The sequence below is a fragment of the Breoghania sp. genome (assembly GCF_963674635.1).
GTDB lineage: Bacteria > Pseudomonadota > Alphaproteobacteria > Rhizobiales > Stappiaceae > Breoghania.
This window is the reverse complement of record NZ_OY771475.1, coordinates 1,088,635-2,011,380: the sequence shown is the minus strand read 5'-3', so window position 1 is coordinate 2,011,380 and position 922,746 is coordinate 1,088,635. Positions and strand designations below refer to the sequence as shown.

Below are 922,746 nucleotides of genomic sequence, written 5' to 3'. Positions count from 1 at the left end.
AACCCGGCCATCGATTTCGACAAGGGGCCGTTCCGGGTGAACACGCGCGCGGAACCCTGGCCCGTTGGCGCGGGCGGAAAACGCCGCGCCGCGATCAGTTCCTTCGGCTTCGGCGGCACCAATGCGCATGCCGTCATCGAGGAAGCCCCCGAGGTCACGCCGATCCACGAGCCTGCGAAGAGCCAGCTCTTCGTCCTTTCCGCGCGCACGCCCGATCAGTTGAAGGCCCAGGCTTCGCGCCTCGCCGACCATCTGGAGGCGCACCGGGGTCTGTTGCCGGAAGATGTCGCCTTCACGCTCATCGCGGGCCGCCACGCGTTCCCGCATCGTCTGGCCTGTGTGGCGGAGGATCTGGGCGCGCTCATCTTGAAACTGAGGGCATGGCTTGCGGGAACGCATGACTGTGGCGTTGATACAGGGCAGGCGGCACATGACGCCGATCCCGCGCCGCCCTGCGATAGTCGTCCGGCTGCGGCCGATGGCCCGCAGCGGGCAGGGGACCTTGCGGCCTTTGCCCGGCATTTCCTGGATGGCGGCGCGCTGGAGGCGAAGGCCCTTTTCGCCAGACCGCGCCGCCGCGTGCCGCTGCCGAGCTATCCGCTTGCGGGCAAAAGCTACTGGGTGAAAACACAAGAGGCCCCGCGTGTGCAGCCTGTCGCGACGGCGTCACAGGCGCCCGCGCCGTCATCTGCGCCCGACGCCTTTGCGCGCCTGCGCGGTGTCCCCTTGCGGCTTGCCACGCCCAGCTCGGTTGCCGCGTCTGTCTCGTCTGCGCCGTTGCGGCCTTCCGCCAGGGTGACCTTGTCTGCCCTGCGCGCGCGCGCCGACACCGCCGTCGGCGACGTCGTGCGTCGTGCCGATGAAGACGGTGTGCGCATTCTCTCCCTTACCGGCGCATGGGGCGCGTCCGTTGCGAACGGCCTCCTTCGCGAGCTTGAGGCGGCGGGGGCGGATGAGACGGTGCGCGTGGTCATCCTTCAAGGCGATACGGTCTGGCATGCGGGCGAAAACCCGGTCGCAGGCTTTCCGCCCGATTGCGCCTTGAATTGCCCTGTCCCGGTCATCGCGCAGGTGCGGGGCCAGCCGACCGGGCAGGCGGGTGCGGTGGCGCTGCTGGCGGATTTCCTGATCGCGGACGAGACGGTCCATTTCGGCCATCTGCCGACGCCGCGCGGCAAGCTTGCGACGCATCTGTTGCTGGAAAGGCTTACGGCCGAGGCCGAGATCACCCGTGTGCCGAGCGGCCAGGAAGAGGTGGCTGCCATGGCGCTCGCCCGCGAGATCGCGAATGGCCCACGCCGCGCGCTGACACTTCTCAAGCGCCACATGCACCGCGAATTGCCGCTGTTGCTGGACGATCTGCCCGAGCCCCATTCCTTCATCGATCCGCCAGCCCGCGAGATCGCGGAGGATCAGGGCACACCGCGTCCCGTGCCACTCGACAGCACCGTCATCGATCTGGCGCTCCATGACGACGGCGTCGTGGAGATCAGGATGAACGAGCGGGCGGGCCGCAACATGTTCACCGATGCCTTCATGGACGGGCTGGAGGCGGCTTTTGCCAAGATATCGGGCATGGCGGAAGCCAAGGTCGTCGTGCTCACTGGCCACGACACCTATTTCTCCTGCGGCGGCACCCGCGACGGGCTCGCGGGCATCCAGTCAGGGGCTGGAAAGTTCACCGAACGCCGCATCTATGCCGTGCCGCTCGATTGCCCGCTGCCGGTCATCGCCGCCATGCAGGGCCATGGCATTGGCGGGGGCTGGTCGCTCGGCATGTATTGCGATCACGCGATCTTCGCCTCAGAGGCGGTCTATCATTCGAACTACCTCTGGTACGGCTTCACGCCGGGCGGCGGGGCATCGCTGCTGATCCCCTATCGGCTCGGTGACAATCTCGGCCGCGAGGTGCTGTTCACCGCGCGCCAGTATCAGGGCCGCGAACTGGGGGAACGCTCCTCGCGCATTCATGTTCGCCCGGCGCGCGAGGTTCTGCGCACCGCGCTTGCCACCGCGCACAAGCTCGCCCGCCTGTCGCGCGAGGATCTCATCGCGAAGAAGGATCAGGCCACCGCCCTTCTCAGGCAACGGCTGGCCGCCGTGATGGAGCGCGAACTCGCCATGCACGAGGAAACCTTCCGCGGAAACGAAAGCGTGCGCGCCCGGATCATGGAAAAGTTCGGCGAAGTGGAGGACCCGGAGCCCGTGATGGAACCCGAAACCGCGCCCGATATCGACCGCACGGCCCTGCAGGCCGAGCTGGTGGCCGCGCTCGCCGAAGACCTGATGATCGAGCCGGGCGATATTCGCGCCGAGGATGCGTTCCTCGATCTCGGTCTCGACTCCATCCTTGCGGTGACATGGATCCGCCATCTCAACACCCGCTTCGGGATCGATCTGCCTGCCACCACCGTCTATGCCCATCCGACGGTTGCAGCCCTGACCGCCCATGTGGCCGAACGGGTCGCGGAGAACGCGCCTGCCAAGCCGCTGAAACCGGTGCCCGCAAGCGCTCCGGCCGCGGTGCCGGTTGACGCCATCGTCGCCTCCGCGCCCGTTCCCGCAGCGCCCCCGGGGAGCGCGCCGAGGGCACCCGATGAAAGCCTGAAAGGCGAGATCATCGCCCTTTTGGCCGAAGATCTGGCCATCGATGTCGAGGATATCCGCTCAGACGACGGCTTTCTCGATCTCGGGCTCGATTCCATTCTGGCGGTGACATGGATCCGCCACCTCAACAAGCGCTTCGCCATCGACCTTCCGGCGACCGCCGTCTATGCCCATCCCACGGTCGGCGCGTTGGTGGAACATATTGTGGGACTTGTGCCCGCGCGCGAAGAACCTGCGGCGAAGCCGGTTGGCGAAGTTGCGCAGCCCGCCGCGTCGACTGTCGCACCCCCGATGCCGTCCCCGTCGCCGTCCCTGCCCCCATCCCAGCCCCCGCCCGCCACAACGAGCGCATCGCCTGTCGCCAGCCCCGCCGTGGCCGCCAATGGTCCGGAACCCGTGGCCATTATCGGTGCGTCCGGCAAATTCCCGAAGGCGGCGGATCTGGGCGAGTTCTGGCGCAATATCGCCTCTGCGCGCGATTGCATCGAGGAAGTGCCCACGTCGCGCTGGGAGATCGACCGTTTCTACGATCCGGACCCGCAGGCGCCGGGCAAGAGCTACTGCAAATGGATGGGCGCGCTGGACGATGCGGACGCCTTTGACGCGCGTTTCTTCAACATCACGCCGCTTGAAGCGGAATTCATGGACCCCCAGCAGCGGCTCTTCCTGGAAACCGCCTGGCATGCCATCGAGGATGCCGCGATCCGGCCCGCCGATCTGGCAGGCACGAAATGCGGCGTCTATGTCTCCTCTGGCCCGAGCGGTTACGAGCATCTGATCGAGGACCACAACACCTACAGCATGCTGGGCAGTTCCGGCGCGATCCTGGCCGCGCGCATTTCCTATCTGCTCGACCTGCGCGGCCCCTGCCTGTCGATCGATACGGCCTGCTCAAGCTCGCTTGTTGGTATTGCGGAGGCCTGCGAGGCGCTTGCGAACCGGACCTGCGACACGGCAATGGCGGGTGGAACCTGCATGCTGATCGGCCCGGACATGTTCATCGATACCTCCAAGGTCTCCATGTTGTCTGCCCAGGGGCGTTGTTTCACCTTCGATGAGCGCGCCAACGGCTTCGTGCCGGGCGAGGGCGTCGGCGTCGTCATGCTGAAACGCCTGTCGGATGCGGAGCGCGACGGCGATCCTGTGCGGGCCGTCATTCGCGGTTGGGGCATCAATCAGGATGGCCGCACCAACGGCATCACCGCGCCGAACCCCAAGGCGCAGACCGAGCTCATCAAGGGCATTCACGCGCGTTTCGACATCGATCCGGCGAGCATCGGCATGGTCGAATGCCACGGCACCGGCACCGCGCTCGGCGATCCCATCGAGGTGGAAGGCCTGAGCGATGCCTTTGAGGGCGTCCCGGCGGGTGGCAAATGCGCGCTCACCTCGGTGAAAAGCAATATCGGCCATCTGCTTGCCGCGGCCGGTGTCGCGGGGGCGCTGAAGGCCATGCTGGCGCTTGAAAACCGGCAAGTGCCGCCCTCCATCAACGTGGAGACCCTCAACAGCCACATCCCCTTCGCGCGCACCCCCTTCAAGGTGGCCCGCACGCTGGAGGACTGGGCCGCCCCCGAAAACGGGCCCCCGCGCCGGGCGGGCGTCAGCTCGTTCGGGTTCTCCGGAACAAACGCCCATCTTGTGCTGGAGGAATATCAGGCGGCCTTGCGTCCGGGACGGGGCGCGGCTGCCGCCGTGCCACCAATCCTCGTGCTGTCGGCGCGAAACCGGGACTGCCTGAGGGAGATGGCCACGCAGATGGAACGTTTCGTTGCCGCCGATGCGTCGCTTGATCTTTCCGCTCTTGCCGCGACCCTGCAACGAGGCAGGGCGGTTTTCACCGAGCGTCTGGCCTTCGCCTTCTCAGACCGCGCCGATCTCCTGCGCAAACTTGCCGCTGCAGCAGCCGGTCAGACGGTCGAAGGTGTGCATCTTTCCTCAGGCGAGGAGGCCGCCGTCGCGCTTTACAGAAACGATGCGGACGCAAGGGCTCTGGTCGCCAAATGGCTTTCCTCAACAGAGAAGCCGCAACGCGACAAGGTGGCCGAGCTATGGACAAAGGGGCTGGAGATCGACTGGCCGAAGAGTGGTGTCTCCCGCCTTCATGTCCCCGGCTACCCCTTCGCGCGCACCCGCTACTGGGTCGCGCCGAAAGCGAAGCCGAAACAGGGCAGCGCCCCCGCATCCCCTGCCACGCCTTTCATGGGCGCGCTTCCCACCGAAGGCGAAATCGGGCGCATGACGCTGCGCATCCATGGCGATGAACCTTTCCTGACCACCCATGTGAATGGCGAGACGCGGCTGCTTGCCGGCCTGTTCCTGCCGGAACTTGCCAGGAGCACCCTTGAGCGGCTGTCAGGCCAACCGGTTTCCGCACTCAGCCAGTTGCTCTGGGGGCATCCGGTTTCCATCAATGGCAGGCCGCGCGATCTGACGGTGACGGTGCTGTCTGATGCTGAAGGCCTGCTCTACCGCGTGGAGGCCGATGGCGAGGACGGGCGCCCCTGTCATCTGGGCGCAGGCGTTGCAACCATGCGCGCGCCGGAGCAGGCCAGATCGTTCGAAATCGGCGAAAGGCTCCCCGGCACCGATATCACCGAAATCTTCCGCGCCTTCCTTGAGGCCTGCGCCATCCATTCCGGCCCGCCGACGCCTGAAATGGCGCGTGTCACGGAACTTGCCCGCGAGGGCGATACGCTCACTGCGCGGCTCGCGCTGCCGAGGGGCGACACCCATGCGGCGATGCTCTTCGATCCCTTCGTGCTCGATGCCGTCTGGCGGTTGCTCACCTTCCGCGAGGCGGGGTGCGTGGCCGATGCGGGAAGCCGCAACGCGCTGGCCTTCCCGCTGTCCATGGAGGCGATCACCGCCTTCGCCCCCGTGACGGATGGCGCCCTTGTAACCGTTTCTGCAACGGGCACTGTGTCTGTCTTCGCGTCCGACGGCCCGGAGGCCCTGCGCCTTGAGGGGGTGCGTGTGAATGCGCCGGGGGCAAGCCGTGAAATCAGTTTCGAGGAGGATCTGTCGTCATGAATGGGAGCGCAGGCATGAGCGACAAGTCCCGCAAGGTTGCGATCATCGGCGGCGGCCCGACCGGCATCGGCGTTGCGCGCGAGTTGATCGAGGGCGGCATCGAGGTCGATCTTTTTGAGACGGAGGCCGATTTCGGCGGTGTCTGGAACGGCGATGCGCCTTGCGGGCGCACCTATCGTTCGCTCCATCTCATCTCGCCCAAATTCAACACGCAAGTGCCGGATTTTCCCATGCCGGACGATTATCCGCCCTATCCCGATCACCACCAGATGCTTGCCTATATCCGCTCATACGCGAAGGCCTTCGGGGTCTATGAGCGCGCGCATTTCAACGCGGACGTGGAGAGCCTGACGAAGGAGGCGGACGGCTGGCGGCTGAAGACGCGCGCCGGGCATGACGCCCACTATCCGCTGGTCGTCGTGGCCAACGGCTTGCAGCGCGTCCCGCGCTATCCCGATCCTGCCTATCCCGGCGAGTTTGACGGCGAGATCCTGCATGTGCGCGACTACAAAACCGCCGATCAGTGCCGCGACAAGCGCGTTCTCGTCGTGGGTGGGGGGAATTCAGGGTGCGATATTGCCGTCGATGCCGTGCGCACCGCGGTCTGCGTCCATCACTCCACCCGGCGCGGCTATTACTACCAGCCGAAATTCATCGCCGGAAAACCGACGCCACAATGGATGATGGAGCTTGGCAACAAGTTCGCCACCAAGGAAGAAACGCTCGCCTATATCGAGGAGGTCTTCCGCCTCGCAGGCTATGACGGCACGGATTACGGGCTGCCCAAGCCCGACTATCCGCTCGATGCCGCCCACCCGGTGATGAACTCGCTGTTGCTCTATCACATCGGCCACGGGGACATTGCGCCCAAGGGCGATATCGCGCGGTTTGAGGGCAAGACCGTCCATTTCCGCGATGGCAGCTCCGCCGAATTCGATCTCATCCTCTATGCGACCGGCTATCGCCGCGACTTCCCCTTCCTCGAAGCGTCGCTTCTGGAGTGGAAGGGGTCGATCCCCGACCTCTTCCTGCATTCCACACCGCGTAATCTCGACGATATCCTCTTCATGGGCTTCATCAACGCCGCCGGGGGGCTGGGGGATGGCTTGAAAACGCAAGGCCAGTTCGTGCTGATGTATGCCCGCGCCTGGTTTGGCAAGACGCCCGGTCTTGAGCGCTTTCTCGCCGCAAAGAAAACGGACGCGCCCGATCTGGGCCAGACCCATTTCATCGACAGTTACCGCCACCAGTGGGAGGCGGATTTGTGGAAGCTGCTGGCCCACATGCGCCGCTACCGGGAGATGCTGGCCGAGGGCGCGCCCGATCTGAAAGGGGAGGCCGCCCAATGAGCGACGCCCCGCGCGACAGCCTGCGCGCCCGCATGGCGCAAATTCTCGACCGCGAGCTGGTCGAGCGGGCAGCCGCGCGCGTCGCCGCAAGGGCGGAGGCCGAAAAATCCGCAAAGAAGACACCGGACGACAGGACCGACACGCGCCCCCAGACGCCCCCCAAAACGCCCCTGTCGGAGCGCCTGTCGCGCGATGTCTGGCAGATCGCGGCATCCGCCCTGCGTATGCCGAAAGAGGAACTCGATCCGCAGGAGAACCTCGCCAATCTCGGTGTGGATTCCATCGCGATTACCGAGATCATGGTCCAGATCTCACGCCATTTCGCGATCTCGGTTGCCCCCACGACCTTTTTCGAGGCCCAGCATCTCGATGACCTGAGCGAAATCCTGCTCGCCCGCTACGGGAAATCCATCGAAGCGCATTACGACAAGCTGGAGCAAGGCAAAGCCCCAGAGCAGGAGCCAAAATCGGACCCGGAATCGGACCTCGCACCGGTTCCCGAACCTGTTGCTGGGCCGAAGGTGGAACCGGGGCCGCATTCCCGGTCCGCTTCCGCCCCGCCCGCCAGTTGGTTGCGCCGCCACCGGGCGGTCTCAGCCAGATCGGCGACCCCGGCACCCCGTGCCGTTGAGCCGGAGCAGTCCGCCGTCGGCGGGCCGGACACCCATGACGCTCCGATCGCGATCCTGTCTATTGAGGGCATGTTCCCGAAAAGTCCGGATCTGGAAACCTTTGCCTCCCATCTGGCGGCGGGCGACGATTGCATGGAGGAGATCCCGCCGGAACGCTGGGACTGGCGCACGGTCTTTGGCGATCCGAAGAAGGGGGCTTTCACAGACGTCAGGTTTGGCGGTTTCGTTCCCGATGTCGACATGTTCGATGCGGGCTTCTTCAACATCTCTCCGCGCGAAGCGGAACTGATGGATCCGCAGCACCGCCTGTTCATGGAATGCGTGTGGTCGCTCATCGAAAAGGGCGGTTATGCGCCCGGATCGCTCGCAGGTCGCAAGGTGGGCCTGTTCCTCGGCATCAACCTGATCGATTACACCGTGATGGTGAACCGGGCCGATATCATGGAGGCCCAGCAGCTGACCGGGCTTGGCCATTCCTTCTGCCCGAACCGGATTTCCTTCCTGCTCGATATCCACGGGCCGAGCGAGGTGGTGGATACCGCCTGTTCCAGTTCGCTGGTGGCCATCCATCGCGGCGTGATGAGCATCCGCCACGAGGGCTGCGATATGGCGATTGCGGGCGGGTCGAACCTGATGCTGTCGCCGCTCCAGCACATCATGTTCTCCAAGGTGGGCATGATTTCGCCGGACGGGCGTTGCAAGACCTTTTCCAAAGACGCCAACGGCTATGCCCGCTCCGACGGTGTGGGCGCTGTGCTGTTGAAACGGCTCGATCTGGCCGAGCGTGACGGCGATCCGATCCTCGGCGTGATCCGCGGATCCGTCGAACATCACGGCGGCGGCGCGACATCGCTCACCGCGCCCAACCCCAAGGCGCAGGCCGCTCTCATCGTGGCGGCGCACCGGCAGGCAGGCACGGACCCGCGCACCATCGGCCTTGTCGAATGCCACGGCACGGGCACCCGGCTGGGCGATCCGATCGAGGTGGAAGGCCTGAAACTCGCCTTCAGCGAGCTTTATCGCGACCACGGTCTGGAGCCGCCCGTAACACCCGTTACCGGCATCGGCTCGGTCAAATCCAATATCGGCCACACGGAGGCCTCCGCCGGTATCGCAGGGCTCATCAAGGTGGTGCTGGCGCTGAAATCCGGCACACTCTTCCGCTCGCTCCATTGTGACGAGCCGAACCCGCTTCTGGAGTTTGAGGCAAGCCCGCTCTATCTCCTGCAATCCGCAGCCTCCTGGAAACGCCCGGTCATTGATGGTCGGGAACAGCCGCGTCGGGCGGGCCTGAGTTCCTTCGGCGCGGGCGGCACCAATGTGCATCTGGTGATCGAGGAATACCGCCCGTCGCAGGCGCACCCCTCTTGTGCCGCGCAAGGCACCGTCGTGGTGCCGGTTTCGGCAAAGAATGCCGGGGCCCTGAAAGAGGCCATCGCCCGCCTGAAAGACGCCGCGCGTGACGCCGATTTCGCCTCGCTCGCCTACACGCTCCAGATCGGACGCGACGCGATGCGCCACCGCGCAGCCTTCATCGCAGATGGCACCGACGACCTCATCGGCAAGTTGGAGGCTTATCTTTCCGGCGATGAAAATGCGGCGATCTGCGGCACGATCAAACCCGGACATCGCGATCGTGTCGAGATGCTTCATCCGCGCGGGCAAGAGCCGGAAGTCATCGCCCGCCACTGGGGCATGGGCGGCGAAGTGAACTGGGCGGAGCTCTATGGCGAAACCCGCCCGCCCCGCATCGCGCTTCCGGCCTATCCCTTCCAGCGCAAACGCTATTGGTTGCCGGAACTGGAAACCGCAACGGGCCGCGATACGCTCGACCCGTCAGCGCAAGGCGCGGGCGCCTTTGTCCTGACCGTCACAGGCCATGAGGCCTTTCTCGCCGATCACAAGGTCGCCGGTGTGCCGGTCCTGCCGGGTGTGGCCTATCTGGAACTTGCCCGCGCAGCCGCTGCAAAGGCCGGGATCGCCAACCCGATCTTGCGCAAGGTCGTCTGGATGGCCCAGCTGAAGGTGGAGGGTCCGACCCGCATCACCTGCGAGATCACGAGGCCGGGCGACGGGGATGCGCGCGCGGAAATCTTCACCCAAATGCCGGGCGGCGAACGCCGCGTCCATGCGCAGATGAAAATCGCGACAGGGGACGTGACGCAGGACCCGCCGCGCGATCTGGATGCCTTGCGAAACCGTCCCGCCCGCCATCTTTCCGGCAGCGAAGCCTATGCCGCCTTCGATGCGATGGGGCTGACTTACGGACCGAGCCATCGCCTGATCGCCGATCTCGCCATCTCCACCGATGCCGCAGGGGAGGCGCAGGTTCTGGCGAAGCTTGTCCTGCCGGAACGGCTTCGCGCCACGCTTTCCGATTTCGTCCTGCATCCGGGGCTGATGGACGGCGCGTTGCAATCGGCGGTCGGTCTTGCGCTCGATGAAGACGGGGAGGCGCGGACGGCGGCCGCCCTGCCGTTCTCCATCGAGAGCGTGGAGAGCCGTGGTCCGCTCGAAGCCAAGATGTGGGCCGATGTCCGCATCCGCGAGCGCACGGCCTCCGGCCTCATGCGGATGGATATCGACCTTCTGGCCGAGGATGGCAGCCCGCGCGTGCGCTTGGCCGGTTTCACCACAAGGGCGCTGGAGCAAAGCACCCCGACCGGCGCCGATGGGCCCGAAGCTCTGCGCTTCGAGCCGCACTGGCGGGCCTTGGCGCCCGCCGCCCCGCCAGAGATCCCGGCCCGCCATATCGTGCTCCTGACGTCCGGTGCAGGCGATGCGAATGCCCTGAAAACCACCCTGCCGGATGCCGATATCCGCGCGCTGGATGATGATCCCGCCACCCCGCTCGATGCGCGGTTCCATCGCCTTGCTGAGCAACTTCTGGTCATAGGGCAGGCGGAACTGTCCTCCGCTTCCGCCGTGATCCAGCTTGTTCTGACAGAGACGCCCGACACAGCCCCGCTCGCAGCGCTCGCCGCCATGATGCGGTCGATGGGCCGCGAACATCCGAAGCTTTCCGGCCAGCTTCTGCTGGTGCCTGAAGGTGCCGACCTCGCACCCCTCCTGAAAACCGCCGCAAGCGCCCCCGCAGGTGCCTGTCTGAAGGCGGAAGGCGCGGGGCTCATGATGGAGGTCTGGGAGGAGGTCGCTGCTGCCCCTGAACCGGCCTCACGGCCATGGCGCGCCGATGGCGTCTATCTGATCACCGGCGGCACCGGCGCGCTGGGGCGCGCGCTTGCAGGGCGTATCCTTGAAGACGCGCCCGGCGCGACCGTCGTTCTGGCAAGCCGCAGTGCTGCGGAAGGCGACGTCGCAAGCTGGATCGCCGAAACTCCCGGTCTCCATCACATCCGCGCCGATGTCTCCGACACCGTGTCTGTCGAAAATCTCGTGCGCGAAATCCGCGAGACCCACGGCAATCTTGATGGCGTCATTCATACCGCGGGCGTGATCCGCGACGAGGCCTTCGCGCGCAAGACGGGGGAGCAACTGGCCGCCGTTCTCGCGCCCAAGGTCAGTGGTGCGGTCGCGCTGGACGCCGCCATCGGTGACGCACCGCTCGATTTTCTCGCCTTCTATTCCTCGATCTCCGGCGTGGTCGGCAATATCGGGCAGGCGGATTATGCCGCCGCCAACGCCTTCCTCGATACGTTTGCGCAAGCGCGCGAGACCCGCCGCCTTGCGGGCAAATGCCACGGCGTGACCCGCTCCATCGCCTGGCCGCTCTGGCGCGATGGCGGGATGCGGATCGACACCGCGCAGGAAGACCTCATGCGCCGCACCACCGGCCTTGTGCCGATGGAAACCGATACCGGGCTCGATGCCCTGTGCGCGGCTCTTGCGGGGTCCACCTCGCGCGTCGCCGTCACACCCGGCGATCCCACCCGTATTCGCCGCTTCGTGGGCGGTGCGTTTGAGGCGAAGCCGCAGGCGACAGGCGGGCCGCAAGCCGCATCGGTGCGCAAACGCGCCGATCCCGACCGTCTGCGCCGTGCGGTGCTGAGCGCGCTTCTGGAAGCCGCGAGCGCGCAACTGAAGGTGTCGCCCGACGATATCGACGTGGATGTGGAACTGACCGAATACGGCTTCGATTCCATCGGCTTCACCCAGTTTGCCAACCGCCTGAACGATCTTTTCGATCTGGAACTGACGCCGACGCTGTTCTTCGAATATCCGGTTCTGGAAGGGTTGGCCGGATATCTGGCGGAAGAAGAAACGGCTGCCATGGCGGCGGGTCTGGGCGTTGATGCCAGCGTGGAAGCCGAAATCGACGCCGCCGTCACGCCAGAGCCCGCCCCCGCACCTGAGCCCGTGCCGCCGGTCACCGCTTCCGTCCCAAACGCGGCGCAAGCGTCCGCAACGCTTTCCGACGATCCCATCGCCATCATCGGCATGAGCGGCCAGTTTCCCGGCGCGCCGGACATCGAGGCTTTCTGGGAGGTCCTGAAGGAAGGCCGCAACTGCATTTGCGAAATCCCGTCGGACCGTTGGGATTGGCGTGATTATTGGGGCGATCCCGTGAGCGAGCCCGGCAAGGGCAACGTCAAATGGGGTGGCTTCATTTCCGATATCGGCGCGTTTGATGCCGCCTTCTTCGGGATCTCTCCGCCCGAAGCGCGCATGATGGACCCGCAGCAGCGCCTGCTTCTCACCGAAAGCTGGCGGGTGATGGAAGATGCGGGCTATGCGCCCTCGGCGCTTGCGGGCTCCAGGACCGGCGTCTTCGTCGGAACCGCCGACATGGGCTACAGCCGCCTTGTCGCACAAGCGGGCGTGAACATCGAAGGCTATGCTATGACCGGGCTCGCCCCCTCGCTCGGGCCCAACCGCATCAGCTATTTCTATGATCTGCACGGTCCCAGCGTGGCGGTGGAAACGGCGTGCTCCAGCGCGTTGATCGCGGTCCACCGCGCGGCGGAGGCGATCCGCGCGGGCCATTGCACACAGGCGATCGCGGGCGGCATCAATGCGCTGCTGCTTCCCGACACCTTTGTCGGCTTCGCAAAGGCGGGCATGCTCTCGCCGAAAGGCCAGTGCCAGACCTTTTCCGCGCAAGCCGATGGCTATGCGCGCGGCGAGGGTGTCGGGCTTGTCTTCCTCAAATCCTTTAGCGCGGCGGAGCGCGACGGCGACCGCATCCTCGGCGTCATCCGGTCAAGCGCCGAAAACCACGGCGGCCATGCCGCCACCTTGACCGCGCCCAATCCCAAGGCGCAGGCCGACCTCATTCGCGATGCCTACAGGCGGGCGGCGATCGATCCGCGAACCGTCGGCTATATCGAGGCCCATGGAACGGGAACGCCGCTCGGCGATCCGATCGAGGTGGAGGCGCTGACGGCGGCCTTTGCCGATCTCGATCGCGAGGCGGAGGCGCGTTTCGGCCCCGCTCCGGCGCATACTTGCGCGCTCGGCTCGGTCAAATCGAATATCGGCCATCTGGAACTTGCCGCAGGTATCGCGGGCCTCATCAAGGTTCTCCTGCAAATGCGCCACGGCGAGATCGCCAAGTCGCTCCATGCGGAGGAACTCAACCCCTATCTGAAGCTCAAGGGCAGCCCCTTCCATGTGGCGCAGGTTGGCGAAACCTGGCCGCGTCCGCGCGATGCGCAAGGCAAGACCCTGCCGCGTCGGGCAGGCGTCAGCAGCTTCGGCTTCGGCGGCACCAACGCCCATGTGGTCGTGGAAGAATATGTGCCCCCCGCACCGTCCACATCGGCGACGCCCGCAAACGATCCGGACCTGATTGTGCTGTCCGCCCGCTCTCAGGCGCAGTTGAAGCAGATGGCCGGGGAGCTGAGAGCCTTCCTCCAACGCCCGGACCAGACGGCGTCGCTTTGCGACATCGCCTGCACGTTGCAGACCGCACGCGAGCCGATGGAATTCCGCCTCGGCTTCAAGGCCGAAACCCGCGAGGAGATGCTGGACCGCCTGGGCGCCTATATGGCGGACAAGGACAGCGAGGCGCTGCACACGGGCCGGGTCAAGCCCAACCGCAGGACAAACGCGGTTCTGGAAACCGATGCCCCCTTGCGGGAGGCGGCAGCCGGACTTGCCGAAAGAGGCCGTGCGGACGATCTGCTGACGCTGTGGGCCGGTGGCCTGAGCATAGACTGGGCGTCCGTGCGAAAGGGCCGGCCGGGCAAACGCATCGCGCTTCCGGGCTATCCCTTCGCCAAGACCCGCTACTGGGTGGGGGAGGGTCCATCTGCCCCCGTTGCTCCCGTTGCCCCGGTGGCGCCAGCCGCGCCCGCTGCCAGCCAGTCCGAACCCGTCGCCAGTCTGCCGGATGTCACGCCCGAAACCCGCCTTGCCCGCACCCTGGAACGCGTGACGGAAATCGCCGCCTCTACGCTGGAAGTGGACCCCGCCATTCTGGACGTGGACACGGAGCTTGGCGATTTCGGCTTCGATTCCGTCACCATGACGGCTTTCGCCTCGCAGATAAATTCCGGCCTCGGCCTTGCGCTTTCGCCCGCCGATTTCTTCGAATTCGCCACGCTGCAACGCCTCGCCGCCCATATCGCGCCGGATCTTTCCGATGCGAAATTGGGGCTGGACGGCCAGACCTCTGCCACGCCGCCGCCCGTTGCTGCGGCCCGGACGCAGCCTGAGCCGCGTGTGCAGTCCCGCCCCATCGACGCCGATGACGACCCCATCGTGATCGTCGGGCACAGCTGCACATTCCCCATGGCGGCGGATGCGGATGAATTCTGGGAAAACCTGATCACGGGCCGTGACTGCATCTCCCGCATTCCGCCGGACCGCTGGTCCTGGCAGGCGCTTGACGGCGATCCGCGCCGCGAGCCGGGAAAGACCAACATCCATTGGGGCGGCTTCATCGACGGTGTGTTCGCGTTCGATCCGCTGGCCTTCGGCATCTCGCCGCGCGAGGCCCGGCTGATGGACCCGCAGCAGCGCCTCATGCTGACCCATGCGTGGAAAGCCATCGAGGACGCGGGCCATGCGCCGGAAAGCCTCGCAGGCAAAAGGGTCGGTATCTTCGTCGGCACATCGTCGAGCGGCTATCGCGAGATGATTGGCGAGGACAGTGGCGGCGAGGGTTATATCGCCACCGGCTCCGTTCCCTCCGTCGGCCCGAACCGGATCAGTTATCTGCTCGATCTGCACGGCCCGAGCGAGCCGGTTGAAACGGCCTGCTCCAGTTCGCTGGTGGCGCTTCATCGCGCGGTGCAGGCGATCCGCGCAGGCGATTGCGACATGGCGCTGGTCGGTGGCGTCAACACCATCGTCACGCCGGAGGCCCATATCAGCTTCGCCAAGGCGGGCACGCTGTCGAGCGATGGCCGCTGCAAGACCTTTTCGGCGGACGCCAATGGCTATGTGCGCGGTGAGGGCGTCGGCATGCTCTTCGTGCGGCGGTTGTCCGATGCCCGGCGCGACGGCGACCCGATCCTCGCCGTGATCCGGGCCACCGCGATCAATCACGGCGGTCACGCCAACTCTCTGACCGCTCCCAACACGCAGGCGCAGGCCGATCTCATCATCGAGGCCTATGCGAAAGCGGGCATCGATCCGTGCACCGTCGGCTATATCGAGGCCCACGGCACCGGCACGGCGCTGGGCGACCCGGTGGAGATCAACGCGCTGAAATCCGCGTTCCGGTCCTTGCCGAAATCGGACGTTCGGCTTGAGGAGACGGGCTGCGCGCTGGGGTCGGTCAAGACCAATATCGGCCATCTGGAACTCGCCGCGGGTGTGGCGGGTGTCATCAAGGTTCTGAAGCAGTTCGAGCATCACAGGCTCGCCCCCAGCCTCCATTGCGCGGCGGTGAACCCCTATATCGATCTCGCCGAGAGCCCCTTCCGCATCCAGCGCGAGGCCGCCGAGTGGCGGCCCGTCCGGGATGAGAATGGCAATCCCTTGCCTCTTCGCGCAGGCATCAGCAGCTTCGGTTTCGGCGGCGTCAATGCCCATGCGATCCTGGAAGAATACCGGCCCGACGAGGCCCGGGCTCCCGAACAAAGCCCCCGTGGCCCTGTGGTCGTCACGCTTTCCGCCCGCACACCCGAGCGCTTGAAGGAAGCCGCGGCCGACTTGCTGGCGGAGATCAACCGGGGCGGCATCGCGCCCGCCGACATGGCCGATCTCGCCTTCACGCTTCAGGTGGGCCGCACCGGGCGCACCGAGCGCCTCGCCATCGTCGCGACGAGCCCTGAAGATCTACGCGCCGCGCTTGCCTGCTATCTGGCGGGCGAAGCGAACCCCGATATCTTCACCGGCACGGCCTCAAAATCCGTCCCCGCAGCCTTGCGGCCCGACGCCAGTCTTGAGGAAATCGCCGGACATTGGGTCAAGGGCGGTCACGTCGACTGGCAGACCCTCGATCCCGCCCCGCATCGACGCCTGCGCCTGCCCACCACGCCCTTTGCCCGCGATGTCTATCGCGCGGGCGCGGCTCCGACAGCGAGCGAGCCACCCGCCACCGATGCCGATATCCGCCTTCACGCCGATGCCTTCTACCTGAAGGACCATGTGGTGCGCGCCAAGCCGATCCTGCCGGGTGCGATGAGCCTTGAACTCGTGTGCCGGGCGGCGCTGGCGCGAAACTGTGCCGGCCCCTTGCCGCTGGCCTTGTCCGGGGTGACATGGCGCAGGCCCATCGAACTGGCGGCGGGGACGCTCGATCTGACCGTGGCTTTGGAGGAAGCATCCGGCGGCGGTCACGCGTTCCGTCTGAGGCCGGTGGCCGAGGGGCAAGCCGATTTCATGCGCGGCGTGGTCCGCGCAGCCGATGACGCTCAGCCCGCGCCGCTCGATATCGCTGCGCTTCAGGCCGCCTGCCACAGGTCCCACGATCCCAATTGGCTCTATGCCAGCTATAGCGCTCTCGGCATCGACTATGGCCCCGCCATGCGGGCGATTGTCGACTTGCAGTCCGGTGACGGCGAAGTCCTCGCCCGTCTCGCGGTGCCCAGAGCGGCACAGCGGGCAGGGGGAGGCGAGACGTTCACCCTGCACCCGAGCCTGATCGACGGGGCCTTCCAGGCGGCGCTGGTCGCCTTCACGCAAGATGGCGACAGCGCGCTGGCCTTGCCATACGGCATTGACCGCGTGACCGTCTTCGAGCCCACCGACGAGACCATGTGGGCGCATCTGCGTGTCCGTCCGGCAGGCGAGGGTGTCCGAAAGCTCGATATCGTGCTGGCTGACGAGACGGGCAAAATATGCGCCTCCATTGAAGGCTTCTCCGTGCGCGTCATGCCCGGTGCGCGGGAGGATGTTGCTCCGTCGAAACCCGCCGATGCCGCAACCGTTGAGCGCTATTTCACCAACCTGATCGCGCGTGAGACCGAGATCGATGCCGCCACCATTTCCCTGACAGCCCAGTTGGAAGATTACGGCATCGATTCCGTCCTGATCATGCAACTGACCGACGTGCTGGAACGCGATTTCGGCCCGCTTCCCAAGACGCTGTTCTTCGAGCACCAGACGCTCGGCGCGCTGATCGGGTATTTCCGCGAAACCCATGGGACCCGTCTTGCCGAAATCTGCGGCGGAGCCGCGCCGCAGTCCCCGGCCATTCCCGCCCCATTTTCCGCCAAGGCCCCGGCGGATACCGTCCGGCGCGGGCGGGAGGCGCGCGATGAGCCCATCGCGATCATCGGTCTTGCCGGGCGCTATCCCGGTGCGCGCAATGTCGAGGAATTCTGGCAGAACCTTGCCGCCGGGCGCGACAGCGTGACCGAGGTGCCCGCAACGCGCTGGGATCACGCGCGCTACTACGATCCGGAACGTCAGATCGGCAAGACGACCTGCCGTCATGGCGGCTTCATTGAAGGCCATGATCGTTTCGACCCGATGTTCTTCAACATCTCCCCGCGCGAGGCCCGTTTCCTCGATCCGCAGGAACGTCTTTTCCTGCAATGCGCTTGGGAAACGCTGGAAGATGCGGGCTACACCCGCGAGACGGTCGCACCGGGCGGCGATGTGGGCGTCTTTGCGGGCGTCATGTGGGAGGAGTATCAGCTCTACACGGCGGAACTGAACGCCAGGGGCATCCCTGCGGCCCTTGCCGGAAGTGCGGCGGCCATCGCCAACCGGGTTTCCCACTTTTTCAACTTCCACGGGCCGAGCATCGCGCTCGACACCATGTGTTCATCGTCGCTCACCGCGATCCATCTGGCCTCGGAGGCCCTGCGATCCGGCGATTGTTCCGTGGCGCTTGCGGGCGGGGTGAACCTCACCTCGCATCCCAACAAATATTGCGCGCTCTCTCAGGGCCGGTTCCTGTCCGTCAATGGGCGCTGCGAGGCCTTTGGCGCGGGCGGAGATGGCTATGTTCCCGCCGAAGGCGTCGGCGCTGTGCTGCTGAAACCGCTCTCAAAGGCGGAGGCCGACGGTGACCGGATCCATGGCGTGATCCTCGCCTGCGCGCTCAACCACGGAGGCAAGACAAACGGCTTCACCGTGCCCAATCCGCTGGCGCAAACGGCGGTCATCGAAAAGGCCTGTCACCGTGCAGGCATCGCGCTCAGTGATGTCAGCTACATCGAGGCCCACGGCACCGGGACCAGCCTCGGCGACCCCATAGAGATCGCAGCCCTCACGCGCGCATTCGAGGCGCGCGGAGAGACAGCCGCGCCTTGCGCCATCGGTTCGGTCAAATCGAATATCGGTCATGCCGAGAGTGCGGCGGGCATGGCGGGCCTGACCAAGATCCTGCTCCAGATGCGGCATGGCCAGCTCGCGCCTTCCCTCCATGCCGAGGTGCTGAACCCCAATATCGATTTCGCGGGTTCTCCCTTCCGTGTGCAGCAGAAGTTGGAACCGTGGACGAGCGACGGCCCGCGCATCGCGGGGCTTTCGTCGTTCGGGGCGGGCGGCTCCAACGCCCATCTGGTCATCGCGCAATATCAGGAAACCGCCCAGCCGGTCGCGACCCTGGAGCCGACGGTCTTCCCCGTCTCTGCCCGCGATCCGGAACGCCTGACGGCGCTTTTGCAAAATTTGCGCGCTCATCTGGACACCGTCGATGAACGCGACCTGCCGCGCATCGCCTTCACCCTTCAGGAGGGCCGTGAAGCCTTTGAGGAACGCCTCGCGATCATTGCAGGCAGCCTGCAATCGCTGAAGGAAGGCCTCGACCATGCCTTGAGGGGCGAGGCATCGGAGGCGACGTTCCGCGCAAGGGCCGCGAACCCGGGGGCGAGGCTCGCAAGTTCGGAAAATCTGCGCGATATCGCGGCCGGTTGGGTCATGGGCGCCGCGGTCAACTGGCAGGCCCTGCGAAAGGGACCGAAGCCCCGCCCGATCAGCCTGCCGAGCTATCCCTTTGCCGAGGAGGTCCACTGGCTACCCGTCTTGGAAGGCGAGCCCGCTTGCGCCGCCGCGCCCGCTTGCCCACAAGAGCCGCTTCCGCTTCTCTACGCCCCCGACTGGCGGGCACAGGATATCCAGCCGACGGGGGAGGCTGCAAAGCCGCTCCATGTTCTCGTCGCGTGCGATGCCGCCTGTCCCACCCTTGCGGACGATCTCCGACGGGCCGGGGCCGAGGTCGCGCTCCTTGAGGCCTCCGGCACTTCGCCCGCCGAGCGATATTCCGGCCTCGCCTGGGTCTTGCTGGAACGGCTGAAGGATCTTGCCCGCAAGAAGGAGCCGCGCACGGTTCAGGTTGTCGTGCCGCTTTCGGGCGACAACGGTCTTCTGGAAGGACTTTCCGGCCTGCTGCGCTCCGCAAGCCTTGAGCATCCGTTTCTCGCCTGCAAGCTCATTGCGGTGGAAGACGGCCTCCCCGGTCTGGCCCACCGTCTTGATGCTGAGGTGGGTGCGGCGAAAGATCAGAGCGAGATCCGTTACACCGAGGGGGCGCGTCTCGTTCGCCATTGGCGCGAGATCACACCTGCCACCCCCGCGCCCACCTGTGCGCCCTGGAAAGAAAACGGCGTCTATCTCCTGACCGGCGGGGCAGGCGGGATCGGGCTTCATGTGGCGGACGCGATTGCCGCAAGCGGCTGCAAGCCCTCGCTCTGGCTGACGGGGCGCTCGGCGCTGAAACCGGAGGCGGAAGCAACGCTGAAGCGGCTGGAAGGTCACGGCGCGCGGGTTCGCTATCGCCGCATCGACGTCACTGACGGGGATGCCGTTGCCGCGCTGATTGATGAAATCCGGCAGATAGCTGGGGCCCTCACGGGCGTCTTCCATGGTGCTGGCGTCACCCGCGACGGATTGCTGCTTTCCAAGACGGCGGGCGCTTTCACGCAAGTGCTGGCGCCGAAGGTCACGGGCGTCCAGTGCTTGGATCGTGCCATCGGCGATGCGCCGCTCGATTTCCTCGTGCTCTTTGCCTCCGCCGCAGGGGCGCTCGGCAATCCGGGCCAGACGGATTATGCCGCCGCCAATGCCTGTCTCGATGCCTTCGCCGCGCAGCGCAACGCGATGGTTGAGGCGGGCACACGGCACGGCCACACCGTCTCCATCGACTGGCCCTACTGGCGCGATGGCGGCATGTCGATGGATGAACGCACGATCCTCTCGCTGGAGCGCGCAGCCGGCGTCACCCCGCTTGAAACCGCGCCCGGGATCGCCGCGCTGAAAGCCATTCTGGCCGCAGGCGATGAGGCGCAGGTTCTGGTGCTGGAAGGCGATCACGACCGCCTGCGCGAGCAGATGAAATCCCTTCAGGCTCCGGCCGCAAAACCTGTGCCTAAGCCTGTCACGGCCGCTGCGCCCGAGCTCGTCAAACGTTCCGATCCCGCGCCCGCCGCAGCAGATCGGGACGCCACGATCGCGGCGATCCGGGCCGGCTTCTCAGATGCGCTCGGCATCCCGCAAGACCGCCTCCGCCTCGATGACACCATCGATCGCTTCGGCGTGGATTCCGTGCTCGGCCTTGAGATCGTGGAGGCGCTGGAAGCCCGCTTCGGGGCGCTGCCTCCCACCATCCTTTTCGAATTTCCGACCATCAACCGGCTGGCCGATGAGCTGGCCGGAAAACTCAGTACGGGCGCCGCGCCGCAAGCCCCCGAAAACCCGCAAGCCCCGCAACCGGTTGCCCCCTCAGGACCCGTCCGCTCAACGCCCGTGCAGTCTGTGTCCCAGCCAGACCCGACCCTCCGTCTGGCCTCCGCGCCTGAGACCAGCGACATCGCCATCATCGCGGTCGCGGGGCGCTTTCCCGATGCCGATACGGTGGAACGTTTCGCGGAGCTCCTGCGTCAGGGGCACGATTTCATCACGGAAATTCCAGCGGATCGCCCCGATCTCGTGCCCGTCTATTCACCCCGCAAGGGTGAGCCGGGGGCGAGCCACTGCAAATGGGGGGCGTTCCTTTCCAATGTCGACAGCTTCGATGCGGAATTCTTCGGCTTCACGCCGCGGGCCGCCGATCTGAGCGACCCGCAGGAACGTCTCTTCCTCGAAACCGCATGGCATCTCTTCGAGCGCGCAGGCCACACGCGGGACTGGCTGGCAGAGCATTACGAGCGCCGCGTCGGCGTCTTCGTCGGCTCCATGTACAATCAGTATCCGGGCCTCGCCAGCGAGCCGGATGCCCGCGCGTTGCTGTCGCTGTCCTCCTATGCGGGCATCGCCAACCGAACCTCCTTCTTCTTTGATCTTCAGGGCCCGAGTGTCGCGGTGGACAGCATGTGTTCCTCCGGGCTTCAGGCGGTTCATCAGGCGGTCCAGAGCCTGCGGGCGGGCGAATGCCGCCTCGCGGTCGCGGGCGGGGTCAATCTCTCCATCCATCCGGCCAAATACGAGGCGCTCAGCCGGGGCGGGCTCGTGGCCGCCGATCCTGAAGCGCGCGCCTTTTCCGGAGGGGCTGGCTATCTGCCCGCTGAAGCCGTTGGGGCGGTGCTGTTGAAGCCCGTGGCCGATGCCCTGGCCGATGGCGACCGCATCCTCGCCGTCATCAAGGGAAGTCTCGCCAATCACGCGGGCCATTCCGCGGGCTATGCGGTCCCCAGCGTCGATGCGCAGGAACGCCTGCTGGCCGACAGCTTCCGCATGGCGAATGTGGATCCAGCAAGCATTTCCTATATCGAAGCCGCCGCCACCGGCTCGCAGATCGGCGATGCCATTGAGCTGCGCGCGTTATCAAGCCTCTATCTGAACGTCGCCGACGCCCATCCGGCCATCGGCTCGGTCAAGGCCAATATGGGTCATGCGGAAGGCGCTTCCGGGCTTGCCCAACTCGTGAAGGTGCTGGCCCAGTTCGAGCACCAAGAGCTCTTTCCCTCTTTTGTGAAGCCGGGCGCGTCCGATGCCTTCCGGGGCACGGCGCTCCGCCCGCTTGCCGAACTGACCCCGTGGACGCCCCTTGAAGGGGCCCCGCGCCGTGCCATGATCAGCTCTTTTGGCGCGGGCGGGTCCAACGTCCATCTCATTCTCGAAGAAGCCCCGGATGTCCGGGCGCCGGCAGCAAGCGACGAGCCCGCATTGCCGCGGCTCTTCCCGGTATCGGCGCGCGACGAGGACCGCCTGCGCGCGCTGCGTTTTGCGCTTGCCGCCCATCTGAGGCGCCATCGGGATGTGTCGCTTGAGGCCCTGTCGCGCACCCTGCGGTTTGGCCGTGAGAGCTTTGAATGCGAGATCCTGCTGGCCGCCGAAAGCCTGCAGGAGCTGATCGACAAGCTTGAAGATCAGGCCTACCGCGAAACCGGCGATGCGCTGGCCGCCGCCGCGCGTTCGCCGGAAATCTCCCGGCAAGGCCCAATGCTGGTTCTCCCCGGCTACCCGTTCAAGCGCACACGGCACTGGCTGAAGACGACGCCCGTCGAGGTTCCCTCTGCCGCGCCCGCGAGCGCCGCCGACATGCCCGGCGGAGAGACCCCGCTTGCCTTCATCTGCAAGGTGCTGGCCGGCGAACTCGGCCGTCCCGTCGAGAATGTTGCCCCCGATGCGGATCTGGAGCATCTGGGCGTCGATTCCATGGCCCGCATGCGCCTCGTCTATGCCCTTGAGGAAGCCTACGGCGTTTCGCTCACCGCGCAGGACATGGAAGACCACCCCACGCCCGCGCGTCTGGCCGGTTTGCTGGCGGGGTCTCTGCCCGCCATCCAAGCCGGGCCCGTGGCTGCGGAAATCGAAAGCCGCCAGCCCACCGCAAGCCCGATCCGCCGCGCCACGCCCGAGCGTCGTCCGCTCGGCGAGGCCCAAAAGGGCTTGTGGGTTCTTCATTCGCTCTATCCGCAAAGCGGCGACTACAACGTTCCTTCCGCCTATCTGTGCCGCGACATCGACAGGGCGGCCTTGGCAAAGGCGTTGGAATGGCTGCTCAACGAATACCCGATCCTCGCCACGCGGCTGGAGGAGGGAGAGGGCGAGCCGGTGCTGGTTGCGCGCGCCGATGGGCCTGAAATCCAGCCCGTCACCCTGTCCAAGGAACTTGAGCGCGACGCCTTCCTGCGTCAGCGCGCGCTCATTCCCTTCGATCTCGCCAAAGGCGTTTTCCGGGTGGAGAGCATCACCGGCGACAGGCTGGAGCCCGGCACGAGCGTCCTTATGTTCGTCGCTCATCACATCGTGACGGACGGGGTGTCCTCCGCGTTGATCTCCGGCGCCTTCTGGCAGGCCTACGATCATTTCGCAAAGGGTGCGCACGCCCCAAAACCCAATCCCCTGGCCGCCGATTACGCGGAATTCGTGGAATGGGAAACCGGCTTTGCGGCTTCCGAAGACGGGCGGCTCCAAAAGGCGTGGTGGCTTGAAAAGCTCGCGGGTCCCTTGCCCGATCTCCGCCTGCCGGTGATCTCGGGTGCGCGGCGCAAACGGGAGAGGGCGGGCGACAGTCAGGAGCTGCGCCTCTCGCAGGATCTCACCGACAGACTTGCCGATCTGGCGCGCGAACTGGGCACCAGTCAGGCCTCGCTTTATCTCAGCGCCTTTGCGGGGCTTCTCTATCGCTATACGGGTGAGCGCGATCTGCTCATCGGCGTCCCGACGCTGCGCCGCCCGGCGCGCCGCTTTGCCGAGACGCTGGGCTTCTGCGCCAACATGATCGGCTTCCGTCACGAGCTGGACCCGGAGCTGGAGGCACGGCTCTTGGCCACCCGGATCCACACGGAACTGGGCGAGGCGCTGGCGCATGGCGACTATCCCTTTGCAGGCATCGCCCGTGAACTCGGCGGCACGGTTTCAGGCGAGCCCCCCTATCAGGTCACCTTCGCCTATCAGAGTTTCGGCGCAGAACACGCCGCGATCGAGAGCGTGGCAAAAGGCGATGTGCGTCTTCTCGACCAGATCCGCCAGTCCGGCGATACCCCCTTCGGCATCGAGGTCCAGAACGATGCTCAAGGCGCATTGATCATCGCCAACTACGATGCCAATGCCTTCGCCCGCGGCACGATGGGGCGCATGCTCCAGCATTATCGCATGTTGCTTCAGGCGCTGGCGGAGGGGACATCCGAACCGGTTTCCACCCTGCCCATGATGACGCGGTCGGAAACGGAGCGTGCCCTTCATCACTGGAGCCACGAGCGTCTCGTTGAGACGGTTCAGATCCCGGTTCATGACCTGATCCTTGCGCGGGCCCGCCAGATGCCGGGGGCGCTTGCGGTTTCGGGGGCGCAAGGAGCGCTCACCTATAAGCGCCTTGCCGCGCGCATCCGCCAGATTGTGCAATTGCTTGAAAAGCGCGGCCTGAAACCGGGTGAAAAGGTTGGCGTCTTTCTCGGGCGCACACCGGATTCAATCGCGGCGCTGCTGGCTGTCCTGGCAAGCGGCGGTGTCTGGGTGTCGCTCGATCCGGAATACCCCGACGAACGCCTCGCCTTCATCGTCAGGGATGCGGGGCCGCGGGTGGTCTTGAGCGACACCGCCCATGCGGATCGTTTGAAGGGACTGAAAACGCCGCCCGCCCATGTCATCGATCTCGACCGGGAGCGTCCGGGCCTTCGAAGCCGGTTTGCGCAAGTCTCGCTGGGGGAAATCCGGCTTGGCGATCCGGCCTATGTCATCTACACGTCAGGCTCCACCGGCGCGCCCAAGGGCGTTGTGGTGTCCCACGGCGCGCTGTCGCGTCATTGCCAGATCGTGGGCCGCGAATACGGCATATCGGAAAGCGACGTCGCGTTGCAATTCGCCCCCGCTTCCGTCGACACCGCGCTGGAGCAGATGCTGCCGATCCTGATTGCAGGCGGCAGGCTGGAGCTTCGCCCCGAAGGCTTGCAGGGCCCTGAGGCCTTCCATCACTATCTGTCGGAAAAGGCGATCACGGTTGCCGATCTGCCGCCGGTCTATCTGCACGAACTGCTGCGCGCATGGGGGAGCCGCAAACCCGAGGCGCGCCCGCTCGCCCTCCGGCTGGTGATTGTCGGCGGCGAGGCCCTGACGGGCGATGTGGTGGAGGCATGGGCCCGCAGCCCGCTTGCCGACCTCAGATTGATCAACGCCTATGGCCCGACCGAGGCCACGATCACCGCGTTCATCCATGATGTGAAACCCGCCGATCGCGGCAGCGATGCTCCAATGGGCGTGCCCATCGGTCGCCCCCTTGCGGGCGTGGAGATCTACATTCTCGATGAGAACGGCAACCTCGTGCCCGACGGGATTGTCGGTGAGCTCCATCTTGGCGGGGATCGGCTGGCCATCGGCTATCACGGTCGGCCCGCCCTGACTGAGGAGAAATTCGCCACCCACCGGATCGGCGGGCGCGAAATCAGGCTCTACGCCACGGGCGATCTGGCCTGCTTCCGCCCCAATAGCGGCGGATTGGTGGAGTTCCGGGGTCGGATCGACGATCAGGTAAAGATCCGCGGTCACCGCATCGAGCTTGGCGAAGTTGAGGCCGCGCTCACCGCCTGCGGTATTGCCGAGGCCGCCGTTCTTGTGGAGCGCAACCGCGTTGGCGATCCGGTCCTGACCGCCTATCTCGCCTTGCCGCAAACCGACATTGCGATGGCTGATGTGAAAGCCCGACTGGCGGAGATGCTTCCCGCCCACATGGTGCCCTCGATCTGGGTCCGCCTCGACCGCCTGCCCAAGACGATTTCCGGCAAGATCGACCGTCTGGCCCTGCGCAGGCAGGAAACGGCGATCCGAAAGGAAAGCGGTGAGACGCGCGCTCCGCGCGACCGCCTGGAAGAGCATCTCCATGCGATCTGGACGGAGGCCCTGGGGCGGCCCACGGATGATGGCGGGCTCGGCATCGATGAGGACTTTTCGCTCGCGGGCGGCAACAGTCTTCTCACAGTCCGGCTTCTCGGGCGCATCCATCAGGTCTTCGGCGCGAGCCTCTCGGTTGCCGATCTCGCCGGCGCGGGCACCATCGCCAGCCAGGCCCGCCTGCTGCGCCGTCGCGGGATATCCGCGCCCTTGACCAATCGGGCAGGGGCAACGACGCGCAGCTCCCTCATCGTGTCGCTTCGCCAGCCGGAACGGATGGCGGGCAACGGCGCGCCCGAGGCCCCGCCGCTCTTTCTCATCCATCCGGTTGCCGGAACGCTTTCCTGCTATCGGCCGCTGCTTGAGGCTCTGACCTTCGAGGCCCCGGTCTACGGCCTGCGCGCTGCGGGACTGGAACCCGGCGAAACCCCGCAGACCGACAGCCTTGAGGCGCTGGCTGGCCAGTATTTGCGGCAGGTCCTGAAAGTGCAGCAGTCCGGCCCCTATCGGCTGTGCGGCTGGTCGCTTGGCGGCGTCATCGCTTACGAAATGGCCCGTCAGCTGAAAGAGGCGGGCGAGGAGGTTTCCTTCCTCGGGCTCATCGACAGCTACACCCCCACCGACATTATCGGCGTACAGGGCGGGGAGGGGCTAACCCCCGCCGATCTCGATCTTGCATGCAGGCGGGCCTTCGTGCGCGATCTCTTCGGTGTCGATGTCGCGCTTGCGCCGGATCAGGATGTGGTGCGCTTCGTGCACGCGCTGCCGCAATTCGATGCCGTCTTCCCCGGCGGCACAGAGGCGGAGGTACATCGCCTGCTGGATGTCTTCAGCGCGAATTTCCGGCTTGTGCGGTCCTATGATCCGCCGCGCTCCACATTGCCGATCACGCTGGTGCGCGCGATGGACGGGCTCGATGGCGATTTCGTGGAGGGCTGGACGGCGCTTTCCAGCCTCCCGCTGCGGGTGCGGCGTGTGGCAGCCGATCACTATTCGGTCCTGCGACAGCCCGCCCTTGCCGACTGGCTGCCCGAGTTTTCGAAAGAACTGATGGCGGATCCGGTATGAGGTCGCGCAAGGTGCGGGGCACAAAGTCTTCCGATCGCGGCCGCAGAACACGGATATTGAGGGGGAGAGCCTTTAAATCGTTTGTGTTCAAGGCGTTTGCGTATTGGAAAGCGGGGCGGGCTGACCTTATAGTCCTACTTCGCGCCGGACAGGATGAGGTGAGTTGGTCGCATGGCTTATGACGACGACTTCGACGACTACGAAGACGCGTTGAGAGGCGATCGCCAGCGCCGTTTTCAGCTCTATTTTCTTATTGTCCTCGTCGCGTTGGGGCTTGGTCTGGCGCTCCTGTGGAACCGCATCGTCATCACCGTGCAATCCGGTGAGGCCGGCGTTCTTTACCGTTGGGTCTCCGGGACGGAGATGAGCCGGATCTACGGGGAAGGCTTGCACATCATCTGGCCCTGGAACCGGATGGCCATTTACAATGTCCGCCTCCAGACCAAGGAACGCAACTACACGATGCTGACCAAGGATGGTCTGCCGATCGAGCTTCAGATCGCGGTGCGTTACAAGCCGGATCTGCGCCTTCTGCCCCTCCTGCACGTGACCGTCGGTCCGGAATATCTCGACAAGATCGTCTTTCCCGAAACGGAAGCGGTGCTGCGCCGCGCGGTTGGCCAATACACGCCGGAAGAGGTTTACACCTCGCGGCTCGGCTTTCTGGAGACGGTGGTCATCAGCAGCCTGACAAGCGTCGAGGATCGCTATGTGATCGTCGATAACGTGCTGGTCCGCAACGTTGAACTGCCAACTGCCGTGCGCCTCGCCATCGAACGCAAGCTGACGCTTTCCGAAGAGCAGAAAGCCTACAAGTACCGGCTTGAGATCGAACAGAAGGAAGCGGAGCGCAAGGCCATCGAGGCGGAGGGCATCCGCAAGTACCAGGACATCGTCAAACGCAGCCTGACCGAAGATCTCCTGCGCTGGCAGGGCGTTCAGGCGACAAAGGAGCTCGCGACCTCGCCCAATTCCAAGACCGTGGTGATAGGGGCGGGCAAGGATGGCATGCCGCTCATTCTCGGCGGCGACCGATAGGTGCGATGGTGCAGGGCGAGGCGGACAATCGGCACACACCCAAGACCGTGAAGAGCGCCCGCCCCGCGCGCCGGGTTCTGTTCGCGCTTCTGGCGCTAGGGCTTCTCGCCGTCGTGAGCGCGATGATGATCGCGGGTCTCAACCGGACCGGATCGGTCTTCGGGCTCTTTCTGGCCCCTTTCATGCCCGAAGATGACAGCCTGAAGATCGTCGCCGTCTTTTCCGACGATGACGAACAAAACAGCTTCATCGACGGCATTCGTCTGGCGGTGGATCATGTCAACGCCACGAAGGAAAAGGTGCTCGGGCGTCCCGTGAAGCTGGAGCTTGTGCGCGAGGACGGCATCCGTGTCGGCACCGAGCTGGAAACGACGGTCTCGAAAACCCTGAGCCTTTCCGACCGGATCTCGCGTCTTCAAAACCTGGTTGCGGTCATCGGGCACGAATGGTCGGACACGGCGGTCACCGCGAGCTCGATCTATGCGCGCAACGACGTTCTGTTTCTGGCAACCCACGCCACCGCGACCTCGCTCACCAACCACTCCTTCGAGACGATCTTTGCCCTCCAGCCCGACAACGCGACCAACGCCGATCTGATCGCAAGCTATGCGATCAAGTCCGGCTACAAGAACTTCATTGTCCTGTCCGACAAGACCGACTACGGCAAGGAGGCTGCCAACTTCTTCTCCGAGGCGATTACCAAGGCCGGGGCGAAGACGGTTTTCCGTGGGTTCCTTTCAAGCACCCGGCGCTCGATCGATGATCTCGTGATGTTCATCCTCGACAACAAGCTCTTCACCCGGAACGATTATGACGCCTTCTTCGTCGTTTCCTCATCGTTGGATGAAACGGCGGAGTTCATCCGCCGCGCGCGTGATCTCGGCCTTACCGTACCTATCTTCGGCATGGAGTATCTGTTCTCCGAGGTTGTGGAGCGCAAGGTCGGCAGTTCCGCGATGAAGGATGTCATCGGCGTTTCGCTCTATGATCGCGACAGCACGGCCAGCGCCCATGCGCGGGAATTTTCGGCCGACTATCTCAAGGCCTACAGCTCCCTGCCGGATCTGAATGCGGCACTCGGCTATGATGCGGTCACGCTGGTGCGCGATGCGGTGAACCGTGCGGGGACGCTTTCCCCCGACAAGGTGTCCGACGTGATGAAGATCGCGCGCTACAAGACGCCGTTTTTGGGCGTGACCGGGCCCCTGGTGTTTGACCGCGACGGCCTGATCACCGACACTGAAATCTATGTCGTGCGCCACGACGGAACGGCGTTCCACACGGTTGCCGGGATCACGATCCCTCTGGACAGGAGTGCGGGCGCGCCAAACGGTCCAAAGCAGGTCGAGGCACCCGGGCCCGACGTCAGAAACGGCGGGCTTTCCCCGGAGATGGAGACGATTGCAAAATGACCATTTTCGTAAATCCCTGGGCGTTCCTTTTCTGGGTCCTGGCCAGTTGGATCATCGGCGTGCTGGGCCGTAACACCCGGTTTGGTTTTGTCGGGAACTTCCTCATCGCCTTTATCTTCAGCCCGGTGGTCGGCGTCATTGTGCTGCTGGCCGCGGATAACTGGTCCAAGCCCGTCCGCGAGCGTCGCCGCCGCCGTATCTGAACGGCCCGGTCTGTCGCTCCGCTCAGATCGGTCAGGTCTTTGAGGCTGTGAAGGGTTCGCACATCGCGAGCGCGATCCGGCAAGGCGCGGATCCGCCGCGGCCCGGGGCTGGGCGCATCAGCGATGCCGGTTACATCATCCCTATCCGTGCCCACGAAAAAAAGCCGCCCCGTTTCCACGGAGCGGCTTTTGTTCATGTCCGGATCACCCGATGCGCGCGATAGCGGGACAGGATCAGGATGCGGCAGCTTCCTCTGCAGCCGCCTCGGCGCTCGCGGTGGCCGTCTTCTTGGCCTTGCGCGCCACGTCCTTGCCCTTCTCGAACTGCTCCTTGTAGAACGCGCGCATCTTGGAGGCGTTGAAGTCCAGCAGGGTGCCGCCTTCCTCGTAATGCTTCACGATCGAGCGTCCGACCGCATAGGTCGATCCGCCGGAGACGACGGGCAGGGAAACCATGCCGACCATCCAGCCGATGCCCGGGATCATCTTGGTGGCGCTGGCCGCCACCATGTATCCCGCGCCATAGCCGAGCACACCGCCGGCCAGCGCATAGATCACCTTGCGACCGAGCCGCTCGGAAAACGGCTTGCCGTAAAGGTTCGACAGCTTCTGGATCATGCGGAGCTGGATTGCGACCACCGCCGCGATGTCGAAGAAGGCGACCGGCACGATGCTGGCTGCAACCGATGCGAGCATGTAATCCTTGATCAGATTGTCTGCCGTGAGCTCGCGGGTTGCGTCAAATTCCTCGTCGGACTCGATTGTCGCTTCGTCGATATCTGCTTCGATCGGCTCTTCCGCTGCGGCAGCGGCTGCTTTGCTCGCCATGGAAATCTCCTGATATCAATTCGGGCCAAATCAACAACGGTCCGATGAAAGTCGAAGGTGCCTGTATTTCTGGAAGGCCCACCTTTCATCAGAAAAGATACTATTATCGCTGGTAAATGAAAAGGGTTAACCGGCCTGATTGCCCGTTTCCCGGGAATTTCACGCCCCGACCGGCTCATGGGACTTGATTGTCCCGGCATCCGTTCCGGCCCGTCCGGTCTCGCTTGCCAGACGTGTGAGATAGGTCTCGCCGACGATCCGCACGATCACGGCGGCGGAAATGCAGGTGAGCGCGCTGCCGATCAGGTTCTGGCCAAGCGTGATCTGGAAGAGGGTGCTGGTGGTGAAGGTGGCAATGGCGGGCACCGCCACGCCTGTCAACATCGCGGTCGCCAGCTGCCTGCTGCGCTCGCCTTCCAGTCGCATGCCGTAAAGCCGCGCAAGCTTGCGGAACATTCGGTCCACGATCGCGGTAATCGCCGCAAGATCCACCCAAGGCAGCGGGATCAGCCCCGTCACCGCGGCAAGGTTGGCGTGGCGCTCCACAATCATCCGCCCCGCCGCCTCGCGAAACGCGGCCTTGTCGAAGGCCGGTGGTTTGACGGCGACCACAGCGCGCGCGGCCGGTCGGGAGGGCGCGCGCGTGGCGACAGCCCTGGACGGCGCGAGCTTTCGTGCGGCGGGCTTGGGTGTCGGTTCGGGCGTCGCTTTTGGGGCGGCCCCGGGCGCCGTTTCATCAGTTTGCGCGGCGGTCGCCTGAGGTGGGCTGGCAGGTGAGGGGGACGACATCGCGGTCGTCTCTCCGCCACGGTGTTCCGCCTTGTCGGATGCCACCGCTTCGACGATCGGGTCCGCAGCGATTTCCGCCTCCATCGCATCTCGGGCGGCGTTGCGCAGATCGCTCAGCGTGCGTTGAGAGGTGCGCGGCAGTTTCTTGCTCATGCGCCGACCGCCTTTCGCGCATTCCGGGTGGAGAGCAGCACCTCCGCCTCGGTGGCGATATCCGCGATATCGCGCGCTGCCGGGCCATCCGGGGCGATCTGGGTGGGCGTTGCGCCATAAAGACCTGCTTCCGCATAGGCAACCCGGTTCGGCATGTCGGTTGCCAGCAGCGGAAAACCACCGTCCTCAAGCTCGGCGCGGATATGGCGCGAAATCACGCTGCCGCGCGTTGTCTGGGTCAACACGCAACGAAAGGCTGGTGTCCAGCCCTTCATCCCGCTCATCAGTGTTTTGACCGTATCCATCATGCGGTCGACATCAAGCGGCGAGGCCTTGACCGGGATCAGAACAAGATCGGCAACGGCAAGGGCCGCCACGGTTATGTCGCTGTCGAAGCCGGGCGTGTCGACGATGGTCACGCCATAGGAGGGGCTGCGCTGCTTGATGGTTTCCCACACGCTCTTGTCGGCCTGTTCGATCAGATCGATGCCGCCAAGCGCCCGCTCGCGCTCGGCAAGCCGGATGATGGAGCGTTGCGGATCGGCGTCGATCAGCAGCGGGTTGCGCCATTTCAGATGCCAGTGCACGGCGAGGCAGGTGGCAAGCGTGGTCTTGCCGCTTCCCCCCTTCAGCGATGCGATGGTGATGACCGATCCGCTCATCCGCGCCCCGTCCAGCAAGAGACTCGCCCAATTTCGCAAATGTTAACAAACTCTCGCACGAAAGCCATGCGCCGCGTGTGAAACCGTCGCCGCCAGCCTTCGCACCCACGCCCCATGCGCAGGCTATTTTCGCGCATCCAGATAGGACTGGATGCGCTGCGCGGCATTGGACATGATGTTCTCATAGAAAAGCGGGTAGTCGTAGCCGTGATAGACCCCTTGCGGGAAGTAGGGGGAGTTGAGGCGCGCGGGATCTTTCGCCACCACCGCGAGCCCCCCATCGGCAATCTGCGCGGACGCGAATTCCGGCAGGATCTGGTAGGTGTGGTCCTGGTTGAAGAAGGTCGAACCGCGGTTGCGCGAGGCCGGGGCGAGCGTCTCCTCTCGCGTCCATGTCAGCGGATTGACGACAATGGCTCCCGGCAGGATCAGCGGCGATGCCTCCTGTCGTCCCGGCGCAACGGAATTGTAGCTGACAAAGCAGCCCGTCTGCCGGGCCTCCTCGCAGATGGTGATCGCCGGATTGTCCTTGAGATCCTGGTGGGTCACCGACCAGCCGACGACATAGCCTGCGATCAACTGGTCCTCGATGCCGAGCTTGCCCCAGTAATCCACCAGAAGCTGCGTCAGCACATAGGAGCCCTGGCTGTGGGCAGCCAGAATGAAAGGCCGCCCCTTGTTGTAATGCTCCATGTAATAGGCCATGGCGCGTTTCGCATCGTCCTCGCCATAGGCGACGATGGCGTCACGTTGCTCTTCAGGCAGGTTGAACCCGGCAAGGTTCATCTGCCTGTAGAGCGGCGCATAGAGGTTGGCCTGCCCGGAAAAGATCCGGGCCTCGGTGGCGACCGATTCCGCGGCCCCCGCGATCAGGTCCTTGCGGGTGATGTCCATGAGCCAGGCCGAATTGTCGACGAGCACGGTCGGATAGAGCCAGATGATGTCGACGCCGAACTGGTCGGGGTTCTCCGGCAGGTCGAGCCAGCTGCTCGCCTCGGCATAGTCCGGCGCAGGCGGCACATCGGCAGGGGTGAACGGGGGCAACGTGTCCGCGTCTGACGTGGAGGCGGATGGGGCCAAGAACAAAACGCTGGCCGCCAAAAGTGTCGCGATGGAAAAAATCATCGAAAAAGAGAGTGTTCGGGCAGACAGGAATTTCATGTCTAATCTCCGATAATACAAATATCGCGGATGGCGCGTTAAAAGACGAGTACACCACAGGTTTCGTCGTTTCGCCAGTACGGGAACCAAAGAGAGTTCAGTGAAATCGGAAAAGAAACAGTCGATTTAAAGAAGTAATTCGTGCCCGGGTTTGATCGGAAAAGACGCCGTTTGTGTGCAGTGCTGCCTGCGCGGTGCTGCCCGTGTGGTGCTGCCTGTGCGGCGCTGTCCATGTCGACGCAGGCAGAGCGACTGTGTAGCCTGCGAGGAGATCGCCATCCGGCCACGCGTCCTCAAATAAGGGCATGTCGGGCTGCTCGAAACGGGAAGGGGGCATCCATGCCGCCAGCCGCAGCAGTGGCGAAGTGGCCTCGGGGCCACACGCGTGACAAGGCGCTATTCGCATCTTGTTGCATTGTCCCGCCGTCTGCGTTCAGGCGAACATGATGCTGTCGACGACCTGGCTTTCTGTTGCGTTGAGGATGGTCAACTGCCCGTCCGCACCGAAATCGAAAACGTAGTTTCCTGCGACTTCTTCGCCGTAGGTCGCCGCCAGCGTAACTGCCTGATCGGTGCCGAAATCGGCTGAGAACATGAGCGTGTCGAAGCCGTATTCGAAGTCGAAGACCGTGTCGGATGCGAACCCGGCGGCGAAGTGAAAGACATCCGATCCCGAACCGCCATAAAGCGCGTCATCTCCGCCCTCTCCGGAGATATCGTCATCACCGTGCCAGCCCCAGATGCTGTTGGCCGCATTGTCGCCGCGCAGAGTGTCGCCATAGCGGCTGCCGGAAAGGTGTTCGATGGAGATATAGGTGTCGCCTGCGGCCTCGCCGGTATTGTTGGCGGGATTCAAGAGATCTGCGGTGACGCCCGTTGTCGCCTGTTGATAGTAGACGCGGTCCATGCCGTTGCCGCCATTGAGGACATCAGCGCCGAGGCCTCCGAGCAGGTTGTCTCGGCCGTCGCCACCGTTGATCGTGTCGTCGCCCACACCGCCGTAGAGCGTGTCGTCTCCGCCTTCTCCGTTGATCGTGTCGTTACCGAGCTCCCCCCAGATGACGTTTCTTGCGTTGTCGCCGCGCAGGGTGTCGCCATAGCGGCTGCCGGAAAGGTGTTCGATGGAGATATAGGTATCGCCGGCGGCCTCGCCGGTATTGTTGGCGGGATTCAAGAGATCTGCGGTGACGGCGGTTGTCGCCTTTTGATAGTAGACGCGATCCATGCCGTTGCCGCCATTGAGCACATCCGCGCCGAGGCCTCCGAGCAGGTTGTCTGGGCCGTCGCCGCCGTTGAGTGTGTCGTCGCCCACATCCCCGTAGAGCGTGTCGTCTCCACCTTCTCCGTTGATCGTGTCGTTACCGAGCCACCCCCAAATGACGTTTCTTGCGTTGTCGCCGCGCAGGGTGTCGCCGTAGCGGCTGCCGTAAAGGTGCTCGATGGAGATATAGGTGTCGCCCGCGGCCTCGCCGGTATTGTTGGCGGGATTCAAGAGATCTGCGGTGACGGCAGTCGTTGCCTGTTGATAGTAGACGCGGTCCATGCCGTTGCCGCCATTGAGCACATCCGCGCCGAGGCCTCCGAGCAGGTTGTCTGGGCCGTCGCCGCCGTTGAGTGTGTCGTCGCCCACATCCCCGTAGAGCGTGTCGTCTCCACCTTCTCCGTTGATCGTGTCGTTACCGAGCCACCCCCAGATGACGTTTCTTGCGTTGTCGCCGCGCAGGGTGTCGCCGTAGCGGCTGCCGTAAAGGTGCTCGATGGAAATATAGGTATCGCCTGCGGCTTCGCCGGTGTTGTTGGCTGCGATCAGAAGATCCGCTGTCACCGCAGCCGCAGCCAGATGGTACTGGGCGCGGTCGATGCCAGCTCCGCCATTGAGATGATCCGCGCCAAGGCCACCCCAGAGGATGTCATTGCCGTCGCCGCCATTGAGCGTGTCATTCCCGGCATTGCCATAAAGATAGTTGGCAAGGCCGTTGCCATTGATCTGGTCCTGCCCGCTGCCGCCTTTCGCGTTTTCGATCGACACGCCGAATGCGATGGCCAGATTGTCGGTCATGCCCATCACGTCGGAGAAGGTGCCTTCCGCCAGATTGATGACCTGATTGTAGCTCGTACCCGACAGATCGAGCGTATCCGTGCCGCCCGCATCCCAGATGGCGACCACGGGGGCGGTGTTGATCGCGAAATTGAATTGGGCGCGTCCGGCATTGGAATTGAAGCCGTAGACCGTGTTGCCCGTGCGTGTCGTCATGTCGGCGCCATAGATCGCCTGAATGGCGGCGATGTCATGCAGCAGCGGCGTTGCGCCGTAGGATGTGGATTGCCCCGGAGGCGAATGGTCCGCGCCCGTGTTGGAAGCCTGAAAATAGGACATCACCGTATATTGGCGGGTGTCCTGTTGATATTCGGCCATGTCGGTGTAGGTCGGCGATCCGCCGTTATAGGCGCCGGGATGCGAAAGCCCGATTGAGTGACCAAGCTCGTGCACAAGTGTGTGGAAGCCGTATTCGCCATAGTCCAGATAACTGTTCGCCCAGTAATTGGGGTTGATCCAGACGTCGCCCTCTTCCTGATAATTGGAATAGGTGCTGGGATAATAGGCCCAGGCAACCTGTGGCCCGGTTGTGGTGTTCGAAAAGCGGATATCCGCCGTGTTTCCGTTGCCGGATTCCACGAAGGTCAGGGGGGTCAGGTCATCCCATAACGCAATTGCCTCGCGTGCCGCCGACCTCTGGGCCGCGGAAAAAGGCGCGTATCCGGACGCTTCGCTGCCATACCCGGGATTGACCGTCGTGAACCCGTAGGTGACCGTCGTCGATGTCCAGCTTTGCGCGGGATCGGTCAGTTGGTCGATCACCTGGCTTAGCGTGAAGACCGGCTTGGCGGCGTTTTGAGGCTCAACCGCATCGGCCTGGAACTGCCTGGTCGCGGCGCAATTCAGGCACGTGCAACCGAGGATGTCTTCATGTTCGACAGTCATTCCGGATCCATCTCACAAGTAGCCTGAGCAAGCCAATATGGGTATAGCGTCAAACTCTTACGAACGCTTAAAGCGCATGCGGAGGAATCTACGGAAAGTGGAGTGTCATTGCGATATAGGCATTTCCATATTGGAAGAAAATCTCAATAGAGATAGAAGAGCTGCTAGTATTTCAGAGGAAAATATATAGATATGACAATTTCGAAGGTGGGGGTGATTAACGGAAGCGTCGAGTTCTGTTTCGCAAAGCGCCCGCCTCGGCGTTTTCCGTGCCGGTGGATTGGGGATGTTGGCGCGGTTTCGGGAGTTACGGCGCTTCGCAAGATGCCGTATGGTAAACCTGCCATTATGTCAGGAGGCGTCGCATGATCGAGCAACTCCAGGGCTTTCCCGAAAATACCGTCGCTTTTGCCTGTCATGGGCGGCTGACCAGGGCAGACTATGAAAAGGTGCTGATTCCGGCAGTTGATGAGGCCTTTTCCCGTCACCGCAAGCTCAGGCTCTATTATGAGATCGATGGCGATCTGGAGCACGTGGAGGCGGGCGCCATGTGGAGCGATTTCAAGACCGGCCTGGAACATTGGCTTGGCTGGGAGCGGATCGCGGTCGTCACCGATATCGCGTGGATCGGCAATACGATATCGGCCTTCACCTTTCTTATGCCGGGCGAGGTCAGGCTATTCTCGGTCGCTGAGCGGGATGAGGCCAAAAAGTGGATCACGGCTGCGCTGGCGGCCTGAACCCTGAGCGCAGGGGATGCCGCTGCGTTGCTGTTGAGTGCATTGATTCCGGCTGATTTCTATAGACCGCGCGCTGGAACCCGATGCGGACGAAAAGGGACGCAAGGATGCGGAACGCAAGCGGTGCCTGGGAAACCGGCATCGCGCGGACCATTCGAATCAAAGGGGGATGTGACTTCAGCGGGAAAAATGGTCGGAGTGGCAGGATTTGAACCTGCGACCCCCTCGTCCCGAACGAGGTGCGCTACCAGGCTGCGCTACACTCCGACTTTTCACCTGAGCGGGTATTTTCAGCGGTTCGAGGCGTTTTCGCTTCGGCGCTGCCCGTTTCAGTGGCGGTCTTATAGCGTCCTCGTAGCTTGCCCGCAAGCGACGAGTGTTGCGTTTATCCACTGTTTCATGATTGCCGCAGCGTGTTTTCGCAAAGACGTTGAAAAATAGCGTTTTCCACAAGTGGAGAACGGGGTTGAAACGCGCCAGCCACCCGCGCGAGACGGCCGAACCGTCGGCGAGACGTGGGGCCGGCGCGATGGCAGTCCCTTCATTTCATGCAGGGTGGTTCATGTTTGGCGCCTCTGGTCCTGCGGGGCCTTTCAGGTGGCTTGCAGCGCGAACGGTGAGTCGCTATAGGAAGGGCCGCGACCGAAACAGTTGCGCGTTGGGGCGTCGCCAAGTGGTAAGGCAGCGGCTTTTGGTGCCGCCATTCGCAGGTTCGAATCCTGCCGCCCCAGCCAGTCCCTCCTTGGTTCTCAACCTACGATTGAAGGCCTGATGAGAACCGTTCTTGTCGGGATATGCGCGGATTGCGCGCGACCTTTCTCGGGAACGTGGCGCTAGAATTTGAGGGTACCCGTACGGGAAAGTTGGGGGTAAGCTCCGTTCCTGGGCAAATGGCTGGTAATATGTCTGATGGGGTGTAGAATAATTTAGCGCCGTCAGGATCCGCCGCTTCAGGATAGCGGGCGATGAGCTTTACCCTTTAGGGTGGGTTTTGCCCCATAGGGTTTGAACGCGAGCGAAGCGACTTATTGGGTCCTGAAATCTATTTGGAAGTGGCTATCCGACCGCGAGTGTTGGTTGGTTTTGGTATTGCGAATAATGGATTGCAATAGGGCTTGGTGGCTTGCCCTTTTGACTACGCCGGCCGTTTAGATTGGAGCCGGCATCTGCTTGAAGGTTTGCACTTAGTGGTAAACGGGGAAAGCGCGGAAAGTCCGGAGGACGTCATCGAAAAGCGACCTCAAGAAAAGTCGGCTCTCATCATAGCGGGCATGCACCGCTCTGGAACCAGCGCTCTTGCGCGTGCGATCAATCTTCTCGGCTATGATCTCCCCAAGACGCTGATCGGCGCTGCGCCTTCCAATGAAACGGGGCATTGGGAATCCGTTCTGGTGCAGCGGTTCAATGACGAGCTTCTGAAGTCCATATCGAGCTTCTGGTTCGACTGGCGTGACGTGGATCCGGCTTGGTTCGCTTCGCCCGCGGCGGCCGAATTTCGCGAAAAGGGCCGCGACGTTCTTGCTCAGGAATACGGGGCGTCGTCGGCCATCGTCCTGAAAGACCCCCGCATCTGCCGAATTCTCCCATTTTGGCTGGAGCTTCTGAGGGCGTCGGATTTTCGGCCTGTCGTGGTCATTCCGCTGCGCAATCCCGTCGAGGTCGCCGCTTCTTTGAAGAAGCGAAACGGGTTCGAACTGCAGGCGGGATATCTCATGTGGTTGCGCCATGTGCTTGATGCCGAAGTGTCTTCGCGCGGTGTGCCCCGTTTTTTCACGGATTACGACAGCCTGCTGGACGATTGGCGGGAAATGGTCGTAAAAGCGCGGATGCGGCTCGGAATCGACTGGCCGCAGCATCCGGACGCCGTATCGGACCAGATTGACGCCTTCCTTTCCGACAAATATCGCCACCACCACGAAAACGGCGATGAGCTTCTGCAAAAGTCGGGCTTCCCGACCTGGATGCGCGACGCGTTCAGGGTCTTCACCAAATGGATCGCCAATGGTGAGGCGAAGCAGGACTACGCCACGCTCGATCGGATCCGGGACGAGCTCAACCGCGCGAAAGACATGTTTGGCTGGCTTGTGGACAGTCAGGTGAGGCAGTCCATGCGTGTGAACCGGTTGGAGAGCCAGCTGGCACAGAGCCAGGCCGAGATCGAAAGCGCCAGGCAAGAACTTGAGATGAAGGGCGCCGTGCTTCCGCACCGGAACGACAACACGACACAGTGTCAGGAAGAACGCGGCACGTTGGCTAAACTCACCGCGAAGACGAAGGACCCGACAGCATCATCCAATACGGCGGGTCCGTCTCTGCTCGCCGGGAGGCAGGCAGGGACGGACCCTTCGCCGCTTGATGCCACACGCGAGGAAATTGCCGCGCTTGTTCGCTCGTTGCCAGAAGTGGAGCGACTTGCCACCAATGTTGTGAGGCAGATCGCGGGGTTGCTGTCGAAGGTGGAGGGCGATCCGGACGGCGAGTTGTCTGAATCGGCCAGGCTTGAGGTGGACAGCGCAAGGATCGAACTTGAGGAACAACTGCGCGAAGCCAGAGCGGAAACCGAAAGGGTGCTGGCTGAAAAGCGGCTTGTTGAGGAGAGCCTTCAGCGCCGGTTTGATGAAATTGCCTTGCTGACACAGGCGGTTATTGACCGCGATGCGCGCCTGACGGACGCTGCGGAAAAGATCCGGCGTGCCGTGACGGGTTTGCGTGAGGGCGCGGGCCCTTCAATCCGCGATCGTCTGTCGCGTATCCGGCAAAAGATGTGGCGCCTGAGGCAATCCGGGCTGTTCGACGAAGAATGGTACCTTGCTCAATATAAGGATGTTGCAGACGCCGGATTGGATCCGCTGCTTCACTATGTTCGTTATGGGGCGAATGAGGGGCGCCATCCGAACCCCCAATTCGCCAATATATCAAAGATAAAAGGGCTTTAAGACAGAAATATATTAAATTATCCCTATAAATTCGCCCAGGAGCATAATTACTTATGGCCTTTGGTGATGAAGATATCAAATCGAGTATCTTGATTTCCGGATCGTTCGATGCGGGATGGTATCTGGATGCCTATCCTGATGTTAAAATACTCGGGATGGACCCACTCGAACATTATATTCGTTTTGGCGAGATCTTGGGTCGGTCCCCCGGGCCGAAGATGGCGAAAGCCAGGGGTGAACCCGAACTGGCAACCCACAAGCGTACGTCCGCATTCGTCGGGGAGGGACGCGCGGGCGGCGCCACTGGGCGTTGGGCGTCGGCATCGCGCGAAAGTCGCCTATTGATCGAGCATATATTGAAGGCCCGCCCGACAGTTTCCAGCGTCGACCTAGAGGTCGCGATAGAGGAAATCAGAAGCAGCGATCTCTTCGATGTCGACTATTATCTTTCACATAGTGAAGATGTCGCGCGGGCGGAGCTCGACCCTGTCGAGCATTATGTGAGGTTCGGCGAGCGCGAGGGGCGCAAACCTTGCGCGGATTTTGACGCGGACTTCTACTTCTCTACCAATGCGGATGTCTGTGCAGTGGTGCCCAACGGTTTCGCGCATTATGTCATTCATGGCCGCCATGAGGGGCGCTACGGCTGTTCCCAACATCGCGCATTGGAAGACGCGGCGCTCGGAGAGCCCATCCTCTTGGTTGGGCATGATGCCATGCTGGCCGGGGCGGAACGGGTGCTTCTGGAATTTGCCCGCTGGCTGAAGATCCACACGAAGCGTCCCGTGACGGTCTATCTGATGGTCGGCGGGCAGATGACGCCGGACTTCTGCGAACTCGTCGAAGTGATCGCGGCGCCGATCGACCCGGACCTTGAGCTTGCCGTGCGGCGCGAATTGCTCAAGCGCGATTGGGGCGTGATCTATCTCAACACCGTTGTCTCGGGCAAATTCCTGCAGGACATCGAAGCGGACTATCTGGAACCGCACAGTTTCGTGGGTCACATTCACGAAATGAGCGGGGTGCTTGCCGAGTACAAGGACCTGCTGCAGCTGATGTTGAGCCATTGCAGCCACCTCATTTCGGCCTCCCCGCTGAGCACGAAGGTTCTGGTGGAGGATTACGGGCATCCGGCAGACCGCATCTCGACCAGCCCGCCTTTCATCACGCCGGTGGTCTCCGACGGGCTTGCTGACGATGGCGAGCTGCGCGACTGGGCGCGCGCGGAGCTTGGGCTCGGGCGCACGGCGCGGGTCGTCATGGGGTGCGGAACGGTCGATGCGCGCAAGGGCTCCGACATCTTCATCGAGACCGCCCTTGCCGTGAATGCGAAAACCGCCAACGCCGACCGGGTTCATTTCATCTGGGTCGGCGACGGACCGGAACGCGCAGCCCTTGAGGAGCGCGTCGTCCGGGCGGGACTGGAAAAGTGGATCCGGATTACCGGCACACGCATGGACGCCGCCAGATTGCTGGCCGCAAGCGATCTGTTCTTCCTGTCTTCGCGCGAAGATCCGTTTCCTCTGGTGTGCATGGAGGCCGCGCAGCATTGCAGCCCCACGTTGTTCGTCGAGGGGACGACCGGGATCAGCAATTTCGTGACCCCAGATGGGGAAGCGCCCGCTGGTGTCGCCTTGAAGAGTGCGGACCCGAAGGAGGTTGCCCGGAACATCGGCGCCTTGTTCGCGAAGCCGGAAAAGATCCGGGAACTCGGCCAGACCGCGCGTCAGCGCCTCTTTGCGCGCTATGTGAGCGAGCAAAGCTGCTTCGAGCTGCTGTCGATCCTGATCGGCAAGGTCGGCCTGGCACCGGTCGTCTCGGCCATCGTGCCCAATTACAACCACGCCGACTTCCTGTCCCAGCGGCTTGGCTCCATTCTCGGGCAGACCTACCGGGACTATGAGATCATCGTTCTGGACGACGCCTCTTCCGATGCCAGCCTGGAGGTGATCGCGGGCATCGTCGCCGATGTGAGCTGCGCCAGGGTGGTTGCGAACGAGGCGAATAGCGGAAACGTATTTCGCCAATGGGCCAAGGGCCTGTCCCTGGCTCGCGGTACGTTCTCCTGGGTCGCGGAAAGCGATGATTGGTGCGACGCGACGTTCCTGGAACGGCTGATCGGCCTGACGGTCGATGAACGGGTCGTCATCGCCGCGGGCCGCACCATCCCCTCTTTCGACGGGAAATTCGATCCCGCGCCCATGGACGGCTATCTCAATCAGCAATGCCCGGGGCTCTTCGACAAGCCGTTTGTTCTCGAAGGCGACATCTTCGTGAACAAAGGAATGGGGGCGGCCTGCCTTCTGGCGAATGCCAGCGGCCTGATCATGCGCACGAGCATCGTGCGGCTCTACACGGGCGTGGGCGAAGGCTACCGCATGGCAGGGGACTGGGCGACCTATCTTCACATTTTGCGCCATGGTCGCGTCGCCTACACGCCGATGGCGGAAAACTACTTCCGCCGTCACGCCGGCTCCACAGTGCACAAGCTTGAGGGAACGCCCACCTATTTCGATGAACGTCGCAGGATTGCGGCGCTGGTCTATGATCTTTTCCCGGTCAGCCAGGGGCTGGACGGGCGGATGCGTCATGCGCTCCAGCATGAGCTGGAACGTTTCGCCAAGCGTTCCGGCGGCGTGGCCCTGTCCGACATCGCCCCGGAGCGTACGCCAACGCTTCGCGCCCGTCGCAAGGTGGCGTTCTATGTCCATGGCATGGCCTTTTCAAAGGGCGGGATCGAACGTCTTGCCGCGCAGCTGGCCTCGCATCTGGCCGTGATGGGCTTCGAAGTCCACATCCTGTGCAGAAGAAGCTTTCATTCCGGGGTGGTCTATCCCCTTCATGCGCGCGTCACCGTCGCGCAGGTCTTTGCCGAGGACAGGATGGAGGCCTCGATCCGGGAGGTTCAGGCCTATCTGGTGGAAAACGGCATCGAGGTCTTCGTGCCGATGCTCTCCGAATGGCTGTTCACGCCTCTGATCGAGGCGGGCTATCGCGCGGGCGTCAAGATCATCGCCTCCGAGCACAATGATCCCTGGCAGATCGAAGAGCGTTGGTGGTCGCGCGAGGAGCGTCAGCGGGCCTTCGCCAAGGCGGATCGGGTGCACCTGCTTTCCGGCAGTTTTGCGCAATCCCTCGATCCGCAACTGCGCGACCGGGTCGCGGTCATTCCCAACGGTGTGGACCTGAACGTCTTCCGTCCGATGGATGACGACGGGGCGGAAGGATCTGCGCGCGCACGCACGATCGTCGCGGTCGGCAGACTTGCCGAGCAAAAGCGCATGGATCTCCTTATCGAGGCGTTCGCCGCCGCGAAGTTGGCCGGGCAAGGTTGGCGTCTGGATATCTACGGCGAGGGCGAATTGCGTCCTGCCCTTCAGGCGCAGATCGATGCGGCGGGCCTTTCCCATTCCGCGGCTCTGAGGGGCGTGCGCAGCGACATGGACAGCGTGTTCCAGCACGCCGCCCTTTCCGTGGTGCCCAGCGACTTTGAGGGCTTCGGGATTGTGGTGGTGGAATCGCTGGCTTGCGGCACGCCGGTCGTCGCCTTCGCCGACTGCAACGGCCCGAACGAGATCATCGTGGACGGCGACTGCGGTGCGCTGGTCAATCCGACCGGCGAGAGCCGCGCGCAGGACCTTTCCCAGCCCCTGACCCGCCTGTGTTCTGCGCCTGAAAAACTGAGCGCAATGGCACAGGCGAGCAGAAAGCGCGCCGCCGACTACACGCTGGAGAAGTTCTTCGAGCGTTGGGAGAGGTTGATCGATGAGGTGTGAGTGGATGCTTTTCTTTGGTCGACGTGGTATCAAAATAATGATCACACGCAATATTATTTGAAAAAAAGTTGATATATTGGTGCGTGAATATAAATAAGTAAATAACAGTGCGTAATATTCGGAATATAATAGTATATGTATTTAGTCCGTATTGTGATTATTCGGTTGGAGGTAGTGGGGGATATATTGGTGATTTTATGCGTTACATGAATTGTCTTGTGATTTGCATGTTTGTAGTGAGGTCGGTCGTCTTGCTCGGCAATAACAAGCAGCCTTATCTCTCAGTCTAAAGTCGCATTAAAGATCAATATCGAAGCTGCGTGGTGCTCTTTGATGTCTTCTCTGAAACAAACTAAAATCTCCCAAGTCGTAAAAGACGCATGGGAAGCCGGAAAAGAGATTAACCTCGACGGTATCGGCTACGGCAGGATACACTGGGGCAATCGAACTGATATTAAAGACAGTCCGCCACCGTATTACTTCTTTCTCGCGGGGCTGGTGCGGCGCTACGGCTTTAGGCGCATCTTGGAAATAGGTACACATTGGGGCGGCGCGACCCGCGCCATGGCGACTGGTGTGCGGGCCGGTTTGGATGCGCAAATCGTGACTGTCGACATCACGACAGAGAGCGATGGAAAGCTCGATGCTTTCCCGCAGATCCGGAAAATAGTCGGCGACGCGAACTCTGAGAAGACGTTTGATGAAATTCTCGACGCCTTCGGGTCTGCCCCTATTGATCTTGTTTATATCGATGCTGCGCATTTGACCGCGCCGACATTGGCTAGTTTTTCGCTCTACAGCGCGGCCCTTAAGCCAAAGCTTATCGTATTCGATGACATTACGCTCAACGACAAAATGAAAGAAGCGTGGCGTTTGATCAGCGCTTCTTTGCCCTCCACTGCCTATATTAATGCAGCTGAAGTAATTAGAGAGATACGGCCGACCGGAGATGGATTTGGGGTTGTTAGGCCTCCGCGTCCGGAAAACACGGTGTTTGTGCATATCAACAAATGCGGCGGATCTGCGGTAAAGCAATCCATCAAAGACAGAAACCCATCTGCTCGAATTTGTGATTTTGTTTTTTCGGAAGAGTATCGTTCGTATGGCTATGAGCGCGCGTCTGAAGATTATGATGTGTTTATGTCACACATTGGCTTCGACGAAGCCCAGAGATTGGGGGGGCGCCTTGTTACTGTGCTCAGAAATCCGATTGAACGGTTGATATCGTTATATAATTTTCAGCATTACAGAACCCCGGATCATGATCCTGGCGATGTGTTCAAAGATGTTGCAAAATTGAGCTTTCACGAGTTCTTGGAGTCGGACGACAAGAGAATTGTTGTGAGTCGCCAAAATACAATGACGTATCAATTGGCTAAGTCTCATATGTTCCCTCAAAGGAGTGAACTTTCTGACTTGTCCGACGAAGAGGTCTTGCAGCTGGCGCTTGACAATCTGAAGACGTTCGATGCCGTAGGAATACTTGAAAGGCCCTCGACATTGGTTCCGATTATTGGTGGAGAGCCGATGGATGTCGTTAATAATACAAAGAGGAAGTACTTCCCAGATTTGAGAGATGAACGTACAAGGAATCTTGTGTTCTCATCGATATATTTGGATATACAGTTGTATATGAATGTACTGGCCTTCTTCGAAGGGTAGGCGTCTGTCGCCCAAAGACAGGATGCGATCGAAGTCATGTGGATGACGTTGTTCGAAAGAAGGTATGGTGCGGCGGGAGCCAATACGCTTTGAATGCGTCGATTCAAGGCGTATTGGCCCCTGCACAATACCTTTATGGCATTCGTGGATACATGTGCAGGGGCGTTACAGCTTAAATCTGTGCATCTGCCGGACGGCTAACCTGTAGGGCCTGCTAAGCCATTATCGAGATAGGCTGTGGGTCTGTTGGTTCCGCATCGCTGTTGTCTGGAGGGTTGGGCGTTGCTTTTAGCTATGTTTTTCCATTTGGGTTTGCAGGCACTCAGCGAATGAATGCGCATCTGGGCAACCTAATAGGGGTGGTGGTCCTATAGCGGGTTTGGAGTGCTCTCACTCTGAACGGGGCAGCGTTCTGACCTGGTCGGATTGTTCGTCTATCAAATCGGCCCGTTCAGTCGCGGCTTTCCAGGGAGCTGTTTTGAAACGCAGCCCCGCTGATGTTCTGAGGGGATGCTGCCGGGCCGAGGTGGCGGCAAACCGGATGGCTTGCGTGAAATAGCGTAATTATATGCGCGTAAACGTATAAAAGATTCAATACAAATGGTGAGACAAATACCAGTGTTTGTGAAATGTTAGTAAAAAATTATTAATATAAGTATAGATCGCGGGATATCTACAATTAATAGCCTTTATTAACGGATATAGTCTAAAAGATGCCGCAGGTAGAGTGGTGAAGGGTGGGCCAAGCGGTTGGGTATTTCCTACATGAAGGCGTCTAGTAATTCTCTCCTTGTGGCAGCGATCGATCAGCTTGCTGCCAATGTCATGATTGCCGATCGCGATTATCGGATCGTCTACATGAATGATGCGCTGCGTCAGCTGCTGCATGACGCGCAGGAGAGCATTCGTGACGGCTTTCCGAGTTTCGATGCCGATAAGCTGGTCGGACGCTCGATCGACGAGTTCTACGAAAACCCGACGCATCAACGCAGCATGCTTGATCAGCTGACCGGCGAGGATCAGACCTTGGTCACCCTCGGGGGCAGCCGGTTCGATTTGAGGACCAGGCACATCCTTCTCAAGGGCAAGCGTATCGGCACCGTGGTCGAATGGGCGGATGCTGAGAAACGCATTCGTGCCAATGAGAACAGCGCGAAGGTCGAGGCCTTGTCCCGTTCCCAGGCGGTTATCGAGTTTACCACCGACGGCACGATCCTCGACGCCAACCCCAATTTCCTCAACGCCATGGGCTACAGCCTTGAGGAAGTGAAGGGCCGGAACCATTCCATATTCGTCGACGAGGCCTATGGCGCCAGTTCCGAGTATGTGCGTTTCTGGGACGAACTGCGCGACGGTCGGTTTCAGCAGAGCGAGTTCAAGCGCCTGGGCAAGGGAGGCAAGGTTGTCTGGATCCAGGCCACCTACAATCCGATCATCGATGCGCACGGCAATGTCTACAAGGTGATCAAGTTTGCGACCGATATCACCGACGCGGTGATGGCGCGCGAAAGGCGGGCTGAAACGCAGCGCCAGATCGATGCCGAGTTGAACGAGATCGCGGCCTCCGTGTCGGTCACGTCGGATCAGGCGACCTCATCGGCCTCAACATCGGCGGACACTTCCGAAAGCGTACAGGCGGTCGCGGTCGCGACGGAGGAGCTTGTTGCCTCCATCCAGGAAATCAGCCGCCAGGTGCGCGATGCACATGAAATCTCAAATCGCGCGGTGGAGCAGGCCGACAAGTCCAGCCAGATCATGTCCGGCCTGACCGAAGATGCCAGAACCATCGGCAACGTGATTGAGCTGATCGACAGCATTGCCAGCCAGACCAATCTTCTCGCTCTCAACGCCACCATCGAGGCGGCGCGGGCGGGCGAGGCGGGCAAGGGCTTCGCGGTCGTGGCCTCGGAAGTGAAGAGCCTCGCCTCCCAGACCTCCAGGGCGACGGAGGAGATTTCCGTGCAGGTGGAATCCGTTCAGACCACCACCGCCAGCGCGGTGGAGGCGATCGGCAACATCATGGAGATCATCTCCAGGATCAGTGAAATCTCTGCTGCCATCTCCTCCAGTGTGGAGGAGCAGACCGCGGTCACCAGCGAGATCTCGCGCAACATGCAGGTGGCCTCCAACGGTGTGGATGCGCTGACGCGGAACATCCAGGCGATTTCCACCACCACCGCGGATATTGACGCCGCCACCCAGAAGGTGCGCGCGGCCTCCGCCTCGGTGGTTTGACAGCCCCGCAGGCCCCCGCCCGGTAGCCAGACACAACAAAGCCCTCGGGACGCATGGTTCCGGGGGCTTCTTGTTGAAAGGGACAGGGCTTGTGGCGTAGGCAAAGGAGGGCGCGCGCATGAGCCCCTAGGAACTTGTCCCCTCGCGGCCATAGATGTCCTGGTAGCGGATGATGTCATCCTCGCCCAGATAGGAGCCGGATTGCACCTCGATCAGATAGGTGGGGATCCTGCCGGGGTTTGCGAGGCGATGACGCGCGGCCAGCGGAATGTAAGCCGACTGGTTCTCCCCAAGCAGCTGCGTTTCCCCGTCAATGGTCACCTCGGCCGTTCCATTGACCACCACCCAGTGTTCGGCGCGGTGCACGTGGCTTTGCAAGGAAAGCTGGGCCCCCGGCTTCACCATGATACATTTCACCTGAAAGCGCGCGCCCTGGCTCAGCCCCTCATACCAGCCCCAGGGCCGGTAAACCCGCTTGTGCTCAATGGCTTCGATGCGGTTGTCGGCTTCAAGCCGCTCAACGATGCGCTTGACGTCCTGCGCCTTGTCCTTGTGCGCGACCAGCAGCGCGTCGCGGGTATTGACCACGAGGACGTCGCTCAGGCCCAGGACGGCGACGCTCGCCTCCGCCGAATAGACGAAGCTGTCACGGGTGTCGAGAAACAGACTGTCGCCCAGTGAGGCGTTGCCGTCCTTGTCGGCGGGAAAGACCTCGCGCACCGCCGACCAGGAGCCGAGGTCGCTCCAGCCCGGATCCATCGGCACACAGGCCACAGTCCCCGTCCGCTCCATGATCGCGTAGTCAAAGGAAATGTTCTCGATCTCGCCGAAACGGGCCGCATCGAGACGGAGGAAGTCGAGATCGGCTGTCGCCGCATCAAGCGCCGCTTCCGCCCTTTGCAGAATGGCCGGCGCATGGGCCTCGAAGGCGGCGCGCATGGCGCGGGCGGAAAACAGGAAGATGCCCGCATTCCACACATAGTCACCCTCATCCAGATAGGCCTGCGCGCGCTCCCGGTCGGGCTTTTCCACGAATTCGAGAACCTGGCGCACATCCTCGCCTTGCGGCTCGCTCGCCCCGATCGCCTCACCCAGATGGATGTAGCCATAGCCCGTGTGGGGTTCGCTGGGGCGGATGCCGAAGGTTACGATGTATCCCGCGCGCGCGGCCTGCTCACCTGCGCGCACGGCGTCGAGAAACGCCGCCTCATCCGCGATGAGATGATCGGAAGGCAGCATCAGGATTAGCCCGTCGGCATCCTCGCGCTCCACCATCAGTGTGGCGATGGCTGCAGGCGCTGCCGTGTTGCGACCCTGCGGTTCCAGCACGATGCGTCCGGCCTCAAGCCCGGCCTCCACCATCTGCTCGCCACACAGGAAACGATGGTCCTGGTTGGAAATCACCAGCGGTGCGCCGAAGCCGGGCCCCGATACCCGCCGACAGGTCTTCTGAAACAGGCTCTCGGTGTCGAAGATCTGGAGAAATTGCTTGGGGTAGGCCTTGCGCGAAAGCGGCCACAGCCGGGAGCCGGACCCGCCGGACAGGATGCAAGGATGGATCATGGCAACGCTTACCCTTCAACGCATGTTCGCAAGTCTGCGCGGGCAAACCGGACCGTCATGTTCCCGACGGCGATTCCGCGATGTCCGCCTGCGTCTCCTCTTGTGCGCGAAACTGCACCCAAAGGGCAACCGAAACGGCGCGCAAGATGCCAAAACCGTGATCCCTGACCGTTAACGGGGCGGGCCCCCGGAGGGGACGACATCTTCCGAAAGTGGGTCCGCTCAGAGATCCCCGCACAGCGGTGTGAAATGCGATCGATATGTTAAGTACATGACTTGACTTGATAATCGGGGTTCTGCGACAAAACAGCACCATGTGCAGATAGAGACTTCGCGCGTCGCCGCATTCTTGCCATTATGTTAACAGCGACCGGCACAGTTTCTCTTCCCGATGCGCAAAGCGCGTCATTTAGCGAGGGAGAAGAAACAAGAAGACCCACAAAAAGGCGCTGACTGCCGGCAACCAGCCGTCCTTGATTGCGGACGAAACGCGGTGGCCGGGTCACTTTGACTTTCGGGGCGTTCCGGCCTTAGCGGGCCTGCCTTGTCGTGGTCATCGGTCCAGAAAGAACATATGGAGTGCGCCAAAATGATCTCTGATTGCCGTTTTGATCTTCTGGAAAAAATTTCGCGCTACGACGTACCGGGGTGTGCGGATTTCATCCCGCTCAATGCGATCCGGGCCGCCTTGCCGGCCTATGACGAGGAATCCGTGAAGACCGCCGTGCGCGATCTGTGCTCGATGCATTTCGTTGAATTGAAGGATGGTCGCGTCGCGATCACCGAAATGGGCATCGCCGCGATGTGCTCGCTCTGACCTGAAGAGCTTCCAGAGCCCGCGCCGGAGATCCGCGCTGAAGGCAGCGCTTCGTGTGCGGGCAAGAGCTCCGGACCTTGCGTCCCGGGAGCTCGCGGCGCCGGGACGAACAAGAACGACCAATAGATCCGTTTCGTACCGGCGCCGTTTCACCTGATGCGCCGCCGCATGCGGCCCGCAGCGGCTCAGCGCGCTACAGCGCGCCGACCTGGATGGTTTCTGTCGCCTGTGCCGATTGCAGCACGATCACCGGGGTTCCCAGCGGAACGCGGTCGTAGAGATCAATGATGTCCTGGTTGAGCAGGCGAATGCAGCCCGACGAAACCGCCTTGCCGATGGAATGCGGTTCGTTGGTGCCGTGAATGCGATAAAGCGTGTCGCGGTTTCCCTCAAAAAGATAAAGCGCGCGCGCTCCCAGCGGGTTCTGCAACCCTCCCGGCATGCCGTCCTTGTAGGGCGCCACCTTGGGGTCGCGCTCGACCATCTCCTTTGGGGGCGTCCAGGTAGGCCACGGTTCCTTGCGCTTGATCTTGGCATTGCCCGACCAGCCAAAGCCCTCACGCCCGACGCCTACGCCATAACGCAACGCCTTGCCGTTGCCATGAACCAGATAGAGGAAGCGCGCATTCGGATCGACGACGATGGTGCCCGCATGTTCCGGTGCCGGATAGTCGATATACTGGCGAAGGTACTGCGGCGGGATGGTGCGCAGGTCGACGGCCGGCACGTTGACCCCGTTGTCATAGAGCGGCCCGTACATGCGCCGATACCCCGGATCGAGCCGCGGGTCGGCCAGCTGCTGCGGGGCCTGGCGGATGCGAGAGGAGGAGCACCCGGCAAGCGTCAGCGCAAGCCCCGCAACGAGTGCGCGGCGGCTGATGCCGTTGCCGGAGGCTGTCTCTGTCGTATCCTGCGCGCCGTCATCGCCGGTTCCGGCGTCGTGGGAAAACATCCGTCGAATCATCTCTCTGTCCTGCCTGGCACTCACTATGCGCCAGATTCCGCGCCCCTGGCATCCGCATCATCGCGGTGCTGGTCTTCCGGTACTACGAAGCGATGCTTGCGCGGGGCCGTAAAGCCGGTTGCGCCGACTTCGGTTTTGATTACAGGCGAATAACGGTCAACGTCGGGGTTTTGTTCCCAGCTGCCGTCTGATTGCGGTCGCGAAGTCTCGGCTCGGGGAGAGCGGAGTGGTCGTTTCGTTTTGCGCAAATTACCGGACAAAAACCTTATCATCGGCCCATGTCCGCGATAGAGTGGATGTCCGGTCAAGTAAAGGCTGGCGAAAAGACGTAGCGGAAAGATGGGGATGTTGCTTTCAGGGGGCTTTGGGGGCTGTGGATAGCGACCGGCTCGACCAGATCGTCACAGCGTTTTACGAAGCAGCCATTGATCCGGATTTATGGCGGCCGGCCGTCAATGATTTCGCGCAGCTCATCGGAGCTGTCAGCACCCATGTCATGGCCTTCGACAAGGCACGCAACCAGGAGACATTCGGATTCCTGGAGACCGTCGATCCGGTAGACTATGACAAATATGTCAATGACTACCTGCCCTCTGACATTCGTGTGCCGCGCATTCTCGGCGCGCCGGTCGGCAAGATTCTGCGCGATCCCGATTTCTGGAGCGAGGACGAGAAGCGGATAAGCCCGGTCTTCAACGATTTCTTTCTTCCCAAACGGATTTTTTCCATCACCGGCGCGCAACTGGGGATGGAAGGGCACACGACCTGGTTCGGCGTGGGCCGGACCGAAGATATCCCCTTCTCCGAAGAGGAAGTGGGCGCCATCGCGCGCGTCTTGCCCAGTATTCGCCAGGCGATGCGCCTCGGTCTGTCCTTCTGGCATGAGCGCAACAGCAAGCGTGTCCTCAGCGACTTGTGGTCTGCAACCGGGCGCGGGGTGGTCATCGTCACCCCGACCGGTCTCGTCACCCATATCAATGCGGCGGGCGACGCCTTGCGGGCGGCGGGCGTTTTCCGCTTGACCGGACATCGCCTCGCCTTCTCCAACAATGCGCTAGCCCTTGAATATTCGACAGCGCTGGCGGGGGTGAACGCTCGCAATCCGAAACCCATCAATGGCTCGATGGGCGGCGCGAAGGGGCGCGCGGGGGGCGGTATGGCTGGAGCCGTCTTCACGCCCGATGGCGAACAGATCGGTGTGCGGTTCCTGCCTGTACTTGATGGCGGCGGGCCGCGAGGCTCCATGCTGGTTGTGCTGTTCGTGCGCCTGTCGGGCGAACCCGCGCCCGAAGCTGCGGAAATTGCCCAGTTTGGCGGGCTCTTCGGCCTCACGGCCAGTGAGCAGGGGGTGGTTGGCGCGATCGCTGGCGGCATCGACATGAGCGACTACGCAAGGATGCGCGGTATTGCGCTCGATACCGCCCGCAAGCATCTCAAGTCTGTGCTGCTCAAGACGGGCTGTCGCAGTCAGAAGGCGCTGGTCAGGCTGATCGAGCGCTTCTGCTTCATGCGCCTGCGTTAGGGGCATCAGCAAGATTGGACAGGCGGCGCCACCGAGGCCATAGAAATGAGGCCGAAAAAAAACTGGGCCGAAAAAAACTGGGCCGGAAAATGAGGCCGGAAACGAAAGGGCGCTGCTCCAGCCAAAGGCCGGGGCAGCGCCAAGTCGCAAGTCGCGTGAGTACGAAAGCACTCCAAACCGGGTCAAAGTCGCTCGAACGACCAGGAGGGTCATCCGTATGTCCCGTTTTGAAAGATCGAAACGGGTGACCTTGCCGACGATGACTAGAACGCCCGCCCACCGGCCCCCGGTCCTGATTGTCCGCCGCTGTAAGGGATCTCGACTGACAATAGCTGCATTGAAAACGTTTGCCGGCCAATCGACGACCCCCATTTGGGGGGGGGCGGCATTCCGGGTGATCGCAGGTGCGGGTGCGCCGGTCTGACGTGTTGTTTGTGCGACTTGTGTGAATTCAACGAAGCCGATGCTGGCGCTGCCGGATCTGAATCCCTATTTTCGCTCTCCCGTCGTCAGGCCGCCCGGGATCGGGCGCATCACGCGACAAAGAGCGAAAGCGCGAAGAGTTCATGTCCGAAGTCCAGACCCCGTCCCCGCATGCCGCCCCCGCAGCGCCCGCCGCTGTTGCTGCCTCCATCGCCCGCCGCATCGCCGGCGAAATCGGAGCGCGGCCGGATCAGGTTTCGGCCTCGGTGGAATTGCTGGATGGCGGTGCGACCGTGCCTTTCGTGGCGCGCTACCGAAAGGAAGCAACCGGCGGGCTCGATGACAGCCAGCTGCGCACGCTGGAAGAGCGCCTGATCTATCTGCGCGAACTGGAAGAGCGCCGCGCCACGATCCTGAAATCGGTCGATGAGCAGGGCAAGCTCACCGAGACGCTGGCAAACCAGATCCGCGCCGCCGACACCAAGGCGACGCTGGAAGATCTTTACCTGCCCTATCGCCCCAAGCGCCGTACCAAGGCGCAGATCGCCCGCGAGGCGGGGCTGGAGCCGCTGGCCGATGCGCTGCTGGGAGACCCCACCCGTGATCCGCAAGCCGAGGCTGCCGGTTTCATCGATGCGGAAAAGGGCGTGGCGGATGCCAAGGCCGCGCTCGATGGGGCACGTCAGATCCTCACCGAGCGCTTTTCCGAAGACGCCGCCCTTGTCGGCAAGCTGCGCGATCATGTGGCGCGCACCGGCACTGTCGTTTCGCGCGTTGTCGAAGGCAAGGAGGCGGAAGGCGCGAAATTCTCCGACTATTTCGATTACTCGGAAAAGTGGGCCGATATTCCGAGCCACCGCGCGCTCGCCCTGTTCCGGGGCCGCAACGAGGGCGTTCTGTCCATCGATCTCAACGCCGAACCGGCGGCCGATGGCGGGTTGTCGCCCGCAGAAGCCATGGTCGCAGGCGCTTTCGGCATTGTCGACAAGGGGCGTCCGGCCGATAGCTGGCTTGTCGAGACCGCGCGCTGGGCGTGGCGGGTCAAGATCGCGCTCCATCTGGATCTCGATCTCATGGGCTCGCTTCGCGAACGCGCCGAGGAAGAGGCAATCCGCGTTTTTGCCCGCAATCTGAAGGATCTGCTGCTGGCGGCACCCGCCGGGTCGCGCCCGACGCTGGGCCTTGATCCCGGCATCCGCACCGGGGTGAAGGTCGCCGTCATCGATGCGACCGGCAAGCTGGTCGACACCGCCACGGTCTATCCCTTCCAGCCGCGAAACGACGTGGAAGGCGCGCTCGCCGTGCTGGGCGCGCTGTGCCAGAAGCACAAGGTGGAACTGATCGCCATCGGCAACGGCACCGCCAGCCGCGAGACCGACAAGCTGGCGGGCGAACTCATCAAGCGCATTCCGGGCGCCAAGCCCACCAAGGTCACCGTGTCGGAAGCAGGGGCGTCGGTTTATTCCGCCTCCGCGCTTGCCGCGCGCGAAATGCCCGATGTCGACGTGTCCTTGCGTGGTGCGGCTTCCATCGCGCGCCGTCTGCAGGATCCGCTGGCCGAGCTCGTCAAGATCGAGCCCAAGGCCATCGGCGTCGGCCAGTACCAGCATGACGTCAACCAGACGCGGCTCGCCCGTGCGCTCGATGCGGTGGTCGAAGATGCGGTGAACGCCGTCGGCGTCGATCTCAACACCGCTTCCGCCGCGCTCCTGTCACGCATTTCGGGCCTCAGCGAGAGCCTCGCGCAGGCGGTCGTGGAGCAGCGCAACGCCGCCGGGGCCTTCAAGAACCGCAAGGAACTGCTGAAGGTTTCCCGCCTCGGTCCGAAGGCCTTCGAGCAGTGCGCGGGCTTCCTGCGCATTCCCGATGGCGACAATCCGCTCGATGCCTCCTCCGTCCACCCCGAAGCCTATCCGGTTGCCGAAAAGATCGTGAAGGCCTGCGGGCGCGACCTGCGCACCTTGATGCGTGAGCCCGGTGCGCTGAAGTCGCTCGACCCGGCGGAGTTTACCGACGACCATTTCGGCCTGCCGACGGTCCGCGACATCTTCAAGGAACTGGAAAAGCCGGGCCGCGATCCGCGCCCCGAGTTCAAGACCGCGAGCTTCCAGGAAGGTGTCGAGACGCTCTCCGATCTGAAGCCCGGCATGGCGCTGGAAGGCACGGTCACCAATGTCACGAATTTTGGGGCCTTCGTCGATATTGGCGTCCACCAGGATGGTCTGGTCCACGTCTCGCAACTGGCCGACCGCTTCGTTCAGGATCCCCATGCGGTGGTGAAGGCAGGCGACATCGTTCGCGTCACCGTTCTCGACGTCGACATTCCGCGAAAGCGCATCGCACTCTCCATGAAAAAGGATGTGGGCGCGGCCCGCGAGGCTCATGCCGCGCGCGGCGAAGGGCCTGCGCGCGGTGGGGCCGGCGGTGGCAATCGCGGGGCCGGTCAGCCTCCGCGCGGCGGGGATAAGCCGCGTGGCGGGGGCGTGGACAAGTCCGGCCGCGGACCGCGCGACAAGGGGGGCAAGGGCAGCCATGGGGGTGGCTCTTCAGACGCCGGAAACAGCGCCCTGGCCGCCGCTCTGGCCGAAGCCATGAAGCGCGGCCCCAAGCGTTAGGCGCGAAGTTTGAAGCCTGCGTGGGGCTTCAAAAGAAAGGCCAATCAACTCAGTGTCTGATCGAAGGCGTTCGAAAGAGAATTCGAACGCCTTCGAAACGCATGTTTCAGGCCGCCTTGCGCCCCGCACGCCAGACATTGACATAGTTTGAAAAGAACACGATCGCCCCGCCGATGAAGACGTAAGGATCGAGCGCTTCGGCATAGGCAAGCGCGCCGACGAAGGCGATCAGCGGCAGGCGCAGGAAGTCCATCGGCGCGACGACGGAGGCGTCCGCATGGCGGAAGGCGCGCGCCAGCGAGAAATGCGCGCTGAGCCCGCCAAAGCCCACCACGACCACCCAGGGAACCACCTGCCAGTCCGGTACGATGGGCTGACCGAGCAGGATCACGCCCGCCATCACCGCCTGCATCAGCGTCATCCAGAAGACGATGCCGAGCGTCGTCTCGGTGCGCGACAGCGACTTGGTGATCATGATGTTGGAGGCAAAGCACACGGAAGAGGCGAGCGCCGCGATCTCCCCGATGCCGACTTCCGTGACCCCCGGACGGACCACGATGAGAACCCCGATGAAGCCGGCGATGGTCGTCCCGATCCGCCAGCCCGTGAACCGCTCGCCCAGAAAGAACGGGGCGGCCAGCGCCACCCAGATGGGGGAGGTGAATTCCAGTGCGAACAGCTGGGCGAGCGTGATGTAGCCGACCGCGAAGAACCACAGGTTCTGGCCTGTGAAATGCGCCACGTTGCGCCAGAAATGGGTGCCGATGCGCCGGGTTTTCACCTGCCCGAACTTGCCCGTCACAGTCAGCACCGAGGCCACCACCGCAAAGCCGATCAGCGAGCGGTAGAACATGATGGAAAAAGTGTCGAGATGGCCCACCAGCTCGCGCCCGGCCACCGCCATGGCGGAAAAGGACAGGAGGGCGAGGAGCATCCAGGCGGCGGCGTAAAGCGGCTGGCCGGTGTCTGCGGGAAGGGCCGACTGCGTTTCGTCGCCCGTGGTCTCAGCGCGCGCACGCGCCTGTGCCTCGCTCATGCGTTTATCCCCCCAAAAAAAGGCCTGTGGCGTTTCGCCCCGCTGCCTGAGCGTTCATGAACGCCGGTCATTGCGCTCCCGCAGCCGTCTCCCTGGAGAGTGCGTTTATCGGAGATCGACCTGTGCGTCGAGCCGAAAGGGGGCCCGGCGAATAGGCGATCGTGTCTTGCACGTTGGCCAGAGGTAGCAAATAATATAACTGTAAAAAATAACTATTTTATTCCCGACGGCTCCTTGCGGCTGGTTTTCACGGAGATGTTCATGCGCCGGTTTTTCCTTGTGTTGCTGTTGCTTGTCATGGGGGCGGGGCCTGCCGCTGCCGAAAATGTCTCGAAAACGGTGAAGGCAGGCCGGACAACAACGGTCTACACGTTCGGATGGTATGGTCGCGACAACTGCCGCGCGATGGCATTTCCGCAGCCGACGGTTCGTCAAAAGCCGCAGCATGGCAGCGTCAAGTTCTTCAAGGGAACCGGGCGGATCGGCGCCAAGGGCGGCAAATGCGCCGGGCGGCCATTGCCGTTTCTTGGCATTCAATACACGCCCGCGCGCGGGTATCGCGGGAAAGACAGGTTCTCAGTGACTTACAGTCGGTTCGTCTACACGAACACGCAACATCAGACCGTCTCTTCGATCAATTTCGATCTGAATGTGAAATAGGCCGATGGCCGGAGCGCACTGTTGATCCGTAAAGCAAACGGATTGACCTGCGTAGCGCGGCGGCCTATCGCATTGCCACATGAACCACATCACGAAGATCGCGCTTGGCAGCGTCCTTGTCGGACTGGCTGTGCTGGCCCTGAAATTCGCAGCCTTCTGGCTGACCGGGTCCGTGGCGCTCTATTCGGATGCTGTGGAGTCGATCGTCAATGTGGCCGCGGCCATGGCCGCGTTTCTTGCGGTGCGCTACGCCGCCAAGCCCGCCGACCAGAACCACCCCTACGGCCACCACAAGGCGGAATATCTCGCCGCCGTGCTGGAAGGCGTGCTGATCGTGCTGGCGGCAATCGCCATTCTCTACGAAGCATGGAACGCCTTTCTGAGCCCGCGCGTCCTCGATCAGCCGTTCATGGGTCTGGTTGTCAACGGCCTTGCGGGTGTCCTGAATTTCGTCTGGGCGCGCTACCTGATTTCCTCCGGAAAGCGCTATCGTTCCCCCGCCCTTGATGCCGATGGCCGTCACCTCATGGCGGATGTCTGGTCCTCCGTCGGCGTGGTCGCGGGCGTGGCGCTTGCTGCCTGGACCGGCTGGCTGATCCTCGACCCGCTGCTCGCCGCCATCGTGGCCGTCAACGTGTTGTGGTCCGGCTGGGGACTGGTGCGCGAATCCGTCGGCGGGCTGATGGACGAGGCGCCCGAGCCCGCCATTCGCGAACGCATTCGCAATGTCATTTCCCTGCATGCAGACGGGGCTCTGGAAGCCCATGACCTGCGCACCCGGCGGGCGGGCCAGAAGACCTTCACCGAGTTTCACCTTGTTGTGCCCGGCTCCATGACGGTGGCCGATGCGCACGAGATTTGCGACCGCGTGGAGGAGGCCCTGCGCGAGGACGTGCCCGGTTCCATCATCACCATTCATGTGGAACCGGAAGAAAAGGCCAAGCATTCCGGCGTGATCGTGGTCTAGGCGGGGCGTGATTTAGCCCGTTTCGGCAGGTGCGGCCCATCCTTCGAGACGCCTGCTCGCGCAGGCTCCTCAGGATGACGTTGAGGGTGCGGTTGATCTGCAGTGATGACCTGAAGCCGTGGCCTTTCTCAACAGCCAGCCACACACAGAACGTCATCCTGAGGAGCGGTCGTCAGACCGCGTCTTAAAGGATGGGCACCCGGCACGGCCTCTCGTCATCTCGGCGTCCCGGTACTGCCGAATGGCAAACCCGCTCTCCGCCCCATTTGCGATCTCACGCTGCGGACGGTCCTCTTGCAGCCTTGCCGCCGTCCTTTCAACGTTCTACAGACGATGAAAGAGACGATGCGGTCCTGAACGCCTGAACGGCGAGGGGCTCAAGAGGGGAAGCCGGTTGCGCACCGTTTGGCAGAATCTGGGCCGGATTGCCCGCGCCAGTCGCGCGATCCCGACCACCGACCTCTATTTCGCCAATGCCTGCTGCGACTGGGTGCGCCCCACGCCGGGGCGCCGCACACCTGTGGTGCGCCGCATCGGGGCGAACAGTTTTCTTCACGGTGATCAGGCCGTCGTCTGCCGCCGCGACACGCCCCGTGTCATTGACGCCCTTCTGGGCGATCCGGCGCTGAAGCTCACCTATGTGATCGACGACGATCTGGATGCGGCCGATCGCGACACCACGCTTCCCGGCGACTATCGCGCGCGGTTGAAGCGCCTGCGCGATGGCCAGTACCGCGCCCTTGTGGATCGCGCGCGGACCATCGTCGTGCCAAGCCAGCATCTGGCCGACAAATTCGCGGCCAGCCATGAAACGGTGCAAATCGGCCCGGTCTGGGCAGGCGATGCGCCGACGGATGCCCATTTCAAGGCGTTGGAGACCGGCGGTGTCATCGACATCGCCTATCTCGGGTCGGTCACCCACGGGGCAGACCGGGCCTTCGTCTCCAATGTGCTTCAGGCCGTTCTGGCGAAACGCGACGATGTGCGCGTGACCATGATCGCGCGCAAGAAGCTCGGCACATCGCTGGATGGCCATCCGCGCCTGCGTCTGCGCCGTCCGCTGCCCTGGTCGCTGCATCGCGCCCGTCATGCGCGCCTGCGCTTCCATCTGGCGCTCTATCCCATGCTCGACACGCCCTTCAATCAGGGCCGTTCCATCAACAAGGTGATCGAGCACGCGATGCTGGGCGCGGTCGGGCTCTATAGCGCCGATTGGGCGTTTGCCGACCATATCGGCCATGGCGAGACTGGGCTGCTGGTGGAAAATGACGAGGCGGCCTGGGTGGCGGCGATCCTGAGCGCGCTGGAGGATCCCGCCGCCTTGCGCGCCATGCAGGTGCGCGCGCGGGCAAGCGCCGCCATCCTGAACGATCCTGCGCCGCAGCGCCGCTTCTGGGCGCAGCAGCTGGGCCTTGATCTGTGACCCTCAGGCCTCCGCCACAGCCTCGCTGACAAGGCGTTCGACAATCGGCTTCAGGCTGTCCTGCCAGGGTGGCAGGGTGAGCGAGAAGGCGTCTTCCAGCTTGGAACAGTCGAGCCGTGAATTGGCCGGACGGCGCGCAGGTGTCGGATATTGCGCAGTGGTGATCGGCTCCACCTCAAGGCTCGGCCCGCCGAGGGCCGCGGAGGCCTTGAAGATCACACGGGCAAAGCCGCACCACGACGTCTCCCCCCCACCCGCAAGGTGATAGATGCCAGCCCGGCCCTTCATGCCCTCATAGCCGATGGAACGGGCAACGCCCAAAAGCGCATCGGCAATGTCGAAGGCGGAGGTGGGCGATCCGATCTGGTCGTCCACCACGGTGAGACGATCCCTGGTCGCGGCAAGGCGCAACATGGTCTTCACGAAATTGCCGCCAAAGGGGCTGTAGACCCACGCGGTGCGGAAGACGAGCGCCTGCGGATGCGCCGCAATCACCGCGTCTTCGCCCGAAAGCTTGGACGTGCCATAGACGCCGAGCGGCCCGGTCGGATCCGTCTCCACATAAGGGGCGGCTTTCGAGCCGTCATAGACGTAATCGGTGGAGAGGTGGAGGAAGGGAACACTGAGGGCGCGTACGGCCTCGGCCAGCCGCCCGGCGCCGTGCGCATTGATCGCGAAGGCCTCCTCGCGGCTCTCCTCCGCCTTGTCGACGGCGGTGAAGGCGGCGGCATTGATGACGGCCGTCGGCTGGAACGCGAGGGCTGCTTCCGGCAATCCTGTGAAGCTTGCGAGGTCGAGCGTCTCGCGCCCCAGTGCCAGAAGCGGCACGCCGCGCAAGGCGGCGCGCTCGGCAAGTGCCTGCGCAACCTGTCCGCTGCGCCCGACCACAAGAAGCCTTGGGCTTGTGTTCATGCCTTCAACAACCCCAGTCTTTCCCCGCCATAGGTCTTCTCCCGCAAGGGGCGCCACCATGCCTCGTTGTCGAGATACCAGCGCACCGTCTTTTCAAGGCCGGTCTCGAAGGTCTCTTGCGCCCGCCAGCCAAGCTCGTTCTCAAGCTTCGTGGCATCGATGGCATAGCGCGCATCGTGGCCGGGCCTGTCGGCGACGAAGGTGATCAGGTCCGCATGGGCGTGGTCGCGGGGCGCGAGCCGGTCCAGCGTCTCGCAGATCCGCCTGACCACATCGAGATTGGTGTGCTCGTTGCGCCCGCCCACATTGTATTTCTCGCCGAGCCGTCCTCTCGTCAGGATCGTGTGGAGCGCGCGGGCGTGATCTTCCACATAGAGCCAGTCGCGAATATTGGCACCCGTGCCGTAGATCGGCAGTTCCTTGCCTTCCAGCGCGTTCAGGATCACCAGCGGAATGAGCTTTTCCGGGAAATGGTAGGGCCCGTAATTGTTGGAGCAGTTGGAAATCACCACCGGCAGGCCGTAGGTGCGGTGCCAGGCGGTCGCCAGATGATCGGACGCGGCCTTGGAGGCCGAATAGGGCGAGGAGGGATCATAGGCCGTCTCCTCGCTGAAGAGCCCGTCAGCCCCCAGCGATCCGTAAACCTCATCGGTGGAGACATGCAGATAGCGGAAGGCGTCGGCTTGCGAACCCGGCAGGCTGTCGCGATAGCCGCGTGCCGCCTCCAGAAGGCGGAACGAGCCGGTGATGTTGGTCTCGATGAAATCCGCCGCGCCCGTGATGGAGCGGTCCACATGACTTTCCGCCGCCAGATGCATCACGGCATCCGGGCGGTGGGCCTCGAAAATCCGCTTCAGCGCCACGCCGTCACAGATGTCGGCCTTCTCGAACGTATAGAGCGGGTTTCCCTCTATGGGTGCGAGGGAGGCGAGATTGGCGGCATAGGTGAGCTTGTCGACATTCACCACCTTGAGGCCGAGGTCACCCACCAGATGGCGGCAGACCGCCGATCCGATGAACCCGGCCCCGCCGGTCACGAGGACGGTCTTCACGTCTTGGTTCAGGGAGCTTTGCAATGCGTTGTCTCCGTCAGGATCGAAATGGGTTTTGAAAAAGGGATCATGCGTCAATCGTCATACTGGAAATGCACTGGCAGGTCTTTCAGACGCGGGTGCTTGCGGTCCTTGTCGGAAAGGATGGCCTCTTCCGGCGCGACGGGCCAATCGATGCCGAGATCCGGGTCATCGAAAGCGAGCCCGAAATCGCAGTCGGGGGCGTAATAGCCGCTGACCTTGTAGAGAAATTCCACGTCCTTGCTGAGCGTGCAGAAGGCATGGGCAAAGCCTGGCGGCACCCAGAACTGTCGCCAGTTTTCCGCGCTCAGCTCGACCGCCAGATGCTCTCCGAAGGTGGGCGAGCCGTGGCGGATGTCCACGATCACGTCGAGCGCCACCCCGCGCGTGACCCGCACCAGTTTGCCTTGCGCATGGGGCGGGCTTTGAAAATGAAGCCCTCTGATGACCCCGCGCTCTGCGGAATAGGAATGGTTGTCCTGAACGAAATCTGCCGTGATGCCGGCTTCGGCCAGACGCGCCTTGTTATAAACTTCTGAAAAAAAGCCACGCTTGTCCCCGTGCTTCACCGGCGACAGGAGCCGTGGCCCCTCGATATGAAATGTCGTCACCTCCACGCCTTATGTCTCCCTTCGTTCTCTCTATCTAGGCTGGCAAAGCGCCGGGGCGAGGGCTGCCGGCCGATGTCCGTTCAAAGGCCCGTGTCGGTTGTCGTGAAATTCTGTTCCACGACCGTCGTCAGATATTCGCCGTAGCTGTTGTTGAGCCGCGCGGCCAGGCGAAGGACATGGTCCTTTCCGATATAGCCGAGCCGCCATGCGATTTCTTCCGGGCAGGCGATCTTGTAGCCTTGGCGCAGTTCCACCGTCTGAACGTAATTGGCGGCTGCCAGAAGGCTGTCCGCCGTGCCGGTGTCCAGCCATGCGGTGCCGCGCTGAAGCCGCACGACCTTGAGATCGCCGCGCTTCATGTAGGCCGCGTTGACGGAGGTGATTTCCAGTTCGCCGCGATGCGAGGGCTGCACGTCATGTGCGATCTCCACCACGTCTGCATCGTAGAAATAGAGCCCCGTGACCGCGAGGTTCGACTTCGGCTGCTGGGGTTTCTCCTCAAGCGAGATCGCGCGTCCGTTCTCATCCATCTCCACCACGCCGAAGGCGCGCGGATCGGCGACCGGATAGGCAAAGACGGCGGCGCCGTGTTTCAGCTGGGCTGCCTGCTGCAGCACCTGCGTGAAACCGGCGGCATGGAAGATGTTGTCGCCCAGCGCCAGCGCGCAAGGATCGCCATCGATGAAGCGCTCGCCGATCAGAAAAGCCTGCGCCAGTCCGTCGGGGGCGGGCTGCTCGGCATAGTCGATGGAAATGCCCCAGTCGCTGCCATCGCCCAGCAATTCGCGGTAAAGCGGTAGCGAGCGCGGCGAGGAGATGATCAGCACCTCGCGAATGCCCGCCAGCATCAGCGTCGACAGCGGATAATAGATCATCGGCTTGTCATAGACCGGCAACAGCTGCTTGGAGATCGTCTGTGTGACCGGATGCAGCCGCGTCCCGAGCCCGCCGGCGAGAATGATGCCCTTCATGCGCGATCCCTTTCGCTTGGACCTTGGCATTTTGAGGTCTGGAATGGACCGAAAGTCTCGTCAGGTCCAGTCCAATAGCGGTTTGAATAGCTCGAAGGCTATATGGTGGAAGCTATATAACACATTGAAAGGAAATGGCTATACGAAACGAGGCCTCGGAGGGGGGTGCGGACTGTGGGGGCGGCCAAGGGTTTTTTGCTAGCTGACTGTGTGGAAAAGAATCTTGGGGGCGCTCTCGTCGATTCGCGGACGCTTCACCACAATTGCGCCAGCCAGGAACTCTTTTTGGCCACTCTGGGGGCTTGCGAGTGATAGCCACGCACGAAGTCGATATCGCATGTGCTGAACTCGCTGAGGAGGCGCTCGACGATCGGATCGTAAAAGGCGGCGATCTTTTGCGTCATGGCCTCATCGACGATGTCCCAAGAGATGCCGGGTTTCTTCTTCGCCAGGTGCGTGAGAATGAGCTTGCGCAAGCTTCCCTTGCTTGGGGCGTCCATATCGCTCTTGTTGATGCTGCGCAGAAGCTCGATTGCCTTGGGAGAGGGAGAGGGGTTCACCTGTCCGCTGTTCCAGGAGTAGTCCGTTTTCCTGAAACGCTTGACGCCACACAGCTGGAGCAAGTTTGCGAAAATCTCATCCTGCGCCGTCAACTGCTCATAACTGTGCAGGGCAAACTCTGTCTGCGGCCCGAGTTTGCGCCAGCCCGACAGGATCGCCGCAAAGTCCAGCAGGTGCCTGCGGGTTTTTATGCTCCAGTCAAACCATTCCTCCAGACTGCGCGCCTCGCCGCCCTTGACCGCCTGAATATAGGACGACGGGACCCAGTTGATCGGGTCGCGCAAGGCCGCGTAGACCATCACCTGTGTGCCGTCCAGCGCGCGGGCCCAGGTGGCGTAAATGTCATCGGTGAAGGTCCACCACAGATACTCCGAACTCAGCACAAGGGTCTGCGCGCCCATCGCCTCCGCTTCGCGCCGGGCGGCGGAGACATAGGCGTGAAACTGTTCCTTACGCTCTTGCGGCGTGTTCGGAAGGGCTTTGCTGTGAATACCGTGGGCGGACGGGTGAAGCGAGGCGGCGATCAGGTGATGCGCGTCGGACGCGATGCCGAGATCGGGATAGCAGATATCCATCGACCGCAAGGTGCGCATGTTCTTGTACAGAAAGTTCTGGAGCGCGGAGGAGCCTGTTTTCGTCGCACCGATGTGGAGGATGACTTTCATGGATTGCGCCTGCGCTCTAGAAGAATTTCGATTGGTTTCGCGTGAAAAATGAAAGGAATGATGAATTTGCCTATGAAACCGGTCTCGTGCCGGCGAGTCCAGCCAGAGCCTGGATCACGGCAGTCGGGTTTTCCGCTTCCGCCACCGGCAGCAGCGCGGCGTGTGGATATGTCTTCAGCCGCTCCGCCGGTGCGCCAATGTCGAAGGCAACAATCGGCATCTCCAGCGCCATCAGCTCTGCCGTCACATAGGAATAGGTTTCCGGCCAGATGGAGGGAAACAGGCAAACGTTGATCTCATGGGCTTCCAGAATGTCCGGCAGGTGTTCCGCTTCATAGCGTCCGGTAATCGTCAGGTTGCGCAGGCTTATGGGATTGCTCAGCACACCGATGACGACGACCTGCGCCTCCGGTTGTACCTTGAGAAGCTTGCGCGCCAGCGCCTCAACCACGTGAGCGCCCTTCTGGTGACTGATGCCGCCTACAATGGCCACGCGCAGGGCTTGTCGGTTTCCCAGTGTCGGCTTGCGCGAGAAGGTGACGGTCGGGTCATGCGGGCGGACCCGGACCCTCGGCGCGCAGGCGGGGTAGATCCGCAAGAGATGCGCGCGGCTGTCCTTGGAAAAGCAGGTCACTTCATCCGCGGCATCGACAAGCCGCCCCCAGGCCTCACGCCAGGCCCCAATCGTCGAACCGGTCGGATTGGCTGCGAAGGCGTTCTTGGGGAGACAGGACAGGCACTTTTCCTGCTCGGGCAGCCCGCAGAAACGCCCGGTCTTGTTCAAAAGCGTGTAGGCCGGGCACAGCGGATAGAAATCATGCAGCGCCATCGTGAGGCGCGCGCCGGTTATCGTTTTCAGCCGCGTCAGGAACTCCACAACGGAGAGCGGGTCGCGATGACCGACGAGATTGTTGAAGTGGATTTCCTGCGGTGCGATCACCTGCGAAAGCAGCGTCTCCACCTCATCCAGCGATGCCAGCGTCACGTCGAACCGGCTTTGCCGGATGAGCAGACGGAGATTGAAGGGGGAGGGATCGGCCTGCGAACCCGCGCGCTCATGCAGCAGCAGCACGGGCTGTCCGCTCTCAAGGCGGCGGGCAATCATCTGCGCACGGAAATGGTTGGCGCCGCCGCCCTTGTCGTGATCGACGATGAGCACGGGCTTCGGCATGGCCTGCGCGGCGATCATGAACGCGGCGGCGGTCCGTGATGGCAAAACCGGATCGGAATTGATGAAGGCCTGGACCTGGCCTTCATAGGCGGGATAGCGCTTCTGCAGGATCGCCAGATGCGTCTTGTTGAGCCGGGTGCGTGTCTCGCTGTCAAAGGAGCCGCCATGCACATGGCGAACAAACAGGTTCTCCGCCATGATGTTGCGATAGCCCGCGGCCGCTGCACGAAGACACCAGTCGTTTTCCTCGCCATAGCCGAGCTCGAAGGTCTCCGCGTCGAACGGGCCGATCGTCTGCCACAGCGAGTGGTTCACCGCCATGCAGAAGCCGACCCCGGTCGGCAGCTCAAGGGGCGGCTCGGAGGGCGCGATACACTGAAAGGCAGCGTCGATCTGGGCCAGTGTCACGTCGGGCCACATGGGATTGTCCCGGCACAGGGTCGGAAAGCTGCAAATGGTCGCCGCATTGGAAAAGGGCGTGACGCTGGCGACGTCCTTGCTGGCACGAAGGGGGCCTACAAGCCGTTGCAACCAGCCGGGCGGGACGACCGTGTCGCTGTTCAGGATGACGAAATCCGTGCGGGCGTGGTGCGCCCCCTCATTGACCGAGCGCACGAAGCCCCGGTTCTCCTCGTGCTCGATGAGCACGACATCCGCAAACGGCTCAAGCAGCTTGCGCAGATGCGGGCGGACGCGGTCGTCGGGGCTGCAATCCTCGATGACCACGAGGCGGTAGGCACCCTGCGTATTGGCCTTCAGGCTCGCAAAAAGCGGATCCAGATGCTGGAAACCGTTATAGACCGGGACGATGATATCGACCGGCTCTTCAAGCGCGGGGGGACAGTGTTGCGGCACAAGGCGGTCAAGCACGTCGCGAAACGGTATCGCGGGCACGTCGTTGGCGGAGCGCGCACTCAAAAGGCCCAGGATCTCGCGCTTGAAACGGCCGAAATCTCCGCGCGCGATCCAGCCTGCCGCCATCCATATGTTGGACGGCGTCGCCTCGCGCCAAACCTCCCGCGCCAAGTGTGCCAGATTGATGCGCGCGCGGCGAATGCGCGCCGTGATTGTCGCCTTGCCACCGTCCGCGCCATGCAGCACGAGGCGCAACCTCCGCGGTTTGAAGCGCGGCATCGGGCACGTGGCGGCAAAACCGGAGTGGAGCGCCTGGGGCTTGCCATAGGTGTCACGCACATCGGGGCGCAATTCGCCATGCTGGATTGCAATGGCGAGGCTCTCAAGTTCCGGATCCCGGCCTTCGATGAAGGCCTCGATCGAAGTGACGTCCCCATGCTCGAAAAAAGCCCAGCCGGAAACGACGATCTTGGTGTCGTTTCTTTCGCATCGGTCGAAAAAGTGGCGCGGCTGCGGGGCGGTCTGGATGCTCATGTGCTTCAGGGAGGCATTTTCCGCCTGATACGGCAAGGTCGGCCTGGAGTCTGTGCGTGATCGGGGCGTGATTGCTATTGGCTGTTTTCTGGTCTCACGCAGCCTTTTGACGGTTTCTGCCCTACGCTTCAAGAACATTGTGGCGACCGTAAGATACGGTTCTTGAAGCCGGAATTCGCGGGAGACGGTCCATCTTCAGGAAGAATTGGCTGCAGCTTCGGGCTTTGACGGGTGTTGCGGGAGAGCCCCCCTATGCCAGGGCGCCACTGTTCTTGCGCAGGATAAATTGGTTTGTAGGATGAAGTGACACAACGTAAGAAAACCAGAGCGTGTAAGGCTTCGGGCCGCCAGGGAATCGGTCTTGAACCATACCGACGGCTCGGGGTGTCCGAGAGGTTGTCACTCCTGCGGATGCGGGGCACGATCGTTGAGGGAGGGGATGATGGACCGCATTGTTGTCAGGCCATTTGGAAAACGCTTCTGTCTGGCCTTGCTGCTGGTTGCGGTTCTGGCGGTTCAGTTCTGGACGCAATCGCGCTACCCGGCGCTCAATGAAAAAGCCATGATGAGCGGGGCGATCCAGCTTGAGGATCCGCTGGGCTTTGAGGCCAAGTTCCCGCTTTCGCCCGACGACACGATGGGTGAGCGGATCGCCAAATCCACCGGCAACTGGATCAAGACCAACCAGCGCGGGATGACCTTCGGCATCCTCTTTGCAGCCGCTTTCCTGACCCTTCTGGGTTATGTGCGCAAGCACGGCTTCCGGAACGGCTTTTCCAACTCCGCCATGGGGCTCGTCATTGGTGCACCGCTGGGGGTCTGCGTGAATTGCGCCGCGCCCATTGCGCGCGGGCTCTATTCCGGCGGGGCGCGGGCGGAATCGACGCTTTCCGCCATGATCGCCTCGCCGACGCTCAACATCGTGGTCCTCACGATGCTGTTTTCCATCTTTCCCTTCTACATGGCGGTGACCAAGATCGCGCTGTCTGTGGTGATGATCCTGATCGCCGTGCCGGTCATCTGCCGGTTCCTGCCGCCCGAACAGCTTCAGGCATCGGTTGCAAAGCGCGCCGCCCACGTCACGCCGGATCCGCACACAAGCGCCACCGAGCAGGAAAGCATCATCTGGGCATTGTTCTATTTCGCCAAGGACTATGCGCTGAACCTGTGGTTCATCGTGAAAACGACCTTGCCGCTCATGATCCTGGCCGGTTTTCTGGGTGCGCTGGTGGCCAGTCTCGTGTCCGCCACGCTTCTGGAGGGAGCTGCCTTTGGGGCAGTCGGTCTCCTCGCCACGGCGGTCGTTGGCACCTTTCTGCCCCTGCCCATCGGGCTCGATGTGGTGGCTTCGGGGGCTTTGATGCAGGCAGGGCTGGCGCCCGGCTACGTGATGACGCTGCTTTTCACGCTCGGGATTTTCTCGGTTTATTCCTTCTTCATCGTCGCCACCGCGATTTCCTGGCGGGCGGGATGGCTGCTGGCGGCGGTGATCTGTGTCACCGGCATTCTGGCCGGTCTCGGTGTCAGCCACTATCACAAGTGGCAGAGCGAGCGGGCGCTGAAGACCCTGCTCGGCTGGGAGATTTCGCTGGTCGGTTCGGCCCATGCGGGCGAGATGTCCGATGTCAAGGTGATGGAGGTGGATGGCGCGACCGTCACGGTGACGAAAAGCGATTTCGCGCCGCGCTCGGCTGCCGGCGAAAAGCCCTTCACCCGCAAGGAAGCCTGGCATTCCGGCATCGACAAGCCGACCGAATTCTCCTTCGCCGACATGTGGCCCCCCTTCTGGGAAGGGCGGTCCATAAGTGCTGGCGACTATGACCGCGACGGCAATGCCGACCTCGTCTTCGCCTCCACGGAGAAGGGCCTCTATTTCTATAACGGCGATGGAAAGGGCGGATTTGCGGCGGCAACGCCCGATATCGGCAAGGTCGCGGATATGCCCGTCTTCAATGCGGTGCTGGTCGATGTCGACAATGACGGCTGGCTGGACCTGTTCATCGCCACCTACAGGCAAGGTAACTTTCTCGCCAGGAACCGGGAGGGGCGCTTCGATTTTGCGAAGCTGGAAACGGTCCCCAACCATGAGAGCGCGCTGTTGACCCTGGCGGCGAGTTTCGGGGACATCGACCGCGACGGCGATCTGGATCTGGCCCTCGGCAATTGGGTGGCGGGCTGGTATCGCACGGTGCCGGGCGAGGAGGCGCGCAATGCCATCCTGTTCAACGAAGGCGGTTCGTTGTTCGACGGCAGGCTGGTCGATCTGCCGGGTATTCCGGGCGAGACCCTGTCGATCCTGCTCTCCGACTTCGATGTGGATGGCGATCAGGATCTGCTCGTCGGCAACGACTTCGAGATCCCGGACATGTTCTACAAGGGCGACGGCGAGGGCAATTTTCGCGAGATCACCCGCGAGGACGGCCTGATCCCGATGACGACGACCACGACCATGACGCTGAAGACCGCGGATCTGGCCAATTCCGGCAAGCCCGCCATCTATGCGGCCCAGATCGCGGGGCGCTCCTCCGGTGTCTCCTCCAAGCTGAAGATGCGCTCGCTCGACTATTATTGCGACGGCATCGAGCGCGCGGAAGAGGCCGCCATCTGCAAGCGGAACATGGCGATCAAGCGCTGGTACAAGTCCGGCCACAGCTTCGATCCCGGTTTCGCCGGCAAATGCGCCGAGCTCGAAGGGCGCTATCAGAGCGAATGCAAATCCATGCTGGTGAAGGATCTGGCGATCCAGAACCGCGATCCCTCCATCTGCCAGCTCATCCCGAAGGACGCGCGCCGCGCCCGCCAGCTGTGTGAGATCCACTTCCGCCCGGCGAAAAAGCCGAGCGAGGCGGAGTTGGCGAAGACGGTGCCGCAGATCCTGCGTCGCAACGTGTTGCTGGAGCCGAAAGGCGATGGTGGCTTCACCGAGACGGCGGAAGCCGTCGGGCTGGATGTGGGCGGCTGGAGCTGGGACACCAAGATCGGCGACTTCGACAATGATGGCTATCAGGACGTCTATATCGTCAACGGAACCTGGGTTCCCAACGAGGTGAGCCCGTCGAACCTCTATTTCCGCAACAAGGGCGACGGCACCTTCGAGGAGGCGACCGATGCGTTCGGCCTTGCCGATTACCTTATTACCGCGTCGGCCTTGCAGCTCGATCTCGACGGCGATGGCGACCTGGATTTCGTCACCGCCCCGGTCAATGGGCCGGTCATGACCTTCATCAACAATTCCACCACCGGCAACGCCATCGTCTTTGCCTTCAATGATCACATTGGCAACCGTTTCGGCATCGGCAACCGTATCGAGGTCCGGGCGGGGGATCGGATGTGGTCGCGCGAGATCCAGCTTGGCGGCGGCTTCATGTCCTTCGACCTGGCGCAAGCCCATATCGGACTGGGGGATGTGGAGACCGTGGACAGCGTGAGCATTCACTGGGCAGACGGCGGTCAGACCGTCATCGAGGGGCCTCTTCCCGCAGGGGCCCGCTACCTGATCGAGCGCACGGCCCGTGCGGTGAACTGAAGCGAACCGAACTGACACCCGGACATGTGGCGGCGGTGCGGGGAAAGGCTCCCACACACACGCCCGGCAGGAATGACAGGAGACGACATGCAGTGCGAAACGGCCTTGCGGCGGACGCAACGGGTGACGATGGGGGGAGCTCGAACTGTTGTTCTGACAGGTTCGCTGGCGCTGGGCGCGTGTTTCGCTTTGAGTTTGGCCGTGGTGTCGCCCGTCTTCGCCCAGACACAGACACAGACGCAGACACAGGCTCAGGCGCAGCCTGAAGCCGGGGCTGTCGCGGGCGCTGAGGGCCGCCCGGCGGACGCCACGCCCTCAGCGGCGCCTGCTTCACCGCAACAGCCGCTGGTTGGGGCGGTCGGAGCTCCGGCTCCCGACATGTCTGCCTCCGAGGCGGCCTACAAGCGCGGCGATTTCGTCACCGCACGTGCCGAGCTTGAAAAGCTCCTTTCGACCGGTCATCCGCAGGTGCTTTACCGGCTGTCGCTCCTGCTGGTGCAGGGCAAGGGCGGCGCACAGGACCTCGGCCGCGCGGCGGAGCTTCTAAACAGGGCTGCGAGCAATGGCAATGCGGATGCAATGACCTTGCTCGGGCAGCTCTATCTGCAAGGAAGCGGCGTCTCGCGCAATGCTGCTGCCGCCGCCCAGCTCTTCGCCCTCGGCGCGGAGAAGGGCAATGCGACAGCGCAGTATTTCATTGGCAAGATGTATCGCGAGGGCGCGGGCGTTCCGGTCGATCCGATCAAGAGCCTGACCTGGCTTCAGGCTTCCGCCCGACAGGGGATCGGCGAAGCCATGTTCGAGCTGGCGGAGATTTTCGGTAAGGGTCTCGGTGTGAGGCCGGACGAGGCGGAAGCCTTGAAATGGCTTGATCTGGCCGCCCAGGCAGGCCTGCCGCAGGCCCAGTTCACGCTGGCGCAGAATTTCAGCCGTGGCGGGGCTATCGCGCGCGATGAGGAAAAGGCGCTGGAGCTTTATCGTGCCGCAGCGACCGCCGGATACGTACCGGCGCAGACCTTGCTTGGCGCCTTCTATTTCTCAGGCACGGGCGGCCTCGCCAAGGATACGAACGAGGCACGGATCTGGCTTTCGCGCGCCGCCGAAAAGGGCGATCCCGCCGCCCAGACCAATCTCGCCTTCATGTATGCGACCGGCGACGGCGTCACCCGTGACGAGGCGCAGGCAGCGAAACTCTATCAGGCCGCCGCCCATAGTGGTTTGCCACGGGCGCAGGCCGCTTTCGCCGTGATGCTGTTGGAAGGGCGCGGGGTCGACAAGGATATGGACGCCGCCGAGGTGTGGCTTCAAAAGGCGGCTCAGGCCGGCATGAAAAGCGCCGGAACGCGGCTGGGATCGCTCTATGCCAGCGGTGAACTCGCCGTTGCGGACAAGGCGGCCGTCGTGACCTTCGTTCATGCGGCCGCGCTTTCCGGCGATGCGGCCGCGCGCCAATGGCTGGAGGGGGCGATGAAGGAGGGCGTTCTGTCCGCCGAAGGGCGGCTTGCCGACCTGCTCGCCAAGGGCGCGGCGGGGAGCGAGCCCGATCCGCAGCGCGCGCTGGCGCTTTATCGTGAGGCGGCGGAGCGTGGCGATCCCTTTGCCCAGTTGCAGCTCGGGCTTCTCTATGCGCGCGGCGAAGGTGTGGAGCAGGATTATGTCGTCGCCCACAAATGGGTGAACCTGTCTGCCGCCGATGGCAACCGCGAGGCGATCAAGTCCCGCGATCTCTTCGCCAGTCTGATGACGCCAGACCAGATCAGCGAAGCCCAGCGGCTGGCGCGTGAATGGACCCTTGCCCACCTGTCCGGGGGGCAGTGACCATGCGCGTTCCGGTTGTCCCGACAAGGAAAGGCGAGGGGCGGGGCCGTCGTTCGGTCCACGTGGTGCGGGCCCCGCTGGCGCTCGCGCTCGTGCTCGCCATCGGTTTTGGCGTTCTGACAACGGGGTCGCTTGAGGCCGCGTCCGATGAAGCCGCCGGTCTGGCGCGCGCGCAGGAGGCTCTGTCGCGCAATGACTGGAGCGGCGCGATCGACCTTCTGCGTCCTCTGGCGGAGGCTGGAAATGTCGAGGCGCAGCTTCAACTCGCCGCCATCTACAACAACGGCACCGGCGTTCCGCAGGATTTCTCCGCCGCAGCCCGCTGGTACGCGCGCGCCGCCGCCACCGGTAATGCCGAGGCCCAGAACCGTCTGGCGCTTTATTACGCGGCCGGAACCGGTGTGGCGCAGAGCTTCACCGAGGCGCTGAAATGGTACCGGCTGGCCGCCGAACAGGGCGACCCGCATCACCAGTTCGATCTGGCGGCCATGTATGACAATGGCCATGGCACACCCGCCGATCCGGCGGAAGCGGCGCGCTGGTATGAGAAGGCGCGGGCCCAGGGGCTGGCGGAGGCGGAGGCCAATCTCGGGATCCTCTATCTGGAGGGGCGAGGGGTGGCGAAGGATCCGGTTCGGGCCCGCGAGCTGCTGGCTTCCGCCGCCGGGAAGGGCGTAGCGCGCGCGCAGAACAATCTGGGCCTGATCTATGTGCGCGGGGAGGGGGTGCCGCAGGATTACGAAAAGGCCGCCGATCTCTTCCAGATGGCTGCCGATCAGGGGGTGAAGCAGGCGATGCTCAATCTGGGCGTCATGTTTGAAAACGGCTTTGGCCGCCCCCAAAGCGAGAGCCTCGCCTATGACTGGTATCGCCGGGGAGGTCGTGCGGCCGAGGTGCCGGAAGCTGCGCCGCGGATCGACCTGAACGAGATCGAAGCCATCTATGATAGCCGCCTGGCCGCCCCCTATTCCGGAGGCTGGACGCTGCAGAGCTATGAGAAGGCGGCCGGTCGGGGCGACCTGCTATCCGCGTTCATGCTGGGCTACATCCATGCCCGCGGCCTTGGCGTGACGCGCGATTACGCCAAGGCCGCGCGTTATTTCCAGAAAGCGGCCGATGGCGGATATGTGCCCGCCATGACCAATCTCGGGCTTCTCGCCTTCCGCGGACTCGGCACACCGCAGGACTTCGTGATGGGCTACATGTGGCTGAATCTGGCAAGCACCGCCGGTCATTCCGAAGCCATTGAGCTGCGGGCCGCCCTGCGCCCACGATTGACATCCGGGCAGATCAACGAGGCCCAGACGCTGGCCAATCAGCGCTGGCATGCGCAGGCGGGCCAATAACTAATGTACCGCAGACGATTGTCTGTATCGGAACGTAGAAATCTGAATGAGAGGTGTGAATATTATCGATATTCTGATAATAGTCCCGTAACTTCCTGTCCGCGCCGAGAGGCGGCGGGGTGAAGATTGTAATGAGCATTTTAAAATTCGGCGTAGAGTTGATTTCGCAAGTATATGCGGTTGGCATGTCTTTTGGATCCCTATAAACTGGATGAGATTCTAGTCGAGGCAAATGCGTTGCTCCGCCCAGGCCTGGGCCTGGGGAGGGGCGGGCCGATTTGCCGGTCTGCGGCATGCGGAGGGGGAATGTCCGAAAAAGTCGGATCCTATGCGATGAGGGCGCGGAGGCGCGGCTCGGGCCGTATGTCGGCGAGCCACTTGGTGCTTGCTGTCGTCATGCTGACCGTAACGGGGGGCGTGGATGTCGCGCGCGCCGACGATGGGGCGCTTGTCGCCACGCGCCGCTTCGCGGATGCGACCATCGGCTTCGATCTCGGCGGGAACTACCGCAATCTGACGCTTTCCATTTCCGGCCCGAACGGGTTCCACGTCTCCGCGCAGTCGGAGCGCACAGCGCCGGTTATCAACCTGCGCAAGTTCGGCAAGGTGGAAGATGGGCTCTACAATTTCCAGCTCACCGGCTCCACGACTAAGCGCGTCGAGTACCGCTCCACACTGAATGACGGGCGCGGCGAAGACGCCAGAAAGGCCGCATTTGAAGGCGCGCAGCTTGGTGGGACGTTCGTCGTGAAGGGCGGCGTGATCAAGCAGTTCCGGGACGAAGAAGAGCGATAAGTTGCGTAATACACGAGACCGCTGCGTCGTCGGGGTCTCAGGGGCAAGTGAGCATGCAGTGTCCGAGGCCGGTTCTGGCGGGCGGCATTGCTCGTGAGACATGACGCGGAGCGAAGCCGCGGCAATTGACCGGCACGGGCCGGGGGGAGAAATGATCTGATGAAGAAGCAGCTTCAAGCCGGCGTCGTCGCGGCCTTGATGGCATCGAGCGTCATGATGTCCAGCTCGGCGCACGCGGATCAGGTGTTTGCTCAGGACGTGATCATTCAGGGCAGTCTTTGCACCGGTGTGGACTGCGTGAACGGCGAGACCTTCAGCTTCGATACGCTCATCCTGAAGGAAAACAACCTGCGTATCTTTTTCAATGATACGAGTAACTCCGGTTCCTTCCCGAATGTCGACTGGCGTCTGATCGCCAACGAGACCACCAATGGCGGCCAGAACATGTTCGCCATTGAGGATTCAACGAGCGGCACGAAGCCCTTGTTCATTCAGTCCAGCGCGCCGAACAATACGGTGTTCATGTCGAGAAACGGCAATGTCGGTTTCCAGACGAATACGCCCGCGGTCAATCTCCACACCAGGTCCGGTAACTCCCCCGCCCTCCGTCTGGAGCAGGACTCTTCGGGAGGCTTCACGTCCCAAACGTGGGATGTTGCGGGCAACGAGACCAACTTTTTCATCCGGGACGTGACGAATTCCGGCCGGATCCCGTTCAAGATCGCGCCGGGTGCGCCGGCCAATTCGCTTTTCATCGCGAATAATGGCCGAGTTGGCCTCGGGACCAGCACGCCGGACGGGCCGTTCCAGGTGGAGAACGGCGCGGGCACGACGGACGATTTCATCGTCTCGTCATCGGGCTATGTCGGCATCGGCACGAATAACCCGACGGTCCCGTTGGAGATCAATGCGTCGGGCATGGACTCCTTTCTCGTGACCGGCGACGGCATCAAACTGGCCCGCCTTGAAAGCTCCAACAACAGCGCGGTCCAGTTCCGGTTCCAGACGAACAACGCAAACCGCCGCTTCGTCGCACTTGACGGATCCGGCAGTACCAAGACCCAGATCGAACTTGGCAACACGGCCATCCTTCTGGCAGGGCCTACGGTCACCGGGGCTGACCTGTGGGCAAAGATCGACGCCAATGGCATCGTCACGCAAGGCCCGACCTGTAATCCCGGACCGTGCGACGGCGTCTTCGATCAGGACCTCTATGAGGTCGAGACGATCGAGGAACACGCCGATTACATGTGGAAGAACAAGCATCTGTGGGGCGTGGGGCCGACGGCTCCCGACCAGCCGTTCAATGTGACGGAAAAGACGGCGGGCGTCATTCACGAGCTGGAAAAGGCGCATATCTACATCGAGCAGCTCAACAAGCGCATCAGCGCGCTGGAGCATGAACTCGACAAGTGACAAGCCGCGCTGGATGCCGTCAGGCATATGGTATCAACAACGCGGTGTCCGATGGATGCCGCGTTGTTTTCATATTCGCCGGCGGGATGAAAGGTGTGGAACGTGCCCTGCCGTGGCCACGCGAGGTGCCTCCGATTTGCGAATCAGGTGGAGAAGCAGTAAAAGCGCCGCCGGGATGCGCAGTTTTACACAGGGCCGCAATGAATTACCTTGAAGCGTTGCGTCTTGCGCACGAAACGATCGAACCGCATCTCTATGTCGAGATCGGATGTCGCGTCGGAATAAGCCTGGCGCTTGCCAGATGCAGGGCCATCGCCGTCGATCCCGATTTCGAGATCACGCAGACGCTTTCAGCGCCCACCAGCCTCTATCGTGAAACCAGCGACGACTTCTTCGCCCGTAGTGATCTGGCGGAGATCCTGGGTGAGGGCCCCGATCTCGCCTTCATCGACGGCATGCACCGCGTGGAATACGCCTTGCGCGATTTCATGAATCTGGAAAGCTGCGCCAAGCCTTCTTCCGTCATTCTGACCGACGATGTTCTGCCAGCCGATATGTCCTGGGCGACGCGGGACCGTCAGGGCCAGTACTGGACGGGCGATGTCTACAGGCTCATCCCTGTCTTGCGAGAATACCGCCCGGATCTGACGATCGAGGTGTTCGACATCGAGATCAAGGGGCTGGCGATCATCTCCGGTCTTGATCCGCAGTCCACGGTGCTGAAAGACGCTTATGGTGAGATCGTGGAGCGTCTTGAAGCCGGGGAGTGGCGCGAGGCATCCCTCGACAGTCTGCGTGATCGGCTGGCGCCGGTTCCGGTATCGCGTGTGCGCGACCATCTGGAAAGCGTTGCGGCCCGCCGTTCTGGACCAGGACAGGGGGCGGCTGGCCGACAGAACGGGCGTTATCTGGATCTGTTGAAAAAGATCCTGCTCAACGAGATCTATATCGAAGACGAATTGCGCATCTCCTATCTGCGTCAATGTCTGGAAGGAACGCGCGAGTTCGCTTACGCAGACCTTCATGACATAGGGAAGGCCTGTCCACAGGGGCTTGCCGAATTGCAGCGTTCCCGCGCTGTCGGTCAGTTCCCCGGGCGCAAGATCGCCAATTGCGGCTTCAACCACACCATGATGGGGCGGGCGCGGCTGGACAGCCTTCATGCGCATCTCGATCTTGTCTGCGAGACGGGTGTCGAGGGCGACCTGATGGAATGCGGCGTCTGGCGCGGCGGGGCCTGCATCTTCATGCAAGCCTATCTGAAAGCGCGCGGGCTGACCGATCGCAGGGTTTTTGTCGCCGACAGCTTCGAGGGACTGCCGGCGCCGAGCGAGCAGGACCGAGGGCTCGATCTCACCAAGGCGCGGTATCCGCAGCTTGCGGTGGACCAGGAAACGGTCCGCCGCAATTTCGAGCTTTATGATCTGCTGGACGACAATGTCGTTTTCCTGAAAGGGTGGTTTGCCGACACCCTGCCGACAGCGCCCGTCGACAGGATCGCCTTGCTGCGCCTTGACGGCGATCTTTACTCGTCGACCATGGACGCGCTGAACGCGCTCTATGATAAGGTGTCCTCCGGCGGCGTCGTGATCATGGACGACTATGGCGCGATCGACGTCTGCCGGAATGCCGTTCGCGATTTCTTCGCTTCCCGCGGCGAAGAGCTGCCGGAAATGGTGGCGATCGACGGGAGCGGCGTCTATTGGCTCAAGCCCTGACGAGTGGAAGGGGCGTGTCCGGGGGAGACATGAGAGATCTATCGCGACCTCTCTTGAGGTGTCCTGAGCTTTCACTCGTCGTTGTGGCCTATAACATGGCCCGCGAATTGCCGCGCACCATCCGGACCCTCTCCACCGACTATCAACGCGGTGTCGAGGCGGGGGAGGTCGAGGTCATCGTGGTGGACAACGGATCCACCAGACCGTTCGATGAGGACGCGTGCCGCCGCTGGATCCCGGATCTGAAGATCCTTCGCATGGAGAACCCAACCGTCTCCCCCGTGGCCGCCATCAATCGCGGGATCGAGGCGGCGCAAGGAAACCTGATCGGGGTTTTCATCGATGGTGCGCGCATGGCGTCTCCGGGGTTGCTCCGCGCCGCGCTGATGGCCGCGCGTCTCCACGAGCGCCCGGTCATCGGCACCCTGGCCTTTCATCTCGGCCCCGACGTTCAGATGCGCTCCGTGCGCGAAGGCTACGATCAGGAGGCGGAAGATACGCTTCTGGCGGGCAGCGGCTGGGAAGAAGACGGCTACCGGCTGTTCGATATCTCGGTTTTCGCCGGATCATCGGCTCGAGGGTGGTTCCAGGTCCCGGCTGAGACCAACGCGTTGTTCCTCACAGCCGCCCATTGGCGCGAGCTTGGTGGCTACGATCCACGCTTTCGCACCCCCGGCGGCGGGCTCGCCAATCTCGACACGTGGAAACGCGCGGTGGAGAGCGACGGTTGCTTTCCGGTCATGCTTCTGGGCGAGGGGACATTCCACCAGGTTCATGGCGGGGTCGCGACCAACGCGTTGAAGCCGCCGACGGCGGAGTTCAGGGAAGAATACGCCGCGTTGCGGGGTGGCCCCTATGTGATACCGCAAGCCCAGGTCCATCTGTTCGGCAGCTTTCCGGCCAATGCGCAAAAAAGCCTTGTTGCGTCGCTGGAAAAAATGCGCTGAGCGGCGCGGGCACCCGGTTGCGGGCCGGACGTTACACCGATCTTGTGCTGTGAGGGGTGAGTCCTCCGGCCAAGCCCGCCGGGCCCCCTGAGGCGTTGTGCTGGTGCATCTTTCTTCGCGCTTTCCACATCACTGCTGCGCGGGCATGCGGGGAAACCCTGATGTTCGGGGCTGTTTTCCCTATTGCCAATTCTATGTCTTTCGCGACCAGCATCAGACGTAGTAACACAACAGCAAAAGAGGTTGCGCCGACTTGAGCGGCCGGGTGCAACAGGCATGGTTGCGAGGAAGGAAACTCAGCCCATGAAGTCCACCAACTCCGTTTTCACGGGTTTGCCCACAACCGTGTTTGAAGCCATGTCGCGTCTCGCCATGGAGCATGGCGCGATCAATCTCGGGCAGGGGTTTCCGGATGTGGACGGGCCCGAAGATGTCCGCGCGCAGGCGGCTTCCGCGCTCATGACCGGGCCGAACCAGTATCCGCCCATGCTGGGATTGCCGGAACTGCGTCAGGCCGTGGCCGACAGCAACAAGCGCTTTTACGATCTCGATATTGACTGGCAGCGCGAGGTCCTGGTCACCTCCGGCGCGACAGAAGCCCTGGCCGATTGCCTGATGGCGCTGGTGGAGCCCGGTGACGAGGTCATCCTGATCGAGCCGCTTTACGATTGCTATCTGCCGCTGGTGAAGCGGGCCGGCGCAACGCCCGTGCGCCTGCGCGTGACGCCGCCGGAATGGAAATTCGATCTCGACGCCTTCGAAGCCGCCATCACCCCCGCCACCAAGGCGATCCTGATCAACAACCCGATGAACCCGGCCGCCAAGGTCTTTTCCGAAGAGGAACTGGCGGGCATCGCGAAGCTCTGCGTGGCGTACGATCTCTATGCGATCTGCGATGAGGTTTACGAGCACATCATCTTTGACGGCGCGAAGCATCGCCCGCTGATGGCCTTCGACGGCATGCGCGAACGCGCCGTGCGCATCGGGTCGGCCGGCAAGACCTTCTCGCTCACCGGCTGGAAGGTCGGCTACATCACAGCCACCCCCGCGCTTCTCGATCCGATCGCCAAGGCGCATCAGTTCGTCACCTTCACAACCGCGCCGAACCTGCAAAAGGCGGTCGCCTATGGCCTGACCAAGGGCGACGCCTATTACGAGGAACTGGCGGGCGAGCTTCAGGCCAAGCGCGACCGGCTGGCGGACGGGCTGGCGCGACTGGGCTTCGCGGTGCTTCCCTGCGAGGGCACCTATTTCGTGACCTGCGATGCCTCCGGCATTCTGCCGGGCCTCGACGATGTGGAGATGTGCCGCCGCCTGACGGTGGAGGCAGGCGTGACCGCCGTGCCGGTTTCCGCCTTCTATGGCGACGATGCTCCCTCCTGCTTCATCCGCTTCTGCTTCTGCAAGCGCGACGAGGTTCTGGATGAGGCCGTGGCCCGTCTGGGCCGCTGGATCCGGGGCGAAGTGCCGGACGTGGTCGCGGGCTAACCTCAGCCGGACGCTTCCCTGCGCGCTTGATTACGCCGGGGCATCCGATACCTTCGCGAATGTAACGCACACCTTCAGGGAGCGCGCGCGCCGCGTCAGTCCCGCTTCCGGCAATGGATCACGCCATGACCAATCCTGTTCTTGTTGAAGTCACCCGCGGCGCGTTGGTGGAATCCGCCCATCGCGGCGCGATCGCCATTGTCGATGCGTCCGGAAATGTGCGCTCCGCCCTTGGCGATATTGAAAGACCGATCTTTCCACGTTCCGCCGTGAAGGCCCTGCAGGCGTTGCCGCTGGTGGAGTCGGGGGCCGCCGAGGCTCTGGATTTCGAGCCGGAAGAACTCGCGCTTGCCTGCGCCTCGCATAATGGCGAGGACATTCACGTCAACACCGCCCGCGTCATGCTGATCAAGGCCGGGCTCGATGAAGATGCGCTGGAATGCGGGGCCCAGTGGCCCGCGCTGGATGCGGATCGTTCGGCCCTGATCTGCAATGGCGAGAGCCCTTGCGCGCTTCACAACAACTGTTCCGGCAAGCATGCGGGCTTTCTGGGGCTGGCCCGTGTCATGGGTGTGCCCACCAAGGGCTATGTGGAGCCCGATCACCCCGTTCAGCAGGAAATCCGCGCCGTGATGGAGGCGATGACGGGGGCCTCGCTCGTGGCCGACAAATGCGGGATCGATGGATGTTCGATCCCCACATGGGCGACGCCGCTGTCCGGCCTGGCGCGCGCCTTTGCCTGTTTCGGAACGGGCGAGGGACTTGAGCCCGCCCGCGCGGACGCCGCAGCCACGCTTTACGACGCCTGTTGCGGCCATCCCCACATGGTTGCGGGAACGGATCGCTTCTGCACCGATGTGATGAAGGCTTTCTCAAAGCGCATTTATGTCAAGACGGGTGCGGAAGGCGTCTTCTGTGCCGCGATCCCCGAAGTTGGTCTCGGCGTCGCCCTCAAATGCGATGACGGCACGACGCGCGCGTCCGAAGCCATGATGGCGGGCGTGATCTCCGCGCTGATGGAGGTGGATGAGGATGAGGCGGACGTGCTGGCGCGCTTCGACCATGCCCCCATCAAGACCCGGCGCGGCGTGACGGCCGGCGAGGTTCGCACCGTCGCCGAGTTCGGCACGAGCCTGCAAAAATGAGCGCGGCGGGCTGATCCCGCCTGACGCAAGGCGAAACAAGAAGGCCGGGGCGAAACCCCGGCCTTTTTCGTGTCTGGTCCTGCTCTTGCGAGTTATCGCATGAGCGGATTGTCCTTGATGAAGGTGCCGTTCTGGAGGTCGCGCACGGCCTGATGAAGCTCCTCGCGGGTGTTCATCACGATGGGGCCGTGCCAGGCGACCGGCTCCTTGATGGGCGCACCGGAAACCAGCAGGAAGCGGATGCCGTGTTCGCCTGCCTGCACCACCACCTCGTCGCCCGTGTCAAAAACGACCAGCGTGCGGTTGCCGCTCTGGTCGCGCACATGGACTTCCTCGCCGTTGATCTGCTTCTCGGTCAGAACGCCGAACGGATCGGAAGCGTCGCGGAAGGAACCGGATCCTTCAAAAATATAGGCGAAGGCCTGCCGATAGGTGTCCACGGGGAAGACCTTGCGCTTGCCCGGCGGCACGAAGATGTCGAGATATTGCGGGTCCGCCGCAATCCCGTCCACCGGCCCGGTCTTGCCCCAGAAATTGCCGACCACGACGCGCACCACGGTGCCGTCATCATCAATGATCTCCGGGATCTCGCCTGCGGGCACATCCTGATAGCGCGGCTCGGTCATCTTCAGCCGCGAGGGCAGGTTCGCCCAGAGCTGGAAGCCGTGCATGCGCCCTTGCGGGTCGCCCTGCGGCATCTCCTGATGCATGATCCCGCTGCCCGCCGTCATCCACTGGACATCCCCGGCCCCGAGTGTGCCGCGATTGCCGAGGCTGTCGCCATGCTCCACGGACCCGGCCAGCACATAGGTGATGGTCTCGATGCCGCGATGGGGATGCCAGGGGAACCCGGCCAGATAGTCCTCCGGTCGGTCGGAGCGAAAATCATCCATCATGAGGAAGGGGTCGGTAAGTGACGTGTCGCCGAAGCCGAAGACGCGATTGAGCTTGACGCCCGCGCCTTCCATGGTCGGCTGGGTGCCTGAAATCTGCTTGATAGGACGGATGGACATGGGCCCTCTCCCTGCCTGAAACGAAAATCGACGTGTGAAACGTTGCTTGGGCCCTTATGTGGGGCCGCTGTGCTCAAAGGCCAGACGTCAAATGGGAAACAGACTGTTCACGACCTTGCGAGGAGGCGGGGCAGGGACGCTGGTTGGAAACGGCAATAGGTGGCAAACGCATTAACGGTGCGGAGCCTATGTCGGCCCTTATGGAAAGGGCCGCGTAATGCGCGCACGGAAGTAGATATTGCCAGCCGCTGCCATCTTGTTCGGCCTAGGTTGCATCATTATGCGGGCCAGTCAGAATCCAACTGTAGGCTCTTATAGTCCGGCCATCAGAGCGGTGCACAATGTTGCCTTTCTGCTCAAGGAAAGCGCAAAGCCTAGTTTTTCTTTCTGGATACCCACGTTCAACACCAAAAACATCAAAATAAGTGACTATACATACGAGAAACAATTTCTTATCGCCCGTCTTCATGGCACTTTTGATGTCATCTTCAGAGAGAATATCGCTTTCAGCTTCCCCTTCCATGGAACCGTTTGCTGGGATGAACGCCCCCAATTTCCGATCATCCGGTATCGCAGCCACAATATCTGCTTCAGATTCGGAGAATCCTGCGTTTTCGACAAAAATACGAGCGATATATTTCATTTGATGGGCGGGTGACTGCCCAGTGTTTTTGATCTCGAATTTCCCACTAAGAACTTTTCCGGGACTGATTTCTGTAATCCGAGCCGGTTCGAGGGAAACGTATGCGCGAACCTGCGCATGGCCGACTTCTCGGTCAGTACTAATGGCGCGACGAGTTTGGCGAAGAGACAGCCACAGCGCGATCAGCCCCAAAACGCTAAGCGGAATGCTAACGATCCCAACAACACCCATAATGGCCGTCCATCTGGCCATTTCCTGTTGAGCCTCTAAGTCCTGATTGGATAGCGCCTTTTTTCGATAAGCCCATATCTCATTTATAAGGCACATTCTGAACGCCTCTGGGGATGCGAGGGTGATGGCGCAGCGATCTGCTATCTCTTGGGCGGCTCTTTTTCGGTCATCTTCGGCTCGTTGCTGGTAGTTGTAAGCTATTTCTCGATTACCTATGTACCACTCCCAAGTGCCTAGTAGGATTGATAATAGAATGACGATCGCTGAAATCGAGATTATTAGCCACAATACAAAGCGAGATAACTCCCACCATGTAATAGGTGTTCCAGATAGATTTCCTCTTATAAAATATGAAAATCTCTTTCTCATATTTCTGTAAGGCATCGTAATATAGGCGCCGCTGAAAATTTGGTACGAGATAGCCTATTCCGCACGTTCGCTTCCTTATCGTCAACTCCTATATCGGCCGGCTTCTCGACAAGCTGCGTATGGGTTACGCCTTCGTGCTTCAGTTCAGCCTTCAGCAGGTTTTCCGCTCGGGCTTCCCAGTCCGATTTCCCGCCTTTTTCCGTTCTGGACTTCACCCGTCCGTTATCTTTCATCTTCCTGAAAGCCTTTGAGACGCGGTCTTGCAACCGCTCTTCAGGATGACGTAGGGGGGGCGCTCTTTCGTGAAAGTCCCCCAGATCCTGCAACACCCGCGGAACCGCCCCCTCTCCCATGGGGAGAGGGTTGGGGTGAGGGGATGCGATTTCTCGTGGATGCGGAGGGACCTGCCCCCTCACCCGACGCTGTCGCGCCGACCTCTCCCAATGGGAGAGGTGCACAAGCCGGGCTCTTTTCACAACGAAGCCCCGGGGTCAAGACAGCATGCAACACACTCAAACGTCATCCTGAGGAGCGCCCGCAGGGCGCGTCTCTAAGGATGGCTCCATCCTCAGTCACTCCCGCATACCGTTCAGCGGCCGAACGCACTACCCCACGCGATTGCGCGACACGGTGAGGTGCGGCCAGCTTGCCGCCGCATCGCCGTCATCTCCGGCGAGTTCCCCCGTCGCCCGCTCGCGCCAGCGATAGCCGATGACCGCGCCGTTCTCGACGTCACTCACGATGTTGTCGGCGATCAGTGCGGCGCCTGCGCCGTCTGCCACGGAGACCGCGATGCCGACACCGGCCTTGCGGATGATGTTGGCGGTGGCGCTCACATTGCGCAGGTAAGGGCCCCAGCCCAGCACCATGCCGAAATTCGGCGCGGCCTCGATGACATTGCCGCTCACCGCCGTCTCCGCCTCCACCGCAATGCCGATGCCGCGGCCCTGGGACGGGTCCTTGTAGGGAATGGTCGTGTGCAGGTTGCGCACCACATTGCCGCTGACCACGGCAAGCCGCCCGTCCTGATCGAAGTTGGAAACGGAAATCCCGGTCGCGGCCCCATCCACCATGTTGGAGGAGACGATGGCGCCCTGCGCGCCGAATTCCACGAAGATGCCGGTCTCGCCGCTGCGCAGGCATGAGTTGCCCGTGATCTGGACATTAGAGCCCGCATTCACGCGCACCGCGGTAAAGGCGCAATCGGCGATCCGGTTGTCGGAAACGATCACCCCATGGGCGCGGAAAACGTTGATGCCGTTGCCGTTCTGGCCTGACCCGCCATCACGCGCCGCGATCCGTTCGATGCGATTATTCGTGACGAGGGTGCCGTCTTCGCCGGCGGTCCAGCGGTGAACGAGAATGCCGCCATTGGCGCAATCGGTGACGGTGTTGCCGGAAAGCCGGAGCCCGCGTGACTCCACCGCGCGAATGCCCGCCTGTGCCGCGCCCGAAATGGCGCAGTTTTCCACCCGCCCGGATGAGCGGTCGAGCGCGATGCCGCTTGCCGCGCTGCCCAGAATTTCGCAATCGGAAATGGTGACGCCACGCGTTTCGCTGATATGGGCAAGCGCAGGCGCATAATCGCCAAGCCCCCGATTGCCGCCATCCAGCACAAGCCCCTCAAGTGCGATATTCTCCACGCCCTCGGCAAAGATCAGATGCCCATCGCCGCGATAGAGAAGGCGCGTCTGGCCGGAAACCCCGACAAGGCGTGTGCCCGATGGCAGCCGCAGGTTGGAAACCGTGTAGCGGCCGGCGGGAATGAAAAGCGGGCGTCCACGCTCAGCCGCCCGGTCGATGGCCAATTGCAGCGCGCGGCTTTGATCGTCCGGCGCTCCGGGCCGCAGGCTTGCGGCCTCCGCCCCCAGCGAGCCACGCATGTCCGCAAGCCGGATCTCCGCCCGCGCCTTGCCCGACAGCGCCGGGATGGCGGCTGCGGATACGGCAAACGCTGAAACGGCTCCCTTGAGAAAGGCGCGGCGTTGCATCGATCGTCTCCGGCTTCGGCAATATGCCCCGGTCCGGGATGGCCGGACCTTGTCGAAGCATGAAACGCAAGCTCTGTGCCGCGATGTCTGTGCCGGATTGGCACGTCCGCGATGCGCTGTGGAGGCGGTGGCGGGAGAGACGTCTGCGAAAACGGAAGGCCGGACAAAAGAAAGCCCTCTTCGCAGGGGGAAAAGCGAAGAGGGCAGTGGAGGTGTCAAATCCACGAAGGGATCGTCTTCAGGGGTCGTTCAGTCCAGTATCGGTGCTCAGAGCTTGATCTGGGCGTAGCGCAGTGCTTCCACAACCGTGTGGGTCTTGTTGGAGGCATTGAGCTTGGAGCCCGCATTCTGAAGATGGGCATGAACCGTGCGCTGCGAGATCTTGAGCAGCTCCGCAATGTCGGCGGCGGTCTTGCCAAGGGCGGTCAGTTCCAGCACGCGCCGCTCACGGGCGGAGAGATCGCCGGGACGGTCGGTGGAGACGACGCCGAGTTGGATCAGCCGGCGGAAAGCCACCGTGGCGAGCATGGACAGCCCGGAAAGCTGTTCGCTGCCGATCTCCAGGTTCGGACCGGCGCAGATGATGGAGGGCTGGAAAGGCGCAATATCGTCAACCGGAACGAGAAGCACGTTCACATCGCCACGGTCACCGCCTGCGGCTTCCAGCAGCTCCGAATGCTCGATGTCATCCGTGCCGGACTTCCAAACGAAGGGGCGGATGGCGGCGAGCGTGGCTAGCAGCACGCTGTCGGAGGGCTGAACGGAACTCAGATCGGCTCCATCGCGGCGCTTGTCGGGCCAGCTCATGCGCAGGACCAGATGGTCAATCGGCCGGTTCGGCATCGGAAGACCAGTAATGAGGATATGCGTTGCACCGAACTGACGCAAAAGTTGTTCAAGGCCATCCAACACAACTCCTGGATCGGTTGCGCGACTGAGCCTGCGTGCAATCTCAAAAGTGTCGTGCATTCCATCCATGTTAATGGCCCTTCTGATCTTCATAATGTGCGGGGCTGACCGGCTCCTCCGACCGGAATACCGAGTTAATTTCTTTGAAATCGGTCGAATTGCCCGTGATTGCTGAGAAAGTGCAGGAGCGAAATCTTCCTTGCACAATTACCCTACGTTGAAAGTGGCTAGGGGTCTATCAAAAATCCTAATGTTAGTATTCGGACTAATGGGCGTTTTCCTAGATTGTGGGAAAGCGGTAGGTCGTTGCAGCAACAGGGCTTTCTATCCGATTCTTCCCCAAATAGTTGTGTTGCGCGGCCTTTTCATGGCCGATTATAAGAATTGATCAGTACGGCATTTTTCCAATCACTTGTGTGTGTGCGAGAATGGCGTCTGACTGGGTGGGACAACGCGGAAGGCAAGGACGTGATCGAACTCGCGGGAGGATTTTCGGCCGTCGATGAGGCCGACTGGATGGAAGCTGCCGAAGCGGCACTGAAGGGGCGGGCCTTTGACCGGTTGCGCTCCCACACCATCGACGGTCTGCCCATCGAACCGATCTATCGGGGCCGGAGGGACGCAAGTGCGCTGGCCGGACGCGCGGCGGGCATGCCGTGGACGGTGGTGGCGCGGGTGGAACACCCCGATCCCGCCCAGGCCAATGCGCTGCTGCTGGAGGAGCTGGAAAACGGAGCCGGTGGCCTGTCGCTGGTTTTCGCCCCCTCCAAGCACGCGCGCGGCGCGGGGTTGTCGATCGATACGCTCTGCGAGATGGATCGCCTGCTGGAAGACGTGTTTCTGGATCTCGTTCACATCCGCATCGACGGCGGCTATCTGAGCCGGTCGGCCTTGGCGCTTCTCATTGCGCTGGCCGAGCGGCGGGGCATCGATCCGTCCGCCTTGCAGGTAAGTGTCGATATTGATCCCATCGGAGTCTTCGCCCATCGGGGATGGACCTCCGGTTCGCTTGCGGCGATGGCGCCGCGCTTGTGGGATCTGATCCACTATTGCGAGGATATCGGCCTCAAGGGAGCGCTCAGAAATGCCGACGGGCGTATCTGGCATGCGGCGGGCGCGAGCGAGGCGCAGGAGCTGGCCTATACGCTTGCCACCGCAGTCACCTATTTGCGCGAGATCGTGAGCGCCGGGCGTGAGGGGCTGCAACCGCAATCGCGCCTGTCGGTGTCGCTCGCAGCCGATGCCGACCAGTTCGCCACCATTGCCAAGCTGCGCGCCATGCGCAGGCTCTGGGCCCGTGTGCTTGATGTTTGCGAGCTTGAACAGACGCCGCTGGAAATCCACGCGGAAACCGCCTGGCGCATGATGACCCGGCGCGACCCCTGGGTGAACATCCTGCGGACCACCGTTGCGGCCTTTGCGGCGGGGGTTGGCGGTGCGGACAGCGTGTCCGTTCTGCCCTTTACCGAAGCGCTTGGTGTGCCGGACGGTTTTGCCCGCCGCGTTGCGCGCAACACCCAGACGATCCTCATCGAGGAATCGAACCTGCACCGTGTCGCGGATCCCGCGGCAGGGTCCGGTGCCGTGGAGGCGCTGACCGACGAACTGGTGCACGAGGCCTGGAAGCTCTTTCAGGCCGTGGAGGCGGAAGGCGGGATCGAGCAGGGGGTGCGGTATGGCTCCGTTCATGCCGCCATCAGCAAGAGCCGGGCGGCGCGCTCACGTCTCATTGCCGCGCGCAAGGCGCCGCTGACCGGCACGTCGAGCTTTCCCAATCTCGCCGAAAAGCCGGTTCGGGTGCTGAACTGCGAGCCGCCCGACCTGGGGGTCTACACCGCGCATATCGTTCTGCCGAAGCCGGGGCGTGGCGAATTGACGGCCGCCCTCGTTGCGGCTGCCAAGAGCGGGGCCTGCACGGTGGATCTTGCCCGGGCCCGCGATGCGCTGCGCCGCGTGGAGGGCGCGCCGCTTCTCACCTACCGGCTGGCGGAGCCTTTCGAGGCCCTGCGCGATGCTTCCGACGCCCATCTCAAGCAGACGGGCCGCAGGCCGAGGGTGCTTCTGGCGAATTTCGGACGCGTCACGGACTTCACCGCGCGCTCCACCTGGGCCAAGAACTTCTTTGAGGCCGGTGGCATCGAGGCTCAGGCGAGCGAGCCCCTGGAGGATGGCAAGAGCGCGGCGGCTGCACTGCGCGACACCGGCGCCGATATCGTGTGTCTGTGCTCCTCCGATGCGCTTTACGCGGAAAAGGCGGTGGAGATGGCTCAGGCCCTCAAGGGCGCGGGTGCTGCCCATGTCTATCTTGCGGGCAAACTTGCGGACGAGGACGGCGATCTGGCGAGGGCCGGTGTGGAGGCCATGTTCTACGAGGGCTGCGACGTGCTCGCCGCACTTGGGCTAATTCATGCTAATCTTGGCCTCTGCGCACCTGCGGATCCGGCGTGAAGCACAAGCCGGATGATGGCCCTGTGCCGTCATGCGGATCGAAGGGGAGGGCTGAGGGGGCGGCTGCGCAAGGCGCGCGCACCTGAAGCAAACGGGCCGACGAGCTGCGGCCAGATCACGGTACAGGAGGGCCGGCAGGCTCTCGCGACTGTTCATGAGGGCCTGTCAGGCCCGGAGGCGAGGACATGACCCGAATTCCGGATTTCTCCAAGATCGACTATGCCGACGTGGCGCCAGCCCAACCGTCGGCGGGCGATGCGCCGTGGGTGACGCCGGAGGACATCGCCGTGAACCCGGCCTATTCCTCCAGCGATCTGGATGGGCTCGATTTCCTCGACACATGGCCCGGCAAGCCGCCTTACCTGCGCGGGCCCTATCCGACCATGTATGTCCAGCAACCCTGGACGATCCGCCAATATGCGGGCTTTTCCACGGCGGAGGATTCCAACGCCTTCTACCGCCGCAATCTGGCTGCCGGTCAGAAGGGCCTATCGGTCGCCTTCGATCTTGCCACCCACCGCGGCTATGACAGCGATCACCCGCGCGTATCCGGCGATGTGGGCATGGCCGGTGTGGCCATCGATTCCATCCTCGACATGCGCACGCTCTTCTCCGGCATCCCGCTGGACAAGATGAGCGTGTCCATGACCATGAACGGTGCGGTGCTGCCAATTCTGGCGCTCTATATCGTGGCCGCCGAAGAGCAGGGCGTGTCGCAGGACAAGCTTTCCGGGACCATCCAGAACGACATCCTCAAGGAGTTCATGGTCCGTAACACCTATATCTACCCGCCGCAGCCCTCCATGCGGATCATCTCCGACATCTTCGCCTATACCGCGAAGAACATGCCGAAGTTCAACTCCATCTCGATTTCCGGCTATCACATGCAGGAAGCGGGGGCGACGGCGGATCTGGAGCTTGGCTACACCATTGCCGACGGCATCGAATATGCGCGCGCGGGTGTGGCGGCGGGCATGGATATCGACACCTTCGCCCCAAGGCTTTCCTTCTTCTGGGCGATCGGCATGAACTTCTTCATGGAAGTCGCCAAGCTGCGCGCCGCACGTCTCATCTGGGCGAAGCTCATCCAGAAGGAATTCGCGCCGAAAAACGCCAAGTCCCTCAGCCTGCGCACCCATTCGCAGACCTCGGGCTGGTCGCTGACGGCGCAGGACGTCTTCAACAACGTCATGCGCACCTGTGTGGAGGCCATGGCCGCCACACAAGGCCATACGCAGTCGCTGCACACCAACTCGCTCGACGAGGCGCTGGCGCTGCCGACCGATTTCTCCGCCCGCATCGCGCGCAACACCCAGCTTTTCCTGCAGCAGGAAAGCGGCACCACCCGCACCATCGATCCGTGGGGCGGCTCCTTCTATGTGGAGCGGCTGACCTACGAGCTGGCCACAAAGGCGCTGGCGCATATCGAGGAAGTGGAAAAACTCGGAGGCATGGCCAAGGCCATCGAGAAGGGCATCCCGAAGCTGCGCATCGAGGAGGCGGCGGCCAAGACGCAGGCCCGCATCGACAGCCGCACGCAGACGGTTGTCGGCGTCAACAAGTTCAAGCCGACCCAGGAAGAGGAAATCGACGTCCTCAAGGTCGACAACGCGCAGGTGCGTGCCCAGCAGCTTGAAAAGCTCGCGCGCCTGCGCGCAACCCGCGACGGGGCCGCAACGGACGCGGCGCTGGAGGCATTGACGGCGGGCGCATCGAGCGATGGCAATCTGCTTGAGCTTTCGGTCAACGCGGCGCGCGCAGGCGCGACCGTGGGCGAGATTTCCATGGCGATGGAAAAGGTGTTCGGTCGCCACAAGGCGGAGATCAAGTCGATCTCCGGCGTCTACAAGCGCGAGGTTGGAGCGATGTCGAAGGAAGTGGAGACGGTTGCGAAGCTCGTCGCCGCCTTTGAGGAAAATGACGGCCGCCGCCCGCGCATCCTGATCGCCAAGATGGGGCAGGACGGCCACGATCGCGGCCAGAAGGTGATTGCCTCGGCCTTTGCCGATCTGGGTTTCGATGTCGATATCGGCCCGCTTTTCCAGACCCCGGAAGAGGCCGCGCGGCAGGCGGTTGAAAACGACGTCCACGCCGTGGGCGTCTCGTCACTCGCCGCCGGTCACCTGACGCTCGTCCCGGCGCTGAGAAAGGCGCTGGCGGATGAAGGGCGCGAGGACATCATGATCGTGGTCGGCGGCGTGATCCCGCCACAGGACTACGCGGCGCTTTATGAGGCGGGAGCGGCTGCGATCTTCCCGCCGGGCACGGTGATTGCCGAATGCGCGGTGGATCTGATCGGCAAGCTCAACGCCAAGCTCGGATACGAGGAAGCGGCAGCAGCGGAGTGAGACGTCGCGGTCAGGAAAGACGGCTGAAATGAAATGGGCGCGGAATTCCGCGCCCTTTTTTGTAGTTGGGAGAGAAAAGCAGCGGGGTTGCCTAAACGTCCTTCTTCTCCACCCACTTCTGAACCTGCGGGGCCTTGTAGGCGGTGAAGGTGTCCAACAGGGAGGCCGGGTCGGGCTCGATGGCCAGCATCTGGCGATGCTGGGCGTGCACGAAGCCTTCGACCACCTGCTCATCGAGGAAGGCCGCGAGCTTGGTGTAGTAGCCCGCGATGTTGAGCAAGCCGCAGGGCTTTTCGTGGTGGCCGAGCTGCGCCCATGTCCAGACCTCGAAGATCTCCTCAAGCGTACCGATGCCGCCAGGAAGGGCAATGAAGGCGTCCGACAGGTCCGCCATCATCTTCTTGCGCTCGTGCATGGAGGCGACGACGTGAAGTTCGGTGAGCCCCTTGTGGCGATTTCCTTATCAACCAGCGCCGTCGGCATGATGCCGACAACTTCGCCGCCAGCCTCAAGCGCCGAATTGGCGACGCGGCCCATCAGGCCGATATCCGCCCCGCCATAGACGAGCCGCAAGCCGCGCCGCGCGATCAGTTCGCCAAGCGTCGCCGCCGCCGCCAGATAGTCGGGACGATTGCCCGGATTTGATCCGCAATAGACGCAGACCGACTTCACTTCCGTCATGCTTTTCCCCTCCGGAACGAATGGGTCCCGCAAAATGCGGGACCCCGTTTCCAAATCATCCGGGCCGTGCCGAACACGCGCTTGCTTCGCGCGTTCGGCCAGGATGCGCGCCCCTACTTGGCCAATTCGGCCAGGATACGAGCCCAAGAGCGGATGCCGCTCTTGAAGCTCTTCATGTTGTACTTCTCGTTGGGCGAATGGACCTGATCGTCGTCGAGGCCGAAGCCGACGAGGAGGGAATCCATGTCCAGACGGTTCTTGAAATCGCCGACGATGGGGATGGAGCCGCCGCAGCCGATGGTGGCGGCGGGCTTGCCCCATTCCGCTTCCAGAGCCACGCGCGCCTTCGTCAGTGACGGGCTGTCGAAATCGAGCCGCAGGGCGGGCGAACCGCCATGCTCGTGGAACTCCACCGAGCAATCCTCCGGCACCTTGGAGCGCACATAGGCGCGGAAGGCTTCGCGGATCTTTTCCGGGTTCTGGTTGCCGACAAGGCGGAAGGACACCTTGGCGGAGGCCTTGGAAGCGATCACCGTCTTGAAGCCCGCCCCCTGATAGCCGCCCGAAACGCCGTTGATCTCGCAGGTCGGACGCGTCCAGATCTTTTCAAGCGGCGTACGGTCCTTTTCCCCCGCAGGCAGCTTCAGGCCGACCTCGCCGAGGAAGCCTTCGCTGGTGAAGCCCAGCGTCTCCCACATGGCCTTCACATCGTCCGGCATCTCGATGACGCCATCATAGAAGTTCGGCACGGTCACGCGGCCATCTTCGTCATGCAGGCCGTCGAGAATATCGACGAGAACATGGATCGGGTTGCGCGCAAGTCCGCCATACATGCCGGAATGAAGGTCGCGATCGGCAGCCGTGATGACGATTTCCTCGCCCACAAGCCCGCGCAGCATGGTGGTGACGGCGGGCGTTTCCGCGTCCCACATGCCCGTGTCGCAGACAAGCGCCAGATCGACGCTGAGTTCGTCCTTGTTGGCATCGAGGAACGGGCGCAGCGACGGCGAGCCGCTTTCCTCTTCGCCTTCCAGCATGATGGAAACATCGATCGGCAGATCGCCCGCTTCCGAAATCCACGCGCGCGCGGCTTCCACGAAGGTCATGAGCTGGCCCTTGTCGTCCGCTGCACCGCGAGCAACGATCACCTTCGTGCCGTCGGGGCGCGTATCGACGCGCGGGGCAAACGGCTCGGTATCCCACAGGTCCAGCGGATCGACCGGCTGCACGTCGTAATGGCCGTAGAACAGCACATGCGGGCCGGGCTTTCCTTCGCCGGTGCGGTGGCCGATGACCATCGGATGGCCGTTGGTCTCGCGGACCGAGGAGGGAATGCCGATGCCGGTCAGTTCCTTCGCTAGCCATTCGGCCGCCTGACGGCAGTCTTTCGCATGCGCGGGATCGGTGGAGATGGAGGGAATGCGCAGCAGGTCAAACAGGCGGTCAAGGCTGTTGTCGAAGTCGGCATCGATGCGGTCGAGCACCTTGGATAGGGCGTCGCTGGACATGGGGAAGGTTACTCCTGAGAAATGGAATCTGGGGCACAGGAAGGAAATGTTGTGATCCCAAGAGGTAGGCCATGACAAGCCTCACGGCAACGTGCCTGGGCGGTATGTGGAAGGCGAAAGAGGAAAAATGCGGTGCATGCGCCGCGGGCGGCGGGCGTGGGTGGCTGTGTGACGTCGCGCAAGCTGATAGGATCAGCGCTCGCGTGAGGGCGCGACCGATCGGCTAAGGGGACCGCATGACGCCATTCGACATTCTGAAGAGCCCGTTCTGGCTTGCGGAAATCGCCACCGGCACGAAGTCGTTCGTGGCCAATCCGATTCTCGGCAATCCGAAGCTCAACGAGCGCGGGCTCCATCTTGCGCGTGTGAAGGTGGCGGGGCGCATGGCGCAGATGCGCCGCAAACGTCTTGGCCATCGTCTTAATGAGGCGGAGCGCGAAGCCTATGATCGCGACGGCTATCTGGTGCAGGAGAACTTCCTGCCCGACGAGATCTTCGAACAGCTGAAGGACGAGGTCTACGGGCGGGATTTTCATGCGCGCGAGATGCGGCAGGGCCGGGCCGTGACGCGGATCGTGCCGCTGCCGGTCTCGCTTCTGGAAACCATGCCCGCAACGCGCCAGGTGGTGGAATCGGAGCCTCTGCGCGCCGCCATGCACTACATGTCCTCGCGCGGCGGCGAGCCGACCTTCTTCATCCAGACCATTCTGGCCGAGGCCAGCGGACGCAAGGCCGATCCGCAGACCGATCTTCACGCCGACACGTTTCACTCCACGGTCAAATGCTGGCTGTTCCTACATGACGTGGGGCCGGAAGACGGGCCCTTCTGCTTCGTTCCGGGCTCCCACCGGCTGACGCAGGAGAGGCTGGACTGGGAATATCGGCAGAGCCTCTATGCGCGCGATGCGGGCGGGCACACGGCCTTCGGCTCGTTCCGCGTCAAGCCCGATGAACTGGCCGAACTGGGGTATGGCGCGCCGGTGCCTGTGACCGTGAAAGCGAACACCATGGTGATCGCCGACACCTTCGCCTTTCACGGGCGGACCCCCAGCCCGCGTCCCACCGTGCGGGTGGAGATAAACGGCAACCTGCGGCGCAACCCTTTCCTGCCCTGGACCGGGTTCGATCCGCTGGCCCTTCCCGGTATTCGCCACAACCAGATGAGCCTGAACCTCCACTGGCTGGATTTGCGCCAGAGGTATCTCGGCAAGCCCAATGTCTGGCGCGATGTGGGGGAAGTCGCCATCGATGCGGCGGCGCGGATCTAGGGACGCGTGATCGGCGCATGAAAAAGGGCCCATCGGCGTTTGCCGTGGGCCCAAGATCGGAAGAGGTGCGTGGGAGCGCGGATCAGTTGTTGATGCGCAGCCTGCGGGCGGCCAGTTCACGTTCCACGAAACTCAATTCCTCAGACGGCATCGAGACCGGAATGCGGATGGACAGAATGCCGGCGGCGCAGAAGGCTCCGATCGCGCTGACGATCAGGTCGACAAGCGACATGTCGCGATAGCCCAGCGTACCCTGAACGTATTCTCCACCCGCGGCCACAAGGACGGCAACGATGACTGCCGGAGTGGCGCGGCCATGGAAGAAGCCGGACAGCGAAATGGTGAGCAGGGCGAAAAAGACGCCGTGGAACATCAGATCATAGGGCGAGGGAAGGCCGAGCGGCAGGCCAAAGCCAAGTGCTGCGCCGATAACCAGCAGGAACGCGGTGGAGGACATCGTTGCCGGAGGTACCCGGTCGAAAAGACGGGTCAGCCCGTAGGAGAGGAAATTCGGCATGGTGGCTACCTCTGTTCCTAAACCGCGGCCAGCGCCGCTACAGGAATCGTTAAGAACAGTTAACGGTCAGAAAGGTTTAAGTTTGGTTAACAAAACCTTTCCACAAAGGGGACAGGTCGGTCGACGTGTCGGGTTTTCGCAGGTTTCGACGGGCCCGAACGCGCGAAATGCGGGCAAGGGGCTCCAAGGCCCCATGGGGATGGTTAAGGCGGGGGGAAAGCTGAGGTGGTCGTGAAACGGCTCGCCGGATGCCGTGCAGGGGGTGGCGGCACCCGGCGCCGGCCTCTCGCACCATGCCGACCTCCAAAGGGGGGGGGCGGGGGTCGGGCTCCCCGAGGGGCGCGAGAGCAAAGAGGGTGGGCCGCGACGAGATCGGCCAATCGCACGCGACCGGACGGGCCTCAATGGTGCAGCGGAACCCCGTTTCCGCGCGTGGCGGGGTCTGTCCGGAAGGTGTGCCCGCGACTGCCGCGGGGCATCTCTGCCGTCATCGTGGATTGAAGTTCCGGCGAGAACCGGACCAGCGGCAGCAGCATGGTCTCGCGCTTGCTGTTGGGATGACGATGCGCGAGCAGGCGCAAAGCGTCCCGGAACAGAGGGTGTAGTATTTTGAGACTAGTACGATTGAACGTCTGAAGATTTTTACGTAACCGGGTGTCTGTATCGCTCGCATTGTGCCCGTGAATATTGTTAAACATGCCGATCTCCTTAACGCCTCTTAGGATTACCTTAAGGCATCTAATCCCCGACAAAAAGGAAATAATCCACCGAAAAAAGACGTACTGTGGATTCAAAAATGATATGCACAGTCTAAATATTGAAAATAAAAGGAAATTTCTGTCAACTCATAAACGGAATGGTTTGCGGCTTGTGGATAATGATGTGTTAACCCGCAGCCGATGTGGTGGCCCGAAGAGGCCGTCTCGTTAACAATGCCACGTCCGCTCCATCGGGTTCTCTCGGCAAATATCTGTAATTAAACGAGGTATTTTGCCCGCGTGCCGACAGGGATGGCTGTGGGTGGATGAAATAGGTCCCTGAAAGCAAATCTCCTGCGGTGCCGCCAAATATGGAAGGGGGTCGCTTGAGCTGTTGACCGGGTTCCCTGCGTCCGTGTTCTCTCTTTCGAACGGCAATGCACCGTCTGTCGTCAGAAAAAGTATTTTATACAAGAGCTTGAACAAGGCTTGCCGCGCATCTGTGTGCCGGGCATCTGCATTCTCGGGGTGGTGGCTCCGCGGTAACGCGCCCGTCGGCTGCTGCAATTGGGAGGGGTTCGTCAACCCCGCGGCTGGTATCTTCCTGTCTAATATAAGCGGTTATGCGGAAGCCGTTTTATTTAATATCACAAGAAAAATGCAGCGCGGGCGGTGGGGGGCGAGGCGGTCGAGTGGCTCGTGGGCCGGCATGTCCAGGCCCGGTGTTTGGTCTAGGCCTGGTGTCTGGTCTGGGCGGGACGACCGGTTCGAGGTGGACGCGGCCCCGAGATGGGTAAATGGCGCCGTAAGGTTCGTGCTTTCGGCCCCGAGATGCGTAAACGGCGCCGCAAGGTTCGTCCTTGCGGCGCCGTCTGTCACTCTTTTGGGCGCATCCCGGCTTGACCGGGCTCCCTGTCTCTAGACGTCGAAGAAAACCGTCTCGTTCTCACCCTGCATGTGAATATCGAACCGATAGACAGTGCCGGTCGGCGTTTCCTCACGCTTGGCGATCAGCGTCGCGCGACGGTCCTGCGGCACGGTGGCCAGCACCGTGTCGGTGGCGTTTGCGGCTTCCTCGTCGGAGAAATAGATCCGCGTATAGGCGTGAACCAGCATGCCGCGGGCAAACAGGATCAGGTTGATATGCGGAGCTGAGCCGTCTTCCGCGACGCCGGGCTTCACCGTATCGAACCAGAAGCGGTTCTGCGGATCGGTGCCGGTGCCGCAACGCCCGAAGCCCACGAATTTCGCGTTGGGACGGCGCGGATCGTCCGGGTGCTGGAAGCGACCACTGCTGTCGGCCTGCCAGATCTCCACCATCGCATCGTTGATCGGCTCTCCGTTGCCGTCATAGACGATGCCTTCCACGCGGATGCGTGCACCGGGCGTGTCGTCTTCTGTCAGCGTCGGACTGGCGATGGAGTCATGCGCATAGCCATATTGCGGGGCGGTCAGGCCGTAGGCGAAATAGGGGCCGACGGTCTGCGACGGGGTCTGTTTGAGGGTCTCGCTCATGGCTCAGTCCTCCATCGGGGTTTCGTTGCGCCCGCGCAGCACGATGTCAAACTCGTAGCCAAGCGCGAATTCGGGCTGGGTGACATCAAGCGAGAACCGTGAAATCAGCCGTTCGCGCGCGTTCTCCGGCGTGCCCTGATAGATGGGATCGAGGTTCAGGAGCGGATCGCCGGGGAAATACATCTGGGTGACGAGCCGGGTTGAGATCGATGGGCCCAGAAGCGAGAAATGGATGTGGTTCGGCCGCCACGCATTGAGGTGATTGCCCCACGGATAGGCGCCCGGCTTGATGGTCTTGAACGTGTAGCGGCCCTCATCATCGGTCACGCAGCGCCCGCCGCCGAAAAAGTTCGGGTCAAGCGGCGCGTCGTGCTGGTCCACCTTGTGGATGTAGCGTCCGGCAGCATTGGCCTGCCAGACTTCCACCAGCGTATTGCGCACGGGGCGGCCGTCTTCGTCGAGCACACGGCCGGTCACGATGATGCGCTCGCCCAGCGGCTCGCCGTTGCGCGCGCCGTTCTTTGTCAGATCCGCATCGAGCACACCAACCTTCTCATGCCCGTAGACCGGGCCGGTGCGCACAGACAGCGACTGCTTCATCGGGATCAGCGGCTTGGTCGGCGATCGCAGCACAGTCGATTTGTAAGGCGCATGAAGATAGGCAGGATGGGACATCCAATCCCGCGGATTGTAGGCAGAGCTCATGGTGTGTGTCCTCCTCGGCCCCGCAGCTCTCCTCCGCCTGGGGCTCTCATGATGGCGGCAACATGCCCGAGCGATTCAGTTATGTAAAATAACGATTTTGCCTTTTCGCATATCCATATGGTTATGTAGTGGCATGATTGACGCCCGTATCAAGTTCCGCCACCTGCAATGTTTCCTCGAAATCGCGCGCCAGGGCAGTATCAGCCGGGCCGCGGAGGCGTTGGCCATCAGCCAGCCTGCCGTCTCCAAGACATTGAAGGAACTGGAGGATATTCTCGCCATCCGGCTGTTTGAACGCAGCCGCAAGGGCATTCGCCTGACCCGTTTCGGCGAGGTCTTCCTGCGCCATGCCTCCGCCTCCGTCATGGCGCTCCAGGAGGGGATGGAGAGCGTGTCGGCGGCCCGCAGCCGGGGCGGGCATGCGGTTGCGGTCGGGGTGCTTCCCAACGTGGGCGCGAGAATGATGCCGCGCGCGCTGTCCGGCTTTCACAAGGCCGCGCCGCAAACGCTGGTCAGGGTCTCGACCGGGTCCAATGCGCATCTGCTGGACGATCTCAAACGCGGTGCGATGGATCTGGTCGTGGGTCGCCTCGTCGATCCCGCCGACATGGTGGGCCTGTCCTTCGAACACCTCTATTCCGAACCCTTGACGCTGGTGGTGCGCGCGGGCCATCCGATTGCCCGCCAGACCGCCTTCGACATCTCCGAGATCGAAGCCTACCCGATCTCCCTGCCGACCGCCGGTACGGTGATCCGCAATGACATCGACCGCTACCTGATCGCCAATGGTGTCCGGCTGGTCGGGGAGCGGGTGGAGACGATATCGGTCACCTTCGGGCGCTCTCATGTGCTGGCGAGCGACACGGTGTGGGCGGTGCCGCGCGGTGCGGTTCTGGACGATCTGGCCGCCGGGCTGCTGGCGGAACTGCCCATCGACCGGACCCCGTTGATGGGGGCCATCGGCCTGACGACCCGCTCCGACGTCGCCCCGACCCCGCTCACAAGCCTGCTGATCGCAACGATCCGAGATGCGGCCGCCGAAATCCGCGCCGAGGAGGCGGGGGAGGTGATGGTCTAGGCGGGCGCGATTGTTGGCCGGATCCGGGGGGCTTCTCCTTCGAGACGGCCCTTCCGGGCCTCCTCAGGATGACGTTGTGTGTGAGGCTCGGACCAGAGGACGCTTCCACAAACACAACGTCATCCTGAGGAGCTATCGTCAGATCGCGTCTCGAAGGATGGGCCGCACACCCGGTCTCTCGTCTGCAAAAGCCGGACAGAAAAAGGGCGCAGCCATCGCTCATGACGGCTGCGCCCGGATTTCGCATAGGCGATGAAGCCTCGCCCTTACGGCATCGGGATCTCGCCCGCATCCATCGGCACCTGATAGCCACGCTGCACGGCGGGGCGGGCGGCGACGCTCTTGTACCAGCGCATGACATGCGGATAGGCGTTCAGATCGATGTTCTGCCACTGAAAGCGCGAGGCCCAAGGCCAGATGGCGATATCGGCCAACGAATATTCGCCCGCCACATATTCGTGCTGGGCGAGCTGGTTATCGAGAACCTTGTAGAGGCGTTGCGTTTCCGTGGCGAAACGCTCCTCCGCATAGGGCGCCTTGCCGGGATTGAAATGGACAAAATGGTGTGCCTGGCCGAGCATGGGGCCGAAGCCGCCCATCTGCCACATGACCCACTCCACCGCGCGCCAGCGCGCGGCCTCGTCGCGCGGCATCAGCATGCCCGTCTTGCGGGCCAGATACATCAGGATCGCCCCCGATTCCATCAACGACATTCCCGTATCGCTGTCCACGATGGCCGGTATCTTGTTGTTCGGCGACACTTTCAGGAAATGCGGTTGGAATTGCTCGTTGTTGCGAATGTCGATGGCATAGGCGGTGTAAGGCAGGCCGCATTCTTCGAGCATGATGGAGACCTTGCGCCCATTGGGCGTGGTCCAGGTGTAGAGGTCGATCAAGACAGGGTACTCCGTCTCAACGGGCTGAAGGATCTCAACCGTTGGTCTTGTTTTCGTAATCCGCAATCGTCTGCGCGGCTTCCTTGAAGGCCGTGTTTGCCGCCGGCACACCGCAATAGATCGCGCTTTGCATCAGCACTTCCTTGATGTCGTCGGGCTCCAGTTCCCCTTCGAACAACGCAGCCCGCACATGCATGACGAATTCCTCCCAACGCCCCAGCGCCACCATCATCGCCAGCACGAGAAGCCGCCGCGTCTTGTGGTCGAAACGCTCGCGCGTCCAGATTTCCCCCCAGGCATAACGCGTGATGAGATCCTGAAAGTCGGCGGAAAACGCCGTCTTGCCAGCTTCCGCGCGGTCCACATGGGCATCGCCCAGGACCGAACGGCGTGTCTTCATCCCAAGCGCGTGCCGATCTCGTTCGTCCATGAATGTTCCCCCAACCAAATTTTCCGGAATGCAGGGTCGATGGCGGGATGTGTGCGAGCGGCACATATCCTCACCATGACTGGAAAGGCCCCGCAAGGTGCAGCGAGCCGCACCCGTGGTCAACTGTCAAGCCGAGCAGGCGCGCATTTCGTCAGGTATCGCAGACACATGCGTCGTCCGGAGGGAGGATCACATTATTGTTGAACGCGATCTTTGCGGGGGATAGTTCTCGCAATATGTGTCTATGTATTTGTATTTAAATGGAAATATCTAATGTGAGGATTTTTGGGCGGATTGGTGCTGGCGCGGTGAACAGTCCGTCCAGTGGACGTCGGGGCTGCGACAAACCTACATGGGGGGCGAACCTATCCCGGGTTTGAACCCTGTCCGATCTCCTGTCGCGTCTCTCAAGGCGGCGGGCCGGCGGGAGGAACCCGGCCCAATTTGTCAATCGCAAGGAAACACCATGATCCGTCTTGCCGCCGCCGCATTCGCCGCCAGCCTCATCGCGGCTCCGGCCCTCGCCGAGCCCGTTGCCTACACCGTCGACAAGAGCCACAGCACGATCTTCTTTTCCGTGAATCATCTGGGCTTTTCGACCATCCACGGCCATTTCGCCAAGTATGACGCCGACATCGTGCTCGACGAGGAGGATCTCGCCAACTCCAAGGCAAACGTCACCATCGACGTCTCCAGCCTCGACACCTTCTGGGATGAACGCACCGAGCACCTGCTGACCGCCGACTTCCTCGACGTTGCGCAGTTCCCGACTGCCACCTTCGTTTCCAAGTCGTTCAAGAAGATCGACGAGAACACCGTTGCGGTGACCGGCGACCTGACCCTTCACGGCATCACCAAGGAAGTCGTGGTCGATTTCGAGATCACCAAGATTGGTGACAACCCGATGACAAATGTTCCTTCCATCGGGCTCGTCGGCACGACGACGCTGACGCGCTCCGATTTCGGTGTCGGCGGGTATGCCCCGGCGGTTGCCGACGAAGTGCCGCTGCGCATCGACATGGAACTGAACCAGGCGAAATAGGCCGGAACGGAGCGGCTCGCCGCTCCACCCGCCGCCCAGTCTGGGCCCCTGCGCGTATCGCTTACTCAGCCCCCGCTGATCCGCGCGAAGGGCACCCGAAACCGCGCTGCGCGGGCTTTGCCCCGCTGGCGCGGTTTCGATCTTAAAAGAACAAGAATGCACTCCACACCCCAAGACAGGCACGAGGTGCTGTCATGCTACGCAATTCAAAGAGCGGCTATGGCCTGATCGCCATCCTCTTTCACTGGTCAATGGCGCTTTTGATGTTCGGGGTCTTCGGGCTCGGGCTCTACATGCATGAACTGCCGCAGTTCGAAGAGCGCACCTTTGCCCTCTATCAGCTTCACAAGTCCTTCGGCTTCACCATTCTGGCGCTTGTGGTGCTGCGCCTGATGTGGCGCTTCGCCAATCCCGCCCCGCGTCTGCCGGGCGCGATGCCCCTTTGGGAAAAGGCCGCCGCGCATGGCGCGCATGCGGTGCTTTATGCCCTCATGTTCGCGATCCCGCTTTCGGGCTGGCTGATGGTTTCCGCCTCGCCATGGGGCATTCCCACGGTGCTGTTCGACACGATCCCCGTGCCGCATCTGCCGGTGCCGGGTTTTCTTGGCGCCAAGGAGGCTGCCGAATCCGTGATGAAAGAGGTCCACGAGCTTCTCGCCTGGGCCATGATCGTCCTCGTTGCCTTTCACGCTGCCGCCGCAATCAAGCACCATCTGATTGCACGCGACGACACGCTGCGCCGGATGCTTTCCCCCCGCTCCGCGCGCGCCTGATCAATTCCGGAGATACTCGATGAACATTTTCCTTCGCACCGCGGCCGTCCTTGCGCTTGTGAGCGCGCCGCTTGCCTTTGCCCCCGCTGCCAATGCCGCCGAATGGGCGGTCGATCATGACACGTCCAGCCTGACCTTCTCGGTCCGCCACGGCGAGAAGATCGTGTCCGGCTCCTTTTCCGACTGGGATGCGGCGATCGATTTCGATCCCGAAAAGACGGAGGCCGCCACCATCAAGGTGAATGTCAAAACCGGGAGCGTGGCCACCGATGACGGCCAGATGGGCAAGACGCTCACCGGCGAGGCATGGCTTGATGCGGGAAGCTTCGAGCAGGCAACGTTTTCCTCCGACGAGGTCGTGCCGACCGGCGAGGGAAGCTATGACGCGATAGGTACGCTCACCATTCGCGGCATTTCCATGCCGATGACGCTGCCATTCGTGCTCGATATCAAGGGCGACAAGGCCCAAGCGAAGGGCGGCTCCACGCTTCAGCGCCTCGATTACAAGATTGGCGCGCAGATCGACGAAAACACGCTCGATGGCGTGGTGAAGGTCGAGTTCGATCTGAACGCGACAAAGAAATAGCGCCGCGCCACAACCCGGCCTCAGATACAAGAACAGCCCGCGCGCCTTTCTCCGGCGCGCGGGCTGTTCTTGTTTCCGGTTCCTGCCGGAGAGCCGCCGGACAGACGGCCTCAGCGCCCCGCAAGGACGGCGGCCACGTCAAAGGGGCCTTTCTGGCTGGCCTTGGTGATCTCGGCGAGCGTCTGGTCGGCGGACGTGACCGTGAAGCCCTTCGCCGTCAGGGCTTCCACAAGGCCGTCGGTGGTGTAGCCGAAAAGCGGCGCGACGCTTTCCACCGAGTTCTGCTGGAGCTTGCCGATCAGCGCGATGGCCGGATTGCCGCCGGTGCGCCCGCTCATGGCGGCATTGGCCATAAAGATGCCCGAGGCGGCGAGGCTGAGAACGAGTGCGATGGCAAGCGGCGCGCGCTTGAGATAGCCCAGCATCGGCCGCCAGTTTTTCCAGATATGCAGGCCGACGGGAATGATCAGCACCAGCGACAGCCATTCGTGCATGCTTTTGAAAAGGCCGGACTGAATATGGAAGAAAAGTGCAATCCCGGAGATGAGCGAAACAAGGAAAAGCCCGATCGTCAGGGGCGTGGCATAACGATTGAGAAAGGTCGGCATGTCGGAACCTTGGTAAAGGGGCTGGTGATGCGCATAGGTGAACCGATAATCGCGCATTTTGCATTGTTGTTCTTCAATGTCGAACAATCGCGACGTTATCCTTGTGCGAACCTGGAGACGACCGGCTGGATCCGTCCTGTTCGGTTTTCGCCGTCCTGTCAGTCCTGACGTCGTCTTTTCCTTGGCGTGTCACGCCATTCCGCGTAAAACGCGCTCGAAAGTTCCGCGCAATTGGGAGAGAGACGCGCATGACGGCCCAGCCCACGCCCCGCTACACCCACACTTCGCTCATGCCCCTGAGCGAAGACACCACGCCTTATCGCAAGCTGACATCCGATTACGTCTCCGTGGAAACCTTCCGCGGGGAAGAGGTTCTGGTCGTCGAGCGCGAAGGGATGCGGTTGTTGGCAGAAGAGGCCTTCAAGGACATCAACCACTATCTGCGCCCCGGCCATCTGGAGCAGCTGCGCCGGATCCTTGATGATCCGGAAGCCACCGATAACGACAAGTTCGTCGCCTTCGATCTGCTGAAGAACGCGAACATCTCGTCGGCGGGCGTCCTGCCCATGTGCCAGGACACCGGCACCGCCATTGTCATGGGCAAGAAGGGCCGCCGCGTGTGGACCGATGGCAGCGACGAGGCCGCATTGGGGGAGGGCGCGCGCGACGCCTATTTCCACAAGAACCTGCGCTACTCGATGCTGGCCCCGCTTTCCATGTTCGAGGAGAAGAACACCTCCAACAACATGCCCGCCCAGATCGAGCTCTATTCGGAAGGCGACGACGCCTATAAGTTCCTGTTCATGGCCAAGGGCGGCGGCTCGGCCAACAAGACCTTCCTCTTCCAGGGCACCCCGTCGCTCCTGACCCATGACCGGCTGATCGAGTTCCTGAAGGAAAAGATCCTGACGCTCGGCACCGCGGCCTGCCCGCCCTATCACCTGGCTATCGTCATTGGCGGCACGTCGGCCGAGATGAACCTGAAGGCGGTGAAGCTGGCGTCTGCGCGCTATCTCGACAGCCTGCCCACCGAGGGCTCGGAACTTGGCCATGCCTTCCGTGATCTGGAGATGGAAAAGGAAATCCACAAGCTGACGCAGGCTTCCGGCGTCGGCGCGCAGTTTGGCGGTAAGTATTTCTGCCACGACGTGCGAGTCGTCCGCCTGCCGCGCCATGGCGCCTCGCTGCCCATCGGCATCGGCGTGTCGTGCTCCGCCGACCGTCAGGCCACCGGCAAGATCACGAAGGACGGCATCTTTCTCGAACAGCTTGAGATGCACCCTGAGAAATACATGCCGGATGTAACCGACGAGCATCTCTCCGATAACGTCGTCAAGATCGACCTGACCCGGCCCATGCCGGAAATTCTGGGCGAACTGACCAAGCATCCGATCAAGACGCGCCTGTCGCTGACCGGCCCGCTGATCGTGGCGCGTGACGCTGCCCACGCCAAGCTGCGCGAGCGGCTGGAGGCGGGCGAGCCGCTGCCCGACTACATCAAGAACCACCCGGTCTATTACGCCGGTCCGGCCAAGACGCCGGAAGGCATGCCGTCGGGATCCTTCGGCCCCACCACGGCCGGCCGCATGGACAGCTTCGTCGATCAGTTCCAGGCAGCCGGCGGTTCCATGGTGATGCTTGCCAAAGGCAACCGGTCGGCACAGGTGCGCCGCGCCTGTCAGGCCCATGGCGGCTTCTATCTGGGTTCCATTGGCGGCCCGGCCGCCCGTCTGGCGCAGGACTGCATCAAGAAGGTCGAGTGCGTGGAGTATCCCGAGCTCGGCATGGAAGCCGTCTGGCGCATCGAGGTCGAGGACTTCCCCGCCTTCATCGTCGTTGACGACAAGGGCAATGACTTCTTCAAGGAACTCAATCTCGGTTGACGAGAATGCGCGGCGGTCCCTTGAGGGCCGCCGTGGCCTTTCCGGGGTGATTTTGTCGGGCTGGATGCTGAGCAAGCGGCCCATCCTTCGAGACGGCATCTGCGATGCCTCCTCAGGATGACGTTGTTTGTGTTGATGGATTGAAGAAACAGGCCCCCCCACACACACCCACGCAACGTCATCCTGAGGAGCGCTCGTCAGAGTGCGTCTCGAAGGATGGGCTCCACAACGAACGCACGTATCTCGCAAATGACAAAGGGGTGGCCCCATAAGGACCGTCCTTTTGAAGAAGAGCCCGACCCGATCACCTCTCCCATGGGGAGAGGTCGGCGCGGATGCGCCGGGTGAGGGGTGTCTGGCTTTGCCGTATCCCTGAGAGGTCGCATCCCCTCACCCCAGCCCTCTCCCCATGGGAGAGGGGGCTACACCGTGGGTGTGGTGGGATCGCGGGCTTCCACAATGATGTGCTGTACGGCTTTGCTTCATACGTTCACATCCACGAAGAAGAGCCCGTGGGATTACCTCTCCCATTGGGAGAGGTCGGCGCGGATGCGCCGGGTGAGGGGTGTCTGGCTTTGCCGTATCCCTGAGAGATCGCATCCCCTCACCCCAGCCCTCTCCCCATGGGAGAGGGGGCTACACCGTGGGTATGGTGGGATCGCGGGCTTCCACAATGATGTGCTGTACGGCTTTGCTTCATACGTTCACATCCACGAAGAAGAGCCCGTGGGATTACCTCTCCCATTGGGAGAGGTCGGCGCGGATGCGCCGGGTGAGGGGTGTCTGACTTTGCCGGATCCCAGAGAGATCGCATCCCCTCACCCCATGGGAGAGGGGGCATATCGCGCGCTTTGCGAAATCGTGCCCCGCTGACAAAAAGGGCGGCCCCATCAGGACCGCCCCTTCGCAATTTCAATCAATCCGCCCTCAGATGAACTCGCCCGCCGGCTCCGACGCCTGCCAGCGCCTCAGCGCCTCTTCCAGATCGGTCTCGTATTCGTAGCCCATGTCGGGCAGCACATGTGGCTCGATGTTGGTGGACTTCACCAGCTTCATCACGCGCGCCCGGTTGACCGAGGCCTTCTTGCCGAAAAGCCCGAGGATCTCGAAGGCCAGCCCGCCCATCAGCATGATGGAGAGCGGGATCACGCCGAGCGGGGCCTTGTAGCCCGCCACCCGGTTGAAGGCGGCGCAGATCTCTTGCGTCGTGTAGCGCTGCTTGTAGGCAAAGTTGAAGGTGATTTCCGGCTCGTTGCGCGTCAGCGAGAAATCCAGCATGCGGATCAGCTCGCCCACATAACCGCAGGCCTTGATCGTGTCCTTGCGGCCCGGATAGACCATGCGGCCCTTCTTGAGCAGCGCCGCCAGTCGGGTGAAGTTGCCGCCCTCACCGGGACCGAAGACGACCGCCGGACGCGCGATGCGCAGCGTCCGCCCTTCGCCCGCATGAAGCCATGCGCGGTGAATTTCCTCCGCCTGGAACTTGGAACGGCCATAGGCGGAATTGGGCTCCAGCAGGCCGTGCTCGTCCTTGGCGTCCTCGCAGGGGCCATAGACGGAAATGGAGGAGGTGAAGACGAGCGTGTCGCAGGACACCGCGTTTGCATAGTCGCAGACATGTGTCGCGCCCAGCACGTTGGTCCAGTAGTACTCCCAGTCCTCATGTCCCGGCGTGGTGTGGACGGCGGCCAGATTGTAGATGATGGCCGCCGGACCCAGTGCTTCCGGATCGATCGGTTCGCGCACGTCGCAGGTGAGATACGCAACACCCGCGACCCGCCGTTTGGGATCGCGAATATCGGCGCTCACGACACGCTCGTATTTGCCGAGGCCCACCAGGTGTTCCAGAAGGTGCGTGCCGATGAAGCCGGCGCCGCCAAAGACGATTGCGGTCGAACTGCTCATGATATCGGGATGATCCTTGTGCGAAGACAAGGCTCACCCTAGCGGCAAAGCGTTTCGATATCCTTGCGGAAAACGACAGGCCTGACGGAAACGACAGCGGCGAAAATCCGGCGCAGGCTTGGGGGACGAGGACTGGCGGAGCAAGCGGCTCATCCTTCGAGACGGCCTTGTCAGGCCTCCTCAGGATGACGTTGTGGGTGTGGCTGGCATCCGGAACAACCATCCCACGGAACCACTAACACCCACAACGTCATCCTGAGGAGCCTGCGTCAGCAGGCGTCTCGAAGGGTCGGCCACGAGCACCAATGATCGCCGCCAAATCCCCGCACTCCATCAGCCCCGCTTGCGCGCCAGCGGATGGTGCTCGTCCACCAGCTTGCGCAACCGCTCGTCGAGCACATGCGTATAGATCTGCGTGGTGGAGATATCCGCGTGCCCCAGCAGCTGCTGGACGATGCGAAGGTCCGCGCCGTTTTGCAGGAGGTGGCTGGCAAAGGCGTGGCGTAGCACATGGGGCGAGACTTTCTTGGCCTGAATACCCACCCCGGCGGCCAAAGCCTTCAGATCGCGCGCAAAGGCCTGACGGGTGAAGTGTCCCGTCTCGCCAAAGGAGGGAAAGAGCCACGGGCTGCCTGAATAGGAGCCGGCCGCCGCCCGCAAGGCGGTGTAGTCGCGCATGGCCGCGCTCGCGCGATCGGAAAGCGGAACCATGCGCTCCTTGTTGCCCTTGCCGCGCACGATGATCATGTCCGCGCCCGAGCGCGTGGCGCTGATCGGCAGGCTGACAAGCTCGGAGACGCGAAGCCCCGTCGCATAGAGAAGTTCCAGCATCGTGTAGAGCCGGTGGGCGCGGAGCTGGCGGGCAACGGATTCCCCGTCAAGCGAGGCGTTGAAGCGCGCCGCCTCGATCAGGCGGTCCACCTCCGCTTCGCTCAGGGTTCCCGGCAGGCTCTTGCGCGCCTTGGGAGCTGCGATCGGTCCGGTCGGATCGTCGCCGCGCATGTTCTCGCCATAGAGGAACTTGTAGAACTGGCGCAGTGCCGACAGCCTGCGCGCCTGCGTGGTTGCGGCAAAGCCCCGTCCCGCGAGGTCGGAAAGATAGGCGGAGATATCGTCGCTGGTGGCCTTTGAGGCGTCCGTGCCCAGCGTTGCGAGAAAACCGGAGAAATCGTCCAGATCGCGCCGATAGCTTTCCAGCGTATTGAGCGCCGCGCCGCGTTCAACGGCGAGCATTTCAAGAAAGGTCTCGATCTGGTGCGGCGCGCTCAAGGCAAAGGGGTCCTCAGGACGAACGGATGATGGCGAGGCAACGGCGGACAGGCGAAGCTCAGCGTCCGGCCTGGTCAATCCTGTCGGAAGGCATCCGGATGGTGATCTCATGCGGGCGCGGCTCGACGAGATTGCCCAGCGCCCAGACGGCACCGTAGCCAAGGCCGCCCAGAACCAGAAGAACGAAAAGATAGCGTGTCAGTGTCGGCATGTATCACCGGTTATGCCGGCTCCGGCACGGTTAGACGCGCCGGGAGAGACTGCCCGGCCTCAGTGGAGGATCGATTGCACCCATCGTGGCGCGCATTCCAGAGTTCAGGATCCATTTTTTGAGCGAGTCGCCGGTCAAGGCAAGTGGATAGGCGTGTGCGGTTCATGTTTGCCGCAGCCTGGCGCCGTTTCAAGGGGGCATGGCGGCGGCAGCGCTTGACAGGGCGCCTTGGCGTAGGCTCAAAGCTAGGAGGCTCTCGGACGGGGGTTGGACCACAGTCCGCAGGAAGGACAAGGTGAGGGTGTCGAAGCGTTGAGTGACAAGGAAGGGGACCAGACGCGCGTGCCCGATGTCGAAGGAGTGCGTACGCGTCTCGGCAAGCGCACCATCGTGCTGGTCGGCATGATGGGCTGCGGAAAATCCAGTGTTGGCCGCTTGCTCGCCAACCGGCTGAACCTGCCATTCGTGGATGCGGATCTGGAAATCGAGGCCGCCGCGAACCTGACGATCCCGGAGATTTTCGAACGCCACGGCGAGGCCTATTTCCGCTCCGGCGAACACCGCGTGATCGTGCGTCTGCTGGGCGAGGGGCCGCAGGTGCTGGCCACCGGCGGAGGCGCCTTCATGAATCCGGAAACCCGGCATTCCATCTCCGAGAATGGGATTTCGGTCTGGCTCAAGGCCGATTTCGAGACCCTGTTCGCCCGCGTCAGCCGCCGCACCCACCGCCCGCTGCTTCAGACCCCCGATCCGGCTGCGGTGTTGCGCGAGCTTCTGCGCAAGCGCAATCCGATCTATGAAAAGGCAGATGTGTCGGTGGATTCGCGCGATGTGCCCCATGAGCAGGTGGTGAGCGATATCGTCAACGTGCTCGATGATTTCATGTCTGCGAAGGATGCGGGCCAAGATACCTGAATCTCACCCGACCCAGATGAAGCGAAGGATATTGCCGCGATGAGCGAGACCACCATGCCTGCCGAGACCAACGTTCGGCGCACCGTGCGCGTGGATCTGGCAGAGCGCGGCTATGATATCGTGATCGGAGACGGCCTGATCGGTGAGGCGGGGGAGCGTATTGCCGCGCTTTTTCCCGGCGCGCGTGTCGCCATCATCACCGACGAGACGGTCGCAACGCTCCATCTGCCTGCCTTTACCGCATCGCTGGACGCCGCTGGCCTCGGCCATGAGACGTTCCTGGTGAAGCCGGGCGAGCCCTCCAAGAGCTTTCCCGTGTTTGAGGATCTGTGCGACCGGGTGCTGGGCGCGCATTTCGAGCGCAACGACGTGATCGTGGCGCTGGGCGGCGGCGTGATCGGCGATCTGGCCGGGTTTGTCGCCGGTGTCGTGCGTCGCGGGATGCCCTTCATACAGGTGCCCACGACGCTGCTGGCGCAGGTCGACAGCTCGGTCGGCGGCAAGACCGGCATCAACACCGCACAGGGCAAGAACCTCATCGGCCTGTTCAATCAGCCGGCACTTGTTCTGGCGGATACAAGCGCCCTCGACACGCTCGCGCCCCGCGATTTCCGCGCCGGTTACGGCGAGGTGGCGAAATACGGCCTGATCGACGATCCGACGTTCTTCGCCTGGCTTGAACAGAACTGGCAGGGCATTTTCGATGGCGGGCCAGAGCGTATCGAAGCGGTGGCCCATTCGTGCCAGGCCAAGGCCCGTGTGGTGGCCGCCGATGAACGCGAAGGCGGCATGCGCGCGCTTCTGAATCTCGGCCACACCTTTGGCCATGCGCTGGAGCGCGCGGTCGGATATGATGGCGCGCTGCTGGTTCACGGCGAGGGCGTTTCCATCGGCATGGTGCTGGCGCACGATTTTTCCGTCGAACTGGGGATTTGCCCGAAAGAAGTCGCCACACGGGTGCGCGAACATCTTTCAACGGTCGGGCTGCCCACCCATATGTCGGATATTCCGGGCCAGTTGCCCGGCACGGCGGAGCTCATGCGCTATATCGCGCAGGACAAGAAGGTCTCGCGCGGCGCGCTCACCTTCATCCTGACCCGCGGGCTCGGGTGCTCCTTCATCGAGAAGGGCGTGAACCCGGCCGCCGTGGAGGATTTCCTGGAGCGCCAGCGTCTCGTGCCGTGAGGCGCGCGGCGGATCTGTCAGGAAGAATGACGCAGCTTGTCACGGGGAATTGCCCGCGAGGGCGTGTCTTGTGATCACGGCGCGTCTCCTTCGGGGTGACGCGATGGACGGGGTTAGATGAAGGACGTTTGGTTCGATCTGGTGGACAAGGTCTCCGGCCTTGGCGGTGAATTCTGGCTGACGGTGGTGTGCATCGCGGCGCTTCTGGTGCTGTCCGGCTTCTTCTCCGGTTCGGAGACGGCGCTGACGGCGGCCTCTCGTGCGCGCATCCACCAGATGGAGAAATCCGGTGATCGCCGGGCGGCCATCGTCGCCAAGCTGATTTCCTCGCGCGAACGCCTCATCGGCGCGCTGCTGCTGGGCAACAACCTCGTCAACATTCTGGCCTCCGCCCTGGCGACCTCCGTGTTCCTGTCGCTGGTGGGCGATGCGGGCGTCGCCTACGCCACGATCGTCATGACCGTGCTGGTGCTGATCTTTTCGGAGGTGCTGCCCAAGACATGGGCCATCGGCGATCCGGACCGCTTCGCATTGGCCGTTTCACCGGTGGTGCGCGTCTGCGTGGCCGTGTTCGGTCCGCTCATCGCGGGCATCGAGATCCTGGTGCGCAGGATCCTGCATCTGTTCGGCGTGTCGGTGGAAGAGGGGGCGGATGTGCTTTCCGCACGTGACGAGCTGCGCGGCGCGGTGGACCTGCAACACCTTGAGGGCGGGCTCATCAAGGCCGATCGCGACCGTCTTGGCGGCCTTCTGGATCTGGCGGAGCTGGAAGTCTCCGACGTCATGATCCACCGCACCAACATGCAGACGCTGAATGCCGACGACGATCCGGCCGATCTGGTCGATCAGGTGCTCGCAAGCCCCTATACCCGCCTGCCGCTGTGGCGCGAGAGCCCCGACAATATCATCGGTATCGTCCACGCCAAGGACGTGTTGCGGGCGGTGAAGGAAGTGAACGGCGACATGCAGCAAGTGGACGTGGAGCGCATCGCCACGCCGCCGTGGTTCGTGCCCGATACGACCTCGCTTCAGGATCAGCTCAACACCTTCCTCAAGCGCAAGTCCCATTTCGCGCTCGTCGTGGACGAGTATGGCGAGGTGATGGGCCTGATGACGCTGGAAGACATTCTGGAAGAAATCGTCGGCGACATTTCCGACGAGCACGACGTGGTGGTGCAGGGCGTACGCCCGCAGCCCGACGGCTCGGTGGTGGTTGACGGCTCCGTCCCGATCCGCGATCTCAACCGCGCCATGGATTGGGAGCTTCCCGATGAGGAAGCCACCACCATTGCGGGCCTCGTGATCCACGAGGCGCGGATGATCCCGGAAGAGCGCCAGGCCTTCACCTTCCACGGCTACCGCTTCACGGTGCTGCGCAAGGAAAAGAACCGCATCACCCGCCTGCGTCTGCTGCCCCTGACAAGTGTGCAGGCCGCGGCCGGGTAGGGAGCGTTGCGCCGGATCTGATCCGTGAGGACCGTCTTGCCGTGTGGCCTATCCTTCGAGACGCGGCCTGACGACCGCTCCTCAGGATGACGTTGTGTTCGTGGAGGCATCCACAGGTCTCAGCTCAGCCCGGTTCGGTCCAGTCCAGCCCCACCCTGAACGTCATCCTGAGGAGCCTGCGTCAGCAGGCGTCTCGAAGGATGGGCCGCATCCTTCGGACCTGGAGACGTTCTCACCCGAATTGTCGCACTGGCGAGAAAGTCGGGACTTCAGGCCGCGCCCGCCTTGATTGCGAGCGCATGGATCCCATTTTCAAGCTCCGTGCTCAGCGCCTCGTTGATCATGCGATGGATCTGAACGCGCGACTTTCCCGCGAAGGCGGGAGAAACAACCTCGACCCGGAAATGGGTCTCGCCACCTTCCCGCCACCCGGCATGCCCGGCATGCTTGTCGGATTCGTCGATGACGGTGAGGGTGGTTGGGGAAAAGGCCTGTGAGAGCTTTTCCTCGATCGTCGCCTTGAGGGTCATGGTTGATCCGTTGGTAACCGTGTGAGATTAGGGTGTGCAGTTCGCGTCGGTGATCGGACCTTTTGAAAAGGGCCATTCACCCGGCGAGCGCCATGCCCGCGTGAATGTTGTATACTCTCCGGCCGCATGCTCAACAGCCTCATGCGGTCTGCGCGCAGTTTGTGTCACGAGATCCCGTTTGGACACGATGAAACTCGATTCAAAGATCTTTGACCGCATCCGGATCAAGCCGGACAAGGAACGTATGGCAGCGGAGAATACGCCGCCGTGCCAGTGGAACGGGTGCTCGCGTGCGGGAACCCACAAGGCGCCGCGCGGGCGCAATGCCGAAGGTCAGTACCTGCATTTCTGCATCGATCACGTGCGGCTCTACAACAAGAGCTACAACTATTTCGAAGGCATGAATGACAGTCAGGTCCGCGACTTCCAGAAGGACGCGCTGACCGGGCATCGCCCGACCTGGCGCATGGGGGTGGACAAGGATCCCGATGGCCACAAGCCCTTTCGGCGCACGTGGAATGCGGATGCCCAGGACCCTTACGAGGTTTTTGATGGGGAGGCCGCCCCACGCCGGGACGCGCCGCGCAAGCGCAAGCTGAAGCCGCTGGAAAAACGGTCGCTGGAGATGCTCAATCTCGATGAGCGCGCCGACAGCTCCGACATCAAGGCGCGCTACAAGGAACTGGTGAAGCAGCTTCACCCCGACGCCAATGGCGGCGATCGGTCCACCGAGGATCGCCTGCGCCAGATCATTCAGTCCTACAACATCCTGCGTCAGTCCGGTCTGTGCTGAGACGGGATTCGTTTTTTCGCCTCGCATCGCGTTCCGACCGTGGCAGGCATGGGCTGAAATTGAGCGGAATCTATCCATCTGACCTTGCGTAAAAGGCTGTCTCGGCTCAAGTTTTCCTGCTTTGGCAAGAAAAGCTGTTGCCGCGGTGCACACCGGCTCTGGAACTTTGCCAGTGCATGCCCTAACCTCCCCCTCACGCCACCCTCAAATCCGGGTGCGAGCGAGCCTGCCGCCGGGTGAGCCTCGTTCTCTTTCATTGCGGAAAGCCCTGTCCGTCTTCGGTCAGGTCAGCAAGGGAAGGGAAGGTCGGGCCGACCCGGCCTCGTGGCGCTCAAGACCCGTTGCGCGACGACCCGCCTGCGCAGGACGAGAGCCCAACACAGTTGAAATGACCCCAGCCTGCAGAACGGCAGGCATGTGGAGGACCGATGACGGACGAGAAGACGACAGCCGCCGAAATGCCTGACAAGAAGATCTCGGTTCGCGAGGTTTTCGGTATCGACAGCGACCTTGAAGTGCCCGCTTATTCGAAAACCAGCGAGCATGTGCCCGAGGTGGACCCGGACTATTTGTTCGACCGTCCCACGACCCTTTCGATTCTGGCAGGCTTCGCGCGCAATCGTCGCGTCATGGTCACCGGCTATCACGGCACCGGCAAGTCGACCCATATCGAACAGGTCGCCGCGCGGCTGAACTGGCCCTGCGTGCGTGTCAACCTGGACAGCCACATCTCGCGTATCGACCTGATCGGCAAGGACGCCATCGTCGTGCGCGACGGCCAGCAGGTCACCGAATTCCGCGATGGCATCCTGCCCTGGGCCTACCAGAACAATGTCGCGCTGGTTTTCGACGAATATGACGCCGGTCGCCCGGACGTAATGTTCGTGATCCAGCGCGTGCTGGAATCCTCCGGTCGTCTGACGCTGCTCGACCAGTCGCGCGTCATCCGTCCGCACCCGGCCTTCCGCCTCTTCGCCACCGCCAACACGGTGGGCCTCGGCGATACCTCGGGCCTCTATCACGGCACCCAGCAGATCAACCAGGCCCAGATGGACCGCTGGTCGATCGTCGCCACGCTGAACTACCTGCCGCATGACAACGAGGTGAACATCATCCTCGCCAAGGCCAAGCACTACCAGAACGAGGAAGGCCGCAAGATCGTCGACAAGATGGTGCGCATGGCGGACCTGACGCGCAACGCCTTCGTTGGCGGCGATCTGTCCACCGTCATGAGCCCGCGTACCGTCATCACATGGGCGGAAAACGCCGATATTTTCGGCGATGTCGGCTATGCCTTCGTGGTCACCTTCCTCAACAAGTGCGACGAGATGGAGCGCCCCGTCGTGGCGGAGTTCTATCAGCGCTGCTTTGGCGAGGATCTTCCCGATTCCTCCGCCAATATCGTTCTGAGCTGAGGTCGGACGGGGATTGGTGTGATGGCGTCGAATTCCGGTCGCGGCAAGGGTGAAGGTCAGAACGAGCCGTTCAAGCGGGCGGTCTCGGCCACCATGCGTGCGATTTCGGGCGAACCGGAGCTGGAGGTGGTCTTCTCGACAGACCGCGCCTCTCTGGCGGGCCAGAAGGCGCGACTGGCGGAACTGCCGCGCAAGGTGAGCGCGCGCGATATTGCGATCACCCGCGGGCAGGGGGACGCGATGGCGCTTCGCCTTGCCTGCCACGACGCCAAGGTGCACCGCCAGTATGCTCCCGAGGGGCAGGAGGCGCGCGCCGTCTATGAGGCGGTGGAACAGGCGCGCTGCGAGGCGATCGGGTCGCGCCGCATGCCGGGCGTCGCCGCCAATATCTCCACCATGATCGACGAGCGTTATGCGCGCGCGGGCTATCAGGACACGGCCGACAAGTCGGAGGTGCCGCTGGAGGACGCGTTGGCGCTGCTGGTGCGCGAAAAGCTGACGGGCATCGCGCCGCCGCCATCCGCCCTGCCGCTGGTCGATGTGTGGCGCTCGTGGATCGAAGCGCGTGGCTCGGATGCGCTCGACGATCTCGTCGGTCGGATGGACGATCAGAAGGAATTCGCCGCCGGCGTACGCTCGCTGCTGGCCGCTCTCGACCTTGCCGAGGATCTGGGCGAGCAGTCTTCCGAGGAGGACGAGAACGAGCAGCCCGAAGAGGGCGAGGACGACCGTTCCGACACCTCCACCGGCGAAGCGGAGGAGATGGAGGGCGAGGACACCGCCGACGTCCAGGAAAGCGAGATGCCGGGCTCGGAGGAAGAGGCTGGCGAAACGGAAGCGGGCGATACCTACGCCGACGACTTCCGCGATCAGGATGGCGATGCGGATTCCGATGATGCTGGCGAGGCGGAGCGCCCCAACCAGCCGCTCTCCAACCAGCCGCATTCCGATTACAAGGTCTTTACAACCAAGTTCGACGAGGTCGTGCTGGCGGAGGACCTGTGCGAGGCGGAGGAACTCGACCGTCTGCGCTCCTATCTCGACAAGCAGCTCGTCAATCTGCAGGGCGCGGTGGCGCGGCTCGCCAACCGCCTCCAGCGCCGCCTGATGGCGCAGCAGAACCGGTCCTGGGACTTCGATCTGGAAGAGGGCATTCTCGACACGGCCCGCCTGCCGCGTCTTGTCATCGACCCGATGCAGCCGCTGGCCTTCAAGATGGAGAAGGACACGAATTTCCGCGACACCATCGTGACGCTGCTTTTGGACAATTCCGGCTCCATGCGCGGGCGTCCGATCACGGTTGCCGCCGCCTGCGCCGATATTCTGGCGCGTACGCTGGAACGCTGCGGGGTGAAGGTGGAAATCCTCGGCTTCACCACGCGCGCGTGGAAGGGTGGCCAGTCGCGCGAGGCATGGCTTGGCGCGGGCAAGCCCGCAACGCCGGGTCGCCTCAACGACCTTCGCCATATCGTCTACAAGGCGGCGGATGCGCCCTGGCGTCGGGCCAGGCGCAATCTCGGCCTGATGATGCGCGAGGGCCTGTTGAAGGAAAACATCGACGGCGAAGCGCTGGAATGGGCACATACGCGCCTTCTGGCGCGCCCGGAGAACCGCCGCATCATGATGGTGATCTCCGATGGCGCCCCGGTCGATGACAGCACCTTGTCGGTCAATCCGGGCAACTATCTGGAACGCCACCTGCGCCATGTCATCGAGGCCATCGAGACGCGCTCTCCGGTGGAACTTATCGCCATCGGCATCGGCCATGACGTGACCCGCTATTATCGCCGCGCGGTGACCATCGTGGATTCCGAGGAGCTTGCGGGCGCCATGACGGAACAACTGGCGTCGCTCTTTGAGGAAACGCCCACCGGCGCCCATGGCGGCAGGGCGCGCCGCGGCAGGCGCGCATGAGCGGACAGGGCGGGAACAGGATGTCCCGCCCGCGCATCCTCGCGCGCGCAACAATGGCCTTTGCGGGCACCGTTCTGTTTATCGCCGCGAGCAGTTTCAGCGATCAGGCGACGGCGCAGACGCAAGGGGGCGACCAGTCCGGCCCGGCATCGGATCGCAGATCGCTCGCGCCTGGCCATCACGACCTTCAGCTCACCTTCCAGCCGCTTCCCTCCTTTCGGATTGGCGAGCGCGCCCAGACGCGGTTTGGCGTGCTGGAATGGCGCGGCGGCGGGGTTCTCTATTCGCCCAATCCGCATATGGGCGGGATCTCAGCCATAGAGGGACTGGATGCGGGCAGGCGGGTGATCGCCATATCGGATAACGGATTATGGTTCGGTTTCGATCTCAAGATCGATGGGGATGGCATGCTGAGCGGTGTTTCCGACGGCTGGGTCGCTCCCATGCTGGACCAGAACGGCAATGCGATGATCCGCAAGTCGGAAGCCGATTCCGAAGGCCTCGCCCTGCGTCCGCGCGATGATGGCGGCGATGATCTTCTGGTGTCGTTCGAGGGCGCGCCGCGGATCTTCGTCTATCATGACGAGCTTTCGTCAGCCGACCGCAAGACCCTGAAACTGCCCGCCGACGCGCGGCGCTATCTGGGCTGGAACCGGGGGCTTGAATCGCTGGCCTTCGCGAAGGCGGGACCTTTGAAGGGGGCGGCGGTCGCCATCGGCGAACTGGACCGGGAGCGCCATGATCGCCTGCCGGGCTGGATCATTCCGCAGGACGGCGCCCCCCGCATGTTCACCCTTTTGGCCAGCGACAACTACGCCGCCACCGACGCTGCGTTCCTGCCCGATGGCGATCTCCTGTTGCTGGAGCGCCGCTTCAATCTTTCGCAAGGCGTCGGCATGCGCATCCGCCGGTTTGACGCGGGCGCACTTGAGGGCGCTGACGGGCTGCAAGGCAAGGTGCTGATCGATGCCAATCTCGCCTATCAGATCGACAACATGGAAGGGCTGTCGGTCGATGTCGACGATCAGGGGCGTGTCCTGCTGACGGTCGTTTCCGATGACAACCGCTCCATCCTCCAGCGCACCCTGCTGTTGCGATTCGAACTGATGGACGGCGCACGGTAGCGCGTGACCGGCCGCAAAACTCTCCCTGCGTCATATTGTGGTAAGCAGATGTGCTGACGGTATCTTGTCAGCGGCGACAGTGTGCCGCCGGCAAATTCATTCAAATCTGATTCACGCCCAGAAATGAGCAGAAAACCGCCACTTTTGGCAGGCTTTTAAACGGCAGCGCACAAAGCGCGTAAACGTCTTGGTTACCAAGATGCCGGAAAGTCTAGGCAGCATTCAGCCGCGATCGCCGGGCGAGGCCAGTTATCCCGCCCGACGTTTTGTACCGAGTAAACGGGGCCGAAGGGCCGCCAGATATACCAGTCTGGATCCATATGATTTCGAGTGAGAAGCCGTCCGGCACTTCCTGTCCGCGCGAAGACAGGCAAGGCACGCGATCCCGCGCGTCACGCTCCGGGCTCATCATGACATGTATCGCCGTTATCGGCGTCGCTCTCGCACTGGTTTTCTCCGGTGCCGCGATGACGTTCGTCTCGGCAACCAAAGACACCGTCGCCGGAACGCAGGCGCAAGCCTTCGCCACTGCGTCATCCGATGCGGCAGGCCGGGCGTCCGCGCCTGTTGACCCGTCTGAACTGGCGCGCCGCGAGCGCATCAAGCGCATCAAGGCGATGCGAGCGGAAGTGACCCCGCCTGAGCCTTCCGAGCAGGGCTTCACCGATCTCGACGCGCGTCTGCGCACACAGGTCGCGCTGGCGAACGCCATGGACGGCAATGCCCCGGCTCAGGAGATCGCGCTTGCCACGGAGCTTGCAAAGCGGGTTCTGGCACGCAGGCTTTCCGCCCCGCGCACCCACCCTGTCGGCGTTCCCGCCGAACCCTCTGTGGCCCTCGCCGCCGTGACATCGGCGGACGGCTCTGACGACGCCAGCCCGGACAATGCGGTGGAAACGGAGACCGGCTCGCCGGATGATGCGCTCACGGTGGCTGATCTGTTGCCGGAAGTGGCCCCGTTGCCGACCCCGCGGCCTGACCTGCCCGTGCGTGTGGCGTCGGTCGCTCCCGCCCGCGCTTCAGCGCGCACGACTTCGCAGCCCGCAATCGCGCCCCCGACTTCGTCGAGCCCCCAAGCGGTGCTGGCCTATGCGCGAGCCACCGACGATCTGGATGACGAGCGGACCGGCTTTGGCGGCCTGAAGAAGATCTTCCGCAACAATCCCTCCGCCGTCCTGAGCCGCCACAGCGATGTGGCGATCTACGATATTCGCAACTCGGTCGTTTACATGCCCGACGGCACGAAGCTGGAAGCGCATTCCGGCAAGGGGCATATGAAGGACAACCCGAAATTCGTGAACCGTCGCGGCAGAGGCCCGACGCCGCCCAATGTCTACAATCTGCGCATGCGTGAAGCGCGTTTTCACGGGGTGGAGGCAATCCGCATGCTGCCGGTGGACCAAAGCCTGCAACATGGTCGCGACGGCTTCCTGACCCATACGCCGCTTCTGCGCGGCACGAACGGTTCCAGTGGTTGTGTGGCCTTCAAGCACTACGACCGCTTCCTCAAGGCCTTCAAGGCAGGCAAGGTCAAACGCATGATCGTCGTGCCGGACATGTCGGATCTGCCGACCTACGTGGCGATGCTCTAGGCGATCCCGGTTCGCCGAGAAAAGAAAAGGCCGCAGCCCGGTTGAGGCTGCGGCCTTTTTTGTTCGCATCATGCGCCTGTGTCAGGCTTTGCCGGGGATCAGGCCTTGCCCGCAACCTTCAGTGCGAAGGCCCAGTTGAAGGCGACTTCCTTCAGCCGGTCGAAGCGGCCCGATGCGCCGCCGTGCCCCGCATCCATGTTGGTTTTGAGAAGCAGAAGATTGTCGTCATGCTTCAACTCGCGAAGCTTGGCGACCCACTTGGCGGGTTCCCAGTAGGTCACGCGCGGGTCGGTCAGGCCGCCTACGGCGAGGATGGCGGGGTAGTGCTGCGCGATGACATTGTCGATCGGCGAATAGCCCGCGATCGTGCGATAGGCTGCCTCGTCGGTGATCGGGTTTCCCCATTCCGGCCATTCCGGCGGAGTGAGCGGCAGCGTGTCGTCCAGCATCGTGGTGAGCACGTCCACGAAGGGCACTTCCGCGATGATCCCGGAGAAGAGATCCGGCGCCCGGTTGGCGACGACGCCCATGAGCATCCCGCCTGCTGACCCACCCTGGGCGATGATCTTGCCGCGCGTCGTGAAGCCTTCACGTGCCAGATGTTCGCCGGCCGCGATGAAATCGGTGAAGGTGTTGAGCTTGTGCTCGCGCCGACCCTTGGCATACCAGGCAAAGCCCTTGTCCTTGCCGCCGCGAATATGCGCCACCGCATAGACAAAGCCGCGCTCCACCAGCGAAAGGGCATTGGTGGAAAAGCTCGCCGGAATGGAAATGCCATAGGACCCGTAGCCGTAGAGCAGGCACGGTGCGGACCCGTCAAGCGGCGTGGACTTGGCATAAAGAAGCGTCACCGGCACACGCTCGCCGTCCGGGGCGGGCGCCATGATGCGGCGGGTGACATAAGCGTCCGGATCGTGGCCGGAGGGGACTTCCTGTTCCTTGCGCAGGGTCCGCTCGCGCGTCCCCATGTCATAATCGAAAATCCGCGTCGGCGTCGTCATCGAGGAATAGGAGAAACGCAGGGTGTGGGTGTCGAACTCGTAGCCGTCGCCCGCCCCCAGCGAATAGGCTTCCTCCGCAAAGGCGATCTCGTGTTCCAGATTGTCGGCAATGCGGCGGATCACGATGCGCGGCAGCGAGTTCTCGCGCTCAAGCCGCACCATGTAATCCTCGTAAAGCGTCAGCGACAGGATCAGCCGCCCCGGCTTGTGCGCAACCAGATCCTCCCAGTTCTCGCGGCCCGGCGCATCGACGGGGGCGGTGACGATCTTGAAGTCTTCCGCCCCGCCCGCATTGGTGAGCAGATAGAAAAGCGCGCCGCGGTGCTCCACGGAATATTCCTGCGCGGTTTCGCGCGGTGCGATCAGCACAGGCGCCGACGTCGGGGCATCCGCATCGATCAGCCGGACTTCCGAGGTCTCGTGATCGTGGATGTCGATGGCGATGTACTTGCCCGACTGGGTCTTGCCCACGGAGACGAAGAAGCCCGGATCCTTCTCCTCATAGATGCAGACATCGCTCTCATGCGGCTCGCCGACCACGTGGCGGAAGACCTTGCAGGGGCGGTGATTGTCATCGAGCCAGACATAGAAGAGCGTACGCCCGTCATTGGCCCACACAGATCCGCCGCTTGTCTGCGGGATTTCGTCGGCGAGATCCTCGCCTGTCTCCGCATCGCGCACATGCAGCGTGAAGAACTCCGAGCCTGCCTCGTCGCAAGTCCAGGCGATCAGCTTGTGATCGGGGGAATGATCAACGCCGGCCAGGCGGAAATAGGCCTTTCCCTCGGCCATTGCATTGGCGTCGATGAGAACGGTCTCCGGACCGCCATCACGCGGCGTGCGCACGACTTTCGGGTGCTGCGCGCCTTCCTCAAAGCGGGTCGCATAGGCATAGGGGCCATCGGGCGAGGGCACGGAGGAATCGTCCTGCTTGATCCGGCCCTTCAGCTCTTCGAACAGCGTGTTCTGCAACGCCTTGGTATCGGCCATGGCGGCATCGGTATGCGCGTTCTCCGCCTCCAGATAGGCGCGGATTTCGGGATCGAGCACGCTCGGATCGCGCATCACCTCCTGCCAGTTGTCGGCTCGCAGCCATGCGTAGTCGTCGGTTTTGGTGATGCCGTGGTGAACGGCGGTGGCGGTGCGCTTCATCGCGCGGGGGGGCGTGGTTGTGCTCATGTCGTGTCAGGTAATCCTGCGACCCTGAGATGACAAGGGGCAATGGTCGTCCGGGCAAGGCCGGGCAGCGACACCGGCGCAGGCGCGCGCAATCGTCCCTCACACCAGCGATGCGTGCTGCGCAAGACCGGAAATCTACAGCTTCCGCGCGACCGGCTGCAGGCTAATCCCGCATTGCTTGCAATTTTACACAAGCCGTTCATGCGCCTTTAGAAGTCGCAGGCGCATACCGGATACTTCGGATGATCAAGATCCGTCCGGTTCGGGAAAGAAGGTCAGCCTCTGGTGCACGGGTCAATTACAGGGAATTTGAGACGCAGCTTTGCGATCGCGAGCGCTGCGGTGGTCGTGCCGCTCTTGATTCTGTTTCTGTGCAACGCCTTGTGGGGGTTCCTGCCGATCAGTCGGGAGGTCGCCAAGATTCCCTACTACGTCCTTGCCACGAACACGATGCGCGATCTGGAAGTTTCGGTGTTGCACGCCGCGCTGCAGGTGCGAACGCATATGCACCAAGCGGATGAGCCGGATCTGGTTCAAGGTGCCAATGTGAAAGCCGCCGAAACACGGGTTCGCAGCCTGAAGCTGGCTCTCGCGGATGTGCAAGCGAACTTCGACAGGCTGCCCGATGTGCTCGGTGAGTGGCCGACCTTGCGCGAAAAGGTGCGCCACATCAAGGAGCGCTGGGACGTCGTACGGCTTCAGGCTTCGTCGCTCGTGCATGTCGCGCCCGATGGCGTCGCGTCCGTTCCCGCTCCCTTGCGCCTTGCCACAATCGACTTCGACCCCGCGGCCCTGACATCTGCCAGCAGGCTGGCGCGCAGTTTCGATAGCAACGTCGCCTTGCTGACCGAAGAAATCGAGGCGATCACCGACGCCCTTTCCGGGGATGTCGGGACACGTCTCGTGCAGGGCCAGGTCACAAACAGCCGGATCTTCGTGTTGACCTTCACGCTCGGCCTGACTGCGATCATCTTCATCATGTTGGTGAACCTGCGTCTGGCGCGCTACGTGGTCGATCCGGTGAACGGCATCGTGGAAGCGATCACCCGCTTTCGACGCGGTGATTATTCCGCGCGCACGTCGATTTCACGCAACGACGAGATCGGCGCGCTTGCCGACGCTTTCAACGAGATGGCGGCGAACATCGAGCGCACCCATGCCGATCTTTCGCAACTCACCGAGCGCGATCCGTTGACGGGCATGCTCAATCGCCGCGGGTTCGATCCGCGCCTTGCGCAACACCTGCGCAAGCTGGAGGCCGCAGGCCAAGAGATGGCCGTCATCATGGTCGACGTCGATCATTTCAAGACGATCAACGACACCTACGGCCATGCGGTGGGCGATCAGGTGTTGGTGGCGCTGGCCGATACCATCCACAATTGCCTGCGCGCGGGCGATTTTTCCGCCCGCCTCGGAGGCGAGGAATTCGTGATCTGTCTGCCGGGCCAGGGCGACAGCATCGGGATGAGTGTGGCCGAACGCCTGCGCGAGGCTGTGGCGCGCATGGCCCTTTTCGACAATGAGGGCAGTGCGTTTTCCGTCACGATCAGCGCAGGCGTGGCAACCTTCCCGGCCTGCGGACGGTCGCAAGGAGAAATCCTCGCGCGTGGCGACGAGGCGCTCTATGCCGCCAAGAGCTATGGCCGCAATCGTGTGGAGCTTGCGAAGCCGGATCTCACATGGCGCAAGAGCGCCTGAGCCTCAACGCGTCAGGCCACCTTCTTTGGCCCCGATCCCTTCCGCAACAGCCGTAATCGCCGCGCGCGCTGCCCTTTCAAGATCTGCCACATCCGGCCCGCCTGGCGTATCCGCGTTGGGCAGATGGATGAAGGACGCGGGAAACCCCGCGATGAGACTGCGCCACAAGGTGGCGTTGCACAAATAATCCCCCGCATCGTCGGAACGGCGCGCGGCCACACCGGATGCCCGGATCGCGGCGATCAGCCGGGCGGACGAGAGTGTCGAGGGGCGGGCAGCGGGGCCGTTCCTGTCCAGCATCGGGTCAAGACGATGCTGGCCGGAAGCGTCGGGCCGGTCGATGCTCGCGCGGTTGCGGGCCCGAGCCTCCACGCAAATCATCCGCCGCTTGCTGGCCACACCGAAATGCAGGACGGCGGCCGGTGCGTGGCGTTCACAAAGCTCCGGCAGCGTTTCCTCCAGCATCGTCCACGTGACCGGCAACACCGCGAAGGCGCTGCGCATGCCTTCGGGCAGTTGGGGCGGCGTCTCCGCAAGCCGTCGGATCACCGCCTCACTGGGATTGGCGCTGACGCCGGGAAAGGAGCCGAAGCCGGTGACGAGCAGTGTCCGTGCCATGGTTCAGATCCCCATTGCTTCCGCGATCCGACCCACGGCGGCGGAAACGGCGACGTCTCCCTTGCGCACGGCCTGTTCAAGCTCCGGCAACATGGCGGCCACGGTCGGATTGGTTTTCATGGCCTCCATCAACCGTGTCTCCAGCATCGCCCATAGCCACGAGACCTGTTGACGCGCGCGCGTGTCTTCGAACTCGCCGCTTTGCTCGGTTCGCTTGCGGTGTGTCTCGATCTGGCTCCACAACGTGTCGAGGCCTTCATTGGAAAGCCCGGAGATCGTGACGACCGGCGGTGACCAGACAGAGGAACGCGGGGCAAGGATATGAAGTGCGGCGCGATACTCGCTGGCGGCGGCCTTTGCGCGTTCGACCCCTTCGCCGTCGGCCTTGTTGACAGCGATCATGTCGGCGATTTCCAAAACCCCCTTCTTGATGCCCTGCAACTCGTCTCCGGCCCCCGGCAACATCAGCACGAGGAAAAAATCGACCATCTGGGCGACCGTCGTCTCCGATTGCCCGATACCGACCGTCTCCACGAGGATGACGTCAAACCCTGCGGCCTCGCACAACAGCATGGTCTCGCGCGTGCGCGCCGCCACACCGCCCAGTGTGCCCGAGGACGGCGAGGGACGGATGAAGGCGTTGCGATCGACGGCAAGGCGCGCCATGCGTGTCTTGTCCCCGAGTATGGAGCCGCCTGTGACTGTGGACGAGGGATCAACGGCCAGAACGGCGACCTTGTGCCCGGCGCCTGTCAGGTTGGAGCCGAGCGTGTCGATGGTGGTCGATTTTCCGACGCCGGGAACGCCGGTTATGCCGACGCGATGGGCCTTGCCGGTGAAAGGCAGGATTTCCTGCAGGAGGGCCTCCGCCTGACGGCGATGGGCGAGCTTCTTCGATTCCACGAGCGTGATCGCGCGCGCCAGCTTGGCGCGGCTGCCGGATATGATGCCATCGGCGAGATCCCGCACGAGAGCGTCGTGAGATTCTTTCTTCATGCTTCCTGCGTAGCGCAAACACGCGATTCCGTCACCTGCCCCGCGAAGGTCGGTGCAGGGTCGTCATGGTCTTGGCGCTTCTCTACTGGAGATGATTGAGGTATCTCAATGTCATTGGCACGCGACAACTCCAATGTTACGCAAGGGGTGGTGCCGGGGGGCATAGAAAGATAAGGCAGGTTGGTACCATGAGAACGCACAGAGTGATGCTTCTGTCCGGGCTCGCGGCAATAGTGTTTGCCGGAGCAGTTCAGGCCCAGCCTTGCGGCTGGGGAATGGGATATGGCCCTGGCTACGGACAGGGTTGGGGCATGGGGCCGGGAAATGGTCAGGGAATGGCCTCCGGCAGACAGCAAGATGCCGATGACGCCGGAGAGGTGAAACAGGGGCAGGTTCAGGCTCAGGCTCAGGGGCAGGGCCAGGGCATAATGCCCGGATATGGCTACTGGAGCATGATGCCCGGCTACGGCTACGGTCCGTACTGGGGTATGGGCCCGAACATGGGGCCCGCCATGGGGCCGAACGCCGGAATGGGACGTGGAATGCGCCCCGGCATGGGACAGGGCCCCGGCATGATGGCCCGCTTCACGGTTATCGACGAGAACAATGACGGCGTGATCTCCGCAGACGAAGCGGCGGCCAATGCCGAGAACGTCTTCGCTGCGATGGATGCCGATGACGATGGCTTCATCACCAAGGAAGAGTTCATGGCGGTGCGGATGGGGCCGCAGCGCGGCTTCAATCAGGCGCGCCAGAATGCCCGTCAGACAGCCAAGGCCGATCGCTTCGCGGCCATGGACACGGAGGGAACCGGCAAGGTTTCCAAGGAGACATTCCTGTCCAACGCCCGCGCCCGTTTTGAGGCTGCGGACAAGGACGGGGACGGCAAGGTGTCGCCCTGGGACTTCCGCGCCATGCACTGGCGCAACTGGAAGCGCTGAGCCCGGCAGTCAATATGCTGACACGGAACGGGGTGAGGGAGCTCGATCTTGCGGGAGCCCCCTCGCCGGTGCGGTGTTCTCGCCGTAAATCACGATCAGGGTGAAGTGGACATCACCCGGACAGCCGATCCTTCGAGGCTCGTCTGCGGCTCATTCGACTTGTCGGCCAGGCATCTCCCCTTTGGGGATGCGTGGTAGAGAAAGGAATGAACGGCCGACAGACAAGCTCTCGGAGGGTCGGTTTTCTTTTGGGGCAGGGGCGTTATTGCGCGGGCGGTGTCCACACGATCCGCTGGATGCGGGCGCTGGCAAGTTGCTCGCGCGGCGGCAGGGCATCGAAGGGCCCGTCATACTGTGTCACCGCATAGACGAGCTTCACGTTCGGCGCGCCGCGCGAAGGGCAGATCGCCATGTCACGCCACAGATTACGGCCCACGCGACAATCGGAAACCGACGTTCCCACCTGGTCGAAGCGCATGCCGAGCCGTTCCCCGTTGGGGCCGGTGACATTGGCGGAAACGGCATGGATCGCGCCGATCTTGCCACCGCTTCCCTTCAGCACCTGCAACACCTGAAACCCGTCATGGAAGACGCCGGTCGTCCACAGCGTACGGTCTTCTTCCGCCATCTGGATGGGTTGCGTGGTGAAGCCGGGCAGGGCGGCCTCGATCGCCTTTGTCGAATAACGCGTCTGGCCATCAAGCGGGCCGACGCTGGTGGCCGTCATGGTCACGAGCGTGCGCTGTGTGAGGGCCGTGTCGGGGACCGTGTCACCCATGGAGGACATGTCGGCGCAGCCGGCAAGAAGGCTGCTTGCCATGAAGAGGCCGGCGAGCGCCGCGAAACGGGGGGAAAGGATGCGATACGTCATGCGCAGTGCTTCTACACGTGAATGGACGCGGCGCAAACGACCGATAGCCGGGCCAGGCGCCGCGCATATGTCTCGGTTGGGGAAAAACGCCGGTCTGGATTGGCATGCGGACCGGCGCGGATTTCTGAGGTGTCGGAGACTATCCGCACCGGGAGCAACCTATCGCGGCAAGGTGGCGGCATGGAGGCCAACAATCGAAGCGCGCGAATGGGTCGCAGCCTGCCGGCTCACCTTGGCGGCAGGCTGACCCTCTGTCCTGCGCGCATGTCAGCTGCCGCGCTTGAGTGACCCGAGTATGCCGCGCGCAAGCGCCCTTCCAAGGGAGGAGGAAAGGGACCGCACGACCGACTTCACCGCCGCTTCGGTCACCGTCTGGCGTTGCGAGCGACGCTTCGTGGTGGTGCGTCGCGAACTGGTGCGTGGGCGATCATCGCGCCCGAATTCCGGCACGGTGAAGCCGGTGCGGGTGCGCCGCCGCTGCTTGCCTTTTTCCCGCTCCGCGTCTTCGCGCTCGCGCTCCCGTTCCTCCTGGATCGACTTTTCTAGCGCCTTGCTTTGCAGGATCTCGTAGGCCGACTCCCGGTCTCTGGTCCGGTCATAAAGGCCGAAGATCGGGCTGGCCTGAATGGTCTGGCGCAATTCGGCCTGGGTCAGCGGGCCAAGCCGGGAAGAGGGCGGGCGGATCAGGGTGCGCTCCACCACGGACGGCACGCCCTTGCCGCCCAGTGTGGACACCAGCGCCTCGCCGATGCCGAGCTCGCTGATGACGTCTTCGGTTTCGAATTCCGGATTGGGCCGGAAGGTCTCCGCCGCCGTTCTCACCGCCTTGCGCTCGCGCGGCGTATAGGCGCGCAGCGCATGCTGGACCCGGTTGCCGAGCTGCGAAAGAACGCTTTCCGGCACGTCGTCCGGGTTCTGGGTAACGAAAAAGACCCCGACGCCCTTTGAGCGGATGAGCCGGACGATCTGTTCCACCTTTTCGATCAAGACCTTTGGTGCTTCATCGAACAGAAGGTGCGCCTCGTCGAAAAAGAAGACCAGCCGCGGCTTGTCCGGATCTCCGACTTCCGGCAGTTCCTCGAAAAGCTCCGACAGGAGCCACAGCAGGAAGGTGGCATAGAGCCGGGGCGAGGCCATCAGCCGGGCCGCCGACAGCACATTGATCACGCCACGCCCGTCGCGGGTCGTGCGCATCAGGTCGCGGATATCGAGGGCCGGTTCGCCGAAAAACGCCTCTCCCCCCTCGCGCTCCAGAACCAGAAGCTGGCGCTGGATCGCGCCGACGGAGGCCTTGGAGACATTGCCGTAGACAAGCGAGAGTTCCTTCGCGCGCGAACCGATCTCGGTCAGGATCGCGCGCAGGTCCTTCATGTCGAGAAGCAGCAGACCTTCATCATCGGCAAGCTCGAAGGCGATGTTGAGCACGCCTTCCTGCGTGGGATTGAGGTTCATCAGCCGCGACAGAAGCAGCGGGCCCATCTCGGTGATGGTGGTGCGGATGCTGTGCCCGTTCTCGCCGAAGAGATCCCAGAAGACGGTCGGGAAGTCGCAATAGTCGAATTCGGAGAACCCGATTTTCTCTGCCCGTTCGCCGATGAAGTCCTTCACCTCGCCTCTGGCCGCGATGCCGGACAGGTCGCCCTTGATATCGGCGCAAAAGACCGGCACGCCCGCGTCGGAAAACCCTTCCGCGAGGATTTGCAGGGAGACCGTCTTTCCCGTGCCGGTCGCGCCCGCAATCAGGCCGTGACGGTTGGCGCGTTTCAGGTCGATATACTGAGGGCGCGGCTCTTGCGTGTCGGGTGAAAAGGATGAGCCGAGGTAGATCATGCCGTCTCGATGCACTCTGCGGGTCTCCTGCTGTCCTGTGCGGCAAGCCGACCCTCGCACCGTCCCACCTTTCACTAAGGTTCGGGTCGGAGCGGGCGGCCTCGCCAGAATCATCCGATCATTATCGTTAGCATGGTTGCACGCCGGAATCCGTCGCCCGCTTTCCGCAGCGGCGCAATTGGGGGCGATTGACGCCATTTTGCAGCAAACGGTACGTCAACCGGGGGCGTGGCGCCGTGCTCCGGGGCAAGTTGACCCTATGGCAGTTGCAGTCGGTGCTAGGCTCATGTCACATGGTTTTGCGGATGTGGGCGATCCTCATCCCGGCAACCATTTCAAACGGGAAGGTTCGGAGGAGCCAATGGACGTACTAATCAACCGCATCTGCGCCAAGGCCGGCATCAGCGAAGATACGGCGAAGGAAGCGGTCGGCATCATTCTGCGTTTTCTGCACAAGGACGGGCCCACCGACAAGGTGGAGCAGGTGATCGATGCGATCCCCGGCGCGCGCGATCTGCTGGATAATGGCGGCGAAAAGTCGGGCGGATTTCTGGGTAGCCTCGCCAGCATGACCGGCATGGGCGCCATGGGTGCGCTCAACGAACTGACCAATGCCGGTCTTTCCATGGGCGAGGTCCAGACCGTGACCCGTGAGGTCGTCGACTACGCCAAGGAAGTGGCGGGCGAGGATCTGGTGGAAGACATCATCAGTTCCATTCCGGGCCTGTCGCAGGTGGTCTGATCCATCTGCGGCGGACGGGGCGAGCAGGAGGCGAGCGATGCTGGCGGTCATTTTCGAGGTGACGCCCCATGAAGAGGGGCGTGCGCGCTATTTCGAGCTGGCCGCCGCATTGAAGGCGGAGCTTGAGACGGTGGACGGCTTCATTTCGGTGGAGCGTTTCGAAAGCCTGATGACACCCGGCAAGTTTCTTTCCCTGTCGTTCTGGCGCGATGAGGAGGCGCTGGCGCGTTGGCGTCAGAGCGTCCGGCATCGTGCGGCCCAGTTTCAGGGGCGTTCCGCCCTGTTTTCCGATTACCGGTTGCGGGTGGCCTCGGTCATCCGCGACTACGGGCTGCACGAGCGCGAAGAGGCCCCGGACGACCTACGCTCTGCCCATTCCTGAGCGGCCTTGTCCACACGGCCTTGTGAAGGGCGGGTGACGCAAGGGTAGGGGTGCGTTAATCGCCCTCCGTCGATAGTTGCGGCGATGTGACGACACAAGCGGCATGGGCCGCATGGATCGAACATGGTCGCTCCGCTCAGTGCCTCCTTGACCGCGCCTGTGACCGGGACTGCCTCGCAAGGCGCGGACCCGCAGGAAGCTGCGCGCATCAAGGCGGAAATTCTCTCAACGCGAAACGAACTGCAATGCGCCACCTGTGAGGGCGACAAGGCGACGCTCAAGGAGCAGATCTCCACGCTGGAAACCCGTTTGCGACAGGTGGAGACGACGTCCCGCGTCGCGCCTGTGCAAGCCGCAGGCGAAAGCACCAATACGGCGCGGTCCGGTGAGAAGGGCGGGGCATCCGGCGTTTCGCCAGGGGGGAGCGGGGAAGGGCCATCTGTCGTCATCGATCCGCAAACGGCAGAACGGGCCAGACAGGCGGGGCGGGATGGCGACGGTGGCGTCGCATCGCTTGTGACAGGTGCATCCGCGCAAGAGGGCGCGGGCGTGGACAGCGCCGCCTATGGCGGGAACGCGCGCCGCGAAAACCCCGGTGCGGGCGCAATTGCCCCCGGCAGCCTGCTCGATATCTCGATCTAGAACGTCTCAGGATTTGACGGAACCGCGTGAGAGAATACCGCTGCCCCTGGCAGAGGGGCGAACAGGGCCTTTTCCTCAAGAGGTGAAACGATCTGGCGGGGGGCTGCGCTCCGCTCAGGCTGCCTGTTTCTTGCGAAGGAGCTTCTTCACCTCATCGCTCAACGCCGCGATTTCGCTTGCCGCCTTGCTGGAGGGGGCGGTCTCGGTCACCGTCAGCCCGTCCCCCATGGAGGAGGCAAAGGCCACCCGATTGCCGAGCCGCGTGCTGGCCGTCATCGGGGAGAGCTTCGCCAGAGCGTCCACCATTTCCTCCGTCAGGGCCGCGCGTGGGGGCACCCGGTTGAGAACGATGATCGCGGGCACCTTTTCCGCTGCCGCCATGTCCAGCGTCTGGGCGCTCGCCCACACATCGACCGGTGAGGGCTGGACCGGAATGGCCACCAGATCGGCAACCTCGATGGCCGGTCTGGCCTCGCGGTCGGATTTTGGCGGCGTATCGACGATCACATAATCAAAGTCGCGCGCCATGGAGCGGGCTTCGCGCCGCGCGCCCCAACCGCTGGCGGTGCGAAACAACAAGCCCGTCTTGTCCTCGCCGAGCGTCGCCTCGCGTGCTTCCAGCCATTCCCCCAGGCTCCCTTGCGGGTCCACATCGAGGACGGCGACGTTGATGCCGCGCCCGGTGGCGAGGGCCACAGCCAGATGCGCCGTGAGTGTGGTCTTGCCGGAACCGCCCTTTTGTTGGGCAATCGTGATGATCCTGCCTGCCATGATGGTTGTCTCTCCTGTCGGAGCGGCGGAGCCGGTCCCCATACATCCCGGCTTCGCGCCCGGTCGAAAATTGCATTTAACGCAAGGTTACGAAAGGGGCACACACCTTGCGTACGACGAAAGTCGAAATGAACAAGCTTCAAGGCAATAAACCGCGCTGGAGCGCAGCAAGGAGCATGCCAGACATTTGGCCTCTGGCCGTCGGTTGGGGGGGCGTGCGGGCGGAAAGATGATCCGCTCAACCAGCCATGCGCTCGGCCAGTTGTTCTGAGTGCAGGCGGTATCCGTCCACGACCTTGTTGCCGCGTATCAGCAACACGGCCATGTTCGCCTTCTCCCGCGGGCCGCGATGAAGGGCGCGAAGCTCGTCCAGCTTGATTGGGCCGTTCGCGGTCACGATCTGGAAGCCTCCGTTTTCGCGCCGGTCCGGGGCATCTTTTCGAGGCTGCGATGCCGGGTCAACGTTCGGGCGGCGCCGATCCGGTCCGCAATAGCCCGACGGCGAGCGAATATAGACCCGCGTCGTCGTGCTGAGCCGACAGAAAACCTCGCTCAGGTGTCTGCGCTGGAGCGGTTTGGGCAGGACCGTGTCGAACCCGGCCTTGAGCGCCTGTTGCATGAGCGCGGGAGACCCCGACGCGCTGAGCAGGACAAGCGGCGTACACCTGTTTTCCAAGGTGACGTCGGCGCGCACTTCCTTGGCGAATGTGGCCGCCCCGGCCCTGGCGAGGGCCGCATCGACGAGAACGGCGTCGACGGAGTTTCTCCGAAGCCAGTGATGCGCCGCTTCCACATCATCAATCGTTGTAATGCCGGTTGTTCCGATCCCGGGCAGCATTTGCTCCAGCAACTGCGTGAAGCTGCCAACGGGTGCAACAATGAGAACGCTTTGGATGGAATGGTCGTTCGTCGCCATGACAATAGCTCCCCCCAGTAATAACGCGTAGCGTAATGTGAGCAAGTTAAAGACTGGTGAGGGACGACGCTGCCGATGTCCTTGTCGGCGATTGTGCTTTGAAAGCAAACACGCGTGCCCTACAACGGGCGCGAATGGTGGTATTGATCACGCAACAGCCGGACGCTGCGAAAGCGCGGCCTCCGGGACGGATCACTGGATTGGGGAGCGAGCATGTCGAGCCAAGCGCACGAAACCGCAGATCATCCGCAGGTTGCCGGGGCCACGCGCGCCGCACGCCTTCGCCGCGGGCTCACGCGCCGCTGGCCGGTTCTGGCCGCAGGCGCGGTGTTGCTTGGTCTGGCGGGCTGCTATGGCGCCTCCACCTTTTACGACCATCGCACCGGCTGGGTTTTCGATCCGAGCGGCACCGAATATGACTGCGCCGTCGTGGCAAGCAGCCACGCACCCGGCAGCTATTGGCGCGGGCTTGCGGGCGGGCGCATTTTCCTCGGGCCGCACGAGACGCGCAACATCGCCCGCGAAGCCTGCTTCCCCAGCAGGGGGGAATGCCGCTACTGGCTGGAGCAGATGCGCGCCGCCATGACCATCGTCTCCTCCGCCGAGTGCACGCGCCGCTAAGGCGTCAGCGCACCAGGTCCGCAACAACTGGGCTTTTGAAGATCAGCCCAGCGCGGCCAGCCCTGTCAGATCTGGCAGAACCGCGTTCGGCGGCAGGTCGTGATATTCATCCGGCAGGTTGGTGCGGTTGATCCAAACGGTGCGGAACCCGAAATTCGTCGCGCCCGCAATATCCCAGCGATTGGACGACTGGAACGACACCGTTTCCGGATAGATGCGGAAATGGTTCGTCACCATCTCGTAGACGCGCTCGTCGGTCTTGTAGGCGCGCAAGGGATCGACGGAGAAAACCTCGTCCAGAACCCCGTCGAGACCGGCAGCCGAAACCGCGCCCGCCAGCATTTCCGGCGTCCCGTTGGACAGGATGGCGAGCTTCGCGCCGCTGTCGCGCAGTTGCTTGAGCACCTCCGGCACTTCGCCGTAACAATCAAGCCGGTGATAGGCCTCCAGAAGCGCGGCGCGCATGGAGGTGTCGGCCGTGGGCACCGCGGCAAGCGCGTAGTCGAGCGCCTGTTCCGTCAGCTCCCAGAAATCCCGGTAGCGCCCCATCATGGTGCGGGTCCAGGAATATTCAAGCTGCTTGGCGCGCCAGATCATCGACACCAGATTGGCGTCGGGGCCGACCGCCTCCTCATGCTTGCGCACCGCCGCATGCACGTCGAAAAGCGTGCCATAGGCATCGAAGACATAAGCGGAATGAGACATGGTTCGGCTCCTTGCGGCGCTCCATTGGAAGCAGGCCCCGCAGAAGAACGTCTGCCGCCGGTCCCGTCAAGGCGTCCCTTTGCAGGTTTCGTGTGTCACGGCAGGCAGATACGCCCGTCCTGATCCAGCGTGACGCCCGGATTGTAGGCGATCTCCAGAAGGTGAGGGCTGCCCGGAATGCGCACATAAGAGGAATACCCGCCCCAAAACACCCTGTGCGGGGATTTCAGCGGTTGCGCGCCCGCAGCGACAGCCTCTTCGAAAACGCTGTCCACCTCCGCTTCGCTGCGCCCGTTCCACGCGATCGTGACGGCCTGAAAATCGGCGTCATCGGCCCCCTCCGGCAGGTCCAGTCCGGCATCCGCGGCCAGATCCGCCCGTCCAAACAGCGCAAGCGCCATGGAGCCGCACTGGTAGAAGGCGATTTTCTCGCTCTCGAACGCCGCGCGGTGCCACCCCAGGCCCGCTTCAAAGAAGGCCCGTGCCGTGGCAAGGTCATCGACGCCAAGAGTGATCAGGGAAATTCGCTGTTCCATCGTTGCGCGCTCCGGCTGGGGAAAAGTTCCGCCACTGTAAAAAATGAAGCGGAACAAAACAAGAAACCTGCTTGTTGGAGGGAGAAAACTTTCTGTTCTAACCTATATTGCCCGAAGACCTTGATCCTCACGCGTCAAGGGCGTTTGATCGGGGCCGTCTCGCTGGTTCTGAGACGAATAATATGGAAGCAAGGATATACTCATGACGGAATGGTCAGAGACCTGGACGTGGGTCGACGGCGCGTGGCACGACGGAAATCCCCTGATTGCGGGGCCGAGCACGCATGCAATGTGGATGAGTTCGAGCGTGTTTGACGGGGCAAGGGCGTTCGAAGGCGTATTTCCGGATCTTGACCTGCACATGGCGCGCGCCAATGCCTCCGCGCAGACCATGGGCATGAAGGCGACCATGGCCGTGGGGGAGATGATGGAACTTGCGCGCGAAGGCGCGTCCAAGTTCGAGCCGGGCGTCGCGGTCTACATCAAGCCGATGTATTGGGCGGAAAAGGGCGGTCTGGGCGTCATCGCGCCGGATCCGGAAAGCACCCGCTTCTGCATGAACTTATTTGCGGCGCCGATGCCTGCGGCGGATGACAGCTTTTCCGTGACGCTCTCGCCCTACCGTCGTCCCACGCCGGAAACCGCGATGGTGGATGCCAAGGCCGGTTGCCTCTATCCCAACAACGCGCGCGCCTATGTGGAAGCCCATGACCGTGGCTTCGACAATGCGCTTGTGCGCGACATGATGGGTAATGTGGCGGAGCTGGCAACCGCCAACATCTTCATGGCCAAGGACGGCGTGGTCTACACCCCGTATCCCAATGGCACCTTCCTCAATGGCATCACCCGTCAGCGCATCATCAAGCTGCTGCGCGGCGCGGGCTATGAAGTCCGTGAGGGCAACCTGCGGATCGAGGATTTCCTGGAAGCCGACGAGATCTTCTCCACCGGCAACTTCTCAAAGGTGATGCCGGCCAACCGCATCGAGGATCGCGAACTGGAGCATGGCCCGATCGCCAAGCGCGCCCGCGAACTCTACTGGGAATTCGCCCACGCCTGAGGCGGGGCAGCCCGTTTTTTCGAAATCAAAAAAGGCGCAAGGCACCGAGGTGTCTTGTGCCTTTTTCGTGTCCGCAAGGCATGGGTTGCGGCTCAGACCGCTTCCGTTTCCACATCGGAAAACGGAAGGATGGCGAGGCCGGACGCCACGACCAGCGCGGTGGCCGCGGCAAGCGAGGGCAGGGTGAAGCTGCCCGTGACGTCGTGGACGAGACCCGCGATGGTCGGGCCGACCATCTGTCCCAGCCCGAAGGACGCTGTCATCAGCGCGACGGAGGCCTGCGGGTCGCCGCGTGTCAGAAGCCGCGCCTGCATCAGCCCCACCGCGGTGATCGCGATGAAGGTGCCCCCCACCATCATGCCGCCCACAACAACGACAAAGCCGCTGTCTGACACCACCGTCAGCGCGACGCCGCAGGCTTCCACAAGGCAGGCAAGCGCATAGGTGCGGGCATTGCCGATCCTGCGCGCCGCGGCCACCCAAAGCGCGACAGAGGGAATGGCGGCGAACCCGAGGGCTGCCCAGATCTCCGTCTCATAGGGGCTGAGGGTGGGAGACATCCGCGCCATGGTGGAGATGAAGGTGGTGGTGATGACATATCCGAAGCCGAAAAGGCCGTAACTCACATAAAGCGCCACCAGCTGGCGGCTCGGGCGGGCGCTGGCCGTGGGGCGGCTCCGGCGGGGCTCTGGCGCGGGATCCACCAGCACCGCGCACACGGCCAGCAACACCACAGTCACGAGCCCGCCCGCATACCAGAAGGTTCGCCAGTCGGCCCCAGCCGCCGCAAGGCCCGCCACGAGAAGGGCGGAGCCCGCCATGCCGAAGCCCACGCCCGAAAAATAGAGCGCCACCAGCTCCGGACGTCCGGCAGCGTTGATCCGGTCCATCACCAGCGCGGAACCGAAGACCAGCACATAGGCGCTGGAAAGACCGCTGATGAAACGGATGATCATGAAGATCGCGACATTGCCGAACAGCCCCATGGCGGCGGTGGTGATGGCGGAAACGGCGATGGCCGACAGGAAGATCGTGCGCCGGTCGCCCGGCAACAGCGCGTTGAGCCGTCCGGAGGCGGCGGCCAGCGCGCCGATCATGTAGGCGAGGAAATTCGCGGAGGCGATGAGCCCGCCTTCACCCGGCGTCAGTCCCGCATCCTCCACCATGAAGGGAAGGATGGGGGTGAACATGAAACGCGCGATGCCCATGGAGGCGACCAGCGAACAAAGCCCGCCGATGGCAACGGGAAAGACTGTGGGGGAAGGGGATGCAACCTGCGACATTCTGTCAGGTTAGCATGTTCGCTACCTGCGCCAAGTGCTCATTCGAACCTAACGGCAGTTTGGCGCGCGCGCCAAGGGAGCGGCGCGGATCTCAGCCGGTTCATTCCCTTTTAGGAGGTGGTGTGCTTCGATCCGGACCCTGGGCGGCTACGGGCGGCCGGACAGCGGGTCGCAAGAGGGGCAAGCACCATGATGGAGAGGTTCAACAGGGCGGTTGCACTTGGCGGCGCATGCTGGCGTGTGCTCATGCTCGACAAGGAGATGCTGCTCTTTCCCATCCTGTCGGTGCTGGCGCTGGGCGGCGTGTTGGGCCTGGTCTTCACCCCCGCCTACATGTACGGCACGCTGCAGCAATTCGCTGAGACGCTTCAGGAAAGCGGCGATCCCTACTCCAATCCCAGTTTCGTGGCCTTGATGTTCCTGCTCTATTTCCTGGGCTATTTCGTCGTCACCTTCTTCAATGCGGGGCTGCTCACCTGCGCGATGATCCGCATGTCGGGCGAGGACCCCACGGTGATGGACGGCCTGCGCGCCGCCGCGCGCATGCTGCCGCAGATCTTCGCCTGGGCGTTGTTCGCCGCCAGCGTCGGCATGATCCTGAATTTCATCTCCAGCCGATCGAAGGGGCTCGGCCGGATTTTCGCAGGGCTCATGGGGGCGGCATGGTCGGTAGCTGTCTATTTCGCGGTGCCTGCCCTCGTGGTGGAAGGCGTGGGGCCGGTTCGCGCCGTGCGCCAGTCCGTGGGCATGATCCGCAAGACATGGGGCGAGGCGCTGGTCGCCAATGCGGGGCTCACAATCCTGCATCTGGCTGCCGTCTATCTCACCATCCCCTTCGTGTTCTTTCTGGTGAAGGACTGGGAGCAGGACCCCGTGCGCTCCATGGTGATCGCGGCTTTGCTGGTGGTCTGGATCGCGTTTACGGGGCTCATCGTTTCCACATTGAACGCCATCCTGAAAGCCGCGCTCTACATCTATGCCTATGAGGGCCGGGTGCCGGAAAACTTCGACAGCCACATCATGCGCAACGCCTTCTCCGAGGATTAAGCGCATCGTCTGCAGCCGCGCGCTCGCCCTCAAAGGCGAAAGGACCGGCGTTTTTTCCCAAATGTCGGAACCGGGCGGCGGGCCCGTGCATTGATAAAATGACAATAGGCGATGCGGATGCCATTGCCGGGGGCGGGGCATCTACCTATGTTGCCTTTCAACGACAATGCGCATTGCCGCATCAGCCGACCCATTCACATCGAGATGCAATCCCGGAACACGTTTTCGCGAAGAAAAGTCGGCAAGGCCGCAACGGCATCACAGCAGCCTGGAAAGGGCTGAGAACCGACAAGGCGACCTGCCAACGTTTACCCCAAAGGAGGACCCAAATGGCGTTCGAACTTCCCGAACTTCCCTATGCCTACGACGCGCTCGCCCCTTACATGTCGGCGGAGACGCTGGAGTATCACCACGACAAGCACCATCAGGCTTATGTGACCAACGGCAACAACCTGCTGAAGGACAGCGGCCTTGAGGGCAAGGCGCTTGAAGATGTGATCAAGGAAAGCTTCGGCAAGAATGCGGGCCTCTTCAACAACGCGGCCCAGCATTACAACCACATCCATTTCTGGAAGTGGATGAAGCCGAATGGCGGCGGCAAGTCCATTCCGGGCGCGCTGGCCACCAAGATCGACAGCGATCTGGGCGGCTATGACAAGTTCAAGGCCGATTTCTGCGCTGCCGGTGCCGGGCAGTTCGGGTCCGGCTGGGCCTGGCTGGTGCTCAACGGCGACGGCAAGCTTGAAATCACCAAGACGCCGAACGGCGAAAATCCGCTGGTTCACGGCGCGACGCCGCTTCTCGGTGTCGATGTGTGGGAGCACTCCTATTACATCGATTACCGCAACGCGCGTCCGAAGTACCTGGAAGCTTTCGTCGATAACCTGATCAACTGGGACTATGTCGAAGAGCTTTTCGAAGCCGCGAAATAAGCGGTCTTCACTGCGGAAATTCGAGAAGGGCAGGCCTTGCAAGGGGCCTGCCCTTTTTCTTTGAAATCGCACTTCTGTCCAGCCTCAGGCAAAGTCCACGCGCGAGAATGGGGCTCATGAGAGACCCGACCGACCACGCGCCAGGCCCCGATCTTCCCCTTGAGGAACACACAGAGGATCCGCCTGCGCGGTTTCATGTGCTGAGCGACCACGAAAAAGGCCGCCAAGGTGGCAAGGTGATCGATCTCGTCGCCGTGCACGTCGTGCGTCGCAAGGAACCGGAAGAAAGACCGCAACAGAGGGAAACGGCTGAGCGCGCGCCGGACGGTGAGATCACAGGCTCATCCGGCTCCGACCGCCGACCGTCCTGCGACGGCGATAGCCGCCGTTACCCGCGCCGCGCCACGCGTCTGCGCATTGGCAAGGTGGCGGATGTGGGGGAGCGTTTTCTGGCCGAATGCGCCATTCGTGACGTCTCCCAGGGAGGCGCGAAACTGATCGTCTCGGCGAAGGTGGATCTGCCGCATGTCGTCATCCTCCATGACGAGGTGGAAGACGCGATCATCCCGGCAAGAATTTGCTGGCGGCGGGGCGATGAAACCGGCGTCAGCTTCGACGTGCCCGCCGCGAAGGTGAGGGGGCTGAAACCCGATCGCCTGCGCGCAAGGCTGCGCAAGCTCTATGAAATGGATGACTGAGGCGGGCTAAGCGGGCCTGGCGTCGGGAGTGCCGGTTTGTCTCGCCGGTCCACCCGACTAGCGGTGTTCAGCTTGCGTCTTCAGGGATGGGCCCATCGATGAGCGGCCAGTCGACGAGATAGTTTTCGTACTCCTCAAGCGCCATGCCATCTTCGGAAATGGTGCGCCCGCGCACCGAGATGCCGGCTTCGTGCACCGTGTCGGGCGAACCGGAAATGAGCGGATGCCACCAGTAGAGATCGTGCCCGTCGGCCACCAGCCGGTAGGCGCAGGTCGGCGGCAGCCATGTCAGGGTGCGCACTTCCGCAGGCGTGAGCTGGACGCAGTCGGGAACCGTCTGATGACGGGTCTCATAGTCCCGGCAGCGGCATGTCTGGCCATCCAGCAAGGTGCAGGCGATGCTGGTCCACTCGATCTGGCCGGTGTCCCAATCTTCCAGCTTGTTCAGGCAGCACCGACCGCATCCGTCGCACAGGGATTCCCATTCCGCAGGCGTCAGCGCCTCCAGGCTCTTGGTGCGCCAAAACGGATCGGCTTGAGGGTCGGTCGAGGTCATGGACTGCATTTCTTTCGATTGACGCGAGAGGTGACTTGCGGTTGTCTCGCGAAGCGATATGGAAGGTGCGTTTGGAGCGGCCTGTATCGCGTCGGCATCAGCTGTGAAATGATCGCCTCTTCACGAGCCTTTTAACATCTTTGCGTATTCCGGAGGCACCCCGGCACGTCCTATACTGGCGCGAGCCGGATATTGGAACGCATCTTCGCCGACAATGTGGTCGCACATGACATGGGCCACATGCGATGCGCCTCAAGATCGGGATGGCCGGGACCGGCGGTGGGGGCCGCTTGGACGCCGGATCGGAATTCGGGGCGAGATTCGGGGCGAGAGGGGTTAAGGCGGGAAGATGGCGGGATTCCGCCCCCTGCCGCAACCTGAAAGACGGGAACCGGAAGCGTTGAGCGACAACGAGACCGATCATGAAGGCCAGCCGAAAGGCGACGGGCCCGGCAAGCTGCAAGCTGAAGCCGCGCCTTCGTCGAAGGGCGAGACGAGCCAGCCGCAGGACAGCGGTGATTCCCCCGATGCCCCGGCGAAAGCGCCGGTCGGGCTTGGTCGGCGTATTTCCAACCGGCTGCTGGCTGCCGATGCGTGGATCGATTCCACGGGCTGGCGCGTCGGGCGCGCGCTCGCGCGCGGCATCGAGAGCTATTCGGTCTGGCTGCGTCGGTTCCGCGTTCGCGGTTTCAGCCGCCTCGCCAACGAACTGGCCTGCGATGCCCTGACCTTCGGCCTTGCCGGGTCGATCCTGATGCTGGCGCTGGCGTTGCCCGCCTTCCAGGCAACGCGCAAGGCGGATTGGCGAACCACAAACGATTTTGCCGTCACCTTTCTCGATCGCTATGGCAACGAGATTGGACGGCGCGGGATTCTCTTGAACAATTCCGTGCCGCTGGAAGAACTGCCGGACTATCTGGTCAAGGCCACGCTGGCGACCGAGGATCGGCGCTTCTTCTATCATTTCGGCATCGACGTGCTGGGCACCTTGCGTGCGCTCGTCGCCAACCTGCGCGCCAACGGCGTGGTGGAAGGCGGTTCGTCGATCACCCAGCAGCTTGCCAAGAACCTGTTCCTGTCCAACGAGCGCACACTCGACCGCAAGATCAAGGAGGCCTTCCTCTCGCTGTGGCTTGAGGTGAACCTGTCCAAGCGCGAGATCCTGAAACTCTATCTCGACCGCGCCTATATGGGGGGCGGCACCTTCGGCGTGGGGGCGGCGGCGGAATTCTATTTCGGCAAGTCCGTGCGCGACGTGACGCTGGCGGAGGCCGCGATGCTGTCGGGTCTCTACAAGGCGCCGACCAAATACGCCCCGCATATCAACCTGCCCGCCGCGCGCCTTCGCGCCAATGAGGTTCTCACCAACATGGTGCAGGCCGGCTTCATGACGGAAGGCCAGGTCATCGGTGCAAGGCGCAACCCGGCCACCGCCGTGGACCGCTCCAAGGACGAGAGCCCGGACAACTTCCTCGACTGGGCCTATGACGAGGTGAAGCGGCTGGCGCATGGCAATGACCGCATTCTGACGGTTCGCACGACGCTTGATCCCGCTCTTCAGGCGCAGGCGGACCGCTCCGTCACCTCAACGCTTCGTCAATACGGACAGGAGCGGCGCGTGGGGCAGGGGGCGCTTGTCTCCGTGACCCCCGACGGCGCGGTGCGCGCCATGGTCGGTGGGCATGATTATGGCGCAAGCCAGTTCAACCGCGCGGTGGACGCGCTGCGTCAGCCCGGCTCTTCCTTCAAGGTCTTCGTCTATATGGCCGCCTTCCTGAACGGTTATTCGCCGAATTCCATCGTGCCCGATGCCCCGATCTCGATCGGCGGCTGGAGCCCGCGCAACTATGGCCGCTCGTATCGCGGGTCGGTCACGCTGAAGACCGCGCTCACCCACTCCATCAACACCGTCCCGGTGCGGTTGGCGCAGGCCATCGGCCGCGACAAGATCGTCGATGCCGCCTACAAGATGGGCATCCGCTCCGAACTCAAGATCAGCCGCGCATTGCCGCTTGGCGTGGCGGAAGTCACCGTTTTGGACATGGCGGGCGCCTATGCCACCTTGGCCAATGGCGGCTACAAGGCGACGCCCTATGGTGTGCTGGAGATCAAGAATTCCGAAGGGAAGACCATCTGGTCCCATGATCGCAATGCCCCGCCACCCGAGCGCATTCTTCCGCGCGACAAGGTGGAGGAGATGAACGAGGTTCTGCACAATGTGGTGCAGGCGGGCACGGGACGGCGCGCCCAGATCGATGGCGTGGTGTCCGCCGGCAAGACCGGCACGACGCAGGCCTATCGCGATGCCTGGTTCGTCGGTTACACGGGCAACTATTGCACCGCCGTGTGGTTGGGCAATGACAACTACACCCCCACGGTCCGCGTGACCGGCGGTAATCTGCCCGCCATGACCTGGCAGACCTACATGCGTTATGCGCAGGCAGGCGTTGAACAGCGCCCGCTGCCCGGCGTCAACGAAAACCCGGCCGATGCGCGTGTCGCCGAAGCCGCCAACGGGGAGGACGGCCAGCCCTTCGGAGCAAATCCGCGCCTCCTCACCAAGGAAGGCACCGAGGTCCTGCGGCGTATCCAGAGCCTCTTCCGCGATGTCACGCCGCTTCCGCCGCCGGGGCAACGTCACGCCTTCTCCCATCCGGTTCGCGATGTCGGCCCGGGCAGGCTGTCCGCAGCGCCGGTCACGACCGGTTCGATCTCCGGCGAGGTGAATTGACGTCATGGCCCTTGCCGACAATCCGCAAAAACCGTCCCGCAAACTGAGCGGGGCCCTTGCGCATGCCCGCAGGTTGGGGGGGCGGAGGCCGAATAGCGGAAAGCCGCGGTCTTCGCCGCGCGATGCCTGGCGTATCGATGAGCTTCCCAAGCGCCCGCCCATCCAGTTCTTCCTGCCCAATCTGATGCTGGCCGTCATGGTCGCCCTGGTGGCGGGCATCGGCTCGGCCTATCTGGCGGTCGATCGCGGACGCCTCTTCGGCGAGGTGCAGCTTGGCGAATGGATCGCCTATCCGACCGCGGGCACACCGGATGCGGACCCCTATTCCGCGGCCACCACCGCCCGCACGGGGCAGGTGCCGCTTGGAAGCGGCGAAGGCCTGGCCTTTTTCGCCGACCGCGACAATGCGGGCGACCGCCTGACGGCGGGGTGCGACTATCGGCTTTCCGGCCAGACGCCGCCTGCGCGCATGTGGACGCTGACCGCCATCAATAGCAGGGGCGCCTTGCTGGAAACCGATGCGGGCCGCGTCGCCCTCGACAGTCGCGAGATCCTGCGCAAGCCCAACGGCGATTTCGATATCGAGGTCTCGACTAAGGCGCGCCCCGGCAACTGGCTGCCGGTCGCCGGGTCCGATGCGATGACGCTCGTGCTCCGCCTCTATGACACCCCGCTCACCACCGGTGCGGGGCTTCAGGAAATTTCCATGCCCGCGGTCCTCAAGGAGCAGTGCCGATGATCCGCACCGCGCTCTGGCTGCTCGGCGGGCTTTTGCTGGGCGGCGTCATTCACATCATCGCGGTCATTCTCGTGCCGGATTTCACCACCGAAGATGCCTGGGCGCGTCTTGAGAAATTCGGCCCCGAAGCCCGCTTCAACGTGCTGCCTGCCGTCAAGCCGGGCTCCGAACCGCTGCCCATGCTCGATCCGACCATGGCCCATGCGGTGTGCCGCTTCTCGCTTGCCGACGGACCGGTGCGCCTCGATGCGACGCTGCCCGAAACGTTCTGGTCGTTCTCGCTGTTCAATCGGCGCGGCGAAACCACCTATTCCTTTAATGACCGCACGTCCGGTGAAGGCAAGCTGGCGATGCTGGTGCTCACCTCCTCGCAGCTGGCGATCCTGCGCGAGAACCCGCCGGCCGATCTGGAAAGCCTGATCGTGATCGAGACCGACGACGAACACGCCTTTGCCATGCTCAGGGCGTTCGTGCCCGATCCGCGCGAATTGGAAACGATCGACGAAGCCCTCGGCCGGGCGATCTGTGAGCATCTGAAGGTCTAGAGCGCCGTTCCTTCACGAAACGTCTTGTGAAGGAGAGGGCAGGCTCAGGGCTGGCGCGTCGGTGGGGGGCGGCTCAGTCTTGCGCCAGATCGAGGAAATGCCGCCCGTCGCGGTCCTCGATGTCGAGCACCCAGAAATCCGGGTCCATGCGGGCTTCGCGCTCGAATTTCTCCTGAACGTCCAGCGCGCTCATGCCGCGTCCGATACATTCGAAGCGCCGCTCGCCGCTTGTTTCCTCATCGAAAAAGCTCTGCGGTGCGGGGCCATAGAGGTCGATGGTGCCGTCAAGACGGTCCACACGCACGAAGATTGCCCCCGCTTCCGGCGAGCCCTTGCGGACAACGGCTGCGAAAGCCCCTTCGAGGAAGACGCGCCGCGTATGGGCGGAAACCCAGAATTCGGAAGTGACGCGCGCCACGGCGGAGACCCGTCAGGCCGCAGCGAGTGCGGCTTCCGCATCGCGGCGGATGCGGTTGACCATCGATGTCAGGCCATTGGAACGCTGCGGCGTCAGATGTTCGCGCAGGCCCATCTGCGCAAATCCGGCCTCCACATCGAGGTCGAGGATTTCCTGCGCCGTCTTGCCGGACACCATCGCCAGCAAAATGGCGACAAGCCCGCGCACGATGAATGCGTCGCTGTCACCGAGATAGGTGAGGCGCATAGTGCCGTCCGCGTCCTTTTCCACAGAACTGACCAGCCAAACCTGCGAGACGCAGCCCTGAACCTTGTTGGCTTCCGTGCAGGCGTCGGCGGGGAGGTTGGGCATTTCCCGTCCCAGTTCGATCACATAGCGATAGCGGTCTTCCCAGTCGTCCAGGAACTCGAAATTGTCGATGATGTCGTCGATTTTCGTCATGCCGCAGCCGCGCCTTCCTGTGTTCGCCGGTGAAACTCGGGCCCAATCTTCGCTGGGGCGGAGGCAACCGGCGACGTCTCGTTCCTCCGACATATCGCCTCGCGCGCGGCGTGGCAAACATCCACCGCTTCTTTCGTCACGCGCGCGCAAAAAAAAACGCCGCAAGGGGAAGGGCATTCACCCCCTGCGACGTTGACAGGAGAAACCTGCCTCAGTTGATGTCCGTCATCGTTGGCCCGGTGCCTTCAGGAGGGCTCCGGCGACGACGGCCACGTGTATATTCAGGTCAGGGGCCTCGTTTGCAGCGAGGCGCGCAGGGCTTGTCGGCCCTGCAAGGAGAACGGATCAGACAGTCGGCTTTCCCTGCGGCAGCGGCGGGGTCTTGATCGGGGCGCGCACCCGGCTGGCATTGCCAGGCGTTGCTTCCGTACCGCTCGCCGCCGTCCAGGCCGGAGCCATGTCGCGCGCTGTGAGGGTGCCGGTGTTGACCGGGGTGGCCGGATAGGCGCTCACCGTTTCCTCACCCGGCTTGATTGACCCGGTGGTGATGTGCGGGGCGGCTTCGGCAACCGTCGACGTGTCTTCGGAAGCCCCGCTGTCGGGTCCCAGATACTCATAGATCATGCGCGCGCCGGTGCGAGCCTTGGCGGAGAAGATCTCCAGCGCGGCGCTACCGGTTTCACAGGCCGTGCGGTTGCGCTCGCAAAAGCGGACCATGTCCGAATAGGTCTCTTGTGCGGCCCCGATGGCCTGGAACGTGGAAATGTGGGTCTGGTCCTCGTCCACCGTGGAGGCATCCGCGGGGATAAGCAGGATCACAAGTGACAGCCAGAACGCTGTGCGAAGAATGAAAAACATGACGCGAGCCCTTTGTTCAGTCTTGGCGGGAGCCGGCTCGTTCAGGCGGCTGGCTTCCCGGTATGACTGAAGGCTAGCAGTCGCTTCCCAAATAGGCGTTTCGTCCGCTGGCGCGTTTTTCGACAAATGCGAAGCGAATTGGAGACAAATTCGATTCAAATTTTAATCGAATTCGCGTGATCCGCAGAAACCCTGATGAAATGAGCATTTTCTTTATATTAACAGAGGGTTATGGGCCCCGTGCGTTAAGGGATTCGCAACCGAAAAAATCCCTTTTTTGTCTCTGCTGCATCCTTGCCCACGCAAAAAACGACACGTGCCTACCTGTTGCATAAGTACAAGGTCGCAATTGTCGGCTCTCGCTTTAGCGTTCCTTAAGTCGTTGCTGCCATCATTCCCGCAGACTCACGATGAGGGACGGTGCCCGCGTATCTGGCATCGGATTCAAGGCATTGCGTAGTATCGAGTTCATTGCCTCCGCAGGGCGCTTTCTGGACGGGCTGGTGCATCCGTGTGCCGCCTCCGATTCGCTCCTGCGCGGGAGGCACCGGGCCTTCATCGCCGCCAATCTGACGGCAGGTGCGCTGGCGCTCTTCGCGCTGCCGCTGCACCTGGCCTTTACTGGTGGCATCACTCTTCCCCAGGCGCTCGCCTTCGCGTGGCTGGCCGGCCAGATGCCGATCGCCATGTATTTGTCCGTGACCGGCAAGTTCGAAACCGCGCACGCGCTGTCGGCTGCCCTGTTCTCTTCTTTCATTGGCTGGATGGCCTTTGTGACCGGCGGACTTGATTCCGTCGCGCTCGTCTGGCTCGCAATCGTTCCGCTGGAAGCCGCGCTGTCGCGCTCGCGCAAGGTCATCATGCTGGCGACCATGGCCGCTGCCGGCGTCGTGGCGGCCCTCCTGATCGCCGCGCAGGCCGGGTTCGACGCCGGGCCCTTCGCAGCCAATTGGGGCGACGGGCAGGTCAAGTCCCTGGCGATCCTCTCCGGTCTCTTCTATGCGCTGCTCGTCGCGTTCCGTGTGGAATGGTCGGGCGCCGATGCCGATCAGGTCGCAAGCGAGCGTGAAGCGCGCTACCGGCTGGTGGCCGACAACCTTTCCGACGTGATCACGCTGCATTCCAGCCATGGCGACACACTCTTTTCCACGCCGTCCATCCGCAGCCTGCTGGATCTGTCCGTGCAGGAGGCGACCGGCGACGGCTTTTTCCAGCGCGTTCATGTGGCGGACCGCCCGGCCTTCCTGACCACGCTCAACGACGTGGCCGTGCACAAGAGCGCCAAGTCGCTTCAGTTCCGCGCCCGTCGTGGCCCGTCAAAGCCGGGTGAAAACGGCCAGCCGAGCTATGTCTGGCTGGAAATGCGCTGCCGCCCCATGGGCTATTGCGATATCAGCGACGGCGAGGCCGCGGTCGTGGCGGTGACGCGGGACATCACCCGCTACAAGGCCCATGAGGAGGAGCTGGAGGAAGCCCAGCAGCAGGCGGAGGCGGCCAGTGCCGCCAAGACCCGGTTCCTGGCCAATGTCAGCCACGAACTGCGCACCCCGCTCAACGCGATCATCGGCTTTTCCGATATCCTGCGCCAGTTCACGCCCGAGCAGCTTCCCCCGGAACGCCAGCGCGAATACGTCGACCTCATTCATGATTCCGGTCACCATCTGCTTCAGGTGGTGAACGAGATCCTCGACATGTCCAAGATCGAGACCGGCAATTTCGATCTCTGCATCGAACCCTTTGTGCCCGGACGCTGCATCGGCGAATGTGTGGACATGATGCGCCAGCAGGCAGCGAGCCGAGGCGTGCAGCTTGTGTTTGATATGCCGGAGAACCTTCCGGAGCTGAACGGCGACCGCCGCGCCTGCAAGCAGATCTTCATCAACCTGCTTTCCAACGCCATCAAGTTCACCAAGCTGGGCGGGGCCGTCACCGTGGCCGCCAAGCAGGACGGCGAATGGATCGATGTGCGGGTGCGCGACACTGGCGTCGGCATCGCCGCCGACGATCTGGCCCGCCTCGGCACGCCGTTCCTCCAGATCGATTCCGGCTATGACCGTCGCCATGAAGGCACGGGACTGGGCCTTTCGGTGGTCAAGGGGCTGGTTGCGCTGCATGGCGGCGAGGTGATTTTCGAAAGCACCGTCGGCGTCGGCACCTGCGTGACCGTGCGGTTGCCCGCCTTCATGTCCACGCCCGACCGGAAGACGGATCTGCCCAGTGACGTGGTTGAACCGATCGCCGTGAAAGCCGCGCCCAGCGCCAAGCCGATGGTGGCGTGATGCGGCGCGAACCCGGATTCAAGAACAGCAGGCCGCGCGCCAGCGCATCCAACGGGCGCGGACAGGCGTCCAACGCCGGGGCGGGAACCGCAGTCCTGCGGATGACGGGTGTCGCACTCGACAATCCCGTGGCGGCCGGGGGCACCCTCGTGATGCTCCTGACGTCCTGCCTGATCGTGGCGAATGCGCTTTCCTTCCAGCCCGGCAAGCATCCCGCGCCTCTCTTCTCCACCCGGGCCGCGGCTGTCGCGGAGACGGTGCAGCCGTCGCGCCCGCAGCCGAGCGAGCTGGTGACGGACCTGCAGAGCTCCCTGAAGCGGATCGGCTTCTATTCCGGTCCTGTTGACGGACTGAACGGACCGCGCACGGAAGAGGCGATCCGCGCCTATGAACGCGCCTCCGGCCTTGCCGTGACCGGCCGCCCGAGCCACGCCTTGCGCGCGCGGCTCATTCTCGAAGATGTGGCCTTGCCGCGGGCCGCCCCCACGCCCCCCTCCAGTCCGTCGACGTCCAGCCGGTCAACCGTGCCGGTACCTGTGCCTCCGGCGGAAGTCGGCTCCGCATCGTCGCCGACCGGGTCGATCGGCAACGCGATGCCGCGCGAGACCGTGCGCTCCGCCCAGAGCCTGCTTTCCCGGCTCGGCTACGGCCCGGTGACGGTTGACGGTCTTATGGGAGGCGAGACGGCCAGCGCGGTTCGCCGGTTCCAGTTGGACCGCGGCATGAGCCTCGACGGGCAGCTTGGCGACGATGTGCTGGCGGCGCTGGAAAAAGTGTCCGGCCAGACGATCCCGCGATAACACGCCCATGCAAAGCGGGCTCGCGATATGAACCGCGAGCCCTCGATTTTGCGAGCCTTGCGCCCTTTACCAGGTCAGGGTCCGGCTGTTGTCCTCAAACAGCGCGGCGCCGGTGATGTCCGGGGCCCCGAGCTTCAGACCCTCCAGAAGATCTTCCTTGTTGACCCCATAGTGCTTCATGCACATCGGGCAGACGATGACAGTGGCCCCGGCCTCCAGCAATCCGGCGATCGCCGCCTGCTGGCCCGAGAACTTCTCACTGTTGGCTTTCGAGGCGGCGAGAACCGCCTTGTCGTTCATGAACACCGTCAGCTTGTGGCCGCGCTCGTGCTGTTTGCCACCGAAGGTCAACGCCATGTTGATGCGGTGACCGTCGTCCGACGTGAGGTTGATGAAGAGAGGGTCGCTATCGCCTGCGAAGGCGACGGACACAGGGCTTATGGCCAAGGGAGCCATCAGCAGGCCGGTGATCAGGGCGAGGGCGACGAGGATCGATTTCGTACGAGACATGGACTATTCCTCCACAATGGAAAATTCAGGCGTTTTCAGTCGGTTTTCCATTGGTGAAGGGTGGTGGGCCGCGGGCGAGGAATGAGGCGCTGGTGGGCCGCTCGCAGAGGCATTGCGGAGGCAGGACAAAGGGCAAATCCTGCTGGATGTGCGCGACCGCGATCACTTGCGGCGCATCGGCTATCCCCATCGCAAGCCGATTGATCAGGGCGAACGGACAATCCCGCTTGCCCTCATTCGGACTGCCATTGTCCAAAGGGGCGAACGGGTCCGATGCGTGACAGATGACGAAGCCGGGGAGAATTCCGTCCTGCGTGGGGACGTCGGGCATATAGCCCGCCGGTATGCTCGATCGCAGGGCGAGAGCGAGAAAGACATGCGCCAGCACGAAAGCCGAGAGTAGCTTGCGTAGAGGAGATATGGGGCTTTCGAAGCGCCGCAAACGCGCATTCCCTCAGTTCAGGCACCGGAACATATTGTCGTATATTCCAATAGTTATTGCCTTTAGGGAAGCGCTTTTATCCTTCGAATTCCGCATTCCCTTTTCCGTTTCGAAACCCTGCACGTTTGCTCTGGAAGCGGCGTCGCCGACGTTGTTGGCCAAAGGCCTGACGAGCAGTGGGGGACTGGCGCGTGGTCAGACATTCTTCCCGTCGCTTTCTTTCGTGCATTGGTCGGCGCCGGGCGCATCCATGCGGGGCCTGTAGCCGTCCTCGCCCCAATGGCGCGTGGTCGCCGTTTCCGGCCCTTGCGCGGTGCCTGAGAGCCCGTAGTGACGGGCAAGGCCCGACAGGGCGAGCCGGAGAACGAGCTTGCCGGAGCGGGCGGGCCAGCCATGCTTGCGCTCCACCCCCTCCAGACCCTGCAACTCGCAACAAACGTCGACGAGAACCCCCGACAGCTCCGGCCCGACCGCGGCAAGCGCCCTGCGCACCCGATCGCGAGCATCAAGGGCCGCATCATTGAGATCGGCAAGCCCGCCGCGCGCGCCAGAACGCCTGGTGCGTCCGCCGCCCGCTGCGCTCCAATCCGCCGTTACCCGCGCAACGAGCCCGGCGCGGGTGTAATCCGCGCGCAGCCGCTCTCCTGCGCGGACCTGCGCCGCATCGAGCCATGGCCTGCCATCGGCCCGCTTGCGCCTGGCGAGCCAGGCAAGCGGGCTTTCGCTGAGATCGACCTGAACCCGCAGGGGCTCTCCCGCGCGTCATCGGTCAAGGTCCGCGGCTCCGTCTCCCGGTGCTGGTCGGCAAAACCGTCTCCACACGACAAGGCCCGGCGCAGCCATGCGCGCCCCTGTGCGCTCACCGCGACGCGGTCCGAACCCCGCGTTTCAAGCTGTCCTTGCGCCAGCAGTTGGCGATACTGGGCAAGCGGCACCTGCAATGTCCTGGCAGCCACTACATTGGCACCCGCTCTATTGGCGCGAGCGCAATCGGTGCGGGTCAGGTGGACGTCATCGCCCTCGATCCGCACCAAGGCCTCGTGCCCGCACAGGGCTTTCACAAGCTTCAGGCATCGACGGGTGGCAAGGCTGCTCCCGCCGCCCGCGCTGTCCCCGCCGTCCTGGGCGCGGGAACCACCACGCGCGCTCAATTCATCGTCTCCCAGCGGCCCGCAGCCGCGTCGCGGCAGGCGCAGGCGGCCGCTTCAATGGCGGCAAGCATGTCGTCAAAGGCGGGGTCGTCGCGTCGGTCCTCCACCATGCGGCAGGCATGCCCCGCGGTGGTGCGGTCGCGCCCGAACAGGCGGCCGACCTCCGTCAGCGAATAGCCAAAGCTGACATGGGCGACATACATGGCCACCTGCCGCGCGAAGGCGACTGGAGCGCGCGAGCGCGTCGGAGCGCGAAGCGCATCCGGCGTGATCCCGAAAATGGCCGCCACTGTGACCTGAATGAGGTGGCAATTCTCGGCGCTCTCGATCATGACGCCCGGCGAGCGTGCCCGCGAAACATGCGGAAGCGAAGCATCGAAATGTCCAGTAATCATGGAACCCCTCCGTCTTTGAAAAACACGTTTGGCAATAAAAGTGCCTGTAGGAATTGATGCCTACATACTGTTAAAATGCCTGAGGGTTGGTGGGGATAAGTTTCCTGCCTTGGTTAATCCGGGATTGTTGGGGATCCGCCGGTATTCCGCGCCATTGCGCCGTCTGGGCGAGGGGGGGGCGCCTGGTCTTTCAGGCCTCGCCCCCGCAGTCTCTGATCGGGGATGGAAGGCATGGTCCGCGCCTTGCCAGGTACTTATTCCCGCTCTGTGGAACGGCGTCATGCTCGTGACGGTGTTTCGCAGACAGGAAGGCGGCAGGTGTCATGCAGGACGAGCAGAATGAACGGCAAGGGCAGGGCAGGGCGGGGGACGAGGACGGGAGCGCTGCGTGCGCGGCTGCGCTTCGCCAACGCATCTTGCGGCGATTGACGGGACGGGAGCCGGAAGAGGGCGAGGCTGGTCGCAAGGCCCTTGTTGCGCGACTGGCGCGTGCATTGAGGGGTGAGCGCCGGCGCGGCAGGGCCGGACACTGGAGCTACGATCTCAACCGCCATATCGCCCTGTTGCAGGCCTATCGGGCCGAATGCGACGGGTTGCGGGCTCTTCGCGGGACCACGCGGCCCAGCAAGGCAGGCGATCATTCACCGTCCGATCCTCGGCCCGGCTCGCTGCGCGCAACGCCGACGCGGACGGGAAAGGACAACGCACGGGAAGAGGGCCCGACATGATGGCGCGCCATGCAGGGCAACCGGAACCTGGGCTGGTTTCTCATCCACGGGGCAGAAAAAGAAAAACCGCGGCGCAATGCACCGCGGTTTTCAAATTATGCCTGGCGAGCTTTGCCGGTCTCTGGCGAGGGCGCCGTGCCGACGGTTGGGGGAGGCGAACCTCCCGGCGTCGTGGCGCTCTCTCGCGCGAGGGAACCGCGCTGCTTACTTGCCGCGGCGACGCTGCTGGCCCAGACCCATCTTCTTGGCAAGGTCGGAGCGGGCGGCGGCGTAGTTCGGAGCAACCATCGGGTAGTCGGACGGCAGGCCCCACTTCTCGCGGTATTCTTCGGGGGTCATGTCGTAATGGGTGCGCAGGTGACGCTTCAGCGACTTGAACTGCTTTCCGTCTTCCAGGCAGATGATGTAGTCCGGCGTCACCGACTTCTTGATCGGCACGGCAGGCTTCAGCGGCTCCGGCTCCGGCTCGGTGACAGCACCGCTGGTCTTCTGCAGAGCGCCGTAGACCTCGTTGATCAACTGAGGAAGATCCGTCGCGGGAACGGTATTGTTGCTCACATATGCGGAGACGATATCAGCGGTGAGGTCGATAAGGTTATCGTCGGCTACATTTTCAGTCATCGTTCACCCGTTTTTTGTCTGGCTAGTCATTGTGTCGGACGGGATACCCAAGGCAGACATCCGGCTTCGTCACCGTCCGGAGAAACCGACTTGGGTGTTTACTGACCTCGAAGTCGATTCCGATCTCTCTATAATTCGTCGCCAGTCTATATACATTGCATCCGTCAATAACAACAGAAAATAATTCGATGACATGGCGGAGATCGAACAAATAGCCGCGAAGTGCATGCGTTCGCTGCTAGGGCTAAACCAGCGGTTACATTTGCCAATAAAATGCATGAATATGCCCTACCGTAAACCGTCGCGGTGCCCCACGTTGCGTGGCGGTAGGCCATTAGGCATGAATCGGGACAGAAAAAAGGCCACCGCGAATCGCGGCGGCCAAATAAAAGCCGGTAAGTCCGTAGTGGGATTCGTGAGTGGGAAAAACTGACGAAGCCCGCTCGAATACTACTGTTTCTTGCCGTCCTGCGCGTCTGCGAGGGCGTCGCGAACGGTCATGTCGCAGGGCTTGTAACCCACGATATAGGCCGCGCGCGCCAGAAGGTGCGCGGAGACCGGTGCCGTCAGCAGAAAGAAGCAGACACCGGCGATCGCGCGGGTGGCCACGTCCATCTCGCCCGCGTGCAGGGCCAGCGCCAGAAGCAACAGGCCGGACCCCAGGGTGCCCGCCTTGCTGGCCGCATGCATGCGCATGTAGACGTCCTTGAAACGCAGCAGGCCCAACGCTGCGCTCAGCGCGAAGAGCGATCCGATAACGAGCGCTATGCCGACGATGATGGACGTCATGACTTTGTCTCCTCGGGCGTGGCAGGCGCCTCCACATGCTCTGCGACAGGCTGTGTGGACTGGATGGTCCGTTGGGTCTCCGCCGTGATCGAGGCATCCCCCGCGAGGCCGCGGTTGAGCACGAAACGGGCAAAGGCCACGGTCGCCAGAAATCCGACAAGGCCCAGGGCGATCGCGATGTCGATATAGAGGTAGTAGTCGGTTTTCACGCCGATGACGGCGATGAAGCCAATGCCCACGGTCACCAGCATGTCGAGCGCGACGAACCTGTCGGGCAGGGTCGGGCCGGTGACAATCCGGTAGACGGTCAGCAGGAACGACAGCGACAAGACCGCAAGCGCGATATCGACGCAGATTTCGAGGAAAAACTCAGGTCCGGTCATCTGAACGCCTCCAGGATCTTGCGTTCGAACCCGTTGCGGATTTCTTCGATCGTCGCCTCCGGATCCGGCACGTCGATGCAGTGGACATAAAGGACTGCGCGGTCCCTCGACACATCAACCGACAGTGTGCCGGGCGTCAGCGTGACCATGTTGGCGAGCAGCGTGATCTCGAAATCCCGGTCCACCGTCAGCGGATAGGCGATGATGCCGGGCTTCAGGTTGGAGATGTCGGGTGTCAGGACCATGCGGGCGACGCGCCAGGCGGACAGGACGAGTTCGTAGACAAACAGGCCCGCAAGGCTGAGCACGCGTCCCGCGCGCTTGAAGTAACCGCCCGATCCGATCTGTTCGCGAATGGTATAGAGCAGGGCGGACGCCAGCACGAAGCCGAAGACCAGATTGACGAATTCGAACGATCCCGACATGGCGCCCCAGGCGAGCGCCATCAGGATGTTGACGAGGAAGATACCGATCATAGCGGGCCTCCCGTGGTGCCAAAGACCGCCCCGATATAGTTGACCGGATCAAGCAGCCCGGAGGCTCCGGCCTCGGCGATCTCGACGATATGGTTGGGGGCGAGGCCGATGAACAGCGACAGGCCGGTCAGCAGGCCGAGGGCGAGCCACATGGCGGTGTAGGCGGCTGAGACGTCGGGTTGATAGGCCTCGCCGCTTGCGGTGACCGCACGGGCGGTTCCGTCCGGTGTGCCTTCCGGGCCACCGCGCCAGAAGGCGAAGAGACCGATGCGGGCAACTGCGATGCAGGTCAGGAAGCCGGTGAACAGGATGGCCCCCGCCAGCCACGGCCAGCCGTCATGGATCGCGGCGTCCACCAGCACCACCTTGGCCCAGAAGCCGGAAGTGGGCGGCAGGCCGCACAAGGACACCGCGAGGATGAAATAGGACAGCGCCAGAAGCGGGCTCTTGGCATAAAGGCCGCCCAGTTCGCGAAGCTGGAACGTGTGGCTCATGCGCGAGGCCATGCCGACCACGAAGTAGAGACCGGTCATCACGATGATGGAGTGGATCGCGTAGAGGATCGTGCCCGTCAGCGCCAGTTGCGATGCGATCGTGATGCCCGCCAGCATCGAACCGATGCCGGAAATCACCAGATAGCCCAGCGCGCGGCGCAGGTCGGAATGGGCAATGCCACCCAGCGCGCCGGTGATCATGGTCAGCACGGCCATCACCGCCAGCACGTCGGACAACATCTCCCGGTAGGCCGGCAGCAGCATCACCATCGTGCGCAGCAGCGCATAGACGCCGACCTTGGTCAGAAGCCCGGCAAAGACGCCCGCCACCGCGATGCGCGGGGTATGGTAGGACGCGGGAAGCCAGAAATTGACCGGGAAGGCCGCCGCCTTCATCGCGAAAGCGAGCAGGTAGAGCACCGAGACCGTGAGGATCGGGGCCTTGTCCGGCAGGTTCTCCACCGCACCGCGGATATCCGCCATGTTGAGCGTGCCGACGAGACCGTAGAGATAGCCCGTGGCGATCAGGAACAGGGTGGTGGCGATCAGGTTCAGGATGCCGTATTTCACCGCGCCATCGAGCTGCGCCTTGTCATTGCCAAGGATCAGCAGGCCGAAGGACGAGATCAGCAGCACCTCGAACCAGACATACATGTTGAAGATGTCGCCGGTGAGGAAGGTGCCGGAAACGCCCGTCATCAACAGCATCAGGAACGGATAGAAACCGTAGCGCCTTGAAATGGCGTCACTGTCGCCGACACCGTAGAGCGCGGTGGCGAAGGCGACGACGGAGGCGATCAGCGCCAGCATCGCACCGGTGGGATCCACCGTGAAGGCGATGCCATAGGGCGGCAGCCACTGGCCCATCACCATGTTGATGACGCCCTGATCCATGACCCGCCCGAGCAGGCTGAAGTTGGACAGGACCAGCAAGGCGAGCGTGGCAATGGCGATGCGCGGCTGAATATGGGTCTTCTTGCGTGTCAGCAGACACACGACGCCGCCCAGGATCGTGATGATGGTGGGAGCCACGACCAGCCAGTCGCCAAGCGGGACCGCGGTCGTCACCATCGCGTGGGAAACGTCGGCAGAGTGTTCGATAACCGCCATTGTCTCAGTACCCCATCGGCGGCTGGATTTCGCCCACCGGCTCCGCGACGCGCATTTCGTTGGCGTCGTCGGTGCCCAGTTCCTGATAGGCGCGGAAGGCCAGCACCAGCAGGAAGGCGAAGAAAGAGAAGGAAATGACGATCGCGGTCAGGATCAGCGCCTGAGGCAGCGGATTGGCCGTGGCCTCGACCGGAACGAGCGAGCTGTTGGGGATCACCGGCGGGACTTCCCGTGTCAGGCGTCCGGCCGTGAAGATCAGCAGGTTGACCGCATTGCCCAGCAGGGACACGCCCAGCAGGATGCGGATCAGCTGCCGCGACAGCATCAGATAGGTGCTGGCAGCGAAAAAGAAGCCGATCAGGATCGAGAAGGATGCTTCCATCAGTCGTCCTCCCTTTCTTCAAGGGCGAGGGCGATCGAAGTGATGGCGCCAACAACGACGAAATACACTCCGATGTCGAAGATCATGACGGTCGACAGGGCGAGATCCACACCGAAGATTTCAGGATAGATCCAGTGGGCCTTCAGGAACGCGACGCCGGTCAGCATGGATGGCAGGCCGGAGAGGCAGGACAGCAAGAGGCCGAAAGCCGAAATGCTCATCGGATGGAAGCGGATCGCGCGGCGAACCGGCTGGACGCCGCATGCGATGCCGTAGATCGCCAGGGCGGAGACGGCGATCAGACCGCCGATGAAGCCGCCGCCCGGCTCGTTGTGCCCGCGAAGGAGCACGAAGATGGAGAACAGGATCATCAACGCGGTGAGGAACGGCGCAATGGTCCGGAATATGATGGTGTTCATCGTGCTGCCTCCTCGTTGACCGGTTCCGACACGGCTTGCAACGGCCCGCCGGTGGATACTTCCTCCGGCTTTTTGGGTCCGCGTGCACGGACCCGTATGAGCGCCAGAATGGCGAGGCCCGTCACCATCACCACGCCGATTTCTCCCAGCGTATCAATGCCGCGGAAGTCGACGATGATGACGTTCACGATGTTGCGGCCATGGGCGATAACGCGGGCATTGGCGGAGAAGAACTCAGACAGGCGCGCGTCGAAGGGAACCTGCGTCACGGCCATAAGCAACAGGCCGAAGCCGAGGCCCACCGCGCCAGCGATGACCATGTGCGGCACGGTCTCGCGGAAGGGGCGGTTGTCCTTCGCGGTCAGGTTCAGGCGGGTCATGACCAGCGCCAGGATGACGACTGACAGCGTTTCCACCATGAACTGGGTGAAGGACAGGTCGGGTGCGCCGAACAGCATGTAGATGACGGCGACCGCGAAGCCCTGAATTCCCAGCGAGACGATGGCGATGAGGCGCGTGCGAGCCGCCAGGACGGAGATGATGCCGATCACCACCAGAGTGAGCACCAGCCATTCATAGAATGTGAAGCCAGGCATGCCGGGGAAGGACGGCAGCTCGCCGAAGGCGATCATCGGAACCAGCAGGGCCGCGGCCACAATGATGAAGACCGCGCTCATGTAGGTCTGCATCCGGCCGGGCTGCGCATAGGTGGTCACCTTGCCCGCGATGGTCACGATCAGCGTGATCACCTGGTCGAACCCGCGATCCGGGCCCCAGCCGATCGCCGTGACGATCCGGTCGACCAGTGCGCGTGCCGTTTCCAGGCGCCAGTAGAGCAAGGCGCCCAGCGTCATGGTGATCAGCGACAGGAACAGAGGCGCGCCGATATGCGCCGGGATCAGGTGGAAATCGCCCTGATTGGCCTCTCCGGAAACCGCGCCAGCCATCGGCCCGAGCAGGGCAGGACCGGTCCAGCCGACCGCAAGGGCCGCCAGAAGGCCGAGAACCGCCAGCGTGAGCGGACCGAGCCAGAGAAGCACAGGCCCCTCATGGGCGTGCTTGGGCGTTTCGACCGGTGCGCCGAGGAACGGCTTGAAGGCGACGCCGAGCGCGGTCGCCATCATCAGAACGTTGCCGGTCACCGCCACAAGCGTGATCAGGCCGCTGACGGTCCAGGTGCCGTCATAGAGCACTTCCTTGGCCACGAAGCCGATGAAGGGCGGCAGGCCACTCATGGACAGCGCGGCGAGCACGGCGGCGGCGAAGGTGATGGGCATGGCCTTGCGCAGGCCGCCAAGCTTCGTCACGTCGCGCGTTCCCGCCTCATGGTCGATGCAACCGGCCATCATGAACAGCGAGCCCTTGAAGAGCGCGTGGGCGAAGAGATAGAGCACGGCGCCTTCGATGGCGGCTTCGCTGCCCGTGCCCGTCAACATGACGAGCAACCCCAGTGAGGCGACCGTCGTATAGGCCAGCATCAGCTTCAGGTCTGTCTGGCGAATGGCGAGGATCGTACCCACGAGCAGCGTCACACCGCCGAAGGCCGGCAGGATGGTCTCCCACGCCATGGTATCGCCCATGACAGGGTTGAGGCGCATCAACAGGTAGACGCCGGCTTTCACCATGGTCGCGGAATGCAGGAACGCGGAGACCGGGGTCGGCGCTTCCATCGCGTTGGGAAGCCAGAAGTGGAAGGGGAACTGCGCCGACTTTGTGAAGGCACCGCCCAGGATCATGATCAGGATGGGGGTATACAGCGCGCTGTTGCGCAGCGTGTCGCCGGTTGTCAGCACATCGGAAAGTTCGCCCTGCCCAGTGGCGCTGATGATCATCAGAACGCCTGCCAGCAGGGCCAGACCGCCGCCGCCGGTCACCACCAGGGCCTGCATTGCCGCGCGCCGGGAAGCCTTGCGCAGGTGATCGAAACCGATCAGCAGGAACGACGTGATGGAGGTCAGTTCCCAGAAAATGAACAGCGTGATCATGTTGTTCGCGGTGACGACACCGAGCATGGAGCCCATGAACAGCATCAGGAAGGAAATGAACCTTCCCTGATGCGCATGGCCCTTCATGTAGCCGCCCGCATACAGAATGATCAGCGTACCAATGCCTGAGATGATCATCGCGAAGAGAACACTCAGGCCATCGAGATAGAAGGTGAAATTCACGCCGTAGGCCGGAACCCAGGAGAAGCCTTCCGTGAAGGTCTCTCCACTGGAAACCGCACCGACATAACGGCAGAAATGCAGAAAGATGATCGCCGGCACAACGGCCAGAACCCAGGCTGCATTATGTTTGAGCTTGCGCACCACCGCGGGTGCGAACAGGGCGGTGGCAAACGGTGCAAGCACCGCCACGACCGTATCATCAACCCCAAATAGCGCCATTCCCGTCCCTTGGCCCGTTTCATCCGGGCCTGTCACACAGGGGCCTCACACAGGACCCGACACATGGATCCGTTTCGTGGATCCGTTGACGCGGCCCCTTCTGGGACCGGCATATGAACCCGTCAAACGGGCCCTCACTGATGCTCCGTCATTTGGAGCGGTCACATGGGCGTCAGCATGACCCGATGTGCAGGTCCGCAATGTGCCCGTTTCTTCACGGAGACTTCTTCGGCAGTAATGCGATTCCCAGTGGAATCCTTTGGCACTACTGGCGTTTGCGAGGATAGTCACCGTTTCGATATACGCAGTTTGGCAGAAGTGCAAGTTGGCTCAGCACCATGCTATTTCATGTTTGTCTGAACAAGCCGTTTATCGGCGTTGCTCGCGGAATGACCGACTTCGTCAACTCTCGACTCAATGTGAAAATCCCAGACCTTTGAATCAGAAATGTTGCGAAGCCGAATAATAGATAAACGACATGATATTTCTGGCCAAGCCCTCTTAGATACGACACGAGCGCGCATCGCCGCCAGACGCATTTGATTTTAAAAAAGCGATAGACCTGCCATTGCTTCGCGTCTTTGCCGACCCTAGATACGAAAGTCATCAGTAATCTCGGGAGGCGCCGGAGGAACATGAGCAACGATGCGGAAGACAGGCTGAAGCTCAGCGAAGACGAGTGGCGCGCGCGTCTCACGCCGGAACAATATGCCGTAACCCGCCAGCACGGCACCGAACGTGCGGGAACCGGCCCCTATCTGGACGAGAAACGCAGCGGAACATACCGATGCGTATGTTGTGGTTCCGAGCTGTTTACTTCAGATACCAAATATGAGTCCGGTTCCGGTTGGCCGAGTTTCTATGCGCCGGCAGGCAAAAAAGCCATTGCCGAGTTCGATGACAATTCGCTTTTCATGCGTCGCACGGAAATACGCTGCGCGCGCTGCGATGCGCATCTGGGGCATGTCTTTCCCGATGGCCCCCAGCCGACGGGTCTGCGGTATTGCACAAACGGCCTGGCGCTCGACTTTGAACCGGCTTCCGACGAAACCGCCTAGCCCTTGCAGGCGCGATAAAATATCACGCCCTCGCGCGACGGCAGATGGCTCCTCCTGCTGCGGCATCGGGTTGTCCCGATGCGGATCCGCAAGGCTTGCGCGGGGCGGGTGAGTCGCAATCCGGGCTATTTCACCGGGGCAGGACGTTCGCCCCCCCAATTGGTATAGATCCGCGACTTGCGGGCCTGGCCCTCCGCATCATATTTGCGGGTCTCGCGGCACCCTGCATCCGCATAGGCGACCTCGCCCGCCAGGTGACGCCAAGCCGTATTCGCGTCCCAGACCCTCTTGCGGGACGGTGTTTCGATTTCCAGCCGGTCTATGGCGTAGCGGTAGGCGGCGAGGCGGAAAGACATCGACCGCTTCACCCAGGCGATGATGTTGCGGTTTTCGTTCACGCGTCCAACTGAGGCGGCGTATTCCTCCGGCTTGAGGTCCGGTCGCCGGTTCATGGCGTTGAGCCGCTCGGTATCGGTATCCTCGATCTCGACCGCAAGCTTGCAGAAGGGGCGGATGAGATCCGTGTCGCCGGCTATGTCGGAGACGACGCGTTCGTAGCGCGTTTCGGACGAGCGGAACTTGTCGGAGCGCAGATAGAGATAATAGACGGTCGGATCGAGCTTGTCGTCGATGGGCTTGATGATGCCGGTGCGCTGCGCCTCGATGGCGGCGCCGTCGATCCAGTCCTTCGCGGAAATGGGGCGGATGAGCGTCCAGGCGCGATCGCGCAATTCCTGTTCAAGATCTGTGAGATTGAATGTGGAGGTGGGCTCGCCGCGCATGTTCTTGAGGCGGTGGCCGTATTCGGGCAGAATCTCGTCATGGATGCGGTCGGGTCTGGCACGGTTGAAATCGCCGGTCGGACGCGCGCAGCCCGCAACGAGCACGGCTAGCAAGCCGACAGCGACGATCCTGCCCATCGACGTTTTCGCCCGAGCACCCGTAACGGCCGCCGCTGACGGCTTGATCCGGCAGATTGTTTTGGCCGCCAGCCTTGAAATTGGCGCGGTCCGCGCGGGCCGCCGCATCATGTCTTGCATCGAGTCCTCTGCGGTGCGCCATGCACCGCTGCATGCCTCTCCGGAACAGATGGTCCCGGGGAGGGCGATTTGCCGGAAAGCCCAGCCAGCCGATACCGATCCGGCAACAGGATCGCAAGCCCTGGGCCGGATGCGTCAGGCCTCCGGCTGGGTGTTACTGCCGGTCTCCTTCGCCACTTTCCGGATTCGCGTGGCCAGATCAACCGTGTGGCGCTCGATGCGGACACCGGGAAAGACGAGAATGTCGGCACTCCCCAGCGGGATTTCGGACCGCTTTGGCCTGTAAGGCCGGGCGGCGGTGGAAAAGTTCAGCAAAGTCCCCATCTCACCCTCCGTTACCGTTCATCTGTGCGAAAGCAATCGAGGCGGGCTTTGCGATGTCACGCCTCATGCGTGGGGCCCGCGAACATGGCCCCTTGCCGGAGACGTTTGTCCGGATATGCGGGGCGGCTGCGTAAAGGACAGGCCAGCGCGGGGTCTATGGGGGATAACCGCATCGCATGGCCCGCCCTTTACATCGCATTAACATTAGGCGAGCGGGATGGTTAACGGATCCTTAACGCCGGGCCCAGGGAGGGCGAATACGCAGCGGAATTCTGCGGATTTGGGCTGTCGGACATCGCAATAACAGGCTTGTTGGGACAAGTTCGCAACAGTCTTGGAGGTCCGACTTGTAAAATTTGACGAGGCCGCGATGTGACTTGCTGTTTTTGGTTAATCCATCGCTAACGGTTTTCGCGCAATTTTAGAGGCCTATCCCGCGGTCGACTTTGAAGTTTTGCGTACTCGGCACCATGACAGGCTACACAACACCGAAAGGCGTCGGTTCACTCGTGCAGGCAGATGAGAGCACGCGCAAGGCGCATCTTCTCCTGGCCGCGACAGAGCTGTTTGTCGCAAGCGATGCCCCTTCGCGCGTCGAACGCCATGTCTATGGGGAACTCTTCCGGCAATATATCACCGTCACGCCTGTGGCCGAACGTCGGAAAGTGGCGACGCTTCTCTCCCGGTGCGACTTCGCCCCCCATGATTGTGTGCTGGCTCTGGCGCAGGATGAGGACGCTTCTGTTGCCCATCGTGTGCTCGCCTATTCCACCGTGTTGAGCGATTGCGACCTGATCGCAGCCGTCGGCCGCGGCCCGCAGGCCGTCCGCCGCGCGATATCGCTGCGTCGTTCGCTGTCTGACGACGTTCTCTCCGCCCTCGGTCGCTATATCAGCGAGGATGCGGATTTCTTCGCTCTCGACGATGAGAATGAACTCGGGCCGGTCCTGGCGGGCATGGATCTGGATATCGCGCGCCCCTATGAACGGCTTACGCGGGGCGAGCGCGCCAGCGCCGTCTGGTCGGATGAGGCGTCCACGCTCGCGGACATGACCAGGCCGGCTGATGCGGCCGAGATGACCGCGGCTCCCGATTTTCCAGAGCCTGTCGAGGCGCACGAGGCGAGCGAACCCGGCGATGGCGTGGACATGGCGGCAACGAGCGACATGTTCGCCCCGCCACACAATCCTGCGGACGAAGCCGCGGAGCCGGTCGATGGCGCGCAGCTAAAGGGCGGGGAGGTCCCGGGCGACGCGGAACCGGTGGCCGATATCTCCGATGACACGACCTTTGCCGGCCTTCCCTCGAAGGCCGACGATGCGCTTGCGGCCCTGCGCGCCCTGGCGCGCAAGATGCCCTTGCCTGAGCAGCCGCCTGTTTCCTGGAGCGAGGCGGGCGTCATGGCGGCGCGTGAAAAACGCTCGGATTTCGAATTTGTCGGCGAAGATGAGAGCCGCGACGAAGCCGCTGCGCTTGCCGAGAGCGTTGAGGCGATGAATGAGGTCGGCGATGCCGTGATCGCCGTGGAAAGCGCTGATCGCGCGGACCGCGCGGGAGGGGTCGAGCAGGAAGCGACCGCCGAGGCTTTCGAGGAAACGCCGGAAACGTCTGAAAAGCTGGAAACGCCGGAAACGGTGCTCGCCTCCGCGTCGGATCCGTCTGAGGATCTGGCCGAGGAGGCTTTGAGCGAGGACGCGCGCGCTCAGGAGCTTGCACGCGAGCTCGCCGACGGGCTTGCCAATCAGCTCTGCGATGTCTCCCTCGGTCTGCGGATCGAGGCGGATCTTGAGCCTATGGAGCAATTGCGTCAGTGCATCGAGACAACGCCCGCCCGTGCCGCCTTCGGTCTGCGCCGCACACCGCCGTCCAAGCGTGAGGACGCGCCGGGCGCGATCCCGCTGACCCAGCGCGTGAGCGCAATCCGCAAGCTGAACCTGTCCTTCCGCCGCAATGGGGACGCCGCGCCCGACGCATCGGTCGCCACATCTGACCGCGCGCGCGAACCCGTGCTGGAAGCCCGCCCGGAGAGGGGCATCCCCGGCAACCCGATCATCGCCGCCCCGTTGCCCGCGCCCGTTGCGGCACCTGCCGAGCGCGCCGTGCCGGAAGGCGCAACCCTTGCCCCGCGCGAGGCGCGCCTGAGCCCGACGCCCGGTTTCAATGCCGACGACGCCAAGCCGGTGGTAACCTCACCGACCCGCCCGCGCGTTGATATGCCCAAGGCGAGCGCGGAACTGAAGGCATTTCTGGACGCCACGCCGAGAAAGCGCCGTCGCTTCATCATCAAGGCGCAGGCCGAGGTTCTGGCGGAAACGGTCGCCCGTCGCGGTCGCCTGCGCGACAAGGTCGATGCGGACCTCGTTGCCTGCGTGGAAAAGACGGCCGCCGCCAATGACATGGAAACCCTGCGCGGCCTGCTGAGCTATGCCTTCAACCTGCCGCCGCAAATGATCGAGCGGTTGCTTGCCGATCCGCACGGCGAACCGCTGATGATCATGGCGGCTGCCATCGGTGTGCCGACCTCGCGCACGGTGAACATGGCGCTTCTCATCAGCCCGGCTGCCTATTCGCTGGAGCGGGTGCGGGAGCTTTCCGCCCTTCGCGCCAATCTCGATATCCGCGTCGCCCGCCATATGGTGGCCGCCTGGACGCAGCAGCCCGCGCCAAAGCCCGTTCACGCCCCGATCCTCGACGACGCGATGCGCACCCGCCGTCAGTCAATCTCCACCAAGGCGAACCCGGCCGCGGAGGCCTCGCGCGAGAACACGCTGGACGATGACGGCGTGCTGGTCCTGCGCAAGGTCGTGTAGGCGGGCAAGTAGCTCAAGATCAGAACGAACCCCGCATGCGGACGCGGTATCGCGAGCCGATGGGTTTTCGCTGCTTACAAAATAGGAAAAAAATCCTTGACAGCGTCACGCTGATCTGGCAGGATGATGCCATGGTCGGACAGGTGCGGGCATAACGGGCCCGGCACGCCGCCAGATCTTCAGACACATTCAGGTTTCAGGCACCTTGCAACGCCATCAGCCGAGCGCCGTAACAGCGCCCGGCTTTTTGCGTTTGGCGTGGTGTGCTCAATCGAAAACGAGGTCCGGATGACGGCAGAGGCTCCTTCCGCCGTGGGCAAGCGTCCGCGTGTGGATGTCGATATCCTTTCGCGCGCTCGCATCCTCTTTGAGGAGAATGCGGAGATCTCGCAGGCCGCGATCTGTCGGAAATTCGGCATGACGCAGAGCACGCTCGCCTATCATGCAAAGCGGGAAGGCTGGATCCGCGCGGCGGGCGCTGCGGCGACCCGTCGTGTGGATGCGAAGGCGCGCCGGGCGCGGCTGGTTGCGCGGCTCTATCGGGCTTTTGAGCGGCAGGTCTGTGAACTGGAAGAGCGCATTGGCGCAAAGCTCGCCGCCTCCGATGACGAAAGGGAAGCCACGTTCGACGAGCGCGACGTGAAGCTTCTGTCAACGCTCGCCCAGACGCTTGCCCGGCTCGTCACGCTGGATGTGGCGGAGGAGGGGGCGCTGCCCTTGGCTGGCAAGGCGGGGGACGCGGACACCGCGATGGGGAATGATGGGGAGACCGATCTCGATGAATTCCGCCGAAGCCTTGCGCAACGCCTTGAAATGCTCGCCCAAGGAACGGATCGAGGCGCTGCTGGCGAGCCTTGAGCGCAGCGAGATTGAACGGTTCGCCCATGATTTCGCGATCTTCGCCCGGCCCGATCAGCAGCCGCCGCAAGGCGACTGGAGCACCTGGCTCGTCATGGGGGGGCGCGGTGCGGGCAAGACGCGCACAGGCGCGGAATGGGTGCGTGGCATGGCGTTGGGATTGTCGCCTTATGGCGCATCGCCTGTGGGGCGCATCGCGCTGGTGGGGGAGACGCAAGGCGATGTGCGCGACGTGATGATTGAAGGTGTCTCGGGTCTCCTCGCCATTCACCGCCGCACCGAGCGCCCGCAATGGCAGCCCTCGCGGCGCAGGCTTGAGTGGGGGAACGGCGCGGTGGCGCAGACCTTTTCCGCCGAAGACCCGGAAGCGCTGCGCGGTCCCCAGTTTGCCGCCGCCTGGTGCGATGAGGTGGCGAAGTGGAAAAACGCGGAGGCGACCTGGGACATGTTGCAATTCGGATTGAGGCTGGGGCATCGGCCCCGGCAGGTGGCAACGACCACCCCGCGCCCGGTCCCGTTGATGAAACGGCTTCTGGCCGATCCGCGCACGGTGGTCAGCCGCTCCGCCACCCGCGACAACGCCACCAATCTGGCGCCCGGATTTCTGGAAGCCATCGTCGGGCGCTATGCGGGAACGCGGCTCGGGCGTCAGGAACTGGACGGCGAGCTGATCGAGGACCGTTCGGATGCGCTGTGGCGACGCGAGGCGATTGAGGAAAGCCGCGTGAAGATGTCCCCGGATTTGCGGCGCATCCTGGTGGCGATCGATCCGCCCGCCTCATCCGGCAAGGGCGCGGATGCCTGCGGTCTCGTCGTTGCTGGCCTCGGTGCGGATGGTCATGCCTATGTGCTTGAGGACGCCAGCATGGAGGAGGTGCGCCCGGCGCGCTGGGGCCGGGCGGCGATCACGCTTTATCACCGCCATGCCGCCGATTGTCTGGTCGCGGAGGTCAATCAGGGGGGAGAGATGGTGAATGCGGTTCTGTCCGGCATTGACGCATCCGTGCCGGTGCGCGCCGTCAGGGCGACGCGAGGCAAGTGGCTGCGCGCGGAACCCGTCGCGGCGCTTTATGAGCAGGGCCGCGTGCACCATGTGGGGGCATTTGCGAAGCTGGAAGATGAAATGTGCGACTTCGGCCTGGATGGCCTGTCGTCGGGCCGCTCGCCGGACCGGCTGGACGCGCTGGTCTGGGCACTGACCGCGCTGTGCCTCACCGGGACGGGCGAGCCGAAGGTGCGTCAAGTCTAGGAACCGGTGTTGAGAGTTTTCTAGTATTGTCAAATGAGGCAGAATCTTGGCAGAAGACTGAAAGGATGACGCAGCGGAAAAAGGCTCGATGTTCGAAAGAGGGACAATAAAGGCAATTGCTGATGGCATGAAAGGGAACGCTGACGCTTTATTGGCGTTAGCGTCTATGGTTGCTGCATGCGGCCTATTCGCTGCCGGTGTACCTATTTGGTTGGCATGGTGTGGGCCATTAACGATTTTTGCCCTATATATTTTTCTGAGGCTGTTTCAAAAACAGCAAGACGTTAAGATGAAACAATTAGAATTCGACCGGGAAAAAGATGCCAACCGGCTTAAAATTGATCAAAGACAGCGTAAGGTGCGGAAATCATGATGTCTTTTCATGCTTTTTTGTCCGAGTTCGGGCCGTGGCTTATCGCTTTGGGAGCCGTACTCGCGTTTCTGATAATCCTAAATCGGGTGTGGGCTAGTAGGCTCACACGGCGAATGGAGGATTTGGAAATTGCAAAGAAAGCGCTTCGCAAACACTATGAGGCGGTGTCCATAGTGCTGGATGATCCTGCTCCATCCAAGGAATTAAAAGAGTCACTTTGCGGCTTCAGTGAAGCAATTACTGATCGCGAGTTCGGTATGTTTTTGATTCAGATGGTTAGAGACGATGTATTCAGCGATAAGAAAATAGGCGCTGAGGCAAAAAAGATACATTCTGAAAGATCTGATCTCGCGAGGAAGTACGACCATTTAAATAAAGCGTTTCATTCAGCGATTGAGACAGGCGTCGTTGCTTTAGTGTTGCGTTGGCCGGAAACGTCCAGATATTTCCGGCAGATCTCGCTGCAAATGGCGTCAGATGAAAGGCGTGAGACGCAGATTGCACAAAAGGCTGCGTCATTCCTGAAGGATCGAGGGCGCAATAATGATCGCGATGATGGAAATCATGGCGGTGCGGGCACCCCTTTAGCAATGCCCGCTTAAGCCGAAGGTGCGCAGTATCTGACGATGCGCGCCTTGGGGTTGCCGCCTCAGCGACAGATCGTGCGGTAGCCGACGAACACGTTCGACTGGGTTTCCGGATCCCACTTGTAGGTGGGCATCTCGTAGCAACCGGTCTCCTGGTCGCAAGTCATGCAATCGCGCGCGCTGCTGGCGGCAATGCCTGAAGCCGTACCGATGAAAAGTGCGGACATCGCAATGAGGATCTTGGAGAACATGCGCTCAGTCTCTTCTGCTGCCGGTCGTTGCCTTGTCCTGACCGTTCGTGGCGGGGCGTTCGTTCCTTGGTGAAGGAAACATAGGAAGTCGATCATGGCATCGCTGTGACGCGGGTCACACGCGGCGATCCAATCTCCAAGCTGTGATCGGGATGTAACAACGTGTGATCGAGCGCAGTGGAAAAACGGGACTTAAACGCGAAGAAGCCCCGGACGGGAAGACCGGGGCTTCTTCTGCAAGGTCGGGGTGTCTTGCCGCTCTATCGACAGACGGTGCGATACCCGACGACCACATATTCGCGATAATAGGGATCCCAACGGCGGACCGGCTTGTCCCAGCAGTTGCGATGGCGCGGGGCATAGTAGCCATGATCGTAATAGCGATCGCGATGGCTGCCGGCGACGATGGCACCCGTGGCGAGCCCGATGATGGCCCCGGCGGCGAAGGCCCCCTTCTTGTCGCTCTTGGCATCGGCGGCGGTGGTGGTGGCGGCGATACCTGACGTGGCGATGACGGCGACGGACAGGGTCGTGATGGCAATCTTGCGAAACATGTTTTCAAGTCCCTCTGTTGGCGGCCTGTTTTTCGGCCGGTTGGCGCTGGCGGATTGTTTTCTCCGCCGTTGATCAGACAGTAGCGACGCAGCGTCACCTGCGCTGTGATGGTCGTCACGCAACGCACGGTTGCAGGGTTTCGGCCCGTATCGGCCTGTCGGCATTTCAAACCCACCGGGAAAGTTCAGATGGCTTTTTTCGATTTTCTCCGCCGGGGGCAGACCGCCTCCGCCGCGGCCGATGCACCCGTGCGCGAGGTCAAGGCGTCGCGCACGGGTGGGCTGGTCGCCATGCACGCCGCCGGTCGCCCGGTCTGGACGCCGCGCGACTATGCAGCACTCGCCCGCGAGGGCTTTGCGAAGAACCCCGTGGTGCACCGCTGCGTGCGCATGATCTGCGAGGCCGCCGGGTCCGTGCCCTGGCTGGTCTATGAGGGCGGAGCGGAACACGACGCCCATCCCTTGCTGGATCTTCTGAGCCAGCCCAATCCGCACCAGGCGGGCGGGGATTTTCTGGAAACCGTCTATGGCCACCTGCTCGTGGCGGGCAACGCCTATATCGAGGGCGTGGCGCTGGATGGCCGGCTGCGCGAACTCCATGCCCTGCGTCCCGACCGGATGAAGGTGGTGGCGGGCGCTGACGGTTGGCCGGAGGCGTTCGAATACACGGTGGGCGGACGCAGTGTGCGCCTGGCGTCAGCAGGGCCGAACGGCATCGCGCCCGTGCTGCATCTGAAGCTTTTCCATCCGCTCAACGACCATTACGGCTTCGCCCCCATCGAGGCGGCGCAGGTCTCGCTCGATGTGCACAACGCGGCGGGCGCGTGGAACAAGGCGTTGCTCGACAACGCCGCCCGGCCCTCGGGCGCATTGGTTTATGCGGCGCGCGAAGGGGGCAATCTGTCCGACGAACAGTTCGACCGGCTGAAGGGCGAGCTGGAAGAGGGCTATCAGGGCGCGCGCAACGCGGGGCGTCCGCTCCTGCTTGAGGGCGGCCTTGACTGGAAGCCCATGGGGCTGACCCCACAGGAGATGGATTTCATCGGGGCGAAAAATCAGGCCGCACGCGAGATCGCGCTCGCCTTTGGCATCCCGCCCATGCTGCTCGGCATTCCCGGCGACAACACTTACGCCAACTACCAGGAGGCCAACCGTGCCTTCTGGCGGCAAAGCGTTCTGCCGCTCGTCTCCCGCACGGCCCGCGCGCTCACCGGATGGCTGGGACCCTTGCATGGAGATGGCATCCGCATCGGCTGGGACACGGATGCCATCGAGGCGCTGTCGGTGGAACGCGAGGCCCTTTGGCGGCGCGTGGGGCAGGCGGACTTCCTCACCCAGCAGGAAAAGCGCGAGGCGGTCGGATATTCGCCCGATGACGGGCCGGATATCCCGGATCGCTCCGGTGTCCGGTCGGACGAATGAGGTGGAGGAGGTCACCCGCACCGTGGTCGAACGCGGAGATCTCGCCCATCTGGCGCTCTTCCTCTGGGCGTCCGGCGCAAGCGGTCTTCTCGCATGGAGCTTGCGCGAACTGGCCAGCTCCAACCGCCGCTTCAACGATTTCGTACAGGAGATTGCCCGGTTGAATCGTCACTTCAACGACCGGGCCTAGCGCGTCAGGGAAGACACGCAAGCGATTCCGCCGGCTCGGCATTTCAGCGCCGCATTCCGTAGGGGAAACCCTTGCGCGCCGTCAGTCCGCCCTGTCGGCCAGTCAGCTGACACCGTTCTTCAACCCGCCAGATAACAGGGGCAGATAGCCATGCAGGCTTTTCTCGGCTTCAGGAGACGCCGTGCGCGCCAGGCGCATCGCGATGTCTTCGCGCATTTTGCCAGAACGCTCGAACACATGCTGACACGCCCGGAGGCCAAACCCGGACACGGCCCGCGCGTGCGCCGCGCCCTGCCTTGAAGGAGCGCCCATGATCATCGAGACCAAGGCCGTTTCGCAAGGCGCGGAGCGGAGGCGTTCCACGGTGGAGGCCGCGCTCATCGAAACCCCGCAAGGGGAGGGGATTTTCGAAGGCTATGCAGCGCTTTTCGGCGTGGCCGATCTGGGTCGCGACATCCTCATGCCAGGGGCCTTCGCAGCCTCGTTGTCGCGGCGTGGGGCAAGTGCGGTGAAGCTCCTCTACCAGCACGATCCCGCACGGCCCATCGGGACATGGCTTGAAATCGCCGAAGATCCGCGTGGCCTCAAGGTGCGTGGCCAGCTTCTTCCCGAACTGGAACAGGCCCGCGAGGTGCTGTCCCTGATGCGGGCGGGCATTATCGACGGGCTCTCCATCGGGTTTCGCACCATCCGCGGCAAGCGCGATGCAGCCTCCGGTGTGCGTCGTCTCCACGAGGTGGATCTGTGGGAGATCTCGGTCGTGACCTTTCCCATGCAGGAAGGCGCGCGGATTACCCCGCAGATCTCCGCCAAGGCTGCGATCCCCCGCCGGGCCACGCAGCCCGACGCGCGGATTCTCGATGCGGGGCGTCGTCTGGTCCAGGGCCTAAGGGCCTGATCGCGCCGCTTGTCCGATCCCTTTCCCAACTCGACCCGACGCCGCAACGGCGACTTCGGACCTGAAACTGCAGCCCCCAGACAAGGTGAGTGGAATGACTGAGATTATGGAACGAAAAGCCGTTAGCGGTGGCGCGCCGGAGACCGGCGAACCGGTGCGTGAAACCAAGGTTGCGGCGCTGCCCGCAAGGTCCGACCTTGGTGGCACCATGGAGGAATTCCTCCATGCTTTCGAGGAGTTCAAGGACGCAAATGATTCAAGACTGAAGGCGCTGGAGACCCGTGGCGACGTGCTGGCGGATGAGAAGCTGGAGCGCATCAACGCCGCGCTCGACGAGCTCATGCTGAAGTCGCGTCGCCCCAGTCTTGGCGGGGGAGCGAGCGCCTGGGAGGCGGCGCAGGCGGGCCGTCCCGGCTCCCGCTTCCGCATCGGCGATGCGCTGGAACATCGCTCCGCCTTCGATGCCTATATGCGCAAGGGCCGTGAGGAGGGGCTGCGCCAGCTTGAGGCCAAGGCGCTCTCCATCGCCTCCGATCCCGATGGCGGCTATCTGGTCCCGGACGAGACCGAGACCCAGGTGCTCTCGCGGCTCGCCAACATCTCCCCCATCCGGGCGATCGCGGGCAACCGTCAGGTCTCAGCTTCCGTTTTCAAGAAACCCTTCGCCACGACCGGGGCGGCCACCGGCTGGGTGGGCGAGACCGACACCCGCGCCCAGACCGCCACGCCGAAGCTGGCCGAACTGAGCTTTCCGACCATGGAGCTCTACGCCATGCCTGCCGCCACGGTGTCGCTTCTGGATGACGCGGCCGTCAATGTGGACGAGTGGATTGCGGGGGAGGTGGAGACGGCCTTTGCGGAGCAGGAGGGCGCCGCCTTCATCAACGGCGACGGCAACAACAAGCCGCGCGGCTTTCTTGATTATCCGACCGTCGATGAGACCTCGTGGAGCTGGGGCAAGCTCGGAACCGTCGCAACCGGTGTTTCCGGCGGGCTCCCGGCAACGCATGCCTCCGACGTGCTGATCGATCTCGTCTACGCGCTCAAGAGCGGCCATCGCCAGAATGCCAACTGGGTGATGAACCGGTCGACGCAAGCCGAGATCCGCAAGCTCAAGGATGCCGATGGCAATTATCTCTGGCAGCCGCCTGCGGGGGTATCGGCGCCTGCCTCCTTGATGAACTTCCCCATCACCGAGGCGGAGGACATGCCGGACATCGCGGCCGACGCGACCCCCATCGCCTTTGGCGATTTCGCACGCGGCTATCTGGTCGTCGACCGGATGGGCATTCGGGTGCTGCGCGACCCCTATTCCGCCAAGCCCTACGTGCTCTTCTACACCACCAAGCGTGTGGGCGGCGGCGTACAGGACTTTGACGCCATCAAGCTTCTCGCCTTCTCCGCCTGAAGCTAACGCTGTGGCCTGATCGCCGGTTCCCTCCCGCCGGCTGACTGCCGGGCGGCTGCGTGTCCACACGATGCGGGCCGCCCGGCTCTTTCCTCCCCCACCACCGACAGAGGTTCCCATGCCCACCATTCTGATCTCGCCTCCGGCGGGTGAGCCCGTTGCGCTGGCCGAGGTGAAGACCTTCCTGCGTGTCGATCATGACCACGAGGACGCGCTGATCGAAGCTCTGGTGAGCGCCGCGCGCCTTCAGGTGGAGACATCGACGGGCCGCGCCCTGATGACCCAGAGCTGGCGCACCGTGCTGGATGGCTGGCCGAAACGGCGCGTTGTCCGCATCGCGCGGGCCCCGGTCGCGTCCATCGATGCGGTGACGGTCTATGACGGTGCGGGGATGGCGAGCGTGCTCGATGCCGGGCTCTACAGCCTCGATGCGGCAAGCCGGCCCGTACGGCTGGCCGTTTCCGATCTCGCGCCCGACCCGGGAAGCGCCGTCAACGGGATCGAGATCGACTTCACCGCGGGCTATGGCGCAGCGACAGATGTGCCCGGTCCACTGCGTCTCGCCATCCGGCGGCTCGTCGCCCATTGGTACCAGCACCGCGAGGGCGCGCAGGAAGGCGATATGCCGGGTCCCGTGGCGGCCCTCATCGCGCCCTACAGGCTGCTGGGACTGGGGTGCCGCACATGACCCGCATCGCGGATCTTTCCATGCGGCTGGACGTGCACCGGCCCGTATGGAGCGAGGATGGTGCAGGCGGCGAGACGGTTTCCTTCCAGATCGCGGGCGCTCTGTGGGGCGCGGTGATGGTGCGCGGCATGGCCGATCGCTATGCCGATGAGCGGCTTGACGGCATCGTGACCCATCGCATTCGCCTGCGCCATGGCAGCGGGGTTGTCGGCGAAATCGCTGGCGGCTGGCGGCTTGTCAGCGGTGTGCGCGTCTTTCGTGTTCTGGTGGCGGCGCCCGTTGAAGACGGCGGGCGATGGCTCGACGCCCTGTGCGAGGAGGAAGGCCGATGAGCCATGCAGCCCTTGAATTGCAGGCGGCCTTTGTCGCGGCCTTGCGAGCAGACGGCGCGCTCTCCTCCTTGCTGGGGGAGGGCAAGGTGGCCGATGGGGCGCGCCGCGCCGCCGCCTGGCCCAATATTGCGCTCGGCGAATGGGCGAGCCGTTCGATTGCGGGCGACGGCTGGCCAGGAGAGGAGCATCGGCTGGAGTTCCTTGTCTTTTCGCGCGCGGGCGGACGGAGCGAGACCTTGGGACTGATGACGCAACTGGCCGGTGTGATCGCGGCCGCCAACCCGACACTTGCCCAACACCGTCTGGTCTCGCTGGAGCGTCAGCGCGAAGAGGTGCAGCGCACCCGCGATGGGCGAGGTTGGCGGGGACGGATCGTCTATCGTGCGGTTACCGAACCGGCGGCGCTTGTCTGAACAACTTATCCCCGGTCCCTCAAAGTCAAACGATCATTGGCATCGCAAATCGATGGGGCGGGCCGCTTTGACGGTGCGCGGGCGTTTTTCGAGACGGCTTATTTCAAGGAGACAGACATGGGCGCGCAAAGGGGCAAGGACCTTCTGCTGAAACTCGATTCCGATGGCGCGGGCACCTTCGTGAGTGTGGCGGGCCTGAGGGCCAGACGCATCGCCTTCAATGCGGAAACCGTCGATGTGACCGACAGTGACAGCGCGGGGCGCTGGCGGGAATTGCTGGAAGGGGCAGGCATGCGCCGGGCAGGACTTTCCGGCGGCGGCATCTTTCGCGATGGGGCGTCGGACGCGGCGGTGCGCGAGATCTTCTTTGCCGGCGCCATCCGCGACTGGCAGGTCGTGATCCCCGATTTCGGCACCGTGTCCGGCCCCTTCCAGCTCACCGCGCTGGAATATGCGGGCGAGCATGCGGGCGAGGTTTCCTACGAGATGGCGCTGGAATCGGCGGGTGCCTTGAACTTTACCGCCGAATGATCGGCCAGACGCACCCGGGATTATCGGCAAGAAGCGAAGTGAGGAGGCGATGATGGTCAATCGGCACAGGGGCGAGATCGAGGCGATGCTGGACGGGCGGCGCTGGACGCTCTGTCTGACATTGGGCGCGTTGGCGGAACTGGAAGATGCTTTCGGCGTCACCGACATGGGCGCGCTTGCGCAACGGTTTGCCGAAGGGCGGCTTTCGGCGCGCGATGCGGTGCGCATTCTGGCAGCAGGTTTGCGCGGCGGCGGCAACATGGTGGAGGACGAGCACGTGGAAGCCATGACCACCGTGGGCGGGGCGGCGGGCTTCGCGGCCATTATCGGCGACCTGCTGCGCGCAACCTTTGGCGGCGAGGCGGAGGATGGCAGCGAGGAGGAGTGGTGCGCCTTCACCGCGCAAGCAAGCGATGCGAGCCCGGCCGGGGAGGCGGGAGAGGCATCGCGCCCTTTCGCCGGGTAGAGCGGGTGGAGCCCTTTCCCTGGGCGGAGGTCCTGCATTTCTGCCTGAACCACCTTCGGTGGCCGCCACAAACCGTCTGGGCGGCGACCCCGCGCGAAGTGGCGGCGGCCCTTACCAGCGCCCCCGTCACGCACAAGGGATCCAGGCCCGCGCGTAGCGGTCTGGAAGCCTTGCTCAGGCGATACCCCGATCGTCCTGCAAGCGCCTGACCCGATCAAAAGCCAGAATGAGGTCTGTCCATGCCCGAACCCGACGATGCCGCCATCGATCTTCCTTTCGAGGATCTTGCCCGGTTCCGTGCCGAGATGCGGCTGCTGAATTCCTCTGCGGGGGATTTTTCCAACATCCTGTCCGGTGCGTTGCGCGGAGCCGTCATGCAGGGGCGCAGTCTTGACGACATCCTGCGCAGGGCCGCCTTGCGCTTTTCAAGCCAGATCCTCTCCCGTTCCCTGTCGGCGCTGGGCAATTCGCTGAGCTCCAGCCTGACCAGGGCCTTTTCCGGCAGCGGTTCCCCGATTGCCTTTGCCAAGGGCGGCACGGTGCGCGCCTTCGCGCAAGGCGGCGTTGTCGCCGCGCCGACCTATTTTCCGATGGCGAATGGAGAGACCGGGCTTGCGGGGGAGGCGGGGGCGGAGGCCATCCTTCCTCTTGCGCGCGGTGCGGACGGACGTTTGGGGGTTCGCGGCGCGGGCGGCAATGCGCCGATTTCTGTCACCTTCAACGTGACGACGCCGGATGCGGAGAGCTTTCAAAGGTCGCGATTGCAGCTCTCAAAATACATTGCCCGCGTTGCCGGACGGGGGCAACGCGGGCTGTGACACCACCCACCGCGAGGAGGGGCTGCGGCGGCGGTGCGTGGGTCTCCGGCACGGGGAGGGGAGGGGAAGTCCGTCCCGGAGGCCTGGTTGATGCCATTACCCACTTTGGCCATCTTGGATGACCGCTGAGCGCGGCGGAATGAAATTCGTCAATTTCAATCGGGCGAAATTTCACAATCCGCCCAAGCCTGATCAGCCGATCGCGCCAGCGTCGCGCAACAGGTCGGCGATCTCGTCCTTGAGGACGAGGCGTTCCTTCTTGAGATCCTCAGCCGCCACATCGCTTGCGGGCTGCACCTCGCTCTCGATGAGGTGGATCTCGTGATTTACCTGCGCATAGCGTTCCGCCAGCGTCTGAAAATGGGGATTGGCCATTTTCAGCTGATGCAGAACCTCTGCGGCTTCGGGGAATTCCTCCTGCAGCTCATGCGGCACATGCGTCATGGGCGTCTCCTCCTCCTCCATCCGGAAACGATTGTTGCGCGGCCTTGGTCGCGGGCGACATGACCCAAATCAAATTGCCGGGGCAAAGTGAGCCATGACGAGCATCAGATCATTTCATGAGGTGCGGTTTCCCGTCGCAGTCGGCTTCGGCTCGACCGGCGGGCCGGAACGGCGCACGGATATCGTTGCGCTCGGATCCGGTGGCGAAAGCCGCAATGCGCGCTGGGCGCGCTCGCGCCGCCGCTACGATGCGGGCTACGGAATTCGCAGTTTCGATGACCTGGCTGCCGTCGTCGCCTTTTTCGAGGAACGGCGCGGACGGCTCTACGGCTTTCGCTTTCGCGATCCGCTGGACTGGAAATCCTGTCTGCCCTCCCGAAAGCCGACCCCGACCGATTGCGCATTGGGCACCGGGGACGGCGAGACAGCCGCGTTTGGCCTTGCCAAGACGTATGGAACGGGTGCGGCCGCCTATCGGCGTTCGATCTCGAAACCCGTGGCAGGCACGGTGCGCGTGGCGCTGGATGGGGTGGAGCAGACATCCGGCTTTGCCCTCGACGAGACAACGGGTCTCATAACCTTCCAGGCGGGGGCGGTCCCGGCTTCCGGTGTGGTCGTGAGCGCGGGGTTCAGTTTCGATGTGCCGGTGCGTTTCGACACCGACCGGCTCGACATCTCTCTCAGCCATTTCGAGGCGGGCGAAATCCCGCAGGTGCCCATCGTGGAGATCCGCCCATGAAGACGCTCGATCCCGGCCTTGCCCAACATCTGTCGGGCAGCGCGACGACGCTCGCCACCTGCTGGAAAGCCACGCGCGGCGATGGCGTCGTGCTGGGCTTCACCGATCACGACGAAGATCTTGTTTTCGAGGGCGTGACCTATCTGGCCGACAGTGGACCGGAGGCGAGCGAGGTCTCGACCGGGCCGGGGCTGGCGGTGGGCGGCAGCGAGATCTCCGGCGCGCTGAACGATCTGGTGCTTTCCAATGCCCTGTTGTCGGAGGCCGATCTGTCTGCAGGGCTGTGGGACCGCGCACGCATCGAGGTGTGGCGGGTCAATTGGGCGGCTCCTGAGGAACGCGTTCTGATGCAGGTGGCCGAAATCGGCGAGGTCACGCGGGCCGATGGTGCTTTCCGGGCGGAATTGCGTTCCCTGGCACAAGGTCTTGAGGAAGTGCGCGGGCGGGTCTTTTCCCATGTCTGCGATGCCGATCTGGGCGATGCGCGCTGCGGTGTCGATCTTGAGGCGGCCGGATTGCGCGGCTCCGGCGTGGTGAGCGCGGTCACGGGAGAGCGGCGCATCCTGGTTGCCGGGATCGACGGTTTTGAGGAGGACTTCTTTGCGCGCGGGCTGTTGCGTTGGGCAACCGGGGCGAATGCGGGCCGCGCGATGGAGGTGGCCTCCCATGGTACGCAGGTGGCGGGCGCGGTGCTTGATCTGTGGCTTGCGCCTTCCGCGCCTATCGCCATCGGGGATGCCTTCACTGTCACGGCAGGTTGTGACAAGCGGGCTGTGACCTGCCGAGCAAAATTCGCAAATATCGAGAATTTCCGGGGCTTTCCGCATATGCCCGGAAACGACTTCGCGCTTTCCTATCCCACGCGCGACACCGGCGTGAACGACGGCGGCAAGCTGGTCGACTAGGGCATTCGGCGGGGGCTGCCCCGGACGAGAGCGGGAATATGCGACGTGGCCGATCCTTCGAGACGGTCGCTTTGCGACCTCCTCAGGATGACGTTCCCGTGTTGATGGTTTTCGGCATCTGGGAAGTCCGTCACACCCACGACGTCATCCCGAGGAGACCCGCCACACCCACAACGTCATCCTGAGGAGGCCCGATAGGGCCGTCTCGAAGGATAGGCCCCACACTCTGGCCTAACGACACTCTGGCCGAACCCCACACTCCGGTCGCTCCCGTTCCCGCCCTTCCTCCAGCAGATCCGGCATCCCATGACACAGCTCAGCTACACGCGGGCCGCCCTCGTTGCCGAGGCGCGGGACTGGCTCGCCACGCCCTATCGCCATCAGGCATCGCTGAAAGGCGTGGGCGCGGATTGCCTCGGCCTCATTCGCGGCGTCTGGCGCGCCTTTCACGGGAGCGAGCCCGCCCCCATGCCCGCCTATACGCCCGATTGGGCGGAAGCGGGCGGGCGCGAGCAATTGTTGGCGGCCGCCAGAGCGCATCTTCACCCGGTCGCCATCGAGGCGGCACGTCCCGGTGACGTGTTGCTCTTCCGCTTTGCGCATGGCGCGCCCGCCAAGCACACCGGCATCCTTGCCAGCGGCGACGGTGCGTCCGGCACCTTCATCCACGCCTATGAGGCGGCCTCAGTCACCGAAACCCGGCTCGGCGGCTGGTGGCGTCGCCGTCTCGTCTTTGTCTTCCGCTTTCCCAATGTGAGTGCGTGATGGCTACTCTTGTCCTTTCCACCATCGGCCAGGCGGTCGGCACGGCAATCGGCGGCCCGATCGGCGGCCTGATCGGGCGCACGGCTGGCGCTCTTGCCGGTCAGGCCATCGACCAACGGCTTTTCGGCTCAAAAACCCGTGTCGAGGGCGCCAGGCTCGCCGATCTCGATGTGCAAGCCTCCACGCAAGGGGCGTCCATCCCGCGCCTTTACGGGCGTTCTCGCCTGACGGGGCAGGTCATCTGGGCGACCCGGTTCGAGGAGGTTGTGAAACGCGAGGAGCAATCGGGCGGCAAGGGGGGCGGGGGCGGTTCCGCAACAGAGGTCACCAGCTATTCCTATTACGGCAATTTCGCCGTGGCGCTTTGCGAAGGTTCGGTCAGTCATTTCGGGCGGATCTGGGCGGACGGCAAGTTGCTCGACACCTCACGCCTGACGATCCGCCGGTATCGTGGTGATGAAACGCAGGAGCCGGACCCGCTGATCGAGGCGAAACAGGGCACGTCGCGCGCACCGGCTTATCGCGGAACGGCTTATCTCGTTTTCGAGCGTCTGCCGCTTACAAGCTTTGGCAATCGCCTGCCGCAGATTGCCGTGGAGGTGGTGCGCGCGGTCGGACGGCTTGAGCCGATGGTGCGTTCCGTCTGCCTGATCCCCGGGGCGGGTGAATTCGTTTATGCGGGCAGGCAGGTGAAGCTCAATGCGGGGGCCGGAACAAGCGCGCTCGCCAATCGTCATGTCGTCCATGCGGGAACTGACTGGGAAGCCTCGCTCGATGAGCTTCAGGCGCTTTGCCCCAATCTAGAACGTGTGGCGCTGGTGGTTTCATGGTTCGGCACGGATCTGCGCTGCGGGACCTGCCAGATCCGCCCCATGGTGGAGGATCATGTCACCCGAAGCGCCGGTGTGATCTGGGCCTCGGGTGGTCTTGCCCGCCCACAGGCGCAAGCCGTCTCGCAAAAGGACGGACGGCCCGCCTATGGCGGTACGCCCGCCGATGTGAGCGTGATGGACGCAATCCGGGACCTGAAGGCGCGCGGACTGAAGGTAACGCTCTATCCCTTCGTGCTGATGGATGTGCCGGAGAGCAATGGTCTGGCCGATCCTTTCGGCGGCAGCGAGCAGGCGGCCTATCCCTGGCGCGGGCGCATCACCTGTCACCCGGCAGCCGGTCAGCCTTCAAGCCCGGACGGGACCGCGGACGCGGCCTCGCAGGTGGCGGATTTCGTTGGGGCGGCAGCCCCCGGCGATTTCACTGCGGGCCCCTTGACCATTTCCTATTCCGGCCCGGCGGAATGGTCCTGGCGGCGCTTCATCTTGCATTACGCCCATCTGGCGGCGGCGGCGGGCGGGGTGGACGCCTTTCTGATCGGATCGGAAATGCGCGCGCTGACGACCGTGCGCTCCGATGACGGGTATCCCTTTGTCGATGCGCAAGTTGCGCTCGCCGCCGATGTGCGTTCGGTGCTGGGGGAGGCTTGCGCGCTCTCCTACGCCGCCGACTGGTCGGAATTCGCCAGTCACCGCCCCGACGACGGCTCGGGCGATGTCACCTTTCACCTCGATCCGTTGTGGTCGTCTTCCGATATCGATTTTCTCGGCATCGACTTCTATGCGCCCCTGACGGATTGGCGTGACGGGGAGCATGCGGACAGTGCCGGGGCGCTCGATCCATATGACATGGCCTATCTGCGCTCACGTATTGCGGGCGGGGAGTATTTCGACTGGTATTACGAGAGCGAAGCGGATCGCCTCGCCAATATCCGCACGGCCATCTCGGATGGAACCCGTGGCAAGCCCTGGGTGTACCGGGCAAAAGACCTGGTGGGCTGGTGGTCGAATGTCCACCACGACCGCCGTGCTGGGGTGGAGGCGGCAACGCCAACTGGCTGGGTGCCCCGATCAAAGCCCATATGGTTGACCGAACTCGGCTTTCCCGCCATCGACCGCGGGGCGAACCAGCCCAATGTCTTCTACGACCCGAAATCGTCGGAGAGTGCGCTGCCGCACTTTTCCAACGGTGCGCGCGATGATGGCCAGCAGCGCCGGGCGCTGGAAGCATCCCTGAGCTGGTGGTCCGGCGATCATCCGGATTTCGGTATGGGGGATAATCCGGTCTCGCCTGTCTATGGCGGGAGAATGGTTGATGCCGGCGCCATCCAGCTCTGGGCCTGGGACGTGCGTCCGTGGCCCGCCTTTCCCGCCGATCTCGGCAGCTGGTCGGATGGCGAGAACTGGCAGCTCGGCCATTGGCTGAACGGACGGCTGGGCGGGGCCGATCTCGACGGGCTTCTGCGGGAAATTCTCGCCGATTTCGGCGTCGGGATGAACGATCTCGATATTGCCGCGCCTGCCAGGGGCGCTGACGGTTTTGTCATCCCGGGACCAACGAGTGCGCGGGCGGTGCTGGAACAATTGGCCGAGACCTTCGGCTTCGTTGTCGCCGATACCGGTACCGCGCTTGTCTTCCGTTCGCGCCTTACCCGTCCACTAGAGCTCTCGCGCGGTGACCTTGCCGAAAGCAATGCGGAAACCGCGCTGGTGAGCATCACGCGGGCGCAGGAATCGGAGTTGCCCGCGGAAGTCAGACTGACCTTTACCGACCCCTTGCAGGATTTTGCCCGTGTCTCCGTCGCCTCGCGGCGGCTTGCGGGCCGGAGCCGTCGTGTCACGGACGCCGATCTGAATGTCGCAGCCGATGTCGGTTTGATGCAAGTGACCGCGGAGGCCCGCCTTCGCGATGCCTGGGCGGGGCGCGAACGCTATGCTCTCGCCCTTCCTCCCTCCGGCGGTGTGCAAGCCCTGTCGCTGGAGCCGGGGGATCTCATTCGCCTTGAGGGAAAGCTCGTCCGCATTTCCGGCATCGAGGATGGGGCGATGCGCCGTATCGAGGGCGTGAGTGCCGCGCCCGATCTCCTGCGCGAACGCCCACCCGCATCCCTTGCGCGCCGCTCCGCGCTTCCAAGCGCGGCGGCAGCCCCCGCCGTGGAGTTCCTCGACCTGCCGCTTCTGAAGGGAGACGAGTCGGCGACGGCCTTTCGGGCGGCCGCCTTCGCACGGCCATGGCTCGGTGGCATGGCGGTGTGGCGTTCGGCAAGCGGGGAAGGGTTTGAGGCTGTCGCCGAAATCACCCAGCCCGCCACCATGGGCGAGCTTTCGGCCAGGCTCTATCCCGGCCCAACCGGGCGCTGGGATCGGGTCAATACCATCAATGTCCGGCTTTACGGCGGTGCGCTTTCCTCTCGTGCCGAACTGGATGTGCTGGCGGGTGCGAATGTTGCCGCCATCCGTTGTGATGACGGCGGCTGGGAGGTCGTGCAATTCGCCCAGGCAGAACTGACGGGCGTCAATGAATGGCGGCTGAGCGGCTTGTTGCGTGCCCAGGCGGGCACCGATGCGGCCATGGCGGCGGGCGCATCGGCGCGCGCCTCCTTCGTGCTGATCGACGCAGCCCTGCCATTGATCGATGTGGGACTGGATCGTCTCGCGCTGCCGCTTCACTGGCGCGTCGCTCCGCTTGGTCGGGCCCTCGACGATGAGGCGGTCACTTCGCTCCGGTTTGCTGTGGAGGGTGTCAAGTTCCGCCCCTATGCGCCGGTTCATGTGACGGCGCGGCGCGCGCCGTCCGGCGACATCACGATCACATGGCTGCGCCGGACGCGGATTGGCGGCGACAGCTGGGCACAGGCGGAAGTTCCTCTGGCGGAGGAGGTGGAAAGCTACCGTCTGGATATCCTCGATGCCCCCGGCGGCACGACGCTTCGCACAATCACAGTCTCCGATCCGCAAGCAAGCTACCCCGTCTCCGATCAGATGAGCGACTTCGGCGCACCGCCGGACGTGCTGCATCTCTCGCTCAGTCAGATTTCGCCGAGTTTTGGTCCCGGAACCCCGAGGAGGATCACCCTTCATGTCTGATACTGCGCGCCTGTCCCTGCCGCTGATGGAAGCGGCGCAATCGGCAAAACACGTCACCCATAACGAGGCGCTCGTTCTGCTCGACACTTGGGTGGGGCTCAATCTGCTCGACCGCGATCTCACCGGGCCCCAAGGCGGGGAAAGCGATGGCGATGCCTATCTCGTGGCTGGTCCCGCTTCCGGCGACTGGACGGGGCAGGAGGGCCGGATCGCATCCATGATCGACGGCGGTTGGCGCTTTTATGACGCTTTCGAGGGGCTTATGGCCCATGTGGCCGACGAGGAGACGTTTGTTGTATTCGCCAATGGTGGCTGGGTGGACCTTGCCACGCAACTCGCCCTGCAGAATCTGCCTCGGCTTGGTATTGGCACCTCCGCCACGGAGACCCAGCGCCTTGCCGTGAAATCCGATGAGGTGATCTGCTCCCACGACGATGTGACGCCCGGCACCGGAAATGTGGTGGTGACGCTGAACAAGGCTGCCGACGTGAAGGATGCGGGGCATGCCTACAAGGTCGGCTGGCAGGCTCGCGCGCTGGCGGGCCTCTTTGGCGATGGCGACTATCGGGTGAAGGTCTCCGCCGATGGCGCGACCTACATGGACGCACTGGAGATCGATCACGCGACCGGTATTGTGTCGTTCCCCTCCGGTGTCGCCGGGGTGCGCGAGGCCCTGAAAGCACCGCGCACTTACCATGTGGACGGTGCGACCGGTGCCGATACCAATGACGGCATGAGTGCTGGATCCGCTTTCGCCACGATCCAGCGTGGTGTCGACGCAGTGGCGGCGATCGATCTGGCCGGACACTCCGCCACGATTTCGGTGGCTGCAGGAACCTACGCGGAGATGGTGGTTCTGAAGGACCTGATTGGCGGCAAGTGCCTCATACAGGGACGCAGCGGCATCGCCTCTGACGTGATCGTCAGGCCCTCGGTTGGATCCGCGTTTCTTGGTCTGGGAATTCGCGGGACATGGGAACTTCGGCACATTCAGATCGGCGGATCGACCAGCATATCTCGCTGTATCCACCTGGACAGCGGCCGCCTCGATTTTCGCAACATCATCTTCGACAAGGTCGGCACAGCCTTTAACCAGGCGCATATCTATGCACTCGGCTCAGCTGAGATCAACGGTATCGGCGACTACGCGATTATCGGCGGTGGGGGATGTCATTTCTATGCCGATGGGCGGGGCTTGATCAGTGTCTATGGGCGAACAGTCACGCTGACAGGGGTCCCCAACTTCCTGGCCCGATTTGCGGCCGCGAGCACCTTGGGCTGTGTCTACCTGCCGAACAATGTGTGGAGTGGCAACGCGACCGGACAGCGGTACTTCGCTCGTGTGCGGGGCACGGTATTTGTGAATGGAGCTGGAGCTACCTATCTGCCGGGGGATGTCGCAGGAGCATTGAGCGAGGAAGCCTGGTGTGGCTGACATAACCGAGGAACGATACCGCCAGGCACGCAATCGGGGGAATACTGGAATTCACCTTTGGAAATATGTCACGTTGGCGCCCAAACAATCATGTCTGGGTGCTTTTTCTCAGATCGGTCAACGAGAAGCTGCGAAAGCATGGCTTTAATCCGTGATACTGTTAGAGAAGCTGGCTGGCGCGCGCGCGGTGTCTGAGGGCATGATTTCCGCGTGTCCGTAAACAGTCTGTAGCAACATAAGAGCTGCGTTTGGATTGTTCTTGCGGCACATGTCAAAAAAAGATCTCAATGAACCTGAATTTTTAAGTTTTGCGGCAAGATCGTGTTTGGCCTTTACAATGAATGTCGTAATATTAATTCCATTCTTGATCATGGAGATATGTTGCATGTCAATCGGATCTTCACCGGCGCCCAGCACGAAGTAGCGGCAGCGCGAGCTAATGTGGTCATTCAGATTCCCGGAGCGGTATTTTGAAATTTTCTGCTGGTAGACGGACCACCTTTTATCAAATGGTATAATGCTCGGGTCAACTGAGAATTGAGGCACAATTGATATCACCAAAGAGGCATTTACCTCACTCGAGAAAAGCAAGGCCCCGTATCCACCCATTGAATTTCCGAGTAAAATAGTTTCTTCGATTTCGTATTTGGACTGAATGTCGCGAATGGTGCGCACTATAGATTCGTGTATGACTTCATCGTTGTACCATGATGTACTTAAATCTGATATGTATATTGAGGTGAACTCGCCATTATTATTTGTCGATTTTATAAATTCTCCGGGTCGATCTCCCATTATACCATGTAGTATTCCTGTGAAAGCTACAAAAAGTGTTTTTCTCTTGCCTGGAAGTAAGTTAATGCGGAGCTTCTCGCTGGACATCAATGATATCATGATGGGGTGAAACTCCGCAAATCTCTTAGAATATGAATGGGAATAATTGGGGGAGATTCCGTAGGGAAAGTAAATACACTGTGTAGCCTTGTCATCGCAAGGGGCAACCCGAGCGCTGGGCACCATGAAGCCTAACGAGATGGCTGCGCGTTAATCATCATCCTGCGCAACAGTTCTGCTGGCCACTTCAAGGCGAGATAGTCGGCCGAAAGCGCGTCGGCGATGTGCCTTGCACGGTCTATGTCGCCGTCTGCCAGAACAGCCCTGATTTTTGATAGTTCAAGCATGGCTCGCCTGCCCGGTTCAGCGAAGCGGGTCTGTATCTTGTCGAAGATCGTTATCTTATCACTCGTCGAGAGGGAGCGGACTTCGTCTGCCATCTGGACTGAGGTGGCGGATTTAATGGGTTTGATCACCTTGAACAGGGCACTGCTGCAGCAAGTTGTCAGATGTTCAAAGTGATCCGACATCAGTTCCATGGTCAAGGGTATCCATGGAACCAGTTCGTGGAAATAGTCCTGCTGTATGACAATGCTCTCCTGAGCAATCAGGTGCGGGAAGAAATTAGTTATCGCAAATTCATTTATGTTTTCGGTATTGAGGAAATCAAGAAACAGAATATCGATCTGTTGATCGTCTTTCCATGGAAAATTCCGGACATCTCCTTTGATGACGGAAGTGTATCTTATGAACTCGCCAACATTGTGAATGTACTCCCGGAACAGGTAGTCCGGGTCATTGCTTGCTTTTCGGCTTAAATTCACTTCGACGAAGTGGCGAACATAATCGGTGGTCTCAAATAGGTCGTATGAATAGATCGCCTCTCGTCCGTAGGACTCATCTGTGCTTTTTTCACGCCAGGAAAGAGCCTGTCCAAAGCAGACCGTGGAGGCTCCCAGAAACGCCCCCCCGTCAACGATGTGCTCGATCTTGCGAGGAAATGTCCGCGTGATCTCAAAGAGCATCATGTTTTCTTCGGCATCCATCATCGATGGCACCCTGCCGATCCATTTCGCCCGAGGGCCAGCCCAGGCGCGGTCAATGATCGATGACGAATAGTCGGAAAAATTGTTCGCCATGAGAATCGCCTGAAAGGGAAATAAGAAGTGTGTATTCATTCTCATTCAGAAGATAAAGTCTATATTATGAGTAATTGAAATACAAATATTATACTATAATAATAGTTAAAAATACTAAGCGGTCTGTGGGGGCTGTTCCGGCCTATAAGGATTCAATTATGCAAACGAGTGAACGGGGGAAGGCGTTTGTCGCCGCCCACGAAGGCATTGTGCTGCGTGCCTATCGGGATGTGGCCGGCGTCTGGACCATCGGGGTTGGACATACGGCGCGGGCAGGCGGGATCCGGCCCAAGGCGGGCATGACCATCACCCGCGAACAAGCCCTCGCCCAGCTTGAACAGGATTTGCGCCGGTTCGAACGCCGGGTGAAAGCGACAGACGCTTTCAAGGCTGAACACGCATTCGACGGGGCGGTGTCCTTCGATTTCAATACCGGGCGTATCCATAATGCCTCCTGGGTCGCGCATTATCGCAAGGGGCAACCCGAACGCGCAGAGACCTCGCTGATGCAGTGGATCAAGGCGGGGGGGCGCGCATGGCCGGGCCTTAAACGTCGTCGTGCCGCGGAAGCCGATCTCATCTTTCGCGGGCGATACGGCGGTAAGCGCGGGGACGCCGCTGACGCGGACAGTGGACATGCTGCGCCGAATACGGCGGAAGAGATCTCCACCCTTCAGCGTCAGTTGCACACGCTGAAACTCTACCGCGGCGCGATCGACGGGATAGCTGGCCCCCTGACGATCGCCGCCATTCGCACTTTTCAGGCAGCCCATCCCCAGCTTTCTGTTGACGGCATCGCAGGTCCGGCGACGCGGGCGGCGCTTGCGCGGGCGCTCAAGGCCCGACAGGCGAGCCTGCAGGCCACGAGCGGTGCTGTGTGTGCAGGTGGGGCGGCGGTGGTCGCCTCCACAGATGCTGACGTCACAAGCGCCTTTGACCTTTGGTTCCTTGTGTCGGGCGGCGCGCTTGTCGTCGCGCTGCTTGTCGCGATCCTCATTGCATGGCGCTATCGCGATGAATGGCGGGTGCTGATCTCGCGGCTTTGATCCTGTTCTCTCTGAATGGAAAGAAGGAGCCTCCCATGGCTTTTCCGATTGCTTTGCTCGTTCCCATTCTGGCGGAAGTGGGCGCGCCGCTTCTCAAACGTCTCGTTTCGCAACACACGGGCGGACAGCTGGGCGAGGCGGGGCAGGCGGTCATCGATGCGCTGGCAGCACGTCTTTCGACAAGCGCTTCGCCGCAAGCCATCAAAGAGGCCTATCGCATCGACCCGGAGACCACCGCGAATGCCATCCGGGCCGTGGAAATCGAACGGCGGGACGAGTGGGCGGACATGCTCGCCAACGTCAATGCCACCATGCGCGAAGAGGGGCGCGCCACCGGCCTGTTGCAGAGAACCTGGCGTCCGATCTTCGGGCTGGGCTACGCGCTCTGTTTCGTGGCCCTGGCCTTGACCCTGGTGCGCGCGCTTTGGCGCGGAGATGTCGCAGCGATCAATGCGCTGGCGGCGATCTCGGGCTTCCTCATCGCCTTTTACGGGATGGGCGCCTCCGTTCTCGGCGTCTATGTCTGGCAACGCTCGGCGGAAAAACGGGCCGGTCAGGCTTGACGGGTCATCGCGTGGTATCATTCATGTGCCGTTCACGCTCATACCCTTAGGTTTGGCGATCATGAATCACTGTGCGGCCAAGGGCCTGAAAATGCGGATATCGGTTTGCGTGCTCGCATTGGTGGGCGCGCTGTTTGTCGTCGCGCCGTCTGTGGCAGGCGCAGGCTGCCTGAACGGCGGCGAGATGCGTGGCGCGGTCAGTGCCGGACAGGCGAAACCTCTGGGCGCCATCATGCGTGGCATCGGTGGCGGCCAGATCGTTCGTGCCGAATTGTGCCGGCGCTCCGGCGGACTGGTTTATCTGGTCGATGTGCTGAAAGGCGCGCGGGTCGAGCATCTGGTCATCGATGCAAGAACCGGCCAGATCTTGATGCGACGTTGACCGGGCGAACCGGTGAAAGGATATCGGCCCGAAAACCGACCGGGGCCGCAAGCAGAAACCAAGGAGATGCGCCGTGCGGCTGCTCGTTGTCGAGGATGATCCCGATCTCAACCGTCAGCTCGTGGAAGCCCTGAAGGAGGCCGGTTACGCGGTCGATACGGCCACGGACGGCGAGGATGGGCATTTCCTCGGTGATACCGAACCCTACGATGCGGTGGTGCTTGATATCGGCCTGCCGAAGATGGACGGGCTTACGGTCCTTGAGACATGGCGCGGCGATGGTCGCACCATGCCGGTGCTGCTGCTGACGGCCCGCGATCGCTGGTCGGACAAGGTGGCGGGCATCGATGCGGGGGCGGATGATTATGTCGCAAAGCCCTTCCACATCGAGGAAGTCCTTGCCCGCCTGCGCGCCTTGTTGCGGCGGGCGGCCGGGCATGCCAGCAACGAACTTGTCTGCGGGGAGGTGCGGCTCGATACACGCACCTCGCGCGTGACCTGCAAGGGCAGCCTCATCAAACTCACGTCCCATGAATACCGCCTGCTTGCCTATATGATGCACCATACCGGTCGCATCGTCTCGCGCACGGAACTGACCGAACATCTCTACGATCAGGACTTCGATCGTGATTCCAACACCATCGAGGTGTTCATCGGGCGGTTGCGCAAGAAGCTCGACACCGATGTAATCGAGACTGTTCGCGGGCTCGGATACCGTCTGAACGATCCGGACGCTCCGGGATCGGACAGCGAAACCGCTCGTGGCGAGAGCGCATAGCGGTGAAACGTATTCGCTCCCTGACCCTGCGCATGCTGCTTGCAGCAGCCGTGTGGTCGGTCGTCTCCCTGTTGATCGCGGGCATCGTTCTGGTGCAGCTCTACCGGGCTGCCGGGGAGCGGGCTTTCGACGAGCGCATCGACTTCTATGTGACCGTGGTGATCGGCGCGCTGGCCGGTGTAACCGATCGTCAGGAGGCTGTCGCAGGTGGGGACAGTGTCTCTGGCGGCGAACAGGGCATCACGGAAGACCGCCCGGACGGGCAGGGAACGCAACCCGGTCAAGCAGACGTCAATGTCGCCGAGGGAACCGATCTCTCATCGGCCAGCATCGATCTGCCGGGAGAACCGCGGTTCCGGGTGCCGCTTTCGGGCTGGTACTGGACCGTGACCGACAAGGCCACCGGCGATGTTCTTTTCGCTTCTCCCTCCCTTCTGGGCGACACGCTCTCATTGCCGGAGGTTTTCGCCAAGGATGGCGTGTGGCGCGACTACGCAACCGGTCCGGGGGGCGAGGAGGTCCGTGTCAGCCAGCGCGTGATTTCCTTCGGCCCGGACCGCGGCTACGTGGTGGCGGTGGCGGGCGAAACCTCCGCGCTCAGCCATGAAATCTCCAAGTTCGCGCGGCAGGTGGCGATCACGCTTTCGGTATTCGCGCTGGGGCTCTTCGGCGCGGTTCTGTTGCAGGTGAAAATCGGCACACGCCCGCTCGACCGGTTGCGCGCGTCATTTGCTGCCGTACGGCGCGGGGACGCGGAAAAGATCGACGAGGACCTGCCAAGCGAACTGGCCCCGCTTGCCATGGAGCTGAACGCGCTCATCGCGGTGAACAGGGAAACCGTGGAACGCGCGCGCGGACATGTCGGCAATTTGGCCCATGCTCTGAAAACCCCGCTTTCGGTGATCACGAACGAGGCGCGGGCGGCCAGGGGGCCTTTGGCGGAAAAGGTGGCCGAGCAATCCGCCATCATGCGCACCCAGATCGAGCACCATCTCGACCGTGCCAGCATGGCCGCGCAACGCCGCGTGATCGGCGTGGCGACCGACGTCGCGCCCGTCGCCGAACGGCTGGTGCGTGCCATGGGCAAGATCCATGGTGCGAGCGGTCTCGATATCGTCGCCGATGTTCCGTCCGCCCTGCGCTTTCGCGGCGAGCGTCAGGATCTGGAGGAGATGCTCGGCAATCTCCTCGACAACGCGTGCAAATGGGCGAACTCCGTCGTCAGCCTGTCCGTCTGGCAGGTGGAGGACGAACGTGGCGCGCGCCCAAGGCTTGCATTTGTGGTGGAAGATGATGGGCCGGGGCTGAGCGAGGAAGAACGCAAGCTGGCGGTCAAGCGCGGCAAGCGTCTCGATGAGACCGTACCGGGATCCGGGCTTGGCCTTTCCATCGTCTCGGAGCTGGCCGGGCTCTATGGCGGCCGTCTCTCGCTCGATGAGGCAACGCTTGGCGGCCTGCAGACACGTCTGGATCTGCCTGCCGCCAGCGAGGAAGCCTGAGCCTTATCCGGCGTCCGCCAGCCGGTCGCGCAGCGCCTCGAAATGTGCCACCTGATCGCTACGCAGGTTTCGCTGTTCGTCCCGACCCAGATAGATCTTGAACATGCAGCCGCCATCCTTGTTGAAGAACTGGATGGAGCGGGTGTCGCTGGTGAAGAGCTTGCGCGAGACGAAGGCAATCATGGCGCAGTTTTCATACTTGAAATGACCGCCGATGGGTGCGCCGTGCAGGTTGTAATGACCGTGCGCCTTCTTTCCGCGCGGTATGCAGCCCTTCGCCTCCAGGATCACGTCGTCCGTGTGAACGATCATGGTCATCTCGCCCCATTCCGCGCAGGCCAGCATCACGTCCTCGAAAAGCCCCCCATCGACAACGCGCGCTTCCTCGGGCGGCAGGCATCGGATGACAGCGGCGGGCGTTGTGCCCAGATCGCGGGCGACATGATCGATCACCGCGCCGGGGTCTTCGGCAAGACGTGTGCGGATGTGAGCCTGGAGTTCGGAGGGGATGGCAAACATGAATGGTCCTTCCATGTGTCATGATCGGGCGCAACATGCGCTGGCGACGTTTGCGATTGATCGGGAACGGAACGTCAGGCGGCGCGGGCCGGGGCGTTTTGCTGGATCCAGTGCAGCAGGCTCTGGGTCATGGTTGTCTGCCAGAACCGACCTGCCGTGGTGAGCCTTGCCCATCCGTTCGATTGTTCCAGCAGGCCGCTTTCCTGCCACTGGTCGAAGAGCGGGCGGATCTGACCGGCCGGCGTCTTGAAATGATGGCTGGCGAGCGCATCCTGCAGGCGCTCGACATGCAGCATCCCCACCTCCATCTGGGCCTTCAACTCCTTGAGAAAGTCGAAGCTTGTCGGCGCATACATCATGAACCCATGGGGCTTGCGGCCGGAATGCACGGCCTTGAGATAGGTATCGAGGCGGCTTTCAAGACGATAGGAAACATTGCCGAGGGTTCCCCCCGCGCCGGCACCATAGGCGAGGCAGTTCGCGCCGGATTTCACCAGCAGATTGTAGAGATTGCGCTCGCGGGTCGTACGCCGCCAGTGACTGGTTGAAATCGCCTCCCACCCCCGCCCGGCAAGGATCTCGTGGCCGAGGCGATAATAGTGGCCCATTTCGCTCTGGGCAGGCTGGGGGGCAAGCTTGCCCTTGGCGATGGAAAGGGCGAGCGGGCTGTTTGGCAGCAGGTTCAGCGCGTAGAGATCGACACCGTCCAGATCGAGGCTCGCCGCCGTTTCCACGTCCCGCGCCCACATCTCCTGTGTCTGTCCGGGAAAGCCGAAGATCAGATCGATGACGATCGCACCCTGCTCCAGCGCGCTCAGCTCTCGCAGGAATGCCATCGCCTCCTCGCCAGAGACCTTCCGGCCCATGCGCCGCCTCAGCTGCGTGTCGAAGGTCTGGACGCCCAGCGATATCCGGTTGGCGCCTGCCTCGAAACAGGCGCGCGCCTTGTCGATCCCGAAGCTGTAGATCCGCCCCTCTATGGTGATCTCGCAATCGGGGGCAAGCGGCAGATTTTCGCGCACGGCCTCGATGATGCGCGTCAGATCCGACGCATCGAGCGCGGTTGGAGTCCCGCCGCCAAAATAGACCGCATGGATCGGTCCGTGCGCCTGCGCGGGATCATGCTTGCCCGTTTCCAGCTCCCGAATGATGGCGTCTGCATAATTGCGCGAATGCTCTGTGCGCCAGGGGTTCTGGTAGAAGCCGCAGAAAAGACAGTGGTTTTCACAAAACGGAATGTGCAGATAGGCAACCGACTTGCCGGTGCGCGGCTCCTTCCTGATCACCTCCCAGGTCGCGTCCATATCCTGAGCTGCGACAGGGCGTGCGGTTGTGCGCGGATGGATCGCGGTTTTCCGAGCAAAGGCATTGGAAAAGGGATCGCCGCCGGTCTGGGCAAAAAGATCCTGGACCCGCAGCGCGGGTTTGTCGGCAGGGGCGGTCGGTGTCGGGGACATGGAACGTCTCGTGATCGCGGCAACGGGCTGGCCACCGGGATGGCCGGACTGAATGGCAAGAAACGACTGGCGGATGGCTTGCCGAGGTTGCGCAATAAAACGTGTATTAAAAACTCAAGTTTATGGAAAGTCTCAATTGGATGCCGTTTTGCCGCACCCGCACCGGTCGGCAGGGACAGGGGAGGGGAAACGCGATCGACGGTATCGGCTCTGGACGCCAGAGCACCCCGTTCCGCCCGCGAACAACAAACGGCACGCCATACGCGTTTGTCGTGATCCCGCAACGGCGCACTTTGGCCACAAACCTGTGTGAACTCGCAAGGCGACGAGATCCGGCGAGACGGTGCGTTAACGATCGCGCTGTAATTCTTGGTTAAGAATGACCACCAGAGAAAAGTGATCGGCAATCGCTGTGACTGGTGTCGGCGCCGGACGGGCTTGGGTCTTGAACGGGCGGCCCGGAACGCGTGCTAATGAATGGGGACGAACATGCGAATTTTGAAGGTTGCGGTCGTGGTTTTGGCCGGACTGGGGCTGGTCGGTTGCACCAATACCGGCCCGAAGGAAGGAATTGGCACGGTCGCCGGTGCGGTGGCCGGTGGCGTCATTGGCAGCCAGTTCGGCGCGGGCAGCGGCGCGGCTGCAGCCACCGCCGCAGGTGCGGTCATTGGTGCGCTGATCGGTCAGGAAATCGGTCGCTCGCTCGATGAGCGCGATCAGCGCGAAGCCTACAACGCGCAGTACCGTGCGCTTGAGTATTCGCAGTCCGGTCAGCCGGTGCAGTGGCGCAATCCCGATAGCGGTCACCACGGTGAAGTCGTGCCGGGCCCGGCCTATGCCATCAACAACGCCGATTGCCGTGACTACACCCACACCATCTATATCGATGGTCGTCCGGAAGTCGCCCGCGGCACCGCTTGCCGTCAGCCGGATGGCACCTGGCGCCCGGTGAACTGATCGGGCTCGCCCGGTTGGCCGGATTGCATCCGAATGCGCATATCCATGCAAAGGGCGGCCCTCGGGTCGCCCTTTTTCTTGCGGGCCTTGCAAGATGGTTCTGGCAAACGAGGCGAGCTTTGGGCGCGATGTCGCCGATTGGCGAAAATGCCGGAGCGGATTTCACGGTTAGCGAAAGGTTTAGTTAAACGATTTCCATCAGTCTGAAGCGGAGTTACATCGCCCGACCGCATGGCGAGCGTGCGCAATCATGCGCTGGACGGGGGTGAGTTGACGTAATGGCGCTGCCGAAGGGCGGCGCGCTTTTGATTCGGACAGCGAGATGGTTGATCAGAGCCTCATGACATTGAAGGTTCGTTCCTATCTGGGAGCGCTGTCGCGCAATGCCTGTGACATGCTGATCCGGAATCTGGAGGCCTCGCGCGAACGTGGCGATCTGGATCCCCAGTTCGAACTCATTCTCGAAGCAGCGCGCCCGCTTCTGCGCAAGCGGGCCTTCGACACCCAGCCGCGCGCCCATCGACGCAATCTTCTCAAGCGGGCCGTTTTCCTGCCGCTGGAACCATTCCTGATCACCGAACAGCTGCCGCGCAAACTGCCGGGCCGCATCCTGCGTTCGACCCTTGATGCCATGTGGATCTGGCTTGACCGCGACGTGATGCCGGAGAGCATCGCAGAGGCGCAGGAACTGCTGGCCAAGGAAGACTATGACGCGGAAGTCGTGGCGCGGACTTCCGAACGCCTGCGCGGCCTGGTCGTTTCCGCGATTGCGGATGTTCTGGACGAGGCCGAAGGGCCGGGCGTCGCGCGCCAGCGCGTCGCCTACCGCGTCGGCGGTGAGCCGGTACTGAACGAGTTTTCCGATATTTACGGCATCTTGAAAGCCGATCCGGTTCTGGAAGGGTTTTCCGCACAGTTGCCCCCTGTGCTCACCCGACGCAGCTTTGCCGTCGCCGATGCGGCCAAGGCACGCGAGCAGGTCGTCGATGCGATCCGCAATGTCGTGGAAGCGCATCCGGAATATGTCGGCTGGATATCCTCGATCCTGTTGTGGCGCTGTGACGACCCTGTGCTGCTTGTGCGCATGGCCGCCGGAGCCGCAGGTATCGCAAAGCCGCAGACGATCCATTCGAGCCTCTATGCCGGCATGGTTGATATCGCTCTCAGCGAGTTGCGCCGCTATGTGCTGATGGCGCGGGGCGCTTCGGATGAAACCGACACCTCCGACACGGACCACGGTGTGGAATGGCAGAGCGAAGCGGTCGTGGTCGCCATCTCGCGCTACCATGATCAGCTGCGCGAATTGCGTACAGGCATCGATTTGCGCGAAGTCAGCCAATGGCGCAATGAGATGGTCGAGATCAACCGCGACATGGCGGAGATCATCGCGCGCGAGATTTCCGCCGCGCATCGTCAGGTGCATGCTGCCCTGGAGGTTCCTGAACCCGATGAGGACGGGCGGGTCAAGCTGAACCCTATGACGGCCGCGATCGCCTATCGCACGTTGCGTGTTCTCTATATCGCCTGCAAGAACCCCGATCTGCTTGGGGTTTCCGATGCCGTCATTCGGTCGCGTCGCGCAATCGAGCAGGTGCTCGATATGGCCAGCAAGAGCCTCGTGGACGAGCTTCGAAATGCCGTTGGCCCCCGTCGTGAGGCGCTGAAGGATTCGCTGGAGCGTGTCGTCTCCTATGCGTCCATCGTCTTCGGCCACGATTATGTCGAGATCCTCAAGAAGCGCTGTGCGTCCATCCCGGATATCGAAAAGCGCCCGCTGGCAAGCTGAGCGGCCATTCCCACCACCAAACGGACCGTGCTCGCCGATGCCGGTGTCGCCAATCGGGCGAAGCGCTGGCCTTCCGGCGCGGTCGGGATCATCGTGCCCGATCGAAGCGGTTGCAGCCCGCTTCATGCTCCCATATTAACGATGGTCAGGCAGTTATGCGCACCGTGTCCCCTGGGGGCCTTCATGGGCATGGCTTCCGGCCTAAACATCGCCGTTTTCTGCGGAATAATCCGCAGCACCGGGCGAAGGTGACGCAACGACGACGCAATGTCGCCATTCTGGGCGCGGTATAGTAGAGTAGAGCTGTTCTAATATGAAAATAGACGAATATGATCGGCTTCTAATGTGACCGACCGCCCCGCCGGTCCATCATCCAGACCCGGCTCAGTCCAGCCAACCGCAGGCATTCACGCTAATCATGATGATCTGGTTCCTGTTCGCCGTCCTGACCGCTGCCGCCGCGTTGGCGATTCTTGCTCCGCTGGCCCGCAACGCCGCTCCTGCCGAAACCGGGGAGGCGGAACAGGTGTCCGGGCCTGATGTTGCCATCTACAAGGATCAGTTGGCGGAGATCGACCGCGATCTCGAAAATGGTGTGATTGCGCCAGACGAGGCGGAATCGGCGCGCACGGAAATCTCCCGGCGCCTTATTCGTGCCGCGCGCAGCGACAAGGAAGCCGCTCCCGCGTCGAAGACGGCAAAATCCTCCACAACGGGCGCCGCCGCTATCGCCACGATTATCGTCATACCGCTCGTTGCTCTGGGTCTCTATCTCCCGCTGGGCTCTCCCGACATGCCCGACTATCCGCTGTCGGCCCGAAGCATCCCGCAAGGCGAGGGCTTCCAGCAGTTTCAGGCGATGGTCGCCAAGGTGGAGGAGCGCCTGGCCGCAGCGCCTGAGGACGGGAAGGGCTGGGATGTGATCGCGCCCGCCTACATGCGCCTGGGGCGTGCGGATGACGCGGCACGCGCCTATGCCAATGCGATGCGGATCCTCGGAGCGGATGCCGCACGCCTGGCCAATCGCGGCGAGGCGCTCGTGGCCGCCAACAATGGCACTGTGACCGAGGAGGCGCGGGATTCCTTCGATCGCGCACTGTCAATGGAGCCGGGGATGATCAAGCCCCGTTTCTATCTGGCTTTGGGTTTGACGCAGGAAGGCCGCAAGGAAGAAGCCATTTCCGCCTGGCGCGCACTTCTGGCAGACGCGAATGGCAACGAGGGCTGGGTTCCTGTCGCACAGTCCGAATTGCGCGATCTCGGGGTTGAGACGAAAATGCCGCCCATGGCGGCAGCCGGGGGCAACGCGCCCGCGCGCGGGCCAAGTGCTGCGGATGTTCAGGCTGCTGGCGAGATGAGCGCCCAGGACCGTCAGGCGATGATCCGTGGCATGGTCTCCCAACTGGACGAGAGACTGACGGAAAACGGTGGCAGCGCAGATGAATGGGCCCGGCTCGTGCGCGCCTTCGTTGTTATTGGCAGCCGGGAAGAGGCGCTTGCCGCGCTGAAGCGCGGTCGCGCCAATCTGAAAGACGATGTGCAGGGGCTGACCACTCTCGATGCGGTTGCCTCGCAGCTGGGGCTCGATACCTGAACCTGCGCGTCACGGAAAAGTCCGTTGCGGTTTTCGGTATTCAGGGAATGCCGGTATTGAGAAAAGAACGGTGGCAGGCCCGGTGAGGCTGGCCCGGTGGACGAGGAACGAAGAGCATGGCGATGACCCGCAAGCAGCGGCGATTGACAATGATTGGCGGCGCCGGCGCAGTTCTGGCCGTGGCGGCCGGTCTCATTCTCTTTGCGTTGAACGACGAGATCGTTTTCTTCCAGTCGCCCAGCGATGTGGCGGAGAAGGCCATGCCGGTCGGTCAGCGTATTCGTCTCGGCGGACTGGTCAAGGAAGGCTCCATAGCGAAGACTGGGGGCACGACGGTGCACTTCGTGGTGACGGATGGCGCCAATGATCTGGCGGCCACCTATACCGGCATCCTGCCTGACCTATTCCGCGAGGGGCAGGGCGTTGTTGCCGAAGGCGCGGTGGGCACGGACGGTGTCTTTCATGCCGACACGGTGCTGGCGAAACACGACGAAAATTACATGCCGAAAGAGGTCGTGGAGGCCTTGAAGGCCAGCGGAGAATGGCAGATGGGCGGTGATGGGGCCGAGGCCGAGGCCGAAAAGACCTCCCAGGCGATGCCTGAGACGGACGCGGGCACGAAGACAAACTAGGCTGCGGTCGCTGGGTCGATCACATCGACTGGCGCGACGGGCAAGCTTGACGGACACGAACGGGATCGGGCGTCACGCCCGGGGAGAAGGATCCGATGATCGTTGAACTGGGTCACTATGCGCTTGCACTCGCTCTTGCGCTTGCACTGGTCCAATCGGTTGTGCCGGTCTGGGGCGCGCAGGCGCGGGACCCGCGATTGATGTCGGTGGCCTCGCCGGTCGCGGGAATGCAGTTCCTGATGGTGGCACTGTCCTTCGCCGCCCTGACGGTTGCCTATCTCCAGTCCGACTTTTCCGTCCTGAATGTCTGGCAGAACTCGCATTCCGACAAGCCGCTGATCTACAAGATCTCCGGCGTCTGGGGCAATCACGAGGGGTCGATGCTCCTGTGGGTGTTGATCCTGTCGCTCTTTGGCGCGCTGGTGGCCCTGTTCGGACGCACGATGCCGGCGACCCTGAAGGCCAATGTGCTGGGCGTGCAGGGCTGGATCTCGCTCGCCTTCCTCGCCTTCATCCTTTTCACGTCCAATCCGTTCCTGCGCATCGACACGCCTCCCCTGCAGGGGCAGGATCTCAATCCGCTTCTGCAGGATGTCGGCCTCGCGATCCATCCGCCGCTGCTCTATCTGGGCTATGTCGGCTTCTCCATCACCTTCTCCTTCGCCGCCGCTGCCCTGCTGGAAGGGCGCATTGATGCGGCCTGGGCGCGCTGGGTGCGGCCCTGGATCCTGATCGCCTGGATCTTCCTGACGCTCGGCATCGCCATGGGGTCCTACTGGGCCTATTACGAGCTCGGCTGGGGCGGGTTCTGGTTCTGGGATCCGGTTGAAAACGCTTCCTTCATGCCCTGGCTTGCAGGCACCGCGCTGCTGCACTCCGCGCTGGTCATGGAAAAGCGCGATGCGCTGAAGGTCTGGACGGTGTTGCTCGCCATCCTGACCTTCTCGCTGTCGCTGCTGGGCACTTTCCTCGTGCGCTCCGGCGTCCTCACCTCCGTCCACGCCTTCGCCACAGATCCCTCGCGTGGCGTGTTCATCCTCGCCATTCTCGCCTTCTTCATCGGCGGGTCGCTGACGCTTTATGCCTATCGCGCACCGATGTTGAAACAGGGCGGGCTGTTCGCCCCGATCAGCCGCGAAGGCTCGCTGATCCTCAACAACCTGTTTCTGACGGCAGCCTGTGCGGCGGTCTTTGTCGGCACGCTCTATCCGCTGGCGCTCGACGTCACCACGGGCGCGAAGATCTCCGTTGGTGCGCCCTTCTTCAACATGACCTTCGGGCCATTGATGATCCCGCTGCTGATCGCGATGCCTTTCGGGCCGTTTTTGGCCTGGAAACGGGGCGATCTGCTCGCCGCCAGCCAACGTCTGATGGCGGTCTTCGCACTCGCCATCGTGCTGGCGCTCGCGGTGCTGTGGTGGAAGGGGGCTGCCAATGTCATGGCGCCCATCGGGATCGGCATCGCGGCCTGGGTGATGATTGGTGCGGTTGCCGAAATCATCTGGCGGTCGAAGCTCGGCTCCGTTCCCTTTGCCAATTCGGTGCGCCGCGCGGCCGGTCTTCCGCGCTCGTCCTGGGGCACGATGCTCGGCCATTTCGGCATGGGTGTCACCGTGCTCGGCATCGTTGTGGTCACCGCCTGGCAAAAGGAACTGATCACGGTCATGGCGCCGGGCGAGACGCAGCCGATCGGTGCCTATGAGCTGACCTTCCGTGGCCTGACGCCGGGCACCGGGTCCAATTACCGGGAAGACACCGGCCATTTCGTTCTGTCCAGAGACGGCAAGCAGGTGGCCACAATGGCGCCGTCCAAGCGGTTCTACACGACGCGCCAGATGCCGACGACCGAGGCCGATATCAAGACCTTCGGCTTCAGCCAGATCTATGTGTCGCTGGGCGAGCCGAAGGAGGGGGGCGCGGTTGTTGTTCGCGCCTATGACAAGCCGCTGGTCACGCTGATCTGGCTTGGCTCGCTTGTGATGGTTCTGGGTGGTCTGCTGTCCTTGAGCGACAGGCGCCTTCGCGTGGGCGCACCCAAGCGCGCGCACAATGCCGCAGCAGCGATCCCCGCAGAATAGGATTAGGCTTCACCGTGAAGCAGGAGCAATTTTTGATGAGGTCTTTCGGGCACAAGGCGCGCGCAATGTTGGTGGCTGCCGCCATCGCGGTGATGGCCTGGGCCGGCGTGTTTGCCGGCGCGGGCGGTGTGACGCTTTTTGCCAGCACGCAGGCCCTGGCCGTGCAGCCGGATGAAATGCTGAAGGACCCGAAGCTTGAGGCCCGTGCCCGCAAGCTTTCCGAAGGTCTGCGCTGCATGGTCTGCCAGAACGAGTCCATCGATGAATCGAATGCCGACCTTGCCCGCGATCTGCGCCTTCTTGTGCGCGAGCGCCTGACGGCGGGCGATACGGACGAGGAAGTTCAGGATTATCTCGTCGCGCGCTATGGCGAGTTCGTGCTGCTCAAGCCGCGTCTGGAAGTGAAGACCCTGCTTTTGTGGTTTGGGCCGATCGGGGTCTTGATTCTGGGGGCTCTGGTGATGTTCGTGAATTTCCGCCGTCGCCAGAAACATGCCGCAGAAGCGCCGGGCGCCGTACCTCTCAGCGCAGCGGAAAAAGCCGAACTCGACCGGATCATGCGAGAGGGGTGAGATGCGCCTGGAAAAAGCGGTTTCTGCCGGCGCCCTTGCCTTGGCCTTTTTCCTCGCCGTCGCCGGGAAGCCGGTTTCCGCCGATCCCCTTGGCCTCAATGATTATGCCGCGCTTTTCGACAAGTATCCCGACCGCATCACGCCCGGCCTGAAAAACGACACGACCCTGACCTTGCCGGACGGCGTGAAGATCGTCCGTCGGGAAGACAACTATGTCGGTTTCGACCCGAAGGGCGGGGTGGGATGCCTGGTGGCTGGTTTCATCGAGATCGACGCTCTTAGCCGTCATTGTCCGCAGCTGATGGACAAAGACCAGACGGCGCGCTTCGCCGCGCAGCGCACCCGGCTGCTTGGGTTCTACGCTCAAAACGCCTATCCGCCGGTTTCCGCGGAGCGGGCGCGAGGCGTTTATGAGGCTGTCATCGCAGGCCGAATGAACAACAAAACCTCGTGCGCCACACCGATGCTCGATAACGCCCGGATGTTCCTGCCGGGGCTTCTTGATCAGCGTGAACTGGAGAAAAAGCTCTCCGTCCCGCGGTTGCCGGTCAGGCATCCCTGCCTGTAGCCGGGCGTCCACCCGACCCGTGATCCTTTTCCCACATTACCGATGTTTAATCCTCCCGAAAGGCGTCTGTAATCCGGCCTGCTCCATATTGACGATCAAGCACGGAGCGAATTCTTCCCCTGTTCGCTCGGCTCTCAGAGATTTCAAAATTCGGAGTACGCCAAAGATGACCGCTCGTAACGACAAGAAGGCCCCCTCCGGCATCCTTCGCTCGCGCCGCTCCAAGCTGATGGCGGGCGCGCTTGCCTTGACGCTTGCCGGTGGTCTGACCGCTCAGACGCTCATCCCCTTCGGCCAGCACGCTTTCGCCGATCCCGTTCACGTCAAGAATGCCGGGCCCGCCGATTTCTCCGGCGTCGTCAAGGCCGTGCAGCCCGCCGTGGTGTCCGTGATCGTGCGCTCCGAGGTGAAGCCGGTGGCTGACAATGGTCCCGGCTGGAGCTTCGGTTTCGGTGGCCGCGACATGCCGGACTTCTTCCGCAATCTGCCGCCCAACCACCCCTTCAAGCGCTTCTGGAACGAACGCCCGGACCGCCACGGCGAGAAGCGCGGCGGGCCGCATGGCAAGCGCCGCTATGGCATGGCGCAGGGCTCGGGCTTCTTCATTTCCGATGATGGCTACATCGTCACCAACCAGCACGTGGTCGAAGGTGGCGACAAGTTCACCGTCAAGATGGACGATGGCACCGAATATGATGCCCGCCTGATCGGCGCTGACGAGCGCACCGATCTTGCCCTTCTCAAGGTCGACGCCGACGATGCCAAGTTCACCTATGTCGATTTCGCAGCCGATGCGCCGATGGTCGGCGAGTGGGTTGTGGCCGTTGGCAATCCCTTCGGTCTCGGCGGATCGGTCACCGCGGGCATCGTCTCTGCCCGCGGCCGTGATATCGGCGCTGGCCCCTATGACGATTTCATCCAGATCGACGCCCCGATCAATCACGGCAACTCCGGTGGCCCGGCCTTCAATACCCGCGGCGAGGTGATCGGCATCAACGCTGCCATCTATTCCCCGTCGGGCGGCAATGTCGGCATCGCCTTCGCCATTCCGGCTGAAACCGCCAAGCGGGTGATTTCGGAGCTGAAGGATGACGGCCATGTGGTGCGCGGCTGGCTCGGCGTCCAGATCCAGCCGATCTCGCAGGATATCGCCGACAGCCTCGGCCTGGCCAAGGCAATGGGGGCGCTTGTCGCCAGCCCGCAGGATACCGGCCCGGCCAAGGGCGCAGGCATCCAGTCCGGTGACGCCATCGTTTCGGTGGACGGAGAGCCGGTAAAGGATCCGCGCGCTCTTGCCCGCATGATCGCCAGCTATGAGCCGGGCACCAAGGTCGATATCGGGCTGTGGCGCGACGGTGAGAAGAAAACCGTTTCTGTCGAACTCGGCAAGATGCCTGAGAAGACGCAGGTCGCGTCGGCCGACAGTGGCGATGCCAGCAACACGCTGTCCACGCTGGGTCTTGAGCTTGCCAATGCCCGCGATGCGGGGCTGGATACCGACGGTGTCGTGATCGGCAGCGTGGATCCGGATGGACCGGCGGCTGGCAAGGGCCTTCAGGCCGGTGATGTGATCATGGAGGTCGGCGGCATCAAGGTCGACACGCCCGAGGACGTGGCGGCTGAGGCCAAGAAGGCCCGCGAGAATGGTCGCAAGGCGGTTCTGATGCGTGTCCAGCACAATGACACCATGCGCTTCGTGGCGCTGTCGCTCAAGACGGACGGCTGACCCCCGTCAAACGCGATCTGGCCGGACAGATTGTTTATTAGTCGCCCCCGAAATCTGTTCCGGCCAATCAGCGGCGGCGGGTTCTCACAACCCGCCGCCGTGTTTTCTTCTGGAACGCGAAGGTCGGTGCCGTGCCGTTCGCCTTGCGGGCACATGGTTCATCGCGACCTGCCCCTGCTATAAGATCTCGACATGCGGATTCTCATCATCGAAGACGATCAGGAGGCTGCCGCCTACCTGATCAAGGCACTCAAGGAAGCCGGGCACGTGGCCGATCATGCGGCGGACGGCGAGACCGGCTACGCCATGGCCTCCGGCGCGGACTACGACGTGCTGGTGGTCGACAGGATGTTGCCCCGGCGCGACGGCCTGTCGGTGGTGGAGGAATTGAAGCGGGAGGGCACCCAATCGCCGGTGCTGATCCTCTCCGCGCTCGGCCAGGTCGATGACCGCGTTCAGGGCCTGCGCGCCGGTGGCGATGACTATCTCCCCAAGCCCTATTCCTTCGCCGAACTTCTGGCCCGCGTCGAGGCGCTCGGTCGTCGCAATCGTCCCGCGGATGCGGAAACGACCTTCCGCGTCGGCGATCTGGAGCTTGATCGTCTCGCCCATGCCGCGACACGGGCCGGGCAACCCATCGCGTTGCAGCCGCGCGAGTTTCGCCTGCTTGAATATCTCATGAAGCATGCCGGTCAGGTGGTGACCCGGACCATGCTCTTGGAAAACGTCTGGGATTATCATTTCGATCCGCAGACCAACGTCATCGACGTTCACATCTCGCGTCTGCGCGCCAAGATCGACAAGGGCTTTGAGAAGCCCCTCCTGCACACCATTCGTGGAGCGGGGTACTCGATCCGTGACGACGCTCGGTAAACTCATCCGCACGACTGCCTTCAAGCTGTCGCTCGTCTATCTCGTCGCCTTCGCGCTCTTCGCAGGGTTTCTGGTTTTCTATATCGGCCACAACACCCAGCGCATGATGGCCGAACAGATCAACCAGACCATCGAGGCGGAGGTCAAAGGGCTCGGTGAGCAATATAGCCAGGGCGGGATCCGTCGTCTGGTCGACGTCGTGGAGCGTCGTGCCCGCCAGCCCGGCGCGAGCCTCTACATGATCACCGATTTTTCCGGCGACGTGATCGCGGGCAATGTCAGGAAGCTGAAAGGGCGCATGCCGCGCGATCCGGCCGTGCCCATTCAGATCGTGCAGTACGAGAGGATCACCGGCGACGGGACAACGCAGGAGGCGGCTGTACGCGTCTTCGTGCTGCCGGGTGGCTTCCATATCCTGATCGGTCGTGACATCTCGGAAGGCAAGCACTTCAGGGAAGTGATCGAGAGCGCGTTGCGCATCACAATCGCGGTCGTCGGCGTTCTGGCCGTGCTGAGCTGGCTCTTTGTCGGGCGGCGCGTGATGAAACGCATCGATGCGGTCTCCGAAACGGGGCGCCGGATCATGGAGGGCGATCTCTCCCGCCGCCTGCATGTCACAGGCTCCGGCGACGAAATCGACCGTCTGGCGGAAAACGTCAACGCCATGCTGGAGCGCATCGAGCTGTTGATGCAGGGGCTGAAGGATGTCTCCGACAACATTGCCCATGACCTGAAGACCCCGCTGACCCGGCTTAGAAACCGCGTTGAGGGAGCATTGCGCGAGGAGCCTTCGGTGGAGGGATACCGCGATGCGCTGGAAGCGACCATCGAGGAATCCGACCAGCTCATCCGAACCTTCAATGCTCTTTTGAAAATCGCCCGTGTCGAGGCTGGCTCTCCCGATCAGATTCTGGAGCGGGTGGATGCCAGCGAGATCGCCACTGAAGTCGCCGAGCTTTACGAGCCGCTTGCGGAGGATGAGGGAGTGCGGTTCCTGTCGGAGATCTGCGACGCCGCCCCGGTGGAGGCGTCGCGCGAACTGATCGCGCAGGCGATTTCCAACCTTGTCGACAACGCGCTGAAATATGGGCGACCGCAACCGAAGGAGGGGGAGGCGGGCGCGCAATTCGCCATCACCTTGCGGGTTTTCTGCGAAGGGGACGATGTGGTCCTATCGGTTGCCGACAACGGTCCCGGCATTTCCAGATCGGATCACGAAAGGGTCCTGCGCCGCTTCGTGCGGCTGGAGGAAAGCCGCACAGCTCCCGGATCCGGTCTCGGACTGTCGCTTGTGCAGGCGGTTGCCCATCTCCATCGCGGCAAACTGGAACTTGCAGACAACGACCCCGGCCTCATCGTCCGGCTGAGATTGCCGAAGGCGGAGTGATGCGGGCGGACTGAACGTTTCAGCGCGCGTCGTCGAAGGAGGAGTAGACGCGCGTCATGCGCGGGTCGTTCGCGATGCTTGCAGGCGTGATGATCTCCTGATCCAGAATTTGCGCCCAACAGGCTTCGATACCCCGGGTGGCGCTCTTGCACAGCGGATTGTGCCGCCAATCGCTCAGGAACACGGCCCGGCCCTCCGACGTATCGCCCCCCAGATCCCTCAGGCGCTGAAACTTGCCGATCCTGGCTCCCGCTTCCGCATAGGTCGTCCAGATGAGCTCTGCGTCGTAGAACGCGGATTTTTCAAGACGGAAGTAAGGGTCGTAGGGCTTCAGATAGTGATGGTCGAAGGCCGTCTTGATGGCGGGATGGTTAGTGGTGCCGGGATGCTTCAACCCGTTGAAGCGATAGACCGCGTAACGGTGCCCGACCCCGCGCTCGATGAATTCGTCGATCGCAACTTCGAACACCCCATCCTGCGGCGTTGCGTCGAGAATATAGGGGCCCCCGCCCGTATCCCGCATGAGGCCGACATGGGTCAGGCGGCTTCCCGTCGCCCGCTTCAGGAAGCGCGCCAGCGGATCCGCCGTCTCGATGAAAACGAGATCCCCGCTCTCCAGGCCCGGCCATATTTCGTATGCCTGCACGGGCAGGGATCTGCAGGCAAGCGCGCAGAAAAGAAGGCCGGTTGTTAGCAGGCGAAACGTGTGAAGCATTGGGGGGCAATGTCTTTGCGGGAAAAGGGCGTGTCTGAAACCGGGCATATGACGGAGCCTTGCAGGGAGCAACATAAGAGCATCATGCGACGGGCTCATACAAGCGCCCTTTGAGGGCCACGCGCCTGCCACGCCTTGCTGGCGCTCTGGTCGGGCCCCTTGGCATTTCCGTTCTCGGGGATGACAAGCGGGCGCGAAACTGGCAAAGCAAAGGGCAATGAAAACAGACCGGGTGGGGATGGCATGAACCGGGGCGCTGGCGGGGAAGAAACGGGCGGGCAGGGCCCAATTGAAGCGCCGATCGAGGCGATGCGTGGTGCAGGCCCGTTGGCCGGCCGCATCGATATCGTGCCCGAAATACCCGAGGGCGCGCAGGACTGCGCCGGTCTCGTGCAAGATCTTCTGGAACGGGCAGGCGAGGCCCGCCCGCGGCTGGAAGCGCTGCTGAAAGATACTGACACGCTTGAACCGTTTCTGGCCGGCGTCTTTTGCAATGCGCCCTATCTGCGCGACCTCGCCATGGCCGATCCGGACCGGCTGGCGCGCATCCTTGAAAGCGATCCTGCCGATTTCGTGCTCGACCTGCTGCAACAGGTGCGCGACCTGCGACCGCAGACGCAGGCGGAGCTGGAAAAGGAGCTGCGCCGCGCCAAGGCGGAAGTCGCTCTCGCCGTGGCGTTGGCCGATATCTCTGGCGCCTGGCCGCTTGATCCGGTCACCGCGTCCCTGACGGCTCTCGCCGATACGTCCCTCGACGCCGCGATACGGTTCCTGCTGGACGAACTTGCCGCGAGAGGCCGGTTCGTGCCCCGCGATCCTGAAAACCCGGTCATTGGCAGCGGCTGGATCGTGCTTGCCATGGGAAAGCACGGGGCAGGGGAGCTGAACTATTCTTCCGATATCGACCTGATCGTTCTCTATGACCCGCATGTCGCGCCGCTGGCCGAAGGGGCGGAGGCGCCGGTGGAGTTCGTCCGTCTCACCAAGCGACTGGTGAAGATCATGCAGGACCGCACGGTGGACGGGTATGTCTTCCGCACCGATCTGCGCTTGCGCCCTGATCCTGGCGCGACCCCTATTGCCATGAGTGTGCCTGCTGCCTTGATCTACTACGAGGGGCTCGGCCAGAACTGGGAACGTGCGGCCCTCATCAAGGCGCGCCCCTGCGCGGGTGACCGGGAGGCGGGCAACGCCTTTCTGGACGAGATCCAGCCCTTCATCTGGCGCAAGCATCTGGACTTTGCCGCCATCGCGGATGTGCATTCCATCAAGCGCCAGATCAACGCCCACAAGGGGCATCGCAAGGTTGCGGTGGCCGGGCACAACGTCAAGCTCGGACGTGGCGGCATTCGCGAGATCGAGTTCTTCGTCCAGACCCAGCAACTGATCGCGGGCGGGCGCAATCCGCGCCTGCGTGACCGGCGGACACTGGAAATGCTGAAGCGCCTGCGCGTGGAAGGCTGGGTGGATGACGAGGCGCGGCGCGAGCTCGATGAAGCCTATCGCTTCCTGCGAGCCGTTGAGCACCGCGTCCAGATGGTCAATGACGAACAAAGCCACACGCTGCCCGACACCGAAGAGGGGTTGATGCGCATTGCGGCCCTCATGGGGTTCAATTGCGTGGAGAGTTTCGGCTCGGCCCTTCGTGCGCGGCTGGTCACGGTGCAGACGCACTATGCGGGGCTTTTCGAGGCCGAGCCGGAATTGGCATCGGAGCTCGGCAACCTGGTCTTTACCGGCGACGAGGACGATCCCGACACGCTGGAGACGCTGTCACGCATCGGCTTCACGCGTCCGCTCGATGCTATCCGCATCATCAAGGCCTGGCATTTCGGTCGCTACCCGGCGACACGCTCGGCCAAGGCGCGAGAGCGTCTGACGGAACTCCATCCGGTTCTCATCGACGCGCTGGGTGGCACGACCAATCCGGATGCCGCGCTCATGGCGTTCGACCGGTTCATCTCCCACCTCCCCATCGGCGTGCCGCTTTTCTCGATGCTCCACGCCAATCCGCATCTCCTCACCTTGCTGGCGACCATCCTTGGCGAAGCGCCACGGCTATCGGAGATCGTCTCTCAGCGCAGCAGCGTCCTCGACGCCATTCTGGATCCGAGTTTCTACGAGGACATGCCGCGCGAAGCCGATTTCGCCGAACGTCTGGAAACGACGCTGGCGCAGGCGCGCACCTATGAGGAGGCGCTGGACCGTGCGCGCATCTTCGGTCAGGAGCAGATGTTCCTGATCGGCGTGCGGCTTCTGTCGGACACGCTCAATCCCGGACAGGCGGGGCGGGCCTATTCGCGGCTTGCGCGGGTTCTGGTGCGGGCGCTTCTGGAGCGTGCGGGCGAACATGTGCGCGAAGCGTCTGGCCGCGTGGAGGGGGGCGAAGTTGCCGTCCTCGCCATGGGCAAGCTCGGCGGCATGGAAATGACGCCGACCTCCGATCTCGACATGATCGTGCTCTACGATTTTCCCGACGACGTATCGGCATCGGACGGCAAGCGCCCGCTGTCGCCGTCGCAGTACTATATGCGTCTGACCCAACGCCTCGTCGCGGCCATTTCGGCTCCTACCTCGGAAGGCACACTCTACGAGGTCGATTTCCGTCTGCGCCCCTCCGGCAATTCCGGGCCTCTGGCGACCCGGCTTTCCGCCTTCTCCGTCTATCAGGCCGAGAATGCGTGGACATGGGAGCACATGGCGCTGACACGGGCCGATATCATCGCCGGCAGCCCGGCGTTCCGCGAGAAGGTGCAAAAGGCCATCTGCGAGGTGCTGTGCAAACCGCGGGACCTGGAAACGCTGCGCACCGACGTTGCCGACATGCGCGCCCGCATCGAAGCGGAAAAGCCCGCCAAGGATATCTGGTCGCTCAAGACGGTGCCTGGCGGGATCATCGATGTGGAGTTCATCGCCCAGTACCTGCAACTGGCCCATGCGGCCGCACATCCCGACATCCTGTCACAGACAACGGAAATCGCGCTTGGCAAGGCAGCTGAGATCGGTGTTCTGGACACTGGGGATGCGGAAATCCTGATCCCCGCCATTCGGCTCTATCATGCGCTGACCCAGATCCTGCGTCTGTCTGTCGGCGAAGGCTTTGAGCGCGAGAAGACGCCCGCAGGCGTCCTGTCGCTTCTGGCCCGCTCCGCCCATCAGGCGGATTTCGCGCGACTGGAAAGCCTGTTGCGCGATACCCAGAAAGCGGTGCGCGGATCGTTTGAACGCATCGTTGGCCCGGTAAGGCCGAAAGCGGAAAAGCCCGCGCAATGACCGGGCCAGCCCGGTCCTGCGAACGGGACGCAACTTGAAGCGGTTGGAATGGGCCCCGAACACAGGGAGCCGTGAATGCGGCTCCCTTTTTTGTCGGAACGTCCTCGGCAGGGGATGCGGGATGTGGGCTTAAGGCGCCAGCTCAGGCGGAGCGGCGATGCTTCTGCGCGGTCTTTGCAGCCACCGTCTGGTCCGCGGCGGGAAGAACGCCGTTCTTCTGCTGCGTCATGGGCAGGGTGACCGTCACTGTCGTGCCCTTTCCGACGCGGGACTTGATCTCCATGGTGCCGTCATGGAGGTCCACCAGCGAGCGGGCGATGGCAAGCCCGAGGCCCGAGCCCTGATGGCTCTTGGTGAACTGGTTTTCAACCTGCACGAAGGGGCTGGCGAGGCGGGCGATATCCTTCTCCGCGATGCCGATGCCGGTATCGGTGATCGAAATCGCCACATAGCTCTTGCCGCTGGACTGCGCCTTGACGGTCATCTCGCCGCCATTTGGCGTGAATTTCACGGCGTTGGACATCAGGTTCAGCAGGATCTGGCGGATCGCCTTGGTATCGGCGTTGACCGAAAGGCCTTCCGAAACCTCGCAGCGCACCCCGATTTCCTTGGCGTCCGCCTCCGGCTGGATGACACGCACCGTCTCCTCGATAAAGCTGTCGAGTTCAACCGTATCGAAGGAAAGATCCAGCCGACCGGCCTCGATCTTGGACATGTCGAGAATATCGTTGATGACGCCCAGCAGATGCGTGCCGGATTTGTGGATGTCGCGGCAGTAGTCGCCGTATTTCTCCGAGCCCAGTTCGCCGAACATGCCGCCGACCATGATCTCCGAGAACCCGATGATCGCGTTGAGCGGGGTGCGCAACTCGTGGCTCATATTGGCCAGGAACTCGGACTTTGCGCGGTTCGCGTCTTCGGCCCGCGTCTTTTCCTCGGCGTATTTCTCGGCAAGCTCGACGAGCTGCTGCGCCTGATATTCCAGCTTCTGGCGGGACTGGCGCAGGTCTGCGACGGTGGCCATCAGGCGGCGCTCGCTGTCCATCAGTTTTTCTTCGTGCAGCTTGCGCGCGGTGATGTCAGTGCCGACCGACACGTAGCCGCCATCCTTGGTGCGGCGTTCGGAAATCTGGAGCCAGCGACCGTCCTCAAGCTGGGCTTCGTAGAAGCGCGAGCCGGCGGGGACGCCGTCGGCGGGCTTGATATGCGAGGTGACGACCGGCTGGCGGGCATGTTCCATCACATCCGAATAGGGCATGCCGGCGTGAACGCGGGCCGATGGCAGGTTGTGCAGCTCCATGTAGTTGGTGTTGCACATGACCAGCTCGTTGGCGGAATCCCAAAGAACGAAGGCTTCGGAGATGGTCTCGATGGCATCGCGAAGGCGCAGGTCGGCCGTGCGAGAGGATTCCTCAAGCTGGCGCTGTTCGGTCACATCGACCACGATGCCGATCAGGTGCGGGGAGGCTGAACCCGGCTCCTGCACGACTTCCGCGCGCGCCCGCGCCCAGATCCATGATCCGTCGGCATGGCGCATGCGGAACATGCGATCAAGCGTGGTTTCGCCGGTTTCCAAAAGCTCCGATGCGATTTCGTAAAGGTCGCCGTCCTCCGGGTGCATGAGCTCGGCCCAGTCGGCAAAGCCGACGAGTTCATCGCTGGGGGGCTGGCCGAGGATCTCGTACATGCTCTCCGACCAGAACATCCGTCCACGCCCGAGATCCCAATCGAACAGGCCACACCGGCCGCGATTGAGGGCCGTGTCGATACGGGTGCGCGCTGCCTCATAAATCTCATCGGCCTGCTCTGCCCGCGCAGCCTGGCTGTAGAAGGCGTAGATGAGAACTATGAGGACGGAGGACGTGCCCACGAAAAGCGTCACAGTAGCGTGGAGCGAAGAGCGCCAGCTGGCGAAGATGTCGTCGATCTTCTGTACCACGGCGACCATGCCGAGCTTGCTATCGAGATGGTGGACGGTCGCCAGCACCGTTTCGTTGTCGGCTTCCGCGACTTCCATGACCCCTGCGCGCGCGCCAAAGGTGGTCAGCGGCTGGTTCGGTCCGAGAAGGGAGATGAGCGATCGTTGCTCTAGGTCCGGGCGCGGGGGCTGTGAGGCGACGACGGTGCCTTCCGGGTCCGTCACAAGGATCTGGCGTCCGAAGCTCGTGGCGCGCGGCGGCAGTGCCTCGGAAAGAGCATTGCGCAGCGCAGCCTGATAGCCGACTTGCGGGAGGTTTTCTTCGGAGGAGGAAAGGCGGGCGGCGAGCGTGGTTGCAATCATGGAAAGCTGATCGCGGGCCCGCGCCTCGGTTGCCGCATGCTCGGAGGAGATTTCTACCGCGCGATAGCAGGCAAGAGAAGCCACGAAAAGAAGGCTCAGCACCGGAATGGCGCGACGAAGGATGCCTTCGGTGGAGATAAGGCGAGCATAGGCAGGACGGGCCAGTAACCGGATGTGGCCGGTTAGTGTCGTCTTGGGCGAACGAGCGTTACCGGCTTTCCATTTGCTTGGAAAAAAGCCAAAGCGACGCCCTGTCGCGTTGCCTGTATAGGCCCGCGCCATCCGTAACTTCCTTCATAAGTGGTTGTATGCCTCTAGAATTCGGTATACGCCGCACGCCCGAATCACCTTCATTTGAATCCACGCGAATCGTCTTGTCCAGAGTCCGAAGCCAAAAAATATTCTAAGGCTCCGGACCGGACTTAACCATCCGCGTTAACCATAAGCGAAGTGCTTGCAGGGCGATTTGTAACTATTGCAGGCTTCGCGCCGCAATGTCCTGGACATCGCTGGAAAGACCGCCGGATTGCGCCACGCGACGAAGTGCCGCCTCGGCCAGTGCACGGCGTCCGGGCTCCAGCGCCCGCCACGAGCGGAATGCGGACAAGAGACGCGCCGCAACTTGTGGATTCTTCTTGTCCAGAGACAGCACGGTGTCGGCCACGAACTCGAAGCCGGCCCCGTCCGCGCGGTTGAACTGCGTCTGATTGCCGGCAGCGAAAGCTCCGATCAGCGCGCGGATACGGTTCGGGTTGGAATAGGAGAAGGTCGGGTGCGCGGTGAGTGTGCGGATGCGCGCCAACGTTTCCGGGAAGGGCGCTGTAGCCTGCACGGTCAGCCATTTGTCCATGACCAGCGCATCCTTGCCGAAACGGGCCTCGAAATCCTCCAGGGCTTCCTGGGATTGCGTGTCGGCACGATGGACCAGCAAGCGCAACGCCGCGAGGCGGTCGGTCATGTTGTCGGCTGTGTTGTAATGGGCAAATGTGCGCGCACTCGCCTCGCCTTCGATGGCGGCCATGTAATCCAGAACGGTCAGCCGCAGGGCGCGGCGGCCTGCCGCTGCCGCATCTGGCGAGTAGGGGCCCTTGTCCGCCAGCGCCTCATAAAGCTCCGCGAAGCCTTCTAGGCAATGGCCCGCAATCGCCACTTCCACGGCCTTGCGGGCGGACTTGATCGCATCCGGGTCGACATCGGTCCCGATCTCGCGCGCGATATCGGCCTCGGAAGGAAGCTGAAGAAGCTGCGCGCGCAGCGCAGGCTCAAAACGCTCGTCGGCTGAAGCCTCGCCCAGAAGGGCCGCCAGTTCCTGGATCTCGTCGCTGGCAAGCGTCGTGGGGGCCTGCGCGCCGCGCTTCAAGAGCTGCATGGCGAGCGTCTGCACTGCCTGCCAGCGGTTGAACGGGTCGTTGTCATGGCGGGCGAGAAACACCAGATCCTCGCGCGACTTGCCGTCGGTGAGACGCACGGGTGCCGAAAAACCGCGCAGAAGCGAGGAAACCGGACGCGCGGCAAGCCCCTCGAAGACCACCGTGTGGCTGGCCTTGCTGAGCACGATCACATCCTCGCGCACCTCGGCGCCGGATACCGCGCTCCACTCCATCTCCTTGCCGTGCGGACCAATCAGTCCGAAGCGCACGGGCATGGTGAAGGGCAGCTTCGTTTCCTGTCCAGGCGTTGGGGCGCAGGACTGTTCAAGCTCGATTGTGAGGGTCTTTGCGGCTTCGTCCCAGCTTTCGCTGGCCTTGATCGTCGGGGTGCCGGCTTGCGAATACCAAAGGGCAAACTGGTCCAGATCGGTCTGGGTGGCATCCGCGAAGCTCTTGAGGAAGTCCTCGATCGTCGCGGCCTCGCCATCATGGCGTTCGAAATAGAGATCCATCCCTGCGCGGAAGCCGTCTTCGCCCAGATAGGTCTTCAGCATCCGCACGATCTCCGCGCCCTTTTCGTAGATGGTCGCGGTGTAGAAGTTGTTGATCTGGCGGTAGGCGGTCGGGCGCACCGGATGGGCGAGCGGGCCGCCATCCTCGGGAAACTGGTGCGACTGGAGCAGCCGCACATCCGCGATACGCTTGACCGCGCGCGACCGCATGTCGGAGGAAAATTCCTGATCGCGGAAAACCGTCAGGCCCTCCTTCAGGCAGAGCTGGAACCAGTCACGACAGGTGATGCGGTCGCCCGTCCAGTTGTGGAAATACTCGTGTGCGATCACGCCCTCGATATTGGCGTAATCCTGATCGGTCGCGGTTTCCGGGTTGGCCAGGACATACTTGTCGTTGAAGACGTTGAGGCCCTTGTTCTCCATCGCGCCCATGTTGAAGTCGGACACGGCCACGATCATGAAGATGTCGAGATCATATTCGCGTCCGAAGGCTTCCTCGTCCCAGCGCATGGAACGTTTGAGCGCGTCCATCGCATAATCGCAGCGCCCTTCATTGCCGTGCTCCACATAGATGCGAAGCTCCACGTCACGACCGCTCAAAAGCGTGGTGTAGCTGTCTGTGACACAGGCCAGATCGCCCGCCACCATGGCGAAGAGGTAGGACGGCTTGGGGAAGGGGTCGTGCCAGATCGCAAAATGGCGGTCGGTGCCCTCGATATCGCCGGATTCGATCGGGTTGCCGTTGGCGAGCAGGATCGGCGCGTCTGATTTTCGCGCCTCGATGCGGGTCGTGTAGACGGCCAGAACGTCCGGGCGGTCGTAGAAATAGGTGATCCGGCGAAAGCCCTCCGCCTCGCACTGGGTGCAATAGGTGCCGGACGAGCGATAGAGGCCCATCAGCTTGGAATTTGCATCCGGATCGATCTCGGTCACGATTTCCAGAACGAAGGGATCGGCGGGCGGGGTGTGGATGGTGAGCTTGTCGGCGCTCACGTCGAAATCGTCTGCGGCAAGGGCCGCGCCGCCAAGCGACAGACTGACGAGTTTCAGGTCATCGCCCGCCAGTTCCAGTGCCTGGCCTGCAGCCGTGTCTTCGCGCCGGGAAAAGGCGATCCGCGCCGTGATCTTGGTCGCCTTGGGGGCAAGGCGTATATCAAGGTCGACTGTGGAGATGGCGTAGGGCGTGGGACGATAGTCCTCCAGGCGGACAGGGGTGGCCACGTCAGTACGCATCAGCAAAATCTCCAGACTTGGTTCGGGCACCTTCAGGGCGCCTCTGCTTCAAATGGGGCGCAAAGATATAACGGCCAGATGTGAGAGTGAAAAGAGAACTCCTGACGCAACGACTTTCCGGATAATCCGCATTCGCTCACAGAATGCTTATTATCCGGTCCGAGATCGGGCGCGGGCCTTGTCTTGGCGAGCTTTGTCTTGAAGGACTAGCGCCCGAGTTGGGCAAGATCATGAACCATGGCGCTGTCAGGATCTGCCAGGGGGGCGACGACCGTGAAATGGTTCGCGCCTTCCTCCTCACGCAACTTGGCGTCGATGCCGCCCCGGCTCCAGAAATCCACGATCACGCGGCTCTGACGTTTGAATTCGCTCGATTCCGCGCCTCCTACGGAGGCGATCAGTCGTGCGCCGTAAGGAATGCCCATCGCGATCGGTGAGCTTGCGATGGCTTCCTTCTGATCCATCCTCACCGCGTCGTTCACGCTGGTGCGGATCAGCGGCAGAAGATCGAACAGGCCGGAAATTGCCATGCCCGCGCTGGCGAGCCCTGGCGGCAGGCGGCGTGCGCGCCAGTCGGTTGCCAGAAGAGACGCGGTCAGATGTCCGCCCGCGGAATGGCCATAGGTCAGGATCGGCTTGTGGAACCGTTCCCACAGATGTTGCGCCAGATCGCGGATCTCCGTCACGATATCGCCGATGCGCACCTCGGGACACAGATCGTATCCGGCAACGCAGACCGTGAACCCATGCGCGTTCAATCCACGCGCCATGTGCGAGTAATACTTGCGGTCCGTCGCCTGCCAGTAGCCGCCATGGATGAACAGCGCGACCATGCGCGCATCCGCGCCGTCACTGGGCATGAAGAGGTCATATTGCATGCGCGGGGCAAGGCCATAGGCGCAGTCGAGTTCGCAGGTCGCGCCTTCGCGATAGGCGGCGGCGTCCGCTTCCCAGCCCGCGATGATATCCGCAACTCCGGGCACCCTGGCGCGATTGTTGTATTCTGTTTCGTAGTCGATCATGGCTCGTCCCGGCGCGTTCGAACAGGCGGCGCGCATGGCGATGCGCGTCAGCCCAAAAAAAGATCATCACAGATTCTGCACACGACGTCTGCGGATCGGGTCAAATTTCTTGCCTCGGCCTCCAGTGCGAGCAGAAGTCGGCGGTGGGCGGCGCGGCTGCGGTGGCGAAAGGAATTCCGCCGCCGGGCAACAGAAGGCATTTGCCCCTGCGGCGGGCTTGGGCTAGCCAGATAAGCCATGAGCACCCAGGAAACTTCGCCGCGGCCCGGCCGCCCTCCGTCCTTGCGCGATCCGCAACGCACCATTTGCGACGCCGCAGCTTCCCTTTTCGCCGCCAAGGGCTATGACGGCACGTCCCTTCAGGATGTTGCCTCCGCCGTCGGCATGACTAAGGCCGGGCTCTACCACTATTTCCGCAACAAGCAGGATCTGTTCGATTCCATCGTTTTGGGGGTGCTGTCGGACATGCTCGACAGTGCGCGCGAACGCGTTGCGGGGGCGAAGGAGGGCGCGGAACGTGTCGCCGCCTTCATGGTGGCCCATGCACTCTACTTTGAGGAAAACCGCGATCACTATCGCGCCGCCTTCATCGGGCGCGGCGGGGATCTCTATGTCTTCACGCCCGAACAGATGCAGGCCCGGCGCGCCTATACCGACTTCCTGAAGGACATTCTGGAGGAGGGCAAGGCGCGCGGCGCCTTCACGTTCGACGACGCGCCATTGGTCGCGCGCGGGATTCTGGGCATGTTGAACTGGATGACCCGCTGGTACAATCCGCAAGGGGAGAAAACCGCGGAGGAGATCGCCGGAACCTACGCGCAAATCGTGCTGAAAGGTATCGCAACGGATTGACTTTCGCCGATTTCAATTTATTACCGGCCAGACGGTAGGTAAATAACGGGAGCGCCGGGTACGCGGGGCCGCACTGGCCCGGGACATGCGTTCCGCAATTGATGGGAGACCCTGCACATGACCGCCACCTCAACGAAATCCGCGCCTTCCCCCTCAGGCGGAGGCAGCTTTGTCTGGGACGACCCCTTCCTTCTGGTGGATCAGCTCACCGAAGACGAGCGGATGATCATGGAGACCGCCCGTGGCTATGCGCAGGAAAAGCTGCTGCCGCGCGTGATGAAGGCCTATTCGCAGGAAAAGACCGATCGCGAGATCTTCAACGAGATGGGCGAGCTTGGCCTTCTCGGCATCACGCTGCCGGAAGAATATGGCTGTGCCAATGCTTCCTATGTCGCCTATGGCCTCGTGGCGCGCGAAGTGGAGCGCGTGGACAGCGGCTATCGCTCGATGAACTCCGTTCAGTCCTCGCTGGTGATGTTCCCGATCTATGCCTATGGCTCGGAAGAGCAGAAGCAGAAGTACCTGCCGAAGCTGGCGACCGGTGAATATGTCGGGTGTTTCGGCCTGACCGAGCCCGATGCCGGTTCCGATCCTGGCGGCATGCGTACCCGCGCCACCAAGACCGATGGCGGCTATGTGCTCAACGGCACCAAGATGTGGATTTCCAACTCGCCGATCGCCGACGTTTTCGTCGTGTGGGCGAAGTCGGACGCGCATGATGGCCAGATCCGCGGCTTCGTGCTGGAAAAGGGCATGAAGGGCCTTTCCGCGCCCAAGATCGAGGGCAAGCTCTCGCTGCGCGCCTCCATCACCGGTGAAATCGTGATGGAGAACGTGGAAGTCGGCGAAGACGCCCTGATGCCGAATGTGTCCGGCCTGAAGGGCCCATTCGGCTGTCTGAACCGCGCGCGTTACGGCATCTCCTGGGGCGCGCTGGGCGCTGCCGAAGATTGCTGGTTCCGTGCCCGCCAATATGGTCTGGACCGCAAGCAGTTCGGTCGTCCGCTGGCCAACACGCAGCTCTTCCAGAAGAAGCTTGCCGACATGCAGACCGAAATCTCGCTCGGCCTCCAGGGCTCGCTGCGCGTCGGCCGTCTGCTGGACGAGCACCGCGCTGCCCCGGAGATGATCTCCATCGTCAAGCGCAACAATTGCGGCAAGGCCCTCGATGTGGCCCGCATGGCGCGCGACATGCACGGCGGCAACGGGATCTCGGAAGAATTCCACGTCATGCGTCACGCCCAGAACCTGGAAACGGTCAACACCTACGAGGGCACGCATGACGTCCATGCGCTGATCCTTGGCCGCGCCCAGACCGGCTTGCAGGCTTTCTTCTGAGACCTGCCTCAAAGGCATTGCGGAGCGCTCGTCGCTCCGCAATGATACGTAGGCTGTGAGGGAAATCGGTGCTTGTCGCCCATCCTTCGAGACGCCCCTTGCGGGTCTCCTCAGGATGACGTTGTGCGTGTTGCCAGGGGCATCGTGCTCACAACGCGATAACGTCATTCTGAGGAAGCCGTCGCAGACGGACGTCTCGAAGGATGGGCGATACGCCCTATCTTTCTCATCGACCTCCATTCTCCCCGCCATAGCCCGGGATTTCCTGTCGTGACCCAGTCTTCTTCCTCGGATGCGCCTCTCAAAGGCATTCGCGTGCTTGAACTCGCCCGCATTCTCGCCGGGCCCTGGATCGGCCAGACCCTTTCCGATCTGGGCGCCGATGTGATCAAGGTCGAGGCGCCCGCGGGGGATGACACGCGCGGCTGGGGCCCTCCCTTCGTGGAAGGAGCGGACGGCGAAAGCCTCGGTGCGGCCTATTTCCATTCCTGCAATCGCGGCAAGCGCTCCATCACGGCGGATTTCCGCACCGAGGAGGGGCGCGAGATCGTGCTCGATCTGGTCCGTCGCAGCGATGTGGTGGTGGAGAATTTCAAGGTCGGCGGACTGAAGAAGTTCGGTCTCGACTATGCGTCCCTAAAGGACGTGAACCCGCGCCTCGTCTATTGCTCCATCACCGGCTTCGGACAGGATGGGCCTTACGCGCACCGTGCGGGCTATGATTTCATGATCCAGGGCATGAGCGGGATCATGGACCTGACCGGCGATCCGGCCGGTGAACCGCAAAAGGTGGGGCTCGCGGTCTGTGATATTTTCACGGGGCTTTACGGCACGATCGGCATTCTTGCCGCGCTGCGCGAGCGCGAGACCAGCGGCCTTGGTCAGCATGTCGACATGTCTCTGATGGATAGCTCGACCGCCATTCTCGCCAATCAGGCGATGAATTATCTGGTTTCCGGCAAGGCTCCGCGCCGTCTCGGCAACGCGCATCCCAACATCGTGCCCTATCAGGTCTTTCCGGCCAGTGACGGTCATCTCATCGTTGCGGTGGGCAATGATGGGCAATATGTGCGCTTCTGCGAGGTTCTGGGCCGCCCGGATCTGGCGGGAATTGCCGCCTACAAGACCAATGCCGGACGGGTGAAGAACCGCGAGGAACTGGTTGCCGAACTCTCGCCTCTGACCGTCGGCTTTGCGCGCGATGATCTTCTTGCGAAGCTGGAGGCAGTGGGGGTGCCGGCCGGTCCCATCAACACCGTGGCCGATGTCTTCGCCGATCCGCAGGTGATCCACCGCGGGTTGAAGCTCGACCTCATGTCCCCGCAGGGCGATGCGGTGCCGTCGGTGCGTAGCCCCATCCGCTATTCGCGCTCTTCCATGACGATGGAGCGTCCTTCTCCGCGCCTTGGCGAACACACCGACGAGATCCTTGCCGAGCTTGGTCGCAAGGGCTGACACGCCTGAACGAAACGGCCAACGACAACGGGCATTGTGACGAAGCCCGTCATTCGCCATAAACTCGCACCGAACATGCTGATAGGATTATCTGTCGGTTTATTCGCGGAGAACGGTGCGATGCGGTATCCAATGCTCGTCTTTTCCCTGTTTGCGGCTTGCGTGTCGGCGTTTGCGCCGGGCTCTGCGGCGGCGCGCCCCGATACGCGAACGATGACCTGTGCCCAGGCTCAGGATTTCGTGCGCCAGCGCGGGGCTGTTGTCATGACGACTGGTCGCCACACCTATCGGCGTTTCGTGACACATTGGCGCTATTGCGACGCTTGGCAGCGTCTCTTTCCCGAAAAGGCGCCGACGCGGGATAATCCCCAGTGCATTGTTGCCTACCGGTGCGATGAACCCTTGTTCGGGCCGGGCTGGGACTAGCATATTGCGGCAAGAGCATTCGCCGCGTGTGAAGGACATTCCGGTCACGCGCAGACCTTCAAAGGGCAGAGCATGAGATTGGGGTGGCGGCGGCGGTCGCACAAGGGCGGGCGCAAGTTTCCGATCGTTCTCATTGCAGGCGGAACCTATGCGCTGCTGATCACGGTGGCGATGGGGCTCGTCCTGTTCATGACGGGCAAGGCCAACTTCGAAAACACGTTCGCGCTCCTCAACGACAAGGCCGTACTGACGACGAACCAGCTTGAGGCCGGTCTGCGGATGCGGCTGGATCCGCTCACCGGCGCTGTCAGCGCGATGCAGGCGCTCTATGCCGACAGCAAGATGGAGATCGAGGATAACGTCGCGGTGCGCACCGTCCTGGCCGCGTCGCTGTTTTCGGTGCCGTATGCGGAAGGCCTGATCATTTCAAAGCGCGGGCGCGGGCAGTTCGGTGTCGTCAAATCCGAAGACGGAAAGCCCCAATACCTGCCCTGGCACCAGGAAGACAACCACTTCAACGGGCCATTTGGACCGCCGAAAGTCGAGGCTGGTTCCCCGCCCATCTGGGGCCCCATCGTGTCCAATCAGTTCGGCATCTTCATGAATGTCAGCGCGCCGTTGGTTCGCGACGGCAAGTTGGACGCTGTTCTCACGGCCACTCTGTCGATGGAGGGGCTGAGCGAGATCGTGGAGTCGCTGGATAGCGGCGATGGCACGACCTTCATCATCAGTGAGAACGGTCGTGTGATCGCCTATTCGGATCTCGACAAGCTCGACAGGACTGGGCAGGGCGAAGGCGTCGATATGCGACCCGACGGGGAGAGGCTGCCGCTGCCGATCTCCCGGTTTGGCGATCCGGTTCTCGCCAAGCTGCTGAATGCGCCGACCTTGGTGCCCTTTGCGGCGGCGCGTGCGGCCGGCGTCGATGTGCGCGAGATCGACACCTCGGGCGGCGAATACATTGCCATGTCCCGACGGATAAGCGGCTATGGTCCGGTTGACTGGATCGTCGGCATCTATTTTCAAGACGGTTCCGTTTCCAGCGAGATCCGCCGGCTGATTGGCTCCGTGCTGATCGGGATCCTTGCGATCATCGTGACGATTGTCCTGTCGTTCTTCGTCGCGCGCCGGATGACCCGGCCCCTGGCCAAGGTTGTCGGTCAGTCGCGCAAGGTCGCGCATCTTGAGTTCGACAAGGTGGATCGCCTGCCCAGCAGCCCGATCCGGGAAGTGGACGAGGTGCTGCAGGCCTTCAACTCCATGGCCGCGGGTTTGGGATCTCTCAATACCTATGTGCCCAAGACGCTGTTTCGCAAACTGATGCGGTTGGGAGTTGAGGAAGCGACCCGCTCGCGCGAGATCGATCTGACCATCGTGTTCACCGACATCGCCGGGTTCACACACCAGTCGGAGGGGATGAGCGCCAGTGAAGCCGCCAACTTCCTCAACAGCCACTTCGCAATCCTCGTGGAGGCGGTGGAGGCGGAACTGGGGACTGTCGACAAATTCATGGGCGACGGGATGCTGGCTTTCTGGGGCGCTCCCGATGCGCGCGATGATCATGCGGAAGCGGCTGTTCGTGCCGCGCGCGCCATGCAGCTCGCCATTCATGCGGCGAATGCTGCTCTCGTGGCAAAGGGGCTTCCGGTGACCCGTGTTCGCATCGGGATTCACACCGGCCCGGTCATCGTCGGCAATATCGGGGCTCTGGACCGGGTCGACTACACCATCATCGGCGATGCGGTGAACGTCTCCCAGAGGTTGCAGGATCTGGGGCGCTGCGCCGATGATGCAGCCGAAGTCGTTATCCTGACGAGCGCGAGCACCCTGCGCCGGCTCCCGTCAGACGTGCCACGACGCCATTTTGGCCATCACCAGTTGCGAGGGCGAGAGGCGGATGTAGATGTGTGGAGGCTCTATCCGGAGAAGCCCGTAGAGGAAGCGTGACAAGACGTGACGCGCACATCGAATGGCAATAATAATGATCGTATAACAAGAGGGAATAGACGCGTCTTGACCGCGTTTGAGGCTTTTTCCTGATGCGGTTCCGACTAAGATAGCTACGTCGGTCTGGACGAGGAGGGGACGTGCATTTGCTTGAGGTCGACGATCTGACGATCGAGTTCGACACTGCTGAAGGGCGTGTGCGCGCGGTCGACCGTGTCTCGTTCGACGTCCCTCCAAATCAGACGGTCGCCCTGGTGGGGGAATCCGGTTCGGGCAAGAGCGTGATCTCGCAGGCGATCATGGGCATCCTGCCGGCATCGGCACGAATTGCCGGAGGCGCCATTCGGTTCCGCGATCCCGAAAATGCCCCTGATGTCCCGCCGCTCGACGTAACGAGCTTGAAGCCGATCGGCCCTCAGATGCGCGCCTTGCGCGGCAATCGCATCGCGATCATCTTCCAGGAGCCGATGACCTCGCTTTCACCGCTCCACACCGTCGGCGACCAGATCGGCGAGGCCGTCCAGCTTCATTCCCACGCAACGATGGCGCAGGCGCGCGAGCTGACCCGCGAAATGCTCCGCCTGGTGCGCTTTCCAGACCCCGCCCGCGCGCTCAATACCTATCCGTTCGAGCTTTCAGGCGGCCTGCGTCAGCGCGCCATGATCGCCATGGCACTGGTGTGCCGGCCGGCCCTGCTTATCGCTGATGAGCCCACCACCGCGTTGGATGTGACGATCCAGGCGGAAATCCTGCGTCTCATCAAGGATGTGCAGCAGGAGCTGCAAATGTCGGTTCTGATGATCACCCACGATTTCGGCGTTGTCGCCAATGTCGCGGACAAGGTGGTCGTGGTCTATCACGGGCGGGTGATGGAGGCGGGGGACACGCGTGCGCTTTTCAACGCGCCCCAGCACGATTACCTCAAGGCGCTGATGCGCGCCGTGCCGCGGTTCGGAATGGAGCCGGGTGAAAGGCTGGTGCCTGTGCGTCCCATTCCGGCGCGGGAGCCGAGCCAACATCAGCAGCCGGCGGGCGTCCCCGGCGAGCCGCTGTTGCGGTTGGACAATGTCACCAAGCTCTACACGCTGCGCAAGAGCGGCCTCTTTTCCGGCCCGCCGCGCATGGTCAAGGCGATGGATGCTGTCAGCCTGACCATAAGGCGCGGCGAGTGTCTGGGCCTGGTGGGCGAATCCGGTTGCGGCAAGACCACCGCGTCCAAGGCGATCCTGCGCGCCATCGAGATTGATGAGGGCCGGATCGACTATTCCGTGAAGGGCAAACTGCACAATATTCGCGAATTCGGACGCGAAGAGTTGTTCGCCTATCGCCGATGCGCCCAGATGATCTTCCAGGATCCGTTCTCCTCCCTCAATCCGCGCATGACGGTGAACGAGATCCTCATGGAGCCGCTGATCATCCACAAATGGGGCAGCAAGGCGGACTGCCAGAAGCGTGTGCGAGAGCTCATGGAGATGGTCGGGCTCGATCCACGTTTCCTGCGCCGCTATCCGCATTCCTTTTCCGGCGGCCAGCGTCAGCGCATCGGCATCGCCCGCGCCCTTGCACTCGATCCGGAATTCCTCATCTGCGATGAACCCGTTTCCGCGCTCGACGTCTCTGTTCAGGCGCAAATCCTTAATCTTCTCAAGGATCTGCAACAGAAACTCGGGCTCACCTATCTGTTCGTCAGTCATAACCTCGCGGTGGTCGACTACATCGCCGATCGCATCGCCGTCATGTGCCAGGGCAGACTGGTGGAACTGGGCGAGACCGCGCAAGTCGTCGGCAATCCGCTGCACCCTTACACCAAGTCGCTGATGGCGGCGGTGCTCGATCCCTCCATTGGCGAAGATGGGCCCAGCCATCTTGAGGCGGGCGCCGGAGAAGGACTGTCAGGCCCCGAAAACTGGCCCGAGCCCTTCCGTCTTTCGGATGGCATCCGTCCCGACCTTGTGGAAATGGAGCCGGGCCACTTTGTTTGTGCCCCCGGTTACGCTCATCGCACCGGCACGGCGGTTTCCCATGACCCTGCAAGCCAGGCGGAGGCCGTCACATGAGCCACCGTCTGGCACGTCGTGTCTCGGCTTGGGCGATGGGGCTCGGCCTGCTCTGCGCTGTCGTTCCACTGAAATCGCCTGCTGCGCAGCCGCTGCCGGATCTCATCGAGACCCCGACGCTGCGCCGCACCCACGCGCAGGTTGACTTGCCCCCGATCGCAAGCCGGATCCCGCTGGAGCCGCTGATCGTCGATCTGGAGGCCCATGGGCGCGAGCCCGGCATACACGGCGGTGACATCGAGACGCTGATCGGGCGCTCCAAGGATGCGCGCCTTGTCAATGCGTGGGGCTATGCGCGTCTGGTGGGCTTCAATGAGGCGCTTGAGCTTAAGCCCGATATCTTGAAGGCGGTGGAAAACGTCGACGACCGCATCTTCACCCTGCATCTTAGGAAGGGGCACAGGTGGTCGGACGGCGCACCCTTCACCACGGAGGATTTCCGCTACTGGTGGGAGGATGTGGCGAACGAGGAGCATCTCTCGCCCTCCGGTCCACCGAATTTCATGCTTGTCGAGGGCAAGCCGCCAAGGCTTGAAATCATCGATGAGACCACGCTTCGGTATAGCTGGGATGCGCCGAACGCCCTGTTCCTGCCGACCCTTGCCCGCGCGCGACCGCCCTTCATATATCGCCCGGCCCACTACCTGAAACAGTTCCACGAGAAATACGGAGATCCCGCAAAGATCGCGGCACTGGTGGAGGCGAAAAAGGTCCGCTACTGGGCCTCGCTCCACAATGAGCGCGATGACATGTATGGCGCGACCAACTGGGCGGAGCCTTCGCTTGAGCCCTGGGTGGTGGCCGAAGGCAGCTCAAAGCAGCGCCAGATCTTCATCCGGAACCCCTATTATCATCGCATCGACAGCCACGGGCGGCAGCTTCCCTATGTGGACCGCATCGTGCTGACCGTCGCCGACGGGCGTTTGATCGCCACCAAGACGCAGGCCGGCGAGAGCACGTTGCAGGCGCGCGGGCTGGCCTTTTCCGACATAACGGTTCTGAAGCGCGGCGAGGCGGACGGCAATTACCAGACCCGCCTCTGGCCGATCGCCAAGGGCGCCCATATCGCGCTCTTCCCCAACCTCACGGCGCGTGATCCGGTCTGGCGCACACTCATGCGCGACGTGCGCTTCCGTCATGCCCTGTCGCTCGGCATCGACCGCAAGATGATCAATCGTGTGCTCTATTTCGGTCTGGCGCTTGAGAGCAACGACACCATTTTGCCGGAAAGCCCGCTTTTCGAAGAGCGTTACCGCACCGAGTGGGCGCAATATGATCCCAAGCTTGCAAACGAGCTTCTGGACGATATCGGCCTGACCAAAAGGCGCGGTGACGGCATACGCCTGCTGCCCGACGGACGGCCGTTGGAAATCATCGTGGAGACCACGGGCGAAAGCGCGGAGGAGATCGATGCGCTTGGGCTGGTGGGGGAGACCTGGCGCGAAATCGGCGTGAAGCTCTTCCCCAAGCCATCGCAGCGCGAGGTGTTGCGCGAGCGGGCTCTGTCCGGTGCACTGGTCATGTCGGCCTGGAACGGGGTCGACAATGGCATCCCGACCGCGGAGATGCCGCCCAACGAGTTCGCGCCGACGTCGTCCGAACAGCTGTCGTGGGCGCAATGGGGGGACTACCGCGAAAGCGGCGGTCAGACCGGTCAGCCGATAGACTACGAACCGGCGGCACGCCTGGAGGCGCTTTACAGCGAATGGCTCGTCAGCGGCAATGCTCAGGAGCGGCGACGGATCTGGGGCGAGATGCTCTCAATTCATGCCGAGGAGACCTTGCGCATCGGACTGATCTCTGCGGTGAAGCAGCCCGTCGTGGTTTCCACGCGTCTGCACAACGTGCCGCAGGTCGGGATTTACGGCTGGGACCCCGGAGCCCAGTTCGGCATTCATCGCATGGACGAATTCTGGCTCGAACGTGCCGATCATGACAGGGCTGAGGGGAACTGACCGGATGCTTGCCTATATCCTGCGCCGCTGTCTGACGATGATCCCGACATTGCTGGTGATCTCGTTCCTGACATTCCTGATCATCGAGCTGCCGCCCGGCGATTTTTTGTCGAACCAGATCGCGCAGCTCAAGATGCAGGGGGAGGAATCCGCCATCGCCAAGGTGGAATTCCTGCGCACCGAGTTCGCGCTCGACAAGCCTTTCATGCAACGCTACCTGATCTGGCTCGGCGCCTGGCCGGGGCCCCATGGGTTCGACGGGTTGTTGCAGGGCAACTGGGGCTGGTCCTTCGAATATGAGCAGCCCGTCTCCGAGGTGGTCGGCTCAACCCTGCTGCTGACGGTGCTTTTGAACACGGTGACGATCCTGTTCGTCTATGTGGTCTCGTTTCCGATCGGCATCTATTCCGCCACCCGGCAATATTCCTGGGGCGACTACGGGTTCACCTTCCTGGGGTATATCGGGCTGGCGACGCCGAACTTCCTGCTTGGCCTCATCATGCTCTACCTGTCGAACCGTTGGTTCGGCCTGTCCGTCGGCGGCCTGATGGATCCCTATTACATCGACAAGCCATGGAGCGCTGGAAAGGTGGGCTCGGTTCTGGCGCATCTTGTGGTGCCGACCGTCGTCATCGGAACGGCGGGCACCGCCGCGATGATCCGGCGTCTCAGGGCCAACCTGCTGGATGAGCTTCACAAGCAATATGTGACGACGGCGCGGGCCAAGGGCCTCAAGGAGAGCAGGCTTCTGGTGAAATACCCGCTCAGGGTCGCGCTCAACCCGTTTATCGCCGATATCGGCAATCTGATCCCCTCGCTGGTCTCCGGCTCGGTCATCGTGTCGGTGGTCCTCAACCTGCCGACGGTAGGCCCGGTCCTGCTGGGCGCACTTCAAAGCCAGGACCAGTTCCTTGCGGGGTTCATCCTGCTCTTTGTGGCGGTGCTGACGTTGGTCGGCATGCTGATATCCGACATTCTTCTGGCGGTGCTCGATCCGCGCATTCGATTGGGCGGGAGGGCTGCGTCGTGAGCGCCGTGGAGGAGACCACCGGTCATTACGTCAATCCCGAGCCGTTCGATCCGGCCGAAGCGGAGCGCCTGACCCCGGAACAGGAACGCTATTATCAGGCCTCGCAATGGCAGATCATGTGGTGGAAGTTCCGCCGCCACAAGGTCGCGCTGTGGTCGGCCGTCTTCCTGATCCTGCTCTACATGTGTGTGCCCTTCGCCGAGGTGATTGCGCCCTATACGCCCAACCAGCGCGACAACGACCACCTCTACGCCCCACCGCAATCGATCCATCTGTTCCATGATGGGTCGTTTGTCGGTCCCTTCGTCTACGGTCAGATCGCCGAGGTCGATCTGGAGGAGATGAAATGGACCTACCGGATCGACGAGACGGACGTGCAGCCGCTGCGCTTCTTCTGTCTTGGAGATCCCTATGAATTCTGGGGCCTGTTGCCGGGGCGCTTCCACCTGATGTGCCCGGCCGAAGGCGGCACGGTCTATCTTCTGGGAACGGATCGTCTGGGTCGCGATCTGCTGTCCGGCATCATCTATGGCGCCCGGCTGTCCCTGACCGTCGGTCTGCTTGGTGTGGCGATCTCCATGCTGCTGGGTGTCACGCTTGGCGGGATCGCGGGCTATTTCGGCGGCTTCATCGACAATCTGATCCAGCGCACGATCGAGATCCTCAAGGCGCTGCCCGAACTGCCGCTCTGGATGGCGCTGTCGGCGGCACTGCCCGTGACCTGGAGCCCTATCTGGATCTATCTCGGTATCACGGTGATCCTCGGCATGCTCGACTGGCCGGGTCTTGCGCGCGCCGTGCGCTCCAAGCTTCTGGCCCTGCGCGAGGAGGAATATGCCAAGGCGGCGGCCTTGATGGGGGCAAAGTCCGGGCGCATCATCCGTCGCCACCTGTTGCCGGGGTTCACCAGTCATCTGATCGCATCCGCGACGCTGTCCATTCCGTCCATGATCCTGGGGGAGACGGCGCTGTCTTTCCTCAACCTGGGCTTGAGGCGACCGGCGGTGAGCTGGGGCGTATTGCTCAACGAGGCGCAGAACATCTCCGTGGTGACCGTCTATCCATGGCTGATGGCGCCGGTTGTGCCCGTTATTCTCGTTGTGCTCGCCTTCAATTTTCTGGGAGATGGGTTGCGCGACGCAGCCGACCCCTACAAGTAGAAAAGACTTACCGGAGCCTGACGTGCCGAATGGATACGCGCCCCAGCGGTGAAAGCTGTCAGGCGAGCCGACCGCATCAATTGAAAAAGGATAGCCGACATGGCCAACGCCACCACCGCCGCCGAGTGGGACGAGGAATACCGCGCCGGGCGTTGGAATTTCCTGAGCGATGTAAAGGAAAGCGCGCGCTACGGCGTTCATGCGGCATGGCTCGCATCCGTCGGCAAGACACGTGCGATCCTCGACGTGGGATGCGGCGAGGGGCTTCTCTGGCACAATCTGCCCCGCCGGCCCGAACACTATGTCGGCGTGGACCTTTCAGCCGCCGCCTTCGACAAGGCCGACATCGATTTCGACAGTTGCCGCCTTGAAGCCGCCGACCTGCATCACTTCCAGCCCGCTCAGGACGAGATCTTTTCCGCCGTCGTCTTCAACGAGGTCCTGTATTTCTGCGAGGAGCCGGAAATCCAGCTCCCGCGTTACGCTGCCATGCTGGAGGAGGGCGGGGTCATGTCGATCTCGCTCTATGCGCCAAACCGACCCGAAAGCGGGGCGCACAAGCTCATTTCCCGGATCTGGGAGACGACCGATCAGTGGGACGTGCTTGACGATATCACGATGACCAGCGCAGCAAAGAACGTGACGTGGAAAATGCGGCTTGTACGCCCCTGAGGCCTGGTCTTCCTGCCAGGAATTGCAAAACGGGCCGCCCCATCGGGGCGGCCCGTTTTGGTTCAAAGCGCGAAGAGACGCCTCACTGGCGGCCATTTGGCAGCCGGATGCGCCGCGGTAATTTCCAGAACATCCTCGAAAAAGGCGAAATGGTCGTCATCCATCACCAGATGATGGCTCAGAAGACCAATGGGCTCAGAAGGGTCCTGCGAACGCGCCTCCAGGATTTCGTCAAAGCGACGCCGGGCCGAGCCCCAACCGATGAAACGTCCGTTCTCTTTCCATTTGATCGGATCGAGATGGGTCTGAAGGCGGTGCGGGCGCATGGCAACGTTCGAGGTGAAGGTGGAAAGCCCCGGCAGTCCGATGCCGGGGGCGGCTTGCGCGATCGCGTCGCTGATCCGGTTCCATGGCGGGACAAGTGCGGGAATGAACTTCTCGCCGAAAAGCCCTTCCAGCTTCTCCCGGCCCATGGTGAGCTCGCCCAGAACCTCCTCCATGTCGCGACGTGTGCCGAGTTCTGCCGCCTTTTCGCCTTCCGCCTTGATCTGATGGTTCTTGTGCCGCCAGCCGTGCTGGAGCACGACGGCATGGGGCTCCTGCCTCAGCCGCTCCGCAAGAGCTTCGCCCGCCCCCTTGGGGATGACCGCCAGGCCGATATCGACCCCATAACGGTTGGCGAGCGCCAGCATGCGGTCAAGCGCCGGGGTCGGCTCGATGGCATCGTCATCGCGCCACCACAAGGAGATGGTCTGCCCACGTGCCGCAAAGCCGTCCAGATGGGCCTTGAGCGCGGAGCGAAAGGCTTCGCGCTCGTCCTGTTCCTCGCCGCTCATGTCCGTTTCTTCCAGGCCTCAAGCACGGTCCTGGCGGAAACATCCGCGCCGTCCATGCCGGTTGGATGGTCTTTCATCGGCATGCCGAGCGCATCGTCCACGGCCCTTGCGAGGCTCTGCGGTGTCAGGGTCGTATCCTGCGCATAGACCACCCGGCCATGTTCGGCGAGCGCCGTGGCGCGCACCGTCTGCTCGCTCTCTTCCAATTGCGCGAAGGGCACGAGCACGGAGGAAACCCCCGCCGCCAGCACATCGAGCGTGGTGTTGTAGCCCGCCTGACTGACCGAGACGCGCGCGCGACGCAGAAGGCCGGGAAAGTCAGGCCGCGCCCGCTCCACGATCACGCCGTCAGGTGCGGCGGTCTTGAGTGTGTCGAACTCGTCCTCGCTCATGTGATAGCCCGCCAGAAGGCGCCATCTCGTGTCGCCCGCACGGGTTGAATGCGCGCGCGCCTTGCTTGCGCAATCGAGCAGATGGAACGCGCCGACACCGCCGCCGCAGGAAACGACCACCTCGTCCTTGCCGTCATCGGCAGGCGGATCAGCGGGCTTCGCCAGATAGACATAGCCGGTATAGGTCAGCAGGTGCTCCACCCGGTCGGCATAGCGGAAGCTGTCGCCAAGGCGCACCATGTCCGCATCGGAGTGGACGAGGATCAGGTCGAAATAGCGAAGCGCGACCTCCGCCATCGCTTCTTCCTTGCGCGGGTCCGGCTTGGGAACGAGGATATCGCGCACCGAGCCCACGATCAGCGGCGGATTGGCCCGTGCCCGCGCCGTTTCCATCAGGGGTTCCAGCTCAAACGACATCTGGCGACGGCCGAAGGGGTAGGTCTCGGTCAGGATCACATCCGGCTGGCAGTCCTCATAGACCTGAAGCAACAGATCGCGGCGCCTGGCCTTCCAGGCGTCGGTAATGGCTTCATCGTTTTCGTCGACGAGTTCGCGGAAGGACGCGTCGCGCGCGCGCACCGGCGGCAGCGAAATCACATTGAGCCCGTCTGTCTCAAGCGTCGGGGGAAGGGTGTTGCCGCACACCATGGTGACCGGGCACCCGTGGGCGGTCAGCGCCCGCCCGATGGCGGCGGCGCGCATGACATGGCCGGTGCCCAGAAGATGCTGGACATAGATCAGGACGCGGGGAGTTTGCGGCACGAGCCTGTGATCCTCTTGGTATGAATGTCCTGCGCCTTGCGCAGAATGGCATCGAGCTTTCGCGATGCCGCTTGAATATCGTGTCGGCCCGAAACGCTCTCGCGGGCCTGAGCGCCCATGCGGGCAAGGTGTTTCCTGTCGGATAGCGCAAGGCGCAGGGCTTTGGCAAAGCTTTCCGCATCCCCGGATACCGCAAGAAAGCCGGTCTCGCCTTCATAGACGATATCAGGAACGCCATTGGCATCACCTGCCACCACCGGCAGGCCGCTTGCCTGCGCCTCCAGAAAGACAAGGCCGTAGGCCTCGCGAACCGCTGGCCAGACGAAGAGATCGGCCTGCGCGTATTGCGCGGTAACCCCCGCCGCATCGAGCTGGCCGACCCAGGCGGTCCGCACCGGATCGAACCAGCCCATGATCTCGTCGCGCATCTCGCCGTCGCCCACGACGGTCAACCGCCAGTCGAGATCGCGGATCCTCTCCAGAGCCTCCGCCAGCACCCGATAGGACGCCGTCTTGTCGCCCGCCCGCATCATGGCAACGGTGAGAAGCCGGATGGGCTCACCCCTCTCAAGAAGCCTCGGACCGGTCACCTCAAAGGTCGCGGCATCGATGAAGGGCGGCAGGATCGTCAACCGCTCTTCCGGCACCACGGCTGCGAGCCCGCGCGCATCAAGCCTGTGGCTGGCGACGACCATGTCCGCCTGTTCCAGCATGGTGTCGACGGCGGCAAAACCATAGGCCCAATCGCCCGTTCGCCGTTTGGCCGCCCGGCTTGCTTCGATCGCCACATAAGGAATGCCGAGCGCGTTCGCGATGCGACTGCCGAGCCAGTCGGGCGCCTTGTGATAGAGGTGATAGGTCAGCCAGAGATCCGGCGCGCGGTGCCTGGCAAAGTCGGCGAGCAGGCGCTCCGCTTCGCTGTCCGCAAGACGCTCCTTTTCGGCAAGCGCGTCGTGCGAGCCTTCCTTCAGCCACAGACGCAGACGGCTTGGCTGAATGACCTCATGCCCGGCCATTTCCAGCGCACGCACGATCAACCGTCCCACGGCCCGATCACCGGATGGGACGGGGCTGTCGAGCGGTTTCATCGGGGCGTAGAAGGCTATTCGCATCGCGAGGCCGTTCAACCGGACGCGCGCAGCTTTTCCGCCAGCCGGTCGATGCCGGGTTTGGAGGAAAAGGCGCTGCGCACATGCTGCGAAGCTTCAGTGCCGATGGCCTGGCGACGGGCGGGATCGCGCGCAAGGGCTTCAAGGGCGGTTGCGAGGTCCGCCGGATCATGGGGCTCCACAAGAACGCCGGTCCTGCCGTCCTCGATCAATTCCGGAATGGCGGAGACCCGCGTGGACAGGCAGCAGAGGCCCAGAGACTGCGCCTCCATCAGCACGTTTGGCAGGCCATCGCGGTCGCCGGAGCGCGCGATGCGCGATGACAGCACGAAAAGATCGGCGTTGATGCAGGCCTCGATCACCGCCTCGCGCGGCTGCGCGCCATGCCATGTGATGCGATCCGCGATCCCCGCCTTTTCGGCGCGCGCCTGAAGGCGTTTCTTGAGCGCCCCGCCGCCAATATGATCGAAGTGCCAGGCGAGATCGTCGGGCAGGCGGGCGAGGGCGGCGATCAGGTCGTCATAGCCCTTCTTTTCAACCAGCCGTCCGACGGAGAGGATCCGCACTGGGTCGCCGGATCCGTCGCGCATCGCGCGTGTGGAGGGTGGTGAGGGGAAACGGGAGAAATCGAGCCCGTGATAGACCAGCTCCACCGCGTCCTTTCGCTTCCCCAGCCCGTTCAGGTAATCGACATTGACCCGCGTGCAGGTGACGCCCCACGCGGAACTGTCCAGCTTTTCACGCAATTCCCACGCGGGCGAGGTCCAGATGTCCTTGGCATGGGCGGAAAACGACCACTCCATCCCGAGGATCAGCGCCGCGTAGCGCGTCACGGATGCCGGCGTATGGAGATAATGGGTGTGGAGCCAGGTCACATCCTCGGGCAATTCATGCGCAAACACGCAGGCCTGACCGAACCGGCGGTAGCGGTTGGCGCTGTGATCGCGTTCGAGATCTGCCTTGAAGGCGGCCAGCGCCCGGGCGTATCCCGGCTGCTTTTCCGCCCAGCGCCGCGCGCGCGCGACACGCTTGGGATCGTCTTTCAAGTATTCCGGCAGATAAAGCACATCCGCGGTGATCTCACGGTGGAGGTCATGCAGATGCGGGTCCGTCGGGTGGCGCAGCGAAACGATCAACTGGTCCACGCCCCGCTTCTGCAGGCCGAGAATCTCCTGTGCGATGAATGTCTCCGAAAGGCGGGGGTAGCCTTTCACGACGACGGCGATACGCGACATGGAATTCTCCGACAGTCTTTTCTCAGGGCGAGCGGGCTCGCGTGTGGGCCCACGCATGCGACAGGAATGGGTAACACCCTTGGAGGTCAGCCGTGTGCTTTCAGGGCCTGTTGCGTGATCCCGTCCGTGTCTAGGATTTCGCAAACACGGTTTGTAATCACATCGAGGCCATCAAGCAGCCCGTCAAGGCGGGCGGCCGAGGGCGGCTTGGCTTGGGCCAATCGGGCGAGCGCATCCGACATCAGGTCGACATCGGGATAGACGTCGATGGGCAGCACATCCGCCAGTCCATTGTCGCTGGCGCGGTTTGCGCGGATCGCCTGTTCCCTGCGTGGCTCGATGCGGGGGATAAGCAGCGTCGGTTTGTCGAAGGACAGAACCTCGCAGAACGTGTTGTAGCCCCCCATGCCGACAACCGCGGTGGCCCGTGCCAGATAAGGTTCGATCTGCGGCGTGAAATCCATCATGTGAATGTCGTGCATTGCGTCTGCGCGCGCGTGGAACTGCGCCTGCGCTTCCGGCGCCATGAAGGGGCCGAGCACGATCAGCGCGGGCAGCAGCGCCGTGCGGCGCGCCTCATAGGCCCTGAGCACCCAGTCCACCATTTCTTCCCCATCGCCGCCGCCGCCGGGCGTCACGAGGATGAAGGGATCCTCGGAAAAGGCGAAGTGTTCCATCGGGCGCTGGGCGCGCGGCAGATCCCGGCGCAGGTAGCCGGTGTAAAGAACCTTGTCCAGAACCGATTGCGGAATGTCGAGGCCGTCGAGGGGATCGTGGATGCTCGACTGCCCATAGACCCAGATCTCGTCATAGAGATTTTCCAGGGCCGGCAAGACGTTCTTGCGTTCCCATTCCTCGCGCAGCGTGTCCGGATCGTCCATCACGTCGCGAAGGCCGAGCACAAGCCGGGTGCCCGCCGCCTTCAGCGTTTCAAGCGTCGGCAGAACTTCGCCACGCAGGCCCGTGGGTTCCTTGTCGACAAGGAAAATGTCCGGCGCATAGACCTGAGCCGTGTGCTCGATGATCGACGCGCGGATTGCAAGTGTGTGTTCGGTATCGATATGCAGGCTCAACGAAGTGTATTCGCCGTTTCTGAGCTTGATGACACCGGGAATACGGACGAAATCCACCCGTGCACGGAAATCGAAATTCCCGATGATCGGAGATCCGGACAGGATCAGCGCGGAGAGATCCCCGATATCCGCAACCAGCGAGTGCGCGATCGCCCGGCAACGGCGCAGATGCCCCAGTCCGAAGGAATCATGGCTGTAGATGAGGATCTTCGGCTTGTTGATGAGCATCCGGCACCCGTTCGATACATTTAGAGCCGCCAAGCGGTTTCTGCTGGAAATGTCGGTGGAGACATCGTTGATGCGGGTGAGGACGACAAGCCCTGACGACGCACGGTTCTGATTTGCCTGTGCGCTTCAAGCCAGCGCTGCTATGGAAAGCCCCGTGACCTGAGCCTGACAGGGCGCGAACGATGGTATCTCCCGAGTGGCTTGCAATGCGGTCGCCATCTGTGAATGCGGTAGCCGTCTATGTCGAAGATCGCGAAGGCCTCTAAGCATGGGCCCGTTTACCCGCGGCGCTTGCATCGAAGTCGCGAAAACGCCTTTAAGCATACACAAGACAACATTCCAATTCCACGTTCCCTTTACACAACTCATGATGACGATGCCGTCAACATGGGACCGGGCTTGGGATCCAAGATTGAACCTCGCGCTCAGTTTAGCTCCCGCAGCAGTTTTGCGTCCAGAACGATGATTGGCATCTAGGCGTTCCCGGCTCCTGCGGCTATGGTTGCCTTAAGATGCGTTCTGCAAAGGTTGTCGTTGAAAGACTGGTCAGGCTCAGACCGGGGCCGCTCAGGTGTTTTAAATATGGAAAGAAGTCTCTTTCATTTCATCTGGCGGTATAGCAAAAGGCAACAGGTTATTATCCTGTTCATTACCGTTCTGTCTTTCCCGTTGCTGTATAGTACGCTTGAGCTACCCAAGATTATCGTAAACGATGCTATCCAGGGGAGCGATTTTCCGCGCGTTGTTTTCGGCTTCGAGTTGGGGCAGATCCAGTATCTTCTGGTGCTTTGCTTCTCGTTTCTGTTTCTGGTTTTTCTCAATAATGGCGTGAAATACACGCTCAACGTGTACAAGGGGCTGACCGGCGAGCGGATGTTGCGCCGGTTGCGCTATGAACTTTTTCAACGAGTGTTGCGCTTTCGCCTGCCTCGGTTCCGGCGTGTCTCCTCAAGCGAGATCATTCCGATGATCACCTCTGAGGTGGAGGATCTGGGAGGGTATATCGGCGACGCGATCGCCGTTCCGGCCTTCCAGGGCGGGACGCTACTTGTCTACCTGTTCTTCATTTTCGTACAGAATCCGCTGCTTGGCGTGGCCGCCATCGCGCTCTATCCGGTCCAGGGCTACATCATTCCACGCCTTCAACGCCGGGTGATTATCTTGTCGCGCGAGCGGGTGCGGAACGTGCGTACCATTGCAGACCGCGTGGGTGAGAGCATCAACGGCGTCACCGAAATCCATGCCAACGACACTTCCGCATGGCACATGGCCGATCTCTCGTCGCGGCTACACACGAATTTCGCGATCCGCTACGACATCTTCAAGCGCAAATATATGATCAAGTTTATCAATAACTTGATCAATCAACTCACGCCGTTCTTCTTCTATTCGATTGGCGGTTATCTCGTTATTCAGGGCAATATCAGCTTCGGTGCGCTGGTCGCGGTGCTGGCTGCCTACAAGGATCTTGCCGGGCCTTGGAAGGAGCTCTTGGCCTATTATCAGACGCAGGCCGATTGCAGCGTCAAATACGAGACGGTTATCGAGAATTTCGACCCGCCTGACATCTATCCCCTGGAACGTCTGACGAGCGACGAAGTCATTGCGCTTGGCGGCGGGTTGTCCATGATTTCGGTCTCCTTTTCGGAAGGGGGCGGCCGTCCGGAGGCCCATGGTGTGTCTCTCGAAATTCCACAAGACGGGCATTGTGCCGTTGTCGGCGACGATCGTTCCGGACGTTCCGAGGTTCTGTTGCTTGCCTGCGGACTTCTCCAGCCCGACAGCGGTCGGGTGGAGATCGGTGGCCACAATCTGGAAACGCTTGCGTCTGCGAGCCTCGGCCGTCTGATCAGCTATGTCGCCTCCGGCGCGCATATCTTCACCGGGACCATTCGCGACAACCTCTATTACGGCTTGCGTCACCGCCCGGTCACCGTGGCGGATGCGGTCAAGGGCAACGAGCCAGAGCGCGGCTATCGTCGCCTGGAGGCGGTGGCGACGGCGAACTCGCCCTATGACATTGACGACGAGTGGGAAGACTTCGGCGCCGCTGGCGCGGGAAACCAGCAGGAGCTTGACGAACGCGCGATAGCTGTCCTGCGGATTGTCGGTCTTGACGACGACATCTATCACATGGGCCTTCAGGCACGCATTGCCGGTGATGAAGCGCAGTCCATCGGGATGCTGGACCTGCGCGCGGCAATAGCGGAGCGGTTGGCGAGCGACAAGAAACTTGGCGACCTGATCGAGCCCTGGGAGGCGAACACCTTCAATTCCAGCGCGTCTCTTGCGGAGAACCTGCTCTTCGGCCTTCCCGCCGATCCGACCGTGGCGCTGGAGCAGATCCCTGAAGACGAGCTCTTCATGGCGTTCCTGAAATCCACGGCCCTTCATGCCCGCATGGTCGGAATCGGCCGCAAGATTGCGGAGACCATGGTGGAGCTGTTCGGAAACCTGTCGGCCCAGTCCGGCCTTCAGGAGAGCTTCTCGTTCGTTTCCGCAGACCAGATGCCGGAAGTGGAGCGGATCCTGCGCAAGGGGACTGGAAGCGACAAGGAGCTGAATGACGACGACGCAAGATTGCTGATCGGTATCGCGCTCAAGCTCATTCCGGCCAAGCACCGTCTGGGGATCCTGACACCGGAAATGGAGGCCGAGATTGTTGCCGCGCGCAAGACGTTCCGCGAGAGGCTCGGTACCGAGAACGGCCGATACGTGCTCTTCGATCGCGAGGCCTGGGCGGAGCCGCTCTCCATCGAGGACAACCTGATCTTTGGCAAGCCGCGCGGCAACAGGCGCGATGCGCGCGAGCGGATTGAGGGCGTGATCGGCGCGTTGATCGACGAGATGAAGCTGCGCGCGCCAATCCTTGAGGCCGGTCTCGATTACAACGTCGGCGTTTCTGGCTCGCGTTTGACCAACAGCCAGCGGCAGAGGATGGCCCTGGCGCGTGCGCTGGTGAAGAACCCGCACATGCTGGTGATCGATGGCGTGGCGGCTGGAAACGGTGCGCAGGACAGGGCGCTGCGCGAAGCCTTGCGCGCCGCGATGGAGGGGAAGACGCTGCTCTTCGGCCTGGATGATCCCGAGGTCGCAAAGGAATTTCCCTATCAGGCGGTTATCTCGCAAGGCCACATGGAGGACGTGGTGGCCGCGCAAGCGACCAGCTTATCGCGACTGATGGAGGGAGGGGCGTCATGAGAAAGTCGTGCAAAGCGGATAGGGCAGGTTGCCTGGGCCCGGCCAGGGTGTGCCGGCAAGTGTCTCTGCGGATCGATCAACACCGCTTCCGACGTCCTGAAACAATCCGATGCACATTGAGTTCGAAAGTGAATGCAGTGACCTGAACACCTGTTCCGCGAAACAGGAACCAATCAAAAAAAAGCCGGCCCGAGAGAGAGTTTCCCGATGACGATCGACAGTGAAGTGAATGCCTTGTGTCAGGTTCCTCTTTTCAAGGGAATCGATCCGGCAAAACTCAGGCTTCTTGCCTTTATCAGCGAGAGGACCTGTTTCGAGCCGGGAGAGCACCTGTGCTCGCAAGGTGAGGCGGGGGACAGCGCCTTCATCATTTTGAACGGTGAAGCGAACGTGGAGGTGGCGACAGACCTGGGCGAACAGGTCGTGGCGCGTGTTGGTACGAACGACATCGTCGGTGAGATCGCAATCTTGTGCGACGTGCCGCGCACCGCATCTCTGGTGGCGGTGTCCGATATGGACGTGCTGACTATTTCCAAGGATAATTTCCTGAAATTGCTGAAGGAGTTCCCCGAAATCGCTCTTGAGGTGATGCGTGTGCTCGCCCAGCGTCTGGAAAAAACGACCCGCGATCTCGGCGCGGCCAATGCCACTCTGGCGGGAAAGGCCAATTGATCCGGCAAACCCCGACATTCCTGTCTGTTGCCGCATGATCCGCCGTGTATCCACCAAAGCGCGACGTCAGGCGAAGTGAGATGCTGTGACTCTCATCACAGTAACATTCCGGCAAACTGTTAGGGTTGATATTCGAGAAATGGTGCTAGCCTGCCCCTGCCGCACCAACCGTACGGACCATTTGGCGCCGGGGGCGGGGGGGCGAAAAAAAAAGGCGGATCTGCCCGGCTGAAGGCTTGCCACAGGTGGGCGGCCTGACCTTCTTCCCGAAGCCGCAAGCGGCTTCGGTGACAAGCTCAGGTCAGAAACAAATGGTTGCACTGGGTGGCAGCATCAGCTGCGAGCCGGATCCGCAGGGAACGGCAAAGTGTTCAGGTAAGGGGCTGCAAGGGCCCCTTCGAAAGCGAGAGCAGTCAGGAGAAGATCGCATTGGCGCGTGAGTTTTCCTTGCGTTTCTGGGGAGTGCGCGGTTCGACGCCGGCACCGGGGGTGGAGACGCTGCGATACGGAGGTGAGACCACCTCTCTGGAGATACGTGCCGGTGAGCAGATCATTCTGATTGATTGCGGCTCTGGCGCGCGCAATCTCGGCCGCGAACTCGTGAAAGGCGATCAGCACCAAATCGACTTGCTGTTCACGCATACGCATCTCGATCACATCTGTGGCCTGCCGTTCTTCCAGCCCGCCTATGATGCCTCCTATGCTGTGTGCTGCTGGGCCGGACATTTCAAGGATCGCTGTTGCTTGCGGGATGTGGTGTGCCGGATCATGTCGCCGCCGGTTTTCCCGGTCGCCGCCGAAACGCTGAAAGGCGTCTCGTTCGAGGCTTACACGCCGGGTGATGAATGGACCCTGGGCGACGTGAAGGTGGAGACCATTCGGCTCAATCATCCCGGTGGCGCTTGCGGCTATCGCCTGACCTTCGAGGGACGCTCCCTTGCCGTGATCACGGATCACGAGCATGGCGATCCCGAGATCGATGCCGCTGTCGAAGCGTTCGTGAAGGACGTGGACGTGATGATCTACGATGCCACCTACACGGATGAGGAGTTGCCGGACCACATCGGTTGGGGGCATTCCACATGGCAGGAAGCCTTGCGATTGTCGAAACAGGCCAATGTGAGGCGGCCGGTGATATTCCATCACGATCCCGCGCGCACGGATGACCAGCTTGACGTGATCGCTGCGCAGGTGAAGGCCGGAAATCGGGCCGCATCGGTTGCGGTTCAGGGCGAGACGATCAATATCTGATTGCTGAGCTCCGTGGCCGGGCCGGTGGGGCGTTGGCGGGGGCTAAGGTGGGCCGTCGCTGCGGGAGAACGGGCCATCGGGTGATCGGTGGCCACCGCGAGGACCGTGTTGCGTACGTTTCAGGCGTGTCGAGGCAGCGGGGGCGAACTGGATCGCGCCTGCGGGGAACATGCGGGGGGATGAAGTGGCGCGATTGGCGGGACTGTTTCGCAGACAGGCGATGCCTGAGACCATTCCGCCGAGAATGGCCGAGGAAATCAGCAGGCAGGACGCCGCTGCCGAACGGCTGATCGGCTGGGTGCAGCTCGGCGTCGTTCTTTTCTTTGCCCTTCTTTACTCCATTGCTCCGCGTGCTGAAGGAACATCCGGGTTCAACTTCGTACCCTGGGCCCTTGGAGCCTATTTTCTCTTCACGATCTGGCGTCTGTGGCTCTCCTATCGCCGGGAAATGCCGGTCTGGGCGCTCAACCTCTCCATCGTCGCCGACATGCTGTTGCTGGTCGGGATCATCTTTTCCTTCCACATCCAGTACGACCAGCACCCCACCTTCTATCTGAAGGCGCCGACGGTGATGTACATGTTCCTGTTCATCGCGCTGCGCGCTCTGCGGCTTGACCCGCGCTTCGTTCTGACCGCTGGCGGTATTGCGGCCATTGGCTGGATCGCTCTGGTCGCCTATGCGGTGATGGCGGACCCTGACCACATGCTGGTGACACGCAACTATGTTCGCTATCTCACCTCCAATTCCATCCTGATCGGGGCGGAGTTCGACAAGCTCCTCATCATACTTGCCGTCACGCTCGTGCTGGCCTTCGGCCTTGCGCGCGCGCGCCGTATCTTTTTCGGCGCCATACGTGACCACATGGCCGCCAGTGACTTGAGGCGGTTCTTCGAACCCGAGGTCGCCAGCACCATCACCGAAGGCCAAGTGGAAATCGAAGCCGGCCATGGAATGGTGGTGGAGGCCGCCGTGTTGATGGTTGATATCCGGGGCTTCTCACCGGTCGCCGCCAAGTTGCCGCCTGAGACGATCATGCGTGTTCTGGGGTGCTATCAGGCCTGCGCTGCGCCTGTCATCAAGCGGCGCGGCGGGCGTATCGACAAGTATCTGGGGGATGGCATTCTGGCGACCTTTGGCGCTCTGTCCCCTTCGCAGACCTTTGCCGCCGACGCGGTGGCCGCGGCGATGGAGATCATCGCGGTGATCCATGCCGCACAGGCGGATTTTGTGGAGGCGGGATGGCCGGGCAAGATGCGGGTCGGCGTGGCGGTCACATCGGGCACGCTCACCATTGGCGTTGTGGGGGTGGCCGACCGTCTGGAATACACGGTGATCGGTGCGCCGGTGAACCTTGCGGCAAAGCTTGAAAACGCCAACAAGACGTTCGTCACCAGCGCTGTGGCCGCGCTGGAGACCTATGAGCTGGCCGCCCGACAAGGGGCGCAGGTGAAGGCTATAGAATTGCGTCGAGGCGTCGATATCGAGGGGATTGACGATGTCGTCGACGTGGCCTTGCTGGTGAACGAGCAGATCCCGGTGGTGCCGAGCCATGCGTGTGAGCCTTTGTCCTGACGCCTATCCGCTGTTTCGGCTTGCGTTTTTCATCACAGATCGCCCGTGCTTGCATTTGCCGTCGTCTGCGACTTGACCCAGCGTTCACGACCTGCAAGCTGTGGCTGGATTCACAATCCGGCCGGCCGGTCGGATTCACTTCCGGGAGGATATAAATGCAATTGGATGGTTCGCTCGCCGCGGTTGTAACCGGCGGGGCTTCGGGCTTGGGTGCTGCAACGGGCAAGATGCTCGCCGAAGCTGGCGTAAAGGTCACGTTGTTCGATCTGAACGAAGAGGCCGGAGAGCAGAGGGCAGCCGAAATCGGCGCCAAATTCGTCAAGGTCGATGTGTCCAGCGAAGAGAGCGTCGTTGCGGGCTTTGCGGCAGCGCGCGAGGCGCATGGTCAGGAGCGCATTCTGATCAACTGTGCGGGCATCGGCCCGGCCGCCAAGACTGTCTCGCGCGGCGAGCCGCATTCCATGGGCCTTTTCGAAAAGGTGATTTCGATCAATCTGATCGGCAGCTATCGTTGCATCACCCATTCGGCTGCGGGCATGATCAAGCTCGATCCGGTTTCCGCCGACGGCGCGCGCGGCGTGATGGTCTCCACCGCTTCCGTCGCCGCTTTTGACGGTCAGGTCGGGCAGGCCGCCTATTCCGCCTCCAAGGGGGGCATCGCGGCCATGACGCTGCCGGTTGCCCGCGATCTGTCCCAGTACGGCATCCGCGTGATGACGATTGCGCCGGGCATCTTCGAGACCCCGATGTTGCTCGGTCTGCCGCAGGACGTGCAGGACAGCCTCGGCAAGCAGGTGCCGTTCCCCTCGCGTCTCGGCAAGCCGGACGAATACGCTCAGCTGGTGCGCTCGATCTGCGAAAACGACATGCTGAACGGCGAGATCATCCGCCTCGACGGCGCAATCCGCATGGCGCCGCGCTAGGCGTCCGCCATTGCAAACGAAAACGACCGGGCCCCATCGGACCCGGTCGCCTTCAGATCGCTTGCGGGCTCATTCCGCACGGGCCGTCAGGCGACAGCCTTTTCCTTCTTGCGCGCCAGACCTTCCACCACGTTGAAGATGATCCGGTGCCCGGCTTCCTGGTCGAGCGACATGATCGATTCCGGGTGGAACTGAACGGCGGCGATCGGCTCGCGCTGGTGTTCGATGGCCATGATGGTGCCGTCGTCGGACTGCGAGACCACGCGGAAATCCTCGTTCAGCGTTTCGCGCTTGGCGTGAAGCGAGTGGTAGCGCCCGACGGTGACCGGCGATTGCAACCCGTGGAAGAGCACGGAATTCTCCTCAAACGTCACCGCCGACGGCTTGCCGTGCATCGGGATGTCGAGCTGGTCGAGTTCGCCGCCAAAGGCTTCCGCCAGCGCCTGAAGGCCGAGGCAGACGCCGAAGATCGGCAGGCCGCGCGCCCGTGCGCGCCCGATGGTCGCCGCACAGTCGAAGTCGCGCGGGTTGCCCGGACCGGGTGACAGCACGATGAGATCGGGATTGATGTCGTGGAAGACGGCATCGGCCACCGGAGAGCGGTAGGTCACGACCTCGGCCCCCGTCTGGCGGAAGTAGTTGGCGAGCGTGTGGACGAAGCTGTCCTCGTGATCGACCAGAAGGATCTTGATGCCCTCACCGGGAAGCGGTCCCTTCTGGGCGGTCGCTGCCGGATTGAGCGCAAGGCCGGCCTCGCGCACGGCGGCGCGCATGGCCTCCGCCTTCAGTTCCGTCTCCGCCTCTTCATCTTCCGGAACACTGTCGAAGAGCAGCGTCGCGCCGGCACGGATTTGCGCCACGCCATCCTTGATGCGCACGGTACGAAGCGTCAGGCCGGTATTCATGTCGCCGTTGAAAAGAACCGCGCCGATGGCCCCGCCATACCAGGCGCGCGGGCTCTTTTCGTGGTTTTCCACGAATTCCATAGCCCAGCGTTTCGGTGCACCCGTCACCGTCACCGCCCATGTGTGGGAAAGGAACGCATCCAGCGCATCCATGCCCGGACGCAGTGTGCCTTCGATATGATCGACCGTGTGGATCAGGCGGGAGTACATCTCGATCTGGCGCCGTCCGATGACGCGAACCGAGCCCGGCTCGCAGATGCGCGACTTGTCGTTGCGATCCACGTCGGAGCACATGGTCAGCTCCGCCTCGTCCTTCTTGGAGTTCAGAAGCTTGCGGATCTGGGCCTCGTCCTCGATGGCATTCTTGCCGCGCCGGATGGTGCCGGAAATCGGGCAGGTCTCCACCCGACGTCCGCCCGTCACGCGGACATACATCTCCGGCGATGCGCCGACGAGATATTCCGAATGGCCGAGATTGATGAAGAAGGCATAAGGGGAGGGGTTGATTGCCTGAAGGCGGCGGGAAACGGCGGAAGGCGGGTTGGGGCAGGGCTCATAGAAGGTCTGGCCCGGAACGGTTTCGAACAGATCCCCGCGCCGGAAGTAATCCATTGCCGCACGGACCTGATCGGCATATTCACCGGGCTTGTGATCGCCACGGCCCGGATCGCCTTGCGCCGGCTTGTAGTCGACGCTTTCGCCGGAACGCTCGATCCCAACGGTGGACTTGCCGTCCGCCTCGAAGTCGTATTCCAGCACATGCGCCTTGCGGCCGTAATGGTCGACGATGAGCATCTCGTCCGGCAGGTAGAGCACCAGATCGCGCTGGTCGGCCGGCCTTTCGAGCTTCAGATCGATGGGTTCGAACTGGAAGCACAGGTCATAGCCGAAGGCGCCGTAAAGGCCGAGGTGATCGTCGGGGCAGGAAAAGAGCCTGATGAGCGCGCGTACCACGGAAAAAGTGGAGGGCTGACGGGAGCGTTCCTCTTCCGACAGGAAACGGGTCGGCTCCGCGATCAGCACGGCAAAGCCGTCATCCAGCCTCTTCATCTCCGCGATGTCGGGGTGGCCTTCCAGCACACGCCCGATGGCGGGCAGCAAAACCTCGCCGCGCCCGTTGAGAGCGCGAACCGTCACCATGCGGGCGTTTGATTCCACAACAAGCGGCGGATTGACGAGGGCCATGTCCCATCGGGTGTAACGACCGGGATATTCGTAGGAGGAAGAGAAAACCGCGCCACGTTGGCTGTCGAGGCGGTCCATCCACGCGCTCGTGCCCGCCTCATAGTCTGCGTCACGCACACGGCGCGAAACGGTAATGCCGCCCGCCGTCTCGAAGCTCTGATCTGGCTGCAGAGTCATTCCCTTGCTCCTTCATTCCACTGCCGTCAGGCACATTCTTGCTACCTGAACCGCACGACCGGGACACCGCAATCGGAAGCCTGGAAACGACAAGGCCGCCCGAGGGGGAAATCCCTGGGCGGCCTTGTCGTCACCAGCATGCGGACATGCGTCGTCGCGGCCACCCTAGAGGCGCCACCACCAGCCCGTCATGTTGCGTGTGTTGATCATGGGAAGTTGGATAACCGAAACGAGGGGGCGATGCAACGATCTTGCTGTGACTTGGGTGGGCCCGCGAAAAATAACAGTCTGGAAGGGCGTCTCGGGGTCGACCTCAGCAGACGCCGGGATATGATGAAATGACCGGCGGCGATCGCGCACGAGAGGCGTGGCTGTTTGTCCGGCTTGAAACACGCGCATGGGGGGCTCAATGCAGCAGAAACGGGATTTCTCCGAAATGGTCGATGCGCTGGCCGCCGCGGTCGGGATCGCCATGGAAGACACGTGGCGCGCGGGTGTGACTGCGCATTTCGAAGCCATCGCCAAGGCGGCGCAAGAGGTTGAAGCCGTGCCGCTGGAGGAACGCGCCGAACCTGCCTGGCATTACGAGGCCTGACCCATGCATCTTGATCCCCTGACCGGCTCCGCCGCCGATATCATCGATGCCGTGCGCAAGCGCGAGGTTTCCGCAAAGGATATGGCCGAGCTTGCCATTGAGGCTGCCGAGGCCGTCAATCCGCGCATCAACGTCTTCACTGAGATCACCGCCGAGCGCGCCCTGGCCGAAGCGGATGCGCTCGACAGGAAAAGTGCAGCCGGTGAACCGATGCCGCCTTTGGCCGGTCTGCCCTATGCGGCCAAGAACCTCTATGACGTGGACGGTTTGAAGACGCTGGCCGGGTCGCGGATCAATCGCGACAATCCCCCAGCCAAAGCCGACGGCGCGCTGATCGCGCGCATGAAGGCGGCAGGCGCGTTGCTTGTCGGCACGCTCAACATGGACGAATACGCCTACGGCTTCACCGGCACCAACGACCATGACGGCGATGTCCGCAATCCACATGATACGACCCGCATGGCCGGTGGGTCTTCTGCAGGATCTGGGGCCGCGATTGCGGCGGGCGTCGTGCCGGTGGCGCTGGGGTCCGATACCAACGGCTCCATCCGTGTGCCCTCATCCTTTTGCGGCACCTTCGGCCTGAAGGCGACCTATGGACGCTTTTCGCGCGCCGGAGCCTTTCCATTCGTGACAAGTTTCGACCATGTCGGCCCGCTTGCACGAACCGCCCGCGATCTCGCCGCCATCCACGATGCCGTGGCCGGTTACGATCCCGCCGATCCGGTCTCATCCAGACACCCGGTCATGTCCTGTCAGGCAGCGTTGCAGGAAGGAACAGACGGTCTGCGCATTGCTGTTGCCGGAGGCTGGTTCCGTCAGAACGCCACCCGAGAGGCGCTCGAAGCCGTGGAGGCCGCAGCCAAGGCGTTGGAAGTTGACCGCGAGGTGGAGCTTCCGCTCACCCGCGAAGCCCGCCTTGCGGCCTATGTCCTGACAGGGGCGGAGGGGGCGGCCTTCCATCTGGACCGCCTGCGGACCCGCCCCGACGATTTCGAGGTTGAGACGCGCAACCGTCTGGTTGCGGGCGCGCTCATTCCCTCAGCTTGGGCCATGCGCGCCCAGCGTGTGCGGAGGCTCTATCGGGATGAGGTTCTGAAACTCTTCGAGGGCGTTGATGCGATCCTGAGCCCGACAACCCCCTTCTCCGCACCGCCCTTCGGCACCACGACCATCGACATCGACGGTGAAACCTTGCCGTTGGAACCGAATATTGGCATCTACACCCAGCCGTTTTCCTCCATCGGGCTTCCGGCGGTTTCCGTGCCGGTCTGGCTGGAGGGGGCAAAACTCCCCCTCGGCGTCCAGATCGTCGCCGCTCCCTGGCGCGAGGACATCGTGCTCAGGATCGCCGACACGCTGGAACGTGAGGGTATAGCGGAAGCGCGCACGGCACTGCTGGAATAGGCGCTCTCGATCGCGACGATCTGGCTGGATCGCTCTGGCGGGCTAGGCGCTCGTTTTGACGTAAAGCCCCGCCAGGCGATCCCAATAGGTTTGTCCGCGCCAACGAATGAAAGAGCCGAACTGGAACCAGATGAACGCTATGAAGATCAGGATGCCAACCGCAAGCTGACCGAAAAATGCCGAGTGCATTTCACTGGATTCCATTGTTTGGAAAAGTTTGCTTGCAGATGTTTGGAAAATTTTGCTTGCAGACACCGCAAGTTCGTCAGGTGTTGGATTCTCGAAGCCAACTGTCTCGTATGCTGCAAGAGCAAACAGCGGAAAAAACTTGACCATTTCTCTAATCAAACACTGGCGAACGGATGGCGAGCCGCCGGACTCGGTGGTGACCTGTAGCCCGAGATATTTCTTGCCCGGGGTCGTGGCGAATTTTCCGGTAATAATGGCAATTGATAGTGCCAAAATGATATAAAACGGGAGTTGCATTGGGTAGTAACGAGTGTGGTTCCCGAGCTCATCAGAGTAATATGCAAGCGATCTTGAGTAGGTTTTGTTTCCGTCCCTACGAAATGCAATTATGTATGTGATGTTTGATTTGAACAAGAAAGAGCTTCGAGTTTCGCAAACTCTTTGAATATGCTGTTCTCCGGATTTTAGCGGGAGAAGCTGTTCCATTCGCTCGTTCGAGAGAAAATTACTTTGTTCGCAGGAGTTGGTTTTGATGAAGCTGGGTACGATAAACCGTGCCGAGAATGGCGTACTCAAGACGTAAAACACAACGGTGAGTGCGGTTGATACAACAAGGAGATCAATCAGTAGTGCCACGGCGCGGCTCGAAAAACAGCGATCTTGCATGCGGTAACGTCCTGGCGAGTAAGCGGAAATTGTCATAATCGACAGTGAGGCATACCGAAGTTTTCATTGGGAAACAAGCGCGACTACATGGCTGCTCTCCACCGAGGCCGTACGCGCTCTTCGGTCTTCTACCGGGAAGGCTCTCCGATCGCGCCCAGCTCCGTAACCTGCTTGCCATAGGTGCGGAATTTCTCCTGTATCCGCTCCATTTCCTCATCATCCAGAATGATCATCGGGCGACCGGTGACCGCCGCCATCTGGGCGGCGATGAAATACTGGTGGCAAAGCTCTTCCACTTCGCCTGCAAGCCACAGGGCTTTGGCAAGCGTCGGGCCAAAGGCGATCTGGCCGTGATTGGACAAAAGGCAGGCGGAGCGATCCTCAAGCGCCGCGATCATGTTGGTGGAGAGCGCCTGTGTGCCGAAGGTTGCATAGTCTGCACACCGCAACGTCTTTCCACCTGCGACCGCGATCATGTAGTGGAATGGCGGGATTTCCAGCCTGAGGCAGGAAAGCGCCGCCGCGTGGCTTGAATGGACATGAACGATTGCCCCCGCCTCGGGCTTGGAGCGGTAGATATCCATGTGCATGCGCCACTCGGACGATGGCAGCCAGTCGCCGTCAAAACCGCCGTCGAGATCCATGGCGACGATGTGATCGGGTGTCAGCTCGTCATAGGGAATGCCGGACGGGGTGATGAGAAAGCCGTCCCCGATGCGCGCGGAGACATTGCCCGATGTGCCCGTATTGAGCCCGGAGGCGTTCATGGCGCGGCAAGTGGCGATGATGCCTTCACGCCAGCTCATGTTCGACATTTCCATCACCTCTGGATCGGGCTTGCTGCGTGACCGGGTCAGTCGGGCAGGGGAATGAAGTCGTCCTCATCGCCGGGAACAATGTCGAAGCGACCGGCTTTCCACTCCGCCTTGGCCTGGTCGATGCGTTCCTTGGACGAGGAGACGAAATTCCACCACACATAGCGCCGCCCGTCCATCGGCTCGCCGCCCAGCAGCTGGAAGCGGGCATCGGTGAGTGCGGTCACATGAAGGGCGTCAGCCGGGCGCAGGACCAACAGCTGGCCGGGGCCGAACCGGTCGCCGGAGATCTCGATCTCGCCGGAAAGCGTATAGATGGCGCGTTCCTCATGACCGATATCGACCGGTATACGCGCGCCCGCTTCAAGGGCCACATCGGCATAGAAGGTTTCAGAATGGCTCGGCGTGGGGGATCTCTCGCCATAAAGCTCGCCGATAATGAGCCGCACCTCAGCGCCCTTGTCGGCGATCACCGGCAGGTCCGCCTTGCCGTGATGCGTGAAGGTGGGGGCGATCTCCTCCTTTTCCTTCGGCAAGGCGACCCATGTCTGGATGCCGAAGAGATTGAAGGAGCTTTCTCGCACCTCTGGCGCGGTGCGCTCCGAATGCACAATCCCGCGCCCCGCCGTCATCCAGTTCACGTCTCCGGGGCGGATGGCCTGCGCGGAGCCAAGGCTGTCGCGATGGAAGATCTCGCCATCATAGAGGTAGGTGACGGTGGAAAGACCGATATGGGGATGGGGACGGACGTCCAGCCCCTCGCCGGTGATGAACTCCGCCGGTCCCATCTGATCGAAGAAGATGAAGGGGCCGACCATTCGCTTCTTGATGGAAGGAAGCGCGCGGCGCACCTCGAAACCGCCAATATCGCTGACCCGTGGCACGATGATGGTTTCAACCGCATCGCAGGCCGCACCGTCGCCCGGTGCCGGATCTTCAGGTCGCCTCGACATCGGTTCCTCCGCTGACTGCAGCACATGGGGCGAGGGGGCAGGCTGGCGCATGTGTCTGCGTCCGGCCTGACCCGTTTCCGTAAGCCTCAGGATCGGACCAGCGAGGGGAAATGGGAAGCCCTTCTCGGGTGAACGCTCTGTTCGCCCCGGTTCGCTAGTCCTTCTTCGGCTTGAAGCGGGCGCGCAGTTCCTCGCATTTGTCGGCGCGCTTGGCTTTGGGCGTGAACCAGATGTAGTCGTAAAGGCCGGGGGCGGGCATGTAGTCGGAGGGCTTGCTCTCCCCCGCTTCCAGTTCCACCATGGCCACGATTAGCATCGCGGCATCCGGCGCGCGTTGGCGCAGGTACCACGGCGCCGCCATGTCGGCGCGAACATGGCCGCGCCCGGCGATGAGAACGGCCCCGTCCTCGGTGGCGTTTTCGATCATCCCATCCGCGAGCGACGCATCGCGGGCGCGCTGGATCGGAACCATCGCATCGACAGCGGGTTCCGGCAGAAGGCCGCAATGGCCGTCTCGCAGATCCTGCTTCAGCGTTTCAAGGCCAGCTTCGGGAAGCGGTGTCGAGACCCGCCATTTCTTCAAGACATCCGGCCCAAGGGCCTCCAGGCCGTCTGTGCGGAAATCCTTCAGGACCTTGCGCGAAAGGTCGCCTGCCGCCATCGGCATGTGGGCGGCCAGGGCGGCATCCGCGATGGGTTGATACATCGACCATGCGGGCCAGCCGGAGGCATCCCAATCCAGCGCCGTCCCCATACCGGAGCCGTCCTTGGGAGAGGTCGCAAGATAATCCGCCAGGGCTGCGGATTTGTCGGCCGGGATCATCTCATAGACAATGGCGGGCTTGCGCCCGGCTTCGGCCAGGACGGAGACGATCCATGCCTGCCTGAGATGATGATCGGGATTGTCATGCGTCTCTCCGGCCAGAACGAACCGGGCGGAGGCGATATCCCTGGCCAGGACATCCGGCGTGACGAAGTCTCCTTCCTTCACGGACCAGATACGGCCAAGCAACGGATTGTCCCGGTTGAGCGTCGCCTGCCAATCCTGGGTAAGAGGCGGGAGCGCATGAGCGGCGGGGGCAAGAAGGGTGCAAACGGCGACGCTGGCAAAAATGCGCAACGCGGCAGCCAGTGGGCGGGCAGGCAAGGTCATCGGCGAACTCTCAATGTCGGGGCCTTGGACGAGGGAGGCTCCTGGCTGCTTGCTGCTTTTCGGCGGCGTCTGCTTGGGCCATTCCGCAAGTGAGATCGCACGTCATTGCGGCGGGTTCAAGAACCAAGGTCCTTGATAGCGCGCTTGCCTGAGGCAAGCGTGCAGGTTCGCGAGGAGGCCTGAAGTGTGTGAACCACGCCCCTTGAGAGCAATCATGGAGCCGGTGTCGCGTCTGCGGCGCGTTCATTGAGCATCAACGAAGCTGTTGATCGGGCAAAGAAAAAAGGGGGCCTTTCGGCCCCCTTTCTTATTCCAGTCCACCGTAAGGCGGCCGCGGATCACCCCATGGTCGGGATGGAGAACTCCGCGCCTTCCTTCGTTCCCGACGGCCAGCGCGAGGTGACCGTCTTGGTGCGGGTGTAGAACTTGAAGGCGTCCGGGCCGTGCTGGTTCAGGTCGCCAAAACCGGACCGCTTCCAGCCGCCGAAGGTGTGGTAGGCCAGCGGCACCGGGATCGGCACGTTCACACCCACCATGCCGATGTTGATGCGGGCGCAGAAATCGCGCGCCGTATCGCCGTCGCGGGTGAAGATCGCGACGCCGTTGCCATATTCATGGCTCATCGGCAGGTCGATGGCTTCCTCATAGGTCTTGGCGCGCACCACGGACAGGACGGGGCCGAAAATCTCGGTCTTGTAGATGTCCATGTCCTTGGTGACATTGTCGAAGAGACAGCCGCCGATGAAGTTGCCGTTCTCGTAGCCCTGGAGCTTGAAATTGCGGCCATCGACGGCGAGCGTCGCGCCTTCCGCCACGCCGCGGTCAACAAGGCTTTTGACGCGGTTATAGGCTTCCCTGGTCACCAGCGGACCGAAATCCACGTCGTCACCGGCCGTGTAGGGGCCGATCTTCAGGTTTTCCACGCGCGGGATGAGCTTTTCCATCAGCAGGTTGGCCGCAGCCTCGCCCACCGGGACAGCAACGGAGACGGCCATGCAGCGTTCGCCCGCCGCGCCATAGCCCGCGCCCACCAGCGCATCGACGGCCTGATCCATGTCGGCATCCGGCATGATCAACATGTGGTTCTTCGCACCGCCGAAGCACTGTACGCGCTTGCCCGCCGCGCAGCCGCGCGAATACACATACTGCGCGATCGGCGTGGAGCCGACGAAGCCGATGGCCTGGATGATGTCGTCATCGAGAATGGCGTCGACGGCTTCCTTGTCGCCATTGACCACATTCAGAATACCCGCCGGAAGACCGGCTTCCAGCATCAGTTCCGCCAGCATCATCGGCACGGAGGGATCACGCTCGGACGGCTTCAGGATAAAGGCGTTGCCGGCCGCGATCGCCGGGCAGAATTTCCACATCGGGATCATGGCCGGGAAGTTGAAGGGGGTGATGCCCGCCGCAACGCCCACTGGCTGGCGCATGGAATACATGTCGATGCCGGGGCCCGCGCCTTCGGAATACTCGCCCTTCATCATGTGCGGTGCGCCAATGCAGAATTCCGCCACTTCCAGGCCACGGATCACGTCGCCCTTGGCGTCCGGCAGCGTCTTGCCATGCTCGCGCGACAGCGCTTCGGCCAGCTTGTCCATGTCGCGGTGAAGCAGGTCGACGAATTTCATTAGCACACGGGCGCGGCGCTGCGGGTTGGTCGCGGCCCATGCGGGCTGCGCGGCGGCGGCGTTTTCGATGGCCGCACGCATCTCGGCGGGCGAGGCAAGCGCAACCTTTGCCTGAACCTCACCCGTGGCGGGATTGAAGACGTCGGCGGTGCGACCCGACGTTCCGGCGACATGATTGCCGCCGATGAAATGTCCGATTTCCTGGGTCATCGAGAAACCTCCCGGATTGTTGTGTTCGTCGTCATCTGGAACCTCGGCGGAATTGTCACCGCACGCTGACGCACAGTCTGCATCAAGAGCCACGAAACGCAACGCTCGACCGAGCGGAGCTGTTGTGCGTAGATTGAAGTGCAAAATCCGCAAATAGCGATACCGCGGTGCAAAAAGATGTAGATGCCGCGTGGCGCGGTTTTGGCGAATGAAAACGGGGCACGGAATGAACTGGGACGATGTCCGCATCTTTCTGGCGGTGGCACGCGCAGGGCAATTGCTGGCGGCGGGCCGCAGGTTGGGCTTGAACCACGCCACGGTGGCGCGCCGCGTGAGCGCACTGGAAGCGGCGCTTAAGGTCAAGTTGATGGACCGGCGTACCAATGGCTGCCACCTGACGCCCGCGGGCGAACGGTTCCTCACGTCCGCTGAGGCGATGGAGGCGGAAATGCTGGCGGCCACCGCCGCCACGGATGCCGACATGGATCTGTCTGGGACGGTGCGCATCGGCGCGCCCGACGGTTTCGGCGTTGCCTTTCTGGCCCCGCGTCTGGGCGAACTGACGGCTCGGCATCCCGGCCTTACGGTGCAACTGGTACCGGGTCCACGTTCCATTTCGCTGTCGCGGCGAGAGGCCGATATCGCGGTGGCGGTGGAGCGCCCCGAGCACGGACGCCTCGTTGCCCGCAAACTGGTGGACTACACGCTCGGTCTTTTCGCCCACGCGCGCTATCTGGAAAGCCACGGCACCCCTGCTGGTCCTGCGGATCTGAAAGAGCACCAGCTCGTGGGGTATGTGGAGGATCTCGTCTTCTCGCCCGCTCTTGCCTACGCAAGCGAGGTTGCCAAGGATTGGCAGGCCCGGTTCGAGATCGCTTCAACCTTGGGCCAGACCGAGGCGGTGCGGGCGGGGGCGGGCATCGGCATCCTGCACAGCTTCATCGCACGGCGCGATCCCGCGCTTATGCCGGTTCTGCCTGATAAGACCATCAACCGCGCCTATTGGCTCGTCTATCACGAGACGCTGCGCGACCAGCGCCGCATTCGCGTCGTCGCGGATTTCATTACGGATCTGGTGGATCGGGAGAAGGGGATCTTTGCCTGACCGACGGGATTGCGAACCGGGCGGAACCACCGCCCGGATCCTCTCGTCTCGGCTGGCATGCTCTCCGGGCTTCACGCGCATGGGAGGAGGCGCGAAGGGGGGGCGCAGCTTCTGCTATTCCTTGGCGCCGCCGAACTGTTCCCACGCGTCCATGGCCTGCGCGGAATACATCAGCGATGGCCCACCGCCCATATAGATGGCAATCCCCAGCATCTCCTCATATTCCTGCCGCGTTGCGCCGAGCTTCACCAGATTGCGGCTGTGGAAGCCGATACAGCCGTCGCAACGCAGCGCGATGGCAATGCCCATCGCGATCAGCTCCTTGGTCTTCTCGTCCAGGGCGCCGGCTGCTTCTGCGCCATCGACCATCTTGCGGAAGCCGGCCATCGTTTCCGGGATTTCCTTGGAAAGGACCTTGACCTGCTTGGAGATGGCTGCCGTGAGATCGGGATACGGGGTGGTTCCCATTTATCTGCTCCTTGTGAATCTCGCCTTGGGCGTATGCCCATTTGAGCGCACGCACGGTACGACACTGTTGCGTTTAGTCAAATCTGTCAGTGCATTTGGGGCATCGAATGGAAAAAGGCCGGAGCGGACGCCCCGGCCTTGTCATTTGAGGGGAGCGAATGGCGCCCCGTCACATGGTCTCGCCAGCCAGCCTCAGCCGCGTTGCGCCTTCAGCTCCAGCCTGCGCGCATGAAGCACGGGCTCGGTATAGCCGGAAGGCTGCTCGCGGCCCTTGAAGACCAGATCGCAGGCTGCCTTGAAGGCGATGCCGTCAAAGCCCGGCGCCATCGGCACATAGGCTGGATCGCCCGCATTCTGACGGTCCACAACTTCCGCCATGCGCTTCATCGTATCCATCACCTCGCTTTCGGTGACGACACCATGATGCAGCCAGTTGGCGATGTGCTGGGAGGAAATGCGGCAGGTCGCGCGGTCTTCCATCAGGCCGACATCATTGATGTCGGGAACCTTGGAACAACCGACGCCCTGGTCGACCCAGCGCACGACGTAGCCCAGAATGCCCTGCGCGTTGTTCTCTACCTCGGCCTTCAGGTCGTCATGCGACCAGGTCGGGCGTTCGGCCACCGGAATGGTCAGGATATCATCGAGCGAGGCGCGGCTGCGGCTCGCGATCTCCGCCTGCCGAGCCTTCACATCCACCTTGTGATAGTGGGTGGCGTGCAGGGTGGCCGCGGTCGGCGAGGGAACCCAGGCGCAATTCGCGCCCGCTTGCGGATGACCGATCTTCTGCTCCAGCATGGCGTTCATGAGATCCGGCATGGCCCACATGCCCTTGCCGATCTGGGCCCGGCCGCGCAGCCCACAGGCAATGCCGATATCGACGTTCCAGTCCTCATAGGCCTTGATCCAGGGCAGGGCCTTCATGTCGCCCTTGCGCACCATCGGGCCCGCTTCCATGGAGGTGTGGATCTCGTCGCCCGTGCGGTCGAGGAAGCCGGTATTGATGAAGGCGACACGGGACCTGGCGGCATTGATGCAGCCCTTGAGGTTCACCGTCGTGCGGCGTTCTTCGTCCATGATGCCGACCTTGACCGTGTTCTGCTCAAGGCCAAGGAACTCTTCCACGCGGGTCAGCGTCTCGTCGGCAAAGGCAACCTCATCGGGGCCGTGCATCTTCGGCTTGACCAGATAGATGGAACCGGCGCGCGAATTGCCCGGGCCCTCTCCTTTAAGGTCGTGCATGGCGATCAGTGTGCTGATCGCGGCGTCCATCAGACCCTCAAAGGCTTCCGCATCGTTCTGGTCCAGAATGGCGGGATTGGTCATCAGGTGGCCGACATTGCGGCTCAGCATCAGCGAACGGCCATGAAGCGTCACCGTTCCCTCGCCATCGGGTGCGGTATAGGTACGGTCCGCGTTCAGCTTCCGGGTGAAAGTCTTGCCGCCCTTGGAAACCTCTTCCGCCAGATCGCCCTTCATCAGGCCGAGCCAGTTGCGGTAGGCCTGAACCTTGTCTTCCGCATCGACGGCGGCGACCGAATCCTCAAAATCCATGATTGTGGAAACGGCCGCTTCCATGATCATGTCTGCGACACCGGCCTTGTCGGTCTCGCCAATCGGGTTGGACCGGTCGATGACCAGTTCGATATGCAGCGCATTGTTGACCAGAAGCACCGCTTCCGGCGCATCCGCGGCCCCGCGATAGCCTGCAAACGCCTCCTCGGTCTTCAGCCCGGTGGTGGAGCCATCCTCAAGGGTTGCAACGAGATTGCCTTTTGTGATCGCATAGCCGGTGACGTCGGCATGGGAGCCTTCCGAAAGCGGCGCTGCTTCGTCAAGGAAGGCCTTGGCCCATGCTATGACCCGTTGGCCGCGCGCGGCGTCATAGCCCTGTCCGCTCGGCAGATCGCCCATCGCATCGGTGCCGTAAAGCGCGTCATAAAGCGACCCCCAGCGGGCATTGGCGGCATTCAGGGCATAGCGGGCATTGGTGATGGGCACGACAAGCTGCGGGCCCGCGATGGTGGTGAATTCCTCATCGACCTTGCTGGTGTCGATCGTGAAATCCGGCACTTCCGGCAACAGGTAGCCGATCTCGGCGAGGAACTTCTTGTATTCCTGGAAGTCCATCGGACGCCCGCGGCGCGTCTTGTGCCACTCGTCGATCTGCCCCTGAAGCTCCTCGCGGCGTTCCAGCAACGCGCGGTTTTTCGGGCCGAGCTCATTGATGAGCGCCCCAAGGCCATCCCAGAACTGCGCCGAGGCGACATCGGTGCCGGGCAGGGCTTCCGATTCGATGAAGTCATAGAGTTCCTTGGCAACCTTCAGGCCGGATATCTCAACGCGCGTCGCCGTCATTGTGCTTTCCTGTCCTTTTCAGTTCCGGGGCACGGGCATGCTCCGTACATTTGTCGCCTTCAATAGCAGGGATGCGGGTTCGGCTCAAAAGCATGCTTGGGAAAAGATGTGTTTCCCAAGTGAGAGGGAACGGTCAGCGCGGAGAGGGCAAAGCTGGGTCAGCAATCTGGATATGGATATGATCGTCGTGGCGCGCGGCCCGACATCCCTGGAAGCCAAGGTCCGGCGATTGCACGTTCAATCGATGCGCCAGATGCGGTTCGACGAAGACCCTCTGTAACCCATAGTCATCGGCATTGTCGAAGAGCCAGACGAGGGCATGACGCGTCCGCGCTTCATCGAGACGCAGGTCCGGCCACAACGGTTGTAGCCAGTCCATGTCCCAACGAAGGCTCAGCAGCCTGCTTTCCGGGCACGATATCGGCGCGCCCGGCGTCGGGTGTTCGAAGCCCCAGTATCCGAGCGGCGATTTTGTCGCTCCGGGCAGATAATCACCGTCCGGGCTTCGGTAATAGAAGGCCAGATCGAGCTTCCGCCCATCCTTGTGCGACAGATGGGGGAGAAGCGGAAAACCGTCCCAAAAGGGCAGGTTTGCATCCAGGAACAGTGTCGTCGTGCCGGGATAGGCGGTTGCTACGTCTCGCGAGAGCGCATCGAGCAGGTCTGCCATCCGCGGTACGACATAGTTGCGATTGAGCAGGCAGAACAGCGGGGTAGCCGCGGTATAGTCGCGGTCACCCTTGGCGAGGCAGGGAAGGGCAACACGCCCGCCTCGTGCTGCGAGGGGCGGGACGACAAATGCGGTCAAGGCCCCGTACAAAGCGATGAAGACGGTGCTGGCGATCATCGCCCGCCAGACGGTGGATGCGCGACGCAATCTCGGCAACCGCATCGCAAGCAGCGTCACGACTAGCACCAGGCCGCCGATCTGGGTGAGTGCTGTCAGGACGAGGAACGCAAACAAAAAACCGATAATCCGTATGTTCGCCTCGTCCCGACCCCACCTCCGTTTGCGGCAAGCTCAATCCTGAGCCCACCACCGTCTGAAGTGGCTTGTCGTGTGCTCCAAATGCTCTAGGCCACCATGTCCTTCTGGTAGTCCTTGACGTCGGTGAACCGGATGTCCGGGTTCCGGTCCTTCTCGTAATTGAGCATGAAGCCGCTCGTTACCATGAAGACCGGCGAGCCGTCGAGATCGGCGGCCATGGCGGAGCGGTTCTTGTTCATGAACTTGTCGAGCGTTGCCGCATCATCCGCAACCACTCAGCGACACGCCTCGAAACACGTGTGCCCGGACGATTGCTTCCCCATGGGGGGGCCGCAACAGCAGGCTCCTTGGCGATGGGCAATGCAATACATAGAACCTGGATACATGCTAATAGCAGGCCGGTGTTCGACTCAGTGGGGCAAGAGAAGGCGAAACGGATGCTTTCTCTGGAAGGGTAATCGTCTTTGTCGTCTGGATCCAGCGGGCTTGCCCGGGCTTATCGCATTGAAATCGATGGACTGCGCAGCCTTGCAGTCCTCCCGGTAATCCTTCTTCACGCGGGCTTTGACCTCTTTGGCGGCGGGTTTGTCGGTGTCGACGTGTTCTTCGTCATCAGCGGATTTCTGATCGCCGGGATCATAATCCGCGATCTGGAGGCGGGCCGCTTCTCGCTTGTTGATTTCTATATCCGCCGTGCCCGGCGTATCCTGCCCGCGCTCACTCTTGTCTTGCTCGTGACCGTGCCCTTCGCCTGGGCCTGGCTTGTGCCGCCGGATTTGGAGGAATACGGCAAGAGCACGGTTGCCGTTACCACCTTTACCTCGAACTTTTTCTTCCTGAAGAAGAGCGGCTATTTCGATTCCATCGGTGAATTGAAGCCACTTCTGCACACGTGGAGCCTGGCGGTCGAAGAGCAGTACTACATCGTCTTCCCGCTCTTCATGCTTCTGTTCTGGCAGCGTTCGCGGCGCGTTGCGCTCGTCTTGCTGACCGTCATCGCACTCGCAAGCCTCGCCTTGGCGCAGGCTTTGACCGTTATCGATCCCACAGCGGGGTTCTTTCTGCCCTTCACGCGCGTATGGGAACTCCTGATCGGTGTCTTCACGGCCATTCTGATTCACCGGCGGGGCGGTGAGGGCACAAATGGGCCCGCGGCGCTGATTGGCCTCTTGATGATCGTCGCGGCGGTTTTTCTCTATGGAGAGAATACGCCGTTTCCCAGCATCTATGCCCTTTTGCCTACTGTGGGGGCGGCGCTTGTTCTTTTCTGTACAGGGCCGGGCACCATCGCATTTTCCATTTTGTCCAGCCGGATCCCGGTTCTGATCGGCCGCATCAGCTACAGCGCCTATCTCTGGCACCAGCCGCTTTTTGCCTTCATGCGCTACCGGTTCCCGGAAGAGGCAGGGCCCGGTGCGATGCTTGCTCTTTCTGCTGCTTCATTGGGGCTTGCCTATCTGACGGTTCGGTTCGTGGAAAATCCTTTCCGCGAACGTGGGCGTATCCATATCGGCTTTGTTGTCGGCGGGGCCATAGCGTCGGTCACTGTCTTCGCCATAGGCAGCGGGTTCATCCGCTTTCACGACGGCTATCCATCGCGGTTGTCACCGGCTCAACAGAAGATAGTTGAATACAAGAACTATCCGCGCGGAAAGTTCTATCGTTCCGGCGAGTGCTTTGTTGGACGCAAAGAAAGCGATGCTTTCGGTCGGTTGGCGCCAAACTGTGCACCACTTATTGCGTCGGACGGCACATCCGCCACATTGTTGTGGGGGGATTCTCATGCAGCTGCGCTCTATTGGGGATTGCAGAATCTGGTCCCGGATCTCGGCCAGTTCACGATGAGTGCCTGCCCACCTTTGCCTGGCGTAGATATTCCCAGAAACCCCTATTGCAGGTCGTTCAATGACGCGGTGATGAAATGGATACGCCGCAATCCGCCGCGGACCATCTTTTTGATGGGCAATTGGCGAGACGTCGATGAAAAAGGCGTGTTCCAAACGGAGGCAATGCTTGAAACGGTCAGGACGTTGAAGGGCATCAACCCGGACATGCGCATTGTCGTCGTCGGGTCCGTGCCGCACTGGCTGCCGGATCTGCCCATGCAGATGTTGAGATACAAGATCTCGCTACGCAAAGCGCAACGGCTGGAGATACTGACCTTGCCAGCTCTGCAGGAGATTGACCGCAAACTGCGCGAGCAGGTGGAAGAGGCCGGAGACGGCGCGATCTTCGTCAGCCTGCTCGATCAGCTATGTTCGGGAAAAGAATGCACCGCGATCGTGTCCGATCCGTTGCATGAAGGGCAGTTCGAGCCTCTCGCGTGGGATGTTGCGCATCTTACCGCGGGAGGCTCTCAACGGGCTGCCGACATTATTGCGGATGCAATTGGCGGCCTTGGAATTCTCGCCAGTCCTCAAGGGGATCTGCGCGAAGCACGATAGTCATTCCCCTCAGGCCACCATGTCCTTCTGGTAGTCCTTGACGTCGGTGAACCGGATGTCCGGGTTCCGGTCCTTCTCGTAATTGAGCATGAAGCCGCTCGTTGCCATAAAGACCGGCGAGCCGTCGAGATCGGCGGCCATGGCGGAGCGGTTCTTGTTCATGAACTTGTCGAGTGCTGCCTGATCGTCGGAGGCCACCCAGCGGCAGGCCTCAAAGCGCGCAGGCTCGAACGCGATGGGCAGGCCGTATTCCGTCTTCATCCGCTCAACCAGAACGTCGAGCTGCAGCGCGCCAACCACGCCGACAAGTGCCGGTGACCCGTCATGCGGAGTGAAGACCTGCACCACGCCTTCTTCGGCCAGCTGCTGCAGCGCTTCCTTCATCTTCTTGGCCTTCATCGCGTCCTTCAAGGAAACGCGACGCAGGATTTCCGGCGCAAAGCTCGGCACACCTCGGAAGACGACATTTTCTCCCTCCGTCAGCGTGTCACCGATCCTGAGCGTGCCATGGTTGGGAATGCCCACCACGTCGCCCGCAAACGCCTCTTCCGCCAGCGAGCGGTCCTGCGCGAAGAAGAACTGCGGCGTATGCAGACTAATTGTCTTGCCCGTACGCGAAAGCCGCGCTTTCATGCCGCGCGTGAGCTTGCCCGATACCACGCGCATGAAGGCGATGCGGTCGCGGTGGTTGGGGTCCATGTTCGCCTGGATCTTGAAGACGAAGCCGGTCATCTTCGGCTCTTCCGGCTCGATGAAACGGGCATCGGAAGGCTGTCCGCGCGGCGTCGGCGCGATTTCCGCCAGAAGGTTGATCAGATCGCGCACGCCGAAATTGCGCAGCGCAGATCCCCAAAGCACCGGCGAAAGGTGCCCCTCGCGGAAGGACTGGAGGTCGAAAGGCTTGCAGCCGACCTGCGCCAGCTCCAGTTCCTCAAGCATCTGCTCGCGGTCGCCGTCCGGCAGAAGGGCGGCCACCTTCGCGTCATCCGCACCGGAAACGGGAAGGCCGTCCACCTGCTCGTCAAGCTCGCGGATGGTGTTGGCGCGAAGATCATAGGTGCCTGCAAACGAGCGGCCCCGGCCGATGGGCCATGTCACGGGCGCAAGGTCCAGCGCCAGCGTCTGCTCGATCTCGTCGAGGAGGGCGAAGGGATCCTGGCTCTCACGGTCGAGCTTGTTGATGAAGGTTACGATCGGAATGTCGCGCAGGCGGCACACCTCGAACAGCTTCAGTGTGCGCGCTTCGATACCCTTCGCCGCGTCGATCACCATGATCGCGCTGTCGACGGCCGACAGTGTGCGGTAGGTGTCTTCGGAGAAGTCCTCGTGGCCCGGCGTATCGAGAAGATTGAAGACGCAATCGGCATATTCGAACGTCATGACCGAGGTCATGACCGAAATGCCGCGTTCCGCCTCGATGTTCATCCAGTCGGACCGGGTGGCGCGGCGGTTGCGCTTGGCCTTCACTTCGCCTGCAAGCTGGATCGCGCCGCCGAACAGCAGCAGCTTTTCGGTGAGCGTCGTTTTACCGGCGTCCGGGTGCGAGATGATGGCGAAGGTACGCCTGCGGGAGACGGGATTTGTCATGTCGGCCGTTTTTTAAGGTGCTTGTTTCCGCGCGCAATGCGTGAAGCGCCGTGCTTGGCGCAAAATGCGGGCGCTTGTCAAATGGGAAGCGAAGGTTGCGCGATCAATGCCGCCGGATGAGCCCATGGCCCTGTATCCGGAAAGGGGCTCTATGCGTCCGATCAGATCACTTCATCGCACAGCGTATACCACTGGTAGGCCGCCTTCAGATAGGTCTTGCGCAAGGCGGGGAAGGGAAAACGCCTGAGCGGCCCGCGTGCGACCGCCGGAATGTCATTACGCGTGATCGCGCCCGCCGCCAGATCCGCCACGTTCGCCCCGCTGAGCGAGCCCATGGCAACACCGTTGCCGTGATAGGCGAGGGCGGCGAACGCATCGGGCGCTCCGTCGAGCGGCCCGACATAGGGATTGAGGCTCGCCGCCATGCACACGAAGCCCGACCATACATGTGTGACATCGACCTCCCGCCATGCCGGGAACATGCGATGGAAGTCGGTCAGGATCTCTTTGCGGGTCTCGGCATCCTTTTCAGGCGTCGTGTCTGTGCCGCCGCGCATGCCGAAGAGAAACCGTCCATCCGGCATGAGCCGGAAATAATGGAGGAGCCGGCGGCTGTCATAGCTCATGAGAGGTGAGGTCCACCCTTGGGCCGCCTGTTCGGCAACCGTCAACGGACGGGTGACGAGGACCGAGGAGAGCAGCGGAAGCAGCCGCCCGGAAAGCGCCTTGCCCGGCGCGCCCGGCACCTCTTCCTGAAGGTATCCATTGGTGGCCATGATCAGTTTGCGGGCCGTCAGGGTGCCATTCGATGTGACCAGTCGCCAGCGGTCCCCCTCACGGGTGATGGAGGTGACCTGGCTGTTGGCGAAAATCCGAGCGCCCGCTGCGCTGGCTGCGCGGACAAGGCCGAGGGCATATTTCAAGGGATTGAGCGCGAAGCCCTGATCAAGCTGCGCCCCGCCGAAGAATTCCGGCCCCGCCACGCCCATTTCCGCCAGATCGTTGCGCGAATGCAGCGTCGTCTCCACACCGAATGTCTTGCGCAGAAAGGCCGCCTCGTCCTCCAGTTCGCGCATCGCCTTTGGCCGGTGCGCGAGGCACAACTCGCCGTCGGAATGGGTTTCCGCCTCGATGTCATGGGCAGTCAGAAGCTCCGCCACATGATCGATGGAGCGGCGCTGGTAATCGAGAAAGCCTGCAGCCCCGCTCTGACCGAACTTCCGCGCCAGCTCTCCAAGAGAATGTTTGGACCCACCGACGCAGCAAAATCCGCCATTGCGGCCGGATGCGCCCCAGCCGATATCTCCGCCTTCCAGCAGGGCGACATCGGCGCCATGTGCGCCTGCAAGCTGCAAGGCCGCGTTCAGCCCCGTATAGCCGCCGCCCAGTACGGCGAAATCAGCCACCGCGTCGCCTTCCAGGGCCGGATAGACATGTTCCTGCATGGGAACGGTCGTTTCCCAGTAGGAGCCGACGGGCCTGGTGTGATCATAGGCATGGGGGGAGTAAAGCGGCATGACGGTTTCCGGTGAACACGAACGCGAGGCTGATGGCACCATTGTGGTGCGGCTCATTCTCGTATGACAGTCTGCTGGCGAAGATAGCCCCGCCTGTCCTGATTTTCGAGGCCGCAGGCGTTGCTGCGCCAAGTTGCCCACGGTTGCGAAGCGTTCCCGTCGTTGCGTCGGGTCTCAGGCGGCAAAAGGCTGGCGGATGAGGCCGGGTGAGGGATCGCACTCTTGCAATCCGGGCTTAGTTGCGCTCTAGGGTGTGCCGCGAAACACGAGGCTGGAATGGCGAAATACCAAGCTCACAAATGCGCCGTTGCGCCCATGATGGACTGGACCGACAGGCATTGCCGGGTCTTTCATCGTCAGCTCACCCGGCGCACCCTGCTCTATACGGAAATGGTCACGAGCCCGGCGGTCATCCACGGCGATCGCCAGCGCCTGCTCGGCTTTTCCGATATCGAACACCCGATCGCCTGCCAGCTCGGCGGCTCGGAACCGGAGGAACTCGCCAAGGCCGCGCGCATCGTCGAGGACTGGGGCTATGACGAGGTGAACCTCAATGTCGGCTGCCCCTCCGATCGCGTGCAGTCGGGTCGCTTCGGGGCGTGCCTGATGCTGGAGCCGGATCTGGTTGCCGAATGCGTGGCCGCGATGAAGCGGGTTGTCTCCATTCCCGTCACCGTCAAATGCCGCATCGGCGTTGACGAACAGGACCCGGAACCCGCCCTCGATGCCCTGGCCGATGCGGTGGTTGCCGCTGACGTCGATGCGTTGTGGGTTCATGCCCGCAAGGCGTGGCTGAAGGGGCTGAGCCCCAAGGAAAACCGGGATATCCCGCCGCTCGATTATGACCGCGTCTACCGCCTGAAGGCGCGGCTTCCCCATGTCTGGATCGGTATCAATGGCGGCATCGCCACGCTCGATGAGGCGGAGGCGCATCTCGCGCATGTCGATGGCGTGATGATGGGGCGCGCCGCCTATCACGATCCGGGCGTTTTGGGAGACGTGGACCGCAGGCTCTATGGAGAGGATGCCCCCGTATCCGACCCCTATCACGCGGTTGAAACTTTCATGCCCTATGTCGAGGGTGAACTCGCGCGCGGCGCGCGTCTCAATCAGATCACGCGGCATATTCTCGGGCTGTTTCAAGGCGTTCCGGGCGCACGCCAATGGCGGCGCACTCTTTCTGAAGAGGCAGTGAAACCCGGCGCAGGGCTAGAGGTCGTGCGTGCAGCACTCGACAGTATCAACCGTGTGGCGCTGGACATGCAGGCCTAGATCGTCCACAGAGTGACGCAGGGAGATGGTGCGGAGGAACCCTTACGGTCAATCGCGGGGGATGCGCCATCTGGACGTTTCGCGCGTCCATTGGGGGGATTGTCATGACTGAGAGTATCGACTGGGGGTACATGCTTGCCCTCGCGGCCACGCTTGCGGCGTCCGGTGCGGTCGCCGGGTTTCTGGCCGGCGTTTTTGGCATTGGCGGCGGTGCGGTTCTGGTGCCGACCCTCTACCAGTTCCTGACCATCTTCGGCGTCGATCCCTCAGTCTGCATGCATATCTCGATCGCGACCTCGCTCGGCATCGTGGTGCCCACCTCCATCCGCTCCTTCATGGCGCACAGGGCGCGCGGTGCGGTGGATATCGCGCTTTTGAGAAGCTGGATCATCCCGGTGCCTGCGGGCGCGATCATCGCCAGCTTTGTCGCGGCCTATGTCTCGGGCGCGGAACTGAAGGGCATCTTCGCCTTCGTGGCGCTCATCATCGCCATCCGCATGCTCTTCAACCGCGAAAGCTGGCGGATCGGAAACGAAATCCCCGGCAATCCGGTGCGCGCGATCTGCGGGGCGCTGATGGGCTTCTTCTCCACCATGATGGGCGTCGGTGGCGGCGTCATGAACAACACCTTCATGACGCTTTTCGGCCGCCCGATCCATCAGGCGGTTGCGACGTCCTCGGGCGTCGGTATCCTGATTTCGATCCCCGGCACCATCGGTCTGATCATCGCAGGCTGGGGCGAGCCAGAGCTTCCGCCGTTCTCTCTGGGCTATATCAACCTGCTCGGCGTGGCGTTGGTCATTCCGGTCACCTTCTTTGCCGCGCCGGTGGGTGTCCGCGTGGCCCATGCGTTGCCCAAGCGGGTGCTGGAAATCTGCTTCGGCGTTTTCCTGCTGACGGTTTCGGCCCGCTTTGCGTGGAGCCTGTGGGGCTGAGCTTGTCTCTGCGGTCAGGGGACGAGGATCATCCGACCGCCCTCAACGCGCCATGAGGAAAAGCGATCAAGCGCGTTCATGCCGAACAGGCTGGTGTCGAGCATGCCGTCGCGGGCCACGAAGGCGCGCAGGTTGGTGAGCGAGGCGCCTGCGATATTCAGGCGTGAGATCCGAACCGGGGCTACCTGCGAACGCCCGTTGGCGGTGGAGACAACCGCGCCAAAATGCAGGCTGTTCACATCGATCCCGGCGGCGCGGGCATCGCGGGCCGAGAGCGTCACCATGCTCGCGCCGGTATCGACCAGAAAGCGCACCGATGCGCCGTTTACCGTGGCATCCACCACGTAGTGACCGGACCGGTCACGCGCCAGCGCCACGGTGCCGTCGCCCTGTTCCACCGCCATGCCAGGCATCAGGGAGCCCATCACCCGGTAGGCCATGTCCTCCAGTTCGTAGCGCATGGAATACCCGGCGATGAGGACAAGCCCCAACCCGCCCCACAGGATGACCGCGTTGAGGATCTCGCCCAGTCGCGGCCGGGCAAAAATCATGCTGGCCCCTAGGACAAGGCCGATGATTGCGAGCTTCACGAAGGCCGGCCCCGAGCGGTCCAGCGTTACGTCGGTGACTTCCGCCGGGTCCCAGAAGGCAAAGAAATAGATGGCAGAGCCCGCGATGATGGCGGCGAGCACGAGAAGCATGAGCAACCGGAGGAAATTGCCCGGGCCGGGACGGTTCATGCGCCGATCCCTTCCATCTTCGCCAGTCTCTCCGGCAACACCGCCATGATCCGGTCGCGTTCGGCGTCGCTCATGCGGATCCAGCCTGCGATCTCCTCGCGAGAGCGCCCGCAGCCCCGGCACAGCCCGCTTTCCGGCGCCAGGGAGCAGACGGAGGTGCAGGGGGTCTTGATGGCGGTTTTCAAAGGCATTCCGGCTCCTTGTCGCACCCGTCACTCGGGTGATGCGGCCCACCAAAGATAAGTCCGGCAGCCGTCAAGGCAAGCATCCTCATGCCTCGTCATGCCTTTGCATGCGCGTGAAGACGGCCCTTGCGCCACCTCCTATCGGGCACCGAAGATTTGTATGGGCGCGCTGAGGATGGCCTTTGGAACCGTGAGAACGACATTTGCGCCACGCCCGATCAGGTCGCCAACCTTGCCGCCCGTGGGCGATGGCTGCTCCACGTTGTCGCCCAGCCGACTGTGCACCAAAGCGGCACTCAGATTGGGCGCAATCAGGGCTATCTCGGCAAACTTGGAGTGATTTGCGCTGTCGCCCTCCAGATCCGTCAGGTCGATGACGATGGCACCGAGTTCCGCCAGTTCTTCAGGGTTCTCATAGCGACCAACCCGCTGTTTGCCGCCGCTGATCAGACTGGAGGCGCGCAATGCGCGGTCGTCGCGCGAAACGAGGATCAGGAACGGCTTTTCGGGCCTGCCGGTGCGCTGAAGCTGCTGCTTGAACAGGTCGATATCGATATCGGGAGCTGCCAGCGCGATTGTGCCGAACCTGTCGCGCGAAAACCCATGTGGCGAAATCGAGATTTGGCGCAGGGTTTCCAGAAGCAGATAGGTGCCCATGGAATGCGCGAGGATGTCGATCCGCTCCGCTCCGGAGGCTGCCAGATCCCGCAATGTCTGTTCCAGTGCATCGCGTGCGATCTGGGCGCTGTTGATGTCATAGACATAGTCGGTCACCGCTCCACCCGAAGCCCAGGTGAATAGAACCGGCACGCTCGGCACCTGCGCATCATCGACAACTTGCGTGAACCGGTAGAGTGCCTCGGGAAAGCGCGTGTTGTACCCGTGGACAAACAGGAAGGCGCGCCGGTTGCCCGGCTTGCGCTTGGCCAGTTCCTTGCGCATTTCGGCCCGGAATGCGGTGCGGTCTTTCAGATAACCGGCAGAGCGCAAGGTGAAGTCGGTTGCCGGATCTCCCGGCGGCACGCTAGGCCATTCGATCTGTCCCGGCTTGTGGGCGGGGGGCACCGAAACGGTCGCCGTTGCGAAGTCCAGCTCGTCGGCGCGCTCGTTGGTGAAATAGGTTCCCGATACGGTGGCGCGCTGGCGGGTGGTTGCGATGATGATCTTGTGGTCGCGCGCGGAGCCTTCCGCCTCTTGCGAGATCTTGAGCGAGCCTGGCCCGGGCCGCGTGGCGCACCCGGCCAGCAGAAGGGCGGTCGCCAACACGACGAAAGATCGCCGGATCAGGCTGGAACGGGATGCGCTGACTGTGTTCATTCGATCTTTGGACCGGGCGTTGCGTTCAGGCTCTTCAAAGGTGAGGGCCGGAAAGGAATGCAGAAGGCTGAACTCTATCGCATGGATTATGGAAACCTTGTTGCGAAAGAAGTGATTGGCGCTGGCAGTATGCCTTTTCCCGCGCACTGTTACGATCCCGTCACAGGCCTGTCGAAAATGGCAATGCTCGGATCGTCTGGTTGAAACCTTCCCTCGCGCCTCCTGTAACAGGAACGGCGCTTGTATTTGACATTGCGCGGTTTATAGATCTGCCAAAACCTATTCAGACCTCGTCCATTCGAGCCGGAGACCTCCCATGCCGCACACCTCCACCGGGTTGCCATTCGACGACATCCGAAACCTGTTTTCCGAATTGCTCGGGCCGGACACGGCGGCAGTGAAGGTGGTGCGCGAGCGAGAGGCACAGCTTGCCAAGCCGGCGGGCGGGCTGGGGCGGCTGGAAGACATCGTGGCCTGGCTGGCCGCATGGCAGGGGGCGCAGCAACCAAAGATCACCCGCCCGCTGGTCGCGATCTTTGCTGGCAATCACGGGGTCGCCGATCAGGGCGTTTCGGCTTTCCCGCAGGAGGTGACCCACCAGACGGTCGCCAATTTTGCCGCCGGAGGCGCCGCGGTCAACCAGATCTGCATCGCCCACGATCTGGGCCTGAAGGTTTTCGAGTTGGCGCTTGAATATCCCACCAACGATATCACCCGTGACGCGGCGATGGACGAGAAGACCTGTGCCGCCACCATGGCCTATGGCATGGAAGCCGTGGCGGGCGGTATCGATCTTCTGGCCGTCGGCGATGTCGGCATCGCCAGCACGACTGTTGCCTCCGCCATCCTGCATGCGCTTTTCGGCGGTGCGGCGGGCGACTGGGTCGGGCCGGGCAGCGGCGTGGATGCGCAGGGCGTTGGCCGAAAGGCCGAACTCGTCGCTGCCGCGGTCGCGCGCAATGAAGGTGCGCTCTCCGATCCTCTGGAGGTTCTCCGTCGCCTTGGCGGGCGCGAAATTGCGGCCATGGCGGGCGCGATCCTCGCCGGCCGTCTCCAGCGCGTACCCGTGATCATCGACGGCTTCGTGGCGACGGCTGCCGCCGCCGTCCTTCATGCGATGGATCCCTCGTCGCTCGATCACTGCCTCTTCGCCCATGTCACGAGTGAGCCGGGGCATGTCCGTGCGTTGGAAATCATGGGCAAGAAGCCCTTGCTCGATCTTGGCCTGCACATGGGGGAAGGTGTGGGCGCCGCCCTTGCGATGGGGCTGGTAAAGGCGGCAGCTCAGGCGCATGAAGGCATGGCGACCTTCGAGATGGCAGGCGTCAGCAAGCCGCGTTGAGGCCGACAGAGCCTGAAAAAGGCGTCCTAGGATGCCCTTTTCATGCCGGAACCGGTATTGGGGCCAGCCGTCGGGCGATAGGTCGGCTCCATGGCGGGCATCTCTTCCAGTACGCGCGAGCGCGGGAAGGTGATGATCGCCTCGGTGCCTTCGCGCAGCTTGGATTTCAGTTCCAGCTTGCCGCCATGCATGTTCATCAGAGCCTGGACGATGGGAAGGCCAAGGCCTGTGCCCTGTTCAGCGCTCTTGATCGCCAGAGATCCCTGACCGAAAGCTTCCAGCACCACCGGGATCTCGTCCGCCGGAATGCCGGGGCCGTTGTCGCGCACCATCACGTACTGGCCGCCGCCTGCGGTCCATCCTGCCTTGACGCTGACTTCCCCGCCGCTCGGCGTGAACTTCACCGCATTCGACAGAAGGTTCAGCACCACCTGCCGGATGGCGCGTTCGTCCGCCCACAGCTTCGGCAGTCCCTCCTGGAACTGATCGGTGATGGTCAGGCCCTTGTTCTTGGCGCGCAGCTTGATCAGGTGGATGCAATCCTCCACCAGATAGGGAAGCTGGATCGCCTCCTCGTGCAAGTCGTAACGACCCGCCTCGATGCGCGACAGATCGAGGATCTCGTTGATGAGGTTCAGCAAATGCTGTCCGGAGGTGTGGATGTCCCCCGCATATTCGCGGTAGGTCTTGTTCTCCAGCGGCCCCAGAACCTCGTTCTTGAGCACTTCGGAAAACCCGAGAATGGCGTTGAGCGGGGTCCGAAGCTCATGGCTCATCGTGGCCAGGAAACGCGATTTGGCGAGATTGGCTTCCTCCGCGCGTCTGCGACTGTCATCGCTCACCGCCTTGGCCTGCTCAAGCTCAATGATGAGCTCGTCCTTCTGCGCCCGGAATTCCAGCATCATCACATTGGAAGAGAACAGGCGATGGCCGAGGATCGCGAAGAAGATCTGTGCTCCGATCCCCATGCCGCCCATGGCGAAGAAGATCGGCGCGCTGGGTTGCAGGAACACGAAGGTCATGGCTGCGGTGACAGGCACCGTTGCGGCATAAAGTGCGCCGGGAATGTTCGATGACAACATGGTCATCATCGCGACGATGACGAGAACGGTGGCGAATTGGAAAACCTCGAAATGCTCGGGAACGCCCCCGATCTGAAGCATCATGAGCGATGCCCAGGCGAGCCCTTGCAGGAAATCGCCCATGATGAAGTGACGCCGCCAGCGTTTCAGATCGATGCCTGCGATCGGTGCTTTCTCGAAACGGCGTGCCATCGAAAGCTGGAGCATATGCGCCAGCATCACCGCGCCGAACCAGCCGATGATCATGAACCCGCCGAGCCAGAAATGGCAGATGGTGGTGATGATCAGCGCAAAGGCGGGGACGGCGAATGTCGCGGAGATACGCGTCTTGGCGAAGATGAGCGCGAGTTCGTAATCGAAATCGGCGCGCATGCCCGAGGAATTGCCAAGCTGCTCGCGCGCGGATTTGACGGTGCGCGAAACCGCGCGCCGTCGTCCGGCGCGCAGGCTGTTCTGCGCCGTTTTTTCTGCGGTCGATGCGTAGTGGTCGACGTGCATTGGGCTCGCGTGCGAAACGTGTTGTCTCAGGGAGCCGCTATTGCCATTTGTCCACGCTCAAGCGGGGACGAACGGAAACACCGGCTCGAACTTAACAGAGTTTGACGATAATTCCTTAAGAACAGATTCAACGGCGTGGTTAATCGGCAACCAAATTCGGGTTGAAGTGTTAATATCAACGTCAAAAAAAACGATGGGTGGGGCTGGCATGTAACGCTTGCCGCGCACGTGCCGTCATGCTCGACTAGCGGGCCAAAAGACGATGAGGGGAGGATTTCGTCGATGAAGCTTTATGATGGTGGGCGCGCGCCCAATCCGCGCCGTGTACGAGTGTTTCTGGCGGAAAAAGGTGTCGATGTGACGCTTGTTCCGGTCGATCTCGGCGCGCTTGAGCACAAAAGCGAGAGCTTCACCCAACTCAACCCTTATCAGCAGCTTCCCGTCATGGAGCTTGATGATGGTACCCGGATATCGGAAACGGTGGCGATTTGCCGCTATATTGAGGAAACACATCCAGAGCCGCCGCTGTTTGGCGTCAATGCCGTTGATCGCGCCTTGGTGGAGATGTGGCAGCGTCGCGTCGAGATCGGCCTGTTCCTGCGGGTCGCAGCCGTTTTCCGCCATCAGCATCCGGCGATGAAAGATATGGAAGTGCCTCAGGTTCCTGATTGGGGAGAGGCGAACCGCCCGAAAGTGCAGGAACAGTTCCGCTTCCTGAACGATGAACTGGCGACACGTCCCTTCATCGCAGGCGAGCGTTTCACCATCGCTGATATCACCTGCATGATCGCCCTCGATTTCTGCAAGCCCGCGAAGATCGACATTCCGGAAGAATTGAGCCATCTCCACAGGTGGTATGACAATGTGAGAGCCCGTCCGAGCGCCGCGGCGTGATCGAAAGGGCAAGTCTGCGTCCTCCGGTTTGAGGAGGCAGGCCTGAGTTTGCGGCCCGTCCTTCGAGACGCCTGCTTACGCAGGCTCCTCAGGATGACGTTGTATTCGTTGATACATCTGCGAAAGCCAGCAGCACACACAACGTCATCCTGAGGAGGGCCGTCAGGCCCGTCTCGAAGGATCGGCCACCTCCCATTCTCTCGCTCCTGCTCAATTGGGGTATGCTCGCGGCCAATGACCAAATCATCTTCCGCGAACACCTCCGGGCTTGCGCCACTTCTGGGCGAAATCCGCGCCTGCCGGATCTGCGTTGAGGAGCCGATACGTTTGCCCTTGCCGCATGAGCCGCGCCCGGTCATTCGCGCATCCACGACGGCGCGGCTGTGCATCGCTGGACAGGCGCCGGGCACCCGCGTTCATGCCAGCGGCATTCCCTTCGATGATCCCTCAGGTGACCGCCTGCGCGCGTGGCTGGGGGTGGATCGCGAAACCTTTTACGACGCGGCGCGTCTCGCCATCGTGCCCATGGGGTTCTGTTTCCCCGGTCTCGATGCCAAGGGAGGCGATCTGCCGCCGCGCCGCGAATGCGCGATGCATTGGCATGACCGTGTCTTCGCCGCCATGCCGCAGATCGAACTGGTGCTGGCGATCGGTCAATATGCGCAAGGCTATCATCTGGGAAAGGCGCGCCGCGCCTCACTTTCCGCCACCGTGGCGGATTGGCGGGCGATCCTTGCCGAAGAGCGCAAGCCGCGTCTTCTTCCCCTGCCGCATCCCTCATGGCGCAACAACATCTGGCTGAAGCGCAATCCGTGGTTTGAGGAAGAGCTGCTGCCGGTCCTACGCGCGGAGGTTTCCCGGCTTGTCGTTCCGCATACCTGAACGCAAAAGCCGGGCACGCATGGCGCGCCCGGTCCAATTGGGAGCCCGCGATGAAAGGCGGGGCCGGGTCAGCCCTTCGTGCCGTCGCCCAGCAGGACGGGGCGTTTGGGATCAAGCGTCCAGCCGACCATCGATGCGTCGTAAAGGCGGACGTTTTCGTAACCCAGCAATTCGTGCAGCACGAACCAGTTGGCCGAGGCCCAGTGGCCGGTGTTGCAGTAGGAAACGATATTGGCCTTCTTGTCGGCGAGCTGGACGCTCGCGATCAGGGCAAGCTCCGCTTTCGACTTCAGCTTGCCGGTCTCGACATCTATGAAAGCGTTATAGTCGAGATCCACCGCGCCGGGCAGGCGGCCAGGGCGCGGGGCAAGCTTGTGCTTGGCCTTGCCCTCGAAAAAGGAAGCCGGGCGGGCGTCAAGCAGAACCGTGTCCGTGCCGACGCTCTCGGCCACCTCATCGGTGGAGATGGTGAGCGTCGGGTCAGGCTCTGCGGTGAAGAATGCCGCGTCGGGTGTGGCCGCTTCATGCCGGACGGGCCTGCCTTCGGCTTTCCAGGCACGCATTCCGCCATCGAGCAGGCCGACATTGCTCAGGCCCAGTTCCTTCAGCGTCCAGTAGACCCGCGTCCCGGCGGAGAAGTCGGTGCCGTTTTCACCGCTTTGAACCACGACGACTGCGACGTCCTCGTTGATGCCGATGGAGGAGAGGTAGGTTTCCAGTCCCTCCACGCTCGCCATCTGGCCGGGCACCCCGTCCTGCTCGCTGCGCCATGGCCCGGGATAGGTCGTCGTGATCGCGCCCGGCACATAGGTGGGCTTGGCCGCCTCCTTTTTCTCGCCGCCCTTTGCGGAGCGGAAATCGACGTCGAGGATCACAAGGCCCTCCTCATCCAGATGAGCCTGAAGCCACTCCGTGGAGACCAGCGGAGTGAGAGCGGGGGCTGACAGGGCCGCCGTGGCTGAAATTGCAACCGTCGCAACCGCCGCGACGAGGCGCGTGAAGGGGCGCAGCATGGGGGAACTCCTCGGTGTTCGTTACGGAAGGAATTGACATTCAGATCCAAAAAGGGCAAGCGTGCTGAACTTCGGAATTAGAAGAAAAATCTAAAATTCTATGTTCTGCGGTCGATAGGAGAAAGCTGTTGTTCTCCAGATCTCAAAACGTAGAAAAAAATTTCAGGAATATTCACCCATGATCGACAAGGTCGACCGCCGCATTCTCTCCATCCTGCAAACGGACGCGACCGTGCCCGTGGCCGAGATCGGCCGTCGGGTCGGCCTGTCCACCACGCCGTGCTGGCGACGCATCCAGAAGCTGGAAGAAGATGGCGTGATCCAGAAGCGGGTGGCGCTCCTCGACGCCACCAAGGTCAACGCCAAGGTGACGGCTTTCGTCTCGATCACCACCAACCAGCACACCGACGACTGGCTGAAGAAATTCGCCGATGTCATCCGCGAGTTCCCGGAAGTCGTGGAATTCTACCGCATGGCGGGATCGGTCGATTATCTTCTGCGTGTCGTCGTGCCCGACATCGGGGCCTATGACGTCTTCTACAAGAAGCTGATCGCGAAGATCGATATTGCGGATGTTTCCACGACCTTCGCGATGGAGCAGATCAAGAACACCAGCGAACTGCCGCTCAATTACATCGTGGTCGGCAAGGATCGTGGCGGCTCGCAGGAATAGTGGCTCAGGCCGCGCGGCCCGCGGAACGGGCAAACTGTGTCAGCCCGCCAAATCCCCATTGTTTGAAGGGGACTTCCTCCACGATGACATAGCTCACCTCGTGGACGGGGCCTGCAAGCGTGTTCATTGCCGCGAAGACGGCATCGATATAGGCCGCCATCTCATCGGGGCTATTCGTGCCTTCGCTCACGGCAATGCGCAGCGAAAAACTCCCTTGCTCTTGTGAGAGGGCGGCTGCACCGATGAACCAGTCTTGCGTTGCGATCCGCCGGATCGTGACGGCGGTGCGCATCGGATCCTTGTGAAGATGTTGCGCCGTTAGCTCCGTGAGGATTTTTGCAATCCGGTTGCAGGGCAGGGCGATTTTGTCTGAGGCAATGGCGACGTCCAGAAGCGGCATGATGATCTCCCGTGTTAGGCTTTGCGGGAACACGATGACCGCAATCAGACTACAGAAAAATCGAATAGTATTTCATCCAAGATTCAATAATGTTGAAGTATGAGAGAATTCGAACCCGATCATTTGCGGGCGTTGGTCGCCTTTGCCGATACCGGCACGCTGGCGCGTGCGGCGGAGGTTGTCGGGCGCACACCGTCCGCGGTTACTGCCCAGATGCAGAGGCTGGAAGAGGTGGCCGGCGTCGCGCTTCTTCGCCCGGCGGGGCGAGGGCGAGAGCTGACCGAGGCCGGGACCCGGCTGGTCGCCCATGCGCGTACCATCCTCGGTGCACACAGGGCCGCCTGGGCCAGTCTGGCCACCATGGAGCCGGAAGGGCAGGTCAGCCTCGGCCTGACGCAGGATTTTACCGGCTCGCCGCTGATTGATGCGCTTCGCGCGTTCTCCGGCTCGCGTCCGCGTGTGCGGACCGCCTTTCGCGTGGGGCGCAGTGCGGAGCTGTCCGAACAGCTGGCGGCCGGCGATATCGAAGTGCTGGTGGCGATGCGCCAAGAGGTTCGCGGCGATGAGGTGGCGTCCTTTTCGACGCCCATGCGCTGGCTGGCGCCTGCCGATGGCGTGTCGATGTTGCCGGGCGCGCCACTTCCTCTGGCGCTCCTCGATCCGCCTTGCGGTTTCCGCGATGCCGCCCTGCGCGCGCTCGACAAGGCGGGGCTCGATTATCGTATCGTTGCAACCGGCGTCAGCCTTGATGGGGTTTTCGCCGCGGTGCGCGCGGGGATCGGGATAACCGCCCGCCTGGAGGCTCGCACGCATGACGGCATCATCGCCGCGCCCGTCGAAATGGCTCTGCCGCCTCTGCCGCATGCGGAGTTTTCCATTCGCCTGCGCGATGGGGCGGAGGCAAGTGCAGAAGAGCTGGCGGAACTCCTCCGCCGCACCTTCGAAACCCAGTTGCAGGTGGTCGGGTAAAAGAAAAACCCGGTCTGGCGCTTGGCCGGGCCGGGTTCCTCGTCTCAATTTCAGGCGCCTTTACGGGGCGCGGCGCTTCACGTGTCGGCCTTTTCTAGGCGCGCGATCAAGCTTGACGTGTCCCAACGATTGCCGCCCATGGCCTGGACCTCGGCATAGAACTGGTCGACAACGGCGGTCACCGGCAAGCGCGCGCCGTTGGCGCGGGCCTCTTGCAGGCAGATGGCGAGATCCTTGCGCATCCAGTCGACGGCGAAACCGAAGTCGAAAGTCCCCTCAGCCATGCTCTTCCAGCGGTTTTCCATCTGCCAGGATTGCGCAGCCCCCTTCGAGATCACGTCGATCACCTTGGCAACGTCGAGATCGGCCTTGCCGGCGAAATGGATGGCTTCGGAAAGCCCCTGAACGAGGCCTGCGATGCAGATCTGATTGACCATCTTGGTCAGCTGACCGGCCCCGCCGTCGCCCATCAGGCCGACCATCTTGGCAAAGCAGTCGATAAGCGGGCGGGCCTTGTCGAAGACCTCCTGACGACCACCGACCATGACGGTGAGCTGACCGTTCTCCGCACCCGCCTGACCGCCGGAAACCGGTGCATCGAGAAAGAAGAAGCCGCGGGCAAGCGCCGCATCGTGGAGTTCTCGCGCCACTTCCGCCGAGGCGGTCGTGTTGTCCACGTGGATCGCGCCTTCCTTCATGGACTGGAACGAGCCATCTGGGCCGAGGGTCACGGAGCACAGATCCTCATCATTTCCGACGCAGGAAAAGACGAAATCGCAGCCCTCGGCTGCCGCCGCCGGGGTGGGCGCGCGCTCGCCGCCGAACTGGGCGACCCATTTCTCTGCCTTTTCCGCGGTGCGGTTATAGACGGTCACATCATGCCCGCCCCGGGTCTTCAGGTGCCCGGCCATGGGATACCCCATGACGCCCAGACCGATAAACGCGACTTTCGCCATCTGCGATGCTCCCCCAGATGTGGTTCGAATTGTCTCGACGGGCGCGCAGGGCGCGCGCCGTCCTCCCGAGGCCGAGACTATTCCAGAAGCGTCGGTGGCGGAAAGGCCGTCAGAGGGAAAAGATGTCCTTGCGGAACGGCAAAAGACGCCCCGCCCTTTTCAGGGCCTGAACCGCGGTTGCCCGGTCATCCGGCAAGCGCCTGATCGAGATCGGCGATCAGGTCGTCGGCATGTTCGATGCCGATGGAGAGCCTGAGCAGGTTCTTCGGTACGCCTGTCGCGTCGCCTTCGATGGAATAGCGATGCTCCACCAGGCTTTCCACGCCGCCCAGAGAGGTCGCGCGCAGGAAGGTCTGCAACCGGCCCGCAACTGCAAGGGCCTCCTCGGCACCGCCTTTCACGAGCACGGAGACGAGCGAGCCGAAACCGCCGGTCATCTGCTTGAGGGCGATTTCGTGGCCCGGATGGGTCTCAAGGCCCGGATAAAGCACACGCTCCACATTCTCATGCGCATCGAGAAAGCGGGCGACGGCCATTGCATTGGCGTTCATACGCTCCACGCGCAGCGCAAGCGTGCGCATGCCGCGCACCAGGAGCCACGTCTCGAACGACCCCAGCACCGCGCCCGCATCATGCCGTTCTTCCGTAATCAGCTGCCACCGCTCACTTGTCTGACTGCTGGTGGAAACGACCCCTGCCAGCAGGTCCGAATGGCCGTTGAGCGCCTTGGTCGCGGAATGGATGACGAGATCCGCCCCGAATTCGATCGGGCGGCAGATGAGCGGGGTCGCCGCCGTCGCATCCACGGCCAGAACCGCACCTTGCTTGTGCGCAGCCTCGGCGGCGAAAGCGATATCCGTCACCTTGAGGGAAGGGTTGGAGGGGCTTTCGATGAAAAGGAGGTCCGGCGCCGTTTCCGCAAGGGTCTCGGCCAGTCGACTGGCGTTGGTGGTGTCGCATTCCACCAGCGCGATGCCGTTGCGCTGACAGAACTTCCGCACCCATACGGTTGTGCCCCAGTAGATGCCCGACTGCACGACGACGGCAGCACCCGGCGGCACGGTGCGGAACACCGCGGCAATGGCCGCCATGCCGGATGCGAAAAGCCTGGCCGCTTCGGCCCCTTCCATATGCGCGATCAGCGCCTCGGCCTGGCGGCAAAGGTCGCTATCATCGCGTGAATAGAGGTGATCGGGGCTCGTCAGCGCGTAGGACGCATCGCGCGCGAAGGTGGTTGCGGGTTCGATCCCGGGCACCACGGCTCCGGTACGCTGGTCGGGCTTGCCAAGGGCATGGGCAAGCGTCGTGGCGATGTTCTTGTCGGTGCTCATCACAATCCCCCAGTATATATCCTCATTTGAGATAAGCGTTTGTGTCCGCTAGGGAAAGCAAAAACCGGACCTAGGGGGCGAAGGCACAGCAAAGGGGAGGACTTTCGCCCGGCCCCAATCGCCTCGGCGGTTTATCGCTGAAGGTGGCGTGTCAGGCGGATTTCCAGCTTGTCCCACAGGCGGCGCAACCCTTCCACAACGATAATGTAGATGATCGCCGCCCACAAATATGCCTGGAAATCGTAGGTGCGCGCGAACATCCGCCGTGTCTCGCCCATCAGGTCGTAGACCGTGATGATGGAGACGATCGCCGAGCCTTTCAGCATCAGCACAATTTCGTTGCCATAAGGCCTCAGTGCGGTGATCAGCGCCTGGGGCAGGATGATCTTGAAGAACATGACAGGGCGCGGCAGGCCCAGTGCCCGGGCGGCTTCGCTCTGTCCTTCAGGCACGTTGCGGATCGCACCGGCAAGGATCTCGGCCTGATAGGCGGCCGTGTTCAGCGTGAAGGCCAGCAGCGCGCAATACCAGGCATCGCGCAGGAACCACCAAAGCCCGATATCCTGAAAGAAGGGGCGGAAGGAGCCGACGCCATAATAGATCAGAAAGACCTGCGCGATCAGCGGCGTTCCGCGAAAGAAGTAGACATAGCCGTAGGTCAGACCGCCGATATAGCGGTTCGTTGTCAGACGACCGAAGGCGATGGGCAGGGACACAAGGGCCCCCAGGACCACGGACAGAATGACCAGTTGGATCGTGACGATCGTACCATCGATGAACTTCTGGCCGTACTTGTCCATGAACTCCTGATCATAGGAGTTGTAGAGGAAGGCGATGACGCCCAGGCCCCCGAGAATCCAGAAGGCCATCAGCGCATATCCGACAATGCGCAGGAAGGTCCAGGGACGGGCTGTCTTGACTTCGGGCGGCGGCATGTCGGCGGCGGTTTCCATGCTCATCGCTTGGCCTCCCCGCGCCGCGCCCAGGACTCGATGCGGACCAGTCCCACAGACGAGATGAGCGAGAGAGCCAGATAGAGCGCACACGCCAAGCCGTAGAACAGAAACGGTTCCTTGGACACGCGCGCCGCGATACCGGACATGCGGAGCAGGTCCGAAAGGCCGATCACCGAAACCAGCGCGGTATCCTTCAAAAGCACAAGCCACAGATTGGAAAGGCCCGGCAAGGCAAGACGGATCAGTTGCGGAAAGATGATCAGCCGCATCGTCTGGTAGTTGGACAGCCCCAGCGCGTGACCGCCCTCATACTGCCCCTGCGGGATGCCCTTGAAGGCGGACAGAAACACTTCGCTGGCATAGGAGGAAAACACCACGCCGAGCGCCACCATGCCCGCCACGAAGCTGTTGATCTCGAAATAGAAGTCCTCATGGAACAGTCCGATAAGCGACTGCAGGCCAATCTGTACGCCGTAATAGACGAGAAACAGGGTCATGAGCTCGGGCAAACCGCGAAAGATCGTGGTGTAGATGTCTGCGGCCCTGTTGAGATTGGGGTCGTTGGAATGTTTCGCCAGTGCCAGCAGGAAACCCTGAAGGAGGCCGAGCGGCAAGGTTGCCAGCGCAAGGGCGATGGTGAGCGCCATCCCCTGTAAGATCTGGTCGCCCCATCCTTCGCTGCCGAAGGAGAGCAGGGTGAGGACATAGTCCATGAGTTGGCCAAAGCTGTGCAGTTAAAATAAAACACGCCGGCGAAGCGGAGCTCCGCCGGCTTTAGCGCTGGGTCCGAAGCGGAGAGATGCGTATGTTGCGTCTCCCCACCCGGCGTCAGCTTACGTCTGTCGATCAGTCGCCATAGACGTCGAAATCGAAGTACTTGTCGTTGATCTTCTTGTAAATTCCGTTTTCACGGATAGCAATGATTGCCTTGTTGAACTTCTCGCGCAGCTCGTCGTCACCCTTGCGGATCGCGATGCCGATACCCTCGCCGTAATAGGCCGGGTCGGCCTTCAGGCTGCCGAGGATCTTGCAGCAGGCGCCGTCGTCGCTCTTGAGCCATTCGCTCATCACGATGCGGTTGTCGATGACGGCGTCGAGACGGCCGTTCACAATATCGAGCTTGTACTCTTCCGCGGTCGGGTAGAGCTTGACGTCGGAGTCGGTGAAGGTGCCTTCAGCGAAGTTGGAATGCGTCGTGGACGACTGCGCACCAATGGTCTTGCCGGCGAGGTCTGCCGGGGTGACGCCCTTCAGGTCGGAATCCTTCGGCACGGCGATGACCGGCTGCGTACCGTAATACTTGCCGGTGAAATCGACCTTCTTCTTGCGCTCGTCGGTGATCGACATCGACGCGATGATCGCATCGTACTTGTTGGCGAGAAGCGCCGGGATCATGCCGTCCCAGTCCTGGGTTACGAATTCGCACTCGACCTTCATTTCCTCGCAAAGGGCCTTGGAGATTTCGATGTCGAAGCCCACGAGTTCATTGTCGGCAGTCAGGTAGTTGAACGGAGGATAGGCGCCTTCCGTACCAATGCGGACGGTTTCGGCATTAGCCGTTGCGGCTGCGGCGATGGACAGCGCGGCAATTGCTGCTGCGCGAATGATAAAACGCATGATAGTCCTCTGGCTGTGAATTTGTTGCCTGGTCGGATTTATTGCCCGGTTACGGCCAATGCGCCGAAACCAGGTGGACGGGCTGGAGAATGCAACCCTTCACCCAAACTCATATTCCCATTAAAAAACAAGGCAACGCAACCGTCTTCGCGCCGGGAAGGTGTCGTGCAAGCAAGTTTTTTTTGCACGATTACATCGTGAGCAGGAGGTGGCGTCAGATTTGCCACATCACGATGAGCGATCAGGCAGCGTCAGGGCTGCTATTTGCCCGGCAGCCCGAATTCGGTAAACGGGATGAAGCTCACGATATCGCCGCGTTTGATGCCGGTGGTGTCCTCTGCGATCTCGATCAGACCATCCGCCTCACGCAAGCCCGTGATCAGGCCCGATCCGTCGCGTTCGAACTTGTCGACAACCAGCCGTCCCTCGTCGTCGCGGGTCAGCCAGCCACGCGAAAACTCGCGGCGTCCTGTCTTTTTTTTCTTGATCTCGAAGGCGGCGGGAAGCGGCAGCCGTACAGGCTCGGGCCAGGGCGCGCCCGACATGGCGACGAGAACCGGACGCACGTAGAACAGGAAGCACACCATGGCGGCCACCGGGTTGCCGGGCAGGCCCAGCATGATGCAGTCGTCGATCTGACCGAAATTCATCGGTCGGCCCGGCTTGATGGCGAGCTGCCACATATGGCGGGTGCCCAGCGCATCGAGCGCGGCGACGAGATGATCTTCCTCCCCCCGGCTCGCGCCGCCGGAAGACAGGATCGCCTGATGGGTTTCGCTTGCCTTGCGGATCGTGGCCCGGATCGTCTCCGGCTCATCCGGCAATACACCGAGATCGGTCACCTCCACGCCGACACTCTCCAGAAGTGCGCGCAGAAGATAGACGTTGGAATCATAGACCTGGCCCGGCGCAATGGGCGCGCCCGGACGCACGATCTCGTCGCCCGTCGACAGGATCGCCACCTTCAGCTTGCGCGCAACGGTGACCCGGTCCTGCCCGATGGAGGCGATGGCTGCAATTTCTTGCGGGCGCAGGCGGCTGCCCGCGGGAATGAGCTCAGCACCTTCGGCCACGTCCTCGCCCGCAAGGCGCACATTCGCGCCCTTTTTCAGGCCCGGAGGAATGATCACGAAGGGCGCATCGTCCTGCTCGTGCGTCTCGCAATCTTCCTGCATGGCGACCGTATCCGCGCCAACCGGCATGACGGCCCCGGTGAAGATGCGCGCCGCGCGACCCGGCAACAGCGGTTCCGGGGCGGGGTGACCGGCGGGAATGCGCTGGTCGATGGGAAAGAAGCCGCCCGTCGCGTCATAAGCGCCATGGGCAAAGGCGTAGCCGTCCATGGCGGAATTGTCGGTGAGCGGCACATTGCGTGGGGCGATGACGGGCTCCGCCAGAATGCGTCCGGCCGCCTCCTCCAACGCAACGCTTTCATTTTCGGCGACGGCGCTCACCCGCTCGCGCAGCAACGCGATGGCCTCGTCATGCCGCAGCCGGTCGCTGTCATGAAGGAAACAGTCGTCGACGAGCTTGCGCGTCCTGAGGGGGAGGGGGGTGTCAGATGTCATTGCGTTCCGCCAATCCGCAGTGGTTGACGATGAAGTCGGCGATCGCGGGGATGTCGTTCAGATCGAGAACCGGCACGCTTTCCCCGCTAACCTCGTGGTCGGAAGCGATGGCCACGATCGCCGGGTCGTCGGGCGTGAGCGGGGCGTCCTTGGACGATCCAAGGCGTCGCGCCTCGATCTTGGCATGCGCCTCGCGCTTGTAGCCTTCCACCAGCACCAGGTCGCAGGGCGACAGGCGGCTGAGGACGGCCTCAAGTGGGGGCGCGTCGTCGCCACGCAGCTCGTGCATCAGCGCCCAGCGATGGCCGGAAACCAGAGCCACCTCGATGGCGCCTGCCTCGCGGTGGCGATGGCTGTCTGTGCCCGGCTTGTCGATATCGAATTGGTGATGGGCATGCTTGACCGTGGAAACCCGGTAGCCGCGCCGGGTCAACTCGCTCACCAGCCGCTCCACGAGGGTCGTCTTGCCCGAATTCTTCCAGCCGGTGATACCGAAGACGGTTTGCGTCATGCGGAAGTCTCTTTGTTTTCGTTGGGCTTGCCTGCGTCGGGCCCCTGTGGGGTCTTGTCGGAAAGCATCCGTTCCGCGATCGCCAGATCCTCCGGCGTATTGATGTTGAAGAACGGGTCGGCTCCATCGCGAAGGGGGAAGTCCACGAAGAGGTTGCGGTGCCTTTCAGCCCAGGCGAGTACCTTGCGCGGGTTGTCGCCGGAAAGCCATGCGGCCAAATCGTCCGCCAAATCTACCGGCCAAAGTCCGAAAACGGAATGCCGGTTTCCACCCGAAGCTGCAATTGCGATGCCCGGTTCATCGCCGAGGCCATCAACAAGACGGGCAACAAGATCATCGGGAAAGAATGGCGTATCGGAGGCTGCCGACACGACGTATTGCGCCTTGGGAGCATTTGCCTGCGCCCAGCGCATGCCCGCCAGAACACCCGCCAGCGGCCCCACGAATCCCTCCACCGGATCGGCGGCAATCGGCAGGTTGAACCGGGAAAATCGCTCCGGATCGCCGTTGGCGTTGAGCATCACCATATCGACCTGCGGATCGAGCGCGGCAATCAGATGCGCCATCAGCGTCTTGTCGCCCAGCGGCAGCAGCGGCTTGTCGCAGCCGCCCATGCGGCGCGCCAGCCCACCGGCCAGAATGCAGCCAACCACCATCGGTCGGTCCTGCGCCTCGTTACTCATGCGTCACTCCCGGATAGGTTCGCGCGGCTGTTTGCGGGTCGAAATAGGCTCTGCTAGCCCAGCCCATGCAACGCCTGCGCGTCAAGAACGGTTTGTGTCGCGTATAAAGGGATTTTCCGGCCAACGAAACCGGATCGCTCAAGAGGGCAGACGCAAGGCCGAGATCCGGCCGTGCGCGTCTGCCTGAGCCGATGGACGCATGTGGAGAACGCGCGTTCAGATCTGGAGCAGGCGATTCGTAAGCTGAGCCTCTGCCAGATCGCCCGCGATATAGGCCATCAGGGCGAGCACGTCTTCTGCGGTCGCAGTCTGCGGGCGCGGCATGATCATGGAAAGCTGCCCGGGCAATTCTCTGCCGTGATCGAGGCGGAGATCTGCGAAATAGAGCCAGCTGTCGTGGAAGAGCCTGTATTCGACGGCCTTGCGCGACAGGATGGTCACGTCCTGATGGCGCGGATCGGCAAGGGCGCGTTCCAGCGCGTCGGACACGAAGTCGACCGGGCCTTCCATGAGATGAAAGATGTGGGTGTCGGTGAGAATGAGTGCACCGGTAATACCATTGAGCGCGTTCATCTGGCGGATCTGGCGGACGGTGCCTTCGATTTCCGCCCCCACGCCGCTCGCGTCCATTTCCGACTTGATTCGGCTGCGATAGCAAATCTGGTAGAGGCTCATGGTTCCCTCCTCGCGCGGCATGCGCCTTGAACGCTTCTCCCGAGCCGCTCATACACCCTCGCTTGAGCGTCTCACCTTCCAGATCGTCCAAGTCTTGGGGGCTCGGGTAAAATTCAAGTAAATTTCGTTGTTAATACGCAGCATTACGGTCTGCCCGGCTAAGGAAATATGGGCGAGGTCCACGCTCCTGCGCCTGGAACCTGTCGCCTGCTACCGTAAAATGTGGCCGGGAGCGTCAAACGAGGGCGTCCGCGTCACCAAACTGTCGCCAACTCTGGGTAAGTCTCGCGAAATGGTTGCGCTTGCCGTGCACGAACCGGCAGCAACAGGCGCGCTGAAAGAGCGGAGACGAGGCGATGGCAGATCAAGCCCTGAACGAATCTTCCCGGCGTCTGAAGGAGGCGGTGCACCGTTCCGCGGCCGGGACGCGCGAAGGTTTTCTGGAGCGCATGTTCACCTTCGCCTTCAAGGGGCTGGTCTATCCGCAGATCTGGGAAGACCCGGAAGTGGATATGGAGGCGCTGCAGCTGGGGTTGGAAAGCCGGATGGTCACCATCGCGTCGGGCGGTTGTAACGTGCTGAGCTATCTGACCGCCAATCCGGCCGAGATCGTCGCCGTCGATCTCAATCGCGCCCATGTGGCGCTGACCCGGCTGAAGCTCGCGGCAGCAAAGCACATGCCCGGATACGAAGCCTTCTATCGCTTCTTTGGTGAGGCGGACGAAAAGGCCAATATCGCGGCCTATCATAGGTTTTTGAAAGACCGGCTCGACCCGGAGACGCGCGGCTACTGGCAAGGACGCAGCCTGTCCGGCTGGGGGCGCCGCCGCATCACGCTCTTTTCCCGCGATCTCTATGATCACGGCCTTCTGGGCTACTTCATCGGGGCGGGGCACTTCGTGGCGCGCCTTTATGGCATCGACCCCAAGGACATGCTGCGCGCCCGCTCGATGGATGAACAGCGCACCTTCTTCGATACGGCGCTTGCGCCGATCTTCGACAAGCGGCTCGTGCGCTGGGCGACCTCGAAGAAGATGTCGCTCTATGGCCTCGGCATTCCGCCTGCCCAGTACGAGGCGCTTGCCTCCGCCGGTGGCGGCGACATGGCGGGGGTGCTGCGCCAGCGACTGGAAAAGCTCGCCTGCGACTTTCCCATGTCGGAAAACTACTTCGCGTGGCAGGCCTTTTCCCGCGGCTATGCGCCCCTGGGCGACGGCAAGGGGTCGTCCGGTCCCGCCGGTCCCCTGCCGCCCTACCTCAAGGCCCGTCATTTCGATGAGATCCGCGCGCGCGCGGATCGTGTGGCCGTGGTCAACCGCTCCTTCACCGAGCATCTCGGCCAGCAGGAAGCCGGATCTCTCGACGCCTACGTGCTGCTCGATGCGCAGGACTGGATGACCGACGCCCAGCTCAATGCCCTGTGGAGCGAGATCACCCGAACCGCGCGCAAGGGCGCACGGGTGATCTTCCGCACTGCCGCCGAGCCGACCCTTCTGCCCGGTCGCGTGGATGAGGCGACGCTTGCGCGCTGGACTTACCGGGAGGAGGAAAGCCGCGTCCTCCACGCGCGCGACCGTTCCTCCATCTATGGCGGCTTCCACCTCTACACGCTCAACTGACATTCACAGCCTCAACAGACCGGGAAGGGCCGACGCGCGGTCCGCATCGCCATGTCCGATATTGCCGCCCCGCACAGCGGGGATCTGATGGATCGGGTCTACCGCTATCAGCGACACATCTACGATCTGACCCGAAAGTACTATCTCCTGGGGCGCGATCATCTCATCGCCTCGCTCAACCCGCCGGAGCGAGGGCATGTGCTGGAGATCGGCTGTGGCACGGGCCGCAATCTCATCGCGGCCGCCCGTGCCTATCCGCGCGCGCGCTTTTACGGCCTCGATATCTCGTCGGAAATGCTGGCGACGGCGCGGGCCAATATCGAACGGGCGGGGCTGAGCGACCGGATCACGCTGGCGCGCGGCGATGCGGCGGCTTTCGATCCTGCGGCCATTTTCGGCCGTGTCTCTTTCGATCGGGTGTTCTTCTCCTATTCGCTCTCCATGGTTCCGCCCTGGCGAACGGCGTTGGAATGCGCGGCCGCAGCCCTCGCGCCGGGCGGTCGACTGCATGTTGTCGACTTTGGTCAGCAAGAACGCTTGCCGCGCGTCTTTCGGGCGATGCTGTTCGTGTGGCTCAAGAGCTTCCACGTTACGCCAAGGCCAGATCTGTTCCAGGCGCTTTGTGACATCGCGGAAGCCGAAGGTGGAGCGGTGCGCACGGCGCCGCTTTATCGAGGGTACGCGTGGTATGGCGAAATCCGCGCGCTTTGAAGCGGCTGCCCCGAAGTGACCATTGGTCATTGCGAATTCACGCAGCGGTCTTCCCCATTTTCAGGCAGAATGTTTCTAATCGTATCTGAGAAATGGGGGACAGGATGAAACTGGCTTCAAGATTCCTCGCCGCCTTTGCGGTTCTTGTCTGCGCATCGACATTCGACTTTTCTGCCTTCGCGCAAGGTCGGCTGCTGGAGGTCTACGTCGCCTATCTGGGGCCGGATGATCATTACAATTCGCGCGGTCAGCGGCTATCCGAGCCCTGGCAAGTGATCAGGCAGGACCGGGCGAACTACCACCGTTTCGGCATTCGGGATCGCGGCGACGAGGGCGACCGCTTCTTCGCGTCTGCCGCAAATCGCGCTCGCATGGAACGCATGGTTCTGAAAGGCTTCATTGATGGCAATGCGGGCTGGCGTGTGGTCAACGACAACTGCTGGATACGTGTGGAAATCTACGAGGACTCCGTTCGCGTCAAAGTGAGGTGATGCGCGTGCTATTCGGCGCAGCGATCGATGAAAGTTGCGAACAGATGCCAAGACCGGCGACGCGTTCGGCGATGGGGCTATCGTGTTTCTCAGAAAGAAAAACGCGGGCCGCGTGCCAAATGCGCGTTTGACAAAAAAGACTTGAGCCGCGGGTAGTGGTCAGGCGATAAATTCAAACAAAAACCATTGCATGACAACATTCACTTGGTTCGATGGGAAATCATCAGCATGACACGTCTTCTTCTGTCTGCCATGGCTGCCGCGTTCGTTTTGGTCTCCTCGTTCGCTGCCTCCGCTCTTCCTCTCAATACGTCCGCCACACCTCAGCTCGACGCGACGGTAACGCTCGTTGCCGGCAAGCGCCGTCAGCTCACGCAGGCGGAGGTCCGCAAGGCATATGTCGGTCATACCGCGACTTCACGTTCGCACCAGACCACCTACAAGGCCAACGGCACCTGGACGAACAAGTCTGGTCAGAAGGGGCGCTATTCCATCACGAAAAGCGGATTGCTGGTGATGACGGGTGACATCAACCTGCGCCTCAAGATCTTCCAGGATGGCAAAGGCTACTATCACCAGAACGCCCGCACAGGCGAAGGCGGCTATTACTCGGTGCGTTGATGCAAAAAGTGCGTTGGGGGACGCGCTTATTCCCCTTCCACTGGTGCTCCGAAGGCGACAACGGCTGCGCAGATCACGCCAAGCAGCGCATAAAGGACTGCGCCGCGGATCTCGTGCCGCCTGATCGCGCTGAGTGAGGCGATCAGGCATTGCAGCGCATAGAAAAGCGCAAAGCAGCGTGAGGCCAGCGTGATCAGCGAATAGATATTCGTTTCCCAGGTGATGAGTGCAGCGATGACGGCGATCAGCGGGTAGGCGTAGTTGACCCGCACGCGGCCTCCGGTGATGTCGTGCAAAAGGCCGCCAGCGCCGAGTGTATCGGCGATCGCCGCGCTCGACTGGCTGGCGAGCGCACCGATCATGATCAGTGCAGGCAGGACGATCGATACCGGCTTCAACATGTCGACGATGGCGGCGATGCCTGCGCCGGTGACGTCAATGGCCAGAAGCGGGATCATCGCGAAGAAGAAGGCGAGATAGATGATCCCGGCCAGGATCTGCGCCTGCTTCATGGTGCTGATACGCATCTGCGTGTCGTAGGCATTGCCGAGAAAGCGCGAGGTCTCAAAGCCCTGCACGACGATCAACAGGCCAAGGAAGACGGGCACGTTCTTCGTTTCGAGATGGCCGGGAATGGTCGTGATCGTGCCGGTGGCGAGTTCGCCGAGGCCAAAGACAGCAAGTCCCGCGATAAGCCCTGCGATGATCGCGAGTTTCAGCGAGACGGTATAAACCTCCACCCGCTCCACGGCGGAAAATCCCCGCGTGAAACCGACCCCCGCGATAAGCGCGAGGCAGATCGTGACGACAATCTTCACTGCGGTTTCATCGACGATGCCGAACGGCTTCAACCCGAACGAGGCGAAGAGGACAAGATAGTAGGTGACGGAGACGAAATAGGCGAAGGCGAGAACGAGATGAGACAGCCGCTCCAGCGAGGAAAGACCGAGCGGTGCACTGCCATCCTCGAAGATCGGTTCCACATGGCGGATATTGTGGCGGATCGCGCCACCGATCAGGTAGGCGAGCACCAAAAGCCCGGCCATGGGCATGATCGCCCAGGCGCCCGCCATTTCGCGCAGGATCGGCACGGTAACGAGAAAGCCGGAACCGATGATGGAGGCAAGCGGCGTGGCAATGGCGCGCCAGCGGACCCGTCCTGCTACCTGCGGCAGCATCAGGAAGATGCCCGCCGCAAGCGTCGCGAGGATCGCTGTTGCGCCGATGATCACCGCGCTTACGCCACGCTGAGCGCCTGTATCACGCTCTCGAAGAGACGGCGCCCATCCGTGCCGCCCTGTGCGGGCTCCACCAGATTTTCAGGGTGGGGCATCATGCCGAGCACGTTGCCCGCCTTGTTGACGATGCCGGCAATGTCGTTGATCGAGCCGTTCGGGTTGGTGTCTTGCGCATAGCGGAAAACCACGCGCCCCCCGTCTTCAAGCTCTTTCAGTGTGTCCTGATCGGCGAAATAGTTGCCGTCATGATGTGCGACCGGGCAGCGCCAGACCTGATCCTTCTCGAAAGCGCCTGAGAAGGCTGTGTCGGTGTTCACGGTCTTGAGCATCACGTCCTTGCAGACGAATTTCAGATCCGCATTGCGCATCAGCGCGCCGGGCAGGAGCCCGGTTTCGGTGAGGATTTGGAAGCCGTTGCAAACGCCCAGAACCAGCCGTCCGCGCTCCGCCATGCGCGAGACTTCCGCCATGACAGGCGAACGCCCGGCAATGGCCCCGCAGCGCAGATAGTCGCCATAGGAGAACCCGCCAGGCAGGACGACAAGGTCCACATCCGGCATTTCTGTATCCTGATGCCAGATGGCGACGGGCTTCTTGCCGGTGACAAGCTCCAGGGCGTGCAGCATATCGCGGTCACGATTGGAACCGGGAAAGACGACAACGGCTGATTTCATGGGTTTTACACTTTGTGCGAGTAGCTAGACCAGAAAGTAGAGGGCAATGACGCCGATGACCACGGGCATGATGAAAAACATCGTGACCTTGAGCAGCAGCAGGCGCATGAGCATCGCGTTCCGCTCTGGGTCGTTATTCTTGTTGCTGTTGTTGGCCATCGCCGGCCTCCTGTAGGTGTATCCGCCGCATTGGGCATTTTGCCCCTGAGGCGGTTTTCCGGAGATAATTCCGTACGCCGCGCCAGTGGCAGACGCGGGCGGAGCGGCAGGTCTCGGGATCAGGAAAGCTCGATCGCGTAGTTCTCGATCACCGTGTTGGCGAGAAGCTTCTCGCACATGGCTTCGAGATCCGCGCGGGCTTTGGCCTGATCGGCACCTTCCAGTTCGATGTCGAACACCTTGCCCTGGCGAACCCCTCCCACGCCTGCGAAGCCGAGCGCGCCAAGCGCACCCTCGATTGCCTTGCCCTGGGGGTCGAGTACGCCATTCTTGAGCGTGACGGTGACACGTGCCTTCATTTTTCGTCCTGATGCGATAGGTCGGCCAAAACAAAAACGCCCGTGCCGGTTCGTTGCACGGGCGTTCGAATTACATCATAGCGGCGCTACTTCACAAGCACCGGACCGGAGCCGTGCGGCCGGTCGTTCTCGATCAGGATGCCGAGACGGCGCGCGACTTCCTGATAGGCCTCCACGAGGCCTCCCATGTCGCGGCGGAACCGGTCCTTGTCGAGCTTGTCATTGGTCTTGATGTCCCACAGACGGCATGAGTCGGGGGAAATCTCGTCGGCAAGAACGATGCGCATCATCTCGCCTTCCCAAAGGCGACCGCATTCGATCTTGAAATCGACAAGCCGGATGCCGGCGCCGAGGAACAGGCCGGAGAGGAAGTCGTTGATGCGGATGGCCAGCGCCATCACATCGTCGATTTCCTGCGGCGTAGCCCAGCCAAAGGCCGTGATGTGCTCTTCGGAGACCATCGGGTCGTCGAGTTCATCGTTCTTGTAGTAGAACTCGATGATCGAGCGCGGCAGCTGCATGCCTTCTTCAAGGCCGAGACGCTTGGCCAGCGAGCCGGCCGCCACGTTGCGCACGACCACCTCCAGCGGAATGATCTCCACTTCGCGGATGAGCTGTTCGCGCATGTTGAGACGGCGGATGAAGTGGGTCGGCACACCGATCGCGTTCAGATTGGAGAACACGAATTCGGAGATGCGATTGTTCAGCACACCTTTTCCGTCGATGACTTCGTGTTTCTTGGCGTTGAAGGCGGTCGCGTCGTCCTTGAAATGCTGGATGAGCGTGCCGGGCTCCGGTCCCTCATAGAGGATCTTGGCCTTGCCTTCATAGATGCGCCGGCGGCGATTCATGGGTATGTACCGTGGTTTGTTAAGGAAATCCATTTGCGATGGATACTCCGTTTTCCGTTCCCTGTCGCGATGGCTGCGTTGCCGGCGGCACTGGAATCGTGACGTTTCTCCCGCGAGTGAGGCTGGAACCTACCTGAAATGGGTTCAAAGTACAATCGGCAGACATGGCTCTGCGAGCGGAGTTTTGCCCCCGTCCGGGAAGCGAAACATGGGGATGGTGCCGGGCGGGGGCGCGACCAGTTTTCAGCGCCATTGATTTAGGCGGCAGCGATAGCTATTCAGTAGCCGCATTGTGGCAAAGGCGTTGCTATCAAGGTCTTGAATTGCCATATTTAAGGAACGGAATGTGGCCCCTCAAAGGGCTGCCCCGCCGCAACGCTCGCGGCCGGTCTCAGGGCAGGAGAAGACCATGAGCACGTTTGATGATCGCAAGGATTCCTTTGTACAGGGGTACGCCATTAGCGAAGAGCTTCAGTTTCGCGCCGCAGCGCGTCGAAACCGGCTGTTGGGAGAATGGGCTGCCGAAAAACTCGGCATGACAGGCGAGCAAGCGAAGGAGTATTCGCTCTCCATCGTTCGCACCGATTTCGACGAGCCTGGCGAGGAGGATGTGTTCGCCAAGATTCGTGCGGATTTCGACGCCGGCAAGGTCGAACAGTCGGATCATCAGATCCGCCGCGTCATGGCCGAGCTCATGGAAGAGGCCGTCCGACAGGTCAAGGCCGGCGAATAGGCCGGACACAGTCTGAAAATTCTGGGGGCCGCAGCGGGTATACTCGCTGCGGCCTTTTTATTTGGATTGGTCTCATCGCGAAAAACTGTTGCAGCTCCAGCGGATATGGAGAAACTCAAGTTCAAGGCGGGGCGACCGCTCACGGACTGGTCCAATTGACGGCGGCGATGCTGTGCACGATATGCGTCAGCTGCCATTGCTGCATTTTCGTCGGCTTACGAGATCGGCATAGTATGAGGAACGACCATGATTGAACCCGCAATGACCTTGGCAAACCGGTTGCGTGCCGGAGAGACGATCGCCACCGCATGGTCGACGCTGGCCGGGCCTGTATTGCCGGAGGTACTCGTTCGGGCGGGATATCAGGCCGTGACCCTGGACATGCAGCACGGGATGCACGATTTCGCGTCGGTCGTTCAGTCCATCGCCGCTGTCGTGCATGCGGGTGGGCACCCGGTCGCGCGGGTGCCTGTTGGCGACTATGCGACAGCATCGCGCCTGCTTGACGCCGGCGCGCAGGCGATCATCGCGCCGATGATCGGATCTGTGGAGGATGCGACCGCCTTTGTCTCCCAGATCAAGTATCCCCCCGCTGGCACCCGTAGCTGGGGGCCGGGGCGGGCAATGGAATTGCAGGGCGTGGCTGAGGGGCAGGCATATTTGATGAGTGCGGACGCCGAAACGCTTGGCCTCGGCATGATAGAGACGCGCGCTGCTCTGGAGGCGGTGGACGATATTCTTGCCGTGGATGGGCTGGATGGCGTCTTTGTCGGTCCGGCGGATCTCTCCATTGCCCTGTCGGATGGCGCGCGCTGCGAGCCGAGCGGCGAGGAGGTGCAGCAGGCCGCAGGCCGGATCGCCGCAGCTGCAATCCGGGTCGGCAAGATTGCGGGCATTTATTGCAACACCCTCAAGGATGCTCGCAGGGCCCGCGACATGGGCTTCACCTTCATTTCCTGGGCGAGCGACCAGGCCATCATTCGCGCCGGTGTCTCCGCGTTGCACGATCCATTCGCCGAAGGCTGAGCCAGCGCTCGGCAAACACAACGAGCCAGCCATAACTGATTGGTCCCAGCCATCGCTGATTGGTCATTGCAGGCCTGCGAGATGAACGCGGGCCTGACCCCTTGCGCATGAGTTGGGCAAGCTGATGCGTGTGAGATCCGCGTTTCTGCACTTCGGTCAAGTGTGTGTTTAATATGAATAATATTAATTCGTGGAGAAGCGGTTTTAAAAAGGCGAGAATTTAAGTGAGTATGGTGTTGTGTGTCGAAAAATCGCGTTGAACTCATTTAAAGAGCGCGAGATACTCTAGGGCATGCGGCGGCTGCACGGGGAGCGGGGCAAAGAGGCTTCGCGTGTGGGCCACGATCTGCGGGTCCGGGAACGATATCCGGGCCCTGTTCCGAACTCAGGAGGAATTCGGGTCATGTGGAAGCTCGCCATTATCATTTTCATCATTGCCGCTCCGACGCTTGCGGGCATCGGCGCTCTGATCCCCTTGTCGGTTTTCGGGGTCGGAGAGATTGATTTTCGCGCGGTCCTGCTGGCTGTTCTATGCGGGGTGATCATCGCCGTGCCGGCAAGCTATTTTGTCGCCCGGCGGCTCAGCGGATTGCTCAATCCACGCGGTGGGCATCCGGCCTGAGCGCTGCCCGGAAGGGCGGGATGAGAAATTTCTGAGTCTTGGCCCGATTTATCGCGGGCAATCGGTTTCTTGTGTCCTATTTTGTCTTGCTTGTGGCGACCTGAGGGCAGGCCGCAAGGCATCAGGAGTTTCTCATGAGCGTGATTGACAAGGCTGGCACCTTCACCTTGGGCGATCGTCCGGTGAAGCGGATCGGTTATGGCGCGATGCAGCTTGCGGGTCCGGGCGTCTTTGGCCCGCCCAAGGACCGCGCGGAGGCACTTGCCGTGCTGCGCGAGGCGGTTGAGCTCGGTGTCGATCACATCGACACCAGCGACTTCTACGGGCCTCACGTCACCAATGAGATCATCCGCGAAGCGTTGCATCCCTATCGCGACGATCTGGTCATCGTCACCAAGGTCGGTGCTGTACGCGGGACGGATGCCTCCTGGAAACCGGCGTTTTCGCCACAGGCACTGACACAGGCTGTCCACGACAACCTCAAGAACCTGGCTCTGGACGTGCTGGAGGTGGTGAACCTTCGTCTCATGTTCGATCCTCATGCGCCTGCCGAAGGGCCCATCGAGGAACCTCTGACGGCTCTCGCCGAGCTTCAGGCCAAGGGGCTCATCAAGCACATCGGCCTCAGCCATGCCACTGCGCGGCAGGTGGCGGAAGGGCGGGGGATCTGCGAAATCGTCTGTGTGCAGAACATGTACAATGTTGCCAGCCGCAAGGATGATCCGCTGATCGATGAACTGGCGGAGCACGGCACGGCCTTCGTGCCCTATTTCCCGCTCGGCGGCTTCACCCCGCTTCAGTCCGACACGCTGGATGCGGTTGCCGCAAAGCTGGAGGCGACGCCGATGCAGGTGGCGCTGGCATGGCTGCTGCGCCGTGCGCCGAACATGGTGCTTATCCCCGGAACGTCGTCGCGCGCGCATTTGCGTGAGAACATCGAGGCCGCGGGTCTGGACCTGCCCGACGATGTGATGGCTGAGCTCAACGCCATCGGGTGAGTGGGTAAGGCGGACCCGAACAAAAAAGCGATCCGCAGATATGTGTTTGCGGATCGCTTTTCTTTTGAGCGGATATGGGCCGGTCAGTGTGTGGTATCAGGCCCTGTCTTTGCATCGCGCATGGTGCCTTGGATGAAGGCTATCGAGGCCTTCATCTTTTCGCTCTCCCACGCGTTCAGCGTGACCGGCAGCTGCTTGAGGATACCCTCGCGGCCGATGATGCACGGCATGCTCAGCGCCACGTCCCCGTCATGACCATACTGGCCACGCAACGTGGTGCAGGCCGGATAGACGCTGCGCTCGTCCAGCAGGACCGCCTTGGCCATGGTAACAGCTGACTGGGCAACACCGGCATTGGTCCAGCCCTTGCCGTTGAAGACCTCGTAGGCCGCGCTGATGATCTTGGCCTTCACGATCTCCGGATCCTGAATGTTCTGGCTGGGCGTGAAATAGGCGTCGAGCTTGGCAAAGGGGATGCCCGCCACGTTGACATGGCTCAGCACTGGGAAGGCCGTGCTGCCATGTTCGCCCATCATGTAGCCGGTGACCGACTTGGGATCGACGTCATAGGTTTCTGCGATGAGCCTGCGCAGCCGCGCGGAATCCAGCATGGTTCCGGTGCCAAAAACGCGGCCCCTCGGGTATCCGAATTCGTTTTCCGCGATATAGACCATCGTATCCAGCGGATTGGTGATCAGGATGACGATGGCATCCCTGGTGTGCTGGGTGATCCCGGCCATGACATCACGGATCACGGCGCAGTTGGTCTTTGTCAAAAGCGTGCGATCTGGTTCGGCTGTGGGATCGTCCGGATCCGGAATGACGCTGGGGCCCGCGGCAACGATGATGACGTCCGCATCCGTGCATTGCTCGTATCCGCCTGAGCTCACGGTCACATTGTTCATGTAGGTGAGCGCGGTGGCCTGCGCCTGGTCCAGCGCCTCGCCATAGGCGACGTTTTCCAGAACGTCGATGACGCCGATTTCCGCAAAGAGCCCGAGCTTCATGGCGTCGGCAAGCACATAGGAGCCGACGTGTCCGACGCCGACGACAACAAGTTTGTTCTTATGCATGATCTTTTCTTTGCGTAGTCAAGGCAGGAAGCTGCTGCCGGAAGAGCGGGAGAGGAAGGAAGACGCTTCCAAGGGGTACCTAAACCCGGGTTCCATGCTCTTCAAGAGGACATCATCTCGCAGCCGCAGAATGATCAGACACCCAAAGGCGCCGCCGCGGCCGCGTTTGATACAGGCTGACAAGCCGGAAACTTGCCAACGGGTGCGGCAGCTTCAGCCGAGCCGCGACATGAACTTCGCAAAGGACAGCAGGCCCTCCGGCCACGGGCCCTGACCGCTTTCGGCATTGATGTGCCCGGCATCGCCCGCATCCTGAAATTGCGCACCCCACGCATGAGCGATCGTCTCCGCTTTCGTCCAGGCAGCATAAGGATCCGTGCGGCTGGCGACGAGCACACTGGGGAAGGGCAGGGGCGCGCGCGGGATTGGGTCGGTGGCGAACCCCTTGAGCGCATCCGGCAGAAGGCTTGCGTCTTCGATGTCGGGCATTGCGACGAGATAGGCCCCCGCCACCTTGCCCTCATCGAATTGCGGGGCCGCATGGGCGACGGTCACCACACCCAGCGAGTGGGCGACCAGGATGACCGGCTTCTTTGCCGTGTTGACGGCTCGTGTCAGCCTCTCCACCCAGTCCGTCAGGTGCGGCCGGTCCCAGTTTCCCATCTCCACCCGGCGGGCGGTGGAAAGCTTGGCCTGCCAACGCGTCTGCCAGTGGTCGGGTCCGGAATTGCCGAGACCCGGGATGATGAGAATATCTGCTTGGGACGCTTTCATGGAAGACGCTCGCCTCCTGTTTGAAGGTCAGGCTTCGCCGAAGACCCGCTTGAAGATCGTATCCACATGCTTGGTGTGGTAGCCGAGATCGAACCGCTCGCGAATTTCTTCTTCCGAAAGGTGGGAGCGCACGTCCTCATCGGCCAGAAGCTGTTCGAGGAAATCGACCGTGGCCGAACCGGAGACGTGGTAGCTGTCCCACACCTTCATGGCGTTGCGCTGGACAAGGCGATAGGCGTCCTCGCGCGAGCAACCGGCCTGCGTCAGCGCCAGCAGGATGCGCTGGGAATGTACGAGCCCGCCGAGACGGTCCATGTTGCCGACCATGCGTTCGGGATAGACGACCAGCTTGTCGATGACACCGGTCAGGCGCACCAGCGCGAAGTCCAGCGTGACGGTCGCATCCGGGCCGATCATGCGCTCCACGGAAGAGTGCGAGATATCGCGCTCGTGCCACAGGGCGACGTTTTCCATCGCAGGAAGGGCGTAGGAACGCACCATGCGGGCAAGGCCGGTGAGGTTTTCCGTCAGCACCGGGTTGCGCTTGTGCGGCATGGCGGAGGAACCCTTCTGGCCGGGCGAGAAATACTCTTCCGCTTCCAGAACTTCCGTACGCTGCAGGTGACGGACCTCGATGGCAAGCCGTTCCACGGACGAGGCGATGACACCGAGCGTCGCGAAGAACATGGCGTGACGGTCGCGCGGGATCACCTGCGTGGAAACCGGCTCCACCGAAAGGCCGAGCTTTTCCGCGACATGCTCTTCCACGCGCGGATCGATATTGGCGAATGTGCCGACGGCGCCGGAGATGGCACAGGTCGCAACGTCCTTGCGGGCGGCGACGAGGCGTTCGCGGTTGCGCTCGAACTCGGCATAGGCCTGGGCGAGTTTGAGGCCGAAGGTCACCGGCTCGGCGTGAATGCCGTGCGAACGACCGATGGTGACGGTGTCCTTGTGCTCGATCGCGCGGCGCTTGATGGCCTCAAGCAGCTTGTCGAGATCGGCAATCAGAAGGTCGGCGGCGCGCGCCAGCTGCACGGCGAGGCAGGTGTCCAGAACGTCGGAGGAGGTCATTCCCTGATGGACGAAGCGCGCTTCCGGCCCGACGATCTCCGCCAGATGCGTCAGGAAGGCGATGACGTCGTGCTTGGTCTCGCGCTCGATCTCGTCAATGCGCTCGATATCGAATTCGGCATCCTTGGCCTTGGCCCAGATGGTTGCCGCAGCCTCCTTCGGGATGACGCCGAGTTCGGCCAGCGCGTCTGCGGCATGCGCCTCGATCTCGAACCAGATGCGGAACTTGGCCTCCGGCGACCAGATAGACGTCATGTCGGAGCGGGAATAGCGCGGGATCATCGGCGCGGGCCTCATCTTGAAGAAGGGGGATTTGCGCGCCGTCTAGCAGGAATCCGGGCCGATCACAATTGCTGGCTTGCCGGTTCTGGCCTGCGATCTGCGGGCGTGCCGCGTCGGTCCCGCCCCGCGCCGCGCCGTCCGTCGGTGCGGGAGAACATCAGTCCGGCTGCAAAAAGCAGCGGAATACCGGCGGGAAAGAGCAAGGGCAGCCCGTTGACCGCAAAAATGTAGACCGCCTGCGCGCCTGTGAAAAACGTTTGCCAGAACCACTCGGTCGTAAACGGTTCCGCATGCCATGCCGCGTAGTAGCGATTGAAATGCAGGTAGAAGAGAAAACCGGTGAACCCTACCGTGCCGAGCGTCAGCGACACCACCATGGCCGCAAAGCGGGCCGATTTTTGCGGCCTGCGCATGACGAGGATGACGGCTGTCGGGAAGCCCGTCAGCGCGCCGATGACACCGCCTGCAAAGAAGATCGCGAGAATGACGGCCATGCGCCCGTCAACGGCCTGCGCCTCGCCGTAGAGCCGGGAGAAAGCGATGAGGACCATCGCTGCGCCCCATGCCCCTGCAATAGTCACGAGCTTGCCGATGAGCCGCGCAACCGGCACACGCGGCTTGCGCCGGTCAGTGCGGCGACGTTCGACAAACGGCCTGACAGGATGGCTCGGCTGGGCGGTCATGTTTCAGTTCTAGCAGGAAAAGCCTCTAGAAACCGTTGCGATTGTTTGGGGGGGGGCGAGGGCCGAGATTGGGCGCGAGGGCGTCAGTCTCGGTCCGCTGGCCTGTGTTCTCTAGTCGATGATCTTGCATTCGACGACGCCCGGGGCGTCGAGACCGAAGATGCTCTTGACGTCTTTGCATTCGATCGAGACGCGTTCGGCCTGCACGAACTCCAACTCGCTGACCTTGCTGCCAAGTCCGGCCATAAGGCTTTCCCGAGCTTTGGCCGCCCAATCGATCTTGGTGCCCGAGGGCGGAATGACGACAATTCTGTCTGGCGCAAAGTGTGCCGTATAGCTGAACGTGCCGACCCTCTCGTTCCGATTGGGCAGGGTTCCGGGGATCGTCCTTCGATTGGTGAAGGCATGAAGCCCGGTTCCGTTCATCTTTCCGATCAGCAGGAACATCCGCCAACCCGGCATTCCGGCAACGGGTACGCTTTTGGTAAATGCCATTTTTTCGGCAGTGAGGGGCTCAAATGCAAACCCGTTTTTTTCGCGGCATCCTTCGAAGCTGCCGTCTTCCCCGACAGGGCAAAAGTGGTAGATTCTCTCTCTTTTGAAGTCGCCAAGCGTCGGGCCGTTGGCGCGAAAGAAGGTGGCGATATAGGGACGTCCCGGTTGGATATTCAGCTGGGTGCCCCGTTCTGATAGTTCTGCAACCTTGGTACCCGCGCAAGACGCAAGCAGGAGCGATACGGCGAATACGATCAGAATGCGCATGACGAGCGGAGGTCTCCGGAGAAAACGCGATAAGTATCAATCGCGTTTTTGATAGATTTGAAATGCACCGGGCGCAAGCAGGGGCCTGACAGGTCTGCGCTCTGGAACTCTACCCGTTCCGCCCCCTTGAACGCCCGGATGCGGTCGAGTTCCGCCTCCAGTTTGTCCCCACGCCCGGTCGATTTGCACAAACCCGGCTCCCACCACAGCCCAGCGACGCGCAATTCGCCCTCCTTGCGATGGTGTTTCATGTCGATGCAGGTGACCAGTCGATCGCCTTCCACGAGCGGGAAAACGTAACAGCCATATTCGCTCTTGGGTTCGGGCACGATGATCCGGTGCGAGGGCTCTTCAGCCGCGAACGCGATAGAAGTCGATGAAGGCACGAAGGGCGGGGCGCATATATTTGCGCGAAGGCGTATAGATGTAGACGCCGTCGAAAGGCGCACACCAGTCTTCCATGACGCTGACAAGGCGTCCGGCCGCGATATCCTTCACTGCCGCCTCTTCAAAGATAAAGGCGAGGCCGATGCCGTCCACCGCCGCCTGCCGGATCAGATCCTGACGCGGCAGGATCAGCGGGCCGGAGACCGAAACGGTCAGTTCCTGCCCGTCCTTTTCCAGTTCCCAGCGATAGATCTGGCCGCTTGAAAAGCGACGACGGATGCAGCGATGCGCGGCAAGGTCCCGCGGATGTTTGGGCGTGCCGTACCGCTCCAGATAATCCGGAGACCCGACGACCCACCCGCGACGCGGGCCGCTGGCCCTGACCGCGATCATGTCGGGGGAGAGATGCTCGCCGAGCCGCAACCCGGCATCGCAACCGGTCTCGACCAGATCCTCGAACGCATCGTTGGTGCGGATGTCGAGTTCGATCGCCGGATAGCGGTCAAGGAAGGCGCTCAGACGCGGCATGATCATGTCTTCGGCGATGAGAGCGGGCATGGTGAGCCGCAACGGCCCAGCGGGCGCGCGCTCCTTGTCGATCAGTTCCGAAAACCCTGCCTCGATTTCCGCCAGCGGCTCGTCGACCCGTGCGAGCAGCCGCTGACCTTCCTCGGTCAGTTGCGTGCTGCGTGTGGTGCGCGCCAGCAATCTTGTAGCGAGCGAGGCTTCGAGCGCCGAAACGGCGTGGCTGACGGCGGAGGGCGCGATGCCGAGCTGGCGCGCGGCGGCGCGGAAACTGCCGGAGCGGGCAACGGTCGCGAAAACGAGGAGCTGGGGGAGGCGTGTCCGGTTCATTGTGCGAAAAAATAGAACAGCCCGATCTCATTTGCACGACTTATCTAATCAGCGAAGGCGCTTATCTTGCGGTTCATGTCGTCATGGGAGCGAATGGAATTTCCGCGAAAGGATTGAGATGATGAAAACAAGAAACCTTGGATCCACGTTGCAGGTCTCGGCGGTCGGCTTCGGCTGCATGGGGTTGAGCCATGCCTATGGCGGCTACGATCACGGCGCTGCAATCGATACCCTTCACCGCGCCGTCGATCTCGGTGTCACGCTATTCGATACTGCCGAAGTCTACGGTCCGTTCGAGAACGAGATCCTGGTCGGCAAGGCGCTGGCACCGTTTCGCGACAAGGTGACGATTGCGACCAAGTTCGGCTTCAGACTGAGCGCCGACGATGCCGATTGGGGGGCGATCGCAGGAATGAACGGGCGTCCCGAACATGCCCGTGAAGTGGCCGAGGCGTCGCTCAAGCGACTGGGAATCGAGGTGATTGATCTCTACTACCTCCACCGCGCCGACCCGAACGTGCCGATCGAGGACACTGTCGGCGCGATGGCGGATCTGGTGGCCCAGGGCAAGGTGCGCGCGCTCGGGCTTTCGGAAGTCTCGGCGGAAACCTTGAAAAAGGCCCATGCCGTTCATCCCATTTCCGCTCTCCAGAGTGAATATTCCCTCTGGACGCGCGACGTGGAAACAAACGGTGTGCTTGAGACCTGCCGGGAGTTGGGCATCGGCTTCGTGCCCTTCAGCCCGCTCGGGCGCGGCTTCCTGACCGGCACCGTCACCTCCACGCAAGGGCTGGGCGAAAAGGACTTCCGCCGTACGCTTCCTCGCTTCCAGGCGGAAAACGCGGAAGCCAACCGTCAGCTCGTCGGCGTCATCGAGGAAATTGCCGGACGCAAAGGTGTGACGGCGGCACAGGTCGCTCTGGCCTGGGTGCTCGGGCAGGGCGACACGATCGTGCCGATTCCGGGCGCCCGGCGGATCGCGCATCTGGAACAGAACGTCGCCGCCGCCGACATTGAATTGACGGCCGAGGAACGCGATCTACTGACGCGCACCTTCGCGCCGGATCAGATCGCGGGTGGGCGTTATCCGGCAGCCATGGATGCGATGGTTCAGAAGTAGTCGCGGTCCACGAAAAAATGGGCGGGGCAGTGGTGCCTCAGGTGCCGACAGTGTCGGCGAAGGTCACCTGTTCCGCCCCCGTGAGCGCCCGGATGCGGTCGAGTTCCGCTTCCAGTTTGTCCGCACGCCCGACCGATTTGCGCATACCCGGCTCCCACCACAGCCCAGCGACGCGCAATTCGCCCTCCTTGCGATGGTGTTTCATGTCGATGCGCCCGACCAGTCGATCGCCTTCCATGAGCGGGAAAACATAATAGCCATATTCGCGCTTGGGTTCTGGCACGAAGATCTCGATGCGATAGCGATATCCGAAAAGCCGCTCAGTGCGCGCCCGGTCGCGGATGAGCGGATCGAAGGGGCTCAGAACCCGAAGCCGCGAAGGCGGCTCAGGGGGAGCGGCAATCGCCGCCTCGATATCCGGGCGGGCAAGCGCGCCGCGCACCGATCCATCGGCATTCTCCACGCCAACCTCGATAAGGTCTCTCCGCTCCAGTGCCCGGGCGCACCATTTTCGCGCCTCATCGAGTTCGATGAGGTCCCAGAAACCGGCAATCTCGGAAGGTGTGGCGAAGCCCAGCCGGTCGATGGCGCTGGCACATGCCCAGTCCACGAAGGCCTCGTGCGACACTTGCGCGCCGAAATGCTCCGCCGGAATGGCGCGTTCGCTCAGGTCATAGACTTTCTGGAACCCCTGACGCCGGACGACGGCGAGATCGCCCGTACGCCACAGATATTCCAGCGCCGTCTTGGTCGGATGCCACTCCCACCAGCCCTCGTTGCGCTTCTTCGGGCCGCTGTCGTTGCCGAGATCGCGCGCCATGGTCGGGCCGTTTGCCTCGATGTGAGCGCGCACGTCTTCCAGCACATGGGCGAATTCATCACGCTGCCAGCGCGTGAAACGCTCCATGAGCCGTGCCCCGTCGCGCGCGAAGCGATGCTTCCAGTAGCCATAGAACGGAGCCGGGATCACCGATGCGTCATGGGTCCAGTTCTCGAACAGGCGGCCCTCCCGCTCGTGCAGCCGCTTGAGATCTGCGGGCCGGTAGCACTGGCTTCGCGAATGGAGAATGTGGTGATGCGCGCGCTCCACGGTCTGGATGCTGTCGAGCTGCACGAAGCCCAGTTTCTCGATGAGTGCGTAAAGCTGATCGGGCGAGAGCCGGTTGCGCGGCTGCATGGAAAGCCCTTGCAGGTCGATCAGCAGGCGGCGGGCATCGGCGTTTCGGATCGTGAGCGTCATGCAGTCATCATTTCAGACGGTTCAGAGCCTGCCTAGCTGCGCGAAAGCAGCAGGCGCAGGCCCGCATAGCCAAAGACCATGGCCAGCGCCCCCTCGATCCAGCGCCGCGCCTTCTGATAGGCGCGCACCATGGGGCGGGTGGAGAAAACCAGCGCATAGCCGACGAAAATGAGAATGCCCAGCAACAGACACCCGGCGAGGATTGCGGGAAGCGTATAGGCGGGGGCATCCGGGTGCAGGCCCAGCGCCATGATCGCAATCCAGCCCAGAACCGCCTTGGGATTGGTGAGATGCATCAGCAGACCGCGCCGGTAATGCCTCAGCAGGCTGGACCCCGGGCCGGTCGCCACAGCCTGCGACGGCTGTGCGGTCATTGCTGATTTCGCGGCCTTGCAGGCGAGCCAGAGCAGATAGAGCCCGCCCGCAATCTTGATGACGAAAAGCGCCTCTGCATAGGTCGCAAGCACGGCGGAAAGCCCGGTGGCGGCCAGAACCGCCCAGCACTGGCTGCCCGTCACGACGCCGAACGCAAGCGCCACGGCGGAGCGTCGCCCGTGGTTCATGGCGACCCCCATGATCGCCATGTTCGAAGGACCGGGGCTGGCCACCGTGATCACATAAGCGGCGAAAACCAGCATCAACTGGTGGAGATGGATCGTGCTCACCCGTCAGATCTCCGGTGATCGGGCATTTGCCCGTCGTGAAAGGAAGACTGGCGCCCGTCATGAAAGGAATACTGGCAAAGCGCTGCTTGAAAACGATACGCAGCGTAAAGCCACTTTCGCCTTCCTCGCAACTGGCGGGCAAGGGGGCAGGGGCATATCGCGCGAATGAACGCAAAAAAACGCCCGCTTTTGACAGCGGGCGTTTTCAGCATTGGGGGCATCGCGGGGGATGCGGATTATGGAGAAGGGGCGGGCTTGGAGCGCTGTCCCGAGCCGTCAGGCGGATGCCTGTTCGGCGGTTTCCTCTTGCGCATCCGCCTTGCGGCGACGGTCGGCCATGAACTGGTCGAACTCGGCCCGGTCCTTGGACTTGCGAAGCTGTTCGAGGAAGTCATGGAAGGCTTCCTGTTCCTCTTCCAGCCTGCGCAGCGTTTCCGCCTTGTACTCGTCGAAGGCCGAATTGCCGCTGGAAGGCGTCGCATCCCAGTGGTCCTCGCCGCGCATCCGGGCACGCATGCGATCCATCTTTTCCTGCATGCGGTGCATCTTGCGTTCGAAACGGTCACTGCCGCGTGCGTAACATCCCATCCGTCCACTCCAGAACATGTAGGCCAGGACCGCCAGTCCCAGCGGCCAGAAAATGATGAAGCCCAAGATCATGGCGGCGATCCAGGCGGGCCGCCCCATCTCGTCAAGCTTGTTCGCAACAGATGCTGCTGCCGTCATGATTGACCTCGTGTAAATGTGAATAACATTAACATGGCCCGTGGATGGAGCCCTGTCAAGAGCGTTACGACAAGCTATGACGTGGGGAATTGCGCGGGTTTGCGCAAGGTGCAGGCATCGAAATTTCGGCGCGGGACGCCTGCAAGGGGCATTAACATTGGCCCTGAAACGGGTAAGTCATTGAGGATTTGAGAAAAACGGTGAGAGCGGGGCGGGGGCGGCTTGTCGGTTTTGAGCGATCGGCAAACCGTCAAAGGCCAAGCCGCGTGCGCGCAGCAGGCGGGTAAACGTGGCAGCCCCGCGTTTTTCCTCATCAAGAAAGGGGGATGTGCCGCTATGTGGGACTTCGGTTTTGCGAGGTTCACTCAGTCTGCCTTGGGCGTCAGACCGTCCAGGTAGATCAGCATGCCCGCTTCCAGAAGCTCTTCCGGCGCCATGGGCAGCTTCCGCCGTCCCTCGTCGTTGCGCGCAAAGAGTGAGGCAATGCCATGCGACATCGCCCAGATATGATAGCTGACCATGGAAGCGGGTGGACGCCGCGTGGCGGGAAACTCCGCGACAAGCGCCTCGGACGCTTCGCGAAGCACACCATAGGCCCGGTCCGCCGCCTCCCGCAGTCCCGGCGACGCACCATGCGACAAGCCGGCTTCGAACATGGTGGCGAAATAGGCCGGCTCGGACCGCGCAAAGCCCAGATAGGCACGCCCCAACCGCTCGAAGGCGGCACGCACATCGGGCTTGCCTCTGTTCCAGGCCGTCTCCAGCGTTTCGGCGAAGAGTTCGAAACCCTGCTGGGCCACGTCGATCATTAGCTCGTCGCGGTCACGGAAATGCCGATAGGGCGCTGCCGGGCTGACGCCTGCCGAGCGCGCGGCCTCCGCCACGGTGAAGCCGGAGGGGCCCTTTTCGGCAATGAGATCGAGCGCCGCGCGCATGAGCGCCTCCCTCAGATTGCCGTGATGATATCCGCGCCCGCCCTGTTTCCAACTCATGTGACGGGTTTTAACATCAAGCGGCACGATTCTGCGAGTGGAAAGAAGTACGGCATCCTTGAACCGCGCGGCTTTTACTGTGTGCTTGGATTGGTGTCGAAGGTGGTTGAGAGCGCGAGAAACCGCCGGTCCAGCCCCTCGAAGCCGAACTGGTAGATGGAGAGCAGTACCACCAGAACCGGTCCTTCGCCGGATCGCGGATAGACGATGATATCCGACAACCCATAGTGCACCGGGCAGCCGCGCGAGGCGGGAATGGAGGTGTCCTCATGCAGGATGCGCAGGGGCTCGCCCGCTTCGTTTTCCAAAACGAGCGCGTAGCCATGGGGGCTGACGCCGAGTGCTGTGCAATCTTCCTTTGGCATGGCGATCTCGGTCAACCGGAGCCGGACCGTTCCAAGGCCCAGTTTGTCGCCGTCATCGGCCAGTGTGAAGGGCAGGAACCGGGCCGCATCGCGCGCATCCGCCGCCCGGTCGGAAACCAGCGTCTTGCCGTTCACCCCGATATTCAGCCGCCAAAGATAGGGATCGATACGTTTGCGGGCGGTCTGGCGAACCTGATCGACGCTCACTGCCTCGTTGCGGACCAGCTCGCGCGCCGGGGTGCCCCGCACCCAGCTATCCGTCGCTGTTTCCAGAACAAAAACATCGGAATAGGGAAAGCCGGACCCATCCTGAATGCCGTATTGCTCGAAGGCGAAATAGGCCCCGTCGGGGGAAAAGCCGATGATGGCGCGCTCAGCCGCATCGGCGGCCCGGGCCTGGCCGCCTTCGCCAGCAACAACGGTCGCGCCTATGGCAAGCGCCATTGCGCCGGCCCATGAGAGGCAAGTGGCATGCAGTCGGTCGAACATCAGGCCCTCAATCGGCTGTCGTTTAAGTGGAGGCTGGCGGTCTTTCCTGCCCGACATGACATCACGAGGGGGCGGTCATGGGCAAGCAGGTGCGTTGGATCGGCTTTTGTGGACATGGCTCGTCAGATCATCGGCGCCTGACGGCAGCTATAGGGCCAGAAGCGTCGCTTTTCCGTCGCCGGATATCTGAATTCGTCGCCTGCCTTCAGCATCGCAGACGCTGCCGGATACCCGTCTGCCGCTATGCAGGTGGCGGGATTGTCCGCCGGTCCGCTCAGCACGCAATTGGGCTGGCGGATTTCCACCCCGCATCTGTTGGATGCGATCTTGGTCGTGCCCTGCGTGCGAAAGTGCAGGCAGCCGAAGCGGATTTCCAGATCCTCGATGCGCGGGCAGTCGTGGATATCGAGAATGTTGCGCAATGGCACGTGGGAGGATGCTGCCGCGCCGTTGACGGACAGAAATATTCCTGCAGCAAAGATGAATGATCTGAGCATGTTCCAGCGCTACGACAGCCTGGCTTAAGGAAGAGCTAATCCGCATTTCTTCGATGGGCGAAATCTAGAACCCAAAACCGAGTTGCCGCGTTTCCTCCGGCACGACGCCCTCCAGTGCCAGAAGCTCCGCCTTGGTGGTCAGCCCTTGCGGTGCGGAGAACCCGCCCATGCGCCCGCCTGCGGCCAGAATGCGGTGGCAGGGAATGATCACCGGGATCGGGTTCGCCCCCATCGCGCGGCCGACAGCGCGCGCAGCGCCCGGCTGCCCGAGTATCGCGGCGAGCGAGCCATAGGTTTCCGTCTCGCCCCAGCCGATCCGGCAAAGGGCGGCGTAAAGCGTCTGCCGGGCCGGTTCCACGCCGTCGAGATCAAGCGGAATTCCAGAAAAGTCCTCCCGCTCGCCCGCGAAATAACGCTCCAGCCGCGAAAGGGCCTCGCGCACGAAAACCGGGGCGTCGTCGGGACGCGGGATGGCGCGGGTGGGCGTGTGTTCAGGCAGACAAAGCCGTGTCAGACCTTTGGCGCTCCAGCCCATACGACAGCGCCCGATGGGCGTCTCGAAGCTGCACCAGCCGGAACCGGGCGAGGGATCCGCCGAACCTGTATCGACTGCCGCCGTCATGGGGAAAACGGGCTCCGTCCATCTCGTACAAAACAAGAACATCGACGGTAGCCCGCTCAGCCGGACTTGGCAAGTCTCGTGCTTTCAGACGCGCGCGGCGTTGGCGGTCGCACGGATCGCCCGGATGTGGCGCTCGTAGACTTCCGCGCGTTCCGGCGAGCCGCCCTTGAAGACGGCGGAGCCTGCCACCAGAACGTTGGCGCCGACGGCGGAAACAAGCGGCGCGGTTTCAGCCGTCACGCCACCATCCACCTCGATATCGATGGGACGGTCGCCGATCATGGCGCGGATGCGGGCGATCTTGTCAATCACAGCGGGAATGAACTTTTGGCCGCCGAAGCCGGGATTGACGCTCATCACGAGAATGAGGTCTATCCGGTCGAGCACATATTCCAGAACGCCTTCCGGGGTTCCGGGATTGAGCGAGACGCCCGCCTTCTTGCCGAGATTGCGGATCGCCTGAAGCGAGCGATCGAGATGCGGCCCGGCTTCGGCATGCACGGTGATGATGTCGGAGCCTGCCTTGGCGAAGGCCTCAAGATAGGCATCGCACGGCGCGATCATCAGGTGGGTATCGAACACCTTGTCGGTATGCGGGCGCATGGCGGCGATGACATCCGGCCCAAACGTGATGTTGGGCACGAAATGGCCATCCATCACATCGAGATGAATCCAGTCGGCTCCAGCGCCCTCCACGGCCTTGATCTCGTCGCGAAGACGCGAGAAATCCGAAGCGAGCATGGAGGGGGCGATCAGCGTGGAGGTCATGGGTCGCAGCCTTGTCGGAACGTGGATGATTGCCCGCTAGCACGAAGGCGTGCGAGAGGCAATCGCCACCACGCGCCGTTGCGCGACCTGGTCGCAGGAATGGGGCGTCTTTCCCGGCTTTCGAACCGGAACATCACAGGGCGGGCGCGCCTGTCGCCATTCGCCGCGCGACCGGTTTCAGGATCATTGGCAACATGTAGATCGGAAATTGGCCGAGCGCGAAATAGAGCCAGGTCACATCGGGCACCACGCCGCCCAGCGCCGCAACGATCAGCCCCATGTTCCGGTTGCCGGTTGCCAGGGCGACCGTGAAGGCATCTGCCCGCCCCAGCCTGGCAAACACCAGATATGCCAGCACGATCTGAAGGCCGGCGACCGCGAAGCTGAGCGCGGTGATGGCGATGACGAGCAGCGGATCACTCCAGATCCGCGCGACCACGCCATCCATTGCCGCAATCATGAAGATGAACAGCAGCACGACATTGAAACCGTCGATCTCCACCCGCGCGGCTTCCAGCCGGCCTGGCCCCGCAAGCTTGCGGATCGCCCAGGCCGCCGCCATCGCACCGACAAGCAGGCCCGCCAGGTTGCGGGCCAGCATCAAGGGTTCCAGCGGCAGCGCATCCTGAAGCAGAAAGCCGGCAACGAAGGGGGCGGAAAGAGGAACTACCAGCACGCAGGAAATCATCACCGCAAGGCTGAGCGCGCCGTCGAGACCCATCAGAAAGGCGAAGGCTGGGGCGGACATGACCGGCGGGGCAGCTGTCACGATGAAGAGCGCGAGCATCAAGCCAGGCGACCACGCTTCCAGCCCGAAAGCATGGGCGGCGAGACCGGCGGCAAAGGGGACCGCGGCCATGATCCACGCAACCACCACCGCGATCAACAAGGGACGTTTGAAGCGCCGCGCGACTTCAGCAGGTTCAACGCGCAGGAAAGCCAGTACCACCAGCGCAAAGATCGCGTGCGGGATCCATGGGCGCAGGATTTCGGAAAAGGCGGGCAACATGAGCCCTGCAATCGCGCTTGCCGCGACGGCGCGCGTGCCTTGTCGGCCAAGAAAGCCGAGGCCTGCTCGCGGGATGCAAAGGAGTTCAGAAATCAACTTGAGGGACATGTGTCGACACACCTAACATGTTGATCTTGCTCTCGGCAGGCGTTTGCGCACACTATCGCCTCGCTTCCGTTCGTTCGATGGGATTCCCGATGGTGCAGAAGGTTGATGTGCTTGTGCTTGGCGCCGGTATCGTTGGCGTGTCAGCGGCATTGCACCTGGCGAAACGTGGCAGAAACGTCGTGCTCGTCGACCGCAAGGAGCCGGGGGAGGAGACCTCTCACGGCAATGCCGGGGTGATCGAGCGTGACGGGTTCGTACCCATCACATTCCCCGATTCGCTGCGTAAACTCATCCGATATGCGCTCAATCGGTCCCCGGAGGCGCATTATCATCCTTCCGAGTTGCGAAAGGCGATGCCCTGGCTTTTGCAATTGCGCGCTAATTCGGATTCCATCGCAATCGATCGCTTCGCCCGTGCCGTCGATCAGCTTGAACGCCACGCCGTGCGCGAGCACCACGCTTTGAGCCGCGAGGCGCAAGCAAGCCGTTACTTCCGCTCAAATGGCTGGCTGCATCTCTATCGCTCGGCGGCAAGCTTCGCCGAAACCGATCTCGAACTGCACTATGCTCGAATTTTCGGAGCGGGCTATGAGGTGCTGGAGCGCGAGGCCCTTCGTGATCTGGAGCCTCATCTGATGGGCGCCATCCACAAGGCAATTCACTGGCAGGATACGGAATCCGTCTCCAGTCCCGGCGATGTCACCAAGGCCTATGCGGGCCTGTTCCGTCGCGGTGGCGGGCGCTTCGTGATCGGCGATGCCACGAGCCTTGAGGCCAATTCGGGCGGCTGGATGGTGACGACGCGCGAGGGAAAGTTCTGGGCCGATCATGCGGTTGTCGCGCTGGGGCCGTGGTCGCCGGACGTGTTGAAGCCGCTGGGTTACGATTTCCCATTGCTGGTCAAGCGTGGCTATCACATCCACTATCGTCCGCTGGGCGGCGCGTATCTCAATCGCCCCGTGCTCGACAGGGACAATGGCTATGTCATCACGCCAATGGAGCGCGGTGTGCGGCTGACCACGGGGATCGAGTTTGCCGACCGGGATGCTCCGCCCACGCCGGTGCAGATCGCGCGGACGAAGGCCTATGCCGAAAAGCTCTTCCCGATCGACGTGGAAGTGGATAGCGAGCCGTGGATGGGCTCGCGCCCCTGTTTCGCTGACAGCCTGCCGATCATCTCCCGCTCGCCGCGCCACGAAAATCTGTGGCTCGATTTTGGCCACGGCCATATCGGCTTCACAACGGGACCGATATCAGGACGGTTGCTCGCGGAAATGATGACAGGAACGCCCACCATCATTGATCCGGCGCCCTACGGCGCAAGGCGGTTCCTGCAGGTGTGAGGACCGGACAGGGGGAGGGAAAGCAAGTCCCGAGGCCCTCTGCATCTTGTCGAATAATTATTTGATATATATTCCACTTGAGGTTGAGAAGGGAGCCACGCCTTGTCCGAGACGAAACTGCACCCTCCTGTCGAATTTCGGCGTGTCAGGTTACGCGCGAGCCTGGCTGAGCATGCCGGAGCGCCCTTTCTCGACATTCCAATCCCAGCAGTCCCAAGTGTCGCCGCCCTGCGCGCCGGCATTGCCGAAGCGCGTCCCGAACTCGGCGACGTGCTGGCTGGCTGTCTGCTCATCTCAGGTGAACGTGTGCTCGGCGAGGATGAGGTGGTCCCAGCCGATGAGCCGCTTGCGCTGGTGCCGCCGATGCGGGGGGGATGAAAGTCGGCCTCAAGCCGGCTTCGACATGAACGAACACCGCCGCCTTTCCGCGGTGACATACGGGTAGAACCCAAAATGGAGAATAAGATGGCAGCAGTCGAACGCGACGTTTCCGCAGCAGCGCCGGCCAAGCGCAGCGTGATGGTCGACACCTTCACCAATGGTGTCCTCGATCCCGAGCAGCCGATGCTGGGCCCCGTCCAGGACGGCGGCACCATCATCGCCAATACCGCGCCAGGCTGCTGGGGGCCGATGATCACCCCGCGCCTGCGCGGCGGCCACGAGGTCACCCGCCCGGTGGCGGTGGAGGGCGCCGAGCCCGGCGATGCCATCGCTCTCAGGATCCGCGATATCACCGTGACCTCGCTCGCCACCGCGTCTGGCCATGACAGCTCGCCTGAGGGCTACTTCCTGGGCGACCCATACGTCGCCGCCCGCTGCCCCACCTGCGACAAGCTCTGGCCGGAAACCCATGTTGAGGGCATCGGACAGAAGTCGGTCATCTGCGATACCTGCGGCAACCCGGTGACCCCCTTCCAGTTCGAGCATGGCTACACGGTCGCCTTTGACGATACGCGTGCCGTGGGCCTGACCCTGCCGAAAAAGGCGGCCGACGAGATCGCCCATGAGGCTCCGCACTACGCGGCGCTGCCGGACAATTCGGCCCAGCACCCGGTCCTGACCTTTGCGCCCTCCGACATGGCCGGCGTGATGATCCGCATGCGGCCCTTCCTCGGTCAGCTCGGGTCCACACCGTCCAAGGCCATGCCTGACAGCCACAACGCGGGCGATTTCGGCTCTGCCCTCATCGGCGCGCCGCATCCCTATGCGCTGACGGCGGAGGAACTCGCCCAGCATCGGACCGACGGTCACATGGACATCGACGCCGTGCGCGCCGGCTCCATCCTTGTCGTGCCGGTCAAGACAGCCGGTGGTGGCATCTATATCGGCGACATGCACGCCGCGCAGGGCGACGGCGAGATTGCTGGCCATACGATGGATGTCGCCGGCTCCGTCACCATGCAGGTGGAAGTGGTGAAGGGTCGCACGCTTGAAGGCCCGGTGCTGTTCCCGCTGGTTGAGGATCTGCCGCCGCTCGCAAGGCCTTTCTCGGAGGCGGAAAAGGTCAAGGCCCGTGGTCTGGCCAAGCGCTGGGGCGTCGATAAGGTTGAGGAAAGCGCGCCGATCTCCGTCATCGGCACCGGCCCGGACCTGAATGCGGCCACGACCTGCGGTCTCAACCGCGCGGCCCGGCTTCTCGACATGACGGTTGCAGAGGTGATGAACCGCGCCACGATCAACGGCGCCATCGAAATCGGCCGCGAGCCGGGTGTCGTCCAGGTGACCTTCCTTGCTCCGATGTCGAAGCTTGAGGCCGCTGGCCTTGCGGCCTTCGCGCGCGAACAATATGGCGCCTGATCACGGACTATAAGATGCGATGCCGCCGCCATCGGCGGCATCGCCCCCATCTCAGTCCGTGCCGATCTTGCCGGACCTTAGTTTCTTCACCGCCCCACGCTTTGTCTTGCTGTCCATACGACGCTTCTTTGAGGCGCGCGTGGGCTTGGTCTTGACCCGATAGGCCTGACGTTCCGCCGCCTTTTGCAGAAGCTCCACAAGCCGCTCCATCGCGTCGGCGCGGTTCTGCTCTTGTGTGCGGAAGCGCATGGCCTGAATGACGATCACCCCATCCTTGGTCAGCCGCGATCCGGCAAGCGTTTCCGCCTTGCTCTTCACATAGTCTGGAAGTGAGGGGGAATGGCGGATGTCGAAGCGCAGCTGCACCGCGCTTGAAACCTTGTTGACGTTCTGGCCGCCCGGTCCCGCGGATCTGATGAAGACTTCCTCGATCTCGTCATCTTCGATGGCGATTTTGTCGGTGATCGCGATCATGGTCGGGCCGGTCTGGTGAGCATAAGGGGGAGGCGGCGCGGAGAGACCCCGCGCCGAATGCGTCCCAGTTGCATAGCCTAGCCTGGCTTGAATTGCCAAGTCGCGCGAAGGCCGGCTCAGCGGATCAGCAGCGACAGGTAATAGATGGAGGCGGAAAGGGCGGCGGCTGCGGGGACGGTGATCACCCACGCGGCGATGATGGTGGTGAAATGCGCGCGGCGCACCAGCTTGCGGCGCTGCAACTCGTCCGGCGAGGCGAGCTTTTCGTCCCACAGATCCGATCCGCCGCGGCCCTTCTTGCGGACATATTCCCGCCGCCGCTTGCTGTGGGCGGTGTAATACTCACGGAAGAAGCCGACCCCGAAAACCGCCCCAACCGCGATATGGGTGGAGGAAACCGGCAGGCCCAGCGCGGAAGCCACGATCACTGTGGTTGCCGCCGACAGCGACACGCAATAGGCGCGCATGGGGTTCATCTTGGTGATCTGCTCGCCGACCATGCGGATGATGCGCGGCCCATACAGCAATAGCCCCAGCGAAATACCCATCCCGCCCAGCACCATGATCCAGATCGGGATGTGCACCTTGGAGGATACGTCGCCAAACTGGATCGTATGGACGATGGCCGCCAGCGGGCCGACGGCATTGGCGACATCATTGGCGCCATGCGCGAAGGAGAGCAGGGCGGCTGCAGCGATCAGTGGGACATGGAAGAGCTTGCGCAGCGACTGGTTGCGGTTCTCCATCCCCTGCGATTGGTAATAGACCCACGGCTTGGAAGCGATATAGGTCAACACCAGAACGGAGAAGGAGATCCCGACGATTTCATAGGTGGTGGGGTGCCAAATCTTGCGCAGGCCCTTCATGCAAAGATAGCTGGTGAAGGCGCCGGCCATGACGGCCATGAGCAACGGCACCCATTTGCGCGCCGCCGCAATCTTGTCGTCCTGATAGACGATGTTGATCTTGATGACGGCCAGAAACAGGGCCGCGATGACGCCGCCCATGAGCGGAGAGATCACCCAGCTCGCCACGATGGCGCTCATCGTGGCCCAGTTGACCGCGGAAAAGCCGACGGCTGCGACACCTGCGCCCATGACGCCGCCAACAACAGAATGCGTCGTGGAGACGGGGGCCCCGATCCATGTTGCCAGATGGACCCACACGGCGGACGAAAACAGTGCCGCCATCATCGCCCACATGAAGATGTTCCTGTCGGCTACGGCAACAGGATCAATGATACCCTTGGATATGGTCGCCACGACGTCGCCACCGGCCAGCAGCGCCCCCGCGGTTTCGCAGATGGCGGCAATGATCAACGCGCCGACAAGCGTCAGGGCGCGAGCGCCCACGGCCGGGCCCACATTGTTGGCCACATCATTCGCGCCAATGGTCAGGGCCATGTAGCCGCCCAGCATCGCGGCGATCATGATGAACAGCGTGGTATCGGAGATGCCCAGTGTCAGGCCGGCATAAAGGCCGACAACCACGATGAAAAGGATCGCGACACCCGGAGCCGTCAGACGGGAGGAAACCGACCGCCGGGCGATGTCCAGGGTCAGAAACTTGTTTAGATCCTTGTCGAGAGAGGTCTTGCGCATCGCTGTCTCGCGCTGCGAACCTTGGCCTTTCACGGTCATCCTGATCAGCCTGTCTTCGTTGCCGGTCTTGGGAAAAATGCCTGTGTCGGGGAACGAGCGCACACGCATGGCGCGTGTTCGCGCGGCCCCAATACACCGTTACAGCGCCCGGTCATAGGCGGATGACAGTTTTATGACAATGCTTCTGTGCGCTCGGCGTTAAAAAGTCACGCCGACTTAAGTGGCTTTTGTGTGATTTTCTGCGCATGAAGGCTCGCCAGAAGCGCCGACAATTGCGGCTCATCGACCAAGTCTGAGGCCTCCTCGGGAGAGACCCAGCGACGTTTGCGTTCGTTCATCTCGGGCCATTTGTCGAGCATGTCGCGGACTTTCATCACGAAGACGCCGACTCGGCACGCCACGCTGTGATGCTCGTCGATCCACTTGATATAGTCGTAGTGTCCGATCTCCAGACGCTCGATCTTGCCGCGAATGCCCGCTTCCTCGTAGGCCTCAAGCAGCGCCAGCTTGTGGGGAGAGCGTTGTTTCTTCGGCCATCCCTTGGGGATGATCCACCGACCGGTGCCTCGGCTTGTGATCAGGAGAACTTCGAGCTTTCCATCCTTCATACGCACCGGCAGCGCCGCATATTGCCGCTTCCGTTTCATCTTCGGAGCAGGGGCCAGTGTGGACGGTCGTATGGCGGCGGCAAGGACTTTGAAGAATGTGTTCATTTGAGCTCGGAGTGTCGGAAGTTTGGTCTCGCGATTCGAGATCAGGCAGTATGCAGAATGGTCCAGTTTTTGACATCAGTATAGTTGCCATAAAGTTGGCTTGAATGTGTCTTTTTCAATTTCTTGCGGTCTTTGACCCATGTTCATTGATAGGTCGATGCGTCGATACTTCTTGGTGAATATACTGATCTGACGTGTGGCCGCCGGATGCTTTTCAGTCCAGAAACGGGATCGGCAATCCAAATATCTGCGTCAGCAAGATCGCATTGAGCGAGAGGACGAGCAATGTTCCGGCGATTGCCGCGCCTTGTGTAAGCCGGCTGTTGCGGAATTCTCCCATCACGGAGCGTTTTCCGGTGACAAGAACCAGAGCGACCATCGGAATGGGCAGCACCAGTGACAGGATCACCTGACTGACCACCAGCGCCATCGTGGCATCGGCGCCCATCGCGATGATGACGAAGGCGGGCACCATGGTAATCAATCGTCTGAGCCAGACCGGAATGCGCATTCCTGTGAAGCCCTGCATGATCAATTGGCCCGCCATCGTGCCGACCACCGAGCTGGAAATGCCCGATGCGATCAGGGAAATCAGGAAGACGGCGGCTGCCGCCGCACCCAAAAGCGGTGTCAGGGTGTGATAGGCGGTTTCGATTTCGGCCACATCTGAATGGCCGAGGTGAAAAGCGGCGGCCGCCATGATCACCATCGCCATGTTCACCAGCCCGGCAATTGCCAACGCAATGATCACCTCGCGGTTTGAGAACCGCAAAAGCTTGCGTTTCTGCTCCACCGTCACGCGGCCTGCGCGGTGCTGTGTCAGGCCCGAATGCAGGAACAGCGCGTGTGGCATCACTGTCGCGCCGACGATGCCGACGGCGATTGTCAGCGCAAAGGCGTCCGGGATCTGGAAGCTTACGATCCCGCTCGCCGCCGATCCCCATTGCACGGGGGCAATGAACAGTTCGACCACGTAGCAGGCTCCGATCAGGGTCACCAGCGAACCGATGATCAGTTCCATGGTGCGAAAGCCCGAGCGTTCGAACAGCAGGATCGCATAGGTCACGATTGCGGTCACCACCATGCCCCAGATCAGCGGCATGTTGACCAGCAGCGCCAGCCCGATGGCGCCGCCGAGGAACTCCGCGAGATCCGTCGCCATCGCCGCGATTTCGCTGGCCCCCCACATGAACCAGACGACGGGTCGGGGAAACCGCGCACGGCAGATTTCCGCCAGGTTCAATCCCGTGGCAATGCCGAGTTTGGCCGACAACGACTGGAACAGCATGGCAATCAGGTTCGCCGCCAGAACCACCCACAAAAGCGCGTAGCCGTACCGTGCGCCGGCCTGGATGTTCGTGGCGAAATTGCCCGGATCCATGTAGGCGATGGAGGCGATGATGGCCGGTCCGGCAAACAAGAGCGCAGAGCCGCGCTTTTCACCCGAAAGGGCCGCGCGAATGTCTTCCGTGGTGCGCTGGGAGAGGTTCATGTTTTTGCTCATGGGCACACACTGGATCTTATGGACAACTTGCGCAGGAAATGGTCCGGTTCGCGTATGGAGGGCTCGGGCGTGAGCGGGGAAGGGCTTCTTGGCTTTCGTTTTAGGATTGGTGCAGTTCCAGTCCGCGCCCTGTTCGGGTCGCTGATTTTATCGACGGGACGGGAGTGAACCTACCGTAAATATAGCCTTTGCTATATTAGTTTGCCAATACAAAGTTTGTGTGGAAGTACTGAAGGTGGGAGAGGGTTGGTCGCGGTTGTGTTCCCGCCAGGGGGTGGTGGGGCATCGGCTGCGGCCAACTTCCCTCGTTGCGGCCGCTTCGCGAATGGGGTCTCAGCCAGGCGGAGGCATCTTGCCGGGCGAGCATCTTTTCTGGCACCAATGCGGGGGCGAGCGTGGCTAAGCGCTGGGTAGGGCGAAAACGCGCACATATCGGGAAACAGGAGCAATGGCTGCAAACTCGCACGTGAACGATGGCGGAAAGGTTCTCGTCGACGAAGCCAAGCATCGGGCGGGGTTTTGCAAGGTCCGCGCCGCGCGCCGCAGCGAGTTGGCCGAAGATTACATCGAACTGATCGATGACCTTCTGACCCATCAGGGCGAAGCGCGGCAGGTTGATATCGCCGCGCGTCTCGGGGTGACCCAGCCGACAGTTGCCAAGATGCTGCGTCGTCTTGCTGAAGAAGGCCTTTTGGAGACCCGACGCTATCGCGGCATATTCCTGACCGAAAGAGGGCGCGCCATGGCGGATGCGTCTCGCCTTCGCCACGAGATCGTGGAACGCTTCCTGCTGGCCCTTGGTGTCGATCCCGATACCGCGCGCATCGATTCCGAGGGAATGGAGCACCATGTTTCTGCCGGGACCCTTGCCGCGATGCGTCGTTTTCTTGGCGAATAGGTCCTCCCGCCGTGAGGGCCGCTCGCGGCGTTCCGTCTTCAACAGTTCCCGAATAGACCCCGCGTTCCGATTGACCCGGCGAAAGACCGAGCTAGTTTACGCCGCAGGATTTCCACGCCCCGATGCCGGGGCTGGCTTCGAATGAAATGGGGTAACCGCTTATGGCTGACGTGACCAAGGAAGCAGTGCTGCAACGGCTTTCCATGGTGAAGGGGCCGGATCTGGAAAGCGACATCGTCTCGCTCGGTCTGGTCTCCGACATTTTCATTTCCGATGGGCGGGTGATCTTCTCCATCACCGTTCCCTCCGAGCGCGCTCAGGAACTGGAGCCGCTGCGTCAGGCCGCAGAGCGGATCGTTTCCGAGATCCCGGGTGTCGGCAAGGTCATGGTGGCATTGACGGCTGAGAAGAAACCGGGCTCGCCGTCGCCGGCTCCCGCCGCAGCGCCGGTGCGCCCCGCGCCTTCCGCCGCGCAGGCCGGCAGCGTGCCGCCGCCGATGGCCGGAAGGAGTGGGCCGGCCGCACAAGGCAATTCTGAGAAGCCGGGCGTTCCCGGTGTTGGTGCGATCATTGCCGTCGCATCCGGCAAGGGCGGCGTGGGCAAATCCACCACCGCTGTCAATCTGGCGCTTGCGCTGAAGGCGAACGGCCTCAAGGTCGGCATTCTCGATGCCGATATCTACGGCCCCTCGTTGCCGCGCCTTCTTCATCTCACCGGTCGCCCAGAGCCCGTATCGGGCCGCGTTCTCAAGCCGCTTGAGGGCTACGGTTTGAAGGTCATGTCCATGGGGTTCCTCGTGGAGGAGGAAACCCCGATGATCTGGCGCGGGCCCATGGTCATGTCGGCTCTCACGCAGATGTTGCGCGAGGTCGCGTGGGGCGAGCTTGACGCGCTTGTCGTCGACATGCCTCCTGGAACCGGCGATGCTCAGCTCACCATGGCTCAGCAGGTGCCGCTGGCCGGCGCCGTCATCGTCTCCACGCCGCAGGATTTGGCGCTGATCGATGCCCGCAAGGGCCTCAACATGTTCCGAAAGGTCGATGTGCCTGTCCTCGGTATCGTGGAGAACATGAGTTACTTCCTGTGCCCTTCCTGCGGTGAGCGGTCCGACATATTCGGTCATGGCGGCGCGCGCGCCGAGGCCGAAAAACTGGGTGTCCCGTTCCTTGGTGAGGTTCCGCTTCACATGGAAATCCGGGCGCGCTCGGACGCGGGCACCCCTGTTGTCGTATCCGAGCCCGACGGTCCGCATGCCGCGCTCTATCGCGAGATTGCGACCAAGGTCTGGGAAGAGGTTGCACGAAACAGGCAGGACGGCGCGCAGGCCGCCCCTGCCATTGTGTTCGACTGACCCCTCACGTTCACGGGGCATCCCTCAAATACGCGATATCTCGAATCGGACCGGCACCCAGCCGGTCCGACTGAGCGCCAGTGCATGCGCAAGCCCTTCCGTGGAAATACTGGCGCTGGGTGTCCCGGTGACAGCCTCGCTTGCGCAGCGCTATGTGAAATGTGTTTTTCTGTGATTTCCGTTCCGGATTTTGTCTAAATACCGGAACGAATGCATGTTAAACCAGTCGTGCTATTTTCGCGTAAGTGTTTGCGTTGCAATATATTTTCCGGTTGCTGTCGAGTGGTCTCCTGCCTAGAATTGGAATTGGGAGAATTAGAACATGACAGCGAGCCCTGCGCGGATAACACCTGCGCCGAACGAGATTCCCTTGGGGGAAGAGGACGCAATGCGCGCTCGTCTCTACGGGCTCGTCGCGCGTTTGCTTTCCGCGCCGCCTGACACCGCGATGCTTGCCGACCTTGCGCGCCTGACAGGCGATGCGAGCGATCTGGGGCGTCCGCTTGGGGTGATGGCCGCTTTGGCGCGCGAATGCTCGCCGGATGCGCTGTCGCCAAACGAGCAGGCGAGCGACCGTTTGGCGCGCGAATACCATGATCTCTTCATTGGTCTGGGGCGTGGTGAGCTGCTTCCCTATGCGTCCTACTATCTCACCGGGTTCTTGAACGAAAAGCCGCTGGCCCGCCTTCGCGCCCGAATGAAGGAGCTCGGCATTGAGCGGGATCCTTCAGTGCGTGAGCCGGAAGATCACATGGCCGCCATTCTGGACATGATGGCCGGGCTGATTGTCGGCCGGTTCGGAAATCCTGCCGACCTCGCCACCCAGAAAGCCTTCTTCACGGCGCATCTGGCTGACTGGGGGCCTTACTTTTTCCGCGATCTCGAAAAAGCTCAAGCCGCGCACTTTTACGCGCCGCTTGGAACGCTGGGGCGCGTGTTCCTCGGCATCGAACAATCTGGGTTCGAGATGGTTGACTGAACATCCTGGGGAGGCTTCGGGGCTGGTCCTATAGGTGGCGCAAGTGCGCCCCGCCCGGAAAACAAGGCGCGCAAGCGCCGTCAATGACAAGACGTAAAGAACGGTTTGTGAACAAGGAGGACGTCATGTCCGTGGATGGTTCGAAAAAGCTGGACGCGAATGAAATCGACGACAACGCGGCGCGGACGGATCGTCGTGGCTTCCTCAAGCTTGCCAGCCTTGGAACCCTGGCCGGTGGCGCGGCGGTGATTACGGGCGCGGATGCGGGGGCTGCCGAGGCCGTGGAAGAGGGCCGTCCCGGTGGCTACCGGGTGACTGAACACGTCAAGCGCGCCTACGAGACGGCCCGCTTCTAGGAGCCCGCCCCGAAAAGAAAATTGCGCGGGTCAGTGCCCGCCCGGATCGGTTGATCCGGGCTTGTTGTCGCCAGATGGCCGCGCCTCATGATTGTCAGGGAGAAGACAATGCTCAGGAAGAAGGTAAACGGCACAGCCGAGCGCGCGCCACTGGCGACCGCCCTGCGCGATGTGGCTGCTGGAGCCATCGATCGCCGCAGTTTCCTCAAGCGCTCCGGTCTGACCGTCGGCGGTCTGGCCGCGGTATCCGGCCTGTCCAGCGGCATGGTTCGCAAGGCTGAGGCGGCAGAGCCTTCCTCCGGCGACACAAAGACCCTGAAGACGGTCTGCACACACTGCTCGGTCGGCTGCACGGTTCTGGCAGAGGTTCAGGACGGTGTTTGGACCGGGCAGGAGCCTGGCTTCGACAGCCCCTTCAATCTCGGCTCGCACTGCGCCAAGGGGGCCTCGGTGCGCGAGCATGCCCACGGTGAGCGACGTCTGAAATATCCGACCAAGCTCGTCAACGGCAAGTGGCAGCGTATCTCGTGGGACGAGGCGATCGCCGAAGTCGGCGACAAGCTGCTTGAGATCCGCGAAAGCTCCGGTCCCGACAGCGTCTACTGGCTGGGCTCGGCCAAACACTCCAACGAGCAAGCCTACCTGATGCGCAAGTTCGCGGCCTTCTGGGGCACGAACAATGTCGACCATCAGGCCCGTATCTGTCACTCCACCACGGTCGCAGGTGTCGCCAACACCTGGGGCTATGGCGCGATGACGAACTCCTACAACGACATCCACAATTCGAAGGCGATTTTCGTCATCGGCGGCAACCCGGCCGAGGCCCATCCGGTCTCGCTGTTGCACCTGCTGAAGTGCAAGGAAGAGAACAACGCGCCGTTGATCGTCTGCGACCCGCGCTTCACCCGTACCGCGGCGCATGCCACCGAATATGTCCGGTTCCGTCCCGGTTCCGACGTGGCGCTGGTCTGGGGCCTCCTTTGGCACATTTTTGAAAACGGTTGGGAAGACCGGGAGTTCATCCGCCAGCGCGTCTGGGGCATGGACGAGGTCAAGAACGAGATCAAGAAGTGGACCCCGGAAGAGACCGAGCGCGTCACCGGCGTTCCCGGTTCCCAGCTCAAGCGTGTTGCGCGCACACTGGTCAACAACCGTCCCGGCACCGTCATCTGGTGCATGGGCGGCACCCAGCACACCAACGGCAACAACAACACCCGCGCCTACTGTATCCTGCAGCTTGCGCTGGGCAATATGGGCAAGGCCGGTGGGGGCACCAACATCTTCCGCGGCCATGACAACGTGCAGGGCGCGACCGATCTGGGCGTTCTCGCCGACACGTTGCCCGGCTATTACGGCCTGAGCAACGGCGCTTGGAAGCACTGGGCGCGCGTCTGGGACGTCGATTTCGATTATCTCTATGGCCGCTTCGCGCTGAGTGGCGAGAAGGACGCCGACGGCAAAGACAAGTCGATGATCAACGCCACCGGCATCCCGGTCTCGCGCTGGTTCGACGGCGTTCTGGAAGCCAAGGAAAACATCGAGCAGCCGGACAACGTGAAGGGCATGGTCTTCTGGGGGCATGCGCCGAACTCGCAGACGCGTCTGCCGGACATGAAAAAGGCGATGGAGAAGCTCGACATCCTCGTGGTGATCGATCCCTATCCCACCGTTTCGGCGATCCTGTCGGATCGCACCGATGGCGTCTACCTGCTTCCCGCGACGACCCAGTTCGAGACCTATGGGTCCGTCACCGCGTCGAACCGATCCCTTCAGTGGCGCCAGAAGATCGTGGAGCCGCTGTTTGAATCCAAGCCCGACCACACGATCATGCACATGTTCGCCGAGAAGTTCGGCTTCGCGGACGAGATGTTCAAGCATATCGAGGTCAAGGACGGCGAGCCGCTGGTGGAAGACCTCACCCGCGAGTTCAACAAGGGCATGTGGACCATCGGCTATACCGGCCAGTCACCGGAGCGTCTGAAGCTCCACATGGAAAATCAATACACCTTCGACCGCACCACGCTCAGGGCGAATGGCGGTCCCTGCGACGGCGATTTCTACGGTTTGCCGTGGCCGTCATGGGGCACGGCGGAAATGGGCCATCCCGGCACCGCCAACCTCTATGACACCTCCATCCCTGTGGCGGAAGGCGGCCTTTGCTTCCGCGCCCGTTTCGGCGTGGAGCGCAACGGCGAGAACCTGCTGGCGGAAGGCTCCTGGCCCGTCGGCTCGGAGATCGAGGACGGCTACCCGGAATTCACCATGGCCATGCTGATTAAGCTCGGCTGGGACAAGGACCTGACGCCCTACGAGCGCAGGATGATCGAATGGGTGGCCGGCCTCCTCGAAGCCCGTCCGGACGATGCAGAGGTTGGTGAGACCTCGCAGACTGGCGACATTCCGTCCGATTACGACACCAAGGTCGGTGGCGTGAACTGGAAGACGGATCTGTCCGGTGGCATCCAGCGCGTCGCGATCAAGCACGGCTGCGCACCCTTCGGCAACGCCAAGGCGCGTGCGGTGGTCTGGACCTTCCCGGATCCGATCCCGCTGCACCGCGAGCCGCTCTACACCAACCGGCGCGATCTGCTCGACAAATACGCGACCTATGAGGACAAGACCTTCTGGCGCTTGCCCACGCTCTACAAGTCGATCCAGGAGAATGACTTCTCGAAGGATTTCCCGATCATCCTGACCTCGGGCCGGCTGGTCGAATATGAGGGCGGCGGCGACGAGACGCGCTCCAACCCGTGGCTCGCCGAGCTTCAGCAGGACATGTTCTGCGAGATCAACCCGATGGACGCCAACAATGTCGGCGTACGCGACGGTGAGATGATCTGGGTCCACGGTCCGGAAGGCGGCAAGGTGAAAGTCAAGGCGATGATCACCGAGCGCGTGGGCAAGGGCGTGGCCTTCATGCCCTTCCACTTCGGTGGCTGGTATCAGGGCGAGGATCTTCGTTCAAAATACCCGAGCGGCGCTGATCCTTATGTACTGGGCGAATCCACGAACACGGCCCAGACCTACGGCTACGACTCCGTCACCCAGATGCAGGAAACCAAGGCGACGCTCTGCCGGATCGAGCGGGCTTGAGGGGGATTTGACCAATGGCACGAATGAAATTCCTGTGTGACGCCGAACGCTGCATCGAGTGCAACGCCTGCGTCACGGCCTGCAAGAACGAGAACGAGGTTCCCTGGGGCGTGAACCGCCGACGGGTCGTCACCATTCAGGACGGCAAGCCCGGCGAGCGCTCGATCTCGGTGGCCTGCATGCACTGCTCGGATGCGCCCTGCATGGCGGTGTGTCCGGTGGACTGCTTCTACCAGACCGAGGAAGGGGTGGTTCTCCACTCCAAGGACCTCTGCATCGGTTGTGGTTACTGCTTCTACGCCTGTCCCTTCGGAGCGCCGCAATATCCGCAGGCTGGTAATTACGGCTCGCGCGGCAAGATGGACAAGTGCACCTTCTGCGGTGGTGGTCCGGAGAAAGACAATTCCGCGGCCGAGTTCCAGAAATACGGGAGCAACCGTCTGGCGGAAGGCAAGCTGCCGCTTTGTGCGGAAATGTGTTCCACCAAGGCGCTTCTGGCCGGTGACGGTAACGTGGTTTCCCAGATCTATCGCGAGCGTATTGTCGCCCGCGGTTTCGGCTCCGGCGCTTGGGGCTGGGGGACGGCCTACGAGAAAAAGGCGGGCTCGCTTTAAGGCGCGCACTTTCAGGCAGGCCCGCATCAGGGTTTGGAGAGACAGGCGCGGAGGCGTTGCTGCTCTCACGGACAGGCAGGATGGCTGGACGCGACAGGTGGTCCGGCCATTCTCGTGCCAGAGACCCGATCTGAGAGGTCGGGATTGAGCGGGGCGTCCTTGAAAGGATGCGCCCACTATCCCGGCAAAGGATGTGTGAAGGGAGTTGCTGTGTCGGCTGGTTTCTCGACCGTTTTGAAAGTGCTGGCGCTCGTTGTGTTCGCCGCGGGGCTCGCATCGTGCCGTGAGGAAGAGCAGGGCCGTCCGCTGCACTACGTTCATGGCGAGTATGGCGGGAAAAAGGACACTCCGCTCACCGCGCAGCAGGAACGTGCGCTTCAACTGCGCGTCCTCAAGCAGAAGAACTGATCCGAGCATGCGGGAAAACCAGGGCATGTCGGCAGCAGGGAGAGAGTTGATGGGGCGAGATTACAGCAAGGAAGGGTGGTCGCGGCATGGCGGGCGTCGGTTCGCCGATGTCCTTTGCGCGCGCCTGGCCGGCCTCGCCATGGCTTTCCTTCTGGCTGCTTTCGCTGTCACTTTCGTGCCGGGTGTGGGCGTGTCATCGGCTTTGGCGCAGCCCGTTGGTGCTCCGGAACTTCGTCAGAACCCCGTCGACGGTCATGTGCCGGGCGATGCGCTGGGGACGAAATCCGATGCCGATCTGTGGCGGGCGATCCGGAATGGTTCGGCGGAAGGCAAGGTCTCCATCCCCGACAAGAAGGCGGCAACGCTGATCCAGTCGGAGGGTGACAACTGGCGCGCTTTCCGCAACGGTCCGCTGTCGACCTACGGCGTGTGGGCCATGCTGGGCATGGTGATCGTCGTGGCGCTCTTCTTTGCGATCCGCGGGCGCATTCGTATCGAAAACGGTCGTTCCGGCAAGACCATCACCCGCTTCACCTTTATCGAGCGCACCGGCCACTGGCTGGCGGCGTCGTCCTTCATCGTCATGGCGCTGACGGGCCTGAACCTGCTCTACGGCCGCTATGTGTTGGAGCCGGTCATTGGCAAGGAGGCCTTCGCGGCGATCACCCATGTCGGCAAGCTCATGCACAATTACATGGCCTTCGCCTTCATGACGGGGCTGACCGTGCTCTTCGTGATGTGGGTGAAATACAATATTCCGCGCTACATCGATCTGATCTGGTTGATGAAGGGCGGGGGGCTGTTCACGAAGGGCCTCCATGTGGACGCGCGCAAGTTCAATGCGGGGCAGAAACTCATCTTCTGGTCGGTGATGCTGGCAGGGCTGTCAGCTTCCATATCGGGTTGGTCGATGATCTTTCCGTTCACCACGCACCTGTTTTCCGCGACGTTCGAAGTGGTGAACGCGATCTTTGGCACCTCATTGCCGACCGGTCTTGCGCCCATTCACGAACAGCAACTCGCCCAGCTCTGGCACGCGATCATTGCCATCGCGCTGATCTGCATCATCATCGCGCATGTCTATATCGGTTCCCTGGGAATGGAGGGCGCGTTCGAGGCGATGGGCACCGGCGAGGTCGATCTCAATTGGGCGAAGGAGCATCACAACCTCTGGGTGAAGGAGGTTGAGGAGGCGCAGGCCCGCGAGGCGGAAGAGGCCCGCAAGGAGACCGCCGAGGCGCGTGCCTGATTGAGTGCGCGCCCCTGCCGGTCCATCCGGAGAACTGGAAATCTGAGGCGGGAACCTGTTGCGACCTGGGCTCTTGTTGCAAAGAGCCCGTATCAATGGGTCCCTGAGTGAAGTGAGGACATGTCGTAATGAAGGCCTTCTTGAGCGGCATATCGCTTGGCGTGCTGATCGCCATCAGCGCGGCGCTGATCCTGGACACCACCCTCGATATGTCCTCCGCCACCGTCTACACCAGCGACACGGGCTCCGTCCGCCTCGATCCCGGCATGGGGCTGCGGCCGGGGGAGCACTGAGACCCGCCCACAGTTTATGGACGCGACACGCCCTGCGCATGGCCCCTAAGCCGTGCGCCCGTGATGCGAGAAACCTGCCCAGTCTCGCCACGCTCCATTGCGACAGGACCGCTTCCAGACAGTACATTGGGTGGGCCTGCGAAAGACCGCATACGATGCTTCGTGAGCGGCCACTCTGTCCGTAAGAGAAATCACATGATGTCATCATCGGCCCTGTGCTTGCCGCCACTTCTGACTGCCCATGCCGCCGTTTCTGCAACGTCGCCCGAAGAGGCTGCGCGTCTGGGCGCCGAGGCCGGGCACTATGGCGCGGGCGATCTCGTTTGGCAGGCGACCGCGGAGGGCGTCGCCATGGCCCTGGTGCTGGAACCGGAAGTTACACCGGAGCTCTGCCGCCAGATGCTCTTAGTCGGAATGGTGGCGGCCGCCGATGCGATCGGCGCGCTCATTCCCCCTGAGGTCGGCATAACCTGGGACTGGCCGTCGACGCTTCGGGCCAATGACGGGATCGTGGGACATGTCAGCCTGGAAATGAGCGAGACGTTCGACGGTGCGGGCGCGCCAGACTGGCTGGTGCTCGGTCTCAGGGTTGCCTTGCACGCGAATGTCGGCGAGGGAGTCGAGCCGGGTCTCACGCCGGACCGCACAACGCTCTATGACGAGGGTTGCGGTGAGATCGCAGCGGAAGATCTGATCTCCGCCTGGGCGCGGCACCTGCTGACATGGATCGATACGTGGCAGCAGGACGGATTTGCGCCGGTGCGAGAGGCATGGACCTTCCGTGCACGAGGACGGGAGGATGGCGAGGCCGAGATAGAACGCGATGGCACACTTTATCGCGGTCGTGTGCGCGGTCTTGATGATCGCGGCGGGCTTTTGCTGGAGGGGGATGCGGGAAGCGTCCTTCTTGAGCTCTGATCCCCCTCAATGTGCAATCTCCGGGGGAGAGGGCGCGGTGCGGATTGGGGAAAATCGCACCGTTGCATCCGGATTTGAGGAAATTGCCCCACGCCATTCATTCCATTTTACCGATGATCGCGTAGTGTGGCGGGAGCCACCGAACCGGCCTTGTGAGGCCGGCTGCCCACCACGACAACTCCGACGGATTCCCTCATGCCGAGTTTCCTGCGTACCATTCGTCTCGACACCTCTGACAGCCAGATTTTCGAGGCGGCGGCCGGGCCGGGCGAATGGGCGGTGCCCGGCGGTTTCGAGTTCTGCGAGCTAGAGCCCGACGAGATCCGCGGCAAGACGCGGCAGGCCTTCGCTAACGGCTTCCTGTCGCTTGAGAGCTTTGGCCGATCCACCTTGGTGATGGTGGCGGAGATTGCGGAAAACGAGCTGGAAGCGCTGGTGCAGGCGCTGGCGATGCATTTCGTAAGCGTCTATGGCGCGCCCGACCTGGCCGCAGCCTTGCCCGTGGCGCGCGGGGAGATAGATTTCGCGGCGGAATTGGCGCAAGGTCAGCCCCCCAACACGCTGTTGTCGGTCAGCCGCGCCCATGATGATGCTGGCGGCATCCGGGAGGAGTTTCGGGTGATGCCGTCTCCCGCATCGGCGCAACATGCACTTGTGTGGGACGTGGTGGAGGACGGGAATGCCTGATTTCTGGAAGTCGGCCGGTCGACATCTTGTCGAGCGCACCGAGGCCGGCTGGCTTGCAGTAACGGACGATTACCTCCGCGCCTATTACACGCGCCCCGAGATCCACCCCGTGGCGGAATCCTGTGCGGCGGAAAACGCGCTTTTCGAGAAGCTGATGGCGAGCCCACGCGCGGACGTGTCGCCGAACGAGATTGCCGCCATCCAGGACGAGGATGCAGCGGACAATTACCGCTTCATCCTGGGGTTTCGCGACTTCCTCGTCCATCACCGCACGGTAGAAGGTGCATATGCTGCGCTCTTTGCAGGCGACGCCCCGCATCTGCCCGCCATGATCGTCGACCAGATGGTCCATCTCATCACCCGCAACATCCTGGAGGACGCGAGTGATCCCATGCGGGTGAAGGCTGGTGAATTGCTTTTTCGCGAACAGACCATCTCCACCGAGAACGAACAGCTCATGCTCGCCGATGCGGAGATCGTGGAGATGCGGGCGGAGACAGGCGGTTTCGGCGGTCTCGGTGCCTTGCTGGTGGAAGCGGGAACACCGATGCGCGAGATCGCGCTCGATGTGCTCGACGAGGACAACAAGGCGGTTTACTGGGAACGATCCGACCGCTTCGACACCGCCATCGATTTTCGCTTCACCCAGCCGGCGCTCGATGCCTTTGCACGCGTTCTTGAAGCCTGGGTGAGGCATTTTCACGGGATAACCGTGCGCATTCAGCCGCAGCGCTCGATCCGCGATGAACGCTGGACATGGCATGTGGGGCTCGATGCTGAGGCCAGCCGGATTCTCAATGCCCTTTATCAGCAGACGCCGCTGGAGCCGGAAGCTCTGGCCCGTATTGTCGCGCTTTTCAGAATGGATTTTGAAAACAGCGAAGATCTGATCGAAACCATGCGTGGCAAGCCGGTCTGGATCGGGCTCGCCATGACCCCGGATCGACGTCTCAAGGTCAAGCCACAGAACCTGTTGACCAATCTGCCGCTGAAACGGGCGGACTAGGCGTCAAGGCAAAGCATTTCTTGCCACAGGCAGCAGCGGATATTGGGCCCGAGAGGCATATCATTCAATATATCAAAGTGTTTTAACGGATGTTTCCGATACGAGCGTAGTCGGGCGGATGGTTCTGGCGCGCTTATTGCGGTTCACTGGTCAGGTGGCATGAAAGAGAGCTGCCCAGGCAGCCGAAAGACGGGATGCATGCCCAAGGGGAGAGCGCCTGAACGCAAACCTGCCTTCCTGCAAGGCAAGCTCCGGAATACTGATATGCTCGTACTTGCCCTATCCGTCTGCCTCGCCACCACCCCCGCCACCTGCAAGGAGGTCAATCTGACCTACCTTGCCGAATACGCAACCCCGATGCAGTGTATGCGTTTCGGTCAGCCTGAGGTCGCCAAATGGCATCTCACCCATCCGGGATGGCAGGTCAAGAAATGGCGCTGCGTGCCAGCCGACAGGCTCGAAAAGAGCATCTGATGGTTCGTTTGTAGAGAGTGAGTTTCGTAAGAAGGATTTGAGCCCGACCAAAGAGGTGCCCTCACATGCTGATCCTCGCGCTTTCCGTCTGCCTCGCCCAGGCCCCCGCAAACTGCAAGGTGGTTCAACTTCCGTTCTTTGCCGAGCACGTTCCCGCATCGCAATGCGCTCGATATGGCGAGCCGGAAGCGCAGCGATGGCTCAAGGATCATCCTGGCTGGGTCTTGCGCAAATCCATGTGCGTTCCGTCTTCGGCACCCGAAGCGGAAGCTTGATGTTTGTTTTAAGTGCTCGCGGTTATTGGCGTTTCCCAACAACGCCGAGAGCGGCTTGCGCTTCGTTCTCCCCCTGTGCGCGCGGGTTGCTCCTGTGACGTTGCGGCATGGGGTGCGGCTTCAATGCCGTCTTTCCTTTGAGCGTGCGGCTCTATAAACGTCGGCTCTTGTCAGTGCGAGACTGGGGTTGTCGTAAAGGGATATGCATGGCGGATTTCAAGGAGAACGGGCGCGGAATTGCGGCGATGTTGCTGGCCTCGGCCGGGTTCATCGTCAACGATTCCATGGTGAAATTCGTCTCCACCGATCTGCCGCTCGGCCAGATCATCTTCTTGCGCGGGTTTTTCGCCTGTCTTTTCGTTGGAGCCATTGCATGGATGACCGGTGCGCTTGAACGCCCGCGCCTGCTGTTGCATCCCGCCGTGATCATGCGGGCATTATGCGAGACCTTTGCCAGCATCTTCTACCTTGCGGCGCTCGCCCACCTGCCTATCGCCAACGCGACCTCCATTCTTCAGGCCCTGCCGCTGCTGATCGTGGCCGCTTCGGCTCTTTTTCTGGGCGAGCAGGTCGGCTGGCGGCGCTGGGGCGCGGTGCTTGTGGGCTTTTGCGGCGTTCTGCTGATCGTGCGGCCGGGCTTTTCCGGGTTCAGCGTCTGGTCCTTGTCGGCGCTTGTGGGCGTGGTTTTCATGTCCGGGCGCGATCTCGTTACCCGCCATATCCCCCTTGAGGTCAATTCCTTCGGCGCGGCGCTGATGAGTGTCCTGGTGATGACCTGCCTGGTCGGGCCAGGCATGGCCTTCTTCGAGACCTGGCACATGCCCGATGTCCAGCAATTCTCCCTTCTGGTGGCCGCTGCCGCTTTCTTGCTGGTTGGCTTCGTCTTTATCATCATCGCGGTGCGCACCGGTGACATGGTGGTCGTCGCCCCGTTCCGTTATTCCATCGTGATCTGGGCCATGATCATCGGTCTTGTCGTCTGGAATGATGTTCCTGACTGGCAGACCCTGACAGGCAGCGGCATCCTGATCGCCACCGGCGTCTATGCGTTCCTGCGAGAACGCGCCGTGGCGGCCCGCGCCGCAGCGCAAAAGCACTGAATGACGAAAGGGCGGCGGGACGGGTGCGCCCCAGCCGCCCATCATGTCGTTTCGGCTCGATCCGGTCGGGCCGGTCAGGCTGCGCGAATGGTCGTCAGGAAGCGATCCAGCTCAGATGTCAGCAGGCTCGATTGTTCGCCGAGGCTTTGAACCGTTGCGCGGATCTGGTCCGCCGAGGCGCTTGAATTCAGCGTGTCGTTGCTGACATCGGCGATATTTGAGGAAATGCTCGTGGAGCCGTCTGCGACCTCGCTGGCGTTGCGGGCGATTTCCGAGGTCACGGCGTTCTGTTCCTCAATGGCTGAGGCGATGCCTGCAATCTGCTCGTCGATGGACGCGATGGCCTGCACGACACCGACAATCGCTTCTGCGGTGAGCTTTGAGCCCGACTGCATCTGCTGGATGTGGTTGCCGATATCCTCCGTGGCGCGGCCCGTCTGATTGGCGAGGTTCTTGACCTCGGAAGCGACGACGGCGAAGCCCTTGCCCGCTTCACCCGCCCGCGCGGCCTCGATGGTGGCGTTGAGCGCGAGGAGATTGGTCTGGTCGGCGATGTCGGAAATGAGCTTGATCACTTCATCGATACGTGCGGTGGAGGCCGATAGCCCTTCCACGGTTTCGTTGGAGGTGCGCGCCTGATCGGTGGAATGGGCGGACAGGTCCAGAGCCTTGGTCACCTGTCGGCTGATTTCGGCGATGGAGGCTGACAGTTCTTCAGAGGCCGCTGCCACCGTCTGGATGTTGGAGGAGGCCTGTTCAGACGCCGCAGCAACGGTTGAGGCGCGTTCGCGGGTCTGGTTGGCGTTTTCCGCCATGGAGGTTGCGACCGTCGAAAGCTCCTCCACCGCGGAGGAAAGCTGCATGGCGATTGTCTTGACGGTTCTCTCAAGCTCGTCGGCAAGGCGCATCATCGCATCGCGTTTTTCCTGCTCGACGCGCGCTTCTTCTTCCGCGGCCTGCTCGCGCAGACGTTCCATCTCGATCAGGTTTTCGCGGAACGTCCCAAAAGCACCTGCGACCTGCCCGACCTCGTCGCGGCTGTTGACGTCGACATTGGCCGTCGTGTCGCCGCGCGCCAGCGCGGTCAGCGCGCCAGCAACCGAACGCAGCGGCGCAGCGATCCCCCGACGGGCGAAGAAGATCGCCAGGGACGCCCCGAGAATGACGGAGACAACCGACACGGCGATCAGTTGCATCAGGGCCTCGTGTTCGTGGTTTTCAGCGTTGGTCGCCGCATTCGCAGTGAAGGACTCAATGGTGTTGAGTGTCGAGATCAGACGCTGATCAAGTCTCTCTTCTTCCGCCTCTATCGTCTCTCCCAAATGGATCGCCTCATCGACTTTGCCCGCCTCGATCAGGGAGGCAGCTTCCTCCACATGCTGGGCGAAGGTCTTGTGGGTTTTCTCGATCTCCGCGATCTGATCGAGAACCGCGCGAAACTCTTCCACGGCAGCAGGCGTCTTCGCCGCGCCAAGGCCGCTTTCCGCAATCGTCCGGCTGCTCACGATGGCCTCGTCGACCTTGGCGGACAGCTTCATGAAGGCGTCGCGGCTTTCCCGGTAAAGCTCATCGTCATCGAGGGAGCCAATCTTGCCCGCCCGTAACATGCGCTCCAACAGGATCGCCTGTTCAAGCTGCCCAACGGTGACGCTGTTGAGTTCCCTGGTCAGTGGAATGTCATGCTCGGCGATCGCCGTGATCTCCGCGCCAATCTTCGACATCTGGAAGATCGCAAGGGCGGCGACGATAATCGTGAAGGCCGTGACGAACTCGACAATGAGAAGGATTTTTGTCGATACCGATTTGGGAGAAAAACGGGCGGAAACAGGGGTAGTCATCAAGACCTCATGGCATCTCGGTCGGCTGAAAGCTGACGTTTGAATGCGGTTTGTTGCGGTGCCAACTCGAGATTTCGAAGAAACCGTTTCGCAATTACCGGCGCTTCGCTGCCAAAACGGAGAGGCTTCCGTGTCTGGCAAATGGAAAACGTCCCCAATGCACGTGTGCCTCAAGCTCGCAGTCGCATTCCAATTATTTTGAAGGTTGGGATAAAAGGCTTAAAGTGAAGTAAAATGATGAGGTGGCATTACGAAAACGCGAAACAAACGTAGCGTTAACTTGGTTATATGACGTATGTGTGCTGATTGGGGGTGAAGTATTTATCGTTATTATTGACAGATGAGCAAGCGCGGCGGTTTGATTTTCGGCTAAGAACGGAAGTGTGTATTGTTGGTATCATCGTCATATGGGCGATCGGAAGGTGGGGACAGTTAGAACGGGGGCACCATGGAGGGTGGAAATCGCAATGAGCGTCGTGCCGGGCGTGCGGATGGGCGGCTGGATACGACGGGATTTCTGGCGCTTGTCGGGCGGTTCATCGACCAGGCGAACCGGGAAAACCGGAAGGTCGACGCAACCCAGCTGCATATGGCGTTCCTGTTCGCGGCGGCGCGATACAATGCGCATGTCGCCAAGGCGGTATTGAACGTTGAAAGCCACGAGCAATACGTGGAGACGATGGTCAATGAATACCGGGACATGCTGCGTCAGCACCTGGCCGATCCGGAGCTTGGATAGCTCCGGTCTCGGTCTGGCTGTCGTGCAAGACGGATCTCAGTTGCGCTTGAGGAAGTCGTCGATCGAAAGTCCTGCCTTGTCTGCCTCCAGGTAGTCCGCGGTCGTGCGTGGCGAGGGACGCTCGCCCAGACGCAAGGGGCTGTCCGGCATGGTCCATTGCGCGACCACCCGGCAGTCGTCACACATCTGGATGAGTTTGATCTGGTCGGTGGAGCGGAACATCCAGTGGTTGCCGGAGAGCTTTTCGGTGATGCGGTTGATTGTCGATTGCGTCCCGAAGGGTTTGCCGCAACTGATGCAGGTTGCCGGCTCTTCCTCGTTTAGGACGCGTCCGGTCATGGCGTCCGCGGAAAAGTCGTAACGTGGCTCCAGCGAGATCACCTTTTCCGGGCAGGTATCGGCGCACAGGCCACATTGGACGCAAGCCGCTTCCGTGAAGCGCACCTGCGGACGTTCCTCATTGTCGCCAAGCGCGCCCACCGGACAGGCGGAGACGCAGGACAGACAAAGTGTGCAGCCTTCCGTGTCGATGGAGATACGCCCATAGGGCGCGCCGGCCGGCAGTTCTATAATATCCGCGGGATTGTGGCCCGTGGCTCGCAGTTCGCTCAGGACCGCACGCGCGACATCGCGCTTCCCGCCAACAGCTGCGATGCGACGCGGAGAGGCCCAGGCGCGCGCGCGCAGATCGTACAGCGCATCCTCCAGCACACCCGGATCGCCCGTTTCCACAATGTGCAGGCGTCCTTCGCCATCGTGGCTCAGTCCTGTCAGGAACGCTTCCGCCAGCGCGATTTGGGCTTCCAGCGGCGGCCGTTCCGGCACCTTGCGTGGATCGCAGAGCCAGACCACATGCTCGGCACCCGCAAGCATCGCCGCCAGGATCACCTCATGACCCGTTTGATGCACCGAATGCAGGCTGAGCGGCAGTACATGTCCGGGCAGTCCGCGCCCCATGCGCGCCATGGCGGCAATGAGGTCGCTACCGGACGCCTCATCATGGATCAGTAGGGCAGGGCGTTTGCCGCCCGCATCGCGATAGGTTGCAATGAGCGTCTGGATCCGGGTGATCAGATCCTCGCGACGGGGATAGGCATAGGAAACGGCGCCCGTCGGGCAGGAGGCGGCGCAGGAACCGCAGCCGGCACAAATGCCGTGATCGTAATGAACTTTGTCGCCCGCATCGGTAATCGCGCCCGCCGGGCAGGTGTCCAGGCAATTTGAGCACCCGCTGCGCCCGGAACGCGAGTGAGCGCAGATCTCGGCATCGTAAGAGACGTAAAGGGGCTTTTCGAAGGTGCCGACCATCTCGCCCGCTTCCAGCAGGATGCGGGCGACGGCTGCCGGATCCTTCGGATCGGCGCGGAAATAGCCGTCGCGTTTGTCCGCGCCCGTGACCAACGGCGCGCCGCCGGAAATGTCGACGATCACCGCGCACTCCGATTGTGCGCCATCACGCGCCATCAGAAATTGTGCATCGGCGCGCGAGGACGGCATGAGCGGAGCATAGCCGTCCACCGACACGCAGAAGTGCCCGAGTGAGCCCGTCAGACCGCGGATGCGTCCGCTATAGAGCGGAACTTCCATCACCGAAGGCAGGATCAGATCGCTGGCGTCCGACAGAAGCAGCGTAACCGACAGTCGGTTGTTGAGCAGCAAGGCCGCATCGAGCGCCTGTTGTCCCGCGCCATAGACCAGGCAAAGTCCGGAGCTTTCGATGGTCTTGAGGCCTGTCGGTGTCGGCTCCAGGACGGCCTCCTCCAGGAGAGCGGCAATCTTGGCGTGCGGGTCCTGTCCCCGGCTTGTCCAGCCCGCGCGTTCGCGGATGTTGACGAAGGAAACACGGTCGCCGGCATCGACCTCTTCGGCGATCTCCGTGAAGAGCGGCGCTTCCTGTGTGCAGGCCACCAACAGCGGCTCGCCTCCCGAAAGCGCATTCTCGTAGGCCGCTATACCTGCCCTGCAAAGATGGCGGTGGATCGTGGGCATATCGCCGCCAGCGCAGAGCTTGCGGGCATCCAGATCCATCGTCTCTTCGCAGTTGCAAATGAGAACCTTGCGGCCCTTGACCATCATTGGGGCTTCCTCCACGGCGCATGGCGCAACGTGTGCACCGGTAATCTTGTCGTGCCTGAACACAATTCTTTATTGTGACATCCGTTTTAGGCACGTCTACATTCTTTTCCAACCATTTCGAGTTGCCGCGCGGGATTGCAACCCGCCAGGCACGCCAAGGAGGGAGGCCGCCATGACCGCACGCGAGGACGGCAAAAACCGACAGGAAGACATGGGCGCGCTGAAAAACGAGATTTCGATCCCCGTTGGCGCGATCGTGGAGAGACGGCGCGTGGATCATCCCTGGGCGGACTGGTCGTGGCGTCCCGTGGCTGCGGTCGTCGAGCCTCCCGCTCTGGAAGACTGGCACGTTATGGTGAGCGAGGGCGATACCACCCGCTATCATGCCGGCACGACGCTGGTGACGCTGCACAGGAAGCTCGTCGAAGCCTATCGCATCAACCTGGCATTGGATGTGCCCAGTCTCTGGATCATGCTGGATGCCGCCGATCCCTCTGCCGCAATGCCCTGGCAGCTCTCGCAGATCACCGTCAGCCCCTATGATGCGCAGGATATGGCCGACAGCGGCGAGGGCATTCTGGAGCAGGTGCCGATGCCCGAAGACCTGCTGGCGCTTCTGGTGGAATTCGTCCGTGGCCATCCTGCGCCGGAGGAGTTCCGCAAGCGTCGCCGTGATGAGGTGAAGATCGAGGATCTGCAATTCGGCAAGGAACCGATTTTCGTTCAATCTTCCCATCATCAGGCCGTTCGGATGCAATCCGGCCGCCTGCCCGGTCATGCGGGCAGTACGCCCCCTTCTGACGATGAGGGGTGCAATGGCTGAGGAACGGTTCCTTTCGCGCTGGGCAAGACGTAAGAATGCCGCTCAGGCTGGCATAGCTGAGGACGGCGAGGAGGCGGAAGCATCGCGTGCCGCGCTTGCGCCGCTCGATGCGGACAATGCCCCCCCGACCGACACGATGCCGGAAGAAGGCCCCGAGCCCGATGAAGAGGCCGAAGCCAATCGGCAGGCCGCCGAAGCCGTCGATCTGGAGACCATCGGGGTCAACACGGACATGAGCGTCTTTTTTCGCAAGGGCGTTCCCGGCGCGTTGAAGACGGCGGCCATGCGCCAACTGTGGCGGTCTGATCCCGTCTTTGCCTGCATTGATGGTCTGAACGACTATGACACCGATTTCACCGGCGCTGGCGAGGCCGCGCGCGCGGTCATCACCCGTTGGCAGGTCGGTAAGGGCTTTTCCGGGCTGGATGCCGAAACCCCCGGCGAAGGCGGTGAGGATGTCGAGGGCGTGGACGACAAGGCTCTGGCGCTTGAAGGGACGGAAGCAGCCTCCATCGCCAATCAATCCATGACGCCCCTTGAGGGGGCGGGCGAAGACGCAAGCGACGCTGAGGCGGAAATTGAAACCGACGGGACGCTGTCCGGCAAGGCAGGCGAAATTCCCTCGTCGCAAGGCGCGGTTCTTGAGGAGGTGCCGCTGGAGCAGCCTCGGCGCGTTTCCCTGCGCAGTCGCTTTGTGCTGGAGGATTGGCCGTCAGACCGCGGTGAGGACGGCAAAGGGTGAGCCCTGTGCCGCCGGTCGCCTGTCTCAACCGGCCTTTTCGGCGGCGAGCTTCAAACCGAAGCCGATAAAGATCGCGCCGCTGGTGCGGTTGATCCATTTGCCCGCGCGCTCGAATCCCGCCCGCATCGTCGGCACGGTCAGGAAATACGATACCCCCACAAACCATGCGATCAGGCAGCTCGCCATGACGAGCCCATAGCCCGCCTTGATAAGCGCGGGTGTCTCGTGGCTGATCAGTGTGGAGAAGATGGAGAGAAAGAAAAAGACCGGCTTGGGGTTCAGCGCATTGGCGAGGAAGCCCAGCAGAAATGCCTTGCGCGCGCTCTGCTCCGTCTGACCGGTCTTTTCTCCGTTCGCGCCCTTCGGCAGAACCGTTGGGCCGGCCCTTAGAGACTGGATGCCGATAAAGACCAGATATGCAACGCCCGCCCACTTGATCAGGTTGAACAGCAGGATCGACTTGGAGATCACCAGCCCCAGCCCAAGGATCGTATAGGAGACATGGAACAGGAGTGACGTGCCGATGCCGAAACTCGTCAGGATCGCCGCGCGCCGCCCATGCATCACCGCCTGCCGCATCACCATGGCCGTGTCCGCACCGGGGGCCACGATGGCGAAGGAAAACACAGCCATCACGGAGAATAGCTCGATCAGATACTGGTGCATGGCGAATGTCTCGGTCAGGGAGAGGCGTGGGGGCAGAAGAAAAGCCGGCCCGCAGCGGGGCCGACTTTTGTCAGTGTTTGCCAGTCTCCGCCATGTCGTGGCGGCGATCAAGGGCCCTAGCGCTTGACGATGACCTTGGCGCCGACATCCACACGGTCGTAGAGGTCGATCACATCGTCATTGGCCATCCGGATGCAGCCGGAGGAAACCGCCTGGCCGATGGTCCAGGGCTCGTTGGAACCGTGAATGCGATAGAGCGAGGAGCCCAGATACATGGCGCGCGCGCCAAGCGGATTGTTCGGGCCGCCTTCCATGTAGGCCGGCAGCTTGCGTCCCTTGCGGCGTTCGCGCGCAATCATCTGCGGCGGCGGGGTCCAGCCCGGCCATTCCGCCTTGCGCGTGATCCGCTTCTGGCCCGCCCACTGGAAGCCCTCGCGACCCACGCCGATGCCGTATTTCATCGCCCGTCCACCGGGCATCACGTAGTAGAGACGACGCTCCGACGTGTCGATGATGACGGTGCCCGGCTGGTGTCCGCCGTCATAGGAGACGACCTTTTTGGCGATCGGTGACTTTCCGCTATGCGCGCCAGCTCCGATCTTCATCCACGTACGGGTCGCCGGGTCGAAGATCTTTGTATTTGCCGATGCAGCCGGGGCTGCCAACGCGCCGCCGACCAGTATTGTCGCCGCGATCGTGAGAAGCTTCCGCATCTCGTTTTCCCTTCGAAATATCACGTTTTGAGAGGCCGACGGACCCATGTAAGGGTGAATCCGAGGCGTTAGCCAAGCACAGCATCTAGCTGCCGAGTTCCGTTAAAGCGCATGCGATCACCGCTCTCCTACCGCCGGTTTCCGGCGATATGACTGACCGGGCCATGCCCGCTCGCGGCTTCCCCGTCCGGCAAGGCAGGAAAGCCCGTGCACACAATGAAACGGATGACGCAACGCTAAGGGGATTACGGTTGCGATCTTGTAAACAGCGCGTCGACAGTGCAAGCCTGGATTGTGGTCACATTTTTGTGGCCGCCGGAATTGTGGGCATATGTTGTCAGCCGGCCACAGAATGACTGCGTTTCGGTTTTTCTGAACCGCCCGCCGAGGTGTTGGTCACCGGCGACAGGTTGCGCGCGCGAATCGTTGCCCCCGTATAGGTGTCGGCAAACTCCAGTCGCTTGGCCAGACCCATCTTTTCCAGGATCGCCCGCGGCTGTTCCTGAACGGCGGATACGATGACACGCGTGCCACGCGCCTCGCAGCGATCGACGAAATGAGCGAGAGCTCCCACGCCCGTAGCGTCGATCAGCGGCACCTCGCGCATGCGCAGGATGAAGACTGCCGGTGTCGGGCCCGCGCGGTTCAGCGCCTCGTCGAGCCGTGTCGCCGCCCCGAAGAACAAAGGCCCACGCAGTTTGAACACTTCCGTGTTTTCCGAAAGCGCCAGACGCTGATCTGTCGCTGGCACCGTTCCGGTGAAGGGGATCGCATCCGGATCGTCGTCCTCACCGTCGTTGGTCACCGCGACCGCCTTGGACATGCGGTGCATGAAGGCGAGCGCGGCCATCACCACGCCGACCTCGATGGCGACGGTAAGATCGACCAGCACGGTCAGGGCGAGCGTCACCAAGAGAATGATCCGCTCTTCGAAGGGGGCGCGCAACAGGTGGCGCACCTTGTCGGCCTCGCTCATGTTCCATGCGACCACGACCAGAACGGCAGCGAGGCTTGCCAGCGGAATGTAATTCGCTAGCGGGGCGAGGAACATCATGAAGGCGAGCACGAAGACGGCGTGGAACATGCCCGCAAGAGGCGTCCGTGCGCCGGTCCGCACATTGGTGGCTGTGCGGGCAATGGCGCCCGTGGCGGGCAGGCCGCCGAAAAGGGCTGAGCCCATATTGGCGATGCCTTGCGCGATCAGCTCGCAATCGGAGCGATGACGCCGCCCGGTCATGCCGTCGGCCACGACAGCGGAAAGCAGGCTTTCCACACCGGCGAGGAAAGCGATGGTGAGGGCGCTGGGCAGCAGCTCGTGCAGCCGCGCCAGTGTGACCTGGGGAAGCTCCGGCATGGGCAGCGCGCTGGTGATGCCACCGAATTTGGAGCCGATGGTCTCAACCGGCAACGCGAGGGTCCAAGCAACGAGCGAGGCCATGGTCACCGCAATGAGAAAGGCGGGCCACTTGGGACGGAAGCGCCGAACCAGAACGATCAACGTGAGCGCTGCGAAAGAGACGATGATGCTGGCGGTGGAAACCGTGCCCAGCGATGCCCGGATATCTTCCAGCGTCCCGATAAAGCCCCCGGTGTGCTGCGCGAGCGTCAATCCCAGGATGTCGGCGATCTGGCTGGTGAAAATGATCACGGCAATCCCGGCGGTGAAGCCGGTGACAACCGTTTCGGGAATGTACTTGACCAGCGAGCCGAGCCGGGCGAGCCCGGCGATAATCAGGATCAGGCCTGCCATCAGCGTTGCCAGGACAAGCCCGCTATAACCATGGGTCGCGATGACGTTGAAGACAACCACCACGAAGGCCCCGGTCGGGCCGCCAATCTGAAAGCGCGATCCGCCGAGCGCGGAGATCAGGAACCCGGCGATGACCGCCGTGATGAGCCCCTTGTCGGGCGTCGCTCCGGACGCAATGGCAAGCGCCATGGCCAGCGGCAAGGCCACGATGGCAACCGTCAGCCCGGCGATGATGTCGGCGCGCAGAGACGAAAGCGAGTAGCCTTCGCGCATACAGATGATGAGCTTCGGCACGAGGGAGTGCCGGGATGACGTCCGGTTTGGCATGTCAACGCGCAATCTCAAACGGGGGTACGGCCCCGCAGGCCTGATTTGGGCGGCAGGGTCAGCGGAGACGTCCGCGGGTGTACCCATCCAGGGGGCAACGACGAGAACCGATTGCGCAGGACGCGGAAGTCGCGAAAAGGCGGTGGCCCCAGCTTTCTTGGGTGGGGCTTGGGAAATCCAAGTGCGCAAATGTCAGCTACAAGGCCTGTTCTGCGCCTCGCCCCGGGGCTTTGTCAATCTTAAAATGTGTATTTGAAAGCTAGCCCTTCGGCTAAGCATTTCCGCCGCATGGCGTGTTCTTGCCCGCCATGCCTGACGTTGCGGCGTGTTTAGCGGTTCATCCAACGCGAGACGAGCTGCGCGGTGAAGGGCCCCGTCAGCATGATCGCCAGGAAGCGGGCCATCTGCATGGCCATGACGAAAGGCACATTGATGTTGGCCGGGGCGGAGGCGGTGATGATGGCAATGGTATCGGCTCCGCCGGGGCTCATTGCGAGGTAAGCCGTCAGAGGATCAATGCCGGTCATGACCACAAGAATGGCCGAAAGCGCCCCGCACAGGCCGACAAGGATCACGATCGCGATGAGGATGCGCGGCGTCGCGCGTGCGGCGTGCCGGAGAACCGTTGCATCAAAGCGCAGGCCGATCGTCCAGCCGATCGCCACATAGGCAGCCGCCAGCAGCAGTGGCGGCAGTTCGAGCGTCAGCCATCCGGCTTCGAGAAGCGCCGCGCCCGCGACCATCGGAAACATGAACGAGATCGAGGGCAGCCGTACAATGCGGTGGACAATGATCGTGGCCGCAACGAGCCCGAGCGTTCCGGCAAGTCCGGCCGGATCGGGGAGGGCAAACCATGTGCTCGCACCGGTCGACGCGTCGCCCAGGTCCGCCCATATCCGCGCAACGACGGCGGCGAGCCCTGCCACGATGATCACGCGGGTATATTGCATGAAGGCGACAAGGCGGATGTCTGCGCCGAACTCCTCCGACATCAGCGTCATGACCTGCGCGGCCCCCGGTGATGATCCCCAGATGGCGGTCGTGCCGGGCAGGGTCTTCATGCGGGCAAGCGACCAGCCGAGAAAAAGCGAGGCGGCAAGTACCGAAACAACGCCGAAGACGAAGATTGGCCAGTCGTCGGCAACTTCCAGCATCACCGACAGGGACAGCGCGTGGGCGATCATGCAGCCGATCAGCGCCTGGGCCGCCATATAGGGCAGGCGCGGCATGGCGATCTGCCCGAAACGAAGGGCGATGATGATCGCTGCGACCATGGCTCCGAGAAGGATCGAGGCTGGAAGCCCCAGCAACTCCAGCACCACGACGATGGCGAGCGTCAGGGCGGTGAGACGTGCCCAGTCGCGCACACGAGCCGGTTTGGGATGGGGCTCCGCATCGGCAGGAGTTGAGGCATCGCCTTCGGAAGGAGCGGAGTGCGCCATTCGGGCTGGATCCTAATCCGGGGTCATTTCCGATGGCGGCGTTCGGACGTCGATCGGTCGGGGGCTTGGCGGCTTGGCCGCCCGAGAGGAGAGGTTCAGGAGCTATCCGGGCGGTGGCTAGAGTGGTGCGCGCACCGGTCAGGATCGGCGATAGCAAGGCTCGGGCAAGGGCGCAAGAGGCTGGCGCGCCGCAGCGGGCCGCAAGCGGTTGACCAGAGTGTGGCCGGCGCCCAAAGAGCAGGAGGACGGCGCGGGCAGGGGCCGCGCCGTCCCATAACCTGTTACTCGCCAGGCTCTTTCGCGTGACGGCCGAAATCGGGGGCATCCGTTTCCTGGCCGGCCTCGATGATGTTGCGGCGGATATAGCGCGTGCGTTCAAACGCCTTGAACAGCGCATCCCCGTCACCCCAGCGCACGGCGCGCTGGAGAGCGGCAAGCTCTTCGGTGAAACGTCCAAGCATCTCCAGGACAGCTTCCTTGTTGTTCAGGAAGACGTCGCGCCACATGGTTGGATCGGACGCCGCAAGGCGGGTGGAATCGCGAAAGCCACCGGCGGAATACTTGATTACTTCCGACTGTGTCACCGTTTCCAGATCCCGCGCGGTGCCCACAAGATTGAAGGCGATGAGGTGCGGCAGATGCGAGGTGATGGCGAGCACACGATCGTGGCGCTGTGCGTCCATCTCATCGATATCGCTGCCCAGTCCCTCCCAGAAGCCGCGAAGGCGAGCAACCGCCTCCGGATCGCTGCCGGGAAGCGGGGTGATCAGGCACCAGCGGTTTTCGAAGAGCTCTGCGAAACCGGCGTCGGGGCCGGACTGCTCGGTGCCCGCGATCGGGTGGGCGGGGATGAAATGCACGCCGTCCGGCACATGCGGCTTGACGCTCTTCACCACAGCTTCCTTGACCGATCCGACATCGGATAGGATCGCGCCGGGCGCGAGCGAGGGAGCGATCCACTTCGCCACCGCGCCACACGCGCCCACCGGTACGCACAGGATGACCAGATCCGCGCCTTCAACCGCTTGCCCTGCATCCAGATAATATCGGTCGCCAAGTCCTAGTGCTTTTGCGCGCTCAAGGGTCGCCTCGGAGCGCGTCGAAATGACGATCTCCTGTGCGAGTTCCTTGCGGCGCGCCGCCAGGGCAATGGATGAACCGATCAGGCCGATGCCGATCAGGGTAAGGCGTTTGAAGGGGGTCGTCATGGTTCCGTTCGTTTGAGCTAGTGTCTCCGCCCACCGGTTGGTGGGCGTGAGCATAGGCTCTTAAACGGGGACGGAGCGCATGGCTAGGCTCAGTCTGAATAAATGAACGGGTCCGGGAATTTAAAAAGGACCGCACACGATCTGCACGTGCGGTCCTGACTTCGGGGTATCGGCATGAGCCTGTTGGCTCAGGCGAGAAATTCCTTCAGGTTCTCGATCACAACCCGATTGGCTTCTTCCGAGCCGATGGTCATGCGCAGGGCGTTGGGCAGGCCATAGTTGTCCACCCGGCGCAGCACACAGCCGCGCTGGAGCAGGAACGCATCGGCTTCCGCCGCCCGCTTGCCCGGTACATCGGGGAAGTGGATCAGAATGAAATTGGCGACGCTCGGCGTCACCGTCAGCCCCAACGCCTCCATCTGTTCGCTTACCCACGGCAGCCAGGTGTCGTTGTGATCGAGCGCCTTTTCCAGGAACGCGCGGTCTTCCACCGCGGCGATGCCTGCCGCCATGGCGGCGGCCGACACGTTGAAGGGCCCGCGGATGCGGTTCAGGACTTCGATGATGGCCGCGGGGCCATAGCACCAGCCAAGACGCAGCGCTGCAAGGCCATAGACCTTGGAAAATGTGCGCGCCATGACGACATTCTCGGCCGTCGCTGCAAGCTCCATTCCCGCCGCATAGTCGTTGCGGCGGCAATATTCCGCGTAAGCCGCATCGAGCACCAGGATCACGTTGCCCGGAAGGCCCGCGTGCAGGCGGCGTACTTCGTCAAACGGCAGGTAGGTGCCGGTCGGATTGCTCGGATTGGCGATGAACACCATCCGGGTCTTCTCGGTGACGGCTGCCAGAATGGCGTCCACATCGTTGGTCAGATCCTTTTCCGGCACCACGACCGGCGTCGCACCGCAGGACTTGATCGCAATCGGGTAGACGAGGAAGCCGTGCTCGCAATAGATCGCTTCGTCGCCGTCAGCCAGATAGGCCTGTGCCAGAAGGTTCAGGATCTCGTCGGAGCCCGCGCCGCACACGATGCGGTCGGGATTGATGCCGTGGATGGACCCAATGGCTTCACGCAACGCGGTGGCGCTTCCATCGGGATAGATCGCCAGCCGGTCGGCCTCCAGCCTGAAGGCCTCCACCGCGTTCGGGCTCGGGCCCAACGGGGTTTCGTTTGAGGACAGCTTGTAGGTGGGGCCAGTGCCCGTTCCCTTGTGCGCGCCCGCCTTGTAGGGCGCGATATCGAGAACGCCGGTACGGGGGGTGGGGCGAAGATTGGCGGTCTGTGCAGAATTTTCGGCGGTCGTCATGTCTAGTCTAGCTCCGGAAGCGCCGCGTCGTGCGGGCCGTGGCCGGACAGTCCGGTGCTCAAAGGCCGGATCTGCCGGAACACTCTCTAAAAGTCGTCGTCTCCATCGTCATCGAGGTCGATGGCGGCGGCATAGCCGCCCACTTCACGCAAACGGCCAGGCTCGACGCCGGCCTGTTCCAGAAGGGAGGTGACGGATGCAGCATCCATGTCGGAAGGCACCGCGATCAGCGCGTCGGTGCCTTCCCCGATATGTCGGGCGAGGATCTCGATGCCGGCCTCTGTGAGTGCGTTTTCTGCACGATGGCCGCTCACGGCCCAGCTTGCGTCATAGACGGCGATGTCCGGTTCGCCGGGTTCGCTGACCTTCGGCGAGATCACAAGCGCGGGCAGGTCCGCCGGGCGGCCCGTCTGCTGCAGGAAGGGAAGGCGCGCCAGAATCCGCGGGCCTGCGCCGCCAAGCGTGCGCCACCACGGCGTGAGCGCATTGCGGTTCAGCGCGACGACACCCAGATCCGTCGTGGATTCTGCAATAGCCGCGATAACCGATTCCGGGTCATCCGCATCGATGAGATCGAGTGAGAAGCCGAAATAGAAACGGGCCGTGTCGCGCATCGCCAACGGATCGGCGCTGCCGTCCAGATGCACGACATAATCGGCCTGAAGGCGGGTGAAGGTGGAGATGATCACGCGCCAGATATTCTCAACCGTGATGATCGGCAGTGTGCCCTCATGGCGCTCCACCAGACGACGCATCATATCGGCTTCGCGGAGGGGGCGGAACGCAGCGCCGGTCGGCGTGGAATCCGCGCCAGACTGGGTCCCCTTTGCCGCGACCAGCGCATCGATGATCGTTGAGCGCTCCATAAGCAGGCCGTGAATATCGGCATCGATCACATCAATGCGCGCGCGCAGTTCGGCCAGCTTGTCGTGTTCGGTCGTCGGTCCTGAAGGCATGAGGCGGTCCGGTGTTCGTGTCTTGTTGTCGGAAGAAAAAGGCTGTCTGGTCGTTCTCGTCGGTATGCGCTCGCGCACTCCGAAATAGGGCGCTGTCACCCCTTGTACCAGTCTTCGCTGGCGTCTCCCTCCCTCAGCGTGGCACACCCGTCCCCGGGCTTGCCCGCCATTCTTCACCGTCGGGCTGAAAACTGCTTGTCCGTCATCACGCCGCCGCCTCGCCCGCTTCCATGCGGGGCTGGACGTCTGAGGTCGTCGGACGGTGTGAGCCGCAGTCTTCCATGCCATTCGGAAGGGTTCTTCATAGGCAAGGCGGCGTACGAAATCAAAAGGAAAACGGCAAGGCGGCGGAGGTTTGAAGCGGCTCGCGGGGCAGGGGGTCGCGCATGTATGCCAATAGTGTTATGTCTGCAACTTGTGACAAGACAAGTGCGCCGCAACATACGCATCCCTCCATCTGGGTGCCAACCGCTTGCGCCGCCAGATTCGCGTGAGCCCCTATATTGACACCGCGAACTGGCGCAGCCTAGGTAATCGACCGTCAATCCAGTTGGAAACACCAGCTTGAAGCCGGTGTTTTCCAGTATCGCAAAGCGGGATCCATTACGAAAATGACATCGCAAGACGGCGAGGCCATTTCCGACGCGGCGCGGCTGCGCGAGGCGGACGAACCGTCGAGCCCGGTGATGCGGTTTGGCAAGGACAAACCGTTGCGGCTCGATGCCGGCGTTGACCTTGCCCCCTGGCAGATCGCGTACCAGACCTACGGTACGCTCAACGCTGACAAGTCCAACGCAATCCTCATCTGTCATGCCCTGACCGGCGATCAGTATGTGGCCTCCACCAATCCGTTGACCGGCAAACCCGGTTGGTGGTCGATGATGGTCGGTCCCGGCAAGCCTGTTGATACGGATCGCTATTTCGTCATCTGCGCCAACGTTCTGGGCGGCTGTATGGGAACCACGGGCCCTGCCTCCACCAATCCGGAGACCGGCAAGGCCTGGGCGCTCGACATGCCGTTGGTGACGATCCGCGACATGGTGCGTTCGCAGGCCATGCTCGTCGACGCGCTGGGTATCGACACGCTCTTCGCGGTGATCGGCGGTTCCATGGGCGGCATGCAGGTGTTGCAATGGGCAGCGAGCTATCCCGAGCGGGTCTTCTCCGCCGCTTGCCTGTGCGCCGGAGCTCGCCATTCCTCGCAGAACATCGCCTTTCACGAGGTCGGCCGACAGGCGATCATGGCCGACCCCGACTGGCGCCGCGGCAGTTATCTGGAATTCGGCGCGCGCCCGACGCATGGGTTGGCGATCGCGCGCATGGCGGCACATGTCACCTATATGTCCGACCAGTCGCTTCACCGGAAATTCGGCCGTTCCCTTCAGGATCGCGATGAGATCACCTTCGGTTTCGACGCCGATTTCCAGATCGAGAGCTATCTGCGCCATCAGGGCATGACCTTCGTCGACCGTTTCGATGCCAATTCGTATCTCTATGTGACGCGCGCGATGGACTATTTCGATCTGGCCGGGGAGTGCAATGGCGTGCTGGCCGATGTTTTCCGCGGCTCCAGCACGCGTTTCTGCATCGCGTCAGTCAACAGCGACTGGCTGTTTCCGACGTCAGAAAGCCGCGCTGTGGTTCATGCGCTGAACGCGGTGGCTGGTAGTGTCTCTTTCGTGGAGATCGACAGCCCGCGCGGCCATGACGCTTTCCTGCTGGATGAGCCGGAGCTTTTCAACATGGTGCGCGGCTTTCTGAAAGGGGCCGCCGGTGCGCGGGGCATTCCTGCGCCGGGGCCAGACAGCGGGGCGGAGTTGGGGGCATGTGCGCCCGCGCCGCAATGCGGGGAGGTCAAGGCAGATGGCTGATGCACCCATGACCGAAACCCGCGTCGATCACAAGGTGATCGCGGAACTGGTGAAGCCGAACTCGCGTGTGCTCGATGTCGGCTGCGGTGACGGCGCGCTGCTTCAGTTGCTGGCGACGACCAAGGGGGCGGATGCCCGTGGCATCGAAATCTCGCATGCGGGCGTGAATTCCTGCGTTGCGCGCGGGCTTTCCGTCATTCAGGGCGATGCTGATGAGGATCTGCCAGCCTATCCCGACGGTTCCTTCGACTATGTCATTCTCAGCCAGACGCTTCAGGCGACCTGGGACCCGAAGGAAGTCGTGAGCCACCTCCTGCGCATTGGCGGCCACGTCATCGTGTCATTCCCGAATTTCGGTTACTGGCAGAACCGGCTGCATCTGCTCTTCAAGGGCAGGATGCCGGTTACCGACTACTTGCCCTATTCCTGGTATGACACGCCGAACATCCACTTCTGCACCATCCGTGATTTCGTGGAGTTGACGCGGGAGCTGGGTTGCACGGTGGAACAGGCCGTGGCGCTCAATGGCAATGGCCAGCGCATCCCGCTCAAGGCTCCCTGGTGGCTGTGGAACCTGATCGGCGAACAGGCGGTGTTTCTCCTCAGAAAGTGAGGTCAGTCCCGCTCTGGGCGGGTCAGAGGCGCTTGCGGCGTATGCCGCGAGGTGCCGGCCGTGCCTGTCGGTGAGCTGTCGGAAACGAAGACCGGGCGCAGGATGTGCGCAGCCTTGCGGGCGCCTTTCGGGATCGTCTGATAGATCTGTTTCTCAGCCTCGACCACGAGAACTCCGGCAAAGGCGGGCCAGAGCTGGCGACCGATGCGTTCAAGGCCGCTGGCGGAGCGCAAAAGCACACGGGAGCGCAGTGGCGGCACATGCAGCGCGCTGGTGGCGGCTGTCGGGCGGAAACGGGTTTCGCGCAGGAAAGCTGAAAGCTGGCCCTTGGAAAAGGGCCTGCCATATCCGAAGGGCGTCGTTTCAAGCTGAGACCAGAGCGAGCGGCGGTTCGGCACGACCACCAGAATGCGTCCGCCGGGCACGAGCACCCGCCAGGTTTCACGCAGCACCGCGATGGAATCGTTCGACAGGTCGAGCGTATGAACAAGCAGTGCGCGATCGATGCAGGCATCGGGAAGCGGCAGACTGCATTCATCGACCAGAAGGGCCTGGTTGGGGGCGCCGAGGGGCCATTGCATGACACCTTGCGGGGCCGGCATTGCGGCGAGCAGGCGTTCCGCCTGACCAATATAGGGGTCGATGTAAGGTTGCGGGAAACCAAGCGACAAGACGCGCATTCCACTCAGGTTCGGCCACTGTGTGTGAACGGCATCGCCGACGATCGTCCGTACGAGCTGGCCGAGCGGTTGCTCGTAAAACCGTTTCATGTCGAGCACGTCGAGATACATCAGGGTCACCGCCAGGCTCGACAGGCGCGTGTGCCTGTCGCCAAAACATGTCGCCGCCGGGTCTGATTCCGTTTTCCCGGTTCACTCGGCGCCGATTGAACCGACTTGTGCCCGCACATGCAATCACTGCTTGTTGGCAATTGTTTTGTTGGGCGAAAGCGTCGCAATACTCAATGGTCGAATATCCTGTAACCTTACGACCGGTTGCGGGTTTCGGCATCCCGATTGCAATCGCATGCCCTTGCAAAATGGGCGGAGTGTGGTCATTTCCTGCATGTCGCAGGAAACGAAATCTTGGACGTCCAACGAGGGAGAGCGAATATGGGTTCGCTGGAAATCCGCCAGTTCATGTGCCTCAACGACAATTTCGGTGTGCTTGCGCATGATCCCGAGACAGGGGCCACCTTCGCTGTCGATGTCCCTGATGCGAATGCGGTCATGGCCGAACTCGATGCTGCGGGCTGGAAGCTTACGCATATCCTGATCACCCACCACCACGCCGATCACACGCAAGGTCTGGCGGCGCTGAAGGCGCAAACGGGGGCCTTCGTCATCGGTCCAGCAAAATCAGCGGATCGCGTAGGGCGCTTCGATCAAAGCGTCGATGATGGCGACGTCGTGCCCTTTGGCAGCGATAAAATCCACTGCATCGCCACTCCGGGCCACACGCTCGACGAGATTTCCTACTGGCTGCCGGACGCAGGTGTCGCCTTCACCGGCGATACGCTTTTCGCAATGGGATGCGGGCGGCTGCTTGAAGGTTCGGCTGAGGTGATGTGGGCTTCGCTGGAAAAGCTCATCAACAAGCTTCCCTCGGACACCCGTATCTATTGCGGTCATGAATATACGCTTGCCAATGCGCGCTTTGCGGTGTCGGTCGATCCGGCCAATGCGGCGCTGGCGGACAGGCTGGCGGAAGTGGAAGCCCTGCGCGCAGCGGGCAAGCCGACGCTTCCAACCACTCTGGCTCTCGAGATGCAGACAAATCCCTTTCTGCGTGTAAAGGACGCGGAGCTTCAGGAAGCGGTTGGTCTGGCGGGCGCACCAGCGACCGAAGTTTTTGCCGAGGTTCGCAGACGCAAGGACAGCTTCTAGGTTTCCCTGGCCGAGCAGTGCATGGTTTCATACGAACCATGCAGGGGGCCCAAAGCGGAGGAATGACGCGATGGCCGGATCCAACCTGGACCTGAGTGTGGAAGACGTGGTGCGGCAACTGAACCTGAAGCCGCATCCCGAGGGGGGCTTCTATCGCGAGACCTTCCGGGACGCGGTCTCTTTGCAAGGTCGGGCCCGCTCAACCGCAATCTATTTCCTGGTCCCCTCAGGCATCATCACACACTGGCACAAGGTCGATGCGGTGGAGGTCTGGCACTACTATGCCGGTGCCCCGCTGACGCTCAGCCTCTCGGACGGCAAAACCAAGCAGGAGATCACGCTTGGGCCGAACATAGCTGCCTGCCAACAGCCGCAGGCCGTTGTTCCCGAAGGGATCTGGCAGCAAGCGGAAACGCTCGGAACCTGGACACTGGTCGGGTGCACCGTCGCCCCCGGCTTCGAATTCGACGGCTTCGAGCTTGCCGCTGACGGGTGGGAGCCCGGAAAGAAGCCCGACTAGGGGCTTTCCTTGACTGGGCGTTATCGCGTTACCAGATCGTGGGTGAGCTGGCCAAGCCAGGTCTCGCTGATCACGTCAGCGCCGCGACGCAGATAAACACGCGCCTCCACGGGGTCGTGCTCCGGTGCACGGGCATCGAAAACCAGCCGCCAGCGACCTGTCCCGACGATGGGCAGTGCATAGGCATTGCTCGGCTCGCCCGTGGACAACTCCACGACGGGTTTGACGCCTGAGTTCTGGGTCAGGTCCTTTATTGCGGGACCTTCGAAATCGATAACGACCTTGATCTGGTCTTTGGGCCGCGGTTGGCCGGGCACGCCGCCTTGGCCGACGCGCGTGGCAACGACCCGCGAGCCGTTTTCGGGTGTCGGATGGCGGTCGGCCCATGTCATGCGGTAGGCGAGCGAAAGCTCGCTTCCCGCCTCGGGCATCTCAGCCGGGGTCCAGTAGGCGACGATATTGTCGAAGATCTCGTCGTCTGTGGGGATTTCGACAAGCTGCACCGCGCCCGCACCGAAGGGACGCAGCGGCTCGATCCACACCGAGGGACGCTTGTCGTAGAAGACGCCGTCATCCTGATAGTTGGCAAAATCCCGGTCCCGTTGGGCAAGGCCGAAGCCTTTCACATCGGGTGTGGAGAAGGTCGAGGTGCGAACCGTGACGGGATTGTTGAGCGGACGCCAGATGCGCTCGCCATTGCCGGCAACGATTGCCAGCCCGTCCGTGTCGTGAACCTCTGGCCGCCAGTCAAGGGCGGTCGCACGGTTGGTCTCCGAATACCAGTACATGGAAGTCAGAGGGGCGATGCCCAGCCGCTCCACGCTCTTGCGGAAAAACAACCGGCTGTCCACGTCGATGATCTGGCCTGTGCCGTCCTTGTTGGTCAGCGCCATTTTGTAGGCCCCGGTGACCGAAGGCGAATTGAGCAGCGCATAAATGACGATGGTCTGGCCGTCCTTTTCCGGCGGCGCGAGCCAGAAGGCGGAAAAACGGGGGAATTCCTCCGGTGTGGCAAGACCGGTATCGATGGCAAGCCCTCGGCTGGACTGACCATACTGATGCGACTGGCCGTCGGTTCTGAAATAGCTGGCGCCCAGATAGGAGATCCAGTCTGTCTTGAGGTCCGCGCGCATGATGCGGAAACCGGCAAACCCGATGTCATCGGGCAACGCGCGGGCAGGGCTGTCTGCTGGCATCTCGAAGGCATCGGGCGAAAAAAGCACCTCGTGCGCCTCCTCGCCCACCACCTTGTAGAGCTGCACCGGGTCCTTGAAATAGCGCCCGGGATGGAAAAACTGTACCGGGGCGTCGGGCGAAACAAAGATCGTCTCGGTTGGCTTGAAGCGGATCTGCCAGTGGGCGTCGTAGTCGATCTTTTCCAGCGTTTCCGAGGCGCGAACCTTAGAGGCCTCGTAGGGCTTTGCAGCGAGCGCGCGGGCTTGAGCGATCACGGTGTCGAAACTGAATGGCGCGGGCGGGCCGAGCTTGAGTGATGGCGCGCTTGCCTGCGCGTGTGCTGTGCAGGCGACAAGGGCGAGGGCTGTCAGGATGCGAAGCATGGAAGATATCTCGAACAGGGAGGGCGGCCGGAGGATACGCCACCGAGAGGGATTGTCGTCAGCAAGAAAAACGCAGGCATAATGGCTCCAGCAAGGCAGCGGCTAGGCTTTGTTGCGCCTGTTCAGGCAATTCTTGCAGGATCGAGGCCTGTGCGGCCGGGCCGGCCCGCGCCAATTGCGGTGACGGGCTTTTCCATAGCTTTCGTTGCCCCCTTGCGCCACAGCCACGCTTGGCTACAGTGCGGCGGAATTTTCCAAAGGGGGCGGCAGCTTGCGCCCTTCATCAGATTGGACGTTACCCATGGCGCTTGAAGAAAAGAAAAAGGGCGATATCAAGAAGGTTGTGCTGGCCTATTCGGGCGGTCTCGACACTTCCATCATCCTGAAGTGGCTGCAGACCGAATATGGCTGCGAGGTGGTGACCTTCACCGCCGATCTCGGTCAGGGCGAAGAGCTTGAGCCCGCACGGGCCAAGGCCGAGATGCTTGGCATCAAGGAAATCTACATCGACGACCTGCGCGAGGAATTCATCAAGGACTTCGTGTTCCCGATGTTCCGCGCCAATGCTGTCTATGAAGGCGTCTATCTGCTTGGCACCTCCATTGCCCGCCCGCTGATCTCCAAGCGTCTCATTGAGATCGCGCATGAGACCGGCGCCGACGCCATCGCACATGGCGCGACCGGCAAGGGCAACGATCAGGTTCGCTTCGAGCTGTCGGCCTATGCGCTTGATCCCGACATCAAGGTGATCGCGCCCTGGCGTGACTGGACCTTCAAGTCCCGCACCGATCTGATCGAGTTCGCCGAAAAGTGGCAGATCCCGGTTCCGCACGACAAGCGCGGCGAGGCCCCGTTCTCCGTCGATGCGAACATGCTGCACTCGTCTTCCGAGGGCAAGGTTCTGGAAGATCCGGCCGAGGAGCCGCCCGCCTATGTCTACCAGCGCACCGTCTCCCCGATGGATGCGCCGGACGTGGCGACCGAGATCGAGATCGGGTTCGAGAAGGGCGATGCGGTTTCGCTGAACGGCAAGGCCATGTCGCCCGCGACGCTCTTTGCCAAGCTCAACGACTATGGCCGCGATAACGGCATCGGCCGTATCGATCTCGTCGAAAACCGTTTCGTCGGCATGAAGTCGCGCGGCGTCTACGAGACCCCGGGTGGCACGATCCTGCTCCAGGCACACCGCGCCATCGAATCCATCACGCTCGACCGTGGCGCAGGCCACCTGAAGGACGAGCTGATGCCCCGCTACGCGGAGCTGATCTATAACGGCTTCTGGTTCTCGCCGGAGCGCGAAATGCTTCAGGCGGCCATCGACAAGTCGCAGGAAAACGTCACCGGCACCGTCAAGATGAAGCTCTACAAGGGCAATGTCATCGTGACCGGCCGCGCTTCGCCCTATTCGCTCTATTCCGAAGAGCTCGTCACTTTCGAGGACGATCAGGGCGCCTACGACCAGAAGGATGCCGCCGGCTTCATCAAGCTGAACGCCCTGCGGCTGCGTACCCTCGCCAAGCGCGATCGCATCAAGTAATTGGTGCGCCGCTGCCCGCGGCGAGACGGACAGAAAACAAAAAGGGCGACTGGCCGTTGGCCAGTCGCCCTTTTGCGTTTGGTACGTGCCGCCCTATGGCGGACAGCCATTTGTGCTATTCGCGGCTCTGCCGGGCATTGGCGAGATAGTCGATGACGAACATCTTGTTGTTCACTGCCACGCCCGTATTGACGTTGTAGATTGCCACAGACGTGTCGAGGCCCTGTTCGTCAGTCACCGTCCACTGCTTCAGATCCTGGGTCTGCGCATCGAAGATGAGCGTGAGCTTGCCCTGAACGAAGGTGCCGTCCTCGGTGATGATCACTGTCACCAGATCCGGTTCCACGGAAACGGAGGTAACATTCGCGTCGCTCGTCAGGTTGATATTGTCCGACAGCAGGAAGCGCAGCGGGGTCTTGGAGAGCGGCCAGATATCCTGCGTCTGGAGCTTGCGGTCCTTCACCGAGACGGATTTGCCGTCGGCGATGATGTCGATACGGGCAGGGGGCTTGTAGTGGAAGCGGATCTTGCCCGGTCGCGAAAGGTAGAACTGGCCTTCCGCGCGCTCGCCATTGGGGCCGAACTGGACGAAGTCGCCCGCCATGGTGCTGATACCGTTGAAGTAGCGGTTGATTTCTTCCAGCGTCTCGCGCTGCTTGGCGTTGAGCTGCGTGCTCGCGTCGGCGGCCGGCACTGCGATAAAGCCGAAAGCGAGGGTAAGCGTCGCGGCGATTATGCCAAGGCTCAACCTGCGCGATACCCGGGCCGGACGGGCTTTTGCTGTCTGGGTCCGCGTTGACCGGAATGCCATCAATAGTCTCTCCATCTGCGTCCGGGGGTGAACGAGACGCTGCGTATGCTTGTGGTGTCCGTTATCTGACAACACCCATCTCTGGCCGCTATCAGTTGGCTGTGGCGAATCTGGGGCGCGGCGTGTTCAAGTTTGACGTGTTGTGACGATCCTGTCTTCCCGATCCTCCCTGAGAAAACGGGTTGTTGTGCGGCTTGCCCAACGTCGAGACAAGGGGCCGCTCCAGCGGCCCCTGCACCGTCACGCCTCAGATGGTCTCTTCGCCGCCCACAAGAACCTCGCGCTTGCCCGCATGGTTGGCGCTGGAAATCACGCCTTCGTCTTCCATGCGCTCGATCAGCGAGGCGGCCCGGTTGTAGCCGATGGAAAGGCGACGCTGGATGTAGCTGGTGGAAGCCTTCTTGTCGCGGATCACGATGGCCACGGCCTTGTCGTAAAGCTCGTTGGATTCATCTCCTGAGCCGCCACCGGAAAGCATGTCATAGCTGCCTTCGCCCTCGCCGTCGTCCTCGGTGATGTTGTCCAGATACTGCGGCGTGCCTTGGGTCTTCAGGTGGGCGACGATGTCTTCCACCTCGCCATCGGAGACGAAGGGTCCGTGGACGCGCTGAATGCGGCCGCCACCGGCCATGTAGAGCATGTCGCCCATACCCAGAAGCTGCTCCGCGCCTTGTTCGCCAAGGATCGTGCGGCTGTCAATCTTGGACGTCACCTGGAAGGAGATACGGGTCGGGAAGTTCGCCTTGATCGTGCCGGTGATGACGTCAACGGAAGGACGCTGGGTCGCCATGATGATGTGGATACCGGCGGCACGCGCCATCTGCGCCAGACGCTGGATCGCGCCTTCGATGTCCTTGCCCGCCACCATCATCAGGTCGGCCATCTCGTCGACCACGACAATGATATAGGGCATCGGCTCCAGGTTCAGCTCTTCTTCCTCGAAGATCGCCTCACCGGTTTCGCGGTCAAAGCCGGTCTGAACGGTGCGGCGAATGATTTCGCCCTTCTTGGCAGCCTGGGCCACACGGGTGTTGAAGCCGTCGATGTTGCGCACACCGAGCTTCGACATGTTCTTGTAGCGCTGCTCCATCTCGCGCACGGTCCACTTCAGGGCGACGACCGCCTTCTTGGGATCCGTGACGACCGGGGTCAGCAGGTGCGGGATCCCGTCATAGACGGAGAGTTCCAGCATTTTCGGGTCGATCATGATCAGCTTGCACTGCTCGGGGTTCAGTTTGTAGAGCAGCGACAGGATCATGGTGTTAATGGCGACGGACTTGCCCGAGCCGGTGGTGCCTGCGACCAACAGATGCGGCATGCGCGCCAGATCCGCGATCACCGGTTCACCGCCGATGGTCTTGCCAAGCGTCAGTCCGAGCTTCGCCTTGGAATTCTCATAGTCGTGCGACGCGAGAAGCTCGCGCAGGAATACGGTCTCGCGGCGTTGGTTCGGCAGTTCGATGCCGATGGCGTTCTTGCCCGGAATGACCGCGACACGCGCGGAAATCGCCGACATGGAGCGTGCGATGTCATCCGCCAGACCGATGACGCGCGAGGACTTGATACCCGGTGCGGGTTCCAGTTCGTAGAGCGTGACTACGGGGCCGGGGCGCACATGCACGATCTCGCCGCGCACGCCGAAATCCTCCAGAACCCCTTCGAGGATGCGGGCGTTCTGTTCCAGGGCATCGGTTGAGATCGTCTGGTTCTTGCCGGGTGCCTTGGGTTCCGCCAGCAACGCCAAAGGCGGCAACTCGTAGCTTTCTACGCCGAGGAGCGACGGCTGCGCCTCGCGCACCACCCGCTTGCCCGGACGCGGACGCGGGGCAGGAGAGGCCACGCGACGGCTCGCCTCAACCACGGGACCGGCAATGCCGACAGGCTGACGCGCACCCTGATGGGCGGGCGGCGCGTCGTAACCGTCGTAATCGTCCTCGTCGTCCTCATAGGTCTGGAACCGGGTGTCGCCCTCGTCTTCGTCCTCATCGTCATAGTCGAAAGCGGCATCGGCACGCGCCAAGGCTTCGCTCAGTCCACCGCGCGGCTCCCGTCGGGCGTCGTGGTCGTAATGGTCGGTTTCTTCGCCCAGAAGTCTGTCGACGATCCAGCGGCGCCAGGAGCGGCGCGGGCGCACGTCGTCATCCTCGTCATCCCAATGATCGGAGATGCGGTCATGCCCATACTCCTGTCCGCGATCCTGCCAGCTCTCCTGACGGCGCTTGCGACCGGCAACCCGGCGCAGCAGTGCCCCCGCCATATAGCCCCAATGGGCAACGTGACCGAAGAAGGTCGAGAGCCGGCTGTCGCCGTCATCTTCATCCTCGTAATCGTCTTCCTCGTCTTCATAGAGGGGGGCGGTGACGTTGTTTTCGAATTGGGTTTCGCCGCGGCGCTGGTCGATCCAGCCGGAGGCGTGGAGCATCAGCACCAGCGCGGGAACGCCGAAGCCAAGGGCGCCAATCAGCCCGGCAAGGCTCTCCGGCACAAAAGCGGAAAGCGCCTGGGGCACGATATCGAGAAGATCTCCAAGAACGCCACCAAGGCCTGTCGGCAGTGGCCAGCTTTCGGGCACGGGCAGGGCGGCCAGGGCGCCCGCAGCGAGGAAGGTGCCGCCCATCCAGGTGAAGATCCGTTTGCGACGGATGCCGAGGCTCTTGCCCGCGACCAGTCGCCAGCCCCAGAGCACAACGGGAAACAGGAAAATGGCGGAGGAAAGCCCGATCATCTGCATGACGAGATCGGCGATGATCGCACCAGGGGTGCCGAGCGCGTTGCGAACGGTGGCGTCCGTGGCATGCGAGAGAGAGGGATCTTCTACCGACCATGTGGCAAGTGCAGCGGCCATGGCCGCGGCGCCCGCGATCAGCAGAAGCCCGCTTGCACCCGCAATGTTGCGCTTCAGGAGACGGCGGATGCGGTCTTCCGGCTCAACGAATCCGACGGAGGCTCGTGTGGTTCGCATGCTTTATTCCCCTGCGCCCCTTTCGTCGCCGAGAGCGGCGATACGTTCAAGGGCACGTCGTGTCGTGTCGATGTCTTCCACCATGGCGAGGCGGATGTAGTTGTCGCCCGGATTGGACCCGTCGGCCTGCGTATGAGCAAGATAAGCGCCCGGCACGACCTTCACGCCCTGTTCCAGCCACAGCCGTTTCGCCATCTCCACCCCACCGCCGAAGCGGGAGGCGTCCAGCCAGACGAAGAACCCGCCCTCAGGCCGGGTAAAGCCGAAGGAATTGCTCAAGACCCGTTCCGCCAGATCGAATTTCTCGTTGTAGAGGCGGCGGTTTTCTTCCACATGCGCCTCATCGGAAAAGGCGGCGACGCCCACGGCCTGTATCGGCATGGGGACCTGCGGGGCAGCGGAATTGCGGAACGTGGTCCACGTGGCCATGAAGTCCGGATCGCCCGCGGCGAACCCGCAACGAAGCCCGGCGAGATTTGATCGCTTCGAAAGCGAGTTGAACGCGACGATGTGGGACAGATCCCCGCCCATCGCCTTGGCCGCTTCCAGAACGCCGGTCGGCGGTGTGTGGCGGTAGATCTCCGAGTAGCACTCGTCGGCAAAGAGATAGAAATCGTGCTTGCGGGCCAGCTCGATCAGCCGCTGCCAATAGTCGAGCGGGGCAACTGCGCCTTGCGGATTGGCGGGCGAGGCGAAGAAAAATGCCACCGTGCGATCGAGGGTTGCGGAATCCAGTGCGTCGAGATCCGGCAGGAAACCGTTTTTCTCCGGCGCATCGAGATAGATCGCCTGAGCGCCTGCGCGCGCGGCGCCCAACGAGTATGGGTGGTAATAGGGGTTGGGCAGCAGCGCGACCGGGTTTTCCTTGCCCGTCATGTCGCAGGCGATGAATGTCGCGTTGAATAGCCCTTCGCGTGAGCCGTTGAGCGGCAGAATATGGATATTCGGGTCGATCAGCCCACCCAGATCGAAGCGCTTGTTCAGCCACTTCGCGATCGTCTGCCGGAAGGCATCCGTGCCACGGATCGCCGGGTAGCGCCGAAAATCATCGACGTTCGCGGCAAGGGTCGGGGCCACGAAATCGGGCAAGGCGTGTCGCGGCTCGCCGACGGTGAGCACGATCGGGTCCTGTCCGGGTTCGAGACCGGCAAGAAGGATGTTGAGACGCTCGAAGGCGGTGGCCGATTCGGGATCGGTCCCGCGCTGGGGAGCTGCCTTGGCTGAAGTCATTGTCGAACCGGGCGCACATGTTGGATCATTGATCCCTAAAACTAGCCCGGTAGAGGTTAAACCCCCATTAACCAAGGGGCGGCCTCTGCTCGCTTGATCCTGAGGGGGCAGCTGGCCCCGCTGAGCCGCCTGGATCAGAAATCGCTGGCGATGCCTTTTTTCTCCCAGTCGCCATAGCGGACGGGTTCCGGGCCGTTGCGGCCGTCAATTTCCTTTGGCAAATCAAGCGGCTTGGCGTTGCGGCGGCGTTCCTCCGCTTCCATCAGTGCGCGCTGGGCGGCAGGCGGCAGGTCTTCGAACCGGCGGCGCGGCGGCTCCGATTGCGCGTCCGTTTCGCCGCTCTTGCGGATCTCGGTCGCCCGGATCTCGCTCGTGCGGTTGGCATCTGCTGGCGCGGGGGAGGTGGGATTCGGATCGCTCATGAATTCAACCGTCTTTTCTTCGCCGAGGTTTCCGCCTATCGGCAGATTGAGCGGAAACTGCATGTGGAACGCAGGCCTGTCTTGCAGCCGGGCCTGTGCATTCCCATCATATAGCGCAGCCAATCGCCGTGTGCAGCCTCTCGCGCACCGGCAGTTTCAAACACGGGCAGCCAGAACATGAACTTTATTCGCACCGCAATGCTGCTTGCCGCCATGACGGCCCTGTTCATGGGCATGGGCTTTCTGATCGGTGGCACCGGCGGCATGATGATCGCCTTCCTGATCGCGCTCGCCATGAACTTCTTCAGCTACTGGAACGCGGACAAGATGGTGCTGCGCATGCACCACGCCCAGGAAGTGGATGAACGCAGCGCGCCCGAATATTACCGCCTCGTGGAACGGTTGGCGCGCAATGCGAACCTGCCGATGCCCAAGGTCTATATCGTCAACAACGACCAGCCGAACGCTTTCGCAACGGGCCGCAACCCCGAAAACGCCGCCGTCGCGGCGACCACCGGCTTGCTGCGCACACTGAATGCGGACGAGGTTGCTGGCGTGATGGCGCACGAACTTGCCCATGTGAAGAACCGCGACACGCTGACCATGACGATCACCGCCACCATTGCCGGCGCGATCTCCATGCTCGGCAACTTCGCCTTCTTCTTCGGCGGCAACCGAAACAATCCCTTGGGAATCGTGGGTGTTCTGGTCGCCATGATCGTCGCGCCCATGGCGGCGATGCTCGTTCAGATGGCGATCAGCCGGACCCGCGAATATGCCGCTGACCGGATGGGCGCGGAAATTTGTGGTCAGCCGCTTGCACTTGCCTCCGCTCTGAACAAGATTGCCGGCGGCGTTTCCCATATTCGCAACCGGGATGCGGAGCATGCGCCTGCAACGGCGCATATGTTCATCATCAACCCGCTGTCGGGCGAGAAGATGGACAATCTGTTCTCCACCCATCCGGCGACGCAGAACCGCATCGCGGCGTTGCAGGAAATCGACCGCGAGATGGGGGGACGCGGACGTGGACGCGCGCAGGCGAACCCGGCATATGGCTATGATGAGCCGTCAGCGGTGCGCCCGTGGGGAGATGCCAGCGAGGACGCGGGCCCGTGGGGGCGCGCCGATGATGATAGAGGGCCGCGCGGCCCTTGGGGCTGAGCCTTGCAAGAAGGCTGCGGCTGGGCCCACACGGACGAAGACAGGCTTTGATACGGATATGACACATTGAGCGCCGGAGACGGCAAGGGCCAGGCTGGCAAGGGGCCCCGCGGAACAGGCAATGGAAGCGGACCCGGGGGTGGTAAGCCCCGTGATGGCAAGTCCCGAGATGGCAAGCCCTCTGGCAACCGCTGGAGCGGAAAAGGGCCGACAGGCAAGGGCGCTCGTTCAGCTGGCGGAAAGCCCGGCAAAAAGTCTGGCGGCGAGGGCGGTTCTCGCCCCCGGCGGCGTGAGGCGCCGGGATTGCCCGCGCGGCGCACGGCGGTTACCATTCTCGGCAATGTCGTCCATCAGGGGAACATGCTCGCCGCTGAACTGGAGGGCCCCACGCGCAATCCGCATTATGGAGAGCTCGCCAACAACGACAAGGCGCTGGTGCGTGCCATCCTTGGCCTCGCGCTGCGTCGGCGCGGCGAGATCGCGGCCCTTCTGGAGCGCCTGCTCGACCGGCCAGTGCCTGAAAAGACTGGGCGCGTTCTCGATATCCTTCATGTGGCGATCACCCAGATCCTGTTCATGGATGTCGCCGACCATGCTGCCGTTTCGCTGGCGGTGGAAAATGCGGGAGCGGACAAGAAGGCCCGGCCCTACAAGGGGCTCATTAACGCGGTTCTACGCCGCTTGATCCGTGAGCGCGAAGAGCTTCAGGCAGGCCTTGACCCGCTCTTCCTGAACACACCCGAATGGCTCATGACGCGCTGGACGGCGTCCTATGGCGCTGAAACGGCACGCAGCATTGCCGCCGCGCATGTGGCTGAGCCGGGTCTCGATATCACCCTCAAGCCGGGGCTCGATGTCGGGGAATGGGCTGAGAAGCTCAACGCGAAGGTCATGCCGACCGGATCGCTGCGCATCGCCGAACCTGGCCGGGTGGAAGAACTTGCGGGCTACGATGAGGGCGCATGGTGGGTGCAGGATGCTGCCGCCGCCTTGCCCGCCCGCCTGCTGGGCGATGTGAGCGGCCTCAAGGTGGCCGATCTTTGTGCTGCACCGGGTGGCAAGACCGCACAGCTGGCCGCAGCTGGGGGGGATGTCGTTGCACTTGATATTTCCTCAACACGCCTGAACCGCGTCACTCGGAACCTGAAGCGGCTGAAGCTGAAGGCGCGGACGCTGGAGGCCGATCTTGGCACATGGGAGCCGGATGAGCCCTTCGATGCGATCCTGCTCGATGCACCATGCTCTGCGACCGGCACAGCGCGCCGACACCCGGACATGCCGTGGCTCAAGCGTGAAACCGATATTGCCGTTCTGGCGGAAATGCAGGGCCGTTTCCTGCGTCGCGCGATCCAGTGGCTGAAGCCCGGCGGCGTGCTCGTCTACTGCACCTGCTCTCTGGAGCCGGAAGAAGGGGAGAGGCAGATCGAAACCCTTCTCTCAGAGGACTTGCCCGTCGAACGCGCGCCGATCTCTGCAACCGAGTTTGCCGGACTGGACGGGCTCCTCACAGAGGCCGGCGATCTGCGCACTCTGCCGAACCTGTGGGCTTCTGAAGAACATCGGATGGGTGGGCTCGACGGTTTCTTTGCATGCCGTTTGAGACGCGTCAGCTGAACGCGGCAATCGTCACGAAAATCGATGGAACCGGAAGGCGCAGCGCATCAGTCTGCGCCTTCCGTTCGTTCTGGCCGTCTCCGCCGGTGATCGCAAGGCCTGTCGACCATCGCGAGGGCATGCGCGCATGTGGCGTTGTGCCCGCGTTCGGCAGGTGCCGGTCCCAGTTTGTAAACTGGCGTACGCACGAATGCCGTCGCGCTGGCATGGTTAAGTATAATTTAATGTGATGTCTTCATTTTTACATGATGACGGTAGTGGGTTCTGACGGTACGTCAGGTTGCAGCCCTCATGAAGGACGTCTCGTTCCGTAGGCGGCATGATCGGTCTTGTCGGCGGATCGGGGCATTGATGTTGGTGCCGCGAAGTTTTGGGGATGCCCGTTTGGCGGAAAACGTGACAGGAGGCAGTTCGGCGATGGCGCTCGAATCCATGTCCGATCAGGCACGGATTTGGCGACTGCTGGCTTCGCACGCCTGGCGCTGGCTGCTGCGCAAGGTTCACGGCGGCCCCTCCTCACTCCTGGGGACCCTCGGCGCGGTTCCCAACCGCCTGCTGATCGCGCCGCAGGATCTGCGCACGGCCGATCCCACCATCGCGGTCGATATCTATGCCGGTCGCTTCGTCTTTGCCGGGCATTTCGTCGAAGCGGGCGGTCAGTCGCCCTTTGAGGTCATTCCCCCGTCACCCGACTGGGCCCGTGCCTTGCACGGTTTCGGCTGGCTGCGTCATCTGCGCGCCGCGGAAACCGCCATGGCGCGTTCCAATGCCCGCGCCCTTATTGACGAATGGATCCGCCTTGTCGGGCGGCGCAACGCGATTGCCTGGGAACCTTCGGTCGTGGCTCGGCGCGTCCTGTCCTGGCTTTCCCAGTCGCCGCTGCTGCTTGAAAACTGCGACCGCGAGTTCTATCGCCGCTTCCTGAAATCGCTTGCCCGTCAGGTCCGCTACCTGCGCAAGACCATGAACGAAGCGCCTGACGGCATGCCGCGTCTGGTGGTCACCATGGCGGTCGCGGCCGCCTCCATTTCCATGTCGGGGCAGGGGCGTTTCGCCCGGCAGAGCCTGAAAAACCTCGACCACGAACTCACCCGGCAGATCCTGCCTGACGGCGGTCACGTGTCGCGCAATCCCGGCGCGGTTCTGGATATCCTCGCCGATCTTCTGCCCATTCGCCAGGCTTTCACCAGTCAGGGCGTCGCGCCCAGTCAGGCGATGATGGATGCAGTCGACCGGATGATGCCGATGATCCGGTTCTTCCGCATGGGGGATGGCTCTTTCGCGCATTTCAATGGTATGGGCGCGACGTCGGGAGATCTTGTCGCGACGGTGCTCGCCTATGACGACGCACGCGGAACCCCCCCCGCAGATGCGGCCCATTCCGGATATCAGCGGCTTGTCGCCGGAGACACGCTCCTGGTAATGGATACCGGTCGCCCGCCGCCGCCACCGCTCAGCCAGCTGGCGCATGCGGGGTGTCTGAGCTTTGAAATGTCCTCCGGTCGCAATCCGATCGTCGTCAATTGCGGCGTGTCGGGGAAGGGGCATGAGACCTGGCGCAAGGTGGCGCGCTCCACAGCGGCCCATTCCACGCTGGAATACAATTCCACCTCGTCTTGCCGCTTCATGGCGGCGGGCCAGCTCACCCGCTGGCTGGGGTCGCTCATCGTCTCCGGCCCGAGCGTCGTGCCGGTGCTGCGTGAGGAAGATGACGCAGGCATTCACATCAATGCCAGTCACAATGGTTACGCATCGCTTCGCATTCGCCATGAGCGTAGCGTCCGGCTTTCCAATGACGGCACTGTTCTGGAAGGCCGTGACAGGGTCGAACCGACCGGTTCTGCCCCGGTGGGCGATCAGGACCGCTATGTCGTCCGCTTTCACCTGCATCCGGGCGTCAAGGCGAGCCTTGTGCGCGGGGGCGGCGCGGTTCTGCTGATGTGCGCAGACGGAGAGGCGTGGGAGTTCACCGCGCCCGATGCGCAGGTTTCGCTGGAAGAATCCATCTATCTGTCCGACGTTCATGGCCACCGTCACACCGAGCAGATTGTCATCCATGAGCGTCTACGCCATCGCCGCGAGGTGCCCTGGGTGTTCCGCCGCACCGCGGCCGCAAGGCCCGTGCGCCGCCGTTCCAGCCTTGATGACGACGCAGCCGACATGCTGATCTGACGGATTTCCCGCGCCATGGCGGGGGCGTGCGGATAGGGTCGACTTGGTTTCTTTCCCATCGTTGGAGCGAAAGCCGCTCCGCGACCTTCCGGTGGTCGCGCATTCGTGCTAGAGCGCGACCATTCCAATTCCATGTCGCACTTTTCCACGAGGCTTCTTCCATGACCGTCGTGTCCAAGGCCGTTCCGGTTCCCGAATTGGTGACCGTCAAGCGGGCTCTGCTCTCCGTTTCCGACAAGACCGGGCTGATCGACTTTGCCCGCGCGCTCTCCGGCAAGGGTATCGAACTGGTATCCACCGGTGGTACGCGCAAGGCGATCGCCGATGCAGGTATTCCGGTCATCGATATCTCTGAGGTCACCGGTTTTCCGGAGATCATGGATGGTCGCGTGAAGACGCTGCATCCGAAGGTCCACGGTGGCCTTCTGGCTATTCGTGACGACACCGAGCATGCAAAGGCGATGGAAGATCACGCCATCGAGCGTATCGACCTGCTGGTCGTCAATCTCTATCCCTTCGAGGAAACTGTCGCCGCAGGCGCCGATGCCGCTACCATCATCGAGAATATCGATATCGGCGGCCCGGCCATGATCCGCGCGGGTGCCAAGAACCACGCCTATGTGTCCGTGGTCGTCGACCCGGCGGATTATGGGGCCGTTATCGAGGCGCTCAATGCCCATGACGGCAAGGTGCCGCTCCATGTGCGCCGCAAGCTGGCCGCGAAAGCCTTTTCGCGCACCGGGGCCTATGATGCCGCCGTCTCCGGCTGGTTCGCCGGTGAACTTGGCGACGCCACGCCCGACTATCGCGCCTTTGGCGGCAAGCTGAAGGAAGTGATGCGCTACGGCGAGAATCCGCACCAGAGGGCGGGTTTCTACCTCAATGGCGACAACCGTCCTGGTGTCGCAACCGCGCGTCAGCTCCAGGGCAAGCAGCTCTCCTACAACAACATCAACGACACCGACGCCGCCTTCGAGCTGGTCGCGGAGTTCGATCCTGCCCGCACCGCGGCCGTCGCCATCATCAAGCACGCCAATCCGTGCGGCGTGGCCGAGGGGGAAACGCTGGTGGATGCCTATCGCAAGGCGCTGGCCTGCGATCCGGTTTCGGCATTTGGCGGTATCGTCGCGCTGAACCGCAAACTGGATGCGGAAGCGGCCTCCGAGATCGTCAAGGTGTTCACCGAGGTGATCATTGCTCCCGATGCGGACGATGCAGCGGTTGAGATCATCGCCGCCAAGAAGAACCTGCGTCTGCTGCTGACCGGCGGCCTGCCGGATCCGCGTGCGGAGGGCACTTTCTTCAAGTCCGTCTCCGGTGGCATGCTGGTACAGTCGCGCGACAATGGCAGCATCGATGATCTCGATCTGAAAGTCGTCACCAAGCGTGCGCCGAGCGCGCAGGAACTGGCCGACCTCAAATTCGCCTTCCGCGTCGCAAAGCACGTCAAGTCCAACGCCATCGTCTACGTGAAGGACGGGGCGACCGTGGGGGTCGGCGCCGGCCAGATGAGCCGCGTGGACAGCGCCCGGATTGCTGCGCGCAAGGCTGAGGACGCTGCAGAAGCCGCAGGGCTTGCCGAGCCGCTCACCAAGGGTTGCGTGGTCGCGTCCGACGCCTTCTTCCCCTTCGCCGACGGTCTCCTGTCTGCCGCTGAAGCGGGCGCGACGGCGGTCATTCAGCCAGGCGGCTCGATGCGCGACGATGAAGTCATCAAGGCGGCTGATGAAGCGGGCCTCGCCATGGTCATGACGGGCATGCGCCACTTCCGTCACTGATTTGAGACGCTTTCGAATACGCCACATCTGAAATGTATCCCTCCCTTTCCTGCGGCAGATCGGAAAGGGGGGGTAGGTATAAAGGCGAACTATAGTAATAATGCGTATATAGCGATAATAAGCGCTCGAACACATGCAGTAGAGGATATATTTTTTATAGAACATTGTAATAAATGCCTATAATAATAGTCTAGAATAGAAATATATTTAACGAATAGAGGTTACCTTCTTCTCCGAAGATATCTGACCGTGCCGGTATAGGCTTGGTAGAATTGCGGAGATACTGAATGTTCAATCGGGCAAAACTCACGACCAAGCTGATCGTGATAAGCATCCCTCTCTTGGCGTTTGTCCTGATGGTCGGGATCGGGGTTATCGGATGGCGTGCATCCGATGTCACGCATGAGCTTGCACTCAACGAAGCGAAAGCCGTTGCCCGCGAGCAGGCTGAAATGGTTCGGCGCACGATGGAAAACGGGCTGGATACCGCGCTCATCCTTGCGGGCAGCCTTTCCGGCATGAAGGCCTCCGGTGTCACCACGCGTGAGGGGTGGACGGCCGCCGTTAAAACGGTTGCGGAAATCAGTCCTCAGCTTTCTGGTTCGTGGGGGACTGTGATCAACGATGATCTGGACGGTCGCGATGCGGACTTCGCAAGCGATGGACAATACCACCAGGGACGTTGGTCTCCGTATTTCTTCCGTGACAGCGATGGCAAGCTTGGCTATCGCCCCCTTACTGATCTGGGTGCGGAAGATGGTTGGTTCTATGCGCCCTTCCGAAGCGGCAAGGCCTTCGTGACCGAACCCTACAGCTGGGAAGCTGGCGGCAAGACGGTCATGGGCGTTTCCTTTTCCGTCCCTGTCCGCGACGGCAGCAAAGTGGTGGGTGTCACCGGTGTCGACCTGATGCTTCGCCCGCTGTCGGAGGCACTGAGCAAGCTGAAGCCGCTCGGCACAGGGTCCGTATACTTGCTGTCGCAACAAGGCATGCTGATTTCGCACACGGATGAAACCCTTCTCGGCAAGAACTGGTCGGAAGGACGTTCACCGCAGGATGCGGCAGAAACAGGGGCCGTACTCGACGCGATTTCGCGCGGGCAGACTTATCTCTATCCCGGTTATTCCAAGACCCTTGGAACAGACGTCGAGCGTATCGTCATGCCGGTGTCTGTCGGCGAGACCGGCACGACACTGGCGGTTGTGGTGAGTGTGCCGACGGCAACCCTCCAAGAGGCCTCTTGGGACATCGTCATGATGATCGTCGGGGTTGGTGTCGTGCTGTTGCTGGTCGCGGGCCTGTCCATTTTCCTTCTTGGCAACCGGATCGTGCGCCGTCCGCTCGAAGCCGTCGTCAACAACATTCAGGGCCTCATCGACCGTCGCTACGATCAGCCGATCTCCGGCACGGAGCGTGGCGATGAAATCGGCGAGATCAACAAGGCGCTGAACGTCTTCCGCGACAAGCTTTCGGAAGCCGATGCTCTGGCGGAGCAGCAGGCGGAAGAGCAGAAGCGTCAGCTTGCCCGCGCTGAGAAAATTGCCCGCATGTCGGCGGAATTCGACCAGAAGGTCTCGCATCTGGTCGCCACCGTGTCGTCTCAGGTGGGCGAGTTGAACGGAGCCGCGCAGACCCTGTCGAACGAAGCGGACCAGACAAGTCAGCAAAGCTCCAACGTCGCGGCGGCATCGGAAGAAGCCTCCACGAATGTGGAGACAGTGGCGTCCGCGGCTGAAGAACTGCTGGCCTCGGTCGACGAGATCAGCCGTCAGATGGCCGCCTCCACCGACATCGCCATGCAGGCCGTGCAGCAGGCGGAGGCGACCAACAGCAAGATCGAAGGACTGGCGCTTGCGGCCAACCGCATCAGCGAGGTTCTGAAGCTGATCAACGAGATCGCCGAGCAGACGAACCTGCTCGCGCTTAACGCCACCATCGAGGCGGCGCGTGCGGGCGAGGCTGGCAAGGGCTTTGCGGTCGTTGCCGCGGAAGTGAAGGAACTCGCCAACCAGACCGCCCGGGCGACGGAGGAAATCTCCACGCAGATCCAGTCGGTTCAGGAAGAAACCGCAGGCTCTGTGGACGCGATCCAGAGCATCTCTCACACGATCGAGCAGATGAACGAGATTGCTGCCAGCATTCAGGCCTCGGTCGAGCAGCAGGGCGCGGCGACGCAGGAAATTGCCCGCAACATCCAGGAAGCCTCCAATGGCACACAGGAAGTTGCCCGCAACATCGTCTCCGTTTCAAAGTCTGCCATGGAAACCGGAAGTGCGGCGCGTCAGGTCGGTTCGGTCGCCCATGTCCTGAGCGGCGAGGCGGGCCGATTGAAGGAAGAAGTGGACATCTTCATCTCAGGTGTGCGTGACGTCGCCTGACAATCCAGGGCGGGCCTTTCAGGTGGCGACACTGGAAGGCCCGCTTTCTTTTCTTCTCTCGCTATTTGCAAACGCGACCGGTTTTGCGCACACAGTCCTGCTGGCGCGAAACTTCCCTCCAATAGGTCGAATGGAAGTCCCTGTTGGGATAGCACCTCACCTTCGCTCTGGCGCGCCCGATCGGTGTGTCGTAGTCCCGGGATAAGCCCCCTCGAAATACTGCCTATATTTATCAAAACTTCGTTTGAGCAAAACCTCAGCCCTGTCGCACAGGGACCTTCGCAAGCATCACTCCGCCCAAAACAAAAAGCGCGATGATCGCGGAAATGCCGATCCGTTGACTGCCGCTAACGCTCGTCACGAAGGCAACTGCAACGGGCCCGATGAAACTCGTTGCCTTCCCCGCCAGTGCATAAAGCCCGAAGGCCTCCGTCATCCGATCTGGTTGGGAAAGCCGCACCAGAAGTGTGCGGGAGGCCGCCTGAAGGGGCCCCGCCGCCGCCCCGATCAATCCGCCAAGTACGAGATAGAGCTGTTCGGGCAGCGAGGCGAAGAGCCCGCCCGTCTCCGGTTGGGCAATATGAATGATGAAAAGCACCGTCTCGCGGTCAATGGAAACGATGGCGATACAGCAAGCGGTCAGGATCGCCACGGATCCGATCAGCACCGGCTTCGGGCCGAGCCGGTCGTCGAGAAACCCGCCGAGCAACGCCCCCAGCGTTCCCGTTACCGTCAGCAGGATGCCGAAAAGCCCTATCTGGAGCGTTTGCCAGCCCAGTTGCCCGGCTGCGAAAATCCCGCCAAAGGCGAAAAGTGCTGTCAGCGCATCGCGATAGGCCATGGAAGCGGCAAGGAACATCCACAGAGACCTTTCCTGCCGCGCATGGCGGACGCTCACCTGGAGATTTGCGATCCCGAGCCGTATGGCGCGTCTCACGGGGATGCGCAGCGGGGTGTCGGGCACGAAGAAAAAGAGTGGCAGCACGAATACCATGTACCAGATGGCGGTCAGCGGTCCGGCTGCCCGGTCGCCTTCATGTGTGGCTGGATCAAGCCCGAAGGCGGGCGCAAACCCGAGGATGGTACGCCCAGTTTCGGCATCGGCTGCCAGGAAGCCCAGCACGATGACCAGACTGGCGAGCCCGCCCATATACCCCATCGCCCAGCCCATGCCGGAAAGCCGCCCAAGGTGTTTCGGGCTCACGAGGTCGGGCATCATGGCGTTGTTGAAGACGGTGGCATATTCCGCGCCAAGCGTCGCAACCGCGTAGGCCACGAGCGCGAAGACAACCGCCCCCGACGATCCCGGCGCGGCGAACCACAGGGCCGCCGATCCTGCCATCAGCATGACGGAGAAGGCGGCGATCCATGGTTTGCGCCGTCCCGCAGCATCTGCGATCGCGCCCAGAATGGGGGACGTGAGCGCGATGACGAAGCCCGCAGCGCCCGCCGCATAGCCCCACAGGGCCTGCCCCTCAACCGGACTGGCCGCGAGATGCGAGGCGAAATAGGGCGCAAAGACGAATGTGGTGATCAGCGTGAAATAGGGCTGCGCCGCCCAGTCGAACAGCGCCCAAGAAGCGAGTGCGGCAGGCGAGGCGCGAGGGGTGGCGGGATCATTCGTCAGGGCATGGGTTCCCAAGTCGGAAGAATGCGGCAACCGGTTTTACGGTGTGACGTAAGGAAAGAGAAGGGGGGGGCCCTCATTGTATGATGAGAGGCAAAGTGGTCCGCGACAGAGCGAACGTGGCAGCGGCGCCATGCGTTGCCTGTGTCAGAAGGCGGTCCCTGTCTGAAAAATGGGACGCTCGCTGCAATACCAAAGCAGGGAGCTTTCCAGATCCACAAAGCGCTTTTCGTCTTCGATGATTTCCTGAAGAGCCTTTTTGCCGACGCATGTCTTGCGTGCTGACAGATGACTTTCTAGGTCGTCCCACCACAACTCCGCACATCCGTCGAAGCCGAATGAAGGCGCGCTTCGCCCGAATTCAAGAGCCTTCTGGGCGGATCCATCGCCGTAAGGGGCGTTCTGGACATAATGGCGGATCCCCAGGACCTCCGCATGTTTGCGGATCAGCGCTGCATGGCGGCTATCCCAATGGGAGTAGAAGTCAGCCAGGCTGAGTTCCGGCAGTTTCTTGATACATGTGATCATCTTGAGCATCTGACACCTTTCGTTTGGGTGACGCCTGCTCTACACCCTGCCAGCGATGTCAGGGTCAAGGTTGGAATTCGAGATGCGCATTGGCGAGCTATCGAAAAGGACGGGCGTGAGTGTCCGGATGTTGCGGTACTATGAGGCGCAGGGGCTCTTGAACCCACCTCGCACGCCGTCGGGATATCGAAGCTATGGAATGAACGACGTCGATACTGTGGATCGGGTTTTGACCCTCAACAATGTGGGGATCCCGCTGGCCAGCGTCTCCGGTCTCCTGACATGTGTGCGTTCCAAGACCGACAAACATCCTCCATGCGATGCCCTGAAGGCGAAAATCACCGAACACCTTGCAAAGATCGACGGGCAATTGGCTGCTTTGGAAGCGACGAAGAAAGTTCTGTCGGAAATGATAGAAGCCTGAGGTTGGCACCTGCGGGGCCTCTCTCGACAAAACAAGGTCCTGACAGCAATCGCAGTCATGGCTCAGGCGAGGTGGGGAGGGGCGTTGAGACCGGGCACGGTCTCCTGGCCGATTGATTCCCTCTGGAACCTTGCGTCGGTTCAGTTTGCCGCGCGCCGATTATCCGGGGTTCCGGGCGTTTGCTTCGGCGATGCGCTCCTTCGGGCGAGTTCGCGCATATCGCTGTTGGGTTCCAGCAGGTCCTCGACGAACCATGCCGCGAACTGCGCGCGTCCTGAAACCCCGGCCTTCGCGTAGATACTGGTGAGCTGCGCACGCACGGTCCCAGAGGCGGCGCCTCGGATCTCCGCAATCTGCGCCACATCGAGCCCCTTAAGGGCCAGCAAACCCACGTCCTGTTCTGCGGGCGTCAATCGCCACTGCGAAAACTGGGTGTCGATCACCTGGGCGAGGGAGCCGCGCGCACTGTCGAGCGCCCGATCCTGCGCGCGCATGCGCCTTAGTGTCAGTCGCAATTGCCAGATGCCCATCGCGACGCCGACGCCAAGAGCCACGGACACCAGGGCTTCGAGCGCGCTTTCGGGGGAGGCTGGCGCATTGATGAGGTCGGCGAGAGCGTCGGCAACGAAAAAGATCGCCGCCGTCATCTGAAACACCAGAAGGGCGGCAAGGACCACCGACGTCGTATGTGCCTTGCCGCGTTGCTCGCTGCTTTTCATCTCTTGCGTTTTCCATACAGCATCGGCCGCACGAGGTTCCGACGTAATGCCCGGCTTTCAACAACGACACCGCCAACGTGAAAGGCCGCGAGGATCAGAAGCAGGTTGGCGAACGCGCCATGCACCTCCTCGGCCACGTCCTTCAGCTCGTTATCCTCGTCCCTTTCCGACGCTGCGGCAAGCATCGACCAGTCGCCGGCGGCGACCGCGATCTTCTCCTGCGCTATTGTCACCGGGCTTTTTGCCTCTGTCATGACGAGGCCTGTGACGACCACGATGGCAAGGCTCGCCCACAATGCGTAGACCATCAGCGTGCCTGCCGGATTGTGCGAGCGGTGCTCTTTCGGCTTGCCCTGGCGGAGATCCCGAAGATGGGCGAGGGCGGCGCGCGGCGAGGGCGGGAAGGAGGAGAAACGCGCCTCCGCCGGTCCGATGAACCCCCATGCCAGCCGTGTCGCCAGAACGGCCAGAACGCCCCAGCCGATCCACACATGCGTGATGCCGCCGGGCTTGTCGATCAGGCCGTTCACCAGAACGGCGGCCGCCACCAGCCAGTGGGTGATGCGCACAAGCGGATCCCAGGGGTCGGGCGGCGCAACAGCGCCCCCCGTCTCATCCTCGAAGGCGGGATCAATCATTGGCCTTCACCTTGACGACCTTGCCGGTGGCCGGGTCGATATAGACCTCCCAGCGCTTCATGTCGGCATCGTGGCATTTGGCTTCAATGCGGCCGTCTTCAGCTTCGAAGTCCGGCTCCAGACAACCGGCCTTCTCAAGGGCCGCCTTTGCTTGCGCAGGATCCATGCCGACCATGTCGCCCACCGCCGGCATGGCATTGGCCGCAAGGGGAGCGAAAGCGAAGACGGCGGCGATCAGAAGCTTGTTCATCGGGGATGCCTTTCAATCTGTCTGAGGCCGGCCTGACTGGCCGAACCTGATCCCGATATGCGTGAGCTTCTGGTGCCTGTGGATGGGAGATACGCTGAAATCGCGTCGTATAAGCGTGTGCTTATGGGCTGGAGGCCTCGCGGGATGGCGGCCGGAAAGGTTGGTGCCTCGCTCAAGCCTGCAAATCGTCTTGCGCGCCCCACCCCGGAGCTGCTTGATCCTTGGCGGCCGTCTTGGAATGAAAACAAGGGCCTGCCGGAGATCCGGCAGGCCCTTGTTTGTTCTGTTGTCCTTGGTGAGCCGAGGAGCGGTTGCGCCTTGCGCCGGTCACCAGCTTTTGAGCGGGCGCAGCTGCGGCGACTTTTTCTGCATATGCTCGCTCATGCGCGCGATCAGCTTGTCCAGCTCGCTGATGACCTCGAACAGATGCGGTCCCTTGTTCAGCATCACGCATTCTGCGCGCGCGGCCATGGCGGCGTCCGTCATCTCGCCGCGCGAGGGAATGCCGGTCTTCACAAAGCCTTCCAGCACCTGCGTCGCCCAGATCACGGGCACCTGTGCCGCCTCGCACAGCCACAGGATTTCCTCCTGCATCTCCGCAAGACGGGCAAAGCCGATTTCCGCTGCCAGATCGCCGCGCGCGATCATGACGGCAGTCGGCTGGCGTCCGGCCGCTCGCACAATCATGTCCGGCAGGTTGCGGATGGCCTGCTCCGTCTCGATCTTGAGGACGAGGCCAAGTTTCTGCCAGTCATGCGGGCGTTCGCGCGCAAGGTGGCTTTGAAGCAGGGCCACGTCCTCGGGCGTCTGGACAAAGGAATACTCCACCCCGTCCGCGCGATGGGCGATGAAGGAGAGCGCCTCGATATCGCACGGCGTGAGGGCATCGATTTCCAGATCGGTGTCGGGAAAATTCAGCCCCTTTTCCGATTTCAGCTTGTAACCCTTGTTCTTCGGCGCGGTCACGATCCGCACCATGACGCCCCAGGGAAGACATTGCGTGATTTCTGATACGACTTTTCCGTCATCGATGAGAACGCGATTGCCGGTTTCCACCGACCTTAACGCCCGCGGATTCGTGCATTCGATTGCCAGAACATGCTCGGGCGCGGACTTGAGTTCTCCGGGCAGGGTGATCGCGAGTTCATCGCCGCTCCAGATCCGCTTGCCGCCTTTCACCTCGCGCAGGGCGCCAGTGCGAAGCTTGGGGCCCGCCAGGTCCATCAGCACCTTCATTCGCCAGTTGCTCTTCTCCGCCGCCTTTTCCACGTTGGCGATCATCCGGTCCCAGGCAGCTTCATTGTCATGTGCGCAGTTGATGCGCACCGCCTCCACGCCAAGCCCGGCGAGACGCAGGGCGAAGTCCGGGTCTTCCGCCGCTTCGCTTGGCAGCGTTACCAGCAGCGAAACCGGGCTATGGGGGGAGAGCCTGCCGAAGAGTTGTTCGCTGCGCGCCGAGATCCGGGCCGCGCCCGCATAAAAATCGTCATTCAGCGGAACAAGGTGGGGCCTTTGGCCGGTTGCGACGCGCAACAGGTTCGCCACCGCATCAAGCGTGGGGATGACGCGCCCTTCCGCACGCCCCAGAGACGACAGACCGCATCGGCTCATGCGCTCTTGCAGAGGGCGGATGTCCTGACGGCGCAACGCGAGATAGTGGCTGAAGTTCATCGCGCTGGCATGAAACGAGTCATCCTCGATCCAGCCGGCCCAACGGTGGGCGATCGTTTTCGAGTCGGTCACGATCGTTGAGCGTAATGCCTCGATCTCATTGAGAATTTCGCCGAGGTTGATTGGTGTCATCAAGTCTCCTGCAGAAAAAAGTAACGACCAGAGGGGAGGGCGGCCAGTCCAGGGACAGGCGATGCCAATCGGGGGCGCAGGGAAGCTGGCCCCCTGCAAGCTGTCTCAAGTCGAAAGATACAGGACTTTGTAGCAGATAGATGACATGCCAAGAAAAAAGTTCGGTATCCGGGAAATACCTCCGCGGGCCCGGTGCGGGGTGCTTGGCGATGAAGAAGAAATGGAAAACCGAGCGAGAAAAGGCGCGCGGTTTTACGCCGCGCGCCGTGTTTCGACCTGCCTCGACAAACGATACGGGGCTGTTCAGCCCCGAGCGAGATCCGCCAGCAAGCTGGCGGCGACGGAGAATTTCGAGACGGTCAACGCATCGGTCTCGGTTATTTCCGTCACGGCGCGCGTCGTTCGGCTGACGTCTTCGCGGTTGGCAGCGACCCAACTGTCCATGGCGCCATCCAGCTTGCCGGTGGCGGTGCGAAGGACCTGCGCCGTAATCTTGCGATGTGCATCGGCAAGGGTGGAGCGGGCCCGGTCAAGCGCCAGCCCATCATAGTAATCGGAGATATGAAGATCGCGCGCCAGCGCATCGATCCGGCCGATGCGGAAGGTGCTTGAGACGTCGAAGAAAACAGGCGCGACCTCTTCGGGAGAACGTTCCACACTTTCGGCGATCAGAATGATGTTCGGGATCATCACATCCACTGCCAGCCGTGCGATGCGGTTCGCAAGGGAGGCGGGTACCCCGGCCTCAGTCCATTCCCGTCCCTGTTTCGCAACGAGTGTGCGCAGCGCATCCGGCAGGATATCCGGCATCTGCGGCGAAAGCCGCGAGATACCCGTCTGGAATCGCTCGATCACGGCTTCAATGCCTTCGGCGAACGACACTTCGCGCAGGAACCATACGGTCTGGTCGAGGGTGAGGTCCTGCACCGCGGAATAGAGCTCCAGCTGGGTTTCACCCGGGATCTCATTGTCGAGGGCGTCGATCTCGCCATGCAGGGAGATCAGCTTGTAGGAGCCGCGTACCGCAGCGAATGTCTGCGCGATTTCAGCCGCTGAGGCGCCCGTCTGATCGCCGATACGGGTCAGGAAGGTGGGGCCGCCGCGATTGATGATGGAGTTGGCGAGCATGGTGGAGATGATCTCGCGGCGCAGGCGATGGCCGGCGATTTCGTTGTGATAGTTCTCCTGCATCGCCTTCGGGAAGTAGCGGAACAGCTCCTTGCCCAGATAGGCGTCGTCGGGAACCCGCGAGGCGAGCAACACGTCGTAGAGCGTGAGCTTGGCATAGGCCAGCAACACGCCCAGTTCCGGGCGGCTCAGCGTCGTGCCGGTCTTACCCATGTCCTCAAGCGTCAGGTCATCCGGCAGGTATTCGACGGCACGGTTCAACAGCCCCTGCGCCTCAAGCTGGCGCATCATGCGGGCCTGATAGCCGAAATCCTCCATGCCCCGGCGCGCGGCGATGGAAAGCGCGAGCGTCTGGACATAATTGTTGCGCAGAACGAGCCCCGCCACCTCGTCGGTCATGGAGGCCAGCAAGGTGTTGCGGCTTTCGGTTGTCAGGCGGTTGGAGCGCACCGCGGCCCCCAGCGCGATCTTGATATTCACCTCCATGTCGGAGGAGTTCACGCCCGCGGAATTGTCGATCGCATCGGAATTGCAGCGTCCGCCCTTGCGGGCATATTCGATGCGGGCCTTCTGCGTCATGCCGAGGTTGGCGCCTTCGCCGATGACCTTGCAGTTCAGTTCCTTGGCGGTGATGCGGATCATGTCGTTGGCGCGGTCGCCCGCATCCGCATCCGTCTCCGTGGCGGCCCGAATATAGGTGCCGATGCCGCCGAACCAGAGAAGGTCCGCCTGCGCGCGCAGGATCGCGCTCATGATTTCCGCAGGCGCTGCCCGCGGCTTGCTGATCCTCAGCAGCGCCTGGATTTCCGGCGACAGATCAATGGATTTCACCTGCCGCGAGAACACCCCGCCACCGGCGGAAATCTTGGAAGTATCGTAATCCTTCCACGAGGAACGCCCCATGTCGAAAAGGCGCTTGCGCTCCTCGAAACTGGTTGCGGGGTCGGGATCGGGATCGATGAAGATATCGCGGTGATCGAAGGCGGCGAGCAGGCGGATCTGCCTGGAAAGCAACATGCCGTTGCCAAAGACGTCGCCCGACATGTCGCCCACGCCAACCACCGTGAAAGGCGTGGTCTGGATGTCGATATCCATCTCGCGGAAATGCCGCTTCACCGCTTCCCAGGCACCGCGCGCGGTGATGCCCATCTTCTTGTGGTCGTAACCGGCAGAGCCTCCCGAAGCGAAGGCATCGCCCAGCCAGAAGTCATGCGCCTCGGAAATGGCGTTGGCGGTATCGGAAAAGGTCGCCGTGCCCTTGTCCGCGGCAACGACGAGATAGGGATCCTCGTCATCGTGACGGATCACGTGTTCGGGGCGCAGGATCGCGTCGCCGTCCAGATTGTCGGTAATGTCGAGCAGGGTCGAGACGAAGATCTTGTAGGCCTCTGTCCCTTCCGCGAACACTTCCTCACGTGTGCCGCCCTGGGGGAGCCATTTGGGTATGAATCCCCCCTTGGCGCCCACCGGAACGATGACCGCGTTTTTCACCTGCTGGGCCTTCACCAGGCCCAGAACCTCGGTGCGGAAATCCTGCGGACGGTCGGACCAACGCAAGCCACCGCGCGCGACCTTGCCAAAACGCAGGTGCACGCCTTCCACGCGTGGGCTGTAGACGAAGATTTCGCGGAACGGACGCGGCTGCGGCATATCCTCGATGCGGTGCGGATCGAACTTGAAGGCAAAGACCGGCGGCTCCTTGTCCTGCGGTTCGCGCAGGGCAGGGGCCTGGTACATGTTGGTGCGAAGCATCGCGGTGATGACACCGAGGAAGTGGCGCAGGATCCGGTCGTCATCGAGGCTGGAAACCTCGTCCAGAGAGGTCAGGATCTCCTGCTCCAGCCGCGCGGCGGAAAGGGCGGCGTCCTCGCCTGCAAATTGCGGGTCGAAACGCACGTGGAAGAGTTGCGCAAGCTTCTCCGCGACGCCCGGATAGCGGCACAATGTGCCCCACATGTAGTCCTCGGAGTAGCGGACGCGGATCTGGCGCAAATAGCGCGAGAGCCCGCGCAGCATTGCGATGTCGCGCCAGTCGAGGTCGGTGGCCAGCGCCAGCGCATTGTAGCCGTCGTTTTCCGCCGCCCCATGCCAGACGGCCATGAACAGCGCTTCCAGCCGCGGCATCAGGTTTTCATCGAGCATCAGCGGGGTCTCGAAGCTGGATTGCAGCGTGAGATCGTGCAGATAGGCCTCCGCCTCGCCCTCGGGGGTGATGCGGTAGGTGCGTTCGTTGATCACCTTGAAGCCCATGTTTTCCAGCATCGGTACACGGGCGGAGAGCGGGATGGGGGTTTCGTGGTGATAGACCTTGAGCGAGACCTTATGGTCGCTGTCGCCGTCGAGGCGGTAGAAGTCGATGGCCGTATGCTGCTCGCTGTTCAGGGCCTCGACAATGGCGATGTCGCGGATCGCGGTTTCTGCATCAAAGGCTTCCTTGTAGCCGGCCTGGAAAGCGTCGGCATAGCGATGCGCCGCGATCCGGGCCTCTTCCGGTTCGTAGCGCTTTTCCAGCGCGGCCAGAAGATCGTCCGCCCATGTGCGCACGATATCGCCGATGCGGGATTCCAGCTCTTCTCGGTCGGGATCGGGTGTTGCGCCCTCATAGCGGCCGATGATGAAGTGGACGCGAACCAGCGGGCCTTCCGGATAGGTGATGTACCAGGCGGAAACTCGTCCTTCATAGACCTCGGCGAGGTAGTTGCCGATCTGGATGCGTACGTCGGTGTTGTAGCGGTCGCGCGGCAGGAAGGCGAGGATGGAGACGAACCGGTCGAACTCGTCGCGTCTCGGCAGGATGCGAATGCGCGGACGCTCAAGAAGCTGAAGGATGGCTTCGGCGTTTTCGCGCAAAAGCGCATCGCCGACCTGAAACAGCTCGTCGCGCGGATAGGCTTCCATGATATTGGCGAGCGCCCGACCGGAATGGCTGTGGCTGTCATAGCCGGAGGCCTGCAGGAAGCGATCCACCTTGTTGCGCAGATAGGGGACGTTGCGCACGGATTCATTGTAGACCGTGGAGGCGAACAGCCCGACGATGCGCAGCTCTCCCGCAAGGCTGCCGTCTTCCTCAAAGAGTTTGACCCCCACATAGTCCATGTGGGTCCGGCGGTGGACCTTGCTCTTGACGTTGGCCTTGGAAATGATGAGCGGCTTCGGCTCCATCAGGAATTCGCGGATTTCCGGCGTCATCACAACGAATTCGCGCCCGCGACGCAGCAAGTAGACATCGGGATCTGTGAGAACGCCGAGCCCCGTGCCGCTTTCGCGCATCAGAGTTCCGTCTTCCGCGCCACCCTCGAAACGATAGACCCGCATGCCGAGGAACGTGAAATTGTCCCTGAGCAGCCAGTCGAGGAACTCGACCGCTTCCGCCATCTCCGCCTCGCCCACGCCTGCGGGCGGGTTCTTGCGATAGCCCTCCACCGTCTCCGCAAGCCGGGTGCACATGGGCTTCCAGTCTTTGACGGCCAGACGGACATTGTGCACCACGTCTTCCAGACGGTCCGCCAATTCCGCGCGCGCCTCAGCCGAAACGATACGTGAGACATGAACGTGAACAATACTCTCGCGGCTCGTGTCCTCGCCCTCAGCCTCGCTGGAGATGAGGACCCCTGCCTCATCGCGCTCCACGTTGAAGATCGGATGCACCATCAACTGGACGTCGAGGCCGCTGTCCTGAACCTCTCCCATGATGGAATCGACCAGGAACGGCATGTTGTCGTTGATGACCTCAATCACCGTCACATGATGATGTCGCGTCGCCTCGGTCTCGAATGTGGGGTTGAAAACCTTGATGAGCGGCTTGTGCGGTGCGCGGTTGGCAAAGCGCGACCATGAGTTGCGGGCGAAGTCTGCGAGTTCTGCCGGGGCATAGGCGACAATGTCCTCGGCGGCGGCATGGGCAAAGAGCTTGCTTGCGTAATGCGCAAGGCCGCCCGGCGAGGCGCCGGTGGTAAGCTGCTGGTTCATGGCGTCCAGAAGCTGGCTCTTGTGCGTTTCCTTGGGATCCGTCATCGCAAGTCCTTCCTTCAGGACGCCGGGCGGCGTTCCTTGCAGTTGTTCGATGCAGGTTCGCTGAGAATGAGCCTGCCAGTGATGCTGGGTCAACCCGTGGGCCCCAAGCTAACATGCTGAATTATAAAAATATCATTGCGCTTCAAGGGGCATTGGGGGCGCAAGGCGCGCTTTGGATTGCCGAGATGGTTGGATTTGGGCATGCTCGGGCGAGCCTGCGCAAGACAGGCGTGGGGTGAGGAATACAAGGCCGGAGCCGCGAAGCTCCGGCGAGGGAGGATGAGAATGACCAAGGAAACCGCGGCGAAACAGCCGTCGGCGTCTGCCGTTGACGAACGCGTCATCGCGCTTGATACGGGCAATGAGCCTTTGAGCGAAGCGACGACCCGCTACTTCGCGAAATGTGAAGAGAAGCTCGGTATCGTACCCAATGTGTTGAAGGCCTACGCCTTCGATGATGTGAAGCTGCGGGCCTTCACCGACATGTACAATGACCTGATGCTCGGCCCGTCCGGCCTGTCGAAGCTGGAGCGCGAAATGATCGCCGTGGCGGTCTCAGCGGTGAACCGGTGCTTCTATTGCCTGACGGCGCATGGTGCGGCGGTGCGCGAATATTCCGGCGATCCGGTACTGGGCGAATTGATGGTGATGAACTACCGGGTGGCGGACCTGAGCCCGCGCCAGCGCGCCATGCTCGATTTTGCGGTCAAGCTGACCGAGCGCCCGCATGAAATGATGGAAGACGACCGGCAGCACTTGCGTGATGCTGGCTTTTCCGATCGAGACATCTGGGACATTTCCACCATCGCGGGTTTCTTCAACATGTCGAACCGCGTGGCGGCTGCCACCGATATGCGTCCCAATGACGAGTACCATTCCATGGCGCGTTAAGGCCAAGCCTCATAAATGAGGCCGGAACGGTTTGGTTGAGCGGTTCGGATGCCAGGCGCAAGCCCGCAGGAAACCACATGGTTTTCAAGGGGGGGGACGCAACGACGAAGCCGGATCGCTCGGCCAAAACCGGATGGACGGCGAAACGGCTTCGTTTGGCCTTGATCATTGGCAGGATCGGATGAGGCCTCAGTCTAGAGGTCATTCAACCCGTACAAGTCTCGTGTTTCGGCCATTACGCTGCCAAGGCGATCCCGATAGCCTTCAAACCATGGCTCATTGAGCAAGTCCTTTCGGCTGCCGATATCCGCATCATTCGCGAAACCGAAATACGACTCCAGTGCTCCGAAAATGAAATTCGCAGCCGGATGATAGATATTATGATTTTGAGGTGTTATCCCGCTATCCCGTGAGAGACGTTCGTAGTTATATTGCATTCTTCCCCGTTGCTGCGCCCAGTCAACGCTTGTTGCTTTCTCTTCTGTGCTGACTTGATCCATATACTGGATGCCGGCAGCATATTTTTGCATGTGATCTGCATTTGAGGTCGCTTGCGGAATTGTATAAACTCCGTCCAAACGGGTCGGGCCGTTATAAAGCCCCATAGCCATGCCTTGCTGGCCCAGCATGAGATCTTTGGCGGTCTGTTGTTCTTCTTTGGAAAAATGGCCGCCTTCATTGCTGGCGACGGCATAAAGAGCGCGGCGGTCCAAATCTCCCATAAGAGAATACGTCTCTTTTCCTTCGAAATTGTCCGTACCATAGGGTTCGCCGCTTTCGCGCATCTGTTGATACTTGCTGTCCATATTTTCACGAGCAGCTTGCGCGACTTCATCGAAGGGGCGGTTTTGCGAAAATGGTTGCGCGCTTGGGTCGACGATGCCCAAAGCCAGATTGCGGGAAGAAAACCCTTCACGCGTCGGTCTGAATTGTTCGAAATAGGAGACCTTTGCGTCCCGGAGGGCATTTTTTGCCTGTTCGGCCTGCGCCAGCTTTCTTGCCTCGGCAGAAATTTCCACCGTATCTTTAATGACCGTGCCGCGCGCATGATCTGATTTTTCCGGGAGCTTTGCGCTTTTCTCTCCGGCTTCATCTGTTCGAGAGAAATTCGTTTGCGTGAGAAAGCCGCGCGTATATGCGCTCAGAGCGTTTACCATTGATACCTCCTGGCATTTTCTAACGCGGGCTTGACGGCTCCATACCGTCGTCGTGCGCTTTGTTGACTGGCATTCCTGCTCTTTCTGACAGCAATTCGCATGCCAAAGGGCAAGGAAAAGCGCGGCATGCGCGGATAGAGCTCTTGCGGGATGCGAAACCTGCGGCGCTCTCGGTCATGGCACCGCACGCCGCCAGCGTTCAGCCACATGCGCTTGCCGGGTTTGCCATGCGGGAGGCGAGGGGCGATCCTGTTTCCGGCTTCATCGGACAGCCAGAATAGATCCGTCACAATCGCCTCCCTCGCTGAAGCCTCGAAGTCACGAGGAGAGGGCAATGAAAGCCGGGCATTTGTATCGGGTCGCAGCCTGATGGGCGCCCTGGGGAGGGTGTAGGATTGGAAGGGGCGCGGGAAAGCAGGGCGTTGGTGGGAAAGGCGCCCTAGGGAAGATGACAGCGCCGCCTGTTCCGTGTATCTAGGCCGCCAGAATTCATTGTAGCTTCCGCGTTTGTGCGGAAATGACAGACGAGTGAGGATGAGATGGTCGCGAAGGTCTTTATCGATGGCGAAGCCGGCACAACGGGTCTCCAGATCCGCGAGCGCCTGGCCGCGCGCCGCGATATCGAGCTTCTCTCCGTGCCGGAGGCGCGCCGCAAGGAGAAGGCCGCGCGGGCTGAGCTCCTGAATGCGGCCGATGTGGCCATCCTGTGCCTTCCCGACGATGCCGCGCGGGAATCCGTGTCATTGATCGAGAATGACACCACGCGGGTGGTCGATGCCTCTACCGCACACCGGGTCGATCCCGCATGGGTCTACGGTTTTGCCGAAATGGCGCCGGGTCAGGCCGACGCGATCGCGAAGTCCAGGCGCGTCGCCAATCCGGGATGTTACCCGCAAGGCGTGATTGCGACCGTGCGTCCGCTCATCGAGGCGGGGCTCGTTCCGGCGGACTTTCCCTTCACGGTCAGCGCGATTTCCGGCTATTCCGGCGGCGGGCGCAAGATGATCGAAGCGTATGAGGCCAATCCGGACGCCTCGCCCTTCGCGCCTTACGGCCTGACCTTTGGCCACAAGCACCTGCCGGAGATGCGCGCCTATTCCAAGATGGACATCGATCCCCTGTTCATGCCGTCGGTCGGCAACTATGCGCAAGGAATGGTGACCATGGTCCCGCTGCAGCTGGGTACGCTCGACAGTGCCACCACCGCAAAGGTCCTGCATGATGCGATCCGCGGCTGGTTCAAGCCGGGCGGTTTCGTGGAGGTGGCCGATTACGCCGAGGTCGACAAGCTGCCGGAGCTCGATCCGCGCACCTTCAACGGCACCAACGGCATGCGGCTACACGTGTTTGGCAACAATGCGCGGCGGCAGGCCGTCCTGGTTGCCGTCTATGACAATCTCGGCAAGGGCGCATCTGGTGCGGCCGTGCAAAACATGAATCTGTTGCTTGGTTGCGACGAGCGCGCAAGCCTCGCCGCCTGAGCGAACGCGGGTTTCAGGAGCGATTGAAGAGGACGAAATGGAAAAGTTCACCACCTTGACCGGCGTTGCCGCGCCGCTGCCCTGGGTCAATATCGATACCGATATGATCATTCCCAAGCAGTTCCTGAAGACGATCAAGCGCACCGGCCTCGGCACTGCGCTCTTCCACGAGATGCGCACCAAGGAAGACGGTTCGGAGAACCCGGACTTCATCCTGAACAAGCCCGCCTACCGCGATGCGCAGATCCTTGTGGTCGGCGACAATTTCGGCTGCGGTTCCTCGCGCGAGCATGCCCCCTGGGCGCTGCTGGATTTCGGCATTCGCTGCGTGATTTCCACCTCGTTCGCCGACATTTTCTACAACAACTGCTTCAAGAACGGCATCCTGCCGATCAAGGTCTCCGAGGATGAGCTTGAAAAGCTGATGGATGATGCTGAGCGCGGTTCCAACGCCACGCTGACGGTCGATCTGGAAGCGCAGGAGATCAAGGGCCCGGATGGCGGTGCCATCTCCTTCGAAATCGATCCGCACCTGAAGCACTGCCTGCTGGAAGGTCTCGACGATATCGGTCAGACAATGCAGCGCGCCGATACCATCGCTTCCTTTGAGACAAAGATGGAAGAGACCCGTCCCTGGGTCTAGGATCCGGGCGTACGCCTCGCAGATCATGCTTTGAAGGCCCCTTTTCCGGTGACCCGGGAAAGGGGCTTTTTCATTGGAAACTGCCGGGCAGAGGATGGTCGGCTCCGTCTCCTTCGGGGCAGCTGTCAAGAGGCGGTGGGGCGTGTCCGCAGGGCGCGGGACAAGGTGAAGCATTAACCATGCTTGTCCTTAAAGTTTTAACGGTTCGGGCGCAGCATCCCGCCTGACTGGCAATCATTCGGGGGCATGAAGGCGAGCGGGAAGGAACGGGGGGCGTTCCGCGGCTATTCGCGAAGGTTAAGTAATGGCGTATCCCAACCGAAACTCCGAACGATCCCCAAGACGTCTGCGCGCCGTTGCGTTGGCACTGGTCCTCGCCGCAAGCGTTGCTGGATGTTCATCCATTCCCGGTTTTGGGTGGCTCGATCGATCCAACGTCACGTGGAACGACACCAAGTGGTGTGTTCCGGGGGCGTTGAAGCGGGTCGTGGTGCGCGTGTCGGAGCGTTTCGGCCATGTGACCGTCACCTCCACCAAGCGCTGGTGGCTTGAGAACTGGTGGAAGGGCGGTGCCCCGCACTCCAAGCACCGCAGCTGCGAAGCGGTCGATTTCAACGTGCGCGGCAATCCGCGCAAGGTGATCGCCTTCCTGAAGGCCCAGCGGGAAGTGGGCGGCTACAAATACTATCCCGGCGGCCACTATCACATCGACAACGGTCGTCGCCGCACCTGGTGATGCCTGCATGGAATGTGCGTGAAGGTGGGCACCTCCAGCGATCCCTGTTATCCAAAGTCGGACCGAAACGGAAAATAACCGCGCTGATGAGGCTTGTTATTGCGCCGGCGTTATTGTGTCGAATGCAAACAGGTAGCGCGGGAATTCTGTGGAGCCGCTGTTTGTGTAGCTCAACTCCACTAGAGCGCCTTTCATTTTCATGAAATTTCCGGAAAACGTGACAGCATCTCCGGCCTTCAGTACCAGAAGAGGCGCGTGCAGGTGGGTGTTGCGTGGGCTGATCAGAGTGTCTAGCCCGTAGGACAGATGAACGCCTGCGACCACTTCAAAGCTGCCAGCGTCAATGCTGACTGCGGCGTTCCCCTGCATCTCCTGAATGCCGAGGATCTTGCCGCGCCAGTTTTCCACGTGAGGAAGGGCGGGGCCAAACGAATCTCTGGCCGCCAGTGCATGGAAGGCTGCCAAACGGTTGGGCGCGTCCTGGATATCGTTCTTCGCTCTCAAGATGCGTTCGACAAACGCGACCTGGTCCGCAGGTCGCCGCGCCTCTTCCGAGGTCTGCTCGTTGCCGCCAAATAGAGCGCTTGCAACGAGAAGTGATATCACAACGGAGCCAGTCCAAAATCGCCACGACAAGCGCCTGCGCTTGCCGCATGACGCGCATCGTTTGGCTGCGTTCAGATTTGCTTTCTGGCAGGAGCAAATCCAGTAGGACGGTGATCCAGCCATTTATTTGGGACGCGTGAGGAGCGCCATTAGACCCAGCAGGATAGCGCCGATGAGCCAGATGATAACGAGAAGCGTAATTCCCAGGCCCGTGCCGATAGCCGCTCCAGCTGCTTCCGCTCCCGACAGGCCTTTTGAGGATTCGACGGCGCTTTGTGTGCCCCCCCAAATCCAGACAACCATCAACAGGTTGAAGGCCCAAAAAGCGAAGATTACGATCTTTCCGAATATGCCGCGCTTCGGCTTGCGCAGTACCGCGCCACACTGCGGGCAGGAATTGGCGCTAACGCTCACCTTGTGTTCGCATGAGGGGCATTCGATCATTGTCGGCTTGCTCATTGGGTCCTCTCGATTTTTCTCTCGAATAGGTGATAGTCAGCGAAGAAACCCGGCATGACTTGAAGCGGAAGATCCGTCGCGCGGAACGGCCTCGACGATTCGCAAGAGTCTCAAATAAGTATATTAAAATAGGTATAAATAACAATCGATCCTGTCATCTTGACGGGGCCGGAAACCTATTGCCGAAGGCGCCATATGGCAGCCTTGCGCTGAACCAATCTTCAGGAACCGGAATGCACTTCGCCAGCCGCGTTGCGACAGCGGATCAGTGCAAGCAGTTTCAAGGGAAGGGATAGGAAACTTCAAGGAAATGAGATGGTGGGCGATACTGGGATTGAACCAGTGACCTTTCCGGTGTGAACGGAACGCTCTCCCGCTGAGCTAATCGCCCCTGCGCCGTATGTGGCGTGGCCGCACGTCGTGCGTGGCGGGTTTTTATGAGAGATCATCGCGCGAAGCAAGGGGGAAAACGTCCTTGTTCAGGAATGTTCTGGGGAAAGCGCACCAAGTCGCGGCAAACAGGAGGGGCGGGGCGCCGGTTCGCCACGCGACGACCAAATCTTGTCGGCGAGGGGAACTTTCCAGTTCTTCGCGGCTTGATAATGTCTGAAAAACCGCCTGACAGTGCCCTGGAGGGCGGCTGGAGGTGAGTAATGGACGCGGAAATCGTAAAGCCTGTTCCTTTCCATGACGAGAATGACAATTGGCTTGGAAAACGGTTTGAGTAATTGTGCGCCGCCTTGCCGTTCGGGCAAGGCTGTGTCCATCGTTTTTCTGCCGAAAGCAGGCAGATGGGAATCGTCAAGAGCTTGGTGCAGGTGTTCAGGTCGCGCGTCGCGGTGGGACTTGGCATTCCATGGGAAGGAAAGTCTCGTATATGTCCGATGCGTTCAATGCGCCCACTGGGCAGGGCGTCGATCTCACGAATTGTGATCGCGAACCCATCCATATTCCCGGCCACGTCCAACCTTTTGGTTGTTTGATCGGTGTTTCGGCGGACTGGATTGTCACCCACGCTTCGCTGAACTTGCGCGAATGGTTCGAAATGGACGCGCGCGAGATTATCGGACGCCCGCTTGCTGACTTGTTCTGCGACAAGTCGATCGCGCGTATGCGTTCGCGACTTCAGCTCTTGCAGGAAGACGACAGCGAGCGGCTTTTCAATGTTCCGCTTTCCCGGTCGGGGAGCGACGATGTCGAGACGCGACGATATGATCTCGCGCTGCATCGTTCCGGCGATACGATCGTCATCGAGATTGAGGCCGTGCCTGCTAATGGCGAGGACACCTATGTCCAGCACGTGCGGCCGCTGATCGGGCGGATCGAAGACAGTGAGACGGTGGAAGACCTCTGCCGCAAGGCTGCAAGACACCTGCGCGCGCTGACGGGTTTCGACCGTATCATGGTCTATCGCTTCGCCCGTGACGGGTCAGGCGAAGTGGTTGCAGAGGCGCGTCGCGGCGGGCTGGAATCCTATCTGGGCCTGCACTATCCGGCGTCCGATATTCCCCGTCAGGCCCGGGAACTCTACAAGCGTAACCTGCTGCGCATCATTTCCGACGTTGACGCCATCGTCAGTCCCATCCATCCCGCCTGTGGGCCGGACGGCTCGCCGCTCGATCTGTCGCTCAGCACCTTGCGGGCGGTTTCCCCGATCCATCTGGAATATCTGCGCAACATGGGCGTGAAGGCGTCCATGTCGGTCTCCATCATCGTGCGCGGCAAGTTGTGGGGCCTCTTTGCCTGCCACCATTACGATCCGCTGGTGCTGTCGTTTCAGGTGCGCTCAGCCTGCGAGCTGTTCGGCCAGCTTTTCGCGCTGGTGTTGGACCAGAAGGAAAGCGATCTGGAACGCGACCAGCAAGCCCGTGCAAAACGGCTGCACGACAGACTGATGGCGCAGCTGGCCGATGGCGCATCGCTTTCGCAAAACTTCGACATGATCGCGGAAATGCTCGACAATATCATCGAGTATGACGGTGTGGTCGGCTGGATCGACGGCGAATTCCACGCTGAAGGCACAACGCCCACGCAGGAGGAGTTTGCCGGTCTCGCGCGGTTCCTCAACACCACAGCGGTCAGCCGTGTCTTCGCCACGGAGCATCTGGCCGCCATTTACAAGCCGGCCGAAGACTTCATCGAGCGCGCCGCGGGCCTTCTTGCGCTGCCGGTTTCGCGCACCCCGCGCGATTATATCGTTCTCTTCCGTCGCGAGGTGGCGCGAACGGTGAAATGGGCGGGCAATCCCGAGAAGGCGATGGAAACGGGTCCCAACGGTGTCCGTCTCACCCCGCGCAAGAGCTTCGAGGCCTGGCAGGAGGTGGTGCACGGGCGCTCCGCCGAATGGAGTGATGCGGAACTCACCATTGCGGAATCGCTGCGTGTGACCCTGCTTGAGGTGGTGCTGCGCCTGACAGAAGCCATGATGAAGGAACGGCTTCGCGCCAATGATCATCAGGAGCTTCTGATTGCGGAACTGAACCACCGCGTGCGCAATATCCTGAGCCTTATCCGTGGGCTCGTCACCCAAAGTGGCACAGAAGCGGCCTCGATTGACGAATTCACCCGCATCGTCGGTGACCGCATTCACGCGCTCTCGCTCGCGCATGATCAGTTGACCGGCGGCAAATGGGGGCCAAGCTCCCTCCGCAGTCTGATCGAGACGGAAGTCGACGCCTATGTCACCGGCGGGCGCGACGGACGGGTCATCATCGACGGGCCAGACGTGCTGGTTGAGCCGCGTGCCTTCGTCACCCTTTCACTGGTCATGCATGAAATGATGACAAACTCCGTGAAATATGGCGCTCTTTGTGCGAGCGGGGGGCGTATCCACGTCACCCTTTCAGAAGAGCCGGACGGACGATTGGGCATTGATTGGCGTGAGTCCGGTGGACCTGCCGTCCAACCGCCGAAACGACGTGGTTTCGGTTCAACCGTTATCGAGCAGTCGATCCCTTTCGAACTCGGTGGCGAGGCGGAGATCCACTTCGAGATGCTTGGGGTGCGGGCGCGTTTCCGCTTGCCGCCCGCATGCGTGGCCGGGTTCATCGAACCTCGGGCGCAGGCAGACAGTGGCGGCGATACGTCTGCCATTGCATCGCTGGCGCAGAGCGGCCAGAGCGAGGGGGGCGAGCATCCGGACCCGTTCCGCGTGCGCAGCGCCCTGATTCTGGAAGACAACATGATCATCGCGCTCGACATGGAGGACATCCTTGGCGAACTCGGTGTGGAGACTGTCTATGTGGCGCCTGGCAAAAGCGAGGCGCGCCGGCTTGTTGCTGAAAACGACATCGATCTTTTTATCCTCGACGTCAATCTGGGCGACGAGACGAGCGAGGATTTCGCCGTGGATCTCGTCGCGGCCGGCAAGCCGTTTCTCTTTGCGACCGGTTATGGCGAGGCGGAGAACCTGCAGCAGAAATTCCCTGACACGCGGGTTCTGCAGAAGCCGTTCGACTACCATACCCTGCGACAGACATTGCAGGAGCTGGGGGCGCGAGTGAAAGGAGCGTAAGCCGACGGTGCGGCGCGCTCTAGGCGGTTGCCGGTTTGGCGATCTCTTCGACTGCCTGCCACAAGGCATCGAAATGGGAGATCACGCGATCCGGCCCCAGCTCGGTGACAGGCACGGGCGTGTAGCCGAAGTCGACCGCCACGACGGGAATGGCGGCTGCGCGGGCCGCGTTGATATCGGTAATCGAGTCGCCGACCATCACCGAGGCGCTTGCAACGCCGCCGCTACGCTCGATCGCGCCAAGAATCGGCATCGCGTCGGGCTTTGGCTTTTCGAACGTGTCGCCGCCGACAATGGACGCAAATCGGCGCGTCATGTCGAGCTGGCCGAGCAGATCGCGCGCCAGTCCTTCCAGTTTGTTGGTGCACACGGCAAGCGTCCAGCCGGCATCGGCAAAGCGGTCAAGCGCCGTCTCCACGCCAGGAAACGGGCGGCTTTCGACCGCGATATTGGCTGAGTAATGCTCCAGATAGCGCGCGAAGAGTTTTTCCAGATGCTCGCCTTCCAGCGTCTGCCCGGCTTCCTTGAAGCCTTTTTGCAGCATCACCCGCGCTCCCTGTCCGACAAGTCGGTTCACGCCCTCCAGAGGAATGGTCGGAAGACCTTCCTCCTGCAGGATCACATTGAGCGAATTGAGAAGATCCGGCGCGGTATCCACCAGCGTGCCGTCGAGATCGAAAACGAGAACAGGGCGAGACAAGCAGGCCACTCCATCTGCAGGAAGGAAAGCTTGTTCCGGGCTATCCGGTTTGATGGCAGGTGGCAAGGGGCAGGCAGGGCGGGCCAATGCGTGCGGGCTGTTTGAAGACGCCAAAGGCAAGGCAAAGCGGCCCACGAACGGGCCGTTTCACTTTGTAGTCATCGCGGTCCGCGGCTGCGCCGCTTTGCCCCTCAGACTTTGTAAGCGGTTCTGAAACCACCCCAGTGGCGTCCGTTGACCGTGATCGGCACGTCGATCTCGCGCATCCAGACAGTTTCCCCGTTGCCCATGTCGCGCGGATAGGACTGTATGAGGAACGGGCGGGTGTTGCGAGCCGCGGAAAGGCCTGCACGGTCGTCGAAAATCCGCTTGTTGCGGCAATTTGCGCCGTTCCACGACGGGTCGTCTGGCTTTTGTGGCTGCGAATAAACCCGGTTGTGGACAGGCAGGTAGCCATTGCGGTCGACCGCGGCACAGAATGTCATGCCCTTGGTGCGAGATGCTGCCAGCAACGGTTCCTGAACCTCTGGCAGGATACGTTCCAAAACCGGGAGCGCCTTGTTCGTAAACTGCTGCGGATCGCTGCCGGAGACGGGTTTGTAATCCGTATCAAACAGGCTCGCGACGTCGATCTGGCCGGAATCGAGCGCGGCCTCCATTGCTGCCTCGATCTGTCGTCCGGCTTGCTTCGCCGTCTCGATGAAGCCGTGATTTTCAGCTTGAACCGCTTCGATCTGCCTCTGGAGAGATGTCTTCGAGGCTTCGTCCAGATCACGGAAGGAGGAGTGCAGTCCGAGTGAGCTGGTGCCTGTGATCGAGATCGGAAAGCGCCCAAGCCGTCCAAGATCAAGCGTCCCCTGCGTGCCCGTTCGCAGCTTCAGCCCCTCGCTTTCGGGTTTCATCAGCGTCCCGCCCATGGAAATGTCGAGGACATGGACAGGCTCGACCTTGCCTTCGATTTCAAGCTGGCCCCGCAAGTCGACGGGATAGCGGTCGTGCTGGCGCCGGTTGCCCGCCGACGTCTGGCGGATCAGCATGGTGAAACGCGTTCCGAGCGCGCCAGTCAGGTCCGTCATGTGGGTGCTGGCCTTGGTGATTGCCTCGCCAGCCCCCTCTGCCTCGTCAGTCGCGGCGGAGATCGTGTTGACGCGTTCTCCGACCTCGCGCACGAAATCTGCGGTCTGGCGCGCACTCCGACCGATTTCGTCTGTGGTGGCGACTTGTTGTTCCACCGCGCCAGCAACCGAGACGAAGCTCGGGCGGATTTCGTCGATGGCCTCGATGATCCGGTTCACCGCGCCGATTGAACCTTCTGCCGTCACCTGAAGCCGCTCGATATTGCTGCTGATCTCGTCGGTGGCTCGCTGTGTCTGCTCCGACAGCTGCTTCACTTCGTTGGCGACGACGGCGAACCCCTTGCCGGCTTCTCCTGCGCGCGCCGCTTCAATCGTGGCGTTCAGCGCAAGCAGGTTGGTCTGCTTGGCAACCGCGGAAATCATGAGCACCACTTCCGCGATCTTCTGCACCGCGTCGCGCAATTCGTTCACGCCGTCATTGGCTTCCGACGCAATGCCGCCCGCCCTGTCGGCGAGCGCCGTCGTGGAGGACACCCGCTCCCCGATCTCACGGCTCGTGAGGGTCAATTCCTCAAGAGCCTCGGCAAGCTGTGCGGCATTGTCCGTTGCTTCCGTGCTGCGCTTGGAAAGCTGCTGCGTATCTGCCCGAATGGCGGAAATGATGCGGCCTTGCGTGGCAAGCTGCTCATTGACCGCCGTCGCGCTCTCAAGGATTTCGCGCGCCGACACGGCGAGATCGGCTTCGATGAGATCGAATGCTTCGCCGATATCCTTGTCCTGCGACCCGGATCGTGCCGGGTCGGCGGTCTCAACGGTCTCGATCTGGACCGGCGGCTGGGCGACTGGTTCCTCGCGTTTCGTCAATTTGCGCGCAAAGTTCGCTAGCGCGAAGGCGTGGGCAGCCATGGATTTCTCCCCGAGGGAATAGACGCAATAAGAAGTCAATCAAGATGTGGATATGAAACGCATGAAAGCTTTCCAAAGCATGAAGGGTGCTTTTCGCCTCGAAGGCCGAGCTACGGCCGAACAACGGAATATGTTATGTTTGATAAGTAAAACGAGTCTATTAATTGATTTGTTAATTGTGCGGGTGCGGGGTTCTTCTGGGTCGTTCCGGACTTGGATTTGCGGTGAGCGGGGGAGGACTGGAGCGCGTTTGCTTCCATTGCCCCGGTTCTGTCGATCCCTTAACCGCGCGGGCAGGGCTGTAGCATCACCGGTGTCCGTTCAGGTTGCGCCTTTTCCTCGCCGGAATTGCGTTGTTGGGTGCAAGGCGCTTGGCGGCCGCAGGCCCATCGGGATTTGCACAGCCGCGGACCAAGTACGGGCAAACGGAGGCAAACTGTGGCCTGACCGGGCCTGCCATGCTATTCAGCCGCCTGCGCTGTGGCCGGGCTTTGTAAAAAGGGTCGTCAAAAAGCCAGAATCCGGCTTCACCCGAACGCGACCGGCAAGCGAGATCGCGCTCGGGTACGAGTCTTCGATTATCCGACTTGCCCGCGTGGGTAGTTATGTAGAATTCTTGCGCCCCGAGCGGGCTCGCTTTGAAGTTGTCCGCCGCAAGAAGCGGACGCCGAGGAGGTGGAATGAGTGACGAGTTGAAGCGCGCATCGGCAGAGGCCGCGCTAGAGGAAGTGCGGTCCGGCATGAAGCTGGGTATCGGCACTGGCTCCACGGCCGAGTTTTTCGTGCGCGCTCTTGCAGACAAGGTTGCGGCAGGACTGGATGTGATCGGCGTTCCGACGTCTGAGCGCACCGCCGCGCTCTGCAAGGAACTCGGTGTCCCACTGACGACACTGGACGAAACCCCCGAACTCGACCTGACGATTGACGGTGCTGACGAACTGGATGCTGAACTTCAGCTCATCAAGGGAGGTGGCGCGGCCCTGCTGCGCGAGAAGATCGTGGCGGCAGCCTCCACCCGCATGGTTGTCATTGCCGATGAGAGCAAGGTCGTCGAGACGCTTGGCCAATTCCCGCTCCCCATCGAAGTGATGCCCTTCGGGCTGGAATCGACGCGGCGCGCGGTGGTGAAGGTTGCGGACGCGCTTGCGCTGTCTGGCGAAGTGAAGCTGCGCATGGGGACGGACGGCGCGCCGCTCGTCACCGATGGCGGCCACTACATCCTGGATGGCCACTGGGGACGGATTCCCGACGCCGTGTCTCTTGCTGACCGGCTCGCCGCTATTCCCGGCGTTGTCGAACACGGATTGTTTATCGGCTTGGCGAAAGCCGCCTATGTGGCGGGCCCGGCCGGAGTACGAAAGATTTCGCCCGCGGCGGCCTGAGAGCAGCCCCGCAGAGGCAAAAGAGACGAAGTAACGGAGAAAGACATGACACGTTCGATCTATTCCTGCCTGACAGGCGGTCTCGCCGTCGTCACGCTCGCCACGGGCCTGACGCTGGCAGGCCCTGCCATGGTGCAGGCTCAGACTGCCGGCCAGAACGGTGGCAGCGAAGAGACCTTCTCCAAGGAGCATCTCGCAGCCGCCCGTGCCGCGATCGAGGGTGGTAACGCCTTCCGTTCCTTCGACGACATCCTGCCGGTCATCGCCGACAAGACCCGCACCCTGTTCATCCGCACCAATCCTTCCGCCACTGCGGTGATTGATGAAGTGACGAACGAGGTTGCCCTGCAGCTGGCAAATCGCCGTCCCGAGCTGGACAAGACCATCATGGAAGTCTGGGCGCGCCGCTTCACCACCGAAGAGCTGAACGAGATTGCCGAGTTCTACCGCTCCCCGGTCGGCAGCAAGTTCGCCAAGCTTGGCCCCGAACTGACCGCGCTTTCCATCGGCGCGGCGAAGCAGTGGGGAGATATCATCTCCACGGAAATGGTGACCCGTGTTCGCGAAGAGTTGAACAAGCGTGGTTACCAGTTCTGAGTGTCAGATCCTAGTAATCGTGAATAGGCGTCATGTCCTGAGGTGAAGGACCAGTCCGCAAGGGCTGGTTTTTCCGATCAAGATGGGGCGCGTTCCACTTGTCTTTTAGCTGTTTCTGGCGCGAGAGAACCGGCTTCTGGCCGGTTCTTTTGCTCCTGGCGGTGGGGAAGGCGTCGGGGCTGGGGTGGTCATCGGCGCATATCGATAGGAACGGAGCCCGAGATGGCCGATTTTGACTACGACCTTTTCGTTATCGGAGCTGGATCCGGCGGCGTTCGTGCCGCCCGCATCGCGGCAACCCATGGCGCGCGCGTGGCGATCGCCGAGGAATACCGCTATGGCGGCACCTGTGTCATCCGCGGTTGCGTTCCCAAGAAGCTGCTGGTCTACGCATCCCAGTATTCAGAGGCCTTTGAGGACGCGCGCGGCTTTGGCTGGAGCATCGGTGAAACCTCGTTCGACTGGAAGGCGCTCATCGCCGCCAAGGACAAGGAAATTGCCCGCCTGGAAGGCATCTACCGCCGAAATCTGGAGAATTCCGACGTCGAGTTGTACGACACCCGCGCGGTGATCGCGGGCCCGAATTCCGTCTATCTGAAGGCACAGGATCGCACGGTTACTGCCAAGACCATCCTCATCGCCACTGGCGGGCGGCCGAACCTGGATCCGCGCATTGAGGGTATTGAGCACGTCATTTCCTCCGACGAGGTCTTCCATCTTGAAGAACTCCCCCAGCGTGTCGCCATTTCCGGCGGCGGCTACATCGCGGTGGAGTTTGCCTGCATCTTCGCCGGTCTCGGCGTGGAGACGACCTTGGTCTATCGCGGCGAGCAGATCCTGCGCGGTTTCGATGACGACCTGCGCGATGCCGTTCGCACCGAAATTGAAAAGAAGGGCATCCGCGTTCTGTGCGGCGAGGTCTTCACGCGTATCGAGAAGCTGGAAGAGGGCGGGCTCAAGGGACACCTGGCCTCCGGCGAGACCATGAGTGTCGATCAGATCATGTTCGCCATCGGCCGCATTCCCAACACCGAGGGATTGGGGCTGGAAAGCGCCGGCGTGGAGGTCGGCACCAAGGGCGAGATCCGCGTCGATGACACCTCGCGCACCAATGTGCCGTCCATCTACGCGGTGGGCGATGTGACGGACCGCGTGAACCTGACCCCGGTGGCCATTCGCGAAGGCCATGCCTTTGCGGACAGCGTGTTCGGCAAGAACCCGCGTACCGTCGATCATTCCCTGATCCCGACGGCGGTCTTCTCACAGCCGGAAATCGGCACAGTCGGTCTGACCGAGACGGAGGCGCTGGCAGCCTATCCGAATGTGGATGTCTACAGCTCCACCTTCCGCCCGATGCGCAACACGATCTCGGGCCGCGATGAGCGGATGCTGATGAAGATCCTCGTTGACGCCGATACCGACCGCGTCCTCGGCGTGCATGTGCTGGGTCCCGATGCGGGCGAGCTTTCGCAGGTGCTCGGCATTGCTTTGAAGATGGGCGCGACCAAGGCCGATTTCGATGCGACCATGGCCGTGCATCCGACTGCGGCGGAGGAACTCGTCACCATGCGTTCGCCGTCAAAGCAGCATCGTCGCGCAGCTGCCGAATAGGCGAGCGAAATCGAAGGGCCGGAAAGCCGTGGGGGAGGGCGCATCTTGCGCCCTTTTTCGTGTGTGCAGTGTGTCATTCCGGGAGGGGGGCGGCAGCGTCCCAGCAGGTCGCCGATCCTTGAAGATGCACTCTGACGAGCGCTCCTCAGAATGACGTTATCGTGTTGTTATATCCCGAAGAACCAACCTCACACCCAAGGTCATTCTGAGAAGCCTGCGCGAGCAGGCGTCTCGAAGGATGGGCTCCACAATCTGGCCTCAGCTTGCCTGCCCATCCGCCACCGCCGCGCAGAAACGGGCGATCTCTTCTTCGGTGTTGTAGTAATGAACTGAGGCGCGTGCGAGCGCGTCCAGGCCGCGCACGGGCAGGTCGAGCCGGGAAGAGCTGGCCTGCGTGTGGGTGATGTTGATTTCCTCGGCGCGCAACCTCTTGCGCAGCTCAAGCGGGCTCTCCCCGTCTTTCAGGAACGTCACGATCCCGCACTTCTCCTTGCCCAGATCATGAACATGCACGCCGCCGAGGCCTGACAGTTCGCGGCGCAGCAAATCCGCCAGATGCTTCACCCGCGCCTCGATCTTCTCCATGTCCAGAGAAAGCGCATAGCGGATCGCGACCGCAAGCCCGATCTGCCCGGCGGCAAACCGTTCCCAGGTCTCGAACCGTGTCGCATCGGGTTTCAGATGGTATTCGCGCGACGACAGCCAGTCGCTTGCCTGCAGGTCGACAAAGGGCGGTTCAAGATCGCCGAGTATGTCCTCTGACACCCACAGAAAACCGGTGCCGCGGGGGGCGCGCAGATATTTGCGCCCCGTGGCCGAGAGCATGTGACAGCCGATCTCCTCCACGTTGAGCGCCAGTTGTCCAACCGCCTGACAGGCATCGAGCAGATAGAGAATGCCGTTGCGCCGGGCGATCTCACCAACTTCCGCGGCGGGGTTCACGAGCCCGCCTTGCGTCGGAATATGGGTCAGCGAGATCAGACGGGTCTTTGGCGTGATGGCGGCTTCCAGTGCGGCAAGGTCCACCTGTCCGCTCGCATCATTCCCGATTATGTCGATCTCGATCCCCGCCCGCGCTTTCATCTGCAAGAGGGCCACGTAGTTGGAAACATATTCGGCCTGCGTGGTGATGACCCGCTCACCGGGGCGAAAGGGAATGGAATAGAAGGCCATGTCCCAGGCCCGTGTTGCGTTCTCGATAAAGGCGATTTCGTGCCGCGCGCCACCGATGAGGGCTGCCGCTGCATCGTAGAAATCGTCCAAGGCCTCTGCTGCTTCGGCTGCTGCCTCATAGCCGCCGATCTCCGCTTCGCGCCTCAGATGCCCCATCACCGCTTCAAGGGCAGGGTTTGGGGGTAACGATGAACCGGCATTGTTGAAATGAAGCACGTGGGCGCAGCCAGGCGTGTCGGCGCGCAGTCGATCGATATCCAAAGACATCCGGAAGAGCCCTTTCGCGAAAATGGAGATAGCGAGACTACAAGCTCGCAAGGCCATGGCAAGGCTCGACTTGCCCCTTGTCCTTGTCTTGTTATGTAGGCATCTTTCGGGGCATGACCGACACGATTTCCTATTTCGGATACGGTTCGCTGGTGAATGACAGCACCCGGCCCGCAAATGGCGTGGCTGTGCCAGGGCGTCTTTCCGGCTGGCGGCGGGAGTGGCGCATCGCGGGCAGGATGGGCAATTTTGGCGTCTGTTCGCTGACTGTGCGCCCCGATGTGTCGCGCGAGGTGGCCGGGCTGATGGTGCGCGAAGACGCAAGCGGTCTTCCAGACCTTGATGAACGCGAATGGCGCTATGAGCGCTGCGAACTCGCAGCCGGGGCTTTCCGCCCGGACAATCCGAGCCTCCCTCCGATGGCGGGCTTCGTTTACACCGCGCGCGCCGAACACTATCGATGGGGCGATGCGGATCATCCGATCCTGCAATCCTATGTCGATTGCGTGCTGGCGGGTTTCTTCAAGTATTGGGGCGAGGCGGGCGTGCGCGAGTTCGTGGAGACAACATGCGGCTGGCATGTGCCGATCCTGCCCGATCGGGATGAGCCGCTCTATCCGCGTGCGGTGAAAATCGACACGCAAACCCAAGCGCTTTTCGACGATGTCTTGCGCAAGGGCGGCGCGTGCTGGCTTTGAGCGCAGGGCGGAGATGGAACGAGCCGTCGTTCGCCCCTCAAAGCCGGAGGTGTCGCATGACGAAATCCGCGCGCGCTTCGATGTCGAGGAAAGGAAGTTCGATCAGCTCGTAGCCCAGTCGAGCATAGGTGTCGGCCATGACTTTGCAGGTCGCTTCCGCCTCCTGTCTGTCTTGTTTGCGCTCCGCGTCCTGCGTGAAGATCTCGCTCCAGAAGGGGGCCAGGAATACGCGCTTGTTGTAGGCGAAAAGTCGTGCTGCCGTCTCGACATAGTCCGGAACAGGCAGGCCGCACAGCGTGAGGTAGCCCACGACATCGGGAACGCCGCGATCCATGACCACGGGACCCGGCATGGCTGCAGCCTCGTGATGGGATCGCAATTCCCAGCCGAGCATGAGCTGCGCAAAGGCGGAGCGATCGTCCCAGGGCAGCGCCGTCCCGCCGATCTGGACCTGGTCGCGAATGATGGCCCGGCCTGCCTCCGGCATGCTTTGCACACCGCGCCTGCCCAGAGCCTCGATAAGGCTGCTCTTGCCGGAACCGGGCCCGCCGGTCACGACAAACAAATGGTCACACATGTGCCATCCTCAAGGTTTCATGAAAGGGGAAAACGTGTCGTTCGGCGCGCGCGAACCTGTCGGGGCCGATCACGACACGCAGGCAGTGTGCCGGTTGGTCCTCGAAAGGTCAAGCGAACGGAACTTGCCGCATCCGCGTCAGTTCAACGGGGCGCGCCAGACGTCGCGAGCATGGCGTCTCAAGCGGCAAAGCCCTGCAGCGAGTAGCCGATTACCCAGGCAATGCCTGCGGCCGCAAGGCCAATGCTCAGCGTTTCAAGCCCCGATGCGTACCAGCTCTGTGTCGACCAGCGGCTTTTCATGGAGCCGATGGCGAAGAACACCACCGCCGTCATGGCGAGCGAAAGCTCCGCCAGGCCTGCGCCGCTCGCGAACACGAATGGCATGAGCGGCACGGAGCCGAAGATCACGAAGGCGGCGAACGTGGTCAGAGCCGCGCGCAAGGGCGAGCGCAGCGTTGTGGCAAGGCCGAATTCCTCCGACAGCATGGTGTCGATCCATGTCTGGCGGCGCGAGGTGATGAGGTCGACCATCATCTCAAGATCATCTCCCTCATAACCTTTGGCATGAAAGATCTGGCGGATTTCCTCGCGCTCCCCCATCGGGTCGACGGCAATATGCCGTTCCTCCATGGCGTGCAGGCGCTGGTAATCGTCGACCTCGGTCTTGGTCCCGGAATAGTTGGCGGCTGCCATGGAAAAACCGTCCGCCAGCAGGTTCGCCAGCCCCAGAATGAGCACGATCGAGGCCGAAAGTTCTGCCCCGATCACGCCGGCGACGATTGCGAAGGTGGTTACGGCCCCGTCGATCCCGCCATAGACCCAGTCGCGCAAGTAGTTGACGTTCGGGCCTTCTCCCAGCCGTTCGGCGATTGCCTTGGGGGAGTGGTCGTGTTCAAGTTGCATCGCGTCGCCCGCCTCGCGGTTGCCGTGTGGGGGCGGTTAAGCGTTGGATTTAACCGCCTGTGGCGTGTATAACGCGGCTCTGCCGCGCGAAGAAGCAACAAACTTGCCGCATCGTAAGGCGTTGCGCCAAAGGTTGGCCAGCCTGGGTCGCCCGGCAGCGCACCATGGGAGAGGCCCCGTTGCGGGGCCACTGGATCGGCAGGGAGGGCCCCGTCGCCGATCGAAGGAAGATCAGGAGTGGATTATGGCGGAGAAGTGGACACCGGAGACCTGGCGGTCCAAGCCGATTCAGCAGGTGCCCGATTATCCCGACAAGGCGGCTCTGGAAGCCGTCGAGGCGAAGCTTGCGACCTTTCCGCCGCTTGTTTTTGCAGGCGAGGCGCGCAAGCTCAAGAAGCAGCTCGCCGAAGTGGCCGAGGGCCGTGCTTTCCTGCTTCAGGGCGGCGATTGCGCCGAGAGCTTTGCCGAGCACCGCGCTGACAATATCCGAGATTTCTTCCGCGTCTTCCTGCAGATGGCGGTTGTCCTGACCTACGCCGCCTCCTCGCCGGTGGTGAAGGTGGGCCGCATTGCCGGACAGTTCGCCAAGCCGCGCTCCTCGCCGACTGAAAAGATCGGCGACGTGGAGTTGCCGAGCTACCGCGGTGATATCGTCAATGGCATCGACTTCACCGAAGCCGATCGCATGCCTGACCCGGCGCGTCTTGAGATGGCCTATCGGCAGTCGGCCGCCACGCTGAACCTGCTGCGCGCCTTCGCTCAGGGTGGTTTCGCCAATCTCGACCACGTGCATCAGTGGATGCTGGGCTTCGTCAAGGACAGCCCGCAGGCTTCGCGCTATCAGGACATCGCTGATCGGATCTCCGAAGCACTCAATTTCATGCGCGCCTGTGGCGTCGATCCCGACAGTGCCCCGCAGCTGCGGTCCACCGACTTCTTCACCAGCCACGAGGCGCTGCTTCTGGGTTACGAAGAGGCGCTGACGCGCATCGATTCCACCTCCGGCGACTGGTACGCCACCACCGGCCACATGGTCTGGATCGGCGACCGCACCCGCCAGCCGGACCATGCCCACGTGGAATTCTGCCGTGGCATCAAGAACCCGATCGGCCTGAAATGCGGCCCCTCCATGGAGCCGGACAACCTCCTGCGCCTGATCGATACGCTGAACCCGACCAACGAGGCGGGCCGGTTGACCCTGATCGCGCGTTACGGCGCAGACAAGGTCTATGACCACCTGCCCAAGCTCGTTCGGGCTGTTGAAGGCGAAGGCCGCAAGGTGGTGTGGTCCTGCGATCCCATGCACGGCAACACGATCAAGGCTGCGACCGGCTTCAAGACCCGTCCCTTCGATCGCATTCTGGAGGAGGTAGAAGCCTTCTTTGCCGTGCACCGGGCCGAAGGTTCGCATCCCGGCGGCATCCATATCGAGATGACCGGCAAGGCGGTGACCGAATGCACCGGTGGTGCACGGGCCATCTCCGAGGACGAACTGTCCGCACGCTACCACACGCATTGCGATCCCCGCCTCAACGCCGATCAGGCGCTGGAGCTGGCCTTCCTGGTGGCGGAGAACATCAAGAAGGAACGTGAGGAGCGCAACGCGAGCGCTGCTGCCGTTTCCTGATCGCCTGAAGGTGACCCCGCGCAAATGCGCGGGGTATTCAAATCACGAAAGGCCCATCGCATGGCGGCGGTGGGCCTTTTGCGTTCCAGCGGGTGGGATGCAGGCCACGCATCATGCGTGATGACACGAAGGCGCTGACGGATTAACCCCTTTTCAAGGCAAGTCGGGTCAAAACAACGCGTGGTAGAGTAATTCGCGTTGGAGTGCGCTGCGCCATGCGTTGCGGAATAGATCTGGCTGGTTTGAGTTTCCTCGTTGTCGACGACAGCGCGTTCATGCGCAACGCCGTCAAGACGGTGCTTGCGGAACTTGGAACACGACGGGTCACGGAAGCCTCCGACGGCGGTCAGGCCCTTGAGCAGATCGCCTGGGATGCCCCGGACATCATCATCTGCGACTGGCTGATGAAACCCATGGGCGGCGAGGATTTCATGCGCAGTCTGCGCGGCGATCCCACATCGTCCATCGCAACGCTTCCCGTCATCATGCTGACCTCGTTTTCGGGGCGCGATCATGCGCTGACCGCCGCACGCCTTGGTGTGAACGAGTTCATCCAGAAGCCGCTGACGCCGGGTTCTCTGGCGCGCCGAATCGAGCGCATTGTCACCGAAGACCGGCCCTTCATTCGCGTGCCGGGCTACTTCGGGCCGCTGCCGCGCGCCGCCGGCATAGATGGTGCCAAGCTGCGTGAGATCGCACAAAGGCGCGCCCGGGAGCGCGCCGAGGAAGAGGCGGATGCCCGGCACATGGCGGTGGATGCCGAGGTCGAGGCACAGGCCGAAATCGGCGGCGAGGCGACGCGCGCGGCCTGATCTTCGCGGCGCAGTCCTGAACTTTCACAGATTGCAGTCTTTGAGAGGTGGCCCTCTGGCCTTTTGCTCTGAGGGAGGCTAATTGGCTTGTACCAACCCAATTAGCAGACCGGGCCGATCCGCCATCATGACACCGATCACCGACACGCTGCGTCTCGCTCTCGTTCAACTCAACCCGACGATGGGCGATCTTCTCGGCAACGCCGCAAAGCTGCGTGACGCGCGTGCGCGCGCGACCGCCGAGGGGGCGGACCTGATGGTCACCTCCGAGCTTTTCATCTGTGGCTATCCGCCCGAGGACCTTGTCCTGAAGCCCGCCTTCATCCGCGCCTGTCGGCAGGTGGTGGAAGATCTGGCTGCCGAGACCGCCGATGGTGGCCCGGCAATCCTCATCGGCGCGCCGTGGATGGTTGGCGACGAACTGCACAACGTTGTCTGCCTGCTTGATGAGGGCAAGGTGCAGGCCGTGCGCTCCAAGGTCGACCTGCCCAATTACGGTCCGTTCGACGAAAAGCGTGTCTTCCAGTCCGGCCCGTTGCCGGGTCCCGTCGATTTTCGCGGAGTGCGCCTCGGCGTGCCGATCTGCGAGGACACATGGAGCGATGAGGTCTGCGAGTGCCTGGCGGAGACGGGCGCGGAAATCCTGATCGTGCCGAACGGCTCTCCCTACTGGGCCGATAGGGTGGAGGAGCGCATTCAGGTTGAGGTCGCCCGCGTCGTGGAGACCGGACTTCCGCTGGTTTACGTCAACCAGATGGGCGGACAGGACGAGCTGATTTTTGACGGCGCCTCCTTCGCGCTTGAGGCCGACCGCACCCTTTCCATTCAGTTGCCGCAGTTCGAAGAGGCGGTCGCCACCTTCACGTGGAAACGGGAGGGCGAGACATGGAAATGCGTGGACGGCACGCGCGTCGCCACACCAGGCTTGGCGGAGGCGCAGTGGCGCGCCTGTGTCATGGGTCTTCGCGACTACGTCACCAAAAACGGGTTTCCGGGCGTCATTCTGGGCCTGTCCGGCGGTATCGATTCTGCCATCTGTGCGGCCATGGCGGTGGATGCGCTGGGCGCCGACAAGGTGCGCTGCGTGATGCTGCCTTATCGCTACACCGCTTCGGAAAGCCTTGAGGACGCAGAGGCCTGCGCCCGCGCGCTGGGTGTCGCCTACGACGTGGTGCCGATTGAACCCGCCGTTGCCGGGATGGAGACTGCGCTGAAGCCGATGTTTGAGGGGCTGACGCCCGATGTGACGGAAGAGAACATCCAGGCGCGCACACGCGGCGTCATCCTGATGGCGCTCTCCAACAAGTTTGGCCCAATGGTGGTTACCACCGGCAACAAGTCGGAAATGTCGGTCGGCTACGCCACGCTTTACGGCGACATGAACGGCGGTTTCAACCCGATCAAGGACATCTACAAGACGGAAGTCTTCAAGCTGGCGGCATGGCGCAACACCAACCGGCCCGCCGATGCGCTGGGCCCGGATGGTGAAGTCATTCCGGTGCGCATCATCACCAAGCCGCCTTCCGCGGAATTGCGTCCCGACCAGACCGACCAGGATTCATTGCCGCCCTATGATGAGCTTGACGACATTCTCGAATGCCTCGTTGAGCGCGAAATGGGCGTTTCCGAAATCGCAGCCCGCGGTCACGACGAGGCGCTGGTCAACCGAATCCAGAACCTTCTCTATGTGGCGGAGTACAAGCGCAGGCAAGCGCCTCCGGGGGTGAAGGTCACCAGCCGCAATTTCGGCCGCGACCGGCGCTACCCGATCACCAACAGGTTCCGCGACAAACGGTGAGGGGCGTTTGAGTCTGTAGCCCATCCTTCGAGACGGTCGCTGATGCGACCTCCTCAGGATGACGTTGGTGGGTGTGGGCGGTTTTGAAGAGGCCTGCCCAATCCTCAACGTCATCCTGAGGAAGCCGCAAAGCGGCTGTCTCGAAGGATGGGCCACAACCTCCAAACCCGCCCGGTATCGCCGCCGCATCGCCAACTAATCCACCGGCCCACATTGGCGTGGCAGGCAAACCGGAGTAGAAGCTCACACGGCTTGATCACCTTGCCGCCGCGCCACCGCGCGGGGAAACTGCAAACAAAGGCAACCAGCGAAAAGCATGACCGTAACCGTCCGCTTCGCCCCTTCGCCCACGGGTCACATCCATATCGGCAACGCCAGAACGGCACTGTTCAACGCGTTGCTGGCCCGGCAAAACCAAGGGCAATTCGTGCTGCGGCTCGACGATACGGATACGGCGCGTTCGCGCGAGGAATATGCCGACGCGATTATTGCGGATCTTCGCTGGCTCGGTATCGAGCCCGTCCGTATCGAGCGCCAGTCCGCGCGCGTCGCGCTTTACGACGCGGCTGCGGAAAAACTCAAGAAGGCCGGTCTCCTTTATCCCTGCTACGAGACGCCGGACGAACTTGACCGCCGCCGCAAGCGTCGCCGCGCCCGTGGGCTGCCGCCGGTCTATGACCGCTCGGCGCTGAAGCTCACCAGCGAGGAACGCGCTGCGCTGGAAGCGGAAGGCCGGAAACCGCACTGGCGCTTCCTGTTGCCGAATTTTCAAAGCGATCCTTTTGAGACGCGGCGCAGCGACGTTACCTGGATGGATCTGTGTCGCGGCGAACAGGCGGTCGATCTCGCCTCGCTCTCCGATCCGGTGCTCCAGCGAGAGGACGGCACCTATCTCTACACACTGCCCTCGGTGGTCGATGATATTGATCTCGCAATGACCCACGTCGTGCGAGGCGAGGATCATGTGGCCAATACCGCCGTACAGATCGCGATCTTCAGGGCGCTGGGGGCGGAGCCGCCCGTTTTCGGCCATCACAACCTGCTGACGACCGCTTCCGGTGAGGGGCTTTCCAAGCGCTCCGGCGCGCTCTCCATCGGGTCGTTGCGCGAACAAGGGCTGGAGCCCATGACGGTGGCAAGCCTTGCCGTTCTGATCGGAACGTCCGAGGCGGTGGAGCCGAAGGCCGACCTTGATGCGCTGGCGGCGGGCTTTGATCTCTCTGGGGTTTCGCGCGCGCCTGCGCGCTTCGATCCGGCCGACCTGCCTGCGCTGAACGCCCGCCTGCTGCACCATCTGCCGGCCGGTGCGGTGAGGGACCGTCTCGTCGCGCTGGGCGTGTCGGCGGACAAGACCGAAGCCTTCTGGGCAGCGGTTTCCGGCAATCTTGAGCGTTTCGGGGATGCGAAAGACTGGTGGCAGGTCGTTTCAGGCCCGCTCACGCCTGTCATCGAGGCCGACGACGCCGAGTTTCTGAAAACGGCAGCAACCGTTTTGCCCGCCGAGCCGTGGGACGGCGAGACATGGAAAGCATGGACGAATGCGGTGAAGGCGGAGACGGGCCGCAAGGGAAAGGGGCTCTTCATGCCGCTTCGCAAGGCGCTGACGGGCCTCGATCACGGTCCGGAACTTGCCCGCCTGCTGCCGCTTATTGGGCGACAAAATACGCTGGACCGACTCGTCTGACAGGTCCTGTATCGGTGCGGGGGACGGGCGTTCCGCCCTCGCCATCGGCCCCTGTGTCCTTTGCGCTCACCGTACGCTGAGGCGTGATCTTGGCGAGCTTTGGCACATAGGAGCCGCGCTGGTTCAGGATCGTGTCAGGGTCTTCACTAGCGGCAAGCTTCGCCATCGGTGTCGTATCCGTGACAAGCGCCTGGTTCGTCGGCTCCCGGTATCCGCCCCATGGATCATCCGGATCGCCACCGGCGTTTGCGTCCCACGGCGCATCCGGGTCCCATGGCTCATTCGGGTCGTAACCCGGCGTCGGCCCCCAGTCGGTTCCCCCGGAAGCGCTTGAATTGAGCGTCGTGCCGCCACGCTCGCCCGTCACCGGGGTCATGTTGCCGCTATAGGGCTGTTTGCCGTTGCCCGCGACCGACATGTTTGCCGCCTTGCAGCTGCATGTCGGGTCGAACTTGGTGCGGTAGCGGAACGCGTTTTCCATTTCCGAATAGGGGATGCCGTCAAGGCTCACCATGGCCGAGGCGTCCTCGCCCGGGTTGCGATAGACATAGAGCGAGGCCTCCGTGCCGGGGCACATGGTCTGACACTGGTCCGCATCGGCGTAAAACTGATCCTCGGTGGTGGAAAACGATATCGGGAAGAAAAAGCCGTCGCAGCGGCGCACACACAAGGTGCGATAGGTGCCGCCCCCCCTATAGGCGCGGTCTTCACGTGGCGTGTAGTAATCCTGTTCCCGTGCCCGGTTGCTACCGCCGAACAGCATGCCGAAAAGCCCGCCCTCGCGCGATCCGCTTTCCGCTCCGCGCCCGTCTATGACGCCATTGCGGTTCGGGGCTGGGCGCGCATAGACGCGCCCGCCACGATCCTCTTGATAGACTGTCCGGCCCTGCGGGTAGCGCGGATCCGAACCGCGCGATCTCGCGCGTAGGGTCGGCGCATTGCAGCGCAGCGCCATCAGTTGCTGGCGAACCTGTGCGATCTTCTCGCTCGCCGCCCCGCCGGAGCGGCGCATGACCTGTGCGCGGTTGCGTGAAAGGCGGGCCATGCGTTCGCGTGTTTCCGCGATCTCGCGATCAATCGGGACACAGATCCGCGGATCGGGCGACGAAAAAAGAAAGCCCCCGCCATTGCAGCGCGCGCGTTTGGAGCGCCGTTCCAAACCGTCGAGCCGCCGTGCCGCCTCGCGCAGAGCCTCATCCCACTGCTGCACTTCCGCGCCGCCGCTGCGATTGTCCGAAAGGCTGGAAAGCCGGGCGAGCTCGTCTTCCAGCGCATAACAGCGTCGGTCACGTCCTTGCGCCCGCACGTCGCCCGACATCCCCGTCAGGGCAATAACCCCCAGCATAGCCAGCAGTGATAAGGACCGACGACGCATCGACACTCTCTTGTTGGTCCCCGGCGGACGGGGCTGCACACCGAACAACCTGCGCGGCGCCTTGCTCCGACGACGCGCCCACGATTCGACTGATGGCGCCTGACGCGCCCTTCTCCAATCTAACCTAGCTGAGGCTTTGACCGGCGCAAACCGTGTCCCGGAGCGAAAACACCTTGTTTTCGACTAGGTGGTGAATGCGGATTTCGTAGGGCAGGGCGACACAAGAAGGGCCCGAGACACAGCCATTTCAGCCAAAGGGGCGCGCCGAGGATCGGGACTTTTCCCGAAAGCGGGAACTTCGGCTGAGGTTGAGCGCTTTCCCATTGCCTGCCGACATGTGCATTCGGGCTCATTGACGCGCGTGTCAGCAAAACGCAGACGGTTGCATTTTCAATGGATAGGGTAATGCAAGACAGGGGACTTTCGGCGCAGGCCGCCGAGCGTTTGGTGAGGACTGATACATGAAGCTAGCAACGCTGCGTGATGGCTCGCGTGACGGACAACTCGTCGTGGTGTCATGGGATCTTGCGCGTTACACACCCGCCGGCACGGTGGCTGCGACGATGCAGGAGGCGCTCGACAACTGGGGGGCGCTCGAAGAGGGATTGCGCGATCTCTCCACCCGTCTCGATATCGGCCAGATTTCCGGCTCTCCCTTCGATGAGGAACTTTGCCTCTCGCCGCTTCCGCGCGCCTACCAGTGGGCGGATGGGTCAGCCTATGTGAACCATGTGGAACTTGTGCGTGGCGCGCGCGGGACACCCATGCCGGAGAGCTTCTGGACTGATCCGCTGATGTATCAGGGTGGCTCCGACGCGTTCTTGTCGCCACGCAATCCGATCCGGCTCGCCAATGAGGACTGGGGTATCGATTTCGAAGGCGAAATCGCCGCCGTTACCGATGATGTCCCCATGGGCATCAGTCCGGAAAATGCGGGCGGTCACATCAAGCTCCTGATGCTGGTGAACGACGTCTCCCTTCGCAACGTCATCCCCAATGAGTACGCTAAGGGCTTTGGTTTCTTTCAGTCCAAGCCGTCCTCGTCCTTCGCCCCCGTCGCCGTGACGCCGGACGAACTGGGGGATGCCTGGACCGGCGGCACCATCGCGCTGCCGCTGCTGGTCAGCTACAACGGCAAGCTGTTCGGCAAGGCACGCTGCGATATCGACATGACCTTCGATCTCCCGCGCCTCATTGCGCATGCGGCGGGAACGCGTCCGCTGGGACCTGGAACCATCGTCGGCTCCGGCACTGTGTCCAACAAGCTTGACGGCGGGCCAGGCAAGACAGTGGAGGAGGGCGGTGTCGGTTATTCCTGCATCGCGGAAAAGCGCACGGTGGAAACACTGACGGACGGGGCCCCGAAGACGCCTTTCATGAAATTTGGCGACCGTGTGCGCATCGAGATGAAGGATGCGTCCGGCAACTCCATCTTCGGAGCCATCGATCAGGTTGTGGAGAAAGTCGGCGACTGACACCGCCGCCTCGTTCCTTGCGCATCAAATAGTTACGCCACCGCTGGACATCTCCGCGCGGTGGCATTTCTGTTGTGCGGCAGGCGCTTTGCCGTTCGCCATCCTGACGGTGTAACCTTTGCTACAAAGCCCGCTGCTCGATTGACGGTTACAAAATGAAGGCCGATCAGGTGCGAAAGCAGAAGAGCGGGAGAGGGGATGCGTCGCACCATGCGGAGCCGTCCCGGAACAAGGCCATTTGGGGAGTACACCATGAGCAAGCAATTCGCATCCGCCGGCGATCTTGAAGAAAAGACCATTTCCTTCGTCGAGATCGGACCCGGTTGCTATGCCTTCACCGCGCAGGGTGATCCCAACACCGGTGTGATCATTGGCGACGAGAGCGTCATGGTGATCGACACGCAGGCGACGCCCGCCATGGCCGAGCAGGTCATCGAGCGTATCCGCACCGTCACCGACAAGCCCATCAAGCATGTGGTGCTGTCGCATTATCACGCCGTGCGTGTGCTGGGTGCTTCCGCCTACGGCGCGAGCGAGATCATCTCCTCCGATCTCACCTATCGCATGATCGTGGAACGCGGCCAGCAGGACTGGGACAGCGAATACGGTCGGTTCCCGAGGCTCTTTCAGGGCGCGGACGGCATTCCGGGGCTGACCTGGCCGACAATCACCTTCGGCTCGTCCATGACGGTTTGGCTCGGCAGTCGCGAAGTCAGGATCATGCATCTGGGGCGCGGCCATACGATGGGCGATATCGTCGTTTGGGTGCCGGATGCGAAGGTCATGTTCTCCGGCGATCTCGTGGAATATCACTCCGCCTGCTATTGCGGCGATGCGCATTTCGGCGACTGGCCTAAAACGCTGGACCGCCTGGCCGCCTTTGGCGCGCAGGCCATCGTACCCGGTCGCGGCGACGCGTTGACCTCGCCCGCCATGGTCGCTGACGGCATTGCGCTGACCCGCGATTTTCTCAGCACGCTTTACGGGTCGGTCTCCGCTTCGGTGGAAGAAGGGCGGAGCCTGAAGGAAGCCTTCGATGCCGCTCGCGCGGCGATGGACCCGAAATTCGGCGATTTCGCCATCCATGACCATTGCCTGCCCTTCAACGTTGCGCGCGCCTATGACGAGGCCAAGGGCATCGATCACCCCCAGATCTGGACCGCCGAGCGCGACCGCATGATGTGGGACGCGCTTCAGGGCGGCGCGGATGATGCGGCGATTGAAGAGGAAGCAGCGGCTGAGGAATAGGTCGCAATGGATTTGAGATGACGCGGACAGAAGGGCAATTCAGGCGGACTGATCCCTGAGCCATGCGCGGAGCCGTTGGGAGGCGGCAACGAAGCGCAAGGGGAAGGGGTGATCCCGCATCGGTCTGGGGAGGACAAGCATGGCGATAACGGGTTCGGGAGGGCCGGGCGCGTCGGAAGGCGCCGATGGTGCGACCATGGGCGCTGGCGCGCGCAAGGCGCTCTATCAGTTCGGCTATGCGCGCTCGCGCGATCAGGATGCGTTCGGCAGGACCGGGGAAGCGGTCCGTCACCCGGTCGTGGTGGTCGGCGCGGGGCCCGTGGGCATGACCCTTGCCGTCGATCTGGCTCTGCGTGGCCAGCCGGTGATCATCCTGGATGATGCGGATCGCATCGGCGAGGGCTCGCGCGCGATCTGCTTTGCCCAGCGCACGCTGGAGGTCTGGGATCGTCTCGGCGTTGCCGCCCCGATGGTCGAAAAGGGCATCACCTGGCAGGTTGGCAGGAACTTCCTGCGCGACGATCTCGTCTACAAGTTCGATCTGCTTCCCGAAGACGGCCACAAGATGCCCGCCTTCATCAATCTCCAGCAGTATTACGCGGAGTTGTTCCTCGTGGAGCGCATCGCCGAACTGCCGTTGATCGATCTGCGCTGGAACAACAAGGTCACGGCCATTGACAGCTCGGGCGAAGGCGGTCCCGTCGGCCTTACCATCGAAACGCCCGAAGGGGCGTATCGGCTTGCAGCCGAATGGCTGATCGCCTGCGATGGCGCTCGTTCCCCGCTGCGTGACATGTTGGGGCTGGAGTTCCGCGGCGAGGTCTTCGACGACCGCTTTCTGATAGCGGACGTGAAGATGGCCGCCGACTATCCGGCAGAGCGCTGGTTCTGGTTCGATCCGCCCTTTCATGCGGGTCAGTCGGCCCTTCTTCACAAGCAGCCTGACGATGTCTGGCGCATCGATCTGCAACTGGGCCCCGATGCGGACCCGGAGGTCGAGCAGCGCCCGGAAAACGTCATTCCCCGCATCGCGCGCATGCTGGGCCATGACAATTTCGAGCTGGAATGGGTCTCGCTCTATTCCTTCCAGTGCCGCCGTATCGACCGGTTCGTTCATGACCGCGTGATCTTTTGCGGCGATAGCGCCCATCAGGTCTCGCCCTTCGGCGCGCGCGGAGCGAATTCCGGCGTTCAGGATGCGGAAAATCTCGCCTGGAAGCTGGATCTCGTCCTGAAGGACGAAGCGGAGCCTTCGCTTCTGGAGACCTACGACGCTGAGCGTTCCTTTGCGGCGGACGAGAATATTGGCCACAGCACGCGTTCCACCGATTTCATCGCGCCCAAGAGCCCGATGGAGCGCATCTTGCGCAACGCCGTGCTTGATCTCGCCGCCAAGACCGAATTTGCCCGCTCCATGGTGAATTCCGGCCGTCTGTCGAAGCCGACCGTCTATGACACGGCGCTCTCCACCGCTGATGATGAGACCTTTTCGGGCGTGGCCCGCCTTGGTGCGCCCGTGCCGGACGCTCCCTTCAAACGCGCTGACGGCTCGCCCACCTGGCTTCATGATGAGCTCGGTCAGGGCTTCACGGTCCTTCATGTGGCCAACGGGGCTGCCCCCAACGCCGTTGAGGGCGCGGCCTTGCGGATCATCGGCGGGGAGCTTCTGGATGAAAGCGGCCAGTTCCGCCGCCGTTTCGATGCGACGCCGGGCGCGACCTATGTCATTCGGCCCGACCAGCATCTGGTCGCGCGGTTCCGCCATTTTGAGGCGACAAAGGTGGCCAATGCCATCGCACGGGCCAAGGGCCTATCGGACAGGGCCGCGTGAGGAGGCAAGCATGAGTGATCTGATAACCGCACTTCAGTTGCCCGACCCGGATGCCGCCTATCACCGGCTGGTCGATGCCCATCGGGGGCTCAGTGAGGAGCAGAGCGCAGATCTCAACGCCCGTCTGGTGCTGCTGCTGACCAACCATGTCGGCGATCTCGCGGTGCTCGATCAGGCCATCGAGCTCGCCAAGGCAAAGCGCGGAAGCTGAGAGCGGGCTTGCGCAGTCGGGAGCAGCCGGGGAGGGGGCGCCGGGCCTGCGCGTGTGGCCGATCCTTCGAGACGGCCTTGTCAGGCCTCCTCAGGATGACGTTCCCGTGTTGTTGGCTTTCCTCAATCCATCAACACGGGAACGTCATCCCGAGGAGCTTGAGAAAGCGGGCGTCTCGAAGGATCGGCCACACTCTAAGTCCTGTTTGCTGAGGTATTGCGTGGGGGCGTATCGCTCCCTCTCGAAGGAGGGGCGGCCGTCCGCATGCGCACTTTCGCACTGACCGAACGGACAAGGGGGCGTGGCGGGGTGCGGACAAATGGCGTTGCAAATTCCGTGCGGTCTTGGCACAGGTTTGAACATGACACGACGCACCACAGCCCTGATTGCGAAGGCCGGTCTCGCGAGCGCCGCGCTCCTGCTCGCGCTGTTGTGGCTCGTGCTTTATCCCGCGCTGTTGCCTGAGGGCATGCTGCCCTTCGATGCGCGTTTCACCTCCATGACGTTTGACCAGTTGCGCAACATCATGCTCGCGCTTGGAGCAGATGGACGCTCGCTGTATCAGTTTGTTCTTGTGCCGGTCGACATGGCGCTGGTTCTGGCCTATGGCGCAGGCATTGGATGTGCCATCGTCTGGCTGCGCGGCGAGCCCGATCGCATGACCATTGCGGAGATGCGGCGCAGGCAATCGGCGGGAAAGCGCGTACGCTCCGCCGTCGGCTCGGTTTTGCTCGTCGCCCCCTTTCTCGCCGCCGCCTTCGATGCCTGGGAAAATGTGCTCATCTTCCGTCTTCTGGGGCAGGGCGAAGGCGTGTCGATCCGCCTTATGGAAGAGCTCAACCGCACTTCGGGTTATAAATGGGCCTTTCTGGCCCTCGCAGGTGTGGCCTTCGTCGTGCAGTTGCTGGGGTATCTTTCACGGCGCGGGCGGTGATCGCGATGCCCTTGCGTCTTTGTGCACTCGCAAATCTGTACGCGCCTGCCTACATGGTGTGAGACAGCGCCCGGCATCAAGGAGAAACCAGACCATGCGCAATCCGCTCCGCTTCACTCTCGGCAAGGCCATGCTCGCCCTGTCCCTTGCCATGGTGGCAGGAACTGCGACGGCCGCCGAACAGCCGGAACTGATCTTCAAGCGCTCCACCGTCTGGAAGTTTCTCACCCCCGACCACAAGCTTGCCACCTACGCCATCGACGACCCGATCGCGAAGGGCGTGTCCTGCCATTTCACGGTGCCGGAAAAGGGCGGTATTTCGGGCTGGCTGGGGGTTGCGGAAGAGGTCTCAGACATCTCGCTCGCCTGCCGTCAGGTCGGGCCGATCTCGTTTGAGGGCAAGTTCGAGCAGGGCGAAGACATGTTCCGCCAGCGCCGCTCGCTGTTCTTCAAGAAGATGCAGATCGTGCGTGGATGCGATGCCAAACGCAACGTGCTGGTCTATGTGGTCTATTCCGACAAGCTGGTGGAAGGGTCGCCCAAGAACTCCACCTCCACTGTCCCGATCATGCCGTGGGGCGATCAGATGCCAGCAAAGTGCGGTGAATTCTTAAAGGATTGAGCCGTGCCAGACTGCCCGTGACATTGGCACGGAAAGTTCTTTTTTTCGGGAAGGCCGCAGGCTTATTTGCGGCCTCCGAAGGACCACGGGGAAACCTCGTGGAAGATGTCTGGTGCCTTGCCTGTCGTCGCTGCGACCAGTGCAAACACCGGAGCTGCCACCATCAACCCGATCAGGATTCCGGCCAGAACGGCCTTCACCTTGTCGGCGGCGGTCAGCTCATCGCACCGACGAAAGCGACGGCGACCAGAGAGCGGGGGGCGAGGATGCGCTGTAGCTTGCAGACCGCTATCGTCGCCGAAAAAACTGATATTCGACATGACCGGTACTCGCGACTGTTTCCGAACGCATTCGTTCTCGTCTATCCGGGCTGAACCCGCCGTGACCTCTTCGTTCAGCTGTCATTCAGTTTCATCGCCCGGCTTGACCCGAAGGGCGATGCGTCCTACACCGCTGAACCATGAACACGGTCATCATCATTCGCATTAGCGACGAGATTATTTGCGGCTAGCTTGAGTGCTGGCTGTGGCCGTTTCCTCCTGCCCGAATTTGCAAGACGAACGCCCCGGCTAGCGCCCCGCTAGCAGCAATTCAACGGGGTGCCTATGGATCTGGTTATTTATAATACGCTCTCGCGTGTTAAGGAAGTATTCACGCCGTTGGATCCGGCGCGGGTGCGGATGTACGTTTGCGGGCCCACCGTCTACGATTACGCGCATATCGGCAACGCACGTCCTGTGGTTGTTTTTGATTTACTTTACAGGCTCTTGCGTCATGTTTACGGCGCCGATCACGTCACCTATGCGCGCAACATCACGGATGTTGACGACAAGATCAACGCAAGGGCTGAGGCGGAAGGCCGCACCATCCGCGAGGTGACGGAAACGACGGCAGCCCAGTACCACGCCGACATGGCCGCACTGGGCGCGATGCTGCCCACCATCGAGCCGCGGGCCACCGAACATATTGACGACATGAAGGCGATGATCGAGCGGCTCGTTGAGCGCGGATATGCCTATGTCGCGGAAGGCCACGTCTTGTTCGAGGTCTCCAAGATGGCAGATTACGGCCGTCTGTCCGGTCGCTCGGTGGATGACATGCTGGCTGGAGCGCGGGTCGAGGTTGCGCCCTACAAGCGCGATGCGATGGATTTCGTGCTGTGGAAGCCGTCCAAACCCGGCGAACCCTCCTGGCCGAGCCCCTGCGGCATCGAGGAAGCGGGCCGTCCCGGCTGGCACATCGAGTGCTCCGCCATGGCAGGGCGCCATTTGGGTGAGGTGTTCGACATCCATGGCGGTGGCATCGATCTGACCTTCCCGCACCATGAAAACGAGATCGCCCAGTCCTGCTGCGCCCATGGCACCGAGCAGATGGCGCGCTACTGGATGCACAACGGCTTCCTGCAGGTGGAAGGCGAGAAGATGTCGAAGTCGCTCGGCAACTTCATCACCGTCCATGAGCTTCTGGAAAGCGACAAGGTAGGCGGGCGCACATGGCCGGGAGCGGTGGTGCGCCTGACACTCATGTCCGCCCATTACCGTCAGCCGCTCGACTTCACCCAGAAGGGACTTGAGGAAGCCGAGAAGCTCATCGAGCGCTGGGCGAAGCTCATCGCCCATGTCGAGCTTTCCGCCGATGTCACGCCGCCGGAAGAGGTAATTGAGGCGCTTTGCGACGACATCAACACCCCGCGCGCCATTGCGGCACTTCACGGCTTTGCGCGTGCGGCGCGGTCCGGTGATGCGGAAGCTGCGGCAAAGCTCGCAGCCGCTGCGTCGTTCCTCGGTCTGATGCCGGAAAGCTGGCGTGGCGCCACGGCCGCGTCCGAAGAGGCAGCAAAGGCCGATCCTGAGATGGCGGCGCGCGTTGAGCGGCTGATTGCAGATCGCATCGCGGCGCGGGCTGCGAAGGACTGGGCGGAATCGGACCGTATTCGCGACCTGCTCGTCGCTGAGGGTATCGTGCTGATGGACGGCAAGAACCCGCAAACAGGCGAAATGGAAACGAAATGGGAGTTGAAGAAGTAGCGGGCTGAGCTGGATCACGTGTTGGATCGCGTGTTTGTCCCATCCTTCGAGACGCCCGCCGTGGCGCGCTCCTCAGGATGACGTTGTGGGTGTTGAAACCTCTCACAACATGCAAGCCACACCCACAACGTCATCCTGAGGGGGCCGTCAGGCCCGTCTCGAAGGATGGGCCACACGGATGGAAGTCAGCCGATGTTTTTTTCGGCTACGAACGAGGAGAGGACGACATGGAGATGAGCGAAGCATCCCGTCTGACTGACGCCCGAACTGGCGCCCGAACCGGTGGTTGCCAGTGCGGCGCCGTGCGCTTCGCCGTGTCGGGCCCCCTTGGTCAGGCCTCCATCTGCCATTGCCGCATGTGCCAGAAGGCGCTTGGCAACTTCTTTGCGCCTTTCGTTTCCGTGACAGCCGAACAGCTTGCGTGGACGCGCGGGCAGCCGCGCTATTTCCGCTCCTCAAGCGACATGCGGCGCGGCTTTTGCGGAAACTGCGGCACGCCGCTGACCTATGACGCGAGCGAAGGCATCGCGCTCGCCATCGGCGCGTTCGACGAACCGAAGACCATCGTTCCGACCATCCAGTTCGGGACGGAATCAAAGCTTCCCTGTGTTGATCGGCTCCACTGTCTTCCCGGCATGACGACGGAAGAAGACCCGGATATTGCCGACATCATTGAAAACCTGGTGTGCTACCAGCACCCCGATCACGATACGCGCGATTGGCCGCCCCTGGATGAGGACAGCAGGCCATCCGCAAAGGAGATGAAATGAGCGAACTGGCGACCCTCTATCCTCCGATCGAGCCCTATGAGACGGGCTATCTCGATGTCGGCGATGGTCATGAAATCTACTGGGAGCGCTGCGGCACGAAGGGGGCGAAGCCCGTCGTGTTCCTGCATGGCGGTCCCGGTGGCGGGTTCTCGCCCGCTAATCGTCGCCAGTTCAACCCTGAGCTTTATGATATTCTCCTGTTCGATCAACGCGGCTGCGGTCACTCGCGCCCCCACGCCGAACTCGAAGCCAACACCACCTGGCATCTCGTCGCCGATATCGAGCGGCTGCGTGAAATGGTGGGCGTCGAGAAGTGGCAAGTCTTCGGCGGGTCTTGGGGCTCGGCGCTGGCGCTCGCCTATGCCGAGACGCACCCGGAACGCGTAAGCGAGCTGATCGTGCGCGGCATCTTCACGCTGCGCCGCTTCGAGCTGGAATGGTACTACCAGTACGGTGCCTCGATGCTTCATCCCGAGAAGTGGGAGCGGTATCTCGCGCCGATTCCCGAGAACGAGCGCGATGACATGATGGCTGCCTACCGCCGCCGTCTTGTGGGCGACGACGAAGCCGCCAAGCTTGAAGCCGCCAAGGCCTGGGCGATCTGGGAAGGCGAGACGCTGACCCTGTGCCCCGACGAAGGCACCTCGGAGAAATTCCGCGACGGGCACTTCGCGCTCGCCTTTGCCCGGATTGAAAACCACTACTTCGTCCATGGCGGCTGGATGGAGGAGGGCCAGCTCATTCGCGACGCGCACAAGCTCAAGGGCATTCCCGGCGTGATCGTGCAGGGACGCTATGACATGGCGACGCCGGCGCGCACGGCGTGGGACCTGCATAAGGCCTGGCCCGAAGCCGAATTCCACCTGATCGAGGATGCTGGCCACGCCTATAGCGAGCCGGGAATACTCGATCAGCTCATCCGCGCAACCGATCGCTTCGCAAAGAACAGCGATCATTCAACAAAGTAAGACTGAATCGCCTGAACAGCCAAAGGCAGGAAACGAGACATGTCCGATACCGCGAATGCCGCTGAGACAACCGCCAAGGAGCGGCTCTATCTCTTCGACACCACCTTGCGCGACGGTGCCCAGACCAATGGCATCGATTTCACGCTGGAGGACAAGATTGCGATTGCGGACATGCTCGACAAGATCGGCATTGACTATGTGGAGGGCGGTTATCCAGGTGCGAACCCGCTGGATACCGCTTTCTTCGAGAAAAAGCGCACGAAGAAGTCCACCTTCACCGCCTTCGGCATGACCAAGCGGGCCGGTCGCTCGGTTGGGAACGACCCGGGCCTTCAGGATCTGCTGGGCGCTGCCTCCGACGCCATCTGCTTTGTTGCCAAAAGCTGGGATTTCCATGTGAAGGTGGCGCTCGGCACCACCAACGAGGAAAATCTCGTCGGTATCCGCCAGTCGGTGGAGGCGGCGGTGGCGGCAGGCAAGGAGGCGCTGGTTGATTGCGAGCACTTCTTTGACGGCTACAAGGCCAACCGGGACTATGCGCTCGCTTGTACAAAGGCCGCCTATGAGGGTGGGGCGCGTTGGGTGGTCTTGTGCGATACCAATGGCGGCACACTGCCGGACGAGATCGAGGCAATCGTCAAGGACGTGATGAGCGTTGTGCCCGGCGATCATCTCGGCATCCACACCCACAATGATACCGAGCACGCGGTCGCCAATTCCCTAGCGGCGGTGAAGGCGGGCGTCCGTCAGATTCAGGGAACGCTCAACGGCATTGGAGAGCGGTGCGGCAATGCCAACCTGATCACGCTGATCCCGACCCTGATGCTGAAGCCGGAATATGCGGACCGCTTCGAAATCGGCGTCAGCAAGGAATCCCTGTCGCATCTCACCCAGTTCTCGCGCGCTTTCGATGAACTGCTGAACCGCGCGCCCGACCGTCATGCCGCTTATGTCGGCTCCGCGGCCTTTGCGACCAAGGCGGGCATCCATGCTTCCGCGATCCTGAAGGACCCGAAGACATATGAGCATGTCGATCCTGTAAGCGTCGGCAATCGCCGGCAGGTGCTGGTCTCCGACCAGGCGGGCAAGTCGAACCTTGTCAGCCAGCTGGAGATGCTGGGCATCGAAGTCGATCCCTCCGATCGACGCCTCGACAACCTGCTGCGCGAGGTGAAGGAGCGCGAGGCGTTGGGCTATGCCTATGAGGCAGCCGATGCCTCCTTCTCGCTGCTGGCATTGCGCCACCTGGGGCATGTGCCCGAGTTCTTCGAGGTCAAGAGCTTTCGCGTCATGGTCGAGCGCCGCTACAACGCGGTGGGCGAGCTTGTGACGATCTCAGAAGCCGTGGTGAAGCTGTGCATCGATGGCGAGGAACGGATGTCGGTGGCGGAAGGCAACGGCCCGGTCAACGCGCTCGACATTGCCCTGCGCAAGGATCTCGGCAAATACCAGAGTGAGATCGAGGGGCTTGTGCTGGCGGACTTCAAGGTCCGTATCCTCAATGGTGGCACGGAAGCCATCACGCGTGTGCTGATCGAGAGCATGGATGAAACCACCGGCGAACGCTGGTTTACGGTCGGCGTCTCGCCCAATATCGTCGACGCCTCGTTCCAGGCTCTGATCGATTCTATCACCTACCGTCTGATGAAGGGGAGTGCATCCGCACGTTAGCCGGTGCCTCGTTTCTCATGAAAATCAATCCTGACGTCCGGCGTCCTGCGGACGCGGAAACCGTCGCCTATGTCAATGCGGTGGCGGCGTATGGCCTTTGGGGCGTCCTGCCTCTCTATTTCATGCTGGTGAGCGCGGTTCCCTCCGGCCAACTCGTCGCCCAGCGCATCGTCTGGTCCGTGTTGGTGGTGGGGACGGCATTCTTCCTCGCCCGCCGGATGGATCTGGTGATGGAGGTGCTGCGGGACCGGCGCGTGATCTCTCGGCTTTCGATGAGCGCCTGCATCATCGCGTTCAACTGGCTGGTTTTCATCGTCGGCGTCGACGCGCACAGGGTGCTGGAGATTTCCTTCGGATATTTCATCAATCCGCTGGTCTCGGTCGCTCTGGGCACCGTGCTTCTCGGGGAGAGGCTAAGCCGGGGGCAATGCGTCGCCGTCGGCATTGCCGCCATCGCCATCGCCATTCAGGCCTGGGGGCTGGGCAGCTTCCCCTGGATCTCGCTGGCACTTGCCTTTTCATTCGGCATCTACGGCTTCCTGCGCAAGACGGTGGTTGTGGGCGCGGCGACAGGGCTGCTTGTGGAAGCGGCGGTGCTGCTGCCGGTCGCGCTCGCCTATCTGGGCTGGTGCGCGTTCTCCGGGACCCTGATGCTCGGCGACAATATCACCATGATGCTGCTGATCGCCGCCTCGGGCGTGGTGACCGCCGTGCCGTTGATCCTGTTCGCGCGCGGAGTTCAGGGCCTGCCGCTCTCCACGATCGGCATCCTGCAATACCTTGCGCCTTCACTGAACTTCCTGCTGGCGATCTTCGTATTCGACGAAAAGCTGGATCCGAGCCGACTGATCAGCTTCGCGCTGATCTGGGTGTCGCTGGTCGTCTTTACCCGGGATCTCCTGCACCGTCGCGCAGCAACCGTTGCGGCGCAAAAGGCGAACGCCGCCGCTGTCGCGGGTACCGAAGTCGTGGACTAGCGCGCGTAGGAGCGGGCGGTCCTGCGCAGACGGGGCCGCCTCAAAGCTGAGAGATCGGAACCGCGTCGTCCTTGCACATGTCTGTCTTGCCGGCGGCCACGTGCAGGATGTGAGGCACGATATCTTCTGCCCTGTCAGCCACATGATAGGGCACTTCAAATCCGTTGCGGATGAATCCGTCGCGGCTCATATGCTCCAGAAGCTGGCGGAAAGGCTCCCAGAAGCCCTTGATATTGGCGAGCAATACGGGCTTGTCGTGGCGGCCGAGCTGCGCCCATGTCAGCATCTCGACCGTTTCCTCAAGCGTACCGATGCCTCCCGGCAACGCCACGAAGGCGTCGGCCTTGTCGAACATCAGCTTCTTGCGCTGGTGCATGTCCTCAGTGACGATCAGCTCGCACTCGGCTTCCAGCATCACCTCGCGTTCCTTCAGGAACTGAGGAATGATGCCGGTCACGTCGCCGCCATGCTCCAGAACCGTTCGGGCGACAATGCCCATAAGTCCGACGGACCCGCCGCCATAGATAAGCCGGATACCCGCTTCAGCGAGATAGCGACCCAGATCGGCCGCGGCCTCCCGATAGGCCGGGTCGGTGCCCGCTCCGGAGCCGCAATAAACGCAAATGCTCTTTATCTGTCTCATGATGGCATAGTTGGCGCGCGTGCGACATTCGGTCAAGTCGTCTGCGTCCGGTGCGCATTCCTTCGCATGCAATTATCCAGCGCTGCCGGGTCTTTTCGAACATGCTTGCGTCAGGCAAACAGAATACGCTGCGCGCGCCAGGCACGTTCGCGTTGTGGTGCTGCGACATAGAATCAGCCCCTAGCAAATCCCGGCGATGTTGGCGGGCGAGCGAAAAGCGCTGCGACATGAGCGCGTTGGGGTGGTTTGCTTGCCGCGACCGGCAAAGGTGTATAACGATGCGGGTCAATAGCCGATAAGGCCGCCCCAGCATAATGGGGCCCAACGGCGAGGGGATCTGCCGGTTCCAGAAGGCTCAGGGAGCAAAAAGGCGCGATGAACAAGGTAGTTTTCGCAGGTCTGTTTGGCATTGTCGTTGCGGTTTTGCTCGCGGTTTTCGGCGTCCAGACCGGCGTCTTCGACGGGTTCCGGAAATCCCCTGCAACGCAAGATACGGGGGCACCCGTTTCGTCTGACGAGGCGACGACATCTGCCGCGCGCGGCAGCAAGGCTGATGACGCATCCGCCTCTTCGCAACAGCCTTCCGAGACCGCGCCTGCCGTTTCCACCCCCCCCGCCATGGCACCGACCTTCGATGTGGTGCGCGTGGAGCCGACCGGCGATGCGGTCGTCGCCGGTCTGGCCGAACCCAACGCCACGGTTGCGCTCGTTGCCAATGGCAAGGTCATCGGCAAGACCAGAACCAACGCGTCGGGCGAATGGGCCATCGTCCTCGACAAACCGCTTGCGCCGGGAGATTACGACGTCGCCATTCACGTTGAACAGGCCAACGGGGTTCAGATTGAATCCAGCCAGCGCGTGGCGGTGTCCATCCCGTCCGAGAAGACGGGCGGCGATGTTCTTGTGGTGATGAATGCTGAAGGCGAGGCCAGTACCATCCTGCAACGCCCGGCAGGCCTGGCCGCACCCGCGGCGCCGACCGTTGTTGCCTCCAGTGAGACTGCACGCGAAGCCTCGACGCCGGGACAGGAAGATGGCGCGAGCGCAACCGATCCGGCTACCGGAGCGGTCCAGGTCGAAACCGATGCCGCCAAGTCTGGCGCAACAGGCGCGGCGCGCGAGAACGTTCCCGGCAACACAAGCGTCGCCGGCAGCTCCGCGAAACCGGCAGATAGCGCTGCACCTGCCGTATCCGGTGCGACAGGAGAAACCACTTCTGTGGCCGGTCTTGAAACCAATGCCGGACCGAGCGGCGTGTCGACGCCGGTTGCCACCGCCTCCGCAGAGCCCGAACCTGCCAAAACGGCAAGCGCCGCTCAGGTGACGGTCGATGCGGTGGAGAGCGAAAAGGGCAAGCTCTTCGTGGCGGGCACCAGCAAGGCCGATACGCGCTTGCGGGTCTATCTCGGGGCCGACTATCTGGGGGAGACGCGGACGAACCAGAACGGCCGCTGGCTGCTGGAGACGGAACATCCCGTCGATCCGGGGCAACATGATGTGCGAGCGGACATGATCAAGGATGACAGTGGCGCTGTCGTCGCGCGTGCGCAGGTCACCTTCGACCGCCAGCCCGATGCTGTGATCCTCACGCAGGTGGTTGCCTCCGGCGAGGCCGGGAAGGGAACAGGGGCGAGCGCTTCCGCCTCCGCCCGTCTGCCCAATGTGATCATCCGCAAGGGCGACAACCTGTGGACCATCTCCCGAAGGCTCTACGGCAAGGGCATGCGCTACACCACGATCTATCAGGCCAATCAGGGCCAGATCCGCAATCCGGATCTGATCTATCCTGGTCAGGTCTTCCTCACCCCGGTCGGCGATGACGCCTGGGAAAAGGATGCGGCCACCGACTGAGAGATTTGGCATTTTTGCGGAAACGGGGCGGGCTGCGGCACGTCCCGTTTTGCACTTTCTGGCCGCCAGCACTTGCATATCGAACATTCATCGTATATCGACGATGGATCAATCGCTCCCTACCCGCCATTGTGCCTCCCTGCCTGCCCTTGCGCGGGGCGTTATGGCGTTGGGACACCGGGCGTGATCCCCATTTCCTTCGAGCTTGACGATGGGGCGGAACACCTCTTTTCAGGAAATCCCATGTCGGATTTTGATGACGACAGGCTTGCCGCCTGTTTCAAGGCGCTGGGCCATCCGGCACGGCTCGCAATTCTGCGCGCGCTCGCCCAAGAGGAACGCTGTTGCTGTGGCGACATCGTGGGGCGCCTTCCTCTGGCCCAGTCAACCGTTTCCCAGCACCTTCAGATCCTGCGTGAGGCGGGGCTGATCCGAGGAGAGACGGAAGGCCGCAAGTCTCGCTACTGTCTCGACCGCGCGACACTCAAGGCGCTGGGTGATGGCACGGCGGCGCTGCTGGACCTGATCGTCGATCCGATTGCCGGGATGACCTGTTGCAAGACTGAAGAGAAGGCCTCCTTATGAGCCAGACAAGAACCAACAAGAAGGCCTCCGGCCAGCGCCGCGCGACGGTCGATGAGGCCTCCACCCTCAATACCGTGCTGAACCTGTGGCCCTATATCTGGCCTGCCGACCGGATTGACCTGAAACGCCGCGTCTTGATGGCGTTGGTTCTGCTGGTACTGGCCAAAATCGTCACCGTTCTGGTGCCTTACAGCTTCAAATGGGCGACCGACGCCCTGACCGCACCTGCCGAAGTCGGAGGGGCGGGGCTGCCGGGCTGGATGGTCGCGCCGATGATGCTGGTGGGCGTCTATGTGCTCGGCCGCATCCTGATGGTGGGGCTCAACCAGATGCGCGATGCGCTGTTTGCCCGCGTCGGCCAGCACGCGGTGCGCCAGCTTGCCTACAAGACCTTCGTGCACATGCATGAGCTTTCGCTGCGCTTTCACCTGCAGCGGCGCACCGGCGGCCTGTCGCGCATCATCGAGCGTGGTGTGAAGGGGATCGAGACCATTGTCCGCTTCACCATTCTCAACTCGCTGCCGACCCTCATAGAGTTTGCGCTGATGGCTGCGGTCATCGCCTACCAGTTCTCGTGGAGCTATGTCGGTGTTATCGCAGTGACGGTCTGGCTCTATGTCTGGTTCACCGTGCGCGCATCCGACTGGCGCATCGATATCCGCAAGGTGATGAACGAGAGCGACACCGACGCCAATTCCAAGGCGATCGACTCGCTGCTCAACTACGAGACAGTGAAATACTTCAACAACGAGCGCATGGAGGCCTCCCGTTTCGATGCCTCCATGGCCCGTTACGAGGGGGCTGCAACGAAGACATGGACGTCGCTCGCCTGGCTCAACCTCGGCCAGACGGTGATCTTCACCATCGGCATGGGTGTCTGCATGGCACTGTCGGCGCGCGCCGTCATGAACGGCACGCAGACCATCGGCGATTTCGTGATGATCAATGCGCTGCTGATGCAGCTCTCCATCCCGCTCAACATGATCGGTTTCGTCTACCGTGAACTGCGTCAGGGCCTGATCGATATTGCCGACATGTTCAACCTGCTGGCGGTGGATGCGGAAATCGTCGATGCACCGGATGCGGCACCGCTTGTGGTTGAAGGCGGCACGATCCGCTTCGACGACGTGCGTTTTGCCTATGATCCGGAACGTCCGATCCTGAAGGGCGTGTCATTCGAGGTGCCGAGTGGCAACACGGTTGCCATCGTCGGGCCGTCGGGGGCGGGCAAGTCCACGATCTCGCGCTTGATCTTCCGCTTCTACGACGTCACCTCCGGTTCGATCTCCATTGACGGGCAGGACCTGCGCTCGGTGCTGCAGGAAAGCGTGCGCGCAAAAATCGGCATGGTCCCGCAGGACACCGTGCTCTTCAACGACACCATCCGCTACAACATCCGCTACGGTCGCCCGTCCGCCACAGACGCGGAAGTGGTGGAAGCCGCGAACATGGCGCAGATAGCTGATTTTATCAAAACCCTGCCGCAGGGCTTCGATACGGAGGTGGGCGAGCGCGGTCTGAAGCTCTCGGGCGGCGAGAAGCAGCGTGTCGCCATCGCACGCACCTTGTTGAAGGCCCCGCCGATCCTCATTCTGGATGAGGCGACCTCCGCGCTCGACACCCACACCGAGCGCGAGATCCAGTCGGCGCTGGATGTCGTCTCGCGCAACCGCACCACGCTCGTCATCGCCCACCGCCTCTCCACTGTGGTCAATGCGGATATGATCCTCGTGCTTGAGGCCGGTGAAGTGGTGGAACGCGGCACCCATGCGCAACTTCTTGCCAAAAACGGGCTCTATGCTTCCATGTGGGAGCGCCAGCGCGAGGCGAGCGAGGCGGAGGAGCGCCTGCGTGCGGTGCAGGAGGCGGATGGAGACTTCATCGTTCGCCGTGGCCCGAGCGCGGAAGCGACCGCGGGAGCAGACTAGGGGCGTGTGTTCGCACAGGCTTGATCGCGACTTTGAGGCGCCATTGGTCATCGCCCGTTGATCTTCACCACCGTGATGGTGCAAACATGGCGCTTCATCGGCGCGGCATCCATCCGCCCGCATTCATTTTCAGGTAGGCGCAATGTCTCTGTTCGACACCATCAAACGTACGGCTGTCCCCATTCATCGGGAAGGGTGGCCCTTTCTCGCCATCGCGGCTGCGGCCACGCTCGTGCTGGGCTGGTTTTCGAGCTTCCTCTTCTGGATTGGTCTGATCCTGACCGCATGGGTCGCCTATTTCTTTCGCGATCCCAAGCGCGTCACGCCGGTCGTGCCCGGGCTCGTCATTGCGCCGGCCGACGGCATCGTCTGCATGGTCGGCCCGGCCACTCCGCCGGTGGAGCTCAATCTCGGCACCGAGCCGATGATGCGCATCTGCACCTTCATGAATGTGTTCAACTGCCACGTGAACCGGGCGCCGGTTACCGGGCCCGTCACCCGGGTCGCCTATCGGGCGGGCAAGTTCCTGAATGCGGAGTTGGAGAAGGCGTCTGACGACAATGAACGCAATGGTGTGGTGATCGACTCCCCCGAAGGGCGCATTGGTGTCGTCCAGATCGCAGGTCTCGTGGCGCGGCGCATCGTGTGTTTTGTGAATGAGGGCGAAAGCCTGCAGGCTGGCGAGCGCTTTGGTCTCATCCGCTTCGGCTCGCGGCTGGATGTCTACCTCCCCGCAGGCACGGCCCCCAGGGTTGCGATTGGCCAGACCATGGTGGCAGGCGAAACGGTACTCGCCGATCTTACGGTACCTGCTGGCACAGCGCCTGTGACGCGGGTGGCCTGACCCATGTCCACACCCTTCGCCCCATTTGAACCCGGCCCCAGCGGCAACGCCAATCATCGTTCCGGGCGCCCCCGTCGCTTTCAGCGGGTGCCCCTTAAGATGATCCTGCCGAACCTGGTGACCCTGCTGGCGCTCTGCTCAGGCCTCACCGCCATTCGAATGGCGGTGGAGGCCCGTTGGGACATGGCGATTGGTGCAATCGTGCTGGCTGCCGTTCTCGATGCGTTGGATGGACGCGTCGCGCGCTTCCTGCGCTCCACCTCGCGTTTCGGCGCAGAGCTGGACAGCCTCGCCGATTTCGTGAATTTCGGCGTCGCACCCGCGATCATCCTCTACATGTGGATCCTGAACGAGCTGGGGTCCTTCGGCTGGATCACGGCGCTGGTCTTTGCCATTTCCATGGCCCTGCGCCTTGCGCGCTTCAACGTGGCGCTGGATGATCCGAAAAAGCCCGCTTGGCAGGCGAACTTCTTCACCGGCACGCCTGCGCCCGCCGGCGCGCTGGTTGTCCTGTTGCCGGTCTATCTGCATCAGCTCGGTGTGCTGGACCGTTGGGCGGAGTTTGCACCCGTCGCCGTCGGCTATACCTATATCGTGGCATTCCTGCTGGTTTCCCGCCTGCCCACCTATTCCGGCAAGCGCATCGGCATGCGCATTCGCAAGGACATCGTGCTGCCGATCTTCGTGGCGGCCGTGCTGTTGGTGGCGCTGGGGGCAAGCTATCCCTTCCAGGTGCTTGCACTGGCGACCGTGGCCTATCTGGTTTCCATTCCCTTCGCGGGACGCTCCTGGCGCATGTATGAGCGCGCAGATGCCGCGCGAGCAGGGGGCGGAGCAAAAGCCGATGCCGAAGCCGTCGATCAGGCGACCCAGGCAGAGGGTGCCGATGGAGCCGGGGAAGCGTCCCCGCCCTCGACGTCATCCACATCGTGAGGGCCTACATCTCTTCGCGGTAACCCAGGGCCCGTAGCCGGTCGCTCAGATTTGCGTCGGGAAACGCCTGACGCAGAATGGCGAGCGCTTCAGCGGCGCTTGCCTGAGGGGCATTGTCCAGCAACCGCCTCATGGCCCGCAGGCGGCTGTGCAGCCCTGCGTCGATCGAATTCACGTCATGGTCCTCCAGCCCGGTATCATCCTCCGGCGCATCCGCCGTTTGGTCGACCAGAGTGAGCGAGGGTCGCATTGTCACCATCACTGTCTCCTTGCCCTTTCATCTGCCTCTATCGGGGCATGTTCAGCCTATTTGCTCGGCAAAAACGCGCTGCATACGATTAAAGGCCAAGCCTCTCAGCCATCTGTGCCTTTCTCTAGCCAGTTTCGGGCCAGTTTCTGATCTGTTTTACTGCCTATCTGACATATGACGTCTTGGTGACGACTACGTAGAGCGATTCGCTTCTCGTTTGGGGGAGCCGGGCCTGTGCGGGAGCGGTGCGGCGAGCGGTTGATTTTATCGCTCGTTTAAGCTTGCCTGAACGCAGGGGAATACCGTCGCGTCCGTTCGCGTGAACCTCGCGTGCCTCTGCCCCGACGCATCTCCAGCCGACCTGATTTTCCTTTCCGGAGTGAGACTGAAATGACCGAATATCCGCGTGACATGATTGGATACGGGCGCCACACACCCGATCCGCGCTGGCCCGATGGCGCGCGGATCGCCGTGCAATTCGTGATCAACTGCGAGGAAGGCGGCGAGAACAACATCCTACATGGTGACGCAGCCTCCGAGGCCTTCCTGTCGGAAATCGTCGGTGCCCAGCCATGGCCTGGTCAGCGCCACATGAACATGGAATCAATATACGAATACGGCTCGCGTGCCGGGTTCTGGCGGCTGTGGCGCATGTTCACGCAGCGCAATGTGCCGGTCACCGTTTATGGCGTCGCCACCGCACTCCAGCGCAATCCGGAAGCCGTGGCCGCCATGAAGGAGGCCGACTGGGAAATCGCCTCCCACGGGCTCAAGTGGGTAGAGTTTAAGGACATGCCCATCGAGGAGGAACGCGCCAGCATCGCAGAAGCGATCCGCCTCCACACGGAAGTTACCGGCGAACGTCCGCTCGGCTTCTATCAGGGCCGAAGCTCTGAAAACACCATTCCGCTGGCCATGGAGGAGGGAGGCTTCGTCTATCTCTCCGACGCCTATGCGGACGATCTTCCTTATTGGATCGCTGGACCCAATCGCCCGCAGCTCATTGTGCCCTACACGCTCGATACCAATGACATGCGCTTTGCAACCCCGCAGGGATTCAATTGTGGCGACCAGTTCTTCTCCTACCTGAAGGACAGTTTCGACACCCTCTATGCCGAGGGCATTGAGGGGCAGGCGAAGATGCTCAATATCGGGCTTCATTGCCGGCTTGTCGGCCGTCCCGGTCGCGCCGCGGCGCTTGCCCGCTTCATCGATTATGTGAAAGGCCACCACAAGGTCTGGATCGCGCGACGCATCGATATTGCTCGCCATTGGCACGAGCATCACAGCCCCGGCGCGTGATCGCCTCTCGCTTCGAGACTGCATCTGCCTCAACCTGTCGAGCAGTCTCGTCGGAAATTGGCGGGACTGCGTCGAGGCGCTGTGGAACAGGCGAGGGGATGGGCGCGCGGGGATATCCGCACCATGTCGAGGTGCTGATCGTCGTTTGAGGGGCGATCTAACGTGTTGACCTGATGGTGGTTTTCGCAATAATCCCGGCTCTGGCTCAGGTCAATTTGGACCTTGCACCTCAAGTGATAAGCGCAGGCTATAGGTGGCTAGTTTTTAAATATAAAAACTCAATAAAAACAATATCTGGTTTGCACTGCGAACAAAGAATTCAATTATCGAATTTATACTGGCAAAAGCACCGATTTTGCCGACAATGCGCTTCAGAACAGCCGGTTGGTGTAATGAGGCCGGTTGCGGGAGAGATCCGCCCCGGGTGACAAGCCCGGTGGAGAAGCTGGAGGAAAAACATGTTCAGAAAAATCGCGATCGCGGGCTGCATTGCGGTCGGTGCGTTCGCTCTCGCCGCTTCCGCACAGGCGCAGGACGTGACGCTCAAGGTTCATCACTTCCTTTCGCCGCAGTCGCCAGTTCCGAAATACTTCATCGGTCCGTGGGCGGAGAAGGTGGAAAAGGAATCCGGTGGGCGCATCAAAGTCCAGATTTTCCCCACCATGCAGCTCGGCGGCAAGCCGCCCTCGCTCTACGATCAGGCCCGCGACGGTGTCGTGGATATCGTCTGGACCCTGACCGGATATACGCCCGGCCGTTTCCCGAAGTCGGAGGCCTTTGAGCTTCCCTTTATCGCCGGCAAGGGGGCTGCGACCTCCGAGGCCGCATGGGACTATTACGACAAGAACCTTCGCGACGAGTTCAAGGATGTGAACGTTATCGCGGCCTTTGTTCATGGTCCCGGCCTGGTTCACGCGAACAAGCCGGTTGAGAAGCTTGAGGACATGAAGGGCCTGAAGCTGCGCGGTCCCACGCGCATGGCCAACATGCTGCTTGAAAAACTCGGTGCCATCCCGGTCGGGATGCCGGTTCCGGCCGTTCCGGAGGCGCTGTCCAAGCACGTCATCGATGGCGCGGTCGTACCGTGGGAGGTTTCCGTTCCGCTGCGCATTCCGGAGCTGGTCCACCACCACACCGGCTTCTCTGGCTCTCGTGGCCTGTACACCGCCTTCATGGTCTTTGCGATGAACAAGAGCCGGTACGAAGGCCTGCCGGACGACCTGAAGAAAATCATCGATAACAATTCCGGCCGCGAAGCCTCGCGTCTTGCCGGTCTTGCCATGGACAAGGGCGACATGGCCGGTCCCCCGGCGCTTGAGAAGTTGGGCGACAAGCAGACCATTCTTGATGAGGCGGAGACGCAGCGTTGGAAAGATGCTGCCAAGGACATCGAGGCGGCATGGATCGCGGAGATGAACGCCAAGGGAATTGACGGCGCCAAGCTGGTCGAGGACGCCAAGGCGGCAATCGGCACCTATGTGGACGATGAGAAACCCGTCTACGAGTTCTGATCTCAAAGACACCCGAAACAAGCCGGGGCGGTCGCGGTTTTGCGGCCGCCCCGGAGAGCGCCCTGAAGGCAAGTCGCCCGGTTCATTCGGATCCGGAGCGGGCCGAAATCAAGATATGAATACGCAGTCGTTTGGTGCGTGAGGAGACGTGTCCGACGCGCTGCATTCGGGAAGTCCGGTGAAACTGACACGGCGCGCAAGGAACGGTCTTTCGCGCAAAGGGTCCACAAAAGCCGGCGTCCTCGCAGTGGGGGAGAGAAATGGTCAAACCGGCCAAGGGGTTGGCGCCGCAGCTGGAGCAGCGCGTCGGCCGCGTTATTGAATTCATCACGCGTTGGCTCGCGATCGGCGGCGGTCTGGCGCTTGTTGCGTTGACAACGGTGACCTGCCTGAGCGTGATCGGGCGCGAATTGTCGGGTTACGTGCCGTTTTTCGGTCCCATTCAAGGGGATTTCGAGCTCGTTGAGGCCGGATGCGCCTTCGCGATCTTTGCCTTCCTGCCATGGTGTCAGATGCGGCGCGGCCATGTGACGGTGGACATCTTTGTCCAGCCGCTTGGCCCGCGTGGGCTTGCCGGGCTGTCTCTGGTCGGCAACGTCATTCTGACCGCTTGTGCGTTACTGATCGCCGTCAAGCTCGGCGAGGGGCTGATCGACAAGCGCTCCTATTCGGAAACGACCTTCATTCTTCAGATGCCCGTCTGGTGGGGCTATGCGGTGGCGCTCGTCGGCGCCTGGGTCTTCGTTCTGGCCTCCGCCTTCACCGTCTGGCGCAGCCTCAATGAAATGTTGGGTGATGGGGAGCGCGCCTGATGGGCAATATGGAACTCGCCGGCCTCAGCTTCGTCGTGCTGCTGGCGCTTATCTTTCTGCGCATTCCGATCGGCCTTGCTATGCTGGTGGTGGGGATCGGCGGAACGGTCATCGTTACCGACAGTTGGATCCCGATCCTGGCGCAGATGAAGTCGCTCACCTACGAGACCTTTTCCAGCTATTCGCTGTCGATTGTCCCACTTTTCCTGCTGATGGGGCAGTTCGCGACCCGAAGTGGCATGTCGCGCGGGCTTTTCCGTGCCGCTGCCGCCATGGTCGGCCATCGGCGCGGTGGCATCGCCATGGCCTCCGTCGCCGGTTGTGCGGGCTTTGGTGCGATCTGCGGCTCATCGCTCGCCACCGCCGCCACGATGGCGCAGGTCGCCCTGCCGGAAATGCGCCGTTACGGCTATAACGGGGCGCTTTCTACCGCCTGTCTTGCGGCGGGGGGCACACTGGGCATCCTGATCCCGCCATCTTTCGTCCTGGTGATTTACGCGATCCTTGCAGAGCAGAACATCGCAAAGCTCTTCGCAGCCGCCTTCGTGCCCGGCATTCTTGCCGCCATCGGCTATGTGATCACCATCGCGCTCTTCATGCGCTTCGACCCGGATGCTGCAAAGCCCGCCGAAAAGGCAACAGGGCGCGAACGTATCGAGGCGATGCTGGAAGTCTGGCCGGTCGTGCTGATCTTCCTTCTGGTTGTGGGCGGCATCTATCTGGGATGGTTCACGCCGACCGAAGGCGCAGCCGTTGGCACCGCGGGGACCGGCCTCGTCGCCTTCTTCCGTGGGCGGCTCGGCTGGAAGTCTCTGGGCGAGTGTATTCTGGCGACCGCCGTTTCATCCGGCATGATCTTCTTTATCGTCTTCGGAGCGGGGGTCTTCAATTCCTTCCTCGCCTTCACCCAGATGCCGCAGACCATGGCGGAATGGGTCGGCAATGCGGGCTACAGCCCCTGGCTGGTGCTTGTCGGTATCCTGCTGACCTATCTTGTCTTCGGCTGCGTGATGGATTCCGTGTCGATGATTCTGCTCACGGTGCCCATCTTTTTTCCGATCGTCATGACGCTGGATTTCGGCCTGTCGCCGGAAGAAACCGCGATCTGGTTCGGCGTGTTGGTGCTGATCGTCGTGGAGGTGGGGTTGATAACGCCGCCCGTGGGGATGAACCTCTTCATTATCAACTCCATGGCTCCGGACGTGCCTCTGACCCAGACCTATAAGGGCGTCATCTTCTTCGTTCTGTCGGACTTGATCCGCGTGGCGATTCTGACGGCATTTCCGGCCATCACGCTTGCGGTTCTGTGGATATGAACTGAGCTGAGCCGCAGTCGGTTTTGTGCGGCTTTGGAAAGGACCTGCAGAGAAGCGCTCGGGAGACTCGGTCACCCGAGCGTTTCCATTTCGAAAATCACATTTTGAATTTATGAGCTGTTATGTCATTTTCCCCGGCGTATCGGCAGGCTCGTTCAGCCGGTGGAACTTGCACGTTTTGGCTAAAAGCAAAGGGTCCGGTCTTTGCCGGGCGTTCTTTTGAAGTGCCGGTTGTGATAAAATGTCCCAAAGCTCTCGTGCTTTGTTACGATAAAGTGTCGAAAGTGTTATCTCTGTAGCGCTTCGATGTTGGTTGCATGTGAGGCCGGTTCTGGGATGGACAGGGCTTCAACGGGACGGATGCAGCGTACACGGCACGGAAAAAAGCCTGGAGAATTCAAACAGGCAGTCAAGATGAACAGGGTGTCCTCGATATCTGAGGGCAAGGAGGGCACGTTTCTCGTGCATTCCGGCGGCAGGCAGAATCTGGCAAGTGGCGAAAGCGATCTCGTGGAGATGCAGGATGATGCTCGAAGTCGGCGGAGGGGTTAAGTGAGAATAGGCCAATTGAGCCGGAGCGGGGAAGCGCAAGACGGGACCGGATTGCGCCGCAACATGGGCAGGTCGATTCTGCGTCGTGTCACGAGCACTCTGATCGATAATCGCAGAGGTGCGACTGCCGCGTCGGAGGTCGCGAGCCATCATCTGCATTTCGACAATGTGTCGAAGTACTACCGCGTCAAGACCGGCGATCATTGTGTGCTCGACAGCATCTCAATCGATTTCCCCCGTGGCCGAAATATCGCGATCCTGGGAAAGAACGGCGCGGGCAAATCCACCCTTATGCGGCTCATCGCCGGTTCAGAAGCGCCAACCTCCGGCACGGTGAGGCGCAAGACCCGCATTTCATGGCCTCTCGGCCTGGGTGCCGGGGTTCATCCGGCCCTGAGCGCAATGGAAAACTCACGCTTCATTGCCCGAATCTACAATAGCGACCCGCGGATGGTGGAGGAGACGGTGCGCGAATTCGCTGATATCGGCTCCTATTTCGACATGCCGGTGCGGACGCTGTCGTCCGGCATGCGGGCGAAAGTAAATTTCGGGCTGAGTATGGCGATTCAGTTCGATTGTTACCTCATCGATGAATTGACGGCCGTCGGCGATGCGCGTTTTCGCCAAAAATGCAAAGACGCCTTTGATCAGCGCCTGAACAATGCAGACGTGATAATGGTTTCTCACCAGGCGGCAACAGTTAAGAGTTTTTGCGACATGGCAGCAATTTTGAAGAATGGGAAACTCAGCTTCTATGATTCGATTGACGAGGCGACTGAAATCTATCGAGAGCTTGCGTAATGCAAGATAGTCCCAAGACACCGGATTCACGACGTGAGCCGGGGGCGCAGGCAGGTGCGGCCGGCGGCGTTCAGATGCAGCAAGGCGGAGCGAGGCTTGTGAGCGAGGCGCCAGAACCCACCGTGGTGCGTTTGCCCGAAGGGCGCGGCGCCGGCAAGCCGATCGCGCAGCCCGGCCATGGCGGCTATCCGGATCATGCGCGCGCGCGCGCCGCGCACTCGGCGCGTCATTCTCTGATCGCTCAAGCCAGGTCTTTCGGCATCGGCAAGATATCGTTCGTGCTGTTGGTGCTGCTGCCGACGCTCGTGACCGGGCTCTATTTCGCGTTCATAGCCTCCGATCAGTACGCGGTCGAAGCCCAATTTGCCGTTCGCTCGAAGGAAACCGGCGGCGGATCCATGGATGGGCTGACGCTGCTCAGCGGCATAACGGGATCCGCTCCAAGTACGTCCGACAGCTATATCGTCGAGAACTTCATCGGTTCGCGCGATCTGGTCGGAAAGATCGATGAAGATCTGAACCTGCGGCATCTCTATGCGCGACCGGAGGCGGATTTCTTCGCCTCTGTTGATCGCGAAGCGCCGATCGAGGATCTCGTGGAGTACTGGCGCACGATGGTGACCACGGAGTTCGACAAGTATTCCGGCATCATCACGCTGACCGTGCGCGCATTTCGTCCCAAAGATTCCGTTGTCGTTGCCCAGAAAGTGATCGGATTCAGCGAAGCTCTCGTGAACGACCTGTCCAGACGGGCGCGTGAAGATGCGGTCTCGGAAGCCGAAAGCGAAGTCGCGCGCGCGGAAAACCGGTTGCGACTGTCCAGGCGGGCTGTCGCTCGGTTTCGAGGCGAAGAGCGCCGGTTAAACCCGGTTGAAACCGCGAAGGCCCGCGAAAAGATCATTGCGGAGCTGGAAGGTCAGCGGGCGATGCTGGAAACCGAGCGATCCGCGGTTGTGTCCATGAGCCCGAATTCGCCTCGGCTGACATCGATCGAGTCGCAGATCCAGGCCGTCGCCAAGCAGATCAATGCCGTTCGTTACCAGACGAACCAGACCGATGGCAAAGGCGAAGGCACCCTGAATCAGCAGTTGTCGCAGTACGAAGAGCTCGAGACTGAACGCGAATTTGCGGAACGGGCTTATGTCTCCTCACTCGCGTCCCTGGAAAAGGCACGGCTGGAAGCGGTCAGTCAGAATCGCTATCTGGCGGTTTTCGTGCAGCCGAGGCTGCCGGATCTCGCATCCTATCCGCAGGGCCTGCGCTGGACCATCACGGTGCTCGCGGCGGCGTTCCTTTTCTGGGCGATATCCGGTCTTATTGTCGCAAGTGTTCGCGATCACATGGCGTGATAGTAAGTTCCAGCAATGTGTGGATTCGGGATAGTGCGACTGGTTGCAAGGAGCCGGAACCCGCTTGCGTCCATCGTGGTGGCTTTGAAGCGAAGAGTCTTGATTGTTGCAGATTTAATCGAAGTTTAACGGTGGACGCGGTCTTTGGATCAAGGTTGCGCGCCCTCACGGTGAGCGCATCCGCTGAATGTCGCGCAGCTCCTGAAGGACGTGTTGCCTCTCTGGTTGTGATGGACGGCGTGTTGAACGTTCAAATTCTGTTGCCGGACAGCAACAGAATTTGACGTAGGCCCCCCGGCACTGCTTCCTTCATGTCATTAAGCTGCGACAACTGCTATGAGATTCGGGCTGATAAAGGGGCGAGTAGTCTTGAGTGCGATGAAATCTGTCAGTGCGATCTTTGTGGCAGCTTTGCTGGCGGGCTGTGCGGCCCTGCCGGGCAGCGGTCCCTCCAGCTCTGAGTTGAGCGCGAGCGACATAGAGGGCGGCCTCAACTCCCAGGATTACTTCAATTTCAAGCTAACGCCGGAAGTTGCCGAGATCGCGGGGCGCTTCACGCCGACCCGTTTTGCGGACTATTTCGGGATCAAGGGCACAGAGCCGCGCCAGCGCATTGGCGTGGGCGATGTCCTGTCCGTCAATATCTGGGAAGCCGACGAAAAGGGCATTTTCTCGACGTCCTACGGCAAGAAGACCACCGTGCAGACCAGCGTGGATGATACCGGGCGTATCTTCGTGCCTTACGCCGGTCGCATACGCGCCGCGGGGCTTTCCGTTGAGGCCGTGCGCGAAACAGTCGAGCAGGCACTTGTGGGCAAGGCGGTGAAGCCGCAGGTCCAGATCATTGTCACCGGCAATCAGACCAACAGCGCCGTGGTCGTCGGGGATGTGAACAAGGCCGGCAAATATCCGATTTCCGTGGCCGGTACGCGGCTGCTTGATCTTGTCGCCGAAGCCGGCGGCGCACGGGGCAAGGCCTACGAGACAGAGGTTACCCTCAAGCGCGGCGATCGCAAGGCCAGCACGCTTCTGGCAGATCTGATCGACCAGCCGCGCAACAATGTCCGCCTCGTGAAGGGCGACAATATCCTGTTGACGACCAAGCCGCGCAGTTTCACCGCATTCGGCGCCGTCAAGCAGACGACGCTCAAGCATTTCCCGACCGAGACGGTGACCATGGCCGAAGCGCTGGCGCTTGTCGGCGGCCTCAATGATCTGTCGGCGGATGCAAGCGCCGTCTTCCTGTTCCGTTTTGAAGAACCTGAAGTGGTGGCGCGCTTGTCGCCGAAGGATCAGCACAAGCTGAGCGATTTCCCGGTTCCGGTGATCTACCGCCTGAACCTGCGGGATGCCAAGGCTTGGTTTGTGGCGCGTTATTTCCACATGCGCGACAAGGACATGATCTATGTCGCGAACCATCCGACCGCCGAGTTGGGCAAGTTCCTGCGTATCATCCAGCCTGCCCTGGCTGCAGCGAGGTCCTCGCAGCTCATCGCGGATGATCTGGACAAATGATCTGATGGACAGTGTTCCCCTGCCATGTGGCCCGAGCCGTTGGCCGAGCATCATGGCAGGCGTTTTTTAAGGGTCTGATACACTGGGGCGCAAAAGGGGCGTTTGCGTCCGGGCCGGGGTAATCGCTCCGGGATTTAAAGAAGACTGCGGATTGATGGACGTCAGAGAAACGAAGCCACGAACAGTGCTGCTGCTTCAGGGGCCGCCCTCGTTTTTCCTGCGCGACTTGGCGGGAGAGCTTGAGCAACAAGGGCATTCGGTTCTTCGAATAAACCTCAATCTTGGGGATTGGCTGTTCTGGTGGCGGCGTGGTGCCGTAAATTATCGTGGGCGTCTGCGCGACTGGCGCTCCTACCTCACCAAGTTCATCGCCATTCACGGCGTGACAGACATCGTCTACTACGCCGACCGATTGCCGTATCATGTGATCGCGGGGGAGGTGGGACGTGAGGCCGGCGTAGCCGTCACGGCTCTGGAATTCGGTTATCTGAGGCCGGACTGGATCACGCTGGAGCGCGACGGCATGTCCGCCTATTCGCATTTCCCAAACGATCCCGACGAGATCCGCGCCCTTGCGCGCAACATGACGCCGCCGCAGCCGGGCGCCCTCTACACCTATCCCCATGCCAAGGAAGCCTTCTGCGAGGTGGTCTACAACCTCTTCGCCTATTTCGGGCGGGGGCCCTATCCGTTCTATTGCGCCGACCGGCTCTACAACCCGGTTGTTGAGTATATCAGTCATCTCCCGCGCATCTTCTCCACCAGGCGCAACAGGAAGCACTCGCACGCGGTGCTCAAGGATCTGGTGGATGCCGGGCAACCGTTCTATTTCTTTCCGCTCCAGATCGACGCCGACTACCAGCTTCGCGCCAACTCGCCTTTCAAGCGACAGGCCGAAGCCGTCAAGCTGGTGATCCGTTCGTTTGCGACCCGCGCTCCCAAGGACACGGTTCTGTTCTTCAAGCAGCACCCGCTCGACAACGCCATGACGCACTGGAAGTCGCGGATCGCCCGGCTGGCCCGGCGCTATGGCGTGAGCGACCGCGTCCGCTTCGTGCGGGCGGGCGACCTGCGCGAGCAGCTTCTCCATGCCCGCGGCACGGTGCTGATCAACTCCACTGTCGGAATTCATGCGATGAAGGCCGGGTGTCCGATCAAGACACTCGGTTTCGCGGTCTATGACATGCCGGGCCTGACCTTTCAGGGGCCGCTCGATGCTTTCTGGACCAAGGCGGAAAAGCCGGACCCGGAGCTTGTTCAGGATTTGATCACGGTGATGGCGAACACGATCCAGGTGCGCGGAAATTTCTATTCTCGCGAAGGCAAGCAGGCGGGAGCGAAGGCCGCAGCGGATCGCATTGCACGCGGGACGGTCAATCAGCCCGGCGCCTACGTTCCAACACCGCCGCGGTTGGCCGATGCCTTGCGAAGGGGACTTCAACCGGCCGACTGTTTCGGACGTCAGTTGCCGCAAGGCGGGCTTGCGGTGGCACATGAAGAGGTCAGCCCCTAGCGCAGGGCAGAGCGGTGTACGATAGTGCCGTTTGCTTCGTGTGTGCGATGCTGGCGCAAGAGTGGATGGGGCTGACGACTTGGCGGAAGAAATCCGCACCTTCTTGTTTCTGCAAGGGCCGCTATCGCCCCTGTTCTCGCGCATCGGCGATACGCTCGCCGCCGCCGGACACCGGGTGCTGCGCGTCAATCTGTGTATCGGAGACAGTCTCTACTGGCATCGGCGCGGCGCGTATGATTACCGGGGACGACCGCAGGCCTGGGAACGCTACATCGACGATCTGATGGTGCGTGAGGGCGTCAGCGACGTGATCCTTCATGGCGACCGGCGCTTTTATCATCGTATTGCGGGGCAGATGGCGCGCGCCCGAGGGATCCGGGTGATCGCCACCGAGCTTGGCTATCTCCGTCCCGACTGGATGACCATCGAACTGGACGGGACATCCACCGGCTCGCATTTTCCGGATGACCCGGACACGATCCGCGAGATTGCGGCATCGCTTGATCCGATCGACTTCACGCCGAAATTCCACAACAGCTTCTGGCTCGTCGCCGCGCCGGATGTCGCCTATAACCTTGCCAATGTTGCGCTATGGTTCCTCTATCCCCACTACCGGCGACACACGGTCTACAATCCGGTGGTGGAATATGTGGCTGCTGGCCTCCGGTTGCTGCGCGCACGCAAGCGCGATGAGGCCGCCGCGGCCCTTGCCGCAACGCTCAAGGCAGGTGCCTGTCCGACCGGGGCAGGGCCATGGTTCGTGGTGCCGATGCAGCTCGAAGGCGATTTTCAGCTTCGTGATCATTCGCCGTATGGGGGCATGTCCAAGGCGCTGAGCATGATCTTTGCCTCGTTTGCGACCCATGCGCCGAAGAAGGCCCGGCTCGTCGTCAAATCCCATCCGCTCGATGCGGGCCTTGAGCAATGGCCGAGTGTCGTCATGCAGATGGCGCGCGAAGTGGGACTTGGCTGGCGCGTGGATTATGTGGACGGGGGAAGACTGGATAGCCTGATGGAAGGCGCGGCCGGAATGGTGACCGTGAACAGTTCCGCGGGCCTCGAAGCCTTGCGCGCAGGGCTTCCGGTCAAGACGCTGTGTCCCGCGATCTTCGATATTGAAGGGATGACGGATAGCCAGCCGCTCGACGATTTCTGGAACGGTCCCCAAGTGCCCGACGCCACATTGGTCGATGCCTTCATGACGGCGCTGGCGGGCACCGTACAGGCGCGTGGCTCCATCCACAGTTACGATGGGCTCGGTGCCGCGGTTGAGGCCATGAGTGTCCGCATTCTGGAAAACAGGCTCAATGAACCGGCGGGCCGCGTCGATCCGCCGCCGCGTCTGGAGCGCGCCCGCACACTCGGCGCGCCGCTATAAGTCCGTGGCGGGAGAGTGAATCAGTTTCTTAAGAGATTCGGAAAAGTACGGTAGGACAGGACCTTACGTGGATTTTCGGAATCAGTTTCCCCAATCGTTGAATCATTTCCTCAAGGCGCGTTGGACCAATCTGCCAACCGATCGGCGGACATGCGGGCCATCCGAGGAAAACATTGAACAGAAATGGACCCAATCTCATGGCCTCATATCGCAGCATCGTCATAACCGGCGCGAGCGGAGGCATCGGCACGGAATTGGCCAAGGCTTTTGCCGCGCCGGGCGTATCTCTGGCGCTGATTGCGCGTGATGAAAGCCGGTTGAAGCCGCTTGCGGAAGTCTGTCGCAGCGCGGGGGCATCGGTCGCCATAGCGGGCATCGATGTGCGTGACCGTGAGGCGCTTCATGCTTTTCTCGCTGCCCATGACGATGCCCATCCGGTTGATCTGCTGATCGCCAACTCCGGTGTTACCTGCGGGCTCGGCCCGGATCGCAGCCGGGAGAGCGATGCGGATGCAGAATGGTTGGCCGATGTGAACTACAAGGGGGTGGTGCATACGGTCTCCGGTCTGGTGGAACGCATGCGTGCCCGGCGCAAGGGGCGGATCGTGATGATGTCCTCGCTTGCGGGCATGCGCGGCCTGCCGGACATGCCCTCCTATTCCGCCACCAAGGCCGCGGTCATCGCCTATGGCGAATCCCTGCGCGGTTGGCTCAGGCCCTTCAAGGTGGGGGTGACCGTCATCTGTCCGGGCTTTGTGACTTCGCCCATGTCGGCCCGCCACATGGGCGCCAAGCCCTTCGAGATATCTGCGGCGAAGGCAGCGCGGATCATCAAGCGTGCGGCGGAGTGGGGCTTGCCATTCCGTGCGTTTCCCTGGCCGCTGGCGCTGGGCATCCGCCTCTCTCGGCTGCTGCCCCCCTGGGCCTCGGATCTCTTCTATATGCCCATGTCGGCCGACATCGAAAGAGACCCACGCGCCGATCTCTGACGCCCTCGCGCCCTATCAATATCGGTAATATGGAACAAATATCACTTATCTGACGCAGATTGGGCCACTTCCGCCTCTCCGGCGAGTTGAATCAGTTTCTTAAATCGGGCGTTTGGCAAAGGGCTCGGCGTCCCGAGTGCTGGCAAGGCGAGGGGGGAGACTGCCGCCTCTCCGTCGAGACGAGCCCTGTCGTTTCTCTTCAGTGGGCATCCCGAAGGATGGCCCCACACGCGTCTGCCCTTGGTCTGGCCCCCGGCGCTCTATCGTTCAGCGTGCGTTGTTGAGCAGCGCCTTCAGGGCGGATCCGCCCGCGCGGATCGTGGCGAGCCGTTCTGCGGTCTTCGCGACAGCCCGGTCGATCTGGTCGTGGGTGTGTTCGCTGGTGATGAAGAAGCGAAGCCGCGCCGCTTTCTCTGCTACGGCTGGGAAGATGATCGGCAGCACGTTGATATCGTCATCCAGAAGCGCATTGGCGAGCATCGCCGCCTGCACGCTGTCTCCCACGATCACCGGCACGACCGAATAGCCTGCGGACGGTCCGGTATCGAGCCCTGCCGCTTTCGCGACCTTCAGGAAATGGTGGCCATTGTCCTTCAGCCGCCCCACACGTTCCGTCTCACGCTCCATTATGGTGATGGAGGAAAGCGCGGCAGCAGCAAGCGGCGGGGCCATGCCGACGGAATAGACAAAGCCCGGTGCTGTCGCCTTGAGGTATTCGCAAAGCGTGCTGGAGCCAGCGATATAGCCTCCGCAGGAGGCGAGCGTCTTGGAAAGCGTTCCCATCCACATTTCGACGGAAGTGGGATCGATCCCGAACTCCTCCGCAATGCCACGCCCATGCGTACCCAGCACCCCCAGCGAATGCGCCTCATCCACGAGCAGCCAGGCGTCGTACCGGTTCTTCAGCGCAATCAGCCGCTTCAGATCCGGGAAGTCACCATCCATGGAATAGAGCCCTTCCACCGCGATCAGCACGTGATCGTGCAGGTGCCGGTTGGAAGCGAGCTGCTGTTCCAGCATGTCGAGATCGCCATGGGCGAAGTTCAGCCGTTTCGCGCCTGATAGCCGCGCGCCTTCGGCAATGGAGTTGTGGATAAGCATGTCGGAGAGGATGAGATCCTCGGTTCCCATCATATGTCCGATGGTGGAGACATTCGTGGCATGACCGGAAACGAAGGTCACCGCGTCCTCAACGCCATGAAGGCGCGCAAGAGCGGCCTCAAGTTCGCGGTGCAGCGGGCGCTCGCCTGCCACAACGCGGCTCGCGGAAACGGAGGTGCCATAGCGCGCGATGGCCGCGTTCGCGGCTTCCAGAACCTGCGGGTGCCCGCTCATGCCCAGATAGTTGTAGGAGGCGAAATTGTCCAAGGTCCGCCCGTTGATGAGCGTCGTGGACCCCGCGGTTGCATCATGCGGACGAAAGAAAGGGTTCTCGAGCCCGATCATATCGGCGGCCGCGCGCTGCATTTTGAGTTGCTTGACCTCGGGAAGGGTGCCGAAATCAAAAGCGGGTGCAGTCTGGACGCGCCGGGGAGCGGCGGGGCGGCTTTCCTGGGGCTGTTTGCGCCCTGCGCGCAGCGATTGCATGAGCTTGTCACGCTGACCGCCGGATAGCCCGCCCAAGCCTCGTTTGTCCGTCATGGAAGTCGTCCTTGCATCCCCGGTGCTGTCGCTCCGGCCTAGTTCAGCAACTTGCCGACATTCCGGCCCGAAGCCTCCACCTTCGCAGCCAGTCCCGCGGCAGCCTCACTGTCCAGTTCTTCCGCATCTCCCCCCAGATGCTGGCTGGCCAGAGATTCCACATTCCCCGAAATCGCCAGATCCTCACCGCGCACCCGCTTGACGATGCGCGCGGAAAGGTCGTTCAGCGTCGCTCCGTTTGCAAGCGACATCAGCGGAATATCGACGCCCAGCTGGCGCTCGCACGCCATGCGCAATTCCAGCGCCATCAGCGAATCCATGCCGATATCGGACAACGGCTTGTGTGTGTCGATTTCTTCCGGCGCGATCCGCAGGATGCGTCCGATTTCCACAGACAGCAAACGTCCGACGGTCTTGACCGCTGTTGCGGCATCAAGTCCTTCCAGCATGGCTGCAAGGTCGATTGCGCCTTCCTCCAGCCCGTCGCCTCCCGAACCGAGGCCAAGACGGGAGACAAGCGGGGTGTTCAGAAGCGCCAGATCGCGCCGTGCCTGCGCCCAGTCGATGCGCGCATAACCGATAGCCGCCAAATCCGGATTCAGCTGATCGGCCTTCGGCAGTGACAGAAGTTGACCGAGTCCTTCCAGCGCCTCGTGTGCTGCAAGCGCATGGCGGCCGAGCTTGCGGGCCACCAGATCGTTCACATCCGCATTGCGCGCCAGATAGCCCGCATCGGAAATGGCGCCCCAGCCGACCGCAAGGCCCGGCTTTCCATCGGCGCGGCGTCTGCGCGCGAGCGCCTCCAGATAGCCGTTCGCGGCCACGTAATTGGCCTGCCCCGGATTGCCCACAAGCGTCGTTGCGGAGGAGAACATCACAAAGACCTCCACCGGGTCATTGGCGGTCAGCGCATCGAGATGATCAGCAGCGGCGACTTTCGGCGCAAGGACGCGGGAAATCCCGTCGGCATCGAGATTGGTGATCAGCGTATCATGCAACACCATGGCGGTGTGGAAGACACCCGCAATGGGCGGCATGTCGGCACGAACGCCGTCAAGGGCTTGCGCCACCGCATCGCGATCGGTCGCATCAGCTGCAATCGCACGAACCTCGACGCCCTCAGATTCAAGGGCTGCGATGACGTCGCGAGCCGCTTCGCTCGCACCACCCGAACGTCCGATCACAGCCAGATGGCGCGCGCCGTTGGCTGCCAGCCAGCGCAACAGTTGCGAGCCGAAGCCGCCGAAGCCGCCAACGATGACTTGCGTCTTATCGCCCGAGAAATCGAGCTCTGTGCGCGCAGGTGGCGCGTCAGGTGCGGCCGGTGGGCCAAGCACGATCTTGCCGATATGGCCGGACTGCTGCATCACGCGGAACGCTTCCACAACGGAGCCCGCCTCAAACCGGCGATAGGGAAGGGGTGCAAGCGCGCCCTCGTCGAAAAGAGCCACGAGATCGGCGAAGAGCCGCTTGGCTAGGTCCGGCTGGCGGGTCAGCAACTGATCCGCATCAATGCCGAAATAGGTGAGGTTCTGGCGGAACGGGCGCAGGCCGATGCGGGTGTTGCCGTAATAGTCACGCTTGCCAAGCTCAAGGAAGCGCCCGAAGGGCTTCAGAAGCTCGATGGAGCGCTCCATCGGCTCGCCAAAGAGCGAGTTCAACACCACGTCGACGCCTTCGCCGTCCGTCAGATCCAACACTTCTTCGGCGAAATCGAGTGAACGGGAATCGTAAACGTGATCAGCGCCCAGAAGGCGCAGGAAATTACGTTTTTCGGGTGTTCCTGCCGTGGAAATGACAGTCGCCCCGCGCCACTTGGCAAGTTGAAGGGCAGCTAGCCCCACACCACCGGCTCCGCCATGAATGAGCGCGGTTTCGCCCGGCTGCAGGCGCGCGAGCTCAAGAAGCGCATAATACGCGGTGAGGAACGGGACCGGGATCGTTGCGGCCTCGGTGAAGCTGACCGCGCGCGGCATGGGGGCCATTGCGGTGTGCGACACCGTAACGTGGCTCGCAAAACAGGCCGGTGCGAAGGTTATGACGGCATCTCCGGGAGCAAAGGCCGTGACGCCTTCGCCGACACGGGTGATGACGCCCGCGCATTCCATCCCGAGCGTCGGCCCGGCAAAGCCGTCTTCCAGCGCCTCTTCCGGCAGAAGGCCCAGCGCCCACATCACATCGCGGAAATTGAGCCCGCTTGCCTTCACCTCGATTTCGACTTCGCCCGCAGACGGAGCCCGGCGTTCGACCGTCTGCCAGGAGAGCCCATCCAGTGCGCCTTGCTGTGGGATGTCCAGATAGGCGGCGAGTTCGGCTCCATGCGAAAGGGATGTATCGCTTCTCAAGAGCCCGCCATGGAGGAGCCGCAGGCCGGACCGGGTGTCCATGCTACGCAGGATCTCGCATTCATCGCTCGGGTTCAGAATTTCGTCCGCAAGTCTGGTGGCGAATTCGCCGGGCGCAAGCACGGCGGAAATGTCCAGAAGCCGAAGCCCGGCTTCGGGGAATTCGTTCATCGCCACCCGCGCGAAGGCCCAGATCGCAGCCTGCACCGCATTATGACGGCGCGCGCCCGCAAAGGACTGCATTGCATCGGGAGCGACCAGCCAGAGGCCTGAAATCGTTGCGCCTGCGGTCTTCAGAAGCTCCACCAGTCCTTGCGTGCGTGCCTGTACAAGGGTGTTGTCATCGCCTTGGGAAGCAAACGCCCCCGAAAGATGGATGATCTCGACGGCTTGTCCAAGGTCCGCGACTTGGCGTGGCGTGCCCACCCCATCGCAAAGAAGCAGGGGTTTTCGACCTGCGCGCTCAAGCACGTCGACAATCGCGTTCGCCACATCGCGGGATAGGTCCGTCTCATCATGCAGGACGATGAGGGGGGGCACCCTTTCTTTTCCATCTTCTGTCGGAGCTTCCGCCTTTGGTGCGCCAATGCGGGTGCGGGCCTGAAGCGCCACGGCCTCAGTGCCTGGGGCGATAAGCTCCGCACCTTGCACGTCAACAAGGCCTGCCGCTTCCAGCGCATCGCGCCATTCATCGAGGGTGCGGGGGCGTGAAACCGGCTGATCCGGCTCCGCGGTGTCGCGCCACCAGTCAGAGCTGATGCCGAATACCATGTCCAGAAGCGGCGAGGGGGCCGGTTCGGTGACGAAAAGCACAGCACCGGGTGCGAGGTGCGACGCCAGTTCGCTGAAGGTGGTCTGCGCAAGGTTCGTCAGAAGGCTTGCGCCAATGATCACATCGAAACGATGGGCTTCCTCACCATCATCGAGGATTGTCTGCAAGGGGTGATGAAAGACATGGGTTGCGCCGGACCAATTGAGCTGGCCGCGCGAGAGATGCGCTTCGTCGGAATCCGTCACGGTGAGGCTCGCGTTCGACGGGTCGAGCGCGTTGGCCAGCTGTCCAACAAGCGCCCCGTCCACGGCGCCCACAAGCAACACGCGCATGGGGTCATGCTTCGACCATGCGGCGCTGAGGTGCGTGAGGGCGTCGACGAGCTTCTGACCGAGCGGCGCATAGGTTGGCGAGCCGGTCAGGAAGTGTTGCAGCAGGGGCGCTGCAAAGGCTTCCTCGACGCTTTCCGGCAACCCGTTTCTGAGATGACGGGCAAGATCGGTATCAAGGCGCGACAGCAGTGCGATCTCGGCGATCCGCTCTGGCGCTTCCAGCGCGATGGTGCGAAGGAGATCCGCCGCGCTGGGCGTGTCCTCTGTCACGGGCAGAGCCCAGCGGTTGGTGTCGGGGAGCCGTTCTGCGAGCCCCGCTTCCTCCAGATTGCCCAGCAAGCGGTGGCAAAGGACGATGGCGTTTTGCGCGATCCGGCCTTCTGCCTCAAGGGTCTTTAGGCAGACGACGCCTTCCTCATCCGCAAACCCTCGCATCGTCTCGAAGGAGATGGCACGCGCCAGAGCTTCCACGAGCAGCAATGCTTCTTCCGGCTCCCGCGCTCCGCCGACAGGCGTATCGATAAGTCGCGTTTCCGTGTCGCTCAGCGAGCCCGCAGCACTCGCCGCGCCTGAGAGCGGCAATGGGCTGGCGATGGTGCGATAGACGAGATCGTCTGGTTGATCGGCCCGGTTCAGCGCCACGGAACGGAAGCGGCACTGGGTGAGCCGCGCGACCAGCGCGCCCTCGGCATCGAGGAACTCGAAGGCAGCCTCCACCGAGCGGGCATTGGCCTTGGAGACCTTTATCCGCGCGCTTGCTGGCTGGCTCGTTCCACAAAGCCGGAACCGACCGATGCGCACCGGCAGGAAGCTGACATCGGCCCCCATGACGCCGCTCGCATGAAGGAGCGTGATCAATCCGTGGAAGCCGGAATCAAGCAGCATCGGATCGACGGCGAAGTCCAGCTCTTGCACCAGCGACGGCGCAAGCGTGACGCTCGCCTCCATCGGTCCATGAAGCACCACCTGCGCCGCCCGGCGGAAGCTCGGGCCATATTCGAGGCCATAGTGCAATGCCAACTTGTATAGCTCATCGCCGGACATGGAGCCGGTAGCGGGGCCTTGCTCCATACGCGCGGCTGCACCGGCTTTCGGCGCTTTCGCGATCGTGCAGCGCACGTTCAACGACCAGTCGGCTCCGTCGAGCCGCGGTCGGCTCTCGATTTCCAGAACCTTGTCATCGGGCGAGATGCGCACACGCACCGTCTGGCTATGCGCCTCTTCCAGAACGATAGGGCGCAGAATATCGAAATCGCGGACTTCCACGGCGCTTGTATCGAACCACAACCGGGCGGCGCGAAGAGCCATTTCCATCATCCCGGTGCCGGGCATCAGGATGGAACCGTCGATCTGGTGATCCCCGAGGAAAGGATGGGTATCGGTATCGATTGTCGCCATCCATTCGCTCTGGTCCGAGCGCAGCCGGAACCCCAGAAGCGGCCACTGGCGGCCGGTGAAGATATGGACGTTTTCTTCCGTTGCCTCGGGGTAGAAGCGCTTGTTCTGCCAGGGGTAGCTGGGCAGTGCGGTGAAGATGTCCGGGCGCTGTCCGACAAAGCGCGCCAGATCGATCGCCCCGCCATGGGCGGCAACGCAGGCCGCGATGGGGGCTATCGGATCAGGCTTTGTCGCGAAGCTCTCGCCTTTCAGCGCGTCGTCTTCGTTCTCTTTGCCTCGCCCTTGCTTCTTCGGCTTCTCAAGGGTGGAGAGGACGGTCGCGCTCTGGCCGGCCTCGCGCAGCACATCGCGCGCATAGGAACCGAGGATCGGCATCGGGCCGACTTCAAGAACGACCTTGTAGCCTTCCCCAATCAGCGTTGAGAGCGCTTCGGCAAAGAGAACGGGTTGACGGACATTGTCCCACCAATACTGCGCATCGAGCACACAATCCTGGCGCTTGGGGTCCACGGTGGAGACGAAACGACACTTCGCCGGGGAGGACGTCAGCCCTTGGAGGCTCTCCATCAGCGGGTCATGGATCGGATCGACAAGATGACAGTGGAACGGGTAATCGAGTGCCAGCCTGCGCATCGCAAGGCGCTTCTTGCGCGCATGGGCGGCAAAGGCGTCCAGGCTCTCGCCGGGGCCGGAAATGGTGACGGAACGCGGGCTGTTGATCGCCGCGATCTCGATGTCGGTGGCTCCAGCCGCATCGAGTGCTGCGCGCGCTTCCTCAGGCGGCAACAGGAGCGCGGCCATGCCGCCCAGATGCCGGGTCATTTCCTGATGGGTTGAGCGGGCGTAAATGATCCGCACCGCCGCGTCGAGGTCGATCATTCCGGCAGCCCAGGCGGCCGCCACTTCACCCACCGAATGGCCAAGTACGGCATCCGGCGTCACACCCTTTGCCGCCAGCGCTTCCGTCAGCGCGATCTGGACCGCAAACAACAGGGGCTGCGCTATCTCCGTGCGCTCAATCTCGCTTTCCAGATCGGCGGAATAGAGCATGGAGACCAGCGACCAGCCGGAAAGGCTCATGAACTTGCGGTCCAGCCGGTCGAACGCCGCGCGGAAGTCCGCGTTGTCGCGATAGGCTGCTGTTCCCATGCCCGCCCATTGCGAGCCATTGCCCGTATAGGCAAAGACGACCGGCTCCACCCCAGCGGCGCCGGAGCCTGACACAAGGGCATCGCGCGCACCGGAAACGGGCTTGTCTGCGGCAAAGGCCTTAAGGGCCTCCACCCGAGCTTCCGGATCTTTCTCCAGAACGACGAGGCGATGTTCCAGCGGATCTCGGGCATAAGCGGCGGAAGCTGCGATGCGGGTGCGGTCCTCCGGCCGGCAGGCGGCAAGATGGTCGCCATAACGTGCCGCCAGCGCTTTGAGCGCGGCCTCGCTGCGTGCCGACAGAATAAGCGGGCCATCGCGCGGCGGCACACTTTCCCTCACCGGGTCGGGATCGGCGATCACCACATGGGCGTTTGTGCCACCGAAACCAAAGGAGTTGACGCCCGCAAGCCGCAACTTGCCCGTCCGTTCCAGCGCGACAGCTTCGCGTGCGACGGCCAGGTTGAGATCGGCAAAGGGAATATCCGGGTTCGGCGTCTCGAAATGCAGTGACGCGGGAAAACGGTCATGTTCCAGCGCCATCATCGACTTGACGAGCCCGGCCAGTCCGGAGGCAGGCTCAAGGTGGCCGATATTGGTCTTTACCGAACCGATGGGAAGCGGCGCCTCACGGCGTTTGCCAAGCTTGTTGCCGAGCGCGAAGGCTTCCGCCGGGTCTCCCACCCGGGTGCCGGTGCCGTGTGCTTCGATGAAGGCGAGATCGCGCGGATCAAGCTCGTGCTCACGATAGATGGTCTCCAGCAGATCGCCCTGGGATTCAGACGAAGGCAGCGACATGCCGACGGTGCGCCCGTCGGAATTGAGACCGGTCGCGATCAGTTTCGCAAAGGATCGGTTGCCCGCGCTCTGCGCCGCTTGCGCGGTGCGCAGCACGATGACCGCAGCACCTTCGGAACGCACATACCCGTCGCCCGCCGCATCGAAGGCCCGGCACAGCCCAGCTGGCGACAGCATGGAGGCGGCGGAAAAACCCATGAAGGCGAAGGGGCTCATCAACATGTTGACGCCTGCCACGATCGCCGTGTCGATGCGCCCGGCGCGCAGCGCCTCGCTCGCCTCGTGCAGTGCCACCAGAGAGGAGGAGCAAGCCGTGTCCACCGTGAAACTCGGCCCGCGCAGATCATAGATATAGGAAATGCGATTGGAGATGATCGACAGCGTATTGCCGGTCATGAATTGCAGATCTGCGGCCGCCGGGTCGAGCAGGAAACGCTGGCTATAGTCGAGCGCGGAGGCCCCGACATAGACACCCGTGCGGCTTCCCGCCAAATCGCTGGGGCGGATCGAGCCCTGTTCCAGAGCCTCCCAGGTCACCTGAAGCAGAAGTCGCTGCTGCGGGTCGATCTGAACCGCTTCTCGTGGCGAGATACCGAAAAAGGCGGGGTCGAAATCCCACGGATCGTCGATCTGGCCGGCCGACCATGTGATCGAACGCCCCTTCGTGCCCGCGCGCGAGTGGCCGTAGCGCGCGCGCGGCCAGCGTTCTTCGGAAACCTCTGTGACAACGCATCGGCCCTCGTCGAGCATGGACCAGAATTGCGAAACGTCGGCGGCTTGCGGGAGCCGGACAGCGTAACCAATGATGGAGATATCAGACGAGGGCATGGCTACCGTAATCTTGGTTCGCTGCGTCTCGGCCAATCCAGAGAAGGAGCAGGAACGGTGTTTCAGGGGTGACCTTTAGGATCTATCAGTTGCGCGATTGTGAAAATACACTCGGGAAGAAAGCCAGAGAGGGGCGCGTCTGGTAGGGTTGTCCAAGGCGGCGTTCTTCCGTTCTGGGTGTGGGCGCCGAGACGGCGTCGCTGAAAGGGTCTTATCAGCCACGAAACGACATCAAGAGCAAGGTTTTCGCGCAACAAAAACAGTCTTGTGCGGGGATTTGACGTGTCTGCTGCCATGCGCTGGCAGGCTTGCGCGACCGGCTGTTTCGCTTGTCCTGGCTCGATGAGAACTTTTGCGTCGATAGACGGCGCTGATTCTCTCCTGCGACAAAAAACGGCGACGGGAAGAGATGAGACATGAACGCAAGGCTTGGTTAGCAGGCAAGAGAATCGCCCCGGTTCTCAAAACCCTTGCTGAAGCGCGCTCAAGGACCGGGCCATTATCTTCGCGTAAGTGCCATCGGATTTGATGCTGCCTAAGGCTTGCGCGATCCGCGGAGCCAGATGCGCGTAATCACGATGGATGAAGAAATAGGCGGGCTTGCGTTGCAGCGGTGTGGGCAGCGCCCGGACACCCTTGAGCTTGAGCGATTTTATGATCTCAAGCCCTGTCCAGCGTTCGGCGATTGCGATATCGATGCGCCCCTGCTGCAAGAGCTGTAGCACCTGCCTGGGGTTGCGCAACTTCATGGTCGTTCCGGAAAACCCCTTTACGATCTGATCCAGCATGATCGCGCCAAAAACGTGCCCGACAGTATAGCCTGCCTGATTGTTTTGGCTGAAATCGTCGATTCCTGGTTGGTTCGTATAGGCCACCATTTCGAAAGTGATGACCGGTTCATCCACCCGAACCAGATTGGGAAAATGTTTCGAAAAAGCGGCAATACGCGGTCCGCAGGCGTCTTCAACGCCGGAATTGACCAGAATGCCTGCCCGCCCGAGGGGAACCTTTCGAAGATTAAGGCCTATCCCCGCACGCCGGAAGGTCTCGACCAGCAACCGGTCGATTATGCCGGTTTGATCATAAGTCGAGTAAGGGGGATTGTGACCGATCACGAAGCGCAACGTTTCGCGCGGGGCTGGGTCGCCCTCGGTCACAGGATCTTGCGCGACGACCGAAACCGTATCGGTAGGTGATCCCGTCGCAGCTTGTGCCCTGACGGACGAAGCGGCGCCTGTCAGAGCAATCATGCAAGCCAACGTCATTGTGACGAGGGTTTTCACGGCTCTCCCTCTCAGAGCGCCAGACGACCCCGTCACCTGTCACCCTGTCCCCAAAATACTCCCACTGCAATTATCGAACGCGATGGATCGCGAGGCGTCAATGGCACTGCGTCATATTTGAAAAGATTGAGTCCCTTTCTCTTTCCGAATGCAGAACAAAGAGGGAGAAAATGCACCGAATATGTCTCGATAGTTGTATAAATATCAGTGCTTTGCGAGGCGCGATCCTTGGGGGCGTCGGCAGCGGCGCGAGGTGATCAAATCTAGGTTAGATGTTGTATGAACAATCTCGAAGGATGGACGCGCAGGTTCCTATTGGCCCTATGCTGCGGATCCTGAGACTGCTTGAGGCGGAGAGAAAAAAAAGCCGCCGACAGGGCTGTCGGCGGCCTTGGATTTATCCGCTTGTCTCGATGATAAGCGGCGCGGGATGGACGCTCACATGCTTCCCTTGTCCGCATTGGGGAAGAACAGCTGTTGGCCGTCCACCTTGTAGGAGGCGATCAGGCTCTGGCCTTCCTCGGAGCGCAGCCAGTCGATGAATTCCTGGCCAGCTTCCGCCTTCACATTGGGGTGCTTTTCAGGGTTCACCAGAATGACGCCATACTGGTTGAAGAGCTTGTCATCGCCCTGTACCGCGATTTCGAATGTGCCCTTGTTCTTGAAGGAGATCCATGTGGCGCGGTCGGTCAGCGCATAGGCGTCCATCCCGATGGCGGCGTTGAGCGTTGCGCCCATGCCGGAGCCGGTTTCGCGATACCATCCACCACTGGCGGTTTCCGGATCGACGCCGGCCGCCTTCCACAAGGATTTTTCTTTCTTGTGGGTACCGGAATCATCACCACGAGAGGCAAATTTGGAGCCGGTTTCTGCAATCTTCTGCAAAGCCGCGATGACGTCGCTTGAGCCCTCGATACCGGCCGGGTCGTTCGACGGTCCGACGATCACAAAATCGTTGTACATAAGATCATAGCGCTTCACGCCATCGCCCGCGGCCACGAACTTTTCTTCCGATGCCTTGGCGTGGACCAGAAGGACATCGCCATCGCCATTGGCCGCGTTCTTGATCGCCTGTCCGGTGCCCACGGCGACGACACGCACCTGGATGCCACTTTTTTCCTGGAATTTCGGCAGGATGTAGTCGAGCAGGCCGGAGTTCTGCGTGGATGTCGTTGATTGGACGATGATGAACTGATCTGCCGCGCGCGCCGGTGTCGCGATGTTCGTGGCGCCGAGGCCGAGGCTGACGGTGGCCACGATTGCGGCAAGTGCGAGACGTCTTGTCAGGATGGTCATGTGACGGTTTCCCCCTCCAATATCTGTTTATGCGTTTCATCGACCAGCAGGCCGCCTTCAAGGAAATGGCGTGCAAGCGGGCTTTTCGGGTTTTCAAAAAAGGCGTCGGCGGAACTGCGCTCGGCGATCTTTCCCTCGTGCATGAAGATCACCTCATCGGCGAGCCTGCGCACTTGGCCTCTGTCGTGGCTGACGAAGAGAACTCGGGTGCCAGCGCGCGCCGCTTCCAGCACCAGCGTCTCGATGCCCGCCGTGGAGGCGGGGTCGAGATTGGCGGTTGGTTCATCCAGCAGCAGAAGCTGAGGTCGGGCTGCCAGCGCGCGCACCAGCGCAAGGCGCTGCTGCTCTCCGCCGGAAAGAAGCCGAGCGGGCATGGCGGCGAGATGCTCAAGGCGACCGCGCGTCAGCGCTTGGGTGGCGCGCGACCTCCGTTCTGCGCGTGCGACGCCGACGGCCTTGAGCGCATGCATGATATTGCCGAGCACAGACCGGCGCAGCATTACGGGCTTTTGGAAAACGTAGCCGATGCGTGGCGCACGGGCACGGTCGGGTGCGCGCCCGTCCCAATTCACCATGCCCGCGTCAGGTCTCTGGAGGCCGGCCAGAAGCTTCATCAGCAGGCTCTTGCCGGCCCCGTTCGGTCCCATGACCATCGTGATGCCCCGACCGTTCACGATCAGGTCGATCCCGTCGATCAGCGGGCGTCCGTTGCGCCTGAGCGAAAGTCCGTGCGCGGCAATGGGCAGGACGGAGGGATGGGCGCGGGACTGGTCCGGTCCCGGCCCCGGATCACGGAGCGCGTCGTCGGTCCGTGCGATGCGAGCCGTGTTGTCGGGCAGGTGTGTCACCCGGTCGATTTTAATGGCAGCTGAAGCCTCATCACGGCCACCCAATGGGGCATCCGAGCGTGCCAGGATCCGCTCCTGCTCAAGCATGCTGGCCCCCTCAACCATAGGCGGCCCGCGCCGCTGTTGCCCTCACGCCGGAGAGCATCGCGTTTATCGCGACGGCGATGGCAATGAGAACAATGCCGAGCCCCATGGCCAGCGCCAGATTTCCCTTCGATGTCTCCAGCGCGATGGTCGTCGTCATGACGCGGGTGACGTGATTGATGTTGCCGCCCACGATGATGACGGCTCCCACCTCCGCGATCGCGCGGCCAAATCCTGCAAGAAGGGCTGTCAGCAGGTTGTGACGGGCATCGACCAGCAGCGTCGCGACCATGCCAAGGGGGCCCGTCCCGAGCATGTGTAGGTAATCGGCATATTCGCCGTGAAGATCCTGGATCGTCTGACGCGCCAGCGCGGCGATGATCGGCGTGACCAGCAGCGCCTGCGCGATGACCATGGCGGTCGGCGTATAAAGAAGTTGGAGGACGCCAAGCGGTCCGGCATTGGAGAGCATAAGATAGACAGTCAGCCCCACCACGACAGGCGGCAGGCCCATCAGGGAATTGAGCAGCACAATCACCATGCCGCGACCCGGAAAACGAGCAACGGCGAGCAATGCGCCTACCGGCATGCCGATGACAGCGGCGATCAGGACCGCACTGAGACTCACCCGCAGCGAAAGCCCCACGACCTCCATCAGATCCGGGTCTAACCGCGCAACAAGCCGAAACGCCTCGAAAAAGGCACCTGAAAAATCCTGCAAGATTTCCTCCCAACGCAACCTATCGTAGCAGTTGCGTCAAAAATGTCTATTATCTCCGTGGGCGGAAAATTCTCATGAATATACATATCTAAGCATATTAATATTGCGATTTATGCTTTGGGGAAGTGTTGTGGTTATCGCAGATGCTGTTGCGGATGGTCGCTTTGGCGAAGAATTCGCCGCTCCGGCTGAGAGCCTTGGCGACAGGTATGCGGAACGCACGCCTGGGTGCCCGCGTTGGTCCAACAGCGCTCTACCATCAGGCTCTCCGGCCGGCCTATCATGATAGCTGTCGGAGCCGGAAGCTGTCCGGGAGCGGGCAGGGCCGCCCAGCATCAGCTGGGCCCGGGATAGAGCTTTCGCGCAAGAGAAATCCGGATACAAGCCGGATACAGGGGAGAGGGAAATGGACGAGCAGACCACGCGCAACCTTCCGAGCGACCTTTTTATCGGCGGCAAATGGGTGGAAGGGAGCGCAGGTGAGCGCTTTGATGTGTCGAACCCCGCCGACCAGACGCTGCTTGCCAGCGTGGCGAGCGCGACTGTCGAGGACGCGATTGCGGCGGTGGATGCGGCAGAAGCAGCCTTTGCCGACTGGGCGGCGCGCACACCGCGCGAACGCGGCGAGATTTTGCGCCGCGCGTGGGAACTGATCATGGCGGACAAGGAGCGTTTCGCGCGCCTGATTACGCTTGAAAACGGCAAGCCGCTATCTGATGCGCGTGCTGAAGTCGCCTATGCGGCGGAGTTCTTCCGCTGGTATTCGGAGGAGGCGGTGCGCAATCGCGGCGAGGTGATGCACTCGCCCGCGTCGGGCGCGCGCATTCTCGTCCAGCACAAGCCTGCGGGGATTGCGGTCCTCGTCACTCCCTGGAATTTTCCCATCGCAATGGGCACCCGCAAGATCGGTCCGGCACTGGCTGCCGGCTGCCCGGTGGTCGTGAAGCCTGCCTCCGCGACCCCGCTCACCATGCTGGCCCTGATGTCGGTGCTTGAGGAAGCGGGTGTTCCGGCAGGTGTCGTCAATGTCGTCCCCTCGTGTTCCTCCGGCAAGATCGTCGATGCGTTGCTGCATGATCCGCGGGTCCGCGTCATCTCCTTCACCGGTTCCACGGAAGTGGGCCGCACATTGCTGAAAAGTGCAGCCGACAACGTCGTCAATCCGGCAATGGAGCTTGGCGGCAACGCCCCCTTCATCGTGTGCGAGGACGCCGATATCGACAAGGCGGTGGAAGGCGCGATCCTCGCCAAGATGCGCAACATCGGCGAGGCCTGTACCGCGGCCAACCGTTTCTTCGTTCACGAGGCCGTCCATGACACCTTTGCCGAAAAGCTCTCTGCCCGCATGGGGGCGATGAAGATGGGCAATGGCCTTGAGGAGGGCGTGGAAGTCGGCTCGCTGGTCAATGCGGACACCCGCAACAAGGTCGCCGAGCTCGTCGAGGATGCGGTGGGACGCGGCGCGACAGTGTTGACCGGCGGCAAGGTGCCGGAGGGGCCGGGTTATTTCTATCCGCCCACGGTTTTGGCCAACGTCTCGCCTGACAGCCGTTGTGTGGCTGAGGAGATTTTCGGCCCCGTCGCCGCCATCCAGGCCTTCTCGGATGAGGACGAGATGATCACACTTGCGAATGCCACAGAGTACGGCTTGGTCGGCTATCTCTTTGTCGGTGACATGAAGCGTGGCCTCGCGATTTCCGAGCGGCTGGAATATGGCATGGTGGGCCTCAATCGCGGTCTGGTCAGCGATCCGGCAGCCCCCTTCGGCGGGGTGAAGCAGTCTGGAATCGGACGCGAAGGATCGCATGAGGGATTGATGGAGTTCCTTGAAACTCAGTACATCTCGCTAGACTGGTAGCTTTTCGCGGCGCCGGGTGGTGGGAGATATGCCCGCATTCGGCGTTGCAAATTTGCGATAGGCGCGGATTTTCCGTCAGGGAGAAAAACTGCCGGATACGGTAATATGTGCTTTTCGCGCTTTTGATCAAATAGTTGTCTCAAGCCGGTGGCGGCGATTCACGATGCCGCATGGGGCTTGTTACGGCTTGCCTGCGCCTTTTTCTCATCCCTATCCTTCGATCATGCCTGCTCTGACAGGGAGCGCTGCAGGATCGAAGAAGGGGATCTCGCATTTGAACAAGGCACTTGTGAATCGGGGGCTTCAAGGCAAGCTGGCGGGATTGGCTGCCGCTGTGCTGATCATTGCCGGAGCTGGAACGCTGGGCGGGCGGGCCGTCGCCGGGCCGCAATACACGCTCCTGCGTATCGACGGTCAGATCGTCAAATGGGGGGAAACCCGCCTCGGAACGCCTGCCCATGTCACCTATGCTTTTGCCGATGCCACCTATAGCGATCTGGGGGCGCGCAACTGCAAGAACATCGATCGGCTCGATGGCCTTGCCGCGCGCAACGGGCTCTCTTCTCGGCAAATCGAAATGCAGGCAAAAGCGGCCTTCGATCAGTGGGTGGGCGTTGCCGGAATTACTTTCGAACGCATCGACGATCCGCAGGCCGCCGATATCCTCATTGGCGCGCAAGTGACCCCGCGCGGCTATGCCTTCGCCAATGTCAGGACGCATCGCCGGATAGCTGACCGCAGAGGCGCTGCCGGAGAGATGGGCCTGGATTCAGCCACGACAACGGAGCCGCAACCCGTCGTGCCGCCGCGCTCTGAAATCGCCAGCATCGAGAAATCTGCAATCTGCCTGAACCCGGAGCGGGACTGGAAAATCGGAACGCGTGACGGTGCCCCGGGCTACGATCTGCGTTTCACCTTCACCCACGAGATTGGCCACGCCATCGGGCTCGATCATTATGTCCGCCCGGGCCAGATCATGAATTTTCGCTATTCGGAAGAGATCGACGGCCCGCAAGTGGGGGACGTCAACGGCCTGCGCGTGCTCTACGGTCCGCCGCAAGGTGAAGGGGCCGATGGCTGAGATCAGGCCGGGCTTGCGAGAATGCCTGCAATCGCCCCCTTCAGCTGGGCTTCGGGATCCTCAGGGGACGTTTTCTTCTCGATGACAGGTCGCACCATGTCGCTTACCAACCTCTCATAGGTTTCCTGCCCGCGGCGATAGGTGTCGCCATATCCTTTCACCAGTCTGGCGAGGTCGGCGGTTTGAAGCGCGAAAGCCGAGGACACGCCGCGCGCCTCCGTGACAAGTGATAGCCACGCCTCAATGGCCTGCTGTTCCTCGCCAAAGCGCAAGGAACGCGGTCGCCAGCGCCTGAGCATTGCAAGCAGCCAGATCCGACCAAAACCCAGAATGGTGTTGGTTTTCACCTTCATGCCGAAATGCGCGGTCTCCAGAATGCCGCGGCGCTTCGCCCATGAACGCAGCCACCGTCCGAGCGAAGGTGGGAGCATGTCGCTGATTTCGGGAATGCCGGGCTTGAAGAAATCGACGAGCTCGAAAGGCTCATCCGCGCCAACGCCGATTTCCTGCCGCACGGCTTCCAGCCTGCTGGCCCGTGTTTTGAGTTGGGCAACGCGGATAATGTCTTCGAAAGACATGCGAACCGCCAGATGCCGTGCCATTTCGCGCAGGAGCGCCGGATCGTCGGCGAAGGGGACAAGACGGTCCAGATAAAGCGCCGCATAGGCTTCGCTCTGGTAATCGACAAGGCGGGCCACGCCTATCCGCGCGATCTCGCGGGCCTCTTCCGGCAGACAGCGGATGCGCGCTTCAAGAGATGCCAGCACGGGGGGCGTCGGCGTCGTGGTGTCGCCATTCTGGGGTTTCCCGGAAACGTCAATCCCCGCGCCGGCGGCAAAGCCTGCATCGAAGCCTGCCAGATTTCGGGCCACCGCGATGCCGCCAGCCTCGATGGCCTGCCTGAGAGAGCTGGCTGAAATCGGCGTGAGGTTCAGTCCGGAGACTGCACCCAGCAGCACCGCGTTGAGCGGTGCGCCCTTGGCATTCGCAAGGGCTGCAAAGTCGGCAAGGACCCGCGCGCGCGAGGCGCGTTCGGCGGCTTCCATCAGGCTTGAGGCGTCACGCGCGCCATCACCCCGTGCGATCCGCTCGTGCATGGTCAGGACACGGTGGGTGGAGGCAAGCAGAAACGTGCGTTCCGGCACCACGAAGCCGCGTTCCGCCATGCGCACCGCCTCCAGCAATTCGCTGGCGACCACAACATCCACATCGCCTGCAACCGGCATCAAGGCAAAAATCGGTTCGCGCGCACTGTCATCGGCGTCGGCGATTTCAAGGTAGTATGTCGTCGCTCCCGTGCGTTGGGCGACGCCGGGCACAGAAGTTGCCTGCGCCTTCAAGCCTTGCGCTGCGGCGGCGGAGACAAGCCAGTTCGTCAGAACCCCGCCGCCTTCGCCGCCAAGCGCTGCAATGAGAAGTCTTGTCGTCGCCATTCAGGCCGCCTCCGCGCCGGATCCGCCCCCGGCCATCGCGCTGATCACGCGGGCACGAAAACGGTGAAGCTTGCGCTCGAACCAGCCCGGATTGTGGATGCGTGCCGCGCGATAAAAGGATGGGCACAGAACGGCCGCATGGGCCATTTCCCCACAAAGCCCGCAGGCCACGCAATCCTGTTTCACCTGCGCGATCGGGTCCTTGCGCAAGGGATCTGGATTGGGCGCAACACCGAGGCTCGGGCAGCCGGAGAGCCGGATACAGGAGTGATCGCCGGTGCACACTTCCGCATCGACGCCAAATTTTGCCTGCTCGACGCGGCGGCCTGCCTTCAGGTCCGCCGCTTTTTCCGCCCGCTCGCGTCGCTGGCGCGCCAACATGCATTCGCCATCCGCGATGATGACTTTCAGGCCTTTCTGGGTGGTGGTGACGGCCTCCTTCAGCGTCTTCACCATCGTCTCCACCGAATAGGTGCGCACGGTCCTGAGCCACTTCACGCCCATGGCTTCCAGTGTGGTCGCGATGCGCGCGCCGGTGCCGAAGATTTCCGAGTGCTTTGACGACGGGATCACCTGCTGGCCTGTTGCTGAGGTGTAGCCGTTGTTCATGATGATGAGGACACCGTCGCCCTTGTTGTAGAGGTTGGAGGCGACGCCCGTTTGAAGACCGTTATGCCAGAAGCCGCCATCCCCCATGATGGCGAGCGAGCGGCGTTCCTGCATCGGCGTCACCGCAGCCATGGAGGCGAGCGACAGGCCGTAGCCCAAAATGGAATTGCCCTGATCGAAGGGGGCGAAGGTCGCAAAGGCGTGGCACCCGATATCGGCGGCGACATGGACCTTGCCGACGGAACGTTCCGCCAGCTTGATCGCACCGAAGACGGGCCGCTCCGGGCAGCCGGTGCAGAATGTCGGCTGGCGCGGGGGCAGGGGCGTGGCGACAAGGGCATGTGCGCGGGCACGAACACCCTCCAGATGGTCCAGGCGGCGTCGCACGGCGTCGAGATCCAGCACATTGCCGCCGTGATCTGAGAAATAGCGGCCCACGCCCGCCGCCAGAACTTCGCCTGAGTATTCGCCCGCCTCCGGCAGGTAGTTCTTGCCGTCGACTTTCGTGGAAAGCCCTGCATCGACGACGAGCCGCAGGATCTGCTGCTCCATATAGGCCGGATTGCCTTCTTCGATGATCAGGACACGGTCCTTGTCGCGGGCAAATTCCACGATCTCTTTCGGCACCAGCGGATAGGTCACGTTCAGGCATAGCATGTCGATGTCGGGCTGGCCGTCTGCCCCTGCAAGCCCCATTTCCTGAAGCTGGCGCGTCACGGTGTTGTAGAGCCCGCCTTGAAAGATCACGCCCAACCGGCTGGGGCGAAGCCCGGTAATCTGCTCGTTGAGCCCGTGCTCCACGATGTAGTCCTGCGCCGCTGGAATGCGCTCCGAGACCTTGCTCACTTCGTGGGTGTAGATCACCGGTGGATGGGAAAGGCGCGGGTAGAAAAACTCGGCCGGTTCGGCAAAGGGCGTGTTGGTGCCATGGTCCGGCTTGCGATTCTCGCGCGCGGTGAACGCGCCCTGCACATGGCAGGCGCGGATGCGGAGCTGCATCATCGCTGGCATGTGTGAGGCTTCCGACAGCGCGAAGGCGTGCTCCACCATGTCCACCATGGAGGAAAGGTTGGGGCGCGGGTCGACCAGCAACATGGCCGACTTCATCGCGTAGGCGTAGGTGCGTTCCTGGATGACACTTGCGCCTTCGCCGAAATCTTCCCCGATGATGATCAGCGCGCCGCCCTTCACGCCCGCGGACGAAAGATTGGACAGCGCATCGGCGGCCACATTGGTGCCGACGATGGATTTCCACGTCACCGCCCCGCGCACCGGATAATTGATCGAGGCCGCCAGCATGGCCGCCGCCGATGCCTCGTTGGAACAGGATTCCACGTGGATCCCCATCTCGCCCATCAGCCCGCGGGCGGAGACGAGAACGTCGAGAAGGTGCGAGACCGGCGCGCCCTGATAGCCGCCCACGTAGGACACACCCGATTGCAGCAGCCCCTTGGTGATGGCGAGAATGCCTTCGCCGCGAAAAGTCTCGCCTTCGCCGAGGCGTAGAAGCTCGATCTCGCTTTCGAAAGTGCGTTCCATGCCGCTCTTGCCTTATCTATCGGTGTGGGGTCTGGGGGCGTCGCGCGTTGCGACCGTAGAGGGCGTCGACAAGCTCGTCCGCCGCCTCGCGCAGGGCGGCATGGGCAAGCTCGAGCGCCTCGTTGTTCATGCGCGTGACCGGGCCATAGACAGAAAGTCCCGTGATCATCTGCCCGTCGTGCCCCAGGACCGGCACCGCAATGGTGCGCAAGCCTTCCTCGCGTTCCTCGTCGTTGATCGCATAGCCCTGCTCGCGCACTGCCGCGATTTCCTGCTCTAGCATGTCGCGGCTGGTGATCGTGCGCGAGGTGAGGCCCTTGAGCTGCATCTGGTCCAGAAGCTTGGTGAGCGTCTTGGTCTCGAGGCTCGCCAGCCAGACCTTGCCTTGCGAGGTGCAATAGGCCTCCAGCCGCATGCCGGGACGAAGGTCCACGAAGAGGTGGCGCTTGGGCACGGTGGTCGCCAGGCAGATCACCGTATCGCCCTCAAACACGGTCGCCATGGCGCTTTCGTTGAGCCGGTCCGACACCCGGTCGAGCACCGGTTGCACGGTTTCGGCAAGCGCACGATGCGAGGTCACCCTGCGGGCGAGATCGACGAAGAGATGTCCCAGCCGATAGGTCCCGCGCGAGACCGGCACGAGCGCGCCTGCCGCTTCCAGCGAGTGCAGGAAACGATGGGCGGTGACGTTGTTGAGTGACAATTCCTGCGCAACATCGCCCGCGCTCAAATGCGGGCGGGACTCGCTGAAAAGGTCCAGGATCGCGAAAGCGCGCGCGACCGAGTTGTTATGTTGTGTCGCCACGTTCCCTCCCACGCCGCAACCAGCCCGGATCTTCTCCCGAGCCTGCGGCGCCCTGTGACGCGCGTGCGGTTGTCGTCCCTGCAGATCGCCCGAAGTGATACCGGCCTTCCCATGCCGGTCGGTCGATGCAGCCAGACCGCTCGCGGATGTTTCCCATCTCGCGTGGCTCTTATGAAAAACACTGAGCCAACATTGTAATTGTTTGAAGTTTGCCGCCTGGAATGCGAGGTGTCAAACTTTAAAAGAAGTACAAATTTCTATATGTGAAATATATTGGTAATTGTTCACGAAGAGAACTCTATTCGGATGGCGCGGGTGGCGTGTTTCCTGTGTCCCGGCTCAACTGAGCCAGTTTGGCAGGAACAGAATGATCGCAGGAAAACTTATCAGCAGTGCCACGCGCACCAGTTCTGTCAGGAAAAAGGGGAAGACGCCCTTGAAGGTCTGGCTCATCGGCACGTCGCGCGCGATCGCGTTGATAATGAATACGTTGAGCCCCACCGGCGGCGTGATCAGTCCCAGTTCCACCACCACAAGAGCGATGACACCAAACCAGATTTTCAAGGATTCCTCGTCCATGCCGAAATCGAGCCCGATCAGCACGGGCCAGAAAAAGGGAATGGCGAGCAGGATCATGGACAGGCTGTCCATCAGGCAGCCCAGAATGATGAGCGCCAGAAGGAGCAGCAGCAGAATCGTAATGGGGCTGAGACCGCTGGTCAGCATCGCGTCGGCGGCGGCCTGCGGAACGCCGCCGCGGGCCAGGAAAATCTTGAGAAGTTCAGCGCCCAACAGGATCAGGTAGATCATGCCGGTTGTCTTGGCGGTGTCGAGCAGGGCGTCTACGAAGGTACGCATGTACATGCGCCCCAGAGCGATCCCGTAAAGCGCGACCAGAAACGCGCCCACCGCCGCCGCCGGCGTGGGGTTGAACGCCCCGACATAGATGCCGCCAATAACGAGGCCGAAAATCGCCAGAACCGGTACGACCGCAACCGTAGCCTGCCGTCGCTGCGCCCATGTCATCGGATCGCCGACCGGGCCCGCATTGGGCCGGAACCAGCAATAGATGGAGATGGTGATCATGAACATCACCATGGCGAGCAGGCCGGGAATGAGCGAGGCCATGAACATGGTGACGATATTCGCCTCCACGATGATGGCGTAGACCACGAGAACAACGGAGGGGGGGATGAGGATGCCGAGCGTTCCGCCCGCCGCCAGCGTGCCGGTGGCGAGTGAGGGGGCATAGTTCAGACGTCTGAGTTCCGGCAGCGCCACCTGACCCATGGTGGAGGCGGTGGCGAGTGAAGAGCCGCACACCGCGCCAAATCCCGCACAGGCGGCCACCGCCGACATCGCGACCCCGCCGCGAAACCGCCCGAGCCACGCATTGGCGGCGTTGAAGAGATCGCGCGAAAGCCCGATGCGTGAGGCGAAATTGCCCATCAGCACGAACATCGGCACCACCGACAGGTCGTAGATGGAGAACTGCGCGTAGGCGAGATCCTTGAGCTGATAGAGAACGATCTGCGGTCCGGAAAGGACCGCGGCTCCGCCCAGACCGACAAGGATCATGGAATAGGCGATGGGAACTCGGATGGCGATGAGCGCCAGCAGGACGCCCAGTCCGGAAAAGCCGATGACGAGACTGCTATCCATCTTGTTTCGAAAGCCTTGGTCTCAAGAGGAGCTGGATGCGTCCGTTCACAGGCGCGGCGATGTGGGGCGTGGCGATGCCGGGCGGGCTAGGCCTCGGACAGCCACGACAAGGGTGATGAGCGAGGCCAGCACCAGCAATGCGAGCGAGAACAGGATGGGCGGAAACACTGACCAGATCGGCACTTCGAGGATCGGGGTGACCTCATTGTACTGTCTGTAATAGGTCATCCCGTCATACATGGTCGTGATGAGCAGGGTCGCGAAAGCCCCGGAAATCAGCGAAGCGATGATTTTGAAGCCATCGATCAGTCGGTCGGAAGCCCACGCGGTGAAGATGTCCACCGTCACATTCGATCCCGTCAGCTGGCAGAAGGGCAGGAATGTGAAAGCCGCGACCGCCACTCCAAGTTCGACCAGTTCGAAGTCTCCTGGAAACGGCTTGGAGAAAATGAAACCCGAAACCACGCTCGCGGTTGTCATGAGAACCAGCGCGGTAATCAGGAGGCCGCCGAAAATGGCCCAGTACCGAATGGCGATGCTGGCGACCGCGAAAAGGGTGATGCCCTTCTTGCCGGGGCCGTTGATGGTGCTGTCCGGTTCGCTCATCTTTGGCCGACCATTCTGGGTTTCATCTCGCGCGAGCGCTCAGCCGTCGTCCGGCAAATTGCAAGACATCTGGCGACCCAATCGTTCTGGGGACTGAGAAGGCGGGCTGTCGCGATCGCATGCGGTGCTTGTCCGAGGGCTTTCGCGCCAGCCGTTTGGGTGGATGCGTCAGTTCCAGAGACGGCGGTGATCCGGGTTTGTGCCGTGCCACCTGTTGGGTGCAGTGCGTCGCACGCCCCGTAACGCGGGTCGGCTGGCGAGTTCTGCAGCGTCGGCATGAGATCACCTGGCAACGCAGGGCCGGGCCAAGCTGTGTGGCCAGCGCTGCCGAATGACCCCGTTGCCGCCGTCAGGAAACGGCGATCCATGAATCGTCCTCCCGTATCCGAACTGCGATCTGGTGCGCCCGATGCCTCCCCGCATCGTTATATATGTCGAATACATTAGGGAGTTTGGCATTCGGATGGCGCAGCGTCAAACAGTATATGTCGTGCGATTTTCAATAATAGAAATACGCGAAGTGGTTATCGCAGATGCGGCGCTTGAGTAGAGCGTATATGGAAGGTGCCGCGATATTGGGCTTGTGGGGTCATTGCACCACTGCCTGTGGGCGGGCGGACCGCGCCGAACCGAAGAAACGACGCGGTCACTTCGTTGTTGCGCTTATTTCTCGTCAGCGTACTTCGCGATGGTCGCGCGCGCGGCGTCCACCAGCTGGCGTCCGTCGATGCCCTTGCTTTCCACATCCGCGATCCAGCGGTCGACCACCGGCTCAAGCTGCTTCTTGAAAGCGTCGATCTCTTCGGGCGAAAGCTCGATCACCTCGTTGCCGGCTTCCTTGAGGGCTTCAACACCGCCCACTTCGGATTTGGTCCACACGCGGCCGACTTCCTTGGAGAATTCAATGCCTGAATTGTCATCGATGGCTTTTTTCAGGTCGGCGGGCAGGGACTCGTATTTCGCCTTGTTCATGGCGATGACGAAGGTGGTCGTGCCAAAGCGGATGCGGCCTTCGCCTTCCGTCTGGTACTGGGTGAGTTCCTGAATTTTCAGCGGGCGGACGATCTCAAACGGGATCAGTGCGCCGTCCACGACCTTTTTGGAAAGGGCTTGCGGCAGATCCGGTACTGGCATGCCGACCGGGTTCGCTCCAAGCGCCTCCAGAATCCAGGCGCCCGTGCGTGACGGGATACGCATCTTCTTGCCCGCAAGATCTTCCGGTTTGCGCACCGGCGTATCGACCATGTGGATCGCCTGTCCGGCATGAACATGCAGCGTGATCACGTGCATGTCCTTGAATTCCTCAGCCAGCATCCCGTTTTCCAGCATTTCGCGCATGGCCAGGTTGGTGGCGACGAGATTGTTGGTGTGGATGAAGGGAAGTTCAAAAACTTCCGTGCGCGGGAACTGGCCCGCTGTGTAGCCAAGCACGGTCCAGATGATATCGACCACGCCGTCGCGCACCTGCCCAACAAGCTGCGGCGGCTTTCCGCCCAGCGACATGGAAGGATAGATGTCGATCTTGATCTTGCCGCCGGAGGAGTCCTCCACGCGCTTGGCCCAAGGTTCCAGCATCTGGGTATGGGCAGGTGCTTTCGGCCCAAGCAGATGATGAAGCTTCAGGGTCACGTCTGCGGCGGAAGCAGCGCCGGCCATGCAGATGGAGACACCGGCGGCTGTCGCCAGCGCAATAAGCGTGCGGAATTTCATGTCTATCCTCCCAAGGAAATCTATCCGGGTTTGCCGGTTTTAGTTTTTCGCCGTTCCTCTGGTGTTCAATCGCGCGGGGAAGCGGCATTTTTCTGTCTTTTTAGCAAAACCGGAAGGAAGTCTCGCATTCGGATTCCGCAACGTCAATTTATATATAAGAACTATTTGAAGCTAGCTCTGTAAAATTATCAAAGCAATAAAATATTCGTTTGAACGGACGCGCCTCGAAAACCGGACGCCCCGGCTACGTAGGGTCGACGAGGGCCAGAGGGCGCCAGGCAACTCCGGCTTGGCGCCTCTCTGCCGCATCGAAAGTCAGGTATTTGCTTTCCGCTCCGCGAACGCGGTCTGTGCCGCCGCCGGATCAAAGTCCACTGCGTTCGATCACCGAAAGCCAGTTTCGCGAGCCGATCTTGTGCTGCAACTCTTCACCATATCCCGCCTCGCGAAGAGCTTGGAAGAGCTTCGGCAGGCCGGATACGTCGCCGATGGGTTTTGGCACCAGGCAGCCATCGAAATCGGACCCGATGGCCACGCCTTCCGGCCCGAGCTTTTCCACCAGGTGGTCAACGTGGCGCACCATCGTTTCAAGCGGCGTGTCGGCATTGAACCGGCCATCCTCGCGCAGGAAGGCGACGTGAAAATTGAGCCCGACGACCCCGCCGCTTTCAGCGATCGCATCGAGCTGGCGGTCCGTCAGATTGCGCGCCGACGGGCAGACCGCATGGGCGTTGGAATGGGTTGCGATCAGCGGTTTCGTCGAGACCTTCGCCACGTCCCAGAAGCCCTTTTCTGTGAGATGCGAGACATCGACCAGCACCCCGAGCTTGTTGCAGGCGCGCACCAGCTCTTTACCCGCATCCGTCAGTCCGGCGCCGGTATCGGGCGAGGAGGGGCAGCGCATGGGCGCACCTTCGCCGAAGATGTTGGCCCGGCTCCAGACAAGCCCGATCGAGCGCAGTCCCTTGCTGTAAAGGTCCTCAAGCACGGTAAACTCGGGATCGATGGCTTCCGCTCCCTCGATATGGAGCAGCATGGCGATGCGGTTCGTCTCCATCGCCGCGTGCAGGTCCGCACTGGTTCGGCAGATGGTCATGACAGAGGGGCGCTCGGCTTCCAGCGCGTAGGCCTGCGCCATCAGCCTCTGGGTCATGTCGAGCGCGAAATTCTGGGTGATCGGCGCATGATTGGCCGGGTCGCCCGCCACATATTCCTTCATGCGGGCAATCTTGGACGGGACGAACATGGCGAAAAAACCGCCCGCGAAGTTCCCGGCGCGTGCGCGCGGATAATCGATATGGCCGTGAACGGCGCGTTCGAAAAACGAGCGTTCCTGATCGGAACCGGCATCGAGTTCAAGGCGCAGGAGTGTGTCGTTGTGGCCGTCGAAAACGGGAATTGGGAGCGATGTCATCATATGTCCTGAAAACCCCGGCTTTGTCCCGGGAAGGGGAGGGCCGGGTGCACGGCAGGCAAAAGGCCGTGGGCGGGATGGGGAAGCTGTAAGCTACACCATCGCTGCGCTCAATCCCAAGTCCCCGTTCCCAACATCTTGCACGTCAGACAGGTGGGGGGACGGCGCGGTGCGCAGTTGTGTCGCGGGGCGTATCGCAAAGATGTCCAATTTCCGCATATGGTCGGTCAAAGCACCTGTTCTCGCCTCTGTGACGACGTGAACCGGATTGGTCCTGTTCAATACGAACAGCGGCTGAACTCGGCGTTGGCAGACGCGTTAACAGTCATGTCGCACTCCCTTGCTAGTCTTTCAGGCGACGTCATGACAGGGGGTAGCGATTGGACGTCCGGAGGGATCAGATCACATGACGCATGATTGGGCTCACATCGTTTCATGGCATGAAGACCGTCTTGAGCGGATTGCTGATGCCGTGGTGCATTTCATCGGTCTTGCACTGGCTGTCGCCGGTGCGGTTGTGCTCCTGATCCACGCCTTCGGTGTTGCGGGACCTGCGCTCTCCATTGCGGTCTGCGTCTACGTCACCGGCCTGATCGCGGCCCTCACGGCCTCCTCGCTCTACAACATGTGGCCGGTTTCAAGGGCCAAGTGGATCCTGCGCCGGTTCGATCATTCCGCCATTTTCCTGCTGATCGCTGCGACCTACACGCCCTTCATCGCGCAGATGCCGACAGGGGCGGTCTCCATAGCCCTGATGGGCTCTGTCTGGGGACTGGCGGTTGTGGGGATCATCTTGAAAATTGCATTGCCGGGACGGTTTGATCGTGTCGCGGTGGCTGCCTATCTGGCGTTGGGCTGGTGCGGCGTGCTGGTCTATCCGGTCATCGCCGACGCGCTTCCCGCAAGTACGCTCTGGCTTATTGCCCTCGGCGGCGGGCTCTATTCCTTCGGCGTGATCTTCTATGCCTGGGAGCGGCTGCGCTTTTCAAAGGCGATCTGGCACGTCTTCGTGTTGGCGGGCGCGGCCTGTCATTTCGGGGCCGTTTTCGACAGTCTGGCGAAGCTCTCCCACACGGTTTGACCCTCTTGACGAAACTGGCGGGCATCCTCCCTATCGGTTTGGGTCATGGGGTGGGGGATGAGGCGAGCTCATGCATTCCGTTTCTCAGGCCAGCCGTGGAAACGTTGATGGCTGGCAAGGCCCGGGCAGGTCTGCGGACCTGAAAAAGCGGTGCGGTCAGCGCCACATCCCTTTCATTTTCGCCTTGAGATCAACCTGCGGCAGCGCCTCGCGCCGCGCCTGATCGGGATAGTCGCGCGGAGCGGTTGGCCAAGAGGTGCGTTCATAGAGATCGAGCGAGGATGTGTCGATGAAACGGGTGCGGCTGGCATAGACGTGCCGGTCCCCGCGAGAACGTTGGCCGTGGGTATAGAAGCGCTGCGGGGTGATGAGATGCAACGCATCCTTCGCCCGCGTCATGGCCACATAGAGCAGTCGTCGCTCTTCCTCTATTTCCTCGCTTGCCCCTGTTGCGAGATCCGACGGAATGCAGCCATCCACGCAATTGAGCACGAAAACCTGCTTCCATTCCTGCCCCTTGGCGGAATGGATGGTGGAGAGGATCAGGTAGTCCTCATCCATGAGTGGCGGCCCGGCCTTGTCGCTGGTGGCATCGGGCGGGTCGAGGGAGAGGTCGGTCAGGAAGCGCGCGCGGTCGGGCGCCGCGGCTGCAATCTGTTCAAGCTGGGCGAGATCTGCCTTGCGGGTATCCGCATCCTCGTGCCTGCGCTCCAGATGCGGTTCATACCACCGCCGGACCCGCTCGATCTCCGCAGGCCAGCCGCCGGACTTGCGGCGAAGATCGTCAAACAGCGCAACGAAGTCCGCCCAGTCTTCGCGCGATTTTGCGGCAATGGGGAAGGCGGCCAGTTCTTCGCCCGCATCCGCGGCAATTGCCAGCGCATCCATCACGGCGCCCGCTGTCGAGGGGCCAACACCGGGAATGAGCTGCAGCACGCGAAAACCCGACACCCGATCGCGCAGATTGTCGGCAAAACGCAGGATCGCCAGCGTGTCTTTCACATGGGCAGCATCCAGAAATTTCAGCCCGCCGAATTTCACGAAGGGGATATTGCGGCGCGTGAGTTCGATTTCCAGCGGGCCGGAGTGATGCGAGGCGCGGAAGAGGACGGCCTGCGATTTCAGGGCGGTTCCGGCCTCACGCTCACGCAGCACTTCTTCGCAGATATAGGCGGCCTGATCGTTTTCCTCGCGCACCGTGACAAGGCGGGGCTTGTCGGCGCTGGTGCGCTCGGTCCACAGCTCCTTGGCGTGACGTTCCTTCGACAGCGCGATGACGCCATTGGCGGCTGCAAGAATCGGTGCGGTGGATCGATAATTGCGCTCCAGCGTCACCATGCGGGCTGGCGGGTCGAAGCTTTGCGGAAAATCGAGAATGTTGCGCACCTGCGCGCCGCGGAAGGAATAGATTGACTGCGCATCGTCGCCCACCACCGTCAGCCCGCGCCCGTCCGGTTTCATGCCGGCCAGGATGGCGGCCTGAAGGCGGTTGGTATCCTGATATTCATCGACCAGAACATGATCGAACCGGTCGCCGATCACCTCGCCCAGGCCCGCGTCCGTGACCATGCCGCGCCAGTAGAGCAGCAGGTCATCGTAATCGAGCACGTTCTGCGCCTGCTTGGCCTCCACATAGCCCTCAAACAGGGCCTTGAGCGCCGCTGTCCAGTCGGCACACCACGGGAAAGAGGCGCGCAGAACCGCCTCAAGCTCGGCCTGTGCATTGACCGCACGCGAATAGATGGCGAGGCAGGTGCTCTTGGCCGGGAACCGCTTCTTGGTATTGGAAAGTCCCAGTTCGTGCCGGATGAGGTTCATCAGGTCGGCGGAATCGGCCCGATCATGAATCGAAAACGCCTCGTCGAGCCCGATCACCGGCGCATATTCGCGAATGAGCCGCGCACCGATGGCATGGAACGTCCCCGCCCAGGTCAACCCGTCTGCCAGAACGGCGGCCTTCTCGCCCATCACCTCACGCGTGATCCGCTCCACACGACGCGTCATCTCCTGCGCCGCACGGCGCGAAAAGGTCATCAAGAGGATGCGCCGCGGGTCTGCTCCCTTGACGATCAGATGTGCCACACGGTGGGCGAGCGTGTTGGTCTTGCCCGAGCCTGCACCCGCGATCACCAGAAGCGGATCGGCCGCCCGTCCATCGCCATGCAGAACAGCCTCGCGCTGCGCATCGTTCAGGCGGTCAAGATAGGTCGGGCTCGGGGGCGATTCGGGTTCGATAAGGCTCATGCCCCAAGTTAGCGATATTCTTGGTTTGTTCGCAACGGGTGAGGGGCTACCGCTTAGGGAAGCAATGGGGGGTAGAAGGAGTACGTGGGGAGAGCTTGAGCATGTGGCCGATCCTTCGAGACGGTCCTGCGGGCCTCCTCAGGATGACGTTGTGGGTGGGGCTGGCTCTTTCGATTTCCCAACACGAACAACGTCATCCTGAGGAGCCTGCGCAAGCAGGCGTCTCGAAGGATCGGCCACATGCTTGGAGAGGACCGCGCGCACAAAAGCTCACCCGGACTACAGACCAACCGGGGAGCGAAAGCGGAAACCTGCGCCGGGCCTCAGCCCTTTTCGATCTCGCTCAACGCCATGTCGGTGGCCATGCGGGCGAATTCGGTTCGGGTCAGCGGGCCGTCGGAGCGGAACCACGTGAAGGCCCAGTTCAGCATGCCCATCAGCCCCATGGTGACGGCCACCATGCGCGGCCGTTCCAGATCGGGGGCGATCTCGCGCACGGCACTTCTGAAATGGCCGAGGATTGCCCGCTCCACCTCGCGGATGCGCTGCACGTCCTCGTCCGGCAGCGCGCCCAGAGCCCCCAGTTGCAGGCGGTGGAGATCGTCCGCATCCTCATAGAGAGTGAGCAGGGCGTCGGACAGCTTGTGCAGTCGCTCGCGGCCCTTGAGGCCGTTGGCCTCCTCATGCAGCGTGTGATCGATCTCGCTCAGATGGGTATGGATGATGTCGAAGATCAGTTCGTCGCGATTGCGGAAATAGTGATAGAGCAACGCTTTCGAAATGCCGCAGGCATCGGCGATCTGGTTCATCGAGGCCTTGCCGTCGGCCTTTGAAAGAATGCGGGCAGCCGCGCGATGGATCGCATCGCGCTTGTCGTCATAATCCGCCGCCCGTGTCCGTGCCATGGTTCACGCTCCCAGATAGGCTTCGCGCACCCGCGGGTCCGCAATGAGGTCCTGGGCAGAGCCGGAAAGCGCGATCTTGCCCGTCTCCATCACATAGCCCCTGTCGGCGATGGAGAGCGCGGCATAGGCATTCTGTTCCACAACCAGAAGGGTCACGCCACGATCTCGCAACGTGGTGATCACCTCCAGGATCTGGTCCACCAGAACCGGCGCGAGGCCCATGGAGGGCTCATCCAGCAATAGCAGCCTGGGACGGCCCATGATCGCGCGACCGATGGCGAGCATCTGTTGCTGGCCGCCGGAAAGTCCGCCTGCCGCCAGATGCCGCTTGTCCTTCAGAATGGGGAAGAGGCCGAAGACATCCTCCATATCGCCCGTCAGGTCGTCCTTGCGATGGAAGCCGCCCAGCGCGAGGTTCTCCTCCACCGAGAGGTCGCCGAAGATCTGGCGGCCTTCCGGCGAATGGGCGATGCCGAGCCCGGCGCGGGCGAAGTCTGCCTTTTTTGTCAGATCAACGCCCGCAAACCGGATGGTGCCAGCCTTGATCGGCTGGACGCCGGAGATGCAGCGCATCAACGTCGTCTTGCCCGCGCCGTTCGCTCCGACAAGGGTGACGATCTCACCCTCGCCGACGCTGAGATCGACGCCATGCAGCACCTCGATGGGGCCGTAGGCTGTCACCAGCCCGGCAATTTCAAGAAGGGGATCAGCCATGGGCAGCACGCGCCTCCGCCGCTCCGTGCGCACCCAGATAGGCTTCCACCACGCGCGGATTGTCCCGGATGTCTTCCGGGCGCCCTTCCGCGATCTTGGTACCCTGATCGAGCACCACGATATGCGATGAAATCCGCATCACCATGCGCATGTCATGTTCGATAAGCACCACGCAGACGCCTTCTTCGGCGATGGCGTGGATGAGGTCGTCGACTTCGCGCGTCTCCACCGCGTTGCAGCCCGCGGCCGGTTCGTCGAGCAGCAGGATCTTGCAGCCCGTCACCAGAGCGCGCGCGATCTCAAGCCGCTTGAGCTGGCCGTAGGAAAGATCGGAAGCCGGACGTGCGGAAAGGGCGTTCAGACCGACGCGTTCCAGCGCCTCATGCGCCAGTTCCCGGCTGTGCGCGGTCTCCCGGCGGCTGGAGGGCAGGCCCAGAAGGTCGGCGAAAAGGTTCGATTTCTCGCGCAGATGACAGCCCGTCATCACGTTGTCGAGGGCGGTCATCTGCGGAAAGATCTGCAGGTTCTGGAACGTGCGGGCCATGCCGCGGCGCGCCAGAAGGTGCGGCGGCTCGCCGGTCACGTCCTTGCCCTCGATGCGTACCGAGCCGGAGCTTGCCCGATAGACGCTGCTGACGAGATTGAACAGCGTTGTCTTGCCCGCACCGTTGGGGCCGATGATCGAGGTCACTTCGCCCGCATCCGCGTTGAAGCTGACCCCGTCCACCGCCTTCAGCCCGCCAAAGGAGACGCCGAGGTTTTCGATTTCAAGCACGGTCATTTCGACCTCCAGCGATGCACCAGACTGCCGAGCGCGGGCACGAGGCCGTTGCGCATGGCAACCATGGTGGCGACCATCACCGCGCCGAGAACGAGATGCTCATATTCTGCGACGACGGTGAGGACCTGGGGCAGGGCGGTGAGGATCATGGAGCCGACGATCGCGCCATAGACGGTGCCGGCCCCGCCGAGGACGGCCATGGTGACCATTTCGACCGAGTGCATGAACCCGGCCGTGTCCGGCGTGATGTAGCCGTTGGCGAGCGACAGAAGGCTCCCTGCGACCGAGGCGTAAACGGCGGAGATCGCGAAGGCCACGACCTTGGCACGCGCCACATCGACGCCGAGCGATGAGGCGGCGACGTCGCTGTCGTGGACCGCGCGCAGCGCGCGGCCCCACGGGCTGTTGCCCAGATTGACCGCCAGCACAACGCCGATGGTGGCAAAAGCGCCGCTCAGCCAGTACCAGGCCTCCGTCGTCTTCATCTTGATGCCGAGGGCTGCGAACCAATGGCGCGGGTTGAAGCCGGAGACGGTCATGCCGTCGGGTCCGCCGGTCAGCCAGGCTTCCTTCGTCAGAACCATCCAGATGAGCATGCCGAGGCCAAGCGTGGCGATGGCGAGATAGTAGCCGGACAGTTTCAGGATCGGACGTCCCACAACAAGCGCCAGCGCACCGGCTGCCACGGCACCGATCAGGAAGGCCACACCGGAGGGCACCCCATAGGCGGGCAGCACCGCCACCGCATAGGCGCCGATGGCGAAGAAGCCCGCATGGCCGAGGCTTACGAGGCCCACATAGCCCAGCAGAACAACAATGCCGGTAACCGACAGTGTGTTGATCCAGATGAGCGAGCCCACCCGGAAATAGTAGCTGGAGGGGAAGATCAGCGCACCGAGCGCCACGAGCCCGGCGGTGATGAGAAAGGCTCTCAGGGTCGGGTTCATCACACGCGCTCCGTGGTGCGCCGGCCGAACAGGCCCTGCGGCATGACGAAGAGAACGCCGAGGATCACGATGAACGCAGCCGCATCCTTGTAGTCGGACGAGATGTAGCCAGCCGTCATCGCCTCGATGAGGCCGATGGCGAAGCCACCCACAAGCGCGCCGAACGGGTTGCCGACGCCGCCGAGCATGGTGGCGGAAAAGCCCTTCAGCGCCATGAGAACGCCTGCGTCATAGGTGGTGAAGGTCACCGGCGTGGCGAGCACGCCCGCCAGCGCGCCAACGGCGGCCGAAAGCGCAAAGGACAGGTTCATCGAACGCCCTGTATTGATGCCGACAAGGACGGCGGCCAGACGGTTGGAGGCGGTCGCGCGGATGCCGCGCCCGGCCTTCGTATGTCCGACGAACCACGCAAGCAGCGCAAAGACAACGACGCTGCCGCCGATGATCCACAAGCTCTGCGGCAGGATCGTCGCGCCCAGAAAGCGCAGCGCCTCATCGCCGGAAAAGCCCTCGTAGCGATGGATCTGCTTGTCGAAGACGATCTGCATGACGCCACGCAGGAAAATGCTTGCCCCGATGGTGATGATCACCAGCGAGACGAGCGGAGCCTTGCCCGCGGGCCTGATGGCCAGCTTGTAGAGCCCGATGCCCACGATCATTCCGGCAATCACGGCCAGGGGGGCTGCGATATAGACCGGAACGCCGCCGGAAATGAGCGCAGCCGCCGTCATGCCACCGACAACGACAAATTCGCCCTGTGCGAAATTCGCCACGCCGGAAGCGTTGTAGATAAGGGTGAAGCCGAGGGCGACAGCGGCATAGATGGCGCCGACAGTCACGCCCGAAAGGACGAACTGGAGAAGCTCGGACAAGGGGGCCCCGTCACTGTTACGGAGAAAGGGGCGGCCGGGAGAGCCCGGCCGCAACTATTCAGGCCGGAATTATTCGACCGGAACCCACGCGCCTTCCTGAATTTCCAGCATGCGGAATGCCGTCAGGTCGAGGCCGAGGTGGTCGGTGGGGGACATGGTGTAGACACCGGTGACGCCCGCATAATCCTTGGTCTCCTCCAGACCGTCGCGGATATCCTGCGGATCGCTGGAGCCCTTCGCCTTGATGGCGTTCACCACCATGTGGAAGGCGTCATAGGCATAGCCGCCAAAAGTGGACGGGGCTTCGCCATAGGCAGCCTTGTAGTCGGCGATATAGGAGGTGACGGCGGCCTTCTGGACATCGTCATCGGCCAGCTTGTCGGGGATCAGCATCGGGGTGGCCGGAAGGCGCACGCCGTTGGCCGCATCGCCAGCAAGGTGAATGAAGCTGTCGGAGGCAACGCCGTGGCTCTGGTAGAAGGGCATTTTCAGGTCGAGCTGGGCGTAATTGCGGGTCACGACCGCCGGGCCCTGGCCGAAGCCGGGGTTCACGATTGCTTCGACGCCTGCGGTGTTTGCGATGTTGGTGAGCTGCGGGGTCACGTCGGCATCGCCCGGACCGTAGGTCTCGTCGGCAACGATTTCCACGCCCGCTTCGCCAGCCACCTCAATGCACTGGGCGCGCATGGACTTGCCGAAGCCGCCGGTGCCGGAGATCAGGCCGATCTTGGACATGCCGCGCTTCTTGATGTCCTCGAAGATCTTGAGACAGGCCATGCGATCGGTGTGCGGCGTCTTGAAGACGTATTCTTTTACCGGATCGATGATCACCACCGCGCCGGCAAGCGACACGAACGGAATCTGGGCATCGGTGAAGAGCGGCGCCATGGCCATGGTCGCCCCCGTGGAGGAACCGCCGATGACGGCGACGACTTCGTCTTCCTCGATCAGACGGGTGGCGAAGGTGCGCGCCTTGTTGGGATCTGCGCCGTCATCATAAAGGACAAGCTCGACCTCCTCACCGTTGATGCCGCCGGTGGCGTTCAACTGCTTGACGAGCATTTCCAGCGTTTTGGCTTCCGGGTCGCCAAGGAAGGACGCCGGGCCGGTGACGGCCAACGACGCACCGATCTTGATTTCCGCAAGTGCAGGCGTGGCAACGAGCAGCGCGAGCGCGGATGCGCAGGCACCGAGTTTTGCAAGCGACATGATATCCTCCCAAATCGTCACATATCCAAGGTTGGCCCTCGAAATTTGTGATGTGTTATTTATTGACCGCGCGGTCGGCTTATGCAACACATTTTTTCCAAGACCAGTTCGAAGGTGCGGGCCTGCCTGACTTCGACGGCGCATTTGGGAGGATATGTGAATGACCCAATCGGGAGCCGAGCCGGTGCTTCTGGAGGCGGTTGAGGATGGCGTGATGACGCTGACCCTGAACCGCCCGGACAAGCTGAATTCCTTTACGGAGGAGTTGCACGCGCTGCTGCGTGCCGCGTTGAAGCGGGCGGCGGATGACGCCTGCGTGCGGGTGGTTCTTCTGACGGGGGCAGGCCGCGGCTTTTGTGCGGGCCAGGATCTTGGCGCGCGCCATCCCGACAGCGAGGGCGGCGCCCCCGATCTGGGGCAGACCATCGAAACGCTCTGGAACCCGCTGGCTCGTGCCATTCGCGATCTGCCAAAGCCCGTCATCTGCGCAGTGAACGGTGTTGCGGCTGGAGCGGGCGCGAACCTGGCGCTGCTCGCCGATATCGTGATCGCGGGCGAGAGCGCGCGCTTCATCCAGTCCTTTGCAAAGCTCGGTCTCGTGCCCGATTCCGGCGGCACCTGGACCATGACCCATCGTCTTGGCGAAGCCCGCGCCAAGGCGCTGATGCTGACTGGCGAACCGCTCGGTGCGCTCAAGGCGCAGGAGTGGGGCCTGATCTGGAAGGCCGTGCCCGACGACAGGCTGATGGAAGAGGCAAAAGCCCTTGCGTCGTCTTTCGCCAGCGGCCCGACTTTCGGGTATGGTCTCACCAAGCAGGCGGTGCATGCGGCAGGGCATCTGAGCTTTGATGATAGCCTTGACCTGGAGCGGGACCTTCAGCGTCGCGCCGGTCGCAGCGCCGACTATGCAGAAGGTGTGCGCGCCTTTACCGAGAAAAGAGCCCCCGTCTTCACGGGAGAGCCTTCATGACCACCGGCGTCACGACCTCGGCGGAAACAGCCATGGACGCACAGGACATCGCGCGCCGTTGCGCCGATGCCATGTGGGAAAACGACCATGCAAGTCAGGCGCTTGGCATGGAGGTCGTTTCCATTGCGCCCGGGACCGCAACGCTGACCATGCGGGTTCGCAAGGACATGCTGAACGGGCTTGGCACCTGCCACGGCGGGTTCATGTTCGCGTTGGCCGACAGTGCCTTCGCCTTTGCCTGCAACACGCATAACCAGTTCACCGTCGCGCAGCATTGCTCGATCACCTACCACGCCCCGCCGGGCGAGGGGGCGATGCTGATCGCGACGGCCACCGAGGTCCACCGCGCCGGGCGTTCCGGCCTCTACGACATTACCGTGACTGGTGAGGACGGCAAGCTCTATGCGACCTTCCGCGGACATTCGCGGACCGTCCCTGGCACCCATCTCGCAGCTACCTGAGGCAACACTCAAATCTGACTGTACCCCGGCGCCGGGAGAGCGCCGTTCCTTTTCTGACTGATATTCCGGCGCCGGAAAGGCGCCGTTCCGGGAGGTTATCCATGCTTAAGTCCGTCAGCGAGCGCCGCGCGCCGCTCGATCCCATTGAAACCGCGTCACGTGACGAAATCTCCGCGCTGCAGCTTGCGCGCATGAAGGAGACATTGAAGCGCGCCTATGAGGGCTCGCCCTTCTATCGTCGCAAGTTCGATGAGTGCGGCGTCCACCCGGACGACCTCAAGACATTGTCGGACCTGTCGAAATTCCCCTTCACCGTGAAACAGGATCTGCGCGAGAACTATCCCTTCGGCATGTTCGCCGTGCCTCAGGATCAGATCGCGCGTCTGCACGCCTCTTCTGGCACCACCGGCAAGCCGACCGTCGTCGCCTATACCCAGAACGATCTCGATATGTGGGCATCCGTTGTCGGCCGCTCCATTCGCGCCGCCGGTGGCGCGCCGGGCGATATCCTGCACAATGCCTATGGGTATGGCCTCTTCACCGGCGGTCTCGGTGCGCATTACGGTGCCGAAAAATTCGGCTGTACGGTGGTTCCTGTCTCTGGCGGCATGACCGAGCGTCAGGTCACCCTGATCGAGGACCTCAAGCCCTCCATCATCATGGTGACGCCCTCCTACATGCTGTCGATCCTCGATGCATATCGCGCCGCCGGTCTCGACCCGCGTGCCTCCTCGCTCAAGATCGGCATCTTCGGCGCTGAGCCGTGGACCAACGCCATGCGTCTGGAAATCGAGGAAGCCTTCGATATGGACGCGGTGGATATCTATGGCCTGTCTGAAATCATCGGTCCGGGTGTCGCGCAGGAATGCGTGGAAACCAAGGATGGCCTGCATATATGGGAGGATCACTTCTATCCGGAGGTCATCAACCCCGAGACCGGCGAGCCGGTGGCCGACGGGGAGAAGGGCGAGCTTGTCTTCACCTCGCTGACCAAGGAAGCCTTCCCGATCATTCGTTATCGCACCCGCGATCTGACCCGCCTCCTGCCGGGTACGGCCCGCTCCATGCGCCGGATGGAAAAGGTCACGGGGCGCTCCGATGACATGATTATCCTGCGCGGCGTGAACATCTTCCCTACCCAGATCGAGGAGCAGATCTTCAAGGTGGCAAGTCTCTCCGCGCACTATGAAATCGTGCTCTCTCGTTCGGGCCGCATGGACACCATGACGGTGCGCTGTGAGTGCAAGGAAGGCGAGGATCTCACCCACATCGCGGAGGGCGCGTCGCGCGAGCTGATCGCCCACATCAAGAGCGTGATTGGCGTGTCGTCTCGCGTTGAGGTTGTGGAGCCGGGCGGTGTCATGCGCTCGGTCGGCAAGGCCAAGCGGGTGCGCGACGAACGTCCGGCAAGATGACGCGGCATCGATCCTTGGATTGAGTGGCACAGATGGGCCCGCTAAAAGGGACACCGCCAGACCCGGAGTCTCCCATGCTTGAAACGCTCATTGATCAGCTTCTCGACCGCTTTCCCGTGCGCGCGGGGTCGTTCATCGTCACGCTTTATGGTGATGTGGTCGCCCCGCGTGCCGGCGAGATCTGGATGGGCAATATCATTGAGGCCTGCAAGACCGTTCATATCGGCGAAAGTCGTGTCAGAACAGCGGTTTCTCGACTGGTATCCTCAGGCCGGATCAAGGGTGAGAAGGAGGGGCGCAAGAGTTACTACCGCCTCACCGGGGTCGCCAATGACGAGTTCTCGCGGGCCGCGCGGCTGATCTACCGCCGGCCCAACGTGGCGCGTCTGCAGGGGTGGCATCTTGTGCTTTTGCCGCATGGTGCGGAGCGCGATGCGCTTCTGCACAGGCTCACCGACCTGCGCTTCGGCATGGCCCTGCCGCATCTGGCCATCCTGCCGGACCGCGGTGAGCCACTTCCGCCGCTGGGTGCGCCGCACTTCCGGGCCACAACCGAGGATGATCTTACCGAGATCGCCCGCGGGGCCTGGGGGCTCGATGAATTGGCCGAGCAGGTCGATCGTTTCGTCGATGGCTTTGCGGAGCTGGAAGATGTGCGGTGTACGCCGCAGGAGGCGCTTGGCCTCAGGCTGCTTCTGGTGCACATGTTCCGCCAGATCGCGCTGGCCGATCCCATGTTGCCGGTCCCGCTTCTGCCCAAGGGGTGGAAGGGGCCGGAGGCACGTAACCTCTTTGCACGGCTGTACCTGCAGCTGTCGCCGGGAGCCGATGCGGCCATCGCAAAGACCTTCGTCAACCGCGATGGCCCGCTCGTAGCCGATCCGACGCGCATCGCGCGCCGGATTGCGGATCTTTCCTACAGCTGAACCTGTCGTAAGGGCAACAAAACACAAGGAAAAAGAACTACATCTCAATATGTCACGCTTTTTTCGAAATACGCCTTGAAATGTGACGTAAAGAGTGTCAGATCAAACGTGGGAGGAATGCGGCCGCGACGGAGGAGGCGTTGTGGCGGCTATCGGACGCGGTCCCCTTGGCGGGCCCGGATGCGGGTGCGACGCCGCCCCGGCCCGGTGGCCATGCCGGACTGCCGGTCCCCTGAATTCCTCCAGAGCCAATTCAGCGCGACGCCTGCACGAAAGGTGTCGTCGCATGTGAAATGTCCAACACGGACAATCGAGGAGTTGAGGCCATGTACGCGCAGCTTGTGGAAACCGGCAAAGTCGGCGACAGCCCCGAGGAGTTGGCATTCCAGAAGCGGATCGATGACGGTATCCGCATCGAACCGAAGGACTGGATGCCGGAGGGTTATCGCAAGACGCTGGTGCGCCAAATCAGCCAGCACGCCCATTCGGAAGTGGTCGGCCAGCTGCCTGAGGGCAACTGGATCACCCGCGCCCCGACGCTGGAGCGCAAGGCCATCCTGTTGGCAAAGGTGCAGGACGAGGCGGGCCACGGGCTCTACCTCTATTGCGCGGCGGAAACACTGGGCGTCTCGCGCGACGAGCTGACCGAGCAGTTGCTCGCCGGCAAGGCAAAGTACTCCTCGATCTTCAACTACCCGACGCTCACATGGGCCGACATTGGGGCCATCGGCTGGCTGGTGGACGGCGCGGCGATCATGAATCAGGTGCCGCTGCAACGTTGCTCCTTCGGCCCGTATTCGCGCGCCATGATCCGCATCTGCAAGGAAGAGTCCTTCCATCAGCGCCAGGGCTTCGACATCCTGCGCGTGCTTTGCGAGGGCACCGAGGAACAGAAGGAAATGGCGCAGGACGCCATGAACCGCTGGTGGTGGCCGTCGCTGATGATGTTCGGCCCGTCCGACAAGGATTCCGTCCATTCCGCGCAGTCCATGCGCTGGGGCATCAAGCAGAACACCAATGACGAGCTGCGCCAGAAGTTCGTCGACCAGACCGCGCCGCAGGCCAAATACCTCGGCCTGAGCATTCCTGACCCCAACCTCACCTGGAACGAGGAGAAGGGCGGTTATGACTTCTCCGAGCCGGACTGGAACGAGTTTTTCAACGTCATCAAGGGCAACGGCCCGTGCAACCGCGAGCGCCTCGAAGCGCGCCGCAAGGCATGGGACGACGGCGCCTGGTATCGCGACGGGCTGATGGCCCATGCGGAGAAGAAGCGCGCTGCCAAGGTCGCCGCGGAATAGGGAGAGAGCAAATGTCGAACGAATGGCCCCTTTGGGAAGTCTTCATCCGCGGTCAGCACGGCCTGTCGCATCGCCATGTTGGCAGCCTGCATGCACCGGACGCCGAAATGGCGATCCGCAATGCGCGTGACGTCTACACCCGTCGCAACGAAGGCCTGAGCATCTGGGTGGTGCCCTCCAACGAGATCACCGCGTCCTCGCCGGAAGAAGCCGGTCAGCTCTTCGAGCCGTCGCAGAGCAAGGTCTACCGTCACCCGACCTTCTTCGACATCCCCAAGGAAGTGGGGGCGATGTAATGGATCCCTTGCTGAAATTCTGCATGCGCATGGGCGACAACGCGCTCATCCTTGCCCAGCGCACGGGGGAGTGGTGTGGCCACGCCCCGGTGCTGGAAGAAGATATCGCCTTTGCCAACATGGGGCTCGACCTGATCGGCCAGACCCAGCTCTGGCTCAAGCTGGCCGGTGAGATTGAAGGCAAGGGGCGCTCCGCCGACGACCTGGCCTTCCTGCGGACCGAGCGCCAGTTCCTGAACTGCCTGCTGGTGGAGCAGCCCAATACCGACTTTGCCGTCGCCCTGATGCGCCAGTATCTCTTCGATGCCTGGCATCTGCCAATGCTCGATGGCCTGACGGCTTCAAGCGACAAGCGGGTCGCCGCGATCGCGGAGAAGGTCGTGAAGGAAGTGCGCTATCACATCGACCGCTCGCGCGATCTGGTGATTGGGCTCGGAGATGGCACGACGGAAAGCAATGCCCGCATGCAGGGCGCGCTGAACATGCTCTGGCCATTCGTCGCCGACCTTTTGGCGACCGATCAGGCAGACGAGGTGCTTCTGGCGCAAGGCGTCATCCCGGATCCGGAGACGGTTGCGGCATCATTCCGGGCGGAAACGGCGGCGACCTTCGCCGCGGCCAGGCTGGAGATGCCGGAAGTCGAGCTGTCGCGCACCGGCGGGCGCAACGGCCTCCACTCGGAGCACATGGGATACATCCTGTCGGAGATGCAATATCTCCAGCGGACCTATCCCGGTGTGACCTGGTAGGCCGGTCATGCAGCCCGCAACAGACATAGTCTGGTCCTGGCTCGGAGAGATTCCGGACCCGGAAATCCCGGCGATCTCGCTGGCCGATCTCGGCATCATCCGCGATGTCGGCTACGAGGACGACAAGCTGGTGGTCACGGTCACGCCCACCTATTCCGGCTGCCCGGCGACCTCCGTCATCGCACTCGATATCGAGACCGCGCTTTTGAAGCGCGGGGCGGAGAAGGTGGAGATCCGCCAGCAGCTGTCGCCTGCCTGGACGACCGACTGGATCAGTGCCGAGGGGCGCGAGAAGCTTCGCGCCTATGGCATCGCCCCGCCCGCGGTCGCGGCGGCCAACTGCGCCGGAATGCTGAAAGCGCAGCACGTGGTCTGTCCGCATTGCGGGTCCGATGACACCGTAAACATAAGTCCGCGCGGTTCCACACCCTGCAAGGCGCAGTTTCGCTGCAACGCCTGCATGGAACCCTTCGACTACTTCAAGGCGATCTGAGATGAGCGATTTCTATCCCCTGACCGTCACCGACGTCGCCCACGATACACGCGACGCCGTCGTGCTCACGCTGGCTCCAAGGCCCGAGGACGTTGACCGTTTTCACTTCACGCCCGGCCAGTACCTGACCTTCCGCAAGGATTTCGACGGCGAGGAACTGCGCCGCAGCTATTCCATTTGCGCAGGCCTCGGTGAGGGGGTCCTCAAGGTCGGCATCAAGCGCGTGGGCGGCGGTGCGTTCTCAAGCTTTGCCAAGTCCGACATTCATGTCGGCGACACGCTGGAAGCCATGCCCCCGCAAGGGCGCTTCGGGGTGACCGCGGGCACCGATGGGCACTGTTATATCGGCTTTGCCGCAGGCTCCGGCATCACGCCGATCCTGTCCATCGTGAAGTCGATCCTGGAAGGCGATGCCAATGCCGAATTCACTCTTGTCTACGGCAACCGTTCCGCCTCGCAGGTCATGTTCCGCTCCGAACTCGGCGACCTGAAGGACCGGTATCTTGCCCGCTTCAACGTGGTGCACATTTTTTCCGGCGAGGCGCAGGAGATCGAGCTCTTCTCCGGTCGCATCGATAAGGACAAGTGCAAGGCGCTGTTCGGGTCATGGGTGCAGCCGGAAGACGCGGAGCTTGCTTTCATCTGCGGCCCGCAGGGCATGATGGAAGGCGTTTCCGAGGCGCTTCAGGAAGCCGGTATGGCCAAGGAGCGCATCAAGTTCGAGCTCTTCGGGGCTGCCCAGCCGGGCCGCGCCAAGCGTCAGGCCGATGCCGACGCCGCGCGCGCTGCCGGTGACATGGTCAAGGCGACCATCATCATCGACGGCACACCGCACAGCTTTGAGATGCCGCGCAAGGGCCAGTCCGTTCTGGAGGCCGCGCGCGAGCATGACATCGATGCTCCGCATTCCTGCTGCAACGGCGTGTGCTCCACCTGTATGGCGCGGGTGAAGTCCGGCGAGGTGGAAATGGCGCAGAACTTCGCACTGGAGGATTACGAGGTGGAACGCGGTGTCGTCCTCACCTGCCAGTCCTATCCGGTAACCGATGAAATCACGATTGAATACGAAGGACACTGACATGCTCGAACGCAGCGAGCCGGTTCGGCTTGGGAGTTATCTCGCAGGCCGCTGGCAGGAGGGCGCTGGCGAGGGGAGCCTGGTCAATGATGCCGCGACCGGTCGCCCGGTCGCCCGTCTGACGACGTCCGGCATCGACATGAAGGAAGCGCTCGACTATGGCCGCAAGGTGGGGTCTCCCGCCCTACGCGCCCTGCGCATCCACGAGCGCGCCTTGATGATGAAGGCCATCGGCTTGAAGCTTCTGGAGATGAAGGAGGAGTTCTACGAGCTTTCCTCCGCAACGGGCGCGACCCGTTCCGACAGCTGGGTCGATATCGAAGGCGGCATCGGCACCATGCTGAGCTACGCTTCGCTGGGCCGCCGCGAACTGCCGAACGGCTTCGTCATTCCTGACGGCAAGCCTGAAATCCTGTCCAAGGACGGCAGCTTCATCGGTCAGCACATCTTCACCCCGCTGGAAGGCGTGGCGATCCACATCAACGCCTTCAACTTTCCCGTCTGGGGCATGCTTGAAAAGCTTGGCCCGACCTGGCTTGCCGGCATGCCGGCCATCGTGAAGCCCGCCAGCCAGACGGCATATCTGACCGAACTGGTGGTGCGCCGCATTCTGGAAACGGGGCTCCTGCCGGAAGGCGCGCTGCAGCTTGTCTGTGGCTCCACGGGCGATCTGCTCGATCACGTCACCTGTCAGGACGTGGTGACCTTCACCGGATCGGCTGCGACCGCGCGCAAACTGCGCCAGACGCCCGCCATCGTGGAGAACTCGGTTCGTTTCACCGCGGAGGCCGACAGCCTGAACGCCTCCATCCTTGCGCCCGATGCGGTGCCGGGCACGGAGGAGTTCGATCTTTACGTTAAGGAAGTCCATCGCGAAATGACGGCGAAGGCGGGCCAGAAATGCACGGCCATCCGCCGCGCCATCGTGCCTGCCGCGCATCTCGACGCGGTTGTCGAGGCGTTGCGTGCGCGCATCGCCAAGACGACGATCGGCGATCCTGCGGACAAGGACACCCGCATGGGCCCACTCGCCTCCATGGCGCAGCTTGAGGACGTGCGCGGCGCGGTTCACAAGCTCGCCACGGAAGCCGAGATTGTCGTCGGTAATCCCGATGAGCCGCCGGTGGAAGGCGGGGCCTTCATCGCGCCGTGCCTGCTGGTCTGCAAGGATCCGATGACGGCGACCATCCCGCACGAGGTGGAAGCCTTCGGTCCGGTCTGCACGCTCATGCCCTATGAGAGCCTTGAGGATGCGGTTGCGATCGCCAATCGCGGCTCCGGTTCGCTGGTGGCGTCGGTTTTCACCAACGATCCGGCCAACGCCAAGGCGCTGGGCCTTGGCATCGCCAAGCTTCATGGTCGCGTGATGTTTGGCAACCGCGGGTCGGCGAAAACCTCTACTGGACACGGCTCGCCGCTCGCACAACTTGTGCATGGCGGTCCGGGGCGTGCGGGCGGTGGCGAGGAGCTTGGCGGCATCCGTGCCGTCTTCCATTTCATGCAGCGTACCGCGCTTCAGGGAACGCCGGATCTTCTCACCGCCGTTGCGGGCAAGTGGATGCCGGGAGCTGCGCGCAACACCGAAGGCCCGCATCCCTTCCGCAAGTCGCTGGCCGAACTGGAACTTGGCGACACGATCGTCACCGAGAGCCGCGTGGTGACGCTTGAGGACATCGAGCATTTCGCCGAATTCACCGGCGACACGTTCTACGCCCACATGGATCAGGCGGCCGCAGAGCGGAACCCGTTCTTCGACGGTCGCGTGGCGCATGGCTACCTGATCGTTTCCTTTGCGGCGGGTCTCTTCGTGCAGCCGGACGAGGGCCCGGTTCTGGCGAATTACGGCGTCGACAACCTGCGTTTCATGGCGCCGGTCTACGCGGGCAACGCGCTTCAGGTGCAATTGACGGCCAAGCAGATCACCGTCCGCGAGAGCGAGGATTACGGTGAAGTCCGCTGGGACTGCACCGTAACCCGCGACGGCGGCGAGGTGGTCGCTCAGTACGACGTGCTGACCATGGTGGCGAAGAGCTGGCCGATGGCCTGAGCCTGCGGGTCCGACTAACCGAAGGAATGAAGGGGTGGCATCCTGCGAATGCCGCCCCTTTTCTATGGGGTGAGGGGCGTTTCGAGGGGGTGGCCGAACCCCATCCGACACTCACTTCTCGGGAAACAGCTCGCCCCAGCGTTCCTCGACGCGCTTGACGACGTCCTTGTCCATCTTCAGCATCTCGCCCCACGCGCGATCCGTTTCGCTGCCGATCTTGCGGGTGGCATCAATCCCGAGCTTGCCGCCGAGACCCTCCAGCACCGAGGCGAAATCCAGGTGGTCGATGGGCGTGCGGTCCACCGTCATCAGATCGCGCGAAGGGTCCATGCGGGTTGCCACCGCCCACATCACGTCGTCCCATGAGCGGATGTCGATGTCGTCGTCCACCACGATCAGAAGCTTGGTCATGGTGAATTGCGGCAGGAGCGACCAGAGCCCCATCATCACGCGCCGCGCCTGGCCGGCATAACGCTTGTCGATGGCCAGAACCGCGATGCGATAGGAACAGGCTTCCGGGGGGAGCCACAGGTCCTTGATCTCCGGAATGTCCTTCTTGAGGAGCGGTAGGAAGATCTCCGCCATCGCTTCCGCCATGACGGACGGCTCGTCCGGTGCGCGGCCCGTAAACGTCGTCAGATAGGACGCGCCTTCCCGGAAGCGGATGTGGCGCAGCTTGAAGACGGGATAGGGCTCGGCGGCGTTGTAATAGCCGGTGTGATCGCCGAAGGGCCCCTCCATGGCGGTCTCGGTATGGGAAACCGTTCCCTCCAGAACGATCTCCGCTTCCGCAGGCACGTGCAGCGGAATGGTCTTGCAGGGCACAAGCTGGGCGCGCTGGCCGCCCAGTATGCCTGAGAGCGCAAACTCGCTGATGCCTTCCGGCGCGGGCATGACGGCGGACAGGATGGTCGACGGGGCCGCGCCAATGACAATGGCCGCAGGCGTTTCCTCGCCCGTCTTCGCCCATTGCGCATGATGGCCCGCGCCGCCGCGCATGGAGAGCCAGCGCATGATCGCGCGGTCCTTTTCCAGAACCTGCATGCGGTAGACGCCCAGATTGTACCGCGCCGGGTCGTCCTTGCCCGGCGGACGGGTCACGATGAGTGGCCACGAGATCAGCGGACCCGCATCTCCCGGCCAGCAGGTCTGGATCGGAAGCAGGCTCAAATCAGGGGGAAACTCCACCTGCGGCACCGTGTCGCGCACCACTTTCGGGCGCGATTTGAGGGCCGCTTTGGCGGCTGGAAACAGCGCTTGTGCCTCACGCAATGAGGCGGGCGGGGTTGGCGAACGCATCCAGGCCATCATCTCGCCCAGTGCGGTAAGCCCTTGCACGTCCGTGCCCATGCCCATGGCGACGCGTTCCTGCGTTCCGAACAGGTTGGCGATAACGGGAACCGGCGAGATTTGGCCGCAAACCTGCGGCTTGGCGAAGCGCAGGACAGGGCCCCCCGCCTTGATCACACGGCGATGTATCTCGGTCGCTTCAAGCGCCATGTCCACGGGCGCATCAATTGTCCGGACATCTCCGCGGTCGTCCAGATGCCTGATAAAACTGCGCAGATCGGGGAAGGGAGGAAGGCTGCGTCTGTGCATGTAATGGGGTCCCAGATTCGAGGCGACCCTGCCTTATCGCAATTGAAATCGCTTTGCGATGGCGCATTTACACCCTCCCGGTAGGGCATTATCGCAAGGGCGACAGGAGAGTCGTATGCTCGATAATCAATCGCCTGAGTTGCCGCGTCCGTTCCGCAGGCTCGCCGCAGCTCTTCCCTCATGGCCGCTCGAAATGGTTCTGACGCGGGCCTTGCGCTCGCTTGCCGAGCGTCGCCCGGAGCTTTTCGAACGCCTCGGCGTCCATTCGCGATGCACCTTCATCGTACGTCCCACCGATCTCGATTACGCCTTTTCCGTCGTGCCGCATCGCTGGCGGGGAGGGGTGAAACTGGTGCTGCCGCAGACCCGCGGCGACGTTTATATCGAAGGTCCGCTTCTCAGCCTTCTGGGGCTGCTCGACGGGTCGCTGGATGGTGATGCGCTTTTCTTCAATCGCGTGATCTCCGTGCGCGGTCGCACCGATGCGCTTCTGGCCCTGCGCAACGCAATCGAAGAGGCCGAACTGCGTCCTTCCGATCTGCTCGGCGTCAGCGGCAAGGCGGGCCAATACGCCGATGCCGGTGTTCTGCGCGCCATCGCGATGCTTCAACGCATGGCGAGCCGTGACGGGGCTGGCGATGCGACTTCTGAACCGAACGATCTTCCTCCCCATCCTGCCGGAGCCTGATACATGGCCTTAGAACTCGTTTGCCCTGCCGGCACGCCGTCCGCGTTGCGTGCGGCGGTGGATGCCGGTGCGCATGCGGTCTATTGCGGCTTTGCTGACGAGACCAATGCGCGGAACTTTCCAGGACTGAATTTTTCGCCTGCAGAAATGGCCAAGGGCGTTCAATACGCTCACGACCATGGCGCGAAAGTGCTGGTCGCCATCAACACTTTCCCCAAGGCGGATTCCTTTGCGCCCTGGGCAAAGGCACTGGCCGTTGCCGAAGAAGCCAGAGCCGATGCGGTGATTGTCGCCGACATGGCCGTGCTGGATCACGCGGCCAACAAACATCCGGGCCTGCGCCTGCATCTGTCGGTCCAGGCTGCCGCCAACACGCCGGAAGCGATCGATTTCTACGCCCGCACCTTCGGCGTGAAGCGTGTGGTCATGCCGCGCGTCCTTTCGGTGGAGGAAATTGCCAAGCTCAATGCCGAGATCGACGTTGAGACGGAAGCTTTCGTCTTCGGCGGGCTTTGCCCGATGACCGAAGGCCGGTGTGCTCTGTCCTCCTATGCGACCGGCCGCTCGCCGAACCTGTCGGGCGTGTGTTCGCCTCCCGAGCATGTCGAATATGTGGAAGATGCCGAGGGGACGACCGTGAAGCTTGCGGGCTTCACTATCGACCGTTTCGCGCGCGATGAGGCCGCGGGCTACCCGACGCTGTGCAAGGGCAGCTTCAAGGCCGGGGGCAAGACCTGTCACCTGTTTGAAGATCCCGTCAGCCTCAATGCCGCCGGTCTGCTCGGTCGTCTGGCCGACGCGGGGGTGATCGCCTTTAAGATCGAGGGCCGTCAGCGCGGCAAGGGCTATGTCGCGGAGGTGGTCCGCACATTCCGCGCCGCCGTTGATGCGCTGGAAGCTGGCCGTGATCCGGTGGAGGCCGAACGCATTCTGGCGGGCCTCGTTGAGGGCGGACGTCAAACCTCGGGCGCATACCGGAAGCAGTGGAGATGAGCGAGATGAAGTCTTTTGGTCTCACGCTGGGCCCGGTTCTGTTCAACTGGAGCGAAGAGCGTCTGCGCGAATTCTACGCTGGGATCGCGGAAAGCTCTGCCTATGACCGCGTGCATCTGGGCGAGGTCGTGTGCGGCAAGCGCATGCCCTTCACAGACCGCGTCTGGCCGGATCTGATCGAGATGCTGGAAGCGGCGGGCAAGGAGGTCGTGGTCTCTGCCTTGGCGCTTCCCGCCACCAAGCGGGAGCGCAAGAGCGTTCTGGCCATCTGCGAAGACGACGACCGTCTTGTGGAGATCAACGATGTCACGGCGCTCTCCGGTCGCGCCGGTAAGCCCTTCGTCGTTGGTCCGCTGGTGAATGTCTATAATGAGGGAACCGTCCGCGTGATGGCGTCACGCGGGGCGCGTACGATCTGCCTGCCGGTGGAGTTGCCCATGGCAACAGTCTCCGCCATGGCGAAAGCATGCCCTGAGGTGGAATTCGAGGCCTTCGCCTTCGGACGCTTGCCGCTGGCCCTCTCAAGCCGTTGCTATCACGCACGCTTGCACGGCCTTCACAAGGATTCCTGCCGTTTCATCTGCGATCAGGATCCGGACGGGCTCGATGTGGAAACCATTGACGGTCAGCCCTTCCTCGCCGCCAATGGCATCCAGACCATGTCGCATGGTGTGCAGGCCTATGTGCCGAACCGCGAGGATATGGAGGCCTCGGGGCTGTCCCGCCTGCGCGTCTCCCCGCACACCTTCGACATGATTTCGGTCGGCGAGACCTATCGTGCGTTGCTCGATGGCGAGATCGCGCCGGAACAAGCGCTCGAATACCTGCGCGCCCTCGATCTGCCGGGCGAACTCGTGGACGGTTATTGCACAGGCGCTGCGGGCCACGAGGCGGTGAATTGCGCCTGAGCGGGGCGAACGTATTAGATGCCACATGCGCCTCTCGCGAGCCTTCGCGGGAGGCGTTTTCGTTTGTGGGGCAGGGGAGGTTTGAGAATGTGGCCGATCCTTCGAGACGCGGTCTTGCGACCGCTCCTCAGGATGACGTTGTGGGGTGTGGCGGGCATCCAGAAGAGCTACCGTCCCGGAACCATCAGCCCGGAACCATCAACACGATAACGTCATCCTGAGGAGCCTGCGTCAGCAGGCGTCTCGAAGGATATGCCGCACGTTCCAAGAACGTCGCCCCCATACACACTCCGACGCCCAAACGAACGCAGAGACAGCCCCCCACGCGCAAACGCAAAAACGCGCGATCAATGCGGTCTGCATTGCGCGAAACGAAAGCTGACATGTCGGGAGAAAAAGAGAGGGTGGTACGCCCAAGGGGAATCGAACCCCTGTTTCCGCCGTGAAAGGGCGGCGTCCTAACCGCTAGACGATGGGCGCCCAAGAACCGCGTCGTCCGCGGCTTGTGGGCGGGTTTATAGTGAGGTTTTTCTGTCCCCGCAAGGGGTGTCTCGCTTTCCGGTCAATCTTTTCCAAAGGCTCTGGATAACTCGCCAGAAGTCGCAGAAAAGCTTGGGTTCGGGAGGGTGGAGCCCGGTCGTCATAAACGACCGGGTTGTAGGCTTTTATCGAAAAGTCGCTTTTGGCGCGGCTTTATCGTCACCACTCGCCGGTGTTTTCCATCGACGCCCACGGTTCCTGAGCGGGCAGTGAATCGCCCTTTTGCAGAAGCTCGATGGAAATGTTGTCCGGCGAGCGGATGAAGGCCATGCGTCCGTCGCGCGGCGGACGGTTGATGGTGACACCCGCTTTCATGAGGCGGTTGCAGGTCTCGTAGATATCGTCGACCTCATAAGCCAGGTGTCCGAAGTTGCGCCCGCCGGTATAGGTTTCCGGGTCCCAGTTGTAGGTGAGCTCCAGCAACGGCGCGGAATGGCTGCGCCCGGAGGCCTCGTCGCCGGGGGCGGCAAGGAAGATGAGCGTGAAGCGGCCGGCTTCGCTTTCCTTACGATTGACCTCCTTCAGTCCAAACTTGTTGCAGTAGAAATCCAGTGCCGCGTCGATATCGGCAATACGAACCATTGTGTGAAGATACCGCATGTGGGCTCTCTTGATCTGGAATGACATTAGGTCGATGACTGTGCCCTTGAGCCGGGACGGTCATGATGAATCCGTCCGACTGTGGAAGCCTGGGGCGCGAAGTTCAAGATATGACAGTCGTAACCGACATCAATGCCGGTCGGGAAAGCTTGTCCCGATTGATCGAGGAAAGCCGCCGTTGCGTGGTCTTTACGGGCGCAGGCATCTCGACCGAATCCGGTATTCCCGACTTCCGCAGTCCCGGCGGGATCTGGACGCGCAAAAAGGAAATCCAGTTCGATGAATTCGTCTCTGACGAGGCAACGCGGCTGGAGGACTGGGATCGTCGTTTCGAGATGAACGAGCAGTTCGACGCGGCCGAACCCAATGCCGGACACATCGCCATCGCCAGGTTGCAGCAGCAACACAAGGTGATGGCCGTGATCACCCAGAATATCGACGGCCTGCACCAGCGTTCCGGCTGCACGCCCGAGCGGGTGGTGGAGCTTCATGGCAACGCGACATACGGCGCCTGCCTCGAATGCGAGGCGCGTCAGGAGCTGGGCGTTGTTCGCACACGGATCGAGCAAACAGGGCAGTCTCCGCGCTGCGACGATTGCGGCGGACTGGTCAAGTCCGCGGTCATCAATTTCGGTCAGGCAATGCCTGTGGATGAGATGCAGAAGGCCTTGATGCTCTCAGAGACCTGCGATCTCTTTCTTGTGGCCGGTTCTTCTCTTCAGGTTCAGCCAGCGGCATCGTTACCGGTGATTGCCGCCAGGCAGGGCGCACACCTCGTGATTATCAATCGCGATCCGACCCCGCTTGATGACGTTGCGGAGCTTGTATTGCGGGGCAGTATAGGAGCATTTCTTGGGGGAATTGCGTGATTTGACGTATTGAGTGGGAGAAATTTGCGATTTTTTCACGATTTGCGCTGGCAGTTCGGGCGCTGAATGCTATCCTTTGATCTCGGAATCAGTGCGCCAGCGTACTTGTGTGGTGTGGATTGGATACGGGGCGGAGATCAAATGGGGGTCAAGCTAGTTTCGGACTTGAGTCCATTTGAAGATCGGACGGAACTTGACGATTCTGCCGTCGATGTCCGTGAGATCGCAGGGACCATCAAGTGGTTTGATGTCGGTAAGGGGTATGGTTTCATTGTACCCGACGATGGCGGTGCGGATGTTCTTCTCCACGTCACCTGCCTGAGGCGCGACGGCTTTCAGACTGCTTACGAGGGCGCGCGCGTCGTTTGCGAGGTTCTCGACCGTCCCAAGGGGCTGCAGGCGTTTCGCGTGCTGTCCATGGACGAATCCACGGCCGTTCATCCTTCCCAGCTTCCCCCCTCGCGCACCCATGTGCAGGTGACGCCCGACGGTGGCTTCGAGCGTGCCATGGTGAAGTGGTTCAATCGGATAAAGGGCTACGGCTTCCTGACCCGCGGGGATGGGACGCCGGATATCTTCGTCCATATGGAAACGCTGCGCCGCTTTGGCATCGCCGAACTGCGTCCCGGTCAGACCGTCATGGTTCGTTTCGGCGAGGGTCCCAAGGGGCTGATGGTCGCCGAGATCCGGCCGGAGAGCGGTGGGCACATACCTCAGTCGCATTGATCGCGATTGTGCCTAATTAGGCATTTCACAATTGAATGTGGATCAGGCCGGGCGGTGCTCCGGCCTTTTTTGTGCGCAGTCCGAGTGGCGCAGCGGGTTTGCGGCCTCTTCTTGGAAGTGTGTGCGCTCGCGTTCTTGGCTGTGTCGACCCGGCCTTGGGAAGGGAGGGGGGCACCCCAAACAAAATGCGGCGACATGCCGGGGAAACATGTCGCCGCTTGGGGTCAGGAAATCCACCGTTAAGGGACAGCGGATCACCGCTCAATCCGGCGCTTGACCAAGACGGTCGTGGTTGCGTCGGCTTGATAGGATGTGGTGTGGAAGTCCACACCGGGTTTCGTCCATGAGACGCGGCTGGCAAGGCTTTCGCAGCCACTTCCGACGTCTGAGACGACGCCGGACCCACAGGCAACTGAAAACTCCATCTGTAGGCGGTCGCCCTTGCTTATGGCGCCAGTCTCGGGGGCCGGAGGCTCACCGATGCCAGCGATAAGAAGAGCCGAGCTGCCTAGTACTGCTCCGACCGCCAGGATCCATGCTTTGCTCATTTTTATCGCCTCCCTGGCATGAAAGCAACTATACAACAAAAACTGCGCCCAACGAACATAAAAATATTGTGTGTTGCACAGAAGTCACTGTCAGATTTGGCGAGAAGTACCTGGGAGACGATGGAATCATTGGGGAATAGGCGTTCCAGGAATGGGCCATCCGGTTTCATGCGTATGAAAGGATCGTCTGTGGGAGACGTTGGAACCTCTGGGGTTGGCCAGCAAGAGGGGCGTTGCGGCCCGGTCTGTCGCAGGAGGCGCGCGCGTTCTGGGCAGGGGGAGGGAGGTGCCATAGGCGGGAACCTGTCAAAACGGGCATTTCCGATGTTGTTTCCGCGCGGAGAGGTCTTTAGAGAAGGAGCATGACACGCACCGCGCTTTATCCCGGCTCCTTCGACCCGGTCACGAACGGCCATATCGATATCCTGCGCCAGTCGCTTGCGCTGGCGGATCGCGTCGTTGTGGCCATAGGCATCCATCCCGGCAAGAAGCCGCTTTTTTCTCTTGAGGAGCGGCGTGAGATGATCCACACGGTGGCGCAGGAGAGCTTCGGCGCCGACGCCGCGCGCATCGAGGTCGTTGCCTTTGACAATCTCGTTGTGGAAGCGGCGCGCGCGCAAGGCGCGAGCTTGCTGATCCGCGGTCTGCGTGATGGAACGGATCTCGACTACGAAATGCAGATGGCGGGCACGAATGGTGCGATCGCGCCGGATGTGCATACGGTCTTTCTGCCGGCCTCGCCGACAGTGCGCCATATCGCTGCCACGCTTGTGCGCCAGATCGCAGGCATGGGTGGCGACGTCTCGCCCCTGGCGCCTGCGAGCGTCGTTCGCGAGCTTGCCCGCAAACTCGGCAACTGAGAGTGGGCCGACCGGACGCCTTGAAGCCAAACGGACAGGCGTCCGACGATTCTTAAACCAGGAGATTCCCACGTGCTTCGCAGCTTTATCTTTGCCGCCGCGCTTGCCATGGCATTCACCGGCGCCGTGCGTGCCCAGGACACCGACCCGGAAAACACGCTCATCCTTGAGCTGAAGGACGGACCGGTCGTCATCAAGATGCTTCCCGACGTTGCGCCCAAGCATGTGGCGCAGATCAAGAAGCTGGTGCGTCAGAAGTTTTATGACGGCATCGTCTTCCACCGCGTCATCAGCGGCTTCATGGCGCAGACGGGCGATCCGACCGGCACTGGCATGGGTGGTTCCGAGCTTCCCGACATTCCGGCCGAATTCTCCAAGGTTCCGTTTGAGCGCGGGACCGTGGGCATGGCCCGTTCGTCCAAGCCCGATAGCGCGAATTCGCAGTTCTTTATCATGTTCGCACCGGGTCATTTCCTGGATGGGAAATACACCGTATGGGGGGAGGTCGTCTCCGGTATGGAAAGTGTCGACAAGATCGCGCGCGGCGAGCCGCCCGCAAACCCCGACAAGATCATCAGCATGCGCGTTGAGGCCGACCTGAAATAAGGCCGACGCAGACAAACCGAGCCCGACCAACGGCATAATTGAGAGGATAAGGCTTTGGCCGACATCAAGGATCCTGAAAACACGCTGCTCATGGAAACCTCCAAGGGCCCCGTCGTCATCGAAATGCGCCCCGACCTTGCGCCCGGCCACGTCGCGCGCATCAAGGAGCTTGTTCGCGATGGCTTCTATGACGGCATCGTCTTCCATCGCGTGATCGATGGCTTCATGGCCCAGACCGGCTGCCCGCAGGGCCTCGGCACCGGCGGTTCCGGCAAGAAGCTGAAGGCGGAGTTCTCCTCCGAGCCGCATGTGCGTGGCACCGTCTCCATGGCCCGTGCCGCCGACCCCAATTCCGGCGACAGCCAGTTCTTCATCTGCTTTGCCGACAGCACCTGGCTGAACGGCCAGTACACGGTCTGGGGCAAGGTCATCGAAGGCATGGAAAACGTGGACCAGATCAAGCGCGGCGAGCCCGTGCGCGACCCGGACAATATCGTCTCCGTCAAGGTTGCGGCCGACGCCGCCTGAGGCTGAAAGCCATCCTTGCAGCGAGATCAAGCGGCGGCGCGGGGCATCCTCGCGCCGCCGCTTGCATGTTGACCGCCAGCCTCCCGAGGCTTAGACAGCGCCCTTGAACACTTTCCCCCAAATTCCGCCGTTGCGATGCGACGCCCCGGTTCAGGCCTCTGAAACGTGCCCCAATGCGTGTAGATGATTTTGACTTCGAGTTGCCCGAGGACCGCATCGCGCTGAGGCCCGCCCGCCCACGCGACAGCGCCCGCCAGCTCATCGTGCGCCCGGGCCATGATCCGGAACTGAGCGACGACACCGTCGCCAATCTGGTGAACCACCTCAGACCCGGTGATGCCCTGGTCTTCAACGACACCAAGGTGATCCCGGCGCAGCTTGAGGGAACGCGCGAGCGCGAGGGGAACATTGCGCGGATCGGTGTCACCCTGCATATGCGCGTTGCCGCCGACCGCTGGCGCGCCTTCGTGCGTCCCGCCAAGAAGCTGCGCGTCGGCGAAACGGTGCGCTTTGGAACGCAGGACGGGACCATGTGCGCGGCAGGGCAGCTCGACGCCAGAGTGGTTGAGAAGGGCGAGGCAGGCGAAGTGGAATTCGCCTTCGATCTTTCCGGCCCCGATCTCGACATCGCGATTGCCACATGCGGTCACATTCCTCTGCCGCCCTATATCGCCTCCAAGCGTGGCGAGGATGCGGAGGACCGCAAGGACTACCAGACCGTCTACGCCCGCCACGAAGGCGCGGTCGCGGCCCCCACAGGTGGGCTGCATTTCACAGATGACCTACTGTCCCGCCTGCGCGAAAACGGCATTGAGGAGCATTTCGTGACGCTCCATGTGGGCGCGGGCACGTTCCTGCCTGTCAAGGTCGATGATGTGGCCGACCATCGCATGCATTCGGAGCTTTGCGAGGTGGATGCGGCAACCGCCGATGCGTTGAACGCGGTGCGCGCGCGAGGCGGACGCATTGTTGCGGTCGGCACCACCAGCCTGCGGCTTCTGGAAAGCGCCGCCGGCGAGGATGGCATCATCCGGCCCTTTCACGCACCGACAGATATCTTCATCACGCCGGGCTACCGGTTCCGTGCGGTGGACATGCTGATGACCAACTTCCACCTGCCGCGTTCCACGCTGTTCATGCTTGTCTCCGCCTTCGCGGGCTTCGAGACCATGCACCGCGCCTATGCCCACGCCATTGCGACCGGATATCGCTTCTATTCCTATGGCGATTCTTCTTTGCTGTTCCCCGAGGTGACGAGATGACCTGCGATCCCTTTTCCTTTTCTCTCATCACCACCGACGGCAAGGCGCGGCGTGGCACGGTGAAGACCCCGCATGGCGAGGTGCGCACACCTGCCTTCATGCCCGTGGGCACGCAAGGAACCGTCAAGGCCATGTACCCGGAACAGGTACGCGAGCTTGGCGCCGACGTGGTGCTGGGGAATACCTATCACCTGATGCTGCGCCCGACCGCCGAACGCGTGGCGAAACTGGGTGGGCTGCACAAATTCATGAACTGGCCGCACACGATCCTGACCGACAGTGGCGGATTTCAGGTCATGTCCTTGGCCCAGATCCGAAAACTCACTGAGAAGGGCGTGACCTTCCAGAGCCATATCGACGGGTCTCGGCACGAGATGACGCCGGAACGGTCGGTCGAGATTCAGGGGCTGCTCGGCTCCGATATCCAGATGCAGCTCGACGAATGCCTGCGGCTTCCGGCAGATCGCAAGGAAGTTCAGCGCGCGATGGAACTGTCGCTGCGCTGGGCGGAGCGCTCGCGTGTGCAGTTCGAGAAGATGGGTGGTCCGGCCAAGGGGCAGGGGCTTTATGGCATCGTACAGGGCGGTGACGTGGCGGATCTTCGGGTGAAGTCAGCGCAAGAGCTGTCCGATATGCCGTTCGAGGGCTATTCCATCGGCGGACTGGCCGTGGGCGAGCCGCAGGACGTGATGCTGGCTATGCTCGACATCACCACTCCCGGACTTCCCCAGAACAAGCCGCGTTACCTGATGGGCGTCGGCACGCCGGACGATATCATCGAGTCGGTGGCGCGCGGCGTCGACATGTTCGATTGCGTCATGCCCACCCGCGCAGGCCGTCATGGCCTTGCCTATACGCGTTTTGGCAAGATCAACCTGAAGAACGCCCGCCACGCGGAGGATCACCGCGTTCTGGATGAGCTTTCTTCATGCCCGGCCGCCAACACCTATTCGCGCGCCTATCTGCACCATCTGGTGCGTGCGGGTGAGGGGCTGGCCGGCATGCTGCTGACCTGGAACAACCTGCATTACTATCAAAGCCTGATGCAGGGTATCCGGGACGCCATTGAGGCGGGGCGTTTCGAGGATTACAAGGCCGAGGTCAAGGAAGGCTGGGCCAAAGGCGATATGGCGGCTCTGTAGCCACCGCGCACCGAGCGACCCTTGTCGCGCTAGAGCCGCCAGAGCCGGACGTTCTGCGGTGTGTCTTCGCGGGGGAGCTTGGCCGGGATGTCCGCCACAACGCCGCCGGTTTCCTTCAGGAAGGAAGCGACCAGCGGCCAGTCGGCCCCGCTTTGCGAAAACGCCTTGTGCGGCACGGCCAGAACCACCGCATCCGCAGGCGCAGCTTCGGCGGCGGCCACCAGGCACAGGCCGTATTCTTCCCTTGTCTGCGCCGGATCCGCCATCGGGTCGATGACCTGAACCTTCGCGCCGAATTTCTCCAGCGCGCGAACGAGGTTCACCACCTTGGAGTTGCGGGTGTCGGGCACGTCTGCCTTGTAGGTGATGCCGAGGATCGTGACCGTGAGCGGTCCGGCAAGCCCGAGGCTTGCGGCTTCCTGAACGACGCTGGTGGCGACGAAGCCTGCCATGGATTCATTGATACCGCGCCCCGCGAGCACAACTTGCGGCGTATGTCCGATCGCCAACGCCTTGTGGGTCAGGTAGTAGGGGTCGACCCCGATGCAGTGGCCGCCGACGAGGCCGGGCTGGAAATTCAGGAAATTCCACTTCGTGCCAGCCGCTTCCAGCACGTCGCGCGTATCGATGCCGAGCGTATGAAAGACCACTGACAGCTCGTTCATGAGCGCAATGTTGAGGTCACGTTGGGTGTTCTCGATGACCTTTGCGGCTTCTGCCACGCGAATGGAGGGAGCCACATGGATCGGGGCCTCGATAACCGACCCGTAAAGCTCTTCCAGCGTTGCGGTGGCGGTGTCGGAGCTGGCCGAGACGATCTTGGAAATCGTCTTGAAATCCCGCATGGGGTCGCCGGGATTGATCCGTTCCGGCGAATAGCCGACCTCGAAATCCTGTCCGAGCCTCAGCCCGGAGCCTTTTTCCAGAAGCGGCACGACAACCTCTTCCGTGGCGCCGGGATAGACGGTCGATTCAAAGACCGCGATGGCGCCCGCCTTCAGATGCGGGGCAAGCGTTTTCGCCGCGGAGACAAGGGGGCGCAGGTCAGGCTGTTTCGCTCCGTCGATGGGGGTCGGCACGGCGACGATATGGATATCGACAGCGGCGAGATCCGAGGCGTCATCGGTGAAATGGAGATGAGGGCAGGCAATAGCCTCGCGCGGCACCGAGCCAGTGTGATCGTGACCTCGCTTGAGCTCGGAAATTCGACGGGCATCGATATCGAAGGCCGTCACATGGTAGCCGGACAGCGCAAAGGCTGCCGCGACCGGCAAGCCGACATAGCCGAGCCCGATGACGGAGATCTGGGGTTTGTTCTGATCAGACGCCATAATAGTCCCGATACCAGTCCACGAAAGCCTTCACACCGATTTCCACCGGGGTTGCGGGCTTGAAGCCTGTGGCGGCCTCCAGGTCGGTCGTGTCGGCCCATGTTGCGGCCACGTCGCCCGGCTGCATGGGCATGAGATTGCGGATCGCGGGTTTTCCCACCGCCTTCTCGATGGCGTCCAGATAATCGAGAAGCTGCACCGGCTGCGAATTGCCGATGTTGAAGATCCGATAGGGCGCGGAACTGGTCGCCAGATCCATCGTCTGCGGATCCCAGTCCTGGGCAGGTGTCGCAGGTTTGTCAGCGATCCGCACGATGCCCTCCACGATGTCATCCACGAAGGTGAAATCGCGCACCATGTCGCCGTTGTTGTAGAGGTCAACCGGCTCGTCCGCGAGGATCGCCTTGGTGAACTTGAACAGCGCCATGTCCGGGCGGCCCCAAGGGCCATAGACGGTGAAGAAACGCAGACCCGTCAGCGGAATGCGGAAGAGATGCGCATAGGAATGCGCCATCGCCTCGTTGGCCTTCTTGGTCGCCGCATAGAAGGAAACCGGATGATTGCCGCCGCGATGCGTGGACAGCGGCATGGCGCCGTCGAGCCCGAAGACGGAAGAGGTGGACGCGAAGACCACATGGCCCGTCTTGAAGGTGCGCGCGGCTTCCAGAATGGAGAGGAAGCCGGTGATGTTGGAATCAACATAGGTCTGAGGCGCTTCCAGCGAATAGCGTACGCCCGCTTGGGCGGCCAGATGGATGACCCGGTCGGGCTTGTGCTCCTCGAAAAGCGCCATCACCTTGTCGCGCTCTTCCAGCGAGATGCGCGCCTCGGTGAAGCGGTCATTGGCGGTGAGATGGGAAAGCCGTGTCTGCTTCAAGGTTGGATCATAATAGCTGTTGAGATTGTCGAGCCCGACAACCGTCTCGCCTGCCGCCAGAAGGCGTCTGGTCACGTGATATCCGATGAATCCGGCTGACCCGGTGACCAGTATGCTCATGAGAAACTCCCGCCTGAACAGGCATTGAATTGGATCGCGCGGCGCACGCGCGGGCGCGCCGGTGCGCGGGCGCTTGGCCCTGGCGCGCCTGCAGCTATGCCCAGTCTGGCACAAAAATCAACGGGTATGACGAGTTCGCAAGATCAATCGTCAAGCAGTTTGCGCCGAAAGAACCGCTCCAACGCAAGCGCTATGAACAGGCCACCGAAGGTCACAAGAAATACAAATTCCAGATCGACGAACTTGCTGGTGAATTCGCCATAAAGACCGGATCTGATCCATTCGATGCAATGCAGGATCGGGTTCCAGTAAAGGATATCCTGCGCGGCTTTCGGCATCGTTTCGATGGTATAGAAGATGCCGGACAGAATGAAGAGCGGCCGGGTGAGCACGCTCCACAGGTGCTCCCAGGTCTTGAAATACGAAAAGATAACCGCATTCACGATCCCGACATTGAACCCCATGATCCCCAAAAACACGAACGGGATAATGACATCAAGCCAGTCGGCTTTGAGCGAAACGCGGAATATAGCGCAATAGGCGCCGATGATGATGAAGAAGACGGTTATCTGCGTCAGAGTACTGAGAACGGTCCGAGAAACAAAGACATCAATCGGTTTGATGATCGGGAAATGCAGCAGGGGCTTGTTCTGTTTGACAGCCTTGGCGACGGAGCCGGAGACGGACTGATAGGTCGAGTAGGGCACAATGCCTGAGGTAAAGAAAACCAGGAAGCTGTCGCCGAGCGGCGGGACGTGCGAGCCCATGGCGAAAAAGACCATGGACATCATAGCGACCCAGCCCAGCGGTTCCAGGAGCGCCCAGGCGTAGCTGAGCTTTTCCTCACCGAACCTTGAGCGCATCTCGCGCAGGATCATGGAAAAAGTGTTCCGGGCAAAGATCTGAAGAGGAGATCCCAGATTGCTCATCGCCTAAATCCACCCGCTTTCCCGGTTCGTTTGCGCCCGATCATGTCCACATGAGCACCTTTGTCAGCGAAACGCGATCCTGCCGTGAGAATTCGTCGGATCCCGGCGGCGTTGTCAGAATGGCTCCCGACAGTTTACACCATGCGACGCGATGAATTGATAACCCATTTCGTCCTGCCATTGCGAAGTGGCGGGACGCGCGCTATCAGTCCGGTCAATGTCGCGCATGTTCACGATGCGCACTCATGAAAGGCAGACTTGTGACGCACTGCAATGCCATTGTCGAGACCGGATCGGTCCGTTTCTCGAACAGCCTCCCGCTGTCGCTCATCTGCGGCCCCTGTCAGATGGAGAGCCGCGACCATGCCCTTGAGATGGCGTCCGCGATCAAGGAAATCGCCGACAGTCTGGGAATGGGGGTCGTGTTCAAGGCCTCCTTCGACAAGGCGAACCGCACCAGCCTGACCGGTGCGCGCGGCATTGGGCTTGAAAAGGCGCTGCCGGTCTTTGCCGAAATCAAGGAAACGCTCGGCCTTCCGGTGCTCACGGATGTGCATGAGCCCGCCCAGTGCGCCGCGATCGCGGAAGTGGTCGATATCCTGCAGATCCCGGCCTTCCTTTGCCGCCAGACCGATCTTCTGGTCGCCGCCGCCGAGACCGGCCGTGTGATCAACGTCAAGAAGGGCCAGTTCCTGGCGCCCTGGGACATGCGCAACGTTGTGGCGAAGCTGGTCAATTCCGGCAATCCGAACGTGATGCAGACCGAGCGTGGCGCGAGCTTCGGTTACAATACGCTCGTCTCCGACATGCGCGCTCTGCCGATCATGGCGCAAAACATCGCACCGGTCATCTTCGATGCCACCCATTCCGTTCAGCAGCCGGGCGGTCAGGGATCCTCTTCCGGCGGTCAGCGTGAGTTCGTTTCGGTATTGGCCCGTGCGGCAACGGCTGTCGGCGTGGCGGGTGTCTTCATCGAGACCCATCAGGACCCGGACAATGCGCCCTCCGATGGGCCCAATATGGTGCCGCTGCACGATCTGAAGAGCCTTCTGGAAACGCTGAAGGCGATCGATACCGTGGCGAAAGCGGCGCTCTAGGCGCGGGCGGCTGCGCTCCACGACCCATTCCCGGCCCCGTTGACAAGGGCCTTGTTACTGACCCGATCCCCTGGGGGTTACGATGCGCGTAACGATGATTGGAACCGGCTATGTTGGCCTGGTTTCCGGTGTGTGCTTTTCCGAGTTCGGCTTTGATGTCACTTGTGTGGATATCGACGAAGCAAAGATTGCGATGCTCAACGAGCTGAAGTCGCCCATCTATGAACCGGGGCTCGATGACCTGATCGCGCGCAATCATGAAGCGGGCCATCTCACCTTCACCACTGATTTCGACAAGGCCGTCGCGGAAGCAGATGTGGTCTTTGTCGCCGTGGGCACCCCGTCGCGTCGCGGCGATGGCGAGGCGGATCTGAGCTATGTTTTTGATGCTGCCCGCCGCATCGCGCGCGTCATGCGTCCGGAAACGGTGGTTGTGATCAAGTCGACCGTGGTCGTCGGCACGTGCCGCAAGGTCCACGACATCATCGCCGCCGAGCGCCCCGGTGTTGCCTTCTCGATCTGCTCCAATCCGGAATTCCTGCGCGAAGGCTCGGCCATCGAGGACTTCATGCGTCCCGACCGCGTGATCGTCGGTGTCGAGGACGAGCGCGGCGAAAAGGCCATGCGCCATCTCTACCGTCCGCTCTATCTGCGCGAGACGCCCATCGTGATCACCACGCTGGAAAACGCGGAAATCACCAAATACGCCGCCAACGCCTTCCTTGCGATGAAGATCACGTTCATCAACGAGATCGCCAACCTGTGTGAGAGGGTGGGTGGCGATGTTCAGCAGGTCGCCAGCGGCATTGGCCTCGACAAGCGCATCGGTTCCAAGTTCCTGCATGCAGGGCCCGGCTATGGCGGATCCTGCTTTCCCAAAGACACCAGCGCCTTCGCCGCAACGGGCCGCAACAACGGCGCGCCGCAGCTTCTCGTGGAGGCGACGATCGCCGTCAACGAAGCCCGCAAGCGCGCCATGGCGGATCGTATCCTCGATGCGCTTGGCCCCAATCCCGCCGGCAAGACCGTGGGCATTCTGGGCATTGCCTTCAAGCCGAACACGGACGACGTTCGTGATGCGCCGAGCCTTGTAATCGTGCCGCGTCTTGTGGGCGCGGGGGTGCGGGTGCGCGCCCATGACCCCGAGGCGCGCGAACAGGCCGAACCGCTGCTGCCGGGCATGGAATGGTGCGATCAGCCCTATGAGGTGACCGAAGGGGCAGACGCCATTGCGGTGTTGACCGAGTGGAACATTTATCGCGGTCTCGACCTGAAGCGGATGGCTACGGCCATGTCCGGTGACACGATCGTCGATCTGCGCAACATCTACCGCCCGGAAGATGTGACCGAGGCCGGCCTCAGCTATGTCAGCGTCGGCAAGAAGGTTTACGGCGCGGACGCGTGAATTCCGGGGTTTTGAAACCCGGGGCTGGGCCTTGTCGCAGAGCCCGGTGATTACGATTTGGTGGGCCGGGAAACCCTGGCCCGCCCATTCATGCAAGAAGCCTGCGGCGCAAGCGCGGGCAATCAACGGGAGTGCTTCATGACTGCTATCATCGACATTACCGGTCGCGAGATCATCGACAGCCGCGGCAACCCGACCGTCGAGGTCGATGTTCTGCTGGAAGACGGAAGCAAGGGCCGTGCGGCGGTGCCCTCAGGCGCATCCACCGGCGTACATGAGGCGGTTGAACTGCGCGACGGCGAAGCCCGCTATCTCGGCAAGGGGGTGCGCAAGGCGGTCAACGCGGTCGACACGGAGATCTTCGAGGCGCTCGTCGGCATGGATGCCGAAAACCAGATCGCCATCGACCAGACCATGATCGAGCTCGACGGCACCGCCAACAAGGGGCGGTTCGGCGCGAACGCAATCCTTGGCGTATCCCTGGCGGTCGCCAAGGCGGCGGCCGAGGCCTGCGGCCTGCCGCTTTATCGCTATGTGGGCGGCGCGGGCGCGCGCATCCTGCCGGTGCCGATGATGAACATCATCAATGGCGGCGCGCATGCGGACAACCCGATCGACTTTCAGGAATTCATGATCATGCCGGTCGGCGCGGAGAGCATCGCCGAAGCCGTGCGTATGGGGTCGGAAGTCTTCCATACGCTCAAGAAGTCCCTGAAGGACGCCGGTCACAACACCAATGTGGGCGACGAGGGTGGCTTCGCGCCGGGCCTGGCGTCCGCCGACGAGGCGATCGGTTTCGTCCTGAAAGCCATCGAGAAGGCCGGCTACAAGCCGGGCGATGACATGTGCCTCGCTCTCGATCCGGCCTCCAGCGAGTTCTTCAAGGATGGCAAGTACCACCTCGACGGTGAGGGCAAGGTTCTGGCGCCGGAAGAAATGGCCCGCTACTACGCCGACCTCGTGGCCCGTTACCCGATCATCTCCATCGAGGACGGCATGGCCGAGGATGACTGGGAAGGCTGGAAGGCCCTGACCGACCTGATCGGCGACCGCTGCCAGCTCGTCGGAGACGATCTCTTCGTGACCAACTCCGCCCGCCTGCGTCAGGGCATCGAGAAAAGCGTCGCCAACTCCATCCTGATCAAGGTGAACCAGATCGGCTCGCTCAGCGAGACGCTGGACGCGGTTCATACCGCGCACACGGCGGGTTACTCCGCGGTCATGTCGCACCGCTCCGGCGAGACCGAGGACAGCACCATCGCCGACCTCGCGGTTGCCACCAATTGCGGTCAGATCAAGACGGGCTCGCTGGCGCGCTCCGACCGGCTTGCCAAGTACAACCAGCTCATCCGCATCGAGGAAGAGCTGGGCCCGCAGGCGGTGTTCGCAGGCCGCTCCGTGCGCAAGGCCTGATCGGCTCTGACTGAGGCGTTGGCCTCCTCAAAAACGGCCCCTGAATCAGATGGCCGGCGCACGAAGCGCCGGCCATTTTCTTTTTCCGGTGGTTTAAGCGTCGCGACTGTGGCCGGAACGCCGCTAGACGGTTGCGGGTTGGCGCGGGGGGCTCGCCTCAGCGTCTGTTTCCGGCACCGGATCCAGAGCTTGTCTTGCTTCGTTTCGCGCCTCGTCCGCCGCCTTTCGGATGATCGCGGCAAGGTCTTGAGAGCGCTGTGCGCCCATCACCGCATGTTGCCCGTTCACAATGAAGCAAGGGACGCCCGTCACACCGATCTGCTGGGCCGTTTCGATCTCCGCACGTGTCTCGGCCATGTCGGTATCGGTTTCAAGAAGGTGGGACACCAGCGCAGCGTCCATGCCGCAACCCCGGGCGATCGCGGCAAGGGTGGCGTTGTCGGTGAGATCCACGCCCTCGACGAAGTAGGCGTTGAAAAGCGCGTTGACCAGACGTTCCTGCACGTTGTCATGGAACGACCAGCGGATCAGGCGGTGGCAGTCGAGCGTATTGGGCGACAGCTTGATGCGGTCAAAGGCAAAAGCGATGCCCGCCTCGCGCCCGGCCTCGCAAATCCGGTCCAGAATGGCCTGTGCCCGGCTTTCACTGCCGAATTTGTCCGTGAGATAACGCGACCGGTCCTTGCCCTCGCGCGGCAGGGTGGGGTCTAGCTGAAAGGGGCGCCAGCGCACCATGACCGGCACCTGCGCAGCGGCGCGCGCCTCGTTGAGCCGCTTCATTCCGATAAAGCACCACGGACACATGATGTCCGAGATGACATCCACCACAACCGTTTCACTGTCCATGCCGGGTCTCCAATGGCATCTGTCAGGTCAGACCTGTTTCCTCCCGGCGTTACGATCCCCAGTTGCTCTTGGTTTATATTGCGAGAACCATTAGAGCCGTACAATTAGGGCAAATTTGTAACGCGCCAATGCTGGACGCGCATAAGCAAATCACAATCAGGCACACGCGTTCCCGAGCGGCCGAATATTCTCAATCTTACGTGGGGATTTCGCTGAGTGTTATTGCCGCGTTGTTGCAAAATACAATGTTGCGAAAAGGTTAGACGCAACCTGCAAGTTGAACCTGTGCAGAGGTAGCCTATGTGGGCGTGTTTACGGCGGAAAGCTTGGCGCTGGCATCGAGCCGCAGCGGCTTTTCTCCGATTTCCAGCGTAACCAGCGTGTTTCGCAGGACGGCGCTGAAGCGATTGATGGTGATCTCGCAATCCGTGCGGGGTGTTCCGGGAAAGACGGTGATGAGCCCGGTGCCGTCAACCAGCATCGCCAGATCCTCGATGCGCACCAGACGACGGATAATGCGAAGCGCGGGCTTTTCGAAGGTCATCTGCGGGCGCTGAACGTCCGAGACATCGTCCAGGGGAAAGATGGTCAACCGCCCGACCGTTAGCGGCTCATGCTCGCGCTGCGCCGAAGCCTTGGCGTGTTGAAGGTACTGTCGGAAGGCCTCCGCGGAGATCGTGCCATCTGCGCTTTCCAGTGCATCCTGACTGCGAAGGAGCATTTCCTGGGTCTGCCGCTCCATGCGGCGGGTGCGAATGCCCGCTGTCAGGCGCAGATAAAGGTCCGCGCGTGTCGAATGCAGGGTGAGAACGTCGTTGGCACGCGTCAGATAAGCTTCCCTGGTCGTCTCCCGGTCAAGCCCCTCGGTCAGAAGGATGATCGGCAGGTCGAAAAACGTCGGGTTGGCGCGGAGCAGCACAAGCGTGTCCATCGCCGCGTCATTGTCCTGATCAAGCACCACCATGTCGAACGAGCGCCAGCTCAGGTAGAGGTTCGCCATATCGGCGGTGAGCGCCGCGACGATCTGCATCTTGGAGCCGAGAACCGCCTCGATATGCGAGAAGTTGCCGCGCGTGCCCACCACCATAAGGCAGGGGCGGTTGTCGATCTGGCCGCCGGAAACCGGCATGACCGGGCGCGGGGGCTCTATGCCGAGATCCTTGAGCGCAGCCAGGCGAACGTCGCTTTCCCTCCTTCGGGCTTTCAGCCGTATGAGAGATCGGATCTGCGCCGTCACGGTTTCAGCGGGAACGGGATGTGTCAGGATTGCATCGGGGCGCAAGGCTTCGGGTTTGTCAAAGGAGACCGCGACAAGACAGATCAGCGGAATGTCGAGATCCGCCACGACGCGCTCCGTATCCTGGGTGAGGCGCACAAACTCCTCAACCGTCATCCCGGACCCATCGACGAGGATCGCCTGCACCCGAACTGCGCAGCGCAAAAGTTCGGCCAGTTCATCGACTTTGGTGAAGACATGCAGCGTTTCAACCCTGCCGCTCAGGTCTTCCCAGAAATCGTGATTTCTGGTGCTCGGCCCGCAAAGGGCGGCAACGGTGCCCGCTAGCGACATGTCTTGAAGCCTGTAATTTTCAACTGTCGGAGAGCTTGGCACGAGACGTTTAACGGAGACTAACGCGCAAACACGTAGGTCCGTTTATACTTAATAATGACAGATGCGGGAAACGGTCGTGACCGCCGGGCAACGCTTGAACACATCATGTCGTCGCCCGGGGTTTCTTTCTTTTTGCAAGGGTCGAAAAGGCAAGGCTCAGCCGGCCTCCCTCAGATCCTGCAACCGGTTTTCCAGCGCCTTGCGGTTGACCAGACCTGCATCCGAGCGTGGGATGGAGTCCACAGCCATATAGCCCGACGGGAGAGCTTGCAGACCGACCTTCGCGTCTGCGAGATAGGTCTCGAAGGCGGACTCGTCGAAGCTTGCACCGGGTTTGGCGACGATGGCTGTATAGAGCCGGGTGCCCAGCACAGGATCTGCTCCGAGGAACGCGGCGGCGTCATAAAGATCCTCAAACCCCTTGTAGAGGGCATCAAGCGCGGCGAGATCCAGACTAATGCCGCCTACGAGGCCCGAATTGTCGAGGAAGGGGTTGATGTCCAGATGGCTGATGGTCTTGCCGTCGCCAAGACCGATCAGGCGCGTGCGCAGATACCCGTCCGCTGCATCGGGCCAATCCGCGCTCGGCGCACCCGGCCAGGCGGCATCGGGAACCATTGCCCCGCGCACGAGAAGGCTTGCCGCGCCAGACCCGGAGGAAGAAGCGCCATCCGGCGTATCGAGCTTGAGCTCGGCGACCGATATGCCCCCAGTACCTTCTCTGCGTGCAAGGGGCAGGTCTTGCGCATAGGTCTCGCCCGCACGGCGCGTCGCCATCGCTGCGAATTCCTGAATGAGCGTCACATCCACCACCGTGCGCCCGGAAATGGCGTCATTGCTGCGCTCTGCGCCTGCCTGCCAGACAGCGGCAAGCGTGGTCTTTCCTTCAAGTCCATCCGACACACGCTTGGCGAGCGGGCCTGGAACGACCACGAAATCCGCGTTCACTGCATTGGCGTGACGGGCGATGCTCGCGACATTTTCCGGATGGTGAAGGTGAAGTGTGCCTGCCGACAGGAGCCATGGCACCAGCCCGCTTCCGATGCCTGCAAGACCGGCGACGGAATAGGGGAGCACGATATGCGCGCCATCGCCAATCCGGCTTTCCAGCATCGTGGCGAGGCCGGCGGCAACCCAGTGATTGTGGGTGCGCGGAACGGGAAGGGGCTTGCCCGAGGCGCCGATGGTCCATGTCAGCGTGGCCAGGTGATCCGCGGCCTTTTCACCGCGCACGATATCGGCCGGCGGGATCTCGTCTCCAACCTCATTCAGAACGGCGGAAAGCGAGACCAGCCCGTCCGGCAGGTCCTCACCGAGGCCCAGCACATAGCGCAGGCCGAAGACTTCCACGGCCGCGTCGCGCATCCAGTCTGCCGCGACCGCGCTTTCCAGCCTGTCGGTGGTGATCACGGCCTTGGCGCTCGCCATGGAAAGAGAATCGGCGATCTCACGGCCGCGCCAGACGAGCGGCAATGGGGTGACGATAAGACCGGCACGAAGCGCAGCCAGAACGATAATCACCGCATCGGTTGTGTTGGGAAGCTGAAGCCCGATCACGCTGTCAGGCGTCAGACCCAGCGCCTTGAAGAGCCCGGCCAGTCGCGAGATTTCCGCGTCCGCTTCCGCGTAGGTGAGGCTGCGGGGTTCGCCGCTGGTCCAAGAGGCGCGATTCGGCTCGTCCGCAAGCGCGATACGCTCGGGGTGCTTTGTGGTTGTCTTGCGGAACAGCGCATCCAGCGCCACGCGGCCCCAGACGCCGGAGGCGTGGTTTCGTTCGATCGTGGATGCGGGTGACAGGATCATCCGCCCCTCCTGCACATTCTTTGCGGGTTCATTGAACCGTTTCATCATACCACCAAGTGTCCAGGCGATAGCCCGTAAGCGGCGTTGTTTTCGTCGGCACGATCCGGCGCCAGCGCGCGATCCAATCCGACGGCAAATGGAAAAGCGGCACCGCGTAGAAGCCGGAAATCAGCACCCGGTCGAAGGCGCGGGTCGCCGCAACGAAGTTCTCGCGCGTACGCGCTTTCAAGAGTGCGGCGATCATCGCGTCGAGGGCGGGCTCGCGGGCGCCCGCGAAATTGAAGGATCCTTCCTGATCGGCACTGGCCATCGACCAGCGCAACGTCTGCTCGTTGCCCGGCGAAAGCGAGGCGCGCCAGGTGGCGACCGTCATATCATAATCGAACCCGATGCGGCGGCGTTCATACTGGGCGGAATCGACCGTGCGGACCCGAACTTCGATGCCGATACGCTTGAGCGTGCGGGCATAGGCAAGCCCGAGGCGTTCCTCGTTGGCGGCCCGCGTCAGGATCTCGAAGACGAACGGCTCTCCACTCTTCGTGTTGACCATCGTGCCGTCCTTGATGGCCCAGCCCGCCTCGCGCAACATGCGAACCGCGCGCGCCAGGGGCGCGCGATCGGTGCCGGACCCATCGGTGTGCGGCGGTCGCCAGGTTCCCGCCATCACCTCAGGGGGCACGACTTCCGGGAAGGGGGCAAGCAGCGATTTTTCCGCATCCGAGGCCGGCCGACCGACGGAAGAAAGATCCGAGCCGTCAAAATAGCCGACTGTGCGCGTGTAGAGGCCGTAATAGAGGTTCTTGTTGACCCATTCGAAGTCGAAAAGCTGCGTCAGGGCCCGGCGGACGCGGATATCGGAAAAGATCGGGCGGCGCGTATTGAAGGCGAAGCCCGTCATTCCAGCAGGCTGATTGTTGGAAAAGCTCTGTTTGACGACTTCGCCGTTCTCGACCGCCGGGAAATCGTAATTCTGGGCCCAGCGTGTCGGATCCGTCTCGATTATGAGGTCGACCAGGCCCTTCTTGAAGGCCTCGAACAAAGTGTTGCGGTCACGGAAATACTCGATCCGGATCTCGTCGAAATTGTCGTGCCCCACCTTAACCGGCACATTGCGACCCCAATAGTCGGGATTGCGCGTGAGAAGCACGGAGTTGCCCGCATCGACATCAGTGACGGTGTAGGGGCCGGATCCGATGGGCACCTCAAGCGAGGACTTGTCGAACTTTTCCGGGTCCATTGCATGCTCGGGCAGGATCGGCGCAAGGCCGATCAATAGCGGCAATTCTCGATCATTGCCGTTCTTGAAGATCAGCCGCACGGTGCGCGCATCGCGGCTTTCCATGCGCACGATCTTCTTGAACCACGAGCGATAATGCGGACGACCGGAATCGCGCAACAGCGCGAGCGAGAAGATCACGTCCTCCGCGGTCACCGGTTCGCCATCGGAAAAGGCGGCCCCTGCGCGCAGGCGGAACTCCACCCAGTCGCGCTCAGGTGGGGTCTCCACGGTCTCTGCAAGAAGTCCATAGACGGAGAACGGCTCGTCGCGATTGCGCACGAGCAGGCTCTCATAGACGTTGTTTCCGAACTGGTAGTCCCACAAGCCCCGCGCCGACACACCCTTGATGATGAAGGGATTGAGGCTGTCGAAGGTACCCTGCACACCATAGGTGATGCGCCCGCCCTTAGGCGCATCCGGGTTCACATAAGGCAAGTGGGTAAACCCGGCTTTCAGCGTCGGTTCGCCGTGCATGGCCAGCCCCACGGAGGGCTCTGCACGGGACGTCGTGGTGGAAACGGCAAGTGATCCCGCCATGAGGGCAGTCATGACCGCGGCCAGCATGCCTGCCTGAGCGGTGCGCATGGTAGGCTTTGAGGCCTGGGTTCGGGCAGGGGGAATCCCATGGGCGGGACGAACAGGCATGTGCCCGATTCCCCGACCGTTCAGGAGGACACTGCCGCCCTCCGGCGCAAGGTTGGCACACAGGCGCAGCACCTTGAACACGAAAGCATTTACCATAAACTGCGCAGCCGTCATGTCTGACGCCCGTCCGCCTGCCTGAACTTCGACCATTTCGGTGAGATCCGGCAAGTGTCCGGCGATATTCGAAAAAAAGCGTTGATTCTGAGCTGCATCCTATCACACAAGGGAGCTGCCCGGTCCTTCGTAGTAGTCGGAATGACTGGTATTTGACAAATTGAACCGCTATTCATGCGCGGCCCGGAACGGTCAGTCACCGTCTTGCCGCAATTGGCGGCGAAGGAAGGCTTGACTATCGGGGGCGGTCTCTTGAGGCGGGGCCCATGGTTTGGGGCCGTCCACCGAGAAACTAGGGAAGCAAGGACAATTTCGTATGGCCAATAGGTATTCCGGAGTTCGCGCCGCAATGCAGGGGGCGTTTGCTGCGCTGGCCCTGGTCGGCTTAACCAGCATAGCCTCTGCGCAGACCGAAGGTGCAACGGCCCAGCCGTCGGACGAGTCCGCGTGGACCAAGGTTTGCAACACGGACCCCAAGAGCCAGAAAAAGATCTGCATGACCCTGCAGAACAAGTCGACCGATACCGGCCAGCTTCTGGCTCAGGTCGCCATTCGCGAGGTCGAGGGTGAGGATCGCAAGTCCATGGCGGTCATCGTGCCGCCGGGAATGCTGATCCAGCCGGGTCTGCGCGTGCAGGTCGACGGCGGCCAGCAGAAGGCCGGCAAGTACAACATCTGCTTCTCCAACGGCTGCGTTGGCGAGTTCCTGATCGACGACGCGTTCATCGCCGCGCTGAAGAAGGGCAACAACCTGGTTCTCACCACCTTGAACCAGCAGAACAAGCCCGTGCAGCTGGAGCTGACCCTGATCGGCTTCACGAAGATCTTCGAAAGTGCTGGTCTGAGCCCGCAGGACCTGCAGGCGAAGCAGGAGAAGCTGCAGAGCGAGCTTCAGAAGCGCGCCGAAGAGGCCCGCAACAAGCTGATCGAGAAGCAGAAGGAAGCCACCGGCGCCCAGTAATGGCGACGGCCTTTCCTCGATGAGAACGAAAAACGGCGGCGACCTGACAGGTCGCCGCCGTTTTCATTTGTCCTGCGAGGCGGTGGGGCTGCCGAACCAGTGAAGAGGGAAGAGGGAAGAGGGAAGAGGCGCAGGCGGCGCGCCTCCCCGTTTGTCCGCGGTTCAGCCCTTGGCCGCGTGGAAGGCGGCGAACCCGCGTTCCAGATCTGCGATCTGGTCGGCCGGGTCTTCCAGGCCGATATGCACACGCACGAGCGGACCGTGACCTTCCCAGGCGGTCGCCGAGCGCGCCTCCTTCGGATCGGGCCAAGTGGCGAGGCTCTCAAAGCCGCCCCATGAATAGCCCAGCCCGAACAGTTCCAGCGCGTTGAAGAACGCCTTGGCAGCCTCGTCATCGGCCTGTTCCAGCTCAAAGGCGAACAAGCCGCAAGCGCCGGTGAAATCGCGCTTCCACACATCATGGCCCGGTGCGCCGGGAAGCGCGGGATAGAGAACGCTGGTAACATCGGCGCGCTCGCGGAGCCAGCCGGCCACCTCCAGCGCATTCTTCTCGTGCCGTTCCAGCCGAACCCCCATGGTGCGCAGGCCGCGCAGCGCGAGATAAACGTCGTCAGGTCCGACACAGGTGCCCGTGTCGGAATACATCCGCGCCAAATCCTCAAACGCGCGTTCGCTGGCCGAAATGGTGCCCAGCATCGCATCGGAGTGGCCGACAATATACTTCGTGCCTGCCTGGATCGACAGATCGACGCCGTGTTCGATGGGCTTGAAATAGAGCGGGGTGGCCCATGTGTTGTCCATGAGTACGAGCGCGTCATGCGCACGTGCGATTTTGCAGATGGCGGGAATGTCCTGCATCTCGAAGGTCGCCGTGCCCGGTGCTTCGGTGAACACGGCGCGTGTGTTCGGCTTGAATGCGGCCTTCAGCGCATCGAGATCAAGCGGGGCATAGTAGCTGACTTCGACACCCCAGCGCGGCAGAACCCGCTCACAGAAATTGCGGTTGGGGCCGTAAACAGAGTCCGATACGAGCAGGTGATCGCCCTTGGAAAGGCAGGACTGCAACGCCAGCGCGATGGCTGCCAGGCCCGACGGGGCAAGGCGTGTGCCCGCGGCCCCCTCAAGCTCGGTCAAGGCTTCCTCAAGAGCCTCCACCGTGGGCGTTCCATGCCGGCCATAGGAATAACGCTGCCCGCGCGACTTCATCGTGTCCATGTCGGGATAGAGAACCGTGGAGGCGTGGACCACCGGCGGGTTCACGAAGCCATGATAGTCCCGCGGGTGCAGGCCCGCATGGGTGAGGACAGTGTCGGGGCGATGGGAGGTGTTTGTCTGTTTCTTGATCATGTTCGTGTTCTGTGCGTTTGCAAGTGTCGTTCGGGTAGGCAGAAGGCATCATGAAAATGGTCAAGTTGGATGGGGCTCTTGACCGAACTTTCTAAATGGCTTCGAATAAGTGTCTGGGGTGATCGCGCTATTCCGCGCCTAGTGACCTTGATAATTCATGCGGGGGTATCCGTGCGGGGATGGTCGAAGTGTCAATCTCAATAACAAGATAAGGATTTACACTGGTTCACCTCCAATAGGCTAAAGCATCAACCGGGCAACAGAAAAGGCTTTAATCCATGAACATGAAAATCTTGCCGCTCGCAGTGGGGGCTGCACTCGGTCTTGCGGTTTCCGCCGCACAGGCCACGACCCTTGAAGACGTCAAGGCCAAGGGGTTCGTACAGTGCGGTGTGAGCCAGGGGCTCCCGGGCTTCTCGTCTCCCGATTCCAGCGGCAACTGGACCGGTCTTGATGTGGATTTGTGCAAGGCCATGGCCGCCGCGATCTTTGGTGATGCCACCGCCGTCAAGTTCACGCCGTTGTCCGCCAAGGAGCGCTTCACTGCGCTGCAGTCCGGTGAGATCGACGTCCTGTCGCGCAACACGACCTGGACCATGACCCGTGACACCACGCTCGGCCTGAATTTCGCGGGTGTGAATTATTATGATGGCCAGGGCTTCATGGTGCGCAAGTCCCTCGGCGTTTCTTCCGCTCTGGAACTGTCCGGCGCTTCCGTGTGCACCAACACCGGCACCACCACGGAACTGAATGTCGCGGATTATTTCCGCGCCAACAACATGCCCTATGAGATCGTTGCCTTTGAAAAAGCCGATGAAGTGGTGCAGGCCTATGATGCAGGCCGTTGCGACGTCTACACCACCGACGCCTCTGGCCTTTACGCTCAGCGCCTGAAGCTGACCAACCCGGACGAACACATGGTGCTGCCGGAGATCGTCTCAAAGGAGCCCCTTGGTCCGGTCGTGCGTCAGGGCGACGACGAGTGGTTCAATCTCGTCAAGTGGACCCTGTTTGCGATGGTCAATGCTGAAGAACTCGGCGTGACCAAGGCCAATGTCGAAGAAATGAAGGGGTCCGACAACCCGGCCATCAAGCGTCTCCTCGGCACCGAAGGCGCCTATGGTGAGGCCATTGGTCTCGACAAGGATTGGGCCGTGAAGATCATTGCCGCCGTGGGCAACTACGGTGAATCCTTTGAAGCCAATGTCGGTCCGGACACCCCGCTCGGCATCTCGCGCGGCCTGAACGCGCTGTGGTCGAAGGGCGGCATCATGTACGCCCCGCCGGTTCGCTAAGACACCCGTTGCGTCCGGCTGATCTTTGGTCAGCCGGACGTGCCGCATCCGGTTCTGCTCTTTCGGCTGATGGATGTGAGGAAAAGGGGCCGGTTCTCCGGCCAGACGGGGCTTGTTGCCGGGTTGCCGCAGGAATTGAGGGTGGCGATCTTTCCGGATCTCTTGTTCCGGTCCTGCCGGACCGGGAAAAACGGAAATGGGGGAATGACGGATAGTGGGTCCGTTACGGGCCGGGCTCCGTGATGCTTGAGACCAATGGTTCCGGTTGTTGAGCGCTTTATATTCGGGTCAACGCCGGACGTGATGCGTTGTGGCTTGTTCGAGATTGTTCAAGGGCCGCACGCTTTTGGAACACCGCGCGCGCGGGCCTTCGTCTCGGGTCGCGATGCGGGTCTCGTTTCCCCGGTGGCAGTTTTGCGCCTGTGAAGACCTTTTCCCGAAGGACGCGGTCGCCGCATTGATTCTGCGGCAGACAATGTCTGTTCGAAATGCCGACAGGACCGATTGCTTAACGCCCGGCAGCGTGCTTGCAGGACGTCGTGCGCCACAAGGCAAGCGAACACGCGCGCTGTCGCAGGGAATGGGCGAGGACAATGGCTATTCAGGACCAAGTTCCGACGGGAAAACCGTCCGGCGCGTCGTTCATAAACAATCCGGTGGTGCGCAGCACATTCTACCAGTTGGTGGTTGTGGGGCTGATCATCTTTTTCGGCTGGCAGATCATTCACAACACGGCTGTCAATCTCGAACGGCAGAACATCGCATCCGGTTTCGGTTTTCTCGACAATACCGCGGGCTTCGGCATCATCCAGACGATGGTGGAGTATTCGGAGACCTCCGATTACGGGCGCGCCTTGCTGGTCGGGTTTCTCAACACCGTGCTGGTCGCCTTCATTGGCGTGCTCTTTGCCACCATTATCGGCTTCGTCGTGGGGGTAGCGCGGCTGTCGAGCAACTGGATCATCTCCAAGCTCGCCTACGTCTATATCGAGGCCATCCGGAACATTCCGCTGCTTCTCCAGATCTTCTTCTGGTACTTCGCGGTGTTGCGCGCGGTTCCAAATCCGCGCAACAGCCTCACCTTTCTGGATGCGATCTTTGTAAACAACCGCGGCATCTATGGGCCGAAGCTCCTGTTCCAGGATGGTTCGGCCCTCATCGGCATCGCCGTGATCGTGGCGACCGTCGCCTCGATCGGCGTCAAGATATGGGCGACCCGGCGGCAGATGGCGACAGGTCAGCCCTTTCGCTCCGGCCTGACCGCGCTCGGCCTTATCATCGGCCTGCCATTGATCAGCTATCTGGTCATGGGGCGTCCCATCGGTGTGGAATTTCCGGAACTCAAGGGCTTCAATTTCAGGGGCGGCCTGCAGCTGACGCCTGAATTCGTGGCCCTGACGCTGGCTCTGGCGATCTACACTGCGGCCTTCATCGCCGAAATCGTCCGCGCGGGCATTCTTGCGGTCAGTCACGGTCAGACCGAGGCCGCAGGCGCGCTTGGCTTGCGGCCCGGTCCGACGCTTCGTCTTGTGGTCATTCCGCAGGCCATGCGCGTGATCATTCCACCGCTGACGAGCCAGTATCTCAACCTGACCAAGAATTCGTCTCTGGCCGTCGCCATAGCCTATCCGGACCTCGTCTCCGTGGGCGGAACGGTGCTCAACCAGACCGGTCAGGCCATCGAGATCATCGGCATCTGGATGCTCATCTACCTGTCGCTGAGCCTCGCCACGTCGGCATTCATGAACTGGTACAATCAGCGCATGGCGCTGGTGGAGCGGTAGGGAACGGACATGGCTGCAACAGACTTTCGTTTCGTTCGCCAGGAAATGGCGCCCGTCCTCCCGCCACCGGTCGCGACCGGTGGGTTGCTCGGCTGGCTTCGCGCGAACCTTTTCTCCTCGCTGGGGAACACCGTCCTGACCCTGTTCGGGATCCTGATCCTGGGGAGCCTGCTGGAACCCCTGATCAAATTTGCTTTTGTGGATGCGGTGTGGACGGGTGAAAACCGCGAGGCCTGCCTGGCCTCGCACGGTGCCTGCTGGCCCTATATCAAGGACTACTTCCCGCAGTTCATCTATGGCCGGTTCCCGGTCGAAGAGCGCTGGCGGGTGGATCTCGTCTTTGCCGGGTTCGCCATCGGGCTGGTCCCCTTGTTGATCCCTTCTGCGCCATTCAAGCGGATCAATCTGGCCTATATGCTGGTCGTATTTCCGATCGCTGCCTATTATCTGCTGACCGGCGGGTTGGGCATGAAGATCGTGGAGACGTCCTACTGGGGCGGTCTGCTGGTCACGCTGGTCATCGCGGTGACGGGTATCGCGGCTTCCTTGCCGCTCGGTATCATGTTCGCGCTGGGGCGGCGTTCCAACATGCCAGTGGTGCGGTTGGTATCGATCATCTTCATCGAGTTCTGGCGCGGCGTACCGCTCATCACCGTGCTTTTCATGTCCTCGGTGGTGCTGCCGTTGTTCCTGCCTGAGGGCACGACATTCGACAAGCTCCTGAGGGCGCTGATCGGTGTCGCGCTCTTTGCGTCCGCCTATATGGCCGAAGTGGTGCGCGGCGGTCTTCAGGCGATCCCGAAAGGGCAATATGAAGGTGCCATGGCGCTGGGTCTTCGTTATTGGCCGATGATGTGGCTCATCATCATGCCGCAGGCTCTGAAGCTTGTTATTCCAGGCATCGTGAATACCTTCATTGGCCTGTTCAAGGACACGACCCTTGTTCTGATCATCGGCTTGTTTGACTTGCTCGGACAGATCCAGTCCTCGTATACAGACCCCACATGGGCGACGCCGTCGCAAAGCCACACGGGTTATCTTTTTGCAGCCGCGATCTACTGGATCTTCTGTTTCTCCATGTCGCGCTATTCACTCTTCATGGAAAACAGGCTGCACACCGGACACAAGCGGTAGTCATTGGCGATAACCACAGGCGCGCCGGTCTCCGGCGCGCCCGACAACATCTTTGAGGGCTAGACACATGAGTGATACGGCAGCAGCAAGCGCCGAAGCGAAGCCGAAGATGGAGGTGTCCGAGACGGATGTCGCCATTGAGATTGTCGGCATGAACAAGTGGTATGGCGACTTCCACGTTCTGAAGGACATCAACCTGAAGGTCATGCGCGGCGAGCGTATCGTGGTCTGCGGACCCTCCGGTTCGGGCAAGTCCACCATGATCCGCTGCATCAACCGCCTTGAGGAACACCAGAAGGGCGACATCATCGTCGACGGCATCGAGCTGACCAACGATCTGAAGCGGATCGACGAGATCCGTCGGGAAGTTGGCATGGTGTTCCAGCATTTCAACCTCTTCCCGCATCTGACCATTCTGGAAAACTGCACACTTGCGCCGATCTGGGTGCGCAAGATGCCAAAGAAGCAGGCGGAAGAGGTCGCCATGCATTATCTGGAACGGGTGAAGATCCCGGAGCAGGCCCTGAAATATCCCGGCCAGCTTTCCGGCGGCCAGCAGCAGCGCGTCGCGATTGCCCGCTCGCTCTGCATGAGCCCGCGCATCATGCTCTTCGATGAGCCGACTTCCGCGCTGGATCCTGAAATGATCAAGGAAGTGCTGGACGTGATGGTGGGTCTTGCAGAAGAAGGTATGACCATGCTCTGCGTGACCCACGAAATGGGCTTTGCCCGTCAGGTCGCCAACCGGGTGATCTTCATGGATGCGGGCCAGATCGTGGAACAGAACGCGCCCGAGCCGTTCTTCACCAACCCGCAGCACGAACGCACCAAGCTGTTCCTGAGCCAGATCCTCCATTAGGCAGATTTGCGCAAATCAAACTGAACGCCCGGCTGGTTCATCATTGGCCGGGCGTTTGCTTATGTGCTGGATGTCAAAAATGCCGCAGGCGCGTTGCGCTGCTTAGCGGCCACCTATGGCGTTATATTCTTGCGTGTTGCATCCTGCGGATACTGATAGGAGATAGAATGCGAGTTTTGAAGTCTGGCGGTCGTCTGGCTGCTGCTGTGGTCGTGGTCGTTGCTGGTGCGTCTCTTGGTGGGTGCGTCACCAGCAGTGGGCCGGATATCGGCAAATATGGTTTCGTCTACACAGATTGTGTGAGGCAGAACGGCGGCACGGTCACCGGGTTCAAGGTACGTCCGGACGGCCCGCGCAAAATGGCCTTTGACGATTTTCAACCCAAAACGCCATATCCGGCAGGGCAGGAGGGCGCGATGCGCGCCTGCTACGATGCGAGGGTCGCAAAGATGTAGCCTTCGGCGCATCAAGGGGCTCCCCTGATGGAATCGACTTGTCAGGGAAAATACCCAAGCCGCTGCAATCGCAGCGGCTTTTGCATTTTCGGGCGCATCAGGCCCACGATGTAACCAGGGATGATCCGCAAAATCTGCAAGCCATCTGCAGTCTCTCTGGTCTATCGTTGAGGGAAGGGAGCAAACAGCTTCGATTTGAGACAGTGGGAACGATGCCCGCGTCCTTGCGAGAAGGGCGCGTGGGAGGGGAGGAAATTGCATGAAAATCAAGGCGGCGGTTCTGGAGGAGATCGGGCGGCCCGGTCCTTATGCGTCGACGAGGCCTCTGACCATCGGCAAGATCGATCTGGAAGGCCCGCGCGAGGGGGAGGTTCTGGTACGCATGGAGGCCTCCGGACTTTGCCATTCAGACCTCTCGGTGATCAACGGCGATCGTCCGCGGCAGATCCCGATGGTGCTGGGCCATGAGGGCGCTGGCGTCATTGAGGAAGTGGGCCCCGGCGTGACGCGTTTCGAACCGGGCGATCACGTGATTTCCGTCTTTGTGCCGAGTTGCGGCCATTGCGGGCCGTGCCGCGCGGGACGTCCGGCACTGTGCGAGCCGGGGGCGGCGGCCAACGGCAAGGGCGAGATGATCGGCGGGGGAACCCGTCTCAGCCGCGACGGCAAGCCCGTCTATCACATGACAGGTGTGGCCTGTTATGCCGAGCGGGCCACCATTTCGCAGAATTCTCTGGTCAAGATCGACAGGAACATTCCCCTTGATATTGCGGCGCTCATGGGCTGTGCGGTGCTGACCGGGGCGGGCGCCGTCTTCAATACAGGCGATGTGACGCCGGGTTGCTGCACGGCAGTCGTGGGGCTTGGCGGTGTTGGGCTTGCCGCCGTTATGGCCGCGCGGGCGGCGGGCGCGGAAAAGATCATCGCTGTCGATCGGCTGCCGGAAAAGCTCGCAATTGCAAAAGAGCTGGGGGCGACCCATGTCGTCAATTCGGCGGAAGAGGGTGCGCGGGAGGAAGTGCGCGATCTGACCTCGGGCGGCGTCGATGCGGCAATGGATTTTACCGGCAACGTTCACGCCCTGCGTTTCGCCTATGACGTGACGCGGCGCGGCGGCGCGACGGTGACGGCCGGCCTGCCGAACCCCAAGGCGATGCTCGAAATCCCCGCCGTGCTGCTGACGGCCGAAGAACGCACGCTCAAGGGCAGTTATCTGGGCTCTGGCGTGCCAAGCCGGGACATTCCGAAATTCCTGGCGCTTCATGCGCAGGGGCGGCTGCCAGTGGATCGGCTTCTGACCCACAAGATCCGCCTTGAGGAGATCAATGAAGGCTTCGACCGTCTGGAGGCGGGAGAGGCCATCCGGCAGGTCATCACCTTCAACTAGAGCGTCGACACCGAATGGGCCCGCACGGCGCATGGGGAATGTGTTCGTGCGGGCAACAAGCGCCGCAGGGCTGCAAGAAAAGCCCCCCCGTTTGAAAGGGACCGATGTATTGTCGGACCATTGCGCGAGCCCGCCGGGGCGTTTCGGCCCGGCGCTGCAACACGCGATGGTGAAATCCGGGAGCGAATTGAAACGCCTTGAATATTCGACAGCTTCGCTACTTCATCGCCATCGCCGAGGCGCGCTCTCTTTCAGCCGCCGCCCAGAAAATCGGCGTTGCCCAGCCCTCCCTGTCTCAGCATCTGGTGAACATGGAAGAAGAGCTGGGCGTCAAGCTGGTGGACCGCTCGCCGCGCGGGTCGTCCCTGACGCCGGAAGGGCAGGTGCTGTTGCGGCACGCCTATGAAATCACCGACAGCGTTGACCGCTGTATCGCCGAGATCCGTGATCTCGGTGAGGTCGTTCAGGGCACGGTGCGCTTCGGTCTGCCTCCGTCCGTTTCGATGGTCATGTCAGTTCCGCTGGCGGAGACGGTGCGCATCGAGTTGCCCGCAGTGCGTCTGCGCGCCAGTGAGGCCATGAGCGGCTTCATAAAGGGATGGGTCGAAGACGGGACGGTTGAGCTCGGCTTCCTCTATGACCTCCAGGGCGCGGAGCATTTCAAGGCGACCCATGTCCTGAACGAACATCTCTATTTCTTTTCCGCGCCCGATGCCTGGCCACTGGCCTCAGAACCGGGAACCCCGGTCCGGCTGGCGGATCTGGCCGATCTGGAACTGGTTCTGCCCGGCGAGCCACACGGCCTGCGCCGGATTGTGGATCACTACGCGGCCAAGGCCGGGATCACACTCAACATCGTGACTGAACTCGATGCCATGACGCAGATAAAGGAACTTGTGGCCAGAGGCTCCGGGCATACGATCTTTGCGCCGGCCGCAGCCCATGATTTCGTTGTCTCTGGACGCCTCGTGAAAGCGCCGGTCGTTGATCCGGCGATTTCCCGTCCCGTTTATCTCGTCCGAAATCCCGCTACAGCGGCGACCCGGGCCTGCGCAGAGGTGGAAAGGCTTACGCTCAACGTCGCCCGCGATATGGTCCGGCGCGGTGTCTGGGAAGGCGAACTCGTCATCGATGAGGTCGGTAACCCTGACTGATCGCCCCGAACATGCAGGCTCCTTCGTTCAGGTGGCGCTTGCCTGCATGGTGACGAAATTGCCTTGCCCGTTGCGCACACGAAGCTCCAGTTCCTTCCCGTTCCCGCGCGCTTCCACAATTGCTGTGGCGCCACAGATGAGCGGCGCCATCCCACGATAGGTGAAGCTGCGCGGCGTTCGCCCCAGAACTGTGGTGGCGACATTCTGCAACCATGTCGCCTGAAGGGGGCCGTGGACGACCAGCCCGGCATATCCCTCAACGCCGGTTGCATATGGGTGGTCGTAATGAATGCGGTGGCCGTTGAAGGTCAGTGCCGAATAGCGGAAGAGAAGCGTTGGGTTGGTCTTCACCTGCGCTTTGTGGACGACCTGCCAGATGTCGGCCTGAGGAGGCGTTGGGGCGGGTGCATCGGGTGAAGGGTCGTCGCGATAGACGATCATCTGGCGTTCGTTGATGCGGGTTTCCCCTGAGACCGCATAACGGTGTTCGACGGTGACGAACCCCAGGTCGCCGGTGCGCCCCGTCTTGAAGCTGATATCAGTGATTGTGGAGGTGCGGGTGACCTTGTCGCCAAGACACAGGCCGCCTGTCATCTCAAGGTCGCCGCTGGCCCACATGCGCCGGGGAAGGGGCAGCTTCGGCAAAAACAGGCCGGTTTTCGGGTGCCCATCCCGTCCCAGATCTGCTGGGGGCAACGCATCGGGCGACAAACACCACTGAATGCCTGGCAGCTCCGGTCCTTCTGCGAGAATCTCGTCCAGCGTGACCGCGTAATGCTCGGCAAGCCGCGGGCTGACAATGTCGTGCATACGGCGTTTGCGACCGATCCATTCCTCGTACTCGTTCATGCGTCGTCTCTGTTCCGTCATTCTGCTTGCACGACCTGCTATACAGGTTGCGACCTTAGACTGCAGGCAGCCCAAAAGGGCTATACGAAAAGCCTATAACCCGGGCTCTCATGGCCTATCATCTGAATTGGCGCAGCGGATGGATCACCTGAAGTGAACTGGGTCGTTTATTACCCATTTAAATAAAATGAAGATTTGAAAACGTAAGTGCTTTGAATTGGTCAGTTTCGAAATAGGCGAAAAAAGCGCGAAATCTCGCACGAAACGAGGGCGGCGTTGCGATTCTGCCACGCGGCGGCGGTGTCGCGAATACGCTGTGAGCGGCAGAAAGAACATTGGAGGGGAAGTCGACGTGGGTGGGATACTCCGTGCCCGGGTGCTGGTGTCGTAAAAATAGTTAAATTAACTATCCGACATGATAGAACTTCCGCTAGGTTGATTTTCGTAAACAAATCGTAAAAATTTAGTGCGGTATTTTCGGTATTCTGGGTGGGCATGACGATGGACGAGTTGGTTGGAGTTGCGCAGCCGCAGGCAGGTTCTGGCGAGGGGGCGCCAGCCCCACTGGCATTGATCAAGCCACTGTCCGGGACGCAGATCACGCTTGAGATGTCACCCGGTCAGCGGGTCGATTTCAGGCAGATATTGAACGACCCGATTTCGTTCTTTCATGTCGGCGAAAACCTTCAGCTTGTATTCGAGGACGGGTCGACAATCGTCATTGTCGATTTCTTCTCGGGTGATACCAGTGCCGATAACCTGATTGTTGGCGATGGCCGGTTTATTGATATCGACCAATTTGTCGATATTGCCCAGGTGCAGACCACCAACGAAATTCAGACAGCCGCGGGCGATGCCGCAAGCCTCAATACGGCGCTTGGCGGACCGACCGGTTCTGGCGCGGATTTCCAGTCAACGGAAATCGGTGGATTGGGCGATACTGCTGACCTCGCCAGTCTGCTCGGCACGACGGCTGACGGTTTGGGCGGGGACGGTCCGGCCCCCACTGCGGCAGAGGAGATCAATACACTTCCGATCGCCGGTCTCGCCGAAGAGGGCTTGATCGACGAGGATGATCTGCCCGACGGCACGGATGCTACAAGCGGTGCGGGCACGGTGGCGACCGGCAGTCTCGGTATCGATTTCGGCGATGATGGCGCGGTGGGGCGCGGCCTGACCTTCAACACAAATGGCGCAGGCATTCCGCTCGATATCAATGGGGTGCCGCTTGATCTCACGTCCGACGGTATCCCGCTCGTCTATTCGATCGTGGGCAACGGCGATGGCGGCCAGACCCTGACCGCGACGCAAGGCGTCGGCGGAGAGGTTGTCTTCACCGTCCTTCTGGAGACCTTCGCGGCGACGAACGGTCTCTACACTTTCACGCTGTCCGGCAATCTCGATCACGTCGGTTCAGGCGAAGGGGACGATATTCCCGTCACCTTCTCCTTCAACGCCTCGGATGCTAACGGCGATGATGTGGATTCCTTTTTCCGCGTGACGGTGACCGACGATGCCCCGGAAATCGGCGCGCCGGTATCATCGTCCGTGAATGAGGATGATCTTCCGCTCGGCAATGACGATACCAAGGAGGCCCTGACGACGGGGGGCGATCTCGATATCGCCTGGGGGTCTGACAATGGCGACAACGATGCGCTAGCCGGTGCCACAGGCGACCGTACGCTGACCTTCGATCCGGCGCAGTCCGGCGCTTCGGGGCTGACATCGGCGGGTGATCCGATCGTCTACGTGATCTCTGCCGATGGTACGACCCTGACGGGGGTGGTCGATCCGGGTGGAACGGGCGAGCGGACAGTCTTCACCGTGACGCTGAACGACGACGGGACCGGCAGCTATACATTCACGCTTTCCGACGTGCTCGACCATCCCGCCGCCGGTGAGGATGGCGTTGATCTGTCCTTTGATTTCAACGCAAAGGACGGCGATGGAGACGTCGCGTCCGACAGCTTTATCGTGACCGTGGAAGACGATGCTCCACTTGGTGAGAGCTACACGGCCACCACGACGCTGGATGACGAGGCGCAGACGGAGTTCGCGCCGACGAATGACGGCGGGCTTTTCGATCCGGATCCGAACGTCAAGACGGTGTCGGGCGGGGCCGGCACGCTGTTCTCTATGGGAGCGGACGGCTTTGCCTCGATCACGCTGACCGCACCGGCCTTCGATGTCGTCTATGAAGATGCCGACGGCTTTGCGCAGGTGGAATCCGTCTCGTGGGATGCGGGCACGACGGATGCGGCGGGCACGACGACCTGGACGGCGTCGAGCGCGAACCATGCGCCGGCGGCGGTTCTGGTGGTCAACGCGGATGGATCCTACAGCTTCACGCTGAACGCGCCGATTGCCCACGACACGGCTGCGCCGCTGGTTGAGGAGAACGAGGATCTGGACTTCTCGTTCACGGTGACGGATGGCGATGGCGACACCGCGGATGCCTCGCTGCGCGTGAGCGTGAATGACGACACGCCTGTTGCCTATGACGTGACGGCTGCGGATCGCACGGACGACGAAGGCAAGGGCGATTACGCTTCGATCAGCAATCCGGGTGCTGCGGCGCCGTCGGGCGATGTTGTGGATGCGGACGGCATTGTCTCGGGCGCGGCTGGGGTTCTGTTCTCTGCGGGTGCGGATGGGGTGAAGTCGGTGGATGTGGACACATTCCCGACGATCTCTGCGATCTACGACAATGGCGGCGTTGCGGGTGTTGAGGGCGTGACGTGGAGTTCGGGCGTCACCGGCACGGGCGAGACTGTCTGGACGGCGACGGGGGATGTAAGCGGTCAGACGGTCGCGACACTGACGATCGGCAATGACGGCTCCTACAGCTTCGAGCAATCGGCGCCGCTGGCGCATTCGAGCAATGATGCGACCGAGAGCGACGAACTGGCGCTGACCTTCGACTTCACCGTCACCGACGGCGATGACGACACGGCCTCCGGGTCGCTCACCGTCAATGTGAATGACGATACGCCGGAGGGCGAGAGCTACACGGCGTCCACGACGCTGGATGACGAGGCGCAGACGGAGTTCACGCCGACGAATGACGGCGGGCTTTTCGATCCGGATCCGAACGTCAAGACGGTGTCGGGCGGGGCCGGCACGCTGTTCTCTATGGGAGCGGACGGCTTTGCCTCGATCACGCTGACCGCACCGGCCTTCGATGTCGTCTATGAAGATGCCGACGGCTTTGCGCAGGTGGAATCCGTCTCGTGGGATGCGGGCACGACGGATGCGGCGGGCACGACGACCTGGACGGCGTCGAGCGCGAACCATGCGCCGGCGGCGGTTCTGGTGGTCAACGCGGATGGATCCTACAGCTTCACGCTGAACGCGCCGATTGCCCACGACACGGCTGCGCCGCTGGTTGAGGAGAACGAGGATCTGGACTTCTCGTTCACGGTGACGGATGGCGATGGCGACACCGCGGATGCCTCGCTGCGCGTGAGCGTGAATGACGACACGCCTGTTGCCTATGACGTGACGGCTGCGGATCGCACGGACGACGAAGGCAAGGGCGATTACGCTTCGATCAGCAATCCGGGTGCTGCGGCGCCGTCGGGCGATGTTGTGGATGCGGACGGCATTGTCTCGGGCGCGGCTGGGGTTCTGTTCTCTGCGGGTGCGGATGGGGTGAAGTCGGTGGATGTGGACACATTCCCGACGATCTCTGCGATCTACGACAATGGCGGCGTTGCGGGTGTTGAGGGCGTGACGTGGAGTTCGGGCGTCACCGGCACGGGCGAGACTGTCTGGACGGCGACGGGGGATGTAAGCGGTCAGACGGTCGCGACACTGACGATCGGCAATGACGGCTCCTACAGCTTCGAGCAATCGGCGCCGCTGGCGCATTCGAGCAATGATGCGACCGAGAGCGACGAACTGGCGCTGACCTTCGACTTCACCGTCACCGACGGCGATGACGACACGGCCTCCGGGTCGCTCACCGTCAATGTGAATGACGATACGCCGGAGGGCGAGAGCTACACGGCGTCCACGACGCTGGATGACGAGGCGCAGACGGAGTTCACGCCGACGAATGACGGCGGGCTTTTCGATCCGGATCCGAACGTCAAGACGGTGTCGGGCGGGGCTGGCACGCTGTTCACGATGGGAGCGGATGGCTTTGCCTCGATCACGCTGACCGCACCGGCCTTCGATGTCGTCTTCGAGGATGCGAACGGCTTTGCACAGGTGGAATCCGTCTCGTGGGATGCGGGCACGACGGATGCGTCTGGCACGACGACCTGGACGGCGTCGAGCGCGAACCATGCGCCTGCGGCGGTTCTGGTGGTCAACGCGGATGGATCCTACAGCTTCACGCTGAACGCTCCGATTGCTCACGACAGCGCCGCGCCGCTGGTTGAAGAGAACGAGGATCTGGACTTCTCCTTCACGGTGACGGATGGCGATGGCGACACCGCGGAGGCCTCGCTGCGCGTGAGCGTGAATGACGACACGCCGACGCCGATGATGAATGTCACGATTGCTGCGGATACGCTGGATGACGAGGCGCAGACGGAGTTCACGCCTGCGAATGACGGCGGTTTCTTCGATGTGGATCCGAACCTGAAGACGGTTTCCGGCGGGGCAGGCACGCTGTTCTCGATGGGAGCGGACGGGCTTGGTTCGATCGATGTGAGCCTGCCGGGCTTCAACGTGGTGTTTGCGGATGCGGACGGTTTTGCGCAGACGGAATCCATCACATGGAGCGCGGGCGTTCGCTCCGCGGGCGGCGCGACGACGTGGACGGCTTCGAGCGATCACTACGGTGAGGCCGCGGTTCTGGTGATCAACGCGGACGGCTCCTACAGCTTCACGATGAATGCGCCCATCGAGCATGCGCTTGATCTGGGCTTTGAGGAAAACGCGAACCTTCCCATCGGCTACACGGCAACGGATGGCGACGGTGATCAGATGGTCGGCGTCTTGAACATCGCGATCGATGACGACACGCCTGTTGCCTATGACGTGACGGCTGCGGATCGCACGGATGATGAAGGCAAGGGTGATTACGCTTCGATCAGCAATCCGGGTGCTGCGGCGCCGTCGGGCGATGTTGTGGATGCGGACGGCATTGTCTCGGGCGCTGCTGGGGTTCTGTTCTCGGCGGGTGCGGATGGGGTGAAGTCGGTGGATGTGGACGCATTCCCGACGGTCTCTGCGATCTACGACAATGGCGGCGTTGCGGGTGTTGAGGGCGTGACGTGGAGTTCGGGCGTCACCGGCACGGGCGAGACTGTCTGGACGGCGACGGGGGATGTAAGCGGTCAGACGGTCGCGACACTGACGATCGGGAATAACGGCTCCTACAGCTTCGAGCAATCGGCGCCGCTGGCGCATTCGAGCGATGATGCGACCGAGAGCGACGATCTGGCGCTGACCTTCGACTTTACCGTCACCGACGGCGACGACGACACGGCCTCCGGGTCGCTCACCGTCAATGTGAATGACGATACGCCGGAGGGCGAGAGCTACACGGCGTCCACGGCGCTGGATGACGAGGCGCAGACGGAGTTCACGCCGACGAATGACGGCGGGCTTTTCGATCCGGATCCGAACGTCAAGACGGTGTCGGGCGGCGCCGGCACGCTGTTCTCGATGGGGGCGGATGGCTTTGCCGCGATCACGCTGACCGCACCGGCCTTCGATGTCGTCTTCGAAGATGCCAACGGCTTTGCACAGGTGGAATCCGTCTCGTGGGATGCGGGCACGACGGATGCGTCGGGCACGACGACCTGGACGGCGTCGAGCGCGAACCATGCGCCTGCCGCGGTTCTGGTGGTCAACGCGGATGGATCCTACACCTTCACGCTGAACGCGCCGATTGCTCACGACACGGCTGCGCCGCTGGTTGAAGAGAACGAGGATCTGGACTTCTCCTTCACGGTGACGGATGGCGATGGCGACACCGCGGAGGCCTCGCTGCGCGTGAGCGTGAATGACGACACGCCGACGCCGATGATGAATGTCACGATTGCTGCGGATACGCTGGATGACGAGGCGCAGACGGAGTTCACGCCTGCGAATGACGGCGGTTTCTTCGATGTGGATCCGAACCTGAAGACGGTTTCCGGCGGGGCAGGCACGCTGTTCTCGATGGGAGCGGACGGGCTTGGTTCGATCGATGTGAGCCTGCCGGGCTTCAACGTGGTGTTTGCGGATGCGGACGGTTTTGCGCAGACGGAATCCATCACATGGAGCGCGGGCGTTCGCTCCGCGGGCGGCGCGACGACGTGGACGGCTTCGAGCGATCACTACGGTGAGGCCGCGGTTCTGGTGATCAACGCGGACGGCTCCTACAGCTTCACGATGAATGCGCCCATCGAGCATGCGCTTGATCTGGGCTTTGAGGAAAACGCGAACCTTCCCATCGGCTACACGGCAACGGATGGCGACGGTGATCAGATGGTCGGCGTCTTGAACATCGCGATCGATGACGACACGCCTGTTGCCTATGACGTGACGGCTGCGGATCGCACGGATGATGAAGGCAAGGGTGATTACGCTTCGATCAGCAATCCGGGTGCTGCGGCGCCGTCGGGCGATGTTGTGGATGCGGACGGCATTGTCTCGGGCGCTGCTGGGGTTCTGTTCTCGGCGGGTGCGGATGGGGTGAAGTCGGTGGATGTGGACGCATTCCCGACGGTCTCTGCGATCTACGACAATGGCGGCGTTGCGGGTGTTGAGGGCGTGACGTGGAGTTCGGGCGTCACCGGCACGGGCGAGACTGTCTGGACGGCGACGGGGGATGTAAGCGGTCAGACGGTCGCGACACTGACGATCGGGAATAACGGCTCCTACAGCTTCGAGCAATCGGCGCCGCTGGCGCATTCGAGCGATGATGCGACCGAGAGCGACGATCTGGCGCTGACCTTCGACTTTACCGTCACCGACGGCGACGACGACACGGCCTCCGGGTCGCTCACCGTCAATGTGAATGACGATACGCCGGAGGGCGAGAGCTACACGGCGTCCACGGCGCTGGATGACGAGGCGCAGACGGAGTTCACGCCGACGAATGACGGCGGGCTTTTCGATCCGGATCCGAACGTCAAGACGGTGTCGGGCGGCGCCGGCACGCTGTTCTCGATGGGGGCGGATGGCTTTGCCGCGATCACGCTGACCGCACCGGCCTTCGATGTCGTCTTCGAAGATGCCAACGGCTTTGCACAGGTGGAATCCGTCTCGTGGGATGCGGGCACGACGGATGCGTCGGGCACGACGACCTGGACGGCGTCGAGCGCGAACCATGCGCCTGCCGCGGTTCTGGTGGTCAACGCGGATGGATCCTACACCTTCACGCTGAACGCGCCGATTGCTCACGACACGGCTGCGCCGCTGGTTGAGGAGAACGAGGATCTGGACTTCTCGTTCACGGTGACGGATGGCGATGGCGACACCGCGGAGGCCTCGCTGCGCGTGAGCGTGAATGACGACACGCCGACGCCGATGATGAATGTCACGATTGCTGCGGATACGCTGGATGACGAGGCGCAGACGGAGTTCACGCCTGCGAATGACGGCGGTTTCTTCGATGTGGATCCGAACCTGAAGACGGTTTCCGGCGGGGCAGGCACGCTGTTCTCGATGGGAGCGGACGGGCTTGGTTCGATCGATGTGAGCCTGCCGGGCTTCAACGTGGTGTTTGCGGATGCGGACGGTTTTGCGCAGACGGAATCCATCACATGGAGCGCGGGCGTTCGCTCCGCGGGCGGCGCGACGACGTGGACGGCTTCGAGCGATCACTACGGTGAGGCCGCGGTTCTGGTGATCAACGCGGACGGCTCCTACAGCTTCACGATGAATGCGCCCATCGAGCATGCGCTTGATCTGGGCTTTGAGGAAAACGCGAACCTTCCCATCGGCTACACGGCAACGGATGGCGACGGTGATCAGATGGTCGGCGTCTTGAACATCGCGATCGATGACGACACGCCTGTTGCCTATGACGTGACGGCTGCGGATCGCACGGATGATGAAGGCAAGGGTGATTACGCTTCGATCAGCAATCCGGGTGCTGCGGCGCCGTCGGGCGATGTTGTGGATGCGGACGGCATTGTCTCGGGCGCTGCTGGGGTTCTGTTCTCGGCGGGTGCGGATGGGGTGAAGTCGGTGGATGTGGACGCATTCCCGACGGTCTCTGCGATCTACGACAATGGCGGCGTTGCGGGTGTTGAGGGCGTGACGTGGAGTTCGGGCGTCACCGGCACGGGCGAGACTGTCTGGACGGCGACGGGGGATGTAAGCGGTCAGACGGTCGCGACACTGACGATCGGGAATAACGGCTCCTACAGCTTCGAGCAATCGGCGCCGCTGGCGCATTCGAGCAATGATGCGACCGAGAGCGACGAACTGGCGCTGACCTTCGACTTCACCGTCACCGACGGCGATGACGACACGGCCTCCGGGTCGCTCACCGTCAATGTGAATGACGATACGCCGGAGGGCGAGAGCTACACGGCGTCCACGACGCTGGATGACGAGGCGCAGACGGAGTTCACGCCGACGAATGACGGCGGGCTTTTCGATCCGGATCCGAACGTCAAGACGGTGTCGGGCGGGGCCGGCACGCTGTTCTCTATGGGAGCGGACGGCTTTGCCTCGATCACGCTGACCGCACCGGCCTTCGATGTCGTCTATGAAGATGCCGACGGCTTTGCGCAGGTGGAATCCGTCTCGTGGGATGCGGGCACGACGGATGCGGCGGGCACGACGACCTGGACGGCGTCGAGCGCGAACCATGCGCCTGCCGCGGTTCTGGTGGTCAACGCGGATGGATCCTACACCTTCACGCTGAACGCGCCGATTGCTCACGACACGGCTGCGCCGCTGGTTGAGGAGAACGAGGATCTGGACTTCTCGTTCACGGTGACGGATGGCGATGGCGACACCGCGGAGGCCTCGCTGCGCGTGAGCGTGAATGACGACACGCCGACGCCGATGATGAATGTCACGATTGCTGCGGATACGCTGGATGACGAGGCGCAGACGGAGTTCACGCCTGCGAATGACGGCGGTTTCTTCGATGTGGATCCGAACCTGAAGACGGTTTCCGGCGGGGCAGGCACGCTGTTCTCGATGGGAGCGGACGGGCTTGGTTCGATCGATGTGAGCCTGCCGGGCTTCAACGTGGTGTTTGCGGATGCGGACGGTTTTGCGCAGACGGAATCCATCACATGGAGCGCGGGCGTTCGCTCCGCGGGCGGCGCGACGACGTGGACGGCTTCGAGCGATCACTACGGTGAGGCCGCGGTTCTGGTGATCAACGCGGACGGCTCCTACAGCTTCACGATGAATGCGCCCATCGAGCATGCGCTTGATCTGGGCTTTGAGGAAAACGCGAACCTTCCCATCGGCTACACGGCAACGGATGGCGACGGTGATCAGATGGTCGGCGTCTTGAACATCGCGATCGATGACGACACGCCTGTTGCCTATGACGTGACGGCTGCGGATCGCACGGATGATGAAGGCAAGGGTGATTACGCTTCGATCAGCAATCCGGGTGCTGCGGCGCCGTCGGGCGATGTTGTGGATGCGGACGGCATTGTCTCGGGCGCTGCTGGGGTTCTGTTCTCGGCGGGTGCGGATGGGGTGAAGTCGGTGGATGTGGACGCATTCCCGACGGTCTCTGCGATCTACGACAATGGCGGCGTTGCGGGTGTTGAGGGCGTGACGTGGAGTTCGGGCGTCACCGGCACGGGCGAGACTGTCTGGACGGCGACGGGGGATGTGAGCGGTCAGACGGTCGCGACACTGACGATCGGGAATGACGGCTCCTACAGCTTCGAGCAATCGGCGCCGCTGGCGCATTCGAGCGATGATGCGACCGAGAGCGACGATCTGGCGCTGACCTTCGACTTCACCGTCACCGACGGCGATGACGACACGGCTTCCGGGTCGCTCACCGTCAATGTGAATGACGATACGCCGGTGGTCTCCAACCCGGGCGGCTCCGCGCCAGGTGTCTCCAACGCGATGGTCGATGAAGATGACATCGTGGCGATTGCGGGCGTTCAGCCAGGGGGCACGGACGGGACGCAGGCGGCTTCCGTTTCTGGGACGCTGTTGGTCGATTTCGGTGCTGACGGCTTCGGCGGAACAGAATTCACAGGCGCGTTCAATGTGCCGAACGCGGGGTCTGGCACTCTAACGGCAGGAGATGCGACGGGCCTGGATTCCGGCCTCGACAGCGACGGCGTGAACGTCTTCTTCCGCATGGCGGCAGACGGCCAGTCCATCGAAGGCTACAAGGAAGGCACGGGTGAGGTTGTCCTGCGGGCGACGCTCGATACGGATAGCGCCGACTGGACGGTTGATCTGCTCGGCAATATCGATCATCAGCCGGGCGATACGGGCCGTGGTGCGGGGCAGTCCATCAACTTCACGGTTGCTGCCAGCGACGGCGATGGAGACAGTGTCGACGTGACGCTGTCCACACGCATTCTGGATGATGAGCCGACGGCATCCTATTCCGGTACGAAGGATATCCAGGAAGCTGCGATTGGCGGTGTCTTCGCGCCCAGCAGCGTCAATGGTCAGCTGGTGTTCGACGGCGGGGCCGACGGCGCGACGGTGACGGAATTCTCGCTGCGCACGGTTCTCGACATGGATGCGCCCGGCGGGTTCCCTGCACTCCAATCCAATGGTGTTCCCGTGGACGTCGCGTCCTCGACCGCAGCCAACGGCGTGATCACGCTGACGGGTACGGCGGGTGGTGCGCCGATCTTCACGATGACGGTCCAGCCGGACGGCCAGTACGTGTTCGAACTTCAAGGCCCGGTCGATCATCCGGATATCAACGAGAGCATGACCGCAGACGAATTGCGCCTTGTGTTCGACTTCACCGTGACAGATGGGGACGGCGACAGCACGTCCTTCAATGACGGCACCTTGCAGATCGATATCCGCGACGATGCGCCGACGGCGAGTCCGAGCACGACCGTCTGGTTGGACGATGATGATCTGTCAGGCGGCAATCCGGGCGGAACGGGCGATCACGCTGCGCCGGTGAACGTGACCGGGCATCTGAACCATTCGTTTGGAGCGGATGCGGACGGCGCTTCCATTTCCTGGAGTGGCGTCACAGTTCACAACGGGAGCGGGCTCAATCTCACCCATGAAGTCACGGATGGCGGCGCGACCCTGCTTATCAAGCAGGGTGGTGTGGTCGTGCTGACCGGCACTTTGAACCAGTCGACCGGTACCTACGAAATCACGCAGCAGGAGCCGATCAGCCATGTTTCGGGTGGTGACGAAAACCAGGTCACGTTCCAGTTCCGCTACACGGTGACGGACGGCGACGGCGACACGGCCTCCAGCTATCTGTGGGTCAATGTCGACGACGACACGCCGGAGCTGAACGGCAACACCATGTCGCTGACCGTCGATGAAGACGATATCGCGACGGCCTGGTCCTCTGGCACGTCGCCGGATGACGGTTATGGCGATGGCTCCAGCACGGGCGGCACCACCAGCGCCGTCGGCGCGGCCATGTTGGAAGGCGACTTCTCGACCCTCGTGAATGGCGGGGCGGATCAGCCGCTGACCTTCTCCTTCGTGTCTGGAACGCTCGCAGCCGCGGCAGGGCTGAATCTCACTTCCGGCGGCACCGCGCTGACCTATACGCTCGACACCAGCGGCGATCCGCAGGTCCTCACCGGCTCTGCCAACGGCCATGAAGTGTTCTCCGTCACGCTGAATGCGGATGGCGAATTCACCGTGGCACTGTCTGACCAGCTCGACCATGACGACGGTCAGGGCGAAGGAACCGATCTCGTCGGGACAGGCTCGACAATCGCCCTCGGTGATATCATTCAGGCCACCGACGGGGATGGCGACGCCGTTCTTCTGGGAAGCAACGTAACGCTCCAGATCACGGACGACGTTCCGGTTATCTCTGCCGTTCCCTCAGGCTTCATCGATGCCGATGTGCTTGTGTCACCGGCGTCCGACAACATCACCGGCTCGCTGGGCATCGCGTTCGGCGCGGATGATGCCAACACCGATATGGGCCAGCCGGGCGACCGGGCAGTGACCTTCACTGATACCGGCGATGCAGGAGCCAATGTCACCGTGATGAGCGGCGGTTCACCGGTCACGCTGACCTCGGGCGGCGAGACGGTCAGTTTCGCCTTCGATGGCGACACGCTTGTGGCCTTCACCGGTGGAGATCCGTCGGCCAATAAGGTCTTCACCGTGGCGCTCGATGATGCTTCCGGCGAATACGATTTCACGCTTCTCTCCAATCTCGATTACGCGGGGCTGAGCGATGCGGCGAACAACGTCCTTGATCTGAGCTTCGACTTCACCGCCACAGACAGCGACGGCGACACGGCCGACGGCACCTTCCAGGTGACCGTGGACGACACCTCGCCGGTGCGCGTCTATGACGGTGCGGGCAACCTCGTCGGCACCTACGGCACGATCCAGGAGGGCGTGGACAACGCCGCTGACGGTTACGATGTCGTGGTTCTGCCCGGCACCTATGCCGAGAACGTCACCATCTCCGCCGGGATCGACCTGATCTCGCTCGGCGGCAGCGGCTCCACGATCATTCAGGGCGTCGCGGGCGGTCCGGAAAACGGCACGGTCACCATTGTGGGCGGGACGGATAACGTCTCCATCGGTACAGATGGCACGGATGGCTTCACCATCGTCGGCTTCGATAACGGCAATCCCGGTATCGAGCAGGCGGCTGTCTATGTGACCGGCGGGGCTGACCCGACGGAGAATTTCCACCTGATCGGCAACGAGCTTCAGGCCAATGGCGAAGCGGCCCTGCTTTCGGAGTGGAATGCCCCGATCGTCGATGCGGTCATTCAGGGCAACGTCTTCTCCGGACAGACCTTCACTGGCGCAGAGCCTGCAACGGGCGATCAGTTCACTGTGCCCAACGTGGCGCGTCAGCTGGTGGCCTTCGGTCAGGGATCCAACCCGGCGACCAATCCCGCCGACAACATCACCTTCACAGATAACCAGATCACTGGCACGGCGGGCGGAACGTCTGCGGGCAACAATCTGGTGACCATCGATGCCGCCAATTCTACAATCAGCGGCAACACCTTTACCGGCTACACCAATGGCGGTGCGGTGGCGCTGCGTGCGCGCGGCCCGAATACGGATATCGAGAACAACACCCTCGATCACACGACCGGTGGCAACAGCGCGGGCATGTATGTCGACAATCAGGGTACGCCGGGCGACTATTCCGGCAACGTGATTTATGGCGGCACGGGCAATGAATTCGTCACCGGCATGACGCCGGGCAACGATCTGCTGGAAGGCAGTGACGGCGATGACGTGCTCAACGGTGGTGGCGGGAACGACATCATTCGCGGCGGCGGCGGCAATGACACCCTTCTGGGTGGCGACGGCAACGACCGGATCGGTGGCAAGGCCGGCGATGACACAATCATCGGTGGCGCAGGCAATGACCGCATTTGGGGAGACGCTGGCGACGACACGATCATCTGGAACGTCGGCGATGGCGATGATCATATCGTCGGCGGAACGCATGCGTCTCTCGGCGATCGGTTGATCGTCAACGCCACGGCTCCCGGTCAAACCATCACGGTCTCCACGCCTGGCAGCTATGGCACCGGTTTCACGGTTGCTGTCGGGTCCGAGCTCGTGCAGGTGGACAGCGTTGAGGAACTGACGGTCGATTTCACGGCCGGTTCCGGCACGCTGGTTCTGGTCGGCGATTTCGCGGCCTCCGGTATCGCTGTTAGCACCATCACGGTGGAAGGCGGCGACGCGACCGACATCATCGACGGTTCCGGCATGGTTCATTCCGTGCCCGGCTCCGACGTGCGCATCGTGGCGCACGGCAATGACGGCGACGACACACTGATCGGCGGCGTCGGCGACGACATGCTCTATGGCGACGGCGGCAACGATGTGCTTTCCGGCGGTCGCGGCGTCAACACGCTTGATGGCGGTGCCGGCACCGATACGGCGGATTACTCCAATGAAGCCTCGGGCGCATACATTCGCCTCGATGCGGGCTGGAAGACGGACCTATCCAACAAAGCCATGGGCTGGGTGCCGCTCAACGATGCGATAGCGGCAGGCACGGTCGAGCATGACAAGCTCGTCAATATCGAGAACATCACCGGCACGGCCTATAACGACCTGATCACCGGCAATAGCGGCGACAACGTTATTAAGGGCGGGGACGGCAACGACCGGCTCGGCGGCCTCGGCGGCAATGACACGGTCATTGGCGGTGAGGGCAACGACACGCTCTTCGGCGATGGCGGCAACGACACGCTGGAAGGCGGCGAAGGCAACGACACGCTGACCGGCGGCACGGGCTTCAACGTGCTCGACGGCGGCGACGGTGTCGACAAGGTCGACTATTCCGGCGAGGGAGAAGGCATTTATGTCCGCCTCGATCAGGGCTGGGGCACCGACCTGAGCAACAAGGCTCTGGGCTGGACGGATCTGACCAATGGGATCGCAGCGAACACCATCGAGCATGATGATCTGATCTCCATCGAGAACGTCGAAGGCACCGATTTCACCGACAACATCGTCGGAAACGGCGGTGACAACGTGATCATGGGCCTCGATGGTGCCGATTACCTGTCGGGTCTCGGCGGCAACGACACCATTCTCGGCGGTGACGGCAATGACCTGATCGTCGGCGGTGCAGGTGCTGACACAATCGACGGCGGTGCGGGCAATGACCGCATCAACTGGTCCGTTGGCGAGGGGGCGGATACTATCGACGGTGGTTCTGACACCGACACGCTGCGCCTCTTCTCTACCGCCGCTGGGCAGACGATCACGCTTGGCGCGACCCTGGGCGTGCCCGGCTTCACCGTGGAATCCGGCGGTGAAACGGTGACTGTCACCGATGTGGAGGAAGTGACGGTCGACTTCACCGCGGGGTCCGGCTCGCTGATGATGACGGGCGACTTTGCGTCCTCCGGCATCAATGTCTCCACCATCCATGTGGAAGGCGGTGCGGGCGACGATGTCGTGGACGGCTCCACGATGGTTCACAGCTCCGGGTCTTCGGACGTGCGGATCGTGGCCAACGGCAATGACGGCAACGACATTCTGCGCGGCGGCGTCGGCAACGACCTGCTCTCCGGCGGTGCCGACAATGACGTGCTTTCCGGCAATGACGGCGATGACACGCTGGACGGCGGCGCGGGAAGCGATCGGATTTCCGGCGGGGCCGGTGCCGACACCATGATCGGCGGTGAGGGGGATGACCTCTTCTTCATCGATGGCGGCAATGATGCCGTCTATGGCAATGCCACCGATACGGGTGTGGCCGGCAATGTTCTCGCGGTTTCCGGCGAGAGCGACACCGTGGTCATCTACGGCGACCAGAGCGATCATTCCATCACCCGCAACGCAGATGGCTCGTGGACGGTGGAGAACACCGTCACCGGCGAGACCAACCAGCTCTTCGGGATCGAAGGCATCGATTTCGGTGGCGGCGGTGCGGAGATCGATCTGACGGCGAACGTCTTCGTCTTCGACGGGTCCAACAACCTGGTCGGCACTTACGATAAGATCCAGGACGGCATCGACAATGCGGATGCCGGTTACACGGTGGAGGTGCATGAAGGCACTTATGCCGAGAACCTGTTGGTCACCGAAGGCGTCACACTGGTCGGCGTGGGAGATGTGAGCGTGGACGGCGGCGTTGGCGGTCCGGCATTGCGCATCTCCGGCGGCAGCGCAGGCGAGAGCTTCGAAGCCTCCAACATCGATTTCACTGGGGACAGCGCCTATGTGGTGCTGGTCGACCCGACGGCTTCCTTCGACGAAGTGAGCCTGACGGACGGCGAGGTGAGCGGTGGCCGCTACAACGGCCTGTGGTTGAACGGGGCGACGGGTCTTGGCGGGATCGTGCTGGAGGGCATGACCTTCACCGGCAACGCGACCGCGGAATCCGGCGGGGCTGGCGAAGGGGCGCTGAACTTCTTCCTCTTCAACGGCGACGTGACGCTGACGAATGTGACCGTCGAGAACCCGGGCTCTGCTGCCGAAAACGGCATCCAGTTCCGCGGTGTGAACGCTCCGTTCCAGCCGATGGGCAACGTGACTTTCGACGGCGTGATCGTGACGGGTGACTACGAAAAGGTCGGCGTGGCGATCTACAACTTCGCCGATGCGAACGGGCTGGATATTTCCGGTGCGGGCCTGACGGTGAATGTCGATGCCGAATTGCACGGCTTCAACATCGACGGTGTCGGCGGGACGCTGGATCTCAGCAGTCTTCCGTTGATCGTCGCAAACACCCATGGCAATCCGTTCTCCGACATTGCCATGCAGGGCCTGTCGGGTGACGAGGTCTTCACCTCCGGTGGCGGCAGCGACAAGCTGGTGGGCAATGACGGTGACGACAAGCTGATCGGCGGCGCCGGTTCGGATCTCATCGAGGGCGGCAAGGGCAACGACATCCTTGAGGGCAAGGGTGGTGCCGACGAAATGCACGGAGGTGAGGGCAACGACACCTTCTACGGCAACAGCAATCCGGACCTGATGTTCGGTGACGCCGGCGATGACATCATGAACGGCCAGGCCGGGAGTGATGAGATGCATGGCGGAGCCGACAATGACGCGCTCTATGGCGGTTCCGGCAATGACGTGCTCTACGGCGATGAGGGCAACGACACGCTGGATGGCTATGTCGGCAACGACGCCCTGATCGGAGGCTCCGGTCAGGATATGGCGACCTTTGGCGGGGAGCTCGATGCTTCCGACTTCTCGATCGTGACCGACGCCGATCCGGGCGCGGCGGTCGAGCCGGGCTGGCAGATCGATGCATCGGCCTTTGGCGAGGGTATCGACACCCTGACCGGCGTCGAGGTCGTTCAGGCTGCCGATCCGGATGGCGCGGGCCCCGCAACGGGCCGGTTCCTGCTGGTCGGCAATGGCGGTTACGCCACGATCCAGGAGGCGCTCAACGACGCGGCCGAGGGCGACACGGTCATGGTGGCCGAGGGCAACTACACCGAAAACCTGACCATCTCCACGGACAATGTCTCGCTGGTGGGCGTCGGCGATGTGGTTATCGAGGGCACCTTCAAGTCCGACAACGGCATTGCGGGTTCCGTCGGCGATTACCTGAAGGCGGGCAACAGCTACAGCAATGCCGCCGGAAGGGGGCTAACGGTCGACGCCGATGGAGTGAGCATCAGTGGTGTGGAGTTCTCAAGCTTCTACACCGGCATCGAGCTTGCCGACGGTGTGGACGGGCTGACGCTGAACAACGTCGATATCGATGGCGTGATCAACGGCATCCGCAAGGGCACGACCGCCGATGTCACCGACCTGACGATCAATGGCGGCACGATTTCCGACGGCGCGATTGGCATCTACTTCGCCAAGACAACCGCTGGGGGCGCAGCCTCCGACGGCCTGATCGACGGTGTCCAGATCAACGGTACGACCTTCGAGCATCTGCTTGAAAAGGGCATCTACGCGGAGGCGCTCAGCGATGCGCTGATCACCGGCATCGTGATGAACGATGTGGGCGAGTTCGGCCGGGCGGCCGTCTTTGGCGGGACCGGAGCCAATACCAGTGGCTTCGGCAACGGCATCGACATCAACCTGAAGAACGGCGTCTACTCCGGCATCGTAATCGAGAACTTCACGTTTACCGATGTCGGCACGTCCGACGGCGATGGCACGGCGCACGACTTCGGTGCGGCGATCTCGCTGAAGGCGCGTGATGATGGCAGCTACAGCACGAACCCGGCGACCTATACCGGTGACATCATCGTGCGCAACGGCACGATTGACGGCACCTCCACGGGCGTGCGCGCCGGTGAGCCGGGCAAGTCCATCGACGGGCCTTCCGTGGTGGTCGAGAATGTCGAGATCACCGACGCGATCCACTCTGCGGCGCACGGCGATATCGACAACGTCACGCAATCCACGATGACGGTGACCGGTGATGCCGGAAACGATGTCTATGTGGCGGGCGGCAATACCACCGGCGACATTGACTTCGCAGGCTTCGGCGGGGCGGATAGCTTCACCGGCGGGGCAGGCGACGACACCTTCACCGGCGGGGCCGACGACGATGTGCTGGATGGCTCCGACGGCACCGACACCGCACAGTTCGCAGATAGCCTGACCGATGCGGACATTACCGCCAACGGCTCCGGCGGCTGGACGGTGACGACCGCAACCGAAGGCACAGACACGCTCACCAACATCGAGATCGTGGATGGTGCCGAGGGCGGGCAATTCCTGCTGGTCGGTAATGGCGGTTACGCTACGATCCAGGAGGCAATCGACGCAGCGTCCGACGGAGATACGATCCTCATCGGGCCCGGCACATGGAGCGAGAACCTGTCGCTCGACAAGGCGGTGACGCTGATCGGCTCCGGCAACGGGGACGATCCGTCAACCGACACCATCCTCAATCCGGGTGGGACGGCCCTGACGATTTCCGGCGATATCAACGATGGCGGCTCCGCCACCGTGACGATCAAGGGGATCAACTTCGAGGGCAATACCTCGGGCATCCGCGTGGCCTCCGGCACGATTGTGGATACGATCTCGGTCGACGACAGCGCCTTCAACGACAACTCCGGCTATGGTTTCCGCACGAACGGCAACACGCCGGGCGTGGGCGAGATCACGGTAACCAATACGACCTTTGCTGATAACGGCCAGGGTGGCGCGAACGGGTCGGCTGATCTCTTGCTGTGGAACTTCTTCGGTGACGCGACAATCGAGAATGTAGCGTTCAACAGCTCCAGCGCGTTGGCTGATGCCGCTTCCGGCAAGGGGGACAATGCTCTCCAGATCACCGGCTTTGCGCCGGGCACCTACGATGTGGATCAGCCGATCGGCACGATCTCGCTGATCAACGTCACCACCAGCGGTTCGTGGGAGAAGCCGCAGATCATGGTGCAGGGCTTCAACGATCTGGATGGCCTGACCTTCGCGAATGTCGCGCTCAGCGGTTCGTCGAACTGGGGCGACCTGCTCTATGTCGATCCGATCGCGACCTCCGGTGACGGCGTGCCGGGAACGGCGGGGAAGCCCGGTGTCTATACGGGTGTTGGCGGAACCAGCACTCTGGATTTCTCCGGTGTCACGATCAACAGTGACAGTACGCATGTCATGGGCTTCGACAGCCGCATCCGCGGCACCGATGCGGATGACATCATCACGGGCACGGATGGAAACGATTTCCTCAATGGTTTCGCCGAAGGCGGCATCGATTACGGCGGGGATGACGAAGTCTATGGCGGTGCGGGTGATGACACCCTCATCGGCGGTCTCGGTGAGGACTATCTGCAGGGCAACACCGGCAATGACCGTCTCTACGGCGGGGCCGACGACGATACGTTGCGAGGCGGCAAGAACGACGACTACCTTGAAGGCGGCACCGGTGACGACACTGTCCTGGGCGATCTCGGCGATGACACCATCGTCTGGAATGTCGGCGATGGGAACGACACCATCGATGGCGGCACAGGCGTCGAGGTCAACGGCGATACGCTGCGTGTCGTGAACGGCACCGGCGGGGCCGAGACCATCGCACTTGCGGCTCCGGGCGACGGCGGCGCGGGCTTCACGCTCACCGCTGGCGGTGAGACCTCCGAGGTTGACGGCATCGAGAATGTCGAGGTTGTGTTGTCCGATGCGGGTGACACCGTCACCCTGACCGGTGACTTCGCGAACTCCGGCATCGATCCGACCACGATCCATGTCGCAGGCGGCGACGGGGCCGACACGGTCAACGCTTCGGCCATGGCGTCGAGCGGCGTGGCGTCTGAAATCGCCATCGAGTTTGACGGCGGTGCAGGCGATGACAGCTTCCACTCCGGCGTCGGAGACGACACCTTCGACGGCGGGGCGGATCTCGATACGGCCCATTACACCGATGCCCTGGCAGCGACCGAGTTTGCGCTGTCCGGTGCAAACAGCTGGACGCTCACCTCAAGCACACAGGGCACCGACACGCTCACCAATGTGGAAGTGGTGGACGGCGCGGAAGCCGGTCGGTTCCTGCTGGTCGGCAATGGCGGTTACGCCACGATCCAGGAAGCAGTGGACGCGGCTGTTGCCGGTGACACGGTCCTGATCGCCGAGGACACCTATGCCGAGCAGGTTGTCATCACCACCAGCGATATCTCGCTGGTCGGCGTGGGCGACGTGGTCATCGAAGCGCCCGCAAGCGGGCTGGTTCAAACCACGACCGATCCGCAGAATGGCAAGGCTGTCTTCTCCGTTGTAACGGTGGACGGCGCGGACAACGTCGACATCTCCTCGATCACCGTCGATGGCGAATGGCAGGCCGGTCAGGTGAGCGGCGGGGCCGACTTCACCGGCATCGCCTACATGAACTCTTCCGGCTCGCTCGATCAGGTTGAGATCATGGAGATCGGCGATATACCGATCAATGAAGCGGCGGGGCAGGTCTCCGGCAACCAGCGCGGTCAGGCGATCCTGGTCAGCAACACGGATGGCTTTGCGAAAGCGATCAGCATCACCAATTCCACCTTCACGGAGTTCCAGAAGACCGGCGTTGTGGCGCGCAATGCGATCGTCACAGCAGAAGGCAACACGTTCACGACCGTCAGTCAGGCGGTGATGGCGCAGAATGGCATCCAGCTTTCGCATGGTTCGACCGGCAGCATTCTCGGCAACACCTTCACCGGCTTTGGCTACTCGGGCGGTCCGTGGGTATCTGTTGCGTTGTTGGTCTTCTCCGCGACCGGGCTGCTGGTGGATGACAATGCCTTCGCCGGTACCGGCGACAATGACTACGCGGTGTATCTGATCGATACCGAAGACAGCACGGTGACGAACAACCTGTTCAATGGCGTCGCAAATGGCGTAACGGAAGTCGGCGAGATTGGGGTTGTGAACACCGTCGCCAACACCGGTGCCGACGCCAACACCTATGCCGGTGTGAGCGAGGTCAACCACTATGTCGAACTCGACCCGGCCACGCAGACGACGGTTCTGATGCCGATCGGCTCCGATGGTGTCGATGCCTATTACGGCGGAGCCGGCGACGACACGCTGGATGGCCGTGGCGGCAACGACTCGCTGCTCGGAGGCGGTGGTGAGGACACGCTGCTGGGCGGCGACGGCGACGACCACATCGAAGGTGGCGAAGGCGACGACATCATCGACGGTGGAGCCGGTGACGACACCATCGTGTGGAATGTCGGTGGCGGTCACGATATCGTCGATGGCGGCGCGGATACCGATACCTTCCTTGCGAATGGCGAGGCCGCGTCGGCTGAAACCTTCGATATCTACAGCAACGCCGCTGCGGCTTCCTCGCCGCTTGCCTATGGCGGTTCTGCCGAGATTGTCATCGCCCGCAACGGCGTGATCATTGCCGAGCTGGACAATATCGAAGAGATCGTCATCGACGGTCAGGGCGCTCCGGCAGGTACCAGCGACACGTTCAACGTGCATGGCAGCTTCGTGGGCACGAGCCTTGCCTATTCGACGATCCGTCTCGATGGCGGTGATGGCGACGACACGGTCGATATCTCCGGGCTCAGCTCGGCGCATCGCATCGTCTTCACGTCCAATGGCGGTCACGACGTGATCGTCGGCGACATGCGGGCCGTGGATGTGATCAACCTGGCCCCGGGCACGACCATTGACGATTACGACCTCGTCGACAACGGCAATGGTACCTTCACGCTGTCTTCCCCCGACCACTCGGTCACCTTCTCCGGCAATGGGGAAGTGCCGATGTTCTCGGATGATAATGGTGACGTGGGCAACCTGCCGCCGATCGCCTATGACGATGTGGTGGCCACAGACGAGGATACCTCCGTCCAGGTCACTGCGGCGGATGGGCTTCTCGGCAACGATGTCGATCTCGACGGCGACACGCTGTCGATCACCGAGATCAACGGAAGCGCCTTCACGCCCGGAAGTCAGGTCACGCTTGCTTCGGGGGCCTTGCTCACCGTCAATGCCGACGGCAGCTACGACTACGATCCCAATGGTGCGTTCGAGCATCTGAACGATGGCGAGCACGGGGTCGACAGCTTCACCTACAAGGTGATCGATGCTCAGGGCCGCGAGGCCAGCGCCAGTGCCGAGGTGACGGTGGATGGTGTGACCGACAACGACGCGCCGGTCGCCAACTCGGAGGTGTTGGACTTCACGATGCCTCCGTCCGCACCCGATGCCAGCTGGTCAGAATATAATGGCCACTTCTACAAGCTGGTCGGCAGCCGAATGACATGGGATGAGGCATATCAGGCGGCGAATGCTCAGGGTGGCTATCTCGTCCAGATCACGACATATGGCGAAAACTCTTTCGTTCATTCGTTGAGCTACACGGTGGGCGAGGCATGGATCGGTGCATCCGATAGAGCGCATGAAGGGCATTGGAGATGGATTGGTGGCGAAGAAAACAACCGATCTCTGACCTCACGGTATCAGGGATGGGCATCTGGCGAGCCGAATAACTACGGTGGCCATGAGGACTACGCTTCGATCAAGAGCAACGGCACCTGGAACGATCTGCCTGGCACCTATGACCTGGCCTATGTGGTCGAGCATCATGGTGTCTCCAACGGTGGCCCGGGTGTTTCGGAAGATGTCGTCACGACCATCGAAACGAGCCTGCTGCTTGCCAATGACACGGATGCCGACGGCGATGCGCTGAGCGTCTCCGGTCTTGGCGGAAGTAACGAGCTGACGGCGACGACTGCCAAGGGCGCAACCGTGACCCTTGACGCGAGCACCGGCGAAATCAGCTACGATCCGACCGGCTCGTCCGACTTGCAGGGGCTTGATGACGGCGAAAGCACCACCGACAGCTTCACCTACTGGGTGAGCGACGGAAATGGCGGTCTGGCCAGCGCCACGGCGACACTGACCGTCGATGGGGCCGATGACATCATGCCCCCGTCCACATTCAGTGCCGGGATGGACGATGGCTCGTCCATGATGCGCAGCACCTTCGTGGAGGCTCCGCAGCCCTTCTTTGAAGGCACCGACGGCGACGACATTCTTGTCGGCAGCGATGCTGACGACCTGATTGCCGGTGGCCTTGGGTCCGACATGCTGACCGGAGGGCTGGGACAGGACACCTTTGTCCTGAACTCCCTATCGGATGCCACAGACTTCATCACCGACTTCGAGGTGGCGAATGATGACGGGACCGGTGGCGATGCAATCGACCTTCACGGGCTTCTGGACGGAGCCTTCGGGGCTGCGGGAACTGATATTGGCGACTTTGTCCGCGTGACTGCGGATGCCGATGGCAGCGCCCTTCTGGAGGTAAATGCCAACGGTCTTGGCAATGACTGGACCCCGATGGTCGAATTCGCCGACGTCTCGCTCGGCGATACCATTCGAGTTGTCGTCGATGACGATGGCTCGCAGGCCAATATCGTCGCGCAGGCCGTAGCCTGACGACGAGCGGCGGTCAAAGGATCATCGGGCGAATTAAAAAGGGGCGGGCCCTCGGGCTCGCCCCTTTTTAATGGCCATATGGCCTGCTCAAGCCGAAACACTTTTCCGGCACGAAGGCTTACGGCGACGGAGGGAGCGGGCGAGAAACAACGTTTCAATCGGTGCTGGTGCCGGTTTGTCTTGCCGCAAGTCCCGCAAGTCCTGCCAGAAACACGCAGATACCGGCGAAAAGCCAGTAGGGCGCAGACGGGCCCGGCTGGGCTTTCACCCCGGGGGGCGAGGTGCGCAGCAGGAGCGGACCGAGCCGGGAAACAGCAGGACTTTCCGAGGCGGGGCCGCTCTCTTGGTCTTCGGCGCGCGACACCCGGATATCGGCTGCGGCGAGGCTTTGCAGGATATCGTGTGGCAGACGGGCGAGAAGGAAGCCGGACGATGCCCCGCCGCCGCCAAGTGGCGGGATTTCGGCCTGAAGCCAGAGTGCTGTTGCGGCCCCCTTGGCCCCGGATACGACAAGGATCGTTTCACCGGGGGCAGGTTTGGGCCCATTGTCCTCTGTCTCGCCGATGCTCATGAGCGCCTCGCCGGATGGGGCAAACGCGATGAGCGCCGCGATATCCGGGCTCTGTGCTACGGCCTGCAGGGCTTCATCGAGATAGGCTCGCAGCTCTGCCGCATCGCCGCCTGTCGGGTTGGAGGCTGCAAGATCGAGGAATTCGGCCAGGAGCGGGAGGTTCGCCAGTTCTTCAAGGCGCTGCGCCGATGACACCAGCGAATGCTGGAGCAGGATTCGTGCAAGGGACAGGCGACTGTCTGCCATGGCCGCGTCGGCAGTGACTTGCGTTTCCATCCGGGTGGCGTCGGCCGAGTTCTGGACGAGGTAGCCCGTTGCCGCCACCAGAACGCCGAGCGCGGCGGCGGCGATCACCGCAATCGGGGATCTCAGCGAGAAAACGGAAGGTTGAATCATTCAGCCCGGACCATCGTGTGCCCTCAAGGCATACACCACGCAGACCCCGCCTTCCAGCATGGTTTCCCGAAAGCAGGGCGCGGTTTTTGCAGCCTATTGGCCGAACTGCTCCTGAAGGCGCGAGGCAAGGCGCACGGGCTTTTTCGTCGTCGTCGCATGGGCCCACTGGGTCGATGCGTTCAGCGAAAAAAGCGGCTGATAATTCGGCAGATCGCGCTGCAGACGAACCCGCGAAAAACGGTTGTCGAGGATCAGCCAGTCATTGTTGTGATAAACCGCCAGCACGGCATGATAACTCCTGAGCGCCTTGTCGCGCAGCACAACGATCCGCATGTCCTGATCGCGGAAACCTGCTTCACGCAGGCTCCAGTACTTTAGGATGGCGAAGTCTTCGCAATCACCGGCCTTGCGCGCCAGCGTTTCGGCAGGCGCGGCCCAGTATTCCGCGTTTTTCCAAACGATCCGGTCGTCGCGATAGGCGATCAGCCGGTTGATGGCGCGGTTGACATGGGTAATGCGTCGCCCCTCGCGCATGCCGCGCGCTTCGGCGACGATCGCGGCCCAATCGGCGAGATCCGCATCGGCGCAATGAGCGGTCCTGTCAATGCAGGCATTGAGCGCGGCGAGCGAACCGGCGGTCTTGTGCTGGACGCGATCCCAACGGGCGCTGACGGGCGTGAACCCGGCCGTTTTGCCAAGGCTGCCGAGCAACGGACGGTTCGGGGCCTTCGCAGCGATTGCGGGCGAAGCATATTCGCGCGTGGGGGCCGCAACATGGGGGCGGGCCACCGGCACGATATCGGTGGAGAGACTGGCGTAGCCGCGCGGTGCGAACAGGGCATCCTGCCCGGCTGTGCGGGCTGGCGTCTCCAGAACGGCGTTGAGCGTGAGATAGGGCCGGGTGAAGTCAAGTCGGGTGGTGTGGCCCGCCGCCTCATATGCAAAGGGCGTGGCCACCGCCGAGGCGATGGCGGCGACCATCATGAACCCGTGGCCGGAGGTGGTCACGCTGCCATGGGTGGCCGTCTCCGGTTGCCACATGCCGCTATTGGCAAGTTGCTCCGCCGAAACCGCAGTGCTCTGAGTGCCGAGGGTGAGGAGCGCGGCAGCAGCGAATGTCGCTGCGCGCACACCTTTCCCGCTCGCCGCCTTTGAAGGCGTACGTGAAACCCGTTCCATCTGCCGATCGCCCCGTCATTTCGGGATCTCAACGCTCTCGGAGCGCCTCGTCCCGTGCTTTTTTGATCGGCTTCAAGAGATAATCCAGGACGCTTTTCTCTCCGGTTAATATGTCCACCGAAGCAACCATTCCTGGAATTATTGGTAAAGGATTGGTATCTGATCCAAGGTAATTTTTATTTGTTCTGATCATGACACGGAAGAAGCGATTACCTTTCTCATCTTCTGTCGTGTCGGCGCTGATGCGCTCCAGATGGCCCTCAAGACCGCCATAGATGGAAAAGTCATAGGCGGTGATCTTTACCCGCGCCGTCTGGCCTGGGCTGAGGAAGGCGACGTCCTGCGGGCGAATGCGCGTCTCGATGAGAAGCGTGTCCTCCAGCGGGACGATTTCCACCACATCGGTGCCGGGTTGCAGCACTGCCCCGATGGTCGTGATGTTCATGCGGTTGATGACGCCCTTGACCGGGGAGACCAGATCCGTCCGGCGCACACGGTCGAAAGCCCCGCGGATGGTCTCATCAATCACGGCGAGTTCACCTCGCGCAGTGGCGAGCTCCTGCTGGGCCTCTGCGGTATAGGTGGTTCTGGCGTTGCTGAGCCGGTCCGCGGCTTCCTGTCTGGCGGCAGCGGTCTTTTCCAGCGAAGCCTTGGTGATCTCAAGTTCGCCTTGCGTTTCCACGAGCTGTCGTTGGAGGCGCAGGAACTCGATTTCGGGCAGAACCCGACGTTCAAAGAGTTTCCGGTTGATCTCCAGTTCGCGCTTCATGATCTCCAGCGTGGAGGCCAGCTTGCGCTCTTTGGCCAGAAGCTCCTGAACTTCCTGCGCGCGCTGCTCTGCCTGACTGCGCAGAACGGAGAGCTCGTCCTTCAAGCGGCTCTGCTTGCTCTGAAAGACCTTCATTTCCTCGGCCACGAGCGTCGGGACGGACGTGCGGAGCTTTTCGGGAAATATGGGCGCCGTGCGTTCGGTTTCCGCTTCCAGGCGAGCGATGCGGGCGAGCAGCGCCCAGCGTTTTTGCCGTATCTCACCGAGCTGGGAGGCAAAGTCGGTGTCATCGATACGCACCAGAACCTGTCCGCGTTCCACGATGTCGCCTTCGTGGGCCAGCAATTCCTTGACGATGCCCCGGTCGGGGGCCTGCACCACCTGGATCTGACGGGAGGGGACAACACGCCCGTCGCCGCGCGTCACCTCTTCAAGCTGTGCGAAATAGGCCCAGATCAGCGCGACAAAGAACAAGACGACGCCAATACGCACGACATTCGTCGCAAAACGCGGCGGGCGCGTTTGCAGAATATCGCGAATATCGTTCGCGTAGTTCCAGTCGGCCGTCTTTTTCACGAGGCTTGAGCCTTCTTGTTCGCCGCGATCTTGGAGGCGCCCATATCGCGAAGCTGGCGCAGGACCGTTTCGCGCGGGCCGTCCATCGCAAGCTGGCCATTGTCGAGCGTCAGGATGCGATCCGTCAGTTCCACAAGGCTCATGCGATGCGTGGAGATGAAGACGGTGGTGCCGGGCCTGCTGAAGGCCTTCAGGCGCTCGATCAGACGCCGTTCGGACGTCAGGTCGAGATTGCTCGAAGGTTCATCGAGAAACAGGATCTTGGGCTTGCGCAGCAGCATGCGCGCAAGCGCGACGGACTGGCGCTGACCGCCCGAGAGCATGCGCCCGCCTTCGCCCACCGGCAGGTCATAGCCAAGCGGATGACGCGCGATGAAGTCATCCACACCGGCAATGCGCGCGGCTTCAAGAATGGCTTCGTCTTCGGCGTAAGGGTCGCCAGCGCTGATATTCTCGCGAACGGTGCCGTCGAACAGCACGTTGTCTTGCGAAACGAAGCCGACGCCGGTGCGCAGATCCGCCGGGTCGAACTGGCGTGTGTCGGTGTTGTCGATGAGCACGGCGCCGTTGGAAGGGTAATAGAGCCCGGACATGAGGCGGCCAATGGTGGTCTTGCCCGCGCCCACACGTCCGATAAGAGCGATTGTTTCCCCCTCTTGCGCCTTGAACGACACCTTCTTCAAGGAGTCGTCGGAGGCGCCGGGATAGCGGAAGCTCACATCCTTGAACTCCACCTTTCCGGTGGCGACCTGGCGGTTGATATAGGTGCGCCCGACCTTGCGCTCCGTCTCCGTGGACATGACGGTATCGAGCGTCTTGTAGGCCTGAATGGTCTGGCGCAAGCGCGTCAACGTGCCCGCAACAGAGGCCAGTGGCGCAAGCACGCGTCCCGACAGCATCATCGCGGCAATCAGGCCGCCCATGGAAATCGCATTGTCGGTGATCAGGTAAACGCCCCACACCACGATGACGATGGAAACCAGCGCCTGCACGAAGCCTGTGCCTGACTGGGCCAGGATCGCCCAGAACCGGCCGCTCAGGATCGCGGCACCCGATGCGGCAACGGAACGCTCCCAGCGCCGCTGCATGTTGCCTTCGGCGTTCAGCGCACGGATCGTGTCGAGATTGGCGATGCTCTCCACCAGAATGGAATGGCGCACCGCGCTTTCGCGGTGCGAGCGCTCCACCGCGCCCGTGAGCGGAGCCTGCACGAGCAGGCTGATCCCGACCACGATCGGCACGGCGATGAGCGGCACAAAACCGATGGGTCCAACGATCATGAAGAGCACCATCACGAAGATGCCGATGAACATCAGATCGATGAGGGACACGAGAGAGGAGGAGGTGATGAACTCCCGCACCGTCTCGAATTCCTTGATGTGGTTTGCGAACTGTCCGGAGGAGGCTGGGCGCTTCTCAAGGTCGATGGCCAAGGCATGGGAAAAGATGCGGCTGGCCAGCGCCATGTCGGCCTGCTTTCCGGTGACGTTGATGATCTGCCCGCGCGCTGTCTTCAGGATGCCGTCGAAGACGAGCGAGAGAATGACACCGATCGCCAGGGCCCAAAGGGTTGGGATCGCGAAATTCGGAACCACGCGGTCATAGACATTCATCGTGAAGAGCGGGGAGGCGAGCGCCAGGATGTTGATCAGGAAGGCTGCGAGGGCGACATTCAGGTAGTCGCGCCAGAACAGCTTGATCGTGCCCCAGAACCAGTGTTCGTCGCTTGTCAGCGATTTGTTGCTGCGCCCTGCAAGATCGGTCTGCGGTTTGAAGAAAACGGCATAGCCGCCGTATTTCTGGGAAAAGGCGTGGATCGGTTCGCGCAGCACGTCGTTGGTGTTGGCCGCATAGATGTAGTCGACCGTTCCCGCATGCTCGTCGATCGCCTTGATGACGATGATCGAGGAGTCCTTGAAAAGGGCCAGCGCAGGTAGCGCCACAGGTGGAATGGCCGTCACCTCTCTTTGAACCGGAAGGGCGGACAGGCCGCAATTTTGGGCAGCCCGCCCGATCATGTTGATCGGCAGGCGCTCGCCGACAAGCGGCAGACCGGTCAGAACGACGGAATTCGTCACGTGATAGCCGAACGCCCGGGAAATGTACTTGATGGCCTCCACCAGAAGGTCACGATCACTTCCCGCAGGATCATTGTTCGAGGAGGGCCGCGAACTGGTCATGGTGATCCTTCAACTCTCACAAACGCATTTGCCACCGTTGCTGGTTCATCCTGCAGGTGACGGACCTCAGGCCAAAGTTGGCTGACGTCGGGGTTCTAAATAAAAGAACCACATTTGAGTGCAATTTTCATCAATATTTGACAAAAAAGGTTAGCATCGACGAATAAATATTGATCCGAAAAGGCGTTTGTCTCTTTTCGAAACTCTGTGTACCGAAATGAACACTTGAATGTATCGAAATGAATGGATTTTCTGAGTGCCAAGAGCTATGCCAGCTTTGGTTGGGCCTCAGAGGGTGTCTTGGTGCCGCGGGAGGTTCATGTTGCTCGGTCATGTGCAGCCCGGCCATTCGCAGAAAAAAACCGGCCCAGTTGGTGCCAACTGGGCCGGTTATCCGAAGTCTGTATTCTGTGCTTGGGCATCTGCGGCCAATTGGCCGGGATGGCGCCGAAAAATCAGAATTTGCGTAGCGGCTCCAGCTTGAAGCTCGTGCCCGTCGGGAAGATGGAGACATGGTCCCGCTGCCCGTTGACCGCTTCCGCTGCCGGCGTCACATCCAGATAGGCGAGGAGATCGCCGGTCGTGCCGCGCAACTGATAGGTTGCGAAGGCGTAGATCGCGCGAGCTGAGATCAGGTCGATCTTGCTGTTGAAGAGGGCGTTTTCGGCGTTTAGCACGTCAAGCAGGGTGCGCTGGCCGATGTCATATTCCTGACGATACCCGTCCACGACCTTGCGGTTGGCTGCGACCTGTTGGGAAATGGCGCGGATCTTGGCATTGCCGGTCTGCACCGCGGCCCAGGAGCGCTCGATGGCTTCCTTGATTTCGCGACGAACGCTGTCGACACGGACCTGGCTTTCGGTCAGGCGCTCGGCATATTCCATACGGCGGGCCATATCCTTGCCGCCGTTGAACAGGTTCCACGAAAAGACCAGCTTGCCCGCATATTCGTTGTTGCGGCCTTCGACGCCATCAAGGTCGTCACCAAAGCTCGCGATGCCCTGCAGGCTGACCCGCGGCATGAAGGGGCTTTTGGCCGCGTCATACTCGTAGCGAACCGCATCCACGTCAGCGAGGGCCGCCTGGATTTCCGGATGCTGCATGGCAGCGATGTCGACGAGATGGTCGACCGGGCCGGCCGGGACGAGGGCGGGCTTGGCCGGTGCGAGCTTGCCGGGCTTCTGGCCCACGATCTTTTCGAATTTCGCAATCGTTTCCAGCAGGGACTGGCGGATATCGGCGACAATGATCTCGGTCGCGGCCACACGTTCCTGGGCTTGGCTGAGGTCGGCGGCTCCGGTCTCGCCGCCGTCGAAACGCTGTCGCACATCGGAAAAGATCGAGCGGTGCTTGTTCACGTTGAGGCGGGCTTGGGTGAGGATCGCGGCGTGACGGATCACATCGATATAGGCCTCCGTCGCATTGAGGGCGATTGCTTCGGAGCGCTCCATGACGCGAAGGGCGGCGCCATCCACGCGGGCGGCCTGCCGATAGATCTCGTTGACGGATCCGAAGCCGTCAAAGATCAGCTGTTCGACCGCGACGCTCACCTGTTTGCGGGTGCGCCATGTGTCGTTGTTGTTGCGCGTGAATGAATTTGGCCTATCAAGCCGCTGGCCACCGATATTGCCGGATACGCTGAGCGACGGAAGGAACGCGCCCTGTGCGCGGCGCAATTCGAAGTCGCGCGCGCGGCGATTGGCGGTCGATTCCAGAATGTTCGGATTTGTCGTCACCGCGGTCTGCACGGCTTCTCTCAGGTCCATCGCGGCGACGGACGTCGAGATAAGTGCAATTGCACATACGGTTGTTAATAGACGGAGTCCCACAGCACGCCCCCAACGTGTTCAGTACCAATCTACGTACCTTATTACCTCGCATAGGTAAGCGCCCTGATGCACGCCCAAAATTCAAGTTTTCTTTAAATATGGTGAATAGTTGCCGTCGAGACACAATTGGCGGTTTCAAATCATATCAATTAACTGGCGTTGGGGTCTCTGTGGGTCGTTCGTATATCTAGTGCAGATCTCCTCTGGTTGGATGAGAATATGAGGGTCAATACTCGCGCTCGAAGTAGATTCCGGCCTTTGACTCTCCGTCTTCCCCGACTTCGCCGCGCGCACGGAGCGTCTTGTTGATGTCGAGATCGATGGTGACCCGGCTTGACGAGGCAGCAGTGCCCTGCTGGACGCCCAAGCGCAGCTTGTTTCCAAGGTTTTTGCCGATATTGACTGCTGCGTTGTTATCTTCATCCGCAGTTAAATTGATGCTGTCGACGCCGAGCGTCTGGCGCAGTCGGTCCAAGGGATCATTGCCCCCAAGGGTCGCGACAGCGCTCGCCAGCTGGGCGATCTGAGCGGGCGACAGGTTGGAGAGGCTCTGTCCGAAGAGGAGTTGGGCCATAACTTCGTCCTGCGGCAACTCGGGATTGGAGGAGAAAACGATCTGAGGGTCCGAGGCATTGCCTGTGACACGCACCACGACTTCCGCATTCGAGGTGGTGGTTGTTGCGGCGAAGTCGAGCCGCGGGTCGAAGCTACCCAGGAAGGTGATTTCACCATTTGTGAAGGTGAGCTGGCGTGACAGCACCACGAGCGTTCCGCGGCGCAGGGTGAAGCCGCCGCTGGTCACGGGTGAACCGCTGGTGCCCTTGATACGGATCGTGCCTGCAAGCTCCGCCTGGAGCCCGCGCCCGCGAACGAACATCTGTCCCGGCGCATTCACCGTCAGATCAAGCCGAAGATCACCCCCGCCGGTGCCCCCGCCATCTCCCTTATCCAGCGTTTCGGTCTGTTGGCGAATGTCGGCAGGTGCGTTGACGTGTTTGACCGCCAGGGGCGATATCTTGCCCGCAATCGTTTCGGGGATCGTGATGTCGGTGCGGTTCAGGGTCACCGATCCGCGCAGGTCGGGGGACCCGGCCAGCGGGCCCGACAGGGTCATGTCGGCATCGAGGTTCGCCTTGACGATGGCCCCATCCTGATAGGTCGCATTGTCGATCTTGAGTGCGAAGTCTGCGGGCAGGCCGTTGCCGAGGCCAAGCGTACCCTGACCGGAAATCCGACCTCCACCCAGATCGCCGCTGAGCGAGGTGAGACGGAGCTCGGTCGGGGAGAAACGCGCGTCGATGGCCAGCGACTTCACGGTGATGCCGGTGTCGAGGCCGATTGCGGTGATGCCGGAACCGGTGATCGTGCCGCCGTAATCCGGCGCCGCGACCGTGCCGCCAATGCGCATGTCGAGCACGGCGGAGCCTTCCATCCGCAACCCAGCCTCGATAAGGCGGCGCTGGAGAATGGCCAGCGGCATCGTGCCGTTGACCCGCATATCGAGCGCAATCGGCTTGGCCGCGAGATTTGCCGATCCCTTCGCGGTGACCGCCCCTCCACCGATGGTCGTCACTGTGGTGTGCGTGACCTTATTGTCCTGAAGCTGGCCGTCGCTTTTTACCTGAATGGCGGGCAAGCCAAAGGAGGCGATGGGAGCGGCGCCCGCATTCGCCCATGCAAGCGACCACCGGGCCTGCGGATTGGCGGCTTGGCCGCCTGCATGCGCCGTGCCCGAAAGTGTGCCGCGAAGGCCTGCCTCGGGCGCAAAGGCATTCGCGAGGCTGAGAGGAACCGCGTTGAGTGTGACGTCGACGTCGAGATCCTCGCCCGCGCTTCCCGAAATTTCCGCCGAGCCGCTGCCGAGCACCAGCGCGATATCCTGCAGCTTTGCCGTTCCGTTCTCGATCAGGATCTTCGCCTGTCGGGAAAGACGTGTTTCAAGTCCCTTGTACTTGCCGCCCGCTTTGGCAAGCGTGATCGAAAAGCCGTCGCCCTCCGGCTCAAGCTTGCCGCCGAGCGACAGATCACCATCGGAGAGCTCCGCCCTGGCCGAAAACTCCGTCACCTTGCCATCATGATCGGCGCGGCCGGAAACATTGCTGACAAGGATGGCCCCCTGCCGGATATCACGCGCGGCAAGTATTCCCTGAATGCGCGGGGTCGCCAATGGATCTGTGACCGTGGCGTCGAGATCGGCGGTCGCAATGGAAATGCCCGCACTCTTGAGCTTTTGCGCCTGCACGCGCACGTGTGCGACGTCCTCGCCACTGGTTTGTGCAATATCGACCCGCGCCGTCAATGCACCAGAAATCTCCTGAAGAAGGAGAGGCGCGATTTCGGCCAGATCAGGCGAGGTGAGATCAATCGAGCCGCTGGGGCGTCCGTTGGCCGCCAGGGTCAGATTGCCATCAAGGCGCGTGCTGGCGGCCTTCACCGAGATCTCTTCCAGCTTGCGGGTGCCATCGGCCAGGGTTTCAAGCCGGGCGCTTGCCGAAAGAGGCTGGCCGCGGAAGCGGGCATCAAGCGCCACAGTGCCGGAAAGCCGTCCATCAGGCGCATTGCCTTCGGCCTTGGCAACAAGGCCTTCGACTGCCTCGCCCTGCATTAGGAGGCGCTCGCTGGAAAGCGTTGCATTGATCTGCGGATCGGTGAGCGGGCCGGATAGCTCTGCCTCAAGGCTCAGCCCCCCGGAAATGCGCTCATCGAGCGGGTTGAGCTCTTCCACGGACGCGCTTGCGGTGAGGGAAACGTTTTCGGGGTCGATACGGCCCGCTGCCTCTGCTTTCAGGCCCGCGCCCGACAGGGTGGTGTCGGAAAGGGTGAGGACACCGCTTTCATCGCGCTCGATCGTGGTTGCCAGCGTCGTTGAGGTGCCGAGCAGAGCCTGAAGTCTCGGATCGCCTGCTTCGAGGTTCTCGCCGGTCACATCAAGCTTCGCGATGCCGGATTGCGCCGCGGGATTGCCCTCCACATTGAGGTGAGCTGCAAGCGTGCCGCCAAGCGCGCGGCCAGCCAGTTCCGAAAGGATCGACAGGTCGCCTATGGTGAGGTCGCCCGTCAGCCGCGCCGCTTCGGTCTCATAGACGCCGGCCAGTCTGGCGCGTCCCGCTTGCGTGGTCAGATCGATGTCCTGAAGGTCGAGGGCGTCGTCCGCGCGAAGGCGTGCCGTACTCGCGAGTGTGAAGGGGCCGACAAGCGGTTTGAGCGCAGGCTCGGAAACGGCGGCGAGATCGCCGTCTGCCTTCAGTGCGATGGGAACGTTCAGGCTTTCCTTGCGCAGGTCCGTATCCGAACCCTTACCGGAAATCGATAGGCGCGCCACACGGCCTTGCGGTGTGCTCAGATCCGAGCCTTGCAATGCGAAGGCCCATTGCAGGTTGGAGATCAGGCCGGAGCCCGAAGCGGTCAGTCTCAGTTCGTCGGCAGAAAGGGCATCTTCGTTCAAGCCCCAGGTCGCGGGGCGCAGAAGTCCGCCATCCACGTTCGCGCTCAGGGCGCCGGTCGCCATGTCGTAATCGCCGTCGGCCTTGATCTCGAGCGCCTCTGACGTCATTTCAAACTGGCCGCCGAGTGGGGTGAAGTCGTCTGCCAGATCGGCAGTGCCCTTCACGTGCAGGGCACCTGCAAAGACATCGCGCATGCCCGGTGGCAGGATGTCCGCCAGCGCGCCGTCCAATGACAACGCGAGCTCGCGATTGGCGTCCACGCGCGTGAGGGTCAGACGACCTTTTACGGTCTGCTGGCGATTGAGTGCGACGGAGAGGCGCCCATACCAGGAATCCGGACGGCCTTCTCCGGAAATGCTTGCATTGACCGAGGGCAGGGTCTCGATCCGCAGGAGACGCGCGATCAGGCCGCCGGCGGGCTCGTTGGCGCGCATGTCGATGCGCAGGAACGGATTGTCCTGGACATAGCCGATGGAGGCGTCGAAGCGTCCGGACACTTCATCGATGCGCTCCACATGGGTTGCGACTTCGATGATCGCCGGGCTCGCCCTCAGCCGAACACTCGCCTGTGCGGTCATCTCCACCGGAGCCCCGACCAGTGGCGCGCCGAGTGCAATGCGGTCGAGCCGGATATGCGGAATATCGACATCGATCGGCACCCCGCCCGCAGTGCCGTCGACTTTCTCGCTGTCTCCGGCTTGATCCGACGCCGCTTCGCCGAGGCTGATTGGCTGGCGTGGAACCTCGATGTTCTCAACCGAGACGGAACCGATGGAAATACGCCCACCCAGAAGCGCCAGTGGGGTCCATGTCGCGCGGATGCCGTCAGCCTTCAGCCAGGTTCCCTCATCATCGGAAACGCTCAGCGAGGTGGCGTGCAACGTACCGTCCCAGTCGATACGCGGTGAAGCAAGCTCGACCCTGCGCCCTTCGCTCGTCAGCGCCTCATTGAGCTTGCGTTCGGCAAGGTCTCGCGCGGCCTGCGTCTGCATGGCTGCCAGAAAGGCGACCGGAACCAGCAGGATCAGGCAAAGGATGACGGCAATGATGATGAAAAAGCGGCGCATGGTGTCCTTCCGCCAATGAATCGCTCTGCAAGCTTAACAGCTTAATCGTCGCGGCGCGGCACAGGGGCGTTTGTCGATCTGGCCGCCAACGCAAACACCAAGGGCGGCCGGCTCCTCTAATAGTTCGATCCGTTATCTTGCCTGCATACCCTCATAACAAGGAGGAAAAGCGGCGAAGTCCAGAACGGACGGATGATGGATATTCAGGAAAACGCGTAGGGGGAGACGAACCGTCAGCCGATGCAGGGCCCCCGTGTGCTCAGAACGCCTGGCTGAGGCCCAGATAGAGAGCGAAGCTCGGGTCGTCCGGTCCCGGATCGAGCGGGACGGCCACGTCAAAGCGCAACGGGCCGATGGGGGTATAGTAACGCAGTCCCAGTCCGGTGCCGATCTTAAGAGGCTCGGAAAAGTCTGGGATCTCGTCTGCATAGGCCGCGCCCACATCGATGAAGGGTACGACGCCGATGGTATCGGTGACCTTGATGCGCGCTTCGGCGGAAGCCTCCACATAACTCAAGCCTCCGATGACCTCCACACCGTTCGCCGTGTTCACGCGCGGTCCCACATTGCGATAGGCATAGCCCCGCACCGATCCGCCGCCGCCCACATAATAGCGCCGGCTTGGCTGGATATCGCTCAGCGACGCCCCCACGATGCTGCCCGCCCCAACGCGTCCTGCGAGCACAAGGCGCTTGGCCTCGTCCACCGCCCGATAGGCCGCAGCATCTGCCTTGACGAAGGTCATGATCCCGCCGGTCTCGATGTCATAGGCGGGTTCGAACTTGCCGGTGATGCGGAAGCCCTTTGTCGGATCCAGGATATTGTCGCGCGTATCCCAGCTCACCTGACCGAAGATGCCGAACAGCGCATAATTGCCCGTGCCCAGCGCATCTTCCTCGCGGGCGAATGACATTTCGCTACCGAGAGAAACTTTCAATGTCTCGCTCAGGTCCTTGCTGCCCTGGAGCTTTCCATAGACCGCACGGGACTGGTAGGTCTCCGGGTTCTCCTGCCGCGCGCCAAGTGTGGCGGAGAAGCTCGTGGCGGGTCCGAAGGCGCCGGGCTTGGTGAAGGTGACCGCTGTGTTGTATTCAAGTTCATCGAGCCCGCCATTGGTCAGGCGACCGACAGAGGCCTCGATGGAAAGCTGCTCGGCGCGGCCAAACAGGTTGCGATGGCGCCAATAGGCTTCAAGACCGACACCCTCCGTGCTCGACCATGTCGCACCACCCCCAATGACCGAGCGCTTGCGTTCGCTCACCTCGATGGTCAGCGGCAGATGGCCATCGCCGTCCACGCGTTCGGCTTCGACGATCCGCACACTTGAGAATATCCCGAGGTCACGCAGGTTCTTTTCCGCCTTGCGCAGTGTCTCTGGCGTATAGCGCGATCCTACGGGAATGTTTGCCTGCTGGATGACGAAATTGGGGTCGGTCTTGCGTGTGCCCGATACGCTGACCGTGCCGAACACGGCTTCCATGCCAGCCGAGACGTTGAGCGTGACGTCGACCGTACTGTTGGCGTGGTCGGCAACGATGTCGCGGCCCGTTACAGAGGCAAAGGGATGGCCGAGCCGCTTCAGGGTGTCGACGATGGCGCCCTCAGCATCGAGGATCGTGTCCGAGCTTGCCGGTGCGCCCTTGATAAGGCCAAAGGTCACCGCGTCCAGCTGCGGCAATTGCGCGTCGCCGGACGCGACGATGCGCGTCTGGTCGAAGGTGAACGGCGGTCCCGCCGACACGCGAATGGTCACGGGAACCGGCATTCCGTCGCGGTGCGGGAAGGTTCCCGTATCAAGGACCTGCGACAAGGGCCGCCCGGCAATCGCTATTTCGACCGTGCCGCCGTAACGCGCGGCGCTGTATAGGCGCGCAAGCAGTTGCTCCTGATCGGAAAGGGCGCGCGAAATCAGGCCCGGCTCGCCCGAGGGCGGTGTTTCCTGTTTTGAAACGAGGGTGGAGTGGCCCGCCAGCAGGTCCTTCAGATCCTCGTTGCCGCCAGTGAGCGTGAGGGTGGCTTCATAGGGCAGGGGATCGGGAACGTCTGCGGTTTCGTCTGCGTCCGATTCGAAAAACTTCATGCCGAACAGTTCGAAGGCGGAGGCGGACGGGATGTACGGCGTCTGAAGGGCGAGCGTCAGGCTCGCGATCAATACGGCACGGCTGACCCGCGCCGTGACCTGGCGAACCTGTTCCTTTCCGCAGTGATCTTGGTGCCGAAGCGCCATATCGGATACGCTCAACTCATTCCCCAGCGCGTCACAACCGCAGGCAAAGGCAGAAAATCGGGCGACGACATGTCGCCACGCGATCGTCGATTCTGCCAGTAGGTGCCCGTCCTGCCCACGCCACCATTCTTATTGGAAAACCTCTATCAGGTCTTACTAATACGGAAAAGAAGCCAGAATGGTTCCAGGCTGCGTGTTGCGATCTTGCCCGCTCCATTGAAAATCCCGCTGGGATCGCTTATTGAAAAGATGGGAAGACCGAAGAAGGTAAAGTGAGCCGGATACCGGTTCGGTAGGGAGCCACAATGCGACTGACGCTTCAGGCAAACTATGCGGTGCGCACGCTGCTCTATTGCGCGGCGAACCCTGACAAGCCGAGCAAGGTGCCTGAAATCGCCGCAACTTACGGGATTTCGGAAACCCACCTTTTCAAGGTGATGAAGATCCTCGTCGACAACGGATTCATCAAGACTTTGCGCGGTCGCAACGGGGGAATCATGCTCGCCCAGCCGGCGGATGAGATGTCTCTGGGGGCGGTGATCCGGGCGGCGGAAGAGAATTTCCATCTTTCCGACTGTTTCGATCCGGGCAAGCGGGATTGCCCGCTGATCTCCTCATGCGAATTCAACCGTGTGCTCTATGAAGCGCTGGCCGCGTTCTTCGATGTGCTGGATCGCTACACGATCGACGATATTGCCCGCAACCGCCAGAACCTGCGCTCGCTGCTGAGCCTGGAAGTGGCGACCCATCCGATGATGGAAGTGGCGGAGCTGCCCTAATCGCGGCGACAGGGCGTGAAACCCAGCGAGAGAGATGCGAAGGCCGGCTTTTTGAAGTCGGCCTTTTTTGTATCCGATCGTCGGTCTCGGCTGCTCAAGAATGGCCCCTTAAGGGCATGAATAGTAAGTGGAAATCGTTTTTCCGGCGGGTGTGCGAATTTAAACTTGACGAAAAAACTCAAGATATGTAGATATGTCCCTGGGCGCTGTCGCTGCCTGTCCTGTTCGGTCTTTCTCCCATTTCTTCCGATGATCGTCAGTGGCAGCGTCCCTTTTTCCCAAAGTATCTTCGAAAGCACATATGCCGGTCACGGAGTTTTCACGCTCCGCATGGCCGATTTCGGTTTTACCGTACTTGACGCAAGGGTAGACTGTTGCCGGATCCAAAGGTCGGTAAGAGCCTGCTTTTCTATGCTTTGGGGGAGGTGTGCCGGTGAGCGAAATCCGCGCCGAAACTGTCGTAAGGGCCAGTAATGCTAGTGGCCCGGAAAGAACGCCCTTGTGGTTGCGTGGCTGGTCGATAGAGGCGGTACTGCCCGACGCGGCCACGGTACAGACGGTCGGCGGCATCCTGGAGCCTGGCACAGACGTCTATCTGAGCGCGATTGCCCGTGTCCCCGACAAGGATCAGCTTGCCTCAGCCGCGGCCCTCAGGGACGCGGGGCTGAGCCCTGTGTTGCATCTGGCTGCGCGCAAGTTCTCCTGCGAGCAGGAACTAGCCGACATGCTCGGCGAGGCGGAGTTGCGGGCAGGGGTGCGCAATTGTCTCGTGGTGGCTGGAGATATCTCGGCCGCGCGTGGGCCTTTCGCCTCAAGTCTTGACCTGATTTCCAGCGCAGCCTTTGCCGGATCGAACATCGAGCGGGTTGGTCTTGCCGGTTATCCGGAAGGCCATCCCTTTGTGGATGACAGCCAGCGTTCTCTTCTGTTGGCGGAAAAGGTGCTGGCGGCGCGCGGTTCGGGCAAGGAGCCCTATGTGGTGAGCCAGTTTTGCTTTGATGCCACACGCATCCTGCATTGGTTGAGCTGGCTTCGCACACTGGAGCCGAAATTGCCGGTCCGGCTCGGCATCGCCGGGCCTGCAAACGCTGCGAGTTTGATGAAGCTGTCCTTGCGGTGCGGCGTCGACACGCCATCGGCCGGAAACCGGCAAACTCCCCCCTCGTTCCACAGCGCGGGGCCTGACCGAGTTATCAGTGATCTTGAAGCGGGCCTGAAATCCCTGCATGAGCGCGGACCGCTCCAGCTTCACATCTATTCCTTTGGAGCATTTGAGCGTACTGCACGCTGGGCAAGGGCAGCTCAGTCGACAACGGAATTCGCGCACGCCCTTTGATCGGGGCAACGCGAAAAACGTGAGCGACGGCTCCCGGTGCCCGTAAGGCGGCAGTCTGGCGCTGCTAGCGCGCCAGCCGGTTCAGCTTGTCGTGAAGGTTGCTGCGCGGTGTGTTGCCCAGCGCATGCAGACCGCCAAGTTGCTTGCGGAACTCGTCTGTCACGTCGTTGGCTTCCTGGAAGTCGCGCACCACATGGGGCGTGATCAGGATAAGGAGTTCCGTGCGGGTCTTGGTGTCCTGCTTGTGGCGGAAGAGGTTGCCCACCACCGGCACATCGCCCAGCACCGGCACCTGAGATTTGGTGACCGAATCCCGTTGCTGGATCAGGCCGCCAAGTGCAAGGCTGTCGCCATCCTTGACCACCACCGTCGTGTTGACCTTGCGCTGGCGGATCGTCGGACTGTCGATGCCGGAGGTGGTGGTTGGCACCACGTCAGAGACTTCCTGTTCGATATCGAGAATGACGCGCCCGCTGTCATTCACGCGCGGCACGACGGTCAGGATGATGCCGGTATCCTTCAGCTCGATGGTGTTCACGACCGTATTGATACTGGTTGTGTCGACGGCCTGTTGTGTGGCGATGGGCACCTGATCGCCGATGCGCAGAACGGCCTTGCGATTGTCCAGCACCATCAGGTTGGGGGAGGAGATGACGTTGACATCGGTGATCGCGTTGAGCGCGTTGAGCGCCACGGCGGCACTGCCGCCGGAAAATAGGAACGAGAAACCGGGAAAGACCGAACCGACCGCGCCGTTCGAGGCATCGCTCAGCGAAAAACTGTAGTTGCCGCTTTCAAAGAACCACCGAAGACCGAATTTCAGTTCATCCGTTAGTGTCACCTCGGCAATCGTCGCCTCCAGAAGAACCTGGTTTGGCAGGGAATCCAGCCGCTTCAGCATGTTCAGGATGGCGTTGTATTCATCCGGCGTCGCATAGATCAAAACGGCATTGTTGGCCTCGTCCGCCACGACGCGAATACCGTCTTCCGACTGCGCGCCGGACCCGGAAAGCCCGGAGGTCGTGAATGTGGCAGGCATGGCTGCGGCTGAATTGACAAGGCCTTGGCCAACCGTTGAGCCGGAACCGGTCGCAGTGCCGGTGGTCGGTGAAGACCCGGTACCGCTGAGCGTTGCGGCCCGCGCGGCAGCGGCCGTCTCGAAGGCGGAGCCGACCCGCGAGGGATTGGTCGTTTCGCCGTTTCTGTTCGCCTTGGCTTTGGGATCGACAAGAATATTGGCCAGAAGTGTCGCCAACTCGTTGGCGGCGCGGTTCTGGATGGAATAGACGAAAAGCTGACGCTTCGTTCCGCCCGCGATGCGGTCCAGCCGCGACACCCATTGCTCCGCCTTTTGCAGATAGCGCGGGCGCGACGAGATCACGAGAATGGAATTGAGCCGCGTGTTGGGCACGAACCGCACCACGCCCTTCAGCGCGCCGCCGTCCTCGGTGGCGAAGATCGTATCGAGTTCGGTGACAATCGAATCCGGATCGGCGTTCTTCACCGGCAGGAGCGCGAAGGACATGCCCTTCATCTGGTCGATGTCGAACAGGGAAATGGCGTCAAGGGCGGTCGCGATCTCGCGCGGATTGCCGCCGAGGATCAGGATGTTGCGGCGCTCGTCCACGTGCAGGATCTTGTCGGCGCCGATGATCGGCTGAAGCAGGCGCTGCATCTCCCGCGCGGAGACAAATTCCAGCGGCACCACTCTGGCCGAAAGGCCGATGCCGCGCGTCCGGTCGCCTCCCGGTGCGGGATTGTTGACCGCCAGCACACCCGGGTCGGAAGCCGGCACGATGCGCACCAGATCTCCATCCCCGACGATGGCCGCACCGGAGAACCGCAAGAGCGCATCGAAGGTGTCGAGCATGGCGCTCTTGGCGATGGCGTTCGTGGTCTGGATCGTGACCGTGCCCTTCACGCGCGGGTCGATCACGTAATTGCGGGCGAGAATGTCGGAAACGATCACCTTGGCCGCGGATTCGATGCTCGCATTGACGAGGCTGAGATGAACCCGGTCCTGATCGGTGATCGTGTAAGGCGCGCTCGCGCTGGCGCCGACGAATTGCGCGGTGCCGGGATAGAGTTGTGCCTTGGGCGAATAGGCGCGCGCGGCGCTTCGTGCGGGGACGTTGCCAGGCAGGTGGGATCGGGAAAAGCCGCTGGGCGTGATGTCACGCGAGGCGGGACCCTCGGCAAGATCGGACATGGTTTCCGTACAACCGGCCAACGCGACCAGCGCCAAGAGCCCGGTCATGAACCCGGCAAGCACGCGCAAGAGCCTGTGCCTTGTCCGATTGCCTGGTTCCAAATCCGATTACTCCCCCATACGCGTCTTGCACCACAGCAGTCCGCACCGGCAAGGGATAGGCTTTTCATGGAGGCCTGCGATGTCAAACAGACCTTATCCACATGGCATCAACAAGAAATGTCTCGCTCCCTCAGATGAACGACAAAATCTGCGCAAAATGACGTGGAAGCGGGAGGTCGAGACATTGTGGGATTCCGCAGGGCAGGAGGCAGAGCCACTTCCTTTGGCGAGCCTTTTACGAGCTGGTACAGGACGGTGATTCTTGTTCCGCAAGACTATTCAGCCAGTCGGCATAAGCCGGGGGCACGGTGGCGTTGCGAACGAGGCGACCGTTCCACTTCAAGATGTCATGTGGGGGATTCGACCCGGGCCGAATACGCGCTGTGGTTTCAACGAGATAACCGCTGCCGCGCGCAGAACGGGCCAGCACGGAAATTTCAAAGTCGCGCCGGGTGGCTTGTGCTGAATAGACCGTTTCTGCTGCCAGGCCCGCCTGTGAAAGGCGGGTGCGCAAGGCGGGGCGGGCGGAACCTTGGTGAAGTGCGGAAAGGCGGCTGCTCACGGTGATGTCGGGTTGCAACGTGCCGTAGAGCTCCGGGCTCACGCCCGGTAGCTGCGCGAGTTCCTCAACCAGTTTGAAGCCGTTCGTCTGGCGGCGCGCCAGGATCGCTCTCACCAACCGGCTTGCATTGTCCGCATCCGTCTGTTCGGCGAGCAGGGCCCCCAGCAAACCATCGGTAGCGGTGTTAAGGTCCACTCGCCCGGCCACGTCCTGCATGGCGATCACGAGAACGGTCTCGGCGTCGAGGCGACAGGTGAACGGTGTGCCGTTGACGGGGCTGCGGGCCGCGATCTCCTCGTCCATCGCGGCATGTCCGAGAAGCCGCGCAACGGCGATCGCAACACCGGCTTCGGCGGCCCGTTGAACGCGCGCGCTTTGAACTTCGCGGGCAATGCGCGCAGTGCGGTTCTGGACCACGCTCGCAAATCCCGCCAGAATGGTTGCCAGCAGCGTGAGGCTCAAGAGCACGGTCACGATGGAAAAGCCGCGCTTTGCCGACCTGCCGTGGCTCGAGGCTGGAAACAGACTTTTCAGCAGGGTTTTGAGGCGTTTCATCAGCTCAGGCAGGCCCAGGGGTCCAAGACGCATCCATCATGGCAATTCAGCGCCGCACTGTCATATCAGAGACCACACCGGCAGGACATCGCCAAGGCTTGACCGGCAAGGCGGCTGTCATGGCGGCTTCCGGGGCGGCTGCCAGGGCACGGCGCTGGCGCATTGCCCTGCGGTTTGTATTGATACTGGCGGCAATAGCGGCGCTCGGTTGGGCGATAAGGGGCGGATATCCGCCCACCGCCATGGCCGCCGGGGGCGTCCTGGCCGGGTTCCTGTGCTGGGTGGCGGCGCTGGATGCGCATGATTTCATCGTGCCAGATACGGCAAGTCTCGGCCTCATCCCGCTAGGGCTTGGCGCGACGTGGCTGCTTGACCCCGCGTCTCTAATGACGCATGCGGTAGCCGCGGTGGCAGGAGGCGGGCTCCTGTTGGCGGTGGCCGTGATCTACAGGCGTTTTCGCGGCCGTGAGGGGCTGGGGCTCGGCGATATCAAGCTGTTTGCGGCTGCCGGGGCCTGGCTCGGGCCTGAGGGAGTGCCGGGCGCACTGTTGCTCGGATCGCTTGCGGCAATTGCCGTTCTGCTCATGCGCCGGGTGCGCGGGGGGCGGCGTCATCTGCGGCGTCGCATCGCCTTTGCGCCCTTTCTGGCGATTGGCATCTGGACGGTCTGGGTTTTTGGGCCGATTACTTTCGGCTAGATGAGGTGGGTCTGCGGCCTCAGGCCTCGGGACGGGAAGTTGAGGAAAGTATGTCGGATAGGGGCAAGGCGCGGGATGAGGCGCGCCGGAAAAGACGGTTTTACCGCGGCAGGGCTTCGCGCCGCGGGTTCTCGCTGTTGGAAGTGTTGGTGGTTCTCGCCATCATCGCGCTTGTCGCCGGTGTCGTTGGCCCGCGTGCGATCAACTATTTCTCCCGTGCCAAGACCAAAACCGCCGCTCTCCAGATCAAGGAGATCGAAAGCTCGCTGGAGCTTTATTTCCTCGATACGGGCCGCTATCCGGGCGAGGATGTTGGGCTTGCCGCTCTTGTCAGTGCACCGCCGGCTGAGACCCGCTGGAACGGTCCCTATCTGAAGCAGGCATCCGCGCTGATGGATCCGTGGAACCGGCCCTACCGCTACCGCTATCCCGGTCAGCGGTCCGAATTCGATGTCTTCACGCTGGGGCGCGACGGATCGGAAGGTGGCTCTGGCGAGGATCAGGATGTGGGGAACTGGTAGCTCCGGCGAGCGGACAACACCTCGCGCTACTGGACCTTCGGGCGCACGATCACCGTCGTGTTTTGTGCGGCCTCACCCTTTGCGCCGGCTTTGAAGGAAAGCGAAATCTCGATTCGCTCGGGCAGGTGGGGCTGGTCGCTCCATTCGTCTTGCCACCGCGCACGGTCCTGATCGAGCAGGCGCCCATGGTAACGCACGGAGATCGCATCCAGCCCCTTGAGGAGCTTGCGCTCAGATGTGTTTGCAGGGCCGGGAAAGTCGGGTGTTAGACCGACGATTATGAAATCGGTTCGCGGCATGTGGGAAAAGGTGATCCGCCAGGGTTGATCTGCGGCGTACCCCGGCGCGGATCGCAGCACGATGAGCGAAAATCCGTCCGGCTGGCCGTTGAAAGCCGTCTGACTGTTGCTTGTGCGCGGGAAGATGCGGGCCTGGGAGAGGCTGTCTCGGATAAAGGCGATTTCGCTGAGCCGCTGGCCGTTATCCGAGATCGCGTTTGTCCGCTCCCACACACGGTTGCCGAAGGCGAGCGATCCGGCAATGAAGCTCGCAATCACCGACAGCAGTGCCATCGCGATCAGGAGCTCCATCACGGCAAAGCCCGCCTGTCGCCTCATTGGCCGCTCCTCTCGCGTTCTACCCGCAAGGTGGAAAGCTGCATGACAGGGCGGGTCTGCGCCGTGTCCTCATTGCGATAGGCTGCAATCTCGACGCGAAAGAGCGCAACCTGACCGCCGTATTGCCCGATGGCGCGAACCCGTCGGATCGTGCGAACGCGCTGATAGCCCGTACCGAGTGCCGCCACATCCGAGCCTGGGCGCAAGGCCGGGCCGCTGAGTGTTGCGTCCAGTTCAGATTGCAACGCCTCCAACACGTCGCGCACAGCGTCCGCACGCGCAAGATTTGTTGCGCTGGTACCGGTGAGCCGGTAAGCGGCGGCCAGCATCACCGCGAGGATGGCGAAGGCCACCAGCGTTTCCAGAAGGATGAAACCGCGGCGCCGGGCTTTGCATCGTGCTCCCATGATCAGAACGCCAGATCGTTGACGCTGAGCACTGCGTCCATGATGACCAGTATGAAGCTGCCGACGCCAAGACCGATGGCGAGTGTCAGGATGGGCGGCACGAGCTGAAAGATGATCTGGATCTGGCGCCCGGCTTCCGCTTCCAGCACCTTGCCCGCATGATCGAGCATATCGGGCAGGGTGCCCGTTTCCTCTCCGATGCGTACCATGCGACGCGCAATCATCGGGATATGCGGGGCGGCATCTAGCATGCTCGCAAGGCGCTCGCCGTTTCGAAGTGCGGCAATGGCGTGTCCGATCGTGTGACGATAGCTGCGCGAGGCAAGCGTCCCTCTGGTCGTCTCAAGCGCGTGTTCCAGCGAGACGCCGTTTCGAAGCATCGTTCCAAGCGTGCGTGCGAAACGTGCGATCTCGATATTGGCCTTCAGATTGCCGATGAGCGGCAGCGCGAAGAGCGCTTTTTCAACCGCACCGCCCACGGCCTCTGTTCGAAGCGCGCGATAGAGGAGCAGCCCGCTTGCCGCCAGCCCGACAAGCAGGATCATCCAGTAATCCGCTATGAAAGCCTTGGCGGCTGTGATGAAGGAGATGATCGCCGGTGTTTCCTGTCCGGCATTTTCAAAAAGCGGCGCAACGGCGGGCACCAGAACCGTGGCGATCACCATCACCACGGCAAGGGAGGTCAGGAACAGGATGGAGGGGTAAAGCAGGCCTGAGCGGATCCGCGAGCGCGTTTCCTGTTCGCGCTCCAGATGGCCCGCCAGTTCTCCAAGAACGGAGGCCAGCGCACCGGAGCGCTCACCCGCCAGGATGAGGCTTTGATAGGCCGGAGGCGCAAGGCCGGGAACCCGCTCAAGCGCATCGGAAAGATCCGCGCCATTGAGGATCGCCTCATGCACCTTGGCAAGGGCTGTGCGCGGGCGCGCACGTTTTTCGCTGTCGCGCGCAATCGCCACCGCATCAATGACGGGAACATGGGAGGCGGTGAGGCTCGCCATCATGCGGGTGAAGCGTGCGAGCAGCTTTGCGTCGCGCGTACGCGCCGCAGCCTTTGCCGCATCGCGCGGCGCCGCGCCGGGGGCGATTTCCACCGGCACCAGACCGCGTTCGCGCAACTGGGAAAAGGCCACCGTTTCCGAAGCCGCGTCGAGATGGCCGGAAACAAGTGCGCCGTTTGCGGAATAGGCTTTGTAAGCGAATTCGGCCATGCCGTCCTGCCCGATCCCCTAGATGCTGCGCCCGGTGATGCTCAAGACTTCCTCCAGCGAGGTGCGTCCCTCGCGCGCGAGCCGCAAACCGTCATCCACCAACCGGAAATTCCCGGCCTGACGTGCCGCGTCGCCGATGGCCTCCTCACCGTGGCCAGCCAGAATATGCTCGCGCACTTGCGCATCTATGGGCACCAGTTCGCAAATGACCTTGCGCCCCGAATAGCCCGTGCCCCGGCAGGCGGCGCAGCCAACGGGTTGGCGATAGTGCGCCGAACGCCCCGCCGCTTCATCGGCCTGGCGAATGGTGGGGGGAACGAGCGCCGCATCGAGTGGTTTCGAACAGGTCGGGCAGAGGATGCGTACCAGGCGTTGGGAGAGAACGGCGCGTACGCAGGCCGCCACGAGATAGGCGGGGGTGCCCATTTCAATGAGCCGGGTGATGGCGGCGGCCGCATTGTTGGTGTGGAGGGTGGATAGAACGAGATGGCCCGTCAGCGAGGCGCGGATGGCGATCTCGGCGGTCTCCAGATCCCGGATTTCGCCGATCATCACGATATCCGGGTCCTGCCGCAGGATGGAGCGCAACGCATTGGCGAAATCGAGCCCGATATCGGATTGCACCTGAACCTGATTGATGCCGGGAAGGCGGATTTCGACCGGATCTTCAACGGAGATGAGTTTCTTGTCGCGCGCATTGAGTTGCCGCAGCGCGGTGTAAAGCGTCGTGGTCTTGCCGGAGCCGGTGGGCCCGGTGACAAGAAAGACCCCGTTTGGGTTGGTGAGAATGTCGGAGAGCGTGTCACGCAACTGGTCGGTGAAGCCGAGGGTCTTCCAGTCGAGGCCGGTTTCGTCGCGCCGCAGAAGACGGATGACGGTGCTTTCGCCGTGCATGGTGGGCAGGGTGGAGATACGCAGGTCCGTGTCGCGTCCGCGGATCGTCACCGTCACGCGGCCATCCTGCGGCAGGCGGCGCTCGGTAATATCCATGCGCGCCATGATCTTCACGCGTGAGACGACCGCCGCGCGCCGCTCATTGTCAACGGTTTCCAGATCATGCAGATGCCCGTCTATCCTCAGGCGAACCAGAAGCCCATGCGTGTCGGGTTCCAGATGAACGTCCGATGCTCCGCGTTCCAGCGCTTGCGACAGGATCGCGTTGACGTGCTGGATCACCGGGCCTTCATTGGCGAGCGCACGAAGATGCTCCACGTCCGATTGGCTAACGGCTGCACCCGACGGCGCGCGCATGTCGGCTTCCACGGCAACCGGCTCATAGAGCGCCTTCAGCAGATCGGCGATTTCCTTGCGACTGGCGGCAACCGGCTGGATTTCGGCGTCCAGCAGATACCCGATGGCCGAAATTGCCTCTCTGTCGAGCGGATCGGCCATGGCGACTTCGAGCCGCCCCGTCTCATGGGAAAGCGGCACGACGGAATTCGCCGCCAGGAAGCTCAGGGGAAGCAGGTCTTCCAGCACCGGGGCCGATGGTGTCATATTCGACTGGAACCGGGGAATATTCAGCCACTGGGCCCAAAAATGCGCGAGATCCGCATCGCCCAGGAGACCGAGTTCGGTCAGAACCGTGTCGAAGCGGGCGGAGGTTTGGGCTTGCGCGCGGCGCGCGCGTTCCACTGCGGCACCATCAAGGATCTTCATTTCCAGCAAAGCTGCCGACATGGTATCTACGAGCTTCGCTTGGCTTGGTCCGACCTGATTCAATTGTGAAAAGCTCCGATATCGGTTCTGGCTGGAAGTATCGATCCTTCTGCCAGTTCGGCAGCGGGCCGGATTGCCCAACGAGATTCGGATTTTCCGTTGGATGCCACCAATAGAACATAACGTGCATGGCCAGACTAACTGACAATTCTTCTCTGCCATGGCTTCAAGATGGCGTGCTCGCATTCTGGTCCTGGTGGCGAGGGGAACTGAGCGCCAGCTTCGCGCCGCTGCTGCGTCTGGCGCGCCTGCGCAAGACGTCCGGTCCGCGCGTCCGGCTCTCCCGCACCCGCGGCGGGGATGCCGCAAATGGCACAGGGCTTGCCGCAACGCTTGATGCGGAAAGCTGGCAGGCGCTTGCCAAGGCCCTGGCAAACACGCGCCACCGCGCGCAGCCGCTGGTGCTCGAACTGGCATCGGACCTTGTTCTCGTCCGAAAGCAGACCTATCCCGCAGGGGCGCTTTCCAAGCTCGATGATATCGTGGCGCTCGATATCGAGCAGTCCACGCCGTTTTCCGGTGCGAGTGCTGTTTGGCGCTGGCAGGTGACGGGGCGGGCGGACAGACAGGTCGAGGTGGAGACCGTCATCTTGCGCCGCGATCTGGTGCTTCAGATCCTGTCGCTTGCCTCCGCGAACGGGCTGGGAGTGGGCGAGATCACCTATCGCGGCATGGAGAGTGGGCGCGTACTGGAACTGATGCGGCTGGAAACGCCTCACGACCAGTTCCGTCGTCGCTGGCGGCGGCTCAATGCCGGGCTGGCTGTCGTCGTCTTGCTTCTGGCAGCCGGGCTTGCGGGGCTTTCCTACTGGCAGCGGGAGGTGGCCCTTGAGGGGGCAAACGCACGGCTTGAAGAACTGAAGAGCCGTGCCATTCGTCTGCGTCGGGCCCAGGCCGATGCGGTGGCGGAATATGACGCGAGTGTCGCGTTGTTGCGCGAAAAGGCAACGACCCCGCAGGTCAATGCGGTTTGGAATGCACTCTCCGCCTCACTGCCGGATACGGTGTTTCTGAGTTCACTGGAGATCAGCGCGGACAAAGGCCGGATCGCAGGCTTCGCGCGCTCGGCCGCGCCATTGATCGCGCGGCTTGAGGAACTGGACGAGGTTGCCGACGTCACCTTCGCCTCGCCGGTGATGATCAACCCCGATGATCGGCTGGAGCGCTTCGACATCACCTTCGCACTTGAGGCAACTGGTGGGGCGGACAATGACTGACATGCCCGCAACCCTTCGCCACGCCGCAAGCCGCATGGCCGCGCTCGCTCTGTTGGCGCTGGTGCTGTGGTTTGTCGCCACGGGGGTGATCCTTCCTGCATATCAACGTTATTCGGAAGTGGGCCGCGAGATCGATGATGTGCGTCATCAGCTTGGTCGGGTGGAAGCGATCCTTGCCTCGGCGAATGCCTCCGCGCCCGAAGTCGCTGCCGATGCGGCTGGGCAGGGCTGGCGTGGACAGAGCCGGTCGATCGTCGCCGCGCAGGTGCAGGAGTTCCTGCAAGCGCGCGCAAGGGCCTACAATGTCACCGTGATCAGCGTCTCGCCAATGAACCCGCGCAGTATCCAGCCCTTCGAAGCGCTGGGATTGCGTGTGGAATGCGAAGGTGAGATCGCTGCGATCCGCGATCTGATCGGCGCAATCGAAAACGCCGAGCCCTATCTCTTCATTCTGGGGGCCGACCTTCGGCGCCAGCAGATCTTTGGTCAGCCCAGAGCGGATCAGAAACTGCCGTTGGCCGCCCGCCTCGATATCTATGCGCCCTATGCCTTGCAGGAGGGATCATGACCACCCGCCTGCCGTCCTTCTTGATGACGCTGTTGCTTCTATCGCTCGCGGGCGTTCTCGCATTGGCGCTTGTCGCGCGTTTGAGCCAACCGGTCGACATTTCGCCCATCCGGGCCGATCTCCGCGATACCTCTGCTTCGGACCTGTTGCCTACCGACATGCCCGAATGGCAGGGGCGGGATGCCTCCAGCCTCACCGCAATCATCGAGGCTCCGCTTTTCATTGAGGGGCGGCGGATGCCCAGTGATATCAGCGAGAAAGAGCTTGCCGCCGCGCCGGAACCAGAGCCTGCGCCGTCTTTCCTGGTGGACGAGCCTGATGTCGTCCTCAGGGGGGTTCTGATCACCACAAACGAGACCAAGGCGCTTCTGTCCGCGCGGGGCTCGGGGGCGGAGAACTGGGTGACCACGGGCGATGAAATTGGTGACTGGACGGTGGCTGAAATCGTCGCAGATCACGTAATCCTGCGCCATCAGGATCAGGAGCGGCGTCTGGATCTGCATAAGGACGCTCAAGACGGACTGTAGGGCTGGATTTCGTCTCGGTATTTTGCTTTTCCAACGCACCGACATCCCGGCTACTCTGGATGTCCTCACTTTCCGGTCCCGGACGTGCCATGCGTATCCATTCCAGCGCCCTGCAATATTTCGACGCCGTCAGGCGAGCGGGCTCCATTCGCGAAGCCGCCCGCAGGCTCAATGTGGCTTCCTCCGCCGTCAACCGTCAGGTCCTGAAGCTTGAGGCGGAAATCGGTACGCCCCTTTTTGATCGCACCCCCTCTGGTGTGACCCTGACTACGGCGGGCGAAATCCTCGCACACCATGTCATCGTCGTGTTGCAGGACCTCGACCGCACCAGCGCGGAAATCGAAGCTTTGAAGGGCGCCCGTGTGGGGCACGTGGAAATCGCCGCCGTTGAGAGCGTGTGTTCCTCGCTTCTGCCTGTGGTTCTCGGGCGCTTGCGCGAACGCGCGCCGCGCGTGACGGCGGAAGTGAAGATGATGGGCTCCGGCTCCATCCCCGAAGCACTCGAAACGGGCATGGCCGATGTGGGATTCGCGTTCGACCTTCCGCGCTATCCCGATCTCAGGCAGGTCTATGTCGCAAGCTTCAAGCTTGGCGCGATCATGGCCTCCGATCATCCGCTGGCTGGGCGCGAGAAGCTCAGCTTCGCCGCTTGCAGCGACTATCCGTTGGTAATGGCTGCCCGCGATCTCTCCATCAACCAGTTGCTCGCTCCCGTCATGCGGCAGGCAAATCGGCAGGTGGACCCGGTCATGCGCACCAACTCCATCGAGCTGATGCACCAGCTCGTGCGAACCGGTGAGGCCATTGCCTTCCAGACCCCGATCGGGTTGGAAACCATGATCGAATCCGGTGCGCTCGTTCATGTGCCCCTGAATGGGCCCATTTTGAGCGATCTCGGCGTCTATGTGAGGGCCGGAAGGTCGCTTCCCGCGCCCGTCGACCTGTTCCTTCAGCTGCTGACTGCAGAATTGCAGGAACGCCAAAGGAACGAGCAGAGCGACCCGTGATGCGCCTCAGTCTATGAACCCCCGCATCCATGCCGGGGCAGAAGAGATGTTCCCGGGGCCCCCTAGCGGCAGGGAATGAGGCGCTTTCACCGATATGCGGTGCAATTGGAATGTGGAAGGTATTCCAGCTCGATAGCAGGAAAGCCGCCTCGAAACGCCAAGGTTTGCACACCGGGTTCTTTTCTTCGGCGAAAACGTATCTCCCATTTCAGAAGAGACGGACCGCTTTTGCTTCCATATTAGGCATGTTGTGCAAGGTTGATATGCGATGCCGAAATGGCATCTCCCCTGGCGAAAGATAATTCTATTTGGCATCACCTGCGACATAATAACCTTCCCTGGAGATCGCATTCCGGGGACGAAAAATGTCTGCACAAGCCGCCCTTTCTGCCCGTCAGCTTGATACCGCCGCTTTGCCGGTCATCGATGTTTCTGACCTTTCTTCCTCAGATCCGGCGCGGCGCAAGGCTGTGGGGGAGGCGCTTCGCACTGCCTGTCTCGACAAGGGCTTCTTCTACTGCGCGGGGCACGGCGTCCCGCAGGGCCTGATCGACGCCATGTTCGCGGAGACCAAGGCTCTCTTCGACCAGCCGCTTGAGCGCAAGATGGCGATCGAGAAATCGAAATCCGGCTGCAATCGTGGTTATGAGGTGCTGGGGGGGCAGACGCTGGAAGCCGATGCCCCGCCCGACCGCAAGGAAGGCTTCTATATCGGTGTCGAGCTGCCTGAGGATGATCCGCGGATTCAGGAAGGGCGGTTCAATCGTGGTGCGAACCAGTGGCCGGGCGACCTGCCGGGCTTCCGGCCCACCATGGTCGCCTATTTCGCGGCCCTTCAGGAGCTTGGCGAACGGTTGATGCGCGGTCTGGCTCTGTCGCTGGATCTCGACGAGAACCATTTCGCTCCCTATTGCCGCGATCCTCTGACGACGCTCCGCCTGTTGCACTATCCGCCCCAGCGTCCCGACGCAGAGGAGGGCGAGAAGGGGGCTGGTGCTCACACGGACTTCGGTGGCCTGACCGTCCTGATGCAGGACGATGTCGGAGGCCTTCAGGTCTATGACAACGATGCGGAAAGCTGGATCCATGCCAATCCGATCCCAGGCACCTTTGTCTGCAATCTCGGAGACATGATCCAGCGCTGGACCAACGGGAAATACCGTTCCAACCTCCACCGTGTGGTGAATGCCTCAGGCCGCGAACGCTATTCGATCCCGTTCTTTCATGTCGGCAATCCCGATTACGAGGTCGCCTGCATTTCAACCTGCCTCGATGAAGGCGAAGTCCCGGACTATCCGCCGATCCGCGTGGAGGATCACCTCAAGGCCATGTACGCCAAGACCTACAAGTGAGGCGAAACGGCATGGCGAGCGATCCCATCCTACTCATTCATGGTGCCTGGCAGGGAAGCTGGGTCTGGGATGCCTTCGCGCCGCTGCTGGAGGCGGAGGGCTTCTCCGTGCACGCTCTCGATCTGCCCGGAAACGGCAATGGCGATGTCGATCCGCGCGACGTCACGCTCGCTCTCTATCTTCGATATCTTGATGGCGTTCTGGAGGCCATCGGTCGCCCGGTTACCCTGGTGGCCCACTCCGGCGGTGGATTGGTCGCGACCGCGCTCGCCGAACGCCATGCCGATCAGGTCGCCCGCATCATCTATATCGCGGGAATGATGCTGCCGTCGGATTGGTCCTTCGCCGATGTGCAGCGCGAGGTCGATGGTGAAAGCGCCTTGCCATCGGGCGTCACAAGCGAACTGTCATGGTCGGCGGACCGTCAGGTCTCCACCGTGCCGCGCGCCGCTGCTACCGCGATCCTCTTCAGCGATTGTGCGCCGGATCTGGCCGCAGCCGGAGCCGCCCGTCTGACGCCGCAGGGGGAGGGTGGGCGCGCCATCCGCGTGACCACGACACCGGGCCGTTTCGGGCGTGTGCCCCGCATCTATGTCGAGGCGACCGAGGACCGCTCGGTTCTCCTCAAGGTTCAGCGCCGCATGCAGCAGCTCGTGCCCGGCGCGACCGTGATTTCGCTGCCGACCGGCCACGCCCCCCATGTCAGTGCCCCCCATCTGCTCGCAGAAGCTCTTCTGCCCTTTCTGCGGGAAGAGGGCGCCGACACGCCGGACGACATTGCAACGACAAGAAAGCCGATACCCCTTACAGACGGAGCCTCCTGATGAAAACTCGCCTCATGAAGTCCTTCCTTGCTTCCGCCGCTTTCCTCGCGGCTTCCGTGGGCGTCGCAAGCGCTGCCGATGCCGTCAAGTTCATGATCGACTGGCTGCCTGCCGGCGACAAGGCCGCGATCTATTACGGCGTGGAGAAGGGCATCTTCGCCGAAGCCGATCTCGACGTGAGCGTGCTGGTCGGTCGGGGCTCGTCCGATGTGGTGACCAAGCTCTCCACCGGGGCGGCCGATGTTGGTTCCGGCGGTCTGTCCGCACTGCTTCAAGCGGTCGCGACGGAAAAGGCCCCGGCCAAGGGGATCCTTTCCGTCTACACCAAGCAGCCCGATGCCATCTTCACCACCACCTACAGTGGCATCGAGAAACTCGCCGATGTGTCTGGCAAGAAGATCGCCACCGCGACGTTCTCTTCCTCCAACGTCGTGTGGCCGCTGGTGCTGGAAGCCAATGGCATCGATCCGGCAAGCGTTCAGGTTGTGAAGGTCGATCCTGGCGCTCTCGCCCCGATGCTGGCCACCGGTCAGGTGGATGCGACCATCAACTGGATGACGGTCGCCCCGGCCTTTGCCGGGCCGCTGGGTGAGGCGGGCAAGACCTTCAAGTCGCTACCCTGGTCGGAATACGGCTTTGACGGTTACGGCCTGTCGATCTTCGCCTCCGACACGATGATCAAGGACCGCCCGGAAGTTCTCAAGCGCTTCGCCGCGGCCTATCAGAAGGCCACGTCCATGGCCATTGAGGACCCGGAAGGCGCTGCTGCCGCTCTGAAGGCCATGGTGCCGGAAATCGACGAAGCGACTGCCGTGGAACAGTGGAAAGCGTCCATTCCGCTGATGGTCAACGAGATTTCCGAAAAGAATGGCGCGGGCACCTTCGAGACGGAACTCCTGAAGGCCACCTGGAGCTGGGTTGCCAAGTCGCAGGGCATGGAGATGGGGGCCCTCGATCCGGAGACTGTCATCGACCGCAGCTTTGCTGATTAGGAAAAAGCGCACTGAATTTTCCCCGGCTTTCCTTGCCCGGGAGGGGGCGCCGGTGGGCGGCTTCGTCCGCCCGCCGGCACATCGAAACTCCGCGAAACGTCTCTCTTTTGTCAGGTATCAGGCATGGCGGCCAAATTCCCGGTCATCCGGTTTTCCAATGTCGAACAGGTCTTCACCGGAAATGACGGGCGTCCGATCCACGCCCTGACCAAGCTGAACTTCGACATCGAGCGCCACGAATTCGTGTCTGTGCTCGGACCGTCGGGTTGTGGCAAGTCCACGCTTCTGCGCCTCGTATCAGGTCTCATTCACCCCAGCGAAGGGGCAGTGGAGATCTACGGCATGGAAGTGACCCAGCCGCGCGACGAGATCGGCATCGTCTTTCAGAAGCCGACCCTGCTTCCCTGGTTCAACGTGCTGAACAACGTCACCTTCCCGATGCGCCACAAGTATGGCCGGGTCATGCGCGAGGATATCGACCGCGCACATGAACTGCTGAAGTTGGTGGGCCTCGGCGATTTCGCCGAAAAGCGCATCGACGAGCTTTCCGGCGGCATGCAGCAGCGCGTCGCCATCGCCCGCGCCTTGCTGCTCGATCCCGACATTCTCTTGATGGACGAGCCTTTCTCGGCTCTCGACGCCCTGACGCGCGATGAGATGAGCTTTGAGCTTCTTCGCATCTGGTCTGAGCGGCCGAAGACGGTCTTATTCATCACCCATTCCATTCCCGAGGCGCTGCTGCTATCGGACCGCATCATCGTCATGTCGGAGCGCCCCGGCACGGTGCGAGAGGTCATCGACGTGCCCTTTGCCCGTCCGCGCACCATGGACACGCTCTCCGACCCCGCCTTCACCGAACTTGCCAATCACATCCGTGGAGAACTCTTCTCCAAGCCGGTCGCGGCCTGAAGGAGACAGAGCCCCGTGAAAAACGTTCTACGTCTCGCTGACCGTTTCGCCCCGCTGCTGGCCGTCGTCTTCGTGCTCGCCACCTGGCAGGCGGCGACCGTCGCCTTCAAGATCCCGTCCTTCCTGCTGCCGTCGCCCTCGCGCATCGTTACAGATGGCTTCAAGGTGGAATGGTTCATCTGGGCAAACCACATCTGGGCCACGTTCCGCGTCGCCGTCATGGGCTATGCGCTGGCCATCGCGGTTGCCATCCCGCTGGCGATCGGTCTGGCTATGTCGCGGCTATTGTCGCGCACGCTTTACCCGATGCTGGTGGTGATCCAGTCCACGCCCGTGGTGGCCGTTGCGCCGATCATTGTGGTCACGCTTGGTTCCGGTGATCTGCCGAAGGTGGTGATCACCTTCCTGATCACCTTCTTCCCGATTGTCGTCTCCACCACGACCGGCCTGCTCGCCACGCCCGAGGAGCTGATCGAGCTGTCGCGCTCTCTGAGGGCAGGGCGGTCGAGCGAGATCTTCCATATCCGGCTGCCCTTCGCGCTGCCGTTCCTCTTCTCCGCGCTGAAGATCTCCACGACGCTTGCCGTCATCGGCGCGGTGGTGGCGGAATTTGTGGCGGCCGAAAACGGCCTCGGGTTCTTCATCGCCTTCTCCACCTCCTTCTTCAAGATCCCGCAGGCCTTCTCCGGGCTGGTCATTCTGGTGATGCTGTCGCTGGCGCTCTTCCGCCTCGTCGGCTTCATCCAGAAGCGCTTCGCCCCCTGGTCGCTGCCGAAATCCGAAAGGTAAGTCATCAATGCCGGTATTCGACGAGACCCGAGACGAAGAACTGCTGCGCCGCTCCATCGCCATCGCCGATGAGGCCCGCAAGGGCGGCGATCATCCCTTCGGTTGCCTGCTTGCCGGGCCCGACGGCGAGGTTCTGATGGAACAGGGCAACGGCTATTCAGCCGAAGGCGGCGATCTGACGGCGCACGCCGAAAAGCTGCTGGCGAGCCGGGCTGCGAAGAAATGGAAGCCGGAGTTTCTGGCGTCCTGCACCATGTTCACCTCTGCCGAGCCCTGCGCCATGTGTTCCGGCGCGGTCTATTGGGCAGGCATCGGCCGCGTGGTCTATGGCCAGAGCGAACGATCGCTGAAGGAGATGACCGGCGGTCACCCGGAAAACCCGACGCTGGATCTGCCGTGCCGCACGGTCTTTGCTGCCGGGCAGCGCGATATCGTGGTGAAGGGCCCATTCCTGGCTGAGGAAGCTGCAAAGGTACAGGCCGACTTCTGGAAGGAGCGCGAGGGCTGACATGGTCTTTGCGCTCGCCCGGACCATTGACGAGGCGCTGGCCTTCAAGGAGGCGCTCGGCCCCGAAGCCATCTATGGCGGCGGCTTGACCGCGCTCCAATTGGGGTGGCCCGATGAGGTCCCCGGTGTGCCAGTGGTTGATGTCTCTGAAGCCGATTTCGGCCCGCTGAGCCAACCGATCGCTCCCGGCTACCTACGCCTTGCCGCCAATGCGCGGCTTGAGGCGCTGCGGCTCGATCCGCTCGTGGCCAAACGCCTGCCTGCGCTTCGCGATCTTCTGGGAACATTGGGATCCACCGGTGTGCGCAATCTCGCGACGCTCGGCGGCAATCTCGCATGGGGGCTTGGCGATACCGAGGTGCTTCTGGCAGCTCTCGGCGCAGATCTGATCTATGCGGACGGCCTGAAAAAGCCCGTCGACGCCGCACTACACGATGATGGCCTGCTCATCGCCGTTGAGGTCCACACCGCGCGTCACGCACCGCATTTTGTCGAGAAGCTCGGCCATCGCGAAGCCTTCTCGCCCGCGCGGGTGGTTGTTGCTGGATGTCTGAGGCCTGGCGGCTGGAAGGTCGCGGCCCGCATCGGCCCGACCTCGCTTCTTGTCGAGAGGCTTCAACACGCGGATGAGGTGGAAACGGTGTTCTCCCATGTTGAGGGCCCGGATCCGGCATTGCTGCGCATTGCGCGCAATCTCCTGTGTGGTCACATGACCCGGCTCGGAGACGCGCCATGAACATGCGTATCTCCGACAAGCTGACGGGCCGGTTCCGCTATCTCACCGACGAGGCACCTGCGGACACGCTCACCGGACTGGTGCTTCGAAGTCCGCACCCCCATGCGCGCATCCTGAGGCTCGACACAAGTGCGGCGGAGGCGACGTCGGGCGTTCATGCGGTGGTGACGATGGCGGATGCGCCAAAGGGCTTCCGCCATGGTCTTCGCCACAAGGACCAGCCACCTTTGGCCGATGGTGTGGTGCGCTATCGCGGCGAAGCGGTGGCGGCGATTGCCGCCGAAAGCATGGAAGTCGCCCGCGCCGCGTTGCAAGCCATTGAAGTCGATTACGCGGTGCTTCCGACTGTGAGCGATCCGACCAAGGCATTGGAGGAGGACACACCGGCGCTGCATGAAGGCGGCAACCTCTGCGCCTCGATGAGTTATGCCCATGGCGACGTGGAGGCGGTGCTTTCAGGGTCCGCGCATGTGGTGGACCTGAAGCTTCAGACGCCGCGCCAGATGCACGTGGCCCTTGAGCTTGAGGGCGGCATAGCCACGTCCGACGGTGAAAACCTGACGTTGCGCGCACCCGCGCATGATCCGCATAATGTACGCAGTGTTATCAGCGCCTTGACCGGAATTGATGACTCTCGGTGTCATGTCGTCGGCTCGCCCATCGGCGGCAGTTATGGCGGCAAGGAGGACCTTCACGTCCAGCCCATGCTCGCCCTTCTGGCGGTGAAGGCGAAGCGGCCTGTTCGGCTGGTCCTCAACAGACCGGAATCCGTGATGGTCGGCATGAAACGCCACCCCTTCACGATCTCGCTTCGGGCCGGTTGCGATGAGGCGGGCAGGCTGACGGGGCTCGATTTCAAGGCAATCGCCGACACCGGGGCCTATGCGAGCCACGGGCCGGAGGTGCTCGACACCGGCATGGAATGCGCGCCGGGGGCTTATGGCTGGCAGGCTGTGCGGCTCGACGGGCGGCTCGCCTATACGAACAATGGCATCGCGGGCGCGTTCCGCGGGTTCGGTGCGGTGCAAACCCAATGCGCGCTGGAACTCGCCATCGATATGCTGGCTGAAAAGGTGGGGCTCGATCCGGTGGCCTTCCGCAAGCTCAATCTGGCGGGCGCAACCGATCCCGGCCCGATGGGCCAGCCGATGGTGCCCATGCCGGAACTGGAACCGCTCGCAAGGTCGCTTGGTGAACTGCCGGAAACTCCCGACGACACCTGCAATCCCGACCGTTTCCTGACGGGCGTGGGCGTCGCGCTGATCCGCAAGGGTGAGGGCTTTGGTGGCGGTGGGCCGAACGGCGCACGCGGGAGCCTGTTGCTCGGAACCAATGGACGGATTTTTCTGGAAAGCTCGCTCACCGAAATGGGGCAGGGGCTGACGGCGGCTGCGCATGCTGCCCTGATCTCGACATTGAACGTGGCGCGCGACGATGTGAGCTTGCGCATCGGCGAGACGGGTGTCGGCGACAGCGGCCCGACATCCGCTTCGCGCGGTACGCAGATCGCCGTGCGGCTGGTGCGCAAGGGAGCCGGAGCGTTCCGTGCGGCCCTGTGCAAGGCGGCATCAAAGAAACTCGGCGGTGCGCCGGCCGATTATGACCTCGGCCCCGGCGGCCTCTATCGCAAGGCGGAGCGACGCAACCAGCCGGATATCGCCTTTGCCGATCTTGCGGGCGAGGGGGCAATCCGCGTCGAGATCGAGGTTCCGGCCATCGAGACCCATCTGGCGGGCCAGTCGGTCCATACGCTGTTCACGGCTTGTGCGGCACGCGCCAGCGTGCGCGTGGATCGCTGGACGGGGCGCATCAGCTGCACCGGGCTCGATATTCTGCCGGAATGCGGGCCGCCGCTGGTGCCTGCCGCTTTTGAAGGGCAGATGGCGGGCGGCGCAGCGCAGGCGCTGGGTTTTTGCCTTACGGAAGACCTTCCCGCCATTGACGGTGTCTTTCAGGCGCAGAACCTGGACGGCTATTTCATCCCCACCATCGCCGACATGCCGCCCGTTCGCGTTCATGCGCTGGATGATCTGGGTGAGGACGATCCTGTGGGCCTGCGCGGCGCGGGCGAAATCGGGCTCAATGCGGTGGCGCCCGCGATTGCCAATGCGGTCCGCGATGCGTTGGGCGTTGCCCCGGAAGCATTGCCGGTCGATCCGCTCTGGGTGCTCGATGTTCTGGAGGGGGCGGGATGACAGTGGGGTTTGTCGTCAGATCCGGCCGTGGAGCCGATCCTTCGAGACGCCTGCTGCGCAGGCTCCTCAGGGTGACGTTCCCGAGTTGTTGCATCACGAGGAACCAGCCACCCACACAACGTTATCCTGAGGAGCGCCCGAAGGGCGCGTCTCGAAGGATGGGCTCCACACGCATCCTCACTCTCACCAACCAGACAGGACACAAGGCACGGGTATGAAGCTCCATTTCACGCTCAACGGCGAACCGGTCGAATTGGAAGCGGAGCCTTTCACGCGTCTGGCCCCGATCCTTGCCGATGAACTGGGCGTCGCCAGCGTACGCACGCCCTGCGGCATCGGGCGGTGCGGGGCCTGCATGGTGCTTGTCGATGGCCGTCCCGTGAACGCCTGCCTGCTGGTTGCGGGCAAGGTGGAGGGGGCTGAGATCCTGACCGCCGAGGGCGTGGCAGACGCAGCCAAGCCGGTTATCGACGCGCTGGAACGCTACGGGGCCGTGCAATGCGGATATTGTGCACCGGGCCTCCTCGTCAGCCTCGCCGCCGCCCACAAGGGGACGGGCGACATGAAGGCGGAGGACGTGGAAGCGCTCCTGACCGGAAACCTCTGTCGCTGTTCCGGCTATGCGGGCCTTCGCAAGGCGATTGCCGACGTCTTCGCCTGATCCTCCCAAATCACTGAAGGCAAAGGGATGGGCGGTGCTGCCCTGTCTTCAATTTGAATCCGGTTTCAAGGCGTTGGGCTTGAATGCTCCACCGAAGGGCGAGGGATTGGTGGGAGCCGTTTCCGGCTTCGGGGCCAGCCCCCCCGGCTTGAACGCGCCGCCGAAGGGGGACGGATTGTTCTTCGACCCACCGTTGGCGGGAGCCGCCGGCGTCGCTTCTTCGCGCTGTTTGCGGATGCGCTCGCGCTGTTCTTTCAGAAGCTGCTCCTGAACTGCGCGCTTTTCCGCCAGAATATTCGCTTTGCAGACGCTTGAGTCATGCTCGCTGCCTGCATAGATGAGCCCCGCCGCGATGCCGATCAGGATCACCGCAAGGCCCGCTGGATGGGTCATCACCCGGGTGACGGGATTGGCGTAAAGCGGCGAGATCTCCGGTTTGCCGGAACGCAGCAGCGATTGGCGGCGCGTGTACGCCTCATGCACCATCGCACCCATCAGCGTCAGGCCGATGATGATGACAGCAAGGGCGGAAAGCGACGGGTCCGTCCCCAGCCGCACCTTGGAGGCGAGTGCGGTGGTGAAGGTGCTGTCCGACAGGATGGTGAAGACGGTGGTGTTGTAGTTCTCGAATGACGCCAGAAGCGTCAGGAAGGCTGCCGAGCCGATGGCCGGTTTCAGGAAGGGCAGCAGGATCTTGCGAAAACACTGACCGGGTGTCGCGCCCAGATCGAGGGCTGCTTCCGTCAGCGTTGGATCGAAACGCTGGAGGCGGGCGGAAAAGATCAGCATCGCGTAGGCCGAGATGAAGGTCACCTGGCCGATGAGCGTCAGGAACAGTCCGTTGTAGAAGGCCGACGCATAGTCCTCGCCGAAGGCGCGGCCCACCAAGCCCCAGAAGACGATTGTGGAGATGCCGAGCACCACGCCGGGAATGAGGATCGGCGTGATCAGCACCGTGTAGAGCGTGGCTCTGAGGCGCGGCGAGAGTTCCGACAGTGCCAGCGCGCCCGCAAGCCCGATGGGAACCGCCAGCATCACGACGCCGATGCCGATGATGACACTGGTGCCGAGCCCGCCCATGAGCCGGGAATTTCCGACCAGCACACCGAACCAGTCCGTCGTGAAGCATTCCCACGGTGTGATGCGCGGGAAGGACGACGAGTTGAACGCCGTGACCACCATGATGATGAGTGGTCCAAACAGGAAGGCGAAGAAGAACAGCGCATAGCTGATCGTTCCCGCACCGGCTCCGCTTGCCTTGCTCATCGCCCGATCGCCCCGATATTGACCTTGAAGACACGCATCAGCAGCATGACGAAGCCGATGCAGATGACGAGCAGGATGACGGCATAGGCCGATCCGCGCTGCCAGTTAGCCGACTGGTTGAACCACTGGTAGATGAGCTGGGTGAACCACAGGCTGGATGGCCCGCCAAGGATCTGGGGCGCTGCGAGCGCGCCTGCCGTCAGCATGAAGACCATGGTTGCCCCCGAGGCAATGCCGGGTTTCGCGACCGGCAGCACCACCCGCCAGTGGACCCGCCACCAGCTCGCCCCCATGTCGCGCGCCGCCTCGATCTGGTTGCGGTCCAGCGCCTCCACCGCGTTGTAGATGGGAAAGACCATCAGCAGGATATAGGCGTAGGTAAGCCCGCTATAGAGCGCGACATCGGCGCGGATGAAGTCGATGGGCGCGTCCCACAGCCCCAGGGATTGCCCGAACCCGTTGATGACGCCGGTTGCACCGAAGAGAACGCGGAAGGCGAAGGCGCGCAGGATCTCGTTGACCCAGAAGGGAACGATCAACCCGATCACCATCAGCCGCGCGGCAACGCCCGTTGCCGAATGGGCAAGGATGAAGGCAATCGGGTAGCACAGCGCAATGTCGATGATCGTCACGAAAACTGCAGCCAGCATCGTCTTGCCGAGAACGGCGAGATCCGTGGTCTGGAGCGTCCCGTCATTGCCGAACAGGAAGTAGCTGTAATTGGCGACAGTGTAGACATCCTGCGGCCCGCCGACATCCGCGCGCGGCAGGTTGTGGCGGAAGGAGTAATCCAGCATCGCAAGCTGGGGCAGGATGATCAGAAAGATCACCCAGAACAACACCGCCGCGCCAATGAAAACGGCGGCGCCTAGACCATGACGCCCGACGAACCCGCCGAAAGCCTTCCGGATTGCCGTCATGCCGTGGTCTCCGCACCGGGGCCTATTGGCAGGACGGTGGCCGCCATGGCGGAAAAGGACACGTTGGCCGCGCTGTCTTTGTCCATCCGCTTGGTCGCGTCGCCGCAATTGACCAGCGACAGCCGCAGATCGATCTCGCCTGCTTTCAGAAACACCTGACGTGCGCTGCCCTCGAATTCCTCCTTTACGCACCGCGCGGGGATGGTGTTGGGAGCCTCTGGCGAGGGAGCCAACGTCAGCTTCTCCGGACGGATGAATAGAAGGCACTCATCTCCGGGCTTGTAGCGACGCCCGCCTGCCGTACGGCCCGTCAAAGCTCCTGCGGCCGTGTCGAGCGTGGTCGTGTCGCCACTCTGGCTGATGACCTTGCCGGCGATCCGGTTCGTCTCACCCACGAAGGAGGCGACGAAGGGCGTCTTGGGCCGGTCATAAATGCTCTCGGGATCGCCGATCTGTTCGATGACGCCCGCATTCATCACCGCCACGCGGTCGGACATGGTCAGCGCCTCGCCCTGATCGTGGGTGATGTAGATGAAGGTCAGCCCGACGCGCTGCTGTATGGCACGCAATTCGGTGCGCATGTGGTGGCGCAGCTTCAGATCAAGCGCGGAAAGCGGCTCGTCGAGCAGCAGGATGTCCGGCTCCACGGCAAGCGCGCGGGCAATCGCCACGCGCTGGCGCTGGCCACCGGAAAGCTCATGCACCTTCTTGTCGCCCACACCGGGCAGCGCAATCATGTCGAGAAGCTCGTCGGCGCGCTTGCGGCGCGCCTTCTTGCCCACCCCGCGCACTTCCAGTGGGAAGGCGATATTGTCGGCCACCGACATGAGCGGGAAGAGCGCGAGATTTTGAAAGATGAGCGCGGTCGGGCGTTTGTTCGGCCCGATGCGGGCCATGTCCTTGCCGCCGATCAGAACCCGGCCCTCGCTCGGGTCAACAAAGCCGGAGACGACGCGCAAGAGCGTGGTTTTTCCGCAGCCCGACGGCCCGAGGAAGGAAAAGAACTCTCCGCCCTTGATGGTGAGATAGGCGTTATCGACGGCGGTGTAAGTGCCGAAGCGAACCGATACGTGATCGAGGACAACGTCTCTGGTGCTCATCGAAACTCCGGGAGGCAGGCGCGGCGGGGCCGGTATTCATGCGGAAGCATGCCGGAAGGAGGGCGGACGGAAGACCCGCAGAAACTGCGTGAGACTTTCCGTCCGCCATTGATCAGCCGAACGGCGATCCTCAGGCGCTGAGGAACTTGTTGGCGTATTCGGTGCGCTTTTCCGAATACCAGGGCGCTTCAGCGGGCCAGGGGTTCAGCTTGGCCAGTGCATCGCCGGGATAGGCATCGGCGAAGTTCTGCGCATAGACCTCGCCGCCATAGCCGTCGGCGCCGATGACGGGTGAGTTGTAGCCGTGCGTCTTGATGGCTTCGCCCGCGAGCTTGGCGTCATAGGCCGCCTCGATGAAGGCGTAGATCTGGTCGATGTTCTGGGCGCCTGTCGGCATGGCCATGCCGTCCACCCACGCCAATGCGCCTTCCTTCGGCGCGCGGTACATGATCGGCTCGCCCTCGGTCTTGAGTGCGATCGGCGGGCCATCCCACGTCTGGCCGACGATGACCCCTTCGTTGAGAAGGCCGTTCTTCTGGGTGTCGGCGTCGTTCCACAGAAGCTTGATGTTCGGCTTCTTGGCGATGGCGATCTCGGTGAGCCTGGACCACACCGCATCCATCTTTTCCGGCGACTCGTAGGCCGACCACATGGAACCGGCATCCATCTCGCCGCGCGCTTCAAGCCCAAGGCCGAGGCCCAGCATCATGGAATGGGCGCGCCCCATGGTCTTGCCCGCATTGGCCTCGTCCCAGATGTCGTAATAGGAAGGGAATTCCCCGTCCGGCGTGAAGGCGTCTGTGCGCCAGGCCACACCTTCCGTGCCCCAGATATGCGGCAGCCAGAAGGTGCCTTTGCCTTCGAAATTCCAGTGGGTTTCGCCCAGCGCCATGGCCGGGTTCACCTTCTCAAGCGGCACCTTGTTCATGTCGAAGGGCTGGAGCAGACCGAGGTCCTTCCACAGCAGGTTGCGGTTCACAGTCGGCGAGACGATGTCGAAGCCCTCGCCATTGGTCGCCTTGAGCTTGTTGATGATCTCTTCGTTGGAGCCGATGCCGGTGAAATTGATCTTGATGCCGGTCTTTTCCATGAAGCCGTTGACGAAGCTCTCCGGAAGGTAGTCCGACCACATCATGATGTTGATTTCGCCGGAGGAGGCGAGGGCGCGGCTGCTGATGACCGCCGGCATGGCGAGCCCGACGCCAAGCGCGCTTGCGCTTTTCAGGAAGGAGCGACGGCTCACGCCGCCTCGATTGCCGAGTTTCTGCATCATATTCCCCTGGTTTTGCCGGGCCCCTTGGTTCTTGTCTGGCCCCTCGTTTTGCCCAGCCGTCGCTGCCGGCCGGTTCTCCGGTTCAGTCGATGAACGAAACGTCCGAATTCGACCGAATGTCGTTGTGTTAAACGCAGCCAAAATCATATGCGTCTGCCGCATTCCTGAGCGGAAAACAGCGCGCATACAAAGACTATTGCGGTGCAGCACAGAGGGCTTAGAGCCAGTATTCGAAAACTATGGGGCCAGCCCCCGCGATGAACGTCCAAACCGGCTCAATCCTTGCTTGGGACTTTGCGGAATGGGTGGGGAGGCAGACTTGCGATGATGATCGAACACTATTTCGATGCACCGTTTTCAACCAGCAAACGCTTGCAGCAGCAGATCCAGGAACGGCTTGTGGAGGCAATCCTGGCAGGGGGCGTCTCCGCGCATGAACCATTGCCCTCCACCCGCTCCATGGCGGAACGGATCAAGGTTTCGCGCAATACCGTCAGCCTCGTCTATGAGCGGTTGGCGGAAGATGGATATCTGAGGCCCGTGAGCCGTCGCGGCTATTTCGTCGATGAGCGCTACGTGCGTGAGCAGCTCGCGATCCCTGTCAATGAGAATGCGCGGCATGTTTTGGGCGGCGAGCGGCGCGATGTCGATTTCGAACGCCGCATGAAAGTGCGCCCCAGTGCGCAGGAAAACATCACCAAGCCCGAAAACTGGCGCGACTTTCCCTTTCCCTTCGTCTACGGCCAGACATCGGTCGACAAGATATCCGTCAGCCGTTGGCGCGATGCGGTCCGGATCGCGGGCACCTCCGAACACGCGCCTTTCTGGATGAACGATCTCGTCGACAGTGACGATCCGATGCTGATCGAGCAGATCATCCGCCGCGCGCTCCCCCAGCGCGGTTTTCGGGCCGAACCGGAGAACATCCTCGTCACCATCGGGGCACAGAACGCGGTCTATCTGATCGCAAGGCTGCTCTGCGAGGCGGGGACGCGTGTCGGGTTGGAAGAGCCGGGCTATGTGGACGCGCGCAATATCTTCGCCGCCCAAGGCTGCCAACTTGCTCCCCAGCCAGTGGACAGCAACGGAATGCGTATCACAGGGGCGCTCAAGGGCCTCGATTATGTCTATGTCACGCCCGGCCATCATTCTCCGACAAATGTCACCATGGGCCTGCAACGCCGTCTCTCGTTGCTGAAGGCGGCGGAGGAGCAGGATTTCCTGATCATAGAGGACGACTACGAGCACGAGCTGAATTTCGTCGGCGCGCAGCGTCCCGCGCTAAAGAGCTTTGACCGTTCTGGCCGGGTCATTCATGTGGGCTCGCTGTCAAAGCCGGTCTTTCCGGGCCTGCGGTTGGGTTTCATCGCCGCCGCCGAACCATTGATCCGCGAACTGCGCGCCATGCGGCGGCTGATGTACCGCCATGCCTCTGCGCTCGATCAAAGGGCGATGGCGGTGTTCCTGGCCGAAGGCCATTACGACGCTCATATCCGCCGCCAGCGAGAGAGCCTCGCCGCCAAATGGAAGACGATGCTGCGCGAGATCGGACGGCAATTGCCAGGCTGCGACGTCACCATGACGACTGGCGGCTCCGCGCTGTGGCTGAGCCTGCCGCGCGATGCGGAGGCTCGGGACGTTGCACATCGCGCTGCCGTGCGCGGTGTGCTGGTGGAGCCGGGCGATGTGCACTATCTGAGCGCCACGCCCCCGCGTAACCGGTTGCGGCTCGGCTTTGCCGCCATCTCCGAAGACCGGATCGCACAGGGGCTGGCCATTCTTGGCGAGGTGATCCGCGAGTGCCGAGGCAGGGCGAAGACCTAGAGGTCCGCGCGACCCAGTACCTTCTGAAGTACTGCCGCCATGCGGGCGATATCATCCTCGCTTGAAACGAAGGCAGGCGCGAAAAGCAGCGCGTCGCCAGTGGCCTTCAGGTGCAGGCCTTCGTTGAAGAGCAGACGCTGGACGATGGAGCCTTTCACGCCGGGCGCATCGCCGGGCTTCAACTGGATCCCCGCAAGCATCCCATAACCGCGAAGATCCGCCACCTGAGGCAGGTTGCGCAAGCCGAAAACCCCGTCGAGGAAGGCTGACGACAACGCCTTGGCCCTGGCGAAAAGGTCGTCGTTTTCATAGATATCAAGCGCGGCAAGAGCGGCGGCGCAGGCGACCGGGTGGGCGGAGTATGTGTAGCCGTGCATCAGTTCGGGGCGGTCGGCGGTGATCGCGTCCAGAACTGCGGTCTGGATCTCCGTCTTCACTGCCACGGCGCTCATGGGAACGGTGCCGTTGGTCAACGCCTTGGCCATGGTGATGATGTCGGGCACAACATCGAATTCCTGCGAGGCAAAGGCGGAGCCGGTGCGCCCGAAACCGGTGATCACCTCATCAAAAATGAGCAGGATGCCGTATTCGTCCGCGATCTCGCGCAGCCGCTTGAGATACCCCGCCGGCGGGACGATGGTGCCGACAGATCCCGCAATGGGCTCCACAAAGACGGCAGCGATGGTCTCCCCGCCATAGATCCTGCAAAGCTCCGCAAGATCTTCCGCCAACGCCACGCCGCTTTCCGGTTGGCCGCGCGTGAAGCGCTGGTCTTCGCTCCACGTGTGGCGCATGTGAACGACATCGCAAGTGAGGCCTGAAAACTCGCGCCGGTTGCCCACCATACCCGCAAGCGATGTGCCGCCGAGGTTCACCCCGTGATAGCCCCAGGAGCGCGAGACGAAGCGTGTGCGCCCCGTGTCGCCCCTGGCCCGGTGATAGGCGATGGCAATCTTCATGGCGCTGTCCACGGCTTCCGAACCGGAGGAGGCAAAGAACAGGCGGTCAATGCCATCCGGAAGCAGGTTCGAAAGACGTTCGGCAAGCTTGAAGGAGACCGGGGCTGCGCGCTGGAAATGGGGCGAATAGTCGAGTTCCATCACTTGCGCATGGACGGCATCGGCAATTTCGCGCCGACCGTGACCGGCGGGGCAGCAAAAGAGCCCGGACGCGCCGTCGAGGATTTCAGCCCCCTCCGGTGTCCAGTAGCGAACACCTTCCGCCTTGGCGAAAATCTGCGGTTCGGCATGGAAGAGTTTGTTGTTGGTGAAAGGGAGCCAGTGGTGGTCCATGTTGAGGGCGGTTTGCAGCATGGGCGGGTCCTCGCGTTCCAAGTTTTCCCTTTTCCCTCTACGCCCGCAGGATCGCCGCCGCTTAGAGCCACGGCGCATATTCTTGAGTGCCAGAGACGAAAAGGGGGTATGTCCGCCTTGCCACCCGCCGCCAGGGCCTTAAACATTCACGGCAATCAGACATTCACGAAATAAAGGAAACAGCTCCATGAGCAAGACTGTGCTTGTCACCGGAACCACATCCGGCTTCGGCGCGGCCACGGCGCGGCGTTTCGCAGCCGACGGCTGGAAGGTGATTGGGACCGGGCGGCGCAAGGGACGTCTTGACGAAATGGCGGCCGAACTGGGCGACGCCTTCCACGGCGCGGCCTTCGATATCGCCGATGAGGCCGCAACGGTCGCTGCCCTTGAGGCGCTGCCGGAGGACTTCCGCGAGATCGACATTCTGGTGAACAATGCGGGTCTCGCGCTTGGCACCAAGCCGGTTCCCGACACCAAGCTTTCCGACTGGAAGCAGATGATCGAGACCAACATCACCGGCCTCGTCACCATCACGCACCACTTGCTGCCCAAGCTGATCGAGCGCAAGGGCGCGATCATCAACCTGTCTTCGATCGCCTCCACCTGGCCCTATCCGGGCGGCAACGTCTATGGCGGCACGAAGGCTTTCGTTCGCCAGTTCTCGCTGGGTCTGCGCTCCGATCTCCACGGCAAGGGTGTGCGGGTCACCTCCATCGAGCCGGGGCTTTGTGAAAGCGAGTTCACTCTTGTGCGCACCGGCGGCAATCAGGAAGCCTATGACAAGCTCTATGGCGGGGCGCATGCGATCCAGCCGGAGGATATCGCGAACACGGTTCACTGGGTCGCGACCCAACCGTCTCACATGAATATCAATGCGCTGGAAGTCATGCCGGTCAGCCAGTCATGGGCCTCGTTGCAGGTCGCCCGCGACGCCTGAAACTCTCAAGAGACCTTTCACAAAAGCACAAGGCCGGAAGCGGGTGGGCTTCCGGCCTTGCAACGATTGGACGTTCTGCCGGAACAGTGTCCAATCGAAGTGAGCTTTCGTGGGGTGCCGGGTCGGCAAACTGCTGGCCGACCCGACATGTCATGACCTGGCGCTACTCGGCGGCAGGCTGGCTGAAGACGGTCACTTCCGGAACGTCCCCGGTGTACTTCTCGAACTGCACCATGCAGGTACAGGCCGAAGTTGCCTGCGCCAGTCGCGAGGTGCCGATGTCGATCGAGAGCACGTTCGGGTCGCCATACTTGCAGATCGTCTTGGGATCGTAGACGTCGAGCGGGTCGTACCAGGCGCCTTCCTGCACCTCGATCACGTTGCGACGGATGTCGTCGGAGATCTTGGCGCCCACAAGGATCTGGCCGCGACCATTGAACACCCGCACCAGATCACCATTCTCGATGCCGCGCTCGGCCGCATCTTCCGGGTTGATCAGGCATGGTTCGCGACCGTTGATCTGGTACTTCTCGCGCACAGTCGTGCTGCAAAGCTGCGAATGCATGCGCCAGTCCGGATGGTTGGACGCCAGATGGACCGGATAGGTCTTGTCTTCCATGCCCAGCCATTCCGCGGGCTCGATCCACGACGCATGCGGGGGGCAATCGTCGTAGTTCATCTTCTCGATATCCTTGGAGAAGATCTCGATCTTGCCCGTCGGTGTCGGCATCATGTTCATCAGCGGATCTTCGCGGAAGTCCTCGTAACGAACGCGGCGCAGGTTGGCTTCCGGAACATCGAACTCCGCGATGCCCGTCTCCCACCACTCGTCGAAGGTCGGCATGTCGACCTTCTTGCCGGCAGCCTGCTCGCGGGCCTTCTCGTAGACCTCCTGAATCATGTCCTTTTCGGTCTTGCCGTCGGTGAAGGCGTCCTTGACGCCGAGGCGTTCGGCCAGAGCTGTGAAGATGTCATAATCGTTGCGCGCATCGAAGACCGGATCGACGATCCTGGCCATCTTGATGATGGCGCGGTTCGCCACGGCCCCCACGCGGTCGATGTCATTGCGCTCGGCCGTCGTGGTGGCGGGCAGAACGATATCGGCGAAGCGCGCGGTCGCGGTCCACTGGTAGTCCTGAACAATGACCGTCTCGAACTTCTTCCAGGCTTCGCGCATGCGGTTGCGATCCTGGTGGTGGTGGAAGGGGTTGCCGCCCGTCCAGTAGGTCATCTTCACATCCGGATAGATGTATGTCCCACCATTGTGCTCGAACTCCTGACCCGGCTTTTCGAGCAGGTCGACAACACGGGCGACCGGAATGGTCTTGGCGCCCTTGTCATCCGGCCATTCCTTGTTTTCCGTGCGACGGCCCGGGTTGACAGCACCGCCGAGAGCCGGTCCGTTGGATTGCGGCGCCCCCGGATTGTCGAGATGGTAGCGCTGGCAAAAGCCACCGCCCGGCAGGCCGATCTGGCCGACCATGCACGCCATGGTGATGAACATCCACGGCCACTGTTCGCCGTGGTGCTGACGCTGTGGGCTCCAGCCGGAGACCAGCATCGTGCGCTTGGCGACGAAGCTGCGAGCCATTTCGCGGATCTGTTCGGCGGGCACTTCGCATTGTTCGGATGCCCAGTCCGCCGTCTTTTCGACCTTGTCCCAGCCCTTGCCCATCAGGTAGTCGGCGAAGGCATCGAAGCCGAACGTGTAGTTCTCGATGAAGTCCTTGTCGTAAATGTCCTCGGTGAGAAGGGTGTGGCAGATGCCCAGCGCCAGCGGCACGTCGGCATGCGGACGCACCGGCACCCATTCGCCGTCGGTCGCCTTGTTCAACAGTGTCCGCACGGGATTCACGAACATCGTGTCGATCTCGCCGGCCTTCGTCTTCTTGACGAGCTTGTCATAGAAGGTGTGCTCGCCATGGTCGGGCGGCGAATAGGCGATACGGTTGTTCTTCCACGGATCGCAGGCCCAGTAGACGAGCTGTTCGGTGTTTTCCAGGATCACCGGATAGCTGGTCTGGGGACCTTCGGCGTCGATCTGGCCCATGATGTAGGGCATGATGCCCGCCAGCGCGCCCTTGGAATAGTCGCCGGTGGAGAAGACCGCGCCGCCCGTCAGGTTCATCAGCTTCTTCAGCATGGCCTGCGAGTTGTTGACGCGACCGGAGCTCTGCCAGCCATAGGTGCCGGAATAGATCGTCCAGGGACCTTCTTCCTGATGGCGGGTGATTTCCTTGGCAACGAGGTCGAGTGCCTGATCCCAGCTCACCTTCACGAAGTCACCCGCACCGCGGCTATCGCGCTCCGCGTTCGGACCGTTTTCCAGATAGGCGCGCCGCACCATCGGATAACGGATGCGGGCGGCGTTGTAGACAACGTCCTGAACGCCGTGGACGGCGTCATTGGGGAAGGGGTCCTTGTCCCAGGGGCGGAGACTGACAAACTTGCCGTCCTCGACCTTGGCGTGGAACACGCCCCAGTGAGATGCGGACAGGACCTCTTTGGTTTCACCGGCTGCCAGCGCGCTGGACATGCTTCCCGGCAGTGTGGAAGCGGCGGCGCTGATCGCTGCGAGTGAGGCTGATGATACCAGGAAGCGTCTGCGTGAGAGGGAATGGGATAATACGTTCGTCGACATCGACTGCTCTCTCTATTCTCAGACCAGGCCAGCCGCCGCCGAGGGCCGCGACTATTGGGAGGAGGGAAAGGGTGTTCGCCAGGGAACAGTGCCAGGTCTGTCGGCTTGGGCCGGTTGGGAAACCGGCCGGATCCGGACCGGCGCAGGAAGCGCCGGTCCGGTCTTCGTCGTGCGGCCTATTGGCCGGCAGCAGGATCGGAGAAGACGGTCACCTCAGGCGGCGTCCCTTCGAATTTTTCGATCTGGGCGAAGGCCGAATGGCCGCAGTTGCCCTGGCCCAGTTTTGATGTGGGCACGTCAAACGTCAGGACGTTCACATCGCCATAGGCATCCAGCGTGCCCGGCTTGGACGGGTCGGACGGGCTGTACCAGCCGCCTTCATCCAGCCGGATCACACCCGGAATGGTCTCATCCGAAACGCGAACCCCAGCGAGAACCTGACCACGCGTATTGAACACGCGAACGATGTCCCCATCCGAAATGCCACGCGCAGCGGCATCGTCGGGATGGATGACGCAAGGCTCGCGCCCGTTGATCGCGTAAGTCTCGCGAAGCGAGGTGCCGCAAAGCTGGGAATGAAGCCGCCCGTGCGGGTGAGCACTGTTCACCTGCATGGGATAGTCCGGCCCGGTATCGTCTTCCGGCGGGAAGTAGGTCGGGTGCGCAGGGCAATCGTCATATTGCATGCGCTCGATGGCCTTGGAGTAGATCTCGATCAGGCCAGTCGGGGTTCCCAGCGGGTTGAGCAGCGGGTCCTCAACGAAGTCACCGAAGCGGATGAATTCCTTGTTGGCCTGCGGCACATCGAAGAGAACCAGTCCTTCTTTCCAGAAATCGTCGAAGTTGGGGAAGTCCAGGTTCTTGGCCTTCGCGGCTGATTCGGCGATGCCGAAGAAGCCCTTCAGCCACTCCATTTCCGATTTGCCCTCGGTGAACTCCTGTTCCTTGCCGAGCTTGGCGCAGATCGCGGCGAAGATGTCGAAGTCGTTGCGGGCTTCACCGATCGGCTCCACCACCTTCTTCATAGCGACGATGCCGGAGTTCGAATAGGAGCCGATTTGCTCCATGTCGTTGCGCTCGTAGGAGGTCGTCGCGGGCAGGACGATATCGGCATGACGGGCTGTGGCCGTCCACTGGAAGTCATGGACGATGAAGGTTTCAACCTTCTTCCAGGCCTTGATCATCCGATTGCGGTCCTGATGGTGGCAGAACGGATTGCCGCCCACCCAGTAGACCAGCTTGGTATCGGGATAAGCCTGCCGTTTGCCGTTAAAGTCGAACTCGCCGCCTGGGTTTTCGAGCATTTCCACGATACGGGCGACCGGAATGCTTGCTGCGCCTTCCGAGGCGAGCCATTCCGGGGCGTTGGCGTCGATCGTCTTGCCGTCGCCGATGGCGCCGACGGAGACACCGTTCGCTGTGGGCGTGCCGCCGCTGCAATAGTGGTAGCTGAGGCCGAAGCCGCCGCCGGGCGTGCCGATCTGGCCGAGCATCGCGGCCAATGTGACCAGCATCCAGTGGGACTGCTCGCCATACCGGATGCGCTGGAGGCTCCAGCCGCTCGCCAGCATGGTGTTGCCACCGGCAAACAGGCGTGCGAGTTCCTTCAGCTTGTCAGCCGGGACGCCGCAAATCTCCGCCGCCCATTCGGCGGTCTTCGGTGTGCCGTCACTTTCGCCCGTCAGGTAGGGCACGAACATGTCGAAGCCGTAGCAGTAGGTCGACAGGAATTCCTCGTCGTGCAGACCTTCGCTGTAGACGGTGTGCGCAATGCCCAGCATCATGGCAACGTCGGTATGCGGCTTCGGAGCGATCCAGTCTGCATCCACCATCTGCGCCGTCTCTGAGCGATAGGGATCGATACAGATGATCTTCTTGCCCGTCTCCTTGAACTGCTTCAGATAGTCGTAGACCCCGTGCTCGGGCACGAGCCAGTCGATCTGGCAGGTCTTGACCGGGTCGGCTCCCCAGAACACCAGAGTGTCGGTGTTTTCGATCAGCAGGGGCCAGGAGGTCTGCTGCGAATAGACTTCCAGACCGCCAACCACATGCGGCATGATCACTTGCGCCGCGCCGGTTGAATAGTCGCCGGTCCCGCCGACATAACCGCCAAGCGTGTTCATGGCGCGCGCGAGGAGCGTGCGGCAATTGTGGAATTTGCCGGGGCTCTTCCAGCCGTAGGAGCCGGCAAAGATGCCAGACGGGCCTTGCTCGTCCTGAACGCGTTTGATTTCCGCTGCCACCAGTTCGATGGCCTTGTCCCAGGACACGCGGACGAAATCGCCTGTTCCGCGGCTGTCGCGCTCGGCCTTCGGACCCCCATTTTCAAGATAGGAACGGCGGACCATCGGGTAACGAATGCGGGTCGGGGAATAGATCGAATCCAGAACGCCGGGAAGCTGCGGGCTGGGATGGGGGTCTTTCTCCCACGGTTCGATGGAAACCGCGCGGCCATCCTTGACCGACATGTTGAAGATGCCCCAGTGGCATGCGCTCTGGATCGTCTGATCGCCAGCTGCAAACGCCTTGTTCATGCCCATCGGCATGATTGATCCTGCAAAGCCGAGGGCTGCAAGGGACGAAGAGGCTGTCAGGAAACGGCGTCTTGTCAGTGATGGAGACTTCATATGCATATCAGTCATCGATATATTCTCCTTCAACTTTGGTATCTATTCTCTCGGTGCGCTGCAGGCCTTCTTTGGCGATGAAAGAGCGCGTTCCGGATTCCGGCTCGTATTCGTAATCTTCCTTGATGCTTGTTGTTGCATGTGAGGCCGCGCATGCCGCTCAGGCTGCGGCGGGCGCGAGTTTCGGGTGCGGGAGCTTGAGGAATGCCAGCAGGAGTTGGGCTGCCCTGGCATAAAAACCGGAGGGATCGTGGGCGACACATGCGCCCGCGAAATTCGGAACCCAGCCCATCAGGCGGGTATGCAGGTCGCGCACAAGCGCGATGTCGTCGCGGTCTTCTGTCAGGCCCGCAAGGCGCAACGTCTCTTCCATGAGGGAGAGTTCCAGCGCCAGATGGTCAGCGGCCTCGGGAAAGTCCTCGGATGCCGCCAGCCCCTGCTTCTGCAGGAGCTTTTCCATTTCGCGGGCCGGTTCCTGAAAGAGGCGACCGTCGCCGGTATAGGCGGATTCGTAAGGAGGTGCGGAGCGCGGGCCGCCGAGGCCCATGAACAACTTGCAGAAAGCCTTGTTGAGTTCGCTCACGCCCTTTTGCGGTTCTCCCTGAGCGATCACGGTTTTACGCAGGTCTGCGACTGCGTCACGAATGGCCGGGATGGCTGCCAGCTGCGCCAGCGGTCCTTCGTCGAGGGGGCGGTGGATTGATTCGATATCGATGGTTTCCAGAGGGGCGCCGAAGACACTTGAGAAGACGGCGACAGCTTCTGTGTAGGCGGGGCCGGAAGGGGGCGTGGTCATTGTCATGACAATTCTCGCTTTGGGTACAGGAGCAGTCCTGCATTTTCCGGGAAGGAGCCTCCCGACGGGCGCTGGGAGGCTCTCTTGATCGATCAGCTTTCCTTCGGCATGTCCTTGGCGTGAAGCTGCAGATAGTTCTGCAGGTAACGAACCTGTTCCTTGTCGAGGGTGGTATAGCCCTTCATGTCCTTGATCACGCCCATCCACTGGTTGGCCAGGAAGTGATCGGGCGCGTGGGCGCTGTGGCATGAGCCGCACGATGCGCTGTAGAGGTCGGCACCGTAGTTCATCAGGCCGGGGCGGTCGGAGGTGAAGGAAGAGGCCTTTGTCCACACGGTGATCGCGCCGTCCTTCCAGACCAGCCCGGTGTCTTCATCGGTCTTGGTTTCGAGGATCTCGGCCTGCTTTGCCATGGCGGGCGTGACGGTGGCCATGAAGAGCCGACGACCCATTTCCTTGACCAGCACGCGCTCCATGCCCTCCTGCATCCAGCCATCGATGCGCACCTCAATGAAGTCGCCGCTGCGTGAAACGACCTCGACTTTGGTGAGCGGAAGGATGTTGCCGGCACCGCGCGCACTGGCGTCGGCGGGCTTTTCCGGCCACAGCGGGGTCGTGCTGATGGCGTAAAGGGTGTCGGCCTTGTTGTTGCTGGGAGCCTCGGCGACGAGATTCGCCAGCAGGGCCTTGTAGCCGCTGGCCATGTCGGGGAGCTTGTGCGCGATGCCCTTGTGGCAATCGATGCAGGTTTCACCCTTGGCGGAGGCGTCCTTCATCATTTTGGACGCTTCCGGGCGCTGGTGTTCGAAGTCCATCGCCTCGTAGGAATGGCAACTACGGCATTCGAGCGAGTTGTTGTCTTCCATGTGGGCCCAGACCCGTTTGGCCAGGCGCAGGCGCTCCTGCTCGTACTTTTCGGGCGTGTTGATCGTACCCCTGATCTCGGCCCACAGGTCGTTCACCGCGAGAACTTTGGCCTTGTACATCGGCCACCCGGCCTTCGGCACATGGCAGTCGGTGCATGTTGCACGGACGCCTGCCGGATTCTTGTAGTGGATCGAGGTTTTGTATTCCTCATAGGCGTTGTCGCTCATCGTGTGGCAGCTGACGCAGAACTCTTCGGTCATTGTCATTTCCAGAACCGAATGGAATCCGACATAGCCCACGACTCCGACCACAATGCCGACCAGGGCAAAGCCACCCGCGCCTACAACCGCAACGGGTCGCCGCATGAACCGGCCAATCGCTTTGATGAGTTTTTTCATATGTTTTCCGACAGTCCATGGTCCGAGAAAAACTTGATTTGGCATGACCCTGTGGGGATGATGTAAAGGGAGATGGTGACGAAATTGAACGAAGCTCGTTAAGTTGTAAACGAAATGAGACAGCCACATGAGACCTGCGCCTGCCAATAACCCACTGGGTATCCGGATTGCGGTGATCGACGATGAGCCGGCTGTTCTGGATGCCCTCAAGACCTATTTCGAAACCGCAGGATTCCAAGTGGTTACGGCGGATAGTGGGGAGACTTACCGACGCCTCGTCGACCTTGAAAAAATCGACCTGTTCCTGCTCGACCTGAAGTTGCCCGATTGCGACGGATTGACGCTAATGCGCGAAATCCGGAATCGTACGGATGCAGCTGTTATCCTTGTCACGGCGCGTAGTGACGAGATTGATCGTGTTGTCGGACTGGAGATGGGGGCAGACGACTACGTAACCAAACCCTTTTCCACGAGGGAACTACTTGCGCGTGTAAACAGTGTACTGAGGCGGACGCGGTTGGAGGCGCGGGTCGAGAAAGCGGGGACGCGCCGCTTTGCTGGATGGACACTGGATCTTGAATCGCACCGACTCACTTCCCCCAAGGGAGAATCAAGCCGGCTGACGCATGGAGAATTCGATCTGCTCGCCGCTTTGACGCGTTATCCGGGCAAGATCATGAGCCGCGATGAGCTCATCGCCTCGGTGACGGACCGCGAATGGAACCCGAACGATCGCACCATCGATGTTCTCATCAGCCGATTGCGGCGCAAGATCGAGCCGGAGCCGGGCAGACCCCAGCTGATCGCCACCGAATATGGCATTGGCTATGTCTTCACCGAACCGGTGACCTGAAACGGCTCCATTGTTCTTTCGCACGGCGCTGAAAGGGTCAGGTGAGGGAAGAGAACTCGCTCAGTTCGCGTTCTGCGCTGACCGCAAAACGCTGCAATTCAGCCTCCAGCATCGCAAGAAGGTCCGCCCCGGCCTTTTCGGCTCCGGCCCGGTCCCCTGCATCCGCTGCCCGTTCCGCGGTTTCTGCCATTCCTGCGATCGTCTGTGCGCCCACCTGGCTCGCGCTTCCCTTGAGCCGGTGCGCGGAGACAGCAATGCCTCTTAGGTCGGCTCGACGCAGCGCCAGTGCCAGTCCGTCGGCCACAAGCGGTGTTTCGGTCAGGTAGAGTTCAACCATCTTGCGCGCCCACTCCACACCGAGATCGCGCGCGTGTTCCGCCAGCATGCTGCCGTGGTCCGTCCCGGGACGAGCGATGTTTTTGCGTGGGAGCAATCCGATGGCGCGCCCCAGCGCCCGATCGAGATCCTCGCGCCGGAAGGGTTTTCCGAGAAACGTGTCGAAGAGATTGTCCGCGTCTGAAAGCCGTTGCTCGGCAGTCAGATCCGCAGTGAGGGCAATAATGGGCACCATGCGGCGCGTCTCGTGGTCGAGTGAGCGAATGCGGCGGGCAGCCTCGATGCCGTCCAGAACCGGCATGGAAAGGTCCATCAAAATCACGTCGAAATCACGATCGGCGGCGGCTTCGAGCGCCGCTTTTCCGTCGGAGACCGTTTGAACCGTGTGGCCGGAACGGGTCAGGATTTCATCGGCGATCATCGCGTTGACGGTGTTATCTTCCGCGATGAGCACATGAAGCCGGGGAATTGGGTTGAAGCCTGTTTCAGCGTCATCGGCTCGCGCATCTTGTCCGTCCAGGGTGAGGGGGATGCGCACTTGGAAAACGGTGCCACCTTCGGGCGGGCAACGGAAATCGATACTCCCGCCCATGAGTTGCAACAGACCCCGGCAGATCGTGAGCCCCAATCCGGAGCCACCCAAGCTGTTGTTGGCCGCTCCCTCCGCCTGAATGAATGGCTCATAGAGTTGGGCCTGACGGGATTGCGGGATTCCCACGCCGGTATCGGTGACGATGAAACATATTTCGGCGGTTCCGGTCGCGTCAGGGTCTTGCGCCTCCATGCGTCGAACCCGCAGCGAGATGCTGCCCGCTTCGGTGAACTTTACTGCGTTGCCAAGCAGGTTAAGGAGCACCTGTGCGATCTTGGCTGGGTCGCCGACGAACCCATCGGGCACGTCGTCATCGATGGTGCAGGTGAACTCCAATCCCTTCTGACGGGCGGCGGGCGCGATGGTTGCTTCCACCACGCCGATCTGTTCCGACAGATGGAATGCGGTGTGCTCAAGCGTGAACTTGCCCGCTTCAAGGCGCGAATAGTCGAGCACGTTATCGACCAGCCGCCGCAAGATACTGGCTGACTTATCAAGCGCTTCGACCCATTGTTTTTGTTCGCGCGCGAGATCGCTCGCGGCGAGAAGCTGCACGGTCCCCAGAATTCCGTTCAGCGGCGTGCGGATCTCGTGGCTGACGGTCGCCAGGAACAACGTCTTGGCGCGGTTGGACGCTCTTGCATGCTTGACGAGATCGTCGCGCAGGACATCGAGGTGGCGGCGCAGTGAATCCGCCTTCAGAACCTTGCGCCGCAGGCTTTCCAGCGTCGCCCCGATCGCACCGGGCTCGTCGTGCGGTCCGGACGTGGGAACGGGGGTCTGGTAATCGCCGCCCTCCAGCCGCTTGATTGCGGATGTGAGGGAGGCCATGGGACGGGAGAAACGGTGGCGCAGAAAGCTCGAAGACAGATAGCTGAATGTCAGCGCGGCGAGCAGAAAAAGCGTCCATGCGCTGCCACTGGCAAGGGCGATCTTCTGATTATAGCTTGCCTGCTGTCGTCCCAGATCCAACGCCATATGGCCGATATCGTTGATGGCGGCGTGGGTGTCGTAGCAGTGGGCAGCCCAGCTTTGCGGCTCCACCCGGCTATGACCACGACCAGCAAGGCCGTTGATCCTTGAATTGATCTTCGCCTGCGCGGCACGCGTCGCCGCTTGTCCCGTTCGCACCGCCTCGCTCAATTGCGGATAGTGGGGAAGGTGGGCTGCGGTCACTGCAATGCGGCGCCATAGCTCTTCATAGGCGCCGATATCGTGGTGCCACAGGTCGCGTTGGGCTTGCGTGAGCGGTTCGTCCCGCGCAATCGCACGGCGGAAGGCAGAGCACTGTCGCGAATAGCGGTCCCGGATCGCGAAGGATAGTTCGCGGATCGTGACAAGTTCGGCAAGGGCGGGCGTGCGGGCATTCAGCTCGGTCCCCACATCCACCGATGTGTCGACATAGCTTCGCGACATTCCATAGATGGCCTGCCGCCAGTCCTCAATCTCTGCGACGTCGCGCAGGCTGCGCGCAAGGGCGGCTTGCGCGCGCACTTTTTCGCTCTCTTTCAGCAGGTCAGCATAAGCCGCCTCAAGCGCAGCCAGATCGTTGGCGTCGCCGGGAAAGTCGTTTCGCTCCACCGCCTGCCTGGCGACTTCGTGGATGCGGCCGACCCTGTGAAGGGCACCCTCAACTGTGGATCGGGCGTCTTCCTCTGCCAGCAAGGCAATCCCGACGGTTCCGATTTCATCGCGGGTTTCCGTGGCTGAAATGAAAAGCGTCCGGTCGAGGGCGACCAGATCCACTGTGCGGCTGGCATTGATGTATTGCCGCCACGAGAGGGCAACGCCGAGCAGTGCTCCGACGACGATAACGACGATCGTCGCGCCGAAAAGCAGCTTGATGCCTTTGGCTACGGATATTCTGTCGATCGTGGGTTTCCGGCGGCTCGCGTCGTGCGGACGGGGGCTGCTCATGCGTGTGCTCAGCCTCCGGGACGGAAGCTGACCACGACATCCGGGTCGGTCTCGATGCGTCCGGCACCGATGAGGTCAAGACAATAGGGGATCGCCGGAAACACGGCATCGAGCGACATGGCGATGGCAGCGGGCTTGCCCGGCAGGTTGAGATAGAAGGTCTTGCCGCGGGTTCCCGCAGTCTGGCGTGACAAGATCGAGGTCGGCGTCTGCCTGAGACCCACCTGGCGCAACAATTCGCCGAAGCCCGGAAGCTCCTTTTCCAGAACCACCTTCATCGCTTCCGGCGTCTGATCGCGCGGGGAGGGGCCAGTGCCCCCCGTGGTCAGCACCATGTCGACCTGCTGGTTGTCCGCCAGATCGATCAGCGCATCGCGCACGACCTCCTCGCCGTCTGGAATGATGATGCGCTCGATCTTACAGGGGCTGGTGATCGCCTTCTCAAGCCAATCTACGATCGCCGGGCCAGATATGTCTTGATAGACGCCCTTGCTTGCGCGGTCGGAAATGGTGACGACGACAATTTTCATTCCTAGCCTCCGAGAACGGACATGTGACGCCCGATGCCGGAAACGGCGTCCGAGGCGACGGAAAGGGAGTGGCGTTCCGGCTTGCGCGCGATGGCGTCGAAGATGACGTCCTCCACCTTTTCATCGCCGCAGGAAGAACGAAGCGCCTCGCGCAAGGGGACGGAGGTGTCCTTGCCCATGCAAGTGTAGAGATCTCCCGTGCAGCTAACCCGCAACCGGTTGCAACTTGCGCAGAAATCGCAGGAAAGCGGTGTGATGAAGCCGAGCCGGCCACCGGTTTCCTCCACCTGCACATAGCGCGCCGGCCCGCCGGTATTTGCCTTCAGGGGCGTCAGTGTCCAGCGGGTTTCGAGGTTCTGTCGCACGCTGTCGAGGGGCAGAAAGCTCGCAGAGCGGTCGTGATGAACATCGCCAAGCGGCATTTCCTCGATCAGCGTGAGGTCAATGCCGCGCTCATGGGTGAAGCGGAGGAGCCCGTCCAGTTCGTTCTCGAATGCACCGCGCATGGCGACGGAATTGATCTTGACCTTCAACCCGGCCTTTTGGGCAGCCTCTATCCCGGCCAGCGCCTTGCGAACGTCGCCGCCACGCGTCAGCGTGCGGTAACGGTCCGGGTCGAGGCTGTCGAGCGAGACGTTGACACGGCGCAGGCCATAATCATGAAGCTGCTGGGCAAAACGCGGCAGTTGCGTACCATTGGTGGTCAGGACCAATTCATCGAGATCGCCGTTGTCGACATGGCGCGACAGCATCTCGAACAGGCACATGATGTTCTTGCGCACGAGCGGTTCTCCGCCCGTGATCCGGATCTTGCGCACACCATGGCGCATGAAGACGGCGGAAAGCCGGTAAAGCTCTTCCAGCGTCAGGAGATCCTTGTGGGAGACGAAGTGCATGTGCTCTGCCATGCAATAGACACAGCGCAGATCGCACCGGTCTGTTACCGACAGTCGGAGATAGGTCATCTTGCGACCGAAACTGTCGGTTAACAGGGGCCGCCTGACGGCATCCCCGGCGGACGGGGGGCGGTGTTCGGGCATGGTGTCATTGTCCCGTGTTCTTAACCGCGATGTTGCGGCACCAGTCGAGGACTGCCTGCGTATCGGCGGGCAGAACGGTCGTGTTCCCTTTGCAATAGGCGGCCCAGTCGGGTTGATATTGTGCTGCGACAGCCGTCAGGATCGGCAATCCGCTCTCGCATGCCTTCTCGAACGCGATGCGCAGGCCTTCGCCCTTGACCTCGATGCCGCCGAAACGGTGGAAGAGGACAAGGTCCGGGCTGGATTTGACGATTTGCAGGGCGCGGGAGGTGATCGCGAACTGGGCGTTCACTTCGCCGAGCGCATGCGGATCGATGCGGCAGCACCGCTCGGGCGCCTCGCTGGAGCGCAGCAGCGTGTATCGCTTGCCCGTCTGAATGTCCTGAACGCTTGTTTTCAAATCATCTGAAGGGTCGTCTCCGGCCCGTTCAATGAACCCGCCAACCGATACGCCGTCCGCCTTGAGCGCGGCGACGACGGCATCGAAGAGGGGTTCGACCGTATTCCGGTCATCAGTGTCGATGGAGGCGATGCGATGATGGCTCGTCACGATATTCGTCCGCTTGGTTGTGATCGTGGGACGCGGGGGGAGGGAGCGGCCCGTATGGATCGGAAGGGGGGAGGGCGGAGGAAATGTGTTTTTCGGTTCGTCCTCTTGCAGGCGTTGCCGCTGGGGACCCGCTCCGTGAGCGTGGCCCGGCGGAGATCATGCGTGGTGGCGTGAAAGCCCATTTGCGGAAACGTGAGGCAGTTTCCGTTTCACTCCCGATTGATTGTCCATCCTATAGTTGCAGAAGGCTATGACTTGCCTCAAGTGATTGTAACGTCACATGCCGTGCTTTTTGACGGAAACAGGTGAACCCCGCGCCAACCCAAGGCATGCTTGCATGCGCGCGACTGTGGGCAACACTGCGACAAATCGCTATTAGGTGTTTCACGTCGCGTGAGACGTGCGCATCTCTGCGCCCGAGCGCGCCGGACGATTGGGAAACGCAGTCGATCCAACCGGGTCGAACATCAATTCGGAGCCAGACAATGCCGCTTTACCGCCTTGATGACGAAACGCCGAAGACCTGCGGGGACGCCTTCTGGGTCGCGCCCGATGCCAATGTTATTGGCAAGGTGGAGCTTGGCCGCGATGTGGGCGTGTGGTTCGGCGTAACGCTTCGCGGCGATAACGAGTTGATCCGCATCGGTGCGCGCACCAACATCCAGGAACTGACCGTGATGCACACGGATCCAGGTTTCCCGGTGACGATCGGCGAAGGCTGCACCATTGGGCATCGCGCGATCATTCATGGCTGTACCATCGGCGACAACACGCTTGTTGGCATGGGGGCCATCGTGCTGAACGGCGCCAAGATCGGAAAGAACTGCCTGATCGGCGCAGGCGCACTCGTCGCGGAGGGCAAGGAGATCCCTGATGGCAGTCTGGTGGTCGGAATGCCGGGCAAGGTCATCCGCACACTGGACGAGCAGGCCATCGAAGGCTTGCGCAAATCCGCCGACCGCTATGTCGCAAACGCGAAGCGCTATGCGACGGGGCTTGGGGCGCTGGGCTGAAACCCGGTTCAATAGCTCCAGCAAGGCGCAATCGTTGCGAGGGAAGAAAAAAGGGCCGCGGATGGATGCCGCGGCCCTCGTTGATTCGTGTTCGGCCTCGTCGTCCGCCGCTCAGCGCCCGCCATCCAGAAGCGGGGTGATCCGGCGCACGGTCACACGTCGGTTCAGCGGTTCGCGTTCCAGCGTGTCGATCTTCAGATAAGCCTCGCCATAGCCTTGGGTGACGAGGTTCTCCGGCGGAATGCCGAAATACTCTGTCAGTGCGATGGCGACCGACTCCGCCCGCGCATCGGAAAGGCGCAGGTTGTAGTCGTAGGAACCCGGCGCATCCGTATGCCCCTCGATGAGGAACACATCTGACGGGTTGTCGCGAATCTCGTCCGCAATCGTGTCGCCGATCACCTCCAGCCTGTCGTACTGGGTGGCGGGAATGGCGGCTGAGTTGAACGCAAAGGTCAGGCTGAGGTCCACACGCCGCATCTTGGCCCGCAGGCGTTCGTTGCGGCGGATCTCCGAAAGAGAATAGGGGCGCTCGACGGGTTCAACCGGACGTGCGCGCAAGGCTTCCTTCACAAGGGGCCTTCGACCGATGTCTCCTTCCACGATATAGCGATCGCGCGGGATATCGAGATAAAGCGGGCGGAAGTCCAGCGGACGATGGTCGCGGCGCGCGCGCGTGTTGTCGATCAGCACGACTTCACGACCATCCGGCATCCGACGGATCCGGCGGACTATCTCCCCATCGCGGTCGCGCACCGTGATCACGGAGACGCCGTTGGGTCTTTGTACGACAACGCGTGTGCGGCCGTTGGAGAGCTTCTGCACCGTCCTGTTTGCACGGTCGCGCCCGAAACGGTCATCATCGCGCGAGCGAACGGTGATGTCCCCGTCCTTGCGAATGATCACGCGACCATCGAGGCCCGGGATCGGCAAAGAAAACTCAAGCTCGCCGCCGCGGTCGGGACGCGGGCGTTCGCGCCGACGCTCCGCACGGGGGCGGTCATCGCGACGGGGATCATTGCGCCGGGCATCATCTCCGCGATCACCCGGTCGCGGCCTGGGGCGGGCATCCGGGCGGCGCTCGGTGCGGGGACGCTCCGTTTCCGGGCGGTCTCGGCGGGGGCGCTCGGTGCGCGGCGTTTCGCGGTTCGGTTTCGGCTCCGCCTTGTTGTGGTCATCGGGACGCTGGCGAGGCCGTTCCGCGGGGGTCTCGCGCGGACGATCGCGCTCCGCCCGGGGCGGCTTGCGATCGGTGTTGCCTTGCTGCTGCCGCTTCTTGCGCTCTTCCGCCTGACGCAAAAGGTCACGTGCGCGCGGCGTCAGGAGTTTCTCCCCGGCGTTGGGCTGTGGGGTGTTGGGCTGTGGCTTCGCCCTTTCCTGTGGCTTGGCTGGGTTTCGTGGCTGGGACTTTTCCTGCGGTCTGGGCTGGGTCTTCGGCTGGGTTCGTTCTTGAGGCGCGGCTCTCTTCTCCGGTTTTGCATCATTCTGAGGCTTGGGCGGATTCGTGCTTTGGGATTTGCATGGGGGAAGCTCCGGAAATCTGGAACAATCCACGATCAACCCGCCCGGGGATGCCTGAGCCAGCAGGATCGATTGGTCGACGTTTTGATCTGCCAAGGCCATGCGCGGCGTCGCGAGGCCGATTGCCAGCAACGTGCCCAACAGGACCTTGTTTGAGATGAAGGGAGATAAGGGCGTCATTGTTCCTCCGGCGGTATGTCGTCTTTCGCAGTCGCGGTACGCTGTCTTCCGAGACTGCGATCTGCCTTCCCTAGAGATTTGAAGGCCCACAATGAGGTGGAAACCGGGCGGCAGCCGAAATTGTTCCGTCAAAATGCGGATCATCATGAAAAAGCCCCCGAAAGCGGTTCGCTTCGGGGGCCTCGAAAACTGGTCATTCTGTGCCGTCAGGAAAGCACGGGCGTATCCGTGCGCCCACCCCATTCGGTCCATGATCCGTCATAGACGGAAACATGGCGAGCGCCGATCTCATCCAGCGCGAGAGCCAGAATGGCTGCTGTCACGCCGGTGCCGCAGGTCGTTATGACGGGGCGGGCTGGATCGATCCCCGCTTCTCGAAAGACCGCTTCCAGCTCCGCATTCGGCTTCATGCAGCACGTATCGTCCAGCAGGCTTGTAAAGGGAACGCAGACACTTCCGGGCATGTGGCCGCCTCGGATGCCCTCGCGAGGCTCCGGCGCCTCGGCATTGAAGCGGGCAAGGGCACGGGCGTCAGCGATCTGGTGTTCCTCCTTGATAGCCCGACGCATGTCATCCAGATCACGCACGGCGGCGTGGTTCAGGCGCGCGGTGAAATGGCGCTCCGGGCGCGTCTCCAGTCCGCTTGCGAGCGGATAGCCATGCGCCTTCCACTTGGGTAGCCCGCCTTCCAGAACGTAGACATGTTCTGCCCCCATGGCCTTGAACATCCACCAGGCGCGGGCGGCGGAGTAAAGCCCTGCGCTGTCATAGACGACAACGGTCTGACCGTCGCCAATGCCCATGCGGCGCATCATCGATGAGAACGCGACGGGGGAGGGCAACATGTGCGGCAAGTCGCTGTCAGTATCGGCAATCGCATCGATGTCGAAATACAGGGCACCGGGAATATGCTCCTCGCGATACTCCGCGAAGGTGTCACAGACTTGGCCTACCTTCTGCATGGAAGCGTCCAGCACAACAACGTCGGGGGCGTTGAGATGAGCCTCAAGCCATTCGGCAGAGATGAAATTTCGGCGCTTCATGAGGAGATGATCCAGTAACGGTTCGAGGAAGGCTAGTCGTCCAGACGGATCCGGATACGGCGATTGAGGCGGCCTTTCTTCTCGATCTTGGTGATCGTCACAAGGCCAATTTCCTGCGTCGATTTCACATGGGTTCCGCCGCAGGGCTGGAGGTCGAAATTTTCGCCGATCCTGACGAGCCTAACAAGCCCTGAACCGCGCGGCGGAGAAACGCTCATCGACTTTATCAGATCCGGATTGGCGTCGAGTTCCTCATCGGTAATCCACTCCGTGGTGATCGCGTGGTCCTGGTTGACCGCGTCCATGATCGCTGCGAGCACGGATTCGCGCTCCGGCGGCTCTTCCACGTTCAGATCGATCCTGCTTTCCTGATCCCCGATCTGGGCGCCCGTGATTTTTGTTTTCATGACCGCGCAGATGACGTGAAGTGCGGTGTGCATCCGCATATGTCGGTAACGGCGTGCCCAATCGATGTGGGCCACGACCGGTTCGCCTACCTGCGGCAACGGACCTTCCCCCGCCGGGACGTGGATGATCTGTTCCTTGCCTTCGGCAAATACAGTTGCGCCGATGGCGATGCGCGACCCGTCCTCCCGTTCGATCTCGCCCGTATCCCCCGGCTGCCCGCCGCCGGTTGCAAAGAAGACAGTGCGATCGAGCAGGAGGCCGCCACGTTCGTTGATACCGGTGACGCGCGCCTCACAGCTGCGCAGATAGGAATCGTCGCGAAAAAGGTGTTTGGTCATGGAAACCGCCAATTTGGCTTGTGTGCTGTCAGGACGCGAAGCCTAAAACAGACGTTGGGGAAATTGGAAGTGGCCGAAGGTCCCAAAAGGGGGGGGCGGGTGGCCTCGACCATCAAAGCAGCGGTGCAAACAACCGGGCCAGACGGCTGGCCACGCCGCGCCAAAGCGGACGGGCCCGGTAGTCAGCCAGTCGCTTTTCATCGCTATGGGCGAAATCATTCTCCAGCATGTTTGTCACGAAGCTGGTCGTGCCGGGGTCAGTCAGCCACAAGGTGACCTCGAAATTGATGTGGAAGGAGCGATTGTCGAAATTGACCGTGCCGATGCTCGCAAGGTCGTCATCCACCAGCATCACCTTCTGATGGAGAAAGCCCTCGCGGAAATAGTAGGTCGCCACTCCCTGGGCGGCCATCATTTCCGCAAAGCACTCATTCGCGAGTCCGACAATCCAGCGGTCGGGGTTTTTGGGCAGAAGAAGCCGCACATCCACACCGCGCAGGACAGCCGCCGCAAGGGCGGTCTGGATATCTTCCCCGGGCACGAAATAGGGGCTGACGATCCAGAGCCGGTGCCGCGCGCGTCCGATGGCCTCGGTGAAGGCGATGGCGCAGGTATCGATCGTGTCGGCCGGACCTGAGGGCATCACCAGAACGGGCTCGCCATCGTCCAGCGGTTCCGGATGAGGCCATTCTATCGGCAGATTGCCACCGGTTGCCCAGTGCCAGTCCTCGGCAAAGGAAATCTGGGCGGCCTGCGCCGCCGGACCATCGACCCGCACATGGGTATCGCGCCAGTGGTTGAATTTCGGCGAGAGGCCGAGATATTCGTTGCCCATGTTGAGCCCGCCGATCCAGGCGCGCCGCCCATCGGCGATGACGATCTTGCGGTGGTTGCGGAAATTGATGCGGAAGGGCCTGAGAAACGGAAACATCGGACGAGAACGATTGAAGCCGCTGACCTTGACGCCCGCCTTCACAAGCCGCGCCAGAAACCGTCGCGAAAGCCCTGCCGACCCGATGTCGTCATAGATCAGCAGAACGGTCAGACCGGCCTTAGCCTTCTCTATCAGGAGGTCGGCGAGCCGGTTGCCGATTTCGTCGTCGCGGATGATGTAGAATTGCGCAAGGACATAGCTTTCCGCCGCGCGGATGCCGGCAAAGATCGATTCATACGTCGCCCGCCCATCTACGAGTACTTCGACCTCATTGCCGCCCAGAAATGGCAGCGGCGACAGATTGACCAGCAACGGCCAGGCTTCTGAGGCTTCTTCGGCGCGGTGTATCACCCGCAGGGCGCTGTCGGATTGTGTGTCGTGGGGCTGGCTGTCGGCATCGTTGCGACCACCTCGGCGGCGCAGGCGGACATAGTCGTCAAAACGCTTCCAACCAAAGGCGAGATAGAGAAAAACCGTCACATAGGGAAAGAAGAACAGCGACAGCAGCCACCCGATGGAGCCTTGGGAGCTCCGTCCGTACAGAAGCTCGCGCACGGAGCACACGGCGGCGGCTGTGTAGAAGATGCCGACGAGCACGAGCGGGATGACCAAATCAACCTGCGCTATCAACGCCGTCATGTGTCTGCCTGCCTGTGACTTCAAGGGCGTTGCCGAGGCAAGCCTCCGAGTGGCGGCCGCCTATTCGATGGGAACCGAAATATCGACCTTTCGTTCCATCCATAACGGTATGGGCAGGTTCTTGGAACGCAAGAACGCCGGGTTGAACAATTTCGACTGGTAGCGCGTACCGTAGTCGCACAGAATCGTAACGATGGTGTGGCCGGGACCCATGTCCTTCGCCATGCGGACCGCGCCGGCGATATTGACGCCTGAGGAGCCGCCAAGGCACAGGCCTTCGTGCTCGAGCATCTGGAACACTTCCGGCAGGGCTTCCTCGTCGGGGATCTGATAGGCGACATCCACCGGAGCGCCTTCCAGATTGGCCGTGATGCGACCCTGGCCGATGCCTTCGGTGATGGAGGAGCCTTCGGAACGCAGCTCGCCGGTCGTGTAATAGCTGTAAAGTGCCGCCCCCATCGGATCGGCAAGGCCGATGCGCACGTCCTTGTTGCGCTCCTTCAAGGCCAGACCCACACCGGCAAGGGTTCCGCCCGAGCCGGCCGCGCAGATGAAACCATCGACCTTGCCTGCGGTCTGCTCCCAGATTTCCGGACCGGTGGTCTCGATATGGGCGCGCCTGTTGGCGACATTGTCGAACTGGTTCGCCCAGACCGCGCCGCTCGGCTCGGTTTTCGCAAGCTGCGCGGCAAGGCGTCCGGAGACCTTCACGTAATTGTTGGGGTTCTTGTAGGGTGCGGCCGGCACTTCAACGAGCGTCGCCCCGGCCAGGCGCAGCATGTCCTTCTTTTCCTGCGACTGTGTTTCAGGAATAACGATCACCGAACGATAGCCTAGGGCATTGCCCACAAGTGCGATGCCGATGCCGGTATTGCCGGCGGTTCCTTCCACGATCACTCCGCCTGGGCGCAGCAAGCCGCGTTCCTCCGCATCGCGGATAATGGAGAGCGCCGCACGATCCTTCACCGACTGTCCCGGATTGAGGAACTCCGCCTTGCCGAGAATTTCACATCCGGTGATCTCGGACGCGCGTTTGAGACGGATGAGCGGCGTGTTGCCGATGGCCTCGATAACGGAGGGCGCGATTGCGGGTCGAAGGGTCATGGATGCCTGACTTTTGTGGCTGACTGGAGAGCCGGATTTCCGGCTTCGGCTTTTGCGAAGTGGAGCCACAAGCTAAGGCGCGTGTTGCCCCCCATCAAGGAAACCGGTTTTTAGACAAGGCCGCCATTTGGAAAAATTCATGGCGGTGACGCTGCGAAATATAGCAAGTCTTTGCGTGCTGGCCCTGCGTGTCAAGGCGCATCGCGCTTCATGGTCTCGTAGGTCGCTAGCGCGCGTTTGCGGGCTGCGCCATGATCGACGACTGGTTGAGGATAGGTCTCGCCAAGCCGTATCTGCGCTTCTGCGAGCATTCTTGCTGGTGCTTCCCACGGCTTGTGAAGCCAGCGCTTGTCCAGCCTTTCAAGCTCCGGCACCCAATGGCGTACATAGGCGCCGTCAGGATCGAACTTTTCGCCCTGGAGCACGGGGTTGAAGATGCGAAAATAGGGCGCCGCATCCGCCCCGCATCCCGCCACCCATTGCCAGCCGGCAGGATTGTTTGCCGGATCCGCGTCAACAAGCGTATCCCAGAACCAGCGCTCCCCCTCCCGCCAGTCGATCAGCAGGTGCTTTGTGAGAAAAGAAGCGGTGATCATGCGAACGCGGTTGTGCATCCAGCCGGTCGCCCAGAGCTCCCGCATGCCCGCATCCACGATCGGATAGCCAGTTTGGCCCTTTTGCCATGCTTCCAAACCCCGACTGTCGCTCGCCCAGTCGAAATGATCGAAGGCAGAGTTGAAATTGCGGGTCGCGAGGTCCGGATGGTCGCAAAGCAGGTGGTGGCAGAATTCGCGCCATCCCACTTCGGAGAGAAACTTCTCTGCATCGGCCTCCGGCGCCTCTTTTGCGTGCATCGCCGCGCCTACGCGGTACCAGATTTCGCGCACCGATATCTCGCCGAAACGCAGGGAAGGCGAGAGCAACGACGTTGCCGCGCTGGCAGGAAAATCCCGCCCTGCGCCATAGTCGCGGATCGCTCCCTCCATGAAGGCGTCGAGCCGGCGGCGCGCATTCGCTTCACCGGGCGTCCAGGCTTGCGCGAGGCCGCTGGCCCAGTTGGGCCTTGTCGGTCGCAATGCCCAGTCGTCCAGATTGTCGCTCTCGAACGCTCCGCGCCAGCCCATGATCTCTTCCGGCACGGGCAGGGGGCTTTCGGGCGTCATCTGCCGGGCGGCACGCCAGAAAGGCGTGAAGACCCGATAAGGCCCCCCGGATCCAGTGCGCACAGAACCGGGTTCAAACAGCATATTGGCAGGAAAATGCCGCGCATCGACCCCCTCATCCTTCAATGGGGCCGCTAGGATCTCGTCCTTCTCGCGGGAACAGGCCCCGGGGCGCCTGTTCCACGATACCGCGCATGCACCGACACTGTGTGCAAGCGCGGGAAGCGTGGCATGGGCGCTTCCGCGCAGAAGCGACAGCGGTACGCCGCGCGACGCGAGATCTCGCCCCAGTGATTCCAGGGAGCCGTGAAGCCACCAGAGCGCTGCGGCGCCGGGCTGGCGGCGCAACGCATCTTCCGGTTCGAGAAGATAGAGCGCCAGAACGGGAGCGCCGGAACGGGCGGCGTGGAAGAGCGCGGGATTGTCCGCGAGGCGCAGATCGTCGCGAAACCAGACGATATGCGGTCGGGAAACGGTCATGGACGGATGCTCATCGGCTGGCGGGGCAACAAGTGGCCTCATCCCGATCTAGGGACCGGCGGGGCTGTTTCAACGCCTGCTTGGCAAAGGAAGGGTCCCTTTGAAGAGCGAGGCAAAAAAGAGCGGTTGGCAAGATGCCAACCGCCCTGCAAGGCCAGGTGCCGAAATCGGTCAGGCCGCGACGACGTCGTACAGCCAGCGAAAGGCATAGCGCACATTGTCGGCCGCGCTCGACACATACGCCACAATTGCGGTCCATACGCGCTCGCTGAACTTTGCCACCGCAACAAGGGCCGTGTCTTCCTTGTCGGGCTTTGCACCAGTCGTGGCGTTTTCCTGGAAGAACTCCACGGTCGCTGCGTGATCGGCGTCATTTACCACACGGCGCGTTACGACGAGATTGGCGTCGGTTGCGATCCGGTCGGTGTCCGCCTTTGCGTAGCGTGTGCCGTCGGGCAAGGCGCGCACAACTATGGCGCGGCCGTCCGGCAACAGGTGAGTCTCGTTCTTCTTCACTTCCGAATCGTAGATGACTTCGCCGTAGGAATCGATCAGCTCCACCCAAACGGTCTTGCGACCCTGAAGCTCCACTTCACCGACCCATATATCCATGTCACCGCTTGTGTTGGCAGGCTTGCCGTCATAACCGGCAATCCGTGCAACCGTGACGGCGAGGCGGTCTCCCCGGCCCGATGAATTGGTAATGCCGTCGACAATCGTCGAGGTTTCCATCCCTTCAACCGAGGCATTGACCAGCGGCTGGGGGAGTTTTGATTGCGCGTACGCCTTCGATGCGATCAGGCCGCCCGTAAGCATCGGTGCGACGAGAGCCGCAACTACAAGGGTTCGGCCGGATAGCAGCCGATATGAACGTTCTGTTTTCCGCTTCCCATTCATGACTGCCTCCCGAGGCAATGCGCGGGATCGCCGCGCGCGCTGGTCGTGTCCTCTGTCGGGACATCGACCGGGCAAGGCAAACACGAAATCCGTCCTGTCGAACTTCATGTTGCTGTCAACGAGTTTGGCTTCTGGAGCCATCTCGTTATGTGACCTACGTCATGAAAATCGCTTTTGGCCGGTTCTGGTTCCCAAAAAAACCGGTGAAACCGATAATCGAGACGCCGCTGACGGGGTTGAGGTCACAGTTTTCGACGTCGGACCCATCTTCGCACTGATCGGTTGGGACACAGTGAAGTCGGTCATTTTCTTTTATATCAAATATTGGACTGTTAATAAATCGCGCCGGATGCAAGGTGAAACAATCGTGAAGTCTCGTGAGAATCGTAGCGGAAAGGCAGGCAATACGGTGGTTATATAGGTAGTATTACCTAAATCGACATGCGGAAAAACAGGGGAGCGGAGTATCCGTCTATTGCAGTGGCGACTTGCGTCGTTAAACGCAAATGACCTTCACGTCATCCGTCGCAACTGATCCGCCCTCCGGCTGATCTCGTTGCATCGCTTCCCGCACTGCGCCGATTGCGATGTCGGAAAGAGGGGGTATGGCCAGCCAGGGCGGTTTTGCATGCGCAGTTCATCCGAGGCGGGTGCTGGTGGGCCTCCCGGCTCGGAGCCCGGCTGGCTGGTCCAAACCGCGCTGCGTGATCCTGTTGCAAAAATAGATAGGGCCGCCGCAACTGGTGTTGCGGCGGCCCTATCAGTTTGTCGCTCTTTTGAGCGGCGATGTCGGTCTTTCGGCCCTTAGGCCGCGGCGACGCGCGACAGGAAGCGCGTGATGCGCTCGCTGAGGTTGCTCGTGCTGGAGGAGACCTGACCAGAGGCGTCGAGCACCAGTTCGGCGGTGCGCGAGGTGTCGGTGGCGGTCGTGGTCAGCTGGACCATGTTGTCGCTCGCCTGACGGGTGCCATTGGCTGCCGCCTGAACGTTGACGGAGATTTCTTCCGTCGCGACGCCCTGCTGCTCCACCGCACCGGCAATCGCCGTGGTGTAGCCGTTGACCTCTTCCATGATGGAGGCGATTTCCTCGATGACGTCGACCATCTCCTTGGTCGAGCCCTGGATCGCACCGACATGGGCAGAGATTTCCTCGGTTGCCTTGGAGGTCTGGTTGGCCAGCTCCTTGACTTCCGCAGCCACGACCGCGAAGCCCTTGCCAGCTTCACCGGCGCGCGCTGCCTCGATGGTGGCGTTGAGCGCAAGAAGGTTGGTCTGCTCGGCGATCGCCTGAATGAGGACGACGACTTCGCCGATCTTCTGCGCGGCCTCGTCAAGGCTTGCGACCTTGGCGTTGGACTGCTTGGCGCTGGTCGTCGCCTTGGTGACGACCTGGTTGCTCTGAGAGACCTGGCGGGTGATCTCGCCGATGGACGCGGCCAGTTCCTCTGCAGCCGAAGCCACGGTCTGGACGTTCTGGCTGGCCTGCTGCGAAGCACCGGAAGCTTCGCTTGCGCTGGCTTCGGTGTGCTCGGCGTTGGCGCGCAGCGACTTGGCAGCCTCGTCCATGCGACCGGAGTTCTCGCCAAGGACGAGCATTGCGGCCTCGACGTCGGTCTTGAACTCGGTAATCAGCGCTTCGATCTGGTTCTGGCGCTCCTGACGGGCGATCTGCTCTTCTTTGCTCTGGCCCTCAAGGCGACGGCGCTCAAGAGCATTGTTGCGGAACACTTCGACCGCACGGCTCATTTCGCCGATCTCGTCGGCGCGGTTCACGCCTTCCACTTCGAGATCGAGGTTGTTTTCTGCGATCAAGGCCATCTGCTGGTTCAGGGCGCGGATGGGAAGGGCCAGCGAACGAGCGATAAACACAGCGAAGACCAGCGCGCCAAGCATGAAGACAAGGGTCAGGCCCGCGCTGTTAATCGCCTGCTGGCGGAACGTGGCTTCCTTGTGGCTCATCAGGATGCCGGAGCCGAAGATCCAGTCCCAGGGGGCATAGCGCGTGACGTAGGACGTCTTTTCGAGGAAGTTGCCGTTCTTGTCCTGGTGGCCGTAGTCAACGTATCCGCCGCCTTTGTTCACGGCGGTGTTGATGAACTCGCGCACCAGATAGCGGCCGGACGTGTCGCGAACATCATAGCGGCTCGCGTTGAGCTTGTAGGTCGGGTGAACAACTGTATTGCCGTCCGACTGGTAGACGAAGACGTAGTTCTTCCCGTCGAAGCGCATGGCGCTGATCGCGGCATGGGCGCGTTTTTGGGCCTCCTCGACCGTCATTTCGCCGGCCTTGGCGCGCCGATCGTAATCGGCGGCGATGCTCTTGGCGTTTTCGACCACGGAGCGGATTTCGCCCCGCGAAAATTCATCGAGGTTCGTGTAGAGGGCGTAAAGCTGATAGCCGAGCATGGCTACGAAGCACATACTGAAGAAGAAGACGAGGCCGTACAGCTTCCCAGAGAGCGATTTGAGGAATTTGAAGGACATATTTTGCTCCAGGTGGACGACACGGTTAGGTGCACGTGAATAGGCTTTTCCTACAGTGGTTTGTTTAAGGAAGTATTGCGGATGAAATTGCTTGGCAGGGGTGTGTTCGGAGCGAGAACGTGGCCGTACAAATTGTTTGTCGGCTTGTACGGTCCGTATTTTCGCGCTGAGGTTGGAGGTGGCGATGCTGGGGCTTCGGGTGCGTTTTTGTTTTCCACAGGTGTGATTGGCCAAAAGCCGAAGGAAAATGCGCTCGCTTCACGGTCTCGTCGGTAGAAAAAGAAAATTGCCCACAGAACCCTTTTGAGAGTGGTTGACTTCCAAAGCGGGGCGCCGTAAACAACGCCCACTTCGCAGCGGCCAGCCGCTCCGAAACGCGGGTGTAGCTCAGTTGGTTAGAGTGCCGGCCTGTCACGCCGGAGGTCGCGGGTTCGAGCCCCGTCACTCGCGCCACTTCCCACCAGGATCCTCGGATCCCGAATGAAAAGGGAAGTGGCGCGGCGCCCCGCGCGCCGTCTTGATACCCCCCCATTCCCTAAATCTTCACAGGCTTCTTCGCGCGTTTTGCTCCAGAGCGAAATGGGTTCGCTTTGCCGTGTTGTTCAGCGCAGGCGCGACTCTGTTTGTACGGATTTTTGTGATTCTGGTGCGACAATTTGTGCCGGACGTTTTATTGTTCTATTTCGTCTGCGAACCTCCGGATGTGTGCTCGGTCTGTCCATCGGCGCAGCTGGCCCGCTTTCCGGTGCTCCAGGCAGCTACGTGTGAGTGAGTCGTCGGGGTCTCAATTCCTGTTGGCAGGGGGAGGGCGTTCCGGCGTTGGGCCTGTCGGGTTCCTTTTGACGTGATGTGGGTCGTTGCGCCCGGCTCCTGAGTCTCGCTTTCGCGTTTTTGATATGAAGCAAAGCGTCATTGCTGGAAGTGACAAATGCTGTTGGATGATCGTTGCCGGCGGGACGAGGCGTAACGTAGAGTACGCATATGTCAAATCCTGGAAGATAGGCTATTGCCCGGTTTCGACGGCAAGGGAAAACATGACCAATCTGCTCCGCTTTGGCGTGGGCGGAGGGGATTACTGCGTCTGTTGCAGTAGGGACGGCTGAACGCGTTGCCGGCTAGCGGTTTAACACGCCGGGTTGAAAAACTAAATTTGGCTTCAAGCCCGTAATTCTGCGGCTGGCGCGGCCTGGAGCGCGCGCGTTACAGTTCGCTGGCGCCCATGTTCCGTTGATGGGGGCTTGCCACGTTCGGATCAGTGGGCTAAGCGAAGGACACGCCCCGGTCGTGCTGCCCTTTTTCGGGAGGTGGTTCGGAATGCCGACGGAGCGTGGGGCGGGCCCTCCACCCGTCATGTATCTCCATTCCGAGTCCGCGCGGGACAACCGAACCGCCGCGCAAGGATGATCGATCATGGAAGATCTTTTGAAAGACTACGTGCCGATCGTTGTCTTTATCGGGATCGCGCTCGTCATTGGACTGAGCCTGCTCATCTCGCCTTTCTTGCTCGCCTACAAAAGCCCGGACGCGGAAAAGAACTCTGCCTATGAATGTGGCTTCAACGCGTTCGATGATGCGCGCATGAAGTTCGACATTCGATTCTATCTGGTGTCCATCCTCTTCATCATCTTCGACCTTGAGGTCGCGTTCCTGTTCCCCTGGGCGATCAGCTTTGGCAAACTCGGCTGGTTTGGCTTCGTTTCGATGATGGTATTCCTCGGGGTGCTCACGGTCGGCTTCATCTATGAATGGAAGAAGGGAGCTCTGGAATGGGATTGACCCCATCCAATACCCTTGTGGCGCAGCAGCCGAAGGGCATTATTGACCCGAATACCGGCAAGCCGGTCGGTTCGAACGATCCGTTTTTCCTGGAGATGAATGACGAGCTTGCCGATAAGGGCTTTCTTGTCACCTCGACGGACAACCTCATCCAGTGGGCGCGTACCGGCTCGCTGATGTGGATGACATTTGGTCTTGCCTGCTGCGCGATCGAAATGATGCAGCTTTCCATGCCGCGCTATGACGTGGAGCGGTTCGGCTTCGCGCCGCGAGCCAGCCCGCGCCAGTCCGACGTGATGATCGTCGCAGGGACACTGACCAACAAGATGGCGCCAGCGCTGCGCAAGGTCTATGACCAGATGCCGGAGCCGCGCTACGTCATCTCCATGGGCTCCTGCGCCAATGGCGGCGGCTACTATCACTATTCCTATTCGGTTGTTCGTGGGTGCGATCGGGTCGTTCCGGTCGACATCTATGTCCCCGGATGTCCTCCGACCGCTGAAGCCCTGCTTTATGGTGTTCTCCTTCTTCAAAAGAAGATACGCCGCACAGGCACAATCGAACGATAATCCCTTATCGACCACGCACAGGTTCCAGACACCATGGACGAGACGCTTCATGAACTCGGAGAATACATCTCGCAGGTTCGCGGCGATGATGTTCTCGGCTTCGATGTCGCCTATAGCGAGCTGACAGTTCGCGCCACGGCGAATTCGATTGTCGAGACGCTCCGCTTTCTGCGCGATGATGTTCGTTGTCAGTTCATCAGTTTTGTGGACATCTGCGGCGTCGACTGGCCGAGCCGTCCGCAGCGTTTCGATATCGTCTATCACCTGTTGAGCCCGCGTCAGAACCTGCGCATCCGCGTCAAGGTGACGACCGATGAGGTTCGCGCCGTGCCCTCGGTTACGCCGATCTTTCCATGCGCGAACTGGTTCGAGCGCGAAGTCTACGACATGTACGGGGTCCTTTTCACGGGCCACCCGGACTTGCGCCGAATCCTGACCGACTACGGTTTCGACGGGCATCCGCAGCGCAAGGATTTCCCGCTCACGGGCTATGTCGAGGTTCGCTACGACGACGAGCTGAAGCGGGTCGTCTACGAGCCGGTCCGGCTCAAGCAGGAATTCCGCAATTTCGATTTTCTCTCGCCGTGGGAAGGGACGGACTACGTTCTGCCGGGCGACGAGAAGGCGAACGGGAACGGGGGCTAGGTCATGGCAGAGCGGCTTTCCGGGCATTGTCTTTGTGGTCAGCTGAACTTCTCAGCGGTGCCCGCGAACATGAACATGGGCGTGTGTCATTGCACCATGTGTCGCCGGTGGTCCGGCGGAACTTTCATGGCTGTGCAATGTACCGACGTGGAGATGTCCGGCGAGGATGCTCTGTCGGTCTATGATTCTTCGGAATGGGGGGAGCGCATCTTTTGCCGCCATTGCGGGTCCAACATCATGTGGCGTTCAAAAGATGGGTCGCATGTCGCTGTTTCCGCGCAGGCTTTTGATGCTCCGGACATGTTCTCCTTTGCCTCCGAAATCTTCTACGACCAGAAGCCGTCCAATTACGCGTTTGCGAACGACACGCAGAAAATGACGGCCGCCGAAGTCTTCGCGCTGTATGCAGACGATCAGGGAAGTGACAATGGCTGAGGCGCAGGTCCGCAACTTCAACATCAATTTCGGTCCTCAGCATCCGGCCGCGCATGGTGTTTTGCGCCTCGTGCTGGAGCTTGACGGCGAGTTGGTCACGCGTGTCGATCCGCATATCGGTCTGCTGCATCGCGGCACCGAGAAGTTGATCGAGCACAAGACCTACGTTCAGGCGGTGCCCTATTTCGACCGGCTCGACTATGTCGCGCCGATGAATCAGGAGCACGCCTTCGTCCTTGCGGTCGAGAAGCTGTTGCGGCTGGAAGTGCCCAAGCGCGGTCAGCTCATTCGTGTTCTCTTTTCAGAGATGGGGCGTCTGCTCAATCATCTCCTGAACGTCACCACGCAGGCCATGGATGTCGGCGCGCTGACGCCGCCGCTGTGGGGCTTCGAGCAGCGCGAAAAGATCATGGTCTTTTATGAGCGCGCGACAGGCGCTCGTATGCACACAGCCTACATGCGTCCCGGTGGCGTGCATCAGGATGTACCGCCGGCACTTCTCGATGATATCTGGGATTTCTGCGATCCCTTCCTCGATGCGCTGGCCGATATCGATGCCCTGATCACCCAGAACCGCATTTTCAAGCAGCGTAACGTCGATATTGGCGCTGTGACGCTGGAAGAATGCTGGAAACACGGCTTTTCAGGCGTGATGGTGCGCAGTGCGGGTGCGGCTTGGGATCTGCGCAAGAGCCAGCCCTACGAATGCTACGACGAGCTGGATTTCGATATCCCCGTCGGCAAGGCTGGCGATTGTTACGACCGTTATCTCATCCGCATGGAAGAGATGCGCCAGTCGATCCGCATCATGAAACAGTGTCTGGAGAAGCTGACCACCGAGCGCGGTCCGGTCTCTTCGCGCGACGGCAAGGTCGTGCCGCCCAAGCGTGGCGAGATGAAGCGTTCCATGGAAGGCCTCATCCATCACTTCAAGCTCTACACCGAAGGTTTCCACGTCCCCGAGGGCGAGGTTTATGCCTGTGTGGAGGCCCCCAAGGGCGAATTCGGCGTCTATCTCGTCTCGGATGGCACGAACAAGCCCTATCGCTGCAAGATCAAAGCCCCGGGCTTTGCACATCTGCAGGCGATGGATTTCATTTGCCAGGGCCACCAGCTCGCCGACGTCTCGGCGATTCTCGGCTCCGTGGATATCGTGTTTGGTGAGGTGGATCGCTAAAATGTCAGTTCGTCGCCTCCATTCCGAACAGCCTGCCGATTTCGCGCTGACGCAGGAAAATCTCGATTGGGCCAAAAAGCAGATCGAGCGTTACCCGGAAGGCCGTCAGGCCTCCGCCGTCATTCCGATCCTGTGGCGCGCCCAGGAGCAGCATGAGGGCTGGTTGCCGGAACCTGCGATCCGCTACGTCGCCGACCTGCTGTCCATGCCTTATATTCGCGTGCTGGAAGTCGCGACGTTCTACACCATGTTCCAGCTTGCGCCGGTGGGGAAGAAGGCGCACGTGCAGGTCTGCGGCACGACGCCGTGCATGCTGCGCGGTGCCGGTGACCTCATCAAGGTCTGCAAGAACAAGATTGCCGCCCACGCGCACGAGATGTCCGAGGACGGCAACTTCTCGTGGGAAGAAGTGGAGTGCCTCGGAGCCTGTTCCAATGCGCCGATGGTGCAGATTTGGAAGGACACCTACGAGGATCTGACGGCGGAAGATTTCGAGAAGCTTCTCGATGATATTGCCGAGGGCAAGGAAGTGACCCCCGGTCCGGCCAATGGCCGTCGTTTCGCTGCCCCCATCGAGGGCGCGACGACGCTGAGCGAGATCGAAGACGACACGGTAGGTGGCGACCCGCTTCCCCATGTCGTCGATGGCGCCGAGCCTGCTTCCAAGGTGTTCGCCGGAACGTCGATCAATGGTGGCGAGGCCGGTGTCCCGGTGACGGGCAAGGCGAAGAAGGCTCCGACGAAGAAGGCTCCGGCCAAGAAGGCGGCTGCGGAAAAGGCTGCGCCTGCAAAGAAGGCCGCGCCCGCTAAGGCTGCGCCTGCGAAAGCGGCGGCTAAGGCCGAAGCGTCGGTCGCCGAAGACGATGCGGGCAGGCCCGCGCTGCTGGACAAGGCGCGTAAGGGCGGAGCCGACGACTTGAAGAAGATCAAGGGTCTCGGGCCCAAGATCGAGGGTATCTTGAACGAGCTCGGCGTCTACCATTTCGACCAGATCGCCTCCTGGGGCGAGGCTGAGAAGGCTTGGGTGGACGGCAAGCTGAAGTTCCGCGGTCGGATCGACCGCGAGGGCTGGGTTGAACAGGCCAAGGCTCTGGCGTCTGGCGAGGAGACGGAATTCTCCAAGCGCGTCGAAGCCGGCGATGTGCCGACGAGCAAGGGGTGAGACGATGCTGAAGGATCAGGACCGCATCTTCACCAATATCTACGGCCTGCATGACTGGGGTCTGCAGGGCGCGATGAACCGTGGCCTGTGGGATGGCACCAAGGGCATCCTCGAAAAGGGGCGCGACTGGATCATCGAGCAGATGAAGGCCTCCGGCCTTCGCGGCCGCGGCGGCGCGGGCTTTCCGACGGGTCTGAAGTGGTCCTTCATGCCCAAGGAGCCCGGCGAGCGTCCGCATTATCTGGTCGTCAACGCCGACGAATCCGAGCCCGGCACCTGCAAGGACCGTGAGATCCTGCGCCATGACCCGCATCATCTGGTGGAAGGCTGCCTGATCGCCGGTTTCGCCATGGGCGCGCATGCGGCCTACATCTATGTGCGCGGCGAATTCATCCGCGAGCGCGAACGCCTGCAGGCGGCCATCGATCAGGCCTATGACGCCGGTCTGATCGGCAAGAACAACAAGAACGGCTGGGATTTCGATATCTACGTCCACCACGGGGCGGGCGCCTATATCTGCGGCGAGGAAACCGCGCTTCTGGAAAGCCTTGAGGGCAAGAAGGGCCAGCCGCGTCTGAAGCCGCCGTTCCCGGCCAATGTTGGGCTCTATGGTTGCCCGACCACGGTGAACAACGTGGAATCTATTGCTGTCGCTCCGACCATCCTGCGTCGCGGCGCGACATGGTTCTCCGGTCTCGGTAAGCCGAACAACACCGGCACCAAGCTTTTCGCCATTTCTGGCCACGTGGAGCGGCCTTGTGTGGTGGAAGAAGAAATGGGCATCCCGTTCCGCGAACTGGTGGAGCGCCATTGCGGCGGCATCCGCGGCGGTTGGGACAACCTCCTGGCGATCATTCCGGGAGGATCCTCGGTTCCTCTGCTTCCGGCCGCCGAATGCGATGACCTCGACATGGATTTCGACACGCTTCGCGCCAAGCAGTCGGGTCTCGGCACTGCTGCTGTGATCGTGCTCGACAAGTCGGCTGATGTGGTCGCCGCGATTGCGCGCATCTCCTACTTCTACAAGCACGAGAGTTGCGGCCAGTGTACGCCGTGCCGTGAAGGCACGGGCTGGATGTGGCGCGTCATGGAACGCATGGTGCGCGGCGAGGCGCAGAAGAGCGAAATCGACACCCTTCTCAACGTGACCAAACAGGTTGAAGGGCACACGATCTGTGCGCTTGGCGATGCGGCGGCCTGGCCCATTCAGGGTCTGATCCGCCATTTCCGCCCCGAGATCGAGCGTCGGATCGACGAATACACGCGTAATGCCCAGCCGGTGGAAACACCGCTGGTCGCTGCAGAGTAACAGGAACGGACGGAGCCGGAGAAAGTCGATGGCAAAACTCATCGTCGACGGAAAAGAGATTGAGGTCCCGCCCGAGTACACGCTGCTTCAGGCGTGCGAGGAGGCTGGTGCCGAGGTCCCGCGTTTCTGTTTCCACGATCGTCTGTCGATCGCGGGCAACTGCCGCATGTGCCTCGTGGAAGTGAAGGGTGGTCCGCCCAAGCCGACCGCCTCTTGCGCCATGTCTGTCCGCGACCTGCGCCCGGGCCCCAACGGGGAGCCGCCGGTGGTGGAGACGAAGTCGCCGATGGTCAAGAAGGCCCGCGAAGGGGTGATGGAATTCCTGCTGATCAACCATCCGCTCGATTGCCCGATCTGCGATCAGGGCGGCGAGTGCGATCTGCAGGATCAGGCCATGGCCTATGGCGTCGACGCCTCGCGCTTTTCGGAAAACAAGCGCGCGGTGGAGAACAAGAACCTCGGGCCGCTGGTCAAGACGATCATGACCCGCTGCATCCACTGCACACGCTGCGTCCGCTTCACCACTGAAATTGCAGGTGTTTCCGAGCTCGGTCTGATTGGCCGGGGTGAGGATGCGGAAATCACGACTTACCTGGAAGCCTCGCTGTCCTCCGAACTTCAGGGCAATGTCATCGACCTTTGCCCGGTCGGCGCGCTGACCTCCAAGCCCTATGCCTTCAAGGCCCGCCCCTGGGAGTTGATCAAGACGGAATCCATCGACGTGATGGACGCCGTGGGCTCCGCCATCCGGGTCGATACGCGTGGCCGTGAAGTCATGCGCATCATGCCGCGTCTCAACGAGGCGGTGAACGAGGAGTGGATCTCCGACAAGACCCGCTTCATCTTCGACGGGCTCAAGACTCAGCGCCTCGACCGGCCCTATGTGAAGGTCGACGGCAAGTTCAAGGCATCGGACTGGAACACTGCATTCGAGACCATCGCTGCCCGCGTGAAGGGTGTTGAGGGGTCTCGGATCGGCGCAATCGCCGGCGATCTGGCAAGCGTTGAGGAGATGTTCGCGCTGAAGCAGCTGCTCACGAGCCTTGGCTCCGCGAACATGGACTGCCGTCAGGACGGGGCGGCTCTCGACCCGGCTTTCGGACGTGCATCCTATATCTTCAACTCGACCATCGAAGGCATCGAGGATGCGGATGCGATCCTGATCGTGGGTTCCAATCCGCGCAAGGAAGCTCCGGTTCTCAACGCTCGTATCCGCAAGCGGTGGCGCCGCGGCGGCGTGAAGGTGGGCGTGATCGGTGACAAGGCCGATTTGACCTACGATTACGACTATCTGGGCGCAGGTCCTGCGACGCTTGCTGAACTCGTCTCCGGCGACAACGCCTTTGCCGAGGTGCTCTCCAAGGCCGAACGCCCGCTGATTATCCTCGGGCAGGGGGCATTGGCGCGCAAGGATGGCGCGGCTGTGCTTTCCAATGTCGCCAAGCTCGCCAAGGCCGTTGGCGCCCTGGGCGATGACTGGAACGGTTTCTCCGTGCTGCACACCGCGGCGTCGCGGGTTGGCGGCCTCGATATCGGCTTTGTGCCGGGTGAGGGCGGTCTGGGCACCGCGGACATCATGGCGGCAGCCGGCAAGGGCGATCTCGGCGTGGTGTTCCTGCTGGGCGCCGACGAGATCGATATGAAACAGTTCGGCGACGCCTTCGTGGTCTATATCGGCACCCACGGCGATGCGGGCGCGCACCGCGCCGACGTCATCCTGCCGGGGGCGGCCTACACGGAGAAATCCGGGCTTTACGTCAATACCGAAGGCCGGGTGCAGATGGCCATGCGTGCCGCATTCCCGCCGGGCGAGGCCCGCGAGGACTGGGCGATCCTGCGTGCCCTGTCGGCGCGCCTCGACAAGACGCTGGGCTTCGACAACCTTCCGGCCCTGCGCGCGCTGCTCTTTGCGGAAGTTCCGCACATGGCGGAGATCGACGGGATCGCGCCAGGCAAGGCAGGCGATGTGGGCAAGATCACGGCTGGCGGCAAGCGGCTGGGAACCGACCCCTTCATGTCGCCCGTCAGGGACTTCTATCTGACCAACCCGATTGCACGCGCTTCGGCCACCATGGCCGAGTGCTCGGCGCTTGCCGCCGAACGTGCGCTCGACGCGGCCGAATGAGGAACGGATACCGGGCATGATCGACTTCTGGAACACATACGGTTTCCCGTTCATCATCATGGTGGCACAGAGCCTTCTGCTGCTCGTCGTGCTCCTGGTGATCATCGCCTACATTCTCTATGCCGACCGCAAGATCTGGGCGGCGGTTCAGATCCGTCGTGGCCCGAACGTCGTGGGGCCTTGGGGCTTGTTCCAAAGCTTTGCGGATCTGCTGAAGTTCGTTTTGAAGGAGCCGGTCATTCCGGCGGGCGCCAACAAGGGCGTATTCCTTCTGGCGCCGCTTCTCTCCGTGACGCTGGCGCTTGCGACCTTCGCGGTCGTCCCGGTGGCAAATGGCTGGGTGATCGCCGACATCAATATCGGCATTCTCTACATTTTCGCCATTTCCTCGCTTGAGGTTTACGGCGTGATCATGGGTGGCTGGGCGTCGAATTCCAAATACGCCTTTCTCGGCTCGCTCCGCTCCGCGGCACAGATGGTTTCCTATGAGGTCTCCATCGGCTTCGTGATCGTGACCGTGCTGATGTGTGCAGGCACTTTGAACCTCACGGGTATCGTGGAAGCACAGCGCGATGGCGGACTGGCGACCATGCTGGGGGTTCCCTGGCTTTCGATCCTGAACTGGTACTGGCTGCCGCTCTTCCCGATGTTCGTGGTGTTCTTCATCTCGGCTTTGGCGGAGACAAACCGTCCGCCCTTCGATCTGCCGGAAGCGGAATCGGAGCTGGTTGCGGGTTTCATGGTCGAATACGGCTCCACCCCGTACATGATGTTCATGCTGGGTGAATATGCGGCGATCTCGCTGATGTGCTGCATGACGACCATCCTGTTCATGGGCGGCTGGCTGCCGCCGTTGGATATCGCCCCCTTCAACTGGGTGCCTGGTATCTTCTGGTTCCTGATCAAGGCGCTGCTTGTCTTCTTCATGTTCGCCATGGTGAAGGCAATGGTCCCGCGCTACCGCTATGACCAGCTGATGCGTCTTGGCTGGAAGGTCTTCCTGCCGTTGTCGCTGGCAATGGTGTTCATCGTAGCCCTGATCCTGATGGTGATGGGCTGGGCCCCGATGTGAGTGAAATGTGATGGTTTTGTCGCTTGCGGGTGTCGTCGGCGCTGCCATCGGGCTCTATCTGGGGTGGATCGACTACAAACTCATGGCCGGATACGTCCGGGCATGGGTGAGAAAGAGAAAACCGGGTCAGGCGGCGCCGTTCGCTGACTGGCTCGAACGCAACACGAACGCCGTGCTCGGTGTTCTGTTTGTGATCGCGATGCTGGGCTTCCCGGTCATCGGCTACCTGATGGGGACGACCCTCGTCGGTTGAGAAGCTGAACCGATGCTGCCGGCATCCGGCGCAAAGAGTGAGGAAAGGCGCGGACATGAGATTGGACCAGGCCGCGAAATCGCTGTTCTTGAAGGAATTCGTCTCGGCGTTCTTTCTGTCGATGCGTTACTTCTTCAAGCCGAAGCCGACGATCAACTACCCCTTTGAAAAGGGGCAGTTGAGCCCGCGCTTCCGTGGCGAACATGCGCTGCGCCGCTATCCCAGCGGCGAAGAGCGCTGCATCGCGTGCAAGCTGTGCGAGGCGATCTGCCCGGCGCAGGCCATCACCATCGAGGCCGGCCCCAAGCGCAATGACGGCACGCGGCGCACGACCCGCTATGACATCGACATGACCAAATGCATCTATTGCGGCTTCTGTCAGGAAGCCTGCCCGGTTGATGCCATCGTGGAAGGCCCGAACTTCGAGTTCGCGACCGAGACCCGCGAGGAGCTGTTTTATTCGAAGGAGCGACTGCTCGCGAATGGCGATCGCTGGGAACGCGAGATCGCGCGCAATATTGAAATGGATGCGCCCTACCGTTAGGGCAAGGCGGGCGGCCGACAAGGCCGGGAAGAGGCAAAGGTGGGAGCCCGAAAAGGGTAGGGTTCTCATCGGCAAACGAGACAAGGCCTACAGGGGCACACCGAGATGATCCTTCACGCATTCTTCTTCTACCTGTTTGCCGCGGTGACGGTGGCCTCGGCCTTGATGGTCATCTCGTCGCGCAACCCCGTGCATTCGGTGCTGTTCCTGATCCTGGCCTTCGTCAATTCCGCCGGGCTCTTCCTGATGCTGGGGGCGGAGTTCCTCGCGCTCATCCTGATCGTGGTCTATGTCGGCGCGGTCGCGGTGCTGTTCCTGTTCGTCGTGATGATGCTCGACGTGGATTTCGCCGAGCTGCGTCAGGGCTTCCTTCAGTACCTGCCGGTCGGTGCGCTGGTCGGGCTGGTTCTGCTGGTGGAACTTCTGGTGGTGCTGGGGGGCTGGCACATCTCTGCCGAGGTCGTCGCCAATCCCGCGAACCCCATTCCGGCACTTTCGGAGATGTCCAACACCGAGGCCATCGGCGCGGTGCTCTACACCAAGTACATCTTCTTCTTCCAGATTTCCGGCCTTGTGCTGCTGGTGGCCATGATCGGGGCCATCGTGCTCACGCTTCGGCACAAGTCCTTCGCCCGCCGCCAGAACATCGCGGAGCAGGTTGGACGCGATCCGAACACGGCCATCGAGGTCCGCAAGGTGGAGTCCGGCAAGGGCATCTGATGAATTCGACCGGCGGCCGGGGGCGCCGCTGAGGCAAAGTCAATGCGAACGGTGGTTCGGCCACCGCAAGGCGCGAATAGCAAAGAGGGACGGATCACCGTCAGGGCGAAGACAATGGAAATCGGACTGTCACATTATCTTTCCGTTGCAGCGATCCTGTTCACGCTCGGCGTGTTCGGCATCTTCCTGAACCGCAAGAACGTCATCATCATTCTGATGTCGGTCGAGCTGTTGCTGCTGGCCGTGAACATCAACCTGGTGGCCTTCTCCCACTATCTCGGCGATCTCGTCGGTCAGATCTTCGCGCTGCTGGTCCTCACGGTCGCAGCCGCCGAAGCGGCCATCGGTCTCGCCATTCTCGTCGTCTTCTTCCGCAACCGCGGCTCGATCGCGGTTGAGGACATCAACCTGATGAAAGGCTAACGCGGCATGTACTCGGCAATCGTCCTGCTGCCGCTCCTGGGCTTCCTGGTTGCGGGCATCTTCGGTCGCAAGATCGGCGCACAGGCGTCGGAATACATCACGACCGGCCTTCTGATCGTCTCTGCGCTGCTGTCCTGGATCGCGTTCTTCTCCGTGGGCTATGGCGGCGGAGAAACCGAGATCATTCCCATCGCGAGTTGGATTTCCTCCGGCACGCTCGATGTGCAATGGGCGCTTCGCATCGACACGCTTACCGTCGTGATGCTGGTGGTGGTCAACACGGTCTCCGCGCTGGTGCACGTCTATTCCATCGGCTACATGCACCACGATCCGCACCGCCCGCGGTTCTTCGCCTATCTGTCGTTCTTCACCTTCACGATGCTGATGCTGGTGACCTCCGACAATCTGGTTCAGATGTTCTTCGGTTGGGAAGGCGTGGGGCTTGCGTCCTACCTGCTGATCGGTTTCTGGAACCAGAAGCCCTCCGCCAATGCCGCGGCAATGAAGGCCTTCGTGGTCAACCGCGTCGGCGACTTCGGGTTCCTGATGGGGATCTTCGGTATCTATTATCTCTTTGATACCGTGAACCTCGGCACCATCTTCGCCAATGCACAGGGCTTTGTTGAGAGCGGTGCAGAAGGTGCAGCGCCTGTGTTGACGTTCCTTGGCGCGCCCTATGAAGCCTCGTCGGCCATGACGGTGGTGTGCCTGCTGCTCTTCATGGGCGCGATGGGCAAGTCCGCGCAGTTCCTGCTGCACACCTGGCTGCCGGACGCGATGGAGGGCCCGACGCCGGTCTCCGCACTCATCCATGCCGCCACCATGGTCACCGCCGGTGTCTTCATGGTCGCGCGCCTGTCGCCGCTGTTCGAGCTCTCCCACACCGCGCTCACCGTGGTCACGCTGGTCGGTGGAACGACGGCCTTCTTCGCGGCGACGATCGGGCTGGTGCAGAACGACATCAAGCGCGTCATCGCCTATTCGACCTGTTCGCAGCTCGGCTACATGTTCGTGGCACTGGGCGTCGGTGCGTATGGGGCGGGCGTCTTCCACCTGTTCACCCACGCCTTCTTCAAGGCGCTTCTGTTCCTCGGTGCCGGCTCCGTCATTCACGCGGTTTCGGATGAGCAGGACATGCGCAAGATGGGTGGCCTCAGGAAGCACATTCCGCTCACCTACTGGATGATGATCATTGGGACGCTGGCGCTGACCGGCTTCCCGCTGACGGCGGGCTATTTCTCCAAGGATGCGATCATCGAATCCGCCTTTGTGGGCGATAATCCCTTTGCTGAATACGCCTTCTGGATGACGGTTGTGGCGGCTTTGTTCACGTCCTTCTACTCCTGGCGTCTGATCTTCATGACCTTCCACGGCAAGCCCCGCGCCTCCGTCGATGTGATGAAGCACGTGCATGAATCGCCTCCGGTCATGACGGTGCCGCTCGCTGTCCTCGGGCTTGGCGCGCTTGGGGCGGGTCTGATCTTCGCCGGCGGCTTCATCGGCCACGGATATGAGGAATTCTGGAAGACGGCGCTCTTCACCTCTTCGGAAAACAACGTTCTTGAAGAAATGCACCATGTCCCTCTCTGGGTGAAGGCATCGCCCTTCGTGATGATGGTGCTTGGTGCGGTGGTCGCCTGGTACTTCTACATCAAGGCGCCGGATGCGCCGAAGCGTCTGGCCGCGCGCCATGATGGGCTCTACAAGTTCCTGCTCAACAAGTGGTACTTCGACGAGCTTTATGACTTCCTGTTCGTGCGCCCGGCCATGAAACTCGGTCGGATCCTGTGGAAGCGGGGCGATGGGGATGTCATCGATGGCTGCGGTCCTGACGGGATCGCCAGCATGGTTCAGGTCGTGACCGCCCGCGTGACCCGCCTGCAGACCGGCTACATCTATCACTATGCCTTCGCAATGCTGATCGGCGTTGCAGCACTTGTTACCTGGACCATGTTTGCGGGCGGGGGAGCTCACTGATGAACGACTGGCCGCTGCTTACAATCGTCACGGTGCTGCCGCTCGTGGGCGCCCTGTTCGTCCTGGTCGTGCAGGGCGATGACGACAATGCCAAGAAAAACATGCGCATGGTCGCGCTGCTGACGACCGGCTTCACCTTCCTCGTCTCTCTGTTCATCTGGGCGGGCTTCGATCCGTCGAACCCCGGCTTCCAGATGATCGACAGTGTGGAATGGCTGGACGGCGCCATCGGCTACAAGATGGGCGTGGACGGCATCTCGATGCTGTTCGTCATTCTCACCACCTTCCTGATGCCCTTCTGCATCCTTGCCAGCTGGAACTCTGTCCAGAAGCGGGTGAAGGAATACCTGATCGCCTTCCTCGTGCTGGAAGCCCTGATGATCGGCGTCTTCTGTGCGCTTGATCTGCTGGTCTTCTACATCTTCTTCGAGGCCGGTCTGATCCCGATGTTCCTGATCATCGGTGTGTGGGGTGGACAGCGCCGTGTCTATGCGAGCTTCAAGTTCTTCCTATACACGCTGACCGGCTCGCTGCTGATGCTGATTGCCGTCATGGCGATGTACTGGGATGCCCAGACGACCGATATCCAGGTCCTGCTGGATCATTCCTTCTCGGCCAACATGCAGTTCTGGCTGTGGATCGCCTTCTTCGCCTCCTTCGCGGTGAAGATGCCGATGTGGCCGGTGCACACGTGGTTGCCGGACGCGCACGTGGAAGCGCCGACAGCGGGCTCGGTCATTCTGGCGGGCATCTTGCTGAAAATGGGCGGCTACGGCTTCCTGCGTTTCTCTCTGCCCATGTTCCCGGTTGCGTCCGCCGATTTCGCGCCATTCGTCTACACGCTTTCGGTTGTCGCCATCATCTACACCTCGCTGGTTGCGCTGGCGCAGGAAGACATGAAGAAACTGATCGCCTATTCCTCCGTCGCCCATATGGGCTACGTGACCATGGGCATCTTCACCATGACGGCGCAGGGTGTGCAGGGCGGCATCTTCCAGATGCTCTCGCACGGCATCGTCTCCGCCGCGCTCTTCCTCTGTGTGGGCGTCATCTACGACCGGATGCATACCCGCGATATCGCCGCCTATGGCGGGCTGGTGAACCGTATGCCCTGGTATGCGATGGCCTTCATGGTTTTCACCATGGCGAATGTCGGCCTGCCGGGCACCTCGGGCTTTGTCGGCGAATTCCTGACCCTCATGGGGGCCTTCCAGGCGAATACCTGGGTGGCGTTCTGTGCCGCAACGGGTGTCATCCTGTCGGCTGTCTACGCCCTCTACCTCTATCGCCGGGTTGTCTTCGGTGCGCTCGACAAGGAAAGCCTGAAGACGATCCTCGATCTGTCAATGCGGGAGAAGGTCATTCTGGTGCCCTTGATCGTGCTGACGATCCTCTTCGGCGTCTACCCGGCCCCGATCCTCGACGTGACGGCCGCTTCGGTCGACAATCTGATCACCAACTATCACGCAGCGCTTGAAGTGGCCCATAAGACCGCCGCGCTCGCCGTGGTGCAGTAGAGCAGAACCGCGATGCAGCCTGAGCTCATTCTCATGCCCGATCTGATGCCGGCGCTGCCGGAAATCTTTCTTGCCGCCGGTGCACTGGTGCTGTTGATGATTGGCGCCTTCGGCGGCGAGCGGTCCACCCCGGTCGTTACCGGCATGTCGGCGGCGCTGATCGCGCTCACCGCGATCTTCGTCATCGCCATTCCCGCGGATGGCCAGAGTTTCGGCGGGGCCTTCGTTCAGGACGCCTTTGCGCAGTACCTTAAGGTTCTCGCGCTGATCGGCTCCGGTCTGGCAATCGCCATGTCGGTCGCCTACGGGCGGGCGGAACGCTTCGAGCGGTTTGAATATCCGGTCCTCATCGTGCTCGGCACGCTCGGCATGATGCTGCTGATTTCTGCAACAGATCTCATCGCGGTCTATCTCGGCCTCGAACTCATGAGCTTGTCGCTCTATGTGGTCGCGGCAATCAACAGGGATTCCGTGCGCTCCACCGAAGCGGGCCTGAAGTACTTTGTCCTCGGAGCGTTGTCCTCGGGCATGCTGCTCTATGGCATGTCTCTGGTCTACGGCTTCACCGGTCAGACGGGTTTCGCAGCGATCGCCGAGACGCTTGCTGCCAATGGCAGTTCACTTGGCCTGACCTTTGGTCTCGTCTTCATGCTGGCCGGTATGGTCTTCAAGATCTCCGCCGTTCCCTTCCACATGTGGACGCCGGACGTCTATGAGGGTGCGCCGACGCCCGTCACCGCCTATTTCGCGGCTGCTCCGAAGGTTGCAGCCATGGCGATGATCACGCGTGTGGTGATCACCAGCTTCGAGCCGGTTGCGGCGGAGTGGCAGCAGGTGCTGGCCTTCGTTTCCATCGCCTCCATGGTGCTGGGTGCGTTCGCCGCCATCGGTCAGACCAATATCAAGCGTCTGATGGCCTATTCCTCCATCGGTCACATGGGCTATGCGCTTGTCGGTCTCGTGGCGGGCAGCCAGTCGGGTGTCAGCGGCGTGATCGTTTACATGTCAGTCTATCTGGCCATGACGCTGGGCACCTTTGCCTGCATTCTTGCCATGCGCCGCAAGGAAGGCATGGTGGAAGACATCGCGGACCTTTCCGGCCTGTCGCGCACCAATCCGCTCATGGCGTTCCTGCTGGCAGCTCTGATGTTCTCACTCGCCGGTATTCCGCCGCTTGCCGGTTTCTTCGGAAAGTTCTTCGTCTTCCGTGCTGCGGTCGAGGCGGAATTCTACGCGCTGGCCGTGATCGGTGTGCTCGCGAGTGCGGTGAGCGCCTTCTATTACCTGCGGATCGTCAAGGTCATGTATTTCGACGAACCCGTCACCGGCTTCGTGCCGATGCCGAGCGAACTGAAGGTCATTCTGGGTGCTTCGGGGATCTTCGTGATCTTCTTCGTCCTCTTCGCCGGGCCGCTTGGCGGGGCTGCTGACGTTGCCGCTCAGGCGTTCTTCTAGGTCGTGACGACGAGGGACGGGATAGGCCGGGAACAAGCAATTGGCACCGCGCCGGGATACCGGCGGGTGCATGAGGATACGGTCGGATCGACGAATGCCGAGGCCCTGCGGGCCGCGCGCGAGGGCGATGCCGGGTGCCTCTGGATCACGGCCGCGACGCAGAGTGCCGGTCGTGGCCGCCGCGGTCGCACATGGGTCTCCGAACGCGGCAATCTTTATGCCTCTCTTTTGCTGATTGAGCCTTGCGAGCCGGCACACCTTGGGGAATTGCCCATGGTGTGTTGTGTGGCGCTGGCGGAAGCCGTGGAAGCAGTCACGGGCCGGTACGGTTGGGTCTCGCTCAAATGGCCGAACGATCTGCTGATCGAAGGCGCGAAGGTCTCCGGAATTCTCCTTGAATCGGAGCAAATGGTCGACGGGAAAGTGGCGGTTGCCGCCGGTTTCGGGATCAATTGCAATCACCACCCTGCAGATGCGCCTTATGCTACGACGGACCTGGCCGCGCTCGGTTATCGTGTTGCCTCGAGCGATCTTTTTGTCCATCTCGCCGGTGCGATGGCGCGCTGTCTGGAGCTTTGGGCAGGCGGCAAACGCTTCGATGAAATCCGGTCTGCATGGTTGAAGCGTTGCGTCGGGATCGGCGCTCCGGTAACAGTGCGGCTTCCGGACCGCGAAATTGACGGCGTTTTCGCCTCGCTCGATGCGCAGGGCCGCCTACTTCTGGAGACATCCTCTGGAACCATGACGATTTCCGCCGGCGACGTGTTCTTTCCAACCGCGCACGGCCGGAACAAGGAGAAGACATGACCGATAATGCCGAACTTGTATTCTGTCCTCTGGGCGGGGTCGGCGAAATCGGCATGAACATGGGGCTTTACGGCTTCGGTCCTGCCAATGAACGAACATGGCTGATGGTCGATTGCGGCGTCAGCTTTGCCGGGCCGGATCTGCCCGGCGTCGATCTGATCATGCCGGATATCCGCTTCATCGAAGCGGAGCGCAAGAACCTCGCCGGCATCATCATCACCCACGCCCACGAAGACCATTACGGCGCGCTGATGGACTTGTGGCCGCGCCTTGAAGTCCCGGTCTACTGCACACCCTTCACGGCGGGGCTGTTGAAGGCGAAGGTTTATGGCCACGGCGGCGTCGATGTGCCAGTGACCGTTGTTGAGCAGGGCGAACGCATCCAGGTCGGACCTTTCGACGTCGAATTGATCGCCATGTCCCATTCGATCCCGGAGCCGACCGCGCTGGCGATCCGCACAGAATTTGGCACCGTTCTTCATTCCGGCGACTGGAAGATCGATCCGGAGCCGGGAGTGGGCAGGCCCATCGACGTCAAGCGTCTGCGCGAGATCGGCGATGAGGGGGTTCTGGCGCTCATCAGCGATTCAACCAACGCCACGCGCGAGGGGGTGAGCCCCAGCGAGGCGGATGTGGCGCGCTCGCTCACGGAGATCATTTCCAAGGCCAAGCACCGTGTGGCGGTGACAACCTTTGCGTCCAATGTTGCGCGATTGCGGGGCGTGGCGCTGGCCGCAGAAGCCTGCGACCGCGACGTGGTGGTGATCGGTCGGGCGATGAAGCGTACCCTCGATGTGGCCGCCGAGCTTGGTTACATGGACGGGATCAAGCCGTTCCTCGACGAAGAAGCTTATGGCTATCTGCCGCGCGACAAGGTACTGGCGCTTTGCACAGGGTCGCAAGGCGAGGCACGCGCAGCTCTTGCCCGCATCGCCAGCGACGATCACCGCTCCATCACGCTCAATTCGGGCGATATGGTGATCTTCTCCTCACGCACCATTCCCGGCAACGAGCGCGAAGTGAACCGCATCATCAATGCGCTCGTTTCCGATGGCATCAACGTGATGACCGACAGGGACGGTCTGGTCCATGTCTCCGGCCATCCACGCCTTGGCGAGATGGAACAGCTTTACGACATGATCCGACCGATGATCGCGTTGCCCGTTCACGGCGAGGCGATGCATCTGGAGGCTCATGCGCGCTTCGCCCGAAGGCAGGGGGTGAAGACGGTCATAACCGCCTATAACGGCACGATGGTGCGCCTTGCACCCGGCAAGGCGGAAGCCATCGATGAAGTGCCCGTCGGCCAGATCCTCAAGGATGGCGGAATGCTTGTGGAGCCGGAGTTCTCCGGCGTGGTGGAACGGCGCCGCCTGAGCTTTGGCGGTGTCGTTGTCGGCAGCATCGTTCTCAATTCCTCTGGAGAGATCGTCGCGGATACGGATGTGGTCGTGATCGGCGTCCCGGAGGTCGATGAAGATGGCGATGATTTCGAGGAAATCGTTATCGATGCCATCGAAGGCGCGATCGAGAGCATTCCGCGCAAGCGCCGCCGCGACCCGGAACTGGTGCGCGAGGCCGCCCGCCGTGCCGCGCGCTCCGCCGTTGTGCAGCGGTGGGGCAAGAAGCCGGTATGCAAGATCCTCGTAAGCGTCGTATGACTGTGTATGGCCCGGGAGACCGGATAGGTTCGTCCGGCAGGTGACAAACCCGGGGGCCTAGCAGGGGGAATACATGATTGGACGCCTGAACCATGTCGCCATCGCCGTGAAGGATCTCGAAGCGGCGACGGCCACCTATCGCGATACGCTGGGGGCGAAGGTCTCGCAGGCCACCGCCCAGCCTGACCACGGTGTGACGGTTGTCTTCATCGAGCTGCCCAACACCAAGATCGAGCTTCTGGAGCCGCTCGGTGAAGGGTCGCCGATTGCGAAGTTTCTTGAAAAGAACCCGGCGGGCGGCATCCACCATATCTGCTATGAGGTGGATGACATCATCGCAGCCCGTGACGAACTCTTGCGGAAGGGCGCGCGGGTTCTGGGTGACGGCGAGCCGAAGATCGGTGCGCACGGAAAACCGGTCCTGTTCCTTCATCCCAAGGATTTCCTCGGTACGCTGACCGAGCTGGAACAGGTCTGAACGTCAAGACGGTCGGGGAGGGCCTCTTATGGGATTCGTGACCTGGCTCGCGATCTATTTCATCATCTGGTGGGTGACGCTCTTCGCAGTGTTGCCATTCGGCGTACGCAGCCAGGAAGAGGCCGGCATCGAGATCGAGCCGGGCTCCATGCCCGGCGCGCCCGCACGGCCCCTCATGCTGCGCAAGGTCATCGCCACCACAATCGTGGCAGCCGTCGTGACGGCGATCGTCTACTGGGTCATTACCCAATCTGGACTGACCTTCGACGATCTGCCCATGCCGAGCACTCTCAGGAAGGGCTCCTACAGCTAGACGCCAAGGTCCGGCGCGGGTTCATGCCCGTGCCGCGTTTGACCGCCTATCCTTTCCTCTCGATACGAGGTTTCGTGAGGGGGCGCGCTTTGCTTACGGCACATTTGCCCGCGGGCTATTGCCTTTCAAGGCTGGCGGGAAAGCCGCATCGGGCAAGTCGGGGCCTTTTGGCAACCGTGCTGATCTGCTCGGTGCTGCCGGATTTCGATCTGATCTGGTTTCACTTCGTCGATAACGGCAAGCTCCACCATCATCGCTATTGGGTGCATGTCCCGTTTTTCTGGGCATGTCTGGGGATGCTGGTGATCCCTCTCGTATGGCGAACGCGATTTCGGCTCTACGCGGTTCTTGGACTGGCCGCGGTCTTTCTGCATCTCGCGCTCGATACGATCGCCGGGGGCATCATGTGGCGCGCGCCGATGGATGCGACGCTCTACCGGCTCATCGAGATCCCGCCGACCTACGGTCATTTCATGATTTCCTTTCTGCTACACTGGAGCTTCCTGCTGGAAATCGCCGTCTGGTTATCCGCTGTCGCACTGTTCTTGAGGGCGAGGCGAGGGGCGCGGGAGTTCGTTCCTGCCGACGCTTGAGATATGGGTGGTTGAGCGTACAAAAGACACTTTGAAGCAACGGCTTGGCTTCAAGAGATAAAGTTGCCTCTAATCTGGGCAAAATGGTGAGATGTGCGCCTATTCGGGAGCGAACAGGAGCCGGAAACAGGATGGGGCGGGACTTGCGGGCCTTTTGCGCTGGCTAATAAGTCAACCAATGTGATGTAGTCTGGAAGTAAAAAAATAAGCAAGACCGAAGCCTTGCTTATTTGAAGTTCCGCGTCCAAAAACTCCCGTGCATGGAAAGCCGTGATTATTATCGGTTTCCAGCGGCTGCAACCTCCGGGTCTTTCGATCCTTATGGTGCGCCAGAGAGCTCTTCCTCCCAAGACTCAGACCGCGATGCCTCGTTGTGGACTTTCCCTTAGGTGGGCGTCCTCGTTATTTAAGTACGATACCGTAGTGTCGCATCTCTGTCATCTATTTGTGCGGCATGTGCATACAATTTGTGCATCAAATCGGTTGTCCGTTTTTAAGGCGACAATATGACCCTATGGCCGGTAGCTCCGCGCACGGCAGCAGCGTCGAGAAACCGGTTCGCTTTGCGCGTTGTGGGGCTTGTTTTTTGCGCGTCGTTGCGGTTTGACTGCTCGCCAAATTACCCTCGCAGTTTGCCATGCAAGGCTGCCCGCAAGACAGGCCCGTAAGACCCGTTTCTAGCGGCGCCTCGAACCGAAGAGCTCCACGATGCGCCTTTCAAGCTATTTCCTGCCCATTCTCAAGGAAGCCCCCCGCGAGGCGGAGATTGTTTCTCACCGTCTGATGCTGCGCGCTGGCATGGTTCGCCAGCAATCGGCGGGCATCTATTCGTGGCTGCCGCTCGGCTACCGGGTTCTGCGCAAGATCGAACAGATCGTGCGTGAAGAACAGGATCGTGCGGGGGCGGTCGAGGTGCTGATGCCGACGATCCAGTCCGCCGATCTGTGGCGCGAGAGCGGGCGCTATGACGCCTATGGCGCGGAGATGCTGCGCATTCAGGATCGTCACGAGCGCGAAATGCTCTACGGTCCCACGAACGAGGAAATGATCACCGACATCTTCCGTTCCTATGTGCGCTCCTACAAGGATCTGCCGCTCAACCTCTACCACATGCAGTGGAAGTTCCGCGACGAGCGTCGCCCCCGTTTCGGTGTGATGCGCGGTCGCGAATTCCTGATGAAGGATGCCTATTCCTTCGATACCGACAAGGAAGCGGCCCGCCACGCCTATAACCGCATGTTCGTGGCCTATCTGCGTACCTATGATCGCCTCGGCCTGAAGGCGATCCCGATGCGCGCCGACACCGGCCCCATTGGCGGTGACATGAGCCACGAGTTCATCATTCTGGCCTCCACGGGCGAAAGCCAGGTCTTCTGCCACAAGGACGTGCTGGAGCTTCCTGTGCCCGGTGCCGACACGGACTTCTCGCAGGATCTTACGCCTATCGTGGATGAGTGGACCCGCGCCTATGCGGCGACGGACGAGATGCATGATGAGGCGGCCTTTGCTGAGATCCCGGAGGAAAGCCAGGTCTCCGCGCGCGGTATTGAAGTTGGCCACATCTTCTATTTCGGCACGAAGTATTCCGAGCCGATGGGGGCCAAGGTCGCGATGGCCGACGGCAGCGAGCAGCCGGTCCACATGGGCTCCTACGGCATCGGCGTTTCGCGTCTGGTGGGGGGCATCATTGAGGCCTGCCACGACGAGAACGGTATCGTGTGGCCGGAATCGGTTGCGCCCTTCCATGTCGGCCTCATCAATCTGAAGGCTGGTGATGCGGCAACCGATGCGGCCTGCAACGATATCTACGAGAAGCTGAACAATGCAGGCGTCGACGTGCTCTATGATGACACTGACGGTCGTGCGGGCGCGAAATTCGCCACCATGGACCTGATCGGCCTTCCCTGGCAGTTCATCGTCGGCCCGCGAGGCCTTGCCAATGGCGAGGTCGAACTGAAGTGCCGCAAGACGGGCGAACGCGAGACCTTGAGCGTTGAGGCCGCCCTTGCGCGTCTGACGGCTGGCAAGAACTGACCGCAGCGCCTTGGAAAGGGCGACGCATGCGGGAGAGTATGTGTAGCCCCATTGCAGCCACCGTCCTAAACCGGTCAACTTGATGCTGCACAAGTGATTCCCTTCGGGCACCAGTCCGAGGGGATCGGGCATGCGCATTCGTGTTTGCACAATGGATGCCGACAGGTCCGGCAAATGTGTGTCGGGGAAGACGGGAGCAGGGTATGAGTGCGGCGAGCGAGCCGACAGGGACGCGACCTTTCGCGGCCTTTGAATGGATGCTGGCGGGGCGCTATTTGCGGGCCCGGCGGCGCGAGACGTTCATTTCGATCATTGCCGGCTTTTCCTTCGTGGGCATCATGCTCGGCGTTGCCACGCTGATCATCGTGATGGCCGTGATGAACGGCTTTCGCGGCGAACTGATCTCGAAGATCCTTGGCATCAATGGCCACCTTCTGGTGCAGCCTGTCGACGGGGTCCTCGATGATTATGACGCCGTCGCTTCGCGCCTTGAGGGCGTCAAGGGCGTGCGGTTTGCGATGCCGTTTGTGGAAGGCCAGGGGCTGGTCTCCGGCCCCGCGGGCGCGTTCGGTGCGCTGGTGCGCGGCGTCACCAAGCGCGATCTGGACCATCTCCCCCTTGTCTCCGGCAAACTGGTCGCAGGAAGCCTCGACAATTTCGATGAGTCCGGTGGCATCGCCATCGGATCGCGCATGGCCCGCTCGCTGGGTGTTGTTGTTGGAGATACGGTGACCCTGGTGAGCCCGCGTGGGTCGGTCACGCCCATGGGCGTCACCCCGCGCATCAAGGGCTACAAGTTGGTCGCCATCTTCGAAATCGGCATGTCCGAATATGATGGCACCATAGCGTTCCTGCCGTTCCCCGAAGCCCAGCTCTATTTCAACATGGACGGACAGGCGACCGCCATCGACGTATTCGCGGACGATCCCGACGCGGTCGGCGACATCAAGCCGTTGGTCGAAGAGGGAGCGGGGCGTCCGGTCTTCGTCACCGACTGGCGACAGCGCAATACCACCTTCTTCTCTGCGCTTGAGGTGGAGCGGAATGTCATGTTCCTGATCCTGACGCTGATCGTGCTGGTTGCGGCGCTCAATATCGTTTCCGGGCTGACCATGCTGGTGAAGGAAAAAAGCCACGACATCGCCATCCTGCGCACCATGGGCGCAACACGCGGGTCGGTCCTGCGCGTGTTCATGATCACAGGTGCGAGCATCGGAACCATCGGCACCTTCGCCGGGTTCCTTCTGGGATGGATCGTGTGCCTGAATATCGAGAGCATTCGCCAGTTCATCTCGTGGCTGACGCGTACCGAACTGTTCTCGCCTGAACTCTATTTCCTGTCGCGCATGCCCGCGGACATGAACGCAGGCGAGACGACATCCGTCGTGTTGATGGCGCTGGCCTTGTCGTTCTTTGCCACGCTCTATCCCGCCTGGCGTGCAGCCCGGCTCGATCCCGTGGAGGCTTTGCGCTACGAATGAGCCAGACACAAGAGACCTATCGCCAGCCCGAAGATACGAACGGTTCGGCCGCTGTCCCCGCTCTTGCACTTGTTGGCGTGGAGCGTCGCTATCAGGAGAGCAATCGCTCTCTCGATATCCTGACGGGCGCCAATCTGGAGCTGCGCGCTGGCGAGACCGTTGCACTCGTCGCCCCCTCTGGGGCAGGCAAGTCCACGCTGCTTCATATAGCCGGGCTCCTGGACCGACCCGATGGCGGTGAGATCTATGTGGGCGGACAGGCCTGCGGCAAGCTTTCCGATGATGCGCGAACGCGCATCCGCCGTCTGGAAATCGGTTTCGTCTACCAGTTTCACCATCTGCTTCCGGAATTCACCGCGCTGGAAAATATCGCCATGCCGCAAATGGTGCGCGGTCTGACGAAGCAGGAAGCCAACGCCCGCGCCATGCAGCTTCTCAAATACATGAAGCTGGAAGCCCGCGCCGCGCATCGCCCCTCGGAGCTTTCCGGCGGCGAGCAGCAGCGCGTCGCGATCGCGCGCGCGGTCGCCAACGCACCGCGGGTCCTGCTGGCCGACGAACCGACCGGCAATCTCGATCCCGAAACGGCTGCCTATGTGTTCGAGGCGCTTTCCGGGCTTGTGCGCGCCAGCGGCGTTGCGGCGCTTTTCGCCACCCACAATCTCGACCTCGCCGCCAAGATGGACCGGCGCATCACCCTGTCCAAGGGGCAGGTGGTGGAGATGTAGATAGCCTCTTCGGCGGCCTTTTCCATCTCGCCAATCGGTTTTCCGCAATCGGGGGCCGGTGGCCCTGCTCACCGATACGTGTCCTGATCGCCTCTTTACGCGGTATCGTTATCGCCCCATTTTGCAGTGCAGCATATTGAATGGCGCGCGGCGCGCGCCTGCTGCACTGTTGAGGACGGGACGATGGCGAAAAAAGAGCGGGCGGAACATATCGGGCTCGTACTTCAAGGCGGCGGGGCGCTCGGGGCCTATCAGGCCGGCGCCTATATGGAACTGATGGGGGAGGGCTGGTCGCCGGATTGGGTGGCCGGTATCTCCATCGGGGCGATCAATGCGGCGCTTATCGCGGGTAATCCGCCCGAAAGACGCGCGGAGCGGTTGACGGAGTTCTGGCACCGGCTTTCCGGCAACCTGATTGCGACCGCGCCGCAGGGAACCGACTTCCGGTCCTGGTTCAACGAGATCAGCGCGGCCCTCACGGCGACATTTGGTTTGACCGGTTTTTTCTCGCCCCGGTTCCTGTCGCCCTTCCTTGCGCCGCGCGGCTCGGAAAACGCGATTTCCTTTTACGACACAAGTCCCTTGCGCAAGACCCTGCTGGAGCTGGTGGACTTTGACCTCCTGAATTCCGGTGCCGTGCGCCTCAGCGTGGGCGCGGTCAACGTGACGAGCGGGAACTTCGTCTATTTCGATACCGACCGGATGCGGGTCGGCGTGGAGCACATCATGGCGAGCGGCGCCTTGCCACCCGGCTTCCCGCCTGTCGAGATCGAGGGGGAACTCTATTGGGATGGCGGTCTCGTCTCCAACACCCCGTTGCAATATGTGCTCGAACAGTCGAGCCCCCACGAGGACATGGTGCTATTCCAGATCGACCTTTTTGATGCACGCGGAGAAGTGCCTCAAACGCTGTTTGACGTGGAGCATCGGATCAAGGACATCCGCTTTTCCTCGCGTACCCGTCTGAATACGGACCGCTTCCGCGAGATGCAGCGCATCCGCCGTGCCGCAAACCGCCTTTACAGCAAGCTTCCTGACGATCTGAAGAATGATCGCGATGCAAAGTTCCTGGAGGAAGTGGGCTGCGATTCCGACGTGACCATCGTCCATCTGATCCACCGCCTGTCCCCCTACACCAAACAGTCAAAGGACTACGAGTTCTCCCGCGCCTCCATTGAGGAGCACTGGCAATCGGGCCAGCATGATGTGGCCCGTACGCTACGCCATCCCGATTGGGTCGGCCGTGGTCGTCCCAAGGACGGTATCGCGGTCTACGATCTGGCGCGCGACTGATCGTAGCTATTGAGCATTTATGCGGGCGCACGGGATCTCCGGCAAGGCACTCCGGCGATGGTCTGTTTCAGCCGTTTTGTGTGGAATCCCAGAGCCTTGACGCGAGTCCGCAGCGGAGGTGGTGGTGCATCGGGTTTTAATCCCTGATTAACCTACACATTTTTCCGAAATTGCAGCGGCCAATAAAATCTTGCAGACGGAACAAAGATAGAACAAAATAAGATCAAACAGTGGTTATCTTGTGGAGACAGACAAATGGTCCAGATCGCTCGCGATACCGCCGCTTTTGGTGTTCTCATTCTGTTTGGGCTTTCGCTCACACTTTGGGGCGAAGTTCTGCTGCATGTCGGCTGAGTTTTTCGCTCCTTCAGGCATTTTCCGACGCGGTCGACCGTGGAAAGCGGGAAGAGTGTAGCTTCCGCTTATCGACAGGCCCGGCCCGACGCGAAACACTGGGGACCGGATTCGTTTTCGACGCGTGAGGCATGTGGGCCCCACGGTTCGGTCCCGTTCCCTGCCGTGAGCTCGTGGTGCTCAAAAGCCGCGCGCTCCCGGTGCCTGTATCGCCCCGTATCCAGTTCGTATCGCCGCCTGATGGGCCCTTGCTGTCCGCCCCCGTGCTGCGCAATTCGGACTTGGGCCGTTGACCTGTCCTGCCGGCGTAAATCCGGTGGGTGGCTGGTCCCGGCAGAAGGCGCGTCCCGGCAGGAGGCCGGTTTCGGCAGGGGGGAGCCAGACCATGTCCCGGATCCGTTTGATCGGAGAAGGTTCTTTCATGGCTGATGTCGGTTTCGTTCATCTGCGCGTTCATTCCGCCTTTTCGCTTCTGGAAGGCGCGCTGCCGATTGCCAAGTTGATCAAGCTTGCACAAGCAGATGCCCAGCCCGCGCTGGCCATTACCGACACCGGCAATCTGTTTGGTGCGCTTGAGTTTTCCGAAAAGGCCACCGGTTCTGGCATCCAGCCGATCATCGGTTGCCAGCTTGCCGTCGACTGGGGGGACGACGCTGCCCACCGCAAGCCCGGCGACGCCTATCCGGAAATCGTTCTTCTCTCATGCGATGATGAGGGTTTCGCCCATCTGGTGGAACTGGTCAGTCACTCCTTCATCGATACCGAAACCGGTGTGCGCCCGCACGTTCCAGCCTCGCTTCTGGCTTCCCACTCAGGCGGACTTATCGCGTTGACCGGTGGTGTGGATGGGCCGATTGGACGGGCCATCCTCGGCGGGCAGGAGGAAGTCGCGCTTGGCCGCCTTCTGCGCATGAAGGAGATGTTCGGCGACAGGCTCTACATGGAGCTCCAGCGCCACGGTACGACGGAGGAGCGCCAATGCGAGGGCGTTTTCGTCGATCTCGCCTACAAGCATGATGTGCCGCTGGTCGCCACCAATGAACCCTTCTTTCCCACCGCCGACGATTATGAGGCGCATGACGCCCTGATCTGTATCGCAGAGGGTCGCGTCGTCATCGAGGATGATCGCCGCCACCTGTCGCCGGAGCACTATTTCAAATCGCGGCAGGAGATGATCGAGCTCTTCTCCGATCTGCCGGAGGCGACAGAGAATACGGTGGAGATCGCGCGGCGCTGCCATGTGAAGGTGCCCAAGCGCCCGCCGCTGTTGCCGCGTTTCGCCGGGGCGGATGCCGATCCGGAAGAGGCGGAGAAGGCGGAAGCCGCCGAGCTGGCCCGTCAGGCGCGCGAAGGCCTGGAGCACCGGCTTGAGGCGCATGGTCTGGCACCGGGAACCGAGCGCAAGGACTATGATGAACGGCTAGATTTCGAGCTGAACATCATCACCAACATGAAGTTTCCGGGCTACTTCCTGATCGTTGCGGACTTCATCAAGTGGGCGAAGGCGCAAGGCATTCCTGTCGGGCCGGGCCGTGGTTCGGGCGCAGGCTCGCTCGTCGCGTGGTCGCTCACGATCACCGACCTTGATCCGATCCGCTTCAACCTCCTGTTCGAGCGCTTTCTGAACCCGGAACGCGTGTCGATGCCCGACTTCGACATCGACTTCTGTCAGGATCGCCGCGAAGAGGTGATCCGCTATGTGCAGGAGAAATACGGGCGCGGGCAGGTGGCCCAGATCATCACCTTCGGCACCCTTCAGGCCCGTGTGGTGCTGCGTGACGTTGGGCGCGTTCTCCAGATGCCCTATGGCCAAGTGGACCGGCTGTGCAAGCTGGTGCCGCAGAACCCGGCCAACCCGGTCACTCTGAAACAGGCGATCGAGGAAGAGCCGCGCCTTAAACAGGCAGCCGAAGAAGAAGCCATTGTCGATAAGCTTCTGACCATCGGCCAGAAGCTGGAAGGGCTCTACCGCCACGCCTCCACCCACGCAGCCGGCGTGGTGATCGGAGACCGACCGCTGGAACAGCTCGTTCCGCTTTACCGCGATCCGCGCTCTGACATGCCCGTCACCCAGTTCAACATGAAATGGGTGGAAAAGACCGGCCTCATCAAGTTCGACTTTCTGGGCCTGAAGACACTGACCGTGCTTCAGACGGCGGTGGATCTGGTGGCGCGGCGCGGTATCAAGGTCGATCTCTCCACCATCCCGCTGGATGATCCGCCGACCTACAAGCTCCTCACCGCAGGCGAGACTGTCGGCGTGTTTCAGCTTGAAAGTGCGGGCATGCGCCGCGCCATCGCAGGCATGCGGCCTGACCGTTTCGAGGACATCATCGCTCTGGTGGCGCTCTATCGCCCCGGACCGATGGACAACATCCCCACCTACAACCGCCGCAAGCACGGCGAAGAAGAACCGGACTTCATGCATCCCAAGCTGGAGCCGATTCTGAAAGAGACCCACGGCATCATCATCTACCAGGAGCAGGTGATGCAGCTGGCGCAGATTCTCGCCGGCTACTCGCTCGGTGACGCTGACCTTCTGCGCCGCGCCATGGGCAAGAAGATCGCTGCGGAAATGGAGATCCAGCGCTCGCGCTTCGTCGACGGCGCGAAGGCACACGGCGTCGATGCCGGGCAAGCCAAGACGATCTTCGATCTCGTGGCCAAGTTCGCGAATTACGGCTTCAACAAGTCCCACGCCGCCGCCTATGCGCTGGTCGCCTATCAGACGGCCTGGATGAAGGCCAACCATCCGGTCGAGTTCCTCGCCGCGCTGATGACGCTCGATATGGGCAACACCGACAAGCTCAGCGATTTCCGTCGCGAGGCCCAACGCATGGGCATCAATGTGGTGCCGCCGGATATCAATCGCTCCTGCGCCTATTTCGATGTGCAGGACGGCGAGATCATTTATTCGCTGGCCGCCATCAAGGGCGTGGGCGGACATGTGGTCGAACACATCGAGGAAGTGCGCAAGGACGGACCTTTCCGTGATGTCGGCGATTTCGCGCGCCGCATCAGCCCGCGCCAGATGAACAAGCGGACGCTGGAAAGCCTGATCGCGGCGGGAAGCTTCGACCGACTGGACAAGGACAGGGCGAAGCTCGTGGCCGGGATCGATCGGATCATGGGCGAGGCGCAACGCTCCGAGGAGAATGCCACTCTCGGGCAAGGCGACATTTTCGGCATGGGGGAGCCGGAGCAGCTGCGGCTTGCCGCCGTGGAGCCCTGGATGCCGGAAGAGCAGTTGGCGCGCGAACATGCCGCCGTTGGCTTTTATCTCTCCGCCCACCCGCTCGATGAATATCGCGGCGTGATGGATCGGATGCGCGTCCAGATGTGGGCGAGCTTTGAGGCTTCGGTGAAACGCGGTGCGAATGCCGGGCGGCTGGCGGGTACGATCACCTCCAAGCAGGAGCGCAAGACGCGTACCGGCAATCGGATGGGAATCGTTCGCGTTTCGGATCCGACCGGCCAGTATGAGGCCGTGCTTTTCTCCGAGGGGCTTGCCCAGTTCCGGGACCTGCTTGAGGTTGGCCGCTCGGTGGTGCTGATCGTGGCTGCGGAACTGAAGGAGGAGGGGGTGGGCGTCCGGATCCAGTCGGTGGAGCCGCTGGAGGTCGTCGCCAACCGAATCCACAAGAGCCTGAAGATCTTCCTGCGGGACGGCACGCCGGTTTCCAGCCTGAAGCGGCACCTGTCCCATCGTGGTGACAGCGATATCTCCGTCGTCTGTCTTCTGGATGACGGTGCGCGCGAGGTGGAGGTGCAGCTCCCCGGTCGCTATCAGGTCTCCCCACAGGTCGCCAGCGCGCTGAAGGCGATCAAGGGTGTGGTGCAGGTTGAGATGGCCTGACGGGCACGTGGTTGGGGAACTTGCCGTGTTTCAGCGGTGCTAATCGGCAATGATGCCTTGAAACGTCCGGGCGCTCGCACTATAAGGCGCGCATTCCACACGCGGAGCAGGGCGGCGCTTCATGCGCCTCAGTCCATCCGGTGATCGGGTTTGTTCCCGTTACCGCTCCGTGGAGGCTAACCGGAAAAACGGAGATTAAAGGCATGGCTTTGCCTGATTTTACCATGCGCCAGCTGCTTGAGGCCGGTGTTCACTTTGGCCACCAGAAGCACCGCTGGAACCCGAAGATGGGCGAGTACCTCTTCGGTGTGCGCAACAACGTCCACATCATCGATCTGTCGCAGACCGTTCCGCTCCTTCACCAGGCGCTGAAGGCTGTGTCCGACACGGTTGCCGCCGGCGGTCGTGTGCTGATCGTTGGCACCAAGCGCCAGGCCCAGGAGCCTGTTGCCGAGGCCGCGCGCCAGTCCGCGCAGTACTTCGTCAACGCCCGTTGGCTCGGCGGCATGCTGACCAACTGGAAGACCATTTCCGGCGCCATCCAGCGCCTGCGCAAGCTTGAGGAAATGCTCTCCAACGAGGCGGTCACCGCACAGCTGACCAAGAAAGAGCGCCTCTTCATGGACCGCGAGCGCGACAAGCTGGAGCGCAACCTCGGCGGTATCAAGGACATGGGCGGCATCCCCGACCTGATCTTTGTGATCGACACCAACCGCGAAGGTATCGCCATTCAGGAAGCACGTCGTCTGGGCATCCCGGTCGCTGCGATCCTCGACAGCAACTGCGATCCGGCTGGCATCACCTACCCGGTGCCGGGCAACGATGACGCTGGCCGCGCCATCCAGCTCTATTGCGACCTGATCTCGCGCGCTGCCATCGACGGCATCGCCCGCGCACAGGGCTCCATGGGCATGGATCTCGGTGCCGCGGAAGAGGTTGTCGAGCCGGCGCTTGAGGAAGCGACTGAAGAAGTCGTTGCCACGGCTGACGAAGCCGCGCCCGCCGCGACCGAGTAACACGACCCGCCGGTCGGCTCTTGCGGGCTGGCCGGGCAGGCGCGTTTGGCGCTGCTCCGCTGGGGGCGGCGCAGTCAATGACACAGACGGGGCCGCCGGCGGTAAAACCGCTGCGCGGCCGTCGTTACACATATGATCCCGGTCGCTACGGGTGGCTCGGGATGATCAGCACCACGAGAGGCACTGATGACCATTACCGCTGCAATGGTGAAAGAGCTCCGCGAAAAGACCGGAGCCGGCATGATGGACTGTAAGAGCGCGCTCACCGAAGCCGGTGGCGACATGGAAGCAGCCGTTGACTGGCTGCGCACCAAGGGTCTCGCCAAGGCCGCCAAGAAGGCCGGCCGCGTTGCTGCCGAAGGCCTCGTCGGCGTTGCCGCTTCCGGATCCAGGGCCGCTGTCGTCGAAGTCAATTCCGAGACCGACTTCGTTGCGCGCAACGAGGCCTTCCAGGAATTCGTTCTCGACGTGACCAAGGCCGCGCTGAACGGTGACGGCAATGTCGAGAAGCTGGCAACAGCCGACTATCCCGGCAAGTCCGGTACCATCGAAGAAAACCTCAAGGAGCTGATCGCAACGATCGGCGAGAACATGACCCTGCGCCGCGCAGCCGTCGTGTCGGTGGAAAACGGCATTGTCGCCAGCTACGTCCACAACTCGGTCAGCGATGGCGTTGGCAAGATCGGCGTTCTGGTTGGGCTTGAGTCCACCGGCGATACCGCGAAGCTTGACGCATTCGGCCGTCAGGTCGCCATGCACGTCGCCGCGACCAACCCGCTGGCCCTTTCCGCCGATGAGGTGGATCCGGAAGTCGCCGAGCGTGAGCGTCAGGTCTATTCCGAGCAGGCGCGCGAGTCCGGCAAGCCGGAGAACATCATCGAGAAGATGGTGGAAGGCCGCATGCGCAAGTTCTACGAAGAGTCCACGCTCCTGAAGCAGGCCTTCGTGATCAACCCGGATCTCACCGTTGAGGCCGCTGTCGCGGAACTCGGCAAGGAGATCGGTGCGCCGGTCAAGCTTACCGCCTTTGTCCGCTTCGCCCTCGGCGAAGGGATCGAGAAGGAAGAAAGCGATTTCGCCGCAGAAGTGGCGGCGGCGACCGCCGGCAACTAAATCGATCGGGCGTCGGAGCAATCCGGCGCCCTTTTTCTGTCTGCGCCCGGCCACGCGGAACTGGCCGTTTTAGGGAATATTGAAATGAGCGACGATCTTCGCTGGCGCCGTGTGCTGCTCAAGCTCTCCGGCGAGGCACTCATGGGAGAGCAGGGCTTCGGAATCGACCCGAATGTCGTTGCCCGGATCGTCGGTGATATTGCGGCTGCGGTGCGCCTCGGCGTGAAAATCGGCCTTGTCGTTGGTGGCGGGAACATCTTCCGCGGCGTTCAGGTCGCGGCAAAAGGCGGTTCGCGGACCGCTGGCGATCATATGGGCATGCTGGCGACCGTCATGAACGGGCTCGCACTTGCCGATGCGCTGCGCGGGCAGGGCATCCCGGCGCGTGTCTTCTCTGCGGTCCAGATGCCGTCCATCTGCGAGACATTCACCCAGCGCGCGGCCGACGATCGGTTCGCTGCCGGTGAGGTTCTCGTGTTCGTCGGCGGGACGGGCAATCCGTTCTTCACCACCGATTCGGGGGCCGCACTTCGTGCCGCGGAGATGGAATGCGATGCGATGCTGAAGGCGACCAATGTCGACGGCATTTATTCTGCGGACCCCAAGCTGGACCCGAATGCGGTACGCTACGACCATCTCACGCACCAGGAAGTGTTGGCCAAGGGGCTGAACATCATGGATGCAGCGGCTATTGCCCTTGCCCGGGACAATGCTATTCCGGTAATCGTGTTCTCGATTCATAGCCCCGGCGCTCTTGTCGACGTTTTGCGCGGCAAGGGGTTGGCGACGATCGTCAGCGATTAGGCGCGCCGAGCCGTCTGACCGACGAATGGTCTGGGCCTGTGAAGACCTGGACGGGACTCATTTGCCACATCACTAACCAGCCCCCATGGGCTGGCGCAGGACTTGGCAAAAGCGGTAGTCGGTAAGAGGGGAGACGGCGCGTGCGCGCGTGTTGCACGCATCGCCGGTCAAGAGGCTGCAGGCGCCTTGCGCCGACAAAGGACGTACGAGAGGAAACGATGGCAGACGCTGAACTCGACATGAAGGACCTCAAGCGCCGCATGGATGGCGCTATCTCGGTGCTGAAGACGGAGCTTTCGGGCCTCCGCACGGGCCGTGCATCGTCAAGCATGCTGGAATCGATCACCGTCGATGCCTATGGCCAGCAGATGCCGATCAACCAGGTTGCGACGGTCTCCGTGCCCGAGCCCCGCATGGTTTCCGTGCAGGTGTGGGACAAGAGCATGGTCGGCGCGGTTGAAAAGGCGATCCGCAATTCCAGCCTCGGTCTGAACCCGGTCATCGACGGCACCAATCTGCGCCTGCCGATCCCCGAGCTCAACGAAGAGCGCCGCCAGGAACTGGCCAAAGTCGCCCACAAATATGGTGAGCAGGCCCGGGTGGCCGTCCGTCATGTGCGCCGCGACGGCATGGAAATGCTCAAGAAGCTCGAGAAAGACGGCGATATGAGCCAGGACGAGCAGCGCGTTGCTTCCGATTCCGTTCAGAAGCTCACCGACGAGATGATCTCCGAAATCGATTCCGTCGTTGAGCGGAAGGAAAAGGAAATCTCGCAGGTCTGACGCCCGCGTGCGTCTACCAACGACTGGACCGACATGACCGCAAGCGTGGACGCGAGTGATCTGGTCTCAAGGCAGCCCTCGGATGGGGGCTGCTCGCCTCGTCATGTCGCAATCATCATGGACGGCAATGGTCGCTGGGCAGCCGCCCGCGGCCTGCCGCGCACCGAAGGACACCGCCGAGGTGTCGATGTGATGCGCAGGATTGTCCGCCGCTCCATCGAAAGCGGCGTGGATTATCTGACGCTGTTCAGCTTTTCCTCCGAGAACTGGTCGCGTCCGGCGACCGAGGTCTCTTTCCTGCTCACGCTGCTGCGGCGCTTCGTGCGTACCGACCTCGCCAGCCTTCACAAGAATGGTGTGCGGGTGCGCGTGATCGGCGAACGCGAGGGGCTGGCGCCGGACATCCTCTCTCTTCTGGAGGAGGCCGAGCGTCTGACCGCTGACAATACACTGCTGACGCTGGTCGTCGCCTTCAACTATGGCAGCCGACAGGAAATCCTGTCAGCTGCCAAGAGGCTGGCACGCGATGTGGCTGAAGGCAGGATCGGCGTCGACGAGATCGATTGTGATGAGATGTCCCGGCGGCTCTACACATCCGATATCCCCGATCCCGACCTGATTATTCGCACCAGCGGAGAACAGCGCCTTTCGAACTTCCTGCTGTGGCAGGCGGCCTATTCGGAATTCTATTTCGAAAGCGCGCTCTGGCCGGATTATGACGAGGCGGCTTTCGATCGGGCACTTGCCGACTACGCCAAGCGCGAAAGGCGATTTGGCCGTGTCAGCACGCAGGCCGTGCCATGAACGGCCAGAAGGAGCCCGACAGCGAGGCTGGCCACCCGGCGCAAGCCAGGAAACCGGCTGGTCGGTCCAATCTGTTCTTGCGCGTGGCCTCAGCTCTTGTGCTGGCTCCGGTGTTTCTGGCCCTGGTCTGGTATGGCGGTGCGCCGTTCCTGATCGTGCTGACCATTTCTTCGCTGCTGATCCTCAATGAATGGACCCGGATCACCGGGGCGGCCTTTTCGACTTCGATCGTCGGTGCGGCCGGGCTAGTGGTTGCCTGCGGCGCGGTGTGGTGGGGCTCAGGTCTGACCGCAATCGGTGTGGTTGTTGTGGCGGGGGCGGGTATCCGGCTTTGGGAACTGGTTGCCGGGCATAAGCCATGGTCAGCGGCGGGGGTTCTTTACGCCGGATTGCCAACCGTTGCGCTGGCAGAGCTTCGCCTGGGCGAACAAGGATTGTGGGCGGTTGCCGTGATCCTCGCCCTGACCTGGGCCACCGACATCGCCGCCTATTTCACCGGGCGCGCGTTGGGAGGACCGAAGCTCTGGCCCTCCGTTTCTCCCAACAAGACCTGGTCTGGCGCAATCGGCGGCGTCGTCGGTGGTGCGCTTGCGGCCTCAATCGTTACGCTGGTGAGCGGCATCGGTTTGCCCGTCGTCATCGCGTTGCTGGCAATGGTGTTCTCCGTGGCATCGCAACTGGGCGATCTTGGTGAGTCTGCCCTGAAGCGCCGCTTCGGCGTAAAGGATTCCGGCAGCCTCATACCCGGTCACGGTGGTATCATGGATCGTGTCGATGGGCTGGTCACGGCGACATTTGCGGCCTATGTGGTGGGGCTCCTTGCAAGCGGTGGCGCAGATCCGTCGCTCGGCCTGGCGCTGCTCTAGAAAGCGCCGTCTTTTGCCAGGCAGGCGACGGTCGACAAGCTCTTCGCCTCCGGCAATAAAATAATAAACAGGAACAAATAATTGACCGACGTTCTTGAATCTCCCTCGGAGCCGCGAACCGAGCCTTTGCGGCTTGTCATTCTTGGTTCGACGGGCTCGATCGGGTGCAACACGGTCGATCTGATCTCTCATCATCGTGACGGATTCGAAGTGGTGGCGCTGGTTGCGAACCGCAATGTGAAGCGGTTGGCTGAGCAGGCGCGCGCGCTTCGCGCAAAGCGCGCCGTGGTTGCCGATGCCAGTTGTTACGGCGCGCTTTGCGAGGAACTTGCGGGCTCCGGCATCGAGGCGGCCGCGGGACCGGAAGCTGTGGTGGAAGCCGCGGTCATGGCTGCGGACATGGTTGTGGCCGCGGTTGTCGGTGCCGCAGGTCTGGCGCCAACGCTTGCGGCCGTGCGGGCCGGGCGAACGGTGGCGCTGGCCAACAAGGAATCCCTCGTATGTGCGGGACGTCTGGTGATGGCGGAGGCGAGGCGCCATGGGGCCACGATCCTGCCGGTCGATTCCGAGCACAACGCGGTATTCCAAGTCTTTGAGGGACCGAATGCGGGGCGCGTGGAAAAGGTGATCCTGACGGCCTCGGGCGGACCCTTCCGAACCTGGAGCCGGGATCAGATCGAAGCGGCCACGCCGGAAGCCGCCTTGCGTCATCCGAACTGGGCAATGGGCGCGCGCATCACCATTGATTCCGCAACGCTGATGAACAAGGGCTTCGAACTTATCGAGGCTTATCATCTTTTCCCGGTTGAACAGGACCAGCTCGACGTGCTGGTGCATCCGCAATCGGCGATCCACGGCCTCGTGCAATATTGTGACGGTTCGTTGCTGGCTCAGCTTGGCGCCCCGGATATGCGCACCCCGATCGCCCATTGCCTTGCCTGGCCGCGTCGGATCCAGGTGCCAGCCGCACGGCTGGATCTGGCGCAGCTCGGCGCCTTGACGTTCGAAAAGCCGGATATGGAGCGGTTCCCCGCGCTTTCTCTTGCCCTGTCTGCTTTACGCCGCGGGCAGGGGGCGGAAGCGGTTCTCAATGCGGGTGATGAGGTTGCCGTTGCCGCATTTCTGGAACGCCGGATCGGGTTCGCCGATATCGCGCGCGTGGTGGAGGCGGCGATTGAGATGGCCGAGCGGGCGGGTATTCTGGCGGAGCCGACGTCCTTAGACGATGCCATGGTGCTGGATGGCGCGGGGCGGCGCTTCGCAAATGAAGTGATCACGCGTCTGGGGGGAGGTGATGTTTGAGGTTTGAGGGCCCATCACTGACCCTGCCTCAATCATGCCGTCCTTTGGCAGAACTATCTAAAATGCCTGTGCCTGTGCTTGTCGGAGATCTCCCCCGAAGCCTCGCCATTCGGCATCGAATTCGGTAATCCTATCGTGTTACCGTGGGTGACCTTGAAAGAAACGGTTTGGGTGAATGGCAATTCTGACGGATCTCGGCGCGCTGGTCTGGGGCTACATCATTCCCTTCCTCTTTGTGCTGACCATTGTGGTGTTCTTTCATGAACTCGGTCACTTCCTGATTGCCCGCTTGTGCGGGGTGAAGGTGGCTGCGTTCTCGGTCGGTTTTGGACGAGAATTGATCGGCTTCAATGATCGCCGGGGCACGCGCTGGAAAATCTCGCTCATTCCGCTGGGGGGCTATGTGAAATTCCTCGGCGACGAGAATGCCGCCTCCGTGCCTGATCGCGAGACGGTGCAGGCGATGAGTGAGGAAGAGCGCCGCGGCAGTTTCTTCGCGAAGTCGGTCGGCCAGCGCGCCGCCGTCGTTGCCGCCGGGCCCTTCGCCAACTTCATCCTCGCCATTGTTATCTTCGCTGCCCTGTTCTCCATTTACGGGCGCAGTTATTCGGTGCCGCGCGTGGACGCGGTCCAGGAGCAAAGCGCAGCCGCCGAAGCCGGGTTCCAGCCCGGCGATGTGATCCTCTCCATCGATGGTGAGGCGATTCAGAGCTTCGGGGACATTCAGCGCATCGTGACCATGAGTGCGGATATCCCGCTTCAGGTCGCGGTTGAGCGTGATGGTCGGGAGGTGACCTTGGTCGCCACGCCAAAGCGCCGCGAGATTACCGACCGGTTCGGCAATGTTCAGAAGGTCGGGCTGCTTGGTCTGACCCAGAACACACGGCCGGATGACCGGTACACGGTCAGCTATGGCCCGCTTGAAGCGGTAGGTGAGGGGGCGAAGGAGACGTGGCAGGTCATCTCGCGCACGGGCATCTTCATTGCCGGCGTCTTCTCGGGCCGCGAGGATGCTGACCAGTTGGGCGGGCCGATTCGCGTCGCGCAGTATTCCGGCCAGGTCGCTACCCTTGGGTTGGCGGCCTTGCTGAACCTGGCAGCGGTGCTTTCGGTCAGTATCGGACTTATCAATCTGATGCCTGTGCCGATGCTCGATGGCGGCCACCTGCTGTTCTACGCCTATGAGGCGACGGTGGGTAAGCCGTTGCCGGACAAGGTTCAGGATGTGGGATTCAGAATCGGGCTCGCGCTCGTGTTCATGCTTATGATTTTCGCGACTTTCAATGACGTGAAGTCACTCGTAGGGGTTGACGTGGGCTGGTGAGGCACCTGTGGCGGGGATTCGGCGTGGCTCAGACGCAACGCTTGTTGCGAAATTCAGCCATTGTCGGTTGAAACCGCGCTAAGTGGTTGCGTTGCTTTCCAAAGACTGTAAAACGTCAAGCTGCGTTGGGCACTCTGCAGGGATGCGTGTGTCTGCGGCTCCGGGGATTTCCAAGACAAAGGGCATAGCGTTTCTATGCGCATTATCAGCAAACTGTTCCGGGTATCGGTTGTAACTCTGGCACTTCTCGGCGCTGCCGCGATGACGCCGGGTGGGTCTGTTAGCCCGGTTGGGACCGCAGAGGCTGCCGTTGCTCGCGCGATCGTCGTTCAGGGCAATACGCGAGTCGAAGACGAAACGGTTCGCGCCTATGTGACCGTAAAGCCGGGTAGGGCCTATGGCGCTTCCGACATCGATGAGTCGATCAAGGCGCTGTTTGCGACTGGTCTGTTCGCCGATGTTCGGATCGTTCCGCAGGGCGGCAACCTCGTTGTTACGGTCACCGAGAACCCGATCATCAATCGCATCTCGTTTGAGGGTAACAAGAAGCTCAGCGACGAGGCCTTGACTGGCGTTATCCAGTCCAAGCCCCGCTCGATGCTGACCCGTGCCCGCATTCAGTCCGACGTCCAGCGCATCCTGGAAGCCTATCGTCGCTCCGGCCGTTTCCGTGCGACCGTTGAGCCGAAGATCATTGACCGTTCGAGCAATCGTTCCGATCTGGTCTTTGAGATCAACGAAGGCGACAAGACCGGCGTCGAGCGCATCACCTTCATCGGCAACAAGAACTTCTCCGACGGTCGTCTGCGCGACGTGATCCGCACCCGTCAGAGTGGCTTCCTGAGCTGGCTGCGCACCACCGACATCTATGATCCGGACCGTCTCAATGCCGATCAGGAGCTGCTGCGCCGTTACTATTACAAGCATGGTTATGCCGACTTCCGCATTGTCTCGGCTGTCGCCGATCTCGATCGCGAGCAGAACGTCTTCTATGTGACCTTCACTGTCGATGAGGGTGAGCAGTATACCTTCGGCGATGTCGAGGTGGTCTCGTCGCTCCAGGGCGTCGATGACGAGAGCCTGAAGTCCTATCTGCGCACCGAGACGGGTGATACCTACAATTCCGAGGCGGTTGAAAAGACGCTTGAGGATCTGACGATCGAGGCAGCCAACCGCGGTTATGCCTTCGCTCAGGTTCGTCCGCGCGGTGATCGTGACTACGAAAATCACACGATCGGCATCTCCTACTACATCGAGGAAGGCCCGCGGGTTTACGTCGAGCGGATCAATATCCGTGGCAACGATCGTACCCGCGACTACGTGATCCGTCGTGAGTTCGATATTGCGGAAGGCGACGCCTATAATCGCGTGCTGCTCGACAAGGCCGAGCGTCGTCTGAAGAATCTCCGTTTCTTCAAGAACGTTTCGATCACCTCCGAGCGCGGCAGTGCTCCTGACCGTGTCGTCGTCAACGTGAATGTTGAAGAAGAGTCCACCGGTGAAGTGTCCTTCGGTATCGGTTACTCGACCTCCGATGGCGTGATCGGTGATATCTCGATCACGGAGCGCAACTTCCTCGGTCGCGGTCAGTTTGTCCGTGTTGGCGTCGGTGGTGGCAGCGACAAGCACACTTACGACTTCAACTTCACCGAGCCGTATTTCCTCGGTCGCCGGATTTCGCTCTCGCTGGAAGCCTACCAGCATGTCTACGAGAACAATTCGGTTCGTGACTACGATCAGAAGGAAACCGGCGGTGGCTTTGGTTTCGGTCTTCCGCTTCGCGATGACGAGCTGAAGCTGAATCTCTTCTACAAGATCTATCAGACGAAGATCTCGAACCTCGATCCGGGTGCGTCGCAGATTCTTGCGGATGCCGAAGGCAAGCGCCTGACCTCTCTGGTTGGCTACTCGCTGGTCTACAACACGCTGGATGACAACAGTAATCCGCGTGATGGCATCTATGCGAAGTTCCAGCAGGAATTTGCCGGTGTCGGTGGCGATGCACGTTACCTGAAGACGACTGTTGAGGGCCGCTATTACCAGGAGCTTATCCCGGACTGGGGCCTGGTTGGTATGCTGAAGGGCACGGGCGGATCCATTCACGGGATCGGCAAGCGCCTGCAGTTCACCGATCAGTTCTTCATTGGTGGTGAGACGATCCGTGGCTTCGAGACCTCCGGTATTGGTCCGCGTGACATCGGTTCCGATGATGAAGCCTTGGGCGGCACCTATTACGCTGCTGTCACGGCCGAAGCGACGTTCCCCTTCCCGGGTGTTCCGGAGGAGTTCGGTCTCGCGGGTGCCGTCTTCGTGGATGCCGGTTCCCTGTGGGGGATCGACAACGACCTGAAGAACAAGGCGAAAAAACTTGGTGCCGACGATTTCGATCTGCGCGCCTCTGTCGGCTTCGGCCTGATGTGGAAGTCGCCCTTCGGACCGCTGCGTGCTGACATCGCCGTGCCGGTTATGAAGAACGATGCGGATGAGACGCAAATCTTCCGCATCGGCGGTGGCACCCGCTTCTAAGCCGCCGCTACCCCTAACGCTTGGATCGGCCGTCGCTCGTGAGGGTGGCGGCCGTTCGCATATTTGGACAAGTTCGATGAATGATCCGGTCTTCTTTCCGGCCCCCGTACCGGTCTCGGTCTGCCAGATCGCCGCTTGGGCCGATGCAGAGATCGTCCGCGGCGATGCCGATACACTCATTTCCGGCGTCGCACCGCTTGATGCGGCGACGAGCGGCACGCTCGTTTTTCTCGATAATCCGCGTTACGCGGGGCAATTGGAGAAGACAGAGGCTGCCGCCTGTCTGGTCGCGAAAAAATACCTCGGCCGGGTGCCGGAGGGGGTGATCCCGCTTCTGACCCGCGATCCCTATCGCGCTCTTGCTAAGGTCATGGCGCACCTCTATGCGCCGGCCATGCGCCCGGAGGGCGCGTTCGGGGAAGGAGAGGCGAGCGTTCATCCGTCTGCGACCGTGGATACATCTGCCGTGCTTGAGGACGGGGTGCGCGTGGAAGCCGGCGCGGTTATTGGTCCGCGCGTTGAAATCGGGAGTGGCTCCGTGATAGGTGCCAATGCGGTTGTTGCCGCCGGGTGCCGGGTCGGGCGGGGGTGCTCAATCGGGCCCAATGTGACGCTTCAGCATGCGCTTCTGGGGAACCGGGTCTATCTGCATCCCGGCGTCTGCGTTGGGCAGGACGGATTTGGTTTTGCCATGGGGCTTGAGGGACATCTCAAGGTCCCGCAGATCGGGCGCGTTGTCATTCAGGACGATGTTGAGATCGGTGCGAACACCACGATCGACCGTGGTGCGAACCGCGATACCATCGTTGGCGAAGGAACCAAGATCGACAATCAGGTGCAGATCGGCCACAACGTCGTGATCGGTCGCAATTGCGTGATTGTTTCGCAGGTTGGTATTTCCGGAAGTTCAACCCTTGGTGATTTTGTTGCAATTGGCGGCCAGACCGGCGTCAATGGCCATGTGACCATCGGCATGGGCGCGCAGATTGCCGCTGTCAGTGTTGTCAGGGATGACATTCCTGCCGGTGCACGCTATGGCGGCGTCCCTGCAAAGCCGGTCAGGCAATGGTTCCGCGAGATGACGGCATTGCAGCGTCTTGCGGAAAAGAACGGGAAGGACGCGGGGTAGGACGGCGAAAAGCCTCCGACCACGCTTGGGGTGGAAGACGGAACGACGAGCGAACATATGAGCGAAGAACAGCAGACGGAGTTGGGCAGCGCCGATATCCTCAGGATCATGAAGATGTTGCCGCACCGCTATCCATTTCTGATGGTCGACAAGATCATCAATATGAAGGGCGATGAGTCCTGTATCGGCATCAAGAATGTGACCATCAACGAGCCGCACTTCATGGGCCATTTCCCTGGCCGCCCCGTGATGCCGGGCGTCCTGCTGATCGAGGCCATGGCCCAGACGGCGGGGGCGCTTTGCGTTCACGCGAAGGGCACCGAAGGCGAGCCGCAGCTTGTGTATTTCATGACCATTGATGGGGCGAAGTTCCGCAAGCCGGTTCTGCCCGGCGATCAGGTCGAAATCCACGTGGAGAAGATCCGCAGCCGCGGCAGCATCTGGAAATTTGCCTGCGTGTGCAAGGCGGACGGCGCGAAGGTCGCTGAAGCCGAAGTCAGCGCCATGATGGTGAACGAGTGAGTCTGAAATGACAAAAATCCATCCTTCCGCGATCGTCGAGGACGGCGCGAAGGTCGGGGAGGGCGTGACGATCGGGCCCTTCTGCCACGTCGGACCCGAGGTGGAACTGGCAGAGGGTGTCGAACTCAAGTCGCACGTCGCCGTTGCCGGCGATACGCGCATTGGCGCGCGGACGGTGATCTTTCCTTTTGCCTCAATCGGGCATCAGGCGCAGGATCTGAAATACCACGGCGAGAAAGCGACACTGGAAGTCGGCGCCGATTGCATCATCCGCGAAGGCGTGACGATGAACGCGGGGACCGAAGGTGGCGGTGGCCGCACTGTCGTCGGCGACAAGTGCGCATTCCTGGCCAATTCCCATATCGGCCACGATTGCATTCTGGGTTCCAACATCGTCCTGTCCAACAACGTGATGATCGCCGGCCACGTGAGTGTCGGCGACAACGTGATCATGGGTGGCGGGTCCGCGGTCATCCAGTTTACCCGCGTTGGTCCGCATGCCTTTGTTGGCGGTCTTGCGGGTCTTGAAAACGATCTCATTCCCTTTGGCACTGTCATGGGCAACCGGGCGCGTCTGAGCGGATTGAACCTTGTCGGTTTGAAGCGCCGAGGATTTCCGCGCGAGCAGATTCATGCCGTGCGTGCCGCCTATCGCGAGCTTTTTGAAAGCGAGGAAGGCACGCTCAAGGAACGTGCGGAAGCCGTGGCCGCCGGAAGCCCGGATGAACCTTTGGTTCAGCAGGTATGTGAGTTCATTCTTGCAGCCGGTGACCGGCGCATCTGCACGCCGCGTGTTTCCGGCGAATAGGCCGTAAGCGGACCCAGATCGGGCGTTGCCGCGGTGAGGATGGCTATGGCGCATGAAACCGGGGGCCACGCGGCCCGTCGCACGGCAGTAATCTGCGGAAATGGTGTTCTGCCGGGTGAGGTCATTGCTGCCGCCCGCAAGGCGGGCCGCGATCCTGTCGCGGTCGGCATCAAGGGAGAGGCGGATCCTGCAATCGAGGATTTCGGGCCCGCGCTCTGGTTTGACTGGGGCGAGATCGGCAAGATGCTCGCCGCCCTGAAACGGGCAGAGGTGCGCGATGTCGTGCTGATCGGCGGGGTGATGAACCGTCCCGATTTCCGTGCCATCCTGGGCGATTTCGGGACCATGCGTCGCCTTCCGCGCATTCTGGGTGGCTTGCGAAAGGGCGATGACGGTCTGTTGAAGATCGTCATCGATCTGTTTGAAGCCGATGGTTTCCACGTGATTGGGGCGCACGAACTTGCTCCTGCGCTTCTGGCATCCCAAGGAGCGTTCGGCCGTCATGCTCCGGATGAAGAGGCCATGCGGGATCTTGCGCTCGCCAGTGAGGCTGCGCGCACCCTCGGGCGTCTTGATATCGGTCAGGCGGCAGTCGCCGTAAACGGTCGGGTCATCGCCACCGAAGCCGCGGAAGGCACGGACGGCATGCTTCGGCGCTGCCTTGAGCTGAAAGAGGTTGGCCGCGTGCGCTGGAAGGGCCGGGCAGGCGTTCTGGCGAAATGCGTGAAGCCCGGACAGGAGCTCCGCGTTGATCTGCCTTCGATAGGCCCGAAGACGGTTGAAATGGCCGCCGAGATCGGTCTCGCAGGCATTGCGGTCGACACCGGACATGTTCTGGTTGCAAGCCGCGCTGAGACGATTGCGCTCGCCGACAGGCTCGGTCTTTTCCTGTATGGCCTTGCCGATGTGCCAAATCACACAGATCAATCCGGCGGAGCCGAACATGAGTGAGGAACCGGGCGAGCGGCCGTTTCACGTCTTTATCGTGGTGGGAGAGGAGTCCGGCGATCAACTCGGCGCGCGTCTGATGCGGGCGCTGCGCAAGCGCTGTTCCTCCGTGACGTTTTCAGGCACCGCAGGGCCTCGTATGCAGGCCAAGGGCACGGAGAGCCTGTTTCCGCTCGCTGACATCTCCGTAATGGGGCTGACGGCCGTTCTGGGTCGCCTGCCGACCATCATCCGCCGCGTTCATCAGACGGTGGATGCTGCGGTGGCTGCCGATCCCGATCTCATGGTGATCATCGACAGTCCCGATTTCACCCACGCGGTCGCAAAGCGTGTCCGCAAGGCCGCGCCGCATATTCCCATCGTGGACTATGTGTCCCCGTCCGTCTGGGCCTGGCGTCCGGGCCGCGCGAAGCGCATGGCGGCCTATGTGGACCATTTGCTCGGCATCCTTCCCTTCGAACCTCAGGTTCACAAGGAGCTTGGCGGCCCCCCGTGCAGCTATGTCGGCCATCCGCTGATCGAGCGCCTCGACGAGCTGCGGCCGGCCCCGGAGGAGCGCGGCAAGCCAGGCACGGTTCCGCCCGTACTGCTCGTTCTGCCCGGAAGCCGCACGAGCGAAGTCGGTCGCCTGCTGGAGCCCTTCCGCGAGACAGTGGAGCGGCTTTATCGGGAAAAGCCGGATCTTGAGGTTCTGCTGCCGACCGTGCCGCACCTGGCCGACCACGTTCGCGCGGAGGTGGTTCGCTGGAAGGTGCCGGTTTCGGTGACGACAGGCGAAGCGGAAAAGTTCACCGCCTTCCGCCGGGCTCATGCGGCGCTTGCTGCTTCTGGAACTGTGACGCTTGAGCTCGCCATTGCCGGTGTGCCGATCGCGGTCTGCTACAAGCTCGATTGGTTCTACCGTCGCCTGAAGCAGATCCATCGCTTCTTTCCCATCGTCAAGACGGCCTCCATGGTGCTGCCCAACATCATTCTGGGGCGCAACGTGGTGCCGGAGTTCCTTGATGACGAGGTGGATGCACAGCGTCTGGCGCCGCTTCTGGCGGATCTGTTGGCCGATACCCCGGCGCGCGCCGAGCAGGTGGGGGCGTTTGAGGAAATCGAGGCCAAGATGGTGCTCGACAACGGCGAAAGCCCCAGTGAGCGCGCCGCGCGCATCGTCTGCGATGTGATGAAAGCGCAACGCAGGGCGGTCTGACCGGCTGGTCGTCTTCGTCTGGCTACAAAAAAAGGGCGCCCTCAGGGCGCCCTTTGCATTTCTCAGGTCTGAAGCCTTTAGCGACGCTGGCCGATCGGCACGTAGTCGCGAGCTTCCGCACCGGTGTAGAGCTGGCGCGGACGACCGATCTTCTGGGAGGGATCTTCCACCATTTCCTTCCACTGCGCGATCCAGCCGACGGTGCGCGCAAGCGAGAAGAGCACGGTGAACATGGAAGTCGGGAAGCCCAGGGCGCGAAGCGTAATACCGGAATAGAAGTCGATGTTCGGATAGAGCTTCTTGGAAACGAAATACTCATCCGACAGCGCGATGCGTTCCAGCTCCATGGCGACGTCGAGGAGCGGATCGTCCTTGATGCCCAGTTCCGCCAGCACTTCGTGGCAGGTCTTCTGCATGATCCGGGCGCGCGGATCGTAGTTCTTGTAGACCCGGTGACCGAAGCCCATCAGACGGAACGGATCGTTCTTGTCCTTGGCGCGGGCCACATATTCGGGAATACGGTCGACGGTTCCGATTTCCGAAAGCATCGTGAGGGCGGCCTCGTTCGCGCCACCATGCGCCGGGCCCCACAGGCAAGCGATGCCAGCCGCGATGCAGGCGAACGGATTGGCACCGGAGGAGCCGGCCAGGCGAACCGTGGATGTGGACGCGTTTTGTTCGTGGTCCGCATGCAGGATGAAAATGCGATCCATCGCGCGCGCAAGGACCGGGTTCACCTTGTAGTCTTCGCAGGGAACCGAGAAGCACATGTGCAGGAAGTTCGCCGCATAGTCGAGATCGTTGCGCGGGAACACGAAGGGCTGGCCAATGTGGTATTTGTAGGCCATGGCCGCAATCGTCGGCATCTTCGCGATCATGCGCAGCGACGCGATCATGCGTTGGTGCGGATCGGAGATGTCGGTGGAGTCATGGTAGAATGCGGAAAGCGCACCCACGACACCGCACATGACCGCCATCGGATGGGCGTCACGACGGAAGCCGGAGAAGAAGCGGGTCATCTGCTCGTGGATCATCGTGTGATAGGTCACGCGATGCACGAAGTCGGCCTTTTCCGCAGCGTTCGGCAGGTTGCCGTAAAGAAGCAGGTAGCACGTCTCCAGGAAGTCGCCGTTGTCGGCCAGCTGCTCGATCGGATACCCGCGATAGAGCAGGGTGCCCTCGTTGCCGTCGATATAGGTGATCTCGGATTCGCAGGAGGCGGTCGAGGTGAAGCCCGGGTCGTATGTGAACATCCCGGTTTGTGCATAAAGCGACGAAATATTCACAACATCCGGCCCGATGGAGCCTGGAAGGACATCAAAGTCCCAGCTGTTGTTGCCGAAAGTGAGTGTCGCTTTTTTATCGCTCATGAAGAACCCCCTTATGGAAGAGACCAAGGTCCGCGTTTCTGATCGCAAGAGACACTCTTCGATCCTGAACGGACAAGCCGAGAAACGGCGGGAGGAATTATTGCGGTCTCCGTACCCTATTTGGTGCAATGCCGCAAGCTGCACTGACATTCTTGCCCAGTACCGGGCGCGTTACCCCTCCGACACGCTGCCGGAGGGGTATATAGGCAATAGCTAATGGAAGGAAATAGAGGTGCTGCTTACAGTTTTGATTATTCTGCCTGATCCTTGATACGTGCAAGGGCTTCCTCTCGTCCCAGAACCACCAGAACGTCAAAGATTCCGGGCGAAGTCGTGCGCCCGGTCAAGGCTGCGCGAAGCGGTTGCGCGACCTTGCCAAGTTTGATTTCCGCTTCCGCCGCATAGGCACGAACGGCAGCGTCGGTCTCTTCCACGGTCCATTGCGAGACCGCTTCCAGCTTCGCCGCAACGCCCGCAAGGACCGCACGCCCCGCATCATCCAGAAGCTTGGAGGCCTTCTCGTCCGGCTGAAGCGGCCGCTGCGCCCAAAGATAAGAGGCGCTGTCAGCCAGCTCGATCAGCGTCTTGGCGCGCTCCTTCAGGCCGGGCATCGCCGCCAGAAGCTTGGCGTCGAGTTCCGGATCCGCCTCAAGACGGGCCAGCAACTCCGGGCCGCCCTCGCCATAGGGCAGGAACGCCTTCAGCGCCGCATGCAGCTCTGCGTCTCCCGTTGCGCGCATGTACTGGCCGTTCAGGGCTTCAAGCTTCACAAAGTCGAACCGTGCCGCCGATTTGCCGATGGCCGGAAGGTCGAACCATTCCAGCATCTGCGCATCGCTCATGACTTCATCATCGCCATGCGACCAGCCGAGGCGTACGAGGTAGTTGCGCATGGCCTGTGGCAGGTAGCCCATGGCGCGATAGGCATCGACACCCAGCGCCCCGTGGCGCTTGGAGAGCTTTGCGCCATCCGGTCCGTGAATGAGCGGAATATGCGCCATGACAGGCACATCCCAGCCCATAGCCTTGTAGATCAGCGCCTGGCGGGCGGCATTGGTCAGGTGATCGTCGCCACGTACCACATGGGTGACGCCCATATCGTGATCATCCACCACCACGGCCAGCATATAGGTCGGGTTGCCGTCTGAGCGCAGCAGAATGAGATCGTCGAGGTCCTTGTTCGGGAAGGCGATGCGGCCCTGGACCTGATCCTCGATCACGGTTTCGCCGTCCAGCGGAGCCTTGAGGCGGACGACCGGTGCGACACCCTCGGGAGCCTCGGACGGATCGCGGTCACGCCAGCGTCCGTCATAGCGCGGCGGGCGGCCCTCGGCGCGGGCCTTCTCGCGCATCTCAGTCAGCTCTTCCTGCGTCGCGTAGCAGTAATAGGCCTGCCCCGCAGCCACGAGTTCGTGCGCCACTTCGCGATGCCGCTCGGCACGTCCATATTGCGAAATCCAGTCGCCGTCCCAGTCAAGCTCAAGCCAGTTCAGGCCATCGATGATCGCATCGATGGCGGCATCGGTGGAGCGTTCCCGGTCGGTATCTTCGATACGCAGCAGCATCTTGCCGCCGCGACCGCGCGCATAGAGCCAGTTGAACAGCGCCGTGCGTGCGCCGCCGATATGCAGGAAGCCGGTGGGAGAGGGGGCGAAACGGGTGACGATCTCGGACATGAGGTTCTGACAGTGTCTTTCTGGCAATCTGCCGGGGGCGCGGTCATGGCCCGTTGGTCCGGCAGACGATTGAACGGAAACGCGATTCCTTGCGGCATTGGGCGCGCTCTGGCGTAAATATGCGCAGCGGACCTTCGCCTGGAGCATCGCGGTCGGCGTTGGTGTAGCATAGGGGGGCGGCAGGCAGAAGGGCTGCCAAAAAAACCAGAGGGAGGGTCCCTTCACGCGGCGATGGGGCAGGCGGTCCCGCGTCCCCGAATGGGGCCGGCGGGTCGGCCGTTTGCGAAGCCATTTCTACGCTCAAGGCAACAGGCGCGTCCATCGTCATGTTGCCTGAGCGGTCCGGATTGGCGCAGAAGATAAAACGGCGTGTCGGGTCGACAAGGCCACCCGGAACCTCATTGCTCGGTTTCGGAGGAATAAGAAATACGTCTGGCGCAAGGCTGCGCAGCCGGTTTGTCCGTTCCTATCTCTCGCTGGTCGATGCAATGCGTCGGGATCTGGAACGCGGGGGTGGGTTTCCCTGGCTGATCGTGTGCTACGCCTGTGGGATCTGGCTCTATTTTGAGCTCCCGCGCGAACCGCAGCTATGGGCCACGCTGCCTTTGGCGCTTGCGATGTCTGTCGCGGCCACAACGCGCAGACGGCGCGGTCACGCGGCCTTTGTGATGCTGGCCTTGACAGCCATTGCGGCTGGATTGGCCATAGCGGATCTTCGTACATGGTTGGTGGCAACGCCGCGTCTTGCCGCGGAGAGGACCCATACGGTCAAAGGCTGGGTGGAGGCGGTGGAGCCACGCGCCGTCGGCTATCGGCTGAGCGTGCGCCCGATGACAATAAGCGGTGTCGAAGCGAGCGCCATGCCGGCGCGTATCCGTGTTACGGGCCGCGCGGAGCCCACGCCCGTGGCCGGAGAAGCCGTTCGCTTCCGCGCGCGTCTGTCGCCCCCGCAAGGGCCTGTTCTTCCCGGAGGATACGCCTTCGACCGGGCCGCCTTTTACGAGCAGGTCGGAGCCTATGGCTTCATCTTCGGGCGTGTGGAACGTGATGGCGAGCAAGCGCGCACACGCCCGTCATCGATACGCCTGAAAGCCGCATTGGCCTCCCTCCGTGCCAGGATTGGCGAACGCATCCGCGAGACCTATGGGGGCGATTCCGGGGCGATTGCCGCTGCGTTGATTGTTGGGGAACGCGGCGCGGTTTCCGAAGAAGCGCAGGAGGATCTGCGGATCGCTGGGCTGGCGCATGTTCTCGCCATTTCGGGAATGCACATGGCGCTCGTGGCGGGCGTCGTCTTCTTTGCCATCCGGGCGGTACTGGCGCTGAGCCCGGTACTGGCACTTTATCATCCGATCAGGAGCTGGGCTGCCGGTGGGGCGCTTGCCGCCGCGACGCTCTATCTCGCCATTTCTGGAGGTTCGATCGCCACGCAGCGCGCCTATGTCATGGCGGCGGTCGTTTTCCTTTCCATGATAGCGGGACGTCCGGCCGTGACCATGCGCTCCGTCGCTCTGGCTGCTGCAATCGTGCTGACGCTTTCCCCCGAATCCCTGTTGCAGCCGGGGTTTCAGATGTCCTTTTCTGCCGTCATTGCGCTGATCGCAGCCTACAGGGCACTTTTTGAGGCACGACGACGGCGACAAGGAAATCGGCAGGCGCGGGAAATCGTTGGGCGGTCGATGCTCCGGCGCGGCATGCGCCTTGCCGTGTTGTGGGGGGCGGGGCTCGTCATGACTTCGCTGATCGCGGGGCTTGCGACCGGCCCGGTTGCGCTCACGCATTTCTTCCGCAGCAGTCCCCTCGGTCTGATCGCCAATGTCGCCGCGATGCCGCTTGTGAGCCTGATCATCATGCCCCTGGCTGTTGTGAGCCTGGTCACCATGCCTTATGGGCTCGACCCGCTTCCCCTATACCCAATGCAGGCAGCCATTGATGCGATGCTGGCAATCGCCGCGAAAATCGCTGAATGGACACCCGGCGGAGGTGTTATCGGGGCAATCGGTAATGCGCCTGCCATTCTCTTCACCGGGGGGCTCTTATGGATAGCGCTCTGGTCCTCACGGTGGCGGTATCTCGGGATCGCGCCTGTCTGTCTGGCGGTTCTCGTTGGCGCGATGCATGAAAGCCCGGACATGATCGTGAGCGAGGACGGACGCACAATCGCCCTGCGCGGGCCCGACGGGCATCTTGCTCTGGATATTGGTTCGGGCGGAAAATTCGGCGCAGAGATCTGGCTCAGGTCGGACGGGGATGCAGCCGAGCTGAAGTCACGCGAAGTCGACGGGCGGATGCGGCGCTGCGATGCGGAGGCTTGTATCTACACAATTGCTGCGCCCCGCGAGGCTCCACTGTCCGCGGAGGCTGGAGCCGAGGTAGTCCTTCAGCACCTTAAAACCAATGCGCCCGACGATCTTGTTGCGGGGCTTGAGCCCGGGGCTGCCCCTTCCGGCATGGAGCGCAACCCAGGCATCTCCAGAGAGGGTGACGGGGAATACGAGAGGGGCTGGGCGAGCAAGGGACGCATGCGCCTGAGCGATGAAGCACCGCACCGACGCGTGATCCATGTCTCAAGGGTCATTCGCCCCGAGGCTTTCGCGGAGGATTGCCTCCGCGCCGATATCGTCGTGACGGCTCTGACGGCCCCGGCCAATTGCGCAGACCATGCAATCGTGATCGATCGGGCGTTTCTCAAGATCCACGGTGCAACCGCGCTCTATTGGCGAGAAAAGATACAGAACGTCTCTGCCGTGACGGGCGAGCCCCCGGCCTCGCAGCGCGAAAAACGCGCCGCGAAAGCCGACGTCACGCGCGATGCCAAACCATTTCCGACGCAAACCACGCCGCCTCAGGATCTGCCCGCCAAAACGCTTCGCAGCGTTGCGGCAAAGCCTGCGACCCATCCGCCGCCAGCGCCACTGGATCGGATCGTGCCCCACATCGTGACCGCACGCTCCGCCCAGTTGAGGCCATGGCAGATGCGTCCGGCGCCATGACTTGCCCGCCTGGCGGTCATGGCCGTGCCGCCCCGGCGAAGATGGGCCCGCTCGAACGGCCTGAGGCCGGGAGCGAGAGAAGAATGGGCGGCCGTCTAATGACAGGGCCGCCCGCCGTCCTGCCCTCAATAGCGGCGGAAGAGGGCGGCCAGCTTACCTTGGATCCGAACGCGGTCGGGGCCGAAAATGCGCGTTTCGTAGGCCGGGTTGGCGGCTTCCAGCGCGATGGAGGCCCCCTTGCGACGAAGCCGCTTCAGGGTTGCTTCCTCGTCGTCGATCAGCGCCACCACGATGTCTCCGTTATCGGCGGAGCTTCCTTTGCGGATCAGCACTGTGTCGCCGTCGAGAATACCGGCTTCGATCATGGAATCGCCGCGCACCTCAAGCGCGAAGTAATCGCCGCTTCCAAGCATGTCGATGGGGACCGGAATGGAATGGCTGTGCGTTTCGATAGCAGAGATGGGGACGCCGGCGGCAATGCGGCCCATGACCGGAACCGAAACAACCTCGCCGTCTTCCACGGCGTGAGAACTGGTGTTCGGTTTCGATGGTTCGCTTGCCTTGCCCAAAGACCCTTCGATAACGCTTGGCGAGAACCCCCGCCCACGTTGAGCCGCAAACCCGGGCGAGACCGAATCCGGCAGGCGCACGACTTCAAGCGCACGAGCCCTGTTGGGGAGCCTGCGGATGAAGCCGCGCTCCTCCAAAGCGGTGATGAGGCGATGAATGCCGGACTTCGAGCGCAGGTCCAGCGCATCCTTCATTTCGTCGAAGGAGGGCGGCACGCCCGTTTCTTTCAGACGCTCGTGAATGAACATCAGCAGTTCGAATTGCTTACGCGTCAGCATTGGGTCTTCCGCCTGCATGTCGTCCGGGTACAAAACGCGAACGCAGGGTATCCGTTCTATATGTGTTCTGCAAGGGGCCGGGCAGGCAATCAACATGTGCGGAGGTTCAAAAGGTGCTTGAGCTAGATACCGTGAAGGATCCGGAAAGGCGTCAATAGTGCTGAAAATACTGAAGAAAACGGGGCTGGGCCGCATGGTTTGGAACGTGCCGATTGCGTCTCTTGAGTGCGGGGCTGGCCATGGATTCCATCGTTCCGACGGTGGTTCTTGATATGAAAAAGGGGCCGAAGCGACCTGCTTCGACCCCCTGAAAGAACTGCCGGGAGCGAATCTGCTAACCGGCGAAAGCGCGTTCGATGACGAATTCTGCGGGACGATTGTTCGCGCCCTCCACGAGCCCGGCCTTTTCCAGAAGGACTTTCGTATCCTTCAGCATCTCCATGGAGCCACAGATCATGCCACGGTCACTGGCCGGATTGAGAGGAGGAACATCGAGATCGGTGAAGAGCTTCCCGCTCTCTATCAGATCGGTAATCCGCCCCTTGAAGGGATAGTCTTCACGCGTGACGCTCGTGTAGTGGCGCAGCTTGGAGGTATCGAGCACCTCCTGAAGCATCTCGTCGGTGCGGATCTCCTCCACGAGGTCGAGGCCATATTGTAGCTCGGCCACTTCGCGGCAGGTATGGGTCAGGATTAGTTCATCGAACTTCTCGTAGGTCTCCGGATCCCGAATGAGGCTTGCAAAGGGCGCGATTCCGGTGCCGGTGGAGAACATGTAGAGCCGCTTGCCGGGAATGAGCGCATCGTTCACCAGCGTACCCGTGGGCTTCTTTTTCATCAGTACGGCATCACCGACCTTGATGTTCTGGAGATGCGAGGTCAGCGGACCGTCGGGCACCTTGATGGAGAAGAACTCAAGCTCTTCCGCCCAGGACGGGCTTGCGATGGAATAGGCGCGCACGAGCGGCTTTCCGTCGATCATCAGGCCGATCATCACGAACTCGCCTGACCGGAATCGGAAGCCGGCCGGACGGGTCATGCGGAAGCGGAACAGGCGGTCGGTATAGTGTGTTACCTCCGTCACCGTTTCCACATAGGTGTTTGCGGGCGCGATGGCGATGAGTTCGTCGGGGCGCGTCATAACGTTCATATCGAATTCCTGGGCAGTCCAACCATATTGGTTCACGCGGCTTGTCTGGCGGGCTGTGTAACCTCACGCCATAGAGCCTTTCGGAGTGCGGGCCGTCGCATAGGGCGCGTCGTCGCCATACATGCGAAGGAAATGGCTTTAAAGGCTCGGCCCATTTCAGTCGATACCGTTATACAGCAAACGACAGCGGCATAAACGTCCCCGATCAACCGAACTTCGGCGGCAGTGGGAAAGAGCTTTCTCCACGATGCGTACGCGGTGAAATGCGATGCCCTGCGCCCGAGCGGCGGTGCGCCGGTCTTGTCGTGCAATGGGCCTAGAGACGAAGCACCGAAACCGGGGCTCCTGCCTCAAGCGCGGGGGCAAATGGGGGCCTTATGACCAGCCCATCCGCCAGCGCCAGACGCGAAAGCACGGAACTGTCCTGAAGTGTGAACGGGGTCGCGATCAGCACACCGTTCTCGTCTCGTCGCAGGGTCGCTCGCAAATAGTCCTGACGCTGATCATTCGCGGGCAGGGGCCCGGCAAGACGCGCCTGCTCCGGGGTGGCATCGCCGCCGATCCGGCCAAGCAGCGCCGCCAGCAGCGGGCGCAGGAAGAGATGGCCGCAGACAAGGCTGGAGACGGGATTGCCCGGCAGCCCCAGAACCTTCGTGTGGCCCAGATGGCCAGCCATCAACGGCTTTCCCGGCCGCATGGCAATGCGCCAGAAGGCAAGCTCCATGCCCTCGTTGCCAAGGGTCGCCTGAACGAGATCGTGATCACCCACGGAAGCTCCGCCAAGTGTCACGAGGACATCCGCCTCCCACGCGAGCGCCGCGCGCACATGTTCGGCAAGCTCCCTCTCGTTATCGCGGGAAATGCCCATACGTCGCGCCTCACCGCCGCAGGCTTCCGCCATGGCTGCGATGCCGTACTGGTTGGAGGCGACGATCTGGTCGGGACCGGGAACCTCGCCCGGTTCCACAAGCTCGTCTCCTGTCGCCAGAACGGCCACGCGCGGGCGGCGGCGCACGGATACCGTGCCGTGGTTCATCGCTGCGGCCAGCGCAAGCGCGCGATAGTCGATCACGCGTCCCGCTTTCAGCAGAATATCGCCTTGCGCGAAATCGAGGCCTGCGGCGCGCACATAGGTGCCTTCAGCTGCGCCCTCGTTGATGATGACCGTATCGCCGTTGCGCTCGGTGTTTTCCTGAATGACGATTGTATCCGCGCCTTCGGGCACCGGAGCGCCGGTGAAGATGCGCACCGCTTCGCCTGCATGTACCTTGCCGGAAAAGCCATGTCCGGCAGGCGCTTCGCCGATGATCTTGAGCGAACATGGCGCATGCGCAACATCGCTCGCACGCACCGCATATCCGTCCATGGCAGATGCCGAAAAGGGCGGTTGGGTGCGGCTGGCGGCCAGATCTGCAGCCAGTGTCCGCCCTGTTGCCTCGGCAAGCGGTACGGTTTCGCTCTCCGTGGGAGAGACACCTTCCAGCAGCCGCGCAAGGGCGTCATCGACGGAAATGAGGCTCATCATGCGTCTCCGCTCAGGACCGATCGGTCCAGCCTGGGGCCTTCCAGTCGCCCGACTTGCCACCGCTCTTTTCCACCACCTGAATGCCGGACAGCACCATGAAGCGATCGACGGCTTTCGCCATGTCATAGATCGTCAGGCAAGTGACCGAAGCAGCCGTCAGGGCTTCCATTTCGACGCCCGTCTTGCCGGTGACCTTGGCGAGCGCCTGAACCCGCAGGCCTGGAAGGCTTTCGTCGGGCTCTATGTCGACGGTGACCTTGGTCAAGGCCAGCGGATGGCAAAGCGGGATCATCTCGTGCGTACGCTTGGCCGCCATGATGCCGGCGATGCGCGCGGTAGCCAGCACATCGCCCTTCTTGGCGTTGCCGGACATGATCATTTCCAGCGTTTCTGGCTTCATGGTCACCGAACCGATTGCAATCGCGGTGCGCGTGGTGTCGGCCTTGTCGGCCACATCGACCATGTTGGCCGCGCCGCTTGCGTCGATATGGGTGAGGCGGTCGCCTTCGGACATCTTGTTATTCCGCAGCTTTCGTTTCGGGCCGGGCGAGAAGAGCGCGGGTTGCCGCCGCAACGTCGTCCTGGCGCATCAGGCTCTCGCCGACGAGGAAGGTCCGGATACCAACGGCGGCGAGCCGGGCGCAGTCCTCGGGTGTGAAGATCGCCGATTCTCCAACGATCTGCCGGTCTGCGGGAACCATCGGCGCCAGACGCTCGGACGTCGCCAGCGTCGTCTCGAAGGTCTTCAGATTGCGGTTGTTGATGCCGAGAAGGGGGGAACGAAGCTTCAACGCGCGTTCAAGCTCTTCCGCATTGTGGACTTCAAGCAGCACGGACATGTTCAAGGCGAAGGCGGCGTCTTCCAACGCTGCCGCTTCGTCATCCGTGACCGCGGCCAGGATGATCAGGATGCAATCCGCCCCCCACGCACGTGCCTCATGAACCTGATAGGGCTCGTAAAGGAAATCCTTGCGAAGGGCGGGCAACGAACAGGCCGCCTTGGCGGCCTTCAGGAAGTCCGGATGACCCTGAAAGGAGGGGGCATCGGTGAGCACGGAAAGGCAGGTCGCCCCGCCTTCCTCGTAGGCGCGCGCAAGGGCGGGAGGATCGAAATCCGGCCGGATCAGCCCCTTGGAAGGGCTCGCCTTCTTGATTTCCGCAATAAGGCCATAGCGGCCCGAATCCACCGCGGTGCGAAGCGCGCCGGCGAAGTCGCGCGCGGGCTCGGCGGCAAGGGCGGCTTCGCGCATCGCTTCGGGCAAAACCGCCTTTTTCGCAGCCGCGATCTCCTCGCGCTTATAGGCTTCGATCTTCTGGAGGATATCAGTCATTCGGGTCCCCGGATCATCGCCTTGCAGCGATCAGGAATTGGATATCGCCACGAGCTTGTCCAGCCGCGCCTTGGCTGCACCGCTTTCGATGGATTGACGCGCCATGGCAACGCCTTCTGCCAGATCTTTCACCTTTCCGGCGACGATCAGCGTTGCGGCGGCGTTGAGCAGAACCGCATCGCGGTAAGCGTTGGCATCGCCTTCAAGCACACCGCGCAATGCGGCTGCGTTTTCTGCAGGCTCGCCGCCCTTGAGCGCATCCGCGCTCGCGGTGTCGATGCCGACATCACCGGGAGCGATCTGGAAGGACGTCACCTTGCCGTTCTTCAGTTCGGCAACGCTCGTTGGCCCGCAAACGGTGATCTCGTCCAGTCCATCGGAGCCATGAACCACCCAGGCATGTTCGCAGCCCAGATTGTTGAGCACATGGGCCAGCGGCTCCACCCACTGTTCGGCAAAGACGCCGACCATCTGCCGGGTGACGCCTGCCGGATTGGAGAGCGGCCCGAGCAGGTTGAAGATCGTGCGGGTTCCCAGTTCCGACCGCGCCGGCCCCACATGCTTCATCGCGCCGTGATGGGCCGGTGCGAACATGAATCCCAAGCCCGCCGTTTCGATGCACCGGCTGATCTGCTCCGGCGCGATCTCGATGTTCACACCAAGCGCCATCAGCGCGTCGGCCGCACCCGACTTGGAAGACATGGACCGGTTGCCGTGCTTGGCGACCGGGACGCCCGCACCGGCGACCACAAAGGCGGTACAGGTGGAGATGTTGTAGCTGCCTGAGGAATCACCCCCCGTGCCCACCACATCGACCGCGCCGTCCGGTGCGGAAACCCGCACCATGCGGGACCGCATCGAAGAAACGGCTCCTGTGATCTCGTCCACCGTTTCGCCGCGCACCCTGAGCGCCATCAACAGTCCGCCAATCTGAGACGGCGTGGCGTTGCCGCTCATTAGGATATCGAAGGCGGCGGTCGATTCTTCACGGGTCAACGGCGTACCATCGGCAGCCTTGGCGATCAGGGATTTCAACTCAGACATAGGTCCCCCGGTAGGCGCGCAACGAGACGTTCGTTGCCTTGGTCATTGGTCGTTTCTGTTGCCGATGGCGCTCGTGAGCGCCGCCTGGTTCACCTTGACGCCGAGGGCGTTCTGCACACCGGTGACGAATTGTGAAATCAGCGAGGTCTGGAGCATCTGGGAAAGCTCATCGTCCAGCTGGGCCATTTCATCGGATTCGGCGAAGAAGGCCGGCATGGTGATGTTTGCGACCTGCAACACGATCCGCCCGCCATTCGCACCATCGGCAGTCGCAACATAGCCGGTCGGGCCGGAGAAGGCCTCCGTCACCGCCTGAGCGGACAGCGTGTTGTCATTGCGATCGCGCGAGAAGGGCTCAGACGCCTTGAGTTCCATCTCGGATGCCGTTGCGAGGCTGGCGAAATCGGCGCCTTCCTTCAGCTTGGCGGCCATCTCGTCGGCCTGCGCCACGAGCTTCTTCTGCGTCTGATCGGCGGTCCAGTCGGCGACGACCTTCTCGCGCACTTCGTCCAGCGTGCGATCGCGCGCCGGAGTGATGTCGGTCACGTCGAACCACAGATAGCCGCGACGGCCGACCTGAACCGGCGGGGCTTCGTCGCCGGGCTCGGTCTGGAAGGCTTCGCTCAGGAGGTTGTCGGAATCGGGCAGGGTGACCGCTTTGCCGTCCGGCCCGGTGCCGTCACGGGCAATCGCGTCAATGGTATTAAGCGGCAGGCTGAAGCGCTGCGAGATCTCGCTAAGCGTCGCGCCGCCGGCGCGCGCATCCTCGATCTCGTCATGAAGCGAAAGCACTTCGTGCTCTGCGTCGTCCTGCGCGATTTCCTTCTTGAGGATGTCCTTCACCTCATCGAAAGACTTGTTGGCCGCAGGCTTGATCTCGCCCACCTTGATGATGCGCTGGCCGAAGGCGGTGTTGATCACGTCGCTCACACTGTCAGCTTCTGCAGAGAAGGCGGCCTCGGCAATGGCCGGATCAAGAACCGCATCCTTGGTCAGCAGGCCAAGGTTGACGTCGCTGAGGCTCAGCCCCTTTTCTGCGACCAGATCTTCAAACGAGGTCCCGTCCTTGATCTTCTTTTCATCTTCAGCAGCCTTGGCGGCATCCGTATAGGTCAATTGCCAGATCTGGCGGCGCTCGGTTGTGCCGAAGCGGTTGGGATTCGCGTCGTATTGGGTACGCGCGACGTCGTCAGAGACATCGTCCGGCTTGGCGATATCGGCGGGAATGACCGGAAGCAGCGCCAGTTTGCGATATTCCGGTGCCCGGTAGTCGGCCTTGTGGTCGGTGAAGAAGGCTACAAGCTCCGCATCGCTCGGCGCGGCAACAGGCGGCACCGATTCCGCGGTCAACTCGACGTAGTTCACGGTGCGCTGCTCGAAACGGAAGCGATGTGCGGCCTGCAAGAGCGCCTCGGGCGGACGGATGGCGCCGGACAAGGCCTCCGCCACCTGGCGACGTTCCGCCAGCTTGCGAGCCTGGCTCACATACATGTCTTCGGTGAGCTGGTTGTTATAGAGCACCTGCGCCAGGCGGTTGCGATCGAAGCGGCCATCGGGACCGCGGAAGGCAGGATTGGCCTGGATCTGCTTCACCAGTTCGCCGCCGGAAATGCCGACCTTCAGGTTGTGCGCCACGTGATCAAAGGCGGCTTCGGCGACAAGCTGTCCGAGCACCTGACCGGGAAGGCCCAGATTGGCGGCCTGCTCACGCGAGAGCGGCTGGCCGATGCGCTGCGAGAAATTCTGCACCTCGCGCGAATAGGCGGTCATAAAGCGTTGCGTGGAAACTTCCGCATCGCCGACCTGCGCCAGCGTGTCCTGCCGGAAACCACGGAAGATGTCGGCAATCCCCCAGATGCCGAAGCTCAGCACGAGAAGCGCGATAAAGATCTTGGCGACAAAGCCGCCGGCACGCTTGTGCAGGGCAGTGAGCATGGAAAAATCCTATTGTCTGGGCGGTTTTCCGCCATTCAGTCTGCGATTTGGCCGGGATAATAGTGACGCGCACCGCGCCGGGCAAGCGAAGCGGATTTGTAATGCCGTCGATATCTGATAGCCAGTAGCCCGAATGCGTTTCTGGATCGCGTGAGCAAGAGGACCATGTCGGAATGAGTGCGTCTATTAAACCCCTGGTGGCCGGAAATTGGAAAATGAACGGCCTGCGTGCCTCCCTGGGTGAAATCACGGCCATCGCACAAGCGGTTAATCCGGCCCTGGGGGCGAACGTGGACATCATGATCTGTCCGCCGGCTTCGCTCGTTGGCCTGGCTGCGGAAACCGGCAAGGGCACCTCCGTCACGATCGGCGGGCAGGATTGCCATGCGAAGGTTTCCGGTGCGCATACCGGCGATGTCTCCGCGGAGATGCTGGCCGATGCTGGTGCAAGCGCGGTGATTGTAGGGCACTCGGAGCGTCGTGCCGACCATGGCGAGAGCGATGAGATGGTGCGCGCCAAGGCCGAGGCCGCGTGGCGGGCCGGGCTGGTGGCCATCATTTGTCTCGGGGAAAGCGAGACGGAGCGCAAGTCTGGCGCCACTCTGGATGTGATCGCAGGCCAACTCGCCGGTTCCGTGCCTGAGGGGGCTACGGCTGCCAATACCGTGATCGCTTATGAGCCGATCTGGGCGATTGGCACGGGGCTGACGCCGACTGCGGAAGATGTGGCGCAAGTGCATGCCGCGCTTCGCAAGGATCTCATCGCGCGCTTCGGGGCAGAAGGTGAGGCGATGCGACTTCTTTATGGGGGGTCGGTGAAGCCGTCCAATGCAGGCGAGCTGATGTCGGTTGAGAACGTCAACGGCGCCTTGGTCGGAGGCGCAAGCCTTAAAGCGGTCGACTTTGTCGGCATATTGAAGGCTTATGAGACCCCGGCTAACTGAGCCTTTCGGGTCACGGCGATCAACAGGTCTCCACCCGGCTTGAAACTCGCTGTTCGCCGAGGGTGGAAAGCTGCTGCGTGATCGTGTAGAAGGCGCGCAACGCGAAATCAGGTATCCCAGTCAAGATGCAAACCGTCATCATCGTCATCCACCTCATGGTCGTGCTCGCTCTCGTGCTCGTCGTTCTTCTGCAGCGCTCGGAAGGCGGTGCGCTGGGTATCGGCGGCGGTGGCGGATTCATGAGCAGTCGCGGAACGGCGAACATGCTGACCCGCGCCACTGCCATTCTGGCTGCGGCCTTCTTCGTCACTTCGATCATCCTCACGGTTCTGGCCCGTCAGGGGGACCGTCCGGCGTCGATTCTCGATCAGTTGAATACACCGGCCCCGGCTGACACGTCCTCGGCTCCGGGTGAGGGTGGCAATCCGTCACTCCTCGATTCGCTGAAAGAGGCGAGCCCCCCGCAGGGCGACGCCGCACCGGCTGAAACGGCTCCGGCAGCCCCCAGTGGTCCGCAGGTTCCGGCGTCCCAGTAGGGACGGGCTCGAAACCTCAGTTTGTTTGCACCGCGGATGCGTGGCGTCCGCGGTGTATTCGTTCGTCCAGACAGCGAAAAGACCTATTCCGGCCCAAGGCTTTCTGTCGCGGTCCGGCGGCGTTTTTTCCTGTTTGAATCGCAATAATACGGGTGGCCAAGTCGTCGCCCGAAGGCATATGGTTTATGTCCATGGCGCGGTACATATTCATCACCGGCGGCGTGGTGTCGTCTCTCGGCAAAGGGCTTGCGTCTGCGGCCCTCGGTGCTAGCCTCCAGGCCCGTGGATACAAGGTGCGGCTTCGCAAGCTGGACCCTTATCTCAACGTAGATCCGGGGACCATGAGTCCCACCCAGCACGGCGAGTGCTTCGTGACCGACGACGGTGCGGAAACGGACCTCGATCTGGGGCATTACGAACGGTTCACGGGACGCCCCGCGAACCAGCAGGACAACGTCACCTCCGGACGCATCTATCGCGATATCATCGCCAAGGAGCGGCGCGGCGACTATCTGGGCGGCACCGTTCAGGTGATTCCGCACGTCACCGACGCGATCAAGGCGTTTGTTCTCGACGGCAACGAGGAATTCGACTTCGTGCTGTGCGAGATCGGTGGAACGGTCGGCGATATCGAAGGACTGCCGTTCTTCGAGGCGATCCGTCAGCTCGGCAACGAATTGCCGCGCGGAGACGCGATCTATATTCATCTCACCTTGATGCCTTACATCCCGAGTGCGGGCGAGTTGAAAACCAAGCCGACACAGCATTCGGTCAAGGAGCTTCGCTCCATCGGCATTCAGCCCGATATTCTGATGGTCCGCTGTGACCGTCCGATCCCGGAGGGGGAGCGGCGCAAGTTGTCGCTGTTCTGCAACGTGCCGCAAAGCGCGGTCATCCCGGCGCTGGATGTGGCATCCATCTATGATGTGCCGGTGGCCTACCATGAACAGGGGCTGGACGACGAAGTCCTGGCCGCCTTCGGCATCACCGGTGCTCCCCAGCCGGATCTTTCGCGCTGGAAGAAGATCTCCCATGCCATTGCCAATCCCGAAGGCGAGGTGAAAATCGCCATCGTCGGCAAGTACACGGGGCTCAAAGACGCTTACAAGTCGCTGATCGAGGCGTTGATGCATGGCGGTATCGCCAATAACGTCAAGGTCAACCTTGAGTGGATCGAGTCGGAGGTTTTCGAACGCGAGGACCCTTCGCCCTGGCTTGAGGACGTCCATGGCATCCTCGTGCCCGGCGGCTTCGGTGAGCGTGGCTCGGAAGGCAAGATCGCGGCCGTCACTTTCGCCCGCGAGCACAAGGTTCCCTATTTCGGCATCTGCTTCGGCATGCAGATGGCCGTCGTGGAAGCGGCGCGCAATCTGGCGGGCATCGCGGACGCAAGCTCCACGGAGTTTGGTCCCACCCGTGAACCGGTTGTCGGCCTGATGACCGAATGGCTGCGCGGCAACGCTCTGGAAAAGCGCGTGGCGGATGGCGACATGGGCGGCACGATGCGCCTCGGCGCCTATCCGGCAAAGTTCGAGCCGGACAGCCGTATTGCGAACATCTATGGCTCGACGGAGATTTCAGAGCGCCATCGCCACCGCTATGAGGTCAACATGGATTATCGCTCGCGTCTTGAGACCTGCGGGCTGAAGTTCGCCGGCACTTCGCCGGATGGCATCCTGCCGGAGACCGTGGAGCTTGAAGGGCACCCCTGGTTCATCGGCGTACAGTACCATCCGGAGCTCAAGTCGCGTCCTTTTGAGCCTCATCCGCTTTTTGCCTCCTTCGTGGCTGCGGCTGTGGAGCAAGGGCGCCTCGTCTGAGATCTGCCGTCCCCTTCGGGGACATTGTGCGTTCCCCCTGCCGACCCGATGGGCCGGCAGGGTTTTGCCCCGTCGACTGCCAAGGGCGCCAGTTGACAGATATGGGCGCTGGTTGATTGATTTGGCGCGAGCCTCGCGCTTATGCTCGACCATGAGACCTGTAACAGTGCCCGCCATTATGGCGGTGCGGCTGCGCCACCAGCGAACCGTGTTTGGTCGCGTGGCCGGGCCCGCTGCAAGGGCTGCCGCGTGGCCAGTCGAGAGGAAAGTCGATGAGCGACCAATCCACCGATCTCACCTTCACCGATGGCGTCTCGGCTTTCGAATACTCCTGTCAGTGCCTCGATTGCACGGTGGAGCCGAAAAAGCCGCTTCCCGCGCTGGTCCTCGATGCGCGCGAACACTTCGGCCAGACAAGCCCGACAAAGATCAACGAGGACAACACACAGACGGTTGTGTTGCGCATTCCGAGCCCAGAGGGTGGTTTTATCGTCCTTGCGCGCACGGCAGGCCCTGAAGGGCCGACGCTGAACGGCGGCGAACTGGTTGCCTGGATGCCGCTTCTCTACAATGAGGCGCTTGCCAAGGAGACCGAAGAGACCGGTTTTGGCTGGGTTGGTGTCGTCTTGGGCACGCTGAAGCCTGTGCTGCGTGAGGGCGGTTGGCTCGGCGACGTCCGTTACGGCGAGTAGCGTACGGGACGTTGTCCTGCGCTGCCCGCAATCAGATGGCGGCCAGTAAGCCGTCAATCGATAGGGAGGCGACAATGCGCAGACGCGGCATGGATCACATCGTTCACGCGGTGCAGGATCTTGAGGCGGCCCGCGAAGCGTATGCGCGCCTTGGCTTCACACTCACCCCCTACGCGACCCATCCCTGGGGCACACGCAATTTCCTGGTCCAGTTGGACGGCGTTTTCCTGGAGATCCTGGAGGTTGTGGATCCAAGCCTGATGGAAGCCGCCGATGTGGATGCCTTTTCCTTCGGTGCGTATAATCGGGATTTTCTCGCAGCGGGCGAGGGAATGTCGATGCTGGTGCTCGACAGCGAAAGCCCTGCCGCCGATCGCGCTTCCTTCCAAGATGCCGGGCTCATCACCTACGCCCCCTTTTCGTTCGAGCGTATTGCCCGCCAGCCCGATGGGGAAGAATTGAAGGTCGCCTTCGACCTCACCTTCACCACCCATCCCGATATGCCCGATGCCGCCTTCTTCACCTGCCATAACCGGTATCCGGAGAATTTCTGGAAAGTGATCTATCAGCAGCATTCCAACAGCGCGGTTGGGGTGGCGGGCGTCATTCTCGCGGCGGAGCGCCCAGCTGATCTTCACAAGTTCATAGAGGGCTTCGCCGGGGCTCGGGACCTGACGGTCACGAGCTTTGGCTTTGAATGCAAAACGGCGCGCGGAACCCTCCATGTGATGACCCCGGAGGGGGTGAGGGCACTCTATGGGGATATCTATCCGCTCGATGCTTTGAGCAGTCCGCGCCTCATCGCGACCCTGATCAATGTCCGAGACACGCATGCCTTCGCCGGTATCGCGCATTCGTCGGGCATTGCCGTCCGGCAAGAGGATTGCCAGGTGATCATCTCCTCTGGTGACCTCCATGGCATGGCCATGATCGCCCAGCAGGCGAAATAGACTGAGAACCCTGTTGATGCGGGAAGATACGGAAAACGGCCTGCGGGTGTGCGCGGGCCTTCTCTCGTGGCGCCAAAGCTGTTGGAAATCGCGCAATTTTGTTGCCTTGCTCGGTTGCGCTAACCCCGCGAATAGATTACATCTCCCGCCACTTGGAGCCCGTAGCTCAGCTGGTAGAGCAACTGACTTTTAATCAGTAGGTCCAGGGTTCGAACCCCTGCGGGCTCACCAAGTCTCTCCCGCGACTTGGCCCCATTTCCCAATAAATTGAAGAACGCGAATGGTCCCCCCGTTATTGGGCAGGATGCGGCGTGGCGGTGCGATCTGCACTCGGTCCGCAGACGTGGCGTGTTAAGGCGCCTGATCGCGTTTCCTGTGCTCCCACGCCTGATTGAATATGGTATGCCGCGCCTGGTCTCGATGGAGCGGGCTCGCAGGCAGCCGTGCGGGCGCGGGAAGGGTGTTGCAAGCCTTGGCTCTGTCAGCGCGCCCTGTCGACCGCAAGAAAGGCTGCTCGATACTCCGCCGCAAATCTCTCACGAAATTCTCGGTTGAGGTCGTCGGCCTGCTTCTCAATTTTTGGAGCAGCGGGTGTCCAGTCGGTCAGCTCGACGCCGAGGCTGGCCGAAATACGCTTCACTTCCTTCTCTGGCTGCGCAACCAGGTCTTCATAGAAGACCGATATTCTTTGAAGGGAGAAGATGGAGCATATGGATGAAATCGAGCTGTTCGCCAGATTGATGTTATTCAGAATTTGGGCGATGTTCTTGTAGTTGTATTTCGCGGTGCCTGTCGCTCGTTGCCTGCTGCTCCATTTCTGGGTCTGGTAGGCAATCGAAAAGGAAACAGCTTGATCCAGAATATCGTGCCGACGGATATGCACGACGCGAATGGTCTTGAACATCGACGGGATGTTCCAGCGCAGCAGCATGGAGAGTTGTCCCCATGAGGCTTTGAAGCCAGGGGTCGCGCCGTCGATGGCCAGCGCCTCATGCAGCTTTGCGATGTGATCGGGAAATGTCTGGCTGCCGAACTGTGTCTTTTCACGCTCGACATTCGTGTAGTTGAGGTGCTCGCGAAGCCCGGAAAAGTGGCCGGTCGAGCAAAGCCGATCTGCGAGAAGATTTGATCCCGATCGATTGGTGAAGGCCAGAAGAAGAAGGGGGGCGTCTATGATGGCAGGGCCGTCATAATGCACTCGATTTTGAAAGATCTTGCGGATCCGGGTCGAGTGCATGTCCTTCTTTTTAAGTGTTTTTTTGAACAAAATCGCCTCCTGGATCATAGGGTTACCGTTCCCTATAGCCGAACGGTCCGAGTGGGTAAAATCCAAACCATCCAGGCGGGGGCTTGGCCGGTTCGCTTCACGGATCAGACGTTGGCGGGATTCGCTCTTTGGAGACAGCCTGCACCTCTCTTGATTGTTTAGGCTCAAGGTTGTCCGGCGCATTCGGAGGGGGGCGGATTGGGCGCGCAATGAGCCGCGGCTACGGTTTCAAAAGGGATACAACCTGTAGTTAATAGAATGTAATAATGCGCGTAAATGATGTGGTAATTCGCGGTGCGGGGAAAAGACGATAAGAATTGTCGAATAAGTTCGCAATGCGAACGTCTGTTTGACCTAAGGGAAGAGAGGCTAACGTCTTTTTCCGTATTGATATTTTTCGGATTGGGTGTTCCGCGCAGTCGCTCCATAGCTCTCGATCTTGGCAAGTCTACGAGTTGAAATTGGTCAGAATGTATGTCGCAATTTGACCGGATGAGGGATCCAACAAACAAAATCTGTCTGTGTTCGGTTGCTGGTCCTGCATTGCGAGGGATCCGGACGCAGAGGAAGAAAAATAAGGGGGCGCGTGTTGATGAGTGAGGCCGACGGTCAAAGCCAGGGTGGACTTGTGCATTATGAATTCGTCAAGGCGCATATTGCGGCGACAATGGCACTGGTGAATGGGCTTGTTATTCAAAACGCCATAGATCGCGATGCGCTTGATGGCTACTTTACGGGATTTCTTAGTCAGCTGCCGCACAGCCGGGATACGCTTGCCCTGCGGCTTATCATTGATCAGTGGCGACAGGGACTTCACACAGCCCAACCTGAACCCAATCGTTTGAATGCCCATCTGTTCGAGGTCATCCAGGGCGGTCGCGAGGCGGCAGAATAGGGCCATCGCCATCCCGCCGCGCGGGTTGCGCGTCGGGGGCGCTGGCGGATAGGTTGGCTTGCCGGCTCATTCGAGCCGGGCGGAGCCGGTGAGATGTCGGCTCGGCCAATCAAATGAACCGAGAAGCCCCCGTGTCCGAGCCCCTCACGATCATGGTTGCGCCGAATGGGGCGCGACGCACCAAGGCAGACCACCCTGCAATTCCCGTAACTGTTGAAGAGACCGCGCATGTCGTGGCAGCTTGCGCTGAAGCGGGAGCTCAGGCGGCCCATCTCCATGTGCGTGACGGTGCACAGCGTCATCTGCTCGATATCGATGCCTACAACGCCGTGATAGCGGCCGTGAAGAAACAGACGCCGTCAGATTTTGTCTGTCAGATCACCACGGAAGCCGTGGGGCGCTATGGCCCACATGAGCAAATTGCTGTGGTGAAGGGGGTGAAGCCGGAAGCCGTCTCCATCGCGGTCAAGGAGCTGGTCCCTGACGCAGCCGCGGAACGCGAGGCTGGGGATTTTTACGCGTGGTGCCGCCGCGAAGAGATCGCCGTGCAGCACATCCTTTATGGCATTGACGATATGGCCAGTTTCTACGATCTGTGCCGCCGCGGTGTGATCCCGGGCGATCGTCTGGGCGTTCTTTTTGTTCTGGGCCGCTACAGCGCCAATCAGGAAAGCGACCCAAACATGCTGCGTCCCTTTCTGGAAATGCTCGACAAGGCAGAGACCGGTCCGGATCTGAGCTGGATGATCTGTGCCTTCGGGCGCGGAGAAACAGCAGCGGCCGGCGCGGCCATGACGATGGGCGGTCACGTGCGCGTGGGATTCGAGAACTCGATGTGGACGCCGCAGGGGGACATCACGCCGGATAATGCCGAGACCGTTGCGCGTTCACGGCGTATCGCCACCGAACTCGGGCGCATGGAGGCGACACGCGAGCAAACCCTCACGGTGCTCGGCGCTGCCTGAAAGCTGCTCGGACCTGACGGTGGGAGAAGCTGGGACAGAGGAGGTTCTGGTATCGCGGCGATCCGGATCGTCCGGGGCGATGGACCGATCCATCTCTGTCAGCGCATTCCTCTGGTCGGCTGCCCGTGTTGCGGTTGCCCGCGTTGCGGCTGTCTGCGTTGATGACGCGCCATCAGGTGCGGCAGAACATGTCATGGAGCGTGGAGAGGATGCGGAGGACGTTCTTGTCGCCGAGACTGTAATAGACCGTCTTTCCGTCGCGCCGCGTTGAAACGAGGTTCTCCGCCCGCAATCTTGCCAGTTGTTGGGAAACGGTCGGCTGGCGCAGCGACAACAGGCTCTCCAGTTCCGTGACCGATTTCTCGCCCTCGCAAAGCAGGCAGAGGATCATCAGGCGGCTTTCGTGCGCCAGTGCCTTCAGATAGGCGCTGGCCTGACCGGCCTTGTCCTGCATTTCGCTGGTTTCAAACGAAATTGTCGTGTCGTCCGCATCTGTAACGGCCACGGTAATCTCCTCTCATCGCACTTTGGGCAGTCACGGTTTGCGGCCCGCGTATCACCATCTAGACGGCATGTTCAGGAAAATCGACCCTACTAGGGGGCTTTTAGGCAGAAAATATCCGGAAAAGTGACATAATTCGGATGTTTCTACTCCTGCTCGCCGCGGTTTTTGCTGCGTGGGTTAATCAGAACGAATATCACAGATTGTCGACCGGTTGCGCCACGCCCCCTGACAAAGTTCATAAAAATATGAACGTTCGTATCCGGTTTTCCGCTTATCGAAGGATGCGACCGCGCCTTGGGTCGGCTAAAAGGGGCGCGTGGAAGCCGCAGGGATACGCCTCCCGCGACCGCAAAATGGTGATTACCCAGGGGAGTTTCATGCAGGACGTAACGATTCTTGGCGCATTTTTCGCGGGGCTCTTGTCCTTTGTGTCGCCGTGCGTTCTTCCTCTCGTTCCGCCCTATCTTGCCTATATGGCGGGTGTGTCGCTTGATCAGCTGACCGGAGAGGGGCGCGACGCGGCCGCCCGCACCGCAGACGGCCAGAAGGTCATGCTGACCGCTTTCGCCTTTGTGCTCGGTTTCTCGACGATTTTTGTGCTCCTCGGGGCCAGTGCATCCTTCATCGGCCAGTTCGTGGCCAGCAATATCCGCTTTCTGGGCTACGTGGGCGGCGTGATGATCATCATCATGGGATTGCACTTTCTTGGCGTGTTCCGGATTGCGCTGCTCTATCGGGAGGCGCGGGTCCAGGTGGACAGAAAACCTGCCGGGCCGCTCGGAGCTTACGTGATGGGGTTGGCCTTTGCATTCGGGTGGACACCCTGCGTTGGCCCGATTCTGGCCGCCATCCTTTTCGTGGCGGGGGCGGAAGACACGGTCTCGCGCGGTGCGATGCTGCTGTCGGCCTACGCGCTCGGCATGGGGGTGCCCTTCATGATCGCGGCCGCCTTTGCCGGGCCGTTCATGCGCTTCATGGTGGGCTTTCGCCGTCACCTCGGCACCGTGGAGAAGGTCATGGGGGTGTTTCTGGTGATCACCGGTATCGCCTTCCTCACCGGCCAGATGGCAACCTTTTCGTTCTGGCTTCTGGAAACGTTCCCGGTGCTTCAAAGCGTCGGCTAGTGGCGGCGCTTCACGCTGTGTGGAACGGCGCTCAGCGGGGCGGCAATTGCTGGCCTGTAAACAGCGTCGGCTGGCAGGCGATCAGGCGTTTTTCAAGCCTTGCGCAGGCCGCTGCCGCATCGGCCGCATTGTCAAAAGGCCCTGCAACGAGGTGAGCCACCATCTTGTCGCCTCTCTCGATGATCGAGGCGAGAGGTGACAGTGGGCCGATCACCGAGGATTCCGTCACCCGCATCGCGCGCCACGCATTCGCAACTTCCGCGAGCGAGCCGTAAGCCCCGAGATCGATTCCGAATTGTGACCTGGGGGCGGTGGTCGGCCGACCTGCAGAGGTCAAGGGCTCGGGGCGTCTGATACTTCCGGTCGTGATCGTATCGATGGCGGGAGAGGCGGTCGCGATATGGGTGGTGCCCGTGCCGGAATGCGCCCTTGCATAGCGCAGCGGCTGTGCGCGCATGGCGCTGGAGGGGCGCGCGGAGGCGACGCCGTTCCCGCTTTCCAAGGAGGCGATCCGGTCGGACATGAAATCGTTCTGGCGCCGCAGGGCGTCGGCTGAGCGCCGCAGGGCCACGATTTCGTGGCGCAGCGTTTCAATCTCGGCCTCGAAACGACCTGGCCGTCCGCCTTGAACGGGGGTCGGATTGGAAAAGACGCCGAATTCGGTCGGGCGCGCGCGTTTTCCGATCGAGGCCGTGGAGGTGACCTCGCCCACGTCCGGCAGGACCATGGCCGCATAGGGCTGGCTGAACGGATCGGGCGCCTTGTTCTGATAGGCGCTGATGGCGACCAGAAGGGCCATGCTTGCAGAAAAACCCCAGCCCAATAGCGCAACGCCCGTACGCAGACGGGCGCCCCCCTTCATGAGCTCATCCAGAATGGGCGGTTTCTTCAGCACAAAATCAGTTCCGTTCACATAGGCCGAATCTACGGCACGTATGAGTTTCCATCTAAAAAGGTTTCATTAACCCTAACAAGACGTGAAGACCCTGTTAGTACGTGCGCGGTGGGCCGTTGCTGCGCTATTTCCCTAGCATGTGCAATCTGCTACGTGGTCCGAGTAGGCCGCGCGAGTGGGGCCGCAGACCATTGAGGGGACGATGAACGACCGATCCTGTCTTGCCGTAATCCTTGCCGCCGGGCTCGGTACGCGCATGAAATCTGCGCTTCCGAAGGTGATGCACGCCATCGGCGGACGGCCGATGCTGGGCCATGTGATGGCGACGGCGCAATCGGCAGGCTGCGACCGTCTCGCTGTGGTGATCGGCCCTGATACAAAATCGGTGGAAGACCTCGTCATAAAGGCTGCGCCGGGGGCTGCCTGCTTCACGCAGGTCGATCGAAACGGGACCGCGCACGCGGTTCTGGCCGCGCGCCCCGCGCTGGAAGAAAACGTTGACGATGTGATCGTCCTCTATGGCGACACGCCGCTGATCACCGCGGATTCCATCGCAAAGGTTCGTCAGGCCGTTGCGGACGGGGCCGATCTTGCCGTGCTTGGCTTTGAGGCGGCAGATCCCACCGGCTATGGCCGCCTTATCGTGGACGGCGGGCGGCTTGTCGAAATCGTCGAGGAAAATGACGCAAGCGACTCTCAACGCAAGGTGACTTTCTGCAATTCCGGTATCATCGCCTTCCGCGGTTCCTTGCTGCCGGGACTTCTCGATGAAATCGGCAACGAAAACGCCAAGGGTGAATACTACCTCACCGACGCGGTGGCGATCGCCGCCAAGCGCGGCCTCAAGGTGGTCGCTGAACGTGGTCCGCAAGAGGATGTGCTTGGTGTCAACAACCGCGTCCAACTTTCCCAATGCGAGGCGATTTTCCAGAATCGGATGCGTCGTGAGGCGATGCTCGCCGGTGTGACGCTGGTGGCGCCGGAAACGGTGTTCTTTTCCTTCGATACGAAGCTGGAAAACGATGTGGTGGTTGAGCCCAACGTGGTGTTTGGGCCGAATGTCACCGTGGCGACAGGTTCGATCATTCATGCCTTTTCCCACCTGGAAGGCGCGAATGTCGCCGCCAATGGCAAAATCGGCCCCTATGCGCGGCTGCGCCCCGGCGCAAGCATCGGCGAAGGCGCGCGCATCGGCAATTTCGTGGAAGTGAAGAAGGCAACCGTTGAGGCGGGCGCGAAGGTCAATCACCTCAGCTATATCGGCGATGCGCGTGTCGGCGCGAAGGCGAATGTCGGTGCTGGCACGATTACCTGCAATTACGACGGCTACAACAAGTTCCACACCGATATCGGGGCGGGCGCCTTCATTGGCTCCAACAGCGCCTTGGTCGCACCTGTTCGCATCGGGGACAGGGCGCTCGTGGCCGCGGGCAGCGTTGTGGTCAGCGATGTGCCGGACGATGCGCTGGTTGTTGCGCGCGGTCAGCAGGTCAACAAGGAAGGCCGGGCCGCCAAACTGCGTGCAATAAAGGAAAAGGCGAAGGGAAAGACCTGACCCGGCTAACGCGCGGTTCACAAATTACCGTGTGGGTGTCACAAAGCCTGCGCGTGATGTGGGCGGGCGGGGAACAAAGTCGCGAAAATCCGGGGCCAATCGTGGCGACGGGATTTCTGTCAATTCAACTTTCAGGATTGTCTGAAATAGCATTTGATTTCAATTGTACCGCGGTTCGCCATTACACGGGTGACCGGGTGGGCGTTGACGCGTGAGGACGATCTATGTGCGGTATCATCGGAATTCTGGGTCAGGAGCCTGTGGCGCCTCTGCTGGTCGACGCGTTGAAGCGTCTTGAATACCGCGGTTACGACTCAGCCGGCGTCGCCACGCTTGAAGACGGGGCTCTGACGCGCTGCCGCGCCGAGGGAAAGCTGCGCAATCTGGAAGGGCGGCTGGAAAACGAGCCATTGACCGGGCACAGCGGCATCGGCCACACACGCTGGGCCACGCATGGCGCGCCGACCGAGGCCAATGCGCATCCCCATGTGGGCCCGGGCGTCGCCGTCGTCCATAACGGCATCATTGAGAATTTTCGTGAACTGCGCGAGGAACTGGCGGGCGAGGGGGTAACCTTTACCACGGAGACCGATACCGAGGTCGTCAGCCAGTATATCGGCCTGTGCCTTGGAAAGGGGATGAGCCCTGTCGATGCCGTCGCCAAGACGCTGGTCCGCCTGGAAGGCGCGTTTTCTCTTGCGATCCTGTTTGAAGGCGAGGACGATCTGTTGATCGGCGCACGCCGCGGCAGTCCGCTTGCCGTGGGCTACGGCGATGGCTCCATGTTCCTCGGCTCCGACGCCATCGCGCTTGCGCCCTTCACAAACAAGGTTTCCTATCTCGACGATGGCGACTGGGTGGTGCTCGACCGCAAGTCCGCGACCATCCGCGATGAAAGCGGGATGGTTGTGGAGCGACCGATCTCCATTTCGTCGGCCACTGCCGCCATGGTGGACAAGGGCAATTACCGCCATTTCATGGCCAAGGAGATTCACGAGCAGCCGGATGTGATTGCCCGCACGCTCGCGCATTATCTCGATCTGAATGCCATGACGGCAAAGGTGCCTGAGCGCTTGCCTTTCGACTTTTCAGATCTCCAGCGCGTGGTGATCACGGCCTGCGGCACGGCCTATTACGCCGGTCTGACTGCGAAATACTGGTTCGAGCGTCTGGCCCGCCTGCCGGTCGATATCGATGTGGCCTCGGAGTTCCGCTACCGCGAGAGCCCGCTCGATGCCGATGGGCTGGCGCTGTTCATTTCGCAGTCCGGCGAGACGGCGGATACGCTCGCCTCGCTGCGCTATTGCCGGTCCGAGCAACAGCATATCGGAGCTGTGGTCAATGTTCAGGAATCGACAATCGCGCGTGAGTCCGATGTGATCTTCCCCACCATCGCGGGGCCGGAAATCGGCGTAGCTTCCACGAAGGCCTTCACCTGCCAGCTTTCGGTTCTGGCGAGCCTGGCGGTTGCCGCCGGGCGTCAGCGCAATATCCTGTCGGCGCAAGACGAACAGAAGCTCGTGCGCGCGCTGACCGAGGTTCGCGCTTCATGGTGGAGGCGCTGAAGCTTGAGCCGCAGATCGAGCGTCTGGCGCGAAACCTCTCCAAGGCAAGCGATATTCTCTATCTGGGGCGCGGATCGTCCTATCCGCTGGCGCTGGAAGGCGCGCTGAAGCTCAAGGAAATCTCCTATATCCACGCCGAGGGCTACGCTGCGGGCGAGTTGAAGCACGGGCCCATCGCGTTGATCGACGAGACCATGCCGGTCATCGTGATCGCGCCGCATGACAAGGTGTTCGAAAAGACGGTGTCGAACATGCAGGAAGTCGCTGCGCGTGGCGGGCAGATCATTCTGATCACGGATCAGAAGGGCAGCGACTCCGCCGGTGTGGAGACGTTGGAAACTCTCGTCATGCCCGATGTGCCTGCGACGATTGCGCCGATCGTCTATTCCATTCCGATCCAGCTTCTCGCCTATCACACGGCGGTTTTCATGGGAACGGACGTCGATCAGCCGCGCAATCTGGCCAAGTCGGTCACCGTCGAATAAGCGGTGAGCGCTCGGCAAGCAGGCGAAATGGCGCAAAAACAGTCGTTCAAACCGCGCTTGGCCTAAAAAAGGGCTCAACACGGACGCGAAACCGGCGCATTGTTGAGGAGTTGTTCTTCTACAACATGGTGCCGGTCGAGATTTTTCTCGCCCGCAGAGCAAAGTCGAGGCAGCGCGGCGCGATGTGCGCCGTTGCCTTGCATGGTAGCAGCGCGAAACAATGCAAATACTTGGCGATCCTGGCCAGGATGATCCTGGCGGGCAACAATTGAAGGCGAGGCACCCTATGGGGCGGTTGCGTACCTATTTTCTGACCGGCCTTGTCATTGCCGGTCCGATCGGCATCACGCTCTACCTGACCTGGTCGCTGATCCAGTGGGTCGATGGCTGGGTCAAGCCGCTGCTTCCGATCCATTACAATCCCGACACCTATCTGCCGTTCCCTGTGCCCGGCGTCGGGCTGATCGTTTCCATCATGGTGCTGATCATTCTTGGGTTCCTGGCAGCCAACATTGCCGGGCGCTCGCTTCTGTCTTTTGGCGAGCAAATTCTCGGCAAGATGCCTCTGGTGCGCAATCTCTACAGCGGCCTGAAGCAGATTTTCGAGACAGTGCTGTCGGACAGCGGATCCAGCTTCAAGAAGGCCGGCATCATCGAATATCCGCGCCGGGGCCTATGGGCCATCGTCTTCCTCGCGACGGATACGCGCGGCGAAGTGGCTGCCAAGCTCGATGGGCACAAGGACGGCCATGACCTGATTTCGGTCTTTCTGCCGACAACTCCGAACCCGACATCCGGTTTTCTGCTTTTCGTGCCGCGGGCGGAGGTGATCTTGCTCGACATGACGGTGGAGGACGCCGCCAAGCTGGTGATTTCCGCAGGTCTCGTCACGCCGCCCTACAAGCCGGGTGACAAGAAGCTGCCCGAGCAGATCGAGATTACCAATCCGGCCCAGAAGGAACGTGAGACGATAGACGGTTGATTGGCCGCAGGTGCGCTCTATCCTGCTCGAAGCAGACGGATCGCTTCGTCCCGTCCGAAAATGTAGAGAAGCAGCCGCAGCGCTTGGCCGCGCGGGCCCTCAAGTTCGGGGTCGTTGGCAAGGATCAGTCGCGCATCGGCGCGCGCCGTCTCCATCAATGCGGCATGGGCTTCGATCTGGGCGATGCGGAAACCGGGCATGCCGCTCTGGCGCGTCCCAAGAATTTCACCTTCACCGCGAAGCCGCAGGTCTTCCTCCGCAATAAGAAAGCCGTCATTGGTCTCGCGCATGATTGCCAGTCGCGCCTTCGCCGTCTCGCCAAGGGGGCCCTTGTAGAGCAGCAGGCAGGTGGAGGCGCGCTCGCCGCGCCCCACACGTCCGCGTAGCTGGTGGAGCTGGGCAAGGCCGAAGCGTTCCGCATGCTCGATCACGATGATGGTGGCGTCCGACACATCGACACCCACCTCGATGACCGTGGTTGCAACGAGAATGCGCGTCTCCCCGCTCTTGAAGGCATTCATGGCCTCGTCTTTTTCCGCGGCGCTCATGCGCCCATGGACGAGGCTGACCGCATTGCCGAACACCTGGACAAGGGTTGCGTATCGCTCTTCCGCCGCTGTGACATCGAGAATTTCCGATTCCTCGACAAGCGGGCACACCCAGTAGACCTTCTGCCCGTCATTGAGAGCGCGCTGCAGGCCGTCAACGACATCGCTCAACCTGTCGAGCGAGACCGTACGGGTCTCGATGGGCTGGCGGCCCGCCGGTTTGTCGGGAAGCTGCGAGACTTCCATGTCGCCGAAATAGGTCAACACCAGTGTGCGCGGAATGGGGGTGGCGGTCATTACCAGCACATCGACGCCGCGCCCTTTGCTCTGAAGCGCCAGCCGCTGATGCACACCGAAACGGTGCTGTTCATCGACCACCGCCAATGCCAGGTCGCGAAACTCGATGGTTGCCTGAAAGAGCGCATGGGTGCCCACGAGAATGTCGATTTCACCCGTCGCCAGCCCTCAAGGATCTCGCGGCGCTCGGCGGGCTTTGCCTTGCCGGTCAAAAGCCGTGCCTTGATGCCCGCCGCCTCGCACAAGGGCTCAATGGAGCGAAGGTGCTGGCGGGCAAGCAGCTCCGTCGGCGCCATCATGGCCGCCTGACTTCCCGCTTCCACCACATGCGCCATGGCGATGAGGCCGACCAGCGTCTTGCCGGCACCCACATCGCCCTGAACAAGCCGCAACATGCGCTCCGGCTTGGAAAGGTCTCCCTCGATGTCGGCAATGGCCTGCACCTGTCCGGGCGTGAGGTCGAAGGGCAGGGCGGCAAGGATCTTCTGCTTCAACCGTCCATTGGACATGCGCGCGACGCCTGCCGTCTTGCGCATATGCGCGCGCACCATGGCGAGCGCAAGCTGGCTTGCCAGAAACTCGTCATAGGCAAGACGACAAATGGCGGGCGCGGTGGCGGCGATGTCGCGAGGGTCGTCTGGCCGGTGCGCGGTTTCCAGCGCGCTCTTGAACTCCGGCCAGTGTTCGCGCGCCGCATGGGCCTCATCCAGCCATTCCGGCACCTCCGGCACGAGCGCCAGCGCCGCGCCGATGGCCTTTTGCAGCGTCTTGGGCGAGAGGCCTGCCGTCATCGGATAGACCGGTTCCACCAGCGGCATGGTCGCGAAGTCTTCCTCGTCCACCATGTGATCGGGATGGACCATCTGTGCGCGGCCATTGAACCATTCGACCTTGCCGCTCACATACCGCGTCTCGCCAATGGGAAGCGTACGCTCCAGCCAGTCACGCCGCGCATGGAAGAAGACGAGCTGGACGTCGCCCGTTTCGTCATGGGCGAGCACCTTGTAGGGCGCGCGAGAGGAGGCCGGGGCTGCCTGATGGCGGTCCACATGCACCTTCAGCGTCACGATCGCGCCTTCCGGCGCATTGGCGATGCCTGGCTGGCGGCGTCTGTCAATGACGGAATGGGGCAGGTGGAAGAGAAGGTCGCCGATGCGCACATCGCGTTCGGAGACGCCCAGCAGGCCTTTGAGCAGCTTTTCAACCTTAGGCCCGATACCGGGCAGGTCGGTTGCAGCGGCAAAGAGAGGATCGAGCAGGGGCGGGCGCATGGCTTTTTCTGTCGGATGCGAAAGAGGGAGGTGGCGTCATGAGTGCTTGTCTCATTTGGCATGCCGGGAGGCGGTTCGGCAATGCCGCGAGGTGCATTGTTCAGGTGTGTTGCGTAGAGGCGCTGACATTGGGCGGCGCTGTCGCTATACAGGCTCGTGAACGCCCAAGGCCGCATTGCTTTGCCAAGCGTGGCCCGTGACGAAGAGGTTGATATCCCCATGTCGCATTCCACTTCCACGAACGCTTCCACAAGCGCGCGCAGCAGCGATGGTCTGGACGCACGGCGAAAGCGCATCCTGTTCCGTTGCTGGCATCGCGGCACCAAGGAAATGGACTTGCTGCTGGGCGGGTTCTGCGATGCACATATCGCGGATCTGAGCGAAGAGGACATGGATGCGCTGGAGCATCTGATGGATGCGGCGGACGCCGATCTTCTTGACTGGCTTACCGGCCGCAAGCCTGCGCCTGCCGAATACGATACGGCCATGTTCCGCTCGGTCATGGCTTTTCATACGCCTGCGTGACCTTGCAAAGAGGTGTGTGAGCGGACTGCGAGCAACGCTCTGGGTGTTGCATTGCGGTAAATCTGTAATCCAGAACCTGGTGCGTGTTTTGCAGCGTGCTGCGCCGTGCCGGGGCGAAATTGCTGTTGCAGCCTGAGGGAAAGCACGGGCTGTGCGAGAAGGAATGAGGCTTTGATGTTCAAGGCGCTGAAGGGGCTCTTCACCGCTCATGATGGCGTGACGTTGTCGGCGACGCCGGATGGCGCCGAAGCGTTGGTGCTGGCGGAACTGGCGAAGGAACGGAAATCCGTTCCAGCCCTCGTCTACGTTGCGCGCGATGGTCAGCGCATGCAGGCTGCCGCCGATGCGCTGGGCTTTTTCGATCGCAATGTCGATGTGCTCCAGCTCCCTTCGTGGGACTGTCTGCCCTATGACCGCGTCTCGCCCAATGGCGGGGTGGTCGCGCGTCGGTTGAACGTGCTGGCGGCGCTGGTGCGCGACAGCGCTCGGGAACGTCCGCTGGTGCTGATGACCACCGTGAACGCCGCTCTCCAGCGCATCCCCTCCCGTGAATGGATGAAGACCCATTCCTGGACGGCGGCGCCCGGAAACCGCCTCGACATGAGCGAACTCGTCTCCTCGCTGGAACTGAACGGCTACATGCGCACGCCCACGGTGCGTGACACCGGCGAATACGCCGTGCGCGGCGGCATCCTCGATCTCTTCGCGCCTGGCACGGATCTGCCTGTGCGCCTCGATTTCTTCGGCGATACGCTGGAATCGATCCGCACCTTCGATCCCGAAACGCAGCGCACCGTCGCCCAGATGAAACGCCTCGACATGGTGCCCATGAGCGAGGTTGTGCTGTCGCCGGAAACGATCTCCCGCTTCCGCCGCAACTATGTCCTGGAATTCGGCGCGGCGACCCGCGACGACGCGCTCTACCAGTCGGTGAGCGAAGGCCGACGCTATGCGGGCATGGAACACTGGCTGCCGCTTTTTCACGAAGAGACCGAAACGCTCTTCGACTATACCGGCGACGCGCCCATCGTCTTCGATCCGCTGGTCGAGGATGCGGTATCGGAACGCCTGAAGTCCATTCAGGACCATTTCGAAGCCCGGCGCGAGGCGATGGAGAAGAGTGCCGGCTCCGGCGCGGTTCCCTACAAGCCCGTTGCGCCGCGCACCATTTATCTCACGCAGAATGGCTGGAGCGAACGCGTCTCCGCTCACACCACCGCGCGGATGAACCCCTTCTCCGTGCCGGAAGGACAGGGCGATATTGTCGATCTGGGCGGTCGGCAGGGGCGCACCTTTGCGGCTGAGCGCGCAGCCGGTGATGTCAATGTCTTCGATGCGCTGATCCAGCATGTTTCCGCGCTTCGCAAGGACAGCAAGCGCGTGATCATCGCCTGCTGGTCGGAAGGCTCTCGGGATCGTCTGGGCCAGGTGCTGAGCGACCACGGGCTGGAACGCATCGCGCCGGTGGAATCTCTGGGCGGCGTCTCGGCCCTGCCGCAGGGTATGGCCGCGCTCGCGGTGCTCGGTCTTGAGACGGGCTTCGAGATCGGCAAATTCGCCTTTATCTGCGAACAGGACATTCTCGGCGACCGCCTCGTGCGCCAGCGCAAGCGTACCAAGAAGGCGTCTGATTTCCTGTCCGAGATTTCCAGCCTCTCGGAAGGCGATCTGGTCGTCCATGTCGATCATGGTATCGGGCGTTTCGTCGGTCTGAAGACGATCGACGCCGCGGGCGCGCCGCATGACTGCCTCGAGCTGCAATATCACGGCGGCGACAAGCTCTATCTGCCGGTCGAAAACCTCGAACTCCTGAGCCGTTACGGCTCGGAGGACATGGACGCCACCCTTGACCGGCTTGGCGGAGGCCAGTGGCAGGCGCGCAAGGCGCGCATGAAGCAGCGCATTCGCGAAATCGCCGATGGCCTGATCAAGACGGCGGCTGCCCGTGCGCTGCGCACCGCGCCCACCATCGGTATTCCGGAAGGCATCTACGACGAATTCGCAGCCCGCTTCCCCTATGAGGAGACAGAGGACCAGCTCAACTCCATCGAAGCCGTTTTCGAGGATCTGGGCTCGGGCCGCCCGATGGACCGGCTCGTCTGCGGCGATGTCGGCTTCGGCAAGACGGAAGTGGCGCTGCGCGCTGCCTTCCTTGTCGCCATGTCGGGGCGTCAGGTGGCGGTTGTGGTGCCAACCACGCTTCTCGCCCGCCAGCACTACAAGACCTTCTCCGAACGCTTCCACGGGCTTCCCGTGCGCGTGGCGCAGGCCTCGCGCATGGTCGGACCCAAGGCATTGAACCAGACGAAAAGGGAAGTCGCCGACGGCACGGTCGATATCGTTGTTGGCACCCACGCGCTTCTGGGCAAATCCATCGCCTTCAAGGATCTGGGCCTGCTGATCATCGACGAAGAGCAGCATTTCGGCGTGAAGCACAAGGAACGGTTGAAGGAATTGCGCTCCGACATCCACGTGCTGACCCTCTCGGCCACTCCGATCCCGCGCACCATGCAGATGGCGCTGACGGGCGTGCGTGGCCTGTCGCTGATCGCCACACCGCCGGTGGATCGTCTGGCGGTGCGCACCTTCATCTCGCCCTTCGATCCGCTGATCGTGCGCGAAACGCTGCTGCGCGAGCACTATCGCGGCGGGCAGTCCTTCTATGTCGTTCCGCGTGTTTCGGATCTCGCAGAGCGGCGCGAATTCCTGGCGGAGATGGTGCCGGAAGTGAAGGTCGCGGTTGCCCACGGACAGATGGCGCCGGGCGAGCTTGATGACGTCATGAATGCCTTTTATGACGGCAAGTATGACGTGCTGTTGTCGACGACGATCGTGGAATCCGGCCTGGATATTCCAACCGCCAATACGCTGATCGTGCATCGTGCGGACATGTTCGGCCTTGCCCAGCTTTATCAGATCCGAGGACGCGTCGGCCGGTCCAAGACGCGCGCCTATGCGCTGTTCACCGTGCCCGCCAACAAGACGCTCACCCCACAGGCGGAACGTCGCCTCAAGGTGCTTCAGTCATTGGAAGCGCTGGGCGCAGGGTTCCAGCTTGCCAGCCACGATCTCGACATTCGCGGCGCGGGCAACCTGCTGGGCGAGGAGCAGTCAGGCCACATCAAGGAAGTGGGCTTCGAGCTTTACCAGCAGATGCTGGAAGAGGCGGTCGCCCAGCTTCGCGACGGCGACGAGATGGCGGGCGACGATCACTGGTCGCCGCAGATCAATGTCGGCACGCCGGTCCTCATCCCCGATCACTATGTGGCCGATCTCCAGCTCCGCCTCGATCTCTATCGTCGTCTGGCAGATCTGACCGATGCAGGTGAAATCGATTCCTTCGGCGCGGAACTGATCGACCGGTTTGGCCCGCTGCCCACCGAGGTGGAGCATCTGTTGAAGATCGTCTTCATCAAGGGGCTTTGCCGTCAGGCCAATGTGGAGAAGATCGATGCCGGTCCCAAGGGCGTCGTCATCGGCTTCCGCAACAACGAGTTCGCGAACCCGGCGGGTCTTGTCGGCTACATCACCGAACAGGGTGTGCTGGCCAAGATCCGCCCCGACCAGAAGATCGTTCTGGTGCGCGATTGGGCGAACGAACTGGAACGGCTGAAAGGCGTGGCCGTGGTGCTGACGAAGCTGGTGAGGCTGGCCGAAGCCGCGGCCTGACTACCGAAAGGGGGGCGGGGCCCGTATCCCGTCCCTGCCAGCTACTGCGTGGGCGGAAAACGTGCGGTGCAGTAGTCTTCCGCGCGGGTGCGGAACTCGTCATATTGGCGCGCGTTCACGACGCCTTCCTTGCGCATCCGGTCCACCGCACCAACGCGTTCGGACAGGCAGGCTTCCAGCTCGGGATTGGCTCGTTTTGCCGAGGGGGATACGGGGGCTGGCGCGAAGAGCGCATCCCGATTGAGCCAGCCGAGCAGCGCCGCCATCAGCAAGGCGACGGCAAGCGCGAGAATGCGGGCATAGGGTGTATCCAGAAAGGACCGGGCAGGAGGCGCACTCATGCCCGGCGATCCATCGTCTGGAAAATGAGCCGTATTCTCATGTGGTTATAACGGTTTTCGGATTCAGCCTGAGAAGCACTTGACTCTGTTTCTCAACCGCCCGTCATGCTCATGTGGCGGGAGACGGCCGGGGCCTTTCGGTCGCGGTCGATGATGAAGTCATGGCCCTTGGGCTTGCGTCCGATGGCCTCGTCGATGGCCTGAAGCAGCAACTCGTCGCCTTCCGATGCCCGCAGGGCTGCGCGCAGGTCCGCGCTATCGTCCTGCCCGAGGCACATGTAGAGCATGCCGGTGCAGGTGATGCGCACACGGTTGCAGCTTTCGCAGAAGTTGTGGGTCATCGGCGTGATGAAGCCGAGACGGCCGCCGGTCTCCTCAACCTTCACATAGCGCGCCGGACCGCCCGTCTTGTAGGGGATATCGGTCAGCGTATAGCGGTCCATCAGGGAGGCGCGCACTTGCGACAACGGCAGGTATTGATCTGTCCGATCCCCTTCGATATCGCCGAGCGGCATGGTCTCGATCAGCGTGAGATCGTGGCCCTGAGCGTGGGCCCACTCGATCATGCGCGGGATCTCGATATCGTTGACACCCTTCAGTGCAACGGCGTTGAGCTTGATCTGAAGCCCTGCCTTTTTCGCGGCGTCGAGCCCTTCCATCACCTTGTCATAATCGCCCCAGCGGGTGATCTGCCGGAACTTGTCCGGGTCCAGCGTATCGATGGAAACGTTGATGCGCCGCACACCGCAATCGTAAAGCTCATCGGCGAACCGAACGAGTTGGGACCCGTTCGTGGTGACGGTGATCTCGTCGAGCGCGCCGGCATCGATATGGCGCGAGAGCGAACGGAAAAGGCTCATGATGTTCTTGCGGACAAGCGGCTCGCCGCCGGTCAGCCGGAGCTTGCGCACGCCCTTGGAAATGAAGGCCGAACACAGCCGGTCGAGTTCTTCCAGGCTCAGCACGTCCTTTTTCGGCAGGAAGGTCATGTTTTCCGCCATGCAATAGACACAGCGGAAATCGCAGCGGTCGGTCACCGACACGCGCAGATAGGTCACATCCCTGCCGAACGGATCGGTGAGCACGGGCTGGCGGGGCTCGTTGCGGGCCGTCGCGTCGTCCATAAGCCATCATCCCAGGGGGGATTTGTTTTCAGCTTCGCGCCGCCGGCCCCCTCTTGCCAGCTCGCCCGCATGACCGGGCGGTGCACGATATCCCTTGTGAGGGGAAAGGTAGTCGATTGGAGCCGAAGGTCAATGCGTTACAATCTCAGGTTAGGCCAGGAGTGATCATCGTTCTCCCCTTGCCTTGTGGGGCTTGTGCGCAATAACAAATGCGGGCCGCCTGAAACGTGGAAGGGGCCGGCGCAAGGAAGCGGGAGATCTGTGCGATGACGGCGAATGACAAGGTCTGGCCGAGCGAATTGCGGGTGTCGAAGGACAAGAAGACACTCACCGTTCGCTTTACCAGCGGTGAGGCGCATGCGCTTTCCGCCGAATATCTGAGAGTTCTTTCGCCATCTGCGGAGGTGCAGGGCCATTCCCCGGAGCAGAAGAAGACGGTCGGCGGCAAGAGGGATGTCGCCATCATGCAGATCGAACCGATCGGCAATTACGCCATCAAGATCGTATTCGACGACATGCACGACACCGGCATCTATTCGTGGGACTACCTGATGAAGCTCGGGGCCGAACACGAGAGGCTATGGGCTGAGTATCTGGCGGATCTGGAAGCCAAGGGCCTGAAGCGCGAACGCTGAGGCGTCAGGTCATGCCGATGCCCGTTTCTGCCTGATAGACCAGAAGATCGAGGCTGGGCGCATCGCCCGCAAGCTCTGTCAGCAGGCAATGCGCCTGACCGCGGTGATGGGTCTGATGATTGAAGAGATGCGCCAGCAAGGGCGCGAGCGGCTGGCAGACCTCTTCGGGACGCGTCATTCGGCGATAGCGAATCTGGCCTGACAGCGCGTCGTCGGACAGATTTCGGACATAGGCGATGATCCGCTCATCCTCGGCAATGCGGGCTGCCTTAAGCGCCCTCAGGTCTTCATGCAGGATTTCAGTGAGGGCGGATGGGTGCGGACCAGAGCCGGTCAGACGCCGCATCCAGATACGGTCGGCCACGAGCAGGTGGTTCAGGGTGCCGCTGAGCGAGCCGAAAAATGCGCCGCGGTCTTCGTGGTATTGATCCTGCGAAAGCGCGTCCGCGGCCTCGTAAAGACGGGTATTGGCCCACTGGTTGTACCCGGCCATCATTGCAAAGAGCACCTTCATGATCGTAACCTCCCCCAAAGGACGGAACATGATCCGTACGCGGATATGAAGCAAGCCTGCGCGACATAGGGGGAGTTGTCATGCCGGTCATTCTCTACGATTTGTGCGGCGACGACGAGCGCCAGCGGTTCTCGCCCTATTGCTGGCGGACCAAGATGGCGCTGGCCCACAAGGGACTGAGCTGGGAGGAGAGGCCGACGCCGTTTTCCAAAGTGCGTGAGGCCGCTGGTGGCATTTCTGCGACCGTTCCGGTGATCGAGGACGATGACCGGACCATATCCGACAGTTGGGAAATCGCGGTCTATCTTGAGGCGGTCTATCCCGATCGCCGGAGCCTGTTCGGCGGGGAGGCGGGAAAGGCGCTATCCAGATTTATGGAAAGCTGGGTGAATACGTCCGTTCACGGCACTTTGGCGCATCTGGTCATGAAGGATATCCACGACATCCTGTCGCCGCCCGATCAGGCCTATTTTCGTGAAACCCGCGAACGCCGTTTCGGTAAAACGCTTGAAGAGCTTCACGACAGCCGGGAAGAACGTCTCGGGGCCTTCCGCATCGCGCTCCAGCCGATGCGCCAGATGCTGCTGGCCCAGCCCTATATCGGCGGAGCCGAGCCGCTTTACGCCGACTATATCCTCTTCGGCACGCTGCAATGGCCGCGTGTCGCCAGTGATTTCCAGTTGCTCGAAGCAGGCGATCCGGTCAGCGAGTGGTTCGAGCGCTGTCTCGACCTGCACAACCATCTCGGACGAAATCAGATCGCGGCGGCCTGACGAGCCTCCTGGCGTGTCGGTTTTCAGCGAAAAGGTCGCTTCCTGTCGCAAGGCTTTCACTTGCGGGCGATCCGGCTCACCTGTATAGGAACCGCGACAGTTTCGGCGCCCCCAATCGGGCGCCGCTTTCGCATCCCGAATAGTTTCAAAGGATCAACACCATGGCCATCGAACGTACCTTTTCGATGATCAAGCCGGACGCCACCAAGCGCAACCTGACCGGCAAGATCATTGACCGCCTTGAGAGCGCCGGTCTGCGCGTTGTCGCTTCCAAGCGCGTGTGGATGTCCCTGCGCGAGGCAGAAGGCTTCTACGCCGAGCACAAGGAACGCCCCTTCTTTGGTGAGCTGACCGAATTCATGTCCTCCGGCCCGACCATCGTTCAGGTGCTGGAAGGCGAAAACGCCGTTGCCAAGAACCGCGAGATCATGGGCGCCACCAACCCGGCCGATGCCGCGGAAGGCACCATCCGCAAGGACTTCGCGCAGTCCATCGGCGAGAACTCCGTGCACGGGTCCGACGCTCAGGAAACCGCTGCCCGCGAGATCGCTTACTGGTTCTCCGAGACCGAGATCGTCGGCTGAAGCCAACGTCTCACCGGATCTTGAGATCACGAAAAAGCCGGCCTTTTGGTCGGCTTTTTTGTGTCCTGAGCCCGGTTTGGAGGGCGTGCGGAAATCCAAGTCTTGACTTGGTGAGGTCCCTCGCGAACATGGGCGTTCAAGGAGAAAGCCCAGCCATGAACAAGCCTTTGGATCCGATCACACGCGCCTCTGTGTGCCCCCATGACTGTCCCTCCACCTGCGCGCTGGAGGTTGACGTCCTCGGTCCGGATCGCATCGGTCGTATTCGTGGCGCGGCCGACAATCCCTACACGGATGGTGTGATCTGCGCGAAAGTCGCGCGCTATGCGGAGCGGGTGCACCATCCCGACCGGCTGCTGAAGCCCATGCGTCGGATCGGTGCAAAGGGGGACGGACGGTTTGAGCCGATCTCGTGGAACGCGGCGCTCGATGAAGTCGCCGAAGCGTTCCTGAAAGCGGAACAGAGGCTGGGCGCACAATCGGTGTGGCCCTATCACTATGCGGGCACGATGGGGCAGGTGCAGCGCGACAGCATTCACCGCCTGCGCCACGTGAAGGGCTATTCGCGCCAGTTCGACACCATCTGCACCAATCCGGCCTGGACCGGCTATATCGCGGGAACCGGCGCGCTCCGGGGTTCCGATCCGCGTGAGATGGCGGTTTCCGATTGCATCGTGATCTGGGGCACGAATGCGGTGGCGACACAGGTCAACGTGATGACCCACGCGGTCAAGGCGCGCAAGCAGCGCGGCACCAAGATCGTTGCTGTCGATGTCTATCGCAATGAGACGATCCGGCAGGCCGATATCGGGCTGGTGCTGCGTCCGGGAACAGATGGCGCGCTCGCCTGCGCGGTGATGCATGTCCTCTTCCGCGATGGTCATGCCGACCGCGCCTATCTCGATGAATACACCGATTGCCCGGCAGAACTGGAAGCGCATCTGGCGACACGTACGCCGGAATGGGCGTCGGCCATCACCGGGTTGAGCGTGGAGGAAATCGAGGCCTTCGCGACGCTCGTTGGCGAGACCCCGGCCACCTATTTCCGCCTCGGCTACGGTTTCACCCGTGCGCGCAACGGCACCACGGCCATGCACGCGGTCGCGTCCATCCCCGCGGTTACCGGGGCATGGCGGCACAGGGGCGGCGGCGCGTTCCATTCCAACAGCGGCATCTACGATTTCGACAAGTCCATGATCGAAGGCACCGATGTGCTCGATCCCACCACCCGTCGTCTGGACCAGTCGCGGATCGGGGCGGTTCTGACCGGCGAGCCTGACGCGCTTCTCGGCGGGCCGGATGTCGCGGCCATGCTGATCCAGAACACCAACCCGGCGAGCGTCTGCCCGGATCAGGAAAAGGTGCGCGCGGGCTTTGGGCGCGAGGATCTGTTTGTCTGCGTCCATGAGCAGTTCATGACGGAGACGGCGCTTATGGCCGATATCGTGCTCCCGGCGACGACATTCCTGGAGCATGACGACGTCTACAAGGGGGGCGGTCATCAATACATCATGCTCGGCCCAAAGCTGGTGGAGGCGCCAGGAGAGGCGCGCGAGAACCTGTTTGTGCTGAACGAGTTGATGAAGCGTCTTGGCGTCGATCATCCCGGCAACGCGATGACCGCGCGCGAGCATATCGACTGGATGCTGAAGGCGTCGGGTTACGGGGATCTGGAGACGCTGGAGCGCGATCGCTGGCTCGATATTCAACCACCTTTTGAAGATGCGCATTTCCTCAACGGCTTCGGCCATGCCGATGGCAAGTACCACTTCAAGCCGGACTGGCTGACGACGCCCGCCAACAATGACGGTGGCATGGGCCCTTACGCGACCATGCCGGACTTGCCGGACCACTGGAGCGTGCTGGAAGAAGCGGACGAGGACCACCCGTTCCGGCTTGTGACCGCGCCGGCGCGCTCGTTTCTGAATTCCTCGTTCACCGAGACGCCTAGCTCGCGCAAGAAGGAAGGGCGCCCGGAAGTGATGGTGCATCCACAAGATGCGGCAAGGCTCGGGCTTGCCGATGGTGATCTCGTCTCCATGGGAAATCATCGCGGCGAAGTCCGCCTGCACCTGCGTGTGTTTGAGGGTGTCCAGCGCGGGGTGGTGATTTCCGAAGGCGTCTGGGCCAATCGGACATTCGTGGATGGCAAGGGCATCAACACGCTGACCGGAGCGGATCCCGTCGCGCCCTATGGCGGTGCGGCGCTGCATGACAACAAAGTCTGGCTGCGCGAAGGCTGAAGACGCTCAACGCGCCGCCATACTGGTAATGCTCCACCGAACGTGCTTGTCTGGAGGGGGCTTGAGGGGCGTTGTTAATCGCGGGCAACCGCGGTGGAGAGTGTCGGCTTTTGCATATTCTTCTCATGAGCCTCGGAACGCGGGGCGACGTCCAGCCCTTCGTTGCCCTCGGTGCCGCGCTTCGTGCGCGCGGTGGCGACGTGACCGTCTCCACCGGGGTGGGCTTTGAGGCGATGATCGAAGGAGCGGGCCTGAAGTCGGCCTCCTTTTCTTCCAACTATCAGACCCTTCTGCAGCGCCCCGATGTGCAGGACGCCATGCACACCCTCAGCGGCAAACTGCGCATGCTGAGAAAATCGCGCGAACGGATCCGGCAGGAACTGGAAGAACAGTGGAACCTCACCCACAAGATTCGTCCAGATCTCATTGTTTACAATCCAAAAACGGCGTTTGCCGCACAGGCGGCACACAACATCGGCGCCGTCGCAGTGCCCGCATTACTGCAGCCGGTGCTGGCCCCCACCGCAGCATTTCCGCTGATGGTCGTCTCCACCGGTAATCTTGGAGCGTGTGCGAACCGGTTTTCACACCGTCTGGCGACAGGAATGGCCGGTCGGCTCAACCGCAAGAACTTTCGCGCTTTCGAGCGGGCGCATGACGGAAGCATGGAACTCGGCGACTTCGACGAATTGCGCGGGTTTGCGCCGGCCGGGCGGAACGTGCCGCGCCTTCATGCCTATAGCCGTCATCTGGTTCCGCGTCCCGATGATTGGCCGGTTGAGGAAACGATCACCGGCTATTGGTTTCGGGAGAACGATCAAACCGACTGGACCCCGCCAGCCGCGTTGGCGCGATTTCTGATGTCGGGTCCGCCCCCCGTCTATATCGGGTTCGGATCGATGCCCACGCGCGATGCGCAAAAGACGGCGGAAGCTGCAATCGAGGCATTGCGGCAAGCTGGCTTGCGAGGGGTCCTGTCGCGGGGCTGGGGCGGGCTTGAAATGCCAAACGCCGGAGAGGACATTCACGTCATATCCGGTGCACCGCATGGTTGGCTCTTCCCGCGCTGTGCGGCCATTGTGCACCACGGCGGGGCGGGGACGACACATCAGGCGCTTCGATGGGGCAGGCCGTCCGTCGTATGCCCGCTCTTTGGTGACCAACCCTTCTGGGCGCGGCGTGTCGCCGATGCCGGGGCGGGGGGCGAGCCGCTGCCGATGAAGAAATTCACGGCCAGTCGGTTGGCGGATCGGTTGGAGGTTGCGCTTTCAAGCGTGGTGAAGGCGCGCGCGGAGGAGCTTGGGCGTCTTATCCGTGCGGAGGCGGGGTCTGAGCGAGCTGCCGATGTCCTGGAATCGGTGATGTCAGGGCGTTGAGGTGGCCGCTCTGGACCGAGCGCTCAGATCGGCCAGATCAGTGGCGCGCGCGGTTCCATGGTCTCGCTGATATTGACGCGACCGCCTTCAAGGCTTGCCCGACCCGAGGCAACCAGATCCAGCGCAAGGGGATAGAGCACACGTTCTGCATCCAGAACGCGGTTGGCCAGGGTTTCGGCATCATCGCCCGTCAGAACCGGTACGGCTGCCTGTGCGATGATCGGTCCGCCATCCATGTCGTGGGTCACGTAATGAACCGTCGCGCCATGAAGGCGCACCCCAGCCTCAAGTGCCCGGGCATGGGTGTTGAGACCTTTGAAGGCGGGCAAAAGGGCCGGGTGGATGTTGATCATCCGTCCCGCCCAGGTATCCACCAGCCAGGGGGTGAGCAAGCGCATGAAGCCCGCAAGGCAAAGGAGCTCGATGTCGTGTTCGCGCAAGACGGCGTCAATGGCGCGTTCGAATGCTTCCCGATCCTGTCCGAAAGGCTTGTGATCGACGACCGCCGTTGTAATGCCTGACTTGACCGCGCGTTCAAGACCCGCCGCCTCGGGCCGGTTGGACACAACAAGTGCGATTTCCGCCGGATAGGCCGGGTTTTCAGCAGCCTCGATGAGCGCGGCCATATTCGCGCCGCGCCCGGAAATCAGAACGCCGATACGCTTGCGCGCGGTCATGCGGAGAGGTCACCGTTGAAGACGACATAATCCGCGACCCGGTGCTCGATATGGCCCAGACGCGAAACAGTCTCGCCCTGACCAGTGAGGATTTCGCTCACCTTGTCAGCCGCTTCCGCAGCGACGACGACCACCATGCCGATGCCGCAGTTGAAGGTGCGCAGCATCTCTGGTTGCTCAACCCCGCCAGCTTCCGCAAGCCAGCCGAAAACCGGGGGCAGGGCGATGGTGGAAAGATCGATGTGCGCGCAGCAAGTGTCGGGCAGAACGCGCGGAAGGTTCTCGGGCAGTCCACCGCCGGTGATATGGGCAAGCGCCTTGATGCCGTCGCTTTCCTTCAAGGCAGCGAGCAGCGGCTTGACGTAGATCCGCGTCGGCGCGAGCAACGCGCGGCCGAGCGTCTGGTTCTCGTCGAAGGGAGCGGGCGCGTCCCAGGCAAGGCCGGAACGTTCCACGATACGGCGTACCAGCGAGAAGCCATTGGAATGGACGCCAGCCGAGGCCAGCCCCAGAACCACGTCGCCGGGCTTCACGTCGGACCGCGGCAGGATCGAACCGCGTTCAGCCGCTCCCACCGAAAACCCTGCGAGATCGTAGTCGCCAGCGGCATACATGCCGGGCATTTCCGCCGTTTCGCCACCGATGAGCGCTGCGCCGGCAATCCGGCAGCCCTCCGCAATGCCGCCCACAACGGTCGCCGCCGCTTCCACGTCCAGCGCTCCGGTTGCGAAATAGTCGAGGAAGAACAGCGGCTCGGCACCCTGCACCACGAGATCGTTGACGCACATGGCCACGAGATCGATGCCGACGGTGTCGTGAATGCCGGTGTCGATGGCGATCTTCAGCTTGGTTCCCACGCCATCATTGGCCGCGACCAGAACCGGATCCTTGAAGCCAGCGGCCTTCAGGTCGAACAGGCCACCGAAGCCCCCGATATCGCTGTCGGCGCCGGGGCGCGAGGTCGCCTTGACCAGCGGCTTGATCCGCTTCACCAGCGCATTACCGGCATCGATATCGACACCTGCCTCGGCATAGGTCAGGCCGTTGCCCTTGGGGGTTTTGTCGCTCATGGAATGCGCTTTCGCAGTTTGAACCTTCTTGCGCTTTCAAACCAGTTGAGCGCGGGGAAGTCAAACGCGAACACGCAGGAAGCGGCGCGCGGGTGCGCCCACGCGCGAGGAAGTCGTGGATGGCAAGGTTCGGCATGGTGCCGTCGCGCGGCAGCATCGTAAAATTGACGTAGCGATACTGGTCCGCGGTATAAATGCGCATTCTTTCGCATCATGTTTGCGAGACGCTCATTTCCGGGTGCCATGTCATGACACTGCCGAACCTGATTTCCATTTTCCGCCTTGTGATTGTGGCGGTGATCATCGCTTGCATCATTTCACGGAACGATCAGGCCGCCTTCTGGTTGTTCGTTGTGGCAGGCCTTTCCGATGCGGTTGATGGCTTCATTGCGCGCCAATTCGGTCTCATGTCCGAGCTTGGAGCTTATCTGGATCCTCTGGCCGACAAGGCGCTTCTGGTCTCGGTCTATCTGAGCCTCGGGCTTGTCGACAGATTGCCCGCATGGCTCGTCATTGTGGTGATCAGCCGGGATATCCTGATCGTCGGTGCTGTCATTCTGTCGTGGGGCCTGGGCAAACCCATCAAGGTGCGGCCGCTGATGGTCTCCAAGGCGAATACGGTGCTACAGATCGCGCTGGCCGGCGTGGTTCTGGGAGAGGCCGGTCTCGGGATCGCAGTAGCCGGGTTGCCATTCCTGTTGATGGTGGCGGTCGTCCTTCTCACGACGATCTCCACCTTGTCCTATATGGTGGATTGGCTGGCGCATATGTCCGGCACTCAGGCAATGGCGGATGGACCGTCGGCCATTCAAGACAACCGCAAGGGGGCGGGGGAATGACATTGCAGCGCCGGTTCACGTTCTGGCTGATCGCACTTGCCGCCGTGATTCTGTTCCTGTGGGTGTTTTCGCCCATTCTGCTGCCCTTTGTGGCGGGCATGGCTCTCGCCTATCTGCTCGATCCTGTGGCCGATCGGCTTGAGACAATCGGCATGAGCCGCATGTGGGCGACGCTGACCATCATGGTTCTGTTCGTTCTCGTCTTCGTTCTTGTCCTTGTCCTACTCCTGCCGGTGCTTGGGAACCAGCTTGCCAATCTCATCGAGGCGATGCCGGATTATGTCGCGCAGCTGCACGGCCTGGTCTCAGAGCATTTCGGCAAGCGCCTTCAGCAGATTTCCGGGCTCGGATCGTCCGAAATCAAGAGTTCGCTGGGCAATCTCATGTCGCAAGGCGCTGGCTGGCTCGCCAATCTGATGAAGTCGATCTGGAGCGGCGGGCAGGCGCTTTTGTCGCTCATGGCCTTGTTCGTCGTGACGCCTGTTGTGGCCTTCTACCTGCTGCTCGACTGGGACCGCATGATGGCCAAGATCGATGGCTGGTTGCCGCGCGAGCATCGCGACCTCGTTCATCGGCTCATAGACGAGATCGACAGCGCCGTGGCTGGCTTCGTGCGCGGTCAGGTGAGTGTCTGCCTGATTCTGGGAAGCTTCTACGCCATCGGGCTTGCGGTGCTTGGCTTGAAATTCGGCCTGCTGATCGGCTTGGGGGCGGGGCTGATCAGCTTCATCCCCTATGTCGGCGCGACCACCGGGCTTGTGCTTTCGCTGGGCGTCGCCCTGGTGCAATTCTGGCCGAACTGGCACATGATCGCGGCGGTTCTGGCTGTCTTTTCCGTCGGGCAGTTTCTGGAAGGAAATATCCTTCAGCCGAAGCTTGTGGGTAACCGGGTCGGATTGCACCCGGTCTGGCTGATGTTCGCGCTTTTCGCCTTTGGATATCTCTTTGGATTTGTCGGCATGCTCGTGGCGGTGCCGGTGTCGGCGGCGATCGGCGTGCTTGCCCGTTTTGCGCTGGAGCAGTATCTCACAAGCCCACTCTATTATGGGGCTCCCGCAGCCGCGGGAACGACCAAGGGCGCCGAGGACGAGGAATGAGCGAGCAAACGCCAAGCCAGTTGCCGCTGGAACTGCCGCACGAGGCGGCGCTTGGCCGTGACGATTATCTTGTGGCCGATTGCAATCGGGCAGCTTTCAGCCTTGTCACGTCCTGGCCGGATTGGCCCTCCGATTTCGTGCTGCTGGCCGGACCTGTTGGGGCTGGCAAGACCCATCTCGTCTCAATCTGGCAACAGGCGAGCGGTGCAACCGTGATCCCTGCGTCGAGCCTTGGCAGGCTCGATGTTCTTTCCCTGGTGCGCGAGGCGCCGGTGGCGGTGGAGGATGCCCAGGGCGGCATTGATCAGGAATCGCTTTTCCATTTGCTCAACGCCGCCCGTGACGCCAAGCGGCAGGTGTTGATCACCTCGCGAAGCTGGCCGGGGTCATGGAACCTGACATTGCCCGATCTCGCCTCCCGCCTGCGGCTGGCGACGCCTGTTGAGGTGGCGGAACCCGATGACGATCTGTTGCGCCGTGTGCTGGTCAAGCTTTTCGCCGACCGGCAGCTTTTCGTCGAAGCCGCGGTGATCGAATTTCTGGTCGTGCGTATGGAGCGTTCGCTTGAGGCGGCAAACCAGATCGTCGCCCGGCTCGACAGAGAGGCGCTCGCCGCTCAAAGGCGCATCACCCGGCCGATGGTGGCCGCCGTGTTGTCCCGTGAGATCTGATTGTTTGCGATATTAATCGGAAGTTTCGGTGGATGAACTCGCATTGACGCGACGAGTTCGCGTAAACTGCGGACATGGCCTACTCCACCTGCATTCGGACTGTCACATTACCGATATATGGAGGAGGTTCCTGAATCGCGGAGTGCTGACATGGACGAACTGGCAAAGCCGTTATTGCCCGCCGAAAAGATTGCTGCAGACAAGGCTCTTGAGGCGGAATTGGTCGCTGGCGGGTTGAGCGAGGAAGCCGCGCACCTGATGACCAGCCCGGCCCGCTTCGTCAATCGCGAGACTTCCTGGCTGCAGTTCAATATGCGCGTTCTCGAAGAATCGATGAACATGCAGCATCCGCTGCTGGAACGCCTGCGTTTCCTGTCGATTTCCGCGAACAATCTCGACGAGTTTTTCATGGTCCGGTTCGCGGGCCTGAAAGGACAGGAGCGCGCAAATGTGCGCACCGTGTCTGCAGACGGCCTGTCGCCATGGGAACAGCTGACCAAGATTTCCGACCGCGTGACGGAGCTTCAGTCGCGTCAGCAGGAAATCTGGCGCGCGCTACGCTCTGAACTTGCAGATAACGGCATTCTTCTGGTGGAGGCAGATGGCCTTTCGGATAGCGAACGGGACTGGCTGGAAACCTTCTTCCTGACGCGGATATTTCCGGTCTTGACGCCGCTTGCCATCGACCCCGCGCATCCGTTTCCCTTCATTCCGAATCTGGGTTTCTCGCTGATCCTCGATCTTGTGAAGGTCGGCGGTCGGTCGAGCATGACAGCGCTGTTGCGCATTCCCAATCAGGTTCGCCGCTTCATCGCTCTTCCGAGTGAGGAGGGCGAGGACGGTCATCATCGGACCCGTTTCATTGCGGTGGAGACCATTCTCAGCCTTTTCATCAAGCAGCTTTTCCCCGGGTACGAAGTGCGCGGCAAGGGCGTCTTCCGCATCATCCGCGATAGCGACATCGAAATCGAGGAAGACGCGGAAGACCTGGTGCGGCTGTTTGAAAGCGCGCTGCGGCGCCGTCGTCGTGGATCGGCCATCCGGCTTGAGATCGAGGCCGCCACGCCGCCCGCCCTGAGGGATTTCGTTGCCGAAGCCATGCAGGTGGAGGAGAGCGACACTTTCCTCTTCGATGGATTGATGGCGCTTACGAACCTGTCTGAACTGGTCAGCATTGACCGCTCGGACCTGAAATTCGCGCCCTATACCGCGCGCTTTCCCGAGCGTGTGCGCGAACATGGCGGAGATTGCTTCGCCGCCATCCGCGAGAAGGACATTCTGGTCCACCATCCCTATGAATCGTTTGATGTGGTGGTCCAGTTTCTTCGCCAGGCTGCGCTCGATCCCGATGTGGTCGCGATCAAGCAGACGCTCTATCGCACGTCCAATGACAGCCCGATCGTGAAGGCTCTGTCGGAGGCAGCAGAGGCCGGGAAATCCGTTACCGCGCTGGTGGAGCTGAAGGCCCGTTTCGACGAAGAGGCGAATATCCGCTGGGCTCGCGATCTGGAGCGCGCCGGTGTGCAGGTCGTCTATGGCTTCATCGAGTTCAAGACCCACGCCAAGCTGTCCATGGTGGTACGGCGCGAGCAGGGCAGGTTGACGACCTATTGTCATATCGGCACCGGCAACTACCATCCGATCACGGCGCGGATCTATACCGATCTTTCCTTCTTCACGGCCGATCCCGTGATGGCTCAGGATGTGGCGAAGGTCTTCAATTTCATCACCGGCTACGCAGAGCCTGCCCAGCTTCAGAAGCTCGCCATTTCCCCCATCTTCATGCGCGCGCGCATCGAAGAGCTCATCATGGCGGAAATCGAGCATGCCAAGGCCGGGCGGCCCGCACAGGTCTGGCTGAAAACCAATTCCCTTGTCGATCCCGGCATTATTGATCTTCTCTACCGTGCCAGTCAGGCGGGCGTACAGGTGGATCTTGTCGTGCGCGGCATCTGTTGCCTGCGTCCGGGAATTCCCGGGTTTTCGGAAAATATCCGGGTGAAGTCGATCGTCGGACGTTTCCTGGAACACAGCCGGATCTTCTGCTTTGGCAACGGAAAGGGGCTGCCTTCGCCGGAAGCGATTGTCTATATGGGATCGGCCGACTTGATGCCCCGCAATCTGGACCGCCGGGTGGAATCCATGGCGATGATCGAGAACCCAACTGTGCATGAACAGATTCTCGATCAGATTATGGTTGCGAATATGAAAGACAATCAGCAGAGCTGGCGCGTATTGCCTGACGGCAGTCACGAGCGCATAGTGCCGGCGACCGGCGAAGAGCCGTTCAATGCACATCAATACTTCATGACGAACCCGTCGCTGTCCGGCCGCGGCAAGGCTCTCAGGAAGAATTTCCCGAGGCTGTTCGTCAGCAAAACGAAGCGGAAATAGACCCTGTCTTCCACCTTGCGAGAATATGCCCCCGGACGGTTGCAGAATGCGCGTCCGGTCGCCGTAGTGGACATCGGATCGAACTCGGTTCGCTTGGTTGTCTATGAATCCCTGTCGCGGGCTCCGACGACGCTTTTCAACGAGAAGATCCTGGCCGGCCTCGGGCGCGGCGTGGGCGCTTCGGGGCGCCTAGCGGATGAATCGGTCGCGATGGCGATGGCCGCCCTCGTGCGCTTTCGCAAGTTGTGCGACCAGATAGGTGTCTCCAATATCCGCGTATTGGCCACGGCTGCTGTTCGCGATGCCGAAAACGGAGCCGATTTCATTCAGGCTGCCGAATCGGTTCTGCGTGAGCCGGTGAATGTCCTGTCCGGCAAGGACGAGGCGCGCTATTCGGCCCAGGGCGTCATGTCGGGATTCTGGCGACCGGATGGATTCGTCGGCGATCTCGGTGGCGGCAGCCTCGAACTTGTCGATCTGAAGGGCAAGGAGATCGGGCAGGGGCGCACCTTCCCGTTGGGGGGCATCCGGCTGGAGGAGGATTCCGGCGGCGATGTCGCGGTGGCTTCGAAAATCGCCTCCCAGGCACTTGAGAAGGCCGATTGGCTTCGCGAAGGTGAGGGGCGCGATTTTTATGCCGTCGGTGGCACATGGCGGTCTCTTGCCCGCCTGCACATGACGCAGACCGGCTATTCCCTCAACGTGATCGACCACTATGTGATCCCTGCCTCCGAGGCTTTGGAGTTCTGCCGGGTCATCGCGCATAGCGAGCTCGACACGATCGACAGCATCGAGGTCATCTCCAAGCAGCGGCGTCCGCTTCTGCCCTTTGGCGCCGTGGTGCTGGAACAGGTGCTGCGCAAGGTCCGGCCGAGGCGCATCGTTCTTTCCGCACTGGGTGTGCGCGAAGGCCTTCTCTACGACATGATGGCGCCGGAGGATCGCGACAAGGATCCGTTGAAGGTCGCCTGCCGGGAGCTGGCGCTGCTCAGATCGCGATCGCCTGCGCATTGTGAAGAGTTGATCGTCTGGACAAACAAGGTCTTTGAGGATCTGGGGATTGAGGAGAGCGAGGAAGAGTTCCGTCTGCGCAAGGCCGCCTGTCTCCTGACCGACATCGGCTGGCGCGCCCATCCGGATTATCGGGGCGCGCAGAGCATGGCGGTGATCTCCAATGCGGCCTTCATCGGCATCGATCATCCCGGACGGGCCTATCTGGCTCTCGCGGTCTTCTACCGCTATGCGGGGCTGGTCGAAGATGCTCTGAGCCCTCGGATCCGCGAACTTGCCTCTTCCAGACTGATGGAGCGCGCCCGCATCCTTGGTTGTGTTCTGCGTGTTGCCTATCTGATCTCTGCCGCGATGCCGGGGATCATTCTGAGAACGTCTTTGTCGATCCGCGACAAGGACCTTGTTCTCCAGCTTGATGGCGGTCTTGCCGATCTTGACGGGGTTCGTGTCCAGAAGCGGCTGTCCAGACTTGCCAAGATGCTCGGTCTGGCAAATGCCAGGATAGAGGTCGCCTGACACCCCGCGCTCTAAGAACTTCTTGTAGCACCGTGATATCCAGCTCCCTCCCTATCTGTTGCTCCAACCGGGGCTATACGCCCGTGGCCGGAAGCTGAAGGGCGACGTCCAGATCTGCATTTACTGCTGAACTGCTCTTCATCGCGGGCAAATTTTGATGGCTTGGAGCTATTCCTGGGCGAACCACTGCCGTTTTCGCAGCCCAAGCGCGCCTGTGGTGCGCTCTGTCGGCCGGCTAAATGCGGTCTCTCATGAGACCGGCGTCGATCAGGTCCGCCGTGGAGCGGAAATGCCGCGTCTTGGAATACCCCATCCCTTGTGAGAGCCGGTCCAGATTGGTGCGATATTCCTGGTAGAAGAAGCCGCCATTTGAGTGCTGAGCGCGGGCGATATTGGCTTCAACCTTTTCTTCCAGATCGCCTAGATGCTTGAAATGGAGGAGGCTTGCCCAACGCGCGCTCAGCTTCTTGGGCGTGCGTAATGAATGTACACCCTCGCGGAACTGACACGACCTGTCCCATTTGAGAAACGCGACCTTGCTCATCACCTCCGGATTCTGAGGCAGGTACCGCTTGATCTGGCGGAAGAGGGCATAGAGCAGGCGTAAAGAAAGGCCGGTCGGCAACCAGTTTGAGCGAAGCGGCATAAGACGCTCCATGATGCCGAGGGCAAGCCTTTGGGAAAGGGACGTATTCGTGCGAAGAAGGCGCATGCGTGCGCCACCGAAGATGTGGAAGGGCGGGGTCGGCCAGCGGCGAAGGTCCTTGAGCGGGATCGGCATGCGCCAGTAGCCGGAGCCATCGAAACAGGCGCTATGGGCGATCATCGACTGACCGGCCTCGTAACGCGGCGGGTTCGGCTCGCTCGAATAGGTGTCGACCATCGTGCAGAACACCGCATCTGCACCCTCGTCGTCCTCGACGCTTTGAACGAAATCGGCGAGGCGTTTCTCCGGCCAGCCGGGATAGACGAGCAACTCATCGATATCGACGAAAAGCACCCAGAAACCGGCGAGATAGGTGTCGGCCAGCGTCTTGCGCCAGACGGCTTTGTAGTCCCTGTAGGACTTCAGCGACCGAAAGACATGAACATCCGGCTGTTCTTGCAAGTATTGGAAGGAGCCGTCATCTGAGCCGTTGTCGATGATGAGGAACCGCTCGACCCCGATAGCCCGATGATGGGCAAGAAAGTCGGGCAAACGAAGGGCTTCGTTATAGCAAAGGCAAAGGGCAACCGGTCCGCTCACACCGGTCATGTCCACGTCCGGGAGCGTTTCGAACATGTCCTGAAGCTGTTCGGTCATGGTGGTCATTTCGCTTTTCGGGAACCGAACAGGGTATCGATGTATCGTTCTGCGATCACGTCCTTGGAGAATTCTGCCTTTAGCTTGGCAGCTCCAGCCGCAACCATCGCCGCGCCGAGCCCCTGTTCGCCCCTAACGCGGGCGAGGCAGTTGGCAAGCGCCTCGTCATCTCCGATCGGGGCGAGAAGGCCCTGTACGCCGTCTTCGATCAGCCAAGTCGGGCCTTCGCTCGTCGTGGAGACGACCGGGCGCTCCGCGGCCCAAGCCTCCAAAACCACATTGCCCAGAGGCTCGTGGGTGGAGGGAATGCAGAAGGCGTCGCAGGCCGCCAGATGTGCGCCAGGGTCCTTGACCCATCCGCCGAAGCGCAGGCGGTCACTCAGACCTGTCTCGGCTGCGATGCGGCGCAGGTTCCCTTCCTCCTCGCCATCGCCCAGAAGCCAGAGATAGGCCCCGTCAAGACGCGCGACAGCGCGGATCAGCGTATCGAAACCTTTACGGTCCACGAAACGGCCCATGCCGAGAACGACAAAGGCATCCTCCGGCGTGTCGAGCAGCTTGCGGTCAAGCGCGGGAACGGGCTTGGTCTCGGTGAAATTGGAGATGACCTTCAGATCCCGCTTCCAGCCGATATCCGCACAATGGCGGGCGATATCGGGTGTGTTGCAGATCAGGAGGTCGCAATTCTCGAAATAGTCGAGCTTTTCCGGGTAGTCGCCGAGGCGGGCAGCGCGCAGGAGGTCGTTGCGCGCCGGAATCCAGCGGCTCGCCTGCGGCATCCAGGAGACGATGGCGTCGGCCCGGAATTCATCGATGATCTTCGCGATCTTTCGGTTGGTAAAAAAGCGCGAGATATGTGAACGGCTGAACGTCATCTCGTGGATCTTGCACACATCCTCGATCTCGTCGCGCCAGACCCGGTCCGGAAAAAGCAGGGCCTGTTGTTCCACACCGCGCGCGGCAAGACCGTTGACCAGTGCAACGAAGAATCGCTCCGCGCCGCCCTTGATACCGAGATGAATATGGATCAGTCGCAAGTCTCAGTCCCCGGTTCTGGCCAGATCAATTGCCGTCGATGCGGTTGTAATAGTCGCTGAAGGAGCGGAACAGGCCGCGCATGTTCCCGATGCCGCGCGCAAGCTTCAGGCGCGCGCGATAATAGGTCTTGCGGCCCTTGTTCTTGGAGAAAAGTCCCATAAGACGCCCGATGAGGATCATCAGCGCACCGGAGATGATCCGGCGCGCCGCCTTGGGGGCAAAACGGGTGAATGCCTTGCCGAACCCCTGCCGCAGGATGGTCGCATAGGTGAGGCTGGTGGCCTGCATCTGGATACGTGCGATGAGGCGTTCCGGCTCCACGCGTGAGGCCGGGATTTCTTCCTCCACGATGGCGTCGGGCATCCACACGATGCGATGGCCCTTCGCATGGGCGCGGCGGAAGAAATCGATATCCTCGTAGCCGAATGTCAGCCGCTCGTCGAAGGTGAGCGCGGAGGCGTCCGGGCGGATCAGGGTGGCCCTCAGAAGGGTGTTGTTGGTCGGCGCCTCGTCAAGCGCCGTGCCTTCTTCTGTCGCGGCGGGCTTCAATGTCTTCCACCAGTCCGGCGGCATCTGCTCGTAATTACGCACGACCGGGCCGCTCACCACATCTGCTTGATGGCGTTCCGCCGCCTCTATGAGCTTTGCGAGCCAGTCCGGCCGCGCCACCTCGTCGTCATCAATCAGCGCAATCCAGCCGTAACCGCGCTCAATGCCAGCCTTGAGTGTGCGGTTGCGGGCAATTGGAATCCCGCGCCGCGGCTCCTGATAATAGTGGACCGGGTAGATGCCAAGCTCTCCCGATACCCGCGCCACGTCGCGAGACAGTGGCTCCACGTCGTTTTCCACGACGCAGACCTCAAGCGTCCAGCCCTCTGGAAGCTCTTGCGCGAGAATGGAATCGATGCAACGCCGGAGCATGTTGGGGCGGCGCGCGGTGCAGATCATCACGCCGATCGTCTGGGATAGGGGCATCAAGCTATTTATTTCCTCGAGATGCACTGCTCATAAACGGAATCGAGCTTGCGGGCCGAGACCGTAACATCAAATTGGGCGCGACCACGTGCCTTTCCGCGTGCGGCAATGTCGGCGCGCTTGTCGGGATTGTCGATGAGTGACATGAGCGCAGACGAGAACGCTGCGGCATCTTCCGGGTCGACGATCTCGCCCACGCCTTCGCAGATCTCGCGCAGGCCCCCGCGACCAGAAGTTATGAGCGCAGCCCCCCCCGCATAGGCTTCAATTGCGGTGCGCCCGAACGGCTCCTCGAAGATCGATGGCACCAGCGCGATGGCCGCGCGCTCGTAAGCCTGCTGCACGTGGCTATGTGGACGGTCTGTCTCAATGATCACGCGCTCCCCAAGCGGCGCGAGCAGGTCAATGATGTGCTGAAAATAGGCGTCGTCGTCATCAAGTCGCGACAGGATGAACTGTGCCCGCCAGTCAGGCCGCTCCGAAAGAACGGCGGCAATGGCGGCTGCCGCTTCGAGCCCCCCCTTGGCTGCGACGGCGCGTCCGACGAAAAGCACGGTCTTCTCGCGCTCGGTTGCCGGGTTCCAGCCGGAGTAATCGAGCCCGTTGTGGACGCGCCAGACTTTCTTTTCCAGCTTGGGGAAATCTGCCGCGAACCGTTCGCGCAGGAAGTCGGACACCACGACAACGCCGGCAAAGGCGGACAATTGGCGGGTTTTCATCCAGCGGGGAAAAAAAGATGCGGGGGCGGGGGTCAGATTGTGCCGATAGAGCAGAACTGGAATGCCCGCCGCCTTGATGCGGATGGCGGTCGCCGACGGCACATGCTGGTGAACGACGATCAGGTCCGGATCGACAGCAGCCATAGCATCTGCAAGTGCGGTTGCATAGGAGCGCTGCGCCGTGGAATTGCCCCGCGGGACACCGCGGTAATCGATGTCGGGGAAAGGCGCGTCAATCGCTTCGCCGAAGACGATGGTGTCGTCCTTCAGGGCGGAATGTGCGGCAGCATCGCGCACACACAGATCTATGGCAGTCGCGCCTTCGGCGCCGAAATGCATCTTTCGTGGAAGGCAAATGGCGACGCGCATCAGGCGGTCCTCAGACTGGTCGGGCCGGATCGCATCGAAGGACGCGACCCGGCACACTCGTAAAGGCCTATTCCTGAACGTTCAGGCGCAGACTGAGTTCGCGCAGCTGCTTGGGCGTCGCCTCGGACGGTGCTCCCATCATCAGGTCCTGCGCCTGCTGGTTCATCGGGAAGACCGTGACCTCGCGCAGGTTCTGCTTGCCAGCAAGCAGCATCACGATGCGGTCGATACCCGCGGCCATGCCACCATGCGGGGGCGCGCCATACTGGAATGCGCGGTACATGCCACCGAAACGCTCCTGAAGAACGGCCTCTTCATAACCGGCAATGCCGAACGCCTTGACCATCACTTCCGGCAAGTGGTTTCGGATGGCGCCCGAGCCGATCTCGTAGCCATTGCAGACGATGTCGTACTGGTAGGCCTTCAGTTCCAGCGGGTCGGTGCCCTCAAGCCCCTCAAGCCCGCCCTTGGGCATGGAGAAGGGGTTGTGCGAGAAGTCGATCTTCTTCTCCTCCTCGTCCCATTCGTACATCGGGAAGTCGACGATCCAGCAAAGTGCGAAGCGGTCCTCATCGACGAGGTTCAGCTCGGTGCCAACGCGGGTACGCGCCGCGCCTGCGAAATCGGCGAATTTCTTCGGATCGCCCGCCACGAAGAAGGCGGCATCGCCAGCTTCAAGACCAAGCTGCGTGCGGATCGCTTCCGTGCGCTCCGGGCCAATGTTCTTGGCGAGCGGGCCGGCGCCTTCCAGCGTCTCGCCTTCCTTGCGCCAGAAGATGTAGCCAAGTCCCGGCTGACCGGTGGACTGAGCCCAGGAGTTCATGCGGTCGCAGAAGGCGCGGCTGCCGCCGGTTTTGGCCGGGATCGCCCAGACTTCGGTCTTCGGGTCGCTCTCGATCATGCGGGCGAAGACCTTGAAGCCGGAATTGGCGAAATGGTCGGTCACCGCTTCCATCTCGATGGGGTTGCGCAGGTCCGGCTTGTCGGACCCATACTTGCGGATCGCCTCGTCATACGCGATGCGCGGGAATTCCTGCGTGACCGGCTTGCCTTCGGCGAAATCCTCGAAGATGCCGCGGATCACGGGCTCCATGGTGGTCAGAACGTCTTCCTGCTCCACGAAGCTCATTTCAAGGTCGAGCTGATAGAACTCGCCCGGCAGACGGTCGGCGCGCGGGTCTTCGTCGCGGAAGCAGGGCGCGATCTGGAAGTAGCGGTCGAACCCGGCAACCATCAGCAGCTGCTTGAACTGCTGCGGCGCCTGCGGCAGCGCATAGAAGGTGCCGGGATGAATGCGGGATGGCACGAGGAAGTCGCGTGCGCCTTCCGGCGAAGAGGCCGTCAGGATCGGCGTCTGGTATTCGGTGAAGCCAACCTCGTTCATGCGGCGACGCATGGCGGCGATGATGGCAGAGCGCTTCACGATGGTGTTGTGCAGGCTTTCGCGGCGCAGATCGATGAAGCGGTACTTGAGACGTGTCTCTTCCGGGTATTCGAGCTCGCCAAAGACCGGCAGCGGCAATTCCTTGGCCGCGCTCAGGACATCGAGCTTGTCGATATAGACCTCGATCTGCCCGGTCGGCAGCGTGTCGTTGATGGTCTCGCCAGTGCGTTTCTTGACCTTGCCCTCGACGCGGATGACCCATTCCGACCGCACGGTTTCAGCGATCTTGAAGCCCTCGGAATCAGGATCGACCACACACTGGGTTAGGCCATAGTGATCGCGCAGATCGATGAACAGCAGGCCGCCATGATCTCGCACACGATGAACCCAGCCGGACAGACGCACGGTCTCTTCAACGTGGGTATCGCGCAGTTCCCCGCAGGTGTGGCTCCGATAGAGATGCATGGATTCCTCGGTATTTGGGCTTTTGACGTCAGATTTGCGCGTCGGATGCGCGCCGATGCCCGCAACAGGCGGACAAGGCCGGCCGCGTAGCTTCACAACCGGGGCAGAAGACATGCCCCACGCGGGCTGTCAATGCAAGAGGGGGCTTTTCACCCCGAAAGTGGCGGAAAAGTCTTGGTGAGCCGGACAAGGCGAAGACGGAGGGACGCGGCATTGGCGCTTGGCCGGACAGCCGACATGCGGCCAAAGGCGGTTTATTCACCAACCGCCAGCAACAGGGGATGCCACTGGTTTCGGTAAGGCGCGAATTCCAAAGTGTCCTTGTCGTAGACAGAAAGCCCTTCTCCGGCGAGAGCGGGATAGGCGAGGCGATCGGATATCCGAGCCATCAGGGGACGCCCCGTCTCGGCCATATGCCTCTCAAGCGCGCTGAGAGCGCGGCTTTTCAGGCGCACACGATTGGCAACGACATGGATGCATGCCTTGCCCTTTCGCACCTTCTTCAGGGCCCCGATCTTGTCCAGAAAGCTGTCGGTGGATTCCGTGTCAAAGACGGACGGCATCAGCGGGACGACGATTTCGTCCGCCTCGTGGATCAGAGCCTCGGCATGTCGGCCCGTCAATGCGCCTGGGCCGTCAATGATCACCATGTCAATGCGTTTGGGGGCCTCGCCAAGATCCTTGTCCCTGGTCCAGTTGAGCCCGGCAATCGGCGCTGCGTCTTTCGGTCTCAGGGAAAGCCATTTCAAGGAGGATTTCTGGCGATCCGCATCGGCGAGCGCGACCTTGTTGCCTTGAGCGACAAACGCGGCCGCAAGGGTGGTTGCAACCGTTGTCTTGCCGCAACCTCCCTTGCGGTTCGCAACCAGAATTGTACGCATGAAAGCCGCTCCTGTGTCCGCTCTTGGCGAGATCACGATAGGTCGGTAACACACGCGTATCCAGAACACTCTTCGCGCTTGACGACTGGCATTGAGGTTCTCGCGTGGTACAAGGGGCGACAACCAGTTCCAGCTACGCTATGTCTCCCAGATCATGACGCCTATCACAACGACCTCCGATCTTGCCAACGCCTGTTCCCGCTTCGCCAAATTCGATTTCGTTACAGTCGATACCGAGTTCATGCGCGAGAGTACTTTCTGGCCGAAACTGTGCCTGATTCAGCTCGCGGGTCCCGAGGATGCCATCACCGTCGACCCCATGGCCGACGGAATAGACCTGACGCCCTTCTTTGACCTGATGCGTGATGAAAGCACGGTCAAAGTGTTTCACGCGGCCCGTCAGGATATTGAAATCGTTTATCATCTCGCCGGGTTCGTGCCCCAGCCGGTCTTCGACACGCAGGTCGCGGCCATGGTCTGCGGTTTCGGCGACTCGGTTTCCTATGATCAACTCGTCGGCAAGGTGACCGGGCATCGGATCGACAAGACGCACCGCTTCACCGACTGGGCGCGTCGCCCCCTGACCGACAAACAGCTTTCCTACGCGCTGGCCGACGTCACGCACTTGCGCGACGTCTACCTGTTCCTGAAGGCTAATCTGGAAGAGCAGAACCGCGCGCACTGGGTTTCGGAGGAAATGGAGGTCCTGACCTCTCCCGAAACCTATCGTATGGCCCCGGAAAACGCCTGGAAGCGGCTCAAGATGCGTGTGCGCAAGCCGCTCGAACTTGCCGTTCTCATGGAAGTCGCAGCCTGGCGCGAGGAAGAGGCCCAGCGCCGAGATGTTCCGCGCAACCGTGTGCTGAAGGACGAGGCGATCTACGAGATCGCCGCGCAACAGCCGCGCGACGCCAGTGCGCTCGGTGCGCTTCGCACGATCCCGCGCGGCTTCGAGCGCTCACGCGTCGCGGAGGACATCCTGTCCGCCGTATCGCGTGCCCTGGCCATTCCGAAGAAGGATCTGCCCCCTGTCCCGCGAGGCCGGCCGCAGGCCGAAGGGTCGGCGGCGGCGGTCGAGCTCCTCAAGGTGCTCCTGAAGCTCGTTTGTGAATCCCATGGTGTCGCCGCGAAAATCGTCGCGACGGTGGATGAGCTTGAGCAGATCGCTTCCGACGACAATGCGGACGTGGCGGCCATGAAGGGGTGGCGCGGCGAGCTTTTCGGTCAGGCGGCAATCAAGCTGAAGCACGGCAAGCTGGCGCTCGCATTTGCCAATGGTCGAACCGTTCTCCTGGATCTGCCTGAGGAAATGCAGGTCGAGGCCTGACATTCCCGGCCCACGGGAGATGAACTGGAACAAGAAAAAGGCCCGCCTCCTGCAGGAGGCGGGCCTTTCGCTTTTTGGCGGGCAGGGGACCTGCTCAGTTGGCGCTGACTTTGACGTTCAGCAGGCCGGTGAGCGTTTCAGGCGCGGTTGCGGCAAGGCCCAGAAGCTGCGCAGCGAAGACCGGGCTTCCCGGTTCCATGCTGATCTTCAGCCGTTCCGGGTTCGCAAGGAACTCATTGAGCGCGTTTTCCAGTTCATCCGCGAACGGGGTCTTGGAAAGCGGGCCGAGTGCCGCGCGGACCTGCGCGACCGTACCTGAGCGGATCGTCTCCACCGGAACGTCGTTCTTCCTGGATTCCTGCTCCAGCATCGCCGTGATGATTTCCGCATCCTCGATGACCAGAGAACCGCTCTTGATCGTGAGCGACGCGATGGCCTCCTTGGCACGGCTGGGATCCTCGAAGACGACCTTCGGCACTCCGCCAAGGGTGACACGCAGGGTGGCGCTACCGCCGTTCTCCAGACGAATACCCGCCTGTTCGAGCGTCAGATCTTGCGTAGCCTCGTTCCAATCGATCAGCAGGGTCTGATTGATCTGCAACGCATCGAAGCCCATGGCCTTTGCGACCCGCCGGGCCTTCGGATTGGTGATCATTGCGACGGGCAGGTTCAGGCCTTCAAGAACATTGGCGATCCGCGTCGGAATGGGGCCGATGAAGTCATGAAGCCCGAGCTCGTATGAGTCGAGCGAAAGCGTCACCGGCGCATTAGCCGGAGCCATCGCGAAATCCTTGATCTCAATGCCACCGATGGTCGGAACGGCGGCAAGCATCGCAGGAATGTCGAGCCGGGCCTGTGACTTCTTGAGTTTGAGCAGGGCCACATAGTCGGCATAGGTGATATCCGAGATCGCGAGCCGGGACAGGCCGAACTGGGCGCTGTTTTTCGGATTGGAAATCCCCGCACCCTCGACAACGATGGATCCGACGCCTCTCTGCGTCATGTCCGATACGTCGACGAGGCCGACCTGGGCGATCCGCGTTGCGCCCTGGTTGATGTGCAGGCCTTTCATGTTGAACTGACCAAGATTGTACTTCGTCAGGAGCGGGACAAAGGCCGCGAAGAACTCATCCTTGTCTTCGGGAGCGCCGCCGAGGAGGAGAGGATCCAGAAGCTTGGCGAGGCCGGCCTCGGGCTTTCCCATCGCGAACTCATGAAGAGTAAGCTCGTCAAGCTTGATGGTGAGGTCTTCTTTCTCCATCTCGACCGAATAGTCGTTGATGCCACCGTCTCCAATCACGATGTCACTCGTCAGGTCCGGGAACAGGGCAGGGTCGACGAGCCGGAAAACAGGCCGGAAATCCATGTCGTGATAAAACATGCGGCCAGCCGTCACGTTCATCGACATATTGGGGGCCTTGTCGTCGAGCGACAGGCTGTTCTTTGAGCTCTGCGAAGAGCCATCTGCTTCGTAGCTTTCGATTTGAAGCCCATTGATCCCGCGAACCACCAAATTGTCGTACTGGCCCACCTGTTCGATGCCCGTGGCGGCAAACCGCAATTCAAGCTTGGGCGTCTTCACAAGCTCCGCCTGGCTGGAGCTCAAATAATCGGCGGTGGCGGAAAAGAAGGACTTGATAGGAGTGCTGGCATCGATTGCCGGGCGTTCGATCTTCCGCTCCTTGTAATGCACCACTTCAAGGTTGGTGGCGTTCATCTGATAGGTGATGTGCTGCGGCTTTTTCGCTTCTGGTTTCCCCTCAGGCGCCGCAGCTTCGGGGGCGTCTTCCTGGCTCTTCGGGGGCTGGTCGGGCGTTTTGGTGGGGACCACAAAGTCAAAGCTCACCGTATAGCCTTCGGGGTAGCTGAGCCGACCGGCCTGGAACGTGTCTCCATCAATCGAAATGCGTTCGGCAGAGACCAACGGGCTGGTCACCTTCACCGACCCTTCAAGCGTGGGCAGAGTGCCCAGCGGCAGTTCGAAGGGGATGACAACTTCCACGTTTTCGATGGTCGTGACATCGCCATCTTGAGAGATCGCGCCATGCCCGGCGGTGGTTGCGCCGAGTGTGCGGTAGTTTGCCATGTAGGCGTCGATGATCTGCTCAGGCGTGTCCGCGGCAAGCGCCGGTCCCGATCCAATGACCAGTGTCGCCAAACCTATGGCTCGCCCATGTCTTCCTAGGCTGCCTGTGAATGCGTACATGCGGATCTCCTGTAGAATGCACATTTGGGTATTAAAATGCCGGGGCGGCATGAGCCTGCCCCGGCTTGAGCTTGGTTCCGATCGGGCTGCCTACTGGTTGGCCTGAATTTCAACAGCCAGCATATCGGGAATGGTCTGCGGCGCGATCATCGCGACGCCAACGATCTGTCCAAACGGGACGGGCTGCGCAGGATTGGCCGATACGGTGAACGTGCCCGGCTGGTTCAGGAAGGCGACCGCCGCATTCTGGATCTTTTCCTGCAAGCCCGGGTTCTGCAGCAAGGCGAGAATGTTGGGCATGGCTCCCGACAGCTGGTCGACGAGGCCCGCGCGATCCGTTCCAGCCTCCTTGGCCTGCATGTCGAGTATCCGGTCAACCATGGTGTCATTGCGGAAGTGGATATTGAGATCAACGATGGAGATCATCTGCAACAGGCCGGTCAGCTTTCCGAAATCGCTCTCCGCCTCCTGGAATTGGGCAAGCACCTCAGGCGTCAGGCCGAGAAGCGTCGTGGAGATATGCAGAGCGCCCATATCCTTGCCGGAAATCTCGAAATCCTCCAGCGCGGCCTTGCCATCTGCCGCGGACCACATGCCCGCGCCCTTGATGCTCAGGTTCAGGCTGTCATAGCCCAGTTCCGTCATCTGTTTGGCAAAGTCCTTGTCCTCGACCGAATTCGGGTCGATCAGGATGCCCTCCACGTTCAGCGACGCCTTGATGGACCCGTCATCGCCGATCGGGTTGAGTGTGCTTGCGAACCGCTCGATCGGCACATCCGCTTCATCCTCTGCACTCATCTTGATGCCGGTGAATTCCATCTCGCGATAGAAGGGCGGCTTTTCGATGGCCGTGGACGGGTTCTTGATTTCCTCAGGCGAGGGGATGCGCAGGCCCTTGAATGCGCCGACCTCGACTTTCACCATATCTCCGTCCAGAAGAAACGAAAGATCTGTGAGCGCCATGCTCGATGATGTGATCGAGCCATCGGCCTGGAGCGCTGCGTCCGACAGGGAAGCGCTGCCGATCGAAAAAACGCGTTTGTCGCCTTTTGCGGAGTAGTCGGCTGAAATTCCTTTCATGACAACTTCCTCGCCCGCGACCGCGACGCTCTCGACGGAGACTTTCGTCGCGTAGCCTGCCTCAAGCGAGGTCAGGAACGCGTCGGCGACCGGATTGCCGGTCGGCTCGAAAGCGAAGGCCGTATGGGGTGTGGCTAGGGTCGCGCCAAGGATCACCGCATAAGCGGTGCGTGAGAGGAAGTTGACACCCATTCTGGTCTCCAAATCTAGTTTCGGGCACTCGCCCATGCGCTTCGCCGGCTGCAAATCGGGGGGAGCAAGCCGGGAATCAGTTAACCGAGGCCGCCACGCTCATTCATGCTGGCGGCAAAGATGTGGCAGGCAATTCAAAAGGATCCATCTGCCGGATCCGAAGGCCACTCGCCTGGTCGGTCGAGATCAGGCCGACTTCGTTGCGGCTTCAGGAAACATCTCCATCGCCGCTTTAACGTCTTCAAGCTGCGGGAGGCTTGCTTCGTTGCCCAGATGCTGGATCGCGTGCGCCGAAGCGGCCCTTGAGAACCGGAAGTGATCTGCCCAGGGCGCTTCGGGGTTGCTCAGATACGAGTAAATATAGGCGCCGTGGAACACATCGCCCGCGCCGTTGGTGTCTACGATCTTGTCCGCAGGTACCGCAAGCGAAGGCATCACCTGAACTGTCCCGGTTTCATCGTACCAGACCAGGCCGCGCTCTCCCATTGTGATACCCCCGATACGGCAGCCATGGGCCTTGAGGTAGTCCAGTGTCTGGCGAGGGTCCAGCTCCAGCTGCTCACTGAAACGCTCCGAAACGATCGCGACATCGATATAGCGCAGGACTTCATCCGTGTTCGGCCGCACAGCGCCGCCATCGATGGAGGTCAAGATTCCGGCCTCGCGGCAGGTTTTCGCATAGTGCAGCGCCGCGTCGGGCAGGTGCCCGTCGATATGCAGCGCTCGGCAGCCATCGAGGTTGAGAAGGGGGAAGGGGTGAAGGAAATTATCGTCCCGGCAGCGCACGATCGCGCGCTTGGATCCCTTGGGCATGATGAAGGAGAGGGAGGACTCCCGCACCTTGCGACCATGAAGCTCAATCCCGTATTTGCCGGCCATGTCGGAAAACATGTGGGCAAGCCAGTCATTTGCCTGAGAGCAGATCAGGTCCGGCTTGTGCCCGAGCCGGGCGCAACAGAAGGCCGCCGTAACCGCGTTTCCGCCGAAACTCACGGCATAATCCTGCGCGATCGTTTTTTCGTCGCCGGTGGGCAACTCGTCTGTGAGGAAGGTGATGTCGATATAGGCCTGACCGATGAAAAGGGCTTCCATACGTACTCTCTATCGGGTTCGAATTCTTGATCACGAGCGTGATCATGGGCGTGCGGAGCGGAGTTTTCGCGCCTTTGGCGAATGGTGCAACCCGTCATACGAAAATTCGCGCCATTCAGCAGCCGTTTACGTTCCGGGTGCATTATTAACGGATCAGTCACCCTGTTTCTGCGGACACGCGCTTGTCACGACGTTACAAAATTTTCTTCCGCGTCCTGTTCTTTGCGGTGCTGCTGGCGATCGTGCCCCTGGCCGTCGCCAAGTTCAGCCTGGATCACTATGCGGAATCACGCGCGCGCACGGAGTTGCGGGCGGCCGCACAGCGCTATGTCTTGCGCGCTGAAGAGGCGCTGGCCGACGGGGTGACCGCGCTCCAGACACTCGTGGCCGATGGCCATGTTTCCTGTCTGCCCAATGCGCATCTCGCTTATGGCGCCGTCATGCGTCAACATGCCTTCGTTCAATCCATCGATGTGGTGGATGCCAATGGCATTCCGATGTGTTCGTCCCCAGTCCGGCCACGTTCCGGGGATGCGCTCCTGCCTGCCTACAGGCCTGATTCTCCGATGGTGGGGCTTGGGTTGCTCGACGAGTCTTTCGAGGGCGTGCACCTTGCGGCGGTCAGCTGGCATGTGGGCAACGGGGTTCGCCTCGTTGCGGAGCTTTCCGCACCTGGTGTCTCCATCGATGCCGGACCCGAATATCTGCGCTCATGGCGACGGATCGAAGTGCGGCTTGCGCAGGATGTCCGGTGGATCACGGTTGGTGAGGCGATCGATGATCAGACGGCATCCGCAGAGATCAGTGGTCAGGAGATTGTCGAGTATGTGCGATCCGAGCGCTATCCGCTCCAGGCCACGATTGTCGCGCCGATCGATGCCGCTGCGGTGTTGGTTGCCGACCTGAAAGTGCTTGCGGCGGTGGCCTGCGGGGCCTTTGCCGTGCTCTTCATGGTTGTTTCCTTGTGGGCGTCCTGGCGTCCGGACCAGGCGGCGGACGATGAGTTCATCTCAGCCATCCGGCGTGGCGAGTTCGTTCCCTATTATCAGCCTGTCATGGATATCGAGACGGGCGGCTTGCGCGGTTGCGAGGTCCTGATCCGCTGGCGGATGGCGGATGGGACCATCGTCTCTCCGGGGCAGTTCATGCAATATGCTGAAACCTCCGGCCATATCTTTGAGATGACTCGCCAAATCATGCGCAAGACGATCTTGGAAGTTGGCGATCTTTACGAAAAGAACCGCGACCTGAAGCTCTCGGTGAATCTCTTTGCCGGGCATTTCGAGGACCGCCGGATTATTGAAGATCTCCAGGCGATCTATGGCGATTCAAAGATCGCATTCTCGCAGATCGTCCTTGAGGTCACAGAGCGCTTCCCGCTTCGCGACGTGAAGCTCGCGCGCAGGATCATTGCCGAGATGCAATCCCTCGGGTTCCGTGTGGCGCTGGATGATGCGGGCACGGGCCATGGTGGCCTTGCCTACCTGCAGACCCTCGGAATCGACATCGTCAAGATCGACAAGATGTTTGTCGATACGCTCGGTTCCGACGCGACGGGCAGCTCCATCGTGGACATGCTTGTTGAGCTTGCTGGCAACCTCGGCATGGGAATTATCGCCGAAGGCGTGGAAACCATGGAGCAGATCACGCATCTGCGCGCGTTGGGGGTCACATCCGCGCAAGGCTACATTTTCGCCCCTCCCTTGCCTGGGCCCTTGTTTGTGCAGCTTGCAGAAGCATTGACGGCCGGTGAAGAGAGCACGCCGGAGTTGGAGATGGCGGATGACGCGGCTGCCGAGGAGGAGCTTTCGGTCGCCGTGAACGGCTGATCGAATATCTTTTTCAGAAACGCTGGGAAAAGTCTCGGTTTCGCCCCGTCTTGCTATGGAGAGACTGGGGGCGAAAAGGCTGACGCCCCACGCCAAACGTTCTGGGGGCTGGGGACGCAGTTTTTAGCCGATCTTTGCTAGGACAGGTTGTCGCCCCGCTTGTGTTGCAGTGCGAATGAAATCTAAAAATCGATAGAAATTACAAGGTTCTTTCGCTTCGTATTGGCAAAAGTGCTGCTATGGCAAAGAGGAGCGCAAGGGGTTTACTGGTCCAGACCAACGCGCTATCGATCCATACCACCGGAGAGGCCGTCAGACCTGAGTGTCATTCGCTGTGTGGTTTGATGGCTAAGCGGTCAACACAGAATCTGTGCCCGGTTGTGATGGCGTGCCGCCATCGCCTTTTGAGCGGTATATGTTTCGTGGATAAGAGGCGCCTTGAATGGAAATCAAGCCCGACCGACTGGGGAAGGTAGCTCTTCTCGCTGCGATCAGTTCGCGCGAGGAAGAAGAGCTATTCAAGCAGCATATCGCGTCGAGCACGCGGTTGAAGCTCGGCATTACATTTGTGAGTGGTGTCCGTAGCGATGTCACAAAGACATTCGTGAAATCGCTGGTTGCTTGCGCACTCCAGAGCCACATCATTCACCATCAGCACAATGAGATCCATGCTGTCATCCACGCGGGGCTTGAGTGTCTGAAGGGGGTTGTGTCGGATGTCGCTGCCGAATCCAGTTTGAAGATGAAGGTCGCGATCGTCTCGGATGGTCGCTGGTTGGTCATCGCCGCTCATGGCGAATCTGCCTTCCACCCGGAGACTAATCACGAGCGTGTCGGTTTCGGGGTGATGCATCTCTAGCCGTTTGTCCGGTTTAATTCGCACGAAATTGAGTTGGGTTGCACGAAGGTGCGACCGAATACCTGTAAGTGTGAATACGGCTCAGCGGGCTCCATCTCACGTAACGGCGTAAGTAATAATGCGTCAGTTTAAGCTGTCGCAGCGGAATCGCGGGCATAGTGTCCTACGTATAGGTCCGTATATGATGCGCTTGTTATCTGCCAAGTGGCAGAAAACAAAGGAAAATACCGAGGGGTTAGGCACAATTTTCGATTATGCCACTTTGCCGCAATCAAACATCGCAAGTGGCTATGGACTTTGCGTCTTACGGGTGAGATATAACACTCAAGTTGAGGTTGAGGTTTGGAACCGAGCCTCGGCGGGCCCAAGGGCCGAATATAGGTTTCGCCAATGTGGGCGGAACTCGTGAACGATGCCCCACCTCCCCGGGGCTGTGAATCAGTGATCAGGGGTAGCATTCGGACCCATCCGGTATGTTGCCTATCGGTTTTGGCCCCGCCACGGGGCGTGTGATCTCGTGACCAGAGCGGCTTGTCATGCCCGTGCCGGGCGTGCCTCGGAGCCCCTCAAGCATCAAAATCGCCAGTGTCTCAGTGTCCTTGCCGTGATGGCGAGTGTCTGATTTTCTTGAGCGGAAATACACGTAATACGGGTAAATACGCATCGTAGAATATCAGGACGGGTACGAGCTTATGCGAGCTTGTTTGGTCGCCCCCTTGTGGGATAGCGGTCATGCAATGCAGAACGAGTACGAGATTATGCAGGTTTCCCAGCAATTTGAAGCAAGAGAGCGCGACCGGGGCGATGCCCTGGAGCCCGACATTGCCGCGGTATCGTGGCAAATCGGGACGGCGTTCGTTGCTGGCACATTGCTGGAAGTGGCGAGTCATCCAAAGCCGGGTCTGGTGACGGCGCGTTCGAACGGATCGCACAAGGACATGAACATTCAAACGTTCATGCTTGCGTCCGCGGCGATCGCGCCGTGTTTTTATCTGTGCGCCGAAGCTGGAATTCGCCACCAGGGATCGTCCCGCGATCTGCTGCGCCCTGTGCGTGAGATCGGGTGTCGTTATGAAGGTCTTCTTCTGTCGGCAACCGGTGGTGTCAACACGCAGCGCGGCTTCCTGTTCTCTGCTGGCGTTCTGAGCGCGGCAGCCGGAAGGCTGGTACGCGATCAGATGGCGATTGAAGACGAGGCGCTCTTCTCTGTCGCAGCTGCGATGACCGACGGTCTTTGCGCGCGGGAGCTGAACGGGACGTCCAATCGCGAGCCGGGAACAGCGGGCGAATGGCTCTACCAGCGCTACGGGGTGCTTGGCATCCGTGGCGAGGTGGAGGCTGGCTTTCCGACCGTCGTCGAGGCGGGTTTGCCAGCTTATCGCTATGCGAAAACAAAGGGTGCGTCTCTGGAAGAGGCGCTTGTCCACACCCTGATTTCACTGATGGCGGCCACCGAGGACACAACGCTTTTGTGGCGTGGTGGCTTCGATGCTCTCGATTTCGTGCGTGAAAAGGCGCGCGAAGCGGTTTGCCTGGGGGGCGCTCTGACGCCGGCCGGTATGGCAGCCATCAACCAGCTCGACGCTGAGTGCATCACTCGCAATTTGAGCCCCGGTGGTTCGGCAGATCTTCTGGCGGTCACTTATGGGGTCGATGTGCTCGTTAGTGGCGCCCCTGGAGCGGGGACCGCTTTCTCCGGCCAGCCTGAAACGGCGGGTCAGTTCCCTCAACCCCCGAGGATATCATGAACATCATTGTCTACTCAGGGATGGCCTACCTCATCACGGCCGTGATCGCCTTCGGCGTGATCGGCGTGATCGTCGGCATCTCGAAGTTCCTCTCCCAGCCCTCCGAATAGACTGTCGATCAAAGATGTTGAACCAACTTCTCACTATCTTCCCCGGCATCGGGACCCTCTTCGTCCAGGATCCGGTGATCGCGTTTTCGAGGCTGGGGCTTATCGTCCTTGGCTTCGTTCTCGCCTATCATGGCTTCAAGCGTACGCTTGAGCCTCTCATCATGGTCCCGATGGGACTCGGTATGATGGCGGTTAACGCCGGCGTCATGTTCCTCGAAGCTGGCCAGATCGGCACGCTGATCATTGCGCCGATGGTGTCTGAGACCGGTCCGCTGGTCGACATCATGCAGATCAACTTCCTGCAGCCGATCTACAACTTCACGTTCGTGAACTCGTTGGTCGCTTGTATGCTCTTCATGGGCATCGGCACCATGGCGGACATTTCGTTCATCCTGGCGCGCCCCTGGGCCTCGATCACGGTGGCAGTCTGCGCCGAGCTCGGCACCTTCGTGACGCTGGTTATCGGTTACTACATGGGTCTGACCCCCGGCCAGGCGGCCGCGGTTGGCTCCATCGGTGGTGCTGACGGCCCGATGGTTCTGTTCGCCTCGCTGATCATGGCGAAGGACCTGTTCGTCCCGATCTCGATCATTGCCTACCTGTACCTGTCGCTGTGCTACGCCGGCTACCCGTACCTGGTTCGCTGGGTCGTCCCGGAGAAGTATCGCGCCCTGGAAGTCGAAATCGAGTTCCCGGATGTGTCGAACCAGGCGAAGTTCATCTTCACCATCGTTGCCGCGGCTCTGCTCTGCCTGCTGCTGCCGGTTGCTTCCCCGCTGATCCTGTCCTTCTTCATGGGCGTTGCGATCAAGGAAGCCGAGATCGAGCCGTACCAGGCGCTTCTCGAGAACACGATCGTTTACGGTTCGACCCTGTTCCTGGGCCTGATCCTTGGCGTGCTCTGCGAAGCTTCGACCCTGCTTGACCCGCGCGTTGCCATCCTTCTCGTCCTCGGCATCACCGCTCTGGCCATCTCGGCTCTCGGTGGTCTCGGCGGCGGCTGGCTCGTGTGGTGGTTCACCAAGGGCAAGTACAACCCGACGATCGGTATCGCCGGTGTGTCCTGCATGCCCTCCACCGCGAAGATCGCACAGCGTTGCGCCTTCGAGGCAAGCCCCTACGCGATGATCATGCCCCTCGCCATGGGCGCATCGATCTGCGGCGTCATCGTCTCGGCCATCGCGGTCGGCGTGTTCGCCTCCACGATCGGCCTGGTCGGCTGACCAGTCTGCCCGGCGCCCACGTTCTCGTGGGCGCCGGACCCCCTCCCTGGCAAACCGGTTGAAATACGGAAACGTCAGGTAAAGCCTCCCGATCTTTGCCTTCAGGTGAATACGGGAGCAACCACCGGTACCGCCCATGTGGCGGGGGTGGATCCTCCCCGACGTGACGGTCGGGAAACGCAACTCGACCGCTCGAAGAAGACACCATGTCGTTCCTCACAAGCTCAGTTGAGACCTGCTTCGAAATCGCTGGATGCAGCGACGTCAGACCGCGTTCTGGCCGAATCGGCCCGGTCTGTTTTCTCAATGAAATTCACTCCACCAACCGTTTGTTGGCTGAATTGCAGGCTGGGGGCGCCGAAACCGGCTTGACCCTGGTCGCTCACCATCAGACCGCAGGAACCGGCAAGCAGGATCGCTTCTGGTTCTCCAAGCCCGGCAAGGGTATTGGCATTTCGCTTCTCCTGAAGCCCGAGCGGCCGATTGAGGAAATCTCCAAATTCACGCTCGTGCTTGGCGTCGCGGTGGCTGAGGCCATTCGCAAGGCGACCGGGGTCGACGCCGAAGTGAAGTGGCCCAACGACATTCTGGTCAACGGTCGCAAGCTGTGCGGCATCCTTTGCGAGCTTGTGCTCACCGATGAAGGGGAGGTGGCAAATGTCATCGCCGGCATCGGAATCAACATCAACATGGCTGAGTCGGATCTTCCGCCGGAGCTTGAGGGGATCGCCACCTCGCTCGCCATGGAAGCGGGCTGCAATCAGGACGAGAACACCCTGCTTGAAGCACTCTTCACCGAAATCGAAACCTGGACTTCGCTATGGGAGGAAAAAGGTTTCTCCCCCATTCGCAAAGCATGGATGGAGCGGTCTTGCACAATCGGTCAAGTCATTCTGTTTGACGCAGGTGACGCGCGACTAACGGGCACGGCGACAGATCTGGGTTCTGATGGAAGTCTAAGTATTCGCGATCGGAGCGGGGTAACCCACCGCTTCGTTTACGGAGAGGCGTTGCAGTCGGCGAAAAACTCGTCGAAGCGGCGTTAATACAACTAAACAGAGGTTGTTCCATGTCCACAATCGGTAAACAGAAAGATTGGCACCGTCGATCTGCAGATACTGCAGAGCGGCTGGCTGCTGCTGCCCAATATATTGGAGCTGGCAAGCAGTTTAAGCCGGAAGATACGGTTGCCCTTCTCGAGGCGGTTATTCGCCCCGGTGACCGCGTCAATATTGAAGGCAATAACCAGAAGCAGGCCGATTTCCTGGCCGAGTCGCTGAACAAGTGCGATACGAGCAAGATCAATAACCTGCACATGGTGCAGTCTGCCGTTCCGCTCGCAGTTCACCTCGACCTGTTCGAGACTGGCATTGCCAAGAAGCTCGACTTCGCTTTCGGTGGCCCGCAGGCTGGCCGCGTTGCCAAGTTTATCCAGGAAGGCAAGCTGGAACTGGGTGCGATTCACACGTACCTGGAACTTTTCTCCCGCTACTTCATGGACCTGACCCCGAAGGTCTCTCTGATCTGCGCCTACAAGGCCGACAGGCAGGGTAACCTCTACACGGGCTTCAACACCGAAGATACGCCGACGATCGTCGAGGCGACCAAGTTCAGCCAGGGTATCGTTATCGCCCAGGTCAACGAGATCGTCGACGAGCTGCCGCGTGTCGATATCCCGGCCGACTGGGTGGACGCTGTCTGTCAGTCTCCGAAGCCGTTCTTCCTTGAGCCGCTCTTCACCCGCGATCCTGCTCTCATCACCGAGAACCAGATCCTGCTCGCCATGCTCTGCCTGAAGGGCATCTACGCCGAGTACGAAGTGAAGCGCCTCAACCACGGCATCGGCTTCCTGACCTCCGCGATCGAACTCATGCTGCCGACTTACGGTGCCGAGCTTGGTCTGAAGGGCAAGGTCTGCACGCACATGTCGTTGAACCCGCATCCGACCATGATCCCGGCGATCGTGGAAGGCTGGGTTGAGCAGATCCACTGCTTCGGCGGTGAGCTTGGCATGGACAAGTTCGTCAATGCCCACCCGGACGTGTTCTTTGTCGGGCCGGATGGAACCATGCGTTCCAACCGTGCATTCACGCAGGCTGCCGGTCACTACGCCAATGACATGTTCATCGGCGGTACGCTGCAGATCGACAAGTACGGCAACTCCTCCACCGCCACTGCAACCCGCGTTGCTGGCTTCGGTGGTGCGCCGAACATGGGCTGCGACCCGCGCGGTCGTCGTCACTCCTCTGAGGCGTGGCTGAAGTGCGGTGCAGAACAGCCGACGCTCGACCGTCAGCTGGGCACCATGCCCCGCGGCAAGAAGCTGGTCGTGCAGGGTGTGGAAACCTTCGGTGAAGGCCGTGCTCCGGTCTTCGTGGAAGAGCTGGACGCTCTGCAGCTGGCCAAGAACGCCAATCTGCCGTTGCCCCCGGTCATGATCTACGGTGACGACCTCACCCACATCGTGACGGAAGAGGGCATCGCTTACCTCAACCGCTGCCCGGACATCGAGGCCCGTATGGCCGCCATCCGTGCAGTTGCCGGTTACACCGAAATCGGTGCGCAAGCCAAGCCGGAAGAGACCAAGCGTCTGCGTGAGATGAACATCGTGAAGACCCCTGAGGATCTCGGTGTCGATCGCAAGCGTGCGGATCGCTCGATGCTTGCCGCTAAGAGCATCCAGGACCTCGTTACGTGGTCTGGCGGTCTCTACAACCCGCCGGCTCGGTTCCGTAACTGGTGATGAAGGATCATTGAACCATGTCTTTGAATACACTGGAATTCCAAGTCAAAATCGACGCGGCGACCAAAAGCGTCGATGCCGCGACGCACTACGGCGTCGTCGGCTCGGGTGACATGGAAGTCATCATGGAGCCGAAGGACCTCAAGGGTGCCGTTTCCGTGAAGATCGTCACCCCTGTCACTGGCTTTGACGAGCTGTGGAAGCGTGTCATCGAGACGTTCGCGTCCGAGACGCTGCTTGGCGACGTCTCTCTCGAAATCAATGACAACAATGCCACTCCGGCGGTCGTGCTTCTGCGCCTGCGCCAGGCATTTGCCGAAGCGACCTCGGACTAAGGAGATATCCCATGCCGAAATGGAATGAAATTCAGGAGCAGAGCTTCCTGGAGACTAATGCCCGCGATCGGGCCATCGGGATGGTCGACGAAGGCACCTTCACGGAACTGGTTGGCCCGCTTGACCGTTTCTCCAGCCCGCATCTTGATGTGCTGGGCGACGCCAAGTGCTTCGACGATGGTATCGTGACGGGCATTGGCAAGATCGGTAAGACGCCGGTTTTCGTCATCTCGCAGGAAGGCCGCTTCATCGGCGGCGCCGTCGGCGAAGTCCATGGTGCGAAGATGGTGAACGCCGTTCGCCTCGCCATCGAGTTCCACGACAAGCTGAAGGCTGAGAACCCCAACATCTCCGCCGAGGAACTGCCGATTGTGGCGTTCTCTCTGGAGACGGGTGGTGTGCGTCTGCACGAGTCCAACGCCGGCCTGCTCGCGCATGCCGAGTTGATGGATCAGATCCAGAAGGCTCGCCACAAGGTTCCGGTGATCGCGGTCATCGGCTCGAAGGTCGGCTGCTTCGGCGGCATGGGCTTCGTCGCCGCTGCGATGGACGCCATCGTGATGAGCGAGTTCGGCCGTCTCGGCCTGACCGGTCCGGAAGTTATCGAGCAGGAAATGGGCAAGGACGAGTTCGACTCTTCCGACCGCTCGCTCGTGTTCCGCACCACCGGTGGCCGCCACAAGTACGTCATGGGTGACTGCAACGTGCTCGTTGGCCCGAAGGTCTCCGATTTCAAGGAAGCGATCGGCAAGCTCGCCGTTCTTCCGATCGAGGACTTCGAGCCGATGCGTCGTATCGGTTCTCCCGAACTGGTCGAAAAGCAGCTCAAGTATGTCGCTCTGGCTGCTGAGATGCACCCGGCTGACGCCCGCGACATGTGGGCCAAGGCGGGCAATGAGGATGCTGCCGAGATGACTGAAAAGCCGCTCGACAAGTTCCTCGCCGAGACCAAGCGTCTCGAGCTGTAACCGCGGTCAGTTATCTCAATTCAGGAGACAATCATGGAAATGCAAGAAACCATGATGGGGCGTGGTCGGGATGCGATCGACATGATCGTGGACGCCGACAGCTTCAAAGAGGGCGTCATTGGCGCCAAGACCTTCGAAGACGAGACCTTTGGTCCCGGTGCGGCGGTCGGTACGGCCACTCTCGATGGTAAGGAAGTGACCATCATCGCGTCGGACGCCATGGCGTTCAACGAGAAGTTCCCTGTCGTCTATGCCGGCATCATCGGCATGGAAGAAGGGTACAAGATGGCCCAGTCTGTCTATGCCTCTCTGGCTGCCGACGCAGACAAGCCGCTCGCTGAGAAGCGCGCCATTGTTCTGATCGTCGACACCCCGGGCAACGGCCCCGGCAAGGTCGAGGAAATCATCGGCATGAACAAGGCCACTGGTGCATACCAGCTGGCGCTTGCGGAAGCCCGTCTCGCGGGTCACCCGATCGTGGCGATGGTTATCGGTCGTGCCATCTCTGGTGCGTTCCTCTGCCACGGCCTGCAGGCTGATCACATCCTGTCGCTGGATGCTCAGTTCGGCACGATGATCCACGTGATGCCGATCACCTCGATCTCCCGCATCATCAAGAAGGACATCGAGACGCTCGAAGAGCTGTCGAAGAGCAACCCCGTCTTCGCTGCGGGCCCGCGCTTCTTCTCCGCTCTTGGTGGCGTGAACGAACTCGTGGGTTCGATTGACGGCATGCGCCCGGCGATCATCAAGCACATTGCTGAGATCCGTGCGCTGAAGGCCGCCGGCGAAGAGGACAAGCTCGGCCCCTGGGGTCGCGGCTTGCTCGGCCAGGAAGTGAAGGGCCGTGTGGTGCGTCCGAAGGTCATCGAAAAGATGAACGAGGAATTCGCTGCAGTAGCCGAGAAATACGCTCCATCTCGCTAACGACCCATAGGGGACGATGAATCATGTCCGACAAACTTCAGGCACTCGAAACAGCCCTAGACGCTTTCAGCACTGTTCCTTCTCTTGAGGAAATGCCGAGGCGGACACTGGCGGATAAGGGAATCGACGGCCCTACTGCCGCTCATGTGATCGAAGAGGTGCATACGCCTTTCAATCTGGCGTATCTCACCTTCACGACGGGGTCTTCGGCGTTCCAGAATATTGTCGGCGTGGTTCATGGTGAGATTTCCGGCCGCTGCGCGGTGGCCCGGACCTTGTTCGAAAGACTCGGGTCCGGGCCACAAGCGAAGATGCTGGTGACCTATCCCCCTCTCGTAAACGTCTTCGCCGCAGACGCCTTGCGCGACTGCGGCGTGGAATGGAACTTCCTGCGCCGCTCCAGCCGTGATGCTCTCATCGTGCAGGCATGCCAGGAACAGCCGAACATCATGCTCGGCGAATCTTCTTTCCTTCGTGCAAGTCTCGAACAGGCGACCAAGATGGGCCTGAAGGACGAGATGCCGAAGAACGTCATTCTCCTGACGGCCGGCACGCCGCTCGATCAGGAGCTTCTGCCGGTGGCTCAGGAGTACGGCTATTCCGTACATGACCTTTATGGTTGCCAGGAGTTCGGGTGGCTCACCGTGAATGGTGTTCCGCTGCGCGACGACATCACGCTCGCGCCGTCGCCGCGCGGAGATGGCTACCGCGAATTCGTGGTTGGCGGCCTTCCCATGGGGGACAGCTTCGTCATCTCCAAGACCGGCCACGTCTGCGATCCGGAAGGCAAGATCATCACATACCGGCGTGAGCGGACTTATCCGGAATATGAGGTGGTCGTCCTCGCAACGACCGCCCATTCCGCAAGCACCGTGGAAAAGGCGTCACGCACCATCCTTCGCATCAAGGGCAGGGTGGTGAAGGTCTCCAAGGACCTCCAGACAAACGCCCCCGCGACAAAGCTCGCCCTGGTGCCCGGTGTGCCGGCCAACGAGGTGGAGGATTTCGAACCGATCGTGATCGAAGGACCGGTCGCTACGAAACTCTTCGACGACATCGTTCAGGCCCAGGCAGATCTCCAGAAGTCCGCGAAAACGGACCCTGCATGGATCAAGGGACGCTGATCATGCTCAACCGGCGCCACGTCCTGGCTCAGTTGTCATCACAGACGCGCGAGGCCCTCGTCCCCGCGCTCCTTGATGGCCTGCCGCACACGATGCGCGACGATGAGACGGAAAAGGCGGTGCTCAAAGGGTTCCTCGAAGATCGGATCCCGGGAATCGTCTGCCGCCCCACGCGCGAGTGCGGTGAAGGGCAGGGGCAGCTCGGTTTTTCGTTCCCGTTCCGTGTCGGCGAGCAGCGCGTCCGATCGTCGCTGATCGTAAATGCGGACGAGGTTACTGCGTATGTGACGCCCTATGAGGTCATGGACCGCGCGATGCGACGCTTTCCGACGGCGCACCCGCGACTTCAAGCCCTCAGCGACTGTGCCGAGCAACACAGTGTTCGACTCGGCCTCATCGGCTCTGCCGCGCTCGCGGCGGTGACAGGCCTCGCTTATGTCCGCCCGCAATCGGATATCGACGTCGTCGTTGATGCCCGGCATGGCGGATCCCTGGAGGCCTTTAATGATGCCGTGGCTGCTCTCTGTGAGGAGCTCGGAATTTCCGTCGATGCCGAATTGGAAGTAAATGACTCCCTCGGCGTAAAAATGAAAGAATATTTCTCTTCCGCCAAAAAAGTACTGGTAAAATATATCGACGGTATAGATTTGGTGGAAAAGGAAAAATTGCCAATTTACAAAGATGCCGCTATGTTAAACAACAAAGCGACATTGGAGTATAATCGAGGAATATTATAAATTCCTCTAAATCAACCATCAAAAACAATGGAGTGAATGATGGACATCAAAGTGAAAATGCCTTCGACGGTCATCTCTATCGAGGTTGCAGTCGGTGATGCGGTCACCAAGGGCCAGTCCCTCGCCGTCGTCGAAGCGATGAAGATGAAGAACAACACGCCGTCGCCGGTCGACGGCACTGTCAAGTCTATTGCCGCAGCTGCAGGCGACCGCCTGAAGCCCGGCGCTCTTCTGATGGTCATTGAGTGATCATGTGAAGTCGGGGCGACGATCCTCGTCGCCCCGTTACAACAGACTCCTAGTCTCACGGAGTAAGTGAAATGGTGATTTATGGACTAGCCCTGATGGGCGGTTGCATGGTCGTCGGTACCGCACTTGGGTACCTGGTCGGTCATCTTCTCGGTATCAGCGCGAACATCGGCGGAGTTGGCATCGCGATGCTCATGCTCGTCGTGTTCTCTCGTCAGCTGATGGACAAGGAGCAGCTTTCGGCTGCGGCTCAGAGCGGCATCAAGTTCTGGAGCGCGATGTACATTCCGATCGTGGTCGCCATGTGCACCCGTCAGAACGTTGTCGCCGCTTTCGATGCCGGTGCTCTGGCGTTCATTGCTGGCCTCGGCGCGACGGCGTCCGGCTTCCTGCTCATCCGTCCGATCTCGGCCCTTGGCCCGCGGAGTGAGCCCCTTCCTCCCCTCGAAACGGAAGGAAAGTAAGTCATGGTTGACGTTCTTCTGCACGGTGTCACCAAGTATCCTCTGGTGACGGCATTCGTGGTCGTCGGCATCATCATGTATGTCGCCGGCATTGTTTCCAAGGTCCTTGGCGGCCGCGTGCACTCTTCGGCTATCGCGATCGTTATGGGTCTGGCTCTGGCCTACTTTGGCGGCAAGTACTCTGGCGGCAAGCATGGTCTGGCCGACGTTGGTCTCTTCTCCGGCCTCGGCCTGATGGGCGGCAGCGTCTTCCGTGATTTCGCGATCGTTTCGACCGCTTTCGGTGCCAAGCTTGAGGAACTGAAGAAGGCCGGCGTCCCGGGTATCGTCTCGCTGTTCGTTTCGGTTGCCGTGTCCATGATCATCGGCGGTGCCGCTGCTGTGGCTTTCGGCTACACCGATCCGGCTGACATCACCACGATCGGCGGCGGCGCCGTGACCTTCATCGTTGGTCCCGTCACCGGCAACGCCCTGGGCGCTTCTTCGGAAGTGATCGCCCTGTCGGTTGCCGCTGGTGTGGTCAAGTCGATCACGGTTATGGTCACCACTCCGTTCCTTGCCAAGATTGCTGGCCTTGATAACCCGGCTGCCGCCTGCGTGTACGGCGGTCTGATGGGCTCCACGTCTGGCGTGGCCGCTGGCCTTGCCGCCACCGACGCCCGTCTGGTTCCCTACGGCGCGCTGACGGCCACCTTCTACACCGGCCTCGGCTGCCTGCTCTGCCCGTCGATCGGCTACATGATCGTCCTCTCGCTGTTTGGCTAACCTTTGGCGAGGGCCAAACAGCACGAGGACTTCTCGCTGGCAATGCAGTACTCCCACACTGCAAATTTCTCAGCAGAAGTCGGTCAAAAAGAGGCAAGTTTGCGATGATTGGATGAATCCAATCGTGACGTTAAATAGTTAACTTGTCTTGCAGCCGCCGGCAGGGCCCTAACTGGGGCTTGTCGGCGGCTTCAACATTCTTCGGGAAGCTCTTTGATGACGACAATTGAAGTTCGCGATGTCCACATGACGTTCGAAGCCTTCGAGGCGCTCAAGGGCATCGACCTGACCCTGACCGAAAAGCGAATTGGTATTGTCGGCTCGAACGGATCCGGCAAGAGCACCTTTGCGAGACTGCTGAACGGTCTTTTGGTACCGACCTCAGGCAAGGTTCTCGTTGATGGGCTCGACACCGCAAGGGACGGCAAGGCTGTTCGTCGCAAGGTGGGGTTCGTCTTTCAAAACCCCGACAATCAGATCGTCTTTCCCATCGTCGAAGAGGACGTGGCCTTTGGCCTGAAGGGATTGAAGCTGCCCGCGGCACAACGCGGTGCGCTCGTGGAAGAGGTTCTTGATCGGTACAATCTCGGTCCCTTCCGCTACCATCCCTCCCACGCACTCTCCGGTGGACAGAAACAGTTGCTGTCGCTTGCCGGTGTCCTCATCACGCGTCCCGATTGTGTCGTCTTCGACGAGCCGACGACGCTGCTCGACCTGCGCAATGCGCGCAGGGTCGCCAATGTGATCCGGGAACTGGAAGAAACCGTCATTATCGTCACCCATGATCTGAAACTGCTTGAAGACTTTGATCGCGTGATCGTCTTCGATCATGGCAAGGTGATCGCTGATGACGAGCCGGGCCCGGCGCTGGCCCACTATGTGGAGCGTATGACATGATGGCCGGACGCGATCCTGCGACTGTGTCGCGCATTCATCGCATCGGGGCTGGGCCCAAGCTGGCGACGCTTGCCGTGGCCGGGACCGTGCTCGTGATCGTCGGGCAGTGGTGGTGGCTGGCTCTCGCCCTTGTTGCCATCCTGGCGCTGTACCGTCTCGCCGGTCTGAGCCTGGTCCAGGCCTATAAGCAAATCCGTCCGCTCTTGTGGATTCTGGTCGTCCTGTTTGCATTTCAGGCCTACTGGGAATCTTGGAATTTTGCCGCGCTGGTGGTGTTGCGCATTGCCGCCCTCGTTCTGTTGGCGGCGCTGGTCACCCTGACGACCCGCACCGACGCTCTGATTTCCGCCGTCGAGACCGGATTGCGGCCATTGAAGCCGCTCGGTGTGGATCCGGGAAAGGTCGGACTGGCATTTTCTCTCGCGCTGCGGTTCATTCCCGTCATCGCATCACAGGCGACGGAGATCAGGGATGCCCAGCGGGCGAGGGGGTTGGGAACCAATCCGGTCGCGCTGGCGCTTCCGCTTGTTCTGCGCACCTTACGCATGGCGGGCGACGTCGCAGATGCTATCGAAGCGCGTTCACCTTATAGCGACGATGATGAACTGCCTCCGCGCTTCATCGCCGACGCCGAGAAATCCCATTCGAGGAAACCATGTCCGGACAGCGAACCTCCACTCGAGACATCGTCTATATAGCTCTCTTCGCCGCGCTGACGGCGGCGCTGGGGCTCTTTCCGCCGATCCCGATCGCCTTTCTCGGCGGCGTTTCCGTGACGGCGCAGTCCATTGGCCTCATGCTTGCCGGCGCAATTCTTGGTGGGCGTCGTGGGGCGCTTTCCATGTTGCTCGTCGTGGGACTTGTCGCGGTCGGTCTGCCGCTGCTGGCCGGTGGCCGGGGTGGCCTCGGTGTCTTCGCCGGTCCGACAGCTGGCTTTCTTGTGGGGTGGGTGCCTGCGGCCTATGTCGTCGGCAAGCTGCACGAGTGGGCCTGGAACCGGCTGAACGTCGTCACCTCGTTCATCTTCTGCGCGATTGGCGGCATTATCGTGCTCTATGCAATCGGCGTTCCCTGGATGGCGATGAACATCGGCGCTCCCCTTCTCAAGGTCGCGATGGCGTCTTCGGTCTTTGTGATCGGGGATGTGATCAAGGCCGGCATCGCGGCTGTAATCGCGGTTGCGATCAAGCGGGCCTATCCGCTGATCGAGCGGCGCGCAGCCGTCTCCTGACGGGCGCTGCGGCGTATTCAATCCATTTTGAACGACGGTTGCGGCCGGTCTTATCCAAGATAGATGAGGCCGGCCGCAACGAATCCGGCAAGGCCGATAAGGGTCGGCAGGATTGTGCCCCCGCGCCAGACCGCGATCAGGAAAGCCACGATCACGCAGACAACGGCGACAATGCAGCCGATGGTCTGTTCGGTCTTGAACAGATTGCTGCCCGAGCGCAGAGCGGACGTGGCGACAATGCCGCCGAGAATGCCGTAGCCCGCCCGGTCGAAGAATTCGCGGATACGCTCGCCGCCCATGCGGTTGCGTGCGACTAGCGGAATAAGCCTGAGAAGCAGGGTTCCCAATGCTGCGCCGCCAGCCACAGCCCAGAGCTGCCATTCGGCGAAAACGGCGTTATGCATCGGTGTTTTTCCTCTCCAGAAGCATGCTGATGCCCGAGACGATCAAGGGCAGCACCAGAAGGGCATAGGAGCCCAGCTCGATGGCGGCGAGCGGCACGAGCAAGGCCCCGAAGGCCGCATTCACCATCAGGTTCCGCATCTTCTTCTGGCGGGCGATGAGCGTGGCGAAATAGATCGGGATCATTGCGCCGAGCGTTGCGCCGACAATGACAGGAACAGAAGCAGCGAGCTGATGCCCCGCGACCGCGCCGATGATCGCTGAGAGGGAGCACATGGCCCCCACGATGCCACAATAGAGAGCAGGGCGCGGCGGACGGCTGTCCATGAGTTTCGGCAGGATGACCGCAAAGGAGCTTGCGGAGAGGAAGCCGACGCTTCCCAGAGCCCTCATGAAGCTCATGGCGGGCAGGCGGCCGAGCACGGACGCCACCATGATGATGAAGCGCAGATTGATGATGACCACCGCAAGGACCGCTGCGACCCAGGCGCCGGCGCGCGCGCCGTCGCTCTGCAGGATCTGCATCGCGGCGGTCTGTGCCGGCGCTGCGACCGTCAGGCTGGTCATGAAGGCTGTCTGAAGCGCGCTGAGCCCGGCCTCGGCACTGATCTGTCCGACACCCATGAACATGATGAGAAACGTGATGATGACGACCGCCGCATCGCGAATTGCGATGGTGAACACGGTCGCTACCGACGCTGTTTGCTCGTCTGCCTCGTTCGATTCTAAAGGGCTATTCATGCTGACTATTGAATTTGAATGATGTCAGGAAACGCGAGGAAGCTTTCTTATTGATATATCGCATTACTGTCAATTCGTGACTTGCTGAGGTTGCAAGAACTCGCAAACGAACGCTGTTTTGTATTTATCGCATGTAAATATTAGTAATTCTTCATCGAAGGTGCGTGATTTCTTCTTCTTTCGAACGCTGCGAGATTGTGTGTGTCCCGCATGTTCTCGCATCATGACGTTTGAAAGGTAAAGGCTTGAAACGTATCAGTACTTACGCGTGGGGTGCTCGCCCGATGAAGGCGGGGGGGGAGGGTTCGCGTCTCGAAACTGTACGGCAAGGATCTCAAGGACTTCAACTTCGTCCCCGGCGACTGCCGCGCCAATCAACGGCAATTCGGATCGCGTGGCTGGTCCTGGTTGAACGTTCGGATCCAAGCGGAAACCGTTTCGCGCGCAGCGCGGTACAAGCCGCAGCTACGTTTCAGGATCCTCACGGAGCGAGGCCTCGCGTGAAATCACATTCTGTATATCTTTGGGAGAGTAATGGCTCCCCGGGCCGGATTCGAACCAGCGACCAAGCGATTAACAGTCGCTTGCTCTACCACTGAGCTACCGGGGAGCAGGTCGGCCGCGCACTCGTCGCGTCGACGGGAGAGGCTATAACAACGCGGATTGCGCTTGCCAAGTCCCGAGGAACAAAAAATGTGGATGAGTGAACCTATTCCGCCCACATTTTGCGCCTGCACAGATCATTTCAGCCTGCCAACCTCGCAGAATTGTCACGTTTATCGCCAAAACAGGCGATGGGTTTGGTGTCTGGCCAAAATCTTCTTCCACAGGCTGCAATATCTTGAGCCGTGGCACGTTGGGACTGTTCGGCGGCAAAATGGCGCTCATTGGCGTGCCGATGCGCGCAGATTGGCGGGGCCGAACCCTCAAGTCCTCGATTCTCGCAAAGGCTGCTTGCGTTCGGTGCGTTTCTTGTCTTGGGATGAAACAAAGCGCGGTCACGCCAGTTCGTACCGGGACGCGTGTTATCACCGGGCAGTCAGGGAGGGGGCACATGGCCGAACTTTTCAATCATGAGAACAGGACGCGGACGGCGGCCCACGCCAGAACCACCACCCGTTACGAAACCGCAAGAACGGCAATCGAATTCGGGGCGGCAATCGCCTTTATCGTCGGCAGCGTCTTCTTTTTCTACGAGTCCCTTCAATATGCAGGCACCTGGCTGTTTCTGATTGGCTCGATTCTATTCGCGGTCCGTCCCGCGGTTCGCCTTGCTCTCGAAATCCGCCTCGTGCGGCTTCCCGACGATATCGAGGAGGCCGGCGCGTTTGCCCGGCTTGAGAATGGTCTTGCCGGAGACGATGCCGCGTGACGCGTTCCGTTCCCGCCGTCATGATTCAGGGCACTGGATCAAATGTCGGCAAAAGCCTCCTTGTGAGCGGACTGGCCCGCGCATTCTTGCGTCGCGGGCTGAAGGTGATGCCCTTCAAGCCGCAGAACCTGTCGAACAACGCAGCAGTGACCGCCGACGGCGGTGAAATCGGGCGTTCGCAGGCGCTTCAGGCGCTGGCCGCGCGGGTGCCCGCAAGCGTTCACATGAATCCGATCCTGTTGAAATCGGAAGAAGGCGGCAGCTTGCAAGTGATCGTTCAGGGGCGGCGCCTTGCGGCTTCGTCCCTGGAGGCGCGGGCCGACATGAAGCGCAATATCCTTCCTCGTGTTCTGGAGAGCTTCGCCCATGTCGAAGCGCAGGCGGATCTGGTTCTTGTTGAAGGAGCCGGAAGTCCGGCGGAGACAAATCTGCGTCGCGGCGATCTTGCGAATATGGGCTTTGCGCAAGCCGCCAATGTTCCTGTGATCCTGGCGGGCGACGTTGATCGTGGCGGGGTCATTGCCGCCATTGTCGGAACGCATTGCGTGTTGGAACCGGAGGATCGCGACCGCATAAAGGGATTCCTGATCAATAGATTCCGGGGAGACGTTGAGCTTTTCGGTGAAGGCCTTTCCGATATCGTCCGGCGCACCGGCTGGCCGTCGCTGGGTATCGTGCCCTGGTTCGATCGCGCGGCGGACTTGCCTGCCGAGGACATTCTCGACTTGATGCCGGTGGCAAAGGTGGGCAAGCCGTCCGGCGCAATCAGGATCGTCGTGCCGGTTTTGGAGGGGGTGTCGAATTTCGACGATTTCGATCCGCTACGGCTGGAGCCCGATGTGGATCTGCGGCTGATCCATTCTGGAGAGGCGTTGCCCGGCGATGCGGAACTCGTGGTGTTGACCGGTTCAAAGTCGACCGTCGCCGATCTCGGGCAGTTTCGGGACCAGGGATGGGATATCGATTTGCAGGCCCATTACAGACGGGGTGGGGCCATCCTCGGTCTTTGCGGCGGCTATCAGATGCTCGGTCGCGCCGTCCATGACCCCACAGGCGTCGAAGGCGCGCCGGGCGATGTTGCCGGGCTCGGTTTGCTCGACGTGGAGACCGTGATTGAAGAGGACAAGCGTCTTGCGGTCGTCACCGGGCGTCATGTGGAGACTGGCAGCCCGGTGCGCGGATACGAGATCCATCTTGGTCGCACCGACGGGGCCGACTGCGCGCGCCCGTTTCTGCAAATCGAGGGACAGCCAGCCGGTGCGTCTTCGCCTGATGGGCAGGTGGCCGGATGCTATCTGCATGGCCTTTTCAGCTCTGACCCGTTTCGCGAGGCCTTTCTTGGGTCGTTGCGAAAGGGCGTATCTCAGTCGAGAGGAGACCGGCTCTCCCATGATGCGCGTGTGGAGGGGGCGCTTGACGTGCTTGCCGACCATGTGGAGGCCGCGCTCGATCTCGATGCAATTCTGTCCATCGCGCGCACGCGCCAGTGAGGGGATTCATCCCCTCCGCCAGATCAGCAATTGGTTGTTGGCGGGCATGTCGCAGTCGCGCGCGATACGGAAGCCCTGATTTGTGGCCAGTTCGTCCACCGCCTCGAAGTCGCGTATTCCCGCCGCAGGATCCCGAGCCCGCAGGAAGGCGTCAAACTCCGCATTGCTCGGCGCGGTGAATTCTCCGCCATATCGAAACGGGCCGTAGACGGCAATCGTTCCGGCTTCTGCGACGGCGCTGCCTGCACCTTCGAAGAAGGCCTCCACGAGAGGCCATGAAACGATGTGAAGGCAATTGGCGGCATAGACGGCATCGACCGGCGCGACCGGCCAGGGATGGTCGGCAATGTCGAGCAACATAGGCTCAAGCAGATTGGCCGGTGCCTCCCGTGCGTGGCGCTGGGTCAATCCCGGCAGGTCCTCTGACAGGTCACTTGGTTGCCACGACAGGTGGGGCAGGAGCCTGGCCAGATGCACCGCATGCTGGCCGGTCCCGCTCGCAATCTCCAGGACCGATTCCACATTTGCAAATTCGTCTCGCAGGATGTCGCCAATGGGCCCCTTGTTGTTTTCGGCCGCCTGCGAAAATGGCGGGGTCGATTCTGTGCCGGGCATATGATCCGTGTTTTGCGGCATTTGGCCTCCAGGAAAGTGCTTATGTGGTCCGCTGTGCCATAGGTGTTAACGCAACGGCAGTATCGATGCGCGATTTCTTCCGCAAGACCGAAATGAATACCGGGAGCGGTAACCAGCGGCCTCAAATGAGTGTTTTCCACATAGGCACGCTCGCAAAACAAAGGGCCATTTTCCCGTATCGCGCATGTCTCGATGCTTCGGTGCAAAGAATGTAACGGGGTCGAAACGAGATAAGGAAATAAAGGGCCCTTAGCTGCTTTCCATGGGTCGTTTCACAAAGAAAACGACCGTCCATTCGGTGCTTTCGCCGCCGGTTCGAACCGCTTCCGTGTGTTATTGCGCGACCATAACGAAATCTTCGGAGCGGAATGGACCGAACAGACCGCGGCGCCTGCAAGGAGTAGGTTTCAAACAGATTAACGCTCCCCCAACGATTCGGCACCGACCCTTGTCAATAGTGTCGTTTGGGCGGAATTCGCAAATAAACGCAGCATGATGGAGAATGTAGTGAGCAATTGCTGTGGCACATGCGAGACTTGCAGAATGGAAACGCCGTCCGTCCCGGGCTGGCTTTCGCCAAAAAATGTCTGGTTTCCGAATGTGGTCATGATCCGGGTCCGCAAGGATTGCCCCCGGTGCACGCGTCAACACGCGACGCTGACGGCCGAACACGCTTGATGAGAGACGGCAATCGGGCCTTCGGGCCCTGATTTCCGTCTCCCAATTCCGCGACTGCCCGACAGAAAACGGGCCCCTCCACCCCCCCCCTCACCCACACAGACGAAGCTTGCCGATGCGAGGCCGTGGCTGCTGCTCGCTCCGCGGCTTTGTCCGCGCAGGCAGGGCTTTGTCTTCAGGATAAGGCAGGGGGTCGACGCTCAGACGCGATTTCCAACACAGTGGCTCGCCTCCGGTTTGCCGGGGGGAGATGCCGTCTGTGATGATCAGAGGAAATTGCGGAGAGGAATTTGGAGGCCACGCCCGGAATCGAACCGGGGTACACGGATTTGCAATCCGTTGCGTCACCACTCCGCCACGTGGCCCTTGGCGCGCTTTTTCAGCTACTTGCCCGGCCATGTCAACTGCTTGTTTCTCCGGGTCTGCAAAACGCCTCAGGTTGTTTTACAAAACCTGTTCATATCGAAAAGGACAGGGGCAAAATTCGCCATTTTGCATATCATCCGCCCGGGCGGATGCGCGGGCTGTCCGCTGGAAAGATCGAATCTGCCGCACTGCGGAGAACGTCTCGCCACTTGAACGGGTGAGGGGGGCGAAGACATCAGGCCCGGAGTCCCGCCATTTTGATTTGTCTGGCGAGGCCGGCCGGCGCGCGGCGCTTGTCACGGAGCGTCAGGAGGGCTAAGGATTTCGTCAATGAAAATGCAGCGGACAGGATAAGTCGGCATGGACGAATTCGAGGATATGCGCCGCCGTATGGTGGATAACCAGCTCCGTACACGCGATATCACGGATTACCGTATTCTTGACGCAATGGGAACGGTGCCGCGCGAACTCTTCGTGCCGAAGGCCCGTCGCCCCTTTGCCTATGCGGACGGCGATATCGAAATTACGGCCGCTGAAGGCGACAAACCCGCTCGCTACCTTCTTTCCGCTCAGACATTCGGTAAGCTCGTACAGCTCGCCGATCTCGATAAGTCTGACATCGTGCTCGTCGTCGGTTGTGCCTCGGCTTACGCCGCCGCGGTCCTGGCGCGCATTGCGAATTCGGTTGTCGGTGTGGAAGGCGACGAGGCGCTTGCCCAGTCTGCCAGTGAGACGCTCGTCGAGCAGGGTATCGACAATGCGGCGATTGTGGCAGGCAATCCCGCCGCGGGGCTCGCATCCGAGGGGCCCTTCGACGTGATCCTTATCGAGGGCGCGGTGGATCATATTCCCGAGGCTCTGATTTCCCAGCTCAAGGACGGCGGCCGCCTCGTTGCCATCAAGGGGCGTGGCGGCGCGGCCGAAGCAATCCGCGTGTTGTCGTCGGAAGGCAAAACCAGTTCCCGCCCCGCATTCAATGCATGCGCACCGGTGCTTCCTGGCTTCGAAAACGAAAGCGACTTCGTTTTCTGAGCGCGCGATACCATTCGATATCGACGCAAAGCTGCAAGTGGGCCGGTCGCATTCGTTGCCCGGCCCTTTTTCTTGGGCTGCGTGGTGATTGGGGTTTGACGGGGCAATATCCGCCGCGGGCCTGGGCGGTGGCCGGTTGTCATGATCGGCAGTTTTGATGGTTCTGACCGCGTGAATTGGGCCGAGAGGGGCGCGAATCGATTCGCCCTGCCCCTTCTGGCATCGGCCCCCACGGGGGTCGTGAAAAAATACAAGCGGTCGGACCGGGGCGTGAGATCTCTCGCCATCCTCTGTTTTCCGCGGAAGGCACGTACAATGGCTGTTGCCTATTGGTCGCAGCGGTCGATTATTCCGTGGAGCAAAACCGTGTGTGGGTTCAATACGCCCATTCAACACCTTAGACTTCGCCGCTGATAGTGAATCTAGTTGCGCCTCTTGTCATTGGCGTTACCGTTGCGTCATTGACGGGCGGTAGTCTGCGAAAAGCAGCGGTTGCGGATTTGCAGCTCCCCGGTATGGGCCTCAGCCGTTTCGTGCGGCGCGGAGGACATAAGGGATCCGTTCTTGCTGCAGGTTTGGGCCGGTCGATGCCTGTCAGAGGATAGGCCGGAATGTTCGGGTATTGCCCTGACGGGATCAGGGAATGCGGGTTCTCAACTCCTTGGGAGCGATGAACCATAATCGGTGCCTGATGCCCGGTGGGCCAGGGCGGCGGTGCATTCGGGGGCGCGGGACAATGAGGCGTGGCGTCGTGACCATTCGTAATTCTGTAGTTGCTGTTGCAGCGGCTTCCGCCGTTTTTTTGATGGCGGGCGGTGTTCAGGCTCAGTCGATCAGCGAAGCGCTGGCGATGGCCTATTCGAACAATCCGAGCCTCAACGCCGCGCGGGCAACTCTGCGCGCCACGGATGAAAACGTGCCGCAGGCTCTTTCGGGCTGGCGTCCCCAGATCTTCGCCAACGCCAGCGCAAGCCACACGTCGTCCAGCTCCGTGCCTCTCGGGCAGAGCTACTACAACACCTCCACGGTCGGACTTCAGATCCAGCAGGCGGTTTTTCGCGGCTTCCGAACGGTGAATGGCACCCGTCAGGCCGAGGCGCTTGTTCGTGCCCAGCGCGCTTCGCTCGTCTCGACCGAGCAGTCGGTGCTTCTATCGGCCGCCCAGGCCTACATGAACGTGATCCGCGATACCGCGATCGTCTCGCTCAACCGCTCCAACATCAAGTTTCTGGGCGAACAGGTCCGTGCCGCGAAGGATCGGTTTGAAGTGGGCGAAGGAACGCGTACCGATATTGCGCAGGCCGATGCCCGTCTCGCCGGCGCACGGTCGCAGCTCAATCTGGCACTCGCCAATCTGAACGCGGATCGCGCGGTTTTTCGTCAGATCGTCGGTGTTGAGCCGGGGCGGATCGTGCCCAACACCAATATTCGTTCCATGCTGCCTACGAGCCTCAAGTCGGCGCTCGCCGAAGGCGAGGGGAGCCATCCGGATATCGTGGCCGCGCAATTCAATATCGACGCCGCCGGATACAACGTGAAGGTCGTGGAGGGCAATCTGCTGCCGACCGTCACGGTGGAGGGCAATCTTCAGCGTCAGTGGAACCCGTCCTCTTCGGTCAGTATCGACCATACCGACAGCGCCACCGTCCTTGGCCGCGTCTCGGTTCCGCTCTATCAGGGTGGTCTGGTCTCCTCGCAGGTCCGACAAGCGAAGGAGCAGCTCGGCAACGCGCGCATCCTGCTCGATGCGGCGCGCGACAGTGTGCGCGCGGCAATCGTCGCTGCATGGGGCTCCTACGAGGCTGCCGAGGCCTCGGTGACGGCTGCGCAGGCACAGGTTGAGGCGGCTCAACTGGCCTTGAATGGCGTCATTGAGGAACAGCGTGTCGGACAGCAGACCACACTGGATGTCTTGAACGCGCAGAACGAACTGATCGATGCGAAGTCTGCATTGGTGAGTGCCCAGCGCGAGAGCGTCGTGGCAGCCTTCTCGCTGGTTGCAGCCGTGGGGCGCCTGACGGCCGAGGACATGAACCTCAATGTGGCGGCCTACGATCCGAAGGAGCACTACGAGGCGGTTCGCGACAAGTGGTTCGGTCTGCGCACGCCGGACGGGCGTTGAAGCCTCCAGGGCCGCGCATCCGGCCGATTTGATTATCTTGAAACAAGACCGGCCTCCATTGAGGCCGGTTTTCTTTTTGACCAAGCCGTGATCGATGATTAGAGCCTGCCCGCGTCTATTGCCGTGACAATCGGGTTGTCCGGATGAAACGGTCCGGAATTAGACGTACAGAAGCGAGAAAAGTCACCGTTGGCGCTTGAGAGCTACTGAAGTTGTAAAAAATTTATTGTTAACCGGGGGAAATCCCCAATGGCAAAGACCGGAATTTCCGAACTGGTTAAAGAAGCGTTATAGTCGTGCGAAGGCGAGTCGTCTGCTGAGGCAAGCGTAGGGATTCGCGTAGTGTAGTTATTCCAGGCAAATGGGGTAAATGGGGACGGTTTGGTCCCTTTATACTCGTTGGCCTGAATCAGTTTTGTGAGGGGTGAAATGGCGAAAGCCAGTCAGGCGCAGGAACCCTCGATGGAGGAAATCCTGGCATCGATTCGCCGGATTATCTCCGATGATGACGCCCCGCAGGACAATGCTGCCGGGACAGATGAGGCCGAGGGAGACGTCGACATGGCCGCGGACATGTCACAGGACGATCTCGACAAGCTTTTCGACAGCGATGGCGGTGATTTCGACGTCGATGAAGTCGAAATGGATGCAGCTGTCGAAGAAGAGCCTGCTGAGGAAGAGGAGCTGGCTGCCGAGGAGGAGGCTGACAAGGCTTTCGATATGGCTGCCATGGAGGCCGAGGACGAAGACGAGGCCGATACCTCCGACGTTCTGGAGTTGACCGAAGATCTTGCGACCGAAGGGGACGAGGATGTCCCTGATATGGTTGAAGGGCTTCCCGATGACACCGACACCGGCGATATCGCCTTTGTCGCCGATGAAGAGGCGGCCGAGGACGATGTCGTGGAGGAGGCCTTCGAAGAGCCGGCTCCCAAGCCGGAGCCGGTTGTGGCGAAGGCTGCCTATAACGACTACAAGCCCGTGCGTGAGGATGCAGGCGCGGTCGATCCGAACGAGCGCCTCGTATCGGATATGACGGACAGTGCCGTGAATTCGGCCTTTGCCAATCTATCCAACACGGTTCTGACGGCGAATGCCCGCACACTGGATGAGCTGGTGCGCGAGATGTTGCGCCCCATGATCAAGGGCTGGCTGGACGACAATCTGCCGATCATGGTGGAACGTATGGTCCGTCAGGAGATCGAGCGGGTGACCCGCGGTCGTTGAAACCCTTCATCGACGAACGAACTTGGACGCCGCCCTCCATCGGGCGGCGTTTTCGTTTCACGTGGTCGGCAAGGCGGTTCGTCGCCCGGGACATCCCGAGCAATGCGTAATTTTGAGCCGCGTTGATGCAGGTAACGCCGCGTGCATGTTGACTTGAGCCGGTCCATCCGATTTACACGAACGGATGCGGTGTTGTGCGCGCAGAAAAACCGTTTCGCGCGACGACCGGACGAATGACGAGACAGGATTCCATGCTCGACAAGACCTATGACGCTGCGGCGATCGAGCCGCGGATTTCGCAAGATTGGGAAAATGCCGGTGCTTTTCGCGCGGGCGCAGGGGCGCGCGAGGGCGCAGATCCCTATTGCATCGTCATTCCGCCGCCGAACGTAACCGGCTCCCTGCACATGGGCCACGCGCTCAACAACACGTTGCAGGATATCCTCGTCCGCTTTAACCGCATGTGCGGCAACGACGTCCTGTGGCAGCCCGGCATGGACCATGCGGGTATCGCCACGCAGATGGTCGTTGAGCGCCAGATGGCTGAGCGCCAGGAGCCCGGCCGCCGCGAGATCGGTCGCGAGGCTTTTGTCGACAAGGTCTGGACGTGGAAGGCTGAATCGGGCGGCATGATCCTGAACCAGCTCAAGCGGCTGGGGGCCTCATGCGACTGGACGCGCGAGCGCTTCACCATGGACGAGGGCCTTTCCAAGGCCGTCCTGAAGGTGTTCGTTCAGCTCTACCGCGAGGGGCTGATCTATCGCGGCAAGCGGCTGGTCAACTGGGACCCGAAGTTCGAGACCGCGATCTCCGATCTGGAAGTGGAGAACAAGGAAGTCGACGGCCACATGTGGCACTTCAAGTACCCGCTGGCCGGTGGCGAGACCTACGAATACGTGGAGAAGGACGAGGACGGAAACGTCACGCTGCGCGAGACGCGCGACTATATCTCCATCGCCACGACGCGCCCCGAGACAATGCTGGGTGATGGAGCGGTCGCAGTTCATCCCTCAGATGAACGTTATGCATCAATCGTCGGAAAACTCTGTGAAATTCCGGTCGGACCGAAAGAGCATCGCCGTCTGATCCCGATCATTACCGACGAGTATCCGGACCCGGATTTCGGTTCCGGCGCGGTGAAGATCACGGGCGCGCATGACTTCAACGACTATCAGGTCGCGCGTCGCAACAAGATCCCGCTCTACCGTCTGATGGACACCCAGGCTGCTCTTCGCGCCGATGGCGCGCCCTACGCGGAATGCTCGTCCATGGCCAAGGCCATTGTGGACAGCGGCAAGTTGCCGTCCGAGGCCGAGGTCGATGCCATCAACCTCGTTCCCGACGAGTATCGCGGGCTGGACCGCTATGAGGCGCGCGAGCGGATCGTCGCCGCCATCAATGCGGACGGTCTCGCCGTCACCGTGACGAACGAGGAAGGCGAGGCGGTTCCCTTCGTCGAGAACAAGAAGATCATGCAGCCCTTCGGCGACCGCTCCCACGTGGTCATCGAGCCGATGCTGACCGATCAGTGGTTCGCCGACGCCAAGACGCTTGCCCAGCCGGCCATCGCGTCGGTTCGCGAGGGGCGCACCAAGTTCGTGCCGAAGAACTGGGAAAAGACCTATTTCGAGTGGATGGAGAACATCGAGCCCTGGTGCATCTCGCGCCAGCTCTGGTGGGGCCATCAGATCCCGGCATGGTTTGGCCCGGACGGCGAGATCTTTGTTGCCTATGACGAGAACGAGGCTGCGGGGCTTGCTGAAAAGCACTATGGCAAGGCCGTTGAGCTGACCCGCGACGAGGACGTGCTCGACACCTGGTTCTCCTCCGCGTTGTGGCCGTTCTCCACCCTCGGCTGGCCGGACGATACGGCGGAAGTGAAGAAGTACTACCCGACCTCCGTGCTGGTGACCGGTCTCGACATCATCTTCTTCTGGGTCGCCCGGATGATGATGATGGGCCTTCATTTCATGAAGGAAGAGCCCTTCGAAGATGTCTACATCCATGCGCTCGTCCGTGACGAGAAGGGTGCGAAGATGTCCAAGTCGAAGGGCAACGTCATCGATCCGCTCGATCTGATCGAGGAATATGGGGCCGATGCGCTGCGCTTCACGCTCGCTGCCATGGCGGCGCAGGGACGCGACATCAAGCTGGCGACGAGCCGCGTCGCGGGATACCGGAACTTCGCAACGAAGTTGTGGAACGCCACGCGCTTCCTTCAGATGAACGAGTGCAAGCGCGTCGAAGGCTTCGATCCTGCGGCCACGACCGGTACGCTGAACCGCTGGATCGTGACCGAGACGGCGCGTGCGGCAGAGGAAGTTACCGCCGCCATCAAGGCCTACCGCTTCAATGATGGCGCGAACGGGATCTACCGCTTCGTCTGGAACACGTTCTGCGACTGGTACATCGAACTGGCAAAGCCTGTTCTTTCCGGCACGGATGAAGCCGCCAAGGCCGAAACCCGCGCCACCGCCGCATGGGTGGTGGACGAGATCCTCAAGGTGCTGCATCCCTTCATGCCGTTCCTTACGGAAGAGCTTTGGGCGCGCACCGGTGAAGAGGGGCCTGCCCGCGAAGGGCTTCTGGCTCTGACAGCATGGCCGGAAATTGAGGCGCTCGACGACAAGGCAGCCGAAGAGATCAACTGGCTGATCGATCTCATCTCGCATATCCGCTCGGTTCGTGCGGAAATGAACGTGCCGGCTGGCGCGACGCTGCAGCTTGTCGTGGTTGGTGCGGATGAGGTGACCTCTGCGCGTCTTGCGACACATGAGGCCGCTATCTGCCGTCTGGCGCGTGTCGAGACCATCGAGAAGTCCGATGCCGCGCCCAAGGGCTCGGCGCAGATCGTGCTGGAGAGCCTGACGCTCTGCCTGCCTCTGGCCGGTGTGATCGATCTGGACGCGGAACGCGCCCGCCTTGCCAAGGAGCACGGTCGTCTCGACGGGGAGATCGCACGCATCGACAAGAAGCTCTCCAACCCGAAATTCGTCGAGAAGGCGCCTGCTGAGGTGGTGGACGGCGAAAAGGAGAAGCGGGCCGAGTTCATCGAGCTTCGCGAGAAGGTCGAACAGGCCGTGGCGCGCCTCGATCAGATGGCGTGATGCGCCATCAAGACCTGTCTTCGATGGGCCTTTGACGAAATGCGAGGTGACGAAAGGCGGCAGGCCACGGCGTCCGCCGCCTTTTTCATGGCCCAATAGGGGGCTAAACCGGCTCGAATCGCGGTCGCACGACCGACAGGAAGTGGTGACGAGAGACAGTATGACGATTGCCAGGACTGGTCGCCTCTTTGCGGCCCTCATTGCAGGCGCCCTTGCAGGCAGCACCGGGCTTGTTGGCCTCATGGGCGAGGCCCGCGCGGAGCGGATCAACAATCCGGTCGCGGAGTTCGCCGGGTTGGACAAGATCACCGGCCGGATCATCTCATTCGATGTTTATATCGGAGAGAAGGTTCAGTTCGGCGCGCTGCAGGTGACGCCGCGCGTATGCTATTCGCGCTCCTACACCGAACAGCCCCAGACAGATGCGTTCGTCGAAGTCGACGAAGTGACGCTCAACAATGAAGTGCGTCGAATCTTCACGGGCTGGATGTTTGCGGCAAGTCCCGGCCTCCACGCCGTCGAGCACCCCGTCTATGACGTGTGGCTGACCGACTGCAAGCAGTCCTCCAATGTGCCGCCGCCTGAAAACTACGATGGCCCGGCGGTCGTTCAGAAGGCCTCGCCGGAAGATCCTCTGGGGGATGCCCCGCGCGATCCAGATGCGCCGCCATCCAATATCCCGCGCGAAAAGCCGCTTCCGCGGCCCTGAGAATTGGACGCGACAGCTCAGCGGTCAAATACCGGGAAATCGAGATGCAGGGCTGAGCTTCAGCCCTGCATTTTCACATAGGTCCCCGGCGCATCCTCGATGATCTTCACACGACGCGCGCCCGGCTTGCGGGCCTTCACTTCGGTGTCGTCATTGGAGCGGATCCACTCGTTCCAGTGGTCCCACCAGGAGCCGGGGGTTTCCGTGGCCTGTGCCAGCCAGGACTGGAAGTCCCCTTCGACCTTTCCGCCGGACCAATACTGATATTTCTTCTTTGCGGGCGGGTTCACCACGCCTGCGATATGGCCCGAACCGGTCAGGACATAATGCACGTCCCCCCCGAAATAGCGCGATCCTTCATAGACCGAGAGCGCCGGGGCGATGTGGTCCTCGCGCGTGGCAAGGTTGAAGATCGGGATCTTCACCTTTGAAAGATCGAGCTTTTCGCCGTCGATCTCCATCGTCCCTTCGGTGAGGCGGTTCTCAAGATAACAGTTCCGAAGATAGAAGGAATGGTTGGCTGCCGGCATGCGGGTGCTGTCGGAGTTCCAATAAAGCAGATCGAACGGGAAGGGGTCCTTGCCGCGCATGTAATTGTTCACGACATAGGGCCAGATCAGGTCATTGGAGCGCAGCATATTGAAGGCAGTCGCCATCTTTCGCCCCTCCAGATAGCCTTTCTGCTCCATCCGTCGCTCCAGATTGGAAATCTGCTCCTCGTCGACGAAAACCTTCAGGTCCCCTGCAAATTTGAAATCCACCTGCGCGGTGAAGAACGTCGCGGTCTTGATGCGGTCATCGCCGCGCGCCGCCATGTAGGCGAGGGTCACGGCCAGCAACGTGCCGCCGACGCAATAGCCAATGGCATTCACCTCGTCGACCTGGGTCGCGCGTTTGATCATGTCGAGGCTTTCGAATATTCCCTCGCGCATGTAATGCGCAAAGCTCTTCTTGGCCTGCCGTTCGTCCGGGTTCACCCATGAGATCACGAACACGGTGTGGCCATTCTCCACCGCCCAGCGGATGAAGGACTTCTCAGGGTTCAGGTCGAGAATGTAGTATTTGTTGATCCACGGCGGCACGATCAGCAGGGGACGTTTGAGTACCTTTTCCGTCGTCGGCTCATACTGGATGAGCTGGCAGATGTCGTTCTGCATAATCACCTTGCCCGGGGTGAGAGCCAGGTTTTCGCCCACCTGGAAGCGGCTGCCATCCGACTGCCGGATGCGCAGATCGCCTTGCCCGGCTTCGATGTCTTCCGCCAGCATCTGCATCCCGCGAACGAGGTTTTGGGCATTGCTGCCCAGCGTTTCGCGCAGCAGTTCCGGGTTTGTCAGCAGGAAATTCGAGGGCGAGAGCGCATTGGTGATCTGTTTGACGTAGAACTCCGCCTTGTGGCGGGTATGCGCGTCCACTTCATCCGCATCCTCCACCATGGTCTCGGCCCAGCGGGTGGTGATCAGGTAGAATTGCTTGAGGAAGTCGAAGAACTGATTGGTGCTCCAGTCCTCGTCCTTGAAGCGCTTGTCGCGCGGATCGGGTTCAATGGCCGGATCTACCGGCTCGCCGGCCATGCGTTTCAGTGTGCCGTTCCACAGGTTCACGTAGCCCGTCATCAGACGGGTTTGCGCTTCCATTGTGCGGTGGGGATCCTTGATCCAGTATTCTCCCACCCGCGAGAGCGTCTTGACCACCTCGGTGATCTCGTCCGCCATCGCGTCCTGAGCCTCTCCGTTTTCGCGGGGGCGTACATAGGCAGCCAGCGCTTTGCCACCTTCCTCCACGACGCGCGCGAGGTTCTGTGCAAAGGCCTCCGGGTTTTCGACGATGTACCGGAGCATGGGGCTATTATCGTAGGCTTCCGACATGACCGCGCCTCCCTCACGTTCAGATCCTCGCATTACGACGCGTAAGGCCGTTCGAGGCTTGTCGTTTTGAGTTGGCGGTCCCATTTATGCGGACCGCCCAAGAATTCAAAAAATCGCTTCCTTTATAATAGGCTTTTGCAACCATATCCTGACAAGGGCCAGATCACGCTTTTCGGCATTGCAATGCAGCAAATATCTGCGCGGAACCAATGGTTTGCATAAAACATGGGCTTATGACCATGCAGGTCGCTCAAGCGCAGGGCATTTCTTTTGGAGTTGGGAGCTGTTTCCGGGCGCGTCAAGAGCTCCCGGAGACTTCCGCCGTTCCCTGGGATAGCGTTGGGACCTCTGGTGTCTGCCGAGTCGAGTCGTCCATGCGCGTCGTGGTTCGGATTTGACGTCGCCGTATGCGACACCATGTGGTATGCAAGGATAGGTGTGCGGTGCCGAAGGCGTGGGGGGCACACCCTGTGACTTGACGCATGGCCCACAACAGGCGTAACGGCGCATGGCTTCCCGTTTCTGCGCCCAGGCAGGACTTCGGAAGCGGCTCCGACGCGTCCATGATACAAACGAGTCTCGGGCGAAGGGTTTGGAGTGGGTTTGCCGGCCTTTGAACGGGGGCGAGGCTGGGCGACACGTGAAACAGGATTTGGAGAGAGCACGGGTGCGACGGTCGGATGCAATGGCTGCGGCGGCGACATGGATGGGGAGCCATGCGGGCAGGGGGCGTGTGAAGGGCCTTCTGGCGGCGGCTGTCCTGTCAATGTCTCTGGCTGGTTGTGCCGGCGACCCGGATGCGACCCTTCTGGGTGTGGTGATGGTGCCGCCGGGCACTGTGGCCAACGGCGCGCCGTTGATCGCACCGGCTGTCGCCCAGAGCAAGCCGGCTGTCTCCCCCGCATCGGCCCCGGCAGAGCCTTCGAGTGCACGGGAGCGCAGGCCCGAATACCTCTACGACCCTGACAGCCCCAACAAGGTTGTGTCCAACACGGTCGCCCCGATCGCCTATGCGGAACCGAAATCGGTTGCCGATCGGCTCAAGACCTCGGATGAGGTCCTGCGGACCGAAGAGGAACTGCGGACGCTTGCCCAGCGCAATTCAGGTTCCGACGAACGTGGATTGTGGAACGCCAAGATCCGTGACCTTCTGGCCAAGCGCGACAGCCACATCGACAACGCGATCAGGAAGATCGAAGAGACCGAGGCGAACTAGTCGGTTCTGAAGGCCCGGCGGACCGTCGTATATTCTCTTTTTGCCCATTGATGCGATGCGCGCATGGAGATGTGATGCGCGCATCGACGTCTGGGCCGTTCGATCGTGAACGGCAAGGCCCGCGCCAGCGCGTGGCGCCTCGTGAGTGTCGGCTGACCTCCTCGGAAATCGCAGAAAACTGCAGCTTATCCAGGTTTGGGGGAGCGCGCCGTAGTGTGGCAATCTGCAACCCCAATGCTGACATAATTCACCGTCAGAAACCGCATGCGTGCAAGAATCTGCGAAAAGAGGGGGGTGTGGGTGGGCGCGCGCAATATTATGCGAATTACGCAGCTCAATCGAATTCGCTAGTCTAATGATTGGCGATGGAGTATCCATCGCGCCGCAACATATGCGCTGTCCGCCGAAAACGAGCCGCGGAGCGCCAGAAGAGAGAAGGGCCAGAGCCATGGAGTTTCACAAGACACGCCGGCTGCCGCCGTATGTGTTTGAACAGGTGAACCGACTTAAGGCGAAGGCCCGAGCCGCAGGCGCAGACATCATTGATCTGGGCATGGGCAATCCGGATCTTCCCACCCCCAAGCACATCGTGGAGAAGCTGACCGAGACGGTTCAGGATCCGCGCTCCCACCGGTATTCGGCTTCCAAGGGCATCAAGGGGCTGCGCAAGGCGCAAGCTGCCTATTATGGTCGTCGCTTTGGCGTGAAGCTCGATCCCGAGACGCAAATCGTCGCAACGCTCGGGTCCAAAGAGGGCTTCGCCAACATGGCGCAGGCGATCACCGCGCCGGGCGACGTGGTGCTGGTGCCGAACCCGAGCTATCCGATCCATGCCTTCGGCTTTCTGATGGCAGGTGCTGCCGTGCGCCACGTCCCGGCCGAGCCGACTGTGGAGTTCTTTCACGCGCTGGAACGCGCGGTGGTGCACTCCGTGCCCAAGCCGACCGCTCTTATCCTGTGCTACCCCTCCAATCCGACCGCCTACGTGGCGGATCTGGAGTTCTACAAGGACGTGATCGCCTTCGCGCGCAAGCATGAGGTGTTTGTGCTGTCCGATCTCGCCTATTCGGAAATCTATTTCGATGGCCCGCCGCCGCCCTCTGTGCTCCAGGTTCCCGGGGCAATGGACATTGCGGTGGAGTTTACCTCTCTGTCCAAGACCTATTCCATGCCCGGTTGGCGCATGGGGTTTGCGGTTGGCAACGAGCGGCTGATCGCTGCGCTGGCCCGCGTCAAATCCTATCTGGATTACGGAGCGTTCACGCCCATCCAGGTCGCGGCTTCCGCAGCGCTTAATGGTCCCGACGACTGCATCGAAGAGACCCGTCAGATCTACAAGAAGCGCCGCGATGTGCTGGTCGATTCTTTTGCAAATGCGGGTTTCGAAGTTCCGGCTCCGCGCGCGTCCATGTTTGCCTGGGCGCCGATCCCGGAAAAGTTCCGGCATCTGAAGTCGCTGGAATTCTCCAAGCTTCTTATTGAAAAAGCTGACGTTGCTGTTGCGCCCGGCATCGGGTTTGGCGAATATGGCGACGATTATGTGCGGATCGCACTTGTGGAGAATGAGCAGCGGATACGGCAGGCTGCGCGAAACATACGGCGTTTCCTTGAATCCGCAGACGAAACATTGCACAACGTGATCCCAATGGGCGCCCGCCGCTGAACTGGAACAAGTGGATCACTGATACATGCAAGATGCCTTGAGACTCGGTGTCGCCGGCCTGGGTACGGTCGGCGCGTCCGTCATTCGTCTCATCGACGAGCATGGCAAAAGCCTGGCCTCCCGTTGCGGGCGGCCGGTTGAAGTCGTTGCCGTCTCAGCTCGCAACCGCACCCGCGATCGCGGCGTCGATCTCGCGCGTTTCGCCTGGTACGACGATGCCGATACGATGGCCTGTGCTCAGGACATCGATGTCTTCGTCGAGCTGATTGGCGGAGACGAAGGCCCGGCCGAGACATCGGTTCGAGCGGCCCTTTCGGCGGGCAAGCATGTGGTGACGGCCAACAAGGCGCTTCTGGCGCGTCACGGCGTCGAGCTTGCGAAGCTGGCCGAGGCCAACAATGTGAGCCTCAACTTCGAGGCGGCCATTGCCGGCGGCATTCCCATCGTCAAGACGCTGCGCGAGTCGCTGGCTGGCAACGCGGTCAGTCGCGTCTATGGCATCCTGAACGGCACCTGCAACTACATCCTGACCCGGATGGAGAAGGAGGGCTTGTCATTTGAGGAATGCCTGGCTGAGGCGCAGCGGCTCGGCTATGCCGAGGCCGATCCGACCTTCGATATCGGCGGGCACGACACCGCACACAAGCTGGCGCTTCTCACCAGCCTCGCGTTCGGCTGCGAGACGGATGTCGACAGCATCTATCTGGAAGGCATCACCGAGATTACCACCGCCGATATCGAGGCGGCGGATGAGCTCGGCTACCGGATCAAGCTGCTCGGCATCGCGCAGCGCACGGAAACCGGTATCGAACAGCGCGTTCACCCGACAATGGTCCCGAAATCATCCGCGATCGCACGCATCGATGGCGTGTTGAATGCGGTGGCGGTCAATACCGATTATCTTGGCGAAATTGTTCTGGTGGGGCCGGGCGCCGGCGGCAAGGCGACCGCGTCTTCGGTGGTCGCCGATATCGCCGATCTTGCCCGCGGCGACATGGTCGCGCCACTGGGCAGGCCCGTATCCGAGCTGGAACCTTACACCCGTGCGCGCATGCGTCGTCACGAAGGTGGTTACTTTATTCGTCTTTCGGTTTATGACCGGCCGGGCGCCTTTGCAACGATTGCCCGTTGCATGGCGGACAAGAACATTTCACTGGAATCGATCGTGCAGCGTCGGCGGGCGCCACGCAGCGAAGCGCCGGAGCTTGGATCCGGCGCCAAGAGCAGCGCTCCGCCCCAACCGGTTATCATGATCACGTATGAAACGACTGAGGCGGATATCAAGGCCGCGCTTGAGGCCATCGCGAATGAAAAAGTCATCGATGGCCAGCCCCGCATGATCCGCATCGAACGCAAGCCGGAAGCCGGCACAGCGCAAGGATGACCTGAATGTCCCACGAGGATGAGACGTCGAAATACAAGCTTGATCGCCTTCTGACCCTGGAAGTCGCCCGCGTGACCGAGCGCGCCGCGGTTTCTGCAGCGCGGATGCGTGGCCGCGGAGACGAAAAGGCAGCCGATCAGGCTGCCGTGGATGCGATGCGCCGCGAACTCAATCGCCTGCCGATCGACGGCACGGTCGTGATCGGCGAAGGCGAGCGCGACGAAGCGCCCATGCTTTATATCGGCGAGAAGGTCGGCACCAAGCATGGTCCCAAGGTCGACATCGCGCTCGATCCGCTGGAATGCACGACCGTGTGCGCCAAGAACCTGCCGAACTCGCTGGCCGTGCTGGCTCTGGCGGAAGATGGCGGCCTGCTGAACGCACCGGATTGCTACATGAACAAGATCGCGATCGGCCCGGGCTATCCCGAAGGCATCGTCGATCTGGATGCGCCGGTCGCGGAAAACATCAATGCGCTGGCCAAGGCCAAGGGCGTGAAGCCGGAAGAGATCAACGTCTGTGTTCTCGACCGTCCGCGTCACGATAAGCTCATTGCGGATATCCGTGAAGTAGGCTGTGCGCTGCGGCTCATCGGCGACGGCGACATCGCCGGTGTGATCCATTGCACGACGCCTGAAGAAACCGGCATCGACCTCTATATGGGTGTCGGCGGCGCGCCGGAAGGCGTGTTGGCGGCGGCGGCTCTTCGCTGTGTCGGCGGTCAGATGCAGGGCCGCCTGGTGATCGCACGCGATGACCAGTACGAGCGTGCGGAGCGCATGGGCATCACCGACCTGAACCGCAAGTACAAGATGGAAGAGCTGGCCTCCGGCGATGTGTATTTCGCGGCGACTGGCGTGACCGACGGCAACTTCCTTCAGGGCGTGAAGTTCGAGAAGAACCGCATCATGACGCATACCTGCGTGATGCGCTCTTCCACCGGCACGGTACGCTGGATCGAGGGCGAGCACACCGATTTCAAGAAGTTCTATCTGGACTAATTTCCAGATAGGTTTACGTCAGATAAAACGGCGCTGCACCCTGTGCGGCGCCGTTTTGCGTTCCGGGAGAGAAGCGCGAAGAGAAAAGGGAGTGGGGCATTTCCGCATGAACGCCTTTTGTCGGTCATCCAAAGTCACCGAAACCGCGGGAATGACACTGGAGAAAGTGCGACAGAAGGGAAGCCGCAGGGACATGGTGTGGTGCGTCCATCGCGGTTCCATGAATGGAAAGCTGAGGCGATGATGCGGGAGCGTTCGGAACCCGCCAACGGACCTCATCCGGTGCCGTCCTTCATCTGGCCTGCCGCCGCCACATCCTCGCCCGACTCGCGCTATAGTCCGCTTTCCTTCCATCGCCAGCACACGAGCCCCCATTTGCTGCCCGACCCATCCGCCACACGCACCGAAGGTTTTCGGGAAACTCCTGAGACCCGCGCCTTGCTCGGCGTAACCCGATCCGCGACAGGCCGGGTCTGGCGCGAGCGGCTGACCACAGCAAGCTCCATGCAGGCTCAGGCCATCTCGCAGCGCGAGGGCATCCCCGATATCATCGCGCGCGTTCTCGCCGGACGCGGTGTCGATGTCGATGCTGCCGGTGAATTCCTTGATCCGTCCCTCCGCTCCCTGATGCCGGATCCCTCGACCCTCATCGATATGGATGCTGCAGCTGCGCGCCTTGCGGATGCGGTCGAGCGTCGCGAGGGCGTTGCCATCTTCGGGGATTATGACGTCGATGGAGCGACGTCGTCGGCCCTCATGGCGCGCGCGTTGACCTCGCTCGGTCTTGAGCCGCGCATCTATATTCCCGATCGGATCATCGAAGGTTACGGGCCGAACCCCGCCGCCATGCGCGACCTGAAAGCCGGCGGGGCAAGTCTCGTCCTCACGCTCGACTGTGGCTCGGTGTCCTTCGATGCGCTGGAAGAGGCGCGAAAGATCGGCCTTTCCGTGCTTGTGGCCGATCACCATCAGGTCGGCGAGACGCTTCCGCCATGCGAGGCGCTCGTCAATCCAAACCGTCAGGACGATCTCTCCGGACAGGGACATCTGGCAGCCGTTGGCGTCACGTTTCTGGTTCTGGTCGCGCTCATGCGTGAGTTGAAGAAACGTCGGTATTTCAGTGGAAACGCGCCGGATCTTCTTTCCTGGCTTGATCTGGTTGCACTGGGCACGGTGTGTGATGTTGTGCCGTTGCAGGGGCTCAACCGTGCCTATGTGACCAAGGGCATCGTGGCGATGCACCGGCGCGCCAATGCCGGGCTGGCAGCCCTCGCCGATGTGTCGCGCGTCAATGGCCCACTGACACCCTATCATCTCGGTTTTCTGCTCGGGCCGCGCATCAATGCGGGCGGACGCATTGGCGATGCCGCCCTCGGCGCACGCCTGCTTTCCACCGATGATACGCGTCTCGCCGGGGAAATCGCAGGCCAGCTGGACCGTCTCAACAGCGAAAGGCAGGCCATGGAAGTGGCCATGCTGGAGGAGGGCGAGGCCCAGGCCACGGCCGTCATGCTGGATGGAGAGGGGCCTGCCGTGCTTGTGACCGGCTCCGAGACCTGGCATCCGGGCGTTGTCGGCCTGATCGCCTCCCGGCTGAAGGAACGCCATCGCCGCCCGGCCTTCGCGATCGCCTTCGATGCTGATGGCATCGGAACCGGGTCGGGGCGTTCGGTACCGGGCGTGGATCTCGGTGCGGCGGTTCGGGCGGCCGTGGAGGCAGGTATCCTGGTCAAGGGTGGTGGGCATGCAATGGCCGCGGGCCTGACCGTTCACCGCGATCGGGTGCCGGATCTCAAGGTTTTCCTGGAAGAGCGCCTTGCGGCTGAAGTGGAGGCTTCGCGAGAGGATCACGTTCTCAAGATCGACGGCGCGATCACCGCCTCAGGTGCGACGCTCGACCTGATGAGCCTTCTGGAAAAGGCCGGTCCTTACGGGGCCGGCCATGCCGAGCCGGTCTTTGCGCTTCCGGCCCACCGGGTGACATTCGCGGACAAGGTCGGAAACGGCCATGTGAGGCTGTCGCTATCGGCCAATGATCGCTCCTCCATCAAGGGGATCGCCTTTCGCTGCGCGGATCAGCCCCTGGGCCAGGCCTTGCTTGGCGCGCGGGGCAAGATGCTGCATGTCGCAGGGTGTCTTTCGCTCGATCACTGGCAAGGCGCGCCGAAGGTTCAGATGCGGGTTCTGGATGCCGCTGAGCCTCGGCTGGGGCAGCGATAAACAGGCGCGAAAGCGCCGTCGAAAGCTGTCGCTGCGGCACGTTAACCGTCGCGAAACTGCACGCGCCTATCTTGTCTCCATCCCGTGATCAGGAGGTCCAGGATGGACAACCACTCCGACGTACATGCGGTGCTGGCCGAGCTACGCTTAAGCGCAGAACGCGCCGAAGCCGCGCTCCAGCAGGTCCAGCTACGCCGCGACCCACGCGTCATGCCGCCGCCGGGCATGCTGGCGACACTGTGCCTGGCCTCAATGCCTGTGACAATCGTCAAGCGTTTGGCGGTCGGCCATCGGATGCAGTGAACTACTGGCGTTCTTTACTGAGCGGGTGGGGGTGTCGCGCTGCCCGCTTTTTCGATGCCTAAAACCGGGTGTTGTCCCGGGAGTTTTCGGCGTCAAATCCGGACCGGGATCCTCCGGGCGCCGCTTCCGCGCGCCCTGTGGCGTGGATCGCGCGGATTTGCGAAGAATTCCCGATCGAGCCTGCGTAGTGCGCCGGAAATGGTGCCGGCGCCGATCAGGTCCTCTGTGGAGGAGTGGGGCTCGATGGCTATGTTCTTGCGCAGATCTTCCACCAGAGCCTCCTTCAAGGCCTGATACATGGCCGTTTCCAGAAGGCCGAAAGCGAGCATCCCGGTGCCTGTGACGGCAACAAGGCGCGGGTCGAAAAGGGCGATTACGCGAGCAAGGCCGTAGCCGAGGGCGCGCCCGGCGTCCGCGAACGCATCGAGCGCCTTGCGATCGCCTGCCTGGGCCCGGTCAACGAGTTCCGGCAGCGTGTCCGGGCCGACCTCCAGTTTCCACGGATCGAAGTCGTCGGGCAGTCCGTTGGCGGCCCGAAGTATGCCGTAGACGCCCAGGTAGGCCTCCATGCAGCCGCGTTTGCCGCACCGGCAAAGCCGGCCGCCCGGAATATGGTTTGCATGGCCGAATTCGGCTGCTGATCCCGTTTCCCCCGTGAAGAGCTGGCCGTCCGCGTAAAGCCCCATTCCCACGCCGAAATCCATGAACACGACGGCAAAGGTGCCCCCGTAGCGCATGGGATTGGAATCGTGCAGAGCCTCCGCGATCATGTTCACGTCATTGGAGATCCGGCAGGGTACGTGGAAGGCGCGCTTGAGCGGAGCCACAATCTCTACGCTCGGCTCGTTGAAGGCCGGGCTCCAGACGACGGTGCCGAGCCTTGCATCAACAAAGCCCTGGGCTGCGACGTCGATTTCCGCGAGCGGCGGATAGCCGGGCTCGTTTCGGATCAGGAAATTCTTGACCGTCTCCGCGAGCAATGCGCCGAATTTCGCGGCCGGGGTTCCCAGCGTATCGATCGGAATGTTCGCCTGGGCCAGACGGTGGCCGGAAAAGTCGGCAAGGATCAGTTCCACCTTGCCGAGCGAGAGCTTGATCGCGAGAACGCTTGCCGCGCTCGGGGCAAGAGACAGCGCTGTGCGAGGACGTCCGCGGTGGGTGGGCGCAGCCGGATCGGCGGGCGCGTCGCTCCATTCTTCAATAAGCCCTTCGCTCAGGAGGGCCGCCGTAATCGCGGTAACGGTCGAAGGGCTGAGGCCTGTTGCCTGGCCAAGCTCGATACGCGCCATTGTGCCGGATCGGCGCAGGGTCTGGAGAATGATCCCGCGATTTTGTTGTCTTATTTGTTCTCGATCGGCTTTCTGCGTCACGTCCGGGCCCGATCCCTGTGTTTGCTCGCATATTCGGTTTAGCGCGATTTCATAGGAGAATGAAATGGCTTCGGAGGTCACGCAGCGTGAGTGCAATAAATATTATTGCCGGTGATCGTCGTATTGACGTTTGATTGCGGACTTCGCGGAAGCGGGAGCGTCTCCGCAGGGCGAACTGTCCGCCGATCTTGGCAGCAAGTTGACTTGATTCGGGCGATGCGGGGGCGATTCCGGGGAGGCTGTGCCCGGCGCGCAACACACCTTTGTGAATGTATCGGCTAACAATCCTGGCAGACCGATTGCGCCCCCTTTCGGCCACGTTTCTGCGGGCAAGTATGCCCATGAAAGGTGTGGCGCAGTCCGCCAGAGATGTCGGAATGCAAAGAATGAAGGCCGAATGCGCTGCCGTTGATACGGGACGTTTACCCCTTCCGGGGCACGTTCACAGTGTAGGCGGAAGAAGCCGCTAAAGAGGGTGACGGAAAGCCGGAACCGGAAGCCAGGAAGGCGCTGAACTGCCAATGGGCAGCACGACGATTGCCTCCTTGCGCCGGGATGAGGTTTGCGGCACCGCAGCGGATTTCCGCGGAGTGACGAACAGAAAATGATCATGCGGAAGACCAACGCGATCTTTTATCTGGCAGGTGTGCTGGCGATCTGCCCGCTCAATGCAAGCTTGGCATTCGACCCTGGAGCCTCAACGGGATCTGGGGCGACCAGCCCGAGCGAGGCATTCAGGCTTGGGGCACGCGCCTATTTTGCCGGAAACAAGGAAAAGGCCGTCGACGCCTTGTCCTTCGCCGCCGCGAACGGCGTGCCCGCGGCGCAGTGGAAGCTCGGGCGCATGTATGCCGATGGCGATGGCGTTGCCGAAGACGACCTGAAGGCGTTCGAGTATTTTTCCTCGATTGCCGATCAGCATGCCGACGACTCACCCGGTTCATCCCAGGCCCCCTATGTGGCCTCTGCTTTTGTGGCTCTCGGCACCTATTACCTGACCGGTATCCAGAATACGGCGGTGAAGCCTAATGCGCGCCGTGCGCGTGAGATTTTCACCTATGCCGCCTCCTATTTCGGCAACGCGGATGCGCAGTACAATCTCGGCCGTCTCTATCTGGCGGGGTCCACTGGCGATGATCCGGACCCGCATATGGCGGCGCGCTGGCTGAAGCTGGCTGCAAGCAAGGGTCACTACGAGGCTCAGGCGGCTCTTGGCGAGTTGATGTTCTTCGAGGACACAATCGCCAAGAATCGGGTGCGTGGCCTGATGTGGCTGACGGTCGCCATGCCGCGTGCGCATGGCGAAAAGGACGCTTGGATTGTGGAGGCGCAGGAGCGAGCCTTTTCACTTGCGAGCGAGAGCGAACGGCGCCGGGCCGTGATGCTCGCGCAACGTTGGGAAAAGAAGGATATCGCTTCCCGTTGAGGGGGGCGACGAACTTGAAAAAAAAGCCGCCCAGTCAAACCGGGCGGCCTGTTTGTTTTCAGGCGAAGGCGGAAGACAAATAGCAGAAGCGAAGCCTGCTGCGTCTACCCCGCATTTGCCTCTTCATATTGACCGGACAGCTCCAGCCAGTTTTCTTCCGCTTCTGCCAACGCCTTTTCGGCATCGGAGCGCTGCTTGGCGAGTTTGGTCGCTTTGGCCGGATCCTTCACATAGAGGTCGGGATCAGCAAGCAGGCCATCGAGCCGTTGCAGCTCACCCTGATGTTTCTCCATCAGTTTCTCCGCCGCCTGGATTTTCTGGCGAAGCGGGGCTAACTGCGCGCGGCGGTCGGCAGCTTCGCGGCGACGGTCCTGCGCGGATGCCTGCTTCTCGACCTCCTTCTGAGCGGAGCGTTCTTCACGTCCGCTTTGAAGGATCAGTCGCCGGTAGTCCTCCATGTCGCCGTCATAGGGCTTCACGGTTCCACCCGCCACAAGCCACAAGGCGTCGGCGCATGCCTCCACCAGATGCCGGTCGTGGCTGATGAGCACAACCGCGCCCCGAAAGGCATTAAGCGCCTGCATGAGCGCTTCGCGGCTGTCGATATCGAGATGGTTGGTCGGTTCGTCGAGGATCAGCAGGTTGGGCCCGTTGAACGTTACAAGCCCAAGCAGCAGTCGTGCCTTTTCGCCGCCAGAGAGGTCTTTGGCCGGGGTGTCCATTCGGTCGGTCGGCAGACCGAACCGGGCAACGCGCGCGCGCACCTTCGCTTCTGGCTCTCCCACCATCAAGGCGCGCACGTGGGCGACCGCGGAATTCGCCGGAACCAGTTCATCGAGCTGGTGCTGGGCGAAATAGGCAACTTCTATCCGGTTCGCCCGAACGACGTGTCCGGACATCGGCTTCAGTCGGTCGGCAATGAGCTTGGCGAAGGTGGACTTGCCGTTGCCGTTTGCGCCCAGAAGAGCAATCCTGTCGTCTGGATCAAGGCGCAGGTTGAGATGGCGCAGGACCGGCTTGTCGTCATAACCGACGGCCCCGCTCTCCACGGACAGCAGAGGAGGGGCAGCCTGGCTTTGCGGATCAGGGAAGGAAAGCGCAAGGCTTGATTCCTCAACGATCGCCGCGATGGGTTGCATGCGCTCCAGCATCTTGAGCCGAGACTGGGCCTGACGCGCCTTGGTCGCCTTGGCGCGGAACCTGTCCACGAAGGCCTGCATGTGCTTGCGCTGGGCCTCTTGCTTCTCGCGTTGCTTTTCCGCCTGCATGATCTGCTCGCGACGCTGACGCTCGAAGCTGTCGTATCCGCCGCGATAGGTGGTGAGTTTGTTGCCTTCCAGATGCACGATGGTATCGACGGCCTTGTTGAGAAGGTCCCGGTCATGGGAGATCAACACGACCGTATGCGGATAACGCGCCACGTAGTTCTCAAGCCACAGTGTGCCTTCCAGATCGAGATAGTTGGTCGGCTCGTCGAGCAGCAGCAGGTCGGGTTCGGAAAACAGCACCGCCGCAAGGGCGACGCGCATTCGCCAGCCGCCGGAAAAGGCCGAGCACGGCTGGCGCTGTGCGTCTGCGTTGAAGCCGAGGCCATAGAGAATTGCGCCTGCGCGCGCCTCTGCGGAATGGGCGTCAATATCGGCAAGACGGGTGTGGATTTCGGCGATCCGATTGGGATCGGTCGCGTTTTCCGCCTCCGCCATCAGGGCCGAACGCTCGGTATCCGCCGCCAGAACCACGTCGATCAGGCTGGTTTCAGAGCCCGGCGCCTCCTGTGCGACCTGCCCGATACGGGCCTGGCGGCGGACGGTGATCGCCCCGGATTCCGGCGTGATATCGCCGTTGATCAGCTTGAAAAGCGTTGTCTTGCCCGAACCATTGCGCCCGACAAGCCCCACCTTCGCGCCATCGGGGATGACAGCGGTGGCATGTTCGAGAAGGGTGCGGCCGCCGATGCGGTAGGTGAGGTCATTTACATGCAACATGATGCGCAACGTTTGGCGAAGGAAGTGCCGCGATGCAAGGGGCAAGGCGGGAGAATTTGCAACTTGCCCCATTCGCCTCCGTAGGTGTCGGCTGCACCTGCACTGCCGCTGGTATTTCCTCGCTCATGTTGGGCCTCTTCCGCCCGCAAGGTGCGCGCAGGAGACCCGAGTGGGTCGGGGCTCGTTCAACAACTCAAATTTTTGGCTCCATTCATCGTCGAGCCGTGGCTCTATGCCACTTAAATGACATGACCTAACCTTGGGGCATGAATGCGTGTTTGGTTCTCGGTTTTTTGCCAGTTCTGGAGGGGGGATTGACGATGTGTGTTCCCGGTTGCATGGAAATGGTCCACAAGCGGCTTTCCCGCCGCGGCTTCTTCAAGGGCGCGGGCGTTGCCGCTGTCGGTGCCGCCAGCTTTCAGGCCTTTGCGCCGCCGCGGCCGGCTCAAGCTGCGCCTGCAAGCTTCAGCAAGGTGGTGGATCTGACACATGCGCTTGTTGAGGATTTTCCGACCTTCTTCGGCACGCCCCAGCTTGAGATCGAGGCCATGTTCGGTTTCGAGAAGGACGGTTTCAACGTCAACAAGTGGCACCTGGTGGAGCACACCGGTACGCATATGGACGCGCCGCTTCATTTCTCCAAAGATGGTCTTTCCGCGGCCGAGATCCCGGCGGATCAACTCGTTCTGCCGCTCGCGGTCATCGATGTGAAGGCCAGGGCGGCGGAAGACCCGGACTATCAGGTGACCGCAGGCGATCTTGAGGAATGGGAAGCGGCACACGGAAGGCTACCCGAAGGCGGCTGCATCGCGATGAATTCCGGTTGGGGGGCATATGTCGCCACGGAGACGTTTCGCAATGCGGATGCGGAAGGGGAAATGCACTTCCCTGGCTTCGGAATCGACGCAACCCGGCTTGCCATGGAGCGCGGGCTCGTTGGGCTCGGCGTCGATACCCTGTCGCTTGATCGCGGTCTTTCCGCAGATTTTGCGACGCATTACGCCTGGCTGCCCTCCGGCCGCTGGGGCATGGAAGCGATGGCCAATCTGGACGAAGTTCCGGCAACCGGGGCGACACTTGTTGTGGGGGCGCCGAAAGTCGTTGGAGCTTCGGGCGGGCCGAGCAGGCTTTTCGCGCTTGTTTGACCGCTTAAATGCCGGTGCGGGGAAGTGTCATGCTTCCCCGCATGCGAAGGCGGATTTGGGACCGGTGCGCGGGCTACAGAATCCCCGAGAGCTTCTCGCCCGCATTCAGGAACAGCTCGGGATCGACCGTCCCCGAAGGAAGGCGCGTTTCGTAATGCAGATGCGCGCCGGTGCTGCGTCCAGTGTTGCCGACGAGGCCAACAACCTCGCCAATATCTACCCTGTCACCGACAGTCGCGACAATCCGGCTGAGATGCCCGAAGCGGGTGGAGACCCCGTCTCCGTGATCGATCTCCACCATGAGGCCATAACCGCCCTTCCGTCCTGCGGAAACCACCGTGCCTGCGGCGGTCGCGTGAACGGGGGTGCCGATTGGAGCGCGGAAATCGAGCCCGGTATGCATGGCCGGGCTACGCAGGAATGGATCAAGACGCGGCCCGTAGGTGCTGCTGTAGTCGTGCGCACCCTCAAGAGGGGAGCCAAATGGCAGAGACTTGACCCCGTCGCGCAGGCTGGAGAGCTTCGCGACCGCCTTTTCGGCACGCGCGAGGCGGGCATCGAAGCTCACACTGGTGAGGGGCACGAAAGGCCCGCCGACCCCGTCGCCATCGACATTGAGATTAAGCCCAAGGGAGCTTGTAACCCGTTCGATGCGGGCGATCCTGCGTTCTGCAGCCACCGCAATGAGGTCGAGCGCGGTTTCCGACTGACGGTTCATGACGTCAAGTGCGCTGTCGATGCGGCTCATGATGACCGAATCCGCGCGAAGCCCGGCCGAGGCCCCGGTCGGCTCGCTGCTGATGGTGGCTTTTTCGGGGGAGGCCGGAGTGCGGCGGTCGGCCTTTTTGGCGACCCCGCCCATGGAACCGCGCAGGCCCAGCATATCGACGGATGCGTCGATCGGAACCATCGCGCCGCCCGTCGCTTCGGTGCTTTCCGCCAATGTGGCGTCGAATGCGAGTGCCGGCCGCGGCTTGGCGACGGGAAGGGGATCGGACGCGGCGATCGTCAGGCCGCTTTCTGCGGCGCGCGCCAGAACGTCTGCGACGCGGCTGTGCCGGGCGTTGATCTCGCCCTGACGTTTCTTGAGCGCCGCGATCTGCTTTTCATACCTTTGCTCGGCAACGAGGCTGCGACTGGTGACTTCGTCGACACGCGCACGCAGCTTGGCGATACGTTCCTCATAGAACCGCGTCTGGGCTGCCTGGGTGAGCCTTGAGGTGTCGGAGTTGTCCTCGCGAAGCATCATGTATCCGGCTGCCGCAAGATACCCGCCAATCACCAGCATACATGTTCCCGCGGCAAGGGCTGCCATGAGCGGGCGCACCGTGAAGGAACTGGCATCGGACCCACGCGATATGATGATGCGAAGCGGCGGCTTGGCGGCCTGACGCGAGTTTTGGTCGTCGGAGGTTTCGGTCTGATGCATGAGCAGAAGTAACCGCGCAATCTGTGAACTGTCCGGCGAAGGGCGCGTAACGTCGGCTGACGTGCGTTGAAGCAGAAGAGCTCGCTGAAAACGCGATTCCACCCCCCCCAATCCTTCAAAAGATTAAGGGCCAGTAAGGTTAATAAAGGCTTTTGATTGGGCGGGTTAGCCGACCAGAGAGGCCAGGGGTTTGTAGAAACCGGGCGTCAATCCGGCCTCTGATCGAGCGCGATCATTAAAGGGAGGCTTGAGTGCGCCCCGGAAATGGGTGCGAACGAGCTGCTGAAACAGCGGTTCGGGCCGGACACGTTGTCTGTCGCACATGAAACGGAACCACTTGGCGCCAAAGGCCACGTGGCGTTTTTCGTCCCGGTAGATGGTCTCCAGGATCTTCGCAGTCGCCTCGTCATCATTGGCGCGCGCTTTCTCGATCATGGGAGGCGTGATGTCGAGACCGCGTGCTTCGAGAACCAGGGGGATGATGGCCAGTCGCGCGGTGAGAGACTGACCCGTCTCCGCCGCCGCCTGCCAGAGACCGTCATGAGCGGGAAGGTCGCCATAGGCCGCATCGAGCTCGTTGAGCCTGCGCTCCAACATCGAGAAATGCTTGGCCTCCTCCAGCCCCACCTGAACCCAGTCGTCGAAGAAGGAGCGCGGCATGGTTTCGCCGGCGAAACGCGCCACAAGATCCCAGGTGAGATCGACCGCATTCAATTCGATATGAGCCAGAGAATGAATAAGAGCTATCCGCCCGCGCGTTCCCCCGACCGCGCGTTTGGGCATGTCGCGCGGCGGCAGGAGAACAGGGTTTTCCGGTCGCCCGGGGCGCTCCGGCAGATCCAGTCGGCCCGCCGCTCGAAGCGAGAGCGCGCGGCCGAACCAGTCACCTGCGAGCTGATAGGCAAGGCGCACCTTTTTGCGCGTATCGGGGCATGCGACGATCGCCGCCGCCCCTGCCTCCAGGGATGCGGCGCGCGGCGCGGCGGCAGTCTCTTCGCTCATCCCAGGTCCTTGACCGCCTGAAGCACCGCTTCCGCATGCTCCTTGACCCGAACCTTGCGCCAGATTTTTGCAATGCGCCCATCGGAACCGATCAAAAAGGTTGAGCGTTCAACGCCCATGTAGGTGCGTCCGTAGTTCTTCTTCTCCACCCACACGCCATAGGCTTCCGCTACCGCGTGATCTTCGTCGGACGCGAGTGTGATGGTCAGATCGTGTTTTTCGCGAAAGCGCGCATGCTTCGCGCAGGCATCAGGGGATATTGCGATAACCGTCGCATCCGCGGCTTCGAATTGGGATTTGAGCGCGCTAAAGTCCAGTGCTTCCGTCGTACAGCCGGGAGTATCGGCCTTTGGATAAAAATAAATGACGATGGTGCGTCCCCTGAGATCGCTCAGGCGGACGGAGCCTTCGCTGTCAGTTGCAAGCGTGAAGTCGGGAGCCTCGGCCCCTACGATCAATTCGGACATGATGCCTTCCTTTTGTCGGCTTTGGCCGCATAAAGAACAGGAAGACGTGACCCTGCGCAAGATTTACAGATGCAGGGATTTGAAAAGTGGCTGTGCCGACGCCATTCAACGGCAAAGCTTACGCGACGAGATGCCTTTGCGAGGCGGCGCCTGATCGGGGGAGCCGTTCTAGGCCGCAAGACTGATTTTGGGGGAAATCGCGCCAGTGAAATGGCCCAGACTTCGACGGCCCGACGAGTTCACACCTGACCGCTCGGGGTCAGGGAACGGGCACAAGCCGGGTCGCTTGCGCAGACTGTTGCGCGTGCGCAGACTCATGCTGCTTGCAGTGGTGCTGCTGATCGGCTTCGTGGTCGCACGGCTTGCCGCTGCGCCTTATGACAGCGTGTGGCTCGGCCAGCTTGCCGCCAGCCAATTGGGTGAACGCAGTCGCGGCATCTCTGTCGCCATCGATTCCGTGCGGCTTGATTTTTCCGGCCAGGCGGTTGCCCCGCTGACCTTTCTCGACACGTCGCTGAAAACGCCGGACGGCTCAACCCACGTGATCATCCCCGAGGTTCGCATTCACACCTCGTTATCCGGTTTGCTTACAGGCAACTTTCGCCTTGGCAGCGTTTTTCTGGTTCGCCCGGAAATCACGGTAACGAACCAGGAAGCAATCGACGCCAACGGTATCAGCGAAGAGGCGATCAACAAGGTGCCTTCCGGCGCACAGGTGGCGAGCCGCATCGATGCCATGCTCGGCGCCGCGGCTGCCGATTTTGCGACGTTCGGCATCGACAGCATCGGGGTCGATGATGCGACACTCGATTTTGCGGGTTCCGTGAAGCGCCGTTTTTCGACCATCGACATGGAGCTCACCCCCACCGAGGATGGTCGGCACATGCGCCTTGATGCCTCGGTAGCCGGACGTGCGGGGCGCTGGAATATCCGCTTCCGAAACGGGGATGATGACAACGGGGACGGACGCTGGTTTTCGCTGTCGGCAGGCGATGTGACCGTGGCCGACTTCCTGCCTGAAAATTATGACGTTCAGCCCGGCCGCGGGTTCGGTCTGCCTTTGTTTCCGCGCGCCACTTTCCACATGGACAAAGATGGAAAGCTGAAACGGGGCGACCTGCGGCTTGGGGTTGGAGCCGGTTTCATCAGCCTCAAGGAAGAAGGCGGCATCATCATTGACGAGATGCTTCTGGCCTTGTCCTGGTCACCCGAGCATCCGCAGCTCGTTCTTGAGCCTTCCTATGCCATTTTCGGCGATACGCGGATTGCGGTTCACGGCGAAATCCAGCCTCCCGATGGCAAGCGCGACACATGGCAATTCGCGGTGGAAGTGCCACAGGCCCAGCTCAAACCGCGCGATGTTTCCGGGCCCCCGTTGATCGTCGATCATGCACTGGCGTTCGGCAACTTCGATCCGGCGCATATGCTGATCAATCTCGACACGTTCAATCTCAATGCGGGCACCACGAGCGTCACGGCGGCGGGCAATATCCAGTTTGGGGCCGACGGACCTCTGGCGGCCATCGCCGTTTCCTCATCTGACGTGACTGTGGGCGGCGTGAAGCGACTGTGGCCGGCCATGGCCGCTCCGGAGGCGCGGGAGTGGTTCGTGGAGCACGCTCAGGGCGGTCGCATCCGGGATTTTCGCCTGATTCTCGCCCTTGATGCCCTGGGCTTTGACGGAGACCCGGCGACGGTGGGGTGGGAACCGGAAGGACTTCGCCTCGATTTCTCGCTGGAGAAAGGCCGCATCAAGACAATCGGCGGGCTGCCGGGTCTGAAGGAGATGTCGGGAACCGGGACCATCCGTGACGGGGGTTTTGCACTCAAGATAGACAAGGCCAGAACAGTTGCGCCGGGGGGCGGCGCGGTTGATCTGACCAACGCGCAATTTGCGATTCCCGATCTGAGGCCAGTGGAGAAGGAAGGACAGCTCAATCTGACCCTTCGCGGGTCCGCTGCCGACATCGCGCGGATCGCGGCGCAGGAACCTGTCGACGGTCGCCGTCGCCTCGATATCGACCCCGATACGCTTTCGGGCAAGGCGGATGTATCGGTCACGGTGTCCTTTCCGGTGCGTCCCAAGGAAGAGCCCGTCCGCCCGGACGAAGTCCGCTGGACATTTGCCGCGTCGCTTGCCGATTTCTCCAGTTCACAGCCCATTGAAGGTCAGACGATCCGCAATGCGGACCTTCAGGTTACGGCAAACCCGTCGGCGGCGACGTTGCGCGGCAACGGTCTGCTGAACGGCCTGCCCGTGGAAATCGACCTTGAACAGCCGCTCAACGGAGCAGGCGGCAATGGCAATCAGGGGGTCGTGCTCGATTTTGACGCCGGCGATCTGGCCGGCCGCGGCTTTGATTTGGGCGGGCTTGTCGATGGCAAGCTGCGGCTCAACCTGCAAACCGAGAAGACAGGCGTGCGTCAGGTTGTGGCTGATCTCACGCAGAGCAAGTTGCGGCTTCCCGGCGTGGGGTGGACGAAAGGTGTTGGCGTGCCTGCGACCGCGCGCTTCGTCGTTCGCGAAACGAATGCTGGGCGTGAGATCGACGATTTCCTGTTGACCTCGGACGGGGTTCACATCGAAGGCAAGCTCTCTCTCGACAAGAATGGCGGCCTGCGTGACGCCGACTTCGAGCGGTTCGCTCTTCGAAAGGACGATGCGGGGCGTGTCTCGATAACGCGACGCGCGTCCGGATATGTGATCGACCTGGCGGCGACATCCTTTGACGGGCGCGGACTGATCGCGAACCTGAAACGTGCCGGAAATGATAATGAAGGCGAAAGCGATCTGCCCGGGAATGGCTCGTTCACCGTCACGGCCCGGATCGACCGGCTGACCGGCTTTCACAACACGACCATCACGAGCTTTGTGCTCGACCTCGCCGAACAGTATGGCACCGTCACCCGCGCGGACATGTCCGGGCTGATCGATGGCCGTTCCGACTTCTCCGCCGTCCTCTCCAGTGAAGGCAGCCTACGAAAGCTCCGGGTGCAAACTGGCGATGCCGGCGGGGTGTTCCGCTTCTCCGATATCTATGAGCGGCTGAAAGGCGGGGAAGGCTTGTTGACGGTTGACCTTCCCGCGGAAAGCCGCGCTGTGGGACGTCTGGTCGTCACCGATCTGGCGATCACTGACGATCCGACGCTGAAAAAGATCGTCTCTTCGGACCCTGGGCTGGTTCGCGGAGAGGCCCGTCCCATTGCGCGTAGCCGAGTGTTGAACCGGGGGGAGATGTCGTTCCAGAAGCTCGATCTGCGTTTCACCAAGATCGGCGAGCTCATCAGTGTCGAATCTGGCGCCCTGCGCGGGCCGGTGCTCGGTGGTGCGGTGGATGGCGAGTTGAATCTCGCTACACAGCAAATGAACCTGAAGGGCACTTTCGTGCCAGCCTACGCCGTCAATAACCTGTTTGGACAGATACCGCTTCTCGGCCAACTCGTGGGTGGCCGCAATGGCGGGCTTCTTGGCGTCACGTTCCGGGTGACGGGCAGCATCGACAATCCGGTCATCTCGGTGAACCCGATGTCTGCCATCGCGCCGGGGATTTTTCGCAAGATATTCGAGTAAAGACGGAACCGAACGTCCCGCTACAAAAAAAACGCCCGCCTCGTAAGGAGGCGGGCGTTCTCATGCTTGCTTGAGGTTTGGCGTTGCCGTCCCGGATCAGACCGGGCGCAGAAGAACGTGCTTCTTCTTGCCGAGCGAGAGTTTGATCACGCCGTCGCCGGTCACGTCACCTGTGCCGAGAACGCGGCGGTCGTCGGAAACAGCCTCGTCATTGACCCGAACCGCGCCACCCTTGACGTTGCGCCGTGCATCGCCGTTGGAAGCGCAAAGCCCGGCCTGCACATAGGCGCCCAGAAGCCCGATCCCGGCTTCAAGGTCGGCTGCGGGGATTTCGACGGTCGGCAAGGTCTCCGCCAGCGCGCCTTCCTCGAAGGTCTTGCGGGCGGTTTCCGCGGCCTCTTGCGCGGCAGCCTCGCCGTGCATCAGACGCGTGGCCTCGGTCGCCAGGATCTTCTTGGCCTCGTTGAGTTCGGCGCCTTCCAGCGCTTCCAGCCGAGCGATTTCGTCCATGGGAAGCTTGGTGAAGAGCTTCAGGAACCGACCGACATCGGCATCTTCGGTGTTGCGCCAGAACTGCCAGTAGTCATAGGGCGAGCGCATGTCGGCGTTGAGCCAGACCGCACCGTCGGCGGTCTTGCCCATCTTTGCTCCCGAAGAGGTGGTCAGAAGCGGCGTGGTCAGGCCGAAGAGCTCGCTTTCGGTCAGACGGCGACCAAGATCGACGCCAGAAAGGATGTTGCCCCACTGGTCGGACCCGCCCATCTGCAGTCGGCAGCCGTAGTGGCGGCGCAGTTCCACGAAATCGTAGGCCTGAAGCACCATGTAGTTGAACTCGAGCAAGGAAAGATGCTGCTCGCGCTCAAGCCGAAGCTTGACGCTGTCGCGCTGGAGCATCTGGTTGACCGAGATATGGCGGCCGATTTCAGTCAGGAAATCGATGTAGCGAATGGAGAGAAGCCATTCGGCATTGTCGGCCATGATGGCGTCCTTCGGACCATCCCCAAAAGTCAGGAACCGGTCGAAGACCTTGCGGATGCCATTCTTGTTTTCCTCGATCTCCTCGCTGGTCAGGATCTTGCGCGCTTCGTCCTTCCCGGTCGGATCGCCGATGCGCGTGGTGCCGCCGCCCATCAGGGCGATGGGCTGGTGACCTGTTTCCTGCAACCAGTGCAGCATCATGATCTGCACGAGGGAGCCGACATGCAGGCTGCGCGCCGTGCAGTCGAAGCCGATATAGGCAGTGACCGTCTCGGACTGGAACATCTTGTCCAGGCCTTCCGCGTCGGAGCACTGGTAGATGAAGCCCCGCTCGGATAGGGTCTTCATGAAATCCGATTTGTAGACAGTCATGGCATTGGTCCTTGATTTAAACACGCGCCCTCCGGGCAAACGCGGGCTGCGTAATAGCTGAAAAACGAAAAGATTTCACGGTCAAAAGAGGTAGGTGCAATGTCACAGTTCGTGCGCGCGCTCGGAATGATGAGCGGCACGTCGATGGATGGCATAGATCTGGCAGTCATTGAAACCGACGGCAAGGCCGTTGTTCGCGCAGGTGCGACCGCGTTTCGTCCCTACAAGGAAGTAGAGCGGACCGCCATTCGAGCCGCTCTGGCTGATGCACGTCATGTTGCCACGCGCAGTGATCGCACGGATGCGATGCGCGAGGCGGAGGAGCTGGTCACCTCTGCCCATGTGGAAATCGTGCGTGATTTTCAAACCCGGTTCCGCGACAATGTGCTTCCCTTGGATGTGATCGGTTTTCACGGCCAGACCGTCTTTCACGATCCTTCGCGGCATCTAACGATTCAGTTGGGTGACGCGGACCGTCTTGCGCGCGAGACCGGCTTTCCCGTTGTCACGGATCTGCGAATTGCAGATGTGGAGGCGGGGGGCGAGGGGGCACCGCTTGTGCCGGTCTATCATCGCGCGATGGCGCAAAGCGCGGATCTGGATCTGCCGCTCGCCATCGTCAATATCGGCGGGGTGGCCAATATCACATGGATCGGCCCAGAAGAGAGCGATCTGGTCGCCTTCGATACGGGGCCGGGCAATGCGCTCATAGATGATTGCGTCCACCGTCGCACGGGCGCTGATATGGATCGGGGCGGCGTATTGGCCGCCAAAGGTGTCGTCAACGAGGACCTTGTGGCTTCCTGGCTGACCAATCCCTATTTTGAACGGGTTCCGCCCAAATCACTCGACCGCGATGCTTTCACCTGCGGGGGCGCGGACGAGCTCACGCTGGAGGACAGCTGCGCGACGCTCACGGCCTTCACGGCAGCATCCATTGCCAAGGGCATTTCGCAATTGAAAGAAGGAGCAAGGCAAATCGTCGTGGTTGGCGGCGGGGCGCACAACCCGGTGTTGCTGTCGATGCTTGAAAACCGGTGCTGCGTTCCGGTTCGGACCGGGGGCGCTATCGGCTGGGATCCGGATTTCGTGGAGGCGCAAGCTTTTGCCTATCTCGCGGTGCGCTCCATGAAGGGATTGCCGATCACCTTCCCGGGGACGACCGGTGTGCCTGTGCCTCTCACGGCCGGGCGGTTCGCCCGGCCGTGAGAGGCATGATCAGAAGCCTGCGCGGCTGCGCAGCTTGCGCGCCTTCTTGATCGCCTGCCATAGCACAGGGTTGTTTTTGATCTGGCGCTTCAAGGACTGCCGCAACCCGCGCAGCTGTGCATGAAGCCGACCGATGCGGCTCATTGGGATGAAGCTGTCGAACAAGGGGTCGGGATCGCACCAGGAAGTCTTGTACCGTTCCTCGCCGATCCCGAGGTCGAGATGTCTCAGGCCGTTTTCGCAGCTGGACCGGATCAGATCATGCAGGAGCTGGTCGCCGGGGCTGGTGGCGGTCAAGTCATCGTCGCGGAATGAGTTGAGAAAGCAGGAGTAACGGTCTCCGTAAATGCCGCCGATATAGGTGGCACGAATGACGCCGCCCACTTCAAGAGCGTGGGCATGCATAAGCGGGCCTTCGGTGGACGTAAGCGCGTCAAGAAGGATGTCGCGGGTCATTTCCAACGCGCCAGGCGAGGCGAAAATGCTTGGGATCCCGACCGTTTGCGCACGCGCATCGCGCTGCGCGACCAGAGACTCGACTATGCGAAGAATGGTGGCTCTGTCCGTGCCGTGGATAAAGCGAACCTCGCCGGCCTGCTCCATCGTTTCCCTTTTGCGACGCAATGTGCGGCGACTGCGCGAGGACCGGCGACGCTCATAAAGCCCTTCGAAATCCGGCTCCAGATCCAGTAGATACGAGTTGCTCGGGCTCGGCGTGTGGGAAAGACACATGAACGGGTTGCGTTGACCATCCCAGGCTTCCGGTTGATTGATCAACTCGTAGGTGTCGATCCGCGCGCTCGCAGAGATCTCGCGCAACGCCGTCATCACGTCCTGCGCATTGACTGTGGCGAGTTCCGCGCGGGCCCATATGCCGAGATTGTAATTGTTGTACTTGCCGCCGAGCCAGCGGGCGATACGTACCGGACCAGAGCGCCATATTCCGAAAGGCCAGATGAAAACCGGCTCGCCGTTTCGCTCACCCACGACCAGCGCCAACTCGCCGCCATTACGGCGTCCGATGAGCTCATGCCAAAGCTGCAGCCACCGAAACCCCTGATAGATCGACATGTAGGCTTCAGTCTCAAGCTTGCGCCAGACAGGCTCTATCTCTTCAAAGGAATCGAATATCTTCAAGGACAAGGCCGCCACCTGTCCATGATCCGGCGACATGCTGTCGCCAGCGGCCTGTGCTGAACTGCTCGACATAGAAAGTCCCCCGCCTTCAATTGAGCGTATCCCTATCAAGGACTTCTAAAGAAAGGGTGGTTAGCATTACTTATTAGCAGCGAATTGAAGGGGGCGGTCGGAGCCGTGAGCAATTTCTGGAAAATGCTTGGTTATCGCACGGTGATGGACGCGCTCTATTTCTCAGGTGCCTACCGGGCGCTGGCACCCTTGAGCCGGGGCTGCGGCATGATCTACATGCTGCATCGTGTGCTGCCTGCGCGCGAAAATGCCTTTCAACCCAACGCATTGCTGGAGGTCACGCCAGAGTTTCTGGAGCAGGTGATCATCGACAACAAGGCGGCCGGGATTGAGTTCATCTCACTTGGTGAAGCCTATCGCCGGCTGCGCGAGGGGGATTTTGCACGCCGCTTTGCAGTCGTGACGCTGGATGACGGGTATCGCGACAATCTCCAGAATGCCTATCCGATTTTCGCGCGCCACAACGTGCCCTTCACGGTCTTCGCATCAAGTGGCATTGCGAGCGGCACATGTGAATTGTGGTGGCTGGCGCTGGAGCGGATCATCGACGAGAACCGCGAGGTCCGCCTCTCCTTCGGCGACATCAAGGAGACGCTGGCAACAGATACGGTCGCGGACAAATACGCCGCCTTTGCACGGCTTTCCAAGTGGATTGCCTGCGAGCTCGATGAACATGCACAGCGTCGCGCCATCCGCGACATGGCCGATGGTGCCGGGCTGGACCTGGAAGGCATGTGCCGTTCGCTGGCCATGGATTGGGACGAGTTGCGCCTCCTGAAATCCAAGCCCTTGGCAACCATCGGCGGCCACACGCTTGGGCACCATGCGATTGCGCGCATGAGCGAGGAAGACGCGCGCGACCAGATCTGGCAGGACATGGAACGCCACCAGCACGAGCTGGGTGACATTCCGGAGTATTTCGCGTTTCCCTATGGCGGACGCACTGCTGCCGGGGTGCGCGATTTCGAATTGGTTCACAATCTCGGCTACAAGCTTGCCGTGACAACGCGGCCCGGCCAGCTCTTCCCCGGCCACCGCTCGTATCTCACAGCGTTGCCGCGCGTGTCGCTGAACGGTCTGTTCCAGAAACGTCGATATGCGGAATTGTTGCGCGAAGGCACTCCCTTGGCGATCTATAACGGTTTTCGCAAGATCAACGCGGTCTGAGCGTTCATTGATCGGAGAACGCCAGACTGGGACCGGATGCAGACCGATCCGCGCAGCTGCAATCAATGAGCAGCCAAAATGCCGGCTTCGCCATCTTCCGCATCTGCACCACTTTTGATTGCCATTGCGTCGCGCTCAAGGGCCTGACGGTGCCGGGCCCCGCTTTGCGCTTCGATGAAGACCCGGCGCACATCGGCATACCGGGTCTTGATCATCTCCTCCAGCCTGGACGTGGTCTCCTCGACTTCCGCGGCCGTCAGGTTGTCGCGAAAATCGAGTGAGATGGCGACGAGCACGTCATGCGGGCCCAGATGCATGGTGCGCAGTTCGTTCAACCCGATGACCGCATCCTCCTGGGTGATCAGGGTCTCCACCGTCGCGATCAGTTCCGGTGCAGCGGATTCGCCGATCAGCAGCCCTTTGGTTTCGTAGGCGAGCAGAATGGCCGTTCCCGCCAGAACCACACCGATGGCTACGGAGGCTGCTCCGTCGAACCATTCGATACCGGTCATCTCCGCCGCCACCAGACCCGCAAAGGCGATGAGCAGGCCGAGCATTGCGGCGCTGTCTTCAAAAAGGACGGTAAAAACGGTCGGGTCCTTGGATTGGCGGACCGCCAGAAGGTAGCTTCGCGTGCCGCGGGTCTGATTGAATTCGCGCAGGGCAACGATCCATGCTCCGGCCTCGAAAACGAAGGCGAGACCCAGAACGATGAAGTTGACCATCGGATTGGAAACCGGATGCGGATGGAGCAGTTTCTGGATGCCTTCATAGATCGAGACGCCGGAACCAACGGCAAAGATCAGGATCGCGACGACAAAGGCCCAGAAATAGAGCTCCACGCCATAGCCGAAGGGGTGGCGTTCATCGGCCGGCTTTGCCGCTTTCTTCATGCCATAGAGCAGAAGGCCCTGGTTTCCGGTATCCACCAGGGAGTGAATGCCCTCCGACAGCATGGCTGAGGATCCGGTATAGAGCGCGGCGGCAAACTTCGTAATCGAGATCAGGGTGTTGCCGGCAAGTGCGGCGTAGATCACCTTCTTGGAGCCGTGGGCCATTCTAACTTCCTCGCGCGATCGTGACTGGGGCCGGGAACTCGGGCCACTACGATTTCCAATTGTCCGGTTGCTTAACGGTAACAAGCGGGAAACGGTTTCATGAAACTGCACGATTTTGGATCGCACGAATTTATTTTGCCCAGCGTGGGGCAGGGGAAAGATAAGGGTGTCTTTGCGGAAGCCGCAACTGTCATTGTCAGAAAGCAGTGGGCGAAAGGCGCATGGTTCACTGCTTTTCTCCTATCGGCGGTCTTGTGTTTCGCCCTGGGGGCGCAGAACGCCCGTGCCGGGCAGGCCGATGTGATCGCGGCGAAAGCCGTCAGGAATGGTGACGGGAGTTGGACGATCTCAGCCACCTTGCGCCATGCCGACAGTGGATGGGACCATTACGCGGATCGTTGGGAAGTGGTGGCTCAAGACGGAGACGTTCTGGCGGTGCGAAACCTGGCCCATCCGCATATGAACGAACAGCCATTCACCCGGTCTCTGTCCGGCATTTTGTTTCCAGATGGGACCACAACCGTGACCCTGCGCGCTCATGACAGCGTTCATGGCTATGGCGGCCGGGAATACGAGGTGAAGCTGGACTATTGAGGCAAGCCGGTGCGCAATGAAGATTGCTCAATGCGACCGCAACCGGCTCTGAATACAAAAAGAAGGGCTTACAATCGGCCTCATTTCAGTATATAGGAATATTCGAATATACTAATATACGGGGTGATCGCATGTGTACCTCTGCCAGGCCCAAAGGGCCGCACCAGGGTGGAACCCGCCTCATGGTTGCCATGCGCGGCAAGGCGTTAGTCGCTCTCGCACTGTTGGCATCGAGCTTTTCATTGACCATCGGCTCAAGCTGTGTCGAGGCCGCGGATTTCACGGTCGAGAGCCGCGCGATCGAAGACATCAAGCTGGTTTACGGCACGGTTCAGGCGACCGTCGATGTCGGCGCACGTGCGCGGATCTCCGGCACATTGATGGAACTGGATGTCACCGAAGGCAGCTTCGTGAACAAGGGCGACGTGATCGCCCGGATCGTCGACGAGAAGCTGAACCTCCAGGCCCGGGCGCTGGAGGCGCGCATTCTGGCTGCGCGTTCGCAGGTAACCAAAGCGGAGCTCGACTACACCCGAGCCCAGGAACTGTTCAAACGCGGCACCATCGCCAAGTCGAATATCGACCAGCTTGACACCGCGCTGGTGGTCGCCCGCAACGCGCTGAAGGCGACCGAGGCCGAGCGCGCCGTGCTCGATCAGCAGATGGTGGAGGGGGATGTGCTGGCGCCGACCTCCGGCCGTGTCCTTGATGTTCCGGTGACTGCCGGTTCTGTCGTCATGGGCGGAGAGGTTGTCGCCTCCGTCGCCGCCGACGGGTTTCTGTTGCGGATCGAGGTTCCCGAACGCCACGCCAGCTTCATCGAACTCGGCGATCCGGTGGAACTTGGCGCCCCTGAAATGGGCGGCAGCCAAGAGGCGCGCAAAGGCGAGATCGTGAAGATCTACCCACAGATCAAGCAAGGGCGCGTAATTGCCGATGCCAAGGTCGCCGGGCTTGGCGACTTTTTCGTCGGCGAGCGAACGCAAGCCGCGATCTCGGTCGGTACGCGCGATGCCATCGTCATTCCCATGGCGTACGTCGATACCCGTTTCGGGCTCGATTTCGTGCGCCTTGCGCGTGAGGGGGGCGACCCGCTCGATATCGTTGTCCAGCTTGGCGTGCGTCGCGATCTGGACGGGGAGCCCGGCGTTGAGGTCCTGTCCGGCCTGAAGGCGGGCGATCAGCTGGTGATGCCATGAAGCTCGGGATTTCTGGAAATCTGACGCGGGGCTTTATCCGGTCGCCGCTGACCCCGCTGTTGCTCTTTGCAGCGCTGGTGCTGGGCGTGGTCGCGCTCATCACCCTGCCGCGCGAGGAGGAACCCCAGATCTCCGTGCCCATGGTGGATATCATGGTGCGCGCAGATGGCCTCAAGGCGCAGGATGCGGTCAAGCTTGTCACGGAGCCGCTGGAAACCATCGTCAAGGCGATTCCCGGCGTTGAGCATGTCTATAGCCAGACCGTCGATGATCAGGTGATGGTCACCGCGCGTTTCTATGTGGGAACGAGCTCCGACGAGGCGATCCTGCGCGTTCATGAAAAGATCCGCGCCAACATGGATCGCATCCCGACCGGCATTCCCGAGCCGCTGGTTATCGGACGCGGTGTCGATGATGTCGCTATTGTCGTTGCGACGCTGACGCCAAAGCCGGACGCCGCCGCGCGGTGGACGTCGAGCGGCTTGTATGATCTGGCCGATGAATTGCGGATCGAGCTTTCGCGTCTGGAGGATGTGGGGCTGACCTATATCGTCGGCGGGACGACGAACCAGATCCGGATCGAGCCGGAGCCGGAAAAACTATCGCTCTACGGTGTCACGCTCGACCAGCTTATGGGCAAGGTGCAATCGGCCAACCGCTCCTTCATGGCGGGGCAGGTGCGAGACGGGGGCAAGGCGGTTTCAGTCGCGGCCGGACAGACCTTGTCTGGTGTGCCCGATATCGGCCTCCTGCTGCTGACCACCCGAGATGGACGGCCGGTCTACGTGAAGGACGTTGCGCGTACGGTCGTGGGGCCAGCGGAAGTGGAATCTCGCGTCTGGAACGTTGAAAAACAGGCCGATGGCGCGCTGACGCGGCTTCCTGCCGTCTCTGTCGCGGTCGCCAAGCGCCCCGGGGCCAATGCCGTCGTCATCGCCGAGGAGGTTCTGCACCATATCGAGGATCTGAAGGGGCGACTGATCCCCGAATCCATCGAGGTGAAGATTACCCGCGACTACGGTGACACTGCGAACGAGAAGGCGAACGAACTCCTTTTGCATCTCGGTCTGGCAACGATTTCCATCGTGCTTCTGGTTGGCTTCTCAATTGGTTGGCGCGAGGGGCTGGTGGTTTTTGTCGTCATCCCGACGACGATCCTGCTGACGTTGTTTGCAGCCAAGATCATGGGATACACGATCAACCGTGTGAGCCTCTTTGCGCTGATTTTCTCGATCGGTATCCTCGTCGATGATGCCATCGTGGTGATCGAGAATATTTCGCGCCACTGGGCAATGAAGGACGGGCGCGACCGGGTTCAAGGGGCCATCGAAGCAGTGGCGGAGGTCGGCAATCCGACGATCATCGCCACGTTGACCGTGGTTGCGGCCCTTCTGCCGATGATGTTCGTCTCCGGCATGATGGGGCCCTACATGAGCCCGATCCCGGCCAACGCATCGGCCGCAATGGTGTTTTCCTTCTTCGTCGCGGTGGTGCTGACGCCGTGGCTGATGCTGCGCCTGGCCGGCAAGGCCCCGGCACATCATGCCCATGACGCCCACGGCGATGGCATGGATGCCGGTGGTGTCATGGGGCGCGTTTACCGCGCTGCCGCACGTCCTGTGCTTGTCAGCAAGGGGCACGCACTCACCTTCCTGCTGCTGGTTGGAGTGGCGACGATTGGCTCGATGGTGCTCATTTACACCAAGGACGTGACCGTCAAGCTCCTGCCCTTCGACAACAAATCCGAGGTGCAGGTGATCCTCGACATGCCGGAAGGCACGGCGCTGGAAGACACAGACCGGGTGCTTGACCAGGCGGTCGCCCTTCTGGTGGATATTCCGGAAATCACCTCCATCCAGTCCCACGCGGGCACGGCGGCGCCCTTCAATTTCAATGGTCTCGTGCGCCACTACTTCCTGCGCTCCTCTCAGGAATTGGGCGACCTTCAGGTGAACTTGCTGCCCAAGGGCGAACGCTCGCGCGAAAGCCATGATGTTGCGCTGGAGATCCGCGAGCGGTTGAAGGCGCTGGACGTGCCGTCGGGAACCTCTGTGAAGGTGGTGGAAGTGCCGCCGGGACCGCCGGTGCTCTCCACATTGCTGGCTGAGGTCTACGGCCCGGACGCCAAGACGCGACGCGCGGTTGCCGACAAGCTTCAGGCGCTCTTTGAAGAGGTGCCGTTCATCGTCGATGTGGACAACAGCCACGGCGAACCGAGCGAACGCCTGCGCTTTTCCATTGATCAGGAAAACCTGGAGTATCACGGCGTATCGGAGGCGGATGTCTATAACGCCATCCAGTCTCTGCTGGGTGAGACGACGGTTGGCTATTCGCATCGCGGCGAGGGGCGTCGCCCGATCGCGATCACGCTTGCGCTGCCCAAGAACGAACGCGCTCTGAGCGAACGCCTGCTGGCGACGCCGGTGCCTGCCAACGCCCTGCCGGGCAATCGCGGTGTGGTGGAACTGGGCGATGTGTTGACGATCACGCGGGAGCCGTCCTCCTACCTGATCTTCCGGCACAACCTACGCCCGGTTGAGATGATCCAGGCGGATCTGGCAGGCGAATACGAAGCCCCGATCTACGGCATGCTCGCCGTTCAGGACAAGATCGACCAGACCGACTGGGGCGATCTGCCCAAGCCTCAGGTCGTGCTCCATGGTCAGCCCGTCAGCGATGCTCAGGTGGCAGTGCTGTGGGACGGCGAATGGGAGGTGACATGGGTGACCTTCCGCGACATGGGCGCTGCCTTCATGGTGGCCTTGCTGGCGATCTATTTCCTCGTCGTCGGTCAGTTCAGCTCGTTCAAGCTGCCGCTGGTGATCCTCACCCCGGTGCCATTGACGCTGATCGGCATCATGATCGGGCACTGGCTGTTCGGGGCGCCCTTCAGTGCGACCTCGATGATCGGCTTTATCGCGCTTGCGGGCATCATCGTGCGCAACTCCATCCTTCTGGTGGATTTCGTTCGCCATGCCCGCACACCGGACAGGCCTTTGAAAGACGTACTACTGGAGGCCGGCTCGATCCGCTTCAAGCCGATCCTTTTGACGGCTCTGGCCGCCATGATCGGGGCTGTGACGATCCTGACGGACCCGATTTTCCAGGGGCTCGCCATCTCGCTGCTCTTTGGTCTTGCCTCGTCAACGCTGCTGACAGTGCTCGTCATCCCGGCGATCTACGTCGTGTTGCGCGACGATGGGAAGCCCATGAGCTGATGGTGACCGAGATCCTCTGAAAGGGATCTCGGGTGCACGCGAAACTCAAAAGCAGGGGGCCCAGGCCCCCTGTTTTTGTTTTGGCGGTCTGGCGTGCGAAGGGGGGGGGCGGATTGGCTATTTCAAACGACTGTCATTTTTCCGCGCAGCGCAAGACAATTGATATGCTAAGTATTTTCTGCAAGCGTGAGTAGGTGCCAATTGGATTGGTCGTGTATTCCCAATCAAGCTTGTTCTAAGTGTTAATGTGTCGAGGACAAAAGAATGAACCGTCTATATTTCGTAGTTCCGCTTGTCGGGCTCGTAATTTCCGGATGCGCTATGACATTGCCGGTGCGTGGCCAACTTGGAAGTGGGGCCGAGACATTCAAGGGGACTGCGACGGGTTACCTGGATGGGGGCGGCACTCTTAAGATCACAAGTAATAAAGGGCGGGTCTGCGAAGGGACATTCGTTTATGTTTCCAACCGACACGGCGAAGGCACTTTCAATTGTTCCAATGGCCAAAGTGGCCCCTTCAGTTTCGTCTCTACAGGAATGAGAGGGACAGGAACCGGAACAATAGGTGGCAAGGCGTTCACTTTCACCTTCGGCTGAAGGGCCTAAAGCCAATAAACAGGGCGGAGACTGTTTGCTGACAGTTTCCGCCCTTCCACCATGGCTCATGGATGTGAATTCGGGAGACTAGCCTTAGCCTCCGAAAAATGCCTTTGCGCCGTCGGCGACAAATTGCACGCTCAAGGCGGCCAGAAGAACACCCAGAAGCCGCGTGAGCACAAGCTGGACCGTTGCGCCCATCAGCCTTTCGATGGTGTCCGCCAGCAGGAAAATCACGAAACACAGGCCAAGAATGGACAGCGCCACGGTGATGAGCCCGGCCAGCTCCATGCCCGTTTCCGCCTGCGATGACAGAAGGATCACCGCACTGATGGACGCCGGACCCGCGATAAGCGGGATGGCCAGCGGGAACACGGAGACATCCTGCCCATGGCCATGGTGGTCCGGCTCAGGCTGCGCGAGCTTGTCGGCGGTGTCGCTCTTTCGTTGGGCCCGATGGCCAAAGATCATCTCGAAGGCGATCACGAAAAGCAGCAGGCCACCGGAGACCTGGAATGCGGGCACCGATATCCCGAGAACGGTCAGGAGCGGCTTGCCGCAAAATATGAAAGCCAGGAGCAGGGCGGCGGAGATGCATACCGCCCGTATCGCGATGGTGCGCCGTTCGGCGCCCGCAAGGCCCGGTGTGACCGCAAGAAACATCGGCGCGAGGCCAATAGGGTCAATTGTGACAAACAGCGTCGCAAACGCGTTGATGAGGTATTCGGCAAGCATGGGGGGCTCCCGTTGAGGGTCGGCACTCTCCATAGCAGTGATGGCGGGGGCATGCCACCGACGGTTTGCCGCGCATATTGTTGTGCGCAGCTTTCGCACCTATTGATAAGTGCCAGAAATCATTTGAGAAAATAGTGTGACTTTAAACGCGTCCCATTTGGTTTGATCGCCGGAATCGGCTATAAAGTGAGAATCTGTTCCAACCGACGAGATTATTCTTGGCAGACCAGGACAATACGACGGCATCCGGCGGGTTGCCGTCTGAAATCAAGCCCGTTTCGATTACCGAGGAAATGAAGCGCAGCTATCTCGATTACGCGATGAGCGTGATCGTGTCGCGTGCGCTCCCCGATGTTCGCGACGGCCTCAAGCCGGTGCATCGGCGCATCCTCTTCTCGATGTCCGAAAACGGCTATGACTGGAACAAGCCGTACCGCAAGTCGGCGCGTGTGGTCGGTGACGTCATGGGTAAATACCACCCCCATGGCGACAGCGCGATCTACGACGCATTGGTGCGTATGGCGCAGGACTTCTCCCTGCGCCTGCCGCTGATCGACGGGCAGGGCAATTTCGGCTCCATCGACGGTGATCCCGCCGCCGCGATGCGTTATACGGAATGTCGTCTTGAAAAGGTCGCGCACACGCTGCTCGACGACCTCGACAAGGACACCGTCGATTTCCAGGACAACTACGACAATTCCGAGAGCGAGCCGACCGTCATTCCGGCCCGCTTTCCCAATCTGCTCGTCAATGGTGCGGGCGGTATCGCCGTTGGTATGGCGACAAACATCCCTCCGCACAATCTGGGCGAAGTGATCGATGCCTCCATCCTGTTGATCGACAATCCGGACGCCACCCTCGACGAGGTGATGGAAGTCGTTCCGGGGCCGGATTTCCCGACCGCAGCTCTCGTTCTTGGCAAGTCGGGTATCCGTCAGGCCTATGAGACGGGGCGCGGCTCGGTTCTGATGCGTGGTCGTGTGACCACAGAAGAGGTGCGCAGCGGCCGTGAGGCGCTGATCATCCACGAGATCCCGTATCAGGTGAACAAGGCTTCGATGATCGAGAAGATCGCGGAGCTTGTGCGCGACAAGCGCATTGAGGGCATCTCCGATATCCGTGACGAGTCCGACCGTTCGGGCATGCGCGTGGTGATCGAGCTGAAACGCGACGCGGTTGCCGACGTCGTCCTCAACCAGCTCTACCGCTTCTCGCCGCTCCAGACTTCCTTCGGCTGCAACATGGTTGCCCTGAACGGCGGTCGTCCGGAGCAGCTCGGTCTGATGGATTTCCTTCGGGCTTTCGTTGCCTTCCGCGAGGAAGTTGTCAGCCGCCGCACCAAGTTCCTGCTGGCCAAGGCGCGTGACCGTGCCCATGTGCTGGTCGGCCTTGCCATCGCGGTTGCCAATATCGACGAGGTTATCAAGCTCATCCGCCACGCGCCGGACCCGGCTACGGCCCGCGCCCAGTTGATGGAGCGCAACTGGCCCGCCATGGACGTTGCCTCGCTGGTGGAACTGATCGACGACCCGCGCCACAAGGTTCTCGAAGACGGCACCTACAAGCTGTCGGAAGAGCAGGCGCGTGCCATCCTCGATCTTCGCCTGCAGCGTCTTACGGCCCTCGGCCGCGACGAAATCGGCGACGAACTGACCAAGCTCGGCGACCAGATCTCCGATTACCTGGATATTCTTCGTTCGCGCCCGCGGATCTTCTCCATCATCAAGGACGAACTGATCGCCGTGCGCGAAGAGTTCGCCACGCCCCGTCGTACCGAGTTGCTGGAAGGCGGCGCGGACCTTGACGACGAGGATCTGATCGCGCGTGAGGAAATGGTCGTGACCGTTTCCCACGGCGGCTACATCAAGCGCGTTCCTCTGAACACCTACCGTGCACAGCGTCGCGGCGGCAAGGGGCGCTCCGGCATGGCGATGAAGGAGGAGGATTTCGTCTCCCGTCTCTTCGTCGTCAACACGCACACGCCGGTTCTGTTCTTCTCCTCGCGCGGCATCGTCTACAAGCTGAAAGTGTGGCGTCTGCCGCTTGGCGGACCGACTTCGCGCGGCAAGGCGCTGGTCAACATGCTGCCGCTTCAGCCGGGCGAATACATCAACACGATCATGCCTTTGCCAGAGGATGAGGATACGTGGGGCGAACTGGACGTGATGTTCGCGACGACCCGCGGCTCCGTCCGGCGCAACAAGCTGTCCGATTTCACGCAGGTGAACCGGAATGGCAAGATCGCCATGAAGCTGGAAGAGGAAGACGGCTCGATCATCAATGTCGAGACCTGCCGCGAGAGTGACGACGTCCTGCTGACGACGGCACTCGGTCAGGCGATCCGTTTCCCTGTGACCGCTGTTCGCGTGTTCCAGAGCCGCTCGTCCACGGGTGTGCGCGGCATCACGCTTGCCGAGAACGATAGCGTCATCTCCATGTCTATCGTCAATCACTTCGAGGCATCGTCTGATGAGCGGGCGGAATATCTGAAGCGTCGCCGCCTGATGCGTGGCGAGACGGAAGATGTGACGCTGGAAGGGGAAGATCAGGAAGCCGTTGGCGGCAGCGAGCTTGATGAAAGCCGCTACGTGGCAATGAGCGCCATCGAGCAACAAATCCTGACCGTTTCGGAAAACGGCTTCGGCAAGCGCACGTCGTCGTTCGAGTATCGGGTCACCGGCCGCGGCGGCAAGGGCATCGCGGCAATGACCGTGAACGAGCGCAATGGCAGCCTCGTTGCGTCCTTCCCCGTCGAGGATTCCGACCAGATCATGCTGGTGACCGATGCGGGTCAGCTTATCCGGTGTCCGGTTGACGGCATCCGTGTTGCGGGCCGGTCCACGCAGGGCGTGACTGTTTTCCATACGGCTGCTGATGAGCGTGTCGTGGCGGTTGAGCGCATCTCCGAGGATGTGATTGGCGGCGAGGAAACCGATGAGGACGACGTCGCGGCTGACGGGGGCGAGCCCCCTGAAGGCGGGGCGCCCGAAGCGGGGTCCAGTTCAGACGAGACGCCTGAAGCCTGAGCCTGAGCGTTGAACTTCAGAAATACAAAAAGGGCCGCCTTTCCCAAGGCGGCCCTTTTTTCGAATGGCGAGAGCAGTCGACCGTCCGATCAGGTCACAGGAACTCGATCAGGATTGCGACGGCATCTTCGCCAGAACCGTGAGATTGCGGTCGGTCTGGTGGAAGTCAACCGTACGGCTGGGGACCAGACGCACATCCTGCTTCTGGGAAAGGGCCTTCAGACAGGCATCGTTCCAGTTGCCCCAGGCCTGACCTGCGCAGGCCTCCTCTCCACCAAGCGCGAGGCGATCCCCCTTTATCTCGCCAGTCACTTGCGTGTTGTCATGGGCCGGGGCAAAGCTGACGCCAAACAGGCCCAGGAAAATTGTCATCGCCGCTGCGGAGGCCAGAACCAGCTCGCGCAGACGAATACTGAAGGGGAAGGCGGTACTGAAACTGTCATTCTCTGTGTAAGCCATGATTGTTGTTCCCTGCTCTCGTTATCGGCCATTTGTTGGCCTTCATTGCGGTCACTATGCCGCACACGACGAATTGGTGTCGTGACACGGGTCACAGGTTGACGTTCAACGGGCCCAACGCAGTTCTTCCTGTTGGGGATTAAACGTTGGAACTGGGCAATTTGTTCCCACTTGTGGCGGCGGCTCGCATGGCACGAGCCTTTGATGCATGACTAAATGGCGAAAAAACAAAGCAAAAATAGGCTCATAGCGTCCGGGCGCTGTTTCTGCGACAGCTGCGTCGGCTGTGGCGTTGGTCGCGACGCGGCTTGGCGAAACGTGTAAATACGGTGGATGGTGCCGTCTCTGAGATCAGGCTTTCTGGAGTGATACTTATGATCAGTCGTCGCGCTTCGCGTTCCTTGCCGGTTCTTTGGCTCTTCAGCGCCATATTTGCGCTTGTGTTGATACCGGGACTGTCGCACCAGACAGCACACGCGGCTGAAAAGGGGGCACTCACTGTCGTGACGAGTACCGGACGGCATCAATTCGACGTCGAGTTCGTCGCCAGGCCGGAGGATCGCGCGCGTGGGCTCATGTACCGAAAATCGGTTCCGGAAGGGACCGGGATGCTGTTTGACTTTTATCGCGAGGGGCCGGTCGGCTTCTGGATGAAGAACACCTATGTGTCGCTGGACATGGTTTTCATCCGGGAGAACGGCGCGGTGGCGCGGGTCGAACATGATACCAAGCCACTTTCGGAAAAGGTCATTCCCTCGGGCGTCCCGGTTCGCTATGTGCTGGAAGTGGTCGCGGGAACGGCCCGGAAGCTGAACATCCAGCCCGGCGACAAGGTTATGAGCGGGTTCATGTCCGCCGGCGAGTGACATGGGGAAAACCATACGGACAAGTCGCGACAAACCCCGGGGGGAACCGTTGGAGAAGTCGAGGAAAGCTCCTGTATGGGCGGTGAACATGTCCTGGATAAGCCTGTGTGAAACGGTCTCACTCCCGCATGTCAGGGCACAGCACAGCGGGGGGGGGGGCGCCTCCGAGCCTTGAGACAATCCGGGCTGAACTGGCTGGAAAGAACCTAGCCTGCTGGTGCTCGCTCGATGGTCCTTGCCATGGCGATGTGCTGCTCCGGCTGGCGAACAGCACTCCAAAGATCTGAAATCAACGGTCCGATTCAGACTTTTGGAATTTAATGGTTCTGCTAAGTCGTTGAAAAGATGGCGACCCCGACAGGATTCGAACCTGTGACCGACGGCTTAGAAGGCCGTTGCTCTATCCAGCTGAGCTACGGGGCCGGCTTGATCGGGTGGATCAAATCCGATTGGTGCTTTTGAACCGCAAGTCGGCCTGGCGATTCAGATGCAGGTGGAAAGCCTGCCACAAGCGCCCGCGAAAGTCTCGTTTCTGCGGGCGCGGTCAGCCTCTTTCACGTCGCCGTGGAAAAGAGCCTGTGCCGAGAGCCTAATGCGTCCAGGGGATCTGGCGGTCGAAGCGGAAGTTATCCGCATAGGCCATCGTGTTGGTCTTGCGCTCTTTGGGTTCGATGATCCGATAGGCAATTCCGTGCGCCTTTGCATAGGCGACAGCGGCCTCTCGCGTCTCGAAATGCACGCGAACCTGGCCGTTCATGTCCTGGGATGAATTGTAGCCCATCAGCGGTTCGATCATACGCGGGCTTTCGGGCTCATAATCGAGAACCCAGCGTTTCGTCTTGCCCCGGCCAGACTGCATCGCCGATTTGGCGGGACGATAGATACGTGCGACCATGACCGTCTCCGAAATGACCCCAATAATCCTGCTTATCCTGCGGCAGATCGCGGCCTCAGGGGCTGCGATCGCTGGTCGGGACAGCAGGATTTAAACCTGCGACCCGCTGGCCGCAAGCGGGTTATGCCACAAAAGTGTTGCTGATAACCGGCGTTTTCGGCCCATTCGATTGTGTTTACGTTCCCGACGCGTTTTCCCGTTTCTGTCGAGTAACTGTCGGGCGAGGGTTTGCCGCGATTCCGTCCCGCGTCTGTTCCTGATAACCCGGAGCGCAGAGCCGGTAAACCCTTTCATACGTTCCCACAGACATACCAACACAGTCCGCCGCCTGAGTGAAGTGAACGCCATGGCGCGCGCCTGGGGGCCGCCGCGTGGCGGGACATGTGCCACTCTAAAAAAGAAACGTTACGAAATGCCAAGATGCGCCCATCCGCTCAGGTGAGCGAGCGGCCTGTCCGCGGTGCCGGTTTGCTATGTGCCGGAGGTGGTGGTGGGAGCCGCCACGCGGCTGAAGATGACGCCGGGCGACATGTATTTGAGTGCGCGATTGGGCACGTCAGCCCGCGCGTCGTCTCGCCGTCATTTTCGGAGCTTGCCGCGCCCCACACAGACGGTGCCGCTTCACCTGTTTCAAGCGGCTGTCAGCTGTTTGCAGCGGCCTGGTCACTCAGGAGAGGTGGTCATTGTAAATACCTGCAAAACGCCAAATGTTTGTATATAGACACATTCTTAATTTAAAATACTTCATTGAATGTGGCCGAAAAATGTGGCGATATTGTTGCTCAGAGTTTCTCGCTGCCCCTTGAAAGTCGCTCGGCTGCTCAAGGGTATCCAGCAATTTTCAGGATATTCGCCGCATGACCCGCCACAGGCTTCTGCTCGCCTCCACCGCCCTTGTTTCCGTATTGGCTTTCACGCCCGCCCTGGCGGAAACCAAGTGGAGCGGGGCCCTCAACAACGAGTTCAACGTCTCCGAAAACTGGGACGGCACCTTTAACGGCGGCGATCTTGTGATCGACGGCAACCACGCCGTCACCACGTCGACGGCGACGATCGCCACCGACCTTAACTCCGCCCCTGGGGGCTCCGGGGGGCCGCGCTCATTGGTGATCTCCGGCGGTGCCACGCTGACCAGTACACTCTCCAACTACGCCGCCATCGCCATCGGCTGGTCGGCGGGCGTCACCTCCACCATGACCGTGACCGGGGCGGGCTCCAAGCTGGCGGTCAAGGGCACCAACGCCTGGACCAATGTCGGCTGGGAAGACGGCACCATTGGCATCCTCACCATTGCCGACGGCGGCACCTTTGAAACCAACAACCACGTCTCTGTGGGCAAGGCCGCCGGCTCGAAAGGCACGATCTCGGTCGACAACGCCAACCTCAAGGTCCTGAACTCCGGCCAGCTCATCATCGGCGATGGCGGCGATGGTACCGTCAACCTCGCCAACGGCTCGACCGCGACGCTCACAGGCCACGTTTTCGTCGGCAACGGCGCCAACATCACCGGCACCCTCAACATCACGGACGGTTCCGCCGCGACGGTCGGCGGCCAGCTCATTGTTGGCGTGGGCAAAAACTCCGTCGGCAATGTCACCGTCTCGGGTGGCTCGACCCTCACCGCCTCGGACTACCTGGTGCTGGGTCTGGGCACGACCGGCAACGCCACCTTCAGCGACAGCGGCACGACGGCGACCTTCAACGGCCCGTTCTACGTCGGCTACACCAATGTCGGCAATTTCACTGTCGAGAATGGTGCCAGCACCACGGTGTCGACCACCGCTTACATCGGCCACGCCGCCGGCACCAACGGGACGGTCACGGTGACCGGTGCCGGCTCGTCCTTTGCGGCCATGGACAAGGTGATGCTCGGCGAGTCCGGCACGGGCAACATGACGGTGGCGGATGGCGCGGGCGCGACCGTCAAGGGCAACCTGTCGGTCGGCGCTGGCATCTATTATGACGATGATCACGACACAACCTCCTACAACACGACGGCCACAGGCGTGTTGATGGTGACCGGTTCTGGATCGACGCTGACCGTCGACGGCACGCTTTACGCCGGCGACCGCGCCAACGGTACGGTGACCGTGTCCCGCGGAGGCGTGATCAGTGCTGGTGCGGTTGTCATTGCCAGTGAAACCGGATCGACCGGCGTGATCAACATAGGCGCGGAGGCCGGACAGAATGCGACACCCGCAGGCAAGCTGATGGCCGACACCGTGACCTTCGGCGGGGGAACAGGCAAGCTGGTGCTCAACCACACCGACACCGACTATGTGCTGAGCGCGGCGGTAAGCGGCGCCGGTACGATCCAGGCGCTGTCCGGCGTGACCAGCCTCACAGGCGACTACGGCGGCTATACCGGCGACACCAACGTCGACGGGGGGACGCTGCTGGTCAACACCGACACGTTCCTCCGCTCCGCGATCACGGTCGCCGACGGCGGTACGCTTGGCGGCACAGGCGCAGTTACCAGCGTGACGCTGAATTCCGGCGCGACCATCGCGCCGGGCGATGCCGGGATGACCGGCTCGCTGACGGTTTCGGGCGGCGACGTAACGTTTGTCTCCGGATCGACGCTTTCGGTGCGGACCGCAAGCGACGGGACGTCGGACCGGCTGGACGTCACTTCCACGGGCTCGGGCGGCGGTGTCACCATCGAGGATGGCGCGACGCTTCATGTTTCCGGGCTGAGCGGTGATCCGGAAACAGACTATTCGCTGGCCTCCAGTTACACGGTACTGACGGCTGCGAATGGCATCACCGGCACGTTCTCGTCCGTAACCGACGATTTCGTCTATCTCGATGTGAGTGCCGATCAGGGCACCGACGAGATCCGAGTGCAGCTCCTGCGCAACGACAAGACGCTCGGCTCCGTGGTCTCGTCTGGCCATAGCAACGGCCGCGCCGCGGCCAATGCTCTCGACAGCCTCGGCGATACCAACGAACTCTACAAAGCTGCGCTGTGGATGACCGGCGGAGACCTGGATCGGACCTACCAGGAGCTTTCGGGCGACAGCTATCCGGGGACGTCGCAGGCGATCATGGGGGCGACACGCTATTCGCGCGACATCGTTGCCAGCCGTATTCGCTCGGCATTCAACGGCGTCGCGACCATGGAAATGGCCGCCGTCGCCACCCATGGCGACGGCACCGAAGAGGCCGTGTCGTCAAGCGGCGGGCCGGTGCTCTGGGCAAAGGGCTATGGGGCCTGGTCAAAGCTTGATAGCAGTGTCGGCGTCACCGGGTTGCAAAGCGTCAGCGCCGGCGTGGTCTTCGGTGCCGACACCGAGATCGCCGATGCTTGGCGTGCCGGCGTCTTCGCAGGGTATGGACACACCCACGCCCAGGCGCGGGGCATCGTGTCTGAGAACAACTCCGACACCTTCCAGTTGGGCCTTTACGGCGGCCGCCAGTTCGGCGCTATGGGTTTCAGGCTCGGCGCGAGCTATTCCTACCATGATGTCTCCGCCGACCGCACGGTCACCGTCGCCACGCTGACATCGGATCTGAGCGCCGACTATTCCGCGCACACCGCCTACGGCTTTGCCGAGCTCGGCTATCTGTTCCGCTTCAGCGATACGAAGGTGGAGCCTTTCGCGAATCAGGCAATCGTCTATCAAAACACCGATGGCTTTACCGAAACCGGCGGCTCCGCTGCGTTGTCGGTCGGATCCAGCGACCAGACGCAGGGCATCTCCACGCTCGGCGTTCGCTTCGAGCAGGATCTCTCCAGCTTCTTCCACGGCCCCTTCGCACTGACCGGATCTCTGGCCTGGCAGCATACGTTTGGCGACGTGGAAGCCGAAACGACCATGCGCTACGCCTCAGGCGGCGCCGCGTTCAAGGTTACAGGTGCCGCGTTGGATCGCGATCAGGCGGTGTTCTCCGCCGGGTTCCGGGCGCAGCTGACAGACAGCGCCGACGTCTCGCTCTCCTACGAGGGGACGGTCGCCGAGGACAGCCAGTCGCACGGCGCGCAGGCGACCGTCGCAATCCGCTTCTGACCGGCGCCCGACGCGGCACGGCCATACAGCGACCAGACGTCCGCCCACTGAGGCAAGCGCGCCGGTAATGGCCGGGGCGCGGTCGGGCGGACGTCACGATACGGCCCAACGGTTGCGGCCCTTTACGGGTAGGGGGGCGGCATGTCTGCCGTCAGCGCCAAGGGCACCGATTTGAGATTGTGATTTAGCGGGGATGCGGGCTTCGCCGTCGTGGCGAAGGAGGGAAGGTGAAGCCCGAACCTTCAAGGTCCAAAGCGCCTGCCGGAAAAGGTGAGCTTAGCTGCGCATCGCAATGCGAGTGGCGCTAAGGGGGGCAGGGGAGGCATGCCTGCCGATTCCGCCGAACGTGCCATTGGCAGCGAGGTCGGTTTCCCAAGCGGTTCCATTTGACGAGAAAGACATCTGTCGGGTAGCCGCTGTTTGCCTGAGAGCGGCCCTACCAAGTCGTTGAAAACGCTGGTCGGGGCAGCAGGATTTGAACCTGCGACCCCCTGGTCCCAAACCAGGTGCGCTACCAGACTGCGCCATGCCCCGAACCGCGATAGATGCTTGGTTCGTATAGCTGTTCGTCGCTCAGAGCGCAATCGCTGGAAACCGGGAAATAAGAACAAAATGGCAAGTGGTGGGACGTGTCAGACCAAAAGTCACAACAGTTTTCACACTACCTATTCGCGCTTTGTTCTCGGGGGCGCTGATCGATGGTCGGCATGCAAGAACAGCCGCAATCCAGGTGGATGACGGCTGTTCGTGAGGGCCCCAAAAGAAGCGCTAGATTCTGGATAGGATTAGGAGCGCAGGCGTCGCGCGCGCCGTGGGCGCGCCTTCTGGCGCTTGGCATCTTCTGCCGCGGCCATGCCGCCGGCGAGGTCGGACAGGTCCGCATGCGCATAGCGGGCCGTGGTGCTGATCGTCGTGTGTCCAAGCAGTTGCTGGACGATCTTCAGATTTCCCGTGGCCCGCAACAGTCGGGTTGCAGCCGTGTGGCGGGTGTCGTGCAAGCGGAAATCGACCACGCCGATATCCAGGCCGGCTTCGCGCACATCCCTGCGCCAACGGGTTTTCAAGCCGTTATACGTCCATGGCAGATGCTCGCCGCGCGCAACGCCGCGGCTCTTATTCGCTCTGATGGAGACATAGGTAAATACTATATGCGCGTGATTGCCGATGAGTGGCCGCAGGATTGCGCTGATCTCGCGTGTGATCGGGATTCGGCGTTTTCTGTCGCCCTTTCCGTGGATGATGATGTGTCCTTCGTCCCAATGTACGGCTGGCCATGTCAGGCCAATGATCTCCGCCAGCCTGCAGCCGGAAGCAAACGCGAACATCAGGGGCGCGCGCGCGTCCTCGCGGATCGCCATCAACATGGCAACTTCCTCGCTGGCGGATGCCTCGCGAATCCGCTCTTGCGGCTCAGATAGGGTGAGGTTTTTCCAGGCGGGCATTTGAGGCAGGGGCACATTCCAGACGTCGCGCGCGCGCAACATGATTCCGCGCGCGTGTTCCGTCACCGTGCGGTTGACCGTGGCATTCGATACGCGTTTCGCCGGTTTGCCTTGATCTGCCCGGCGCGGCTTGTGGCCGCCGGAATGGGCGGTATCGCCACGGCGCTGAGCGACGATTGCAGCCATGCGGTTTGTTGTGATGTCTGCGAGGCGCGTTCCGGGGCCTAAGGCATCGACCAGCCATTGCACCTGGCGGAAAAGCTCTCGCGGCTTTGCGCGGTGTTGCCCGACTTCCTGCCACCAGCGGCCTGCGGCCTCGTCAAACGTCATGTCCTCAAGCGCATTTGATGCGCGCGACAGGCGCTCCCTGATAGCAGCCTTCGCTGCCTCTTCGATGCGCGCCGCATCTCGTTTGTTTGTCGCGTAGGTGGACCGCGCGTAGCGCTGCCCGCCGAGGCGGAAATCGTAATACCAGAACTTGGTTTTCGGCTTGCGATACAGGGTCATGCCGGCTGTCCAATGGATGGCAGATTATCGCGGGTGCGAGATATCGCTGAACAATACCACAGCCGCACCCCGGCGCTTTCCTGCCTGCCTGATTTGCGGCAACGATGGGTCGTGCCGACGGCGACTGGCTGCGATGAATTCGTCCAGGTCTTTCACGTCATAGAGCCGCCGTGGCCGCTTGGGGCTGGTGCCAATGGCGATGTAGCGGAGACGGCCCGCATCAACCAGCCGACGCAGCGTGACCGTGCTGATGCGCAGATAGTCCGCAGCCTCGGACGGCGTCAGTAGTGATTGTTGCGGAGCGGTGCCTGTCATTGCCTCTATGCCTCCCGCGTGAGCGTGTCCATGCCGCTGGGGCGTGGTTTGTTCATCGGCATGACGATGCGGACACGTTCCGGATCGTCCGGACGGTCGAAGAAAATAGGATAGCCGGAACCGGCATAGGAGATATTCACGGGGTGATCGCCGCCCAATGCTGACAGGGCCGCCAGCAACAAGCGGCTGTTCGCGGAAACGGGATGCGGTTCGCCGGTCTGGACTTCGCAGGCGATGCTATCCATAGCGAGGCTGTGATCGCCCCCACAGGCAAGAAGCAATTCTCCGTCTTTGGTCTCCATGTAGACCGCGCTCTCCTTGCCGCTGGACTGCGTTGCAACCCGCTTCACGGCGTCCGCCATTTCATCCGGAGAAACGGAAAAGACCGGCCCATCCTGCTTTGATGCAACGCGCCTCCAGTCCGGATACGAACCGTCAATCAACTTCGAAATGAGTGTCGCCCGGCCGTCTGACAGGGAGATTTTGTGACTGTCATAGCTCAGATGAAACTCACCGTCCGATGCGCCGATCATCCTTGCGAATTCGGCAATCGCGGTGCTTGGGACGATGACGGACGGCGCGTCATCGCTGCCCGCGGGGGCATCGGTGCTGCACGTTGCAAGGGAGTGTCCGTCTGTTGCGACAGCGGTCAGTTTCCCTGCGGTCACCTCAAGGAAAGCGCCGCAGAGATACCAGCGCACAGTTTCGCTGGACATCGAGGACTCGACGAATGCCAGCATCCGCGCGAGGTTTTGGCCGGTAATGGTGTATGCGATGCCCTCTTCGACATCCTGCATGACCGGGTAGTCTTCGGCCGGCAGCGTGGAAAAGGATGCCCGCGCGCGCCCGGATGACAGGAGGATGGTATCCGCCCTGCGATCATGGGAGGCCATGCTGATCTGACAACCGTTCGGCAGTGTATCGATGAACGCCTTCAGGCTTTGTGCGGGGATGGTCGTCACGCCCGGCTCCTTGACGTCCGCCCGGCACGTGATGCGAAGAAGCCTGTCCAAGTCGGTGGCATCAATTGTCAGACTGTCGCTTTCCGCTGAGATCTTCACGTTCCCGACAATCGGGATTTCCGTGCGTCGCGGCGTGACGGATGCAGCCCCGGCAAGGGCCGGGGTAAGCTCCGACTTGTCGATGGTGAGTTTCATCGGCGCACCTCGTTTTCGCCGCCGCGCGTAAGGCGCGATCTGCCGCGCGGGCGCATGAAGGCGTCAAGCGCCTGCAGAGCGTCGTCGTTGCGCCCGTCCCGGATCATGGTTTCGATACACTCCAGCGCCGGGGCGTAACCGCAGGCATGCAGGATCTCCTCGCGCTCGATGGCGTCACCAAAGCCGCGTTCCATATCAATGGCCTGCTGCCTGCGCTCTGTATCGACGTGCGCACCGGCAAAGCGATACTTCTCAAGGTCAATCATTTTGCTGGCTCCGCCTCCCGCCGTGGTGAATGCCAGCCCCGGCGGCGGGGAGGAGACGCCGCCGGGGCCTCGCGGCCGACGCATGGGAGGAGGGTGCGCCGGTTGCTCGCGAAACTGATCCGAGTGACACCCCGGCCATGCCGGGGAATTGCTTGCGCGCGGCCTAGAAGGCGCTTGTGTTGTCGTGATCGCAGGTGCCGGCCCCTTCAGGATCGATCCGGGTTCTGAGCCCGTATTTTGCCGACGTGGCGTTGAACTTGCGGGCGAGGGCGGGACCGATGTCGATGCCGAGATCGTCGGCCAGAAGGTCAAGCGCGATGATCGTGTCGGCGATCTCGTCGGCGATACTTTCAACCGATGCGGTCGAGCCCTTGATGCCGCGCCGTTCGCGCAGAAGCTTCTTGACGGCTTCGGCAACCTCTCCGGCCTCTCCGGCAACCTCGATAGCCCGGAAGGCCGTATCGGCCTGCGTGTTGCCCGGCCACTCCTGTTGCCGGGCACGGTTCGCGGAGCGAAGGTCTGTGAAGTTCATGCCGCGCCCTCATCGTTGCCATTGGCTGCGGGGATCATGCCGAGGGCATGCATGTAGAGGTCGAGGATGGATTCCTGTTCCTCGCGCTCGTGCGGTTCCTGTTTGCGCAGGCGCACGACCTGGCGCAGGATCTTCACGTCAAAGCCCATCGCCTTGGCCTCGCCGTAGACATCCTTGATGTCTTCGGAAATGGCCTTCTTATCTTCTTCAAGCCGCTCGATGCGCTCGACGAAGGCGCGCAACTGGTCTGCGGCAACGCCGCCGTTGTTCGTGGTCATGGTCAGACCCTTTCAAAGTGGTGGGTGACGACAATTTCACGACCCTTGCGGAATCCGGCTGCGTTGCGGTGGCCGCCTCCGCCGTTCGCTTTGGCAACTTCCGAGACGTCAACGCGGTCATCGGTGCTTCGCAGCGAATAAGTGACTCCCTCTGCGTTCTGGATTCCGACCGCAGCAAAGGGGGCTTTCGGATACATCTCCAGAAGGGTGTGGCAGGTGTCGGACGCGAAATCGTAGGGGCAGGCGTAGGTGACGGGCACACCCTGATACCCGCAGAATTCCTGCGGCGCGGCGGACTTGCAGATCGCCGCGATACGGCGGTCATAAAACCGCTTGATCGCCTTGGCCTCCCGCAGGAACTGCTCGCGGTGGCTGGTGTAGAGCCCGCTAGCTTTCGTCCACTGTGTGAAGTCGCGATCAAGCGAGCGCAGATAGAGGCTCACAAGCTTCGTATCTTCGCGTTCGAAGCGCCACAGGTCGCGATCCTCGACGGCGAGAACAAGCTCTGGGGCGGTCGCAAATGGAGCGATAAAGTCCCACATCATGCGCGCGCCGGAGCGACCCATGTCGAATTCAACCATCACCCGGTTGCGCCAGAACTCGGGTGCGGGTGCAGCCTCGCGCAGAGCATCGAACTCTTCGTTCACGGAAAAGATCGTCGGGCGGAAGGTGGACTGCAAGTCGGCCAGGTTGTCGCGCGCCGTCTTGTGATGGTCGAGCATCAGAATGCGCGCGCCGGAAATCACGAGTTCGTGACACTGGTCGAGTGTCAGCGAGAAGTCAGCGACAAGAATATCTTTCCCGGCGGGATCGAAGTCAGGCAGCGGGCGACCGTAGTTGCTGGGCATGTACGTGACCGTATCGCCCCACTTCATGTGGCCGATCCATGCGGCGGCGAAGCCGTCGTCGCAATTGTCGTGATAGATAAGGATGTCGGGCTTATAGGGCGTTCCGGTCATGGTCAGTCCCTCACTGGATCAGGTGCGGGCCTGCGAGGCAGGCGGCGAATGCGCACATGAGCAGGATGCCGACGGCATCGGCGATGGTGCGCAGGACGTTTGCGGGGCTCAACGGATCAAGCATCGTCGGCCCTCCGCAGGATGGCCCCGGAGGGCAGGTCGCGGTTGCGGATGGTGCGCCAGCGGAACTCCGTGGTCTTGGCGCTCGAATAGAAGGGGGACCGCGCAAAACCGACCGTGCGGCTCTCCTCCACATCCACGCGCGGGCCGCGCAGCCTGCGCGGGACAACGCGAATCCGCCCTGTGGGCGTCCAGTCGGTTGCTGTCCTGGGGCCGTGGAGGCTCATGACTTGTCCTCCCGGTTCAGGTGGATGGAAGCCATGCTCGCCTCGTCCTCGGCCTGTTGGCGCAGGGCCGCAGTCCGGCCCGCGATGGCGAGCACGGCGATAACGGCGATGGTCAGCACAACAACGCAGAGAGCTGCGGCGAGCCAGATTGCAGCGGGTTCGGGCAGGGCGCTGAGGTCTCGGGCGGCACTCATGGGCACTCCTCCCCGCAGTGGTTGATGTCATCGACATGCGGGCGCAGGTCCACGGTGTGGACGGTGCGGGGCGCGCCGACGCGCGCGGCTACCGGCTCCAACACGAAAACCGTTTCCCCGGGGAACAGCATCGCGAATTTCTCGGCCGCCCCGATTGCGGCGGATTTGCTCGCGTATCGTTGCGCAGGTGCGTTGCTGGCATCCGGCAGCACCATCCAGAATTTCTGAGCGCTTGGCATCAGATTGCCTCCCCATTGATGGTGCGGGTATCGATCACGCGGCCATGCACCCGCCTGGTGCGGTGGCGTCGGGCGGTGTCGGCCAGCGCATGCGCTGCGACAGACACCGCTATCAGGACGGCGATGATGGCGATGGGGAGGGTGGTCATAGCGGCACCCGCGGCGCTGTATGGCGGATTCCGGTTTCGCCGAACGTTTCTGGATAGAATTCCGACATGGTGTCCTCCCATGGCTCTGATGGGAGGGACTATGCGAATATCGCACAATCAATGTCAATCATAATATGTGCGAATAACGCATAGTGGCATCGATTGGGTGTGCTGATAGCGTATAGATGTGCTGATAGAGCACTGCACCAAAAGGCGGAACGGAGACAAGACGTGCTGACAATCGACCTGTCATTTTATGCCTGCGAGGCTGCATCGCAGATCCGGAGCGAGCTTGAACGCGAGGGAGATGCCCTGCTTTGGGGGCATGATTTCACAGAGTTTCAGGACATGGTGCGGGAGGCAGACCGCGGGTTGACTGAACATTTTTCAATCCAGCATCAAACCTTCAGCCCGTCAGGGGCGTTCTGGCTCATGCTCTGCCGTAGCGGCGTTCCGGTATCAACTGTAGCAGCTCGGCTCGACCTGCTCGGGCCGATGACGCTGGCTGCATACTGGAGTCAATACTTGCCGCGCGTATACTATGACGATGCAGGGCATTCGGTTGAGTTGGATGCCAGACAAGCAGCGTTCCCACGAGAGGCGAGTGGGCGGGTGGTTTATCTGGGGGAGATGTGGGTAGCAAAAAGCCATCAGGGCCGTGGTGTGGCATCCCTGATGGCGCGTTTGGTGCAAGTCATGTCGATGCAGATATTTGATCCCGACAATGTGTATTGCTGGATGCGCCCAAAGCAGGCGTCCGGCGGATTTCCGCAGGCATGTGGATTTAGGGAAATAGTCCCTCAAGGTATTCGCTGGACGCGCCCACCTGCGGCTGCCGGAGATCTCTCCCACTTGTGGCTAGCTGGAAATCGGAGGTCTGCCCTTGATGATCTAGTGCGCGACCTTGCATCCGGAATTCTATCGGGCGCGAGTACAAGATCAGGTGCGGTATGCCCGCCTCTGTCTGGTACGGCAGGATGAGTCGTTCATAGACCAGCCGGAAAGACAGGGCTTCTGCCCTGGCGGTGAATTCGCTCGATACAAGGTCGAATTGGGGAGCGCGGTTTTCCATCGCCATCGAATATGCGCTGGCTGCAAATTGGCGATAGTCTGTTCCAACCATATCTTCCAGATCGGCAGGGGTTGCCGCACTATCCGCGCCCAGAACCTGCGCTGTCAGAGATTTGGGGCCAGCCATCAGAATAGGCGGCGCGAGATCCGGATTCCGGATGCCGGCCATCCAAACAAGGTGTGGGGCGGCCTTAATCAACCCCTCGCCTTCAATGCCCTTATCTCGCTTCCAAAGGCTGAGAAGATATTCTGCAAGGTCGTCGGCGAAGCCGCTTTCTACGGCCTCGATGCCAATATCATGAATGAAATTCGGCATTTGAACTCTCCGAGCTGAGGAACAGTTCCGCGGCAAGCAATGCAGGCCTGCAGTTTTCAATAGTCGCGCGTTTCTGCGCTGTTGTGAGTTTTTCGAAACGCGTCGTGCCGTAGAAAGATGAGGTATAGGACCGCGTATAGGTCAGTAGGCGGTACCGTGTTGCTAAGTCGATGTATTCCGACCATGCCTCTTCGATAGAGACAGTTGGGACGCCGGATAGGTCGTAATCAAAGAACATGCGATCACCCGAAAACGCTAAAAAAAACTGACGGAACCATGCGGCTCCGGCTAATGATTGCTGAAATCAGGCAGCGACTTGGCATCACTGGGAGGAAGATTCCCGTTTCTCTTGAATTCCAGCAATTTCATATATGTATTTAAGAATAACTTTCGGTAGTTTTGCCAATTTGTCAATCCTGCCGGAAGGGATGACAGGGTTTGATTGGTCATTTCCGCGGCCATCAGAAACAGGTCGCTGTCGAATGCTTCGCTGTTTGGGGTGATATCCATGTCGGTGAGATCCGGCATGGGGGCTTCTAACGCAGAAGGCAAAGGAGCGTTCAGGATTGCCGCGGCGCGCAGCATTTCTTCTGCGAGCATGGACCGGCGGTTCTTAACGATCTTGTTAATAACTGACGGGTCTAGGCCCAACTCGCGAGCAAGCGCTGACTGCGACATTCCTGCCGCGTCGAGTGCCTTAACCAACCAGTCTGCAACGAGTTTTCGCATGATGAGCGTTTTTCGCACATCGGGACCATCTGTGTCCTGTGCGAAAAACGCTTGACGTGAATTGTGCGATAATCGCATAGTTCGACTATGAGCGAATATCTTAACCCTGCTGGCACGGTCATCGCCCGCCTCGGCGGACCTTCCGAGGTCGCGAAGATTACTGGTGCCCATGTTTCCCGTGTCCTCCGGTGGCGTACTGCCAAAGACAAGGGCGGGACTGACGGGCGGATTCCTCAGCAGCATTTCGAAGTCCTCCTAGAAGCCGCGTCCGGCCTGGGTGTGTCGCTGACAGAGCGGGACTTGGTTCGTCCGTTTCCGTCCGAACGGGACGCTGAACATGCGCAACCCTGACACGGAGGTCTCCGCAATGTCTTGCGGAAAGCACCGCAACTTTTTGCGGAAAAAGCTCGACCCGGCGGCGCTCGGGGATCTGCTGCGGCGACTGAGGCCGCTCAAGACCGCTGCGACGATATCGGCTGAAACCGGCCTGTCTCTGCGCACCGTGGAAAACCTGATCGGCTCCAATCCCTCATTGCCGGGCCTGCGCACATTGCTCGCGTTGGTGGATGCCTATGGGCCGGAGGTTCTGGCGGCGCTCTACGTGCAACCTCCCGCCTGGATGGATGCCGCGGCGCGCGCAGCGATCCGCGCCAATTTCGAACATGAGCGCGCAGCCGCCCGCCGCCGCAGGGCGGAGCAGGACGGGCGCGGGGGCACAGATTTCAAAGCCGGGGTTTTCACATGGTGACGCGGATTTTACGCGCGCTGCGCGCGGCGCGGCGCATGGCATTTGCGGGCGGTTCCTGCGCCTGCACACAGATTGCACGGGCAGGTTTCGCCGTTGGGGACACGTGGGCAGAGGCGTGGCAGCGCGCCGCCCATTGGTGCGAGGAGCGCGCGTGATGGGCATTTTCAAACCGCGGCCCACGGGGCGGATCTACAACGCAGGCGTCGGGGTTTCGTTCGAGAGCGGCGTTCTGATCATGCACGGGCCGGGCGGGACGCCAGAGGACATGGCGGCGGCCCTGGATGCGGAAGATGCCGCCTATGCCCGCGACTGGCGGCGCAGGCTGCGCGACAGGCTGATGCAGCCGGTTTACGCTTGGCGCGATCTCGTGTGGCGCGCGCGCCGGGGGCGGCTGATTACCGAACATTGCGCCTATGCGGCACGATCGGGAGCGCTGGTGCTATTTCCCGGCGGTCTGGACCGCAACGAGATCGAAGACACCCTCGATACACTCGAAAGCGGCGCGGACGGCGCGGGCTTCGGCTGCCTCGTCAAGGTGTGTGGCATGGGCACCCTTTGCCTGACGCACCAGTTTCTGACGTGTCTGTTCTATCCATTCGGCGCGGGACTCGCTTTTCTCAAGCGCAACGTCGATGGCAAGCGTGCAAAGCGCCTCAGCGAGAAGCCCCACAGTGGTCTTGAGTTCGAGGGGGTCGTGCGAGAGCGGGATCTTTCGCTGCATCGGCGGCTGTTTCGACATATCGGTTCCTCCGTCCGTAAAGCGCACAAGGTAGCACGGCGCGATGATGACGGGGAGGGCGGGGCATGACCGTTTGGACTCACCTCACCAAGGCGCAAAAGCTCGATCTCATTCGCGAGCGCGCGGCATCCGGCGCAACCGGGCCGCAGGTGGCGGAGGAATTCGGCATCTCCGCGAAATACGTCTCCGGACTGTCGGCCAAGGCGGGGGTTCGGTTCGTCCGCTCTGCGCCGGCGCGGACGAGAGCCCCGCGCGCCGCGCTCGTGAATGATCCGGACACGCCGGTCAATGACCAGATCATCGACATGGCTCTGAAGCGCGTCGACCAGTGGTTTGCCGCGCGCGGGGCCGAGGCTGGGCGCAGCGGTGAGCGCGGCGGCGATGTTGGGCCTGCCAGCCGGGCGCTGCGCGACCGGCTCGGCAACATCGCCTATGTGGCGCGGTGCCGGATCGCCCATTGGGCGGCGACGGTCGGTGACATCAACCGCGTTCTAGACTGGCTGAGCGCGCAGGGCGAGGAGGTGGTGTGATGAGGCTACCCAGTGCGTTCTATGTGATGGCGGTCATGTACGCTGATCTGGCGCAATCGTGGCGGCTGGTGTCGTTGCCGGTCGCCATTGTCTCCACCATCAGCGTGGCTGTTCTGGCGGACGCTCTGAGAGAGCCGCGCGCCACCGATGTTGCGCAAGCGTCAACCTCAATCGCAAAGACGGATCGCGCTCGGATCGCGGCTGCGGGGTGTTCGTGATGGGGGCAGTGCGCAAGTCCGATCCGGCTGCGCCGGGGTTCGTCGGGGTGTCCGCGGTGCGGATGGAGACCGGCGAGCAGTTTGTGCGCCTCTGCCTGCCGGTCGACCGGCATGGGCCGCGCCTGGATCGCGCCGAGATCGCGCGCCTGCGGGCCCTGCTGGATGGGGCGGAAGCGCAATTCGAGGCACTGCCGGACGACTGCCGCCGGCATGTGGTGCCGGTGAGCATTTGAGCGAGGATTTGAGGAGGGATTGGGATGGTTGATTGCATGAGGTCTCGCCAAATTCTGGCCCTGTTCGTTCACGGTCGCCGGGTTCGTGCCCGCCTGACGATGGCTGAGGCAGCCAAACGCGCCGGGGTGAGTGCCGGGCAGGTGGGGCGGGCGGAAAGCTATCGCCCGATCGCCCCGCGCGCCGCCGAACGCCTCGCCGCCTTTGCCGGACTGACGATCACCGAAATCGAGGCAGCAGCTGCGCGGGCCCCGGAATTCGCATCCGGGAGGGCGGCTGCATGATTGTCGTTAAACAACTCGAATGGACCACGACGCCGCCGCCAGATCGCGAGTGCGTGCCCGGCATGCTCTATGCCGAAGGGATCGGCGGTACCTACGAGGTGACGGACTACGGCGTGCTGTGGTGGGCGCATGATCCTTTCTCCTGGACGCAATTGGCCGATCAGGCGGCCGCGATGGCTGCGGCGCAGGCCGATCATGAAACGCGCCTGAAAGCGATGGTTTGCGAGGTGGTGGCATGAGCGGGCTTGTCGCCACCGTGCGCCGGACGGTCGAGGCCGTGGCGCGGGCCTGTGATGTGGTGCCGGCGGCGATCCGTTCGCCCTCAAACCGGCGCGAGAGGCAGGCGCGCAACCGGGCGGCCTATGCGCTGGTGCGTTCCGGCGTGGGCAGCGCGAGCGAGATTGCCCGGGCGCTGGGATTTGCCGACCGATCCGGACTTCGGCATGCGGTGCTGACCCATGCGCGCGAGATCGGCGAGCCGGTGGCGCGGCTGGAAGACCTGATGGGGCGAGGGCGGCCGAAGAGGATCGACCGCACGCGGCTCGCCTTTCTGTTCGCGGCCTGGGTGGAACGGGAGGGGCTGAACCAGGTGCAGGCAGCGGATCGGCTGAAGGTTTCGCGCACGGTTGTGCGCAAGGTGTGCGACGCGCAGGCGCTGGATGATGAAAGCCTTGTGGCGGTGCTGACCGGTGCGGGCGTGGCGCTTGGCGACATTATCGCGGTGCCGGCCCAGGCTTCACGTGAATTCTACGGTGAACATGCGGGGGCGGGAGGACTGTTTTCGAGTCTGGAGGGAGCGGTACGATGCTAATCTCCGCGGCTGCCATTTTCGTATCGTTATGTGACTCTAACGGCGAGCCGGATTCGGTCGAACTGGCCCGTATTATTAATCCTATACCGTATAACAAGGGATGTTTTCCCTTTGAATTGCTCGTCTTTCTTGGTGCGGAACTCGAGAATGCGAAATATTCTGCTTTCTGGAACGGATCCCCGTCGGTTAACATCAAAATTCAACTCTTCTATTGGCGAGAAGTTGGAGATGTTATCTTTCATGGTCGGATAGAGAGTGAATGCACTTGGATCGTTAACAGCTCGCAGAAGCAAGCCCGAGGGTTTGACGATCTGGACGTTAATTACGTTGATGTCGGATTTGTTCTCATTCACGAAATGCAGTTTTACCGCGCTGCGCCCGGGTACCTCCTCGAAGGTCACCTTGAGCGGTTCGTCTCCACGAATGTAGCGTTGGTGTGCTGTCTCATTCGCTATTTGGCGCCAAAGCAGGATGCCGGTTCCGATGGCCGCGGCCGCGGCCGCCCAGCCGCTGAGCGCCCCAATCCATTCGCGAGCGCATTGAAGGCAGGTTTCACCGGCGACGAGTTTCGTCGTGTCGTGGCAAAGCAGCCAGAGACTGAGTGCGGCGGCAGTAAGAACTGCCGCCACGGCGATCAATACGCGAATTACGATTTCCCATGTTCTCATGTCGCAAATTCTAACATGGCACCGGACTGTCCGGGAGGTGGCGCGTGACCCGGGAAATCCTGCCCCCACGGCGGGCCTCCGACATCCTCAAATTCAGCCATGGCCAGCGCAGCTATTACGCGACGGTGGGGTTCTATGACGCCACGCAGGCCGCGCCCGGCGAGGTGTTTCTCTCCACCGGCAAGACCGGCACCGAGCTGCAGGCGCTGATGCGCGACAGCGCGATCGCCGCCTCGCTCGCCCTGCAATTCGGCTGCCCGGCGGAGGTACTGGCGAAAGCGTTCTCGCGCGACGAACAGGGCCAGCCGGAAACGGCGATCGGGCGGCTATTCCAGATCATCACGGAGGGCGAGGGGTGAGCGCGATGGAGACCACATCGGCCGCGCTGGCGATGGAACGCGCGCGAATGCGCTGGGAACGCACGGGCAGCGATGCCGATTACATCGCCTTCCTGGAGGCCGAAGGAACCTGGCAGCGGTGCCGGATTGCGGAACTGGTGGCGGCTGCCAGGAGCAGACGGCAGGTGGAGAGGGTGGCATGAATGACAACAGCACCATGGCGGCATCGACCGCGCCGAGCGGCGGGCTCGATCTGCTTTCCGGTGGCCTGACGCGGGTGTTTCTGCGGCAGGTCATGCAAGAGCAGCGGATGACGACACAGGACCTCGCCGACTGGATCGGATGTTCGGAGAGCGAGATCTGGAACCTGATGTCGCGGACGGATGGGAGGGGGTGATGGGCAGCCGAACCTTGCTCCTGGTTTTCTCACCGACCAGCTTCCTCCCGACGCTTATTAAGTTTTTCGCGGAAGGTATCTCTAAGTGCCTCCGCAGGGCTGGTATTGTCGAGAGCGCGAACGGTGCGGCCTTCGAAAGCCTCTGCAAGCTTGGGGTCGAACTTGATTGCGACATGTCGAATACGGCTGAATGCTATCCTGTAACGCTCAAGCCAGACCTCGATGAGGCTTTCTACTCTGTGCGCAGGAGCGTTCTCAACCGTCGGTATCGGCGTCTCGATAATCCGTTGAGCAACTTGAAACTCCGTGATCACCGCATCGAGATTCATTTTATCGCGAGGCGAGAGGTTTTCGTTCAATTCGGACAACTTAGCTGTCCACTCGTCAAAACGGAATTCCGTGTCTGCAAAGCGAACATAAAGGAGCAGCAGCTCTCGATCATCAGGGGAAGACAAGGCTTCGTCGACGAACTCCCATATGACATCGATTATCGCAAACTTCGACGAAAGGTAGCTCGATATGACGGCTTTCGCTTCTCTATACGATGCGAGCATCGCTCGAACGGTCATCCATGCACCGATAAGCGCAGCGGTACCCGCAATGAGCGATTGCCACTCGTGCAGAAACTCAACGATGCCCACCGCCGCGACCTGACCGGCCCAGCCCGCAATCGCAAAGCCCAAGAGGCAGGCGGCGAAATATTTCCACGTGTCGTCCATGCTCCGCAAATTAACATTGCGGAATGCGCAAGGGGAGTCATCTCATGACCTTCCCCGACCACGAACTCGACCGCGTCAAAGCCATCCCGATTTCGGACATCATCGGCCGCGATGTGACCTGGTCGCCCGCAAAGACGAATGCGCAGGCCGGGGATTTCTGGGCGTGCTGCCCGTTCCATTCGGAAAAGACGCCGAGCTTTCACTGCGATAACAAGCGCGGCACCTACAAGTGTTTCGGCTGCGGGGCTTCGGGCGACGGCATCGAGTACCTGATGCAGCGTCACGGGCTCTCCTTCGTGGAGGCCGTGGAAAGCCTGGGCGGCAAGCGGGATGCGCCGGAGTTGAGCCCGCAGGAGAAGGCGGCGCAGGAAGCCGCGCGCAAGGCGAAGGCGGACGAGGACGCGCGGGCGGACAATGTGTATCGCGCGCGGGAACTGCGACGGGCGCGGGAGATCTGGACGGCGGGGCGGACCTTTGCGGGATCGCCGGGTGAGACGATCTACTGGCGCGGCCGGGGCCTGTGGGCGCCGGGCCGGCCGGGGGAGCGCAGCGCGGTCTATCCGTCCTTAAGATTTGCCGAGGATCTGCCCTATTACGCACCGGCGCGGGGCAAGGGGGAAAAGCCGCGGCTGGTCTATTCCGGCCCGGCGGTGCTGGCGGCGATCGTCGGCCCGGCCGACGGGGACGACCTGCGGTTTCAGGGCGTGCATATCACCTGGTTCGACCCGGATCATGCGGGCGAAAAGGTTCGGTTGACCGACCCGGCAACGGGCGAGGGGTTGCCGGCCAAGAAGATACGCGGTTCCAAGGCGCGCGGGTGGATCCTGCTGCGCGATCCGCGCCGTGTCGGCATCGGTATCGGCCGACTTCGCATCGGCGAAGGGGTGGAGACGGTGCGCTCCTATTGGCAGGCGGAGGAAGCCGTGCGCGGAGCTGGTGAGATAGACGCGACCGCCTATGCAACCTCGATCGACCTGCAATCCATGGGCGGTCGCGCCATCGAGACAGTCGCGCATCCGGATCTGATGAAAGAGACCGCTTCCGGCCGCGTGATGAAGGTTCGGGTGCCGGGGCCGGTGCCGGACATGACGTCTGATCGCGCGCTGGTGCCACCGGACTCCATTCGCGAAATCCTGATGCTGGGAGATGGCGACAGCGATCCATTCACCGCGCGCCAGGTGCATGCACGCGCAGCGGCCCGTTGGGCGCGGCCATGGCGCCGGATCGGCTCCGTGTGGGCGCCGGAGGGCGAGGATTTCAACGACAGGCTGAAGGAGCGCGCGCAAGCCGCGCTCGGCCAGGAAACCGGCACCGCGCCGGCGCGGGGGAACGCATGAGCACCGAGGTTTACGGGGAGATCATGGGCCGGCCGGTGGAAGAGTATGCCGCGCCGGATGATGCCGGCGGCGGGGGCGGCGCGCCGCCTTCCGGAGACGGGCCGGGGGATGGGGCTCGGGAAGCGCCCAAGCCGCAGCGGTGGGGCTACTCGGTCAAGAAGCTGAACGAGGAATGGGCGTTGGTTCTGGTCGGATCCAAGGCCGTGATGGTGCGCGAGCGACCGGATGCGCCAGTGGAAGAGCGGGTGCGGATCGTGCAACTCGAAGCGTTTCGCGCCCTTTATGCGAACAAGTTCACGCAGGTTCTCTCAGATGGAAAGGTCCAGACCGTGACCTGGGCCAAGCGGTGGATGTGTGACAAGGACCGCCGGCAGTATGACGGGATCGAATTTCACCCCTCGCCCGATGATGATGGCGGCACGCCGGGATATCTCAATCTGTGGCGCGGCTTTTCCGTGAAGCCGGATGCGGCCGCCGGCGGGTACACCGTTTTTCGCGACCACATGCTGAACAATGTCTGCGGGGGCGATGAGGACCTGTTCACATGGGTGTGGGGGTGGTTCGCGCATCTTGTCCAGCGGCCGTGGGAACGGATCGGAACCTCGATCGTGTTCCGGGGCCTGATGGGAACGGGCAAGACCATTGTCGGACAGGTGATCGGCTCGCTGATCGAGCAGCACTATTTCGCTGTCGATGATCCTCGCTACATCACGGGGCAATTCAATGCGCACATGGCCTCATGCCTGTTGTTGCAGGCGGAAGAAGCCGTGTGGGCGGGGGACAAGGCAGCGGAGGGGCGGCTGAAAGGGCTCGTCACCTCCGCGACGCAGATGATCGAGTCCAAGGGCGTCGACCCGTTTCGCATCAAGAATTACGTCCGCCTGATCATGACCTCGAACGAGGATTGGGTGGTGCCTGCCGGCAAGGATGAGCGACGGTTTTGCGTGCTCGATGTGTCCGCGGGCGTGAAGGAAAACCACGGCTACTTCGAGGAGATGTTCGAGGAGCTGGACAATGGCGGGCGGGAGGCCTTGCTGGCCGATCTTCTCGCGTTCGATCTGTCGACGGTCAATCTGCGATCGATCCCGCGCACGGCGAGCCTGCTGGAGCAGAAGATCCGGTCGCTCGACCATGTCGAGGCGTTCCTGTTCGAACGGCTCTACGAGGGCAACCTGGTCAAGGGTGCGATCGGCTGGCCGGTCGACGGGCTGGTGCGGAAATCGAGGCTGTTCGACTACTACCTGGAGGTATCCGACCGGGTCGGTATCAAGCGACGATCGGAGCAGACGGTGTTCGGCATGAAGATGCAGCGTGTGCTGCCGTGTGTCGGCACGGTCCGGCGATATGACGAGGAGGTGGGCGGGCAGGCGTGGTTCTACCGGTTTCCCGCGTTGGAAGAGGCGCGCGTGGCATTCGAAGCCGGGTTGGGACAGGCGGTCGACTGGCCGTCTGACAGTGAAGCCGCATAACGCCGGGTGCGAGAGACAGGATTGGTGGGGTATCCGACCTTTCCAACGTCTATCCATCAAGGTTGGAAGGGGAAAATGCCTTCGAAATCAGAGCGTTTGCCAACCTTGCTAACCTATCCAACCTATTTGCGGGTCCGCGTGCGCACGCGCGCCAAGGGGAAACGGCTTTTCCCCCTTCCGGCCTGTTCTCTCCAGCGGCTTGAAAGGTTGGATAGGTTGGAAGTGGGGCATAAGGCATTGATATAAATTGTGTATTCGGCTCCAACCTATTCTTTTTATAGGTTGGCAAGGTTAGATAGGTTGGAAGGGCGGCAGAATGCGGAAAATCATCGATATTGAGGCGCTACTGTTCTGGGCTCTGGGTGATCAGGGCGTGGCGGATGAATTCCGCGAGGAGGCGTATGGCGCCGGCTATGCGGCCTCTGCCTGGGAGCCAATCGAGCGGCTGGCACAACTGGGCACGCTGGTGGATGGCCGGGCCGGTAACCGGTTCGGCTCGGGGGATATCCATCGCGATGCGATGGCGGTCGGCGATGCTATCCGGGCGTTGGAACCGGAGGTGCGGGGAATGGTGATCTGTTACGGGATCACCGGTGCGCGCCCGGCATGGGACTATCAGCCGGAGTTGCGGCCGGTCATTGGCATCAACGGAAAGCCGGTGGTGATCCGCGAGCGGGTGAAGGGGTTGCGCGGTTGGCGGGATGATGTGGTCGGGTGCGAGCTGGAATTGCGCCCCTCGCTGGAAACCGCGCGGGCAGCGTGGATGCGCTACCGGGAATGGTGGATGGGGCTTGCCTATCTTCAGGCTTTGCTGAAGCCGATACTGTCTGATCACGAGGTGACCGGGCCTTGCGCGCCGTTCGAACCGTGGATCGGGACCTCATCCGAGGCGCTGGTTTCCGCCGTTCTTGGTGATTTGCGGGTGGATGATGACAGGTCGGGTTTCGTACGGACCCGCAGAACCGCTTGACTGGCGTTCTGGATTTGACATAGCGTTGTCACGCTAAAAAAGGTTCAAACCAGAAGCCCGGCCGGGAAACCCCGCGCCGGGCTTTTTCGTGGGTGATGGCCCCGGGGTTTTTAGGGACCGTACGCAGCCCAAACACAATACGGGCCGACTGAGCGTTTGGGGTCGCTAGTCGGACGCTCAAGACGAAGCCTAAACTTCTAAACTCAGGGCTAAACAACTCAACTTGGCGGTAAAGAGCGCTCAAAGTCGATGCAGGCGGAAGTCGTTACGAAAGGCGAGTTCGCCACGCTGATCGGGGTGACGCCGGGGCGCGTCAGTCAGATGCTCAAGTCGGGCGACATCGGGCCGGACGCGTTAGAGGGCGAAGGGCGGATGGCTCGCATCCGCGTCGCGACCGCCAAGGCTCACCTGCGCGACCGCCTCGATATTTCGCAGCGCCTTGGAAACGGGCTCGGGACGCGGCTCGACGATGACGGGCACACCGCGGACCTGATGGCGCAAGTCGCGCCGGTCTCTACGGGCGCAGTTGCCGACGGGGGCACGCCTCCGCCTCCACCGTCGGTGGAGGATAGCGTCGAAGCTAAGATCAAGCGCGAGAAGCTGCGCGAGGTGCAATACCGCAACCGCAGGGCGGCGGAAGACGAGGAGATGCGCAAGGGGACGCTGGTGCCCGCTGCCGACGCTTCCGCCATGGCGGCGGGGGCTGCAGCCAAGACGCTGCAGCTCTTCGAGGGGGCGGCGTCCGACATCGCCTCTGCGATGGCCGCCAGGTTCAAGCTGCCACAGCGCGACGTGTTGCACCTGCTGCGGGCGGAGTTCCGGCGGGTGCGCGAACGCGGCGCGGCGCAACAGGCCGCCCGGCGCGACGACCTGCCGGAGACGACGGAAACCGTGATCGAGGCGGACGGTTGATCCGATGACGGAAATGATCGTTGAGACGGCCAATGCGGAGCGGCTGGAGGCTGCGGCGCTGGCTGACGTGTGGGCCCCGCCGCCGCCGGTCGACTACCTGAAGTGGGCCGAAGAAAACATCGTTTTCTCGGAGCGCGAAAGCCCGCATCCGGGACCGTACAACAGGCAACTGTTCGGCTACTTCGACGAGATCCTGACGGCGCTTTCGCCGGATGATCCGTGTCGCATCGTGACCGTGAAGAAATCGGCGCAGCTCGGCGGGACGGTTCTCGCCAATATCTTCACCGGCGGTTCCATGGACATGGACCCCGGCGACTTTCTCTATGTCCACCCGACCGACGGAAACGCGGTTCGCTGGTCGAAAATGAAACTGGCGCCGATGCTCAAGGGCACACCGGCGCTCGCCCGCATCTTCCCGCTCAAAGCGCGGGATGGCGGCGACTCGATCCTCTACAAGGAAAGGAAAGACGGCCGCGGCGCCATCCAGATTTCCGGCGCGAACTCGCCTGCATCGCTGTCGCAGGTGACGATGAAACGGCAGGTGCAGGACGACCTGTCGAAGTGGGAGCCGAATTCTGCGGGCGATCCCGAGACGCAGGCCGACAGCCGGTCGCAGGCGCATGAATTTGCGAAGATCGCGAAGATATCCACGCCTCTGATCATGCCGGGTTGCCGGATCACGCGGAACTTCGAGGACGGCAGCCAGGAGCACCCCTACGTGCCGTGTCCGCATTGCGGGCACATGCAGGTGCTGACCTGGGCGAACATGCTGGAACACCTGGACGAAGACCGTCCGGAAGATGCGCATTTCGTCTGCGAGGGGCCAGACTGCGGCGGGGTGATCGAGGAGCACCACCGCGCGGAGATGCTGCGCCATCGGGAATGGCGGGCGCACAACCCGAAAGCCAAACGGGATCACCGCTCGTTCTGGATCTGGTCAGCCTATTCTGTGCTTCAAAGCTGGGAGCGGATTGCACGGGCGTGGATCAAAGCCAAGGGCGATCCCGCTTCCGAGCAGACGTTCCTGAATGACGTGGTGGGCGAAGCCTATCAGGCGCAGGGCGAAGCGCCGCCCTGGGAGGAGTTGCGGGACAGGGGCGCGAATTCGGATTACCCGCGCGGCACCATTCCCGCCGGCGCGCTGATCGTCACCCTCGGGATCGACTGCCAGACCGACCGCGTGGAATGGCAGTTGGTCGGATGGGGCCGAGCAAAGAACCGCTTCGTCATCGATTACGGCGTCATCCCCGGCCACGTGGCCGATGAGGCCACCCGGAAGAGGCTGGACGATCTTGTCAGGCAGACATGGCTCAACAGTTGCGGGCAGCGACTGCAGGCCGACATGATCGGGATCGACGGCAACGCCTGGACGGAAGATGTCTGGGGCTGGATCAAGAAGCACCCGGCCAGCCGCGTCATCATGGTGCGCGGTGCGAAGTCCGAAACCGCTCCGATGCTGGAACGCGTGCGGAAGGAAACGAATCCGAAGACCGGCAAGAAGCTCAGATACTCGAAGCGGTTCTACAACTTCAACGGCTCCGTGATGAAGATGGCGCTCTACCGGAACGCCAAGAAGACGGACCCCTTGGAAGAGGGCTATGTCGCCCTGCCGCGCGGGCTCGATGACGAGTATTTCCGCCAGATCACATCCGAGCGGCGGGTGGGCAAGAAGGGCAAGGACGGGTTTGAGGTCTTTCGCTGGGAGAAGGATCCGGCGCAGGCGAACGAGGCGCTGGACACAATGAACCAGGCGGAGGCCGCAGCCATCCGGTACGGCATTCGCAGCCTGACGGAAGCGGCCTGGGATGGGTTGGCGGCGACGCGCGAAGTGCTGGCGCGGGCCGCACAGCTCGATATCGAAGACCTGATGAGCGCCGCGAACGTGGCGCCGCAGGTGTCGCCGGGAGGCGGTGACGAGACCGCCGCCGCGCCACAGCCGAAGGCCTCCCGCACGGGCGGATTTGGCGGACTTGCGAAATCACTGAACGGGTAATCATGACCGCATCTGTGCCGATCATTCCGCGTGGCAGCGATGCCGCCCGGCCGACTCCGGCTGCGCAATACCTGCGCCCGGACCGTGGCGGGTTCGTCCAAGGCTGGCCGCAGCCCGCTCTACGGGATGCCCGCCACGATGTGCGTATGGCCTGGGGGGCGGTCGCCTCTCGCTCGATCGAGACGATCCAGAACAACGGTTGGATGTCGGGCGCCGTCGACCAGGCGATCGGCGACACGCTCGGTTCGGGGCTCAAGCTCAATGCAATACCGGATGCGGCGGCATGCGGGTTTGGCGATGACAAGGCGGCGGCCGACTGGTCGCGGGGGGTGGAAAAGCGTTGGCGGACATGGGCCGACGATCCGCTCGAATGCGACCTGCGCGGCAAGATGACCGTCGATGCGATGGCGGAAGCGGCGCTCAGGAGCCATTACGGGTTCGGCGAAGCGGCTGCGCGGATCGTCATGCGGCGCCGCCCCTTCGCTGCGACGCAGACAAAGGTGCAGATGTTCTCGCCGCTCCGCATCGTGCAGGAGACGCGCGAGGAGGCGCGGCTCTACCAGGGGGTGTTTCAGGACGCGGACGGGATGGCAACAGGCTATCGCGTCAAGGCCCGGGTCGATGGCATCGAGCGGACGGTCGATCTGCCGGCGCGCGACCGGGACGGGCGGCCGCTGGTCGTGCATGTCTTCGACGGTGCAGCCGACCAGACGCGGGGGATCTCGCCGTTCGCCCCGATCCTGAAGGTGTTTCGCCAGGCGGATCAGCTGGCTGATGCGACGCTTGTGGCGGCAATGCTGCAGACGATTTTCGCGGCCACGGTCAAGAGCAACGCGCTTTCGGAAGAGGTGTTCGAAGGGCTGCAGACCCAAGACGGAAGCGGAAACCTCACCGGCGATGTCGCGGCCTTCATGGATGCAAAGGCGGATTGGTGGAAGAGCACGAAAATCGACCTCGGGCAGCACGGCCGGATTGCTCATCTGTTCTTCGGGGAGGAGTTGGAGTTTCACAACACCAATCACCCGCACAACAATTACCTGCCGTTCATGCGCAATCTGCTTCGGGAGATCGCGCGGTGCATCGGCGTTTCGTACGAGTCTATGGCCTTCGACTACGAGGGCGCGACTTACTCGTCGGTTCGGATGGGAATCTCCTCTCTCTGGCCGCAGGTCACCCGCCGGCGCAAGCGCGTGTCAGCTCCTTTCTATCAGGCGGTCTACGAAGCCTGGCTTGAAGAGCAGATTGCCCAAGGCTGGATAGCGTTCCCGGGCGGCTATGCCGGGTTCCTCGCCCAGCGCGGTGCGGCCTGCCGGGCGAAATGGGGCGGACCCGCGAAGCCCACCGCCGACGATCTCAAGGCTGCGAAGGGCATGGGCGAACGGCTGGAGCGCGGGGTTTCCTCGCTGGAAATCGAGGCCGGCGAACTCGGCCACGACTGGGAGGAGGTCGCGGAACAGCGCGCGCAGGAAAGCGCCCGCTATGCGGAACTGGGTCTTGCCGACCCGCATGCGGCCAAAGGCTCTCCGCTGGCTGCGGCTGTCGGCGACCCGGACCTTGCCGACGAAGAAGACCAGACGACAGAGGGTGGCGCGTGATGGCGAGCGTGTTCGACGGGATCGACACCACGAACCCGTGCCTCGTGTGGCCGGTTCTGCAGCAGGCGCTCTACAGGCTTGCGGCCGGCGAGCAGACAGTGCGCATCAAGCATGGTGATTTCGACGAGACGGTAACGCAGGCCTCGGTCGCCGACCTGGAACGGATGGTCAACCGGCTCAAGAGCGAGTGCAACGCGAAGAACGGTGGCCGTCGACGTTTCGCTATGGGCTCGGGCTATTGCTGAGGAAGAAATCGACATGACGCAGAACATGGACCTTGCATACGCCCGTGTTGCATCGAGCTTTTTCGGGCAACCGTTATTGCTGTCCGAGGAGCAGGGGATGTTCTTCGGCCAATACCTGGCGTCACGGATGCTGGGTATCGAGGCGCCAGCTCCGCAAGGAAACCGCTTTATCGGTGAGGAGGAATTCTCCGATCGAACGGGGCGGCCGAAAGGATTTGCACGGATCGGCTCGAATATTGCCCGTGTAGGACTCATGGGCGAACTTGTCACCCGTGGCGCCTGGATGAACAGCTACTCCGGAATGACCTCCTATGAGGGTTTCTGTGCTCAGCTCTCCAACGCAGTTGCCGACGATACAATCGAGACGATCCTCCTCGATATAAACACGCCCGGTGGCGCGGCTTACGGGATGATCGATGCTGCGCGAGCTATCCGTGCCGCGGCTCAAAAAAAGCGCGTGATTGCTTCTGTCCATCCGATGGCGCTTTCGGCCGGCTATGGACTCGCCAGTGGCGCAAGTGAAATCGTCGTCATGGAAAGTGGTGCTGTCGGTTCGATCGGGGTTCTTCTGGTCCACTTCGATCATTCGAAACGCCTCGAAAATCTCGGTGTCACTACGACCATCATTCACGCGGGCAAGAGGAAAGTGGACGGCAATCCCTTCGGTCCGCTCGAAGGCGACGCCCTTACCTCAATCCAGAAGCGTGTTGACTCAATCATGACCGACTTCGTTGGCCTTGTGAGCGAACATCGCAAGATCTCGGAAAAAGCGATCCGCGATCTTGAGGCGGAGGTTGTGCCCGCCAAAGACGCCGTGAATATCGGTCTGGCAGATCGCATCGGAACATTTGAATCGATCGTCACCGATCTCACATCCGCGCCCGCCGGGCGCACCCTCTCGCAGAACAGGAGACCTTCCATGAGCGAGACCACGAGCGCGCCGGCCGCTGAAAACGCCGGCATCCCCAAGGCCGAACATGACGCGGCGGTGAACGCGGCGGGTGCCGAAGGCGCGTCTGCCGAGCGCGAGCGCATCAAGGCGATCCTGGGATCGGAAGAGGCGCAGGGCCGGGCGGCCCTGGCGCAGCACTTCGCGTTCAATACCGCGATGTCGCCGGAGGATGCGAAGGCGGCGCTGGCGGCCGCGCCTGTCGAAGCGGCATCCGGCGCCGCGCCCGAACAGACATTCGAGGGGCGCAAGCAGCAGGCGGCGGCCGGTGCCGTGATCGACATGGGCGGGCCGGCGCCGATCGGCGAGCAGCCGCGCTCCGGGCTGTCCAAGGCCATCGACCGCTACGTTGGCGCTCAGCGCTAACCGGCCATCTGCCAGAACCTGCAGAGCCTTGCAACGCCGGTGACATGTCACCGGCGAACGGCCCCGGCTGGGGCAGAGCATAAGGAAACGAGATCATGAGCATGCCGTTTTACTCGATCTCCCGGGCGCCGGATCTTTCGTCGCTGATCAAATGGGAGGCCAATCCTGATTACTGCCGCGAGGCGATGACGGTACTCGCGGGAAACGGAGGCGCGCGCAAGATTCCTGCGCTTTCCATTGTCGCCAAACTCAGCACCGTCACTTTGACGACGGCGGCTGCGGCGGCGGGCGCTGGAAATACCGGCGACGGAACGCTGACGCTCTCCGACCCGGCGGTGACCACGGCCGCCAAGGAGGGCATTTACACTGTCACCTGCACCGAGCCGGCGGCGGATGGCGGCACGTTCAACGTCGAGGGACCGGACGGGAAGTCCGTCGGTACCGCCAAGGTGGGCACGGCTTTCGCCAAACAGATCAAGTTCACGATCGCCGATGGCGCGACGGACTTCGCCGCCGGTGACAGCTTCACCGTGACCGTCACGGCCGATGTGATCGGCTCGAATGCCGGCAAGGTGGTGGCCTGGGATCCTGCCGGCACGGATGGCTCGGAAGTCGCCTATGGCTTCGCCTGCAACGAGGCGACGGCGCCCGACGGCGAGGACCTGGTCGGTGGGCTCGTTGTGCTTTCGAGGATGGCACTGTGTTTCGCGGGCGGCATCGCCTGGCCGGACGGCGTAACGCCGGCTCAGAAATCCGCCGTGCTGGAGGTGCTGGAAGAGCGCGGCGTGGTGGTGCGGACCGCCTGAAAATCATGAGGCCGGCATCGCCGGCCGATCCCCTTCATTGAATTCGCGGAGCCGCTGAAAAGGCCCGCCAGTCAGGAGATACGGCGATGCCGGAGATTCTGTTTCCCTATACGAATGTGGAGTTGACCGAGGAGGTCAACCGCCTCCCCAACAACTTCGGCCTTTTGAACGCACTCGATATCGCGCCGAGTGAGCCGATCGGCTCGCGCTACGTGCGTATCGACTACCGCGACGGGCAGCTCGTCGTGCTCGCCGCCGAAGAGCCGGGCGCGCCCGGGCAGATGTCGGAAGATGATACCGAAGGCGGGATCATCCTGATCGTCCCGCACTTCCCGCATCTCGGCACGATCAAGGCGGCGGACCTTGCCAACGGCATTCAGGTGGTCGGCGGTGTGATGCAGGCGCGCGATCTCGACAGCGAGACGGCGAAGAAACTTAAAACCATCCGCGGCCACCACGCCGTCACGCTGGAATACGTTCGCATGGGCATGCTCAAGGGCCTGATCAAGGATGGTAAGGGCAAGACGCTCTACGATCTCTACGAGGTTTTCGGCATCACGAAAAAGACCATCGACTTCAAGCTCGGCACGGCCGCCACGAACATGGTGGAGAAGTGCGAGGAAGTCGCCGACCACATCATAAGAAACGCCAAGGGCGAGACGGTCGGGCAGGTCGAGGTGATCGTCGACACCACGTTCTTCAACAGGTTCACGTCGCATCCGAACGTCGAGAAGTTCTGGCTGCAGACGCAGCAGGCGCAGACGCTGCAGAAGTTCGAGCGCGACCGGCTTGGCGGCAACTGGGGGCGCGTCTTCGAATTCGGCCAACTCATGTTCCGCGAGTACAAGGCGACGTTTCCGGTGCGCAACTCCAGCGGCGCGATCACGTCCGAGGTCGCGGTCGCGGCGGGCAAGGGGCATGCGTACCCGACCGGTACACAGTCCATGTTCGCGACCTACCAGGGGCCGGCGCACCACATCGACATGGTCAACGTGGCGCCGGATGCCGCCGATCCCGTCTTCATCTCGGTCGAGGTGCTGAAGCATGGCGAGGGCGTGGAGATGAAGTCGCAGACGAACCGCCTGCCGGTCTGCAAGCAGCCGGAATGCCTCGTCGAGTGCTATTCCTCGGACTGATCGGCACCGCCATGGATCCGACGAAAGCCGCCCGTCCGGTCGACACCGCGTTCTCGCGGTTTGGCCGGGCGGCGACCTATACGCCGCCATCCGGCGTTGAGGTCGCCGGGATACGTGTCATCGTCATGCAGGATGATGACGAGGGGATCGATTGGGGGCAGGCGCGGCCGCAGGTGCGCACGTCCCGGCTGGAGGTGCGGCGAAGCGAGATTGCGGAGCCGGTGAAGGGCGGGCTCTTCGCGCTTTCCGGCGAGAGCTACAGGATCGTTTCCAAGCCTCGGCTTTTTGACAGTGCGCGGCTCGTGTGGGCGTGCCAGTGCGAGGCTGTGTCATGACGCTCGGGCTGCAACTGGCGATCCGGGGCGACCTTGAGAAGTACCTCAAGGCCAAGGAACAGCGGCTGACGGGCGCTGTTCGCGATGGCGTCAACGCGGCAACAGATCTCGGCAAGCGTCGCCTGCGGATGGCAACCAGATCGGCTGGGCTTGGCGGCAGGCTTGAAAAGACCTGGCGGGGCAATGTCTATCCTCGCCGGGGGAAACCGACACTTCAGCCTGCGGGGCTGATCTTTTCCAAGGCCCCGCAGATCATGCGGGCGTTTTCTGAAGGAAAGCCTATCCGCTCCCCGAGTGCGGGCGGCTTCCTCGCCATCCCGACGGAATTCGCGCCCCGCACCGGAAAGGGCGGCAAGCGTGGACCGATGCGCATGGAAGAATTTCTGGAGGAGTACGGCACGGATAGCCTTCGGGTCATTCCGGCCGCTGGTGGTCGCAGGTTTTACGCCATCGCCGACAAAGGTTTCAGACGGTCGCGGGGAAAGCGGGCGGCCTCCAGAAAGACGAGCAAGAGTAAACGAGCCCGGATCGGGGATGAACAATTGCTCATGTATGTTCTCGTCAAGCAGGTTCGCCTTGGCGTCCGGATCAACATTTCGCACATCATCGCCGTGCTTGAACGGCAATTCCCGAAACTCGCGAGCGAGCGGATCGGGCGCGCGCTTTCGGAGGCCGCATGACCACGCGAACAGGGGCGGCACTCGATGCACTGGAAGTCGCGATCAATGCCGCGGCCTCCATCAGCCTTCCGGCGCTGGAGCGCAACCGGACGCTCGACGATGCCTTCAGCGCACTGGATGGGGGCGCACTGGCCTATCTCAACATGGTTGATGGTGATGTCGCCACGCTGGAAACGCAGCTTGGTGGCGAGGAACCGTACGAACTGAGCCAGTCGGCGACCTTCGAATGGTTTGTGAAAGCCGATACGGAAGCGGATCTGCGCGCGGCCTTTGAGGCCGGTCTGCTTGCGCTGGACGATGCGCTTGATGCCGACCGCACACTTGGCGGTGTGGTCGACAATGCGGAAATCACGGGGCTGCGCCGCGACAATCTCGCGACCGAAGGCATATCCGGCCTGCGGGCTGCGGAAATCGATGTGGTGATGACGCTCACCTCCGATCGGCCTTTCTAGGTTCCGCCGGTCACAGACGAACACGAGGTTCCCGAAATGACGAAACGCAAGGCGAGCGCCGCAGAAGCGGCGGGCGAACAGGGCCGCGCGCCTGAGCCTGAGATGGTCGACGTTGTGCTGCTGGATGACGAAACAGGCTTCGGTGCGCACGGCAAGGTCGTTTCCGTGCCGATGGATGCGGCAGCGGAGCTTGAAACCGGAAGCCGGGCGCGCCGGGCCAATGCGCGCGACCGCGCCCTTGCCGGGCTGTGAGAATCAGGATCCTTGAGGAGAAACGAACATGCCCACCGCAGCCAAGCCCCGCGGCAAGACCGCAAACATGCTGTTCGGCATCCAGAGCGCCTTCGATACGGCGGCCACCGGCAATTACACGCGCACCCCGTTTTATTCGGAAAATCTCGGGGAGGCGGAGCCGTTTGAGGACGATCCGCTTCTCGGGCAGGAACGCACGAACAATCGCGACACGCTCGCGCTTGCGCCGGGGCTCGCTTCACTTTCCGGACAGATCGCGGTGCCGCTCGATCTCAACCATATCGCCTACTGGCTGACCGCGCTCCTGGGCGCGCCGGTTACGACCGGCACGGGGCCCTACACGCACACCTTCGCCTCAGGCGGCGAGGTGCTGCCCTTCTATACCATCGAAATCGAGAAGCGGGCAGGGGCCGCGTTCTTCCAGTCGATTGGTTGTCTTGCCGACAGTTTCAGTTTCGACACCACCCGCTCGGCGGGTTACCGGCAGGCCAATGTCAACATTCTGGGCCGAAACCAGGTGAAACTTGCCGCAACCGGGGGTGGCGCGCCTGTGGCGATGCTTGCGCGCAACCCGATCGCGGCGGCCATCGGTCGCGTGTTGATCGACGACGTGGAGGTCGGCAATTTCCGCGGCGGGTCGTTCCAGTACAACAACAACGCCGCGGCCGACGACAGCCTGAACGGCACGAAATATTCCTCCGGATTCGAACTCGACGCGGATGCGACCTGTAGCGGGTCGGCCCGCATTCGTTACGCCAATGAAAGCTATTATGACCTGATGGCGGCGGGCGATCCGTTCAAGTTCGAATTCGAACTGGCTGCCTCCGCGACAGCCAAGATTTCGTTTGTAATGGCGAATGCACGGTTTGAAAAAGGGGCCTTCGCCCCCATCGGCGGGCCGGGCGGACTTGAGGCGGAACTGAACTGGCGGGCGGAACAGTCGGCAACAGATCCGATGCTGACGATTGCCGTCACCAACGGCATCGAGTCTTACTGATGCTGAGGGTTGAAAAGATCGACCGCACCGTCAGGCGGCGCAAGTTCGTCGATGGCGCCTGGCTGACCATGCGCCCGGCAACCTCCATCGAATCCATTCAGGCTGAAACCGAAGCCGCGCAGATCGTCGCCGACTGGCTGAAGGCGCCGCAGGGGCTGCGCGAATTCGGGCTGGATGAATTCGCCGGGCCTGAGGATGGCGAGGATATGGAGGCGCAGGTTGATCGCGTGATCGGCCTGACGCGCTTTCTCGTCAACGCGCTTCTGTTCGAAATGCTGGTCACCGATTGGGACGGTGTCGGCGATGCCGACGGCAACCCCATCGAAATCACCCGCAAGCATATCGGGATGCTCTTGAGCAACGCCGATTGTTTCGCCGCGTTCGAGCGGTTGGCCTGGTCGGCAGTACGCACGGTGAGTGCGGAGGGAAACGCATGCGCCGCCTCGCCGAATGGATCGGTGGAGGCGGCGGAGACTATTGCAAGGGCTGCGCCGATCTAGGGACGGACTGCGGCGATGCCTGCCCGATGCGGGCCAATGCGCCGCGCACGGGTGAAGGCGTGGCCGTGGTGCGCATTGCCGGTTCATCCGGCGGCGTCTGGCGACGCAACGGGTTCAGCGGGCGGCTAGAGGGGCTGAGCGCGGAAGAGGTGCTTGCGCGCGTGTCGGGATCCGAATGGCTTGACCGCGACATGCTGATTGCCGCGATCAATGGATTTGAAGCCGGGATGCTGGCAGCCGCGGCGAAGCCGGCGGACAAGGAAAAAGAGAAAAACTACTGAAATTCGCAGATGTATGTGCAGTGCCTCTTAAGAAAAACGGCGGAATGGGCCTTTGCGGGGCAGCACTGTGAACTGTCTTCGTAACGGTAGGCAAGCCGGAAATCATTGGAGAAAGTGCCGATATGACAGGAAAGAACGCTGGCACTGTTTCGATCCGTCTCGCGGTTGTCGATGGGAAGATCGTCGAAAAGGAACTCAAGGGGGTTGGCCGCGAGGGTCGCAAAGCCCTGGAAGCGATTGCAAAGGGCGTCCCTCCCGCCAACCGGGGGCTGAAGGCGGTTGACCGCACAGTCGGCGAGGTCAAAACGCGCCTTGGCGGCTTTGCGGGATCGTTGGGGCCTGTCGGTGCTGGCTTGAGCGCGCTTGGTCCGCTCGGGGTTGCCGCTGCCGCAGGAATTGGGGCGATGACGGCGGGGCTGGGATTGCTTGCCTCCAAAGCAAGAGACGCTTCGATCCAAATGGCGGAACTTGCCGCCAGCGCCTCCACGGCTGGCCTCAACGTGGAGACGTTTCAGGAGTTCGAATATATCGCTCTCAAGACCGGCATCGGGATCGATGCGCTGACCGATGGCATCAAGGAACTGCAACTGCGGACTGACGAGTATGTCCAGACGGGGGCGGGACCTGCTGTCGAGGCATTTCAGCGTCTGGGGCTCAGTCAGGATGAACTAAGGGGCAAACTCAGCGATACGCCTGCGCTGCTCGATGAGATCATATCAAAGCTCCGCGGTTTTGACCGTGCCGGGCAAATCAGAATTCTCGATGAACTGTTCGGCGGCACAGCGGGTGAGCAGTTTACGCGGCTCCTGACGGAGACGACATCCTCGCTCACCTCAATGCGGCAGGAGGCTCGTGAAACTGGCTTTGTCATCGAAGAGGCATTCGTCACAAAGGGGAAGGAAGCTTCGCGGGAACTGAACCTTCAAATCGAGATCATGAACAAGAAGTGGTCGGAGACGCTGGTCAAGTTCGCGCCGCTAAATGCCGCTGTGCAGACATTTGTCGACACTGCCGCCGATGGTCTGCGTACGCTAATTGATATATTCGCCAAGGTTGAAGACAAAACAACCTCAGCGTTGCGGGTAAATTATGCGGACGTCTTGAATGATCTTGCAGAAGCGCGTGCGGAGCTTGAGCGTTTGCAGGCCCTCCCGGAGAATAACCGTACACGCGCGCAGATAGGGCGTGTCGATGGGCGTGTCTCAGAGCTGCTCCGTCAGGCGGAGGAAATGCAGGCTATCCTTGACAAGCGGGATGGATACTCGCCGGACTTTGTCTTTGGGGGAGAAACCGGCGGAAAAGTGGTTGATCGCATCACCACCGAGTTGCGCGCGCAGGCATATGTCTGGATAGAAAAGATCACGCCCGCCGCCGAAAAGCACAAGGCGACGCTCGCGGAAATCGCCGTGCTGGAACAGAAGGGGCTGCTGAGCGCGGAGCAGGCCGCGGCGGCGCGCACCAAAGCGGAAAGCGACTATCAGGCCGCCGTCAAGAACTCCATGCCCAAGGGCGGTTCGAATACCGAGGCCGCCAAGATGTTGCGCGAGGTCGAGCAGTTGCTCGCCGCGGCGCGCACGCCTGCACAGGATCTGGAATCCCGGCTTGCGCGGATCGCGGAACTGCGCGGCGCCGGGGTGTTCGAGAAATATGCCGGTGCCGGCCGTGGCGATGCCGCCGCGCAGCGGGCGGCGGCCGCGGCGATGCGGGAATTTCTGGAAGCCTCCGACGATTCCGCGGCGGCGCTGGAAAAGGTTCGCGCGATTGCCGGGTCTGGCGCCGGGCTCGATGCGCTGGCTGCGCAATCGGCGCTCGCCGCCGATGAGATGCGCCAGATCAAGCTTGCGGCCGATGATGCGCGCGGCGTGTTGGCGGATAACTTTTCCGGGGCGATCCTCGATATTTCCCATGGTGAGGACGCGCTCGACAGCTTTGCCGGTGCGCTGGAAAACGTCGCCTCCATCGCCTTGCGCATGGCCTCGCAGCAACTGATTTATGCGGCGCTTGGCGGCGGCATGCGCGGCGGCGGGTTCGGCGGTATCGGCGGCGGTATCGTCTCGTTCATAAGTAGCCTTTTGGGGGGCGGCTCAAGCTTTGTTCCGTCTACCTCCATGGCGGCCATCTATCACGAAGGCACCATGTCGGTTGACGGCAGCCCGCGCACGGTTCGCGAAATCCCCTCGCGGGTGATGGCGCAGGCGAAGCGGTTTCATACCGGCGCGCTTCGCATCGGCGAGCGTCCGGCGATCCTGGAGGATGGCGAGGCCGTTCTGTCCCGCACCATGAAGCGCGGGCTTTCCAGCGGGATTCAGGGTCTTGAGGGCATGGCCGGGATGATGCCGCAGGCGGTGATGTCGCCGGTCTTCAATGTCAATGTCACGTCAGAAGGCGGCGAGGCGGAGGTTGATAGCCGCCGGAACGACCAGGGCGGCTTCGACATCGATGTCATGTTGCGCCGGGTGCGCAAGGCTGTCGCCGAGGACATCTCCAGCGGCGGACCGGTGCGCAGCGCGATTTCCCAGACATTCGGGATTACGAACGCCCGGACGCTGGTGCGCTGACGGGTGGAGGGATAACGCATGGCGCTTCCTGTCTGGCCGGCCAGCGTGCCGGCAACGCCTCGCCGCCGCGACTTTCAGGTGAGCGAAGAGGCGAACCCGCCGATCACGACGGAATTCGAGGCGGGCAACGATCGGTCGCGTCCGCGCGGGACGGTACAGCATCAGAAGCAGAGTTTTTCCCTGCGCCTCGATGAGACGCAGTTTGCAACCTTCGATACCTTCTGGCGCACCGATCTGGCACAGGGCACGAAACGCTTCACCATGCCGGTGTGGATGGAAGGGGCAGGCATGGTCGCCAAGACGGTGCGGATGGTCTCGCGGACACGGCCCGCACGTTCCGGGCGGCTGATTGTCGTGGCGGTTGAGATCAAGGTGGAGCTGTAGCCCATGAGCGATGAATGGTCGGCGGCGGTTGAGGAGGCATATGCAAGCGCCACCTCGACGGTGGTGCTGCACACGGTCGAATTGCGTCATCCGGGATTTGTCGAAGACGGGAACGTGATCGCCATTCGCCTAGTCGCCGATGAGGCCGACCATGCGTTTCTGCTGGAGGATGCGGCCCCGATGGACGGCGGGCAGACGGTCAATTTTCTTTCCCTGCCGTTCGGGTTCGAGCCGCCATCTTCGGCTGAGGGGCAGGTGCCGCAGGTCAAGTTCTGGGTTGATAACGCCTCGCGCCAGATCCTTCCGCACCTGGAAGAGGCGGTGAATATTCGCGCACCCATCGAATTGACCTATCGCGAATACATCGTCGGCATGGACGGGCCGCAGACGCTGGTTGACGGCATCGAGCTTTCACGCATTTCCGTCAATGGCCAGCGCGCGACCGCGACGGCCCGGCTCAATGACTGGCAAGACCGGCTATTCCCTGCGCGGCTCTACGATATCGAAACGTTCCGGACGCTGACGAGCTGATGCCGATGACAGGTCCGGTGGGCGATCTCGCGGCGATACAGGCGCTGATCGGGACGCCATACGACATCGCAAACCGCGCACCGCGCCTCAACTGCTGGGGCTGCTTTGTTGTCGTGCAGGGGCTGCTCGGGCGGGCTCTCGATGCAATACGGATCGAGGGGGCCGGCGCGGCGGAACTGGCGCGGATGATCGCCAGTCACAATGAGCGCGCCCGGTGGCGCGAGATTGCCGGGCCGGTGCATGGCTGCGGCGTTCTGATGGGGCGTTCGCGCGCACCGATCCACATCGGGACATGGCTCGACATTGACGGGGGTGGGGTGATCCACGCCCACGATCCGGCGGGTGTCGTCTTCGAGCGCCTTCCGGATATCAAGGCCGCCGGGTGGCGGCATGTGACCTTTCACGAAATCGACGCATGACGCATCATCCCTGGCCGCTCCTTTCGCCTGTCGCGCTGCCGCCGGCAGACGCGGGCACGCCGCTTGCCGCCCATATTGCCCGACACGGCCCGCCCGCCGCGCTTCCCTTCGTCGTGTCGGTCGACGGGCAGGCAGTCTTGCGCAAAGACTGGCAGATGCCGGTTGCCGACACAGCCGTGATCGAGGCTGTCGTGCTGCCCGCAGGCGGGGGCGGCGGAAAGCAAATCCTCGGTTTCGTCGCCATGATCGCACTAGCCGTATTCGCGCCGTGGGCCGGTGGATTTCTTGCGGGTGCGCTCAGCCTGGGGGCAACGGCTGCCGGGGCCATCGGCACGGCGATCCTGATCGGTGGCGGCATCCTGATACAGACGCTGATCGGCGCGCCGCCCGTTGCCGGGCGCGCCGGAAACCTTGAGGCGTCGCCGACCTATTCGACCAGCGCATCGGGCAATGCGGCAAGGCTCTATGAGCCCATCCCCGTGCAATATGGCCGGATGCGGATGGTGCCGGATTATGCGGCGGATCCTTATCAGGAATTCGAGGGGAACGACCAATATCTCTACATGCTGCTGTCGCGCGGCATGGGTCGCTATGAGGCGGAGGCCGTTTATATCGGCGAAACCGTCGTCTGGACGGCTGCCGACGGGTTCACGGGCTCCATCGACGATATCGAACTCACCTTCCACGATCCGGACGAAGAGGTCACGGCCTTCCCGGTGCAGGTGGAAACGTCGTCTGATGTCGCATCGCTGTTGCTGGAAGAGCTTATCTGGATCGGCCCCTACGCGGCCGTGCCCTCAGGCCAGCAAGCGCACCGCCTTGCGGTCGATCTGTTTTTTCCCGAGGGGCTTTATGCCTTCAACGACAAAGGGGACCGCCAGTCCGTTTCCGTGTCGTGGAATATCGAGTATCGCGAGATCGACGATTCCGGCGTTGCTGTTGGCAGTTGGGAGACGCTGAGCGCGGAAACACTGTCGATGAAGACCGCCACGCCGCAGCGGATCTCTCGCAGCCTTGATGTTCCGCTCGGGCGGTATGAGGTGCGCGCGCAGCGCGTCAATCCGTGGTCGTCGGGGGACAAGAAGCTTGACCGGCTGGAGTGGGGCGGGCTGCGCGCCTATCTCGACGGGCCTCAGAGCTTCCCCTGTTCCACGCTCGCGGTAAAGGTGCGCGCGAACGAGCAGCTTTCCGCGCAGTCCTCGCAGCGCATATCCGTTATCCAGACGCGCATCTTGCCGGTGTGGGATGGTGAGCAATGGAGCGAGGCACCGACGCGCTCGATTGCCTGGGCGGCCGTCGATATCTGCCGCAATGCGATCTACGGTGCTGCGCTGCCCGATGCGCGCATCGATCTTGCCGCGTTCCTTTCCTACGATGCCGTGTGGGCGGCGCGCGGCGACAGGTTCGACGGCGTGTTCGACACCCGGCAAACACGGTTCGACGCGATGCAGGCGGTGCTTGCTGCGGGGCGGGCCTCCGTGTCGTTTTCCGGCAATGTCATTTCCATGGTGCGCGATGAGCCGCGAGCTCTTGCCCGGCAGGTTTTCACCGACCGGAACATTGTGCGCAACTCGCTCTCAATCGATTACGAGATGCACCGTTCGGACACGGCCGACGATGTGATCGTCGAATACATCGACGAAGAGACCTGGCAGCCTGCCGAGGTTCGTTGCACGCTCGCTGCCTCAAATTCCGTCGCGCCGGTGCGCAAGAAGCTGTTCGGCGTGTGTCAGCGCGATCAGGCCTGGGCTGAGGGTATCTATTCGGCGGCCGACAATTACTACCGTCGCGTGTTTGTCTCATTCGAGACGGAGTGGGAGGGGCGCCTGCTTCGCCGCGGCGACAGCGCGATCGTGCAATGCGAGATGCCGCAGACATGGGGGGCATCCGGGATCCTGCGCGGACGGAACGGGCTCGACCTGACCTTGAGCGCGGAACCGGACACGGACCCGGCAAACACCTACATCATGCTGCGCACCAAGCGCGGCGGCGAGTGGGGGCCCGTCAAACTGACCGGCTGGACGGGCACTGTTGTCACGCTGGATGCGGCCGACCTTGCCTATGTGGAGGGGCAGCACGGGCCGCTCGACGATCAGATCGTCGATACGGGCGAGGAGGCCCCCACATATCTGATCGGTGAGGGGGTATCCTTTGCGCGGCGTGTCATCATCTTGATGATGCAGCCGGAGGGCGACCGGGTGTCCATATCGGCCGTGGTCGACAATCCGGCCGTGTATGTTGCCGATCAGGGGGTGAGTGTGCCGGATCGTCCGACAACGGGCGTTTTGCCGCCTTCGACCGGCATTCCGCACATCACTGGCGTCTATGTGCGGCGCGAACAGTCGGTCGCGGAATCGCGTGTGCATGTGAGTGCCGCAGTCTCTGGCCCGGCGGTGAGTTTCAAGGCGGAGGTGTCCTACGATCTTTCCGCCTGGGAGCCGATCTATGCCGGCGCATTGCCGACCTTTTCCGCGCCCGTGCTGTTCGATGCCTTGTGGATCCGTATGGCGGCCGTGGGCAAGACGCAAGGCGCGTGGTCCGATCCTGTCGCCGTTGCCGCCGGAACGCCGGAATTGCGTTTGCCGGACGGGACATCGGTGACGGCCACGGACCTTTACGGGCAGGCAAAAGAGGCGCTGGAGCGGGCCGAACGGCTGGCTGCGGATGTCGCGTCGCGGGCGGATGAGATCGCGCAGGCCGCGCTTGCCAAGGCGTTTGCGGATCGCGCCGTGATCGGCACCATCGAGCAGCGGGTTTCCGCCGTCCTCGCCGAGCTTGGCAGCGCGCAGGCGGCGATTGTCGAGGAGCAGACGGCGCGTGTGGATGGGGACACGGCGACAGCGTCGGCACTGACGGCGGTTTCGGCCTCCATCGACGGGCTGACGACCGAGTTGCAGACCTATGCGGAATCCATTGCCGGGCTTTCCACCAGCTACGTTCTGCGCGGCTCTGTCGATGGCGGGAGTTACGGCGGTTTCGCATTTACGGGCGCGCAGGCCCCGGACGGGAGCGGGCCGGAATACACGTTCGCGATCCGCGCGGACAAGTTTTTGGTGTTGCCGCCCGAAGGTGAGGCGGGCGATGCGGTGCCGCCGATCGTGTTTGAGGGCGGCACGGCCTATTTTTCGAACCTGATTTCGCAGAGCATCACGGCGGACGATATCACGACCGGCTCGATGGTCGGCGGGAGAGGGCTCATGGAAATCAACCTGGATGCACCGTTTATCCTGATGAGCGCGGCGGTGGCACCATGACGATGCGGCGGCACCTCTATGCGGACCCAAATGTCGTGTGCATCTGGCAGCGCGATAGTGCGTTAGATCCGGTGGATCCGACACCGGAGCAACTATCGGCGGCGATCCGCTCCGATCCGGTGATTGCCGATCCGTCGGCGGATCTGTCGCGGGTCTATTACCATTCGGGTCTCGCGTATCTCGGCATCAATGAGGTGTGGGAGGGCACGTTCACAACGCTCGGCACCTCTGCCTCTGGCTGGCATGGCAGAACAACAAATCTGTTTGCTCACGGCCAGACCGGCAGGCCGCTCATATTCGGGAATATCGTATTCGGCAGTAAGGATGTTGGTTTTAATGGTACTATACTTTTGCAAAGCCGCAGAAGCCCAGCGGATGAAACATCCAACCATTATGTGACATTATTGACTGACGATACATATGTTAAGATTAGAGAAGAGCTTTACATATATAATAAATATACAGCTTTATATGCCACAGAAGTTACTATTCGGGTTGGCATATTCAATCTTGTAGTGCCGAGCGATTTCTGATGTCTAATCGTCTTCTAATCACCCCCGATTCAATAAATATCGATGATCGTGTGTCGCTGGCGACCCGCCAGTTGTGGAAGGATGCAGGCCATGTGAGGTTTGCATTCCCGCCCCAAGATCAGGCGCTGTCATTCTGGACGTTCTATGGGGTCAACAGTTACACCCAATGGAAATATGACCAGGACGACCTGCACACATATTCGGCGTGGAACGGTGGCCCTCCCGGGGCAAGTGTCCGCCCGTCAACAGCTGTTGGTGTAGGCGGCACACCGGGGGAGGGTTCGCCGGGGTTCGTGGCCAATGCGACCGACGGCATAAAAATCCACGGTCCGGACGGAGCGCGGATTTTTGATACAGAGGAACAGTCGCTCTACATCTCAAATGTCTACCAGGGTACAGTAAGCTTTCCGTCCCTTTTGAACATGACTGAGAATTCGAGATCGGTTGTAGACAGGCAGCTAGGCACGTGCCCGCTGGACTCTGATTTCAAACTCGGTTTTCTGAAAATCAGCTCTTACTACACCGATCCGCTGGACATGGCGCAGATCACGGACACGCTGTATATAGATCGTGCCTGGGGAGGCAACGCGCATCGGTTTCTGCAACTGATCATAACTGGCGGAAACGTTATCTTGCGCACCCAAGCCTATCTTGTCGGTAACGCGATCTCTCTTTCTAGCGTAACCGTCAAATACATCGTGTGGGTTGGGAAATACAACTAGCGCGGTCGTGCGCGCAGGAGAAATCATGACATCGGCACTCTATCAAACGGGCACCGTCGCGGTGACCGCAGGCTCTGCCGTGCTCTCCGGCACGGGCACAGGCTGGCTCGCCAATCTCAGGGCCGACAATCTGGTTCTGATCGTGGCGGCGGACGGGACGGTCGCTGTGCATCGCATCGCTGCGGTGGGCGGCGACGGGGCGGCGACCATCGATCCGGCCTATGCGGGGGCGTCTGCTTCCGGGCTCTCCTACATGGCATTGCAGACGCACCTCATGGTGCCGTCGCTGCTGAGTGCCGTGCAGGCGCTGATCGACAGCCTGTCATCGACGCTCGATGTGGAGGGCTCAAACGGGTTGCTGACGCTCGCCAAGGTGCTGGCGGGCGACAGTGCCGGCACGGTGCTGACGACGGGTGGTGATTATCGCTGGCGCTGGGGGGCGTTTGGCGATGACGACTTCCGGTTACAGCGCTCCGCCGACGGCGTGGCATGGGTGGATGTGATCGGGATCGGCCGTGCAACGGGCGCGGTTGATCTCGGGGCCTCGGTTGAGGTTGTGGACCTGACAGTTACGGGCACGATCACGGGGCCGGTGCGCGAGGCCCTGAATGGGCCTCGCACCTATTTTGTGAGCGAAACCGGCGGCGACGATGCCAACGACGGGATGACCGCAGGCACGGCATTCGCCACGATCCAGCGTGGTGTCGACGCAGTGGCGGCGATCGATATGGCCGGGCACTCCGCCACGATTTCGGTGGCGCCGGGAACCTATGCGGAAAATGTAACGCTAAAGGACCTGGTTGGCGGCAAGTGCATCATTCAGGGGGCGAGCGGTGTCGCCTCTGACGTGATTGTCAGGCCTTCCGGCGGGTCCGCGTTTATGGGGCTCGGCATTCTGGGAACGTGGGATCTGCGGAACATGCAGATCGGCGGTTCTGGCAGCATCTCCCGCTGTATCCACATGGACAGTGGGCGTCTCGACTTTCGCAATATCAACTTCGATACGGTCGGCACCGTCTTCAACCAGGTGCATATCTATGCGCTCGGCTCAGCTGAGATCAACGCAATGGGGGACTATGCGATCATCGGAGGCGGTGGTTGCCACTACTACGCAGACGGCTACGCGATGATCTCGGTTGCAAACCGGACGGTTTCACTCGTTGGCAGCCCGAATTTTACGGCCCGGTTCGCGGTGGCGAGCACGTTGGGCTGTGTCTACTTGCCAAACAACACGTGGAGCGGTCTTGCTACCGGGCAGAGGTATTTTGCGCGCGTACGCGCCACGATCTTTGTCAACGGTGCGGGCGCAACGCATCTGCCGGGCGATGCGGCCGGGGCTCTTAGCGAGGATGGCTATTATGTCTGAGGCATCGACCATGGATCGATATTGGCATGTGCTCGACACGGGCGATTATTACAGCTCTGCAAAGGCGGACTTCGTGGAGAGCGGCGATGCCGCATTCATCGCGTGGCAGGACGTCCACGGCGCGGCGCAGGGCATTGCCGATGCAGCCGAATTACTGGATGTGCTGCGCGCTCATGAGCCGGGCGGGGTGTCCCCGGCACTCGTGGCGGCGGCGCGGGCCGTGCGCCCGCCGGTTGCCGATGACGTCTATGTGGAGCGCGCCCGGCGGCTGGCGGCGGGGTTTGATTTTGATTTTCGCGATGCACGCGGGGTGCATCGGATCGGCACCACGCCGAAGGACCTGTCGGGCTGGGATGAGGTATCCAAATTCGCGGGTGCGCTGATCGACACGGGCATGCCTGCGGGCACCGTCGATATCGTCACGGACACCGGCCCGGTATCGGTGACGGCGGCGGAGTGGCGGGCAATAGAGGTTGCAGCGGCGGCGTTCCGTCAGCCGATCTGGGTTGCCTCGTTTGCGCTGGCGGCAATGGACCCGATTCCAGCCGACCTGGAGAACGATAGCCACTGGCCGTGATCGCGGCTCGTATAGAGGTTTCACAACCCGCCCCTGGAGGCGGGTTTTTTGTTGCCCGAAAGGATGATGCGATGGAACTTGGAAAAGGTAGGGCAGAAGCGGTGTCGGATGACGCCATGGCACTGCTGGCAAGGGAGATCGGCTGCCACCCGGCCGATCTTGAGGCGATCGCCGAAGTGGAGAGCAACGGCTTCGGCTGGTTTCCGGACGGGCGCATCAAGATCCTGTTCGAGAAGCACTGGTTCTACAGGAACCTGTCCGGTACCGCGCGAAAGCGCGGGGTGCAGGCGGGTCTTGCGCGCAAGAAATGGATTGCGCCCAAGGCTGGTGGCTACAGGGACCAGGCCACGGCCGATCAGCGCTACGCCCTGCTGGCCCGTGCGATCGAGATCGACGAGGAGGCGGCACTCAGATCGATCAGCATGGGCCGCTTCCAGATCATGGGCTTCAACTATAGCCCTTGCGGCTTCACGTCCGCGCGGCAGATGTGGGCGGCCTTCTGCGACAGCGAGAAGCACCAGCTGCGCGCCTTTGCGAGTTTCCTGCACAACAAGCATCTGGGCGAGGCGCTTCGGAACCGAGACTTCGCCCGCATCGAGGATGTCTACAATGGCGGAGGCCTCGGCGGCGCCTATGCGCGACGCATGGCGCGAAAGTCCGATCAGTTGCGGGCCGGCAAGTGGCACGGCTGGGAGGAGGGGGAAGGCGGTGCGAGCGAACCCGTTCTGCTTGCGCCGGCGCCTTTGCCGAACCCGAAACCGATCGCGAAATCGCGCACGGCCGGCGGCGCGGGGCTTGCCGCCGGCGGCGGCGCTGCCGTTCTCGTCCAGCCGGTCAGGGAGATGGTCGACTTTATCGAGGGCCAGAAGGAAGCCCTGAGCAGCGGCGATCTGATCGCGATGGTCATCGGCGGCATGGTCATCGCCGGTGCTTTCCTCGCGCTCTACGCCCGGCTGGATGACGGCGGATACCTGGACAGGTGGCTGCCCTGGCGGAGGAGGGCGGCATGATCGCGTCCATCGCCGCCGGCGCTGTCTCCTTTCTACTGAAGCTCGGCTTTGGCGGGATCGTGGACAAGGCGCTCTCGCACCTGGAGGCGCGGGCCGACAACGAGACGGAGCGCGAACGCATCCGCGCACAAACGACCGTGGAGGCCGTCCGCGCCGAGGTTGACCGTATCCGGGCCGAACAGAAAACCGCACGCCATCTCGCAAGCGAGGGCACCGCGCGGCAGCAGGCAAAGTTCAGCCACCCGATCTTCTGGGTTCTGGTCACGGCCGCGCTCGGCCCTGGTGTGCTGAACCTGTGGATGCTCTGGCTTTACAATTTTCTCTGGTGGTCGGGCGGGATATTCCCGCAAGCGTGGTCGATCGCGGCCTATCCGCCCCAGGCGGCCGTGTGGGTGGACATGTCGATCCGCTGGCTGTTTGACCCGGTCGCCATGCCGGTCACGATCGCGACGGCCGCCGCCGCGGCGCTGGCGGCAGGACGAAAAAGGCGATGACCGATCCGTTGCACGATATCCAGCGCGAGTTGGGGCGGCTGATCGGGCTGGTCGAGGGGATAAAGGACGACCAGGAAAAGGAGACGCGCCGGGCCTCGACAAGCCGGCGCGACCTCCACGCCAAGGTGGATGCTGCAAAGGACAGGGCGGAGGACGCCGCCCATGCCGCCGATGCCGCAAAGACGGCGGCCGATACCGCGAATGCGAAGATCGAAAAGGACATCATGCCGGTCATCGACGAGGTGCGTCGCTGGAAATTCGCGGGCATGACCTGGCTCGCGATCGCAGGCGTTGCCGGGGCATCCGTGCTGGCCTTCGTGATCTGGGCGTGGGATGTGATCCGGGCGAAATTCGGAGGGTGAATGACCAGACTGTTTTCGGCGAGCACATTCTAACCTTCAAGGGGCCGACAGGGGGCGGGCGGTTCCTGGGCGCGAAACCAAGCAAAGCGGGCATTCACCTGAGTTAGGTCGACGGCAGATTTCGGCCCAGTCCGGACATTAACGACGGACGCCGAGGACTTCTACTTCAAACTCTTTACCGATAATTGGGCCCATTGTCTGTGAGCAAAGCCCCCTCCACTAATCTTGCTGAATCCTAGTGGCGACCGTAGACGACAAAGTCGCCAGCGGAGCGGAGGTTGCCCTTTCGGGCATTCAAGGTGGCAGGGCGCTCGCCCGTTGCTGCCTGAGCAGCGCCCCGCGAATAATGCTCCCCCAGACTCCGACTTCACACGCATGAGGGGCTATAGGCAGAGCACCAGCGGCGGCGGCTCGCTAGGTTGAGCACATCGCCGTCGCGCTTTGGCCGTTCAGAGGCGCACGAGCCGACCGGCCCGCGCGTTAGAAATTGTTGAAGGGCAGATCTTCAGGGAGGGCAATTCCCGGCGTGGTGAGCCAGTTATGAAGCTGAGCGATAGTCAGGTTGCCATCCTTGATGCGGAGGTAGGCCTCCACCAAATCCACCAGCTCAACAATGCTGAGGTGATTGCAACCCGAGATTGAGGTCGGGACGCTAGGTTCAACGCCAGGACTGCAAATCGTGGTCACCGGCGTTCCGCCCAATCCAGCGATTGCAGCAGCACCGATGACCTCGATGGCATCGTTCAGAGGGACCAATGCCGTTTCCCGTTCCTTGGACTTGACCTCGGCGACGATGTCACTCGCCATGCCGCTCCCCGAAAACTCGATTTTAAGGTCAGGCCAAGCGGGCTTGGTGCCGTCGTCGAGCACAGTGCAGTTGACTCCAATATCTTGGAACGCCACGATTATGGCCGTCTCAAGATTCTTGCCCCTCATGTCGTACAGGTCAGCGACGATTTTTTCGACGCTGTGCCTGATGGCCTTCTTCTCGTGACGTTCACGGAAGTGCCGCCTCTGATCGACCTTCCAGTTTCTCGCGGCGTCACGGACTTGGTTCGCATATGAGACCCGACCGACTTTCGGTAGTGCCGCTTGGCGACGGGCGTCTAGACCATTGCTTCCATCCATCAGCAGGTGGGGGCGCGAAATACCCTGCCGGTGGATGCTCAAGATTTGCATCCGTGTCAGGCGCTTCGCAGGACCTTGGAGCTCAAGTTCTTTCAGCCAGTGGCACCCAGAAGGTAGGCCGTACCCGATGCGCATGGCGTACCTGCGTAGGACGCGAGAAAACTTTCTGATATTCGGCAGAGTGGGGTTCGTAGCTCTCAGCAGCGGATGCCGCGCCGCATCGGCGAGTGTAGGAGAGGACGACGACCCAATGACCTCCGAGACCGCCGCCAGAAGCCAGCTCACGTCGCGCGCCATACTCTCGATCAGCCCAAGGCGAACGTCCGGCACAAGCTGTTCCAGCGTTTCACGGTCAGCCCCAGCCGCCCACTCTGACAGCGCCCGTGCGCCGTTGGCCGCGCCGGGATCGGCGACCCATGGGTACTCGAAAAGCAGCTTCACGAGAGTATCTGCTTGCGGGTTTTCTACCGCACCGTAACGGCTAAAGCGCCAGCTGATATTTCGCGTTCTTGGCCCACCGGTCAGGCTGAATTCGGGGGAGAGCAGGCTTCCGTGTGCGAAGATGAAAAGCAGGTCATCGTCTTGACCTTCTAGTTCAGGCGTGGGTAGCAACTGAGCAGCCTGCTCGCCATGCTCAGTCAGGTATTGCAGGAAGTGTTCAACGGTTTCGGGCTTCAAGCCGCTTCTTGCGACCGCCTTGCCGAACTCGGTCACAACGACTCGGCTCTTCGTCTCAATCAGGCAATGCGTCTCGATGAGCCGGTCGATCTGTAGATCAAGATGCCGCCGCCAATGTTCGACATTGCCGACCCCCTTCTCACCTTCACGGCTCGCGCTGAGTGTCGCAGCCATCAGCGTGAACGCTCCGTCGCGCGTCGTGCAGAGTCCACCCGCGAAGAGTTGGATTACCAGCGCGCCGAAGTCATCCGGCGTGATCCCAACGCCGAGTGTTTCCCGCTTCGAGAAGTCCATCAGCTGCTGGAGGAGAGCCAAATCAGATGCACCACCGGCAGTTGCGAGGACAATTCCCTCATCGGCGCCTTGCCCCATCCGGCCAACGCGCCCCGCCATGTTCTGGAACTCGTCTCGCCGGATAGGCACGTGCGTTCTCTTGTCGAAGTCCCAGCGCTTCCACTTCGAGAACACCGCGCTGCCAAGCGGGAAGTTCACCCCGGCGGCAAGCGTCGACGTTGCAAAGACCACGTCGACGGTCTCTGCTTTCATCAGGTCTTCCACGAAAGAGCGTTCAGCTTCGCTCAGCTCCGCGTTGTGGAATGCGCAGCGCTTGTTGATCAATTGCAGGAGACCAGCGTCCAGATCGAGCCCAGCGGGTGCCTCGACAGACTGCGACACAGCTTGGATCGCGGCCCATTTTTCTGCTAGGTCATAACAGTCATCCACCTTCATGCAAAACACGATGACAGGCTTCTTATCCAAGGCGATAAGCTCTTGGACCATTCCATTGAGTTCCATCTCCTTGACCGTCGGCAACTGGTGGAGAGGCTCGATGCCGTCGGGGGTGGATCTGGCAACCATTCTGCCATTACTCCACCGGCCCTCGATCGTGAGTGACTTCTCGCGCGTGTCGACCTTCACCAAAGACAGGTTGAGCCAATGCGCAAATTGCTGCGCGCCGACATCGTCCATCACTGCGGACAAGCCGATGAACTGATACCACCCGGTTCTCTTAAGGACGGAGAGCAGGAGCTCGACATGCTTCCCCCGACTCCCGTCCCCGATTAGCTGAATTTCGTCGCACACGAATACGACGTCGGACAAGTCTTGAGGGGGGCCACCCGCAGAGATCAGGGCGAGGTACTTCTCGTAGGTGGCAACCAGAATAGTTGCCGTCAGCGGCGCGCTACTGGCTCGTCCGCTCCCGTCCGTCACCCCGTCGCCCGTCGCACACACGAGCATGTGCGAGTCATCGCCGAGCCATGGACCCTGGAATAGTCTCTGAATCTCGTCGAACTTCTGGGACGCAAGTGCACGGTGCGACACTAGGTAAACAAACTTCTTGCCTTGCTCGAGGCCGGTCACGGCGGCCCACCATCCGATAAGAGTTTTGCCAGTTGACGTCGGCGCGGAGACCAGCAGGCTTTCGCCATCAGCAAGGCCAGCATCCAGTGCCGCGTATTGAGCATCAGTGATGCTGTAATCTTCGCCAACGCGAGGCATAAGTTCGGGGGTCTCAAGGACGCGATGGCTCAATTTGCAGCCAGTCGGCAGAGATGTTTTCAAAGGTCACCTTCACAATATATTTAGCTAAGCCACAATCTTAGTGAGCATCCGGGCAGGAACCAAGGGGTATCTTGCACTTCATAGACCTTGTGGGTGACAGACTTTCTCTTTTGCGGGGTGGACACGCTTTATGCGTGGTGTAAATTGGGCACTTCTTGATCCAAACTGCTTTGATGCATTTATCCGCCTGCGCATCGAGGTCATTCGTGACAAGCGCAGCGAATGTCGGCTTCCGGCCCCATTTCCGCCTTTCGTTTCGACCGCAGCGAACTTCCGCTTCCCGCCCATACGGGCAATTGTTCGACCCGCAACGAACGGCAGTTTTCAGGATCAGGAAGAGAGTCTGCAAACGGCCGACTTTAGGGCGCAAAGTGGTCGTCGATTTAATGGCGCCCCGAAAAGAGGCGGATCAGATATCCGCTAATCATTCCTGCAATTGTCAGTACGGTAAGGCTCAACGTCGCCCGGCTCCCACGATCTCGACACGAGCGTCGCAGTAACGGGGGGCGTTTCGGCCCGCTTTAGATGCGGGGCTGATGCCACAAAGTCCCAGTCTAGGATGTTGGGCGAGACCAAATGGCGCATAGCAGACCTCCGCGAACCCAACGATGTTGCTGAGCCTAGCTTAGTAAGATATACGAATGACGTAAATTGGGGGCATCGGATGAATAAGACGATTTCTTGCGTGATTTTGATCATATTCGCAGCAGCATGCGCGAAGAGGCCGGACGCAATCGTTCCTGTCGACATTCCTGTCAGCGCTTATAGCAATCTTTCCTGCGCTAAGCTGACGGCGGAACTCAAAGCTGAACAGGCACGGCTAGAGAGCCTAAAAGTCGCGCAAAACAGCGCTGCAACCGGCGATGCCGTGGGGGTCTTCTTAATTGGAGTGCCCACATCTTCCGTTTTTGGGGGAGATAAGGAGGGGCAGGTAGCCGTTTCAAAAGGAAAGGTTATTTCCATCCGATCCACAATGGCGCACAAGAGATGCGTAGCCCCATCGTCGCCCTTATAATGAAAATGTAATATGGCAAAGGAGGGGCGCGCGTCGGAGCGCGCTCCGAGACTTAATCAATATGGCTTGGAGGTTTCCGGCTTCTTGGACAGAGCTCCGGGGAGGGGGCCCCTACTCGGGGCGGCTAAATTCGCGGGGAGCGGCAGGTTGAGCGCTAATCGCGAACTTTGATTGGAAATCCTACTAGTTTTCCAAGTCAACGTCGGTCGAGAAGCGTTCGCATATCAAGCGGAACTTTTCGTTCAAATTAGACCATGGCTCCTGAATGCCACGATTGATATCGGTCGTCGCATCAAGATAACCTGCCGCCTCAAGGAGCCCTGCGAGATAGGCGCTGCTCGGGTGCATGGCCTCGACCAGAACAGCAATCGGATCATTTGCCTTCCAACGAGCAAACGCCTCCTCAATTGCCTGTTCTGAGTGGCTGAAACGAACAACGGTTTTCGGCATTTTCCCCTCCTTGCAGCTGCGCAGCTCTCCATCTGTAATATGCGCGCCGACCGGCGGGGATAAGTCCCCACCGGCCCGACATGCACGGATTGTCTCGCCGCCTGGCTATACGAAGGCCGCCAGGGGATCAGTCGGAGCAGGCTTCTCAAGCACAGAGCCTGCAAACCCGCCAGCCTGCCGAAGGTCGTTGATCATCTCATCATCCGTCGCAAAAAGCCCTGCATAGGCCATCACCTTGCCGACGTGCTGGGGCCGACCGATGGTCTCCGCCTTGCAGCCCGCACGACGGACAATGCGGGCCATCATGGCGTCATAGACGCTGACGATGTGAGTGAGTCCGATCAACTGCCCGACTTCAGCCATTCCGAGCAAAAGCTCGGCCGTGATCTGGTTGATCTGGCAATTGGATCGTTCTGCGGCGCAGGCGAGCTGTGGATCGACCGAGAACCTGGAGCTTTCCCAGATCAGGCCACTCGCAACCTCCATTCCGGGCTCCAGAAGGGCCGGAAAAACGTCACGAAGCATGTTCGGACCGGTGGTCGGCAACAAGCGAACCGAACCGCGAACATCTTCCGTCTCTGGGTCGATGGAAACGACATAGAGCGGATTGCAATCGTCGAATTCGTCGATTTCCCATCCGTCGTCGACCTTGACGTCCCAACCGAGACGTTCATGGAAAACCTGATAGCGAATTGAGTGCATGCGGTCGATTTCGAAGGAGTGCGAAGCGCGGTCGATACCCTGAATAAGCCTGATCATAATCGTCTCCGTAAGAATGTGTGCCGTCGATGGAGATGACTATTCCGTATTTTTCGCAGGCCCATAATTCGTCGAATATGACGGAATGGCCAAGCAACGGAAGGCCGCCTATCCTGGAATGTTTATGAGGTTGGAGGCGATTGCTCGTGCGACGGCGTGGGTAACATTGATTGCGTTCAATTTATGCCTGGCAGTATCGAGATAGCAGCGCACTGTTCGCTCAGAAATATTGAGGATAGTTGCCACATCCTGGTGGGTTTTTCCCTCCGCAGCCCACTTGAGACATTCGGATTCGCGAGGCGAAAGATGGGCATTCTCGACCGACACGCGTTCGGTCCTGAGCACCATCTCATGGACGAAATGAGCGATGGTCTGGAAGTCCCGCATGTAGTTCGTCTTGATCGACTTCCATTCCGCATCTGACGCGTCAGAGGTGATCGAGAACATGGCGAGTTCACCGCCAGCGCCCCGGATTGGGAAGGTCATGCCTTTGTCGCCAATCCCAAAGTCCTGCGCTTCGCCAAAGAACGTTTTCGTGTTGGTGTGCTTGCGATCAAAGCTCCCCCAATCGGTGGGCAACATCCTTTGCAAGCCTGCCGGCAATACCGGGTCGACCTTGACGAACTCACGATCTTTGTAGTGGTTCACCCAATCCGCGGAATATGTCGTTGCAATGTAGGGTTCACGCCGGGTCAAATCCGGCAGTCGCGCAGCGAAATAGGCTGCATGCCTCAACCCATAGAGGTCAGAAATACGTCGCAGCATCGCTTGCCCGTCTTGCATCGATTGAATCTGCTCAAACTCATCGATGATTTCGGCAAAGGAATTATCGATATGCATGATCACCCCCAGTATCTAGACTGGAGGAAACTATCCTGCCCCTGCGTCCATTTACCAAGGTCTTTTTGCAGATCTGTTTCAATTTCAGGGGCCAGTTCGCTCAACGCGAGCTCGACGAAATTGACATATGGTCGTTTCATCCGGCGTAGCTCTTCCGCACAAAAGGACAGCGTACCGTGGAGATAAACCAGCTTCTCCAACTCCAGAAATTTATCTGACTTCATTACAATCTCCCGCACCGAACTGGGGGCAGGATATTGGCTACGTGTTTTAGTGGTATCTGGCGTTATGCCCCTGACAATGGTGCATCGTCATATATGACGGGTCAGAGTTTGTAGAGAACGCTGAAAACCTCGAAGGCCAGAATGGCAAATGCTGGAGGTGCCCGCTGCCCACAGCGGCTTGCAGAAGTCACAGGTCACGAACTGTCGTGAAACCACTGGTCGAGGTTTGTTTCAGCTGGTGGATGTGAGGATGACTGGGAAGCAGGGCTTAACAGCGAAATTCACAACACCACTCTGCAGCGATGAAGTATCCAATTATCAAATATGATGAAATGGAAATGCGCGTTCGTGCTCCCAAACCAGGTGCGCTACCAGACTGCGCCATGCCCCGAACCGCGATAGATGCTTGGTTCGTATAGCTGTTCGTCGCTCAGAGCGCAATCGCTGGAAACGCGAAAAACACAAGCGGAAAGGCCGCTCTTGTGGATGGTCGCAGACCGCGATTTCTTCTGTTTTTCAAGTGGTCGGCAGAGTTTGCGTTGCGCGCAGGTCCGCGCATGACATCCTGGATTGATGGACGGTTTCACACGTTGGCGACCGTTCAGGGGAGCGACCGGGCGGTCTCAGCTCTTGCAGTTGAATTCGACCCATAGCGGATAGTGATCAGAGATCCGGTGTTGAAGCTGGCTACGGGTAATGGGCGTTTCAGTATAGATATATGGCACGAAATCAAAGCCGCCGCCGGTCACATATTCCATGTTGAGCTTGCGTCTGCCACCGCTCTCGAACCATGCGATCTGATCGTAATATTTGTCGAGGAGAGGGGCGTCGTCGCTGGCGAATATCGAACGTTTGGTCTTGTGCAGATCGGCTGGGACCGTCAGGCCGGTGCTGACAAAGGCGCGCCACAGATCATCGCCGTGCCGGTCGATGTTGAAGTCGCCCAACGCGATCAGGTTCTGGCCGTAGGTCGTCGTCTTGTTGGCCCAGTCCGCAATCCATTCCGCAATACCCTTCAGTTCGGGTATGCGCCCGCGGGAGTCGCCGCCATAATCGACATGAAGGGTCACGAGGATGAACGTCTCGCCGCCGGCGCGAAAGCTGACCGCATAGGGCGTTCTGGCGAATTGGCGTTGCAGGGCGCCTGATGGCAAGACGCTGTCCCAGTCGTCCGGAATGACAAGCTCGCCCGCAAGGCCTGAAAGCTGAACCCGTTGTGTGTTGAAGAGGAAACCCATCCGCTCTGAGTTGCCCTTGTCGCCGCGGGTGATGTCCGTAATGAGGAAATTCCAATCGAGGCCGAGGGTCTTGATCAGCGACCGCAGGGCCAGCAGGTCGCCCTTGATTTCCTGAATGGCGACGACATCGAAACGGGAGATGACCTCCGTTATGGCCCACAATGCGCGCCAGTCACGCTTGGGACTGTCATCTGGCCCCGCCAGCCATTCTTCCGTAAGCGATGCGAAAGCCTTGAGGTTCCAGGTGCCGATGAGGAGATTTCGAGGAGCCTCACGTCTCGGTGGAATTGTCATGTCGAGGGCCGCGCGCAGCGCCTCCATTTCACGGGCAACGAACTCAGGGGCGCGAGGGTCGCGCCAGGAAATAAGGGAATTGGACATTGCAAAACCTCTCATGAGAAAGGCTTATTAGGCAGGACTGAATGCAAACGGGCAATTCGAATGGAGGGAGAACCGCGACACCAAAAAGCTCGGGAAAGCGTGCCCTGTGGGGAGGGGGAAACGGTTTCTCGAATTGGTGGAATTCCGGATGCGGCAACCGTCCGGAGGATTTGCATGTTGCAATGGCTTGCATAGCCAGACCCGGATTTACCAGACGGAAAGCATAGCGACCGGTTGTTGCGGCAACTCACTGTGCAGCATGGTAAAAATGCAGGAAAATTCGGGGAAGAACGTCAACAAGGGACAATAAAGATGCGGGTTCTGAACCTGGTAGAGTTGGCGCGAGATCGCACCGCAAAGGGGCGAAGCGCCCTCGTGAAGGCGATTTCGGAGGTTTTCTTCCAGGATAACCATATTCCAGGTGACGTTGAAAAACGTCTGTTTGGAGATGTGGTTTCGAAAATTCTCGATCAGGTGGCCGACGAGATACGTGCCGATATCGCCGATCAGATCGCGCGCTCGGAGCATGTGGATCGGGATCTGGTTCTGAAACTCGCCAACGACGACGAAGTCGTTGCAACGCCTATTCTCCAAATGTCTCCTCTGCTGCGGGATTCGGATCTTGCAGAAATCGCACGTGCCCGCGGCGAGGCTCATCGCTTGGCCATTGCCGGTCGACCGGCAATCGGAGAAGCCGTCACCGATATTCTGACCGAAATCGGCGGAGAGGAAGTCCTTCGTCAGGTCGCGTCGAATCGGGGGGCCCGGTTCTCCATGGTAGGGCTCGGTCACCTTCTTCATCGCGGCGGCAACGATCCGGAAGTGCAGCTCAGTCTGGCCAAACGAAGTGGCGACGAAGCTGCCTTCGCCAACAATCTGCGTACCTCCTTGACGGACGAGTTGCGTTCGCGCCTCGGGGCTTTTGCATCGCTGGTCGACAATGGGAAGTTTGAGGAGGCAACGCGGCGCGCATCCGCCATGATCGAGCAGGGCATGAAGGAAAGCGCGCACCGCCAGCTTGAACGCAGTGCACTCTATGATTCCATACGTGACGGGCGGCGCACGCTGGATTCCGTGCTGAGCGAACTCGCCATGGAAGAACGCCTCGATGACTCGATCTGGGTCATGGCGAACCTCTTGCGCCTTGAGGAAACGACGCTCAGGCGTTCGATCTTGCACTGCGATATCTCATCCATCGTGGTGCTGTGCCGTGCCACAACGATGGGCATGCAGGGGTTCTTTTCCCTCTCCCGCCTGGTTTGCCGCCATACGGGGCGCGACGAGGGCGACGTGAACCAGCTTGCCGACGCTTTTTCCCGGACCCGTCAGGAGGATGCCCGGCGCACCGTCCTTATGATCCGCGAGGCCCAGCGCAACCAGATGACCGAAGAGCGACAGGCTACGCGGGGCAAGACCGGAAAAAAGGTTGAAGCCGCATAGGCGGCGCTTCGAGGCCCGCGAGTGCCGGCAACAGAACCGTAAAACGCAATCGGCCGCTTCCCTGGAGCGGCCGTTTCCTTTTCGCAGGGCCGCGGTCGGTGACGATGCTCGCGCCGCCTTGATCAGTATCCGGGCCAGCTGACACCTTCGCCCGCCCAGAACGGGTAGGGGCCATCCGCCTTTTCCACATAGGCGGTGTGCGTGATGAGCCCGCTTTCAGGTGTCCAGTGGTGAAGGTAGTAGGCGGCCGGTTCGAAGTTGAACTGGGCGGGTGCGCCTTCTTTCAGAGCCAGTACCACCTGATGGCCCACGCTCGGCGCAATAGCCACAACCTTGCCCCCACATGTCCCGACGATACCCCGGTGATCGTGACCGCAGATAATCCGCTCCACCTGCTGGTGACGCTCCATGATTTCAGCAAATCGGTCCCCGTCATGCAGATTGATCGCATCCATGTGATGGATGCCCATCCGGATGGGGGGATGGTGAAGCGCGATAATTGTCGGCACGTCCGGCGCTGCGGCCAATGCCTCATCCAGCCATGCGCATTGGTCTTCGCCGAGAGTGCCATGGCCCGCGCCTGGAACGGAGGAATCGAGCGCAATGAGACGCAGGTCTCCGATCTGTGCCACATAGCGGGTCCGATCCTTAGGCCCCTGATCAAAGCCGGGGGCATCCGGAAACGCAGCCTTCAGCAACTCAGAATCGTCGTGATTTCCAGAGAGCAGAAAAAGCGGCATCTGAAGGCCGGCGAGGATTTCCCTTGCGACAACATATTCGCGCGGATCTCCCTGGTCTGCGATGTCGCCGGTTACGACCACCGCGTCGGGGCGCGGGTCCATCGCATTGAGGGCTTCAACCGCCCGCTCGGCGAGTTTGTTGGTTTCGCTGACACGGTAACAGGCGAGCCCGCGCGGTTTCAGGTGAAGGTCGGTGATCTGGGCGATGAGGGTCATAGGGTTTCTCTCTGGATTTGATGCTTCGGTTACGCTCGATCGGGAGAGCAGGCTTGAGATCGGCCGCGCGGGCCCATTTGGGTCTTTCACCCCCGGTGCGTCATGTGATCGGTGCATGACATGAAACATCACCCTGCGGCACAATGAAGCTCGGAATCGACCTTTCGTCCATCATCCTGTAGGACTTGCGCAATCCCCCGTCAAAGACGGTCGCCACTGCATCCGGAGCCGGGTTTTGAGCGAACCAGACAAGAACAATACGACCAAGGAAGCGTCCGTCTCGGAAACGGCAGATGCCGATGCCGCAGCACGGAATATGGCGACGCTTGAAAACCCGGTTGAAACCGAAACCGATCATCCCGCTGGCGAGGTTTCGAAACCGGCTACTGCAGAAAAAGCGGGCAAGCAGAAGTCCGAAGGCAGGAAGAGGACTTCGAGGGAGAAGAAATCCGCCGGGACCGGAAAGACGGCTTCAAAGCCCAGTGTGGACGCTGACGGTGAAGCGACTGGCCAGCCAGGGGCTGAGCCAATGTCAGAACCGATCGTCAGCGAGACGGTGATCGCAGAGCCGATAAATAGCCCGGATGCGGATAGCAAATCTGACGACGGTGCGGCGGAAGTCGCCAGCGTTGTGAGCCCGCACGAGACGTCGAAGACGGACGCCGAAACACCGGCGGACAGGCCCGAGGCGACAGCTGCCGCTGACGATAGCGGTCCGCAGGCGAGCGAGCCGGAAGCGCATGGCGAGGCGCCGGAGGCCCCGCAGACCACGTTTGAGGCTGACGACGAGCCCCGAGGCGAGGAACCTGAGGGCGAGGAATCTGAGAGCGACGAGGAACGCGCGGCCAACGATGATGCGGCCTCTGCGCTTCCGCCGTTGCCCAACACCACGCAGCCTCGCTGGTTGCGTGTCTGCGGTCATTCCGGCCTTGCCCAGATTCTGCTTCTCCTTCTTGCTCTTGCCGTGTTCGTGCCTGGTTTCTGGACGGTACCGCCGCTCGATCGTGATGAACCGCGCTTTGCCCAGGCCTCCAAGCAGATGCTGGAGAGCAACGACTTCGTCGATATCCGGTTTCAGGTTGAGCCGCGCTACAAGAAGCCGATCGGGATCTATTGGCTTCAGGCCGCTGCCGCCAAGGCCACCGGCTACGACGCCGACGCGCCGATCTGGGTCTACCGGTTGCCCTCCATTATCGGTGCAGTTCTCTCGGTTCTGCTGACATTCTGGGTCGCACGGGCTTTCACCGGGCCGCCACAGGCGTTGCTTGCTGGAATTTTCGTGGCTCTGGCGATCGTGGTTGGCGTCGAGGCGCGTCTTGCGAAGACCGACGCCATGTTGCTGGCGATGATCCTGGTTTCCCAAGGTGCGCTGGCGCGCATGTGGCTGAACGAGCGCGCAAGACAACCGCTCGCATTGGTCCTCGCATTCTGGATCGCAATGGGCCTCGGGGTGCTGATCAAGGGGCCGGTTGCGCCCATGATCAGCGGCCTGACCGTGCTCGCGCTGTCGCTCATGACCTGGCGTTGGCGCTGGATCGGCTCTCTGCGCCTGTTATGGGGCCTCGGGATCCTGATTGTTCTCGTCGCGCCGTGGTTCATCTCCATCGGGATCGCGACCAAGGGTGCGTTCTTCCAGGAGGCGCTCGGCAAGGATCTCTTCGCCAAGCTGGGGCAGGGGCAGGAGAGCCATGGTGCGCCGCCGCTGACCCATCTGGCGGCGATGTTCGGAACGTTCTGGCCGATGCCCGCCTTCCTGATCGCGGGCCTGGCAGCGATCCTTCGCTACCGCAAATCCGCTCTGGTAAAGTTCTGCGCGGCCTGGGTGATCCCGAACTGGATCGTCTTTGAGGTGGTGGCGACCAAGCTGCCCCACTACACCATGCCGCTATTGCCCGGGCTGGCCATTCTCACCGCGTTCGGTCTCGCGGCGACGTCTGAAACCCTGCCGCGCCGCTGGCTGCGCTGGGTGTCGGTCGTTCTCTTCGCTGTCGTGCCGCTGGGTCTCGCAGGCGCGTCCCTTGTCGGGCCGGTCTTGTTGCATGACATTCCGTCGCCGCCGGGCGCCATGCTGATCGTCTTCTCCGCCATTGCCGCCATCTATGGCGCACGTTGCATGTTGACGCGGCCAATGGTGGAGGCGATCCCGCGTGTGATCCTCACCACGCTGCTTCTTTATGGCGGTGCGTGGGGCTTCGCCATGGAGGCATTGAAACCGATCTGGATCAGCCCGCGTCTGGCCCAGGCCGCAAGTCAGGCCGTCGAATGCGCCGATCCGCAGATCTACAGCGTCGGCTTCAATGAGCCGAGCTTCATCTTCCTGACCCGCACGGACACCATACTTGGCCGCGCAGATGGAGCCGCATCGTGGTTGGCGGAAGGCGGATGCCGCGTCGCGACGGTGGAAAGCCGTTATGAAAGCGATTTCCTCGACCGGGCGAGAGAAGAAGGGGTGGCGCTGACCCTGTCGTCTCGGGTAGAGGGTGTGAACATCAATGGCGGCGACGAGCTGAATATCGCAGTCTACAAACGGACGGACATGTGAGCCTGAACGCAAAGGAGGGCTCCGACGCCCAGTCGGAGAACAAAGCAACCGCGAAAACGCCGCGCGAACGCTTTGACGCGGCGCGCGCGCGTGTGGGTGCAAATGTCTGCGCGTTGCGCCAGAACCTGGCACGCCGGAACGAACGCGCCGGGCGTGCGGTTGGCCCCCAGCCGGTCGGGCATCGCCCGCAGGACCTTGCCGCAATCCTTCTTCTGACTGTCGGCATCGCGGTGATTGCGTTCGACACGCCGTCCTACCCCTGGATCCATTCACTGCCGCGGGCCTATGCGGATTTTTTCCGTGCGATCACTGATATTGGCAAGTCCCACTGGATCTTGTGGACCTCGGGCCTTTTCATCATGGCCACCATGGCGATGGATTGGCGAAGACTCGCCTTCCGCGTGCGCTTGTCGATGACACTGATCTGGACCTATTGCGCGTTCATCTTCTTCACGGTTGCCGCCAGTGGCGTGATCGCGTTGATCCTGAAATGGTCGCTTGGCCGTCCTCGTCCGAAGCTGTTTGAGCAGGTCGGTCCGCTCGGTTTCGACTTTCTGGCCTTCAATATCAGCTACACCAGTTTTCCTTCCGGCCATTCAACGACCGTGGCCGCGCTTGCCACCTCCTTGTGCCTCATCTTTCCATCTTGGCTGTGGTTGATTGCGGTTTGCGGCTTCTGGCTGGTCTTCTCGCGCATCATGGTCGGTGCGCATTACCCCAGCGACGTCATCGCCGGAACGCTTCTGGGTGTGGCAATAACGCTTTGGACCGCGCGTTACATGGCGGTCCGCCGCCTTGGTTTCGCCATCGTGCCGGGAAAAGGAATGCGCCCGATCGCCAGCGGTCGCACCCTTCGTCTGGCCATATCAACGCTTGGCCGTGCCGTTTGGGCCTCCTTGAAGGGTCGCCGTCAAAAAGTGACTGGCAGCCCGGCGCAAGACACAGAGAACATGACAAATGACCGCTAACGACACGCCCGTGCCGGCTGAAGGTGCAACCGTCTCCGGTACGCCTGCCGTCTCGGTCGTTATTCCCGCAAAAGACGAAATCGGAAACCTGCCGGGTCTCATCGAGGAAATCCGCTCCGCGCTCGACGGAACGGATTTTGAGGTGATCCCGGTTGATGACGGGTCTTCCGATGGCACCGACCGAATGCTGGCGGAGCTGCGGGCAGCCTCCCCATGGCTGCGTCCGGTGCGTCATGCACGCGCCTGCGGCCAGAGCTGCGCGGTGCGCACCGGCATGCTCCACGCACGCGGTGACATCGTCGTGACCATCGATGGCGACGGCCAAAACGATCCGGCCTATATCCCGGCCATGGTCTCAGCACTGAATGCCGCTGGCCCGTCGGTCGGCCTGTGCGCCGGTCAGCGCGTCGGACGCAAGGCCACGACCTTCAAACGGTATGCCTCGCGTTTCGCCAACAAGCTGCGCGGTGCGATCCTGAAGGACAATACCCGCGATTCCGGTTGCGGGCTCAAGGCCGTGCGTCGTGAGATATTCCTGCGGCTGCCCTATTTCGACAGCTGGCACCGCTTTCTGCCGGCCCTTGTCATGCGTGAGGGATACGGCATCTGTCATGTCGATGTGGTCGACCGCGAACGCCGCCACGGCGCCTCGAAATACGGCGTCTTCGATCGTGCGCTGATTGGCGCGCTGGATCTGTTCGGCGTGTGGTGGTTGCGCCGGCGCCGCAAGTCGCTGCCTATCGTTTCGGAGATCCCTGTCAATGGCGAGTAGTGGTTGGCTTGCGGGCCTGTATGAATGGTTTCATCAGGTCTTCATTGCGCAGTTCGATGTCTGGGTCATCCTCGGGCTGGTCGCTCAGGGCATGTTCATGATGCGCTTCGTGGTGCAATGGATTGCCTCCGAGCGGGCGGGCAAGTCGATTGTGCCGGTCGCTTTCTGGTTTTTTTCGGTTTTCGGCGGCGTTTTGCTTCTGGTCTATGCACTGATCAGACAGGATCCGGTTTTCATCGCCGGTCAGGCATTGGGTCTCACCATCTATTTCCGCAATCTCTATCTGATCTTCCGGGAGAAGAAGGAAGCACTGCCGCCCAAGGATTGAGATCAGTAGCAGGCGCCATGTGGATATGAAAAAGGCGGCCCCAGGGCCGCCTTTTTCAATTCTGATCGCGTGAACGCCTAATGGATCTCGACATCGCGGGCGTGATAGGTGCCGTCTTCGAGTTGTTCGAACAGCTCAAGAAGCTGAGGATGCCGGATCGGTTCGCCTGTATCGTCCGAAACGAGGTTCTGTTCCGAAACATAGGCGATGTACTCGTTCTCGTCGTTTTCCGCGAGAAGGTGGTAAAAGGGCTGATCCTTGTTCGGGCGGATGTCCTCCGGGATTGCCTCGTACCAGTCGTCGGAATTGTCGAAAATGGGATCGACATCGAAGACCACGCCCCGAAACGGGTATACCCGGTGGCGAACGACCTGGCCGATCCTGTATTTGGCCGATCGGATCTTCTCAATCAATTCCGTTTCTCCATGCGTCAAAGGGCGCCCGGACGCTCAACTTCGCAAGCATCCGCCACCCCGGATAATCCAGTCCGCTACGGGGCCCTTAAAGCCACGCGCGTTGATGGGAGTCAACCCGCCCGGTTGGCGGGCTGACCTTTAATTGAACGCCTTAAAGGCCATAAAGTTCGGCCATGGCGGCATCTTTTTCAGCCACACGGCGCGCCAGATCGACAATTACCGAAGCCTGTTTCCAGGTGGCGTCATCCTGCATCTTGCCGTCGATCATCACCGCGCCCGTTCCATCGGGCATGGCATCGAGGATCTTCTTGGCAAAGGCGACCTCGTCGGGATCGGGTGAGAAAACCCGTTTGGCGATGTCGATCTGCGAGGGGTGAAGCGACCAGGCGCCGACGCAGCCCATAAGGAAGGCGTTGCGAAACTGGGCCTCACAAGCCGCGGCATCGGAGAAATCGCCAAAGGGGCCGTAAAAGGCGCGAATATCGGCGGCCATGCAGGCATCGACCATCTTTGCCACCGTGTAGTGCCAAAGATCCTGCTGAAAGGCGGTGCGCGGCTGATCCCCCTGACCGTCCGCAAGCACCGCGTAGTCGGGGTGGCCCCCTCCGACGCGGGTTGTTTTCATGCCGCGTGAGGCGGCGAGATCGGCCGGGCCAAGGCTCATGCCGTGCATGCGCGGTGACGCGGTGGCGATCGCCTCCACGTTCTTCACGCCCTCCGCCGTCTCAAGGATCGCATGGATCAGGATCGGCTTCGTCAGCCCGTTGCGCGCTTCGAGCTGTGCCAGAAGCTGGTCGACATAATGAATGTCCCATGGGCCTTCGACCTTGGGCAGCATCAGGACGTCAAGCTTGTCACCAACGGCGGGAACGATCTCCAGGAGATCATCGAGGAACCACGGGCTGTTGAGGCAATTGACGCGCGTCCACAACCCGGTGGAACCGAAATCATTCTCCTGCGCCATGGCTATGAAGCCCTTGCGGGCGTCGATCTTTGCGTCGGCAGGGATCGCATCTTCCAGATTTCCCAGGATCACATCGACCTTGGAAATGAGGTCCGGCACCTTGGCGCGCATCTTCTCCACATGCGGCGGCACGAAATGGATCATGCGCTCCAGCGTGACGGGAAGCTCGCGATAGGGAGCGGGGGCGCCGATGGCCAGTGGCTGATAGAAGGCGCGCGGTGTTTTCATGAGTGTTCCCCCCAAAGGACTTGATCATTGGCCAAATGGTATAGCGCCTTTTGTGCAGAGCACAAATGCCTCGAAAGGAGAGGTGGCGCGACGGCCATGAGGTGGGGGCAGGCGTAACAGCGCGGCTCGCACTTATGGCGTGCGTGACGTCACGTTGAGCTTTTTCTTTCGCTTGGACTTCTTGTCGGCCCACTTGCGATGGATCCACATCCATTGTTCAGGATATTCCCGGATCCAGCGTTCGAACTGTGCGTGAACGCGGGCGGTGCCTTCCTGAATGTCGGAATGCCTGTCACCGTCGCGCGGAATGTCGAGGGTCTTGGCTTCGATGTGGAAATTCACCCCCTCGCGTCTGATGGTGCGACACACGAGCAGCGGTACTCCATAGGTCCGCGCAACCATGACGGGGAAGGGGGTCGCCCATGCCGGTTGCCCAAAGAAAGGCACTTGGACCCCGCGCACGTCACGTTGATCCGCGAGAAAGGCGATCGCGCCGCCGTCGCGCACATGCTGGACGAGCTTGCGCGCGGTGCTGTGGCTCTTGGGATAAAGGCCTGCCGGATAGAAGAGGTGGCGCAAGCCGGCGAGGTAGCGGTCGGCAAAGGGGTTCTTGAGCGCCTGATAGACAGCCGCCGTCTCAAGTCCCACATCCGCGGCGGGTTGTGCGACCAGCTCCCAGTTGCCCGTATGAAGTGAGACCAGAACGCAGGCACCGCTGTTTTGGGACGCGCAATTGCGCGCATCTTCCACGTCGAGCGTGTAGCGGTGCCGGTCGCGATAAAGCCGGTCGAGCTGGAAGGATTCCGCCGCTACACGGCCAAGGTTTGCCCACATGGCGCGCGCGATGCGCTCGCGCTCCTCCGGAGGCATGTCGGGAAAGGCGAGTGCAAGGTTCTCCAGCGCATGCGCATGGCGTTTCGTCAACGGGGCGATCAACCGCCATGTCGCGCCCATGAAGCGGGAGGCGAGCTCCAGTGGCAATGCCCGCATGACGCCCGCGACCGCTCGCAATACCGCATATTCGCAGGCGTAGCGCAGTTTCATGAAAGCGGAGAGGTTCTGGTTCGACATGTCACTCGGAATCCGGCCTGTTCTCTTGCAGGCCTCTTGAACAATTGACCTTACGGCACGAACCCGTTAGGCAAAAATTGGATTACCCAACCCCGCCCGGTGAGGCAACCGGCGTTCTTGCAAGGGACGAAAACGTCCCAAATCTACCGGAAAAGTTGTACGCATGCAGGAAGTCATTTCTCTCGCCCTGCCGTTCTTCGGGCTTATCTTTCTCGGTTATGTCTCGGGCAAGATTCGGTCGATTCCCGCGGAGGGGCTCGATTGGATGAACTTCTTCATTCTCTATCTTGCCCTGCCGGCGCTGTTTTTCCAGCTGCTGGCCAAGACGCCGATCGAAGAACTGGCAAATCTCGCCTTCGTTGCGACGACCACCTTTTCCACCTATTGCGTCTTCGCGCTCGCCTTTTGTTTCGGCATCCTGAAGACGGGCCGCATCGCAGAGGCGACCATCCAGGGCATGGCCGGGGCCTATTCCAATATCGGATATATGGGGCCGGGCATCACGCTCGCCACGCTCGGTGCGGCGGCAGCGGTGCCAACCGCACTCATTTTCTGTTTCGACAACATCCTGCTCTTCACCCTGTTGCCGATGATGATGGCCTTGGGGGGGAACGAGAAAGTAGGGTTTCGCAAGGCCGCTTTCGGCGTCGCGCGGCAGATCCTGACGCACCCTTTCATTGTCTCCACCATCTTGGGGGTGGGGGCCGCGGCCATCGGGTTCAAGGCACCCGCCGCACTCGATACGCTTTTGACGTTCCTGAGGTCCGCAGCCGCGCCCTGCGCGCTTTTTGCGCTGGGTGTGACCGTCGCAATTCGTCCAATGGGGCGCATCCCCGGCGAGTTGCCGATCCTGCTTTTCATCAAGCTGATCGTGCATCCGCTTTTGGTGCTGTTTTTGCTGAACTGGATTGGGGGCTTCTCGCCGCTCTGGGTCGCGACGGCGGTGCTCATGGCGTGTCTGCCGCCTGCGGCGAATGTCTTCGTCATGGCGACGGCGTACCAGACCTATGTCCAGCGCGCCTCGGCAATCGTGCTTCTCGGCACGCTTGCCTCTGTCGTGACGGTGACGGCATTCCTCTATGCAATCACCAACAACATCCTGCCAGGCATGTGAAGCCTGTTGAGGCAGGTCAGCTTCGATACATCCACCAGATGAGCGCACCGGCAGGGATCGTCCACAAGACGCCCGCAACAAGGAAATAAGCGATGCGGATCCAGTGGTTGGCATCTTGCAGCGTCATGTCGCCAATGACGGCTGCAAAGAACGCGTAGACAAGCACGAATACGACCAGAACAACGGTTCCGAACAGGCGTTTTAGCGGCGGCATCGAGGCTTCCCAGGATAATTGGCTGGCAGGGACAGGTCCCTGCGGGATGTACTAACCGGCTTGCGGGCGAAAAGTCGAGCCCCAACGTCAACTTGCCTTGCCCCCGGACACCGATCGCGCTACTTCCCTCGCTGAGGATGACAGTCCCGTCGGGAGCGGGGCTTCGCGGGAGAGGACAAGCCGGATCGATGAGTGCTGAGACCATCTTGAGCGTGGGCGCATCGGACGTATCTGCCAGAAACGGACGCAAATGGGTGCGGATCTGGCTTTATTTCATCGTTGCGCTGGTCTTCGCCATGGTGATGCTCGGCGGGGCGACGCGGCTTACCGATTCCGGGCTTTCGATCACCGAATGGAAGCCTATCCACGGCGTGGTCCCTCCTCTCAGCGACGCTGACTGGCAGGACGAGTTCAGCAAATACCAGCAGTCATCGGAATACCAGAAGGTCAACAAGGGCATGAGCCTGGATGCCTTCAAGCGTATCTTCTGGTGGGAGTGGGCGCACCGCTTTCTGGGGCGCTTCGTCGGCGTGGCCTTCTTCGTTCCGCTGGTGTTTTTCTGGGTATCGGGCAGGCTGGACAGCTGGACCAAACCACGCGTTGTCGCCCTGTTCCTGATGGGCGGGTTTCAGGGCGCCGTTGGCTGGTGGATGGTGGCCTCTGGCCTCGTTAACCGGGTCGACGTGGCGCAAGAGCGCCTCGCGGTTCACCTGACGATCGCCTGCGGGATTCTCGCGTACGCTTTGTGGCTGGCACAGCGGTTGAAACCCGCGAGGGGGGCTGGGGCCGATCTCATCCGGCCCGCAGAGGGGCGAGGGCGCGCGCTCACGCTTGTCGCGCTGGCACTTGCGCAGATTTTCCTCGGCGGGCTTGTTGCGGGCCTTCATGCCGGGCTCACCTACAATACATGGCCCCTTATGGATGGCGATTTCATCCCGTCCGGCCTGCTCATGCTTGAGCCGGCATGGTGGAACTTCGTCGACAACGTCACAACCGTGCAGTTCCAGCACCGTTGCGGGGCCTATTTCCTTCTGGCTTTTGCGCTTTGGCACTGGTGGCGCCTGCGGGCAACCGGCGCGCCCTCTCGTCTAGTCAGGGGCGCCGCGCATTCCGTTGGCGCGGTTCTGGTTCAGGCTGGGCTCGGCATCGCGACCCTGCTGCTCGTTGTGCCGTTTTCACTGGCGCTCACGCATCAGGCCTTTGCGGTGATGATGCTGATGGCGCTGGTGATCCACGCCGCGAGCTTTTTTCCGCCGCGTCCCGTAACGGCCAACTGATCCCGTCCTCAACGGCATGCCGTAGCGCTCACCTGCGCGCTGTCGGAGAGATTGTGTCTGCCGATACCTAATTTTAACAAGATGTTTAATTACTAGTACGTACAAGAAACAATCTGAAAAATCTGTACCGCTGGGAGGTGGGGAGAGCATGCTGGACTTGAACAGCGAATCCGGAGCAAGAGACCTCAAAGTCCGACTGGATTTTGCATCTTTCGGGGAAAAGGACCGAACGGCTCTGCGGAACCTCTGGCCGGTTCTGGAACCCCGGTTACCCGAAATCCTTGATCGCTTCTATGCGCACCTTGCAAGGTTCGAAGAGACGCGATCCTTGATCAAGGTGAGCGTGAAGGGGCTGAAGTCAGCCCAGATGGAACACTGGAAACTTCTGTTTTTGAACGGTTTCGGTCCCGAACACCTTGCCAGCATCAAGCGTGTGGGCACCGCGCATTTCAAGATCGGCATGGAACCGCGCTGGTATATCGCGGGCTATCAACGCGTCTTGACCGAACTCGTCACGGTGATTTCTTCCTTCTCCCGTTTCCGCAGCGCCCGGCTCATAGCCGCCAATGAGGCTGTCGTGCGGGCCGTCATGCTGGACCAGGAATTGTCGCTGACGGTCTACGAAAAACTGAATTACGAAGCGCGCCAGAACCGGCTCGCCCGTCGGGAAGAAGCCATTCTCGCTCTGGAAGGCGTCACGGACATCTCGCTTTCGCGTATCGGTTCCGTCATGCAGACAATGCACGAGATCGCGACCAGTCTCGATGCGGTGTCGGGCGAAACCAAGGCCATGGCGGATACGGTCGGCGCGGACCTGGAACAAGCGAGCCAAGGGGTGAATGCAAGTGCGCGGGCGTCCGATTCTGTGACCAAAGCGATCGCAGCCATCCAGGATCAGTCGGGCAAGGCCACGGATCTGGCTGGCGAAAGCCATTCGCGCGCAACCGCCACAAGTTCGACGGTTGGCGAACTGGCACAAGCCGCGGACCGGATAGGCTCTGTCCTGTCGCTTATCAATGATATCGCCGCTCAAACAAGCCTTCTCGCACTCAACGCGACGATCGAAGCAGCGCGCGCGGGGGAGGCGGGGCGAGGATTTGCGGTTGTCGCGGTGGAGGTCAAGAAACTGGCCGAGCAGACCGCAAACGCGACTGACGAGATCGCCGGTCAGATTGACGCCATCCAAAAGGCAACCGCCCGCACGGTCGAGGAGATCGAGGGAATCGTGAATTCCACCAGCGAGATAACGGATATCTCTGCCGAGATCAGTGCATCCATTGCAGGCAACATGTCGGCCGTCAGTGACATATCCAACAGCATGCAGATGACGGCGATGGCGACAGACGGGGTTGCACGCAACCTGTCGGAGCTGCGCAGCGTGGCGGGCGATACGATGGAGGTGAGTGAACGGGTCGGCTCCGCCGTGGGGACCATCGGCGGTGAAGTGGATACCCTGCGCAAGGAAATCGGGGTGTTCTTCGATCGAATTCGGGCCGCCTGAGACGACGGCTTGGCCCTGTGCGGGCCTTGAGGATGTCTGGATATCGGGGGATACAGACATCCTGGACCGGCGCAGCGCCAGCGGGCGCGCGCCGGTCCTTTCATATCAAGTGGCAGATCGTCAGGCGGAAAGCGCCTGATCCAGATCGCCGATGATATCCTCGATATCTTCCAGGCCAATGGAAAGCCGAACGACGTCCGGCCCCGCTCCAGCGGCGACCTTCTGCTCGTCGGTCAACTGCCGGTGGGTGGTGGAGGCCGGATGAATGACCAGCGAGCGCGTGTCACCGATATTCGCCAGATGTGAGAAGAGCTGGAGATTGGAGACAAAGGCGACGCCCGCGTCATAGCCGCCCTTGATGCCGAAGGTCAGGACCGCTCCGCCGCCGCGCGGAGAATACTTCTTCATCAGCTCATGACTGGGGCTGCTTTCAAGCCCGGCATAGGAAACCCAGCTCACCGCCGGATGCTGCTCCAGCCAGCGCGCAACCGCCAGCGCATTGTCGCAATGGCGCTGCATGCGCAGTGGCAGGGTTTCGATGCCCGTCAGCAGCATGAAGGCGTTGAACGGCGAGATGGCGGGCCCGAGATCGCGCAGCGACAGGGTGCGCATGGCAATGGCGAAGGCGAAATTGCCGAAGGTCTCGTGCAGCACCATGTTCTGATACTCAGGGCGCGGCTTGGACAGGAATGGGTAGCGATCGTCTGCAGACCAGTCGAAAGTGCCCGCATCCACGATGACGCCGCCCATGGAATTGCCGTGGCCGCCCATGAACTTCGTCAGCGAGTGCAGGACGATATCCGCGCCATGATCGATGGGACGGCACAGATAGGGAGAGGCCAGCGTGTTGTCGACGATCAGCGGCACATGGGCCTTTTTCGCGATCTCGGCAATGGCTGCAATGTCCGTGACGATGCCGCCCGGATTCGCAATCGACTCGATGTAAATCGCCTTGGTGCGCGGGGTAATTGCCGCCTCAAAGGTGGAGAGATCGTCCGTGTCCGCCCACTTCACCTTCCAGCCGAAGCTCTCGAAGGAATGGTTGAATTGGTTGATGGAGCCGCCATAGAGCTTGCGAGAGGCGATGAATTCGTCACCCGGCGTCATCAGCCCGTGGAAGGTGAGAAGCTGGGCCGCATGACCGGAGGCAACCGCCAGAGCTGCCGTGCCGCCTTCCAATGCCGCAACGCGCTCCTCCAGCACCGCCGTCGTCGGGTTCGTGATCCGGGTGTAAATATTGCCGAATGCCTGAAGGCCGAACAGCGACGCAGCGTGATCCGCATCATCAAAGACGTAAGACGTTGTCTGGTAGATCGGCGTGGTGCGCGCGCCCGTGGCAGGGTCCGGCTGCGCTCCGGCGTGGATGGAGAGCGTCGAAAAACCGGGTGTTTTGTCGGTCATGTAGCTTGGTTCCCTCTGAAGTCTTCCTTGTGTCGCGATGCGCGGCCAGATTTTTACCGTCCATTGCGCGCATCGCGTGAAAATCGCGTCGGCACTATTGTGGGCTTGCAGAACAAAAATCAAAGCATGGCGTTCTAGCAGCGCGCGAAGTCACGCCATGTCATGCTCTGGAACGACGCGAAGTGAGATCTGCGGCCCCGTTCTAACGCCGCAAGCCGCGATGCTGAAAACCGCTGCGCAAGACCGGACGTTTGGAAGAGATCGTGCGGGAGTTGACCCCCGTCCAGCCGATCTCTCCGGAAAGTCTGCCATATTCGATCTTCGGGCAGCGATTCATGATGACCTGCAAGCCAGCGGCCTCAGCGCGCGCAGCAGCCTCCTCATGCACCACACCCAGTTGCATCCAGATAACGCCGGGCAGGGGCGTTAAACGCAGGGCTTCGTCAACTATTCCTGGAACGGCGTCGGATGCACGGAAGATGTCCACCATGTCGATGGGTTCCGGCACTTCGCTGAGCGAGGCGAAACACGGGCGATCGAGGATCGTCTTGCCAGCCTGGCCCGGGTTCACCGGATAAACGGTGTAGCCCTTGTCGATCATGTATTTCTGGACGAAATAACTCGGCCGGACAGGGTTTGCGCTGGCACCGATGACAGCGATGGTCTTGACGTCCTCCAGAACGGAGCGGATCAGGGAATCTGGATATTGATCGTGGGGCAAAAGACGGTCCTTACGAAGCGGATGGGGCTGCTTTATCGATGAGGGGCGGTGCGAAGCCGTGAACGCGGTTCAGCGGCCCTCCCAGTCCGGCGCGCGCTTTTCAAGAAACGCCCCAATGCCTTCCTCAGCATCGCGCACCAGCATGTTCTCCACCATCACGTCGGCGCAGTAGCTGTAGGCATCCTCCAGCGACATCTCTGACTGCTTGTAGAAAGCTTCCTTGCCGATCTTCAGCGTCAGGGGGGACTTGGATGCGATGACCGATGCGTATTTCATCACCACCGTGTCGAGATACTCGCTCGGCACGATCCGGTTGATGAGCCCGAATTCGCGTGCAGCCGATGCATCGATGCTCTCGCCCGTCAGGAGCATTTCCATGGCTTGCTTGCGCCCGACATTGCGCGACAGCGCCACCATCGGGGTGGAGCAGAACAGCCCGATATTCACGCCCGGTGTGCAGAAGGTCGCCCGGTCGGTCGCGATGGCGAGGTCGCAGGAGGCGACCAGTTGGCAGCCCGCCGCCGTTGCAACGCCCGCGACAGCGGCGATCACTGGCTTGGGGAGATTCACGATCTGCTGCATCAGCGACGAGCAACGGCCCATGATGTCGGTGAAATAGGCGCGCCCGCGATCCGGATCCGAGCGATGCGCCGTGAGTTCTTTCAGGTCGTGACCCGCACAGAAAACCTTGCCCGGCACCGCATCGATCACGACCACGCGCACCGCCGGGTCCTTGGCAGCATCGCCCAGCGCGGTTGAAAGCGCCGCCATCATTTCTTCGGACAGCGCGTTCATGCGCTCGGGCTTGTTCAGCGTAAGACGCAGAATTCCGTCCTTGAGGTCGGAAAGGAGCGGGGCGTGGGAAAGGTGTGTATCGGCTTCAGCCATTCAGGGTCTCCTCGCGAGTATCGCGCCCCTTATAACGCATTGTGTCGTGCTCGCCGATATCACGGCTTGCGGAATCTGCCGTAACGGTCTCCCATGTATGAAAATGACGATGCGAGGTCTTTGGGAGGGATTGATGGGCACCGTGATGACGCGCGAGGAAGTCGTGCGCTTTCTCGACACCGAGTTTCCGGAAATCAATTACGACGGGCCGATCTACAAGCTTGATCATGTGGGCGAGAATGAAGTGGTGGTGCGGCTGAGCGCGGGCGCGCGCCACCTGCGTCCCGGAGGTACCGTTTCAGGTCCCAGCATGATGGCTCTGGCGGATCTCGCCGCCTACACGGTGATCCTCGCGCATATCGGTCCGATCGCGCTTGCCGTGACAACCAATCTCAATATCAACTTCCTGCGAAAGCCCGCGCCCGGCGACCTGTTGGCCACTTGTCATTTGCTGAAGCTGGGAAAGCGGCTGGCCGTCACCGAATGCACGATCACCTCGGAGGGCGACGATGAGATCGTCGCCCATGCGACTGCGACTTACTCCATTCCGCCGCGATAAGGCGGCGGACAAGGAGGCAGGCGACCTATTGCGCGTTGCCCGCATGACGGAAGGCCGGCGCAACGCCCTCGCGCATGAGGCGTCGCCTGAACGGCCCGACCTTGCCCGCGAGATAGAGCCCGAAACACCGGGCTGCCTGTACGGGCAGGAAGTCGGTGAGCAAGGTCCGGTTCAAGGCATCCACGCCAAAGATGCGTGTATCGATATCGCCGCGCCGGGCCTTCGCGTAGCTGTCGAGCATTGCGGAAGAGCCGATATCGGATCCGTAGTTCCGTGCATGTTCGCAAGCCTCCCCGAGGGAGGCGACATCGCGAAGTGAAAGGTTCAGTCCTTGCGCGCCGATTGGCGGAAAGACATGCGCGGCTTCACCGATCAACGCGATCCTGTTTGCGCCCACCGTTTTGGCCTTCATGCCGGAGAGCGGAAAGGTGTGGCGCGGGCCGTCGACCTTCATGGATCCGAGGATGAAATGGGCCATGCGCTCTGCTTCGCGGGCGAATGCCTCATCGTCGAGCCCCTGGATACGGTCCATCTCAGCCGGCTCGCCGACCCACACAAGGCTTGATCGGTTGCCCTTGAGCGGGACGAGCGTGAAAGGCCCATAAGGGGTATGGAACTCGGTGGAGGCGTCGTCATGCGGCTTGCTATGCGCCAGATTGGTGACGAGTGCGGTCTGTGGATATTTCCAGCGGCTGACGGAAATGCCCGCCGCCTCCCGGGCCGGAGAGTTGCGCCCGTCACTGGCGGCCAGCAGTTTCGCGCGAACGGGCTCTGCTCGCCCCTCCACGACGATCTCGACATAGTCTTCCATCGGACGAATCTCTGTCGCGAACGCTTCGATGCGTTCAACGGAGGTCTCACCAAGAGCCTTTTCCAAAACGACATTAAGATCCTTGTTCAAGACATTGTACCCGAAGGCCTCAAGCTTGATCTCCGTGCTGTTGAAAAGGGTCTCTGGCGCACGGAAAAGTCGCCCCGTGGCGTCCACAAGCCGCATCCGGCGCAAGGGGGCGGCCTGCGGGCGGATCTGATCCCAGATGCCGATATCGCCGAGAATGCCGACGGAAACTTCCAAGAGCGCGGTCGTGCGCGGGTCGTCCTTGGCTCTGGGGCCGATCAATGTCGTCTTGAACCCGCGAGAGGACAGCAGCAGCGCAGCGACCATGCCGGACGGTCCCGAACCCACAACCGCAATGTCCACAGTGTCAGGTGCTGACTGGCTCATCGTGTCATGTCCTTTCCGACCCGAAGCAAAGAAGGCGCGACCTCGCAATGTCGGGTTCGAGGTTAGGCGCGCGAATTTCGAAAAGCCTTAGGCCAGCCGGAGGCGTCTCACAAGCGTGACTTGCGAATGGACCATGGCATCTCCGACTCACGGCTCGTAAGCGCAAATGGCGCACATCGTTGGCACCCTCGTGTCGGCCAGAATGGGGGCAAATGCGCATTTTCCGCGAAAATTCCCAATAAGGTGGCGCAAAACCGCTTTGACCCTTCATGTTTTGATCGACTATAGCGCTCAGCAATGCCAAGAGTGAGTTTAGCGCAGATGGTCTATCCTGACCGTCAGGTTCCGGCGTCGTTCTCGCAGGCTTTTGACCGTATATGGGCATATTCGGGAAAGAGACCAGCAGAGCGACAGCCCCAACAACACTGAAATGAACGCGTCCTTGCCGCCGGTAGGCCGGCAGCGCCAATCGGCAAAGGGCGAACTATCCCGGAAAGCATGTGAAATGGCCACGCAGCCGAGCGATGATTCCGCCGCCGGAGTAAACAAGTCCACGTGGATGGCCTTTGCCGTTCATATCCTGACTGCATCCGGCGCCCTCTGGGCTTTGCTGGCAATGGTTGCCGCTGCCGATGGGGACTGGCCGCTGATGTTTGCGTGGCTCGGCGTTGCACTGGTTGTCGACGGCATCGATGGGCCGCTTGCGCGCGCCGCCCACGTCACCGAAAGGCTGCCGACCTGGTCCGGAGCCGCGCTTGATTTCGTCATCGATTACGCAACCTATGTGTTGCTCCCCGCCTTTGCCATCGCGACGGCAGGCTTGCTGGACACCCCTTTCAACCTGATCGCCGCCGGTCTGGTGGTGGTCTCCGGCGCGCTCTATTTTGCCTATGAGGGCATGAAGCTGCCGGATAACTGCTTCCGCGGCTTTCCGGTCACGTGGAACATGCTGGTCTTCGTGATCTTCGCTTTTCCCGGCCTTCAGGACTACACGTTGGCAATCGTCATCGTGTTTGTCGCGCTCACCTTCGCTCCGGTGCGGTTCGTGCATCCGGTGCGCGTTCGCCGCCTTCGACCCCTGACCTTGGTGGCTGCCATCGCCTGGCTCGTCTGCGCCTTCATCGCCGCGCGCAACGACATGATCGCGGATGGTGTCGCGGGTGTCGGACTTGCGGTTTCAAGCATCTATCTGCTTGTCATCGGCGCACTGTTTCAGCTTGCCGATCGCCTGATGGCGCGTGGCGGGAACTAAGCTTTCTTGGCTTCCCCGTCGCCGGCCAGGAAAGTTCCCTTGCGTCTTTTGTGGCGCCGATCTCTCTTCCTGACTTGAGATTTTTACCTGTGCGCGGTTACATCGGGGCACGGGTGAAACTGCGTCGCCGCGCCCACCAGGCCGCCCGCAACCGCCAGAACGGGCGGGTGATGCGCCTGCCCGGTCCCGGGTACGGCTTTCCAGGTGTAGGGTCGGGACGAGAGGGAGCAGAAAATGGTTCGAGCCATTCGCGTTTATGAAACCGGTGGGCCGGAAGTGATGCGATTCGAGGATGTCGAGATCGCCGATCCCGGCAAGGGCGAGGCCCGCATTCGCCACGACGCGATCGGCATGAATTACATCGACACCTATTTCCGCTCAGGTCTCTATCCCGCGCCCGCGGGATTGCCGATGACGCCGGGACACGAAGGGGCGGGGATCGTCGTGTCTGTAGGGGCGGGGGTCACTGAAGTGGCACCGGGAGACCGGGTCGCCTATGTCGGGCCGCTCGGCTCCTATGCGGAGGAGCGCCTTGTTCCCGCAGACCGTCTTGTGAAGCTTCCCGACAGCATCGATTCCCGAACGGCCGCCAGCATGATGCTCAAAGGCATGACGGCGAGTTATCTGCTCCAGCGCACCTTCAAGGTGGGGCCCGGTACGACGCTTCTGTTCCATGCCGCCGCAGGGGGCGTCGGTCTGATCGCGGGGCAGTGGGCAAGACACCTGGGCGCAACGGTCATCGGCACCGTCGGGTCCGCGGCAAAGGCGGAATTGGCGAAGGCCAATGGCTACGACCATGTCATCAATTATCGCGAAGAGAACTTCGTGGCGCGCGTGGCCGAGATCACGGGCGGCGAGAAATGCGATGTGGTCTATGATTCCGTCGGCAACGACACCTATCCCGGCTCGCTCGATTGCCTGAAGCCGCTGGGCCTGTGGGCCTCCTTTGGGCAGTCATCTGGGCCGATCGCGGATTTCAATTTCGGGCTTCTGGCGCAAAAGGGCTCGCTTTTCGCGACGCGTCCCACGCTGTTCACCTATGTCGCCAAGCGTGAGGATCTGGAACGCACCGCTGCGGCCCTTTTCGAGGTCGTCGGCAGCGGAGCGGTCAAGATTTCTATAAATCAGGAATATGCGCTTTCCGATGTGGTGACGGCGCATCAGGATCTGGAAGGGCGTCGCACGACCGGCACGACCATTCTCCTGCCCTGATCCGGGCTTGAGGCTTACGACCGTAGGGGCATTGCCGGTCGTTCGGAAGCCAATGCGATGAAAGCTCACGCTGCCGAGGAAGGCGGGGCCTGTGAAGCCGCGTCGCGACGAAGCGTTCTCGTTGGGCGATCGGTCGTCGGGGGTATGCTCGGGGGAGGACGTTCTGGATCGCACGCGCTATCTCTATGGGCCGACCATGCGCTATTTCGAGGCGGTTGCACGTGCTGGCTCCGTACGCGGTGCCGCGCGCGAGCTGAATGTTGCCTCCTCTGCTGTCAACCGGCAGATCCTGTCACTGGAGGACGCGCTGGGTGTCAGCCTGTTCGAGCGCGTCGGACGCGGTCTTCGGCTGTCCCATGCCGGGGAGATCATGCTCGCGCATGTCCGTCGCACGCTTGGCGATTATGCCGCCACTTTCTCCGAACTCGATGCGCTGAAGGGCTTGCGGCGCGGCATCGTCCGCATCGCAAGCGTCGAGAGCTTCAGCGAAGTGATCCTGCCGCAACTCGTGCGGTCTTTTCGTAATGACTTCAAGGGTATAAGTGTGGAGGTCATTGTCAGTGGGTCCGACGAGGTGTCGTCAATCGTCTCGCAAGGGTCGGTGGATATCGGTTTCACATATGAACCGCCGGAGATGGACCGGCTTCAGATCAGTTTCCGACGGGACATGCCGATTGGCTGCATCATGCATCCGGACCACCAATTGAGTAAGCGCGAGAGCCTGACGCTGGGCGATTGTCTGGCTTATCCGGTGGCATTGCCGCGTTCGGGCCTTTCCTTGCGTGCCCGCCTCGACGCAACCATGCGCGGCTGCGATTATCCCCAAGGGTCCCACGTGGAATCGAATTCCCTGAGCTTTATGAAGGCGCTTGCACGAAGTGGGGAATATGTCGCCTTTCAAACAAGGTTAGGAGTGGAACAGGAACTCGCCGAAGGCACACTCGTCTTCCGAGACCTGACGGATGAACCGCTGAAACGCGACCGTTTTGCAGTTGTCACTTCCAATCATCGCGGGCTGGCCCTGGCACCGGCTATGTTTTTCGATCACGCAGTGGAAATGCTAAAGAAGCAGATCAGGGACGAGTGATGCCGTTTCGGCAGCGATGAGCGCTGAATTATGTTCTTTTGAGAACGGTTCCAGTGGTGCACACTTGTCGTGCATGCACATGGAATGATCTTAATGATCTTAAGGATCGGAATGCAAAAGGAGCCGCAATGGGCCGCCTGACTACCCACGTTCTGGATACTGCGGCGGGAAAGCCTGCATCGGACCTTCGGATCGAGCTATGGGGCCTTGATGGTGACCCGGTGCTTTTAAGCGCGCTCAAGACAAATGCGGACGGGCGGGGCGACAAACCGCTTCTGGAAGGCGATGCCTTCCGACCGGGAACCTACGAGCTGCGCTTTTTTGCCGGGGAGTATCTGCGCGCACAGGGCGCGCTTCCGGAACCGCCGTTTCTGGACGAGATCCCGATTCGTTTCGGAGTGTCGGATGCCGATGAGCATTATCATGTTCCGTTGCTGCTGTCGGCTTACGGCTATTCCACTTATCGCGGGAGCTGATCCTCATGCGTAACGCGATACGGTTCATGCGCGGCGGCAAGGTCGTGGAAGTCGCGGATGTCGGCCCCACCGAAACGCTTCTGGACTACCTGCGCCTTCGAGAGCGACGCACGGGCACCAAGGAGGGCTGCAACGAAGGCGATTGCGGCGCCTGCACCGTCGCGCTTGGTCGCCTGCACGATGGGCGCGTGGTGTATGAACCCGTGAATGCCTGTATTCAGCTTCTGGGGCAGGTGGACGGCTGCGAGGTCGTTACCGTCGAGGATCTTGCCGAGGACGAAACGCTCCATCCCGTGCAGGAAGCTCTGGCGCGCCATCACGGCTCGCAATGCGGTTTCTGTACGCCGGGCATCACGATGAGCCTCTTCGCGCTCTATCACGAGCCTGCCGCCTCTCCTCAGCGAAAGGTGGTGAACGAGCATCTTGCCGGCAATCTGTGCCGTTGCACCGGCTATCGCCCGATCGTCGATGCCGCCATGGAAGTGTGCTTCAGCGAGGCGGAAGATCAATATGCCCGCCGCTGCGAAACGATTGCCGCAACCTTGAGCGAATTGGCGGATGGACAGGGCGTCTTCATCGGTGACGAAACATCGTTCTTTGCTGCGCCCGCGAGTATCGATGCTCTGGCCGAGCTCTATGCCCGTCATCCCGATGCCACGCTCGTGGCGGGAGCCACTGATGTGGGGCTCTGGATCACCAAACAGCTTCGCGACCTTCCGAAGATAATCTGGCTTGGTCGGGTGGCCGCGCTTGCCCGCGTCGATCCGGTCGATGGTGGCTTGATCATTGGCGCAACGGCGAGTTTCGCGCGCGTGGAGCCCCATATCAGCCGGCTCGATCCCGATCTCGGCGCTGTCTGGTCTCGTATCGGTTCGCGTCAGGTGCGCGCTTCGGGCACTGTCGGTGGCAATATCGCCAACGGGTCGCCCATCGGTGATACCCCGCCGATGCTGATCGCGCTCGGTGCAACGCTGGAACTCCGTCAGGGGGCTTCAGCGCGGACGCTGCCGCTGGAGGACTTCTTCATCGACTATGGCAAGCAGGATCGCAGGGACGCCGAATTCCTGACCGGCCTGTTCGTGCCGACGCCCGGTCCGGGACAGGTTTTCCGCGCCTACAAGATTTCCAAGCGGTTCGATCAGGACATTTCCGCTGTCATGGCGGCTTTTCTGCTCACGATTGAGAATGGGCGTGTCACCGACGCGCGCATTGCCTTCGGTGGCATGGCGGCAACGCCGAAGCGGGCCCGGCGCGCCGAAGCAGCCCTTGGCGGTGCGGTTCTGGCGGAGCCTGGAACATGGGGCCGTGCGTTGAAGGCGATCGAGCGGGATTTCGCACCGATTTCCGATATGCGGGCAAGCTCCGAATACCGCACCAAGGTTTCCCGGTCGCTGCTGGCCAAGGCGCTGGTGGAGGCGGCTGGGATGCCTTCAACGCGCACACGTGTCGAAGGCCAGCGGGAGGAGGCGCGTGAGCACCATGTCTGAAGAGAACGCGACCTTGGACACCCGCGAACCGGATGGCAGCGAGGTCGCGCATGTGGGGCGGCCGGAAAAGCATGACAGTGCGGAAAAACATGTCAGCGGCACGGCGCTTTATGTGGACGATCTGCTCGAACCCGAAGGGACGCTCCATCTTGCCCCCGGCTGGTCGCGCGATGCCGCATGTGGGCGGATCGTTTCGCTCGATCTTGAGGCGGTGAAGACTGCGCCTGGCGTTGTTGCCGTGCTGACCGCGGGCGATGTGCCGGGCGAGAACGATTGTTCGCCGTCCATAGGCGGGGATCCGATCCTGGCGGATGGTGAGATCCTGTTCTGGGGACAGGTCGTTTTCGCGGTCGTCGCCCGCACCCGCGCCCAGGCACGCAAGGCTGCGCAACTGGCGAAGATCGAGGTTGAGGCGACCTCGCCGGTCGTCAGTGTCGATTGCGCACTCGTGAACGACACGACCGTGCTGCCCGACTATCAGTTCCGCAAAGGGCAGCCGGAAGCCGCGCTCGATACGTCGAACCAGCGCCTATCCGGCGTGATGCGAATTGGCGGGCAGGAGCACTTTTACCTGGAGGGTCAGATTTCCCTGGCCGTGCCCGGAGAGGACGGCGACATGGTCCTCCATTGCTCCACGCAGCACCCGAGCGAGGTTCAGCACATCGTCGCCAAAGCTCTTGGTGTGATCGATGCCGCGGTGACAGTTGAGGTGCGCCGCATGGGCGGCGCGTTTGGCGGCAAGGAAAGCCAGGCAAACCAATGGGCGGCACTCGCGGCTCTTGCTGCGCACCATACCGGCAAGCCTTGCAAGATGCGGCTCGACCGCGACGATGACATGACCATGACCGGCAAACGGCACGATTTCCGTGTCGACTATACGGTCGGGTTCGAGAATGACGGCGCGATCCATGGCGTTGACATGGCTTTTGCGGCGCGTTGCGGCTATTCGGCGGATCTTTCGCTGGGCGTGGTGGACCGCACCATGTTCCATGCCGATTCCAGCTATTTCTATCCCGATGCGCTGATCACGTCGCGCCGCATGAGAACCAATACCTGTTCGGCAACCGCGTTCCGAGGCTTCGGTGGGCCTCAAGGTATGCTGGCCGCCGAACGCCTGATTGATGCCATCGCCATCACGCTCGGACTGGATCCGCTGGATGTGCGGAAACGCAATTTCTATGACCGCGACCGCGATATCACGCCCTACGGCATGCGCGTAGAGGAGTTCACGACGCAGCACGCCATCGTCACGGAACTCGAAGAGGCCTGCGACTACCGGGTCCGGCGTGATGCAATCAGGGCGTTCAACGCGAATAGCCATATCCTGAAAAAGGGATTGGCGCTGACACCGGTGAAGTTCGGCATCGCCTTCACATTGCCGCAACTCAATCAGGCGGGCGCGCTTGTCCATCTCTATCAGGATGGCTCCGTGCATCTGAACCACGGCGGCACCGAAATGGGGCAGGGGCTCTACACCAAGGTTGCGCAGGTGGTCGCGCACGCCTTCTCGGTCCCGCTCTCTAAGGTCAAGATCACGGCTACGCATACCGGCAAGGTGCCGAATACTGGGCCGACAGCCGCGTCTTCCGGCACCGACCTGAACGCCATGGCCGCCCTGGAGGCGGTGGAGAAGCTGAAGAAGCGGCTCACAGATTTCGCCTCCGACAAATACGGTGTGCCGGTCGACAAGATCGAGTTTCGCGATGGCAAGGTCATGATCGGAACCGAGCCGGTCTTGCTGGGCCAACTGGCAAAGGCGGCGATCATGGCGCGGGTCCAGTTGTCGGCGACCGGCTACTATGCCACGCCCAAGATCACCTGGAACCGCCAGACGTCCACCGGCCGACCGTTCCTCTATTTCGCTTTCGGGGCGGCCTGTTCGGAAGTGCTGGTCGACACCATGACGGGAGAGATGCGGGTCACACGCGTCGACATCCTCCACGACGTCGGCAAGTCTCTCAACCCGGCTATCGACATTGGGCAGATCGAGGGCGGCTTCGTGCAAGGCATGGGCTGGCTGACAACCGAAGAGCTCGTTTGGGATGATCAGGGTCGCCTGCGCACGCATGCGCCCTCGACCTACAAGATCCCCACAGCTTCGGACGTACCTGAAGAATTTAACGTAAGCCTTTATGAATCAATTGGGAATCCAGAGGCGACGGTTCACCGTTCGAAGGCCGTCGGCGAGCCGCCGGTGATGCTGGCGAACTCTGTTTTCAGCGCAATCGTCGACGCGGTTGCGAGCTTGAAGCCGGGCGTCATTCCTCCGCTTGATGCACCCGCGACGCCCGAAGCCATTCTGGCCGCGGTCGATGCGGTCAAAAGCGCGAGGCCGACATGACCTTGCGCGTTTGGAACGAATTGGCGGATGCGGTGAAGGCCGAAGGTGCGGCGGCACTTGTAACGGTGCTGAGGGTGGCAGGGTCTGCTCCGCGCGAGGCAGGGGCGCGACTGGTTGTACGCCCATCGGGCGGCTTTCGCGGAACCATTGGCGGAGGCGGGCTTGAATGGAAGGCCATCGCCTTGGCGCGCGAACACCTTGCTGAGAAGAGCGGGCCGTCCGTCATGCGCCGGTATTTCGCGCTTGGACCTGAATTCGGTCAGTGTTGTGGGGGGCGCGCGGAACTCCTGATCGAGCGCTTTACCGGTGAGAACAGTGCGGGCATCGCCGAATTCGCCAACCGTGAGGCGGAAGGCCCTTTCGTGACGCTTGCGGCGATTGATGCGAGCGATGAGCCACATGGGTCTGCGGGCGGTGGCCTGGAACGTCGGGTCCTGTCTCATGTGCCAACCGGCAACGGTGATGGCGCGCGACTGACCGGGGCAGGCGTCCTGGAGGAGCGGTTTGGCTGCTTCGCGCAACCCCTTTTGCTGTTCGGGGCCGGTCACGTGGGACGCGCCACGGCGCTCGCGCTTGCGCCCTTGCCCTTTGCTGTAACATGGGTGGACAGCCGCGCAGAGGCGTTTCCCGCCGCCGTGCCATCCAATGTTTCCATCCGGCGGACGGACAGTCCGGCAGATGTGCTGGCGGAAGGACGGGACGGGGCCTTCGTTCTGGTCATGACCCATTCCCATCCGCTCGATTTCGATATTGCCGCGACCGCTATTTCCCAGGGACGTTTCGGGTATGTGGGCTTGATCGGGAGCCGCACGAAGCGCATCCGTTTCGAGCGGCGGATGAAGGATATGGGGATATCCGAACAGCGCATTGGCGAATTGGTGTGTCCGATCGGCATAAAGGGTATTCGCTCGCGGGAACCTGCTGCAATCGCGGCGGCGACGGTCGCCGAGCTGTTGATCCGGCGCGAAGGCGGATCTTCGATCGACATCGAAATGGATGCGATGCACACGGAACGCACACAGACGCTGTCGAGAGCGATGGCAAAGAGCGCCTGAGTGGATTATCCCGGTAGGCATGCGGCAAAAAGAGGCGCGACAGGCGGACCTGTATCCGCGAGAACACCTCTTTCTCCGGATCGAAGAGACGGTTGGCGTTTATGAGAAGCGATGCAACGGCCATTAGGGCCGTAGGGAATTCGGGAAGTCGGGGGTGCTGGGGATGAGTGAGGCAGGGCCGGTTACGCCGCCACCGCAGGAAGGAGAGATCCTCCTTGCCGCGCGCGGGATCACCAAACGCTTCGGTGATCTGTTGGCCAACGACCACGTCGACTTTTCGATCCGCGCCGGAGAAATCCACGCGCTGCTTGGGGAAAACGGCGCGGGCAAGTCCACGCTCGTGAAGATCCTGTACGGCGCTTTGGCTCCCAATGAAGGCGATATTCTGTGGGATGGGAAGCGCGTCAGCATCGCAAGTCCTGCCGCAGCCCGCAGTCTTGGCATCGGAATGGTGTTCCAGCATTTTTCGCTGTTTGAAGCCCTGACCGTCGCCGAAAACATTGCTCTTGCCCTGAACGACGCGCCGTCGATGAAAGTCCTTGCGGAGCAGATCAAAAGCGTCTCCCGCGACTATGGCTTGCCGCTCGATCCGGATGCCCGCGTTGCGGATCTGTCGGTCGGGCAACGCCAGCGCATCGAGATCGTGCGCTGCCTGCTTCAGGAACCGCGCCTCATCATCATGGATGAGCCGACCTCGGTGCTCACGCCTCAGGAAGCCGACCAGCTCTTCGTCACGCTTGAGCGGCTTGCCAGCGAAGGTTGCGCGATCCTCTATATTTCCCACCGTCTGGAAGAAGTGAAGCGCCTGTGCCGGGCAGCAACGATCCTGCGCCACGGCAAGGTGGTCGCGTCCTGCGATCCGCGAAACGAAACCGCGGGCTCTCTGGCCAGCATGATGGTCGGTGCCGACGTCCAGCAGGTGCGGGCCGATCACAAGCCCGCCGACGGCCCGGTGCGCCTCGCCATCAAGGATCTTACGATCGTTGCCGACGATCCTTTCGCCGTCCCGCCGAAAAACGTGAACCTTGAGGTGCGCGGCGGCGAGGTCGTGGGCATCGCCGGGATTGCGGGCAATGGCCAGAGCGAGCTTTTCGACGCGATATCCGGTGAGATCACCACAAGACGGGCCGATGCGGTGACGATAGATGGCCAGGCCGTCGGTCGCCTCGGCATCACGGCGCGCAGGCGCGCCGGTGCCGCCTTTGTTCCCGAAGAGCGCCTCGGTCACGGGGCCGTTCCCGGCCTGGAACTGGCCGACAACGTGCTCCTGACGCGCCATGCGACGGGAGACGGATTGGTGCGGCTGTTCATGCTGGTTCGCGGCGCCGCCCGCAACATGGAGCAGCGCATCAAGGGCGCGTTTGATGTGCGCATGAGCCGGGAGAACCCGGAAGCGAGCTCGCTTTCGGGGGGCAACTTGCAGAAATTCGTGATGGGCCGTGAGTTGGATCGCTCGCCCTGCGTGATGGTGGTCAACCAGCCGACATGGGGCGTGGATGCGGGCGCGGCTGCGCTGATCCGGCAATCCCTGATCGATCTGGCACGCTCTGGCTCCGCGGTTCTGGTGATTTCGCAGGATCTCGATGAAATCTTCGAGATAGCGGACCGGATTGCCGTCATTTCGCGCGGACAGCTCTCCGAGCCGGAACCGGCCTCGACCATGACGCGCGAACGGATCGGCCTGTTGATGGGGGGCGCGGGCGAACGTAATGATGCGGGGGAGAGCGGCGCGGTGAAGGCGTCAGGGGAACAGATCGATGCGGCTTGAGCTGAAAAAGCGTTCCGAACATTCCAGAATTATGGCCGTCGCCTCGCCGTTGATCGCGATTGGACTGACTGTTGTGGCAGGCGCAATCCTGTTTGCGGCCCTTGGTTACGACCCGTTCAAGGCGCTCTATTACTATTTCATCGATCCGCTGACCGAAGCCTGGTCGCTTGAGGAACTTGTCGCGAAGGCAACCCCGCTTGTCCTGATCGCCGTCGGTCTGGCTGTGGCCTATCTCTCCAACACCTGGAATATCGGTGCTGAGGGCCAGTACACGGTCGGCGCGATCTGTGGGGCGATCATCCCGGTCTACTTCTGGGAATGGGAAAGCTGGATGGTGATGCCGCTGATGCTGATCATGGGCATGATCGGCGGTGGGCTCTATGCGGCGATCCCGGCCTTTCTGAAGAACCGGTTCGGCACGAACGAGATCCTGACATCGCTGATGCTGGTCTATGTCGCGGGCTACGCGCTCGACTGGCTGGTGCGCGGGCCCTGGCGTGATCCCAACGGCTACAATTTTCCGCAAACGCGCGGCTTCAACGAGTCCGCGATCCTGCATCCGATGATTGGCAACGGGGGCATGCACTGGGGCGCGCTCTTTGCCGTTGTCGCCGTTATCGTCGTCGCCTTTATTCTGGGGGGAACCCTCAAGGGCTTCGAGGTGAAGGTTCTGGGGCAGGCGGAACGCGCGGGCGCTTTCGCAGGCTTTTCACGCAAGCGCATGGTTTATTTCGGTTTTCTTCTTTCCGGCAGCTTTGCCGGTCTCGCCGGTATTTCAACCGTCGCAGGCACCGTGCAGCAGCTTCAGCCCGTCATCTCACCGGGCTACGGCTTCACCGCGATCATCGTGGCCTTTCTTGGTCGTCTGAACCCTATTGGCATTCTTGTTGCAGGGCTCATGCTGGCTTTGACCTATCTTGGTGGAGAAGCCGCGCAGGTGACTATGGGAATTTCGGACAAGGTTGTGCGCGTCTTTCAGGGAATGCTCCTTTTCTTCGTGTTGGCATGCGACACGCTGATCCTTTACCGGATCAGTTTTGTCTCCGGCCGCGCAGGTCCTCAGGAACCGCATGACAACCTCCTGCCAGCGGAGGAGGCGGTATGACCATGTTTGAAGCAATTCTCCTGACGATTATCACCGCCTCAACGCCGCTTCTTCTGGCGGCCATCGGTGAGTTGGTGGTGGAACGCGCAGGCGTTCTCAATCTCGGCGTCGAGGGCATGATGGTCATGGGTGCGGTGATGGGCTTTGCGGCTGCGCAATGGACCGGCAACCCTTATGCGGGCATCGTGGCAGCTATCTTCGCGGGCATGGGCATGTCGCTGATCTTCGGTTTCGCGACGCAGACGCTGGTTGCAAATCAGGTCGCCTCCGGCCTGGCCCTCACGTTGCTGGGGCAGGGGCTGTCCGGCATGATCGGCGAGGGCTTCGTCGGCCGGCCCGGCGTCAAGCTGCCCTCGCTGGAAATCCCCTATCTCTCCGATATTCCCTTCTTCGGACCGATCCTGTTCGCGCAGGATATTCTCGTCTACCTCTCCTTCGCGCTGGTGATCGGCGTTGCGTGGTTCCTGTTTGTCTCGCGGGCCGGTTTGAAGCTGCGCGCGGTTGGTGACAATCACGGCTCCGCCCACGCGCTGGGCATATCGGTGGTCCAGGTGCGTTATCTGGCCATCCTGTTCGGAGGTGCCTGTTCGGGATTGGCCGGGGCTTATCTGAGCCTGGCCTACACGCCGCAATGGGTTGAAAACATGACTGCGGGACGTGGCTGGATCGCGTTGGCGCTTGTCGTCTTCGGATCATGGCGTCCGTGGCGGGTCGTTGTCGGCGCCTATCTCTTCGGTGCGGTCTGGATCTCCCAGCTCCACCTGCAAGCGGCGGGCAGTGGCATTCCTTCGCAGTTTCTTTCGTCGCTGCCCTACATCGCAACGATTATCGTTCTCGTTCTGATTTCTAGTAACCGTCGGCTCTCGTTGATCAACACGCCGGCGGCACTTGGGAAGTCATTCGTGCCGGAGCGATAGGAAATTGCTCCGCACGAAAGTTGTCGTCCACTTCAAAACTTCAAAGGGAACCTTGTAATGAAAACCAAGCTCCTTGCAGCCGCCGCACTGGCCTTTGGCCTTGCCACCGGGGCTGCGCAGGCCGAACCGCTGAAGGTCGGCTTCATCTATATCGGTCCGACGGGCGATTTCGGCTGGTCCTACCAGCATGACCAGGGCCGCAAGGCTCTGGAAGAAAAATTTGGCGATGAGGTCGAGACCACCTATCTGGAAAGCGTTCCGGAAGGCCCGGATGCGGAGCGTTCCATCGAACGTCTGGCGCGTGCTGGCAACAAGCTGATCTTCACCACCTCGTTCGGCTACATGGATCCGACCATCAAGGTCGCCAAGAAGTTCCCGGATGTGAAGTTCGAGCACGCAACGGGCTACAAGCGCGCCGACAATGTCTCCACCTATTCCTCGCGCTTCTATGAAGGCCGCTACGTGATCGGCCAGATTGCTGCGAAGATGTCCAAGTCCGGTGTGGGCGGCTACATCGCGTCCGTTCCGATCCCGGAAGTGGTGCGTGGCATCAACGCCTTCATGCTCGGCGCACAGTCCGTCAACCCGGACTTCAAGCTCAAGGTCATCTGGGTCAATTCCTGGTTCGATCCGGGCAAGGAAGCCGACGCGGCAAAGGCGCTGATCGATCAGGGCGTCGATATCATCTCCCAGCACACCGACAGCCCGGCTGCCATGCAGGTTGCCGAAGAGCGCGGCATCAAGGCGTTCGGTCAGGCGTCCGACATGATCGAATTCGGTCCGAAGGCTCAGATGACCGCGATCGTCGACAACTGGAACGACTACTACATTTCGCGCGTGAAAGCAGTGATGGACGGCACGTGGGAGTCGAAAGACACCTGGGGCGGGTTCGATCAGGAGATGGTTCACCTCGCACCCTTCACCAATATGCCGGACGATGTCGTGGCAATGGCTGAAGAGACGGTGGCCAAGATCAAGAGCGGCGAGTTCCATCCCTTTACCGGCCCGATCAAGAAGCAGGACGGTTCCGACTGGCTTGCCGAAGGCGAAGTGGCGGACGATGGCACCCTGCTGGGCATGAATTTCTACGTTGCCGGCGTTGACGACAAGCTGCCGCAGTAAGGTAAGCTGACGAAATACTCGTTCCGCATTTGAGGGAATGCGGAAACGATGATTTTCCCCGGCCGGACCACGGCCCGGCCGGGACTTGCGGACGTGGCGCAAGACGCTGCATCAGGCCGGACGTTCATCTGTAAAACCGACAGCAGATCGGTGGGTGAAGAGCTTCGGTTTCATCTTCCAGGGGGACCAATTCATGTCAGAGGCTAAGCATCTCGGCGCAACGCCGGACCAAATGCGCGATCCTGAATGGACGCCATCCATTGAAAAGGCGGTGCCGCTCGGCATCCAGCACGTGTTGGCGATGTTCGTCAGCAATTTCACGCCTTCGATCATCATTTCGCTTGCCGCCGGTTACGCGTTCGGTTCGCCGGACATGGTCTATCTCGTTCAGATGGCCATGGTCTTTTCCGGCGTCGCCACCTTGATCCAGACCATCACGATCGGGCCCATCGGCGCGCGGCTTCCTGTCGTTCAGGGAACGAGCTTCGCCTTCATTCCGGTGATGATCCCCGTCGTCAAGACAGCGGGCATGGCCGCGCTTTTTGGCAGCGTCATTATTGGGGGCATCTTCCATTTTCTGCTCGGCACCGTGATCGGCCGTTTTCGCAACGCTTTGCCGCCACTGGTCACCGGCATTGTGGTGATTTCCATTGGCCTCGCGCTCATTCCGGTGGGCATCCAATATGCTGCGGGTGGCGTTCCGCTGATGGGCAAGCCGGAATTCGGCACCTTCCAACACTGGGGCCTTGCCATCGTGGTGATCCTTGTGACCATGGCCGCGAAATTCTTCGGCAAGGGGATGGTGTCGACCGCAGGTGTGCTGATCGGTCTTCTCGCGGGATATTTGGTGGCACTGGTCTTCGGGATGGTCTCCTTCGCGCGTGTCGACAGCGCGGCCTGGTTCGCACTTCCGCAGCCCTTTGCCTATGGTTTTGAATTCAATCTGGCTGCCGTGATCGGCATGTGTCTGATGGCGATTGTTTCCGCCATCGAAACCGTTGGCGACATATCGGGGATCACTAAGGGTGGTGCGGACCGCGAGGCAACGGATCGCGAGATCGCGGGCGGTACGCTGGCCGATGGTCTCGGCACCGCGATCGCCGGTGTCTTCGGCGGGCTGCCCAACACGTCCTTCAGTCAGAATGTTGGTCTGGTCTCCATGACGGGGGTGATGAGCCGCCACGTGGTGACCTATGGCGCGATCTTCCTGATCATCGCCGGGCTGGTGCCGAAGGTTGGCGCGGTCATCTCCACCATGCCCATCGCGGTTCTTGGCGGGGGCGTGATCGTCATGTTCGGCATGGTGGTGTCGGCGGGCGTCAACATGCTGTCGGATGTGACCTGGAACCGGCGCAACATGCTGATCCTTGCGATCTCGCTGTCGGTGGGGCTCGGCCTGCAGGCGGTGCCGGAGTCCCTACAGCACCTGCCGTCCACACTGAAAGTGCTGCTGACCTCCGGCCTGCTTCCGGCAACAACGCTTGCCGTGGTGCTGAACCTCGTTCTTCCCCACGAAAAGCGCGGCGCTTACGCGTCCTGACGCATGGCAATTGAACGGCCCCGACCAAAGCCTCGGGGCCGTCTCCCTCACAAGATATCGAAGACATCCCTGTCCCATGGGCGAAATGCGTCCGGAATGGAGCCGGGGCCAATAAAGAGCTGACCGTTCACATGAGTGCCTTCATTGCCGACTGGCTGAACCTCCTTCTGCGCTGGGCGCATCTGATCGTCGGGATCGGCTGGATCGGAACGTCCTTCTATTTCATTGCGCTCGACCTTGCGCTGCGCAAGCGCGAGACCATGCCGGAAGGCGTCATGGGCACCGCGTGGGAGGTCCATGGCGGCGGGTTCTATCATGTTGAGAAATACACGGTTGCGCCCAAGCAGCTCCCCGATGATCTGATCTGGTACAAGTGGGAGGCCTATCTCACATGGGTGACCGGGTTCGGCCTGCTCATGGTCCAGTACTACTTCAAGGCAACCAGCTACCTGATCGACCCGAATGTGCTGATGATGACGCCCGGCGAGGCCATCATCATGTCGGTTGCGTCTCTGGTCGGCGGTTGGCTTGTCTATGACAGGCTCTGCAAGTCGCCGATCGGCAAGAACACGCCGCTGCTCGCTGTGCTGGTTTTCGCGCTCATCATGGTTGCGGCCTATGGGTATACCCACGTCTTTTCAGGCCGTGGCGCGCTCATCCATGTCGGGGCCTTCATCGGCACCATCATGGCGGTGAACGTCTTCGGCGTGATCATTCCGAACCAGAAGAAAATCGCCAATGCTCTGATGGAGGGGCGTGAGCCGGATGGCCGCCTCGGAGCCATGGGCAAGCAGCGCTCGGTCCATAACAACTACCTCACGCTGCCCGTGCTGGTGATGATGGTTTCAAACCACTATCCCATGCTGACAAACCACCCCCATTCGTGGCTGCTGGTCGCCTTGATCATCATCATCGGCGCGATGGTTCGTCATTTCCTCAATCGGCATGAGGCAGGCGATCCGCTTCAGAAATATGTCTGGGCGCTGCCCGTGGCTGCCGTCGGGCTGATCGCGGCCATCGTGATGACAGCACCGCGCAGTCTGGATGCAAGCGGCGAACGGGTGCCCGACCGGGTGGTTCTTGACATGACCCACAAGCATTGCGTCGCCTGCCATTCCGCCACGCCGACTAACGAATTGTTTGCAGAGCCCCCCAATGGTGTGCAACTGGAGACCTTGGCGGAATTGCGCAGGTGGTCGGATCAGGTGATGGCCATGGCGGTTCATTCCGACGCCATGCCGCTGGGCAACGAGACGGGCATGAGCGAAGAAGAGCGCCAGGTTCTGGGAACCTGGATTGCTCAACAGAAATAGGTCCGAGTACGGCATCGACATGAGAGAAAGCCCCGCCTTTCCGGTCAGTCTGTCCCGCGTGAACGAGCTGACCGCTGAGGACTTCATCACAATGTTCGGCGACATTGCCGAACACTCTCCCTGGGTAGCCGAGGCCGCCGCAGCCTTGCGTCCTTTCGAGGATATTCCCGCCATGATCGCGGCCTTCGAGGCAGCCATGCGTGGCGCCTCACATGATCGGCAACTGGAGCTGATCCGCGCCCATCCCGATCTGGCCGGCAAAGCGGCCCTTGCTGGAGCGGTGGCGCAGGAATCCAAGCGCGAACAGGCTGGAGCCGGGCTCGACACGCTCAGCCCGGAGGAGTTTGCCGCGTTTGAACGCCTGAATGGTGCCTATAAGGACCGCTTCGGCTTTCCCTTCATTCTTGCGGTGAAGGGAGCCACCAAGCATCAGATCCTTTCCTCCTTTGAAGCCCGACTGACCAACGAGAGCGAAACGGAGTTCTCCACCGCACTTGCCCAGATCGCGCGCATTCTCCGCTTCCGTATCGAGGAGCGTGTAGTCGTGGAACGCCGCGATCTCTCGCAAACCGGTGGAAGAACCGGGGATAAGTCTGTGGGCCAGTCTGTGGAAGAGCCTGTGTGCAGCCGGTTGGGGCGGCGTGCCCAATCGATGATCGAGGCCCTTTCGCGCCATTCTGCGGAAGAAGGCAAGGTTACGCGGCTCTATCTGTCGCAAGAACACCGGGCGGCCGCCGATGATGTGGCTTCCTGGATGCGCCAGGCGGGATTGGACGTGTCCGAGGACAACCTGGGGACGGTGAGGGGATATCTTGCGCCATCCGTCCCCGGAGATGGGCGTGTGCTGTTGATTGGCTCGCATATCGATACGGTGCGCGACGCCGGAAAATATGACGGCAATCTCGGCGTGATTGCCGGAATCCTCGCTGCGGAGGAACTTGCCGCGGGGGGCGCGCAGCTGCCTTTCGGGATAGAAGTTCTTGCTTTCGGCGACGAGGAAGGCGTTCGTTTTCCGACCACACTGCTGTCATCGTCAGCCGCGGCGGGCAGTCTCGACTGGCGTGCTCTTCAGGCTACCGATGGGGATGGCATCACCGTTCGCGAAGCATTGAAACGCTTCGGCTGCGATCCGGACAAGGCGGCATCGGCGGCCTATGAGGCCGAGAATGTTCTGGGCTATCTTGAGGTTCACATCGAGCAGGGGCCCGTGCTTGAAGCCGAAGGCCTGCCGGTCGGGATCGTGACGGCGATTGCCGGGGCAAGCCGCTTCCGTATTTCGCTTCGCGGCGAAGCCGGACACGCGGGCACCGTCCCCATGTCCCTTCGCCACGATGCCCTGACGGCGGCGAGCGAGCTTGTTCTGGCGATTGAAAAAATCGGTCAGGCGGGATCGCGAAATCATCTTGTGGCAACGGTGGGCGAGCTGACGGCGCTTCCCGGAGCGGTCAATGTGATCCCCGGCGAAGTGCGCATGTCTCTGGATGTGCGCGCGTCGAGCGACGCCGCCCGTCTTGAGGCTGTCGAGGCGATCCGTGCCGCTGCACGCTCCATCGGTGCCAAACGGGGCTGTGTGGTTGGGATCGAGCGCTTTCACGATGCCGACACCGTGCCCTGCTCTGAAGCGATCCAGAATTCGATGGCGCACGTGATTTCGAATATGGGCATCCGGCCAAGGCGGTTGATGTCGGGAGCGGGGCATGACGGACAGGCTATGGCGAGACTGTGCGATATCGGCATGATATTTGTGCGTTGCCGGGCAGGCATAAGCCACAATCCCTTGGAACATGCGACCAGTGACGATATGGGAACGGCGATCGAAGCCCTGATCGGCACGATCGAAGAACTGGCACAACAGGAGAGGAACGTCCGATGAAAGCCGCGATCGAGGCCCGATGGGCCGAGGAAGTGGAGTTTTTTAAAGAGCTCGTGAAGGTGCCATCGGACAACCCGCCGGGCGATTGCGAGGCTCACGCATTGCGGGCGAGCGAACTTCTGGAAGGCCTTGGCTTCAAGGTCGAACAGCATCCTGTCCCGGAGCCGTTTGTTCGCCAGAACGGCATGCGGTCGGTGACGAATCTCATCGTTCGACAGGTTTTCGGCGAAGGAACCGGCCCCGTCATCGCGCTGAATGCGCATGGCGACGTGGTGCCTGCCGGTGATGGCTGGACGACGGATCCCTATGGCGGCGAAGAACATGGCGGCGCGGTTTACGGTCGCGGTGCCGCGGTGTCGAAGTCGGACTTTGCGACCTATGCGTTTGCATTGCTTGCCCTGATTGCGGAGCCGGAAGGGTTGAATGGCACCATCGAGCTGCATTTCACCTATGACGAGGAAGCCGGTGGTTTCGTTGGTCCGAAATGGCTGATCGAGCAGGAACTCACCAAGCCGGATTATGCGCTGTCCGCCGGGTTTTCCTATGCGATCACAACCGCGCATAACGGTTGTCTGCATATGGAGGTGGTCGTTCGCGGTCGTCAGGCCCACGCCGCTCTTCCCGAAAACGGGGCCGATGCGTTGGAAGCCACGGTTCCGATCCTGTCCGCGCTTTATGCCGAGCGTCACCGCCTCGCGCACATCCATAGCGCAGAGAAGGGCATTGGCTCGCCGAAACTCACGGTTGGACTGATCAACGGGGGCATCAACACCAATGTGGTGCCGGACCGGATCACCTTCCGCCTCGATCGCCGCCTGATTCCGGAAGAAAACGGCGCGCAGGTGGAAGCCGCGCTTCGCGACCTCATTCACGGCGCGGTCGGAAAAATCGACGGCGTCGAAGTGGAATGCCGACGTATCATGCTTGCTGAACCGCTTCGGCCTCGCGAGGGGACCGAGAAGCTCGTCAACGCTCTCGCCATTCCGGCGGAGGCGATTCTTGGCGAAGCTGTGTCAGCGACGGGTGTGCCGCTCTACACCGATGCCCGGCACTACGCTGAAGCCGGCATCCCGACCGTGCTCTATGGCGCCGGACCGCGCTCGATCACCGAGGCGAACGCGCATAGTGCGGATGAGCATCTTGAATTGGCGGATCTTCGCGCCGCCACGGAAATCGTGGCCCTCGCACTCAAGGATCTCCTGAGCGCGTGAACAGCGGTGTCCGGGTAAGGAAATGGCAGGGCGGGGTGGCTCAGCGGGCCTCTTCGCCCTGGGGGGGCGGCGTATGCGGCGGTGGCGCCTTTTCCAGTGTCGAAATGGCGTTTTCCAGGAAATCACCGAGCTCGGACATCGAGGCCAGATAAGAGGCGGTGGCCCGGGTCCATGCACGTCTTGCGTCGAGCCGGAAGTCTTCAAGTTCCATCGCCGGAGCCCCTTCGCGGCCAAGCCAGGCCAGCGCGAGCAAGTCGCACTGGGCGAGCTTGTTCATCTCTTCCAGATGGAGTGTCAGGACATCATTCGCGGCATCCATCACGCGGCTCGTTTCGATCACTCGCCCGGGCGCAGAGGTCCCCGAACGGGCCATGTCGATGACCAATCCCAGTTTGCTTCTACTGATCGACAGCCGGCGCAGACGAGGCATCCGGTTCCTCCTATCAGATCGATTGGGCTCTTGCCCGAGAACTCGCAGAAACGAAAAAGACTGAGACGAACCAGACCTCAAACAGATATGTCGAAACCTTGTTTGAATGTGTTCTGGAACATGGATAAATCAAATATGTATTTCTACGATCCCGAAGGGTTTCGAAAGCAGGATTCTGACAAAACAATAAATCGACGACGTTTGACATTTGTAACATTTGGAATATTCAAAACGTTGGCGTCATAACGTATGTTATAATCCTATTTGAAAACGCGTCGCAGACGAATACTGATAAATACCTAAAATGGGGGTTGTTTGCGATAAATTCGGGCCTGTGGACAAAAATCGCTTGCATTCGGAATCGAACAGAGCGAAAGGATGCGCGCCCAAATTCGCACGTGCCCGTCGTCGTCCAAGACACAAGACTTAAGGGCCGCCGCAACCGTTTTCGGTTTGCGGCACACCGGACGACCTAAAGCAACGACGTAAGAGGGCTTTTTTGGTCTCTGCCGGGTTTTCCAACGCCCGGGGTCACTGAAGAGGCACTTACCTCCTTGCCGGCCGTACGGAAAGTCACCCTTTCCAAGCCAAGGCATCACACGCGGGACGGCTGTCGGATTGAATCCGTAGCTCGACCGATCGCGCGATGAACTCAAGCTATTGCCAGCGTCTCCACAGCGCAGGCAAGGGCCAGTCACATCCGCACCCTGCGACGTGATTTACATATTGGATTGGGGACAACAGCCATGACCCAGCGCATCCGCGACTTCCTCCGCACCCGACGTGACGACGGCCCCTGCCTGGTTGTCGATCTTGAAGTTATCCGCGAGAATTACGAGGCGTTTGCTCGTGCCCTGCCGGATACGCGCGTGTTCTACGCGGTAAAGGCAAACCCGGCACCGGAAGTGCTGAACCTTCTGGCTCGCGCGGGGTCTTCCTTTGATTGCGCCTCCGTCGGCGAAATCGAGATGGTTCTTGCCACCGGCGCCACCGCTGAGCGCATCTCCTACGGCAACACCATCAAGAAGGAACGCGACATCGAGCGCGCCTTCGAGCTGGGTGTGCGCCTTTTTGCCGTCGACTGCGAGGCGGAGGTTGAGAAGGTTGCCCGCGTGGCTCCCGGTTCCAAGGTCTTCTGCCGCATCCTGTGCGACGGAGCCGGTGCCGACTGGCCGCTGTCGCGCAAGTTCGGCTGTGAGCCTGCCATGGCACCGAAGGTGCTGGAGCTGGCGCACCGGTCCGGTCTGCGCGCCTATGGCGTTTCCTTCCACGTCGGTTCCCAGCAAGCCAATGTCGATGCGTGGGACGGGGCACTGGCGTCTGCCGCCGAGATCTTCCGCGAGATGGCAGCACGCGGCATCCACCTTTCCATGGTGAACATGGGGGGAGGCTTCCCGACCGACTATCTGAAGAAAATGCCGGGTGTCGCCTCCTACGGTGAAGCGATTTTCTGTGCGCTGTCCCGTCACTTCGGAAACCGCCTGCCGGAAACGATCATCGAGCCGGGACGCGGCATGGTCGGCAATGCTGGTGTGATCGAAGCCGAAGTTGTTCTGATCTCGCGCAAATCCGATACGGAAGCCGTGCGTTGGGTCTATCTCGACATTGGCAAGTTCCACGGCCTCGCCGAGACCATGGACGAGGCGATCCGTTATCCGATCCGCACCCCGCGTGACGGTGATGCGACCGAGCCGTGTGTGCTGGCGGGCCCGACCTGCGATAGCGTCGATGTGCTTTACGAAAAGGTCCCTTATGACCTGCCGGTGTCGCTTTCGATTGGCGACAAGGTGCTGATCGAAGCCTGTGGAGCCTATACCACGACTTATTCGTCTGTCGGCTTCAACGGCTTCGCGCCGCTCGCCTCGCATGTGATCTGACCGCGCATTTCAGGATCAAGTTGATGATCGATGTCGTCGACGAAGCGCCGTGGCATGCCGCGGCGCGCGAGGACCTGCTCGACAGGGTGTTCGGTCAGGCCCGTTTTGATAAGCCGTCCGAGCGGCTGCGGGAAGGGCGCCTGCCAGAGATCGCGATCTCCGCGATCCGGTCGGGCGAACTTGTCGGCACCGTGCGCCTGTGGCGCGCAGTCACCGCTGATGGACGTGCTGTCCTCCTGCTCGGTCCCCTCGCAGTTTCTCCGGACCTGCAAGGGCTGGGCCTTGGCGGGCGGCTGATGCGCACCGCGCTCAATCGGGCCGCGGTGGGCGGACATGAAGCAATCATTCTGGTCGGGGATCCCGGCTATTATGCGCGCTTTGGGTTCACGGCCGACCACACGGGGGCGCTTGGCATGCCGGGTCGCTACGAACAGCATCGCCTGCTGGCTCTGGAACTGACCGCGAATGCCCTTGCGGGGGTCTGGGGCACACTTGCCGCTGCCGGACCCCTGGCAGCAGCTGCGCCCACCCGGGATAGTGAGGCGCTGGACCTTGGCCCCTGGCCGCAGCCCGATGGCGGACGCGATGCGCCCGTGCCACCCGTCACACGGGTCAAACAATGAGCTGAAACGCGTCTCCACGCCCGCCGGTTGGCTGATCGGCGGGCAGGGCTCTCACATGAGCACGCTGCGGGTGGCTTTGCGGACCTGCAGTTGACAGCATCATACCGGCTTGCCTAAGCCTGATGGTGTCATTTTTGGGGACGCACGTTTTTCAACGGTGGTCGTGGTGCCCGTGGGTATCGCTTCCGCCGTCGGGGGCTTTTCGGCCCCGCACTCTGCCTTATCTCCCCCAAACCAAACGGAGGACATCGATGGCCGACTGGCCCGTTCATGCCACCATCACCGGACCGATCGTGATGATTGGACTTGGTTCCATTGGTTCCGGCACGCTGCCGCTGATCGAGCGTCACTTCAATTTTGATAAGAACCGGTTCACGGTCATCTCACCGATGACCACGCACCGCGCTTTGGTGGATGAGCGGGGATACCGTTTTCAGGAAACGACGCTGACGCCTGAAAACTACAGGGCGGTTCTTGAACCGTTGCTGACGGAAGGCGGCGGGCAGGGGTTTTGCGTGAACCTTTCCTGCGATACCTCTTCGCTTGATATCATGAAGATGTGTCGTGAGATCGGGGCCCTTTATATCGATACCGTCATCGAGCCCTGGCTTGGCTTCTATTTTAACACCGAAGCAGACAATGCAACGCGCACCAATTATGCGTTGCGCGAAACTGTGCGCGCGGAAAAGCGCAACAATCCCGGCGGCACGACAGCGGTTTCCTGCTGTGGCGCAAACCCGGGCATGGTCTCCTGGTTCGTGAAGCAGGGCCTCATCGATATTGCGCGCGACACAGGGTTTGAAACCGATGTGCCGACGAGCCGGGAGGGATGGGCGAAACTCATGTCGGATCTGGGCGTGAAGGGCGTCCATATCGCCGAGCGCGATACGCAGATTTCCGACAAGCCCAAGCCTCTCGATGAGTTCTGGAACACCTGGTCGGTGGACGGGTTCATTGCCGAAGGGTATCAGCCGGCCGAACTCGGATGGGGAACCCACGAAAAGTGGATGCCGAAAAACGCGACCACGCACAATGAAGGCTGCAAGGCATCGATTTTCCTCGACCAGCCGGGAGCCGATACCCGTGTTCGCACATGGTGTCCCACGCCTGGGCCTCAATACGGTTTCCTCGTCACACATAACGAGTCCATCTCGATTGCGGATTATTACTCGGTCCGCGAGGGCGACACGGTGGTCTACCGTCCGACCTGTCACTACGCCTATCATCCGGCCAACTGCGCCGTGCTCTCGCTGCATGAGCTTTTCGGTCGCGCGGGCAAGATTCAGGAGAAGTTTCATCTTCTGGAAGAAGACGAGATCGTCTCCGGTGTCGATGAACTTGGCGTTCTGATCTATGGGCACGCCAAGAATGCCTATTGGTATGGCTCCGAGCTCTCCATCGAGGAAACCCGCAAGATCGCGCCGTATCAGAACGCGACCGGCCTTCAGGTGACCTCCGCGGTAATCGCGGGCATGGTCTGGGCTCTGGAGAATCCGGAGGCCGGCATTGTGGAGACCGACGAGATGGACTTCCAGCGCTGCCTTGAGATCCAGAAACCGTATCTGGGGCCGGTAAAGGGATACTACACCGACTGGACACCGATCGACGAACGGCCGGGAATGTTCCCGGAAGACATCGACACGTCCGATCCCTGGCAGTTCCGCAACATTCTCGTTCGGTAAATCAAAGTCGTCCGGACAATACCCGCTGCCGCCATCCGGTCGGGCCGGGTATCAAGCAGATCAGAAGCCGCTTCGCCATAATGGTGGAGCGGCTTTTTGTTATTGGGCGTTAGAAGAAGGTGAGAGCGTATCTTTCGCTCGTAACAAAGTGTCTGGAAGGTTCGTCAGCCTCGGACAAGCTTCGGGGCTTAGGTCTGGACCCCGTTATTGGGAAAGCCGGAGAGTCCCCGTGGAACCTGTCTACCTCTTCAGTCTCGCCTCACAGCGCAACGAGTGGCTGTCGGTTCGTCAGGCTGCCATATCCGAGAACATCGCCAATGCGAACACGCCCGGCTTCAAGGCCAAGGACGTGACGCCGTTCACAGCCGTCTTTGAGGATGTGAGCATGCCGATGGTCGCAACGCATGACGGCCATATGGGCGGCGTTGGCGCAACAACGCAAAGTGCCGAGGTCAAGAAGGAAGAGACCTGGCAGGTCAGCTATTCGGGCAATTCGGTTTCTGTTGAACAGGAAATGGTCAAGGCGACCGAGGTCGCCGAACAGCATGCGTTGACGGCCAACATCCTGAAATCGTTTCACCGCATGCGGCTCCAGGCCGCCAAGTGAGGAAGATGATCCATGTCTGATCCGCTCAGCGCATCCATGAAGATCGCCGCCTCTGGTCTGCAGGTCCAGTCGCAGCGCATGCGCGTCGTATCCGAGAACATCGCCAACGCACAGTCTACCGGCAAAACCGCAGGTTCCGATCCCTATCGGCGCAAGACCGTGACCTTCGAAAGCGAATTCAACCGCGCGGCACAGGCGGATCTCGTCCGCATCAAGGATGTCGGCACCGACAAGTCAGCCTTCCGCATCGAATATGAGCCGGGCAATCCGGCCGCCGACGTGAACGGTTACGTGAAACTGCCGAATGTCAATCTTCTCATCGAGATGGCGGACATGCGGGAGACAAACAGGTCTTACGAGGCCAACCTGAAAATGATGACGCAGACCCGATCGATGGTCATGCGCACGATCGACCTGCTGAGGAGCTCGTAATGATCAATTCTATCGAAGCCCTTCGCTCTGTCACTGACGGGGTGACGTCAAAGGTGAGCGAAACCCGCTACGTTCAACCCGCAACGGATATCGCTGGGGTGAATGATGCGAGTGAAATCAATTTCTCTGACGCACTTGCTAATGTTTCTCTTGAGGCAATCGAGACCCTGAAGCATGGCGAGGCGGCGGCAATCTCGGGCATCAGCGGCAAAGCCTCGGCCCAGCAGGTCGTCGAGGCGGTCATGGCTGCGGAAAACACGCTTCAGACAGCTATCGCGATCCGGGACAAGGTGGTCTCCGCCTATCAGGAAATGGCGAGGATGACGATCTGATCCGCGTGCGCCGCTGATCGAGGCCCGTTTTGAATACCGTCCGATGAGAATTCGAATTCCGCTTTCCGCGCGGTGTTTTTCGCGCCCCAGCGGAAAGCCACAGGAGACACATGATGAAAGCCCTTGCGATTGCCGCGACAGGCATGAGCGCGCAGCAGACCAATCTTGAGGTCATTGCGAATAACATCGCCAACATGAACACCACATCCTTCAAGCGGGCGCGCGCGGAGTTTACCGATCTCCTCTACCAGACCGACCGGCTTCAGGGCGTGCCCAACCGGGGCGGCGAGGATGTCGTGCCGGAGGGCGCACGTCTTGGCCTCGGCGTCCGCACGGCCGCGATCCGCAATCTCCATTCGCAGGGCAGCATGAGCCACACGGATAATCCGCTTGATGTGGCCATTGATGGGCGCGGCTGGTTCCAGATCTCCGGGCCCGACGGCGAAGCGCTTTATACGCGTGCCGGGGCGTTCAACAAGAACGACGAAGGACGTCTGGTGACCATCGACGGATACACGGTCGAGCCGGCCATCATCTTTCCGATCGAGACGGTCAAGGTGAGCATCAATGATTCAGGCGAGGTCTATGCCAAGGTGGACGGCGAGATGGAGCCGCGCCTGCTCGGTCAGTTGACGCTCGCCTCCTTTGCGAACGATGCCGGTCTGGAACCGGTTGGAAACAATCTTTTCCGCGAAACGAGCGCGTCCGGGAACCCGGTCGACGGTGTGGCGGGGGATCCCGGGTTTGGCGTCATCAATCAAGGCTATCTGGAAAGCTCCAACGTCGATCCGGTGAAGGAAATCACCGAATTGATCACGGCGCAGCGCGGGTACGAGATGAACTCCAAGGTCATCAAGGCAGCGGACGACATGGCCGGCACTGTCACCAACGGCATTCGCTGAGCCAGTTCTGGTTGCCCTGGTCGCAAGGAAAAGAGGTCGGTCATGCTCGTCACGGCAAAGGGATCTGCTCGCAAGATGGGGGCTGCTTTTGCGCGTCTCATCGCAGGGGCCGCGGGCGTCGTCCTCCTCGGTGCGGTCGCATCGGCGTCCGGCATTGAACTGCCGGTGCCGCGCCAGACGATTCATCCTGGCGATGCGATCACACCCGCACTGCTGATCGAGCGGAGTTTTCCGAGAACGACCGCGCAACGTTTTGCAATTGTCATGAGCCGCGAGGACCTGGTTGGTATGGAAGCAAAGCGTACCCTTTTGCCGGGGCAGCCCATACCGTTGACCGCAGTCGCGGCTCCACGGCTTGTCCGCCGCGGCGAGCCGGCACGGCTCATATTCCGCGAACGCGGTCTCTTCATCGTGGCTCAGGTCGAAGCGATGCAGAATGGCGCGGCCGGGGATGTGGTGAAAGTCCGCAATCTGGACAGCGGATTGACGGTTGTCGGGACCGTACAGGCCGACGGTTCGGTTCTTGTGGGGTATTGAAGATGCGGTTTCTGGCTCTGCTCGTCATGGGGATCGCCCTGGCGAGCCCTGCAATCACCGATGCCGCCCATGCCATGGCGCGGATCAAGGACATCGCGACCCTGGAAGGGGTGAGGGCGAACCAGTTGGTCGGGTATGGGCTCGTCATCGGGCTCAATGGGTCCGGCGACAGCATGCGCAATTCGCCCTTCACCGAGCAGTCGCTCCAGTCGATGCTCGACAGCCTGGGCGTGAACGTGCGCGATACCAGGTTGCGTACGCGCAATGTCGCGGCGGTCGTCGTCACCGCGGAGCTGCCGGCTTTCATCGGAAAGGGCGGACGCGTGGATGTCAGCGTCTCCTCGCTCGGCGATGCGACGTCATTGAAGGGCGGGACGCTCATAGCAACGCCTTTGATGGCGGCGAATGGCTCGGTCTACGCTCTTGCGCAAGGGCCGCTTGCAGTCTCCGGCTTTTCCGCCGAGGGGGACGCGGAGAGCCTGAACAATGGCACGCCGACGGCTGGCCGCATTCCCAGTGGCGCAGTGATCGAACGCGAGATCGGGGACAGCTTTGAGGATATTCCGGCTCTTGTGCTGCAGCTCAACAACCCGGATTTTCGAACCGCCGTCCGGGTTGCGGACGCGATCAACAATCACACCCTGAATCGTTATGGCGTCCGGGTCGCGCGTGAGCGCGACTTGCGCTCCATTGTGCTGCGCATGCCAAAGCGCATGACGGTGACCCGCTTCATTGCGGAGATAGAAGGCCTTTCTGTCCAGCCGGATCAGCCCGCGCGTGTTGTCGTGGATGAACGGACGGGAACTGTCGTCATCGGCAAGAACGTGCAGGTTTCCACTGTTGCCGTCACCCATGGCAACCTGACTGTGCGCGTCGTCGAGACGCCGGAAGCCTCGCAACCCGCGCCGTTTGCCCGAAAGGGCGAGACCGTCGTTCTCCCGCGTACCTTCATCAATGCGGACGAGCAGGGGGGGCAACTGGCCATCGTGGGCGGTTCGGACCTGCAAACGCTCGTTCGCGGGCTGAACAGGATCGGGCTCAAGCCGACCGGCATCATCGCGATCCTTCAGGCAATCAAGACCAGCGGCGCCCTGCAAGCGGAGCTGGTTATCCAGTAGCCGAAGGGACGGGGCTGCGGTTGCGAGCACAGCCTCGCACAAGCCACGCCGTGCATGTTCGTCATGGCCCGTTTCAGGGGGCGGTCATCGCCCCCTTCGCTTTATGGGCCCCAAGAACAAGTGTCCAACGAAGGGACGGTGCATTGATGAAACGCGTGTCCGCGATCCGCCGAGGGATATTCACGCCTCTGCTGTTGGCCGGACTGGCCTGCTCTGGAGCAACCCTCGCCACGGGATCCCTCGCCGCACAGGCGAACGAAGAGGCGAACGCCCAAGCCGTCACACCGTCCTCGACTCAGGAGAGTGACGTGGCCGCCTATTGCCGAAACACCGCAGACGCCGCAGCCGAAGCACGCATCGCCTGGCAGACCTGGAAGCTTCTCGCGCTCCAGGACAGCCTCAAGCTGCAATTGGAGGCGCTTGAGGAAAAGCGCGCGCGGTTTGAAGAGTGGGTGGAGCGTCGAAACAAGATTCTCTCCGCGGTCGAGGACCATGTGGTCTCCATCTATGGCCGCATGCGGCCGGACGCCGCCGCCAGTCAGCTCGCAACGCTGGATGAAGATATCGCCGTAGGCGTCCTGTCGAAACTGAAGCCGCGCGAGGCCAGCGCCATCCTCAATGAAATGGACCCGGTCCGCGGCGCGCAGCTCGCGCAGAGCATTTCCAGTCTGTCGAGCAGCAGGATCGGAGAAGGTTCGTGATGCGTATGGCTGCCATTGTCCTGAGTGCTGCCGTCTTGAGCGGTTGCGCCGGGCAGTTAAAGGATGTCGGCCGTGAGCCGTCCATGTCTGCGGTCGGCAAGGGCTTGAGCTCAAACCGGACCGCAATCCCGGTCGATGCCTTCGGGCCGTCCACACGCGCGGATTACAATTCCCTGTGGAGTGAAGACCGAACCGATTTCTTTCGCGATCCGCGGGCAAAGAAGGTGGGGGACGTCCTGACCGTCAAGATCGCCATCGAGGACAAGGCTGTTCTGGACAATACCTCCGACCGCTCGCGCAAATCCTCCACCGATCTCTCCCTCGGGGGCAACTACGCCTTTTCCGAAAGCTCGGGTAGCGGCAGCGCCTCCGGTGGCACCACCAGCGGATCCGTCGCAAGCGGTGCGGGATCGATCGACCGGTCGGAAGAAATCCGCCTGAAGGTGGCCGCGGTCGTGACCGAACGACTGCCGAACGGCAATCTCCTGATCTCCGGTTCGCAGGAAGTTCGCGTCAATTACGAGTTGCGCCTGTTGAACGTGGCGGGGATCGTCCGGCCACGCGACATCGCCGGTGATAACACGATCGACTACGACAAGATCGCGGAAGCCCGCATTTCCTACGGCGGAAGAGGGCGGATCACTGAAGTCCAGCAACCGGGCTGGGGGCAGCAGATCTATGATATCGTCAATCCGTTCTAGGAGGCGGGCAAACATGTCGGATACGAGCCTCGTGCCTGTCTCCTCGCGCAAAGAGGAGCGCCCGGGTCGCGGCCCTGCGATCCTTGGTTTCATCCTGCTGACAATGCTGGCAGTCGGGCTGGGCGTGATCTTCGGCGCGCAAATGGTCGACACGGTCCGCAACAGCGTGACACGCGATGCCGCTGACAATGCCGCGATCAAGAGCAAGTTCAAACCGATCTACGTTTCGAGCGACCGCCTGCGGACACTGATCCCAATGGTGACAAATCTCGCAGCGCCGCGGGAAAGCTGGATCCGTTTGCAGGCCTCTGTGATCCTGGCAGAAGGCACGGCCGACGAGGCCCGGATGCTCGTGAGCCGGATCGAAGAGGACACTCTGGCCTATTTGCGTACGCTCAAGCTATCGCAGATTGAAGGGGCTGCCGGGCTCCAGCACCTCCGGGAAGACCTGAACGAGCGCGCGAAGATCCGCTCCGACGGAAAGGTGCTTGAGGTTGTGCTTGAGTCTCTGGTGATCCAATGAAGCGGGTCCTTATCGCCGGCGCGCTTCTGACGCTGGGTGCCACGGCTGCCGCCGCTCAGGTGCCCGATCTTTCCAGCCTCATCCCGGAAGGCGACGGGAGCACGGCGGGCCGTATTGTCCAGTTGGTCGCCCTGATGACGGTGCTCTCGGTTGCGCCCGGCATCCTGATCATGGTGACGAGTTTTACCCGTTTTGCGGTTGCGCTTTCGTTCCTGCGATCCGGGCTTGGGCTGCAGACGACCCCCGCCAATCTCATCCTTATCTCCCTGGCGCTTTTCATGACATTCTATGTGATGGCGCCGACCTTCGATCGGGCCTGGAGCGAGGGCGTGCAGCCCTTGATCGAAAACAAGATCACGGAACAAGAGGCCTACACGCGGATCACGGCACCGTTTCGCGCCTTCATGCTTTCGCAGGTTCGCGAGACCGATCTGGTGCTGTTCGATGATCTGGCGGCAAATCGCGTCACGGATGCGCCAGCGGCCAGCCCGCAGGACGTGGAGTTGCGGGTGTTGATCCCGGCCTTCATGATTTCCGAATTGAGACGCGGTTTCGAAATCGGCTTTCTGGTGGTTCTGCCGTTTCTGGTAATCGACATGATCGTCGCGACGATCACCATGTCCATGGGCATGATGATGTTGCCGCCGACGGTCATCTCACTGCCATTCAAGGCGCTTTTTTTCATATTGATCGACGGCTGGAACCTGCTCGTCGGGAATCTGGTAAGATCGTTTTTCTGACACGCAAGCTTCACGCAAGTCGTGTGTGTCAGATTACTCATCACGACAGGTTGGACCGTTAACCCAACCGAGGTCTGAAGGCATGACGCCGTCCTGTCGTACCGGTGAAAATCCGGAATGTCCCATCGCAAAACGTTAGCTTTGAAAGGGACATGATATGGCTAGCTTGATGACCAACGCTTCTGCAATGACTGCTCTGCAGACGCTGAATACCACCAACAAGTCTCTCGCCGAGACCCAGAGCCGCATTGCCACCGGTTATCGCGTTGCGACCGCCGAAGACAATGCCGCTTATTGGTCGATCGCGACGACCATGCGTTCGGACAACATGGCGCTTTCCGCCGTTGAAGATGCTCTCGGCCTCGGTGCCGCGACGCTCGACACGATGTACACCGCCATGGACAGCACCGTTGATCTCGTCAACGATATCAAGGCAAAGCTGGTCGCCGCGCAGGATCCGGGCGTTGATCGCGCCAAGATTCAGGAAGAGATTGGTGCTCTTCAGGAGAACCTTGCGTCGATTGCAAGCTCTGCGGTCTTCAACAATGAGAACTGGCTGTCGGTTGACTCCGGCGCGGCGTCTTACAACGCCTCGAAGGACATCGTTGCTTCGTTCAGCCGTACCGGCGGTGCGATCACGATCGAAAAGATCACCGTCGATATCGACAGCATCAAGCTGTACGACACCAACGGCGCTCTCGGCATTCTCGACAGCAACCAGACCAACGGCAACGCTGTTGCCACCATCGACATCTCTGCACTGACCGCCTCGGCCGCCGACATGACGACCCTGACCGGCATGCTTGAGGACGTCGATGAGGCTCTGGGCAAGATCACCGACGCTGCCACTCAGCTCGGCGCAGCCAAGAGCCGCGTGGAAATCCAGCGCGACTTCGTCTCTGCTCTGACGGACGCTCTGGATCGTGGTATCGGCCAGCTGGTTGATGCGGACATGAACGAGGAATCGACCCGCCTTCAGGCGCTCCAGGTGCAGCAGCAACTGGGCATCCAGGCGCTGTCGATCGCGAACTCGTCCAGCCAGAACATCCTCTCGCTGTTCCGCTAGGATCGGCCTGAGTTTTCTCTGCCATGAGAGTGAGCCGCGCCCAATAACGGGCGCGGCTCTTTTCGTCTCAATCGAGGTTTTGCGCGCCATTCAAGGCGCAATGTCCGCGCAAGCTTGGCGTTTCATAGTCATCGCCACAATAAAACCGATCGTCAACAGGGGTGCTCGATGCCAGGTCGCGAACATGCTGAGAAGCTATGGGCCAACTTGCTTGAATTGGGTCCGAGAAGGCTTGTCGCCCTCGCGTTGATCGGGTTGGCGACAATGATGAGTGTCGGCTTCGGGGCCTATTACCTGAGCCGGCCGGAAATGGTCACGCTCTACAAGGGCCTGGAAGGTGATGACGTCAGTCGTATCGGCGCCGCCTTGCAGGATGCCGGCATCATCTACGATGTCAGCGCCGAGGGCGATGCCGTCTTTGTCAATCACTCCGCAACCGGACGCGCGCGCATGCTACTCGCCGAACGCGGACTGCCGCGTGGTGCGGGATCTGGCTACGAGCTCTTCGATCAGCTGGGGTCCCTCGGCCTGACCTCCTTCATGCAGGAAATTACCCGCGTCCGGGCCCTTGAAGGCGAAATCGCGCGTACCATTCAGCTGATGGCCGGTGTGCGGGCGGCGCGTGTGCATATCGTCATGCCGGAGAAGGGCTCTTTCCGCCGCGACCAGCAGCCCCCGTCGGCTTCCGTGGTGATCCGCGCGGACTCGCCCGATGACATCCAGACCGCGGAGGCGATCCGTCATCTGGTCGCAGCCGCAGTTCCCGGCATGACCGCCGAAAAGGTCACCGTGCTCGATACGCGCGGCAAGATGCTGGCCAGCGGCAAGGATCCCGCGAATGCGTCCATTGGGCTCAAGACCTCTCTTGAAGAATCCGTGAATTCCCGCCTTCAGGATACGATCCGTACGACGCTGACGCCCTATCTCGGCCTCAACAACTTCGAGGTCAGCGTGGCCGCGACGCTCAACACCGATCGTCGTCGCACCAATGAAGTCATCTACGATCCGGATTCGCGGACCGAGCGGTCCGTGCGCACGATCCGCGAAGAGGAAAGTGCGAGCAACGCCAGCACCCAGTCGCCAACGACGGTCGAGCAGAACCTGCCCACCGAGAATGTCGATGCAAATGGAGGTGAACGTTCCGCGGAAGAAACGGCCCGGCGCGAGGAAACCGTCAACTACGAGATTTCGTCCAAGACCGTCGAGACGTCGCAAGATGGCTATCGCGTCGACCGCCTGTCCATCGCGGTTCTTGTCGATCGCGCCCGTCTGATGGCGTCGCTTGGGCCGGATGCGGATGAAAACTCCGCGCGCATGCAGCTTGCCGACATCAAGGAGATCGTCTCCTCGGCCGCGGGCGTCAATGACGAGCGGGGGGATACGGTCACCGTGTCCATGGTTTCGTTCGTTGACAATGCGGGTGGGATCGAACCCGTGCCGCCCCTGTCGCTCACCGAACTCTTCATGCGCCAGTCCGGAAACGTGATCAACGCGCTGACCATCCTGATTGTTGCGGGAATGCTGGTTTGGTTCGGCCTCCGCCCGGCTCTTGCCGCTCTGGTTCCGGCCAAGGTGCCTGCTGTCGAGGTTGCCGGCTACGAGCCCCTGGGCGAAGGCGACCCGTCAATCGCGGCGCTTGAGGGACCGGAGAGCGAGGGGCTCAAGTTGAGCCCGCCCGATCACTCGCTGCTCATTCAGGATCTCACCCAGAAGATCAACCAGTCGCCGCTCAAGAAGCTCGAACCGCTGCTTGATCTGGACGAAGAGCAGGCCGCAGCGATTCTGAAGCAGTGGATGTATGAGACGGAGGGTGCACTGTGAGCGGAGAAAATATAGCGGCCTGTCTGCCGGACCTTTCCGCTGCCGCCTTTGCGCAGTTGCGCGCCAACGTCGCCAATATGGATCCGCTGGCGGTCCCGAGCGAAGGCGTGGACAAGGAAACGCACGAACGTCTTCTGGAAGAAGAGTTCGCGCGTGGGGCAGAGCAGGGCAGAGCCGAGGCCGCGCTGGATTTCGACGAGAAACTGCGCGCAGAAAAGCACCGCCTTCACGAAGAGGCTGAAGCCGCGCGTGTCCGGTTCGAAGAGGAACTGGGCGAGCGTCTGGCCTCCTCCATCGTGAAGGGGCTTGAGGATCTCGAATACCGGGTGACCGACGCGGTATCCCATCTGTTGTCGCCTTTCCTCAACGAGGCGGCGACGGCGCATGTGGTGGAAGCCTTCGCTGCCAATCTGAAGGATCTTCTGGGCTCCCACGAGCGCACCAGTCTTGTGGTGCGCGGCCCGGAAAGTCTGCTGCGCAGGCTGGAAACGTGCCTGGGCGAAGAAGGCGCAGGCATCAGGCTGGAGCCCGTGGACGGGCTCGAAATCTATGTTTCGATCAACGACACCACCATTGAAACCCAGTTGAGCGCATGGCTGCGCAGGCTGGAAGACGCGCGGGAGGACATGGCATGATCCCGGACAGGGCCCAGGAGATCGTCATCGTCCGACGCCGGAATCCGCTCTTTGCGGAGCCTCCCAAGGGAGGGGTCTGGAAGATCGCCTATGCGGATTTCATGACCGCGATGATGGCCTTCTTTCTGGTGATGTGGCTGATCAATGTCACCGATGACGCCACAAAAAAGGGCGTCGCGCAGTATTTCAATCCGGTCAATCTCGCCGCGACCTCGCCCAATCGGAAGGGATTGAATGATCCCGATCAGACGGGTGTGACGAATGAGGATGGCCGAAACCAGCCTCAGGGCGAGGCTGGAACCGGACGCGAGAAGCACGGCGCGAATGTCGCCCGTCCAATCAAGGAAAAGACGCCGGCGCCCAACCCGGGCAAGGGGGCGACGATCGACAACAACCTGCAGGGGCCTGCCGCGGGTAGAGGTGCGGACGCCGCGCGCGGGGGTGAGTTCGCAGCAACCTATTCGGAAGAAGCCTTGTTCTCCGATCCCTATGCCGTGCTGGACAAGTTGGCGAGCACTGTGCCGGGGCCGGTCACGGAAGAAGAGGGCTCGGGCAATGCCGGATTTGGTGACAAGGAGGGCAAGGGGGCACGCGGGGGCGACGCCTACCGGGATCCGTTTGATCCTCTGTACTGGCAGTTCACGCCCAAGAGCGTTGTTGAAGGCGGTCCCCGAAAAGCCTTGCGCCCTGCGGTCGTGGCCGCAGTCGTGAAGAGCGACGTGAAAGAGGGCGCCGAAGCGGGCAAGCCCCTTCCGAAGGCGAAGCCGGGCGAGGTCGTCGAGAAAATCGCGTCATCCCGAGATGTTCGCGTGAGCGAACGCACCGTTCAGGGGAAAGGCGCAACAGATGGCGTCTATGTCGAGAACAAGGCCACGACGGTTGAAGTGGCGAAGGTTGCTGCGGCGACAGAGACGGGGACAGGTCCGGCGGCACATGCAGGCTCAGCCACAGGCCCAGGCACTGGCTTAGGCTCAGGCACTGGCCCAGGCGCCGGCATCCAGCCGGTAAAGGTCGAGGGGCCGGCTCTGAAGAACTCGGTCCACACCGCTCAACGCCTGCGTGAACGCCTGGCTGCGATTGCCAAGGGGCCCTTGCGCAATGTTGCAGCGCAAGTCGAGATCGTCACGAGCAACGAAGGTGTGCTCATCAGCCTCACGGACGCCAACAACTTCGGGATGTTCGCGATCGGCTCGGCCGAGCCACGTCCCCAGCTGGTTCACCTGATGGAGGAGATCGGAAAGACGCTTTCCGACACCAAGGGAGACGTCATCATCCGCGGGCATACCGATGCGCGACCGTTCACATCCGGCTCCTATGACAATTGGCGCCTTTCAACCGCGCGTGCCCATATCGCCTATTACATGCTGATGCGTGGCGGGCTTGACGGCAAGCGGGTGGAGCGTGTCGAGGGATATGCCGACCGGGTTCTGAAGGTTCCTGCCGATCCCTATGCGGCGTCCAATCGGCGCATTGAGATCCTCCTCAAGGAGGTGCGTTCATGATGCGGACGGCGCGAAAAACGATGAGCTTCAAGCGGGCTTCGCTGCTTGCAATGGTTGCAGCCGGGATCGTCTGGGCAGGAGTTTTCTCGCAAGGCGTGGGCGCACGTGAACTCCTGGGCGCGCAGACTGCGGGCGTGTCGTCGCCCCAGCCCTATGAAATGGTTCGCTCCCTGCAATCGTTGCAGGCCCAGGTTGCGCATGGCAACAGCCAGGCAAACGCCGCCCAGCGAACCCTGCTCAAGGAGATGCGTGAGGTCTTCGAGAATGCCGATCCAGAGGTTTGGCAGGATGCGCGTAATGCGCGGGCAAGCGTCATCTATTTGCTGAGTGGCGGCCATCCGGCCGTCATGCACAAGTTGCTTGGCTACGATCCGTTGCCCCATGTTCCGGCGGGCCTGATGCATGGCGCGCTCGCATATATCGAGGGGCGGGCCGGTGAGGCTCGCAAGCACCTTTCGGGATTCGACCCGCTTGAACTGGAGGCCGGGCTGGGCGGTCAGGTGGCGCTGGTTCGTGCGGCCTTGTTCGTGCGCGAGGATCCGCAAGAAGCAATCAGAATGCTTGATATCGCCCGTCTTCTCATGCCGGGAACGCTGGTGGAGGAAGCCGCCTTACGTCGCGAGGTCTTCTTGGTCGGCAAGCTGGGGGATATCGAGAAGCTTCAAAGCCTCTCCCTGACCTATATGCGGCGCTTCCATGGTTCGCTCTATGGCAATGACTTCCGGCGTCGTTTCGCGGCTGCCATTGATACGCTGGGTTTCGGCACGAACGACGATCTCTTTTCATTGTTGGAAAGCCTGTTGTCCGAATTCGACATCGACAGTCGGCGATCGCTCTATGTCACGCTCTCGCGCCACGCCCTGTTGAATGGTCGGCTCGATGTTGTGAAGAAGGCGACAGCGGTGGCCCGACCTCTGGCGATGGCGGGAACCGATGATGCGATCCGCCTGAATCTCTATAGGGCCGGGGCGCTTCTCGGCGAAAGCGAGATCCGCGACGCTCTCCGGCTCTTGTGGTCCATCGATAGATCACGGTTGAGCGCAGATGACGAAGCCCTCATGGACGCGATTTATGAGCGCGTGAATCAGATCCGGCACTGGCCGCAGGCTCCGGAAGGCACGCATCCTTCCGCCCAACCCGTCACCGTGACGGCAAAGCCAGCCAAACCTTCCTGGGAAACGCCTCTCATGAAACGGGCGCAACGAGATATCGATGCAGCGTCAAGAGACGTCGCCGACCGGTCATGGAGAAATTGAGATGCAAGTGCCACAAAATCTCCTGAACGGGCCCGCCGCCACGACGGATAAGTCCGCCGGTTCTTCCGCCTCCGAACAGGGCAATGACGGAGGGGCGTTCAGCCAGCTCTACAAGTCGGTCGCGCAAAAGGACGAAAAGAAGGGCGCGAATGACGGCCACGGCTCTGCCGAAGGCCGGACCGCTAATGCGCCTCAGGAAACCAGCCATGGTGACGGTGCCGCCGTCCTGGCCAGGTTGATTGGTGACGCCCCGCACTCGGGTCCGTCAAAGACGAAAAGCTCAACCGATGGCCCCATGGGGATCGAAGTCCCCGAAGGCGCGATCAGCAATCCGGCGAGAGACGAGGACGGGGCCGGCGCAGGCAATCCCGCATTTGCCGCGCTTCTGGCTTCTGCGCCCCCGATGACACAGGTCTCGCGCCCCACAGGCATCGGGATTCCGTCGAAGTCGAATGGCGGAAGCGGCAGCGCCGCCCTGCACATGGCGCTTCGCGGGCAGCTTAAGGGGGAGGGGCAGGTTCAAAGCGCAGGTGTGCCGGGCTCTGAAACCGTGACCGCGACGATTGATCAGGTTGAGGGCGGCACCGAAACGCTCTTTTCGAGGTTTGCGGTCAAGCCGGAAGCCGTATCGCCGGGCGCCGGCTCCAGGACCGAGCGCGGCGCAGTTGGCAAGCATGCAGGAGATTCCATCGAGGTCGTGCGCCAGGAAACGCATTTTGCCCCCTCTCAGCGCATTCCCCCCATCCAGCAGGTTGGACAGGCCCTGAGCGAAGCCCTCGCCAATGGACAGGCGAGCCAGGGTGGGCGCGCTGCCCCGCCCTTTGGCGACACCGGGCAGCTCTTCGCTCAGCCCTCGGGGTCAGCAGTGAAAATCCTGGAGATCCGTCTTCAGCCGCAGGAACTGGGCACGGTTCGGGTGACGATGCGGATCGTGGAAGACCGATTGCAGGTCGATGTGCGCTCCGCCAATCCGCAGACGGTCGAGCTCCTGCAAAAGGACAAGCACATGCTTGACCGGCTCCTTCATGCCTCCGGCTACAAGGCCGACAGCGTGACAGTGCAGGGTATTGGTGACGACCGGTCGCCGTTCCAGATCACAGCCGGGCCGAATGCGCAAAACGTGAATTCCGGCAATGGACAAGGCGAGGGACGCAGCGCCAGCCAGTCTGGCGGCAACGCGCCCAGCGGTGAGGGCAGGCAGGGATCGCAACAAAACAGCGGCGAAGACACCCGCCACACTCAGGATCATCGCGACACAGGTGCAGGCCCGGAAGTGCGTATGAAGGATAGTCGGACCGATGGGCAGGAGCTTTATCTCTAGGGCAGCACAGCGCTCCTTGTGCCTTGCCGTTGCGTATTCCTGCGCCGCGCCTGCCATCGCGGCAGGCGCCAACATCTGCGAACGGGAAATGGTCGCGGCATCCAGACGTTATGACGTCCCCCTCGGTGTCCTTTACGCAGTTGGCCTGACGGAGACGGGGCAACGTGACAAGCTCCACCCCTATGCCCTGAACATTGAAGGCAAGTCTGTCTTTCTGTCCTCCGCAAAGGAGGCGGAAGAGATGGTGATCGCGGCCCGGGCAAAGGGCAAGAAGCTGATCGACATCGGCTGCATGCAGATCAACCATTATTATCACGGCGATCGCTTCTCTTCCGTTGCCCACATGCTTCAGCCACGCGCGAACGTTCAGTATGCGGCCCGATTCCTGAAAGAGCTCAGGACGCGACAGGGGTCGTGGACAATGGCTGTCGCGCGGTATCACGCTGGCCCCAACAACAATCCAGCCCAGAAGCGCTATGTCTGCCTGGTGATCAAGAACATGATCGCTGCGGGCTTCGGACGCTGGACAGCGAATTCTCGAAAATTCTGCAAGTGAGTCTCCGCAGGGTTGCTCCTGCGCGGCGGTCGAGTCGTTTTGCGCATCCCCCAAAATCGAAGGACCGCAGACGACAATAATCAATAAACCGACCGGAAACACTACATGCCAGCTTCGCACAAGCTTGGTTGTGTTCAATGACTTCGACAATTCTGGGAAATGGAGTCTTTCCATGAGTCTATTCGGAGTTATGCGCACCGGCGTATCTGGCATGAATGCTCAATCGAGCAAGCTCGGAACGGTTGCCGATAACATCGCCAATTCTTCGACGGTTGGGTACAAGCGGGCGGCCTCCGAGTTCTCCTCGCAAGTCCTTTCCAACGGTTCGGGCAGCTACAATTCGGGTGGTGTAAAGGCGAAGACCGTCTATGCCATCTCCGAAAAAGGGTCGTTCAGTTACACCACGTCCGGCTTGGATCTCGCCATTGATGGCGCCGGTTTCTTCCTCGTCGACAACGGCGACGGAAATATCGGCATGACGAGAGCCGGGGCCTTTGTGGTCGATAGTACCGGCTACCTCATCAACACCGCAGGCTACTACCTTCAGGGCTATCCGATCGACGCCAATGGCAACATTGCAAGCGTTGCAAACGGAACGTCCGGTCTTGAGAGGGTCAACGTTTCGCAGAGCCAGCTCGAAGCCACGGCGACCGATCAGGGGCTGATCTGGGCCAACGTTCCCGCGAAGGCAAGTGTCGTCACGGGCGACACCGCCGGCATGAACACGGCCGCGTCCACCTATACATCGAAGACATCGATCACGACCTACGACAACCTCGGTGGAGAAGTTACCCTCGATATCTACTACACCAAGGTCGCCGATACCGGCACAGCGTCGGACTGGGAGGTCGCCGTTTACGATGCCTCTGAAGCTGCGACAGGCGGCGGGTTCCCCTATACGGCGGGTCCGCTGTCGACCACGACGCTGACCTTTGATGGCACGAACGGCAAGCTCGCGGCTGCCAGCCCGACCTCGGTCACGGTGGGTATTCCGGGCGGCGCTACCGTGGATCTCGACCTTTCGGGCATGACGTCCCTGAAGGAGGACTTCATCGTCACGGAGGTTGCGACAAACGGCAACCCGCCAAGCGCGATGGAGTCGGTCGAGTTCGACAAGGACGGCGTTCTTTACGGCGTCTATGCGAACGGAGCCCGCAGGGCTCTCTACAAGATCCCGGTTGCCAATGTCGCAAGCCCCGATCAGCTGACGCCGATCTCCGGCAACGTCTACCAGACGTCGCTGAACTCCGGCGACATGATCGTCGGGTTCGCAGGCGAGGGGGGCATGGGCATCATCGAAGTCGGGGCTCGGGAAGACTCCAACGTCGATCTCGCCTCCGAGTTGACCTCAATGATCGAGTCCCAGCGCACCTACACAGCGAACTCCAAAGTCTTCCAGGCCGGATCGGAGTTGCTCGAAACCCTCGTGAACATGGCGCGCTAAGTGGCCCGGTCACAGCAAAACGTGAGATTTGAGAGATGAGCCTTTCTGTAGCTCTGCGGGTCGCCCAGTCATCTCTGGCGGCACGCCAGAAAGAGACCGCGATTGCGTCTCAGAACATCGCCGGAGCCAGCACATCCGCCTATTCGCGCAAGTCGGTGCTTCTCAGTTCTGTTGTGAACTCTTCGGGGCAAAGCGGCGGAGTGCGGGTCGCCGGGGTCGGTCGAGCGACGAATGACCCGCTCTACAAGACGCTGGTTCAGGCAACCTCGGTCGCCAGTTCGCAGGATGCGCTCCTGAGCGGTATTGAGCGAATGGCGGACACCATCGGTGACACTGCGCTTGAATCGTCTCCCGCCGCCTATCTGGGACAACTTCGGATCGCGATGCAGAACTATGCATCCGATCCGAACAGCCCCATCGAGGCGCAAGCGGCCCTTGATGCCGCCAAGGACGTGGCAAAAGCCCTGAACGAGGCGAGCCGTGTGGTTCAGGATGTGCGCGCAAGTGCCGATGCCGATATCAACGCTTCCGTTGAGAACATGAACGGCCTGCTTGAGCAGCTTGAAACGCTCAACACATTGATCGTGAAGGGCAATCAGAGCGGTGCTGACATAACCGATGCGCTGGATTCCCGCGATCAGCTGCTTCTTGCGCTTTCGGAAGAGGTCGGGATCACCACCCTGAGCCGGGAAGACGGAGACATCGTCGTCTATACGGACAGTGGTGTGACGCTGTTTGAAACGACAGCGCGCGAAGTCTCCTTCGAGAAAACCGCGACCTATGATGCAAGCACGCAAGGCAAAGCGATCTATGTCGATGGTGTGCCGATCACCGGCGACGACGCGATCATGCCGATCAAGAGCGGCAACCTCTATGGGTTGACGATCCTGCGCGATGACGCCGCGGTCACCTATCAGGCCCAGCTCGACGAAATCGCGCGCGGTCTGATTGAGACATTCGCAGAATCCGACCAGTCGGCTGGCGGTTTGCCGCCGCTAACCGGGCTCTTTGCCTATTCCGGCGGACCGGGGCTCCCAACGAGCGGCGTCATGGCGCCGGGATTGGCTGCCGATATTCGCGTCGAAAGCGCGGTGGATCCGGATCAGGGCGGAACGACCGACCTGATGCGCGATGGCGGCATCAACGGAGCGGCCTACGTCTACAACTCCGCCAGCGAGGCGAGTTTCGGCGAGAGGATCCAGGAATATCTGGATGAACTCGATTTGAGCCGCACCTTCGATACGGACGCCGGGCTCGATGCCGACACCACCCTGATGGGGTTTGCAACCAATTCTGTCGGGTGGCTCGAAAGCGCCCGCAAATCCGCCTCCGCCGATCTGGAGGTTCAGACAGTCGTCGTACAGAGAACGGCTGAATCCTTATCCAACGTCACCGGTGTGAATATCGATGAAGAGATGACGCTCCTTCTAGAAATAGAACGGGGCTACTCCGCAGCAGCAAAGCTGATCTCGACCGTCGATAGAATGCTCGATGACCTGTTAGCAGCCGTGAGGTAGAGGGCCGTTATGAAGACGACGTTTGTATCAACATATGCGTTGTCCAATTCGACAAGAAATATCTTGTTGAAGCAGGCAAGCGACATCACAAAGCTTACGACGGAAATGTCGACCGGACGCAAGGCCGATGTCGGGCTTGATCTGGGGGCTGGCACGGCCGAAGTCGTGACGCTTCGGTCCGAGTTCTATCGCCTCAACGCGATCATGGACACGAATGCGCTGGTATCCTCACGCCTCGATGTCACGCAGGCGGCTCTGGATGACGTGCTTTCCAATGCCGAGGACTTCCTGGCGACGATTGTCGGTATCTCCGGCAACCATGGCGGGGCCAAGGTCTCCCAGTCGGAAGCACAGGCCGGGCTTGAACTGATGGTGGCACGCCTCAACACGCAGTTGAACGGCAGTTATCTCTTTGCCGGCCTCAACACCGATGCCGCCCCGATGGAAAGCTATTATGGCACCCCACCGGGCGCCAGCAAGGCAGCCGTCGATGCCGCGTTTTTTGCCGAGTTCGGAATGACGCAGGATGATCCGGCGGTAGCCGGAATCTCCGGCCCCGCCATGGAAACGTTCCTCACGGGTGCCTATGCAAACCTCTTCGGCGATCCGGACTGGGGCAATGACTGGTCAAGCGCATCGGATCAGGTGATCCGCAGTCGCATTTCCACGAGTGAGCTTGCCGAGACCTCGGTGAGCGCCAACGAGGACGCCTTCCGCAAGCTGATGTCGGCCTACACGATGGTCGCCGACCTTGGCGCCGCGAGCCTCAACGAAGAGGCTTATGACGTGGTGGTCGCCAAGGCGAGCGAAATGCTGGGCGAGGCAATTTCCGGCGTCACGGACCTGATGGCCAAGATGGGCACCGCCCAACAGCGTGTCGCCAATGCAAGCGAACGCCTGTCAATTCAGACGGATATCCTGAACCACCGGATCATCGAGCTGGAGAATGTCGATCCGACTGAAACCTCCGCGAGGCTCGAAACCGCTCTGACGCAGATGGAAATCTCCTACGCGGTCACCGCCCGGATCAGCCAGCTGAGCCTGATCAACTACCTGTAGAACGACTGACAGGGCGCGGCCCCGGAAACTCCGGGCTCCCGTGCCTTCAGCCAAAGGTGTGCTTATGTACAACTTCTCGTATGCCGAAGCGATTGAAGAATTCTGCGCGGATACGCGTGGCAACGAAAAGCAGGCAATGGGAAAGATCGTCGAACAACTCAAAGAAGCCAAGGAAAAGGGGCGGCGCTCCAAGGAGGCGATCGAGGCGCTCTATAACACGCGCCGGGTCTGGGCTTTCTTCATTGACGATCTCTCCAGTGAACGCAACGAACTGCCCGTCGCGCTCAGAGCGGATCTCATTTCCATCGGCCTGTGGGTCATGAAGGAAGTGGAATCGCTGCGAAGTGAAACGACCGACAGTTTCGATGGTCTCATCCAGATCAACACCATCATCCGGGACGGTCTTGCATGACGAAATCAATCAACCTTGTACTGAAGGCTGGTGAGCGGCTTTTCGTGAATGGCGCGGTTCTGCGGTTCAGTCGCAAGACCACAGTGGAACTGATGAGCGATGCGGTATTCCTGCTTGAATCGCATGTTCTTCAGCCTGATCAGACGCATACACCTCTGCGCCAGATCTATTTCGCGATCCAGACAATCCTGATGGATCCCAAAACGGCGGCTCCGGCGCTCAATCTTGCGAACCAGCTCATCTGCGCTGCGCAGCTGGCCTTCAGCAATGCGGAGATCCTGAACGGTCTCGACCAGGTGGCTTTGCTCACGGAAACCGGCCGTCACTTCGATGCCATGAAAGTCGTCCGCAGCCTTTACCCGGTTGAGGCAATGATCATGTCGAACAATTCGGTCGAAGCCGCCTCGCGCGCCGCCTGAAGGAACATGGACCATGACCACTGTAGCCCCCGTCAATAATCAGACATCCTCAGCGGCCAACGCCGCGGCGATGAGTGACCTGACGCTCGACTACAACGCGTTTCTGACGCTGATGATCGAGCAGATGAAGAACCAGGATCCGACCGAGCCGATGGACTCGGCGGCCCAGCTTGCCCAGCTTGCCACGTTCTCGCAGGTGGAGCAGGCGATCACGACGAACAGCAAGCTGGACAGCTTGCTGACCAATCTGTCGTTCTCGCAGGCCGGAAGCCTGATCGGACGCACCGCGACCGGCGCGGATGGCGCGAGTGGCGTCATCAAGTCCGTCGAGATCTACAGCGATGGCACCGTGCTTGGTCTTGAAGACGGGCGCGGCATCCTTCTCGGCCCCGGCGTCAAGATCACCTGACATGAACGAGGCAGACGCTCTCGATCTGGTGCGCAGCGCCATCTGGACGATCATCGTGGGGGCAGGGCCGGCCATTCTTCCCGCCATGATCGTTGGCGTGTCGATCGCCTTGCTGCAGGCCCTGACGCAGGTACAGGAAGTCACGCTCACTTTCATTCCGAAGATCGTCGCGATTCTGGTGATGATCATCGTGGCCGGGCCATTCATCGGCAGCCAGATCTATGCTTTTACCGCGCTCGCATACTCGCATATCGAAAGCGGTTTCTAACAGGGCACATTGGCCTTGCCGGAACACGCATGACCTTCCCCCCGACCTTCTTGAAGAGGCCAACGGGAGCCGGGCGGATGGCATCGAGCGGAGCTGATGCGGCGGACCTGTGCGTCTGATCCCAGCCCCATACGCTGATCGACAGCAAAGCATCGGCTCCGCACGTCACCCTCGCACAAGCTTGATACGGCAAGAGTGCTCTCCTGTGTTTTGCGCTTGAGAGGAGATGGCATGTCCGCGATCGGATCTACAGTATCAACGGAAGCCATCAAGGAAAGTCGTCGGGATATCGGCTTTGCATTCGGCGTCGTCATTGTCCTGACGATCCTGTTCCTGCCGGTTCCTTCGTTTCTGATCGACCTTGGACTGGCGCTTTCGATCGCCTTTTCCGTGCTCATTCTGATGGTCGCGCTCTGGATTCAGAAGCCGCTCGACTTCTCCTCCTTTCCCACCATCTTGCTTTTGGCAACGATGTTGCGCCTGTCGCTCAACATCGCCACGACCCGCGTCATCCTAGCCCATGGCAACGAGGGCACGACCGCCGCAGGCTACATCATCAACGGCTTCTCGCGGTTCGTCATGAGCGGCGATTTCGTCATTGGCCTGATCGTCTTTGCGATCCTGGTGATCGTGAACTTCCTCGTCATCACCAAGGGCGCGACCCGTATCGCGGAGGTCGGAGCCCGGTTCACGCTGGACGCCATCCCGGGCAAGCAGATGGCCATTGATGCCGATCTGAACGCCGGCCTGATCAACGAGAAGGAAGCGCAGCGCCGCCGCCACGAGCTGGAGGAAGAAAGCTCCTTCTTCGGCGCCATGGACGGCGCATCGAAATTCGTTCGCGGCGACGCCATCGCGGGCCTGATCATCACCGCCGTCAACATTCTAGGCGGGATCATCATCGGCGTGTCTCGCTACGACATGGATGTGGGAACCGCCGCGGACGTGTTCACCAAACTGTCGGTTGGCGATGGCCTCGTTTCCCAGATCCCGGCGCTGATCGTCTCGCTGGCTGCCGGCCTTCTGGTCTCCAAAGGCGGGACGCGGGGCAGGGCGGAAATAGCCGTCCTGGGGCAGCTCAGCCATTATCCGCGCGCGTTGTTCGTCGGTTCTATCCTGATGGGCATCCTTGCGCTTGTCCCCGGCCTGCCAATTCTGCCCTTCGGGGTGCTGGGGGCGATGATGGCCTTCGTTGCCTACACCGTTCCCAGGAAGCTGGCGGAGCAAAAGGCGCGCGAGACAGAGGCCGCGGAAAAGGTCAAGGCGCAGAAGCAACTTGAATCCCGAGACTCGGTCAAGGACTCGTTGAAATCCTCCGAAATCGAGCTCTGCCTGGGCAAGCAGGTGGCAGTACAGATTCTCGGAAACCACGGAGAACTCGCGCATCGCGTCTCCCGGATGCGGCGGAAATTTGCTGAGCAGTTTGGCTTTGTGGTTCCCGATATTCGTGTCACGGACAGCCTGTCGCTCGACCCCAAGACCTATCAGATCAAGATCCACGGCACGGTCGTCGCCGCGCATGCCTTGCGGGTCGGCGAGCTGCTCGTGATCACCGGCGAGGACGGGAAGCTCAACGTACCGGGCGAAGAAACTCGCGAACCCGCCTTCGGCATGAAGGCGTTCTGGGTGCCGACAGCCTATGCAGAGGAAGCAAAGCGGGGAGGGCTCACCCCGGCCGAAAATGAAACCGTGATCCTGACCCATCTGAGCGAGGTCGTGCGCAACAACCTTCCGCAGCTTCTCTCCTACAAGGACATGCGGAACCTGCTGGAACGGCTCGACAGCGAATATAAGCGCCTGATCGACGACATCTGTCCGGCCCACATTTCCTATTCCGGTCTTCAGGCGGTCCTGAAGCTGTTGCTGGCAGAGCGGGTTTCCATCCGCAATCTTCATCTGATCCTGGAAGCCGTGGCCGAGATCGTGCCCCATGTGCGGCGCTCGGAGCAGGTGGTGGAACATGTGCGCATGCGCATTGCCCAGCAGATTTGTGGGGATCTGTCCAACGGCGGTCCCTTGCAGGTGATGCGTCTTGGTAACCGATGGGATCTCGCCTTCCACCAGTCGCTTAAGCGCGACTCCAAGGGCGAAGTCGTGGAGTTCGATATCGATCCGCAACTCGTCGAGCAGTTCGGCGCCGACCTGTCAAAGGCGGTGCGCGCCGAGATGGATCAGGGCAAGCGGTTCGTCATGGTCGCGGCGCCCGAGGCGCGCCCCTATGTGCGGATGATCGTGGAACGGATGTTCCCGACCCTGCCGGTTCTTTCGCATCTCGAAATCGCACGCGGGGTCGAGGTCAAGCCGCTCGGCAGTGTCTCATGAGCAACCTGCTCACGATCGCCATTGGCCCCGAAACCGTTCTGGCGACGTTTCTTCTCTTTTGCCGCATCGGCGCCTGCCTCATGATCATCCCGGGCTTCTCCAGTGATCGGGTGTCCATGCAGATCCGTCTGTTGATCGCGGTTTCCTCCACGTTTGCCATGGCGCCCATGTTGCTTCCCGGAATGCGCGAAGCCATGCCTGACATGGCGCTTTCGACCACCGTGCGGCTGATTGCGGGCGAACTCTATATCGGATTGCTGATCGGTTTGATGGGGCGGGCCTTCATCGCCGCGCTGGAGACCATTGGCACACTGATGTCCATGGCCATGGGGATGAACAACATCTCCGGCATGCCGATCGACGGATCCGAGTCCCTTCCTCCCATCGCGAATATCCTGACACTGACGGCAACGACGATGATCTTCATCACCGATCAGCATCTGGAGATCTTCCGCGGACTTGCCCTGTCCTATTCTAGGCTCCCGCCGAGCGTCGTGATGTCTCCGACGGCCGGTCTGGAACAGTTCGTCGATCAGCTTGCCAGCGCGTTCAATCTCGCCTTGCGGATCGGTTCCCCCTTCATCGTTTATGGGGTGGCCGTGAACTTCGCCATCGGCATCACGAACCGGCTGACCCCGCAGATTCCGGTCTACTTCATTTCCATGCCGCTGATCATCGTTGGCGGGCTCTATTTCCTGTTCGTCGTCATTTCGGATCTGATCCGCATCTTCCTCGACGGCTACTTCACATGGCTCCAATACGGGTGAACGGCTATGTCCCAACGTGTTGACCAAATCAACCGTATCCTGAAACTCCAGCGCCAGTTGCACAGGCTGTCCGAATGGGTCCTGATTTCCCTGGATCAAAAGGACCGGACGCTCGTGGAAAACCAGGAACGCGTGCTGACATCGCTGTCCGGCGGTGATCTCGCGCTGCACGATCGCTTTATCCGCAACGCCTCCCGACGTTTGAAAACCATCGCTTCCGAACAGAGCCGTATTCAGGAAACGCGCCAGTGTGTGCGGGCCGGGTTGCAGCGGCAGGAGCGCATGATGGAGGTGACCAAACGCCAGCTTGGTCAGATGGAGCGCGAAGAAAGTGCGTGCGAGGAAAAGCGGCAACTTGAGGTTGTGCTGGACGCCATGTTGTCCGGGGTCGAAGCAAGCCTCACACAAGCACACGATCGTACGATCCGAAAGAGACAAGATGCGAACCGTGAGCCTTGAATATGGCGATTCAGCCCCCCACAGATCTGGTGCTTGATGTTGCACGTGCAGCCGACCCGGAAAAGTTGAAAGCCGCTGCAAACCGCCTGAAGGCGATCGCGCAGAGCTCAGCGCTCGACGCGCCGGACTTCGACAACACCTTCGACACCGTCACGAACGATCTCGCGGCTGGCGGAACACGTCCTCATCACGCTGCCGACGTGACACCCATACGGACCAGCTTGCGCGCAAAAGCAGCGATGGCCGCAAGCCTGTCTCCCGCGCGGCAATTCGAGGCTTTGATCCTGCAACAGTTTATCGAGGTCATGCTGCCCCAGGACGCGGAAACGGTCTTTGGCGAGGGCACCGCCGGCGATATCTGGAAATCCATGATGGCTGAGCAGATCAGCAAGCAAGTCGTCTCTGCCGGCGGCGTTGGCATCTCAGAAATAGTCGAAAAAACAATAACATCTGCCAAGGCATAACAGCAATCTGTGAGGAGGTTTCGATCTCAATGGAAAACCTGCCAGCGGAATACCAAACGCAGCCGAAGTCGGCTCAACCTGTCGTCAACGGATACGGTATGAGGGCTTTGTTCCTTGCCATTCAACGGGCCAATGAAGCGGTCACGTCCGAGACAACGGCCTTGCGTCAAGGTGTTCGGGTCGACCTGCGCGATTTCGAGCGGCGCAAGAGCCAGGCTTTACTCGATCTGACGCGAGCAGGGGAAAACCTCGCCGAAGGGCCGTTCGGTCCGGAAGTCGCCGAGACGCTCGGCATGCTGCGCAACAATCTGAAAGACAACATGCAACTGCTTTCGACCCATCTCCAAGCGGTTCGCGAGATTTCCGAGATGATATCTCGCTCGCTGATCGAGGCGGATTCTGACGGCACCTATACACGCGACACCGGAAGGGGCATCGCCTAAACCATGTTCAGGGGCATCCTCATTGGAATCTGGATGGCGGCGGTCACGGCTGGTTCAAGCTATGGCGCCGTCTACTGGATGACCCAATACCACGGCATTGACCCCGCTACTGCGGTGATCGATGGCCTCGACTACGAAAAGACCCGTGCCATCAACGTGCCCATGATCGCGAATGGGCGGTTGCAGGGCTACGTGGTCGCACAATTCGTCTTTACCGCCGATGCGGCTGCCCTCGCGCGCCTCTCCGTGCCACCGCACCCTTTCGTCGTCGATGAAGCCTTTCGGCTGCTCTACGAGGACCGCACCCTCGATTTCCAGAATCTGGAGCGCTACGATATCGAGAGCCTCACACGGCAAATCCGCGAGCGGGTCAACACGCGAATGAACGGCGAGCTGATCCATGACGTGTTGGTCGAGGAACTCAACTATTTCTCAAAGGAAGACGTGGTCTCCAACTGACGCGGTCTTCTCCGAGCGCGTGCGCACACCATCGCATGACCAGATTGGGGCCGTCGAACAACCGTTCGGCGGCCCTTTTTCATGTGGGGCGCGCCAGGTGCAAGATGTCACGCAGGCAATGACGGACATCCCGGCGCGCAGCGGCCGTTTCTAAGACAAGGCAACGGGAACGGAAGGGAGGTCTGGCGGCTGCAGGATCTACTGAAAGATCCGGCTCCTGGCGCGCGGGCCCGGCAGACGTGCGTCTTTCAGGGCGCTGATCAAAAGCTCGGTATTCGCCTGCGGGTTCTCGGACGGCTCGGAGAACTCGATGTGATACATATCCACGCCAGCCTGCAGGGCCGACAGGGACAATCCGAAATGGATCCAGACGCCGTGGTGCCGGAATTGCAGGTCGAGAATGATGGTGGGGGTGCTGCCCCAGGTCAGCTCGAGATTGGCAGCTGATCCGTAACACATCGTGTTGGGCTTGAAATAGAGCTCGGTCGATGACCGGACGAGGTCATCGATATTCGCATGCTTGCCGGCAAGCACGTGAAATATCAGATCCGTGACATCGATCAGGCGCAGCTCGGCAGCAACATCCTGGATCGCTTGCGCCAGAATCTGCTCGCGTTTTTTGCTGCTATCACCGGTAATACGAGGCGACGCGCTTACTCCTGCTGACTCCATCACTCGACCATGTTGTTGCTGCGTGAGTAGACATAGTAAATTACCTCGGCAACTGCACGATAGAATTGCGGGGGAATCATACGGTCGACTTCGACAGCAGGGAACAGTGCGCGTGCGAGTTCCTTATTCTCTACAACCGGGATCTGGTTTTCCTCGGCGATCTGTCGGATCTTGAGGGCAATCAGGTCCTGGCCCTTGGCAACGACCATGGGCGCGGCATCTTCGTCCCGCTCATAGCGCAACGCAACAGCAAAATGGGTCGGATTTGCGATGACGAGGGTCGCCTTGGGGATGCCCGCCATCATGCGATTGCGGGCGCGGTCGCGCGCGAGCGAGCGCATGCGGGCCTTGACGAGGGGGTCGCCCTCCATCTGCTTGTGCTAGTCCTTGATGTCACGGTGACTCATGCGCAGTTTGCGGCGCCAGTTCTTGCGCGCCCACACAAGGTCTGCGGCGACGAGCACGATCGTGGTAATGGCGACACCGGACAGAAGCCGCATGGCCACACGCAGGATGGTTTCAGGCAGATTTCCGGGATCCGTGAACATGGCATTCACCAGGACCTGTTGATCTGAACGCAAGACCAGAAACGCGACGCCGGCAATTGTCGTGAACTTGAACAGCGCCTTGAGAAATTCAATGAGGCCGTCCAGGCCGAACATCCGTTTCCAGCCCTTCGTGATTGAAAGGCGCGACAGATCCGGCTTGATGCGTTCGCCGACGACGCGTGGTGCATTCTGGAACCAGGCCGCGGCAAGGCCGCCGCCCATGAGCAGGACGACAATCGGGACGAGGAACAGCCCCAGTTCCAGGCCGATGTAGCGGGCAAGCAAGATGGCATCAGCAGCGTTTCCAAGCTGTATTCCCCTGGCATCGTCGATAAACCGCGTCAGGACCTGACTGATCCGACGACCCTCTGAGAGGGTGAAGAAACTACCGATCAGGAGCATCACCAGAAAAGAAACGAGAACCGATGCCTCCTTCGAGGCGGGGACATTTCCCTTCTCGATCGCATCGCTGATTTTCTTCTCTGTTGGCTCTTCTGTTTTGGAGTCTTCGTCCTGTGAGTCCGACATCTTGTTTCGCCTGACGGTTTACACGGGAAAGAGGCTCCGGGAGCCGACGCGCAATCTGATTGCGGAGAATTCGAGCAATGCCGATCGCTTTCAGGCCGATCGGTGCAGCGAAGGGTCAGCTGAAATACGTTCTTTCCTCTTGCTTGGGATTGAGATCGATTTCTCCCCGGCCTGCCATTTCCAGAGCCAGGTCGGTGATCGTCCGGCGCGCTTCCAGGACCTCGCGTTGGGTGGAGGGCTCTCCGGAATTGAGTTCGAACTCCACGATCCGTCGCATGCGAGAGGTCAGGGAAGACAGAATGCTCTCGCGGAACTGAGGCGAAGTGCCCTTGAGGGCCATGACGACATTGTCCGTGGAAATCTGGTCGAAGATCGCCATTTTCGTGCGAGCATTCAGATCGACGATATCGTCGAAAGTGAAGAGCAGGCCCTTCAGCATTTCAGCGGACTTCGGACGCTCGTCATTGAGGCTGGTGAGCGCCTCTTCCATATGCTCGCGATCCATCTTGTTGAGGATGTCGGCCATGCGGGCAAAGCTGTCTGCTTCCATCGAGCCGGAAAGGTTCAACATGAAGTCCTCATGCAGGGTCTTTTCCACGTCGCGCATGACTTCCTGGACGATCGGCTTGATGGATAGCATGCGTCGCATGAGCTGGTTGCGCACCGGCGTGGCAAGCTGACTCAGCACCTTGGCCGCGCTGGCAGGGCGTATCTTGGACAGGATCAGGGCCGCTGTCTGCGGGTGTTCCTTGGCCAGATAGTTGGCCAGAACCGTTTCGGAGACCGTCGTGATCCGATCCCAGATGGAGCGGTTTGAGTTGCCCAGAACGTCGGACATGATTTCCGACACGGCATCCTCGGGCAAAACGCCATCGAGCATCTTCTCCACTTCGCCGGCCGTACCGAACAAGCTTGCGCCATGCGCGAACTGGTTCAGGAACTGATCGGCAAGGTCGTCAAGCTCGGAGGCGCTGACCGCGCCCAGCTGGGCCGCATTGAGCGTAATGAGCCGGATCTCTTCCTGATCGAAATGCCTCAGCAACCGCGAGGCGTTGGGCTTGCCCATGGCCAGAAGAAGGGCCGCGACCTTCTGAATGCCGCGAAGCGGCTGGGCCCTGCGCTGGTGTTCGGCGCTCACATTGGCATTCATAATCGTTCATCCACTGTCAGTCGGGCACTGGCGCGCGCGCGCAGTCGCTCTGGCCGAGGCGGGGACCATGGCCGCCACGGTCCCTGTTACGTCATTGATCAGGCTTCAATGCCCGTATTCTGATTTCCGATAATCTCGGTCAGGGAGACCCCGAAACGGGAGTTGTCGTCTTCCACGACCACCACTTCGCCCCGCGCAACAACGCGACCGTTCACAACGATGTCGACGGGCTCGCCGACCCGGTGGTTGAGGGGAATGACCGATCCGCGGCCAAGCTTCAGCAGGTTCGCCACGAGCATGGAGGCGGAACCGAGCACAACCTGAACATCCACCGGAATGCCGAGGATCGTGTCCAGATTGCGCCTTTCACCGTCCTCTCCATCCTCAGCCAGCTGAGCCCGGGTCACGTGAGCCGCATCGGCCGCACCGAAATCATGCATTTTCGCATTGAGTACGGTTTCATCGGCGTCAGCTGCATTGGCTTCATATTCGTCGAAGTTGCTCATTTCGAGTTATCCTTGTCGCCTACGGAAACGGACCGGAACGAGCCCGCATAGGTCTTGTCGTCAATTCGCTGGATACGCAGTTCGTTGCCCCCGGAAGAGAGCGAGGCGGAGGGATCGATTGCGAGGCTGTTGCCCTGGCCGGCGTGGATCCGCCCGCTTTCACATTGACCCGTGTCGTCGAGCACCTTGGCTCGGCGGTTGGCCATTCTCTCCTTGAGGGGGCGCATGCCCTTGACCTCTCCAAGCTTCTCGCGCTCGGCCACAAGCTGGCGCATCTCGGTGCGAAGCGCGGCCTGCTGCTTGCGTGCCTCTCGGGTCAGTCCATCAATGTCGGCGATGATCCCGCGCGCATCGTCCATGCGCGACCCCAGCGCATTGAGCACCTGCGTTCCCCGCACGTTGATCTCCTGGATGGAGACCTCGATGCCGTCGAGCGCCAGCGTGGTCTGGTCAAATATCCGCTGATAGTCGGCGTGATAGGAGCCGAGACGTTTCAGCTCCCGGTACATCGCAACAATTTTGACGCTGGTGATCACGAGCGCGACCATCAGCACCGCATCAACGAGATAGGAGATCATCTAGCAGATCCTCATTCTGATAGATCAGATCCTCCACCTGCAGCGTGTAGGCGCCGTCGAGACGCCCGAGGCGACAGGTGAAGATCGGCTGCTTGTTGCATTCAAGCTGAACAGGGCTTCTCGGCGTGGCTTGCAATTCGATGAGTTGGCCAACCTTGAGATCGACGATCTCACCGAGTGTCATCTGGCGCTCTTCCATGATCGCCTGGAGTTTCACCTCTGTGCGCTGGATCTCGCTCTGGAAGTGATGGGTCCATTCCTTGTCGCGGTTGGTCATCTCGCCGGAGATGACCTGAGAGAGCCGTTGGCGCAATGGATTGAGCGTGGAGTGCGGCATGATCACGAAGACCTCGCCGCCGCGCCCGATTGCCTGAACCAGCAGCCGCGCAACGACCGCCGGATTGTTCCGCCGCCCGAGAATGGCGAAATCCATCCGGCTCTCGATCCGCTCCAGCTTCAGTTTCGTGGCGGCGATCGGTTTGAAGGATTCCTGAAGCGCCTTTGCAGCTTCCTCAAAAATCCCGCGTGCAATTCGCGTCTCGATATTGGAGAAATTGCGTTCATCATCGATGGGCGGCTCGGTTCCGTCGGACCCGAACAGGACATCGGCCAGCGTGAAGATGAAGTCGCGGTCAAAGCCGATCAGGATGCGCGAATCCCATTCGCGTGAGTGGTAGACGGCAACCAGCGCGTTGGATTCATATTCGTCGAGAACGTCGCCGATGCGTTCATTGTCGATGTAGCTGACCGAAACGTAGGACGGTGAGGTCGACTTCTGTCGCATCGCATCCGCAAACAGACGCGCCATTCGATCGAAGAGGACCGGCAGCATCGGCAGACGTTCGACCGATATGCCCGCGGCGTCGAGGAGGCGATCGGTGATCTGTGACCGATCGGCAGCATTTGCGGTTGCTGTGGTCATCATGGTCTCAGGCCGCTCCCTTCTGGTTCAGTTCCTGAACGTTTTCACCCAGCGACGCTGCGCCATGCGTCATCGTCTCGTTTTCGACTTCGTCGATGGAGGGACGGCTTGCAGCATTGATGGTCTTGCGTCCGTGCTCGATAGCGATCTGAGGGGCTGCGCCATTCATGAACGCCAGCAGGGACTGCTTGACGATGATGTAAGGCCGCATGCGGCTCTCCCTGACGCCCTTGATGTTGTTCGCCAACGGCGTCACCAGTGCGTAGGACAGGAAGATCCCGAGAAAAGTGCCCACCAGAGCCGCGCCGATAAGAGCGCCGAGGATCTGAGGCGACTGGTCAATTGCGCCCATTGCCTTGATCACGCCAAGCACGGCGGCGACGATGCCGATCGCGGGCAGGGCTTCTGCAAGAACGCTCAAAGCCAGATACGGCTTCATCTTGTCCCGTGCGATGGTGCTGAGTTCTTCATCCATCAGCGCCTCGATTTCATGCGGTCGCGCATTGCCCACGATGATCAGGCGGAAGTAGTCGCAAACGAACGTCCGAAGAGCATTGTGCTTGGCGACAGTCGGAAACCGCCGGAAGATCTCGGAATTGACCGGATCTTCGATATGCGGTTCCACTTCGTTGCGACCCTTGGCGCGTAGTTCGCGCATGAGGGCGTAGAGGATGCCGAGAACGTCGAGATAATCACGTTTGCGCGGGACCGAGTTCAACAGTGCCTCGCCAACGGACTTGATGCTGTCCTTGATCACCTTGACCGGGTTGGCGACGACATAGGTCCCCAACGCAACGCCGCAAATGATCACCACTTCGAATGGCTGCCACAGCACGGAAACCTTGCCGCCAAGGGCGGCAAAGCCACCAATAAGCGACGCGCCTGCGATGATCAGGCCGATGATGATAGTCAATTGCCGCCTCCTGCGTGTGCTGGCCCGTTTGTAGTGGGCGGACACTAGGGGGCGAGGCTTGCCTGAAGCTGTACGCCCCGCGACGCCCCCATCGGAAACGGTCGAGAGTGCATTGGACGAGGCGGCGGGCGGCATCCCGCGCGCCCGCGTATTCATATGAGGGCAAGGGGCATTCTGGAGTGGGCGCGGGAAAAGGCGGCCGGTCAGACTTGAAAATATCCGGACAAATCAAACTCTTCGGGATAGCCGGGCGCTTCGGCCCTCTGCGGGCTGGTCAGCTTGAGACAAGCCTCGCGAAGCATCATGGCATCTCAAATTGCCCGACAGGAGATGAGGCCGGCCCGATGATCAGCACGATGACCCAATATCAGCTTGTAAACGGCAATCTGGATCGCTCGATGCGAGTGGTTGCTGCTGATCCAATCGTTGAACGGGAAACCGAGTATTATCTTGAGAATATCGGCGACGTTAAGACGATCGACGAGTTCCTGGAAGATGATCGGCTCTTCAGCTACGCGATGAAGGCTGCAGGTCTGAGCGACATGACTTATGCCAAGGCATTCATGCGCAAGGTTCTGGAAGAGGGAACCGACGACCGCAACGCCTTCGCCAACCGTTTGGCAGATGAGCGTTACAAGGATTTCGCCAAGACCTTCAACTTCGTGCGTTATGGCGAGGCCGCCACATCGTTTGAGCGCGCCGGCCAGGGTGTCGTCGACAAATACCACCGTCAGACGCTTGAGGAAAACGAAGGCAACACGAATGACGGCGTGAGGTTGGCGCTCTATTTCACGCGCAAGGCCCCTGACATTTCCAATGTCTATGAGATCCTGGCCGACAAGGCTTTGGCGCAGGTGGTCTATGCCGCGCTCGGGCTTCCCGACAGCTTCGCAACCGCCAACATCGATAAGCAGGCCGCTTACATCGAGAACAATATCGATCTGGCGGACTTCCAGGATCCGGAAAAGCTGGACAAGTTCATGCAGCGCTTTTCCGCCATGTACGACATGAAGAATGGCTTGCCGCTGGCGACTTCACCGGCCCTTCAGCTCATATCCTCCGCCAATAGCACCGTGGCTATCGGACAGGATCTGCTCACAAGTATCCAGACGCTCAAGCTCGGGGGATTTTGAGACATGGAATCCACCCTGAACGTTTCATTGTCGAGCCAGGTTGCCATATCTCGCAGGCTTGAGACTGTCGCGCGCAATGTCGCCAATATGAATACGGTGGGCTATCGGGCCGATGAGGTTAAGTTCTCGCAAGTTCTCTCAACCGCCGGAGAGGATCCCGTATCCTTTGCCAATGGCGGCGAGATCTACATCTCGCGCCAGAATGGCGCGTTGACCAAGACCGACAATCAGCTCGATGTCGCAGTCGAAGGGGAGGGCTGGTTTGCCCTTCGCACTCCCCCAGGGATTGCCTATACCCGAGATGGCCGGTTGACGATGGGGGCCGACGGTGTCTTGCGTTCCGTGAACGACTATCCGGTTCTTGATGCCGGTGGCTTGCCGATTGCGCTGGATCCGGAAGCCGGTCCGCCGACAATTGCGCGCGACGGAACCATTTTCCAGGGTGGAAACCAGCTCGGCGCGCTCGGGCTGTTCTCAATCGGGGCGGAAGCAAAGCTTGCCCGCCTGGACAACTCCGCCGTTATCCCCGATCAACCCGCGACCCCCATCCTCGACTTCACCAAGGATGGCGTCGTGCAGGGGTATACCGAGAGTTCCAACGTGAACCCGATCCGCGAAATGACCCGCATGATCGAGCTCACCCGAACCTTCGAGAGCATCTCCAAGATGGTCGATAGCGGGTCGGAAAACCAGCAGAAGGTCATCCGTGAACTGGGTGACAGCGCATGAGCGCGCCAATGCTCAATCCTGTTGTCATGCGGATCGAACATGCCGACGGGCCCTTGCGTCCAGACGCTTTCTCGAACGTTCGCGCGGCCAGGGCGTCAACCGATGCTGCGGGAAGCAGTTCGGGCAAGGCGAGGTCGGGGCCCGAATTTTCGGATTTTCTCGACACGATCAATCCACTGCAGCAGCTGCCGATTGTCGGCCCCATCTATCGAGCGCTTACGGGGGACGAGATATCGCCCGAGGCCCATTACGCCGGCAGCGCCCTTTATGGTCTGGCCCTTGGAGGTCCGATCGGGATGGGGGCCATGGTGGGCCTGGCGATAGCCGAAGATGTGGTCACAGACCATTTCTCGTCATCTGACGTCGCAATCGCGGCCGCTGGAAACGACGATGCTGCTCCCCGCACCTCGGTCGATGTCGTATCTCAAGAAGACCATCCGGGCGCGACGGTTGTTGCTTCGGGGGAAGAAGAGATCGCCTTGGCGACAACGGACGGAACCCCGCTGGACCTGTTCCAGTGGCTTCGACCGGAAGCGACAAGCGCGGGCTTTTCGATCGAGACAGTCAGCGAACCTTTCGCGCCCGCCAGCGTGAACGATGTCGCCGCGCACCCGAACAACCATCTTCCGTTGAGCGTTCTGGAAGCGCTGCGCCAGCGGCATGTGGGGCTGCTGCAAAATGAACAAACTTGAACGGCTTGAGCGGACGGTCGCGTCCACGCTTCAGGAAATCGCTCCGGTGCGGATTGGTGGACGTATCAATCAGGTCGCGCCCAACTTCTATCGTGTCGTCGGGCTTTCTCCGTTTGTCTGCCTTGGCGACACGGTGTTGCTTGAGACCAAGGAGAAGCCCCAGCGCGGCGAAGTCATCCGTCTGGACGAGGACGAGGCGATCGTCAAACCGTTCGGGCGTCAGACTGCAGTCGGTATCGGCACGAAAGTCTATCGCGTTGGCGGACTGACCATCCATCCCGATCCCTCGTGGAAGGGCAGGGTGGTCAACGCCCTTGGCCAGCCCGTGGATGACAAGGGCTTGCTTCCCGCAGGCGAACGCGCCGTGCCGCTCGACCGGGATCCTCCCCCTTCATTGAAAAGATCGCGCGTCTCCAAGGGATTGCGCACTGGGGTACGGGTCGTGGATCTGTTCTCACCACTCTGCGTGGGACAGCGCGTCGGCATCTTTGCAGGCTCGGGCGTCGGCAAGTCCACTCTGCTGGCCATGTTTGCGCGATCCGGCGATTTCGATACCGTCGTCGTGGGCCTGGTTGGAGAGCGCTCCCGGGAAGTGCGCGAATTCATCGAGGATGCGCTGGGCGATGCCATCGAAAAGTCGGTGGTTGTCGTATCCACCGGCGATGAAAGCCCGATGATGCGCCGGTTGGCGCCGAAGACGGCAATGACGATTGCCGAGCATTTTCGGGACCGGGGCGAGTCTGTTCTTCTCATCATTGACAGCGCCACCCGCTTTGCCCATGCCGCACGCGATGTCGCCATGGCAGCCGGTGAACCGCCCGTCGCGCGCGGCTATACGCCGAGTGTCTTTTCCGAACTTCCGCGTCTTCTGGAACGGGCCGGGCCCGGCGAAAACGGAAGTGGCGCAATCACCGGCGTCTTTTCGGTGCTGGTGGATGGTGACGACCATAACGATCCCGTTGCCGACAGCATCCGTGGCATCCTCGATGGTCATATCAAACTGGATCGATCCATTGCGGATGGGGGCCGTTTCCCTGCCGTGGATGTGCTTGGCTCCGTGTCCCGCCTTGCCCAGCATGCCTGGACACCTGAGCAGCGTGAACTCGTGATGCGGCTCAAGGGGCTGATTTCGCGATTTGAAGATACGCGCGACCTGCGTCTCATGGGCGGTTATCAGCCCGGAAACGACACGCAACTCGACTACGCCTGCCAGATCGTGCCGAAGATTTATGAAGCCCTGAGGCAGGGAAGCCGCGACAAGATTGCCGGTGATCCCTTTGACTATCTGGCCAGAGCGCTGTCTTCCGATACGAACGGCAGCGACACGCCGCCCGCGGCCTGATATTCGGCGATCGCGCGCCCGCGTTTCGCCAATTCTTCCCCACTCAAATTGCAGCGATTGAAGCTGATGAAGCCGCAGGCGGCTGCCGCCCAGACGCGCCCGGTTCTTGCCGCGCTGTGGCTCTGATTCTCTCTCCAAGCCAAATCCCGATCTTTTAACGAACAGATTCGCCGTTGGAGGGACCAATCCCGGAGCGAATCGGGGAAAAATTGCGCAGTTATTCACCGCTTCTCCGTGAATTCGAAAACTCAACAAAAAAAGTATAAACCGCTTCTTATTATGCTGTTATGCCGCACTTGGATCATGATTTTGGCGTAGTGATATCAGTACAATTCTGTAGGCAAAAGATTTGCAAAGTGGAATAAAACAACATCTAATAAAATTTATTTATTTCGTACACCGAATTTAAAGAATGCAGTATCATTCAGCGCCATAAGCACCTAGAAACGTTTGACGGACATTTTAATTGCCAATAGGCATTGTCCTGGCTGAGTATTCGGGGGCTAATTGCCGTGTTCATAATTGTGGATGAGCGAGAGATCGTAACCAATGGCTACGCCTCTGGCTTCAAAAGAGAAGGCGTTTCTTCGCTCGGCTTGATGCCGGAAGAGTTCAGCGATTGGGTTACAACAACGCCGCAAGAAGAATTGGGTGCTGTTGACGCATTCCTGATAGGCGACTGTGAGGGTCGTCAAACCTATCCGCGTATCATCCGAAATCGGATTCGCCAGGCGCCGGTGCTCGCGCTTAACGAGAAGCCGAGCCTTGAGCTAACCCTAGAGTTGTTTGCCGCCGGCGTGGACGACGTTCTGCGAAAGCCTGTTCATGTTCGCGAGATCATGGCTCGCGTAGGAGCCATCCGGCGTCGCGCTACGGAAGATGCTGAGAACATGGATGTCGGCAATATCCGAGTGTTTTTCGATGGCCGGGATCCGGTGGTCGCGGGTGAGGAGTTTGCCTTGCCTCGTCGCGAGCGGCGTATCCTGGAATTCAT

772 protein-coding genes, 11 tRNA genes and 4 pseudogenes (2 of these 787 cut by a window edge) are annotated in these 922,746 nt (G+C 61.7%); 470 read left to right on the top strand and 317 right to left on the bottom strand.

Annotated features, from left to right (window positions below):
* The 6 genes from ABGM93_RS08760 to ABGM93_RS08735 all read left to right on the top strand — a co-directional run.
* Positions 1-5,640, top strand: the 3' end of a protein-coding gene (locus ABGM93_RS08760; protein ID WP_321505380.1) for an SDR family NAD(P)-dependent oxidoreductase. The gene continues 8,991 nt to the left of window position 1, outside the view; the window shows 5,640 of its 14,631 coding nt (coding positions 8,992-14,631); the start codon falls outside the window, past its left edge; it ends in the stop codon at positions 5,638-5,640.
* Positions 5,641-5,654: 14 nt separating this feature from the next.
* Entirely contained in the window at positions 5,655-6,989 is a 1,335-nt protein-coding gene (locus tag ABGM93_RS08755; protein WP_321505378.1) for an NAD(P)-binding domain-containing protein, read from the top strand.
* On the top strand, positions 6,986-26,761 hold the full coding sequence (locus ABGM93_RS08750) for a non-ribosomal peptide synthetase (protein WP_321505376.1): 19,776 nt from the start codon (positions 6,986-6,988) through the stop codon (positions 26,759-26,761). Before ABGM93_RS08755 ends, ABGM93_RS08750 begins: the two co-directional genes overlap by 4 nt.
* 171 nt (positions 26,762-26,932) lie before the next feature.
* Entirely contained in the window at positions 26,933-27,799 is an 867-nt protein-coding gene (locus ABGM93_RS08745; protein WP_321505375.1) for a prohibitin family protein, read from the top strand.
* A gap of 5 nt (positions 27,800-27,804) precedes the next feature.
* Complete coding sequence (locus ABGM93_RS08740) at positions 27,805-29,211, top strand: ABC transporter substrate-binding protein (RefSeq protein WP_321505373.1); 1,407 nt, start codon at positions 27,805-27,807, stop codon at positions 29,209-29,211.
* Complete coding sequence (locus ABGM93_RS08735) at positions 29,208-29,414, top strand: hypothetical protein (protein ID WP_319772090.1); 207 nt, start codon at positions 29,208-29,210, stop codon at positions 29,412-29,414. The genes ABGM93_RS08740 and ABGM93_RS08735 overlap by 4 nt, the downstream gene beginning before the upstream one ends.
* A 234-nt stretch (positions 29,415-29,648) precedes the next feature.
* On the opposite strand, the gene ABGM93_RS08730 is transcribed toward ABGM93_RS08735, so the two are convergent.
* From ABGM93_RS08730 to ABGM93_RS08710, 5 genes are all read right to left on the bottom strand, one after another.
* Positions 29,649-30,242, bottom strand: a complete 594-nt coding sequence (locus ABGM93_RS08730; protein WP_319772089.1) for a DUF697 domain-containing protein — start codon at positions 30,240-30,242, stop codon at positions 29,649-29,651.
* Between the two features lie 159 nt (positions 30,243-30,401).
* Positions 30,402-31,184, bottom strand: coding sequence for a DUF697 domain-containing protein (locus ABGM93_RS08725; RefSeq protein ID WP_321505371.1), 783 nt, complete (start codon positions 31,182-31,184; stop codon positions 30,402-30,404).
* The gene (locus ABGM93_RS08720; protein ID WP_321505369.1) at positions 31,181-31,846 is read right to left on the bottom strand and encodes a ParA family protein; all 666 of its coding nucleotides are present in this window, start codon (positions 31,844-31,846) and stop codon (positions 31,181-31,183) included. The genes ABGM93_RS08725 and ABGM93_RS08720 overlap by 4 nt, the downstream gene beginning before the upstream one ends.
* Before the next feature lie 123 nt (positions 31,847-31,969).
* The gene (locus tag ABGM93_RS08715; RefSeq protein WP_321505367.1) at positions 31,970-32,890 is read right to left on the bottom strand and encodes a DUF3089 domain-containing protein; all 921 of its coding nucleotides are present in this window, start codon (positions 32,888-32,890) and stop codon (positions 31,970-31,972) included.
* A gap of 550 nt (positions 32,891-33,440) precedes the next feature.
* Complete coding sequence (locus ABGM93_RS08710; protein WP_321505365.1) at positions 33,441-35,990, bottom strand: M10 family metallopeptidase; 2,550 nt, start codon at positions 35,988-35,990, stop codon at positions 33,441-33,443.
* Between the two features lie 365 nt (positions 35,991-36,355).
* Between ABGM93_RS08710 and ABGM93_RS08705 the strand changes: the two genes are divergently transcribed.
* Positions 36,356-36,730, top strand: a complete 375-nt coding sequence (locus ABGM93_RS08705; protein ID WP_321505363.1) for an STAS/SEC14 domain-containing protein — start codon at positions 36,356-36,358, stop codon at positions 36,728-36,730.
* Between the two features lie 190 nt (positions 36,731-36,920).
* Here ABGM93_RS08705 and ABGM93_RS08700 read toward each other — a convergent pair.
* Positions 36,921-36,997: transfer RNA gene (locus ABGM93_RS08700), tRNA-Pro, on the bottom strand.
* A 392-nt stretch (positions 36,998-37,389) separates the two neighbouring features.
* Here ABGM93_RS08700 and ABGM93_RS08695 point away from each other — a divergent pair.
* The 5 genes from ABGM93_RS08695 (at position 37,390) to ABGM93_RS08675 (ending at position 47,339) form a co-directional block, all read left to right on the top strand.
* Positions 37,390-37,464 (top strand) — tRNA-Gln (locus ABGM93_RS08695).
* Positions 37,465-37,845: 381 nt separating this feature from the next.
* Positions 37,846-39,666, top strand: a complete 1,821-nt coding sequence (locus tag ABGM93_RS08690) for a hypothetical protein (RefSeq protein WP_321505361.1) — start codon at positions 37,846-37,848, stop codon at positions 39,664-39,666.
* A 218-nt stretch (positions 39,667-39,884) separates the two neighbouring features.
* Complete coding sequence (locus tag ABGM93_RS08685; RefSeq protein WP_321505360.1) at positions 39,885-43,442, top strand: glycosyltransferase; 3,558 nt, start codon at positions 39,885-39,887, stop codon at positions 43,440-43,442.
* Between the two features lie 333 nt (positions 43,443-43,775).
* Positions 43,776-45,104, top strand: coding sequence for a class I SAM-dependent methyltransferase (locus tag ABGM93_RS08680; protein WP_321505357.1), 1,329 nt, complete (start codon positions 43,776-43,778; stop codon positions 45,102-45,104).
* Positions 45,105-45,869: 765 nt separating this feature from the next.
* Positions 45,870-47,339: a PAS domain-containing methyl-accepting chemotaxis protein gene (locus tag ABGM93_RS08675; RefSeq protein ID WP_321505355.1), complete on the top strand. Its 1,470-nt coding sequence runs from the start codon at positions 45,870-45,872 to the stop codon at positions 47,337-47,339.
* A 126-nt stretch (positions 47,340-47,465) separates the two neighbouring features.
* Here ABGM93_RS08675 and ABGM93_RS08670 read toward each other — a convergent pair whose 3' ends face one another.
* Positions 47,466-48,902: a mannose-1-phosphate guanylyltransferase/mannose-6-phosphate isomerase gene (locus ABGM93_RS08670; protein WP_321505353.1), complete on the bottom strand. Its 1,437-nt coding sequence runs from the start codon at positions 48,900-48,902 to the stop codon at positions 47,466-47,468.
* A 589-nt stretch (positions 48,903-49,491) separates the two neighbouring features.
* Between ABGM93_RS08670 and ABGM93_RS08665 the strand changes: the two genes are divergently transcribed.
* A complete protein-coding gene (locus tag ABGM93_RS08665) occupies positions 49,492-49,719 on the top strand; it encodes a hypothetical protein (protein ID WP_321505351.1) in 228 nt (75 codons plus the stop codon).
* A 193-nt stretch (positions 49,720-49,912) separates the two neighbouring features.
* Here the strand turns inward: ABGM93_RS08665 and ABGM93_RS08660 are convergent, their stop codons facing one another.
* Entirely contained in the window at positions 49,913-50,683 is a 771-nt protein-coding gene (locus tag ABGM93_RS08660; protein WP_321505349.1) for a L,D-transpeptidase, read from the bottom strand.
* Positions 50,684-50,909: 226 nt separating this feature from the next.
* Between ABGM93_RS08660 and ABGM93_RS08655 the strand changes: the two genes are divergently transcribed.
* Entirely contained in the window at positions 50,910-52,205 is a 1,296-nt protein-coding gene (locus ABGM93_RS08655) for a helix-turn-helix transcriptional regulator (protein ID WP_321505344.1), read from the top strand.
* Between the two features lie 566 nt (positions 52,206-52,771).
* On the top strand, positions 52,772-55,243 hold the full coding sequence (locus tag ABGM93_RS08650) for a Tex family protein (RefSeq protein WP_321505342.1): 2,472 nt from the start codon (positions 52,772-52,774) through the stop codon (positions 55,241-55,243).
* A 106-nt stretch (positions 55,244-55,349) separates the two neighbouring features.
* On the opposite strand, the gene ABGM93_RS08645 is transcribed toward ABGM93_RS08650, so the two are convergent.
* Positions 55,350-56,279, bottom strand: a complete 930-nt coding sequence (locus tag ABGM93_RS08645) for a DMT family transporter (protein WP_321505340.1) — start codon at positions 56,277-56,279, stop codon at positions 55,350-55,352.
* A gap of 99 nt (positions 56,280-56,378) precedes the next feature.
* On the opposite strand from ABGM93_RS08645, the gene ABGM93_RS08640 reads away from it, so the two are divergent.
* The 3 genes from ABGM93_RS08640 to ABGM93_RS08630 all read left to right on the top strand — a co-directional run bounded on the left by ABGM93_RS08640 (position 56,379) and on the right by ABGM93_RS08630 (position 59,329).
* Positions 56,379-56,939, top strand: a complete 561-nt coding sequence (locus tag ABGM93_RS08640; RefSeq protein ID WP_321505338.1) for a hypothetical protein — start codon at positions 56,379-56,381, stop codon at positions 56,937-56,939.
* Positions 56,940-57,018: 79 nt separating this feature from the next.
* Entirely contained in the window at positions 57,019-57,906 is an 888-nt protein-coding gene (locus ABGM93_RS08635) for a cation diffusion facilitator family transporter (protein WP_321505336.1), read from the top strand.
* Between the two features lie 394 nt (positions 57,907-58,300).
* Entirely contained in the window at positions 58,301-59,329 is a 1,029-nt protein-coding gene (locus tag ABGM93_RS08630) for a hypothetical protein (RefSeq protein WP_321505334.1), read from the top strand.
* Positions 59,330-59,332: 3 nt separating this feature from the next.
* Here ABGM93_RS08630 and rfbD read toward each other — a convergent pair whose 3' ends face one another.
* From rfbD to ABGM93_RS08600, 6 genes are all read right to left on the bottom strand, one after another.
* Positions 59,333-60,241 carry a dTDP-4-dehydrorhamnose reductase gene (gene rfbD, locus ABGM93_RS08625; RefSeq protein WP_321505332.1) on the bottom strand — a complete coding sequence of 303 codons (909 nt, stop codon included), beginning with the start codon at positions 60,239-60,241 and terminating at the stop codon, positions 59,333-59,335.
* Positions 60,238-61,293: a dTDP-glucose 4,6-dehydratase gene (gene rfbB, locus ABGM93_RS08620; RefSeq protein WP_321505330.1), complete on the bottom strand. Its 1,056-nt coding sequence runs from the start codon at positions 61,291-61,293 to the stop codon at positions 60,238-60,240. The genes rfbD and rfbB overlap by 4 nt, the downstream gene beginning before the upstream one ends.
* A 74-nt stretch (positions 61,294-61,367) precedes the next feature.
* Positions 61,368-61,931 (bottom strand): dTDP-4-dehydrorhamnose 3,5-epimerase, encoded by a 564-nt coding sequence (gene rfbC, locus ABGM93_RS08615; protein ID WP_321505328.1) that lies wholly within the window; start codon positions 61,929-61,931, stop codon positions 61,368-61,370.
* Positions 61,932-62,005: 74 nt separating this feature from the next.
* Positions 62,006-62,896: a glucose-1-phosphate thymidylyltransferase RfbA gene (gene rfbA / locus ABGM93_RS08610; RefSeq protein ID WP_321505326.1), complete on the bottom strand. Its 891-nt coding sequence runs from the start codon at positions 62,894-62,896 to the stop codon at positions 62,006-62,008.
* A 254-nt stretch (positions 62,897-63,150) separates the two neighbouring features.
* Positions 63,151-64,122 carry a hypothetical protein gene (locus ABGM93_RS08605; RefSeq protein WP_321505324.1) on the bottom strand — a complete coding sequence of 324 codons (972 nt, stop codon included), beginning with the start codon at positions 64,120-64,122 and terminating at the stop codon, positions 63,151-63,153.
* 70 nt (positions 64,123-64,192) lie between these two features.
* Entirely contained in the window at positions 64,193-66,682 is a 2,490-nt protein-coding gene (locus ABGM93_RS08600; protein ID WP_321505322.1) for a glycosyltransferase, read from the bottom strand.
* Between the two features lie 442 nt (positions 66,683-67,124).
* Here ABGM93_RS08600 and ABGM93_RS08595 point away from each other — a divergent pair, with 442 nt between their 5' ends.
* From ABGM93_RS08595 to ABGM93_RS08555, 9 genes are all read left to right on the top strand, one after another.
* Positions 67,125-70,208, top strand: coding sequence for an FG-GAP-like repeat-containing protein (locus ABGM93_RS08595; protein ID WP_321505320.1), 3,084 nt, complete (start codon positions 67,125-67,127; stop codon positions 70,206-70,208).
* Between the two features lie 87 nt (positions 70,209-70,295).
* Entirely contained in the window at positions 70,296-72,026 is a 1,731-nt protein-coding gene (locus ABGM93_RS08590; protein WP_321505319.1) for a tetratricopeptide repeat protein, read from the top strand.
* Between the two features lie 2 nt (positions 72,027-72,028).
* On the top strand, positions 72,029-73,372 hold the full coding sequence (locus ABGM93_RS08585) for an SEL1-like repeat protein (protein WP_321505317.1): 1,344 nt from the start codon (positions 72,029-72,031) through the stop codon (positions 73,370-73,372).
* A 306-nt stretch (positions 73,373-73,678) separates the two neighbouring features.
* Positions 73,679-74,167, top strand: coding sequence for a hypothetical protein (locus tag ABGM93_RS08580; protein ID WP_321505315.1), 489 nt, complete (start codon positions 73,679-73,681; stop codon positions 74,165-74,167).
* Between the two features lie 159 nt (positions 74,168-74,326).
* Entirely contained in the window at positions 74,327-75,583 is a 1,257-nt protein-coding gene (locus ABGM93_RS08575) for a hypothetical protein (RefSeq protein WP_321505313.1), read from the top strand.
* A 200-nt stretch (positions 75,584-75,783) separates the two neighbouring features.
* On the top strand, positions 75,784-77,301 hold the full coding sequence (locus ABGM93_RS08570) for a TylF/MycF/NovP-related O-methyltransferase (protein ID WP_321505311.1): 1,518 nt from the start codon (positions 75,784-75,786) through the stop codon (positions 77,299-77,301).
* 95 nt (positions 77,302-77,396) lie between these two features.
* Complete coding sequence (locus ABGM93_RS08565; RefSeq protein ID WP_321505309.1) at positions 77,397-78,248, top strand: glycosyltransferase family A protein; 852 nt, start codon at positions 77,397-77,399, stop codon at positions 78,246-78,248.
* 303 nt (positions 78,249-78,551) lie between these two features.
* Positions 78,552-79,736, top strand: a complete 1,185-nt coding sequence (locus ABGM93_RS08560) for an aminotransferase (RefSeq protein WP_321505306.1) — start codon at positions 78,552-78,554, stop codon at positions 79,734-79,736.
* Positions 79,737-79,861: 125 nt separating this feature from the next.
* Positions 79,862-80,881, top strand: a complete 1,020-nt coding sequence (locus ABGM93_RS08555; RefSeq protein ID WP_321505304.1) for an asparaginase — start codon at positions 79,862-79,864, stop codon at positions 80,879-80,881.
* Between the two features lie 92 nt (positions 80,882-80,973).
* Here ABGM93_RS08555 and ABGM93_RS08550 read toward each other — a convergent pair whose 3' ends face one another.
* From ABGM93_RS08550 to ABGM93_RS08530, 5 genes are all read right to left on the bottom strand, one after another.
* Entirely contained in the window at positions 80,974-81,894 is a 921-nt protein-coding gene (locus tag ABGM93_RS08550; RefSeq protein ID WP_319772056.1) for a pirin family protein, read from the bottom strand.
* Positions 81,895-82,159: 265 nt separating this feature from the next.
* The gene (locus ABGM93_RS08545) at positions 82,160-83,137 is read right to left on the bottom strand and encodes a hypothetical protein (protein ID WP_321505302.1); all 978 of its coding nucleotides are present in this window, start codon (positions 83,135-83,137) and stop codon (positions 82,160-82,162) included.
* Positions 83,134-83,370: a DUF6471 domain-containing protein gene (locus tag ABGM93_RS08540; RefSeq protein ID WP_321505300.1), complete on the bottom strand. Its 237-nt coding sequence runs from the start codon at positions 83,368-83,370 to the stop codon at positions 83,134-83,136. Before ABGM93_RS08540 ends, ABGM93_RS08545 begins: the two co-directional genes overlap by 4 nt.
* Positions 83,371-83,742: 372 nt before the next feature.
* A complete protein-coding gene (locus ABGM93_RS08535) occupies positions 83,743-85,128 on the bottom strand; it encodes a TIGR03808 family TAT-translocated repetitive protein (protein ID WP_321505298.1) in 1,386 nt (461 codons plus the stop codon).
* A 267-nt stretch (positions 85,129-85,395) separates the two neighbouring features.
* Entirely contained in the window at positions 85,396-86,040 is a 645-nt protein-coding gene (locus ABGM93_RS08530) for a helix-turn-helix transcriptional regulator (protein WP_321505294.1), read from the bottom strand.
* Between the two features lie 465 nt (positions 86,041-86,505).
* On the opposite strand from ABGM93_RS08530, the gene ABGM93_RS08525 reads away from it, so the two are divergent.
* Complete coding sequence (locus tag ABGM93_RS08525; protein ID WP_321505291.1) at positions 86,506-88,485, top strand: methylmalonyl-CoA mutase family protein; 1,980 nt, start codon at positions 86,506-86,508, stop codon at positions 88,483-88,485.
* A 185-nt stretch (positions 88,486-88,670) separates the two neighbouring features.
* Positions 88,671-90,833 (top strand): methylmalonyl-CoA mutase, encoded by a 2,163-nt coding sequence (gene scpA, locus ABGM93_RS08520; protein WP_321505289.1) that lies wholly within the window; start codon positions 88,671-88,673, stop codon positions 90,831-90,833.
* Positions 90,834-90,924: 91 nt separating this feature from the next.
* Here the strand turns inward: scpA and ABGM93_RS08515 are convergent.
* Positions 90,925-91,514, bottom strand: a pseudogene (locus ABGM93_RS08515) (TIGR00730 family Rossman fold protein).
* Positions 91,515-91,627: 113 nt separating this feature from the next.
* A complete protein-coding gene (locus ABGM93_RS08510; RefSeq protein WP_321335736.1) occupies positions 91,628-93,022 on the bottom strand; it encodes a M20/M25/M40 family metallo-hydrolase in 1,395 nt (464 codons plus the stop codon).
* A gap of 236 nt (positions 93,023-93,258) precedes the next feature.
* Here ABGM93_RS08510 and ABGM93_RS08505 point away from each other — a divergent pair, with 236 nt between their 5' ends.
* Positions 93,259-94,290 carry a phytanoyl-CoA dioxygenase family protein gene (locus tag ABGM93_RS08505; RefSeq protein ID WP_321505287.1) on the top strand — a complete coding sequence of 344 codons (1,032 nt, stop codon included), beginning with the start codon at positions 93,259-93,261 and terminating at the stop codon, positions 94,288-94,290.
* Between the two features lie 82 nt (positions 94,291-94,372).
* Here ABGM93_RS08505 and ABGM93_RS08500 read toward each other — a convergent pair whose 3' ends face one another.
* From ABGM93_RS08500 to pcaH, 4 genes are all read right to left on the bottom strand, one after another.
* Entirely contained in the window at positions 94,373-94,807 is a 435-nt protein-coding gene (locus ABGM93_RS08500) for a hypothetical protein (RefSeq protein ID WP_321335738.1), read from the bottom strand.
* A 401-nt stretch (positions 94,808-95,208) separates the two neighbouring features.
* Positions 95,209-95,505 (bottom strand): hypothetical protein, encoded by a 297-nt coding sequence (locus tag ABGM93_RS08495; protein WP_321505285.1) that lies wholly within the window; start codon positions 95,503-95,505, stop codon positions 95,209-95,211.
* A 918-nt stretch (positions 95,506-96,423) separates the two neighbouring features.
* On the bottom strand, positions 96,424-97,020 hold the full coding sequence (gene pcaG, locus ABGM93_RS08490; RefSeq protein ID WP_321505283.1) for a protocatechuate 3,4-dioxygenase subunit alpha: 597 nt from the start codon (positions 97,018-97,020) through the stop codon (positions 96,424-96,426).
* 3 nt (positions 97,021-97,023) lie between these two features.
* Positions 97,024-97,725 carry a protocatechuate 3,4-dioxygenase subunit beta gene (gene pcaH, locus ABGM93_RS08485; protein WP_321335741.1) on the bottom strand — a complete coding sequence of 234 codons (702 nt, stop codon included), beginning with the start codon at positions 97,723-97,725 and terminating at the stop codon, positions 97,024-97,026.
* 133 nt (positions 97,726-97,858) lie between these two features.
* Between pcaH and pcaQ the strand changes: the two genes are divergently transcribed.
* The gene (gene pcaQ, locus ABGM93_RS08480; RefSeq protein WP_321505281.1) at positions 97,859-98,803 is read left to right on the top strand and encodes a pca operon transcription factor PcaQ; all 945 of its coding nucleotides are present in this window, start codon (positions 97,859-97,861) and stop codon (positions 98,801-98,803) included.
* Between the two features lie 266 nt (positions 98,804-99,069).
* Here the strand turns inward: pcaQ and ABGM93_RS08475 are convergent, their stop codons facing one another.
* Together ABGM93_RS08475 and pcaC are read right to left on the bottom strand one after the other, a co-directional pair.
* Positions 99,070-99,699, bottom strand: coding sequence for a glutathione S-transferase N-terminal domain-containing protein (locus ABGM93_RS08475; RefSeq protein ID WP_321505279.1), 630 nt, complete (start codon positions 99,697-99,699; stop codon positions 99,070-99,072).
* Between the two features lie 34 nt (positions 99,700-99,733).
* Positions 99,734-100,129, bottom strand: coding sequence for a 4-carboxymuconolactone decarboxylase (gene pcaC / locus ABGM93_RS08470; RefSeq protein ID WP_319772043.1), 396 nt, complete (start codon positions 100,127-100,129; stop codon positions 99,734-99,736).
* Positions 100,130-100,595: 466 nt separating this feature from the next.
* Between pcaC and ABGM93_RS08465 the strand changes: the two genes are divergently transcribed.
* The 3 genes from ABGM93_RS08465 to ABGM93_RS08455 all read left to right on the top strand — a co-directional run bounded on the left by ABGM93_RS08465 (position 100,596) and on the right by ABGM93_RS08455 (position 102,530).
* Complete coding sequence (locus ABGM93_RS08465; RefSeq protein ID WP_319772042.1) at positions 100,596-101,171, top strand: YceI family protein; 576 nt, start codon at positions 100,596-100,598, stop codon at positions 101,169-101,171.
* Between the two features lie 194 nt (positions 101,172-101,365).
* Complete coding sequence (locus tag ABGM93_RS08460) at positions 101,366-101,944, top strand: cytochrome b (protein WP_319772041.1); 579 nt, start codon at positions 101,366-101,368, stop codon at positions 101,942-101,944.
* Positions 101,945-101,963: 19 nt separating this feature from the next.
* Positions 101,964-102,530, top strand: coding sequence for a YceI family protein (locus ABGM93_RS08455; RefSeq protein WP_321505276.1), 567 nt, complete (start codon positions 101,964-101,966; stop codon positions 102,528-102,530).
* A gap of 110 nt (positions 102,531-102,640) precedes the next feature.
* On the opposite strand, the gene ABGM93_RS08450 is transcribed toward ABGM93_RS08455, so the two are convergent.
* Complete coding sequence (locus ABGM93_RS08450; protein ID WP_321505274.1) at positions 102,641-103,195, bottom strand: DUF4405 domain-containing protein; 555 nt, start codon at positions 103,193-103,195, stop codon at positions 102,641-102,643.
* A gap of 191 nt (positions 103,196-103,386) precedes the next feature.
* Here ABGM93_RS08450 and ABGM93_RS08445 point away from each other — a divergent pair, with 191 nt between their 5' ends.
* Positions 103,387-105,021: a fumarate hydratase gene (locus tag ABGM93_RS08445; protein ID WP_321505272.1), complete on the top strand. Its 1,635-nt coding sequence runs from the start codon at positions 103,387-103,389 to the stop codon at positions 105,019-105,021.
* A 927-nt stretch (positions 105,022-105,948) separates the two neighbouring features.
* Here the strand turns inward: ABGM93_RS08445 and ABGM93_RS08440 are convergent.
* The 3 genes from ABGM93_RS08440 to ABGM93_RS08430 all read right to left on the bottom strand — a co-directional run bounded on the left by ABGM93_RS08440 (position 105,949) and on the right by ABGM93_RS08430 (position 108,406).
* Positions 105,949-106,926: an NAD(P)-dependent oxidoreductase gene (locus ABGM93_RS08440; RefSeq protein ID WP_321505270.1), complete on the bottom strand. Its 978-nt coding sequence runs from the start codon at positions 106,924-106,926 to the stop codon at positions 105,949-105,951.
* Positions 106,927-107,259: 333 nt separating this feature from the next.
* Positions 107,260-108,159 (bottom strand): site-specific tyrosine recombinase XerD, encoded by a 900-nt coding sequence (locus ABGM93_RS08435; RefSeq protein ID WP_321505790.1) that lies wholly within the window; start codon positions 108,157-108,159, stop codon positions 107,260-107,262.
* Between the two features lie 94 nt (positions 108,160-108,253).
* Positions 108,254-108,406 carry a hypothetical protein gene (locus tag ABGM93_RS08430; protein ID WP_319772035.1) on the bottom strand — a complete coding sequence of 51 codons (153 nt, stop codon included), beginning with the start codon at positions 108,404-108,406 and terminating at the stop codon, positions 108,254-108,256.
* 312 nt (positions 108,407-108,718) lie between these two features.
* Between ABGM93_RS08430 and ABGM93_RS08425 the strand changes: the two genes are divergently transcribed.
* The 3 genes from ABGM93_RS08425 to ABGM93_RS08415 all read left to right on the top strand — a co-directional run bounded on the left by ABGM93_RS08425 (position 108,719) and on the right by ABGM93_RS08415 (position 111,952).
* Positions 108,719-109,321, top strand: a complete 603-nt coding sequence (locus tag ABGM93_RS08425) for a shikimate kinase (protein ID WP_321505268.1) — start codon at positions 108,719-108,721, stop codon at positions 109,319-109,321.
* Between the two features lie 39 nt (positions 109,322-109,360).
* Positions 109,361-110,506: a 3-dehydroquinate synthase gene (aroB, locus tag ABGM93_RS08420; protein WP_321505266.1), complete on the top strand. Its 1,146-nt coding sequence runs from the start codon at positions 109,361-109,363 to the stop codon at positions 110,504-110,506.
* A gap of 117 nt (positions 110,507-110,623) precedes the next feature.
* Entirely contained in the window at positions 110,624-111,952 is a 1,329-nt protein-coding gene (locus ABGM93_RS08415; protein WP_321505264.1) for an HlyC/CorC family transporter, read from the top strand.
* Between the two features lie 269 nt (positions 111,953-112,221).
* Here the strand turns inward: ABGM93_RS08415 and ABGM93_RS08410 are convergent, their stop codons facing one another.
* On the bottom strand, positions 112,222-112,482 hold the full coding sequence (locus ABGM93_RS08410; protein ID WP_319772031.1) for a BolA family protein: 261 nt from the start codon (positions 112,480-112,482) through the stop codon (positions 112,222-112,224).
* A gap of 187 nt (positions 112,483-112,669) precedes the next feature.
* Between ABGM93_RS08410 and ABGM93_RS08405 the strand changes: the two genes are divergently transcribed.
* The 5 genes from ABGM93_RS08405 (at position 112,670) to ABGM93_RS08385 (ending at position 119,320) form a co-directional block, all read left to right on the top strand.
* Entirely contained in the window at positions 112,670-113,275 is a 606-nt protein-coding gene (locus ABGM93_RS08405) for a J domain-containing protein (RefSeq protein ID WP_321505262.1), read from the top strand.
* A gap of 428 nt (positions 113,276-113,703) precedes the next feature.
* Positions 113,704-114,690 carry a cobaltochelatase subunit CobS gene (gene cobS / locus ABGM93_RS08400; RefSeq protein ID WP_321505260.1) on the top strand — a complete coding sequence of 329 codons (987 nt, stop codon included), beginning with the start codon at positions 113,704-113,706 and terminating at the stop codon, positions 114,688-114,690.
* 21 nt (positions 114,691-114,711) lie between these two features.
* A complete protein-coding gene (gene cobT / locus ABGM93_RS08395) occupies positions 114,712-116,604 on the top strand; it encodes a cobaltochelatase subunit CobT (RefSeq protein ID WP_321505258.1) in 1,893 nt (630 codons plus the stop codon).
* Between the two features lie 20 nt (positions 116,605-116,624).
* Positions 116,625-117,728, top strand: a complete 1,104-nt coding sequence (locus ABGM93_RS08390; protein ID WP_321505256.1) for an esterase-like activity of phytase family protein — start codon at positions 116,625-116,627, stop codon at positions 117,726-117,728.
* A gap of 410 nt (positions 117,729-118,138) precedes the next feature.
* A complete protein-coding gene (locus tag ABGM93_RS08385; RefSeq protein WP_321505254.1) occupies positions 118,139-119,320 on the top strand; it encodes a tlde1 domain-containing protein in 1,182 nt (393 codons plus the stop codon).
* Between the two features lie 98 nt (positions 119,321-119,418).
* On the opposite strand, the gene ABGM93_RS08380 is transcribed toward ABGM93_RS08385, so the two are convergent.
* Positions 119,419-121,500, bottom strand: coding sequence for a S9 family peptidase (locus ABGM93_RS08380; RefSeq protein ID WP_321505252.1), 2,082 nt, complete (start codon positions 121,498-121,500; stop codon positions 119,419-119,421).
* A gap of 348 nt (positions 121,501-121,848) precedes the next feature.
* Between ABGM93_RS08380 and ABGM93_RS08375 the strand changes: the two genes are divergently transcribed.
* Positions 121,849-123,198 (top strand): diguanylate cyclase, encoded by a 1,350-nt coding sequence (locus ABGM93_RS08375; RefSeq protein ID WP_321505250.1) that lies wholly within the window; start codon positions 121,849-121,851, stop codon positions 123,196-123,198.
* A 3-nt stretch (positions 123,199-123,201) separates the two neighbouring features.
* Here ABGM93_RS08375 and ABGM93_RS08370 read toward each other — a convergent pair whose 3' ends face one another.
* A complete protein-coding gene (locus ABGM93_RS08370; protein ID WP_321505248.1) occupies positions 123,202-123,816 on the bottom strand; it encodes a peptidase C15 in 615 nt (204 codons plus the stop codon).
* 3 nt (positions 123,817-123,819) lie between these two features.
* Positions 123,820-124,812 (bottom strand): methylmalonyl Co-A mutase-associated GTPase MeaB, encoded by a 993-nt coding sequence (gene meaB, locus ABGM93_RS08365; protein ID WP_321505246.1) that lies wholly within the window; start codon positions 124,810-124,812, stop codon positions 123,820-123,822.
* Positions 124,813-125,147: 335 nt separating this feature from the next.
* On the opposite strand from meaB, the gene ABGM93_RS08360 reads away from it, so the two are divergent.
* Positions 125,148-125,753 carry an EF-hand domain-containing protein gene (locus tag ABGM93_RS08360; protein ID WP_321505244.1) on the top strand — a complete coding sequence of 202 codons (606 nt, stop codon included), beginning with the start codon at positions 125,148-125,150 and terminating at the stop codon, positions 125,751-125,753.
* Positions 125,754-126,015: 262 nt separating this feature from the next.
* Here ABGM93_RS08360 and ABGM93_RS08355 read toward each other — a convergent pair whose 3' ends face one another.
* Together ABGM93_RS08355 and ABGM93_RS08350 are read right to left on the bottom strand one after the other, a co-directional pair.
* Positions 126,016-126,624, bottom strand: a complete 609-nt coding sequence (locus ABGM93_RS08355) for a DUF1131 family protein (RefSeq protein ID WP_321505242.1) — start codon at positions 126,622-126,624, stop codon at positions 126,016-126,018.
* Positions 126,625-126,891: 267 nt separating this feature from the next.
* Entirely contained in the window at positions 126,892-128,454 is a 1,563-nt protein-coding gene (locus ABGM93_RS08350; protein WP_321505240.1) for a DUF853 domain-containing protein, read from the bottom strand.
* A gap of 361 nt (positions 128,455-128,815) precedes the next feature.
* On the opposite strand from ABGM93_RS08350, the gene ABGM93_RS08345 reads away from it, so the two are divergent.
* From ABGM93_RS08345 to ABGM93_RS08335, 3 genes are all read left to right on the top strand, one after another.
* A complete protein-coding gene (locus ABGM93_RS08345) occupies positions 128,816-129,196 on the top strand; it encodes a DUF2267 domain-containing protein (protein ID WP_319772019.1) in 381 nt (126 codons plus the stop codon).
* 37 nt (positions 129,197-129,233) lie between these two features.
* A complete protein-coding gene (locus ABGM93_RS08340) occupies positions 129,234-129,578 on the top strand; it encodes an antibiotic biosynthesis monooxygenase (RefSeq protein WP_321505237.1) in 345 nt (114 codons plus the stop codon).
* A 123-nt stretch (positions 129,579-129,701) separates the two neighbouring features.
* Positions 129,702-130,220, top strand: coding sequence for a hypothetical protein (locus ABGM93_RS08335; protein ID WP_321505235.1), 519 nt, complete (start codon positions 129,702-129,704; stop codon positions 130,218-130,220).
* A gap of 114 nt (positions 130,221-130,334) precedes the next feature.
* Here ABGM93_RS08335 and parA read toward each other — a convergent pair whose 3' ends face one another.
* Together parA and ABGM93_RS08325 are read right to left on the bottom strand one after the other, a co-directional pair.
* The gene (gene parA, locus ABGM93_RS08330; RefSeq protein ID WP_321505233.1) at positions 130,335-130,991 is read right to left on the bottom strand and encodes a ParA family partition ATPase; all 657 of its coding nucleotides are present in this window, start codon (positions 130,989-130,991) and stop codon (positions 130,335-130,337) included.
* 238 nt (positions 130,992-131,229) lie between these two features.
* Positions 131,230-131,907 (bottom strand): response regulator, encoded by a 678-nt coding sequence (locus ABGM93_RS08325; RefSeq protein WP_321505231.1) that lies wholly within the window; start codon positions 131,905-131,907, stop codon positions 131,230-131,232.
* Positions 131,908-132,120: 213 nt separating this feature from the next.
* Here ABGM93_RS08325 and ABGM93_RS08320 point away from each other — a divergent pair, with 213 nt between their 5' ends.
* Positions 132,121-132,528, top strand: a complete 408-nt coding sequence (locus tag ABGM93_RS08320; protein ID WP_321505229.1) for a hypothetical protein — start codon at positions 132,121-132,123, stop codon at positions 132,526-132,528.
* A 42-nt stretch (positions 132,529-132,570) separates the two neighbouring features.
* Here ABGM93_RS08320 and ABGM93_RS08315 read toward each other — a convergent pair whose 3' ends face one another.
* Together ABGM93_RS08315 and ABGM93_RS08310 are read right to left on the bottom strand one after the other, a co-directional pair.
* A complete protein-coding gene (locus ABGM93_RS08315) occupies positions 132,571-133,233 on the bottom strand; it encodes a haloacid dehalogenase type II (RefSeq protein ID WP_319772013.1) in 663 nt (220 codons plus the stop codon).
* Between the two features lie 95 nt (positions 133,234-133,328).
* On the bottom strand, positions 133,329-133,769 hold the full coding sequence (locus ABGM93_RS08310; protein ID WP_321505227.1) for a VOC family protein: 441 nt from the start codon (positions 133,767-133,769) through the stop codon (positions 133,329-133,331).
* Between the two features lie 202 nt (positions 133,770-133,971).
* Here ABGM93_RS08310 and ABGM93_RS08305 point away from each other — a divergent pair, with 202 nt between their 5' ends.
* On the top strand, positions 133,972-134,829 hold the full coding sequence (locus tag ABGM93_RS08305; RefSeq protein ID WP_321335789.1) for a branched-chain amino acid aminotransferase: 858 nt from the start codon (positions 133,972-133,974) through the stop codon (positions 134,827-134,829).
* A 92-nt stretch (positions 134,830-134,921) separates the two neighbouring features.
* Here the strand turns inward: ABGM93_RS08305 and ABGM93_RS08300 are convergent, their stop codons facing one another.
* Positions 134,922-136,112 carry a YbfB/YjiJ family MFS transporter gene (locus ABGM93_RS08300; protein WP_321505224.1) on the bottom strand — a complete coding sequence of 397 codons (1,191 nt, stop codon included), beginning with the start codon at positions 136,110-136,112 and terminating at the stop codon, positions 134,922-134,924.
* Positions 136,113-136,301: 189 nt separating this feature from the next.
* On the opposite strand from ABGM93_RS08300, the gene ABGM93_RS08295 reads away from it, so the two are divergent.
* The 3 genes from ABGM93_RS08295 (at position 136,302) to ABGM93_RS08285 (ending at position 138,789) form a co-directional block, all read left to right on the top strand.
* On the top strand, positions 136,302-137,159 hold the full coding sequence (locus ABGM93_RS08295) for a DUF6159 family protein (RefSeq protein WP_321505222.1): 858 nt from the start codon (positions 136,302-136,304) through the stop codon (positions 137,157-137,159).
* A 329-nt stretch (positions 137,160-137,488) separates the two neighbouring features.
* Positions 137,489-138,091 carry a superoxide dismutase gene (locus ABGM93_RS08290; RefSeq protein ID WP_319772008.1) on the top strand — a complete coding sequence of 201 codons (603 nt, stop codon included), beginning with the start codon at positions 137,489-137,491 and terminating at the stop codon, positions 138,089-138,091.
* A 116-nt stretch (positions 138,092-138,207) separates the two neighbouring features.
* Positions 138,208-138,789 (top strand): PilZ domain-containing protein, encoded by a 582-nt coding sequence (locus ABGM93_RS08285; protein WP_321505220.1) that lies wholly within the window; start codon positions 138,208-138,210, stop codon positions 138,787-138,789.
* Positions 138,790-138,856: 67 nt separating this feature from the next.
* On the opposite strand, the gene ABGM93_RS08280 is transcribed toward ABGM93_RS08285, so the two are convergent.
* Complete coding sequence (locus ABGM93_RS08280; RefSeq protein ID WP_321505218.1) at positions 138,857-139,345, bottom strand: YcgN family cysteine cluster protein; 489 nt, start codon at positions 139,343-139,345, stop codon at positions 138,857-138,859.
* A gap of 598 nt (positions 139,346-139,943) precedes the next feature.
* Between ABGM93_RS08280 and ABGM93_RS08275 the strand changes: the two genes are divergently transcribed.
* Genes ABGM93_RS08275 through ABGM93_RS08265 form a run of 3 tightly spaced genes read left to right on the top strand, consistent with a single transcriptional unit; the run spans position 139,944 to position 143,360 of the window.
* Positions 139,944-142,076 (top strand): PBP1A family penicillin-binding protein, encoded by a 2,133-nt coding sequence (locus ABGM93_RS08275; RefSeq protein WP_321505788.1) that lies wholly within the window; start codon positions 139,944-139,946, stop codon positions 142,074-142,076.
* Between the two features lie 4 nt (positions 142,077-142,080).
* The gene (locus tag ABGM93_RS08270) at positions 142,081-142,815 is read left to right on the top strand and encodes a DUF1214 domain-containing protein (RefSeq protein ID WP_321505215.1); all 735 of its coding nucleotides are present in this window, start codon (positions 142,081-142,083) and stop codon (positions 142,813-142,815) included.
* Positions 142,812-143,360, top strand: a complete 549-nt coding sequence (locus tag ABGM93_RS08265; RefSeq protein ID WP_321505213.1) for a hypothetical protein — start codon at positions 142,812-142,814, stop codon at positions 143,358-143,360. Before ABGM93_RS08270 ends, ABGM93_RS08265 begins: the two co-directional genes overlap by 4 nt.
* 73 nt (positions 143,361-143,433) lie before the next feature.
* On the opposite strand, the gene ABGM93_RS08260 is transcribed toward ABGM93_RS08265, so the two are convergent.
* The 3 genes from ABGM93_RS08260 to ABGM93_RS08250 form a co-directional block, all read right to left on the bottom strand.
* A complete protein-coding gene (locus ABGM93_RS08260) occupies positions 143,434-143,778 on the bottom strand; it encodes a DUF1491 family protein (RefSeq protein ID WP_321505211.1) in 345 nt (114 codons plus the stop codon).
* A gap of 12 nt (positions 143,779-143,790) precedes the next feature.
* Positions 143,791-144,219 carry a SufE family protein gene (locus tag ABGM93_RS08255; protein ID WP_321505208.1) on the bottom strand — a complete coding sequence of 143 codons (429 nt, stop codon included), beginning with the start codon at positions 144,217-144,219 and terminating at the stop codon, positions 143,791-143,793.
* A 345-nt stretch (positions 144,220-144,564) separates the two neighbouring features.
* A complete protein-coding gene (locus ABGM93_RS08250; protein ID WP_321505203.1) occupies positions 144,565-145,077 on the bottom strand; it encodes a DUF5330 domain-containing protein in 513 nt (170 codons plus the stop codon).
* A gap of 410 nt (positions 145,078-145,487) precedes the next feature.
* Between ABGM93_RS08250 and ABGM93_RS08245 the strand changes: the two genes are divergently transcribed.
* Both ABGM93_RS08245 and ABGM93_RS08240 read left to right on the top strand, forming a co-directional pair.
* A complete protein-coding gene (locus ABGM93_RS08245) occupies positions 145,488-147,356 on the top strand; it encodes a PAS domain-containing sensor histidine kinase (protein WP_321505201.1) in 1,869 nt (622 codons plus the stop codon).
* Positions 147,356-148,156, top strand: coding sequence for a peptidoglycan-binding domain-containing protein (locus tag ABGM93_RS08240; RefSeq protein WP_321505199.1), 801 nt, complete (start codon positions 147,356-147,358; stop codon positions 148,154-148,156). The genes ABGM93_RS08245 and ABGM93_RS08240 overlap by 1 nt, the downstream gene beginning before the upstream one ends.
* A gap of 66 nt (positions 148,157-148,222) precedes the next feature.
* Here the strand turns inward: ABGM93_RS08240 and ABGM93_RS08235 are convergent, their stop codons facing one another.
* From ABGM93_RS08235 to ABGM93_RS08220, 4 genes are all read right to left on the bottom strand, one after another.
* Positions 148,223-148,666, bottom strand: coding sequence for a DsrE family protein (locus tag ABGM93_RS08235; RefSeq protein ID WP_321505197.1), 444 nt, complete (start codon positions 148,664-148,666; stop codon positions 148,223-148,225).
* 25 nt (positions 148,667-148,691) lie between these two features.
* The gene (locus tag ABGM93_RS08230) at positions 148,692-149,108 is read right to left on the bottom strand and encodes a hypothetical protein (protein ID WP_321505194.1); all 417 of its coding nucleotides are present in this window, start codon (positions 149,106-149,108) and stop codon (positions 148,692-148,694) included.
* Between the two features lie 195 nt (positions 149,109-149,303).
* A complete protein-coding gene (locus ABGM93_RS08225; RefSeq protein ID WP_321505786.1) occupies positions 149,304-149,855 on the bottom strand; it encodes a DUF6456 domain-containing protein in 552 nt (183 codons plus the stop codon).
* Positions 149,856-150,255: 400 nt separating this feature from the next.
* Positions 150,256-150,654 carry a helix-turn-helix domain-containing protein gene (locus ABGM93_RS08220; RefSeq protein WP_321505192.1) on the bottom strand — a complete coding sequence of 133 codons (399 nt, stop codon included), beginning with the start codon at positions 150,652-150,654 and terminating at the stop codon, positions 150,256-150,258.
* 323 nt (positions 150,655-150,977) lie between these two features.
* Between ABGM93_RS08220 and ABGM93_RS08215 the strand changes: the two genes are divergently transcribed.
* On the top strand, positions 150,978-151,382 hold the full coding sequence (locus ABGM93_RS08215; RefSeq protein WP_321506016.1) for a hypothetical protein: 405 nt from the start codon (positions 150,978-150,980) through the stop codon (positions 151,380-151,382).
* Positions 151,383-151,586: 204 nt separating this feature from the next.
* Here the strand turns inward: ABGM93_RS08215 and ABGM93_RS08210 are convergent, their stop codons facing one another.
* The 8 genes from ABGM93_RS08210 to ABGM93_RS08175 form a co-directional block, all read right to left on the bottom strand.
* Entirely contained in the window at positions 151,587-152,003 is a 417-nt protein-coding gene (locus tag ABGM93_RS08210; protein WP_321505190.1) for a MucR family transcriptional regulator, read from the bottom strand.
* Between the two features lie 450 nt (positions 152,004-152,453).
* On the bottom strand, positions 152,454-152,792 hold the full coding sequence (gene mnhG, locus ABGM93_RS08205) for a monovalent cation/H(+) antiporter subunit G (RefSeq protein WP_321505188.1): 339 nt from the start codon (positions 152,790-152,792) through the stop codon (positions 152,454-152,456).
* On the bottom strand, positions 152,789-153,175 hold the full coding sequence (locus ABGM93_RS08200; protein WP_321505186.1) for a cation:proton antiporter: 387 nt from the start codon (positions 153,173-153,175) through the stop codon (positions 152,789-152,791). The genes mnhG and ABGM93_RS08200 overlap by 4 nt, the downstream gene beginning before the upstream one ends.
* Positions 153,172-153,651: a Na+/H+ antiporter subunit E gene (locus ABGM93_RS08195; RefSeq protein WP_321505184.1), complete on the bottom strand. Its 480-nt coding sequence runs from the start codon at positions 153,649-153,651 to the stop codon at positions 153,172-153,174. Before ABGM93_RS08195 ends, ABGM93_RS08200 begins: the two co-directional genes overlap by 4 nt.
* Entirely contained in the window at positions 153,648-155,255 is a 1,608-nt protein-coding gene (locus ABGM93_RS08190; RefSeq protein WP_321505182.1) for a Na+/H+ antiporter subunit D, read from the bottom strand. The genes ABGM93_RS08195 and ABGM93_RS08190 overlap by 4 nt, the downstream gene beginning before the upstream one ends.
* Positions 155,256-155,259: 4 nt before the next feature.
* On the bottom strand, positions 155,260-155,637 hold the full coding sequence (locus tag ABGM93_RS08185) for a Na+/H+ antiporter subunit C (protein WP_321505180.1): 378 nt from the start codon (positions 155,635-155,637) through the stop codon (positions 155,260-155,262).
* Positions 155,637-156,056: a Na+/H+ antiporter subunit B gene (locus ABGM93_RS08180; RefSeq protein ID WP_321505178.1), complete on the bottom strand. Its 420-nt coding sequence runs from the start codon at positions 156,054-156,056 to the stop codon at positions 155,637-155,639. The genes ABGM93_RS08185 and ABGM93_RS08180 overlap by 1 nt, the downstream gene beginning before the upstream one ends.
* A complete protein-coding gene (locus ABGM93_RS08175) occupies positions 156,053-158,443 on the bottom strand; it encodes a putative monovalent cation/H+ antiporter subunit A (protein WP_321505176.1) in 2,391 nt (796 codons plus the stop codon). Before ABGM93_RS08175 ends, ABGM93_RS08180 begins: the two co-directional genes overlap by 4 nt.
* A gap of 635 nt (positions 158,444-159,078) precedes the next feature.
* On the opposite strand from ABGM93_RS08175, the gene msrB reads away from it, so the two are divergent.
* The gene (gene msrB, locus ABGM93_RS08170) at positions 159,079-159,501 is read left to right on the top strand and encodes a peptide-methionine (R)-S-oxide reductase MsrB (protein WP_321505173.1); all 423 of its coding nucleotides are present in this window, start codon (positions 159,079-159,081) and stop codon (positions 159,499-159,501) included.
* Positions 159,502-159,626: 125 nt separating this feature from the next.
* Here the strand turns inward: msrB and ABGM93_RS08165 are convergent, their stop codons facing one another.
* Both ABGM93_RS08165 and ABGM93_RS08160 read right to left on the bottom strand, forming a co-directional pair.
* Positions 159,627-160,421, bottom strand: coding sequence for a hypothetical protein (locus tag ABGM93_RS08165; protein ID WP_321505171.1), 795 nt, complete (start codon positions 160,419-160,421; stop codon positions 159,627-159,629).
* 255 nt (positions 160,422-160,676) lie between these two features.
* Positions 160,677-160,865 carry a hypothetical protein gene (locus ABGM93_RS08160; protein WP_321505168.1) on the bottom strand — a complete coding sequence of 63 codons (189 nt, stop codon included), beginning with the start codon at positions 160,863-160,865 and terminating at the stop codon, positions 160,677-160,679.
* A gap of 470 nt (positions 160,866-161,335) precedes the next feature.
* Here ABGM93_RS08160 and ABGM93_RS08155 point away from each other — a divergent pair, with 470 nt between their 5' ends.
* From ABGM93_RS08155 to ABGM93_RS08135, 5 genes are all read left to right on the top strand, one after another.
* Positions 161,336-163,675, top strand: a complete 2,340-nt coding sequence (locus ABGM93_RS08155; RefSeq protein WP_321505166.1) for a DUF2336 domain-containing protein — start codon at positions 161,336-161,338, stop codon at positions 163,673-163,675.
* A gap of 288 nt (positions 163,676-163,963) precedes the next feature.
* Positions 163,964-164,533: a hypothetical protein gene (locus tag ABGM93_RS08150; RefSeq protein WP_321505164.1), complete on the top strand. Its 570-nt coding sequence runs from the start codon at positions 163,964-163,966 to the stop codon at positions 164,531-164,533.
* Entirely contained in the window at positions 164,454-165,782 is a 1,329-nt protein-coding gene (locus ABGM93_RS08145; RefSeq protein ID WP_321505162.1) for a terminase family protein, read from the top strand. The genes ABGM93_RS08150 and ABGM93_RS08145 overlap by 80 nt, the downstream gene beginning before the upstream one ends.
* Before the next feature lie 88 nt (positions 165,783-165,870).
* Positions 165,871-166,155, top strand: coding sequence for a hypothetical protein (locus tag ABGM93_RS08140; protein ID WP_321505160.1), 285 nt, complete (start codon positions 165,871-165,873; stop codon positions 166,153-166,155).
* Positions 166,156-166,268: 113 nt separating this feature from the next.
* Complete coding sequence (locus tag ABGM93_RS08135; protein WP_321505158.1) at positions 166,269-166,757, top strand: hypothetical protein; 489 nt, start codon at positions 166,269-166,271, stop codon at positions 166,755-166,757.
* Between the two features lie 47 nt (positions 166,758-166,804).
* On the opposite strand, the gene ABGM93_RS08130 is transcribed toward ABGM93_RS08135, so the two are convergent.
* On the bottom strand, positions 166,805-166,993 hold the full coding sequence (locus ABGM93_RS08130; protein WP_319771979.1) for a hypothetical protein: 189 nt from the start codon (positions 166,991-166,993) through the stop codon (positions 166,805-166,807).
* 260 nt (positions 166,994-167,253) lie between these two features.
* A complete protein-coding gene (locus ABGM93_RS08125; RefSeq protein ID WP_321505155.1) occupies positions 167,254-167,547 on the bottom strand; it encodes a tyrosyl-tRNA synthetase in 294 nt (97 codons plus the stop codon).
* 189 nt (positions 167,548-167,736) lie between these two features.
* Between ABGM93_RS08125 and ABGM93_RS08120 the strand changes: the two genes are divergently transcribed.
* Both ABGM93_RS08120 and ABGM93_RS08115 read left to right on the top strand, forming a co-directional pair.
* Positions 167,737-168,969 (top strand): phage portal protein, encoded by a 1,233-nt coding sequence (locus ABGM93_RS08120; RefSeq protein ID WP_321505154.1) that lies wholly within the window; start codon positions 167,737-167,739, stop codon positions 168,967-168,969.
* Position 168,970: 1 nt separating this feature from the next.
* On the top strand, positions 168,971-169,159 hold the full coding sequence (locus ABGM93_RS08115; RefSeq protein WP_319772314.1) for a hypothetical protein: 189 nt from the start codon (positions 168,971-168,973) through the stop codon (positions 169,157-169,159).
* A 102-nt stretch (positions 169,160-169,261) separates the two neighbouring features.
* On the opposite strand, the gene ABGM93_RS08110 is transcribed toward ABGM93_RS08115, so the two are convergent.
* Entirely contained in the window at positions 169,262-169,486 is a 225-nt protein-coding gene (locus ABGM93_RS08110; RefSeq protein ID WP_321505152.1) for a hypothetical protein, read from the bottom strand.
* Between ABGM93_RS08110 and ABGM93_RS08105 the strand changes: the two genes are divergently transcribed.
* The 9 genes from ABGM93_RS08105 to ABGM93_RS08065 all read left to right on the top strand — a co-directional run bounded on the left by ABGM93_RS08105 (position 169,470) and on the right by ABGM93_RS08065 (position 174,713).
* Positions 169,470-170,057: an HK97 family phage prohead protease gene (locus ABGM93_RS08105; protein ID WP_321505150.1), complete on the top strand. Its 588-nt coding sequence runs from the start codon at positions 169,470-169,472 to the stop codon at positions 170,055-170,057. The two genes, ABGM93_RS08110 and ABGM93_RS08105, sit on opposite strands and share 17 nt — an antisense overlap.
* A 94-nt stretch (positions 170,058-170,151) precedes the next feature.
* Positions 170,152-171,465 carry a phage major capsid protein gene (locus tag ABGM93_RS08100; protein ID WP_321505148.1) on the top strand — a complete coding sequence of 438 codons (1,314 nt, stop codon included), beginning with the start codon at positions 170,152-170,154 and terminating at the stop codon, positions 171,463-171,465.
* A gap of 118 nt (positions 171,466-171,583) precedes the next feature.
* Positions 171,584-172,153, top strand: coding sequence for a head-tail connector protein (locus ABGM93_RS08095; RefSeq protein WP_321505142.1), 570 nt, complete (start codon positions 171,584-171,586; stop codon positions 172,151-172,153).
* Positions 172,150-172,485 (top strand): head-tail adaptor protein, encoded by a 336-nt coding sequence (locus ABGM93_RS08090; protein WP_321505140.1) that lies wholly within the window; start codon positions 172,150-172,152, stop codon positions 172,483-172,485. Before ABGM93_RS08095 ends, ABGM93_RS08090 begins: the two co-directional genes overlap by 4 nt.
* Positions 172,482-172,898 carry a DUF3168 domain-containing protein gene (locus ABGM93_RS08085; RefSeq protein WP_321505138.1) on the top strand — a complete coding sequence of 139 codons (417 nt, stop codon included), beginning with the start codon at positions 172,482-172,484 and terminating at the stop codon, positions 172,896-172,898. The genes ABGM93_RS08090 and ABGM93_RS08085 overlap by 4 nt, the downstream gene beginning before the upstream one ends.
* A 117-nt stretch (positions 172,899-173,015) precedes the next feature.
* Positions 173,016-173,429, top strand: a complete 414-nt coding sequence (locus ABGM93_RS08080) for a phage major tail protein, TP901-1 family (protein WP_319771970.1) — start codon at positions 173,016-173,018, stop codon at positions 173,427-173,429.
* 52 nt (positions 173,430-173,481) lie between these two features.
* On the top strand, positions 173,482-173,895 hold the full coding sequence (locus ABGM93_RS08075; RefSeq protein WP_321505784.1) for a gene transfer agent family protein: 414 nt from the start codon (positions 173,482-173,484) through the stop codon (positions 173,893-173,895).
* Positions 173,814-174,104 carry a phage tail assembly chaperone gene (locus ABGM93_RS08070; protein WP_321505135.1) on the top strand — a complete coding sequence of 97 codons (291 nt, stop codon included), beginning with the start codon at positions 173,814-173,816 and terminating at the stop codon, positions 174,102-174,104. Before ABGM93_RS08075 ends, ABGM93_RS08070 begins: the two co-directional genes overlap by 82 nt.
* Before the next feature lie 30 nt (positions 174,105-174,134).
* On the top strand, positions 174,135-174,713 hold the full coding sequence (locus ABGM93_RS08065; RefSeq protein ID WP_321505133.1) for a phage tail tape measure protein: 579 nt from the start codon (positions 174,135-174,137) through the stop codon (positions 174,711-174,713).
* Between the two features lie 192 nt (positions 174,714-174,905).
* On the opposite strand, the gene ABGM93_RS08060 is transcribed toward ABGM93_RS08065, so the two are convergent.
* Complete coding sequence (locus ABGM93_RS08060) at positions 174,906-175,157, bottom strand: DUF465 domain-containing protein (protein WP_319771966.1); 252 nt, start codon at positions 175,155-175,157, stop codon at positions 174,906-174,908.
* 94 nt (positions 175,158-175,251) lie between these two features.
* On the opposite strand from ABGM93_RS08060, the gene ABGM93_RS08055 reads away from it, so the two are divergent.
* The 5 genes from ABGM93_RS08055 to ABGM93_RS08035 all read left to right on the top strand — a co-directional run bounded on the left by ABGM93_RS08055 (position 175,252) and on the right by ABGM93_RS08035 (position 182,918).
* Entirely contained in the window at positions 175,252-175,896 is a 645-nt protein-coding gene (locus ABGM93_RS08055) for a DUF2460 domain-containing protein (protein WP_321505130.1), read from the top strand.
* Complete coding sequence (locus ABGM93_RS08050; protein WP_321505128.1) at positions 175,893-176,801, top strand: DUF2163 domain-containing protein; 909 nt, start codon at positions 175,893-175,895, stop codon at positions 176,799-176,801. Before ABGM93_RS08055 ends, ABGM93_RS08050 begins: the two co-directional genes overlap by 4 nt.
* 306 nt (positions 176,802-177,107) lie before the next feature.
* Positions 177,108-177,566, top strand: a complete 459-nt coding sequence (locus tag ABGM93_RS08045; protein ID WP_321505126.1) for an NlpC/P60 family protein — start codon at positions 177,108-177,110, stop codon at positions 177,564-177,566.
* Positions 177,566-181,483 (top strand): glycoside hydrolase/phage tail family protein, encoded by a 3,918-nt coding sequence (locus tag ABGM93_RS08040; RefSeq protein ID WP_321505124.1) that lies wholly within the window; start codon positions 177,566-177,568, stop codon positions 181,481-181,483. Before ABGM93_RS08045 ends, ABGM93_RS08040 begins: the two co-directional genes overlap by 1 nt.
* Entirely contained in the window at positions 181,476-182,918 is a 1,443-nt protein-coding gene (locus ABGM93_RS08035; protein ID WP_321505122.1) for a DUF2793 domain-containing protein, read from the top strand. Before ABGM93_RS08040 ends, ABGM93_RS08035 begins: the two co-directional genes overlap by 8 nt.
* A 144-nt stretch (positions 182,919-183,062) precedes the next feature.
* On the opposite strand, the gene ABGM93_RS08030 is transcribed toward ABGM93_RS08035, so the two are convergent.
* Both ABGM93_RS08030 and ABGM93_RS08025 read right to left on the bottom strand, forming a co-directional pair.
* The gene (locus ABGM93_RS08030) at positions 183,063-183,800 is read right to left on the bottom strand and encodes a hypothetical protein (protein ID WP_321505120.1); all 738 of its coding nucleotides are present in this window, start codon (positions 183,798-183,800) and stop codon (positions 183,063-183,065) included.
* A gap of 143 nt (positions 183,801-183,943) precedes the next feature.
* On the bottom strand, positions 183,944-184,891 hold the full coding sequence (locus ABGM93_RS08025) for a hypothetical protein (protein ID WP_321505118.1): 948 nt from the start codon (positions 184,889-184,891) through the stop codon (positions 183,944-183,946).
* 158 nt (positions 184,892-185,049) lie between these two features.
* Between ABGM93_RS08025 and ABGM93_RS08020 the strand changes: the two genes are divergently transcribed.
* The 5 genes from ABGM93_RS08020 (at position 185,050) to ABGM93_RS08000 (ending at position 189,159) form a co-directional block, all read left to right on the top strand.
* On the top strand, positions 185,050-185,937 hold the full coding sequence (locus ABGM93_RS08020) for a peptidoglycan-binding protein (RefSeq protein ID WP_321505113.1): 888 nt from the start codon (positions 185,050-185,052) through the stop codon (positions 185,935-185,937).
* Positions 185,938-185,972: 35 nt separating this feature from the next.
* Positions 185,973-186,500 (top strand): 3TM-type holin, encoded by a 528-nt coding sequence (locus tag ABGM93_RS08015; RefSeq protein ID WP_321505111.1) that lies wholly within the window; start codon positions 185,973-185,975, stop codon positions 186,498-186,500.
* 61 nt (positions 186,501-186,561) lie between these two features.
* Positions 186,562-186,882, top strand: coding sequence for a PepSY domain-containing protein (locus ABGM93_RS08010; protein ID WP_321505110.1), 321 nt, complete (start codon positions 186,562-186,564; stop codon positions 186,880-186,882).
* A 73-nt stretch (positions 186,883-186,955) separates the two neighbouring features.
* Entirely contained in the window at positions 186,956-187,660 is a 705-nt protein-coding gene (locus ABGM93_RS08005) for a response regulator transcription factor (protein ID WP_321505108.1), read from the top strand.
* Positions 187,661-187,662: 2 nt separating this feature from the next.
* Positions 187,663-189,159 carry an ATP-binding protein gene (locus ABGM93_RS08000; protein ID WP_321505106.1) on the top strand — a complete coding sequence of 499 codons (1,497 nt, stop codon included), beginning with the start codon at positions 187,663-187,665 and terminating at the stop codon, positions 189,157-189,159.
* A gap of 3 nt (positions 189,160-189,162) precedes the next feature.
* Here ABGM93_RS08000 and hutX read toward each other — a convergent pair whose 3' ends face one another.
* Positions 189,163-189,678: a heme utilization cystosolic carrier protein HutX gene (gene hutX, locus ABGM93_RS07995; protein WP_321505105.1), complete on the bottom strand. Its 516-nt coding sequence runs from the start codon at positions 189,676-189,678 to the stop codon at positions 189,163-189,165.
* A gap of 74 nt (positions 189,679-189,752) precedes the next feature.
* A complete protein-coding gene (gene hutW / locus ABGM93_RS07990; protein WP_321505103.1) occupies positions 189,753-191,135 on the bottom strand; it encodes a heme anaerobic degradation radical SAM methyltransferase ChuW/HutW in 1,383 nt (460 codons plus the stop codon).
* Positions 191,136-191,624: 489 nt separating this feature from the next.
* Between hutW and ABGM93_RS07985 the strand changes: the two genes are divergently transcribed.
* The 10 genes from ABGM93_RS07985 to ABGM93_RS07940 all read left to right on the top strand — a co-directional run bounded on the left by ABGM93_RS07985 (position 191,625) and on the right by ABGM93_RS07940 (position 203,308).
* The gene (locus ABGM93_RS07985) at positions 191,625-192,092 is read left to right on the top strand and encodes an RT0821/Lpp0805 family surface protein (RefSeq protein ID WP_321505101.1); all 468 of its coding nucleotides are present in this window, start codon (positions 191,625-191,627) and stop codon (positions 192,090-192,092) included.
* A gap of 322 nt (positions 192,093-192,414) precedes the next feature.
* Positions 192,415-193,878: a hypothetical protein gene (locus ABGM93_RS07980; RefSeq protein ID WP_321505096.1), complete on the top strand. Its 1,464-nt coding sequence runs from the start codon at positions 192,415-192,417 to the stop codon at positions 193,876-193,878.
* A gap of 418 nt (positions 193,879-194,296) precedes the next feature.
* Complete coding sequence (ccmI, locus tag ABGM93_RS07975) at positions 194,297-195,472, top strand: c-type cytochrome biogenesis protein CcmI (RefSeq protein WP_321505094.1); 1,176 nt, start codon at positions 194,297-194,299, stop codon at positions 195,470-195,472.
* A gap of 122 nt (positions 195,473-195,594) precedes the next feature.
* Complete coding sequence (gene ccmE / locus ABGM93_RS07970) at positions 195,595-196,104, top strand: cytochrome c maturation protein CcmE (RefSeq protein ID WP_319772313.1); 510 nt, start codon at positions 195,595-195,597, stop codon at positions 196,102-196,104.
* A 95-nt stretch (positions 196,105-196,199) separates the two neighbouring features.
* The gene (locus ABGM93_RS07965) at positions 196,200-198,182 is read left to right on the top strand and encodes a heme lyase CcmF/NrfE family subunit (RefSeq protein WP_321505092.1); all 1,983 of its coding nucleotides are present in this window, start codon (positions 196,200-196,202) and stop codon (positions 198,180-198,182) included.
* 92 nt (positions 198,183-198,274) lie between these two features.
* The gene (locus ABGM93_RS07960) at positions 198,275-198,754 is read left to right on the top strand and encodes a cytochrome c-type biogenesis protein (protein ID WP_321505782.1); all 480 of its coding nucleotides are present in this window, start codon (positions 198,275-198,277) and stop codon (positions 198,752-198,754) included.
* Entirely contained in the window at positions 198,675-199,322 is a 648-nt protein-coding gene (locus ABGM93_RS07955; RefSeq protein ID WP_321505090.1) for a hypothetical protein, read from the top strand. The genes ABGM93_RS07960 and ABGM93_RS07955 overlap by 80 nt, the downstream gene beginning before the upstream one ends.
* 166 nt (positions 199,323-199,488) lie before the next feature.
* Entirely contained in the window at positions 199,489-201,048 is a 1,560-nt protein-coding gene (locus ABGM93_RS07950) for a Do family serine endopeptidase (protein ID WP_321505088.1), read from the top strand.
* A 192-nt stretch (positions 201,049-201,240) separates the two neighbouring features.
* A complete protein-coding gene (locus tag ABGM93_RS07945; RefSeq protein ID WP_319771944.1) occupies positions 201,241-201,921 on the top strand; it encodes a response regulator transcription factor in 681 nt (226 codons plus the stop codon).
* Positions 201,905-203,308: an ATP-binding protein gene (locus ABGM93_RS07940; RefSeq protein WP_321505086.1), complete on the top strand. Its 1,404-nt coding sequence runs from the start codon at positions 201,905-201,907 to the stop codon at positions 203,306-203,308. The genes ABGM93_RS07945 and ABGM93_RS07940 overlap by 17 nt, the downstream gene beginning before the upstream one ends.
* Before the next feature lie 19 nt (positions 203,309-203,327).
* On the opposite strand, the gene ABGM93_RS07935 is transcribed toward ABGM93_RS07940, so the two are convergent.
* A complete protein-coding gene (locus ABGM93_RS07935) occupies positions 203,328-203,954 on the bottom strand; it encodes a YiiX/YebB-like N1pC/P60 family cysteine hydrolase (RefSeq protein ID WP_321505084.1) in 627 nt (208 codons plus the stop codon).
* Positions 203,955-204,266: 312 nt separating this feature from the next.
* Here ABGM93_RS07935 and ABGM93_RS07930 point away from each other — a divergent pair, with 312 nt between their 5' ends.
* A complete protein-coding gene (locus ABGM93_RS07930; protein WP_321505080.1) occupies positions 204,267-207,296 on the top strand; it encodes a bifunctional [glutamine synthetase] adenylyltransferase/[glutamine synthetase]-adenylyl-L-tyrosine phosphorylase in 3,030 nt (1,009 codons plus the stop codon).
* A 142-nt stretch (positions 207,297-207,438) separates the two neighbouring features.
* Here ABGM93_RS07930 and ABGM93_RS07925 read toward each other — a convergent pair whose 3' ends face one another.
* The 3 genes from ABGM93_RS07925 to ABGM93_RS07915 form a co-directional block, all read right to left on the bottom strand.
* Entirely contained in the window at positions 207,439-209,859 is a 2,421-nt protein-coding gene (locus ABGM93_RS07925) for an ATP-binding protein (protein WP_321505078.1), read from the bottom strand.
* 190 nt (positions 209,860-210,049) lie between these two features.
* A complete protein-coding gene (gene pepN, locus ABGM93_RS07920; protein WP_321505075.1) occupies positions 210,050-212,692 on the bottom strand; it encodes an aminopeptidase N in 2,643 nt (880 codons plus the stop codon).
* A gap of 206 nt (positions 212,693-212,898) precedes the next feature.
* A complete protein-coding gene (locus ABGM93_RS07915; RefSeq protein WP_319771937.1) occupies positions 212,899-213,714 on the bottom strand; it encodes an alpha/beta hydrolase in 816 nt (271 codons plus the stop codon).
* Between the two features lie 237 nt (positions 213,715-213,951).
* Between ABGM93_RS07915 and ABGM93_RS07910 the strand changes: the two genes are divergently transcribed.
* The 10 genes from ABGM93_RS07910 (at position 213,952) to ABGM93_RS07865 (ending at position 226,606) form a co-directional block, all read left to right on the top strand.
* Complete coding sequence (locus ABGM93_RS07910; protein ID WP_319771936.1) at positions 213,952-214,566, top strand: TetR/AcrR family transcriptional regulator; 615 nt, start codon at positions 213,952-213,954, stop codon at positions 214,564-214,566.
* A 117-nt stretch (positions 214,567-214,683) separates the two neighbouring features.
* Positions 214,684-215,904, top strand: a complete 1,221-nt coding sequence (locus ABGM93_RS07905; RefSeq protein WP_321335896.1) for an acyl-CoA dehydrogenase — start codon at positions 214,684-214,686, stop codon at positions 215,902-215,904.
* A gap of 270 nt (positions 215,905-216,174) precedes the next feature.
* Entirely contained in the window at positions 216,175-217,359 is a 1,185-nt protein-coding gene (locus ABGM93_RS07900; protein ID WP_321505072.1) for a CaiB/BaiF CoA-transferase family protein, read from the top strand.
* A 120-nt stretch (positions 217,360-217,479) separates the two neighbouring features.
* Positions 217,480-217,785 (top strand): hypothetical protein, encoded by a 306-nt coding sequence (locus ABGM93_RS07895; RefSeq protein ID WP_321505070.1) that lies wholly within the window; start codon positions 217,480-217,482, stop codon positions 217,783-217,785.
* A 72-nt stretch (positions 217,786-217,857) separates the two neighbouring features.
* A complete protein-coding gene (locus tag ABGM93_RS07890; RefSeq protein WP_321505068.1) occupies positions 217,858-219,732 on the top strand; it encodes an adenylate/guanylate cyclase domain-containing protein in 1,875 nt (624 codons plus the stop codon).
* 140 nt (positions 219,733-219,872) lie between these two features.
* Positions 219,873-221,789, top strand: a complete 1,917-nt coding sequence (locus tag ABGM93_RS07885; protein WP_321505066.1) for an ABC transporter ATP-binding protein — start codon at positions 219,873-219,875, stop codon at positions 221,787-221,789.
* On the top strand, positions 221,786-223,744 hold the full coding sequence (locus tag ABGM93_RS07880) for an ABC transporter substrate-binding protein (protein ID WP_321505060.1): 1,959 nt from the start codon (positions 221,786-221,788) through the stop codon (positions 223,742-223,744). Before ABGM93_RS07885 ends, ABGM93_RS07880 begins: the two co-directional genes overlap by 4 nt.
* A 4-nt stretch (positions 223,745-223,748) precedes the next feature.
* Positions 223,749-224,774, top strand: a complete 1,026-nt coding sequence (locus ABGM93_RS07875) for an ABC transporter permease (protein WP_319771929.1) — start codon at positions 223,749-223,751, stop codon at positions 224,772-224,774.
* The gene (locus ABGM93_RS07870) at positions 224,771-225,934 is read left to right on the top strand and encodes an ABC transporter permease (protein ID WP_321505058.1); all 1,164 of its coding nucleotides are present in this window, start codon (positions 224,771-224,773) and stop codon (positions 225,932-225,934) included. The genes ABGM93_RS07875 and ABGM93_RS07870 overlap by 4 nt, the downstream gene beginning before the upstream one ends.
* A gap of 99 nt (positions 225,935-226,033) precedes the next feature.
* Positions 226,034-226,606, top strand: coding sequence for a class I SAM-dependent methyltransferase (locus tag ABGM93_RS07865; protein WP_321505056.1), 573 nt, complete (start codon positions 226,034-226,036; stop codon positions 226,604-226,606).
* A gap of 62 nt (positions 226,607-226,668) precedes the next feature.
* Here the strand turns inward: ABGM93_RS07865 and ABGM93_RS07860 are convergent, their stop codons facing one another.
* The 5 genes from ABGM93_RS07860 to ABGM93_RS07840 form a co-directional block, all read right to left on the bottom strand.
* Positions 226,669-227,442: a polysaccharide deacetylase family protein gene (locus ABGM93_RS07860; protein ID WP_321505054.1), complete on the bottom strand. Its 774-nt coding sequence runs from the start codon at positions 227,440-227,442 to the stop codon at positions 226,669-226,671.
* Positions 227,439-228,596 (bottom strand): glycosyltransferase, encoded by a 1,158-nt coding sequence (locus ABGM93_RS07855; RefSeq protein ID WP_321505052.1) that lies wholly within the window; start codon positions 228,594-228,596, stop codon positions 227,439-227,441. Before ABGM93_RS07855 ends, ABGM93_RS07860 begins: the two co-directional genes overlap by 4 nt.
* Positions 228,572-229,708, bottom strand: a complete 1,137-nt coding sequence (locus ABGM93_RS07850) for a glycosyltransferase family 4 protein (protein WP_321505049.1) — start codon at positions 229,706-229,708, stop codon at positions 228,572-228,574. Before ABGM93_RS07850 ends, ABGM93_RS07855 begins: the two co-directional genes overlap by 25 nt.
* Positions 229,709-229,719: 11 nt before the next feature.
* Positions 229,720-230,940: a glycosyltransferase family 4 protein gene (locus ABGM93_RS07845; protein WP_321505047.1), complete on the bottom strand. Its 1,221-nt coding sequence runs from the start codon at positions 230,938-230,940 to the stop codon at positions 229,720-229,722.
* 86 nt (positions 230,941-231,026) lie between these two features.
* Entirely contained in the window at positions 231,027-232,241 is a 1,215-nt protein-coding gene (locus tag ABGM93_RS07840) for a glycosyltransferase (protein WP_321505045.1), read from the bottom strand.
* 759 nt (positions 232,242-233,000) lie between these two features.
* On the opposite strand from ABGM93_RS07840, the gene ABGM93_RS07835 reads away from it, so the two are divergent.
* From ABGM93_RS07835 to ABGM93_RS07815, 5 genes are all read left to right on the top strand, one after another.
* Positions 233,001-235,442, top strand: a complete 2,442-nt coding sequence (locus ABGM93_RS07835) for an ABC transporter transmembrane domain-containing protein (RefSeq protein WP_321505043.1) — start codon at positions 233,001-233,003, stop codon at positions 235,440-235,442.
* A gap of 207 nt (positions 235,443-235,649) precedes the next feature.
* A complete protein-coding gene (locus ABGM93_RS07830) occupies positions 235,650-236,114 on the top strand; it encodes a cyclic nucleotide-binding domain-containing protein (protein WP_321505041.1) in 465 nt (154 codons plus the stop codon).
* A 324-nt stretch (positions 236,115-236,438) separates the two neighbouring features.
* Positions 236,439-237,365, top strand: a complete 927-nt coding sequence (locus ABGM93_RS07825; protein ID WP_321505039.1) for an MBL fold metallo-hydrolase — start codon at positions 236,439-236,441, stop codon at positions 237,363-237,365.
* 220 nt (positions 237,366-237,585) lie between these two features.
* Positions 237,586-238,938 carry an adenylate/guanylate cyclase domain-containing protein gene (locus tag ABGM93_RS07820; protein WP_321505037.1) on the top strand — a complete coding sequence of 451 codons (1,353 nt, stop codon included), beginning with the start codon at positions 237,586-237,588 and terminating at the stop codon, positions 238,936-238,938.
* Positions 238,939-239,093: 155 nt separating this feature from the next.
* Entirely contained in the window at positions 239,094-239,861 is a 768-nt protein-coding gene (locus ABGM93_RS07815; protein WP_321505035.1) for an SDR family NAD(P)-dependent oxidoreductase, read from the top strand.
* Positions 239,862-239,947: 86 nt separating this feature from the next.
* Here ABGM93_RS07815 and ABGM93_RS07810 read toward each other — a convergent pair whose 3' ends face one another.
* The gene (locus tag ABGM93_RS07810) at positions 239,948-242,128 is read right to left on the bottom strand and encodes an anthranilate synthase (RefSeq protein WP_321505033.1); all 2,181 of its coding nucleotides are present in this window, start codon (positions 242,126-242,128) and stop codon (positions 239,948-239,950) included.
* Between the two features lie 409 nt (positions 242,129-242,537).
* Between ABGM93_RS07810 and ABGM93_RS07805 the strand changes: the two genes are divergently transcribed.
* The gene (locus ABGM93_RS07805) at positions 242,538-242,723 is read left to right on the top strand and encodes a DUF4089 domain-containing protein (RefSeq protein ID WP_321505031.1); all 186 of its coding nucleotides are present in this window, start codon (positions 242,538-242,540) and stop codon (positions 242,721-242,723) included.
* A 3-nt stretch (positions 242,724-242,726) separates the two neighbouring features.
* Positions 242,727-244,130 (top strand): AtzE family amidohydrolase, encoded by a 1,404-nt coding sequence (locus tag ABGM93_RS07800; protein WP_321505029.1) that lies wholly within the window; start codon positions 242,727-242,729, stop codon positions 244,128-244,130.
* A 42-nt stretch (positions 244,131-244,172) separates the two neighbouring features.
* Here the strand turns inward: ABGM93_RS07800 and ABGM93_RS07795 are convergent, their stop codons facing one another.
* From ABGM93_RS07795 to ABGM93_RS07775, 5 genes are all read right to left on the bottom strand, one after another.
* The gene (locus ABGM93_RS07795; protein ID WP_321505027.1) at positions 244,173-244,955 is read right to left on the bottom strand and encodes an RDD family protein; all 783 of its coding nucleotides are present in this window, start codon (positions 244,953-244,955) and stop codon (positions 244,173-244,175) included.
* A 158-nt stretch (positions 244,956-245,113) separates the two neighbouring features.
* The gene (locus tag ABGM93_RS07790; RefSeq protein WP_321505025.1) at positions 245,114-245,791 is read right to left on the bottom strand and encodes a class II aldolase/adducin family protein; all 678 of its coding nucleotides are present in this window, start codon (positions 245,789-245,791) and stop codon (positions 245,114-245,116) included.
* A gap of 47 nt (positions 245,792-245,838) precedes the next feature.
* Positions 245,839-246,753, bottom strand: coding sequence for a pirin family protein (locus ABGM93_RS07785; protein WP_321505023.1), 915 nt, complete (start codon positions 246,751-246,753; stop codon positions 245,839-245,841).
* 154 nt (positions 246,754-246,907) lie between these two features.
* On the bottom strand, positions 246,908-247,906 hold the full coding sequence (locus tag ABGM93_RS07780) for a ChaN family lipoprotein (RefSeq protein ID WP_321505021.1): 999 nt from the start codon (positions 247,904-247,906) through the stop codon (positions 246,908-246,910).
* 338 nt (positions 247,907-248,244) lie between these two features.
* Positions 248,245-249,747, bottom strand: a complete 1,503-nt coding sequence (locus ABGM93_RS07775; RefSeq protein WP_321505020.1) for a CoA-acylating methylmalonate-semialdehyde dehydrogenase — start codon at positions 249,745-249,747, stop codon at positions 248,245-248,247.
* A gap of 226 nt (positions 249,748-249,973) precedes the next feature.
* On the opposite strand from ABGM93_RS07775, the gene ABGM93_RS07770 reads away from it, so the two are divergent.
* Entirely contained in the window at positions 249,974-250,852 is an 879-nt protein-coding gene (locus ABGM93_RS07770; RefSeq protein WP_321505018.1) for a LysR family transcriptional regulator, read from the top strand.
* A 114-nt stretch (positions 250,853-250,966) separates the two neighbouring features.
* Here ABGM93_RS07770 and ABGM93_RS07765 read toward each other — a convergent pair whose 3' ends face one another.
* The 4 genes from ABGM93_RS07765 to ABGM93_RS07750 form a co-directional block, all read right to left on the bottom strand.
* Complete coding sequence (locus ABGM93_RS07765; protein WP_319771908.1) at positions 250,967-251,320, bottom strand: carboxymuconolactone decarboxylase family protein; 354 nt, start codon at positions 251,318-251,320, stop codon at positions 250,967-250,969.
* A 192-nt stretch (positions 251,321-251,512) separates the two neighbouring features.
* On the bottom strand, positions 251,513-253,678 hold the full coding sequence (locus ABGM93_RS07760) for a malate synthase G (RefSeq protein WP_321505015.1): 2,166 nt from the start codon (positions 253,676-253,678) through the stop codon (positions 251,513-251,515).
* Positions 253,679-253,811: 133 nt separating this feature from the next.
* Positions 253,812-254,642 carry a hypothetical protein gene (locus ABGM93_RS07755; protein WP_321505013.1) on the bottom strand — a complete coding sequence of 277 codons (831 nt, stop codon included), beginning with the start codon at positions 254,640-254,642 and terminating at the stop codon, positions 253,812-253,814.
* A 110-nt stretch (positions 254,643-254,752) separates the two neighbouring features.
* Positions 254,753-254,941, bottom strand: a complete 189-nt coding sequence (locus ABGM93_RS07750; protein ID WP_321505011.1) for a hypothetical protein — start codon at positions 254,939-254,941, stop codon at positions 254,753-254,755.
* Positions 254,942-255,130: 189 nt separating this feature from the next.
* On the opposite strand from ABGM93_RS07750, the gene ABGM93_RS07745 reads away from it, so the two are divergent.
* Entirely contained in the window at positions 255,131-257,110 is a 1,980-nt protein-coding gene (locus ABGM93_RS07745; RefSeq protein ID WP_321505009.1) for an acyltransferase family protein, read from the top strand.
* A 9-nt stretch (positions 257,111-257,119) separates the two neighbouring features.
* On the opposite strand, the gene ABGM93_RS07740 is transcribed toward ABGM93_RS07745, so the two are convergent.
* Together ABGM93_RS07740 and ABGM93_RS07735 are read right to left on the bottom strand one after the other, a co-directional pair.
* Complete coding sequence (locus ABGM93_RS07740; protein WP_321505007.1) at positions 257,120-258,697, bottom strand: peptide chain release factor 3; 1,578 nt, start codon at positions 258,695-258,697, stop codon at positions 257,120-257,122.
* Between the two features lie 161 nt (positions 258,698-258,858).
* Positions 258,859-260,214, bottom strand: a complete 1,356-nt coding sequence (locus ABGM93_RS07735; RefSeq protein ID WP_321505005.1) for an FAD-dependent oxidoreductase — start codon at positions 260,212-260,214, stop codon at positions 258,859-258,861.
* 276 nt (positions 260,215-260,490) lie between these two features.
* On the opposite strand from ABGM93_RS07735, the gene dusA reads away from it, so the two are divergent.
* Together dusA and ABGM93_RS07725 are read left to right on the top strand one after the other, a co-directional pair.
* A complete protein-coding gene (dusA, locus tag ABGM93_RS07730) occupies positions 260,491-261,486 on the top strand; it encodes a tRNA dihydrouridine(20/20a) synthase DusA (RefSeq protein ID WP_321505003.1) in 996 nt (331 codons plus the stop codon).
* A gap of 104 nt (positions 261,487-261,590) precedes the next feature.
* Positions 261,591-262,421, top strand: coding sequence for a sulfite exporter TauE/SafE family protein (locus ABGM93_RS07725; protein WP_319771900.1), 831 nt, complete (start codon positions 261,591-261,593; stop codon positions 262,419-262,421).
* Positions 262,422-262,435: 14 nt separating this feature from the next.
* Here the strand turns inward: ABGM93_RS07725 and ABGM93_RS07720 are convergent, their stop codons facing one another.
* From ABGM93_RS07720 to ABGM93_RS07710, 3 genes are all read right to left on the bottom strand, one after another.
* Complete coding sequence (locus ABGM93_RS07720; protein WP_321505001.1) at positions 262,436-263,161, bottom strand: TIGR02281 family clan AA aspartic protease; 726 nt, start codon at positions 263,159-263,161, stop codon at positions 262,436-262,438.
* Positions 263,158-263,352, bottom strand: coding sequence for a DUF1289 domain-containing protein (locus ABGM93_RS07715; RefSeq protein WP_321335992.1), 195 nt, complete (start codon positions 263,350-263,352; stop codon positions 263,158-263,160). Before ABGM93_RS07715 ends, ABGM93_RS07720 begins: the two co-directional genes overlap by 4 nt.
* Before the next feature lie 132 nt (positions 263,353-263,484).
* Complete coding sequence (locus ABGM93_RS07710) at positions 263,485-264,663, bottom strand: alpha/beta hydrolase (RefSeq protein ID WP_321504999.1); 1,179 nt, start codon at positions 264,661-264,663, stop codon at positions 263,485-263,487.
* A gap of 316 nt (positions 264,664-264,979) precedes the next feature.
* Here ABGM93_RS07710 and cobT (ABGM93_RS07705) point away from each other — a divergent pair, with 316 nt between their 5' ends.
* Positions 264,980-266,005: a nicotinate-nucleotide--dimethylbenzimidazole phosphoribosyltransferase gene (cobT, locus tag ABGM93_RS07705; RefSeq protein WP_321504997.1), complete on the top strand. Its 1,026-nt coding sequence runs from the start codon at positions 264,980-264,982 to the stop codon at positions 266,003-266,005.
* 26 nt (positions 266,006-266,031) lie between these two features.
* Here cobT (ABGM93_RS07705) and ABGM93_RS07700 read toward each other — a convergent pair whose 3' ends face one another.
* The gene (locus ABGM93_RS07700) at positions 266,032-267,585 is read right to left on the bottom strand and encodes a HAMP domain-containing sensor histidine kinase (RefSeq protein WP_321504995.1); all 1,554 of its coding nucleotides are present in this window, start codon (positions 267,583-267,585) and stop codon (positions 266,032-266,034) included.
* 282 nt (positions 267,586-267,867) lie between these two features.
* On the opposite strand from ABGM93_RS07700, the gene ABGM93_RS07695 reads away from it, so the two are divergent.
* A complete protein-coding gene (locus ABGM93_RS07695; RefSeq protein ID WP_321504994.1) occupies positions 267,868-268,479 on the top strand; it encodes a glutathione S-transferase in 612 nt (203 codons plus the stop codon).
* A gap of 234 nt (positions 268,480-268,713) precedes the next feature.
* On the top strand, positions 268,714-269,361 hold the full coding sequence (locus tag ABGM93_RS07690; RefSeq protein WP_321504992.1) for a uracil-DNA glycosylase family protein: 648 nt from the start codon (positions 268,714-268,716) through the stop codon (positions 269,359-269,361).
* A gap of 68 nt (positions 269,362-269,429) precedes the next feature.
* Here ABGM93_RS07690 and ABGM93_RS07685 read toward each other — a convergent pair whose 3' ends face one another.
* Positions 269,430-270,374, bottom strand: a complete 945-nt coding sequence (locus ABGM93_RS07685) for a sulfurtransferase (protein ID WP_321504990.1) — start codon at positions 270,372-270,374, stop codon at positions 269,430-269,432.
* Between the two features lie 178 nt (positions 270,375-270,552).
* Here ABGM93_RS07685 and ABGM93_RS07680 point away from each other — a divergent pair, with 178 nt between their 5' ends.
* The gene (locus tag ABGM93_RS07680; RefSeq protein WP_319771891.1) at positions 270,553-271,047 is read left to right on the top strand and encodes an Lrp/AsnC family transcriptional regulator; all 495 of its coding nucleotides are present in this window, start codon (positions 270,553-270,555) and stop codon (positions 271,045-271,047) included.
* Positions 271,048-271,051: 4 nt separating this feature from the next.
* Here ABGM93_RS07680 and ABGM93_RS07675 read toward each other — a convergent pair whose 3' ends face one another.
* The gene (locus ABGM93_RS07675; protein WP_321504985.1) at positions 271,052-271,447 is read right to left on the bottom strand and encodes a 4-oxalocrotonate tautomerase; all 396 of its coding nucleotides are present in this window, start codon (positions 271,445-271,447) and stop codon (positions 271,052-271,054) included.
* Positions 271,448-271,546: 99 nt separating this feature from the next.
* Between ABGM93_RS07675 and ABGM93_RS07670 the strand changes: the two genes are divergently transcribed.
* Complete coding sequence (locus ABGM93_RS07670; protein WP_321504983.1) at positions 271,547-272,416, top strand: LysR substrate-binding domain-containing protein; 870 nt, start codon at positions 271,547-271,549, stop codon at positions 272,414-272,416.
* Positions 272,417-272,493: 77 nt separating this feature from the next.
* On the opposite strand, the gene ABGM93_RS07665 is transcribed toward ABGM93_RS07670, so the two are convergent.
* From ABGM93_RS07665 to ABGM93_RS07625, 9 genes are all read right to left on the bottom strand, one after another.
* Positions 272,494-273,372, bottom strand: a complete 879-nt coding sequence (locus tag ABGM93_RS07665) for an NAD(P)-dependent oxidoreductase (RefSeq protein ID WP_321504981.1) — start codon at positions 273,370-273,372, stop codon at positions 272,494-272,496.
* Positions 273,373-273,557: 185 nt separating this feature from the next.
* The gene (locus ABGM93_RS07660) at positions 273,558-274,703 is read right to left on the bottom strand and encodes a PLP-dependent aspartate aminotransferase family protein (RefSeq protein WP_321504979.1); all 1,146 of its coding nucleotides are present in this window, start codon (positions 274,701-274,703) and stop codon (positions 273,558-273,560) included.
* A gap of 131 nt (positions 274,704-274,834) precedes the next feature.
* Positions 274,835-275,662 (bottom strand): ABC transporter permease, encoded by an 828-nt coding sequence (locus ABGM93_RS07655; protein ID WP_321504977.1) that lies wholly within the window; start codon positions 275,660-275,662, stop codon positions 274,835-274,837.
* Positions 275,659-276,372, bottom strand: a complete 714-nt coding sequence (locus ABGM93_RS07650; RefSeq protein ID WP_321504975.1) for an ABC transporter permease — start codon at positions 276,370-276,372, stop codon at positions 275,659-275,661. The genes ABGM93_RS07655 and ABGM93_RS07650 overlap by 4 nt, the downstream gene beginning before the upstream one ends.
* Before the next feature lie 133 nt (positions 276,373-276,505).
* On the bottom strand, positions 276,506-277,276 hold the full coding sequence (locus tag ABGM93_RS07645) for an ABC transporter substrate-binding protein (RefSeq protein WP_321504973.1): 771 nt from the start codon (positions 277,274-277,276) through the stop codon (positions 276,506-276,508).
* Positions 277,277-277,536: 260 nt separating this feature from the next.
* Positions 277,537-278,844: a gephyrin-like molybdotransferase Glp gene (gene glp, locus ABGM93_RS07640; RefSeq protein ID WP_321504971.1), complete on the bottom strand. Its 1,308-nt coding sequence runs from the start codon at positions 278,842-278,844 to the stop codon at positions 277,537-277,539.
* Positions 278,834-279,355, bottom strand: a complete 522-nt coding sequence (gene mobB, locus ABGM93_RS07635; RefSeq protein ID WP_321504969.1) for a molybdopterin-guanine dinucleotide biosynthesis protein B — start codon at positions 279,353-279,355, stop codon at positions 278,834-278,836. The genes glp (ABGM93_RS07640) and mobB overlap by 11 nt, the downstream gene beginning before the upstream one ends.
* Positions 279,352-280,038, bottom strand: coding sequence for a molybdenum cofactor guanylyltransferase MobA (gene mobA / locus ABGM93_RS07630; RefSeq protein ID WP_321504963.1), 687 nt, complete (start codon positions 280,036-280,038; stop codon positions 279,352-279,354). Before mobA ends, mobB begins: the two co-directional genes overlap by 4 nt.
* 216 nt (positions 280,039-280,254) lie before the next feature.
* A complete protein-coding gene (locus ABGM93_RS07625) occupies positions 280,255-280,713 on the bottom strand; it encodes a BLUF domain-containing protein (RefSeq protein ID WP_319771880.1) in 459 nt (152 codons plus the stop codon).
* A 356-nt stretch (positions 280,714-281,069) separates the two neighbouring features.
* Here ABGM93_RS07625 and ABGM93_RS07620 point away from each other — a divergent pair, with 356 nt between their 5' ends.
* The 4 genes from ABGM93_RS07620 to ABGM93_RS07605 all read left to right on the top strand — a co-directional run bounded on the left by ABGM93_RS07620 (position 281,070) and on the right by ABGM93_RS07605 (position 284,155).
* A complete protein-coding gene (locus ABGM93_RS07620; RefSeq protein WP_321504961.1) occupies positions 281,070-282,332 on the top strand; it encodes a DUF3419 family protein in 1,263 nt (420 codons plus the stop codon).
* Between the two features lie 51 nt (positions 282,333-282,383).
* Positions 282,384-283,043 carry a methyltransferase domain-containing protein gene (locus ABGM93_RS07615; RefSeq protein WP_321336018.1) on the top strand — a complete coding sequence of 220 codons (660 nt, stop codon included), beginning with the start codon at positions 282,384-282,386 and terminating at the stop codon, positions 283,041-283,043.
* 104 nt (positions 283,044-283,147) lie between these two features.
* The gene (locus ABGM93_RS07610; RefSeq protein ID WP_321504959.1) at positions 283,148-283,534 is read left to right on the top strand and encodes a hypothetical protein; all 387 of its coding nucleotides are present in this window, start codon (positions 283,148-283,150) and stop codon (positions 283,532-283,534) included.
* 228 nt (positions 283,535-283,762) lie between these two features.
* Positions 283,763-284,155: a hypothetical protein gene (locus ABGM93_RS07605; protein WP_321504956.1), complete on the top strand. Its 393-nt coding sequence runs from the start codon at positions 283,763-283,765 to the stop codon at positions 284,153-284,155.
* A 26-nt stretch (positions 284,156-284,181) separates the two neighbouring features.
* On the opposite strand, the gene ABGM93_RS07600 is transcribed toward ABGM93_RS07605, so the two are convergent.
* The 5 genes from ABGM93_RS07600 to purC all read right to left on the bottom strand — a co-directional run bounded on the left by ABGM93_RS07600 (position 284,182) and on the right by purC (position 287,469).
* Positions 284,182-285,387: a hypothetical protein gene (locus tag ABGM93_RS07600; RefSeq protein ID WP_321504954.1), complete on the bottom strand. Its 1,206-nt coding sequence runs from the start codon at positions 285,385-285,387 to the stop codon at positions 284,182-284,184.
* A gap of 5 nt (positions 285,388-285,392) precedes the next feature.
* Positions 285,393-286,067, bottom strand: a complete 675-nt coding sequence (gene purQ / locus ABGM93_RS07595) for a phosphoribosylformylglycinamidine synthase subunit PurQ (protein ID WP_321504953.1) — start codon at positions 286,065-286,067, stop codon at positions 285,393-285,395.
* Positions 286,068-286,091: 24 nt separating this feature from the next.
* Entirely contained in the window at positions 286,092-286,226 is a 135-nt protein-coding gene (locus ABGM93_RS07590) for a hypothetical protein (RefSeq protein ID WP_321504951.1), read from the bottom strand.
* 119 nt (positions 286,227-286,345) lie between these two features.
* Entirely contained in the window at positions 286,346-286,585 is a 240-nt protein-coding gene (purS, locus tag ABGM93_RS07585) for a phosphoribosylformylglycinamidine synthase subunit PurS (protein ID WP_321504949.1), read from the bottom strand.
* Positions 286,586-286,671: 86 nt separating this feature from the next.
* Entirely contained in the window at positions 286,672-287,469 is a 798-nt protein-coding gene (gene purC, locus ABGM93_RS07580; RefSeq protein WP_319771871.1) for a phosphoribosylaminoimidazolesuccinocarboxamide synthase, read from the bottom strand.
* A 376-nt stretch (positions 287,470-287,845) separates the two neighbouring features.
* Here purC and ABGM93_RS07575 point away from each other — a divergent pair, with 376 nt between their 5' ends.
* The 4 genes from ABGM93_RS07575 (at position 287,846) to ABGM93_RS07560 (ending at position 290,815) form a co-directional block, all read left to right on the top strand.
* Positions 287,846-288,169 carry a DUF1476 domain-containing protein gene (locus ABGM93_RS07575; RefSeq protein WP_321504947.1) on the top strand — a complete coding sequence of 108 codons (324 nt, stop codon included), beginning with the start codon at positions 287,846-287,848 and terminating at the stop codon, positions 288,167-288,169.
* A 246-nt stretch (positions 288,170-288,415) separates the two neighbouring features.
* Entirely contained in the window at positions 288,416-289,195 is a 780-nt protein-coding gene (locus ABGM93_RS07570; protein ID WP_321504945.1) for an aldolase/citrate lyase family protein, read from the top strand.
* A 403-nt stretch (positions 289,196-289,598) separates the two neighbouring features.
* A complete protein-coding gene (locus ABGM93_RS07565; RefSeq protein WP_319771868.1) occupies positions 289,599-289,817 on the top strand; it encodes a hypothetical protein in 219 nt (72 codons plus the stop codon).
* Positions 289,818-289,951: 134 nt separating this feature from the next.
* Positions 289,952-290,815 carry an aldo/keto reductase family oxidoreductase gene (locus ABGM93_RS07560; protein WP_321504940.1) on the top strand — a complete coding sequence of 288 codons (864 nt, stop codon included), beginning with the start codon at positions 289,952-289,954 and terminating at the stop codon, positions 290,813-290,815.
* Positions 290,816-290,898: 83 nt separating this feature from the next.
* Here the strand turns inward: ABGM93_RS07560 and ABGM93_RS07555 are convergent, their stop codons facing one another.
* The 7 genes from ABGM93_RS07555 to ABGM93_RS07525 all read right to left on the bottom strand — a co-directional run bounded on the left by ABGM93_RS07555 (position 290,899) and on the right by ABGM93_RS07525 (position 296,705).
* Positions 290,899-291,888 (bottom strand): hypothetical protein, encoded by a 990-nt coding sequence (locus tag ABGM93_RS07555; protein ID WP_321504938.1) that lies wholly within the window; start codon positions 291,886-291,888, stop codon positions 290,899-290,901.
* 213 nt (positions 291,889-292,101) lie between these two features.
* On the bottom strand, positions 292,102-292,662 hold the full coding sequence (locus ABGM93_RS07550; protein ID WP_321504936.1) for an alpha/beta hydrolase: 561 nt from the start codon (positions 292,660-292,662) through the stop codon (positions 292,102-292,104).
* A 27-nt stretch (positions 292,663-292,689) separates the two neighbouring features.
* Positions 292,690-294,018 carry an adenylosuccinate lyase gene (gene purB, locus ABGM93_RS07545; protein ID WP_321504935.1) on the bottom strand — a complete coding sequence of 443 codons (1,329 nt, stop codon included), beginning with the start codon at positions 294,016-294,018 and terminating at the stop codon, positions 292,690-292,692.
* A 62-nt stretch (positions 294,019-294,080) separates the two neighbouring features.
* A complete protein-coding gene (locus ABGM93_RS07540) occupies positions 294,081-294,701 on the bottom strand; it encodes a hypothetical protein (RefSeq protein WP_321504933.1) in 621 nt (206 codons plus the stop codon).
* A gap of 111 nt (positions 294,702-294,812) precedes the next feature.
* Positions 294,813-295,463 (bottom strand): hypothetical protein, encoded by a 651-nt coding sequence (locus ABGM93_RS07535; RefSeq protein ID WP_321504931.1) that lies wholly within the window; start codon positions 295,461-295,463, stop codon positions 294,813-294,815.
* Entirely contained in the window at positions 295,451-295,792 is a 342-nt protein-coding gene (locus ABGM93_RS07530) for a hypothetical protein (protein WP_321504929.1), read from the bottom strand. Before ABGM93_RS07530 ends, ABGM93_RS07535 begins: the two co-directional genes overlap by 13 nt.
* Before the next feature lie 22 nt (positions 295,793-295,814).
* A complete protein-coding gene (locus tag ABGM93_RS07525; RefSeq protein WP_321504927.1) occupies positions 295,815-296,705 on the bottom strand; it encodes a LysR family transcriptional regulator in 891 nt (296 codons plus the stop codon).
* Positions 296,706-296,826: 121 nt separating this feature from the next.
* Between ABGM93_RS07525 and ABGM93_RS07520 the strand changes: the two genes are divergently transcribed.
* Entirely contained in the window at positions 296,827-297,825 is a 999-nt protein-coding gene (locus ABGM93_RS07520; RefSeq protein WP_321504923.1) for an aldo/keto reductase, read from the top strand.
* 37 nt (positions 297,826-297,862) lie between these two features.
* Here ABGM93_RS07520 and ABGM93_RS07515 read toward each other — a convergent pair whose 3' ends face one another.
* The 9 genes from ABGM93_RS07515 to ABGM93_RS07475 form a co-directional block, all read right to left on the bottom strand.
* Positions 297,863-299,065: a crosslink repair DNA glycosylase YcaQ family protein gene (locus ABGM93_RS07515; protein WP_321504921.1), complete on the bottom strand. Its 1,203-nt coding sequence runs from the start codon at positions 299,063-299,065 to the stop codon at positions 297,863-297,865.
* A gap of 32 nt (positions 299,066-299,097) precedes the next feature.
* Positions 299,098-299,703 (bottom strand): LysE family translocator, encoded by a 606-nt coding sequence (locus ABGM93_RS07510; RefSeq protein WP_321505780.1) that lies wholly within the window; start codon positions 299,701-299,703, stop codon positions 299,098-299,100.
* Between the two features lie 303 nt (positions 299,704-300,006).
* Complete coding sequence (locus tag ABGM93_RS07505) at positions 300,007-300,456, bottom strand: DUF2852 domain-containing protein (protein ID WP_321504919.1); 450 nt, start codon at positions 300,454-300,456, stop codon at positions 300,007-300,009.
* A 365-nt stretch (positions 300,457-300,821) separates the two neighbouring features.
* On the bottom strand, positions 300,822-301,448 hold the full coding sequence (locus ABGM93_RS07500; protein WP_321504917.1) for a TetR/AcrR family transcriptional regulator: 627 nt from the start codon (positions 301,446-301,448) through the stop codon (positions 300,822-300,824).
* A gap of 74 nt (positions 301,449-301,522) precedes the next feature.
* Entirely contained in the window at positions 301,523-302,257 is a 735-nt protein-coding gene (locus tag ABGM93_RS07495) for a DUF2259 domain-containing protein (protein ID WP_321504915.1), read from the bottom strand.
* Positions 302,258-302,424: 167 nt separating this feature from the next.
* Positions 302,425-302,799, bottom strand: a complete 375-nt coding sequence (locus ABGM93_RS07490; RefSeq protein WP_321504913.1) for a hypothetical protein — start codon at positions 302,797-302,799, stop codon at positions 302,425-302,427.
* 64 nt (positions 302,800-302,863) lie between these two features.
* Entirely contained in the window at positions 302,864-303,421 is a 558-nt protein-coding gene (locus ABGM93_RS07485; protein ID WP_321504911.1) for a methylated-DNA--[protein]-cysteine S-methyltransferase, read from the bottom strand.
* Positions 303,422-303,505: 84 nt separating this feature from the next.
* Positions 303,506-304,189 carry a ribulose-phosphate 3-epimerase gene (gene rpe, locus ABGM93_RS07480; RefSeq protein ID WP_319771852.1) on the bottom strand — a complete coding sequence of 228 codons (684 nt, stop codon included), beginning with the start codon at positions 304,187-304,189 and terminating at the stop codon, positions 303,506-303,508.
* 133 nt (positions 304,190-304,322) lie between these two features.
* Positions 304,323-305,306: a sodium:proton symporter gene (locus tag ABGM93_RS07475; RefSeq protein WP_321504907.1), complete on the bottom strand. Its 984-nt coding sequence runs from the start codon at positions 305,304-305,306 to the stop codon at positions 304,323-304,325.
* Between the two features lie 89 nt (positions 305,307-305,395).
* Here ABGM93_RS07475 and ABGM93_RS07470 point away from each other — a divergent pair, with 89 nt between their 5' ends.
* The 3 genes from ABGM93_RS07470 (at position 305,396) to ABGM93_RS07460 (ending at position 308,446) form a co-directional block, all read left to right on the top strand.
* On the top strand, positions 305,396-306,649 hold the full coding sequence (locus ABGM93_RS07470) for an FAD-binding oxidoreductase (RefSeq protein ID WP_321504905.1): 1,254 nt from the start codon (positions 305,396-305,398) through the stop codon (positions 306,647-306,649).
* Positions 306,650-306,751: 102 nt separating this feature from the next.
* Complete coding sequence (locus ABGM93_RS07465) at positions 306,752-307,027, top strand: hypothetical protein (RefSeq protein WP_321504903.1); 276 nt, start codon at positions 306,752-306,754, stop codon at positions 307,025-307,027.
* Positions 307,028-307,114: 87 nt separating this feature from the next.
* Entirely contained in the window at positions 307,115-308,446 is a 1,332-nt protein-coding gene (locus tag ABGM93_RS07460) for an acetamidase/formamidase family protein (RefSeq protein WP_321504901.1), read from the top strand.
* Positions 308,447-308,497: 51 nt separating this feature from the next.
* Here ABGM93_RS07460 and arfB read toward each other — a convergent pair whose 3' ends face one another.
* The 4 genes from arfB to ABGM93_RS07440 form a co-directional block, all read right to left on the bottom strand.
* Positions 308,498-308,920 carry an alternative ribosome rescue aminoacyl-tRNA hydrolase ArfB gene (arfB, locus tag ABGM93_RS07455; RefSeq protein ID WP_319771847.1) on the bottom strand — a complete coding sequence of 141 codons (423 nt, stop codon included), beginning with the start codon at positions 308,918-308,920 and terminating at the stop codon, positions 308,498-308,500.
* A gap of 116 nt (positions 308,921-309,036) precedes the next feature.
* Positions 309,037-310,521 carry an inorganic phosphate transporter gene (locus tag ABGM93_RS07450; RefSeq protein ID WP_321504899.1) on the bottom strand — a complete coding sequence of 495 codons (1,485 nt, stop codon included), beginning with the start codon at positions 310,519-310,521 and terminating at the stop codon, positions 309,037-309,039.
* Positions 310,522-310,727: 206 nt separating this feature from the next.
* Positions 310,728-311,234 carry an NUDIX hydrolase gene (locus ABGM93_RS07445; protein ID WP_321504897.1) on the bottom strand — a complete coding sequence of 169 codons (507 nt, stop codon included), beginning with the start codon at positions 311,232-311,234 and terminating at the stop codon, positions 310,728-310,730.
* Between the two features lie 214 nt (positions 311,235-311,448).
* Complete coding sequence (locus ABGM93_RS07440) at positions 311,449-312,726, bottom strand: Nramp family divalent metal transporter (protein WP_321504894.1); 1,278 nt, start codon at positions 312,724-312,726, stop codon at positions 311,449-311,451.
* Between the two features lie 460 nt (positions 312,727-313,186).
* Between ABGM93_RS07440 and mntR the strand changes: the two genes are divergently transcribed.
* The 14 genes from mntR to ABGM93_RS07370 all read left to right on the top strand — a co-directional run bounded on the left by mntR (position 313,187) and on the right by ABGM93_RS07370 (position 326,440).
* A complete protein-coding gene (gene mntR, locus ABGM93_RS07435) occupies positions 313,187-313,636 on the top strand; it encodes a manganese-binding transcriptional regulator MntR (protein ID WP_321504890.1) in 450 nt (149 codons plus the stop codon).
* Positions 313,637-313,797: 161 nt separating this feature from the next.
* The gene (gene apbC, locus ABGM93_RS07430) at positions 313,798-314,988 is read left to right on the top strand and encodes an iron-sulfur cluster carrier protein ApbC (RefSeq protein WP_321504889.1); all 1,191 of its coding nucleotides are present in this window, start codon (positions 313,798-313,800) and stop codon (positions 314,986-314,988) included.
* Positions 314,989-315,376: 388 nt separating this feature from the next.
* Positions 315,377-315,967, top strand: a complete 591-nt coding sequence (locus tag ABGM93_RS07425; RefSeq protein WP_321504887.1) for a molecular chaperone TorD family protein — start codon at positions 315,377-315,379, stop codon at positions 315,965-315,967.
* A 125-nt stretch (positions 315,968-316,092) separates the two neighbouring features.
* The gene (locus ABGM93_RS07420; protein ID WP_321504885.1) at positions 316,093-316,323 is read left to right on the top strand and encodes a twin-arginine translocation signal domain-containing protein; all 231 of its coding nucleotides are present in this window, start codon (positions 316,093-316,095) and stop codon (positions 316,321-316,323) included.
* A 108-nt stretch (positions 316,324-316,431) separates the two neighbouring features.
* Complete coding sequence (locus ABGM93_RS07415; protein WP_321504883.1) at positions 316,432-319,416, top strand: formate dehydrogenase subunit alpha; 2,985 nt, start codon at positions 316,432-316,434, stop codon at positions 319,414-319,416.
* Between the two features lie 14 nt (positions 319,417-319,430).
* Positions 319,431-320,030, top strand: a complete 600-nt coding sequence (gene fdh3B / locus ABGM93_RS07410; RefSeq protein WP_321504881.1) for a formate dehydrogenase FDH3 subunit beta — start codon at positions 319,431-319,433, stop codon at positions 320,028-320,030.
* Positions 320,031-320,240: 210 nt separating this feature from the next.
* Positions 320,241-320,438 carry a hypothetical protein gene (locus tag ABGM93_RS07405; protein ID WP_321504880.1) on the top strand — a complete coding sequence of 66 codons (198 nt, stop codon included), beginning with the start codon at positions 320,241-320,243 and terminating at the stop codon, positions 320,436-320,438.
* Positions 320,439-320,487: 49 nt separating this feature from the next.
* Complete coding sequence (locus ABGM93_RS07400; RefSeq protein ID WP_319775734.1) at positions 320,488-321,687, top strand: formate dehydrogenase subunit gamma; 1,200 nt, start codon at positions 320,488-320,490, stop codon at positions 321,685-321,687.
* A 128-nt stretch (positions 321,688-321,815) separates the two neighbouring features.
* A complete protein-coding gene (locus tag ABGM93_RS07395) occupies positions 321,816-321,980 on the top strand; it encodes a hypothetical protein (protein ID WP_321336072.1) in 165 nt (54 codons plus the stop codon).
* Between the two features lie 195 nt (positions 321,981-322,175).
* Positions 322,176-322,898, top strand: a complete 723-nt coding sequence (locus ABGM93_RS07390) for a biotin/lipoate--protein ligase family protein (RefSeq protein ID WP_321504877.1) — start codon at positions 322,176-322,178, stop codon at positions 322,896-322,898.
* Positions 322,899-323,093: 195 nt separating this feature from the next.
* On the top strand, positions 323,094-323,585 hold the full coding sequence (locus ABGM93_RS07385; protein ID WP_321504875.1) for a DUF6505 family protein: 492 nt from the start codon (positions 323,094-323,096) through the stop codon (positions 323,583-323,585).
* Complete coding sequence (locus ABGM93_RS07380; protein WP_321504873.1) at positions 323,578-324,591, top strand: DUF6352 family protein; 1,014 nt, start codon at positions 323,578-323,580, stop codon at positions 324,589-324,591. Before ABGM93_RS07385 ends, ABGM93_RS07380 begins: the two co-directional genes overlap by 8 nt.
* A 264-nt stretch (positions 324,592-324,855) precedes the next feature.
* A complete protein-coding gene (locus ABGM93_RS07375) occupies positions 324,856-325,065 on the top strand; it encodes a hypothetical protein (RefSeq protein ID WP_321504869.1) in 210 nt (69 codons plus the stop codon).
* A gap of 481 nt (positions 325,066-325,546) precedes the next feature.
* Positions 325,547-326,440: a DMT family transporter gene (locus ABGM93_RS07370; protein WP_321504867.1), complete on the top strand. Its 894-nt coding sequence runs from the start codon at positions 325,547-325,549 to the stop codon at positions 326,438-326,440.
* Between the two features lie 74 nt (positions 326,441-326,514).
* Here the strand turns inward: ABGM93_RS07370 and ABGM93_RS07365 are convergent, their stop codons facing one another.
* Complete coding sequence (locus ABGM93_RS07365) at positions 326,515-328,278, bottom strand: methyl-accepting chemotaxis protein (RefSeq protein ID WP_321504865.1); 1,764 nt, start codon at positions 328,276-328,278, stop codon at positions 326,515-326,517.
* Positions 328,279-328,726: 448 nt separating this feature from the next.
* Here ABGM93_RS07365 and ABGM93_RS07360 point away from each other — a divergent pair, with 448 nt between their 5' ends.
* Positions 328,727-329,017, top strand: coding sequence for a DUF3144 domain-containing protein (locus tag ABGM93_RS07360; RefSeq protein WP_321336083.1), 291 nt, complete (start codon positions 328,727-328,729; stop codon positions 329,015-329,017).
* Positions 329,018-329,053: 36 nt separating this feature from the next.
* Here ABGM93_RS07360 and ABGM93_RS07355 read toward each other — a convergent pair whose 3' ends face one another.
* Complete coding sequence (locus tag ABGM93_RS07355) at positions 329,054-331,093, bottom strand: 4Fe-4S dicluster domain-containing protein (protein ID WP_321504863.1); 2,040 nt, start codon at positions 331,091-331,093, stop codon at positions 329,054-329,056.
* A 172-nt stretch (positions 331,094-331,265) separates the two neighbouring features.
* Here ABGM93_RS07355 and ABGM93_RS07350 point away from each other — a divergent pair, with 172 nt between their 5' ends.
* Positions 331,266-331,916 (top strand): DUF3305 domain-containing protein, encoded by a 651-nt coding sequence (locus ABGM93_RS07350; protein ID WP_321504861.1) that lies wholly within the window; start codon positions 331,266-331,268, stop codon positions 331,914-331,916.
* Entirely contained in the window at positions 331,909-332,658 is a 750-nt protein-coding gene (locus tag ABGM93_RS07345; RefSeq protein ID WP_321504860.1) for a DUF3306 domain-containing protein, read from the top strand. Before ABGM93_RS07350 ends, ABGM93_RS07345 begins: the two co-directional genes overlap by 8 nt.
* A 24-nt stretch (positions 332,659-332,682) precedes the next feature.
* Here ABGM93_RS07345 and ABGM93_RS07340 read toward each other — a convergent pair whose 3' ends face one another.
* From ABGM93_RS07340 to ABGM93_RS07310, 7 genes are all read right to left on the bottom strand, one after another.
* The gene (locus ABGM93_RS07340; RefSeq protein WP_321504857.1) at positions 332,683-333,324 is read right to left on the bottom strand and encodes a LysE family transporter; all 642 of its coding nucleotides are present in this window, start codon (positions 333,322-333,324) and stop codon (positions 332,683-332,685) included.
* A gap of 116 nt (positions 333,325-333,440) precedes the next feature.
* Complete coding sequence (locus tag ABGM93_RS07335) at positions 333,441-334,037, bottom strand: L,D-transpeptidase (RefSeq protein ID WP_321504855.1); 597 nt, start codon at positions 334,035-334,037, stop codon at positions 333,441-333,443.
* 337 nt (positions 334,038-334,374) lie between these two features.
* Entirely contained in the window at positions 334,375-336,081 is a 1,707-nt protein-coding gene (locus tag ABGM93_RS07330) for a SulP family inorganic anion transporter (protein WP_321504853.1), read from the bottom strand.
* A 362-nt stretch (positions 336,082-336,443) separates the two neighbouring features.
* A complete protein-coding gene (locus ABGM93_RS07325) occupies positions 336,444-337,556 on the bottom strand; it encodes an AbrB family transcriptional regulator (protein WP_321504847.1) in 1,113 nt (370 codons plus the stop codon).
* Positions 337,557-337,837: 281 nt separating this feature from the next.
* Complete coding sequence (locus ABGM93_RS07320; RefSeq protein ID WP_319775751.1) at positions 337,838-338,764, bottom strand: prephenate/arogenate dehydrogenase family protein; 927 nt, start codon at positions 338,762-338,764, stop codon at positions 337,838-337,840.
* 188 nt (positions 338,765-338,952) lie between these two features.
* Entirely contained in the window at positions 338,953-340,074 is a 1,122-nt protein-coding gene (gene hisC / locus ABGM93_RS07315) for a histidinol-phosphate transaminase (RefSeq protein ID WP_321504845.1), read from the bottom strand.
* 86 nt (positions 340,075-340,160) lie between these two features.
* Positions 340,161-341,030: a chorismate mutase gene (locus ABGM93_RS07310; protein WP_321504843.1), complete on the bottom strand. Its 870-nt coding sequence runs from the start codon at positions 341,028-341,030 to the stop codon at positions 340,161-340,163.
* A gap of 611 nt (positions 341,031-341,641) precedes the next feature.
* Here ABGM93_RS07310 and ABGM93_RS07305 point away from each other — a divergent pair.
* Complete coding sequence (locus ABGM93_RS07305) at positions 341,642-342,901, top strand: homoserine O-acetyltransferase (RefSeq protein ID WP_321504841.1); 1,260 nt, start codon at positions 341,642-341,644, stop codon at positions 342,899-342,901.
* The gene (metW, locus tag ABGM93_RS07300; RefSeq protein ID WP_321504839.1) at positions 342,894-343,514 is read left to right on the top strand and encodes a methionine biosynthesis protein MetW; all 621 of its coding nucleotides are present in this window, start codon (positions 342,894-342,896) and stop codon (positions 343,512-343,514) included. Before ABGM93_RS07305 ends, metW begins: the two co-directional genes overlap by 8 nt.
* Positions 343,515-343,516: 2 nt before the next feature.
* Here metW and ABGM93_RS07295 read toward each other — a convergent pair whose 3' ends face one another.
* Positions 343,517-344,305 carry a class I SAM-dependent methyltransferase gene (locus ABGM93_RS07295; protein ID WP_321505778.1) on the bottom strand — a complete coding sequence of 263 codons (789 nt, stop codon included), beginning with the start codon at positions 344,303-344,305 and terminating at the stop codon, positions 343,517-343,519.
* A gap of 321 nt (positions 344,306-344,626) precedes the next feature.
* On the opposite strand from ABGM93_RS07295, the gene gloB reads away from it, so the two are divergent.
* A complete protein-coding gene (gene gloB, locus ABGM93_RS07290; RefSeq protein ID WP_321504838.1) occupies positions 344,627-345,400 on the top strand; it encodes a hydroxyacylglutathione hydrolase in 774 nt (257 codons plus the stop codon).
* A 70-nt stretch (positions 345,401-345,470) separates the two neighbouring features.
* The gene (locus tag ABGM93_RS07285; protein ID WP_321504836.1) at positions 345,471-345,920 is read left to right on the top strand and encodes a cupin domain-containing protein; all 450 of its coding nucleotides are present in this window, start codon (positions 345,471-345,473) and stop codon (positions 345,918-345,920) included.
* 20 nt (positions 345,921-345,940) lie between these two features.
* Here the strand turns inward: ABGM93_RS07285 and ABGM93_RS07280 are convergent, their stop codons facing one another.
* A complete protein-coding gene (locus tag ABGM93_RS07280; protein WP_321504834.1) occupies positions 345,941-347,479 on the bottom strand; it encodes a glucan biosynthesis protein in 1,539 nt (512 codons plus the stop codon).
* Positions 347,480-347,780: 301 nt separating this feature from the next.
* Between ABGM93_RS07280 and ABGM93_RS07275 the strand changes: the two genes are divergently transcribed.
* Positions 347,781-349,016, top strand: a complete 1,236-nt coding sequence (locus tag ABGM93_RS07275) for an argininosuccinate synthase (protein ID WP_321504832.1) — start codon at positions 347,781-347,783, stop codon at positions 349,014-349,016.
* Between the two features lie 115 nt (positions 349,017-349,131).
* On the opposite strand, the gene ABGM93_RS07270 is transcribed toward ABGM93_RS07275, so the two are convergent.
* The 4 genes from ABGM93_RS07270 to ABGM93_RS07255 all read right to left on the bottom strand — a co-directional run bounded on the left by ABGM93_RS07270 (position 349,132) and on the right by ABGM93_RS07255 (position 354,441).
* Complete coding sequence (locus tag ABGM93_RS07270; protein WP_321504830.1) at positions 349,132-349,764, bottom strand: outer-membrane lipoprotein carrier protein LolA; 633 nt, start codon at positions 349,762-349,764, stop codon at positions 349,132-349,134.
* Between the two features lie 310 nt (positions 349,765-350,074).
* A complete protein-coding gene (locus tag ABGM93_RS07265) occupies positions 350,075-352,789 on the bottom strand; it encodes a DNA translocase FtsK 4TM domain-containing protein (protein ID WP_321504828.1) in 2,715 nt (904 codons plus the stop codon).
* A 3-nt stretch (positions 352,790-352,792) separates the two neighbouring features.
* Positions 352,793-354,019, bottom strand: a complete 1,227-nt coding sequence (locus ABGM93_RS07260) for an aminotransferase class I/II-fold pyridoxal phosphate-dependent enzyme (protein ID WP_321504825.1) — start codon at positions 354,017-354,019, stop codon at positions 352,793-352,795.
* A 134-nt stretch (positions 354,020-354,153) separates the two neighbouring features.
* On the bottom strand, positions 354,154-354,441 hold the full coding sequence (locus ABGM93_RS07255) for a DUF1674 domain-containing protein (RefSeq protein ID WP_319775762.1): 288 nt from the start codon (positions 354,439-354,441) through the stop codon (positions 354,154-354,156).
* Between the two features lie 177 nt (positions 354,442-354,618).
* On the opposite strand from ABGM93_RS07255, the gene htpX reads away from it, so the two are divergent.
* The 5 genes from htpX (at position 354,619) to ABGM93_RS07230 (ending at position 363,547) form a co-directional block, all read left to right on the top strand.
* Entirely contained in the window at positions 354,619-355,605 is a 987-nt protein-coding gene (htpX, locus tag ABGM93_RS07250) for a zinc metalloprotease HtpX (protein WP_321504823.1), read from the top strand.
* Positions 355,606-355,908: 303 nt separating this feature from the next.
* The gene (locus ABGM93_RS07245) at positions 355,909-357,219 is read left to right on the top strand and encodes a transcription antitermination factor NusB (protein WP_321504821.1); all 1,311 of its coding nucleotides are present in this window, start codon (positions 355,909-355,911) and stop codon (positions 357,217-357,219) included.
* A gap of 417 nt (positions 357,220-357,636) precedes the next feature.
* Positions 357,637-359,391, top strand: a complete 1,755-nt coding sequence (locus ABGM93_RS07240; protein ID WP_321504819.1) for a heparinase II/III family protein — start codon at positions 357,637-357,639, stop codon at positions 359,389-359,391.
* A 161-nt stretch (positions 359,392-359,552) separates the two neighbouring features.
* Entirely contained in the window at positions 359,553-361,169 is a 1,617-nt protein-coding gene (purH, locus tag ABGM93_RS07235; protein WP_321504817.1) for a bifunctional phosphoribosylaminoimidazolecarboxamide formyltransferase/IMP cyclohydrolase, read from the top strand.
* 287 nt (positions 361,170-361,456) lie between these two features.
* Entirely contained in the window at positions 361,457-363,547 is a 2,091-nt protein-coding gene (locus ABGM93_RS07230) for a methyl-accepting chemotaxis protein (protein ID WP_321504815.1), read from the top strand.
* A gap of 256 nt (positions 363,548-363,803) precedes the next feature.
* On the opposite strand, the gene ABGM93_RS07225 is transcribed toward ABGM93_RS07230, so the two are convergent.
* Together ABGM93_RS07225 and ABGM93_RS07220 are read right to left on the bottom strand one after the other, a co-directional pair.
* Positions 363,804-365,189: an MFS transporter gene (locus ABGM93_RS07225; protein WP_321504813.1), complete on the bottom strand. Its 1,386-nt coding sequence runs from the start codon at positions 365,187-365,189 to the stop codon at positions 363,804-363,806.
* Between the two features lie 132 nt (positions 365,190-365,321).
* Entirely contained in the window at positions 365,322-365,711 is a 390-nt protein-coding gene (locus ABGM93_RS07220) for an EthD domain-containing protein (protein ID WP_321504810.1), read from the bottom strand.
* A 46-nt stretch (positions 365,712-365,757) separates the two neighbouring features.
* On the opposite strand from ABGM93_RS07220, the gene ABGM93_RS07215 reads away from it, so the two are divergent.
* On the top strand, positions 365,758-366,126 hold the full coding sequence (locus ABGM93_RS07215; RefSeq protein WP_321504808.1) for a MerR family transcriptional regulator: 369 nt from the start codon (positions 365,758-365,760) through the stop codon (positions 366,124-366,126).
* 140 nt (positions 366,127-366,266) lie between these two features.
* Here ABGM93_RS07215 and ABGM93_RS07210 read toward each other — a convergent pair whose 3' ends face one another.
* From ABGM93_RS07210 to ABGM93_RS07190, 5 genes are all read right to left on the bottom strand, one after another.
* Positions 366,267-366,845, bottom strand: coding sequence for a helix-turn-helix transcriptional regulator (locus ABGM93_RS07210; RefSeq protein WP_321504806.1), 579 nt, complete (start codon positions 366,843-366,845; stop codon positions 366,267-366,269).
* A complete protein-coding gene (locus tag ABGM93_RS07205; RefSeq protein WP_321504804.1) occupies positions 366,842-367,483 on the bottom strand; it encodes a cytochrome b/b6 domain-containing protein in 642 nt (213 codons plus the stop codon). Before ABGM93_RS07205 ends, ABGM93_RS07210 begins: the two co-directional genes overlap by 4 nt.
* On the bottom strand, positions 367,476-367,733 hold the full coding sequence (locus ABGM93_RS07200; RefSeq protein WP_321504801.1) for a PepSY domain-containing protein: 258 nt from the start codon (positions 367,731-367,733) through the stop codon (positions 367,476-367,478). The genes ABGM93_RS07205 and ABGM93_RS07200 overlap by 8 nt, the downstream gene beginning before the upstream one ends.
* Positions 367,734-368,060: 327 nt before the next feature.
* A complete protein-coding gene (locus ABGM93_RS07195; RefSeq protein WP_321504799.1) occupies positions 368,061-369,536 on the bottom strand; it encodes a pyruvate kinase in 1,476 nt (491 codons plus the stop codon).
* Positions 369,537-369,839: 303 nt separating this feature from the next.
* The gene (locus ABGM93_RS07190; RefSeq protein WP_321504797.1) at positions 369,840-374,678 is read right to left on the bottom strand and encodes an NAD-glutamate dehydrogenase; all 4,839 of its coding nucleotides are present in this window, start codon (positions 374,676-374,678) and stop codon (positions 369,840-369,842) included.
* Between the two features lie 285 nt (positions 374,679-374,963).
* Here ABGM93_RS07190 and ABGM93_RS07185 point away from each other — a divergent pair, with 285 nt between their 5' ends.
* Entirely contained in the window at positions 374,964-375,569 is a 606-nt protein-coding gene (locus ABGM93_RS07185) for a peroxidase-related enzyme (protein WP_319775776.1), read from the top strand.
* Positions 375,570-375,763: 194 nt separating this feature from the next.
* Here ABGM93_RS07185 and ABGM93_RS07180 read toward each other — a convergent pair whose 3' ends face one another.
* The gene (locus ABGM93_RS07180) at positions 375,764-376,726 is read right to left on the bottom strand and encodes a hypothetical protein (RefSeq protein ID WP_321504794.1); all 963 of its coding nucleotides are present in this window, start codon (positions 376,724-376,726) and stop codon (positions 375,764-375,766) included.
* A 539-nt stretch (positions 376,727-377,265) separates the two neighbouring features.
* Here ABGM93_RS07180 and argC point away from each other — a divergent pair.
* From argC to ABGM93_RS07165, 3 genes are all read left to right on the top strand, one after another.
* Positions 377,266-378,207, top strand: coding sequence for an N-acetyl-gamma-glutamyl-phosphate reductase (gene argC / locus ABGM93_RS07175; protein ID WP_321504792.1), 942 nt, complete (start codon positions 377,266-377,268; stop codon positions 378,205-378,207).
* 37 nt (positions 378,208-378,244) lie between these two features.
* Positions 378,245-378,850 carry a 3-isopropylmalate dehydratase small subunit gene (leuD, locus tag ABGM93_RS07170; RefSeq protein WP_319774178.1) on the top strand — a complete coding sequence of 202 codons (606 nt, stop codon included), beginning with the start codon at positions 378,245-378,247 and terminating at the stop codon, positions 378,848-378,850.
* Positions 378,851-379,211: 361 nt separating this feature from the next.
* Positions 379,212-379,586, top strand: a complete 375-nt coding sequence (locus ABGM93_RS07165) for a D-Ala-D-Ala carboxypeptidase family metallohydrolase (protein WP_321504790.1) — start codon at positions 379,212-379,214, stop codon at positions 379,584-379,586.
* A 96-nt stretch (positions 379,587-379,682) separates the two neighbouring features.
* Here ABGM93_RS07165 and ABGM93_RS07160 read toward each other — a convergent pair whose 3' ends face one another.
* From ABGM93_RS07160 to ABGM93_RS07150, 3 genes are all read right to left on the bottom strand, one after another.
* Positions 379,683-380,192 (bottom strand): hypothetical protein, encoded by a 510-nt coding sequence (locus tag ABGM93_RS07160; RefSeq protein ID WP_321504788.1) that lies wholly within the window; start codon positions 380,190-380,192, stop codon positions 379,683-379,685.
* Between the two features lie 123 nt (positions 380,193-380,315).
* Positions 380,316-380,651, bottom strand: a complete 336-nt coding sequence (locus tag ABGM93_RS07155; protein WP_321504786.1) for a zinc ribbon domain-containing protein — start codon at positions 380,649-380,651, stop codon at positions 380,316-380,318.
* A gap of 316 nt (positions 380,652-380,967) precedes the next feature.
* Positions 380,968-381,042: transfer RNA gene (locus ABGM93_RS07150), tRNA-Val, on the bottom strand.
* 486 nt (positions 381,043-381,528) lie between these two features.
* Here ABGM93_RS07150 and ABGM93_RS07145 point away from each other — a divergent pair.
* Entirely contained in the window at positions 381,529-384,165 is a 2,637-nt protein-coding gene (locus ABGM93_RS07145; protein WP_321504784.1) for an HWE histidine kinase domain-containing protein, read from the top strand.
* A 19-nt stretch (positions 384,166-384,184) separates the two neighbouring features.
* On the opposite strand, the gene gph is transcribed toward ABGM93_RS07145, so the two are convergent.
* Together gph and ABGM93_RS07135 are read right to left on the bottom strand one after the other, a co-directional pair.
* A complete protein-coding gene (gene gph / locus ABGM93_RS07140) occupies positions 384,185-384,865 on the bottom strand; it encodes a phosphoglycolate phosphatase (RefSeq protein ID WP_321504782.1) in 681 nt (226 codons plus the stop codon).
* Positions 384,866-385,056: 191 nt separating this feature from the next.
* Positions 385,057-386,847 carry a methyl-accepting chemotaxis protein gene (locus ABGM93_RS07135; protein ID WP_321504779.1) on the bottom strand — a complete coding sequence of 597 codons (1,791 nt, stop codon included), beginning with the start codon at positions 386,845-386,847 and terminating at the stop codon, positions 385,057-385,059.
* Positions 386,848-387,527: 680 nt separating this feature from the next.
* Between ABGM93_RS07135 and rpiA the strand changes: the two genes are divergently transcribed.
* From rpiA to gor, 3 genes are all read left to right on the top strand, one after another.
* Positions 387,528-388,229, top strand: a complete 702-nt coding sequence (gene rpiA, locus ABGM93_RS07130) for a ribose-5-phosphate isomerase RpiA (RefSeq protein WP_321504777.1) — start codon at positions 387,528-387,530, stop codon at positions 388,227-388,229.
* A 45-nt stretch (positions 388,230-388,274) separates the two neighbouring features.
* A complete protein-coding gene (locus ABGM93_RS07125; protein WP_321504775.1) occupies positions 388,275-388,826 on the top strand; it encodes a DUF2059 domain-containing protein in 552 nt (183 codons plus the stop codon).
* Positions 388,827-389,048: 222 nt separating this feature from the next.
* The gene (gene gor / locus ABGM93_RS07120) at positions 389,049-390,437 is read left to right on the top strand and encodes a glutathione-disulfide reductase (protein WP_321504773.1); all 1,389 of its coding nucleotides are present in this window, start codon (positions 389,049-389,051) and stop codon (positions 390,435-390,437) included.
* 258 nt (positions 390,438-390,695) lie between these two features.
* Here the strand turns inward: gor and ABGM93_RS07115 are convergent, their stop codons facing one another.
* A complete protein-coding gene (locus ABGM93_RS07115) occupies positions 390,696-391,877 on the bottom strand; it encodes an aminotransferase class V-fold PLP-dependent enzyme (protein WP_321504771.1) in 1,182 nt (393 codons plus the stop codon).
* Between the two features lie 113 nt (positions 391,878-391,990).
* Between ABGM93_RS07115 and ABGM93_RS07110 the strand changes: the two genes are divergently transcribed.
* Positions 391,991-392,575: a gamma-glutamylcyclotransferase family protein gene (locus ABGM93_RS07110; protein WP_321504769.1), complete on the top strand. Its 585-nt coding sequence runs from the start codon at positions 391,991-391,993 to the stop codon at positions 392,573-392,575.
* Positions 392,576-392,612: 37 nt separating this feature from the next.
* Here the strand turns inward: ABGM93_RS07110 and ABGM93_RS07105 are convergent, their stop codons facing one another.
* Complete coding sequence (locus ABGM93_RS07105) at positions 392,613-393,152, bottom strand: AAA family ATPase (RefSeq protein ID WP_321504767.1); 540 nt, start codon at positions 393,150-393,152, stop codon at positions 392,613-392,615.
* Between the two features lie 179 nt (positions 393,153-393,331).
* Complete coding sequence (locus tag ABGM93_RS07100; protein WP_321504765.1) at positions 393,332-394,057, bottom strand: VIT1/CCC1 transporter family protein; 726 nt, start codon at positions 394,055-394,057, stop codon at positions 393,332-393,334.
* 244 nt (positions 394,058-394,301) lie between these two features.
* Here ABGM93_RS07100 and ABGM93_RS07095 point away from each other — a divergent pair, with 244 nt between their 5' ends.
* From ABGM93_RS07095 to gltX (ABGM93_RS07080), 4 genes are all read left to right on the top strand, one after another.
* Positions 394,302-395,684 (top strand): 3-deoxy-7-phosphoheptulonate synthase class II, encoded by a 1,383-nt coding sequence (locus tag ABGM93_RS07095; RefSeq protein WP_319774165.1) that lies wholly within the window; start codon positions 394,302-394,304, stop codon positions 395,682-395,684.
* 215 nt (positions 395,685-395,899) lie between these two features.
* Positions 395,900-396,496 (top strand): response regulator, encoded by a 597-nt coding sequence (locus ABGM93_RS07090; protein ID WP_321504760.1) that lies wholly within the window; start codon positions 395,900-395,902, stop codon positions 396,494-396,496.
* Positions 396,497-396,623: 127 nt separating this feature from the next.
* On the top strand, positions 396,624-398,294 hold the full coding sequence (locus ABGM93_RS07085) for an NAD+ synthase (protein ID WP_321504757.1): 1,671 nt from the start codon (positions 396,624-396,626) through the stop codon (positions 398,292-398,294).
* A 316-nt stretch (positions 398,295-398,610) separates the two neighbouring features.
* Complete coding sequence (gene gltX, locus ABGM93_RS07080) at positions 398,611-399,978, top strand: glutamate--tRNA ligase (protein WP_321504756.1); 1,368 nt, start codon at positions 398,611-398,613, stop codon at positions 399,976-399,978.
* Here gltX (ABGM93_RS07080) and ABGM93_RS07075 read toward each other — a convergent pair.
* A complete protein-coding gene (locus ABGM93_RS07075) occupies positions 399,941-401,353 on the bottom strand; it encodes a DUF2865 domain-containing protein (RefSeq protein WP_321504754.1) in 1,413 nt (470 codons plus the stop codon). The two genes, gltX (ABGM93_RS07080) and ABGM93_RS07075, sit on opposite strands and share 38 nt — an antisense overlap.
* A 461-nt stretch (positions 401,354-401,814) precedes the next feature.
* Here ABGM93_RS07075 and ABGM93_RS07070 point away from each other — a divergent pair, with 461 nt between their 5' ends.
* The 6 genes from ABGM93_RS07070 (at position 401,815) to ABGM93_RS07045 (ending at position 407,674) form a co-directional block, all read left to right on the top strand.
* Positions 401,815-402,828, top strand: a complete 1,014-nt coding sequence (locus ABGM93_RS07070; protein ID WP_321504752.1) for a fumarylacetoacetate hydrolase family protein — start codon at positions 401,815-401,817, stop codon at positions 402,826-402,828.
* 252 nt (positions 402,829-403,080) lie between these two features.
* A complete protein-coding gene (locus tag ABGM93_RS07065; protein WP_321504750.1) occupies positions 403,081-404,076 on the top strand; it encodes an MBL fold metallo-hydrolase in 996 nt (331 codons plus the stop codon).
* 196 nt (positions 404,077-404,272) lie between these two features.
* Complete coding sequence (locus tag ABGM93_RS07060) at positions 404,273-405,907, top strand: FAD-dependent oxidoreductase (RefSeq protein WP_321505776.1); 1,635 nt, start codon at positions 404,273-404,275, stop codon at positions 405,905-405,907.
* 10 nt (positions 405,908-405,917) lie between these two features.
* Positions 405,918-406,118: a DUF2783 domain-containing protein gene (locus tag ABGM93_RS07055; RefSeq protein ID WP_319774158.1), complete on the top strand. Its 201-nt coding sequence runs from the start codon at positions 405,918-405,920 to the stop codon at positions 406,116-406,118.
* Between the two features lie 361 nt (positions 406,119-406,479).
* Complete coding sequence (locus ABGM93_RS07050) at positions 406,480-407,052, top strand: hypothetical protein (protein ID WP_321504748.1); 573 nt, start codon at positions 406,480-406,482, stop codon at positions 407,050-407,052.
* Positions 407,053-407,182: 130 nt separating this feature from the next.
* Positions 407,183-407,674 (top strand): CreA family protein, encoded by a 492-nt coding sequence (locus ABGM93_RS07045; RefSeq protein ID WP_319774263.1) that lies wholly within the window; start codon positions 407,183-407,185, stop codon positions 407,672-407,674.
* Between the two features lie 62 nt (positions 407,675-407,736).
* Here the strand turns inward: ABGM93_RS07045 and ABGM93_RS07040 are convergent, their stop codons facing one another.
* The gene (locus tag ABGM93_RS07040) at positions 407,737-407,994 is read right to left on the bottom strand and encodes a hypothetical protein (RefSeq protein ID WP_319774156.1); all 258 of its coding nucleotides are present in this window, start codon (positions 407,992-407,994) and stop codon (positions 407,737-407,739) included.
* A 285-nt stretch (positions 407,995-408,279) separates the two neighbouring features.
* On the opposite strand from ABGM93_RS07040, the gene cysS reads away from it, so the two are divergent.
* The 5 genes from cysS to rarD all read left to right on the top strand — a co-directional run bounded on the left by cysS (position 408,280) and on the right by rarD (position 414,087).
* On the top strand, positions 408,280-409,701 hold the full coding sequence (cysS, locus tag ABGM93_RS07035) for a cysteine--tRNA ligase (RefSeq protein WP_321504742.1): 1,422 nt from the start codon (positions 408,280-408,282) through the stop codon (positions 409,699-409,701).
* Positions 409,702-409,934: 233 nt separating this feature from the next.
* Positions 409,935-410,471, top strand: coding sequence for a GFA family protein (locus ABGM93_RS07030; RefSeq protein WP_321504740.1), 537 nt, complete (start codon positions 409,935-409,937; stop codon positions 410,469-410,471).
* Positions 410,468-411,439, top strand: coding sequence for a prolyl aminopeptidase (gene pip, locus ABGM93_RS07025; RefSeq protein WP_321504738.1), 972 nt, complete (start codon positions 410,468-410,470; stop codon positions 411,437-411,439). Before ABGM93_RS07030 ends, pip begins: the two co-directional genes overlap by 4 nt.
* Positions 411,440-411,478: 39 nt before the next feature.
* On the top strand, positions 411,479-413,110 hold the full coding sequence (gene cimA / locus ABGM93_RS07020; RefSeq protein ID WP_321504736.1) for a citramalate synthase: 1,632 nt from the start codon (positions 411,479-411,481) through the stop codon (positions 413,108-413,110).
* A 17-nt stretch (positions 413,111-413,127) separates the two neighbouring features.
* Positions 413,128-414,087 (top strand): EamA family transporter RarD, encoded by a 960-nt coding sequence (gene rarD, locus ABGM93_RS07015; RefSeq protein WP_321504735.1) that lies wholly within the window; start codon positions 413,128-413,130, stop codon positions 414,085-414,087.
* Between the two features lie 40 nt (positions 414,088-414,127).
* On the opposite strand, the gene ABGM93_RS07010 is transcribed toward rarD, so the two are convergent.
* A complete protein-coding gene (locus ABGM93_RS07010; protein WP_321504733.1) occupies positions 414,128-414,730 on the bottom strand; it encodes a TIGR00730 family Rossman fold protein in 603 nt (200 codons plus the stop codon).
* Positions 414,731-415,105: 375 nt separating this feature from the next.
* Between ABGM93_RS07010 and ABGM93_RS07005 the strand changes: the two genes are divergently transcribed.
* The 5 genes from ABGM93_RS07005 to ABGM93_RS06985 all read left to right on the top strand — a co-directional run bounded on the left by ABGM93_RS07005 (position 415,106) and on the right by ABGM93_RS06985 (position 420,871).
* Complete coding sequence (locus ABGM93_RS07005; protein WP_321504731.1) at positions 415,106-416,581, top strand: LysM peptidoglycan-binding domain-containing protein; 1,476 nt, start codon at positions 415,106-415,108, stop codon at positions 416,579-416,581.
* 243 nt (positions 416,582-416,824) lie between these two features.
* On the top strand, positions 416,825-417,166 hold the full coding sequence (locus tag ABGM93_RS07000; protein ID WP_321504726.1) for a metalloregulator ArsR/SmtB family transcription factor: 342 nt from the start codon (positions 416,825-416,827) through the stop codon (positions 417,164-417,166).
* Positions 417,163-419,094: an ABC transporter ATP-binding protein/permease gene (locus ABGM93_RS06995; RefSeq protein WP_321504723.1), complete on the top strand. Its 1,932-nt coding sequence runs from the start codon at positions 417,163-417,165 to the stop codon at positions 419,092-419,094. Before ABGM93_RS07000 ends, ABGM93_RS06995 begins: the two co-directional genes overlap by 4 nt.
* A gap of 142 nt (positions 419,095-419,236) precedes the next feature.
* Positions 419,237-419,938, top strand: coding sequence for a phosphatidylserine decarboxylase (locus ABGM93_RS06990; protein WP_321504721.1), 702 nt, complete (start codon positions 419,237-419,239; stop codon positions 419,936-419,938).
* Between the two features lie 99 nt (positions 419,939-420,037).
* The gene (locus ABGM93_RS06985) at positions 420,038-420,871 is read left to right on the top strand and encodes a phosphatidylcholine/phosphatidylserine synthase (protein WP_321504719.1); all 834 of its coding nucleotides are present in this window, start codon (positions 420,038-420,040) and stop codon (positions 420,869-420,871) included.
* A gap of 4 nt (positions 420,872-420,875) precedes the next feature.
* On the opposite strand, the gene ABGM93_RS06980 is transcribed toward ABGM93_RS06985, so the two are convergent.
* Positions 420,876-421,130, bottom strand: coding sequence for a hypothetical protein (locus ABGM93_RS06980; RefSeq protein ID WP_321504717.1), 255 nt, complete (start codon positions 421,128-421,130; stop codon positions 420,876-420,878).
* 381 nt (positions 421,131-421,511) lie between these two features.
* On the opposite strand from ABGM93_RS06980, the gene puuE reads away from it, so the two are divergent.
* The 10 genes from puuE (at position 421,512) to ABGM93_RS06930 (ending at position 434,159) form a co-directional block, all read left to right on the top strand.
* Positions 421,512-422,423 (top strand): allantoinase PuuE, encoded by a 912-nt coding sequence (gene puuE, locus ABGM93_RS06975; protein ID WP_321504713.1) that lies wholly within the window; start codon positions 421,512-421,514, stop codon positions 422,421-422,423.
* A 458-nt stretch (positions 422,424-422,881) separates the two neighbouring features.
* Positions 422,882-423,934: a TRAP transporter substrate-binding protein gene (locus ABGM93_RS06970; RefSeq protein WP_321504711.1), complete on the top strand. Its 1,053-nt coding sequence runs from the start codon at positions 422,882-422,884 to the stop codon at positions 423,932-423,934.
* Between the two features lie 260 nt (positions 423,935-424,194).
* Positions 424,195-424,746 (top strand): TRAP transporter small permease, encoded by a 552-nt coding sequence (locus ABGM93_RS06965; RefSeq protein WP_321504709.1) that lies wholly within the window; start codon positions 424,195-424,197, stop codon positions 424,744-424,746.
* Entirely contained in the window at positions 424,746-426,062 is a 1,317-nt protein-coding gene (locus ABGM93_RS06960; RefSeq protein WP_321504707.1) for a TRAP transporter large permease, read from the top strand. Before ABGM93_RS06965 ends, ABGM93_RS06960 begins: the two co-directional genes overlap by 1 nt.
* Positions 426,063-426,665: 603 nt before the next feature.
* Positions 426,666-427,415, top strand: coding sequence for an ABC transporter ATP-binding protein (locus tag ABGM93_RS06955; RefSeq protein ID WP_321504701.1), 750 nt, complete (start codon positions 426,666-426,668; stop codon positions 427,413-427,415).
* A 98-nt stretch (positions 427,416-427,513) separates the two neighbouring features.
* Complete coding sequence (locus ABGM93_RS06950) at positions 427,514-428,764, top strand: RkpR, polysaccharide export protein (RefSeq protein WP_321504700.1); 1,251 nt, start codon at positions 427,514-427,516, stop codon at positions 428,762-428,764.
* A 336-nt stretch (positions 428,765-429,100) separates the two neighbouring features.
* A complete protein-coding gene (locus ABGM93_RS06945) occupies positions 429,101-430,279 on the top strand; it encodes a polysaccharide biosynthesis/export family protein (protein ID WP_321504697.1) in 1,179 nt (392 codons plus the stop codon).
* Between the two features lie 154 nt (positions 430,280-430,433).
* Complete coding sequence (locus ABGM93_RS06940) at positions 430,434-431,792, top strand: capsular biosynthesis protein (RefSeq protein ID WP_321504695.1); 1,359 nt, start codon at positions 430,434-430,436, stop codon at positions 431,790-431,792.
* 79 nt (positions 431,793-431,871) lie between these two features.
* Positions 431,872-433,170, top strand: coding sequence for a capsular biosynthesis protein (locus tag ABGM93_RS06935; RefSeq protein WP_321504692.1), 1,299 nt, complete (start codon positions 431,872-431,874; stop codon positions 433,168-433,170).
* A gap of 197 nt (positions 433,171-433,367) precedes the next feature.
* A complete protein-coding gene (locus tag ABGM93_RS06930) occupies positions 433,368-434,159 on the top strand; it encodes an SDR family NAD(P)-dependent oxidoreductase (protein WP_321504688.1) in 792 nt (263 codons plus the stop codon).
* A gap of 267 nt (positions 434,160-434,426) precedes the next feature.
* Here the strand turns inward: ABGM93_RS06930 and ABGM93_RS06925 are convergent, their stop codons facing one another.
* The 6 genes from ABGM93_RS06925 to ABGM93_RS06900 all read right to left on the bottom strand — a co-directional run bounded on the left by ABGM93_RS06925 (position 434,427) and on the right by ABGM93_RS06900 (position 447,654).
* On the bottom strand, positions 434,427-435,800 hold the full coding sequence (locus ABGM93_RS06925; RefSeq protein ID WP_321504686.1) for an aminotransferase class I/II-fold pyridoxal phosphate-dependent enzyme: 1,374 nt from the start codon (positions 435,798-435,800) through the stop codon (positions 434,427-434,429).
* A 38-nt stretch (positions 435,801-435,838) separates the two neighbouring features.
* Complete coding sequence (locus ABGM93_RS06920; RefSeq protein ID WP_321504684.1) at positions 435,839-443,422, bottom strand: SDR family NAD(P)-dependent oxidoreductase; 7,584 nt, start codon at positions 443,420-443,422, stop codon at positions 435,839-435,841.
* Positions 443,423-443,883: 461 nt separating this feature from the next.
* Positions 443,884-444,705, bottom strand: coding sequence for a transporter substrate-binding domain-containing protein (locus tag ABGM93_RS06915; RefSeq protein ID WP_321504682.1), 822 nt, complete (start codon positions 444,703-444,705; stop codon positions 443,884-443,886).
* A gap of 438 nt (positions 444,706-445,143) precedes the next feature.
* Positions 445,144-446,001 carry an extracellular solute-binding protein gene (locus tag ABGM93_RS06910; RefSeq protein ID WP_321504680.1) on the bottom strand — a complete coding sequence of 286 codons (858 nt, stop codon included), beginning with the start codon at positions 445,999-446,001 and terminating at the stop codon, positions 445,144-445,146.
* On the bottom strand, positions 445,998-446,936 hold the full coding sequence (locus ABGM93_RS06905; RefSeq protein ID WP_321504675.1) for an ATP-binding cassette domain-containing protein: 939 nt from the start codon (positions 446,934-446,936) through the stop codon (positions 445,998-446,000). The genes ABGM93_RS06910 and ABGM93_RS06905 overlap by 4 nt, the downstream gene beginning before the upstream one ends.
* A gap of 10 nt (positions 446,937-446,946) precedes the next feature.
* Positions 446,947-447,654 carry an ABC transporter permease gene (locus ABGM93_RS06900; protein WP_321504672.1) on the bottom strand — a complete coding sequence of 236 codons (708 nt, stop codon included), beginning with the start codon at positions 447,652-447,654 and terminating at the stop codon, positions 446,947-446,949.
* A 406-nt stretch (positions 447,655-448,060) separates the two neighbouring features.
* Between ABGM93_RS06900 and ABGM93_RS06895 the strand changes: the two genes are divergently transcribed.
* The gene (locus ABGM93_RS06895; protein ID WP_321504670.1) at positions 448,061-449,512 is read left to right on the top strand and encodes an NAD-dependent succinate-semialdehyde dehydrogenase; all 1,452 of its coding nucleotides are present in this window, start codon (positions 448,061-448,063) and stop codon (positions 449,510-449,512) included.
* A 274-nt stretch (positions 449,513-449,786) separates the two neighbouring features.
* Positions 449,787-450,593 carry a matrixin family metalloprotease gene (locus ABGM93_RS06890; RefSeq protein ID WP_321504668.1) on the top strand — a complete coding sequence of 269 codons (807 nt, stop codon included), beginning with the start codon at positions 449,787-449,789 and terminating at the stop codon, positions 450,591-450,593.
* Positions 450,594-450,595: 2 nt separating this feature from the next.
* Here ABGM93_RS06890 and ABGM93_RS06885 read toward each other — a convergent pair whose 3' ends face one another.
* The 7 genes from ABGM93_RS06885 to ABGM93_RS06855 all read right to left on the bottom strand — a co-directional run bounded on the left by ABGM93_RS06885 (position 450,596) and on the right by ABGM93_RS06855 (position 460,374).
* Entirely contained in the window at positions 450,596-452,026 is a 1,431-nt protein-coding gene (locus ABGM93_RS06885) for an indolepyruvate oxidoreductase subunit beta family protein (RefSeq protein WP_321504666.1), read from the bottom strand.
* Positions 452,027-454,174 carry an indolepyruvate ferredoxin oxidoreductase subunit alpha gene (locus tag ABGM93_RS06880; protein ID WP_321504664.1) on the bottom strand — a complete coding sequence of 716 codons (2,148 nt, stop codon included), beginning with the start codon at positions 454,172-454,174 and terminating at the stop codon, positions 452,027-452,029.
* A gap of 16 nt (positions 454,175-454,190) precedes the next feature.
* On the bottom strand, positions 454,191-454,979 hold the full coding sequence (locus ABGM93_RS06875; protein WP_321504662.1) for an IclR family transcriptional regulator: 789 nt from the start codon (positions 454,977-454,979) through the stop codon (positions 454,191-454,193).
* 339 nt (positions 454,980-455,318) lie between these two features.
* Complete coding sequence (locus tag ABGM93_RS06870; protein WP_321504658.1) at positions 455,319-456,641, bottom strand: TRAP transporter large permease; 1,323 nt, start codon at positions 456,639-456,641, stop codon at positions 455,319-455,321.
* Positions 456,642-456,686: 45 nt separating this feature from the next.
* Complete coding sequence (locus tag ABGM93_RS06865) at positions 456,687-457,247, bottom strand: TRAP transporter small permease (protein WP_321504656.1); 561 nt, start codon at positions 457,245-457,247, stop codon at positions 456,687-456,689.
* A 663-nt stretch (positions 457,248-457,910) separates the two neighbouring features.
* Complete coding sequence (locus ABGM93_RS06860) at positions 457,911-458,957, bottom strand: TRAP transporter substrate-binding protein (protein ID WP_321504654.1); 1,047 nt, start codon at positions 458,955-458,957, stop codon at positions 457,911-457,913.
* Between the two features lie 364 nt (positions 458,958-459,321).
* Positions 459,322-460,374 carry a dipeptidase gene (locus ABGM93_RS06855; RefSeq protein WP_321504652.1) on the bottom strand — a complete coding sequence of 351 codons (1,053 nt, stop codon included), beginning with the start codon at positions 460,372-460,374 and terminating at the stop codon, positions 459,322-459,324.
* Between the two features lie 403 nt (positions 460,375-460,777).
* On the opposite strand from ABGM93_RS06855, the gene ABGM93_RS06850 reads away from it, so the two are divergent.
* On the top strand, positions 460,778-461,452 hold the full coding sequence (locus ABGM93_RS06850) for a hemolysin III family protein (protein WP_321504650.1): 675 nt from the start codon (positions 460,778-460,780) through the stop codon (positions 461,450-461,452).
* 156 nt (positions 461,453-461,608) lie between these two features.
* On the opposite strand, the gene ABGM93_RS06845 is transcribed toward ABGM93_RS06850, so the two are convergent.
* The 7 genes from ABGM93_RS06845 to ABGM93_RS06815 all read right to left on the bottom strand — a co-directional run bounded on the left by ABGM93_RS06845 (position 461,609) and on the right by ABGM93_RS06815 (position 469,124).
* Entirely contained in the window at positions 461,609-463,696 is a 2,088-nt protein-coding gene (locus ABGM93_RS06845; RefSeq protein ID WP_321504648.1) for an ATP-dependent helicase, read from the bottom strand.
* Between the two features lie 323 nt (positions 463,697-464,019).
* Positions 464,020-464,601, bottom strand: a complete 582-nt coding sequence (locus tag ABGM93_RS06840) for a TetR/AcrR family transcriptional regulator (RefSeq protein WP_321504646.1) — start codon at positions 464,599-464,601, stop codon at positions 464,020-464,022.
* A 3-nt stretch (positions 464,602-464,604) separates the two neighbouring features.
* The gene (locus ABGM93_RS06835; RefSeq protein ID WP_319774118.1) at positions 464,605-465,315 is read right to left on the bottom strand and encodes an ABC transporter ATP-binding protein; all 711 of its coding nucleotides are present in this window, start codon (positions 465,313-465,315) and stop codon (positions 464,605-464,607) included.
* A complete protein-coding gene (locus ABGM93_RS06830) occupies positions 465,308-466,096 on the bottom strand; it encodes an ABC transporter ATP-binding protein (RefSeq protein ID WP_321504641.1) in 789 nt (262 codons plus the stop codon). Before ABGM93_RS06830 ends, ABGM93_RS06835 begins: the two co-directional genes overlap by 8 nt.
* Entirely contained in the window at positions 466,093-467,043 is a 951-nt protein-coding gene (locus ABGM93_RS06825) for a branched-chain amino acid ABC transporter permease (protein WP_321504639.1), read from the bottom strand. Before ABGM93_RS06825 ends, ABGM93_RS06830 begins: the two co-directional genes overlap by 4 nt.
* Positions 467,043-467,915 carry a branched-chain amino acid ABC transporter permease gene (locus tag ABGM93_RS06820; RefSeq protein ID WP_321504637.1) on the bottom strand — a complete coding sequence of 291 codons (873 nt, stop codon included), beginning with the start codon at positions 467,913-467,915 and terminating at the stop codon, positions 467,043-467,045. Before ABGM93_RS06820 ends, ABGM93_RS06825 begins: the two co-directional genes overlap by 1 nt.
* A 69-nt stretch (positions 467,916-467,984) precedes the next feature.
* Complete coding sequence (locus tag ABGM93_RS06815; protein WP_319774114.1) at positions 467,985-469,124, bottom strand: ABC transporter substrate-binding protein; 1,140 nt, start codon at positions 469,122-469,124, stop codon at positions 467,985-467,987.
* Positions 469,125-469,284: 160 nt separating this feature from the next.
* On the opposite strand from ABGM93_RS06815, the gene paaG reads away from it, so the two are divergent.
* The 10 genes from paaG (at position 469,285) to paaZ (ending at position 478,860) form a co-directional block, all read left to right on the top strand.
* Entirely contained in the window at positions 469,285-470,094 is an 810-nt protein-coding gene (gene paaG / locus ABGM93_RS06810) for a 2-(1,2-epoxy-1,2-dihydrophenyl)acetyl-CoA isomerase PaaG (RefSeq protein WP_319774113.1), read from the top strand.
* Positions 470,091-470,555 (top strand): hydroxyphenylacetyl-CoA thioesterase PaaI, encoded by a 465-nt coding sequence (paaI, locus tag ABGM93_RS06805; protein WP_321504634.1) that lies wholly within the window; start codon positions 470,091-470,093, stop codon positions 470,553-470,555. The genes paaG and paaI overlap by 4 nt, the downstream gene beginning before the upstream one ends.
* Before the next feature lie 101 nt (positions 470,556-470,656).
* A complete protein-coding gene (paaK, locus tag ABGM93_RS06800) occupies positions 470,657-471,970 on the top strand; it encodes a phenylacetate--CoA ligase PaaK (protein WP_321336253.1) in 1,314 nt (437 codons plus the stop codon).
* A gap of 74 nt (positions 471,971-472,044) precedes the next feature.
* The gene (locus ABGM93_RS06795) at positions 472,045-472,896 is read left to right on the top strand and encodes a PaaX family transcriptional regulator C-terminal domain-containing protein (protein WP_321504632.1); all 852 of its coding nucleotides are present in this window, start codon (positions 472,045-472,047) and stop codon (positions 472,894-472,896) included.
* 326 nt (positions 472,897-473,222) lie between these two features.
* Positions 473,223-474,197: a 1,2-phenylacetyl-CoA epoxidase subunit PaaA gene (paaA, locus tag ABGM93_RS06790; protein ID WP_321504627.1), complete on the top strand. Its 975-nt coding sequence runs from the start codon at positions 473,223-473,225 to the stop codon at positions 474,195-474,197.
* A gap of 11 nt (positions 474,198-474,208) precedes the next feature.
* Positions 474,209-474,493 carry a 1,2-phenylacetyl-CoA epoxidase subunit PaaB gene (gene paaB / locus ABGM93_RS06785; RefSeq protein WP_319774108.1) on the top strand — a complete coding sequence of 95 codons (285 nt, stop codon included), beginning with the start codon at positions 474,209-474,211 and terminating at the stop codon, positions 474,491-474,493.
* Positions 474,493-475,242, top strand: a complete 750-nt coding sequence (gene paaC, locus ABGM93_RS06780) for a 1,2-phenylacetyl-CoA epoxidase subunit PaaC (protein ID WP_321504625.1) — start codon at positions 474,493-474,495, stop codon at positions 475,240-475,242. Before paaB ends, paaC begins: the two co-directional genes overlap by 1 nt.
* A 7-nt stretch (positions 475,243-475,249) precedes the next feature.
* Positions 475,250-475,735 (top strand): 1,2-phenylacetyl-CoA epoxidase subunit PaaD, encoded by a 486-nt coding sequence (gene paaD / locus ABGM93_RS06775; RefSeq protein WP_321504623.1) that lies wholly within the window; start codon positions 475,250-475,252, stop codon positions 475,733-475,735.
* Between the two features lies 1 nt (position 475,736).
* Positions 475,737-476,813 carry a ferredoxin--NADP reductase gene (locus tag ABGM93_RS06770; RefSeq protein ID WP_321504621.1) on the top strand — a complete coding sequence of 359 codons (1,077 nt, stop codon included), beginning with the start codon at positions 475,737-475,739 and terminating at the stop codon, positions 476,811-476,813.
* Position 476,814: 1 nt separating this feature from the next.
* Positions 476,815-478,860, top strand: a complete 2,046-nt coding sequence (paaZ, locus tag ABGM93_RS06765) for a phenylacetic acid degradation bifunctional protein PaaZ (RefSeq protein WP_321504619.1) — start codon at positions 476,815-476,817, stop codon at positions 478,858-478,860.
* A gap of 111 nt (positions 478,861-478,971) precedes the next feature.
* Here the strand turns inward: paaZ and ABGM93_RS06760 are convergent, their stop codons facing one another.
* Positions 478,972-480,459 (bottom strand): UbiD family decarboxylase, encoded by a 1,488-nt coding sequence (locus ABGM93_RS06760; protein WP_321504617.1) that lies wholly within the window; start codon positions 480,457-480,459, stop codon positions 478,972-478,974.
* 115 nt (positions 480,460-480,574) lie between these two features.
* Here ABGM93_RS06760 and ABGM93_RS06755 point away from each other — a divergent pair, with 115 nt between their 5' ends.
* The 3 genes from ABGM93_RS06755 to ABGM93_RS06745 are packed head-to-tail and all read left to right on the top strand — an operon-like array spanning position 480,575 to position 483,048.
* Positions 480,575-481,147, top strand: a complete 573-nt coding sequence (locus tag ABGM93_RS06755) for a lipid carrier (RefSeq protein WP_319774102.1) — start codon at positions 480,575-480,577, stop codon at positions 481,145-481,147.
* Between the two features lie 3 nt (positions 481,148-481,150).
* A complete protein-coding gene (locus tag ABGM93_RS06750) occupies positions 481,151-482,140 on the top strand; it encodes a peptidase U32 family protein (protein WP_321504612.1) in 990 nt (329 codons plus the stop codon).
* Entirely contained in the window at positions 482,137-483,048 is a 912-nt protein-coding gene (locus tag ABGM93_RS06745) for a U32 family peptidase (RefSeq protein ID WP_321504610.1), read from the top strand. The genes ABGM93_RS06750 and ABGM93_RS06745 overlap by 4 nt, the downstream gene beginning before the upstream one ends.
* A 405-nt stretch (positions 483,049-483,453) precedes the next feature.
* Here ABGM93_RS06745 and ABGM93_RS06740 read toward each other — a convergent pair.
* Together ABGM93_RS06740 and ABGM93_RS06735 are read right to left on the bottom strand one after the other, a co-directional pair.
* A tRNA-Glu gene (locus tag ABGM93_RS06740) sits at positions 483,454-483,528 on the bottom strand.
* 219 nt (positions 483,529-483,747) lie between these two features.
* Positions 483,748-484,188 (bottom strand): VOC family protein, encoded by a 441-nt coding sequence (locus tag ABGM93_RS06735; protein ID WP_321504608.1) that lies wholly within the window; start codon positions 484,186-484,188, stop codon positions 483,748-483,750.
* 110 nt (positions 484,189-484,298) lie between these two features.
* Between ABGM93_RS06735 and ABGM93_RS06730 the strand changes: the two genes are divergently transcribed.
* The 7 genes from ABGM93_RS06730 to tgt all read left to right on the top strand — a co-directional run bounded on the left by ABGM93_RS06730 (position 484,299) and on the right by tgt (position 490,729).
* Positions 484,299-485,057, top strand: coding sequence for a Sir2 family NAD-dependent protein deacetylase (locus ABGM93_RS06730; protein ID WP_321504606.1), 759 nt, complete (start codon positions 484,299-484,301; stop codon positions 485,055-485,057).
* Between the two features lie 141 nt (positions 485,058-485,198).
* Complete coding sequence (locus ABGM93_RS06725; protein WP_321504604.1) at positions 485,199-485,783, top strand: cold-shock protein; 585 nt, start codon at positions 485,199-485,201, stop codon at positions 485,781-485,783.
* 910 nt (positions 485,784-486,693) lie between these two features.
* Entirely contained in the window at positions 486,694-487,191 is a 498-nt protein-coding gene (gene coaD / locus ABGM93_RS06720) for a pantetheine-phosphate adenylyltransferase (protein ID WP_321504602.1), read from the top strand.
* A gap of 108 nt (positions 487,192-487,299) precedes the next feature.
* Positions 487,300-487,797, top strand: coding sequence for a peptidylprolyl isomerase (locus tag ABGM93_RS06715; protein ID WP_321338173.1), 498 nt, complete (start codon positions 487,300-487,302; stop codon positions 487,795-487,797).
* A gap of 63 nt (positions 487,798-487,860) precedes the next feature.
* Complete coding sequence (locus tag ABGM93_RS06710) at positions 487,861-488,325, top strand: peptidylprolyl isomerase (protein WP_319774258.1); 465 nt, start codon at positions 487,861-487,863, stop codon at positions 488,323-488,325.
* A gap of 173 nt (positions 488,326-488,498) precedes the next feature.
* Positions 488,499-489,587 (top strand): tRNA preQ1(34) S-adenosylmethionine ribosyltransferase-isomerase QueA, encoded by a 1,089-nt coding sequence (gene queA, locus ABGM93_RS06705; protein ID WP_321504601.1) that lies wholly within the window; start codon positions 488,499-488,501, stop codon positions 489,585-489,587.
* Positions 489,584-490,729, top strand: coding sequence for a tRNA guanosine(34) transglycosylase Tgt (tgt, locus tag ABGM93_RS06700; protein ID WP_321504599.1), 1,146 nt, complete (start codon positions 489,584-489,586; stop codon positions 490,727-490,729). Before queA ends, tgt begins: the two co-directional genes overlap by 4 nt.
* A gap of 29 nt (positions 490,730-490,758) precedes the next feature.
* Here tgt and ABGM93_RS06695 read toward each other — a convergent pair whose 3' ends face one another.
* The 3 genes from ABGM93_RS06695 to ABGM93_RS06685 all read right to left on the bottom strand — a co-directional run bounded on the left by ABGM93_RS06695 (position 490,759) and on the right by ABGM93_RS06685 (position 493,986).
* Entirely contained in the window at positions 490,759-492,060 is a 1,302-nt protein-coding gene (locus ABGM93_RS06695; protein ID WP_321504597.1) for a nucleotide sugar dehydrogenase, read from the bottom strand.
* Positions 492,050-493,057 (bottom strand): NAD-dependent epimerase, encoded by a 1,008-nt coding sequence (locus ABGM93_RS06690; RefSeq protein WP_321504595.1) that lies wholly within the window; start codon positions 493,055-493,057, stop codon positions 492,050-492,052. Before ABGM93_RS06690 ends, ABGM93_RS06695 begins: the two co-directional genes overlap by 11 nt.
* Positions 493,058-493,200: 143 nt before the next feature.
* Positions 493,201-493,986: an ABC transporter permease gene (locus ABGM93_RS06685; protein WP_321504593.1), complete on the bottom strand. Its 786-nt coding sequence runs from the start codon at positions 493,984-493,986 to the stop codon at positions 493,201-493,203.
* A 245-nt stretch (positions 493,987-494,231) separates the two neighbouring features.
* On the opposite strand from ABGM93_RS06685, the gene kdsA reads away from it, so the two are divergent.
* From kdsA to eno, 3 genes are all read left to right on the top strand, one after another.
* Positions 494,232-495,083, top strand: coding sequence for a 3-deoxy-8-phosphooctulonate synthase (gene kdsA / locus ABGM93_RS06680; RefSeq protein WP_321504591.1), 852 nt, complete (start codon positions 494,232-494,234; stop codon positions 495,081-495,083).
* An 82-nt stretch (positions 495,084-495,165) separates the two neighbouring features.
* A complete protein-coding gene (locus ABGM93_RS06675) occupies positions 495,166-496,488 on the top strand; it encodes a UDP-glucose/GDP-mannose dehydrogenase family protein (RefSeq protein WP_321504589.1) in 1,323 nt (440 codons plus the stop codon).
* A 138-nt stretch (positions 496,489-496,626) separates the two neighbouring features.
* Positions 496,627-497,901 carry a phosphopyruvate hydratase gene (eno, locus tag ABGM93_RS06670; RefSeq protein WP_321504587.1) on the top strand — a complete coding sequence of 425 codons (1,275 nt, stop codon included), beginning with the start codon at positions 496,627-496,629 and terminating at the stop codon, positions 497,899-497,901.
* 123 nt (positions 497,902-498,024) lie between these two features.
* On the opposite strand, the gene ABGM93_RS06665 is transcribed toward eno, so the two are convergent.
* From ABGM93_RS06665 to ABGM93_RS06650, 4 genes are all read right to left on the bottom strand, one after another.
* Positions 498,025-498,747, bottom strand: coding sequence for a DsbA family oxidoreductase (locus ABGM93_RS06665; RefSeq protein WP_321504585.1), 723 nt, complete (start codon positions 498,745-498,747; stop codon positions 498,025-498,027).
* Positions 498,748-499,045: 298 nt separating this feature from the next.
* Positions 499,046-500,317, bottom strand: coding sequence for a hypothetical protein (locus ABGM93_RS06660; RefSeq protein WP_321504583.1), 1,272 nt, complete (start codon positions 500,315-500,317; stop codon positions 499,046-499,048).
* Between the two features lie 198 nt (positions 500,318-500,515).
* Positions 500,516-502,162 carry a class I adenylate-forming enzyme family protein gene (locus ABGM93_RS06655; protein ID WP_321504581.1) on the bottom strand — a complete coding sequence of 549 codons (1,647 nt, stop codon included), beginning with the start codon at positions 502,160-502,162 and terminating at the stop codon, positions 500,516-500,518.
* 28 nt (positions 502,163-502,190) lie between these two features.
* Positions 502,191-504,026 carry an extracellular solute-binding protein gene (locus tag ABGM93_RS06650; RefSeq protein WP_321504579.1) on the bottom strand — a complete coding sequence of 612 codons (1,836 nt, stop codon included), beginning with the start codon at positions 504,024-504,026 and terminating at the stop codon, positions 502,191-502,193.
* A gap of 670 nt (positions 504,027-504,696) precedes the next feature.
* Between ABGM93_RS06650 and ABGM93_RS06645 the strand changes: the two genes are divergently transcribed.
* Positions 504,697-505,161 (top strand): invasion associated locus B family protein, encoded by a 465-nt coding sequence (locus ABGM93_RS06645; RefSeq protein WP_321504577.1) that lies wholly within the window; start codon positions 504,697-504,699, stop codon positions 505,159-505,161.
* Between the two features lie 162 nt (positions 505,162-505,323).
* Here ABGM93_RS06645 and metC read toward each other — a convergent pair whose 3' ends face one another.
* Entirely contained in the window at positions 505,324-506,508 is a 1,185-nt protein-coding gene (gene metC / locus ABGM93_RS06640) for a cystathionine beta-lyase (RefSeq protein WP_321504575.1), read from the bottom strand.
* A 278-nt stretch (positions 506,509-506,786) separates the two neighbouring features.
* On the opposite strand from metC, the gene ABGM93_RS06635 reads away from it, so the two are divergent.
* The 7 genes from ABGM93_RS06635 (at position 506,787) to ABGM93_RS06605 (ending at position 514,576) form a co-directional block, all read left to right on the top strand.
* On the top strand, positions 506,787-507,803 hold the full coding sequence (locus ABGM93_RS06635) for an amino acid ABC transporter substrate-binding protein (RefSeq protein WP_321504573.1): 1,017 nt from the start codon (positions 506,787-506,789) through the stop codon (positions 507,801-507,803).
* Between the two features lie 593 nt (positions 507,804-508,396).
* Complete coding sequence (locus ABGM93_RS06630; RefSeq protein ID WP_321504570.1) at positions 508,397-509,587, top strand: amino acid ABC transporter permease; 1,191 nt, start codon at positions 508,397-508,399, stop codon at positions 509,585-509,587.
* A 9-nt stretch (positions 509,588-509,596) separates the two neighbouring features.
* Positions 509,597-510,721, top strand: coding sequence for an amino acid ABC transporter permease (locus ABGM93_RS06625; RefSeq protein WP_321504568.1), 1,125 nt, complete (start codon positions 509,597-509,599; stop codon positions 510,719-510,721).
* 67 nt (positions 510,722-510,788) lie between these two features.
* On the top strand, positions 510,789-511,580 hold the full coding sequence (locus tag ABGM93_RS06620; RefSeq protein ID WP_319774079.1) for an amino acid ABC transporter ATP-binding protein: 792 nt from the start codon (positions 510,789-510,791) through the stop codon (positions 511,578-511,580).
* A gap of 167 nt (positions 511,581-511,747) precedes the next feature.
* Positions 511,748-512,035 (top strand): hypothetical protein, encoded by a 288-nt coding sequence (locus ABGM93_RS06615; RefSeq protein ID WP_321504565.1) that lies wholly within the window; start codon positions 511,748-511,750, stop codon positions 512,033-512,035.
* A gap of 259 nt (positions 512,036-512,294) precedes the next feature.
* Positions 512,295-513,422 carry a zinc-dependent alcohol dehydrogenase family protein gene (locus ABGM93_RS06610; RefSeq protein WP_321504563.1) on the top strand — a complete coding sequence of 376 codons (1,128 nt, stop codon included), beginning with the start codon at positions 512,295-512,297 and terminating at the stop codon, positions 513,420-513,422.
* 197 nt (positions 513,423-513,619) lie between these two features.
* Positions 513,620-514,576, top strand: a complete 957-nt coding sequence (locus ABGM93_RS06605; protein ID WP_321504561.1) for a LysR family transcriptional regulator — start codon at positions 513,620-513,622, stop codon at positions 514,574-514,576.
* Positions 514,577-514,603: 27 nt separating this feature from the next.
* Here ABGM93_RS06605 and ABGM93_RS06600 read toward each other — a convergent pair whose 3' ends face one another.
* Entirely contained in the window at positions 514,604-515,425 is an 822-nt protein-coding gene (locus ABGM93_RS06600) for a MaoC family dehydratase N-terminal domain-containing protein (protein ID WP_321504559.1), read from the bottom strand.
* 501 nt (positions 515,426-515,926) lie between these two features.
* On the opposite strand from ABGM93_RS06600, the gene ABGM93_RS06595 reads away from it, so the two are divergent.
* Positions 515,927-538,834, top strand: coding sequence for an Ig-like domain-containing protein (locus ABGM93_RS06595; RefSeq protein ID WP_321504556.1), 22,908 nt, complete (start codon positions 515,927-515,929; stop codon positions 538,832-538,834).
* Between the two features lie 154 nt (positions 538,835-538,988).
* On the opposite strand, the gene ABGM93_RS06590 is transcribed toward ABGM93_RS06595, so the two are convergent.
* The 7 genes from ABGM93_RS06590 to ABGM93_RS06560 form a co-directional block, all read right to left on the bottom strand.
* Positions 538,989-539,801 (bottom strand): hypothetical protein, encoded by an 813-nt coding sequence (locus ABGM93_RS06590; RefSeq protein WP_321504554.1) that lies wholly within the window; start codon positions 539,799-539,801, stop codon positions 538,989-538,991.
* A 93-nt stretch (positions 539,802-539,894) separates the two neighbouring features.
* A complete protein-coding gene (locus ABGM93_RS06585) occupies positions 539,895-540,980 on the bottom strand; it encodes a transglutaminase-like cysteine peptidase (RefSeq protein ID WP_321504552.1) in 1,086 nt (361 codons plus the stop codon).
* A 28-nt stretch (positions 540,981-541,008) separates the two neighbouring features.
* The gene (locus ABGM93_RS06580; RefSeq protein WP_321504550.1) at positions 541,009-542,325 is read right to left on the bottom strand and encodes an HlyD family type I secretion periplasmic adaptor subunit; all 1,317 of its coding nucleotides are present in this window, start codon (positions 542,323-542,325) and stop codon (positions 541,009-541,011) included.
* Positions 542,322-544,505, bottom strand: a complete 2,184-nt coding sequence (locus ABGM93_RS06575) for a type I secretion system permease/ATPase (protein WP_321504548.1) — start codon at positions 544,503-544,505, stop codon at positions 542,322-542,324. The genes ABGM93_RS06580 and ABGM93_RS06575 overlap by 4 nt, the downstream gene beginning before the upstream one ends.
* Before the next feature lie 455 nt (positions 544,506-544,960).
* Positions 544,961-546,334, bottom strand: coding sequence for a TolC family outer membrane protein (locus ABGM93_RS06570; RefSeq protein ID WP_321504546.1), 1,374 nt, complete (start codon positions 546,332-546,334; stop codon positions 544,961-544,963).
* Between the two features lie 226 nt (positions 546,335-546,560).
* On the bottom strand, positions 546,561-550,847 hold the full coding sequence (locus tag ABGM93_RS06565) for a translocation/assembly module TamB domain-containing protein (RefSeq protein ID WP_321504543.1): 4,287 nt from the start codon (positions 550,845-550,847) through the stop codon (positions 546,561-546,563).
* A 259-nt stretch (positions 550,848-551,106) separates the two neighbouring features.
* Positions 551,107-553,089: an autotransporter assembly complex family protein gene (locus tag ABGM93_RS06560; RefSeq protein WP_321504541.1), complete on the bottom strand. Its 1,983-nt coding sequence runs from the start codon at positions 553,087-553,089 to the stop codon at positions 551,107-551,109.
* A 290-nt stretch (positions 553,090-553,379) separates the two neighbouring features.
* Here ABGM93_RS06560 and ABGM93_RS06555 point away from each other — a divergent pair, with 290 nt between their 5' ends.
* Complete coding sequence (locus tag ABGM93_RS06555) at positions 553,380-553,853, top strand: Rrf2 family transcriptional regulator (protein ID WP_319774065.1); 474 nt, start codon at positions 553,380-553,382, stop codon at positions 553,851-553,853.
* A 433-nt stretch (positions 553,854-554,286) separates the two neighbouring features.
* Positions 554,287-555,189 (top strand): methylenetetrahydrofolate reductase, encoded by a 903-nt coding sequence (locus ABGM93_RS06550; protein ID WP_321336329.1) that lies wholly within the window; start codon positions 554,287-554,289, stop codon positions 555,187-555,189.
* A 64-nt stretch (positions 555,190-555,253) separates the two neighbouring features.
* Here ABGM93_RS06550 and gspD read toward each other — a convergent pair whose 3' ends face one another.
* A complete protein-coding gene (gene gspD, locus ABGM93_RS06545; RefSeq protein WP_321505773.1) occupies positions 555,254-557,461 on the bottom strand; it encodes a type II secretion system secretin GspD in 2,208 nt (735 codons plus the stop codon).
* Between the two features lie 274 nt (positions 557,462-557,735).
* Positions 557,736-558,617: a hypothetical protein gene (locus ABGM93_RS06540; RefSeq protein WP_321504538.1), complete on the bottom strand. Its 882-nt coding sequence runs from the start codon at positions 558,615-558,617 to the stop codon at positions 557,736-557,738.
* Positions 558,618-558,655: 38 nt separating this feature from the next.
* On the opposite strand from ABGM93_RS06540, the gene ABGM93_RS06535 reads away from it, so the two are divergent.
* Both ABGM93_RS06535 and gspG read left to right on the top strand, forming a co-directional pair.
* On the top strand, positions 558,656-559,315 hold the full coding sequence (locus ABGM93_RS06535) for an A24 family peptidase (RefSeq protein WP_321504536.1): 660 nt from the start codon (positions 558,656-558,658) through the stop codon (positions 559,313-559,315).
* Between the two features lie 50 nt (positions 559,316-559,365).
* Positions 559,366-559,836, top strand: a complete 471-nt coding sequence (gene gspG, locus ABGM93_RS06530; protein WP_319774061.1) for a type II secretion system major pseudopilin GspG — start codon at positions 559,366-559,368, stop codon at positions 559,834-559,836.
* A gap of 26 nt (positions 559,837-559,862) precedes the next feature.
* Here gspG and ABGM93_RS06525 read toward each other — a convergent pair whose 3' ends face one another.
* Genes ABGM93_RS06525 through ABGM93_RS06510 form a run of 4 tightly spaced genes read right to left on the bottom strand, consistent with a single transcriptional unit; the run spans position 559,863 to position 563,748 of the window.
* Positions 559,863-560,453 (bottom strand): prepilin-type N-terminal cleavage/methylation domain-containing protein, encoded by a 591-nt coding sequence (locus ABGM93_RS06525; RefSeq protein ID WP_321504533.1) that lies wholly within the window; start codon positions 560,451-560,453, stop codon positions 559,863-559,865.
* Positions 560,450-560,860, bottom strand: a complete 411-nt coding sequence (locus tag ABGM93_RS06520) for a type II secretion system protein (protein WP_321504530.1) — start codon at positions 560,858-560,860, stop codon at positions 560,450-560,452. The genes ABGM93_RS06525 and ABGM93_RS06520 overlap by 4 nt, the downstream gene beginning before the upstream one ends.
* A gap of 2 nt (positions 560,861-560,862) precedes the next feature.
* A complete protein-coding gene (locus tag ABGM93_RS06515; RefSeq protein WP_321504528.1) occupies positions 560,863-562,068 on the bottom strand; it encodes a type II secretion system F family protein in 1,206 nt (401 codons plus the stop codon).
* Between the two features lie 18 nt (positions 562,069-562,086).
* Positions 562,087-563,748, bottom strand: coding sequence for a GspE/PulE family protein (locus ABGM93_RS06510; protein ID WP_321504526.1), 1,662 nt, complete (start codon positions 563,746-563,748; stop codon positions 562,087-562,089).
* 167 nt (positions 563,749-563,915) lie between these two features.
* On the opposite strand from ABGM93_RS06510, the gene ABGM93_RS06505 reads away from it, so the two are divergent.
* The 13 genes from ABGM93_RS06505 to ABGM93_RS06445 all read left to right on the top strand — a co-directional run bounded on the left by ABGM93_RS06505 (position 563,916) and on the right by ABGM93_RS06445 (position 576,072).
* Entirely contained in the window at positions 563,916-565,004 is a 1,089-nt protein-coding gene (locus tag ABGM93_RS06505) for a PilN domain-containing protein (protein ID WP_321504524.1), read from the top strand.
* Position 565,005: 1 nt separating this feature from the next.
* Positions 565,006-565,572, top strand: a complete 567-nt coding sequence (gene gspM, locus ABGM93_RS06500; RefSeq protein ID WP_321504522.1) for a type II secretion system protein GspM — start codon at positions 565,006-565,008, stop codon at positions 565,570-565,572.
* Positions 565,569-566,099, top strand: coding sequence for a hypothetical protein (locus tag ABGM93_RS06495; RefSeq protein ID WP_321504516.1), 531 nt, complete (start codon positions 565,569-565,571; stop codon positions 566,097-566,099). The genes gspM and ABGM93_RS06495 overlap by 4 nt, the downstream gene beginning before the upstream one ends.
* An 89-nt stretch (positions 566,100-566,188) precedes the next feature.
* Positions 566,189-567,106: a LysR family transcriptional regulator gene (locus ABGM93_RS06490; protein WP_321504514.1), complete on the top strand. Its 918-nt coding sequence runs from the start codon at positions 566,189-566,191 to the stop codon at positions 567,104-567,106.
* 365 nt (positions 567,107-567,471) lie between these two features.
* A complete protein-coding gene (locus tag ABGM93_RS06485) occupies positions 567,472-568,458 on the top strand; it encodes a 2-oxoglutarate and iron-dependent oxygenase domain-containing protein (RefSeq protein WP_321504512.1) in 987 nt (328 codons plus the stop codon).
* Between the two features lie 11 nt (positions 568,459-568,469).
* Positions 568,470-569,282: an alpha/beta fold hydrolase gene (locus ABGM93_RS06480; RefSeq protein ID WP_321504511.1), complete on the top strand. Its 813-nt coding sequence runs from the start codon at positions 568,470-568,472 to the stop codon at positions 569,280-569,282.
* On the top strand, positions 569,282-570,274 hold the full coding sequence (locus tag ABGM93_RS06475; protein ID WP_321504510.1) for an ABC transporter substrate-binding protein: 993 nt from the start codon (positions 569,282-569,284) through the stop codon (positions 570,272-570,274). The genes ABGM93_RS06480 and ABGM93_RS06475 overlap by 1 nt, the downstream gene beginning before the upstream one ends.
* Positions 570,275-570,397: 123 nt before the next feature.
* Positions 570,398-571,183, top strand: coding sequence for an ABC transporter ATP-binding protein (locus ABGM93_RS06470; protein WP_319774049.1), 786 nt, complete (start codon positions 570,398-570,400; stop codon positions 571,181-571,183).
* Positions 571,184-571,237: 54 nt separating this feature from the next.
* A complete protein-coding gene (locus tag ABGM93_RS06465) occupies positions 571,238-571,972 on the top strand; it encodes an ABC transporter permease (protein ID WP_321505771.1) in 735 nt (244 codons plus the stop codon).
* Positions 571,973-571,979: 7 nt separating this feature from the next.
* Positions 571,980-572,480: a nucleoside deaminase gene (locus ABGM93_RS06460; RefSeq protein ID WP_321504504.1), complete on the top strand. Its 501-nt coding sequence runs from the start codon at positions 571,980-571,982 to the stop codon at positions 572,478-572,480.
* Position 572,481: 1 nt separating this feature from the next.
* Complete coding sequence (locus ABGM93_RS06455; protein ID WP_321504499.1) at positions 572,482-573,216, top strand: FAD binding domain-containing protein; 735 nt, start codon at positions 572,482-572,484, stop codon at positions 573,214-573,216.
* Positions 573,213-575,411: a xanthine dehydrogenase family protein molybdopterin-binding subunit gene (locus ABGM93_RS06450; protein ID WP_321504497.1), complete on the top strand. Its 2,199-nt coding sequence runs from the start codon at positions 573,213-573,215 to the stop codon at positions 575,409-575,411. The genes ABGM93_RS06455 and ABGM93_RS06450 overlap by 4 nt, the downstream gene beginning before the upstream one ends.
* 214 nt (positions 575,412-575,625) lie before the next feature.
* Positions 575,626-576,072 carry a 2Fe-2S iron-sulfur cluster-binding protein gene (locus tag ABGM93_RS06445; protein WP_321504493.1) on the top strand — a complete coding sequence of 149 codons (447 nt, stop codon included), beginning with the start codon at positions 575,626-575,628 and terminating at the stop codon, positions 576,070-576,072.
* Positions 576,073-576,120: 48 nt separating this feature from the next.
* Here ABGM93_RS06445 and ABGM93_RS06440 read toward each other — a convergent pair whose 3' ends face one another.
* The 4 genes from ABGM93_RS06440 to ABGM93_RS06425 form a co-directional block, all read right to left on the bottom strand.
* The gene (locus tag ABGM93_RS06440; protein ID WP_321504489.1) at positions 576,121-577,338 is read right to left on the bottom strand and encodes an ABC transporter permease; all 1,218 of its coding nucleotides are present in this window, start codon (positions 577,336-577,338) and stop codon (positions 576,121-576,123) included.
* The gene (locus tag ABGM93_RS06435) at positions 577,335-578,258 is read right to left on the bottom strand and encodes an ABC transporter permease (RefSeq protein WP_321504487.1); all 924 of its coding nucleotides are present in this window, start codon (positions 578,256-578,258) and stop codon (positions 577,335-577,337) included. Before ABGM93_RS06435 ends, ABGM93_RS06440 begins: the two co-directional genes overlap by 4 nt.
* Positions 578,255-579,358 (bottom strand): ABC transporter ATP-binding protein, encoded by a 1,104-nt coding sequence (locus tag ABGM93_RS06430; RefSeq protein ID WP_321504481.1) that lies wholly within the window; start codon positions 579,356-579,358, stop codon positions 578,255-578,257. The genes ABGM93_RS06435 and ABGM93_RS06430 overlap by 4 nt, the downstream gene beginning before the upstream one ends.
* Before the next feature lie 130 nt (positions 579,359-579,488).
* Positions 579,489-580,631, bottom strand: a complete 1,143-nt coding sequence (locus ABGM93_RS06425) for a substrate-binding domain-containing protein (RefSeq protein WP_321504478.1) — start codon at positions 580,629-580,631, stop codon at positions 579,489-579,491.
* 324 nt (positions 580,632-580,955) lie between these two features.
* On the opposite strand from ABGM93_RS06425, the gene ABGM93_RS06420 reads away from it, so the two are divergent.
* The gene (locus ABGM93_RS06420) at positions 580,956-582,455 is read left to right on the top strand and encodes a PLP-dependent aminotransferase family protein (RefSeq protein WP_321504476.1); all 1,500 of its coding nucleotides are present in this window, start codon (positions 580,956-580,958) and stop codon (positions 582,453-582,455) included.
* On the opposite strand, the gene ABGM93_RS06415 is transcribed toward ABGM93_RS06420, so the two are convergent.
* Positions 582,452-583,768, bottom strand: coding sequence for an aminotransferase class III-fold pyridoxal phosphate-dependent enzyme (locus tag ABGM93_RS06415; protein WP_321504474.1), 1,317 nt, complete (start codon positions 583,766-583,768; stop codon positions 582,452-582,454). The two genes, ABGM93_RS06420 and ABGM93_RS06415, sit on opposite strands and share 4 nt — an antisense overlap.
* Positions 583,769-583,955: 187 nt before the next feature.
* On the opposite strand from ABGM93_RS06415, the gene ABGM93_RS06410 reads away from it, so the two are divergent.
* Positions 583,956-584,705 carry an SDR family oxidoreductase gene (locus ABGM93_RS06410; RefSeq protein WP_321504472.1) on the top strand — a complete coding sequence of 250 codons (750 nt, stop codon included), beginning with the start codon at positions 583,956-583,958 and terminating at the stop codon, positions 584,703-584,705.
* 163 nt (positions 584,706-584,868) lie between these two features.
* Here ABGM93_RS06410 and torA (ABGM93_RS06405) read toward each other — a convergent pair whose 3' ends face one another.
* From torA (ABGM93_RS06405) to ABGM93_RS06390, 4 genes are all read right to left on the bottom strand, one after another.
* The gene (torA, locus tag ABGM93_RS06405; protein ID WP_321504470.1) at positions 584,869-587,346 is read right to left on the bottom strand and encodes a trimethylamine-N-oxide reductase TorA; all 2,478 of its coding nucleotides are present in this window, start codon (positions 587,344-587,346) and stop codon (positions 584,869-584,871) included.
* Between the two features lie 176 nt (positions 587,347-587,522).
* A complete protein-coding gene (gene torA / locus ABGM93_RS06400; RefSeq protein ID WP_321504463.1) occupies positions 587,523-589,988 on the bottom strand; it encodes a trimethylamine-N-oxide reductase TorA in 2,466 nt (821 codons plus the stop codon).
* 145 nt (positions 589,989-590,133) lie between these two features.
* The gene (locus ABGM93_RS06395) at positions 590,134-590,775 is read right to left on the bottom strand and encodes a molecular chaperone TorD family protein (RefSeq protein WP_321504461.1); all 642 of its coding nucleotides are present in this window, start codon (positions 590,773-590,775) and stop codon (positions 590,134-590,136) included.
* Between the two features lie 86 nt (positions 590,776-590,861).
* Positions 590,862-592,034 (bottom strand): NapC/NirT family cytochrome c, encoded by a 1,173-nt coding sequence (locus ABGM93_RS06390; protein WP_321504460.1) that lies wholly within the window; start codon positions 592,032-592,034, stop codon positions 590,862-590,864.
* Between the two features lie 127 nt (positions 592,035-592,161).
* On the opposite strand from ABGM93_RS06390, the gene ABGM93_RS06385 reads away from it, so the two are divergent.
* Positions 592,162-592,887: a response regulator transcription factor gene (locus ABGM93_RS06385; protein ID WP_321504458.1), complete on the top strand. Its 726-nt coding sequence runs from the start codon at positions 592,162-592,164 to the stop codon at positions 592,885-592,887.
* Between the two features lie 37 nt (positions 592,888-592,924).
* Here the strand turns inward: ABGM93_RS06385 and ABGM93_RS06380 are convergent, their stop codons facing one another.
* The 4 genes from ABGM93_RS06380 to ABGM93_RS06365 all read right to left on the bottom strand — a co-directional run bounded on the left by ABGM93_RS06380 (position 592,925) and on the right by ABGM93_RS06365 (position 597,852).
* Positions 592,925-595,732: an ATP-binding protein gene (locus tag ABGM93_RS06380; RefSeq protein ID WP_321504456.1), complete on the bottom strand. Its 2,808-nt coding sequence runs from the start codon at positions 595,730-595,732 to the stop codon at positions 592,925-592,927.
* Between the two features lie 8 nt (positions 595,733-595,740).
* The gene (gene mog / locus ABGM93_RS06375; RefSeq protein WP_321504453.1) at positions 595,741-596,262 is read right to left on the bottom strand and encodes a molybdopterin adenylyltransferase; all 522 of its coding nucleotides are present in this window, start codon (positions 596,260-596,262) and stop codon (positions 595,741-595,743) included.
* Between the two features lie 2 nt (positions 596,263-596,264).
* Entirely contained in the window at positions 596,265-597,227 is a 963-nt protein-coding gene (moaA, locus tag ABGM93_RS06370; protein ID WP_321504449.1) for a GTP 3',8-cyclase MoaA, read from the bottom strand.
* Between the two features lie 79 nt (positions 597,228-597,306).
* A complete protein-coding gene (locus tag ABGM93_RS06365) occupies positions 597,307-597,852 on the bottom strand; it encodes a DUF2478 domain-containing protein (protein WP_321504447.1) in 546 nt (181 codons plus the stop codon).
* A 485-nt stretch (positions 597,853-598,337) separates the two neighbouring features.
* Here ABGM93_RS06365 and ABGM93_RS06360 point away from each other — a divergent pair, with 485 nt between their 5' ends.
* Positions 598,338-598,865, top strand: coding sequence for a gamma carbonic anhydrase family protein (locus ABGM93_RS06360; protein ID WP_321504444.1), 528 nt, complete (start codon positions 598,338-598,340; stop codon positions 598,863-598,865).
* 111 nt (positions 598,866-598,976) lie between these two features.
* Here the strand turns inward: ABGM93_RS06360 and ABGM93_RS06355 are convergent, their stop codons facing one another.
* From ABGM93_RS06355 to ABGM93_RS06320, 8 genes are all read right to left on the bottom strand, one after another.
* A complete protein-coding gene (locus ABGM93_RS06355) occupies positions 598,977-600,164 on the bottom strand; it encodes an OmpA family protein (RefSeq protein ID WP_321504443.1) in 1,188 nt (395 codons plus the stop codon).
* Positions 600,165-600,772: 608 nt separating this feature from the next.
* Positions 600,773-601,609, bottom strand: a complete 837-nt coding sequence (sseA, locus tag ABGM93_RS06350) for a 3-mercaptopyruvate sulfurtransferase (protein ID WP_321504441.1) — start codon at positions 601,607-601,609, stop codon at positions 600,773-600,775.
* 32 nt (positions 601,610-601,641) lie between these two features.
* Positions 601,642-602,355, bottom strand: a complete 714-nt coding sequence (locus tag ABGM93_RS06345) for an alanyl-tRNA editing protein (RefSeq protein WP_321504439.1) — start codon at positions 602,353-602,355, stop codon at positions 601,642-601,644.
* Between the two features lie 112 nt (positions 602,356-602,467).
* Complete coding sequence (gene cls, locus ABGM93_RS06340; protein ID WP_321504433.1) at positions 602,468-603,928, bottom strand: cardiolipin synthase; 1,461 nt, start codon at positions 603,926-603,928, stop codon at positions 602,468-602,470.
* A 60-nt stretch (positions 603,929-603,988) separates the two neighbouring features.
* Entirely contained in the window at positions 603,989-605,032 is a 1,044-nt protein-coding gene (locus ABGM93_RS06335) for a cysteine synthase A (protein ID WP_321504431.1), read from the bottom strand.
* Positions 605,033-605,223: 191 nt separating this feature from the next.
* The gene (locus ABGM93_RS06330; RefSeq protein WP_321504429.1) at positions 605,224-606,675 is read right to left on the bottom strand and encodes a deoxyribodipyrimidine photo-lyase; all 1,452 of its coding nucleotides are present in this window, start codon (positions 606,673-606,675) and stop codon (positions 605,224-605,226) included.
* A gap of 171 nt (positions 606,676-606,846) precedes the next feature.
* A complete protein-coding gene (locus tag ABGM93_RS06325) occupies positions 606,847-607,572 on the bottom strand; it encodes a hypothetical protein (RefSeq protein ID WP_321504427.1) in 726 nt (241 codons plus the stop codon).
* An 804-nt stretch (positions 607,573-608,376) separates the two neighbouring features.
* Positions 608,377-610,056 (bottom strand): cache domain-containing protein, encoded by a 1,680-nt coding sequence (locus tag ABGM93_RS06320; protein WP_321504425.1) that lies wholly within the window; start codon positions 610,054-610,056, stop codon positions 608,377-608,379.
* 376 nt (positions 610,057-610,432) lie between these two features.
* Between ABGM93_RS06320 and ABGM93_RS06315 the strand changes: the two genes are divergently transcribed.
* From ABGM93_RS06315 to lpxB, 41 genes are all read left to right on the top strand, one after another.
* Positions 610,433-610,509, top strand: a tRNA-Asp gene (locus tag ABGM93_RS06315).
* Positions 610,510-611,466: 957 nt separating this feature from the next.
* On the top strand, positions 611,467-611,832 hold the full coding sequence (locus ABGM93_RS06310) for an NADH-quinone oxidoreductase subunit A (protein WP_321504421.1): 366 nt from the start codon (positions 611,467-611,469) through the stop codon (positions 611,830-611,832).
* Complete coding sequence (locus ABGM93_RS06305; protein WP_321504419.1) at positions 611,823-612,401, top strand: NADH-quinone oxidoreductase subunit B family protein; 579 nt, start codon at positions 611,823-611,825, stop codon at positions 612,399-612,401. Before ABGM93_RS06310 ends, ABGM93_RS06305 begins: the two co-directional genes overlap by 10 nt.
* A gap of 33 nt (positions 612,402-612,434) precedes the next feature.
* The gene (locus ABGM93_RS06300) at positions 612,435-613,046 is read left to right on the top strand and encodes an NADH-quinone oxidoreductase subunit C (protein WP_321504417.1); all 612 of its coding nucleotides are present in this window, start codon (positions 612,435-612,437) and stop codon (positions 613,044-613,046) included.
* Between the two features lie 3 nt (positions 613,047-613,049).
* The gene (locus tag ABGM93_RS06295) at positions 613,050-613,481 is read left to right on the top strand and encodes a GFA family protein (RefSeq protein WP_321504415.1); all 432 of its coding nucleotides are present in this window, start codon (positions 613,050-613,052) and stop codon (positions 613,479-613,481) included.
* The gene (locus ABGM93_RS06290) at positions 613,474-614,658 is read left to right on the top strand and encodes an NADH-quinone oxidoreductase subunit D (RefSeq protein ID WP_321504413.1); all 1,185 of its coding nucleotides are present in this window, start codon (positions 613,474-613,476) and stop codon (positions 614,656-614,658) included. Before ABGM93_RS06295 ends, ABGM93_RS06290 begins: the two co-directional genes overlap by 8 nt.
* Position 614,659: 1 nt before the next feature.
* The gene (gene nuoE, locus ABGM93_RS06285) at positions 614,660-615,820 is read left to right on the top strand and encodes an NADH-quinone oxidoreductase subunit NuoE (protein ID WP_321504411.1); all 1,161 of its coding nucleotides are present in this window, start codon (positions 614,660-614,662) and stop codon (positions 615,818-615,820) included.
* A gap of 4 nt (positions 615,821-615,824) precedes the next feature.
* Positions 615,825-617,129 carry an NADH-quinone oxidoreductase subunit NuoF gene (nuoF, locus tag ABGM93_RS06280; RefSeq protein WP_319774012.1) on the top strand — a complete coding sequence of 435 codons (1,305 nt, stop codon included), beginning with the start codon at positions 615,825-615,827 and terminating at the stop codon, positions 617,127-617,129.
* 28 nt (positions 617,130-617,157) lie between these two features.
* Entirely contained in the window at positions 617,158-619,254 is a 2,097-nt protein-coding gene (gene nuoG, locus ABGM93_RS06275) for an NADH-quinone oxidoreductase subunit NuoG (protein ID WP_321504406.1), read from the top strand.
* Between the two features lie 16 nt (positions 619,255-619,270).
* Complete coding sequence (nuoH, locus tag ABGM93_RS06270; protein ID WP_319774010.1) at positions 619,271-620,326, top strand: NADH-quinone oxidoreductase subunit NuoH; 1,056 nt, start codon at positions 619,271-619,273, stop codon at positions 620,324-620,326.
* A gap of 10 nt (positions 620,327-620,336) precedes the next feature.
* The gene (locus tag ABGM93_RS06265; RefSeq protein ID WP_319774009.1) at positions 620,337-620,579 is read left to right on the top strand and encodes a hypothetical protein; all 243 of its coding nucleotides are present in this window, start codon (positions 620,337-620,339) and stop codon (positions 620,577-620,579) included.
* Positions 620,580-620,634: 55 nt separating this feature from the next.
* Positions 620,635-621,123, top strand: coding sequence for an NADH-quinone oxidoreductase subunit NuoI (gene nuoI / locus ABGM93_RS06260; protein WP_319774008.1), 489 nt, complete (start codon positions 620,635-620,637; stop codon positions 621,121-621,123).
* A gap of 105 nt (positions 621,124-621,228) precedes the next feature.
* Positions 621,229-621,843 (top strand): NADH-quinone oxidoreductase subunit J, encoded by a 615-nt coding sequence (locus ABGM93_RS06255; RefSeq protein ID WP_319774007.1) that lies wholly within the window; start codon positions 621,229-621,231, stop codon positions 621,841-621,843.
* 114 nt (positions 621,844-621,957) lie between these two features.
* Entirely contained in the window at positions 621,958-622,266 is a 309-nt protein-coding gene (gene nuoK / locus ABGM93_RS06250; protein WP_319774006.1) for an NADH-quinone oxidoreductase subunit NuoK, read from the top strand.
* 6 nt (positions 622,267-622,272) lie between these two features.
* Positions 622,273-624,243, top strand: a complete 1,971-nt coding sequence (gene nuoL, locus ABGM93_RS06245; RefSeq protein ID WP_321504403.1) for an NADH-quinone oxidoreductase subunit L — start codon at positions 622,273-622,275, stop codon at positions 624,241-624,243.
* Positions 624,243-625,760, top strand: a complete 1,518-nt coding sequence (locus ABGM93_RS06240) for an NADH-quinone oxidoreductase subunit M (RefSeq protein WP_321504401.1) — start codon at positions 624,243-624,245, stop codon at positions 625,758-625,760. The genes nuoL and ABGM93_RS06240 overlap by 1 nt, the downstream gene beginning before the upstream one ends.
* Positions 625,761-625,772: 12 nt before the next feature.
* Positions 625,773-627,215, top strand: coding sequence for an NADH-quinone oxidoreductase subunit NuoN (nuoN, locus tag ABGM93_RS06235; protein ID WP_319774003.1), 1,443 nt, complete (start codon positions 625,773-625,775; stop codon positions 627,213-627,215).
* Between the two features lie 66 nt (positions 627,216-627,281).
* Positions 627,282-628,022, top strand: a complete 741-nt coding sequence (locus ABGM93_RS06230; RefSeq protein ID WP_321504399.1) for a biotin--[acetyl-CoA-carboxylase] ligase — start codon at positions 627,282-627,284, stop codon at positions 628,020-628,022.
* Positions 628,019-629,683, top strand: coding sequence for a ribonuclease J (locus ABGM93_RS06225; RefSeq protein ID WP_321504397.1), 1,665 nt, complete (start codon positions 628,019-628,021; stop codon positions 629,681-629,683). Before ABGM93_RS06230 ends, ABGM93_RS06225 begins: the two co-directional genes overlap by 4 nt.
* Before the next feature lie 73 nt (positions 629,684-629,756).
* Complete coding sequence (gene mce / locus ABGM93_RS06220) at positions 629,757-630,161, top strand: methylmalonyl-CoA epimerase (RefSeq protein WP_321504393.1); 405 nt, start codon at positions 629,757-629,759, stop codon at positions 630,159-630,161.
* Positions 630,162-630,189: 28 nt separating this feature from the next.
* Positions 630,190-630,474: a DUF1467 family protein gene (locus ABGM93_RS06215; protein ID WP_321504391.1), complete on the top strand. Its 285-nt coding sequence runs from the start codon at positions 630,190-630,192 to the stop codon at positions 630,472-630,474.
* 89 nt (positions 630,475-630,563) lie between these two features.
* On the top strand, positions 630,564-631,067 hold the full coding sequence (locus ABGM93_RS06210; RefSeq protein ID WP_321504389.1) for a metal-dependent hydrolase: 504 nt from the start codon (positions 630,564-630,566) through the stop codon (positions 631,065-631,067).
* 708 nt (positions 631,068-631,775) lie between these two features.
* Complete coding sequence (proS, locus tag ABGM93_RS06205; protein ID WP_321504387.1) at positions 631,776-633,101, top strand: proline--tRNA ligase; 1,326 nt, start codon at positions 631,776-631,778, stop codon at positions 633,099-633,101.
* 203 nt (positions 633,102-633,304) lie between these two features.
* A complete protein-coding gene (locus tag ABGM93_RS06200) occupies positions 633,305-634,582 on the top strand; it encodes a lipoprotein-releasing ABC transporter permease subunit (protein WP_321336440.1) in 1,278 nt (425 codons plus the stop codon).
* Positions 634,579-635,310 carry an ABC transporter ATP-binding protein gene (locus ABGM93_RS06195; protein ID WP_321504381.1) on the top strand — a complete coding sequence of 244 codons (732 nt, stop codon included), beginning with the start codon at positions 634,579-634,581 and terminating at the stop codon, positions 635,308-635,310. Before ABGM93_RS06200 ends, ABGM93_RS06195 begins: the two co-directional genes overlap by 4 nt.
* A gap of 183 nt (positions 635,311-635,493) precedes the next feature.
* Entirely contained in the window at positions 635,494-636,603 is a 1,110-nt protein-coding gene (locus ABGM93_RS06190) for a patatin-like phospholipase family protein (RefSeq protein ID WP_321504379.1), read from the top strand.
* A 775-nt stretch (positions 636,604-637,378) separates the two neighbouring features.
* Positions 637,379-640,813: a DNA polymerase III subunit alpha gene (dnaE, locus tag ABGM93_RS06185; protein WP_321504377.1), complete on the top strand. Its 3,435-nt coding sequence runs from the start codon at positions 637,379-637,381 to the stop codon at positions 640,811-640,813.
* Between the two features lie 203 nt (positions 640,814-641,016).
* Entirely contained in the window at positions 641,017-641,829 is an 813-nt protein-coding gene (rpsB, locus tag ABGM93_RS06180; protein ID WP_319773992.1) for a 30S ribosomal protein S2, read from the top strand.
* A gap of 186 nt (positions 641,830-642,015) precedes the next feature.
* On the top strand, positions 642,016-642,942 hold the full coding sequence (tsf, locus tag ABGM93_RS06175; protein ID WP_321504375.1) for a translation elongation factor Ts: 927 nt from the start codon (positions 642,016-642,018) through the stop codon (positions 642,940-642,942).
* An 84-nt stretch (positions 642,943-643,026) separates the two neighbouring features.
* Complete coding sequence (gene pyrH, locus ABGM93_RS06170; RefSeq protein WP_321504373.1) at positions 643,027-643,746, top strand: UMP kinase; 720 nt, start codon at positions 643,027-643,029, stop codon at positions 643,744-643,746.
* Between the two features lie 218 nt (positions 643,747-643,964).
* On the top strand, positions 643,965-644,528 hold the full coding sequence (gene frr, locus ABGM93_RS06165; RefSeq protein ID WP_321504371.1) for a ribosome recycling factor: 564 nt from the start codon (positions 643,965-643,967) through the stop codon (positions 644,526-644,528).
* Positions 644,529-644,561: 33 nt separating this feature from the next.
* Positions 644,562-645,332 carry an isoprenyl transferase gene (locus tag ABGM93_RS06160; RefSeq protein WP_321504368.1) on the top strand — a complete coding sequence of 257 codons (771 nt, stop codon included), beginning with the start codon at positions 644,562-644,564 and terminating at the stop codon, positions 645,330-645,332.
* Entirely contained in the window at positions 645,329-646,198 is an 870-nt protein-coding gene (locus ABGM93_RS06155) for a phosphatidate cytidylyltransferase (protein WP_321504366.1), read from the top strand. Before ABGM93_RS06160 ends, ABGM93_RS06155 begins: the two co-directional genes overlap by 4 nt.
* Positions 646,199-646,279: 81 nt before the next feature.
* Entirely contained in the window at positions 646,280-647,500 is a 1,221-nt protein-coding gene (locus ABGM93_RS06150; RefSeq protein WP_321504364.1) for a 1-deoxy-D-xylulose-5-phosphate reductoisomerase, read from the top strand.
* Positions 647,501-647,675: 175 nt separating this feature from the next.
* Entirely contained in the window at positions 647,676-648,824 is a 1,149-nt protein-coding gene (rseP, locus tag ABGM93_RS06145) for an RIP metalloprotease RseP (protein ID WP_321504362.1), read from the top strand.
* 195 nt (positions 648,825-649,019) lie between these two features.
* Positions 649,020-651,350 carry an outer membrane protein assembly factor BamA gene (gene bamA / locus ABGM93_RS06140; RefSeq protein WP_321504360.1) on the top strand — a complete coding sequence of 777 codons (2,331 nt, stop codon included), beginning with the start codon at positions 649,020-649,022 and terminating at the stop codon, positions 651,348-651,350.
* A gap of 76 nt (positions 651,351-651,426) precedes the next feature.
* The gene (gene lpxD, locus ABGM93_RS06135; protein ID WP_321504358.1) at positions 651,427-652,479 is read left to right on the top strand and encodes a UDP-3-O-(3-hydroxymyristoyl)glucosamine N-acyltransferase; all 1,053 of its coding nucleotides are present in this window, start codon (positions 651,427-651,429) and stop codon (positions 652,477-652,479) included.
* 57 nt (positions 652,480-652,536) lie between these two features.
* Positions 652,537-653,001: a 3-hydroxyacyl-ACP dehydratase FabZ gene (gene fabZ / locus ABGM93_RS06130; protein ID WP_321504355.1), complete on the top strand. Its 465-nt coding sequence runs from the start codon at positions 652,537-652,539 to the stop codon at positions 652,999-653,001.
* 7 nt (positions 653,002-653,008) lie between these two features.
* Positions 653,009-653,809, top strand: coding sequence for an acyl-ACP--UDP-N-acetylglucosamine O-acyltransferase (gene lpxA / locus ABGM93_RS06125; RefSeq protein ID WP_321504353.1), 801 nt, complete (start codon positions 653,009-653,011; stop codon positions 653,807-653,809).
* Between the two features lie 45 nt (positions 653,810-653,854).
* Entirely contained in the window at positions 653,855-654,760 is a 906-nt protein-coding gene (lpxI, locus tag ABGM93_RS06120; protein WP_321504350.1) for a UDP-2,3-diacylglucosamine diphosphatase LpxI, read from the top strand.
* Positions 654,753-655,955 carry a lipid-A-disaccharide synthase gene (gene lpxB / locus ABGM93_RS06115; protein ID WP_321504347.1) on the top strand — a complete coding sequence of 401 codons (1,203 nt, stop codon included), beginning with the start codon at positions 654,753-654,755 and terminating at the stop codon, positions 655,953-655,955. The genes lpxI and lpxB overlap by 8 nt, the downstream gene beginning before the upstream one ends.
* Before the next feature lie 77 nt (positions 655,956-656,032).
* On the opposite strand, the gene gltA is transcribed toward lpxB, so the two are convergent.
* Both gltA and gltX (ABGM93_RS06105) read right to left on the bottom strand, forming a co-directional pair.
* On the bottom strand, positions 656,033-657,325 hold the full coding sequence (gene gltA / locus ABGM93_RS06110; protein ID WP_321504345.1) for a citrate synthase: 1,293 nt from the start codon (positions 657,323-657,325) through the stop codon (positions 656,033-656,035).
* Positions 657,326-657,576: 251 nt separating this feature from the next.
* Positions 657,577-659,001 carry a glutamate--tRNA ligase gene (gltX, locus tag ABGM93_RS06105; RefSeq protein WP_321504343.1) on the bottom strand — a complete coding sequence of 475 codons (1,425 nt, stop codon included), beginning with the start codon at positions 658,999-659,001 and terminating at the stop codon, positions 657,577-657,579.
* A 401-nt stretch (positions 659,002-659,402) separates the two neighbouring features.
* Here gltX (ABGM93_RS06105) and ABGM93_RS06100 point away from each other — a divergent pair, with 401 nt between their 5' ends.
* Positions 659,403-661,994 (top strand): ComEC/Rec2 family competence protein, encoded by a 2,592-nt coding sequence (locus ABGM93_RS06100; protein WP_321504341.1) that lies wholly within the window; start codon positions 659,403-659,405, stop codon positions 661,992-661,994.
* Between the two features lie 125 nt (positions 661,995-662,119).
* Here ABGM93_RS06100 and lexA read toward each other — a convergent pair whose 3' ends face one another.
* The 7 genes from lexA to ABGM93_RS06065 all read right to left on the bottom strand — a co-directional run bounded on the left by lexA (position 662,120) and on the right by ABGM93_RS06065 (position 669,827).
* Positions 662,120-662,842, bottom strand: coding sequence for a transcriptional repressor LexA (gene lexA, locus ABGM93_RS06095; protein WP_321504338.1), 723 nt, complete (start codon positions 662,840-662,842; stop codon positions 662,120-662,122).
* Between the two features lie 334 nt (positions 662,843-663,176).
* Positions 663,177-663,992 (bottom strand): ferredoxin--NADP reductase, encoded by an 816-nt coding sequence (locus ABGM93_RS06090; protein ID WP_321504336.1) that lies wholly within the window; start codon positions 663,990-663,992, stop codon positions 663,177-663,179.
* Between the two features lie 316 nt (positions 663,993-664,308).
* Positions 664,309-665,514, bottom strand: coding sequence for a gephyrin-like molybdotransferase Glp (glp, locus tag ABGM93_RS06085; RefSeq protein ID WP_321505769.1), 1,206 nt, complete (start codon positions 665,512-665,514; stop codon positions 664,309-664,311).
* 13 nt (positions 665,515-665,527) lie between these two features.
* Positions 665,528-666,031: a cyclic pyranopterin monophosphate synthase MoaC gene (gene moaC / locus ABGM93_RS06080; RefSeq protein WP_319773972.1), complete on the bottom strand. Its 504-nt coding sequence runs from the start codon at positions 666,029-666,031 to the stop codon at positions 665,528-665,530.
* A 4-nt stretch (positions 666,032-666,035) separates the two neighbouring features.
* On the bottom strand, positions 666,036-666,848 hold the full coding sequence (gene trpC, locus ABGM93_RS06075; protein ID WP_321504334.1) for an indole-3-glycerol phosphate synthase TrpC: 813 nt from the start codon (positions 666,846-666,848) through the stop codon (positions 666,036-666,038).
* A gap of 30 nt (positions 666,849-666,878) precedes the next feature.
* A complete protein-coding gene (trpD, locus tag ABGM93_RS06070; protein ID WP_321504332.1) occupies positions 666,879-667,892 on the bottom strand; it encodes an anthranilate phosphoribosyltransferase in 1,014 nt (337 codons plus the stop codon).
* 42 nt (positions 667,893-667,934) lie between these two features.
* Positions 667,935-669,827 carry a SurA N-terminal domain-containing protein gene (locus ABGM93_RS06065; RefSeq protein ID WP_321504330.1) on the bottom strand — a complete coding sequence of 631 codons (1,893 nt, stop codon included), beginning with the start codon at positions 669,825-669,827 and terminating at the stop codon, positions 667,935-667,937.
* Between the two features lie 173 nt (positions 669,828-670,000).
* On the opposite strand from ABGM93_RS06065, the gene tpiA reads away from it, so the two are divergent.
* From tpiA to ABGM93_RS06035, 6 genes are all read left to right on the top strand, one after another.
* Positions 670,001-670,771, top strand: a complete 771-nt coding sequence (gene tpiA, locus ABGM93_RS06060; protein WP_321504327.1) for a triose-phosphate isomerase — start codon at positions 670,001-670,003, stop codon at positions 670,769-670,771.
* A gap of 125 nt (positions 670,772-670,896) precedes the next feature.
* Positions 670,897-671,307 (top strand): preprotein translocase subunit SecG, encoded by a 411-nt coding sequence (gene secG, locus ABGM93_RS06055; RefSeq protein WP_321504325.1) that lies wholly within the window; start codon positions 670,897-670,899, stop codon positions 671,305-671,307.
* 191 nt (positions 671,308-671,498) lie between these two features.
* Positions 671,499-673,127, top strand: a complete 1,629-nt coding sequence (locus tag ABGM93_RS06050) for a CTP synthase (RefSeq protein ID WP_321504323.1) — start codon at positions 671,499-671,501, stop codon at positions 673,125-673,127.
* Positions 673,128-673,399: 272 nt separating this feature from the next.
* A complete protein-coding gene (locus ABGM93_RS06045) occupies positions 673,400-673,819 on the top strand; it encodes a hypothetical protein (RefSeq protein ID WP_321504321.1) in 420 nt (139 codons plus the stop codon).
* 74 nt (positions 673,820-673,893) lie between these two features.
* Entirely contained in the window at positions 673,894-674,769 is an 876-nt protein-coding gene (locus ABGM93_RS06040) for a VOC family protein (protein WP_321504319.1), read from the top strand.
* A gap of 155 nt (positions 674,770-674,924) precedes the next feature.
* A tRNA-Lys gene (locus tag ABGM93_RS06035) sits at positions 674,925-675,000 on the top strand.
* A gap of 250 nt (positions 675,001-675,250) precedes the next feature.
* Here ABGM93_RS06035 and ABGM93_RS06030 read toward each other — a convergent pair.
* On the bottom strand, positions 675,251-676,054 hold the full coding sequence (locus ABGM93_RS06030) for a Stf0 family sulfotransferase (RefSeq protein ID WP_321504317.1): 804 nt from the start codon (positions 676,052-676,054) through the stop codon (positions 675,251-675,253).
* 574 nt (positions 676,055-676,628) lie between these two features.
* Here ABGM93_RS06030 and ABGM93_RS06025 point away from each other — a divergent pair.
* Positions 676,629-676,931 carry a hypothetical protein gene (locus ABGM93_RS06025; RefSeq protein ID WP_321504315.1) on the top strand — a complete coding sequence of 101 codons (303 nt, stop codon included), beginning with the start codon at positions 676,629-676,631 and terminating at the stop codon, positions 676,929-676,931.
* 131 nt (positions 676,932-677,062) lie between these two features.
* Positions 677,063-677,896 carry a 3-keto-5-aminohexanoate cleavage protein gene (locus ABGM93_RS06020; protein ID WP_321504313.1) on the top strand — a complete coding sequence of 278 codons (834 nt, stop codon included), beginning with the start codon at positions 677,063-677,065 and terminating at the stop codon, positions 677,894-677,896.
* 172 nt (positions 677,897-678,068) lie between these two features.
* Here the strand turns inward: ABGM93_RS06020 and ABGM93_RS06015 are convergent, their stop codons facing one another.
* Positions 678,069-678,350 (bottom strand): metalloregulator ArsR/SmtB family transcription factor, encoded by a 282-nt coding sequence (locus ABGM93_RS06015; RefSeq protein ID WP_321505767.1) that lies wholly within the window; start codon positions 678,348-678,350, stop codon positions 678,069-678,071.
* A gap of 428 nt (positions 678,351-678,778) precedes the next feature.
* Here ABGM93_RS06015 and ABGM93_RS06010 point away from each other — a divergent pair, with 428 nt between their 5' ends.
* Positions 678,779-679,525 (top strand): cytochrome c biogenesis protein CcdA, encoded by a 747-nt coding sequence (locus ABGM93_RS06010; RefSeq protein ID WP_321504311.1) that lies wholly within the window; start codon positions 678,779-678,781, stop codon positions 679,523-679,525.
* A 31-nt stretch (positions 679,526-679,556) separates the two neighbouring features.
* On the opposite strand, the gene ABGM93_RS06005 is transcribed toward ABGM93_RS06010, so the two are convergent.
* Positions 679,557-680,420, bottom strand: coding sequence for an SPOR domain-containing protein (locus ABGM93_RS06005; RefSeq protein WP_321504309.1), 864 nt, complete (start codon positions 680,418-680,420; stop codon positions 679,557-679,559).
* 202 nt (positions 680,421-680,622) lie between these two features.
* On the opposite strand from ABGM93_RS06005, the gene glmU reads away from it, so the two are divergent.
* The 3 genes and pseudogenes from glmU to ABGM93_RS05990 all read left to right on the top strand — a co-directional run bounded on the left by glmU (position 680,623) and on the right by ABGM93_RS05990 (position 685,007).
* Positions 680,623-681,975 (top strand): bifunctional UDP-N-acetylglucosamine diphosphorylase/glucosamine-1-phosphate N-acetyltransferase GlmU, encoded by a 1,353-nt coding sequence (gene glmU, locus ABGM93_RS06000; protein WP_321504307.1) that lies wholly within the window; start codon positions 680,623-680,625, stop codon positions 681,973-681,975.
* Between the two features lie 224 nt (positions 681,976-682,199).
* Positions 682,200-684,025: pseudogene (gene glmS / locus ABGM93_RS05995) on the top strand (glutamine--fructose-6-phosphate transaminase (isomerizing)).
* A 286-nt stretch (positions 684,026-684,311) separates the two neighbouring features.
* A complete protein-coding gene (locus ABGM93_RS05990) occupies positions 684,312-685,007 on the top strand; it encodes a DUF502 domain-containing protein (RefSeq protein WP_321504305.1) in 696 nt (231 codons plus the stop codon).
* Between the two features lie 17 nt (positions 685,008-685,024).
* Here the strand turns inward: ABGM93_RS05990 and recG are convergent.
* Positions 685,025-687,123, bottom strand: a pseudogene (gene recG / locus ABGM93_RS05985) (ATP-dependent DNA helicase RecG).
* Between the two features lie 219 nt (positions 687,124-687,342).
* Between recG and ABGM93_RS05980 the strand changes: the two are divergent.
* Both ABGM93_RS05980 and mfd read left to right on the top strand, forming a co-directional pair.
* Positions 687,343-687,648: a succinate dehydrogenase assembly factor 2 gene (locus ABGM93_RS05980; RefSeq protein ID WP_321504303.1), complete on the top strand. Its 306-nt coding sequence runs from the start codon at positions 687,343-687,345 to the stop codon at positions 687,646-687,648.
* Positions 687,649-687,822: 174 nt separating this feature from the next.
* Positions 687,823-691,317, top strand: coding sequence for a transcription-repair coupling factor (gene mfd, locus ABGM93_RS05975; RefSeq protein ID WP_321504301.1), 3,495 nt, complete (start codon positions 687,823-687,825; stop codon positions 691,315-691,317).
* Between the two features lie 41 nt (positions 691,318-691,358).
* Here mfd and ABGM93_RS05970 read toward each other — a convergent pair whose 3' ends face one another.
* A complete protein-coding gene (locus ABGM93_RS05970) occupies positions 691,359-691,658 on the bottom strand; it encodes a hypothetical protein (RefSeq protein ID WP_319773941.1) in 300 nt (99 codons plus the stop codon).
* Between the two features lie 92 nt (positions 691,659-691,750).
* A complete protein-coding gene (moaA, locus tag ABGM93_RS05965; protein ID WP_321336629.1) occupies positions 691,751-692,782 on the bottom strand; it encodes a GTP 3',8-cyclase MoaA in 1,032 nt (343 codons plus the stop codon).
* A 266-nt stretch (positions 692,783-693,048) separates the two neighbouring features.
* Between moaA (ABGM93_RS05965) and ABGM93_RS05960 the strand changes: the two genes are divergently transcribed.
* Positions 693,049-693,417 (top strand): DUF971 domain-containing protein, encoded by a 369-nt coding sequence (locus ABGM93_RS05960; protein ID WP_321336631.1) that lies wholly within the window; start codon positions 693,049-693,051, stop codon positions 693,415-693,417.
* Between the two features lie 4 nt (positions 693,418-693,421).
* On the opposite strand, the gene ABGM93_RS05955 is transcribed toward ABGM93_RS05960, so the two are convergent.
* Positions 693,422-693,931 carry a DinB family protein gene (locus ABGM93_RS05955; RefSeq protein ID WP_321504298.1) on the bottom strand — a complete coding sequence of 170 codons (510 nt, stop codon included), beginning with the start codon at positions 693,929-693,931 and terminating at the stop codon, positions 693,422-693,424.
* 80 nt (positions 693,932-694,011) lie between these two features.
* Between ABGM93_RS05955 and ABGM93_RS05950 the strand changes: the two genes are divergently transcribed.
* From ABGM93_RS05950 to ABGM93_RS05935, 4 genes are all read left to right on the top strand, one after another.
* Entirely contained in the window at positions 694,012-694,704 is a 693-nt protein-coding gene (locus ABGM93_RS05950) for a glutathione S-transferase family protein (protein ID WP_321504296.1), read from the top strand.
* A gap of 161 nt (positions 694,705-694,865) precedes the next feature.
* The gene (gene ndk, locus ABGM93_RS05945; protein ID WP_319773937.1) at positions 694,866-695,288 is read left to right on the top strand and encodes a nucleoside-diphosphate kinase; all 423 of its coding nucleotides are present in this window, start codon (positions 694,866-694,868) and stop codon (positions 695,286-695,288) included.
* 155 nt (positions 695,289-695,443) lie between these two features.
* A complete protein-coding gene (locus tag ABGM93_RS05940) occupies positions 695,444-697,531 on the top strand; it encodes a molybdopterin oxidoreductase family protein (protein ID WP_321504293.1) in 2,088 nt (695 codons plus the stop codon).
* A gap of 125 nt (positions 697,532-697,656) precedes the next feature.
* On the top strand, positions 697,657-698,907 hold the full coding sequence (locus ABGM93_RS05935) for a glycosyltransferase (protein ID WP_321504291.1): 1,251 nt from the start codon (positions 697,657-697,659) through the stop codon (positions 698,905-698,907).
* Between the two features lie 23 nt (positions 698,908-698,930).
* Here ABGM93_RS05935 and purN read toward each other — a convergent pair whose 3' ends face one another.
* Positions 698,931-699,584 carry a phosphoribosylglycinamide formyltransferase gene (gene purN, locus ABGM93_RS05930; RefSeq protein ID WP_321504289.1) on the bottom strand — a complete coding sequence of 218 codons (654 nt, stop codon included), beginning with the start codon at positions 699,582-699,584 and terminating at the stop codon, positions 698,931-698,933.
* Positions 699,581-700,654, bottom strand: a complete 1,074-nt coding sequence (gene purM / locus ABGM93_RS05925; protein ID WP_321504287.1) for a phosphoribosylformylglycinamidine cyclo-ligase — start codon at positions 700,652-700,654, stop codon at positions 699,581-699,583. Before purM ends, purN begins: the two co-directional genes overlap by 4 nt.
* Before the next feature lie 248 nt (positions 700,655-700,902).
* On the opposite strand from purM, the gene ABGM93_RS05920 reads away from it, so the two are divergent.
* The 5 genes from ABGM93_RS05920 to ABGM93_RS05900 all read left to right on the top strand — a co-directional run bounded on the left by ABGM93_RS05920 (position 700,903) and on the right by ABGM93_RS05900 (position 707,182).
* Positions 700,903-701,493 carry a CDP-alcohol phosphatidyltransferase family protein gene (locus tag ABGM93_RS05920; protein WP_321504285.1) on the top strand — a complete coding sequence of 197 codons (591 nt, stop codon included), beginning with the start codon at positions 700,903-700,905 and terminating at the stop codon, positions 701,491-701,493.
* Entirely contained in the window at positions 701,490-702,590 is a 1,101-nt protein-coding gene (locus ABGM93_RS05915) for an AI-2E family transporter (RefSeq protein WP_321504283.1), read from the top strand. The genes ABGM93_RS05920 and ABGM93_RS05915 overlap by 4 nt, the downstream gene beginning before the upstream one ends.
* A complete protein-coding gene (locus ABGM93_RS05910) occupies positions 702,587-703,261 on the top strand; it encodes a DnaA/Hda family protein (RefSeq protein WP_321504281.1) in 675 nt (224 codons plus the stop codon). Before ABGM93_RS05915 ends, ABGM93_RS05910 begins: the two co-directional genes overlap by 4 nt.
* Before the next feature lie 258 nt (positions 703,262-703,519).
* Positions 703,520-705,655, top strand: coding sequence for an RNA degradosome polyphosphate kinase (locus ABGM93_RS05905; RefSeq protein ID WP_321505765.1), 2,136 nt, complete (start codon positions 703,520-703,522; stop codon positions 705,653-705,655).
* Positions 705,656-705,748: 93 nt separating this feature from the next.
* Positions 705,749-707,182, top strand: coding sequence for a Ppx/GppA phosphatase family protein (locus ABGM93_RS05900; RefSeq protein ID WP_321504276.1), 1,434 nt, complete (start codon positions 705,749-705,751; stop codon positions 707,180-707,182).
* 235 nt (positions 707,183-707,417) lie between these two features.
* Here ABGM93_RS05900 and ABGM93_RS05895 read toward each other — a convergent pair whose 3' ends face one another.
* From ABGM93_RS05895 to ABGM93_RS05870, 6 genes are all read right to left on the bottom strand, one after another.
* Positions 707,418-708,494 (bottom strand): glycosyltransferase family 2 protein, encoded by a 1,077-nt coding sequence (locus ABGM93_RS05895; protein ID WP_321504274.1) that lies wholly within the window; start codon positions 708,492-708,494, stop codon positions 707,418-707,420.
* Positions 708,491-709,522, bottom strand: coding sequence for a glycosyltransferase (locus ABGM93_RS05890; RefSeq protein ID WP_321504272.1), 1,032 nt, complete (start codon positions 709,520-709,522; stop codon positions 708,491-708,493). The genes ABGM93_RS05895 and ABGM93_RS05890 overlap by 4 nt, the downstream gene beginning before the upstream one ends.
* 25 nt (positions 709,523-709,547) lie before the next feature.
* Positions 709,548-710,498: a glycosyltransferase gene (locus ABGM93_RS05885; RefSeq protein WP_321504270.1), complete on the bottom strand. Its 951-nt coding sequence runs from the start codon at positions 710,496-710,498 to the stop codon at positions 709,548-709,550.
* A gap of 8 nt (positions 710,499-710,506) precedes the next feature.
* Positions 710,507-711,586: a glycosyltransferase family 4 protein gene (locus tag ABGM93_RS05880; protein ID WP_321504268.1), complete on the bottom strand. Its 1,080-nt coding sequence runs from the start codon at positions 711,584-711,586 to the stop codon at positions 710,507-710,509.
* A 67-nt stretch (positions 711,587-711,653) separates the two neighbouring features.
* Positions 711,654-713,435 (bottom strand): aspartate--tRNA ligase, encoded by a 1,782-nt coding sequence (gene aspS / locus ABGM93_RS05875; RefSeq protein ID WP_321504266.1) that lies wholly within the window; start codon positions 713,433-713,435, stop codon positions 711,654-711,656.
* 254 nt (positions 713,436-713,689) lie between these two features.
* A complete protein-coding gene (locus tag ABGM93_RS05870) occupies positions 713,690-714,316 on the bottom strand; it encodes a ParA family protein (protein ID WP_321504260.1) in 627 nt (208 codons plus the stop codon).
* A gap of 154 nt (positions 714,317-714,470) precedes the next feature.
* Between ABGM93_RS05870 and rnd the strand changes: the two genes are divergently transcribed.
* Positions 714,471-715,643, top strand: coding sequence for a ribonuclease D (gene rnd, locus ABGM93_RS05865; protein ID WP_321504258.1), 1,173 nt, complete (start codon positions 714,471-714,473; stop codon positions 715,641-715,643).
* Between the two features lie 94 nt (positions 715,644-715,737).
* Here rnd and ABGM93_RS05860 read toward each other — a convergent pair whose 3' ends face one another.
* From ABGM93_RS05860 to ABGM93_RS05850, 3 genes are all read right to left on the bottom strand, one after another.
* Positions 715,738-717,801, bottom strand: a complete 2,064-nt coding sequence (locus tag ABGM93_RS05860; protein ID WP_321504256.1) for a hypothetical protein — start codon at positions 717,799-717,801, stop codon at positions 715,738-715,740.
* Positions 717,802-717,939: 138 nt separating this feature from the next.
* Entirely contained in the window at positions 717,940-719,121 is a 1,182-nt protein-coding gene (locus ABGM93_RS05855; protein ID WP_321504254.1) for a hypothetical protein, read from the bottom strand.
* 186 nt (positions 719,122-719,307) lie between these two features.
* Positions 719,308-720,213: a sugar kinase gene (locus ABGM93_RS05850; protein WP_321504252.1), complete on the bottom strand. Its 906-nt coding sequence runs from the start codon at positions 720,211-720,213 to the stop codon at positions 719,308-719,310.
* Between the two features lie 182 nt (positions 720,214-720,395).
* On the opposite strand from ABGM93_RS05850, the gene ABGM93_RS05845 reads away from it, so the two are divergent.
* From ABGM93_RS05845 to ABGM93_RS05765, 17 genes are all read left to right on the top strand, one after another.
* Complete coding sequence (locus ABGM93_RS05845) at positions 720,396-722,042, top strand: EAL domain-containing protein (protein WP_321504250.1); 1,647 nt, start codon at positions 720,396-720,398, stop codon at positions 722,040-722,042.
* A gap of 442 nt (positions 722,043-722,484) precedes the next feature.
* Positions 722,485-722,901 (top strand): HutP family protein, encoded by a 417-nt coding sequence (locus ABGM93_RS05840; protein WP_321504246.1) that lies wholly within the window; start codon positions 722,485-722,487, stop codon positions 722,899-722,901.
* A 737-nt stretch (positions 722,902-723,638) separates the two neighbouring features.
* Positions 723,639-724,649, top strand: coding sequence for a triphosphoribosyl-dephospho-CoA synthase MdcB (mdcB, locus tag ABGM93_RS05835; protein WP_321504243.1), 1,011 nt, complete (start codon positions 723,639-723,641; stop codon positions 724,647-724,649).
* A gap of 124 nt (positions 724,650-724,773) precedes the next feature.
* The gene (gene madB, locus ABGM93_RS05830) at positions 724,774-725,982 is read left to right on the top strand and encodes a Na+-transporting malonate decarboxylase, carboxybiotin decarboxylase subunit (RefSeq protein WP_321504241.1); all 1,209 of its coding nucleotides are present in this window, start codon (positions 724,774-724,776) and stop codon (positions 725,980-725,982) included.
* A gap of 206 nt (positions 725,983-726,188) precedes the next feature.
* Positions 726,189-727,028 carry a biotin--[acetyl-CoA-carboxylase] ligase gene (locus ABGM93_RS05825; protein ID WP_321504239.1) on the top strand — a complete coding sequence of 280 codons (840 nt, stop codon included), beginning with the start codon at positions 726,189-726,191 and terminating at the stop codon, positions 727,026-727,028.
* 23 nt (positions 727,029-727,051) lie between these two features.
* Positions 727,052-728,725 carry a malonate decarboxylase subunit alpha gene (mdcA, locus tag ABGM93_RS05820; protein ID WP_321504234.1) on the top strand — a complete coding sequence of 558 codons (1,674 nt, stop codon included), beginning with the start codon at positions 727,052-727,054 and terminating at the stop codon, positions 728,723-728,725.
* A gap of 17 nt (positions 728,726-728,742) precedes the next feature.
* Positions 728,743-729,060, top strand: coding sequence for a malonate decarboxylase acyl carrier protein (gene mdcC / locus ABGM93_RS05815; RefSeq protein WP_319773912.1), 318 nt, complete (start codon positions 728,743-728,745; stop codon positions 729,058-729,060).
* Between the two features lie 11 nt (positions 729,061-729,071).
* Positions 729,072-730,028 (top strand): biotin-independent malonate decarboxylase subunit beta, encoded by a 957-nt coding sequence (locus ABGM93_RS05810; RefSeq protein ID WP_319773911.1) that lies wholly within the window; start codon positions 729,072-729,074, stop codon positions 730,026-730,028.
* Between the two features lie 33 nt (positions 730,029-730,061).
* Positions 730,062-730,955, top strand: a complete 894-nt coding sequence (gene mdcE / locus ABGM93_RS05805) for a biotin-independent malonate decarboxylase subunit gamma (protein ID WP_321504232.1) — start codon at positions 730,062-730,064, stop codon at positions 730,953-730,955.
* Between the two features lie 23 nt (positions 730,956-730,978).
* Positions 730,979-732,079 carry an acyl carrier protein gene (locus ABGM93_RS05800; protein ID WP_321504230.1) on the top strand — a complete coding sequence of 367 codons (1,101 nt, stop codon included), beginning with the start codon at positions 730,979-730,981 and terminating at the stop codon, positions 732,077-732,079.
* Positions 732,061-732,816: a malonate decarboxylase holo-[acyl-carrier-protein] synthase gene (gene mdcG, locus ABGM93_RS05795; protein WP_321504228.1), complete on the top strand. Its 756-nt coding sequence runs from the start codon at positions 732,061-732,063 to the stop codon at positions 732,814-732,816. Before ABGM93_RS05800 ends, mdcG begins: the two co-directional genes overlap by 19 nt.
* A 39-nt stretch (positions 732,817-732,855) precedes the next feature.
* Positions 732,856-733,065, top strand: a complete 210-nt coding sequence (locus tag ABGM93_RS05790) for a biotin/lipoyl-containing protein (protein WP_319773907.1) — start codon at positions 732,856-732,858, stop codon at positions 733,063-733,065.
* A gap of 71 nt (positions 733,066-733,136) precedes the next feature.
* Positions 733,137-733,529 carry a malonate transporter subunit MadL gene (madL, locus tag ABGM93_RS05785; RefSeq protein ID WP_321504223.1) on the top strand — a complete coding sequence of 131 codons (393 nt, stop codon included), beginning with the start codon at positions 733,137-733,139 and terminating at the stop codon, positions 733,527-733,529.
* 3 nt (positions 733,530-733,532) lie between these two features.
* A complete protein-coding gene (madM, locus tag ABGM93_RS05780; RefSeq protein ID WP_321504222.1) occupies positions 733,533-734,294 on the top strand; it encodes a malonate transporter subunit MadM in 762 nt (253 codons plus the stop codon).
* A gap of 216 nt (positions 734,295-734,510) precedes the next feature.
* Complete coding sequence (locus tag ABGM93_RS05775; protein WP_321504220.1) at positions 734,511-735,191, top strand: ATP-binding cassette domain-containing protein; 681 nt, start codon at positions 734,511-734,513, stop codon at positions 735,189-735,191.
* Entirely contained in the window at positions 735,188-735,889 is a 702-nt protein-coding gene (locus tag ABGM93_RS05770; protein WP_321504218.1) for an energy-coupling factor transporter transmembrane protein EcfT, read from the top strand. Before ABGM93_RS05775 ends, ABGM93_RS05770 begins: the two co-directional genes overlap by 4 nt.
* Entirely contained in the window at positions 735,847-736,422 is a 576-nt protein-coding gene (locus ABGM93_RS05765; protein WP_321336681.1) for a biotin transporter BioY, read from the top strand. The genes ABGM93_RS05770 and ABGM93_RS05765 overlap by 43 nt, the downstream gene beginning before the upstream one ends.
* Before the next feature lie 50 nt (positions 736,423-736,472).
* On the opposite strand, the gene ABGM93_RS05760 is transcribed toward ABGM93_RS05765, so the two are convergent.
* The 3 genes from ABGM93_RS05760 to ABGM93_RS05750 all read right to left on the bottom strand — a co-directional run bounded on the left by ABGM93_RS05760 (position 736,473) and on the right by ABGM93_RS05750 (position 738,175).
* Entirely contained in the window at positions 736,473-736,826 is a 354-nt protein-coding gene (locus ABGM93_RS05760; RefSeq protein ID WP_321504213.1) for an AzlD domain-containing protein, read from the bottom strand.
* Entirely contained in the window at positions 736,819-737,508 is a 690-nt protein-coding gene (locus tag ABGM93_RS05755; protein WP_321504211.1) for an AzlC family ABC transporter permease, read from the bottom strand. The genes ABGM93_RS05760 and ABGM93_RS05755 overlap by 8 nt, the downstream gene beginning before the upstream one ends.
* A gap of 592 nt (positions 737,509-738,100) precedes the next feature.
* Positions 738,101-738,175 (bottom strand) — tRNA-Asn (locus ABGM93_RS05750).
* Positions 738,176-738,619: 444 nt separating this feature from the next.
* Between ABGM93_RS05750 and ABGM93_RS05745 the strand changes: the two genes are divergently transcribed.
* Together ABGM93_RS05745 and ABGM93_RS05740 are read left to right on the top strand one after the other, a co-directional pair.
* The gene (locus ABGM93_RS05745) at positions 738,620-738,937 is read left to right on the top strand and encodes a YrhK family protein (protein ID WP_321504209.1); all 318 of its coding nucleotides are present in this window, start codon (positions 738,620-738,622) and stop codon (positions 738,935-738,937) included.
* 20 nt (positions 738,938-738,957) lie between these two features.
* Complete coding sequence (locus tag ABGM93_RS05740) at positions 738,958-740,427, top strand: cobyric acid synthase (RefSeq protein WP_321505763.1); 1,470 nt, start codon at positions 738,958-738,960, stop codon at positions 740,425-740,427.
* Positions 740,428-740,433: 6 nt separating this feature from the next.
* Here the strand turns inward: ABGM93_RS05740 and ABGM93_RS05735 are convergent, their stop codons facing one another.
* Positions 740,434-741,063, bottom strand: coding sequence for a DUF938 domain-containing protein (locus tag ABGM93_RS05735; RefSeq protein WP_321504207.1), 630 nt, complete (start codon positions 741,061-741,063; stop codon positions 740,434-740,436).
* 969 nt (positions 741,064-742,032) lie between these two features.
* Positions 742,033-742,106 (bottom strand) — tRNA-Cys (locus tag ABGM93_RS05730).
* Positions 742,107-742,467: 361 nt separating this feature from the next.
* Here ABGM93_RS05730 and ABGM93_RS05725 point away from each other — a divergent pair.
* The 5 genes from ABGM93_RS05725 (at position 742,468) to ABGM93_RS05705 (ending at position 750,304) form a co-directional block, all read left to right on the top strand.
* Positions 742,468-743,139, top strand: a complete 672-nt coding sequence (locus tag ABGM93_RS05725) for a protein-L-isoaspartate O-methyltransferase (protein ID WP_321504205.1) — start codon at positions 742,468-742,470, stop codon at positions 743,137-743,139.
* A 751-nt stretch (positions 743,140-743,890) separates the two neighbouring features.
* On the top strand, positions 743,891-745,261 hold the full coding sequence (locus tag ABGM93_RS05720; RefSeq protein WP_321504203.1) for a TolC family outer membrane protein: 1,371 nt from the start codon (positions 743,891-743,893) through the stop codon (positions 745,259-745,261).
* 429 nt (positions 745,262-745,690) lie between these two features.
* Entirely contained in the window at positions 745,691-746,488 is a 798-nt protein-coding gene (locus ABGM93_RS05715) for a DUF2497 domain-containing protein (RefSeq protein ID WP_321504198.1), read from the top strand.
* Positions 746,489-746,739: 251 nt separating this feature from the next.
* Positions 746,740-749,595: a valine--tRNA ligase gene (locus tag ABGM93_RS05710; protein WP_321505761.1), complete on the top strand. Its 2,856-nt coding sequence runs from the start codon at positions 746,740-746,742 to the stop codon at positions 749,593-749,595.
* Between the two features lie 160 nt (positions 749,596-749,755).
* Positions 749,756-750,304 (top strand): DUF2155 domain-containing protein, encoded by a 549-nt coding sequence (locus tag ABGM93_RS05705; RefSeq protein ID WP_321504196.1) that lies wholly within the window; start codon positions 749,756-749,758, stop codon positions 750,302-750,304.
* A 59-nt stretch (positions 750,305-750,363) separates the two neighbouring features.
* Here the strand turns inward: ABGM93_RS05705 and phaC are convergent, their stop codons facing one another.
* Entirely contained in the window at positions 750,364-752,172 is a 1,809-nt protein-coding gene (gene phaC, locus ABGM93_RS05700; RefSeq protein ID WP_321504194.1) for a class I poly(R)-hydroxyalkanoic acid synthase, read from the bottom strand.
* A 667-nt stretch (positions 752,173-752,839) separates the two neighbouring features.
* On the opposite strand from phaC, the gene ABGM93_RS05695 reads away from it, so the two are divergent.
* From ABGM93_RS05695 to ABGM93_RS05670, 6 genes are all read left to right on the top strand, one after another.
* A complete protein-coding gene (locus tag ABGM93_RS05695) occupies positions 752,840-753,388 on the top strand; it encodes a hypothetical protein (protein WP_321504192.1) in 549 nt (182 codons plus the stop codon).
* A 448-nt stretch (positions 753,389-753,836) separates the two neighbouring features.
* On the top strand, positions 753,837-755,051 hold the full coding sequence (locus tag ABGM93_RS05690) for an LL-diaminopimelate aminotransferase (RefSeq protein WP_321504187.1): 1,215 nt from the start codon (positions 753,837-753,839) through the stop codon (positions 755,049-755,051).
* A 25-nt stretch (positions 755,052-755,076) separates the two neighbouring features.
* The gene (locus ABGM93_RS05685) at positions 755,077-756,435 is read left to right on the top strand and encodes a homoserine dehydrogenase (RefSeq protein WP_321504185.1); all 1,359 of its coding nucleotides are present in this window, start codon (positions 755,077-755,079) and stop codon (positions 756,433-756,435) included.
* Positions 756,436-756,440: 5 nt separating this feature from the next.
* Positions 756,441-757,436, top strand: coding sequence for a class II fructose-bisphosphatase (gene glpX / locus ABGM93_RS05680; RefSeq protein WP_319773887.1), 996 nt, complete (start codon positions 756,441-756,443; stop codon positions 757,434-757,436).
* Between the two features lie 240 nt (positions 757,437-757,676).
* On the top strand, positions 757,677-759,656 hold the full coding sequence (recJ, locus tag ABGM93_RS05675; protein ID WP_321504183.1) for a single-stranded-DNA-specific exonuclease RecJ: 1,980 nt from the start codon (positions 757,677-757,679) through the stop codon (positions 759,654-759,656).
* Positions 759,657-759,758: 102 nt separating this feature from the next.
* A complete protein-coding gene (locus tag ABGM93_RS05670; protein WP_321504181.1) occupies positions 759,759-759,959 on the top strand; it encodes a hypothetical protein in 201 nt (66 codons plus the stop codon).
* Between the two features lie 92 nt (positions 759,960-760,051).
* Here the strand turns inward: ABGM93_RS05670 and ABGM93_RS05665 are convergent, their stop codons facing one another.
* Entirely contained in the window at positions 760,052-761,248 is a 1,197-nt protein-coding gene (locus ABGM93_RS05665; protein ID WP_321504179.1) for an ROK family protein, read from the bottom strand.
* Between the two features lie 691 nt (positions 761,249-761,939).
* Here ABGM93_RS05665 and ABGM93_RS05660 point away from each other — a divergent pair.
* The gene (locus ABGM93_RS05660; protein WP_321504177.1) at positions 761,940-762,755 is read left to right on the top strand and encodes a tetratricopeptide repeat protein; all 816 of its coding nucleotides are present in this window, start codon (positions 761,940-761,942) and stop codon (positions 762,753-762,755) included.
* A 104-nt stretch (positions 762,756-762,859) separates the two neighbouring features.
* Here the strand turns inward: ABGM93_RS05660 and ABGM93_RS05655 are convergent, their stop codons facing one another.
* Positions 762,860-764,740: an ABC-F family ATP-binding cassette domain-containing protein gene (locus ABGM93_RS05655; RefSeq protein ID WP_321504170.1), complete on the bottom strand. Its 1,881-nt coding sequence runs from the start codon at positions 764,738-764,740 to the stop codon at positions 762,860-762,862.
* 320 nt (positions 764,741-765,060) lie between these two features.
* On the opposite strand from ABGM93_RS05655, the gene ABGM93_RS05650 reads away from it, so the two are divergent.
* On the top strand, positions 765,061-765,885 hold the full coding sequence (locus ABGM93_RS05650; RefSeq protein ID WP_321505759.1) for a cyclase family protein: 825 nt from the start codon (positions 765,061-765,063) through the stop codon (positions 765,883-765,885).
* Between the two features lie 73 nt (positions 765,886-765,958).
* Here ABGM93_RS05650 and ABGM93_RS05645 read toward each other — a convergent pair whose 3' ends face one another.
* The 3 genes from ABGM93_RS05645 to bcp all read right to left on the bottom strand — a co-directional run bounded on the left by ABGM93_RS05645 (position 765,959) and on the right by bcp (position 768,783).
* On the bottom strand, positions 765,959-767,314 hold the full coding sequence (locus tag ABGM93_RS05645; RefSeq protein ID WP_321504168.1) for a M23 family metallopeptidase: 1,356 nt from the start codon (positions 767,312-767,314) through the stop codon (positions 765,959-765,961).
* Positions 767,315-767,479: 165 nt separating this feature from the next.
* Complete coding sequence (locus ABGM93_RS05640) at positions 767,480-768,316, bottom strand: ferritin-like domain-containing protein (RefSeq protein ID WP_321504166.1); 837 nt, start codon at positions 768,314-768,316, stop codon at positions 767,480-767,482.
* Positions 768,313-768,783, bottom strand: coding sequence for a thioredoxin-dependent thiol peroxidase (gene bcp / locus ABGM93_RS05635; RefSeq protein ID WP_321504164.1), 471 nt, complete (start codon positions 768,781-768,783; stop codon positions 768,313-768,315). The genes ABGM93_RS05640 and bcp overlap by 4 nt, the downstream gene beginning before the upstream one ends.
* Positions 768,784-769,087: 304 nt before the next feature.
* Here bcp and ABGM93_RS05630 point away from each other — a divergent pair, with 304 nt between their 5' ends.
* Entirely contained in the window at positions 769,088-772,354 is a 3,267-nt protein-coding gene (locus ABGM93_RS05630) for an AsmA-like C-terminal domain-containing protein (RefSeq protein WP_321504162.1), read from the top strand.
* 96 nt (positions 772,355-772,450) lie between these two features.
* Here the strand turns inward: ABGM93_RS05630 and tyrS are convergent, their stop codons facing one another.
* Positions 772,451-773,704 carry a tyrosine--tRNA ligase gene (gene tyrS, locus ABGM93_RS05625; RefSeq protein ID WP_321504160.1) on the bottom strand — a complete coding sequence of 418 codons (1,254 nt, stop codon included), beginning with the start codon at positions 773,702-773,704 and terminating at the stop codon, positions 772,451-772,453.
* A gap of 99 nt (positions 773,705-773,803) precedes the next feature.
* Here tyrS and ABGM93_RS05620 point away from each other — a divergent pair, with 99 nt between their 5' ends.
* Positions 773,804-774,913 carry an anhydro-N-acetylmuramic acid kinase gene (locus ABGM93_RS05620; protein ID WP_321504158.1) on the top strand — a complete coding sequence of 370 codons (1,110 nt, stop codon included), beginning with the start codon at positions 773,804-773,806 and terminating at the stop codon, positions 774,911-774,913.
* A gap of 9 nt (positions 774,914-774,922) precedes the next feature.
* Here ABGM93_RS05620 and ABGM93_RS05615 read toward each other — a convergent pair whose 3' ends face one another.
* Positions 774,923-776,122, bottom strand: coding sequence for a GNAT family N-acetyltransferase (locus tag ABGM93_RS05615; protein ID WP_321504154.1), 1,200 nt, complete (start codon positions 776,120-776,122; stop codon positions 774,923-774,925).
* 123 nt (positions 776,123-776,245) lie between these two features.
* On the opposite strand from ABGM93_RS05615, the gene ABGM93_RS05610 reads away from it, so the two are divergent.
* Entirely contained in the window at positions 776,246-777,289 is a 1,044-nt protein-coding gene (locus ABGM93_RS05610; RefSeq protein WP_321504151.1) for a polysaccharide deacetylase family protein, read from the top strand.
* 62 nt (positions 777,290-777,351) lie between these two features.
* On the opposite strand, the gene ABGM93_RS05605 is transcribed toward ABGM93_RS05610, so the two are convergent.
* Positions 777,352-778,347 (bottom strand): cation diffusion facilitator family transporter, encoded by a 996-nt coding sequence (locus tag ABGM93_RS05605; protein WP_321504148.1) that lies wholly within the window; start codon positions 778,345-778,347, stop codon positions 777,352-777,354.
* A gap of 99 nt (positions 778,348-778,446) precedes the next feature.
* Between ABGM93_RS05605 and ABGM93_RS05600 the strand changes: the two genes are divergently transcribed.
* The 3 genes from ABGM93_RS05600 to ABGM93_RS05590 all read left to right on the top strand — a co-directional run bounded on the left by ABGM93_RS05600 (position 778,447) and on the right by ABGM93_RS05590 (position 783,358).
* The gene (locus ABGM93_RS05600; RefSeq protein WP_321504143.1) at positions 778,447-778,941 is read left to right on the top strand and encodes a hypothetical protein; all 495 of its coding nucleotides are present in this window, start codon (positions 778,447-778,449) and stop codon (positions 778,939-778,941) included.
* Positions 778,942-779,123: 182 nt separating this feature from the next.
* Entirely contained in the window at positions 779,124-780,140 is a 1,017-nt protein-coding gene (locus ABGM93_RS05595; protein ID WP_321504141.1) for an efflux RND transporter periplasmic adaptor subunit, read from the top strand.
* Positions 780,137-783,358, top strand: coding sequence for an efflux RND transporter permease subunit (locus ABGM93_RS05590; RefSeq protein WP_321504138.1), 3,222 nt, complete (start codon positions 780,137-780,139; stop codon positions 783,356-783,358). The genes ABGM93_RS05595 and ABGM93_RS05590 overlap by 4 nt, the downstream gene beginning before the upstream one ends.
* Positions 783,359-784,048: 690 nt before the next feature.
* Here the strand turns inward: ABGM93_RS05590 and ABGM93_RS05585 are convergent.
* Complete coding sequence (locus ABGM93_RS05585; protein ID WP_321504136.1) at positions 784,049-784,690, bottom strand: MarC family protein; 642 nt, start codon at positions 784,688-784,690, stop codon at positions 784,049-784,051.
* 293 nt (positions 784,691-784,983) lie between these two features.
* Between ABGM93_RS05585 and gyrA the strand changes: the two genes are divergently transcribed.
* Positions 784,984-787,716 carry a DNA gyrase subunit A gene (gene gyrA / locus ABGM93_RS05580; RefSeq protein WP_321505757.1) on the top strand — a complete coding sequence of 911 codons (2,733 nt, stop codon included), beginning with the start codon at positions 784,984-784,986 and terminating at the stop codon, positions 787,714-787,716.
* Between the two features lie 108 nt (positions 787,717-787,824).
* On the opposite strand, the gene ABGM93_RS05575 is transcribed toward gyrA, so the two are convergent.
* Complete coding sequence (locus tag ABGM93_RS05575) at positions 787,825-788,175, bottom strand: hypothetical protein (protein WP_321504134.1); 351 nt, start codon at positions 788,173-788,175, stop codon at positions 787,825-787,827.
* A 503-nt stretch (positions 788,176-788,678) separates the two neighbouring features.
* Here ABGM93_RS05575 and ABGM93_RS05570 point away from each other — a divergent pair.
* Complete coding sequence (locus ABGM93_RS05570) at positions 788,679-789,041, top strand: DUF192 domain-containing protein (protein WP_321504128.1); 363 nt, start codon at positions 788,679-788,681, stop codon at positions 789,039-789,041.
* Positions 789,042-789,169: 128 nt separating this feature from the next.
* Positions 789,170-789,328 carry a DUF4326 domain-containing protein gene (locus ABGM93_RS05565; protein ID WP_324292388.1) on the top strand — a complete coding sequence of 53 codons (159 nt, stop codon included), beginning with the start codon at positions 789,170-789,172 and terminating at the stop codon, positions 789,326-789,328.
* A gap of 59 nt (positions 789,329-789,387) precedes the next feature.
* On the opposite strand, the gene ABGM93_RS05560 is transcribed toward ABGM93_RS05565, so the two are convergent.
* From ABGM93_RS05560 to ABGM93_RS05550, 3 genes are all read right to left on the bottom strand, one after another.
* Positions 789,388-789,464: transfer RNA gene (locus tag ABGM93_RS05560), tRNA-Arg, on the bottom strand.
* Between the two features lie 166 nt (positions 789,465-789,630).
* Positions 789,631-789,936 carry an ETC complex I subunit gene (locus tag ABGM93_RS05555; protein WP_321504126.1) on the bottom strand — a complete coding sequence of 102 codons (306 nt, stop codon included), beginning with the start codon at positions 789,934-789,936 and terminating at the stop codon, positions 789,631-789,633.
* Between the two features lie 72 nt (positions 789,937-790,008).
* Positions 790,009-790,122 (bottom strand) — tRNA-OTHER (locus ABGM93_RS05550).
* Positions 790,123-790,793: 671 nt separating this feature from the next.
* Here ABGM93_RS05550 and ABGM93_RS05545 point away from each other — a divergent pair.
* On the top strand, positions 790,794-793,946 hold the full coding sequence (locus ABGM93_RS05545) for an autotransporter domain-containing protein (RefSeq protein ID WP_321504124.1): 3,153 nt from the start codon (positions 790,794-790,796) through the stop codon (positions 793,944-793,946).
* Positions 793,947-794,403: 457 nt separating this feature from the next.
* On the opposite strand, the gene ABGM93_RS05540 is transcribed toward ABGM93_RS05545, so the two are convergent.
* The 15 genes from ABGM93_RS05540 to ABGM93_RS05470 form a co-directional block, all read right to left on the bottom strand.
* Positions 794,404-794,480: transfer RNA gene (locus tag ABGM93_RS05540), tRNA-Pro, on the bottom strand.
* 251 nt (positions 794,481-794,731) lie between these two features.
* Positions 794,732-795,895 carry a tyrosine-type recombinase/integrase gene (locus ABGM93_RS05535; RefSeq protein ID WP_321504121.1) on the bottom strand — a complete coding sequence of 388 codons (1,164 nt, stop codon included), beginning with the start codon at positions 795,893-795,895 and terminating at the stop codon, positions 794,732-794,734.
* 24 nt (positions 795,896-795,919) lie between these two features.
* Positions 795,920-796,210 (bottom strand): helix-turn-helix domain-containing protein, encoded by a 291-nt coding sequence (locus tag ABGM93_RS05530; protein WP_321504119.1) that lies wholly within the window; start codon positions 796,208-796,210, stop codon positions 795,920-795,922.
* 5 nt (positions 796,211-796,215) lie between these two features.
* Positions 796,216-797,367, bottom strand: coding sequence for a DNA polymerase III subunit beta (gene dnaN, locus ABGM93_RS05525; protein ID WP_321504117.1), 1,152 nt, complete (start codon positions 797,365-797,367; stop codon positions 796,216-796,218).
* The gene (locus ABGM93_RS05520; protein ID WP_321504115.1) at positions 797,364-797,633 is read right to left on the bottom strand and encodes a hypothetical protein; all 270 of its coding nucleotides are present in this window, start codon (positions 797,631-797,633) and stop codon (positions 797,364-797,366) included. Before ABGM93_RS05520 ends, dnaN begins: the two co-directional genes overlap by 4 nt.
* 163 nt (positions 797,634-797,796) lie before the next feature.
* The gene (locus ABGM93_RS05515) at positions 797,797-798,165 is read right to left on the bottom strand and encodes a MazG-like family protein (RefSeq protein ID WP_321504112.1); all 369 of its coding nucleotides are present in this window, start codon (positions 798,163-798,165) and stop codon (positions 797,797-797,799) included.
* Positions 798,162-798,443 (bottom strand): DUF2312 domain-containing protein, encoded by a 282-nt coding sequence (locus ABGM93_RS05510; RefSeq protein WP_321504111.1) that lies wholly within the window; start codon positions 798,441-798,443, stop codon positions 798,162-798,164. The genes ABGM93_RS05515 and ABGM93_RS05510 overlap by 4 nt, the downstream gene beginning before the upstream one ends.
* A gap of 2 nt (positions 798,444-798,445) precedes the next feature.
* A complete protein-coding gene (locus tag ABGM93_RS05505) occupies positions 798,446-799,402 on the bottom strand; it encodes a DHHA1 domain-containing protein (protein WP_321504108.1) in 957 nt (318 codons plus the stop codon).
* Positions 799,403-799,518: 116 nt separating this feature from the next.
* Positions 799,519-799,749, bottom strand: coding sequence for a hypothetical protein (locus ABGM93_RS05500; protein ID WP_321504105.1), 231 nt, complete (start codon positions 799,747-799,749; stop codon positions 799,519-799,521).
* A complete protein-coding gene (locus tag ABGM93_RS05495) occupies positions 799,746-799,943 on the bottom strand; it encodes a hypothetical protein (protein ID WP_321504103.1) in 198 nt (65 codons plus the stop codon). The genes ABGM93_RS05500 and ABGM93_RS05495 overlap by 4 nt, the downstream gene beginning before the upstream one ends.
* Positions 799,940-800,182 (bottom strand): hypothetical protein, encoded by a 243-nt coding sequence (locus ABGM93_RS05490; RefSeq protein ID WP_321504101.1) that lies wholly within the window; start codon positions 800,180-800,182, stop codon positions 799,940-799,942. Before ABGM93_RS05490 ends, ABGM93_RS05495 begins: the two co-directional genes overlap by 4 nt.
* Complete coding sequence (locus ABGM93_RS05485) at positions 800,182-800,331, bottom strand: hypothetical protein (protein ID WP_321504099.1); 150 nt, start codon at positions 800,329-800,331, stop codon at positions 800,182-800,184. The genes ABGM93_RS05490 and ABGM93_RS05485 overlap by 1 nt, the downstream gene beginning before the upstream one ends.
* A gap of 784 nt (positions 800,332-801,115) precedes the next feature.
* Positions 801,116-801,718, bottom strand: coding sequence for a hypothetical protein (locus ABGM93_RS05480; protein ID WP_321504097.1), 603 nt, complete (start codon positions 801,716-801,718; stop codon positions 801,116-801,118).
* Positions 801,699-801,956 carry a hypothetical protein gene (locus tag ABGM93_RS05475; RefSeq protein WP_321504095.1) on the bottom strand — a complete coding sequence of 86 codons (258 nt, stop codon included), beginning with the start codon at positions 801,954-801,956 and terminating at the stop codon, positions 801,699-801,701. Before ABGM93_RS05475 ends, ABGM93_RS05480 begins: the two co-directional genes overlap by 20 nt.
* A gap of 50 nt (positions 801,957-802,006) precedes the next feature.
* Positions 802,007-802,690: a helix-turn-helix transcriptional regulator gene (locus ABGM93_RS05470; protein ID WP_321504093.1), complete on the bottom strand. Its 684-nt coding sequence runs from the start codon at positions 802,688-802,690 to the stop codon at positions 802,007-802,009.
* Positions 802,691-802,814: 124 nt separating this feature from the next.
* Between ABGM93_RS05470 and ABGM93_RS05465 the strand changes: the two genes are divergently transcribed.
* From ABGM93_RS05465 to ABGM93_RS05430, 8 genes are all read left to right on the top strand, one after another.
* The gene (locus tag ABGM93_RS05465; protein ID WP_321504091.1) at positions 802,815-803,195 is read left to right on the top strand and encodes a hypothetical protein; all 381 of its coding nucleotides are present in this window, start codon (positions 802,815-802,817) and stop codon (positions 803,193-803,195) included.
* Between the two features lie 154 nt (positions 803,196-803,349).
* On the top strand, positions 803,350-804,003 hold the full coding sequence (locus ABGM93_RS05460; protein WP_321504089.1) for a hypothetical protein: 654 nt from the start codon (positions 803,350-803,352) through the stop codon (positions 804,001-804,003).
* Complete coding sequence (locus ABGM93_RS05455) at positions 804,000-804,464, top strand: hypothetical protein (RefSeq protein WP_321504088.1); 465 nt, start codon at positions 804,000-804,002, stop codon at positions 804,462-804,464. The genes ABGM93_RS05460 and ABGM93_RS05455 overlap by 4 nt, the downstream gene beginning before the upstream one ends.
* Positions 804,464-804,682: a hypothetical protein gene (locus ABGM93_RS05450; RefSeq protein WP_321504086.1), complete on the top strand. Its 219-nt coding sequence runs from the start codon at positions 804,464-804,466 to the stop codon at positions 804,680-804,682. Before ABGM93_RS05455 ends, ABGM93_RS05450 begins: the two co-directional genes overlap by 1 nt.
* Before the next feature lie 8 nt (positions 804,683-804,690).
* Entirely contained in the window at positions 804,691-804,915 is a 225-nt protein-coding gene (locus tag ABGM93_RS05445) for a hypothetical protein (protein ID WP_321504084.1), read from the top strand.
* A gap of 36 nt (positions 804,916-804,951) precedes the next feature.
* Positions 804,952-805,197, top strand: coding sequence for a helix-turn-helix domain-containing protein (locus ABGM93_RS05440; RefSeq protein WP_321504082.1), 246 nt, complete (start codon positions 804,952-804,954; stop codon positions 805,195-805,197).
* Positions 805,194-805,436 carry a hypothetical protein gene (locus ABGM93_RS05435; RefSeq protein WP_321504081.1) on the top strand — a complete coding sequence of 81 codons (243 nt, stop codon included), beginning with the start codon at positions 805,194-805,196 and terminating at the stop codon, positions 805,434-805,436. Before ABGM93_RS05440 ends, ABGM93_RS05435 begins: the two co-directional genes overlap by 4 nt.
* Positions 805,433-806,008 (top strand): hypothetical protein, encoded by a 576-nt coding sequence (locus ABGM93_RS05430; RefSeq protein ID WP_321504079.1) that lies wholly within the window; start codon positions 805,433-805,435, stop codon positions 806,006-806,008. The genes ABGM93_RS05435 and ABGM93_RS05430 overlap by 4 nt, the downstream gene beginning before the upstream one ends.
* Positions 806,009-806,034: 26 nt before the next feature.
* Here ABGM93_RS05430 and ABGM93_RS05425 read toward each other — a convergent pair whose 3' ends face one another.
* Positions 806,035-806,676, bottom strand: coding sequence for a hypothetical protein (locus ABGM93_RS05425; RefSeq protein ID WP_321504076.1), 642 nt, complete (start codon positions 806,674-806,676; stop codon positions 806,035-806,037).
* Between the two features lie 44 nt (positions 806,677-806,720).
* Here ABGM93_RS05425 and ABGM93_RS05420 point away from each other — a divergent pair, with 44 nt between their 5' ends.
* Genes ABGM93_RS05420 through ABGM93_RS05410 form a run of 3 tightly spaced genes read left to right on the top strand, consistent with a single transcriptional unit; the run spans position 806,721 to position 807,411 of the window.
* Positions 806,721-807,035 carry a hypothetical protein gene (locus ABGM93_RS05420; protein ID WP_321504074.1) on the top strand — a complete coding sequence of 105 codons (315 nt, stop codon included), beginning with the start codon at positions 806,721-806,723 and terminating at the stop codon, positions 807,033-807,035.
* 5 nt (positions 807,036-807,040) lie between these two features.
* Entirely contained in the window at positions 807,041-807,217 is a 177-nt protein-coding gene (locus ABGM93_RS05415; RefSeq protein ID WP_321504072.1) for a hypothetical protein, read from the top strand.
* Positions 807,214-807,411: a hypothetical protein gene (locus tag ABGM93_RS05410; RefSeq protein WP_321504070.1), complete on the top strand. Its 198-nt coding sequence runs from the start codon at positions 807,214-807,216 to the stop codon at positions 807,409-807,411. The genes ABGM93_RS05415 and ABGM93_RS05410 overlap by 4 nt, the downstream gene beginning before the upstream one ends.
* 29 nt (positions 807,412-807,440) lie before the next feature.
* On the opposite strand, the gene ABGM93_RS05405 is transcribed toward ABGM93_RS05410, so the two are convergent.
* Entirely contained in the window at positions 807,441-808,130 is a 690-nt protein-coding gene (locus tag ABGM93_RS05405; RefSeq protein WP_321504068.1) for a hypothetical protein, read from the bottom strand.
* Positions 808,131-808,174: 44 nt separating this feature from the next.
* On the opposite strand from ABGM93_RS05405, the gene ABGM93_RS05400 reads away from it, so the two are divergent.
* From ABGM93_RS05400 to ABGM93_RS05260, 29 genes are all read left to right on the top strand, one after another.
* Positions 808,175-809,467: a CHC2 zinc finger domain-containing protein gene (locus ABGM93_RS05400; RefSeq protein ID WP_321504066.1), complete on the top strand. Its 1,293-nt coding sequence runs from the start codon at positions 808,175-808,177 to the stop codon at positions 809,465-809,467.
* The gene (locus tag ABGM93_RS05395) at positions 809,464-810,936 is read left to right on the top strand and encodes a DUF5906 domain-containing protein (protein ID WP_321504064.1); all 1,473 of its coding nucleotides are present in this window, start codon (positions 809,464-809,466) and stop codon (positions 810,934-810,936) included. The genes ABGM93_RS05400 and ABGM93_RS05395 overlap by 4 nt, the downstream gene beginning before the upstream one ends.
* Before the next feature lie 316 nt (positions 810,937-811,252).
* Positions 811,253-811,906 (top strand): hypothetical protein, encoded by a 654-nt coding sequence (locus tag ABGM93_RS05390; protein WP_321504062.1) that lies wholly within the window; start codon positions 811,253-811,255, stop codon positions 811,904-811,906.
* Positions 811,907-812,155: 249 nt separating this feature from the next.
* Positions 812,156-812,818 (top strand): hypothetical protein, encoded by a 663-nt coding sequence (locus tag ABGM93_RS05385; RefSeq protein ID WP_321504060.1) that lies wholly within the window; start codon positions 812,156-812,158, stop codon positions 812,816-812,818.
* Positions 812,819-812,822: 4 nt separating this feature from the next.
* A complete protein-coding gene (locus ABGM93_RS05380; RefSeq protein WP_321504058.1) occupies positions 812,823-814,811 on the top strand; it encodes a terminase gpA endonuclease subunit in 1,989 nt (662 codons plus the stop codon).
* Between the two features lie 2 nt (positions 814,812-814,813).
* Positions 814,814-816,406 carry a phage portal protein gene (locus tag ABGM93_RS05375; RefSeq protein ID WP_321504055.1) on the top strand — a complete coding sequence of 531 codons (1,593 nt, stop codon included), beginning with the start codon at positions 814,814-814,816 and terminating at the stop codon, positions 816,404-816,406.
* On the top strand, positions 816,406-816,651 hold the full coding sequence (gene gpW, locus ABGM93_RS05370; protein ID WP_321504053.1) for a gpW family head-tail joining protein: 246 nt from the start codon (positions 816,406-816,408) through the stop codon (positions 816,649-816,651). Before ABGM93_RS05375 ends, gpW begins: the two co-directional genes overlap by 1 nt.
* Before the next feature lie 13 nt (positions 816,652-816,664).
* Positions 816,665-817,966 carry a S49 family peptidase gene (locus ABGM93_RS05365; protein WP_321504051.1) on the top strand — a complete coding sequence of 434 codons (1,302 nt, stop codon included), beginning with the start codon at positions 816,665-816,667 and terminating at the stop codon, positions 817,964-817,966.
* Positions 817,967-818,061: 95 nt separating this feature from the next.
* On the top strand, positions 818,062-818,772 hold the full coding sequence (locus tag ABGM93_RS05360) for a head decoration protein (protein ID WP_321504049.1): 711 nt from the start codon (positions 818,062-818,064) through the stop codon (positions 818,770-818,772).
* An 86-nt stretch (positions 818,773-818,858) separates the two neighbouring features.
* A complete protein-coding gene (locus tag ABGM93_RS05355) occupies positions 818,859-819,908 on the top strand; it encodes a major capsid protein (RefSeq protein ID WP_321504048.1) in 1,050 nt (349 codons plus the stop codon).
* Positions 819,890-820,243 carry a hypothetical protein gene (locus ABGM93_RS05350; RefSeq protein WP_321504047.1) on the top strand — a complete coding sequence of 118 codons (354 nt, stop codon included), beginning with the start codon at positions 819,890-819,892 and terminating at the stop codon, positions 820,241-820,243. The genes ABGM93_RS05355 and ABGM93_RS05350 overlap by 19 nt, the downstream gene beginning before the upstream one ends.
* On the top strand, positions 820,240-820,923 hold the full coding sequence (locus ABGM93_RS05345; RefSeq protein ID WP_321504046.1) for a DUF6441 family protein: 684 nt from the start codon (positions 820,240-820,242) through the stop codon (positions 820,921-820,923). Before ABGM93_RS05350 ends, ABGM93_RS05345 begins: the two co-directional genes overlap by 4 nt.
* A complete protein-coding gene (locus tag ABGM93_RS05340) occupies positions 820,920-821,375 on the top strand; it encodes a hypothetical protein (protein ID WP_321504045.1) in 456 nt (151 codons plus the stop codon). Before ABGM93_RS05345 ends, ABGM93_RS05340 begins: the two co-directional genes overlap by 4 nt.
* A gap of 36 nt (positions 821,376-821,411) precedes the next feature.
* A complete protein-coding gene (locus ABGM93_RS05335; protein ID WP_321504044.1) occupies positions 821,412-821,627 on the top strand; it encodes a hypothetical protein in 216 nt (71 codons plus the stop codon).
* 28 nt (positions 821,628-821,655) lie between these two features.
* On the top strand, positions 821,656-822,624 hold the full coding sequence (locus ABGM93_RS05330) for a phage tail tube protein (RefSeq protein ID WP_321504043.1): 969 nt from the start codon (positions 821,656-821,658) through the stop codon (positions 822,622-822,624).
* A complete protein-coding gene (locus ABGM93_RS05325) occupies positions 822,624-823,124 on the top strand; it encodes a hypothetical protein (protein WP_321504042.1) in 501 nt (166 codons plus the stop codon). The genes ABGM93_RS05330 and ABGM93_RS05325 overlap by 1 nt, the downstream gene beginning before the upstream one ends.
* On the top strand, positions 823,058-823,405 hold the full coding sequence (locus ABGM93_RS05320) for a hypothetical protein (protein WP_321504041.1): 348 nt from the start codon (positions 823,058-823,060) through the stop codon (positions 823,403-823,405). Before ABGM93_RS05325 ends, ABGM93_RS05320 begins: the two co-directional genes overlap by 67 nt.
* A 122-nt stretch (positions 823,406-823,527) precedes the next feature.
* On the top strand, positions 823,528-825,963 hold the full coding sequence (locus tag ABGM93_RS05315; RefSeq protein WP_321504040.1) for a hypothetical protein: 2,436 nt from the start codon (positions 823,528-823,530) through the stop codon (positions 825,961-825,963).
* A gap of 18 nt (positions 825,964-825,981) precedes the next feature.
* Entirely contained in the window at positions 825,982-826,347 is a 366-nt protein-coding gene (locus ABGM93_RS05310) for a hypothetical protein (protein ID WP_321504039.1), read from the top strand.
* Between the two features lie 3 nt (positions 826,348-826,350).
* Complete coding sequence (locus ABGM93_RS05305) at positions 826,351-826,878, top strand: DUF1833 family protein (RefSeq protein WP_321504038.1); 528 nt, start codon at positions 826,351-826,353, stop codon at positions 826,876-826,878.
* Positions 826,879-826,883: 5 nt separating this feature from the next.
* Positions 826,884-827,297 (top strand): hypothetical protein, encoded by a 414-nt coding sequence (locus ABGM93_RS05300; RefSeq protein ID WP_321504037.1) that lies wholly within the window; start codon positions 826,884-826,886, stop codon positions 827,295-827,297.
* Positions 827,294-830,551, top strand: coding sequence for a host specificity factor TipJ family phage tail protein (locus tag ABGM93_RS05295; protein WP_321504036.1), 3,258 nt, complete (start codon positions 827,294-827,296; stop codon positions 830,549-830,551). Before ABGM93_RS05300 ends, ABGM93_RS05295 begins: the two co-directional genes overlap by 4 nt.
* Entirely contained in the window at positions 830,548-831,084 is a 537-nt protein-coding gene (locus ABGM93_RS05290) for a hypothetical protein (protein ID WP_321504035.1), read from the top strand. The genes ABGM93_RS05295 and ABGM93_RS05290 overlap by 4 nt, the downstream gene beginning before the upstream one ends.
* A complete protein-coding gene (locus ABGM93_RS05285) occupies positions 831,084-831,806 on the top strand; it encodes a hypothetical protein (protein WP_321504034.1) in 723 nt (240 codons plus the stop codon). The genes ABGM93_RS05290 and ABGM93_RS05285 overlap by 1 nt, the downstream gene beginning before the upstream one ends.
* A gap of 25 nt (positions 831,807-831,831) precedes the next feature.
* Complete coding sequence (locus ABGM93_RS05280; protein ID WP_321504033.1) at positions 831,832-833,172, top strand: hypothetical protein; 1,341 nt, start codon at positions 831,832-831,834, stop codon at positions 833,170-833,172.
* Positions 833,165-833,749: a hypothetical protein gene (locus ABGM93_RS05275; protein WP_321504032.1), complete on the top strand. Its 585-nt coding sequence runs from the start codon at positions 833,165-833,167 to the stop codon at positions 833,747-833,749. Before ABGM93_RS05280 ends, ABGM93_RS05275 begins: the two co-directional genes overlap by 8 nt.
* A gap of 71 nt (positions 833,750-833,820) precedes the next feature.
* Positions 833,821-834,759, top strand: coding sequence for an N-acetylmuramidase family protein (locus ABGM93_RS05270; RefSeq protein ID WP_321504031.1), 939 nt, complete (start codon positions 833,821-833,823; stop codon positions 834,757-834,759).
* Positions 834,756-835,253 (top strand): hypothetical protein, encoded by a 498-nt coding sequence (locus ABGM93_RS05265; RefSeq protein ID WP_321504030.1) that lies wholly within the window; start codon positions 834,756-834,758, stop codon positions 835,251-835,253. The genes ABGM93_RS05270 and ABGM93_RS05265 overlap by 4 nt, the downstream gene beginning before the upstream one ends.
* On the top strand, positions 835,250-835,615 hold the full coding sequence (locus tag ABGM93_RS05260; RefSeq protein WP_321504029.1) for a DUF1515 family protein: 366 nt from the start codon (positions 835,250-835,252) through the stop codon (positions 835,613-835,615). Before ABGM93_RS05265 ends, ABGM93_RS05260 begins: the two co-directional genes overlap by 4 nt.
* A 480-nt stretch (positions 835,616-836,095) precedes the next feature.
* On the opposite strand, the gene ABGM93_RS05255 is transcribed toward ABGM93_RS05260, so the two are convergent.
* Positions 836,096-838,954, bottom strand: coding sequence for a DEAD/DEAH box helicase (locus ABGM93_RS05255; protein ID WP_321504028.1), 2,859 nt, complete (start codon positions 838,952-838,954; stop codon positions 836,096-836,098).
* A 694-nt stretch (positions 838,955-839,648) separates the two neighbouring features.
* Here ABGM93_RS05255 and ABGM93_RS05250 point away from each other — a divergent pair.
* The gene (locus ABGM93_RS05250) at positions 839,649-839,999 is read left to right on the top strand and encodes a hypothetical protein (RefSeq protein WP_321504027.1); all 351 of its coding nucleotides are present in this window, start codon (positions 839,649-839,651) and stop codon (positions 839,997-839,999) included.
* Positions 840,000-840,182: 183 nt separating this feature from the next.
* On the opposite strand, the gene ABGM93_RS05245 is transcribed toward ABGM93_RS05250, so the two are convergent.
* The 5 genes from ABGM93_RS05245 to ABGM93_RS05225 all read right to left on the bottom strand — a co-directional run bounded on the left by ABGM93_RS05245 (position 840,183) and on the right by ABGM93_RS05225 (position 843,891).
* Positions 840,183-840,449, bottom strand: a complete 267-nt coding sequence (locus tag ABGM93_RS05245; protein WP_321504026.1) for a hypothetical protein — start codon at positions 840,447-840,449, stop codon at positions 840,183-840,185.
* Positions 840,450-840,554: 105 nt separating this feature from the next.
* The gene (locus tag ABGM93_RS05240) at positions 840,555-841,208 is read right to left on the bottom strand and encodes an acyl-homoserine-lactone synthase (protein ID WP_321504025.1); all 654 of its coding nucleotides are present in this window, start codon (positions 841,206-841,208) and stop codon (positions 840,555-840,557) included.
* A gap of 108 nt (positions 841,209-841,316) precedes the next feature.
* The gene (locus ABGM93_RS05235; RefSeq protein WP_321504024.1) at positions 841,317-842,048 is read right to left on the bottom strand and encodes a LuxR family transcriptional regulator; all 732 of its coding nucleotides are present in this window, start codon (positions 842,046-842,048) and stop codon (positions 841,317-841,319) included.
* A gap of 2 nt (positions 842,049-842,050) precedes the next feature.
* Positions 842,051-842,272: a hypothetical protein gene (locus ABGM93_RS05230; RefSeq protein WP_321504023.1), complete on the bottom strand. Its 222-nt coding sequence runs from the start codon at positions 842,270-842,272 to the stop codon at positions 842,051-842,053.
* A gap of 623 nt (positions 842,273-842,895) precedes the next feature.
* Complete coding sequence (locus ABGM93_RS05225) at positions 842,896-843,891, bottom strand: endonuclease/exonuclease/phosphatase family protein (RefSeq protein WP_321504022.1); 996 nt, start codon at positions 843,889-843,891, stop codon at positions 842,896-842,898.
* Between the two features lie 234 nt (positions 843,892-844,125).
* Here ABGM93_RS05225 and ABGM93_RS05220 point away from each other — a divergent pair, with 234 nt between their 5' ends.
* Positions 844,126-845,331 carry a DUF2336 domain-containing protein gene (locus tag ABGM93_RS05220; RefSeq protein WP_321504021.1) on the top strand — a complete coding sequence of 402 codons (1,206 nt, stop codon included), beginning with the start codon at positions 844,126-844,128 and terminating at the stop codon, positions 845,329-845,331.
* A gap of 122 nt (positions 845,332-845,453) precedes the next feature.
* Here ABGM93_RS05220 and ABGM93_RS05215 read toward each other — a convergent pair whose 3' ends face one another.
* The gene (locus ABGM93_RS05215) at positions 845,454-846,287 is read right to left on the bottom strand and encodes a phosphodiesterase (RefSeq protein ID WP_321504020.1); all 834 of its coding nucleotides are present in this window, start codon (positions 846,285-846,287) and stop codon (positions 845,454-845,456) included.
* Positions 846,288-846,816: 529 nt separating this feature from the next.
* On the opposite strand from ABGM93_RS05215, the gene ABGM93_RS05210 reads away from it, so the two are divergent.
* The 4 genes from ABGM93_RS05210 to ABGM93_RS05195 are packed head-to-tail and all read left to right on the top strand — an operon-like array spanning position 846,817 to position 850,897.
* A complete protein-coding gene (locus ABGM93_RS05210) occupies positions 846,817-848,829 on the top strand; it encodes a glycosyltransferase family 39 protein (protein ID WP_321504019.1) in 2,013 nt (670 codons plus the stop codon).
* Positions 848,826-849,797, top strand: coding sequence for a phosphatase PAP2 family protein (locus ABGM93_RS05205; protein WP_321504018.1), 972 nt, complete (start codon positions 848,826-848,828; stop codon positions 849,795-849,797). Before ABGM93_RS05210 ends, ABGM93_RS05205 begins: the two co-directional genes overlap by 4 nt.
* A complete protein-coding gene (locus tag ABGM93_RS05200; protein WP_321504017.1) occupies positions 849,787-850,569 on the top strand; it encodes a glycosyltransferase family 2 protein in 783 nt (260 codons plus the stop codon). The genes ABGM93_RS05205 and ABGM93_RS05200 overlap by 11 nt, the downstream gene beginning before the upstream one ends.
* Complete coding sequence (locus ABGM93_RS05195) at positions 850,559-850,897, top strand: lipid-A-disaccharide synthase N-terminal domain-containing protein (protein WP_321504016.1); 339 nt, start codon at positions 850,559-850,561, stop codon at positions 850,895-850,897. The genes ABGM93_RS05200 and ABGM93_RS05195 overlap by 11 nt, the downstream gene beginning before the upstream one ends.
* 77 nt (positions 850,898-850,974) lie before the next feature.
* Here the strand turns inward: ABGM93_RS05195 and hspQ are convergent, their stop codons facing one another.
* From hspQ to ABGM93_RS05180, 3 genes are all read right to left on the bottom strand, one after another.
* A complete protein-coding gene (gene hspQ, locus ABGM93_RS05190) occupies positions 850,975-851,310 on the bottom strand; it encodes a heat shock protein HspQ (protein ID WP_321504015.1) in 336 nt (111 codons plus the stop codon).
* A 154-nt stretch (positions 851,311-851,464) separates the two neighbouring features.
* Positions 851,465-852,505 (bottom strand): CoA ester lyase, encoded by a 1,041-nt coding sequence (locus tag ABGM93_RS05185; protein ID WP_321504014.1) that lies wholly within the window; start codon positions 852,503-852,505, stop codon positions 851,465-851,467.
* A 132-nt stretch (positions 852,506-852,637) separates the two neighbouring features.
* Entirely contained in the window at positions 852,638-853,576 is a 939-nt protein-coding gene (locus ABGM93_RS05180) for a lauroyl acyltransferase (RefSeq protein ID WP_321504013.1), read from the bottom strand.
* Between the two features lie 163 nt (positions 853,577-853,739).
* Here ABGM93_RS05180 and ABGM93_RS05175 point away from each other — a divergent pair, with 163 nt between their 5' ends.
* Positions 853,740-854,690 carry an AEC family transporter gene (locus tag ABGM93_RS05175; protein WP_321504012.1) on the top strand — a complete coding sequence of 317 codons (951 nt, stop codon included), beginning with the start codon at positions 853,740-853,742 and terminating at the stop codon, positions 854,688-854,690.
* A 16-nt stretch (positions 854,691-854,706) separates the two neighbouring features.
* On the opposite strand, the gene ABGM93_RS05170 is transcribed toward ABGM93_RS05175, so the two are convergent.
* Positions 854,707-854,904, bottom strand: a complete 198-nt coding sequence (locus ABGM93_RS05170; protein WP_319773852.1) for a DUF2842 domain-containing protein — start codon at positions 854,902-854,904, stop codon at positions 854,707-854,709.
* Between the two features lie 188 nt (positions 854,905-855,092).
* Between ABGM93_RS05170 and ABGM93_RS05165 the strand changes: the two genes are divergently transcribed.
* A complete protein-coding gene (locus ABGM93_RS05165) occupies positions 855,093-856,181 on the top strand; it encodes a COX15/CtaA family protein (RefSeq protein ID WP_321504011.1) in 1,089 nt (362 codons plus the stop codon).
* 148 nt (positions 856,182-856,329) lie between these two features.
* Complete coding sequence (locus ABGM93_RS05160) at positions 856,330-857,682, top strand: globin-coupled sensor protein (RefSeq protein WP_321336763.1); 1,353 nt, start codon at positions 856,330-856,332, stop codon at positions 857,680-857,682.
* Between the two features lie 120 nt (positions 857,683-857,802).
* Here ABGM93_RS05160 and ABGM93_RS05155 read toward each other — a convergent pair whose 3' ends face one another.
* The 3 genes from ABGM93_RS05155 to ABGM93_RS05145 form a co-directional block, all read right to left on the bottom strand.
* The gene (locus ABGM93_RS05155) at positions 857,803-859,083 is read right to left on the bottom strand and encodes an O-acetylhomoserine aminocarboxypropyltransferase (RefSeq protein WP_321504010.1); all 1,281 of its coding nucleotides are present in this window, start codon (positions 859,081-859,083) and stop codon (positions 857,803-857,805) included.
* A 202-nt stretch (positions 859,084-859,285) separates the two neighbouring features.
* Entirely contained in the window at positions 859,286-859,804 is a 519-nt protein-coding gene (locus ABGM93_RS05150) for a CoA-binding protein (protein ID WP_321504009.1), read from the bottom strand.
* Between the two features lie 69 nt (positions 859,805-859,873).
* The gene (locus tag ABGM93_RS05145) at positions 859,874-860,692 is read right to left on the bottom strand and encodes an enoyl-CoA hydratase (RefSeq protein WP_321504008.1); all 819 of its coding nucleotides are present in this window, start codon (positions 860,690-860,692) and stop codon (positions 859,874-859,876) included.
* 133 nt (positions 860,693-860,825) lie between these two features.
* Here ABGM93_RS05145 and ABGM93_RS05140 point away from each other — a divergent pair, with 133 nt between their 5' ends.
* A complete protein-coding gene (locus ABGM93_RS05140) occupies positions 860,826-861,251 on the top strand; it encodes a PaaI family thioesterase (RefSeq protein WP_321505756.1) in 426 nt (141 codons plus the stop codon).
* A 25-nt stretch (positions 861,252-861,276) separates the two neighbouring features.
* Here the strand turns inward: ABGM93_RS05140 and ABGM93_RS05135 are convergent, their stop codons facing one another.
* On the bottom strand, positions 861,277-862,476 hold the full coding sequence (locus ABGM93_RS05135) for a UbiH/UbiF family hydroxylase (protein WP_321504007.1): 1,200 nt from the start codon (positions 862,474-862,476) through the stop codon (positions 861,277-861,279).
* A gap of 505 nt (positions 862,477-862,981) precedes the next feature.
* On the opposite strand from ABGM93_RS05135, the gene ABGM93_RS05130 reads away from it, so the two are divergent.
* The 15 genes from ABGM93_RS05130 to ABGM93_RS05060 all read left to right on the top strand — a co-directional run bounded on the left by ABGM93_RS05130 (position 862,982) and on the right by ABGM93_RS05060 (position 882,235).
* On the top strand, positions 862,982-863,728 hold the full coding sequence (locus tag ABGM93_RS05130) for a phosphatidylcholine synthase (protein WP_321504006.1): 747 nt from the start codon (positions 862,982-862,984) through the stop codon (positions 863,726-863,728).
* Between the two features lie 234 nt (positions 863,729-863,962).
* Positions 863,963-864,940 carry a quinone oxidoreductase gene (locus ABGM93_RS05125; protein ID WP_321504005.1) on the top strand — a complete coding sequence of 326 codons (978 nt, stop codon included), beginning with the start codon at positions 863,963-863,965 and terminating at the stop codon, positions 864,938-864,940.
* A gap of 91 nt (positions 864,941-865,031) precedes the next feature.
* Positions 865,032-866,027 (top strand): LysR family transcriptional regulator, encoded by a 996-nt coding sequence (locus tag ABGM93_RS05120; RefSeq protein WP_321504004.1) that lies wholly within the window; start codon positions 865,032-865,034, stop codon positions 866,025-866,027.
* 128 nt (positions 866,028-866,155) lie between these two features.
* Positions 866,156-866,503: a hydroxyisourate hydrolase gene (gene uraH / locus ABGM93_RS05115; RefSeq protein ID WP_321504003.1), complete on the top strand. Its 348-nt coding sequence runs from the start codon at positions 866,156-866,158 to the stop codon at positions 866,501-866,503.
* Between the two features lie 5 nt (positions 866,504-866,508).
* The gene (gene xdhA / locus ABGM93_RS05110) at positions 866,509-867,990 is read left to right on the top strand and encodes a xanthine dehydrogenase small subunit (RefSeq protein WP_321504002.1); all 1,482 of its coding nucleotides are present in this window, start codon (positions 866,509-866,511) and stop codon (positions 867,988-867,990) included.
* Complete coding sequence (xdhB, locus tag ABGM93_RS05105; protein ID WP_321505754.1) at positions 867,983-870,331, top strand: xanthine dehydrogenase molybdopterin binding subunit; 2,349 nt, start codon at positions 867,983-867,985, stop codon at positions 870,329-870,331. The genes xdhA and xdhB overlap by 8 nt, the downstream gene beginning before the upstream one ends.
* Positions 870,328-871,386, top strand: coding sequence for a xanthine dehydrogenase accessory protein XdhC (gene xdhC, locus ABGM93_RS05100; RefSeq protein ID WP_321504001.1), 1,059 nt, complete (start codon positions 870,328-870,330; stop codon positions 871,384-871,386). Before xdhB ends, xdhC begins: the two co-directional genes overlap by 4 nt.
* Positions 871,387-871,549: 163 nt before the next feature.
* The gene (locus ABGM93_RS05095; RefSeq protein ID WP_321504000.1) at positions 871,550-873,154 is read left to right on the top strand and encodes an ABC transporter ATP-binding protein; all 1,605 of its coding nucleotides are present in this window, start codon (positions 871,550-871,552) and stop codon (positions 873,152-873,154) included.
* A complete protein-coding gene (locus ABGM93_RS05090) occupies positions 873,144-874,259 on the top strand; it encodes an ABC transporter permease (protein WP_319773838.1) in 1,116 nt (371 codons plus the stop codon). The genes ABGM93_RS05095 and ABGM93_RS05090 overlap by 11 nt, the downstream gene beginning before the upstream one ends.
* The gene (locus ABGM93_RS05085; RefSeq protein ID WP_321336783.1) at positions 874,256-875,176 is read left to right on the top strand and encodes an ABC transporter permease; all 921 of its coding nucleotides are present in this window, start codon (positions 874,256-874,258) and stop codon (positions 875,174-875,176) included. Before ABGM93_RS05090 ends, ABGM93_RS05085 begins: the two co-directional genes overlap by 4 nt.
* A 57-nt stretch (positions 875,177-875,233) precedes the next feature.
* Positions 875,234-876,298 (top strand): BMP family ABC transporter substrate-binding protein, encoded by a 1,065-nt coding sequence (locus tag ABGM93_RS05080; RefSeq protein WP_319773836.1) that lies wholly within the window; start codon positions 875,234-875,236, stop codon positions 876,296-876,298.
* 193 nt (positions 876,299-876,491) lie between these two features.
* Complete coding sequence (locus ABGM93_RS05075) at positions 876,492-877,838, top strand: nucleobase:cation symporter-2 family protein (RefSeq protein WP_321503999.1); 1,347 nt, start codon at positions 876,492-876,494, stop codon at positions 877,836-877,838.
* 131 nt (positions 877,839-877,969) lie between these two features.
* Complete coding sequence (locus ABGM93_RS05070; protein ID WP_321503998.1) at positions 877,970-879,151, top strand: urate hydroxylase PuuD; 1,182 nt, start codon at positions 877,970-877,972, stop codon at positions 879,149-879,151.
* On the top strand, positions 879,135-881,024 hold the full coding sequence (locus ABGM93_RS05065; RefSeq protein ID WP_321503997.1) for an allantoate amidohydrolase: 1,890 nt from the start codon (positions 879,135-879,137) through the stop codon (positions 881,022-881,024). The genes ABGM93_RS05070 and ABGM93_RS05065 overlap by 17 nt, the downstream gene beginning before the upstream one ends.
* Positions 881,021-882,235, top strand: coding sequence for an ArgE/DapE family deacylase (locus ABGM93_RS05060; protein ID WP_321503996.1), 1,215 nt, complete (start codon positions 881,021-881,023; stop codon positions 882,233-882,235). The genes ABGM93_RS05065 and ABGM93_RS05060 overlap by 4 nt, the downstream gene beginning before the upstream one ends.
* 40 nt (positions 882,236-882,275) lie before the next feature.
* On the opposite strand, the gene ABGM93_RS05055 is transcribed toward ABGM93_RS05060, so the two are convergent.
* Complete coding sequence (locus ABGM93_RS05055; RefSeq protein WP_321503995.1) at positions 882,276-882,665, bottom strand: DUF3775 domain-containing protein; 390 nt, start codon at positions 882,663-882,665, stop codon at positions 882,276-882,278.
* A gap of 746 nt (positions 882,666-883,411) precedes the next feature.
* Here ABGM93_RS05055 and ABGM93_RS05050 point away from each other — a divergent pair.
* The 33 genes from ABGM93_RS05050 to ABGM93_RS04890 all read left to right on the top strand — a co-directional run bounded on the left by ABGM93_RS05050 (position 883,412) and on the right by ABGM93_RS04890 (position 912,039).
* Positions 883,412-884,542: a type III PLP-dependent enzyme gene (locus tag ABGM93_RS05050; protein WP_321336794.1), complete on the top strand. Its 1,131-nt coding sequence runs from the start codon at positions 883,412-883,414 to the stop codon at positions 884,540-884,542.
* 23 nt (positions 884,543-884,565) lie between these two features.
* Positions 884,566-885,165: an N-acetyltransferase gene (locus ABGM93_RS05045; protein WP_321503994.1), complete on the top strand. Its 600-nt coding sequence runs from the start codon at positions 884,566-884,568 to the stop codon at positions 885,163-885,165.
* 251 nt (positions 885,166-885,416) lie between these two features.
* Positions 885,417-886,847: a homospermidine synthase gene (locus tag ABGM93_RS05040; RefSeq protein ID WP_321503993.1), complete on the top strand. Its 1,431-nt coding sequence runs from the start codon at positions 885,417-885,419 to the stop codon at positions 886,845-886,847.
* Between the two features lie 229 nt (positions 886,848-887,076).
* Positions 887,077-887,454, top strand: a complete 378-nt coding sequence (gene flgB / locus ABGM93_RS05035; RefSeq protein WP_319773827.1) for a flagellar basal body rod protein FlgB — start codon at positions 887,077-887,079, stop codon at positions 887,452-887,454.
* A gap of 12 nt (positions 887,455-887,466) precedes the next feature.
* Complete coding sequence (gene flgC, locus ABGM93_RS05030; RefSeq protein ID WP_321503992.1) at positions 887,467-887,886, top strand: flagellar basal body rod protein FlgC; 420 nt, start codon at positions 887,467-887,469, stop codon at positions 887,884-887,886.
* Complete coding sequence (locus ABGM93_RS05025) at positions 887,886-888,218, top strand: flagellar hook-basal body complex protein FliE (RefSeq protein WP_321503991.1); 333 nt, start codon at positions 887,886-887,888, stop codon at positions 888,216-888,218. Before flgC ends, ABGM93_RS05025 begins: the two co-directional genes overlap by 1 nt.
* A gap of 113 nt (positions 888,219-888,331) precedes the next feature.
* A complete protein-coding gene (gene flgG, locus ABGM93_RS05020) occupies positions 888,332-889,120 on the top strand; it encodes a flagellar basal-body rod protein FlgG (RefSeq protein ID WP_321505752.1) in 789 nt (262 codons plus the stop codon).
* Between the two features lie 42 nt (positions 889,121-889,162).
* A complete protein-coding gene (gene flgA, locus ABGM93_RS05015) occupies positions 889,163-889,657 on the top strand; it encodes a flagellar basal body P-ring formation chaperone FlgA (RefSeq protein WP_321503990.1) in 495 nt (164 codons plus the stop codon).
* A gap of 26 nt (positions 889,658-889,683) precedes the next feature.
* Entirely contained in the window at positions 889,684-890,775 is a 1,092-nt protein-coding gene (flgI, locus tag ABGM93_RS05010; protein ID WP_321505751.1) for a flagellar basal body P-ring protein FlgI, read from the top strand.
* A gap of 146 nt (positions 890,776-890,921) precedes the next feature.
* Entirely contained in the window at positions 890,922-891,476 is a 555-nt protein-coding gene (locus tag ABGM93_RS05005) for a MotE family protein (RefSeq protein ID WP_321503989.1), read from the top strand.
* Complete coding sequence (gene flgH, locus ABGM93_RS05000; protein WP_321503988.1) at positions 891,476-892,177, top strand: flagellar basal body L-ring protein FlgH; 702 nt, start codon at positions 891,476-891,478, stop codon at positions 892,175-892,177. The genes ABGM93_RS05005 and flgH overlap by 1 nt, the downstream gene beginning before the upstream one ends.
* 13 nt (positions 892,178-892,190) lie before the next feature.
* A complete protein-coding gene (locus ABGM93_RS04995) occupies positions 892,191-892,700 on the top strand; it encodes a flagellar basal body-associated FliL family protein (RefSeq protein WP_321503987.1) in 510 nt (169 codons plus the stop codon).
* Complete coding sequence (fliP, locus tag ABGM93_RS04990; protein ID WP_321503986.1) at positions 892,697-893,440, top strand: flagellar type III secretion system pore protein FliP; 744 nt, start codon at positions 892,697-892,699, stop codon at positions 893,438-893,440. Before ABGM93_RS04995 ends, fliP begins: the two co-directional genes overlap by 4 nt.
* 157 nt (positions 893,441-893,597) lie before the next feature.
* Positions 893,598-894,506: a flagellin gene (locus ABGM93_RS04985; protein WP_321503985.1), complete on the top strand. Its 909-nt coding sequence runs from the start codon at positions 893,598-893,600 to the stop codon at positions 894,504-894,506.
* A 168-nt stretch (positions 894,507-894,674) separates the two neighbouring features.
* Positions 894,675-896,327, top strand: a complete 1,653-nt coding sequence (gene fliF / locus ABGM93_RS04980; protein WP_321503984.1) for a flagellar basal-body MS-ring/collar protein FliF — start codon at positions 894,675-894,677, stop codon at positions 896,325-896,327.
* On the top strand, positions 896,324-896,962 hold the full coding sequence (locus ABGM93_RS04975; protein ID WP_321503983.1) for a hypothetical protein: 639 nt from the start codon (positions 896,324-896,326) through the stop codon (positions 896,960-896,962). Before fliF ends, ABGM93_RS04975 begins: the two co-directional genes overlap by 4 nt.
* Positions 896,959-898,464, top strand: a complete 1,506-nt coding sequence (locus tag ABGM93_RS04970; RefSeq protein ID WP_321503982.1) for a flagellar motor protein MotB — start codon at positions 896,959-896,961, stop codon at positions 898,462-898,464. Before ABGM93_RS04975 ends, ABGM93_RS04970 begins: the two co-directional genes overlap by 4 nt.
* Entirely contained in the window at positions 898,461-899,720 is a 1,260-nt protein-coding gene (locus ABGM93_RS04965) for a chemotaxis protein (RefSeq protein WP_321503981.1), read from the top strand. The genes ABGM93_RS04970 and ABGM93_RS04965 overlap by 4 nt, the downstream gene beginning before the upstream one ends.
* A 1-nt stretch (position 899,721) precedes the next feature.
* Complete coding sequence (locus ABGM93_RS04960; RefSeq protein ID WP_321503980.1) at positions 899,722-901,041, top strand: flagellar hook-length control protein FliK; 1,320 nt, start codon at positions 899,722-899,724, stop codon at positions 901,039-901,041.
* Between the two features lie 88 nt (positions 901,042-901,129).
* Complete coding sequence (locus ABGM93_RS04955; RefSeq protein WP_321505749.1) at positions 901,130-901,597, top strand: transglycosylase SLT domain-containing protein; 468 nt, start codon at positions 901,130-901,132, stop codon at positions 901,595-901,597.
* A gap of 172 nt (positions 901,598-901,769) precedes the next feature.
* Entirely contained in the window at positions 901,770-903,041 is a 1,272-nt protein-coding gene (locus tag ABGM93_RS04950) for a flagellar hook protein FlgE (RefSeq protein WP_321503979.1), read from the top strand.
* 35 nt (positions 903,042-903,076) lie between these two features.
* On the top strand, positions 903,077-904,558 hold the full coding sequence (gene flgK / locus ABGM93_RS04945; protein ID WP_321503978.1) for a flagellar hook-associated protein FlgK: 1,482 nt from the start codon (positions 903,077-903,079) through the stop codon (positions 904,556-904,558).
* A gap of 66 nt (positions 904,559-904,624) precedes the next feature.
* Positions 904,625-905,617, top strand: a complete 993-nt coding sequence (locus ABGM93_RS04940; RefSeq protein ID WP_321503977.1) for a flagellar hook-associated family protein — start codon at positions 904,625-904,627, stop codon at positions 905,615-905,617.
* Positions 905,618-905,681: 64 nt separating this feature from the next.
* Positions 905,682-906,029 carry a flagellar biosynthesis regulator FlaF gene (gene flaF / locus ABGM93_RS04935; RefSeq protein ID WP_321503976.1) on the top strand — a complete coding sequence of 116 codons (348 nt, stop codon included), beginning with the start codon at positions 905,682-905,684 and terminating at the stop codon, positions 906,027-906,029.
* The gene (locus ABGM93_RS04930) at positions 906,026-906,448 is read left to right on the top strand and encodes a flagellar biosynthesis repressor FlbT (RefSeq protein ID WP_321503975.1); all 423 of its coding nucleotides are present in this window, start codon (positions 906,026-906,028) and stop codon (positions 906,446-906,448) included. Before flaF ends, ABGM93_RS04930 begins: the two co-directional genes overlap by 4 nt.
* Before the next feature lie 13 nt (positions 906,449-906,461).
* The gene (gene flgD / locus ABGM93_RS04925) at positions 906,462-906,857 is read left to right on the top strand and encodes a flagellar hook assembly protein FlgD (protein WP_321503974.1); all 396 of its coding nucleotides are present in this window, start codon (positions 906,462-906,464) and stop codon (positions 906,855-906,857) included.
* 1 nt (position 906,858) lies between these two features.
* Positions 906,859-907,125 carry a flagellar biosynthesis protein FliQ gene (gene fliQ, locus ABGM93_RS04920; protein ID WP_321503973.1) on the top strand — a complete coding sequence of 89 codons (267 nt, stop codon included), beginning with the start codon at positions 906,859-906,861 and terminating at the stop codon, positions 907,123-907,125.
* Positions 907,126-907,356: 231 nt separating this feature from the next.
* The gene (flhA, locus tag ABGM93_RS04915) at positions 907,357-909,447 is read left to right on the top strand and encodes a flagellar biosynthesis protein FlhA (protein ID WP_321503972.1); all 2,091 of its coding nucleotides are present in this window, start codon (positions 907,357-907,359) and stop codon (positions 909,445-909,447) included.
* Positions 909,444-910,214 carry a flagellar biosynthetic protein FliR gene (locus tag ABGM93_RS04910; RefSeq protein WP_321503971.1) on the top strand — a complete coding sequence of 257 codons (771 nt, stop codon included), beginning with the start codon at positions 909,444-909,446 and terminating at the stop codon, positions 910,212-910,214. The genes flhA and ABGM93_RS04910 overlap by 4 nt, the downstream gene beginning before the upstream one ends.
* Before the next feature lie 6 nt (positions 910,215-910,220).
* A complete protein-coding gene (locus ABGM93_RS04905) occupies positions 910,221-910,673 on the top strand; it encodes a flagellar biosynthesis protein R (RefSeq protein WP_321503970.1) in 453 nt (150 codons plus the stop codon).
* 2 nt (positions 910,674-910,675) lie between these two features.
* Positions 910,676-911,137, top strand: a complete 462-nt coding sequence (locus tag ABGM93_RS04900) for a rod-binding protein (protein WP_321503969.1) — start codon at positions 910,676-910,678, stop codon at positions 911,135-911,137.
* A 29-nt stretch (positions 911,138-911,166) separates the two neighbouring features.
* Positions 911,167-911,580 (top strand): hypothetical protein, encoded by a 414-nt coding sequence (locus ABGM93_RS04895; protein WP_321503968.1) that lies wholly within the window; start codon positions 911,167-911,169, stop codon positions 911,578-911,580.
* Positions 911,581-911,583: 3 nt separating this feature from the next.
* Positions 911,584-912,039 carry a hypothetical protein gene (locus ABGM93_RS04890; RefSeq protein WP_321503967.1) on the top strand — a complete coding sequence of 152 codons (456 nt, stop codon included), beginning with the start codon at positions 911,584-911,586 and terminating at the stop codon, positions 912,037-912,039.
* Positions 912,040-912,237: 198 nt separating this feature from the next.
* Here the strand turns inward: ABGM93_RS04890 and ABGM93_RS04885 are convergent, their stop codons facing one another.
* The 7 genes and pseudogenes from ABGM93_RS04885 to motA all read right to left on the bottom strand — a co-directional run bounded on the left by ABGM93_RS04885 (position 912,238) and on the right by motA (position 917,856).
* Positions 912,238-912,711, bottom strand: coding sequence for a hypothetical protein (locus ABGM93_RS04885; RefSeq protein ID WP_321505747.1), 474 nt, complete (start codon positions 912,709-912,711; stop codon positions 912,238-912,240).
* Positions 912,711-913,787 (bottom strand): annotated as a pseudogene (flhB, locus tag ABGM93_RS04880) (flagellar biosynthesis protein FlhB). Before flhB ends, ABGM93_RS04885 begins: the two are co-directional and overlap by 1 nt.
* A gap of 115 nt (positions 913,788-913,902) precedes the next feature.
* Positions 913,903-914,937, bottom strand: coding sequence for a flagellar motor switch protein FliG (locus tag ABGM93_RS04875; protein ID WP_321503966.1), 1,035 nt, complete (start codon positions 914,935-914,937; stop codon positions 913,903-913,905).
* Between the two features lie 98 nt (positions 914,938-915,035).
* A complete protein-coding gene (gene fliN, locus ABGM93_RS04870; RefSeq protein WP_321503965.1) occupies positions 915,036-915,443 on the bottom strand; it encodes a flagellar motor switch protein FliN in 408 nt (135 codons plus the stop codon).
* On the bottom strand, positions 915,440-916,021 hold the full coding sequence (locus ABGM93_RS04865) for a hypothetical protein (protein WP_321503964.1): 582 nt from the start codon (positions 916,019-916,021) through the stop codon (positions 915,440-915,442). The genes fliN and ABGM93_RS04865 overlap by 4 nt, the downstream gene beginning before the upstream one ends.
* The gene (locus ABGM93_RS04860) at positions 916,002-916,943 is read right to left on the bottom strand and encodes a FliM/FliN family flagellar motor switch protein (protein WP_321505745.1); all 942 of its coding nucleotides are present in this window, start codon (positions 916,941-916,943) and stop codon (positions 916,002-916,004) included. Before ABGM93_RS04860 ends, ABGM93_RS04865 begins: the two co-directional genes overlap by 20 nt.
* A 7-nt stretch (positions 916,944-916,950) precedes the next feature.
* Positions 916,951-917,856, bottom strand: coding sequence for a flagellar motor stator protein MotA (gene motA / locus ABGM93_RS04855; protein ID WP_321503963.1), 906 nt, complete (start codon positions 917,854-917,856; stop codon positions 916,951-916,953).
* 344 nt (positions 917,857-918,200) lie between these two features.
* Between motA and ABGM93_RS04850 the strand changes: the two genes are divergently transcribed.
* The 5 genes from ABGM93_RS04850 to ABGM93_RS04830 form a co-directional block, all read left to right on the top strand.
* Positions 918,201-918,989 (top strand): DUF1217 domain-containing protein, encoded by a 789-nt coding sequence (locus ABGM93_RS04850; RefSeq protein WP_321503962.1) that lies wholly within the window; start codon positions 918,201-918,203, stop codon positions 918,987-918,989.
* Positions 918,990-918,992: 3 nt separating this feature from the next.
* Positions 918,993-919,718, top strand: a complete 726-nt coding sequence (flgF, locus tag ABGM93_RS04845; RefSeq protein ID WP_321503961.1) for a flagellar basal-body rod protein FlgF — start codon at positions 918,993-918,995, stop codon at positions 919,716-919,718.
* 8 nt (positions 919,719-919,726) lie between these two features.
* Positions 919,727-920,410 carry a hypothetical protein gene (locus ABGM93_RS04840; RefSeq protein ID WP_321503960.1) on the top strand — a complete coding sequence of 228 codons (684 nt, stop codon included), beginning with the start codon at positions 919,727-919,729 and terminating at the stop codon, positions 920,408-920,410.
* Positions 920,397-921,752: a flagellar protein export ATPase FliI gene (gene fliI / locus ABGM93_RS04835; RefSeq protein WP_321503959.1), complete on the top strand. Its 1,356-nt coding sequence runs from the start codon at positions 920,397-920,399 to the stop codon at positions 921,750-921,752. Before ABGM93_RS04840 ends, fliI begins: the two co-directional genes overlap by 14 nt.
* 512 nt (positions 921,753-922,264) lie before the next feature.
* Positions 922,265-922,746: the 5' portion of a response regulator transcription factor gene (locus ABGM93_RS04830; protein WP_321503958.1), read on the top strand. 208 nt of this gene lie beyond the right edge of the window; the window shows 482 of its 690 coding nt (coding positions 1-482); its start codon is at positions 922,265-922,267; the stop codon falls past the right edge of the window.

Excerpts from the sequence above, each read along its gene's own strand:
- ABGM93_RS07715 (WP_321335992.1), bottom strand. The coding sequence starts at position 263,352 with ATGCCTTTGAAAACCGCCATCAAGACCCCCTGCACCTCCGTCTGCTCC.
- ABGM93_RS06265 (WP_319774009.1), top strand. The coding sequence starts at position 620,337 with ATGGTTTTGTCGCTTGCGGGTGTCGTCGGCGCTGCCATCGGGCTCTAT.
- ABGM93_RS08085 (WP_321505138.1), top strand. The coding sequence starts at position 172,482 with ATGAGCCATGCAGCCCTTGAATTGCAGGCGGCCTTTGTCGCGGCCTTG.
- cimA (WP_321504736.1), top strand. The coding sequence starts at position 411,479 with ATGTCCGATACCGCGAATGCCGCTGAGACAACCGCCAAGGAGCGGCTC.
- ABGM93_RS05555 (WP_321504126.1), bottom strand. The coding sequence starts at position 789,936 with ATGGTCGCACGTATCTATCGTCCCGCCAAATCGGCGATGCAGTCTGGC.
- ABGM93_RS05135 (WP_321504007.1), bottom strand. The coding sequence starts at position 862,476 with ATGAGCCAGTCAGCACCTGACACTGTGGACATTGCGGTTGTGGGTTCG.
- ABGM93_RS07650 (WP_321504975.1), bottom strand. The coding sequence starts at position 276,372 with ATGGACTATGTCCTCACCCTGCTCTCCTTCGGCAGCGAAGGATGGGGC.
- purS (WP_321504949.1), bottom strand. The coding sequence starts at position 286,585 with ATGAAGGCACGTGTCACCGTCACGCTCAAGAATGGCGTACTCGACCCC.
- gspM (WP_321504522.1), top strand. The coding sequence starts at position 565,006 with ATGCCCGCAACCCTTCGCCACGCCGCAAGCCGCATGGCCGCGCTCGCT.
- ABGM93_RS06825 (WP_321504639.1), bottom strand. The coding sequence starts at position 467,043 with ATGAACCCGACCCTGAGAGCCTTTCTCATCACCGCCGGGCTCGTGGCG.
- ABGM93_RS07895 (WP_321505070.1), top strand. The coding sequence starts at position 217,480 with ATGCGGTATCCAATGCTCGTCTTTTCCCTGTTTGCGGCTTGCGTGTCG.
- ABGM93_RS06475 (WP_321504510.1), top strand. The coding sequence starts at position 569,282 with ATGAAAACTCGCCTCATGAAGTCCTTCCTTGCTTCCGCCGCTTTCCTC.
- ABGM93_RS06565 (WP_321504543.1), bottom strand. The coding sequence starts at position 550,847 with ATGCGCCGCTTTTTCATCATCATTGCCGTCATCCTTTGCCTGATCCTG.
- xdhB (WP_321505754.1), top strand. The coding sequence starts at position 867,983 with ATGTCTGAAGAGAACGCGACCTTGGACACCCGCGAACCGGATGGCAGC.
- flgG (WP_321505752.1), top strand. The coding sequence starts at position 888,332 with ATGAAAGCCCTTGCGATTGCCGCGACAGGCATGAGCGCGCAGCAGACC.
- ABGM93_RS06925 (WP_321504686.1), bottom strand. The coding sequence starts at position 435,800 with ATGACGGACAAACGAGGCTTGGGCGGGCTATCCGGCGGTCAGCGTGAC.
- ABGM93_RS07010 (WP_321504733.1), bottom strand. The coding sequence starts at position 414,730 with ATGAGACAGATAAAGAGCATTTGCGTTTATTGCGGCTCCGGAGCGGGC.
- ABGM93_RS05315 (WP_321504040.1), top strand. The coding sequence starts at position 823,528 with ATGACAGGAAAGAACGCTGGCACTGTTTCGATCCGTCTCGCGGTTGTC.
- ABGM93_RS08580 (WP_321505315.1), top strand. The coding sequence starts at position 73,679 with ATGTCCGAAAAAGTCGGATCCTATGCGATGAGGGCGCGGAGGCGCGGC.
- ABGM93_RS06840 (WP_321504646.1), bottom strand. The coding sequence starts at position 464,601 with ATGGCACGGACACGGGCGGCGGATTATGACGACAAGCGCGATGCGATC.
- ABGM93_RS05385 (WP_321504060.1), top strand. The coding sequence starts at position 812,156 with ATGCAGGCGGAAGTCGTTACGAAAGGCGAGTTCGCCACGCTGATCGGG.
- ABGM93_RS06445 (WP_321504493.1), top strand. The coding sequence starts at position 575,626 with ATGAAGCTCCATTTCACGCTCAACGGCGAACCGGTCGAATTGGAAGCG.
- ABGM93_RS08050 (WP_321505128.1), top strand. The coding sequence starts at position 175,893 with ATGAAGACGCTCGATCCCGGCCTTGCCCAACATCTGTCGGGCAGCGCG.
- ABGM93_RS06470 (WP_319774049.1), top strand. The coding sequence starts at position 570,398 with ATGGCGGCCAAATTCCCGGTCATCCGGTTTTCCAATGTCGAACAGGTC.
- mnhG (WP_321505188.1), bottom strand. The coding sequence starts at position 152,792 with ATGACGTCCATCATCGTCGGCATAGCGCTCGTTATCGGATCGCTCTTC.
- ABGM93_RS06615 (WP_321504565.1), top strand. The coding sequence starts at position 511,748 with ATGCGAGTTTTGAAGTCTGGCGGTCGTCTGGCTGCTGCTGTGGTCGTG.
- ABGM93_RS05465 (WP_321504091.1), top strand. The coding sequence starts at position 802,815 with ATGTCTTGCGGAAAGCACCGCAACTTTTTGCGGAAAAAGCTCGACCCG.
- ABGM93_RS06525 (WP_321504533.1), bottom strand. The coding sequence starts at position 560,453 with ATGAGGCGACAGGCGGGCTTTGCCGTGATGGAGCTCCTGATCGCGATG.
- ABGM93_RS05240 (WP_321504025.1), bottom strand. The coding sequence starts at position 841,208 with ATGATCAGGCTTATTCAGGGTATCGACCGCGCTTCGCACTCCTTCGAA.
- ABGM93_RS07045 (WP_319774263.1), top strand. The coding sequence starts at position 407,183 with ATGCTCGCCCTGTCCCTTGCCATGGTGGCAGGAACTGCGACGGCCGCC.
- ABGM93_RS06360 (WP_321504444.1), top strand. The coding sequence starts at position 598,338 with ATGCCGCTTTACCGCCTTGATGACGAAACGCCGAAGACCTGCGGGGAC.
- ABGM93_RS05855 (WP_321504254.1), bottom strand. The coding sequence starts at position 719,121 with ATGGGTGTCAACTTCCTCTCACGCACCGCTTATGCGGTGATCCTTGGC.
- ABGM93_RS05275 (WP_321504032.1), top strand. The coding sequence starts at position 833,165 with ATGTCTGAGGCATCGACCATGGATCGATATTGGCATGTGCTCGACACG.
- ABGM93_RS06850 (WP_321504650.1), top strand. The coding sequence starts at position 460,778 with ATGACGCATGATTGGGCTCACATCGTTTCATGGCATGAAGACCGTCTT.
- ABGM93_RS07490 (WP_321504913.1), bottom strand. The coding sequence starts at position 302,799 with ATGCTCAGATCATTCATCTTTGCTGCAGGAATATTTCTGTCCGTCAAC.
- ABGM93_RS05800 (WP_321504230.1), top strand. The coding sequence starts at position 730,979 with ATGTCCGACAAACTTCAGGCACTCGAAACAGCCCTAGACGCTTTCAGC.
- mdcE (WP_321504232.1), top strand. The coding sequence starts at position 730,062 with ATGGAAATGCAAGAAACCATGATGGGGCGTGGTCGGGATGCGATCGAC.
- ABGM93_RS08200 (WP_321505186.1), bottom strand. The coding sequence starts at position 153,175 with ATGACCGGACCTGAGTTTTTCCTCGAAATCTGCGTCGATATCGCGCTT.
- ABGM93_RS07500 (WP_321504917.1), bottom strand. The coding sequence starts at position 301,448 with ATGAGTTGGAAACAGGGCGGGCGCGGATATCATCACGGCAATCTGAGG.
- ABGM93_RS06870 (WP_321504658.1), bottom strand. The coding sequence starts at position 456,641 with ATGGATAGCAGTCTCGTCATCGGCTTTTCCGGACTGGGCGTCCTGCTG.
- ABGM93_RS04860 (WP_321505745.1), bottom strand. The coding sequence starts at position 916,943 with ATGACCACAGCAACCGCAAATGCTGCCGATCGGTCACAGATCACCGAT.
- glmU (WP_321504307.1), top strand. The coding sequence starts at position 680,623 with ATGAACGACCGATCCTGTCTTGCCGTAATCCTTGCCGCCGGGCTCGGT.
- ABGM93_RS06310 (WP_321504421.1), top strand. The coding sequence starts at position 611,467 with ATGGAAGATCTTTTGAAAGACTACGTGCCGATCGTTGTCTTTATCGGG.
- ABGM93_RS07770 (WP_321505018.1), top strand. The coding sequence starts at position 249,974 with ATGAACTGGGACGATGTCCGCATCTTTCTGGCGGTGGCACGCGCAGGG.
- ABGM93_RS08710 (WP_321505365.1), bottom strand. The coding sequence starts at position 35,990 with ATGACTGTCGAACATGAAGACATCCTCGGTTGCACGTGCCTGAATTGC.
- madB (WP_321504241.1), top strand. The coding sequence starts at position 724,774 with ATGTTGAACCAACTTCTCACTATCTTCCCCGGCATCGGGACCCTCTTC.
- ABGM93_RS07030 (WP_321504740.1), top strand. The coding sequence starts at position 409,935 with ATGAGCGAAGCATCCCGTCTGACTGACGCCCGAACTGGCGCCCGAACC.
- ABGM93_RS05160 (WP_321336763.1), top strand. The coding sequence starts at position 856,330 with ATGCTGGACTTGAACAGCGAATCCGGAGCAAGAGACCTCAAAGTCCGA.
- ABGM93_RS07505 (WP_321504919.1), bottom strand. The coding sequence starts at position 300,456 with ATGACGGCAGCAGCATCTGTTGCGAACAAGCTTGACGAGATGGGGCGG.
- ABGM93_RS07380 (WP_321504873.1), top strand. The coding sequence starts at position 323,578 with ATGCCTGATTTCTGGAAGTCGGCCGGTCGACATCTTGTCGAGCGCACC.
- ABGM93_RS08380 (WP_321505252.1), bottom strand. The coding sequence starts at position 121,500 with ATGAGCACAACCACGCCCCCCCGCGCGATGAAGCGCACCGCCACCGCC.
- ABGM93_RS08545 (WP_321505302.1), bottom strand. The coding sequence starts at position 83,137 with ATGAGAAAGAGATTTTCATATTTTATAAGAGGAAATCTATCTGGAACA.
- ABGM93_RS08680 (WP_321505357.1), top strand. The coding sequence starts at position 43,776 with ATGTCTTCTCTGAAACAAACTAAAATCTCCCAAGTCGTAAAAGACGCA.
- ABGM93_RS07125 (WP_321504775.1), top strand. The coding sequence starts at position 388,275 with ATGACACGTTCGATCTATTCCTGCCTGACAGGCGGTCTCGCCGTCGTC.
- ABGM93_RS07700 (WP_321504995.1), bottom strand. The coding sequence starts at position 267,585 with ATGCACGTCGACCACTACGCATCGACCGCAGAAAAAACGGCGCAGAAC.
- ABGM93_RS05050 (WP_321336794.1), top strand. The coding sequence starts at position 883,412 with ATGACCCAGCGCATCCGCGACTTCCTCCGCACCCGACGTGACGACGGC.
- pyrH (WP_321504373.1), top strand. The coding sequence starts at position 643,027 with ATGAGCGACGATCTTCGCTGGCGCCGTGTGCTGCTCAAGCTCTCCGGC.
- rfbA (WP_321505326.1), bottom strand. The coding sequence starts at position 62,896 with ATGAAGGGCATCATTCTCGCCGGCGGGCTCGGGACGCGGCTGCATCCG.
- ABGM93_RS07420 (WP_321504885.1), top strand. The coding sequence starts at position 316,093 with ATGTCCGTGGATGGTTCGAAAAAGCTGGACGCGAATGAAATCGACGAC.
- ABGM93_RS06625 (WP_321504568.1), top strand. The coding sequence starts at position 509,597 with ATGGCTGCAACAGACTTTCGTTTCGTTCGCCAGGAAATGGCGCCCGTC.
- gltX (WP_321504756.1), top strand. The coding sequence starts at position 398,611 with ATGACCGTAACCGTCCGCTTCGCCCCTTCGCCCACGGGTCACATCCAT.
- lexA (WP_321504338.1), bottom strand. The coding sequence starts at position 662,842 with ATGCTGACGCGTAAGCAATTCGAACTGCTGATGTTCATTCACGAGCGT.
- mobB (WP_321504969.1), bottom strand. The coding sequence starts at position 279,355 with ATGACGCAAACCGTCTTCGGTATCACCGGCTGGAAGAATTCGGGCAAG.
- ABGM93_RS06585 (WP_321504552.1), bottom strand. The coding sequence starts at position 540,980 with ATGGAACGGGTTTCACGTACGCCTTCAAAGGCGGCGAGCGGGAAAGGT.
- ABGM93_RS06595 (WP_321504556.1), top strand. The coding sequence starts at position 515,927 with ATGGACGAGTTGGTTGGAGTTGCGCAGCCGCAGGCAGGTTCTGGCGAG.
- ABGM93_RS07850 (WP_321505049.1), bottom strand. The coding sequence starts at position 229,708 with ATGCGAATAGCCTTCTACGCCCCGATGAAACCGCTCGACAGCCCCGTC.
- ABGM93_RS07110 (WP_321504769.1), top strand. The coding sequence starts at position 391,991 with ATGACCGACACGATTTCCTATTTCGGATACGGTTCGCTGGTGAATGAC.
- ABGM93_RS05480 (WP_321504097.1), bottom strand. The coding sequence starts at position 801,718 with ATGCCGAATTTCATTCATGATATTGGCATCGAGGCCGTAGAAAGCGGC.
- ABGM93_RS05260 (WP_321504029.1), top strand. The coding sequence starts at position 835,250 with ATGACCGATCCGTTGCACGATATCCAGCGCGAGTTGGGGCGGCTGATC.
- ABGM93_RS05325 (WP_321504042.1), top strand. The coding sequence starts at position 822,624 with ATGCTGAGGGTTGAAAAGATCGACCGCACCGTCAGGCGGCGCAAGTTC.
- ABGM93_RS07190 (WP_321504797.1), bottom strand. The coding sequence starts at position 374,678 with ATGACGGATCCCAAGGAAACGCACAAGAGCCAGCTTCTGGACGCCATG.
- ABGM93_RS06335 (WP_321504431.1), bottom strand. The coding sequence starts at position 605,032 with ATGACCCTTCGACCCGCAATCGCGCCCTCCGTTATCGAGGCCATCGGC.
- phaC (WP_321504194.1), bottom strand. The coding sequence starts at position 752,172 with ATGTCGGAAGCCTACGATAATAGCCCCATGCTCCGGTACATCGTCGAA.
- ABGM93_RS05790 (WP_319773907.1), top strand. The coding sequence starts at position 732,856 with ATGGACATCAAAGTGAAAATGCCTTCGACGGTCATCTCTATCGAGGTT.
- ABGM93_RS05080 (WP_319773836.1), top strand. The coding sequence starts at position 875,234 with ATGAAAACCAAGCTCCTTGCAGCCGCCGCACTGGCCTTTGGCCTTGCC.
- ABGM93_RS05455 (WP_321504088.1), top strand. The coding sequence starts at position 804,000 with ATGACCGTTTGGACTCACCTCACCAAGGCGCAAAAGCTCGATCTCATT.
- ABGM93_RS05085 (WP_321336783.1), top strand. The coding sequence starts at position 874,256 with ATGACCATGTTTGAAGCAATTCTCCTGACGATTATCACCGCCTCAACG.
- ABGM93_RS05335 (WP_321504044.1), top strand. The coding sequence starts at position 821,412 with ATGACGAAACGCAAGGCGAGCGCCGCAGAAGCGGCGGGCGAACAGGGC.
- ABGM93_RS06380 (WP_321504456.1), bottom strand. The coding sequence starts at position 595,732 with ATGAGCAGCCCCCGTCCGCACGACGCGAGCCGCCGGAAACCCACGATC.
- purN (WP_321504289.1), bottom strand. The coding sequence starts at position 699,584 with ATGACCGCGCGCAAGCGTATCGGCGTTCTGATTTCCGGGCGCGGCGCG.
- ABGM93_RS05215 (WP_321504020.1), bottom strand. The coding sequence starts at position 846,287 with ATGACCCTCATCGCCCAGATCACCGACCTTCACCTGAAACCGCGCGGG.
- ABGM93_RS07415 (WP_321504883.1), top strand. The coding sequence starts at position 316,432 with ATGCTCAGGAAGAAGGTAAACGGCACAGCCGAGCGCGCGCCACTGGCG.
- ABGM93_RS08355 (WP_321505242.1), bottom strand. The coding sequence starts at position 126,624 with ATGACGTATCGCATCCTTTCCCCCCGTTTCGCGGCGCTCGCCGGCCTC.
- trpD (WP_321504332.1), bottom strand. The coding sequence starts at position 667,892 with ATGTCTGAGTTGAAATCCCTGATCGCCAAGGCTGCCGATGGTACGCCG.
- ABGM93_RS05810 (WP_319773911.1), top strand. The coding sequence starts at position 729,072 with ATGCCGAAATGGAATGAAATTCAGGAGCAGAGCTTCCTGGAGACTAAT.
- ABGM93_RS05640 (WP_321504166.1), bottom strand. The coding sequence starts at position 768,316 with ATGAGCGAAGAGACTGCCGCCGCGCCGCGCGCCGCATCCCTGGAGGCA.
- moaA (WP_321504449.1), bottom strand. The coding sequence starts at position 597,227 with ATGACCTATCTCCGACTGTCGGTAACAGACCGGTGCGATCTGCGCTGT.
- ABGM93_RS07395 (WP_321336072.1), top strand. The coding sequence starts at position 321,816 with ATGAAGGCCTTCTTGAGCGGCATATCGCTTGGCGTGCTGATCGCCATC.
- pip (WP_321504738.1), top strand. The coding sequence starts at position 410,468 with ATGAGCGAACTGGCGACCCTCTATCCTCCGATCGAGCCCTATGAGACG.
- parA (WP_321505233.1), bottom strand. The coding sequence starts at position 130,991 with ATGGCAGGCAGGATCATCACGATTGCCCAACAAAAGGGCGGTTCCGGC.
- paaK (WP_321336253.1), top strand. The coding sequence starts at position 470,657 with ATGCTTAAGTCCGTCAGCGAGCGCCGCGCGCCGCTCGATCCCATTGAA.
- ABGM93_RS08100 (WP_321505148.1), top strand. The coding sequence starts at position 170,152 with ATGACTGAGATTATGGAACGAAAAGCCGTTAGCGGTGGCGCGCCGGAG.
- ABGM93_RS08285 (WP_321505220.1), top strand. The coding sequence starts at position 138,208 with ATGAGAGACCCGACCGACCACGCGCCAGGCCCCGATCTTCCCCTTGAG.
- ABGM93_RS08300 (WP_321505224.1), bottom strand. The coding sequence starts at position 136,112 with ATGTCGCAGGTTGCATCCCCTTCCCCCACAGTCTTTCCCGTTGCCATC.
- flaF (WP_321503976.1), top strand. The coding sequence starts at position 905,682 with ATGTACAACTTCTCGTATGCCGAAGCGATTGAAGAATTCTGCGCGGAT.
- ndk (WP_319773937.1), top strand. The coding sequence starts at position 694,866 with ATGGCCATCGAACGTACCTTTTCGATGATCAAGCCGGACGCCACCAAG.
- ABGM93_RS07780 (WP_321505021.1), bottom strand. The coding sequence starts at position 247,906 with ATGACCTTGCCTGCCCGCCCACTGGCTGCCGCGTTGCGCATTTTTGCC.
- ABGM93_RS08280 (WP_321505218.1), bottom strand. The coding sequence starts at position 139,345 with ATGACCTCGACCGACCCTCAAGCCGATCCGTTTTGGCGCACCAAGAGC.
- ABGM93_RS08550 (WP_319772056.1), bottom strand. The coding sequence starts at position 81,894 with ATGTCCATCCGTCCTATCAAGCAGATTTCAGGCACCCAGCCGACCATG.
- ABGM93_RS05600 (WP_321504143.1), top strand. The coding sequence starts at position 778,447 with ATGAAACTGCACGATTTTGGATCGCACGAATTTATTTTGCCCAGCGTG.
- flgK (WP_321503978.1), top strand. The coding sequence starts at position 903,077 with ATGAGCCTTTCTGTAGCTCTGCGGGTCGCCCAGTCATCTCTGGCGGCA.
- htpX (WP_321504823.1), top strand. The coding sequence starts at position 354,619 with ATGAACTTTATTCGCACCGCAATGCTGCTTGCCGCCATGACGGCCCTG.
- ABGM93_RS05670 (WP_321504181.1), top strand. The coding sequence starts at position 759,759 with ATGGACAACCACTCCGACGTACATGCGGTGCTGGCCGAGCTACGCTTA.
- ABGM93_RS06600 (WP_321504559.1), bottom strand. The coding sequence starts at position 515,425 with ATGAACGAGTACGAGGAATGGATCGGTCGCAAACGCCGTATGCACGAC.
- ABGM93_RS08270 (WP_321505215.1), top strand. The coding sequence starts at position 142,081 with ATGGCCCTTGCCGACAATCCGCAAAAACCGTCCCGCAAACTGAGCGGG.
- ABGM93_RS08600 (WP_321505322.1), bottom strand. The coding sequence starts at position 66,682 with ATGAGCATCCAGACCGCCCCGCAGCCGCGCCACTTTTTCGACCGATGC.
- ABGM93_RS05390 (WP_321504062.1), top strand. The coding sequence starts at position 811,253 with ATGCGGAAAATCATCGATATTGAGGCGCTACTGTTCTGGGCTCTGGGT.
- ABGM93_RS06345 (WP_321504439.1), bottom strand. The coding sequence starts at position 602,355 with ATGACCAAACACCTTTTTCGCGACGATTCCTATCTGCGCAGCTGTGAG.
- ABGM93_RS08150 (WP_321505164.1), top strand. The coding sequence starts at position 163,964 with ATGACGGCAGAGGCTCCTTCCGCCGTGGGCAAGCGTCCGCGTGTGGAT.
- ABGM93_RS06690 (WP_321504595.1), bottom strand. The coding sequence starts at position 493,057 with ATGAGCATACTGGTCACCGGGTCAGCCGGATTCATCGGATATCACGTG.
- purB (WP_321504935.1), bottom strand. The coding sequence starts at position 294,018 with ATGATCCCGCGCTATTCCCGCTCCGACATGACGTCTATCTGGTCGCCG.
- bcp (WP_321504164.1), bottom strand. The coding sequence starts at position 768,783 with ATGTCCGAATTGATCGTAGGGGCCGAGGCTCCCGACTTCACGCTTGCA.
- nuoL (WP_321504403.1), top strand. The coding sequence starts at position 622,273 with ATGTACTCGGCAATCGTCCTGCTGCCGCTCCTGGGCTTCCTGGTTGCG.
- ABGM93_RS06540 (WP_321504538.1), bottom strand. The coding sequence starts at position 558,617 with ATGAAACGCCTCAAAACCCTGCTGAAAAGTCTGTTTCCAGCCTCGAGC.
- ABGM93_RS06425 (WP_321504478.1), bottom strand. The coding sequence starts at position 580,631 with ATGATGCAGAAACTCGGCAATCGAGGCGGCGTGAGCCGTCGCTCCTTC.
- ABGM93_RS06920 (WP_321504684.1), bottom strand. The coding sequence starts at position 443,422 with ATGCCCTCGTCTGATATCTCCATCATTGGTTACGCTGTCCGGCTCCCG.
- ABGM93_RS08010 (WP_321505110.1), top strand. The coding sequence starts at position 186,562 with ATGAATCACTGTGCGGCCAAGGGCCTGAAAATGCGGATATCGGTTTGC.
- ABGM93_RS07875 (WP_319771929.1), top strand. The coding sequence starts at position 223,749 with ATGCTTGCCTATATCCTGCGCCGCTGTCTGACGATGATCCCGACATTG.
- gpW (WP_321504053.1), top strand. The coding sequence starts at position 816,406 with ATGGCGAGCGTGTTCGACGGGATCGACACCACGAACCCGTGCCTCGTG.
- ABGM93_RS05650 (WP_321505759.1), top strand. The coding sequence starts at position 765,061 with ATGTGTGTTCCCGGTTGCATGGAAATGGTCCACAAGCGGCTTTCCCGC.
- ABGM93_RS05345 (WP_321504046.1), top strand. The coding sequence starts at position 820,240 with ATGACGCTCGGGCTGCAACTGGCGATCCGGGGCGACCTTGAGAAGTAC.
- ABGM93_RS06480 (WP_321504511.1), top strand. The coding sequence starts at position 568,470 with ATGGCGAGCGATCCCATCCTACTCATTCATGGTGCCTGGCAGGGAAGC.
- ABGM93_RS06395 (WP_321504461.1), bottom strand. The coding sequence starts at position 590,775 with ATGACAATGACCACGCCCCCTTCCGGCCCCGCCTACACAGAAGCTGTC.
- ABGM93_RS05305 (WP_321504038.1), top strand. The coding sequence starts at position 826,351 with ATGAGCGATGAATGGTCGGCGGCGGTTGAGGAGGCATATGCAAGCGCC.
- ABGM93_RS06865 (WP_321504656.1), bottom strand. The coding sequence starts at position 457,247 with ATGAGCGAACCGGACAGCACCATCAACGGCCCCGGCAAGAAGGGCATC.
- flgF (WP_321503961.1), top strand. The coding sequence starts at position 918,993 with ATGGAATCCACCCTGAACGTTTCATTGTCGAGCCAGGTTGCCATATCT.
- ABGM93_RS05705 (WP_321504196.1), top strand. The coding sequence starts at position 749,756 with ATGACGATTGCCAGGACTGGTCGCCTCTTTGCGGCCCTCATTGCAGGC.
- ABGM93_RS05490 (WP_321504101.1), bottom strand. The coding sequence starts at position 800,182 with ATGCCAAGCGCTCAGAAATTCTGGATGGTGCTGCCGGATGCCAGCAAC.
- hisC (WP_321504845.1), bottom strand. The coding sequence starts at position 340,074 with ATGACGACCGCCGAAAATTCTGCACAGACCGCCAATCTTCGCCCCACC.
- cls (WP_321504433.1), bottom strand. The coding sequence starts at position 603,928 with ATGACGGCGTTGATAGCGCAGGTTGATTTGGTCATCCCGCTCGTGCTC.
- ABGM93_RS05270 (WP_321504031.1), top strand. The coding sequence starts at position 833,821 with ATGGAACTTGGAAAAGGTAGGGCAGAAGCGGTGTCGGATGACGCCATG.
- ABGM93_RS07295 (WP_321505778.1), bottom strand. The coding sequence starts at position 344,305 with ATGTATCTCGACGTGCTCGACATGAAACGGTTTTACGAGCAACCGCTC.
- ABGM93_RS05195 (WP_321504016.1), top strand. The coding sequence starts at position 850,559 with ATGGCGAGTAGTGGTTGGCTTGCGGGCCTGTATGAATGGTTTCATCAG.
- ABGM93_RS07520 (WP_321504923.1), top strand. The coding sequence starts at position 296,827 with ATGAAAACAAGAAACCTTGGATCCACGTTGCAGGTCTCGGCGGTCGGC.
- secG (WP_321504325.1), top strand. The coding sequence starts at position 670,897 with ATGCAAACCGTCATCATCGTCATCCACCTCATGGTCGTGCTCGCTCTC.
- meaB (WP_321505246.1), bottom strand. The coding sequence starts at position 124,812 with ATGAAGAAAGAATCTCACGACGCTCTCGTGCGGGATCTCGCCGATGGC.
- ABGM93_RS07240 (WP_321504819.1), top strand. The coding sequence starts at position 357,637 with ATGGCGCTCGAATCCATGTCCGATCAGGCACGGATTTGGCGACTGCTG.
- ABGM93_RS06510 (WP_321504526.1), bottom strand. The coding sequence starts at position 563,748 with ATGTCGGCAGCTTTGCTGGAAATGAAGATCCTTGATGGTGCCGCAGTG.
- ABGM93_RS07555 (WP_321504938.1), bottom strand. The coding sequence starts at position 291,888 with ATGCATAAGAACAAACTTGTTGTCGTCGGCGTCGGACACGTCGGCTCC.
- ABGM93_RS08750 (WP_321505376.1), top strand. The coding sequence starts at position 6,986 with ATGAGCGACGCCCCGCGCGACAGCCTGCGCGCCCGCATGGCGCAAATT.
- ABGM93_RS08250 (WP_321505203.1), bottom strand. The coding sequence starts at position 145,077 with ATGTTTTTCATTCTTCGCACAGCGTTCTGGCTGTCACTTGTGATCCTG.
- ABGM93_RS06855 (WP_321504652.1), bottom strand. The coding sequence starts at position 460,374 with ATGATGACATCGCTCCCAATTCCCGTTTTCGACGGCCACAACGACACA.
- ABGM93_RS08145 (WP_321505162.1), top strand. The coding sequence starts at position 164,454 with ATGAATTCCGCCGAAGCCTTGCGCAACGCCTTGAAATGCTCGCCCAAG.
- ABGM93_RS07815 (WP_321505035.1), top strand. The coding sequence starts at position 239,094 with ATGCAATTGGATGGTTCGCTCGCCGCGGTTGTAACCGGCGGGGCTTCG.
- frr (WP_321504371.1), top strand. The coding sequence starts at position 643,965 with ATGGCAGACGCTGAACTCGACATGAAGGACCTCAAGCGCCGCATGGAT.
- ABGM93_RS06435 (WP_321504487.1), bottom strand. The coding sequence starts at position 578,258 with ATGACGGCAATCCGGAAGGCTTTCGGCGGGTTCGTCGGGCGTCATGGT.
- ABGM93_RS05615 (WP_321504154.1), bottom strand. The coding sequence starts at position 776,122 with ATGTCGAGCAGTTCAGCACAGGCCGCTGGCGACAGCATGTCGCCGGAT.
- ABGM93_RS05880 (WP_321504268.1), bottom strand. The coding sequence starts at position 711,586 with ATGCGCGTCGCCATTTGCCTTCCACGAAAGATGCATTTCGGCGCCGAA.
- ABGM93_RS05585 (WP_321504136.1), bottom strand. The coding sequence starts at position 784,690 with ATGCTTGCCGAATACCTCATCAACGCGTTTGCGACGCTGTTTGTCACA.
- ABGM93_RS05285 (WP_321504034.1), top strand. The coding sequence starts at position 831,084 with ATGTCTAATCGTCTTCTAATCACCCCCGATTCAATAAATATCGATGAT.
- ABGM93_RS07980 (WP_321505096.1), top strand. The coding sequence starts at position 192,415 with ATGGTTGATCAGAGCCTCATGACATTGAAGGTTCGTTCCTATCTGGGA.
- ABGM93_RS05055 (WP_321503995.1), bottom strand. The coding sequence starts at position 882,665 with ATGCCTCGTCTGCGCCGGCTGTCGATCAGTAGAAGCAAACTGGGATTG.
- lpxD (WP_321504358.1), top strand. The coding sequence starts at position 651,427 with ATGAATGATCCGGTCTTCTTTCCGGCCCCCGTACCGGTCTCGGTCTGC.
- ABGM93_RS06575 (WP_321504548.1), bottom strand. The coding sequence starts at position 544,505 with ATGACCAGTTCGCGGCCCTCCTCGAACAATGATCCTGCGGGAAGTGAT.
- ABGM93_RS07275 (WP_321504832.1), top strand. The coding sequence starts at position 347,781 with ATGGCGCTTGAAGAAAAGAAAAAGGGCGATATCAAGAAGGTTGTGCTG.
- mntR (WP_321504890.1), top strand. The coding sequence starts at position 313,187 with ATGGCTGCAAACTCGCACGTGAACGATGGCGGAAAGGTTCTCGTCGAC.
- gor (WP_321504773.1), top strand. The coding sequence starts at position 389,049 with ATGGCCGATTTTGACTACGACCTTTTCGTTATCGGAGCTGGATCCGGC.
- ABGM93_RS05500 (WP_321504105.1), bottom strand. The coding sequence starts at position 799,749 with ATGAGCCTCCACGGCCCCAGGACAGCAACCGACTGGACGCCCACAGGG.
- ABGM93_RS07610 (WP_321504959.1), top strand. The coding sequence starts at position 283,148 with ATGAAACTGGCTTCAAGATTCCTCGCCGCCTTTGCGGTTCTTGTCTGC.
- paaZ (WP_321504619.1), top strand. The coding sequence starts at position 476,815 with ATGCTCGAACGCAGCGAGCCGGTTCGGCTTGGGAGTTATCTCGCAGGC.
- ABGM93_RS05895 (WP_321504274.1), bottom strand. The coding sequence starts at position 708,494 with ATGACCACCATGACCGAACAGCTTCAGGACATGTTCGAAACGCTCCCG.
- ABGM93_RS07985 (WP_321505101.1), top strand. The coding sequence starts at position 191,625 with ATGCGAATTTTGAAGGTTGCGGTCGTGGTTTTGGCCGGACTGGGGCTG.
- ABGM93_RS08535 (WP_321505298.1), bottom strand. The coding sequence starts at position 85,128 with ATGCAACGCCGCGCCTTTCTCAAGGGAGCCGTTTCAGCGTTTGCCGTA.
- ABGM93_RS08730 (WP_319772089.1), bottom strand. The coding sequence starts at position 30,242 with ATGGCGAGCAAAGCAGCCGCTGCCGCAGCGGAAGAGCCGATCGAAGCA.
- sseA (WP_321504441.1), bottom strand. The coding sequence starts at position 601,609 with ATGAAGCGCCGAAATTTCATCTCTGCCGAATGGCTTGAGGCTCATCTC.
- ABGM93_RS08215 (WP_321506016.1), top strand. The coding sequence starts at position 150,978 with ATGCAGGACGAGCAGAATGAACGGCAAGGGCAGGGCAGGGCGGGGGAC.
- ABGM93_RS07675 (WP_321504985.1), bottom strand. The coding sequence starts at position 271,447 with ATGCCGCTTCTGGACGTCGCCATTGCCTCAGACAAAATCGCCCTGCCC.
- moaC (WP_319773972.1), bottom strand. The coding sequence starts at position 666,031 with ATGTCCGAAGGCGACCGCCTCACCCATATCGACGCAAGCGGCGCGGCC.
- ABGM93_RS08390 (WP_321505256.1), top strand. The coding sequence starts at position 116,625 with ATGTCCCGCCCGCGCATCCTCGCGCGCGCAACAATGGCCTTTGCGGGC.
- ABGM93_RS06895 (WP_321504670.1), top strand. The coding sequence starts at position 448,061 with ATGGACGAGCAGACCACGCGCAACCTTCCGAGCGACCTTTTTATCGGC.
- ABGM93_RS08165 (WP_321505171.1), bottom strand. The coding sequence starts at position 160,421 with ATGGGCAGGATCGTCGCTGTCGGCTTGCTAGCCGTGCTCGTTGCGGGC.
- ABGM93_RS05175 (WP_321504012.1), top strand. The coding sequence starts at position 853,740 with ATGCAGGAAGTCATTTCTCTCGCCCTGCCGTTCTTCGGGCTTATCTTT.
- ABGM93_RS08660 (WP_321505349.1), bottom strand. The coding sequence starts at position 50,683 with ATGATTCGACGGATGTTTTCCCACGACGCCGGAACCGGCGATGACGGC.
- ABGM93_RS08495 (WP_321505285.1), bottom strand. The coding sequence starts at position 95,505 with ATGTTTAACAATATTCACGGGCACAATGCGAGCGATACAGACACCCGG.
- ABGM93_RS05235 (WP_321504024.1), bottom strand. The coding sequence starts at position 842,048 with ATGCATATCGATAATTCCTTTGCCGAAATCATCGATGAGTTTGAGCAG.
- ABGM93_RS05470 (WP_321504093.1), bottom strand. The coding sequence starts at position 802,690 with ATGCTGCTGAGGAATCCGCCCGTCAGTCCCGCCCTTGTCTTTGGCAGT.
- ABGM93_RS06830 (WP_321504641.1), bottom strand. The coding sequence starts at position 466,096 with ATGACCGTGCTTGAAATCGAAAACCTCGGCGTCTCCTTTGGCGGGCTG.
- ABGM93_RS04985 (WP_321503985.1), top strand. The coding sequence starts at position 893,598 with ATGGCTAGCTTGATGACCAACGCTTCTGCAATGACTGCTCTGCAGACG.
- ABGM93_RS05155 (WP_321504010.1), bottom strand. The coding sequence starts at position 859,083 with ATGACCGACAAAACACCCGGTTTTTCGACGCTCTCCATCCACGCCGGA.
- ABGM93_RS06505 (WP_321504524.1), top strand. The coding sequence starts at position 563,916 with ATGGCCAGACTAACTGACAATTCTTCTCTGCCATGGCTTCAAGATGGC.
- purQ (WP_321504953.1), bottom strand. The coding sequence starts at position 286,067 with ATGAAATCAGCCGTTGTCGTCTTTCCCGGTTCCAATCGTGACCGCGAT.
- flgD (WP_321503974.1), top strand. The coding sequence starts at position 906,462 with ATGACCACTGTAGCCCCCGTCAATAATCAGACATCCTCAGCGGCCAAC.
- ABGM93_RS07060 (WP_321505776.1), top strand. The coding sequence starts at position 404,273 with ATGGGCGCTGGCGCGCGCAAGGCGCTCTATCAGTTCGGCTATGCGCGC.
- ABGM93_RS06390 (WP_321504460.1), bottom strand. The coding sequence starts at position 592,034 with ATGAAAAAACTCATCAAAGCGATTGGCCGGTTCATGCGGCGACCCGTT.
- ABGM93_RS08460 (WP_319772041.1), top strand. The coding sequence starts at position 101,366 with ATGCTACGCAATTCAAAGAGCGGCTATGGCCTGATCGCCATCCTCTTT.
- flhA (WP_321503972.1), top strand. The coding sequence starts at position 907,357 with ATGTCCGCGATCGGATCTACAGTATCAACGGAAGCCATCAAGGAAAGT.
- fliI (WP_321503959.1), top strand. The coding sequence starts at position 920,397 with ATGAACAAACTTGAACGGCTTGAGCGGACGGTCGCGTCCACGCTTCAG.
- ABGM93_RS07325 (WP_321504847.1), bottom strand. The coding sequence starts at position 337,556 with ATGGCGCACTCCGCTCCTTCCGAAGGCGATGCCTCAACTCCTGCCGAT.
- ABGM93_RS08670 (WP_321505353.1), bottom strand. The coding sequence starts at position 48,902 with ATGATCCATCCTTGCATCCTGTCCGGCGGGTCCGGCTCCCGGCTGTGG.
- ABGM93_RS07590 (WP_321504951.1), bottom strand. The coding sequence starts at position 286,226 with ATGGCCAACAACAGCAACAAGAATAACGACCCAGAGCGGAACGCGATG.
- nuoG (WP_321504406.1), top strand. The coding sequence starts at position 617,158 with ATGGCAAAACTCATCGTCGACGGAAAAGAGATTGAGGTCCCGCCCGAG.
- ABGM93_RS07685 (WP_321504990.1), bottom strand. The coding sequence starts at position 270,374 with ATGCTGCGCCCCTTCACGCGCCTCGTCGCGGCGGTTGCGACGGTTGCA.
- ABGM93_RS05425 (WP_321504076.1), bottom strand. The coding sequence starts at position 806,676 with ATGAGAACATGGGAAATCGTAATTCGCGTATTGATCGCCGTGGCGGCA.
- ABGM93_RS04910 (WP_321503971.1), top strand. The coding sequence starts at position 909,444 with ATGAGCAACCTGCTCACGATCGCCATTGGCCCCGAAACCGTTCTGGCG.
- ABGM93_RS08675 (WP_321505355.1), top strand. The coding sequence starts at position 45,870 with ATGAAGGCGTCTAGTAATTCTCTCCTTGTGGCAGCGATCGATCAGCTT.
- ABGM93_RS06835 (WP_319774118.1), bottom strand. The coding sequence starts at position 465,315 with ATGGCTGATCCCCTTCTTGAAATTGCCGGGCTGGTGACAGCCTACGGC.
- ABGM93_RS07005 (WP_321504731.1), top strand. The coding sequence starts at position 415,106 with ATGAACAAGGTAGTTTTCGCAGGTCTGTTTGGCATTGTCGTTGCGGTT.
- ABGM93_RS08075 (WP_321505784.1), top strand. The coding sequence starts at position 173,482 with ATGGTCAATCGGCACAGGGGCGAGATCGAGGCGATGCTGGACGGGCGG.
- ABGM93_RS04865 (WP_321503964.1), bottom strand. The coding sequence starts at position 916,021 with ATGATCTCCTATCTCGTTGATGCGGTGCTGATGGTCGCGCTCGTGATC.
- ABGM93_RS05665 (WP_321504179.1), bottom strand. The coding sequence starts at position 761,248 with ATGGCGCGTATCGAGCTTGGCCAGGCAACAGGCCTCAGCCCTTCGACC.
- ABGM93_RS06910 (WP_321504680.1), bottom strand. The coding sequence starts at position 446,001 with ATGACCATCCTGACAAGACGTCTCGCACTTGCCGCAATCGTGGCCACC.
- pcaH (WP_321335741.1), bottom strand. The coding sequence starts at position 97,725 with ATGAGCTCTGCCTACAATCCGCGGGATTGGATGTCCCATCCTGCCTAT.
- ABGM93_RS07070 (WP_321504752.1), top strand. The coding sequence starts at position 401,815 with ATGAAGCTAGCAACGCTGCGTGATGGCTCGCGTGACGGACAACTCGTC.
- fabZ (WP_321504355.1), top strand. The coding sequence starts at position 652,537 with ATGAGCGAAGAACAGCAGACGGAGTTGGGCAGCGCCGATATCCTCAGG.
- argC (WP_321504792.1), top strand. The coding sequence starts at position 377,266 with ATGGTCGCGAAGGTCTTTATCGATGGCGAAGCCGGCACAACGGGTCTC.
- ABGM93_RS06995 (WP_321504723.1), top strand. The coding sequence starts at position 417,163 with ATGAGCCAGACAAGAACCAACAAGAAGGCCTCCGGCCAGCGCCGCGCG.
- ABGM93_RS06635 (WP_321504573.1), top strand. The coding sequence starts at position 506,787 with ATGAACATGAAAATCTTGCCGCTCGCAGTGGGGGCTGCACTCGGTCTT.
- ABGM93_RS08245 (WP_321505201.1), top strand. The coding sequence starts at position 145,488 with ATGAGGGACGGTGCCCGCGTATCTGGCATCGGATTCAAGGCATTGCGT.
- glp (WP_321504971.1), bottom strand. The coding sequence starts at position 278,844 with ATGACATCTGACACCCCCCTCCCCCTCAGGACGCGCAAGCTCGTCGAC.
- ABGM93_RS08195 (WP_321505184.1), bottom strand. The coding sequence starts at position 153,651 with ATGATCGGTATCTTCCTCGTCAACATCCTGATGGCGCTCGCCTGGGGC.
- ABGM93_RS07000 (WP_321504726.1), top strand. The coding sequence starts at position 416,825 with ATGTCGGATTTTGATGACGACAGGCTTGCCGCCTGTTTCAAGGCGCTG.
- metC (WP_321504575.1), bottom strand. The coding sequence starts at position 506,508 with ATGATCAAGAAACAGACAAACACCTCCCATCGCCCCGACACTGTCCTC.
- ABGM93_RS05230 (WP_321504023.1), bottom strand. The coding sequence starts at position 842,272 with ATGAAGTCAGATAAATTTCTGGAGTTGGAGAAGCTGGTTTATCTCCAC.
- ABGM93_RS07460 (WP_321504901.1), top strand. The coding sequence starts at position 307,115 with ATGGCAGCAGTCGAACGCGACGTTTCCGCAGCAGCGCCGGCCAAGCGC.
- ABGM93_RS05360 (WP_321504049.1), top strand. The coding sequence starts at position 818,062 with ATGAGCATGCCGTTTTACTCGATCTCCCGGGCGCCGGATCTTTCGTCG.
- ABGM93_RS05025 (WP_321503991.1), top strand. The coding sequence starts at position 887,886 with ATGATCAATTCTATCGAAGCCCTTCGCTCTGTCACTGACGGGGTGACG.
- ABGM93_RS06190 (WP_321504379.1), top strand. The coding sequence starts at position 635,494 with ATGGCGAAAAAAGAGCGGGCGGAACATATCGGGCTCGTACTTCAAGGC.
- pepN (WP_321505075.1), bottom strand. The coding sequence starts at position 212,692 with ATGCGTACTGACGTGGCCACCCCTGTCCGCCTGGAGGACTATCGTCCC.
- ABGM93_RS08080 (WP_319771970.1), top strand. The coding sequence starts at position 173,016 with ATGGGCGCGCAAAGGGGCAAGGACCTTCTGCTGAAACTCGATTCCGAT.
- ABGM93_RS06065 (WP_321504330.1), bottom strand. The coding sequence starts at position 669,827 with ATGCTCACTGCCCTGCACAAGCGTGCCGGCGGCTTTGTCGCCAAGATC.
- ABGM93_RS07470 (WP_321504905.1), top strand. The coding sequence starts at position 305,396 with ATGGTGCAGAAGGTTGATGTGCTTGTGCTTGGCGCCGGTATCGTTGGC.
- ABGM93_RS07285 (WP_321504836.1), top strand. The coding sequence starts at position 345,471 with ATGGCCGGATCCAACCTGGACCTGAGTGTGGAAGACGTGGTGCGGCAA.
- glp (WP_321505769.1), bottom strand. The coding sequence starts at position 665,514 with ATGAGCCTCATTTCCGTCGATGACGCCCTTGCGCGGCTGCTGGAAGGT.
- gloB (WP_321504838.1), top strand. The coding sequence starts at position 344,627 with ATGGGTTCGCTGGAAATCCGCCAGTTCATGTGCCTCAACGACAATTTC.
- ABGM93_RS05375 (WP_321504055.1), top strand. The coding sequence starts at position 814,814 with ATGACCGCATCTGTGCCGATCATTCCGCGTGGCAGCGATGCCGCCCGG.
- ABGM93_RS07905 (WP_321335896.1), top strand. The coding sequence starts at position 214,684 with ATGACCGCCACCTCAACGAAATCCGCGCCTTCCCCCTCAGGCGGAGGC.
- ABGM93_RS05825 (WP_321504239.1), top strand. The coding sequence starts at position 726,189 with ATGTCGTTCCTCACAAGCTCAGTTGAGACCTGCTTCGAAATCGCTGGA.
- ABGM93_RS07075 (WP_321504754.1), bottom strand. The coding sequence starts at position 401,353 with ATGCGTCGTCGGTCCTTATCACTGCTGGCTATGCTGGGGGTTATTGCC.
- torA (WP_321504463.1), bottom strand. The coding sequence starts at position 589,988 with ATGACTGATATGCATATGAAGTCTCCATCACTGACAAGACGCCGTTTC.
- ABGM93_RS05605 (WP_321504148.1), bottom strand. The coding sequence starts at position 778,347 with ATGGCCCACGGCTCCAAGAAGGTGATCTACGCCGCACTTGCCGGCAAC.
- ABGM93_RS06745 (WP_321504610.1), top strand. The coding sequence starts at position 482,137 with ATGAGCGAGATGAAGTCTTTTGGTCTCACGCTGGGCCCGGTTCTGTTC.
- gltA (WP_321504345.1), bottom strand. The coding sequence starts at position 657,325 with ATGAGCGATAAAAAAGCGACACTCACTTTCGGCAACAACAGCTGGGAC.
- ABGM93_RS07890 (WP_321505068.1), top strand. The coding sequence starts at position 217,858 with ATGAGATTGGGGTGGCGGCGGCGGTCGCACAAGGGCGGGCGCAAGTTT.
- ABGM93_RS06750 (WP_321504612.1), top strand. The coding sequence starts at position 481,151 with ATGGCCTTAGAACTCGTTTGCCCTGCCGGCACGCCGTCCGCGTTGCGT.
- ABGM93_RS08160 (WP_321505168.1), bottom strand. The coding sequence starts at position 160,865 with ATGGGGACTTTGCTGAACTTTTCCACCGCCGCCCGGCCTTACAGGCCA.
- rseP (WP_321504362.1), top strand. The coding sequence starts at position 647,676 with ATGGCAATTCTGACGGATCTCGGCGCGCTGGTCTGGGGCTACATCATT.
- ABGM93_RS06725 (WP_321504604.1), top strand. The coding sequence starts at position 485,199 with ATGGGGGTCAAGCTAGTTTCGGACTTGAGTCCATTTGAAGATCGGACG.
- madM (WP_321504222.1), top strand. The coding sequence starts at position 733,533 with ATGGTTGACGTTCTTCTGCACGGTGTCACCAAGTATCCTCTGGTGACG.
- ABGM93_RS08440 (WP_321505270.1), bottom strand. The coding sequence starts at position 106,926 with ATGAGCAGTTCGACCGCAATCGTCTTTGGCGGCGCCGGCTTCATCGGC.
- nuoE (WP_321504411.1), top strand. The coding sequence starts at position 614,660 with ATGTCAGTTCGTCGCCTCCATTCCGAACAGCCTGCCGATTTCGCGCTG.
- ABGM93_RS08130 (WP_319771979.1), bottom strand. The coding sequence starts at position 166,993 with ATGTTCTCCAAGATCCTCATTGCGATGTCCGCACTTTTCATCGGTACG.
- ABGM93_RS08210 (WP_321505190.1), bottom strand. The coding sequence starts at position 152,003 with ATGACTGAAAATGTAGCCGACGATAACCTTATCGACCTCACCGCTGAT.
- cysS (WP_321504742.1), top strand. The coding sequence starts at position 408,280 with ATGGATCTGGTTATTTATAATACGCTCTCGCGTGTTAAGGAAGTATTC.
- nuoH (WP_319774010.1), top strand. The coding sequence starts at position 619,271 with ATGATCGACTTCTGGAACACATACGGTTTCCCGTTCATCATCATGGTG.
- ABGM93_RS06290 (WP_321504413.1), top strand. The coding sequence starts at position 613,474 with ATGGCTGAGGCGCAGGTCCGCAACTTCAACATCAATTTCGGTCCTCAG.
- ABGM93_RS07375 (WP_321504869.1), top strand. The coding sequence starts at position 324,856 with ATGCTCGTACTTGCCCTATCCGTCTGCCTCGCCACCACCCCCGCCACC.
- ABGM93_RS06485 (WP_321504512.1), top strand. The coding sequence starts at position 567,472 with ATGTCTGCACAAGCCGCCCTTTCTGCCCGTCAGCTTGATACCGCCGCT.
- ABGM93_RS07955 (WP_321505090.1), top strand. The coding sequence starts at position 198,675 with ATGCCGCAGAAGCGCCGGGCGCCGTACCTCTCAGCGCAGCGGAAAAAG.
- ABGM93_RS05280 (WP_321504033.1), top strand. The coding sequence starts at position 831,832 with ATGACATCGGCACTCTATCAAACGGGCACCGTCGCGGTGACCGCAGGC.
- ABGM93_RS05960 (WP_321336631.1), top strand. The coding sequence starts at position 693,049 with ATGACGGCGAATGACAAGGTCTGGCCGAGCGAATTGCGGGTGTCGAAG.
- ABGM93_RS08405 (WP_321505262.1), top strand. The coding sequence starts at position 112,670 with ATGAAACTCGATTCAAAGATCTTTGACCGCATCCGGATCAAGCCGGAC.
- flgA (WP_321503990.1), top strand. The coding sequence starts at position 889,163 with ATGCTCGTCACGGCAAAGGGATCTGCTCGCAAGATGGGGGCTGCTTTT.
- ABGM93_RS05935 (WP_321504291.1), top strand. The coding sequence starts at position 697,657 with ATGAGCCTCGGAACGCGGGGCGACGTCCAGCCCTTCGTTGCCCTCGGT.
- paaA (WP_321504627.1), top strand. The coding sequence starts at position 473,223 with ATGTACGCGCAGCTTGTGGAAACCGGCAAAGTCGGCGACAGCCCCGAG.
- scpA (WP_321505289.1), top strand. The coding sequence starts at position 88,671 with ATGACCCGAATTCCGGATTTCTCCAAGATCGACTATGCCGACGTGGCG.
- ABGM93_RS05400 (WP_321504066.1), top strand. The coding sequence starts at position 808,175 with ATGACCTTCCCCGACCACGAACTCGACCGCGTCAAAGCCATCCCGATT.
- ABGM93_RS07510 (WP_321505780.1), bottom strand. The coding sequence starts at position 299,703 with ATGCTGGTTTTCGCCGCTTATGTGATCACGGTGGCCAGCCCCGGTCCT.
- ABGM93_RS06990 (WP_321504721.1), top strand. The coding sequence starts at position 419,237 with ATGTCTCTGTTCGACACCATCAAACGTACGGCTGTCCCCATTCATCGG.
- ABGM93_RS08570 (WP_321505311.1), top strand. The coding sequence starts at position 75,784 with ATGAATTACCTTGAAGCGTTGCGTCTTGCGCACGAAACGATCGAACCG.
- ABGM93_RS05485 (WP_321504099.1), bottom strand. The coding sequence starts at position 800,331 with ATGACCACCCTCCCCATCGCCATCATCGCCGTCCTGATAGCGGTGTCT.
- ABGM93_RS07665 (WP_321504981.1), bottom strand. The coding sequence starts at position 273,372 with ATGGCGAAAGTCGCGTTTATCGGTCTGGGCGTCATGGGGTATCCCATG.
- ABGM93_RS08305 (WP_321335789.1), top strand. The coding sequence starts at position 133,972 with ATGACGGAATGGTCAGAGACCTGGACGTGGGTCGACGGCGCGTGGCAC.
- ABGM93_RS07660 (WP_321504979.1), bottom strand. The coding sequence starts at position 274,703 with ATGAGCACCGACAAGAACATCGCCACGACGCTTGCCCATGCCCTTGGC.
- ABGM93_RS07830 (WP_321505041.1), top strand. The coding sequence starts at position 235,650 with ATGACGATCGACAGTGAAGTGAATGCCTTGTGTCAGGTTCCTCTTTTC.
- ABGM93_RS06010 (WP_321504311.1), top strand. The coding sequence starts at position 678,779 with ATGCAGGACGTAACGATTCTTGGCGCATTTTTCGCGGGGCTCTTGTCC.
- ABGM93_RS07880 (WP_321505060.1), top strand. The coding sequence starts at position 221,786 with ATGAGCCACCGTCTGGCACGTCGTGTCTCGGCTTGGGCGATGGGGCTC.
- rpe (WP_319771852.1), bottom strand. The coding sequence starts at position 304,189 with ATGACCTCCACGCTGATCGCCCCCTCCATGCTCGCTTCGGATTTCTCG.
- ABGM93_RS04890 (WP_321503967.1), top strand. The coding sequence starts at position 911,584 with ATGTTCAGGGGCATCCTCATTGGAATCTGGATGGCGGCGGTCACGGCT.
- ABGM93_RS06535 (WP_321504536.1), top strand. The coding sequence starts at position 558,656 with ATGGCAATTCAGCGCCGCACTGTCATATCAGAGACCACACCGGCAGGA.
- ABGM93_RS08415 (WP_321505264.1), top strand. The coding sequence starts at position 110,624 with ATGAAGGACGTTTGGTTCGATCTGGTGGACAAGGTCTCCGGCCTTGGC.
- ABGM93_RS06795 (WP_321504632.1), top strand. The coding sequence starts at position 472,045 with ATGCTTGAAACGCTCATTGATCAGCTTCTCGACCGCTTTCCCGTGCGC.
- ABGM93_RS05125 (WP_321504005.1), top strand. The coding sequence starts at position 863,963 with ATGGTTCGAGCCATTCGCGTTTATGAAACCGGTGGGCCGGAAGTGATG.
- ABGM93_RS06450 (WP_321504497.1), top strand. The coding sequence starts at position 573,213 with ATGAACATGCGTATCTCCGACAAGCTGACGGGCCGGTTCCGCTATCTC.
- ABGM93_RS08060 (WP_319771966.1), bottom strand. The coding sequence starts at position 175,157 with ATGACGCATGTGCCGCATGAGCTGCAGGAGGAATTCCCCGAAGCCGCA.
- proS (WP_321504387.1), top strand. The coding sequence starts at position 631,776 with ATGCGCCTTTCAAGCTATTTCCTGCCCATTCTCAAGGAAGCCCCCCGC.
- apbC (WP_321504889.1), top strand. The coding sequence starts at position 313,798 with ATGGCTGACGTGACCAAGGAAGCAGTGCTGCAACGGCTTTCCATGGTG.
- ABGM93_RS07965 (WP_321505092.1), top strand. The coding sequence starts at position 196,200 with ATGATCGTTGAACTGGGTCACTATGCGCTTGCACTCGCTCTTGCGCTT.
- ABGM93_RS07485 (WP_321504911.1), bottom strand. The coding sequence starts at position 303,421 with ATGACGGCGGCAGTCGATACAGGTTCGGCGGATCCCTCGCCCGGTTCC.
- paaB (WP_319774108.1), top strand. The coding sequence starts at position 474,209 with ATGTCGAACGAATGGCCCCTTTGGGAAGTCTTCATCCGCGGTCAGCAC.
- ABGM93_RS08090 (WP_321505140.1), top strand. The coding sequence starts at position 172,150 with ATGACCCGCATCGCGGATCTTTCCATGCGGCTGGACGTGCACCGGCCC.
- dnaN (WP_321504117.1), bottom strand. The coding sequence starts at position 797,367 with ATGAAACTCACCATCGACAAGTCGGAGCTTACCCCGGCCCTTGCCGGG.
- nuoN (WP_319774003.1), top strand. The coding sequence starts at position 625,773 with ATGCAGCCTGAGCTCATTCTCATGCCCGATCTGATGCCGGCGCTGCCG.
- ABGM93_RS05840 (WP_321504246.1), top strand. The coding sequence starts at position 722,485 with ATGGAAATCAAGCCCGACCGACTGGGGAAGGTAGCTCTTCTCGCTGCG.
- uraH (WP_321504003.1), top strand. The coding sequence starts at position 866,156 with ATGGGCCGCCTGACTACCCACGTTCTGGATACTGCGGCGGGAAAGCCT.
- nuoF (WP_319774012.1), top strand. The coding sequence starts at position 615,825 with ATGCTGAAGGATCAGGACCGCATCTTCACCAATATCTACGGCCTGCAT.
- ABGM93_RS07925 (WP_321505078.1), bottom strand. The coding sequence starts at position 209,859 with ATGGCGCGGGCCTATACAGGCAACGCGACAGGGCGTCGCTTTGGCTTT.
- ABGM93_RS07095 (WP_319774165.1), top strand. The coding sequence starts at position 394,302 with ATGGCGGAGAAGTGGACACCGGAGACCTGGCGGTCCAAGCCGATTCAG.
- ABGM93_RS04885 (WP_321505747.1), bottom strand. The coding sequence starts at position 912,711 with ATGGAGTCAGCAGGAGTAAGCGCGTCGCCTCGTATTACCGGTGATAGC.
- ABGM93_RS05170 (WP_319773852.1), bottom strand. The coding sequence starts at position 854,904 with ATGCCGCCGCTAAAACGCCTGTTCGGAACCGTTGTTCTGGTCGTATTC.
- ABGM93_RS07805 (WP_321505031.1), top strand. The coding sequence starts at position 242,538 with ATGCAGCAGAAACGGGATTTCTCCGAAATGGTCGATGCGCTGGCCGCC.
- purC (WP_319771871.1), bottom strand. The coding sequence starts at position 287,469 with ATGGATTTCCTTAACAAACCACGGTACATACCCATGAATCGCCGCCGG.
- ABGM93_RS05355 (WP_321504048.1), top strand. The coding sequence starts at position 818,859 with ATGCCGGAGATTCTGTTTCCCTATACGAATGTGGAGTTGACCGAGGAG.
- ABGM93_RS06200 (WP_321336440.1), top strand. The coding sequence starts at position 633,305 with ATGAGTGCGGCGAGCGAGCCGACAGGGACGCGACCTTTCGCGGCCTTT.
- msrB (WP_321505173.1), top strand. The coding sequence starts at position 159,079 with ATGAGCAACGATGCGGAAGACAGGCTGAAGCTCAGCGAAGACGAGTGG.
- purH (WP_321504817.1), top strand. The coding sequence starts at position 359,553 with ATGACCGTCGTGTCCAAGGCCGTTCCGGTTCCCGAATTGGTGACCGTC.
- ABGM93_RS07200 (WP_321504801.1), bottom strand. The coding sequence starts at position 367,733 with ATGAACAAGCTTCTGATCGCCGCCGTCTTCGCTTTCGCTCCCCTTGCG.
- ABGM93_RS07560 (WP_321504940.1), top strand. The coding sequence starts at position 289,952 with ATGAGCGTGATTGACAAGGCTGGCACCTTCACCTTGGGCGATCGTCCG.
- ABGM93_RS06980 (WP_321504717.1), bottom strand. The coding sequence starts at position 421,130 with ATGGTGACAATGCGACCCTCGCTCACTCTGGTCGACCAAACGGCGGAT.
- ABGM93_RS06040 (WP_321504319.1), top strand. The coding sequence starts at position 673,894 with ATGCGCAGACGCGGCATGGATCACATCGTTCACGCGGTGCAGGATCTT.
- ABGM93_RS06655 (WP_321504581.1), bottom strand. The coding sequence starts at position 502,162 with ATGATCCTGTCACCCGCATCCACGATCGAACGAAACCACGCCTCCGGC.
- ABGM93_RS05885 (WP_321504270.1), bottom strand. The coding sequence starts at position 710,498 with ATGCCCCTATCCCAGACGATCGGCGTGATGATCTGCACCGCGCGCCGC.
- ABGM93_RS08705 (WP_321505363.1), top strand. The coding sequence starts at position 36,356 with ATGATCGAGCAACTCCAGGGCTTTCCCGAAAATACCGTCGCTTTTGCC.
- ABGM93_RS05045 (WP_321503994.1), top strand. The coding sequence starts at position 884,566 with ATGATCGATGTCGTCGACGAAGCGCCGTGGCATGCCGCGGCGCGCGAG.
- ABGM93_RS06945 (WP_321504697.1), top strand. The coding sequence starts at position 429,101 with ATGAGATTCGGGCTGATAAAGGGGCGAGTAGTCTTGAGTGCGATGAAA.
- ABGM93_RS08095 (WP_321505142.1), top strand. The coding sequence starts at position 171,584 with ATGCCCACCATTCTGATCTCGCCTCCGGCGGGTGAGCCCGTTGCGCTG.
- ABGM93_RS07065 (WP_321504750.1), top strand. The coding sequence starts at position 403,081 with ATGAGCAAGCAATTCGCATCCGCCGGCGATCTTGAAGAAAAGACCATT.
- ABGM93_RS06620 (WP_319774079.1), top strand. The coding sequence starts at position 510,789 with ATGAGTGATACGGCAGCAGCAAGCGCCGAAGCGAAGCCGAAGATGGAG.
- ABGM93_RS05435 (WP_321504081.1), top strand. The coding sequence starts at position 805,194 with ATGATTGTCGTTAAACAACTCGAATGGACCACGACGCCGCCGCCAGAT.
- paaC (WP_321504625.1), top strand. The coding sequence starts at position 474,493 with ATGGATCCCTTGCTGAAATTCTGCATGCGCATGGGCGACAACGCGCTC.
- torA (WP_321504470.1), bottom strand. The coding sequence starts at position 587,346 with ATGTCGACGAACGTATTATCCCATTCCCTCTCACGCAGACGCTTCCTG.
- ABGM93_RS06495 (WP_321504516.1), top strand. The coding sequence starts at position 565,569 with ATGACCACCCGCCTGCCGTCCTTCTTGATGACGCTGTTGCTTCTATCG.
- ABGM93_RS06420 (WP_321504476.1), top strand. The coding sequence starts at position 580,956 with ATGATGATCGAACACTATTTCGATGCACCGTTTTCAACCAGCAAACGC.
- ABGM93_RS04875 (WP_321503966.1), bottom strand. The coding sequence starts at position 914,937 with ATGAATGCCAATGTGAGCGCCGAACACCAGCGCAGGGCCCAGCCGCTT.
- ABGM93_RS07445 (WP_321504897.1), bottom strand. The coding sequence starts at position 311,234 with ATGAACACATTCTTCAAAGTCCTTGCCGCCGCCATACGACCGTCCACA.
- ABGM93_RS06015 (WP_321505767.1), bottom strand. The coding sequence starts at position 678,350 with ATGCAGGACAAGGCCGGTCAGGCCAGCGCCTATCTGAAGGCACTGGCG.
- ABGM93_RS06685 (WP_321504593.1), bottom strand. The coding sequence starts at position 493,986 with ATGAGCAATCTGGGATCTCCTCTTCAGATCTTTGCCCGGAACACTTTT.
- ABGM93_RS07135 (WP_321504779.1), bottom strand. The coding sequence starts at position 386,847 with ATGGCTGCCCACGCCTTCGCGCTAGCGAACTTTGCGCGCAAATTGACG.
- flgC (WP_321503992.1), top strand. The coding sequence starts at position 887,467 with ATGTCTGATCCGCTCAGCGCATCCATGAAGATCGCCGCCTCTGGTCTG.
- ABGM93_RS07625 (WP_319771880.1), bottom strand. The coding sequence starts at position 280,713 with ATGAGCCTCTACCAGATTTGCTATCGCAGCCGAATCAAGTCGGAAATG.
- ABGM93_RS08755 (WP_321505378.1), top strand. The coding sequence starts at position 5,655 with ATGAGCGACAAGTCCCGCAAGGTTGCGATCATCGGCGGCGGCCCGACC.
- ABGM93_RS08575 (WP_321505313.1), top strand. The coding sequence starts at position 74,327 with ATGAAGAAGCAGCTTCAAGCCGGCGTCGTCGCGGCCTTGATGGCATCG.
- ABGM93_RS07810 (WP_321505033.1), bottom strand. The coding sequence starts at position 242,128 with ATGACTCTGCAGCCAGATCAGAGCTTCGAGACGGCGGGCGGCATTACC.
- mog (WP_321504453.1), bottom strand. The coding sequence starts at position 596,262 with ATGAAAATTGTCGTCGTCACCATTTCCGACCGCGCAAGCAAGGGCGTC.
- ABGM93_RS05660 (WP_321504177.1), top strand. The coding sequence starts at position 761,940 with ATGCGGAAGACCAACGCGATCTTTTATCTGGCAGGTGTGCTGGCGATC.
- ABGM93_RS06755 (WP_319774102.1), top strand. The coding sequence starts at position 480,575 with ATGCTCGATAATCAATCGCCTGAGTTGCCGCGTCCGTTCCGCAGGCTC.
- ABGM93_RS08235 (WP_321505197.1), bottom strand. The coding sequence starts at position 148,666 with ATGTCTCGTACGAAATCGATCCTCGTCGCCCTCGCCCTGATCACCGGC.
- ABGM93_RS05265 (WP_321504030.1), top strand. The coding sequence starts at position 834,756 with ATGATCGCGTCCATCGCCGCCGGCGCTGTCTCCTTTCTACTGAAGCTC.
- ABGM93_RS07390 (WP_321504877.1), top strand. The coding sequence starts at position 322,176 with ATGATGTCATCATCGGCCCTGTGCTTGCCGCCACTTCTGACTGCCCAT.
- ABGM93_RS05090 (WP_319773838.1), top strand. The coding sequence starts at position 873,144 with ATGCGGCTTGAGCTGAAAAAGCGTTCCGAACATTCCAGAATTATGGCC.
- ABGM93_RS07385 (WP_321504875.1), top strand. The coding sequence starts at position 323,094 with ATGCCGAGTTTCCTGCGTACCATTCGTCTCGACACCTCTGACAGCCAG.
- ABGM93_RS05040 (WP_321503993.1), top strand. The coding sequence starts at position 885,417 with ATGGCCGACTGGCCCGTTCATGCCACCATCACCGGACCGATCGTGATG.
- ABGM93_RS06215 (WP_321504391.1), top strand. The coding sequence starts at position 630,190 with ATGGGATTCGTGACCTGGCTCGCGATCTATTTCATCATCTGGTGGGTG.
- ABGM93_RS05655 (WP_321504170.1), bottom strand. The coding sequence starts at position 764,740 with ATGTTGCATGTAAATGACCTCACCTACCGCATCGGCGGCCGCACCCTT.
- ABGM93_RS07785 (WP_321505023.1), bottom strand. The coding sequence starts at position 246,753 with ATGTCGAGGCGACCTGAAGATCCGGCACCGGGCGACGGTGCGGCCTGC.
- ABGM93_RS07370 (WP_321504867.1), top strand. The coding sequence starts at position 325,547 with ATGGCGGATTTCAAGGAGAACGGGCGCGGAATTGCGGCGATGTTGCTG.
- ABGM93_RS06665 (WP_321504585.1), bottom strand. The coding sequence starts at position 498,747 with ATGGACAGTGAAACGGTTGTGGTGGATGTCATCTCGGACATCATGTGT.
- dusA (WP_321505003.1), top strand. The coding sequence starts at position 260,491 with ATGGCGAAATACCAAGCTCACAAATGCGCCGTTGCGCCCATGATGGAC.
- mdcA (WP_321504234.1), top strand. The coding sequence starts at position 727,052 with ATGTCCACAATCGGTAAACAGAAAGATTGGCACCGTCGATCTGCAGAT.
- ABGM93_RS07915 (WP_319771937.1), bottom strand. The coding sequence starts at position 213,714 with ATGATCGACTACGAAACAGAATACAACAATCGCGCCAGGGTGCCCGGA.
- ABGM93_RS05565 (WP_324292388.1), top strand. The coding sequence starts at position 789,170 with ATGTCAGGGCACAGCACAGCGGGGGGGGGGGCGCCTCCGAGCCTTGAG.
- ABGM93_RS06305 (WP_321504419.1), top strand. The coding sequence starts at position 611,823 with ATGGGATTGACCCCATCCAATACCCTTGTGGCGCAGCAGCCGAAGGGC.
- ABGM93_RS08180 (WP_321505178.1), bottom strand. The coding sequence starts at position 156,056 with ATGAACACCATCATATTCCGGACCATTGCGCCGTTCCTCACCGCGTTG.
- ABGM93_RS07105 (WP_321504767.1), bottom strand. The coding sequence starts at position 393,152 with ATGTGTGACCATTTGTTTGTCGTGACCGGCGGGCCCGGTTCCGGCAAG.
- ABGM93_RS06520 (WP_321504530.1), bottom strand. The coding sequence starts at position 560,860 with ATGGGAGCACGATGCAAAGCCCGGCGCCGCGGTTTCATCCTTCTGGAA.
- ABGM93_RS05775 (WP_321504220.1), top strand. The coding sequence starts at position 734,511 with ATGACGACAATTGAAGTTCGCGATGTCCACATGACGTTCGAAGCCTTC.
- purM (WP_321504287.1), bottom strand. The coding sequence starts at position 700,654 with ATGAGCGACAAAACCCCCAAGGGCAACGGCCTGACCTATGCCGAGGCA.
- ABGM93_RS05210 (WP_321504019.1), top strand. The coding sequence starts at position 846,817 with ATGTCAGAACCGATCGTCAGCGAGACGGTGATCGCAGAGCCGATAAAT.
- ABGM93_RS06160 (WP_321504368.1), top strand. The coding sequence starts at position 644,562 with ATGACCGCAAGCGTGGACGCGAGTGATCTGGTCTCAAGGCAGCCCTCG.
- ABGM93_RS08190 (WP_321505182.1), bottom strand. The coding sequence starts at position 155,255 with ATGGCGGTTATCGAACACTCTGCCGACGTTTCCCACGCGATGGTGACG.
- ABGM93_RS07735 (WP_321505005.1), bottom strand. The coding sequence starts at position 260,214 with ATGCCGCTTTACTCCCCCCATGCCTATGATCACACCAGGCCCGTCGGC.
- ABGM93_RS08505 (WP_321505287.1), top strand. The coding sequence starts at position 93,259 with ATGACGCCATTCGACATTCTGAAGAGCCCGTTCTGGCTTGCGGAAATC.
- ABGM93_RS08565 (WP_321505309.1), top strand. The coding sequence starts at position 77,397 with ATGGCCCGCGAATTGCCGCGCACCATCCGGACCCTCTCCACCGACTAT.
- ABGM93_RS07205 (WP_321504804.1), bottom strand. The coding sequence starts at position 367,483 with ATGATTGATCCCGCCTTCGAGGATGAGACGGGGGGCGCTGTTGCGCCG.
- ABGM93_RS06045 (WP_321504321.1), top strand. The coding sequence starts at position 673,400 with ATGAGCGACCAATCCACCGATCTCACCTTCACCGATGGCGTCTCGGCT.
- ABGM93_RS05300 (WP_321504037.1), top strand. The coding sequence starts at position 826,884 with ATGACAGGTCCGGTGGGCGATCTCGCGGCGATACAGGCGCTGATCGGG.
- ABGM93_RS07740 (WP_321505007.1), bottom strand. The coding sequence starts at position 258,697 with ATGACAAATCCCGTCTCCCGCAGGCGTACCTTCGCCATCATCTCGCAC.
- ABGM93_RS08345 (WP_319772019.1), top strand. The coding sequence starts at position 128,816 with ATGGACGTACTAATCAACCGCATCTGCGCCAAGGCCGGCATCAGCGAA.
- ABGM93_RS08240 (WP_321505199.1), top strand. The coding sequence starts at position 147,356 with ATGCGGCGCGAACCCGGATTCAAGAACAGCAGGCCGCGCGCCAGCGCA.
- ABGM93_RS05715 (WP_321504198.1), top strand. The coding sequence starts at position 745,691 with ATGGCGAAAGCCAGTCAGGCGCAGGAACCCTCGATGGAGGAAATCCTG.
- ABGM93_RS08055 (WP_321505130.1), top strand. The coding sequence starts at position 175,252 with ATGACGAGCATCAGATCATTTCATGAGGTGCGGTTTCCCGTCGCAGTC.
- ABGM93_RS05770 (WP_321504218.1), top strand. The coding sequence starts at position 735,188 with ATGATGGCCGGACGCGATCCTGCGACTGTGTCGCGCATTCATCGCATC.
- ABGM93_RS05180 (WP_321504013.1), bottom strand. The coding sequence starts at position 853,576 with ATGTCGAACCAGAACCTCTCCGCTTTCATGAAACTGCGCTACGCCTGC.
- ABGM93_RS06555 (WP_319774065.1), top strand. The coding sequence starts at position 553,380 with ATGCGACTGACGCTTCAGGCAAACTATGCGGTGCGCACGCTGCTCTAT.
- ABGM93_RS07085 (WP_321504757.1), top strand. The coding sequence starts at position 396,624 with ATGACACCGATCACCGACACGCTGCGTCTCGCTCTCGTTCAACTCAAC.
- ABGM93_RS07515 (WP_321504921.1), bottom strand. The coding sequence starts at position 299,065 with ATGACGCTCACGATCCGAAACGCCGATGCCCGCCGCCTGCTGATCGAC.
- fliQ (WP_321503973.1), top strand. The coding sequence starts at position 906,859 with ATGAACGAGGCAGACGCTCTCGATCTGGTGCGCAGCGCCATCTGGACG.
- ABGM93_RS07425 (WP_321504887.1), top strand. The coding sequence starts at position 315,377 with ATGCGCGCTCGTCTCTACGGGCTCGTCGCGCGTTTGCTTTCCGCGCCG.
- tyrS (WP_321504160.1), bottom strand. The coding sequence starts at position 773,704 with ATGACTGTCTACAAATCGGATTTCATGAAGACCCTATCCGAGCGGGGC.
- ABGM93_RS08045 (WP_321505126.1), top strand. The coding sequence starts at position 177,108 with ATGACACAGCTCAGCTACACGCGGGCCGCCCTCGTTGCCGAGGCGCGG.
- ABGM93_RS07575 (WP_321504947.1), top strand. The coding sequence starts at position 287,846 with ATGAGCACGTTTGATGATCGCAAGGATTCCTTTGTACAGGGGTACGCC.
- ABGM93_RS05225 (WP_321504022.1), bottom strand. The coding sequence starts at position 843,891 with ATGTCCAATTCCCTTATTTCCTGGCGCGACCCTCGCGCCCCTGAGTTC.
- ABGM93_RS05710 (WP_321505761.1), top strand. The coding sequence starts at position 746,740 with ATGCTCGACAAGACCTATGACGCTGCGGCGATCGAGCCGCGGATTTCG.
- ABGM93_RS05310 (WP_321504039.1), top strand. The coding sequence starts at position 825,982 with ATGGCGCTTCCTGTCTGGCCGGCCAGCGTGCCGGCAACGCCTCGCCGC.
- flgH (WP_321503988.1), top strand. The coding sequence starts at position 891,476 with ATGCGTATGGCTGCCATTGTCCTGAGTGCTGCCGTCTTGAGCGGTTGC.
- ABGM93_RS07100 (WP_321504765.1), bottom strand. The coding sequence starts at position 394,057 with ATGCAACTTGAACACGACCACTCCCCCAAGGCAATCGCCGAACGGCTG.
- ABGM93_RS05430 (WP_321504079.1), top strand. The coding sequence starts at position 805,433 with ATGAGCGGGCTTGTCGCCACCGTGCGCCGGACGGTCGAGGCCGTGGCG.
- ABGM93_RS07760 (WP_321505015.1), bottom strand. The coding sequence starts at position 253,678 with ATGACGGCGACGCGCGTTGAGATATCCGGCCTGAAGGTTGCCAAGGAA.
- ccmE (WP_319772313.1), top strand. The coding sequence starts at position 195,595 with ATGACCCGCAAGCAGCGGCGATTGACAATGATTGGCGGCGCCGGCGCA.
- ABGM93_RS06930 (WP_321504688.1), top strand. The coding sequence starts at position 433,368 with ATGGCCTCATATCGCAGCATCGTCATAACCGGCGCGAGCGGAGGCATC.
- ABGM93_RS07690 (WP_321504992.1), top strand. The coding sequence starts at position 268,714 with ATGACCAAATCATCTTCCGCGAACACCTCCGGGCTTGCGCCACTTCTG.
- ABGM93_RS07180 (WP_321504794.1), bottom strand. The coding sequence starts at position 376,726 with ATGGTAAACGCTCTGAGCGCATATACGCGCGGCTTTCTCACGCAAACG.
- ABGM93_RS07725 (WP_319771900.1), top strand. The coding sequence starts at position 261,591 with ATGACTGAGAGTATCGACTGGGGGTACATGCTTGCCCTCGCGGCCACG.
- ABGM93_RS05955 (WP_321504298.1), bottom strand. The coding sequence starts at position 693,931 with ATGAAGGTGCTCTTTGCAATGATGGCCGGGTACAACCAGTGGGCCAAT.
- ABGM93_RS08220 (WP_321505192.1), bottom strand. The coding sequence starts at position 150,654 with ATGATTACTGGACATTTCGATGCTTCGCTTCCGCATGTTTCGCGGGCA.
- ABGM93_RS07800 (WP_321505029.1), top strand. The coding sequence starts at position 242,727 with ATGCATCTTGATCCCCTGACCGGCTCCGCCGCCGATATCATCGATGCC.
- ABGM93_RS08540 (WP_321505300.1), bottom strand. The coding sequence starts at position 83,370 with ATGAAAGATAACGGACGGGTGAAGTCCAGAACGGAAAAAGGCGGGAAA.
- ABGM93_RS07280 (WP_321504834.1), bottom strand. The coding sequence starts at position 347,479 with ATGCTTCGCATCCTGACAGCCCTCGCCCTTGTCGCCTGCACAGCACAC.
- ABGM93_RS07355 (WP_321504863.1), bottom strand. The coding sequence starts at position 331,093 with ATGATGGTCAAGGGCCGCAAGGTTCTCATTTGCAACTGCGAAGAGACG.
- ABGM93_RS05920 (WP_321504285.1), top strand. The coding sequence starts at position 700,903 with ATGACACTGCCGAACCTGATTTCCATTTTCCGCCTTGTGATTGTGGCG.
- ABGM93_RS05495 (WP_321504103.1), bottom strand. The coding sequence starts at position 799,943 with ATGAGTGCCGCCCGAGACCTCAGCGCCCTGCCCGAACCCGCTGCAATC.
- coaD (WP_321504602.1), top strand. The coding sequence starts at position 486,694 with ATGACACGCACCGCGCTTTATCCCGGCTCCTTCGACCCGGTCACGAAC.
- ABGM93_RS04965 (WP_321503981.1), top strand. The coding sequence starts at position 898,461 with ATGATGCGGACGGCGCGAAAAACGATGAGCTTCAAGCGGGCTTCGCTG.
- ABGM93_RS08030 (WP_321505120.1), bottom strand. The coding sequence starts at position 183,800 with ATGTCCAGCGAGAAGCTCCGCATTAACTTACTTCCAGGCAAGAGAAAA.
- ABGM93_RS07350 (WP_321504861.1), top strand. The coding sequence starts at position 331,266 with ATGACCGCACGCGAGGACGGCAAAAACCGACAGGAAGACATGGGCGCG.
- ABGM93_RS05510 (WP_321504111.1), bottom strand. The coding sequence starts at position 798,443 with ATGACCACGAACAACGGCGGCGTTGCCGCAGACCAGTTGCGCGCCTTC.
- ABGM93_RS08450 (WP_321505274.1), bottom strand. The coding sequence starts at position 103,195 with ATGCGCGATTATCGGTTCACCTATGCGCATCACCAGCCCCTTTACCAA.
- ABGM93_RS07645 (WP_321504973.1), bottom strand. The coding sequence starts at position 277,276 with ATGCGTTTTATCATTCGCGCAGCAGCAATTGCCGCGCTGTCCATCGCC.
- ABGM93_RS05980 (WP_321504303.1), top strand. The coding sequence starts at position 687,343 with ATGTCGCATTCCACTTCCACGAACGCTTCCACAAGCGCGCGCAGCAGC.
- ABGM93_RS05140 (WP_321505756.1), top strand. The coding sequence starts at position 860,826 with ATGGGCACCGTGATGACGCGCGAGGAAGTCGTGCGCTTTCTCGACACC.
- ABGM93_RS06730 (WP_321504606.1), top strand. The coding sequence starts at position 484,299 with ATGACAGTCGTAACCGACATCAATGCCGGTCGGGAAAGCTTGTCCCGA.
- kdsA (WP_321504591.1), top strand. The coding sequence starts at position 494,232 with ATGAAAGGCAGACTTGTGACGCACTGCAATGCCATTGTCGAGACCGGA.
- ABGM93_RS06300 (WP_321504417.1), top strand. The coding sequence starts at position 612,435 with ATGGACGAGACGCTTCATGAACTCGGAGAATACATCTCGCAGGTTCGC.
- ABGM93_RS06735 (WP_321504608.1), bottom strand. The coding sequence starts at position 484,188 with ATGCGGTATCTTCACACAATGGTTCGTATTGCCGATATCGACGCGGCA.
- ABGM93_RS06515 (WP_321504528.1), bottom strand. The coding sequence starts at position 562,068 with ATGGCCGAATTCGCTTACAAAGCCTATTCCGCAAACGGCGCACTTGTT.
- ABGM93_RS07865 (WP_321505056.1), top strand. The coding sequence starts at position 226,034 with ATGGCCAACGCCACCACCGCCGCCGAGTGGGACGAGGAATACCGCGCC.
- ABGM93_RS04930 (WP_321503975.1), top strand. The coding sequence starts at position 906,026 with ATGACGAAATCAATCAACCTTGTACTGAAGGCTGGTGAGCGGCTTTTC.
- ABGM93_RS04900 (WP_321503969.1), top strand. The coding sequence starts at position 910,676 with ATGGCGATTCAGCCCCCCACAGATCTGGTGCTTGATGTTGCACGTGCA.
- ABGM93_RS08410 (WP_319772031.1), bottom strand. The coding sequence starts at position 112,482 with ATGACCCTCAAGGCGACGATCGAGGAAAAGCTCTCACAGGCCTTTTCC.
- ABGM93_RS05295 (WP_321504036.1), top strand. The coding sequence starts at position 827,294 with ATGACGCATCATCCCTGGCCGCTCCTTTCGCCTGTCGCGCTGCCGCCG.
- ABGM93_RS08685 (WP_321505360.1), top strand. The coding sequence starts at position 39,885 with ATGGCGAAAGCCAGGGGTGAACCCGAACTGGCAACCCACAAGCGTACG.
- ABGM93_RS07680 (WP_319771891.1), top strand. The coding sequence starts at position 270,553 with ATGATCGACAAGGTCGACCGCCGCATTCTCTCCATCCTGCAAACGGAC.
- ABGM93_RS06860 (WP_321504654.1), bottom strand. The coding sequence starts at position 458,957 with ATGAAATTCCGCACGCTTATTGCGCTGGCGACAGCCGCCGGTGTCTCC.
- ABGM93_RS08455 (WP_321505276.1), top strand. The coding sequence starts at position 101,964 with ATGAACATTTTCCTTCGCACCGCGGCCGTCCTTGCGCTTGTGAGCGCG.
- ABGM93_RS05005 (WP_321503989.1), top strand. The coding sequence starts at position 890,922 with ATGAAACGCGTGTCCGCGATCCGCCGAGGGATATTCACGCCTCTGCTG.
- ABGM93_RS07340 (WP_321504857.1), bottom strand. The coding sequence starts at position 333,324 with ATGCACCAGTATCTGATCGAGCTATTCTCCGTGATGGCTGTGTTTTCC.
- ABGM93_RS06590 (WP_321504554.1), bottom strand. The coding sequence starts at position 539,801 with ATGATTCAACCTTCCGTTTTCTCGCTGAGATCCCCGATTGCGGTGATC.
- ABGM93_RS07440 (WP_321504894.1), bottom strand. The coding sequence starts at position 312,726 with ATGAACCTCTCCCAGCGCACCACGGAAGACATTCGCGCGGCCCTTTCG.
- ABGM93_RS07475 (WP_321504907.1), bottom strand. The coding sequence starts at position 305,306 with ATGTCCCTCAAGTTGATTTCTGAACTCCTTTGCATCCCGCGAGCAGGC.
- ABGM93_RS08020 (WP_321505113.1), top strand. The coding sequence starts at position 185,050 with ATGCAAACGAGTGAACGGGGGAAGGCGTTTGTCGCCGCCCACGAAGGC.
- ABGM93_RS08510 (WP_321335736.1), bottom strand. The coding sequence starts at position 93,022 with ATGTCCAGCGACGCCCTATCCAAGGTGCTCGACCGCATCGATGCCGAC.
- ABGM93_RS08740 (WP_321505373.1), top strand. The coding sequence starts at position 27,805 with ATGGTGCAGGGCGAGGCGGACAATCGGCACACACCCAAGACCGTGAAG.
- ABGM93_RS07260 (WP_321504825.1), bottom strand. The coding sequence starts at position 354,019 with ATGACTTCAGCCAAGGCAGCTCCCCAGCGCGGGACCGATCCCGAATCG.
- ABGM93_RS08645 (WP_321505340.1), bottom strand. The coding sequence starts at position 56,279 with ATGAGCGAGGCACAGGCGCGTGCGCGCGCTGAGACCACGGGCGACGAA.
- ABGM93_RS06630 (WP_321504570.1), top strand. The coding sequence starts at position 508,397 with ATGGCTATTCAGGACCAAGTTCCGACGGGAAAACCGTCCGGCGCGTCG.
- ABGM93_RS07365 (WP_321504865.1), bottom strand. The coding sequence starts at position 328,278 with ATGACTACCCCTGTTTCCGCCCGTTTTTCTCCCAAATCGGTATCGACA.
- ABGM93_RS08350 (WP_321505240.1), bottom strand. The coding sequence starts at position 128,454 with ATGATCTACCTCGGCTCATCCTTTTCACCCGACACGCAAGAGCCGCGC.
- ABGM93_RS06090 (WP_321504336.1), bottom strand. The coding sequence starts at position 663,992 with ATGAACGTTATGACGCGCCCCGACGAACTCATCGCCATCGCGCCCGCA.
- ABGM93_RS05060 (WP_321503996.1), top strand. The coding sequence starts at position 881,021 with ATGAAAGCCGCGATCGAGGCCCGATGGGCCGAGGAAGTGGAGTTTTTT.
- xdhA (WP_321504002.1), top strand. The coding sequence starts at position 866,509 with ATGCGTAACGCGATACGGTTCATGCGCGGCGGCAAGGTCGTGGAAGTC.
- ABGM93_RS08665 (WP_321505351.1), top strand. The coding sequence starts at position 49,492 with ATGATCTCTGATTGCCGTTTTGATCTTCTGGAAAAAATTTCGCGCTAC.
- ABGM93_RS05440 (WP_321504082.1), top strand. The coding sequence starts at position 804,952 with ATGAGGTCTCGCCAAATTCTGGCCCTGTTCGTTCACGGTCGCCGGGTT.
- ABGM93_RS08310 (WP_321505227.1), bottom strand. The coding sequence starts at position 133,769 with ATGGAACAGCGAATTTCCCTGATCACTCTTGGCGTCGATGACCTTGCC.
- ABGM93_RS07695 (WP_321504994.1), top strand. The coding sequence starts at position 267,868 with ATGAAGCTTTATGATGGTGGGCGCGCGCCCAATCCGCGCCGTGTACGA.
- ABGM93_RS05735 (WP_321504207.1), bottom strand. The coding sequence starts at position 741,063 with ATGCCGCAAAACACGGATCATATGCCCGGCACAGAATCGACCCCGCCA.
- ABGM93_RS05545 (WP_321504124.1), top strand. The coding sequence starts at position 790,794 with ATGACCCGCCACAGGCTTCTGCTCGCCTCCACCGCCCTTGTTTCCGTA.
- cobT (WP_321505258.1), top strand. The coding sequence starts at position 114,712 with ATGGCGTCGAATTCCGGTCGCGGCAAGGGTGAAGGTCAGAACGAGCCG.
- ABGM93_RS08120 (WP_321505154.1), top strand. The coding sequence starts at position 167,737 with ATGGCTTTTTTCGATTTTCTCCGCCGGGGGCAGACCGCCTCCGCCGCG.
- ABGM93_RS08445 (WP_321505272.1), top strand. The coding sequence starts at position 103,387 with ATGACGGCCCAGCCCACGCCCCGCTACACCCACACTTCGCTCATGCCC.
- ABGM93_RS06255 (WP_319774007.1), top strand. The coding sequence starts at position 621,229 with ATGATCCTTCACGCATTCTTCTTCTACCTGTTTGCCGCGGTGACGGTG.
- ABGM93_RS05395 (WP_321504064.1), top strand. The coding sequence starts at position 809,464 with ATGAGCACCGAGGTTTACGGGGAGATCATGGGCCGGCCGGTGGAAGAG.
- tgt (WP_321504599.1), top strand. The coding sequence starts at position 489,584 with ATGACCTGCGATCCCTTTTCCTTTTCTCTCATCACCACCGACGGCAAG.
- ABGM93_RS07230 (WP_321504815.1), top strand. The coding sequence starts at position 361,457 with ATGTTCAATCGGGCAAAACTCACGACCAAGCTGATCGTGATAAGCATC.
- ABGM93_RS04960 (WP_321503980.1), top strand. The coding sequence starts at position 899,722 with ATGCAAGTGCCACAAAATCTCCTGAACGGGCCCGCCGCCACGACGGAT.
- queA (WP_321504601.1), top strand. The coding sequence starts at position 488,499 with ATGCGTGTAGATGATTTTGACTTCGAGTTGCCCGAGGACCGCATCGCG.
- ABGM93_RS07910 (WP_319771936.1), top strand. The coding sequence starts at position 213,952 with ATGAGCACCCAGGAAACTTCGCCGCGGCCCGGCCGCCCTCCGTCCTTG.
- pcaC (WP_319772043.1), bottom strand. The coding sequence starts at position 100,129 with ATGGACGAACGAGATCGGCACGCGCTTGGGATGAAGACACGCCGTTCG.
- ABGM93_RS08015 (WP_321505111.1), top strand. The coding sequence starts at position 185,973 with ATGGCTTTTCCGATTGCTTTGCTCGTTCCCATTCTGGCGGAAGTGGGC.
- ABGM93_RS06715 (WP_321338173.1), top strand. The coding sequence starts at position 487,300 with ATGGCATTCACCGGCGCCGTGCGTGCCCAGGACACCGACCCGGAAAAC.
- ABGM93_RS07495 (WP_321504915.1), bottom strand. The coding sequence starts at position 302,257 with ATGGCGCTTGCCATAGGCGCGACCGTTGTTGCTGGCGAAGGCGGCCAG.
- ABGM93_RS05245 (WP_321504026.1), bottom strand. The coding sequence starts at position 840,449 with ATGCCGAAAACCGTTGTTCGTTTCAGCCACTCAGAACAGGCAATTGAG.
- ABGM93_RS05725 (WP_321504205.1), top strand. The coding sequence starts at position 742,468 with ATGGACGAATTCGAGGATATGCGCCGCCGTATGGTGGATAACCAGCTC.
- ABGM93_RS05475 (WP_321504095.1), bottom strand. The coding sequence starts at position 801,956 with ATGTTCTTTGATTACGACCTATCCGGCGTCCCAACTGTCTCTATCGAA.
- ABGM93_RS07115 (WP_321504771.1), bottom strand. The coding sequence starts at position 391,877 with ATGTCTTTGGATATCGATCGACTGCGCGCCGACACGCCTGGCTGCGCC.
- ABGM93_RS06460 (WP_321504504.1), top strand. The coding sequence starts at position 571,980 with ATGCCGGTATTCGACGAGACCCGAGACGAAGAACTGCTGCGCCGCTCC.
- ABGM93_RS06430 (WP_321504481.1), bottom strand. The coding sequence starts at position 579,358 with ATGAGCACCAGAGACGTTGTCCTCGATCACGTATCGGTTCGCTTCGGC.
- ABGM93_RS08320 (WP_321505229.1), top strand. The coding sequence starts at position 132,121 with ATGTCGAGCCAAGCGCACGAAACCGCAGATCATCCGCAGGTTGCCGGG.
- aspS (WP_321504266.1), bottom strand. The coding sequence starts at position 713,435 with ATGCATCTCTATCGGAGCCACACCTGCGGGGAACTGCGCGATACCCAC.
- rarD (WP_321504735.1), top strand. The coding sequence starts at position 413,128 with ATGAAAATCAATCCTGACGTCCGGCGTCCTGCGGACGCGGAAACCGTC.
- ABGM93_RS06030 (WP_321504317.1), bottom strand. The coding sequence starts at position 676,054 with ATGATCCAGGAGGCGATTTTGTTCAAAAAAACACTTAAAAAGAAGGAC.
- ABGM93_RS05520 (WP_321504115.1), bottom strand. The coding sequence starts at position 797,633 with ATGATTGACCTTGAGAAGTATCGCTTTGCCGGTGCGCACGTCGATACA.
- arfB (WP_319771847.1), bottom strand. The coding sequence starts at position 308,920 with ATGATCGCGATCACCGACAAAATCGCCATCGAAGATGACGAGATCGAG.
- ccmI (WP_321505094.1), top strand. The coding sequence starts at position 194,297 with ATGATGATCTGGTTCCTGTTCGCCGTCCTGACCGCTGCCGCCGCGTTG.
- ABGM93_RS08585 (WP_321505317.1), top strand. The coding sequence starts at position 72,029 with ATGCGCGTTCCGGTTGTCCCGACAAGGAAAGGCGAGGGGCGGGGCCGT.
- ABGM93_RS05320 (WP_321504041.1), top strand. The coding sequence starts at position 823,058 with ATGCGCCGCCTCGCCGAATGGATCGGTGGAGGCGGCGGAGACTATTGC.
- ABGM93_RS05530 (WP_321504119.1), bottom strand. The coding sequence starts at position 796,210 with ATGACAGGCACCGCTCCGCAACAATCACTACTGACGCCGTCCGAGGCT.
- ABGM93_RS07960 (WP_321505782.1), top strand. The coding sequence starts at position 198,275 with ATGGCCTGGGCCGGCGTGTTTGCCGGCGCGGGCGGTGTGACGCTTTTT.
- ABGM93_RS07265 (WP_321504828.1), bottom strand. The coding sequence starts at position 352,789 with ATGCGAACCACACGAGCCTCCGTCGGATTCGTTGAGCCGGAAGACCGC.
- ABGM93_RS07195 (WP_321504799.1), bottom strand. The coding sequence starts at position 369,536 with ATGACACCAATCAACCTCGGCGAAATTCTCAATGAGATCGAGGCATTA.
- ABGM93_RS05410 (WP_321504070.1), top strand. The coding sequence starts at position 807,214 with ATGAATGACAACAGCACCATGGCGGCATCGACCGCGCCGAGCGGCGGG.
- ABGM93_RS05405 (WP_321504068.1), bottom strand. The coding sequence starts at position 808,130 with ATGGACGACACGTGGAAATATTTCGCCGCCTGCCTCTTGGGCTTTGCG.
- ABGM93_RS07840 (WP_321505045.1), bottom strand. The coding sequence starts at position 232,241 with ATGCTCATCAACAAGCCGAAGATCCTCATCTACAGCCATGATTCCTTC.
- glpX (WP_319773887.1), top strand. The coding sequence starts at position 756,441 with ATGTCCCACGAGGATGAGACGTCGAAATACAAGCTTGATCGCCTTCTG.
- ABGM93_RS06985 (WP_321504719.1), top strand. The coding sequence starts at position 420,038 with ATGATCCTGCCGAACCTGGTGACCCTGCTGGCGCTCTGCTCAGGCCTC.
- ABGM93_RS08590 (WP_321505319.1), top strand. The coding sequence starts at position 70,296 with ATGCAGTGCGAAACGGCCTTGCGGCGGACGCAACGGGTGACGATGGGG.
- ABGM93_RS05575 (WP_321504134.1), bottom strand. The coding sequence starts at position 788,175 with ATGGCTTACACAGAGAATGACAGTTTCAGTACCGCCTTCCCCTTCAGT.
- gspG (WP_319774061.1), top strand. The coding sequence starts at position 559,366 with ATGTCGGATAGGGGCAAGGCGCGGGATGAGGCGCGCCGGAAAAGACGG.
- ABGM93_RS07210 (WP_321504806.1), bottom strand. The coding sequence starts at position 366,845 with ATGAAAAGCAGCGAGCAACGCGGCAAGGCACATACGACGTCGGTGGTC.
- ABGM93_RS07540 (WP_321504933.1), bottom strand. The coding sequence starts at position 294,701 with ATGACCGCCCAGCCGAGCCATCCTGTCAGGCCGTTTGTCGAACGTCGC.
- ABGM93_RS07090 (WP_321504760.1), top strand. The coding sequence starts at position 395,900 with ATGCGTTGCGGAATAGATCTGGCTGGTTTGAGTTTCCTCGTTGTCGAC.
- ABGM93_RS06415 (WP_321504474.1), bottom strand. The coding sequence starts at position 583,768 with ATGCTGCAAACCGCCCTCAACATGGACCACCACTGGCTCCCTTTCACC.
- ABGM93_RS07525 (WP_321504927.1), bottom strand. The coding sequence starts at position 296,705 with ATGAACCGGACACGCCTCCCCCAGCTCCTCGTTTTCGCGACCGTTGCC.
- ABGM93_RS07040 (WP_319774156.1), bottom strand. The coding sequence starts at position 407,994 with ATGTCGAATATCAGTTTTTTCGGCGACGATAGCGGTCTGCAAGCTACA.
- ABGM93_RS05365 (WP_321504051.1), top strand. The coding sequence starts at position 816,665 with ATGACGCAGAACATGGACCTTGCATACGCCCGTGTTGCATCGAGCTTT.
- ABGM93_RS06815 (WP_319774114.1), bottom strand. The coding sequence starts at position 469,124 with ATGTCGCTTGCAAAACTCGGTGCCTGCGCATCCGCGCTCGCGCTGCTC.
- ABGM93_RS07845 (WP_321505047.1), bottom strand. The coding sequence starts at position 230,940 with ATGTCGCGTATCGCCGTCGTCGTGAAAGGCTACCCCCGCCTTTCGGAG.
- ABGM93_RS08340 (WP_321505237.1), top strand. The coding sequence starts at position 129,234 with ATGCTGGCGGTCATTTTCGAGGTGACGCCCCATGAAGAGGGGCGTGCG.
- ABGM93_RS04840 (WP_321503960.1), top strand. The coding sequence starts at position 919,727 with ATGCTCAATCCTGTTGTCATGCGGATCGAACATGCCGACGGGCCCTTG.
- ABGM93_RS05610 (WP_321504151.1), top strand. The coding sequence starts at position 776,246 with ATGCTTGGTTATCGCACGGTGATGGACGCGCTCTATTTCTCAGGTGCC.
- ABGM93_RS06050 (WP_321504323.1), top strand. The coding sequence starts at position 671,499 with ATGGCGCGGTACATATTCATCACCGGCGGCGTGGTGTCGTCTCTCGGC.
- ABGM93_RS05870 (WP_321504260.1), bottom strand. The coding sequence starts at position 714,316 with ATGCGTACAATTCTGGTTGCGAACCGCAAGGGAGGTTGCGGCAAGACA.
- gyrA (WP_321505757.1), top strand. The coding sequence starts at position 784,984 with ATGAAGCGCAGCTATCTCGATTACGCGATGAGCGTGATCGTGTCGCGT.
- ABGM93_RS07220 (WP_321504810.1), bottom strand. The coding sequence starts at position 365,711 with ATGCTCAAGATGATCACATGTATCAAGAAACTGCCGGAACTCAGCCTG.
- ABGM93_RS05765 (WP_321336681.1), top strand. The coding sequence starts at position 735,847 with ATGTCCGGACAGCGAACCTCCACTCGAGACATCGTCTATATAGCTCTC.
- ABGM93_RS06645 (WP_321504577.1), top strand. The coding sequence starts at position 504,697 with ATGACCCTGCAGAACAAGTCGACCGATACCGGCCAGCTTCTGGCTCAG.
- dnaE (WP_321504377.1), top strand. The coding sequence starts at position 637,379 with ATGGCTGATGTCGGTTTCGTTCATCTGCGCGTTCATTCCGCCTTTTCG.
- ABGM93_RS05450 (WP_321504086.1), top strand. The coding sequence starts at position 804,464 with ATGAGGCTACCCAGTGCGTTCTATGTGATGGCGGTCATGTACGCTGAT.
- ABGM93_RS06025 (WP_321504315.1), top strand. The coding sequence starts at position 676,629 with ATGAGTGAGGCCGACGGTCAAAGCCAGGGTGGACTTGTGCATTATGAA.
- ABGM93_RS08035 (WP_321505122.1), top strand. The coding sequence starts at position 181,476 with ATGTCTGATACTGCGCGCCTGTCCCTGCCGCTGATGGAAGCGGCGCAA.
- ABGM93_RS06320 (WP_321504425.1), bottom strand. The coding sequence starts at position 610,056 with ATGTCCTTCAAATTCCTCAAATCGCTCTCTGGGAAGCTGTACGGCCTC.
- ABGM93_RS07775 (WP_321505020.1), bottom strand. The coding sequence starts at position 249,747 with ATGACCCAGGAAATCGGACATTTCATCGGCGGCAATCATGTCGCCGGA.
- leuD (WP_319774178.1), top strand. The coding sequence starts at position 378,245 with ATGGAAAAGTTCACCACCTTGACCGGCGTTGCCGCGCCGCTGCCCTGG.
- ABGM93_RS05760 (WP_321504213.1), bottom strand. The coding sequence starts at position 736,826 with ATGCATAACGCCGTTTTCGCCGAATGGCAGCTCTGGGCTGTGGCTGGC.
- rnd (WP_321504258.1), top strand. The coding sequence starts at position 714,471 with ATGACGCCTATCACAACGACCTCCGATCTTGCCAACGCCTGTTCCCGC.
- ABGM93_RS08555 (WP_321505304.1), top strand. The coding sequence starts at position 79,862 with ATGACCAATCCTGTTCTTGTTGAAGTCACCCGCGGCGCGTTGGTGGAA.
- ABGM93_RS08720 (WP_321505369.1), bottom strand. The coding sequence starts at position 31,846 with ATGAGCGGATCGGTCATCACCATCGCATCGCTGAAGGGGGGAAGCGGC.
- flgI (WP_321505751.1), top strand. The coding sequence starts at position 889,684 with ATGGGGATCGCCCTGGCGAGCCCTGCAATCACCGATGCCGCCCATGCC.
- ABGM93_RS05250 (WP_321504027.1), top strand. The coding sequence starts at position 839,649 with ATGAATAAGACGATTTCTTGCGTGATTTTGATCATATTCGCAGCAGCA.
- ABGM93_RS07360 (WP_321336083.1), top strand. The coding sequence starts at position 328,727 with ATGGAGGGTGGAAATCGCAATGAGCGTCGTGCCGGGCGTGCGGATGGG.
- ABGM93_RS04895 (WP_321503968.1), top strand. The coding sequence starts at position 911,167 with ATGGAAAACCTGCCAGCGGAATACCAAACGCAGCCGAAGTCGGCTCAA.
- ABGM93_RS07155 (WP_321504786.1), bottom strand. The coding sequence starts at position 380,651 with ATGAGCAAGCCGACAATGATCGAATGCCCCTCATGCGAACACAAGGTG.
- ABGM93_RS06885 (WP_321504666.1), bottom strand. The coding sequence starts at position 452,026 with ATGGCGACGACAAGACTTCTCATTGCAGCGCTTGGCGGCGAAGGCGGC.
- ABGM93_RS08500 (WP_321335738.1), bottom strand. The coding sequence starts at position 94,807 with ATGCCGAATTTCCTCTCCTACGGGCTGACCCGTCTTTTCGACCGGGTA.
- aroB (WP_321505266.1), top strand. The coding sequence starts at position 109,361 with ATGAGCGAGACCACCATGCCTGCCGAGACCAACGTTCGGCGCACCGTG.
- ABGM93_RS07945 (WP_319771944.1), top strand. The coding sequence starts at position 201,241 with ATGCGGATTCTCATCATCGAAGACGATCAGGAGGCTGCCGCCTACCTG.
- xdhC (WP_321504001.1), top strand. The coding sequence starts at position 870,328 with ATGACCTTGCGCGTTTGGAACGAATTGGCGGATGCGGTGAAGGCCGAA.
- paaG (WP_319774113.1), top strand. The coding sequence starts at position 469,285 with ATGACCCAATCGGGAGCCGAGCCGGTGCTTCTGGAGGCGGTTGAGGAT.
- ABGM93_RS05505 (WP_321504108.1), bottom strand. The coding sequence starts at position 799,402 with ATGACCGGAACGCCCTATAAGCCCGACATCCTTATCTATCACGACAAT.
- ABGM93_RS05915 (WP_321504283.1), top strand. The coding sequence starts at position 701,490 with ATGACATTGCAGCGCCGGTTCACGTTCTGGCTGATCGCACTTGCCGCC.
- ABGM93_RS05620 (WP_321504158.1), top strand. The coding sequence starts at position 773,804 with ATGTCACAGTTCGTGCGCGCGCTCGGAATGATGAGCGGCACGTCGATG.
- nuoI (WP_319774008.1), top strand. The coding sequence starts at position 620,635 with ATGAGATTGGACCAGGCCGCGAAATCGCTGTTCTTGAAGGAATTCGTC.
- ABGM93_RS06965 (WP_321504709.1), top strand. The coding sequence starts at position 424,195 with ATGGTCAAACCGGCCAAGGGGTTGGCGCCGCAGCTGGAGCAGCGCGTC.
- ABGM93_RS08065 (WP_321505133.1), top strand. The coding sequence starts at position 174,135 with ATGCCCGAACCCGACGATGCCGCCATCGATCTTCCTTTCGAGGATCTT.
- ABGM93_RS07790 (WP_321505025.1), bottom strand. The coding sequence starts at position 245,791 with ATGAGCTGGCGTGAAGGCATCATCGCCACTTGCCGCGCCATGAACGCC.
- ABGM93_RS08360 (WP_321505244.1), top strand. The coding sequence starts at position 125,148 with ATGGCCTCCGGCAGACAGCAAGATGCCGATGACGCCGGAGAGGTGAAA.
- ABGM93_RS08140 (WP_321505160.1), top strand. The coding sequence starts at position 165,871 with ATGTTCGAAAGAGGGACAATAAAGGCAATTGCTGATGGCATGAAAGGG.
- ABGM93_RS08290 (WP_319772008.1), top strand. The coding sequence starts at position 137,489 with ATGGCGTTCGAACTTCCCGAACTTCCCTATGCCTACGACGCGCTCGCC.
- ABGM93_RS07050 (WP_321504748.1), top strand. The coding sequence starts at position 406,480 with ATGACACGACGCACCACAGCCCTGATTGCGAAGGCCGGTCTCGCGAGC.
- ABGM93_RS08105 (WP_321505150.1), top strand. The coding sequence starts at position 169,470 with ATGATCATCGAGACCAAGGCCGTTTCGCAAGGCGCGGAGCGGAGGCGT.
- ABGM93_RS06155 (WP_321504366.1), top strand. The coding sequence starts at position 645,329 with ATGAACGGCCAGAAGGAGCCCGACAGCGAGGCTGGCCACCCGGCGCAA.
- ABGM93_RS05970 (WP_319773941.1), bottom strand. The coding sequence starts at position 691,658 with ATGAGTGCGCCTCCTGCCCGGTCCTTTCTGGATACACCCTATGCCCGC.
- pcaG (WP_321505283.1), bottom strand. The coding sequence starts at position 97,020 with ATGAGCGAGACCCTCAAACAGACCCCGTCGCAGACCGTCGGCCCCTAT.
- ABGM93_RS07605 (WP_321504956.1), top strand. The coding sequence starts at position 283,763 with ATGACACGTCTTCTTCTGTCTGCCATGGCTGCCGCGTTCGTTTTGGTC.
- ABGM93_RS06905 (WP_321504675.1), bottom strand. The coding sequence starts at position 446,936 with ATGCTTGAGCAGGAGCGGATCCTGGCACGCTCGGATGCCCCATTGGGT.
- ABGM93_RS06770 (WP_321504621.1), top strand. The coding sequence starts at position 475,737 with ATGAGCGATTTCTATCCCCTGACCGTCACCGACGTCGCCCACGATACA.
- ABGM93_RS08595 (WP_321505320.1), top strand. The coding sequence starts at position 67,125 with ATGGACCGCATTGTTGTCAGGCCATTTGGAAAACGCTTCTGTCTGGCC.
- ABGM93_RS05850 (WP_321504252.1), bottom strand. The coding sequence starts at position 720,213 with ATGGAAGCCCTTTTCATCGGTCAGGCCTATATCGACATCACCTTCCTC.
- ABGM93_RS06440 (WP_321504489.1), bottom strand. The coding sequence starts at position 577,338 with ATGAGCAAGGCAAGCGGAGCCGGTGCGGGAACGATCAGCTATGCGCTG.
- ABGM93_RS08315 (WP_319772013.1), bottom strand. The coding sequence starts at position 133,233 with ATGTCTCATTCCGCTTATGTCTTCGATGCCTATGGCACGCTTTTCGAC.
- rpsB (WP_319773992.1), top strand. The coding sequence starts at position 641,017 with ATGGCTTTGCCTGATTTTACCATGCGCCAGCTGCTTGAGGCCGGTGTT.
- ABGM93_RS08635 (WP_321505336.1), top strand. The coding sequence starts at position 57,019 with ATGAACCACATCACGAAGATCGCGCTTGGCAGCGTCCTTGTCGGACTG.
- ABGM93_RS08745 (WP_321505375.1), top strand. The coding sequence starts at position 26,933 with ATGGCTTATGACGACGACTTCGACGACTACGAAGACGCGTTGAGAGGC.
- ABGM93_RS06325 (WP_321504427.1), bottom strand. The coding sequence starts at position 607,572 with ATGAATGGGAAGCGGAAAACAGAACGTTCATATCGGCTGCTATCCGGC.
- cobS (WP_321505260.1), top strand. The coding sequence starts at position 113,704 with ATGACGGACGAGAAGACGACAGCCGCCGAAATGCCTGACAAGAAGATC.
- ABGM93_RS08325 (WP_321505231.1), bottom strand. The coding sequence starts at position 131,907 with ATGGCGACGAACGACCATTCCATCCAAAGCGTTCTCATTGTTGCACCC.
- ABGM93_RS07550 (WP_321504936.1), bottom strand. The coding sequence starts at position 292,662 with ATGAAAGCGTCCCAAGCAGATATTCTCATCATCCCGGGTCTCGGCAAT.
- ABGM93_RS05340 (WP_321504045.1), top strand. The coding sequence starts at position 820,920 with ATGACCACGCGAACAGGGGCGGCACTCGATGCACTGGAAGTCGCGATC.
- moaA (WP_321336629.1), bottom strand. The coding sequence starts at position 692,782 with ATGGACGACGCGACGGCCCGCAACGAGCCCCGCCAGCCCGTGCTCACC.
- ABGM93_RS07765 (WP_319771908.1), bottom strand. The coding sequence starts at position 251,320 with ATGGGAACCACCCCGTATCCCGATCTCACGGCAGCCATCTCCAAGCAG.
- ABGM93_RS06410 (WP_321504472.1), top strand. The coding sequence starts at position 583,956 with ATGAGCAAGACTGTGCTTGTCACCGGAACCACATCCGGCTTCGGCGCG.
- ABGM93_RS06490 (WP_321504514.1), top strand. The coding sequence starts at position 566,189 with ATGCGTATCCATTCCAGCGCCCTGCAATATTTCGACGCCGTCAGGCGA.
- gltX (WP_321504343.1), bottom strand. The coding sequence starts at position 659,001 with ATGTCCGAGATCGTCACCCGTTTCGCCCCCTCTCCCACCGGCTTCCTG.
- ABGM93_RS04970 (WP_321503982.1), top strand. The coding sequence starts at position 896,959 with ATGATCCCGGACAGGGCCCAGGAGATCGTCATCGTCCGACGCCGGAAT.
- ABGM93_RS07310 (WP_321504843.1), bottom strand. The coding sequence starts at position 341,030 with ATGCCTTCAGGACCGACGACCGAACACGACAAGCTGGCCGAACTGCGC.
- nuoK (WP_319774006.1), top strand. The coding sequence starts at position 621,958 with ATGGAAATCGGACTGTCACATTATCTTTCCGTTGCAGCGATCCTGTTC.
- ABGM93_RS08295 (WP_321505222.1), top strand. The coding sequence starts at position 136,302 with ATGATGGAGAGGTTCAACAGGGCGGTTGCACTTGGCGGCGCATGCTGG.
- ABGM93_RS07615 (WP_321336018.1), top strand. The coding sequence starts at position 282,384 with ATGTCCGATATTGCCGCCCCGCACAGCGGGGATCTGATGGATCGGGTC.
- ABGM93_RS05145 (WP_321504008.1), bottom strand. The coding sequence starts at position 860,692 with ATGGCTGAAGCCGATACACACCTTTCCCACGCCCCGCTCCTTTCCGAC.
- ABGM93_RS07145 (WP_321504784.1), top strand. The coding sequence starts at position 381,529 with ATGTCCGATGCGTTCAATGCGCCCACTGGGCAGGGCGTCGATCTCACG.
- ABGM93_RS08435 (WP_321505790.1), bottom strand. The coding sequence starts at position 108,159 with ATGCTCGCCGTTGAACGCGGCGCGGCGCTCAATACGCTGGAAAGCTAT.
- ABGM93_RS05990 (WP_321504305.1), top strand. The coding sequence starts at position 684,312 with ATGGGGCGGTTGCGTACCTATTTTCTGACCGGCCTTGTCATTGCCGGT.
- ABGM93_RS08255 (WP_321505208.1), bottom strand. The coding sequence starts at position 144,219 with ATGACGAAAATCGACGACATCATCGACAATTTCGAGTTCCTGGACGAC.
- ABGM93_RS06940 (WP_321504695.1), top strand. The coding sequence starts at position 430,434 with ATGGACGTCAGAGAAACGAAGCCACGAACAGTGCTGCTGCTTCAGGGG.
- pcaQ (WP_321505281.1), top strand. The coding sequence starts at position 97,859 with ATGATTGACGCCCGTATCAAGTTCCGCCACCTGCAATGTTTCCTCGAA.
- ABGM93_RS05075 (WP_321503999.1), top strand. The coding sequence starts at position 876,492 with ATGTCAGAGGCTAAGCATCTCGGCGCAACGCCGGACCAAATGCGCGAT.
- ABGM93_RS06970 (WP_321504711.1), top strand. The coding sequence starts at position 422,882 with ATGTTCAGAAAAATCGCGATCGCGGGCTGCATTGCGGTCGGTGCGTTC.
- ABGM93_RS07710 (WP_321504999.1), bottom strand. The coding sequence starts at position 264,663 with ATGAACACAGTCAGCGCATCCCGTTCCAGCCTGATCCGGCGATCTTTC.
- ABGM93_RS08370 (WP_321505248.1), bottom strand. The coding sequence starts at position 123,816 with ATGGCACGGACACTGCTCGTCACCGGCTTCGGCTCCTTTCCCGGCGTC.
- ABGM93_RS07655 (WP_321504977.1), bottom strand. The coding sequence starts at position 275,662 with ATGAGCATGGAAACCGCCGCCGACATGCCGCCGCCCGAAGTCAAGACA.
- fliN (WP_321503965.1), bottom strand. The coding sequence starts at position 915,443 with ATGAGCAACTTCGACGAATATGAAGCCAATGCAGCTGACGCCGATGAA.
- ABGM93_RS07720 (WP_321505001.1), bottom strand. The coding sequence starts at position 263,161 with ATGAACCGTCCCGGCCCGGGCAATTTCCTCCGGTTGCTCATGCTTCTC.
- ABGM93_RS07400 (WP_319775734.1), top strand. The coding sequence starts at position 320,488 with ATGGGGCGAGATTACAGCAAGGAAGGGTGGTCGCGGCATGGCGGGCGT.
- ABGM93_RS08605 (WP_321505324.1), bottom strand. The coding sequence starts at position 64,122 with ATGAAAGTCATCCTCCACATCGGTGCGACGAAAACAGGCTCCTCCGCG.
- fdh3B (WP_321504881.1), top strand. The coding sequence starts at position 319,431 with ATGGCACGAATGAAATTCCTGTGTGACGCCGAACGCTGCATCGAGTGC.
- ABGM93_RS05330 (WP_321504043.1), top strand. The coding sequence starts at position 821,656 with ATGCCCACCGCAGCCAAGCCCCGCGGCAAGACCGCAAACATGCTGTTC.
- mdcC (WP_319773912.1), top strand. The coding sequence starts at position 728,743 with ATGTCTTTGAATACACTGGAATTCCAAGTCAAAATCGACGCGGCGACC.
- trpC (WP_321504334.1), bottom strand. The coding sequence starts at position 666,848 with ATGACTGATATCCTCCAGAAGATCGAAGCCTATAAGCGCGAGGAGATC.
- ABGM93_RS06760 (WP_321504617.1), bottom strand. The coding sequence starts at position 480,459 with ATGCACAGACGCAGCCTTCCTCCCTTCCCCGATCTGCGCAGTTTTATC.
- ABGM93_RS04955 (WP_321505749.1), top strand. The coding sequence starts at position 901,130 with ATGGTCGCGGCATCCAGACGTTATGACGTCCCCCTCGGTGTCCTTTAC.
- ABGM93_RS06330 (WP_321504429.1), bottom strand. The coding sequence starts at position 606,675 with ATGACCGTTTCCCGACCGCATATCGTCTGGTTTCGCGACGATCTGCGC.
- ABGM93_RS08185 (WP_321505180.1), bottom strand. The coding sequence starts at position 155,637 with ATGGAAGCATCCTTCTCGATCCTGATCGGCTTCTTTTTCGCTGCCAGC.
- ABGM93_RS07215 (WP_321504808.1), top strand. The coding sequence starts at position 365,758 with ATGTCAGGGTCAAGGTTGGAATTCGAGATGCGCATTGGCGAGCTATCG.
- ABGM93_RS06385 (WP_321504458.1), top strand. The coding sequence starts at position 592,162 with ATGAGACCTGCGCCTGCCAATAACCCACTGGGTATCCGGATTGCGGTG.
- ABGM93_RS06880 (WP_321504664.1), bottom strand. The coding sequence starts at position 454,174 with ATGGAACGCACTTTCGAAAGCGAGATCGAGCTTCTACGCCTCGGCGAA.
- ABGM93_RS07255 (WP_319775762.1), bottom strand. The coding sequence starts at position 354,441 with ATGAGCGATCCGAATCCCACCTCCCCCGCGCCAGCAGATGCCAACCGC.
- ABGM93_RS08725 (WP_321505371.1), bottom strand. The coding sequence starts at position 31,184 with ATGAGCAAGAAACTGCCGCGCACCTCTCAACGCACGCTGAGCGATCTG.
- mce (WP_321504393.1), top strand. The coding sequence starts at position 629,757 with ATGATTGGACGCCTGAACCATGTCGCCATCGCCGTGAAGGATCTCGAA.
- rpiA (WP_321504777.1), top strand. The coding sequence starts at position 387,528 with ATGAGTGACGAGTTGAAGCGCGCATCGGCAGAGGCCGCGCTAGAGGAA.
- lpxA (WP_321504353.1), top strand. The coding sequence starts at position 653,009 with ATGACAAAAATCCATCCTTCCGCGATCGTCGAGGACGGCGCGAAGGTC.
- ABGM93_RS05595 (WP_321504141.1), top strand. The coding sequence starts at position 779,124 with ATGGTTGCCATGCGCGGCAAGGCGTTAGTCGCTCTCGCACTGTTGGCA.
- ABGM93_RS05415 (WP_321504072.1), top strand. The coding sequence starts at position 807,041 with ATGGAGACCACATCGGCCGCGCTGGCGATGGAACGCGCGCGAATGCGC.
- ABGM93_RS08335 (WP_321505235.1), top strand. The coding sequence starts at position 129,702 with ATGGTCGCTCCGCTCAGTGCCTCCTTGACCGCGCCTGTGACCGGGACT.
- ABGM93_RS08155 (WP_321505166.1), top strand. The coding sequence starts at position 161,336 with ATGACAGGCTACACAACACCGAAAGGCGTCGGTTCACTCGTGCAGGCA.
- ABGM93_RS05290 (WP_321504035.1), top strand. The coding sequence starts at position 830,548 with ATGACGATGCGGCGGCACCTCTATGCGGACCCAAATGTCGTGTGCATC.
- ABGM93_RS08175 (WP_321505176.1), bottom strand. The coding sequence starts at position 158,443 with ATGGCGCTATTTGGGGTTGATGATACGGTCGTGGCGGTGCTTGCACCG.
- mdcB (WP_321504243.1), top strand. The coding sequence starts at position 723,639 with ATGCAGAACGAGTACGAGATTATGCAGGTTTCCCAGCAATTTGAAGCA.
- ABGM93_RS08430 (WP_319772035.1), bottom strand. The coding sequence starts at position 108,406 with ATGCCGACACTGACACGCTATCTTTTCGTTCTTCTGGTTCTGGGCGGC.
- ABGM93_RS06695 (WP_321504597.1), bottom strand. The coding sequence starts at position 492,060 with ATGGCGTCTGATCAGAACAAACCCCAGATCTCCGTCATCGGGCTCGGC.
- ABGM93_RS08560 (WP_321505306.1), top strand. The coding sequence starts at position 78,552 with ATGAAGTCCACCAACTCCGTTTTCACGGGTTTGCCCACAACCGTGTTT.
- paaI (WP_321504634.1), top strand. The coding sequence starts at position 470,091 with ATGACCACCGGCGTCACGACCTCGGCGGAAACAGCCATGGACGCACAG.
- cobT (WP_321504997.1), top strand. The coding sequence starts at position 264,980 with ATGCCGCACACCTCCACCGGGTTGCCATTCGACGACATCCGAAACCTG.
- ABGM93_RS05200 (WP_321504017.1), top strand. The coding sequence starts at position 849,787 with ATGACCGCTAACGACACGCCCGTGCCGGCTGAAGGTGCAACCGTCTCC.
- eno (WP_321504587.1), top strand. The coding sequence starts at position 496,627 with ATGACTGCTATCATCGACATTACCGGTCGCGAGATCATCGACAGCCGC.
- ABGM93_RS05590 (WP_321504138.1), top strand. The coding sequence starts at position 780,137 with ATGAAGCTCGGGATTTCTGGAAATCTGACGCGGGGCTTTATCCGGTCG.
- ABGM93_RS08735 (WP_319772090.1), top strand. The coding sequence starts at position 29,208 with ATGACCATTTTCGTAAATCCCTGGGCGTTCCTTTTCTGGGTCCTGGCC.
- ABGM93_RS06295 (WP_321504415.1), top strand. The coding sequence starts at position 613,050 with ATGGCAGAGCGGCTTTCCGGGCATTGTCTTTGTGGTCAGCTGAACTTC.
- ABGM93_RS06610 (WP_321504563.1), top strand. The coding sequence starts at position 512,295 with ATGAAAATCAAGGCGGCGGTTCTGGAGGAGATCGGGCGGCCCGGTCCT.
- ABGM93_RS05690 (WP_321504187.1), top strand. The coding sequence starts at position 753,837 with ATGGAGTTTCACAAGACACGCCGGCTGCCGCCGTATGTGTTTGAACAG.
- ABGM93_RS07950 (WP_321505088.1), top strand. The coding sequence starts at position 199,489 with ATGACCGCTCGTAACGACAAGAAGGCCCCCTCCGGCATCCTTCGCTCG.
- tpiA (WP_321504327.1), top strand. The coding sequence starts at position 670,001 with ATGAGTGCGTCTATTAAACCCCTGGTGGCCGGAAATTGGAAAATGAAC.
- lpxI (WP_321504350.1), top strand. The coding sequence starts at position 653,855 with ATGGCGCATGAAACCGGGGGCCACGCGGCCCGTCGCACGGCAGTAATC.
- ABGM93_RS05095 (WP_321504000.1), top strand. The coding sequence starts at position 871,550 with ATGAGTGAGGCAGGGCCGGTTACGCCGCCACCGCAGGAAGGAGAGATC.
- ABGM93_RS05130 (WP_321504006.1), top strand. The coding sequence starts at position 862,982 with ATGGCCACGCAGCCGAGCGATGATTCCGCCGCCGGAGTAAACAAGTCC.
- ABGM93_RS07055 (WP_319774158.1), top strand. The coding sequence starts at position 405,918 with ATGAGTGATCTGATAACCGCACTTCAGTTGCCCGACCCGGATGCCGCC.
- puuE (WP_321504713.1), top strand. The coding sequence starts at position 421,512 with ATGACCGAATATCCGCGTGACATGATTGGATACGGGCGCCACACACCC.
- ABGM93_RS05535 (WP_321504121.1), bottom strand. The coding sequence starts at position 795,895 with ATGACCCTGTATCGCAAGCCGAAAACCAAGTTCTGGTATTACGATTTC.
- metW (WP_321504839.1), top strand. The coding sequence starts at position 342,894 with ATGGCTGATGCACCCATGACCGAAACCCGCGTCGATCACAAGGTGATC.
- mobA (WP_321504963.1), bottom strand. The coding sequence starts at position 280,038 with ATGAGTAACGAGGCGCAGGACCGACCGATGGTGGTTGGCTGCATTCTG.
- ABGM93_RS05740 (WP_321505763.1), top strand. The coding sequence starts at position 738,958 with ATGATTCAGGGCACTGGATCAAATGTCGGCAAAAGCCTCCTTGTGAGC.
- ABGM93_RS04850 (WP_321503962.1), top strand. The coding sequence starts at position 918,201 with ATGATCAGCACGATGACCCAATATCAGCTTGTAAACGGCAATCTGGAT.
- ABGM93_RS07450 (WP_321504899.1), bottom strand. The coding sequence starts at position 310,521 with ATGCGCAAGACCTCTCTCGACAAGGATCTAAACAAGTTTCTGACCCTG.
- ABGM93_RS05645 (WP_321504168.1), bottom strand. The coding sequence starts at position 767,314 with ATGCATCAGACCGAAACCTCCGACGACCAAAACTCGCGTCAGGCCGCC.
- ABGM93_RS06225 (WP_321504397.1), top strand. The coding sequence starts at position 628,019 with ATGACCGATAATGCCGAACTTGTATTCTGTCCTCTGGGCGGGGTCGGC.
- mfd (WP_321504301.1), top strand. The coding sequence starts at position 687,823 with ATGTTCAAGGCGCTGAAGGGGCTCTTCACCGCTCATGATGGCGTGACG.
- ABGM93_RS07820 (WP_321505037.1), top strand. The coding sequence starts at position 237,586 with ATGCCTGAGACCATTCCGCCGAGAATGGCCGAGGAAATCAGCAGGCAG.
- paaD (WP_321504623.1), top strand. The coding sequence starts at position 475,250 with ATGCAGCCCGCAACAGACATAGTCTGGTCCTGGCTCGGAGAGATTCCG.
- ABGM93_RS05685 (WP_321504185.1), top strand. The coding sequence starts at position 755,077 with ATGCAAGATGCCTTGAGACTCGGTGTCGCCGGCCTGGGTACGGTCGGC.
- ABGM93_RS07570 (WP_321504945.1), top strand. The coding sequence starts at position 288,416 with ATGATTGAACCCGCAATGACCTTGGCAAACCGGTTGCGTGCCGGAGAG.
- ABGM93_RS08650 (WP_321505342.1), top strand. The coding sequence starts at position 52,772 with ATGTCCGAAGTCCAGACCCCGTCCCCGCATGCCGCCCCCGCAGCGCCC.
- fliP (WP_321503986.1), top strand. The coding sequence starts at position 892,697 with ATGAAGCGGGTCCTTATCGCCGGCGCGCTTCTGACGCTGGGTGCCACG.
- ABGM93_RS05950 (WP_321504296.1), top strand. The coding sequence starts at position 694,012 with ATGCCGGTCATTCTCTACGATTTGTGCGGCGACGACGAGCGCCAGCGG.
- lpxB (WP_321504347.1), top strand. The coding sequence starts at position 654,753 with ATGAGTGAGGAACCGGGCGAGCGGCCGTTTCACGTCTTTATCGTGGTG.
- ABGM93_RS06455 (WP_321504499.1), top strand. The coding sequence starts at position 572,482 with ATGGTCTTTGCGCTCGCCCGGACCATTGACGAGGCGCTGGCCTTCAAG.
- ABGM93_RS08465 (WP_319772042.1), top strand. The coding sequence starts at position 100,596 with ATGATCCGTCTTGCCGCCGCCGCATTCGCCGCCAGCCTCATCGCGGCT.
- ABGM93_RS05070 (WP_321503998.1), top strand. The coding sequence starts at position 877,970 with ATGAGTGCCTTCATTGCCGACTGGCTGAACCTCCTTCTGCGCTGGGCG.
- ABGM93_RS07320 (WP_319775751.1), bottom strand. The coding sequence starts at position 338,764 with ATGACGACCCCCTTCAAACGCCTTACCCTGATCGGCATCGGCCTGATC.
- ABGM93_RS05460 (WP_321504089.1), top strand. The coding sequence starts at position 803,350 with ATGGGCATTTTCAAACCGCGGCCCACGGGGCGGATCTACAACGCAGGC.
- ABGM93_RS07565 (WP_319771868.1), top strand. The coding sequence starts at position 289,599 with ATGTGGAAGCTCGCCATTATCATTTTCATCATTGCCGCTCCGACGCTT.
- ABGM93_RS04905 (WP_321503970.1), top strand. The coding sequence starts at position 910,221 with ATGTCCCAACGTGTTGACCAAATCAACCGTATCCTGAAACTCCAGCGC.
- ABGM93_RS07185 (WP_319775776.1), top strand. The coding sequence starts at position 374,964 with ATGACCAAGGAAACCGCGGCGAAACAGCCGTCGGCGTCTGCCGTTGAC.
- madL (WP_321504223.1), top strand. The coding sequence starts at position 733,137 with ATGGTGATTTATGGACTAGCCCTGATGGGCGGTTGCATGGTCGTCGGT.
- hutX (WP_321505105.1), bottom strand. The coding sequence starts at position 189,678 with ATGTTTGCCATCCCCTCCGAACTCCAGGCTCACATCCGCACACGTCTT.
- ABGM93_RS07345 (WP_321504860.1), top strand. The coding sequence starts at position 331,909 with ATGGCTGAGGAACGGTTCCTTTCGCGCTGGGCAAGACGTAAGAATGCC.
- ABGM93_RS05515 (WP_321504112.1), bottom strand. The coding sequence starts at position 798,165 with ATGAACTTCACAGACCTTCGCTCCGCGAACCGTGCCCGGCAACAGGAG.
- ABGM93_RS08385 (WP_321505254.1), top strand. The coding sequence starts at position 118,139 with ATGACATGTATCGCCGTTATCGGCGTCGCTCTCGCACTGGTTTTCTCC.
- ABGM93_RS06195 (WP_321504381.1), top strand. The coding sequence starts at position 634,579 with ATGAGCCAGACACAAGAGACCTATCGCCAGCCCGAAGATACGAACGGT.
- ABGM93_RS07860 (WP_321505054.1), bottom strand. The coding sequence starts at position 227,442 with ATGAGCGGCGAGGAACAGGACGAGCGCGAAGCCTTTCGCTCCGCGCTC.
- ABGM93_RS06660 (WP_321504583.1), bottom strand. The coding sequence starts at position 500,317 with ATGTCGCTAGCGGGCACCGTTGCCGCCCTTTGCGGGCCGAGCACCAGA.
- ABGM93_RS04995 (WP_321503987.1), top strand. The coding sequence starts at position 892,191 with ATGTCGGATACGAGCCTCGTGCCTGTCTCCTCGCGCAAAGAGGAGCGC.
- tsf (WP_321504375.1), top strand. The coding sequence starts at position 642,016 with ATGACCATTACCGCTGCAATGGTGAAAGAGCTCCGCGAAAAGACCGGA.
- ABGM93_RS08125 (WP_321505155.1), bottom strand. The coding sequence starts at position 167,547 with ATGTTTCGCAAGATTGCCATCACGACCCTGTCCGTCGCCGTCATCGCC.
- ABGM93_RS06845 (WP_321504648.1), bottom strand. The coding sequence starts at position 463,696 with ATGAGCCTTATCGAACCCGAATCGCCCCCGAGCCCGACCTATCTTGAC.
- ABGM93_RS07335 (WP_321504855.1), bottom strand. The coding sequence starts at position 334,037 with ATGCGGAAGCTTCTCACGATCGCGGCGACAATACTGGTCGGCGGCGCG.
- ABGM93_RS08040 (WP_321505124.1), top strand. The coding sequence starts at position 177,566 with ATGGCTACTCTTGTCCTTTCCACCATCGGCCAGGCGGTCGGCACGGCA.
- ABGM93_RS08025 (WP_321505118.1), bottom strand. The coding sequence starts at position 184,891 with ATGGCGAACAATTTTTCCGACTATTCGTCATCGATCATTGACCGCGCC.
- ABGM93_RS05745 (WP_321504209.1), top strand. The coding sequence starts at position 738,620 with ATGGCCGAACTTTTCAATCATGAGAACAGGACGCGGACGGCGGCCCAC.
- ABGM93_RS05940 (WP_321504293.1), top strand. The coding sequence starts at position 695,444 with ATGAACAAGCCTTTGGATCCGATCACACGCGCCTCTGTGTGCCCCCAT.
- ABGM93_RS05380 (WP_321504058.1), top strand. The coding sequence starts at position 812,823 with ATGACGGAAATGATCGTTGAGACGGCCAATGCGGAGCGGCTGGAGGCT.
- ABGM93_RS08265 (WP_321505213.1), top strand. The coding sequence starts at position 142,812 with ATGATCCGCACCGCGCTCTGGCTGCTCGGCGGGCTTTTGCTGGGCGGC.
- rfbD (WP_321505332.1), bottom strand. The coding sequence starts at position 60,241 with ATGAACACAAGCCCAAGGCTTCTTGTGGTCGGGCGCAGCGGACAGGTT.
- ABGM93_RS06960 (WP_321504707.1), top strand. The coding sequence starts at position 424,746 with ATGGGCAATATGGAACTCGCCGGCCTCAGCTTCGTCGTGCTGCTGGCG.
- ABGM93_RS05185 (WP_321504014.1), bottom strand. The coding sequence starts at position 852,505 with ATGAAAACACCGCGCGCCTTCTATCAGCCACTGGCCATCGGCGCCCCC.
- recJ (WP_321504183.1), top strand. The coding sequence starts at position 757,677 with ATGATGCGGGAGCGTTCGGAACCCGCCAACGGACCTCATCCGGTGCCG.
- ABGM93_RS07535 (WP_321504931.1), bottom strand. The coding sequence starts at position 295,463 with ATGCGCATTCTGATCGTATTCGCCGTATCGCTCCTGCTTGCGTCTTGC.
- ABGM93_RS06240 (WP_321504401.1), top strand. The coding sequence starts at position 624,243 with ATGAACGACTGGCCGCTGCTTACAATCGTCACGGTGCTGCCGCTCGTG.
- ABGM93_RS04950 (WP_321503979.1), top strand. The coding sequence starts at position 901,770 with ATGAGTCTATTCGGAGTTATGCGCACCGGCGTATCTGGCATGAATGCT.
- hutW (WP_321505103.1), bottom strand. The coding sequence starts at position 191,135 with ATGTCCCCGACACCGACCGCCCCTGCCGACAAACCCGCGCTGCGGGTC.
- ABGM93_RS05165 (WP_321504011.1), top strand. The coding sequence starts at position 855,093 with ATGAGTGCTGAGACCATCTTGAGCGTGGGCGCATCGGACGTATCTGCC.
- ABGM93_RS07930 (WP_321505080.1), top strand. The coding sequence starts at position 204,267 with ATGAACCGGGGCGCTGGCGGGGAAGAAACGGGCGGGCAGGGCCCAATT.
- fliF (WP_321503984.1), top strand. The coding sequence starts at position 894,675 with ATGCCAGGTCGCGAACATGCTGAGAAGCTATGGGCCAACTTGCTTGAA.
- ABGM93_RS07620 (WP_321504961.1), top strand. The coding sequence starts at position 281,070 with ATGGCAGATCAAGCCCTGAACGAATCTTCCCGGCGTCTGAAGGAGGCG.
- ABGM93_RS05910 (WP_321504281.1), top strand. The coding sequence starts at position 702,587 with ATGAGCGAGCAAACGCCAAGCCAGTTGCCGCTGGAACTGCCGCACGAG.
- ABGM93_RS07670 (WP_321504983.1), top strand. The coding sequence starts at position 271,547 with ATGAGAGAATTCGAACCCGATCATTTGCGGGCGTTGGTCGCCTTTGCC.
- ABGM93_RS07305 (WP_321504841.1), top strand. The coding sequence starts at position 341,642 with ATGACATCGCAAGACGGCGAGGCCATTTCCGACGCGGCGCGGCTGCGC.
- ABGM93_RS08135 (WP_321505158.1), top strand. The coding sequence starts at position 166,269 with ATGGAGGATTTGGAAATTGCAAAGAAAGCGCTTCGCAAACACTATGAG.
- ABGM93_RS06675 (WP_321504589.1), top strand. The coding sequence starts at position 495,166 with ATGCGCGTAACGATGATTGGAACCGGCTATGTTGGCCTGGTTTCCGGT.
- bamA (WP_321504360.1), top strand. The coding sequence starts at position 649,020 with ATGCGCATTATCAGCAAACTGTTCCGGGTATCGGTTGTAACTCTGGCA.
- ABGM93_RS05905 (WP_321505765.1), top strand. The coding sequence starts at position 703,520 with ATGACCAGCCCGGCCCGCTTCGTCAATCGCGAGACTTCCTGGCTGCAG.
- ABGM93_RS06650 (WP_321504579.1), bottom strand. The coding sequence starts at position 504,026 with ATGCGCACCGCTCAGGCAGGCATGCTGGCCGCGGTCATGACTGCCCTC.
- mdcG (WP_321504228.1), top strand. The coding sequence starts at position 732,061 with ATGGATCAAGGGACGCTGATCATGCTCAACCGGCGCCACGTCCTGGCT.